The 922746-nt window shown below is 27.5% G+C and carries 877 protein-coding genes, 1 tRNA gene, 14 pseudogenes, 3 CRISPR repeat arrays, 16 riboswitches and 11 other annotated features (2 of these 922 cut by a window edge); of the genes and pseudogenes, 408 read left to right on the top strand and 484 right to left on the bottom strand.

Annotated elements, in window-relative coordinates:
• Positions 1-254, bottom strand: partial view of a DEAD/DEAH box helicase gene (locus ACTG48_RS11850; RefSeq protein ID WP_479916936.1) — the start only. 2932 nt of this gene lie to the left of the window's left edge; only the first 254 of its 3186 coding nucleotides appear in the window; its start codon is at positions 252-254; its stop codon lies beyond the left edge, outside the window.
• Between the two features lie 329 nt (positions 255-583).
• On the opposite strand from ACTG48_RS11850, the gene ACTG48_RS11845 reads away from it, so the two are divergent.
• From ACTG48_RS11845 to ACTG48_RS11745, 21 genes and pseudogenes are all read left to right on the top strand, one after another.
• On the top strand, positions 584-2707 hold the full coding sequence (locus ACTG48_RS11845) for a molybdopterin-containing oxidoreductase family protein (protein WP_479916935.1): 2124 nt from the start codon (positions 584-586) through the stop codon (positions 2705-2707).
• Positions 2708-2720: 13 nt separating this feature from the next.
• Positions 2721-3143 carry a 4Fe-4S dicluster domain-containing protein gene (locus tag ACTG48_RS11840; protein ID WP_479916934.1) on the top strand — a complete coding sequence of 141 codons (423 nt, stop codon included), beginning with the start codon at positions 2721-2723 and terminating at the stop codon, positions 3141-3143.
• Between the two features lie 258 nt (positions 3144-3401).
• Positions 3402-4214, top strand: coding sequence for an ABC transporter ATP-binding protein (locus tag ACTG48_RS11835; RefSeq protein WP_479916933.1), 813 nt, complete (start codon positions 3402-3404; stop codon positions 4212-4214).
• A complete protein-coding gene (locus ACTG48_RS11830; protein WP_479916932.1) occupies positions 4204-4971 on the top strand; it encodes an ABC transporter permease in 768 nt (255 codons plus the stop codon). Before ACTG48_RS11835 ends, ACTG48_RS11830 begins: the two co-directional genes overlap by 11 nt.
• Before the next feature lie 23 nt (positions 4972-4994).
• Positions 4995-6038, top strand: coding sequence for an ABC transporter substrate-binding protein (locus tag ACTG48_RS11825; protein WP_021385032.1), 1044 nt, complete (start codon positions 4995-4997; stop codon positions 6036-6038).
• A 102-nt stretch (positions 6039-6140) separates the two neighbouring features.
• Positions 6141-7199: a uroporphyrinogen decarboxylase family protein gene (locus tag ACTG48_RS11820; protein WP_021385010.1), complete on the top strand. Its 1059-nt coding sequence runs from the start codon at positions 6141-6143 to the stop codon at positions 7197-7199.
• Between the two features lie 218 nt (positions 7200-7417).
• Positions 7418-8065, top strand: a complete 648-nt coding sequence (locus tag ACTG48_RS11815) for a corrinoid protein (RefSeq protein WP_021385005.1) — start codon at positions 7418-7420, stop codon at positions 8063-8065.
• Between the two features lie 38 nt (positions 8066-8103).
• A complete protein-coding gene (locus tag ACTG48_RS11810) occupies positions 8104-9129 on the top strand; it encodes a methylcobamide:CoM methyltransferase MtbA (protein ID WP_479916931.1) in 1026 nt (341 codons plus the stop codon).
• A gap of 19 nt (positions 9130-9148) precedes the next feature.
• Positions 9149-10960, top strand: coding sequence for an ASKHA domain-containing protein (locus ACTG48_RS11805; RefSeq protein WP_479916930.1), 1812 nt, complete (start codon positions 9149-9151; stop codon positions 10958-10960).
• Between the two features lie 65 nt (positions 10961-11025).
• Entirely contained in the window at positions 11026-11850 is an 825-nt protein-coding gene (locus tag ACTG48_RS11800) for a uroporphyrinogen decarboxylase family protein (protein WP_021385016.1), read from the top strand.
• A gap of 50 nt (positions 11851-11900) precedes the next feature.
• Positions 11901-12977, top strand: a complete 1077-nt coding sequence (locus ACTG48_RS11795) for a uroporphyrinogen decarboxylase family protein (RefSeq protein WP_021385006.1) — start codon at positions 11901-11903, stop codon at positions 12975-12977.
• Between the two features lie 30 nt (positions 12978-13007).
• Entirely contained in the window at positions 13008-13847 is an 840-nt protein-coding gene (locus ACTG48_RS11790; RefSeq protein WP_021385023.1) for a MetQ/NlpA family ABC transporter substrate-binding protein, read from the top strand.
• Between the two features lie 95 nt (positions 13848-13942).
• Positions 13943-14911 (top strand): methionine ABC transporter ATP-binding protein, encoded by a 969-nt coding sequence (locus tag ACTG48_RS11785; RefSeq protein ID WP_021385017.1) that lies wholly within the window; start codon positions 13943-13945, stop codon positions 14909-14911.
• Positions 14904-15560 carry a methionine ABC transporter permease gene (locus ACTG48_RS11780; protein WP_021385024.1) on the top strand — a complete coding sequence of 219 codons (657 nt, stop codon included), beginning with the start codon at positions 14904-14906 and terminating at the stop codon, positions 15558-15560. The genes ACTG48_RS11785 and ACTG48_RS11780 overlap by 8 nt, the downstream gene beginning before the upstream one ends.
• A 28-nt stretch (positions 15561-15588) precedes the next feature.
• Complete coding sequence (locus ACTG48_RS11775; RefSeq protein ID WP_021385007.1) at positions 15589-16392, top strand: transporter substrate-binding domain-containing protein; 804 nt, start codon at positions 15589-15591, stop codon at positions 16390-16392.
• The gene (locus ACTG48_RS11770) at positions 16385-17053 is read left to right on the top strand and encodes an amino acid ABC transporter permease (protein ID WP_021385036.1); all 669 of its coding nucleotides are present in this window, start codon (positions 16385-16387) and stop codon (positions 17051-17053) included. Before ACTG48_RS11775 ends, ACTG48_RS11770 begins: the two co-directional genes overlap by 8 nt.
• 237 nt (positions 17054-17290) lie before the next feature.
• Positions 17291-17953, top strand: coding sequence for an amino acid ABC transporter permease (locus tag ACTG48_RS11765; protein ID WP_021385034.1), 663 nt, complete (start codon positions 17291-17293; stop codon positions 17951-17953).
• Positions 17954-18012: 59 nt separating this feature from the next.
• The gene (locus ACTG48_RS11760; RefSeq protein ID WP_021385033.1) at positions 18013-18810 is read left to right on the top strand and encodes an amino acid ABC transporter substrate-binding protein; all 798 of its coding nucleotides are present in this window, start codon (positions 18013-18015) and stop codon (positions 18808-18810) included.
• 132 nt (positions 18811-18942) lie between these two features.
• Positions 18943-20118 carry a M20 metallopeptidase family protein gene (locus ACTG48_RS11755; RefSeq protein ID WP_021385029.1) on the top strand — a complete coding sequence of 392 codons (1176 nt, stop codon included), beginning with the start codon at positions 18943-18945 and terminating at the stop codon, positions 20116-20118.
• A 106-nt stretch (positions 20119-20224) separates the two neighbouring features.
• Positions 20225-20974, top strand: a complete 750-nt coding sequence (locus ACTG48_RS11750) for an amino acid ABC transporter ATP-binding protein (RefSeq protein ID WP_021385040.1) — start codon at positions 20225-20227, stop codon at positions 20972-20974.
• A gap of 592 nt (positions 20975-21566) precedes the next feature.
• Positions 21567-22838 (top strand): annotated as a pseudogene (locus tag ACTG48_RS11745) (dicarboxylate/amino acid:cation symporter).
• A 169-nt stretch (positions 22839-23007) separates the two neighbouring features.
• Here ACTG48_RS11745 and ACTG48_RS11740 read toward each other — a convergent pair.
• Entirely contained in the window at positions 23008-23712 is a 705-nt protein-coding gene (locus tag ACTG48_RS11740; protein ID WP_044213616.1) for a Crp/Fnr family transcriptional regulator, read from the bottom strand.
• Positions 23713-23873: 161 nt separating this feature from the next.
• Here ACTG48_RS11740 and ACTG48_RS11735 point away from each other — a divergent pair, with 161 nt between their 5' ends.
• The 5 genes from ACTG48_RS11735 to ACTG48_RS11715 all read left to right on the top strand — a co-directional run bounded on the left by ACTG48_RS11735 (position 23874) and on the right by ACTG48_RS11715 (position 29876).
• Complete coding sequence (locus ACTG48_RS11735) at positions 23874-24602, top strand: ATP-binding protein (protein WP_479916929.1); 729 nt, start codon at positions 23874-23876, stop codon at positions 24600-24602.
• Positions 24603-24659: 57 nt separating this feature from the next.
• The gene (gene hcp, locus ACTG48_RS11730) at positions 24660-26252 is read left to right on the top strand and encodes a hydroxylamine reductase (protein WP_021385025.1); all 1593 of its coding nucleotides are present in this window, start codon (positions 24660-24662) and stop codon (positions 26250-26252) included.
• Between the two features lie 359 nt (positions 26253-26611).
• Entirely contained in the window at positions 26612-27517 is a 906-nt protein-coding gene (locus tag ACTG48_RS11725; RefSeq protein ID WP_021385003.1) for a patatin-like phospholipase family protein, read from the top strand.
• Positions 27518-27642: 125 nt separating this feature from the next.
• Entirely contained in the window at positions 27643-28596 is a 954-nt protein-coding gene (gene msrA, locus ACTG48_RS11720; protein ID WP_021385038.1) for a peptide-methionine (S)-S-oxide reductase MsrA, read from the top strand.
• A 149-nt stretch (positions 28597-28745) separates the two neighbouring features.
• Positions 28746-29876: a helix-turn-helix domain-containing protein gene (locus ACTG48_RS11715; protein ID WP_021385020.1), complete on the top strand. Its 1131-nt coding sequence runs from the start codon at positions 28746-28748 to the stop codon at positions 29874-29876.
• A 149-nt stretch (positions 29877-30025) separates the two neighbouring features.
• Here ACTG48_RS11715 and ACTG48_RS11710 read toward each other — a convergent pair whose 3' ends face one another.
• Both ACTG48_RS11710 and ACTG48_RS11705 read right to left on the bottom strand, forming a co-directional pair.
• Positions 30026-30979 carry an L-lactate dehydrogenase gene (locus tag ACTG48_RS11710; RefSeq protein WP_021385012.1) on the bottom strand — a complete coding sequence of 318 codons (954 nt, stop codon included), beginning with the start codon at positions 30977-30979 and terminating at the stop codon, positions 30026-30028.
• A 110-nt stretch (positions 30980-31089) separates the two neighbouring features.
• Positions 31090-32058, bottom strand: a complete 969-nt coding sequence (locus tag ACTG48_RS11705) for an L-lactate dehydrogenase (protein WP_021385008.1) — start codon at positions 32056-32058, stop codon at positions 31090-31092.
• Between the two features lie 347 nt (positions 32059-32405).
• Between ACTG48_RS11705 and ACTG48_RS11700 the strand changes: the two genes are divergently transcribed.
• The 7 genes from ACTG48_RS11700 (at position 32406) to ACTG48_RS11670 (ending at position 38832) form a co-directional block, all read left to right on the top strand.
• Positions 32406-32771: a hypothetical protein gene (locus ACTG48_RS11700; RefSeq protein ID WP_479916928.1), complete on the top strand. Its 366-nt coding sequence runs from the start codon at positions 32406-32408 to the stop codon at positions 32769-32771.
• A gap of 263 nt (positions 32772-33034) precedes the next feature.
• Positions 33035-34234, top strand: a complete 1200-nt coding sequence (locus ACTG48_RS11695) for a DHHA1 domain-containing protein (RefSeq protein WP_479916927.1) — start codon at positions 33035-33037, stop codon at positions 34232-34234.
• 52 nt (positions 34235-34286) lie between these two features.
• A complete protein-coding gene (locus tag ACTG48_RS11690) occupies positions 34287-34787 on the top strand; it encodes a GNAT family N-acetyltransferase (RefSeq protein WP_021385039.1) in 501 nt (166 codons plus the stop codon).
• Positions 34788-34883: 96 nt separating this feature from the next.
• Positions 34884-35201, top strand: coding sequence for a hypothetical protein (locus ACTG48_RS11685; RefSeq protein ID WP_479916926.1), 318 nt, complete (start codon positions 34884-34886; stop codon positions 35199-35201).
• 155 nt (positions 35202-35356) lie between these two features.
• Positions 35357-36316: a VanZ family protein gene (locus ACTG48_RS11680; protein ID WP_479916925.1), complete on the top strand. Its 960-nt coding sequence runs from the start codon at positions 35357-35359 to the stop codon at positions 36314-36316.
• Positions 36317-36431: 115 nt separating this feature from the next.
• On the top strand, positions 36432-37220 hold the full coding sequence (locus tag ACTG48_RS11675; protein ID WP_021385009.1) for a putative ABC transporter permease: 789 nt from the start codon (positions 36432-36434) through the stop codon (positions 37218-37220).
• A gap of 292 nt (positions 37221-37512) precedes the next feature.
• A complete protein-coding gene (locus tag ACTG48_RS11670) occupies positions 37513-38832 on the top strand; it encodes an aminotransferase class III-fold pyridoxal phosphate-dependent enzyme (protein WP_044213613.1) in 1320 nt (439 codons plus the stop codon).
• Between the two features lie 74 nt (positions 38833-38906).
• Here the strand turns inward: ACTG48_RS11670 and ACTG48_RS11665 are convergent, their stop codons facing one another.
• The 6 genes from ACTG48_RS11665 to ACTG48_RS11640 form a co-directional block, all read right to left on the bottom strand.
• Entirely contained in the window at positions 38907-39341 is a 435-nt protein-coding gene (locus ACTG48_RS11665) for a hypothetical protein (RefSeq protein WP_021385013.1), read from the bottom strand.
• A 90-nt stretch (positions 39342-39431) separates the two neighbouring features.
• Positions 39432-40808, bottom strand: coding sequence for a [FeFe] hydrogenase H-cluster radical SAM maturase HydG (gene hydG, locus ACTG48_RS11660; RefSeq protein WP_479916924.1), 1377 nt, complete (start codon positions 40806-40808; stop codon positions 39432-39434).
• Positions 40809-41894 (bottom strand): [FeFe] hydrogenase H-cluster radical SAM maturase HydE, encoded by a 1086-nt coding sequence (hydE, locus tag ACTG48_RS11655; protein WP_021385018.1) that lies wholly within the window; start codon positions 41892-41894, stop codon positions 40809-40811.
• 35 nt (positions 41895-41929) lie between these two features.
• A complete protein-coding gene (hydF, locus tag ACTG48_RS11650; RefSeq protein ID WP_479916923.1) occupies positions 41930-43138 on the bottom strand; it encodes a [FeFe] hydrogenase H-cluster maturation GTPase HydF in 1209 nt (402 codons plus the stop codon).
• 14 nt (positions 43139-43152) lie between these two features.
• Positions 43153-43404 carry a TM1266 family iron-only hydrogenase system putative regulator gene (locus ACTG48_RS11645; RefSeq protein ID WP_003430584.1) on the bottom strand — a complete coding sequence of 84 codons (252 nt, stop codon included), beginning with the start codon at positions 43402-43404 and terminating at the stop codon, positions 43153-43155.
• Between the two features lie 378 nt (positions 43405-43782).
• Positions 43783-44823, bottom strand: a complete 1041-nt coding sequence (locus tag ACTG48_RS11640; protein ID WP_479916922.1) for a M42 family metallopeptidase — start codon at positions 44821-44823, stop codon at positions 43783-43785.
• Positions 44824-45297: 474 nt separating this feature from the next.
• Here ACTG48_RS11640 and ACTG48_RS11635 point away from each other — a divergent pair, with 474 nt between their 5' ends.
• The 7 genes from ACTG48_RS11635 to ACTG48_RS11605 all read left to right on the top strand — a co-directional run bounded on the left by ACTG48_RS11635 (position 45298) and on the right by ACTG48_RS11605 (position 54202).
• The gene (locus tag ACTG48_RS11635) at positions 45298-46458 is read left to right on the top strand and encodes a DUF819 family protein (protein WP_021384976.1); all 1161 of its coding nucleotides are present in this window, start codon (positions 45298-45300) and stop codon (positions 46456-46458) included.
• A 340-nt stretch (positions 46459-46798) separates the two neighbouring features.
• On the top strand, positions 46799-46960 hold the full coding sequence (locus ACTG48_RS11630; RefSeq protein ID WP_003424559.1) for a hypothetical protein: 162 nt from the start codon (positions 46799-46801) through the stop codon (positions 46958-46960).
• A 192-nt stretch (positions 46961-47152) separates the two neighbouring features.
• Complete coding sequence (locus ACTG48_RS11625; protein ID WP_021384987.1) at positions 47153-47782, top strand: endonuclease/exonuclease/phosphatase family protein; 630 nt, start codon at positions 47153-47155, stop codon at positions 47780-47782.
• Between the two features lie 237 nt (positions 47783-48019).
• Positions 48020-49279, top strand: coding sequence for a VanW family protein (locus tag ACTG48_RS11620; RefSeq protein ID WP_021384988.1), 1260 nt, complete (start codon positions 48020-48022; stop codon positions 49277-49279).
• 182 nt (positions 49280-49461) lie between these two features.
• A complete protein-coding gene (locus ACTG48_RS11615; RefSeq protein ID WP_234781117.1) occupies positions 49462-50442 on the top strand; it encodes a protein kinase domain-containing protein in 981 nt (326 codons plus the stop codon).
• A gap of 251 nt (positions 50443-50693) precedes the next feature.
• Positions 50694-51761: an RNA ligase RtcB family protein gene (locus ACTG48_RS11610; RefSeq protein ID WP_479916921.1), complete on the top strand. Its 1068-nt coding sequence runs from the start codon at positions 50694-50696 to the stop codon at positions 51759-51761.
• 524 nt (positions 51762-52285) lie between these two features.
• A complete protein-coding gene (locus ACTG48_RS11605; RefSeq protein ID WP_479916920.1) occupies positions 52286-54202 on the top strand; it encodes an endonuclease MutS2 in 1917 nt (638 codons plus the stop codon).
• A 54-nt stretch (positions 54203-54256) separates the two neighbouring features.
• On the opposite strand, the gene ytaF is transcribed toward ACTG48_RS11605, so the two are convergent.
• Positions 54257-54880 carry a sporulation membrane protein YtaF gene (ytaF, locus tag ACTG48_RS11600; protein ID WP_021384999.1) on the bottom strand — a complete coding sequence of 208 codons (624 nt, stop codon included), beginning with the start codon at positions 54878-54880 and terminating at the stop codon, positions 54257-54259.
• Positions 54881-55062: 182 nt separating this feature from the next.
• Here ytaF and ACTG48_RS11595 point away from each other — a divergent pair, with 182 nt between their 5' ends.
• From ACTG48_RS11595 to ACTG48_RS11540, 12 genes are all read left to right on the top strand, one after another.
• Positions 55063-55707 (top strand): helix-turn-helix domain-containing protein, encoded by a 645-nt coding sequence (locus ACTG48_RS11595; RefSeq protein ID WP_479916919.1) that lies wholly within the window; start codon positions 55063-55065, stop codon positions 55705-55707.
• A gap of 191 nt (positions 55708-55898) precedes the next feature.
• On the top strand, positions 55899-56954 hold the full coding sequence (locus ACTG48_RS11590; protein WP_479916918.1) for an ion channel: 1056 nt from the start codon (positions 55899-55901) through the stop codon (positions 56952-56954).
• 103 nt (positions 56955-57057) lie between these two features.
• Positions 57058-58242, top strand: coding sequence for a D-alanyl-D-alanine carboxypeptidase family protein (locus tag ACTG48_RS11585; RefSeq protein ID WP_021384995.1), 1185 nt, complete (start codon positions 57058-57060; stop codon positions 58240-58242).
• 207 nt (positions 58243-58449) lie between these two features.
• A complete protein-coding gene (rpsB, locus tag ACTG48_RS11580) occupies positions 58450-59163 on the top strand; it encodes a 30S ribosomal protein S2 (RefSeq protein WP_003424537.1) in 714 nt (237 codons plus the stop codon).
• Between the two features lie 78 nt (positions 59164-59241).
• Complete coding sequence (gene tsf, locus ACTG48_RS11575) at positions 59242-60153, top strand: translation elongation factor Ts (protein WP_021384993.1); 912 nt, start codon at positions 59242-59244, stop codon at positions 60151-60153.
• 84 nt (positions 60154-60237) lie between these two features.
• Positions 60238-60942, top strand: coding sequence for a UMP kinase (pyrH, locus tag ACTG48_RS11570; RefSeq protein ID WP_021384989.1), 705 nt, complete (start codon positions 60238-60240; stop codon positions 60940-60942).
• A 25-nt stretch (positions 60943-60967) separates the two neighbouring features.
• A complete protein-coding gene (gene frr / locus ACTG48_RS11565; protein ID WP_021384992.1) occupies positions 60968-61525 on the top strand; it encodes a ribosome recycling factor in 558 nt (185 codons plus the stop codon).
• 2 nt (positions 61526-61527) lie between these two features.
• Entirely contained in the window at positions 61528-61731 is a 204-nt protein-coding gene (locus tag ACTG48_RS11560) for a hypothetical protein (protein ID WP_021384961.1), read from the top strand.
• A 28-nt stretch (positions 61732-61759) separates the two neighbouring features.
• A complete protein-coding gene (locus ACTG48_RS11555) occupies positions 61760-62494 on the top strand; it encodes an isoprenyl transferase (protein ID WP_479916917.1) in 735 nt (244 codons plus the stop codon).
• A 12-nt stretch (positions 62495-62506) separates the two neighbouring features.
• Entirely contained in the window at positions 62507-63286 is a 780-nt protein-coding gene (locus ACTG48_RS11550) for a phosphatidate cytidylyltransferase (protein ID WP_021384981.1), read from the top strand.
• A 684-nt stretch (positions 63287-63970) separates the two neighbouring features.
• Positions 63971-67012, top strand: a complete 3042-nt coding sequence (locus ACTG48_RS11545; protein WP_479916916.1) for a diguanylate cyclase domain-containing protein — start codon at positions 63971-63973, stop codon at positions 67010-67012.
• A gap of 158 nt (positions 67013-67170) precedes the next feature.
• Positions 67171-68982: a putative bifunctional diguanylate cyclase/phosphodiesterase gene (locus tag ACTG48_RS11540; protein ID WP_479916915.1), complete on the top strand. Its 1812-nt coding sequence runs from the start codon at positions 67171-67173 to the stop codon at positions 68980-68982.
• 92 nt (positions 68983-69074) lie between these two features.
• Here the strand turns inward: ACTG48_RS11540 and ACTG48_RS11535 are convergent, their stop codons facing one another.
• Together ACTG48_RS11535 and ACTG48_RS11530 are read right to left on the bottom strand one after the other, a co-directional pair.
• The gene (locus tag ACTG48_RS11535; RefSeq protein WP_479916914.1) at positions 69075-69656 is read right to left on the bottom strand and encodes a hypothetical protein; all 582 of its coding nucleotides are present in this window, start codon (positions 69654-69656) and stop codon (positions 69075-69077) included.
• Positions 69657-69784: 128 nt separating this feature from the next.
• Positions 69785-70510, bottom strand: coding sequence for a hypothetical protein (locus tag ACTG48_RS11530; RefSeq protein WP_479916913.1), 726 nt, complete (start codon positions 70508-70510; stop codon positions 69785-69787).
• A 179-nt stretch (positions 70511-70689) separates the two neighbouring features.
• Between ACTG48_RS11530 and ACTG48_RS11525 the strand changes: the two genes are divergently transcribed.
• From ACTG48_RS11525 to ACTG48_RS11505, 5 genes are all read left to right on the top strand, one after another.
• Positions 70690-70893, top strand: coding sequence for a helix-turn-helix domain-containing protein (locus ACTG48_RS11525; RefSeq protein WP_021384994.1), 204 nt, complete (start codon positions 70690-70692; stop codon positions 70891-70893).
• A 162-nt stretch (positions 70894-71055) separates the two neighbouring features.
• Positions 71056-72210: a 1-deoxy-D-xylulose-5-phosphate reductoisomerase gene (locus ACTG48_RS11520; RefSeq protein WP_479916912.1), complete on the top strand. Its 1155-nt coding sequence runs from the start codon at positions 71056-71058 to the stop codon at positions 72208-72210.
• Between the two features lie 12 nt (positions 72211-72222).
• Positions 72223-73227: an RIP metalloprotease RseP gene (rseP, locus tag ACTG48_RS11515; RefSeq protein ID WP_021384977.1), complete on the top strand. Its 1005-nt coding sequence runs from the start codon at positions 72223-72225 to the stop codon at positions 73225-73227.
• Positions 73228-73415: 188 nt separating this feature from the next.
• Complete coding sequence (gene ispG / locus ACTG48_RS11510) at positions 73416-74471, top strand: flavodoxin-dependent (E)-4-hydroxy-3-methylbut-2-enyl-diphosphate synthase (RefSeq protein WP_479916911.1); 1056 nt, start codon at positions 73416-73418, stop codon at positions 74469-74471.
• A gap of 345 nt (positions 74472-74816) precedes the next feature.
• On the top strand, positions 74817-75641 hold the full coding sequence (locus ACTG48_RS11505; protein ID WP_479916910.1) for a DUF5780 domain-containing protein: 825 nt from the start codon (positions 74817-74819) through the stop codon (positions 75639-75641).
• A 478-nt stretch (positions 75642-76119) separates the two neighbouring features.
• On the opposite strand, the gene ACTG48_RS11500 is transcribed toward ACTG48_RS11505, so the two are convergent.
• Entirely contained in the window at positions 76120-77241 is a 1122-nt protein-coding gene (locus ACTG48_RS11500; RefSeq protein WP_479916909.1) for a DUF3810 domain-containing protein, read from the bottom strand.
• A 197-nt stretch (positions 77242-77438) separates the two neighbouring features.
• Here ACTG48_RS11500 and ACTG48_RS11495 point away from each other — a divergent pair, with 197 nt between their 5' ends.
• Positions 77439-77663 carry a hypothetical protein gene (locus tag ACTG48_RS11495; protein ID WP_021384965.1) on the top strand — a complete coding sequence of 75 codons (225 nt, stop codon included), beginning with the start codon at positions 77439-77441 and terminating at the stop codon, positions 77661-77663.
• Positions 77664-77709: 46 nt separating this feature from the next.
• On the top strand, positions 77710-78234 hold the full coding sequence (locus ACTG48_RS11490; protein ID WP_479916908.1) for a GNAT family N-acetyltransferase: 525 nt from the start codon (positions 77710-77712) through the stop codon (positions 78232-78234).
• 110 nt (positions 78235-78344) lie between these two features.
• Here ACTG48_RS11490 and ACTG48_RS11485 read toward each other — a convergent pair whose 3' ends face one another.
• Both ACTG48_RS11485 and ACTG48_RS11480 read right to left on the bottom strand, forming a co-directional pair.
• Positions 78345-78491 (bottom strand): hypothetical protein, encoded by a 147-nt coding sequence (locus ACTG48_RS11485; protein ID WP_021384980.1) that lies wholly within the window; start codon positions 78489-78491, stop codon positions 78345-78347.
• Between the two features lie 138 nt (positions 78492-78629).
• A complete protein-coding gene (locus ACTG48_RS11480; RefSeq protein WP_021384968.1) occupies positions 78630-79556 on the bottom strand; it encodes an AEC family transporter in 927 nt (308 codons plus the stop codon).
• A 191-nt stretch (positions 79557-79747) separates the two neighbouring features.
• Between ACTG48_RS11480 and ACTG48_RS11475 the strand changes: the two genes are divergently transcribed.
• The gene (locus ACTG48_RS11475) at positions 79748-81619 is read left to right on the top strand and encodes a tetratricopeptide repeat protein (protein ID WP_021384960.1); all 1872 of its coding nucleotides are present in this window, start codon (positions 79748-79750) and stop codon (positions 81617-81619) included.
• A 91-nt stretch (positions 81620-81710) separates the two neighbouring features.
• Here the strand turns inward: ACTG48_RS11475 and ACTG48_RS11470 are convergent, their stop codons facing one another.
• Positions 81711-82646 carry a magnesium transporter CorA family protein gene (locus tag ACTG48_RS11470; RefSeq protein ID WP_021384983.1) on the bottom strand — a complete coding sequence of 312 codons (936 nt, stop codon included), beginning with the start codon at positions 82644-82646 and terminating at the stop codon, positions 81711-81713.
• A gap of 501 nt (positions 82647-83147) precedes the next feature.
• Between ACTG48_RS11470 and ACTG48_RS11465 the strand changes: the two genes are divergently transcribed.
• Positions 83148-83660 (top strand): flavin reductase family protein, encoded by a 513-nt coding sequence (locus tag ACTG48_RS11465; RefSeq protein WP_021384966.1) that lies wholly within the window; start codon positions 83148-83150, stop codon positions 83658-83660.
• A 164-nt stretch (positions 83661-83824) separates the two neighbouring features.
• Here the strand turns inward: ACTG48_RS11465 and ACTG48_RS11460 are convergent, their stop codons facing one another.
• The 3 genes from ACTG48_RS11460 to thrC all read right to left on the bottom strand — a co-directional run bounded on the left by ACTG48_RS11460 (position 83825) and on the right by thrC (position 87394).
• Positions 83825-84883: an NAD(P)H-dependent flavin oxidoreductase gene (locus tag ACTG48_RS11460; RefSeq protein ID WP_079747000.1), complete on the bottom strand. Its 1059-nt coding sequence runs from the start codon at positions 84881-84883 to the stop codon at positions 83825-83827.
• A 126-nt stretch (positions 84884-85009) separates the two neighbouring features.
• Complete coding sequence (gene thrB, locus ACTG48_RS11455) at positions 85010-85903, bottom strand: homoserine kinase (protein WP_021384974.1); 894 nt, start codon at positions 85901-85903, stop codon at positions 85010-85012.
• Positions 85904-85912: 9 nt separating this feature from the next.
• Positions 85913-87394 (bottom strand): threonine synthase, encoded by a 1482-nt coding sequence (gene thrC / locus ACTG48_RS11450; protein WP_479916907.1) that lies wholly within the window; start codon positions 87392-87394, stop codon positions 85913-85915.
• A 105-nt stretch (positions 87395-87499) separates the two neighbouring features.
• Positions 87500-87731: a binding site (T-box leader), on the bottom strand.
• Positions 87732-88600: 869 nt separating this feature from the next.
• Between thrC and trxB the strand changes: the two genes are divergently transcribed.
• A complete protein-coding gene (gene trxB / locus ACTG48_RS11445) occupies positions 88601-89509 on the top strand; it encodes a thioredoxin-disulfide reductase (protein WP_021384962.1) in 909 nt (302 codons plus the stop codon).
• 89 nt (positions 89510-89598) lie between these two features.
• On the opposite strand, the gene typA is transcribed toward trxB, so the two are convergent.
• Positions 89599-91422: a translational GTPase TypA gene (gene typA / locus ACTG48_RS11440; protein ID WP_021384963.1), complete on the bottom strand. Its 1824-nt coding sequence runs from the start codon at positions 91420-91422 to the stop codon at positions 89599-89601.
• Between the two features lie 210 nt (positions 91423-91632).
• On the opposite strand from typA, the gene ACTG48_RS11435 reads away from it, so the two are divergent.
• The 6 genes from ACTG48_RS11435 (at position 91633) to ACTG48_RS11410 (ending at position 97722) form a co-directional block, all read left to right on the top strand.
• Positions 91633-91875: a hypothetical protein gene (locus ACTG48_RS11435; RefSeq protein ID WP_021384973.1), complete on the top strand. Its 243-nt coding sequence runs from the start codon at positions 91633-91635 to the stop codon at positions 91873-91875.
• A gap of 148 nt (positions 91876-92023) precedes the next feature.
• Positions 92024-92215, top strand: a complete 192-nt coding sequence (locus ACTG48_RS11430; protein ID WP_003424459.1) for a hypothetical protein — start codon at positions 92024-92026, stop codon at positions 92213-92215.
• Between the two features lie 290 nt (positions 92216-92505).
• Positions 92506-95004 (top strand): heavy metal translocating P-type ATPase, encoded by a 2499-nt coding sequence (locus ACTG48_RS11425; RefSeq protein ID WP_479916906.1) that lies wholly within the window; start codon positions 92506-92508, stop codon positions 95002-95004.
• A gap of 159 nt (positions 95005-95163) precedes the next feature.
• Positions 95164-95832 (top strand): response regulator transcription factor, encoded by a 669-nt coding sequence (locus ACTG48_RS11420; protein WP_003424455.1) that lies wholly within the window; start codon positions 95164-95166, stop codon positions 95830-95832.
• A complete protein-coding gene (locus ACTG48_RS11415) occupies positions 95816-97093 on the top strand; it encodes a sensor histidine kinase (protein WP_021385000.1) in 1278 nt (425 codons plus the stop codon). Before ACTG48_RS11420 ends, ACTG48_RS11415 begins: the two co-directional genes overlap by 17 nt.
• 407 nt (positions 97094-97500) lie before the next feature.
• Entirely contained in the window at positions 97501-97722 is a 222-nt protein-coding gene (locus ACTG48_RS11410; RefSeq protein WP_021384971.1) for a hypothetical protein, read from the top strand.
• Between the two features lie 244 nt (positions 97723-97966).
• Here the strand turns inward: ACTG48_RS11410 and ACTG48_RS11405 are convergent, their stop codons facing one another.
• Positions 97967-98731 (bottom strand): DeoR/GlpR family DNA-binding transcription regulator, encoded by a 765-nt coding sequence (locus ACTG48_RS11405; protein ID WP_479916905.1) that lies wholly within the window; start codon positions 98729-98731, stop codon positions 97967-97969.
• A gap of 272 nt (positions 98732-99003) precedes the next feature.
• Between ACTG48_RS11405 and fsa the strand changes: the two genes are divergently transcribed.
• Positions 99004-99678, top strand: coding sequence for a fructose-6-phosphate aldolase (gene fsa, locus ACTG48_RS11400; protein ID WP_479916904.1), 675 nt, complete (start codon positions 99004-99006; stop codon positions 99676-99678).
• Positions 99679-99805: 127 nt separating this feature from the next.
• Here fsa and ACTG48_RS11395 read toward each other — a convergent pair whose 3' ends face one another.
• The gene (locus ACTG48_RS11395; RefSeq protein ID WP_479916903.1) at positions 99806-101200 is read right to left on the bottom strand and encodes an SLC13 family permease; all 1395 of its coding nucleotides are present in this window, start codon (positions 101198-101200) and stop codon (positions 99806-99808) included.
• A 386-nt stretch (positions 101201-101586) separates the two neighbouring features.
• Positions 101587-101689, top strand: a riboswitch (purine riboswitch).
• Between the two features lie 93 nt (positions 101690-101782).
• Here ACTG48_RS11395 and ACTG48_RS11390 point away from each other — a divergent pair.
• Positions 101783-103159: an NCS2 family permease gene (locus ACTG48_RS11390; RefSeq protein WP_021384949.1), complete on the top strand. Its 1377-nt coding sequence runs from the start codon at positions 101783-101785 to the stop codon at positions 103157-103159.
• A gap of 94 nt (positions 103160-103253) precedes the next feature.
• Here ACTG48_RS11390 and ACTG48_RS11385 read toward each other — a convergent pair whose 3' ends face one another.
• Positions 103254-104399, bottom strand: a complete 1146-nt coding sequence (locus ACTG48_RS11385; RefSeq protein WP_479916902.1) for a DEAD/DEAH box helicase — start codon at positions 104397-104399, stop codon at positions 103254-103256.
• Between the two features lie 254 nt (positions 104400-104653).
• Here ACTG48_RS11385 and ACTG48_RS11380 point away from each other — a divergent pair, with 254 nt between their 5' ends.
• The 39 genes from ACTG48_RS11380 (at position 104654) to ACTG48_RS11190 (ending at position 154701) form a co-directional block, all read left to right on the top strand.
• Positions 104654-105361, top strand: a complete 708-nt coding sequence (locus tag ACTG48_RS11380; RefSeq protein ID WP_021384953.1) for an ABC transporter ATP-binding protein — start codon at positions 104654-104656, stop codon at positions 105359-105361.
• 46 nt (positions 105362-105407) lie between these two features.
• The gene (locus tag ACTG48_RS11375; RefSeq protein WP_479916901.1) at positions 105408-107003 is read left to right on the top strand and encodes a putative ABC transporter permease subunit; all 1596 of its coding nucleotides are present in this window, start codon (positions 105408-105410) and stop codon (positions 107001-107003) included.
• 103 nt (positions 107004-107106) lie between these two features.
• A complete protein-coding gene (locus tag ACTG48_RS11370) occupies positions 107107-108189 on the top strand; it encodes a lysylphosphatidylglycerol synthase transmembrane domain-containing protein (protein WP_021384944.1) in 1083 nt (360 codons plus the stop codon).
• Between the two features lie 148 nt (positions 108190-108337).
• On the top strand, positions 108338-108499 hold the full coding sequence (locus ACTG48_RS11365) for a hypothetical protein (RefSeq protein ID WP_021384941.1): 162 nt from the start codon (positions 108338-108340) through the stop codon (positions 108497-108499).
• A 346-nt stretch (positions 108500-108845) separates the two neighbouring features.
• Complete coding sequence (locus tag ACTG48_RS11360) at positions 108846-110114, top strand: cation:proton antiporter (protein ID WP_021384937.1); 1269 nt, start codon at positions 108846-108848, stop codon at positions 110112-110114.
• Between the two features lie 192 nt (positions 110115-110306).
• Positions 110307-111095: an FAD binding domain-containing protein gene (locus ACTG48_RS11355; protein ID WP_479916900.1), complete on the top strand. Its 789-nt coding sequence runs from the start codon at positions 110307-110309 to the stop codon at positions 111093-111095.
• A gap of 2 nt (positions 111096-111097) precedes the next feature.
• Positions 111098-111547, top strand: a complete 450-nt coding sequence (locus tag ACTG48_RS11350) for a (2Fe-2S)-binding protein (RefSeq protein WP_479916899.1) — start codon at positions 111098-111100, stop codon at positions 111545-111547.
• A gap of 3 nt (positions 111548-111550) precedes the next feature.
• Positions 111551-113815 carry a xanthine dehydrogenase family protein molybdopterin-binding subunit gene (locus ACTG48_RS11345; RefSeq protein ID WP_479916898.1) on the top strand — a complete coding sequence of 755 codons (2265 nt, stop codon included), beginning with the start codon at positions 111551-111553 and terminating at the stop codon, positions 113813-113815.
• Between the two features lie 140 nt (positions 113816-113955).
• Positions 113956-114264, top strand: a complete 309-nt coding sequence (locus ACTG48_RS11340) for a hypothetical protein (protein ID WP_021384952.1) — start codon at positions 113956-113958, stop codon at positions 114262-114264.
• A 283-nt stretch (positions 114265-114547) separates the two neighbouring features.
• A complete protein-coding gene (locus tag ACTG48_RS11335; RefSeq protein ID WP_479916897.1) occupies positions 114548-115048 on the top strand; it encodes a QueT transporter family protein in 501 nt (166 codons plus the stop codon).
• 57 nt (positions 115049-115105) lie between these two features.
• A complete protein-coding gene (locus tag ACTG48_RS11330; protein ID WP_479916896.1) occupies positions 115106-116083 on the top strand; it encodes a helix-turn-helix transcriptional regulator in 978 nt (325 codons plus the stop codon).
• Positions 116084-116125: 42 nt separating this feature from the next.
• Positions 116126-116854: an FtsZ/tubulin family protein gene (locus ACTG48_RS11325; protein WP_234781116.1), complete on the top strand. Its 729-nt coding sequence runs from the start codon at positions 116126-116128 to the stop codon at positions 116852-116854.
• A gap of 27 nt (positions 116855-116881) precedes the next feature.
• Entirely contained in the window at positions 116882-118816 is a 1935-nt protein-coding gene (locus ACTG48_RS11320; protein ID WP_479916895.1) for an McrB family protein, read from the top strand.
• The gene (locus ACTG48_RS11315; RefSeq protein ID WP_021384945.1) at positions 118809-120077 is read left to right on the top strand and encodes an McrC family protein; all 1269 of its coding nucleotides are present in this window, start codon (positions 118809-118811) and stop codon (positions 120075-120077) included. Before ACTG48_RS11320 ends, ACTG48_RS11315 begins: the two co-directional genes overlap by 8 nt.
• 352 nt (positions 120078-120429) lie before the next feature.
• The gene (locus ACTG48_RS11310) at positions 120430-121470 is read left to right on the top strand and encodes a sigma-54 interaction domain-containing protein (protein WP_021384940.1); all 1041 of its coding nucleotides are present in this window, start codon (positions 120430-120432) and stop codon (positions 121468-121470) included.
• A gap of 355 nt (positions 121471-121825) precedes the next feature.
• Complete coding sequence (locus tag ACTG48_RS11305; protein ID WP_479918792.1) at positions 121826-123148, top strand: uracil-xanthine permease family protein; 1323 nt, start codon at positions 121826-121828, stop codon at positions 123146-123148.
• Positions 123149-123436: 288 nt separating this feature from the next.
• Positions 123437-124798, top strand: a complete 1362-nt coding sequence (locus tag ACTG48_RS11300; RefSeq protein ID WP_021384951.1) for a uracil-xanthine permease family protein — start codon at positions 123437-123439, stop codon at positions 124796-124798.
• Positions 124799-124871: 73 nt separating this feature from the next.
• Positions 124872-126266, top strand: coding sequence for an amidohydrolase family protein (locus tag ACTG48_RS11295; protein WP_479916894.1), 1395 nt, complete (start codon positions 124872-124874; stop codon positions 126264-126266).
• A gap of 61 nt (positions 126267-126327) precedes the next feature.
• Positions 126328-126798, top strand: coding sequence for a (2Fe-2S)-binding protein (locus tag ACTG48_RS11290; protein WP_021384954.1), 471 nt, complete (start codon positions 126328-126330; stop codon positions 126796-126798).
• Positions 126799-126800: 2 nt separating this feature from the next.
• On the top strand, positions 126801-129017 hold the full coding sequence (locus tag ACTG48_RS11285) for a xanthine dehydrogenase family protein molybdopterin-binding subunit (RefSeq protein WP_479916893.1): 2217 nt from the start codon (positions 126801-126803) through the stop codon (positions 129015-129017).
• 81 nt (positions 129018-129098) lie between these two features.
• Positions 129099-129770, top strand: a complete 672-nt coding sequence (locus tag ACTG48_RS11280) for a flavodoxin family protein (RefSeq protein ID WP_021384946.1) — start codon at positions 129099-129101, stop codon at positions 129768-129770.
• A 357-nt stretch (positions 129771-130127) separates the two neighbouring features.
• The gene (gene dpaL / locus ACTG48_RS11275) at positions 130128-131342 is read left to right on the top strand and encodes a diaminopropionate ammonia-lyase (protein WP_479916892.1); all 1215 of its coding nucleotides are present in this window, start codon (positions 130128-130130) and stop codon (positions 131340-131342) included.
• A 114-nt stretch (positions 131343-131456) separates the two neighbouring features.
• A complete protein-coding gene (locus tag ACTG48_RS11270) occupies positions 131457-132644 on the top strand; it encodes a YgeY family selenium metabolism-linked hydrolase (protein ID WP_479916891.1) in 1188 nt (395 codons plus the stop codon).
• 128 nt (positions 132645-132772) lie between these two features.
• Positions 132773-134143, top strand: coding sequence for a dihydropyrimidinase (gene hydA, locus ACTG48_RS11265; protein WP_021384926.1), 1371 nt, complete (start codon positions 132773-132775; stop codon positions 134141-134143).
• A gap of 17 nt (positions 134144-134160) precedes the next feature.
• The gene (locus ACTG48_RS11260; RefSeq protein ID WP_479916890.1) at positions 134161-135567 is read left to right on the top strand and encodes an amidohydrolase family protein; all 1407 of its coding nucleotides are present in this window, start codon (positions 134161-134163) and stop codon (positions 135565-135567) included.
• A gap of 73 nt (positions 135568-135640) precedes the next feature.
• Positions 135641-136087 (top strand): (2Fe-2S)-binding protein, encoded by a 447-nt coding sequence (locus ACTG48_RS11255; protein ID WP_021384923.1) that lies wholly within the window; start codon positions 135641-135643, stop codon positions 136085-136087.
• A gap of 38 nt (positions 136088-136125) precedes the next feature.
• Positions 136126-136920: an FAD binding domain-containing protein gene (locus ACTG48_RS11250; protein ID WP_479916889.1), complete on the top strand. Its 795-nt coding sequence runs from the start codon at positions 136126-136128 to the stop codon at positions 136918-136920.
• Positions 136910-139201 carry a xanthine dehydrogenase family protein molybdopterin-binding subunit gene (locus ACTG48_RS11245; RefSeq protein WP_479916888.1) on the top strand — a complete coding sequence of 764 codons (2292 nt, stop codon included), beginning with the start codon at positions 136910-136912 and terminating at the stop codon, positions 139199-139201. The genes ACTG48_RS11250 and ACTG48_RS11245 overlap by 11 nt, the downstream gene beginning before the upstream one ends.
• A complete protein-coding gene (locus ACTG48_RS11240; protein WP_479916887.1) occupies positions 139202-140515 on the top strand; it encodes an amidohydrolase family protein in 1314 nt (437 codons plus the stop codon). It begins immediately after the preceding gene.
• Positions 140516-140566: 51 nt separating this feature from the next.
• The gene (locus tag ACTG48_RS11235; RefSeq protein WP_021384921.1) at positions 140567-141652 is read left to right on the top strand and encodes a hypothetical protein; all 1086 of its coding nucleotides are present in this window, start codon (positions 140567-140569) and stop codon (positions 141650-141652) included.
• Between the two features lie 290 nt (positions 141653-141942).
• Complete coding sequence (locus tag ACTG48_RS11230) at positions 141943-142812, top strand: coiled-coil domain-containing protein (RefSeq protein ID WP_479916886.1); 870 nt, start codon at positions 141943-141945, stop codon at positions 142810-142812.
• 1350 nt (positions 142813-144162) lie between these two features.
• Complete coding sequence (locus ACTG48_RS11225) at positions 144163-145521, top strand: uracil-xanthine permease family protein (protein ID WP_479916885.1); 1359 nt, start codon at positions 144163-144165, stop codon at positions 145519-145521.
• A gap of 108 nt (positions 145522-145629) precedes the next feature.
• Positions 145630-146418: an FAD binding domain-containing protein gene (locus ACTG48_RS11220; protein ID WP_021384918.1), complete on the top strand. Its 789-nt coding sequence runs from the start codon at positions 145630-145632 to the stop codon at positions 146416-146418.
• Positions 146418-148724, top strand: coding sequence for a xanthine dehydrogenase family protein molybdopterin-binding subunit (locus ACTG48_RS11215; protein ID WP_479916884.1), 2307 nt, complete (start codon positions 146418-146420; stop codon positions 148722-148724). Before ACTG48_RS11220 ends, ACTG48_RS11215 begins: the two co-directional genes overlap by 1 nt.
• Positions 148725-148862: 138 nt before the next feature.
• Complete coding sequence (locus tag ACTG48_RS11210; protein WP_479916883.1) at positions 148863-150140, top strand: RNA-guided endonuclease InsQ/TnpB family protein; 1278 nt, start codon at positions 148863-148865, stop codon at positions 150138-150140.
• A 180-nt stretch (positions 150141-150320) separates the two neighbouring features.
• Positions 150321-151043 (top strand): selenium cofactor biosynthesis protein YqeC, encoded by a 723-nt coding sequence (gene yqeC / locus ACTG48_RS11205; protein WP_479916882.1) that lies wholly within the window; start codon positions 150321-150323, stop codon positions 151041-151043.
• A gap of 109 nt (positions 151044-151152) precedes the next feature.
• Positions 151153-151722 carry a molybdenum cofactor cytidylyltransferase gene (mocA, locus tag ACTG48_RS11200; RefSeq protein ID WP_021384916.1) on the top strand — a complete coding sequence of 190 codons (570 nt, stop codon included), beginning with the start codon at positions 151153-151155 and terminating at the stop codon, positions 151720-151722.
• The gene (locus ACTG48_RS11195; RefSeq protein ID WP_479916881.1) at positions 151719-152738 is read left to right on the top strand and encodes a molybdopterin-binding protein; all 1020 of its coding nucleotides are present in this window, start codon (positions 151719-151721) and stop codon (positions 152736-152738) included. Before mocA ends, ACTG48_RS11195 begins: the two co-directional genes overlap by 4 nt.
• 337 nt (positions 152739-153075) lie before the next feature.
• Positions 153076-154701 carry an ABC-F family ATP-binding cassette domain-containing protein gene (locus tag ACTG48_RS11190; RefSeq protein WP_021384911.1) on the top strand — a complete coding sequence of 542 codons (1626 nt, stop codon included), beginning with the start codon at positions 153076-153078 and terminating at the stop codon, positions 154699-154701.
• A 409-nt stretch (positions 154702-155110) separates the two neighbouring features.
• Here ACTG48_RS11190 and ACTG48_RS11185 read toward each other — a convergent pair whose 3' ends face one another.
• The gene (locus tag ACTG48_RS11185) at positions 155111-156223 is read right to left on the bottom strand and encodes a tyrosine-type recombinase/integrase (RefSeq protein ID WP_479916880.1); all 1113 of its coding nucleotides are present in this window, start codon (positions 156221-156223) and stop codon (positions 155111-155113) included.
• A gap of 344 nt (positions 156224-156567) precedes the next feature.
• Here ACTG48_RS11185 and ACTG48_RS11180 point away from each other — a divergent pair, with 344 nt between their 5' ends.
• The gene (locus ACTG48_RS11180) at positions 156568-156945 is read left to right on the top strand and encodes a BlaI/MecI/CopY family transcriptional regulator (protein ID WP_021384899.1); all 378 of its coding nucleotides are present in this window, start codon (positions 156568-156570) and stop codon (positions 156943-156945) included.
• Positions 156946-157532: 587 nt separating this feature from the next.
• Here ACTG48_RS11180 and ACTG48_RS11175 read toward each other — a convergent pair.
• The gene (locus ACTG48_RS11175) at positions 157533-157796 is read right to left on the bottom strand and encodes a hypothetical protein (RefSeq protein ID WP_021384896.1); all 264 of its coding nucleotides are present in this window, start codon (positions 157794-157796) and stop codon (positions 157533-157535) included.
• 317 nt (positions 157797-158113) lie between these two features.
• Here ACTG48_RS11175 and ACTG48_RS11170 point away from each other — a divergent pair, with 317 nt between their 5' ends.
• From ACTG48_RS11170 to ACTG48_RS11155, 4 genes are all read left to right on the top strand, one after another.
• On the top strand, positions 158114-158689 hold the full coding sequence (locus tag ACTG48_RS11170; protein WP_021384908.1) for an RlpA-like double-psi beta-barrel domain-containing protein: 576 nt from the start codon (positions 158114-158116) through the stop codon (positions 158687-158689).
• A gap of 99 nt (positions 158690-158788) precedes the next feature.
• On the top strand, positions 158789-159787 hold the full coding sequence (locus ACTG48_RS11165; protein WP_021384903.1) for a DUF4003 domain-containing protein: 999 nt from the start codon (positions 158789-158791) through the stop codon (positions 159785-159787).
• 458 nt (positions 159788-160245) lie between these two features.
• Entirely contained in the window at positions 160246-160884 is a 639-nt protein-coding gene (locus ACTG48_RS11160; protein ID WP_479916879.1) for a lactate utilization protein, read from the top strand.
• Between the two features lie 26 nt (positions 160885-160910).
• Positions 160911-161810, top strand: a complete 900-nt coding sequence (locus ACTG48_RS11155) for a YegS/Rv2252/BmrU family lipid kinase (protein ID WP_021384909.1) — start codon at positions 160911-160913, stop codon at positions 161808-161810.
• A gap of 105 nt (positions 161811-161915) precedes the next feature.
• On the opposite strand, the gene ACTG48_RS11150 is transcribed toward ACTG48_RS11155, so the two are convergent.
• On the bottom strand, positions 161916-163580 hold the full coding sequence (locus ACTG48_RS11150) for a glutamine--tRNA ligase/YqeY domain fusion protein (RefSeq protein WP_021384889.1): 1665 nt from the start codon (positions 163578-163580) through the stop codon (positions 161916-161918).
• A 292-nt stretch (positions 163581-163872) separates the two neighbouring features.
• Between ACTG48_RS11150 and ACTG48_RS11145 the strand changes: the two genes are divergently transcribed.
• From ACTG48_RS11145 to ACTG48_RS11115, 7 genes are all read left to right on the top strand, one after another.
• The gene (locus tag ACTG48_RS11145) at positions 163873-164586 is read left to right on the top strand and encodes a hypothetical protein (protein WP_021384893.1); all 714 of its coding nucleotides are present in this window, start codon (positions 163873-163875) and stop codon (positions 164584-164586) included.
• Between the two features lie 160 nt (positions 164587-164746).
• Positions 164747-165310, top strand: a complete 564-nt coding sequence (locus ACTG48_RS11140) for a hypothetical protein (RefSeq protein ID WP_021384891.1) — start codon at positions 164747-164749, stop codon at positions 165308-165310.
• 307 nt (positions 165311-165617) lie between these two features.
• Positions 165618-167318, top strand: coding sequence for a hypothetical protein (locus ACTG48_RS11135; protein ID WP_479916878.1), 1701 nt, complete (start codon positions 165618-165620; stop codon positions 167316-167318).
• A gap of 170 nt (positions 167319-167488) precedes the next feature.
• On the top strand, positions 167489-168106 hold the full coding sequence (locus ACTG48_RS11130; RefSeq protein ID WP_021384904.1) for a hypothetical protein: 618 nt from the start codon (positions 167489-167491) through the stop codon (positions 168104-168106).
• Between the two features lie 111 nt (positions 168107-168217).
• A riboswitch (Lysine riboswitch) is annotated at positions 168218-168386 on the top strand.
• An 81-nt stretch (positions 168387-168467) separates the two neighbouring features.
• Positions 168468-169661 (top strand): aspartate kinase, encoded by a 1194-nt coding sequence (locus ACTG48_RS11125; RefSeq protein ID WP_479916877.1) that lies wholly within the window; start codon positions 168468-168470, stop codon positions 169659-169661.
• Between the two features lie 17 nt (positions 169662-169678).
• Positions 169679-170971, top strand: a complete 1293-nt coding sequence (gene lysA / locus ACTG48_RS11120) for a diaminopimelate decarboxylase (protein WP_021384905.1) — start codon at positions 169679-169681, stop codon at positions 170969-170971.
• A 204-nt stretch (positions 170972-171175) separates the two neighbouring features.
• A complete protein-coding gene (locus ACTG48_RS11115; RefSeq protein WP_021384890.1) occupies positions 171176-171832 on the top strand; it encodes an outer membrane protein assembly factor BamD in 657 nt (218 codons plus the stop codon).
• 145 nt (positions 171833-171977) lie between these two features.
• Here the strand turns inward: ACTG48_RS11115 and ACTG48_RS11110 are convergent, their stop codons facing one another.
• A complete protein-coding gene (locus ACTG48_RS11110) occupies positions 171978-173063 on the bottom strand; it encodes an AI-2E family transporter (RefSeq protein ID WP_479916876.1) in 1086 nt (361 codons plus the stop codon).
• A 191-nt stretch (positions 173064-173254) separates the two neighbouring features.
• Between ACTG48_RS11110 and ACTG48_RS11105 the strand changes: the two genes are divergently transcribed.
• From ACTG48_RS11105 to ACTG48_RS11095, 3 genes are all read left to right on the top strand, one after another.
• Complete coding sequence (locus tag ACTG48_RS11105; protein WP_479916875.1) at positions 173255-173971, top strand: pseudouridine synthase; 717 nt, start codon at positions 173255-173257, stop codon at positions 173969-173971.
• Positions 173972-174008: 37 nt separating this feature from the next.
• The gene (mnmM, locus tag ACTG48_RS11100) at positions 174009-174590 is read left to right on the top strand and encodes a tRNA 5-(aminomethyl)-2-thiouridylate-methyltransferase MnmM (RefSeq protein ID WP_479916874.1); all 582 of its coding nucleotides are present in this window, start codon (positions 174009-174011) and stop codon (positions 174588-174590) included.
• Between the two features lie 399 nt (positions 174591-174989).
• Positions 174990-175862 carry a MurR/RpiR family transcriptional regulator gene (locus tag ACTG48_RS11095; RefSeq protein WP_021384902.1) on the top strand — a complete coding sequence of 291 codons (873 nt, stop codon included), beginning with the start codon at positions 174990-174992 and terminating at the stop codon, positions 175860-175862.
• 151 nt (positions 175863-176013) lie between these two features.
• Here ACTG48_RS11095 and ACTG48_RS11090 read toward each other — a convergent pair whose 3' ends face one another.
• From ACTG48_RS11090 to ACTG48_RS11080, 3 genes are read right to left on the bottom strand one after another with little or no spacing between them, the layout of a single operon-like run.
• The gene (locus tag ACTG48_RS11090) at positions 176014-176187 is read right to left on the bottom strand and encodes a phage integrase family prophage LambdaCh01 (protein WP_021384888.1); all 174 of its coding nucleotides are present in this window, start codon (positions 176185-176187) and stop codon (positions 176014-176016) included.
• Between the two features lie 30 nt (positions 176188-176217).
• Positions 176218-176544 carry a hypothetical protein gene (locus ACTG48_RS11085; protein ID WP_479918791.1) on the bottom strand — a complete coding sequence of 109 codons (327 nt, stop codon included), beginning with the start codon at positions 176542-176544 and terminating at the stop codon, positions 176218-176220.
• Between the two features lie 45 nt (positions 176545-176589).
• Positions 176590-176772, bottom strand: a complete 183-nt coding sequence (locus tag ACTG48_RS11080; protein WP_021384900.1) for an Arm DNA-binding domain-containing protein — start codon at positions 176770-176772, stop codon at positions 176590-176592.
• A gap of 326 nt (positions 176773-177098) precedes the next feature.
• Here ACTG48_RS11080 and ACTG48_RS11075 point away from each other — a divergent pair, with 326 nt between their 5' ends.
• From ACTG48_RS11075 to ACTG48_RS10990, 18 genes and pseudogenes are all read left to right on the top strand, one after another.
• On the top strand, positions 177099-178541 hold the full coding sequence (locus ACTG48_RS11075; protein WP_479916873.1) for a cell wall-binding repeat-containing protein: 1443 nt from the start codon (positions 177099-177101) through the stop codon (positions 178539-178541).
• A 1313-nt stretch (positions 178542-179854) separates the two neighbouring features.
• On the top strand, positions 179855-180124 hold the full coding sequence (locus ACTG48_RS11070; RefSeq protein ID WP_021384851.1) for an ORF6N domain-containing protein: 270 nt from the start codon (positions 179855-179857) through the stop codon (positions 180122-180124).
• A gap of 361 nt (positions 180125-180485) precedes the next feature.
• Positions 180486-180659 (top strand): annotated as a pseudogene (locus ACTG48_RS11065) (ORF6C domain-containing protein); the annotation flags it as partial.
• Positions 180660-181163: 504 nt separating this feature from the next.
• On the top strand, positions 181164-181439 hold the full coding sequence (locus ACTG48_RS11060; protein ID WP_021384859.1) for a heavy metal-binding domain-containing protein: 276 nt from the start codon (positions 181164-181166) through the stop codon (positions 181437-181439).
• A gap of 91 nt (positions 181440-181530) precedes the next feature.
• On the top strand, positions 181531-181716 hold the full coding sequence (locus tag ACTG48_RS11055) for a DUF4177 domain-containing protein (RefSeq protein WP_021384869.1): 186 nt from the start codon (positions 181531-181533) through the stop codon (positions 181714-181716).
• A gap of 358 nt (positions 181717-182074) precedes the next feature.
• The gene (locus ACTG48_RS11050) at positions 182075-182425 is read left to right on the top strand and encodes a hypothetical protein (RefSeq protein ID WP_479916872.1); all 351 of its coding nucleotides are present in this window, start codon (positions 182075-182077) and stop codon (positions 182423-182425) included.
• Between the two features lie 460 nt (positions 182426-182885).
• Positions 182886-183452 carry a hypothetical protein gene (locus tag ACTG48_RS11045; RefSeq protein WP_021384867.1) on the top strand — a complete coding sequence of 189 codons (567 nt, stop codon included), beginning with the start codon at positions 182886-182888 and terminating at the stop codon, positions 183450-183452.
• A 279-nt stretch (positions 183453-183731) separates the two neighbouring features.
• Positions 183732-184133 carry a hypothetical protein gene (locus tag ACTG48_RS11040; RefSeq protein ID WP_021384847.1) on the top strand — a complete coding sequence of 134 codons (402 nt, stop codon included), beginning with the start codon at positions 183732-183734 and terminating at the stop codon, positions 184131-184133.
• A gap of 546 nt (positions 184134-184679) precedes the next feature.
• Entirely contained in the window at positions 184680-184847 is a 168-nt protein-coding gene (locus ACTG48_RS11035) for a phage tail assembly chaperone (RefSeq protein ID WP_479918790.1), read from the top strand.
• Positions 184844-184969: a phage tail assembly chaperone gene (locus ACTG48_RS11030; RefSeq protein ID WP_479916871.1), complete on the top strand. Its 126-nt coding sequence runs from the start codon at positions 184844-184846 to the stop codon at positions 184967-184969. The genes ACTG48_RS11035 and ACTG48_RS11030 overlap by 4 nt, the downstream gene beginning before the upstream one ends.
• A gap of 182 nt (positions 184970-185151) precedes the next feature.
• On the top strand, positions 185152-185406 hold the full coding sequence (locus tag ACTG48_RS11025; RefSeq protein WP_021384844.1) for a hypothetical protein: 255 nt from the start codon (positions 185152-185154) through the stop codon (positions 185404-185406).
• A 57-nt stretch (positions 185407-185463) separates the two neighbouring features.
• Entirely contained in the window at positions 185464-185796 is a 333-nt protein-coding gene (locus ACTG48_RS11020; RefSeq protein ID WP_021384853.1) for a DUF6054 family protein, read from the top strand.
• 107 nt (positions 185797-185903) lie between these two features.
• The gene (locus ACTG48_RS11015) at positions 185904-186077 is read left to right on the top strand and encodes a hemolysin XhlA family protein (protein ID WP_154106837.1); all 174 of its coding nucleotides are present in this window, start codon (positions 185904-185906) and stop codon (positions 186075-186077) included.
• 124 nt (positions 186078-186201) lie between these two features.
• Positions 186202-186339 carry a phage holin family protein gene (locus ACTG48_RS11010; protein ID WP_479918789.1) on the top strand — a complete coding sequence of 46 codons (138 nt, stop codon included), beginning with the start codon at positions 186202-186204 and terminating at the stop codon, positions 186337-186339.
• A gap of 78 nt (positions 186340-186417) precedes the next feature.
• A complete protein-coding gene (locus tag ACTG48_RS11005; RefSeq protein WP_479916870.1) occupies positions 186418-186540 on the top strand; it encodes a hypothetical protein in 123 nt (40 codons plus the stop codon).
• Positions 186537-186758 (top strand): hypothetical protein, encoded by a 222-nt coding sequence (locus tag ACTG48_RS11000; protein ID WP_479918788.1) that lies wholly within the window; start codon positions 186537-186539, stop codon positions 186756-186758. Before ACTG48_RS11005 ends, ACTG48_RS11000 begins: the two co-directional genes overlap by 4 nt.
• A 116-nt stretch (positions 186759-186874) precedes the next feature.
• Positions 186875-187141 (top strand): hypothetical protein, encoded by a 267-nt coding sequence (locus ACTG48_RS10995; RefSeq protein WP_479916869.1) that lies wholly within the window; start codon positions 186875-186877, stop codon positions 187139-187141.
• Positions 187142-187431: 290 nt separating this feature from the next.
• Complete coding sequence (locus ACTG48_RS10990; RefSeq protein WP_479916868.1) at positions 187432-189330, top strand: cell wall-binding repeat-containing protein; 1899 nt, start codon at positions 187432-187434, stop codon at positions 189328-189330.
• A gap of 60 nt (positions 189331-189390) precedes the next feature.
• Here ACTG48_RS10990 and ACTG48_RS10985 read toward each other — a convergent pair whose 3' ends face one another.
• Both ACTG48_RS10985 and ACTG48_RS10980 read right to left on the bottom strand, forming a co-directional pair.
• Complete coding sequence (locus ACTG48_RS10985) at positions 189391-189708, bottom strand: hypothetical protein (RefSeq protein ID WP_479916867.1); 318 nt, start codon at positions 189706-189708, stop codon at positions 189391-189393.
• Positions 189709-189739: 31 nt separating this feature from the next.
• The gene (locus ACTG48_RS10980) at positions 189740-190708 is read right to left on the bottom strand and encodes a CPBP family intramembrane glutamic endopeptidase (RefSeq protein ID WP_479916866.1); all 969 of its coding nucleotides are present in this window, start codon (positions 190706-190708) and stop codon (positions 189740-189742) included.
• 414 nt (positions 190709-191122) lie between these two features.
• On the opposite strand from ACTG48_RS10980, the gene ACTG48_RS10975 reads away from it, so the two are divergent.
• The 4 genes from ACTG48_RS10975 (at position 191123) to hcp (ACTG48_RS10960) (ending at position 195644) form a co-directional block, all read left to right on the top strand.
• Positions 191123-191410: a hypothetical protein gene (locus tag ACTG48_RS10975; RefSeq protein WP_021384848.1), complete on the top strand. Its 288-nt coding sequence runs from the start codon at positions 191123-191125 to the stop codon at positions 191408-191410.
• Positions 191411-191919: 509 nt separating this feature from the next.
• Positions 191920-192507: a TetR/AcrR family transcriptional regulator gene (locus ACTG48_RS10970; RefSeq protein ID WP_479916865.1), complete on the top strand. Its 588-nt coding sequence runs from the start codon at positions 191920-191922 to the stop codon at positions 192505-192507.
• Between the two features lie 31 nt (positions 192508-192538).
• On the top strand, positions 192539-193330 hold the full coding sequence (locus ACTG48_RS10965; protein WP_479916864.1) for a class I SAM-dependent methyltransferase: 792 nt from the start codon (positions 192539-192541) through the stop codon (positions 193328-193330).
• Positions 193331-193985: 655 nt separating this feature from the next.
• Positions 193986-195644 carry a hydroxylamine reductase gene (hcp, locus tag ACTG48_RS10960; RefSeq protein ID WP_479916863.1) on the top strand — a complete coding sequence of 553 codons (1659 nt, stop codon included), beginning with the start codon at positions 193986-193988 and terminating at the stop codon, positions 195642-195644.
• A 49-nt stretch (positions 195645-195693) separates the two neighbouring features.
• Here the strand turns inward: hcp (ACTG48_RS10960) and ACTG48_RS10955 are convergent, their stop codons facing one another.
• Together ACTG48_RS10955 and ACTG48_RS10950 are read right to left on the bottom strand one after the other, a co-directional pair.
• The gene (locus ACTG48_RS10955; RefSeq protein WP_021384856.1) at positions 195694-195909 is read right to left on the bottom strand and encodes a helix-turn-helix domain-containing protein; all 216 of its coding nucleotides are present in this window, start codon (positions 195907-195909) and stop codon (positions 195694-195696) included.
• A 10-nt stretch (positions 195910-195919) separates the two neighbouring features.
• Positions 195920-196387 carry a DUF2975 domain-containing protein gene (locus ACTG48_RS10950; RefSeq protein WP_021384855.1) on the bottom strand — a complete coding sequence of 156 codons (468 nt, stop codon included), beginning with the start codon at positions 196385-196387 and terminating at the stop codon, positions 195920-195922.
• A 278-nt stretch (positions 196388-196665) separates the two neighbouring features.
• Here ACTG48_RS10950 and ACTG48_RS10945 point away from each other — a divergent pair, with 278 nt between their 5' ends.
• Positions 196666-196872 carry a DUF2975 domain-containing protein gene (locus ACTG48_RS10945; protein WP_052328881.1) on the top strand — a complete coding sequence of 69 codons (207 nt, stop codon included), beginning with the start codon at positions 196666-196668 and terminating at the stop codon, positions 196870-196872.
• A 156-nt stretch (positions 196873-197028) separates the two neighbouring features.
• On the opposite strand, the gene ACTG48_RS10940 is transcribed toward ACTG48_RS10945, so the two are convergent.
• Positions 197029-197727 carry an alpha/beta hydrolase gene (locus ACTG48_RS10940; RefSeq protein ID WP_479916862.1) on the bottom strand — a complete coding sequence of 233 codons (699 nt, stop codon included), beginning with the start codon at positions 197725-197727 and terminating at the stop codon, positions 197029-197031.
• A 256-nt stretch (positions 197728-197983) separates the two neighbouring features.
• Here ACTG48_RS10940 and ACTG48_RS10935 point away from each other — a divergent pair, with 256 nt between their 5' ends.
• On the top strand, positions 197984-198541 hold the full coding sequence (locus ACTG48_RS10935; protein ID WP_021384878.1) for a TetR/AcrR family transcriptional regulator: 558 nt from the start codon (positions 197984-197986) through the stop codon (positions 198539-198541).
• Positions 198542-198835: 294 nt separating this feature from the next.
• Here the strand turns inward: ACTG48_RS10935 and ACTG48_RS10930 are convergent, their stop codons facing one another.
• Positions 198836-199312 (bottom strand): GNAT family N-acetyltransferase, encoded by a 477-nt coding sequence (locus ACTG48_RS10930; protein ID WP_479916861.1) that lies wholly within the window; start codon positions 199310-199312, stop codon positions 198836-198838.
• Between the two features lie 295 nt (positions 199313-199607).
• On the opposite strand from ACTG48_RS10930, the gene ACTG48_RS10925 reads away from it, so the two are divergent.
• The 8 genes from ACTG48_RS10925 (at position 199608) to ACTG48_RS10890 (ending at position 207937) form a co-directional block, all read left to right on the top strand.
• Positions 199608-200372, top strand: coding sequence for a YoaP domain-containing protein (locus tag ACTG48_RS10925; RefSeq protein WP_479916860.1), 765 nt, complete (start codon positions 199608-199610; stop codon positions 200370-200372).
• A gap of 242 nt (positions 200373-200614) precedes the next feature.
• On the top strand, positions 200615-201115 hold the full coding sequence (locus ACTG48_RS10920; RefSeq protein ID WP_021384842.1) for a GNAT family N-acetyltransferase: 501 nt from the start codon (positions 200615-200617) through the stop codon (positions 201113-201115).
• A gap of 80 nt (positions 201116-201195) precedes the next feature.
• Positions 201196-201407: a binding site (T-box leader), on the top strand.
• A gap of 252 nt (positions 201408-201659) precedes the next feature.
• Positions 201660-202694 carry an N-acetyl-gamma-glutamyl-phosphate reductase gene (gene argC, locus ACTG48_RS10915; protein ID WP_479916859.1) on the top strand — a complete coding sequence of 345 codons (1035 nt, stop codon included), beginning with the start codon at positions 201660-201662 and terminating at the stop codon, positions 202692-202694.
• 41 nt (positions 202695-202735) lie between these two features.
• A complete protein-coding gene (gene argJ, locus ACTG48_RS10910) occupies positions 202736-203953 on the top strand; it encodes a bifunctional glutamate N-acetyltransferase/amino-acid acetyltransferase ArgJ (protein ID WP_479916858.1) in 1218 nt (405 codons plus the stop codon).
• A gap of 14 nt (positions 203954-203967) precedes the next feature.
• Positions 203968-204828, top strand: coding sequence for an acetylglutamate kinase (gene argB / locus ACTG48_RS10905; protein WP_021384875.1), 861 nt, complete (start codon positions 203968-203970; stop codon positions 204826-204828).
• Positions 204829-204879: 51 nt separating this feature from the next.
• Positions 204880-206067, top strand: a complete 1188-nt coding sequence (locus ACTG48_RS10900) for an aspartate aminotransferase family protein (RefSeq protein WP_479916857.1) — start codon at positions 204880-204882, stop codon at positions 206065-206067.
• 103 nt (positions 206068-206170) lie between these two features.
• Complete coding sequence (gene argF, locus ACTG48_RS10895; RefSeq protein WP_021384857.1) at positions 206171-207193, top strand: ornithine carbamoyltransferase; 1023 nt, start codon at positions 206171-206173, stop codon at positions 207191-207193.
• A 126-nt stretch (positions 207194-207319) separates the two neighbouring features.
• Positions 207320-207937, top strand: a complete 618-nt coding sequence (locus ACTG48_RS10890; protein WP_479916856.1) for a nuclear transport factor 2 family protein — start codon at positions 207320-207322, stop codon at positions 207935-207937.
• A 190-nt stretch (positions 207938-208127) separates the two neighbouring features.
• On the opposite strand, the gene ACTG48_RS10885 is transcribed toward ACTG48_RS10890, so the two are convergent.
• From ACTG48_RS10885 to ACTG48_RS10855, 7 genes and pseudogenes are all read right to left on the bottom strand, one after another.
• On the bottom strand, positions 208128-208826 hold the full coding sequence (locus ACTG48_RS10885) for an aspartate/glutamate racemase family protein (RefSeq protein ID WP_021384841.1): 699 nt from the start codon (positions 208824-208826) through the stop codon (positions 208128-208130).
• Between the two features lie 165 nt (positions 208827-208991).
• On the bottom strand, positions 208992-210209 hold the full coding sequence (locus ACTG48_RS10880; RefSeq protein WP_021384865.1) for a M20 family metallo-hydrolase: 1218 nt from the start codon (positions 210207-210209) through the stop codon (positions 208992-208994).
• Positions 210210-210394: 185 nt separating this feature from the next.
• Positions 210395-210595 (bottom strand): annotated as a pseudogene (locus ACTG48_RS10875) (GNAT family N-acetyltransferase); the annotation flags it as partial.
• Between the two features lie 12 nt (positions 210596-210607).
• Positions 210608-210808, bottom strand: a complete 201-nt coding sequence (locus ACTG48_RS10870; RefSeq protein WP_021384870.1) for a hypothetical protein — start codon at positions 210806-210808, stop codon at positions 210608-210610.
• A 496-nt stretch (positions 210809-211304) separates the two neighbouring features.
• Positions 211305-211943 (bottom strand): ABC-2 transporter permease, encoded by a 639-nt coding sequence (locus ACTG48_RS10865; RefSeq protein ID WP_021384849.1) that lies wholly within the window; start codon positions 211941-211943, stop codon positions 211305-211307.
• Positions 211943-212806, bottom strand: coding sequence for an ABC transporter ATP-binding protein (locus ACTG48_RS10860; protein ID WP_479916855.1), 864 nt, complete (start codon positions 212804-212806; stop codon positions 211943-211945). Before ACTG48_RS10860 ends, ACTG48_RS10865 begins: the two co-directional genes overlap by 1 nt.
• Positions 212803-213177 carry a GntR family transcriptional regulator gene (locus ACTG48_RS10855; protein WP_021384840.1) on the bottom strand — a complete coding sequence of 125 codons (375 nt, stop codon included), beginning with the start codon at positions 213175-213177 and terminating at the stop codon, positions 212803-212805. Before ACTG48_RS10855 ends, ACTG48_RS10860 begins: the two co-directional genes overlap by 4 nt.
• Before the next feature lie 423 nt (positions 213178-213600).
• Between ACTG48_RS10855 and ACTG48_RS10850 the strand changes: the two genes are divergently transcribed.
• From ACTG48_RS10850 to clpB, 3 genes are read left to right on the top strand one after another with little or no spacing between them, the layout of a single operon-like run.
• Positions 213601-213945: a replication/maintenance protein RepL gene (locus ACTG48_RS10850; RefSeq protein WP_021384882.1), complete on the top strand. Its 345-nt coding sequence runs from the start codon at positions 213601-213603 to the stop codon at positions 213943-213945.
• Positions 213946-213961: 16 nt separating this feature from the next.
• Positions 213962-214558 (top strand): hypothetical protein, encoded by a 597-nt coding sequence (locus ACTG48_RS10845; RefSeq protein WP_021384862.1) that lies wholly within the window; start codon positions 213962-213964, stop codon positions 214556-214558.
• 36 nt (positions 214559-214594) lie between these two features.
• Positions 214595-217189, top strand: coding sequence for an ATP-dependent chaperone ClpB (gene clpB / locus ACTG48_RS10840; RefSeq protein ID WP_479916854.1), 2595 nt, complete (start codon positions 214595-214597; stop codon positions 217187-217189).
• A 214-nt stretch (positions 217190-217403) separates the two neighbouring features.
• Here the strand turns inward: clpB and ACTG48_RS10835 are convergent, their stop codons facing one another.
• Complete coding sequence (locus tag ACTG48_RS10835; RefSeq protein ID WP_479916853.1) at positions 217404-218831, bottom strand: MFS transporter; 1428 nt, start codon at positions 218829-218831, stop codon at positions 217404-217406.
• Between the two features lie 141 nt (positions 218832-218972).
• Here ACTG48_RS10835 and ACTG48_RS10830 point away from each other — a divergent pair, with 141 nt between their 5' ends.
• The 3 genes from ACTG48_RS10830 (at position 218973) to ACTG48_RS10820 (ending at position 221000) form a co-directional block, all read left to right on the top strand.
• Positions 218973-219869 carry an AraC family transcriptional regulator gene (locus ACTG48_RS10830; RefSeq protein WP_479916852.1) on the top strand — a complete coding sequence of 299 codons (897 nt, stop codon included), beginning with the start codon at positions 218973-218975 and terminating at the stop codon, positions 219867-219869.
• A gap of 131 nt (positions 219870-220000) precedes the next feature.
• The gene (locus ACTG48_RS10825; RefSeq protein ID WP_021384864.1) at positions 220001-220471 is read left to right on the top strand and encodes a methylated-DNA--[protein]-cysteine S-methyltransferase; all 471 of its coding nucleotides are present in this window, start codon (positions 220001-220003) and stop codon (positions 220469-220471) included.
• Positions 220472-220859: 388 nt separating this feature from the next.
• Positions 220860-221000 carry a hypothetical protein gene (locus ACTG48_RS10820; RefSeq protein ID WP_021384801.1) on the top strand — a complete coding sequence of 47 codons (141 nt, stop codon included), beginning with the start codon at positions 220860-220862 and terminating at the stop codon, positions 220998-221000.
• On the opposite strand, the gene ACTG48_RS10815 is transcribed toward ACTG48_RS10820, so the two are convergent.
• On the bottom strand, positions 220997-221368 hold the full coding sequence (locus ACTG48_RS10815) for a helix-turn-helix domain-containing protein (RefSeq protein WP_021384829.1): 372 nt from the start codon (positions 221366-221368) through the stop codon (positions 220997-220999). The genes ACTG48_RS10820 and ACTG48_RS10815 overlap by 4 nt on opposite strands.
• Positions 221369-221762: 394 nt before the next feature.
• On the opposite strand from ACTG48_RS10815, the gene ACTG48_RS10810 reads away from it, so the two are divergent.
• A complete protein-coding gene (locus ACTG48_RS10810) occupies positions 221763-222017 on the top strand; it encodes a hypothetical protein (protein WP_479916851.1) in 255 nt (84 codons plus the stop codon).
• Positions 222018-222132: 115 nt separating this feature from the next.
• Here the strand turns inward: ACTG48_RS10810 and ACTG48_RS10805 are convergent, their stop codons facing one another.
• Positions 222133-222810, bottom strand: a complete 678-nt coding sequence (locus tag ACTG48_RS10805) for a VanZ family protein (RefSeq protein ID WP_069955975.1) — start codon at positions 222808-222810, stop codon at positions 222133-222135.
• 282 nt (positions 222811-223092) lie between these two features.
• Here ACTG48_RS10805 and ACTG48_RS10800 point away from each other — a divergent pair, with 282 nt between their 5' ends.
• The 4 genes from ACTG48_RS10800 to ACTG48_RS10785 all read left to right on the top strand — a co-directional run bounded on the left by ACTG48_RS10800 (position 223093) and on the right by ACTG48_RS10785 (position 227635).
• Positions 223093-223392 carry a hypothetical protein gene (locus tag ACTG48_RS10800; RefSeq protein ID WP_021384806.1) on the top strand — a complete coding sequence of 100 codons (300 nt, stop codon included), beginning with the start codon at positions 223093-223095 and terminating at the stop codon, positions 223390-223392.
• A gap of 351 nt (positions 223393-223743) precedes the next feature.
• Entirely contained in the window at positions 223744-225399 is a 1656-nt protein-coding gene (gene ilvD / locus ACTG48_RS10795) for a dihydroxy-acid dehydratase (RefSeq protein WP_479916850.1), read from the top strand.
• 333 nt (positions 225400-225732) lie between these two features.
• A complete protein-coding gene (locus ACTG48_RS10790; RefSeq protein WP_479916849.1) occupies positions 225733-226671 on the top strand; it encodes a S8 family peptidase in 939 nt (312 codons plus the stop codon).
• A 535-nt stretch (positions 226672-227206) separates the two neighbouring features.
• Positions 227207-227635 (top strand): flavodoxin, encoded by a 429-nt coding sequence (locus tag ACTG48_RS10785; RefSeq protein ID WP_021384808.1) that lies wholly within the window; start codon positions 227207-227209, stop codon positions 227633-227635.
• 186 nt (positions 227636-227821) lie between these two features.
• Here the strand turns inward: ACTG48_RS10785 and ACTG48_RS10780 are convergent, their stop codons facing one another.
• Positions 227822-228055, bottom strand: coding sequence for a hypothetical protein (locus tag ACTG48_RS10780; protein ID WP_479918787.1), 234 nt, complete (start codon positions 228053-228055; stop codon positions 227822-227824).
• 734 nt (positions 228056-228789) lie between these two features.
• On the opposite strand from ACTG48_RS10780, the pseudogene ACTG48_RS10775 reads away from it, so the two are divergent.
• The 4 genes and pseudogenes from ACTG48_RS10775 to ACTG48_RS10760 all read left to right on the top strand — a co-directional run.
• Positions 228790-228843 (top strand): annotated as a pseudogene (locus ACTG48_RS10775) (MerR family transcriptional regulator); the annotation flags it as partial.
• Entirely contained in the window at positions 228844-229017 is a 174-nt protein-coding gene (locus tag ACTG48_RS10770) for a MerR family DNA-binding protein (protein WP_021384814.1), read from the top strand.
• Positions 229018-229386: 369 nt separating this feature from the next.
• Complete coding sequence (locus ACTG48_RS10765; RefSeq protein WP_021384817.1) at positions 229387-229749, top strand: metal-dependent transcriptional regulator; 363 nt, start codon at positions 229387-229389, stop codon at positions 229747-229749.
• 11 nt (positions 229750-229760) lie between these two features.
• On the top strand, positions 229761-231416 hold the full coding sequence (locus tag ACTG48_RS10760; RefSeq protein ID WP_479916848.1) for a PocR ligand-binding domain-containing protein: 1656 nt from the start codon (positions 229761-229763) through the stop codon (positions 231414-231416).
• Positions 231417-231615: 199 nt separating this feature from the next.
• On the opposite strand, the gene ACTG48_RS10755 is transcribed toward ACTG48_RS10760, so the two are convergent.
• The 4 genes from ACTG48_RS10755 to ACTG48_RS10740 all read right to left on the bottom strand — a co-directional run bounded on the left by ACTG48_RS10755 (position 231616) and on the right by ACTG48_RS10740 (position 235492).
• On the bottom strand, positions 231616-232746 hold the full coding sequence (locus ACTG48_RS10755; protein ID WP_479916847.1) for a tyrosine-type recombinase/integrase: 1131 nt from the start codon (positions 232744-232746) through the stop codon (positions 231616-231618).
• Between the two features lie 99 nt (positions 232747-232845).
• Entirely contained in the window at positions 232846-233973 is a 1128-nt protein-coding gene (locus ACTG48_RS10750; protein ID WP_479916846.1) for a type I restriction endonuclease, read from the bottom strand.
• 136 nt (positions 233974-234109) lie between these two features.
• Positions 234110-235135, bottom strand: coding sequence for an ImmA/IrrE family metallo-endopeptidase (locus tag ACTG48_RS10745; protein WP_479916845.1), 1026 nt, complete (start codon positions 235133-235135; stop codon positions 234110-234112).
• 12 nt (positions 235136-235147) lie between these two features.
• The gene (locus ACTG48_RS10740) at positions 235148-235492 is read right to left on the bottom strand and encodes a helix-turn-helix domain-containing protein (protein WP_109277313.1); all 345 of its coding nucleotides are present in this window, start codon (positions 235490-235492) and stop codon (positions 235148-235150) included.
• Between the two features lie 305 nt (positions 235493-235797).
• Here ACTG48_RS10740 and ACTG48_RS10735 point away from each other — a divergent pair, with 305 nt between their 5' ends.
• The gene (locus tag ACTG48_RS10735) at positions 235798-235959 is read left to right on the top strand and encodes a hypothetical protein (protein ID WP_479916844.1); all 162 of its coding nucleotides are present in this window, start codon (positions 235798-235800) and stop codon (positions 235957-235959) included.
• 9 nt (positions 235960-235968) lie between these two features.
• Here ACTG48_RS10735 and ACTG48_RS10730 read toward each other — a convergent pair whose 3' ends face one another.
• Positions 235969-236328, bottom strand: coding sequence for a helix-turn-helix domain-containing protein (locus ACTG48_RS10730; RefSeq protein ID WP_479918786.1), 360 nt, complete (start codon positions 236326-236328; stop codon positions 235969-235971).
• 223 nt (positions 236329-236551) lie between these two features.
• On the opposite strand from ACTG48_RS10730, the gene ACTG48_RS10725 reads away from it, so the two are divergent.
• The 49 genes and pseudogenes from ACTG48_RS10725 (at position 236552) to ACTG48_RS10485 (ending at position 276515) form a co-directional block, all read left to right on the top strand.
• Positions 236552-236806: a hypothetical protein gene (locus ACTG48_RS10725; protein ID WP_479916843.1), complete on the top strand. Its 255-nt coding sequence runs from the start codon at positions 236552-236554 to the stop codon at positions 236804-236806.
• 78 nt (positions 236807-236884) lie between these two features.
• The gene (locus ACTG48_RS10720) at positions 236885-237016 is read left to right on the top strand and encodes a hypothetical protein (RefSeq protein WP_479916842.1); all 132 of its coding nucleotides are present in this window, start codon (positions 236885-236887) and stop codon (positions 237014-237016) included.
• An 81-nt stretch (positions 237017-237097) separates the two neighbouring features.
• Positions 237098-237655 (top strand): BRO-N domain-containing protein, encoded by a 558-nt coding sequence (locus ACTG48_RS10715; RefSeq protein WP_479916841.1) that lies wholly within the window; start codon positions 237098-237100, stop codon positions 237653-237655.
• Between the two features lie 55 nt (positions 237656-237710).
• Complete coding sequence (locus ACTG48_RS10710) at positions 237711-238103, top strand: helix-turn-helix domain-containing protein (protein WP_219673951.1); 393 nt, start codon at positions 237711-237713, stop codon at positions 238101-238103.
• Positions 238090-238251, top strand: a complete 162-nt coding sequence (locus tag ACTG48_RS10705) for a hypothetical protein (protein ID WP_479916840.1) — start codon at positions 238090-238092, stop codon at positions 238249-238251. The genes ACTG48_RS10710 and ACTG48_RS10705 overlap by 14 nt, the downstream gene beginning before the upstream one ends.
• A 51-nt stretch (positions 238252-238302) precedes the next feature.
• Positions 238303-238740, top strand: a complete 438-nt coding sequence (locus ACTG48_RS10700; protein ID WP_021384807.1) for a hypothetical protein — start codon at positions 238303-238305, stop codon at positions 238738-238740.
• An 11-nt stretch (positions 238741-238751) separates the two neighbouring features.
• A complete protein-coding gene (locus tag ACTG48_RS10695) occupies positions 238752-239915 on the top strand; it encodes a DUF2800 domain-containing protein (protein ID WP_054270453.1) in 1164 nt (387 codons plus the stop codon).
• 16 nt (positions 239916-239931) lie between these two features.
• The gene (locus ACTG48_RS10690) at positions 239932-240267 is read left to right on the top strand and encodes a hypothetical protein (protein ID WP_054270452.1); all 336 of its coding nucleotides are present in this window, start codon (positions 239932-239934) and stop codon (positions 240265-240267) included.
• 52 nt (positions 240268-240319) lie between these two features.
• Positions 240320-240913, top strand: a complete 594-nt coding sequence (locus ACTG48_RS10685; RefSeq protein ID WP_479916839.1) for an RNA polymerase sigma factor — start codon at positions 240320-240322, stop codon at positions 240911-240913.
• 29 nt (positions 240914-240942) lie between these two features.
• Positions 240943-241509 (top strand): DUF2815 family protein, encoded by a 567-nt coding sequence (locus ACTG48_RS10680; protein ID WP_219673954.1) that lies wholly within the window; start codon positions 240943-240945, stop codon positions 241507-241509.
• On the top strand, positions 241509-243467 hold the full coding sequence (locus tag ACTG48_RS10675; protein WP_479916838.1) for a DNA polymerase: 1959 nt from the start codon (positions 241509-241511) through the stop codon (positions 243465-243467). Before ACTG48_RS10680 ends, ACTG48_RS10675 begins: the two co-directional genes overlap by 1 nt.
• An 11-nt stretch (positions 243468-243478) precedes the next feature.
• Entirely contained in the window at positions 243479-245896 is a 2418-nt protein-coding gene (locus ACTG48_RS10670; protein WP_479916837.1) for a virulence-associated E family protein, read from the top strand.
• 280 nt (positions 245897-246176) lie between these two features.
• Entirely contained in the window at positions 246177-246503 is a 327-nt protein-coding gene (locus ACTG48_RS10665) for a VRR-NUC domain-containing protein (RefSeq protein ID WP_479916836.1), read from the top strand.
• A complete protein-coding gene (locus ACTG48_RS10660) occupies positions 246452-247822 on the top strand; it encodes an SNF2-related protein (protein ID WP_479916835.1) in 1371 nt (456 codons plus the stop codon). The genes ACTG48_RS10665 and ACTG48_RS10660 overlap by 52 nt, the downstream gene beginning before the upstream one ends.
• Positions 247823-247845: 23 nt before the next feature.
• Positions 247846-247983: a hypothetical protein gene (locus ACTG48_RS10655; RefSeq protein WP_021384803.1), complete on the top strand. Its 138-nt coding sequence runs from the start codon at positions 247846-247848 to the stop codon at positions 247981-247983.
• A complete protein-coding gene (locus ACTG48_RS10650) occupies positions 247976-248455 on the top strand; it encodes a hypothetical protein (protein WP_479916834.1) in 480 nt (159 codons plus the stop codon). Before ACTG48_RS10655 ends, ACTG48_RS10650 begins: the two co-directional genes overlap by 8 nt.
• A 137-nt stretch (positions 248456-248592) precedes the next feature.
• The gene (locus tag ACTG48_RS10645) at positions 248593-248862 is read left to right on the top strand and encodes a hypothetical protein (protein WP_479916833.1); all 270 of its coding nucleotides are present in this window, start codon (positions 248593-248595) and stop codon (positions 248860-248862) included.
• 130 nt (positions 248863-248992) lie between these two features.
• Entirely contained in the window at positions 248993-250933 is a 1941-nt protein-coding gene (locus ACTG48_RS10640) for an NACHT domain-containing protein (protein WP_479916832.1), read from the top strand.
• 57 nt (positions 250934-250990) lie between these two features.
• Positions 250991-251692 (top strand): phage terminase small subunit, encoded by a 702-nt coding sequence (gene terS, locus ACTG48_RS10635; RefSeq protein ID WP_479916831.1) that lies wholly within the window; start codon positions 250991-250993, stop codon positions 251690-251692.
• A complete protein-coding gene (locus tag ACTG48_RS10630) occupies positions 251685-253010 on the top strand; it encodes a phage terminase large subunit (protein ID WP_479916830.1) in 1326 nt (441 codons plus the stop codon). The genes terS and ACTG48_RS10630 overlap by 8 nt, the downstream gene beginning before the upstream one ends.
• A gap of 4 nt (positions 253011-253014) precedes the next feature.
• Positions 253015-254520: a hypothetical protein gene (locus ACTG48_RS10625; RefSeq protein ID WP_479916829.1), complete on the top strand. Its 1506-nt coding sequence runs from the start codon at positions 253015-253017 to the stop codon at positions 254518-254520.
• Positions 254521-256164, top strand: coding sequence for a phage minor capsid protein (locus ACTG48_RS10620; RefSeq protein WP_479916828.1), 1644 nt, complete (start codon positions 254521-254523; stop codon positions 256162-256164).
• A gap of 4 nt (positions 256165-256168) precedes the next feature.
• Positions 256169-256483: a hypothetical protein gene (locus ACTG48_RS10615; protein WP_054270437.1), complete on the top strand. Its 315-nt coding sequence runs from the start codon at positions 256169-256171 to the stop codon at positions 256481-256483.
• A 124-nt stretch (positions 256484-256607) separates the two neighbouring features.
• On the top strand, positions 256608-257204 hold the full coding sequence (locus ACTG48_RS10610; protein WP_479916827.1) for a phage scaffolding protein: 597 nt from the start codon (positions 256608-256610) through the stop codon (positions 257202-257204).
• A 21-nt stretch (positions 257205-257225) separates the two neighbouring features.
• Entirely contained in the window at positions 257226-258185 is a 960-nt protein-coding gene (locus ACTG48_RS10605; protein WP_479916826.1) for a major capsid protein, read from the top strand.
• A 10-nt stretch (positions 258186-258195) separates the two neighbouring features.
• Positions 258196-258372: a hypothetical protein gene (locus ACTG48_RS10600; RefSeq protein ID WP_479916825.1), complete on the top strand. Its 177-nt coding sequence runs from the start codon at positions 258196-258198 to the stop codon at positions 258370-258372.
• Between the two features lie 11 nt (positions 258373-258383).
• Positions 258384-258746, top strand: coding sequence for a head-tail connector protein (locus ACTG48_RS10595; protein ID WP_479916824.1), 363 nt, complete (start codon positions 258384-258386; stop codon positions 258744-258746).
• A complete protein-coding gene (locus ACTG48_RS10590) occupies positions 258747-259067 on the top strand; it encodes a hypothetical protein (protein WP_407811717.1) in 321 nt (106 codons plus the stop codon).
• Positions 259068-259126: 59 nt separating this feature from the next.
• Complete coding sequence (locus tag ACTG48_RS10585; protein WP_021384777.1) at positions 259127-260089, top strand: hypothetical protein; 963 nt, start codon at positions 259127-259129, stop codon at positions 260087-260089.
• 42 nt (positions 260090-260131) lie between these two features.
• A complete protein-coding gene (locus ACTG48_RS10580; RefSeq protein WP_479916823.1) occupies positions 260132-260539 on the top strand; it encodes a hypothetical protein in 408 nt (135 codons plus the stop codon).
• Between the two features lies 1 nt (position 260540).
• Entirely contained in the window at positions 260541-260930 is a 390-nt protein-coding gene (locus ACTG48_RS10575; protein WP_479916822.1) for a phage tail terminator protein, read from the top strand.
• A 7-nt stretch (positions 260931-260937) separates the two neighbouring features.
• Positions 260938-261390 (top strand): phage tail tube protein, encoded by a 453-nt coding sequence (locus ACTG48_RS10570; protein ID WP_021384770.1) that lies wholly within the window; start codon positions 260938-260940, stop codon positions 261388-261390.
• A gap of 25 nt (positions 261391-261415) precedes the next feature.
• Positions 261416-261736: a hypothetical protein gene (locus tag ACTG48_RS10565; protein ID WP_223153014.1), complete on the top strand. Its 321-nt coding sequence runs from the start codon at positions 261416-261418 to the stop codon at positions 261734-261736.
• Positions 261678-262070 (top strand): Gp15 family bacteriophage protein, encoded by a 393-nt coding sequence (locus tag ACTG48_RS10560; RefSeq protein WP_054270429.1) that lies wholly within the window; start codon positions 261678-261680, stop codon positions 262068-262070. The genes ACTG48_RS10565 and ACTG48_RS10560 overlap by 59 nt, the downstream gene beginning before the upstream one ends.
• A 15-nt stretch (positions 262071-262085) precedes the next feature.
• Positions 262086-265103, top strand: coding sequence for a phage tail family protein (locus ACTG48_RS10555; protein WP_479916821.1), 3018 nt, complete (start codon positions 262086-262088; stop codon positions 265101-265103).
• A gap of 11 nt (positions 265104-265114) precedes the next feature.
• The gene (locus ACTG48_RS10550) at positions 265115-265462 is read left to right on the top strand and encodes a DUF6711 family protein (RefSeq protein WP_223153016.1); all 348 of its coding nucleotides are present in this window, start codon (positions 265115-265117) and stop codon (positions 265460-265462) included.
• Positions 265463-265474: 12 nt separating this feature from the next.
• Positions 265475-265651: a hypothetical protein gene (locus ACTG48_RS10545; RefSeq protein WP_021384774.1), complete on the top strand. Its 177-nt coding sequence runs from the start codon at positions 265475-265477 to the stop codon at positions 265649-265651.
• Positions 265638-267947: a hypothetical protein gene (locus ACTG48_RS10540; protein WP_479916820.1), complete on the top strand. Its 2310-nt coding sequence runs from the start codon at positions 265638-265640 to the stop codon at positions 267945-267947. Before ACTG48_RS10545 ends, ACTG48_RS10540 begins: the two co-directional genes overlap by 14 nt.
• 39 nt (positions 267948-267986) lie before the next feature.
• Complete coding sequence (locus ACTG48_RS10535; RefSeq protein ID WP_479916819.1) at positions 267987-269099, top strand: hypothetical protein; 1113 nt, start codon at positions 267987-267989, stop codon at positions 269097-269099.
• The gene (locus ACTG48_RS10530) at positions 269096-269734 is read left to right on the top strand and encodes a hypothetical protein (protein WP_479916818.1); all 639 of its coding nucleotides are present in this window, start codon (positions 269096-269098) and stop codon (positions 269732-269734) included. Before ACTG48_RS10535 ends, ACTG48_RS10530 begins: the two co-directional genes overlap by 4 nt.
• A gap of 9 nt (positions 269735-269743) precedes the next feature.
• Positions 269744-270010 carry a hypothetical protein gene (locus ACTG48_RS10525; protein ID WP_479916817.1) on the top strand — a complete coding sequence of 89 codons (267 nt, stop codon included), beginning with the start codon at positions 269744-269746 and terminating at the stop codon, positions 270008-270010.
• Positions 270010-270808, top strand: a pseudogene (locus ACTG48_RS10520) (N-acetylmuramoyl-L-alanine amidase). The gene ACTG48_RS10525 and the pseudogene ACTG48_RS10520 overlap by 1 nt, the downstream one beginning before the upstream one ends.
• Before the next feature lie 159 nt (positions 270809-270967).
• Positions 270968-272731, top strand: coding sequence for an Eco47II family restriction endonuclease (locus tag ACTG48_RS10515; RefSeq protein ID WP_479916816.1), 1764 nt, complete (start codon positions 270968-270970; stop codon positions 272729-272731).
• Positions 272732-273164: 433 nt separating this feature from the next.
• On the top strand, positions 273165-273917 hold the full coding sequence (locus ACTG48_RS10510; RefSeq protein WP_479916815.1) for a sulfite exporter TauE/SafE family protein: 753 nt from the start codon (positions 273165-273167) through the stop codon (positions 273915-273917).
• Between the two features lie 204 nt (positions 273918-274121).
• Positions 274122-274256 (top strand): hypothetical protein, encoded by a 135-nt coding sequence (locus ACTG48_RS10505; protein WP_021384793.1) that lies wholly within the window; start codon positions 274122-274124, stop codon positions 274254-274256.
• Positions 274257-274511: 255 nt separating this feature from the next.
• The gene (locus ACTG48_RS10500; protein WP_479916814.1) at positions 274512-274811 is read left to right on the top strand and encodes an autorepressor SdpR family transcription factor; all 300 of its coding nucleotides are present in this window, start codon (positions 274512-274514) and stop codon (positions 274809-274811) included.
• On the top strand, positions 274792-275433 hold the full coding sequence (locus ACTG48_RS10495; RefSeq protein ID WP_479916813.1) for an SdpI family protein: 642 nt from the start codon (positions 274792-274794) through the stop codon (positions 275431-275433). The genes ACTG48_RS10500 and ACTG48_RS10495 overlap by 20 nt, the downstream gene beginning before the upstream one ends.
• A gap of 262 nt (positions 275434-275695) precedes the next feature.
• Positions 275696-276028: a carboxymuconolactone decarboxylase family protein gene (locus ACTG48_RS10490; RefSeq protein WP_021384788.1), complete on the top strand. Its 333-nt coding sequence runs from the start codon at positions 275696-275698 to the stop codon at positions 276026-276028.
• A 322-nt stretch (positions 276029-276350) separates the two neighbouring features.
• Complete coding sequence (locus tag ACTG48_RS10485) at positions 276351-276515, top strand: hypothetical protein (protein ID WP_003424195.1); 165 nt, start codon at positions 276351-276353, stop codon at positions 276513-276515.
• A gap of 410 nt (positions 276516-276925) precedes the next feature.
• Here ACTG48_RS10485 and ACTG48_RS10480 read toward each other — a convergent pair whose 3' ends face one another.
• The 3 genes from ACTG48_RS10480 to ACTG48_RS10470 all read right to left on the bottom strand — a co-directional run bounded on the left by ACTG48_RS10480 (position 276926) and on the right by ACTG48_RS10470 (position 280973).
• Positions 276926-277768, bottom strand: a complete 843-nt coding sequence (locus tag ACTG48_RS10480; protein WP_021384785.1) for an NTF2-like N-terminal transpeptidase domain-containing protein — start codon at positions 277766-277768, stop codon at positions 276926-276928.
• Positions 277769-277870: 102 nt separating this feature from the next.
• Positions 277871-278632, bottom strand: a complete 762-nt coding sequence (locus tag ACTG48_RS10475) for an ABC transporter ATP-binding protein (protein ID WP_479916812.1) — start codon at positions 278630-278632, stop codon at positions 277871-277873.
• Between the two features lie 10 nt (positions 278633-278642).
• Positions 278643-280973: an FtsX-like permease family protein gene (locus ACTG48_RS10470; protein ID WP_479916811.1), complete on the bottom strand. Its 2331-nt coding sequence runs from the start codon at positions 280971-280973 to the stop codon at positions 278643-278645.
• A gap of 515 nt (positions 280974-281488) precedes the next feature.
• A riboswitch (cyclic di-GMP riboswitch) is annotated at positions 281489-281582 on the top strand.
• A gap of 84 nt (positions 281583-281666) precedes the next feature.
• Here ACTG48_RS10470 and ACTG48_RS10465 point away from each other — a divergent pair.
• The 6 genes from ACTG48_RS10465 to miaB all read left to right on the top strand — a co-directional run bounded on the left by ACTG48_RS10465 (position 281667) and on the right by miaB (position 288721).
• Positions 281667-282155, top strand: coding sequence for an SH3 domain-containing protein (locus ACTG48_RS10465; protein ID WP_021384781.1), 489 nt, complete (start codon positions 281667-281669; stop codon positions 282153-282155).
• A 348-nt stretch (positions 282156-282503) separates the two neighbouring features.
• The gene (locus tag ACTG48_RS10460; protein ID WP_021384779.1) at positions 282504-282902 is read left to right on the top strand and encodes a hypothetical protein; all 399 of its coding nucleotides are present in this window, start codon (positions 282504-282506) and stop codon (positions 282900-282902) included.
• Positions 282903-283055: 153 nt separating this feature from the next.
• Entirely contained in the window at positions 283056-283658 is a 603-nt protein-coding gene (locus ACTG48_RS10455) for a TetR/AcrR family transcriptional regulator (RefSeq protein WP_021384783.1), read from the top strand.
• 123 nt (positions 283659-283781) lie between these two features.
• Positions 283782-284045, top strand: a binding site (T-box leader).
• A gap of 149 nt (positions 284046-284194) precedes the next feature.
• Positions 284195-284746: a tryptophan transporter gene (locus ACTG48_RS10450; protein WP_479916810.1), complete on the top strand. Its 552-nt coding sequence runs from the start codon at positions 284195-284197 to the stop codon at positions 284744-284746.
• 847 nt (positions 284747-285593) lie between these two features.
• On the top strand, positions 285594-287033 hold the full coding sequence (locus ACTG48_RS10445; RefSeq protein WP_479916809.1) for a cell wall-binding repeat-containing protein: 1440 nt from the start codon (positions 285594-285596) through the stop codon (positions 287031-287033).
• Between the two features lie 251 nt (positions 287034-287284).
• The gene (miaB, locus tag ACTG48_RS10440) at positions 287285-288721 is read left to right on the top strand and encodes a tRNA (N6-isopentenyl adenosine(37)-C2)-methylthiotransferase MiaB (protein ID WP_479918767.1); all 1437 of its coding nucleotides are present in this window, start codon (positions 287285-287287) and stop codon (positions 288719-288721) included.
• 254 nt (positions 288722-288975) lie between these two features.
• On the opposite strand, the gene ACTG48_RS10435 is transcribed toward miaB, so the two are convergent.
• Both ACTG48_RS10435 and ACTG48_RS10430 read right to left on the bottom strand, forming a co-directional pair.
• Entirely contained in the window at positions 288976-289314 is a 339-nt protein-coding gene (locus ACTG48_RS10435) for a DUF3784 domain-containing protein (RefSeq protein ID WP_021384764.1), read from the bottom strand.
• A 317-nt stretch (positions 289315-289631) separates the two neighbouring features.
• A complete protein-coding gene (locus ACTG48_RS10430; protein WP_021384775.1) occupies positions 289632-290243 on the bottom strand; it encodes an NUDIX hydrolase in 612 nt (203 codons plus the stop codon).
• A gap of 552 nt (positions 290244-290795) precedes the next feature.
• Between ACTG48_RS10430 and ACTG48_RS10425 the strand changes: the two genes are divergently transcribed.
• Positions 290796-291065 carry a winged helix-turn-helix transcriptional regulator gene (locus ACTG48_RS10425; protein ID WP_479918766.1) on the top strand — a complete coding sequence of 90 codons (270 nt, stop codon included), beginning with the start codon at positions 290796-290798 and terminating at the stop codon, positions 291063-291065.
• A gap of 114 nt (positions 291066-291179) precedes the next feature.
• On the opposite strand, the gene ACTG48_RS10420 is transcribed toward ACTG48_RS10425, so the two are convergent.
• Positions 291180-291356, bottom strand: a complete 177-nt coding sequence (locus ACTG48_RS10420) for a hypothetical protein (RefSeq protein WP_044213485.1) — start codon at positions 291354-291356, stop codon at positions 291180-291182.
• Between the two features lie 52 nt (positions 291357-291408).
• Positions 291409-291498: riboswitch (cyclic di-GMP riboswitch) on the bottom strand.
• A 442-nt stretch (positions 291499-291940) separates the two neighbouring features.
• Positions 291941-292040, top strand: a riboswitch (TPP riboswitch).
• A 133-nt stretch (positions 292041-292173) separates the two neighbouring features.
• Between ACTG48_RS10420 and ACTG48_RS10415 the strand changes: the two genes are divergently transcribed.
• The 17 genes from ACTG48_RS10415 to ACTG48_RS10335 all read left to right on the top strand — a co-directional run bounded on the left by ACTG48_RS10415 (position 292174) and on the right by ACTG48_RS10335 (position 311570).
• The gene (locus tag ACTG48_RS10415) at positions 292174-292464 is read left to right on the top strand and encodes an MTH1187 family thiamine-binding protein (protein WP_003424145.1); all 291 of its coding nucleotides are present in this window, start codon (positions 292174-292176) and stop codon (positions 292462-292464) included.
• Entirely contained in the window at positions 292439-293209 is a 771-nt protein-coding gene (locus ACTG48_RS10410) for an ABC transporter permease (protein ID WP_021384747.1), read from the top strand. Before ACTG48_RS10415 ends, ACTG48_RS10410 begins: the two co-directional genes overlap by 26 nt.
• A gap of 21 nt (positions 293210-293230) precedes the next feature.
• The gene (locus tag ACTG48_RS10405; protein ID WP_021384723.1) at positions 293231-294244 is read left to right on the top strand and encodes an ABC transporter substrate-binding protein; all 1014 of its coding nucleotides are present in this window, start codon (positions 293231-293233) and stop codon (positions 294242-294244) included.
• Positions 294213-294947, top strand: a complete 735-nt coding sequence (locus ACTG48_RS10400; protein WP_021384746.1) for an ABC transporter ATP-binding protein — start codon at positions 294213-294215, stop codon at positions 294945-294947. Before ACTG48_RS10405 ends, ACTG48_RS10400 begins: the two co-directional genes overlap by 32 nt.
• A 165-nt stretch (positions 294948-295112) precedes the next feature.
• Positions 295113-297956, top strand: a complete 2844-nt coding sequence (gene mutS / locus ACTG48_RS10395) for a DNA mismatch repair protein MutS (protein WP_021384739.1) — start codon at positions 295113-295115, stop codon at positions 297954-297956.
• A 10-nt stretch (positions 297957-297966) separates the two neighbouring features.
• On the top strand, positions 297967-299928 hold the full coding sequence (gene mutL, locus ACTG48_RS10390) for a DNA mismatch repair endonuclease MutL (protein WP_479918765.1): 1962 nt from the start codon (positions 297967-297969) through the stop codon (positions 299926-299928).
• Between the two features lie 37 nt (positions 299929-299965).
• A complete protein-coding gene (miaA, locus tag ACTG48_RS10385; RefSeq protein WP_044213472.1) occupies positions 299966-300901 on the top strand; it encodes a tRNA (adenosine(37)-N6)-dimethylallyltransferase MiaA in 936 nt (311 codons plus the stop codon).
• A 113-nt stretch (positions 300902-301014) separates the two neighbouring features.
• Complete coding sequence (gene hfq / locus ACTG48_RS10380) at positions 301015-301278, top strand: RNA chaperone Hfq (RefSeq protein ID WP_021384721.1); 264 nt, start codon at positions 301015-301017, stop codon at positions 301276-301278.
• Between the two features lie 127 nt (positions 301279-301405).
• On the top strand, positions 301406-302686 hold the full coding sequence (locus ACTG48_RS10375; RefSeq protein ID WP_479918764.1) for a methionine gamma-lyase family protein: 1281 nt from the start codon (positions 301406-301408) through the stop codon (positions 302684-302686).
• A 68-nt stretch (positions 302687-302754) separates the two neighbouring features.
• The gene (locus ACTG48_RS10370) at positions 302755-304101 is read left to right on the top strand and encodes a M20 family metallopeptidase (RefSeq protein ID WP_479918763.1); all 1347 of its coding nucleotides are present in this window, start codon (positions 302755-302757) and stop codon (positions 304099-304101) included.
• Positions 304102-304215: 114 nt separating this feature from the next.
• A complete protein-coding gene (locus ACTG48_RS10365; RefSeq protein WP_021384714.1) occupies positions 304216-305298 on the top strand; it encodes an SIR2 family protein in 1083 nt (360 codons plus the stop codon).
• Positions 305299-305383: 85 nt separating this feature from the next.
• The gene (locus ACTG48_RS10360) at positions 305384-306016 is read left to right on the top strand and encodes a cyclase family protein (RefSeq protein ID WP_021384730.1); all 633 of its coding nucleotides are present in this window, start codon (positions 305384-305386) and stop codon (positions 306014-306016) included.
• Between the two features lie 51 nt (positions 306017-306067).
• A complete protein-coding gene (locus ACTG48_RS10355; RefSeq protein WP_021384713.1) occupies positions 306068-306607 on the top strand; it encodes a prolyl-tRNA synthetase associated domain-containing protein in 540 nt (179 codons plus the stop codon).
• A 49-nt stretch (positions 306608-306656) separates the two neighbouring features.
• Positions 306657-307343, top strand: a complete 687-nt coding sequence (locus ACTG48_RS10350; RefSeq protein WP_021384712.1) for a DUF554 domain-containing protein — start codon at positions 306657-306659, stop codon at positions 307341-307343.
• 181 nt (positions 307344-307524) lie between these two features.
• Positions 307525-308400, top strand: a complete 876-nt coding sequence (locus ACTG48_RS10345) for a hypothetical protein (protein ID WP_021384715.1) — start codon at positions 307525-307527, stop codon at positions 308398-308400.
• A gap of 313 nt (positions 308401-308713) precedes the next feature.
• Positions 308714-310012: an acyl-CoA thioesterase/bile acid-CoA:amino acid N-acyltransferase family protein gene (locus ACTG48_RS10340; RefSeq protein ID WP_479918762.1), complete on the top strand. Its 1299-nt coding sequence runs from the start codon at positions 308714-308716 to the stop codon at positions 310010-310012.
• Between the two features lie 166 nt (positions 310013-310178).
• Positions 310179-311570, top strand: coding sequence for a benzoate membrane transport family protein (locus ACTG48_RS10335; protein WP_021384708.1), 1392 nt, complete (start codon positions 310179-310181; stop codon positions 311568-311570).
• A 61-nt stretch (positions 311571-311631) separates the two neighbouring features.
• Here ACTG48_RS10335 and ACTG48_RS10330 read toward each other — a convergent pair whose 3' ends face one another.
• The 5 genes from ACTG48_RS10330 to ACTG48_RS10310 all read right to left on the bottom strand — a co-directional run bounded on the left by ACTG48_RS10330 (position 311632) and on the right by ACTG48_RS10310 (position 317748).
• A complete protein-coding gene (locus ACTG48_RS10330; RefSeq protein WP_479918761.1) occupies positions 311632-314049 on the bottom strand; it encodes an FtsX-like permease family protein in 2418 nt (805 codons plus the stop codon).
• A gap of 12 nt (positions 314050-314061) precedes the next feature.
• Positions 314062-314727 carry an ABC transporter ATP-binding protein gene (locus ACTG48_RS10325; protein ID WP_021384725.1) on the bottom strand — a complete coding sequence of 222 codons (666 nt, stop codon included), beginning with the start codon at positions 314725-314727 and terminating at the stop codon, positions 314062-314064.
• A gap of 81 nt (positions 314728-314808) precedes the next feature.
• On the bottom strand, positions 314809-315840 hold the full coding sequence (locus tag ACTG48_RS10320; RefSeq protein WP_021384733.1) for a sensor histidine kinase: 1032 nt from the start codon (positions 315838-315840) through the stop codon (positions 314809-314811).
• Complete coding sequence (locus tag ACTG48_RS10315; protein ID WP_479918760.1) at positions 315830-316525, bottom strand: response regulator transcription factor; 696 nt, start codon at positions 316523-316525, stop codon at positions 315830-315832. The genes ACTG48_RS10320 and ACTG48_RS10315 overlap by 11 nt, the downstream gene beginning before the upstream one ends.
• Positions 316526-316683: 158 nt before the next feature.
• Positions 316684-317748: a 4Fe-4S dicluster domain-containing protein gene (locus ACTG48_RS10310; protein ID WP_479918759.1), complete on the bottom strand. Its 1065-nt coding sequence runs from the start codon at positions 317746-317748 to the stop codon at positions 316684-316686.
• A gap of 292 nt (positions 317749-318040) precedes the next feature.
• Between ACTG48_RS10310 and ACTG48_RS10305 the strand changes: the two genes are divergently transcribed.
• From ACTG48_RS10305 to ACTG48_RS10285, 5 genes are all read left to right on the top strand, one after another.
• On the top strand, positions 318041-318685 hold the full coding sequence (locus ACTG48_RS10305) for a TetR/AcrR family transcriptional regulator (protein ID WP_479918758.1): 645 nt from the start codon (positions 318041-318043) through the stop codon (positions 318683-318685).
• Positions 318686-318795: 110 nt separating this feature from the next.
• Positions 318796-319467: a response regulator transcription factor gene (locus tag ACTG48_RS10300; protein WP_021384738.1), complete on the top strand. Its 672-nt coding sequence runs from the start codon at positions 318796-318798 to the stop codon at positions 319465-319467.
• Position 319468: 1 nt separating this feature from the next.
• Positions 319469-320377: a sensor histidine kinase gene (locus ACTG48_RS10295; protein ID WP_021384724.1), complete on the top strand. Its 909-nt coding sequence runs from the start codon at positions 319469-319471 to the stop codon at positions 320375-320377.
• A 77-nt stretch (positions 320378-320454) separates the two neighbouring features.
• The gene (locus ACTG48_RS10290; protein ID WP_479918757.1) at positions 320455-321141 is read left to right on the top strand and encodes an ABC transporter ATP-binding protein; all 687 of its coding nucleotides are present in this window, start codon (positions 320455-320457) and stop codon (positions 321139-321141) included.
• On the top strand, positions 321138-323693 hold the full coding sequence (locus tag ACTG48_RS10285) for an ABC transporter permease (protein ID WP_479918756.1): 2556 nt from the start codon (positions 321138-321140) through the stop codon (positions 323691-323693). Before ACTG48_RS10290 ends, ACTG48_RS10285 begins: the two co-directional genes overlap by 4 nt.
• 172 nt (positions 323694-323865) lie before the next feature.
• Here ACTG48_RS10285 and ACTG48_RS10280 read toward each other — a convergent pair whose 3' ends face one another.
• On the bottom strand, positions 323866-325065 hold the full coding sequence (locus ACTG48_RS10280) for a coenzyme F420-0:L-glutamate ligase (protein WP_021384737.1): 1200 nt from the start codon (positions 325063-325065) through the stop codon (positions 323866-323868).
• 118 nt (positions 325066-325183) lie between these two features.
• Between ACTG48_RS10280 and ACTG48_RS10275 the strand changes: the two genes are divergently transcribed.
• Positions 325184-326071: a LysR family transcriptional regulator gene (locus tag ACTG48_RS10275; protein WP_479918755.1), complete on the top strand. Its 888-nt coding sequence runs from the start codon at positions 325184-325186 to the stop codon at positions 326069-326071.
• Between the two features lie 189 nt (positions 326072-326260).
• Positions 326261-326815, top strand: a complete 555-nt coding sequence (locus ACTG48_RS10270; protein ID WP_021384710.1) for a GNAT family N-acetyltransferase — start codon at positions 326261-326263, stop codon at positions 326813-326815.
• Between the two features lie 122 nt (positions 326816-326937).
• Here ACTG48_RS10270 and ACTG48_RS10265 read toward each other — a convergent pair whose 3' ends face one another.
• Positions 326938-327798, bottom strand: coding sequence for a YitT family protein (locus ACTG48_RS10265; protein WP_021384736.1), 861 nt, complete (start codon positions 327796-327798; stop codon positions 326938-326940).
• Positions 327799-328186: 388 nt separating this feature from the next.
• On the opposite strand from ACTG48_RS10265, the gene ACTG48_RS10260 reads away from it, so the two are divergent.
• The 9 genes from ACTG48_RS10260 (at position 328187) to ACTG48_RS10220 (ending at position 337472) form a co-directional block, all read left to right on the top strand.
• Positions 328187-329590 carry a sensor histidine kinase gene (locus ACTG48_RS10260; RefSeq protein WP_479918754.1) on the top strand — a complete coding sequence of 468 codons (1404 nt, stop codon included), beginning with the start codon at positions 328187-328189 and terminating at the stop codon, positions 329588-329590.
• A 197-nt stretch (positions 329591-329787) separates the two neighbouring features.
• On the top strand, positions 329788-332265 hold the full coding sequence (locus ACTG48_RS10255; RefSeq protein WP_479918753.1) for an ABC transporter permease: 2478 nt from the start codon (positions 329788-329790) through the stop codon (positions 332263-332265).
• Between the two features lie 13 nt (positions 332266-332278).
• Positions 332279-332965, top strand: a complete 687-nt coding sequence (locus ACTG48_RS10250) for an ABC transporter ATP-binding protein (protein ID WP_021384735.1) — start codon at positions 332279-332281, stop codon at positions 332963-332965.
• A gap of 241 nt (positions 332966-333206) precedes the next feature.
• Positions 333207-334040, top strand: coding sequence for a helix-turn-helix domain-containing protein (locus ACTG48_RS10245; RefSeq protein ID WP_479918752.1), 834 nt, complete (start codon positions 333207-333209; stop codon positions 334038-334040).
• Between the two features lie 35 nt (positions 334041-334075).
• Positions 334076-334531: a VOC family protein gene (locus ACTG48_RS10240; RefSeq protein WP_021384719.1), complete on the top strand. Its 456-nt coding sequence runs from the start codon at positions 334076-334078 to the stop codon at positions 334529-334531.
• 169 nt (positions 334532-334700) lie between these two features.
• Complete coding sequence (locus tag ACTG48_RS10235) at positions 334701-335126, top strand: VOC family protein (RefSeq protein ID WP_021384726.1); 426 nt, start codon at positions 334701-334703, stop codon at positions 335124-335126.
• Positions 335127-335492: 366 nt separating this feature from the next.
• A complete protein-coding gene (locus ACTG48_RS10230) occupies positions 335493-335813 on the top strand; it encodes a hypothetical protein (RefSeq protein ID WP_003424083.1) in 321 nt (106 codons plus the stop codon).
• A 138-nt stretch (positions 335814-335951) separates the two neighbouring features.
• Complete coding sequence (gene trmB / locus ACTG48_RS10225; protein ID WP_479918751.1) at positions 335952-336596, top strand: tRNA (guanosine(46)-N7)-methyltransferase TrmB; 645 nt, start codon at positions 335952-335954, stop codon at positions 336594-336596.
• Positions 336597-336740: 144 nt separating this feature from the next.
• Positions 336741-337472 carry a hypothetical protein gene (locus ACTG48_RS10220; RefSeq protein ID WP_479918750.1) on the top strand — a complete coding sequence of 244 codons (732 nt, stop codon included), beginning with the start codon at positions 336741-336743 and terminating at the stop codon, positions 337470-337472.
• Positions 337473-337603: 131 nt separating this feature from the next.
• Here ACTG48_RS10220 and ACTG48_RS10215 read toward each other — a convergent pair whose 3' ends face one another.
• The gene (locus tag ACTG48_RS10215; protein WP_021384709.1) at positions 337604-337882 is read right to left on the bottom strand and encodes a hypothetical protein; all 279 of its coding nucleotides are present in this window, start codon (positions 337880-337882) and stop codon (positions 337604-337606) included.
• Between the two features lie 271 nt (positions 337883-338153).
• Between ACTG48_RS10215 and ACTG48_RS10210 the strand changes: the two genes are divergently transcribed.
• From ACTG48_RS10210 to lexA, 10 genes are all read left to right on the top strand, one after another.
• Positions 338154-338600 (top strand): hypothetical protein, encoded by a 447-nt coding sequence (locus ACTG48_RS10210; protein ID WP_021384732.1) that lies wholly within the window; start codon positions 338154-338156, stop codon positions 338598-338600.
• 269 nt (positions 338601-338869) lie between these two features.
• A complete protein-coding gene (gene accB, locus ACTG48_RS10205) occupies positions 338870-339322 on the top strand; it encodes an acetyl-CoA carboxylase biotin carboxyl carrier protein (protein WP_021384752.1) in 453 nt (150 codons plus the stop codon).
• A 15-nt stretch (positions 339323-339337) separates the two neighbouring features.
• The gene (gene accC / locus ACTG48_RS10200) at positions 339338-340699 is read left to right on the top strand and encodes an acetyl-CoA carboxylase biotin carboxylase subunit (RefSeq protein ID WP_479918749.1); all 1362 of its coding nucleotides are present in this window, start codon (positions 339338-339340) and stop codon (positions 340697-340699) included.
• A gap of 14 nt (positions 340700-340713) precedes the next feature.
• Positions 340714-341568, top strand: a complete 855-nt coding sequence (gene accD / locus ACTG48_RS10195; RefSeq protein WP_021384748.1) for an acetyl-CoA carboxylase, carboxyltransferase subunit beta — start codon at positions 340714-340716, stop codon at positions 341566-341568.
• 20 nt (positions 341569-341588) lie between these two features.
• On the top strand, positions 341589-342533 hold the full coding sequence (locus ACTG48_RS10190) for an acetyl-CoA carboxylase carboxyltransferase subunit alpha (RefSeq protein WP_479918748.1): 945 nt from the start codon (positions 341589-341591) through the stop codon (positions 342531-342533).
• 188 nt (positions 342534-342721) lie between these two features.
• Complete coding sequence (locus ACTG48_RS10185; protein WP_003424039.1) at positions 342722-342982, top strand: stage V sporulation protein S; 261 nt, start codon at positions 342722-342724, stop codon at positions 342980-342982.
• A 152-nt stretch (positions 342983-343134) separates the two neighbouring features.
• On the top strand, positions 343135-343506 hold the full coding sequence (locus tag ACTG48_RS10180; RefSeq protein WP_479918747.1) for an ACT domain-containing protein: 372 nt from the start codon (positions 343135-343137) through the stop codon (positions 343504-343506).
• 29 nt (positions 343507-343535) lie between these two features.
• Positions 343536-344375: a hypothetical protein gene (locus ACTG48_RS10175; RefSeq protein WP_479918746.1), complete on the top strand. Its 840-nt coding sequence runs from the start codon at positions 343536-343538 to the stop codon at positions 344373-344375.
• A gap of 327 nt (positions 344376-344702) precedes the next feature.
• Positions 344703-345830, top strand: a complete 1128-nt coding sequence (locus ACTG48_RS10170) for a tyrosine-type recombinase/integrase (RefSeq protein WP_479918745.1) — start codon at positions 344703-344705, stop codon at positions 345828-345830.
• A gap of 103 nt (positions 345831-345933) precedes the next feature.
• A complete protein-coding gene (gene lexA / locus ACTG48_RS10165; protein WP_009897067.1) occupies positions 345934-346569 on the top strand; it encodes a transcriptional repressor LexA in 636 nt (211 codons plus the stop codon).
• A 107-nt stretch (positions 346570-346676) separates the two neighbouring features.
• On the opposite strand, the gene ACTG48_RS10160 is transcribed toward lexA, so the two are convergent.
• The 3 genes from ACTG48_RS10160 to ACTG48_RS10150 form a co-directional block, all read right to left on the bottom strand.
• On the bottom strand, positions 346677-347834 hold the full coding sequence (locus tag ACTG48_RS10160) for a ComEC/Rec2 family competence protein (RefSeq protein WP_479918744.1): 1158 nt from the start codon (positions 347832-347834) through the stop codon (positions 346677-346679).
• A 655-nt stretch (positions 347835-348489) separates the two neighbouring features.
• Positions 348490-349122 (bottom strand): OmpA family protein, encoded by a 633-nt coding sequence (locus ACTG48_RS10155; protein WP_479918743.1) that lies wholly within the window; start codon positions 349120-349122, stop codon positions 348490-348492.
• The gene (locus ACTG48_RS10150; protein WP_479918742.1) at positions 349115-350473 is read right to left on the bottom strand and encodes a hypothetical protein; all 1359 of its coding nucleotides are present in this window, start codon (positions 350471-350473) and stop codon (positions 349115-349117) included. The genes ACTG48_RS10155 and ACTG48_RS10150 overlap by 8 nt, the downstream gene beginning before the upstream one ends.
• 169 nt (positions 350474-350642) lie before the next feature.
• On the opposite strand from ACTG48_RS10150, the gene ACTG48_RS10145 reads away from it, so the two are divergent.
• Positions 350643-351242 (top strand): ABC transporter ATP-binding protein, encoded by a 600-nt coding sequence (locus ACTG48_RS10145; protein WP_479918741.1) that lies wholly within the window; start codon positions 350643-350645, stop codon positions 351240-351242.
• A gap of 238 nt (positions 351243-351480) precedes the next feature.
• Here the strand turns inward: ACTG48_RS10145 and ACTG48_RS10140 are convergent, their stop codons facing one another.
• The 24 genes from ACTG48_RS10140 to ACTG48_RS10025 all read right to left on the bottom strand — a co-directional run bounded on the left by ACTG48_RS10140 (position 351481) and on the right by ACTG48_RS10025 (position 373329).
• The gene (locus tag ACTG48_RS10140) at positions 351481-352683 is read right to left on the bottom strand and encodes a MalY/PatB family protein (protein WP_021384689.1); all 1203 of its coding nucleotides are present in this window, start codon (positions 352681-352683) and stop codon (positions 351481-351483) included.
• Positions 352684-352714: 31 nt separating this feature from the next.
• Positions 352715-354253 carry an AbgT family transporter gene (locus tag ACTG48_RS10135; protein WP_479918740.1) on the bottom strand — a complete coding sequence of 513 codons (1539 nt, stop codon included), beginning with the start codon at positions 354251-354253 and terminating at the stop codon, positions 352715-352717.
• Positions 354254-354293: 40 nt separating this feature from the next.
• A complete protein-coding gene (locus ACTG48_RS10130; RefSeq protein ID WP_021384699.1) occupies positions 354294-355463 on the bottom strand; it encodes a M20 metallopeptidase family protein in 1170 nt (389 codons plus the stop codon).
• A gap of 398 nt (positions 355464-355861) precedes the next feature.
• On the bottom strand, positions 355862-356383 hold the full coding sequence (locus ACTG48_RS10125; RefSeq protein ID WP_021384704.1) for a MarR family transcriptional regulator: 522 nt from the start codon (positions 356381-356383) through the stop codon (positions 355862-355864).
• 504 nt (positions 356384-356887) lie between these two features.
• Positions 356888-357361: a cupin domain-containing protein gene (locus ACTG48_RS10120; protein ID WP_021384692.1), complete on the bottom strand. Its 474-nt coding sequence runs from the start codon at positions 357359-357361 to the stop codon at positions 356888-356890.
• Position 357362: 1 nt separating this feature from the next.
• Positions 357363-358454: an ethanolamine utilization protein EutH gene (eutH, locus tag ACTG48_RS10115; protein WP_021384683.1), complete on the bottom strand. Its 1092-nt coding sequence runs from the start codon at positions 358452-358454 to the stop codon at positions 357363-357365.
• 11 nt (positions 358455-358465) lie between these two features.
• Positions 358466-359017, bottom strand: coding sequence for a BMC domain-containing protein (locus ACTG48_RS10110; RefSeq protein WP_479918739.1), 552 nt, complete (start codon positions 359015-359017; stop codon positions 358466-358468).
• A complete protein-coding gene (locus ACTG48_RS10105) occupies positions 359010-359282 on the bottom strand; it encodes a EutN/CcmL family microcompartment protein (protein WP_021384701.1) in 273 nt (90 codons plus the stop codon). The genes ACTG48_RS10110 and ACTG48_RS10105 overlap by 8 nt, the downstream gene beginning before the upstream one ends.
• A gap of 12 nt (positions 359283-359294) precedes the next feature.
• The gene (locus ACTG48_RS10100; protein ID WP_479918738.1) at positions 359295-360020 is read right to left on the bottom strand and encodes a TIGR02536 family ethanolamine utilization protein; all 726 of its coding nucleotides are present in this window, start codon (positions 360018-360020) and stop codon (positions 359295-359297) included.
• A 41-nt stretch (positions 360021-360061) separates the two neighbouring features.
• On the bottom strand, positions 360062-360691 hold the full coding sequence (gene eutD, locus ACTG48_RS10095) for an ethanolamine utilization phosphate acetyltransferase EutD (RefSeq protein WP_021384702.1): 630 nt from the start codon (positions 360689-360691) through the stop codon (positions 360062-360064).
• A 12-nt stretch (positions 360692-360703) separates the two neighbouring features.
• A complete protein-coding gene (locus ACTG48_RS10090) occupies positions 360704-361465 on the bottom strand; it encodes a cobalamin adenosyltransferase (protein WP_021384703.1) in 762 nt (253 codons plus the stop codon).
• Positions 361466-361591: 126 nt separating this feature from the next.
• The gene (gene eutM, locus ACTG48_RS10085; RefSeq protein ID WP_003423991.1) at positions 361592-361879 is read right to left on the bottom strand and encodes an ethanolamine utilization microcompartment protein EutM; all 288 of its coding nucleotides are present in this window, start codon (positions 361877-361879) and stop codon (positions 361592-361594) included.
• A gap of 91 nt (positions 361880-361970) precedes the next feature.
• Positions 361971-363440 carry an acetaldehyde dehydrogenase (acetylating) gene (locus ACTG48_RS10080; RefSeq protein ID WP_479918737.1) on the bottom strand — a complete coding sequence of 490 codons (1470 nt, stop codon included), beginning with the start codon at positions 363438-363440 and terminating at the stop codon, positions 361971-361973.
• A gap of 2 nt (positions 363441-363442) precedes the next feature.
• Positions 363443-364132, bottom strand: a complete 690-nt coding sequence (locus ACTG48_RS10075) for a BMC domain-containing protein (protein ID WP_479918736.1) — start codon at positions 364130-364132, stop codon at positions 363443-363445.
• A 9-nt stretch (positions 364133-364141) separates the two neighbouring features.
• Positions 364142-364795, bottom strand: coding sequence for an ethanolamine utilization microcompartment protein EutL (eutL, locus tag ACTG48_RS10070; protein WP_021384681.1), 654 nt, complete (start codon positions 364793-364795; stop codon positions 364142-364144).
• Between the two features lie 19 nt (positions 364796-364814).
• A complete protein-coding gene (gene eutC / locus ACTG48_RS10065; protein ID WP_021384684.1) occupies positions 364815-365696 on the bottom strand; it encodes an ethanolamine ammonia-lyase subunit EutC in 882 nt (293 codons plus the stop codon).
• 12 nt (positions 365697-365708) lie between these two features.
• The gene (locus ACTG48_RS10060; protein WP_021384698.1) at positions 365709-367073 is read right to left on the bottom strand and encodes an ethanolamine ammonia-lyase subunit EutB; all 1365 of its coding nucleotides are present in this window, start codon (positions 367071-367073) and stop codon (positions 365709-365711) included.
• Between the two features lie 17 nt (positions 367074-367090).
• Positions 367091-368524, bottom strand: coding sequence for an ethanolamine ammonia-lyase reactivating factor EutA (gene eutA, locus ACTG48_RS10055; RefSeq protein ID WP_479918735.1), 1434 nt, complete (start codon positions 368522-368524; stop codon positions 367091-367093).
• A gap of 183 nt (positions 368525-368707) precedes the next feature.
• Complete coding sequence (locus ACTG48_RS10050) at positions 368708-370117, bottom strand: histidine kinase N-terminal domain-containing protein (protein ID WP_479918734.1); 1410 nt, start codon at positions 370115-370117, stop codon at positions 368708-368710.
• On the bottom strand, positions 370110-370685 hold the full coding sequence (locus ACTG48_RS10045; RefSeq protein ID WP_021384697.1) for an ANTAR domain-containing response regulator: 576 nt from the start codon (positions 370683-370685) through the stop codon (positions 370110-370112). Before ACTG48_RS10045 ends, ACTG48_RS10050 begins: the two co-directional genes overlap by 8 nt.
• Positions 370686-370815: 130 nt before the next feature.
• On the bottom strand, positions 370816-371265 hold the full coding sequence (locus ACTG48_RS10040; protein ID WP_021384679.1) for a EutP/PduV family microcompartment system protein: 450 nt from the start codon (positions 371263-371265) through the stop codon (positions 370816-370818).
• A 7-nt stretch (positions 371266-371272) separates the two neighbouring features.
• Positions 371273-371623 carry a BMC domain-containing protein gene (locus ACTG48_RS10035; protein WP_021384706.1) on the bottom strand — a complete coding sequence of 117 codons (351 nt, stop codon included), beginning with the start codon at positions 371621-371623 and terminating at the stop codon, positions 371273-371275.
• A 240-nt stretch (positions 371624-371863) separates the two neighbouring features.
• The gene (locus ACTG48_RS10030; RefSeq protein WP_479918733.1) at positions 371864-372994 is read right to left on the bottom strand and encodes a 1-propanol dehydrogenase PduQ; all 1131 of its coding nucleotides are present in this window, start codon (positions 372992-372994) and stop codon (positions 371864-371866) included.
• Between the two features lie 158 nt (positions 372995-373152).
• Positions 373153-373329, bottom strand: a complete 177-nt coding sequence (locus ACTG48_RS10025) for a hypothetical protein (protein WP_479918732.1) — start codon at positions 373327-373329, stop codon at positions 373153-373155.
• Positions 373330-373624: 295 nt separating this feature from the next.
• On the opposite strand from ACTG48_RS10025, the gene ACTG48_RS10020 reads away from it, so the two are divergent.
• The 5 genes from ACTG48_RS10020 (at position 373625) to ACTG48_RS10000 (ending at position 378241) form a co-directional block, all read left to right on the top strand.
• Positions 373625-375223 (top strand): recombinase family protein, encoded by a 1599-nt coding sequence (locus ACTG48_RS10020; RefSeq protein ID WP_479918731.1) that lies wholly within the window; start codon positions 373625-373627, stop codon positions 375221-375223.
• A gap of 194 nt (positions 375224-375417) precedes the next feature.
• Positions 375418-376218, top strand: coding sequence for an ABC transporter permease (locus tag ACTG48_RS10015; protein ID WP_021384690.1), 801 nt, complete (start codon positions 375418-375420; stop codon positions 376216-376218).
• 377 nt (positions 376219-376595) lie between these two features.
• The gene (locus ACTG48_RS10010) at positions 376596-376730 is read left to right on the top strand and encodes a hypothetical protein (RefSeq protein WP_021384696.1); all 135 of its coding nucleotides are present in this window, start codon (positions 376596-376598) and stop codon (positions 376728-376730) included.
• Between the two features lie 151 nt (positions 376731-376881).
• Complete coding sequence (locus ACTG48_RS10005) at positions 376882-377319, top strand: deoxycytidylate deaminase (protein WP_074178160.1); 438 nt, start codon at positions 376882-376884, stop codon at positions 377317-377319.
• Positions 377320-377458: 139 nt separating this feature from the next.
• Entirely contained in the window at positions 377459-378241 is a 783-nt protein-coding gene (locus tag ACTG48_RS10000; protein WP_479918730.1) for an N-acetylmuramoyl-L-alanine amidase, read from the top strand.
• A gap of 142 nt (positions 378242-378383) precedes the next feature.
• Here the strand turns inward: ACTG48_RS10000 and ACTG48_RS09995 are convergent, their stop codons facing one another.
• The 3 genes from ACTG48_RS09995 to ACTG48_RS09985 all read right to left on the bottom strand — a co-directional run bounded on the left by ACTG48_RS09995 (position 378384) and on the right by ACTG48_RS09985 (position 379960).
• The gene (locus ACTG48_RS09995; RefSeq protein WP_479918729.1) at positions 378384-378734 is read right to left on the bottom strand and encodes a hypothetical protein; all 351 of its coding nucleotides are present in this window, start codon (positions 378732-378734) and stop codon (positions 378384-378386) included.
• Between the two features lie 2 nt (positions 378735-378736).
• Positions 378737-379120 carry a YtxH domain-containing protein gene (locus tag ACTG48_RS09990; protein WP_021384651.1) on the bottom strand — a complete coding sequence of 128 codons (384 nt, stop codon included), beginning with the start codon at positions 379118-379120 and terminating at the stop codon, positions 378737-378739.
• Positions 379121-379576: 456 nt separating this feature from the next.
• Positions 379577-379960, bottom strand: coding sequence for a PBECR3 domain-containing polyvalent protein (locus ACTG48_RS09985; RefSeq protein ID WP_021384664.1), 384 nt, complete (start codon positions 379958-379960; stop codon positions 379577-379579).
• A gap of 351 nt (positions 379961-380311) precedes the next feature.
• On the opposite strand from ACTG48_RS09985, the gene ACTG48_RS09980 reads away from it, so the two are divergent.
• Positions 380312-380803: a prolyl-tRNA synthetase associated domain-containing protein gene (locus ACTG48_RS09980; protein WP_021384645.1), complete on the top strand. Its 492-nt coding sequence runs from the start codon at positions 380312-380314 to the stop codon at positions 380801-380803.
• Between the two features lie 115 nt (positions 380804-380918).
• On the opposite strand, the gene ACTG48_RS09975 is transcribed toward ACTG48_RS09980, so the two are convergent.
• On the bottom strand, positions 380919-381653 hold the full coding sequence (locus tag ACTG48_RS09975; RefSeq protein ID WP_479918728.1) for a class I SAM-dependent methyltransferase: 735 nt from the start codon (positions 381651-381653) through the stop codon (positions 380919-380921).
• Positions 381654-382039: 386 nt separating this feature from the next.
• Here ACTG48_RS09975 and ACTG48_RS09970 point away from each other — a divergent pair, with 386 nt between their 5' ends.
• Positions 382040-382618 carry an ABC transporter substrate-binding protein gene (locus ACTG48_RS09970; RefSeq protein ID WP_479918727.1) on the top strand — a complete coding sequence of 193 codons (579 nt, stop codon included), beginning with the start codon at positions 382040-382042 and terminating at the stop codon, positions 382616-382618.
• Positions 382619-382747: 129 nt separating this feature from the next.
• Here the strand turns inward: ACTG48_RS09970 and ACTG48_RS09965 are convergent, their stop codons facing one another.
• The 4 genes from ACTG48_RS09965 to ACTG48_RS09950 are packed head-to-tail and all read right to left on the bottom strand — an operon-like array spanning position 382748 to position 386188.
• A complete protein-coding gene (locus ACTG48_RS09965) occupies positions 382748-383989 on the bottom strand; it encodes an ABC transporter permease (RefSeq protein WP_479918726.1) in 1242 nt (413 codons plus the stop codon).
• Between the two features lie 20 nt (positions 383990-384009).
• Positions 384010-384876, bottom strand: a complete 867-nt coding sequence (locus tag ACTG48_RS09960; RefSeq protein ID WP_479918725.1) for an ABC transporter ATP-binding protein — start codon at positions 384874-384876, stop codon at positions 384010-384012.
• 38 nt (positions 384877-384914) lie between these two features.
• Positions 384915-385676, bottom strand: a complete 762-nt coding sequence (locus ACTG48_RS09955) for a hypothetical protein (protein ID WP_479918724.1) — start codon at positions 385674-385676, stop codon at positions 384915-384917.
• A complete protein-coding gene (locus tag ACTG48_RS09950; protein WP_479918723.1) occupies positions 385673-386188 on the bottom strand; it encodes an RNA polymerase sigma factor in 516 nt (171 codons plus the stop codon). The genes ACTG48_RS09955 and ACTG48_RS09950 overlap by 4 nt, the downstream gene beginning before the upstream one ends.
• 500 nt (positions 386189-386688) lie before the next feature.
• Between ACTG48_RS09950 and ACTG48_RS09945 the strand changes: the two genes are divergently transcribed.
• The 7 genes from ACTG48_RS09945 to ACTG48_RS09915 all read left to right on the top strand — a co-directional run bounded on the left by ACTG48_RS09945 (position 386689) and on the right by ACTG48_RS09915 (position 390910).
• Positions 386689-387309, top strand: coding sequence for a Crp/Fnr family transcriptional regulator (locus ACTG48_RS09945; protein WP_009897384.1), 621 nt, complete (start codon positions 386689-386691; stop codon positions 387307-387309).
• Positions 387310-387464: 155 nt separating this feature from the next.
• Positions 387465-388247: an aminoglycoside 6-adenylyltransferase gene (locus tag ACTG48_RS09940; RefSeq protein ID WP_021384655.1), complete on the top strand. Its 783-nt coding sequence runs from the start codon at positions 387465-387467 to the stop codon at positions 388245-388247.
• Positions 388248-388371: 124 nt separating this feature from the next.
• A complete protein-coding gene (locus ACTG48_RS09935; protein ID WP_021384670.1) occupies positions 388372-389298 on the top strand; it encodes a hypothetical protein in 927 nt (308 codons plus the stop codon).
• A gap of 13 nt (positions 389299-389311) precedes the next feature.
• Positions 389312-389812 (top strand): GNAT family N-acetyltransferase, encoded by a 501-nt coding sequence (locus ACTG48_RS09930; protein ID WP_479918722.1) that lies wholly within the window; start codon positions 389312-389314, stop codon positions 389810-389812.
• Positions 389813-390114: 302 nt separating this feature from the next.
• Positions 390115-390522, top strand: coding sequence for an RNA polymerase sigma factor (locus ACTG48_RS09925; RefSeq protein ID WP_021384653.1), 408 nt, complete (start codon positions 390115-390117; stop codon positions 390520-390522).
• A 1-nt stretch (position 390523) separates the two neighbouring features.
• A complete protein-coding gene (locus ACTG48_RS09920) occupies positions 390524-390673 on the top strand; it encodes a helix-turn-helix domain-containing protein (RefSeq protein WP_479918721.1) in 150 nt (49 codons plus the stop codon).
• A 15-nt stretch (positions 390674-390688) separates the two neighbouring features.
• Complete coding sequence (locus ACTG48_RS09915) at positions 390689-390910, top strand: integrase DNA-binding domain-containing protein (RefSeq protein WP_479918720.1); 222 nt, start codon at positions 390689-390691, stop codon at positions 390908-390910.
• Here ACTG48_RS09915 and ACTG48_RS09910 read toward each other — a convergent pair.
• The 3 genes from ACTG48_RS09910 to ACTG48_RS09900 form a co-directional block, all read right to left on the bottom strand.
• A complete protein-coding gene (locus ACTG48_RS09910) occupies positions 390890-391411 on the bottom strand; it encodes a PadR family transcriptional regulator (RefSeq protein WP_479918719.1) in 522 nt (173 codons plus the stop codon). The genes ACTG48_RS09915 and ACTG48_RS09910 overlap by 21 nt on opposite strands.
• A 51-nt stretch (positions 391412-391462) precedes the next feature.
• Positions 391463-392311: a sialate O-acetylesterase gene (locus ACTG48_RS09905; protein ID WP_479918718.1), complete on the bottom strand. Its 849-nt coding sequence runs from the start codon at positions 392309-392311 to the stop codon at positions 391463-391465.
• A gap of 155 nt (positions 392312-392466) precedes the next feature.
• Positions 392467-392748: a hypothetical protein gene (locus ACTG48_RS09900; RefSeq protein WP_021384660.1), complete on the bottom strand. Its 282-nt coding sequence runs from the start codon at positions 392746-392748 to the stop codon at positions 392467-392469.
• Between the two features lie 394 nt (positions 392749-393142).
• On the opposite strand from ACTG48_RS09900, the gene ACTG48_RS09895 reads away from it, so the two are divergent.
• The 3 genes from ACTG48_RS09895 to ACTG48_RS09885 all read left to right on the top strand — a co-directional run bounded on the left by ACTG48_RS09895 (position 393143) and on the right by ACTG48_RS09885 (position 396227).
• Positions 393143-393997 carry an AraC family transcriptional regulator gene (locus tag ACTG48_RS09895; protein ID WP_479918717.1) on the top strand — a complete coding sequence of 285 codons (855 nt, stop codon included), beginning with the start codon at positions 393143-393145 and terminating at the stop codon, positions 393995-393997.
• Positions 393998-394195: 198 nt separating this feature from the next.
• Positions 394196-395701, top strand: a complete 1506-nt coding sequence (locus ACTG48_RS09890) for a recombinase family protein (RefSeq protein WP_479918716.1) — start codon at positions 394196-394198, stop codon at positions 395699-395701.
• Between the two features lie 46 nt (positions 395702-395747).
• A complete protein-coding gene (locus ACTG48_RS09885; RefSeq protein ID WP_021384663.1) occupies positions 395748-396227 on the top strand; it encodes an ABC transporter substrate-binding protein in 480 nt (159 codons plus the stop codon).
• A 174-nt stretch (positions 396228-396401) separates the two neighbouring features.
• On the opposite strand, the gene ACTG48_RS09880 is transcribed toward ACTG48_RS09885, so the two are convergent.
• The 18 genes from ACTG48_RS09880 to ACTG48_RS09795 all read right to left on the bottom strand — a co-directional run bounded on the left by ACTG48_RS09880 (position 396402) and on the right by ACTG48_RS09795 (position 419869).
• Positions 396402-396749, bottom strand: a complete 348-nt coding sequence (locus ACTG48_RS09880) for a cupin domain-containing protein (protein ID WP_021384642.1) — start codon at positions 396747-396749, stop codon at positions 396402-396404.
• A gap of 846 nt (positions 396750-397595) precedes the next feature.
• Positions 397596-398342 (bottom strand): YdcF family protein, encoded by a 747-nt coding sequence (locus ACTG48_RS09875; RefSeq protein WP_479918715.1) that lies wholly within the window; start codon positions 398340-398342, stop codon positions 397596-397598.
• 16 nt (positions 398343-398358) lie between these two features.
• Positions 398359-401790 carry a sensor domain-containing diguanylate cyclase gene (locus tag ACTG48_RS09870; RefSeq protein WP_479918714.1) on the bottom strand — a complete coding sequence of 1144 codons (3432 nt, stop codon included), beginning with the start codon at positions 401788-401790 and terminating at the stop codon, positions 398359-398361.
• A 32-nt stretch (positions 401791-401822) separates the two neighbouring features.
• Positions 401823-404000, bottom strand: a complete 2178-nt coding sequence (locus ACTG48_RS09865; protein ID WP_479918713.1) for a bifunctional diguanylate cyclase/phosphodiesterase — start codon at positions 403998-404000, stop codon at positions 401823-401825.
• Between the two features lie 262 nt (positions 404001-404262).
• Positions 404263-405102 (bottom strand): prephenate dehydrogenase, encoded by an 840-nt coding sequence (locus tag ACTG48_RS09860; RefSeq protein ID WP_479918712.1) that lies wholly within the window; start codon positions 405100-405102, stop codon positions 404263-404265.
• Positions 405103-405120: 18 nt separating this feature from the next.
• Complete coding sequence (locus tag ACTG48_RS09855; protein ID WP_021384672.1) at positions 405121-405654, bottom strand: shikimate kinase; 534 nt, start codon at positions 405652-405654, stop codon at positions 405121-405123.
• 11 nt (positions 405655-405665) lie between these two features.
• Positions 405666-406475 (bottom strand): shikimate dehydrogenase, encoded by an 810-nt coding sequence (gene aroE / locus ACTG48_RS09850; RefSeq protein WP_479918711.1) that lies wholly within the window; start codon positions 406473-406475, stop codon positions 405666-405668.
• Between the two features lie 45 nt (positions 406476-406520).
• On the bottom strand, positions 406521-407717 hold the full coding sequence (pheA, locus tag ACTG48_RS09845) for a prephenate dehydratase (protein ID WP_021384673.1): 1197 nt from the start codon (positions 407715-407717) through the stop codon (positions 406521-406523).
• 52 nt (positions 407718-407769) lie between these two features.
• Complete coding sequence (gene aroC / locus ACTG48_RS09840) at positions 407770-408846, bottom strand: chorismate synthase (protein WP_479918710.1); 1077 nt, start codon at positions 408844-408846, stop codon at positions 407770-407772.
• Positions 408824-410137 (bottom strand): 3-phosphoshikimate 1-carboxyvinyltransferase, encoded by a 1314-nt coding sequence (gene aroA / locus ACTG48_RS09835; protein WP_479918709.1) that lies wholly within the window; start codon positions 410135-410137, stop codon positions 408824-408826. Before aroA ends, aroC begins: the two co-directional genes overlap by 23 nt.
• A complete protein-coding gene (gene aroB, locus ACTG48_RS09830; RefSeq protein ID WP_021384662.1) occupies positions 410137-411201 on the bottom strand; it encodes a 3-dehydroquinate synthase in 1065 nt (354 codons plus the stop codon). Before aroB ends, aroA begins: the two co-directional genes overlap by 1 nt.
• A 21-nt stretch (positions 411202-411222) precedes the next feature.
• Positions 411223-412236 carry a 3-deoxy-7-phosphoheptulonate synthase gene (gene aroF, locus ACTG48_RS09825; RefSeq protein WP_479918708.1) on the bottom strand — a complete coding sequence of 338 codons (1014 nt, stop codon included), beginning with the start codon at positions 412234-412236 and terminating at the stop codon, positions 411223-411225.
• A gap of 461 nt (positions 412237-412697) precedes the next feature.
• Positions 412698-413654, bottom strand: coding sequence for a magnesium transporter CorA family protein (locus ACTG48_RS09820; protein ID WP_021384658.1), 957 nt, complete (start codon positions 413652-413654; stop codon positions 412698-412700).
• Positions 413655-413996: 342 nt separating this feature from the next.
• On the bottom strand, positions 413997-414695 hold the full coding sequence (locus tag ACTG48_RS09815; RefSeq protein WP_021384624.1) for a response regulator: 699 nt from the start codon (positions 414693-414695) through the stop codon (positions 413997-413999).
• A 27-nt stretch (positions 414696-414722) separates the two neighbouring features.
• Positions 414723-417431: an ATP-binding protein gene (locus tag ACTG48_RS09810; protein ID WP_479918707.1), complete on the bottom strand. Its 2709-nt coding sequence runs from the start codon at positions 417429-417431 to the stop codon at positions 414723-414725.
• A 255-nt stretch (positions 417432-417686) separates the two neighbouring features.
• Complete coding sequence (locus tag ACTG48_RS09805; protein WP_479918706.1) at positions 417687-418358, bottom strand: DUF4097 family beta strand repeat-containing protein; 672 nt, start codon at positions 418356-418358, stop codon at positions 417687-417689.
• A gap of 13 nt (positions 418359-418371) precedes the next feature.
• Positions 418372-419025, bottom strand: coding sequence for a hypothetical protein (locus ACTG48_RS09800; protein WP_021384634.1), 654 nt, complete (start codon positions 419023-419025; stop codon positions 418372-418374).
• 1 nt (position 419026) lies between these two features.
• Entirely contained in the window at positions 419027-419869 is an 843-nt protein-coding gene (locus ACTG48_RS09795; protein WP_479918705.1) for an ATP-binding cassette domain-containing protein, read from the bottom strand.
• Between the two features lie 110 nt (positions 419870-419979).
• Here ACTG48_RS09795 and ACTG48_RS09790 point away from each other — a divergent pair, with 110 nt between their 5' ends.
• Positions 419980-420762, top strand: coding sequence for a MerR family transcriptional regulator (locus ACTG48_RS09790; RefSeq protein WP_479918704.1), 783 nt, complete (start codon positions 419980-419982; stop codon positions 420760-420762).
• 154 nt (positions 420763-420916) lie between these two features.
• Here the strand turns inward: ACTG48_RS09790 and ftsH are convergent, their stop codons facing one another.
• The 21 genes from ftsH to ACTG48_RS09685 all read right to left on the bottom strand — a co-directional run bounded on the left by ftsH (position 420917) and on the right by ACTG48_RS09685 (position 443474).
• Entirely contained in the window at positions 420917-422734 is a 1818-nt protein-coding gene (gene ftsH / locus ACTG48_RS09785) for an ATP-dependent zinc metalloprotease FtsH (protein ID WP_021384628.1), read from the bottom strand.
• A 31-nt stretch (positions 422735-422765) separates the two neighbouring features.
• Positions 422766-423209 (bottom strand): MarR family winged helix-turn-helix transcriptional regulator, encoded by a 444-nt coding sequence (locus ACTG48_RS09780; protein ID WP_021384632.1) that lies wholly within the window; start codon positions 423207-423209, stop codon positions 422766-422768.
• Positions 423210-423529: 320 nt separating this feature from the next.
• A complete protein-coding gene (locus ACTG48_RS09775; protein WP_479918703.1) occupies positions 423530-424162 on the bottom strand; it encodes a TetR/AcrR family transcriptional regulator in 633 nt (210 codons plus the stop codon).
• Positions 424163-424332: 170 nt separating this feature from the next.
• Positions 424333-425223, bottom strand: coding sequence for a homoserine O-succinyltransferase (locus ACTG48_RS09770; RefSeq protein WP_021384614.1), 891 nt, complete (start codon positions 425221-425223; stop codon positions 424333-424335).
• A 21-nt stretch (positions 425224-425244) separates the two neighbouring features.
• Positions 425245-426510, bottom strand: a complete 1266-nt coding sequence (locus ACTG48_RS09765) for an O-acetylhomoserine aminocarboxypropyltransferase/cysteine synthase family protein (protein ID WP_021384635.1) — start codon at positions 426508-426510, stop codon at positions 425245-425247.
• Between the two features lie 107 nt (positions 426511-426617).
• Positions 426618-426720, bottom strand: a riboswitch (SAM riboswitch).
• Between the two features lie 53 nt (positions 426721-426773).
• The gene (locus tag ACTG48_RS09760; RefSeq protein WP_479918702.1) at positions 426774-429431 is read right to left on the bottom strand and encodes a cation-translocating P-type ATPase; all 2658 of its coding nucleotides are present in this window, start codon (positions 429429-429431) and stop codon (positions 426774-426776) included.
• Positions 429432-429557: 126 nt separating this feature from the next.
• Complete coding sequence (gene yaaA / locus ACTG48_RS09755; RefSeq protein ID WP_479918701.1) at positions 429558-430301, bottom strand: peroxide stress protein YaaA; 744 nt, start codon at positions 430299-430301, stop codon at positions 429558-429560.
• A gap of 9 nt (positions 430302-430310) precedes the next feature.
• Positions 430311-430775 carry a thioredoxin-dependent thiol peroxidase gene (gene bcp, locus ACTG48_RS09750; protein ID WP_021384605.1) on the bottom strand — a complete coding sequence of 155 codons (465 nt, stop codon included), beginning with the start codon at positions 430773-430775 and terminating at the stop codon, positions 430311-430313.
• A 262-nt stretch (positions 430776-431037) separates the two neighbouring features.
• Positions 431038-432735, bottom strand: coding sequence for an adenine deaminase (gene ade / locus ACTG48_RS09745; RefSeq protein ID WP_479918700.1), 1698 nt, complete (start codon positions 432733-432735; stop codon positions 431038-431040).
• A 374-nt stretch (positions 432736-433109) separates the two neighbouring features.
• On the bottom strand, positions 433110-434255 hold the full coding sequence (locus ACTG48_RS09740) for a putative manganese transporter (RefSeq protein WP_479918699.1): 1146 nt from the start codon (positions 434253-434255) through the stop codon (positions 433110-433112).
• A 247-nt stretch (positions 434256-434502) separates the two neighbouring features.
• A complete protein-coding gene (locus tag ACTG48_RS09735; RefSeq protein WP_021384615.1) occupies positions 434503-435342 on the bottom strand; it encodes a 4-hydroxy-3-methylbut-2-enyl diphosphate reductase in 840 nt (279 codons plus the stop codon).
• 12 nt (positions 435343-435354) lie between these two features.
• Complete coding sequence (locus ACTG48_RS09730) at positions 435355-435951, bottom strand: lysophospholipid acyltransferase family protein (RefSeq protein WP_021384627.1); 597 nt, start codon at positions 435949-435951, stop codon at positions 435355-435357.
• A 48-nt stretch (positions 435952-435999) separates the two neighbouring features.
• The gene (gene cmk / locus ACTG48_RS09725) at positions 436000-436650 is read right to left on the bottom strand and encodes a (d)CMP kinase (RefSeq protein WP_021384609.1); all 651 of its coding nucleotides are present in this window, start codon (positions 436648-436650) and stop codon (positions 436000-436002) included.
• Between the two features lie 50 nt (positions 436651-436700).
• Complete coding sequence (locus ACTG48_RS09720; protein ID WP_021384625.1) at positions 436701-437954, bottom strand: BaiN/RdsA family NAD(P)/FAD-dependent oxidoreductase; 1254 nt, start codon at positions 437952-437954, stop codon at positions 436701-436703.
• 23 nt (positions 437955-437977) lie between these two features.
• Entirely contained in the window at positions 437978-438619 is a 642-nt protein-coding gene (locus ACTG48_RS09715) for a histidine phosphatase family protein (protein WP_021384630.1), read from the bottom strand.
• Positions 438620-438821: 202 nt separating this feature from the next.
• A complete protein-coding gene (locus tag ACTG48_RS09710) occupies positions 438822-439235 on the bottom strand; it encodes a DUF1653 domain-containing protein (protein WP_479918698.1) in 414 nt (137 codons plus the stop codon).
• A 146-nt stretch (positions 439236-439381) separates the two neighbouring features.
• Entirely contained in the window at positions 439382-439723 is a 342-nt protein-coding gene (locus ACTG48_RS09705; RefSeq protein WP_021384618.1) for a LytTR family DNA-binding domain-containing protein, read from the bottom strand.
• A 421-nt stretch (positions 439724-440144) separates the two neighbouring features.
• A complete protein-coding gene (locus ACTG48_RS09700; protein WP_021384608.1) occupies positions 440145-440804 on the bottom strand; it encodes a hypothetical protein in 660 nt (219 codons plus the stop codon).
• A gap of 525 nt (positions 440805-441329) precedes the next feature.
• The gene (locus ACTG48_RS09695) at positions 441330-441707 is read right to left on the bottom strand and encodes a BlaI/MecI/CopY family transcriptional regulator (RefSeq protein WP_021384626.1); all 378 of its coding nucleotides are present in this window, start codon (positions 441705-441707) and stop codon (positions 441330-441332) included.
• Positions 441708-442271: 564 nt separating this feature from the next.
• Complete coding sequence (locus tag ACTG48_RS09690) at positions 442272-443243, bottom strand: MFS transporter (RefSeq protein ID WP_021384637.1); 972 nt, start codon at positions 443241-443243, stop codon at positions 442272-442274.
• A gap of 33 nt (positions 443244-443276) precedes the next feature.
• Positions 443277-443474, bottom strand: a complete 198-nt coding sequence (locus ACTG48_RS09685; protein WP_021384623.1) for a hypothetical protein — start codon at positions 443472-443474, stop codon at positions 443277-443279.
• Between the two features lie 244 nt (positions 443475-443718).
• Here ACTG48_RS09685 and ACTG48_RS09680 point away from each other — a divergent pair, with 244 nt between their 5' ends.
• Entirely contained in the window at positions 443719-444198 is a 480-nt protein-coding gene (locus tag ACTG48_RS09680) for a DUF2798 domain-containing protein (RefSeq protein WP_021384617.1), read from the top strand.
• 129 nt (positions 444199-444327) lie between these two features.
• Here ACTG48_RS09680 and ACTG48_RS09675 read toward each other — a convergent pair whose 3' ends face one another.
• The gene (locus tag ACTG48_RS09675) at positions 444328-445539 is read right to left on the bottom strand and encodes a diaminopimelate decarboxylase family protein (RefSeq protein ID WP_479918697.1); all 1212 of its coding nucleotides are present in this window, start codon (positions 445537-445539) and stop codon (positions 444328-444330) included.
• A 460-nt stretch (positions 445540-445999) separates the two neighbouring features.
• On the opposite strand from ACTG48_RS09675, the gene ACTG48_RS09670 reads away from it, so the two are divergent.
• Complete coding sequence (locus ACTG48_RS09670; RefSeq protein WP_479918696.1) at positions 446000-446602, top strand: flavodoxin family protein; 603 nt, start codon at positions 446000-446002, stop codon at positions 446600-446602.
• Between the two features lie 85 nt (positions 446603-446687).
• Here the strand turns inward: ACTG48_RS09670 and ACTG48_RS09665 are convergent, their stop codons facing one another.
• Entirely contained in the window at positions 446688-448433 is a 1746-nt protein-coding gene (locus ACTG48_RS09665; protein WP_479918695.1) for a cell wall-binding repeat-containing protein, read from the bottom strand.
• A 279-nt stretch (positions 448434-448712) separates the two neighbouring features.
• A complete protein-coding gene (locus tag ACTG48_RS09660) occupies positions 448713-449603 on the bottom strand; it encodes an MBL fold metallo-hydrolase (protein WP_479918694.1) in 891 nt (296 codons plus the stop codon).
• 148 nt (positions 449604-449751) lie between these two features.
• Between ACTG48_RS09660 and ACTG48_RS09655 the strand changes: the two genes are divergently transcribed.
• The gene (locus ACTG48_RS09655) at positions 449752-450612 is read left to right on the top strand and encodes a YitT family protein (protein WP_479918693.1); all 861 of its coding nucleotides are present in this window, start codon (positions 449752-449754) and stop codon (positions 450610-450612) included.
• A gap of 54 nt (positions 450613-450666) precedes the next feature.
• On the opposite strand, the gene ACTG48_RS09650 is transcribed toward ACTG48_RS09655, so the two are convergent.
• On the bottom strand, positions 450667-451017 hold the full coding sequence (locus ACTG48_RS09650; protein WP_479918692.1) for an SdpI family protein: 351 nt from the start codon (positions 451015-451017) through the stop codon (positions 450667-450669).
• A 322-nt stretch (positions 451018-451339) separates the two neighbouring features.
• On the opposite strand from ACTG48_RS09650, the gene ACTG48_RS09645 reads away from it, so the two are divergent.
• Complete coding sequence (locus tag ACTG48_RS09645) at positions 451340-451906, top strand: TerD family protein (protein ID WP_479918691.1); 567 nt, start codon at positions 451340-451342, stop codon at positions 451904-451906.
• 42 nt (positions 451907-451948) lie between these two features.
• The gene (locus tag ACTG48_RS09640) at positions 451949-452530 is read left to right on the top strand and encodes a TerD family protein (RefSeq protein WP_021384599.1); all 582 of its coding nucleotides are present in this window, start codon (positions 451949-451951) and stop codon (positions 452528-452530) included.
• A gap of 121 nt (positions 452531-452651) precedes the next feature.
• Here ACTG48_RS09640 and ACTG48_RS09635 read toward each other — a convergent pair whose 3' ends face one another.
• Positions 452652-453569 (bottom strand): LysR family transcriptional regulator, encoded by a 918-nt coding sequence (locus ACTG48_RS09635; protein ID WP_021384601.1) that lies wholly within the window; start codon positions 453567-453569, stop codon positions 452652-452654.
• Between the two features lie 129 nt (positions 453570-453698).
• Here ACTG48_RS09635 and ACTG48_RS09630 point away from each other — a divergent pair, with 129 nt between their 5' ends.
• Positions 453699-455330: an FAD-dependent oxidoreductase gene (locus ACTG48_RS09630; protein WP_479918690.1), complete on the top strand. Its 1632-nt coding sequence runs from the start codon at positions 453699-453701 to the stop codon at positions 455328-455330.
• Positions 455331-455332: 2 nt separating this feature from the next.
• Positions 455333-456280 carry a 4Fe-4S dicluster domain-containing protein gene (locus ACTG48_RS09625; RefSeq protein WP_479918689.1) on the top strand — a complete coding sequence of 316 codons (948 nt, stop codon included), beginning with the start codon at positions 455333-455335 and terminating at the stop codon, positions 456278-456280.
• A gap of 199 nt (positions 456281-456479) precedes the next feature.
• Here ACTG48_RS09625 and mrpB read toward each other — a convergent pair whose 3' ends face one another.
• From mrpB to ACTG48_RS09610, 3 genes are all read right to left on the bottom strand, one after another.
• Positions 456480-456743, bottom strand: coding sequence for a DUF1883 domain-containing protein MrpB (gene mrpB / locus ACTG48_RS09620; RefSeq protein WP_021384598.1), 264 nt, complete (start codon positions 456741-456743; stop codon positions 456480-456482).
• A 98-nt stretch (positions 456744-456841) separates the two neighbouring features.
• The gene (locus ACTG48_RS09615) at positions 456842-457087 is read right to left on the bottom strand and encodes an MrpA family protein (RefSeq protein WP_021384604.1); all 246 of its coding nucleotides are present in this window, start codon (positions 457085-457087) and stop codon (positions 456842-456844) included.
• Between the two features lie 438 nt (positions 457088-457525).
• On the bottom strand, positions 457526-457894 hold the full coding sequence (locus ACTG48_RS09610; protein WP_021384579.1) for a C-GCAxxG-C-C family (seleno)protein: 369 nt from the start codon (positions 457892-457894) through the stop codon (positions 457526-457528).
• 433 nt (positions 457895-458327) lie between these two features.
• Here ACTG48_RS09610 and ACTG48_RS09605 point away from each other — a divergent pair, with 433 nt between their 5' ends.
• The 5 genes from ACTG48_RS09605 (at position 458328) to ACTG48_RS09585 (ending at position 462036) form a co-directional block, all read left to right on the top strand.
• Positions 458328-459287: an L-threonine 3-dehydrogenase gene (locus tag ACTG48_RS09605; protein WP_021384587.1), complete on the top strand. Its 960-nt coding sequence runs from the start codon at positions 458328-458330 to the stop codon at positions 459285-459287.
• Positions 459288-459529: 242 nt separating this feature from the next.
• Positions 459530-459877 carry a hypothetical protein gene (locus ACTG48_RS09600; protein ID WP_021384581.1) on the top strand — a complete coding sequence of 116 codons (348 nt, stop codon included), beginning with the start codon at positions 459530-459532 and terminating at the stop codon, positions 459875-459877.
• Positions 459878-459916: 39 nt separating this feature from the next.
• Positions 459917-460888 (top strand): 3'-5' exonuclease, encoded by a 972-nt coding sequence (locus ACTG48_RS09595; RefSeq protein ID WP_479918688.1) that lies wholly within the window; start codon positions 459917-459919, stop codon positions 460886-460888.
• 105 nt (positions 460889-460993) lie between these two features.
• Positions 460994-461653, top strand: a complete 660-nt coding sequence (locus ACTG48_RS09590; RefSeq protein ID WP_021384595.1) for a DUF421 domain-containing protein — start codon at positions 460994-460996, stop codon at positions 461651-461653.
• Between the two features lie 2 nt (positions 461654-461655).
• Positions 461656-462036: a DUF4363 family protein gene (locus tag ACTG48_RS09585; RefSeq protein WP_021384574.1), complete on the top strand. Its 381-nt coding sequence runs from the start codon at positions 461656-461658 to the stop codon at positions 462034-462036.
• 125 nt (positions 462037-462161) lie between these two features.
• Here the strand turns inward: ACTG48_RS09585 and ACTG48_RS09580 are convergent, their stop codons facing one another.
• The 16 genes from ACTG48_RS09580 to tnpB (ACTG48_RS09505) form a co-directional block, all read right to left on the bottom strand.
• Positions 462162-463325 carry a MerR family transcriptional regulator gene (locus tag ACTG48_RS09580; protein ID WP_479918687.1) on the bottom strand — a complete coding sequence of 388 codons (1164 nt, stop codon included), beginning with the start codon at positions 463323-463325 and terminating at the stop codon, positions 462162-462164.
• A gap of 108 nt (positions 463326-463433) precedes the next feature.
• Positions 463434-464486 carry a BtrH N-terminal domain-containing protein gene (locus ACTG48_RS09575; RefSeq protein ID WP_479918686.1) on the bottom strand — a complete coding sequence of 351 codons (1053 nt, stop codon included), beginning with the start codon at positions 464484-464486 and terminating at the stop codon, positions 463434-463436.
• Between the two features lie 245 nt (positions 464487-464731).
• Positions 464732-465931 (bottom strand): argininosuccinate synthase, encoded by a 1200-nt coding sequence (locus ACTG48_RS09570; protein WP_479918685.1) that lies wholly within the window; start codon positions 465929-465931, stop codon positions 464732-464734.
• A gap of 258 nt (positions 465932-466189) precedes the next feature.
• Positions 466190-466397, bottom strand: a binding site (T-box leader).
• A 113-nt stretch (positions 466398-466510) separates the two neighbouring features.
• Positions 466511-467248: a tRNA pseudouridine(38-40) synthase TruA gene (gene truA, locus ACTG48_RS09565; protein ID WP_479918684.1), complete on the bottom strand. Its 738-nt coding sequence runs from the start codon at positions 467246-467248 to the stop codon at positions 466511-466513.
• Positions 467249-467269: 21 nt separating this feature from the next.
• A complete protein-coding gene (gene walK, locus ACTG48_RS09560; RefSeq protein ID WP_479918683.1) occupies positions 467270-468703 on the bottom strand; it encodes a cell wall metabolism sensor histidine kinase WalK in 1434 nt (477 codons plus the stop codon).
• A gap of 2 nt (positions 468704-468705) precedes the next feature.
• The gene (gene walR, locus ACTG48_RS09555) at positions 468706-469404 is read right to left on the bottom strand and encodes a cell wall metabolism DNA-binding response regulator WalR (RefSeq protein ID WP_021384573.1); all 699 of its coding nucleotides are present in this window, start codon (positions 469402-469404) and stop codon (positions 468706-468708) included.
• Positions 469405-469432: 28 nt separating this feature from the next.
• The gene (locus tag ACTG48_RS09550) at positions 469433-470812 is read right to left on the bottom strand and encodes a hypothetical protein (RefSeq protein ID WP_479918682.1); all 1380 of its coding nucleotides are present in this window, start codon (positions 470810-470812) and stop codon (positions 469433-469435) included.
• Positions 470813-470949: 137 nt separating this feature from the next.
• Positions 470950-472098 carry a THUMP domain-containing class I SAM-dependent RNA methyltransferase gene (locus tag ACTG48_RS09545; protein ID WP_021384593.1) on the bottom strand — a complete coding sequence of 383 codons (1149 nt, stop codon included), beginning with the start codon at positions 472096-472098 and terminating at the stop codon, positions 470950-470952.
• Positions 472099-472151: 53 nt separating this feature from the next.
• Positions 472152-472955 (bottom strand): ATP-dependent sacrificial sulfur transferase LarE, encoded by an 804-nt coding sequence (larE, locus tag ACTG48_RS09540; RefSeq protein WP_021384585.1) that lies wholly within the window; start codon positions 472953-472955, stop codon positions 472152-472154.
• Between the two features lie 387 nt (positions 472956-473342).
• Positions 473343-474044 carry a DUF4253 domain-containing protein gene (locus ACTG48_RS09535; RefSeq protein ID WP_021384578.1) on the bottom strand — a complete coding sequence of 234 codons (702 nt, stop codon included), beginning with the start codon at positions 474042-474044 and terminating at the stop codon, positions 473343-473345.
• A 634-nt stretch (positions 474045-474678) separates the two neighbouring features.
• Positions 474679-475041, bottom strand: a complete 363-nt coding sequence (locus ACTG48_RS09530) for an arsenate reductase family protein (protein ID WP_479918681.1) — start codon at positions 475039-475041, stop codon at positions 474679-474681.
• A gap of 285 nt (positions 475042-475326) precedes the next feature.
• A complete protein-coding gene (locus ACTG48_RS09525) occupies positions 475327-475998 on the bottom strand; it encodes an amino acid ABC transporter ATP-binding protein (protein WP_479918680.1) in 672 nt (223 codons plus the stop codon).
• A 31-nt stretch (positions 475999-476029) separates the two neighbouring features.
• Positions 476030-476641 carry an amino acid ABC transporter permease gene (locus ACTG48_RS09520; RefSeq protein ID WP_479918679.1) on the bottom strand — a complete coding sequence of 204 codons (612 nt, stop codon included), beginning with the start codon at positions 476639-476641 and terminating at the stop codon, positions 476030-476032.
• A 37-nt stretch (positions 476642-476678) separates the two neighbouring features.
• Positions 476679-477482 (bottom strand): amino acid ABC transporter substrate-binding protein, encoded by an 804-nt coding sequence (locus ACTG48_RS09515; RefSeq protein ID WP_479918678.1) that lies wholly within the window; start codon positions 477480-477482, stop codon positions 476679-476681.
• A gap of 126 nt (positions 477483-477608) precedes the next feature.
• Positions 477609-477871, bottom strand: a binding site (T-box leader).
• 85 nt (positions 477872-477956) lie between these two features.
• Positions 477957-479264: a YopA family protein gene (locus tag ACTG48_RS09510; RefSeq protein ID WP_479918677.1), complete on the bottom strand. Its 1308-nt coding sequence runs from the start codon at positions 479262-479264 to the stop codon at positions 477957-477959.
• A gap of 486 nt (positions 479265-479750) precedes the next feature.
• On the bottom strand, positions 479751-480860 hold the full coding sequence (gene tnpB, locus ACTG48_RS09505; protein WP_479918676.1) for an IS200/IS605 family element RNA-guided endonuclease TnpB: 1110 nt from the start codon (positions 480858-480860) through the stop codon (positions 479751-479753).
• A 239-nt stretch (positions 480861-481099) separates the two neighbouring features.
• Between tnpB (ACTG48_RS09505) and ACTG48_RS09500 the strand changes: the two genes are divergently transcribed.
• Entirely contained in the window at positions 481100-481249 is a 150-nt protein-coding gene (locus tag ACTG48_RS09500; protein ID WP_479918675.1) for a hypothetical protein, read from the top strand.
• 434 nt (positions 481250-481683) lie between these two features.
• Here ACTG48_RS09500 and ACTG48_RS09495 read toward each other — a convergent pair whose 3' ends face one another.
• The 8 genes from ACTG48_RS09495 to ACTG48_RS09460 all read right to left on the bottom strand — a co-directional run bounded on the left by ACTG48_RS09495 (position 481684) and on the right by ACTG48_RS09460 (position 492498).
• On the bottom strand, positions 481684-482127 hold the full coding sequence (locus tag ACTG48_RS09495; protein WP_021384520.1) for a hypothetical protein: 444 nt from the start codon (positions 482125-482127) through the stop codon (positions 481684-481686).
• A gap of 220 nt (positions 482128-482347) precedes the next feature.
• Entirely contained in the window at positions 482348-482725 is a 378-nt protein-coding gene (locus ACTG48_RS09490; protein ID WP_021384548.1) for a C-GCAxxG-C-C family (seleno)protein, read from the bottom strand.
• 115 nt (positions 482726-482840) lie between these two features.
• On the bottom strand, positions 482841-483335 hold the full coding sequence (locus ACTG48_RS09485) for a methylated-DNA--[protein]-cysteine S-methyltransferase (RefSeq protein WP_479918674.1): 495 nt from the start codon (positions 483333-483335) through the stop codon (positions 482841-482843).
• A 138-nt stretch (positions 483336-483473) separates the two neighbouring features.
• On the bottom strand, positions 483474-487727 hold the full coding sequence (locus tag ACTG48_RS09480; RefSeq protein ID WP_479918673.1) for an acyl-CoA dehydratase activase-related protein: 4254 nt from the start codon (positions 487725-487727) through the stop codon (positions 483474-483476).
• 377 nt (positions 487728-488104) lie between these two features.
• The gene (locus tag ACTG48_RS09475) at positions 488105-489274 is read right to left on the bottom strand and encodes a CD0519/CD1768 family membrane protein (protein WP_021384537.1); all 1170 of its coding nucleotides are present in this window, start codon (positions 489272-489274) and stop codon (positions 488105-488107) included.
• A 383-nt stretch (positions 489275-489657) separates the two neighbouring features.
• Entirely contained in the window at positions 489658-490674 is a 1017-nt protein-coding gene (gene gap, locus ACTG48_RS09470; protein WP_021384519.1) for a type I glyceraldehyde-3-phosphate dehydrogenase, read from the bottom strand.
• A gap of 436 nt (positions 490675-491110) precedes the next feature.
• Positions 491111-491719, bottom strand: coding sequence for an NUDIX hydrolase (locus tag ACTG48_RS09465; protein WP_044213383.1), 609 nt, complete (start codon positions 491717-491719; stop codon positions 491111-491113).
• 77 nt (positions 491720-491796) lie between these two features.
• Positions 491797-492498: a B3/B4 domain-containing protein gene (locus ACTG48_RS09460; RefSeq protein WP_021384539.1), complete on the bottom strand. Its 702-nt coding sequence runs from the start codon at positions 492496-492498 to the stop codon at positions 491797-491799.
• 225 nt (positions 492499-492723) lie between these two features.
• Between ACTG48_RS09460 and ACTG48_RS09455 the strand changes: the two genes are divergently transcribed.
• Positions 492724-492990: a DUF1294 domain-containing protein gene (locus ACTG48_RS09455; protein ID WP_021384565.1), complete on the top strand. Its 267-nt coding sequence runs from the start codon at positions 492724-492726 to the stop codon at positions 492988-492990.
• 101 nt (positions 492991-493091) lie between these two features.
• Here ACTG48_RS09455 and ACTG48_RS09450 read toward each other — a convergent pair whose 3' ends face one another.
• The 13 genes from ACTG48_RS09450 to ACTG48_RS09390 form a co-directional block, all read right to left on the bottom strand.
• Complete coding sequence (locus tag ACTG48_RS09450) at positions 493092-493511, bottom strand: YjdF family protein (protein WP_021384509.1); 420 nt, start codon at positions 493509-493511, stop codon at positions 493092-493094.
• Between the two features lie 168 nt (positions 493512-493679).
• Entirely contained in the window at positions 493680-494462 is a 783-nt protein-coding gene (locus ACTG48_RS09445) for a PhzF family phenazine biosynthesis protein (RefSeq protein ID WP_021384550.1), read from the bottom strand.
• Positions 494463-494493: 31 nt separating this feature from the next.
• Positions 494494-495255, bottom strand: a complete 762-nt coding sequence (locus ACTG48_RS09440) for an EFR1 family ferrodoxin (RefSeq protein ID WP_021384567.1) — start codon at positions 495253-495255, stop codon at positions 494494-494496.
• Positions 495256-495823: 568 nt separating this feature from the next.
• Positions 495824-497050, bottom strand: coding sequence for an RtcB family protein (locus ACTG48_RS09435; protein WP_021384568.1), 1227 nt, complete (start codon positions 497048-497050; stop codon positions 495824-495826).
• 249 nt (positions 497051-497299) lie between these two features.
• Entirely contained in the window at positions 497300-498130 is an 831-nt protein-coding gene (locus tag ACTG48_RS09430) for a class I SAM-dependent methyltransferase (RefSeq protein WP_044213380.1), read from the bottom strand.
• Positions 498131-498483: 353 nt separating this feature from the next.
• The gene (locus tag ACTG48_RS09425; RefSeq protein ID WP_021384524.1) at positions 498484-499386 is read right to left on the bottom strand and encodes an SPL family radical SAM protein; all 903 of its coding nucleotides are present in this window, start codon (positions 499384-499386) and stop codon (positions 498484-498486) included.
• Positions 499387-499422: 36 nt separating this feature from the next.
• Positions 499423-499884 (bottom strand): pyrimidine dimer DNA glycosylase/endonuclease V, encoded by a 462-nt coding sequence (locus ACTG48_RS09420; RefSeq protein ID WP_021384510.1) that lies wholly within the window; start codon positions 499882-499884, stop codon positions 499423-499425.
• A 51-nt stretch (positions 499885-499935) separates the two neighbouring features.
• Positions 499936-500391, bottom strand: a complete 456-nt coding sequence (gene def, locus ACTG48_RS09415) for a peptide deformylase (protein ID WP_021384513.1) — start codon at positions 500389-500391, stop codon at positions 499936-499938.
• Positions 500372-500626 carry a helix-turn-helix transcriptional regulator gene (locus ACTG48_RS09410; RefSeq protein WP_021384505.1) on the bottom strand — a complete coding sequence of 85 codons (255 nt, stop codon included), beginning with the start codon at positions 500624-500626 and terminating at the stop codon, positions 500372-500374. Before ACTG48_RS09410 ends, def begins: the two co-directional genes overlap by 20 nt.
• Before the next feature lie 96 nt (positions 500627-500722).
• Positions 500723-501439 carry an ABC transporter permease gene (locus ACTG48_RS09405; protein ID WP_021384553.1) on the bottom strand — a complete coding sequence of 239 codons (717 nt, stop codon included), beginning with the start codon at positions 501437-501439 and terminating at the stop codon, positions 500723-500725.
• Positions 501436-502119: a fluoroquinolone export ABC transporter permease subunit gene (locus ACTG48_RS09400; protein ID WP_021384546.1), complete on the bottom strand. Its 684-nt coding sequence runs from the start codon at positions 502117-502119 to the stop codon at positions 501436-501438. The genes ACTG48_RS09405 and ACTG48_RS09400 overlap by 4 nt, the downstream gene beginning before the upstream one ends.
• Entirely contained in the window at positions 502116-502961 is an 846-nt protein-coding gene (locus tag ACTG48_RS09395; protein ID WP_021384544.1) for an ABC transporter ATP-binding protein, read from the bottom strand. Before ACTG48_RS09395 ends, ACTG48_RS09400 begins: the two co-directional genes overlap by 4 nt.
• 113 nt (positions 502962-503074) lie before the next feature.
• Positions 503075-503665, bottom strand: coding sequence for a TetR/AcrR family transcriptional regulator (locus tag ACTG48_RS09390; RefSeq protein ID WP_479918672.1), 591 nt, complete (start codon positions 503663-503665; stop codon positions 503075-503077).
• 277 nt (positions 503666-503942) lie between these two features.
• Between ACTG48_RS09390 and ACTG48_RS09385 the strand changes: the two genes are divergently transcribed.
• A complete protein-coding gene (locus ACTG48_RS09385) occupies positions 503943-504176 on the top strand; it encodes a hypothetical protein (protein WP_021384535.1) in 234 nt (77 codons plus the stop codon).
• A gap of 214 nt (positions 504177-504390) precedes the next feature.
• Here ACTG48_RS09385 and ACTG48_RS09380 read toward each other — a convergent pair whose 3' ends face one another.
• The 5 genes from ACTG48_RS09380 to add form a co-directional block, all read right to left on the bottom strand.
• On the bottom strand, positions 504391-506778 hold the full coding sequence (locus tag ACTG48_RS09380) for a cell wall-binding cysteine protease Cwp13 (RefSeq protein ID WP_479918671.1): 2388 nt from the start codon (positions 506776-506778) through the stop codon (positions 504391-504393).
• Positions 506779-506968: 190 nt separating this feature from the next.
• On the bottom strand, positions 506969-507724 hold the full coding sequence (locus ACTG48_RS09375) for an acyl-CoA dehydratase activase (RefSeq protein WP_021384549.1): 756 nt from the start codon (positions 507722-507724) through the stop codon (positions 506969-506971).
• A 24-nt stretch (positions 507725-507748) separates the two neighbouring features.
• On the bottom strand, positions 507749-508900 hold the full coding sequence (locus tag ACTG48_RS09370) for a double-cubane-cluster-containing anaerobic reductase (protein ID WP_021384521.1): 1152 nt from the start codon (positions 508898-508900) through the stop codon (positions 507749-507751).
• Positions 508901-509107: 207 nt separating this feature from the next.
• Positions 509108-509848: an EcsC family protein gene (locus ACTG48_RS09365; RefSeq protein WP_021384533.1), complete on the bottom strand. Its 741-nt coding sequence runs from the start codon at positions 509846-509848 to the stop codon at positions 509108-509110.
• Positions 509849-509920: 72 nt separating this feature from the next.
• Complete coding sequence (gene add / locus ACTG48_RS09360; protein ID WP_479918670.1) at positions 509921-510910, bottom strand: adenosine deaminase; 990 nt, start codon at positions 510908-510910, stop codon at positions 509921-509923.
• Between the two features lie 252 nt (positions 510911-511162).
• Between add and ACTG48_RS09355 the strand changes: the two genes are divergently transcribed.
• A complete protein-coding gene (locus ACTG48_RS09355; protein WP_021384560.1) occupies positions 511163-512416 on the top strand; it encodes a sodium/glutamate symporter in 1254 nt (417 codons plus the stop codon).
• A gap of 97 nt (positions 512417-512513) precedes the next feature.
• Positions 512514-512738: a FeoA family protein gene (locus ACTG48_RS09350; RefSeq protein WP_021384566.1), complete on the top strand. Its 225-nt coding sequence runs from the start codon at positions 512514-512516 to the stop codon at positions 512736-512738.
• Between the two features lie 692 nt (positions 512739-513430).
• Here the strand turns inward: ACTG48_RS09350 and grdF are convergent.
• From grdF to ACTG48_RS09325, 5 genes are all read right to left on the bottom strand, one after another.
• Complete coding sequence (gene grdF / locus ACTG48_RS09345) at positions 513431-514738, bottom strand: sarcosine reductase complex component B subunit beta (RefSeq protein WP_479918669.1); 1308 nt, start codon at positions 514736-514738, stop codon at positions 513431-513433.
• Between the two features lie 85 nt (positions 514739-514823).
• A complete protein-coding gene (gene grdG, locus ACTG48_RS09340; protein ID WP_479918668.1) occupies positions 514824-516110 on the bottom strand; it encodes a sarcosine reductase complex component B subunit alpha in 1287 nt (428 codons plus the stop codon).
• A gap of 280 nt (positions 516111-516390) precedes the next feature.
• Positions 516391-517713, bottom strand: coding sequence for a sigma-54-dependent transcriptional regulator (locus ACTG48_RS09335; protein WP_479918667.1), 1323 nt, complete (start codon positions 517711-517713; stop codon positions 516391-516393).
• On the bottom strand, positions 517713-519707 hold the full coding sequence (locus ACTG48_RS09330) for an ATP-binding protein (RefSeq protein WP_479918666.1): 1995 nt from the start codon (positions 519705-519707) through the stop codon (positions 517713-517715). Before ACTG48_RS09330 ends, ACTG48_RS09335 begins: the two co-directional genes overlap by 1 nt.
• A gap of 83 nt (positions 519708-519790) precedes the next feature.
• A complete protein-coding gene (locus ACTG48_RS09325; RefSeq protein WP_479918665.1) occupies positions 519791-521038 on the bottom strand; it encodes a GntP family permease in 1248 nt (415 codons plus the stop codon).
• A gap of 231 nt (positions 521039-521269) precedes the next feature.
• Here ACTG48_RS09325 and ACTG48_RS09320 point away from each other — a divergent pair, with 231 nt between their 5' ends.
• The 4 genes from ACTG48_RS09320 (at position 521270) to ACTG48_RS09305 (ending at position 524227) form a co-directional block, all read left to right on the top strand.
• Positions 521270-521815 carry a helix-turn-helix domain-containing protein gene (locus tag ACTG48_RS09320; protein ID WP_021384563.1) on the top strand — a complete coding sequence of 182 codons (546 nt, stop codon included), beginning with the start codon at positions 521270-521272 and terminating at the stop codon, positions 521813-521815.
• 13 nt (positions 521816-521828) lie between these two features.
• Entirely contained in the window at positions 521829-522515 is a 687-nt protein-coding gene (locus ACTG48_RS09315; RefSeq protein ID WP_479918664.1) for a YjjG family noncanonical pyrimidine nucleotidase, read from the top strand.
• Positions 522516-522948: 433 nt separating this feature from the next.
• Positions 522949-523530: a TetR/AcrR family transcriptional regulator gene (locus ACTG48_RS09310; protein ID WP_021384511.1), complete on the top strand. Its 582-nt coding sequence runs from the start codon at positions 522949-522951 to the stop codon at positions 523528-523530.
• 34 nt (positions 523531-523564) lie between these two features.
• On the top strand, positions 523565-524227 hold the full coding sequence (locus tag ACTG48_RS09305) for a nitroreductase family protein (RefSeq protein WP_021384506.1): 663 nt from the start codon (positions 523565-523567) through the stop codon (positions 524225-524227).
• 310 nt (positions 524228-524537) lie between these two features.
• Here ACTG48_RS09305 and ACTG48_RS09300 read toward each other — a convergent pair whose 3' ends face one another.
• The 4 genes from ACTG48_RS09300 to ACTG48_RS09285 form a co-directional block, all read right to left on the bottom strand.
• A complete protein-coding gene (locus ACTG48_RS09300) occupies positions 524538-525158 on the bottom strand; it encodes a vitamin B12 dependent methionine synthase activation domain protein (RefSeq protein WP_021384540.1) in 621 nt (206 codons plus the stop codon).
• Positions 525148-526170 (bottom strand): uroporphyrinogen decarboxylase family protein, encoded by a 1023-nt coding sequence (locus ACTG48_RS09295; protein WP_479918663.1) that lies wholly within the window; start codon positions 526168-526170, stop codon positions 525148-525150. The genes ACTG48_RS09300 and ACTG48_RS09295 overlap by 11 nt, the downstream gene beginning before the upstream one ends.
• 1 nt (position 526171) lies before the next feature.
• Positions 526172-526810 (bottom strand): cobalamin B12-binding domain-containing protein, encoded by a 639-nt coding sequence (locus ACTG48_RS09290; RefSeq protein ID WP_021384517.1) that lies wholly within the window; start codon positions 526808-526810, stop codon positions 526172-526174.
• 139 nt (positions 526811-526949) lie between these two features.
• Positions 526950-528101, bottom strand: a complete 1152-nt coding sequence (locus tag ACTG48_RS09285) for a GNAT family N-acetyltransferase (protein ID WP_021384570.1) — start codon at positions 528099-528101, stop codon at positions 526950-526952.
• A 421-nt stretch (positions 528102-528522) separates the two neighbouring features.
• Here ACTG48_RS09285 and ACTG48_RS09280 point away from each other — a divergent pair, with 421 nt between their 5' ends.
• Positions 528523-529335, top strand: coding sequence for an Mrp/NBP35 family ATP-binding protein (locus ACTG48_RS09280; protein WP_021384552.1), 813 nt, complete (start codon positions 528523-528525; stop codon positions 529333-529335).
• A gap of 87 nt (positions 529336-529422) precedes the next feature.
• Here ACTG48_RS09280 and ACTG48_RS09275 read toward each other — a convergent pair whose 3' ends face one another.
• From ACTG48_RS09275 to ACTG48_RS09245, 7 genes are all read right to left on the bottom strand, one after another.
• Complete coding sequence (locus ACTG48_RS09275; RefSeq protein ID WP_021384545.1) at positions 529423-529614, bottom strand: hypothetical protein; 192 nt, start codon at positions 529612-529614, stop codon at positions 529423-529425.
• Between the two features lie 195 nt (positions 529615-529809).
• The gene (locus ACTG48_RS09270) at positions 529810-531015 is read right to left on the bottom strand and encodes a nitrogenase component 1 (RefSeq protein ID WP_479918662.1); all 1206 of its coding nucleotides are present in this window, start codon (positions 531013-531015) and stop codon (positions 529810-529812) included.
• A gap of 1 nt (position 531016) precedes the next feature.
• Complete coding sequence (locus ACTG48_RS09265) at positions 531017-532294, bottom strand: nitrogenase component 1 (protein ID WP_479918661.1); 1278 nt, start codon at positions 532292-532294, stop codon at positions 531017-531019.
• Between the two features lie 96 nt (positions 532295-532390).
• Complete coding sequence (locus ACTG48_RS09260; protein ID WP_021384554.1) at positions 532391-533185, bottom strand: ABC transporter ATP-binding protein; 795 nt, start codon at positions 533183-533185, stop codon at positions 532391-532393.
• The gene (locus ACTG48_RS09255) at positions 533185-534165 is read right to left on the bottom strand and encodes a FecCD family ABC transporter permease (RefSeq protein WP_021384512.1); all 981 of its coding nucleotides are present in this window, start codon (positions 534163-534165) and stop codon (positions 533185-533187) included. Before ACTG48_RS09255 ends, ACTG48_RS09260 begins: the two co-directional genes overlap by 1 nt.
• A 16-nt stretch (positions 534166-534181) precedes the next feature.
• Positions 534182-535072 (bottom strand): ABC transporter substrate-binding protein, encoded by an 891-nt coding sequence (locus ACTG48_RS09250; protein ID WP_479918660.1) that lies wholly within the window; start codon positions 535070-535072, stop codon positions 534182-534184.
• 42 nt (positions 535073-535114) lie between these two features.
• A complete protein-coding gene (locus ACTG48_RS09245; RefSeq protein WP_021384542.1) occupies positions 535115-535864 on the bottom strand; it encodes a nucleotide-binding protein in 750 nt (249 codons plus the stop codon).
• A 148-nt stretch (positions 535865-536012) separates the two neighbouring features.
• On the opposite strand from ACTG48_RS09245, the gene ACTG48_RS09240 reads away from it, so the two are divergent.
• From ACTG48_RS09240 to ACTG48_RS09230, 3 genes are all read left to right on the top strand, one after another.
• Positions 536013-536753 (top strand): helix-turn-helix transcriptional regulator, encoded by a 741-nt coding sequence (locus tag ACTG48_RS09240; protein WP_479918659.1) that lies wholly within the window; start codon positions 536013-536015, stop codon positions 536751-536753.
• 308 nt (positions 536754-537061) lie between these two features.
• The gene (locus tag ACTG48_RS09235; RefSeq protein ID WP_479918658.1) at positions 537062-538681 is read left to right on the top strand and encodes a Na/Pi cotransporter family protein; all 1620 of its coding nucleotides are present in this window, start codon (positions 537062-537064) and stop codon (positions 538679-538681) included.
• Between the two features lie 274 nt (positions 538682-538955).
• A complete protein-coding gene (locus tag ACTG48_RS09230; RefSeq protein ID WP_479918657.1) occupies positions 538956-539150 on the top strand; it encodes a peptide ABC transporter substrate-binding protein in 195 nt (64 codons plus the stop codon).
• Positions 539151-539362: 212 nt separating this feature from the next.
• On the opposite strand, the gene ACTG48_RS09225 is transcribed toward ACTG48_RS09230, so the two are convergent.
• Both ACTG48_RS09225 and ACTG48_RS09220 read right to left on the bottom strand, forming a co-directional pair.
• Positions 539363-539923 (bottom strand): YdeI/OmpD-associated family protein, encoded by a 561-nt coding sequence (locus ACTG48_RS09225; protein ID WP_479918656.1) that lies wholly within the window; start codon positions 539921-539923, stop codon positions 539363-539365.
• A gap of 517 nt (positions 539924-540440) precedes the next feature.
• Positions 540441-540722: a hypothetical protein gene (locus ACTG48_RS09220; protein WP_003420428.1), complete on the bottom strand. Its 282-nt coding sequence runs from the start codon at positions 540720-540722 to the stop codon at positions 540441-540443.
• A 316-nt stretch (positions 540723-541038) separates the two neighbouring features.
• Here ACTG48_RS09220 and ACTG48_RS09215 point away from each other — a divergent pair, with 316 nt between their 5' ends.
• The 4 genes from ACTG48_RS09215 to ACTG48_RS09200 all read left to right on the top strand — a co-directional run bounded on the left by ACTG48_RS09215 (position 541039) and on the right by ACTG48_RS09200 (position 543545).
• Positions 541039-541848 carry a response regulator transcription factor gene (locus tag ACTG48_RS09215; RefSeq protein WP_021384526.1) on the top strand — a complete coding sequence of 270 codons (810 nt, stop codon included), beginning with the start codon at positions 541039-541041 and terminating at the stop codon, positions 541846-541848.
• A 41-nt stretch (positions 541849-541889) separates the two neighbouring features.
• Positions 541890-542162 carry a DUF3795 domain-containing protein gene (locus ACTG48_RS09210; RefSeq protein WP_021384536.1) on the top strand — a complete coding sequence of 91 codons (273 nt, stop codon included), beginning with the start codon at positions 541890-541892 and terminating at the stop codon, positions 542160-542162.
• Positions 542163-542433: 271 nt separating this feature from the next.
• On the top strand, positions 542434-543198 hold the full coding sequence (locus ACTG48_RS09205; protein WP_479918655.1) for a lysophospholipid acyltransferase family protein: 765 nt from the start codon (positions 542434-542436) through the stop codon (positions 543196-543198).
• A 62-nt stretch (positions 543199-543260) separates the two neighbouring features.
• Positions 543261-543545 carry a hypothetical protein gene (locus tag ACTG48_RS09200; RefSeq protein WP_021384547.1) on the top strand — a complete coding sequence of 95 codons (285 nt, stop codon included), beginning with the start codon at positions 543261-543263 and terminating at the stop codon, positions 543543-543545.
• A gap of 75 nt (positions 543546-543620) precedes the next feature.
• On the opposite strand, the gene ACTG48_RS09195 is transcribed toward ACTG48_RS09200, so the two are convergent.
• From ACTG48_RS09195 to recQ, 23 genes and pseudogenes are all read right to left on the bottom strand, one after another.
• The gene (locus tag ACTG48_RS09195; RefSeq protein ID WP_479918785.1) at positions 543621-544601 is read right to left on the bottom strand and encodes a hydantoinase/oxoprolinase family protein; all 981 of its coding nucleotides are present in this window, start codon (positions 544599-544601) and stop codon (positions 543621-543623) included.
• A 60-nt stretch (positions 544602-544661) separates the two neighbouring features.
• A pseudogene (locus ACTG48_RS09190) lies at positions 544662-544796 on the bottom strand (hydantoinase/oxoprolinase N-terminal domain-containing protein); the annotation flags it as partial.
• A gap of 129 nt (positions 544797-544925) precedes the next feature.
• A complete protein-coding gene (gene tnpB, locus ACTG48_RS09185; protein ID WP_479918654.1) occupies positions 544926-546035 on the bottom strand; it encodes an IS200/IS605 family element RNA-guided endonuclease TnpB in 1110 nt (369 codons plus the stop codon).
• A 75-nt stretch (positions 546036-546110) separates the two neighbouring features.
• A pseudogene (locus tag ACTG48_RS09180) lies at positions 546111-546209 on the bottom strand (transposase); the annotation flags it as partial.
• A gap of 582 nt (positions 546210-546791) precedes the next feature.
• Positions 546792-547160 carry an ROK family protein gene (locus ACTG48_RS09175; RefSeq protein ID WP_479918653.1) on the bottom strand — a complete coding sequence of 123 codons (369 nt, stop codon included), beginning with the start codon at positions 547158-547160 and terminating at the stop codon, positions 546792-546794.
• 20 nt (positions 547161-547180) lie between these two features.
• Positions 547181-548260, bottom strand: coding sequence for a DUF917 domain-containing protein (locus ACTG48_RS09170; RefSeq protein ID WP_021384507.1), 1080 nt, complete (start codon positions 548258-548260; stop codon positions 547181-547183).
• A gap of 53 nt (positions 548261-548313) precedes the next feature.
• On the bottom strand, positions 548314-549603 hold the full coding sequence (locus ACTG48_RS09165) for a cytosine permease (protein WP_479918652.1): 1290 nt from the start codon (positions 549601-549603) through the stop codon (positions 548314-548316).
• Positions 549604-549765: 162 nt separating this feature from the next.
• Positions 549766-549977, bottom strand: a binding site (T-box leader).
• A gap of 461 nt (positions 549978-550438) precedes the next feature.
• Positions 550439-550873, bottom strand: a complete 435-nt coding sequence (locus ACTG48_RS09160) for an MOSC domain-containing protein (RefSeq protein ID WP_479918651.1) — start codon at positions 550871-550873, stop codon at positions 550439-550441.
• 33 nt (positions 550874-550906) lie between these two features.
• Positions 550907-551377 (bottom strand): cyclic pyranopterin monophosphate synthase MoaC, encoded by a 471-nt coding sequence (moaC, locus tag ACTG48_RS09155; protein ID WP_021384488.1) that lies wholly within the window; start codon positions 551375-551377, stop codon positions 550907-550909.
• 3 nt (positions 551378-551380) lie between these two features.
• A complete protein-coding gene (gene moaA / locus ACTG48_RS09150; protein WP_021384487.1) occupies positions 551381-552340 on the bottom strand; it encodes a GTP 3',8-cyclase MoaA in 960 nt (319 codons plus the stop codon).
• Positions 552341-552386: 46 nt separating this feature from the next.
• The gene (locus tag ACTG48_RS09145; protein ID WP_021384481.1) at positions 552387-552887 is read right to left on the bottom strand and encodes a MogA/MoaB family molybdenum cofactor biosynthesis protein; all 501 of its coding nucleotides are present in this window, start codon (positions 552885-552887) and stop codon (positions 552387-552389) included.
• 469 nt (positions 552888-553356) lie between these two features.
• On the bottom strand, positions 553357-553695 hold the full coding sequence (locus tag ACTG48_RS09140; RefSeq protein ID WP_021384482.1) for a heavy metal-binding domain-containing protein: 339 nt from the start codon (positions 553693-553695) through the stop codon (positions 553357-553359).
• Between the two features lie 141 nt (positions 553696-553836).
• Positions 553837-554208, bottom strand: a complete 372-nt coding sequence (locus ACTG48_RS09135; RefSeq protein ID WP_021384501.1) for a CoA-binding protein — start codon at positions 554206-554208, stop codon at positions 553837-553839.
• Between the two features lie 47 nt (positions 554209-554255).
• Positions 554256-554846 carry a molybdenum cofactor guanylyltransferase gene (locus tag ACTG48_RS09130; RefSeq protein ID WP_021384499.1) on the bottom strand — a complete coding sequence of 197 codons (591 nt, stop codon included), beginning with the start codon at positions 554844-554846 and terminating at the stop codon, positions 554256-554258.
• Positions 554847-554888: 42 nt separating this feature from the next.
• On the bottom strand, positions 554889-556256 hold the full coding sequence (locus ACTG48_RS09125) for a GTP pyrophosphokinase (protein WP_021384483.1): 1368 nt from the start codon (positions 556254-556256) through the stop codon (positions 554889-554891).
• A 384-nt stretch (positions 556257-556640) separates the two neighbouring features.
• Positions 556641-558035, bottom strand: coding sequence for a YfcC family protein (locus ACTG48_RS09120; protein ID WP_021384495.1), 1395 nt, complete (start codon positions 558033-558035; stop codon positions 556641-556643).
• A gap of 178 nt (positions 558036-558213) precedes the next feature.
• Positions 558214-558915, bottom strand: a complete 702-nt coding sequence (locus ACTG48_RS09115; RefSeq protein WP_021384491.1) for a thiamine phosphate synthase — start codon at positions 558913-558915, stop codon at positions 558214-558216.
• Positions 558916-560019 carry a 2-iminoacetate synthase ThiH gene (gene thiH / locus ACTG48_RS09110; RefSeq protein ID WP_021384500.1) on the bottom strand — a complete coding sequence of 368 codons (1104 nt, stop codon included), beginning with the start codon at positions 560017-560019 and terminating at the stop codon, positions 558916-558918.
• Positions 560020-560035: 16 nt separating this feature from the next.
• A complete protein-coding gene (locus ACTG48_RS09105) occupies positions 560036-560806 on the bottom strand; it encodes a HisA/HisF-related TIM barrel protein (protein ID WP_479918650.1) in 771 nt (256 codons plus the stop codon).
• 62 nt (positions 560807-560868) lie between these two features.
• Positions 560869-561672: a thiamine biosynthesis protein ThiF gene (thiF, locus tag ACTG48_RS09100; protein WP_479918649.1), complete on the bottom strand. Its 804-nt coding sequence runs from the start codon at positions 561670-561672 to the stop codon at positions 560869-560871.
• Positions 561665-561859 (bottom strand): sulfur carrier protein ThiS, encoded by a 195-nt coding sequence (gene thiS, locus ACTG48_RS09095; RefSeq protein ID WP_021384492.1) that lies wholly within the window; start codon positions 561857-561859, stop codon positions 561665-561667. Before thiS ends, thiF begins: the two co-directional genes overlap by 8 nt.
• A gap of 44 nt (positions 561860-561903) precedes the next feature.
• Positions 561904-563205: a phosphomethylpyrimidine synthase ThiC gene (gene thiC, locus ACTG48_RS09090; RefSeq protein ID WP_021384490.1), complete on the bottom strand. Its 1302-nt coding sequence runs from the start codon at positions 563203-563205 to the stop codon at positions 561904-561906.
• A gap of 140 nt (positions 563206-563345) precedes the next feature.
• Positions 563346-563457, bottom strand: a riboswitch (TPP riboswitch).
• Between the two features lie 88 nt (positions 563458-563545).
• Positions 563546-566029, bottom strand: coding sequence for a DNA helicase RecQ (gene recQ, locus ACTG48_RS09085; RefSeq protein WP_479918648.1), 2484 nt, complete (start codon positions 566027-566029; stop codon positions 563546-563548).
• Positions 566030-566216: 187 nt separating this feature from the next.
• A riboswitch (FMN riboswitch) is annotated at positions 566217-566338 on the top strand.
• Positions 566339-566471: 133 nt separating this feature from the next.
• Between recQ and ribD the strand changes: the two genes are divergently transcribed.
• The 4 genes from ribD to ribH all read left to right on the top strand — a co-directional run bounded on the left by ribD (position 566472) and on the right by ribH (position 570066).
• Positions 566472-567584, top strand: coding sequence for a bifunctional diaminohydroxyphosphoribosylaminopyrimidine deaminase/5-amino-6-(5-phosphoribosylamino)uracil reductase RibD (gene ribD / locus ACTG48_RS09080; RefSeq protein WP_479918647.1), 1113 nt, complete (start codon positions 566472-566474; stop codon positions 567582-567584).
• Positions 567585-567616: 32 nt separating this feature from the next.
• Positions 567617-568282 carry a riboflavin synthase gene (locus ACTG48_RS09075; RefSeq protein WP_479918646.1) on the top strand — a complete coding sequence of 222 codons (666 nt, stop codon included), beginning with the start codon at positions 567617-567619 and terminating at the stop codon, positions 568280-568282.
• Between the two features lie 22 nt (positions 568283-568304).
• Complete coding sequence (locus ACTG48_RS09070; protein WP_479918645.1) at positions 568305-569498, top strand: bifunctional 3,4-dihydroxy-2-butanone-4-phosphate synthase/GTP cyclohydrolase II; 1194 nt, start codon at positions 568305-568307, stop codon at positions 569496-569498.
• Positions 569499-569604: 106 nt separating this feature from the next.
• A complete protein-coding gene (gene ribH, locus ACTG48_RS09065; RefSeq protein WP_021384489.1) occupies positions 569605-570066 on the top strand; it encodes a 6,7-dimethyl-8-ribityllumazine synthase in 462 nt (153 codons plus the stop codon).
• 154 nt (positions 570067-570220) lie between these two features.
• Here ribH and ACTG48_RS09060 read toward each other — a convergent pair whose 3' ends face one another.
• Positions 570221-570850 (bottom strand): hypothetical protein, encoded by a 630-nt coding sequence (locus ACTG48_RS09060; protein ID WP_479918644.1) that lies wholly within the window; start codon positions 570848-570850, stop codon positions 570221-570223.
• 278 nt (positions 570851-571128) lie between these two features.
• On the opposite strand from ACTG48_RS09060, the gene ACTG48_RS09055 reads away from it, so the two are divergent.
• Positions 571129-571557, top strand: coding sequence for a hypothetical protein (locus ACTG48_RS09055; protein ID WP_021384496.1), 429 nt, complete (start codon positions 571129-571131; stop codon positions 571555-571557).
• A 196-nt stretch (positions 571558-571753) separates the two neighbouring features.
• Here the strand turns inward: ACTG48_RS09055 and ACTG48_RS09050 are convergent, their stop codons facing one another.
• Entirely contained in the window at positions 571754-573205 is a 1452-nt protein-coding gene (locus ACTG48_RS09050; protein WP_021384479.1) for an alanine/glycine:cation symporter family protein, read from the bottom strand.
• A 468-nt stretch (positions 573206-573673) separates the two neighbouring features.
• Here ACTG48_RS09050 and ACTG48_RS09045 point away from each other — a divergent pair, with 468 nt between their 5' ends.
• Together ACTG48_RS09045 and ACTG48_RS09040 are read left to right on the top strand one after the other, a co-directional pair.
• Positions 573674-574939, top strand: coding sequence for an ArsB/NhaD family transporter (locus ACTG48_RS09045; RefSeq protein WP_021384458.1), 1266 nt, complete (start codon positions 573674-573676; stop codon positions 574937-574939).
• A 38-nt stretch (positions 574940-574977) separates the two neighbouring features.
• The gene (locus ACTG48_RS09040; RefSeq protein WP_021384474.1) at positions 574978-575433 is read left to right on the top strand and encodes a hypothetical protein; all 456 of its coding nucleotides are present in this window, start codon (positions 574978-574980) and stop codon (positions 575431-575433) included.
• 135 nt (positions 575434-575568) lie between these two features.
• Here ACTG48_RS09040 and ACTG48_RS09035 read toward each other — a convergent pair whose 3' ends face one another.
• The 12 genes from ACTG48_RS09035 to ACTG48_RS08980 form a co-directional block, all read right to left on the bottom strand.
• Positions 575569-575940: a NifB/NifX family molybdenum-iron cluster-binding protein gene (locus ACTG48_RS09035; protein WP_021384449.1), complete on the bottom strand. Its 372-nt coding sequence runs from the start codon at positions 575938-575940 to the stop codon at positions 575569-575571.
• A gap of 2 nt (positions 575941-575942) precedes the next feature.
• A complete protein-coding gene (locus ACTG48_RS09030) occupies positions 575943-576311 on the bottom strand; it encodes an ArsR/SmtB family transcription factor (protein WP_021384477.1) in 369 nt (122 codons plus the stop codon).
• 273 nt (positions 576312-576584) lie between these two features.
• Positions 576585-577463, bottom strand: a complete 879-nt coding sequence (locus tag ACTG48_RS09025) for an NAD(P)/FAD-dependent oxidoreductase (RefSeq protein WP_021384469.1) — start codon at positions 577461-577463, stop codon at positions 576585-576587.
• 16 nt (positions 577464-577479) lie between these two features.
• Positions 577480-577797, bottom strand: a complete 318-nt coding sequence (gene trxA, locus ACTG48_RS09020; RefSeq protein WP_021384467.1) for a thioredoxin — start codon at positions 577795-577797, stop codon at positions 577480-577482.
• 154 nt (positions 577798-577951) lie between these two features.
• Complete coding sequence (locus ACTG48_RS09015; RefSeq protein ID WP_021384453.1) at positions 577952-579184, bottom strand: sensor histidine kinase; 1233 nt, start codon at positions 579182-579184, stop codon at positions 577952-577954.
• Positions 579174-579845, bottom strand: coding sequence for a response regulator transcription factor (locus ACTG48_RS09010; RefSeq protein ID WP_479918643.1), 672 nt, complete (start codon positions 579843-579845; stop codon positions 579174-579176). The genes ACTG48_RS09015 and ACTG48_RS09010 overlap by 11 nt, the downstream gene beginning before the upstream one ends.
• A gap of 15 nt (positions 579846-579860) precedes the next feature.
• Positions 579861-580730 (bottom strand): hypothetical protein, encoded by an 870-nt coding sequence (locus ACTG48_RS09005; protein ID WP_021384455.1) that lies wholly within the window; start codon positions 580728-580730, stop codon positions 579861-579863.
• Positions 580731-580755: 25 nt separating this feature from the next.
• Entirely contained in the window at positions 580756-581409 is a 654-nt protein-coding gene (locus ACTG48_RS09000; protein WP_479918642.1) for a DNA-binding protein, read from the bottom strand.
• A gap of 13 nt (positions 581410-581422) precedes the next feature.
• The gene (locus tag ACTG48_RS08995) at positions 581423-582151 is read right to left on the bottom strand and encodes a DNA alkylation repair protein (protein ID WP_479918641.1); all 729 of its coding nucleotides are present in this window, start codon (positions 582149-582151) and stop codon (positions 581423-581425) included.
• A gap of 161 nt (positions 582152-582312) precedes the next feature.
• On the bottom strand, positions 582313-583002 hold the full coding sequence (locus ACTG48_RS08990; protein ID WP_479918640.1) for a radical SAM protein: 690 nt from the start codon (positions 583000-583002) through the stop codon (positions 582313-582315).
• 6 nt (positions 583003-583008) lie between these two features.
• The gene (locus tag ACTG48_RS08985) at positions 583009-583572 is read right to left on the bottom strand and encodes a hypothetical protein (RefSeq protein ID WP_021384441.1); all 564 of its coding nucleotides are present in this window, start codon (positions 583570-583572) and stop codon (positions 583009-583011) included.
• Position 583573: 1 nt separating this feature from the next.
• Complete coding sequence (locus tag ACTG48_RS08980; protein ID WP_479918639.1) at positions 583574-584542, bottom strand: nucleoside hydrolase; 969 nt, start codon at positions 584540-584542, stop codon at positions 583574-583576.
• Positions 584543-584643: 101 nt separating this feature from the next.
• Positions 584644-584687, bottom strand: a riboswitch (PreQ1 riboswitch).
• Positions 584688-585030: 343 nt separating this feature from the next.
• On the opposite strand from ACTG48_RS08980, the gene ACTG48_RS08975 reads away from it, so the two are divergent.
• The 7 genes from ACTG48_RS08975 to pcp all read left to right on the top strand — a co-directional run bounded on the left by ACTG48_RS08975 (position 585031) and on the right by pcp (position 589820).
• A complete protein-coding gene (locus tag ACTG48_RS08975; protein ID WP_021384457.1) occupies positions 585031-585651 on the top strand; it encodes a TetR/AcrR family transcriptional regulator in 621 nt (206 codons plus the stop codon).
• Complete coding sequence (locus ACTG48_RS08970) at positions 585635-586045, top strand: FMN-binding protein (RefSeq protein ID WP_021384440.1); 411 nt, start codon at positions 585635-585637, stop codon at positions 586043-586045. The genes ACTG48_RS08975 and ACTG48_RS08970 overlap by 17 nt, the downstream gene beginning before the upstream one ends.
• Positions 586046-586047: 2 nt before the next feature.
• Positions 586048-586524 (top strand): flavodoxin domain-containing protein, encoded by a 477-nt coding sequence (locus ACTG48_RS08965; protein ID WP_021384436.1) that lies wholly within the window; start codon positions 586048-586050, stop codon positions 586522-586524.
• A gap of 204 nt (positions 586525-586728) precedes the next feature.
• On the top strand, positions 586729-587325 hold the full coding sequence (locus ACTG48_RS08960) for an N-acetyltransferase family protein (RefSeq protein ID WP_479918638.1): 597 nt from the start codon (positions 586729-586731) through the stop codon (positions 587323-587325).
• Between the two features lie 213 nt (positions 587326-587538).
• Entirely contained in the window at positions 587539-588204 is a 666-nt protein-coding gene (locus tag ACTG48_RS08955) for a DUF969 domain-containing protein (RefSeq protein ID WP_021384476.1), read from the top strand.
• A gap of 21 nt (positions 588205-588225) precedes the next feature.
• Complete coding sequence (locus ACTG48_RS08950; protein ID WP_021384437.1) at positions 588226-589158, top strand: DUF979 domain-containing protein; 933 nt, start codon at positions 588226-588228, stop codon at positions 589156-589158.
• A gap of 20 nt (positions 589159-589178) precedes the next feature.
• The gene (gene pcp / locus ACTG48_RS08945) at positions 589179-589820 is read left to right on the top strand and encodes a pyroglutamyl-peptidase I (RefSeq protein WP_021384434.1); all 642 of its coding nucleotides are present in this window, start codon (positions 589179-589181) and stop codon (positions 589818-589820) included.
• Between the two features lie 114 nt (positions 589821-589934).
• Here the strand turns inward: pcp and ACTG48_RS08940 are convergent, their stop codons facing one another.
• A complete protein-coding gene (locus ACTG48_RS08940) occupies positions 589935-590267 on the bottom strand; it encodes a winged helix-turn-helix transcriptional regulator (protein WP_021384459.1) in 333 nt (110 codons plus the stop codon).
• Positions 590268-590533: 266 nt separating this feature from the next.
• On the opposite strand from ACTG48_RS08940, the gene ACTG48_RS08935 reads away from it, so the two are divergent.
• Positions 590534-591154: a flavodoxin family protein gene (locus ACTG48_RS08935; RefSeq protein ID WP_021384478.1), complete on the top strand. Its 621-nt coding sequence runs from the start codon at positions 590534-590536 to the stop codon at positions 591152-591154.
• Positions 591155-591374: 220 nt separating this feature from the next.
• Here ACTG48_RS08935 and ACTG48_RS08930 read toward each other — a convergent pair whose 3' ends face one another.
• The 6 genes from ACTG48_RS08930 to ACTG48_RS08905 form a co-directional block, all read right to left on the bottom strand.
• Positions 591375-592190 (bottom strand): TraX family protein, encoded by an 816-nt coding sequence (locus ACTG48_RS08930; RefSeq protein ID WP_479918637.1) that lies wholly within the window; start codon positions 592188-592190, stop codon positions 591375-591377.
• 11 nt (positions 592191-592201) lie between these two features.
• Entirely contained in the window at positions 592202-593605 is a 1404-nt protein-coding gene (locus tag ACTG48_RS08925) for a sensor histidine kinase (protein WP_479918636.1), read from the bottom strand.
• Positions 593606-593608: 3 nt separating this feature from the next.
• The gene (locus ACTG48_RS08920) at positions 593609-594334 is read right to left on the bottom strand and encodes a response regulator transcription factor (protein WP_021384466.1); all 726 of its coding nucleotides are present in this window, start codon (positions 594332-594334) and stop codon (positions 593609-593611) included.
• 111 nt (positions 594335-594445) lie between these two features.
• Positions 594446-595195, bottom strand: a complete 750-nt coding sequence (locus ACTG48_RS08915; protein ID WP_479918635.1) for an ABC transporter permease — start codon at positions 595193-595195, stop codon at positions 594446-594448.
• A 29-nt stretch (positions 595196-595224) separates the two neighbouring features.
• Positions 595225-596112, bottom strand: coding sequence for an ABC transporter ATP-binding protein (locus ACTG48_RS08910; protein ID WP_021384439.1), 888 nt, complete (start codon positions 596110-596112; stop codon positions 595225-595227).
• Positions 596113-596124: 12 nt separating this feature from the next.
• Complete coding sequence (locus ACTG48_RS08905; protein ID WP_021384468.1) at positions 596125-597147, bottom strand: ABC-2 transporter family protein; 1023 nt, start codon at positions 597145-597147, stop codon at positions 596125-596127.
• Between the two features lie 261 nt (positions 597148-597408).
• On the opposite strand from ACTG48_RS08905, the gene ACTG48_RS08900 reads away from it, so the two are divergent.
• The 4 genes from ACTG48_RS08900 to ACTG48_RS08885 all read left to right on the top strand — a co-directional run bounded on the left by ACTG48_RS08900 (position 597409) and on the right by ACTG48_RS08885 (position 600730).
• The gene (locus ACTG48_RS08900) at positions 597409-597657 is read left to right on the top strand and encodes a hypothetical protein (protein ID WP_021384454.1); all 249 of its coding nucleotides are present in this window, start codon (positions 597409-597411) and stop codon (positions 597655-597657) included.
• Positions 597658-598231: 574 nt separating this feature from the next.
• Positions 598232-598408 carry a hypothetical protein gene (locus ACTG48_RS08895; protein WP_009889562.1) on the top strand — a complete coding sequence of 59 codons (177 nt, stop codon included), beginning with the start codon at positions 598232-598234 and terminating at the stop codon, positions 598406-598408.
• 1277 nt (positions 598409-599685) lie between these two features.
• A complete protein-coding gene (locus ACTG48_RS08890; protein WP_479918634.1) occupies positions 599686-599994 on the top strand; it encodes a hypothetical protein in 309 nt (102 codons plus the stop codon).
• A gap of 415 nt (positions 599995-600409) precedes the next feature.
• Positions 600410-600730 (top strand): TIGR04076 family protein, encoded by a 321-nt coding sequence (locus ACTG48_RS08885; protein WP_021384470.1) that lies wholly within the window; start codon positions 600410-600412, stop codon positions 600728-600730.
• A gap of 738 nt (positions 600731-601468) precedes the next feature.
• Here ACTG48_RS08885 and ACTG48_RS08880 read toward each other — a convergent pair.
• Positions 601469-602431: a PLP-dependent cysteine synthase family protein gene (locus ACTG48_RS08880; protein WP_021384445.1), complete on the bottom strand. Its 963-nt coding sequence runs from the start codon at positions 602429-602431 to the stop codon at positions 601469-601471.
• A gap of 190 nt (positions 602432-602621) precedes the next feature.
• Here ACTG48_RS08880 and ACTG48_RS08875 point away from each other — a divergent pair, with 190 nt between their 5' ends.
• The 3 genes from ACTG48_RS08875 (at position 602622) to ACTG48_RS08865 (ending at position 604718) form a co-directional block, all read left to right on the top strand.
• Positions 602622-603173, top strand: coding sequence for a helix-turn-helix domain-containing protein (locus ACTG48_RS08875; RefSeq protein ID WP_479918633.1), 552 nt, complete (start codon positions 602622-602624; stop codon positions 603171-603173).
• Between the two features lie 982 nt (positions 603174-604155).
• Positions 604156-604515, top strand: a complete 360-nt coding sequence (locus ACTG48_RS08870) for a DUF3796 domain-containing protein (RefSeq protein ID WP_021384471.1) — start codon at positions 604156-604158, stop codon at positions 604513-604515.
• Entirely contained in the window at positions 604515-604718 is a 204-nt protein-coding gene (locus ACTG48_RS08865; protein WP_021384460.1) for a helix-turn-helix transcriptional regulator, read from the top strand. The genes ACTG48_RS08870 and ACTG48_RS08865 overlap by 1 nt, the downstream gene beginning before the upstream one ends.
• A gap of 382 nt (positions 604719-605100) precedes the next feature.
• On the opposite strand, the gene ACTG48_RS08860 is transcribed toward ACTG48_RS08865, so the two are convergent.
• From ACTG48_RS08860 to ACTG48_RS08840, 5 genes and pseudogenes are all read right to left on the bottom strand, one after another.
• Positions 605101-606717 (bottom strand): DUF6765 family protein, encoded by a 1617-nt coding sequence (locus tag ACTG48_RS08860; RefSeq protein ID WP_021384473.1) that lies wholly within the window; start codon positions 606715-606717, stop codon positions 605101-605103.
• Positions 606718-606990: 273 nt separating this feature from the next.
• Entirely contained in the window at positions 606991-607809 is an 819-nt protein-coding gene (locus ACTG48_RS08855) for an N-acetylmuramoyl-L-alanine amidase (protein WP_479918632.1), read from the bottom strand.
• A gap of 62 nt (positions 607810-607871) precedes the next feature.
• Positions 607872-608060, bottom strand: coding sequence for a phage holin family protein (locus ACTG48_RS08850; RefSeq protein WP_234781106.1), 189 nt, complete (start codon positions 608058-608060; stop codon positions 607872-607874).
• Positions 608061-608111: 51 nt separating this feature from the next.
• A complete protein-coding gene (locus ACTG48_RS08845; protein WP_479918631.1) occupies positions 608112-608246 on the bottom strand; it encodes a hypothetical protein in 135 nt (44 codons plus the stop codon).
• Between the two features lie 422 nt (positions 608247-608668).
• Positions 608669-608851 (bottom strand): annotated as a pseudogene (locus ACTG48_RS08840) (hypothetical protein); the annotation flags it as partial.
• A gap of 24 nt (positions 608852-608875) precedes the next feature.
• Positions 608876-609757: a CRISPR direct-repeat array (repeat unit 29 nt; unit sequence CTTTACATACCACTTAGTTAATATAAAAC).
• Between the two features lie 744 nt (positions 609758-610501).
• Between ACTG48_RS08840 and ACTG48_RS08835 the strand changes: the two are divergent.
• Positions 610502-611779: an amidohydrolase family protein gene (locus tag ACTG48_RS08835; protein ID WP_021384438.1), complete on the top strand. Its 1278-nt coding sequence runs from the start codon at positions 610502-610504 to the stop codon at positions 611777-611779.
• A gap of 274 nt (positions 611780-612053) precedes the next feature.
• Here the strand turns inward: ACTG48_RS08835 and ACTG48_RS08830 are convergent, their stop codons facing one another.
• Entirely contained in the window at positions 612054-612314 is a 261-nt protein-coding gene (locus ACTG48_RS08830; protein ID WP_021384435.1) for a hypothetical protein, read from the bottom strand.
• A 164-nt stretch (positions 612315-612478) separates the two neighbouring features.
• Positions 612479-612715 carry a response regulator gene (locus ACTG48_RS08825; RefSeq protein WP_479918630.1) on the bottom strand — a complete coding sequence of 79 codons (237 nt, stop codon included), beginning with the start codon at positions 612713-612715 and terminating at the stop codon, positions 612479-612481.
• Between the two features lie 307 nt (positions 612716-613022).
• Between ACTG48_RS08825 and ppnP the strand changes: the two genes are divergently transcribed.
• Positions 613023-613340, top strand: a complete 318-nt coding sequence (ppnP, locus tag ACTG48_RS08820; protein WP_021384444.1) for a pyrimidine/purine nucleoside phosphorylase — start codon at positions 613023-613025, stop codon at positions 613338-613340.
• A gap of 86 nt (positions 613341-613426) precedes the next feature.
• Here the strand turns inward: ppnP and ACTG48_RS08815 are convergent, their stop codons facing one another.
• The 5 genes from ACTG48_RS08815 to ACTG48_RS08795 all read right to left on the bottom strand — a co-directional run bounded on the left by ACTG48_RS08815 (position 613427) and on the right by ACTG48_RS08795 (position 623014).
• Complete coding sequence (locus tag ACTG48_RS08815; protein ID WP_479918629.1) at positions 613427-615784, bottom strand: HAD-IC family P-type ATPase; 2358 nt, start codon at positions 615782-615784, stop codon at positions 613427-613429.
• 414 nt (positions 615785-616198) lie between these two features.
• On the bottom strand, positions 616199-617656 hold the full coding sequence (gene gcvPB / locus ACTG48_RS08810; protein ID WP_479918628.1) for an aminomethyl-transferring glycine dehydrogenase subunit GcvPB: 1458 nt from the start codon (positions 617654-617656) through the stop codon (positions 616199-616201).
• Entirely contained in the window at positions 617656-620130 is a 2475-nt protein-coding gene (gene gcvPA / locus ACTG48_RS08805; protein ID WP_479918627.1) for an aminomethyl-transferring glycine dehydrogenase subunit GcvPA, read from the bottom strand. The genes gcvPB and gcvPA overlap by 1 nt, the downstream gene beginning before the upstream one ends.
• Before the next feature lie 117 nt (positions 620131-620247).
• Positions 620248-620336, bottom strand: a riboswitch (glycine riboswitch).
• 3 nt (positions 620337-620339) lie between these two features.
• Positions 620340-620444: riboswitch (glycine riboswitch) on the bottom strand.
• 649 nt (positions 620445-621093) lie between these two features.
• Positions 621094-621174: transfer RNA gene (locus tag ACTG48_RS08800), tRNA-Leu, on the bottom strand.
• Positions 621175-621283: 109 nt separating this feature from the next.
• On the bottom strand, positions 621284-623014 hold the full coding sequence (locus ACTG48_RS08795) for a Na+/H+ antiporter NhaC family protein (protein WP_479918626.1): 1731 nt from the start codon (positions 623012-623014) through the stop codon (positions 621284-621286).
• A 136-nt stretch (positions 623015-623150) separates the two neighbouring features.
• A riboswitch (Lysine riboswitch) is annotated at positions 623151-623327 on the bottom strand.
• 259 nt (positions 623328-623586) lie between these two features.
• Here ACTG48_RS08795 and lplA point away from each other — a divergent pair.
• From lplA to ACTG48_RS08780, 3 genes are all read left to right on the top strand, one after another.
• On the top strand, positions 623587-624573 hold the full coding sequence (gene lplA / locus ACTG48_RS08790) for a lipoate--protein ligase (protein WP_021384423.1): 987 nt from the start codon (positions 623587-623589) through the stop codon (positions 624571-624573).
• Positions 624574-624663: 90 nt separating this feature from the next.
• Positions 624664-624769: riboswitch (SAM riboswitch) on the top strand.
• Positions 624770-624880: 111 nt separating this feature from the next.
• On the top strand, positions 624881-625678 hold the full coding sequence (locus ACTG48_RS08785; protein WP_021384416.1) for a MetQ/NlpA family ABC transporter substrate-binding protein: 798 nt from the start codon (positions 624881-624883) through the stop codon (positions 625676-625678).
• Positions 625679-625780: 102 nt separating this feature from the next.
• Positions 625781-626380, top strand: coding sequence for a TerD family protein (locus tag ACTG48_RS08780; RefSeq protein ID WP_479918625.1), 600 nt, complete (start codon positions 625781-625783; stop codon positions 626378-626380).
• A 67-nt stretch (positions 626381-626447) separates the two neighbouring features.
• Here ACTG48_RS08780 and ACTG48_RS08775 read toward each other — a convergent pair whose 3' ends face one another.
• The 7 genes from ACTG48_RS08775 to ACTG48_RS08745 form a co-directional block, all read right to left on the bottom strand.
• Positions 626448-628307, bottom strand: coding sequence for a putative bifunctional diguanylate cyclase/phosphodiesterase (locus tag ACTG48_RS08775; RefSeq protein ID WP_479918624.1), 1860 nt, complete (start codon positions 628305-628307; stop codon positions 626448-626450).
• A gap of 468 nt (positions 628308-628775) precedes the next feature.
• A complete protein-coding gene (locus tag ACTG48_RS08770; RefSeq protein ID WP_479918623.1) occupies positions 628776-629744 on the bottom strand; it encodes a siderophore ABC transporter substrate-binding protein in 969 nt (322 codons plus the stop codon).
• Positions 629745-629825: 81 nt separating this feature from the next.
• Positions 629826-630581, bottom strand: a complete 756-nt coding sequence (locus ACTG48_RS08765) for an iron ABC transporter ATP-binding protein (RefSeq protein WP_021384418.1) — start codon at positions 630579-630581, stop codon at positions 629826-629828.
• A complete protein-coding gene (locus tag ACTG48_RS08760) occupies positions 630578-631534 on the bottom strand; it encodes an iron chelate uptake ABC transporter family permease subunit (protein WP_021384417.1) in 957 nt (318 codons plus the stop codon). Before ACTG48_RS08760 ends, ACTG48_RS08765 begins: the two co-directional genes overlap by 4 nt.
• The gene (locus ACTG48_RS08755) at positions 631524-632477 is read right to left on the bottom strand and encodes an ABC transporter permease (protein ID WP_021384424.1); all 954 of its coding nucleotides are present in this window, start codon (positions 632475-632477) and stop codon (positions 631524-631526) included. Before ACTG48_RS08755 ends, ACTG48_RS08760 begins: the two co-directional genes overlap by 11 nt.
• A gap of 255 nt (positions 632478-632732) precedes the next feature.
• Positions 632733-633713, bottom strand: a complete 981-nt coding sequence (locus ACTG48_RS08750) for a dipeptidase (protein ID WP_479918622.1) — start codon at positions 633711-633713, stop codon at positions 632733-632735.
• A gap of 58 nt (positions 633714-633771) precedes the next feature.
• Positions 633772-634974 carry a DUF819 family protein gene (locus ACTG48_RS08745; protein ID WP_479918621.1) on the bottom strand — a complete coding sequence of 401 codons (1203 nt, stop codon included), beginning with the start codon at positions 634972-634974 and terminating at the stop codon, positions 633772-633774.
• 193 nt (positions 634975-635167) lie between these two features.
• Here ACTG48_RS08745 and ACTG48_RS08740 point away from each other — a divergent pair, with 193 nt between their 5' ends.
• Positions 635168-635722 (top strand): cupin domain-containing protein, encoded by a 555-nt coding sequence (locus ACTG48_RS08740; protein WP_021384394.1) that lies wholly within the window; start codon positions 635168-635170, stop codon positions 635720-635722.
• Positions 635723-635838: 116 nt separating this feature from the next.
• Here ACTG48_RS08740 and ACTG48_RS08735 read toward each other — a convergent pair whose 3' ends face one another.
• The 10 genes from ACTG48_RS08735 to ACTG48_RS08690 form a co-directional block, all read right to left on the bottom strand.
• On the bottom strand, positions 635839-636630 hold the full coding sequence (locus ACTG48_RS08735) for an HAD family hydrolase (protein WP_021384398.1): 792 nt from the start codon (positions 636628-636630) through the stop codon (positions 635839-635841).
• 27 nt (positions 636631-636657) lie between these two features.
• Positions 636658-637746, bottom strand: coding sequence for a cysteine protease StiP family protein (locus tag ACTG48_RS08730; protein WP_479918620.1), 1089 nt, complete (start codon positions 637744-637746; stop codon positions 636658-636660).
• Positions 637747-637799: 53 nt separating this feature from the next.
• Positions 637800-639038: a phosphoribosyltransferase family protein gene (locus ACTG48_RS08725; protein WP_479918619.1), complete on the bottom strand. Its 1239-nt coding sequence runs from the start codon at positions 639036-639038 to the stop codon at positions 637800-637802.
• Entirely contained in the window at positions 639016-640092 is a 1077-nt protein-coding gene (locus ACTG48_RS08720; RefSeq protein ID WP_021384401.1) for an HpcH/HpaI aldolase/citrate lyase family protein, read from the bottom strand. Before ACTG48_RS08720 ends, ACTG48_RS08725 begins: the two co-directional genes overlap by 23 nt.
• 60 nt (positions 640093-640152) lie before the next feature.
• On the bottom strand, positions 640153-641289 hold the full coding sequence (locus tag ACTG48_RS08715; RefSeq protein WP_479918618.1) for a toxic anion resistance protein: 1137 nt from the start codon (positions 641287-641289) through the stop codon (positions 640153-640155).
• The gene (locus ACTG48_RS08710) at positions 641290-642852 is read right to left on the bottom strand and encodes a YceG family protein (RefSeq protein WP_479918617.1); all 1563 of its coding nucleotides are present in this window, start codon (positions 642850-642852) and stop codon (positions 641290-641292) included.
• A gap of 85 nt (positions 642853-642937) precedes the next feature.
• Positions 642938-645697 carry a calcium-translocating P-type ATPase, PMCA-type gene (locus tag ACTG48_RS08705; protein WP_479918616.1) on the bottom strand — a complete coding sequence of 920 codons (2760 nt, stop codon included), beginning with the start codon at positions 645695-645697 and terminating at the stop codon, positions 642938-642940.
• Positions 645687-646316, bottom strand: coding sequence for a TerD family protein (locus tag ACTG48_RS08700; protein WP_021384403.1), 630 nt, complete (start codon positions 646314-646316; stop codon positions 645687-645689). The genes ACTG48_RS08705 and ACTG48_RS08700 overlap by 11 nt, the downstream gene beginning before the upstream one ends.
• Positions 646317-646401: 85 nt before the next feature.
• Positions 646402-646980, bottom strand: a complete 579-nt coding sequence (locus tag ACTG48_RS08695; RefSeq protein ID WP_021384408.1) for a TerD family protein — start codon at positions 646978-646980, stop codon at positions 646402-646404.
• A gap of 36 nt (positions 646981-647016) precedes the next feature.
• Entirely contained in the window at positions 647017-647595 is a 579-nt protein-coding gene (locus ACTG48_RS08690; RefSeq protein ID WP_479918615.1) for a TerD family protein, read from the bottom strand.
• Between the two features lie 330 nt (positions 647596-647925).
• Here ACTG48_RS08690 and ACTG48_RS08685 point away from each other — a divergent pair, with 330 nt between their 5' ends.
• The gene (locus ACTG48_RS08685; protein ID WP_479918614.1) at positions 647926-649362 is read left to right on the top strand and encodes a trypsin-like peptidase domain-containing protein; all 1437 of its coding nucleotides are present in this window, start codon (positions 647926-647928) and stop codon (positions 649360-649362) included.
• Between the two features lie 118 nt (positions 649363-649480).
• Here ACTG48_RS08685 and asnB read toward each other — a convergent pair whose 3' ends face one another.
• Complete coding sequence (gene asnB / locus ACTG48_RS08680; RefSeq protein ID WP_021384405.1) at positions 649481-651364, bottom strand: asparagine synthase (glutamine-hydrolyzing); 1884 nt, start codon at positions 651362-651364, stop codon at positions 649481-649483.
• 172 nt (positions 651365-651536) lie between these two features.
• On the opposite strand from asnB, the gene ACTG48_RS08675 reads away from it, so the two are divergent.
• Both ACTG48_RS08675 and ACTG48_RS08670 read left to right on the top strand, forming a co-directional pair.
• Positions 651537-652241, top strand: coding sequence for a superoxide dismutase (locus ACTG48_RS08675; RefSeq protein WP_021384410.1), 705 nt, complete (start codon positions 651537-651539; stop codon positions 652239-652241).
• 112 nt (positions 652242-652353) lie between these two features.
• Positions 652354-652890 (top strand): metal-dependent hydrolase, encoded by a 537-nt coding sequence (locus tag ACTG48_RS08670; RefSeq protein WP_021384404.1) that lies wholly within the window; start codon positions 652354-652356, stop codon positions 652888-652890.
• Between the two features lie 62 nt (positions 652891-652952).
• Here ACTG48_RS08670 and ACTG48_RS08665 read toward each other — a convergent pair whose 3' ends face one another.
• From ACTG48_RS08665 to ACTG48_RS08605, 13 genes are all read right to left on the bottom strand, one after another.
• On the bottom strand, positions 652953-653102 hold the full coding sequence (locus ACTG48_RS08665; RefSeq protein WP_479918613.1) for a hypothetical protein: 150 nt from the start codon (positions 653100-653102) through the stop codon (positions 652953-652955).
• A gap of 221 nt (positions 653103-653323) precedes the next feature.
• A complete protein-coding gene (locus tag ACTG48_RS08660) occupies positions 653324-653944 on the bottom strand; it encodes a TVP38/TMEM64 family protein (RefSeq protein WP_479918612.1) in 621 nt (206 codons plus the stop codon).
• A 212-nt stretch (positions 653945-654156) separates the two neighbouring features.
• Positions 654157-656688 carry an FAD-dependent oxidoreductase gene (locus tag ACTG48_RS08655; RefSeq protein WP_479918611.1) on the bottom strand — a complete coding sequence of 844 codons (2532 nt, stop codon included), beginning with the start codon at positions 656686-656688 and terminating at the stop codon, positions 654157-654159.
• A 107-nt stretch (positions 656689-656795) separates the two neighbouring features.
• On the bottom strand, positions 656796-657413 hold the full coding sequence (locus tag ACTG48_RS08650; protein ID WP_021384388.1) for a PepSY domain-containing protein: 618 nt from the start codon (positions 657411-657413) through the stop codon (positions 656796-656798).
• Positions 657414-657723: 310 nt separating this feature from the next.
• A complete protein-coding gene (locus tag ACTG48_RS08645) occupies positions 657724-659169 on the bottom strand; it encodes a cell wall-binding repeat-containing protein (protein WP_479918610.1) in 1446 nt (481 codons plus the stop codon).
• A gap of 384 nt (positions 659170-659553) precedes the next feature.
• Positions 659554-660438 carry a mechanosensitive ion channel family protein gene (locus tag ACTG48_RS08640; protein WP_021384393.1) on the bottom strand — a complete coding sequence of 295 codons (885 nt, stop codon included), beginning with the start codon at positions 660436-660438 and terminating at the stop codon, positions 659554-659556.
• Positions 660439-660625: 187 nt separating this feature from the next.
• Complete coding sequence (locus tag ACTG48_RS08635) at positions 660626-661876, bottom strand: MFS transporter (protein ID WP_021384413.1); 1251 nt, start codon at positions 661874-661876, stop codon at positions 660626-660628.
• A 248-nt stretch (positions 661877-662124) separates the two neighbouring features.
• Entirely contained in the window at positions 662125-662889 is a 765-nt protein-coding gene (locus tag ACTG48_RS08630; RefSeq protein ID WP_479918609.1) for an ABC transporter permease, read from the bottom strand.
• Entirely contained in the window at positions 662883-663608 is a 726-nt protein-coding gene (locus tag ACTG48_RS08625; protein ID WP_021384406.1) for an ABC transporter ATP-binding protein, read from the bottom strand. Before ACTG48_RS08625 ends, ACTG48_RS08630 begins: the two co-directional genes overlap by 7 nt.
• Position 663609: 1 nt before the next feature.
• Entirely contained in the window at positions 663610-663978 is a 369-nt protein-coding gene (locus ACTG48_RS08620) for a GntR family transcriptional regulator (RefSeq protein ID WP_021384387.1), read from the bottom strand.
• A 265-nt stretch (positions 663979-664243) separates the two neighbouring features.
• Entirely contained in the window at positions 664244-665785 is a 1542-nt protein-coding gene (locus ACTG48_RS08615) for a putative bifunctional diguanylate cyclase/phosphodiesterase (protein ID WP_479918608.1), read from the bottom strand.
• A 698-nt stretch (positions 665786-666483) separates the two neighbouring features.
• Complete coding sequence (locus ACTG48_RS08610; protein ID WP_021384382.1) at positions 666484-668550, bottom strand: ABC transporter permease subunit/CPBP intramembrane protease; 2067 nt, start codon at positions 668548-668550, stop codon at positions 666484-666486.
• Positions 668551-669345 carry an ABC transporter ATP-binding protein gene (locus ACTG48_RS08605; protein WP_021384386.1) on the bottom strand — a complete coding sequence of 265 codons (795 nt, stop codon included), beginning with the start codon at positions 669343-669345 and terminating at the stop codon, positions 668551-668553.
• Positions 669346-669597: 252 nt separating this feature from the next.
• Here ACTG48_RS08605 and ACTG48_RS08600 point away from each other — a divergent pair, with 252 nt between their 5' ends.
• Complete coding sequence (locus tag ACTG48_RS08600; protein ID WP_021384383.1) at positions 669598-670548, top strand: CotA family spore coat protein; 951 nt, start codon at positions 669598-669600, stop codon at positions 670546-670548.
• A gap of 134 nt (positions 670549-670682) precedes the next feature.
• On the opposite strand, the gene ACTG48_RS08595 is transcribed toward ACTG48_RS08600, so the two are convergent.
• From ACTG48_RS08595 to ACTG48_RS08555, 9 genes and pseudogenes are all read right to left on the bottom strand, one after another.
• Positions 670683-671807 (bottom strand): metal-dependent hydrolase family protein, encoded by a 1125-nt coding sequence (locus tag ACTG48_RS08595; protein WP_021384384.1) that lies wholly within the window; start codon positions 671805-671807, stop codon positions 670683-670685.
• Positions 671808-671951: 144 nt separating this feature from the next.
• Positions 671952-673061, bottom strand: coding sequence for an IS200/IS605 family element RNA-guided endonuclease TnpB (gene tnpB, locus ACTG48_RS08590; protein WP_479918607.1), 1110 nt, complete (start codon positions 673059-673061; stop codon positions 671952-671954).
• 22 nt (positions 673062-673083) lie between these two features.
• A pseudogene (locus ACTG48_RS08585) lies at positions 673084-673149 on the bottom strand (transposase); the annotation flags it as partial.
• A 904-nt stretch (positions 673150-674053) separates the two neighbouring features.
• Positions 674054-675322: a hypothetical protein gene (locus ACTG48_RS08580; protein WP_479918606.1), complete on the bottom strand. Its 1269-nt coding sequence runs from the start codon at positions 675320-675322 to the stop codon at positions 674054-674056.
• Positions 675323-675332: 10 nt separating this feature from the next.
• A complete protein-coding gene (locus tag ACTG48_RS08575) occupies positions 675333-676145 on the bottom strand; it encodes an ABC-2 transporter family protein (protein ID WP_021384365.1) in 813 nt (270 codons plus the stop codon).
• 8 nt (positions 676146-676153) lie between these two features.
• Positions 676154-677353, bottom strand: coding sequence for a hypothetical protein (locus ACTG48_RS08570; RefSeq protein ID WP_479918605.1), 1200 nt, complete (start codon positions 677351-677353; stop codon positions 676154-676156).
• 10 nt (positions 677354-677363) lie between these two features.
• Positions 677364-678188, bottom strand: a complete 825-nt coding sequence (locus tag ACTG48_RS08565) for an ABC transporter permease (protein WP_479918604.1) — start codon at positions 678186-678188, stop codon at positions 677364-677366.
• The gene (locus ACTG48_RS08560; RefSeq protein WP_021384335.1) at positions 678181-678897 is read right to left on the bottom strand and encodes an ABC transporter ATP-binding protein; all 717 of its coding nucleotides are present in this window, start codon (positions 678895-678897) and stop codon (positions 678181-678183) included. The genes ACTG48_RS08565 and ACTG48_RS08560 overlap by 8 nt, the downstream gene beginning before the upstream one ends.
• A gap of 72 nt (positions 678898-678969) precedes the next feature.
• A complete protein-coding gene (locus ACTG48_RS08555) occupies positions 678970-679326 on the bottom strand; it encodes a GntR family transcriptional regulator (RefSeq protein ID WP_021384333.1) in 357 nt (118 codons plus the stop codon).
• 357 nt (positions 679327-679683) lie between these two features.
• On the opposite strand from ACTG48_RS08555, the gene ACTG48_RS08550 reads away from it, so the two are divergent.
• Genes ACTG48_RS08550 through ACTG48_RS08540 form a run of 3 tightly spaced genes read left to right on the top strand, consistent with a single transcriptional unit; the run spans position 679684 to position 681851 of the window.
• Positions 679684-680142, top strand: a complete 459-nt coding sequence (locus ACTG48_RS08550; RefSeq protein ID WP_479918603.1) for a GyrI-like domain-containing protein — start codon at positions 679684-679686, stop codon at positions 680140-680142.
• 3 nt (positions 680143-680145) lie between these two features.
• On the top strand, positions 680146-681108 hold the full coding sequence (locus tag ACTG48_RS08545) for an ABC transporter ATP-binding protein (RefSeq protein ID WP_021384366.1): 963 nt from the start codon (positions 680146-680148) through the stop codon (positions 681106-681108).
• Positions 681102-681851 carry an ABC transporter permease gene (locus ACTG48_RS08540; protein ID WP_479918602.1) on the top strand — a complete coding sequence of 250 codons (750 nt, stop codon included), beginning with the start codon at positions 681102-681104 and terminating at the stop codon, positions 681849-681851. Before ACTG48_RS08545 ends, ACTG48_RS08540 begins: the two co-directional genes overlap by 7 nt.
• 56 nt (positions 681852-681907) lie before the next feature.
• Here the strand turns inward: ACTG48_RS08540 and ACTG48_RS08535 are convergent, their stop codons facing one another.
• The 5 genes from ACTG48_RS08535 to ACTG48_RS08515 form a co-directional block, all read right to left on the bottom strand.
• Complete coding sequence (locus ACTG48_RS08535; protein ID WP_003420211.1) at positions 681908-682210, bottom strand: PTS sugar transporter subunit IIB; 303 nt, start codon at positions 682208-682210, stop codon at positions 681908-681910.
• Between the two features lie 137 nt (positions 682211-682347).
• Positions 682348-682980, bottom strand: a complete 633-nt coding sequence (gene thiE, locus ACTG48_RS08530; protein WP_479918601.1) for a thiamine phosphate synthase — start codon at positions 682978-682980, stop codon at positions 682348-682350.
• A gap of 21 nt (positions 682981-683001) precedes the next feature.
• A complete protein-coding gene (thiM, locus tag ACTG48_RS08525; RefSeq protein WP_479918600.1) occupies positions 683002-683793 on the bottom strand; it encodes a hydroxyethylthiazole kinase in 792 nt (263 codons plus the stop codon).
• Positions 683794-683816: 23 nt separating this feature from the next.
• On the bottom strand, positions 683817-684611 hold the full coding sequence (thiD, locus tag ACTG48_RS08520) for a bifunctional hydroxymethylpyrimidine kinase/phosphomethylpyrimidine kinase (protein WP_021384361.1): 795 nt from the start codon (positions 684609-684611) through the stop codon (positions 683817-683819).
• A gap of 101 nt (positions 684612-684712) precedes the next feature.
• A riboswitch (TPP riboswitch) is annotated at positions 684713-684805 on the bottom strand.
• 91 nt (positions 684806-684896) lie between these two features.
• On the bottom strand, positions 684897-685208 hold the full coding sequence (locus tag ACTG48_RS08515; RefSeq protein ID WP_479918599.1) for a GIY-YIG nuclease family protein: 312 nt from the start codon (positions 685206-685208) through the stop codon (positions 684897-684899).
• Between the two features lie 290 nt (positions 685209-685498).
• On the opposite strand from ACTG48_RS08515, the gene ACTG48_RS08510 reads away from it, so the two are divergent.
• Both ACTG48_RS08510 and ACTG48_RS08505 read left to right on the top strand, forming a co-directional pair.
• Entirely contained in the window at positions 685499-686743 is a 1245-nt protein-coding gene (locus tag ACTG48_RS08510; RefSeq protein ID WP_479918598.1) for an anthrax toxin lethal factor-related metalloendopeptidase, read from the top strand.
• Positions 686744-686939: 196 nt separating this feature from the next.
• Entirely contained in the window at positions 686940-687809 is an 870-nt protein-coding gene (locus ACTG48_RS08505; protein WP_479918597.1) for a methionyl aminopeptidase, read from the top strand.
• A gap of 53 nt (positions 687810-687862) precedes the next feature.
• Here the strand turns inward: ACTG48_RS08505 and ACTG48_RS08500 are convergent, their stop codons facing one another.
• From ACTG48_RS08500 to ACTG48_RS08370, 27 genes are all read right to left on the bottom strand, one after another.
• Positions 687863-688051, bottom strand: a complete 189-nt coding sequence (locus tag ACTG48_RS08500; RefSeq protein WP_021384372.1) for a ferredoxin — start codon at positions 688049-688051, stop codon at positions 687863-687865.
• A gap of 159 nt (positions 688052-688210) precedes the next feature.
• Positions 688211-688801 (bottom strand): serine O-acetyltransferase EpsC, encoded by a 591-nt coding sequence (gene epsC, locus ACTG48_RS08495; RefSeq protein ID WP_479918596.1) that lies wholly within the window; start codon positions 688799-688801, stop codon positions 688211-688213.
• A gap of 26 nt (positions 688802-688827) precedes the next feature.
• A complete protein-coding gene (gene cysK / locus ACTG48_RS08490; protein ID WP_479918595.1) occupies positions 688828-689736 on the bottom strand; it encodes a cysteine synthase A in 909 nt (302 codons plus the stop codon).
• Between the two features lie 237 nt (positions 689737-689973).
• Positions 689974-690600, bottom strand: a complete 627-nt coding sequence (locus ACTG48_RS08485; protein WP_479918594.1) for a K(+)-transporting ATPase subunit C — start codon at positions 690598-690600, stop codon at positions 689974-689976.
• 18 nt (positions 690601-690618) lie between these two features.
• A complete protein-coding gene (gene kdpB / locus ACTG48_RS08480) occupies positions 690619-692676 on the bottom strand; it encodes a potassium-transporting ATPase subunit KdpB (RefSeq protein WP_021384347.1) in 2058 nt (685 codons plus the stop codon).
• A gap of 24 nt (positions 692677-692700) precedes the next feature.
• Positions 692701-694377, bottom strand: coding sequence for a potassium-transporting ATPase subunit KdpA (kdpA, locus tag ACTG48_RS08475; protein ID WP_479918593.1), 1677 nt, complete (start codon positions 694375-694377; stop codon positions 692701-692703).
• Between the two features lie 46 nt (positions 694378-694423).
• A complete protein-coding gene (kdpF, locus tag ACTG48_RS08470) occupies positions 694424-694501 on the bottom strand; it encodes a K(+)-transporting ATPase subunit F (protein ID WP_154106831.1) in 78 nt (25 codons plus the stop codon).
• A gap of 421 nt (positions 694502-694922) precedes the next feature.
• Positions 694923-695555, bottom strand: coding sequence for a YitT family protein (locus ACTG48_RS08465; RefSeq protein WP_021384339.1), 633 nt, complete (start codon positions 695553-695555; stop codon positions 694923-694925).
• Positions 695556-695927: 372 nt separating this feature from the next.
• A complete protein-coding gene (locus ACTG48_RS08460; RefSeq protein ID WP_479918592.1) occupies positions 695928-696890 on the bottom strand; it encodes a sugar ABC transporter substrate-binding protein in 963 nt (320 codons plus the stop codon).
• A 22-nt stretch (positions 696891-696912) separates the two neighbouring features.
• Positions 696913-697863: an ABC transporter permease gene (locus ACTG48_RS08455; RefSeq protein WP_479918591.1), complete on the bottom strand. Its 951-nt coding sequence runs from the start codon at positions 697861-697863 to the stop codon at positions 696913-696915.
• Positions 697864-697885: 22 nt separating this feature from the next.
• Positions 697886-699364: a sugar ABC transporter ATP-binding protein gene (locus ACTG48_RS08450; RefSeq protein WP_479918590.1), complete on the bottom strand. Its 1479-nt coding sequence runs from the start codon at positions 699362-699364 to the stop codon at positions 697886-697888.
• Between the two features lie 30 nt (positions 699365-699394).
• A complete protein-coding gene (locus ACTG48_RS08445) occupies positions 699395-700579 on the bottom strand; it encodes a hypothetical protein (RefSeq protein ID WP_479918589.1) in 1185 nt (394 codons plus the stop codon).
• The gene (locus tag ACTG48_RS08440) at positions 700572-701522 is read right to left on the bottom strand and encodes an N-acetylglucosamine kinase (protein WP_479918588.1); all 951 of its coding nucleotides are present in this window, start codon (positions 701520-701522) and stop codon (positions 700572-700574) included. Before ACTG48_RS08440 ends, ACTG48_RS08445 begins: the two co-directional genes overlap by 8 nt.
• A 1-nt stretch (position 701523) precedes the next feature.
• The gene (locus ACTG48_RS08435) at positions 701524-702618 is read right to left on the bottom strand and encodes an ROK family protein (RefSeq protein ID WP_479918587.1); all 1095 of its coding nucleotides are present in this window, start codon (positions 702616-702618) and stop codon (positions 701524-701526) included.
• A 320-nt stretch (positions 702619-702938) separates the two neighbouring features.
• Positions 702939-704204: a histidinol dehydrogenase gene (gene hisD / locus ACTG48_RS08430; RefSeq protein ID WP_479918586.1), complete on the bottom strand. Its 1266-nt coding sequence runs from the start codon at positions 704202-704204 to the stop codon at positions 702939-702941.
• A gap of 243 nt (positions 704205-704447) precedes the next feature.
• On the bottom strand, positions 704448-704945 hold the full coding sequence (gene cdeM, locus ACTG48_RS08425) for an exosporium morphogenetic protein CdeM (RefSeq protein WP_021384340.1): 498 nt from the start codon (positions 704943-704945) through the stop codon (positions 704448-704450).
• 115 nt (positions 704946-705060) lie between these two features.
• Positions 705061-706278 carry a homoserine dehydrogenase gene (locus tag ACTG48_RS08420; protein ID WP_021384371.1) on the bottom strand — a complete coding sequence of 406 codons (1218 nt, stop codon included), beginning with the start codon at positions 706276-706278 and terminating at the stop codon, positions 705061-705063.
• A gap of 85 nt (positions 706279-706363) precedes the next feature.
• Positions 706364-706599: a binding site (T-box leader), on the bottom strand.
• A 65-nt stretch (positions 706600-706664) separates the two neighbouring features.
• Positions 706665-706905, bottom strand: a binding site (T-box leader).
• Positions 706906-706986: 81 nt separating this feature from the next.
• Positions 706987-708843, bottom strand: a complete 1857-nt coding sequence (locus ACTG48_RS08415; protein WP_021384326.1) for a PAS domain-containing sensor histidine kinase — start codon at positions 708841-708843, stop codon at positions 706987-706989.
• Positions 708844-708970: 127 nt separating this feature from the next.
• Positions 708971-709906 carry a sugar-binding transcriptional regulator gene (locus ACTG48_RS08410; RefSeq protein ID WP_021384370.1) on the bottom strand — a complete coding sequence of 312 codons (936 nt, stop codon included), beginning with the start codon at positions 709904-709906 and terminating at the stop codon, positions 708971-708973.
• Between the two features lie 116 nt (positions 709907-710022).
• Positions 710023-710334: a hypothetical protein gene (locus ACTG48_RS08405; protein WP_479918585.1), complete on the bottom strand. Its 312-nt coding sequence runs from the start codon at positions 710332-710334 to the stop codon at positions 710023-710025.
• 67 nt (positions 710335-710401) lie between these two features.
• Entirely contained in the window at positions 710402-711286 is an 885-nt protein-coding gene (gene lsrF / locus ACTG48_RS08400; protein WP_479918584.1) for a 3-hydroxy-5-phosphonooxypentane-2,4-dione thiolase, read from the bottom strand.
• Between the two features lie 23 nt (positions 711287-711309).
• A complete protein-coding gene (locus tag ACTG48_RS08395; protein WP_021384343.1) occupies positions 711310-712311 on the bottom strand; it encodes a dihydroxyacetone kinase subunit DhaK in 1002 nt (333 codons plus the stop codon).
• 55 nt (positions 712312-712366) lie between these two features.
• On the bottom strand, positions 712367-712987 hold the full coding sequence (gene dhaL, locus ACTG48_RS08390) for a dihydroxyacetone kinase subunit DhaL (protein ID WP_479918583.1): 621 nt from the start codon (positions 712985-712987) through the stop codon (positions 712367-712369).
• A 129-nt stretch (positions 712988-713116) separates the two neighbouring features.
• Complete coding sequence (locus ACTG48_RS08385; RefSeq protein ID WP_021384329.1) at positions 713117-713956, bottom strand: YihY/virulence factor BrkB family protein; 840 nt, start codon at positions 713954-713956, stop codon at positions 713117-713119.
• 217 nt (positions 713957-714173) lie between these two features.
• On the bottom strand, positions 714174-715871 hold the full coding sequence (locus ACTG48_RS08380; RefSeq protein ID WP_479918582.1) for a phospho-sugar mutase: 1698 nt from the start codon (positions 715869-715871) through the stop codon (positions 714174-714176).
• A gap of 62 nt (positions 715872-715933) precedes the next feature.
• Positions 715934-716524 (bottom strand): SGNH/GDSL hydrolase family protein, encoded by a 591-nt coding sequence (locus ACTG48_RS08375; protein ID WP_479918581.1) that lies wholly within the window; start codon positions 716522-716524, stop codon positions 715934-715936.
• A gap of 109 nt (positions 716525-716633) precedes the next feature.
• Positions 716634-717431 carry a 3D domain-containing protein gene (locus ACTG48_RS08370; protein WP_021384368.1) on the bottom strand — a complete coding sequence of 266 codons (798 nt, stop codon included), beginning with the start codon at positions 717429-717431 and terminating at the stop codon, positions 716634-716636.
• Positions 717432-717792: 361 nt separating this feature from the next.
• Between ACTG48_RS08370 and ACTG48_RS08365 the strand changes: the two genes are divergently transcribed.
• Positions 717793-718314 (top strand): GNAT family N-acetyltransferase, encoded by a 522-nt coding sequence (locus ACTG48_RS08365; RefSeq protein WP_479918580.1) that lies wholly within the window; start codon positions 717793-717795, stop codon positions 718312-718314.
• Between the two features lie 202 nt (positions 718315-718516).
• Here ACTG48_RS08365 and ACTG48_RS08360 read toward each other — a convergent pair whose 3' ends face one another.
• From ACTG48_RS08360 to ACTG48_RS08350, 3 genes are all read right to left on the bottom strand, one after another.
• A complete protein-coding gene (locus ACTG48_RS08360; RefSeq protein WP_479918579.1) occupies positions 718517-718645 on the bottom strand; it encodes a hypothetical protein in 129 nt (42 codons plus the stop codon).
• A 246-nt stretch (positions 718646-718891) separates the two neighbouring features.
• Positions 718892-720103 (bottom strand): helix-turn-helix domain-containing protein, encoded by a 1212-nt coding sequence (locus ACTG48_RS08355; protein WP_479918578.1) that lies wholly within the window; start codon positions 720101-720103, stop codon positions 718892-718894.
• 294 nt (positions 720104-720397) lie between these two features.
• Positions 720398-721333, bottom strand: a complete 936-nt coding sequence (locus tag ACTG48_RS08350) for an alpha/beta hydrolase (protein WP_479918577.1) — start codon at positions 721331-721333, stop codon at positions 720398-720400.
• A gap of 304 nt (positions 721334-721637) precedes the next feature.
• Here ACTG48_RS08350 and ACTG48_RS08345 point away from each other — a divergent pair, with 304 nt between their 5' ends.
• Entirely contained in the window at positions 721638-722168 is a 531-nt protein-coding gene (locus tag ACTG48_RS08345; protein ID WP_479918576.1) for a MarR family winged helix-turn-helix transcriptional regulator, read from the top strand.
• Between the two features lie 154 nt (positions 722169-722322).
• On the opposite strand, the gene ACTG48_RS08340 is transcribed toward ACTG48_RS08345, so the two are convergent.
• The 21 genes from ACTG48_RS08340 to ACTG48_RS08240 all read right to left on the bottom strand — a co-directional run bounded on the left by ACTG48_RS08340 (position 722323) and on the right by ACTG48_RS08240 (position 743599).
• Positions 722323-724359 (bottom strand): thioredoxin domain-containing protein, encoded by a 2037-nt coding sequence (locus tag ACTG48_RS08340; protein WP_479918575.1) that lies wholly within the window; start codon positions 724357-724359, stop codon positions 722323-722325.
• A gap of 176 nt (positions 724360-724535) precedes the next feature.
• A complete protein-coding gene (locus ACTG48_RS08335; protein WP_021384353.1) occupies positions 724536-725213 on the bottom strand; it encodes a manganese catalase family protein in 678 nt (225 codons plus the stop codon).
• A 203-nt stretch (positions 725214-725416) separates the two neighbouring features.
• On the bottom strand, positions 725417-727105 hold the full coding sequence (ilvB, locus tag ACTG48_RS08330; RefSeq protein ID WP_479918574.1) for a biosynthetic-type acetolactate synthase large subunit: 1689 nt from the start codon (positions 727103-727105) through the stop codon (positions 725417-725419).
• 50 nt (positions 727106-727155) lie between these two features.
• Positions 727156-728202: a ketol-acid reductoisomerase gene (ilvC, locus tag ACTG48_RS08325; RefSeq protein WP_265113935.1), complete on the bottom strand. Its 1047-nt coding sequence runs from the start codon at positions 728200-728202 to the stop codon at positions 727156-727158.
• Positions 728203-728434: 232 nt separating this feature from the next.
• Positions 728435-728674: an ACT domain-containing protein gene (locus ACTG48_RS08320; protein WP_021384344.1), complete on the bottom strand. Its 240-nt coding sequence runs from the start codon at positions 728672-728674 to the stop codon at positions 728435-728437.
• 110 nt (positions 728675-728784) lie between these two features.
• Positions 728785-729041 (bottom strand) — a binding site (T-box leader).
• A 161-nt stretch (positions 729042-729202) separates the two neighbouring features.
• Positions 729203-729964 carry a M48 family metallopeptidase gene (locus ACTG48_RS08315; protein ID WP_479918573.1) on the bottom strand — a complete coding sequence of 254 codons (762 nt, stop codon included), beginning with the start codon at positions 729962-729964 and terminating at the stop codon, positions 729203-729205.
• The gene (locus tag ACTG48_RS08310) at positions 729964-730791 is read right to left on the bottom strand and encodes an XdhC family protein (protein WP_021384325.1); all 828 of its coding nucleotides are present in this window, start codon (positions 730789-730791) and stop codon (positions 729964-729966) included. The genes ACTG48_RS08315 and ACTG48_RS08310 overlap by 1 nt, the downstream gene beginning before the upstream one ends.
• Positions 730792-730832: 41 nt before the next feature.
• Positions 730833-731612 (bottom strand): anti-sigma-V factor RsiV, encoded by a 780-nt coding sequence (gene rsiV, locus ACTG48_RS08305; protein ID WP_479918784.1) that lies wholly within the window; start codon positions 731610-731612, stop codon positions 730833-730835.
• A gap of 13 nt (positions 731613-731625) precedes the next feature.
• Positions 731626-732495 (bottom strand): anti-sigma-V factor RsiV, encoded by an 870-nt coding sequence (rsiV, locus tag ACTG48_RS08300; protein ID WP_021384360.1) that lies wholly within the window; start codon positions 732493-732495, stop codon positions 731626-731628.
• A gap of 11 nt (positions 732496-732506) precedes the next feature.
• On the bottom strand, positions 732507-732989 hold the full coding sequence (locus tag ACTG48_RS08295; RefSeq protein WP_021384362.1) for an RNA polymerase sigma factor: 483 nt from the start codon (positions 732987-732989) through the stop codon (positions 732507-732509).
• A 51-nt stretch (positions 732990-733040) separates the two neighbouring features.
• The gene (locus ACTG48_RS08290; RefSeq protein ID WP_479918572.1) at positions 733041-733997 is read right to left on the bottom strand and encodes a peptidylprolyl isomerase; all 957 of its coding nucleotides are present in this window, start codon (positions 733995-733997) and stop codon (positions 733041-733043) included.
• Positions 733998-734065: 68 nt separating this feature from the next.
• Entirely contained in the window at positions 734066-734899 is an 834-nt protein-coding gene (locus tag ACTG48_RS08285) for a polysaccharide deacetylase family protein (protein WP_479918571.1), read from the bottom strand.
• A gap of 550 nt (positions 734900-735449) precedes the next feature.
• Positions 735450-736787, bottom strand: a complete 1338-nt coding sequence (locus tag ACTG48_RS08280) for an APC family permease (protein ID WP_021384376.1) — start codon at positions 736785-736787, stop codon at positions 735450-735452.
• 801 nt (positions 736788-737588) lie between these two features.
• Positions 737589-738257, bottom strand: a complete 669-nt coding sequence (hisIE, locus tag ACTG48_RS08275) for a bifunctional phosphoribosyl-AMP cyclohydrolase/phosphoribosyl-ATP diphosphatase HisIE (RefSeq protein WP_479918570.1) — start codon at positions 738255-738257, stop codon at positions 737589-737591.
• A gap of 28 nt (positions 738258-738285) precedes the next feature.
• A complete protein-coding gene (gene hisF / locus ACTG48_RS08270; protein WP_021384318.1) occupies positions 738286-739044 on the bottom strand; it encodes an imidazole glycerol phosphate synthase subunit HisF in 759 nt (252 codons plus the stop codon).
• Positions 739026-739748 carry a 1-(5-phosphoribosyl)-5-[(5-phosphoribosylamino)methylideneamino]imidazole-4-carboxamide isomerase gene (gene hisA / locus ACTG48_RS08265; RefSeq protein WP_479918569.1) on the bottom strand — a complete coding sequence of 241 codons (723 nt, stop codon included), beginning with the start codon at positions 739746-739748 and terminating at the stop codon, positions 739026-739028. Before hisA ends, hisF begins: the two co-directional genes overlap by 19 nt.
• Positions 739745-740350 (bottom strand): imidazole glycerol phosphate synthase subunit HisH, encoded by a 606-nt coding sequence (gene hisH, locus ACTG48_RS08260; protein ID WP_021384321.1) that lies wholly within the window; start codon positions 740348-740350, stop codon positions 739745-739747. Before hisH ends, hisA begins: the two co-directional genes overlap by 4 nt.
• Before the next feature lies 1 nt (position 740351).
• Positions 740352-740930, bottom strand: coding sequence for an imidazoleglycerol-phosphate dehydratase HisB (gene hisB / locus ACTG48_RS08255; RefSeq protein WP_021384313.1), 579 nt, complete (start codon positions 740928-740930; stop codon positions 740352-740354).
• A 2-nt stretch (positions 740931-740932) separates the two neighbouring features.
• Positions 740933-741982 (bottom strand): histidinol-phosphate transaminase, encoded by a 1050-nt coding sequence (hisC, locus tag ACTG48_RS08250; protein WP_479918568.1) that lies wholly within the window; start codon positions 741980-741982, stop codon positions 740933-740935.
• 24 nt (positions 741983-742006) lie between these two features.
• Complete coding sequence (hisG, locus tag ACTG48_RS08245) at positions 742007-742633, bottom strand: ATP phosphoribosyltransferase (RefSeq protein WP_021384322.1); 627 nt, start codon at positions 742631-742633, stop codon at positions 742007-742009.
• 21 nt (positions 742634-742654) lie between these two features.
• Complete coding sequence (locus ACTG48_RS08240; RefSeq protein WP_479918567.1) at positions 742655-743599, bottom strand: ATP phosphoribosyltransferase regulatory subunit; 945 nt, start codon at positions 743597-743599, stop codon at positions 742655-742657.
• A gap of 526 nt (positions 743600-744125) precedes the next feature.
• On the opposite strand from ACTG48_RS08240, the gene ACTG48_RS08235 reads away from it, so the two are divergent.
• Positions 744126-744302 carry a hypothetical protein gene (locus tag ACTG48_RS08235; RefSeq protein ID WP_003420092.1) on the top strand — a complete coding sequence of 59 codons (177 nt, stop codon included), beginning with the start codon at positions 744126-744128 and terminating at the stop codon, positions 744300-744302.
• A gap of 174 nt (positions 744303-744476) precedes the next feature.
• Here ACTG48_RS08235 and trhA read toward each other — a convergent pair whose 3' ends face one another.
• A complete protein-coding gene (gene trhA / locus ACTG48_RS08230) occupies positions 744477-745130 on the bottom strand; it encodes a PAQR family membrane homeostasis protein TrhA (RefSeq protein WP_021384309.1) in 654 nt (217 codons plus the stop codon).
• A 160-nt stretch (positions 745131-745290) separates the two neighbouring features.
• Here trhA and ACTG48_RS08225 point away from each other — a divergent pair, with 160 nt between their 5' ends.
• Positions 745291-745857: a DUF1836 domain-containing protein gene (locus ACTG48_RS08225; protein ID WP_021384316.1), complete on the top strand. Its 567-nt coding sequence runs from the start codon at positions 745291-745293 to the stop codon at positions 745855-745857.
• A gap of 140 nt (positions 745858-745997) precedes the next feature.
• Here ACTG48_RS08225 and ACTG48_RS08220 read toward each other — a convergent pair whose 3' ends face one another.
• The 9 genes from ACTG48_RS08220 to ACTG48_RS08180 all read right to left on the bottom strand — a co-directional run bounded on the left by ACTG48_RS08220 (position 745998) and on the right by ACTG48_RS08180 (position 757431).
• Complete coding sequence (locus ACTG48_RS08220) at positions 745998-746207, bottom strand: hypothetical protein (protein ID WP_021384315.1); 210 nt, start codon at positions 746205-746207, stop codon at positions 745998-746000.
• A gap of 75 nt (positions 746208-746282) precedes the next feature.
• The gene (locus ACTG48_RS08215; protein WP_021384311.1) at positions 746283-746936 is read right to left on the bottom strand and encodes an FMN-dependent NADH-azoreductase; all 654 of its coding nucleotides are present in this window, start codon (positions 746934-746936) and stop codon (positions 746283-746285) included.
• Between the two features lie 312 nt (positions 746937-747248).
• Positions 747249-748289: a Fic family protein gene (locus ACTG48_RS08210; RefSeq protein ID WP_021384319.1), complete on the bottom strand. Its 1041-nt coding sequence runs from the start codon at positions 748287-748289 to the stop codon at positions 747249-747251.
• A 107-nt stretch (positions 748290-748396) separates the two neighbouring features.
• On the bottom strand, positions 748397-749788 hold the full coding sequence (locus ACTG48_RS08205; RefSeq protein WP_021384320.1) for an MATE family efflux transporter: 1392 nt from the start codon (positions 749786-749788) through the stop codon (positions 748397-748399).
• Between the two features lie 119 nt (positions 749789-749907).
• On the bottom strand, positions 749908-751782 hold the full coding sequence (locus tag ACTG48_RS08200; protein WP_479918566.1) for an FtsX-like permease family protein: 1875 nt from the start codon (positions 751780-751782) through the stop codon (positions 749908-749910).
• Positions 751782-752528 carry an ABC transporter ATP-binding protein gene (locus ACTG48_RS08195; RefSeq protein WP_479918565.1) on the bottom strand — a complete coding sequence of 249 codons (747 nt, stop codon included), beginning with the start codon at positions 752526-752528 and terminating at the stop codon, positions 751782-751784. Before ACTG48_RS08195 ends, ACTG48_RS08200 begins: the two co-directional genes overlap by 1 nt.
• A 136-nt stretch (positions 752529-752664) precedes the next feature.
• The gene (locus tag ACTG48_RS08190; protein WP_479918564.1) at positions 752665-754896 is read right to left on the bottom strand and encodes a bifunctional diguanylate cyclase/phosphodiesterase; all 2232 of its coding nucleotides are present in this window, start codon (positions 754894-754896) and stop codon (positions 752665-752667) included.
• 247 nt (positions 754897-755143) lie between these two features.
• Positions 755144-756538, bottom strand: a complete 1395-nt coding sequence (gltA, locus tag ACTG48_RS08185; RefSeq protein ID WP_021384308.1) for an NADPH-dependent glutamate synthase — start codon at positions 756536-756538, stop codon at positions 755144-755146.
• Positions 756538-757431 carry a sulfide/dihydroorotate dehydrogenase-like FAD/NAD-binding protein gene (locus ACTG48_RS08180; protein WP_021384304.1) on the bottom strand — a complete coding sequence of 298 codons (894 nt, stop codon included), beginning with the start codon at positions 757429-757431 and terminating at the stop codon, positions 756538-756540. The genes gltA and ACTG48_RS08180 overlap by 1 nt, the downstream gene beginning before the upstream one ends.
• Positions 757432-758065: 634 nt before the next feature.
• Here ACTG48_RS08180 and ACTG48_RS08175 point away from each other — a divergent pair.
• On the top strand, positions 758066-758917 hold the full coding sequence (locus ACTG48_RS08175; protein WP_021384299.1) for a sulfurtransferase: 852 nt from the start codon (positions 758066-758068) through the stop codon (positions 758915-758917).
• 134 nt (positions 758918-759051) lie between these two features.
• Here the strand turns inward: ACTG48_RS08175 and ggt are convergent, their stop codons facing one another.
• The 3 genes from ggt to ACTG48_RS08160 form a co-directional block, all read right to left on the bottom strand.
• Positions 759052-760665, bottom strand: coding sequence for a gamma-glutamyltransferase (gene ggt, locus ACTG48_RS08170; RefSeq protein WP_479918563.1), 1614 nt, complete (start codon positions 760663-760665; stop codon positions 759052-759054).
• A gap of 213 nt (positions 760666-760878) precedes the next feature.
• Entirely contained in the window at positions 760879-762816 is a 1938-nt protein-coding gene (locus ACTG48_RS08165) for an FtsX-like permease family protein (protein WP_479918562.1), read from the bottom strand.
• Positions 762803-763570 carry an ABC transporter ATP-binding protein gene (locus ACTG48_RS08160; RefSeq protein ID WP_021384292.1) on the bottom strand — a complete coding sequence of 256 codons (768 nt, stop codon included), beginning with the start codon at positions 763568-763570 and terminating at the stop codon, positions 762803-762805. Before ACTG48_RS08160 ends, ACTG48_RS08165 begins: the two co-directional genes overlap by 14 nt.
• Positions 763571-763858: 288 nt before the next feature.
• Here ACTG48_RS08160 and ACTG48_RS08155 point away from each other — a divergent pair, with 288 nt between their 5' ends.
• The 5 genes from ACTG48_RS08155 to ACTG48_RS08135 all read left to right on the top strand — a co-directional run bounded on the left by ACTG48_RS08155 (position 763859) and on the right by ACTG48_RS08135 (position 768824).
• Positions 763859-764533, top strand: a complete 675-nt coding sequence (locus ACTG48_RS08155) for a response regulator transcription factor (protein WP_479918561.1) — start codon at positions 763859-763861, stop codon at positions 764531-764533.
• Between the two features lie 23 nt (positions 764534-764556).
• Entirely contained in the window at positions 764557-765561 is a 1005-nt protein-coding gene (locus ACTG48_RS08150) for a HAMP domain-containing histidine kinase (RefSeq protein WP_479918560.1), read from the top strand.
• 116 nt (positions 765562-765677) lie between these two features.
• Entirely contained in the window at positions 765678-766907 is a 1230-nt protein-coding gene (locus tag ACTG48_RS08145; RefSeq protein ID WP_479918559.1) for an efflux RND transporter periplasmic adaptor subunit, read from the top strand.
• A 7-nt stretch (positions 766908-766914) separates the two neighbouring features.
• Positions 766915-767589, top strand: coding sequence for an ABC transporter ATP-binding protein (locus ACTG48_RS08140; RefSeq protein ID WP_044213240.1), 675 nt, complete (start codon positions 766915-766917; stop codon positions 767587-767589).
• Positions 767590-767591: 2 nt separating this feature from the next.
• On the top strand, positions 767592-768824 hold the full coding sequence (locus tag ACTG48_RS08135) for an ABC transporter permease (RefSeq protein WP_479918558.1): 1233 nt from the start codon (positions 767592-767594) through the stop codon (positions 768822-768824).
• 125 nt (positions 768825-768949) lie between these two features.
• Here ACTG48_RS08135 and ACTG48_RS08130 read toward each other — a convergent pair whose 3' ends face one another.
• The 5 genes from ACTG48_RS08130 to ACTG48_RS08110 all read right to left on the bottom strand — a co-directional run bounded on the left by ACTG48_RS08130 (position 768950) and on the right by ACTG48_RS08110 (position 774248).
• The gene (locus ACTG48_RS08130) at positions 768950-769945 is read right to left on the bottom strand and encodes a GNAT family N-acetyltransferase (protein WP_479918557.1); all 996 of its coding nucleotides are present in this window, start codon (positions 769943-769945) and stop codon (positions 768950-768952) included.
• Between the two features lie 32 nt (positions 769946-769977).
• Complete coding sequence (locus tag ACTG48_RS08125) at positions 769978-771243, bottom strand: dihydroorotase (RefSeq protein ID WP_479918556.1); 1266 nt, start codon at positions 771241-771243, stop codon at positions 769978-769980.
• A 52-nt stretch (positions 771244-771295) separates the two neighbouring features.
• Positions 771296-772444 carry a DUF362 domain-containing protein gene (locus ACTG48_RS08120; RefSeq protein ID WP_479918555.1) on the bottom strand — a complete coding sequence of 383 codons (1149 nt, stop codon included), beginning with the start codon at positions 772442-772444 and terminating at the stop codon, positions 771296-771298.
• 91 nt (positions 772445-772535) lie between these two features.
• Entirely contained in the window at positions 772536-773081 is a 546-nt protein-coding gene (locus ACTG48_RS08115) for an NADH peroxidase (RefSeq protein WP_009889371.1), read from the bottom strand.
• A 222-nt stretch (positions 773082-773303) separates the two neighbouring features.
• The gene (locus tag ACTG48_RS08110; RefSeq protein WP_021384268.1) at positions 773304-774248 is read right to left on the bottom strand and encodes a DMT family transporter; all 945 of its coding nucleotides are present in this window, start codon (positions 774246-774248) and stop codon (positions 773304-773306) included.
• Between the two features lie 374 nt (positions 774249-774622).
• Between ACTG48_RS08110 and ACTG48_RS08105 the strand changes: the two genes are divergently transcribed.
• A complete protein-coding gene (locus ACTG48_RS08105) occupies positions 774623-775504 on the top strand; it encodes a polysaccharide deacetylase family protein (protein WP_479918554.1) in 882 nt (293 codons plus the stop codon).
• Between the two features lie 60 nt (positions 775505-775564).
• Here ACTG48_RS08105 and tyrS read toward each other — a convergent pair whose 3' ends face one another.
• Both tyrS and ACTG48_RS08095 read right to left on the bottom strand, forming a co-directional pair.
• Positions 775565-776773, bottom strand: coding sequence for a tyrosine--tRNA ligase (tyrS, locus tag ACTG48_RS08100; protein ID WP_479918553.1), 1209 nt, complete (start codon positions 776771-776773; stop codon positions 775565-775567).
• 72 nt (positions 776774-776845) lie between these two features.
• Positions 776846-777098, bottom strand: a binding site (T-box leader).
• Between the two features lie 150 nt (positions 777099-777248).
• Positions 777249-778217 (bottom strand): DUF2232 domain-containing protein, encoded by a 969-nt coding sequence (locus ACTG48_RS08095; protein WP_479918552.1) that lies wholly within the window; start codon positions 778215-778217, stop codon positions 777249-777251.
• Positions 778218-778389: 172 nt separating this feature from the next.
• Here ACTG48_RS08095 and ACTG48_RS08090 point away from each other — a divergent pair, with 172 nt between their 5' ends.
• From ACTG48_RS08090 to feoB (ACTG48_RS08080), 3 genes are all read left to right on the top strand, one after another.
• Complete coding sequence (locus ACTG48_RS08090; RefSeq protein ID WP_021384263.1) at positions 778390-778836, top strand: GNAT family N-acetyltransferase; 447 nt, start codon at positions 778390-778392, stop codon at positions 778834-778836.
• 319 nt (positions 778837-779155) lie between these two features.
• Entirely contained in the window at positions 779156-779383 is a 228-nt protein-coding gene (locus tag ACTG48_RS08085; RefSeq protein ID WP_003420037.1) for a FeoA family protein, read from the top strand.
• Between the two features lie 25 nt (positions 779384-779408).
• On the top strand, positions 779409-781529 hold the full coding sequence (gene feoB, locus ACTG48_RS08080; RefSeq protein ID WP_479918551.1) for a ferrous iron transport protein B: 2121 nt from the start codon (positions 779409-779411) through the stop codon (positions 781527-781529).
• A gap of 132 nt (positions 781530-781661) precedes the next feature.
• Here feoB (ACTG48_RS08080) and ACTG48_RS08075 read toward each other — a convergent pair whose 3' ends face one another.
• The 4 genes from ACTG48_RS08075 to ACTG48_RS08060 all read right to left on the bottom strand — a co-directional run bounded on the left by ACTG48_RS08075 (position 781662) and on the right by ACTG48_RS08060 (position 785236).
• Complete coding sequence (locus ACTG48_RS08075; protein ID WP_479918550.1) at positions 781662-782480, bottom strand: MerR family transcriptional regulator; 819 nt, start codon at positions 782478-782480, stop codon at positions 781662-781664.
• A gap of 406 nt (positions 782481-782886) precedes the next feature.
• Positions 782887-783703: a CRISPR direct-repeat array (repeat unit 29 nt; unit sequence ATTTACATACCACATAGTTAATATAAAAC).
• A 266-nt stretch (positions 783704-783969) separates the two neighbouring features.
• Positions 783970-784371 (bottom strand): SHOCT domain-containing protein, encoded by a 402-nt coding sequence (locus ACTG48_RS08070; protein ID WP_479918549.1) that lies wholly within the window; start codon positions 784369-784371, stop codon positions 783970-783972.
• Positions 784372-784797, bottom strand: a complete 426-nt coding sequence (locus ACTG48_RS08065; RefSeq protein ID WP_479918548.1) for a hypothetical protein — start codon at positions 784795-784797, stop codon at positions 784372-784374.
• A 277-nt stretch (positions 784798-785074) separates the two neighbouring features.
• Positions 785075-785236 (bottom strand): type I toxin-antitoxin system toxin, encoded by a 162-nt coding sequence (locus ACTG48_RS08060; protein ID WP_479918547.1) that lies wholly within the window; start codon positions 785234-785236, stop codon positions 785075-785077.
• Between the two features lie 383 nt (positions 785237-785619).
• Between ACTG48_RS08060 and ACTG48_RS08055 the strand changes: the two genes are divergently transcribed.
• On the top strand, positions 785620-786066 hold the full coding sequence (locus ACTG48_RS08055) for a tyrosine-type recombinase/integrase (RefSeq protein ID WP_479918783.1): 447 nt from the start codon (positions 785620-785622) through the stop codon (positions 786064-786066).
• Between the two features lie 30 nt (positions 786067-786096).
• Positions 786097-786624, top strand: coding sequence for a site-specific integrase (locus tag ACTG48_RS08050; RefSeq protein ID WP_479918546.1), 528 nt, complete (start codon positions 786097-786099; stop codon positions 786622-786624).
• A gap of 148 nt (positions 786625-786772) precedes the next feature.
• On the opposite strand, the pseudogene ACTG48_RS08045 reads toward ACTG48_RS08050, so the two are convergent.
• Positions 786773-786916: pseudogene (locus tag ACTG48_RS08045) on the bottom strand (MerR family DNA-binding transcriptional regulator); the annotation flags it as partial.
• A 395-nt stretch (positions 786917-787311) separates the two neighbouring features.
• Positions 787312-789414 carry a bifunctional diguanylate cyclase/phosphodiesterase gene (locus ACTG48_RS08040; RefSeq protein WP_021384289.1) on the bottom strand — a complete coding sequence of 701 codons (2103 nt, stop codon included), beginning with the start codon at positions 789412-789414 and terminating at the stop codon, positions 787312-787314.
• Positions 789415-790147: 733 nt separating this feature from the next.
• Here ACTG48_RS08040 and ACTG48_RS08035 point away from each other — a divergent pair.
• The 4 genes from ACTG48_RS08035 to ACTG48_RS08020 all read left to right on the top strand — a co-directional run bounded on the left by ACTG48_RS08035 (position 790148) and on the right by ACTG48_RS08020 (position 793307).
• Positions 790148-791101, top strand: a complete 954-nt coding sequence (locus ACTG48_RS08035; RefSeq protein ID WP_479918782.1) for a Rossmann-like and DUF2520 domain-containing protein — start codon at positions 790148-790150, stop codon at positions 791099-791101.
• The gene (panB, locus tag ACTG48_RS08030; RefSeq protein WP_479918545.1) at positions 791076-791903 is read left to right on the top strand and encodes a 3-methyl-2-oxobutanoate hydroxymethyltransferase; all 828 of its coding nucleotides are present in this window, start codon (positions 791076-791078) and stop codon (positions 791901-791903) included. The genes ACTG48_RS08035 and panB overlap by 26 nt, the downstream gene beginning before the upstream one ends.
• Positions 791904-791921: 18 nt before the next feature.
• Positions 791922-792770, top strand: a complete 849-nt coding sequence (gene panC, locus ACTG48_RS08025; RefSeq protein WP_479918544.1) for a pantoate--beta-alanine ligase — start codon at positions 791922-791924, stop codon at positions 792768-792770.
• Positions 792771-793124: 354 nt separating this feature from the next.
• Complete coding sequence (locus tag ACTG48_RS08020) at positions 793125-793307, top strand: hypothetical protein (RefSeq protein WP_021384275.1); 183 nt, start codon at positions 793125-793127, stop codon at positions 793305-793307.
• 408 nt (positions 793308-793715) lie between these two features.
• Here the strand turns inward: ACTG48_RS08020 and ACTG48_RS08015 are convergent, their stop codons facing one another.
• Positions 793716-793973, bottom strand: a complete 258-nt coding sequence (locus tag ACTG48_RS08015) for a phage holin family protein (RefSeq protein WP_021384262.1) — start codon at positions 793971-793973, stop codon at positions 793716-793718.
• 357 nt (positions 793974-794330) lie between these two features.
• Here ACTG48_RS08015 and ACTG48_RS08010 point away from each other — a divergent pair, with 357 nt between their 5' ends.
• The 4 genes from ACTG48_RS08010 to ACTG48_RS07995 all read left to right on the top strand — a co-directional run bounded on the left by ACTG48_RS08010 (position 794331) and on the right by ACTG48_RS07995 (position 796856).
• On the top strand, positions 794331-794552 hold the full coding sequence (locus tag ACTG48_RS08010; protein ID WP_479918543.1) for a YdcF family protein: 222 nt from the start codon (positions 794331-794333) through the stop codon (positions 794550-794552).
• Positions 794534-794794 (top strand): YdcF family protein, encoded by a 261-nt coding sequence (locus tag ACTG48_RS08005; RefSeq protein WP_479918542.1) that lies wholly within the window; start codon positions 794534-794536, stop codon positions 794792-794794. Before ACTG48_RS08010 ends, ACTG48_RS08005 begins: the two co-directional genes overlap by 19 nt.
• Positions 794795-794969: 175 nt before the next feature.
• Positions 794970-795884 carry a spore coat protein CotB gene (cotB, locus tag ACTG48_RS08000; protein ID WP_479918541.1) on the top strand — a complete coding sequence of 305 codons (915 nt, stop codon included), beginning with the start codon at positions 794970-794972 and terminating at the stop codon, positions 795882-795884.
• Between the two features lie 324 nt (positions 795885-796208).
• Positions 796209-796856, top strand: coding sequence for a lactate utilization protein (locus ACTG48_RS07995; protein ID WP_021384284.1), 648 nt, complete (start codon positions 796209-796211; stop codon positions 796854-796856).
• Positions 796857-797007: 151 nt separating this feature from the next.
• Here ACTG48_RS07995 and ACTG48_RS07990 read toward each other — a convergent pair whose 3' ends face one another.
• Positions 797008-797541, bottom strand: a complete 534-nt coding sequence (locus tag ACTG48_RS07990; RefSeq protein ID WP_479918540.1) for a PadR family transcriptional regulator — start codon at positions 797539-797541, stop codon at positions 797008-797010.
• A 142-nt stretch (positions 797542-797683) separates the two neighbouring features.
• Here ACTG48_RS07990 and ACTG48_RS07985 point away from each other — a divergent pair, with 142 nt between their 5' ends.
• Positions 797684-798526, top strand: a complete 843-nt coding sequence (locus tag ACTG48_RS07985) for a creatininase family protein (protein ID WP_021384277.1) — start codon at positions 797684-797686, stop codon at positions 798524-798526.
• 710 nt (positions 798527-799236) lie between these two features.
• A complete protein-coding gene (gene cdeA, locus ACTG48_RS07980; RefSeq protein ID WP_021384266.1) occupies positions 799237-800562 on the top strand; it encodes a multidrug efflux MATE transporter CdeA in 1326 nt (441 codons plus the stop codon).
• Positions 800563-800642: 80 nt separating this feature from the next.
• Here cdeA and ACTG48_RS07975 read toward each other — a convergent pair whose 3' ends face one another.
• The 7 genes from ACTG48_RS07975 to ACTG48_RS07945 all read right to left on the bottom strand — a co-directional run bounded on the left by ACTG48_RS07975 (position 800643) and on the right by ACTG48_RS07945 (position 807286).
• Positions 800643-801437 carry an ABC transporter permease gene (locus tag ACTG48_RS07975; protein WP_479918539.1) on the bottom strand — a complete coding sequence of 265 codons (795 nt, stop codon included), beginning with the start codon at positions 801435-801437 and terminating at the stop codon, positions 800643-800645.
• Positions 801438-802313, bottom strand: a complete 876-nt coding sequence (locus ACTG48_RS07970; RefSeq protein WP_479918538.1) for an ABC transporter ATP-binding protein — start codon at positions 802311-802313, stop codon at positions 801438-801440. It lies immediately after the preceding gene.
• Positions 802306-802686, bottom strand: a complete 381-nt coding sequence (locus tag ACTG48_RS07965) for a GntR family transcriptional regulator (protein ID WP_021384290.1) — start codon at positions 802684-802686, stop codon at positions 802306-802308. Before ACTG48_RS07965 ends, ACTG48_RS07970 begins: the two co-directional genes overlap by 8 nt.
• A gap of 182 nt (positions 802687-802868) precedes the next feature.
• Positions 802869-803528, bottom strand: coding sequence for a deoxyribose-phosphate aldolase (gene deoC / locus ACTG48_RS07960; RefSeq protein ID WP_021384280.1), 660 nt, complete (start codon positions 803526-803528; stop codon positions 802869-802871).
• A 35-nt stretch (positions 803529-803563) separates the two neighbouring features.
• Positions 803564-805108, bottom strand: coding sequence for a murein biosynthesis integral membrane protein MurJ (murJ, locus tag ACTG48_RS07955; protein ID WP_021384273.1), 1545 nt, complete (start codon positions 805106-805108; stop codon positions 803564-803566).
• A 528-nt stretch (positions 805109-805636) separates the two neighbouring features.
• Complete coding sequence (locus ACTG48_RS07950; protein WP_021384276.1) at positions 805637-806521, bottom strand: sigma-70 family RNA polymerase sigma factor; 885 nt, start codon at positions 806519-806521, stop codon at positions 805637-805639.
• 291 nt (positions 806522-806812) lie between these two features.
• A complete protein-coding gene (locus ACTG48_RS07945) occupies positions 806813-807286 on the bottom strand; it encodes a type I restriction enzyme HsdR N-terminal domain-containing protein (protein ID WP_479918537.1) in 474 nt (157 codons plus the stop codon).
• A 258-nt stretch (positions 807287-807544) separates the two neighbouring features.
• Between ACTG48_RS07945 and ACTG48_RS07940 the strand changes: the two genes are divergently transcribed.
• A complete protein-coding gene (locus tag ACTG48_RS07940) occupies positions 807545-808717 on the top strand; it encodes a DUF1002 domain-containing protein (RefSeq protein WP_021384264.1) in 1173 nt (390 codons plus the stop codon).
• 83 nt (positions 808718-808800) lie between these two features.
• Here ACTG48_RS07940 and proC read toward each other — a convergent pair whose 3' ends face one another.
• The 8 genes from proC to ACTG48_RS07900 all read right to left on the bottom strand — a co-directional run bounded on the left by proC (position 808801) and on the right by ACTG48_RS07900 (position 817709).
• A complete protein-coding gene (gene proC / locus ACTG48_RS07935; RefSeq protein WP_479918536.1) occupies positions 808801-809604 on the bottom strand; it encodes a pyrroline-5-carboxylate reductase in 804 nt (267 codons plus the stop codon).
• A 39-nt stretch (positions 809605-809643) separates the two neighbouring features.
• Complete coding sequence (locus ACTG48_RS07930; protein ID WP_479918535.1) at positions 809644-810234, bottom strand: helix-turn-helix domain-containing protein; 591 nt, start codon at positions 810232-810234, stop codon at positions 809644-809646.
• Between the two features lie 892 nt (positions 810235-811126).
• Complete coding sequence (locus ACTG48_RS07925) at positions 811127-811738, bottom strand: DNA-3-methyladenine glycosylase (protein ID WP_044213203.1); 612 nt, start codon at positions 811736-811738, stop codon at positions 811127-811129.
• A 103-nt stretch (positions 811739-811841) separates the two neighbouring features.
• The gene (locus ACTG48_RS07920) at positions 811842-814577 is read right to left on the bottom strand and encodes a sensor histidine kinase (protein WP_479918534.1); all 2736 of its coding nucleotides are present in this window, start codon (positions 814575-814577) and stop codon (positions 811842-811844) included.
• A gap of 147 nt (positions 814578-814724) precedes the next feature.
• Positions 814725-815516, bottom strand: coding sequence for a MetQ/NlpA family ABC transporter substrate-binding protein (locus ACTG48_RS07915; RefSeq protein WP_021384237.1), 792 nt, complete (start codon positions 815514-815516; stop codon positions 814725-814727).
• A gap of 36 nt (positions 815517-815552) precedes the next feature.
• Entirely contained in the window at positions 815553-816209 is a 657-nt protein-coding gene (locus tag ACTG48_RS07910) for a methionine ABC transporter permease (RefSeq protein ID WP_479918533.1), read from the bottom strand.
• Positions 816202-817167: a methionine ABC transporter ATP-binding protein gene (locus ACTG48_RS07905; protein WP_021384244.1), complete on the bottom strand. Its 966-nt coding sequence runs from the start codon at positions 817165-817167 to the stop codon at positions 816202-816204. The genes ACTG48_RS07910 and ACTG48_RS07905 overlap by 8 nt, the downstream gene beginning before the upstream one ends.
• Before the next feature lie 117 nt (positions 817168-817284).
• Positions 817285-817391: riboswitch (SAM riboswitch) on the bottom strand.
• Positions 817392-817565: 174 nt separating this feature from the next.
• Entirely contained in the window at positions 817566-817709 is a 144-nt protein-coding gene (locus ACTG48_RS07900) for a hypothetical protein (protein ID WP_479918532.1), read from the bottom strand.
• A 119-nt stretch (positions 817710-817828) separates the two neighbouring features.
• Here ACTG48_RS07900 and ACTG48_RS07895 point away from each other — a divergent pair.
• Positions 817829-818140, top strand: a pseudogene (locus ACTG48_RS07895) (DUF4097 family beta strand repeat-containing protein); the annotation flags it as partial.
• Between the two features lie 205 nt (positions 818141-818345).
• Here ACTG48_RS07895 and ACTG48_RS07890 read toward each other — a convergent pair.
• Positions 818346-818945 carry a hypothetical protein gene (locus tag ACTG48_RS07890; RefSeq protein WP_479918531.1) on the bottom strand — a complete coding sequence of 200 codons (600 nt, stop codon included), beginning with the start codon at positions 818943-818945 and terminating at the stop codon, positions 818346-818348.
• Between the two features lie 245 nt (positions 818946-819190).
• Between ACTG48_RS07890 and ACTG48_RS07885 the strand changes: the two genes are divergently transcribed.
• Positions 819191-819787, top strand: coding sequence for a DUF3793 family protein (locus ACTG48_RS07885; protein ID WP_479918530.1), 597 nt, complete (start codon positions 819191-819193; stop codon positions 819785-819787).
• Between the two features lie 88 nt (positions 819788-819875).
• Here the strand turns inward: ACTG48_RS07885 and ACTG48_RS07880 are convergent, their stop codons facing one another.
• The 14 genes from ACTG48_RS07880 to ACTG48_RS07815 all read right to left on the bottom strand — a co-directional run bounded on the left by ACTG48_RS07880 (position 819876) and on the right by ACTG48_RS07815 (position 835690).
• Complete coding sequence (locus ACTG48_RS07880) at positions 819876-820835, bottom strand: NrtA/SsuA/CpmA family ABC transporter substrate-binding protein (protein ID WP_479918781.1); 960 nt, start codon at positions 820833-820835, stop codon at positions 819876-819878.
• Positions 820836-820868: 33 nt separating this feature from the next.
• The gene (locus ACTG48_RS07875) at positions 820869-821600 is read right to left on the bottom strand and encodes an ABC transporter ATP-binding protein (RefSeq protein ID WP_021384254.1); all 732 of its coding nucleotides are present in this window, start codon (positions 821598-821600) and stop codon (positions 820869-820871) included.
• On the bottom strand, positions 821593-822363 hold the full coding sequence (locus ACTG48_RS07870; protein ID WP_044213199.1) for an ABC transporter permease: 771 nt from the start codon (positions 822361-822363) through the stop codon (positions 821593-821595). Before ACTG48_RS07870 ends, ACTG48_RS07875 begins: the two co-directional genes overlap by 8 nt.
• 83 nt (positions 822364-822446) lie before the next feature.
• On the bottom strand, positions 822447-823157 hold the full coding sequence (locus ACTG48_RS07865; RefSeq protein WP_479918780.1) for an AIM24 family protein: 711 nt from the start codon (positions 823155-823157) through the stop codon (positions 822447-822449).
• Between the two features lie 179 nt (positions 823158-823336).
• Positions 823337-823489 carry a FeoB-associated Cys-rich membrane protein gene (locus tag ACTG48_RS07860; RefSeq protein ID WP_479918529.1) on the bottom strand — a complete coding sequence of 51 codons (153 nt, stop codon included), beginning with the start codon at positions 823487-823489 and terminating at the stop codon, positions 823337-823339.
• 25 nt (positions 823490-823514) lie between these two features.
• Positions 823515-825671 (bottom strand): ferrous iron transport protein B, encoded by a 2157-nt coding sequence (gene feoB, locus ACTG48_RS07855; protein ID WP_021384245.1) that lies wholly within the window; start codon positions 825669-825671, stop codon positions 823515-823517.
• 101 nt (positions 825672-825772) lie between these two features.
• Complete coding sequence (locus ACTG48_RS07850; RefSeq protein WP_021384243.1) at positions 825773-825994, bottom strand: FeoA family protein; 222 nt, start codon at positions 825992-825994, stop codon at positions 825773-825775.
• A 12-nt stretch (positions 825995-826006) separates the two neighbouring features.
• Positions 826007-826219 carry a FeoA family protein gene (locus ACTG48_RS07845; protein WP_021384253.1) on the bottom strand — a complete coding sequence of 71 codons (213 nt, stop codon included), beginning with the start codon at positions 826217-826219 and terminating at the stop codon, positions 826007-826009.
• A 310-nt stretch (positions 826220-826529) separates the two neighbouring features.
• Complete coding sequence (locus ACTG48_RS07840) at positions 826530-829439, bottom strand: EAL domain-containing protein (protein ID WP_479918528.1); 2910 nt, start codon at positions 829437-829439, stop codon at positions 826530-826532.
• A gap of 359 nt (positions 829440-829798) precedes the next feature.
• Positions 829799-830407 carry a dienelactone hydrolase family protein gene (locus ACTG48_RS07835; protein ID WP_479918527.1) on the bottom strand — a complete coding sequence of 203 codons (609 nt, stop codon included), beginning with the start codon at positions 830405-830407 and terminating at the stop codon, positions 829799-829801.
• A 123-nt stretch (positions 830408-830530) separates the two neighbouring features.
• Positions 830531-831052, bottom strand: coding sequence for a CPBP family intramembrane glutamic endopeptidase (locus tag ACTG48_RS07830; protein ID WP_479918526.1), 522 nt, complete (start codon positions 831050-831052; stop codon positions 830531-830533).
• A gap of 363 nt (positions 831053-831415) precedes the next feature.
• Positions 831416-831961 carry an NADH peroxidase gene (locus ACTG48_RS07825; RefSeq protein ID WP_107594844.1) on the bottom strand — a complete coding sequence of 182 codons (546 nt, stop codon included), beginning with the start codon at positions 831959-831961 and terminating at the stop codon, positions 831416-831418.
• Between the two features lie 117 nt (positions 831962-832078).
• Positions 832079-833902, bottom strand: coding sequence for an ABC transporter ATP-binding protein (locus ACTG48_RS07820; RefSeq protein WP_479918525.1), 1824 nt, complete (start codon positions 833900-833902; stop codon positions 832079-832081).
• A gap of 12 nt (positions 833903-833914) precedes the next feature.
• Positions 833915-835690, bottom strand: a complete 1776-nt coding sequence (locus ACTG48_RS07815; RefSeq protein WP_479918524.1) for an ABC transporter ATP-binding protein — start codon at positions 835688-835690, stop codon at positions 833915-833917.
• Positions 835691-835981: 291 nt separating this feature from the next.
• Here ACTG48_RS07815 and ACTG48_RS07810 point away from each other — a divergent pair, with 291 nt between their 5' ends.
• Complete coding sequence (locus ACTG48_RS07810) at positions 835982-838210, top strand: YhgE/Pip domain-containing protein (RefSeq protein WP_479918523.1); 2229 nt, start codon at positions 835982-835984, stop codon at positions 838208-838210.
• A 196-nt stretch (positions 838211-838406) separates the two neighbouring features.
• Complete coding sequence (locus tag ACTG48_RS07805) at positions 838407-838976, top strand: TetR/AcrR family transcriptional regulator (RefSeq protein ID WP_479918522.1); 570 nt, start codon at positions 838407-838409, stop codon at positions 838974-838976.
• Positions 838977-839033: 57 nt separating this feature from the next.
• On the opposite strand, the gene ACTG48_RS07800 is transcribed toward ACTG48_RS07805, so the two are convergent.
• Positions 839034-839333 (bottom strand): rhodanese-like domain-containing protein, encoded by a 300-nt coding sequence (locus tag ACTG48_RS07800; RefSeq protein ID WP_479918521.1) that lies wholly within the window; start codon positions 839331-839333, stop codon positions 839034-839036.
• Between the two features lie 207 nt (positions 839334-839540).
• Here ACTG48_RS07800 and ACTG48_RS07795 point away from each other — a divergent pair, with 207 nt between their 5' ends.
• On the top strand, positions 839541-842588 hold the full coding sequence (locus tag ACTG48_RS07795; protein ID WP_479918520.1) for a serine hydrolase: 3048 nt from the start codon (positions 839541-839543) through the stop codon (positions 842586-842588).
• A gap of 55 nt (positions 842589-842643) precedes the next feature.
• Here the strand turns inward: ACTG48_RS07795 and ACTG48_RS07790 are convergent, their stop codons facing one another.
• The 6 genes from ACTG48_RS07790 to ACTG48_RS07765 form a co-directional block, all read right to left on the bottom strand.
• The gene (locus tag ACTG48_RS07790) at positions 842644-843918 is read right to left on the bottom strand and encodes a 4Fe-4S dicluster domain-containing protein (RefSeq protein ID WP_479918519.1); all 1275 of its coding nucleotides are present in this window, start codon (positions 843916-843918) and stop codon (positions 842644-842646) included.
• Between the two features lie 234 nt (positions 843919-844152).
• Positions 844153-846714, bottom strand: a complete 2562-nt coding sequence (locus ACTG48_RS07785; protein ID WP_479918518.1) for an ABC transporter permease — start codon at positions 846712-846714, stop codon at positions 844153-844155.
• Positions 846715-847392, bottom strand: coding sequence for an ABC transporter ATP-binding protein (locus tag ACTG48_RS07780; RefSeq protein WP_479918517.1), 678 nt, complete (start codon positions 847390-847392; stop codon positions 846715-846717).
• A 79-nt stretch (positions 847393-847471) separates the two neighbouring features.
• Positions 847472-848722 carry a sensor histidine kinase gene (locus ACTG48_RS07775; protein ID WP_479918516.1) on the bottom strand — a complete coding sequence of 417 codons (1251 nt, stop codon included), beginning with the start codon at positions 848720-848722 and terminating at the stop codon, positions 847472-847474.
• Positions 848709-849434, bottom strand: coding sequence for a response regulator transcription factor (locus tag ACTG48_RS07770; protein WP_479918515.1), 726 nt, complete (start codon positions 849432-849434; stop codon positions 848709-848711). The genes ACTG48_RS07775 and ACTG48_RS07770 overlap by 14 nt, the downstream gene beginning before the upstream one ends.
• Positions 849435-849680: 246 nt before the next feature.
• On the bottom strand, positions 849681-850127 hold the full coding sequence (locus ACTG48_RS07765; protein ID WP_479918514.1) for a hypothetical protein: 447 nt from the start codon (positions 850125-850127) through the stop codon (positions 849681-849683).
• A 190-nt stretch (positions 850128-850317) separates the two neighbouring features.
• Between ACTG48_RS07765 and ACTG48_RS07760 the strand changes: the two genes are divergently transcribed.
• The 3 genes from ACTG48_RS07760 to ACTG48_RS07750 all read left to right on the top strand — a co-directional run bounded on the left by ACTG48_RS07760 (position 850318) and on the right by ACTG48_RS07750 (position 852386).
• Positions 850318-850707: a GntR family transcriptional regulator gene (locus ACTG48_RS07760; RefSeq protein WP_021384190.1), complete on the top strand. Its 390-nt coding sequence runs from the start codon at positions 850318-850320 to the stop codon at positions 850705-850707.
• On the top strand, positions 850700-851791 hold the full coding sequence (locus tag ACTG48_RS07755) for a DUF5808 domain-containing protein (protein ID WP_021384188.1): 1092 nt from the start codon (positions 850700-850702) through the stop codon (positions 851789-851791). The genes ACTG48_RS07760 and ACTG48_RS07755 overlap by 8 nt, the downstream gene beginning before the upstream one ends.
• Positions 851792-851909: 118 nt before the next feature.
• Positions 851910-852386, top strand: coding sequence for an HD domain-containing protein (locus ACTG48_RS07750; protein ID WP_021384205.1), 477 nt, complete (start codon positions 851910-851912; stop codon positions 852384-852386).
• A gap of 119 nt (positions 852387-852505) precedes the next feature.
• On the opposite strand, the gene ACTG48_RS07745 is transcribed toward ACTG48_RS07750, so the two are convergent.
• The gene (locus tag ACTG48_RS07745) at positions 852506-853057 is read right to left on the bottom strand and encodes a tryptophan transporter (protein WP_479918513.1); all 552 of its coding nucleotides are present in this window, start codon (positions 853055-853057) and stop codon (positions 852506-852508) included.
• Positions 853058-853225: 168 nt separating this feature from the next.
• Positions 853226-853492, bottom strand: a binding site (T-box leader).
• A 142-nt stretch (positions 853493-853634) separates the two neighbouring features.
• Between ACTG48_RS07745 and ACTG48_RS07740 the strand changes: the two genes are divergently transcribed.
• Entirely contained in the window at positions 853635-854102 is a 468-nt protein-coding gene (locus ACTG48_RS07740) for a pyridoxamine 5'-phosphate oxidase family protein (RefSeq protein ID WP_021384199.1), read from the top strand.
• Between the two features lie 64 nt (positions 854103-854166).
• Here ACTG48_RS07740 and ACTG48_RS07735 read toward each other — a convergent pair whose 3' ends face one another.
• The 25 genes from ACTG48_RS07735 to ACTG48_RS07615 form a co-directional block, all read right to left on the bottom strand.
• Positions 854167-854739, bottom strand: a complete 573-nt coding sequence (locus ACTG48_RS07735) for a flavodoxin family protein (RefSeq protein ID WP_479918512.1) — start codon at positions 854737-854739, stop codon at positions 854167-854169.
• Positions 854740-854810: 71 nt separating this feature from the next.
• Entirely contained in the window at positions 854811-855908 is a 1098-nt protein-coding gene (locus ACTG48_RS07730; protein WP_479918511.1) for a Nif3-like dinuclear metal center hexameric protein, read from the bottom strand.
• 13 nt (positions 855909-855921) lie between these two features.
• Positions 855922-856611 (bottom strand): tRNA (adenine(22)-N(1))-methyltransferase, encoded by a 690-nt coding sequence (locus ACTG48_RS07725; protein WP_479918510.1) that lies wholly within the window; start codon positions 856609-856611, stop codon positions 855922-855924.
• A gap of 165 nt (positions 856612-856776) precedes the next feature.
• A complete protein-coding gene (gene rpoD, locus ACTG48_RS07720; RefSeq protein WP_021384218.1) occupies positions 856777-857943 on the bottom strand; it encodes an RNA polymerase sigma factor RpoD in 1167 nt (388 codons plus the stop codon).
• A gap of 17 nt (positions 857944-857960) precedes the next feature.
• Positions 857961-859751, bottom strand: coding sequence for a DNA primase (gene dnaG / locus ACTG48_RS07715; protein ID WP_044213161.1), 1791 nt, complete (start codon positions 859749-859751; stop codon positions 857961-857963).
• Positions 859752-860009: 258 nt separating this feature from the next.
• Entirely contained in the window at positions 860010-860795 is a 786-nt protein-coding gene (gene aroF / locus ACTG48_RS07710; protein WP_021384224.1) for a 3-deoxy-7-phosphoheptulonate synthase, read from the bottom strand.
• Positions 860776-861282, bottom strand: coding sequence for a 2-amino-4-hydroxy-6-hydroxymethyldihydropteridine diphosphokinase (gene folK / locus ACTG48_RS07705; RefSeq protein ID WP_021384225.1), 507 nt, complete (start codon positions 861280-861282; stop codon positions 860776-860778). The genes aroF (ACTG48_RS07710) and folK overlap by 20 nt, the downstream gene beginning before the upstream one ends.
• The gene (gene folB, locus ACTG48_RS07700) at positions 861275-861640 is read right to left on the bottom strand and encodes a dihydroneopterin aldolase (RefSeq protein ID WP_021384220.1); all 366 of its coding nucleotides are present in this window, start codon (positions 861638-861640) and stop codon (positions 861275-861277) included. The genes folK and folB overlap by 8 nt, the downstream gene beginning before the upstream one ends.
• A gap of 10 nt (positions 861641-861650) precedes the next feature.
• Positions 861651-862442: a dihydropteroate synthase gene (gene folP / locus ACTG48_RS07695; RefSeq protein WP_479918509.1), complete on the bottom strand. Its 792-nt coding sequence runs from the start codon at positions 862440-862442 to the stop codon at positions 861651-861653.
• A gap of 62 nt (positions 862443-862504) precedes the next feature.
• Complete coding sequence (folE, locus tag ACTG48_RS07690) at positions 862505-863077, bottom strand: GTP cyclohydrolase I FolE (protein WP_021384210.1); 573 nt, start codon at positions 863075-863077, stop codon at positions 862505-862507.
• A gap of 25 nt (positions 863078-863102) precedes the next feature.
• Positions 863103-863804: a hypothetical protein gene (locus ACTG48_RS07685; protein ID WP_021384176.1), complete on the bottom strand. Its 702-nt coding sequence runs from the start codon at positions 863802-863804 to the stop codon at positions 863103-863105.
• 33 nt (positions 863805-863837) lie between these two features.
• On the bottom strand, positions 863838-864581 hold the full coding sequence (locus tag ACTG48_RS07680) for an aminotransferase class IV (RefSeq protein ID WP_479918508.1): 744 nt from the start codon (positions 864579-864581) through the stop codon (positions 863838-863840).
• Complete coding sequence (pabB, locus tag ACTG48_RS07675) at positions 864571-865920, bottom strand: aminodeoxychorismate synthase component I (protein WP_479918507.1); 1350 nt, start codon at positions 865918-865920, stop codon at positions 864571-864573. Before pabB ends, ACTG48_RS07680 begins: the two co-directional genes overlap by 11 nt.
• A 1-nt stretch (position 865921) precedes the next feature.
• Positions 865922-866506, bottom strand: coding sequence for an anthranilate synthase component II (locus ACTG48_RS07670; RefSeq protein WP_479918506.1), 585 nt, complete (start codon positions 866504-866506; stop codon positions 865922-865924).
• A 24-nt stretch (positions 866507-866530) separates the two neighbouring features.
• A complete protein-coding gene (locus tag ACTG48_RS07665; protein WP_021384191.1) occupies positions 866531-867250 on the bottom strand; it encodes a polysaccharide deacetylase family protein in 720 nt (239 codons plus the stop codon).
• Between the two features lie 27 nt (positions 867251-867277).
• Entirely contained in the window at positions 867278-868342 is a 1065-nt protein-coding gene (locus ACTG48_RS07660; RefSeq protein WP_479918505.1) for a CAP domain-containing protein, read from the bottom strand.
• A 147-nt stretch (positions 868343-868489) separates the two neighbouring features.
• The gene (locus tag ACTG48_RS07655; protein ID WP_021384171.1) at positions 868490-869299 is read right to left on the bottom strand and encodes an MORN repeat-containing protein; all 810 of its coding nucleotides are present in this window, start codon (positions 869297-869299) and stop codon (positions 868490-868492) included.
• Between the two features lie 241 nt (positions 869300-869540).
• Complete coding sequence (locus tag ACTG48_RS07650; RefSeq protein ID WP_479918504.1) at positions 869541-870407, bottom strand: YitT family protein; 867 nt, start codon at positions 870405-870407, stop codon at positions 869541-869543.
• Between the two features lie 523 nt (positions 870408-870930).
• On the bottom strand, positions 870931-871620 hold the full coding sequence (locus ACTG48_RS07645) for an LrgB family protein (RefSeq protein ID WP_044213158.1): 690 nt from the start codon (positions 871618-871620) through the stop codon (positions 870931-870933).
• A complete protein-coding gene (locus tag ACTG48_RS07640; protein WP_479918503.1) occupies positions 871613-871984 on the bottom strand; it encodes a CidA/LrgA family protein in 372 nt (123 codons plus the stop codon). The genes ACTG48_RS07645 and ACTG48_RS07640 overlap by 8 nt, the downstream gene beginning before the upstream one ends.
• Before the next feature lie 179 nt (positions 871985-872163).
• Positions 872164-873561 carry a tetratricopeptide repeat protein gene (locus ACTG48_RS07635; RefSeq protein WP_479918502.1) on the bottom strand — a complete coding sequence of 466 codons (1398 nt, stop codon included), beginning with the start codon at positions 873559-873561 and terminating at the stop codon, positions 872164-872166.
• Positions 873562-873691: 130 nt separating this feature from the next.
• The gene (locus tag ACTG48_RS07630) at positions 873692-874285 is read right to left on the bottom strand and encodes a helix-turn-helix domain-containing protein (protein WP_021384219.1); all 594 of its coding nucleotides are present in this window, start codon (positions 874283-874285) and stop codon (positions 873692-873694) included.
• 64 nt (positions 874286-874349) lie between these two features.
• Positions 874350-875819 (bottom strand): VanW family protein, encoded by a 1470-nt coding sequence (locus tag ACTG48_RS07625; protein ID WP_021384204.1) that lies wholly within the window; start codon positions 875817-875819, stop codon positions 874350-874352.
• A gap of 123 nt (positions 875820-875942) precedes the next feature.
• A complete protein-coding gene (locus tag ACTG48_RS07620; protein WP_479918501.1) occupies positions 875943-877334 on the bottom strand; it encodes a UbiD family decarboxylase in 1392 nt (463 codons plus the stop codon).
• Positions 877335-877499: 165 nt separating this feature from the next.
• Positions 877500-877748 (bottom strand): hypothetical protein, encoded by a 249-nt coding sequence (locus ACTG48_RS07615; RefSeq protein WP_044213175.1) that lies wholly within the window; start codon positions 877746-877748, stop codon positions 877500-877502.
• A 265-nt stretch (positions 877749-878013) separates the two neighbouring features.
• On the opposite strand from ACTG48_RS07615, the gene ACTG48_RS07610 reads away from it, so the two are divergent.
• Complete coding sequence (locus ACTG48_RS07610; RefSeq protein WP_021384223.1) at positions 878014-880104, top strand: peroxiredoxin; 2091 nt, start codon at positions 878014-878016, stop codon at positions 880102-880104.
• A 203-nt stretch (positions 880105-880307) separates the two neighbouring features.
• Here the strand turns inward: ACTG48_RS07610 and ACTG48_RS07605 are convergent, their stop codons facing one another.
• Together ACTG48_RS07605 and ACTG48_RS07600 are read right to left on the bottom strand one after the other, a co-directional pair.
• A complete protein-coding gene (locus ACTG48_RS07605; RefSeq protein WP_021384189.1) occupies positions 880308-880907 on the bottom strand; it encodes a ribonuclease H1 domain-containing protein in 600 nt (199 codons plus the stop codon).
• Positions 880908-880924: 17 nt separating this feature from the next.
• Entirely contained in the window at positions 880925-884044 is a 3120-nt protein-coding gene (locus ACTG48_RS07600) for a helicase C-terminal domain-containing protein (protein WP_021384172.1), read from the bottom strand.
• Positions 884045-884266: 222 nt separating this feature from the next.
• Here ACTG48_RS07600 and pdaA point away from each other — a divergent pair, with 222 nt between their 5' ends.
• The 3 genes from pdaA (at position 884267) to ACTG48_RS07585 (ending at position 887446) form a co-directional block, all read left to right on the top strand.
• Entirely contained in the window at positions 884267-885091 is an 825-nt protein-coding gene (pdaA, locus tag ACTG48_RS07595; protein ID WP_021384202.1) for a delta-lactam-biosynthetic de-N-acetylase, read from the top strand.
• Between the two features lie 309 nt (positions 885092-885400).
• Entirely contained in the window at positions 885401-886165 is a 765-nt protein-coding gene (locus ACTG48_RS07590; RefSeq protein WP_479918500.1) for a helix-turn-helix domain-containing protein, read from the top strand.
• A gap of 96 nt (positions 886166-886261) precedes the next feature.
• Positions 886262-887446, top strand: a complete 1185-nt coding sequence (locus ACTG48_RS07585; RefSeq protein WP_479918499.1) for an alpha/beta hydrolase family protein — start codon at positions 886262-886264, stop codon at positions 887444-887446.
• Positions 887447-887733: 287 nt separating this feature from the next.
• On the opposite strand, the gene ACTG48_RS07580 is transcribed toward ACTG48_RS07585, so the two are convergent.
• Both ACTG48_RS07580 and ACTG48_RS07575 read right to left on the bottom strand, forming a co-directional pair.
• On the bottom strand, positions 887734-888519 hold the full coding sequence (locus ACTG48_RS07580) for a GNAT family N-acetyltransferase (protein ID WP_479918498.1): 786 nt from the start codon (positions 888517-888519) through the stop codon (positions 887734-887736).
• 196 nt (positions 888520-888715) lie between these two features.
• The gene (locus tag ACTG48_RS07575) at positions 888716-888850 is read right to left on the bottom strand and encodes a hypothetical protein (protein ID WP_021384195.1); all 135 of its coding nucleotides are present in this window, start codon (positions 888848-888850) and stop codon (positions 888716-888718) included.
• 229 nt (positions 888851-889079) lie between these two features.
• Here ACTG48_RS07575 and ACTG48_RS07570 point away from each other — a divergent pair, with 229 nt between their 5' ends.
• The 3 genes from ACTG48_RS07570 (at position 889080) to ACTG48_RS07560 (ending at position 890972) form a co-directional block, all read left to right on the top strand.
• On the top strand, positions 889080-889445 hold the full coding sequence (locus ACTG48_RS07570; RefSeq protein ID WP_479918497.1) for a winged helix-turn-helix transcriptional regulator: 366 nt from the start codon (positions 889080-889082) through the stop codon (positions 889443-889445).
• Between the two features lie 77 nt (positions 889446-889522).
• Complete coding sequence (locus ACTG48_RS07565) at positions 889523-890077, top strand: cysteine hydrolase family protein (protein ID WP_479918496.1); 555 nt, start codon at positions 889523-889525, stop codon at positions 890075-890077.
• 220 nt (positions 890078-890297) lie between these two features.
• Positions 890298-890972, top strand: coding sequence for an MgtC/SapB family protein (locus ACTG48_RS07560; protein ID WP_021384200.1), 675 nt, complete (start codon positions 890298-890300; stop codon positions 890970-890972).
• 231 nt (positions 890973-891203) lie between these two features.
• Here ACTG48_RS07560 and ACTG48_RS07555 read toward each other — a convergent pair whose 3' ends face one another.
• From ACTG48_RS07555 to ACTG48_RS07540, 4 genes and pseudogenes are all read right to left on the bottom strand, one after another.
• Positions 891204-892343 carry an agmatine deiminase family protein gene (locus ACTG48_RS07555; protein WP_479918495.1) on the bottom strand — a complete coding sequence of 380 codons (1140 nt, stop codon included), beginning with the start codon at positions 892341-892343 and terminating at the stop codon, positions 891204-891206.
• Between the two features lie 58 nt (positions 892344-892401).
• The gene (locus ACTG48_RS07550) at positions 892402-893196 is read right to left on the bottom strand and encodes a MerR family transcriptional regulator (RefSeq protein WP_021384212.1); all 795 of its coding nucleotides are present in this window, start codon (positions 893194-893196) and stop codon (positions 892402-892404) included.
• Between the two features lie 371 nt (positions 893197-893567).
• Positions 893568-893950, bottom strand: a pseudogene (locus tag ACTG48_RS07545) (BlaI/MecI/CopY family transcriptional regulator).
• Positions 893951-894056: 106 nt separating this feature from the next.
• Positions 894057-894434 carry a BlaI/MecI/CopY family transcriptional regulator gene (locus ACTG48_RS07540; protein WP_021384211.1) on the bottom strand — a complete coding sequence of 126 codons (378 nt, stop codon included), beginning with the start codon at positions 894432-894434 and terminating at the stop codon, positions 894057-894059.
• Between the two features lie 207 nt (positions 894435-894641).
• Positions 894642-894738: riboswitch (cyclic di-GMP riboswitch) on the top strand.
• Positions 894739-895195: 457 nt separating this feature from the next.
• Here ACTG48_RS07540 and ACTG48_RS07535 point away from each other — a divergent pair.
• Positions 895196-895396, top strand: a complete 201-nt coding sequence (locus tag ACTG48_RS07535; protein WP_479918494.1) for a cold-shock protein — start codon at positions 895196-895198, stop codon at positions 895394-895396.
• 545 nt (positions 895397-895941) lie between these two features.
• Entirely contained in the window at positions 895942-896259 is a 318-nt protein-coding gene (locus ACTG48_RS07530) for a hypothetical protein (RefSeq protein ID WP_479918493.1), read from the top strand.
• Between the two features lie 163 nt (positions 896260-896422).
• Here the strand turns inward: ACTG48_RS07530 and ACTG48_RS07525 are convergent, their stop codons facing one another.
• Both ACTG48_RS07525 and ACTG48_RS07520 read right to left on the bottom strand, forming a co-directional pair.
• Positions 896423-896737 (bottom strand): hypothetical protein, encoded by a 315-nt coding sequence (locus ACTG48_RS07525; RefSeq protein ID WP_479918492.1) that lies wholly within the window; start codon positions 896735-896737, stop codon positions 896423-896425.
• A 114-nt stretch (positions 896738-896851) separates the two neighbouring features.
• Positions 896852-897331 carry a hypothetical protein gene (locus tag ACTG48_RS07520; RefSeq protein ID WP_479918491.1) on the bottom strand — a complete coding sequence of 160 codons (480 nt, stop codon included), beginning with the start codon at positions 897329-897331 and terminating at the stop codon, positions 896852-896854.
• Positions 897332-897618: 287 nt separating this feature from the next.
• Here ACTG48_RS07520 and ACTG48_RS07515 point away from each other — a divergent pair, with 287 nt between their 5' ends.
• Positions 897619-898122, top strand: a complete 504-nt coding sequence (locus ACTG48_RS07515; protein ID WP_479918490.1) for a hypothetical protein — start codon at positions 897619-897621, stop codon at positions 898120-898122.
• A 28-nt stretch (positions 898123-898150) separates the two neighbouring features.
• Here ACTG48_RS07515 and ACTG48_RS07510 read toward each other — a convergent pair whose 3' ends face one another.
• From ACTG48_RS07510 to ACTG48_RS07475, 8 genes and pseudogenes are all read right to left on the bottom strand, one after another.
• A complete protein-coding gene (locus ACTG48_RS07510) occupies positions 898151-899791 on the bottom strand; it encodes a cell wall-binding repeat-containing protein (RefSeq protein WP_479918489.1) in 1641 nt (546 codons plus the stop codon).
• 410 nt (positions 899792-900201) lie between these two features.
• Complete coding sequence (locus ACTG48_RS07505) at positions 900202-900549, bottom strand: hypothetical protein (RefSeq protein WP_479918488.1); 348 nt, start codon at positions 900547-900549, stop codon at positions 900202-900204.
• Positions 900550-900624: 75 nt separating this feature from the next.
• Positions 900625-901426: pseudogene (locus ACTG48_RS07500) on the bottom strand (N-acetylmuramoyl-L-alanine amidase).
• A gap of 113 nt (positions 901427-901539) precedes the next feature.
• Positions 901540-901740, bottom strand: coding sequence for a hypothetical protein (locus tag ACTG48_RS07495; protein ID WP_479918487.1), 201 nt, complete (start codon positions 901738-901740; stop codon positions 901540-901542).
• Positions 901734-901889: a hypothetical protein gene (locus ACTG48_RS07490; RefSeq protein WP_479918486.1), complete on the bottom strand. Its 156-nt coding sequence runs from the start codon at positions 901887-901889 to the stop codon at positions 901734-901736. Before ACTG48_RS07490 ends, ACTG48_RS07495 begins: the two co-directional genes overlap by 7 nt.
• 703 nt (positions 901890-902592) lie before the next feature.
• A CRISPR array of direct repeats spans positions 902593-903606; the repeat unit is 29 nt; unit sequence CTTTACATACCACTTAGTTAATATAAAAC.
• A 266-nt stretch (positions 903607-903872) separates the two neighbouring features.
• Positions 903873-904688, bottom strand: a complete 816-nt coding sequence (locus tag ACTG48_RS07485; RefSeq protein WP_479918485.1) for an SHOCT domain-containing protein — start codon at positions 904686-904688, stop codon at positions 903873-903875.
• Positions 904689-905409: 721 nt separating this feature from the next.
• Complete coding sequence (locus ACTG48_RS07480; protein ID WP_479918484.1) at positions 905410-905601, bottom strand: hypothetical protein; 192 nt, start codon at positions 905599-905601, stop codon at positions 905410-905412.
• A gap of 45 nt (positions 905602-905646) precedes the next feature.
• The gene (locus ACTG48_RS07475; RefSeq protein WP_479918483.1) at positions 905647-906429 is read right to left on the bottom strand and encodes a hypothetical protein; all 783 of its coding nucleotides are present in this window, start codon (positions 906427-906429) and stop codon (positions 905647-905649) included.
• Positions 906430-906589: 160 nt separating this feature from the next.
• Here ACTG48_RS07475 and ACTG48_RS07470 point away from each other — a divergent pair, with 160 nt between their 5' ends.
• Entirely contained in the window at positions 906590-907804 is a 1215-nt protein-coding gene (locus ACTG48_RS07470) for a tyrosine-type recombinase/integrase (protein WP_479918482.1), read from the top strand.
• A gap of 58 nt (positions 907805-907862) precedes the next feature.
• Here the strand turns inward: ACTG48_RS07470 and ACTG48_RS07465 are convergent, their stop codons facing one another.
• Positions 907863-908702 (bottom strand): MerR family transcriptional regulator, encoded by an 840-nt coding sequence (locus ACTG48_RS07465; RefSeq protein ID WP_479918481.1) that lies wholly within the window; start codon positions 908700-908702, stop codon positions 907863-907865.
• A 766-nt stretch (positions 908703-909468) separates the two neighbouring features.
• Here ACTG48_RS07465 and ACTG48_RS07460 point away from each other — a divergent pair.
• Both ACTG48_RS07460 and ACTG48_RS07455 read left to right on the top strand, forming a co-directional pair.
• The gene (locus ACTG48_RS07460; RefSeq protein ID WP_021384166.1) at positions 909469-911703 is read left to right on the top strand and encodes an EAL domain-containing protein; all 2235 of its coding nucleotides are present in this window, start codon (positions 909469-909471) and stop codon (positions 911701-911703) included.
• Positions 911704-912053: 350 nt separating this feature from the next.
• On the top strand, positions 912054-913787 hold the full coding sequence (locus ACTG48_RS07455) for a sensor domain-containing diguanylate cyclase (RefSeq protein ID WP_479918480.1): 1734 nt from the start codon (positions 912054-912056) through the stop codon (positions 913785-913787).
• Between the two features lie 449 nt (positions 913788-914236).
• Here ACTG48_RS07455 and ACTG48_RS07450 read toward each other — a convergent pair whose 3' ends face one another.
• The 7 genes and pseudogenes from ACTG48_RS07450 to ACTG48_RS07420 form a co-directional block, all read right to left on the bottom strand.
• A complete protein-coding gene (locus ACTG48_RS07450; protein WP_479918479.1) occupies positions 914237-914656 on the bottom strand; it encodes an HTH domain-containing protein in 420 nt (139 codons plus the stop codon).
• Positions 914657-914741: 85 nt separating this feature from the next.
• On the bottom strand, positions 914742-915851 hold the full coding sequence (tnpB, locus tag ACTG48_RS07445) for an IS200/IS605 family element RNA-guided endonuclease TnpB (protein WP_479918478.1): 1110 nt from the start codon (positions 915849-915851) through the stop codon (positions 914742-914744).
• Positions 915852-915926: 75 nt separating this feature from the next.
• Positions 915927-916025 (bottom strand): annotated as a pseudogene (locus ACTG48_RS07440) (transposase); the annotation flags it as partial.
• A gap of 695 nt (positions 916026-916720) precedes the next feature.
• Positions 916721-917293 (bottom strand): DUF4145 domain-containing protein, encoded by a 573-nt coding sequence (locus tag ACTG48_RS07435; RefSeq protein WP_479918477.1) that lies wholly within the window; start codon positions 917291-917293, stop codon positions 916721-916723.
• Positions 917294-917312: 19 nt separating this feature from the next.
• Positions 917313-918068: a DUF1835 domain-containing protein gene (locus tag ACTG48_RS07430; protein ID WP_479918476.1), complete on the bottom strand. Its 756-nt coding sequence runs from the start codon at positions 918066-918068 to the stop codon at positions 917313-917315.
• Positions 918069-918181: 113 nt separating this feature from the next.
• Positions 918182-918613, bottom strand: coding sequence for a hypothetical protein (locus ACTG48_RS07425; protein ID WP_021384163.1), 432 nt, complete (start codon positions 918611-918613; stop codon positions 918182-918184).
• The gene (locus ACTG48_RS07420) at positions 918600-918830 is read right to left on the bottom strand and encodes a helix-turn-helix transcriptional regulator (protein WP_021384155.1); all 231 of its coding nucleotides are present in this window, start codon (positions 918828-918830) and stop codon (positions 918600-918602) included. The genes ACTG48_RS07425 and ACTG48_RS07420 overlap by 14 nt, the downstream gene beginning before the upstream one ends.
• A 421-nt stretch (positions 918831-919251) precedes the next feature.
• Here ACTG48_RS07420 and ACTG48_RS07415 point away from each other — a divergent pair, with 421 nt between their 5' ends.
• A complete protein-coding gene (locus tag ACTG48_RS07415) occupies positions 919252-920607 on the top strand; it encodes an MATE family efflux transporter (protein WP_021384141.1) in 1356 nt (451 codons plus the stop codon).
• 108 nt (positions 920608-920715) lie between these two features.
• On the opposite strand, the gene ACTG48_RS07410 is transcribed toward ACTG48_RS07415, so the two are convergent.
• Positions 920716-921375 carry a Dph6-related ATP pyrophosphatase gene (locus tag ACTG48_RS07410; protein WP_479918779.1) on the bottom strand — a complete coding sequence of 220 codons (660 nt, stop codon included), beginning with the start codon at positions 921373-921375 and terminating at the stop codon, positions 920716-920718.
• Between the two features lie 82 nt (positions 921376-921457).
• Positions 921458-921886, bottom strand: coding sequence for a DMT family transporter (locus tag ACTG48_RS07405; protein WP_479918475.1), 429 nt, complete (start codon positions 921884-921886; stop codon positions 921458-921460).
• Positions 921887-922038: 152 nt separating this feature from the next.
• Between ACTG48_RS07405 and ACTG48_RS07400 the strand changes: the two genes are divergently transcribed.
• A complete protein-coding gene (locus ACTG48_RS07400; protein ID WP_021384143.1) occupies positions 922039-922587 on the top strand; it encodes a DUF308 domain-containing protein in 549 nt (182 codons plus the stop codon).
• Positions 922588-922706: 119 nt separating this feature from the next.
• A protein-coding gene (gene mnmL / locus ACTG48_RS07395; RefSeq protein ID WP_021384118.1) for a tRNA modification radical SAM protein MnmL/YtqA crosses the window boundary here: on the top strand, positions 922707-922746 show its beginning. Its footprint extends 896 nt past the window's final position; the window shows 40 of its 936 coding nt (coding positions 1-40); its start codon is at positions 922707-922709; the stop codon falls past the right edge of the window.

Raw genomic sequence — 922746 nt, 5'->3', positions numbered from 1 at the left:
TGACAATCAGCACAGCTACAGTCATTTTCAATTATCTTAAAGTGTCTTATATCTATAGTTATTGAACTAAAGTAAAAGCTATAATTATCTTCAGAATTTACTCCACCACGAAATGTCAACAGATTATTTTGTAGGTCATCAATATCTATGTCTATATAATCAACCAACTGATTAGTGTAGTATTTTACACCTCTTGACCACCTTGATGGTTCTGTATTTCTTTTTATTAATTTATATATCATATCTATTTTCATTTTATTCACCTTACCTCACTGTATATATTATAATCTAAATGCATTTAATTTACACTCTAAATCTGTAGCTTAAATTAAAGTATATATAAATAGCTTTTATCTATCATAAGATACATGTAAATAATAATTTACTATTAGATTTTTATCATATTATCTTATAAACTATGAATTAAAAATAATTATCTAAATAAATATTAAAAATATAAAGCTTTATTATTAAAATATTCTTGATATTATAATATATAGGATTTAAAGTATGATATTTGAATAAAAAGAATGTATAATAAGTTTAATAATTATATTTATTATTGGGAAAGGAGAGTGTCGATATGAATAATTGTAACTTGCTTAAAGCTAAAATACCATGTGAAGAAACTGGTATAGAAATAAAGAGAACTTTGTGTGATATTTGTTCTCCAGGAGTACATTGTGGAATTGATGCATATGTTAAAGATGGTAAAATAATAAAAATAGAAGGTACAAAAGAACATCCAATGAATAAGGGATTGTTATGTACGAAAGGTCTTTGTAATAGGGAGTATATCTATAGAGAAGATAGAATAAAGACACCACTAAAGAGAATTGGTAAAAGAGGTGAAGGTAAGTTTAAGCCAATATCATGGGAAGAGGCTTATAGTGAAATAGGAGAGAGGTTAAATAAAATAAAGAGTGATTATGGAGCAAAACATGTGGCATTTTTTACAGGTTATGGAAAATGGTATAGACCGTTTTTACAAAGGTTTGCATCTTCATTTGGTTCTCCTAACTACGGTACAGAATCTAGCTCATGCTCAACATCTGCACAGATGGCTGGAAATGTTGCTACTGGGAGAAACTTTACAATGCAAGATATGGAAAATACAAAGACTTACTTAGGGTGGGGATTTAATCCATACTACTCTAAATTTTTAAATAGTGTAAATCTAACAAAATTAAAAGAAAAAGGTGTAAAATTTATAATTGTAGACCCTAGAATAACACCAACAACTCAAAAAGTAGCAGACCTTCATTTGAGAGTTAAACCTGGGACTGATGGAGCTTTAGCTCTTGGGATGGCAAATCTATTTATACAAAGAGATTTAATAGATAAAGAATACATAGAAAAACATGTACATGGATTTAATGAATATAAAGAATATGTAAAGTCATTTGATTTAGATACTGTAAGTAAGATTACAGGAGTTTCTAAGTATGACATAGCAAAGGCAGTAGATATGTTGTCGCAAGGTCCGTTTTGCATAAATGAAAGCGCAGCTCCAATAGTGCATCATCAAAATGGATTTCAAAACTATAGAGCAATGATGTCTTTATCTGCTATAACAGGTAATTATGATAGAGTAGGTGGTAATATACCAAAACAAGATTATTTTGCTGGTAAGTTAGGTGGATTTCAGGCACTAGAAAAAGAGTTTGTGAAAGAAGTTCTACCTAAAAATATAAATGAAAGAATTGGTGGAGAAAGGTTTCCTCTATGGAATGAGATGGTGACTCAGTTTCAAGCGATGGATTTAACAAGACAAATAGAAGAAAAAACACCATATGAAATAAAAGCTTTATTTTGTCATGGCATAAATGCTAGAATGTTTCCTAATTCGGGTAGACTTTTTAAAGCATTAGATACTGTAGATTTTTTTGTAAATATAGATTTATTTATGACAGACGCATCAAAATATGCAGATATACTTTTACCTGCATGTACATCTTTTGAAAGAGAAGAATGTAAGAGTTATCCAGGTGGATATATTACATATACTAAAAAAGTCATTGATACATTATATGATTCAAAATCAGACGTAGAAATACTTTCAGATTTAGCAAATGTTATGGAGATAGATGATGATTTATTAAAGGCAGGTTATGAAGTAAGTATAAGACATATGTTCAAAGATACATGTGTGGATGTGGACAAACTTAAAGAAAGTGATTTACCATTAAAATGTAAAGATTTTAAACCATACATAGTGGGTTCATATACAAGAGATGGATATGATACGAGTACATCTAAGTTTGAATTGAAATCTGTAATTATTGAAAAATACAAAGATTTTGGACTAGATGCACTACCAACATATACAGGATTTAATGATGATATAGATAATGATTATACTCATCTATTGACATCTGGAGCAAGAATTCCAAATGCACTACATTCAAGACTTCATGATGTCAAACTTTCAAGACTATTAAAAAATGAAGCTAGTTGCGATATTTCTAGTTTAGATGCAAAAGAATTGGATGTTATCAGTGGAGATTATATAAAAATAACTACTAAAATAGGAAGTTTAAATGTAAAAGTTAATGTTACAGACAGAGTCTTATACAGAAATATACATATGTATCATGGATACAGAGAAGCTGATGTAAATAGCATTATTTGTGATAATTTTGACCCTTATAGTGGATTCCCTGCATATAGAAGTTGTAAGTGTAAGATTGAAAAGATAAATAGATAGATGGAGGGATATAATGAAAAGTTTATTTAAATTTAATAAAGAATTATGTACAGCATGTGGAGCATGTTTACTTGCTTGTGTAGACCAAAATGATAATGATATAGATAATGGCGAACTTTTTAGACGTGTATTTACAATGGAAGATGGTGAAAATATAGAATATTTTTCGTTAGCATGTATTCATTGTGATGAGCCAAAATGTTTGGATATATGTCCTAAAGACTGTTTTAAAAAAGAAGATGGGTTTATTTTATTGGATAATCAAAACTGTATAGGATGTAAACTTTGTGAAAAAGCTTGTGAATATGGAGCTTTGAATTATGGCAAGGATGGCAAGGCAAATAAGTGTAATGGGTGTGTTGAAAGACATGAATGTGGTATGGATTTACCTTGTGTAATGGTATGTCCTACAGGAGCATTAAAATTTAATAAATAAATCAAATATAAATAGCGACTTGCACTTAGATGTAAGATGTTTTTTATGAAAGGCTACATTGAGTTTGTATTATAACAAACTTAATGTAGTTTTTTTTATGGATATAGTTGGATACTATAATATGGTTATTGGAGATAGTTTTTTGCTATTGGACAAAGAATGGAAAACATATTAAACTTATGTTGTTCAAAGTCGAAGTATAATATAATAAATAGAAAATTGTATTATATTTGTAGTATATAAATAAGGGGTATTGAAATGGAAAACACAAATACATTAATTTTAAAAAATATTACTCATTATTATCAATCTAAAAATGGAGAACGTATACATGCTATTAATGATATAGACCTTTCTGTAAAAAAAGGAGAGTTTTTAGCTATTGTTGGTTCTAGTGGATGTGGAAAAAGTACACTTTTAAACATAATGTGTGGTATGTTAAAACCTACAAAAGGAGAAGTCTTAATTGATGGAAAACCATTGCATTTTGGGAGACATAAAATAGGATACATATCACAGATGGATACTTTACTTCCTTGGAGAAAGATAGTTGATAATATTGCTCTTGGTCTTGAGATAAGGGGAGAAGACAAAAAACATAGAATAAAATTGGCAAAAGAGCTTATGCAAACTAGTGGTTTAGCTGGTTTTGAGGAAAAATATCCATATGAGCTTTCTGGAGGGATGAGAAAAAGAGCGATTATAATGCGTGCTTTAGCACAAGACCCAGATGTTATTTTTATGGATGAACCATTTGGTCCATTAGATGTATTTACAAGAGAATTGCTACAGGATGAAATTCTAAATATTTGGCAAAAAAGAAAAAATACTATTGTGTATATTACTCATGATATATCAGAAGCAATAACATTGGCAGATAGAATTATACTTATGAGTTATAGACCTTCATCTATTAAATCAGAATATATTGTAGATTTACCTAGACCACGTAATAATATAGAAAGTAAATCAAGCCCTCAATTTATAGAATTAGAAAAGCAAATTTGGGATGATATAAAGTCTGAAGTAATAAAAGGAAGAAAAGAGGAGATGGGTGAGTATGGAGATTAAAAAAATACTAAAAAAATGTTATTGTTTAATTTTTATAGTGATATTTTTAATGGTCTGGGAATATCTATCTGACAATAATCTCATTAATACTTTTTTCTTTAGTTCACCATTAAACATCATAAAAGATTTAATAGCTATGTTTAATACAGGTGAAATATGGCCTCATATTTATATAACATTAAAAGCTTCATTATTTGGTTTGTTTTATGGTGTAGTATTTGGCGTAATAATAGCATTTTTATTTGGAAATATACCACTTTTAGCAGATATATTCGACCCAATATTAGTAGGATTATATGGATTACCAAAACTATCACTTGGGCCTTTATTTATAATTTGGTTTGGAATAGGGTTACAAGCCAAAATTTTTATGGCTGCAATAATGGTGTTCTTTTTGGTGTTTTTTAATGCGTATGCAGGTTTTAAAAATGTAGATATAAATTTAATAAATACATTAAAAATTATGGGTGCATCCAAGTTGCAAATTATACAAAAAGTAATATTACCTTCCTGTGTTCCTTGGATTATGGCTAGTTTACGTTCAGGAGCAGGAGCTTCGGTTTTAGGTGCAATAGTTGGAGAATATTTAGGTTCTAATCAGGGTTTAGGATGGATGGTGCAAGCAGCTGGAGGAGTTTACAATATTACAAGAGTACTATCTTGTATATTTTTAATGATGTTTATAATGTCAATGCTTGATTATATATTAAAACATGTGGAAAAAAGAATTTTAAGATGGAGAGAGAGTATTGACTAAAAAATAATGTGAGGAGAGAAAATATGAAAAAGTTTATTTCAATTTTATTATGTGGTGTTATGTTATTAGGCATGGTTGCTTGTAGCTCTGGAAAAGAAGAAGACAAGAGTTCAAACAATGCTAAAAAAGAAACAAAACAATTAGAAAAGGTTAAAGTATCTGAACCAGTTAGAGGTGAGCTTTGGGGACCAGCATACTTAGCAAAAGCACTAGGATTTTTTGAAGAAGAAGGTTTAGATGTGGAATTTGTTACAGTTCAAAGTGATATGCCAACAGCACCAGTATTATCTGGTGATGCTCAATTTGGTCTATATGGGCCAGAAATGATTTTAGGTTTTAATGAAAAAAATCAAGGTACTAAGTTATTACTTTCAACTACACAAAAATATCCATATTCATTTGTGGTAGCACCAAAATATAGTAGCGTAAAAGATATGAAAGGTAAAACTATAAATGGGGCTGATAGTGGTTCATCTCCTAGAGCATTTGTACGTTCTGTGTTAAAAGAAAATGGTCTTAATCCAGATACTGATGCTACATATGTAAATCTTCCAAACTCAGCATTAGTTGCAGCTTTGGAAAAAGAAGATGTTGCAGGTAGTTATGTATCTCCGTCTGCTCGTAAAATTGTACTTGATGCAGGTAATAAGTTAGTTGAAGATATATATAATCCAGAAGTTCATAAAAAATTAATTGGTTCTGAAAATTACGAAATGTATATAACATTTACTACAGACAAATACATAAAAGAAAATCCAGAAACAGTACAAAAATATGTAAATGCTATATATAAAGCTATATTATGGACAAATGAAAATTCTGCAGAAAAAATAATAGAAACATTGAAACCATTATTCCCAGGAAATGAAATGCTTGAAGATTCTGTAAAAGAAATAAAAGATAATAATATATATTCTAAAGATGGAAGTTTCACTGATGATGGGTATGCAGCTATAAATAGAATGTCTATGGCTTCAGGTGTTATTAAACAAGAAATACCTCGTGAAAAGGCTATAGATGATACTTTCTTAAAAGATGCTCAAAAAAATGTTAAGTTAGATAAATAGATACAGAGAAAGAAATTGCCTTAAAAGTTGAAATTTTTAAGGTGATTTTTTCTATGTTACTATAATAACTTATCAAACAATATATTAAATTAGGAGATGATGATGATGGAATTGACTTCTGCTGAAAGAATGAAGGCATTAATGAATAAAGAAAAGTTAGACCGTATACCAGTTAATCCAAACGTTACTTTATATGCTGCTAACATTTCAAATTATTCTTCAAAAGAATATTATATGGAACCTGAAAAAGCTTTTAAAGCTCAAATGTGTTCAATAAATTTACATAAGTACGATGCTACTCCAGGTTATGCTATTCCAGAATGGCAAACTTGGGATTTTGGTGGTGAATTAATGTTTTCAGAAACTCCAAGAATAAGATTGCCAAAAGTAATAAGAAGACCTATAGAGGATATAAAAGATGTTAAAAATCTAAAAATGCCTGATGTAGACACTGCACCATCAGCAATTAGGTCTTTGAAATTTGCTAAAATATGTGTGGAAAATGGATTTGGATTTTCCGTTCCATCAGGTTCTCCATTTGGTGGAGTACAAAGTATTTTAGGAACAGAACTATTATTAAAATCCTTAAGAAAAGACCCTGAAGTAATACATCATCTTCTTAGAATGGTGACTGATTACATGCTGGCAATAACAAAGAAAAGCATAGATACATTTGGTGTAGAAAAAATATCAACATTTTCAGCATATCCTATGGAATCTCATGGAATTATTTCTTCAAAAGATTTTGAAAGATTCTCTATTCCATATATAAAAGAGATTCAAGATATATATCAAGCATGGGGTATTAAGAAATGGATAGTACATCTTTGTGGAGACCATAAGGAAAATTTAAAATACTGGACAAACGAATTAAAATTACCAAGCAGAACTGTATTTACATTAGGTTATGAGATGGATATGAGGGAGACAGCAGAAATTTTGGGTGATGAATACATTATTGGTGGAAATGTAAGGAATTCTATTATACATTCAGGCAAACCTGAAGATGTATATGAAGAGAGTAGAAAAGCAATTGAACAAATGAAATATTCTCCAGGAGGATTTATATTGATGCCAGATTGTGCATTAACTCCTCTTGCTCCAGCATGTAATGTACAAGCTATGGTAAGAGCAGTAGAAGATTTTGGAAGATATGATTAAGATATTTATATTGATATTATGGAATAGACTCTTTGAATATATGTTAGTTAGTAAATAGATTTTTCATATTAGACAAAAAATAATAAAAATATTAAATTTAAGATAAGATAAATTATTTTGACATAAAAGTATTTTAAAACTGACTTTATAGTTACTATTATTGTTCAGTTTTAAACATTGGAAAAATGAAAATTAAATTGGTTAAGGGGGAAATATATATGAGTAAAGAAAAAGAGGAATTGTTAAAAAAATTAGCTTATAACGTAGTTGAGATGGAAGAAGAACAAGTAGTAGAGATAGCAAAAGAGTATTTAAAACAAGATTTTGACGCATTTGAAGGAATAGATAAGGGGCTTTCTGTTGGAATGCAAAGAGCTGGTGAGTTGTATGAAGAAGAAGAATATTATGTTCCAGAACTACTTTTATGTTCAGATGCAATGAATGCAGGTATTGATGTTTTAAAACCTCACATTAAAAAAGAAGATTCAAAAAAAACTGGAAAAATAGTAATGGGTGTTGTGCAAGGTGATACTCATGATATTGGAAAAAATATAGTAAAAATAATGTTAGAAACAGCTGGATTTGAAGTTTACGATTTAGGAAGAGATATACCTATGAGTGAATTTGTTGAAAAAGCTAAGGAAGTAAATGCTGATATCATAGCAATGTCTACTCTTATGACTACAACTATGGATAATATGGAAGTTTTAATAGAAGATTTAAAAGGTCAGGGGATAAGAGATAGTTTCAAAATAATGATAGGTGGTGGTCCTATATCTGAAAGCTATGCTAAAAAGATAGGTGCAGATGGATATTCACCATCAGCAGCAAAAGCTGTTGAATTAGCAAAAAAATTAGTATCCTAAGCGTTATTTATATTATATAAAAAGGATGGTAAATTAATTTGTATACTTGCAAAGAGAGATTATTGAAGGTTTTAAATAGAGAGTCTGTTGATAGACCTCCTTGTATTTGCCCTGGTGGTATGATGAACATGGTTGTAGAAGATATGATGGATATGAAAGGAATAAGTTGGCCTGATGCACATTTTGATGCTATTAAAATGGCAGAACTCACTTATGGTATCTATGAAAATGATGGTTTTGAAAATTGTGGCGTACCATTTTGTATGACTATAGAAGCTGAGGCAATGGGAGCTAAAGTTGATTTTGGAACTAAAATTACAGAGCCTAGAGTAAACTTTTATCCTATGGACACAATATCTGATTACGTAAAATTAAAAGAACTTGATGTAAATATTGGACGAGCAAAAGTTGTTATAGATGCAATTAAGTATTTAAAAACTAAAGATAGTGATGTACCTATCATTGCTAATGTAGTTGGTCCAATAAGCGTTGCAACATCTTTAATTGAACCTACTATATTTTATAGAGAATTAAGAAAAGATAGAGAAAATGTTCATAAGTTTTTAGAGTTTGTTACAGAAAATATAATTAAATTTGCAAAGGCACAAATTGAAGCTGGTGCAGATTTAATAGCTATTGCTGACCCAAGTGCTACAGGAGAAATACTTGGACCTAAAAAATTTGAAGAATTTGTGGTTCCATATATAAATAGAATTTTAGATTCATTAAATGAAGATGACAATAATATTCCAAGCATAGTACATATTTGTGGAAGATTAAAAACTATATATCCTCAATTGAATAGTATTCATAGTTTAGGTATAAGTTTTGATTCAATAACTGATGAAAAACAGGTTGTATTAAATGTTCCTAATAAAGCAATTATTGGTAATGTAAGCACATATGCCCTTGAATATGGAACTGAGGATAAGGTTGGAGAAATAGGAAGAAGATGTATAAAGAATGGTATAAATATTTTATCTCCAGCATGTGGAATAGGAGCTAGGACTCCAATTAAAAATATACAATCAATGGTTCTGAGTGCACGAGAAAGTGAATGCTAAGCATATGGTAGGTGTCAAAATGTACATATTAACTGTAAATGATGGATATGGAGAACAAAAAAGATTAAAGTTTGATTCTGGAAAAAATTTGTTAGAAATTTTAAAAGAAAATGGAATAATGATTGAAAACCCTTGTGCAGGTAAAGGGTATTGTGGAAAATGTAAAGTTAAAATCTTAAGTAATATTAAAGATAAGAATTTAGAGGAACAAAGAAGGTTTTTAAGTGAGGAAGAAGTTTTAGATAATATTAGGTTAGCATGTTTATATCAAGTAGATGGAGATATTGATATAGAATTGTTGCATGATGAAAAAAAGGTAGAAGTATTAGATGAAGGTTATATGCCTAAGTTTGATTTAAATCCTGCTGTAAGAAAAGAATGTAAGATATTTTCAGAAAAGTCTCTTTTACAAAGTGACGCAGTAGAAAAATTATTATTAGAAGATAAAGAAAGTTTACCCTTAAATGTAATAAAAAGGTTTTCTAACTTAAAAGAAGGAGAGACCTATACAATAACTAGATATGATGGAAAGATTATATCCATAGAAAATGGAGATACAAGAAGTTTGATATATGGATTTGCAGTTGATATTGGTACAACTACTATGGTGGTATCATTAATAGATTTAAATACTGGCAAAGAAATTAAAAGTGCTTCTTCTATAAATCCTCAAAAAAGCTATGGGTTGGATGTATTATCAAGAATTAATTTTGCATCAAAAGAGAAAAATGGAGCAGAAATTCTAAGTAAAGTGGTTGTTGAATGTTTAAATAATCTATTTAATTATTTGTGTGAGGATAATAAAATAGCAAAGGAAAACATTTATGATATATCAATTGCTGCAAATACTACAATGTTACATTTACTCTTAGGAATAAATCCTAAAAGTTTAGGAGTAAATCCATATAGACCGATGTTTAAAGATAGTAAGACTTTTTTAGCTTCAGATATAGGTCTAGAAGTATCAAATTATACAAGGCTTTACTGCTTACCAAGTGTGTCTGCATTTATAGGTGCTGATATTACTGCAGGTGCTATTGTCACAAATTTAAAAAAAGTAAATCAGAAGATACTTTTCATAGACATAGGAACTAATGGAGAAATGATTTTATCTGATTGTGGAAAGTTAATCGCATGTTCATGTGCTGCCGGACCAGCATTAGAAGGAATGAATATAACTTGTGGAGTACGAGCAGGTGAGGGAGCTATTGAGGGGATAAGTATTAAAGATGAGGGAATACAAATAGATATTATAGGACAGGGAAATCCAAATGGTATTTGTGGAAGTGGTATTTTAGATTCTATATCTGAAATATACAAAGCGGGTCTGATTAATAAGAGCGGAAGAGTAAAGAAAAAAGATGATTTTAATGAGGATAAATTTCTTAAAAATCTTTTGGTAGAGGATGGCAAAAAGAGAAGTATAGTATTATCTAAAAAACATAACATATATATTACTCAAAATGATATTAGACAAGTTCAGCTAGCAAAAGGAGCTATTTTATCTGGTATTTTATCTATGTTACATAATTTAAAATTAAATCCTAGAGATATTGACAAAGTAATAATAGCAGGTCAATTTGGAGCACATTTAAAGGTTGAAAGTATTGTTGGTGTAGGAATGGTTCCTATAGAATTTAAAGATAAAATTAGTTATATTGGAAATTCTTCTAAAAGTGGTGCAATTTTATGCCTTTTAGATATATCAAAAAGAGCTGAAGTAAATGATGTTTTGAAAACATGTGATTACTTAGAATTGTCATTACTAGAAGATTATGAACGTTTATTTGCAAGTTGTTTAAGCTTTGATATAAGTAAGTTGAGTAAATAAGTAAGTGGAGGTGAGTTAAAATTAAAGAAAAATACAATTTTAAATGTACATATGATACTACAGGAATGGAAGAGTTAAAATTTCTAAAGGAAAATAATCTAAAAATACCAGACGTTTATCTAAAATGTGATGAAATGGTAAAGGCTACAAAACTTTTAAAAGAAAGTACAAAAAATAGAGTTTGTTATCTTCCATTATGTGACACTATGTGTGCACAAAGTTTAGGGGCAAATATTTTAATTGATGAATTGAGTACACCAAGAGTAAAAAGCTATAAATACAATGATATTGAAGAATTATTAAATCTTAAAAAAGTTCATTTAGATGAAGTAGAAGCTAATGAAGTATTAAAGGCAATAAAAAAATTATCATCTGAAAACGAAGATGTTATTTTAAGTATTGAAGGTCCAATTACTATTTTGAGTAGCTTAATAGACTTAACGACTATAGTAAAAGCTTTAAAAAATAGAAAAAATGATTTATACAAAATTCTAGAATATGTAAAAGATTTTATTGTAGAGTATGCTGTTAAAGGAGTAGAATCTGGAGCTAAAATTATATCTTATGCTGACCCAACTGGAAATATGGATATTTTAGGTAAGAGAACTTTTTGTAACTTAAGTAGTGATATAACTATAGAGATATTTAAAGAACTACAACAGAAAATAAATGGTAAAGCAAGTATACATATATGTGGAAGAACAACAACTTCACTTTTGAATTTAGGGCTTATGGAAATTGAAGAACTTAACTTTAATAATAATATGACTTATGCAGATGTTTTATTGAAAGAAGATTTATGTAAAGGAAGAATATTTGGGCAAAATTGTATTAAAAATACTAATAAAAGTGTATTCAATGAAAAGATATATACAGTCAGCATATTATAAGCATTTTAACTTTGAAGTAATATAAATTTTAATTATTGGGGCGTGTTGAGATGAAAATATTAAAAGATGAATTAACACCTAAAGAAAGGGCGATTTTATATAAGTCAGGAAAAGAAGTTGATAGATTACCATGTTCATTTTCTTTATCTGAAACAGCACCTGTTATGTATGGATTAAATATAAGTGATTATTATTATTCCTCAGAAATGATGATTGAAATGGAACGAAACTTGGCAAGAGATTTTAATGTAGATTCTATGGGCGTAGGTTTAGGTCTTAGAGGCATAGGAGAAGCCCTTGGTTCTAAGTTAAAATATCCTAAGGATTCAGTCTCTTTTATAGTTGAGCCTATACTCAAAGATTATTCAATGCTTGATTCTTTAGATATAATAGACCCTTATAAAGATGGGAGAATGCCAGCTATTATAGAAGCATTAAAAGTCTTAACAGATGAATTTTCAAATGAAAGATTTATAGGTTCAAGTTTAGCAGGTCCAATAAGTAATGTTGTAGCTATAAGAGGAGCTGAGAATATACTAAAAGATACTGTTAAAAATAAAGAAAATTTACATAAACTTTTAAAATATACAGTAAAATGCATGTTAAGATACACAGAAGTAATTTATAAAGAATGTGGGTCAAGTGTCAGTCTAGCTGAACCAGTAGCTTCGTCTAATCTGATAAGCTTAGTGCAGTTTAAGGAATTTGTAAAACCGTATTTAGAAGAATTCGTACTAGGAGTTAAAGAAATTACAGGTTCAGCACCATCTATACATATATGTGGAAAGACTAAAGACAGATGGCAAGATTTAGTTGATGTAGGTCTTTCTGCGTTTAGTGTTGATAATTGCGAGGATTTAGAAGAGGTTAAAAAAGCAATTGGAAACAGTATGGGTATCTCTGGAAATGTACCACCAGTAGAAATTATGAGAAATGGAAGTATTAATGATGTAATGGAATCAGTAAAGGAATGTATCTTAAAGGCAAGTGACAATCCATGTGGATTTACGTTATCTCCTGGTTGCCAAATTCCAGTAGGAACTCCTATTGAGAACATACATGCATTTATGAATGCTGCTAGAATGTACAGTAAAAATGCTGTAAAAGGCAAATTATGTACTTTTTAAAAATTAATAAAAATATCATTGGAGGAAGTCATGAAAATTAAAAAATTAATCAGTTTATCACTAATAGCTATACTATCATTATCATTAGTAGCATGTTCTGGAAATGATAATGAAAAAAAAGAAAGTGAGTCTGCTAAAAAAGAAGTAAAAACTGTTAAAGTAGGTACATCTGACCCTATTATAAAAGAAATGTTAGATGCAGTACAAAAAGATTATTTAAATGATGGTTATAAAATGGAAGTTACTCTTTTTGATGGAGATATAATAAGTCCAAATAGTGGAGTTGCTGAAGGAACTTTAGATGCCAATTTCTATCAACATAGTGCGTTTTTAGAGCAATTTAATAAAGATAAAGGTACAAATTTGTCAGCAGTAGGAGAGCCTATTTATTATTCAAAAATGGGTGTATACTCAGATAAATTAAAAAGCTTAAATGATGTTAAAGATAATATGAAAGTTGCTATACCATCAGATGCAACTAATAAATCAAGAGCATTAGTTTTATTAGCAGATGAAGGTTTAATTAAATTAAAAGATGGTGTCAAAACTTATAGTCCTTTAGAGGTAGTTGAAAATAAACACAATCTAGAATTTATAGAAATGGATACTGTAAAAATTCCAAGTGCACTTCCAGATGTAGATTTAGGAGTGGTTAGAGCAATACAAATAATGAAATCTGACAAAGACCCAGAAAGTGCTTTAGCTTTTGATGAGCATGGGGCAGAATATGGTATAGTTTTAGCTACTAAAAGTGAAAATAAAGACCAAGAATGGGCTAAAGCTTTAGCTAAAGAGTTAAAAGGAGAAAAAGTAAAAGCTATAATAGAAAAAAATTATGGTACTACATCAGTTCTCATAGAAGATAAATAATATAATTTTTAGATTTAACTATTTAAAAGAATTAAGCTGTTTTATGTGTGTATAAAAAACAGCTTAATTCTATGTGAAAAATTTGAGGTGATTATTTGATAAATATATCTAAATTGTATAAGTCTTTTGGAAGTTTAGATGTGTTAAAAGATATATCTCTTTCTATAGAGCAAGGCGAAATATTTGGTTTGATAGGGAAAAGTGGTGCTGGGAAATCCACACTTTTAAGGTGTATAAATCTATTAGAAGATTATGAAAAGGGTGAGATTTTAGTAGATGGGTGTGAAATAAAAAACAATTCACATCGTAAAATCAGAGAATACAGAAAGAATATAGGAATGATATTTCAACATTTTTCTCTATTAGAAAGACAAAATGTATATAATAATATATCTATTCCAATGAAGTGTTGGGGATATAAAAAAGATGAAATAGAAAAAAAAGTAATGGAACTTGTAAAAATAGTAGGTATAGAAGATAAGATATATCAAAAGCCTAAAGAATTGAGTGGAGGACAACGTCAGAGAGTTGCTATAGCTAGAGCTTTATCACTGGAGCCTAAAATTTTACTTAGTGACGAAGCTACATCTGCACTTGACCCAGAAACTACAAAATCTATACTATCACTTTTGAGAGAAATAAATGAAAGACTAAACATAACTATAGTATTAGTCACTCATCAAATGGATGTTATTCGAGAAATATGTAACAGAGTAGCTATATTAGAATATGGAAAGATAGCTGCATTGGGAGATGTCCAAAAGCTATTCTTGAATCAACCAGACTGCTTAAAGAGACTTTTAGGAGAGCAATCGGAGATTATGCCAGAAGAAGGTGTAAATATAAGAATATTATTTAAACAGGATAAAGCTAAAAATACATTGATTCCAGAAATGGCAAAACAAATTCCAGTTAATTTTTCAATTGTGTCTTCTAAGCTAGAAAAATTCAGAGATGATATTATAGGTACCACTGTTATAAACATGGATGCTAAAGATAAAAAAATAATTAGTGAGTATTTAAATAGTAGATGCATAATTTGGGAGGCTTTAGATAATGGATAATCCAAGTCTTGTAATAAATAAAATAATAATTCCTGCAGTATTTGATACTATTTATATGGTTACATGGGCTACTGTTATATCTTCTATAATCGGTTTTATATTAGCTATTATATTAGTAGAAACTTCAAATGAAGGACTTAGACCTAATAAATACATATATAAGATTTTAGATTTGATGATAAATATAATTAGGTCATTTCCATTTATCATATTGGCGGTGTCTATAACTCCAATTACAAGATTTGTAGTAGGTACTTCTATTGGAAAACAAGCAGCTATGTTACCTCTTATAATAGTTGCATCTCCATTTATAGCTAGATTAATTGAAAGTAATCTTAGAGAAGTTGATAAAGGTATGATTGAAGCAGCTAAATCTTTTGGTGCTTCAAATTTACAAATATTGTTTAGTATTATGTTTAGAGAAGCTATACCATCTATATGTTCAAGTATAACTCTTGCAACCGTATCAATACTTGGTAGTTCTGCTATGGCAGGAGCATTAGGGGCAGGAGGTTTGGGGTCAGTTGCTCTGATATATGGTTATCAAACATTTAACGATACTATAATGTATGGAACTGTAATTATAATAATTATAATGGTTCAAGTGATTCAAACTGTTGGAAATGTATTATATACAAAATTGAAATAAAATTAGATTTAAAAGGAGAGAACAAACTATGAAAAAGCTTAAGTTAATTATTATGCTTGTTTTAGCATCATCACTTTTAATTACAGGATGTTCATCAGGAAATAATAAAAATAAAGAAGAACAAAAAACTATAAGAGTTGCCACATCAGGAACGTATTTCCCTTTTGCTTTTAAAGAGAAGGATAAACTTAAAGGATTTGAAGTAGATTTCTGGGACGAATTTTCTAAACGAACTAATTGTAAAGTTGAATGGGTATTAACTGATTTTAGTGGATTATTTGGATTATTAGAAGCTGATAAAGTAGATGTAGTATCTGCTCAACTTACTGCGACACCTGAAAGAAAGGAAAAATATGGCTTTTCAGATGCTTATAATTATAGTGGAACAAATATTATTGTTAGAAAAGATGATAATAGTATAAAATCAATAGATGATTTAGTTGGTAAAAAGGTAGGCGTGGGTACTGGAGCAGTGGCAAATGAAATACTAAAAGAAAAGTATCCAAATGGCGAAATAAAAATAGTAAATTATTCAAGTGCAACTCTTAAAGGGAACTATCAAGACCTAGAAATGGGAAGATTAGATGCAGTGGTTGCACAGGATGTTGAGGCTTTAATAGCCATAAAAGAACAAAAATTAAATCTTAAAATGGTAGAACCTCCAATTCAATTTGGTGCTTGTTCTTTTGCACTTCAAAAAAATGAAAAAGGTGAAGAATGGACAAAAGAAATAAATAAAGTAATTGCAGATATGCACAAAGATGGAACTTTGACTAAAATATCTGAAACTTGGCTAGGAAAGGATATCACTAAGGAGCCTACTAATGAGTAATTTTAACTTTGAATTTTGTCTAAGTATATTTCCATTTTTAATTAAAGCCTTGGGAATAACAATACTAATATCTATTGTTGCGTTTTTCATATCAATATTATTAGGTGTGATACTTGCATTTTTTACACAGACAAAGTCAAAAATTTTGAAATATATAACTAAGGTGTATATCTCATTCTTTAGAGGAACGCCACTTTTAATTCAAATATTTTTCTTTTACTTCGGATTTCCAATGGTATTTTCTTTTATGAAAGATTGCTCACCTTATTTAGCAATAGTGATTTGTTTAGGGGTAAACTCATCTGCATATATGGCAGAAATTATACGAGCATCTATTGAGAGTGTTGATAAAGGACAACAAGAAGCCTGCTATGCTTTTGGATTAAGTAAATATCAGTCAATGGTTAAAATAATCTTACCTCAAGCAGCTACATCTGCAGTACCTCCTATTGTAAGTTGTACACTAGATATAATTAAGGGTTCTTCTTTAGGTTTAACTATAGGAATACAGGATTTGATGGGAGTAGCTCAAGTAGAAGCTGCTTCGAGTTTTAAGTTTTTTGAGATATATATGATAACGATACTAATTTATTGGGCGGTATCTATAGTATTAAGTAATATACAAAGTAAGGTTGAAAAAAGGATAGGAAAAGCATATTAGATTTTAGTGTTTAAAGATAGGTTATACAGATATGTTCCCTCTTGTAAATAAATTTTTAATTTTAGAAAAAATGAATTTAGTAGTCTAAATATCAAAAAAAATATGGTATCAAAAGGGTCTATATAATCAATTGATAAAATAGTTTTTTTCTATTGGAAAAATAAAGAAAATTCTATTATAATTTAACATGTGACAAAAGCTTGCAAAAAACAACATTAAGTGAGGGGGACTTATTTTATGATTTTTAGTATGAAATATTTTTTAGAATTATTTCCAATAATAATGAAATCGTTCAATGTAACTGTGATTTTGGCAATAAGTTCATTAATATTTTCATTAATTATAGGTACAATAGTAGCGTTATCATCTTATTACAAAGTGAAAGTATTGAATCAAATATGTAAAGTATATGTATCTATCTTTAGAGGGACACCTCTTATGCCACAGTTATTCTTTCTATATTTTGGACTGGCATATATGAGCGATTTTGTTAAAAATATGGACCCAGTATTTGCAACATCTATAGTACTTAGTTTAAATATGGGAGCTTATATGTCTGAAACGATAAGGGCATCCATACTTTCAATTGATAAAGGTCAGATAGAAGCAGCATATGCAATGGGATTAACAAATTTACAAACAATGAAAAGGATAGTGATACCACAGGCTGTAAGAGTTGCATTGCCATCATTATTCAATAATTTCATAGATTTAATTAAAGGGTCTTCTGTAGCTTTTGTTGTTGGAGTAAATGATATAATGGGTGCTGCTAAATCACAAGGAGCATTGAGTTTTAAGTTTTTTGAAGTATATGGAGCAGTTATGGTGATTTATTGGTGTATAATAACTCCTTTAGGATGGGGACAAAAAAAATTAGAGAAGAAAATAAGCAATTATTAGAGTATTAAAAAAATACATATAAAGTATTTTTACATAAAAATGGTGTGAGGAGAAGAGATATGATAAAAAGAAATATTATAAAATGTTTAGTAGCAGTTTTAGCATTAACAGTTGTAACTACTGGTTGTTCAAAAAAAGAGGAAGTAAAGAATGAAAAAGTTATAACTGTAGCTTCATCTAATTCAGCTGACCCATATTCTTATGTTGATAATGGTGAGCATAAAGGTTTTGAAGTTGATATGTGGAAAGAGATTGGTAAAAGAAGTGGATATGAAATAAAAATGGAGCCAACAGGTTTTAGTTCTATATTTGGTATGTTAGATTCTGGTAAAGTTGATGTAGCAGCCAACTTCTTTGGAATGTCTAAAGAAAGATTAGAAAAATACGATGCTTCTATACCTTATGGTTCTGATGCTGTATGTATAGCTGTAAAAGATGGGAACAATGAAATTAATAAGCTTGAAGATTTAAAAGGAAAAGTTGTAGCAATTTCAGAAGGTTCTCAAGGTCAACAGGTTGCAGCTAGTGTTAATAAAGACAATTTATTTGAAGAAAAGGTTTATGGTGATGGAACTAATGGTATTCAAGATTTAGATTTAGGAAGAGTTAGTGCATGGATTGATGCGGAACTTACTGTTGTAGGTGATGCTAAAAAAGCTAACATGAAGATAAGAGTATTAGATGATAAATTATCAGTTACTAATATAGCATATTTCTTTAAGAAAAATGATGAAAAATCTAAAACTATAAAAGAAGATGTAAACAAAGCAATAGAGGAAATGCTTGCAGATGGAACAGTGAAAAAAATATCTGAAAAATGGTTTGGAATGGATGTAAGTGCTGATATACAAAAATAAGTACTCCAAAATTAAAATATAAAGTTTTGATAACTATAGATAAGTATACTAAATTTATCTATAGTTATCTGTGTATTACAATGTATTTCTATTAGTCTTTATAAATAAAAATAAGTTATGGAGGTATTTCAAATGATTGAAACTAAAATAAAATCTATCGCACTAAAAAATATGGAAAAAATCATAAAAATAAGACGACAGATACACAGTAATCCAGAGTTGGCATTTAAAGAATTTAAAACATCCAAACTTATAAAAGAAGAACTAGATAAACTTGATATAGAGTATATAGATGTTGCTGGTACAGGAGTATTAGCTACTATAAAAGGAAAAAATATTAGTGGTAAAACTATACTACTTAGAGCGGATATGGATGCTCTTCCAATAAAAGAGGAAAATGATTTAGAATTTAAATCAATAAATGATAATATGCATGCTTGTGGGCATGATGCACATGTTTCATGGTTGTTAGGAACAGCAATGATTTTAAATGATATAAAAGAAGAACTGAATGGAAATGTAAAGTTACTATTTCAACCTGGTGAAGAAAAAGGTGGTTCTGATATTGTAATTAAAGAAAATGTACTTGAAGGTGTAGATGTATTAGCAGCTGGTCATTGTTGGCCAACTATTGAATCAGGAAAAATTGGAATAGCTAGAAATTGTGCTATGGCAGCAACTAATACTTTCGAAATAACAATAATCGGCAAGGGTGGACATGGAGCAGAACCTCACAATTGTATAGACCCAATTGCAGTTGGAAATGCAGTATATTCATCTATTCAACAGATAGTTTCGAGAAAAATTGACCCAGTTGTACCAGTAGTAGTGTCTGTTTGTTCTTTTAATTCTGGTGTTTCTAAAAATATAATACCAGATGTGTGTACACTTCAAGGAACTATTAGAGCGGTAAGTCAGGAAAAAGTGATTGAAGTAAGTAAGATTCTAGAAAACATAGTAAGAAGTGTATGTAAAGCACATGGAGCAGATTGCAAGTTTGAAAAGAGTGCTGGAGGAGATGCTGTTATAAATGATAAAAATATGATAGAACTGGGAAGAAAAAGCGCTTGCAAAATACTTGGAGATGAGAATGTTGAAATGATTGATTTCCCTGCAATGACAGGAGAAGATTTCGCTATTTATATGAAAGAAAAACCTGGTTTATTTATGTATATAGGTGTAGGAAATAAAGAAAAAAATATAAACTATAGATTGCACAATAATAAATTTGATATAGATGAAAAATGCTTGAGCGTAGCATCTTCCTTATTATCTCAGCTTGCAGTAGATTATTTATGTCAATTTTAGAGTATATTTATAAAATATATTTAGTCTGTTTTTAAAATTAATACTAATATATTAATTTTGATATCGAATATATTATTTATTATATTTATTAAAAAGGTGGATAACAATGATAAAAGTAGAAAATTTGCATAAAAATTTTAAAGGGACAGAAGTTCTTAAAGGTATAAATCTAGAGATAAATCAAAGTGAAGTAGTAGCTATACTTGGTCCATCTGGTACAGGTAAATCTACACTACTTAGATGTTTAAATTATCTAGTTGAGCCTACAAAAGGAAAGATAATGATTGGAGATGTAAAGGTAGATGTAGAAAAAGCAACAAAAAAAGATATAGCAAATTTAAGAAAACATACATCTATGGTATTTCAGAATTATAACTTATTTAAAAATAAAACAGCACTAGAAAATGTAATGGAGGCATTAATAGTAGTACATAAAAAAAGTAAACAAGAAGCTAAAGAGATATCTTTAAAATTAATAGACAAAGTAGGTATGTTGGATAGAAAAGATTTTTATCCATCAAAATTATCTGGAGGTCAACAACAAAGAATAGGTATAGCTAGAGCTATGGCAGTAAATCCAAATGTAATATTATTTGATGAGCCAACATCAGCACTTGACCCAGAACTTGTTGGAGAAGTGTTAAGTGTTATAAAATCACTTGCAAAAGAAGGAATAACAATGCTTATTGTAACTCATGAAATAAATTTTGCAAAAGAAGTTGCTGATAAAATCATATTTATGGATAATGGTGTAATAGCTGAAGAAGGAACTCCTAATGAGATATTTAATAATCCTAAAAACGAAAGAACTGCAAAATTTTTAAATATTATTAGGAAAGAAGAAGCATTTAATTAAAAAAAGTATAAGTTAATTATTTTAAGATATATAAAATACTCCTATTAAATTTATAAGTTAGATAATAGATTTAATAGGAGTATTTTTTTATTCTTAGATTTATTATTTAATTTTAAATTAGAAATACAACTTATTTGCCTTTGGTTTTAAAAATATTATAAAATATTTAAATACATAAAAAAACAATGTTTGATAAAATATCATACGTATTTACAATAACATCTTAATGAAATAGTACAATGCAGTAATTAAAGTGACTATACTGAAATTTTATCTTAAATTATAAATTATTAAACTTGAGAATAATTAAACTGTATTATATATATTTTTTTATCTTGTTTATTTTATTGAAATTGATATAGAAAAAAAGTTTTAAAAGTAGAATTTTATTAAGATTTATATATAGATATGAACTATTAGAAAAATATTAAAGATACAAAAAAACTATAGAAATTGACATATATTCCAGTATTTGCTAAAGTAGCTGTTGGGGAAAATTACAAAAATTATTAATGCGCATTAGATAATTTACTTTAATTTTTTTAGAGTTTTGGGTAATTTATAATATAAAACATTAGAAGGGAAAATATAAATGAGGGACTTTTTAAAAAATTATAAGTCATCAATTATACTTTTATCATGTACCATAATAGGAGTAATAGTAGGATTAGTACTTGGTCCAAAAGCTTCAATACTAAAACCATTTGGAGATTTATTTATAAATGCTCTATTAATGATAGTAGTACCATTAGTGTTTCTTAGTGTTTCTTCAGGTGTTGCTAGTGTAAAAAACATGGAACGCTTCGGAAAAATAATGAAGAATACAGCTATAGTATTTATGGGAACAACACTTGTAATTGCAGTTTTAGGTATTACATCTGCATTATTATTTAATCCATCTAAAGGATTAGATGTATCGAGTGTAAAAAGTTTAATGGTGGCTCAAGATGCAGAAACTTTAGAATCGAAAGGAACATTATTAGACCAAGTAGTATCAAGTATTACAGTTAAAAATTTTGGAGATTTATTTTCTAGTAGTAATTTATTACAATTAGTTATATTTGCAGTTTTAGTTGGAACAGCAATAGCTATGATGGGGGATAGGGGAAATACTATAAGAAAGCTCTTATCAGAAGGAACAGAAGCAATATTAAAAGTAGTAAGTATAGTCATGCTTTATGCTCCTATAGGGTTAGGCTGTTATACAGCTACAATAATTGGAGAACTTGGAAGTAAAATAATTCAAGGATATGTAAGGGTGTTTTTAATTTATTCTATAACAGCAGCACTGTATTTCTTATTATTTTACAGTTTATATGCTTTTCTATCTGCAGGAAAACAAGGGTTTAGGCAATTCTGGAAGAATGCTATAAAACCAATAGCAACAGCATTAGCTACTTCTTCGAGTTCAGCATGTATACCATCAAACTTAGAAGCTAGTAAAAATATAGGAGTTCCTGATGATATATCAGAAACAGTTATACCTCTTGGAATAAATATACATAAAGATGGGTCAGTTTTAGCAGTAATAATAAAAGTTGCATTTTTATCAGGTATTTTAGGTAGTGGTATGGCAAATCCAGCAACAATAGGTCAATTATTTGTAACCGTATTTGTTGTTGGAGTATTTATGGCTCCTGTAGCAGGTGGCTGACTTATCGGTGAGATGCTCGTGGTTAGCATCTTCGGATTTCCAGTGGAAGCAATTCCATTGTTGACAGTTATAACTACTATAACTGATATTCCTAATACTATATTAAATACAACTGGAAATACAGTAACATCAATGTTAGTTGCAAGATTAGTGGAAGGAAAAGATTGGCTTATAGATAAAACATCATTTACTACAAAAAAAATAAGCTAATTATAAAATTAATTAATATATATAGTTAATAGATATCTTAATTTTGATGAATTAGATATCTATTAACTTTTTGAATAAAAATGTAAATTTAAGATTCAAATATAATATTTATACTTTGAATCTTAAGTTTATATAATATCTTAAAATAGATAAAATTTAAATATATATTTTATTTTTGAAAACAGAATATTTCAAACTTATTTTTATTGAAATATAACAAACCTTCATCTCTCATCTTACCAAGCTCTCTTGACATAGAACTTCTATCAACACACAAAAAGTCAGCCATTTCATTTCTTGAAAAAGGAATTGTAAACTTGTTGCTACCTGTTTGCTCTATTTGTCGTGAAAAATACATAAGTAATTTTTCACGAGTAGTTTTACGAGAAAGTAATTCTATTTTATTGTGAAGTAAAATATTCTTTTCAGCTATTAATTGTAGCATGTTTTCAATTAATCTATTATGAAATACACATGTAGATGAACAAATACCAGTTACACTTTTAAACTTTATAAATAAAACTTCGCAAGAAGATGTTGTAGTTACTGTGACATTGCTTTTATGTAGTCTAGTACATGCAAATACTTCTCCAAATAAATCTCCAGGTAAGAGTTCAGCTACAATATTCCTATTACCTTCAATGTCTTCTTTTATTATATGTGCACTTCCTTTAAGCATAATTCCAATAGAAGTAACTTCACTTCCAACTGAGAATATTATGCTATCCTTTGGATAAATCTTATCAACAACACCTAGACATTCTAACATTGCTTCAAGTTCGTCGTTTTTAATTCCTTCAAAGAGAGGAATTTTTTTTAGCAGATTTATATGTTTTTCTAAAAATTTTTTCAAATAATCACTTCCTTGTTGCATATGCAACCGATAATTTGTTTTTATTGTACTATACTAAATTTATAAAAGCAAGGAGATATAAAAATCATACTACAAAAACTTTGAAAAAAGATGTAGGTTTTAAAAATAAATACCTAAGAAATTAATACTTTAAATTAAAAAAATTTTATGAGGTGATATAAATGATGAGAAAAATAATTAAAATTGATGGGGAAAAATGTAATGGTTGCGGACTATGTGTTGAAGCTTGTCATGAAGAAGCTATAGGAATGGTAAATGGAAAAGCAAAACTTTTAAGAGATGATTATTGTGATGGTCTAGGAGATTGTCTACCAACTTGTCCAACAAATGCTATTTCATTTGAGTATAGAGAAGCTGCAGAGTATGATGAAGCAGCAGTAAAAGCAAACATGGAAGCCAAGAAAGCACAAAAGACAAATCTAGCGTGTGGATGTCCAGGTTCTAAGTCTAAATCTATAAATAGAGAAGTTTCAGATAGTAAACAGATAAACAATAATGTAGTAGTTGAAGCACAAGGGTCTCAGCTTAACCAGTGGCCAGTGCAAATAAAACTGGTACCAGCTAATGCATCATATTTAAAAAATGCAAGTCTTTTAATAGCAGCAGACTGCACAGCATATGCATATGGAAATTTCCATAATAAGTTTATGAAAAACAAAGTTACATTAATTGGTTGTCCTAAACTTGATGAAGTAGATTATGCTGAAAAACTTACAGAGATTTTAAAAGTGAATGATATTAAAAATATAGTAGTAACACGTATGGAAGTTCCTTGTTGTGGTGGTATAGTAAATGCTGTTAAGACAGCACTACAAAACAGTGGAAAGATGATACCATGGCAAATAGTTACTATATCTGTAGATGGAAAAATAGTAGATGAAGAAATTTAATTAAGTTAATTACAAAAAATATAATAAATTTTAATAAATAAAAAGGGAGGAATAAAGATGGAGAATATGTTTTGTTTTCAATGTGAACAAACAGCAGGAGGTAAAGGATGTACTATAAATGGGGTATGTGGTAAAAAGGGGGGTACAGCCAATTTACAAGATGAACTTACAGGAGTATTAATTGGTCTTTCAAGAGCAACAATTGGAAATAAAAATAGACCAACAAGTGAAACAGATAAAGTTATGATAGAGGGATTATTTACTACCATAACAAATGTAAGTTTTGATGATGAAGCTATAAAGAGACAAATTGAAAAAACTGAGATAGAAAAAAGTAAACTTGTACCTAGATGTTCAGACTGTGCAACAACTTGTAGTAGAAATGATAACTATGATATGAAGGATTTGTGGAGTGATAATGAAGATATACGTTCATTAAAATCATTAATTCTGTTTGGTCTAAGAGGTATGGCTGCTTATGCATATCATGCAATGGTACTTGGTTATACAGACAAAGAAGTAAATGAATTTTTCTATGAAGGATTAATAGCTGTTGGAGGGGACTTGTCTATTGACGAACTTTTAGGATTGGTTATGAAAACTGGAGAAATAAACTTAAAATGTATGGAATTACTTGATAGAGCAAATACTGAAACTTATGGAACACCAGAACCAACTCAAGTACCTATGAAAATTGAGAAAGGACCATTCATAGTAGTTACAGGACATGACCTTTATGATTTACACAAATTATTAGAACAAACAAAAGATAAGGGAATAAATATATATACTCATGGAGAGTTATTACCAGCACATGCATATCCAAAATTAAAAGAATATAAGCATCTAAAAGGAAACTTTGGTACAGCATGGCAAAATCAACAAAAAGAGTTTGATAATATTCCTGCTCCAATACTATTTACAACAAACTGTTTAATGCCTGTTAAAGATAGTTATAGAGATAGAGTATTTACTACAGAAGTAGTTGCTTATCCAGGTATGATTCATATTGATGAAGACAAAGACTTTTCTAGTGTAATAGAAAAATCTCTTGAACTTGGTGGATATAAAGAAGATGTTCATATGACTGGTATTAATGGAGGAGACACATTAACTACTGGTTTTGCAAGAGGTACAGTTTCATCTGTACAAGATAAAGTAATAGATGCTGTGAAAAGTGGAGATATAAGACACTTTTTATTAGTTGGAGGTTGTGATGGTGCAAAACCTGGAAGAAATTATTACACTGAATTTGTAAAGCAAGCTCCTAAAGATACTGTTATATTGACACTTGCATGTGGAAAATATAGATTTAATGATTTAGACCTTGGAGAAATCGGTGGTTTACCACGTTTAATGGATATGGGACAATGTAATGATGCTTATAGTGCAATCCAAGTGGCAGTTTCATTGGCAAATGCTTTTGACTGTGGAGTAAATGAGTTGCCTCTTAGCATGGTATTATCATGGTATGAACAAAAGGCAGTTTGTATACTTCTTACATTACTTCATTTAGGCATTAAAAATATCTATATAGGACCTTCTTTACCAGCATTCTTATCTCAGAATGTATTAGATATATTGGTTGACAAATTTGCATTAACTCCTATATCTACTCCAGAAGAAGATATGAAGAAAATACTAGGATAAAGAAAATAAATATATTTAAGAAGAGAAGTATTTGTAATTAAAATATTTTTAAATATAAGCAATTAAAATAAATAAGAGTTGTCTTTACTTAAAAGATAACTCTTATTTATTTTTTATAATATATTAAGGTACAGAAATTATTTTAATACGTCAATTTTATTACTTATAATATCTAAAACAAATACGATATTCTATAATATTTATTTTAGATATTATAAGGTATGTACAGTACAAAGTACTTTAAATATCGAAATGGTAACATCGTTATATAGAACTTGCATAAAATATATATACTATAATGAAATTATTTTAACCGAAATTTAAAATCAATAAGGTATTTTATGTGGGGGTATATGTATATGAAGAATTCTAATTTTAATATATTAACTTTTGATGGTGGGGGATTAAGAGGAGCATTGAGTATAGCTATACTTGAGAGAATGGTAAATGAGTATCCAAATTTATTAGATAATATAAATATGTTTGGAGGTACGTCTACAGGAAGTTTAATCGCATTAGGTCTTGCGTATGGTGTAAGTCCAAAAGACATAAAAGAACTCTATTCAATAGAAAATTCAAAGCATATTTTCAGTAAAAGTTATGCAGAAATGCTGAGACCGAAGTATGAAAATAAAAATTTAAAAGAAGTTTTACTAAGTATATTTCCAGAAGAACTAGAATTAAAAGACTTAAAAAAATTAGTAATGATACCAAGTTTTTATATAGGAAATGAAGAAAACTCATGGAAACCAGTTTTTTATAATAATATGCCAAGTTCTCTTACAAAGACTAGTAAAGTTATAGATGTAGCAATGGCAAGTAGTGCTGCTCCAGTGTTTTTTCCAACGTATAATCGACATATTGATGGTGGAATAATAGCAACTGACCCAAGTTTAGCATGTATAATTCATGCCATTGATAGTGGGCTTAAGCTTAAAAATACAAGACTTTTTTCAATAGGAACTGGATATGTATATAATAGTATAAAGGCAGATACTACTGAATGGGGAGCTATTGATTGGATAATTAATAAAGAACCCGATTTACCAATTATATCTATAACATTAGAAGGAAATTCTCAAATGAGCCAGTTGTTTTCTCAAAAGCTTCTTGGAGATAATTACTATAGACTAAATCCCAAAATGGAAAAAGATGTGGCTATGGATAATTATGATGAGTTAGAATACTTGATATCTTTGGGAGAAAATTGTGACATAAAAGATGCTTTTGGATGGATAAATAAAAAAAGTTTTTATAGAAAATAGATTTAATGTACAATTATATTTATAAGAACTATTTTATCAATTGGATAAAAACAATAAAATACAAGATTATTAACCTACTTCTTAGGGAATAAATAAAATATAATTTTTTTTAAGGAGTGATAAAAATGATAAAACTTGCTACTTTTGCAGGTGGATGTTTTTGGTGTATGGTGAAGCCTTTTGATAAATATGATGGGGTTATAAAGGTAATTTCTGGATATATAGGTGGTCATGTTGAAAATCCTACATATCAAGAGGTATGTTCAGGAACAACTGGTCATGTAGAAGCTATTCAAATAACTTATGATGATGACATAATAAGCTATGATGAACTACTAAATATATTTTGGAAACAGATTAATCCTACAGATGATGGTGGGCAATTTGGTGACAGGGGAACTCAATATAAGACTGCTATATTTTATCATGATGAAGAACAAAAAAATATAGCTTTAAAATCAAAAGAAAATTTGGAAAATAGTAAAATATTCGATAGTGAAATAGTAACTGCTATAATTCCAGCAACTAAATTTTATGAGGCAGAAGAAAATCATCAAGATTATTATAAAAAAAGACCATTAAACTATAATATGTATTATAAAGGTTCAGGTAGATATAATTTTGTAAAAAGTCACTGGGATGGAAACAATATAAATAGAGAAGAATTAAAAAAGACTTTAACTCCTATACAATTTGAAGTTACTCAAAACGATATGACAGAGGTACCTTTTGAAAATGAATACTATGATAATGATAAAGAAGGGATTTATGTTGATATTGTAAGTGGAGAAGTTTTATTTTCATCAAAAGATAAATTTGATGCAGGATGTGGATGGCCAAGTTTTTCAAAGCCAGTAATAGATAAATCTATAGTTGAGAGAAGTGATTTCTCACAAGGTATGTATAGAGTTGAAGTAAGAAGTGCTAAAGGGAATTCTCACTTAGGTCATGTATTTGATGATGGACCAAAAGAAATTGGAGGTTTAAGATACTGCATAAATTCTGCCTCTCTTAAATTTATACCTAAAGAAGAGATGGAAGGTTTAGGATATGGAGAATATCTCAAACTTTTTAAATAATTAAAGTTATTTATTATAAGCTTAGATAAAAGATGAAAATATATATTTTCATCTTTTGTTTTTTTGTCAATAATATGATAAATTATTAATTGTAATCTTATAATTTATATTGATAGATTAAGAATTTAATTTTGAAAGAGAGAAAACAAATGAATTTAAAAGACTTTAATGGAAAGAGATTAAAATCAGCTAGAACTTTTAGAGCAAAGACTATAGAACAGTTATCCAATGAAACTAAAATAAATAAGAAAGATTTGAAGGCTTTTGAAGAAAATAAATATATTCCTAATATGGAAAATACATTAAAATTATCAAATGTATTAAATTTTCCAAAAGAGTATTTTTATAGAAATGAAAATATGAATGTTATTGTTGAGGATAGTCATTTTAATCCTCAATCTAAACTGCCTAGAGTAGAAGAAATTTCTTATAGAGAAAAAATGATAATTATTCATAAAATATACTCATTTATGGAGAGTTATATTAAGTTTCCAAAAGAAAATTTACCAAATAAAAGAATAATGGCGGATACTAATATAAATGATATAGAAAGCCTTGCATATAAAACTAGAGAGTTTTGGAATTTAAATAAAAGTCCAATAGTAAATATGGTAAACTTACTAGAATCTAATGGAATTATAATATCAGGTATGAATGTAGATAAAAAAGGGGCGACAATCTTTACTCAAAAACAGAGAATTGGGAAAGAAGTTAAATACTTAATATCTCTTGGAAATGACAAAAAATCAGCAGCAATTAGAAATTATAATTTGGCATATGAGCTTGGCTATATAGTATCAAGTGAATTAAAAATACCAAATAAACAATTTTCAGCAGATGAGTATGCCTGTGCATTTTTATTACCTAAAGAGACTTTTTTGGAAGATTTAAGTCATCCAGAAGATGTGGACTATTATGTAGAATTAAAAAAGAAGTGGATTGTACCTATATCTGCTATGATTTTTAGAGCATATAATCTAGGAAAGATAAATTACAAAAAATACAATTATCTTATGAATGAGATGGATAAAAGAGGATGGTTAGTAGAAGAACCACTAGATAAAATGAAAGGCTCAAGCCCAACATATTTAAAAAAAGCAGTCGAATTATTGATAGAAAATAAAATAATGAGTACAAATAGTATAGTATCAAGTTTAGAAGAATTTGGAATAAATCTTTATCCAGAAGATTTAGAATTGTTGATGGGATTAAAAAAAGGATTCCTATCTCAAAATATAAATAAAAAAAGCAAAGTTATAAAATTTGGTGAAAAAAAGTAGATTGATATTTTAGTATTAAAATTAAAAGCAGGTATAAATAACTTGAACATTAACTTAGTTAATCTATTTTTGTTATGAGTAATTTACCTGCTTTTAGTTAAAATTTTAAATACAATATTGCTCTAAAGCTATATTATTTTATTATCAATTTAAAGATTCTCAGCAACTTTAATGTATTTTTTTAAAATATCACATGACTTATTGAATTTATCTTGTTCATTCTCAGTTAAGTTTATTTCTACTATAGATTCAACTCCATTTGCACCAATTATAGCAGGCACACCAGCAAATACATTTTCTTGTCCATATTCACCATTAAGTAAAGTTGAGACAGGTATAACTTTTCTTTCATTATGAAATATAGTTTTTACTATTTCTGTTAGGGCCGTTCCAATACCAAATTCAGTAGAGCCTTTACCGTAAAGAACATCCCAACCAGCTCTTGCTGTTTTTTCAGTTAATTCATCTAAATTTAATTTACCATAAGTATTGGGATTTTCTTTAATAATATCAAATAATGGTTTACCACCAACTGAAACATGAGACCAAGGAACCATTTGAGAATCTCCATGTTCGCCCATAGAATAAGCTTGTATTGATTGTTGAGGAATATTTGTTGTCTCTGCCAAAAGCCTTCTAAGTCTTGAGGAGTCAAGTGCAGTACCTGTACCTAAAACTTTATTTTTAGGGAAACCAGAAGTCTTCCATATATAGTCAGTAATTACATCTACTGGATTTGAAATTACAATGAATATCCCATCAAATCCAGCTTTAACAATAGGCTTTATTATCGTCTTTATAACATTAATTGTAGATTCAAGTGTATCTAATCTAGTCTGATTTTTTTCAGGTAACGGACCAGCACTTATCACTACAATATCAGAATCTTTACAATCATCAAGTGAGCCACTCTTTATTTTTATAGCATGTTTCAGATAAGAAACTGCATCAGCTAAATCTAAAGCTTGAGCTTTTGATTTGCTTTCATCTATATCGACCATTAGTAACTCATCACAAACCCCTTGAGTTACCAAGCTAAATCCACAATGCGAACCAACGTGGCCAGTTCCAATTATTGATACTTTCCTAGGTTTTATTGCCAAGTTTAACATCTCCTTACATTTTGTTTTATGTATACATATTATGATACTCTACGATAATCATAGAGTATCATAAATTATTTAGATAAAACTACTTTAAAATAATTTTGAATCTAAAGTGTTTTTGAAAGTGCAATATGCTCTCTTAAAACAGAGCAAGATTTACTAAATTCATTTTGTTCCTCTTCAGAGAGATTGATTTCAATGATTTCTTCTATACCATCTTTTCCGATAACACAAGGAACACCTGCAAATACATCTGTTTCATTGTATTGACCTTCTAATAGAGTAGAAATTGGTAGAATTTTTTTCTCATTATGTAATATAGCTTTTACAATTTCTACTAAAGCAGTACCTATTCCAAATTCTGTGCAATCTTTACCATTTATTATACTTATGCCTGTTTTTTTATTTTTTTCAACTATTGACGGCAAATCTAGCTTTCCATAAGTGTTTGGATTGTCCTTTATCATGTCTAAGATTGGTTTACCACCAATTGAAACATGAGACCAAGGAACCATTTGAGAATCTCCATGTTCACCCATAGAATAAGCTTGTATTGACTGTTGAGCTATTCCAGTTTCTTCAGATAGAAGTCTTCTAAGTCTTGTCGAATCTAAAGCTGTACCAGTTCCAATAACTTTATTTTTAGGAAAACCAGATTTTTCCCAAATATAATTTGTAACTACATCAACAGGATTAGATATGACTATAAATATGCCATCGAAACCAGAATTAATTATAGGCTCTACTATAGATTTTATCATTCCAATGGTTGGTCTTAGTAGGTCTAATCTAGTTGTATTTTGTCTACGTAAAGGTCCTTCTGAAGAGTCAGCAACACTTATTACTACTATATCTGAATCTTGACAGTCAGCAAAAGTTCCCTTTTCTATAGATACTTTATGTGGTAAATAAGAAACTGCATCAGCTAAATCTAAAGCTTGAGCTTTTGCTTTAGCCTCATCTATATCAATCATAAAGAGCTCATCACAAACTCCTTGAGTTATCAAACTAAATCCACAATGAGAGCCAACATGTCCTGACCCCACAATAGATATTTTTCTTGGCTTTATTGCCATTTTAAATCACTCCCCCTAAAACAACGACACATTTATAAGAAAATTATAATGTTATTAAAAGCTGTTTTTATATATTTAAATATTCTATTATTTCAGAAAATTTATTTAATATGATTTTATACTAAAATTTTTAAAAAAGCAATGTTAATGTACTTTATATTAATGAATGTTAAGTAATATATGTATATTAAAAATTATTAATACGTATTAAAATATGTAATGTCACTTATATTTAAAATATTTATGAGTTAAAAGATGCGTACAAATAATAATGATATTAGTTGATAATGAGACTAAGTTGAGGTATACTATTTCTTCAAATTAAAAAATAAAGGAGAAGATATATTATGAATGGCTATACAAAGGAAGAATTGATAGAAGCACTGAGAGTGGTATCTTCAAGTATTATTAATTGTGAAAAAGTACAACCAAAATTTGCAGAAGGTACTTCTCAACATTCGCTTCTTAGAAATAGAATAAAAGTCTTATATATTTCTAAGTTATTGATAGAATCTAAAGATATTATAGATAAATATACGAAAGAAGAATTAATAGAAGCTTTACCACCTGTAATTTCAATTATTAGCAAATGTGAAAAAGGACAGATAAAGTTTTCTGAGGGGACCTCTCATCATACACGCTTTAAGAATATTATAAAAGCAATGTATATTTCAAAATCATTAATAACAGATGAGATTAGTAAAAGAGATTAAAGCTTATTTTGTAATTTAACATGTTTTAATATACTTTTTATTATATTAAGAAAATAAGTAAGAATACATGTTATGAAAATATTGGAATAATATACAATTATAAATTTGTTAACACTAATATCTATATGTTAAAATATAGTAGAAGATGATTTTTAAAGAATTAGTATGAGTTCTATTTTAATACAATTAAATTAAGTATAGCTTGAAATTTGTATTTAAAAAGTAAAGTAGTCTAGAATTAAGAAAATGGAGATAGGATTAAAATGGAAAAGTTATATTATACAGACCAGTATATAAGAGATTTTACAGCAGAAATAATTGAAATAAAAGAAGTAGAAAATAAGTATCATGTTTTGTTAGATAAGACAGCGTTTTTTCCTGGGGGAGGAGGTCAGTTTGGAGACCTAGGAAGAATAGATAATTATGATGTAATAAGTGTGTATGAAGATGGGAAAAAAGTATATCATGTGTTAGACAAAAAACCTATAAAGATACATAAGGTAAAGTGTAGTATTGATTGGGATAGAAGAGAAGATGGAATGCATCAACATTTTGGACAACACGTATTATCTGGATGTTTTTTTAAAACCTTTAATGCAAATACGACAGGTTTTCATCTTGGAAATGAGTATAGTACAGTAGATATAGAAGGTAATTTAGATGAGGATAAAATTAGGAAGATAGAGTTACTTGCCAATGAAATTATTCGTCAGAATATACAGGTAGAGACATTACTTCCAACAAAGAAAGAATTAAAAAAAATTTGGATAAGACGTGATTTACCAAATACTGATGAAGAGATAAGAGTAGTAAAAATAGGTGATTTAGATACGAATGCATGTTGTGGAGTGCATCCAAAATCAACTGGCGAATTGAGAATAATAAAAATAAAGAAATGGGAAAAGCATAAGTCAAGTACAAGAATAGAATTTTTAGCAGGTAAAAGGGCAGTAGATGAAGTATTAAAAAGGGATATATATTTAACTAAAATATGTAGATATTTAAGTTGTAGTGAAGAAGATGCTATAAATGGTATCGTAAATTTAAACAATAAAGTAGAAGAAGCTCTAAGTAAAAAAAGAAAACTTGAAGAAGTAGTAGCTAACTATCAAGTTAAAGAAATGATTGAAAATGCAAGTAAAATTGATACTGTTTCAGTTATTAAAAAGGTCTATGATAATGAAGATTTAAAATATGTAAATAAAATAGCAAATAAGATTACAGAAGATGAAAATAAGATTGCACTATTAGCGGTTAAGTTTGAGGATAAAATAAACCTAGTTTTTGCATGTTCTAAAAATTTGAAAAACATTAACATGGGAAGTTTATTAAAAGACGCAATAAGCCTTATAGATGGCAAAGGTGGAGGAAGTCAAGTATTAGCTCAAGGCGGAGGAAAAAATAATGGAAATTTGGAAGCTACATTTGACTATGCATTTATGAAGATAGAAAAGACACTATAAATATGTTTAAGCAAAAACATCAATGTAATAAAATAGATATGGGGGAATAAATATGGAGCAACAAAAGGATTACATAGAGTTATACGAAAATGAAGAATTGATAGAGATAAGGGAAGCTCGTATAGATGATTTGGATGTAATAGCAAAATTTAACTATAATTTAGCTAAAGAAACTGAAGGAAAAGAGCTTGATATGGATGTTCTTACTAAAGGTGTAAAAGCATTATTGTTAGATGAAAGAAAAGGTAAATATCATGTCTATACAGTGTTTGATAAGGTTGTTGCACAGATTATGTATACATATGAGTGGAGCGATTGGAGAAATGGAAATTTTCTTTGGATTCAGAGCGTATACGTAGAGAAAGAATATAGAAGAAAAGGTATCTTTAATTATTTATTTAATTATATAAAAAATATGTGTGATAGAGATGAAAATATTGTTGGAATGAGATTATATGTAGAAAAAGAAAACATAAATGCAAAAGCAACATATGAGTCTTTAAATATGTATGAGTGTGATTATAATATGTATGAATATGAGGTAATACACTAGTAATATAAACCTATAATATTATAGGCTTTATTAGTATATTGATAATTATGTGAAATAAATCTGATATTATAATTATAATTTTTAGGGGGTATAAAAATGGACGTTTTCAAAGGAATGTTTTATGTATTTTTATTTTTAGATTTAGTATCAATATTTTGCTTCTTTTTTAATAAAGGAAAAATAGCATCTAATAAAATTATATTTAATGCAATAGGAGTACTTACATTTGTACTTTGTTTTATGCTTTTTAGTTATTATCCAAATAATAATATTCTTGGTAAATTTATTGCATCTATATTTTTTATATTTGGGGTTGCTGGGGTTATGTTAAAAGAGAAAAATTTTTTATATGCTAGACTTCTTTTAACCTTGGTTATTGTTTCTTCTACACTTATATTGTTCGTTGTTCAATAGGAGATATTTGTATAAGAATTTGTTAAGGTCTACACTTTTAAGTGTAGGCTTTTTTATGTTTTTAATAAATATTTAAGAAAATTTTAAGAAAATTTTAAAATCGTCTTAAATATTTATTGTTACCATTTAAATATTAAGAGAGAAGGTGCTTATCAGTGGTAGAAAATAAAAAATTAGAAAAATTCTTGCTATCAATTGTATATATAATATTTTTTGTATATATTCTAGTGCTTATAAGAATAATTTTATTTAAAGATGTACCAATTTACACTATTTCCAAAGGAATATTTAGGTCTGTAAATTTAATCCCATTTTACACAATATGGGAATTTATCACAGACAGTAATATTAGCTTTATGAGAGCTATTGCAAATATCATAGGAAATGTATGCATATTTATTCCGATGGGAATTTTCTTTCCTATATTATTTAAAAAGTTAAGTAAAAGAAACATTTTTACAGTAATTGTATTTATTAGTTTAGCATTTGAAGCAATACAATATATTTTTGCTCTTGGAAGTAGTGATATAGACGATATTATTTTAAATTCATTGGGTGGTATAATTGGTATTACTATTTACATAAATATGACTAAATTATTTCCTAATAATATAACAAAATTCAAGGCTATAATAGGTACTAGCTTGGTTTTAGGAGTTATAGGATTAGGAATTATTTCTATAAATTATCAAGATTTACTAAAGCTTAGATTTAAACCAGATAAAAAAGTATCAAAAATATTAATTGAAGAAAATAAAGAAATAATTAAAGATATAAATAAAGATGAAGTGGACATAATTGGTACATTTGAGAACTTTGAAAAAGGCGCAATAACCATTAAAACAGGTTCTAGTAATAGAGTTAAGAGACCAGAAAATATAATTGATAGTAATGGAAACATAAGAATTTATTTAAATGAAAATACAAGATTAGTATCCTATGTTATTACTGAAGAATCAAAAAGTGACATAGTTAAATATCAGGAATTTGATGTGAAGAATTTACCCTTGTTAAGGAAATATGATGCATTTTATGTTTGGATTGATAAAGAAAACCAATCAAAAGATAAACATGGAATTGTGGCTAGTAAATTGTTAATTGGATTGAATGAATAGGATATTAATTAAAAATAAAAGAATAACAAATATAAAAAACGAAAAAACTATTTCTATAATTATTTTTACATTATGCATAAAATAAGACAACTTAGTGAAGGAGTAGAGATAAATTATGGAAATAATAAGGTATATCTTATACTTTTTTATATATTCTTTTTTAGGATGGATAGTAGAAAGTATAGGATGTTCTATAGCAAGTAAAAGAATAATTAATAGAGGCTTTTTAAATGGTCCAATATGTCCTGTTTATGGCTTTGGAGCAGTAATTGTAATATCACTATTGGGAAGGTTTGATAATATAATCATAATATTTCTCTTAGGTATGATTTTAACTACAATATTAGAATACTTTACAGGATTTATTCTAGAAACCTTATTTCATGCAAAATGGTGGGATTATTCTGACAGAAAATTCAATATAAAGGGTAGAGTATGTTTAAAAAATGCAATATACTTTGGTATAATGTCTGTTTTAATAATAAAATTAATACATCCATTTATAAAGTATTTTGTAGGAACAATTCCATATAGAATATTAATATCAATAGCTGTAGTTACAACACTTTGGACTATGCTTGATTTGATTGTTACTATTATAACACTTAAAAAATTGGATATAAAGTTAAGCTTGCTAGATGAGATAATTACAGACCTTAATGATATAAATGTGAAGCTTGATAAATTTGATAGAGGAGAGATACAGTCTTTATTTAAAACAGTAAATAATGATGAATTAGAAACTAGAGAAAAAATAAACAAAATAAACAGTAAATTAGACCGTATAGAATCCAATATCATATTACAAAAAAGAGTTATCAAAGCTTTCCCATATATAAAACATAAAAAACAACAAGAGCAATTAGAGCATTTTAAAGAGATTATTAGGGAGAGTAAAAGATGATTATATAATTTAATAAAAAATAAACAGAATAATAGTATTTATAAGTTAATTTGCAAAGGACTCTATAAAAATAGAATAGAGTCCTTTATTTTTTGTGGAATAATGTTTATTTGATAAGAATAAAATATATTGTTTCTGAATAACAAATATTTTGAAAATTATAAAAACATATATTGACAATTTGTGCCAAAGATAATAACATTAAGTATATAAAGAATTTTATATGAGAATATCTTTATAAATCGCAATAATTTTAAAACATAAATCTATTTAAAGAGGGGATGATTTGCCAATGAGCGAGATAACTAGTCAAATGATAAGTACAGAAGAAAAAAAATATGTTGCTAAAACTCAAAAAATACCTTACTATCCAGTAGCATTTAAATCAGGTGATGGTGCAATGTTATATGATTATGAAGGTAATGAGTATGTTGATTTTTTAGCAAGTGCAGGCTCTGCGAATGTAGGTCATGGAAATAAGGAAATCTCACAAGCAGTTAAAGAACAAATGGATGATATTACACAATATACACTTGCGTATTTCCATAGTGATCCTCCTGTAAAATTAGCTGAGAAGCTTGTGGAAATAGCCCCTGGAGATAATGATAAAAAAGTATTATACAGTGCAACAGGTTCTGCTTGTATAGATGCTGCTATAAAACTAGCAAGAGGGTATACTGGAAGAACAAAAATAATATCTATGTATGAATCTTATCATGGAAGTACTTATGGAGCTATATCTATATCTGCATTAAGTACAAATATGAGAAGAAAAATGGGTCCATTATTACCAGAAGTTTATCACTTCCACTATCCTGATAAAAATAGAACAGCTAAAGAATGTTTAGATGAGATAGAATATGCTTTTGCACACTATCTACCAGCAGAAGAAGTAGCTGCAATATTTATAGAACCAATTGCAGGAGATGCAGGAATAATAGTGCCTCCAGTAGAGTGGGTACAAGGTTTAAGTAAAATATGTAAAGAAAATGGAATACTACTTATAAGTGATGAAATACAACAAGGTATGGGAAGAACAGGTAAGTGGTTTGGTATAGAAAATTTTGGTGTTGAAGCAGACCTTCTAGTTCTTGGAAAATCTGTTGGAGGTGGATTACCTTTAGGAGCAGTTGTTGGAAGAACTGAGATAATGCAAAGTCTTGATGCACCAGCACATCTATTTACTTTAGCTGGAAATACAACAGTATGTGTAGCTGCTTTAAAATCTATAGAAATAATCGAAAGAGAAAACTTACTTCAAAAGAGTATAGAAATGGGAGATTATATTAAAGCAGGATTTGAGAAATTAAGAGAAAAATACGATATAATTGGAGAAATAAGAGCTTTAGGGTTATCTATAGGAGTTGATATAGTTAAAGGAAATGGTTCTAATGAAAAAAATCCAGATGCTACAGCTAAGATATGCTACAGATGTATACAAACTGGTTTAATAATGATATTCTTAGGACAATCTACTTTAAGAGTACAACCTCCTCTAGTAATAACTAAGGAACAAGTAGATAAAGCAATGAGCATCATAGATTCTGCAATAGATGATTACTTAAATGGTAGAATTGGTGATGAAGTATATGAAGTAACTCAAGGTTGGTAAAATAAATATTAAATAAAAATAAGAGTTATCTCAGTTTTAGAAAGTGATTTCTGAAATGAGATAACTCTTTTAAATTACCCACAAGTAAGAAGATTAGTTGATTCATTAAGGGTCATGTTTTGGATGTCATTCTTGTGAGCATCAGAAACAGTATTACGAGAATAGTTACCTTTGCTCGTATTATCTGTCAATTTAGTTATAATTAAGATTGCTAAAAGAATAAAAATTACTGTGTATAAAGCAATAACATAAGGTTTTCTTTTATATTTATATTTGTTGTTAAAAAAAGAATGACCATAATTATTTTTATTAACTTTAGATTTATTGGTATTTGTATTCTTTTTCTTGTTACTTTTCTTTTTATCATCCTTTTTTCTATTTTTAGGGTAAGGAATGACTTTGTGTGTATTATCAAGTTTGATATTTTTATTTTTTTGAATATTGCTTTCTAGGCTAGCTTTTTTTTCTCCAAATTGAATAGTTTTATTGGTATTGTTGTTATCTTTCAATGTTAATCTCCCTCCCTTAAACTTTCCCTTTAGATAATATTACTACTAACCTATAGAATATACAATAAATAATATATAAGTAACAAAATTTTATAAGTATAAATCTCTTTCTCCACGCTCTAAGGCAGTCATATTGTTAGATACTATGTTTCTTATATCTTCTCTTTCTATCTTAGCTATTTCTTCTGTGATAAGTTTTTTGCCCATAGCTTTAAGCTCATCATCACCATAATCAATTAGAAATTCATTTAATGTAGTAAGAGCATTTGGTGTACAGACATTGTGGATTTGGCGGCTTTTAGCTAAGCTCATAAATCTATCTCCAGTTCTACCTTTGCGATAACAAGCTGTACAATAACTAGGGATATATCCATCAGTTATTAATTCTTTAAGCACTTCTACAGGGCTTCTATGGTCTCCAACTTCGAATTGTTCTGTATTGTCACCATCTTCATATGCTTTATATCCTCCAACACCTGTCAGAGAACCTGCACTGACTTGTGATACACCATACTTTAGCAATTCATTTCTCATATCAGCAGTTTCTCTAGTGGACATTATGATTCCAGTAAAAGGAACAGCTAATCTAGTTATAGCTACTATTTTTTTGAACATATCGTCAGAAACTAAGTGAGGAAAATCTTCTAAACTCATTCCTTCAGCTTTTTTTAATCTAGGGAAAGATATAGTATGGAATCCTACTCCAAATTTTTCCTCTAAGTGCTCATTGTGCATCATAAGTCCTAGAACCTCAAATTTTGGGTCAGATAGACCAAATAAGACTCCAGCACCAACATCATCAATACCAGCTTCCATAGCTCTATCAAAAGCTGTTAAATGGTAATAGTAGTCATTTTTTATAGATTGACCATGCATTTTTATAAATGTTGGTTTATGATAAGTTTCTTGGAACAATATATAAGTTCCTATTCCTTTTTCTTTTAGTAACTTGTATTCATCTACGCTTGTAGCAGCTATGTTAACGTTTACCCTTCTTATATTTCCATTTTCGTTATATGTTGAGTAAATTGCATCTAAGCAATCTAAAATATAATTTATATCACAGTTCTTAGGGTCTTCACCAGCCTCTAGAGCAAGTCTTTTATGACCCATTTTTTCTAGTATTTTAACCTCTTCTTTTACTTCATCCATAGTAAGTTTTTTTCTTTTAAATTTGTTGCATGTACTGAAACCACAGTAAACACATTCATTTACACAGTAGTTTGATACATAAAGAGGGGCAAATAAAACCACTCTATTACCATATATTTCGTTTTTTATTTGCCCAGCTATACTAAATAATCTATCTAGTTGTTTTTTATCTTCTACTTCAAGAAGAGTAGCTATATCTTTATAACTAAGTTTTTCCCTTCTATCAGCCTTATCAAGTACCTTTTCAATATCATCATAAGTTGAATTTTTTGCATCCTCTAACAAAGAATTAATCAGTTCATGTTTTATGAACATTTACAAACGCCTCCATTCAATATTATCACCACGAGAATAGTCGACTTTAAGTCCTAGTGACTTGATGTTTTCTTCTAAACTTTCGTGATACTCACAAGCTTCTTGACCAGTAAAGGCTTTGTTATCATAAAGAGAATATTGTTTTCTAAATTCTTGAGGAGAAAGGTTTGGCATAATTACATTACAGCCAGCTAAAAGACCTGCATTTCTACCACTAGGGTTTATAGATGCAAGGGCTGTTGTAGCAGGTAATAAAACTTTTGGAAGTAGAAGTCTTGTAATTGAAAGCATAAGTAATGTCTTTTCTAAATCTCCATGTTTATAATCTTTAAATATTGTATCATGGTGTGGAATAAAAGGTCCTATCCCAACCATATGAGGATTTAATTCTTTTAGATATAATAAATCACGAACAAGGTCCTCATTGGTTTGAAATGGTGATTCAACCATAAATCCAGCACCTACTTGATAACCAATTTCCTTAAGGTTTTTTAGGCATTCCTTTCTAGTTTTAAGTTCAATGTTTGGCGGATGTAATTTTTTATAATGACTGTCTGTAGCAGTTTCATGTCTTAAAAGATATCTGTCTGCACCACTTAAAAAGTATTTTTTATATGAGTCATAACTCTTTTCTCCTAATGATAGTGTTATGGCACAATCCTCATATTTATTTTTTATGCTAGAAACAATTTCACATATTTTATCATCATTAAAATATGTATCTTCACCACCCTGCAAAACGAATGTTCTATATCCTATTTTATAACCTATATCACAACATTCAAGTATTTCATCAAGTGAAAGTCTGTATCTTGTGATATTTTTATTAGAAGATTGTATTCCACAATAGTAGCAATTATTTTTACAATAGTTTGTAAGTTCTATAAGTCCTCTCAAATAGATTATATTTCCATAATGTTTATTCCTCATGTCGCTAGCTTGCTTATAAAGATAGTTTCTTAAATTTTGTTCAAAGTTATATTCTTCATTGTCGATATTTTCTATTAAATATAGTAGTTCATCAAAGCTTAATGAATTTATGCTGTAAAGTTTATCTATAAAGTATTTAATCTTATTTTTAGTCATATACAAATATGTAATTATTAAATATAGTTAAATTTTTAGTAATTGAAAAGTTCAAGTGATCTTTCTAAAATACCTTTTACATATGCTATTAAAATACCATAGTTTACTATAGGTACATTGAAAGATTTTGCCTTTTCTATTCTAGATAACATTCCAGCTCTATTCATCATACAAGCTCCACAATGAACTACAAGTGCATATTTATTTATATCTTCAGTGAAGGATACTCCGGAACTAAATTCAAAAGTAATATTTTTACCAGTTTTCTTTCTAATCATGTTAGGAATCTTTACTGTTCCAATATCATCAGTCTGTCTGTGATGAGTACAACCCTCAGCCATCAAGACTTTATCACCATCTTTTAAATTTTCTAAAGCATAAGCGCCATTAATTAATTCTTTAAGGTCTCCCTTTTGTCTAGCAAATAATATAGAAAAAGATGTAAGAGGAATATCTTTTGGAGTATCTTTATCTACCTTTGGAAATACTTGAGAGTCAGTAATAACAAGTTTTGGTTTTTTGCCTAAGCTAGATAGAGTTTCTTTTAAACTATCTTCCTTTGTAACGATAGAAATTGCCCCAGTATCTAAAATATCCCTTATAACTTGCTGTTGAGGAAGTATAAGTCTTCCCTTTGGAGCTGCTTTATCTATTGGAACTACCAAAACAACTAAATCATTTGGTTCAATTAAATCTGATACCAATTTAAACTCAGTACTGTCTTTAGGCAAGACTCTTATTATTTCATTATTTAAATCTTCAATTCCAATTTTATCTGTTGATGAGACAGAAACAACTGGACATTTAACTTTATTCTTAGTTAAGTCTAAAATTTCAGAGTGATTTTTAATTGTATCAATCTTGTTAAGAACTAAAATATGAGGTATATTCTTATCACTAAACTTTTCAATTAGTATTAAATCTTCTTTTGATATACCAATTTGGCAATCAACTACTAGTAAAGCTATATCTGTTTTTTCCAAAACATCTAATGATTTACTTATTCTAAGTTCACCAAGTTCACCAACATCGTCAAGACCGGCAGTATCTATAAGAACACAAGGTCCTATAGGAAGGATTTCCATTGGTCTAAATACTGGGTCTGTAGTAGTTCCAGCAACATCTGACACTATCGCAGCACTTTGATTTGTTATAGCATTTATTATGCTAGATTTACCTGCATTTCTTTTACCAAAGAGACCTATATGTACTCTTATTGATTGTGGAGTAGAATTTAGACTCATTTGTACTCACCACCTTAAATTTCTTTTTTTGATATACTAGTTTTTACAGATACATGAGGTATGTTTCCCAATTTACCAGTCAAACTATTGATAGTATCCATTTCGCCAACAACTGCTATACATACAATCGATACACCTTCTTCTTCACAAGGAATTCCCATTCTGCCTTTAATAATACCTTTAAAACCTGACACAACCTCATTAAATTTAAGCTGACATTCTTTTGGCTCTTCTAAAATAGCACTTATGACTGCAACCTTTTTCATAAATATCCTCCTAACTCAGAAAATATGTCTTAAACAAATCCAAAATCAAAAAACTTTTCTTTTAAAGAAAAGTTTCTACAAAAGAAAAGTTATTAATTACACAAGTATAATGTGCTATATTAAACTATTTCCTTACAGATTAGATAACTCTTTTCTGGTAGGGTTAGCTTGTAAAAATTTAATTTAACAACAATTAACTAAAGAAAATTTTTATATAATTTATGTGACTTATATAAAAATTAACTGAAGAAAATTGAAGCTACTTATATAATAGTAGTAAATTTAAATTAAGTCTATAGAAAAACCAATTTTTGTATAAAAATAAAACTTAAATTTGGTTATTTGTTAAGAAATGACTTTAGTAAAATTTGTATTTAATTATTTTTTAAGCATATAGTTTATAAGCAATTTTAGAGTGTTTTCGATAGCTTCTATATGAGTCCTTTCATAGTGGTGACTATTGTTTGTTCCAGGACCAACACATGCTATTTGAACGTCTTCTCCCCAACGAATAGCTTCTGAAGCATCTGAACCATAGAAAGTAAATACATCGACAGTGTAGTCTAAATTATTGTCTTCTGCAACATCGACAAGCTTGTTTCTTAAATTAAAATCATACAATGATAAATTATCTTTTGCAACTATAGTCACACCATGTTCACTAGATGTTTGACTTGGTCCAGTTGGTGCTATATCTATTGCTACAAATTCTCTTGTTTTTTCAGGTAAAGCTTTAGAAACACCATGTCCAACTTCTTCGTAATTACTTATATAAAAATTGGTAGTATGTTTAGGTGTTAAGTTATTTTCCTTAAAATATCTGCATATTTCAAGAACCATTGCTACAGCTGCTTTATTATCTATATATCTAGATTTTATAAAACCAGATTCTGTAGCTTCAAAACGGTGGTCTAGACATACAAAATCTCCAACACTTATTCCTAAATCTAATACATCTTGCTTTGTAAATACTTTTTCATCAAGTCGGATAATCATTGTTTCTTCATTTCTTTCTGATGCAGCTTTTGTTTGACCATATATATGAGTAGAAGCGTATTTAAATACAACACTTCCTCTAATTTTTTTACCTTTTCTAGTTATAATAGTACAGTTTTCACCTTCTATAGCAGCCCAACATCCACCACCAACTTTATGGTATTTAAGAGTACCATCAGATGATATTTCTTTTACCATAGCTCCAAGTGTATCCATATGTGCAGATATTGTTATTTGATTTGAATCATCTTCACCAGGAAGAGTAGCTATAAGTGCACCTTTTTTTGTAAGAATAGTATTAAGACCTAATGATTCAAAATCTTTTTTACTTTCTAAAACTGCATTTTCAGTATATCCAGCTGGACTTGGGATATATAAATATTTTTTCATTAAATTTATAGTATTAGTTAAATTTAAATTCATATTATTTCCTCCTAAAAAATATATATTCATACAAATTATAACATAAATACGAATGTTCTGAAAACTAAAAATGAAAGAAAAAAATCTAAACGTATTTAAAAAAAAAGTATATAAAATAAATTTAATTTATATTATATAGATTTAAAGTAAAAATAGTTTTATTACATAATTAATAAAGATAAATATAAAACAAAACGAATAAATAAATGAAATATTTAGTTTAATTATCTTTACAAATAAAAATTTTAGTAATAGAATAATTGTTGAAAAAGATTTTAAATTCAGATTATTCATTTCTAAAGTAATTAATCTGCAAACCTTTATTAATATATGTAAATAGCTAGGTATATATGTATTTAATTAGCACAATATAGATAAAAATATTTATTTTAATTGTTTATTTTCTGAAGAAAAGGTCTTTATTAGGAATCATAAAAAATAAAATTAATTAGGAAAAGAGAGGATGTGTATAATGTGATTGAGAATGGATTTGTATATTGTAGTTTCTTGGTTGTATTTGTAGGTGTAATTTTTTTTATGGTAGATAAATTGAAGTGGAAAATATTTGATGTCATCAATCCGATGCTTTTAATCTACTTAGGAGCAGCTATACTAGCATCATTTGGTTTGTTTGCACAAAATGATGATGTTGGAACGTATCAAAATATAATAACAGTAAATTTTTTGCCATTAATGTTAGTGTTCTTGTTAATTCAATGTGATTTAAGAAAAATATTAAAAATGGGTCCTAAAATGTTATTATCGTTTTTCTGTGCTACATTTACATTTATGCTTGGATTTGTCATAGCATTTATAATTTTTAAAGGTTCAATGGGTGCAGATTCATGGAAAATTCTTGGGGCAGCATCTGGTTCATGGATAGGTGGCTCATCAAATATGATTGCAGCAGCTAATGCTCTAGGAGTTGCGGAAGAAGGTCTTAGCTATGCAATACTTATGGGTTCTATAGGATATACAGTATGGATGTCTGTTTGTCTAATGTCTGTAAAATTTGGTCCTAAATTTAATAAATGGACAAAGTGTGACACAAGTTTTATAGATGAGGTTACATCAAAGCTTGAAAAAGAAAATAAAGATAATACAGCACCTACATTTGTAGAACTTATGACTTTACTTTCTGTTGGATTTGGAGTAGCAGCTTTCGCACAAATTGTATCTAAGATACTTCCAACTTCAGGTATACTTAATGAAACTATGTGGGTAGTACTTGTTGCATCTACAGTATCAATATTATTAGGTATGACTAAAATATCAAAACTTAAGGGAAGTACATTAGTAGGAAATGTGTTTATGTATTTACTTCTTGCAGCTACAGGTAGTAAAGCAAATTTCTTTGGGTTGTCAGAAGCTCCTGTTTACATAATGTTTGGTTTAGTAGTAGTTCTTGTACATGCTATTTCATTTATAGGACTTGCGAAACTGTTTAAGCTGGACCTATTTACTTGTGAGGTAGGAAGTATAGCTAATATAGGAGGAGTAACTACAGCTCCTATGATTGCTGGAGTTCATAATCCAGTATTAATACCAGTAGGTGTGCTTATGGGACTTTTAGGAAATGTCATAGGTACTTATTGTGCTCTTATGGTAACTCAAATATTACATATGTTAGCTTAATAAAAAATAATACAGAATTAATGATTTTATATAAGAAAAGTCATCTCAATTTAAGTGTAAGCTTTTATGAGATGACTTTTTTGTTTGACAATATAATTCGTTTAAAAAATATATTTTGACATATTTAGTGCATAATATTGGAAAATTTACTAGAATCGAGATATATTTAATTTTTGTATTGAATCGAACGTCTGTATGATGTATAATAAGTATATAGAACGAATGTTTGCAGAACGGGTGTTTTTTGAATTTATTTTAATAATTTATGAATATATACCAGAATACATAAATATATTTAAATATAAAGATTAAAAAGAATTTAAAGGAGTGTTGATAACTTATGATAATTCCATCAAGAAGAATACAAGATATAACATTAACAAATTTAAAAAATGGTGAAGTAACTTTAATTGAATTGGATGAAATATATAAGAAGATGGGATTTTTATTTGTTGTTAGTGAAGGCAAATTGAAAAAGATAAAAAAGGAGAATCATCATTAGAAATGAATGAAATAATAAATATTATAATAGTTTATAAAACCTAACTTATGTAGAATATAAATACTTAAGTTAGGTTTTTTTGTGATAAAGTTTATAATTAGTTGATTTTATAACCTAAGTAATAGTTTTAAATAAAGAGTAGATAAGTTTAAATTTTAATAAGTATTATATTACATAAGAGGTGATATTATTATGAAAATAGTAACCTACAATATTCATAAAGGCATGGATTCAAATAATAGATTAACTTTAACTAAAATGGGAATATATTTGAAAAAATTGGATTGTGATGTAATTTGTTTGCAAGAAGTATTATATCCTCAATTTTTAGCTTTAAAAACTGTTTTAAATATGGATGGTGTATTTGCTACAAATGTGAAAAAAGTAAATATGATATATGGTATTTGCACATTTACAAAATTTAAAATATTAAATAGCAATCATTTTTTCTTAACTAGCAAAAAAGAACAACGAGGGGCACTTTGTATAACTATAGATGCATATGCAAGAATTATAAATGTAATAAATACTCACTTGGGGCTTGATAGACAAGAAAGAGCAAAACAATTGGATGAAATAATAGATTATAGGAATAGATTAGTAGGTATAGTTGTTTTGTGTGGTGACTTTAATGAGAAAAATGTCTTTTTAAGCATGTTCAATGATATGGCCATTTCACTAAACAAGTCTTATTTACCAACATTTGAAAAATCAAAATCTAGAATAGATTACATTTTTGTTAATAAAAATGTTGAATTAAAAGGATATGAAGTAGAAAAAGTTTACCTATCAGACCATTATCCTGTAATAGGTTATATTTAAATTCTAATATAAATCAAGTTAATTATTATAAAACCCTTAATTTTTTTATTAAGAAATAATAAAAAAATATAATAAAAAAATATCAAAAATAAAACTAATTATAAGACATAAATTTACAATAAAGTTACATTTGATTAAATTCCTTGTTTAAAAAAAGCTATTCAAATATAATCTAAAGTAGTTTTGAAATGGAAACTCTATCAGGCAAAATTAAGAGTGTTAAAATGAGGTGAAGTTATGGGCAGAAGTGCAACAAGGGTTTCAAGATTAGGAAAAGAAAGAAAGAGAAATCTTATAATAGTATTAGCAATTTTAGTTGTAGCTATAGGAGGATTTACTTATTTTTTTAATAACAAATTTCTGTATAATGGGAAAATCGCTAAAAATGTGTATATAGAAGGAGTAAATGTATCTGACATGACTAAAGAAGAAGCATTAAAAGCTATAACAGGTAAGTATACTCCAGAAGATTTAAATCTTAGCTATGATGGGAAAAAATATACGATATCTCCAAAAGATATTGATTTAAGATATAATACAGAAGAAGTTGTAAAAAATGCGTATGAGACTACAAAAAAAGGCTCTTACTTTCAAAACTTAAAAAAATATATTGATATAAGAATAAATAAACTAGCTCTAAAAATAGAATCCAGTTATGATGAAGCAAAGCTTAGTTCTAAAGTATCTTCTATAGCAGACAGTATTAATGTCAAAATGAAAAATGCATCTATTAGTGTTGGAAGTGGAGGATTGAATTACACAGATTCTGTTGTGGGCAGAGAGTTCGATTTATCAGCAAACAAAGAATCTATATATGATATGATAAAAAATAAAGAGCATAAATCTTTAGAACTTAAAGTAAATCTTCAAAAACCAGATATAACAACTGAACAAGTAAAAACTGTGAATTCTGTTATAGGTCAATATTCAACTACTTATTCTCAGGCCGTGGAAGGTAGGTCGTATAATGTAGGTCTGTCAGCAAGAAAAACTAGCGATGTATTACTGATGCCAGGTGAAGAGTTTTCATATAATAAACTTACAGGACCTAGTAACAAAGCTAATGGATATAAGGATGCACCAGTTATAGTTTATGGAAAATTAGAGCAATCAGCAGGCGGAGGTGTTTGTCAGACATCTTCAACAGTTTATAATGCCGCTCTTATTTCAGGAATGGAAATAACTCAAGTTACAAATCATTCATCTGCATCAACTTATGTGCCTAAAGGAAGAGATGCTACTGTGAGTGATGGTGGATTAAATTTAAAGTTTAAAAATCCATATAACCATCCTGTATATATTAAAAACTATGCAGGTGGAGGAAGTGTGTCATCAGTAATATATGGTAACTCTAGTGACAAACCTAATATATCGATAGAAGTGAAGCAGACTGGGCAAAATAAGTATTCTACATATAGAATATTTAAAGATTCAAATGGAAAAGTCATAAAAAAAGAACATATATCAAATAGTTCCTATAAAGAATTAAAAAAATAAATCATTTTTTAAAGTGATATTTATACAAAAAAACAAGGAAGCCTCTGACTTTCTTGTTTTTTTTTGTATAAAAGTAACATTATTGATTCTTGTTTTGATATTAGAGTCATTAATATATAGAAAATATTCCTATATATTGGTATAATTGTAAATAGATTTAGTTATATAAAATGTATGAGGAGGTGACATGGTTGAATTTTATAGGCAATAGATATGAGGTAGTAAATTCTGATGACGTTTTAGAAATTAACAAAATCTATAAAGCTAGAGATGTTTTTTACAGAAAAAATGTGCTAATAAAAGTCATAAAGCACAATAATTATATCTGTGAGGATTTTGTTTCAAATTTAATTGATGAAAGTACTGCTTTAGATGAAATAAACTCTCCTTATATACTAAAAATAATAGATGTTGGAATTCATTGTACAGAAGAAACAACACTGTATTACGTTGTAAGTGAAGACTTTAATGGTATTGGGCTAGATGAATTAATTCTAGGTAATTATCTTCATTTAGAAGCAATTGTAAATATAATGATACAAGTTTTAAAAGCTTTAGAAATGATACATAGAAATCATTCATATCATGGCAGTTTAAAATCAAGTAGTATAATAGTAGATACAGAATATAATATCAAAATTTGTGACTTTGGAATTACAAAAGCAAATAATGGGGTTAATACAAGAAGCTATGGAAATAGAAGATATTTATGTCCACATCAACTATGTATAAATTATACCGATAAAGAAAGTGATTTTTTTGCAACAGGACTTATTTTATTTGAGTCTATATTTAAAAAATTACCTTTTGGAGAATCAAATTCAGAAGAAAAAATATTACAATCTATTGATAAAGGCTTAGATTGGAATAGTATAAAAGCAATTAATGGAAATATAGAACTTATAAATGTTATAAAGAGGCTTCTTGGTAGAAATAATAAGTATACTAGGGCCAATGATATTATTGTTGATTTAAGTAAAGTGATGTATGAAAAAGCATATATAGAAGTTGAAGATGAAAAGAAGGAAGAGAAACGAGATAAAGTCGTACAGGTAAAAAAAGAAGAAAAAATTAAAGTGAGAAAGAAATTACATAAAAAACTTGTTGTTGCTGGTCTAGCAATAGTCATGATTTCGATGATTATTATTAGTTCTATAATATAAAAATTATATATTACATATTTTAAAATCAATATCTATAAATAATATACATATAGATGTAAAATTTAATGTATTCATAAATAATGAGAGGAAGTGGTTATTATGTTAGCAAAAAATAATGAGGTATCAAATATCTAAGCATATTTTAACAAATAGCCACCTGCTTTTGTAGTTTAGAATAAAAAGCTGGGGCTAAAGGTCACAGCTTTTTTGCTACTTTTTAAAGGCAGGAGCATATTAAAAAGGAGCAAAGTATGAGTAAAATAAAAATAATAGCAAGTAATAAGTGTTGGATTGAAGATATAGCAAAGAGACAACTTGAAGATATTTCAAGCTTAAATGGAGTTTTAAAAGTAGTAGGATTACCTGATTTACATGCAGGTAAAATACCTGTGGGTTTAGCTGTTGAAACTAGAGATATTATTTATCCACATATAATTGGAAATGATATAGGGTGTGGAATGACTTTGTTTAAAACTGGGATTTTAAAAAAGAAATTTAAAAAAGACAGATGGATTAAGTCTCTTGGCAAGATTAAAGACTTATCTGATATAGAAATAACAAATAGATATGAAGAAGAAAGTCCAATTTTAAATTTAGGAACTATTGGAAGTGGAAATCATTTTGTAGAATTTCAATGTGTAAATGAGGTCTATAATAAAGAAGAATTTGAAAAATTAAGATTTTCAGAGGATGATATAATGATGCTGGTTCACTGTGGCTCAAGAAATTATGGAGAGACTATTTTGAACAAATTTTATAATAAAGATGGTATCGAGGTTGAAAGTGAGAAAGCAAGAGATTATATGGAAAATCATGATAAGGCTTTAATTTGGGCAGAGCGTAATCGTGAAGTTATCAGTAAAAAAATTATGCAGTCAATAGGTACATCTGGAAATCTCAAAAAGATATTATCTATAAATCATAATTTTATAGAGAAAAGGGAAGATAAATTTATACATAGAAAAGGTACTGTTTCGAGTGAAAGTGGAGCTGTAATTATACCAGGTTCAAGAGGTAGTTTATCATATATAGTTATGCCTACTGAAAATACAGAGATATCTTTATACTCTCTGTCACATGGAGCAGGTAGAAAATGGTCTCGTTCAATTTGTAAATCTCGCCTTAAAAACAAGTATAATAAAGATACCATAAAACAAACTAAATTTAAAAGTCATATTCTATGTAATGATATAAATTTATTATTTCAAGAAGCTCCAGAAGCATATAAAAATATAGAGCAAATTATTGAAAGTTTGATAGAATATAAACTTATTCAAGTGGTGGCAACTATGAAACCACTGATTACTTATAAAGGTTAATTTTCAAAGTCAAAAAAGGTTAAAACCATATTAGATTATAAATAGCTGATTTTATTAGAACATGTAAAAGTGTTTTACTATTATCAGCTATTTTTTATGGGGTTATCAACCAGAATTTTTAATACGTTACACTTGCTTAGCTCTTTTGTTGGAAGCAGATTGACAGGCTTATTATGTGCTAATAAATAAGAGTATAAGCACTATTTTTATTTTAATAGCAAGTGTTGTAGGTATTTTTATTATGAAAAAACATCAATGAAATTATTTTTATTGACATGAAGATGGAATTTATGAAATAATATTAGGAGCACTAAGATAAATAATTAAGTAAAAACAGAAAAGGAGCAGTTTTTTATGAAGAAAAATACTAATAGTAATGAGTCCGGGGTTAAACTTCTTAATAAATAAGGAGTTTGATGCATAATAACTCCTTATTTATTAAGTCGTTCACAAAATAACTATTATCAAAGTAAATGATAAGGTAATTTAAAAGCCTATGACTTATAAATAAAGGAGAAAAAATAATGAATAGTAATACATTTGAAAGATTACAACTAAACGAAGTTAAAGAGTTAATAAAAGCATATTGTGTAAGTTCACTTGGAAAAAATCTAATAGATAAATTAACTCCTAGTGGTAATATTGGAGTAGTAAGAAGAAAGTTAGCAGAAAATAAAGAAGCTAGAAAGATAATTGAAAATAGCAATCATATACCACTTGAAGGATTATTTAATGCAGGTTCTACAATAGATAAAATTGAAAAAGGAATGATAATAGAACCAATTGAACTTATAAATATTGAAGATTTTTTAAGAGGATGTAGGAAGATTAAAGCTTTTATGCTAGAAAAAGAATTTTATTCGCCTACATTAAGTTCTTATGCTTTAAATATAACAGAATGTAAAAATATAGAAGATGAGATAAATTACTGTATAAAATCGAATAAAGTCGATTCTAATGCTAGTAAAGAATTAAAAAAAGTAAGACGAAATATAGAAATTACAGAAGGCAAAATAAAAGATAGATTAAATAAATTTATAACATCAACTATAAATAAAAAGTATATACAAGAGCTTATAATAAGTAAAAGAAATGATAGATATGTAATACCAATTAAATCCTCATATAAAAATGAGGTTGATGGGACTATATTAGATACATCATCAAAAGGAAATACTGTATTTATTGAGCCTAGAAGTATTTCAAATTTAAGTACAGAGTTGACTATGTTAAAAGCTGATGAGACTATTGAAGAATATAAAATACTATCTTATTTAACAGAACTTATATTTGATAAGATAAATCAGATAAAATTGAATATAGAAATACTTTCTGAATATGATATGGTATTTGCAAAAGCTAAGTATAGTCAAAAAATAAAAGGTATTACTCCAAAAATAAATAATAATGGATATATAAAAATAATTAAAGGAAAACATCCACTTCTAACAGGAGATGTAGTACCTTTAGATTTTGAAATAGGCAGAGATTATAGGAGTCTTGTAATAACAGGACCTAATGCAGGAGGAAAAACTGTAACTCTTAAGACTGTTGGACTATTAACTTTAATGGTGCAATGTGGATTTGATGTTTCTGCAAAAGAAGGTAGTGAATTTAGTGTATTTGAAAAAGTTTTTGTGGATATAGGAGATAATCAAAGTATTGAAAATGCATTAAGTACTTTTTCATCACACATAAAAAATATCGCAGAGATTATGAGTTTATCAAATAACTCTACTCTTGTTCTATTTGATGAGATAGGAAGTGGAACTGAACCTAATGAAGGTTCAGGATTAGCAATATCATTATTAGAAGAGTTTTATAGAATGGGATGTATAACGATAGCATCAACTCATTATGGAGAAATAAAGAAGTTTGCTAACTTACATCCAGAGTTCGAAAATGCTGGTATGATGTTTGATAAAGAAACTCTAGAACCAATGTATAAGCTAACTATAGGAAAATCTGAAGATAGTAATGCTCTTTTTATTTCAAAAAAAATGGGGATAAAAAATAGAGTATTAGAGAGAGCTAAAGAATATATAATTGATAGAAGCTACAATTTAGATTTAGTTAAAAGAAGTAAACTACAATCTAATGTTGAAGACAGTAATAATTCTGAAATTATTCCAAACTATACAGATTATAATATAGGAGATAAAGTAAAATTATTAGATGAAAATGATTTTGGAGTTGTATATAAACCAATAGACAAGTTTAATAATGTAGAAGTATTATTTAAAGATAATTTTATTTCAGTAAACATAAAAAGATTGCAACTTAGCATAAAAGCATCAGAATTATATCCAGAAGGATATGACTTGGATACATTGTTTACTAGTTTTGAGGATAGAAAATTAGAAAAAGATATTCAGAGAGGTTCGAAGAAAGCTCTTAAAAAGATTCAGAAAGAAATTAGAGAGAATAGAAAACAAATATAAAAATATAAAAGAAGCTATCTAAATATAAAATTTTATTTTTAGATAGCTTTTTTATTAACATATCTTCATAAATCCAATGACCAACAGGATTAAACCACTTAACCAAGATAAGTTCAAATTTATTTTTTTAACAAATATATTTCCTAGTAAACAACCAAGTAAAACTGCAATTACATTTGATAGTAAAGAAAATAGAATAACTTGTATATAATTTACACCTACAAGACCACTACCAAATCCAATCGCTAATCCATCTAAACTTAGAGCAATAGCAAGTGTAAATGCTTCAGCAGACTTAATTATTTTAGATTTACTTGTATCTAAAGTATCAGGTTCAATACTTACATTAAAATTCAATTTAAGGTCTAACATATTAAGTTTATAATTTTTTGAATGTATGGATTTTTTCTTAAAATAAGATTTAAAAAAGCTTTCAATTAGTCGAGCACTTCCTAATAAAAATAAGATAAAAAAACATATTAGCATTGTTATGTTTTGAGGTAAAAAATCTCTAACTATTGTACCTGCAAAAAGTGATATTGCCAAAATAGTTGAGCAAACTACACTAATAATTATATTTGAATATAAAGGAACTTTAACTTTATTTACGCCATATCCAAAACTTGTTACAAAGGCATCTATACAAAGAGAAGTTACTAATAAAATTGATTCAATCACAGTAGATTAACATCCTTTCTCTTAAATTTTGTACTATATTAGTTATAGTATTGTAAAAATGGATAAATTGTTACAGATAAACCAATAAATTGTTGATAAAATTTCAACATCATACAACACCTAAATAACAAATAAATCATATTAATAATATAAAACCAATCATAATAAAGCAGGTGAAAATAATGGAACAACACAGTGAGGTTGGGAACTTCGGGGATTTATTGAAAATTTTACTAGAAGAAAAATCAGTCTCAATGGGAGAATTGAGTAAAAAAAGTGGAATTGATAAAGCCACTATATCTCGTATAGCTAATAATAAGCAAAAACCAAATATAAATCATTTGGAAAAGATAGCAATACATTTAAATATTAATCTAGAAGAACTACTACAAGCATCAGGATATGAATTTAGGAACAATAATAATCAAATATTTAATATAGATAGTGATTTCAGTAATTTTGATGATATTCTTGGATTTGCAAATTTAATCAATGATAAGAGTTTTAATGGAAATATTGAAAAAGAATTGAGTAAGTGTAAATTATATGTACAGACAGATGAAGGTAAAAAACTACTTTTTGATAATTTTAATAAAAAGATAGATTCTATTGAAAAGCAAGGTCAATTTACAGATAGATTAAGAAAAATGTATGCTGACTTTTGTACAGAAGGACTTACAATAAAGAAATATTTATTGATTGGAAGCATGTTACTTTATTTTGTAATATCAACAGATGTTATTCCAGATTTTGTATTTCCAATAGGGTTTATGGATGATTTAGTAGCACTAAATATAGTTACTAAATTGCTTAAAAATGATAAGTAAATTTAAATTTGTATTTATTGTGTAAAGAAATGAAAATATAGATAAAATTCACTCTCTTATTTGTAAGTAACATACTAAAATTTTAGAACGAACAATTTAATATATATTTTGTAAGTATTTAAGTATATAAAATAAAATAATATCCAAACTAATACAAAATAGTAATAATTGTTTTGTACTGGAGGATATTTATGAATTGTAAATGGATATCTAAAAAAGATGGAAAAAAGTGCGATAGAGAAGCAGATTCTTCTGGATATTGTATCTTTCATAAAGAACATAAGTCTGATAAAGATATACAACTAATGATGGATACTATTTATAAAGAAGAAATCAGTGAATTCAATGGGTTTATATTTGAAAATGAATTTAATGCAGAGGAAATATTAACTTATGATTATAAAAGACTGAATTTTTCTGAAGTAATATTTAAAAAGAAAGTAAATTTTAAAAAATACATTTTTAAAAAGAATGTTATTTTTAACTATACAGAATTTAAAGAGAGTGTATTTTTTAATGGATGTGTATTCCTAGAAAACTGTGATTTTAATAAAACAAGATTCAGCAAAGCCTATGTAAATGACCGTATATTTGAAAAAGTAAAATTTAAAGGGCCTGACTTAGTAGTTAATAGTGTAGAAAACTTTCCTCGAATGGATGGAATCATTTTTAGCACCTGTACAAAATTTGTACTAAAAAATGTTGAGTATGGTAAAAGTGAGTATAAGCATGGAAAGATAAATTATAGAATAGCTAGAAATCAAGCAACAAAAATCGGAGAATACGAAATGATAGGATTTTATTATTATAAGGAAAGGATTTATAGTAGTAAAATAATGAAACGCTCTGATTATCCTACTTTCAGTGACTATTTAGTTGAAAAGTTTTTTGACCAAATAGCACGCTATACTACAGGTTATGGAGAAAAGCCATGGAATATATTGTTAGTGATTATAGTAATAATAAGTGTTTTTGCCTTATTATACTTATTTGTAGGTATAGAAAGTTCAAATAGTACACTTGTAGCTTTAAATATAAATAACATAGGCAATTATTCATTAAGTGAGATTTTCAGAATGTATATAGACTTATGGTATTTTAGTATGGCTACATTTAGTACAGTGGGATATGGAGATATGGTTGCTACAAGTTTAATTGGGAAGGCTTTAGCAGGAATAGAAGTATTTTTTGGAGTTACAATAGGAGCAATTTGGGCATCTGTAATTATTAAAAGGATGATAAGATAATATCTGTTTAAATATGGATAGGTATTAATTACTAGATATAAATTGGACTAAATAGGGAAAATTTAAATATAAATATACTTAATAATCCAAGAAGGTGAAAAATTTGAAAAATGCAATAAAAAAAATTATAGCATTAGCCATGATACTAGTTTTTATAATACCAACTTATTCATATGCAGATGAAAAATCTGTAGACAAATACTCAAAAACATCTATACTTATAGACCAAGAGACAGGTAGGGTTTTATATAGTAAAGAACCTGATATGAAGGTACCACTAGCTAGTTTAAGTAAGATGATGACTTTTTTACTTGCAATAGAAGCTATTGAAAATAAAGAAGTAAAAGAAACTGATGTAGTAAAAATAGACAAGTCTATTGCATCAGTAAAAGGTTCAAGCTATAAACTTAAAGATGGTGAAGAAGTGCCACTTATAGAGCTTATGAGAGGTCTTATGATTGTATCAGGAAATGATGCGGCAATTGCTATAGCAAAACATATTTGTAAAACTAAGGAAGCATTTGTAGATAGAATGAATAAAAAAGCAAAAGAAATAGGGATGACTAATACACATTTTCTAAACCCAAATGGTCTTCCAATATACGATTTGAGTAATCCAAAACAACCAGCGAAAGAAAATAAATCTACTGCAAGGGATATAGCTATTCTTGGAAAATACATGTTTGACCATTATGAAAAACAAGTAACAGCTATAACTGATATGGAGACATATACAAATTCAGATAGAAGTTTTGAAAAAAGCAATACAAATGCATTATTAAGAATTATACCAGAAGTAGATGGTATAAAAACTGGATATACTGGTAATGCTGGATATTGCTTATCATTTTCTATGATTGTAGACAAAAATGATAAAAACGAGAAAAAACGTAGAGTAATAGGTGTAGTATTGGGTGCTAATCACAAAAATAAAAGAACGTCTGCTTCTTTAGCACTACTGAAATATGGAAAAGAAAATTTCAATATGAAAAAAGTAATTGAAAAAGATAGTTTTATAGGTAAGAAATATATAAAAGGAATGAAAGAATTAGAGGTTACTTTAAAGGCCAAAGATGAACTTTATACAATATTAAAAGATGATGAAAGTATAAAATCGGAAGTAAAGATTAAAAATATAGAATATCCTGTTAAAAAAGGTGATACTATGGGTACTATAAAATACTATACTAACTCAGGTGACTTACTTGGAAGTGTAGATATAGTAAGTAATAATAGTGTAGACAATGTATCATTAAAAACAAAATTAAAAATGAAACTTGCAAATTAAATTCAAAAAAATGGTATAAAATACACAAAAAAATATAAAAATAGAAAATATGGAAAAAATATTGTTATTTTTTCACCTCTATGATATACTACTAGAGGTGAAAAAATAAAATAAATCACACACAGCATTGGGATCCTTAAAAGGTGCCTATTACATGGTTTTTTAGGGAGAAGATCAAGCTGGAGGTATAAAACCAGGAGGTAGAATATGTCAGTAATATCAATGAAACAATTATTAGAAGCAGGTGTTCACTTCGGTCATCAAACAAGAAGATGGAACCCTAAGATGGCTAAGTATATATTCACAGAAAGAAATGGAATATATATAATCGACTTACAAAAAACAGTTAAAAAAGTTGAAGAAGCTTACAAATTCACTAAAGAAGTAGCTGAAACAGGAAAGCCAATCTTATTCGTAGGAACTAAAAAACAAGCTCAAGATGCAATAAAAGATGAAGCTGAAAGATGTGGAATGTACTTTGTTAATGAGAGATGGTTAGGTGGAATGTTAACAAACCACAAAACTATAAAAACTAGAATAAATAAATTAAGAGAATTAGAAAAAATGGAAGAAGAAGGTGTATTTAATGTTCTTCCTAAAAAAGAAGTTATAAAATTAAGAGCTGAAAAAGAAAAACTAGAAAAATACTTAGGTGGAATAAAAGACATGCCTGAATTACCAGGTGCAATGTTCGTAGTTGACCCAAGAAAAGAAAACATAGCTATCCAAGAAGCTCATAGATTAGGTATACCAGTAGTTGGTATAGTTGATACTAACTGTGACCCAGAGCAATTAGACTTTGCTATACCAGGAAATGATGACGCTATAAGAGCCGTAAAATTAATAACTGGTGCTATGGCAACAGCTGTAATCGAAGGTAGACAAGGTGCTGAAGAAGAAGTAGCTGAAGACCAAGAATAATAATTTGACAATTAAATGGTAAGGGTCGCCCTTACCATTTATAATATGGAATAGAATAAGTAGGAGGAAACTTAAAAAATGGCTAATATAACTGCTCAAATGGTAAAAGAGTTAAGAGAGAGTACAGGCGCAGGAATGATGGACTGCAAGAAAGCTTTACAAGAAGCTGAAGGAAATATGGAAAAAGCAGTAGATTTATTAAGAGAAAAAGGATTATCAAAAGCTGCTAAAAAAGCTGGTAGAGTTGCTGCTGAAGGTCTAGTTGCAATAGAAATGAACGATGATAATACAGTTGCTTCTATGGTAGAAGTTAACTCAGAAACAGATTTCGTTGCTAAAAATGAAGACTTCAAAGTATTCGTTAAAGATGCTGCTTGTATGGCATTAGCTACTGATAAAGAAGATATAGCTTCTTTATTAGGTGAGACTCATAGAGAAGGAATAACTTTACAAGAAGTTTTAAATAATAGAGTTGCAAAAATCGGTGAAAAATTAGACTTTAGAAGATTTGCTAAAGTTGTAACTAATGGACAAGTTGCTGGATACATCCATGGTGGTGGAAAAATAGGTGTTCTTGTTGAAATGGAAACAGAAGCTAGAGATGCTAAAGTTTTAGAATTAGGTAAAGATGTAGCTATGCAAGTTGCTGCTATGAATCCTAAGTATGTTTCAAGAGACGAAGTAGATGCTGAATACATAGCACATGAAACAGAAGTATTAACTCAACAAGCTTTAAATGAAGGAAAGCCAGCTAATATAGTTGAAAAAATGGTTAAAGGAAGATTAGAAAAAGAATTAAAGGAAGTTTGTTTATTAGAGCAAACTTTCGTTAAAAATCCAGATATAACTGTTAAACAATTAGTTGCTGATGTTGCTAAAGCAGTAGGTTCTGATATAAAAGTTGTTAAAGTTGTGAGATTCGAAGTTGGTGAAGGTATACAAAAGAGAGAAGAAAACTTTGCAGAAGAAGTTGCGAAGCAACTTAAGTAATAACCAAAGAGAGAACACGCAGGTGTTCTCTTTTTTAAAAAATAGAAAAAAATGGATATGAAGGATTGAAATAGGAGGTTTCTGATGGATAAACCAATGTACAAAAGGGTATTGTTAAAATTAAGTGGAGAAGCATTAGCTGGAGAAAGAGGTTTTGGTATAAATAATGATGTAGTTAATGATATTGCTATTGCTATTAAAAAAATACAAGAAATAGGTGTTGAAGTAGCTGTAGTAGTAGGTGGAGGAAACTTCTGGAGAGGTAGAACTAGCGAAGGAATGGACAGAACTACTGCTGATTATATAGGAATGTTAGCTACAGTCATGAATGCGATGGCATTACAAGATGCACTAGAAAATATAGAGGTTGCTACAAGAGTTCAAACTGCTATAGATATGAGACAAATTGCAGAGCCATATATAAGAAGAAGAGCAGTTAGACATTTAGAAAAGGAAAGAGTTGTTATATTTGGTGCAGGAACAGGAAACCCTTACTTTACAACAGATACAACTGCTGCTTTACGTGCTGCTGAAATGGAAGCAGAAGTTATCCTGTTAGCTAAAAATGTTGATGCAGTATATGACAAGGATCCAAAAGTACATGCAGATGCTAAGAAATTTACAGAATTAAGTTATATGGAAGTTATACAAAAAGAATTAAAAGTAATGGACTCTACAGCTACATCTTTATGTATGGATAATAAGATTCCAATAAAGGTATTTGAGCTTACAACAGAGAATATAATAAGAGCAGTAAAAGGTGAAAATATAGGTACTACTGTAAAATAATGAAGAATGAAGGAGGAGTAAAATTATGAAACTAGAAATACATAAGCAATTAGAAGAAAAAATGAATGGGACAATTGATGCTCTGAAGTTTGAATTTGGGACTATAAGAGCAGGAAGAGCTAATGCACAAATGTTAGACAAGATAAGAGTTGATTATTATGGAACTCCAACTCCGATAAATCAAATTGGTGCTATATCTGTACCAGAACCAAGAGTATTAATGATATCTCCTTGGGATAAATCTGCTATGCATGAAATAGAAAAAGCTATATCTAATTCAGATTTAGGATTAAATCCATCAAATGATGGTGAAGTTATAAGACTTTCTGTACCTGCTTTAACAGAAGAAAGAAGAAAAGAATTAGCTAAAAAAGCTAGTAAAGCTGCAGAAGAGTTTAAAGTTAGAATAAGAAATGAAAGAAGAGACGCCAATGAAAAGATTAAGAAAATGGAAAAAGGCGGAGAATTAACTGAAGACGAGTCAAAAAAGGCACAAGATGAAGTTCAAAAAATGACTGATAAATTTATAAAAGAAATAGATGCATTATTATCTAAAAAAGAAAAGGATATAATGGAGGTATAATATTGAAAAAATATTATAACCTTTTAGGTCTTCATGTAGATGAGGTAAAACAATATTTTGACGAACAAAATGTAAATTATACCATAAAATCGATTGAAGGTAAAAAGGATAAAGATAAACTTGTAGTTCCTAGAGTTATAAAAATATCTGAGATAGGTGATAATGTAGAACTAATAATCACATACTTTTCTGACTCCTTAATTTAAGGAGTCAGAACAATATTGGAGGCAAAATATGAATAACAACATTATGTATGACATAGACTTAAATAACATACCTACTCATATTGCTATTATAATGGATGGGAATGGAAGATGGGCAAAATCTAGATTTCTTCCAAGAACTGCAGGACATAAGGCTGGAGTAGAAACTATAAGAGATATAGTAAAAGAATGCTCAAATTTAGGAGTTAAGCACTTAACATTATATGCATTTTCAACAGAAAATTGGAAGAGACCAAAAATTGAAGTTGATACACTTATGAACTTATTATCTACATACTTAAAAAATGAAATAGCTGAGCTTCATCGAAATAATGTAAAAGTGACAGCTATAGGAGATATAAGTGCTTTACCAAAAACTTGTATAAGAGAATTAAACTCAGCTAAGGAAATGACAAAAGACAATACAGGAGTTAATTTAAATTTAGCATTAAACTATGGAAGTAGGGCAGATATAAAAAATGCTCTTATAGATATAGTAAAAAATTGTGAAAGTGGTAAAATAGATATAAACAATATTGATGAAGATATTATAAAAAACTATTTAAGCACAAAGTCTATACCAGATCCAGACTTGGTAATAAGAACAAGTGGAGAACAAAGATTGAGTAACTTTTTACTTTGGGAAGTTGCTTATTCTGAGTTTTATTTCACTGATATACATTGGCCTGATTTTAATAAAAAAGAATTACAAAAGGCTATTTATATATATCAAAAAAGAGATAGAAGATTTGGAGGACTTAAGTAAGGAGATTATTTTATGCTTACAAGAATTATTGCTTCACTAGCTCTGGTTCCATTATTTCTATTTGTTGTATATGGAGGGATTCCTTTATATATAGCTGAGATGGCAATAGTTTATATTGCATTACATGAGTTTTATAAGGCATTTAAAATAAAAGATATACATCCAATCTTTGTTATCGGATATATATTTTCTATTTATTTAGCTGTAAAAAATATTTTTAACTTACCATTAGAGTATACTTATGCAATGATTTTCATTTTATTTTTAGCAGGTATAATTTATATGTTGATGGGCAAAAACAATGTTATAGATGTTTCGATTACGTTTTTAGGAATTTTTTATATAGGAGTGTTTTTAGATTTTATAGTTATAACTATAAATGGTTTTGAAAAAGGAAATATCTATGTATGGCTTATATTTGTTATATCTTTTATGACAGATATATTTGCATATTTTAGTGGCTATTTACTTGGAAAACATAAATTAATTCCTAAAGTGAGTCCTAAAAAGACTGTAGAAGGAGCTATTGGAGGAATAATAGGAAGTACACTTTGTTGTATTTTATTTGGATATTTATTTGGTATTGATTTGCTTCAATTAGCAATAATAGGAAGCATAGGAAGTATAATAGCTCAATTAGGAGATTTATTTGCATCTTCTATAAAGAGATATGTAGGGATAAAGGATTATGGAAAGATAATACCTGGTCATGGGGGTATATTAGATAGATTCGATAGTGTTATATTAGTTGCACCTTTTGTGTATAGTGCTATCAAATTTTTTATTAGATAAGATTGGTTGGTTTTAAAAGGGCAGTCTATAATTGCTAGTAATGAAAATAGCTATGTAACTTCTAAAAGCAGAGAAATTCTGCGATTGTTTAGTTACATGGCTATTTTCATTGTTTAATGTTTTAGAGGATATAATTTAGGAATTGTATAAAAATATGTATTACTTTATCAAGTTGTACTATGTTTGTAGTATACATGTTTTATATGCGAGAATTGCAATTAAAAAATATTTTTTTGTTTAATAATATTGATATTCTTAACTTTATTATCTTTTTATAATACATATATCTAAATATAACTAATTTATTACCCATTTATAAATTTTATTTTTAGACATAATTAATAATAGATAAGTAGATTATTGTTTTAATTTCGGGAATATGAGTATAGCTTAAGTAATATCTCAAAAAAAAAGAATATATTTCCATAATATGATAAAATAAACTCAAAGAGTTAAATTCTAGGTAAATGGTACTTTAATTATTTATTAAAAAGATTAGATATTCCATCTTCAATGTCATTTAGTTGATAATTAAATTTAAAGCAGAATGATATTTAAAAATAGCTTTTGAATTAGGTCATGATTTATTATACACATAAAAACTTTCAGAAATATAAAATATGAGTAAAAAATAGTAGATAAATATTTATTTCAAAAAGTTTGAAATTTGAGGGGGATGGATTAATGGAAATGTCAACTAATAATATTATAGATAAATTAACGAATTTAAATGGGAATTATAATTTTAGAATGATGCTTTCAAACCTAGAAAATCAGAAGAATCAATATGGGATTATGTTTATTGGAATTGATGATTTTGAGCAGATTAATAATTTATATTCTTATTCATTTGGAGATAGAGTTTTAAAAAAATTTTCTAGAGCTATTTTACCTTTTTTACCTGAAGATGTAAGTTTATATAGATTGGATGGAAACGGATTTGGGGTATTGTATCCGAATGGAGATTGTTATGAATTAATAAAACTATTTAATAGGTTTCAAGATGTAGCACAGTGTATAAAACAGATTAATGGACATGCTATTTCGTTTACCATATCAGGAAGTGTTTGCTTTTATCCTAAAGATGGTACAGAATGTGATATATTGTACCAAAATGCACGTGTTACATTTGAGAAAGCAAAAAAACAAGGAAAAAAGACTCTGCTTGTCTATTCAAAGGATAAGTTAAATTTTTCTCAGTATTCTATAAATTTGATAGAGTATCTAAGAGAAAGTGTATTAAATGATTTTGAAGGATTTTATTTAAATTACCAGCCACTTATTTTTACTAATAATAAGAAATTACATGGATGTGAAGTATTGCTTCGTTGGAAGAATCCTAATTTTGAAATGAAACTTGGGCCAACTGAATTTATACCTTTTTTAGAATCTTCTGGGCTTATGGATAAAGTTAGTCAATGGGTAATTAGAACTGCTTTAAAACAATTGAATATATGGATAAAATATATGCCAAATTTTAAGATGAACATAAATGTATCATATCAACAGCTTGAAGACCCTAATTTCAAGTTCTTTATTTTAGATACTATAAAAAAACAATGTCTGTCACCATCTCTAATTACATTGGAATTGACAGAAGATAATAATATAAAAAAAATAGAAGAAATAAGGCATTCTTTTGACTTTCTTCGAAGTCAAGGTATTAAGATTAGCTTTGATAGTTTTGGAGCAAAACATTCTTCCTTAGAAATTTTTCGTGAATTAAGTGCAGATTCTTTAAAAATTAATCATACTCTTTTAGATCGTATTACATATGATGTAACAGACCAAAAAATCGTTTCACAAATTATTAATCTGTGTCATAGCATGAATATGACAGTTTATGTTGAAGGAATTGAAGATAAAGAAACTTTAAAAATTATTGAACAGATGAGACCAGAAATACTACAAGGATTTTATTATAAAGAGCCTATAGATGCAGACAAGTTTTATGAATATTACTTTGAAAAAGATGTTGATTCATTTAACTATCAGGAAGATATTATATCAAAAGACACTTCCTTAGAAAAAGAAAAAAGTATGGTATACTCTGCACTTAGTCCAACTCATTCAATAAATGTAAAAGAACTCGTAGATAATGCTTACGCAGGTATATTTCAAGTTGGAATGGATCATGAATTTACTTTTCTTACATGTAATGAAGGGTATCGTAGAATGCTTGGTTATACGATTAAGGAGATGGAAGCAAAATTTAAGAATCAAGCATTAGGATTTGTGCATCCAGACGATATAGAATATGTCAATTATGAAGTTAGAAGACAACTTGGAATTAGTGATATAGTAACTATTGAATTTAGGGTAGTAAAATCTGACGGAACACCTATCTGGATACTTGGAACAGGTAATGTTGTAAGAGGGAAAGAAGGCTTTAAGAGTTTAGTTGTAGTTATCATAGAAAATGATAGGCTTAAGAAACGGTCTTTAGAGATGGAAGAATCATATTGGAAATATAGAAGAGTTTTAGATAATATTCCTGCATGTGTAAAATGTATTCGTTTTGATGAAGATTTTACCTTAGATTATATTTCTCCTAGCTTTATATCATTAATAGGTTATACAGAAAAAGAAATAAAAAATAAGTTTGATGGAAAGTATATTGATTTAATCTTTGAAGAAGATAGAAAAAATGTCCTTAGTGATATAATAAGCCAAGTTAATTCTAAAGGTATAGTTACACTTCACTATCGTATTAGATGCAAAAATAATCGTTTGATTTCTTTAGAAACAATTTCTAGATTATGTAGAAATGATAAGGATGGAAAGCAGTATTTTTACTCAAGTATAGTAGATGTAACAGAAGAAACTTATGAGGAAAAAGATAAAAAATCTGATAACTTAGCTAGTCGATATCAGAATGCATTAAAACAATGGGGTGACATTTTATTTGAATATAATTTTAAGGATAATACAATCATATTTTCTGATAATTATTATAATATATTTCAAGTAGAACCAAAAGGAACAATTACTGAACAGTTATCAAATATTTATAAAGAAGATTGTAAGATATTACTTGATGCTTTAGAAGAGGCACATAGAGGTAATAAGCCAGAAGCAATAGAAATACGTATACTCTCTAAAAATGATGTGCACTTGTGGTGTTCTATAGTCTTTAATGAACCAGATAAGATTGGAGATACTGCTATATCAATACTAGGAAAGATAAGAAATATAGATGAAGAGAAGAAGGAGTATAATAAATTAATTGAACAATCTCAAAATGATTTAATGACAGGATTGCTGAATAAAAGTACCACTGAGGAAAAGATTAGAGATATATTGCTATTAAATTATAAAAATAGGAGATATGCCCTATTTATGATTGATGTAGACAATTTTAAATATGTTAATGATACTATGGGACATGTATTTGGAGATAAAATATTAATTGATTTAGCTGAATGTTTAAAAAGAAGTTTTAGAAAAACAGATATAGTTGGTCGTGTAGGAGGTGATGAATTTATAGCATTTATGGAATACAATGGAGATAGGGAAATTATTCAAAATAAAAGTCTGGATATATTAAAAACATTAGATAGTACATTTACATATGATGATTTATATTTTGGAATAAGTGTTAGTATAGGAATCTCTGTATATCCAGAAGATGGAGAACAGTTTTATGAGTTATATCATCATGCAGATAGTGCTTTATATAGAGCAAAAGAAGAAGGTAAAAACACATATTGTATGTTTTCTATCTAAAGACAAAATATATACTATCAAAGATTAGTCTATTTTAGACATATAGATGATAGATTTATTTGAGATAAATATATATTACTGCAAAGTATACAATCATTTTTTATAACTGATTGGTCAATTGCAAATTATATAGATATATTATAATTGAGGTAACAATAATGAAGAAAAAATATGATTTTTTAATTTATGCTGCTATTTGGCTAGTTGCTATTATTATTTTTATATTTTCTCTATACAATAGTATAGAACATATTAAAATTATAAATTATACTAGTACTATTCGCAGTGAAACTGAAAAGGTTGTTAAACAAGAATTGAATAATAAAAGAAATGATAACTTGATAAAAGAACTAGATAGCATTTTAACAGAGCTAAGAACTGGTAAGGGTGAACTTGGATTGCAAAGGTGTGATAATAAAGAATTTCAAGAAAAATTAATTCAAATGGATACTATGTGGAAATCTATGAAAAAAGAAATTATAAAAGTTAGAAATGGAGGTTCAGGTGATAAATTATACAAATTGAGCGAAACATATTCTTCGTTATCTAGTCAAGTTGTTTTTATATCTGAAAAACATTCTGACATAAAATTACATTCTTTCGCTACTGCATTAGTTATTTATCTTACAATATCAATAATAAGTATCTTGATTTGGGAGTATTATAATAAAAGAAAATTTGACGAAATATTTTATACTGATAATTTGACAAAAATAAAAAACCAAGTTGCATTTGAAAATCGAGCTATTGAGATTTTACATCATGCATATAAGGGAGAGTATGTACTATTAAATATTGATATTGACAATTTTAAATATATTAATGATGTACATGGATATGAATATGGAGATAAAGTTTTAATAATAGTTGCAACTGCACTTTCCAAAACCTTTAATACTAAAGAAACTTGTGCAAGAGTTGGTTCAGATAATTTTGTAATACTTGCAAAATATAGAGATTCTCTCTTAGATGAGATTATTAAGATTCTGACTAAGGCCATAATATCTGAATTAAATATGAATGTAACTCAAACTATATCTTATTGTATAGGTGCATATTTAGTTGAAGTTGATAAATTGGATTATAAATCTATCAATTCTATAATGGATAAGGCAAATATTGCCCATAAGGTAAGTAAAAAGAGAGGAATTTCCTCTACAGTATGGTATAATGAAAATCTGCTAAAGCAATTACAAATGGAAAATAATATTTATAATCATATGCATAAAGCACTAGAAAATGAAGAATTCCATATGTATTTGCAACCTAAATTTCAAATATCTTCTTTAAATGTTGTGAGTGCAGAAGCACTTGTACGATGGTTTTCTCCAGAGCTTGGTTTTCTGTCACCAGATAAATTCATTCCATTATTTGAAAAAAGTGGATTTATTATCGAATTAGATTTTTATATGTTAAAGAAAGCATGTTCATTTATAAAAAAAACATTTATGAAAAAAAATCAATATACTTATCCTATTGCAGTTAATTTTTCAAGAGTTACTATTTACCAAAATGATTTCTACCAAAGATTTTTAGATATTGTTAGGGAATATGAAATTCCTTTTAAGTATATAGAAATAGAGGTAACTGAAAGTGCTTTTAATGAAATATCCAAGCCAGTTATTTCAATTTTAGATAAGCTTAGAAAGTTGGGCTTTTTAATTTCTATGGATGATTTTGGTTCAGGATACTCTTCATTAAGTCTTTTATGTTCTTTATCGATTAATGGTTTGAAGTTAGATAAAAGCCTACTTAAAGAAACCTTTAATAGAGAGAAAGTATATAGTATTATTCAATGTATTATTGAAATGTCACATCGTATAGATATGTCTGTTGTATGTGAAGGTATTGAAACTAAAAAGGACTTAGACTTTTTAAAAACAATTAAATGTGATGTAGGACAGGGATTTTATTTCTCTAAGCCTATAGAAGAAAAAGAATTTTTTAATAAATATGTAATTGGAAAATAATAGAATTATTTTTTCTACTAATTTATGCATTGAATTATTTTGTATCTTATTAAATAACTCAATGCATATTTATGTAGGTCAAAAAATATAAATCACTTAAAACGGTTTTTATATTTATATAAAAATTCTTCTATATTTTTTGATTGTTCCCATATTTCAATTGCATCTATATCTAGTAAATAAAGGATAGAATCATTTACAAGCTCAACATACTCACCATCTTCCGAACCAAGTGCATGTCTTTCAATTTTTAATCCTTTTTCCTTATAATATCTTTTTGTTTCTCTATATAGTGATTCTCGTTTTTGTATATAGTCCTTTACTTCATTGTTTGGAAAGTTATATGAATCTACCAATGTTTCACCATTTATAAAAGTTTTTTCAGTAGCAATTTTTTCATCCCAACAATGAATTTCATCCCAGCTAAAAAATATCTCAGTTCCATCTGGGATGAATGAAAATCTAGTGATAATGTATAAATAGTTATTGAAATTTACTTCATAATATTCAGGAATATCTTCAAATTCAATATAGTAATTTGTATAATTAAAATTGCTACTTTCTTTTTTTACAAATGGTATTTTCTCAATAAATTTATATATTGATTGTTCATTTTTAAAAATTCCTATATCATAACTTTTTTCAAATTGATTAATCTTTAATAAATATGGCATATTTTCTCCTTTTTTCTGAACTATGATTTTAAAAATTTTAATTAAATGTTTGTATATACTTTATATCATATTATAATAATGAGTTTTAAATCAATAGAACAGTATGTATTTTTTATATAGATATTTTTCTAGTTTTGTAATGTCCAGTATTCATAACCAAATATACTTTTTCTTTTACAGAGTTGGACTAATTTGTTTTTATTTGTTGATTTGTACATTTTATTGGAAACTTTCATTCTTTTTATTTCATTACCTACCTCTATTTTAAAATAGTGTTCCTTTCCAGAACGAGAAGAAATACTTACTTTATCAATAACCCTTACAAATTCAGTTTTGGGGTTGTCCAATGTAGCAATATAATTTAAAGCTGGTGTTGTAGAAAAACTAAGGATGAATGTAGAAAAGAGAACCAATAGGATAATAAATTTTGTTTCTCTTATTTTTTTTGAAATTAACATTAGAACATAAGGTACAAATAATATTATCATATAAATGAAAACAAAACTGAATTTCTCTTTTGTCGATGTATATAATAAATTTGTTGATAGAAGAAGAAGCATTATTGATAATACACATGCAGTGAAAGGAAATGGTATATAATATTTTCTTAAATTTCTTTTTTTAGGCATTTCCATTGGCATTTTAGGATATAGTAATAAATACATTATCCAACAAAATAATGAGACAAATATGTGTATGGAGAATTTGATTTTTGTGGGAAGAAAAAAAGCAATAACAGCAAGTGTTGTTAGAGTATAACGAATGATATGAGCAATATTTCTTTCTTTTTCTATGGCAGTCAAATCCCAATGATTTTTTATAAACTCGAGTTTTCTTTTTTGAGTCTGATTCATTTAATCATCTCCTGTGAGTAGTATAGTTTTTGAATCTATTACTTTGATTTATTTTAACATATTTATGTTTATTAAACTATAATTGACATCTATATTATATAAAGAATTATTTATCTAAATAGATGAAAATTTTCCAAAATAGATAAAATGTGATAGAATATATTTTGCGAGGTGATAACATGATTTCATACGCTCCACTATGGAAATTATTAATTGATAGAAAAATAAAGAAAATGGAATTTGTAAATATATCAGGTATAAGTATTTCTGTTTTAGGTAGATTAGGAAATGATAAATCTGTTTCTATGGATACGATGGAAAAGATATGTCTAGCACTAGACTGTAAAATAGAGGATGTTGTTGAAATAAAAAGAGACATTTAGGGATGCTAAAACATTTTATAATACTTTATAAAATATAGAAACAATAGATTAATTTTAGTTTGTAGAATACTATATGAAATTTCTATGAATAGTAAAAATAATTGTTTTAGTAGTGTTATAATGTTCTGATAGGGTATATTTATTATTAGAAAGGATTATTATATGAAGAAGATATCAATTTTAGGTTCTACAGGCTCTATAGGTAAACAAACTTTGGATGTAGTTAGAGAAAATAGAGATAAGTTTGAGATAGTTGCAATATCAGCTAATAGTAATATTGAGTTATTATTAGAACAAATAGTAGAATTTAAACCTAAATATGTAACAGTTTTTGAGGAAGACAGGGCATTAAAATTAAAAGAAATGTTGTCAAAAAATATAGAAATAGAAGTTTTAACAGGTATGGAAGGATTAAAAATAATATCATCGCTTGATGAAGTTGATGTACTTCTAACCGCTGTTGTGGGAATGATAGGGTTAGTTCCAACTCTTTGTGCTATAAAGAAGGGAATAGACATAGCATTAGCGAATAAAGAAACGTTAGTAACTGCTGGAGAACTTGTAATGAGAGAGGCAGAAAAATATAATGTAAATATTCTACCTGTTGATAGTGAACATAGTGCTATATTTCAATGTTTAAATGGAGAAAATAAAAAAAACATAGAAAAGATAATACTTACAGCGTCTGGTGGTCCATTTAGAGGAAAGAAAAAAAATGAACTTATAAATATAACTAAAAATGAAGCTTTAAAGCATCCAAATTGGAGTATGGGGAGAAAGATAAGTATTGATTCTTCAACACTTATGAATAAAGGTCTTGAAGTTATAGAAGCTAAGTGGCTATTTGGGGTAGAACAAGAAAATATAGATGTAGTAGTTCATCCACAAAGTATAATCCATTCAATGGTACAGTATACAGATAGCTCAATAATAGCACAATTAGGATGCCCAGATATGAGACTACCAATACAGTATGCTCTTACATATCCAGATAGAATGGAAAGTAACTTTGAAAGAATGAATTTTTCAAAATTTAGTACTTTAACTTTTGAAGAACCAGATTTGGAAACTTTTCCATGTTTAAAATTGGCTTATGAGTGTTTAAAAATGGGAGGAACTTATTCTTCTGTTCTAAATTCAGCAAATGAAGTTTTGGTAAGTGAATTTTTAGAGGATAAAATTGGTTTCTATGACATACCATATTACATAGAGAAGACTTTAGAAGTTCATAGTAGCATAAGTAAACCAACATTAGAGGAAATTTTAGAAACAGATAGATGGAGTAGAGCTTATGTTACAAATCTGATAAAAAAATAGGAAGGTGAATTTATGACTATAATAGCTGCATTAATACTATTTAGTATAATTGTATTAATACATGAGTTAGGACATTTTATATTTGCAAAAAGAAGTGGTATAAAGGTAAATGAGTTTTCTATAGGGATGGGACCTAAGATATATAGTGTAAAAAAAGATACTGAGTATTCTATAAGAGCACTTCCGATTGGTGGGTATGTAAGTATGGAAGGCGAAGATGAAGAACAAGTAAGTCCAAATTCTTTTGGAAATAAATCTATATTACAAAGATTTAGTACTATTGTAGCAGGGCCAATATTTAATATAATATTAGCAGCAATACTTTTGGTACCAGTATTCTTATATATAGGTTCTCCAACCACTCAATTAGGAAAGATAATGCCAAATACTCCTGCACAATCTGTAGGACTTCAAGTAGGAGATAAGATAAATAAAATTAATGGTAATTCTGTTAAGACTTGGGATGAAGTTGCAAATATAATAAATACTTCCTCTGGTGGAGAATTGAAACTTAGTATAACTAGAGATGGAAGTGACAAAGTTATAAATGTAACACCTAAAAACAACAATGGAAAGTATGAAATAGGAATTCAGCCTCAAAGAGAAAAAGATTTTTTTGGTTCAATTGTAAATGCATGTAAAACTACTGTAGATATGACAAAACAAATGTTGACATTCTTAGGTCAAATGATTACAGGACGTGTTCCAGGAGGAATTGGTAATGCTGTTGCAGGACCAGTAGGTGTTATTGGTATGGTATCAGATGCAGCTCGTACAGGTATCATAAATGTAGTGTATTTAGCTGCTATAATAAGTTTAAATTTAGGTATAGTAAATCTATTGCCAATACCAGCCCTTGATGGATGGAGAATACTTATGTTATTACTAGAAGCAGTTAGAGGTGGTAAAAAACTTGACCCAAATAAAGAGGGTATGATAAATGTGGTTGGTTTTGGAGCTTTGATGTTATTTATGCTTTTTATCACATATAAAGATATATTAAGGTTATTTCAATAATTTAGTTTTTTATAAAGATTAAGAAAAGGGCTATGTAGTTTTAAGTAAGAATAAATAAGTTTCAATATATGAAATTTATTCTTATTTATTTAACTATATAGCTTTTTAATTTATAATATATATATGTAGATTAGAGTATTTTTAATAGTTAAGTAGAGTTAATATAAAATAATATATAGAGGTGGAATATGAGTTACGAAAGAAGAAAAACTAGAGAAGTAAGTGTAGGAAGTATAAAAATAGGAGGAGAGAATCCTATAAGTATACAATCTATGACAAACACTGATACAAGAGATGCAGATGCTACAATAGCTCAAATAAAGAGATTAGAGGAAGCTGGTTGTGATATCGTTAGAGTGGCTGTTCCTGATATTAAAGCAGCTAAGAATATAGGTAAGATAAAGTCTAGTGTAAATATACCTATTATAGCTGATATACATTTTGATTATAAGTTGGCTCTTGAAGCTATAGAACAAGGTGTTGATGGAATTAGAATAAATCCTGGTAACATTGGAAACATAGAAAGAGTTAAAGCTGTAGTTGAGAAATGTAAGGAAAAAAATTTAAAAATTAGAATTGGAGTTAATGGTGGTTCTTTAGAAAAAGAACTTTTAAAAAAGTATGGTTCTGCAACAGCTGAAGCATTAGTTGAAAGTGCTATGGGACATATTAAGATTCTTGAAGATTTAGATTTTTATAATATCGTTATATCTCTAAAATCATCTGATATTTATAAAACTGTTGATGCATATGAATTAATATCAAAAAAAGTTGATTATCCTCTTCATGTTGGAATCACAGAATCTGGAAGTGTCCATAAAGGAACAATAAAATCTTCTATAGGTGTAGGAGCACTCCTTCTTAAAGGAATTGGAGATACTGTTAGAATATCTTTGACAGGTGACCCAGTTGAAGAGGTTGTTGTTGGTAAACAAATTTTAAGAAGTTTGGGTCTTCTGAATGATAAGATTAAGGTTATATCATGTCCTACATGTGGTAGATGTAATATAGATTTAATTGGTGTTGTAAATGAGGTTGAACAAAAGATTGGTAATATGGAAAAAGATATTACTGTTGCAATTATGGGATGTGCTGTAAATGGACCTGGTGAGGCTAGAGAAGCAGATATAGGTATTGCTGGTGGTAAAGGTGAAGGTCTTTTATTTAAAAAAGGCGAAATAGTGAGAATGATTGATGGAGACAAGTTAGTTGATGAGTTACTAGAAGAGATTGATAAGTTATAGTATACAATCGAGAGATGTTAATTGGCTAGATTTTTTAATATTTTTAGAATAGGTTTTTTCTAGAATATTTAATTATCTAGCCATTTTTAATTTGATAAATCTTAAAAAATATAAGGAATCTATATTCTAATTTAATTATATATACATGACCTAAGCTCTATTCTAGATTTATGAAAATAAAATAAAATTTAATATAATGAAAAAATACTGGGATAATGTTGAATTTTATTTGCCATTGTGATAAAATTTAATTACTAAAATTACTGGAATATTATGTAAATATAAGTCTTAATATTTTTGGTAAATTATTTTAGTATAAATTAATAAAAGAAAGGGGGAAGAACTATGAAATATAGAAAAATATCTAGTTTACCCATTTTAGTTGTTGCCTTGTTGATTATTGGAACTACAACAACATTTTCTCTTAACACAACCAATTCAGAAGGAATAAATTCATACTCAGAAAATACACAAAGTGCTACAACACATAAAGTCTCATATACTTCAAATAGTAAAGGTCTTGTTTATAACAAAAATATTCCACTATTCATAAATAATAGCAAAGTACAGTATGATGATAGTCCATACCATTGGCCTAGCAATGTTATAAATTTAACAAATGCCAGTAAAAAGGCAATTATGGACTATGAAATTACATGTTTAGCATATGATAAAAATGGAAAACCACTTGAGTTGTATTGGGATGCTCAAAATGTAGCAACAAATGGCGAAGTAGGAAGTGTTGGATTTAGTCCAGATGGTGTAGACTATGGCATTGTAGCAGGAATATCTCCTGTGTCTCCAAAATCATATTCACATATTTATAGAAAAATGCAACAACAACCACCAAAGGATATAATAAGTATGTTTGAAAAACAACAAGGTAAGGCATGGGTAGAAAAATGGCTGAAAGAATGGCAGCAAATGGAGAAAGAATATGCAAAGAAAAATGCAATAAAATCAGGAAATAAGCAAGATGAAGCTTTTCTATTGTTTGATAAATGGAAACAATCAACTGGAGAGCATGATGTAAAGTATATAATATCATGTGTAAAACAAGTAACATTTAGTGATGGTAGTGTGTGGAAAAATTCAGCATATGAGAATTGGTTGAAAGGTTTTCAAGGAAAATCAGTGGCTACTAGTATATTAGAAAATTACTATAAGTAATATTTGATGAAATTAAAATTAAGTAGGCATTTAGCTAATACTAAGCTGGTTAAATTTCCAATGATTTAGTTGGAAATATAAGTTACACAAAGATATTTTGATTCTAATAAAATGAATTATATATAAGATTATGGGCATGTATCAGATTTTGATATGTGCTTTTTTATTTTAAAATCTTAGATAAAATATTTATCAAAGATGATGAAAATATTTGTAATAGAATAGTTAGAAGTGAAAATATTATATAGATATTATAAGGCGAAATAGTTATATTCTATAATTATACAATAGAATGTATTGTTATTTAACATATTTGTTTTAAAATCAAATAAAATTAGAAATATAAGCGCTATTTTACATCCAAAATATACATAGTTTCAAATTATATGTAAGCAATTTGATTGAAATAATTTATTTAACTTAACAAACAGCTGACTTAACACCAGCTGTTTGTTAATAGAGTTTTGAATTGTAGTACTTAATATGGATATAATTCATAATAGGTTAATAATAAATCGACCATTTTGCCATAACTCTGAGTACCTTCAGCGACACCATTAGCTTTTAAATAAGAATTATTAAACTCATTAGAAATTTCATTGATTTTACCTTCATATTTTTGCCAGAATTCACTTTGGTTTTTTAAATCTCTACGAACAGAATCTGAAATACCAGCAGAAATTTCAATATAGGCATCATAATCAACTGTACTTAATGCAGAAGCAGTATGATTTAAAGCTAGAATATAACCAGAATAGTTAAAATCAATATTAGGGTGTTTTATAGAAGTAAGATACGCTATAAAATTAGCTTCATCTTCACTAGCAAATCCCCTTTGATGTGCCATCTCATGTTCAACTGTACAAGGAATATACAAGTCAGGTATTGCTACATTTACATTTGCTTCGCCTGTAAAAGGAAAATATATACCAGCTATTCCTGTATAACACATAAGATTTGATGAAATAACATATTTAGCCTTAGAATAATTGCCACTAACACTAGGTAATATATCTAGAATATTATCATAGCCTAGTTGAGCTCTATTTATGACACCTTTATAATCTGTATTAGATTTTACAACACCATTCTTACCTTGTAATGTTAGTTTTCTAGTTTCATTTGACTTAGTTACGAGGAATTTATATAGTCTAGCAAGCTCGTTAACACTATGTTGTTTTGATTGAATAGAGCTATTGTTTTTTAAATTATATTGATTTATGAGGGTAGTTTCAAGTGGAATTCTATTATAGTTTATCCCCCAAAGCACTATAAAAAGAAAGTATGCTATTGATACAATGGATAATATATTTAAAATAGCATTTTTCAAAAATGTTTTTAAATTTTTTTTCTTATTAAAAATCGTAAATATAGTAGAACATAAAAATAAAAAGACAGATATAACGATTATGTACATTGTAATTTCATAGAGAGAAAATGGAAAAATTCCTGAAATTTTACTCAGTATTTGTATAATTGTTTTGTCTATGATTTGAGAGTAATATTTTTCAACAATATGCGGAATTTTACTTGCTATAAAATTTAAAAGTAAAGCAATAGGAAAAAGAATTAAAGAAAAATATTTTGCTTTTTTGTTCATATTTCACCTCACAGAATCTAGTTTATATAAAACTATTATATATCACTTGGAGATAGATTGTAAAATAAGTATAGATATATGTATTTATAACTTTATACTAAATAAATGATAAGTTATAATATATTAATATGAATAAACAATATGTATACAACTAATAATAATAAAAAATATTAATTATATAAGGAGTAGATAAAAACATGGTAATAAAACTTACTAAAGACAATTTTAATTTTAGATTCAAGCAATATGAAGGTATGTTTTTTCATGCTGAAGTAACTGAAGGGGAAGAGTCAATTAGATATAAAATAACTAAGGATGAAGACGGCACAGAGCTAAAAGAATTTGGAAATACACATATAAAAGAGAATATGATATATGTGCCTCAAATAGAAGCATACATAGATTTAAAAGGTATAAAATAAGACTTAGAAAGTTTTAAATAAGAAAGTTTAAAAGGGGGAATCTAATATGAGTAATGCTATAGATATAACAATAAGACCTATAAGAAGAGAAGATGCACAAGCTGTTAATGAAATGAGAAGAGCATATGGTGTTATGAGAAATACTTTGGCTTTAATGAGTGACAGAGTGGATAAAACGACAGCTATGCTGGATTCTTTAGGAGAAAATGATTACATGTTTGTAGCTGAAATTGATAATAATGGAGAAAAAACTGTAATAGGTTTTGCTGGTTTACATGTAAATTCTTCTCCAAGATTAAGACATAGTGCAGAATTAGGTATAACTGTCAATGAGAACTATCATAGAAGAGGAGTAGGAAAAAAACTTATAGAACAGCTTTTAGATATAGCAGATAATTGGATTATGTTAGCTAGAGTAGGATTAGAAGTAATTGTGGACAATGAAAAAGGATTAAATTTATATAAAAAATTAGGCTTTGAAGTAGAGGGTATTAAAAGATATGCTGTAATTAGAGATGGAAAGTTTGAAGATATCTATATTATGGGAAGATATAATAAAAATTTAATTTAAAGAAGTAAGTAGTAATAGAGAAGTAGAATAAATTGTCTTTAATAGAGGGTTTTCATTAAAGATAATTTATTCTACTTCTCTATTGTATTAAAAAACTTATTTTTAAATGCTTACAAAAACATTCTATATACAAATAAAATTATTAGCAATATCAAAGCTATTTTGAAAGCTAGACTGGCAACAGTCTTGATAATTTTTACAGAAACACCTATAGCAACTATAGCAAATACTATTTTAAAGAGTAAATCTATATCCATATTTAAGCCTCCTATTCTATAATACATATAGATATTATTGACAAATATCTAGGAAAAAATTCCATCAATATACTACAATAAAATGTTTATATTTGTAATTTATTGAATATGTTATTATATAATACATAAAAGAATAAATCAAGACAACAATAAAATACTTATAAAAGGTATAGATATAACTGAAAATAGTGTTGTAAAAAACACACATTGTGAAGCAAGTGTTATATTAGAATCATATTGATTAGCCATTATAGCAGTATTTGCAGCAGCAGGCATGGAAGAAATTACTACTGGTATAGCTAAAATCATATTATCATTTACCCATCCCTTTAGAATAAAATATACAATTACAGGAAGTACCAATAATCTTATAAAAGTGACTAGATATAATTTTTTATTGACAAAACAATCTAGAGCTGAAGAGTTAGCAAGTAAACTTCCAATGATAATCATGGATATTGGTGTAGTGATATTTCCTAACATCTTAAGTGGGTCATTTATAAATTGAGGTAATCTAAGTCCTGTAACGAATAAAAAAAGTCCAATAACCACAGCTACTGTAGCAGGGCTTATAAGTGATTTCATTGAAAAACCTTTGTTTGTACTACCTTTAGATAGAAGGTAAATTCCTAAAGTAAAAGAAAACAAGTTAAATGGTAAATTGAATATCGCAGTATAGAATATCGCTTCATGACCTAGAACAGCTTCAATTACAGGATAGCCCATAAAAGCAACATTTGAAAAAACAACTATATACTGATATATCCCCAAATCTTTTTCATTGTCACATTTCAAAATGTATTTTAATAAAAATGCAATTATAATTGAGACTATATACATAATCAGAGATGTAAATAATAACAATAGTATTTTTTGTATCATTTTATTATCAAAGTTAATTTGCATGGAGCTAATTATCATTGATGGCAAAAAAACCGTCATTGTTAAATTTGAAAGTTTAGATGTACAGTGGTCATCTAATAAGTTGAATTTTCTGACAAAATATCCGACTAAAATAATTATAAATAAAACTGCTACTTGAATAAAAATGTTGCTGAAATTCATAAAATGTCCCCTCCCTATATATACATTATATACCAATTATATAATAAAATCTAATGATTATAAAATTTAAAATCTAATGTTACAATATAGTGACAAAAGGTAAAAATTCAATATTATAGCATTAATTATGGATTATAATGTATAATAATGTTTGAGAGAATATATTTTATAAAATGGGTAGGTAGCTAATAATGAAAAATACAAAATTTTCTATAAAAAAAATAAAAAATATATCCAGTGACCCGAAAGTTGTACACACTAAAGGGGCTCTTCTTGAAAAGATGGGTAAGACAGAAAGTGCAATAGAATTATATAAGAGTGCAGCATTGGATAATTATGTAAAGTCTCAATACACTTTGGGGAATATATATGAAAGTAAGAAACAATTTAAAGAAGCAGAAAAATGGTACTCAATGGCATATAAAAGTGGAAGTGATGATGCTGCTTTTGATTTAGGTAATATGTATTATAGATTAGATGGTTACGAGTATGCTATATATTGGTATGAAAAGATAGCAACTCTAGGGTATTTACAAGCACAAAATAATTTGGGTGTATGCCATTTTAAAATGAAAGATTTTATAAGATGTGAAAAATGGTTAAAAGAAGCAGCAGACAATAACCTAGGTAAAGCTTGTTTTAATTTAGGAGTATTATATACTTTTTTAGAAAAAGATGATGATGCATATGAATATTATAAAAAAGGTTCTGTACTCTTAGATGATGATGCAAAATATAATTTAGCAATATTAAATGGGAAAAAGAAAGATAATAAATCAACAGTAAGTTTATATAAGCAATTATACAAATCAGGTCATATAAAAGGTTGTTTTAATTTAGGTATGATTATGGAAATAAATGATAATCTAGAAGAAGCAGAGAGGTATTATAAAAAGAGTGCAGATAGAGAAGATGTAAAATCTGAATACAGACTTGCATATGTATATGATAGAAAAGAAGAATTAGGAGATGCAATTTATTATTATGAGAAGGCAATAGAAAAAAATCATACACTTTCTAAATATAGACTTGCTAACCTATATAATAGGGAGAATGATATAGAAAAAGCAAAAACTTATTATAAAATGGCCGCAGAAGATGACATAACAGAGGCAAAAAATAATCTAGCAGGTATATATTTTGAAGAAAAAGATTATGAAAATGCTATTAAATATTATGAAGATGCTATAGCCGTTGGATGCAAAAGTTCCCTTGAAAATCTTGGAGATTTATATTATCAAAATCAAGACATAGAAAAAGCGATTTTGTATTATTCAAGGATTCCAAATAATGCATCTTGTCAAATCAAATTAGGAAACATCTATGAAGATTTAAACAATATCGAAGAAGCTATAATTTGGTACAAAAAAGCATCTGAAAATGGAGATACTAGGTCTAGCTATAGATTGGGATGCATATATGAAAATCTAGGTAACACAAAAAATGCTAGAAAATATTTTGAGATGGCAAGTAGCAAAAACCATATGAATGCTCGTATACACTTAGGTAGAATTTATTTCAGAGAAGGAAAATTGGAAGAAGCCAAAATGATGTTTGATACACCCGCTAATGAAAATAATGTGTATGCTCAACATATGGTAGGATTAATTTATGATATGTTTTATAAAGATTATGTAAATTCTAAGTTTTGGTATGAAAAGTCTAGAGCACAAGGCTGTGTTGAATCAATATATAATTTAGGACAAATTTATTTGAAATTAAATGATGATGTAGAAGCCGAGAAATATTATAAAGAAGGTATTAAATATGGAAGTAAGAAGTGTGAGTATATGCTTGCAGGTCTTTATTACAAAAAAAGTTTAGATATGTATACTTCTTTAGCTAATGAAGAATATGATAATTGTGAAGAGATAGTAGAAGATTTTCCTAATTTAAATATAAATTTTGATGAAGTATTAATTCCTCCATTTAAGCTACAAGAAGAAGTAATTGACGAAGAAGAGTATGTGCCTATTTATATATTAAATATAAAAGAGAGTCTAGATTCAATGTTAGAAGGTCTTGAAACTGAAATGATTATAGATGAAGAACATGATAATTAAAAAACTTTATAAGAGTATATAGATTTAAATGTATAAAAGCCCTTAGAATAAATGAAGTCAATTTATTCTAAGGGCTTTTTTTATTAATATTTTATAATAGCTTATTTCTTGACATGAAAAATGTAATCACTATACATATTATAGAGGTAATAAGAAGAATAATCCAAAATCCATTTGGATTATTAGAAAATGGCATATTTATAACATTCATACCAAAAAATCCTGATATTATTGTAGGTATTGAGAAAATTAGTGTAACTACTGTTAAAATTTGCATAACATTATTTTGATTATTACTTATAATTGCGCTGAAAGCATCCATAATTCTACTCAATATATCTCCATATATTTTAGCCATATCAAGAGCCTGTCTATTTTCGACTATAACATCTTCTAATAGGTCTTCATCGTCTGGGTATTTCTTTATACCAGCAGTTCTAACCATCTTGTTTAAAACCAGTTCATTAGATTTTAGTGAAGTAGAGAAGTATACCAAAGACTTTTCTAATTCCAATAACTGAACCAATTCTCTGTTTTTCATTGATTTGTAAATTTCTCGCTCTATTATGATTGTCATTTTATTTATTTTTCTTAAGTAATGCAAGTAATAAGCTGCATTTTTGTGAAGAATCTGAAGTAAAAAGCGAGTTTTTTTAAATGTAAAGAAATCTTTAATATGACCAACTATAAAGTCGTTTAAAATCTTAGTTTGTGCATTACAAACTGTTATAATAGCTTCTTTAGTTATTATAATACCTAGGGGTATTGTAGTATAATGAGAAGAATTAGAGTCACTTTCGTCTACTGGTATATCTATAAGTATAAGAGTATGATTGTCTTCAACATCTATTCTTGAGCGTTCTTCTTCATCTAGTGCAGATTCTATATTTTCTACATCTATATTTAATAAATTAGAAATTTCGTTGATTTCACTATGATTAGGTTCAACAAGATTTATCCAACAGCCATCTTCAAAAAAACTAAGTTTCTCTAGTTTTGAATCTATAGTTTTGTAATATCTTATCATGGCAACACATCCTTTATTCAGTTTTATATAAATCTCATCATTTAATAGTATCTATTAATTAGCTAATTTATATAACTGAATATATGTATTAGTTTTAATTTTAGATATTATTAAGTGATGAGATTGTGAAAAATTCTCTCCGCAACGGACTAGTATCCATTGCCCATCACTCTCCTTATTTATTATTTTATAGATACCTATGTACGAAATTCGTATTTTAAGCACTCTTTAATATAATACCTTTTCCAGGTATATAAATCAAGTTTTGATTTGATTAAATAATATTTTTACCAAAATTTACATGCAAAATATAGAGGTTATATTTAATTTAAATAAAGAATATATATATTCTGAGTGAAAATATTAAATATATTAAAAAAATAAGTGTGTATTCATATATTTACTTATTTACAATAATATATTTAAAAAGGGTATTTTACTTATAGTTTGTAAGGAAAATAAGAGTACCATAAATATAAGAGAATGAGAGGGTATTGAGATATGAGTGAATTTAAAGAAATTGTGGCAGAAGAGATTAAAAACAACCCATTTGGATTGATAGGCAAAGATTGGACACTTATAACAGCAGAAAAAGAAGGTAAAGTAAATACTATGACTGCTAGTTGGGGTGGTCTTGGAGTTATGTGGGGAAAAGATGTTGCCTTTGTAGTAATAAGACCACAGCGTTATACTAAGGAATTTATAGATAATACAGATAAATTTTCTCTTACTTTTTTTGAGGAAGATTTCCGTAAAGAGCTTTCATATTGTGGAAAAGTATCTGGTAGAGAAGAGGATAAGATATCACAGATTGGATTTAATATAGAATACTTAAATAATACACCTTATTTTAAAGAAGCAAAGATGGCTATTATATGTAAAAAAATGTATAGTCAGAAAATCGAGCCTCAATGTTTTATTGCTGAAGGCATAGATGGAAGATGGTATCCACAAAAGGATTATCACACTTTGTATATAGCTGAAATAACTAATGTGCTTGTAAAAGAAGATTAAATATAAGACTACTATTACATTGAGTTGAATAGAAGAATAGTAAAAATAGATTGACATATAAAAGTATATAAAAAAGCTAAGGAAGTAAATATGTTAATAAAGATTAATCAATAACATATTTAAACTCCTTAGCTTGATAAAATTTTAAATTATAATTTTTTAAATTACAACTCAGAAATTAATTCATTGATAACATCTTCAACAGTGCTTAACTTGTCAATCTTATATGCATCATTTCCACAAAATAAAAGTGAATTTTCCACATCTCCTTTAACTGCATTGATTAAAGCTTGGGAAATACAGTAAGGAGTTTCTTTTGGGTTACAAGGAATCAAGCAATTGTAACATTTTGTTATTTCTGGACGAGTTATTTTAACTTCTTCTATAAATTTATTTCTTATAGCACGTCCAGGAAGGCCTACAGGGCTTTTAACTATATGAACATCGTCTTCACTAGCATTTATGTATGCCATTTTAAAGTTCTCATGTGCATCACATTCATAAGTAGCAACAAATCTTGTACCAACTTGCACACCACTGGCTCCCATGTCTATATATTTTTTAACATCACTGCTAGATGTTATACCACCAGCAGCAACAACCGGAATATTTCTACCAAATTTTTCTCCATAAGTATTTGCAACTTTTAAAATTTCAACAAATTCCTTATCATAGTCTATAGAATCTATGTTATCAAGTTCCTCATTAGAGTATCCAAGGTGACCACCAGCTTTTGGACCTTCAACAACTATTAAGTCAGCAGTAGTTTTTTCTTTCCTATCCCACATTTTTAAAATTACACTAGCAGCTTTTGCAGTTGAAACTATAGGAGCTATTTTTACATTACTTCCTTTTACTAATGATGGTAGCTTATTAGGTAATCCAGCTCCGGATATTATAAGGTCTACACCAGCTTTAACAGCTTCTTTTACGTATGTTTCGTATTCTTTCATAGCCACCATAAAATTAATACCAATAATACCACCATTTGAGATTTCTTTAGCTCTAGAAATATGTTTTTTTATAGCTCTTAAATTTGCATTTATAGTGTTAGTTTCAAAATCTTCCTCATCGTATCCAATTTGAACCCCAGAAATTACACCAACACCACCAAGCTTAGCAACTGCACCAGCTAATGATGATCTAGATATACCAACGCCCATTCCACCTTGAATTATCGGAACTTTTGCAACTAAATCTCTAATTATTAACTCTTTTATGATAATCCCTCCTCAATGTAAACATGTTTAAAGAACTAGATTATAATACTTAATATTATTACCTAGTCCTAATTATTATACTACAAATTATAATAAAAGAGTAGTTATATTTTATAGATGAGATGATAATTATATAATATTTAAAACGGCTCCATTAGAATCACAACATAACTCTTTTATTTCCCAATCAGATTTTAATTTTGATAGGTAAGCTTTCATATTATCTACAAAACTATCATCATTTTCTTTTATTAAAGACATTATAGTAGGGCCAGCTCCACTTAAAAAGACTCCAATACTATTTAATTGCTCAGATTTTTCAACAATATCACTGTAGTTTTCAATCAGAGTTCCTCTATAATCTTGATGTAATTTATCTTGACAAGCTACTTTAAGAAGGTCAAAGTTTTTGTTTAGTAGAGCCGATACAAGTAAAGCAACTCTGCTAACATTGAATACACCATCAGAATATGGTATTTCTTTTGGTAAAACACCCCTAGCTTTTTCAGTTGATAACTTAAAATTAGGTATCATTGCACAAAATTTAAGCTCATTAGGAATTTCTATAATATCATAGTGTATATTCTCGTTATCAGTCACAGAGACAATCATATTTCCTAAAATTGCAGGAGCAACATTATCTGGATGACCTTCTATTTCTGATGCTATATTTAGCAATTGACATTTGTCTAAATTAGCATTTGATAGAGCATTTGCTGCTATCACACCAGCTACTATGCAAGATGCACTACTACCAAGACCTCTACAAATAGGTACCTCGCTTTGAATTTTTATTTTGATACCAGTAGGTATTTTGTCTGGCTTAACTCTATCAAAAAAGTACTTCATAGATGTATAAACTAAGTTATTTTCGTTTTTATAGGCATCTTCACAGCCCTCTATTTCAAGACCACTTTCGATTTCTTCAATATAAAATTTATTATATATATTTAATGCAATTCCAAGACAATCAAATCCTGGACCTATATTAGCACTTGTTGCAGGAACTATAATCTCTAACATAATAATCACCTATACTTTCAAGAATTTTTTTATAGCTAGTTTTAATTCATCTTTTTCACAAATATCTTTATGTAGTATTTCTGCATCTTTAAGATTTTTAATAGGTTTTGGTATATCTATTTTAGAAATACTTGATAATCTATCAATTATAGCAAAGTCATCAAGCTTTTCAAAATCACAATCTATAGATTTTAGAACATCTTCAGAAAACTTAAATGGACTTGCAGTACTTACAATAACAGTTTTTGTGTTATCAGAAGTTTCTTTTTTGTACTTTTCATAACAATTGTATGCAACAGCAGTATGAGTATCTATTAAATAATTATAATTTTTAAATACGCTATTTATTGTTTCTTTAACTTCTTCTTCGTTTGAATATTCCCCATAAAATGAAGATAGATTTTTTTCCATATCTTCGTTTATTTTGTAGATTCCATTATTGTTAAGGTCTGATAGTAGTTTATTTACAATGTCAGTATTTCTATTTGATATCTCAAACAACAATCTTTCTAAATTACTAGATATTAATATATCCATAGAAGGAGAAGAAGTTAATTTTAATGTTCTATTTTTATCATAAACACCAGTTTTAAAGAAATCATAAAGAACATTATTATCATTTGATGCACATATTAATTTGTTTATTGGAAGACCCATTTGTTTAGCATAATATCCAGCTAAAATATTACCAAAATTACCAGTTGGGACAACAAAATTTATTTTATCATTTAACTTTATCTCTCCATTATCAACTAATTTCATATATGAATAAAAATAATATGCAACTTGTGGAAGAAGTCTTCCTATATTAATTGAATTAGCAGAAGATAATATATAGTTATTATCTAATAAATTTTGATTAAATTCTTTGTCAGAGAAAATTTCCTTTACACCAGATTGTGCATCGTCAAAATTTCCTTTTATACCAACTACATATGTATTTTTTCCAGTCTGAGTCTTCATTTGAAGCTTTTGTACTGCACTTACACCATCTTCTGGGAAGAATACAATTATCTTTATCTTATCAATATCCTTAAATCCCTCAAGTGCAGCTTTTCCTGTATCTCCAGATGTAGCTGTAAGAATTACAACATCTTTATCTAAATTATCTTTCTTAATAGATGTTTTAAGAAGATGAGGCATTATAGTAAGTGCCATATCTTTAAATGCTAAAGTTGGTCCATGATATAATTCCAAGAAATAAGTATCATTTACTTTATTTAATGGAGCTATACTAGTGCAATCAAACTTTTCATCATATGCATTTTCTATACAGCCCTTAATCTCATCTTCAGTAAAATTACATAAAAATTTACTAAGCACAAAAAATGCTATCTGAGAATACGTTAAATTCACTAAATCTATAAGTTCATTTTCAACATTTGGAAATTCACTTGGGACATAAAGACCACCATCATTTGAGATTCCCTTTATTATTGCTTGCGATGCAGTTACTTTTTCTTTGGTGCCTCTTGTACTTGAATAATACATTTCTATAACCCTCCATATATTTTAAATTTTTAATTAGCTAATTAAGTTAAGTACAGAATATTTTAAAAATTGGTTTTAGGTAATAAAAAAAGACCCTCATCCCTAAAAAGGGACGAGAATCTGTTTCCCGCGGTTCCACCCAAATTGATTTAAAAAAATCCACTTGATACTTTAACGTAAGTAATAAAAACGTCTATTCCTACTAAAATCATTGAGATAACTTCAGATAGAAGCTCATAGGTAGTTTTCAATCTTTCTAATTAGGGAAACATTTCAGCTAATAGTTTCCTTCTCTGGTAACCGATTCAGATTTACTCTTCCTAATCAAAGCCTTTCAATATTCTTAATATTATTAATTATTCTAGATTATAAAACAGACAAAGTCAAGCATTAATATAAAAATTTGGAAAAAATGTTTTTTAAATTGTAAAAAAATTGTAATCAAATTGAGTCAAATAAAAATATTTTTTTAACTTTTTTTAAATTCTTGGGAATCTGGATTTTCATAGTAGTGAAGCTGTTTTTAATATAATTAATTAAGAGAGAACAGTTACATCTCTGTAATATTACAGTTTTATATTACACTATATTACAAAAAAAGTTTACAAAACTTTAATTTGAAAAATGTAATTATATGGTATATGATATAAATATAAGCAAATAATGTTAATATTTAAACTATTAATCGTAATTGACTTAATAAAAGTATATAATTAATAATATTTAATTTGAAGAAATTGTTAATGTAAAATTACAGCTATATTCAAATTAAATTCACAAGTATTTCACATAATAATAGTATACTGTAAACAAAAGGAGGTATTAAATATGGGAATAGTACTTATAACAACAGCATTAGTTTTGGTTATGTATGGACTTTCAATTCTATCATATATATCAGAGAACAATATATTAGAAGACACTGTAAATGATAACCAATAAGGTTTTAAATTATATAAATGAGTAAGAACTGTAAATAAAAGTCAATTTTATTTGCAGTTTTTTTATATATTTGCAAAATAAAGTTAACTAATAAAAAATAATCATTATATTTAAATAAAGAATTATTAACTTTTAAACGAATGCTTTTTATCAACCAATAAAAAATAATGTTTTATTTATAGTATATATGGATAATAATAGTAAAGTATAAAGATAATGAGAATAATATATAAGAAATAATAATATAAAGAGAGGTAAAACGTTATGGTAGATATCATTGTAATTGGTGCTGGTCCAGCAGGTTTAACTTCAGCAATTTATGCTATGAGAGCAGGATTAAGTGTTACAGTATTTGAAAAAAGTATTTATGGAGGTCAAGTTGCAAGTACCTCTGAGGTAGAAAATTATCCAGCAGTTCAAAAAATTTCTGGGGTAGAATTTTCTAATAATATATACAATCAAGCTGTTGCTCAAGGTGTTGACATTCAGTTTGATGAAGTTGAAGAGATAAACTTAGAAGGAAAGATAAAGGTTGTAAAGACATCTTCAGGTGAGCATAAAGCAAAGGCTGTTATTCTTGCAAATGGAGTTGAAAGACGTAAACTAGGCTGTGTTGGAGAAGAAAAATTTACAGGTAGAGGGGTATCTTATTGTGCCACATGTGATGGGGCATTTTTTAAAGATAAAGAAGTAGCTATAGTAGGTGGAGGAAATACTGCTTTAGAAGATGCTTTATTTTTAGCCAATAATTGTACAAAAGTGTATTTAATTCACAGAAGAGATAGCTTTAGAGGTGAAGAAGTACTGGAGAAATCCGTGAAGGCAAGAAAGAATATTGAGATACTTTATAGTCATGGTGTAGAAAAAATAGAAGGAGAAAAGACTGTATCAAAAATAGAAGTAAAGAATTTAAAAACTGAAGAGAAAAGAATCATAGATGTGAGTGGTATTTTCATTGCTATAGGTCTTAAACCTAATAATAAAATGTTTGAAAATGTTCTTGACTTGGATGAAGGTGGGTATATAATTTCAGACGAATCTTGTACAACATCGGTAGAAGGTGTATATGTAGCAGGAGATAGTAGAACTAAATTTTTACGCCAGATAATAACAGCAGCATCAGATGGAGCAATCGCGGCTGTTCAAGCAGCTAATTATATAAATATTGAATAATATAAATTTAAAATAAAAATAGCCATATATACTTAAAGATATCTTTTAGTATATATGGCTATTTTAGTAACTAGAGATAAATATATGTTTTATTTACCTTGTCTAGATTTATTATATCTTAATCTATCATGTTCATTTAAGAATCTTTTTCTAAGTCTTATAGAATCAGGTGTAATTTCAACTAATTCATCATCTTCTATAAATTCTAGAGCTTCTTCAAGAGTAAATATTCTAGGAGGAGATAATTTTATAGCATCATCTGAACCAGAAGCACGAACGTTACTCATTTTCTTATTTTTACAAGGATTGACTACCATATCATCTTTTCTAGAATTCATACCGATTATCATACCTTCATAAACTTCTACACCAGGGTCTACAAACATTACTGCTCTATCACTTAAAGCATTAAGAGAATAACCCATAGTAACACCAGGTCCTTGTGCTATTAAAACACCATTTCCTCTTGAAGGTATTTCTCCTTTGAATTCTTCAAATTTTTCGAATGAACGAACTAGAGTACCTTCTCCACGAGTTGCATTTATAAATTCACTTCTATATCCTAAAAGACCACGAGTAGGTGCTAAGAATTCTATTTTTACATAGTCTCCTTCTATTGACATAGATTCCATCATACCTTTTCTTAAGTTCAATTCGTTTATAATAGTACCAGAATAAACTTCAGGACAGTTTACAACAACTCTTTCTACTGGTTCCATTAGTTTTCCATCTTCTTTATGCATTAAAACCTCAGGTTTAGAAACACCAATTTCATAACCTTCACGTCTCATATTTTCAAGTAGTATAGATAAGTGAAGTTCTCCACGTCCAGAAACTTTATATCCATCAGTAGTTTCAAGAGGTTCAACTTTAAGCCCTACATTTACTTCAAGTTCTTTTTCAAGTCTATCTTTTAAATGTCTAGTTGTAACGAATTTTCCACTTTTTCCAACAAATGGAGAGTCGTTTACCAAGAAGTTCATTGAAAGAGTAGGTTCTTCTATTCTTATCATCTCCATAGGTAGTGGATTATCTAAATCACATAGAGTTTCTCCTATAGATATATCTGGTATACCAGATATAACTACTATTTCTCCACTAGTAGCTTCATCAACTTCAACTTGTTTTAAACCTTCATATACAGAAAGTTTTGATACTTTTCCTTTAGATATAGCAGAATCTTCTCTACATATAGCAACTTGTGTATTACTTTTAAGAGTACCTTTATAAATTCTACCTATACCAAGTCTACCTACATAATCATCATATGCAAGAGCTGATATTTGGAATTGTAGAGGTTCATTGTCGTAATCAGGATAAGCCTCAACATGATTTACAATAGTTTTAAATAGAGGAGAAAGGTCTTCACTATCATCATCCATTTCAAGTTTAGCTATACCTTGTTTAGCTATACCATAAATTATAGGGAATTCACATTGTTCATCTGTTGCATTTAAGTCTACAAATAAATCGAAAACTTCATTAACTACTTCTTCCGCTCTTTGGTCTTTTTTATCAATCTTGTTTATAAATAATATTGGTTTTAAACCGAACTCTAAAGATTTTTGTAAAACGAATCTAGTTTGAGGCATTGGGCCTTCACTAGCATCAACTAATAAAATAACTGTGTCAACAGTTTTCATAACACGCTCAACTTCAGAAGAAAAGTCGCTATGTCCTGGAGTATCAACTATGTTTATTTTGTAATCTTCATAGTTTATTGCGCAGTTTTTTGAATATATAGTTATGCCTCTTTCTTTTTCAAGGTCGTTACTGTCCATAACGCAGTCTTTAACTACTTCGTTCTTTCTAAAAACACCACTTTGAGAAAGGAAAGCATCAACCAATGTTGACTTTCCAGCATCAACGTGGGCTATAACTGCGATATTTATAATTTTATGTTTTTGTGACATTTTTGTTGCTCCCTTCGATTAAAATAACTTACTAATTATATCACAATATACTATTAGGTACAAGGAGAAATAGATTAAAATGTATTAATATAGCTTAAATTGAGCAAAAATGCTAGTTTTGTATGTAAAAATTTATTCTGTTTAAAAAAAGTTTTTAGACAAATAATAACTTTATAAATGAAAATATTAATAAAAAGCAAAGGGTGATATATGTTGGAAGTAACCAAAATAATAATCAAGTATTTCGCTAGTGAAAGTGATACTTTCTTAAAAGAAGAGATTTGTAATTTTGATGAACTATTAGAATGGTCTCATAAATTTATTGAAGGCAAAAAGACAGAAGATGTTTTATATATAAAATCTAAAGAAAACTACAAAGTAAATGTAATTAAATCTTTAGAAATTAAAGAATTAGAAATAATAAGAAAACAGCAAATACCACCATACATGTAGTACTAAAAAACTATAAGATGGCTATATAATGTTGATAATATGATAAAAATGGAATATATGGAAATAATTTATAACAAAAAAGATTTTTATAAATTTTATATTTGGGTATAAAATTATTAATTAGACATTAATTAGGAGGAACTTAAATATGATAAGAGTATGTCCAAACTGTTCAAATGTGGATGTAAATAAGTTAAAAACTTTAGTTGGAGAAGAAAATGTAAAGACTGGTTGTATAGGTCAATGTAGAGCATTTAAAAAAGAAGCTGTTGGAATAATAGACAATGAGCTTGAAATAAAAGAAACAGAAGCAGAATTCTTCGAAGCATGTAAGGAATAAACTATAAATAGAATATAAATTATAAGAAATAGAGTATATAAATTGTACAAACATTAAACAATTTATATACTCTATTTTTATGTATATATTTAATTATGAGTATACTTTTCTAGTAAATACAAATAAATATAACTAATAAATTTATTTATAAAAAAAATATTGATTAAATATACCTATAGGGGGTATAATTAAAATATAGATTTCTAAATAAACAATTTATCAAGAGTACATATCAAAGTAAATAGTTATAAATTGATTGAAAATATGTTGAAAGAAAGGAAGGAATTATTATGAGTTCAAATAAAGTAGTAGAAAGCTATAAAATTACAGGTATGACATGTGCAGCTTGTGCAAAGGCAGTAGAAAGAGTAACCAAGAAAATGGATGGAGTATATGACCAAAGCGTAAATATAGCTACTGAAAAACTGAAAATAGAATATGACAATTCTAAAGTTAGCTTTGATGATATAAAACAGGTTGTAGAAAAAGCTGGATATGGAATTATAAAGGAAGAAAGCAATAAAAAAATTGATATGAAAATTGATGGAATGACATGTGCAGCTTGTGCAAAAGCTGTAGAAAGAGTAGTAAAAAAATTGGATGGAGTAGAGAGTATTAGTGTAAATATAGCAACAGATAAAGCTAATATAGACTACAATCCATCAAAGGTAAAATTATCTCAAATAAAAGCAGCTATTGAAAAAGCTGGATATAAGCCAATAGAAGAGGTAAGAGATAAGGTTGATGTAGATGAAGATAAATTAAGAAAAGAAAAAGAAATGAAGTCTTTATTTGTTAAATTTATAGTAGCAATAGTATTTGCAGTACCATTGTTTTATATAGCAATGGGACCTATGATAATAAAGCCTATAGGACCATGGCCTTTGCCAGAAATTATAAATCCTATGATGAATACTTTGAATTATGCATTAATTCAACTAGTTTTAGTAATACCAGTAATGATAGCTGGATATAAATTTTATATAAATGGATTTAAAGCACTTTTTTCATTAAGTCCTAATATGGACTCTTTAGTTGCAATTGGGACACTAGCAGCATTTTTGTATAGCTTATACACAACAATACAAATAGCAAATGGTCAAATTCAAGGTATGCACCATCATCAGTTGTATTATGAAAGTGCAGGAATAATAATAGCACTTATTTTACTTGGTAAATATCTGGAATCAAAATCAAAAGGAAAAACATCAGAAGCAATTAAAAAACTTATGGGATTACAGCCCAAAACTGCAATAGTATTAGTTGATGGTAAAGAAGTAGAAACTCCTATAGAAGAAGTAGAAATAGGAGATATAATATTAGTAAAACCAGGAACTAAAATACCTGTGGATGGAGTTGTAATAGAAGGGTATACATCAGTTGATGAATCAATGCTTACTGGTGAAAGTATACCAGTAGAGAAGAACGTTGGAAGTAGAGTTACAGGAGCTAGCATAAATAAAAATGGTGTTATTAGGTTTAAGGCTGAAAAAATTGGTGGAGATACAGCTCTTGCTCAGATAATAAAATTAGTTGAAGATGCTCAAGGTACAAAGGCACCTATTGCCAAACTTGCAGATACTGTGTCTGGATATTTTGTACCAATAGTAATTGCAATAGCAGTAGTGGCGTCATTATTGTGGTTTTTAGTAGGTGGAAAAGATATAGTCTTTGTACTTACTATATTTATATCAGTACTTGTAATTGCTTGTCCTTGTGCATTAGGTTTAGCAACACCAACTGCTATAATGGTTGGGACTGGAAAAGGTGCAGAAAATGGTATATTGATAAAAGGTGGAGAGGCACTAGAATCTGCACATAAAGTAAATACAGTAATATTTGATAAAACAGGAACAATAACAGAAGGAAAACCAAAGGTAACAGATATTGTATTAAATAATGTGGAAGAAGAATATCTTATTAAGATTGCTTCGAGTGCAGAAAAAGGTTCAGAACATCCACTTGGGGAAGCGATAGTTAAATATGGAGAAGAAGAAAATATAAAATTAGAAAAAGTTGATGATTTTAAAGCTATACCAGGTGCTGGTATACAAGTTATTATCAATAACGAAAATATATTACTTGGAAATAAAAAACTTATGAATGACAATAATATTGTCCTTGAAGCTTTAGAAGAAAAATCTAATGTATTGGCAAGTCAAGGTAAAACACCTATGTATATAGCTGTAGATGGAAAGTTAGCAGGAATAATTGCAGTGGCAGATGTAGTTAAAGAAAGTAGTAAAAAAGCAATAGAGATTCTTCATGATATGGGAATAAAAGTTGCAATGGTTACTGGAGATAATGTAAAAACTGCAAATGCTATAGCAACTCAAGTAGGTATAGATATGGTTTTAGCAGAAGTTTTGCCAGAAGATAAATCAAAAGAAGTTGAAAAGTTACAAAATCAAGGTAAGTTTGTTGCAATGGTGGGGGATGGAATAAATGATGCTCCAGCCCTTGCGAAAGCAGATATAGGAATAGCAATAGGTAGTGGAACAGATGTAGCGATTGAGTCTGCCGATATAGTGCTTATGAAGAGTGACTTGATGGATGTTCCAACAGCAATTAAACTTAGTCATGAAACTATAAAAAATATAAAACAAAATCTATTTTGGGCATTTGGATATAATACGATTGGTATACCTGTAGCAGCTGGATTGTTGTATGTATTTGGAGGACCTCTATTAAACCCAATGATTGCAGCAGCAGCTATGAGTTTAAGTTCAGTTTCAGTTGTTTCAAATGCACTTAGACTTAAAAATTTCAAGGCATATAAAAGAAACTAGACTAATAAGTTAAATAAAATGTATAAAAAAGAGCTATCTTTAAATTAAAAGAATTAATTTACAAATTAAGATAGCTCTTTTTTCATGTAAAATTCACAACAATGAGATAAAATATAAGTAATATAGGAAATTTTAAATAAAATAGAAAGGATTGATAGAATGAACTCGTCAATACTTGTAATTGAAGATGATTCAAATATACAAGAATTAATATCAGAATTTTTAAGTGCAGAAGGTTATCAAGTTGATACAGCTAATGATGGATTGGAAGGTATACAAAAGTTTAAACAAGGAAGTTATGATTTAGTAATATTAGATATAATGATGCCAAATCTAGATGGTTATGGGGTTTGTAAAATGATAAGAAAATCATCAAGCGTTCCAATTATATTTTTGACTGCTTTGAATGATGAAGGGGACCAACTTAAAGGGTTTGATTTAGAATGTGATGACTATATAACAAAGCCATTTTCATTTAATCTTCTTATAAAAAGAGTAGAAGCTATATTAAGAAGAAGTAACAAAACTATAAATGATAAATTTATAGTTTTTGAAAAATTAAAGCTTGATTTAAACACATATATAGCTGAGATAGATGGAGAACCTATAGAGCTTACACTAAAAGAATTTAATATATTGAAAGCTCTGATAGAGAAGTATCCTCAGGTTATAACTAGAGAAGGTCTTTTGGATAGTATATGGGGTTATGACTACTATGGAGATACTAGAATTGTTGATGCACATATAAAAAATATAAGAAAAAAAATATCATTACCATATATTAAAACTGTAAAAGGGATAGGATATACACTTGAGAAGGATATTTGATAAGTGGGAAAAGTTAAGCATAAAATATAAGTTATTTTCTATAACGACATCATTATTAATAGCATTAGCTTTAATAATATATCTAATTTTATATTTTTTATTGCCATCATATTATCATGAGTATAAAATTGAGTCTCTTCAAGAGAGTTTAAAATCTTTAGTAGATAGTTCAATTCACTTTGATACATATACTTTAGAAGAAAGACTTTATTATATGGCTAAAGACCAAAATCTAGCTATTTTATTAAAAGATAGTCAAGGAAAAATTGTATATGGAAAAAATGAAGTAGTTATTTTAAGATATAGTAAGTACATGATTAATAGTATTGAGGATGAATACAGAACATCTATACCTATATATACTAAAGATGCAAAAGATGGGCCATATACTTTAGAACTCGTTATGCCATTACAGCCAATTGATGAAGCAAACGAAGTTATAAGAAAGTTAATGCCATACATCATATCAATAGCGATATTAATAGCAATTATTGGAGCCTATATATATTCAATTGTAATAACAAAACCTCTTATAAATATAATAGAGAGTGAGAGAGAACAAGAATATAGAAGAAAGGATTTTGTCGCCACAATATCACATGAACTAAAAACTCCAATAACCATAATAAGTGGTCAAATTGAAGGTATGATTTATAGTGTAGGAAAGTATAAAGATAGGGATACTTATCTGAAAAAATCATATGAATGTACGCAAGAATTAAAAGATTTAGTAAATGAAATGATAGAAGTTTCAAAATCAGAGATACTTGAAAAAGATTTGAAATTGGTATCAATAAATATAACTGAGCTTTTAAATAGATTGGTAAAAAGACAAGTATTTTTAATAGAAGAAAAACATATGAAAACTATTTTAAATATAGAAGAAAACCTAGAAGTTAAAGCAGACCAAGAGAGAATAACTAAGGCAATTAATAATATAATAAATAATGCCATAAAATATTCTCCTGAGGGTTCAGAGCTTATAATTAGACTTTATGATAAAAATAAACGCATAAATAAAAAGACTTCTAATCAAAGAGTAGTTTTAGAAATTGAAAATACTGGTGTGACTATAGAGAAACGTTACTTGGAAGAGATATTTAATCCATTTTATAGAATAGAAAAATCTCGCTCAAGAAAAACTGGAGGAAGTGGGCTTGGACTTTATATAGTTAGTCAAATTTTTAAAAGTCATGGGTTTGATTATAGTATAAAAAACAAAGAAAACTCTGTAGTATTTACAGTTGAATTTAAAAGTTGATTTGTTTATATAAATAATATAAGTTTCAATAATAGTTCATTTTAAAATCATGAAAAATTCATACTAAAAATGTATTATATAAATATAAATAAAAGAAGTTTTAAACCATAAAATACACCAAACTATAATGATGAGATTCCCTTACATCCTCCATATAAGTCATCATTATAGTAATCCCAACAATTAAGTTACTGTGAATTTAAAAAATAACATCAAGTATATAATTTATGCTTGATGTTATTTTTATTTTGAAACAAAAAATATCTAATCTATTGAAATTTATATATTTAGATACTTTTAAATTACATTTAATGACTTAAAAATTATAATTGATATTACAAATAAATATATGCACTTTGGGAAAAATAAATATAAGAAATATTATATTTACAGAGGAGGTAGTTTTGATGGATAGATTAAAAAGAGACATGAAAAATATGAAAGAAGATATAAAAGAAGGTGTTAAAAAGACAGCTTATGTAATGAAGAATACTGCTGAGGATTTAAAAGATGATGCACAAGGTGCTATGGTAAATTTAGAAATGAAAAAAGATGAGATGATGGAAAGATACGAGCAAAAAAAATTTGCTAAAGAAATAGAAAAGCAAATGAAAGATGAAATGAAATAAGACTTTATTTATCTATAATACATTTATTCTGCTAATATATTAAAGTGAATAGTATTATTAAATTGTTTGTTAAAGAAATAGACTTTCTAAAAATAACTGTATTATATTTAGAAAGTCTATTTCAGATTAATTTTAACCATTAAATTCAATTATAAAATGATTGTTGTAGAATTAGGTTTTTTAAGGATATTTACAAAACAATAATATATATTTAGGTGTAAATATATAAAATCTGTAATTGAGTTTATAAAACATTTACATTAAATTCGGCTAAAGTATTTACTATATCAGGAGTAGGAGATTTTTCTGTAATTATAGAACTAATATCTTCTAAATGAGCAAATTTGAAGTTTCCATAAAATTTAAATTTTTTATCTTCCATAACTATAAACACTTTCTTACTTGAATTTATTATAGCTTTTTTTGTAAGACCATCTTCAATTTCAAAAGTTGTAAGTGAAGAGTTGAATACATCTACACCACAGCTACCCATAAAAGTCTTGTCAAATTTATATTTTGATATAAAGTCTATAGTTGGAGTACCAACAAAGCCATCTAAGCTAAGATTTAATAAACCCCCAGTAGAAATTATATTTAAATTATTTGGTTTTGAAGTAACTACATTTAGTATATCTAACATATTTGTGACCAGTGTTACCTTTTTATTGCTTTCAGCTAAAAGTTTTGCAAGTAATATATTAATTGTAGAGATGTCTAAAAATATAGTTTCTCTATCCATAATTAGATTAAATGCTTTTTCTGCTATTATTTTTTTTGTTGGAATGTTGATTTCTTTTCTATCTTTTGTATCTTGATTTTCTAGAGTTTCTCTGGCTAATACAGCCCCACCATAAATTCTTCGTATTGAAGAGATTTTTTCTATATTTTTTAAATCTTTTCTTATACAATCTTCTGTAACATTAAATTTAGAACTGAGTTCTTTTACAGTAACTCTGCCTTCTTTTTTTAGGATATTTAATATAGCTTGAATCCTTTCTTCTGCAAACATTTTTTCCCTCTTTTCCTAATGTAGTATTATAGTAAATATTATAAGATAAAATACAATATATCAACTATTTTAACATGGAATACAAAATTAATTTAATATAAAAAGTATATTTTTACTAATTATCTGTTTAGAATTTAATAAATAAAGAGATTATAAAATTAAATAAAAAATCAAAACAATAATAAAAAAGATAAAACAATAATAAAATTATTGAAAATAATACTAAATCAATATATAATAAGAATAAATAAAGATTAAAGGGGGATATTTTAATGCAACTAATCTTAGATACAGGTAATGTGGAGGAGATTAAGGAATTAAGTACTTGTTTACCAATAGATGGTGTAACTACAAATCCAAGTATTGTCTCAAAAGAAAAAAAGAATTTTAAGCAACTTATAAATGAGATAGGTGAGATTATAGGTGAGGATATGCCTATACATGCTCAAGTGCTAAGTACAAAGTATGAAGAAATATTAGAAGAGGCATTATATATAAGTAGTTTGAGAAAAAATATATATGTAAAAATACCTGTAACACAAGATGGTTTAAGAGCTATAAAAGACCTTCATAAAAAAGGGATAAAAATAACTGCTACTGCAATATTTACAGCACATCAAGGTTTTCTAGCTGCAAAAGCTGGAGCAAATTATATCGCACCTTATGTAAATAGACTTGATAATATATCTGGCGATGGAGTATCCATGGTTTCAGAACTTATAAAAATAATAGATACCTATAAAATGGATACAAAAGTACTTGCCGCTAGTTTTAAAAATGCACAGCAAGTTATAGAATTAATGCAACATGGAGTACATAGCGTTACAGTACCATATGATATTTGTAAAGCTATGATGAATCATCCATTGACAGACTGGAGTGTAGATAAGTTTATAGAAGATTGGGAGAATACTTTTGGAAAAGGTAGTAAAACAAATAATTTTTAGCATTATGATTAAAAAGTAGTTTTATGTACAATTATATAAGTAGACTTGTATGAAAAGATGAAAATATGAATTTTTTTTAATAATCTAAGCTATTATTATTTTAAGTTAATTCATATTTTCATCTTTTTTAGATTTCTAAACCTATAAGTTTCCACCATGGGAATGTCACGCATATTATTATAAAATAAGTTAAAGGAATCAGAGTTAAACCATACTTAAAAATAACATTGCTATTATATAGATTTTCACCATGCCCAACCATTATTGTGGCATGATGGAATGGTAATATGTATTGTATACTTACTATAATGTAGACAAATAGACACAAAGTAATGCTATTTTCTCTTAGTATGTGCAAACTACCAAGTAATGGTATTACCACAGATGATGTAGTAACAGCACTTCCTAGACATATGTTCAATACTATTGTCAGAGTTATTAAAAATAAGATTGAAATAATTTCTGAAGAGTTTGGTATAAACCTTATCAGATAATTTCCCATTATATCTACAACTCCAGAGTACTTTAATACTCCACCAATTGAAAATGCTGCTATGAAAAAAATAAGTACTTTCCAATTTATTTCTTTTAAAGTATTGAATCCAACTATTTTTCTCAGTGATAAAAGAAGTACACAAATTGACATTATAATTAGAGTATTTATGTTGTGCATAAACTGGGTTAAAAACATGAAAAACATTATTCCTAGGCATAAAAAAGTATATTTTTGTTCTTTATTTAATAAATTAAATTCCTTTTTAAAATTAGAATATGAAAACTGAAATTTATTGGAATCAAGATTTCCATGAGAAATAAATTCTATTGAAGATAATTCTTTTTTAAAGATAAAAATAAATAAAAAATAAGTTATAAAACATGTAATTATGGTTGGAACAGACATATAAAAAGCCCATTGACCCCAATTTATATTACAGTTTCCAAGTTCTAATACAACATAGTTTAAAAGAGTATCCCCATTTATAAAAAACATTGATGTAAATGTAGATGCTGTAAATATACTAAACAAAAGTATAGATTTTGAATCTTCAGTTATTTTCTGCTCTTTTAAAAACTCTTTGTAAAAAGCTGATACTAGAATAACCCTCGGAAATGGTTGTGGGATAAAAAATATTAACAATATACCCAAAATATATGATAAAAGAATCATTTTTTTAGGTGTATCTACAATATTTAAAATTAGTTTTTCAGAAATAATCTTTGCAACTCCTGTTTTTGTAACTGCATTAGTAATTATGTAGGCAAGGACTATTATATAAAAATTTTCTGTAAATAAAAATTGTAAAATTACATTTAAGGGTGCAATGTTAAAAATAAATGCTAGAATTACGAAAAATAATGCAACTACAGTTTTTTCAACAGAGTCTATAGCCCAAATTAAGATGGTTAAAAAAGATAAGCATATAGAAAATTTTATATTAAAACTGTAATTAAGAGAAAAATACAGAATTATTGTAGCTATGATAGTCATATAAAATTTTTTTGGCTTAAGAATAATACCCATTTTTATATTCACCTCCATAATTTATTATATCATAATGGAGGTAAATACATTTTATCAAAAGATTATTCATTGATTATATGATTTGCAATAACTTTAATTTTTTAATGCCCTTTATGGCATATAGTTAAATTCTTCACTTTATTTTTCTAAATAAAAAATTTATCAATTTATTATAATATAATCTTAGACTAAGTTTTATATTTCAATTATAAATAAATTGTATTAAAATATCATATATTTTTCGAAAATGTAAAGAATATAATTATAATCTGAATTAAAGAAATTAATACTTAATATAATCGAATATTAATACAAAATCAGTATAATATATACGTATATATTGACAAAATTAACTATATAAATTAAAATAATATTCGTAAAGAAAAAATAATGTTTTGTATTGTATAACATATAATTTTGACAATATGGGTCATAAGTTTCTACCGGAATACCGTAAATATTCTGACTATGTATACTATTATTTAGTTAATTAAATATTTAATTAACTGAATTATGAAGGATACGGCTCAGCTTATCAATTACTGTGTCGTTTTTTTGTAAAATTTAATAGGAGGTGTTGTTATGCAAACAACAAACAGTAGTACCATGCAGAAACTTTTTCCAATTTTGACTAATAAAAATGTCGATATGAAGAAGGAAGTAATTGCAGGAGTAACTACTTTTTTAACTATGGCTTATATAATAGCTGTAAATCCAAATATTTTATCTGAAACAGGTATGCCAGCAGGTGCACTTGTTACAGGGACATGTTTAGCAGCAGCATTTGGATGTATTTTAATGGGTGTAGTTGCAAATCTTCCTTTTGCTTTAGCATCAGGCATGGGTCTTAATGCATTTTTTGCATATACAGTAGTTTTACAAATGGGTGTTCCTTGGGAAGTGGCTCTTACAGCAGTGTTTGTAGAAGGTATTATTTTTATAGTGTTATCAGTGAGTGGAGTTCGTGAGGCTGTTGTAAATGCAATACCAAAAAATATGAAATTAGCTGTTACAGGTGGTATTGGTATATTTATTGCACTTATAGGTTTAGTAAATAGTGGAATTGTTATCGGAGACCAAGCTACTCTTATCAAAATGGGTAGATTTACACCAGCAGTAATAATAACTTGTATAGGGTTAATAATTATTGCCGTATTAGATAAAAAAAGAGTTAAAGGTTCTATACTTTTTGGAATAGTAGTAAGTTCATTGCTTGCTTGGGGATTTGCTTTTATGAATCCAGAGTATGCACAAAAATTAGGTATATACTTACCTGGTGGATTATTTAAATTTGAAAGTTTAGCACCAATAGCAGGTAAAATAGATTTAGGATATGTATTACATCCAACAAATATAGGTGGATTTTTAGTAGTAGTTTGTACGTTCTTATTTGTTGATTTCTTTGATACAGTAGGTACATTGGTTGGTGTTTGCTCTAAAGCAAATATGCTAGACGAAAAAGGAAATGTTCCTAATGTAGGTAGAGCTTTACTTACAGATGCAGTTGCAACTACAGTAGGTGCAGGACTTGGAGTATCTACAGTTACAACTTATGTTGAAAGTTCAACAGGAGTTATAGCAGGTGGAAGAACTGGATGGACAGCAGTAACAGTTGGTATTTTATTCTTGGCTGCAATGTTTTTCTCTCCTGTATTTATAGCAATTCCATCATGTGCTACAGCACCAGCTTTAATATATGTTGGATACTTAATGCTTGGTACAGTTAAAGATATCGAGTTTGATAATATAACTGAAGGTGTACCAGCGTTTGTTACGATTGCTTGTATGGCATTAACTTATAGTATAGGTGATGGTTTGACTTTAGGTATATTAACTTATGTTTTCGTAAATGTATTTTACAATATATTTGGAGCTAAAAAGGCAGAGGACAAGAAACATGTTTCTATAGTAATGATTGTTTTGGCTATATTATTTATAATAAAACTTTGGCTATTATAATAGATATTATTTAAAAAGTTAATTTAATAAAATAAAGAGCTATAATTTCTCATATGTTTTGATGAGAAATCATAGCTCTTTCGTATTCATTAGACTATTTAATTGTATCTATTAGTTTTCCATTTTGTAAAGTTTTAGGCGTAATTGTTATATTGAATTCTTTTTGTAAATCCTTTATAATATCTAATTCTTGTTTTGTTACTATTGAGATTGTATTACCACTTCGATTTCCTCTAGCAGTTCGACCACATCTATGCAAGTACTCATTTTTACTTTTTGGAAAATCTAAATTAAAAACATGACTTACATCTACTATATCCAGTCCACGAGCAGATAAATCAGTTGTAATCAAAACTTTTGCTTTTCCAATTTTAAATTTATTTATTGCATTTTTTCTATCTTCTTTTGCCATATTTCCAAAAATCCCTATTGCTTTATAGTTATGATAATTTAGTTTTGATACTAAAACTTCTATATTTTTTTCATTATTTACAAATACAATTGCTCTTTTTGGATTTGTGGCAGCTAATGTCTTTCTAAGAAAAGTGAACTTATCTCTTATCTCACCTAATAAATATGAGTGATTTATATTAGGATTTATTTGTGACTTTTCTTTCGTCTTTATTATTTCAAATTCTTTCATAATTTTATCACAAACTTTTATAGTATTATCAGTAAGGCTTGCAGAGCATCCTATAATTTGTCTATCTCTTAATGTAGTTCTTATTATATCTTCTATACAAGTTATGTTTTTTCCATTTAATAGATTGTCCACTTCATCTAAGACAATAGTTTTTATATTATGCGATTTTAATTTCTTTTGTTTTATTAAGTCTAAAACTCTTCCACAAGAGCCGATTACTATATGTGGTTTTATTGTTTTTATATTTTTTATTTGTTTTTGTATATTTACTTCCCCGATTAAAGCTAAAGAGGTCAAAGGAATTTCTGAGTTTTTAGCTAATAATTCCACTTGATTTGTAATCTGCATTACTAATTCATGTGTAGGTGCAAGTATAAGAGCTTGTGTCTCTCTTTTTGACGTATCAATTTTTTCACATATAGGTAGAAGGTATGCTAGTGTTTTCCCTGTACCAGTCTGAGAATTAATCAATAAATCTTTATTTTGTATTATATTTTCTATAGCAAGTGATTGAACTTCTGTTGGAGAAGTTATGTCTTGTTTTTTAAGCCCATCTATTAGAGTAGAACTTATTTTTAATTGTTCAAATGTATTCATATTTTGCTCCTTCTATTTAATCATTATATTATTATAGTCAACTATTTTTTATTATACATTGTTTAGGCAAATCGAACTATACATTCTTTTATAATTATGTGTAATTTAGAATTAAATATAATTTGTATTTCTATATTTCTGACGATTTTGTATTGTATAAACTTTAAAAATAAACAAATAAAAGTTGTAATTATTTGATATTTGTTATATATTATATATAACAAATATCAAGACTATAATTAAGGAGGAAAATTATGTTAAAGATAATCAATGTATCTAAATCATATAAAAATAAAAAAGTAGTAAATAATGTTTCTTTTGATGTAAATGATGGAGAACTTTTTGGGTTTATAGGTCATAATGGAGCAGGTAAAACTACTACTATTAAAGCAATAGTTGGGATACACGATTTTGAAGAGGGAGAGGTACTTGTAAATTCTAAATCTATAAAAAAACAGCCTGTTGAATGTAAAAAAGAAATGGCATATATACCTGATAATCCAGATTTATATGAATCATTAACTGGAGTACAATATCTCAATTTTATAGCAGATATATTTGAAGTTGATAAAAATGAAAGAGAAGAGTTAATAAAATATTATTCAAATAAGTTTGAACTTAATAAAGCATTAGGGGATTTAATATCTTCATATTCACATGGTATGAAACAAAAATTAGCCATAATTTCAGCCTTAATACATAATCCAAAAATTTTAATTCTTGATGAACCTTTTGTAGGTCTTGACCCAAAAGCATCATTTATATTGAAAGAGATTATGAAGGAGTTTTGTGAAAAAGGTGGTTGTATATTTTTCTCAACACACGTTTTAGAAGTTGCTGAAAAAATTTGTGATAAGATTGCCATAATAAAAGATGGAAATATAATTGCCTATGGAACTACAGAAGAAGTTAAAGGAAGTAATTCACTTGAAAGTATCTTTATGGAATTAATAGAAAAATAAAATGTTTTTTATACAATATAGTGTCTAAAGTGAGGAATGATAAAATATGAGCAATATAAGTATATTAATAAAAACTAATATAATAAATGAATTTAAATTAAATGCCTTAAAAAAAGCAGATGGCAGAGAAAAGCAAAAAATAATAGGAATGGTATTTTCGATTATTATTATAGCAGGTCTGTTGATTTTTTATGTAACTAGTTTAAGTCTTTATTTAGTTGATATTTTGAAACAAATAAATCAAATGGAAATATTACTGATATTTGGATTTGGACTATCAACATTGACAACAATTGTTACATCATTATACAAAACTTCATCATATCTATTTCAAGCAAAAGATTTAGACCTCTTGACTAGTTTACCAATAAAAGAATCTACTGTATTAGCAAGTAAAATAGTGATGCTAATTGGAGCAAACTATTTATTTTCTTCAATATGTATGATTATACCAGCAGTAGTTTATTTTTTAAATTCTGATGTAAGTATAACCTATTTCCCTTATTTAATATTATTATTTTTAGCTTTGCCTTTATTACCAATAATTGTTTCATCAATAATTTTTCTATTTATAGGGCAGATATCATCAAGAATAAAATATAAAAATTTAGTGTTAATCATAGGTAGTGTTATATTGATTCTATTTTATACTTTATTTATGTCAAAATTGAATTCTATATCAGTTGAAATGTTAAAAAATAGTGCATCTATTTCAGAGACTATTAGAAAAATATATCCACCTACATATTATTTTGTTGATGCTCTTAAAACAGGAAGTATAACTTCATTTTTGGTATTTATAGCAATATCAATAATACCATTTTTTATGTTTGTAACTTTATTTGCTAAAAGATTTAAAAATATAAATTCTAAGATGCGTGAAAGTTATAAATCAAAAAGTTATGAATTCAAGAGTCAAAAAATTTCAAGACCATCAAAAGCTCTATTAAAAAAGGAGTTTAAGAGATATTCTTCTTCATTCATCTACTTTTTAAATTCGTCTGTTGGTCTGTTATTTCTAATAGTAGGGACAATTTTAATATTAGTATTTGGTGCAGATAAAATGGCTGAATTACTAAAAATGAATATTGATTTTAGCCTTATAAAAATGCAGTTATTAGGTGTAATATTCTTTATAATAGTAATGAATTGTACAACATATTGTTCGATTTCTTTTGAAGGAAAAAATTTATGGATATTAAAGTCTTCTCCAATAGATGAGAAAGAAATATTCTGGTCAAAGATATTGATGAATTTTTTATTAAATGCACCATTATCTATTTTATGTCTAATACTGGTATCTATAAGATTAGGTTTTGAAGTTCAATTTATTATTGTATCAATTTGTCTAATTACAAGTCTTTCAATGTTTGTAGCTTTGATGGGTTTATTAACAAATTTATTATATCCAAACCTTGATTGGAAAAATGAAGTGGCTGTGGTAAAGAGAAGTGCAAGTATGATAGTTACAATGTTAGCATCATTAGTATATATAGTTATACTTGGAGGTATCTATATATTACTGGGAATTTCATTTTTAAATATGTATATTGTTTTAGCAAGTGTGCTTACATTAATATTAGATTTTATGATATGGAGAATTATTTCTACTAAAGGAGTAAAAATATTTAAAAGTTTGTAGATGTGTTTGTGTCTAATAGAGACTTATTTTTTTTAGTATTGCAAAGAATATGTTAAGTAGTATACTATGATATAGTGATATGAAAAAATTTAGGAGAAAATGAATGAGAAAACTATCCAAAAAAGAAAAAGATTTTATTCAATATGGATTTTTACTATTTTTGATATGTATTACTACTTATTTAGTGTTAACTACTTTAGATATAAAACTAATACCTAAAATTATAAGGCTAGTAAATAAGGCTTATATATTCTTTGGAATATTAATAATATTAGTATATATGCTAATTGAAGCTATTGTAACTCATTTGATAATAAATGCAGTTCAAAAAACAAAAGTAAAATTTATTGGTATTAAAATGGCTACAATGGGATTTTACTATAATTTAGTTACTCCATTTGCATCTGGAAGTCAACCCATGCAAATATATGCACTTACAAAATATGATGTGAGTCTTAGTAAGTCAGTAGCTATAGTTACTAATAAGACAGTGGTATTTCAAAGTACAGTTACTCTGTTTTGTGGAATTTTAATTTTGTTAAATAAGTCGTTATTAATGCAACAAGTACATTCTGTTAGAGTGTTAATAACAGTTGGTATGATTATGAATGTAAGTATGTTGTTAGGTGGACTACTAATAGTATTTAGTCCCAAACAAGTAAAAATGGTAGCAGAAATTTTGATTAATCTTTTATCTAAATTTAAGACGTTTAAATTCTTAGATTCAAAACGTGATAGAGTAAATCATTATATTGATGATTATAATTACTCTATAAAAATATTTATCAAAAATGTGAGAGTTTTAGTTTTAAGTATATTGCTTACTGTATTACAACTAATCGCGTATTTTAGTATAGTCTATTGTGTTTATAAAGCTTCAAATTTAAAAGGAGTATCTTATATACATATAATGACACTACAAGTATTTTTGTATATGGCAATATCGCCAGTGCCAACACCAGGAAATGTTGGAGCAAATGAGGTTACATTCTTTACTATGTTTTCAAAAATAATTCCAAAAGAGTTATTAGGGTATTCAGTACTCTTATATAGTGGGTTTGTATATTATTTTATATTAATAATTTCAGGTATATTTACGTTTAGGACGCATTATACATTAAATAATTGGAAAAAAGAAGAAAGAGTAAATTCTAATTTAGAAGAAGTCATTGAAAAATTTAATTAGCAAAATAATTAGGGAAATTCTAGATATAAATATAGTGTTAAATAAGCTATATTGTATTGAGAAATTTCCCTTTTTTGATTAAAATTATAGAAATTTGAAATAATAAGTAATAAATAGAAAAATTTATATTGTTTTGAAAGGAGAAAATATGAAAAAAGATAGAAAAGATGAAAATAAAAGTAAGATTTTTAGAATGAAAAAAAATCTTGATAATAAACTTGAAGTAGCTGAAGAATTACAACCAAATAAAAATATAGGAAGTATGCTTGGATATAGAATAGATAAGAAAAAAATGAATAGACCAAGCTAATGAAAATGTTGAAAATAGTACATTTTAAAAAAAATATATAATGAAATGTTTTATTGTTAAATTTAAAGTTATTTTAATAAGAAAAAAAGTCGAAAAATATCTAAAAAAGATATACATATAAATAATGCTATTATATATATACTATAAACTTGACAAAATCAACCTTTTAACGACTGGTAAAAAATATTAAAATTATATAAGCGTTATTTAATTATCAAAAATGAAGGTTAAGTTGCAGAGTCCAAAAAATATGATTGATAACATTTATTTGTGTGCTATAATTATATAGTAAAATGAATAAACGAGTATGTCATATAATGCATGCATATTGGGAGGAGAGACTGACATGGAATCATCTATACACACAATTGCCAGTAATAATTTATTGGTGATTTTTGCTGTTGTAAGTATAACTGGAATAATTTGTAGCAAGCTTAGCGAGATATTGAAAGTTCCTGATGTTGTACTATTTTTACTTGTAGGAATTCTAATAGGACCATCATTTTTAAAATTTATAGATATTCGCGGATTTCAAATAGAAAATCAACTAATACTTACATTTGGTTCTGCATTTATCTTATACTTAGGTGGAAAAGAAATAAGTTTAAAAGTGTTGAGAAATGTAAAGATATCTGTATTCTTACTAGCTACTTTAGGAGTTGTGATATCTGCTTTTATAATGCAACAAGTAATAAGCTTTGCTTTTGGAATAAGTGCAATGACTGCTTTATTAGCAGGAACTATAATAGCATCAACAGACCCAGCTACTCTTGTACCTATATTTAATCAGGTAAAAATAAAGGATAGAGTAAAACAAACTGTAATAAGTGAATCAGCTTTTAATGATGCAACAGGAGCTATATTAACATCAGCAGTGTTAGCTGTAATTTTATCAAATAAATTTTCATTAAGTGAAAATATTTATGAATTAGGAACAATGGTTATTGTCGGAGTTGTGATTGGTTTAATTACAGGAATACTGCTTTTGAAATTGGTTAATGATAAACCATATGGAATATTCAAAGATTTTGCACCAATAATATCTGTTATTTCAGTTGTAGTTGCGTATGAATTATCTACAAAATTAGGTGGAAGTGGATACATGTCTTGCTTTATTGTAGGTATAATAACTGGGAATAAGAAAAACTTTAGAATTTGGTTAAGTCAAAAATCTTACGATGCAGATTTCTATGTTGCTGAAACTTTAGGTACTATTTGTCGTATGGCAATATTTATAATATTAGGTAGCCAAGTTAATTTAGCTCAATTAGGTAAATATTTTGTGCCATCTGTAATTACAGTACTAGTTTTAATGTTTATAGCAAGACCACTTTGTGTTTTAGTTTGTACACTTGTGGATAGAGAAGCAAAATGGAGTAAAAATGAAATGTTATTTATGATGTGGGTAAGGGAAACTGGAGTAATACCAGCTGCACTTTGTGGTATCATTTCAGCAATGAAAGTTCCTGGATACGAAGTAATTTCATCAGTAGTATTTATGACTATACTAATCACATTAGTAATACAAGGAAGTACTACAAAATTGGTAGCTAAAAAACTTGGATTATTAGAAGAAGAAGTGATAAATATAAGTGAAAAAGTATCAACTTTTTAAAATTTCACTTTAAATAATACACAATAATGGCTATTTTAAAATTATCTAATGATAATTATTGAAATAGTCATTTTTTATGTAGAACTAATTTACAGAATTTACATATTGGATATATTTATTATCAAAATTTGTTGAAGCTATGATATAATTAGTTGTATTTAAAATAAGAATAGCAAATAAGGGAGGAAATTTATGTTTACGGTTATGGATATTGTACAGCCAAATACAGTAGAAGAAGCGTACTCAATTTTAAATAAAAGAAAAACTAATCAGGTGATTGGTGGAAGTGCTTTTTTAAGAATGGGGAAAAAAAGAATAGGGACAGGAATAGAATTATCTAATTTAAATTTAGATTATATAAAAGAAGATGAAAACTATATTGAGATTGGTTCTATGACTACTTTTAGAACATTAGAGATAAGTCCAATAATCAAAAAAAATTTTGGACAAATAATAGAGGATTCAGTTAAAGATATAATAGGAATTCAGTTTAGAAATGTAGTAACGGTTGGAGCTACAGTATTCTCTAAATATGGTTTTTCTGACTTGATAGTAGCATTACTTTCATTAGATACAGAAGTAGAATTATATAAGGCTGGAAGGATTAGTCTTGAAGATTTTCTTAATAGAGATTATGAGAAAGATTTACTAATTAAGGTATATATAAAGAAGACAAATAAAAATGCTTCTTATAAATCACTGAGAAATGCAAAGAGTGATTATCCTCTCTTAAATGTATCTGTATCAAAACACATGGGAAAATTTAAATTATGTGTAGGTGCAAGACCTCAAAAAGCTATGATTGCAAAACAAGCTAGTGAATTCCTATCTAATAATGAAGTTAATGAAGTTAATATAGATAAAGCAATAGAAATAGCATCAGAAGAATTAACTTTTGGTTCTAATATGAGAGCATCTAGGGATTATAGAAAAGCTATGAGTAAAGTACTTTTAAAAAGAGCTATAATGGAGGTTATTTAATAATGTTAGTGAAGCTTAATATAAATGGAAAGAAAAAAAGTGTAGATATAGAGCCAGAAGAATATCTAGTTGACACTTTGAGAAAAGTTGGTAATCTGAGTGTAAAAAGAGGTTGTGACACAGGATGCTGTGGTCTCTGTACAGTTTTAATTGATAAGAAACCTACATTATCTTGTGCAACATTAACGTTGAGGGTTTTAAATAAAGAAATAACTACAATTGAAGGTTTAGAAAATGAAGTTAGAGAATTTAGTGAGGTTTTGGTAAAAGAGGGAGCTGAACAGTGTGGCTTCTGTTCTCCTGGCTTTATACTTACTGTACTTGCAATGAAAGATGAGCTTGAAAATCCTACAGATGAAGAAATAAAACATTATCTGACAGGAAATCTATGTAGATGCACAGGGTATATGGGACAGTTAAGAGCTATCAAAACTTATCTGGAGGTAAAATAGAACATGAATATAGTTGGAAAAGGAATCAAAAAAATAGATGGAATGAGTATCACAACAGGGAAACCTGTATATACAGATGATTTATCAGCAAAAGATGCTTTGGTGGTAAAGATACTTAGAAGTCCTCATGCTTATGCAAAGATAAAAGATATAGATACATCAAAGGCAGAAATGGTCGATGGTGTTGAATGTGTTTTAACATATAAAGATGTACCAAAATCTAGATTTACACTTGCTGGTCAAACATATCCAGAACCATCTCCATATGATAGATTAATTCTTGAAGATGTTGTGAGATATGTAGGTGATGAAGTAGCTATAGTTGCAGCTGTAGATGAAAAAACAGCAATTAAAGCAATGAATCTTATCAAGGTAAAGTATGAAGTACTTACACCTGTTTTGGATTTTGAAGAGGCAATAGGAAATAAAGCTATAGTGCATGATGAAGATAGACATTGTAACTTTGACATAGGTATGCAGAGAGAAAATAATATAGTATCACATCATGATTATACAAAAGGTGATATTGAAAAAGTATTAAGTAATTGTGATATAGTGATTGAAGAAACTTACTATACTCAAGCTCAAGCACATGCAATGATGGAAACATATAGAGCCTACAATTACTTGGACCATACTGGAAGATTGGTTGTAGTAAGTTCAACTCAAATACCATTTCATGTTAAAAGACATTTATCTCGTGCTTTAGAGCTACCAGCTAGTAAAATTAGAGTTATAAAACCTAGAATTGGCGGCGGGTTTGGCGGAAAACAAACTGCATGTGTGGAGATTTTTTCGGCAATTGTAACTTTAAAAACAGGTAAACCAGCTAAAATAATTTATGATAGAAAAGAAACTTTCAATTGTTCAACAAGTAGACACGCAATGAGATTAAAGGTTAGGTTAGGTGCTACTAATGATGGAATAATAAAAGCTATAGATATAAATGCACTTTCTGATACAGGTGCATATGGAGAGCATGCCTCTACAACTATTGGTTTGGTTGGAGAAAAAACTTTACCAATGTATAATAAAGTTGAAGCAACAAGATTTATTGCAGATGTAGTATACACTAATAAAATGCCAGCAGGAGCACTTAGAGGATATGGAGCTTCTCAAGGATGTTTTGCTGTTGAATCAACTATAAATATGCTTGCTGATAAATTAAACATGGACCCAACAGATTTAAGATTAAAAAATGTAGTAACACAAGGTGAAACTACATTTGCATATGGAAAAACTTTAAATAGTGTGGATTTAGTAAAATGTATAAATAAGGGCAAAGAGCTTATTGGATGGGATGAAAAATATCCTTGTAAACATCTTGATAATGGAAAAATTAGAAGTGTTGGTATGGGAATTACTATGCAAGGGTCTGGTATACAAGGTCTTGACAAGTCTTCAGCTGAAATTAAATTAAATGACTGTGGAGATTATACACTTATGATAGGTTCTACTGATATGGGTACAGGAAGTGACACAATCCTAGCTCAAATGGCTGCTGAAGTACTTGAAACAAGTATCGAAAATATAACAGTCATATCAGCTGATACTGACTTGGTTCCATATGACCCAGGTTCATATGCTTCAAGTACTACCTATGTAACTGGTATGGCAGTAGTTAAAGCTGCTCAAGATTTAAGGGGAAAAATAATTTCTGCTGGAGCTACTAAACTGGGTGTTGATATAGATGAAGTAGAATTTGATGGTGTAAACTTAACTAGCAAAAAAGGTAGTACATTATTGTTTGATATAGCAGTAGATTCTACAATTGGACCAGATACTAATCAATTGATAGGTTTTGCTTCTCATGGTAGTCCAGTATCTCCACCTCCTTTTATAGCTGGTTTTGCAGAAACTGAAATCGACAAAGAAACTGGTAAGGTTGATTTAGTAAATTATGTAGCTATAGTAGATTGTGGAACAGTTATAAATAAAAATCTAGCTAAGATACAAGTTGAAGGTGGAATTGTTCAAGGTATTGGGATGGCGTTATTTGAAGAAGTTAGATATACAGAAAAAGGTAGTATGGATACAAATACATTTATGCAATATAAAATTCCAGCTAGATGTGATATTGGAAATGTAGAAGTAGATTTTGTTGAAACTTATGAACCAACAGGACCATTTGGCGCTAAGTCGGTTGGAGAAGTTGTTATAAATACACCTTTGCCAGCAATACAAGAAGCCGTATTTAATGGTGTTGGTGTGAGAATAAATACACTTCCTATTACACCTGAAAAAATATTTATGGCTCTGAATAAATAATTATTTATGAAGATTTTAGACTAGTTTTACATGTTAAACAACCAGTTATGTCATACCTGTTGAAAGATATTTAATAAGTAGTTATTATAATATTATGAATTTTACTTATAAAATATAAAATTAACTAAGGGGATGATGTTTTGGCTGGAAATCTAAATAACATGAGAGCAGTAAATAATTTTAGAGGAGATAAAAACATTTTAGAATGTTTAGTCAGCTTTGAGGGTCGTTCGATAAGTCAGAGAAAAGTAAGAGTGTTTTTTAAGGAAAAGCAAAACCAAATAGAAATTGACTTTGCAGAAGAGGAAATTTCTAAACTTGTTGAAAATGTTGTTTTAAATACATCATATCAAGAAATGCTGTATGATGAGATAGAAAAACAATTAGAAATTGATTGTGTAGGTACTTGGATGATATTATCTAAATTAAAAGATAGCAGAGTTCATTGATTTTGACATAAATTATTAGAGCCTAATTTTAAGGCTCTTTTTTAATGTTTTTATAGAATAATAGAAAATTAAAATTGAATTTGTATACAATAATTATAACATATATTTAAAATATAGCTATTTGAGTTTATATGTATCATATTGTATAATATAAATTGAATTAATAAAATAGTTCGTTAAAATAATTTGTTTATATAAAATAACTGTTTAAGTTTATAGAATTTGTATAAAATAAAGTTATATTATTAATTTTTAGCAAGAAAATTTTTACTAGGAGACAGATATGAGAAGAAAGAGTATTAATATAGCATTAACAGCAGTTGTTACAGCAATTTATGCGGTTTTAACCCTGTCATTGGGATTTATAAGTTATGGTCCAATACAATTTAGAGTAGCAGAGATTATGATGCTTTTAGCGTTTTTAGATAAAGGATACATAGTAGGTCTTACATTAGGATGTTTTTTAGCAAATGTTATAGGTCCATACGGTGTACCTGATATAGTATTTGGGACATTAGCTACATTTATAAGTGGGAGTTTGATTTATTTTACTAGAAAAATAGGTGGACAAAGTAAGGGTACATTGATTATAGCTTCTATATGGCCAACTATCGTAAATGCAGTTGTAGTTGGATTGATGTTAAACATATTTTTTGGACTTCCTTTGATTTTATCTATGATACAGGTAGGTTTTGGAGAATTTGTGGTTGTGACAGTAGTTGGAGTACCATTTTTTAGTTTTTTAATGAAAAAATATAAGAATGTCATTGATATTAAATTTTAAAAAATACACTATCATTTCATAGATTAAGATTAGTATTAATAATGAGGGGGATTTTATTTGTCAAAGATAAAAAGATTAACTGATGTTTGGACATATATTAATGATAAGCAGAAGTTTACAATTAAAGAGTTGTCAGAAGAGTTTAATCTTTCAACTAAGACTATTCAACGATACTTGACAGAATTAAACGAAATGGGACTTCCAATTCAGACAGAAAAGGGTAGGAATGGAGGGTATAGGGTTTTAAATAATAGCTATATACCTCCTGTTGTATTTACAGAAATAGAAGTAATGTCTATCTTCTTTGCTCTTAAATCACTTCAAATTTATAAGTCAATGATAATAGATAAAGAAATTGATTCTATAATAAGAAAAATAAGTTATGAGCGTAAAAGCAGTATAAAAGAAGGGATAGATAATATAAAAAGTTATATTGAGTTTATACCTAATGAAGGAAGGTATAAAAGTAGTGATATAGTTGAAATTTTTAGAGCTTCCTCAGAGTCCTGCATTTTAAATATTAAATATAAGTCTGGAAATCAATTATTAGAGAAAAATGTATGCCCTATGGGTATATTTTTAAAGAGGTGTGTGTGGTTTACACCTGTATATGATTATGAAAGTAATAAGATTATATTAATTTGTATGGAAAATGTGATTGAATTTAAAAGGATAGGTAAGAGTAAAAAGAAAAATATAAGTTTGAAAGAGTGGATAGATACAGTATATGTGAAAGCATATGAAAATATGTCATTTACTAAAAAATTTGGTGAAAGTATTAAACTATGTGTACTATTAACTAAAGAAGGTATATCCAAAATAAAGAATAATTCTTATGATTTAGATGTAGAAATAAAGGAAGATGGTAGTGGTCTAATTGATACATTCATAGAGCAAGGTGAAATAGATTGGTATGTATCTACTTTATTTTCAATAGGTAAAGATGCAAGAGTGATAGAGCCAAAATTTATAAATAAATTGCTTTATGACAAGGCTAAAGAGTTAAAATATTTTTTTGAAGAAAATATGTTATAATATTTAAAATGTTAAAACCAAATAATTATTAAGGAGATATGTATGATAATGGAAGATTTTAATAAGAATGCTAAGATAATTGGTATTGGAACTGAAGGTATTAATATAATAAATGAAATAGAAGAAAAAATAAAAGAAAATGTAGACATAGAAAGAATTAATATAAATCAAGAAGTTGAAAAAGAATATGTCAGAAGCCTTTTAGATGGAGTAGAGATATTATTTTTAGCATATTCAACTGAAGACAAACAAAGTAGAGAGATTATAAAAGCTATTTCATATATGTCAAATGAAAGAAGAATTTTATCTATAGGAATGAATTGTTCAGAGAAGGAAAATAAAGAAGATTTAGAACTTGGGAGAGAATTTAAAATCAATAATGATAATATCTTTAAATTTGTTGATTTAATGAATATTATGATAGAGTCTATTTCGGATTCCTGTATGATAAATATAGATATAACTGATTTAAAGGAAGCTATTATAGGAGATAAGGGAATTAAGTATTCTTTTGAAGAATTTGAAGATACAAAAGAATATAGTGACATAGCTAACGTTTTATTTGAAAAAATGGAGTATTTAGGTGAAGAATTCATAAACAAAAAAGGCATTGTATTTGTTGAAGGAAATATGGACTTTTCTCTAGTAGAATTGAATGATTTAATAAATAATATTCAAAGTAAAATAGAAGAAAAATATGAAGTGATATTTTCTTTATACTTAAAAGAAAATTTAGACGGAAAGATTAAAGTTGCTTTGTTATATAATTAGTATGTTTTAGATATTAAGGAGAAAGATATGTCTGAAAATATAAGAGTTACAGAATATTGGTTAATGGAAGAATTTTTTTATCAGGAAACAGATACACCACAAGTTTTTAGAGAAGAAAGTATAATTGCACTTGGTTTTGATATAAAAATAAATTTAAAAGAAGTACTCAATATGGGAAAAAAATCAGAAAAATATATCAATGACAACTGTAATGACAAAGACTTTATAAAAAGGTTTATGTCAATTAAAAAGGGTGATTACTTTTTATATAAGGCATATCAAAATATAGAAGAAAAAATTAAATGTAGTGTATCTATTGGTATAGTTGAAGAAAGCTTTGAAAATGGTTATGAATTAAGTCATATTTTGGGGCATACATTACCAGTAAAATGGATGTACAATTTTGATACAGTTTCAAGTTGCAAAGCATATACAAGTGAGTTTTATAAATTAAGTAATGATGATATTAGTCCATACTTAGAAATTATTAAGTTACAAGATGAGAAATCATTGAGAAAAATGATAGAAGCGAGTGACAATAATAAATGGTATCTAAAAAACTATTATTATAAAAATGTAGATAAATGTATAGACAATGAAGAGCTATTTATTCAGCCTACTAATATAGAGCAATTAGAATATCTGAAAAATATAAATACAGATGATTATATCTTATTACATAATAGTGAGAAAGTAATCTGTGAGAATGACCATACAATGAAGAGTATATTTGGGGTATGTCAAGTCATGGAAGGATTCGATAAAGAGAAGATAAGTATTTTAGAAGGTGGATATTATCTACCTGTTAAGTGGATAGAGTATGAAAAAGAAAATATAGATGGGAACGCTTGGGTTATATTTGAAAATAATAGTTTAGTTGAAAAATACACAAAAAGGTTTGCTAATAAAATGCCTTTAAATACTATACTTTATGGCCCCCCAGGAACTGGTAAAACATATAATGCAAAACAAATAGTTTATAATCTGATAAATGAAACTAATTTAAAAAATCGAGATTATATAAGTAATGTAAATTATAGAAATAATGTGGAATTTTGTACATTTCATCAATCATATGGATATGAGGAGTTTATAGAAGGGCTAAAGTCTGATGGTAAGGGAAATTTCAAACCAGAGGATGGAATATTAAAGGATATATCTATAGAAGCATGTTATGATGCATTGAAGTTTGAAAAAAAGTTGAATCTTGAGTTGGAAAAAAATAATTTGACTTTAGAAGAGATAAAAGCTAGAAAAAAGAAATTGATATTAGAAAATATAGAGTTTAGTGATAGTTTTAATTTTGAAGAATCAGAAAGCTATGTTTTAATAATAGATGAAATTAATAGAGGAAATATATCTAAAATATTTGGTGAGTTAATAACATTACTTGAGGAAGATAAAAGACTTACTAAATCAAATCAAACTATTGTCAAGTTACCATATTCAAAAGAAAAATTTTCTTTACCTCCAAATTTGTATATAGTTGGAACTATGAATACATCAGATAAATCAATAGCGCTCTTAGATATAGCTTTGAGAAGAAGATTTAGTTTTGAAGAAATTATGCCAGATTATGATTTATTGTCTACTGTAGATGGTATAGATGTTAAAAATATGCTATATACAATTAATAAAAGGATAGAGTTTTTATATGATAGAGACCATGTTATTGGACAAGCTTACTTACTTAATGTAGATAATATTGATGATATAGTGTTGGTATTTAGAAGTAAAATAATACCACTCCTTCAAGAGTATTTTTATTATGATTCAGAAAAAGTAGGTCTTATTTTAGGTGGTATAGGAAAAGATGAAAAAGATAAATATATTGTTTACAAAGAAGAACTTATGGCCTCTGAATTGTTTAAAAAAAATAATACATCTGTGATTGAAAATAAAGTTAACTATTGTATAAAGCAAAACATATCTAGTGAGGAGTTAAAAAATATATATGAGTAAGAATATATATGTTAAAGAAACTTATGAATGGATAAGAGTAGGTAATGGTGAAAATGAGCTTACAGAAATTGAATATGAAAAATTGCTTAAATATATAGATAATAATAATGATGTATTAAAGAGTAATATAATAGATATTAAGTACAAAAAACTTAGATTTATAAACTATGTAGGTATCATATGCTTTGAAAATGTAATACTTGAAGTACTTCCAAAATTGTCATTAAGTGATAATCTTGTAAAAGACAGAGAAATGTTATTACAGATGCTTTCTATATGTAATAAAATTCCAATTATAATGAATGAAAGCATAAGATTAAGTTTAAAAAATTATAATCTTTTAAATTTCTTTGTTATGTATTTTATTGAAAATATGCAAACACAAATAAAAAGAGGAATTCACTTTGAATATGTAAATAAAATAGAAAATTCAAATGTTATAAGAGGTAAAATATTATTGAGTACATATGCAAGAGAAAAAGGTATCTCCCCAATGAAAATAAAATGTGAGTACGATGAGTATAGTGAAAATAATTTCTTGAATCAAGTTCTTAAAAAAGCATGTGTATCTATTTTATGTAGAATAAATGATAACTTAATTCAAAGTAAGATTAAAAAAATTTTGAGTTATTTTCAAAATGTAGACCTAATTTATGTAGATAAAGAAAAACTATTAGATTATAAATTTTATAAAAATAATGATAGATTTAAAGATTGTTATTTGTTGGCTAGGCTTATACTTCTAAATTTATCTATGGATAATAGTCAAAACAATCAAGAGGCCTTTTCTATATTATTTGAAATAAATACTTTATATGAAGAATATATAGGTGTCTTAATAAAAAATATATGGGATAATTCATTTAGAGAAACTTATATACAAGATAAGAGTAAATTTCTTTTAAAAAATGAACAAACAGGAAAGAAAAATTTTAATCTAAGACCAGATATAGTATTATATGATTTAAAAGATGAATATGAAATTATAATTGATACAAAATGGAAGGCTATTGAAGTAGATTCAAATGTTTTTTATAGGTCAAGTGATATATATCAGATGTATGCATACATAACAACCTATGAAAATGCAAAAAGATGCATATTGTTATATCCTTGTATTCAAAAGGATAAAAATTATAGTTCTTGGAAATTATCAGAATCATTTAAAGGTAAATTTATAGAAGCAAAAACTGTGAGATTAGATGATGTGAAAAACACAAAAGATGATTTGAAAAAAATAATTTTTAATTATAAATTTTAGAAATAAGAATTATAAAAATAATAAAAATACTTTAAAAAAGGGTAAATATAATTCTATACGTATAGAAAAATTTCTGATGTATAGAAAAAAATTTATAAAAATCTTAAATTTAAGGTTTTGAAAAGTATTTATATGTAAAGTGTGGCATTCTAATTGCTTGTTTAATATAGGATGCGCGTAAGATTAAGAAAGTATATCTACTAATTTGCGATTTGGGAGATATACTTTTTATTAATCTTAACTTGAAAAATAAAATATTATTAAATTATAACTAAACTTTTCTGTTATGATATAATTAAATAGATAATTTGAAGGATTATTATATAGAATACTTATTTGGAGTTGATATTTTATGGATAAACACAGTGATTCAGTAATGTATGGTGGAATGGAAGTATACAATATTTGGGGGACAACAACAGTAGACTCTATAATTGGAGATTCTGATGTAATGCGTGCTCTAAAAAATAGAATTCGCAAAATTGGAAATAGTGATTCTACTGTAGCTATAACTGGAGAAAGTGGTACTGGAAAAGAGTTAATAGCAAGAGCCATTCATCTCGCAGGAAACAGAGGGAATAAAACATTCGTTGCTATAAACTGTGCTGCTATACCAGAACCTCTACTGGAAAGTGAACTTTTTGGATATACAAAAGGAGCTTTTAGTGGAGCAGATTCAAAAGGTAAGATTGGTAAATTTGAATTGGCTAATGGTGGAGTTGTATTTCTAGATGAGATAGGAGATATGCCAATTCAACTACAATCGAAGTTATTGAGAGTGTTACAGGAAAAAAAGTTTACGAGAATAGGCTCAAACGAACTGATTGATATAGATGTTAGAATCATATCAGCTACTAATAGAGACTTATTTGAATTGGTTAAAGAAAATAAATTTAGAGAAGACTTATACTATAGATTAAACGTAATACCTCTAGAGGTACCTCCACTTAGAGAAAGAGGAGACGATATACAAATACTAATAAATAATTTTATAGATAAATATTCCAGAAAGATGAAGAAAAATGTGTACCATATAGAACCAGATGTAGAGCAAATGTTGCTTAAATATCCTTGGCCAGGGAATATTAGAGAGTTAGAAAACACTATAGAATTAGCCTTAAATCTCCTTGAAGAAGATGGTATAATACATAAAGGTATAATAAATAGAAAGATAATTGAATATTTCAAGCTAAACAATATAAATATAAAACTACTTGAGGAAAATGACTATGAGATAAGTATGGAACAAGAGATACTTACGCTTGAAGAGTTTGAAAGAGCATATATAAAGAAAGTGTTGAAGTTTTATGGTAATGATACTAAGTCTAAAAAGTTAGCTGCTAAAAAACTTGGAATATCATTAGCCACTTTATACAGAAAAATAGATGTATAATAATTAACTTTTTAATTCTCAATTCTAAAATTTGAAATTATAAAATTGATAAAAAACACTTGGAAAATAATTTTCCAAGTGTTTTTTTGTGTAATAGTATTTTATTATCCAAAAATAAAAAAAATTTAAAAGAATTAAAAAAAATAAATGCTTTATCAAATTATCAAATACTAACAAATATAATAAAATTTATATGTGTAAAACAATTCTGTTAAAAAATTGGCATTATAATTGCTTCATAGTAAATTGAGATGACAAAATAAAAAAAGAAAGGATGTTGTATGAGATAATAATAACTGTCATTAAAAAATAGTTGGGAGTGATAACCTTGAGTAAATATCAAAAAAGTGTTTCTATGTTTGATATTGATGGAAGGCCACCAATTTTAAAGTGTCTGCCACTATCAATGCAACATATATTAGCAATGATAGTTGGAACTGTTACAGTACCTATAGTCGTAGGAGGAGCTGTGGGTGTTAGCCCTACGCAAATAACGCTTTTAGTCCAATATGCATTAATAATAGCTGGCATATCGACACTTATACAACTATATCCAATAGGAAATATTGGTTCAAGATTGCCTATAATTTTTGGAGTTGGATTTACTTATGTACCAACACTTGTAGCAGTTGGAGGAAATTACGGACTAGCAAGCATTTTGGGTGCACAACTAATAGGGGGAGTTGCTACAGTATTAATAGGATTATTTATAAAAAAGATAAGAAGATTTTTTCCTAATATAGTTGCAGGAACAGTAGTTTTTACAATTGGATTATCTTTATATCCTATAGCAATAAATTATATGGCAGGTGGTGTAAATAGCCCTACTTATGGCTCTATGCAAAATTGGGCAGTAGCAGCTGTAACACTAGTGGTAGTTATAGGTCTTAGTCAATTTGCGAAAGGGTATGCAAAATTGGCGGCAATATTTTTGGGAATTATAGTTGGATATTGTGTATCTTTAGTTTTGGGTATAATAAATTTTGACCCTATTAGAGAGGCAGCTTGGTTTGCAGTACCTAAACCACTTGAATTTGGATTAGAATTTGATATGCCTGTAGTAATATCAGTAGTAATTGTAAGTATAATCAATGCTGTTCAAGCAATTGGAGATTTATCAGCTACTACAATGGGAGGTATGGACAGGGATATTACAGATAAAGAATTATCAAGTGGAGTAATAGGAAGTGGAATTTGTACTATGATAGGAGCTTTGTTTGGAGGTTTGCCACCATCATCATATAGCCAAAACGTGGGGATGGTAGCTATGAACAAAGTAATAAGTAGATTTGTGCTTGGAATAGCTGGTATATTTATGTTATTGTCGGGGTTTGTACCTAAATTTGGTGCATTAATGACTACTATACCATATTCAGTTTTGGGAGGAGCTACAATATCTATATTTAGTATGATAACAATGACAGGTATAAAGTTAATTATTACAGAAGAGTTGTCATCAAGAAATATTACCATTGTTGGTTTGGCAATTGCTTTAGGCATGGGAATAACATCAGTCCCAGCAGCCCAAGAGGCATTTCCTTCATTTGTAAAGTTAGTATTTGGAGAATCTCCAATAGTAATTGCAACATTGGTTGCATTCGTTTTAAATCTAATAATACCAAATAAAAGCCTAGAGGATGAGGCTAAAGAAAGAGCTGTTATGGAAGAGGCCAATTAAGATATGATAATTTGAAAGGGTTGTTTAAATTATTTATTATGAGATTGTTAGATTATTTTTGATAGCTATTCATTTTAATAAAAAATTTATCAAAAAAATATATACCAGACAATTAATATTTATTCAAAAAGAAAATCGGGGAGGGTATATTTGTTAATTTTTTATAAAAATAGCTCAGTTTAGCTGTGTTTATCGGTTGAGCAATAAATTCATGGTCATAAAAATATTTATAGAAAATAATTATAAAAATATTTAGTCAAGATATTTATGTATGGGAGGATTTATTTTATGAAAACACGTAATACTTCAAAATATGATGTCGATGGGATACCACCACTAAAGGAATCAATACCTTTAGCTTTACAACATCTGTTAGCAATGATAGTAGGAAACATGGTACCTGCGATATTAATAGCAAACGTGGTAGGACTTAACCAGGGGCAAGCGACAATGTTGATTCAAGGCTCTATGTTAGCAGCAGGTTTGGCAACGTTTTTACAATTATATCCAATACCTTTATTTAAAGGATTTAAGTTAGGTTCAAGATTACCTGTAATGATGGGAATGAGTTATGTATTTTTAGGAGCCTGTCTTTCAGTAGCAGCTAAGGATGGTTTAGCAGCTCTATTTGGAGCACAGATTGCTGCTGGGGTAATCGTATTCTTTGTAGGATTTGGAGTTAAGAAAATTAGACATATATTCACTCCAATAGTTTCTGGAACAATAATAGCATGTATGGGACTTGGATTATTTGCAACTGCTATAAAGAATTTAGCAGGTGGAGAAGGGGCAGAAACGTTTGGAAGCCCAGTAAACTTTACAGTAGGAGTTATAGTTGCTTTTGTAATAATAATGATAAATAAATACGGTAAGGGTCTAGTAAAAAATTCTTCAATATTAATAGGAATATTAGTAGGTTATGCTATATCTTTAGTTTTAGGATTGGTTGATTTCTCAGCAGTTCAAGGAGCAGCTATAGTATCTTTACCAACACCAGCAGCTTTCGGATTAGAGTTCAGACCAGAGTTAATAGTAATGTTTACTATTATTTACATAATAGGTATAGCTGATATGATGGGTGCATGTACAATAGCTACAATAGGAGCAATGGATAGAGAGGTAACTGACGAAGAGTTATCATCAGTTGTTTTAGGAAATTCTATAACTTCTATAATTTCATCATTATTTGCAGCTCTTCCAACTGGAGTGTTTAGCCAAAATACAGTAATAGTATCTATGAATAAAGTTACAAGTAGATTTGTAATAGCACTTGGCGCACTTGTATTGTTACTAGCAGGAATATCTCCAGCATTAGGTGCAATAATGACAACTATACCATCTTGTGTTGTTGGTGGAGCAACGTTAGTTGTATTCTCATCAATAGCAATGTCTGGTTTCTCTATTATGAGTATGGATGGATTTACTGAAGAAAACAATCTTATAGCAGGAGTATCTATAGCAACAAGTATGGGTCTTACAACTGCACCACAAGTTTTAGACCAATTCCCAGCAACAATTGGAACTGTCCTTGGAGGGTCAAGTATAGTTTCTGGAGCAATAATAGCTATATTACTTCAAACATTATTTAAATTAAAATCAAGTAAAAAGTCTGAAAACGTTACTTCAAACCTTGAGGAAAATATTGGATAAATGTATTAGATATGATATGAGAAAGCCATATGATAAAATGTTGTAATGAAAGTATTAATAAGGGGGATTTAAGATGATTGATATACTAATAAAAAATGCAATAGTTGTTACAGTTAATAAAGATAGAGAAGTCATATTTGATGGAGCAATAGCTATTCAAGGCGACAGAATTTTAGATATAGGAAATACAGCTGATATTGAGCCAAAGTATCTTGATGCTAAAAATGTTATAGATGCTAATGGAAAAGTGATATTCCCTGGCTTTATAAATACTCATAATCATTTATTCCAAGTGTTATTAAAAGGTTTAGGTGATGATATGGCACTTCATGAGTGGTTAAATACAATGATGTTTCCATCAGCAAAATTCTTAACAGAGCAAGATACTTATGATGCTGCAATGCTTGGATGTATGGAAGGTTTAAAAAGTGGTATAACTACAATGGTTGATTATATGCATACACATAATAGACCAGGTCTTACAGATGGAATAGTAAAAGCATATAAAGATTTAGGTATAAGAGGAGTTGTAGGTAGAGGCTGTATAGACTTAGGTATTCATAAAGAGCTTATAGAAGATGTGGAAACGGTTGAAAAAGACCTGAGAAGGGTATTTGATAAATATCATAACTCAGAAAATGGAAGAATAAAAATCTGTGTAGCACCTTCTTCAATGTGGGCTATATCTGAAGAAATGGGTAAAATGCTTTGGAATATAGTTAAAGAATATGACTCATATTTTACAGTTCATATATCTGAAACAGAATTTGCAAGAACAGCAACAAAGGATATACATGGAGAAATCGATATAAAATTACTTGAAAAATGGGGTATAGTAGGTCCAGAAGTTGTAGCAGTACACTGTGTATGCGTAACTGATGAAGACATGGAAATGCTTAAAAAGTACGATATAAAAGTTTCTCATAATGTGGCAAGTAATATGTACCTTGCTTCTGGGGTTGCACCTGTTCCAGAAATGTTAAAGAAAGGTATAAATGTAAGTTTAGGTCTTGATGGTGCAGCAAGTAATAATGCACAAGATATGATAGAGCTTATGAAACTAACAGCTTTACAACATAAAGTAAATAATTGTGACCCTCTTGCTATTTCTGCAGAAAAAGTTCTTGAAATGGCTACAATAGAGGGAGCAAGAACTCTTAGAATGGAAGATGAAATAGGTTCTTTGGAGACTGGAAAAAAAGCTGACTTAGTAATATTTAACTCAATGCTTTCTCCAAAATCAATACCTCTTCACAATCCTGTATCGACTTTGGTATACTCAGCTAGTATGCATAATGTAGAAAGTGTCCTAGTTGATGGAAATATAATACTTGAAAATGGAAAAGTAACTACAATCGAAAGTGAAGAACAAGTATTATTGAATGCACAACATGCAGCAGAAGAATTATGTAAGAGAGCTAATGTAACTAATAGAATGGAAGGGCATAAGTGGAATAGCTTATACTAATATTAAAATGAGATTGTAATAATATTCTATTACAACATTAGTTTATCTGTAGGAGGAGAAAATGGAAAAAATAAAATTAAATATTAATGATTACATGTATGAAATAGAAGTTGAAAAGAGTGAAACCCTTTTACATGTACTTCGTGAAAAATTAAATCTAACTGGAGCGAAACAAGGTTGTAATAGTGGCAGTTGTGGAGCATGTAAAGTTTTGATAGATGGAGTTGACGTTAAATCTTGTAAACTTCTTGCAAGAAACTGCGAAGGTAAAGTTATATACACTATAGAAAGTTTTGCTAATGGAGAAAATCTTCATCCAATACAAGAAGCTTTTATAGAAGTTGGAGCTGTGCAATGTGGGTATTGTACTCCTGGTATGATTATAACTACACAAGCTCTTTTAAATAGAAATGCATCTCCTAATGAGGATGAAATTAGAGAGGCCTTTAAAGAAAATCTCTGTAGATGCACAGGATATGTGAAAATTATAGAAGCTGTAAAATTATCTGCAGCTAGATTAGGGGGTAGATAATTATGGAAAAAGTAATAGGAAAATCATACCCTCTAAAAGATGCAGCTTTAAAAGTCACTGGTCAAATGAAATATGTGGCTGATATGAAACCACAGAATGTGCTTCATGCTAAAATGCTTTTAAGTCCTGTAGCACATGCAAAGATAAAAAGTATAGATATAAGTGAAGCAGAGAAAGTAGTCGGTGTTAGAGCTATAGCTACTCATCTTAATACATCACAAAGAAAATACAACGGTTCTTTGAGATTCTATGAACATAATATACCTGAAAACGAAGTTATATTTTCAGATACAGTTAGATTTGTTGGTGACCGTGTTGCAGCAGTAGCAGCAGAAACGCCAGAAATAGCAGAGAAAGCTGTAAAGCTTATAAAAGTAGAATATGAAGAATTACCAGCTGTATTTACTATACAGGATGCAATAAAAGAAAATGCTATATGTATACATGGGGATTCAAATATAGTTTCCCAAAACAACATAAATGGAGGAGATGTAGAAAAGGGATTCGAAGAATGTGATTATATATTTGAAGATGAATACTCTACTCCAGCGATACATCATAGTGCAATAGAGACTCACAGTGTAATTGCACACTATGATTATAATGATAAGCTAACTGTACATACACCTTGCCAAAATACATTTGGATTTAGAATAATACTATCTCAAATTTTTGGGATGTCACTAAATAAAATAAGAGTTATAAGACCTGCTATTGGAGGTTCATTTGGTGGAAAATTAGAACTTACAATTGAACCAGTAGCAGCAGCATTATCAAAAATGACTAGAAGACCAGTTAAAATGGTTCTTACAAGAAAAGAATCTATGATATCAACAAGAACTCGTCATGGGTCTTTTGTAAAATTAAAAACTGGTGTAAATAAAGATGGAGAAGTAATAGCACAAGATATAAAAATATATACAAATACAGGAGCTTATGCATCAAGTGCTTTAAATGTTATAGGTGCACTTAGCCATAAAGTATTTAAGGTTTATAAAATACCAAATATAAAATTTACTGGAATGCCTGTGTATACAAATACACCAATAGCAGGAGCTATGAGAGGATATGGTTCACCTCAGATATTTATGGCTCAACAGGCTCAATTTGCTAAGATAGCTAAGGAAATAGGTATGGATTTAGTTGATTTCCAAAATAAAAATGCAGTAGAGCCAGATGATGTTGATATAATTTTCCATGGTTCTCTTGGAAATCCTAGAGTATTGGATTGTATAGAACAAGGTAAGAAAATGTTCAAGTGGGATGAAAAGAAAAATCTTCCAAAAGAAGAAGGAAAATATTTAAGAGGTATAGGTATGGCAATAGGTGCACATGGTAACGGAGTTTTTGGTGCACATAGGGACGTCGTTACATTGACTCTTAAATTAAATGAAGATGGTACATTGACACTACTTACAGGAGCACATGATATGGGTAATGGTGTTGTAACTATGCAAACAATGATGGTAGCTGAAGTTTTAGGAATAACACCTGATAAAGTTGATACATTTGAAACTGACACTGATGCATGTACATTCAATCTTGGAGATTATGCGAGTAGAGGTGTGTTTGTAGAAGGTGGAGGAGCTAAAAAGACAGCAGAAAAATTAAAAACACTTATATTAGAAGAAGCAGAAAAACTACTTGAAACATCGAGAGATGAATTATATTTAGATGGTGGATATGTAATTAGTAAGCTTGATGAAAATATCAAAGCATCATTGTCTGATGTTGCAGTATATAGTCAAAGTAAGTCTTTAAGAGAATTGACTGTTGTTGAAGACTATTCTTCTCCAGCTGGACTTACTTCATATGGTGTACATTTTGCTGAAGTTTTAGTAGATAAAGAAACTAAGGATATTAAAGTGGTTGATTTTGTAGCTGTACATGATGTTGGTAGAGTTATAAATCCTCTAAACTTAGAAGGTCAATTAGAAGGTGGAATTCATATGGGTCTAGGTTATGCATTAAGTGAAGAGTTGGCATTTGATGAGCAAGGTAGACCTAAAGCTACTGATTTTAAAACATATAAATTATTTAGAACTGTAGATATGCCAAAGTGTCAAGTTGCATTTGTAAATGGTTATGAAAAAGCTGGACCTTTTGGTGGTAAGAGTATTGGAGAATGTGCTGTTGTACCAGTTGCACCAGCTGTTGCAAATGCAGTATACAATGCAACTAATGTAGAAATACATTCATTACCAATAAAATTAAAGTAATAGAAGTTAAAGTAGAAATAAAAATTTATTGTATTGTAAATGGATAATAAAAATAGATTTATTTGATGAGGAGATATTGTTATGGCAAAGATATTAGGTATCTGTGGAAGTCCACGTAAAGGAGCAACAGAATATGCAGTATTAGAAGCTTTGAAAGAAGCTGAAACTATACCTGGTATAGAAACGGAGTATTGGTCAGTTAGAGGGAAAAAAATAAGTCCTTGTGTACATTGTGATGCATGTATAAGAAAAGAAACTATGTGTATCATAAAAGATGATATACAAGAATTAGAGCAAAAAATATTAGAAGCAGATGGAATTATAGTAGGTTCTCCAGTATATGATATGAATATAACTGCTCAACTTACAGCAGTATTTAACAGGCTTCGTCCAATGTATTTAGTACATCCAGGAAAGCTTCAAAATAAGATTGGGGCAGCAATAACTACTGGTGGAACTAGATATGGTGGTCAAGAACTTACAAAACTTCCTATAATAAATTTCTTCCTAATGCATGAAATGTTAGTATCTGGAGGTTTAGGTGGATGTTATATAGGTGGTACAATATGGAGTAAAGATGGAAAAGCAAAAGGTGCCCAAGAGGACGAGACAGGTATGGATACTGTAAAAAGACTTGGAAAAGGAGCAGCAGAAGCCGTTATGGTTTCTAAGTTTGGTCTTGAAAAATGGAATGTTGTAAAAGAGGAATTGGATGTTAAAAAAGACGAGAAGTCACCTCTTAGAGACCATTAAAAACTTATTATATTATGAATATGTAAATAGTGATGTAATAGATTATTGCATCACTATTTATGTTTTAATTTAGATTTTATAGATTTGATATTAAAAATGTACAAACAGAGTATTTTAAGAATTGTTTTTAAATTTTAAAAATGAGAATTAAAAAGTGAGAAGATAGAAAAGGTTTTTCAGTTATTAAATTCTACACACATTGTATTAACTAAAGGTAGATAAGAAAAAACAATAAAAGCATTGCAATTTCTATATTAAACAGTCATAGAAAAATATCCAACATATATTTAGTGTTGGCATGTTAATTGCTTATATATTAAAGTATAAAAATTTAACAATAATTTGGAGGTATTTTAGATGTTAAAAGAGATTAAATGGAAAGTAAATAATTTGCCAAAAGGTGACAAGGAAAATTGTATTAAATTCTTAAATGAAGAAGAAATAACTAAGGTTAGAAATTTTCATAAAAGCTTTCCTCAATATAAAGAAACTCCATTAGCAAACCTAGAAGGTTTAGCAAAAAAATTAGGAGTTGCAGGAGTATATGTTAAAGATGAATCTTATAGATTTGGATTAAATGCATTTAAAGTTTTAGGTGGTTCTTACTCTATGGGTAAATATTTAGCTCAAAGATTAGATACAGATATATCTGAGTTAGGATATGATAAATTAACTTCAGATGAAATAAAAGAAAAATTAGGAGAAATAACTTTCTTTACAGCTACAGATGGAAATCATGGTAGAGGAGTTGCTTGGACAGCTAATAAATTAGGTCAAAAATCTGTTGTATTAATGCCAAAAGGTTCTTCTGAATTTAGATTAAATAAAATCAAAGGAGAAGGAGCAGACGCTAGTATAACAGACTTAAACTATGATGATGCAGTAAGATTAGCTAATGACTATGCAGAAGCTGATGACCATGGGGTAATGGTTCAAGATACAGCATGGGATGGATATGAAGAAATACCAGCATGGATAATGCAAGGATATGGAACTATGGCTCAAGAAGCGATAGAGCAATTAAAAGAATATGGAGTAGATAGACCAACACATGTATTTGTGCAAGCAGGAGTTGGTTCACTTGCTGGAGCAGTTCAAGGATATGTTGCTTCAATATACGATGAATGCCCAATAACAGTAGTAGTAGAGGCTGATGAAGCTGATTGTTACTATAAATCAGCAGAAGCAGGAGATGGAAAACCAAGATTTGTTGGAGGAGATATGCCAACTATAATGGCTGGTCTTGCTTGTGGAGAACCAAATACTATAGGATTTGAAGTATTAAAAAATCATGCTGCAGCATTTGTTTCAGCACCAGACTGGGTTTCTGCTAAAGGTATGAGAACATTAGGTAATCCTTTAAATGGGGATGCAAAGGTAATCTCTGGAGAATCTGGAGCAGTTACAACTGGTCTTTTAATAGCAGCTATGGAAAGAGAAGATTTAGCAGACTTAAGAAAAGATTTAAAATTAGATGAAAATTCAAGAGTACTTTTAATAAGTACAGAAGGAGACACTGACCCTGATAAATACAGAAGTATAGTTTGGGATGGAGAATATCCAAGTATATAAATAATGATTAAAATATCATTACTAAGTAGCAATTTACATATTTAGAAGATATAAATTTTAAAATTTAGAAAATATATAATACATACATTATAAAAAATCTAGGGGGATAATGAAATGTTAAATGAACAAAGAAAACAAGAAGTAACTGAAATATGCCAAAAATTAATTCAAAATCCTAGTTCTTCTGGAAATGAAGAAGGCGTTGTAAAAGCAATAGAAGAATCTTTTGCAAAATTAGGTTTTGACAGTTGGTCAAGAGACAGATATGGGAATATAGTAGGATGCATAAAAGGAAACAAACCAGGTAAGAAAATATTATTTGATGGTCATATAGATACAGTTCCAGTTCCAGACGAAAGTAAATGGAGTGTTCCTCCTTTTGAAGGAAGAATAGTAGATGGCAAAATATATGGTAGGGGAACTTCTGACATGAAAGGTCAATATACAGCAATGATGTCAGCAGTTGCATACTTTGCAAAAGATACTAATAAAGACTTTGAAGGTGAATTATACGTAGCAGGAGTTGTTCACGAAGAAATATTTGAAGGAGTTTCAGCTAGAGAAATAAGTAAGGCTGTTGAACCTGATTATGTTGTAATAGGTGAATCTTCAGAATTAAACTTAAAGATTGGTCAAAGAGGTAGAGGAGAAATAGTAGTAGAAACTTTTGGAAAACCAGCTCACTCTGCTAATCCAGAAAAAGGTGTAAATGCAGTTTATAAAATGGCTAATGTAATCCAAAAGATACAACAATTAGTACCTCCAACTCATCCAGTTTTAGGTGATGGAATACTAGTTTTAACAGATATAAAATCTTCTCCATATCCAGGAGCTTCAGTAGTGCCAGATTACTGTAAAGCAACTTTTGACAGAAGATTATTAGTTGGAGAAACAAGAGAAGGAGTATTAGCTCCAATACAAGCATTACTAGATGAAATGATGAAAGAAGATGCAGAATTAAATGCAAAAGTTTCTTATGCAGTTGAAAAAGCTGATTGTTATACAGGAAATACTATAGAAAGTGAAAGATTCTTCCCAGGTTGGTTATATGACGAAGAGGATGAATTTGTTCAAGCAGCATATAAAGGATTAAAAGAAGCTGGAATAGATTCAGAAATAACTCAATACTCATTCTGTACAAATGGAAGTCACTATGCAGGTGAAGCTGGAATAAAAACAATAGGATTTGGTCCTTCTAAAGAGAATCTTGCTCATACAATAGATGAATATATCGAGCAAGAACAATTATTTATAGGAACAGAAGGTTACTATGGAATATTAAAATCTGTATATGGTAAATAATATTTAGTTCACAATAAATTATTTAAATATAGTCTAGGGGTGCTAATGTAGCACCTTTAGAAAATACAATTGCATTTGGATAAGGGTACTTAAAAAATACTTTAAAGCTTAAAAGTTAGGAGGTATATATGGGAACAATACTAAGAGGTGGAACTATAGTTACCTCTGATAAAACTTATATAAGTGATTTAAGGATAGAAGATGAGAAGATAGTTGAAATAGGAAATAATCTAGAAATAAATGATGATAAGGTTATTGATGCTACAGGTAGAATTGTAATTCCTGGAGGAATAGATACACATACTCATTTTGATATGAATGCAGGTGCTATTATTACTGCTGATAATTTTGAAACAGGAACAAGAGCAGCTATAGCTGGAGGAACCACTACTATACTGGATTTTGCAGAAGCTAGTGAAGGTGAGAATCTACTACAAGGTGTAGAGACATATCATAAAAAAGCAAGAGGAAATTGTTATTGTGATTATGGATTTCATATGACAATTACATGTCTAGATAAAGATACCTTTGCTCATATGGAAAAGCTTATTTCAGATGGAATAGTATCTTTTAAGATGTATATGGCATATGATGGCATGAAAGTAGATGATGGAACAATATATAAGGTTTTAAAGAAAGCTAAAGATTTAGGCTGTATAGTTGAATTTCATTGTGAAAATGGCGATTTACTAGATGTATTGATAGAAGAAAATATAAAAAATGGTAATTTAGAGCCCAAATATCATCCGCTTACAAGACCTAATATAGTTGAAAAAGAATCTGTTTCAAGACTTGCTGATATAACTAAATTATCAAACTCAAAATCCTATGTAGTTCATTTAAGTTGTAAAGAGTCGCTTGAGACTGTGAAAATTGCTAGAGAAAAAAATATAGATATGATAGTAGAAACATGTCCACAGTATCTACTATTAGAAGACGATTTATATGATAAGGCTGAATTTGAGGGTGCTAAATATGTAATGTCTCCTCCTTTAAGAAAAAAAGAAGATATAAGTTATCTTTGGGAAGGGTTAGCTAATGGAGATATCCAAACAGTTGGCACAGACCATTGTTCATTTAATTTTAAAGGGCAAAAAGATTTGGGACTTAATGATTTTAGTAAGATACCAAATGGAGCACCTGGTGTTGAACATAGGTTATCTCTTTTATATACATATGGAGTTTTAGAAAATAAAATAAGTGCAAATAAATTTGTAGAAGTAACTTCTACAAATGCTGCAAAAATATTTGGGATGTATCCTAAAAAAGGTGAAATAGCTGTAGGAAGTGATGCAGATATAGTTATTTTAAATATTGATAAAGAAGAAACAATTAGTTATCAAACTCAAAAACAAAATGTAGATTATACTCCATATGAGGGGTTTAATGTTAGATGTAAAGTAGAAGATGTGTTTTTGAGAGGAAACCATGTAGTGCAAAGTTGTAATATTAAAGAACAGGCAATAGGTCAATACATTAAAAGAAAAATTACTAAATAATGCGGGGGGAAATAAGAATGATGGATATACTTATTAAGAATGCCATAATAGTAACTGTAAATAAAGAGAGAGAAGTTATTTTTGATGGGGCATTAGTAGTAAAAGATAACAAGATTGCTGATATTGGGAACTCTAAAGAAATAGAAAGTAAATATACAGATGTTAAAAAAGTGATAGATGCTAAAGGGAAAGTTTTATTCCCAGGTTTTATAAATACACATACTCATTTATTCCAAACTTTATTAAAAGGATTGGGAGATGATATGGTACTTAAAGATTGGCTAGAAACTATGACGTTTCCAGCAGCTAACTATTTAGAACCAAAAGATACTTATGATGCTGCAATGCTTGGATGTATTGAAGGTCTTAGAAGTGGTATAACGACTATGGTTGACTATATGTATCCTCACAGTAAGCCAGGTCTTTGTGATGGAATAATAGATGCTTATAAAGAATTAGGAATAAGAGGAATACTTGGAAGAGGATGTATGAATACAGGTGCTCAATTTGGAGTTCATCCTGGAATAATGCAAGATGTAGAAACGGTTGAAAAAGATGTAAGAAGATTATTTGAAAAACACCATAACACAGAAAATGGAAGAATCAAAATAGGAGTAGCTCCAGCAGCAATATGGTCAAATTCTCAAGAAATGCTTGAGATGCTATGGAGAGTAGTAAAAGAATACGATGATGCTTTATTTACAGTACATATATCAGAAACTCCTTTTGATAGAGAAGCAGCAAAAGAATTGCATGGGCAATATGACATAGATGTTTTAGAAAAATTAGGAATACTTGGACCAAACGTACTTATGGTGCATTGTGTGTATTTAACTGAAAAGGATATGGAACTTACTAAAAAATATGACATGAAAGTATCTCATAATACAGCAAGTAATATGTACTTATCTTCAGGTGTTGCACCAGTACCAGAAATGCTTAAAAAAGGAATAACAGTTAGTTTAGGAGTAGATGGAGCTGCTAGTAATAACTCTCAGGATATGCTTGAACTTATGAAATTAACAGCACTTCAACATAAAGTTAATAAGTGTGACCCATTAGCAATGTCAGCAGAAAAAGTTCTTGAGTTAGCAACTATAGATGGGGCAAGAGCTATTGGAATGGAAGATGAGATAGGTTCATTAGAGATAGGTAAGAAAGCAGATTTACTAATATTTAATCCAATGCTTTCACCAAAAGCAATACCTATGCACAATCCAGTATCTACATTAGTATATTCTTCTAGTATGAAAAATATAGAGAGTGTTATAGTAGATGGAAATATAATAATGGAAGATTCAAAGATATTAACAGCTAATGAAGAAAAAGCACTAAAAGATGCTCAAGATACAGCTGAGAGACTTTGTGTAAGAGGAACTATAAAGAATAGAATGGAAGGTCATATATGGAATAGTCTTTATTAATAAATTTGATTTTATTTATAAAGAAGTATAATAAAAACTTTAGCTTAAAAATATGAGTTTTGAGGTGATTTATTTGATTATCAAATGTACCATAAATAATAAAGAAAAAGAATTAAGTATAAGACCAGATGAGTTTTTAGCAGATACACTAAGAGAAAATGGATATGTAAGTGTTAAAAAAGGATGCGATACAGGCTCATGTGGATTATGTACAGTAATGGTTAATGACAAGGCAGTACTTTCTTGTAATTATCTTACAGCAAGAGTAGATGGTCAACATATTACAACACTTGAAGGTGTCTTGGATGAAGCAAAGAAATTTGGGGATTTTCTTGCAGATGAAGGAGCTGACCAATGTGGATTTTGTGCTCCTGGATTTATAATGATGGTTTTGGCTATGAAAAGAGAGCTTCAAAATCCAACAGAAGAAGAAGTTATAGATTATGTAAATGGAAACCTTTGTAGATGTACAGGATATAAAGGTCAATTAAGAGCAATACATAAATATTTGAACACTTAAGTTTTTAAGTGAAAATTAAATTGATATGGGGAGAGAATATGATAACTATAAAGGAATATGTAGTTCCAAAAAGTTTAGATGAAGCTTATGAACTGCTAATATCAAGAAAAAACAACATAATACTTGGAGGCTGCGGATTTTTAAAGCTAGGTAGTAAAAATATTGGCTCAGCAATAGATTTAAAAGACTTGGCTTTGGATTATATAAATGAAACTGATGATAGCATATTAGTCGGAGCAGATACAAGTTTAAGAACTTTAGAATTAAATAAGGTTATTAAAAATTATTGTAGTGGAGTAATTTCAAACGCTGTTTCTAATATAGTAGGAGTTCAATTTAGAAGTGGAGCTAGAGTAGGAGCTAGTGTATTTGCTAAATATGGATTTTCAGATTTAATACCTTCATTACTAGTAGTAGATGCAAAGGTTAAGTTATATAAAAAAGGGGTTATGAACTTAGCTGATTTTTTAGAAAGTGAGCTTGAAAAAGATATATTAATAGAAATTATATTACCTAAAAAGAATGCTACAGGTGTATTTGATTCAATAAGAAAATGTACAGGTGATTTTGCAGTATTAAATGGAGCAATGTTAAAAGAAGGAAGTACTTATAAAGTTGCAATAGGAGCTAGACCAAGAAGAGCAAAAATTGCCTATAAAGCAAGTGAAATACTAAGCTTAGAAAATGATATAGAAAAAGCTGGAGAAGCATCAAGTGAAGAACTTTCATTTGGAAGCAACATAAGAGGAAGTAAAGAGTATAGAAAAGATATGGCAAAAGCTTTAGTAGTAAGAATGTATAATAGTATTGGAGGTGAGTGTGATGGTAAATAAAGAAGTAAGAAAAATAGATAGCGAAGCCATTGTTACTGGAAAACCAATATATACAGAAGATTTAATTTTTCATAAAGATGTTTTGACTATTAAACTTCTTAGAAGTCCACATGCTTTTGCAAAGATAAAAAACATCGATATAAAAAATGCATTAAAAGTAAAAGGTGTAGTAAATATATTCACTTACAAAGATGTGCCAAATTATAGATATTCAATGGTTGGTGAATCATATCCAGAAGCATCACCTCATGACCAATTAATACTGGAAGATATAGTTAGATATGTAGGAGACGAGGTTGCTATAATAGCTGCCGAGGATGAAAGAGCTGCTATTAAAGCTATGAAACTTATAAAAGTTGAATATGAAGTAATGACTCCTATATTGGATGCAAGGGAATCAGAAGGAAATAAAATTTTAATACATGAAGAAGATGATTTATTTTGTCCATTTGATTTTGGATTGGATGCTACAAAAAACATAGTATCAAGAGAGAAAATGGGCAAAGGGGATGTAGAAAAAGAGTTTAAAGAGAGTGATGTAATAGTAGAACATTCTTATATGACTCAATCACAAGCCCATTGTATGATGGAGACTCATAGAGCTTATACGTATATAGATACGAATGGTAGATTAGTAGTAACTTCTGCAAACCAATCGGCTTATCATATGAGAAGACAGGTTTCTAGAGCATTAGGTATACCTCTTTCAAAAGTGAGAGTAATAAAGCCAAGGATAGGTGGAGGTTTTGGTGGAAAAAATATAGCTGTAACAGAGATATATGCGTCATTTGTGACTTGGATGACGAAAAGACCAGCAAAGCTTATTTATACTAGAGAAGAAACTTTTGCAATGACTAATACTAGACATCAGATGTTTTTTGATATAAAGATTGGGTCAGATAAAGAAGGAAATATAAAAGCTATAGATATGAAAGCTTTGAACAATACAGGTGCTTATGGTGATAATGGACCTTCAGTTTGTTCTGAGTCAGGGCATAATGTACTTCCAACATATAATAATGTACCTGCAATAAAATTTGATGGAAGAACTGTATATACTAATTTAGTTCCAGGGGGAGCATTAAGAGGATACGGAGCAACACAAGGTACATTCGCACTTGATTGTGCAATTGATGAATTAGCACATAAACTTAAGATGGACCCAACAGAAATAAAATTGAAAAATATTATAAAAAAGCAAACTGAAGGCGGAATAATGAATTTTCCAATAAGAAGTTGTGCACTTGATGAATGTATAATTAGAGGAAAGAAACTTATTGGATGGGATGAAAAATATCCTGTCAGAGAGATTGGAAACAACAAAGTAAGAGCTGTTGGGATGTCTGTGGGAACTCATGGTTCTGGTATAGCTAACATAGATATGGCAATAGTAAACATGAGAATGGATGAAGATGGAACTTATAAATTGTTTTCTGGGTCTTCAGACTTAGGAACTGGTTCTGACACAATACTTGCACAAATAGCTGCAAAAGCATTGAATACATCTATTGACAGAATTTCAGTTTATACAGGAGATACAGATATGTGTCCATATGATACGGGCGCATATGCTTCTTGTACTACTTATGTAACTGGAAATGCTACAATAAAATCTGCTGAAAGTTTAAAACAAAAGATACTAAAAGTAGCACAGAAGAAATTAGAATTACCAATAGATGATTTAATTTTATATGAGGATAGAGTCTGTTATAGTGAAGATGTAGATAAGTTTGTTCTATTAAGTGAATTAGGAAGAGAATCTGTTGGTGGTGGAAATCAAGAGGTTTTATATTCATCTGAATCCTATGGTATACAAGAGAGTGCTAAGCCATTCTTAGCAGGATTTGCTGAAATCGAGTTAGACAAAACAACAGGAGAGTTTAAAGTAATAAATTATGCTTGCTCTACTGATTGTGGTACAGTTATGAATCCTGCACTTGCTAGAATACAAGTTGAAGGCGGTGTAACTCAAGGTATAGGGCTTGCAATGTATGAAGACCCTAGACATGGTTCTGATGGAAAGCTTCAGACTTCCAACTTATTACAATATAAAGTTCCAACAAAAAAAGATATAGGAAATATATTTGTTGATTTTGTAGATAGTTATGACCCAACAGGCCCATATGGAGCGAAATCTTTAGGAGAAATAGTTATTCATACACCTGCACCAGCAATAGCAAATGCAATATACAATGCTACTGGAGTTCGTGTAAGAGAACTTCCTATAACTTCTGAGAAGGTTTATATGGCTATGAAAAAATTAAATCAGGGAGGTAAATAAATGATTGCTATAAAAAGTAAATACTTAATATCTTCTGCTGATGAAATATATACAAATTATGCTGTTGTAGTAGAAAATGACATTATAAAAGATATATTACCAAATGAAGAAGTTGAAATAAAGTACACAAATATTGAACGAATAATAGATAAATCAGATGCTATAGTAATGCCAGGATTCATCAATGGTCATATGCATCAATATGGAGTGCTTTCTAGAGGAATACCAGCAAATGTACATTTTACTGATTTTGAAGGTTTCTTAAATGACTATTGGTGGCCATTTATAGAAAATAGAATAGGATTAAAAGAAGTAAAGGCCACAACTAAAGCATCAGCAATAGAGCTTATAGAATCTGGTGTAGTAGCTTTTTGTGATACTCTAGAAGCTCCAAATACAGAAGTAGGAACTTTAATTGAGCAAGGTAAAATACTAGAAGAGATAGGGATGAAAGCGATTTTATCCCTAGAAAGCTGTGAAAGAATAAGTTACGAAAATGGGCTTAGATGTTTAGATGAAAATTCTAATTTGATAAAGTGGAGCAGAGAAAATAGTAAATTAATAAATGGAATAATGTGTACTCATACAAGTTTCACATGTTCAGATAAATTTATTAAAAAAGCTAAAGAAGATGCAAAAAAATTAGATGCACCAATGCAATTCCATTTATGTGAGAGTATATATGAACCAAACTATGCTGAAAAACATTTTGGTAAAAAAGCAGTTGAATACTATAATGATTTAGAGATATTAGATGAAACTGTATTAGCTTCTCAGTGTGTAAAAGTAAATGATGAAGAAATAGATATATTAAAAGAGAAGGGTGTAAAAGTGGTTCATATGCCTCTTAGCAACTGTGAAGTTGGTGGAGGTTTTTCTCCAGTACCAAAAATGATTAAAAAAGGTATAAAAGTAGCACTTGGTACAGATGGATATATAAATGATTTTTTTGAAGTTATGAGAGGTGCATTTTTAATGCACAAATCAGTCGAAGAAGATGCATCTGTAATGCCAGCCAATTTAGTATTTAAGATGGCAACTGAGCATGGTGCCCATGCATTAGGTCTTCAAAAATCTGGTAAAATAGTAGTTGGTAATAAGGCTGATATAATAGTTATGGAAGATGAATTCAAGACTCCTGTGACTCTTGATAATATATTTGACCAGATAGTAGTACAAGGCAAAAAAGAATTTATATCAAATGTATACATAGATGGTAGACATATTTTAAAAGAAAAACAGTTAGTTGATTTAGATAAAAAAGCTATTGTTAAAGAGATGAAAGAAATTGCTTGCGAATTTTGGAAATTTTAATGAATGTAAATATAAATCAATGTAAATATAAATGAAAAGGGGAAGCAGATAATGTACAATTTTTTAGGTAAAGAATTAAAATCACCACTTATAATAGGTTCAGGACCATTAACATATAGTGCAGCTGGATGTAAAATATTAAGTGATGCAGGAGCAGGGGCAGTTGTTACTAAGACTATAAGAAAAGAAAGAGCTATAAATCCAGCACCACATATGGTTAGAAATACAGCTAATGCTCTTTTAAATAATGAGAAATGGACAGATTTTGAACCAGAACAATGGATAGATTTTGAAATACCACAAATGAAAAAAGATGGGACTGTCTGTATAGCTTCAATAGGTCATACAATCGAAGAAAGTAGTGAATTAGTAGAGAAAGTTGCAAATGCAGGAGCTGACTTTATTGAATTAGTATCTTATGACTATAGAGATTTGATACCAATGCTTAAAGATGCTAAAGAAAAAGTAAATATACCAGTAATAGTTAAACTTCCTCCTATGATAGATGAAATAGGAGCTTTTGCTAAAAAATTAGAAGAAGCAGGAGCAGATGCAATAACTGCTTGTGATTCTGTAGGACCAGCATTTAGAATAGACATAGAAACTGGTCAACCTTTATTAGGTGGAAATGGAATAGGATATCTAAGTGGAGAAACTATCAAGCCAATAACTTTACAAAGAATCTATGAAATAAAAAAAGAAGTTAATATACCAATAATTGGTTTAGGTGGATGTGTTAGTGGAGATGATGCCTTAGAAATGATTATGGCAGGTGCTGACTTTGTTGGTATATGTTCAGTGGTAATTTTAAAAGGTGCACAAGTAATATCTAAAATACATGATGATTTAAAATCTAACCTTAGTAGACTAGGGTATAACACTATAGAAAATGCTTGTGGTATAGTACATAAGCATATGGGCGATGTAAATGAAAGACTTAGCTTTGAATTTACTTATGATGAAGAAAAATGTACTAAATGTAAGATGTGTGAGAGAGTCTGTGCATATCAAGCAAGAAAATTAAGCGATAAGATGGAGTTAAATGAAGAAGAGTGTAGATATTGTGGTCTTTGCATATCAGTTTGTAAACCAAAAGCACTTGGAAGAAAAATTTCATGTTCAGAATTGAATGCATAGGTTTTTTATAAAGAATAATTAAAAAATAAAACTTTAGATAGAAATAAAAGTAGGTGTCTCAAAATTAACTTTTTAGTTCATGAGGCACTCTTTTTTGTATAGAATCAAATATATTTTCATCATTTTCAACAATAAAAAAGAGTCTTATCTATATTTTGAGATAGTCTCTTTTAGTTTATTTGTAATTGTTTTATATTTTGATTAATTATTAATAACTTTTTTATAGATATGTTAACATTGTATAGCATTTGTATAAAATGTTATAATAATTAATAGGGATGGTGATGTAAGTGCAAGATAAGATTTTAGAATTATTACATATTATAAATAAAGATGTAGTTAGTATAAAAGATGATATGTCTGAAGTAAAACAGGAAATAAAAGTGTTAAAGGACGATATGTCTGAAGTAAAACAGGAAATAACGGTGTTAAAGGACGATATGTCTGAAGTAAAACAGGAAATAACAGTGTTAAAGGGCGACATGTCCGAAGTAAAACAAGAGATAACTGCGTTAAAGGACGACATGTCTGAAGTAAAACAAGAGATAAATATATTAAAAGAAGATATGTCTGAAGTAAAGCAAGAAATAAATGTATTAAAAAAAGATATGTCTAAAATAAAACAAGAGATGAATATAATAAAGAAAGATATATCTGAAGTGAAACAAGAAGTAAACATAATGAAAAAAGAAATGAATGGATTAAAACAGGAAATAAGCGTAGTAAAAGAAGATATGTCTGGAATAAGACAAGAAATGACTATAATGAAAGAAGATATATCTGGAGTTAAATCAGAAATGAACTTTATGCAAAATAAAATAAACAGTATTAGTGAAGAGATGAGTGAAGTTAAGGAAGAAGTAGTCACTGCAAATGAGAAATTATATGGAATTGAAGTAAAAATTGATGTTCTAGAAAACGAAGAAAAATCAATAAAAGAGATACAGGAGGAGCAGAGTAATATTTTAGGAAGTTTATTACATAATTCTGAAATGAATAAAGCTACTCATGATAGTATGGAGCATAATATAGCACATATAAAAGGTGATACAAATGCTATAAAAGAAGATGTTGCTGAAATAAGAAGAGACTTAGATTTAGTAGAGTTAGCTACTAGTAAAAATTGGAGTGATATTGTCAAACTAAAATCAGTCAGATAGCATTTTAATTCACTAATTTATCATCCACAAAATAAAAAATCTTATATAAAAATACTTATAATGTTACTGTTATTTATTATAAATTTTAGAAATGAAAATAAAAATTTGAGAAAAGACCGTTAAAAAATTATTTTAAGGTCTTTTTTTTATAGAGATATAATGAAATTATAAAAATAAAACTTAAGATTTAAATGCAAAAATGTAATAGAACGGTTGAAATAAGTAAAATTTTATCAATAAAAGTATAAAAATTTTATACCAAATAAATGTGTGTAAATATTGGCATCAAAATTGCTCTATAAAAGTTATAAATAGTAATGTAAATAAAGTTCTTATTACACAAATAATATTACTATTTTAATTATAGGTATTAATATATATCTATAAATAGATAGAAACTTGTATGTTTTATGTTGCAGATACAAATATAGTAAAGGAGAGTACATTGATACAACTGAGATACATAGCTTATTAAGTTTTTCTGTCTTATGAGAATTATATTATAAAATATTCATAAATATTTTGAGTTTAAATTAAAAATTATTTTATGCTTAAATTAATTATTATTTAATTAATTTAATAACAAAAACAGTGAAAGAGTAAATAATATTATTTACAGGGGGTAAAGCAGAGTATATTAATGAATTGTACTTTTAGCCCCGTACATAGAGAAATCTATGTAGGACACAACTTTAAAACCAGTAAATCCTAAAGCCTTACAACTACAATAAAAGATAGAAAGAAACTTTTATGAATGTGGTGAAAACCAGAAACAATAGTAAGGATGGTATATGGTGAGAGCCTAAGTACTTAATAATGGACATTTGGTCGCCAAGCCTAGAAATAGGAAGGTCAAACGACTATCTCGAAAGAGAGTACACTATAAGCTATTGATAGTGGAAACGGGTTGCTCTTAGCAGGTAATGCTGAAGATGAAGAAATAGTCTACGCTCATATGAAAGTATGAGGTCACTGGATTTAAAGTGGCATCTATAAAGTAGCGTTTATAGGTAAATGTTTAAAACTTACAAAATATAAATACTTATGAAAACTTATAACTTATAATGATTAAGATTGAAAGATTTAACTTGGATTAAATATATTGTAAAAAATTAAAAATTCATAGCTATAATATTCTTATGTTTGTAAGCTACTGTATAATAACATATACAAAATGATAGAATAAGTTTATTTGTTAATAATTAAATTTATTGTACATATTCTTTAAGTTTAAGAGCTTAAATGTATAAGGAAGTATAATCAAAATTTATAAACATCATTTAATTTAATATATTAGATTTTTAAGTATTTATATAATTCAATAAGTTTTATGTAACGGGAGTTTTTATTATGAAAGCAAAAAGTACATCAAAATTTGAATTAGACGGAATACCACCACTAAAGGAAGCCGTACCTTTAGGGTTACAACACTTAATGGCAATGGTAATAGGAAGCTGTTTACCAGCTATATTGATTGCAAATGCAGCTGGGCTTAATCATAAAATGTCAACACTGTTGATTCAAGCAGCATTAATTTTTGCAGGTATATCAACTTTATTACAGTTATATCCAATACCTCTATTTAAAGGATTTAAATTGGGAGGAGGAATACCAGTTATAATGGGAGCTACAGCAATGTTTATAGGTGCTGGAGTTTCTGTTGCAGGGAAGTATGGATTGCCAGTCTTATTTGGTTCTCAAATAATAGCTGGTATAGTAATAATTATAATTGGTTTTGGCCTTAAAAAAATACGATTTATATTTACTCCAGTTGTATCTGGAACAATAGTCGCATGTATGGGTCTTGGACTTTTTCCAATAGCAATAAAAAACTTAGCTGGAGGTATGGGAAATGAAACTTTTGGACAGCCAATTAATTTTATAGTTGGAATCTCTGTATCTCTTATGATATTAGGATTAAACAAGTATGGAAGAGGATTGTTTAAAGATGCATCAATATTAGTTAGCATAGTTTTTGGATACATTTTATCACTAATTTTGGGTATTGTAAATTTTTCTTCAATTCAAGAGTTTACTTTGGTTGCGCTTCCAAAACCACTTATTTTTGGTCTAGATATAAGAATCGAAGTTGTAGTGATGTTTTCAATAATATATTTGGTTGAGATAGCAGATATTATGGGTGCATGTACGCTTTCTGCAGTAGGAGGACTCAATAGACAAGTAACGGATGAAGAACTTTCTTCTGCTGTTTTAGGAAATGGAGTACTATCTACGATAGGCGCATTATTTTCTGCAACTCCAATGGGGATGTTTGGTCAAAATTCTGCAATCGTTTCCAATACAAAGATTGTAAGTAAATTTGTATTAGCTATTGGAGGAATTGGGCTATTTTTAGCAGGAATATCACCGTTGTTAGCTAATCTAATAAGAACCATTCCTCCTTGTGTGGTTGGGGGAGCAACACTCGTTATATTCTCAACTCTTACAACATCTGGTTTAAGACTTGTTAGTATGGATGGGTTCAATCAAGAAAATAGCATGATACTAGGTCTCTCTATGGCTTCTGGTATAGGATTTATGGTGGCTCCTCAAGTTCTTGAAAAATTTCCGAAGTTTATAGAGACATTGCTTGCAGATTCAAGTGTAGTTTCAGGAGCAATGGTAGCTATAATAGTTCAAGCCTTGTATATGATAAAATTTCCTAAAAATAAGAACGATAAAGTTGAAGATAAAAAGGAAAGTTTATAGTGTAAATCGTTAATATATGTGAATCAAACGTATCACATTTATTGATATAAATTGAAAGATATATTTAAAAGTTTTAAATTTTAATGAGTCTGATGATAGGGGGACAAGATGGTTACTATAAAAGAATATACAGTTCCAGAAAGCTTAGAAGAAGCATATAAAATTCTAACTTCTAAAAAAAATAATGTTGTTTTAGGAGGATGCGGATTTATAAAATTAAGTAATAAGAATATAGGAACAGCTATAGACTTAAAGGCTATAAATCTAAATTATATAAAAGAAGATGAAAAAAATATTTTTATAGGTGCAGACACATCTCTTAGAAGTATAGAAATAGACAAAACTATTAAAAATTACTGTAGTGGAATAGTTTCAAGTGCTGTTTCTAATATAGTAGGAGTTCAATTTAGGCAAGGTGCTAGAATTGGTGCTAGTGTATTTTCAAAGTATGGTTTTTCTGATTTAATACCAGCACTTTTGGTTGTTGGAGCAAAGGTAAGATTATACAAAGAAGGAGTCTTAGAATTAAATGAGTTTTTAGATAATAAGTCAAGTAAAGACATATTAGTTGAGGTAATACTTCCAAAAAGAGATGCAATAGCTGTTTTTGACTCAATAAGAAAGTGTACAGGAGATTTTTCTATACTAAATTCAGCTATGTTAAAAGAAAATAATACTTACAAAATAGTAATTGGAGCAAGACCTCAAAGGGCAAAAATAGCACTTGAAGCAAGTGCCATATTAAGTAAAGAAAAAGATATAGATAAGGCATCTATTATTGCAAGTGAAGAATTAACTTATGGAAGTAATATGAGAGCTAGTAAAGATTATAGAATAGATATGGCAAGTGCACTAGTTAAAAGGATGTATAATGTTATTGAGGGAGGAAGTCGATAATGATTACTAAGGGGATAAGAAAGATAGATAGTACAGCAATTGTTACAGGAAAGCCTCTATATACTGAAGACCTTATAATGCATAAAGACGTTTTGACATTAAAATTACTTAGAAGTCCATATGCACATGCTAAAATAAAGAATATAGATACATCAAAAGCTGAAAAAATTCCAGGTGTTGTGGGTATTTATACTTATAAAGATGTGCCACAAGTTAGATATTGTGTCCCAGGTCAAACAGAGCCAGAAGCATCTCCATATGACAGAGTTTTACTTGAAGATACAGTTAGATTTGTTGGTGATGAGGTAGCTCTAGTAGCAGCCGAAGATGAAAAAACAGCACTTAAAGCTTTAAAGATGATAAAGGTAGATTATGAAATTTTAAAACCTGTATTTAATGCAAGAGAAGCAGAAGGAAATGAGGTTGTTATACATCCAGAAGAAGATATAGTAGAGCCGTATCCTTTTGGGTTAGATGCAAAAAATAATATAGTATCTAAAGAGTTTTTTGAATTTGGAGATGTTGAAGCCAAACTTGAAGAAAGTGATTTTGTGGTTGAATCTTCATATAAAACTCAAAGTCAATCACATTGTATGATGGAAACTCATAGGTCTTACTCATATAAAGACATAAATGATAGGATTGTTGTAGTCTCATCATTACAATCACCACACAATGTAAAGAGAATACTTAGAAAAGTGTTGGGTATTCCATCTTCAAAAATAAGAGTAATAAAGCCTAGAATAGGTGGAGGATTTGGAGGAAAGAATATAGCTGCTACAGATATATTTACTGCATTTGTTACTATGAAAACTGGTAGACCAGCAAAGTTTATTTTTACAAGAAGTGAAACTTTTGTCGGTTCTAATAGTAGACATGAAATGTTTTTTGATGTCAGAGTGGGTGCAGATAAAGAAGGCAATTTAAAAGCAATAGAGCTAAAGTCATTAAACAATACAGGTGCTTATGGTGGTAATGGTGTTTCTGTCTCTTCAGAATCTGGGCATAATACATTGCCAATATATAACGATATTGATGCTGTTAGATTTGATGCTAGAACAGTTTATACGAATAGATTACCAGCAGGAGCACTTAGAGGATATGGTGCTACACAGGGAATATTTGCAATAGATAGTGCTATTGATGAATTAGCCAATAAGATTGGAATGGATCCACTTGAATTTAGAATTAAAAACATAATAGATAGATACACTAATGGAAAAGCAGCTGAAGAAGAAATATTAAGTTGTGAGTTAAAACAATGTATAGAAAAAGGTAAGAAATTAATAAATTGGGATGATAAGTATCCATGTAAAGATATAGGAAATAACAAGGTAAGAGCAGTAGGCATGGCAGTTGCAAATCATGGTTCTGGTATACCACGTGTGGATATGGCAACAGTTACTATACGAATGGATGAAGATGGAACATATAAGTTGTTATCTGGTCTTGCTGATTTAGGTCAAGGAGCTGATACAATTCAAGCACAAATTGCTGCTGAAGCTTTAAATACTACTGTAGACAGAATATCTGTTTATACAGGTGATTCAGACTTATGTCCATATGATACAGGAGCATTTGCATCTTGTACTACAACAGTTACAGGCAATGCAACAATAAAGACAGCAAATAAATTGAAAGAAATATTACTTTCAGTGGCAGAATCAAAGCTGGGATTTAAAAAAGAAGATTTAGAGCTGGGAAAAGACAGAGTTTTTGTTAAAAATGATAATAGCAAATTTGTATTATTGGAAGAATTAGGTAGAGAATCAGTAGGAGGCATAGGGTTTGCTAGTGATGATGTACCAGTTGTTTTAGAAGCTACAGAGTCTTTTGGTATGTTAAAAAGAATAAAACCATTTATAGCAGGGTTTGCAGAGATAGAACTGGATAAAAATACGGGTGAATATAAGGTAATAAATTTTGCATGTGTCCCTGATTGTGGAACTGTTATAAATCCAACTCTAGCTAGAATACAAGTAGAAGGTGGAGTAATGATGGGTATAGGGTTTGCAATGTATGAGGACCCTATATTTGATAAAGACGGAAGATTATTAACAGATAGTTTTTTACAATACAAAGTTCCTACAAAAAAAGAAGTAGGAAATATATTAGTAGATTTTGCTGACAATTTTGACCCAGGAGGTCCTTATGGTGCTAAATCATTAGGAGAGATAGTAATACACACACCAGCTCCTGCAATAGCAAATGCAATATTCAATGCTACTGGTGTTCGTATGAGAGAGCTACCTATGACATTTGAAAAAGTTTATATGGGAATGAAAAACAATAACAAACCATTATAATATGTAATATAATATATAAAAATATGTAAATTTAAATTATTTTGTAAAATAAAGTAATTAAATAGACATTATATATGGTGTTTTGTAAAAATACCATATATAATGTCTAGTAGAGTATATTCTAAAGGAGGTGAGTTTATGCCAAGTAGAATAAAAAATATACACTATGGAACTCAAAGACAACAATTAAAAAACTTAACTAAAAAAGAATATCAAGCTCTACGAGAGATGTGTTTCTTAGCAAAAAATTTATACAATGTTGGTACATACAATGTTAGACAACACTATTTTAATCAAGGAGAACATCTTAATTATGAAGCCAATTATCACGTATGTAAAGAAAACGAAAATTATAAACTTCTCAATAGTAATATAGCACAACAGATATTGAAAGAAGTTGATAGTTCATTTAGGTCATTTTTTGGATTAATTAAATTGGCTAAAGAAGGAAAGTATGATTTTAGAGGAATAAAATCACCTAAATATCTGGACAAGGAAGGATTTTTTAGCATAATAATAGGTCAAATAAGAATTAAAGAAGATGGTATTCTAAATGTACCTATGTCTCCAGCATTTAAAAAATTATATGGGAAAGTAAGTATAAAAGTTCCTCAAAATATATTAGAGAAAAAGATTAAGGAAATAAGAATAATACCTAAACATAAGGCTAGGTTCTTTGAAATTCAGTATTGTTATGAGATACCGAAATCAGAGGAAGTTTCAAATCAAAAAAATGCACTAGCTATAGACTTAGGTTTAGAAAACTTATGTACATGTGTTACCAATCTAGGTGATAGTTTTATCATAGATGGAAAAAGGCTTAAATCTGTTAATCAGTGGGCAAATAAACAGAATGATAAAATAGAAGCTTTAAAATTAAAAAAGAACATAACAACAATTACAAGAAGGCAATTTAAGGTATGGAATAAAAGGAATAATCAGGTTAAAGATTATGTAAATAAAACTTGTTTTTATATAATTGATTACTGTGTAAAAAATAATATTGGCAACTTAATTGTAGGATATAATGCTAAGTTAGAAAAAAGTGATAATGTGGAGAGGAAAATATATAGAAATTTTATAAGAATTCCTTTTGGAGAGATAAAAGGGAAGTTAGAATATCTATGCAAAATAAAAAATATTAATTTTATTAGACAAGAAGAAAGTTATACCAGTAAATCTGATTTTTTTGCTGATGATTTTATACCTGATATCAATTTGGATAATGTACAAAAATATGACTTTAAAGGAGAAAGAATAACTCGAGGTCAATATAAATCTAGCATGGGTATGATTATAAATGCAGATGTAAATGCTGGTCTTAATATATTAAAAAAATCACAAATAGCTGATTTATCCAATTTGAAGAATAATCCTCAAATATTAAAACAGCCACAAAGAATAAGAATATCTTAATTATATTTAAAGATAAACTGATAGCGTAAGCTTACAGCTTAGCGGCGAATTGGATCCGCCTTGTTGTTTACAACAGAATCTATTTACTTTAGGGTTTATGGAATTTCAAAAATCACTTTTACTAAAAAGTTTAATTATAAAAATTAAGAGATTAAAAAACTAGTTATAAGAGGTGGAAGTGTGGAATTATCAAATATAATTGGAAAGAATGAAATAATAACTGTAGTTGGAGCAGGAGGAAAAACTTCATTTATAAACTACTTTGCAGATTTTTATAGAGATAAATTAAAAGTTCTCCTTACAACAACAACTAAAATATACGTACCAGATAACTATGAAAATATAATTATGACAATAGATGGAACTGTTATTCCATCTATTTGTCATGGAGTAACAGTATGTGGAAGCTATATAAATAATGAACATAAAATAGTAGGTCTTGATTCATCTATTTTGGACAAAATTGTAGACAAATTTGATTTAGTCTTAATAGAGGGAGATGGTTCAAAGAAAAAAAGACTTAAAGGATGGAATGATAGAGAACCAGTAGTATATCATAAAACTACAAAAACTGTAGGAATATTAGATATTACTTCATTTGGAATGGATATTAATGAAGAAAACATACACAGATTAGACATATTTAAAAAAATAGCAAATCTAGATACATATAATACTAGCAGTAATTCTACAGTGAATCTTGAAAATTTAAAAAATATAGTATTAAATCCAAATGGACTATTTAGAAACTATTGTGGGCAAAAAGTATTATTCATTAATAAAGTTGAAAATGAAAAGTATAAAAATTTAGCTATAAGATTAATAAAAAGTATTAAAGAAGATGAAAGTAAAATGGAGATATTTTATGGAAGTATAAAACAAAAGTTTTGTACAAGATATTGAAGTATTAAAATAGTTTATATGATATTATATATATAGATAATATCAATAGCGATATTATAAAAATCATAGAACTATCAATATATTATTATAAATAACAAGGATGATATATATGATAAATGCAGTAATAATGGCATCAGGTTTTGCCAGAAGAATGGGAACAAATAAACTTTTATTAGATTATAAAGGATGTTCTATAATAGAGCATGTATTTAAAGCAGTTAGTAAAATTAATTTTCATCAAGTTGTAGTTGTAAGTCAATATAAAGAGGTATCATTATTATGCAATAAATATAGTTTTAAATATGTGGATAATAAAAATGCGAATATAGGTCAGAGTGAATCCATAAAATTAGGTATTTTAAATAGCTCAAAATGTGATGGCTATATGTTTTTTGTGGGAGACCAGCCATTTATTGACAACATATATATAGATAAAATTATAAATACTTTTAAATTAGATAGAGATTTTATAGTAATTCCAAGAAATAAAGACGTATGTGGAAATCCAGTTATATTCCCATATAGTAAAAAAGAAGAATTATTGGCACTTAAAGAAGATGAAAAGGGTAAAACCGTTTTAAAAAATTCATCAAAAATAAAGTATGTAGAAGTTCCTAAAGAAATATTATTGGACATTGATACAAAAACGGACTATGAAAGAATTGGGGGTAAATTATGAAGTTAATAAAAACTATAGATGCTGTTGGACAAGTTTTATGTCATGACATAACTCAAATAATACCTGGAGAATTTAAAGGAAGAAAGTTTAAAAAAGGTCATGTAGTAAAAGAAGACGATATTCCAGTTTTATTATCTCTTGGTAAAGATAATTTGTATGTATGGGAAAAATCAGAAGGCATGATTCATGAAAATGAAGGTGCGTTGTTTTTAAAAGAATTAACTGCTGGAGAAAATCTAGATTTTAGTGAAATAAAAGAAGGAAAGATAGATTTTATAGCAGCATGTGATGGACTTTTAAAGATAGATGTTGATGCACTTTTTGATTTGAATTGTGTTGGAGAAGTAATGATGGCTACTCTTCATAATAATTTTATAGTAAATAAAGGTCTAAAAATAGCTGGAACAAGAGTTATACCTCTAGTTATAGATGAGAAAAAATTAGAAGAAGCAAAAAAAGTGGTTGCAAATAGAAAAATAGTAAATGTAGTGCCTTTCAAGCCTAAAAAAGTAGGGATTGTAACTACTGGAAATGAAGTATTCTATAGTCGAATTGTCGATAAATTTGGACCAGTAATAGAAGAAAAAGTAAAGGGTTTTGGTTGTGAAGTTATAGGACAGACTATATGTCCAGATGATAAAGAAATTATAAAAAATGCAATAAAAGAGTTTATAAGTCAGGGAGCAGAACTTATCTGTTGTACTGGTGGGATGAGCGTAGACCCAGATGATGTAACACCAACAGCAATAAAAGAAACTGGAGCTGATTTGGTAACATATGGGTCACCGATATTACCAGGAGCAATGTTTTTACTTGCTTACTATGGAGAAGTTCCAATTATGGGTATCCCAGGTTGTGCAATGTATCATAAAACTACAGTGTTTGATATAGTTCTATCTAGAGTCTTGATTGATGAAAAGCTTGATAAGTATGATATAGCTAGATATGGTCATGGAGGACTTTGTATGAACTGTGATGTATGTACTTACCCTGCATGTAATTTTGCTAAAATATAAAGAGACTATAAAAGAGTATTTACAAATTAAGTACTCTTTTTAAATATGAAACAAAATAAACTAATGATACTTTAAAAAAAGCATCATTAGTTTATAAGTTACAATAAAGTAATTACAGTATATAAAAGAAGGAATAAAGTTGCAATTTGATTTCTTTATAAGTATAATATAATAGATTGTTAATTTTTATGAATTTACAACTTTTACTATACCTTAAATAAATATTTCACTAATTTAGTATAAAAAATATACTGTTTAAGTGATAATAGATAATAAAAGCGTTATCAAAATTTTATGATAAAATAAATTATGAGCAAAAAGAAAGGAAAATATATTAATGTTACAAGTTACAGGTGTTGGACTTAGATTTGGTGATAAGGAATTATTTAAAGATGTTAACTTAAAATTCACTAAAGGTAATTGCTACGGAATAATAGGAGCCAATGGTGCGGGAAAATCTACTTTTTTAAAAATATTATCAGGAGAGATAGAGCCAAATACAGGCAATATATCTATAACTGATAAAGAAAGAATGTCAGTCTTAAAACAGGACCACTTTGAATATGAAGAAGAAACTGTTTTAAATGTTGTTATAAGAGGGCATGAGAGACTTTGGGATATAATGAAAGAGAAAGATGCCTTATATATGAAAGAAGATTTCAATGAAGAAGATGGAATCAAAGCTGCTGAGCTTGAAGGAGAGTTTGCGGAACTTGATGGATGGGATGCAGAAACTAATGCTGAGAAAATACTTATGGGTCTTGGCATAACTAAAGATATGCATTACAAACAAATGAAGGAACTAGTTGGTGGGGAAAAGGTTAAGGTATTGTTAGCACAATCACTTTTTGGTAAGCCTGAGATACTATTAATGGATGAGCCTACCAACCACTTAGATTTTAAATCAATAAACTGGTTGAATAACTTTATAATGGATTTAGAAGAATCTATAGTTATAATAGTATCACATGATAGACATTTCTTAAATCAAATATGTACTAATATAGTTGATGTAGATTTTGGTAAAATACAAATGTATGTTGGAAACTATGATTTCTGGTATGAATCAAGTCAATTGGCTTTACAACTTGCTAAGGACCAAAATAAAAAGACTGAAGAAAAGATAGCTCAATTAAAGGAATTCATAGCTAGATTTAGCTCTAATGCTTCAAAGGCTAAGCAAGCTACATCAAGAAAGAAACAATTGGATAAATTAGAAGTTGAAGATATACAACCATCAAGAAGAAGATATCCATATGTAGGATTTACACCTGCTAGAGAAATTGGTAATGAAGTTTTAGAAGTACACAATTTAACTAAAACTATAGATGGAGTTAAAGTTCTTGACAATGTATCATTTAGATTAGATAGAGATGACAAAGTAGTATTTATGGGTGATGAAATAGCTACTACTGCTCTTTTAAATATAGTTATGGGAGAACTTGAACCAGATAGTGGAGAGTATAAATGGGGAGTAACTACTTCTCAAGATTATCTTCCAAAGAATCATAATAAGTTTTTTGATGGAGTAGAATATTCTTTAGTTGACTGGCTTAGACAATTCTCTGAAGAAAAAAGTGAAAGTTTTATAAGAGGATTTTTAGGTAGAATGTTATTCTCTGGAGAAGAAGCTTTAAAAGAAGCTCAAGTTATATCTGGAGGAGAGAAGGTTAGATGTATGCTTAGTAAGCTAATGCTTTCAAATGCAAACGTACTTGTGTTAGATGACCCTACTAACCACTTAGACTTAGAAAGTATAACTTCTGTTAATAAAGGACTTGAGAAGTTCCCTGGAGTGCTTTTATTTACTTCTCATGACCATGAGTTTATATCTACTATAGCAAATAGAATTATAGAGATAACTCCAAATGGAATAATGGATAGAAAGATGGACTTTGATGAGTATTTAGAAAGTAAAGATATACAAGACCAATTAGCTAAAATGTATGGAAAAAGTAAATAATCATTAATTTAAAAATTGTTTTTAAAATATAATTATTAATATAAAAACCTTTTAATGTTTGTGTACATGCTATGTAAGAGTGTGTAAGTTTTTAATCAAATATTAGAAGGTTTTTTATTTTATTAAAATATTCGATTTTAGAATGGATAGGTGATATGACTTGAATACAATAATATGTAAAGTAATGAAAATATATGCAAGATAAGTATGATGTTGTAAATTGAAATATAAACTTCTATAGAAAAATATCATAACTAATTGCAATAAAGCAAAACAAAAAGGATTATTTAAGTGCTTGTCAGTTAGAGATAGATACATTTAATATTATAGAAAGAAGATAATAAAACTAGTGCTAGTTTATCAATTAATATTTAATGTATTTATCTCAATAGACCAAGCTAATTTTATATTAATTAGCATTAAATAAACTTTCAGAAATTCTGTCAGAAGCTTCTTTATCCATCTCCTTAAGAACATGGGAATAAACACTTAAAGTAGTATTTATATTTGAATGTCCAACTCTTTCAGATATGACTTTTATAGGTACCTTAGAATTTATAAGTAAAGTAACATGTGAATGTCTTAAATCATGAAATCTAATATGAGGTAAATCATTCTTTTCTAAAAATCTTTTAAATCTTTTACTCATAACATCTTCAGCAATAGGTTCACAGTTCTTATTAAAAAATAACAAATTTTTACTATTTCTAATAGAAGATTTTAACAAATTTTTATTTTGCTTTATTTTGTGTTCTTTTAACAAAAAAATCAATTCTTTTGGAGCAGATATTTTTCTAACAGAGTTTTCTGTCTTTGGCTCTTTAAGAATTACAGAACCATTAATTCGAGATGTTATCTTGTTTACTGTTATTGTATTTTCTTCAAAATCAATATTGTCCCAAGTCAGACCTAAAACTTCTGAAATTCTAAGACCTAATCCAATTGCTAAATTAATAGGTAATTCCATGTTTGTATCTTTTGCTAAATCTAATAATTTTATCATCTGCTCTCTATCATAAATTTCATTTTTAAATTTTTTATATCTTGGAGTCTCTATATTATCCATAATATTTTCTTTTATTAATTTGAGTCTATAAGCTCTTCTCATTGCAAGTTTCAATATATTTATATGAATCTTAATTGACTGAGGATTTAATTTATAAGATAGATTATCTATGTAATTTTGTATGTGAATAGGATGTAAGTCTTGTATTTTATATTTACCAATAGATGGATTAATATAATTCTTACAAATACCAACATAATTATTGTATGTAGCTAATGAAATATTTTCATTGTATTTATTTAGAAAATCTAACAGAAATTCTGAAACTGTAATTTCATTTGGAACTAAGAATCCATCTTTATATAAGCTTTCTTTTACCTCACTTAGCCTTTTGCTTGCTTCTCTTTTTTTATCAAAGATACCCATATTTTTTTGTTTCCTTTTGCCAGTGTTTTCATCTGTAAATTCAAGGTAAACAACATAGTTCTTATTTCTTTTTCTAATAAATGCATTCATATATAACCCACCAATCAAAATTTTATACATTTATTATAACATATATACAAACTCAAAAATAGTTTTTGAAATAAAGTTACATTTATTTTAAAATACCAGGTATATTTATTATAAAATGTATATATTATGTCAAATATTAGAATTTTAATTTAATAATCTGTTATACTTATAGAGAAAAGATATTATTTTTTATATTAATAGATTATATGTTTGATTTATACTAAAAATATAAATTTTTTATATTAATAAAATTGGATTAAATATTTTAAATAAAACCTTTGACTCCAAAAGTCTATTAATATAGTATTTAATTATAGATAAGTTTGAGAGGAGTGTAAAATCATATGACTATTACTAAGATACCACCAGCAGAATTAAAAGTCATGAAATTTATTTGGGGTTCAGATTTTACAGTAACATCAAAAGATGTCATTGAAGCCATGGAAAAACTATATGATTGGAAACAGACTACAACATTAACACTTTTATCAAGATTAGTAAATAAGCAATTCTTAAGTGCAAGGAAAATTGATAGACATACACATTATACAGTTCTTATTGGGGAAGAAGAGTATTTGCATTTTGAAACAAAAACTTTTCTAGATAATATGCATGGTAGTTCTATTGAGAGTTTTATGAAATCATTGTTCAAGAAGGGGGTAAATGAGGACGAATTAAATTCTGTTGAAAATTGGGTTAAAAATATTAAGAAAGATGAATAATTTAATGTAGTTAATTATAATAATTTGGGGTATATATTTTTATTAAAAATAAGATTACATAGTTTTGAGTAAATTACATATTTTATATGTTTAAATATATAAAATATGTAGGTATATAATATCATGCCAGAATTCATATATTTTATCTTCTTCTAATGTGAAATTAATTGTCAAAAAATAAATATTTTTTATAATAGTTAGTTAAATGAATACTATATTAAAGTATAATGTAAAAATTATAATTTTTTAGAAGTATTTTTATTTTGTCATTGTGATGTTAATCTAATAAGTTTGGTGTAAAATCAAACCTATTAAAATTTAATTTTATATTAGGTTTATAGTTAATATCAACACAACGTAATACTAAGGACTACTTTACAAGTCAGAAATTTTGTCAATTAATCACGTAAATTAATTGTTTTAGATATGTAAAAGGTATAATTTTATTTTTATTACTTATAGAGCTTAAAGTATATAGTGGGTTATATTAAATATATTTGTATTTATAAATTTGAGATAAATATTTAGATGTATATTAATAATTGTTAAAATAAAAAGTTCCTAGTTTTAGGAACTTTTTTATCTGCTTAATACAAAGTATGAGTTTTTGCTTCAGCAATAGCTCTTGCTGCACTTTTATGTTTTTCAGTATTTTCTTTTTTGTAGAATTTAATCACTTCATCTAAATCTTTATTTTCAATGTTATCTTTCTTATTTTCAAGAATATAATTTACAATTGATTCATTTATCAAATCTGTCAAAATCTTATTTTCATCATTAGTTATCTTAGACATTTCTTGTAATAGAATTTCATTAACTTCTACTGTAATTTGTTTTGTATTTTTTATCATATTATTCACCTCTTGAAAAAATTATATCATCTTAAAAAAATAAAATCAATATGTTTTAAAATTATAGAATTTTAATTCTTAAATTCTAAAAAATAGAATGATTAAATAAAACCAATTTTATATATTAAAAGATTAACAAAACATATTTAGACAAAAAAGCTCTCTTCTATATAGTTCTAAGATAGAGGATTTATAAGGGGTTAAGGTGAATTAAATATAAGACAACTTCTTAAAGCGAATGGGTGTGGTATTTAAATCTAAATGTAGACATATAATATTAAATATGCTAATATATCAAAATAATAAGGGGGGAATTTATGAAGCTTAAGGAAGCATTGATTACATGTGTTGTATGTAGTGTATGTTTAACTCCATTATTGGTAAATGGAGAAACAAAAATAGATGCAGATCATTGTAAAGAATCTATAGTAAATATAGATACTATAGTAAAGTCTGGTAAAAGCTTTAATTCCAAATATAATCAAGGCATGAAAGACTATAAAAATAGTGATGAGTATAAGTTAAAATTACAAAAGAAGAAGCTACAAAATCAGTTAGGAATTAAAATAAAAAAGTTAGTACCCATAACTTTTGAAGTAAGTTATTATACAAGTCTTAACCAAGAAAATGGATATGGAGCTATAACGGCTACAGGAGATGATTTAGAAGATGGTTTTGTGGCAAACAATCACTTGAGTTTTGGAACTAAGATTATTGTAGATGGAAAATTAAAAACGGTTATGGATAGGGGGTCTAGTAAGTATTTTAGTAATTCTAATGCAATAGATGTATTTGTGCCCAAATGGAGTAATGAAAGTGAATCAGAGTACTATGATAGAGTTAACAATATGGGAAGGCATTATAAAAAAGGTTACATTATTGTTGAAGAATGATGCTTCTTAAAGTAATATGTGTTGATTGTAACGTTTAATATATATATAATGAATATAAAACTATTAAAATACAATGAGATATATTATTAGGAGGGCAATATGGAAGAATCTTTTATAAATGGAAAAGTAAATTTATTAGTAGAAAATTACAAGGCGTTAAATGAAGTTAAAGGTTCTTGGCAAATGGGACTAATCCAACATAGCTGTGCACTTGCATTTACCCTTAAAAACAAGAGAATAAGCCCTAGATTAGTTGAAGAGCGAATAGAGCTTATTAAAAAAAATACTGGAGTATTCTCTAATTTTAGAGGATATAATATATTTTATATGGCAACCCTACTTTCGTTTGAATCAAATCCAGAAAGTAGTTTTAAGATGATTTTGGAAATATATAAAGAACTTAAAAATGAAAAATTTTGGGGAGATACATATTTACCACTTACAGCATCAATAGTCTATGAGAATAGAGAAAAAATGGATTATATTACATGTATATCAAAAATGAAAACAATATATGAGTATATGAGGAAAAAGCATCCATTTTTAACATCTAGTGATGACTATTGTAATATAGCACTTATTGCAATTCATTCAAAAAATTTAGAAGAAGATTTAGAATATATAGAAAAATGTTACGAGTTTTTAAATAAAAATGGTTTTTATAAAGGAAATGACTTACAATCATTATCCCAAATTCTTTTGTTTAGTGATGATAGAACTATGGTTAAATGTAAAAAAACTATTGAGCTTAAAAAAGCATTTAAAGAAAGTGATTGTAAAATGAACTATTATGGATATCCAATAATAGGTGCAATTTCATTATTAGATTATAGAGAAGATGAAATAATAGAGAAGATAAAAAATGTTTCAAATAAACTTAAAGAAGAAAAAGGTTTTGGAAATTGGTCTTTAGGAAAAAGTAATAGAGTGATGATTAGTTCGGCTATAGTAGCTTCTATTTATGCAGATTCTATCCAAAATGAGAACAATATAGACTCTATAACGAATAATATATTTTTAAATATTGTTGTTGCTATACAAATTGCATGTGTAATGGCAGCGACTAGTGCAGCTATAGCATCTTCTTCATCAAATTAATAAAATATTATTTAAGTTGGATATAGTAAATTTAATAATGCAATTTATATGTTTAAAAAAGAATTAATATTGCTTTTAAACTAACAGTGATATTTGATAATATGAAACATATAATTAATATATAGATTTTAATAAATACATAATACTACATACAATATAGGGAAAGTAGAAGAAATACATCTGCTTTCCTTTTTTGATTAAAAAATAGCTACGCACACTCGTGACTTTAGTCATGAGTTAGTAGCTAAAATAGTCAGCATATAGGGAAACTTATATGTAGAGATAGGATATAACCTATCCAATACTACTTGAATTAAAAAATAGTATTATGGATAAATTTATGAAAAACTTATTTAAGTTTTATATTGTATTTTTTTTTAGATGTACTAAAATAAACTTATAAAGAAAATAAAGTTTATGACCAATTAGTACATATTACAAATAAGGGGGAAGTTAAGATGGATCAAAATCTAAATTGGCTTAATGAAAAAAGAATAGAAAAAACAATAAAATCTCTAGAAAACAATAATATGAAAGGGTATTTGGTAAATAATAAGGAAGAGCTTCTTAAAAAAATTGAAGAAATAGTAAAAGTGGGTTCTCTAGTAGGATGTGGAGGCTCTATGACTTTATTTGAAACAGGAGTAATTGATTTTATAAGAGAAAAGTACGATTTTCTTGATAGATATGCAAAAGACATTAAACCAGAAGAAATGAAGGAAATCTATAGAAAATCTTTTTCGGCTGATGCTTATTTTACAAGTACCAATGCAATAACAGAAAATGGAGAACTTTACAATCTAGATGGAAATGGAAATAGAGTAGCTGCCATGATATATGGACCTGACAAAGTGATAGTTATAGCAGGAGTAAACAAAATAGTTAAAGATATAGATGAAGCTATAAAAAGAACAAAAACAATAGCTGCTCCAGCTAATTGTAAAAGATTAAATACAAATACTGGATGTAAGACTACGGGCATATGTATAGACTGTTCAAGCCCTGGAAGAATATGTTGTAGTTACACACTTATAAAAAGACAATTAACACCAGAAAGAATAAATGTAATTTTCCTAAACGAAGATTTTGGATACTAAAAGAATAAAATAAGTAAGGAGAAATAATGAAAAAAGTAAAACTTATATACAATCCTAATTCAGGTGAAAAAAAGATATTATCAAATTTGGACACGATTATAGAATTATATCAGGAACGAAATTATTTATTGATACCCTATAGATTGAATATTAAAGAACCGGTAAAGAATGCATTTAAGGAAGTGGATAGTTCTTATGACCACGTACTTATAGCAGGTGGTGATGGTACCATAGATTTAGTGGTAAATGCAATGAAAGAATTAGACATAAGAATTCCAGTTGGAATTTTGCCTACAGGAACTGCAAATGATTTTTCAAATGCTCTTCAAATTTCATTTGATATAAAAGAAGCTATAAAGAAAATCATAAATTCAAAACCGAAGAAAATAGACATAGGGAAAGTTAATAATAAGTACTTTATAAATGTGGCAAGTGCTGGTATGTTTACAGATGTATCACAAAGGATAAACACAGACTTAAAAAATTCATTTGGAAGAATTTCTTATTATATAAAGGGAATAGAAGAAGCATTGTATATGAGGAAGTTTAAGATAAAAGTATCTTCTGAAGAAATGTATTATGATGGAGATATGTATCTTATGTTGATTTTTAATGGCAAAACAGCAGGAAATATAAATCTAGCATACAAAGCTGAGATAGATGATGGTTATTTAGATGTAATTATTTTTAAGGGAATGCCAATTCCAAAATCAATACCAGTTTTGATAAGTGTGCTTAGAGGTGATTACTTAGATCAATATAATGGAAATGAAATACTGTACTTTAAAACTAAAAAAGTATATATAGAATGTGAAGATTCTCTTATAACAGATATTGATGGAGAAAAAGGTCCAGATTTTCCTCTTAGCATAGAATGTATAAAAGATGGAATAGAGGTTATGGGGATTAGTAGTGAAAAACGTTAATGGTTTAAAGTAAATTATAAAAACTCAAATAAAAAATTACTTCTAACTAAGGTTATTTATAGTAGAAGTAATTTTTTATTTAAGTCTTCATTTTTTATTGTAAGATTATTTAGCTGGTTTAAAGGAACTTTTTAGAGGAACTATTCTATTAAACACAAGTTTTTCATCAGTTGTATATTTGTTATCTATACTAAAGAATCCATTTCTAACAAATTGGAACTTATCAAAAGGTTTAGCATTCTTTACTTGTGTAGGCTCAACAAAACCTTGTAGTATTTCTAATGAATTAGGATTTATTTGTTCTAAGAAATGCTTACCTTCATTTTCAGGCACATCATCAAGAATTAATGGTTCAAATAATCTAAATTCACATGGTATAGCTGATTTAGCATCAACCCAATGTATTGTAGATTTTACTTTACGACCTGTAAATCCAGAACCACTCTTAGTTTCAGGGTCATAAGTTCCATGTATTTCAGTGACATTTCCATTTTCATCCTTAACTACATCAGTACATTTTACGAAATAAGCACCTTTTAAACGGACTTCATTTCCTGGGAAAAATCTAAAATATTTCTTAACAGGTTCTTCCATAAAATCATCCTGCTCTATATATAATTCTCTAGAAAAAGGAACTAATCTCTTTCCTTGAGATTCATCTTTAGCATTATTTTCTATTTCAAGCATTTCAATTTTATCTTCTGGGTAATTAGTTATAACTAGCTTTAAAGGTTTCAAAATTCCCATAGCAAGAGGTGCTTTTGGTTGTAGATTTTCTCTTAGGAAATAATCAAGCATTTGGCTATCTACTGTAGAATTAACTTTTGATACACCTATTTCACTACAGAAATTGCGTAATGCTTCTGCTGTATAACCCTTACGTCTGATACCAGATATTGTAGGAACACGAGGGTCATCCCAACCATCAACAACACCTTCATCTACAAGTTGTTTTAATTTTCTTTTACTCATAACAGTATTGTTTATATTAAGCCTAGCAAATTCTATCTGTCTAGGTACATTTTCCATTTCACACTCTTTGACAAACCAATCATAAAGAGGTCTTTGGTCTTCAAATTCTAGAGTACATATAGAGTGAGTTATTCCTTCAATTGCATCTTCAATTGGATGAGCAAAAGCATACATAGGATATATGCACCATTTATCTCCTGTATTGTGATGTGTTGAATGAGATATTCTATATATAATTGGATCTCTAAGGTTTATATTTGGAGAAGACATATCTATTTTAGCTCTTAATGTTTTTTCACCATCTTTAAATTCACCATTTTTCATTTTTTCAAATAAATCAAGGTTTTCTTCAATAGTCCTATTTCTATAAGGACTTTCTTTTCCAGGTTCAGTTAAAGTACCACGATATTCTCTCATTTCTTCTTGTGTCAAGTCACATACATAAGCCTTACCTTTTTTTATTAATATTAAAGCTCTTTTGTACATTTCATCAAAGTAGTTAGATGCAAAATTTAACTCGTTCCAATCAAATCCCAACCACTTAACATCTTCTTTTATAGATTCTACATATTCAACATCTTCTTTTAATGGATTTGTATCATCAAATCTTAAATTAGCTTTTCCGTTAAATTCCTTAGCTAATCCAAAATTAAGACATATACTTTTTGCATGACCAATATGTAAATATCCATTTGGCTCAGGTGGAAAACGAGTTATTATACTGTCATGTTTTCCTGTTTCTAGGTCATTTATAATAATATTTTTTATAAAGTTAGATGAGTTCGTTTCATTTGACATATTTTATACCTCCTATTTAATTTGCTTATAATACAGTACACTACACTGTATTGCATAATATTAATTTTAATCCAAGATTAGAAAAAAATAAAGGTGTAATTAAGAGTATTATGCAAAATATTAACTTTTATACTAAATTTATGTTTTTTACAGTTTATTTACAAAAAATGAGATTTGTTGAATTAATCCTCAAAAGACTGTATTATAATATGTATATTGTTAAGAATATTATGTGAAGTTAGTTATCTAAATTTATTTTAAATCTGTTGACAGATTTGTAAAGGAGACGATTATGGGAAAGGTTGCAAAAATTTTATTGAGTTTGCTTGTTATTGCTTTAGTGTTTATAGGTATTGTTGTATACATCTTGACACCAAAAGAGAGATATGATGTTAGTTCACAAAATAATGAAATTATAGATGAAGAATACTTGTCAAAAGGTTCATATATAAATTCCATGGAGGTAGTAAAAAATCCACTTAGAATGGTTGGAAAAGTGTCTGTTTCAGAGGATGAGTTTAGAAATTTAATATATACATTAATGCAAAAGCATGGGATTAAAGAGCTTGAAAATAATTTTGTTGAAATGAAAGATGGAAAAATAAAAGTAGCAGGACCATATAAGGTACTTGGATTAATAAATAGCCAATATGAGCTTGAGTTAAGACCTACTTTAAAAGGAGAAAATCTAATTGTGAGTCTTGAAAATGTGAAACTTGGTAGATTCAAGATAAGTGATAAGATGTTAGAAAAAATATTAAGTAACTATAATAAAAAAGTTCCATTTGAAGTTAATGGAAATAAGATTACTTTAGAAAAAAGTTATCTTTATCCAGTGACTCTTAAAAATATATCTATAAAAAAAGGAAATATTGACTTAGATATGGAAGTAGAAATAGATTTGAAATCACAAATAAATGGGGCATTAGGGTATTTGAAAGATTCTGGAAAGGCTCAAGATATACTAAATCATTTAATTAATTTAAAGAAAACAGCTGTTGGTTAAAAATATAGAAAACTTATATTTATATTTTTATTATATTTTATATAATATTGAAGTACTTTAAAATCAAAATTTGTAAAATAACATTTATTATGTTAGAATGTTTTATGATATTAAGTTATAAGTACGTAATATTATTTAGTTACTAGATTGGGGGGAAATGATGAATAAAGTCTATATTGTAACAACATATACAGGAACTTTATTATCTTACTTAATAAGGAGTATAAGTAAAAAACTGTATACACATGTGTCAATATCACTAAATGAAAATTTAAAGCCAATGTATTCTTTTGGGAGATTAAATCCAAGAAATCCGTTTATTGGTGGATTTGTTGAAGAAAATATAAATCAAGGATTATATGCTATAAGAAAAAATACTGTGTGTAGAGTATATTCATTAGAAGTAGATAATTTACAATATGAAAGTCTATTTAGAAATATAAAATTAATTAGTGATTATAGAGAAGATTACTATTATGATATAATGGCACTGATATATTTGCCAATGAATATTTATAGACAATCTGAATATAAATATGTATGTTCAAACTTTGTTGCTGATATGTTAGAAAAAAGTGAGATAGACATTTTAAATAAACAAGCATTTGAAGTAACTCCAAATGATTTTTATAATTTATCTGGTCTAACCTTGGAATATGAAGGTTTATTATCAGAATATAATTCTAGACAACATTCTTATGTATCAAAAATTGCAAACATCTAAAAATTTATTTTAGAGTTTATCATATAAAAACTATTGCTAGACAATTAGGCTGAAGATAGTAGTTTAACTTCGAGAGGATTAAGAATTCGTAAATCTTAGTTAAAACACTTTCTTCAGTTTTTAAGTTTCTGTGATTATTTGCATTTTTATAGTATTTTTGGGGTATATAGATTAGATATAATTAAATAAAATAGATATATAAATGTATAAAGATATCTTAACATATAAATAAATATGATAAATATTTATTTTTTGTAAATATATGGATATAATAGTAATAATAACATTTTGTAGAGAGGAGTATTAAATGAAACGATATCTTAAAACATATGGAGTTGCGCTAATAATTGTAGTAATTTATGCATTTATTAAATTACCTGTACTTAGATTAGATTTCACATCTTTATTTTCAGTAGGAATAATTTTCTTTGTTGTGGCAGGAATATTGGATATGATGTTGGATAGAAATGAAAGAACATCTAAACTTGCCAAATATAATTTTTCAATAGCAATAGCTTTACTTGTGTATATTGTAGTTGTACCTTTTATAGCCTCTACACCTGTGTTTCATGCAAAGGCATATAAAGAACTATTAGGAAAAGTGACTGAAAGTAAATTTACTGATGATATTAGTCCTGTTAGTGTAAATGACATTCGTCTTGTAGATGAAGATATGGCCATGAAATTGGGTGATAAAAAGCTTGGAGAAGTTCCAGCTATAGGTAGTGTGTCAAAATTAGGAAAATTCCATATACAAAATGTGGATGGAGAGTTGTACTGGGTAGCACCTCTTGTTCATAGAGACATAATTAAATGGGTGACATCTTTAAGTGGTACAAGTGGTTATGTAAAAGTATCCGCAAGTAATCCTCAAGATGTTCAATTAGTTCAAGAAATAGATGGAAAGCCAATAAAGATAGTATACCAACCAGAAGCTTACTTACATCAAGATTTACAAAGACATTTATATATACATGGTATTGTAAATGTCGGTATGACAGATTTTACCCTTGAAATAAATGATGAAGGGAAGCCTTATTGGGTTGTAAGTTTATATGAGCATAAAATTGGTTATGGAGGAGCAAATGCTACAGGAATAGCCACTGTTGACGCAGAAACTGGAAAAATAAATGTTTATAATGTTAAGAATACACCTAAATGGGTAGATAGAATCCAGCCACAAGAATTTATAACAGACCAGATTAAAGACTGGGGTGTTTATGTTAATGGATTTTTAAATTCTGTTATATCAGAAAAAGGAGTATTAGTACCAACAGAAGGAACATCACTAGTTTATGGAAATGATAATAGGTCTTATTGGTATACAGGTATAACATCTTCTGGTGGAGATGAATCTACAATTGGATTTATGTTAGTTGACTCTAGAACAAAAGAAGCTAGATTATATAAACAACCAGGAGCTACTGAGACAGCTGCGATGAAATCAGCTGAGGGTAATGTTCAAGAAAAAAATTATGAAGCAACATTCCCTGTAATGTATAATATATTAGGTCAGCCAACATATGTATCATCATTAAAAGATAAGGCTGGTCTTGTAAAAAGAGTTGCATTTGTATCTGTTGAAGATTATAATGTGCTTGGTATAGGTGAAGATAAAAACGAAGCATTAAGAAACTATAAAGATTCATTAGAGTCTAAGGGAAATGATTTAAAACTTGATAATGACTTAAAAGACGAAGTCATAGAAGGTACAGTAACGAGAATAAGCCCAGATGTACGAGGCGGAAATACTAATTATTATGTAACTTTAGATTCAAATAAAGAAATAATATTCAAGGCCACTTCAAAAGTGTCTAGTGAATTGCCATTGACTCAAGTTGGAGATAAAGTTAAAATATCGTATTCAAAAGAAGCATCTGGTGTAATTGAAATGTCAGAATTTGATAACCTAAATATTGCAAACTTTGAAGACAAAAAAGCAAAAGAGGGAACAGGAACTGACGAAAATACAAACTCTCAAGATTCTGGAAATCAAGAGAATGTATAGTTTAACTTAAAAAGTCTGAAAATAGTATTTAATATGTTAATAGCTAGTTTTTATAAAATTTATTTTTATAAAAACTAGCTATTTTATTTCAATTCTTTGTAAATTTAATGTCATAAAATTAATATAATATTAGTACAACTTTGCAAATAATACTTCAAGGAGAATGTACTATGACAAATATGGAAAAAGAGATATTGCTTTTAATTAGCAGGGTTAGATGTGTTACAGAAGCTCAATTTAGAAAGATTTATGGAGACCAAAAGAGATATAATAAAAAAAACTTTAAAAAAACTTTGAGAAAAATGTGTAGTGAGTATACATTAAAAAAATATCCTTGTGATGTGGATTATTATAATTATAAAGACCTCTCATATGTATACTATTTAAATGGTAGTAAACTTTTTAAGGGAGATGATTTAATAAAGGCTCTAGTAGGGTCAGAATTAGTTGTTAGAATCAATACTGCAGGTTGTGATGTAAAAAGATTCTACCGAAATGTTAGTGTGGATGATATGAAATATGATTTATTTATTGAATATACAGACCAATTTGGTAATATAAAACAAGTTTTAGTAGATGTTGATTTAGATAATGAAATAGATATTTCTAAATATGAAAATCTTTCTAGAAAGATAGATAAATCTACAATTCCATTTTTTAAAGTGCCAAACGTTTTGGTAGTTACGCCAGATAATCTATCTGAATTAAATGACTTAGAGAGATACGATAATGAGTATAGCATAAATTTTATAGATTTAGGGTTAAATAAACTATTTAATTGTATATAAGCTAATTTTAAAAAAGAAGACTATGGATTTGCCACATTTTGTAAAATAATTGTTGCAATATTATATAGAATGTGATAAAACTATATTAATAAATTAATTAAAAAATAATGAGCCTAGGGTAGAGGTAGCTATATTCAATAGTATTCAATAAGAGCTGGTAAGTGTTGATGATTGATGAAAGGGTCTATAGCCGAAGAAAATTTGTTGACGGACGGATTTTCTGGACTTATGCATAATATGTATAAGGCTGTCACTTTTAAAGTGGTGAGCTACAAGGTTACTTGGTCTATGAGATTTACACGTCCAAAGTATACCTTTGGGCGTTTTTATTTATCAAAATTTAACTTGAGGGGGAAAAAGCATGAGTATAATTGTTCAAAAATATGGTGGAAGTTCAGTAGCAGATACTGATAAAATAAAATCAATTGCAGAAAATATAATAGAACGAAGAAAAGAAAATCCACAAATGGTGATAGTTGTATCTGCCATGGGTAAATCTACTGATGAATATATAAAATTGGCTAAAGAATTGAGTAATGAACCTAGTAAAAGAGAATTGGATGCATTGATGTCTACTGGAGAAATGATTTCAGCTTCTTTATTATCAATAGCATTAAATGCACTTGGATGTAAGGCTGTAAGTTATAATGCTTATCAATTAAATATAAAAACAAGTGGTCTTCATGGAAAGTCTCAAATTGATGATATAAATGTAAATAGAATTAAAAATAGTTTAGATGAAGGAAATGTCGTAATAGTAACTGGATTTCAAGGAATCAATGAAGATGGTGATGTAACTACTCTTGGAAGAGGTGGTTCAGATACATCTGCTGTAGCTCTTGCAGTCAAATTAAATGGAAAATGTGAGATATATACAGATGTTGATGGAATCTATTTTACAGACCCAAGAAAATATTCAAAAGCTAGTAAACTTGATGAGATTGAATATGAAGAAATGCTTGAATTAGCAAGTTTAGGGGCACAAGTAATGCACTCAAGAAGTATAGAACTTGCACAAAAATATGGTGTTGAAATTTATGTTGGACGTACATGTGGTACAGTAAAAGGAACATATATAAGAGGGGGAAAAGACATGAAATTAGAGGATAAAGTAATAACAGGATTAGCTACTAGTGATGATGATAGTTCTATAACAATAAAAGATTTTAAAGCAGAAAATATATCTAGTTTATTTGAAGATATAGCAACTATTGGAATAAGTGTAGATATGATAAGTCAAACTGCACCTATTTTAGATAAGATAAGTGTATCATTTACAGTTCCAAAAGAAGAACTAGGTGAATGTAAAAAGATAGTATCTAAATATACAGATGAAGAACATGTAGTAATTGATAATAATATCACTAAATTTTCTTTAGTAGGTCTTGGTATGAAAAATACTTCTGGAGTTGCTGCTAAAGTATTTAAGATATTTAATGAAAATGGTATAATGATAAAACTTATAACTACATCAGAAATTCGTATAACTTGTGCTATAAATTCTGATGATAAGCAAGTAGCTATAGAGAAAATAGCAGAAGTATTTAATATATAAAATTTGGGGAGGATATTATGAAACTTCATGGAACTATGACCGTAAATGATAATGAATTATATATTGGAGGAGTGAGTTGTTTAGAACTTAGTAAAAAATATCAAACTCCACTTTATGTATTTGATGAAGCTTTAGTAAGACAAAACTGTAGAGAATATGTAGAATATTTTAAAGCAAAAGATGGAAAAAATAAGGTTGCTTATGCAGGTAAGGCTTTTTTACCTCTTTACATGTGTAACCTTATAAATGAAGAACAAATGTGCCTAGATGTAGTTTCAGGAGGTGAATTATATACAGCTTATAAGTCAAACTTTCCTATGGAAAAAGTTTTCTTCCATGGAAATAATAAGACTAAAGAAGAAATAAATATGGGATTAGATTTAGGTGTAGGTAAATTTGTAGTAGATAATTTTTATGAATTAGACTTGATTGAAACACTATGTGAAGAAAAAGGTAAGACTCAAGAGATATATTTTAGAATAACACCTGGCATAGAAGCTCATACACATGATTATATAAAAACTGGTCAGATAGATTCTAAATTTGGATTTGCCTTAGTAAATGGAGATTTGTTTAGAGCTATAGAAAAATTAAGTGAATACAAAAATATCAAACTTGTGGGTCTTCATGCTCATATAGGTTCGCAAATATTTGATGTAGAGCCATACATAGATACAGTAGATATAATGATGAACTTGGTAAAAGAAATAAAAGAAAAATTCAATATACAATTAACAGAAATTGACTTAGGTGGAGGTGTAGGAGTTTATTATAGTAAAGAAGATAAGCCTAAAACTATAAAAGAATTCTGTGAGACTATAATCACTAAAGCAGAAAGTTCATGTAAAGAGCTTGGAATAGAAATGCCTATACTGGTAATAGAGCCAGGTAGATCAATAGTTGCAAATGCAGGAAGTACATTGTATACAGTAGGCTCAATAAAAGATATAAAAGATGTTAGAGTGTATGTAAGTGTGGATGGAGGTATGACAGACAATGTAAGACCTTCTCTGTATCAAGCTAGTTATGAATGTAGTATTGTAAATAAAATTAACCATGAGACTATGAATCATGTAACAATAGCTGGAAAATGTTGCGAGAGTGGAGATATATTGATTGGAGATATAGATATAATGGATATTAAAAGTGGAGACATACTTATAACAACATCAACAGGTGCATATGGATATTCAATGTCTTCGAATTATAATAAGATACCAAGAGCGGCGGTAGTCTCAGTATTTGATGGAAATGACAAGATAATATGTAAGAGACAAAGTTATGAAGACTTATTGTCTTTAGAAATATAGAATAAAAATTAAATATTAAAGTTTATTTTAAGTAGATTTGCTAAGGTGTATATAGCTCTAAATTAATTTTTAGTTTGTTGTAGTTATACATAGCATATCTACTTATTTTTCATTTTACTAACAAATTTCTTGTAATAAATATAAAATATTTTAAAAACTTCCTAATTATGATAAAATTTAAAGTATATAACAAGGAGGGGTTTAATGAGAGGAAGAGTAATTTTATTAATATCGATATTATCTATATTTCTTGTAGGATGTTCATTTAATAATAAAGATGAAATAAATTTAACTGAGCAAGGAAAAACATACTTAGAAAAACATGACTATAAAAAAGCTATGGAATCATTGTCCTCTGCATTAGAAGAAGACAATACTAATGAGAATGCAAGGGCTATGTACATGCAAGCTATGAGAATGTCAAATATGATTGAGTTTGAAGAAGTAAAAAATTACGAGGATGCAATTAAGGAACTTAAGCTTATAGAGAAAATAAAAAATGGTTCATCTGTTATTAAAGAAGAAGCAACCAAAAAGAAAGAAGAATTAACGAAGTTAGAAAAAGAGCAAAATGAAGCAGAAGAGCAAAGAAAGAAAAAGGCAAAAGATACAGCAGGAGAAGATAGATATAGAGTAGAATCTGATGCAAGGAAAACTTCTTACAGTAGAAATAATAAAAGTAATAAATCTAGTTCTAAAAATGACAATAAAAAATCAGATGATGATAAATCTGATAATAATAATGGTTCTTCTCAGAATCAAGAAAAACCAAATAATAATCCAACACCAACACCACCTTCTCCAGAGACTAGTGGGGGCTCAGATAGTGGTGGAAATTCTCAAAACTCAAATAATCAATAAAGATAAAATACATATATGTAATTAACAAAATATGTATTATAAAAAATTAACTCTTAGCAAACATAATTTGCTAAGAGTTAATTTTTTTAAAATAATAGAAAGGAGTTAATTTGCAATTAAAAATTAAGCGTGCAATAAGTATAAGTTATTGTAATCGATTGTCTATATATTTATCAACATAAGTTTTTACAACAGCTGCTATTGGTACTGAAAGGAAAACACCTATAAAACCAAATAAAGATTGACCTATTAAAATTGCAGAAATTACCCATATAGCACCTATCCCAACTTGATTACCCATAACTTTTGGTTCTATAAAGTTTCCATCTAATTGTTGTAATATAAATATAAATATAACAACCCATATAGTTTTTTGTGGATTATATAAGATTGTCATAGCTATTGGAGGTATTGCACCAATAAAAGGGCCAAAATATGGTATTATATTACCTAAGAATATTATTGAAGCCAAAAATAAAGCATTTTCTATTCGAATAACAAATTGAAATCCTAAGAATGCAATTATGCCAATAATAAGAGAATCTAATATTCTACCAATTAAATAATCATAAAAAATATCGTGAGTAGTCCTAAAGAATTCTATAATATCATCTGCTTTATTTCTAGCAGTAGAAGAGTATAGTAATTTCTTAAATCCCAATGCAATTTTTTCTTTGTCATATATAATATATATAGACAGTATAAATCCCATTGTCATATTAAATAACATAGAAGATATGCTAAGTGTATAGGCTAATAAGTTTTTAGGAACTCTACTAATAAAACTATTTGCCTCTTTCAATACATTATCTAAGCTATGCTGTATATGAGGAATTAAAGTTTTTAAAAAATCTATGTTTGACATATTTTTTTCTATAAAATTGTTTATATAATCAGTATACAGAGGCATTTCATTTATTAACCTATTTAATGTATTAGCAATTGATGGAATCAATAATCTAATGCCAAAAGCTAAAATAAGCCCTATAAGTATATAAGCTAAAAAAATGGCTAAAAGCCTATGTGTTTTAAATTTTATTTCAAAAAGCATTACTAATGGATTTAGAAGCAAAGCAAGCAAAATGGCTAGAAAAAATGGGCCAAAAAACTTTAAGAATCCTTCAATGCTTGATATAAAATCTGATGGAGTATTAACAAATTTAAAAAATAAAATTCCAATAAACACAACTATTAAATAGTATTTTACATTTTCTTTTGAAATATTAATCACTTCCTTAAAATAGTGTTTAATCAGCTATTACATATTAATAGTATGTGAAAAGAAATTACAATTATTTAGGAAAATTAAATAATTTTTTGGCTTGTTTTTAATTAAGGTCTAGTATAGTATAATAATGTAGCAAAATTAACATTGATAAAAATATTAAATAACATATAATTTAAGATAAGAAAGGATTATGTATGAGAATTAATAAGTATATAGCATCTTGTGGAATTGCGTCTAGAAGAAAAGCAGAAGAAATTATTCTTGAAGGAAGAATAAAAGTAAATGGAAATGTAGTGAGAGAATTATCATTTAACATTGAGGAAGAAAAAGATATAGTAGAACTTGATAATAAAAAAATAAAACTAAGCGAAGAATATGTCTATATAGTATTAAATAAACCAGAAGGATATATAACTACAGTAAAAGATCAGTTTAATAGACCAAGTGTAATAGATATAATTAAAGATATAAAAGAAAGAGTATATCCAATAGGAAGACTAGATTATGAGACTAGCGGATTATTAATACTTACTAATGATGGGGATTTAACATATAAACTTACTCATCCAAAACATGAGATTAATAAAACATATGTAGCAAGTGTGAAGGGTATCATAAGTAATGATGAAATAAAAAAATTTGAGAGAGGATTAAAAATAGAAGATTACACAACAGCACCTGCTGAAATAAGAGTAACTAAAGAAAATAAAGAAAAGAATTATTCTGTGTGTGAAATAACTATACATGAGGGAAGAAATAGACAAGTAAGAAAAATGTGTAAAGCTATAAATCATCCAGTTTTAAACTTAAGAAGGATTTCTGTAGGTAAAATAGTATTAAAAGATATAAAAGTTGGAGAATATAGACACTTAACGAAAGATGAAATAAAGTATTTAAAATCAATAAAATAAGATTGAAATAAGGTTAACAGTAGGGAGAAATAGTATTATGGCATATGCAAAATATTTAACTAAAATTACAGATATAAATAAATTTTATTTAGAAAAGGTTGTAAGTGAGGGTGATATAGTAATTGATGCTACTATGGGAAATGGATATGATACAATATATCTAGCTGAGAAGGTCGGAGAAAAAGGGCTTATATATGCTTTTGATGTACAAGAGGAAGCAATAAAGTCTACAAGAAAAAAGTTAGAAAAAGAAGGATATATGGACAGAGTAAAACTGATATTAGATGGTCATGAAAATATGGATAAATATATAAAAGAAGAAGTTTCATGTGTTTTATTTAATTTGGGGTATCTTCCCAGAGCAAAACATTCAATTATAACCAAACCAGACACAACTTTAAAAGCTCTAAAGTTGAGTTTAGAAAGATTAAAAGAAAATGGAATAGTAAGCATAGCTATATATACAGGACATGATGGAGGTCAAGAGGAAAAAGATTGTATATATAATCTTATCAATAATTTAAATCAAGATGAATTTAATGTTTTAGAATCTAAGTTTTTAAATCAAGTCAATAACCCACCACAATTGATTTTAATTGAAAAGAAAAAATCACAGTAAATACTAAAAAAAACTTGACAAGATTCTATTAAGAGTTAATATATATATTGTGACCCCTTAAAAATACTTTAAATAATAAGCATACGATAGTTTGCTTTCAAAATAAAATATACACTTGAATATGCAAAATAAGATGGGAAACTTTTAAATGAGTAAAAATTGAAAAATTTAAAAGAAATATTGGATAAATATTAAAAAATGCAAGGAAAGATGGTATAATAAATTTAATCGAAAATACTATGTGATGTATAAGGTACAGAAAAGTTAGAATTTTATGAGTTTAAGAAGGTATGATAAAAACTAAGATGAAGTTGAGATAAAAACTAAATAATAGAATTTTTAGAAAAAAAGACAGTTTAACAAAAACAAAATAGTTTATATAACTAAAAGGAGAAAAAAATGGAAGAAACAAATGAAATGAAGGACAGTAAACATTTGATATCAAATATACAATCTCAGTATACGAGATTGAGTAAAGGTCAAAAACTTATAGCACAATATATTTTAAATAATTATGATAAAGTTGCATTTATGACTGCATGTAAATTAGGTGAAACTGTAGGTGTAAGTGAGTCTACTGTTGTAAGATTTGCAAATGCCTTGGGTTATAGTGGATATCCTAAATTACAAGCAGCACTTCAAGAACTCATAAAAAATAAGCTAACTACAGTACAAAGAGTTGAAATGGCACATGATTATTCCGATGATTTTGCAATATTGAACAAAGTTTTAAAGAGTGATATAGATAATATAAGGTCTACATTAGAAGAAATTGATGAAAGAGCATTTAAGGAAGCTTCTAATAAACTTTTAAGAGCTAGAAAAATATACATTCTTGGTATGAGAAGTTCTTTTGTGGTAGCTCAGTATTTAGGTTTTTACTTAGATATAATACTTGACAATGTGCATATAATTAGAATGGATATGGGAGATGCTTTTGAGCAGATTGTAAGAATAAATGAAGAAGATGTTATAGTTGCGATTAGTTTCCCTCGTTATTCAAAAAAATCTTATCAAATTGTAGATTATGCTAAGGAAAAAGGAGCGCATGTAATATCATTAACAGATAGCTTGTTTGCACCAGTAGCATCACTTGCAGACAATACTCTTTTAGTTAAAAGCAATATGGCTTCGTTTGTAGATTCTTTAGTTCCAGCACTTAGTATTTCAAATGCTCTTGCTATATCTGTTGGAATGAAGGAAAAAGAAGATATTAAACAACACTTTGATGATTTAGAACAAATTTGGAAGAGATATTCTGTATATGAGTAAAGTTTGCATATTAATAAATAATTTCAAGGATTAAAACGTTTAAATCTAGCCCTATTTAAACAAAGATATTATAAAAAAACTGACTGACACTTAACTGACAAATTCCTTTTTTTAGGTTTAACTGACATTTAACTGACAGTCAGTTTTTTGTTTATCTGAATAACATTTTGCTTAAATTATTAGATGCTTCTTTGTCCATTTCTTCTAAAACATGAGAATATGTATTCATAGTTATTTTTATATCTGTATGACCCAACCTTTCAGAAACTACTTTATTATTAGCATATATAAGTATTTGATTAATACTTATTGAATTGTTTTCCAAATCAACATCAGACTATCTAAGACCAAAGACTTATCCAATTCTTAAGCCCAATAACAACATTAATAGAATTGGTATTTCTAGAATATTATCCTTGAGTTTATCTATTAAAAATAATGTTTCTTCTCTATTATAAATATTAATTTTAAAATTATTATCTTTATGAGGAAGTTTTACAAAGTTACAAGGATTTTCTGTTATTTCTCTTAGTCTATAGGATTCTCTTAATACAGACCTTACAAATCCATATCTAGTTTTGATACTTTCGGATGTAAACTTAATGAATAATTCATTTAAAAAAGACTGAATTAAGGACGGTGTTACATCTATTAACTTTGTATCTTTAAAAAATGGTTCTATGTGATTTTTAATTCAAGATTTTCTATTTACAGTTGTATAAGGAAACTAGTTATTCTCATTTGTCATTATGTATTTATAGCATCTATCTACAAACGTTATATTGCTTTGAACAACAAATTTATTATTGTTTATAGTTGATTTTATTTCAATTAAATGTTTTTCAGCATCCTTTTTCTTTTCATAACTTCCATAGTTTTTCTGTTTCTTTTTTCCAGTTTCTTCTTCCACGTACTATACATATACATGAAATTTTTCATTTCTTTTTCTTATGAAAGCTGATTTGATGTTCATATGTACACTCTCTTTATAAGTTAGTTTTATAAAAGAACAGTAGGATTGACCTAATTATGTTACTATATTCTATCATGTAATATCATACAGGGCCAGCCTTAGAACTACTTTTTTCATTTTATCAATTCTTTACAGTTACATTATAACACGTATTTGGATATGCTTAAATTAATAGGAAGATAAATATTGTAAAGAAGGAAAAGAAAATTTAATGTAGAATTATTAAGATGTATGGTATTTCATATATAAAAGGGGGAGATATTGTGAGATTAAAAAAATTATTATCATTAGGGTTAACTATGTCAATGTTTGTTGTTGCTTGTCCTATATCTGCTAATGCTCTTGATAAAATCGATAAGATTCAAGGTACAGATAAATATGAAACTGCTGGACTCATTGCAGATAAACAAAACTATACTACTGCAATACTTGTAAATGCAGATAGTACTATGGCTGATGGTTTAAGTGCGAGTGGACTTGCAGGAGCTACAAATGCACCAATTCTTTTAACTAAAAAGAATAATATACCAAGTGCAACTCTTAAAAGAGTGGAAAAAGCTGATAAAGTATACATAATTGGTGGAGAAAGTTCTATTGATAAAGCAACTGAAAACGTTTTTAAAGATAGGGGTATAGAAGTTAAGAGGCTTCAAGGAAGTGATAGAATTAAGACAAGTTATAATGTAGCAAAAGAAATAGGAGTTATTAATAAGGTTAGTAAAGTTATATTAACTAATGCTTTTAAAGGTGAACCAGATGCTATGAGTATTGCGTCTGTAGCTGTTAGAGATAAAGCACCAATAGTATTAACTGATGGGAAGAGTGTACCATTTAACACTACTGGAACAGAAAGTTATATAATAGGTGGTACTTCATCAATGAGTGATAACTTAGTAAATGATACTAATTCGACTAGATTGGGTGGAGTAGATAGATATGATACTAATAAGAAGATAGTTAATAAATTTTATAATAGAGCAAATGAATTTTATATAGCTAGTGGAAAAGATTTAGTGTATGCACTTGTTGGTTCTACAACAACTAAGAATACTCCAACAGTTTTAGTTGATGATAATAGCAATAAGACTGTATTAAAAAGTGCTACTAAAATAACATCAATAGGAAATCTAAGTGATAGTGTGTTACAACAGTGCTTAAATATAACAAAAAATATAGGAAATTCAGATACTGGAAAAGAATATACAGTAGAGGATGCTGCTAATATAGTAAAAGACTTGTTAGGTGCTGAAAAGATTTATTTCAATTATGAATTTAAAAAAGGGGAAAGCTCAATATTTCTAATAGATAAAAATTTTGAGTATTCAGGGAAACAATTTTATATGTTTGGTTTTATGACTGGGCATACAGAAGGTGATGTTAGATATTGTGTAGAAAAAAATGATATAAGTAAAGTATATACATATAATGTTAATGGAGTTATGGAAGTGTGCAATCCAGATGATTATAAAGATACAGAAATGATAACAGAAGAAAAAGCAAAAAAATTAGCACTAGTAGAGTGTGCTAGAAGACATAATGTTAGTATTGATAGTTTAGTAGTTGATATGATAGACTTTGATAATATTAATGATATTAGTGTCTATACTGTAAGAATAGATTCAAAATATGATGCAGGTACATATGGATGGTATTTTATAGATGCCTATAGTGGACATGCTTATAAAGATATCTGGAATAATATTTAAGAAATTATTTTTTTATTAATTTAGATAAAGAAATTTTATATTTTATATTTTATATTAACTAAGTGGTATGTAAATGGCAGATAGTTTATTAAATGGTGTCAACTCTAAAAAGATTTTATATTAACTAAGTGGTTTGAAAATAATTGTTGTTTTTAAAAAATTTTAAACCAAAATAAGAAAAAGACTATGATAAGTATAGAATTAATTTTAATTATCATAGTTTTTTTATTGTGAATATAATATATTTTTAAAATAAATTATATAAAAATATTTTAAAAATATATACTAAAAATACAATTAATAATACATAAAAATAGAAAATATTTCCATAACTATATAAAAAGAGATTTTTTATTACAAATACGAGTTTTTTATTGTATCTGTAGAACAAAAGTATTATCATGTAAGTAAGATAATTATCTATTACAATTCTGAATAATCTAAAAATAATTCTAGAAATGAAAGAATATAATTACATAGTTTTATTAAAAGTTTGTTGGAGATTTCTGACTAAAAGTAAGAACGTAAGTTCTGTGATAGGGAGATGATAGTGTAGAAGAATAAATTTTTTATAAGTTATTAATTTTTTTAAGATTTGGATAATTTAAAAAAGAAATATGATATAAAATATAATAGATGTAAGAAGTAACTAGAATTATTACTCAATATAAAAAAGAGGATTAGCTCCTCTTTTTCATTTATCAGAATTGTTTTCTTCAGAAAAAATCTAACTATTTTTAAAGCTTTATCTTTAGAATCTTTATCAAGTTTATTAAAGTGTTCTAATAATTCTCTCATTTCATCAGTAGGATTTAATTTTTCTATCAATTCTTCTTATTTCAAATCAGAAATATTAATTTTTACGTTAGTTATTTTTAGCAAATATTATAGCGATATACGAAGGATTGAGGTTATATTGGAGGATATTATTCAAGGCAAAATAGAGTATAAAAAATGAACTTATTTCACCTTAACATAAAGTATTCTAATGAAATACATTAAAAAAACTATATAAATAACTGATAATTGAGTTGGCAATTAGATATATACATAAATAAAAAATAAATTTTTTAAAGCCAGTTAGATTGAGTTTTTTCTCTATCTTTGCAAGAAAAAAATATGTTGGTAGAAAAACAAGAATTGCAATTAAAAAATATATTAGATACTTTGGTATAGGATAATAGTCCATAAATAATCACCTCATAAATTAGTATAACCTTAGAATAATATGAGGGAGTGATAATAACAACATATTTTGCAGAGTTGTAAATAAATTGAAATCAATTATTTAGAAGAAAAAAGAGTGATAGATTATGAATGAAAATATAAATAAAGAAATAACAGTACTTGGAACTTTAGAAGTTGAGGAAATGAAATTTCATGATATTGAGGGAGGATTTAGGAAAGGTAAGAAAGCAATGTTAGTAAAGGATATAGCTGAGATACATAATAGAGAATTATTCAAAGTTAATGAACTGATTAACAATAACATAAAGAGATTCAAATCAAATATAGATATTATAGGTTTAAAGGCTAATCCTTCAAAAGGATTAGCTTATGAATATGTTGGATATAGTAAATAATCTTTTAATCAGTCAAGAAATATTTATTATCTGAGAGAGGTTATTCAAAACTACTTAAAATACTGGAAGATAATAAGGCTTGAGAGCAATATGAAAAAATAGTTTATGAATATTTCTTAATGAGAAAAGAATTAAATAATCCTATTTTAAGTGCGTCAAAGGAGTTACAAGTTATTTATGTTAGATAAGAGACAAGGAAGTCTTAGAAACTAAAATAGAGAGTGTTAATGAGAAGTTAGAGAACTTTATGGATGATGCTCCATTATTCAATCTAGAGTGTGATATTATTGTAAAATAAGTTAAGAGAGTAGCAAGAAAATTACTTGGTGGACATGGTAGTAGGTCTTATAAAAATAAGTCTCTAAGAGGGAAAGCTTACAGTGATATATATCATCAAATTAAACGAGAATTTGGAGTAGAAAGTTATAAAGCTATAAAGCGTTGTCAGTTAGATAAGGTACTGGAAATAGTAGATAATTATAAGCTATCTACATTTCTTGAAGAAGAAATAAGATTATTAAATAGTCAACTATAAATAGTAAGTTAAGGAAGGATTAGACTTTTCCTCTTTAAAGGGGAAAATCTCAATTAGTTAATTAAAAAGAGAAAAGGAATGCTTCTTTCACACTCCACTTGTCAAAAAATAAAACTTTTATATATAAGATTATAACAACATAAATAAATAATAGGAGTATGAATAAAAAGACACTATTCCAAGAAGCTGAGGGAAGATTACTTTAGAATATTAATCTACAGATACACTAAAAAGTAGATAAATTGAGAACGAAATTTTATATAATTTTGTATCTTAATTCAGAGATCTAAAAAGTGAGTGGGGCTTGGTAACCCTACTCACTATGCTTTATCTAGGTTCAATTCATAGAACTTGCTACATAATAGAGCACCTATTTTAAAAGACTAAGCTATAACAAACTTAGACTTTTGATTTTGAAAGTATTATAAAAGTATAACTGTTTTTGTTGAAATATTATATAATTTAGACTACTATTAAATAAAAAAGGTATTGGAGGATATAGACATGATTATAAGTACAGGAGATATTAAAGAGGAGTATGGGGTTATAGATGCTATATTTGCAATAGACTCTCATAAGGAAGGAATATTTAGAGGTGCAGACCCAAACTCAGCATTTAAAGGGGTAAAAGAACAATTAAAGAAAAAATGTGAACAATTAGGTGGAAATGCTGTAATCAATTGTCAATTTGAATATCGTATTGCTGTGGCAGATGGTTTTGCAAGCAAAAAACAAGTTGTTGAAATATTTGCATATGGAACAGCTGTAAAAACTTTGTAAAAATAGAGTTTAATCCAAAAGGTCATCTCAATAGATGGTCTTTTTTATATTATATTAATATAAAAGAAAATAATTACTAGGAGGTATGGATATGTATGAGTATAAATTTTTTCAGTTACCAGCTACACCACTTTTTAATAAAGGTAAAACTATAAATGATGTACGGATACCTATTTTAGAAGAAGAATTTAATAATCTAGGAAAAGATGGCTGGGACTTATTTCAGATAAATTGGATTGAAGGTATTGCTGTATTTAAAAGAAAAATTAAAGAATAAATTAGTGTATAATAAAATAAAAAATAAGGGGAATAACTATGAAATGCCCTAATTGTAGTAGCGAAAATATAGAGCAAGACATTTCTACAGTTAGCGAATCAGGATTTGTTATATATAAAACTGGTTTGTAATACAATACAAGATTTTCCTCTAAGGTATCTAAAACATATTCTGACTTATGCTTAGATTGTGGTGAAATAGTGAGAACTTATATAAAGGGGAAGATTGGCAGAAATTGGTGTAAAGATGAGAAATAAAAATACATAAGATTTAAAATGATTATCTTTATAGAGGGTACTTTATCTTTTAAAAATTAAATCTATGGGAAAATAGCCTAAATTAGTTAGGAGTGATAACTATGAAGAAAAATATTTTAGTGACATTGCTACCATTACTAACAATGATTATAATATTTGTTCTATCATTTGAAAATATAATAACTAATAGTTTAGGATTAAGCGATATGGATATAAAAGGAGCTCTTATTTCAGGTATAGTATTATTTATTCCATTTTCATTTTTAGTTAATGGTATAATATGTGCTATCAATCAAATAAATTGGAAAATTCCAGCATTAATATCACTTCTAGGCTCGATTATTATTATGATATATCTAAAATTTGATAGTACAGAAATGGCATTGTATTTATCATATTATTTTATAGCATATTGTATTGGATATTGGGTAGCTAGTTCAATGAAAAAATAAATTAAAAGGTCATCTTAACAGATGGTCTTTTTTTATACAATAAATTAAAAGGAGAATGAAATTATGAAATTTGAAGAAGTATATAAAAAGATTAAAGAATTAATAGAAATTATTTAAACTAATCTTAGGGTCTGTTGGATAATAATTAGCTTTATTCTTTACTATATGATATAATGTAAAATAGAGATAAGGAAGTGGTTAGTATAGGAATATTAAAAAGTGCTGAATTAATTAGGAAGATAGCACAAAGAATTGCTAGAGAAAAAGGAATAAGAGAGCAAGAGGCATGAAATGATGCTGTTACAGAGTATAAACAAAAACATAGATACTTAGTCTAGAGAATCATCTTTATAGATGGTCTTTTTTTATGTAAGAAGTTTGTGTAATAAATTAAAAATAAATGTAAAAAATATTATACAACTATAATAAGATAAAGTAATGTTTTTAAGGAGAAAAAGATATGCTCAATCAGTTTAATGAATTTCTTGGTAACTATATAAATATAATTTCTGTAATTGCATCATTTGCATCAATAGCAGCCTTGATTATATCAATTATAGCTTTTATGGAGTCTAATAAACAAGCCAAATTGATATTAAAATATAGAAGAAATAACGAGAATAATATGGCTGGTGATTATTATGAAAATGGTAATGGATATATTAGACTTGATTCGAATAATATAGATGATAAATCTGATATATATACTAAGATTCATAGTAATAACTTAGTTGATTTTGTAATAGAAAATAAAAGTACAATTGTTGCAAAAAGCCCTATATTAAGTTTGAAATTTATTAATATGGAAGTGGATATTGAAGAAAATAATAACTTTGAACAAATAAATAGTGAGCTCAGATGGCATCCAAAAGATAATACCACAATTCATAAAGGAATAAATTTTAGAATAGAGCAATTTAATTTTAAAAACTGTGTTATGCTTAAAAAAGAAGTTTATATAGAGGTGGTATTATCAGCTGATAATATGAAGACAAAAGAATTTAGAATACCAATAAAAGTATATTAAAGAACACTAGCAAGTGTTCTTTTTTTGTTTAATGGATTGGAGGCAGTAAATGAACAAAAGAGAAGTTGTGTATTTAAATTTAGAAGATATAAAACCTTATGAAAATAACACTTTAAAGATTCAATTAAACTTAAGTAAAATGTTTGTATAAATCTTGTGATATATTTAAAATCTTTTTAGAATAATTATAAATTTATATTGATAAACAACTGTAAGAGTAGACTTGTTTTATAGTATAATAAATTAATATATTATGCAGAAAATTAAGGAGATATACTTATGCAGACCTTAGATGTATACATGAAAAAATTATATCCACAATATCTAATCAAACATAGTGAAATCGTTGATGAAGTAACTGTTGATGTACGTACACCAACAGAATATGGTAGTATAACTAAATTAGAACATAATATCTCTGTTATTAATGAAAAAGAATATGACTTTTTGCACAGGAATAAACCTATTGCAGGAATTATTGTTTTATATGGTTTAATAAAAAATCGCAAAAAGATAAAAGATAAACTCCTATCTATTAGTGATAACAATAGTAAAAAGATAATAATTGCTTGTTCTAAAGGTAGGATTCGTAGTCCAGTTGTTTGGATGTATTCTAGATATTTAAAAATAGATTCTAAAGTATTATTGGATGGAATAAACTCTCTAAAAAATAATTCTTAAAAGCGAAAATTTGAGTATTTTGTAATTGTCGAATAGTTTTTGAAGGATATTAATCTTTGAAGTTGAATTTTATACTTTGGAAGAGATTAATATGGATGAAAAGTATTTGAAAGAATACTTATTTTATTATGAGAAATTAAAAGGTAAGAAGAAAAAATAAGAAACTATAATTTAATAATAATAGAAAAAATAAGTATATAAAATAATAGAACTGTAGTAGATTTAAATGCTAAAAATAATATGTTGATATGGTTTTATCCAGCATTGACTTTGTTTATTGCAATAGATAGTTGAAAAGTTCGATTTAATATCAGGTACAATATAAAATACACATTTATAAATTATAGATGTGTATTTTTTATATGAAAAAATAGAATAAGAGGAGATTAAAATAATATGAGTAATTTAAGTGCTTTTTTAGCCTGAAATACGACAAAGATTGACAATGTAAAATATGTGGCAAGTGATAGATTCTTAGATGAATAAGGAAAACCAGTCAAATGGAAATTAAGAGTTTTATCTTCTGAGGAATACGAAGCCTTAAGAATAAAGTGCACTAAAATGGTAAAAGTTGTAGGCAATAATGGGAAAGCTATAGGAAAATATACAAGTGAAATTAACTACAATAGCTATGTAGCTGAATTATGTACAGCATCAACAGCATTTTCTGATTTAAAGAATGCTGATTTACAAAATAGTTATGGAGTAATGTGAGAATCTCAGCTATTAAAACAATGCTTACAGCAGGAGAATATATAAATTACAGAGTAATAGTAAATGAGGTTAATGGATTTGATACTTCATTTGAACATAAGATAGAAGAAGCAAAAAACTAATTCGAGGTGGAGAAGAAGGTAGAACTTAAAACTAAAGATTAAATTGGTATAGTCACATTACTAATATATGAAAATGTTGCAATTTTGGAAATAGATGGATATATATGTTGTATAGTATAATATAGATAATATATTACTAAGTAAAAAATAACAAATAAATCTAAATTATGAGAGGTGTGTTTATGGAAAATAAGGATATTAAACTTACAATATGTATATTTGCTTTTGTAATTGGAATAATAGTGTTATTTTGCTGTATAGGCTTAGGGCAATTTAATATAGAATGTATTATGCGACAAAATGGTGGAACAATGGATACGAACCAATATAATATATATTTAGAACAATCTATTTCACAGTATAGAAATTTTGGTTCTATATTGGCTTTATTAGGAGGAATAGGAATACTGTTTGATAAAAGTGTTAGAAAATACTAAAAAAGTACGTTTTTATTAAGATAAAAATTAATCTTTATTAAGGATGTGATGAATGATATGTCAAGAGAAGTATTTACTGTAAAAATTACACCAGTAGAAGCACAGAAAATGGTAGAAAAGAATTTGGATGCAGATATAGTTTTTTCTGATATGTATAGCTTAGGTGATGGTAAACTTATACTAATTACAACTTTCGACAAATATTATGCAAGAAGTAATAGTAATTCAGGGTTAGTAGTTATTTGTGAAAATACAACTGGAAAAACTCTTGTTAAAATTGCTTCAACTGGAAGTTCGATAGGAGTTCTTCAAATTGATTGGGGAGTAGGAAATAATTTGATTAAAAGAGTAAAAAATATTCTTAGTGATTATATTTATAGGTGTAATTAATATTAATAAAGGTTAAAACTGTACTTATTGTGTCCAATGTAAACAATATAGAACTTAAAATTGTTTTTGCTACACTCAAAGATAATTTGAAATGAGATAATGTAAAAATAAATAAAGATAATGATGAAATAGATGAATTAAAAGTAGCAAATATAGAGTCTAAAGCAGAGTTAAAAGCATTGTGTGAGAACTTAGATTCACTCACAAGTATGTTAAAGTGGTTGATTGGAACAATGTTAGTAGGATTCTTTATATTTGCAATTCAAAGAAGCATATTTTAAAATAAGAGGAACAGAAATGGATAATTTAATAAGTTTTATACCTGAGCAGTTACTAATTTTAGTAGCTGTTCTCTTTATTATAGGTAAAGAATGCAAAAAATATAAATAACTAAATAATAAATAGATTCCAGTAGTCTTATTAGCACTTGAAATAGGTTTTTCAGTATGCTCTCTAGGATTAAATCCAACATCAATCTTACAAGTTGTAATTTGTTGGGGGATATCAATAGGTATAAATCAAACTTACAAACAGTTAAAGTAGGAAAATAAATAATGAAAATAACAATAATACCAGAGCATACGCTAACAGGTAAAGGAACAGGAGCATTTGGTTATATAGATGAAGGAAAAGAAAATAGAAATACCAACTGATTTAATTGTTAGATGGTTAAAACAAGGTGGAGCAACTGTATATACTTATAAGATAAATCGAATAATTATCTATCTGAACAATGTCAAATAACAAATAAACAAGACATAAACTTAGCAGTACAAATTCACTTCAATGTAAATAGTACAACACTAAATTCTATGCGTACAGAAACAATATACAAAACTAATAATGGCAAAGTGTATGCAAATAGAGTAAATGATAAATTAGCAACAGTATTTAAAAATAGGGGTGCAAAATCAGATGTAAGAGGTTTTTACTGGCTTGGTAAAAAGCACCAGCAATTCTAATCGAAGTATGTTTCGTAGATAGCAAAACTGATACAGACTATTATATTAAAAATAAAAATACGGTTGCGAAACTTATAGCAGAGGGTATATTAAATAAGAAAATAGATAATATTGAAGTGAAACAAATGTATAAGCATACAGTAGTTTTTGAAGGAGAAATTGAAAAGGTATTAGCACAAATAGTCAGCTGGAATTATAAAGAGAGTGAATGTTTAGTTTATGATATAAAAGATTATAAGCTATATCAAACAGAAAATTTATATATTATAGGTGGAGGAGCATGGAATAAGATAAGTTCTATAACTAAAGAAAAATACATTATGATAAAGGGTAATGATAGATTTGATACACTTTACAAAGCGTTAGATTTTATAAACAAATAGATTTAATTGATAGAAATATATTGAAATTAGAAAATATTACATATAACTAAAAGTGGTAGGTTAAACTTATCACCTTTTTTTATATATTTTCATTACCTAAGTTATACCTGTGAATGTGTATTTAAAATACATTCTTAATAATATAAAATCTAATCAAAAATGGACAATTCTTCAATGGATAATTTACTATTATTTATATATTAGAATACATTTTAGAATTATTGCTAAAAATGTAAAAATATGTTAAATTCTATATAAAATTATATTATTGTTAAAGGGGGTAATATCAAATGAAATGGGCTAGTAAAAAAATATTTATTTTATTATTATCAAGTATAACAATACTGTCTTCAGTTGGAGGAGTAAACGCATTAGAAATTAAAATGAATAGCAATTTAAAAAAACAGATAGAAAAGAGGACTACTATACCCGCTTTAGATACATTGACAATGGTACAAGCTTTTCCAGATGCAAATTTTAGAGCATATCTTTGTGATATTCTATCTATAAAAGATGAAAATGTCCTTATATCTACAGACTCTAAGGATAGAATTGAAGCTATAGATGAATTGGCTGTATATGAAAAATCAATAAAAGATTTATCTGGAGTTAATTATTTCGTTAATTTAAAATGGTTATATTGTAGTAATAATAACTTGGAAATATTAGATGTAAGTAATAATCTAGAACTTGAGACTCTAAGTTGTTATGGAAATAACTTGGAAACATTAGATGTAAGTAATAATCTAAAACTCACAGATTTAAATTTTGGTGGTTTTGGTGGTAGTAATATTAAAACATTGGATATAAGTAAAAACAAAAAACTTGAAATACTATATTGTTATAATAATAACCTAAAAACATTAGATATAAGTAATAATCCAGAACTTACACATTTAAGTTGTTTTGGTAATGGCTTAAAAATATTAGATGTAAGTAATAATCCAAAACTTAAAGAATTATATTGTGATGATAATGACTTGAAAACATTAGATGTAAGCAATAATCCAAAACTTGAAAACTTATATTGTCGTGATAATAACTTAAAAACATTAGATGTAAGTAATAATCCAGAACTTAAAGATTTAAGATGTGGTGGTAATGACTTGAAAACATTAGATGTAAGCAATAATCTAGAACTTACACATTTAAACTGTATTAATAATATGCTTAAAACATTAGATGTAAGTAGGAACAAAAAACTCATATACCTTTATTGGGAAAACCAGAGAGAACCAAAAGAATCATCTGGAGGAGGTTCTTATACTCCAAAGTCAATAGTAACAAAGAAAGATTCTTTAGTAGGTTCTGATAGATATGAGACTTCAATAAAAATAAGTAAAAAAGGCTGGGATAATGCAGATAATGTAGTACTTATAAATAGTTCTAGTATATCCGATGCACTATCAGCTACACCATTTGCAAAAGCTAAAAATGCCCCAATACTGCTTACTCAAAATGATGATTTAAATCAACTAACAGAAAATGAAATAAATAGATTAGGTGCAAAAACTATCTACATAATCGGTGGATTTAATTCTGTAGATGCTAGTATTGAGAAATATTTAAAAGGCAAAGGTTTAAATATAATAAGAATATCTGGGAATGATAGATATGATACTTCAATAAAACTAGCAAAAGAATTACATAAAGAAAATAAACTGTCTAAATTAGTTTTAGTAAATGGAGAAAAAGGACTCGCTGATGCAGTAAGTATGGGAGCAGTATCAGCAAAAGAGAAAATGCCAATACTTCTTACTAACGAAAATGATGATATGAAAGCTATAGAAGAATTGATTGATAATAAGGATATATCAAAATCATATGTAGTGGGTGGAGATAGTCTATTTAATAAAGATATTGGAGATAAACTTCCATATGTAATTAAAATAGCTGGAGAAGATAGAGGAGAAACTAACTCAAAAGTAATAGATTATTTTTATGATAATAACATTTTAGATAATTTATATATTGCAAAAAATGGAGAAAATAGAGAAGATGATTTAGTTGACGCTTTATCAGTAGGAGTACTTGCAGGTAAGACAGAATCACCAGTAATATTAGTTGGAGATGGAATAAGTGATACTCAAAAAAGTTTAATAAATAAAAGAGAATTTAGAAATATAACTCAAATTGGTGGCGATGGAAATGAAAAAGCTTTTAGTGAAATAGAAAACTTAGTGAAGTAGATAGATTAGAAGGTAGTAACTAGAGTTAGTTGCCACCTTCTTTTTTAATAAATTTAAAGTTTATATAACAATATACCTTTTTCTAATTAAATAATATAACATTGTTGTTATAATAGCTGCTAATATCATTTCTATTATTGTAATGTCTAATATTCTTGTAAATAAGCCTATTGCTATGTATTCAAAGCTTATTGCGTAGCGATAAAGCACTTCCAGTTTAACAGTTCTTTTTCTATCTATATTTCCATACTTTAATTCTAATTTATCTAAATATTCATCACTACAAAAACCAATTTTATGTTTAATTAAGGCTATTATTGTAGTTAATATTATAATTCCTATTCCAATAAGTATAAGATTGATATTACCCAAATTCATAGTAGATACATCCTCTAGCATAATAATTTTTTTATGTATGATGTTTATATTCTTTTGTAAAGAGGAAAGGAAGATAAAATAATGATACAAATATAAGTCTTTCTAAAATAATATAATAGCTAAGTGACATTTCAGAACTATTACAAATAACATCCAAACTATTAATTAAAGCATGAATTATAGAACAAAACCATATATTTTTAGTTTTCAAATAAACATAACCTAAAAATATAGAAAGTCCGATTCCATAAATTAAATGAATTACACTTCCCATTATTGGAGCATCTGGACTATAGAATGTAAATTGTAAAGGTAAATGCCATAAACTCCAACAAACTCCTACAATTATAACACCTATTTTTTTGCCAAATTTATCAAAGAAAATACTTTGTAAAAAACATCTCCAGCCATATTCTTCAGACAAAAAAGGATAAATATATATTAGTGATATTATAATAAGGTTAAGATAAAATAAAATACCATTATAATTAAGATTATTTCTACTTATTATTAATCCAAGAATAATTTGAGAAAATATAAAGTAGACAACTAATAAAGTACCTGTTCTTACATTTTTTAGAATATACAGTTCATTTGATTTAAAAGAATGAATAATAAGATATAAACTGCTTATTAAAATTAATATAGAATTCACTAATTGATATTGATTGAGGTTTATTAAGTTAAATGATTTAGCAATAAATAATAAAAAATAACTAAGAAAAAGTAATATTACTAATGAATAAAACTTATACTCATTATTAGTTTTTCCTTCTGAGTAAAATTTTGCAATAGCGACAGAAGATAAAGGCAATATCATCATGAATGATGCAAAGTTTTCTGGGTCAATAAACTTATTGAAATATAATAGTAAACCTAGTAAATAAGTTAAACCAAAAGTTATAGAAAAAAATATTATAATCTGTATTTTCTTTCTTTTTTCCTCGTTTTCAATATATTTTGGATTTAATAAATCAATCCATTTTTCTTGTAACTTCAATAGAAAAACCTCCTTTAAGATATTATTTTCTTTTTTATAATAACCAACTTATATAAGATTTATCTTTCTTAATCAAAGTATACCAGTAAGATAAGTACAAAAAGTATATAAAGTATTACAAATATATATAATAAAAATTAATAATGAGATAATGAATAGCAAAAAAATAATTATTTTGCAGAAATAGATTTAAATTTCTCAAAATTTATACTATAATTTATGTAAATAAGTAGATATCCTTATAAAATTAAAAAATTTGTATCATTTGAAATATCAGTATTGATGATTTTTTAGTATATGTACAAAGATAAAGAGAAGTGTATCAAGTGCCACTCGGACTGATTATGTAGATGTTTTTATAGGAACTAAATTTGGTTTAGCATAAAATACAAATATAGAATTTAGGTGCTTTTTATGAAAAAAATTTTATGGATTTTATATAGCTTTATAGTTATTACGATTAATTTTATATTAAAAGAAAAAAATTATAACTTTATTTTACTGGCAATCTTTTTTATACTACTATTAATTCAAAATGGAGTATTAAAAACAGGTTACCAAAATAGAGCTACCTTTTATCAAGATAATTATTTTAATGAAGAAGATAAAAATGATGAGATAAAACTTATGACTATAAAGAATTTTATATTTTTGTCATTACCATTATGCTTTAATATAATATTTAACTATTTAACTTCTTAAATTGCATTTAGATTTATTTTAGTAATAGATAAATTAAATTTAAATATTAGATAAAAAGGTAGTAACTATTTAATTATAATTACTACCTTTTTTGTTGCGGATAAAAATATTAATAAATTGTGGAAAACTCATACAAAAACTGTGAATAAAATATTTAACTGACATGTATATACAATCTAAAATATAGAATGTTGAAAAATCAATGTTTATAGATGAAAATACAAGATAAATCTTATTCTGTATATGAATAATAATGTTATAATTTTTTAAACAGAGGAAAAGGTAATAAGGCTTTTGTCTTCCTTTTTCTATGCAATAAAACTTAAAGCTAAGTCATTCAATTTTTCACAGGAATTAGGGCTGACAACAATAAGCGTGATTTCTCAAGTTCCAGCGAGAGCCAAAGTACGAAAAGTGAAAAACTCTCTATTGACATAGTTAACTCGATATGCAACAATAGTTATATAACATATGTAATTAAAAAATTGCCAATAAGGAAGTGAAATTTAATGCCACCTAAATCAAAAATAACAAAAGAAATGATTTTGAATACTGTATTGGAGATTACAAAGGAAACAGGGTTTGAAACTGTAAATGCTAGGAGTATTGCAAGTAAATTACAATGTTCTACTCGACCTATTTTTACTTGTTATGAAAACATGGATGAATTAAAAAGCGAATTTCTTACTTTTGCATATGAATACTATGAGCAGTATGTTAATAATTATCGTAATTCTGTAAATGTCAGTCAATATTTAATCATTCCTCTTTCATACATTGAATTTGCTCAAGAAGAAACACATTTATTCAAGCTATTATTTATAAATGATATGGATTTGAATATGACAGAGACTAATGATTTTTATAAAGAGTTTGACAATGAAAAAAAGGCAATATCTTTTTCAGAAACCGTTGGAATAGAATTAGAACATGCAAAAGTAATATTTTTGGATTTATTCCTTTATACCCACGGCATAGCAGTTTTAACGGCTACGAAAAAATTAATATTAGATAGAAATAGTACCGAAAAAATGGTGAGAAATATACTGTCAGCTTTTATAAGACAAGAAAAACCAGATTGGAATTTATCTATTTAATGTTTATTAACTAATATAGAAGAGGTGCAATATGAAAATAAACCAATACTTAATTGATTTTTACAATAATTATGATGAAGATAGTCGACTGGCATTAAAACATGGATCAGTTGAGTTCCTCACTACTATGCATTACATTGAGAAGTATATAAAGCCTGGCAACCACGTGCTTGAAGTCGGTGCTGGAACTGGACGATATTCTCACACACTGGCACGTCAAGGATATGACGTTGACGCGGTGGAGTTAGTAGAGCATAATATAGATATTTTCCATAAAAATACCCAATTAGGTGAAAATATAACCATTACTCAAGGGAATGCCATGGATTTATCTGCTTTCTCTGACAATGAATATGATATTACACTACTGTTAGGTCCGTTATACCATCTTTATAGCATAGAAGATAAACAACAAGCTCTGCGAGAGGCAATTCGTGTAACAAAACAGGGTGGTGTGATTTTTGCTGCATATGTCATATCTGATGGCTGTCTTCTTGACGAAGGATTTAAACGTGGCAATATAAATGTTACTGAATATATTGAACAAGGATTGATTGATTCTCTGACATTTGCTGCCAAGTCCAAACCAAAGGATTTATTTGAACTTGTACGTAAAGAAAATATTGATGATTTGATGTCTGTATTTCCTGTAACACGATTGCATTACGTCGCGACAGATGGCTGCACCTTATTTATGCGTGAATCAGTAGATGCGATGGACAACGACGCATTTGAATTATATTTGAAATACCATTTTGCTACTTGTGAACGTGAAGATTTATTAGGTATTACAAGCCATGCGATTGATATATTCAGAAAATAAGCATATGGATTTCAATTTACATGCACTATAAAGTATTAATAAAGAAAGTGTCATAATATATTTAAGAAAATAGCACAATACGTTTTTACTAAGTTACTTGTATTTATTAAGATAGTGGCATTTTTAGATTTGCTACTATCAAGTATACACTTAAAAACTTTAAATGGTATGAGTTCTGTATTAAACTGGACTCATACCATTTTTTACTTGAATACATTCATTATTGTAGAAATAAATATAATAATTTGTAAGTTTGACAATTTCATTTAGGCTATTTATATTAATTAAGTAGAGTATCATTACTTTAAGTTACCAAAAAAATATTCAATAAAAAAGAAAAAACTCTTTTAAAATAGTACTTTCTTTTTTATTGAATAGATAAAATTGTAATAACAAAATGAATGAAAATTATAATAATATAGGATAATTTAATTTAAATCTATAGAAAAAAATCTGAAAATTTTCATATAAAAATAATATTTAACAGCTAATTATCATCTGGTCAAATTTTATATTGCTAAAGTTAGTATATACTTCCTGAAAACTGTATGTTTTGTAAAAGAATACTTATATAGCTTGGAAGCTTTAATATAATTTTATAATCTATAACATATTTGGATAAACTATGTAATGATATAAAAGGAGGTATAAGCAAATGGAAAATTCTATGTTTTGCTACCAGTGCGAACAAACAGTAGGTGGAAAAGGATGTACCAAGATAGGTGTTTGTGGTAAAACACCAGAAATAGCAGCACTTCAAGATTTATTAATTTATCAGTTAAAAGGAATAAGCTGCTATGCTAAAGCTATTATAGACAATGGAGAAAAAATAGATAAAGAAATAGTTTCTTTTGTAGAAAATAGTCTGTTTACAACTTTAACGAATGTTAATTTTGATGGTGATGTTCATGAAGAGATGCTTAGAAAATCACAAGAGATAAAGCAAAAACTAAGAGAAAAAATTAAAGAACCTATTAAAAGTAATGAATATACTGAATATAATTTAAGTGATACAAGAAGTCAAATGTTAGAAGACGCTAAGAGAGCTGGAATAATGTTTGATGAGAGTTTAAATCCTGACATACGCTCACTTAGAATGACTATACTTTACGGATTAAAAGGTATAAGTGCTTATGGACATCAAGCTAGAGAACTTGGATATTATAATAATCAAGTAGATGAATTTTATTTTAGAGCATTATCAGCAATTACAGATGACGATATTTCTCTAGAAAATTTAATAACATTAACTCTTAAGACTGGAGATATGAGTGTTGCTGTAATGCAAAAACTAGATGAAGCTAATACTACTATTTATAAAAATCCAGAGCCTCATAAGGTAAATGTAAACATAAAAAAAGGTCCATTTATAATAGTATCAGGGCATGATTTAAAAGATTTAGAAATGTTACTTAAACAAACAGAAGGAAAAGGAATAAACATATATACTCATGGAGAAATGATTCCTTGTCATGGATATCCAGAATTAAATAAATACTCTCATTTAGTAGGTAACTTTGGAGGAGCGTGGCAAGACCAGCAAAAAGAGTTTGATTCTATACCAGGATGTATACTAATGACAACAAATTGTTTGATGAAACCTAGAGATTCTTATAAAGATAGAATTTTTACAACTAGTGTTGTTGGGTGGGATGGCGTAAAGTATATAGGTAAAAATGAAAATGGAGAAAAAGATTTTAGTGAAATAATAAATAAAGCACTAGAATTAGGTGGATTTAAGGAAAGTGAAGAGCCACACGAAATATTAGTTGGATTTGGACATAATGCGACATTAAGCAATGCACCTGCAATAATAGATGCAGTTAAGACTGGAAAGATAAGACATTTCTTCTTGATTGGAGGATGTGATGGTGCAAGACCTGGTAGAAACTATTATACAGAATTTGCTAAACAAGTTCCTGAAGATTGTATAATTCTAACTCTTGCATGTGGGAAATACAGATTTAATAAGTTGAATTTTGGGGAAGTGGCTGGATTACCTAGACTATTAGATGTTGGTCAATGTAATGATGCTTACTCGGCAGTAAGAATAGCCTTAGCTTTGGCTGATGCGTTTGACACAGATGTGAATAGTCTTCCTCTTTCAATAATATTGTCGTGGTATGAACAAAAAGCAGTAGCAGATTTATTGGCATTACTATCACTGGATATAAAAAATATTTATTTAGGACCAAGCTTACCAGCATTTATAAGTCCAAATGTACTACAGTATTTAGTTGACACATTTAATTTAATACCTATTAGTACTCCTGAAAAAGACTTAGCAACATGTCTAAATGTTCCAGCAAAATAATTAGAATTGTATATTATAATCAAAAAAGAGTGCTTTTAAACACTCTTTTTTAATCGTTTTCATCTTCTACATATTCAAGTATATCTCCTGGCTGACAGTCTAAAGCTTTACAAATTTCATTTAAAGTAGTAAATCTAATGGCTTTTGCTTTGCCAGTTTTTAAGATTGATAAATTAGCATTCGTAATGTCTATTTTTTCAGCTAAATCTTTAAGTGATATTTTTCTTTTTGCCATCATTACATCTAGATTAACTATAATTGCCATAACATCACCTCTATATCGTCAAGTCATTATCTTCTTTTATTTTTATAGCTTTATCAAATGTTTCAGCAATTACAAAACACATTAGTGCAAATATAAAAGAAATAATCATAAGTGGTGAAATACCCCCATTATCACTTCCAAAAATTATTATATTATTTGTATTCAAACTGTAGCCATTAATACATTCAATTATAGTATTTACTAATAAACAACACCCCATTATTTTAAATCTTTTTACATTTTCAAATATAAAAGGTGAGTATTTAGTACTATTAATTATAAATATTAAGAATAAAATAACTATAAAGTAGTCAGAAAAATATAGTATTCTTGCAATTAAGGTAATTAATTTGTCATAACTAAAATCATATAAAAACATAGGTATCATACACAAGAATATTATACCAGCAACACCTAAAATTGATAATATAAAATATAGAAATACTGATAAAATATTGCTAAAAAATCTTGTAATCATAAAATATTCTCTCCTTAACATAGATTATATTATTGATTATAATACATAATTTATTGTTTTTCAATAATAAATTGTTGATATAACATATAAAAGTATTATAATATATATTAAAAATAACACTATATAAGGTGGTAGGTTTATATGAAAAAGAATATAAATTTTAAAATACTAAATAATATTGTATTGATTAGAATAATTTTGATTTTATTATCACTTATTTTAGTGCTATTAGTACTAACACCATATTTTAAAAGTGGCGTGGCATTACAGATACGAATATGCCAACTGTCATATCAGTAGCTATATATATGTGTGCTATCCAATATGCTGTATCATTGTCTATATTAAAAAAATTATGTAAATTAGTAGCAATCAATAAACCATTTTCAAAAGAAATACCTAAAGACTTAAAAAAAATATCTGTATGTGCATTTAGTGAAATTTTTATATTTAATTTTGTAGTGTTAATATTATTGCTATGTTAATTAATTATTAGTGATTGCTTACGATTTTGTATATCTTCAAAGTTTTTAAATAATAATTAATTTATTGTCTATCTAATTATCTTAACAACCTAAAAATAAAATTAATTAAATAGACGTTGATAAATAATTTAATCATGATAATAATACTGTTATTTTTTATTTAAATAAAGCAACTATCCATTCATCTAAAGCATTTAATTCTTCTGGAGTGTTAAACCAGTGTTTGCTATTTTCCATAATAGTCAAACTGCAATTAAATTTTTGAGTAAATTTCTCTACAACACTGATTTCAGTAAGTTCATCATACTTACCATATAATATTTTTGTTGGTACATTCCATTGAGTAATAGGGTGTTGCTTTGCATATAACAGATATTCCCATGAAAGAGTATGTCCAAATGAAGTTGGAATAATTAGTTCATGTTTAAGTTGTTCTTCTGATACATTTGCCCAATTCATCATATTGGAAATGAGTTGTTGCATATCGAGAATTGGAGATACAAAAATACATTCCTCTAATTTCTCATTTTTAAAACTTAACATGCTAAACCATGCTCCAATGCTATTTGCATATAGTGAAACTTGGTTCCAATGGTATTTTGCATATTCCATAATACTCGATAACTCTGGAATAACATGCCAGGGGTCAAATGCATCATTTTCTTTTTTACGTTCTCCATGTTCAGGTAAATCTATACTTAAAACCTGATATTTATGATGAACAGCAATATTGGCAAAAGCTTCAGCTTCTTCTTTACGACCAGATTGTCCATGTATGTAAATATATAATTTACTTGAAGGATTTCCCAAAAGGATTGAAGGAATTCCATGAATTTGAAAATGTTTTTTTTCCATAAAAATCTCCTCTCAGTTTGATACATTAGTTATTTTTATTTAATCAAACTATAATTTGTATTGTAAAAATACAACCTAAGACAATACTAATTATATTAGGTTAAATACTAATTTAATTAGTATTATACTAAAACAGAATTAAACTGTCAATGTTTTATGAGAGTATAAAGTATTTTATAAGTTTCGATTATTGACGAAACTAATTAGATTAGCTAAACTAATAAAGTAATTAATTTTAAATGAAAGAGGGACAATTATGCGTGTTAATAGAGAAATAGTTGTACAAACTGCATCAGATATAGCTGATAAAAATGGGCTTAACAAGGTTTCTTTAAAAGTTGTTGCAGAAAATATAGGTATACGTACACCATCTTTATACAATCATATAGAAAGTCTAGATGACCTATTGCTTGAAATAGCTCATAAGGGAATGAGAGAAATGAATAATCAGATGATAAAGGCAGCTATTGGCAATTTTGGAGATACAGCTATAAAATGTATAAGTATTGCATATTTTAATTTTATAATTACTCATCCTGGTGTTTATGAAACTATTCAATGGGCCACTTGGCATGGAAATAATGAAACATTAGAAATCTTTGATGAATATAAATCTTTATTAGAAAAACTTATTCTTTCTTGTAATCTAAAAATAAAGAAAACAGATGAAGTATTAAATTTAATAATGAGTGTACTTCATGGTTATTCGACTTTACAGCTTGGAAAAGCACTTATGAGTCAAGAAGAAGCCATAAAAGGTTTAATTGATTCTATTGATACTGTGCTATCAGGTATTCACAAAAAATATGATTAAGTAGGAAAGTCTTAGAACGATATGATAATATAATAAATGTTTAATGTTATATATTTATTGGCAGATTATAAAGAAGTAATAATAAAATATTTCTACTGTATATATATAAAATTATTAGTTTAATAGTTAATTTGACATATTAAAAGGATATAAAAAAATAAATTAGTGCTCTCTAGTAGTAAGATTTTTAAAGTGTATTATTAAAACAGAAAAAAGATGGTGTTATTTTTAAGTCTTAATAAAAAGCAAAGCTATTAAAAAATATTTAATAGACTTTGCTTTTTGTTTAATTTATTATATTAACAATTTCATAGGTGTAAAACGTATACCATCAGTAGTTTGCTCAACCTCAGTATCTTTAAACCCTAATTTGTGATAAATTTCAACAGCATAAGGTGATGAATTTACAGTTATTTCAGTTAAATTGATTTTATTATAAATACAATATTCTATTCCTGTAGCCATTAATTTTTTTGCAACGCCACGTTTATGATAATTTTTATCTACAAATAGCATACATATATGATTTAAGTCTCTAATAGCTAAGACTCCAATTAGTCTTTCACAATCAAAGCAGCCCCAAAAGAAGAGTGATTTTTCTTTGACTTTTTCAATAATAGAGTTATATTCTATAAATTCATGAAATGACCTAATTCCTTCATCACAATAATCTGGAGACTCAAACTCTTCAAATACATTCCATATTAAATCTAATGCATTTCTAATATCTTTTTCTTTTAATTCTCTTATTAAATATTCTTTACAAATCACAAACAACACCTCTATTATTAAAAATTTTTACTATAAGTATATACCTTAAATATATTCAATTCAATACAATTTATTTTATAAATTTAGAATATTATGATAATATATAATTTATATACAATATAGGCTAGATTATGCAATTTATTTAAACATACAATTTAGCAATTCAAATAAATCTAAAATGATGTTTTTTTAAATAAGTATATATATGACATAAGAGTGTCTTATTTAAAATGATAAAATAAAAATATATAAATTATATTTATAAACTATTATGTAATTGGAAAAGGAGATAAGTATGCAAATTATTGATATAAATATGAATAATATTGACAATGAACATATATGCTGTTCAATTTCTGAAAAAAAAGGGGAAAATTGTGTCTTTTCTAAAAAACTTTGGATGAAAAATAATTTTGATAGAGGTCTTGTATTTAAACGACTTGATGTCAGAGGCAAAGCTTTTATAGAATATATTCCATCAGAAAATGCATGGTGCCCTATCATTGCAGATAATTATATGTTTATTGACTGTTTTTGGATATCTGGAAAATTTAAAGGGCAAGGATATTCTAATCTATTGCTACAGGAATGTATAGCTGATGCAAAATTAAAAGGAAAGTATGGATTAGTTGTGCTTTCATCTAGTAAAAAAATGCCATTTTTATCTGATGCTAAATATCTAAAATATAAGGGATTTTGTTTAGCAGACATAACAGAGCCAAATTATGAGTTATTGTACTTCCCATTTAATGATAATGCTCCTATCCCATATTTTAAAGATTATGTGAAACAAAGAAAATTAAACGAAAATAGTATAGTTTTATATTACAGTAACCAATGTCCACACACAGAAAAATATGCTCCTATTTTGAAGAAAATCGCAAATTCTAGAGGTATAGATGTAAATCTCATAAAATTTGAAACAGCAAAGGAAGCACAAAATGCTCCAGCCCCATTTACTACATACAGTCTTTTTTTTAATGGTGAATTTATAACTAATGAGATACTATCTGAGAAAAAGATTGAAAAATTATTAGATAGCAAAATTAAAAAAATTTAACTAAAGAGTGATATAAATATTTTAATTTGAAATTATCGTATTTTATAATTTAATATATTTTGAATGTTTATTAAATTGATATATGATAGTATAAAACAATATAGTATTAGGAGGTGATGAATATGAAAAGACTCTTTAAACAGATTAGAATGTATTTAAACAATAACAGAAAGATTATCATTGTGTCTGATTAAGAGTTTTTTGATAATAATTATAGTCTTTCTTTTAAAAAGGAGAGAAAAATGATATTAAAAACAAAAAGATTAACTTTAATTCCACTATCACTTCGTCAACTTGAGCTTTGGATTTTTGATAATTCAAAACTAGAAAAAGAATTAAACTGCATTTATTGTGCAGAACCAATGACTGAATTTTTTTATGATATTGTAAAAGGACAACTAAATATTGCTAATAAAGATAAAAAAAATATACTATTTTATACATTTTGGTTTATTATGTTAAATGAAAATCGCACAATTATAGGTCTAGTTGATTTTAAAGATATACCAAATTCTTATGGTGAAATTGAGATTGGCTATGGCTTAGGTGACAATTATAAAAAGCAAGGATACATGACAGAAGCTGTTGAAAAAATGTGTGATTGGGGTTTAAGTCAACCAAATATTTCTTCTATAATAGCTGAAACTGACATTAAAAATATTGATTCACAAAATGTTTTATTGAGATGTGGATTTAAATTATATCGCAATTTGGATACAAAATGGTGGAAATTAAATATATAGAAAAAATTTCCAAAATTTTATAAATTATATTGACAAAGCTAAAAAAATAAACTATTATATAAAACAATAAGAAAATAAATTGAAATTCTATGAAAAAGAGAGTAGCATAAAAGTAATTGATAGAGAGCTGGGAATGGTGGAAGCCTGGTAATGAATTTTATTGTGAATAGAGCTTTGGAGGAGGTTACCAGAATTAATAGTATGGTAATTGGTGAGTCTCGCCTTAAGAGATTAGAGTGGGTAAGATTATCTTATCAATTAGAGTGGTAACGCGGATGTATTCGTCTCTTGGTCTTTGACCAAGAGGCTTTTTTAATTTTAAGAATTCATTTGCAGATACTTTTTAAATTGATTTATAAGGATTATTATAATTTTACCAATAAGAGTGGTACCGCGGAAATTCGCCTCTTAGTATTTACAATGCTAAGGGGCTTTTTGTTTTATTTGGAAGATTTTAATTTATATATTATCAAATGATTATTATATGATAAAAAATAAAAATAGGATTCGAATACTATTTTAATATAAAAATGGAGGGAATAAAATGAGTAAAATAAAAGCTGGGATTATTGGTGCAACTGGATATGTGGGAGCAGAATTGCTAAGATTATTAATAAATCATGATAAAGTCGAAGTGACAGCGATAGGCTCAAATTCGTATGTAGGGAAAGATATAGTTGAGGTATACCCAAGTATAGGCTATAAAAATAGCATGATATGTATAGAAAATGAAAAAGTTATTGACATGTGTGATGTTGTATTTACTGCTCTTCCACATGGAGTTAGTGAAAAATTTGCAATAAAAGCAATTGACTCTAAAAAGAAAGTCATAGATTTAGGTGCTGACTTTAGAATAAAAGATGAAGAAATATATAATGAGTGGTATGGAGTATCTTTTATAGATAAAACTTTACATAAAAAAGCTGTCTATGGATTAAGTGAAATATATAAAGATGATATAAAAGATGCTAATATAATTGCAAATCCGGGATGTTATCCTACTAGTATTTCTTTACCACTGATGCCATTATTAAGTTCTAAGTTAATAAAATGTAATAATATAATAATCGACTCTAAATCAGGTCTAACAGGGGCTGGTAGAGAATTATCAATTAGTAGTCACTTTACTGAAGTTAATGAAAATATAACTGCATATAAAATAGGTAAACATAGACATACTCCAGAAATAGAACAAAACTTAAGTGAAGCATATAAAGAAAAAGTAAATGTAGTTTTTACACCAAATTTAATTCCAGTAAATAGAGGAATACTATCAACTATATATTGCGTAAGAGAAGATAATATTTCTATAAATCAGATACACAAGAAATTAACTGATTATTATGAATATAAAGAATTTATAGAAGTTCTTCCATTAGGCAAAGTAGTTTCTCTAAAGAATGTTAAGTTATCAAATAAATGTGCAATATCATTGCATGAAAATGGAGATACATTGATAATTTGCTCAGCCATAGACAACATGATTAAAGGAGCAGCAGGACAAGCTATACAAAACATGAATATAATGTTTGGTATTGACGAAACTACAGGTTTAAAAAATATAGCACCATCATTTTAGGAATGAAAAAATACTAAACTCATACAAATAGGAGGATAAAGATGGAGATTATAAAGGGTGGAGTTACAGTTTCAGAAGGATTTTTTGCTTCAGGAATTCACTGTGGCTTGAGAAAAAATAAAGAAAAAAGAGATTTAGCCTTGGTTTATTCAGATGTTTTATGTGATGCAGCGGCAGTAGTTACTCAGAATAAAGTAAAAGGAAACCCTGTTTATGTGACACAGGAACACATTAAAAATGGAAAAGCACAAGCTATCATAGTCAATAGTGCCAATGCTAATACCTTTAATGGTAAAGAAGGACTTATAAATGCTCATAAAATGGCTAAATTCACTAGTGAAAAATTAAATATTAAGGAAAATGATGTTTTAGTTGCATCTACAGGTGTTATAGGAAAACCATTAAACATAGATTTGATAGAAGAAAATATGGATGAATTAGTAAATAATCTAAGTAAACAAGGTCATATAGGAGCAAGAGAAGCTATTATGACGACTGACATTATAAAAAAAGAAATAGCAGTAGCAATAATGTATGGAGATAAAAAAATAACTATTGGAGGAATGGCAAAAGGCTCAGGTATGATACATCCTAATATGGCTACAACTTTAGGATTCATAACTACTGATGCAAATATTGATGGAGCTTTATTAAAAGAAGCCTTAAAGATAGCTGTTGATAAGAGCTTCAATAGAGTTAGTGTAGATGGAGACACAAGTACTAATGATATGGTAATGATTCTAGCAAATGGAAAAGCAAAAAATGAGAAGATGAGCAAAAAGGATGAACATTATCAAGTATTCTTAAGTGCACTTACATATGTTTGTATAGAACTTGCTAAACTCGTTGCTAAAGATGGAGAAGGATGTACAAAACTAATTGAATGTTATATAAATGGAGCATTAAGTGAAGAACATGCAGTAAAATTAGCAAAAACAGTTATATCTTCTTCACTAGTAAAAACAGCTGTGTTTGGAGCTGATGCAAACTGGGGAAGAATATTATGTGCTTTAGGATATGCAGGTGAAGAAATAGACATGGAAAAAGTGGATATTATTTTTGAGAGTATGAAGGGGTATATTGAAGTATGCAAAAATGGCAATGGGCTAGATTTTAATGAAGAAAAAGCAAAAAAAATTCTTGAAGATGATGAGATAAGCATCTTAGTAAATTTAAATATGGGAAATGCTCGAGGAAATGCATGGGGATGTGATTTAAGCTACGATTATGTAAGAATAAATGGAAGTTATAGAAATTAGGAGGAAATATTTTAATGATTAATATAGAAAAAGCAAATACACTTATAGAAGCTTTACCATATATAGAAAAACATCAAGGTAAGACTATTGTAGTTAAGTATGGTGGAAGTGCAATGAAAAAAGATGGTTTAAAAGAATCTGTTATGGAAGACCTTGTACTAATGAGTTATGTTGGAATCAATATAGTTTTAGTACATGGTGGAGGGGCCGAAATTAATAAAATGTTAGCAAAAGTAGATATAGAAAGTAAGTTTGTAAATGGGCTTAGATATACAGATGAAGAGACTATGGAAGTTGTAAAAATGGTACTTGCTGGTAAAGTGAATAAAGATTTGGTTAATAAAATACATACAAAAGGTGGAAAGGCAGTGGGACTTTGTGGAATAGACAATAATATGCTTTTATGTGACCCATATAAAAACTATGAACTTGGATTCGTAGGTGAAATCAAAAAAGTAAATGTGGAACTTATAGAATCTTGTTTAAAGTCAGGTTATATTTCAGTAATTGCTACTATAGGAGTTGGAGAAGATGGAGAAACTTATAATATAAATGGGGATACAGCAGCTTCTGCAATAGCTAAGGAGTTAAATGCAGATAAATTGATACTCCTTACAGATGTACCTGGTCTATTAAGACAGCCAGATGAAGAAAAATCATTAATAACAGAAGTTATACTAGAGGATGTAGACAAATTATTTGGAGAAGGGATAATTACTGGAGGTATGATACCTAAAATACATAGCTGTGTAGATGCTTTAAATAATGGAGTAAATAGAGTACATATTTTGGACGGAAGAGTTCCTCATTCTATAATAACAGAATTATTTACTGATAGTGGTATAGGAACATTAATAAGAAAAGAAAATGAATAAAAATGAAAGTAATATATAAGAAAATTATAAATTTAAGAAGGGATGATAAGAATGAATAGCAACAATACAATTTCAAAATGGAATGAATATTTTATAGATACATATAGTCAACCTAATTTTGTTATAGATTATGGTAAAGGAAGTTGTTTTTTTGATACTGATGGTAATAAGTATATAGATTTTACAAGTGGATACGGAGTATCTTCTCTTGGATATAGCAATAATAGTCTAAAAAATGCTCTAAAGGAGCAAGTAGATAAGCTACTTCATACTTCAAATTTATATTTTAATGAACCAGTATTATATGCTGGAGAGAAAATAATTAATGCAAGTGGAATGGATAAAGTATATTTTTGTAATTCTGGAACAGAAGCAAATGAAACAGCATTTAAAATAGCCAGAAAGTATAGTAGTGATAAGTATGGTGAAGGTAGAGGAACCATTATAAGTTTGAAAGACTCTTTTCATGGTAGAACAATGATGTCTTTGATGGCAACTGGTATGGATAAATATCATAAGTATTTTTATCCACTTCCCAAAGGTTTTAAGTATATAGAAAGAAATAATATTGAAGACTTAAAAAATAACATAGATTCAAGTGTTTGTGCAATAATTCTAGAAGCAATTCAAGGTGAAGGTGGAGTTAATGTGCTTGAAAAAGACTATGTTTTGGAACTAGTAAAAATATGCAGAGAAAAAGACATAGTATTGATTTTTGATGAAGTTCAATGTGGTATAGCAAGAACTGGTAAGTTTTTTGGATATGAATACTTTGATGTAAAACCAGACATAGTTACAGTAGCGAAAGGGCTGGGAGCAGGAATACCAATAGGTGGAGTAATAGTAAATGGAAAACTTTCAAAAGTACTAGGAAAAGGGGACCAAGGTACAACATTTGGAGGCAATTTATTAGCTATGGTAGCGGCTTCAGTTGTATTAGATGAGATATCTAAAGAAGGTTTTTATAAAGAGGTAACAGAAAAAGGGGACTACATAAGAAAATCTATTGAGGATTTTAATAGCAAGATTGTACTAAACACAAAAGGTCTTGGTTTGATGATAGGAATTGAAACTAGTGTTGAATCTAATATCATAGAAGAGAAAGCTAGAAAAAAAGGATTGCTTATTTTGACTGCTGGTAAAAATGTATTAAGATTTTTGCCACCATTAACAATTAGTTACAAAGAAATAAATGAGGCTCTTAAAATTTTAAAAGATATACTACTAGAAATTAACTAAATATTCAAAAATAAATAATTAAAATAAGTAATTAAGATATATAAAATAAATAACTCGCAAATTTAATTAACTTTAAAAAGTTTACAAAAAGGGGAGAATTAATATGAATAATATAAGTTTAAAGGGAAAGAGTTTTTTAACATTAAAGGATTTTACAAAAGAGGAGATTAGATATTTATTAACTTTATCTAGTTATTTAAAAACTAAGAAAAAGGTTGGCATAAAAGGAGATTTATTACAAGGAAAAAATATAGCTTTATTGTTTGAGAAAACATCAACAAGAACTAGATGTTCATTTGAAGTAGCTGCTCATGATGAAGGAGCACATGTAACTTATCTAGGTCCTAATGATTGTCATATGGGAAAAAAAGAGTCTGTATCTGATACAGCAAAAGTCTTAGGAAGATTTTATGATGGAATAGAATTTAGAGGATTTAAACAGAAAACAGTTGAAAGCTTAGCAAAATATTCTGGTGTACCTGTTTGGAATGGACTTACAGATGAATATCATCCAACACAGATACTTGCAGACTTTTTGACAGTGATTGAAAATGTAGATAAGGATTTGAATAAAGTTAAATTTGTGTACGTTGGTGATGCTAGAAATAATATGGGGAACTCATTAATGATAGGGTGTGCTAAAATGGGAATTCATTTTGTAGCACTTGCACCTAAAGAACTTTGGCCAGATGAAGAATTAGTTAAAGATATGAAGGAAATAGCTAAGAAATCTAAGGGAGATATAATATTGACAGAAAATATTGATGATGTAAAAGGTGCAGATGTTATATATACAGATGTATGGGTTTCTATGGGAGAAGAAGAACAATATGAAACAAGAATAAATCAACTTAAGAGTTATCAAGTAAATATGGAGATGATAAAGAAAACAGAAAATGAAAATGTTATATTTTTACACTGCCTTCCAGCATTCCATGACTTAGAAACTAAAGTTGCTCAAGAAATTTATGAAAAGTTTGGATTATCAGAGCTAGAGGTTACAGATGAGGTATTTAATTCAAAATATTCAAAGGTATTTGAAGAAGCCGAAAATAGAATGCATACTATAAAAGCAGTTATGGTTTCTACTATGACTGATGTAGATATGAACAACAGTTTAGTATAGATATTTTTTATTCTAGCTCTTGATTTAAGAAAAATGCATAAAATATTCTAAATATATTATTCAAAAACTCTTATTATATGTTAAAATAACTTATGTATCAACAAATTAAGAGGGAGGATTTGAGATATGAAAAAAATCATATTAGTTTTAACAACTTTTTTATTGGCAATATCTTTAACAGCATGTTCAAGTGCAAAACCAGAAGATACAGTTGATAGTTTTTTCAACAGTGCAAAGAAGTTTGACTTTGAAGGCATGAATAAGGTAATGGAAAATAATGACGAGAAATATAAAGATATATTAAAAGAACTAGACACAAAAGACCCAAATGCACAGTATGTTTTAGATTATCTAAAACAGAATGCATCTAAAATCACATATACAATAAAAGATAGTGAGATTAAAGATAATAAGGCAACAGTAAAAGTAGAGTGTAAATTTGTAGATTCAACACCATTACTTAAAGAGATAGTAGCTGAAGCATTTACAAAGATGCTTGGTATGAGTTTTTCAGGGCAAGACTTAACTGATGAGAAAACAACTGAAATGTTAGTATCAATTATGAAAGAAAAACAAAAAAGTGTTAAAGAGACTTATGTAACAAAAACTGTAGAGCTTGAATGTTCTAAAAAAGATAATAAATGGATAATAAGTTCAGTTAATGATGCAGTAGCTGATGTATTATTATCTAATCTTGTTACAGCAGGACAAGATTTATCTAATTCTATGGGTACTATTCAGTAGTATAAACTTAAGTTTAATAGATATAAAAATATTTAAAAAGGATACCAGTATTGGTATCCTTTTCTATTAAAATACTATAATACATGGTCAAATTTTATATCATCAAGGAACTATAATATAAAACTATAAGTTCATATTTTTTAAACTAAACAAACACACGTATATTTTATAAAATATAGTATCTAAAAATTTATTTAGCTAGCTTTAGATATTTGTTGATAGCTGCTTCAGCTAAACATTTTGATGAATCAATAATATTAATTGAAGAATGGGATTTTTCAAAAACTACATTTAAGTCAGTACAAGCAATTATTACATTTTCAATAGATTCTTTTTTCACATCTTCAATAAGTTCATTCCAAATATCAATATTATATGGATTTCCTTTATCTGTTTTTATACTTTGAATAAGAGTATTTAATTTTGTCTGCCACTCATCTTTAAATATAAACTCATGTCCATTATGTAGTATGCCATCTTGATAAATTTTAGATTCAAATGTTGAATTAGTTGAAAAAAGAGTTACTTTTTGTGGGATAATAGGAAGTTTCTTAACTGTTTCTTCTACAATATTTAACAAAGGTATATTAATTGATTTTTTTAATTCTTTAAAGTATATATGTGCTGAATTACATGGCATAGCAATAAAACTTACTCCAATTGATTCAAGTTTTTGTAACCCATCAATAATAGTTTTTTTCATAAGTTCGTGATTTATTGGACGGTCAATATAAAATGGAGTAGGTAATGAATATATCATCATCTTTGGGAACTCATCATCATATTTTGCACCATACTGAGATTGACATTCATCAATAACTAAATCCATAAAGGGAGCAGTTGACCTTGGACCCATTCCAGCTAAAATTCCAATTAATTTTTCATTCATAAAAATTATCTCCTTAAATATATATTTTTATATTAGGTATAAAATATCAAAACTTATTCTATAAGAGTATAAAAGTCTGTTTTTATAATAGATAATATTATACAATTATATAGTATAAGGTTAGTAGTGATAATATGTTTTTACTTGTATATTTTTGATATAAAATTATTTTAAATCGAGATTATCTAATATTTTTAGAAATATTTTTATAGCAGTATCTAAGTCATCTACAGAAACACTTTCATCAGGATTATGACTTATACCTCCAGCACATCTTATAAACACCATTCCAATGTCAGTTATATTGTCCATTTCTTGAGCATCATGACCAGCTCCACTGTAAATATAAAAAGGATTAAGATTTAAATCTATAAAACTTTTTTCTATAGTTTTAGTTATTTTATTGGAACATGGTACAGGAACATTTTCAAAAGAAAGTTCGCTTTCATAATTAAGTTTTCTATTCTCACATATATGAGATATTTCGTTGAATATCTTTTCTACTGAGCTATCAAGAACTTCTTGAGAACAAGAACGTACGTCGAGAGTAAATTCCACTCTTTCAGGTACTACATTTGATGAAGATGGATAGAAATTCATCTTTCCAACAGTAGCAACTAAATTAGTAGTCATTTTAGCTATATTTTCAATGGCTAATACACATTCACAGGCACAACATCCAGCATCAAATCTCATATCCATTGGTAGTGTACCAGCATGACCAGATTTACCATTTACTGTTATCTTAAAACTTTTAAATCCTGTAATACTTGATACAATTCCAGCGGGAAGAGATTTATTTTCTAAGACAGGCCCTTGCTCGATATGAAATTCTAAATATGCATCTATATCTTTTCTAGGATGTAAATTTATCAAGTTTTTAGTATTAAATCCAAACTTTGTTACAGCTTCTTCAAGTGTAATTCCGTTTTCATCAACAGATTTAAGAAGCTCCTCTTTAAAAGTACCAGCAAAAACTTTACTTCCCATTAAAGATGTTTCAAATCTAGTTCCTTCCTCTTCAGCGAAGGCAACTAGCTTAATGTTGAAAGGATAAGACTTATTATTATTTTTTGACTCTTCAAGTCCAACTAGAGGAACTATTATTCCTAGCATACCATCAAATATACCTCCACATTTTACACTATCTTGATGAGATGCAACTACTAATGTAGGGGCATTTGGAGTATTAGATTTATATGTACCTATAACATTTCCAATATCATCAATTTCAATATCAAGATTCAAATCTTTCATCCATGAACTTATTAAATCAATAGATTTTTTATGTTCATCAGTTAATATGAGTCTTGTAAGACCATTTGTTGTTGAACTTATTTTTCCTAATGTTTGCAGATAATTCATACATTTTTGACCTAGCATGTGTACCTCCTAAATATGTGTTTTTTTATTTTAGATAATATTAGCTTTTATACTATAATTTATGAATTTTCAAATAGTTTTATATGTACAATGAAATCATATTTTTCAATGTTAACAATGACATAAAAATATAAATAAAAAGGGTATAAGCTTTAAATGAAAAACACTAAATGAAATTTTCCTGATTATAGTACTTTTGTAAAGAAATATCTCTTTCCAGTCAAGGGATAATTTTCGAGTGCAAATACTTTATTGTATCCAAACTTCTCATAAAATTTAGGAGCTTGAAAACTGAATGTATCTAAAAAAGCATATTTACAACCTCGTTCTTTAGCAATTTTTTCAGTAGTATGTAAAAGTTGACTTCCAATACCTTTATATCTAAGCTTTTCACTAACCTATAAGTATTTTATAGAAAGCCAATTACCATGAGTAACACCTATTAATCCTGCAAGAATCTGACCTGTTTTATCTCGAGTATATATTCCTAAATCTACTGGATTTTTATCCTCAAGATTAGCAAGGTTATATTTTAATAATCCTTGAAAAATAACATCTTCATCTTGCTTTTCTACTTTTTCTGTAATTTCTAATTTCATGCTTGAATTGTCTCCTTATACAATCTTTTATCTATTTTCATTTTTTATCGATATCAATTGAAATACTCTAGTTTAATATTATTCTAATAGTCATTTATGCTGATGTCAAATTAAGAAAATTTATGTTTAACTTTATATTGTAAAGATTAAAATTTTTTAAAAAAAAATAGAGCTTTAATTCTATTAATAATGACTAATAAATTTAGTAATTTTGGATATTAAGTATTAAAATAATTTAATTTACTGTGTATAAGAATTATTTTTAAACATAGTCTTGTTTTTAGATTCAAGAATGTAATTAATAATTAAATTTATATGAAAATCATGTTGCAAGAACATACTGATAAAAGAGTAAAGTATTATTAAAGATAAATATTTAAAATAAAATACCTAGTAGATATAAAATGTAAAAATAAAATACTATCAAAACAAAATTGATAGTATTTTTAATAAAATCTTACTTAAACAGTTTTAATAAAAACTCACATAAAATATCTTATATTTCTTTTTTGCTATAAATTTTTGATGATATAAAATATGAAATCACAAATAGCAATATAGCAATAAATGGAATAGAATATAATAGTGTATTAAGCATAATTTCTAGTGAAAGAGGTGAACTAATACTTTCTAAAATATTTTTAGAAACTAATAAAAGTAATGTTGGAACTAAAAAACATAAAATCATTAATACACGAGCTCTTTCTGTACCAAATTTGTAAACAAGTGGTAAGATAAGACTACCAAAACATATTGAAATAGATAAGACTAATGCATTAATAAGTAGAGTTTCACCTAATATAAAATTATGTTTAAAATAACCAATAATGATACTAAGTATAAGTGAAACCAATACACCTATAAAGCTAAATATTAACATAGTCAGATATTTACTTAGTACAATATCATTACGTTTAATCGGCATTGTAAGTACATAACTATCCCATTTATTCAGGTCATCATATGAGAATGTTGAAACAATCATTGTTGTACATAGGACTACAATAATACCTACAAGGTTATTAGCATCTCCACCTCCAAAAGAAGATATAAGCCCAAACATAATTACAAATAAAAGTAGAAATTTTATATTACCTTTTAAATTAATTAAATCTTTTAAAATTAGACCTTTCATTATTTATCACCTCTCACATAAAATAACATAATTTCTTCTATAGACGTATTATCGACTACAAAGTTTGGATGTTTTGCTATAAATCTATATTTATCATTAAGAAGTACTTCATATCCAAATTGGCTTTTACGATAATATGAATAATCTTCTTTTGAAATATTATCAAAATCACTAGGTTTACATTTTAAAATTCCCATATTATTAATTAATTCATCCTTGTTTTCACTAAAGACTATATTACCTTTATGTATAAATGTAATATAGTCTGCTATTTTATCTAAGTCACTTGTAATATGTGAAGATAAAATAATAGAGTGTTCTTCATCTTGTATAAAATCTAAAAATATATCCAGTATTTCTTCACGAACAATAGGGTCAAGTGAACTAGTTGCTTCATCCAGTATTAATAATTTTGGATTATGTGATAAAGCTACAGCGATACTAAGTTTCATTTTATTACCCTTTGAAAATTCCTTAATTAGTTTATTCTCTGGAACTCTCAACTTTTTTAAATAGTCTTTGAATAGTGCATGATTCCAATTTTTATAGATTTTACTCATAATTTTTGATACATTATCTAGATTTAAATTTTCATGAAAATTACTTCCCTCAAATACTACACCAATTTGTTCTTTAATTTCTTTTTCATTTTTTTTGTTATCAAGACCAAATATTTCTATATTTCCACTATCATAAGAAATTAAATTTAAAATTGCTTTTAATGTAGTCGTTTTTCCTGCACCATTTTCACCTACAAATCCCATTATGCTTCCTTTTGGTACTGAAAAAGATACATTTTGTAGACTAAAATCTTTATAAGTTTTATTTAAGTTTTTTATAGTTATTGCATCCATAATTATCATTCTCCCTTATATAATAAAAGTAAAATATCTTTTAACTCGTCATATGTAATACCACTACTTTTAGCTGTATCAACTGCTTTTTGTAGGTACTCTTCAATTAAACGAAATTGCTCTTCTTTCACAAAATCCATGTTTTTACTAGATACAAAGCTACCTTTACCAGTAACTGTCTCAATAAATCCGTCACGTTCTAAATCACTATATGCTCGTTTTGTAGTAATTACGCTTATTCTAAGTTCCTTTGCCAATAGTCTCATACTTGGAAGAGCTGAGCCTTCTGGCAATTCTCCACTTATAATCATACTTTTAATTTGTGTAGTAATTTGTTCATATATTGGCTTTCCACTTGAATTACTAATAACTATATTCAACAAGACACCTCCTTAAATTGTATATATAGTATATACACATTATATAAATATATATATAATATGTCAACTGTTTTTAGAAAAAAAGTAATTCTAAATATTATGTGTTTGATAAAAGGAGTTTATAAGAGACTAGTTTTTCAAATATATTAAAATTTTTTTAAAAAAATTTATAAATATTATTAAAAAATCTTACCAATAAATTGGAAATACTAACTTAAAAAAATAGTAAAGTTTAGCTTATAGATAAACAAAAGTTTACTTAATAGATAAACTTTTTGCATTTTCGCTTTTGACATACATATTTTTTTGTAATATATTTATATTATCAATTAGAGGTAAGGAGAGTGATAAGAGATATTTAATTTAGATAAGACATTAAAAAAAGACCTAAATCAGGAATATACAGAGAGTAAAGATTTAGTTATGAATAAAAGTAAATATATGAATATTTGCTTTAAGAATTATATTAAAGTAGTAGAGGGAATGTATACTAAAAGAGATTTAATTCCATTAAGATTAATAAACTCTATGGATAAAAATAATAAGATTAGAAAAACACTACATGAATTATCTTGTGAACTTGAATATCCAAAAACTTCTTTATCTTCATTGTTTACAGAGCTGAAAAAAATGGATTTTTTACAGAGAGTGAAAAATGGTGAGTATATGATAAATCCGCATATAGCTTATAAAGGTAGTAGAGCTGATAAAGAAAGTTTATTAGCAGAATATAATCAGATAAAAAGACCTGATAAGGTTAGTAAATAAGGAAGAAGGTTTTTATATGAGTTTAAAACTTGATAGAAATGTTCTACAGTGGTTTGATTATGTATTTGAGAATGAAAAAACTAGTTTAAGACACTACAATTTTGATTGCACACTAAAAGAGATTAGTCGTGCTAGTTTAAATAGAGTAGCTTTTATATTAGAAAAAAATAATTCTAGGTACTGGAAGCTTTATTTTGAAATACCAGCCGAAGTCACTTTAAAACTTAAACAAAACATTCATCCTTTATTTAGGGAGTATATATATGAACAAATATCACTGTATAACGATAATCAAATTTACAATTTTGTAAATTCAAACATATTAAAAGTGTTTAACAATATTGCTATTTATCAATATAATATTTTAGAAAATCTATATACTATTGATTTTAGAAAGAGTTTTATAGATAAATGTCAATATTTATTAATTGGTGAAAAAAGACTTATAGATGAAGATTTATACTTAAGAGCAAAATCAAAAGAAGTATTTGATTTTTTTAATTCAGATGAAACTTTCAATCTAACATTAAGTTTTGACATACAAAAAAATGAGAATCTACTCGATAGTCTTTTGGAGCTTAGGAAATCAATAATCATAAATGAGAGAATTTAATTTATTTGGATATAATATTAAAATGGAGGGATTTATATGGACGTAGAAAAAATGACTTTAAGAGTTCAAAAAAGTTTAAATGAGGCTTATAATGAAGCAGTAAAAAATCATAACCAACAAGTAGATGTAATTCATCTTTTTTCAGCACTTATTAATCAAGAAGATGGATTAATACCAAATATAATCGAAAAAATGAATATATCAATTGATTCTTTGAGAAATACTGTAAACTTTGAACTGGATAAGCTTCCAAAAGTATATGGAGAAGGCGCTGACTCACAAGGAGTATCAGCCACTAGAAAAATAAATGAAGTACTAATAAAGGCAGAGAGTATTTCTAAAGAATTTAAAGATTCATATATAAGTGTAGAGCATGTCATGCTTGCAATGATGGAAACAGAATCAAAATCAGTTGTTGGTAAAATATTAAAACAGTATAATATAAATAAAAATGATTTTTTAAATGTTTTATCACAAGTTAGAGGGAGCCAAAGAGTCGAAACACAAGACCCAGAAGGGACATACGATGCACTTGCTAGATATGGAACAAATTTAGTAGACTTAGCTAAGAAAAATAAATTAGACCCTGTAATTGGAAGAGACGAAGAAATAAGAAGAATTATAAGAATTTTATCAAGAAGAACTAAAAATAATCCTGTGTTAATTGGTGAGCCAGGTGTAGGTAAAACTGCAATTGTTGAAGGGCTAGCAGAAAGAATCGTAAGAGGAGATGTGCCAGAAGGATTAAAAGACAAAATTGTATTCTCGCTTGACATGGGGGCTTTAATTGCTGGTGCAAAATATAGAGGCGAATTTGAAGAAAGATTAAAGGCAGTTTTAAAAGAAGTTCAAAGTTCTGATGGAAAGATTATATTATTTATAGATGAGATTCATACTATAGTTGGAGCTGGTAAAACAGAAGGTTCAATGGATGCAGGTAATCTTATTAAGCCTATGCTTGCAAGAGGTGAGTTAAATTGTATTGGTGCAACTACTTTTGATGAATATAGAAAATATATAGAAAAAGATAAGGCACTTGAAAGACGTTTTCAGCCTGTAATTGCAGAAGAACCTACAGTTGAAGACACAATATCTATACTTAGAGGTTTGAAAGAAAGATTTGAAATACACCATGGAGTAAGAATACATGATAATGCTATTGTAGCAGCAGCAAAACTTTCTCATAGATATATACAAGACAGATTTTTACCAGATAAAGCAATTGACTTAATTGATGAAGCAGGAGCTATGATTCGTAGTGAAATAGATTCATTACCAACTGAATTAGATGTTGTTAGAAGAAAGTTGTTTATGCTAGAAACTGAAAGAGAAGCATTACTTAAAGAAAATGATGATAAGAGTAAGTCAAGACTAGATGATATTCAAAAAGAAATAGCAGAATTAAAATCTAAAAATGATGAAATGACTGCTAAATATGAGAAAGAAAAGAGTCAAATATTAGATATTAAGAACTTAAAAGCACAATTGGATGAGGCTAAAGGCAAAGCTGAAAAATATGAAAGAGAATATGATTTTAATAAAGCAGCAGAGGTTAAGTATGGTGAAATACCTAAATTGGAAGAACAGATAAAGAAATACGAAGAAAGTATGAAAGATGGTTCTGAAAATTCACTTTTAAAGGAAGAGGTTACTGAAGAAGAAATCTCTAGTATTGTATCAAAGTGGACAGGGATACCAGTAACTAAACTAGTTGAAGGTGAAAGAGAAAAATTACTTAAACTAGAAGAAGAACTTCACAAGAGAGTCATAGGACAAGATGAAGCAGTTACAGCAGTTTCAAATGCAGTAATACGTGCAAGAGCTGGTCTAAAAGATGAAAGAAAACCAATTGGTTCATTTATTTTCTTAGGACCTACAGGTGTTGGTAAAACTGAACTTGCAAAAACTCTTGCTAGAAACTTATTTGATAGTGAAGATAATATAATTAGAATTGACATGTCTGAATACATGGAAAAACATGCTGTATCAAGATTGGTTGGACCTCCTCCAGGATATGTAGGATATGAAGAAGGTGGGCAACTTACAGAAGCAGTTAGACGTGCTCCTTATTCTGTAATATTATTTGATGAGATAGAAAAAGCACATGAGGATGTGTTTAACATGTTCTTACAGATATTGGATGATGGTAGACTTACTGATAATAAAGGTAAGACTGTAGACTTCAAAAATACTCTTATAATAATGACTTCTAATATAGGCAGCAATTATCTATTAGAAGCAGGAGGAAATATAACAGAGACTACTAACAACTTAGTAATGAATGAAATGAAACACAGATTTAAACCTGAGTTTTTAAATAGAGTAGATGATATTATAATGTTTAAGCCTCTAGACCAAGAAAATATCAAGAAAATTATAGATATATTTATGACAGACTTAAAAAATAGATTAAAAGAAAAAGATATTACTATTGAGGTTACAGATTCAGCTAAAGATGTTATGGTGAGAGAGGGGTATGACCCTGTATATGGAGCAAGACCTCTTAAGAGATATATAGGAAATACTTTAGAAACTGTAATTGCAAAGAAGCTTATTGCTGGAGAAGTGTATAATGGATGTACTATAGTTATAGATGGAAAAGATGAAAATATTGACGTTTTAGTTAAATAATAAAAAAGAAGCAGGGTATAAGATATCAAATATTTTACCTGCTTCTTTTTTATTTACAAACTATAATAAGATATATGCTTTGTCAAACTAATAAGAATATTTTTAAATCAATATATTCAAACTAAATCTGATTCAAAGTCAGTATTTATAATAAGTTTTCTATAATATATTCAAAGTTTTAAGATACTCATAACTTTAAGATAATTGTAAAAAATTATTGTTCATTCTTATCATGTTTAAATAAATAAAAGCCAATTAATATTGCACCTATTAAACAAAGAAGTGTAATAATAATATAAACATTTCTCATTCCAAATACAAATATTTTATCATTACCAACTACATAATCATTAACCCTATACCCAGCTTTAATACTCATAAAATTATATAAAAGTGTTGTAGAAATAGTAATACCTATAACTTGACCTAAATTTCTTACAAGAGAATTTATACTTCCAACAACTCCTAACTTACTTTTAGAACAATTTGACATTATTAAAGCATTATTGGCTGGTTGAAATAGAGCTTGTCCTATTGATATTATTGATACAGAAATTACGAATAAAATAAGGATAGAACTCTCTTTCAATCTTGACATTAAGAAAAATCCAAAACTCATAACAATAAGACCAATTAAAATAATTTTTTCTGACTTGATTTTATCTGATATATTCCCAAATACAGGTGAAAAAATGGCTAAAAGCAAAGGTGATAATATCATAAATAAACCTGCATGAATTGGGGAAAGTTTCATAGTATTTTGTAAATAAAATGGAATTAAAATACTAGATGATGCAATACAAATAAATGATGTAAGAGCACAAATTAAATTCAGTGAAAATTTAAAATTTCTAAAAATTTCAAGGTCAAGAAGTGGTTGAGGATGTTTTTTTTCTAATATCAAAAATAATATAATAAAAATAATTGATAGCAATAGTGTAATTAATATATATGGATTTAACAGCCCTATTTGTTGGGCATAAATTAAAGCACTAAAAAATAATGTTGTTCCTAAAAATTGAAGTATAGCACCAATCTTATCCATCTTTTCTGAAGTTCTTTTACTATTTGGAAGAAATTTTGCATTTAGAAAAATTACAATAATACCTATTGGAATATTTATAAAGAATATAAAATTCCAATTAAATATTGATAAAATAAGTCCTCCTATAGATGGTCCAACCATATTACCAACAGCTACCGCAGTAACTAAAATTCCTAGAGCCTTACCTCTACTTTCTTTTGGAAATAATTCTGTGATAATTCCATGATTGTTTGCCATATAAGCAGAAGCACCTACTCCTTGGATAAAGCGACAAATTATAAGTAAAGTTAAAGAATTACTTAATCCACATAATAATGAAGCTACCGTAAAAAGAATAGTTCCTAACTGAAATATTCTAGATTTACCAATAATATCTCCAAGTCTTCCAAAAAATAATAGTGTTGAACAAATAATAATTGAGTAACTTGCTATTACCCATTCAATAGATGATATAGACACATTTAATTTACTTGCTAGAACTGGAAGCGCAACATTTATAATACTAGAATCTAATGTCGCCATAAAAGTCATTGCAATGACTACAAATAATACTGTTATACTTTTTTTATTTTCATTTTTTTTAAAAGATTTTGTCATTTTTATTACCTCCTTATTATAATGACTGGTATTATTTTGATGTTTACAATAATAATTACATTTTATATAATAACGATATGAAATAATGAATACAACAACGATATTGCTTATAATTAGCACTATTTTGATAAGAGGTAAATAATGAATGATAAAAGCGCATATTTCGATAGAAAAGGTCAAGAAAGCTTCATAGATATATTTTTTAAAGACGACATAAAAAATGGAGAAAATTTTAAAAGACATTGGCATGAGCATCTACAAATATATTATTTTGTTGATGGTATAGCATACCTGGAATGTGGAGCTAGTAATTTTAAAGCAGTGTCTGGAGATGTTGCAATAGCAAATAGTAATGAATTACATTATTTAGAAAGCCTATCAGACAATCTAAAATTCTATACTATTCGTATTGAACCTACCTTTCTTTTTAGTAATCAAGTTGATTTGTTGCAAACTAAGTACTTAGCACCAATGACTCTAAATCATATTGTATTTAATAATTTAATTCAAAAGGATTCTTTTATTTTACAATGTATTAAATCTATACTTGATGAATATCACAATAAAGATACTGGATATGAGTTATCTATAAAAGCTAGTATTTATCAATTTATAGTATTCTTATTAAGAAATCATGTTGATAAAATCTTTTCAGAAGAAGAATTTATAGAAAGAAAATATTCTTTAAAAAAATTTGAATGTATATTTGATTTGATAGAAGAAAAATATATGGATAAAATTACATTAAAAGAACTTGCTAGTACTGTGAATTTGAGTGCACACCATTTTTGTAGAACATTTAAACAAATAACAGGTAAGACTACAACTGATTATATAAATGGAGTAAGACTTGATAAAGCTATATATTATTTAAAACAAACAGATTTAAATATGACAGAAATTGCTATGAGATGTGGTTTTGATAGTATAAATTATTTTAGTCGTTTATTTAAAAAGAATTATGATGTATCTCCAACTAAATATAGAAACGAACATGGTGATATTTGTAGTATTCTTTTAAAAGATAACAATAAATAGCTCATAAATATACTTTACAGAAAATGTAGGTTTTGAATTTTTTTATAAATATTGATAATACCTAAGATACAAAAGAGTAAATTACTAATAAAATAAAAAATGTAAATTAATATGAAAGGATATCATACCTAATGAAAAATATTTTTTATTATGAAACTAAAATTGGAAAAATAGGAATAGCAGAAAAAAATAATTTCATTACAAACTTGTTTTTTGACACATCTATTTTAAATTCTGAAGAATATTTAGTTAAAGAAAGCAAAATTATAAAAGAAGCAAATAAACAACTAAAAGAATACTTAGAGGGAGATAGAAAAGAGTTTGATTTGCCACTAAAGTTGTCAGGAAGTGAATTTAGGAAAAAAGTATGGAATGAACTTTGTAACATTCCATATGGAGAAACAAAGACTTATGTAGAACTAGCAAACATAATTAATAATCCAAAAGCATACAGGGCGGTAGGTCTGGCAAATAGCAAAAATCCTATTTCTATTTTTATACCTTGCCATAGACTTGTAGGCTCCAATGGTAGTTTGAGAGGCTATTTAGGAGGAATAGAGGTAAAAGAATATTTATTGAAACTTGAAAAAGAAAATAAATAATATATTGCAAAAAATAAAGGTTTAAAAATAATGATTATTATATGAAAAATAAAATTCATATAAAAGAATTACAAAAAAATCAAATGAATATAAAAGATTTATATATTTATAAAAAATTTTATAATAAAAATTACCTTGAAAAATATATAAAAATATAAAAAATATACAAGATTCTACAATAATAGATTTTTTTGTTATTATTACGAGTTTTTTATTGCATCTGTAGAATAAAAGTATTATTATATAGTTAAGATAATTATCTAGGTAAATTTTGGATAATAGCAACATATTTTATAAAATAAAAATATAATTACATAAACTTTATTAAAAATTTGTTAGAAATTTCTGACTAATATTAAGAACGCAAATTTGCTGGGGGATGGTGTATGTGGAAAAATCAAATACTACTGTTACAAGAAAAGAAAAAATTGAAGATATAGGAATGAAATTAGAACATTTATTGAGTGAAAATATTACTTTTTATGAATTATTACTTGAGGTTTTGAATAAAGAAAAAGAAGAGAATTAATTCTCTTCTTTAAGGAATCTTTTTAGGTAAGCATTATCAATCATTTTTTCTATAGCTTCTCTATCTTCTTTTTCAAGGGAATATATTTTTTCTAAGAGTTTTTTTGTTTTTTCACTGACTGATAGATTTTCTATGATTAATTTATCTTCTTTACTTATTTTTGTACTTTCATTTACACCCAGTAGATAATCAGTGGATGTTTTCAATACTTTTGCTAATCTTACTATAATTTCACTTTTAGGTTCTCGTAAATTGTTTTCATAACGTGATAAACTAGCTTCAGTTATACCAACTTTAGTAGCAAGTTCTTTTTGATTTATATCCAATTCTTTTCGTAAATTTGCTATTCTATCTCCTAAACTTTCCATATGTACATCACTCCTTACCGAAATTATAAGTTATTTTTATAAAAAGTAAAATAAAATTACCAAAAATATAAAAAAAAAAGATTAAAATAAGAAAATATATTGAAAATTACCGTTTGTATATGTATAATATGAGTTATACAAATGGTAATTGGTAAAGAGGTGATATTCTTAAAATGAAAAATTTAAATAATTAATAAAGATATATTATTTTAGATACATTTAATTTAAATATAAATAAATATTTTAACAATAAAATTACCAAATGTATAAGACAATACTATAGTATCGACAATTTGATGTTTTAATAAATTTAAATTTTTAAATAAGCTAGAAATCAATTATGTGAAATTGATTCTTATAAATTAAAATAAGTTGAGTAGATGGAGGAATTAATGTGATAATAATTAGAAGTCAGGATAAAACTGATCTAATGCAGGCTAATCAAATTAAAATAAATGATAGTGAGGTTTATGTAGTATTTGAAAGCTTTAATACTATAAAAATAGGAACCTATGAAAGTAATGCAAGAGCTATACAAGTATTAGATAATATACAAAATTTTATTGAGAATGGAACAAAATATGATTACATAACATCTAACAAAGTTAGACATAATATTAATAAAATATTTCAGATGCCAATTAAGTAATGAGTGTATGTTTTATGTTTAAGAACTAAAGCCTTCTTTCCTTTTATAAAAGCAGGAAAGAAGGCTTTATATATTTATGAATATTGAAGTATTTTTGTTTTTAAGTTTAGATTATTTAATGGTATATTAGAGACCAATTAAATAACAAGAATTCTCCTAAAACAGCCAATATTAAATATATGATAGCTTCATTTTTATAAAGAGAGGTAGTTTTTTTATTTATATCATCATCGATTGTAATAGCAATTTCATCTTGAATGATATTTTTACATATAGGTGCTAAAACAGTATTTTTCTTCAATAGATTAAATAACTTACTTACATATATCCATATGAAATATCCTAAAACAGCCCCTAATGTATTCATCATTAAATCGTCAATATCTGTAGCTCTAAGATTAAATAATTGACAAAATTCAATTGCTACTGAGAAACCTAATCCAGTTATTGATACATTAATAATATTTCTAAATTCTTTCCAAATTAAAGGAAGTAAGAATCCTAAAGGCATAAACATAATTATATTTAAAATATATGTTAAAGCGCCAACTGAACTAAATGGTATTATATTTATTTCATTAAATCTAATAATTTCTTTATATTTTCCTATATCCCATATGCTTCCAATACCAGCTTTACTAAGTGCCAAGTAAATATATAATAAAAAAATATATACCCATACTAAATGTATTACTACATTCTTTTCACATTTCAAGTTTTTTCTTTTTATAACAATTATTTGATATATTAAACACGGAAGTATAGCGCAAAGAAATGAATAAAGTGTCCACATAATTGTATTTTATCTCCTTTCAAAATTTATGTTTTTAGCTATATAATTACTATCTTTATATTAAGCTTTAAATTTTAAAAATCTTTTAATAAAATCTTAAAAATTTATTAATTTATAAAAACATATTAATTTATAAAAACATGGTTATTAATCTTAACAAAATATAGAAAATCAAAGCTCCTAAATTTATATGCAGATGTTTAAAAAATTTTAGCATATGCATAAATATTATAAATATATGGAAATAATAATAGTATATTTTGGTAAAATAGGAGGGATTCTATGAAATGGATTAAATGGTATAGTATTACATGTATATGTATTTTTATAATTGTAGCTTTTTGTATGCTAGTATTTCCTAATAGAACAAAGTCGATTGATACTTCATATGCATATAGTTTTATTGAAAAGAAAGTTCCAAAGAGTGCTGTATATCAAGGATATAAGAAGAACCCAATTAATGGGACGACTACAATTTATTACAGTTACAATAATTCAACTCATATAGTTAAATTGTCACATCCAGAAGGTTATTCAAGAGAGATTAACTGGAATAAAGTCTCAAATATTAGGTTTGATTAATACAAGGGAATTATTGAGGATAAAAACACAGTATTTATGGCAAATGTATAGAAAACGACCTTAGAATTATTGCTAAAAGCTACAAAATAATAGTTTATTTTCGCAGTTATTACTTAATTAATGCTGTAAGTAAAACGAATCCAGAATTGTTTTATGAATATTAGGCTTTGTTTGTTAGTTTGCGTTATCATAAAAATACCTATCTCTGCTTGTGTAATATATTTATAGTAAATCGTAATAATTTTGCATTAGTATATACTAATATTTTTTAGATTTTTCGTAATTAATTAATAGAAAAATGTATTATAATAATATTATGAAAATTTAAAAAAGTAAGAAAGAGGTAATATTATGAGAAGTGATATAAAAAAAGGAATAGAAGGAGCTCCAAAGAGATCATTAATGTATGGAATGGGTCTTACTAAAGAAGAAATTGAAAGACCTTTAATAGGTATAGTAAATGCACAGAATGAAGTAATTCCTGGACACCTCCATCTCGATGAAATAGCGGAAGCAGCAAAAAATGGTGTTAGAATGAGTGGTGGTTTACCATTAGAATTTCCTGCTATAGGAGTATGTGATGGTATAGCTATGGGACATGTTGGGATGAATTATTCACTTGCTTCAAGAGAATTAATAGCAGATTCAATAGAAGCTATGGCTATGGCACATGGTTTTGATGCTTTAGTACTTATACCTAACTGTGATAAGATAGTACCAGGCATGTTGATGGCTGCTGCAAGACTTAATATACCAAGTGTTGTTGTGAGTGGGGGACCTATGCTTGCAGGTAAAAAAAATGGAAAAGTATATGATTTTAATTCTGCAATGGAAGGTGTTGGGGCTTGTAAAGATGGAACAATGAGTCAAGGAGAATTAGAAGAATTAGCTATGAATTCTTGTCCTGGATGTGGTTCATGTTCTGGGCTTTTTACGGCAAATAGTATGAACTGTTTAACAGAAGCATTAGGTATGGGTATTCCATATAATGGGACTGCTGCATCACATTCTGGAGAAAGAAAAAGAATAGCAAAATATGCAGGTATGTATGTTATGGAACTGCTTAAGAATGACATAAAACCTAGAGATATTTTAACAGTGGATGCATTTAAAAATGCGATAACTGTAGATATGGCAATGGCTGGTTCTACAAATACAGTACTTCATTTACCTGCAATAGCTTATGAAGCAGAAATAGAGCTTAACTTGGATTTTTTTGATGAAATAAGTGAAAAAACTCCTTGTTTAACAAAATTAAGTCCAAGTGGGAAGCATCATATTGAAGATTTACATATGGCAGGGGGAATTCCTGCTATAATGAATGAACTTTCAAAGATAGAAGGAATAAACTTAGACTGTAAAACTGTAACAGGCAAGACTATAGGAGAAAATATAAGAGATTGTAAAATAGAAAATGAGGAAGTAATACATACATTAAAAAATCCATATAGTGACCAAGGTGGACTTGCAATATTGAGAGGAAATCTTGCTATAAATGGGGCTGTTGTAAAAAAATCAGCAGTTGCAGAAGAAATGTTAGTTCATGAAGGGCCAGCAAGAGTTTTTAATTCAGAAGAAGAAGCTGTGAGTGCTATATTTAATAAAAAAATAAATAAAGGTGATGTTATAGTTATAAGATATGAAGGGCCAAAAGGAGGTCCAGGAATGAAAGAAATGTTATCTCCTACATCAGCAGTTGCGGGAATGGGACTTGATAAACATGTTGCACTTCTTACTGATGGGCGTTTTTCGGGAGCAACTAGAGGAGCATCTATAGGTCACATTTCTCCAGAAGCTATGGAAGGTGGTTTAATTGGAATAGTTGAAGAAGGTGATATAATTTCTATCAATATACCAGAAAAAAAATTAGAGTTAAAAGTAAATGAAATTGAGATAGAAAATAGAAAATTAAAATTTAGACCTTTAGAGCCAAAAATAAAACATGGATACTTAAGTAGATATGCTAAACTGGTAACATCAGCAAACACAGGAGCAGTATTGAAATAGTAGATTATGTTTAAGAGAGTTAAGGAAAGCTAAGTTAATATTAAATATAAAAAGGATATCTTAAATGCTCCAATGCTAATGAGGTGTCCTTTTTATATTAACTTATATACAGATATTGAATTTCTTACATATTAGAATATAAGTATAATTTTATTTTTAATATAATTCTCTAGATATTATTTATTTTATATACAATAAAATATGACTCCTAAAAATAAAAAATACATCATAAATATAAATAAGTGGATATAAGTTATTAAGCTGATTTATAAACTTACTATGAAAGCAAAATTATAATTTTTATAAGTAATAAAATTTTTAGGAGGATATGCAATGAATAAAAAAATGAAACTAATTCCCTATGAAATAAATGAGAATCTAAGAGGAGCAAAGAATAAGTTTCCATATGGAATAAAACAAATGAATGCGAGAGGAATGTGGGATGAAGGATATACTGGTAAAAATATTGTAATTGGTATAATAGATACAGGTTGTGATATTTCTCATCCTCTTTTAAAAGGTAAAATAATTGGTGGTGCAAACTTTAGTGATGATAGTAATGGAAATAAAAATATATATGAGGATTTTAATGGGCATGGAACTCACGTAGCAGGAATTATAGCTGCATCTAATTATAATAATGAGGTTATGGGAGTAGCTCCAGATTGTAAATTATTAATAGCAAAAGCATTAAATAAAGATGGTGTTGGGACATATCAAAGTATAATTAATGCCGTTAATTTTGCTGTAAATAAGAAAGTTGATATTATATCCATGTCTCTTGGAGGAAATAAAGATGACAAAAATTTAAAAAATGCAGTTTTACAAGCAGTAAAGAATAATATTTCTGTAGTGTGTGCAGCAGGAAATAATGGAGATGGAGATTCTAGTACAAGTGAGTATAGTTATCCAGCTAGCTATCCTGAGGTAATAGAAGTAGGTGCAATAAATGAAAGCTATTTAGTTGAAAAGTTTAGTAACTCAAATACTACAATAGATTTGGTGGCTCCAGGGAGAAATATTATATCAACCTATATGGATAATAAACTTGCTATTATGAGTGGAACTAGCATGAGTGCGCCATATGTATCAGGGTCACTAGCATTAATCAAAGAATGGGCTAGAGAAGAATTTGAGAGAGATTTAGATGAAGCAGAGTTGTATGCACAATTAATAAAATGTACAAGAGCACTTGGAATACCTAGAACAGAACAAGGAAATGGGTACCTATATTTAAATCTTTATAAATACAAGAATACTGGGAAAAGATAATCTGTAATTTGATAATAAAAGATAGATATTGTACACAGTCAATACAAAATAGTAAAAAATATTTAAGTGTAGAATTTTATAGAGATAGATGACAATATTAAATAATAAAGCTATAGATACATTAGTTAATTAGGATTAGAAAAAATATACAGTATTATAGATAGCACATCTGAGAAAAGGTGTGTTCTTCTATATATCTGTATAGATAAAAATTTGTATATAAGAAGTATAAGGTAAATTAAGGTTAATATATGTATATGAAGATGTAAGATGCTTTGTAATATGGACAAGGATACTATTAGTGAAAAATATTCTTATGAAAGATTTAAAAATACAATGAAATATTATATATAAACAAAGAAGTATAGAATTTAATTGATAAATATTATCAATAATTATTGAATTTCAAAATCAATTATGATATTATATATTTAGAAAAACAAAGAGATTTCAAATAAAGAAATCTTTTATTTTTTAAATCCTAGTTAGCAGTAGCTAACTATTGGTTGATTAAAAAATATTACAGGAGGTAAGAATGAGTAAAATATATATTGTTTATTGGAGTGGAACAGGAAATACTGAGAAGATGGCAAATTTTGTAGCTGAAGGTGTGAAGCTAAAAGGTAAAACAGCAGAAGTTTTAGATGTAAGCTTATTAAAACCAAGTGATTTAAAAGAAGAAAATAAATTTGCATTAGGTTGCCCATCTATGGGAGCAGAACAACTAGAAGAGGGGTATATGGAACCATTTGTAGCAGAATTAGAATCTATGGTATCAGGTAAACAGATTGGATTATTTGGTTCATATGGTTGGGGAAATTGCGAATGGATGAGAGAATGGGAAGAACGTATGCAAAATGCTGGTGCTACAATTATAGGTGGTGAAGGAATTACAGCAATGGAAGACCCAAATGAAGAAGCCAAAGATGAGTGTATAGAATTAGGTAAAATGTTAGCTGAATAAGTTGTGAGTATATATAACAACTAATAATAACAACATTATATAATACTAAGAGAGACTAATATTACAATACATAAGAAAATATACTTAATAAAAATAGATAAAATATTAGTCTCTTTTAGTATAAATCAAATTTATAAATTAATATCGTTTTTTATATGATACAATCTCATCATAGAAAAACAATAATCATTTGATAATATAAGTGATAAAGGTTGTATCTTGTGCAAAACAAAGCATATCTGCTCCAATATTAACCCATGTTTCAATACTTTTCTTTTCTGTTGAAGGAAGGGTAACGAAGGGCATATCATATTTTTTACATATCTCAGCAGCTTGAGAAATCATATCTCTTATTTCAACTTTATTCATATGTCCATAAAATACCATATCTAAAGATAAATCACTAGGACTTAATGCTATAATATCAACACCTTTGACTTGTACTATTTCTTCAATGTTATTATAACCTGCTTTCTACTCAAGCAACATTATTTTTAATATTTCGTTATTTGCGTTTTTGACATAGTCTAAGTAGTTCATATTACCATAATAAGAAGCTCTTTGGGGTCTCATACCATTTGGAGGATAAGTACAAGCTGATACTGCTTTTTTGCATACAGTGCTGTATTAATAAATTGGAAACCTATAATATCTGTTCCCATATCCATTATAGGTTTAACAAGAGCAGGGTCGCTGTTTGCTAATCAAACTAAAGCAGCACCACCATCATGTACAGCTATCATATATTGATGAATATCTTTACGGTCTAAAGCACCATGTCCACCTTTAATCCAGAATCCTATCCAGACAGACCAACTAATTCACTTACAGATGAATCAGACAGTGAAACTGCCACTCCACACAATATTTTTCCTTTATTAAATTTTTTTTTAATCGTAATTATGTATTTTTGCATTTATATCATCCTTTCTTTTAGCAATTTGTTTTTACACTTCAAAGAATACAACTTCAACCTAGCTTGAAGTCAATACTTTTTTGTTGACTATTGTATAATGGATTTCTATAATGTTCTTATTCATATAAGATTTTTGGAGTGAACGAATATGAAATATTCCATAACTGATGTATCAAAAATAACAAATATTTCTTCATCTGCTATTTGATTTTATGAAGAAAAAGATTTACTACTTCCTATTAATAGAAAGCCAAGTAGTGTTCGTTATTTCTCTGAAGAAGACATAGAGCATTTGATATTCATAAAAGAATTAAAAAATGCTGGCTTATCTATTAAAGATATTCATGAATGTTTTCATTTTTGTGATATGGGAGATGATACAATAGACAAAAGAACCCAATTGTTTCAGCAACACAAGCAAGATATTAAAAATAAAATACATGAACTAGAAGATTTGTATGGATAAAATAGATTATAAGATATGTTATTTAAATGAAAAAAAGATGTGTAAAAAATTGTTTTTGTGAAATAATTAAATAAATTTTTAATTTCTATAATATAAAGAATAGCATCAATTTGAACTATTTAAGTACGTTGTTCTAAGACGTATTTTACAAAAGATTAGATAATATTTTATATAGCTATTTCTCTATGTAATAAAAAAGAAAATTATGATAATATATATTAATGTAAGTGGTAAATATATTTCCATTTATAAATATGAGTATTTTTAAATGCTATAAATATAAATACTATGAATACTATGAATTTTTAAATATATAGTTAGATTTTTAAAAATATTATAATAGAGTTGTTACATTTGGAGGATGTTAGAATGTATGAATCAAGAGAAAATTATTTGGAGACAATACTTATTTTAGAAAAGACAAAGGGAATTGTAAAATCTATTGATATAGCTAAAAAGCTAAATTATAGTAAGGCAAGTGTAAGTAGAGCTATGAGAATCTTAAAAGAATATGGTCTTATTATAATGGAAGTTGATGGTGACATTATTTTAACTAAAGAAGGAAGAAAAAAAGCAGAAGAAATTTATGAAAAACATATTTTAATCACTAGATTTTTGGTAAATACATTGGAGGTTTCATCTGATATAGCTGAAAAAGATGCATGTAGAATAGAGCATATTATAAGCACAGAGACATTTGAAGGAATAAAAAAATATTTAGACAAAAACTAAGAGGTGAGCTTATGGAGTATTTTAGTGAGTCGAATAATGAAGTGCAAAAGTTTGATTGGGGAGAGGTTACATGGATACATGAGCCATCAAAAACACAATTTAATAGGCTTAGTGCTGGAATTGTAAAGTTTTTTCCAAAAAACTGCCAAGAAAAGCACTTTCATTTAAGTGAAGAACAGCTTTTATATGTAATTCAGGGAGAAGGAATACAAGTTATTGATGGTAAAAAGGTCAATATAAAGGAAAAATCAATAGTTTATTGCCCACCATATTCAGAACATGAAATTATAAATACTGGTAAAATTGATTTAGTAATATTAATCACTTATGTCCCTCATAAATTTTCAAGTTTGAGACAGCTACCTATAGTATTTTCTGAAAATACTATACAAGAGTTAATTAATATAAATATAATTGAAAATCTTGCAAATCAAATATCTAATATATTGAAGCTTAGAATATCTGTATATGATTCAAAACACAAAGCAATATTTGAGACTAAAAAAGAAACTAGATTTTGTGATATTTGTAAAAGTATAAAAGTGTGCAATAGAAAACTTGCAAAGAGTATGAATGATAATGATTTTGAAAAAATGTATCAATGTGAGTATGGTGTTTCTAGTTTGGAGATACCTATAGTATTAGAAGAAGATGTAGTTGGATATATAGAATGTGGGGATTTCATAATATACAAATCTATTGATATAGATAAGAATTTATCTAAACTGTCACGTAGTTCAAATATTGACATAAAATACATAAGTAAAATTTACAATGAACTTTCATTAATTCCAAAGAGTAGACTATATGTGTTAAAAGAAAATTTATTAATGATGTCTGAATTTATTCAGGAAATAGCTAAGAGAAATTTCTTTGAAAATCAACTTAGCATAAAAGATGAGGAGATATTGAAGAATAGAAAGGAAAATATAAAGCTTGAAGAAGCACTTAAAAAAGCAAATAGTAAATTATTAGAAGAAAAGTACATTATCAATCCAATAGATATGTTCAATAATACTCTAAGAGAATATCCTTTTGAATTAGAACTTTCTATAGAGAAAGCAATCAAAGACATGAATTTAGACGGTGTTTATAATCTAATAGATACTAATAAATTAATGTATAATGATGTTAGAGATATTATTCAAGAAATGATATTTGTATTATCTAGAACTGTACTTAGGGACTTAGAAGATTTGAAGCTTATATCTTCTCTAAGAAATAAGTACAATAAAAAAATATCACTTACAAATAGTGATGAAGATTTATGGAATATATTATTACAATTTTCTAAAGAGTGTATTGATAAGAATAGAGAGTTTTGGAGACAAGACAAGAGGAATTTGATTGAAAGTGTGAATGAATATATACAAAAATATTATAAAGAAAATATAAATTTAAATAGTATAGCAGAGGTATTTTTTATAAGTCCAAATTATTTGAGTTCTATTTTTAATGAAAAAAATAAAGTTTCAATAACTGAGTACATAAATCTTCTTAGGATAGACGAATCTAAAAAGTATCTATCAAATATAAATATGAGTATTAGCGATATTTGTAAGAAAGTAGGTTTTAATAATAGTAGTTATTTTTCACAAATATTTAAGAAGTTTAATAATATAACTCCAAATGAATATAGAAAAAATATGTTAGACAATAAAGAATAGACAATATTATGTAAGATATATGTTTTATTGGTTAGATTTATAATTAATATCTTGTATGAATGATATATATTATAAATTCTAAAGTATTGAAATTGCAAAGGTATAGCTGATTATATAAAATTGATTATATTAGATTTTAAAATAGGTAAATTAGATTTTGCCACCCGTTTGCCACCGTATTATAGTTTTGGGTGGCAAACTAGTTTGTAATTCTTTCAAATATATCTACAGTTTCATTTTTCATTTTTTCAGTTACATGTGAATAGGTATCCATTGTAGTTGATAACTGACTATGACCTAAGCGATTTTGTATATCTTTAATATTAGCTCCATTTTCCAATAATAGGGTAGCATGTGTATGTCTTAAACAATGAAAATGGAAGTCGTTGTTTAAAGCTTTTCGAATTTGTTTTACTATAGTGTCTAAAGTGTGGGTATTTACTTGTTGACCATTTTCTTTAGTACATACCCAGTTGCTATCAAAGTAAAATTCACCATATTTTAATTTCATTTTCTTTTGATGTAGTTTATGTTCTTTTAGTATCCTTATTAAAGTATCTCCTGTAAAGATAGTTCTACAAGAACTTTCTGTTTTTGGTTGGCTTAATTCAAATATTCCATTCTTCTTTTTAATCAGTGTATGTTTTACTGTAATAGTTTTGTTATCAAGATTTATATCATCCCATGTTAATGCAATAATTTCTCCTCTTCTCATGCCAGTATAAAATCCAATTAGTAGGACTATACGCTGAAATGAATCTTGAGGAAATATATTCAGTATTTGATTAAATTCATCTAATGTAATAGTTTTAACTTTGCTAGATTCTGTTTTAGTCTTAGCTTTTGGTATACTTACATATTGCATAGGATTTTCTCGTATATGTTTGTAAGGATAGACTGCTGATTTTAATGACCTATGTAATATGTTTTTTAATACTTGTAATGTATTTTGAGAATAATTCTCTTTGTATTTTTTATTTATGAAGCTTTGTAGTATCGCGGGTGTTAAAGCTTTTACTTTGTAAACTCCTAGTTTTGGTTTTATGTGTTTTTCTATGTTTATTCGGTAACTTTCTTGAGTGTTGTATTTACAGTTAAGTAAGACATATTCTTTGTACCAAAAGTCTAAATAGTCTGATACACTTATGTTGCTTTCTTCAAATACTATACCAGAGTTTTCATATTCATTTAGTGCTTCTCTTAGTGCTTTTTCTGCTTCCTTTTTTGTATTGCCACCAACTCTTTCTACTTTTTTTCTTTTACCTTCTACTATCCCTAGGTCAAAGTAGTAATACCATTTGTTACTTCTTTTTCTTAATCCACCTTTCATAATAGTAACCCCCTTTTCAGAATGTATGTTTGTTTTTTATTTATATAAAAGAGCAGAATTACTGCTCTTAAATAACTAGTTTAATTATAAAGATAATATTTATTTTATGTATTTTTCTGCAATAAAGATTAATTCATTTTTTAGCTCATTTATGTCTATTACAGCGTCCATTTTATATTCTAAATAATCTTGACTTCCATTAGGCAAGCGAATCATCTTATGGGCTCCTAGCTCTATTTTACATATCCAATGCTCAAGATTATTTTTATACATTATATTAACTTCATTATTTACTTTTTTATAAGTGATTTCATTTTTATCAATTTTTTTAGATAAAATATCTTGAACTATATTAATAGCCTTCAATTCATCATCAGTAATTACTATATTACATTTATCAATTTTTTCTACAGTAGGAGCTTGCTTTTCTTCTTTTTGTTTTATAAGTTCAGTATCAGTTTTACTTTTTTCTTTCTTTTTGCTATCTTTTACTTTCTTTTTATCATATTCTTCATTATCATTTTCCAATAATGTTTTTAATTTCTCATTCATAAAATCGTTGACAAATTGGGACATAGACCTTTTGACTATAGGTCTGAATTTTTCTACTACATTTTGTGTTTTAACACCATTGTAGAAATCATTTATTATAAACCTAACAAATTCATCTGATGGGTTTTCTAATTGTGAGTTTAACTGGGATTTTATTAGATTTGTATATTTTAATTCTGATGCTATATTAAAAATAGTATCTATATTAAAGGTACTTTTAGTAAATTTTTTCAAATGTGATATTTTGTTATCATCCATATTTAATAGATTTAATACTAAAAATGGCTTATCATCCATCTTATTTTTTTCTTCTAAGTCAGTGAAAAATTTATAAATTATTCCATTTGTAAGTATTGCAAATTTTGCTTCTGTTGCTGTAAAATATCTGAATAGTTGAGCATCATGTTTTTTGAGTTTATCTGTTGCACATTTTGCTTCTATTAAAATTAAAGGTTTACCATTTTCAAGTATAGCATAATCTACTTTTTCTCCTTTTTTTACACCTACATCTGCGATAAATTCTGGCATAAATTCTAAAGGATTAAAAATATCATATTCTAATATTTGAAACAAAGGCATTATTAATGCTGTTTTTGTTGCTTCTTCTGTAATTAAACTATCTTTTAGTGTTTCGATTCTTTTGCTGAATTGTTTTATTTTGTCTGAAAAATCCATATAAAATCCCCCTATCTTATTTGTTATAAAAAATTTGAACTTATGATACTGAATATAGGTTCAAAAAAATTACCAATTATCTATTTGAACAATTAATATGTACTACTTTCGCTATATAAAGATGATTGACTAATCATTAAAAGGGTATAGCATCATATTCAATTTTTTCTTTTTCAATATGCCATTCATCAAGCAATTGATTCCTATGGAATGTAGTTTCTTCACCACAATATATGCAGTATCTAGCATTCCCATCAGCGACTTTTCCACAAGGGTCTTTTTCATAATAAGTATTGCCATATTCATTAACTTCAACAATTCCTTCATAATTAGTACATTTGTTAATCAGAGGTGCACCACATATTTTACAATAATTTGCATCTTCTAAATTATCTTCATTACCACATCTAATACATTCAGTTAACTTATTATTTTCATTTAATTCAAACTTTTTATATTTCACTATATCCCCCTCCATTAAATTAAGTTTTGAACCACAAATATCACAATATTTATAGGTAGTATCTTTGTTGTGCTGCGTGTGGCATATAGAGCAACAGCATTTGGAATCTATCTTTTTTTTGAACATATAATAAATTAGTTTATCTTCTTTAGAATGAGGTTTTTTAAATAACCATTTTTTATATGCTTTGTATCTATTTTTTGAAGCCTGAATTGATAATCCACATAAACTAGAAATGGACTGGTAATTTTTTATCTCTAGTTTATATAGAATATACAAGTTGGATAGTAATTCTGCTGCAAAGAAATTAGCCTCATTTTCACATCTATCATATATTTTGTCATCGAGTCCCCTAGACATTTGGCAGTTATTATCATTAAGGTGCCCTAATATGTAATGTCCTATTTCATGTGCTATACTCCAACGAATTCTTTCTAGTGTCTCAATATTTTCATTGTAGAAAATCATAAATTTATTTTTTTTAAAAGACTTCAATATAGCTGCATCATGTGACCCCAAATGCCTTATTGTATCTACTAAACCAATATTTGCCCTTTTAGAGTAATCAGAAAAGGTAAGTATATTACAATCATCAAGTTTATCAATAATGTCAAATACATCAACAGGGTAAGAATCTATTCTTAAACTTAATAATAAATAAATTGCTTTTTGTTTTATTTCATATATATCTAATCCCATAAATATAAACCCCTAATCAAAATAATCATCAAATATTGTTTTCATTACTGTCATCATTTTTTTTCTATCTTCTGATGGCATTTTGTCTCTAGCTCTTTGAATGCACATAATTTCATCATCAATTTCGATATCTCTTATATCGCTTTTGCCAAGCAAATAATCTATAGAAACACCAAAAAATTCTGACCATTTTTCAAGACTGTTGATTTCTGGTTTTCTTTTATCATTTTCATATTGAGATAATGTTGATTTATTGAAGTTAGTATTATAAGTTGTATTAAATTTATCAACAAGTTCATCTTGAGTTAAATTCATTTCTGTTCTTAAAAATTTAAATCTTTCGCCGAAAGTTGCCATGAATAACACCTCCTTTTATAAGAAGTATAGCATAAGTTTGTATAAATGTGAACTTGTTTTATAAAAATTAACATAAAGACATATTTAAATATTGACAGGTTTCGTTTGTGTTAATATAATGTAAATAATAAGTACTTTAATTTAAATATTATTTATTATAGAATATTCATTAAACTATATGGGCTGTTGAAAATTGGGGGATAATATAAATTTATTTTAAAGAATGGTGGTGAAATTAAAAAACTGATATAAGAATATTTGTTTATACTTAAATAGAAATAATTTAATACAGGAGGATTGAGGGAATGGATGAAGAAAGAGTAAAGTTAATTGATGATGCAGAAATAAATTATACTAATTTAGAAAATGAACTTAAAATTTTAAAATTGAGTTCAGATGAGAATTTTTTTTACATAAAACAAATCATAAAAAAAATATACAGTAATAAAATAAAATCAGCTAATTAGCTGATTTTATTATTTGGATAATGTTTTTATTAAGTTATAAATCAATTCCTTTTCATCATCTTTAAAGGTTTTAAACATTTCTAAACATTCTTTTAATTCTTCTATATCTTTTTTAGATAATGTTTCTGTGTCTATAGAAAGGATAGTATCTGAAATATCTATGTTATTTGCATCTATATCATCATCTACTAAATAGTCAAGTGAACATTGAAAATAATCAGCTAATTTTTTTAATGTTGAGAGTTTTACATTATCAGTTCCTTTTGTATAGAAACCAGAAATAGTTGTGTAAGGGATACCACTTTCTTTTGATAGTTGAGCTTTAGTGATATTTTTAGAGTATAGTAATTTATCTAGCTTTTCTGTCATGCTCAATTTTAAACACCTCCTTTATGTATATATGATATACTAAAAAAATTACCCTGTAAAGTATTAATTGATTTTAAATTATCCTATGAAGTAAAAAAAATCAATTAAATTAATTAAAATGTATTGACTTATTACTTTACAGGGTATATTATTAAATCAAGAAAACGACACAGGGTTGAAAATGAAAAAAAATTACCCTGTAGGGTAAAGAGGAGATGAGATAATGTTCAATAATTTAAAAGCAGAAATGACTAGATTTGGTATAAAATCATCAGATATAGCAAAAGTGTTAGGGGTGACAAATAGAGCAATATCTTGTAAATTCACAGGAAAAACAGAATTTACGAGAATTGAAATGTTTAAAATACGAAAAGAACTATTCCCAAATTATACTTTAGATTATTTGTTTTCGGATAAACCAATAATGTATAAGGCACAAGAAAATGTAGATGGAAATAAGTTCAAGAATTATGAATAAAAATCAAGTAATGAAATTAACTAATACAAATATGCATAGTATGCATATTTCAAAATTTAAAATAGGAGGGAAGAATTTATGAAAGAACTATCAAGTGTAACAACTAATGAAGAACTTGGGGTTAAAGTTAGAACAATTAAGTATAAGGATGGAAGTATAGGAATCAATGCAGAAGATACAGCTATAGGGTTTGGTTGGTGTCAAACATAGAATAAAAATGATAAGAAATATGTATCAATTAGATGGGAAACTATCAATAAATATTGTAAAGAATTTGGTTTCCCCAACAAATTGGGGAAAGATGATTACATACCAGAATCATTGTTTTACATGTTGGGAATGAAAGCTAAAAATGAAATAGCATTAAAATTTCAAACATGGTTAGCAGTAGATGTACTACCATCAATAAGAAAAACAGGTACATACAACACTAAACCTAAAGATACTAAGGATGAATCAGAAATAAAATACATGAATGCTCAAGCAAGATTAAAAAATGCAAGAGCGAGGGAAGCAAAGATATATTTAGAGTTGGCTGATAAAGTAGATATAAAGGAATATAAACAAATTATGTACTCAAAGACTACTGAACTTATTTCTGGAGAAGCATTAATACCACTTCCTAAAATGGAAAGAAAAACTTATTCAGCTACAGAGATAGGTAAGATGTTAGGAATTTCAGCTAACAAAGTTGGAGGATTAGCAAATGCTTATAATCTGAAAACAGATGAATATGGAATTAAGGTATGGGATAAAGCTAAATATTCAGATAAACAAGTTGAAAACTTTAGATACTATGAAAATGTAATACCTGTTTTAGAAAAAGCTTTAAACGCTTTTGAAAACTAAAAATTACAAAAATTAATAACAGAACATTTTGATAATATGGGGGTTAGATTAGAGTATGGATAACACAAATGAAATAGTTAAAAATTTAAGTAATAGCTTAAGGTCTTTAATAGAAGTTGAGGTAACTAAACAAGAGACTGATAGAGTTAGAAGTCAAACTCTTGAACAAAAGGTAAAAGTACTAGAGCCTAAAGATATAGTTGTTTTGATAAAAAGAAGCTATCCAAATTATTTAATAACAATAGAAGAAGCAAGAGGAATCTTAAAATTAGATACAAATTTTATGCGTAGATTGGTAAGTACAGGGTTAATAAAATCACTAGCTAGAGGTGATGGTAGAAAAATTTCAAGATATGAAGTTGATGATTTTATTGAAAGAAATCAAGGTAGAAATTTGGATAAACTTTTAGAAGAAGCAGAGAGGGGGGATAAAGTTGCTGAGTCTTGATACTAATAATAAGAATATAGTAACTCTTAAAAAAGATGGTAAGTTTTTAGTAGATATAGCATTTAAGGATGTTAAAACTGGCAAGAACATATCAGTTGCTATATTAAATAAAAAGTGCTGGTCAAATAACCAACACACAAAAAAATAAAAAATAAAATATAACACAAATAAAGTATAACACAAAAAGGAGAGATTTAAAATGGTTGAAGTTAATGTAAATGTAAAAGTTAAAGTGGAAGCACCAGAATTTACAAATGCACTATTAGTAGTAGCGAATGCTTTAGGAGGTCTTAATTTAGGACAAGCAATGCAAATAGAACCTATAAATATAACAGATATAAAAGAAGAGAAGAAAGTTGAAACTAAGAAAGCTGAAAAGACTAAAAAGGTAGAAGTAAAAGAAAATGTTAAAGAAGAGAAAACAGAAGTCGAAGAAAAAGTAACAGAGAATAATGAAAATACAACTAGAGAGGTTAAATACACAAAAGAAGAGGTAAGAAGTAAGGCAGCACAAGCAAGTAAGGCAGGCAAAAAAGATAAGCTTAAAGAGTTATTTGGAGAATTTGGGGCTAGTAAGTTAAGTGAAGTAAAAGAAGAAGATTATACAGCTTTTATGGAGAAATTAGAAAGTTTATAGGAGGTACATAAATGGCACAACATGCAAGACTTAGTGCAAGTGGAGCACATAGATGGCTTCACTGCACTCCTAGTATAAAATTAGAAGAAAACTATCCATCATCAACTAGTATATATGCAGAAGAAGGAACAGTAGCACATGAATTAGCAGAAGCTAAATTAATGTTAGAGTATGAAAAAATAAGTAAAAAGGCATATAACGCAAGAATTAAAAACATACAGAAAAGTGAATATTATAACTCAGAAATGGAGGATTATATACAATCTTATGTTGATAATGTAATTGAATTAGTAAATGACAGTAAAGCTATATGTGATGATGTAATAGTAATGTTAGAAGAGAGACTCGATTTTAGTGAATGGGTTCCAGAAGGCTTTGGAACAGGAGATGTTGTTGTAATATCTGATGGAATACTTCAAGTGATAGACCTAAAGTATGGAAAAGGTGTGGAAGTCTCAGCTATAGAGAACCCTCAACTTAGACTATATGGTTTAGGTGCATATAATCAGTTTGAAATACTATATGATATTGATTTGGTTAAGACAACAATAATTCAACCTAGATTTGATAATATATCAAGCGAAGAAATAGAAGTTACCAAGTTACTTACATGGGCAGAGAATGTTAAAAAGAAGGCTCAAATGGCTTTTAATGGTGAGGGTGATTTTGTAAGTGGTGAACATTGTGGATTTTGTAGAGCTAAAAATGATTGTAGAAAAAGAGCTGAAGATAATCTTGAGAAAGCTAGAAAATATGATTTTGCTGATACATTTACTCTTAATGAATATGAGATTGCAGACATTTTGGGATTTGCTAAGAATGTTCAAGATTGGTTAAAGGATGTTCAAAGTTATGCACTAGAACAAGCTGAAAAGCATGGTGTTAAATATCCAGGATATAAGCTTGTAGAAGGTAGAAGTAATAGAAAGTATGTGGATGAACAAGAGGTTGCTAATGTTTTATTAAATTCAGATTATGATGAGGAAAAGATTTATAAACCAAGAACATTAAAAGGAATTAGTGATATGGAAAAAGCTATAGGCAAAAAGAGTTTCACTAATCTACTAAATGATTTAATTATAAAACCAGTTGGAAAAGCCACTTTAGTAGCAGAAAGTGATAAAAGGGCAGAAATTAATAGTATAGATTCAGCTAAAAAAGACTTTGAAATATAAATAGGGGGTGTATTACATGCCATTAGATGAAGCTACAAAAGATAAATTAGATGAGAGTATAAGTACAATTTTAGATTTAAAGAAAAGAAAAAAGAGTATTGAAGAAGATTTAGATTATGAAAAAGATAATTTGCTTGATATATTGAAGAGATTAAATATTACAGAGTATAATTCAGTAGAACAAAATGCAAAAGCTATAGTAATGGATTTTAAAAGAGAAAGTTTAATAAAGGATAAAGTGATGTCAACTTTCTTTGAAGTAAATGACAATCATCTTGATAGAGTTTATATACCAGAACATATAAAGGTTAGTCCAGTGTGCTTTGTATCAGTAAGAGTAAAGGATAATTAAAAACATTTAATTCCTAGTAGCTATAAAATGTTTAAAAAGGGGATATAGTTTTATGGATAATCAAGAAATAATTAAACTAGTGCTAGAATTCAAAAATGGAAATGAATTAGCATTTGAAACATTACTAAGAGAATTTGACAAAGAAATAAAGATAACAACCAATATATTGTTAAAAAACAATAAAAATAAAACTTATATAGATAAAGATGACTTAATTCAATCTGGATATATAGGATTGTATGAGGGAATAAAAAATCTGAAGACAGAAGGAGAGACTTACCCTAAAGCATATTTTAAGAAATGTATTAGATACAAAATGTATGCTTATATTAAAAGTCAGTTGAGAAAAAAACATACATTTTTGAATGAAGGAATTTCTATAGAACCAAAACATTATGAAGTACTGTCTAATGGCAATACACTAATAGAAGATGAAGTAATAAACACATATATTTCAAAAAAAGTAATTAATTATATTAATTATTTACCAGAAAAGCAACAAAAGGTAATGAGATTATATGCAGAAGGTTTTGAGGTTATACAGATATCTAAACTATTAAAATATAAAAGAAAAAATGTAGAAAATGGGGTATACAGTGCAAAAAAGAATTTAAGAGAATTATGTTTAGATAATATCTATTTATAAAATATAAAAATATTAGGAGGAAGAAAATTATGAGTAATTCAGTACAATCAACAAAGGTGGTAACAGGAAAGGTGAGATTAAGTTATTGTAATATTTTTAAAAGCAGAGCAATGGTAGAAGGTGCAGAGCCCAAGTATTCAGTTTGTATTTTAATACCAAAATCAGACAAGGTGACTTTAGGAAGAATAAAGAAGGCTATTGATGCAGCAAAAGAACAAGGTAAAACTTCTAAATGGGGTGGAAAATTACCAGGTAATTTAAAAACACCTCTTCGTGATGGAGATGACGAAAGAGCTGACGAAGCAGAGGAATATATAGGAATGTATTTTCTAAATGCAAATAGTACTCAAAAGCCAGGAGTAGTTGATAAAGACTTAAATGAAATATTAGATAATACAGAAGTATATAGTGGTTGTTATGGAAGAGTTAGTATAAACTTTTTCCCATATAATAGTGCAGGAAATAAAGGAATAGGTTGTGGGTTGCAAAATGTTCAAAAGTTAGCAGATGGAGAAGTACTTGGAGGAGCTAGAGCTAGTGCAGAAGCAGATTTCTCAGATGACTTTGAAGATGAAGAAGAGGACTTCTTAAGTTAATGAGAACATTATCAATTGATATAGAGACATATAGTGATTTAGATATAAAAAAAGTTGGAGTCTACAGATATGTAGACTCTACTAATTTTGAGATACTGTTATTTGCCTATGCTTTTGATGAAGAAGAAGTAAGAGTTATTGATTTAGTAAATGATGAAGAGTTACCAAAAGAAGTAATAGAAGCTTTAAATGATAATGAAGTTATAAAATCAGCATTTAATGCTAACTTTGAAAGAACAGCAATAAGTAGGTTTTTAGATATTGATTTAAAACCAAATGAGTGGTCATGTACAATGATAAAAGCTTTAACACTGGGACTTCCAGGAAGCTTAGATAGTGTATCTAAGGCTTTAAAGTTTAATGAAGATAAGCAGAAAATGAAAGAAGGTAAGTCATTAATACAATATTTCTGTAAGCCTTGTAAAGCTACAAAAATTAACAAAGGAAGAACTAGAAATTTACCAATACACGATATGGAAAAGTGGAATAAATTTAAAGAATATTGTAAGCAAGATGTTGTAGTTGAAAGAGAAATAAGAAATAAACTTAGCAAGTATAAGACTTCTGAAAGAGAAAATAAGTTATGGTATTTAGACCAAATAATTAATGACACTGGCATCAGAGTAGATACACAGCTAATAGAAAATGCAATAGAGTGTGATAGAAAGTACACTGAAAAACTTACAAAAGAAGCAATTGAAATAACTGGTCTAAATAATCCAAATAGTCCTGCTCAATTAAAAAAATGGTTAAGTGATAAATCGGGCTTTGAGGTTACAAGTCTAACAAAAGAAAGTATTCCAGAAATATTAAAACAAGTTGAGGATAAAAATGTAATTAGGGTTTTAGAGCTTAGAAAATTAATGTCCAAAACCTCTATAAAGAAGTATGAGGCTATGAAATTAGCTAAAGGTAATGATAATAGAGTAAGAGGTCTGCTACAGTTTTATGGGGCTAATAGGACTGGTAGATGGGCAGGAAGATTAGTACAAGTACAGAATTTACCACAAAATCATATAGAAGATTTAGACTTGGTTAGAAATCTATTAAAAGAAGGATATTTTGATTTAATAGAGCTTTTATATGATAGTGTACCAGATGTCTTAAGTCAATTGATAAGGACAGCTTTTATACCAAGTGAAGGTCATAGATTTATAGTATCAGATTTTAGTGCAATAGAAGCTAGGGTTATAGCTTGGCTCGCTGGTGAGAAGTGGAGATTAGATGTATTTAATTCTCATGGGAAAATATATGAAGCTAGTGCCAGTCAGATGTTTAAAGTTCCAATAGAAAGTATTAAAAAGGGTGACCCACTTAGACAAAAGGGTAAAATCTCAGAGTTAGCTCTTGGATATGGAGGAAGCATAGGAGCTTTAACATCAATGGGAGCTATAAAAATGGGTCTTGATGAAGATGAGCTTCAACCTCTTGTAACAAGATGGAGAAATGCTAATCCAAATATAACTAAGTTTTGGTGGGATGTAGATAAGGCAACTAAAAAAGCTATAAAAGATAGGACTATAGTAGAACTTCAACATGGGATTAAATTTATTTATAATCCAGGAGTTTTATTTATAGAACTCCCAAGTGGTAGAAGATTATCCTACTTAAGACCTAAGATAGAACTTCATACTACGTTTAGTGGGGATAAGATAACATATGAAGGTATGGAACAGACAAGTAAACAATGGAAAAGAATAGATACCTATGGACCTAAATTAGTTGAGAATATTGTTCAAGCTACAGCTAGAGATTGCCTAAGAGAAGCTATGTTTAATGTAAAATATGCAGGTTATGATATTGTAATGCATGTACATGATGAACTTGTACTTGATGTAGATAAAAAATATGGTTCTTTGGAAGAAGTTAACAGAATTATGGCAAAAGAAATCTCTTGGGCTAAAGGACTTCCACTTAAAGCAGATGGATATGAATGTGATTATTATAAGAAAGACTAGGTGATTAATTTATGGATGTAAAGGCCAGTGAAATTGAACATATAAATGTAAAACATGATGGCCAACTCATGCTGGCCATAGGAAAAAGTAAGTTAGAAACTCATTGGAAGAATAAAAGTATTTTATGGTCCGAACTTGTAAATAGATTAAGTAAAACATTAAGAACTCAAGAAACCTATACAGAATATAAGAAGATGTCAAAGACTGAAAAAGATAGAGTCAAAGATGTTGGTGGATTTGTAGGTGGAAGCTTAAAAAATGGTAGACGAAAAGCAGAGAATATTGCAAATAGAAGTATTATAACTTTGGATATAGACTATGCAGATAAGGCTATATGGGATGATATTACACTATTAAATGATTATGCTTGCCTTATGTACTCTACTCACTCACATACTGAGAGTAACCCTAGATACAGACTGCTAATACCTTTAGCTAGACCAGTACTACCAGAAGAGTATCAAGCAATTTCTAGGATGATAGCAGATGCTATAGGAATAGATATGTTTGATGATACTACATATCAACCCCATAGGCTTATGTACTTTCCAAGTACTTCAATTGATGGAGAATATATATTTAAATTTCAAGATGGTGAATTTTTAAACCCAAATGAAATACTAGATTTATATTTGGATTGGACAGATGTAAGTTATTGGCCAGAAAGTTCAAGAGAGAGACAAAAGTTTAATACACAATTAAAAAAGCAACAAGACCCTCTTGAAAAGGAAGGAATTATAGGTGCCTTTTGCAGGTCCTATAGTATCACAGAAGTTATAGAAACTTTCTTAAATGAAGTATATATTTCTGGTATTGATGAAACGAGGTATACATATGCAGAAGGTAGTACAAGTGGTGGAATAGTTATTTATGATGATAAGTTTTCCTATAGTCACCATGGGACAGACCCTGCAAGTGGAATTTTATGTAATGCTTTTGATTTAGTTAGGATACATAAATTTGGAGAACTTGATGAAGACTCTAAACCAGAAACACCTGTAAATAGATTACCTTCATTTACTAGAATGAGCGAATTTGCAAGCAGTGATGCTAAAGTACGAAAGACTATAGGTAGAGAAAATATTGATAAGGCTAAAGATGATTTTGGTGATATAGATTTTGAAGATGATGAATGGTTAACTAAGTTAGAATATGATAACAAAGGAAGCTATAAGAAAACAACAAATAATATTTTAATGTTTATAGAAAATGACCCCTATTTAAAAGATAAAATAGCCTATAATGAATTCTCAAATAGAGCTGTTGTCTTAGGTAAATTACCTTGGAGAAAAGATGATAAATTAAATGATTGGAATGATAGTGATGATTCTGGGCTTAGACATCATATAGAAACAATTTACAATGTCTCATCACCATCAAAAGTAAATGATGCTCTAGTAATTGCTTTTGAAAATAATACTTTTCACCCTATAAAAGATTATTTAAATTCTTTAAAGTGGGATGGGATTAAGAGAGTGGATAAACTTTTAATTGACTATTTAGGTGCAGAAGATATTCACTATACAAGAACTATAATAAGAAAAGTTTTAGTAGCAGCAGTAGCAAGAGTATTTAATCCAGGAATAAAATTTGATAATATGATGGTTTTATCTGGTCCTCAAGGAATGGGAAAAAGTACTTTTATTAAAAAACTTGGTGGAGACTGGTATTCTGATAGTTTAACTACTGTGCAAGGTAAAGAGGCATATGAACAATTACAAGGAGTATGGTTGCTTGAAATGGGTGAAATGATGGCTACTAAAAAAGCAGATATTGAAGCAGTTAAGCATTTTCTAAGTAAATCAGAGGATATATATAGGGTTGCATATGGGAAGAGAACATCAAGGTTTTTACGTCAATGTGTAGTTATAGGAACAACTAATGATAAAGAATTTTTAAGAGATAAAACTGGTAATAGAAGATTTTGGCCAATAGATACAGGAGTAAATAAGATTAACAAGAGTATATTTAATGGCCAACTTGATAATGAAAGAAATCAAATTTGGGCAGAAGCATTAGAATTGTATAAAGCTAATGAACATTTATATCTATCAGATGAGGAGAAAAAGGAAGCTGAAAAACAACAAAAAAACCACTCAGAAGAAAATGCCAAATCTGGAATTATTGAAGAATATTTAAATAAACCTATTACTCCGAATTGGTATGATTTAAGTATTTCAGAAAAAAGAGAATATATACATGGTTCAGATTTTGGAGAGTTAAAAGAAGGAACAATGCTAAGAGAAAAAACATGTGTAATGGAAATATGGGTTGAGCTATTTAATGGAGAACCTAAACAACTCACTCCTATCTTATCAAGAGAAATTAATGATATATTGAAAGGATTAGATGGATGGGAAGCTCATAATAAACATTTAAGATTTGGAAAAATATATGGTAGACAGAGGGCTTATGTACGCAGAAATTAGTGTCACCAAAGATGATTTAGTCTGATTTATTCAAAATATGAGGGTGTCACCAATGTCACCAAAAAAAATAGCTTTGGTGACGCCTTTGGTGACACCTGAAACATAGTAATTGCAAGAGTTATAATACTACTGTCACCAATGTCACCAAAAAATATATATAAAGTAGTAAAAGTAATATTAGGCATATATGTATATATATGAGTATGCCTAATACGTATATATGTATATATATAGAAATTGTGGTGACACTGGTGACACCTAGATTTAAGGAAGTGATATTTTGCTAGAATTACAAATAGAAAAAAGACTTAAAAAAGAGATTGAGTTGTTAGGTGGAAAAGCTATGAAATTTATTTCACCAGGGGAAGCAGGTGTGCCAGATAGGATTGTCTTATTACCAGAAGGGCATGTTATATTTGTAGAGCTTAAAGCACCAGGTAAAAAACCAAGGAAGCTTCAACAGTATAAAATGCGAGAATTAAGAGAGTTAGGATTTAAAGTTAAGTGTGTAAGTACATTAAAAGAGATAGAGGATTTTATCAAGGAGGTTAAGGGATGGAATTTAAACCACATCCATACCAAGAATATACAATTAGAAAAACTATAGATAATAATAATATAGGTTTACTATTGGATATGGGATTAGGCAAAACAGTCTGTACTTTAACAGCTATAAATGAATTAATGTATGATTACTTTGAGATATCAAAAGTTTTAGTTATAGCACCTCTAAGAGTTGCAAGAGATACCTGGAGTAGTGAAGTGAAAAAATGGGAGCATCTAAAGCTTTTGAAAGTGTCTAAAGTCCTTGGTAGTAAATCAGATAGAGTGAAAGCTTTAAGTACAGATTCAGATATTTATATAATAAATAGAGAAATGGTGTCCTGGATAGTAGATTTTTATAAAAGAAAATGGCCATTTGATATGGTTGTGATAGACGAACTTAGTTCTTTTAAATCAAATAAAGCACAACGATTTAAAAGTTTAAAGAAAGTATTGCCTTTAACTAAAAGAGTAGTTGGGCTTACTGGTACACCAACACCAAATAGTTTAATAGACTTATGGCCACAGATGTACTTACTTGATAGAGGTAAAAGACTGGGTAAAACTATTACAGGATATAAAGAACGATATTTTGAACCAGGACAAAAAAATTATCAAACAGGAGCTATATATAATTGGCAGCCTAGAGATGGAGCAGAAAAAGCAATACATAATAAAATAAAAGATATTTGTATAAGCTTAAAAGCAGAAGATTATTTGAATATGCCTAGAAAAATAGAAAATAAAATTGAAATACATCTTGATAGTAAAATACTTAAATATTACAAAGAACTAGAAAGAGAGAAAATATTAGAATTAGATAAAGATATAATAACTGCTTCATCAGCAGCTGTAGTAGCAAATAAACTTTTACAATTAGCTAATGGAGCAATTTATGATAATGATAAAAATGTAAAGGAACTTCATAGAGAAAAATTAGAAGCCCTAAAAGAAATTATAGATGTTTCAAATGGGAAATCTATTATAGTTTTTTATAATTATAAACATGATTATAGACGTTTGATGAAAGAGTTTAAGAGTTTAAAACCAAGAACAATAGAAAACTCAAAAGATATACAAGATTGGAATAATGGCAAAATACAATTATTACTTTGTCATCCAGCAAGTACAGGACATGGACTTAATTTACAATCAGGTGGAAGTATAATTGTTTGGTTTGGATTAACTTGGAGCTTAGAACTGTACCAACAAGCTAATGCAAGGCTTTATAGACAAGGTCAAAGGGAAACTGTTATTATCAATCATCTAATCTGTAAAGGTACAATAGATGAACAAGTAATGGAGGCTCTAGAGAATAAAGATAAAGAACAAAGTGCATTACTTGAAGCAGTAAAAGCTAAGTTAAAAGAATATAGGGAGTGAGAATATGAAAGTAAAAAGAAAAGATGGAACTTATAAGCCCAGGTAAAATAGTAATATGTCTTTATTGTGGAAAAAGATTTTATAAATTAGATAACTCTAAAGTCATATATTGTAGTAGAAGATGTTCAAGGAGAGCAAGAGGGAGTGGTTTAAGTGGATAAAGAAAGTATAAAAGAAATTGTAAGAGAATTAAGAAAAGAAGAAAAAGAAAATAAAAAAAGAGAAGTCTTTCATAATACTAAGCTTTTATTAAAGCATTATAATGATTTAACAAGTCATATTGCGAATTCTATTAGTGATATTGAAGATATTAAAAGTGATTATGATGATTTACTATGTCTAGATACAGAAGATTTATATATATTAAGCATTAAAAGAAGTAAAGCAAAAACCTTAATTATGTTGGCACATATAGATATGGCATTAGAAACTTTAAAAGCAACACAAAATAAATTGCAATCCTTAGAAAAATACAAAGCTTTAGATTTATATTTTTTTAAAGAAAAAACGTATGAGGATATAGCAGAACTTTTACATTGTGGAGTAGCAACAGTAAGACGTTGGGTAAATGAAATGGTTAAAGAACTTGGAATATACCTGTTTGGAGTAGATGGCCTAAAAATAAAACTGTGATAAAATGATGATATTTTATTGTTATTTTATATAAGCTATAATGATAGTATGAAACAAGTGTATAATATATCCCCTTGAAAAAGACTAAGTTACCCCCGACTTAGTCTTTTTATATTTAAAACAAAGGAGAATAAAAAATGGATATTATTAATCTAGAGGAAATCTTTTGTAGAGCAAAGTTGTTAGATAAAAAATATATAAGTTTAAAAATAAATATAACAGAATACCCAAGTGAAGAAATAATAATTATTCAAAATACAAACTTCGAAAGTAAACTTAGATATTATAAAGAAATATATGATTATAAATTAAATCATAAATATGTAGAGGGTATAAAAATAATAGATTGTACATATGGAAATGATTTTAAAGAGATAGAGCTATCTTTAAATAAAAACGTAGATTAATTTTTAATAGAAAATAAAGGAAGCAATGTTGGGGGAACTAGCAGTATTCAGAATTATTTTGTAGTTGCAGAATGATTGTTGAAGGATATTGACCTTTAAAGTTGAATTTTATACTTTGGAGGGGATAAATATGGAAGCAGAATTATATGCACAAGCGATTATTGTAGCAAGAAATGTTGTGAAAGCAACTGAGGCAGATGAAATTATAAAAAATTTAGTAAAAAAATTTTTAAGTAATAAAGTAGAAGAAGTACTTGGAAAACAAAGGAGTAAAAAAGAATTAAAATCGATAGAAAATAAATTTAATGAATATATGAAAAGAAGTTATAAAAATTATATTTACATGAATACTATAGTATTTAGAAATCAACAAAAAACAATTGATGATTTATATATACCATTAAAAGTATCAAAGAATAATGTCTTTAACTTTTCTTATCAAGATGATGAACCTTACATTTTAATTAATAGCTATAAAGATGATTTCTTGCCAAAGTACAAAAAGGTTTTGTTAATAGATCAAGCAGGTATGGGAAAATCAACTATAGCTAAATATTTATATTTAAGTTCAATAAATGAGTCTAAAGGAATACCTATATTAATAGAATTAAGAAGATTATCACAAGAAAAAGATATAATAGATTTTATAATGGGTGAAATTAATGGAATAAGTGAACACTTTGATAGAGAAGGTGTTTTAAAATTAATTGAAAGAGGAGATTTTATATTTTTCTTTGATGGTTATGATGAAATAAATAAAGAATATAAAACACAAGTCACTGAAAAACTACAAAATTTTGTTGATAAAGCTGGAAATAATACTTTTTTAATGACATCAAGAGAAGAAGATGAACTTCTATCTTTTGGTAATTTTCAAAGTTTTTATATATGTCCATTAAAAAAAGAAGAGTCATATAATTTAATTAGAAAATATAATGAAGAAATTTCAAAATTATTAATTAATAAAATTGAAGAAGATAAAAATTTTGAAATAATTAAAGAGTTTTTGGAAAATCCTTTGATGATTTCTTTGTTATGTGAATCTTTCAAATACAAACAATCAATTCCTCATAAAAAAGATGCTTTTTATAGACAAGTTTATGATACACTATTTGAAAAACATGATTACTCAAAAAGAGCTGGATATTATAGAGAAAAGAAGAGTGGTTTAAATTTAGAAGAATTCCATAAAATATTAAGAACTATTGGATTTATAACATTAACTAAAGGTGTTAGTTATTCTAAAGAAGAGCTTATTAATATAATCTACAACTCAAAAAGAAAAAATATAGAACTTAAATTTAATGAAAATGACTTAGTTTATGATTTGATTCATAATGTTCCGATTTTTGTTAAAGATGAAATCAATTATAAATGGTCTCATAAGTCTTTTCAAGAATACTTTGCAGCAAGTTATATTTGCTATGACTCAAATGAAAAATCTACTTTATTGAGGGCAATATCTGAGGACAATAAAATAAATAAATATTATAATGTTTTAGATTTTTGTTATGATATAGATTATAAAAGTTTTATGCAAAATGTAATACTTCCAACAATAGAGGATTTAGATAAATTCTTCTGTGAAGAATATAATGACAGTATATATAATGATTTTGATTCATATGAATTGTCATTAGAAAGAACTATACTATTTGACCATGAGAAAATATATATGTTTCCTATAGAAAAAAACAGTAGTTCTAATAGTGGAGTTTTTGATGGATTACTTTTAGTAACAGGAGTTAGAAGAGAACGAATAATAAAATTGTTAAAACTATTGAAAAGAAAAGATTCTAATATTGTTTGTAGTATAAGAGATATTTCTTTTCTTGATAACAAATTAATAGATAATATTAGTAGTGGTTTTTATAGCTTTGAAGATAATTTTTATAATGAATTAAATAAGAAAGAAAATTTAAACCTTTATAATTCAAGTTTAAATAAATATTTACCATACTTATTTATAAAATCAGAAACTGCTATTCTTAATTATGAAGAGTGTATTAAGATTAAAGGAGAATTAGAAAAAGAGATTGAAGAAGAAAAAAATGATATAGATTTTTTATAAGAGCTCTAACTAGAGTTCTTTTTTATTCCCAAAACGATAAATAAACGAGGTGGTGGTGTGCAAGATGTGAAAGAAAAGGTAAAGCAAGATTACCTAAAAGGTATTAAGCAGAAGGAAATATCAGCAAAGTATGACATTAGTTTAAACACTTTAAAATCATGGATTAAGAGATACAATTGGGTTAGTGAAAAAAAGAAGAGTGCATCTAAAAGCAAAAAGGGTGCACCCATAGGTAATAAAAATGCTACTGGACCTCCTGGAAATAAGAATGCTGAAAAGTTTGGTTTCTTCTCAAAATACTTGCCCAAAGAAACTCAAGAGTTGATACAAGAAATATCTATAAAAGATAAATTTGATATTCTTTGGGAGCAGATAACAATTCAATATGCAGCAATAATAAGAGCACAAAAGATAATGTATGTTAAAGATAAGGAAGAAATGATAAAGGAAGTTAAAAAAGAAAAAACAACAGAATCTGGAGAAGAAATACAATATGAATTTCAATTTTCATGGGATAGACAAGCTTCTTTTCTTAATGCTCAGAGTAGAGCTATGAATGAACTTAGAAGTCTTATAAAGCAGTATGATAGTATGATTCATAAAGATTGGAATTTAGCAACAGAAGAACAAAAACAAAGAATTGAAATATTAAAATCTAAAATACCAAATAAAGATGCTATTAATATCAATTCACACATAACAGCTCTTGCAGATTTGATAAATAATCCAGTAGAAGAAAGGATTATAGAAAATGATTAAGTATTCTCCCCTAACAAAAAGACAAACAGAGTATATAAAAAAAAGTAAAGATAGTTGGTTAAATGTTTTAGAGGGTGGGAAAAGAGCTGGTAAGAATATTATAAATTTGATAGCTTATTCTATGTGTTTAGAGGTTCATCCAGATAAATTACATTTAGTAGCAGGTGTTTCATTAGGAGCTGCTAAGATGAACATTATAGATAGTAATGGTTTTGGTTTGCAATATCTATTTGAAGGTAGATGTAGAGAAGGTGAATATAAAAATAGAGACGCATTATATATTCAAACTTTAACTGGAGAGAAGATTATCATTATTGCAGGTGGAGGAAAAGCAAATGATGCAGCAAGAATAAAAGGGAACTCATATGGAACAGTCTATATATCAGAAGTAAATGAGTGTCACCAATCATTTGTACAAGAAGTTTTTGATAGAACACTAGCAAGTAGCAAAAGACAGTTATTCTTTGATTTAAATCCATTTTCACCAAGTCATTGGTTTTATAGAGATATATTAGATTATCAGGATGAATTGAAAAATAGTGGAGAGAATGAGGGATATAATTATTCACATTTCACTATAAAAGATAATTTAAGCATAAGTAATAATGTATTAAAAGAAGTTTTAAGAACCTATGATAAAACATCACTTTGGTATCAAGCTGATATATTAGGGAGAAGAGTAGCAGCAACAGGAAGAATATATACTGGATATAAAAAGAGTGAAGTTGTTATAGATAGAAACTATATAAAAGATAATAATATAACATTTATTGAATTTAGTATAGGCATAGATATTGGTGGTACAGATGCAACTGTAGCAACTCTAACAGGTTTTACTAAAGGCTATAATGAGATTATAGAGTTAGATGGATATTATCATAAACAAGGGAAAAATCACGGTTATACACATGACAAGTATGCAAAAGAAATAGTCGATAAGATTGAGGAGTGGTCAGATACCTATCCTCATTTTTTATTTTCTACCTATATATTCTGTGAAAGTGCAGATAAGTTATTTAGACAAGCTCTAAGTAATGAATTGAAACGAAGAGGTATAAATATCCAAGTAACACCAAGCTACAAAAAAGATGGGATAGTAGACAGAATAAGGCTTGTAAATATACTAATAAATCAAGGTAGATATAAGATTATGAAACATTTAAATAAATGGATAGAAGCTATTGAAAATGCAATATGGGATGATGATGAAAAATCAAAGGGAAATTGGGTTCGTGTTGATGATGGAAGCTATCCTGTTGATTGCTTAGATAGTTCAGAGTATTCAATACAACCATTTAAAAAGAGATTGGAGGTTTAAGAATGTGGGGTGGTTAAAAGATATGGCTACTAAAACAGCTATAAAGTTACTTAATATACAACCAGCTATTGATAGGGAAATTACAATAAAAGAGCCATTAGGGTTTAATGGGAATATAATGAAGAATAGAATTTGGTATAGAGGAGAACCCTCTGAATTAGACCAATTTTTTAAAAAGACTGCCAATGATTTAGTAAGTAAGTCTAGATTCTGGGCAGCTGTACCTAGTTCTGATTTTAATGTTAGAAAAGTACATTCAGGAATTCCTGCTATGATTGCTGAAAGATTGGCAGATATAGTTGTAGCTGATATGGATAAAATAGAACTTGATACAGAAGAATTGACTAATTTATGGACTGATATAAGTAAAGATAATCATTTTAATAAGCTTATTGGAGAATCTATTATTGAAACTTTAGTAACTGGAGATGGAGCTTTTAAAATAACAGTAGATACAGATATAACTACTAATCCAATTATAGAGTATTATAGTGGCGAAAGAGTAGAGTATAAATTTAAAAGAGGTAGATTGTCTGAAGTACATTTTCTTACAGACTATTCAAAAGATAATTCAACATACACTTTAATTGAGATATTTGGAAAAGGATATATAATAAATAAATTGACTAATAGTAGAGGTCAAGAAGTTCCATTAAATACTTTAGATGAAACTATAGAGTTAAAAGATATCACCTATGAAGGTGATTTTTTAATGTCTGTACCTATGATGTTTTTTAAATCACCTAAATGGCTAGGTAGAGGGAAAAGTATATTTGATAGTAAGTCAGATAGCTTTGATGCTTTAGATGAAACTATAAGTCAATGGGTAGATGCTATTAGAGATGGAAGAGTTAAACAATATATACCAGAAAGTTTACTTCCTAAAAATCCAGTAACAGGAGAAATTATTAAATCCAATTCATTTGATAATAAATATATAGCTATAGCATCTAGTTTAGCTGAAGATTCTCAAAATACAATAGAAATTCAGCAGCCATCAATTAATTATGAAGCATATGTAAATACCTATGCAAGTAATATAGATATGTGTTTACAAGGTATTATATCACCTGCCACTCTTGGTATTGATTTGAAGAAAACGGATAGTGCAGAATCACAAAGAGAAAAAGAAAAAACGACTCTATATACTAGAGGTAAAATAATAGATGTTTTAAATGAAGTTATACCAGAGATAGTATCAACTGTACTTAAAGCTAATGATTTATTGTATGAAAGAGCTATAGGAGAATATACTCCAGTTATAAGTTTTGGTGAATACTCAACACCGAGTTTTGATACAGTAGTTGAGACAGTAGGTAAAGCTAAAAGTTATGGAATAATGAGCACAGAAATGGCTGTAGATGAACTCTATGGTGATACTATGAGTGATGAAAAGAAAGCAGAAGAAGTTCTTAGGATAAAAGAAGAAAATGGACTAATGGATATAGAAGAACCAGCAACTAATATAGATGGAATGAATGATGATGTAGTTAATGAGGATGTGGTCTAGTTGGCTTTAAATCCTTATGATATATCATCTATTTATAATGATATGGAACTTGATTTAGTGAAGTCAATGAAACGAAACATGAAACTACATGAGTCAGAAGAATTAAAAGAAGGTTTTAAGTGGGAACAATGGCAGAAAACTAAATTAAGAGAAATAAAGAAATTTCAAAAGAGAAATAAAGGTATAATAAAAGATTATCAAAAGATAATTGATGGAGAAACAGATAAGTTACTAAAATCTAGTTTTAAAAATGGTTCTAAAAGGTCAGAAAATTTTATTAGTAAGACACTAAATAAGGTAGGTTCTAAAGTTAAAAATATGTTTGAACCTAAAGAAAAAAGCTTTTTTAAAATAAATGAAGATAAAGTTTTTAGTCTTATTAAATCTGTTAAAGGTGATTTACATAATGCAAATCATGCTGCACTTAGAAAAATGGATGATGTCTATAGACAAACAATATTCAAATCTCAAATGTATGTAAATAATGGGGCTATGACAGTAAATCAAGCAGTAGATATGGCTACTAAAGATTTTTTAGACAAAGGAATAAATTGTATTACATATAAAAATGGCAGAAAAGTAAATATATCTAGTTATGCAGAAATGAGTATAAGAACAGCTAATCAGCGTGTAACACTAATGGGCGAAGGTATAAAAAGAGATGAGTATGGAGTACATACAGTTATAACATCAAATCATACAAATACTTGTCCACTATGTTTACCTTGGCAAGGAAGAGTATTAATTGATGATGTATATAGTAAAGGAAATTCAAAAGAAGGAAGATATCCTTTATTAAGTGAAGCTATGGCTATAGGTTTTTTGCATCCAAATTGTAGACATCATCCAACTACATTTTTTCCTGGAATTAATGAAATTCCTAAACCTTTGGCAGAAGAAGAAAAACAAGATGCTCTTGATAGATATAATGCTGAACAGAAGCAAAGAGAAATTGAAAGAAATATAAGAAAGTGGAAAAGAATAGAGGAAGGAAGCACTGATTTAAATAATATAGCAAAAGCAAGTAATAACCTACATAAGTATGAACTGGAAATGTCTAACCATTTAAATGAATACAGTTATCTTAGAAGAGATAATTGGAGAGAAAAAATAAGAAAAGATGAAGTAGAAAGATTTAAAAATGAGTTGAAAAATGGCGAATACTTAAAAATACCAGAATCAACACTTGAACATTCAACAAAAGGAGATTTCACTAATCCTAAAAACCCTAAAAAAGTAAAACCTGGTGAAATAAAATTAAAAAATGGTGGACATAGTGAGGAGAATATTAAACTATTAAAAGAAAAGGGGATAGAGTATAATATATCTAAAGAATACGATAATGGGGTAAGAGTTGGTAATATTCCTACTCATAAGCGTCTCGAGAAAAGAAAAGATATAAATCAATCATGGTTTCCTAGTGACTGGACAAATGAAGATATAAAGAAAGCCGGGTTATATGTTGCTAATATAAAAGATAAAAATAAATATATATTAGAATATTTTAAGACTGATGGAAAAACATTTGCGATATATAAATATGCTAATTTTGATGATGTAACAGTATGTGTTTGTTATGATGTCAATAAAGACAAAATAACAACAATATTTCCAGATAAGAATCAAAGGTTATTGAGGAGATGATTAAATGATTGATAGGGATAAAGTTGAATTTATGATAAAGTATACAAAATGGCATGCTGATTGTGGAGGAGATGCTCCTAGTGAATGGTGGGATGAATTTCCTAAAATGTTTACTAAAAATGTAAAAGAAACAATAAAGTTTTTGGATGATTGTAATGAAGAAGAGATTTATTGGTTAAGTGAAATTTTTGAAGAAATATCAAGTGGGCTACAAAGTAAAGAATTTATAGATTTTATTAAGAGGTTACAAAAAAAGTTTCCTAACATAGATATGGGGCTAAGTATTCATTGGGCAGAGCAAGCTATACAAGAAGATTAAGCACATACTTAAAGCTAAGTAGGTGCTTTTTTTATCGCCATTTTGTTGTTTTGGGCGTTAACTATAAACTCATCACTGGGCAAGACCAGGTTAAAAAATGAAGATGAAAAGGGAGAAAGATAAAATGAATAAAGAACAATTTATTGCATTAGGATTAACAGAAGAACTTGCTAAAAAGGCAGAATCAGAATCGCTTTCAGAACTTAAAAATTACATACCTAAAACAAGATTTGATGAAGTAAATACAGCTAAAAAACAACTTGAAAATGATATAAAAGATAGAGATAAACAATTAGAAGATTTAAAAATAAATAGTGGCAATTCAGAAGAATTAAAAAAGCAAATTGAAACACTACAAGAAGAAAATAAAAATAAGGATATTAAATATCAAGAAGAATTACATGATTTAAAACTTAGTAATGCCATTAAGTTATCAATATCAGGTAAAGTTCATGATGAAGAGTTAGCAGCAGGTTTATTTGATAAATCAAAATTAATTTTGGGTGATGATGGAAAAGTTGCTGGAATAGAAGAACAACTAAAAGCTATTCAAGAATCAAAGAAATTTTTATTTAAAGAAGAAAAACAAAGTAATCCTAAGTCAGGTTTTAAATTTGGTAGTGGTGGAGGGAGTAATATAGATAACTCTAATCAACCAAGTAAATTGAGTATGAAAGATGCTATACAAGCAAAAATACAGTCTCAAATGGCTAAAGAGTAATTTTAAAGGAGGAGAATAAATATGGCAATTACATTAGAAGAAGCTAGTAAAAATGTACAAGATGATTTACAAATAGGTGTTATAGATGAATTTAGAAAGTCAAACTGGATTTTAGATAACTTAACATTTGATGATGCTGTTTCACCAACAGGGGGAGGGTCTACACTTACTTATTCTTATACAAGACTTAAAACTCAGCCAACAGCAGCATTTAGAGAAATAAACAAAGAATATATACCACATGAAGTAACTAAAGAAAGACATTCTGTTGATTTAAAAGTATTTGGAGGCAGTTACCAAATAGATAGAGTCATAGCTAATATGGGTGGTATTGTATCAGAAGTGGAGCTTCAACAAGCACAAAAAATAAAGGCAGCTCAAGCACTTTTTAATGATACATTTATAAATGGTGATAGTGCAGTAGATTCAAAAGCATTTGATGGTTTAGAGAAAGCTCTAGCTGGAAGTTCGACAGAATATAATTTAGGTGATAGTTCAATAGACTTATCTACTTCACAAGCTATTACAACAAATTATATGGCATTTTTAGATATGTTGGATGAGTTTTTAACTGGTCTAGATGGAACTCCATCATTTATAGCAGGAAATACTAAATTGATATCTAAGTTAAGAGCATGTGCAAGAAGAGCAAGTATGTACCAAACACAATTAAATAGTTTTAGCCAACAAATAGAATCATACGGAAATGTACCATTTGTTGATTTAGGAGCAAAGCCTGGTACAAATGATGATGTAGTAGGTACAGATACCACAAAAGGAACAACATCATTATATGTTGCAAGACTTGGTTTAGACGGATTGCATGGAGTATCAATGGCAGGTGTATCACCTGTACAAACATGGTTGCCAGATTTCACTACTTCTGGTGCAGTAAAAACAGGAGAAGTTGAAATGAGTGCAGCAATAGCTTTAAAAGCATCAAAAGCAGCTGGAGTTTTTAGAAATATAAAAGTTAAATAGGGAGGATTAGATGGCTAAAGTAATAGCACCAAATAGTCAATATAATGGTTTAAGTGCCAATGTATATTTTCAAAATGGGATTGGTGAAACCACTAACCCAATTTTGATTGAATGGTTTAATGAACATGGCTATAAGATAATAGATGATAAGTTAGAAGAAAAAATAGCTAAACCAAAACGTAAATAGGAAGTGATAAAGTGCCTTATGCAACAGAAGAATACTATAAAAATGATTATGGTGGAAATCTTATAGAAGATGAAAAGTTAATTAGTAAACTAGAAAGAGCTTCTGACCAAATAGATGTTTTAACATTTAATAGAATTGTTACTATAGGTTTTGATAGTTTAACAGAATTTCAAAAAGATAAAATAAAGAAAGCTGTGTGTATACAATCAGATTTCATATATAAGTATGGAGAATATATTGATATGCCTTTAAGTGGGTATTCAGCAGGGGATATATCTTTAAGCTTTAATGCAAGTACTATAAATGGTATAACTACTACAAATGAAATAATTAACTATTTATCTCAAACAGGTCTTACTTGTAGGAAGATATAGATGAAACTACCATTTCCTAAATGGATTTTAGTTACACCTGTTAAGATATATAGTACTTATATAAGTGAAGATGGAGAGCCTATTGAAAGTTTGATACTTGATGATATGTGTAACTATTCTGAAAAAACTAAACAAACTTTAGATAAAGAAAGAAAACTTATAACTTTAGTTGGAAAGATTATTTGTGAAGGTGATATTTATCCAAATAAAATATTGCAAGGATATATTGAAATACAAGGTAATAAAAGAGATATTTATAGAGTATCAAAACCTAGGAATCCAGATGGCTCAATTTTTTCTACTGAAATAGAATTAATTTAAAAAAAGCCCTCATTTTGTCTTAATATGTGCTATTATTTTGTTAAAAGGGGGGAGTTTTTATGATAATTTCAGATGAAGAATTGAAACTAGTTAAAAAAGATGCAGGTGGATTATTGGGAGCAGTAGGTGGTACTTATGTGGATTATTGTGGTGGAGTAACTGGATTAAAAGAAAATTCAAAAGGACAATTATTAATATTAAAAAATGGATTTTCGTTTGATAGTTTGTTTCAAAAAAAACTATTTATTCCACTTGATAATGTACTTAAGGTTTATAAATACAATAATGTGATATTTATAGACTTTATAGAAGAAGAAAATCAGTATAGAGTTGAATTTAAAGCAAAAAACATTGATAAGATAAAAGAGATGACAGATGCCATTAAAAGATTAAGTGGAGATATAGAGATAGAAAAACTTCAAGCTAGAAAACAATTAGAGGATATTCCAGTAGGAGATGAGTTTATATACTCAAATGATTCTGAAGGAATTAATGTAAAAGAATATAAAGAAGAAAAAGAATTACCCTATTTATCTCTAACAGATATAGAGATAGCTTCTATTATAGAAGAATGTGGATATAATAAAGTTAACTCTATAAAACAAATAAATAAATTAACCAGTTTAAGTTTGACTCAGTGTAAAAAGATAGTTGATGATTATTTTATAAATAATAATTTGGGGAATATAGAAAAATATGATGCAATAAAAGATTCTAATAATGAAAAAAAACATGAGGATAAAATTAAAAAGCTTCAAGAAAAACAACTTAAACTTGAAATGAAAAATACAAAACTAAATATAAAACAACAAAAAAATGCTATAAAACAAGATAAAAAAACAGCTCGTTGCCCCAAGTGTGGCTCAACGTCTCTATCAGCACATAAAAAAGGTTTTGGTATAGGGAAAGCTGTTGTTGGAACATTAGTTACTTCTAATCTTATTGGTCTTGTTGCTGGAAATGCAAATGCTAAAAAAGTTAGAGTTACATGTCTAAAATGTGGTAAACAGTTTTGGGCATAATAATTATTAAAGAGTACTTGTTATATCAAGTACTTTTTTATTTTGGAGTTGATTATAATTAAAAATCCATTTAGAAGTAAACTAAGTATTGATATAAAAATAAATAATACAAAAATTAATAAGCTAAAAAAAGCTCAGAGAGAAGCTGCTAAAATGACAGCAGAAGCTTTAAAAACAGAAATTAATACAATGCAAGTTGTACCAAAACAAACAGGAGTACTTGAAGAATCTGTAAGCATAAATTTGAAGTTACTTAATAAAGGTCAACTTAAAATAACATACGATACCCCATATGCTAGACGTTTATATTATCATCCTGAGTATAATTTTAGGAAAGACAAAAATAAGAACGCACAAGGTAGATGGTTAGAAGTTTTTACAGAAGGAAATAAAAAAGATTTCTCAGAAAAAGCATATTATAAATGCTATAAAAAGTTAACTGGAGTGTAAAATGTATCTTAAGGATATTAAAGAATGGTTAAAGAAGACCATAAGTGATAAAAATATTGCATTTTATATTGGTAAGATAGATGCTAATAAAGAAAAAGTAATAGGTATATATAATAAAAATAGTAACAATAACACAATAGCTATAGGTGGACTTGCAAGTACATCAACATCTACTAAAGCTATTACAATTTTAATTCATTGGGATAAAAATTGTGACACAACTGAAAAAATGTCTAGATGCATTTATGATTTATTTAATGGGAAAACCGTTGTTATTAATAAAGTAAGTGCTTTTTTTATTATGAAAAATGATGAACCAGTATTTTTAGGTACTGATGAAAATGGAATTTATGAATATGTAATTGATTTAGATATAATTTATGAAAGGTAGTGATTAAATGGCTGGAAAAAGTGGAGTAGTACCTGTATATGACTTAACCTTTGGAGTTAATACAACTGGTAGAACTGGTGATGCAGATACTATTGTTAAGGATGCGGAATCATTAAGTGTTAGTATTGATGGAAATATAGAAGAATGGAATCCTATGGATCAAGGCGGATGGACAAGAAGGTTAATGACATCTAAGTCTTTATCAGTATCTATGGGAGGAAAAAGAAATTATGGAGACCCTGGCAATGATTATATAGCAGGACTTGCTTTTAAAAATGGACAAGATTGTAATAGTGTATTTTCAATTAATTTTCCAGATGGAGCAACTCTTAAGTTTGATTGTATAATAAATGTAACTAGCATGGGTGGAGATTCTACTGCTACAGATGCATTAGAGTGGGAAGCCTTAAGTGATGGGAAACCAATATATACACCTGCATCAGGTTCTAGTGAAAGTTAGAAATATTAATAAGAGGAGTTAAAGTATGTCAAATATAATAGATATATCAACGAAATTAACAAACGAAAAACCAAAAATAAAAATATCAGAAGGTAAAATATATACTGTAAATAACAGTAAAAATACTGTTCTTATAGTAAATCAGAGAATGTCTGAGAATAATTCAAATGAAATTGAGCTTATAGATGATGCTTTGAAACTATTACTTGGGGAAAAGGCATTTAAGGAAATAGATTCAATGCAGCTTTCATTTGTAGATTACAAAACTATATTTATAGCAGTTATGGCTGCTATATCAGGAGAAACTTACGAAGATACAGAAAGTCGATTTCAAAACTCAAAATAAATCTGATGGATTTTATGATTTATATGAAGATTGGGAATTAATAGAATCAAGCTTTGCAAAACAATATGGAATAAGACTCCGAACTGAGATTGATATGTCTTGGTCGGAGTTTTGTTCTTTATTATCTGGAATTATGCCAGAGACACCTCTTGGTCAAATTGTATCAATTAGAGCTGAAAAAGACCCTAAAATATTAAAAGGTTTTACTAAAGAACAGAGAAAGATAAGAAATGATTGGATATTAAAACGTAATAAAAAGCTTAGAGAAGATAAAAATAATTATTCTTCTTATATAAATAACTTTCAAAATTGGTGTAAGGAAACCTTTAGTTAGAAGGGAGGTGTATAGATGAGTATTAGTGTAGGTACTATAAATTTAGGTCTAAATATAAATCAGGGAACTTTTAATAAACAATTAAGTGGTATAGCAAATGGAGCTAAATCAACAATTGGAAGTGCTTTTGGTGGAGTAGGTAAAATGGTAGGAGTAGCTTTAAGTGTAACTGCAATAGCTGCATTTGGTAAATCATGTATTGATTTAGGCTCTGATTTAAACGAAGTACAGAACGTGGTAGATGTTACCTTTGGAAGTATGGCACAGGATATTAATGATTTTGCTAAAACTTCTATAACTCAAATGGGTATGTCAGAAACAGCTGCTAAAAGATATGCTGGAACTATGGGAGCTATGCTTAAAAGTTCTGGATTATCAACTAAGCAAGCTGCTGATATGTCTAAAACTATAACACAATTATCTGCTGATATGTCTTCATTTTACAATCTTGATGCAGAGGAAGCATTTACGAAAATTAGAAGTGGTATAGCAGGAGAGATAGAACCTTTAAGACAATTAGGTATTAACATGTCAGTTGCTAATTTAGAGGCATATGCAATGTCAAAAGGAATAACTAAAGCATATCAAAATATGAGTCAATCAGAACAAACTTTACTCAGATATAATTATTTACTAAGTGTTACAAAAGATGCACAGGGCGATTTTGTTAGGACTCAAGGAGCCTGGGCAAATCAGACTAGAATACTTTCAGAGCAATTCAATGTTTTAAAAGCTACATTAGGTCAAGCTTTTATTAATATGCTTACACCAGTTGTAAAAATGCTAAATACACTTATACTTAAACTACAAGTTGTAGCACAACAATTTAAAGCTTTCACAGAATCTGTTTTTGGGGATAATGCATTATCTGGTAGTTTTGGCTCTATACCCAAAGATATTGAATCAATTGGAAATAACTCTGATGGTGCAAGTGATTCAATAAATGGTATTGGTGATGCATCAAAAGATGCAGCAAAAAAAATAAAAGGATTAATAAGTGGTTTTGATGAGATAAATACACTAACTAAAAATTCAGATACTGAGGGCTTAGGAGATATGGGAAATGTAACTTCCCCTATTAGCCCTAATATAGATACAGGAAATTTATCAAAAGTAAATCAAGAACTAAATAAAATGTTAGCAGATATGTTTAAGCCATTTCAAGATGCTTGGAGTAAAGAAGGTCAAGCAACTATTGATAGTATGAAATATGCCTTTACAAGTATAAAAGATGTAATAAAATCAATAGGTTCGTCATTTAAAGAAGTATGGACAAATGGTACAGGAACAGAAATATTAACTACTACTCTTCAGATACTTCAAAATATATTTAATGTTATAGGAGACATTAACAATGCTTTTATAATAGCTTGGGAATCTAATAATTTAGGAACTCAATTAATTCAAAGTATATCAGATGCTTTATTGAATGTATTAAGAATTATTAGAGATATAGGAAATTCTTTTATAGAAGTTTGGAATAATGGTACAGGTATTGAATTTTGTACAAATATACTTAATTTACTAAAAACAATATTTGATATTATAGGAAGTATTGCAGGTGCATTTGATATAGCCTGGAAGAGTAATGAAACAGGAACAATATTAATACAAACTATATTTGATATGCTAAATTCTATTTTAGGGTTAATAAATAATATAGGTCAGACTTTTGTTGAAGTATGGAACAATGGCACAGGGGTAGAAATAAATACACTCATACTTCAAATATTAACAGATATCTTTGGTACTATAAATGAAATTACAGATGCATTTAGTATTGCATGGGAAAGTAATAATATCGGAAAACAAATAATTCAAGGAATATGTGATATTATAACTAATTTGCTTACACTAGTTTACAATACGCAAGAAAGTTGGAGAGAAGCTTGGGAAATTGTAGGTATTCCACTTGCAACAACTTTTTATGAAATTTTAAATGCCATTATAGGTGTAATTGAAAACTTAACAGGAAAGTTAGTAGAAGTTTGGGATAATGGAGGAGAGCATTTATATCTAGGAATTGTAAAACTAGCACAAAAAATCTTTGAACTAGTAGGATATGTTATAACAGATTTTATAGCACCTTTTGCTAATGGCTTAATAGACATATTAGCACCAGCAATTTCTTTCGTTTTAGATGTGTTAGGAACTCTTGCTGATTATTTAACAAATTTCATAGATTGGTTATTAAATGAAGGTAAACCAGTTTTAGATACTATAATAATTGTTCTTGGAAGTATGGCAGTTGCTTTTGGTGTCGTAAAAACTGCATGTACAGTATTTGATACTGTTAAAAAAGGAATAGATATATTTAATGGTTTAAAAAATACAATATCAGCTGCTGGTGGAGTCATGAAGTTAATTCCACAAGTTTTAGGAACAATGTTAGGACCATTTGGCTTAGTTGTAATAGCAGTAGGTGCACTTATAGCAGTAGGAGTGCTTTTATATAAAAATTGGGATACAATAAAAAAGAAAGCTACAGAAATCTTTGGATATATAAAGAATTTTATAAGTGGAGTGTGTAGTAAAATAGGCGGATTCTTTAGTTCAATGGGGACTAAAATAAAATCAGTCATAGATGCTATACCAGGTGTATTTAAAAAAGCATTTAATGGTCTTGTGAATATAGTAAAAGCACCACTTAATGCCGTTATAAAATTATTTAATAGCAGCTTAGGAAGTCTTAAATTTGATATTCCAGATTGGGTTCCTGGTCTTGGAGGTAATTCTTTTGGAATACCTAAAATACCTCTTCTTGCAAAAGGAGGTATCATTGAACAACCAACACTAAGTATGGTTGGAGAAAGAGGAACAGAAGCTGTAGTACCACTTGAAAATAATACACAAGGGCTTGACTTATTAGCAAACAAAATTATGGAAAGAATGAATGGCTTAGGAAAAAACAATAATACCAGTGGAGATTTAACAGTAGAATTAAAAATGGATGGAAATAAAATGGGTGAAGTTGTAATAAAAGCATTTAGACAAATGGAAAGAAAAACAGGAAAAACAATATTAGAATTATAAGGAGTGGTGATATGTTATCTATAAATGGTGTAGACATAATTGCTCCTACAGTTTTTCAAGTAGATTTAACTGATATAGATGGAGAAAGTAATAGAAATGCAAAAGGAGAGATGTGTCGAGATAGAATAGCAACTAAAAGAAAGTTAAGTTGTGAATGGGGTATTTTAGATTCAAGTGAAATATCTATACTTCTAAATCAAGTAAAAGATGTGTTTTTTAAAATAACATATCCAGACCCTGTTTTAGGGCATATAGAAACAAAGACTTTTTATGTAGGAGATAGGTCTATGCCTGTTGCGTTAAAAAAAGATAATAATATATTTTGGCAAAGTTTGAAGATGAATTTTATAGAAAAGTAAGGAGGTATATTCATGGATATAAAAATAAGTGACAGATTACTTTATCAAAAGGCTTTAAATGAGGTTGTAAAACTTCAAAACGATTTAATCATACAAAAAGCTATTAATGATGAAAAAGATACTTATATTATTGAACTACAAGAAAAATTAGCTGAGTTTGAAGAATGTGATAATAATGAAAGAAACTAGTCAAGAATATAAAAAAGCAATCTTGGAAAGTTCAAGGATTATAAGTTCTAAAATTATAATAAATGATGAAAAATATACTGATGAAGATATAATATCTATAAATATAGAAGAATCTATTTTAAATAATGAGAAGTTTGGACTTGGTGGAGGAATAGCTACATCAGTAAACATAGAAATAAATAACTATTCTAACAAATTTAAAGACTATAAATTTAAAAATAAATGGTTTGACCTGTATTTTTGTATAGAAATAGCAATAAATGAATATCAATCAAGAATAGAAGAAATTTACTTTGGAAAATACTATATATTTGAAACAGAGTTAAGTGGAAAAATAATAAAACTTGAATGTTATGATACCCTTATATTAACTGATAAAGCCTACAAACCAAATATAGGATTTCCAGCAACAGTTTATGATATAGTTGTAGATATAGCGAACATTTTAAATCTAAAATTAAGTGACAAGATAGTAAAACGTAGATTCAATAATAATGACTTACTTATAGAATATAAACCAAATTCAGATGAAGCTACATATAGACAAGTTTTGATGGACTGTGCAGTCATTGCAGGGTCTTTTTTGATTGTTAAATATGGTGAAATAGAATTTTTAGACTTAATAGAAACAAATGTGCAAATCACAGGTAATAATTGGTTTGATGTAACTATAGGTAGTGAATCTAATCAAATAAATTTTGTTGATATAAATGGAGTAGTTGCTGGAGACCCTTTTGAAAATGGATTACAATTAAGTATTTTATTACTTGATTACAATAATGAAAGTGAGATAAGAAAAGTTGCACAAAGCATTTTAAATAAATACAAGAATTTTGTTTATACTGGTTTTAGTATGGATTGGCAGGGTGATTTTGGACTTGATGTAGGTGATAAATTAATTATCTATGATAAAGATGATATACCACAGGCTACATTTATAAGTGATAATAAGATAAATTACAATGGTGGCCTTAGCTCTACAGTTAAAGCAAAGATAGATAAAGAGGAAGTAAGAAGTGCATCAAGGACTATACAAAGGCTTGATAGTAATTTAAAAAAACTTGAGAGTGGCTTTATTCAAACAAATGAAAGTATAGAACTCTATGTAAAAGAAATTACAGATAAACAAGAAACTTTAGAATCTAAGTTTGAAATATTGTCTGGTAGTATAGAAGCTATAGTACAAAGTACAGTTGATGAAGCAGTATCAAAGATTGTAATTGACACTGAAAAAATAGTCATGGAAGTAACTAAAAAAATAGATGGTGAGTACATAGTATCAACTATTAACCAATCAGCAGAAAAGATAGAGATGTCTGCAATAAATATTGATTTAGAAGGATATGTTACTTTCAATTCTCTTGAAGATGAGGGAGAAACTAGAATAAATGGTAGCAATATAATAACAGATACTTTATCTGTTGATAAGTTAAAATCAAGTACAGATAATCCAATTATTCATTTATTTGTAAATGAGGAACGAGGCATTGATTGCTCTATTGATGCTACAGCCCAATATGAAGAAGGTATTGGAGATGCATTAAGATACAAGAGGGACTCTGAAAATTATTTATGTATTAGAGAAAATTCTTTCGGACTTTATCAAAGTGGTTATCCGGAATACGAGGTATTTAAATTTGGAAATAATGGAAATTCTTGTTTTATAGATACTGTAAATGGAAAAATATCTTTTGAAAAAGATAAATTATATTATGAAAACGCAGGAATTAAAAAGAGAATACTACTAGAAGGTGATTCTGGTGGCGATTCTGGTGGTGGTGAAGATAGTGGCGGAAGTACTAAACCACCAAACCCTGCCAAAGAAGCGAAATTCTTTGCCAAAGATGGAATAAGTGATTCTAGTAAAGGATTCTTGGCATTTCGTTCAGCCTATTTTGATTTTGTAAAAACTGTAGAAACAGAACAAGGAACTGTTTATAGAGTTAAAGACAGTATTTATGGGAGTGGTATTAGTGAAATTTATTCAGACATACTTGAATTATCAGCATATAAAACTGTAAAAATTATTTTTAATATGCAATATTACACTTCTAGTTCTGGTGTATTTCCTATGACAGTTGGCATAGGATGTTGTCCAAAAGATGATTCTTCCAAATATATGTATAAAAAATCTTTAGAATTTAATGATATAACAAATAAAGCTACAATACGATATAATGTGATTTTGACTTGTCCTTACAACATTCAAGACGGTTATATAAAGTTTTTTGTTGAAAATCTAAAAGGTATAGCTTTATATATAACGATAGATATTATAAGTTGGTGGATTGAGTAATTTTTATTTGTTTTAAAATAAAGGTAGGTGAGTAAAGAAATGAGAGATAAAACTTATACAGTTGATTTAAATACGAAAGTATATTCTGTGCCAATATATAAACAATTTGACAATCTAATCCCCTTTTCAATAAGATTGGTTGAAGATGGCAAAGAGGTAGATTTAGAGGGATATACAGCATTAGCGTTTTTTCAGAATGATAAAGTACTAATTCAAAAGAATTGTATTATAAATGGTAACATTGTAAAGGCTATTTTAGATAACAATATTCTTGCATTGCCTGGATTAATTAAGGTAGAATTTCAATTTAGAAAAAATCAAGAGATAGTAACTACTTTTCAGATGAAAATACAAGTCGAAGAATCATTAGACAAAGATAATGCTATAGAATCAACTCCTCAATGGGATGTATTAGGTAAAGCAATTATTGATATTACAAATTCAATAAAGGATATAAACGACACTAAAGATAATTTAATAGAAGATATAAATACTAATATAAGTACCTTAAATAGTAAGATTGATAGTTCTGTAGATTTGATGACTCAAGATATTAATATTGCTAAGGAGAATCTAGTAGATGATATAGCAGAGTTAGTTACAAAAGTAGATGAACGTGTAGCGCTGGAGATATTTGATGGAGATTATAATAGCTTAATTAATAGACCAACTAAAGTATCTGATTTTGAAAATGATGTAGGGTATATAACAAGTTCAGACATAGATAGTTCACAAAATCATGTTCATACAAATAAGGTAGTTTTAGATGGAATTACACAGGATAAAGTGATAAGTTGGGATGCTAAAACAAACTTTGATGGTAATTACAATAGTTTAACAAATAAGCCAACTAAAGTATCCGATTTTGAAAATGATGTAGGGTATATAACAAGTTCAGATATAGATACTTCACAGAATCATATTCATGAGAATAAAAAAATACTAGATGAGATTACACAAGAAAAAGTAGATAATTGGAATTCAAAATCAGAATTTAACGGAGATTATAATAATTTAACTAATAAGCCAGACTTAAGTTCAAATGCAATAACAGGATTAAAATTTTGGACTGGAACACAAGCTGAGTATGATGGAATAATAGATAAAGAGAATACAACTTTATATATAATCAAAGAGGACATAATATTATGATAAAAACTGGAAATCAAAATGTAAACAATGTGTTTTTGGGAAATCAAAACATAAATAAGATTTTACTTGGCACTAATGAGATTTATTCCAAGATGACAGAAACAAAACATAATGAAAAGTACAATCCTTTTATGACAGCCAATAATAAGCCAGAACCATTTGAAGTCAATGCAAGTCAAAATACATGGGGAACATATAAGGCATTTACAGAAACTTTAGAAGATGATTTAAACTTAACTGGTTTAAGTAAAAATACAAGTCAATGGATCCAAATAAAACTAGATAAAGATATAAAGATATGGGCTATTAAAATGCACTTTCGAACAACAATATCAAATCAAGATACTGCACAAGTTCCATTTAAATTTAAGGTATTAGGTTCAAATAATAGTATAGATTTTATAGAAATATATAGTTGTGAAGGTTGTAGTCCAGATTTATTTTGTAAATGGAAAAATGATATTTCTAAGTATGATTTTTCAGATGCTGATTTTATAGAAATAACTTGTAGTAATAAATATCAGTATTATAGGGTTGAATTTTTTAATACTCAAAGTATATCAAAAGGAAGCGTAATTAATACAGAAGGAACTGAAGTTAAAATAACACTATTGAATTTATATCAAGTAGAATAGGAGGTCACTATGGAACAACTAGTAACAGAGTTAAGTAGCTTGGGAGCAATAGGAATATTATGTGCCCTTTTATTTAAGAATACTATGCAAGAGAAAAAAGAAGATAGAGATATGTACAAAAAGACTGTAGAAAACTTCATTGAGCTATCTACACAACAACAAGAAATAAATAAAAACATACTTGTTGAAATGGGAACTATGAAAACTGACGTAGAAGTAATAAAAGAAGATGTAACAGATATAAAAGTTATGTTACAGAAAGAAGGTGATAAATGATGAAAGTAGCAATAGTAATAGGACATACACTAACAGGAACAGTTGGGGGGATAGGTGTATATAGATGAAGGAAAAGAAAACAGAAGAGTAACTGATTTAATTATTAAATGGTTGAAACAAGGTGGAGCTACTGTATATACTGGAAAAGTAGACAAATCTAATAACTACTTAGCAGAACAGTGTCAATAGCTAATAAGCAAAATATAGACCTAGTAGTATAAATTAATTTCAATGCAAATAAAATAACATTAAATCTGATGGATACAGAAACAATATATAAAACTAATAATGATAAGATGTATGATGACAGAGTCAACAATAAATTAGCAACAATATTCAAAAATAGAGGTCAAAAATCAGATGTAAGAGGGTTTTACTGGCTTAAGCACACAAAAGCAGCAGCAAGATTAATAGAAGTATGTTTTGTAGATAGTAAAGTAGATACATACTATTATATTAGACGCAAAGAGATAGGTGTTAAATTAATAGCAGAAGGTATTTTAAATAAGATAATAGGATAATAAAGAGAATGGTGAGGGAAAAATCATGTACAAACATACAATCGTTTATGATAGAGTAGTTGACAAAATACCTGCAACTGTGGATGGATGTGTACATAAGAAAATACTAATATATGATATAAAAGATTACATACCAGGTAAGACAGAAAATTTATATGTTGTTGGTGGTGGAGCATGTAAGAAGATCAGTTATAGGGCTAAAGAAAATTATACCCTGATAAAAGGTAGTGATAGATTTGATACACTTTATAAAGCATTGGATTTTATAAACAAATAGTTGACAAAAATGAGTTAAAATCATACAATAATATAAAAAGTGAAGGTAATAATATATGTTTTATTACCTTTATTTTTTATGTGTACTTAGGCATATTTAAATGTATAGATTTTTTAATTGTAAAATATGTATATTCTAGAGAAAAGGGAGGAAAAGTAAGTGGCTTATAAATCAATAGAACTTTTCGCTGGAGCTGGTGGATTAGCACTTGGATTAGAGCAAGCTGGGTTTGAGCATATTGGGTTAGTGGAATTTGATAAATATGCTGCTGAAACTTTAAAATATAATAGACCTAACTGGAATGTTTTATGTGAAGATATTGAGGTAGTTTCAAGTAGAGATTTAGAAAAAGAATTTGGGGTGAAAAAAGGTGAGCTTGATGTCTTATCTGGAGGAGCACCTTGTCAAAGTTTTAGTTATGCAGGTAAGAGATTAGGATTAGAAGATACTAGAGGAACAATGTTTTATCATTATGCTACATTTCTTCATAAACTACAACCTAAAATATTTTTATTTGAAAATGTTAAAGGATTACTCACTCATGACAAAGGAGAAACATATAAAACAATTTTAGGTATATTTGAAGATGAAGGTTATAAAACTACTCATGGAGTTATGAATGCGTGGGATTATGGTGTTGCTCAGAAAAGAGAGCGCTTAATAACAATAGGAATAAGAAATGATCTAGCAGAAAAAACCAATTTTGAATTCCCTAGAAAATATAACTATAAACCAGTTTTACGTGATATTCTTCAAGATGTACCAAAAAGTGAAGGTTCAAATTATTCCGAGCAAAAAAGAAAAGTTTTTGCTTTAGTTCCTCCAGGTGGATATTGGAAAGATATAGATCCCGAAATAGCTAAATCATATATGAAGACATGCTGGGATATGGGAGGAGGAAGAACTGGGATTTTAAGAAGGCTTAGTTTCGATGAACCATCACTTACTGTTTTAACAACTCCTCAAATGAAACAGACAGATAGATGTCATCCAAGCGAAGTTAGACCTTTTAGTATTCGAGAAAATGCTAGGATACAATCTTTTCCAGATGAATGGGAATTTAAAGGATCAATAAGCGCTAAATACAGACAGATTGGAAATGCTGTACCTTGCAATCTTGCAAGAGAAATAGGTATATCTATTATAAATACACTTGAGGGAGTTGAAGAAATGTATAATTTAAGCTTTATATCAGAAGAAGATTTTGAATGTCATGTGACAAAAACTATTGAAAGTTATAATAATACTCTTAAGAGTATTAATTTAGATAAGTTTAATAGTAATATTATTGATCCTATAAAACTTATTTTTGATAAGAATGTTTTTAAAAAAAGTTTTGAGGAAATTATTGAATTAGAAATTCATCGCCAACGTGATAAGTCTAATACTAATGCTATAGGTTATTTTCATCAAAATATATTTAAATATATTGATAATTGCGAAGTACCAAATGAAGGTTGGGATATAATAGTAACAACGGAAGATAACTCTAAAATTTATGTTGAAATGAAGAACAAACATAATACAATGAATTCGTCATCATCTCAAAAAACATACATAGAAATGCAAAATAAAATCATGAAATCACCAAATGAAAGATGTTTCTTAGTAGAAGTATTAGCTCCAGTTTCAAGGGATATTGTTTGGGGATGTTCTGTTAATAAAAAACATGTAGAAGATGAAAGAATTAGAAGAGTTTCAATAGACAAATTTTATGAAATCGTAACAGGCGATTCAAATGCGTTTTATAATATGTGTATGCAATTACCAAATACTATTGAGAAAATTATTGCTTCTAATAAAGTTGTAACTGTTGAGAAAGACTCCGTTATTGATGAGTTAAGATTAAAAAATCCAGATATGCTAAAATCATTATATATGTTAGCATTTAAGTCATATGAAGGATTTAAAAATCTAGAATAAGCCTATATATGAAATAGAAAAGTATATTTGTTGAATAAAAGTATTTATTATTTAGTTAAATTTGTTTTATATTTTCAACATGACAATAAATAAATTAATTAATATAATTAAAAAAGAATTATATTTTTATAAAAATTAATTAGAAGTATTTGGAAGATATAGAGAATAAAAAACAATTCTTTATATCTTTTTTGTTTCAAAAATAAGGGTAGCAAAACTTAACTTGCCACCATCTTGCCACCGAAAATAATAATAGGAAAAATTTAAATTAAGTATAATAAAACATAAACAACAAACTAATACTAATAAATCGTTGGAATACCAGCATTTGTTAAAAAATAATAATAATAAACAAATAACTTAGAATAAGATTGTAGGTTATGTAAGATATATGTTGTTAATAAATTTGAGATAGAATATGTGGAGGAATTTTATGTTTGCAATTATTTTTTTATGTATAGGTGGTTTTTTAGCTGCCTTTGTAGATTCTATAGCAGGAGGGGGCGGACTTATAAGTATGCCCGTTCTCATGGCTATTGGAGTTCCTGTGCATCTTGCCATTGGTACAAATAAATTTGCTGCATCAGCAGGATGTATAAGTAGTGCTTATAGATATTCAAAATCTGGTAAAACCAATAATGAACTTTTAAAAAAATTAGTCCCATTTACTATTATTGGTAGCATTTTAGGTGTAAGATGTGTACTATCAATAAGTGAAGATATATTAAATGTTTTAGTTGTAATAATGATTTTAGTAGTAGCTATGTACACCTTTATTTCTAAAAACTTAGGTCAAGAAGCTAATTTTGAAGGTATTAATAAGAAAAACCTAAGATTAGGTATGCTTATGGCTTTGGTAATGGGTTTTTATGATGGTTTTTTTGGACCTGGGACAGGTACTTTTTTAACTTTTGGATTTATAAAAATATATGGATATGATTTTTTACATGCTTCTGCAAATACAAAAATATTAAACTTAACAAGTAATATAACTTCATTGTTATTATTTATGATAAATGGTCAAGTATATTATAAGATTGCTATAGTGTTTGCACTAGTTATGATAATAGGTGCTTATGTAGGTGCTAAAGTTGCTATAAAAAAAGGTTCAAAGATGATAAAACCAATATTTTTAGCAATGGCATTGTTTATGGTTACAAAATTGGTATATCAAACGTTATTTTAATTGATTAACTTTTATAATTAATTGTGAGTTTTTATATTAAAATATATCAAATAATTTTATGAAAGTTCTAATTATCTTCTAATATAGTTCATATGTAATACACATATAAATTGTAATATTGTATATATAAAGGTTGTATATCAAAAAATATAAATTTGATTTTATGGGTATGAAATATATAATAATTTGTAGGAGGAGTTATTTATGAATATATCAAGAAGAGCTATGAAGATAATTGAATTGGCACAAAAAATTGCTAGTAAAAAAGGTGTTACAGTACAAGAAGCTTGGAATGATGCAATGAGAGAATACAAAGCAAAATATGAATACGTTGCATAATCGTATGCATTATATTTTAAATATAGGAAAGATATAAAGTAAAAGGGCTTAGAGTTAATCTCTAAGCTCTTTTATTTTTTGAAATTAAGATATTTGAATAGAAATAAAATGTGAGTAAAATCAACTTATTTACAAAGAATAAAAACTTTATTTAAGAATTTAAAACAACTATTTAGAAAAAAATCTAAATAGTTGTTGAAATATAATAATAGTTATGATATATTCTAATTAGATGAAATTCTAAATAGAGAGGTGATGGTGTTGGGTTTTCCAGAAACGTTTAAAGCTCTTTCAGACCCTGTAAGAAGAGAAATATTACTTATGTTAAGGGGGAATAAAATGTCAGCAGGAGAAATTAGTGAAAAATTTAATATGACAAATGCCACAATTTCTTATCATCTATCTCAATTAAAAAAGGCAGGACTCATATTTGAGACAAAGTATAAAAATTTTATTTTCTATGAAATAAATATTTCGGTTTTTGAAGAGGTTATGCTTTGGTTTTCACAATTTATGGAGAAGGGAGAAAAAGATAATGAAAAAAGCGATAAATAAGCAATTTATTTTATCTACATTAATATGTTTTATACCATTTATTGTATCAATATATTTTTATAAGAGACTACCAAATGAAGTTGCAATTCATTTTGATAGTTATGGGAATCCAGATAATTATGCTCCAAAGTTTATAGCAGCTTTTGGAGTACCATTATTAATGCTATGTGTTCATTTATATACATGGTTTAGACTTGAAAATGAACCTAAAAAGGCTAATTTTTCAAATGTTATGCAAAATTTATCAAAATGGGGAGTTGCTATACTTTCAGTCATCTTACAAATAATGATGGTTTTGTATTCAACAGGAATTAGTTTGGATTTTAATTTTTATACAGGATTGATTTTGGGGATAGTAGTTATTTTATTTGGAAATTATCTTCCTAAATGTAAGAGAAATTATTCTATGGGAATAATTTCACCATGGGCTCTTAATGATGAAGAAAATTGGAATAAGACACATCGTTTAGCTGGATGGATTTGGATTATTGGTGGGATATTATTAATTATTAATGCTTTTATTAGCATTCCTCTTTATAATATCTTTGTAATTTTTGTAATTATAATACTGCCATTTATATATTCTTATTTGCTATATAGAACTTCAATTAGAAATAACTAATACAATCAATTCCTATTATAATATTTGGATAAATAGAATACATTTCAGAGCTAAAATATATAATTAAAAATTTATTAATACACTTATTTTAGCTCTGAAAAAATATTCTTTAATAAAAATAGTAGTAGGTTATTAAAAGTTTTTGATAATCTATATAAATTAGTCTATTGAATGTAAATTAAAAGGTTTGATTTAATATTGAAAGGCTAAGTATAGTGTGATACTCTTATAAGAAATCATTTATAAATATAGGAGGCAGGACATGAACACTAAAGAAATGAAGGAATATAGAGAGTTTTACAATAAAAAATTAAATGAAACAGATGAATTTTTTAGAGTATTTGGAAGTCTTGATGATAAGACTTATTCAGAAGGAGCTATAAGCAAAAAAAATAAGGAATTAATGGGATTAGCTATTTCTATTTTAAGTCGATGTGATGAATGTATTTGTTATCATATTGAGGGGTGTATCAACTCTGGGGCAAGTAAGGATGAAATTATAGAAGCAATAAAAATAGGTGTAATTGGTGGTGGGTCTATTACATATCCAAATGCAAGGTTTGCAATAAAGGTTTTAGAAGAGTTTAATATATAATTTTGATAACAATAATTTATTGATAATAGGTTGTTTGAAATTGAATTAAATTTTATTCTTTTATTAATTTTTTATAATTCTCATAAATTTTAATAAAAAACTTTTACAAACAAAGTTTTGTTTACTGTATTTTATTATCAAGTTTCCTACAAATTAAATTGTCTATTTTTATTTATAGAGTAGAATAAACTGTTTTTGTTAAGAATTTTGAAAGTAAAATCAGACTAAAAAAATAAAGGCACTAATTTGTCTAACGTTTATTGGTGAAAAATAAACATATAGAAGTTATAATAAATATATAAAAATATATGAGAGGTGTTATATGTTTGGTAAACCAAAAGAAAGTGTTAGATTTCTAGACTTTAATGATGTAGCAGAAAAGTTTGGAGAAAAAAAAGCTGTTGCAATTTTTGATGCTATAGCTGGAAAAAAATCTAAAGAACATATTATCAAAGATATAGAAAAATTAGTGAAAAATGAAGTTTAGATATTTATAAGGTATATTGAGCTTGAGGGTAGCTCTTTATACCTTCTTTTTTATTGTTTTAGAGGATATCCTAATGTTTAGATTGTATATTATAAAGGTAATGTAATTTAGATGACTTTAGATATGTAGTGTAGAGTATTTAACAAATAATATCTATATTTAGTGATGTAAATTTAGTCAATATATTATTAATAATATAATTGAAAAATTATTAAGATTGCCAAACTAAATTTTTATAACTAAGTCTTAACAGTTACATGTTTTTATTTAAATAAAAAACTTATTGTTATAGATTAATATTTATATAGCAATAAGTTTTTATAATTTAAAATTGTAATTAGTTTTGTAAAAATTATGATTTAATATTTAATCATATATGAAATGTTTCCTATAAATAAAAAGCTAAATAGTTAGTCTAGATGACTTTTTAGTGACTCTAGATTGGATTTCGGATCTTCGTTATCTTTATTAAAGTATAACGATTTATTTAAACATTGTCTTGCTTCATCAAATCTTTTATTAGCCATAAGTATAACTCCTTTTAGGTTATATATATCACTCATCTTTTTTTTGTATTCAGAATCTATTTTATCTAAATATTTTAAAGCGTTATTAATTGAATCAAAAGCATTATCTACTGCATCTGAAGAATCAGGAAAACCATCAAAACGCATATAGTTGCATGCTTGTGCATAATAAAGATCTGAATCAGTAGGATTAATAGAAATTGATTTTTTCAGTAGAGTTTCAACTTCTTTAATGGTTTCCAGTTTATAATCCTCAAGTGTAAGTTGAGCAAGAGCCATACTATTAATGGAAAAATCATTCTTGAAACTTTCATGCAATAAGAGTTTGTATTTATTATTTTCAACTATAAAATATCTATTAATTTTTAAAGAATCATTTCTTTTATGAAGAATATTTTTTATCTCAAAAGATTCTTCTAATTTAACCACATTTTTATACTCTTTTCCACCATAATTATATTTTTTTATATTTTTTTCTTTACTTACTTTATAACTAACTACTCTATTTGTTTTAACTAAAATATCTTGAAATTCTTCAAAATTTTCTAGACTAATTTCTTTCTTACTATCTTTACTTAGTAAACTATATGCTGTTTCATAGTCACCAGAGTTCACTCTATCAATATATTTTTTTGCTACATAACTAGCATTTTTTTGAGAACATCCTGCTACAGATATTACAATTGATAATGTTAAGAGTAAAGTTATGCCTTTAGTAATATTCATAATGTAATCACCTAATAATTAAATTTTATTAATTATATTTTAGCATCAAATATTGAATAAGTCATCAGCTTTAAAGTATATAAAGAAGATAGTTTAATAAAATTAAAAACCTAACTCTGATAACCAACTTATTAGTTTATTTTCTCTCTCTTTTAAATCATTACTATTAAATTTTCCTAATTTAATTTCACCAACAATCATACCATCAGACATAAATAATACTCGTTCTGTCTTTGCTGCTACTTTGACGTCATGAGTTACAAGCATAATAGTTGTTCCTAATTTATTAATATCTATAAGAATATCCATTACTTCATTTGTTAGCTTGGAGTTAAGTGCACCTGTAGGTTCGTCTCCAAATAAAATTTTCGGGTTGTTAATTAAAGCACGACATATGGAAGCCCTTTGAAGTTGCCCTCCCGAAACCTGAGTAATATCCTTATTTTTTATTTCCGAAATATTCATTTTTTCCATAAGCCTTGTCGCTCGTTCATTGATTATTTGACGACTTTCTTCTTTATTTAAGTAAGCTGAGAGAATTATGTTGTCAAATATATTTAAGTTTTTAAGTAAATTACTTTGTTGAAATATAAAGCCCATATTTTTTAATCTAAGTTTTGATAATGCTTCTTCGGACATATTAGAAATCATTTCACCTGAAAAATTGACTATACCAGATGTTAATTTATCCATTCCACTTATGTTATGCAGTAATGTTGATTTACCAGACCCAGAAGCACCCATAATAGATATAAATTCTCCATATTGAATTGATAAATCTATTCCTTTTAAAACTTGCTGCATATTTCCTTTAGCAATAGTATACTCTTTAATAATTTTTTTAGCTTCTATAATATTATTCATAACATACCCCTTACTCTATAATAGACATAATTTTTATTTTATTGATTGCTCTATTAATTACTATAATTGTAATTAATACTGTGAGAATTAAAGCTGATGGACAAAGTATATATACAATTAATGGATTTACTATAAATTGAAGGTTTGAGATACCAGAAAGTAGTAAACCAGATATTTTTTGTCCAAGTGTATTTGCCATAATAATTCCTAAAATAACTCCGATTATAAGTACTAATAAAGCTCTAGTAATATATTGAATACGTATATCTTTAGTAGAAAATCCTAAACTAAGCATAGTTGCTGTTTGTGGTGTATCTTTGGCAATGAGCATCTTAAAAAACATTGCTGTAATTAGTGAAGAAATTACAATAGATATGACAACAGCTAATTTTATAACAAGTCTTAACTGGTTGATAATAGAGCTTAATGTCTGACTTATATAATTATTTATATCTGTAACTTTAGCAGGGTAATAACCAATACTGTATTGTTCTAATTTATCTGCTACATTGACTCCAGGTTTTAAATTTAAATTTATGACATGCCATAAAACATTATCTTTGTTAGATGGTAACATAGCTTTTGCAGTCTTACCACCATGTGTAATGTCTTGATATATGCCACTAACAGTAAGAGTTAACTCTTTACCTTTTGAGAAAATAGATAAATTATCTCCAATACTTTTTTCTAGTTCATTTGCATTTATAACAGATAGTGCAATTTCATTTTCTTTTGTTGGTGCAGAACCTTTTACATATGTAAGTGGGAAAGTTTTAAAGTTTCCATTTTCTATTTTCATATTTTCTACTTTGCCATTTTTATTTTTTATTTTATATGAACTTGTTGTAAAGGATTCATATTTTTCAACATCATTGTCATCGTTAATTTTTTGTAATATAGAATTAAAAAGATGTTGGGTTTGATTTGTCTGTGATAAATCAATACGAATATCACTCTTACCAGCGCCCATATAAGTAATAAATTCAGGTGATTGAATAGTATTTAGAAAATTAAGTGGTACAATCATGAGGAAAATACAAATCATGTAGACAAAACAAAGCAATCCATAGACAGTAAATTTTCTTACTACTTCATTTAACCCTAGAAATATATTGGCATTTGTCATTTTGGTTTTGTATAGCTGTAAGCTATATCCATGTATTACAGAGTTTGTAGAATGATTATTTCTTAATGCATTAACTGCTGATATTTTTTTGAATCTTTTAAGTATAAGTTTACAAAAGAATACAATAGCTACAAATACAAGAACTGAACTTATAAATGGAATAAGAATACTAAAGATATCTTTATCTACTGTTCCCATATAAATATAAATATTTTTTGTAAAAAAAACTCCTATGAATAACGACAATATATAGCCAAGAAAACTTGCAAAAGATGAAATTAATACGTATTTTATCAAATATAGTTTTTGGATGTTACTATTTTGAATACCAATGGCTTTCATAACACCAATTTCTCTGTAGTCTTCTTCAATCGTTGTAATTAAAGTAAATCGTAAGCATAAAATAGAAATTGTAATAAGAAGAATGCTAATTAAGATGACAATAGCAATTACAATTCCGTCAGACAAAGCATTTAGTAGTTTATAAGTGGAATAAGTTATTGATGTACCTGTTTGTGGGAGCTTAGTTGATTGATATAGTGTTTCAAACTCACTAATTTTATTTATATCATTTAATAGAAATTCAATTAGATATTCGCTTTCCCCTATAGTAGCTTTTAAAGTGCCCCAATCATTATCACTGATTAAAAAACGCTTTGAAGTAACAAGAGAAGGGTTCATCTGTGCATCACGTATAAAATCTTTTATTGTAAATTCCATAAAGAAACTACCCTTAATAATTTTTATTTTATCTCCAATTTTTAAATTGCATTGTTTCATATAGTATACAGGAACTCCTATTTCCCCATCTTGTATTTGCATTATTTGATTCTCCATATCTAATAGAAAGTCAAATTTATCATTTTGTTTTGTAAAGCTATTTTCTAGTACACTATTAGCCTGATTTTCTCCTTTATTTCCTAAAAAAATATTAGCTCCATTTATATTTAAAAGTTCAGTAGTTTGTTGCTTTTTTACATATGGAGTTTTAGCTGAAAACTTGTCAATTTCTTCTTGATTTAATTTGCCAGAATACATTTGAACATAATGAGGCGCATGGGATTTTTGAAACAAAGAAGTCATGGAATGAGTTAGTTCTATAATGATGCTCGTTGCACTAGATACCAGCATTGATGCAAGCAAAATAAAAATAAATAGAGTAATTGTTATCACTTTGTTTCGAGTTAAATCTTTTAATAATATTCTCTTAAGCATAAATAATCCTCATTTCTTAAAAATTTTGTATTGAATATTTTAGATTTATTTTATATTAGTCATAGATATATAAAAATTAAACTGACCGTCGGTCTATAACCATAATATAATAATATTACTATTTTGTCAAGTTATTAAAAAAGTAAAATATAAACTTCTTATGATAAAGTGTTTATACAAAATATACCCTAAAGAAATTAGTAAGAATTTTAAAAAAGAATATAATTAATATATTTTATTTTTAGTTTTTTACTAATCAATAATTTTTAATATTAATTAAGTATATAAAAAATTATTGATTATTTTTATGTATTAATATTTATTAAAAAAGATTTGTTAAAAGTAATAGTATCATAGATAAATTACTATTTTTTAGATGAATTATGAAGAATAATAATTAAATTAATAAATATAAAGGTATTTTTTGCTTATTATTAATTAAAAATTTAATTTATATTTAATTAATATAAAATTTGAGGTAATATTATTTTTAAATTGTTCAAATTATGTTATTATTCAGATATAGGCAATATTAGATAAATCTAATGACGCAAAGCTATAGGGACTAAAATCTTTATGTAATAAAGGTCATGTCAGCCAGTTGCCAAAAAGATAATGATTCTTTTTGTTAAAAGTATTTGTTGAAAGTATATATTTTTAATAACTTAATATTTGGCAAGAGGAGGGCTTAAGATGATATCTGAATTAATGTTAAAAAATTTTGGCGAATCTAGCATCAATTTTAAGACTAAAATTAAATTAAATTTAAGAGAAAGACCAGACATAAATAGTATGAAGTTGAAAAGTATACCAGAAGGTAAAATTGTCAAGCTAAAATGTGTTGATGGAATATGGGCAGAAGTTGAAAGTAATTATGACAAAGGATGGTTACTTTATAAATATTTAGAAAAATTAAACAATGTTAAAAACAATAGTAACAACATGGTAAAAGATAGAAAAAAGAATTATGTAGGAAATATAAGAACAAATGGTCTAAGTTTAGAACTTAGAAATGACAGAACATTAGACTCTAGAATTATAACTACAATTCCTGATGGTTTTAAAGTTGAAGTATGTTATAGTGTTGGGAAATGGGCAAGAGTGAATATTGATAAAAGTGGAAAAAGATATTCTGGATATGTATATAACCAGTATATAGAAGAATGTTTAAGTTTATCATAATTGGATACTAGTAAGCTTTAAATACACTAATAAATCTCAGAAAAAGAATCCTAATCATAGGATTCTTTTTCTTTTGTAAAAATCATCATTTAATACTAAACAGAATAAATTAATTAAGCTATCTTAATTATAAATGGAAAATTTAGTTGAAAGTAGATTTAATTTGTATTTTGTGTACTAAGTATCATAATTTACTATTAATTTAAAGAATTTTAACAAAAGAGAAACTTTACAGAATAAAAATATATTAAAGATAAGAAAACATATAAGAAATTTGAAAAATTTTGTAATTTTTACTTTAATATATACTATAATAAACTAGATATAAGTTTTTATGAGGGGGAAAATATGAAAAAAAAGAAAAAGTTGATTGGAGTAATTATATCTTTTTTACTTATAATCAGCATTATAAATCCATTACAAGTTGAGGCAGAAGTTATTACTGATTCTAGTGTATACATTTCTTCAACACAAGAGAGTTATCAATCTAATAATACTAGGTTTAAAACTATTAAATCTAAAAGTAGACACAAACGTAGTAAATCTAGTAAAAGTAGAGTGAAATTAAAAAAAAGGACTACAAGAACTAAAACTTATGGACATGGAATTCTAAATAGACACAAAAGTCGAGGTATAAGGAGATATAATATTTTATCAAAATTGGTACTGTCAATAATAGTTATGTTTGTTGTTATAGTTTTAGTTATATTAATATTTATTAAAAGAAAGAAGAAGAAATTTTATTAAATACAACAATGAAAATTATATAGTTGTTTTATGTGATTTTATTATTAATTAGATGGTAATTTAAAGAACAACGTTTTGTTAATTATTGATGTTTATTTAATAGCATGATATAATTTGAACGGAATAATATGCTGTTTAAAAGGAGATACAAAAATGGCACGAAAACGAATATTAAATGGTGGTAAACGAGATGAACTTATTGATAATGCACTTAAGTTGTTTTTAGAGTATGGATATGAGAACACCTCTATAAGAATGATTTTAGATAGTGTTGGTGGAGAAGTTGGCATGTTTTATCACTATTTTAAATCAAAGGATGAAATATTTAATGAAGTAATAAAGTTGTTTTTAGCACAATATGAACAAAGCTTTTCTGATATTTTATATGATGATTGTGTAGCAAATAACCTAAAAATTGATGCAGTATTCGAGTTATTACAAAAAAGTATTTCAAAATATAAAATATTCAAATCAGGTAAATTTCATTGGAGTATGCAAATTGCACTTAATCAATTAACTTTAAAGAGTTTAGTTCCTCATATAGCAAAATATATAAACTCTATGCGTGATAAAGGTGAGATTGGGAGTTCTGCGATTGAAACAGACTTAGAACTTGCAAATGCTGTTCTCTATTCATCATTTTCAATATTACATCAAGATTCATTAACTGAATTAACAGAGGAAGAATTCGAGCAAAAAAAACAGACTATTAAAGGAATTGTTTATAGAATTTTGGATTTAAAAAGAAATACATAACTTAATTTACTATGTTTTAGAAAAAATAGATTACAAAATATATTTTTAAATTTATAAAAATATATTGACATTTTTTAGAAAAAATAATATTATTATTTCAACGACAAAATTTAATAAAGTAAATTAAATCCTATGACAAGGAAGAGTAGTTGAATTTAGGTTCAGTATAGAGAGCTGAGGATGGTGGAATCTTAGCAAGAAAAAATTTGATGAATGGCCCTTAGAGGAGTAAATTGAAATCATAGTTTTGAGAGTAGACTTTATCGTCAGTCGCACGTTACAGCGAATAAGGTATGTAAGTACCTGATAATGAGATATATAAAAATTTGATTTTATATTAATTTTTATATAATTTAGGTGGCAACGCGGATAATCTCCGTCCTATTAGATTAGGACGGAGTTTTTTATTTTACTGAAAACTTAAAATATAGAAGGTGGTGAAAAAGATGTTATGAATTTCCAAAGCTAAAGATGATGATATAGTAAATTGGCAAAAAAATAAATTGAAAATAAAAAAAATAGGAGGAACTACAAAAATGAAAACAAATACAAAAAAACTAACTTTAAATGCAATACTTTTAGCGATGGGATTATTGATACATCAAATTACACCAGCTATAGGATTACCAATGAAACCAGATATACCACTAGCAATGTTATTTGTAATATTGGTTTTAAATAGAGATGATTATAAAACTTGTTTAATAGCAGGTATAGTAACTGGAATATTTACAGCACTTACATCAAGTTTCCCAGGAGGTCAAATTCCTAATGTAATAGATAAAACTCTTACAGCAAATATAGTATTTTTATTAATGAACATTAGTTATAAAATGCCTTTTATAAAAAAGTTAGCTAAGAAGACACAAGATATTATAGTAGTTGCAATAATAATGCCAGTAGGAACACTTGTAAGTGGAACAATTTTTTTATTAGCAGCTCAAGCTATAGTTGGTCTTCCAGGTGCTTCATTCACAGCTTTATTTTTAGCAGTAGTATTACCAGCTGTTTTAATAAATTTAGTTGCAGGAATATTTTTATTCAAGATTGTTAGTCTATCAATAAGAAGAGTTAGTTATCAAGCTTAAATATGAAATAATACTTTACTTTATAACTATTATAATAATTAAAAAAATAAGAACAGGGTAGATTATAACTACTCTATTCTTATTTTTTTTAAAGATTTAGCATTAAATATTTTTGCTTTTAATAAAATATTTATATAATAGTAATATAACTTCAACTTAATGGATAAATTATCATACCTATGTCAATATTCTTATATGTATCTCATTTATAGCTATTAAATATAAAATTTATTTAAATTTACTTTTTCAAGATAAATTTGTGCATTAATCTTCTCTGATTTGTCAGCTCTTAGAGTATACTAAAATCTCCACTTAATTAAATTTGTATATATTTACATTTATATAGTTCTAAAAAATATAGCAAAAAACATATTTTTTGTGAAAAACTTGCTTAAATTTGATTAAGAAAAAATACATAATTCATGGTATAAAATAAAGTTTAGTTAAAGTTTTTAAAACAATATATATGAAATATAGTTTTAATGTAGAATTTAAGGTTCTAATTTTAAATGAGACTCTAGCTGAATTAAATACGTGTAACTATAATAGAAATAGAATATTTTGAGAAATGTATCTATATACTTAAAAAAGAAAAATAAATCTATTAAAATAACATAATAAAAAAAATATTAAGAATAAAAATATAATTATAAGTATTTATATAAATCTAGTTGATTTTTAATATAAATGTAAATACAATTATATTTAAATGAATAATTGCATTTGTAATTATTAGTAATACAATCTACTATAGTTTATGATTTTATATAAGTTTGTTAAGTACATAACCTAATTAAGAGAATGTATTCACATATTAAAAATTTATTATGAGGGGGATAATTCTATTATGAAATTCTATAAAAGAATGTTAACATTGACTTTGAGTATTTCTTTTGCATTTGCAAATATTCAACTAGTAAATGCAATATCATCTGTAGAAAAGATACAAGGAAAAAATAAGTATGAAATTGCAGGTAATGTAGCAGATGAAAATGCATATAAGACTGCTATACTAATTAATACTAATAATTCTATCGCAGATGGTTTAAGTGCAAGTGGATTAGCAGGAGCTTTAAATGCACCTATACTATTAACTGAAAAAAATACTATACCAACTGAAACATCTACAAGATTAAAAAATGTATCAAAAGTTTATATAATTGGAGGAACATACTCTATTAGTACAACTGTCGAAAATTCATTAAAATCTAAAAATCTAAAAGTTGTAAGAATACAGGGAAGTGACAGAATAAAAACAAGTTATAATGTTGCAAAAGAAATAAACTCAATAAAAAAAGTTGATACTGTTATGTTGACAAATGCATATAAAGGAGAAGCTGATGCTATAAGTATTGCCTCTGTAGCAACAAGAGATAAGGCACCAATAATTCTTACTAATGGAAGAAGCATACCTTTTTCAACTACTGGTTTGAAATCTTATGCAATAGGTGGAACATCTTCAATGAGTACTACTTTAGTAAATAATACTAAATCTACTAGATTGGGAGGAAGTACTCGATTTGAAACTAATAAAGCAATAATAAATAAATTTTACAAGGATGCTAAAGAATTTTATGTAGCTGGAGCATATGAATTAACAAATGCTCTTGTAGGCTCTTCTTTATCAAAAAATAGTCCAATGGTATTAGTTGATAATGGCAGTAATAAAAGCGTCTTAAAGAATGCTAAAAAGATAACTTCTATAGGATACATAAATTCAACTATAATTCAGCAGTGTCTAAATGTAACAAATGGAATTGGAGATACTAATACTGGCATCGTAAAAGATGATGCTAAGCCAACTACAAAGACCATAAAGGCTGGCATGTATAAGGTTGGGAAAGATATATCAGCAGGTGAATATTTAATAACTTCAAATTCAGGAAGTTATGCTTCTTATTATGAAGTTACAAGTGATAGTACAGGAAATGCTGATAGTATACTTTCAAATGATATTTTTAGTGGAACTAGATACATAACTTTAGAGAATGGACAGTATATTAAAATTGAAGATTCAACAATGATATTAGCAAAGTATGCTAAGGTTCAAAAAGCTAAGAATGGTAAGTTTGGAAATGGTATGTATAAAATTGGACTAGAAATTTCTGCTGGAGAATATACTGTAGTTTCAAATTCTTCTGATGCATATTATGAAGTTAGAGATAATAGCTTAGGTGATTTGGATGGAATAGTTACTAATGATGCTTTCTCTGGGAATAGATATATAACAGTTGAGGAAGGTCAATATTTAATACTAAATAATTGTTATTTAATTGAGAATGAATAGAATTTATTATCTTCAATAATAAATTGTGTATTTTAATATAAGAAAGGTGTTTTAAATTAAAATTTAAAACATCTTTTTTATTGTTATGATAAAGAATATCTATTTTTATTTTTTAGAAACATACTATATTTAAATTATTAAATTTATCATTAAAACATACATAGAAAAATAATAATATCTTTAAAAGATTTTTCTTATTTGATATAATTAAGGTTATGTGTAATATAAGAAATTAACTAGGAGGAATAGAAGTGAGCAAAAGAAAACAAGTAACAATACCTATAGAGAAAATACAAGAACAAGATAAATATATAGAACAAATACACAGACAAAATGAAGAATACTTCAACAGAACTGGAAAGAGAAAACTCGTGTTTACTCAAACCTTTGGATGCCAAATGAATGAACATGATTCAGAAAAATTATGTTCGATGCTAGAAGAAATGGGATACCAAATGTCAATGATGGCTGAAGAAAGTGATTTAATAATATATAACACATGTGCAGTTAGAGAAAATGCAGAGCTAAAAGTATATGGAAACTTAGGTCAACTAAAGCATCTAAAAGGAAAAAATCCAAATATGAAAATAGCCGTATGTGGATGCATGATGCAACAACCACATGTTGTGGAAGAATTAAGAAAAAAATACAAACATGTAGACCTTATATTTGGAACACATAATCTATATAAATTTCCACAACTACTTACAGAATCAATGAATTCTGACAAAATGTTAGTAGATGTTTGGGATGTGGATGGAGAGGTAATAGAAGGTCTTAGAAGTAATAGAAAATTTGAACTAAAAGCGTTTGTAAATATAATGTATGGATGCAATAATTTCTGTACGTACTGTATAGTTCCATATACAAGAGGTAGAGAAAGAAGTAGAACACCTGAAGATATAATTGATGAGATAAAAGAGCTTGTAGCAAATGGAACAAAAGAAATAACTTTACTTGGACAAAATGTCGATTCTTATGGTAAGACACTTGAAAATCCAGTTACATTTTCAGAACTTTTAAGAAAAGTAAATGAGATAGAAGGAATTGAAAGAGTTAGATTTATGACATCTCATCCAAAAGATATATCTGATGAAGTAATATATGCAATTAGGGATTGCGATAAGGTATGTGAATTTTTACACTTACCAATACAATGTGGAAGTAGTAGTCTTTTGAAAAAAATGAATAGACATTATACGAAGGAATATTATTTAGAAATAATAGAAAAGGCTAAAAAAGAAGTACCAGACATTGCGTTTTCAACAGATTTAATGATAGGTTTTCCAGGAGAAACAGAAGAAGATTTACTGGATACTTTAGATGTAATTGAAAAAGTTAAATATGATTCAGCTTTTACATTTATTTATTCCAAAAGACAGGGAACTCCTGCTGCTAAAATGGAAAATCAAATACCAGAAGAAATAAAACATGAAAGATTTAATAGAGTATTAGAAGCTGTAAATAGGATTTCAGCAGATATAAATAATGAATATAAAAATAGAATAGTTGAAGTTTTAGTTGAAGGAAGAAGTAAGAATAATGAAAATAAATTTGCTGGTAGAACAAGACAAAATAAACTTGTAAATTTTGAAGGTGGAAATGATGATTTAATTGGAAAATTAGTTATGGTTAAAATCACTGAACCTAGAACCTTTTCATTAAATGGTGTACTAGTGAATAATTAATACTGTATAAAATAATAAAATTATGTAAACTAATTAAAATAGATGTACTATAAAACAAAATATATCAAATTTTAAAAACATAGATCATATATGTTAATTTCAGTTTTTATTATAAATAAATTTGATATAGGATGTAAATTCATTGTACATCTATTTTTATTTTATTTTGATAAGTTCTATATAGCTATATCTATTATATAATAGATATAAAAAGCAGTTAATCTTTCACGATTAACTGCTCAAATTACTAATCATTATTTTTTACATTTCTTATTAGAATAATAGATATTGAAAAGCACACTAGCAAGTATAACTATTATAAATATCACAGCAAATGGAAGCATGTTTTTTTCATCCATTTGTCCGCTTTCTACTCTATAACCAAAAAACGCCATAATAAATAACATTATAGATACAATAAAAATAACAATACTAGAACTCCTACATAATTTTTTTTTATCATATCGAGCTTTTTCTTTATCGCTCATAGTATTATAACCTGCCAGTAGCATACTGGCTTTTCCATTAAATAATAATATACTTAAGATGAAAGTGGCAATTGCCAATATAACTATGAATCCTACTGCAAACATTATAAGCACCTCCATATACTTTAACTTACAGTTTACTAATTTATTATATTTTACCATAAACATACATTAAAGTCATTTATTTCATATCTTAGCCCTATTAGATATATTATTATGCTATAGTTTATCTATAGTGTGATAATAACACTTAGTATTTACCTTGAAATTGTATTGAATATTATGTAATAATAATTTAACAATAATCAAGTAGAAAAAACATTATAAAATATAACTTTCTATATTTCCTATAATTATCACATTTTAAATTTAGAAAAATTTAAACCTTATTATCTAAAAATTTTAATGTTTGTTTACAAGTATTATTCTGATAAGAAGTTCAAAAAATTTTCTAGTATTTTTGCTGTCATACCCCAGATTACATAATCTTTATATTTATAGAATAGAATAGGATAACTCCCGCTTTCAAATTTATAATCTTTTTGATTTGGAATTGATCCATAAGGTAGATTTTCATCAGGAAAAACTTTTACAGTATTATTATAAGTATTTGGAGGATTTTCTAAAAGATATTTTATAGGCACCAAAAAAGTATGGTCAACTTCATCTTTATTTATATTTAAATTGTTAATGTTTTTTATATATCCTAAATAAGGATGTATTATAAATTTTACAGGTGTTATAAGTAGGTCTAGACTAGATATGATTTCTATATTGTCACTAAAAGTGCCTAGTTCTTCACAAGTTTCTCTGATAGCAGCATTATATGGAGTTTCATTGGATTCTATTTTGCCACCAGGAAAAGAAATCTCATTAGGTTGATGCTTTAAATTCTTTGAGCGAACTTCAAATAATATATGATGTATGTTATTTATTTCTACTATTGGAATTAAAACAGATGCTCTTTTCATATTTTTATATCCATTTATATATGGTTTGTAATCTTTGAACTTATTTTTAATATCGTTTATCATTTTTTCCTCCTAAAATAATATTATTAAAAATTATATAATTGAGTTTTGACAATAATATATAATTATGATTTATCTAATTTAAGATATAGTAACTATCTATATTATTATATAATATAATGATAAATATATATTAACAAATAATAAAAAAATTAATTTGATTGTATATAAATTAGTTTGTTATTAAATTAGTATTAATTAGAATTAAAAAGTTCGGAATGTTACTTAGAAGAAGCCTATGATTCAACTTCTATGTTTGTTGAGAATGTAATTACAGCTTTTCCAATTGTTTTTATTTCAACTGGTTTATTATCTGAAATAATTACTTTTATTGACATCTTGCCTTTGCGTTTTTTTGTTATTATGTAAGTCTCTATACTATAAGCAAGATTATATTGAGAATTAGTATGTTAAACAGGAATGCACTTTTTAGTTAGATACTTACCATTTTGAAAGAGAGGATTGGGATGGATATAGATAATAATTTTAAAGAATTTCTAAAATATTGAAGAAAGACAAAAAGATTTTAATTGTTAAATTGGTTTTACCATGACTGTGATAGGAAGTAAATGGAGGGCAATTATTTTATGGCATATTTTAAAACAAGAGCCAATATGTTACAGTCAATTAAAAAAAGAAGTTGTTCATATAAGTCATAAGATACTGTCACAAGAATTAAAGTATCTTGAAAGAGATGGACTTATTAAGAGGATTTCTTATCCGACTATTCCTCCAAAAGTTGAATATTTGTCTACTAAACGTGGTAAATCATTGGAATCGATATTATTAGAATTATGTAATTGGGGTAAACAGTATATGAGATAAACTCAACTGTTTACTTCATGAAAAATAGATAATAAAGCTTATTTTAATTAGTTCTTTAATGTATTATAAAACGTAGATAAAACTAAAAAGGGTTTTCTAGAAAATAAAATTTCTTTAATTATATCTGCTTACCAATACCATCACTTGATGCAAACAAGATTCTACCACGTTCTCTCCATATTCTAGTATAAAGTCATTTAATTGTGTATCTATAAAATTGCAGTAATCGTATGAACTGCATATATATGCAGTTAGTATATGCGTACATCTATCTTTTTTATCTATAAACATATATCATTTATCCCCCTAAAAAACTTTCATAAAAACAAAAAGAAAATATCTTTTTGGCAACTGGCTGACATAACTTGTTTTATAAGCCTTAGTCCCTATAGCTTTGCGTCACTAAATTTCTCTAGTTTTGCCTATTTAGTTTTATTCTACAATTACAATCATATAGGAAAACGTTTTATTTTTCAATATACATATTAAAAAATTTAAAAATTAAAAAAAATAATTTATTTTTCAAAAATAAATTAGGTAAAATAATTATATTATATAGACAAATTAGAGTAATATATTTTTATTATTAAATTAGATTGAATTAATTTAAGACAGTGAAATAAAACTGAACAAAGTTAAATGTTTAATAAAATAAAAAAAATCATTATAAAAGTATATTTTTTACATATAAACTTTAAAATTTAATCAAATTCCAATAAATTATGATAAGTATGTATAGTAGGCATATAATTTTGTAAAAAGTATTATTAAAATATTATTTTGGTATTATATATTTTAAAACAGACAAAATATATAATATGAATAAAAAATTTGTTAAAATATGATAAGTGTAGTATAATCAAGTAGAAAAGATATAATATATTTCGGGGAGCTAATGTGCTGAGAGGAGATTTTATCTCGACCCTTTGAACCTGTTTGGATAATGCCAGTGTAGGGAGACCAGTAAAGATGAAAATAAGTCTTATCCTATTGTGGATAAGACTTTTATTTTATTTAAATATTATATTATCTTTTTAGGAGTAAAAAATTTTAATAAAAAACAAAATATACCTAGTAGGTATTAATTATTTTTAAAGGAGTGATTTAAATGGTAATCGCAGACATAGCAGTAATGCCACTAAGACCTTACAAAGGTGAAGAAGAAATGTATAAAGTAGTAGATGCTTGTATTGCTGAAATTGAAAAAAGTGGTCTTAAATGTGAAATAGGTGCAATGAGTACGACTGTTGAAGGTGATTTTGATGAAGTTTTTGAATTATTGAAAAAAGTACATAAAATCCCTTTTAACCTTGGATGTGAAAGAGTTATAACAGTAGCTAGAGTAGATGAAAAAGCTGGGGGCTTAACTATAGATGAAAAACTTAGAAATCATAGATAAAGTTAAAGATAGTATATATCCAATAGCAACATTTTTGTTTATACTTATTCTTTGGCAATCTGTGGTAGAAGTTTTAAAAGTCCCACAGTATATACTACCCACACCAGTAGATATACTTAATGTGTTTTTTAAAGACTATCAAAATTTATCCATGCATGCTGTAGTTACTATAGGAGAGGCAATACTTGGTTTTATAGTTGCAATTATAATATCATTGATAATTGGTGTATTGATGGATTTTGTGTTGATAATAAAAAAATGTCTTTATCCTATTATGTTGGTCACTCAAATGATACCTACAATAATTATAGCTCCACTTTTTATGATATGGTTTGGCTTTGGTACAATGCCAAAAATATTGATGGTAACGCTTACTTGTTTTTTTCCTATATTAATAAGTTTTGTAGATGGAATTGAGAATATTGATAAAGATTATTTAAATTTATTTAAGACTATGAATTCAAATAAAATTAATACATTTATTCATCTTAAATTTCCCATGGCAATGGATAAATTTTTTTCTGGACTCAAGATATCTGCAACATATGCTGTAATGGCAGCAACTGTTGCAGAGTGGTTGGGTGGAACTAAAGGTCTTGGTGTTTATATGCTAAGGTCAAAAAGTGCATACGCTCTTGATAAAGTATTTGCATCTACTATATTGGTAGTTATATTTAGTTTGATATTTGTAGGAGTTGTACAAGCAGTAAAAAAAATTGTTATAAGACATAGATTAGCAGATTAAATGTATTTGAGGGAGGATATTATGAATTTTAAAAAATTAGGAATATTAGGTTTAGTAAGTGTTTTTACACTAGCAACAATAACTGGATGTTCTTCAAATAATGATAAGGATAAAAGTAGTGCTAAAGATGATTCTTCTAAAAAAGTGACTATGGTACTTGATTGGACACCAAATACAAATCATACTGGATTATATGTAGCACTTGATAAAGGTTACTATAAAGAAGAAGGTCTAGATGTGGAAATAGTTCAACCACCTGAAAGTGGAGCTGAGACTTTAGTTGCAACAGGTAAAGCGGACTTTGGTATAAGTTATCAAGAACAAGTTACTTATGCAAAGACTAGTGAAGACCCACTTCCAATAAAAGCTGTAGCAGCTGTTATACAACATAATACTTCTGGGTTTGCATCACCAAAAGAAAAAAATATAACTACAGCTAAGGATTTTGAAGGAAAAACTTATGGTGGTTGGGGCTCTCCGTCAGAAGAAGCTGTTTTTAAAGCAGTTATGAAGAAAAATGGAGCTGATTTTAATAAGTTAAAGATAGTTAATACTGGTCAAGATGATTTCTTTGCAGCTATGAAAACTGTAGACTTTGCATGGATATTTGAAGGTTGGGATGCAGTTAAGGCAAGTTTAATTGACTATGATTTAAACTTTATACCAGTAAAAGATTTAGATGAAAGATTAGATTATTATACACCACTTATAATTTCTAATGAAACTGTACTTAAAGATAATCCAGAACTAGCTAAGAAATTCTTAAAAGCTACAACAAAAGGTTACGAATATGCAATTAAAAATCCAGAAGATGCAGCAAAAATATTAGTAAAAAATGCACCTGAGGTAGATGAAAAATTAGCATTAAAGAGTCAAGAATACCTAGCAAGTAAATATAAAGACGATGCACCTAGATGGGGAGAAATGAAAGACAGTGTATGGAATAACTACACATCATTCTTAAAAGAATATAAATTAATAGATAAGGATATGAAGGCAAGTGATGCTTACACAAATGAATTCTTACCACAATAAAAAAATAAAAGTATCTATAGAAAATGTATCAAAAACATATAAAGAAGTTGAAGTTTTAAAAGATATAAGTATTGATGTCTATGAAGGTGAATTTGTTTCTATATTAGGTCCAAGTGGATGTGGTAAAAGTACTATCTTTAATATTATAACTAAACTTACAGATTATAATAGTGGTAAAGTAGATATAAGTGGGAAATACAGTTACATGTATCAAAAAGACTTACTTTTACCATATAAAACTATAATAGATAATGTGTCACTACCACTGGTATTAAAAAAAGAAAAAAAGAGTAAAGCAAGGGAAATGGTAAAACATTATTTTGAAGTCTTTGGTCTAAGTGGATATGAAGATAAATATCCATCAGAACTTTCTGGAGGAATGAGACAAAGGGCAAATTTCCTAAGAACTTTTATAAATTCTAATGATATAATGCTTTTAGACGAGCCTTTTGGAGCGCTTGATTCATTGACTAAGACATCTATGCAAAAATGGCTTTTAGATGTTAAGAAAAAGGTAAATTCAACAATACTTCTTATAACTCATGATATTGATGAAGCTATAATGTTGTCAAATAGAATTTATGTTATTTCAAAAAAGCCTTCAATAATAAAAAAAGAATTTATAGTAGATAGTAGAGAATTGAATGAAGATAACCTTGAAAATGTCATTAAACTTAAGAAAGAAATAATATCTTTATTATAAAAATTCTATATGTGTTTTATTCAATAAGTATTAAACTTAGCAATCCAAAATGTAATTATACATTTTGGGTTGTTTTTTAGTTATACGTCAAAATTTTATATATTATGTTAATAATAATCATCTACTATGATATAATATTTAATTAGAAAAGAAGGAGGTTTGATAATGCAAATAGATATGAATAAATTAACTCCTATGATGAAGCAGTATCTTGAAGTAAAAAACAGATATAAAGATTGTATACTGTTTTTTAGATTGGGAGATTTTTATGAAATGTTTTTTGAAGATGCATTAGTAGCTTCAAAGGCTCTTGAAATAGCATTGACAGGAAAAGCTTGTGGTTTAGAAGAACGTGCTCCTATGTGTGGTGTGCCTTTCCACTCAGCCAATTCATATATATCAAAATTAGTTGAAAATGGATATAAAGTAGCAATAGGTGAACAAATGGAAGACCCATCTACTGCAAAAGGAATTGTTAGAAGAGAGGTTATAAGAGTCATCACTCCTGGAACCGTTTTAGATGGAAATTTACTTGAAAATAAAAAAAATAATTATTTGTTATCTTTGTATAAGGATGGTTCTAATATAGGGCTAACTTATGTCGATATAAGTACAGGAGAAACCAATGCAACATGTTTGAATGAAGATAAAGTAATTGAAGAGATTGCAAAAATCCATCCTACAGAAATAATTATAAATGATTTAAACTTTATAGAAAAACTTAGAGATATAGCTACTGTAAGTAATATATACATAAATGAAAGTTTTAGTGATAACTATTTGGACATAAACATATTAAGAGAATATTTTCCAGAGGTTTATCTACAAAAACTAAAGTTTGATGATAAAGGTCTTATAAAGTCAAGCTTATCAATTCTTCTGAATTATATATATAATACTCAAAAACAAATAACATCTAACATTAATAATATAAATATATACAATTCATCAGAATATATGGTTCTAGACATGTTTACTAGGACCAATTTAGAGCTTACCCAAACTATAAGAGGTAATAAGAAGAAAGGTTCATTATTGCATGTTCTTGATAAAACTTCAACAGCAATGGGAGGTAGACTTTTAAGAAAATATGTTGAAGAGCCTTTGATAAATAAATCTAAAATTGAAAATAGATTGGATGTAATAGAAGAGATAAAAGATGACTTTATATTAAGAGAAGACTTAAATGATATACTCAAAAATATATACGATATAGAAAGAATATGTGGGAAAATAGCTTTTGAAAGGGTAACACCAAAAGAATTAATTCATTTAAAAAATTCAATAGAAAAGTTACCTAATTTAAAAGACACAATAGATTTATCAAATGCAACAATACTAAAAGAGTATGTTTCAGAAATGGATAAACTAGATGATATATACAATTTAATAGATGAATCTATTTTAGAAGAACCTACAATAACTATAAAAGATGGAAATATAATTAAGTCTGATTTTAGTGATGAGCTTAAAGAATTAAGAGATATTTCTAAAAATGGAGCTTTTCTTGTAAAAGAAATAGAAAATAGAGAAAGAGAAAAGACAGGAGTTAAATCATTAAAAATAGGTTTTAATAAAGTCTTTGGTTACTATATAGAAATAACAAAAGCTAACTTTAAACAGGCAAAACTAGATGAGACATATATAAGAAAACAGACACTTAGTAATGCAGAAAGATATATAACTCCAGAATTAAAGGAAATAGAAGAAAAGATATTACATGCTGAAGAGAAAATTAAGTCTCTAGAATACGAGATATTTGTAGGTATAAGAGATACTATATACAAAAATATAGATAGAATACAAAAAGTAGCTAAGACTATAGCTAATATAGATGTTTTTGTATCTCTTGCAACAGTTGCACACATAAATAACTATGTAAAGCCAGCAATAAATGAAGATAATAAGCTTGATATAAGAAATGGTAGACATCCAGTTGTTGAAAATATAGTAGGTGAGGAAAATTTTGTTCCAAATGACACATATCTAAACCGTGGGGAAAATATTATTAACATAATAACTGGTCCTAATATGTCTGGTAAATCAACATATATGAGACAAACTGCTATAATAGCACTTATGGCACATATAGGTTCGTTTGTACCAGCTGAATATGCTGATATTCCAATTTTAGATAGAATATTTACTAGAGTTGGAGCTAGTGATGACTTATCTCAAGGTCAATCTACTTTTATGGTAGAAATGAACGAAGTATCTCTTATACTAAAAAATGCAACAGAGAGAAGTTTAGTTATATTAGATGAAATAGGTCGTGGAACCAGCACTTATGATGGTATAAGCTTAGCATGGTCAATAGTGGAATATATTCAGAAGAATATTAGATGCAAGACTTTATTTGCAACTCATTATCATGAACTTACTGATTTGGAAGAGGAGTTTGAAGAGGTTAAGAATTATTCAATAGCAGTCAAAGAAGATGGAGAAGGAATAATATTTTTGAGAAAAATAATTCCTCAAGGGGCGGATAAGAGTTATGGAATATATGTTGCTAAATTAGCTAAATTACCAGATGAAGTTATAGAAAGAGCAAAATATATACTTAAAGACTTGGAAAAAAATCATGTTTATAACAGTGTAGCAATAAATGGAGATAAAGAAAAAACTAATGTGCCTAATATCAACTTAGATGAAGAATTGCTTAAGGTAAATCAAAGCAATTTTAAGAACAAATATGAATCTTTAAAAATAGAGCATGAACTTGTCGTAAAAGACTATAAACATATAAAAAAGGATTACGATAAATTAAATTCTAAATTTAAATTATTAAATGATGAAGTTGCTTTAATAAAGGAAAATGATGATAAAGAGAAAACTAATAAAGAAGATTCTGTAAAAGAAGTAGCCTTAACTCAAATATCTTTTGATAGTGTAAAAAGAGATATACTATCAGAAGAAATTTTAAACCTAGATATCTTAAATATGACTCCATTAGATGCAATAAATTCTCTTTATAATCTTCAAAAAAAAGCAAAAGAAATAAAATCTTAGAGGTGTACAAATGAAAAATATAATTAACATCCTAGATGATTTGACTATAAACAAGATAGCAGCAGGTGAAGTTGTAGAAAGACCTTCTTCTGTAGTGAAAGAACTTATTGAAAACTCTATCGATGCAGGTGCAAATAAAATTTCTATAGATATAGTTGATGGAGGCAAGAGTTTAATTAAGATTACAGATAATGGAATAGGAATACCTTCAAGTGAAGTTGAAAAATCATTTTTAAGACATGCTACTAGTAAAATTAAAAAAATTGATGATTTATACGACTTATATTCTCTTGGTTTTAGAGGAGAGGCCTTAGCATCTATTTCAGCTGTATCTAAATTAGAGATGACTACTAAAACAAAGGACGAGATTATAGGAACTAAAATATACGTTGAGGGTGGAAAAATAATATCAAAAGAACCAATAGGTTCTACTAATGGAACTACAATCATTATAAAAGATATTTTCTTTAATACACCAGCAAGACAGAAGTTTTTAAAGTCTACTCATGCAGAAACTATAAATATAAGTGATTTAATAAATAAACTTGCAATAGGTAATCCAAACATTCAATTTAAATATACAAATAATAATAAACAAATGCTAAATACTCCAGGAGATGGTAAGCTTGTAAACACCATTAGAAGCATATATGGAAAAGAAATAACGGAAAATATAATAGATGTGGAGTTTAAGTGTAATCACTTTAAAATGAATGGATATATAGGTAATAACAATATATATCGTTCTAATAAAAACTTACAACATATCTATATAAATAAAAGATTTGTAAAAAGCAAAATAATAATAGATGCAATAACAGAAAGTTATAAGTCTATAATCCCAATAGGTAAACATGCAGTTTGTTTCTTAAATATAGAAGTAGACCCATCGTGTATAGATGTAAATATACATCCTAATAAACTTGAAATTAAATTTGAAAAAGAACAAGAAGTGTATATAGAACTTAGAGATTTTTTGAAGGTCAAATTGATACATTCAAATCTTATTGGAAAATATGCTACTTATACTGATAAAAAAACACAACCTAGAATTGCTATTAATAACAGAGAAAAAAGTACAGATTGTGAATTGAAAAATAATAATTTATTAGAATCTAATCTTCAAAATAACAATATTACTAAAGATGAAGTTATTGAAGTTGTAACTTTATCGAGTGAAAGACCAACAAATGAATTTCAATCTGTAAGTGAAGTCTTAAATGCAAGTGTAGAAGATGAATTAAAAAATACTAAGTATCTAAGTGAAGATGATGCAAATGACAATATACAAGAAGAATTTCAAGTTGATGGCTCCAGAAACGAAGATAACTATTATATGGAAAATAGTGTTAGAGATAGTGAAGAGAAGTATTTAGATAGTTCAAAACGTAAGTTTTCCTTATATGGATATTTTGTAATTGGAGTTGTGTTTAATACTTATATAATTTTAAGTAAAGATGATTCTATGTATTTGTTGGACCAACACGCTGCACATGAGAGAATATTGTATGAGAGATATATGGAAAAGTTCTATAGACAAGATATCAATATGCAAATACTTTTAGACCCAGTGGTAATTGAAGTGTCAAATGTAGATATGCTTCAAATTGAAAACAATTTAGAGTTATTTATGAAATTTGGTTTTGAACTAGAAGTATTTGGTAATAATCATATAATGATAAGATGTGTTCCAACTATATTTGGAGTTCCTGAAACTGAAAAATTCATACTCCAAATAATTGATAATATAGAAGAGATTACGAGTAATTATGATTTAAAAGGAGAACGATTTGCATCTATGGCATGTAGGTCTGCTATAAAAGCAAATGATAAAATATATGATATTGAAATAAAAAGCCTATTAAAACAGCTAGAAGAGTGTGAGAATCCATTTACATGCCCTCACGGAAGACCTATAATGGTCGAAATATCTAAGACAGAAATAGAAAAAATGTTTAAAAGAATTATGTAAAATATTTGGGTAGTTAAAATATATGGAAAGGAATATTATGAAAAAAATACCACTTATAATACTTACAGGTCCAACTGCTGTTGGAAAGACAGATTTGTCAATAAAATTAGCAAAGGATATGAATGCAGAGATAATTTCAGCAGATTCCATGCAAATATATAAATATATGGATGTTGGAAGTGCAAAAGTTACAGAGGAAGAGATGCAGGGAGTAAAGCACTATCTTATAGATGAAGTTAAGCCTGACTATCCATTTTCAGTCTCAGAGTTTCAACAAAGGGCAAAGAAATATATACATGAAATAAATCAAAAGGGAAAATCTGTCTTAGTAACTGGAGGCACAGGGCTTTATTTAAATTCTTTAATATATAATATGGATTTTGCAAAATCAGATGCCAATAATGAATTAAGAGATGAGCTTCAAAATCAGCTTGCTGAAAATGGAATAGATTACATGCATGATAGACTAAAATCACTTGATGAAGAAGCCGCTAATAGAATTCATAAGAACAATACTAAAAGAGTTATAAGGGCACTTGAAGTTTGTCTAAGTGGCAAGAAAATGAATGACTTTTCAAGTGATTTAAAATTCAATGAAGAGTATGAACCTATAATAATAGTCTTGAATAGAAACAGAGAATATTTATATGAAAGAATAAATATGAGAGTTGACATTATGCTTAGAAATGGACTTGTTGAAGAGGTCAAAAAACTTTTAAGTATGGGATTTAAAAAAGACATGATATCCATGCAAGGTATAGGTTATAAAGAGATATTAAAGTATCTAGATGGAGAATATACATATGAAGAAGCTATCGAAATAATCAAAAGAGATTCTAGAAGGTATGCAAAGCGTCAGATAACTTGGTTTAAAAGATATGAGACAGCAAAATGGTTTGATTTAGACACATATGAAAGCATAGATACATTAAAAAATGAAATAATCTTATATATTAAAGATTCTATAAAATAATATATAATTTTTTAAGTATACAACTTAATATTGAAAATTTATCATAACTTATATAGAATATAAGGTAGGAATATTTTAGAAGTTCAATTTAATCTTGGGAGGGTACAAATCTAATGAAAAATACAGTTTTAAATTTACAAGATTTGTTTTTAAATAATGCTAGGAAAGAAAGGATACCTGTTACTATATATTTAGTTAATGGCGTGCAAGTTAAAGGGCTTGTAAAAGGATTTGATAGTTATATAATATTAATAGAAGGAGATAATAGACAACAAAACATGATTTATAAACATGCTGTTTCCACTATACAACCTGGAAAGTATATTAATCTAACAAATCAAAACAATAATAATAACAATAATAATAACAACAGATAGATAATTAATTTAATTTAAAATGATTGAGAGGAGACTTATACTAACCTATAAACTATGATTTATTTGTTTTAGTAAAATAGTCTCCTTTGACATGTTTAAATAAAACCATAAAGAGACAGGTGATAAAATGCTTAATGAGACAAAGGAATTATTAAAAGATTACTATGGGATAGATAATGATACTTTTAAACTATCACAAGAAGTAATGGAAGATATAAAAGATAAGTTTGAAGAACTAAAAGAAATAAGAGAATATAATCAATATAAAGTTTTAAAAGCTATGCAAGAATCTAAACTAAGTGACATGCACTTTAACTGGACTACAGGGTATGGATATAATGATATTGGTCGTGAAAAAATAGAGGAAATCTATTCTAAAGTTTTTAATACAGAAGATGCTCTTGTAAGGCCAATAATTGTAAATGGAACACATGCACTTACTTTATGTATACAAGGTATAGTTAGACCAGGAGATGAGATTCTGTCTGTTACTGGTAGACCATATGATACTTTAGAGGGTGTTATAGGGATAAGAGAAGAAAAAGGCTCATTAAAAGAGTATGGTGTTACATATAATGATGTAGATTTTTTAGAAGATGGGAATCTAGATTTCGAAGGAATTAAAAATAAAATAAATGATAAAACTAAACTTGTTATGATACAAAGGTCAAAAGGATATTCTTGGAGAAAATCACTTTCAATTAGTGATATAAAAGAAGCTATTGATGTAATAAAGTCTGTCAAACCAGAAGTTATAGTAATGGTTGATAATTGCTATGGTGAGTTTTTAGATACTAAAGAGCCTACTGATGTTGGAGCAGATGTTATGGCTGGTTCTTTAATAAAAAATCCTGGTGGTGGACTTGCATTGACAGGTGGATATATAGCTGGTAGAAAAGATTTAATTGAACTTATATCTTATAGAATGACTTCTCCTGGAATAGGAAAAGAATGTGGTCTTACTTTTGGAACTACTAGAAATGTACTTCAAGGATTCTTCTTAGCACCTTATATAGTATCTCAGGCTGTAATGGGAGCTATCTTTTGTTCAAGAGCTTTTGAAAAATTAGGCTATGATGTATTGCCAAAATACGATGACTTAAGGAGTGATATTATTCAATGTATTAAACTTAATGATGCTGATGAGGTAATAAGTTTTTGTGAAGGGATACAAGAAGCTGCACCAGTTGATTCTTATGTAAAACCTGTTCCTTGGGATATGCCTGGATATGAAAGTGAAGTCATAATGGCAGCAGGAGCTTTTATCCAAGGTTCTTCTATAGAATTAAGTGCAGATGCTCCAATAAGACCTCCTTATAACGTCTATTTCCAAGGTGGACTTACATTTGACCATTCAAAAATGGGAACTTTAAAAGCAATTGAATTTATAAAAAAACTGAAAAAATAAGCATATTTTTTATTAAAAAGGTCAAAATATTTATTAGTATATTATGATGAAAATTGAAGGGTGATAATATGAAAGAGCAAATTAAAGAAAAAGTAAATTCTCTACAAGATGAAATGATTTCTTCAATACAAGAAAGTGTAAAAATACCTAGTGTTATATCTGAAGCAACTGAAAACTGTCCTTTTGGTAAAAATGTAGATAAGGCTTTAAGAGGTATATTAGACTTATGTAAATCTCTAGGATTTAAGACAGTATATAAGGATGGATATTATGGATATGCAGAAATAGGACAAGGTGAAAAAATGATAGGTATACTTGGTCATGTTGATGTCGTTCCAGAAGGTGATTTAGAAAGTTGGAATCATCCTCCATTTGAAGCTGTTTTAGAAAATGGCAATTTATATGGAAGAGGAACACAAGATGATAAAGGACCTACAATAGCAGCAATTTATGCAGTAAAAGCTCTTATGGATTTAAATGTAGACTTTAACAAAAGAATAAGATTTATTTTTGGGGCTGATGAAGAAAATCTTTGGAGATGTATAAATAAATATAAAGAAAACAATGAAGAAATTCCAAATTACGGATTTACTCCAGATTCTAGATTCCCAATAACAAATGCAGAAAAAGGTCTTTTACAAGTTCATTTAACTTGTGATAGTAAAAGTGACATAGAATTATCAGTTGGAAAAGCCTTAAATGCAGTTCCAGGGAAAGCAATTTATATTGGAAAATATTCTGACAAATTAAAGAAAGAACTTGATAAATTAAACTTTGAATATACTGTTGAAGGAAATAAAATATGTATAATAGGGAAAAGTGTCCATTCAGCAGCAAGTGATACGGGTATAAATGCAGTAGCTAGACTTTGTATAGCTCTTAATAATATAGGTATAGATTCTAATATAATTAAGTTTTTAGCAGAAGTCATTGGAGAAGATGCTAATGGAAATAATATAATTTCTAATTGTAAAGATGATGTATCTGGCAAACTAACAGTAAATATAGGTAGAGTAACTATTGATAGTGAAAAAGAATTTGCTGGAATAGACATAAGAATTCCAGTAACATACAAAAAAGATGATTTTGTAAAAGAATTAAAGAAAATGACAGATAAGTACAATTTAACTTATAAGGAGTATGATTTCTTAGATTCAATCTATGTTCCAGAAGACACACTTCTTGTTAAGACACTTAGAAAAGTATACGAAGAAGAAACTGGTCTTGATGGAACACCACTTTCATCTGGAGGAGCAACTTATGCAAGAGCTTTAGATAATTGTGTTGCATTTGGAGCTATTTTCCCAGGAAAACCAGAAACAGAACATCAAGCTAATGAATATTTAATAGTAGAGGATATTGTAAAGGCTACTCAAATATATGCTCTTTCTATTTATGAATTATTAAAGATTTAATATAATATAAGGCTGTCTTGTAATAGGATTTTTTCTAGGAAAAGACAGCTTTATTGTTGTATTATCAAATATATGATATGAAATAGTAGTAATATTTATATTAGGAGGAATCATATGAAAATAGCTATATTTTTGGGAGCAGGAGCTTCAGCAGCAGAAAATTTACCTATTCAAAATGAATTATTTAGTGAATACTTTAAAAAGCTAAATCCTAAAAACTATAATACCAATATGAATAGAGAATTATATAATTTTTTTAAACAGATGTTCAATATTGATATAGTGAAAGATAATCTAGATAATGCAAATTTTCCTACCTTTGAGGAAGTTTTAGGACTTTTAGATTTAGCAGAACAAAGAAGAGAGGCTTTTAGAAACTTTGGTTTAGAGAATCTAAATAACAGAAGTGATAGTATACGTTTTTTAAGACAATATTTAATACTGTTAATGGCTGAAGCAATTCATAATACACCTAGAACAGACAATAAATATCATAAACTTTTAGTTGAAAATCTTTTAGAAAACGATTTACTTCTTGACACCACTTTTATTAGTGCAAATTATGATATACATATAGACAATACAGTCACTGGTTTAAGAGATAAAAATAATTCACCAATTATGCTTGATTACGGTGTAGAATTTACTAATTTTAAAGAAGAAATAAATTGGAGAAAACCAAAAGAACCACTAATAAAATTATATAAGGTGCATGGGTCATTAAATTGGCTTTATTGCCCTATTTGTAATAGTGTAACCCTTACGCCACATGAAGGTGGTGTCATGAAACTTATTGAAAATAGTTCAGAGACAAAATGTCTAGAATGTGGTGAATTAACAGAACCTATTATAGTTCCACCAACATATTTTAAGAATATGTCAAATATATTTTTAAGTAATGTATGGAATGAAACAGAAAAAACTTTAAGAGATACTGACCTTTTAATATTTTGTGGATATTCATTTCCTGAAGCTGATATGCACATAAAATACATGTTAAAAAGAGTACAGACAAATAGAAAAAAATCTCCACTTAAAATAATGGTTTTTAACAATCATTCACAGAAACAAAGAATTACGTTAAAGAAAGAAGAAGGAAGATACAAACGTTTTTTAGGAGAAGATGTTATATTTACTGATAATTCTTTTCAAGATTTTTCTGTAAATCCATTGAAATTTATAAAAAATATATATTAGTATGGTATATAATGGAATAAAATCTGATAGAAATAAAATGAATTTAGGTATATAATATAAAATAAAACATAGGGGGTATATAAAGATGAAGGTTTTTGATTTAACTCATGTGACACATAATGACATGCCTGTATATGCAGAGCCTAATAGACCAGACATCAAAAAAGTAGCAATTATTGAAGAAAATGGTTATCAAGAAACACTGATTAGTGTATTTTCTCATAATGGAACTCATATGGATTCACCAAGACATATGTATACTAAAGGTGAGACCCTAGATAAATTGGATATAGAAAATTTTGTTGGAAATGCTTATGTACTAGAACTTGAAAAAGGTAATAGGAATATAGAGTTAGAATATCTAAAAAAATATGAAGATGAAATAAAAAGTAGTGATTTTATAATATTTAAATCAGGTTGGTCAAAGTTTTGGGATAAAAAGCAGTACTATGTAGGTTACCCTACATTAACAGAAGAAGCTGCAAATTATATAGCTGATACTAATATAAAAGGTATAGGTATAGACATGCTATCAGTTGATAGATATGATACATCAGTTTTTGAAGTTCATCATATTTTATTTGAAAAAGGAAAAATAATAATAGAAAATCTTACAAATCTAGAAAATGTTCCAGAAAAATTTCTATTTATAGCAGCTCCATTTAAGTATAATGATGCCGATGGTGCTCCAGTAAGAGCGATAGCTATCGTAGAGTAATATCCCAAATAGGGTTAAAGATAACAAAGTATTTAAGGAGAAAAGAGAAATATGAGTGATTTAAAAGACAAAATTATGAAAGAGCAAGATGAAAATGAAGTGAATATGAATGAGACTAAAATATATAATGTTTTGGACAAATTAAATATTGAATATGATGTAGTAGAACATGAAGCTGTATATACAGCAGAACAACTAGTCATTTTAGATGAAATAACAAAAGGGTGTCAATGTAAAAATTTATTTTTAAGAAATGCTAAAGGAAATAAGTATTACCTTATTGTAGTTAAAGGAGAAAAACAGGTTGATTTAAACTCACTTAAAGATAAGATAGGAAGTTCTAGATTATCATTTGCTTCGCCTGAGAGATTATACAATGTACTTAAACTTCTTCCTGGAAGTGTAAATCCTTTTTCATTGATAAATGATACAGAAAGAAAAGTGGAGCTTTACATAGACAAAGATGTAATTAAAGAAGATTACTTAAATTTTCATCCAAATATAAATACTAAAACTGTAAATATATCTAGAAAAGGCTTTGAAGAATTTTTGGAATATTTAAAATATCCACTACAAAGTATTGATATTTAAGTTTTTATAATGGAAGCAAATCTTAATTAGCTAATCGAGGGGAGAAAAAATGTTTGGAGTAATAGCAAATAGTTTAGCCATTGCAGGTGGATGTATAGTAGGTCTTATAATCAAGGGAGGATTACCTCAAAGAGTAAGTGATACCATAATGAATGGAATCGCCTTGTGTGTATTGTATATTGGTATATCAGGAGCTTTAGAAGGAAAAAATACTTTAGTAACAATAATATCTATAGCTATAGGTGCCTTAATAGGAGAATTAATAGATATAGATAAATGGGTAAATAAGTTAGGAGCTTTTTTACAAAGCAAATTTTCTAAAGGAAATAAAAAGGATTCTATTGCAGAAGGTTTTATATCATCTAGTTTATTATTTTGTATAGGAGCTATGGCTGTAGTTGGTTCGCTTGAAAGTGGTCTTACAGGAAGTCATGATACTTTATTTGTAAAATCCGTAATAGATGGTATAGCTTCTATTATATTTACTGCTTCTTTAGGTATAGGTGTAATGTTTTCTGCAATATCTGTATTTTTATATGAAGGTATTATCTGTGTAGGTGCATCTTTTCTAAATGGATTCTTAAGTGACCCTGTAGTTACAGAGATGACAGCAGCTGGAAGTTTATTGATTATAGGCCTTGGTTTAAATGTACTTAAACTAACAAATATAAAAGTAGCAAATTTATTGCCAGCCATATTTATACCAATATTATTTGGCGTATTTGGAATAATTTAAAGAATAATAATCTAAGATTTGTCTAATTTTTTTAAAAACTTTAGACAAATTTTTTATTTAGAAGGAAAATAGCTTTTATCATCAAATTAATAATTATAGTATAAATAAGTTTAATATTATGATTATAAAGTTTATATTAAATTTATTTTATTGATGAAACTAATGGGGAGGTTAAAACTCAATGATTACTTTTGATGTAAATGGAGCTATTATCAGATTTGATGATACGAAAAATAATTATAATAAGATAAGGAAAATCTTTAAACTATACGCTTTAGAAATTTCTAAAAACTTTGAGAGGGATTGTTTAAATAATTTTCAAAACCTAAAACAAATATCAGATAGAGGGTTAAACTTAGGAGAAAAATATATAGAGGAATCTTTTAAGAAAGGCATTGAAACTATAGTAAGTTTTGGAATTATAACTATAGATATCGATACCTTTAAAAGTGTTTATTGCGAAAAATACTTGGATTTTAAGAGACTTTTTAATAATTTGAATAAAACTTTTATTATTCCAAATAAAAATAAAAAAAATGGTCATGCTAGTTTTTTGGAAATCGAATCAACCGTAAAAAAAATGAGTAATTATTTATATAATGATTGTTTTAAAATTCATTATGCTGTCGTGGATGCTCTTATAGAAAATAGAGTAACTGAAGTACATTCTTATATTGATGAAGAGTCTATAAAAAAATCTAATGCATTATTTAATAATTATAAAGATGGTTTTATTGGGAAGGCTGACGAATGTAAGGTTGTAAAACAAATAATAACTTTAAATCCATATAGAGAAGATGTATACGAATTCTTGGTAAAAGAAGATGGAGATTTTAGTAAGGAAATTGAGAGATTAACTGAATTTTTAGGTTATGATATAAAAAATTATAAAGCCTCATTAATGGACCTTTATATAAATGAGTTAATGGAGAGTGATGAAAGTGATGTTGAAAATGCAAAAGAAAAGATAGAAAAATATGCTAAATATATTGGATGCAGTGATGAGAATTTATATATAGCAAGAATTAATGCTATATATACTTTTGCAAATGCATAATTTTATTAAATATTAAATAAAAACATCAAATTATATAAATTTAAATTAAGAAATAAACTTATAAATAAAAAATAACATTTATCAAAAACCATTCTTTAAAAAGAGTGGTTTTTATTTGTGCTAATTTTAAACAAAAGTAGTATGTCAGACATAATTTAAATTGAAAGTAAAAGACATCATATTGACAAAATGAAAGTAGATTGGTATAATAAAATAGTCAATATGATGTCTTAATTTTAATGATTCATATTGTATTGAATAAAATATTTTAAATATGCAAATAACAAATAATTATTATAAGGAGAAATGAATTATGAAAATAAATGTATACAATTTAGAATCATTTGTAGATGAAAGACTTAAGATTATGGTTTCAGATTTAACACCAAATACTAAACTCAAAGTGAGTATGAAAATGGAATTTCCATGGTGTAAGGGAGAAGAATTCTCATCTTATGGAGTATTTTATTCAAACGAAAAAGGAGAGATAGATTTAGATTCTGTTAAACCTATAGAAGGCACTTATAAAAAGGCTGACTGTATGGGATTAATTTATTCGCTGGAAAAATCTAAAACTGAAGGTAAAAGTTTTGCAGAAAATATATCTATTGATAAACCAATAATCATGAATATGATATTTGAAACTACTACTGAAAGAAAAGAAGTTGAATTGAAGAGATTATTTAAAGCAGAAGATATTACCACAAAATACATATCTGATGAATTTATAGGAAAGTTATTTCATAAACAAAACTCTAATAATAAAACAATTTTAATGTTAGGCGGTTCTGATGGGAGTTTAGATGCTTTAGACTTTTTAGCCGCTCCACTTGCATCTAGAGGATTCAATGTACTAACAGTTGCATACTTTGCCTTAGAAGGGTTACCAGATAAGTTAGAAGAAGTTCCATTAGAATATTTTGAAAAAGTATTTAAGTGGATTAGTGAAAATGAAATTACTAATACTAAAGAAATCTTTGTACATGGAACATCAAAGGGTGGAGAATTAGGACTTTTACTTGCTTCAAGATATGAACAAATAAAAAAAGTGGTAGTATCACAACCTCATACTTATTGTTTTCAAGCTCTTAATGGAATGCTGAATGGAAAGGATACTTCATCATGGTCATATAAAGGAGAACCAATTCCATATATCAATGTAGATAATGATATATTTTTTGAAGAGCAGGAAAAAGATATATCAAAAGGAATTCCTTTTGGATTTGCTAGTACTTATAAGAAAAGTTTTGAAAGGGCAGATAATAAAGAAAATGCTAGAATAAAAATAGAAAATTCTAAAGCAGATATACTTATGATTGCTGGGAAAAAAGATAATATATGGAATAGTTATGATGCTTGTTTGGATGCATTAGAAATACTTGAAGAAAATAATTATCCATATAAAGTAGAATTATTAACATATAATAATATGGGACATCCATTACCAATTCCATATATTATACCTCTACGAGAGACATTATGTGTAAATATGGGTGGAGGAATCTTTTCTTCAGGTGGGACTATAGAAGGAAATACAGAAGGACAGTTTGAATCATGGAAAAGAACTATTGAGTTTTATAAAGAACCTATATTAAGTAATATAAACAACTAAAAATATATATGGCTTTCCATATATGCACAAAATCTATCAATTTTATAAATTTAATTTATTGTTTATGTAATTTGCATGTTATATACTAGTTTTAACGACATTGATAATTTATAAACAATTATAAGGTTGTAAATTTATAAGAGTTATTGAAAGGTGGAGTGAAGTTATGGAAAGACTCACTAGAAGAGAGCAACCCCATATAAAATTTGGAATGTTCAAAATACGAATTCCATTTATACATTACAGATTTGAGAAACCAGAAGCTATTCAAGGAATAATATCAAGTATGACGAGTTTAGGAACTATTGGCCTTAGTACGCAAATTTTGGGATTGCCTTATGAAGTAGCATGGAGTATGGCTATAATCAACTCTATATTATACTGTTTACATGTATTTATGGGAGACCCAGTTGTACCTGGTTGGATTACAGCTTCTATAACTCTTACAACTGCATATTTGTTAAAGTTCAACATAGGTATTGAAAGAATACAAGCATTGACAGCTTTGCAAATAGATTTAGGAATTATATTTATTTTGATGGGATTAACTGGTGTAGCTGGTAAATTAGTTAGTAAAATACCAAATTCTATTAAAGGTGGGATACTAATGGGGGTTGGTATATCTACTGTAATATCAGAATTTAGCCCTAAAGGTAGATTTGATTCTTACCCAATAGCTATAACAGTAGGAATATTAGTTGCATGTTTTGTAATGTTTTCTGAAAGATTTGATACTCTAAAAGTTAAGAATAAATTTTTATTTCATTTAGGAGAATATGGAGTAGTATCAGCCATTTTAGTGAGTTTAATCGTAGGTATATTTAGTAAGGAAATAGGAATTCCTAATCTTAGCTTTGATAATATAATTTATATAGTAGACTTAAAAAAACTTATAAATACAGTGTCTCCTTTTGGAATAGGTTTTCCGAGCATGATGCTATTTATACAAGGGTTACCAATGGCTTTTATGATATACATAATTGCATTTGGTGATTTCATAACAGGTGAAAACTTAGTACTCTCTGAAAGTGAAAATAGAAAAGATGAATATATAGATTTCAATTCAAATAGGTCTAATGTTATAAGTGGTATAAGAAACATTATTATGGCAGTTATTTCTCCATATATACCAATGTGTGGCCCATTGGCTGCAACACTTACTGGAAGTGTTGCTCAAAGGTATAAGGTTGGAAAAGAAGCGATGCAGTCTATTTTTAGTGGCATGGGTACATTAGTATGGGTTTCAGCTATTTTTATATGTTTTTACCCAATTGCACAGATTGCTACTCCTCTTATACCATTAGCATTATCAGTCACACTTTTAGTTCAAGGTTATTTATGTACAAAGTTATCAATGGAACTATGTGATACTGGTGTAGAGAAAGGATTGATTGGACTTATGGGAGGTGTAATTGCTGCTAAAGGAGGAACATGGGGACTTGTTGTAGGTTTTATACTGTATTTTGTTTTAATTGATTCTAAAAAGAGAAGAGAAAAAAATATTAATTCAACAGAAGACTATGTATATGAAATATCAGATAAAAAGAAAAGCATTTAAAGTAAAATATGAGTTGTCATTATCTATTTATAGACTGATGGCAACTCATATTTTTTGTTTTTTATTGAGAACGTAAGCGTTCTGTAAGTGATTTTTTTTCTATATTTCTCACAAGTAATTCAGTTGTTAAAACTTGTATACCAATTAATACAAATGAAAAAATTAAAATAGTAAATATAGAAAATTTAAAATTAATAAAATCTAATCTAATTACATCTTTTATAAAAGTACAAAGTAGGCCTGAACCCAAATAACCTAATAAACTTGAAATACATACAGCTTTGATGCTTATGTTTAGACCTTCTCTGTAAAGCATCTTTCGAAGTTGCTTTTTTGTCATTCCAACAGCTTGAAGTAAGGCAAACTCTTTTTTTCTAATTAAAACACTATTTATTAGAATATTGGTCATATTTAGTATACCAAAACAGGAGATTAGACCAACAAAAATGTATAAAGTTATAACTATATATTGAAATGCTCTAGTAATCATTTCATAATCATCCTCATATGAATAAATCATTAAACTTGAATTTTTCTGTATGATGTTTAATAAACTTTCTTCAACTTCTTTAGAGCACTTTTTATCTATCAAAATAGAAAAATCTAAATTTGTATTATATGGTGTTAGAGATTCTAAGGTCTTATCCGAAGTAAAAAACATATTTCCTGAATTAGAATTGTCAATAATTCCTTTGACCTTCATTTGCTTTTTAATAATATCATTTCCACTAAAAATATCAAATGTAACTGTATCTCCAACTTTTAAATCTAATCCATAGGATTTCGTTCTATACTTATTTATAATTAAATCATCTGAGTTGAGTTTTTTATAATCTATTTTTCCACTGACAATGTATTTTTCAAATGATTTTGAAAGTTCAGGTGTAATACCTTTAATTAAAGTAGTAAATTGTCTATTATCTTTATCTTTGATGTAAGGGTCTATAATATTAACTTTAATTGATTTAGATTCAATTACTTTTTTTACTCCATAAATAGATTCAATTTCATTTTTAAGAGAATCTGTTAATGGGTTATTTTGCTGGATTTGTGTAATGCGCTCATATAAGTTATCGCTTTTAACGCTTACAATATAATTTTCGTTATATATAAATTGCTGAGACAACTGTTTTTTGAAATCTATTGAATTAGCAAGATTAGCAATTGAAATAAATAAAACTCCACTAATACTTAATGAAATTAATGCAATTAGGTTTTTCTTTCTATTTGATTCAATATTTTTTAATGCTAAATTTTTAATATTTATATAATTAAAATTTTTGATTTTTTTTCTAACCTTAGTTTCTGTGTATTGCATGGCTTCAATAGCAGATATTTTAGAAATAATTCTAGCTGGTTTATGTAAAGAAATTCTAACAGTTAAAAACATTACTAGTGATAAAATTAAGATTATAAATAAATCATCTATCATCTGCCATGCTAATGGTTGAATTATGTAAGTAATTATACAGGAAGTAATGACACCTAATGGAATAAAAATAACCGATAAAATATTTCCTTGTAGAGAAATAATCTTTTTTAACTGAAAAGAAGTCATACCTAAAGATTTCAACTTCGCATACATCTGAACTAAATTAACAACTGAAACATAAAATATACTATATATAACAAAAATACTAGAAAAAAGAATAACCATTCCAACTGTTAAAACTGTAATAATCTGTTCATTATCAATTAAATTTGATTCAATATATTTATCATTTAAATATATATTATATTTTTCAATACCTAAAGAAAAACCAATATCTTTTAATTGTGTCTTAATAGAAGCTGAATCTTTCTTTGTATTTTCTTTTGATAATCTGACTAATATGTCTACACTATCAGGTCTTGTCTCATCAAAACTACTACTTTTATTTTGTAAAAATGTAGAAGTTGTATTCTTAAAATATTCATTTGAAACAACTGTATAATATTGTTTAGCCTTATCTTGATAATAATTTTCTAAGAGACCAACAATAATAAAATTATCTTGTATTTCTTTGCTTGTTATGTTATCACGATAATTTAATTTGATACTGTCTCCAATATCTTTATTTAAACCAAGTTGTTGTAAATATTTTTTAGAAATAGCAATTTCATTTTTCGTTGTAGGCATAGTACCTTTCAATGGTTGAAAATTCATAAGTTTAATTGCCATGTCATCTGCATAAATAGTTGACATCATATAATCTGTCTTCTTATTACTTCCAAGTAACTTGTATATCCCTACATCACTAAAATTTTTATCTTGATATAGTATGTTCTTTGATTTTTCATTTACAGATTTATATATAGCATGATATGGAGATGCATTAACTAAATCTACAGAACTATTATATGAAACTAAGGCTACTGTTAACAGTAAACATGTAGAAATCATTATAATAATACCTGAAAGAGATGTTTTTAGTTTATTACTTTTTAAATCATTTAAAGCTATTTTTCTTATAAAGGCACGATTATTATTTTTAAACATATATTACACCTCCTAATTATCAATTTTTCCATCTTCAATGCGAATAATTCTATCAGTTAGTTGAGCAATTTCATTATTGTGAGTAATCATTACAATTGTTTGATTGAATTTTTCACTTGTCATTTTCAGTAAAGCTAACACGTCTGTACTCGTTTTACTATCAAGATTACCTGTTGGTTCGTCTGCTAGTATAATAGCAGGTTTTGTTACAAGTGCTCTAGCTATAGCAACACGTTGTTGTTGTCCTCCAGAAAGATTACTTGGTATATCATATAGTTTTTCTTCCAGAGAAAGCATACTTATAATTTCATGTATAAAATCTTTATCTATGGTCTCCCCATCTAACCCTATTGGTAAAATAATATTCTCATATACATTAAGCAAAGGAACAAGATTATAATTTTGAAATATAAAACCTATATTTCTACGTCTAAAAATTGTAAGTTGTTCATCAGTCATATTTGATAATTCTTTACCTCTTATAATAATCTTTCCAGATGTAGGATTATCTAACCCTCCCATCATGTTTAATAATGTTGATTTACCACTTCCAGATGTACCTACAATAGAGATAAATTCACCTTTTTCAATAGATAGACTTACACCATCGAGAGCTTTGGTAATGTTTGAATTTTTACCATAATATTTCTTTAAATCAATTACTTGTAAAATACTCATCATAAAACCTCCTTTATATCTTATAAGAACAGTATAAAATCAAAATGTTGCAGAATTATCACAAATAAAATATTTAAAGAATTATTTATTTGGTAAGAATATAGAAAATGTAGAGCCTTTTCCAATATCTGATGTAACTTTAATATATCCACCTTGCAAAGATATAATTTTCCTTGAAAGATATAGACCTATTCCAATACCATCTATATCATGTACATCTTCCTCACGATAAAACCTTTTAAAGATTTTTGCTTGGTGACTTTCTGATATTCCTTTACCATTATCAATAATATCTATCTTGGTATACATAACCCAACATTCTGTAGATACATGTATTTTTCCATTAAAATTAGTGTATTTTACAGCATTGTCCAATATATTAAAAATAGCTTCAGAAGTCCATTTTTTATCATGAATTAGATATAAATCTGGGTCACAATCAACTGTAACTTCAATATTCTTTTTTTCAGCATCAAATAAAATTCCACTAAGTGCTATAGCAATTGTTTCATAAATTAAATTCTTCTTTTTTGATAATGTAATTATACCTGTTTCTAGCCTAGATGTTTTTACCATAGACTGCACCAAAAAATCTAACTTATCTAATTGACCTTCCATATCCATCAAAAATTCATTTTGAATTTCTGTTTTAAATCTTTGATTGAGTAGGGTAGTATTAATCATCTTTAAATTTGCAATAGGAGTTTTAATTTGATGAGATATATCAGAAACTAATTCTTGTAAATTAGCTTTTTCCATAGCAATATTATGACGATTTTCTTGAATAACCTCATACATTCTAACTAATTTATGGTTGATGCGTGATAAAATGGTTTCTTCTTCTAATGCAATTTCAGTATTAGCTTCACTATTCATCATATTATCTAAAGTGTGACATATTTCAGAACAAAACACAGTTATTTTTTTATGAAGTAAAAATACTATTAATGCTATAAATCCACAAAGCACTATTGTATATAGTAATAACAAGGCAACGAGTTTTAAATCATAAGTTATTATATAAATTACTACATTAAATAAAATGGCTGTAAAAATTATACTAATGGCAATTATTAAATAAATAGATTTAAAAGAAAGTTTTTTAAAATTCATTTCTTTCTCCTTTTTCTCCTAACCACATATACCCCATGCCATATACTGTTTTAATATATTGAAAATTATCCTTTTCAATCTTACTTCTAATCCTACTTATAACAGATGTTAAAGTGTGCTCATCTACAAAGTTAGCATCTACATCCCAGAGCTTTTCTAAAAGTACTTTTCTTGTTAAAATATTTTTAGGATTTTCAATAAACAGTTTTAAGGTACGATATTCTAATGGCGTAAATATAATTTGATTTCCATTTATATTGGACGATAACTCAGAAAAATTAATTTCAAGATATCCATCATTATAGTAATCTCGTTTTTGTTTTGTTTTAATATGATTTAAAAGAGCTTTTACTTTCTGTTTAAATACATTGATATTAAAGGGTTTTGTTATATAATCTAAAGCTCCAAGTTCATAGCCTTTAATCATATCATATTCCATATCATTAGCAGTCAAGAAAATTATTGGTATATCAAAATTCACCTTGATTTCTTTACATAATTCAAATCCACTTTTATCTGGTAAATTTACATCTAAAATAATTAAGTCAAATTTACATTCATTAATAGACTTTAATGCAGAGATAGCTGTAAATTTTGAAGTAATAATATATCCATCTTCAATTAAGTTATATGATAGAGTTTTATTTAATATAGTATCATCTTCCACCACCAGTATTTTTTCCATACATTTACTCCTTTTATGTTTGACATTTTATAAAATTAATTATAAACCTAAAATATTGCTGAATTGTTATAGATAAGAAAAAATATCTAACAATTTATATGTTTAATAAAAAATCTGTCCTAGAATTTATCATAGGACAGACTCTTGACTAAATATAATTATTTTAACCAAGAAGGATTTCCAGGTATAAATATTCGTTTACCAAATTTTGAAGTATACTCATCTAAAGCTTTTTCAATAAGCTCATTATTACCCTTAAAAGAAGTGGTGTTTTTTATAGTTTCAAGATTTTGGCTGAATGGACAAGCAGATATACACATACCACAATCTGTACCTAAATATCTCCATTTAATATAGCATGTCTCATGTTCAATTACCCAATTATACTTCCCATCATTACCAATCTTAATATCATTAGAAAGTGAATGAGAAGGACAATTAAAAGAACATTTTTTACAGACCTTGCAAAAATCTTCTAATCCAAAATCAACATATTCATCTTCTAAAAGTGGGATGTCTGTAGTAACAACACCTAATCTAAGTCTAGAGCCATAATCTTTATTTGTAAGTATAGCATTTCTTCCAATATCCCCCAAACCAGCATCACGAGCTATAAAAACAGGCATTACTAAATAATTAGCATCCATATGGTTTCTAGCATCATATCCTAAGTTTCTTATATAGTAACTTAAAATCATTCCAACAATAGAAGCATCTACATAACACTTTGATGTTTCTATAACTTCACATATCATTGGAGCTCTATTTATCATTTCTTTATCCATCTCACATCCAAACACAATGGCGTATTTGTGAGTTAGATTAACTTCTTCTCCATAATTTTCTTCATGTCTCCCCCTATTTGTATAAATATGATAGTCTCTTAATTTAGTTATACCAACTACAGAAGCTCCATATTGCTTTGCAAGACCCTTTATTTTTTTTGTCATTGATTTTGCATCTACATCTACTTTTGTGTCAGAAACTTTTCCTTCACATAAGGATTTTATATCAGATAAAAAATCAAATGCACTACTTGCCATTGGAGAGTTTACTTTGTTGTAAGTCATTGTACCTTCACTACATAAATTTGGTCTACTTCTTATACTATCATCAATTTCTTTTTTCTCAGGATTTTTTTTATAATAGTCATTATAAGCAGTACTATCCTTTTTATAGTTTGCTCTTGCAAACATAGTATTTCTTTCATCAACCCTTTTCATCTCTATTCCCCCTAGTAAAAATATACTTAAAAAATATATCATTATTGTTGTATAATTTAATTATATAAGAACAACGTTGTATTTTCAATTTAAGTGTAATTAAATTGAGGAATGTATAACTATATAATTGATTATAATATTTTTATAAGGAAATTATATTAATATTAAAAAATTTAGGAGCAGATACGTTTTGTTGTCTTTAAATGGAGTGTGTTGACATATTGTAAAGAATCTTATTATAATTAATATACTAATGATTAGTATAAACTTATAAAGAAAGAAGTGAATTTATATGTCAAGAAATAAATATTCTGATAAAATAAGAAATCAGATATTAGAAGTCGCATGGAAAATATTTGAAGAACAAGATTATGATGATGTAACTATGCAACAAATCGTTGATACTCTTGATATATCTAAAGAGGCTGTGTATTATCATTTTAAAGACAAAGAAATATTGTTTGAAGAGATTATATTAAATAGTTTAAGAGTAGAGGTTGAAAATCTAAAGTCAATATTAAACAATCCTAAATTGACTGTTAGAGGAAAAGTATCTGAATTTATCTTACATATATCTAGTTCAGAAATAAGAAAAAAATTGATTGATTATATGTGCAGTCAAAAAAAACCAGCTTTTTTTATAAAAAACATACGCGCATCTACTATTGAAGTAACTCCTTTATTATCTTGCTTAATAAAACAAGGTATTGATGAAGGTATTTTTAAAACAGATTATCCAGATGAAGTATCTGAAGTATTTATAATTTTAATTAATATTTGGCTAGACCCTGTATTATTTAAAGATAGTGCAGAAAAATATTTCAGGCGTATTGAATTTCTATCTGAGTGTTTAAGTGCAAGTGGTGTACCTATCATAACTAATGATAATTTAGAATCAATCAAAATGTTTTATAGGGAATATTCTAAGAATGTGTAAATACAATGTATAAGACTGTAACTAGATTTGAAAAAACAAATTTAATTACAGTCTTTTTAGCAAAATAAATGTGTAAATTATTTATCTAAAAAATTTAAAGGAGTGTAAAATTGAACTTATTAATTATTGAAGATGATATAAATTTAAACGAAGGTCTTTTTTATGCGTTTGAAAGTGATGGATTTAATGTATTTAAGGCTTATACAAGACAAGAAGGATTGCATGTATTTAACAATAAAAATATAGATCTTATAATTTTAGACTGTAATCTTCCAGATGGAAATGGATTTGATGTGTGTAAACTAATAAGGGAAAAATCAGATATACCAATTATAATGCTTACTGCAAGAGACTCAGAAGTTGACGAAGTAAAAGGATTAGAAATAGGGCTTGATGATTACATTACAAAACCATTCTCTTTATCTGTATTAAAGGCAAGAGTTAAAGTAGCAATAAGAAAAAAATCAAATAATAAAATAATATATTCTAATGGAATAAAATTAGACCAAAACTTACTTAGAGTATATAAAAATGAAGTATATTTAGAGCTTAGCTCTGTAGAATACAAACTTCTAAGTTATCTAATTGAAAATAAAGGTCAAATATTATTAAAGGAACAAATTTTACATCATATTTGGGATAGTGAAGAAAATTATGTTGATGAGAATATTGTGTCTGTAAATATAAGAAGACTTAGGATAAAAGTAGAAGATGACCCATCTAATCCAAAATATATAAAAACAGCTTATGGAATGGGGTATCTATGGAACGAGGTAGAATAGGATGTTAGTATTGGCTTTTATAGTATGCACAGTGGCTATATATATAATAATCACTAAAAAAAATCAAAATAGATATGATGAATTGAGTTTAATGTTAAATCAAATATTGGAAGGTAAAGAAGTTACTTATTCAGATACCAAAGATACAAGATTATCAAAAATTTCTCACCAAGTAAAAAAAGTTAAAGACATGATAGAGATAGAAGTAGAACAGTCAAAATTAGAAAAAGAAGCAATTAAAAGTCTAATCTCAAATATGTCACATCAATTAAAAACTCCACTTTCAAATATAACTATCTATTGTGAACTTCTAGAGAATATGAATATTTCTACATCACAGAAGAAAGAGTTTTTACAAAAGATGAAAAATGAAACCTTTAAGATTGATTGGTTGTTACAATCTCTATTTAAGATGACTAAATTAGAAGATGGAGTCATTAAATTTGAGACAGAAGAACTATTAATCAAAGATACTATACTTCAAAGTATCAGTACTGTTTTTAATAAAGCAGAAGCCAAAGAGATAAGGATAAATTTAGAACCATTTTCAGATATAAAGTTGGTTCATAATAAAAAATGGACTACAGAAGCAATTGTAAATGTTTTAGAAAATGCAATAAAATACTCACCATCAAACAGCATAATTACTGTCTCTGTAATAAAAATGGAATTGTATACTAAAATTACTATTAAAGATGAAGGAATAGGTATTGATAACAAAGAGTTAAATGATGTTTTTAAAAGGTTTTATAGAAGTAAGAATGTAGAAAATCAAAATGGAACAGGAATTGGCCTGTATCTTGCAAGATTAATTTTGGAAAAAGAAAATGGGAATATTATAGTAGAATCTAAGTTGGGAAGCGGAAGTTGTTTTAGTATCTTCTTACAAAATTGTAAGAGTTTAAATTAACTTTGTAGGATGAGTGTAATTATCGTCACTTACAATATCTTATAAGAACATATATCTGTACTGAAAGGAGAAATTAAATGAGTATATTAGTGACGAATAATTTAGTAAAACACTATGGAAAAGATGAGACTACAGTTAAAGCTTTAAATGGAGTAAGCATAAAAATTGAACGAGCTACATTTACTGCCATAGTTGGAACTTCTGGTTCTGGTAAAAGTACATTATTAAACATTATAGGTGGATTAGATAATCCAACATCAGGTGATGTAATAATTAAAGGAAAGAACATATCTAAAATAGGCAAAAAAGATTTAACAATATTTAGAAGAAGAAATATAGGGTTTATATTTCAAAACTACAGTTTAATACCAGTACTGAACACTTATGACAATATAGCCCTTCCTGTCACGTTAGATAAAGGAAATCATGTAGACCATGAATATATTGAAATGCTGATGAATACATTGGGAATTTGGGATAAGCGTTTAAAGTTCCCAAGTGAGCTTTCTGGTGGACAACAGCAAAGAGTAGCAATTGCTAGAGCTTTAGCAAATAAACCTGCGCTTATATTAGCAGATGAACCAACAGGAAATCTCGATAGTAAAACTACAATGGAAGTAGTATGTTTATTAAAAGAAAGTAGTGCAAAATTTCACCAAACGATAATTATGGTAACACATAATGAAAATATAGCCCAGGTATGTGATTCAATTATACACATTGAAGATGGAATTGTCGTGAATAATGGTGGTGGAGTACTATGATGTCTTTAATAAAATTTGCAATTCAATATATTAAACATTATAAAAAACAATCTATATCTATAGTTTTAAGTATAGTACTATCAGTAGCACTATTGACAGGTATTGGTTCTCTAGTTCATAGTGCAAACAAAAGTACAATCGAAAAGATAAGGGAAGATAGTGGAGATTTTCATTTTTACTATAAAGTAGATAAGGAACAACTAGAAAAGATTAAAGAAAATAAAAAGTCAAAAAAATACACTATAGACAAACTTGGCGTTACAAATACTAAATCTCAGATAGATGAACCTTTTATTATAGAATTTTTAAATGCAGATTTATCGTATCTAGATATGACAGGTAGGAAATTATTAAAGGGAAGTCTCCCTAGTAAAGATGGAGAGATAGCACTTGACACATATTCACTAAATAATTTAAATATAAAAAAAGAGATTGGAACTACAGTTAAATTAAGTGGGAAAACCTATAAATTATGTGGTATTTTATCAAATCTTTCAAATCCAAAAACTGGTATGCAAGGATTTGTAAATGATTATTCACAGCCTAAAGAAGATGATTCTTATTTAGTTTATGTAAAGTATGATGAAAGTAAAAATATAAATAAGCAAAACTCTAAATTTATGAAAGAATTCAATATATCAAAAGAAAACGCTCGTGTAAACTGGCATTTATCAATTGAATTTGGAGTAAAGCCTCCAAAAGGCATAGAAAAATATAATATATTTGAGTTTTTGAAAAATCTAGAGCTAAATACAAATGCAATTATCTTACTTGTTGGAGTATTTGGTGCAGCAGCAGTATATAGTATTTTCCATGTTTCAATACTTCAAAGAATATCACAATATGGAGTTTTAGAAGTATTAGGTGCCAATAATAAACAACTCTTATTCTTACTATTTTTAGAGTTATTTTTACTTTTTATTATTGGATTTCCTATAGGTTGTATCTTGGGTATTGGAATAGCTTCTACAATATATGAACAATTTCCGCATATATTTTTGAGTAGTGATATTGCTCCAGGAGCGTTTTTCATAAGCGAAAAATCTATTTATTTGGGATTCTTATTTATTTTATTACTGTTAATTTTAATTACTATACGTGTTGTTCATCAATTGAATAAATACTCTAGCATAGAATCTATGAAAAATTTTAAAGTTACTAATAAGCAAAAAAGAAGTTTAGAAAGTGTAAGACATTCTAATATGACAAAGGTATTATCTCACAAATACATGACTCAAAAAAAAGGAATGTTTATGGGCATTTTATTTTCATTATCACTTGGTGGGATTATTTTTCTATGTTCTAGCTACTCAATACAGCTTACTAAAAATAATAATGAGCTTACAATGAAAGCTGATGATGGTTTAAATTCTGATTATCAAATAACTATGCAAACAACAGATTTTGACGTAGGTATACCTAAAGATAAAATTTCAAGACTCAATGAGGTAGAGGGAGTATCCCGAGTTTATCCAGTGAAGTATTTGTTTGGAGCTATACAAATTAAAGAAGAACAACTATTTTGGAAAAACTTCTTCAAACCTCTTGAAAAAGATTATAGAATAAAGAATTTTTTTAATGGTATTTGTACAAAGCAAAGTGAAGGTGGGTATCTCTTAAAAACAAATATCTATGGATATAACAATGGAATGTTAGAAGGGCTAAATTCTTATGTTATAGATGGCAAAATTAATCATGATGATATGCTCAAAAATAATAAAGTTATAGTTAGATTACCTATGGATGGAACTGGTATGTATGATGCAGTTGATATAAAACCAGGAAATAAGATAAAGGTTAAAGTACCAAAAACAATGAAGCCAACAGGTGAAATTGTTAAATTTAAAGAAGAAAATAAGAATGATTATACAACAAAAGAGTTTGTAGTTGCTGCTACTGTAAAACGTGTAATGGCCAATAACATGTATTTTATTGGTGATTATGGTATGGATATAGTTATGACAAATGAACAAATGAAGAATAACTTCGATATTGAAAATTATAATTCAGTAAGTATAAAAAAGACAGAAGAAAGTAGCAGTGTAGAATTATCTGAGAATATAAAAAGTGTTGTAAATAATATAAAGAGATGTATTGTAACAGATTATACTATAGCTATTGAAAAAAATAATACTTATTTAAATCAAAAACTTTTATTTATATATGGTATTGTATTTGTACTTCTTGCAATAAGTTTGTTCCATATTATAAATACAGTAAGTTACTTAGTTTTTTCAAGAAGACATGAATTTGGAATTTTAAGAGCTATGGGTATTACAGATAATAAGTTTTTACTTATGATGATGAGAGAAGGTTTCTTGTATGGATTATATGCAAGTATTATAATGATAATTGGAAGCATTATTGGACAATTTATGATTTGTTTTATGGTAAAACGCGTATATTTATATATAAATCCAATCTTTGAAATAAATACTTTTCTATATATAGGTATGATTGTTTTAAATATTGTCATTAGTATTGTTGCAGTTATTATTCCAGTAAGACAAATTTTAAAAAATAATATTATTTCAGAAATAAGTAAGAGTTAGCATTATATAAATTTAAATAAGAATGTTTATATAATCCAAACATATCTTAATTATAGTCATTTCTGTAGTCATTAAATAAACCTCTTAATTGATACGTAGTAAAATATATCAATTAAGAGGTTTTAACAGATTTTAAATCTAATATAGAGAAATAAAATCTCATTAAAAAATATTATTTTGTATAATTATCAAAATATCCTTGTATGTAAATAATAGGAGTCCCTTTATCTCCACTTCCAGATGTTAAATCTGCTAAAGAACCTATAAGGTCTGTTAATCTTCTTGGAGTAGTACCTTGAGAAACCATATTTCCTGTTAAATCATCAGATTTGTTATCTTTTTCAACTATGTATTTTGAAATAGCTTCTTTTAATTCATCACCAGATAAGTCAGCAAAATCATTATCTGCTAAATATTTTAATTTTACTTCATTTGGAGTTCCTTCTAGACCTTTTGTATAAGCAGGAGATACTACTGGGTCAGCTAACTCCCATATTTTCCCTACAGGGTCTTTAAAAGCTCCATCTCCATAAACCATTACTTCTACATTTTTACCTGTGATTTCTTTTATGTCACCTTGAATTTTGTTTACAACTTCATCACAGTTTATAGGAAATAATTTTACTGTTTCTTCTGTAGCTTTGTTTGAACCTAAAAGTCCGTATTGGTCATTATACCCACTACCATCTACACTTGATGTCATTATATCATCAAGAGAATACACTTTTTTAGCACCATTTTGCTTTAAAATTCTCTTTGTTCTTTGTCTTGTATGTATATCACAAGTTAAAATACTTGTTGTATAGTCAAGAATAGTTTTTGGATTATTGGCAAATATAATTTCTACTTCTGCACCACAATCTTTAATTAAATTCTTATAATAATCAACATAATCTACACCAGTAAATGTATGTTTGTTATAGCCAAATAGCTCTCTATATTTTTCCTCTGTTAAAACATCTGACCAAGGATTTATTCCCTTATCATCAAGTTCATCAATACTTATTAAATGGTTTCCAACTTCATCAGAAGGGTAGCTTAACATTAATACAACTTTTCTACATCCTTTTGCAATTCCTTTTAAACATATTGCAAAACGATTTCTACTTAAAATTGGGAATATAACACCAACAGTATCATCTCCAAATTTATCTTTTACATCTTTTGCAATATTGTCAACGTGAGCATAATTTCCCTGTGCTCTAGCTACAACAGCTTCTGTAACTGCAATTACATCTTTGTCTCTAACTTCAAAGTTTTCACTTTTTGATGCATTTAAAACAGAATCAACAACTATTTTAACTAAGTCATCTCCCTGTCTTATAATAGGCGCTCTAACCCCTCTTGAAACAGTCCCAACTAATCTATTCATTATTCAAAATCCTCCTAAAGAATTAATATTGTCATATTAGTACCATGTATATTATAATTCAAATATGATTATAAGTAAAATAAATAATACTAATATTTGACATAAGGAGTAATTATATATGAATATAAAACTTGAACTATATAGGATTTTTAATGCAGTTGCAAGTAATAAGAGTTTTTCTCTTGCTGCCAAAGAATTATTTATGTCACAGCCAGCTGTAAGTCAGTCAATAAAACAATTAGAAGAACAATTGGATACTATACTGTTTTATAGAAATAATAAAGGTGTAAAATTAACTCCAGAGGGAAAAATTCTAAGTGAACATGTAACTACTGCATTAAAGCTAATAGCATCTGGAGAAGATAGAATAAATAAGTTTAAAAAATTAGAATATGGTTCTCTAAAAATAGGAGTAGGGGATACAGCTGCACGTTTTTTCTTATTAAAATATTTAGAAATTTTTCATAAGAAGTATCCACATATACATGTATCTACAATAAATAGAACGAGTAGAGAACTTATATCTTTACTTAAAGATGGAAATATAGATATAGCAATTATAAATATGCCAATAGAAGATGACTCACTAAATATTGTTGAATGTATTGAAATACATGATATATTTGTATGTGCAAATGATTACATAAAATACAAAGGTCAAAAAATATCACTAGAAGAATTAAATACGTTGCCTTTAATAATGTTGGAAAATAAAGCAAATTCAAGACTGTATGTAAATGAATATTTTTTATCAAAAGGTATAAAACTAAATCCAGACATAGAATTGGGTTCTCATGAATTACTTTTAGAATTTGCGTACATAAATCTAGGTGTATCTTGTGTTATAGAAGAATTCAGCATAGACTATTTAGAAAGCGGAAAATTGTTTAAATTGGATATAAAAGAGCCAATACCTAAGAGAAGTATAGGATACTGCCATCTAAAGGATATATCTTTATCTTTAGCAACGAAAGAATTTTTAAATATGATTTCAAATAACATGTAATTTAGAGTATGTATCACAAGTAAATTAATATGAAAAATAGAGATAAATTCGTAAGTTTGAAAGATTCATATAATAAACTAGTTTTTATTAAAAATAAAAATAAGGTTAATTTGAGAACATTTATATAATTAATACCGTATTTTAAATATGAACAGTATATTTAGATTAATGTATAAAGGGGGATTAGAAATGTCTGATTCTGAATATCCTCAAATGAAAATCTTAGAAACTAGAAACTGTATACTAAGACCTGCATCATTAGATGATGTTGAAGATTTTTTTGACTGCTATAAAAATAAAGTAGTAGTAAAACACTTACCATTTAATGAGCATAAATCTTTAGAAGACACAAGAAAGTTTATAAAATCTTTTTTTCTAAATCCTTATAAAAAAGGAAAAATCGGCCACTTTGCTATAGTATATAAAAAAGATAATAAAGTTATTGGAAATATGGGGTTTAATAATATAAATCCCAAAGCATTAGAAGCAGAAATCGGTATATGTATCAACCCAAGCTATTGGGGTCATGATTTTGCAACTGAGATAACTAAGAGAGTAATACAGTATGGATTTAAAGAATTAAGCTTAAATAAAATTATTGCAATAACATACGAAGAAAATCAAAATTCTACAAAATCATTAGATTTACTAGGATTCAAATGCACAGGAAAATACATTAAAAAAATTCATGCTGGTAGTATTGTAAAAAATGTTCCTTGTTATCAATATGAATTGAGAAAATAATAGGTATAGGTATTTAACATTCTAAAATATATTTTAATAAAAAGGCATGGAAACTGCGGGTCCCATGCCTTTTTATATAAAGTTTATTTTAACTAAAATATATTAAAATATTAATACTTTAATTAATTCTCTAAGTTTTTAAATCCTTCTCCAAGAACTTCATGTACATCTGTAACTATAACAAATGCAGTAGGGTCAGTTCTTTTAACCAATCTCTTTAGATAAAGCTCTTGTTTTTTAGAAACCACAACTAATAGGACTTCTTTATTTTCTCTAGTGTATCCACCCTTACCATCAAGAATAGTAAGACCTCTATCAAGTTCTTCAGTTATAGCCTGTCTTAAACTCTCAGGTTCATCAGAAATAATAAAAAATGCTTTTGAATGGTCAAATCCTTCAATTATCATATCTGCTATTTTTATTAATATGCAAAGTGCTATACCAGAGTAAAGTGCAGTTTCTAAACTACGATTTACTATACCAGAAGATATAACAACCATTCCATCTAGACATGACATAAATTTTGTAGCTTTTATTCCTGGGAATTTTTTACTAAGTATGAGTGCAATTAAATCTGTTCCCCCAGTAGAAGCATCTGACTTAAACATTATGCCTAAACCTATACCAACTAAGATTCCTCCTGCTATAGCAGATAATAGTAAATCATCAGTAAATCTTAACTTCGATAATGGGTCTGTTAATTGGACTATAGCAGAAAACACGATTGTTCCAAATAACGTTTTTAATGAATTTTTTGTACCCATAATTCTAAAAGCAAGTATTACTAATGGTACACCTATAATTAACATGATAGCTGATACTGGAAGTCCTGTAACTTTGTTTAATACTAACGATAGACCACTAAGCCCTCCTGGAGCAATTGTATGTGGTTTTAAAAACATATTTATACCAATACTCATTGATATACAACCAAAAAATAGACCAAACATCTCAAGTAAAATTGGCGACTTTTGTTTTTTCATATAAACACCTCCATGAACTTGTCACAATTTAATATTATAACATATTTGACCAATTTATATTATATAAATTTTCTTGATATAAGCAATTTCAAGTATTTCACTATTCTTAATATTTGTGAATTTTCATACAGTGTTTTAATATTCTTATTAGTATTGTTATTTACCTGTGAAAATTTTTATATGTTATAATTTTTTAGTTCTTTTATAAAGTATCCCCTATAAAGGCAGTTCTATGAAGAATTTCTTTATATTATTTAAGCTATGTAGATATTTTGTGAGTTTATTAAATACAACAACTGCCTTGATAACATGAAGTAATGTAAATATAATTTATGTAGATAGTTATGTTTTTAAATTAAAATACAAGTTTAAGAAAAGAGTTGATTAAATGCATAAACCTAGCTATAAAATAATACTCCGTTCATACCTTATTTTTTTCATAATTTTTCTTTGTTTAATTTTTACTGTAATAGGTATTTTCTTATCCCTTATTACTATTCAACAGCCAAATGGGAAGTATGTACGTAGTGATTGGGCTAAAAAATTTACAGAAGATTTTAATGAACAAGTAGTGTTTATAGATAATAAACCACGAATAAAACAATCTGGGTTAAAAAAGCTTCAAGAAAATAAATTGTGGTTACAAATTTTAGATTCTAATGGAAATATAATTTATGGATTTTCAGAGCCAAAAGAGCATAAAAATTACTATTCGAATTCTGAATTATTAGCATTAGCTAAGCAAAATAATTCTAGTGATGGCACTGTTTACTTTAATACTATTACAAATAACAAAAATGATTTTATTTATATTATACATTTTCCTTTAAATATATCTAAAGTGAATATGTTTTTTGATGGAACTAAGTTTATAGGTGGGAAGTCAATTATATTTTCAATCATAGGGATTATATTTTTAATGATTTTGGTTTTTGGAATTGCTTACAGCTATTGGGTAACAAAGTGTATTTCAAATATTACAGCTTCTGTTAGTGATATTGCAAAAAGAAGCTACTTTCCAATCAAGATTAAAGGAGTTTTTGCAGATGTATATGATAGTTTAAATCTTCTAAATGAAGAAATTCATAAAAGTGACGAGATACAAAAGAAAACTGATATTATGCGAGAAGAATGGATTTCAAATATAACTCATGATTTAAAAACTCCACTTTCACCAATAAAAGGATATGCAGAGCTCCTTACAGATAGTAGTATTACTCATTCATCTGAAAAAATAAACAAATACGCTTCAATCATGCTAAAGAATATAGAATATACAAATAAACTTATAAGTGATTTAAAGTTAACATATCAATTACAAAATGGAATTCTTCCTTTAAATAAGAAAATTGGTGATTTAGTAAGGTTTTTGAAGGAATTGTCCATTGATATTTTAAACTACCCAGAGTATGAGTCAAATATAATTGAATTTAAAAATGATATAGACAGTATTGATTTTAGTTTTGATTATACACTATTAAAACGTGCTTTTAGCAATCTTATCATTAACGCTTTTACATATGGAAATAAGGATACTAAAGTTGTTGTACATATAGCATTGAATAAAAAAATTGAAATTATTATTTCAGATAATGGAAAAGGGATGACAAGAGAAGAAGTGTCAAATTTATTTAATCGTTATTATAGAGGAACTAATACAAAGCAAAGAATAGAAGGAACTGGTTTAGGATTGGCAATAACAAAGCAAATTATTGAAATTCATGGAGGAGATATATCTGTTGAAAGTGAATTGAGATTAGGTAGTTCATTTCATATCTGTTTTTCTACTTAGTTAAGGTTAATTAAGGTTAACTAAAAAATATATTAAGATTGGTAGATTATTATGTTTATATAATAGCTTATCAATCTTTTTTATTTAGGATTTTGTTTAGTTGAAAACAGAAGAAGAAAAAGTTGTATTAGAGATTCTACCTAGATTGGATTAAATCTAAATCTAGGTTAGGTTTAATTAAGGAAGTAGGTGTAAATTTGAAGATTATATTAAAGTATATTTTAACAAATGTTAGAGAAAGAAAAATTAGGACAGCAGTTATGTTATTGTCCATAGTTTTATCAACAGTTTTGCTTTTTGTTTCATTCTCGATTGGATTATCTTACGAAAGTGCGCAGAGAAAGATGGCAAGAGGTATGTTTGGTAGTGCAACTATATCTGTTCAAAATAAAAATCCAGATATGTTAACTAGTCTAGAAGATATTCCCAATCTAAACTCCATAAAATCAAAGGTTGGGATATTGGAAAGTTCTGCTGTTTATCATAAGGATGGATATTATGAATCATTTAGTCTTATATCAGCAGACTTAAATCAACTGAATAAAATCAACAAACCACGATTAGAAAATGGAAATAATATTGATGACTTTTCTGGTAATAAAATTATTCTTCCTAATCGTTTTACATCAAAATATAAAATAAAAAAAAGTGATTCTATTACTTTACAAATCCATGGTAAGACTTATACTTTTGAAGTTAGTGATATTGCTTCATATGATACAGTATTTTTGAGACATACAAGAGGTGTAAATGCACTATTACCTAAAGAAACTCTATCAAAGATTTTAGATAAAGGAAATGGATATACAAGAGTTCTTATAGAATCAAAAGAAGAAAATACAGAAAGTCTAGTAAATAAATTATCTGAAGAGCTCTCAACTGAAAAATTCAAGGTATCAAGTACAGTAAATGAAAGTAAGATAGTTGCAGATGCTAGACAAAAAACAATGCCTTTCTTTTTAATAAGCTTTTTCGCATTAACTCTTAGTATATTTATTATATACAGTAGTTATAAGGTGATTACATTAGAACGCCTTCCGTTTATTGGTACTTTTAGAAGTATTGGTGCCAATAAAAAAACTGTAATTTATATCTTAATGTTTGAAAGTATACTATATGGAAGTATTGGAGGATTGATTGCTATTCCTATTGGTATAGTTGTTTTGAATATTATGCTTCATGGACTTGGAAACTCTCTTGAACAAGGAATATCAATCCCAACAGTTATATCTCCTATTGGAGTAATTGTCTCTGTTATAGTAGCAATAATTGTTTCTTCTCTTAGTGCATATATACCTGTTAAAAAAGCTAGTCGTTTACCTATCAAAAGTATTGTATTAGGAACAGTAGAAGAAAAACGTGTTTCAAATCGTTCTATACTTTTTATAGGAACTATTATACTTATTTTGTCTATTCTACTGCCAGGAATATCGCCTGAAAATACATTATATGTAGCTGGCGGATTTTCATTGCTAGGATTAATTGTATCCACTATTGTATTAATACCACTTTTTACTAATACTATGTCTACAGTTTTTGAGTTTGTTTATGAAAAGATTTTAGGCAATGAGGGTAAATTAGCTGCTAGAAATATAAAAAATAATAAAAATATCACACAGAATATCACATTATTATTTATAAGTATTTCTGCAGTAATTGCAATAAGTGTTGTTGGTAGTTTTGTAAAGACTTATATAGGTGATGTATTTCGAGATGCAGAATTACAGGGTTTTGCAGATGGAAAGATGGATGAAGAGTTTATTGAAGATGTTAGACATATGAATGGAATTGAAAATGTTTTACCTACTTATGTTATGAATAATAAGATTTCTGGTAACGATAGAATATTTTCAAGATTAGAAGCTACAGATAATTTAAAATTATACAGTTCTATGCTTGCAATTAATTATACAAATTATGATATGAAAGAGCAAGTGATTGAATCTTTCAAAGATAAACGTTCTATTATTTTGAATGAAGATACTTTAAAAAAAGTAGGCTTGTCTATAGGAGATACCATAACTCTATCTAATGATAAATCTAATTTTTCTTATAGTATAGTGGGGAGTTTTAAATCTCGTGCAAGTGATGTAGAAGCTGTTATACCATCACATTATGCTGTTAGTGATTTTGATGAAATTAATTATGGTTTTTTAGCATATACAGCCGTTAATCCAGATGCTGTTATGATTCAGATAAGAGACTTATTTGGAGATACATCTAATTGGAGTCGTACTGTTGAAGAATTTAACAATGATGCTTTAAAAACTATAAGCAGTTTTTTATCTCCTATGAATAAAATGACTTATTTTATTTTTATTCTTGCTACAGTAGGTATTATCAATAATCTGCTAATTAATTATATTCAAAAGAGACGCTTTATAGCTATGTACAAATCGGTAGGACAGAGCGATAAACAAAATGTAAAAATGACATTGATTGAAGGTTTTACTTCAGGTTTACTTGGTGCTGTTATTGGGATTGTAATATCTATAATGGAAATTCAAACTATCTTCATAGTTGCAGGACCAAAGATTTCAATGACACCAAATTTAGATTTTAAAACATTTATTATTGCAGGGTTATTGGGAATTACAGTAACCTTAATAGGCTCAATAGTACCCATTGTAAAAGGGAAGAAAATGAAGCTGGTAGAAGAAATTAAATTCGAATAATTTGGAGGTTAATATGAAAACTGCGTGTAATAGTTTGGCTGTAGAAGCAAAAAATATTATTAAAGAATTTAAAATTGGAAATACAACAACGAGAGTATTAAAAGATGTATCTTTACAAGTAATGAAAGGTGAATTTGTTTCTATAATGGGTCAATCTGGTTCTGGTAAAAGCACTCTTTTATATATCTTAGGTGGTTTGGATACTCCGACAAATGGAAAAGTGTATATGAATGGAACTGATATATCACATCTTGATGATGATAAGATGAGTATAATACGCCGTAGAAATATAGGATTTGTATTTCAATTTTACAATCTAATACCAAATCTAAATGTGGAAGAAAACATAATGCTTCCTTTATTATTAGATGGTAAAAATTTAAAAGACTATAAAAAACAATTAGATGAAATTTTGAATATAGTTGGTTTATATGATAGACGTAAGCATACACCAAGAGAATTATCTGGTGGTCAACAGCAACGTGTTGCTATAGCTCGGGCTTTAATAGGAAAACCAGAAATTCTATTTGCTGATGAACCTACTGGAAATTTAGATAGTAAAACTGGAACAGAAATAATAAATTTACTGAGTAAAATAAATAAAGAAAGTGGTCAAACTATAATTATGGTAACCCACTCACGAGAAGCAACTAAAAGTAGTAGCCGTACTATTACAGTTTTAGATGGTGTAATCGTATAATGATTGATTATTCTATTTTGATGTAGATATTTTTAACTCTATAAATTTTACATATGTAAAGTAGATATAAATTAGATACTATCAAATATGTTATAATATAAAATGACAGATAAAAGTAATATATTTTTTATTATTTTATTTTTATTTTGTTTACTAAGCATATAAGGAGTATTCATGATGTATGAAAATAGCATGATACTTCTTATTTAATAAATATTAATGACAGGATAGGATATAATTTATGTTAAAAAAAGAAAGCATTCGTCTTATAAATAAAGATAGGTCACTTCTTATTTATGAAGAGGATTTTGTTTATCTCTTTCCTTGTATACAATTAAGAAATTGGATATCAAATTTTACTATCTCATTTCCAAATCAAACAACAATCTCTGATAATTATACTATTATCCCTCATGGAAGTGTAACTTTAGTATTTTTTTACGATGATATAGGATTACATAGTTTATTATTTGGTCCAACTACTAAACCAAAAACAGTAGGAAATATTGCTAATAAATGTGAGGTTATATTAATTATTGAGTTTCAACCTGCTGGTTTTTTTCCAATTGTAGGTGTACAACAAAGTGAGCTTAGGGATAAAGTTGTTTCCTTTTCTTCAGTTAATACTTTACTGGATATAGAAATAAAAAAGATATTCAAGGAGTCTTTATCCACAGATGAATTGATTTTAAAGTTAGAAGAGTTATTGATTTCTAATATTAAAACTGTATACTCAGATGAGTTTAATTTGGCAATTAAGTTAATTATTAATAACTTTGGAAATATATCTTCAGAAGAAATTTCTAAGAAAGTATATTATAGTTCTAGACATTTAAACCGACTTTTTAATCAATATCTAGGTGTGAATATGAAGACTTTTTCACGTTTAGTACGCATTAATAAATCTATACAACTTCTAAACAATAATAAAATTTCATTGCTCTATATATGTAATGAATTAGGATTTTATGATATTCCACATTTTATTAAAGATTTTAAAATTGTTTGTGGAATAACTCCTCAAAAATATCGAGCCAATATGTCTGATTTTTACAGTGAAATTGCAAAATTTTAAGCTATAATATTTGTAAAAGAAAGGATAGTGATAATATGAAATTTGGAGGAGTATTATTAATTGTCAAAGACATAAATAAATCAAAGAAATTTTATGAAGATGTTATGGAACAAAAAGTTACATTAGATTTAGGAGAGCATGTATCATTTGAAAATGGATTTGGCTTACAAATCAATTACAAAGCTATAATTGGATATGAATTACCAATAAATCAACAATCAAATAGTTTTCAATTGTATTTTGAAGTTGATGACATCAAACAGTGGGAAAGCAAAATAAATAGAATAGAAAATATCGAATTTTTACATCCTATAAAGGAATATTCTTGGGGGCAAAGAACTTTTAGATTCTATGACTTTGACAAAAATATTATAGAAGTTTCAGAAAATATGGAAAGTGTCATAAAAAGGTTTTTAAAGCAAGATTTAAGTATCGAAGAAATTTCAAAACGCACGATGTATCCTGTTGAATTTATTAAGCAGTTTCAATAATTATAAAATATTAAAATATAGAAATTTTTCTTTATATTGCAAAAAATAAATATTTAGTACACAATATAAGAATACATAAAATAGCTTACAAACTCAATATTTGAATTTAAAATAAAAGAAAGAAATATCAATAAAAAGATAAAGAAATACATTTGGAGGTAATTACGTTATGTATGATGAATTGAAAATAAAAATGTACTCATTTACAATGGATTGTAAAGACCCACATGAATTAGCAAAATTCTATGCTATGTTACTTAATTGGGAAATCCCATTTTATAATGAAGAATTTGCATGTGTTGGTGCTCCAGGAACAAATCAAGGTACATATCCTGGTATAACATTTCAACGAAATCCTGAGTATAAACCACCTGTGTGGCCGCAAAAGCCTGAAGCTCAACAGCAAATGGCACATATGGATTTTGCTGTTAATGATTTGGAAAAAGCAGTTCAATATGCACTTCATTGTGGAGCAACAATCGCAGATGAACAATTTTCCGATGATTGGAAGGTTATGTTTGACCCAGCTGGACATCCTTTCTGCTTATGTCAGATGAAATCAGTTATCGAGAGTAGTCATTTTTCATTGTTATAGCCACACCATTTTTCAATAGCAACAAACAAAGCATAATGGTACACACCATTATGCTTTGCTTGTTGTACACAGATAAGCTTTCAAATATATAAATTTTGCATATATGAATTGGACATTATCAAATGTGTTATAATATTAAAACAACAAATAAAATCATTATATTTTTTAGCATAAGTTTTATTTGTTTACTAAGCATACAATAGGGTATTTACTTAAGGAAATAAAATATCATATAAAGTATTTTAAAGCTTTAAGTAATATTTGGCAGAAGTTTTAGTAAAATATGCAAAAACTAATTGATTATGTACCTTATATGGGTATATAATAGATATTGTTTTAATAAAATATTTGAAAGGGAATGATTTAATGAAAATTACTTTACCAGAAACAGCTATTGATACTTTGAAAAGTATCTTAAAAGACAATCAAGATAAACCTAATAATATAAGAGTATACTTTGCAGGTGTTGGTTGTGGAGGTCCTTCTTTTGGATTAGCTTTAGATGAGAAAAAAGAAGATGACTTAACTTATGAAGTTGGAGAATTACAGTTTGTAATGAGCTCTGATGAATATAGTCAGTATGGAGATATAATAATAGAAGATACAGGATTTGGATTTAGAGTTATTCCTGAAAATATGAAAGATCAAGGTGGGGGAGGATGCTCTGGTTGTTCAGGGTGCCACTAAGATTAACTTTTTAGCAAATTGAGAACTCTCTTTATAGAAATAATTTTCTATTTTAAGAGAGTTCTTTTTATTTTTTGCTCAGATAATGTATAATAAAAAATGTATTTTACTAATTTTTTATATATAAGGAGAATTATTGTGAGAAGAAGACGAAAAAAAGGTGCAGATGAAAAACTTTTAAGTTATACAAAATACATTTTAAGAGACGATATAGAAAAAATAAAAGGCAAATGGAGTTTAAAGTTTGGAAATGATAATCCCATACATGTAGAATTTGGTACTGGTAAAGGTAAATTTATAACAACTTTAGCCAAACAGAACCCTGACATAAATTATATTGCTATGGAACTTAAGGAAGAAGTTCTTTTAAAGGCTGTTGAAAAAGCTGATTCTTCTAATTTGAATAATATATTATTTTTATGGGGAGATGTAAGCAATATTTTAGATTACTTTGAAGCTAAAGAATTATCAAGAATTTATATAAATTTCTGTGACCCATGGCCTAAAAATAGATGGAGTAAGAGAAGACTAACTCATTCTGGATTTTTAGAAATGTACAATAAGGTTTTGGAAGATAATGGCGAAATTCACTTTAAAACAGATAATGAAAAATTATTCGAGTTTAGTTTAAATGAAATTGCTGCAAATAATTGGCTATTGAAGAATATTTCTCTTGATTTAGGAAATAGTGAGTATGAAAATAATGTTACAACAGAGTATGAGGACAAATTTATGTCACAAGGTATGCGAATATTTAGATGTGAAGCTAAAAAACGTAACTAGTAATATGTTTATAAGTTTAATAGTAGAAATTTATTTTAATTTATATTAATAAAGTGTACGAAAGTAGGCATATATAACAAGGAAACAGAACCCTCTCATAGAAATTAAATTACTATATAAAAAAATTTTATGTGGGAGGGTACTATGAATTTAGCTAATTTAATACCATTTCTTATTTCTGCGGCGGCTTTAAATCCAATAAGTTCAAATGATAATGTTCTAAATGACAATCAACTTAAAAATATTTTTCCTGATGCTAATCTAAGAGCAGTTGTAAAACGATATATAAACCCAGATGAGATGACTATAAGTAATATAAAAGCTTTGGATGGAGAATTTTATGCAACTGGTGAAAACATTTCAAATTTAAAAGGTATATCATATCTTGAAAATGTAGACAATTTTATTTTTTGGAACAATAATATAAAAGAAGTTCCTAAAGAAGCTTTAAGTCTAAAGGATATGGATTCAATCAATCTAGCAAATAATTATTTGGTTGATGATGGTGTAGTAAATTCTCTTTCTAATAATGGTGTGGATGTAAATTGTGATTTGAATTTTATCAATACAAAAGATAATCAATATAAATTGGACTCTAAATATCATAATGTTGATATAGCCAAAGGTGAAAGTATTGATTTGAGAAAAATAATTACAAAGAAAATTGATAGCTATTATAAGTATTGGGAAGTTACTGATAGCCTTCCAAAGGATTTAGATTTTGTGATATCTGTAAGTGATAAAAGTTTAGTTTCATATGAAGATATGATTGTTAAAGGAAATAAAACAGGTCAGGCTGTAGTAAAAGTTATACTAAGTGACAAAAATGATTTAAATACATCTCAAGAAGTTCTAATCACTATCAACGTAAAATAAATATATGTCCTTGCTCAATAATTTAATTTTCAATTTAAATGTATAATCAAAATAAAGGTTGCTGGTAACAGAGCACTATTATTAGCGCTTTGTTACTAGCAACCTTTAGATATCTATTAGAAATAGAATATCTAGAAAATACCATTTCTTCTGTTAGTAGCCCATATTCCTATTAATATTATTAATGAATATACGATATATAAAACTACTCTTATATACTGGACATCTAGTCCAAAAAATTCAATGTTACTTTGTGAGGTATGCAACATCACAAGGACTGCAGATATACCAATAAGCAAAGGATTGATTACTATTTGCTTATCAGTTCTTAAAATCATTATTTTACCCATCCAAATAATTGATAATATAAAAAATAAAATTTTAAGACCAAATTCTAATGTATCTACCAAAGCGAAAACATCCCTTCATTTATAATAAATTTTTCAGCTCAACAAAAATATAAAACCCTAAAATAATTTTTAAACCTATGATAAATCCATAATAAGATAAGTTAATTGAGTATCATAAAACTTTATCTACATTAATATATACTACACTATACTTCAAATTTCTTAAACATAAATTAATGAAATTAACAAAAATTTATTCATAAGCATATAAAGATATATTTCATTATTTAAATGCATATCATTATATATACAGTTTTAGGAGGCGAGGTATATGGAATCTAAATTTTTTAATTGGTACACTCAATCCTTAGGAGGAACTTTTGGCATTATATCGTGTATATGTGCTTACTTAAATGGATACATGTTTGTTTATACAAATAGTGCTAGCAAATACTTTGAGAGTATAGGTTTTTTAGGAATAATTTCAAGTTATATATTACTACCACTTTGTATGTTGACTTTGCTTTTTGGAATTATATATTCTTATACACCAGAAACATCTGATAAAAGTATTTTTAATATACCTTTTTTTACTTTAAATAAAAGATTAATATTTACTACAGTAGTTTTTGGCTTTATAGGTGCTAGAGTTTACTTTATAATTCCTGCAATTTTAATAACTTTTAACCTATATAGTAATATTTTAATAACTAAGTTAAAGTATATTCTATGTAAGAATAAAGAAAATGATACTAATTTGAAAGAAAGCGAAGTCTAAATTGCATAATATTGGTATTTGTCTTAAAAATCCCCGAGGTATTAATTTGTATTCCCTTGTATTTTGCAAAAAATATTGAATTTTATTCATTTTATACTTATAATCTATATTAATAATGGAAAATTAAAACAAATATAAGTTACTTGTTGTTAATCTAAAATTAAAATATATATTGATGTGTTGATTCTCTAGTCAGCACTTTTTCTTTTATAAATTTGTTTTTTGTGATATAATATTAGCACCAGGTAATAATACAAGGGGGTAACAACATGAACATCAATGAAATTAAGGAATTATTAAAGGTTATAGACTCAACTAACTTAGAATATGTAAAACTTGAAAGTAGCGATTTAAAATTAGAAGTATCTAAAAAAGCCCAAGCTTCAAGTTCACCTGTTTTAAGTGTACAACAAGAATCAGTAGTGGATCTTTCTTTAGAAAAGCCAGTTGTAAATGATATACCTGTCGCATCTAATGAGAATCTATCGGTAGTAGTAGCTCCTTTAATGGGAACATTTTATGATTCTCCAAGTCCAGATGCAGATAGCTTTGTCAAAGTTGGCGATATAGTTGAAGAAGGCGATACTTTATGTATATTAGAAGCAATGAAGCTTATGAATGAGATAACAAGTGAAATTAAAGGTGAAATAATTGAAGTATTAGTTGATAATGAAGAACTAGTAGAATATAATCAACCTTTATTTAAGATAAAACCATTGTAGTAGGAGGTATTTAAGTTGATAAAAAAAATACTAGTTGCAAATAGAGGCGATATAGCAGTTAGAATCATCAGAACATGTAAAGAACTAGGTATAAAGACTGTTGCTATCTATTCTGAAATAGATAAAGATTGTTTTCATAGATATATAGCTGATGAATCTATTTGTATAGGGCCAAACAATATAAGCAAGAGTTATAATAATATAGAAAATATAATATACCTTGCTCTTAAATTAAAGTGTGATGCTATTCATCCAGGTTTTGGCTTTTTATCAGAGAATCCTGAATTTGCAAAGCAATGTGAAGAGAATAATATTATTTTTATAGGTCCAACAAGAGAACAAATGATTTTGATGGGAGATAAATCTAGAGCAAGAGAAACTATGATGGAATTAAATATCCCTGTTGTTCCTGGTTCAGAATCTGTTTTAAAAACTAAGGAAGAAGCTTTAGAAGTTGCAAGAGAAATTGGCTATCCTGTTATGATAAAAGCCTCAAGTGGAGGCGGTGGAAAAGGTATGAGAATCGTTAGAAAAGAAGAAGAGCTTTTTTCAAATTTTGATATGGCAAGTTCAGAAGCTCTAGCAGCATTTTCTAATAGCGATTTATATATGGAAAAATTCATAGAAAATCCTAGACACATAGAAGTACAAGTATTTGGGGACAAACACTCAAATGCAATACATTTAGGTGATAGAGATTGTTCTATGCAAAGAAGGAATCAAAAAGTAATAGAAGAATCTTTAAGTCCATACCTTTCAGATGAAGAAAGACAAAAACTTCATAAAATCGCAGTAGATATAGTAAAAGGTGTAGGTTATATCGGTGCTGGTACTATTGAGTTTATAGTTGACAAAGATAAAAACTTTTATTTTATAGAGATGAATACAAGAATACAAGTTGAACATCCAGTTACAGAGATGGTAACAAATCTTGACCTTATAAAACTTCAAATATCTATAGCTAATGGGGAAGAAATTCCTTTTAAACAAGAAGATATTGCTTTTAGAGGTCATGCTATTGAGTGTAGAATAAATGCTGAAGATTCATCAAATAACTTTGCTCCATCACCAGGTAAGATAGAATCATTAAATTTACCTGGAGGTTTTGGCGTTAGATTTGATACTTTTGTATATGCAGGATATACTATACCACCTTTATATGATTCTATGATAGGTAAATTAATATGTTGGGCTGAGACTAGAGAAGAATGTATAAATAGAATGTATAGAGCTCTAGATGAAATTATTGTAGAAGGTATTAATACAAATGTAGAATTCCAAAAGGCACTTGTAACAAGTGGAGAGTTTAGAGAAGATACTCATCATACCAAATTTATAGAAGATGTCTTTATGAATAAAGAATTTGCTACATTATAAGGAGTAAATAGATTATGATAAAAAAATTTTTATCGTCAAAAGAATCTAAGTATGTTACGATTTCTTTAGATGACAACTTTAAAAAGAATAGTGTAGATGATAAATTTTGGACTTATTGCAAAGGTTGTGATAGTCATGTATTTAGAAAGGACATAGAAGAAAATTCATTTGTATGTCCAAAATGTTCAAGACATTATGGCTTAAGAGCAAGAAAAAGAATAAATTTATTGATTGATAAGGGAACTTTTATGGAATTTAATTCTGATGTAGAATTTCAAAATCCACTGAACTTTCCTAAATACAAAGAAAAAGTAGACTCTTATAAGGAAAAAACGAATGAGTCAGAAGCTGTTGTCACAGGTTATGGAAGATTAAATGGAATTAAAACAGTTATTTGTGTAATGAATCCTGATTTTATGATGGGAAGTATGGGTTCTATTGTTGGAGAGAAGATAACTTATTCAATAGAATATGCTGCTGAAAATAATTTACCTATAATTATTTGTTCTGCTTCAGGAGGAGCTAGAATGCAAGAAGGTATGGTATCTCTTATGCAGATGGCAAAAACTTCTCAAGCACTTTCTAAACTTGAAGAAAAATCATTACCATATATATCAGTTCTAACTGACCCTACTACTGGAGGAGTAACTGCTAGTTTTGCTATGCTTGGAGATATTATAATTTCTGAACCAAATACATTGATAGGTTTTGCAGGACCAAGAGTAATAGAACAAACAATAAATCAGAAACTTCCTGAAGGATTCCAAACTTCTGAGTTTTTACTTGAAAAAGGTTTTATTGACATGATAGTAGATAGAAGAAAAATGAAGGAAGTCTTATATCAAATTCTTGCTATGCACAAGAAATAGGGCATGAAGGAGGAACTGTTTTGATTGAAAATAATAGCGAAAAAATAAAGGTTTTAGAAAATGATATTAAACAATTAATAACTATTTCTGAGGCAAATAATATAGATTTAAGCGATAAAATAAATTCACTTAATGATAAATTGGAAAAACTTAAAGAAGATGCATTTTCTCATTTATCACCATATGAGAAGGTAATGCTAAGTAGAGATATAAAAAGACCTACGACATTGGAATACATAGAACACATTTGTTCTAATTTTTTAGAGCTTCATGGAGATAGGCTTTTTAAAGATGACCCTTCTATAGTTGGAGGAATAGGTCAGATAGGAAGATTTAATGTTACTATAGTTGGCCATCAAAAAGGAAGAGATACAAAAGAAAATATAAAAAGAAATTTTGGAATGCCTCATCCAGAAGGATATAGAAAAGCATTAAGACTTATGAAACAAGCTGAGAAATTCAATAGACCAATAATAACGTTTATTGATACATCAGGAGCTTTTTGTGGTCTAGAGGCAGAAGAAAGAGGACAAGGAGAAGCTATTGCGAGAAACTTACTTGAAATGAGTAAACTTTCTGTCCCAGTAATCACTTTTGTAATTGGTGAAGGTGGTAGTGGAGGAGCTTTAGGTATTGGAGTAGGTAATGATGTTTGCATGTTAGAACATTCAGTTTATTCTGTAATTTCCCCTGAAGGTCTTTCTAGTATCCTATTTAAAGATTCTTCTAAAGCTAAAGAAGCTTGTAATGTTATGAAACTTACAAGTGATGATTTATATGATTTAAAAATAATAGATAAGATTATAAAAGAACCTCTTGGAGGAGCACAAAAAGATGTAGCAGCTGTTTCAAAGGAAATAAAAGCTTATATTTTAGAAAGATTAAATCATTATAAAGATATGAATAAAGAAGAAATTATGACTCAAAGATATACTAAATTTAGAAATATTGGAAAATGCTTATAGAATATAAAGAAATTTGTAGTTTTTTCATTATAAAATGGTTTTAAAAAATAAAGGTTTTCTTAAAACAATTATAGAAGTATATTTTTATAAAAGTATACTTTAAATGATGATTGTAATTAGTAAATGGCAATTATGATTTAGTACTTTAGGTAATGGATACTTTAACAAATTAACAAGGAGATGTTGAAATGGAAGTACTAAAAGTTTCATCAAAATCTAATCCTAATTCTGTAGCTGGAGCCTTGGCTGGAGTACTGAGAGAACGAGGTATTGCAGAAATACAAGCTATAGGAGCTGGAGCTCTAAATCAAGCTATAAAGTCAATTGCAATAGCAAGAGGCTTTGTTGCACCTAGTGGAATGGATTTAGTTTGCATTCCCGCATTTACTGATATAGAAATCGAAGGTGATAAGAAAACAGCCATTAAACTTATAATTGAGCCTAGATAATATATCTTTTTATTAGAATTTAATTAAGTTTTAAAGGTTGGCTATAGAAATAGGATACTATAGTGAACCTTTTTTACTTTATATGTTTTATTTTATATAATTTTTAATGTATAATCTTAAGTAGACAAATAAGTTTGGAGGAGATGTACATTATGAAATTAAAATTATTTGCAGAAGAGTATGCAGTATGTAGATTAAATAATGATAGTAAAATACCAACATGGATAGATACAAAAAAATTTTACTCTATAACTAAAACTGAAGATGAATTAAGTATTGTATGTTCAAATAATAATATTCCTTCTGATGTTAAGTCAGAAAAAGAATGGAGAATACTTAAGATATTAGGACCTTTGGATTTTTCACTTATAGGAATTTTATCTAAGCTAAGTGGTTTGTTAGCAGAAAATAAAATAAGCATATTTGCAATTTCTACATATGATACAGATTATATTTTAATAAAAGAAAAAGATATAAAAAATGCTTGTAAAATTCTAAACTGTAATGGATATGAAGTAGAGTAGTTAAATACTTCTACATAAGGTTTTAATTTATGATTCATATAGTCGAAATTTTAAAAATAAGTATGATAAATATCTTTTGTTTTTTAGGAATATTTATTGTGTTTGGATTGATTTTTAGTATTACAGAAAATCTAAACAATAAATTTATATTTTCATCTTTTGGGAAAACTGGAATTATTGTAACTGGAGCTATAGGAACCTTTATTCATGAACTTAGTCATTTGGTAATGTGCTTGATTTTTATGCATAAAATAAATTCAGTTAAATTTTTCAGACCAATAGAAAGTAAAAATGATGGCATATTAGGATATGTAAGTCATAGTTATAAAAAAGATAATCTTTATCAAAGTATAGGAAATTTTTTTATAGGAATTGCGCCTATTATAGGTGGAACAATAGTGATTATTTTACTTTTTAATATATTGTTGCCAGAGAGTTATATGAAAGTGACACAAAATATAGATTTAAAATTATATGTAAGTATGATTAATAATTTCAATATAAGTGGTTTTATACACATTATTTTAGATGATATTTTCAATTTTATAAAAGTAATGTTGTTAACACCTAGTATATATTCGTTGAAGTATTTTATATTTATGTTCTTGATGTATTCTATATCTACACATATGTCACTTAGTAGTGCCGATTTAAAAAATAGCTTAAATGGTTTGAGTTTTATAATCATAGTTATTTTTGTTATAAGTCTAATTACATACTTACTTGGACTATTAAACTTGAATATATCAAGTTTAATAGTCCAATATAATATATTTGTAAGTTTCTTTATGGCGATAGGGCTTATTTTTTCAATAATAACGCTCATAATATCTTATATTTTAAGTTTGGTTAGTCCGTTTAAAAATTAAATATTAGTTGAATTTTAATTAAAGAGTTACATATTTTACTATCTATTTAGTTTAATTAAAAACATATAAAAATATTACATAAAAAAGATTTTAGTAGAGCATAAAATTTCTCAATATATTTATATAAATATATTGAGAAATAAAAAAAGAGTACTTAAATCTAACTAGTCTTTAAATGTGGATTTAGGGAATAGTTAGCGGTGATTTTGATTAGAGCACTACTAATCTCTTAAAAATACAAAAATGATTAAATTAAATACTTATACCAAATATAGATAATAAAAAATAATATAAAAGATTTATATTTTAACTTTAGGAGGTTTAATTTTGAATAATGATAAGAAAATTATAAAAGTACATAATAAATCAGATAAACCTGACAATATCGTCATCAAGGAAAATGAACTTATAGAAAAATGTCTACTTTTGGAAAATAAACTTCCTACATTTATGAAGGATTATTTTATATATTTAAAAGGCTCTGTCGCAGTTTCCACACGACTTGCTTATTTAGAAGATATAAATTTTTTCTGTTCCTATTTGATTGAAACCAAAGAATTAACAAGTGCAGATTGTATAAAAGATATTACAGAAGATGATTTTAATACAATAAAATCAAGGGATATAAATTTATTCTTAGGTGATTATTGTAGTAGATATTATAAAAATACAGAAAAAAATACATTAATTTTTGAAAATAATAATAGAGCTTTGGCAAGAAAAAAATCATCCATCTCTACTCTATTTAAATTCTTATACAGGAACTCTCAAATAGATAATAATATAACTGATGGGTTTAATCCAATAAAACTTCCAAAACCTCAACCAGATGCTATTAAGCGTCTTGAAATAGATGAAGTTGCTAAAATGTTGGAATCAGTGGAAACTGGTGAAGGTCTTACAGAAAAAGAAAAGGTGTATTGGAGAAAAACTAAACTACGTGATAAAGCTATTTTGGCTTTGTTTGTTACATATGGGCTTAGATTAAATGAGCTTAGAGAACTTAATATATCATCTTTTAATTTTTCAAGAGGAGAATTTAAAATATATAGAAAACGTGGAAAAGAAGTTTTAATGCCCATAAATCATACTTGTGAACATGTAATAAAAGACTATTTGCAAAATGAAAGAACAAGAGATGATTTATTAAATGATGAGGAAAAAGATGCTTTATTCTTATCACTCCAAAATAAGAGACTTACAGCAAAAGCTATAAGAACACTAGTAAAAAAATATACATCTATTCCACTAGATACGACTAGAGATAATGGATATAGCCCTCATAAATTAAGAGCAACTGCTGCGACTTCTCTAATACAAACAGGATTTTCTATATACGATGTTCAAAATTTACTTGACCATGACAATGTCACAACTACTCAGCTTTATGCAGCTCATAAAAAGAATGTAAAACGTGATATAGTTAAGAATTTTGAATGGATTGAGGATGATTAAAAATCAGGAACAAATGTTTGCAGATATAAATGGATTATGTTATAATTAAAAATATAAAGCGTATGGAAATAAAAACAAAATATGTTTAGAAATGAGTGATGTTATGTATTTAGATCTAACTGAAAAGCAAGTCTTGATATTGGAATTTATAAAGTCTCAAATCATATTAAAAGGTTATCCACCTGCTGTAAGAGAAATATGTACTGCTGTAGGGTTAAGATCTACTTCAACTGTACACTCTCATCTAAATAAACTTGAAAAACTGGGATACATAAGAAAAGACCCTACTAAACCAAGAGCTATTGAAGTTTTAGAACGCAGTAAAGTAAATGATGTTTCTGGAGCTAATCAAGAAATAATAGAACTTCCTTTAGTAGGTCAAATAACAGCTGGAGAACCCATTTTAGCTCAACAAAACATAGAGGAATATATTCCATTCCCTGCCAGTTTAGTAAAGGGCAGCAATAATTTTGTATTAAGAGTAAAAGGCGAAAGTATGATTAATGCAGGAATTTTAGATGAAGATTACGTTGTAGTAGACAAAAAAAATACAGCCTTGAATTCTCAGATAGTAGTTGCACTTATAAATGGTGAATCTGCTACGGTTAAGAGATTTTTTAAAGAAGGAAATTTGATAAGACTTCAGCCAGAAAATGATTTTATGGAACCAATTATGCTTAATGACTCAGAAGTTGAAATTGTAGGTATTGTAACTGGTGTATTTAGAGTTATAAAATAGCTATTAAAGAATACTCAAAAAAATAAGCTATTCGTATAGATAAAATATGTTATCTATTGATTATAGCTTATTTTTTTATGCATTTAGCTTATTATTTATCTTTTTTATTATTTTCCATAACATATATCACAGGGGTCATTCTTCTTACTTTCTGCAATTGTACCTGATAATATTTTTTTACTTCTTGAAAGTCCACTACAGTTTTTTGTAGAGTGATAACTCTTCCCTTTTGGAGTAAAATACACTATTTCTGATGTATTCGATAAATTTTGTTCTTTATTTAAAGATTCTCCTTTTGTTGTATTATTATTTGATTTTTCATAGTTTCCATCTTCTCTAACACCCTTTTTATAGCTTCCATCTTTACAACTTGTAAATACTCCATCACCTGTGGATTCAAATATTATATCTGAACACTCATCACTTCTATGTACCTTTACTCCCATTTTTTCTAATTTATTCATTGTTTCTTGATGTGGATGTCCATATGAATTACCTTTCCCTACTAAAAGAACTGCATATTCAGGTGCTACTTTATCTAAAAACGCTTGAGATGAACTACTGCGAGAACCATGATGAGCCACTTTTAAAAGGTCTACTTTTCCTAGCTTTGGTAATATCTCTTTTTCTGTACTTTCTTCAGCATCACCTGTAAATAAAGCTTTATCCTTACCATTAGTATATACAAGAACTAGAGATTGTTCATTAGTGGTATCTCCACCATTTGTATTTAAAACTTCAAAGTAAGAATCTTCTAGATAAAACTTCTTATTTTCAAGTGGCACGCTTGGAGATAAATCCTTATTTGCCAAAGCATTTATAAAATCTCTATAGCTTTTCGTTTCTGCTGAACCATTAGATACAAAAACATTTTCTATATTAAAGTTTTTGACAACAGAATCAAGTCCACCTAAATGATCTGCATGAGAATGGGTAGCTATAAGATACTTAATATCTTTTACACCTTGATTATTAAGATAGTCTACCATTAAATTTTCATCATCATTATCTCCACCATCTATCAATGTAAAAGTTTTGCCATCTTGAATTAATATAGCATCACTATTTCCAGTGTTGATAAAATGAATTTTTACATTTTTATCACTTGATATACTACTAGATAAGGAATCTTGGTTATTTGATTGATTGTTGCCGTTATCTGATGTATCACAACCAGTCAAATAAATTGATATAGATATTATCAGTAAAAATACTAAAGCTTTGACTTTAGAATTTTTTTTATTATTTATATTTCTTTCTGTCACAAACTACTCCTCCATTTTACAATAAGTTGATAATTACTTTGTTTACTCTCTTAAGACCTCCTTTATTGTATAAATTTTCATCTATCATTTCTATATTTTATAATTCTCTATACAAATTGTCAAAATAAAATTACATTAGACTATATATAAAGACAAAAAACGCATCTCTAAATAAAATCATATCTTATGTGCAATTCAAACAAGTCGCAGTTGATTTTTTTGCTTAATTAGTATGGAAATAAATAAAAAAGGTATAAAGAGCTACTCTCTTTATACCTTATGGAATACATTTTAGAAATATAAAAAGCTATAACTGCTACAATTGAAAACAGGTATAGCTTTTATGTACACTTCTCTGACAATCATAACACTATATGCGTTTTTATGATATTTTTTTACATAATATTCTAAATGGCAACTTTTAAAACATAACATGAACAATTGACACCTTATAAGTTTTATATTATATAAAATGAAATATTTTACATCAGTAGTACCCAGTTATGCATTTTAAACGCCCATTTACGTTTAATATATTGCAAATTTTTTCCAAAAACTATAATATGTTAAGTATCAACAAAAATAAATAAACTTTTTCCTTAAAGAAGGCCTAAAGCTCACACCAACTGCCTTCTTTTTTTTTATAAAAATTTAACTATTTATTTTGATTAATATTTATTTCATATTTTAGCTCTACTCTTCTAGATGCATCTCTGTTTACACTCTTATCTTCATTTTTTATAAGTTCAGCTTTTGATCTTCCTATTGCAATAATATGTCTAGTAACCTTATCTTTATATTTATAGTTACCAATCTCATCCCCTACTATATATTTTGCAACACTGTATGCTCTTCTTTGAGATAAATCTAAGTTGTATATATAGCTTCCTACATCATCTGTATGACCTTCTATAACTATTTTTGATATATAGTCCCCATAATCTTTATAAATAGTTTCTATGTACTTTGGAACAAACATTTTTAACATTTCTTTAGCCTCTGGTTTTAAAACATCGCTATCTACATCAAACATAGTTCTTTCACCAAAAGTTACTTGACCATTAGCCTTATCTACTTTCACAGGCATACCACTTTTTTTTAAGGTCTCCTCAACAGAAGCATTGACATTTTTAGCTAAATCTTGCTCGACAGAACCTGAAATACTTTCTGAACTAAATAAGATAAGAATTACAACCATCAATACAGTTGATAATAAATCTGTAAATGTTGGCCAAAAGCTACTCTTTTCAAATTCTCTATTAACAGTTCTTCTATATTTATTATTCATTTAACTCATCCTCACCTATGACCTTTATTTCTTTATCTTCTATCTCATAAATCTCTTCGTTGAAAGGGTTAAATACACTATCAATATCATTTTTAAATAGCTCTTCACTATCAAGAGGAACTTCATCTTGCATAAAAGAGTTGTTAAACATAACATCTAATTTATCTTGAATATCTAAAGAGTTCTCAAACATTATATCCAGTTTAACTTGTAGGTCATCAGAAAATTTTTCAATAATGCTTGAAAGATTTTTTATTGAATCATCTAGAGTAAATTTTTCATCTAAAAGGATTTTTTGGTTTTGAGATATTTTATTTTCATGAGTCATTAATTTAGTTAATAAATCTTGAGCACTTCTTTCATATAAAGCAAATCCTGCATTTATATTTTTTATATAATCTCTAATTTTAAACTGGCTTTCAGTAGCATTGTATATATTTTTTGAAGATTCTTTTATGTCGAATAAAATCTCTTTATTTATATTATCTTGATTATCATACTTATCAAACAATTTTACAAATTTTACATTCAAAATATTAAACTGTTTATCTAATTTTCTTACGCTTTGGTCAAACGTCTTAATAGAACTTTGAGAACCTTCTAAAAGACCTTTTAAAGCTTCTATCCCACTTATAAATTCATCATTGAAGTCATTTAAATCTTTAGAAATTTTATCAAATTTTTCAATAGCCTCTATAGACTTGCTTATTTGTTTTATTGTATTTTTTACCTCTTCTACCTTTAAATCCATTCTTTCTGATTTAAAATGAGTTATCTCAGATGTCAGTAAATTTTCGCATTTTAACATTATCTGTATTAAGACATGCTCACAATCTTTTATCTTTGTAAAGTAACCTATAATTAGAGAAAACACAACTCCAAATATGCTTGTTGTAAATGCAGTCTGCATACTACTAATAGTTGAAGGAAGCGAATTTATAATGTCTTTAGTATCAACACATAAAAGCATTGCAGAAAGCCCAACAAATGTACCTAAAACTCCTAACAATATACTTATTGAAGATGAATTCTTTATGCTTCTAATCTTCTCTAACAGTGGCAAATTATTATGTTTTAAATCTGATACAACTTCTTCTATAAATGAAGTTATATTTACGTCTGAATAAGGATTTTCTTTACTATATGTATAGTAATCATTCCTTATCTTCCCATAAAATTCACTCGTTTTATGGTTTCTATTGATTTCCTCTAATTTTGAACTTACAAATGAGTATACTCTGTTATTTTCTATTATCTTAAAAACAGAATACACAGTTATTGCAAGTAAAAACAATATAGTTATTGGATTAGTAAATATTGACTCTATTAAATTCGTTATTATGTTACTCAATTTTATCCCCTACCTTATAATTTATTTATCTATAATTTATACGTACAAGTTACTAAGAAAATACGTAAATAAACAAAATATTTATATTATATTTATGAAAAATGGTACAAATAGGTCATATTGTTAATAACATAATATATACGAGCTAAAAGTTATAGGGGGTGGCACAATGAATGACAACATAGTAGAAGTTAAAAATATAAATATGAACTTCTACACTAAGGAAGGCGAGCTTGAAGTATTAAAAGATGTCAATTTTAACCTGAAAGAAGGGGAAATATTAACTTTGCTTGGTCCTTCTGGAAGCGGTAAATCTACAATTTTAAATATTCTTACTAATCTTTTAAAACCAACTAGTGGAGATGTAAAGATTACTGGAAATATTGGATATATGTTTCAAAAAGATAATTTGCTTGAATGGAGAAATATAATGGATAATATAACTATTGGCTTAGAAATTCAAGGCAAAAAAGATAAAAAATCTTTAGATAGAGTTGAAAGTCTTTTAAAGACTTATGGATTATGGGATTTTAGAAGCATGTATCCAAAAGAATTATCTGGGGGTATGAGACAAAGGGTTGCACTTATTAGAACACTTTCTGTAAATCCAGATATTTTACTTTTAGATGAGCCTTTTTCAGCTCTTGATTATCAGACTAGATTGTTAGTTTGTGATGACGTTTATAGTATTATTAAAAATGAGAATAAGTCTACTATTTTGGTTACACATGATATTGGTGATGCTCTATCTATAAAAGTACAACTTTAGAAAAATAAATAATTTTTCTTTAGCTTTTTCTTTATTACAATCTAATAAATCCACCACAAACTTTGATATATCTATAAAATTATTTCTAATATAAATATCTAAGTGAAGATTATCAACAACAGTCACGCTTTGAAATTTTTAAAAATAATCCCAAAACGTTCAAAGACTATGCTTTGAAATGTGTCAAAGCATAGTCTTTTTTTAAAATACGAAAATATATTATTTTTAGATATTACTATTATAATCCTTCAAATGCACTTCTTATTCTATTCATACATTCTTCTATAATTGGTCTAGGTGAAGCAACATTTATTCTTTCAAATCCTGCTCCTTCTTCTCCAAACATGTATCCTTCATCTAGCAATACCTTCGCCTTGTTAAACATTATATCTTCAAGTTGTTTTGCATCTAACCCATATCCTCTAAAGTCTAACCAAACTAAATAAGTTCCTTGAGATTTTATCATTTTTACTTTAGGCATATACTCATTAACAAAATCTTCTACATATTTAATATTGCCATCTATATACTCATTTACTTGATTCATCCAATCTTCACAATCATTATAAGCAACTTTAGTAGCAACTATTGCAAATGGATTGGGTAAGAATATGGCTAATTTAGCATCTGTTTCAAGCATCCATTTTTCTTGTAATTCTTTATTGTTGATTACTATATTTGATAATTGCATACCAGCTAAGTTGAAACTCTTACTTGGAGCTGTACAAGTTATTATTCTGTCCTTATAATCAGGGCATGCTACTTCTAATGGTATATGCTTTTCACCTTTACGAATAATATCACAATGTATTTCATCAGATATTATCCATAAATTATATTTCTTACATATATCTACTATTTTTCTAAGCTCTTCTTTTTTCCATACCCTACCAACTGGATTATGAGGGCTACATAATATAAAAACCTTATTATTTTCATCTTTAGCTAACTCTTCAAATCCATCATAATCCATAGAATAATGACCATCTTCAAACTTTAAAGGACTATTGACTACCTTTCTTTCATTATTAGTTATCTTAGCTTCAAAAGGATAGTATACAGGTTTTTCTATTATTATACCATCACCCTTTTGTGTTAATATTTGTATGAAAAATCCTAATGCAGGTACAACCCCTGGGCTAAAGAACATATTCTCTTTTTCTATTTTCCAATCAAATCTTCTCTTAAACCATCCGCATACAGCTTCATAATAATCATCAGTTTGTTGAGAGCTGTATCCAAATATTTTTCTGTCTATTCTTTCATGCATTGCATTAATTATCTCAGGAGCACATGCAAAATCCATATCTGCTACCCATAGTGGTAGTGCATCTTCTGAAGAGCCTGGCATAAATTGAGTCTTAAGATCATATTTAAGGCAGTTTGTTCCACTTCTATCTATTACTTCATCAAAATTGTATCTTACTTCAGTTGTTTCCATTTTCTTTCCTCCCAAAATTATTAAATATGTTTTATAACCAAACTTGTCCACCTATTCCTACTGGTATACCTATTGTCATCCAAACTACTACTAAAACTGCAAGCACTGCAAAGTATCCTATAGTGTAAGGTATCATGGCTGAGAATATAGTTCCCATACCTGCATTTTTATCGTATTTTTGAACTGTTGCTAAAAGTATTATAAAGAATGCATTTAATGGTGATAAATGATTAGTTACAGAATCCCCTAGTCTATATACAAACTGAGTAAATGCTGGATGTATGTTTAATTGCATTAACATTGGAACAAATACTGGTCCAAATATCATCCATTTTGTACTTCCACTTATAACAAATATATTTATAAATGCTACTAGTACTAAGAATAGCAGTATTATAGCTTGTGGTGGTAATGGCAATGAGTTAAGTAATGCTCCACCTTTTATAGCTAGTACCTGTGCTAGGTTAGATACCGAGAACAGTGTTAAGAACTGACCTATAACTATTGCAAGTACGATAAACGGTGTCATCGTTGCCATTGATTGACATAATATATCATTTAAGTCTTTTACAGTCTTAATTTTACCAACCTTCATTCCATACACAATCCCTGGTAAGAAGAATAGTATAACTATAAAGAACTGTAAGCAAGACATAAGCGGTGCCCCAAATATTAAAGATCCTTCTGGACTTCTTAAAAAACTATTAGCTGGTATACATAAAGCAACTAATAATGCTACGTAAGCTAATACTGTAAAACCTGCTGACTTTGCTGCTTTTGCTTGTTCTTTTGTAACCTCAAAACCTTGATTATCATCCATGCCTTCTGGCGTACCAGTATATTTACCTAATTTAGGTTCTATAAATTTAACAGTTACTATTGTTGATACTGTAGCTACTATAAATGCAGATACAAATAGTGCATAATAACTAGCTAATAATGTCATATCAAACGCAGGTTGAATAGTTTGAGCTGCTGATATAGTTATTGGTGTTAGCGTAACATCCCATCCACCAGGAATTACAGCTGTTGCAAATCCACCACCAACTGATGCAAATCCACAGAATATACCAGCTAATGGATTTCTGCCTAATCCATAAAATATTGCACCTGCAAGAGTTGGTACTAATACGAAAGCAGCATCACCAGCTTGATTAGCAAATACTCCTATAAAAGCTATTATAAATACAACCGCATTCCCCTTAACTTTTGATAAACTCATTTTTATAGCAGTTGAGAAAAATCCTGTTTTTTCACAAACTCCTGTTGCAACTGCCATAACGAGAACTACCCCAAGTACAGGGAAGTTTTGGAAGTTCTTAACAAATCCTTGCATAAATAGTATTAAACCTTCTGCACTTATTAAGTTCATAACTTCTACTAACTTGCCTGTAGCAGGGCTTATTGCTGAAAAACCTAAAAAGCTTGCCATTGCAGATAATGCTACTACTATCAATGTAATATATGTAAATAATGCTAGTGGATGTGGCATTTTATTTCCAACTCTTTCAATCCACCCTAAAAATCCTCCACCGCTTTTTTTCTTATCTTCCTTTAATGCACCTTGCATTTTTATCCCCCCATTTATAAAATTAGATTTATTTTAGTTATTATTTTTTATTTAAAAATTCAACTGCATATTTAGCCATAAATTCTAAACCTAACTTTAATGCATCTTCATCTATATTGTACTTAGGATGATGTTGTGCATATATTATTCCTTTTTCTTTGTTACCTACCCCTAGATAACAATAAAAACCGGAATACTCTTTTAATATTTCACCATAACAATCTGATGCACATATTGGTTCATAAGGATCTAACTCTAATCCATCTATATTAGAAACTACTTCTTTAGCCATCTTAACTGCTTCTTCATCATTTACAACAGGTCCTATACCTCCAGTATGAGTAACCTTCACATCAACTCCGTAAACTTGTCCAACACCCTCACTTATTTGCTTTATAGTATCAAACACTTTTTTACCTGACTCTTCAGTAAAATGTCTGTATCCACCTATTACCTCTGCGCTGTTTGGAATAATATTTCCTATTGTAGTTCCTCCATGTATTGCACATGCATGTACAACACATTGTTCTAGTACACTTACATAATTAACTGGTATAGAGGATACTTTTAAAACTATATCGCAAGCTGGCTTTATCGGATCTATACTTTGATCTGGTCTAGAACCATGACCACCTCTACCTGTTATATCTATTCTCCAACCAGATCCACCAGCCATACGAGGTCCTGGTTCAACAGAAATTTTACCAGCTTCAATATTTGACCAAACATGAGTAGCTATTAATCTATCTGGCCCTCCATTTTCCTTAAAGTACTGTATTATCTCATTGTGTCCTCCACCAACTTCCTCAGCTGCTTGGAAAACTAATAATACTCTACCTTCTAAATCTTCTTTTATATCATTTAACATATGTGCAAGTCCTAGTAACATAGCTCCATGAGCATCATGTCCACAAGAATGCATTATTCCATCATATTCTGATTTGTATTCTACATCTGAATCTTCTTTCATTGGAAGCGCATCTATATCTCCTCTAATTGCAATTGTCTTACCTTCTTTTTTACCTTCTATCGTAGCTATTACAATATTTGGTTCAATAGATACAAAAGGTACCCCTATTTTTTGTAGTTCTTCCCTTATTCTTTGGGCTGTTCTTATTTCTTTAAAAGATAATTCTGGATACTTATGGAATTCTCTTCTCATCTGAATTACATAGTCTTCATATTTTTCACTTAATTGTTTTAAATTCATAACATCCCCCTAAAATAGTTATTATAATTTAAATATAGTTTAGATGCTAAACTATATTTAAATAGTAGCACTACTTTTTCCTCATGTCAATATAAAACGTTTTCATTTTTGTTTTTCTCAATCTTTTTTATTTTTCTCTGCATTAAATCCATATATAACAGCATCTTTCTATTTATATCTCTATTTTCATCTTAATCTATTGAAATTTTTTTATTTGTAACAAATTATATAATACTAGATTCTAAACACCAAAAAAGTTTAGCAGTTAAACTTTAAACCACTAAACTTTTTAATTCTATAACTATTATATTTTTATCTTCATATAATATATACTTAATAACTACCTCCATATACTAACTATATATCATCTATTTCTTTCTATTTAGCTTCAATCTTAGCTACTCTTTTTCAGAATCATTATTTTCCTGTGGATATTCTTCTAATAAATTAATAAACAAATCAATTACTTTATAAAAACTATCTATTTCCTCTAATGTACATTCTTTGATTAAGTATTCAAATGTTCTTGTAACATCTATAGTATCATATAGCTTATGTGCTTTACTTAACTTTACTCCTGATGTCGTTGGATATAGTAATATAGTTTTTGCATTTCCTTCTTTCTTTTCTTTAGTTATATAACCTTTTTTCTCTAATTTAGATATAGTCTGAGATATTGCACCTTTAGTTCTATTCCACATTTTAGCTAATTGAGTTGGGCTTATTCCTGGATTTTCTTCAATCGCTGTTAGCATATGTACCTCAGCCATGTTTATAAGTTCTCCAGTTCCATAATCTTTAGGCTTATTGATAAAATCATTATATAATATTACAAATTTATATAATGAGTTTGATTTCGCTTTAAGATACAAAAAAATATCATTCATACTTGCTTGTTCTTTCTTTACTATCTCTTCCATATAGCGTCTCCTTTTAAGTCACTTGTTTCTATATATATTCTAATTGATAAGATTCTCTTTTTAGATATTATACCACATTAACTTTTATTTCAATCAATAAAGGAAACTATTGGAAAATTTTTATTACTTTAAACTTATAGTAATGTAATTTACCAATTATTCCATAAGATTTATTCTGTAATCTATACAAAATATTTTCTTATAAAATAAGATAATTTTCAACTCTAGGCATGACAATAACTGTTTATTATCCTTGAATCATAAGGAGATACAAATTTACTTTCCTACTTCTTTTTAAATAGTTCTACACTCTTCATAATTAAAAGGGGCTGTCTTAAAACATAGGATAAGCTTCTTATTATCGAAATTGTGAAAATATATTTGATTTCATGCAAAAAGAGTGCCTCATGAACTAAAAAGTTCACTTTGAGACACCCCTTAATTATTGATGGTTTGTGTTTTAAATTATTTATTTGATTATTATTAACTTAGTTTAGTTTCTTGTTAATTTTGAGATGCCCAATCTGCTGGATATGTTACATATATAAATCTAGCATAATCAGGTACAGAAAATTGTATCTTACTTCCTTTTGGTATAAATATCAACTCACCTGAAGAAGCAGAAACCTTTCTTCCATCTATTACTATATCTAAAGTTCCATCTATTACATAATCTATTTCATCATAGTTTAGAGTCCAGTCAAAAGTAGTTTCCTTCATTTCCATCATACCACAACCTAATCTAGGACTTTCCTCTAATGTAAATAAATCCTTTGTATAAACTACATCATTAGGGTTTCCTGTGTCCAATCTATCGGATTCACTAACCTTTACTGTTGGTAACTTTATAGAAGTTATTCCACTAATATCTTTATTTCTAACAAAATCTACAGTATCTTTAGTTCCATTTATTTTTTCTTCTATTATTTGTCTTACTAATGTTTCAATTAAATTTTTATCTATATTTGCTATATCCATCTTATGCATTCTCCTTTTTTAGTGTCTTATTTGCGATAAGCATAGCTAATAATACTGCTGTTATACCACCAACCAATTTAGCAACTATCATTGGTGTTATCATATTAGCATTAAATCCCGCTGTAAATCCTAAGTGATCTCCAAATACGAATGCTGCCGATACAGAGAATGCCACATTTATTATCTTACCTCTATTATCCATATCTTTCATCATACCAAACATTGGTATACAGTTAGCCAAACTTGCAACAAGCCCTGCCGCTGATACATCATTCATTCCAAGAACTTTCCCTAAAGCCATTAATGGTTTGTTGAACACTTTTGTTATAACAAATACTAATGGAAATGCCCCTGCTAAAACTATTGCTATATCTCCTACTATTTCTATACCTTCACCTATTGGTTTCATTCCAGGTATTACAACTATTCCTGTTAATGCTTCAACTATTGCTGCAGCAAGTCCTAGAGTTATAACGATTACTACACCTTTTCCAAAGTATGTGAACCCCTTTATCATAGCATTTTCAAACTTCAATAATCCAAGTGCTATAACTACTGCAAATATTATTATTGGCACTAAGTTTCTAAGAACCATCATTACTTCAAATCCTGCAACTAATCCACCAACGAATGCTCCAATAGGTATCGTTATTATCCCTGCAAGTATTCCTGTTGCTAAGAATTTTTGGTCTTCTTTTTCTATTATTCCAAGTGCAACTGGTATTATAAATACTATTGTAGGTCCCATCATAGCACCTACTATTAATCCACCAAATAATCCGGCATTGGGGTCTTTTGCAAGTTCAAGAGCAAGTGGTGCACCACCCATATCATTAGCTAATAAACTTCCCGCAAACATAGCTGGGTCAGCTCCAAGCATATCAAATACTGGTACTACAACTGGTCTTAATACATCAGCAAGTACTGGTGCTAGACATATAACACCAACCATTGCAACTGCAAGTGAACCCATTGCCATTATACCTTCTTCAAATTGCTCTCCAAGACCAAATTTATTGCCTATACATTTATCTATAGCTCCAAGTACCATGAAGACTACCATTACATAGATTATAATTTCGTTTATACTCATAATTCCCCCCATTATTTTATTAGACTTGTTATTATTTGACTGTCTACTGATGATATTACAGTCTTATAGATTATTTCTTTTTCTTTTACAACATTTTCACTTTCTTTTAATGCATATTCTAAACTACTTAAATCTCCTGATACTATATATACTAATTTTCCACCTATAGCAAAAGATAATTGGAGTTTTACCAATACTAAGTCACCTGATTTTAAAGTCTTATCAAGCATTTTTATTCCAGCACATACTTTACTACTCTCAACAATCCCTATAGAGACTATATTATCTAATGCCTGGTACTTATTTTTAAATCCATTTAATATTTCTTGTGAAATTGAATTTATTACAAAATTATCTACAATGTATCTTTCTCCAAGCTCCATTCCATAATTTATACATTCATTTACATAAGAAGTTTCTCCACCTACTATTATTAAAAATTTACCTGGACAAATACTCTTTAAATATAGTACATCAACTGAGGATTTTTTTACCATTTCATTAGATACTTCTATACCTTTAGCTATACTTTTAAACTCTATAGCACCTATGCTTTTATTCATCAAATACCTCAAATGAATCAACCACTCCAACTATAGTTGCATCTACTGGAACATGCTTTTTTTCAATAGACTCTCTTGCTGAGGAACCTTTGGATATAAGAACTAAGTCTCCATTTCCTGCTCCCGCATTATCGGCTGCAACCATGAAGCCTTCTTTGTATGTGTCTTTAGTTTTTAAAATCTTTACTACTAAAAGTTTTTGACCACACAGTTTTTCATCTTTTCTTGTAGCCCAAACATTACCTACAACTTTTCCTATATCCATAAAATTACCTCCTTACATTTTCTTTAGCTTGAGATGGTGTATTCTCATGAAGTCTACTGCTAATGGAGTTATTATACTTTTTTTATTAACCAATATATTCTTAACACCATTTATAGTAGGTTTTCTTAAATCAGCTTCTGATATAAGCTTTTTATTTCTTAAATCTAAACTAAATTCATTATCTATATTTGTATTCTCTGTATTGATTAAACTTATAGAGTCTTTATTTAAACTTTGTTTATTTTCGCTTTCAAAGCCTATATCACTTGATATTCCACTTTGTGTACTTAACTTACTTTTAGCTACAGTATTTAAATCTTTTATAATTTCTACACCAAATTTACATATTTCATCTTCAAATGATATAAATTTTTTATATAATGCTTTTGGTGCAGTATTTTTATATTTTTTGTATTCAATTCCTTCGTCTAAGACATATACTTTTTTACCCTTCATAATCATTTTTAGTATAAATCTTTCTTCTTCACTTGTTGAATTTCCAAGCGCTAAGTTTGATAATCCTCTCATACAAAGCTTTGAAACTATCACTATTTCACATTCTTTTACACTTTTATCAAATTCTACTATTTCAAGTTCATCTTTTAATACGTTGAATTTACTGATATCCTGTTCAAATACAATTACAGCTTTAGGCTTATTAGATACTTTTAGTTCATCGTTATTTATCTTTTTATAGATTTCTTCCATTATTAAATCTATAAGATTATCATAATTCATATTAAATCCTCCCTAGAGGTAATCTACATAGCAGATTAAATTTATGCTTTCTTTATTATTTTAGCAACAGTTCCCTTAGAATAACCACATGCATTGGCCTCATCATAATCTATGTGCATGTAAGTTTTAAAATTGTCACTAACTCTTATTACTACATCATCAAATGTTAAAGGTCTCTGACCCATAACCTTAGCTTCAACTATTTCTTTATCACATACATTGAATTTTTCAGCATCATTAGGAGTCATATGTATATGTCTTTTAGCAACCATTAACCCCTTGTTAAGTTCAACTTCACCATGTTGTGTTGATATTTTAATACTTAAAGTACCTTCTAAGTCTCCGCTTTGTTTTATAGGAGCTTTTAATCCAAGAGTTGAACCATCTGTTAAAGAGATTTCTACCTGAGTTTTTTCTCTACATGGCCCAAGTACAACTACATTTTTTATACTTCCTTTAGGTCCAGTTATTGTAACTCTTTCCTTACAAGCATATTGACCTGGTTGAGATAAGTCTTTTAATTTTGTAAGGGTATAGCCCTTTCCAAATAGCTTATCTACATCTTCTCTACTTAAGTGAACATGCCTTCCTGATGCTTCAACTTCTATAAACGCTTCCTTTTTAACTCTATTTATTACTTCTTCTACTATTTCGTTTAATAGACTCTCCATTACATCCTCCAACTACTTATACTTATTAGTTCTAATTTTATATATCATTATCCAAAATACAGATGATAATCTATTAAGTGCCCTTATTAAATCTTCTCTATGAACATTTCCATACTCACCTTTAAAAGCTTCATAAGCTGCAAGTTCAACCTCTCGTGTATTACTTCTTATACTATTTATAGCAACTACAGCTTCACCCATTTCATAACTTGGGAATTCGTGTCCTATGCCAAAATATTTTTTTGGATAGTGAGATTGTTCTCTAAGTTCTTGTGGAGTTAATCCTAAAAGTTTAAAGTCTTCTAGTTTTTCTTCCAAAACTTCACATCTCATTATATTTCTTACAAAGTCTAATACCTCTTGTAATTCCTTAACAAGCTTTGGCATATCTAGCTTTTGACAAAGAACTTGAGTTTTTAGTATTTCTGATTCAAGGGAATCTATTTTACCTCTTAGTATTATTCTTTTATGGTCTTTAAAAACTAAAAGATTTCCATATAATTGAGTCATATGTTCTGGCTTTTCATCCAATTTAGCACCAAATATAGTAGTATATTTATACGTTTTCTCTTTAACTACTTCTTTTATGACTTCTTTAGGTTCATTATTTATAGCTGAAAGTTTATCAACATATTTAAGTTCAATACTTCTCTCAGCTAAATAAGATTTTGCAGAAGGCGTTATTATTTGTCCTTTTTCTATATAAAATTCAGTTATATTGTCTTTGTTTTTTCCAATTTTTCTTTTTACTTCATTTTCTGTTAAAACACCCATTTTATCACATCTCCTATTAGATGTATAAAAAAGACTACCTCAAAATACATTGAGTTTATTGTAAGACTCATTTTTGAGATAGCCTCTTTTTTTAATCAAAATTTAAATTTTAAAAGTATGTTTATATTACTCAGCTGATACTTTTGGTAATATAGCATCTACTTCAAAATGTGGTCTTGGTATAACATGAACTGATATTAGTTCTCCAACTCTCTCAGCAGCTGCAGCTCCAGCATCTGTAGCAGCTTTAACAGCTCCAACATCTCCTCTTACCATTACAGTAACTAATCCTCCACCTACTTGTTCTTTTCCTACTAATTGCACGTTTGCAGCTTTAACCATTGCATCTGCTGCTTCTATCGCTCCTACTAATCCTTTAGTTTCTATCATTCCTAATGCATTTGCACTTGCCATAATCTTATCCTCCAAAAATTTAATATTATTTTATAGTTTGTATTTTTAGAAATCTATAGTTATAAACTATAAATTTCATTGTTTATTTTAGTTATGCTAGTTCTTTGACTAATCTTTGAACTAAAAGATTTATTAATTCTTCTTTGTCCATTGAGTCAAACATTGATTTTTCAACTTGAGATTTACTTCTTCCAAGTTCTTCTATTTCTTTGATTCCATAAGCCACTCTTTTAATATTTATCAAATCAAGTGGACCCACATTGTTTGAAGTTGAGCTTCCACCTATTGCACCACAACCAAGTGTTAGTGCTGGTATAAGGTTTGTTGATGCACCTATTCCTCCAAGTGCTGAAGGAGTATTCACAAGTATTCTTGATACTGGCATGTTAAGAGCAAATCTTTTTACCAATTCTTCATCATTTGCATGCATTGAGAAAGTATGTCCAGCACCTTCATTTAACAGTATTTCTCTACATCTATTCATAATAGCATCCACATTATCTTCAACATAGAATGCAAGTATTGGTGTAAGTTTTTCTCTTGAATAGGCTACATTATGGCCAACTTTAGTTTCTCTTGCAATTAGAACTTTTGTATTTTTAGGTACATTTGTAAGGTCTGCTAAATTCGCTATTACTTCAACACTTTTACCAACTATTTGTGGATTCATAGTACCATTAGCTCTTAATATAAATTTTGCTAATCTTTCACTTTCTTCTTCATTTAAAAGATATGCACCTTGATTTTTAAGTTCTTTTAAAACAGTTTCTTCCATAGACTTTTCTACTACTATTGATTGCTCTGATGCACATATAACACCATTATCAAAAGTTTTAGAGTCTATTATTCTCTTGACTGCTAATTTAACATTTGCTGATTTATCTATAAATGCTGGTCCATTTCCAGGCCCAACTCCTATAGCTGGTGTTCCTGAAGAGTAAGCAGCTCTAACCATTGCTTCCCCTCCAGTTGCTAATATTAAGTTTGTATCCTTATGCTTCATTAATTCGTTTGTTCCAACTATACTTGGATTAGTTATACATAATATTGAATCCTCTGGTGCTCCAGCATTTATAGCTGCCTCATTTATTATTTTAACTGTTTCAAGTATGCATTTTTTTGCATTTGGATGTGGGGAGAAAACTATAGTATTTCCTGCTTTTATAGATATTATGGTTTTATATATTACTGTTGATGTTGGGTTTGTTGAAGGTATAAGCCCTGCTACAACTCCAACTGGTGTAGCTATATCTATAGTATTTGCTTCTTTATCTTCATCAATTATTCCAATAGTTTTTGTATCTTTTAAAGTTTCATAAACTCCCATAGATGCAAAAGTATTTTTTATTACTTTATCTTCCCATTTTCCAAATCTAGTTTCTTCATTTGCCATTTTAGCTAACTTAGTAGCATTATTAAATGCTGCATCTGCAATAGACTTTACTATTTTATCTATTTGCTCTTGGCTCATTTTAGAAAGTTTCTCTTGAGCCACTTTAGCCCTTTTTACAAGAGTTCTGACTTCTTGTATAGATACTAAATCTTTATCTAAAAGTGTCATAACTATCTATCCCTTCTGCTAAGCTTTTTAACTAAGTCTATTAACTCTTCTTTTTTAAGAATATTTAAATCCTTATAAGTTATTGAAGAATCTAATTTCTTAGCCATAGCTTTAAGTTTTTTCACACTGTTTTTTGATAAATCATCTTTATCAAAATCAATATTTTCTATTTTAACTTGTTCTAATATTTCTTTACTAGAATTAGAATCTTCTATTTTTTCTTTATTAATTTCAGTTAAACTACCATCAATTATTTCTATTTCATTGTTGACTTTATCTATATGGCTATATAATTTTTCATTATCTTTTTCACTATTTTCAGTGCCATCTAAAATTACATTATCTTTTTCTGATATAGTACTTTCTAATGTATTTTCAAAATTTCTATCTATCTTTTCTAAAGCTTCGCACACTTTAGATTCTTCCTTTTTAAATAAAATATCTGTTACTTCATTATGAATTCTTGGTATAATATGTGATGCTCTTAATGTACCAACTCTTGAAGCTGCCATTTCACCTGCTTCTAGAGCAGATTTAACAGCACCAACGTCTCCACATATTGTTAAAGTAACAATACCTGCTCCAACCTTATCGATTCTTACAATGTTAACATTTGCAGATTTTAAACAAGCATCAGAAGCTTCTATCGCAGCAACATATCCTATTACTTCTATTAAACCTATAGCCTCCATCTAACTATCCTAGAATCCTGTTGGATTATCTGCAACTGATTTTACTGCTTCGGCAAATGCATCACATGCTGCTTTACAAGCTGACTGAGAACCTGTAAGTAATGCTCCACCAAAGTTTGTTTCAGTTGGAGGTGCAAATAATTCACACATTTTAACATCTGCTGCCTTCATCGCTGCATCTAAAGCATACATTGCTTCAAGTGGTGGTGCTACTAAATAAGCTAATGCCTCACCTTCTCTTATTCCTGCTACTTCTGAAAGGTATGTTCCTGTTCTTGATACACAATGAGCATAATATGCTATTGAATCATCATCATTTGCACTTATAAAAGTTGCTCCATACTCCATAAAATCAACTACTGCATTTAATCCACTTCTTACTTCAGCTGGACTTGGTCCTGCTATTATTCCTAACACTTCACCAGCAAGTTTTGTTGAAGCATTTGCTGCCCCTGCATACATTGATTTTGCATATACTACATCAACTTCTGAAGCTTTAGTTGCTTCATCAAGAGCTGTGTATGTAACATCATCACAGTCTGCTGTTATTAAGCCCAAGCTTTTATGATGTGCTTTTAATTCTAGTTTTTGTGCCATTTCTGGACTTATATTCGAAATTATTTTAACTCCTAGTATATTAGGACGAATCATATCGTTTTTCATATTCTACACTCCCTCGACTTTATTTAAGGTCTATTCCTGAAGCTTTTTTGTCTAGCATAGTTTTTATAAGTTCAGCTATATGAGCACCTGCCTCAACTGCAGTTGTTCCACCTTTGTGAATATTTGATATAACTGTTCTTTTTGCTTCAGCCATTCCTATATATGGCTTATATGCTATATATGCTGACATTGATTCAGCAGTAACCAATCCTGGTCTTTCTCCAACCAACATACATATAACTTCACAACCTAATTCTTCACCTAAGTGGTCCATAGCACCAACTCTACAGTGTTTAACAAATAAAATTTCACTTGAGTCTATGCCATACATTTTTAGACCTTGTTTTATAGCTGGCACACAATCTTTTAAGTTTGCTTCTATAGCGGCTGAACTAAGTCCATCTCCCACTAATATTAAAACCTTTTGATTTGTTCCAAATTTAGATTTTATACTGTTTATAGTTTCTGGAGAGAATTTTCTTCCTAGGTCTGGTCTAGTTAAGTATTCATCTTTATCTTTACATAAAGTTTCTACTGCAAACATATTGTTTTCTTTTATAAATTCTTCATCTACATAAGAGAATACAGCATCTTGTGCAGCAGCATGGTCTGCTCTAAATCTTAAAACTGTTTCTGTCTTATATCTTGTACCAGCTCTTCCTATACCTAATCTTGCAGGCGTTTTAGCTTTCATATCTAAGTAAGCTTCTGCATCCTTAGGTTTTTTTACTAGTAATTGCTTTCTTATATCAACTTCTGTTATATCATCTATACAAGCATCGTTATCAATTATAGTTTCAGTTGCTTTCTTAACAGTTTCAGATACAACATTAGTATCTAATTCTCCAACCATTTGTCCAACCAACTGTTCTACTAATGCTTTTAAATCCTTCTCATTCATACTAAATACCTCCTATCCTAATAATATAGATGCGTCTCCTGCTAACTCTGTTAACTTACCATCTTTAGAGAATCCCATCTTTTCCATCCAAGCATCAAATTCTTTTATTGCAGTCAATCCAAACATTTCTCTAAGTGATGCTGTTTCATGGTATCCTGTTGTCTGGTAGTTAAGCATAACATCATCTCCATGAGGTATTCCCATAAAGTATGTACATCCTGCTGTTGTCAATAGTATAGCTAAGTTTTCCATATCATTTTGGTCAGCCTTCATATGGTTAGTGTAACAAACATCAACACCCATTGGTAATCCATGTAATTTACCCATAAAATGGTCTTCAAGTCCTGCCCTTACTACTTCTCTAGCATCATATAAATACTCAGGCCCTATAAATCCAACAACTGTATTTACTAAGAATGGTTCATACTTTTTAGCGAATCCATAACATCTAGCTTCCATAGTAACCTGGTCTATTCCATGATGTGCTTCTGAAGAAAGTTCTGAACCTTGCCCAGTTTCAAAATACATAACATTAGGTCCAGTAGCTGTACCATGTTTTAAAGCTAGTTGTCTGGCTTCCTCGATAGTATCACCATTAAATCCAAATGCTTCATTTCCCTTTTCAGAACCTGCTATAGATTGGAATATTAAATCTGCAGGGGCACCATTTCTTATAGCTTCCATTTGTGTTGTAACATGTGCTAATACGCATGTTTGAGTTGGTATTTGATATTTTTGTTTTACTTCTTCAAATCTTTTTAACACTTTAGTAACACTTTCAACTGAGTCGTCAACTGGGTTTAAACCAAGTACTGCATCTCCTATACCAAAAGTTAAACCTTCAAGAAGTGATGCAAGTATTCCATCTGGGTCGTCTGTAGGATGATTAGGCTGAAGTCTTGCTGATAATGTACCTTGTTCTCCTATAGTTGTATTACAATGAGCAGTAACTTTTATTTTTTTAGCAGCATAAACTAAGTCCATATTTGACATTAACTTTGCAACTGCTGCTATTATTTCAGAAGTTAACCCTCTTGATATTCTTCTTATATCAAGACTTGTAGTATTTGAATCTAATATCCATTCTCTAAGTTCTGATACTGTCCATTCTTTTATTTCCTCATAAACTTTTTCATTTACAGCATCTTGTATTATTCTTGTTACTTCATCTTCTTCATACGCTACTGCAGGATTATTTCTTATATCCTCTAGCTTTATGTGTGATAAAACAACCTTTGCTGCTATTCTTTCTTCAGCTGATTCTGCTGCAAGACCTGCTAATTTATCTCCTGATTTTTCTTCATTAGCTTTAGCCATTACATCATATAAGCTTTTAAACTGATAAGTACGTCCAAATAATTTTGTCTTTAAAATCATTTACTTACCTCCTTCTATTAATTAAAAACTAATGTTTTTATTACCACAGGTAAAACTTTACCTTCAACTATAGGTTTCCCAATGTCAATATAGTCTCCATTTTCGACCTTGACACTGTCTATACAAACAATTTCTTTTTCATAATTTAACAATGCATATATTGCTTGACCTAATACTTTTGCCATATCATTTTCAACAATTACTACAAAAGGCAAATCATTTTCTATGATTTGTTGCATTCCATCCACAAATCCTTTGGCATATTCTTGTATATCTGAAAAGGCTGGATTTTTCTTGCCTATCATAGCTATGGCAACTTTCTGTAAATCATTTTCTAACTTAAACCAGTTAAGTTTATTTTTTATAGCTTCACTGATTTGTTTTGAAGTACCTACTTCTTCATCCATTGATAATTTTAAAACTGGCAAGTTTTTAAGTGGAAAATTTTTACTAGTATATGTTATTGTGCTTCCACTTACCTCAGTAGTATGAGAACCTGCACCAACTACTGTAGCTCTTATTGTCTCCATAGACTTGACTATGTTCACTTTTTTAAGGTATTCACAATTTTTTATTGCTTGACCAAGTAAAATTCCCAAATCACCATATTCAAAATAATCTTTTATTTCTCCATCATAGTAAATATAATCAGCTACCCCACCTGAAAATGAGACATTCTTAATATCTTCATCTATATTGATTGATTTATTAGTTATTATAAAATCAAATAAAGGTGTCTGAGTTTTTAATCCTATACTTTCCATTAATAAGTCAACCATTATATTAACTATTGGTTTTGTATTTTCTATTGTAGCTACAGTTCCCACTTGAAGATTTAAATTATTATCTTTTATGATTTTATCTATTTTAGGTGATATATACGTTATTTCTTTACTTATTTTATCTACTTTTATAAGCCTTCCACCTATATCTAAGCATCCAGTATCAGTTACTTCTCCTCTTTTAAATGAGGCTATATTACTAGTTCCCCCACCTATATCTATATTTACAATTGTAGTCGAATGTTCTTTTGAATAAATATGAGCTCCAGCTCCTTTACCTGATATTATACTTTCTAGGTCAGGACCTGCTGTTGCAACAACAAAATCTCCTGCAAATCCACTTAAAGTATGAAGCACATCATTTGCATTTTCTTTTCGGGCTGTTTCTCCAGTTATTATTACTGCTCCTGTATGTATATCTACTTTAGATATATTTGCTTTTTTATATTCACTTTCAACTATTTCTTTTATTTGCTGTCCATTTATTTCATTATTTGAGATAAGGGGAGTGAAATAAACCTTACTTTTATAAATAATTTCTTTGTCTACTATACTTATCCTAGGCACTGAAAAATTTGATTCAGTATTTTCTACTATTAACTTAGAAAAAATCAACTGAGTAGTACTTGTTCCAATGTCAATACCAACACTTAATAACTCTTCTCTCATTTTCTCACCTCCTAAAGTTTAAGTATGTCTTAAACAAGCAAAGAGGCTTAAAGCTATAATAAATATCTGTTAAATTGAATATATATTTACAAGTTTTATAAATACATTCAACTAACTTAATTTATTAATAACCTTAAGCCTCTTTGCTCAATTAAAACTACTACTTTGTAGATGAGTTATTATTTAAATATTAATTTGTGTAGGTATAGTAATTAATACTTCTGTCCCATTTTTACTACTCTTTCTTTTTATACTTCCTTTTAACATTTGAGTTATATAACTATCTATTATATATGTTCCTAAACTATTTTTATTTATATTGTCACTATCAAATCCAACTCCATCGTCTATAATAGCTATATTTCTAAAATCATTATCCTTATTTATTAGTATTTGTATGTTGCCACGTTCTCTATCAACGAAAGCATGGTCATAACAATTTTGTAATATTTCATTTATAACTAAAAGTATGGCTGTTGCTTTTTCTCCACTAATTTTAAAATCTTCACCTGTTATGCATATATCTATATCTTTACTAAACAGATAACCACCTTGAATATTTGATACTAATAAGTTGATACCTTCTCGTATAGATATATTATTATCTACTTCCTTGGATAATAGATAGTGAGTTGAAAGTATTGCAAACACTCTATTTATTATATTATCTAAACATTGTTTAACTTCCTCGTTTTGAGATAATCTACTTTGCTTTTTTATTATAGATATTACTGTATGAAGATTATTTTTCACTCTATGGTGAGCTTCTCTAATAGCTACTGTTTTTAAAACTAGTTCTTCTTCCTTTCGCTTTAAATCACTTATATCTTGTACTATTTTACAAACCTTAAATTCATCGTCTTTGATGTATATAGTTTTTATTTTGAAAAACATATTATCTATTGAAACTTCATTTGTTTCATCATAATTTTCATCTATTATTATATCTTCAAATAATTTAGTCTCTATATATAAGTCATTATAATGCATATCTTGTATATCACATTCAAATCCAAGGTTTTTATACATCTCATTTGCAATACGATTTTTAATTTTTAGTTTTCCATTTTTATCAAATATAAGTATAGCAGAATTTAAATTATCAACTAAAAAATCATTATTTCCTATCAATTTTATAAACTGGTGTAAACTTTTATTTTCTTCATCTTCGTTAGTTTCAAATTCGTTTTTAACTTCACTACTTATATCTTTTTCAACGATTAATACTGCTAGAACTTTGTCTTCTAATATTATTGGCTGAATATTTTGTTTAACCAGCTTGTATTCTTGTGTTAAAGCTTTTATATCTCTTGCTCTTTCTCCAGTTTTTAGACATTTTATAACTCCTGGTTCATTTTCAATTAGAGCCTTTTTACCTACAACACTTTCACTGTACACTGACTTTTCTTTAGGTCTGCTATGTGCTACAACAATTGCTTCATCATCAATTTTACTTAGTACATCTATAAAAACATCAGCTTCATAAAAGGAAGCCATTAAGTCTAAGGATTTTGATACCTCTATAATTTTTTCAATTTCATTATTATTTAAGTATGTTTGTGTAGTTGCTATTTTTTTTATCGTATTAGTCATCGTATCCTATTATAATCATTTTGGCAATTTCCATCATTGTAGTTCTTTTATCCATACTTAATTTTCTTATTCTAGTGTATGCTTCATCCTCAGAAATTTTAAACTCTCTTATAAGTATACCTTTTGCTCTTTCTACTAATTTTCTTTCATTCAATTTAGAATTTACCTTTTCTAAATCTTTTTTCATTTTTTCAAATTCATTTACCTTATTTAAACACATTTCTATAGTTGGTATAAGTGATTTTTCACTTGCTGTCTTTACTAAGTATCCATAAGCACCTATACTTTTGGCTTTTTCTATGTATTCTTTATCTTCAAATGAAGTTAGTAAAAGCACTCCACCTGCTAGATTTTCTTTACATATTATTTTGCCTGCTTTTATACCATCAAGTATTGGCATTTCTATATCCATTATAACTAAATCGGGTTTGTGTTTTTTGCACATTTCAACAGCTTCAAATCCATCACTTGCTTCTCCTATTATTTCATAACCATGACTTTCTAGTATATCTTTTGTATCCATTCTTAACAGTGGTTCATCATCAACCAATAGTATTTTTTTCCCCATGTTCCTACCTCACTTAAAGATTAAATCTTCTTAGAATAGTTTATATATTTTTTTATAAAATACTAATTTATATTTTCTTTAACTATTCATATAATTTTATCATATTTTTTAGTTAAAAAAACATTTCCCCTTAAATTTCATCTATATTTTTAGATTTTTCTAGATATTTAAATAATTTTTCAAGCCCTATATTATCCACTGTATCTACTTTAAAGATTTGGCTTGCTCCTGCTAGTGAGAGTCTCTCATAAGCTATGTTTACTTCATCTTTAGTAGCTTTATTTATTTTAGTTATAATCCCTATTACGTCTTTGCAAAACATACTTGCAAATCCTGGTGCTATATAATTTTCTTCTTGTGTAGCATCATACACTATGGCTATAATTTTAGCATCTGCTGATGTTGTTATTAATGCATTGTATAGACTTCTATTTTCCATATATTCACCTGGAGTATCTATTGCATTATTGTAGAGTTCTACTGACTGAGTTTTTCTATATTTCAATTCCAATTGGTCTAGTTTTTGACATAGAGTAGTTTTCCCACTACCTGTCTTTCCCATAAATATTATATTCTTCATTGTATTATTATGTCCTTGTTATTTTTGTAGATGAGAAGTTTAACATATTTCCTAAAACTTCTAAAACATCATCTAATGCTGATTCTACAGAACTTACATCACCTGATATTACTACAGAACCACTAAATCTATCTATAAAACCTAAAGATACATTTGAAGATTTTGTAGCAACATCTGCTGCTATTATTGATGCTTCACTTGGTGTTATAGTAAGTATTCCTATTGCATCTTTTTTATCGAGTACCAATCCTAACTTCTTATATATATCTTCATTAGGGTTAGCTATTATATGTGCTAATGTGACCTGTTTCCCAGGAACATATTCTTGAATAACTCTTTGCTTAGATTCTTCAGCCAAATTTATTCCCTACTTTCTTTAAATATAGTTTACTAAAAAGTTATTTGCTTAAAATAAAAGAAGCTCCATAAGAATAGTATTAATATTCCTAAGAAGCTCCGTTGCTTTTTACTAAAGTATCACGCCTTTGTGATACTTTCATTATAGTTTTATGTTTTATATTTGTCAATATATTATTTATATTTTTAAAAACATTTTCCCTATTTGTATAATATTATGTTTACATGTAATAAAGTGTAATTATTTAATATTATTTAATATACTTATTATATCCTCTTCAGTTGGCACTTTAGGATTGGTTAATGTGCAAGTATCTTTTATAGCAAGTTTAGCTATTTCTCTTTCTTCATTAATTATATCTCCTAAACTTAATTTACACTGTGTCAATTTAGTTGGCATATTCATCTCTTTTTGTAATTTTTTTATTTCATTTACTAAGTTTTTAACAGCTATTCTTATATTACCATTCCCAAGCCCTACTAATTTTGCTATTTGTGCATATTTCATAGCTGTATCTGAGTAAGTTGTATTGGTATATCCTACTATTGATGCATTATATTCTATAACATGTGGAAGTAATATTGAATTTGCTCTTCCATGTGGTATATGAAATTTCCCACCTAATACATGTGCTATAGAATGATTTATACCAAGTGATGTTTGGTTAAATGCCATACCTGCTATACAAGAGGCATTGTGCATTTTTTCTCTAGCTTCTATATCATTTCCATCTTTATATGCCTTTATTAAGTACTTAAATACTAGTTTTATAGCTTTTTCAGCTAGTGCATCTGAAAAGTCATTAGAATTTGTAGATACATAAGCTTCTATCGCATGTGTCAATACATCCATACCTGTATCTGCTGTTATAAAGTTTGGTACAGTTTTTACAAGTTCTGGGTCTAGTATTGCCATATTTGGAAGTAAATCATCACTTACTAATGGATACTTACATCCTTTTTGATTGTCTGCTATTACTGCAAATGATGTTACCTCTGAACCTGTTCCACTTGTTGTTGGTATTGCTATAAATTCTACTTCATCAGTTGTTAATATTTTTTTAGAAAAATCCATTATAGATTTCGCAGCATCTATTGCAGACCCTCCACCTAATGCTATTATTACATCTGGATTTATAGATTTAAATGCTTCTATTCCCGCTACTACTATTTCTATTGGTGGGTCTGGTACTATTTCTTCAAAAACTTGATATGTTGAATTTATTAAATTACATGTTATTTTATCTATTGTTTTTGATTTAACCATAAATGGGTCTGTTATTATTAATACGTTTTTGTTTTTTAATTCTTGTAGTGCTTTTAGTGAACCTTCTCCAAATTTTATTTTGGTTTTAATCTCAAAATTATTCAAATTACCATCCTCCTTAAGTTAAATACGCAAAAAAGCTCCATAGACTTTATCTATGGAGCTCCATTGCTCTTTTAACACTTCGTTGTGCTATATTTAAAAATATACTATTTGATTAATATAATGTCAAGTCATAGTATATTAAAATCAATAATCTAAGCTTATGTATCAACTTTACTTACATTTAATTCTTTTTCTAAAACAGTAAAAGCATTACTTAAAACTTCTTTAGGATATTTTTTACTTATTATATTTACAAACCAGTTGGCTTTAGCCATCTCTATTTCATTAAGTTTAGCTTCATCTTTAGGAAAAGTCTCTATAACCTTGATTTCCATATGCAAGCCTCCTACATGTTTTTGTTATAACCACTAATTTTAAAAATTATATTTTAAAATATTTGGATTCTGACCCTCTTATATTAATCTATGAAGTTATAGATTTGTCCTGATACAACTAAGTATCAAAATTTCTAATTGATTTGAAATTTTAGTGGCAAAGAAATAAAAGAAATAAATAGTCATATATTATAAAGAGGAGAATTATATAAATTCAACCAATTAATATATTCATTTGAAATACTTTATATAAATGATTTCAAATATATAGCCTAATTTGTAGGAGGTCTTAATTTTGAAAGCTGCTATTTATTCAAGAAAATCAAGATTTACTGGTAAAGGTGACTCTATAGAAAATCAAATACAATTATGCATGGATTATGCTAAATCTATTGGTATAAAAGATTTTTTTATATATGAGGATGAAGGTTTTAGTGGTAGTAACATAGATAGACCTCAATTTAAAAAGATGATGCAAGATGCAAAAGATAAAAAATTCAATCATCTAATTTGTTATAGATTAGATAGAATATCGAGAAATGTATCTGATTTTTCTACTTTAATAGAAAAATTAAACAAACTAGATATCTCATTTATATCAATTAAAGAGCAATTTGATACCTCTACTCCAATGGGAAGAGCTATGATGTTTATATCAAGTGTATTTGCCCAATTAGAAAGAGAAACAATTGCAGAACGTATAAAAGATAATATGTACGAATTAGCTCGTAGTGGTAGATGGCTTGGTGGTAAAACACCTCATGGATTTAATAGTGAAAAAATCACTTTTTTAGACGAAAACCTAAAAGAAAGAAGCATGTATAAGCTTCAAGTAAATAATGAACAAATGGAAGTTGTAAAGCTGATATATAATAAATATTTAGAACTTAGGTCTTTATCAAAATTATACAAATATGTCTATCATAATGGGATAAGAGGTCCTCATGGTGGTAAATTTGACCCTAGTTCTTTATCTAGGATACTTAGAAATCCAGCATATGTAAAAGCTAATGATGAAATTTTAAAATATCTTAGAAACAATGGTATGGACGTTGTAGGAACTCCAGATAGAAGATGTGGAATACTAACATATGCTAAAAATACATCTGATTCAATAGCAGCAATTGCAAAACATCATGGAGTCATAGAGCCTGACATATGGCTTGAAGTTCAAATTCAGCTAGATAAAAATCGTGATAAGACACCAAGAATAGCAACTGGTAAAACTGCTCTTTTATCTGGTCTTATAAAGTGTGGTAAGTGTGGTGCTAATATGAGAATCACTTATAAAGGTAAAAAAACTGATAAGGATTTAAAATATTATTATGTATGTGGTACTAAAAAAACACTTGGTGTTGATAGTTGTAACTGCAAAAACCTTAATGGACCATTAGTTGAAAGTTTAGTTGTAGATAAAATTAAAAACTGTAATGTAGAGTCTATCATAAGTGCATTTAATATCAATAAAATTAAAATTTGCAATATTTCTAATGATTTACACTCTGAAACTAATTTACTTAAAAGTCAGGTTTCAGATAAAGAGAAACTTATTAACAATTTAATTAAAGAACTTGCAAAAAATACTGGCAGTATCGCTTCTGATTACATAATTTCTCAAGTTGAAAGTTTAAATAATGAGATTAGTATCTTAAAGGGTAAAATTAATGACTTGAAATCTAGAGATGTAAATATTAGTAGTAATCATCTTAATTTAGACATCATCGTTAGCAATTTAAAAAGGTTTAGTGATGAAGTTGATAATGCTAGTTTAGATGATAAGAGATTATTGTTATCTACTATTATTGATTCTGTTATTTGGGATAGCAGTTTAGGAAATCTTAATATTATTTATATGGGTGCTGAAATAGATGATTCTGTTTCTTTAAAACATTAGTTGCACTTTCTTAGCGATAGTAGAAGCAATAAGCATATCAGATAAGGTTGCAATATTATCTAAAAGACCTGCTACCATAAAAAACATTTACGACATTGAACTTAATATGGATGGAACAAAAACGCCTCTCAAAACACGTAAAGTTCCTGATTTTCAAAAGTATTTCGACATATTATGGAAGGAGCTAGATACACATGAGGCTTAATAAAAGATCTGAAGGATATATAAACTATGTTAAAGGTGTAAAAAGAGAAAAAAGAAATGTATTGTTCTACCAGTTATTAATTCTAATTGGTTTTATTGTAGTCTGGGAGCTTCTAGCCGACTTAAATGTTATAAATACATTTCTATTTAGCAAACCAAGTGATATTTACAATTTATTTATTCAATATGCATCTAGTGGTCAATTATTTAAGCATATTGGAATATCTGTATATGAAACTGTTCTTGGTCTTGTTATAGGGACTGTTTTAGGTATTTTGGTAGCAATTGCTCTTTGGTGGTCAGAGAAATTATCAAAAATATTAGACCCATTTTTGGTAGTTTTAAATGCTCTTCCTAAGACTGCTTTGGCTCCTATAATCATAGTTTGGGTAGGTGCTGGAATAGAAGGAATCGTCGTAACAGCTGTAACTATTTCTGTTGTTGTTACTATACTTTCAGCTTATAATTATTTTATAAATATGGATGAAGAGAAAATTAAAATGTTAAAAAGTTTTGGAGCGAGTAAATCTCAAATACTTTTTAAACTTATACTACCTGCAAATACAGGAAACTTGATAAATTTAACTAAGATTAATATTGGTATGGCATGGGTAGGAGTAATAGTTGGAGAATTTTTGGTTTCAAGATATGGAATAGGATACTTAATAGTATACGGCTCTCAAGTATTCAAATTAGATTTAGTAATGATGGGTGTATTTGTATTGGCTATCTGTGCATGGGCAATGTACGCTGTAGTTAATATTATAGAAAAAATATACAATTCTAGATAAATAAAATTTTATTCAAGATATTTGATTATTTTAGTGATTATAATAAGGAATGATTTCTTATAAGTAATCATTTTTCGAAATTAAAGAGATACATTTTTAATAATTAAAGCTGTAGGAATATTTGTGAAGATATAAGACAAATTTACCTACAGTTTTTAGTGTGTAAATAAGAAAGTAAATAATAAAAAAGATTAAATAATAATTATTTAAGTGATAATTTTAAAACTTACTGAATATAATTATATGTCGGTTAAAGACGTATGAAAATAAAAGGAATTTAGAAGTTCTATGTTGTATAAATAGTGTATATGCAGCATGTAATAAATCTTAGCACTATTTATATTCTGTACAAAAAGATATTTGAAGGGAGATTAAAAATGGGAATATTAGAGGGAGCTGCAATGATAAGAAAAATTGCAATTAAAATAGCTAAAGAAAAAGGAATTACAGAACAAAAGGCATGGCCTGAAGCTGTAAAAGAATTTAAAGAAAAATATGAACTTGTATTATAAACCTTGATTATAAAACTGTCTCGATTTTATTGAGACAGTTTTCTTATTTTAAATTACTTTATTTATAGTATATTTATAATATAAATTTGTTTTTAATACTATTTTTAAGGTATAAATCTTATATATTAGACATAAGTTTGGAGGGATTAATTTGGAAAATAAAATTGAAAATAGATGTTCATGGCAAGAATATTTTATGAGATTGTGTGAAACAGTAGCTGAAAGAGGGACTTGTGATAGAGCTTATGTAGGTGCTATAATTGTAAACTCAGAAAATAGAATTGTGTCTACTGGTTATAATGGTAGTATTTCTGGAGATAAGCATTGTAGCGAAGTTGGTCATGAGATGAGAGATGGACATTGTATTAGAACAATTCATGCTGAACAAAATGCTCTTTACTATTGCGCAAAAGAAGGTATTGCAGTTAAGGACTGTTCCATTTATGTAACTCATTTTCCTTGTTTAAATTGTACTAAGGCTATAATTCAATCTGGAATTAAACATATATATTATAGAAATGGATATAGAATGGACGAATATGCTATAAAATTATTGAAATCAAGCAATGTCTTATATACAAAACTATAACTTTAATACATTTACCTAAATACTCTATGAATTTACAAGATATCTTATATTAAATCTATAGGATATAAAAAGAAACAAATTTCTAAGTTATGCATATATTAAATAGAAGTTAAATTTAATTGAAAAGGAGATGCATAATTTGAAAGTAGTAGTAATACCAGGGCATACTTTAACTGGAAAAGGTACAGGAGCTGTTGGGTATATAAATGAAGGTAAAGAAACAAGAATAATGAGCGACTTGATTGTCAAATGGCTTAAAATAGGAGGGGCTACTGTTTATACAGGAAGAGTTGATGAATCAAATAATCATTTGGCAGACCAATGTAAAATAGCAAACAAACAAGAAACTGACTTAGCTGTTCAAATTCATTTTAATGCAAATGTCACAACTTCAGCTCCAGAAGGTACAGAAACAATATATAAAACTACTAATGGTAAAATACATGCAGAAAGAGTAAATGCTAAATTAGCTACAGTATTCAAAAATAGGGGTGCAAAATCTGATGTTAGAGGTCTTTATTGGCTTAATCATACTGATGCACCAGCAATATTGATAGAAGTTTGTTTTGTAGATAGTAAGGCAGATACAGATTACTATATTAACAATAAAGATAAAGTTGCTAAATTGATAGCAGAAGGAATATTAAACAAATCTATATCAAATTCTCAAGGGGGAAATAAAGTGTATGAAAATGTAATAGTTTATACAGGAGACGCAGACAAAGTAGCGGCTCAAATTTTATACTGGCAATTAAAAGATGCTTTAATGGTTGAAGCATCTAGTTATAAGCAAGGTTTAGGTAAAAAAGTTTATGTTGTAGGTGGAGAAGCTAATAGGCTTGTAAAAGGCGATGTAGTAATAAATGGTGCTGATAGATATGAAACTGTTAAATTGGCATTAAAACAAATAGATAAATTATAAAATAAGAATTATTTTTTAAAAACCTAATAAAAGATGTATCTAATTATTAGTTTATTAATTAATAGATACATCTTTTATTCATATTCATTTTATTGACAAATTATTTTCTGTTTTAATACTAACTTTCTTATTAAAACCAATATTATTTTTTATCTAGAAAAATATTTTTAATTATGGTCAATATATCAACTATAACATCCATATTTGATTTGACACTATCTTTAGTAACAAGAAAGTCTGCTGTAACTTCAGTAACCGCTTCTGTTACATCTTTCATATTTTCGCCTACTTCTCCAAAATTCTCTACAACACTAGGAAGATTATTTAAAGTTGTATTTATATTTTGAGTATTTTCATTTAACATATTTCCAACAGTATTTAAAATCTTATGTAATTTAACAAGTACAATAATTAAATAAACTAGAGCAACACATCCAAGTACGGCTAATAATATATATATTATACTTATATTAATTGTTATTGTATTGTTCATTCCTATTCCTCAGTAACACTAACTGGTTCAACAATATCTATTACTTTATCTTCCTCATTAGAATGTTCAATATTCTTTTTGTTATCTATATACTTTCTTATTTTTTTCTTTGATTCTATAAAATTTCCTTTTCTATCCTCTAGTTTATCAGACATTTTATCTTTTACATCTACTGTTTTTATGTTTATTTTTTCAACAATTTGTTGTGAAGCATCTTTTATATCTTCTCTTGTCTCTTTGCCTGACTTAGGAGCCAACAACACTCCACTCACTGCACCAGTAACAGCTCCTAGCACTACACCGGCTGTAGCAACTTTGGCTTGTTTAATTTTTTCAGCTCTTTGTTTAGCTTTTCTTTTATCTTCTATTTTCTTTGATAAACTCATATCCAATCGCCCCTTATTATAATATTTCTAAATATTATAATACATTTTTTTCCATAATGATATAGTTTCTAACTAAATTTTTAGAAACCAATAAAAATTCTTTTATATATTTTCATATGATGATAAGATTATTCACATTATTCCATAAATTACATTGCATTGATGGCTAAAATACAAAAAAATCTTTAACATAAGTAAATATATTTATACTCTAATTCTTCTATATAAAGTTATTTAGTAGCTCAAAAAACAATAAGAGAGGAATTAATCCTCTCTTTTAAATTTAATTAGATTTGGCAGGGCGGCGTATCCTGCATCTCTATTAACTACTCCATAGTAGCGTATTGGGTGCCTTTTCCAACCTCAAATCTAACTAATAAATATCTACGTATATATTATTATTATAACTTATTTAATAATATTCTTCAATAGTTTTGGAAAAATAATAATATTATGTTAACTGTCGTATTGTTTTACTCTTCCACTACTAATTCTACTTTCTAGTTTTGCTTCTTTTATGGCATATAGCGAAGATACATATAAGTAGCCTTTTTTGGTATCTAGTTCTGTAGCTACTAAAATATAATCATCAATTTTTTTTATAAACTCTACACTTTTCCCAGGTTTTTTGGGATGACTACCTATATATTCAGGAGACTTGAGTACCATTTTTATAGTATCTATTATATCATTAACAATATCCTTGCTTAATTGACACCTATGTTTTTTCTTTATATGCTTTATAACACCAGAAGAAGCATAAATTTTACCAGTATATTCAATTCCAGCAAGTTCTGATATTTCTTCATCTATGATTCCAACAACTTTGTCTGTAGACATATAAAGCACGTTCCTTTCTAAGATAAATTACTGTTAATACGGTAAAATTTATTAAAATTAAATATATCTATTTAAAGTATAGTTTATTCCAAAAAGAAAAGATAGTATAATATAGTTTTTTCATATGTGACTTTATATAATCTCTTTTTATATAATTTATAAATAGTAAATAATGTCCTTTTTACAAGTATTTTTTAAATTTATTTAGCTTTGTAGATTTATATTCTTCCTATAGGATTATTTGACTAAAAGAAAATAATCTATTATTTACATGTTATAAAACGTTTTCTTTTAAAGTTTTCTATGATAATATTATTTATATATAAAATAAATTTCCAATAGGAGGATATTATGAACACTCAACAACAAGAAGTATATAGAAAATTGGATGAATTAAATATACCTTATGAAGCTGTGAGTCATCCACCAGTCTATACAATTGAAGAAATGGAACAATTAAAGACATTACATATGGAATTTGTTGTAAAAAATTTATTTCTTCGTGATGCTAAAGGGAAAGAACATTTTTTAGTTGTATTAGGTAAAGACAAAAAAGCAGACTTAAAAGATATTCGTCAACAAATTGATAGTAAACCTCTTAGTTTTGCATCAGAAGAAAGACTTCAAAAATACTTAAAACTTACTAAGGGAGCTGTAACTCCTTTTGGTATATTAAACGATACAGAGGCTATTGTAAAAGTTGTATTTGATAAAGATTTATTAAAAATGGATAAAATAGGTATACATCCAAATGATAATACTGCTACTGTGTTTTTAAAATTTGAAGATATGAAAAAACTTATCGAACAAAATGGAAATGAAATATATTATGTAGAAGTATAATTATTAATTGATAGAAAGGGCAAAAGAACTCACTACTTTTGCCTTCTTTAAAAATACGATTGCCCTTTCAGTTTATCAGTTGAAATTTTATTTATAGTTAAATATACTATTTTTACTATCTTTTTCTTGCAGCTACAAGCAACATCATAGGTCTGCGTAGCTCATCTTTCATTTCAGGAATTGTATCTAATAGTTTTTCTTCTGGTTGAGGTTCGATTATTTCTAATATTTCAAATCCAGTTTTATTTAAAGTATTTAGATAAGTTGTTAGTGTTTTATGATATTTTATAACTTCTTCTCCTAAAAAATTAGCTTTACGTACTCCTTCTGTAAAGTATCTATCTACTGGCCAATGAAGATGATTACCATCCTTGTCACAATACCATTCTTGAGTTCCATATGCAGTGAATATAGGGTGTTCAACAGAAAATACAAAGTCACCTCTACTTGAAAGGCAATCACTTATTTTCTTACATATATCTTCAAATGATTGAATGTAATGCAATGCCAAAGAGCTAATAACCATATCAAAACTATCTTTTGGAAAATTAATATCTTCAATAGGCATACATATGTATTTTATATTATCAAATTTTGTTTTACTTCTAGCTTCTTTTAGCATTTTATCTGAAATATCAATTCCAACAGCATACTCTGCTCCATTTTCAATTGCATATTGACAGTGCCATCCAAATCCACAACCTAAATCTAAAACTCGTTTTCCTTTAAAGTTAGGTAACATTTTTTTTAAAACATGCCATTCTCCAGCACCTGCTAGTCCATTTATAGAACGTTCCATTTTACTATATTTGTCAAAGAATTCGTCATTATCATATTTATTTTGTTTCATATAATTTCCTCCATTTTAATTATGTTTACCCAGTAATTCTCAATTAAATTTGCACTATAAAGTTAGGTAATTTCATATAAAAACAATCATAATATAACTTTATATATATAAATTCTTTTCATATAAATTAATCTATTTTGTATATATAATAAATTAGTATTTATATATAATACATGAAAATGATAGTATTTTAATTTTACCCTTTAAATTATAAATAATCAATATAATTTATTCACGATTATATATTACTTAAAATCTAAACATAAAACTCAAATTTATTTTTAGGTTTTTGTAGAAATAGAATAAATATAGATACGTTTTTGTAACAACTACAATAAATATTTAATACTATATATTATTCGGATGTCTTATGGGAGGTATTTATTATGTTTAAAAAAATAGTCGCAATTGCAAGTTCTATTGTTATAGGCACGCTATGTCTAACTGGATGTGATTTTAATTCTAATGATAAAAAGGATGACTCTTCTTCATCTAAAAATCTAGATAAAGTAACTATAGCAGAAGTTACTCATTCTGTTTTTTATGCCCCTCAATACGCTGCTATTACAAAAGGTTTTTTTGAAGATGAAGGTATAAAAATAGACCTTATAAATACTCAAGGTGCAGATAAAACTATGGCTGCTTTGATTTCAGGCGAAGCAAATGTAGGTCTAATGGGTCCTGAAGCATCTATATATGTATATAATCAAAACAAAAATGATTATGCAGTAAACTTTGCTCAATTGACTAAAAGAGATGGAAGTTTTTTAGTGGCTAGAAAAAAAATGTCTAATTTCTCTTATGAGGATTTAAAAGGAAAAGAAATATTAGGTGGTAGAAAAGGTGGCGTTCCACTTATGACTTTTGAATATGTTCTAAAAGATAAAGGACTTACTATTGGAGAAAATCTAAAAGCAGGTAATGTTAATGTAAGAACTGATGTACAAAAATCAGTATGTTTATAACATAAACCTATAATCCCTAAACTACATATTTTATAATTGCTTAACTTAAATACAAAACTTCAAAGCTTGAGGATACAGGAATTAACCATAATTTATTTCTGTATCCTCGAGTTTTTTATATTATATAGTTTAATTAACTTGATGTTTTTTAAAATTATTTTTAATAAAAGGTAAGAAAAGAATTGCAAATACTAAACATGTAAAAATAATCATAGTTGGTAAATCTATTATTAAATTGCCAATCTTGTAATCTATATAATTAGCAAACGAAAATGAAATAGCATTTGATGGCAAAATTCGTAAAATCAGATTATAAAGTTTGTTGGTTTCGCTATATTGTAAAAATATCGGTACGAAAAGTATTATTATATTCGTAATTAAAACTGGAAAAGGTGATTTCATGCAAGAGGATAATAAAAGTGTAAAACTAATTAATGCTATTAATATAATATAAATAACTAATATACTTAGTAAGGTTGCCTGTAAAAGTGTATATGGATATGGAACTGAACTAGTTGTAAGTTGTAATGGTAAATTCCATCCATCCATTCCAAAAGACAAAGTGAGTATCCCAACACATACAATTGTGTTTATTATAAAAATAATTGTCCCAAATAAAAAGGAACTTATTATTTTGGCTGTTATAACTTTACTTTTTCCATATTTAGAAGATAATATCACTGAATCAGTACCCGATTGATATTCTCCTGAAAATACAGAAGCTATACTTATACAAATAGCTAATATAGTAAAAATCAGTAAATCTCTCGATAATATGAAATAATCCCAACCTTGATAATATCCATTTAAATAGGGTTCGCTTATTTCCTTATTCTTAGATAACCAAAAGTCCTTTTCTTTTTGTGTATAATTTCCATCTGCATATTCCATATTTAAGATTGTATTTATTTTTTCATTTCTAGACTTATAAAAATCAACACCATTTTTTAGTGACATTGTTTTAATTATAGAGGAATCAAAATCATTAGGCTTACTATATGACTCTATTATAAAACTGTAAAAACTCTTATTAGGATAAAAGAATTTCCAATAAATATCTGGTTTAAAATCTGAAAAACCATTTTCATCTTTTATAATATTGTCTGAATTATTAAACATTTTTTGATATTCTTTAACTGAGTTTTCTACTTTTTTATCTGTTATGTATCCATCATTTAATTTAGATTGTTGCTTTTTTAGTTCAATAGCCTGTAGACCTCTATACTCTTTTCCGTTCTCGTCATTAGCTCTTTCTTGAAGTGGCATTAAAGAAAAAAGAATTATGCTTAGGGCTAAACTTCCTAAAATAACTGCTATTGTAGACTTTCTTTTTATTATTTTTTTCAATTCAAATTTAATTAGTGTAGACATACCTATCTCCTTATATATATTTATAGTACCTCATTAATACAATATAAATACAAATCTTCTAATGTTGGTTTTAAATTACATGCATTATCGTGTGGTTTCATATCACTTATAATTCTAAGATTTACGACTCCCCCAGAATGATGAATATTTGCTAAACAATATTTATCAGACATATAGTCTACTTGATTTTCATTAACTACACATTTCCATACTTTATCTTTTATTTTTGAAGTTACTTCTTCAACTGAACCAGTTAAAATAAATCGTCCTTTTTTCATTATTAAAATCTTATCTGCAATATGTTCTACATCAGATACAATATGAGTAGATAAAATAACTATTTTCTTTTTAGAGAATTCTGAAATTAAATTACGAAATCTAACTCGTTCTTTAGGGTCTAGACCTGCTGTTGGTTCATCTAATATTAAAATTTTAGGGTCATTAAGTAGTGTCTGAGCAAATCCTAGCCTTTGTTTCATGCCTCCAGAAAAAGTTTTTATTTTTTTATTGATTACGCCTGATAAACCGACCATTTCTAATAATTCTTGTGTTTTTTTCTTTGCATGACTAGGTATCAACCCTTTTAATGAAGCTATATATAGCATAAATTCTTTTGCAGTAAAATCTGGATAATATCCAAAGTCTTGTGGAAGGTATCCAATCATATCTCTAAAATCTTCTCCCATATCCAAGTTATTTTTCCCATCTATCTTTACTTCTCCAGATGATGGGCTTAATATCCCACAAATCATTCTCATAAGAGTTGTCTTTCCTGCTCCATTTTCTCCTAAAAATCCATATATACCTTCATTTAATCTAAATTCTATTTTATCTACTATAATTTTGTTATTATACTGTTTTGTTAAACCTTCTACACTTAGCTCCATACTTATTCCTCCTGATGCTATATATTCTTATTTTTTACTTACACAATAATATTTTCAAATGAACGAATATGTCTCCATGTTTTTCTTGTTTCATACATTAAGATTACTGATGTGATTATAAAAACAATTAACCATTGGTTTATTGCTTCAAATTGATATATACTTTTTCTAAAAGTACCTAGTGTAAATATTAATAATACAAGAGATACGCCATATATCATACAATAATAATTTGTATTTTTACCTTTGTTTCTATTTATAATTTCCATACATCCTATACACATTAGATTAAAAGGCACTAGTATATAAATTATTATGTACAGGATATCTAGATTAATGGTTTGTTTTGCAAATATCAAGATAATAAGCATAAACAATAAATCACTTATCCCAAATACAAGCATTCTAGTAGTAATAATTTTATGTAGCGTATTTTTTGTTGAAAATTCTATCTCTAAAACACTACTATTATATACTTTTGCTAACTCTTCTATATTAGTTAATATAAGAAGTGGAAATGTCGCAGAAATCAAGGACAAAGTATTGTAAAGTGAATTACTATCTCTTGATGTACTGAATAAAAATACGCATATTATACACAGTACTAAAAATTGAATAACCCAAGTTCTTTTTCGTATAAAACCAATTTGAGAGATGAAAAATTCCATACTATTCATCCTTTTATTAGCATTATTAAATGTTAACTCATGTATAGTTTTAACAGTCTTTTCAAATGCCGAAACATCATATTTTGGAACCTTATATTTAGATAGACTTTCTTTAACTTCTTTATTATTCATAGTTTCCCCCCTTCCAGATATAATTTTAGTTTTTTTAATGCTCTATTCATCCTGTACTTAGTAACAGAAACACTTGAATCCATAATCTTAGCAATATCCTTAAATTTTAAATCATGATAATACCTTAAAATTATCACTTCAAATTCTACTTCTGGCAATTTAACCAAAGCTTCTTTTACAAATATTTTGTTTTCAACATCTACTAATTCTTGCTTTGACATCTCTTTATCTAATGACTCTAAATATATTGGTTGCTTTTTCTTCCATAAGTCCTTACACTTGTTTTTTGCAATAACATATAAATAGTTTTCAAACTTACCATAATGTTTATAATCACTTATGTTTTTTATAACTGTTACAAATACATCTTGGGTTAAATCTTGTGCAGTCATTTGATTGTCTACATGGCGATAACAATAACAATAGATGCTGTCATAGTATTTTTTTATTAGAGTATCAAACAATTCTTTTTCTCCTGCTTTTATTCGTGATATAATCCGAGCATCATTCACTATTATCACCTCCGTCATTATATATAACGATTCAAATTATAAAAAAGTCAGTATAAAAAATAATTTATTATTTTTTATAATTATTTATAAATACAACTATCTAACAATTACCTACACTATTAATCAATACACAAACGATTCCATTATGTCAAATATTATACTTTTCATTTTAAGTACTTATAACTCAATAACGAATAGTTTTATCTTTATAAATCCAGTCTGCATAGTACAAATGACCTTTATCATTTTATTGTGTAAAAACATACTAAAAATCTGATTATCCCCTAGAACACAGTACCTATCCGCATATATACAGGACTAACAAAGCCATTTTACTACTAATTTACTACTACCGAATGAGCCTTGATACGTCTTTGCAGAAAAATGACAACTGGAAAATAATAATGGAATAGTTTCTATGTAAATATATTTTTACTATCTTACCTAACTAATTGAAAGATGATATAATTTAATCAAAGATTTGGTAAGGAGGGATGAATATGCATTTAATTGATTTTATGAATGAAGATATTAAAAAGAAGCTTGTTAAAAAAACGTATAAAAAGAAAGAGACTATTCTTTTTGCTGAGCAAGAAAATGAATATGTAATTCTTATGATTGACGGTATTGCAGAAGCATTCATCTTAAATGTGAAAGGAAACATCTCAACTATTCATCTTTATAGAAGTGGTAGTTTTTTTGGAGAAATGGAACAATTTAATGATGGGAAAAAACCCGTTGAAATTGTCGCTTTCACAGATTGTAATGTATATAAACTTCATAGAGATGATTTTTTAAACTGGTTAAGGGGAGATTTTGAAGCTACAAAATTTCTGATTCGAGAAATATCTAGTAAATTAGTTGTAAATGCTGAATTAATTGAAGAATTATCATCTTTAAGTGTTAAAGAACGACTTCTGAGGTGTATATCCTTACACTATTATAGAAGTGAATTAAATCTGCTTACCAAAAAACAGCTTGCTAGCGAAGTAAACGCTCCAATTAGAAGCATTAATCGTGCTATAAATGAATGTGTACAAGAACATCTAATTGCTTATGAAAACAAAAGATTTAGTGTAATTAATCAGCGAGAGGTATTAAAGAATCTTCCTACAACATAAGTATAATTTCAAAAAAGTATTGGATAATAATTATTCAATACTTTTTTATTTCGGGTCAAGTGACCTATTTTTTTTTATTTCTTCATTATATAATACTCCTATGCATAATTATGTTGGATTGATAGCTAATAAAAGAAAGTGAGAGGTGTTATATTATGACTAAAGCACAACAGGAAATGATACAAAACGTATTAGAATTTTCAAAAAGAGATAGTAGGATAATAGGACTTGCAATTAGCGGTTCTTATATCACAAAATCGTTAGATGAATATTCTGATTTGGATTTTCTGATTGTAGCAGATGATAAATCCTATGAAGAAGTTATCGAAGAGAGATTACTTATTGTGGAACAGTTTGGAACATTAGTTTCTGCTTTTACTGGCGAACACGTTGGAGAACCTAGATTGATAATTTCCCTATATGATTCCCCTGTTCTTCATGTTGATTTTAAGTTTACAACCTTAGATGGTTTACTAGATAGGGTTGAAGATTCAGCTATTCTCTATGAAGAAAACAACTGCATAACAGAAATTTATTCTAAAAAAGAAGCATACTTCCCAACTCCAGACTTACAGTGGATTGAAGATAGATTTTGGATTTGGGTTCATTACGCTTGCACTAAGATTGGACGCAGAGAACTATTTGAAACAATTGATTTTTTATCTTTTTTAAGACAATCAGTACTTGCCCCATTAATACAGCTTCTCTTAGGTAAATTACCTCGTGGAGTTAGAAAAATTGAATTGGACGCACCCCAATATATTGAAGCATTAGAAAAGACAGTTGCTACCCATGAATATGAAAGCTGTGTTAATGCATTGCAGGCTACTATCAACCTGTATCTTGAGTTAAGAGAGGAATTATCACAAAGTCCTATTGTCCGAAAGGTTGAAGCTGAAAGGGTTGCATTACAGTATTTTCAAGATTTAATCAAATAAACCCAAAGTAAAAAAACATTGAATAGTAAATATTCAGTGTTTTTTCATCTTTGGTCAAACGACCTAGATTAGTTGTTGTAACCATTCTATAATTATTTTGAAAGTAACAGTAAGGAGGATAACTATGAGTGATATTTTAAGTAGAATTACAAATAAAATTGGGGATAAGAATATAGTTGATAAGTTATCAGCTCTATCAAAATCAGATTTGAACTCACTTCTATTAGAAGTGTTTGATAGACAAGCAAATACTTTAACTGCAACTGATATTCTAAAGTCATACCAACTAAATAGATTTACTATCCCTAGCGGTATAGATCCAGAAGAAATTCATGCTTTGGAATCAAAATTATTGAGAAAAGCATTCAATATGGATATCAAGACGATTATGCTTTCTCCCTCTGCTCCATTAGGTAGCTGTAGCGTTTTTGGCTCCGTAGATCAATATAACGTAGTAAGTGCTCTACGAGGGACAGAAACACTTGCAGACCCCTCAAATATGTTGGCAATAATTATTGCTGATAAATTAAAAAGAAAAGAAGAAAATAATACCATACCTATCCACATGGCTACTACTGCTAGGGCAATAAGAGCACAAAATTTTGTAGGTAAAGGTTTATATTCACATTTTGGCTTATATTGTATGGTTTCATCTGGTATAGATACAGGGTCTTACACTTGTGAAAAAATGTTGTTAGAAAAGCACTTAAACTATTATAAAGATATATTAAGTGAAATAGAAAATGTTCGTTTCTCTATTATTCTACGCAAAAGAAACGGATACAAAGATAATGACGGATTTTTCGACAGAATGGTTGAAACTATCAAACTTATTTTTCCTAATATAGAGTTATCAATTCATAATGATGATGTTGATAATAATTATTATAAAGGTATCAATTTCAAATTATCGGTCAAACAAGGAAATGAAACCGTTGAAATGGTTGACGGTGGATTTGTTGACTGGACTTATCAAATGCTTGGAAATAAAAAAGAACGCTGTTTGATAAGTGGTATTGGCTTAGAAAGATTTCTTGTAGCTGTTTCATAAAAGAAGAAGAAAAATGGAACTTATAGAGTGGAATTATGCTTATATTACCGATTTAGTTGAGTTTGCGAATGATAAAGAAATTGCAAAGAATCTTCGTGACAACTTCCCCCACCCTTATACGGAGCAAAACGCTAGAGATTTTATTAGTTTTTGTTTGGCAACTCCAGATGTTAAACAACTTAGCTATGCTATTTTTTATCAAGAAAGGGCTATTGGAAGTATCAGCCTAACATTTGAAGAAGATACCTCTATTAATAAAAATGCTGAATTAGGTTACTGGCTTGGTAGGAACGGCAAAGGGATAGCAACAAATGCAGTAAAAGAAATATGCAAAATTGCCTTTGAAAAATACAACCTTAACAAAATTCATGCTAATGTATATTCCTACAATAGAGGGTCAAGTAAATTATTGGAAAAATGTGGTTTTAAGATTGAAGAATACTGTCACAATTCCATAATAAAGAATAGAAACATGATTGATTGCCATGTATATAGTTTAATTCGACCGCAATAGCATTTATTAGAATTAACCTACTTTTTAATAACAGAATAAGTTTTTCCCCTCTATTAATTTCTTATGCATCTTTGTATTTTTATGAAAAGCTAGCCAATGCATATTTCCATACATCAATATGGTGGTGGCTTACAACCAATATAAATTAAATACGTTTTAAAGAATACACATTTTTGCCCTATAGGCAGAGTGTGTATTTTTTTCTCTTTTTTTGAAATTTATCGAAGATTTAACGCCCTCCCACCGTGATAGGAGTAAGCAAGGTTATTTAACTCCTTGTGATGGAAAGGGGGTGAAATCTTATGGTTGATGAAAAGACAATTGAATATCAATTCGACAGTTTCTGTAAAACAGTTTTACGTAACTATGCTAGAGATATTTATGACGAAAATAAACGCAGAAATGATTATTTGGTATCTCTCGAATCTTTGTCCCTTGCAGAATTAAGTAAATTGAGTATTTTAGATGATTATGATTCTAACTACATCTGTATGGTTTCTTACGACTACAACATACGAATTGAAGATGTATTAATGGCACAAGCAATCGGAAAACTTACAAAGAGAAAACAAGATATAATTCTACTTTCATTCTTTCTCAACATGACAAATGCTGACATAGCAACATTGATGGATTTAGCAGAAAGTACCGTACATTATCACAAAACAAATGCACTAAAAGAGTTGAAAGAACTCATGGAGGAACATTGAAATGAAACCTACTAAAGAAGTATTACCTTTTACAATTATTTTACTTGCTGTACATGGCGATGTAAATGCAATAAACGGAATACTTAAACATTTTGAACACTATATCATTCGTCTTTTTCATATGACGTATCAAGCTCAATTCGGTTATTGAGAGGAGCTTCTTATCATGTCAACTAAAAAAAGACGAGATAATAAAGATAGAATTTTAAGAACTGGAGAGAGCCAGAGAAAAGATGGAAGATACTTTAATATAAGTTTTTATAATAAAAAGACAGATATACCAATAGAAATTATCTGCCTTATTTTAATCTATGTACCTATATTACATTTATATAAAGTATATATAGGTTTATTTTTGTTACTAGCATCAATCTTTAATATCATTTAATAACTTCTCAAACCATTCAATATTCACTAAATGATGAGAACGAGAATTCTCTAACATCCTTTTAAAATAGTGTGAATTTGTTTTATCATTTTCTATAGCTTCATTTAATAGAGAAATTCTTACTTGAGTTTGCTTGATTTGCATCTTTAATAATTCTATTAACTTTTCATTTTTATAGTCATTTGCAAACAATAGTGTTGCGTAAAATGATAGATTTACATACTCTGTCTTAGAACCATATTTATACATTAGTTTTTCAAATTCTTGGCATCCAAGTTCAGTAATCTTATAGTTATGAGTTTCCCTATTTTTATTAGGTTGACTATTCTCAACTTTTTCAATTAACTTTTTTTCCTCGAGTTGCTGTAAGTTATAATAAAAAGAACCTTTAGTGAAATTTACTATATACTTGTAATGCTTCTTTTCCATTAATGCTAATAACTCATATCCATAAGAATTTGGATTTTGTTTTAATAATCCTAAAATTAATAATGGTATCAAAAAATCACCTCTTTCAAGCTAAATTTGCGAATATATTAATGGATATTTTATCTAATTATCATTAAGTTTTATAAGTTGAGATTCAAATTCATCATATGATATCTTTCCTAATGCTAAATCCATACTATTTATATATATTTTTTCTGTTTTTGTATATGTTTTAGAATTACTAGATGTTATCAATTCTCTTTCGTTAACTAATGCTTCCATAACGTGCTTTCTCTTATAAAAAGCTTCAAAATAACGCAATCCAAATTTTCTTTGGGATATGGCATCAATATGAATACCATCAGGATTAGATGTCAGACCTGATGCTGTAACAAAATAACAGTTTTCTTGTTCGAAAGCAAATTTTTGCAACTCTTTATTGATAAACTCATGCTCAGTACAACTTTTTCCAAAGCCTACTTTTCCTAAGAAGTCTCCCAAACCACCAATAATAATAGGTATATCTGGAATATTTAATTCTTTTCTAAGAGCCTCAATAATAGAAAGTAATTTTTTATAATAAAATTTATAGTTACCATTATTACTGTCATTTTCTCCTTGATGCCACAAAATCCCTATCAATTCACTACTTTGCATAGCAAATTTAGCTTCATTTATAGCATGTTTGAAAAGTATACCATCTATATTCCATTCATCTAATGAACTGCCCCCCTCAGCGCAAGGAATTAGCCCAATTTTATCCTCTTTATTTTCACAACACCATACCTCTGCAAATGATGCAGCAAGGCTTATTCCAGATACTGGGCGGTCATAATTAATAGGCTCTGTCATCATTTGCCATCTTCCATTACGTAACATCTGTATTCTTTCATTATAAATTGGAGGTACTTCACTTATGAATCCTCTTCCAGCCATATTGGACTGTCCTAACATTAAAAATGATTTAATCATTGTTATTATCCTTTCTTAAACTCTTATTGTACTTATTTTTTAGAATAGTCTAATTAGACTATCCATGGTTATATTATAGTCTAATTAGACTATAAGTCAATAGTATTATAGAATATATATAAAATACTTGTCCTACTTAGTTTATCAAAGAAGTGCTAATGACTAGCAACTTCTTTATTTGAATTTTTTATTTGTAATTGTCTATCTACCATTATTTTTTCTATTGCTTCATATATTATTGTATCTTTTTCTTGTTTTTCTTCTAGTGTGAGTGTTCTTCCTAATATTGTTTCAGGAGATACTACATGGCATATTGTCTTTCCATGTAGTACTGTCATGGATATTTTATAACCGTTCTCGTCTGTTGGAACATCTACATCATCATTTAGGTATGTTATAGTAGTTGTACCATCCAAGTCTTTTTCTATCTTTGGCATTTAAATCCCCTCCTTTTTATATTTTATGTATCTTAAAAATTGTCCTATTCTCAATCAATATTTATAATTGGCTGACTAAGATTAGTTTGATTAATGATAAACTTTAAAAAGAATGGGCTTATAGATAAAATGTTATATACGATTAAATATTTAACCTAAAAGATTATAAAAATTTCACAATAAATTAAAACTGTTATCTTACATAAAATTAAATATTAAATTGTGATATACTTTAATATGAAAAACAATACTATTTACTCATTTTTGTGGTTAATTACATACTTTCTCATGTTTATTCTTTATTAAGCTTTATTAAGCTAGTTAATTAGTGCATAGAAAGAGAGGATTAACTATTTCAAAATATATATTATATAAATTACAAGGAGCTGATTTTATGGAATGGATTGAAAGATTAAACAAAGCAATTAACTATATTGAAGAAAACATAACAAAAGAAATTGAATATGAACAAGTTGCAAAAATAGCTTGTTGCTCTACATATCATTTTCAAAGGATGTTTGCTTATATGGCAGATGTACCACTTTCTGAATATATTCGTCGTAGACGAATGTCTTTAGCAGCTGTAGAATTACAGAATGATGATAAAAAAATAATTGATGTGGCTTTAAAATATGGCTACTCTTCTCCGACAGCATTCAATCGTGCTTTTAAAAGTATTCATGGTGTTGCTCCATCAGTTATAAAAAGAGGAGAAATAATAACTTTGAAAGCCTTTCCTCCAATCAGCTTTAAAATTAGTATAAAAGGAGCAGAAGAAATGAATTATAGAATTGAAAAAAAAGAAGCATTTCGTATAGTTGGTGTATCTCAACCACTTCACACTGAATTAGAAAAGAATTTTGAGCTTGTTCCTCAAATGTGGCAAAAGGTTGCTTTAGATGGAACTCTTCAAAAGTTAATACCTATGATGGATAGTCAGCCTCAAGGTGTATTAGGTATAAGCATTTGTAACAATTCAGAAGAATGGAAGTATTTTATCTCTGTTTCAAGTACAAAATCTGCAGATGATACATTGGATGAATACACTATTCCAGCTTTTACTTGGGCGATATTCTCTGGAGAAGGACAATGCCCACAAGCAATCCAAGAACTAGAAAAGCGTATTGTGACAGAATGGCTACCTACTTCTGGATATGAATATGATAATGGTCCTGATATTGAGCTTTACTTAAATCCAGACCCACAAAATGCTAAGTTTGAAGTATGGATACCTGTTGTAAAAAAATAGTTTTAAATTTAAAATATAACTAAGGTATAAAGCTAGTAATATAAATATTTACCTAGACTATAAGATTTTAAATATATTATAGAAATAACATATAAAAATAAACCTGTAAAATATATTCTATATTTTGAGGGTTTATTTTTATATGTTAAATATAATCATATTGCTGTTGAATATAATATATTCAAGGAGTGTGATTTAATGAATGTCTCAATTTATTTACGTAAAAGTAGAGCCGATGAAGAAGCAGAGCATAGAGGCGAATTTGAAACATTAAGCAGACATAAGACAACTCTTTTAAAATTAGCAAAAGAACAGCGTTTAAATGTTATTGATATTAAAGAGGAACTTATTTCTGGTGAGAGTATAGAATATAGACCTAAGATGATAGAATTACTAGATGAAGTCAAAAATAATAACTACGATGCCGTTTTGGTAATGGATATTGACCGCTTAGGACGTGGAAATATGCAAGACCAGGGATTGATATTAGATACATTTAAAAAATCTAAGACAAAAATTATTACTCCTAGAAAAATTTATGATTTAAATGATGAGTTTGATGAAGAATATTCCGAATTTGAAGCTTTTATGGCTCGTAAAGAATTAAAGTTAATATCTAGGCGTATGCAAAGAGGAAAAATTAAAAGTATTGAAGAAGGTAAATTTATAGCTCAAGCAGCTCCTTATGGGTATAATATTAAATATTTAAACAATAAAGAAAGAATACTTATAATAAATGAAGATAAAGCAACTGTTATTAAGCTAATCTTTGATATGTATTTAAAGGGAGATGGAGCATGTAAAATAGCTAGTTATTTAAATGAACTTGGTTATAAAACCACAACAGGTAGAACTTGGTATGAAAAAGGAGTTAGAGATATTATAAAAAATAAAGTATACTGTGGATATATAGTATGGAATAAAGTTGAGAGAAAAAGAAATTCTAGTAGAACTAGGGGGATTGAAGAACAAATTGAAGTAAAAGGAAAACATGAACCAATAATAAGTGAAGATATATGGAATAAAGCACAGAATATAAGAAAAAAACGTAGCAATTCTCCTACACCAAACAATAAAATAACTAATCCCTTAGCTGGCATTGTAAAATGTGGATATTGTAATCATACTTTAGTAGCTAAATCTAATACTACATCAAGTGGATGTGAGAAATACATGGTCTGTACTAATTGTAAAAATAAAGCTACGAAATTGTACATATTAGAAAATAAAATCTTACTTGTCTTAAATAAATGGCTAATGGATTATAGGCTATCTTTGAAAGAAGAAAAAGATAATTTTAAAATCAAGGATAATTTAGAACATACTTTAGTAAGTCTAAATAAAGAATTAAATAACCTAGAAAAACAAAGAGAGAGATTGCATGATTTTTTAGAACAAGGGATTTATGACAGCGATACATTTCTACAGCGTTCAAAAATACTTATGTCTCGTTTAGAAAATATAAGAAAATCTATAAACAAAACAAATATAGATATTGAAATGGAAAAAGAAAGAAAAGTAGTTAAAACACAAGTTGTTCCTCAACTTGAAAGAGTTTTAAATGAATATACAGAAGATAAAGAACCTTATTTAAAAAACATACTACTTAAAACTGTAATTAATTATGCCATGTACAAAAAAGAACCAAATCAAAGAACTGATGATTTTTCTTTAATACTCTACCCTAATATTTCAAAAAATTAAGTGCATATTTTGATGTTATAATCAAACTGATTACCAATTTGGTGTAATGGCAGGAGCTTTTGCAGGTGGAGAAGGAGACTTCACAACAGCTTTTGAACCTACGGCTACAGCTATGGAAAAAGAAGGCAGTGGATATATAGTTACGTCTATAGGAAAAGATTCTGGAGAGATACCATTTACAGCCTACTCTACTACTAGATCATATATGAAAAGTAATAAAGATTTAATTCAAAGATTTACAAATGCTGTTTATAAAGGTCAACTATGGGTTCAACAAGCACCTAGTAAAGATATAGCTAAAGCTATGCAACCTTTCTTTGAAGATATATCTTTAGAAGACTTAACAACAGTTGTAGATAGATATAAATCAATAGATGCATGGTCACAAAATCCGGTACTAAAAGAAGAAGGTTTGAATAAATTAATGGATGTTATGAAAGAGGCTAAAGAATTAGATAAAGAAGCTCCTTATAAAGATATTGTAAATACTGAATTTGCTGAGAATGCTATAAAAAATATAAAGTAAAGTTATATTTAACTTTAACTAAAAAACTTCTTATTTAAGTAGAATGTTTAAGTAAAAAATCTATATAAAAAATATGAAAATATAAAAAGAGTCTTTTAAAAGACTCTTTTTATATTTTGAGATTAAAGTTTATATAAAAAAATAGAAATCAAAGTACTACTTGTACTTATATATCTATCCTCTGTATTCTGCTCCAGCATTAATTTTTGTAATTTGAACAGCTACCATTTCTTCATTGCTTCCATTCGTAATCTCATGCCATTCTCCTGTTGGTACAAAGACAGTATCACCATTTTTTACATCACATTCATGTTCGCCAAGTTTCATTTTTCCTTCACCTTTTAAGAACACAAATATTTGCTCGCCATTAGGATGTCTATGAGCTTTAAGAACTTGATTAGGTTTAAAATAATAAACTTCTGAAGTTATATCACTACCAGCAAATACTGGTATTTTTGGAACAGCTGCATCATTATATTGAGCTAAACTTCCATCTAATAGATTCTTTTTATTTTCATGCATACTAGAAATACCTCTTTTCTATATTATAGATTTACTCTTATTATTCCAATATAAAAAAATAGTATTCTCCTCATCAATAATAGGAATAAAATTCTTTTCTTATCTTCCTAAAAAATAGTAAATGGCATAAAATATACTATTTTATGCCGTTTTTTACTAAGTAAGTATTTTCAATATATTCATAACGAAAAAAACACGATTTGTCAGTAGTATGTCAGTAATTTTTTTCTTATTTTTCCTCTTTTTTAGATTTAAATATATTAAAAATATACTTTTATACTCTAAAACATCAAACAAAATATTATAAAAATTAAACTTAATTTCTTAAGATATGTTTTAAGATTAAACCATACATGTTTCATTTTTATTTATTTTTCACTTTAATTACAAAAACTTCTTGGCATTTTTATTTTCTTCATAACAATCATAAATTAAAAACAAGCTTGAAAATATATGCTAAAACCTATCTGAGTTTTATACCACTTATTTACTTTCATTATTTTGATATTTTCCTTCTGATTAATATTTATAATTTTAATTTCGTCCAAAATAACGGCTTTTTATTTTGGTTTTTAAAGAGCTTATACATTTTTTGTTGATGTTTTATACCTTCAAGAGCATAATAAGCTTAAAATCTATTTAAATGTCTAATTGAACATTGAAACTCAAAACAAGAATTTTTAGTTAACTTTATTTTTATTATGTAAACTTTATAAATAATTTCAATAATTAGTATAATGATAAAATTATCTTTATATTGATTTGCATTAATTTTATAGATTTTAATTTATTACATAGAGAAAGACTAGGTATAAATTTATAATTTATATCTAGCCTTTTTATTTATTATCTATCAAAAACAATTGTTTTCCATAGAGCAAAAAATTCTCTTGTATAATAAGTAGGTACAAATGAAAGTTTTGATTTACTAGCATAAAAAGAAGTATTTTTATATCCATTTCTATATGCTAATATCTTACTCCTAAGAACATGAAAATCCGTTGTTACTATTTTCACTTCTAAGTCTTCTAGTTTTCTTTTGCTATGTTCTTCTATCTTTAATTTTGAATACTTAAAGTTTTCGTAAGTATTAGTAGATTTATCTTCTTCTATTATTCTATTCTTATCTATACCACTTTTTATAAGATAGTCTTTCATAGCTTTTGCCTCAGTTATATTTTCTCCATTACCTTTACCACCTGATACAATCACATCACAATCACTGTTAACTCTTAAATATTTCAAGGCAGTATTTAATCTTCCTTTTAAAGTTGTGCTTGGTGTATTTTTTTTGACAGCAGCTCCTAAAATCAATAGATAATCACTCTTTGACTCAAAACTATTTTTAGGATAAAAAATAATTAAACTTTCAGTGATTATGAATACTATTAGGAAAACACTGATTATTATCTTTAACACTTTATAAAAAACCTTCTTTTCCTTAATTTTCTTCTTAAATATTTGATAAACAATTAATAGAATTCCTACAACCAAGAAAATTTCACTAAATGAAATTCCTCCAAAAACCATTTTAAGATAAAAATAGTAAATTATAAATATTATACCCAATATCAAATTTATACTATTTAACATATTCTCATAATCCTTTTTATTTATTTTTGTACAAAGAAATATCTATACACTCTATAAGACAGTTATATTCTCCATCTATCCAATTAATCCAACTTGCTATGCTGATATTTGTACCAAATGTATTTGTCTCTATTTTGAATTTTGAATGTTTATTTTCTTCTAATCCATTGAGAGGACAATTATTACAAGGTTCGTTGGATTTTAATAATGATTTATAACAAGCCTCTCCCAATTTTATTTCTAAATCTAGACTTAATATCTTATTATTGGCAAAAATAAGTTCATAAGTGTTCGGATTTACTACATATACATAATTATCAATGGAATCAAGTGCTTTTTTAAGTACTGGTTTAGATTTTTCATATTCATTTACTTCTTTTATATTGTCATAATCTATATTATTAGTTTCATTTTGATAGATACAATCACTATAAAGTGCATATTTATCTTTACCTTTACTTTTTGCATAATAAAGTGCTATGTCCGCTTTTTGATAAAGGTCTTCAAAGATAGTTCCATGTTCTGGAACAAATGAAATTCCAACCGTACCAGATATCTTATATGTCTTGTTATTTTCGGTGTAAGAATTTCTAAATATAGCACATATTTTTTCTGCTTTCTTTTTAGCATTATCAAAAGATTGAATATTTTTTAAGAATACTATAAATTCATCTCCACCAATACGACCCACTATATCATCTTTTCTAAATATAGGTTTTAAATGTTTAGAAACTTCAAATAATACTTTATCTCCAAATACATGTCCTAAATTATCATTTACAGATTTAAAGTTATCTATATCAATAATTAAAAATGCATGGATTCCTAGACTGGCTTCTTCAGAAGCTAAGAAATCATTAATCAGTTTTTCTGTAGTTCCTTTATTATATAATCCTGTAAGGGTATCTCTTTCCGCTTTTATTTTTAATCTAATTTCCTCATTCTTCTGTTTGTCAATATCTTTTACATAAGCAAGAGCTTTTATATCATTTGTAATAGAATCTTTTATTAAGTGCATTGTACAAATAACCCAAATCATTTTATTTTCCTGATTCATTCTTCGATATTCCAACTTTATTTCACTTATATTCTTCTTGTATGCAGCTAATAGGTCCTTACATAGAAATGTGTTTAAAAACACATCTTTATCATTTTTATAAATGATACTATTTGCTATAGTTTTTACCATTTCAGAATAGTTATTCTCAGGCTTAATTCCAAATTCTTTATACCAGTTTTCATTTCCTCTTATAAAAGTGTCCTTCGATACATTTATCTCATAAGTTATCATTGCTTCTGATAATATAGCTGAATGATATTTACCTTCTTGGTTATATCTTATTTCTGCTTCTTTTTGCTCACTTATATCTTCTTGTATACCAATTGCTCTTACGGGCATCCCGTCTTCATCAAAAACTGTAGTTAAAGTAAGTTTATTCCATATATAACTTTCATTTGGAAGTTTTATCTTAACTATACAACTTGCTATTTTTGCTCCATTTATTATTTTCTCGTACATATTTATAAAATCATCACTAAAATCTTTATGAATTATTCCTGATTCTACCAAAGAATATGGAACATTTTTAGTGATATCAGGAATATCGTATTTATCAAGTTCTTTGTTAGCATTTAAAAGTGATTTGGTTTTTATATCATATTCAAATATAGTGTTTGATGTTTGTTTTAATGCAATTCTAACTCTTTCATCATTAATTTTAAGTTTTTGCTCTGCATTTTTCAAATCTGTTATATCAGTCAGAATCCAAATACCTTTTTTACTCCCATCACTATCAACAATAAGCTTTCCTTTTACAGAAACCCAGATAATATTACCATCTCGTCTTCTTATCCTATGTTCATATACAGCTATACCCTTTATACCTAACTGATATTGTATATTTTCAAGAGTCTTTTTTCTATCATCATAAAAAACGAGATTACATGCTTTGTATTGAAGCTCTTCTTCTAGTTGTTTGCGAGTATATCCAATCATCGAAAGATAACCAGCATTAGTGTATTGTATCGTAAAATCTTCATTAAACTCAGTTATAAGTATACCACCTAAAACATTTTCGGATACCATTTCAAGTTCTAGATTCTTTTGTTCCATTTCTTTTTCCAATTGTTTTGTTTTTGTAATATCTACTGTTACACAACAAAGATACTCTTTTCCATCGGGTTCTGTTATAACTTCGCCTTTATTTAAAACCCACACTATATCACGACTTTTTGTCATAACTCTGTATTCTAGTTCAATAGTTTTATTTTTATGAAGTTGTTCAGAAATTTCTTCTTTTATTCTTTTTACATCATCTTTATGTATTAAATTATAAAAGTCGTTATTAAATACTGTTTTTATTTCTTCTCTTGTATACCCAAATAAATCTATAAAACCATCACTTAAAAAATTAAATTCATATGTTTCACCAATAGTACATTTTTGTACGCCTCCAGGAATGCTATTCGTAATAGATGATATTTCTTTATTAGTTTTTAATATATGTTTTTGAGATTTATTGTTTTTATAAAAGATATATATTATAAGTATAATAAACAGTAAAAATATTTTAAAAATAAGAGAAAATGCTAATTGATTTATTTTATCAATATTTTTTCTTACAGTATATTGTGGTATCACAGAAAGTACATACCAATCATTTACACCAATTGGTGTATAAGTGGCATAACGCTTTTCACCTTTATATTCGTATGATGTAAAGCCACTTTTGTTATTCTTCGTATCCTCATATATTTTTTTATAGCTATAGCTTTCATCAAAAGAAGCTTTTTTAAATATATCATATATATTACTACTTGATTTGATAAGATTGTCCGTATGTGAAGATTTTAGAACAAATTGTCCACTAGATTCAAATATATCTATATACCCTTCACTATTAAAACTTGTTATATCTATAAATTCAGCTAATTTATCATTATAGTAAGAACCATATAAAATACCAATCACCTTATTATTTTTAAATACAGGTGTAGCTATAACAAAAGTATCTTTTCCATCAATTGGAGATTTTACAACCTCAGATATATTACTTTCTCCTCTAATTGCTTTCTTGAAATATTCATAATTTGATACATCAATAATTTTCCCATCACTAGTATGACTTATTCCATTAGGAGATACAATAGATATTCTTTGAAAGTCAGATTCCTTCGATATTCTAGATAACAATGGAATTACTTCTGGATTATCTATAGTAGCAAAATATGAAACCATATTTGATACACTTTTGATGAATGATAATGAACTATCCAATTTTATTTTTATAGCATTAGAACTTTGAAGAGATATCTCCTTTAAGTTAACTTTATTATTTTCTTCTTCTTGAACATTAGTTTTAAATGCAAAATCAGAAAAAGAAATTATTGTAAATAAAAATATTAAAACAATACTCAGTATACTTTTTAAAGATTTTGCTCTTATCATTTAATTACCACCTCCCATTTAAGATTTATTGACTATATTTTATAGACTAATTTTTCAAATTCTTTAACTGGTAATGGTTTTGAAAAATAATATCCTTGAACAATATCACAATTTGCTTCTTTTAACATTTTTATTTGACTTTTAGTTTCTATTCCTTCTGCAACGACACTTATACCTAATTGCTTGATAAGAGAAACTATACTTTTTATAACAATCTGGCTCTTATCAATATCTTTATCATCTATAAAAAATCCTCTATCCAATTTTATTACATTTAATGGTATGTTTTTAAGCATATTTACAGAAGAATATCCTGAGCCAAAATCATCCATTGAAACTATAAAACCAATGTCTTGCAGATTTCTACTCACATCAAATAGGGTATCAGTATCTCCAAACATACTAGACTCAGTAATTTCAATTTCTATTAAACTATATGGTATTTTATATCTATCACATACATTTACTATCTTTGAAGTAAAATCTTTTTTTAAAAAATCAACTCTTGAGAAGTTTACAGATATAGGCAAAGGAGAAATACCTTTATCAAATAAAAATCTAATTTCTTTACAAGCTTGTTCTAATATGTACATATCAATCTTTCTAATAAATCCATTTTTTTCAAATATAGGAATAAAATCTCCTGGATATATGACTTCTGTTTCTGTATATTGCCATCTTACTAAGGCTTCGCTCCCACAAAATTTATCTAATTTAATATTATATTTTGGTTGTAAATACATTACGAATTGCCCATTTTCAAGTGCATATTCCATTTCTTTTTCTATCTTATCTTCAAGTAATAACTTATCTCTTAGTTTATCATTAAAAAAAGCAAAGTTTATATCACTATTATTTTTTATTGAAGCTCTTGCAAGTGAAGCTCTATCACTATATACACTTACAGTTAAAGTTTTATCTTTAATTTCATAAATTCCAAAAGATAAGTTTACAAATTCATTATTCGTCATAATCTTTTTGATGGTATTTATTATATCTTCTTTTGTATCATATGTTAATAAGATATTAAAATTATCAGCACTTACACGAGCGAAAGTTTCATTATTATTGGTTAATTCATGTAGAGTATTAGCAATATTTTTTAAAATTAAATTTCCCTTTTTATGACCGTATATATCATTAATCGCTTTAAATTTATCGATATCAAATATAATCATTGCATATTTATTATTTTGTGAAGTTTTCTTCAGTAAGTTTGTAACATCCAATTCAAACTTTCTCCAATTTGAATAACCAGTTACAAAATCTGTATATGCTATTTTTTCTATAGTTTTTTGACTCTTTGTCTTTGAATATAATATGTACATTATAATACCTAAAAATAAAAATGAAAGTACAATCCATCCAATAATTGTAACTATCATTAAATTATTCAGTTTTTTAGATACAACTATTTTTGGAACAAAGGATGCTATAAACCAATCATTAATTCCTAGAGATGTATATGCCATATAAAATTTTTCATCTAATTTTTTAACTTGCACTACGCCTTGGTCTGACATTTTCATATTTTTAAAATTAAATCTTTTTTCAAAGTTAATTTGGGATAGATTTGTAATATTTGAGTTTAAATTTTTATGATATGGTGGAATAATTATATTACCATTGCTATCACATATAAGTGAAAAACCTTCTCCATTAAATGTAGAAATGGATAATAATTCAGATATAAACTCAACATCATAATCAGCTGCAATCACAGCAACAATTTTACCTTTATTGTATAATGGCACAGCGTATGTCTCAGTAAGTTTTCCTGTCGCTTTATCTATTAATGGTTTTGATATATTAGATTCACCTTTAATTGCAAGTTTAAAATAGTCTCTATCTGAAAAATCTATTCCCAAAATTTCTTCAGCATATCCTTTCCCATTTGGTAAAATCATACCAATATTATTATAATTACTATTTTCGTTATATGATTTTAGCATTTTTAAAGTTTTTTCTAAATTGAAGCTGTCTTCTGTTTCTAAAATTTTAGAAATACTCTCTAATTTGTCTAAATTACTTTTCAATTTACTATTGATGGCAATTTTACTTTCTGCACTAATTTCAGACAAATAATTTTTTGTTTCATATTCTAACACATTATCCATGTTACTCACATAAAAAAATGCAAATATACTAAAAAAGAATAGTACTATAAATGCAATTAACACATTTTTCACTATTGGCCTACTATTTTTCAAGTAGCTACACCTCACCCTCTTTTCCAATTGTAATTTCATTGATTCACTTTATTTTACTATTAATAACTCTTTTTTACAATTAAGTTTCATAAATTGTTAATAAAGGGCAATTTAAAAAAATGTTATTTATAGGGTAATAATATTTAAGGGTATAAATACATCAATAACATATTAAATTATATTAAAGCTATAAATACTAATATAATTTAATATGCTATCACTTATATCTATACCCATCTACATATACCTTAAATAGCAATCTTTATTTTTCTAGAATTTCTCTTCTTATTGATGATTTTTTAAAATATTCTACCAATTTATTTTTATCATTATTAAAAATAGCATCTTTTATCAAATTTACTTCTGATTCAAAATTTTCTATAGATTTTAGTAAATTATCTCTATTTCCTAAAAAAAGTTCACTCCATAAGTCTTCATTCATATTTGCAATTCTAGTTAAATCTCTATAACTATCTCCTATAAATTTACCAGTATCTCTGTCTTCTTCATCACTATTTATAAGAGCAACTGCCATAACATGAGGAAGTTGAGATGTAAAAGCTATAATCTCATCATGTTTCTGTGAAGTTAATTTTTTTACTCTTTTAAATCCTATTTCTAAAATTAAATTTTCAACTAATTCTAAATTCTTTATATTATTTCTACCAGTTGGAGTAATTATATAATTTGCTCCTTTAAAGACCTGTTCACTTGCAAAATCAATTCCTTTTTTTTCTCTTCCTGCCATTGGATGCCCAAATATAAAATCTATATCATCTGGAATTATTTTTAATACATCATTAATAATTGCTTCTTTTATTCCTGTGGTATCAGTAATTATAGTTCCTTTTTTAAAGAATTCTTTATTATTATTTAAAAAGTCCACAATTAATCTAGGATATATAGATAATATGATTAAATCAGCTTCTTTAAAAAACTCGTTACCCGTAGTACTTCCTTCTTTTATGATTTTTATTTCTTCTGCTTTTTTTAAAGTTTCTAAATCTACATCTACCCCAAATACATTTTCATATCCTGCTTTTTTTAGTGCTTTAGCAAAAGAACCTCCTATAACTCCTAGCCCTACAATAACAATATTCATTAGCTTCACTCCCCCAGATTATTTTTCTTTAAACTCAAATTTAAATTTATCACTGATTTCATTCGTAATATTATATATAGCAGTATTTAATGATTTATCATTTAAAATCTCGATATCCGAAAATTTTTTATAAAGACTTATTCTCTCATCATAAAGGTTGTATAATCTATCTTTGCCATTCTTTAATAAAGGTCTTGAATTAATATTTATATCTTCTAAAATTTTTTGTACAGGTCTATCAATAAAAATAATTATACCTGTTTCTTTTAGTATTTCCATATTGATATCTTTCTTTATTACACCACCACCAGTAGACACTACTGTCTTATCACTTACAGAAAGTTCTTTACACGCTTGAGTCTCATAGTCTCTAAAAACAGATTCTCCTTCTGAAAATAATTCTGCTATACTTTTTTGAGAAATTTCACTTATATAATCATCCATGTCACAGAAACTACAACTATACTCTTGAGACAAAAGTTTACCAATTGTAGTTTTTCCACTCCCTGGCATACCTATTAATATTAATTTTTCTTTTGATTTATTTATCATAACAATCCCCCTTACAAAAACTCTAATTTTAATTCATTATATATAACATCTAAAATATCATTATTTATTTTTTTATCCTGCCAAATTTCTTGAGATTTTATTGCTTGACCTACCAACATATATAATCCATCACAAGTTTTTTTACCTACATCATTGCCAATTTTTAAAAACTCGGTTTCTCCAGGATTATAAATTAAATCTACTAAGGTATCAAAATTTTGTATAATTGATTTTGATACTGGTGATATCCCTACATTAGGATACATTCCTACTGGTGTAGCATTTAACATTATATTTCCTTTTATATGCTTAAGTTCCTCATAGTCTATTAATATAGCTTTATCATTTAATAATTTTTTATTATCCTTTTTTCTAGTTGAAACATAAACTTTATCTACTCCAGAATCAAGAAGATATGTAAGAGCAGCTTTAGAAGCACCACCAGTTCCTAATATAACAGCTACTTTTCCTTGTACATCAATATGTGCCATTTTAAACATACTGTCGAGACCAAAATAATCCGTATTATAGCCATATAATATATTTTCTTTAAGTAAAACTGTATTAACTGCTCCTATACGTTTTGCTTCTGGTGATATAAAATCCAAATATTTCATAATACGTTCCTTATATGGCACAGTAACATTTACTCCTTGTATTCCTAATAATTTTATGGCACCACCTAACTTAGATATATCTTCTTTTGAAATTTCAAAGTTTTTATATGCACTTTCAATATTTAATATCTCAAATATTCGTTTATGGATTTGAGGTGAAACACTATGGGAGAGTTTTTCACCTACTAGACCAAAAAAATTCATCTTTGTACCTCCTAATAACTACAATCAAATAAAGAATTCTATTCCCTATTCAATCTTATTTTTATATACACCTATAAATTTAAAATATGCTGTATTATTCTCTATCAATTCTAATAAATTGTATACTTTAGGATTATATATAGAACATTCAAAATCTATATAAAAGAAATATCTCCATGAAGCATTTTGCATAGGTCTTGATTCTATTTTTGTCATATTTATATTATTTTCAGCAAAGTATCCAAGTACTTTATACAGTTTTCCTGCTTCATGTTCAACAGAAAATACTATGCTCATCTTGTTTGATTCTTCATCAATGTGTATCTGGTTACTGATTACCACAAATCTGGTATAATTATTCGTAATATCATTTATACAAGGGCTTATTATTTCTAGTTCATAAATATTTGCAGCTTTTTTACTTGCAATTGCTGCTTTTGTTTTGTCTTGAAGTTTTTTTACAAGTTCAGCACTTGTTGCTGTATTATTAAATGGTATCAGCTTCCAATTACTATTCTGTTTTAAAAATTCACTACTTTGCCCTATTCCTTGTGGATGAGAGTATATTTCTTTTATATCTTCAAGTTTTGTACCTTTTATTCCAATTAAATTTTGGTCTATTTTTATACATTCTTCTCCAACTATATAAAATCCATATTTTCTTAAAAGGTCATAAGTTTCAGAAATAGCTCCTGTAGATGAATTTTCTATAGGTATTATTCCATAATCTATTTCTTTATTTTTAAGTGCTGCGAAAACATCTTCAAATTCTTTAAATTGTTTTTTGGATATTTTTTTGTTGAAGAATTTATTTAGTGCTTCTTCTGTAAATGAACCTGATATTCCTGGAAACCCTACTAGGATATTTTTTTTATTAATTTCATATTTTAAGGTTTTATATTTATCTATGTTCAATAAATCAATTTTCTCATTTGATGAATTCAGGCTACATTCAAATTTATGTTCACTATCATTATCCATTAATCTCTTTTGTAACCCTCTACTAATTTTCATTATGGAATTAAAAAACTGTATGGTTTCTTGTGAATATGATTTATTATTCAAATTATCTACAGCTTTATTTAATACTTTTTCTTCTCTATCTTTTTGAAATATAGTAGTGTTATTTTTCATTTTATGTTTAGCAATCTCAAGAACTGTATTCATTCTCTTTTCAAATAATTGAATAAGCTCTTTATCTATGTCATCAATTTCATTTCTATATCTTGTTAAATCCTCCATTATTATCGTCCTTTCCTGAACCTCCCATGACTAAAGTCACGAGTGTGCGTAGCTATTTTTTAATCAAATCAAAAATTCCAATAGCCGTTACTGCTTCTATTACAGGTACTGCTCTTTGAACTATACAAGGGTCATGTCTACCTTTAATAGATAAAATATCATCTTTTTTATCTTTTATATTAATTGTTTTCTGCTGAACACTAATTGATGGTGTTGGCTTTATTGCCACTTTGAAAATTATTGGCATTCCAGTTGTAATACCTCCAATGATTCCTCCATTATTATTTGTTTTGCTCTTAACTTGATTACCTTCATAATACATTTCATCATTACTTTGAGAGCCATACATATCTGTAATTCCAAAACCTAGACCAAATTCTACACCTTTTACAGACGGAACAGAAAACAATAAATGAGATAGAGTAGATTCAACAGAATCAAAAAATGGATTTCCAATTCCTACATTAATTCCTACTACTGCACATTCAATTATACCACCAACTGAATCTCCTTGATTTTTTGCATCTATAATAGTATCCCTCATAGCTTCTTCCTTTGATAAATCAAGTAAAGGTAACTCTAAAGTTTGTAAATTGGTTAATTGTTGTTTTGATATATCTACATAATCAAAGCTCGTATCTTCTATATCTTTAACTTTTTTTATGTGTGCTCCTACCTCTATTCCTTCTCGTGATAGAATTTGTTTACATATAGCACCACAAAATACTAATGGAGCTGTTATCCTACCCGAAAAATGTCCTCCCCCTCTGTAGTCATTAAACCCAGAATATCTTACATGTCCTGTATAATCTGCATGTCCTGGTCTCATCAAATTTTTAAGTTCACCATAATCTTTTGAGCGAGTATCACTATTTCTTATGATTGCACATAGTGGAGTTCCTGTAGTTCTTCCATCAAAATAACCACTTAAAATTTCTGGTATATCTCTTTCATTTCTTGAGGTAGAAATAGCATTTTTTCCAGGTGCCCTTCTTTTCATTTCTTTATCAATCTTATCAAGGTCAAGTTCAATCCCTGCAGGAAGACCATCTATATTTATACCTATAGCATTTCCATGAGATTCTCCAAAAATGGATATTTTTAAATTATTTCCCCATGTTCCACTCATCAATTCGCCCTCCTAACATCTCAAAATCTTTAAAAAAATGTGGATAAGATTTAGATACACACTCAAAATCTTTTAATACTATTGGCTTGTCACATCTACAAGAAGCTATTGCAAGTGTCATTGCAATTCTATGGTCTTTATGACTCCATACTTCTACTCCACCATTTAGTTTACTTACTCCATCAATTATTAAACTATCCTCTTTTTCTTCTATATTCGCTCCAAGTTTGCTCAATTCGACACTTATTGCATGAAGTCTATCACATTCCTTAATTCTAAGCCTTCCAGCATTTATTATTGTAGTTCTTCCTCTACTTAAAGCTGCTACCACAGATAAAACTGGTATTATATCTGGACATTGAGATGCATCTATTAAAGTACTATTTAAGCAATTAACTATACCTTTTATTTTTTCATCTTGTCTTAAAATTTCCATACCCATTCTAGATAAAATATCAATAACTTCACTATCGCCTTGAAGAGAATCTTCTTTAAGGTCTAGTACATTAATATTTCCTCCAATAGCATCTGCTGATAAATAAAATGCACCTTGAGAATAATCGCCTTCAACTTTATAATCTCTAGCTTTATACATTTGATTTCCTTTTATAATAAATTCTTTATAATCATTATTTACAATTTCTATTCCAAAATCTCTCATAGTTGAAAGAGTTAAATCTAGATATCCTTTGGATTCTAGCTCAGTTGTAATTATTATTTTTGAATCATTATCTAATGTAGGTAAAATAAATAATAAACCTGTTATAAATTGAGAACTTATATTTCCTTTTACTTTAAATTCATCTGGTTTAAGTTTTCCTAATATGACTAAATCCAGTTGATTTTCTTTATAGCTATATTCTATGTTTTGTCTATCAAAAATCTCATAATAAGTATCAAGTGGTCTTTTACCAAGGTTTCCTCTACCTACAAATCTTTTTATTCCATCAAATGCTAGTGATATAGGCACTAAAAATCTTAAAGTAGAACCTGATTCATTGCAATCTATAGTCAACTTAGGTTGATTTAATTGATTTTCTTTATTCAAAATTGCTTCTTTGGAAAAAATACCTGTAATTTCTAAAATGTCGTCCTTCTTTTCTATAATAGCTCCAAGTGATGTCATTGCCCTTATAGTAGCTATAATATCATCAGAAAAATCTATATTAGAAATTCTATTTTTTCCATCACTTAAAGATGAACAAATAACTGCCCTATGTGCCATACTTTTTGATGGTGGGATTTTTACATCTCCAGACAATCTACTTGGATATATTTTTAAACTTCCCATCAGTTTACCTCCTGAAAAAATTTAGAAGTAGTATTATATATAATACTCTCTCCAATATTCTTTAAAAGTATTATTTTTAATGTATCACCTAGATTCTTTTTATCAAGAGATATTACATCTATTATCGACTTGTTATCTCTTAATTCAATTTCATAAGGTAAATCATAATTTATTAAGATTGATTTTATAAGCTCTGATGTACCCTTCTTTGTAATTCCTCTTTTTTCACTCTCTAAAGTTATCTTATACATTCCTAGACCAACAGCTTCCCCATGAGTATAACCAGAAAAATTGTAATATGTCTCAATAGCATGACCTAATGTATGACCAAAATTTAGAAGCATTCTGTCTCCAAAATCTCTTTCATCAGCTTCAACCACTGTTTTTTTAATAAAGCAACACTCATGTATAATGTATTCTATATGTTGCATTACTTCGTCTCTATTTTTTAAACTCAAAAGCTTATCAAAAAAGGTTTTGTCTTTTATACAACCATATTTTATGACTTCTGCCATCCCATCTCTATAAAATTTTTCTGGAAGTGACAATAATACATTTGGGTCAATAAACACAGCTTTAGGTTGATAAAAGCTTCCCACTAAGTTTTTTCCTCTTTCAAGGTCAACTCCAACTTTTCCACCTACAGAACTATCAACTTGTGCTAACAGAGATGTTGGAATTTGAACAAAATTTACACCTCTTAGAAAAGTTGCTGCTACAAATCCACCTAAATCTCCTATTACCCCTCCTCCTAAAGTAATAATCAAATCTTTTCTAGTCAACTTAAAGTCAAGTAAACTATCGTATATTTTAGGAAGAGTATTAAATGACTTTGTTTCTTCACCAGCTTTTAATATTATAGCTTTAGTTTCAAATCCAGATTCATTTAAATTATTTTTTACTTCATTTAAATATAATTTCGCTATATTTTCATCAGTTACAATAAAAATCTTATTCCCAGAATATATTTTTTTAATTTCTTTACCTATATCTTTTAGTATATTTTTTTTAATAAATATGTTATAGCTATTCTCTTTTAAATTTACTAATAATTTTTCTTCCACACTTAACCATCCTTTTATAGATTATATTTCTCTTCCAACTGCTAATGCGATAGTTTTTAATTCACTTATTAATTCATCATATTCATTTGGTTTAATTGATTGTTTACCATCACAAAGTGCATGTGCTGGGTCATTATGAACTTCTATTATAAGACCATCTGCTCCAACTGCAATTGCTGCTTTAGATAGAGAGTCTACCATCCATGATTTTCCTGCTGCATGACTTGGGTCAACTATTACTGGTAAATGACTAAGTTTCTTTACAGCTAAAATAGCACTTAAATCCAAAGTATTTCTAGTATATGTTTCGAAAGTTCTTATACCTCTTTCACAAAGGACTACATTTTCATTTCCTCCAGCCATTATATACTCTGCTGACATTAACCACTCTTCAATTGTAGCAGATAATCCTCTTTTTAAAAGTATTGTTTTATTTGTTTTTCCTAATTCTTTTAATAAATCGAAGTTTTGCATGTTTCTAGCTCCAACTTGAATTACATCTACATTTTCTTCAAATATATCTATATCTTGCGTTGACATTATTTCTGTAACTATAGGAAGACCTGTTTTTTCTTTTGCTTTCTTTAATAAATCTAATCCATCGTATCTTAATCCTTGGAAAGCGTATGGTGATGTTCTTGGTTTGAATGCTCCTCCTCTTAAGAATCCTGCTCCTGATTTTTTTACATCTTCAGCTATAGATACTATTTGTTCTTCTGTTTCAACAGAACAAGGTCCAGCTATCATGGCAATTTTTTTTGAACCAATTTCCACACCATTAACATTTATAATAGAAGGTTCTGGATGAAACTTTCTATTTGCTTTTTTAAAAGGCTCTACTACATGCATAACTTTTTCAACTATCTTATTTGCTTCTATTCTTTTTGAATCTATTTTACTAGTATCCCCAACTAATCCTAAAACAGTTAGTTCTGTCCCATCTATGGGATTAACTTCTACTCCTTCTCTCCCAATAGCTTCTATTAATTTCTTAACTTCACTTTTATCTGCTCCCATTTTTAATACTACTATCATTTTTACTACCTCCCAATATTATAATTTTATATTTAAAATAAAAAAGAGAACTCACTAATGAGTTCTCCAAAATAATCTATTAAGCATTAAACCTTATATAAATATATAAAATAATCATTTTTATAAAATTTACTTATGCTCAAAATCATTAAAACAAGGCCTCACCAGAAAGGAATTACATGTATTTTTGTAAAAGAAATAGCCAGCGCTAAAATAAAAGCCCCAGAACATAAAGTAATAAAAGCTATAAAGTTTTGCTGTTAGTTCTTTTAATATTCCTTTCATAGTATTATCCTCCATTTTTATAATTTATTATTCTTCTTGTTTAATAATTATAGCAAAGAAAATATAATTGTCAATATTTTCTATAAATATTTTCAATTTAAAATATTTTTTCATTTACTTAAATTAGTTTCTTAATTGTTGCATTTTTATAAAATTGTTTAAAAATCATCTGCTATTTATAATAGTTTTTTTATTTTAAATATTACAATTCCAACAAAAATTATACATAACATAAAAAGTAAAGTTGCTGGATATCCATAGACCCAATTTAATTCTGGCATATATCTAAAGTTCATTCCATATATCCCAGTTATAATTGTAAGTGGTGCAGATATAGCTGTTAATAAAGTTAATTTTGTAATTAAATGATTTGTTTTTTCACCTACTCTAGAGGAGTAAATGTCTAAGAGTTTATCTGCTAACTCTCGTGTTGATAATGCAAAATTATATAATTTGTCAATTCCAAAATCTATACCTTGAAAATTTTCAAGATTATATTTTTTTACATTGGAATATTTCAAATACCTTATATTTTCTTTTACTATTCTGTCACCAATATATAAAAGAGGTCTTGTATTTTTAACTATAGTTCTTGTTAGTCCTCTTACATCACTTATTCTAGATACATGATTTTTATGAATATTATCCATCATCTCATCTTCTATTTGAAGAATTAATTCTTCAACTTTTTCCAAAGATTCAAAACCATTTTTTATAACTTCTCTAAAAATTAAATAGTTTATTTTAAATAGGTTTATAACTGGATTTTTTTCAAGTTGAGAATTTTTCAAAATAATATTTTTTACAAATTCAAATAAAAAATGTTCCTCATTTACTACAACCAATATAAAATTATCTGATAGATACATATTAACTTCTTCTATAACAGCATCTCCATCTCTTAATTCAAATGTATTTAAACTCAAAAAATCATAATTATCAAATAAGTCAAGTTTCGTTATTTCATCAAATTTAAGACAATCATTAAAGGTTATCTCATCTATATCCAAGATTTCCTTGAGTAATTTCAAATTTTTTGGAGCACTTAATATGAGGTAAGAATTTTCTGCTGTATAAAATTTTTTTCTAAAATCTTCGATAATCTCTCTTGTATTCAAATTCAGTATATACATACATCTACTCCTAAATTTCAATTTACATTTTAAAAATTTTCTATAATCATTACTGTAATTATTTTACACTATTTTAATAATTATTATTTAATATTTATATTAAATTTATTATAAGATAAGTGCTTATGTTTTTATTATTTGACCAAAAATTTTACCATATATTTATTTTAAATCATATTTCATATTATTAATACTAAAAAATTATTGATACTAAAAAAACTAAAAAATAAAATGCATATGCTAAACTGACAATAACATATACACTTCATTCTTATTTTAATTAAATTATATAATTGTAATATATATTAAATATCTAATCTGATAATTAAATATACATAAAACCTATTCATCGTTTAATCTATATCCTACACCAACTTCCGTAATTATATACCTTGGGTCAGCAGGTTGCTTTTCTATTTTTCTTCTTAATGTTGCCATAAAAACCCTTAAAGATTTAGTTTCATTGCCAATAATACTACCCCATATCTCTTTTATTATAAAATTATGAGTAAGTACTTTTCCATGATGTTTTGCAAGTAATGAGAGAATGTTATATTCAATCGGTGTCAAATGGACTTCGTTATCGTCAACAATAACTCTTCTTTTATCAAAATCAATCAATAATTTATCCACCTCAAATGTAGACTTTACTTCTTCTCTTTGATGTAATTCCACCTGTGAGTGTCTAAATGCTACTCTAACTCTAGCTAATAATTCTACTATTGAAAATGGTTTTGTTAAATAATCATCTGCACCTGCATCAAATACTTCTACCTTTTCTCTATCTTGTTCTCTTGCAGAAACTACAATTATTGGTATCTTTGAAAATTGTCTAATAGCTTTTATTACCTCTATTCCATCCATATCTTCTAGCCCTAAATCTAAGAGAACAACATCTGGAGAATATGAAACAGCAATCGATATTCCTTCCTTACCAGTTATAGCTTCCTTGACATCATAATCTTGTGTCAAAAGTGCAGTAGATATAAATTTTCTTATTGTCTTATCATCTTCTACTAATAATATAAGTTTTTTACTCATTTCTTCCTCCAAAATAACTCTCAAAATTTAATGCAATTCATTTTCCTTAGGCAAACTAAACTTAAAAGTTGAACCTTTATCTCTATTATTTTCTACCATAATTTCACCTTTATGAGCTTGAATTATGGATTTACAAATTGATAATCCAAGTCCAACACCTTTTCTAGAGTCCTTAGACCCTTCTTCTCCTGTAAAAAATCTATCAAAAACATGCTTTTTCAATTCTTTTGATATACCAGGTCCATTATCAGATACTTCAAACCAAACATAATCTTCTTCTTCATATACATTTATATTTATCTTACAATCTTCTTTTGAATATTTTAAAGAATTATCTATTAAATTAATTAAAACTTGCTCTATCAATTTTGCATCCATAGGAACGAATAATATCTGTTCTGGTATGTTAATATCTATAATCGTATTCTCAATTCTTTTTTTAATTTTTTGCAATGCCTCTGAGATAATCTCTTCAACAAGTTCAGAGTGTTTTTTGACTTCTAATTTACCTTCATCTATTTTAGTCATGCTAAGTAAATTTTCAACAAGTCTTATTAGCCATTGAGTATCTTCATATACACCACTAAGTAATTCGTCTATTATATCCTGACCTATAGTACCCTTATTTTTTATAATCGTACTTACTGCTCCAGATATTCCTGCCAATGGAGTCCTAAGGTCATGAGATACTGCTCTTAGAAGATTACTTCTTAATCTTTCTCTCTCTATTTCAAGATTGGTATTTTCTTTTGCCTCTGACAATATTTCTCTATCAAGAGCTATTGCCATTTGAGCGATTATTGTTTCAATTAAATTTATATCTTCTGCATCTAGTTTCGAATCAACACATGATATCCCAACAACACCCAAAGTTAAATTCATACCTACAATTGGTATATAGTATCCCTTTGAGCCTGGAAGTGTATCTGTGTCACTCCCTGCCACTGTTGAATTGGATAAAACCCAACTTGCAACAGCTTTTTCATCATCACTATCTAAATCATTTTTATCTTTATTAGAAGCATTTTTTTTATATAACTTTGATTTCTTATACTTATCTACACTTAAATAACAAACTACATCTCTACTCAAGCTAAGAGATAAAAGTTCTATCCCCTTATTTACTATATCGTCTTTATTTGATAACCTTAAAAATCCCTTGATTATCTGGTATATCATTTTTGTATTTTCTTCTCTTTTAGCAGCTGTTACTGCTTCATGTTGTATCTTAGATGTAAGTGTACTAGTTATTATACCAACTATTGAAAACACCACTAATGTAACTATATAATTTGAATTAGCTATTGATAATGTATATATTGGTTCTGTAAAAAAATAATTTAGTAATATTATATTGAATACAGAGCTTATTATACCTGTACTATATCCTTTAGTCCACATTGAAACTAAAACTACTCCCAGCATATATATTAACAATATATTTTCTCTTATAAATCCTAGACTTTGCACTACATATGCTAAAACACTTATCATTAAAGTAACAATCATAAGTTTGATAAAATCAATCTTGCTAACTTTAAATTTTGATTTTATTGATAATTTATCTTTTTTAGGTTTATATTTAACTTCTGAAGCAAATTTGTAAGGTATTATATGTATATCTATATAATCCACTTCGTCTATTAATTTGTCAACTATATCTTTTTTAAATTTCTTATTAAATTTTTTATTATTTGAATGATTTCTACCTATTACAATTTTTGTTACATTTCTAAGCTTTGCAATTCTGAGTATCTGTTCAATTATATCTTCACCATGTAAAACAATTATTTCACCACCTAATTTCTTGGCAAGTTTTAAATTGTTTTGTAACTGTTTTTGCTCCTGTAAAGGCAATCTTGCTGTATTTGGAGTTTCAACATATAAGGCTATCCATTTTGCAAATGTACTGTCTGATATTCTAGATGCAGTTCTAATTACTTTTGCAGAAGATGGAGATGGGCTTATACATGCAAGCAGTGTATCTGATGTAGGTATTACGCTTACACCTCCTTTTGATAATCTAGTCATTTGTACTTCTTTATTTACTCGTTCTGCTGTCTTTCTAAGGGCAATTTCTCTAAGTGCAACTAGATTATCTTTTATAAAAAAATTGTCTTTTGCTCTAATTGCTTGTTCTTTCTTATATATCTTACCTTCATTGAATCTTTCAAGAAGTACATCAGGTTCAACATCTATAAGTTCTAATTGTGTATTTGTGTCCAAAAACTTATCTGGTATTGTTTCTTTAACTGATACATTTGTAATTATTTCAACAATGTCATTTAGACTTTCTAAGTGTTGAACATTTACAGTAGTATATACATTTATACCTGCTAACAATAATTCTTCTATATCTTGCCACCTTTTTGTGTGCCTTAACCCAGTAACATTAGAATGTGCAAACTCATCTACCAATATAACTTCTGGTTTTCTTTGCAAAGCAGCATCTAAATCAAATTCTTTTAGTTTTATAGATTTATATTCTATCTCCTTAACAGGAAGAGTTTCTAATCCCTCAAGTAAAGCCAATGTTTCTGGTCTTGTATGTGGTTCAATATATCCAACTACTACATCGACGCCTACTTTTTTCAGGTTTTGTGCAGATTCCAACATGGAATAAGTCTTTCCTACTCCTGCTGCATAACCAAAAAATATTTTTAATTGCCCTCTATTCAATTTATTTTCTTCGCTTTTAATTTTTTGTAACAATATATCAGGATTTGGTCTGTCCATTAAACAACCTCCTTACACCTTTCACTATTATTATATTATCAATTTTGGTATAAAATTGTAGTTAAAATATATTTTTAATGATTAAGATTATGTAAAGATTTAAGTATGTACTATTAACTAAAAAGTAAAAGTGTTTAATAAATGCAAGTATCTAGTAACTTTAGAGTCTAATATACATAAAAAATAAAGCAAAACACTTCAAATGAATGATATGCGTTTTGCTTTATTTACAATTTTATTTTCAGATATTTAGTTTTAATCGTTAATAAAGTCCAAAAGAATGTTTCCGTTATTTGTATAAGTTGTAAGTTTCTTTGAACCATTATGTTTATCATTAGGCAAATTACTTTTTCCCTTTTTTATATAGTTTGATATAAAAAAATCATTATAAGAACCTATTAATGTTCCACCAATATTCCCATTTTTCGTTTCAAGTTTTATAGTGTTTCCTACATCAAGTTCTTCCAATTCAATATTTCCATTACTCACCTTTATATCTACTGAACTTAAAAATGATAATTGGGATATTTCTACATCTCCATTAGATGTTTTTAGATTTAGATTTTCTAAAGATTCATTTGGTATCCATATTTTTATTGTTCTGTTTTCCATTGAAGTTTTCCCACCTATATAATCGTTCCAATCTTTATTAGTAATATATTTAATTGACAATCTATTTTTTTCAGATAAATCAATCATGTAATACTCCTTTACACTCTCATAATAAGAAATATGGATTTGTTTATTTGAAGATGGAAAAATCTCAACTTTTCTATCTTTTATATCCACTGTGATATTATCTATATCTAACATAGAGTATTGCTTTTCCTTATAAGTAGTATCTGTAGAAGAACATCCTGCTAAGATACTTGATAATACGATTAATATACTTAAAATACTAAACAATTTTTTAATGTTTTTTTTCATTATCATCTCCCAATTAAATAGCCTTCTTTTTTAATACAATCAACCAAAGATACGCCAATATAAAACTACTTAATAAACAAATTCCAATATGTAACAATGAATTGCTATTGAACATCATAAGCTTAAAAAAATCTACTAATATATTACGTAAAGGTTGTATAGGCACAAATATACATATGATAGCAATAAGAGTGATATCTGTTAGCCATCCATACCAATAAGCTTGCATGGACAATAATAACTGTAAAAATATAGCTACTAATAGTAGGAAGGTAAATTGCTGAAAAAAAGCAATAAATGGTCCATTTTCCCACCAACCACATAGCTCTAATAAATTGATTACAGTTTGAGTTTGATTAATAGGGTCTATTACAAGGTGAATGAAAGTATTTATCAAAGATACTGAGAAAGCAGCAATGATATATGTTATCATACTACCCCAAAAATAATATTTTTTAGTTACATTTAAATATATTAGCTTGCTAAAATTAAAATATACAATAAAAAATGGAATTATTAAAATATAAAGGTAAGTATAATTTCCACGGCTTATGGCTATTTTTGCATCACTAGATGTACTGGATAATAGTACTACTAAAATTGTAATAATAAATCCAATAGAGCTACTCGCAAAATTACGTTTTATAATTGTTAAAATTGGCTTCATATTAAATTACCTCCTTTTTTTCAACCATATGAATAAAAAAATCTTGAAGAGACATTTTTTCTATATTAAGGCTATTGGAATTAATAGGTGCATCAAAAATATGCCTCGTCAAAAATCCACCGACTTGCTCATTTCCAATTATATTTAAATCTTTAGTAGCTTCTTCTACTTCTCGTTTTGCTCCGCTCACACTATATGCTTTATCCTTAATAACTTGTAATGTATCAAAAAAACATAATGTACCTTTATCAATAATAATTAATTTTTGCATAACTTTTGCAATTTCATCTATTATGTGAGTCGAAACAATGATAATTCTTGGTTTCCGAGAAAAACTTTCTGTTAATAAAGAATAAAATTCTGCACGCATAATTGCATCAAAACCAAGTACTGGTTCATCTAAAAGAATTACTGGTTTATTACTTGAAAGACAAATAATAGTAGAAACCATAGTCTTCATTCCCAATGAAAGTTTATTGAATTTTTTACTTCCATCCAATTCAAAGCGTTCCATCATCTCCATAGCAAATTGATTGTCAAAAAAAGGATTTAATTTTCCTGCAATTTGAATAAGCTTTTTTACAGGAAGATTAAAGTGTTTTGCAAAATTATCAATGTAGCTTACACTAGTATCCATCGTTGCTGTACTAATAGAATATCCATTCACACAAATATTTCCACTAGAAATATTCTGATAACCTGCAATAGATTTTAAAAGTGTGGTTTTTCCTGCACCATTTCTTCCCAACAGGCAATATATTCCCTCTGCTTCAATTGTACATGTAAAGTCTCTTAAAACAACTGCATCTTTGTATTTCTTTGTTATTTTTTTTAATTCTATCATAACTTGTTAACCTCTCTAATGTTCATTTTTTATACCATTGTGACTTATATCAACACATGATATAATGTATTATAAACTTTTGTGTTACAAAAAGGTCAAGAGGTGAATGAATGAAAAATTATTTTTCGATTAAGCAAGCTGCAGAAATTGTAGGTATGACTAGTGAAACACTACGTCACTATGACCGTATTGGTATTGTAAAACCTTGTTACAGAGATGAATCATCTGGTTATAGATATTATTCTGAGCAAGAACTTATAAAACTACAAACTATAGAATTACTTAAATCAATGGATTTTACATTAACAGAAATTGGAGATATATTACAACTTGATAACCTACATAAAGTTATTAAAGCTCTAAAACAAGCTGAAGAAAATGCAAACAAGAAAATAGCTTATCTCCAATATGCAAAAGAAAAAATTAAACGTGCTTACACAGATTATGAAAACAAGCTAAATAATATTAACACTAAAAAAGATGATTTTTTTGTAATGCATATTCCCAAAAGAGTTATTCTTATTTCCAATAGCATGGAACATGCATCATTAAAAAATTTATGGAACTATCATGAACATTTTTATAAGCAACTTGATGCATCATTAGAATCACAATTTTTATTTGAGGATATGGCAGGTATGATTACAACGCCTGAAAAATCTAGACTGTTTGCTATTTGTTTAAAATATCCCTCTACAAAAGGACTGACTACATTACCAGAAGGAGATTACCTATGTGCAAACTGTACAGAAGAAAATAAAGATATAGTTTTAAGAGAATTGTTTCATAAACTAAAAATGGAATCTAATATATGTCCAAATATAATTGTACACATCATATCTGTAACTGGAATTTTGCAATGGAATTACCAAATACAGATATTGTTAAATTAAAATAACTTGTTTAGAACTTGCAAAACATAAAAATTAAAGCTAATTATGTTAAATGATATTTTTCCATATTAAAAAGTGGTACAACATTCACAAATGCTATACCACTTTTTAGTCAATCTAAAAGTATTTTATTACAAACTATTAAATAATTATTTTATTGTAAATTAAGTATTTCCATAAACTCATCGCCTGTAATAGTTTCTTTTTCTAATAAATATTCAGCAAGTTCATGAAGTTTTTCAATATTGTTTTCTAAAATTTCAGTTGCATTTTTATGACAAGTTTTTATTATTCTAAATACTTCTTCATCAATTTTAGCGGCAGTGTCTGAAGAACAAGCAAGAGAAGTATCTCCTCCTAAATATTGATTACTTACTGTCTCAAGAGCAACCATGTCAAACTCTTCACTCATACCAAGACGAGTAACCATAGCTCTTGCAATTTTAGTAGCTTGTTCTATATCGTTTGATGCACCTGATGTACAAGTATTAAAAATAACTTCTTCAGCAGCACGACCACCTGTAAAGGTAGTTATTTTATCAATTGCTTCTTCTTTAGACATAAGCACACTTTCATCTTCTGCAACTTGCATGGTATAACCTAGTGCACCTGAAGTTCTAGGTATTATAGTAATCTTGTGGACAGGAGCAGAATGTTTTTGCATGGCAGCAACAAGTGCATGACCGATTTCATGATAGGCTATAATTTTCTTTTCCTTGTCAGAAATTACAGCTCCTTTACGTTGATATCCAGCAATTACAGTCTCAACAGATTCATCAAAGTCTTGTTGTTCTACCACATCCCTACCAGATTTAACAGCTAAAAGTGCTGCTTCGTTCACAATATTTGCAAGTTCCGCACCTGATGCTCCAGATGTAGACCTAGCAACTGCATTATAATCTATATCTGAGCTTACATTTACATTTTGAGCATGTACCTTTAATATAGCTTCACGTCCTCCAAGGTCTGGAAGTTCAACTGGTATACGTCTATCAAATCTTCCTGGGCGAAGTAATGCTTTATCAAGACTATCAGGTCTATTTGTAGCAGCAAGTATTACTACACCTATTCCACCATCAAAACCATCCATCTCACTTAATAACTGATTTAAAGTTTGTTCACGTTCATCATTTCCACCCAATCCACTTCCATTATCACGCTTTTTACCAATAGTATCAATCTCATCTATAAATACTATACATGGAGCTTTTTCTTTTGCTTGTTTAAATAAGTCACGGATTCTAGATGCTCCCATTCCTACAAACATCTCAACAAATTCAGAACCAGATATTGAGAAAAATGGCACATTTGCTTCTCCTGCTACAGCTTTTGCGAGTAGTGTTTTCCCTGTACCTGGAGGCCCTACTAAAAGTGCACCTTTAGGCATTTGTGCTCCTATCTTTTTATATTTTTCTGGATTGTGTAAGAAATCTACTATTTCACTTAAAGCTTCTTTTGCCTCATCTTGACCAGCGACATCGTTAAATCTTTTTCCACTTTGAGCGGATACATACATTTTGGCATTGCTCTTTCCAAATTGCATACTATTGCCACCCATTCGCTTTTGCATTGATTTCATCATTAAATTACCAAATAGCATAAGAATACCTATAGGTATTATCCATGTAAGTAAAATGTTTAAAAGCGGTGAATTTTCCTTAGGAATAACCTTATTAAATTCTACTTTTGCATTCTTTAACCTATCTACTAATTCTGGGTCATCCATTCTACCAGTTATGTATATATTCTTATCCTTACTACTAGATGGGCTTATTGCTATTCTATTATTTTCTATCTCAACAGATTTGACCTTTCCTGTATCCAACATTGTAAGAAACTTTCCATAGTCAATCTCAACCATTTTTTTATCCATTAAACTTGGAAATATTAAAGCATTTAAAAACATTACTACTATTATTATAATCGTATAATAATAGAGACCAGACCTTTTTTGTGGTTTATGTTCATCCATAATTTTATTCTCCTTTAAATTATTTTTTATGTTATTTGCAATCAATGCAAGTTAAAAGCTTATTTAACTTTTCTAAACCTTCTATTATATCTTCCATATCCTGCAATTTTTCACTAGTCATATTTTCAAAATAATCATCAAAAATACTGCTTGAAATACTCTCTTGTATGTCTAATGATTTATTTGTAACCTTTACTTTTACAATTCTTTGGTCTTCCATATCTCTTATGCGATTTAAAAAACCATTTTTTTCAAGTCTCTGACAGATTACTGATACATTACTGTTTGTCATATTTAAATTTTTTCCTAAATCACTTATTTTTTTCTCTCCATGTTCGCATAGTTCTGACAAAATCAAAGCTTGTACTGCTGTAATACCAAGTGGTTGGTAAAATTGGCTTAATAGTGTTGCAAATTTTATATTTATATCTCTAGTCAATTCCAATAACTCTTTCTTAAAACTTATCTCATCCATACAAACTCTCCCTACGAAAATACTTTATTTTACTGACTATTAACCTTAGGTTTAAGTGTGTTTCACAAGCAAATACTTAATACTATAATATTTAATGTATTAAATATTATAGTATTAAGTATTTGTTGTCAATTACAATATTGTAACTTCAATTATTAATCTCTTATCTTATTGATGTTTAATTTGATACAATAAAATTTAATAAAAAATCGATGTATATATTTTACACCGATTTCTCATTTTTTAACCTCATTACAAGCAATTGTTTAAAATATAATATATCTAAAAATCAAAAGATAAATCAATAAATGGTACAAAGTTTAATTTCTTATTATCATATCATGTACAAAATCAAAACTTCCTTTATCTGCACCTAATGTTGTTTCCATAATGTAAATGAAAGCTTCTGTTTTTTGCAGCATTTCATCTTTGTTCCAATTAAACATTGATTCATCAAATATACATTCAGAAGAAGCAATCAAAAACTCTATTGTTTCTTTCGGATATTTTGTATTGAACACTCCTTCTCTTACACCTTGTTCTACTACATCTGCTAAAATTGGTGTGAAGTTTAGGATAGTTTTAACTATTGTCTTTTGATGCATCTCTGCATTGTTGGGTAAATGGAATTGTTCAATTACTTTTTCTTTATTGTTTCCAACACTAGGTCTTTGAGACATTAATATCTGAAAAAATTTTTCAAGTACTGGAATTTCTGGATTTAAAGCAATTTTTTTTGCCATGTTTATATCATTATCTATAATTCTAGTTATAATTGCATCCATTACTTCTTCTTTAGATTTAAAGTAGTAATAAAAAGTTCCCTTTGCAATTCCAATTTCATTTAAAATATCATTTATAGTAGTTTTTGAATATCCTTTAGTGCAAAAAAGCATTTCAGATGTATCTAATATTTCAGCTTTTCGTTCTTCAGGGTCTTTTACTATTCTCATATGTTTTCTCCTTTCATTAGACCGTCAGTCGGTTTAGTATTATTATATAAAACTACTACTATAATGTCAAATTTTTTAAAAATAATAAGGTATAAAGAATCATTAAGATTATCTTTATACCTATAGCTTTCTATATCTTATTTAATTAGTTTTTATATACTATCCTAAATTTATTGTAGTAGATAATTTTTTATCCAATTTCTAAACAATAACTCAGAATGTTTCTTCCATTTGACTGTTGGCTCTTTTGAAGGGTCATTATTAATATAATAGTTTTGAGGTATTGATATTTCATCGCCCCTATCTATATCTCTCTTATATTCCTTATCAAGAGTGTACTTATCGTATTCACCATGTCCCATTACAAATACATCTCTTGAATTTGTAATTATATAAGGACCAGCTTCTTTAGAATGACTTACAATACTTAATTCTTTATTATTTTTTAGAGCTTCAGTATTTATAGTAGTATGTCTTGAATGTGGAGCAAAAAATTCTTTTTCAAATCCATCTACTATTTTACTATTTTTATCTACTTTATGCTTAAATACTCCAAAACATTTTTGACTTAATGGAAGTTTTTTTACATTGTAGTATTTGTAAAGACTTGCTTGAGCCGCCCAACATATATATAATGTAGATTTAGTTTTTCTTTTAGAATAATCCATAATTTCTTCTAGTTCATTCCAATAATCAACTTCTTCAAACTCCATTTGTTCAACTGGAGCTCCTGTTATTATAAAGCCATCAAAGTACTCTTCTTTGGCTTCATCAAATGTTTTATAAAAATCCTTAACATATTCATTACATACTCTTTTACTTTCTCTTGTTGAGATTTTAATAAATTCCACAGATACATTGAATCCTGTTTTGTCTATCCTTCTAAGTAAATCTAATTCTGTATCCATCTTTATAGGCATTAAATTCAATATAGCTATCTTTGTATCTATACTTTTTTCATATTTTAATTCTTTATTAAAATCTTCTTTGTAAATTACATCTATTCCTTCATCCAATAATTTATTAATAACAGGTAATCCTTTTGGTAGTATTAAAGCCATATCTTTTCACTTCTCTTTCTCTTAGAAATTTAAAGCTTGATTTAAATCAGCTATTAAATCCTCTACATTTTCTATTCCAACGGATAATCTTATTAGTGAAGGTAATACTCCAGATGCAATCAATTGTTCTTCTGTTAATTGTCTATGAGTAGTTGAAGCTGGATGTATAACGCATGTTCTTACATCTGAAACATGTGTAACTAAAGATGCTATCTGTAATTTCTCCACAAATTTCTTGGCATTTTCTAGCCCACCTCTTACTCCAAATGATAAAACTCCACTACATCCTTTTGATAGATACTTTTTCGCATTCTCATAATACTTGTTATCTTCAAGTCCTGGATAGTTAATCCAATCTACATTTTCGTGTTTTTCTAAAAATTTGGCTATTTTAAGTGCATTTTCACTATGTCTCTCCATTCTAAGGTGAAGTGTTTCAACATTTAAATTAGTAAGATATGCATTAAATGGACTTAAACAATTTCCATAATCTCTAAGTAGTTGAACTCGTGCCTTAGTTGCATATGCAGCATTTCCAAATTTTTGAGTATAACTTATTCCATGATATGTTGGGTCTGGTTCAACCAACTCTGGAAACTTCCCATTATCCCAGTTAAAGTTTCCTCCATCTACTATAATTCCTCCAACACTTGAAGCATGGCCATCTAAATACTTTGTAGTAGAATGAGTAACTATGTTTGCTCCATATTTTAGAGGATTACAAAGCACTGGTGATGCTAGTGAATTATCGACTATAAATGGAACATTCACTCTCTTAGCTACATTTGCTATTTTTTCAAAATCTATAACTTCAAGAGTTGGATTTGCAAGTGTTTCTGCAAACACAACTTTAGTGTTTTCATTTGCAAGTGCTACTATTTCATCTTCACTTGAGTCTAAGTCAAATGATATCAAATCTATTCCAAATTTTTTAAGACTAGGTCCTAATAAATTGAATGTTCCTCCATATACTTTTGAAGAACAAAGTATACTATCTCCTGATTTACATATATTTAAAACTGCTAACATATTTGCAGATTGACCTGATGACACAGCCACAGAAGATACTCCTCCTTCTAGTAGACTTATCTTTTCTTCAAAAGCTTGAATAGTAGGATTGCTTATTCTTGAATATATATGTCCATCAACTTTTAAGTCAAATAGTTCAGCAAGTTGGTCTATACTACTATATTTAAAAGTTGTACTTTGATATAAAGGTAAAACTCTTGGTTCTCCATTTCCTGGTTTGTAATTTCCTTGCACACATATTGTCTCTTTATTATACATTTTTGTATCCCCCTTAGATTTTAGTAAAAAATTAAACTATTTATCAGATGAGATTTAAAATAAATAAAGCCTGAGTATATAACTCAGGCTCTGTATAAGCTTAATTATACTCATCTCTCAGCTTTCGCCGCAGGATTTAGCACCAATGTATATAAATATACTGGTTGCCGGGTTTCATAGGGCCAGTCCCTCCACCTCTCTGGATAAGATTTATTTAATTTTTCTATGTTTTATATCTTATATATTTTTCCTAATTTTGTCAACTATTTTTTTAAAAATTTTCTTTTAATAAATTTTCCAATCTCTACTTGAACTACAGACATTATGGCTAAACTAATTGTTATAAGCCATTCTGAACCATTTAAAATAGTTAAACTGAATGCATTTCTAAAAACAGGTACAAATAGTATTACTGCTATTAGTAACGCAGAAGTTAAAAATGAAATTAAAAGAAATGGATTCTTACCATTATTTTTGTTAAACATGGAATCTGTATTTGAACGTTGGCTAAAAGCTCTTAACATTTGTGAAAATGCTAATACACAAAATGCCATTGTTTGACCTACAGCATGGTTTTCTATATTAAGACCAATTTTATATGCTAAAATAGTCATTATTGCCACAAATATACCTTGAGTAACTACTCTTTGTATAAGGTTCTTTTCAAACAAGGTCGTTGATTTTACTGGTTGATGCTTCATTATATTTCTACTTGGTGGGTCAACTCCAAGCGCAAGGGCTGGAAGTGTAGCAGTTGCAAGGTTTACCCACAAAATATGAACTGCTAGAAGTGGAGTATCCCAATTTAATAATATTGCAACAAACAATGTAAGTATCTCTGCTATATTACCAACAAGTAAGAATTGTATAACTTTCTGTATATTTCTATATACACGTCTACCTTCTTTTATTGCATAAGCAATCGTTGTAAAGCTATCATCCATTAAAATCATATCAGAAGAATCTTTTGCAACGTCTGTACCACTTATACCCATAGCTATACCAATATCAGCAGATTTTAAGGCAGGAGAATCGTTTACTCCATCTCCAGTCATTGCTGGTACTTCTCCAATTCTTTTTAGAGATTGTATAATTCTAAGTTTATCAAATGGGGACACACGTGCAAATACTGTAGCTTTTTTAACAGCTTCATCTAGTTCATCATCACTTAAATTATCAAGTTCATCACCAGATATAACAGTATTTCCTTCATTCCATATTCCTAATTCATGAGCTATTGTTGTGGCAGTAACTTTATGGTCACCTGTTATCATTATGGTTCTTATACCTGCTTCTTTACAAGTATTTACTGCATCAATTACCTCAGTTCTTGGAGGGTCAATCATACCAACCATACCTATAAATGTCAAATCATATTCTATGTTTTCATTATCTTCTTTTGGTATAGATGAAATCTCACGCTTCGCAAAACCAAGTACACGCAATGCATCTTTAGACATAGTAAGACATAATTCGTGTATATTCTTTTTATCCACTTCGGTAATATTTCTTTCGCCTTTTGATGTTAATATTTTAGTACATAAGTCAAGAATTTCATCTACTGCACCTTTAGTATAAGCAGTAATCTTTCCATCTATATTATGAACAGTTGTCATACATTTTCTATCAGAATCAAAAGGCTGTTCAAATACACGTGGATATTCTTCTTCAAGAGCTTCTTGATCTATTCCAAATTTGTTGGCCATAAAAATTAATGCACCCTCTGTTGGGTCACCTAATATTTCATCTGTTTTATCTGGATTAATACACGCATCATTACAAAGTGCACCAGCATAAACAATTTCTTTATATACTAGTGGATGTTTTTCAGATGCAGTGTCTATTGATGTAACTTTTCCAGACTCAAAATCTCCATTTACAGCAATATGTGTAACAGTCATCTTATTTAAAGTTAATGTACCAGTTTTATCGCAACATATTACTGTAGCTCCTCCTAATGTTTCAACAGCAGGTAATTTTCTAATTAAAGCATTTCTTTTAGCCATACGTTGTACGCCTAAAGCCATTACAATAGTAGCTGTTGCAGGTAATCCCTCTGGAATAATTGATATGGCAAGGGAAATTGCAATCATAAACATTGGCAAGAGAGGTCTCTGATAAAATGCACCTATTGCAAATATAACAACGCATACAATAATACCTATGACACTTAATGTCTTTCCAACAGTATTAAGTTTACGTTTTATAGGAGTATCAAAATCATCTTGTGAATCTAAAAGATGTGCTATGTTACCCACTTCTGTATCCATACCAGTTGCAACTACAACACCTACACCTCTACCATATGTGACGATTGAGGATGTATAAGCCATATTGCTACGGTCTCCTAATACACATTCTTCAGATAAGATTGTATCTGAATCTTTTTCTGATGGAACAGATTCTCCTGTTAATGAAGCTTCTTGAATTTTTAAACTCGATGTTTCTATCAAACGAAGGTCTGCTGGGACCATCGCTCCATCCTCTAAAAAAACAATGTCTCCTACTACAAGATTACTTGCTGGAATAACACTTTCTTCACCCTCACGCATAACACGAGCTATAGGTGAATTCATATTTTTTAATGCTTCTAACGATGACTCTGCCTTTTTTTCTTGAACAATTCCAATAACTGCATTTACTGTTACAATTATTAGTATTACAAAAGCTTCTGTAAATTCTCCAAATATCAAGGATAATATGGCTGCTCCTATTAGTATTAAAACCATAGCATCTGTAATTTGACTCCAAAGCATTTGTAAAGTTGTTCTAGGTGGTTTTTTTCTCAGTTCATTTAAACCATTCTCTTTAATCCGTTTTTCCGCCTCGGTATCGGTGAGCCCCTCCTCTGATGAATCTAGACTTTCTAAAATTTCATGAGTTGCTCTTGAATGCCAAGGCATCTGTTTGTGATTTTCCATTTTGGAAGATCACTCCTTTCTTTTTTTGATTTAAGAATAATTATATTTTAAAATCAAGTTCAATTCAATACACAATAAGTATATTTTACCTAAATTTAACAATACTTTTTAATGCTTAATAAAAATCTACTCTTTTACAAATATGTACTCACCATTATCAGATAAATTTTCTTGATACTTATATCCTCCTAAATTAAATTTTTTGAGTTCTTCAGTATCTCTTACTCTGTTTTTTACAATATACTTTACCATCATCCCTCTAGCTTTCTTTGCTTGTGTAGATTCAACTTTTAATTTACCATTTTTACTTACTTTAAAAGTACATGTAATGCATGTATCACTATCTTTAATAAATTTTTCTATGGATTTACTGTATTCATTTGATGTCAAATTAACGATAGCCCTTTTTTCTTTGATTAATTGTTCATATATGCTATTTCCCCAATATTCATACAAATTCTTAAATTCACGTACCTGTAATTTTGTCTGCATTTCTAATCTATACTCATATATACTGTCATACGGTTTTATAACCCCATACAATCCACTTATGATTCGAATACAATTGTCTGCGAACTCTTCATCTTGTTTTGTAAAACTATCTGCCTCTATATTTTTATATTGAATTCCATCATAAGTTAAGATTGCAGGGCTTCCAAGTGTATCAAACTTAATATTCTCAAATCTATTTTTATTTAATATAGCTAATTTTTCATTGATTTTCATTCTGTTTTTAAAATCTTCTATGCTAAATGCCTTTATATTTTCCACTATTTCTTTTGTGTTATCTATAAAACAGGGTAAACTCAAATCTCTATCAAAGGCTTCTATATGCTTCATATTTTTAGCTGGTGATAACATTATAATCATAAATTCTTATTACTCCTGTTTTTCCAAATATTCAAGAATTTCTTGTGCATTTGTATCTGGTTTTGCTTTCTCAAAGACTTTTTCAATAATTCCATTTTCATCTATGATATAAGTTGCACGCACAACTCCCAATGCAGTTTTTCCATACATTTTTTTCTCTTTCCATACATCAAATGCTTTAATAGCAACTAAATCAGGGTCAGAAAGTAAAATAAATGGAAGTTCATGTTTTTCTGCAAATTTTTGATGTGATTTTATACTATCTTTACTTATACCAATAACTTGTACATCATCCTTTTTAAATCCATCATATGCATTTCTAAAAGCACAAGCTTGACGTGTACAACCTGGTGTATTGTCTTTAGGATAAAAATATACTACTACTTTTTTTCCCTTAAAATCAGACATACTTACTTTATTTCCATCTTTATCCTCTAATGTAAATTCTGGTGCTTTTGTTCCTATACTCAACATAAATATCTCTCCTTTTGTTTTTATTGATAATTTTATATTATATATTATTACCCTATATATCTGTACATAAATAAAATTTTTTATTTTTTATATATAAAGTCTCATCAATATATAATTTTCATAATATTTATATTCTAAAAATATACCATAAATATCTCGATTAAAGTATTTAAACTTAAAATCAGATTAACTAATCCATTAATTAAAATTGACAGTATTTAATATATATTAAATACTGTCAATTTACTACCATTTTCATAGTCTATATAAATTTAAATTCTTCAACATCAAACAAACCCAAATCAGTAAGTCTTATTTGTGGAACAACAGGAAGTGCCATAAAAGAAAGTGTAATAAAAGGGTCTACATATTTTGGAACTCCCATACTTCTTGCTATCTCCAACATATTATCAGTCGTTTCTTGCACTTCTTCAGCCTGAAGAGTACTAATTAGTCCTGCTACTTGAAGACTTAAGTGTGCAAGAACTTTTCCATTTGATACAATTACATAACCACCTTGAATATCTTTTAAATAATTTATTGCAATTATTATATCCTCATCATTATCTCCTGCAACTATTATATTATGAGAATCATGAGCCACAGTAGTAGCTATTGCTCCATTTTTTATACCAAATCCTTTTAGTGGAGCAATTGATATGTTTCCAGTCATTCTATGTCTCTCAACAACACAAAGCTTTGAATAATCTTCATTTGGAACAAAATATCCATCTACATTTGGTATAGATTCATATAATTTATTTGTCAAAATTTGATAAGGTACAATTTCCATTACATAATTTTTTGTATTTGATTTTAGCTGTATTTTCTCCTTGCTGATATCTTTAAACTTAACTGTATTAAGTAACTCTTTGTCTTTAATTTCATAATTATAATTAGAGAATATTTCTTTAGTTACTAGCTTACCATCTTTATAGACAGTATCTACTTCCATTTCATTTAAATTATTCAGCACAACAATATCAGCCTTATAACCAGCTCCTATTGCTCCAATCTTTTTTAGCCCATATACTTTTGCTGAATTATATGTTGCAATCTTTATGGCTTTGATAGGCTCCATTCCTAAATCAATTGCACATTTTATATTCCATCTTATATGACCTTGTTTTTCTATATCATCTAAATGCTTATCATCTGTACAAAACATAAATTCTTCAATTGGCAAGTTATACTTTAACAATCCATTTACTATGGATTTCAAGTTCTTCGCTGCACTACCTTCTCTTATTAAAATCTTTAGACCTGCTCTCAATTTTTCATATACTTCATCAAAAGTTATACATTCGTGGTCATTTTCTATTCCTGCGCACACATATGTTTGAAGTGATTTTCCACTTATATTTGGTGCATGTCCATCTACAATTTTACTTTTAAAAAGTTCTAGTTTTTCTAAGATTTCTTTTTCAGAATCTATAACATCATTAAAGCACATTACCTCCCCTAAACCTAAAATCCTAGGATTGTTTATGTACTTTTCCATGTTTTTTGCACTAAATTTACCTATTCCATTAGTTTCAAATCTTGTGGCAGGTACAGATGAAGGCATCATAATATATACATTAAGTGGTATATCTTTTGTCGATTCTAATAAAAAATCTATTGCACTTGCTCCCTTTACATTAACCAACTCATGTGGGTCAGCTATGATAGTTGTCGTACCTGATTTTAATAATTTTTTTGATAATTCAATTGGCATTACCATTGTAGATTCAATATGCATATGTGCATCAATAAAGCCAGGTGATATATACTTACCACTACAATCAATTTCTACATTCCCCTTGTAATCGCCAATACCAACAATAGTATCTTCCACTATTGCCACGTCTCCTACTATCAGTTCTTCTGTAAATACATTTATGATTGTTCCATTTTTAAGTACAATGTCAGCTTTATCTCTTCCACTTGCTACATCACACTGTCTCTTTAAAATACTCATTTTTACAACTCCTCTTAAGTTTTTTATATCAATATACTTTGTCGTATTATATATTATAGCTTTATTTATTAATATATATTATATATGAATTTTAATGAAAAGTATCACTTGAAATTTGTTCCATTATTCATTTACTTAAACAGAGAGAACATGAGGAATAATATTATTCATCATGTTCTCATTAATAGTTCAGTTGTATTAAATTTTTCCTATATATTGACTCATTATTAAGGAGGTGTCTCAAATGAACTTTTTAGTTCATGAGGCTCTCTTTTTTGTATGAAATCAAATATATTTTTATCATTTCAACAATAAAAAAGAGGCTTATCTCTATTTTGAAACAGCCCCTTATCGCTATTTGTATATAACTATCTTTATCCTAAAAATACATAAACTATCATACCTACAAGTATTGCTGGTATGGTGGTAATAATCATAGCCCATAAAGACGACTTTTTATCCATTGCTAGAAGTGGGAAAAGTGCATCTCCATCTTGAGAGATAGAGTTAGCTATCACAGCACCAAGTGGTATAGTTCCCTTCAAATAGAATGACATAAGTACAATTTGTATACCACATCCTGGAATAAGCCCAAGACCTGCACCTATGAATACACTTATTACACCTGTTGATAATACTAACTTAACTAAGTATTCATCTCCACCTAAAATTAATATTATCAAATCATAAATAAGATATGCAATAAAAATCCATGTAATTACAAATGATATTTCACCAACAGAATGTATAAGCATTTCCCTTAGAGAAATCTTTTTATTTTCTTCTTCTTTTTGGTTGGAATTTTTAAATACCTTTTTAAAACACCACATATAAATTATTGAAAATAATATTCCAATAACTGCTACCAATTCTTCTAATGAATGTAGCTTCTCAATTATAGGAAGATTGAGACCAGAGTGAGCAAGCGACATAAATATAAAGCCTATTAATATAATTCCTATATAAATTTTATATCCTTTCCCATGTGTTATTATAAATGCAAGTCTATTTGTGTTCCCATGAGATTTAGCAAGATTGTCCAAGATTATTTCATCATGATTATGTTCTTCTTTAGAGCTAGTTTTATTTATACTGTGTTTATCCAATTCTCTTCGTTTTTTTAGTCCTAATTTTTCTTCAAGTTTAAAATAATCCACTAACTGACCAGTTATTATTCCTGTAATAGTACTAACTATTGTAACAAAAAAATACATTTTAATATTTGCTGAGATAAGTACAAATGCAGCATCTCCCATACTCGCTATTAAACTTGCAATTATTGCACCAAAGCTCAACTTCCCATTTATGTATAATGGCATTATTGCTAAACTTCCCCCACAGCCTGGTATAGCTCCAATTAAAGCTCCTATCAAAGGTTGCAGTTTTCTGTTTTTTGATATGATATTAGTAAAATTTCCACTAGTTCTATAGTTAATATATCCAAATAACAAAATAAAAAACCCAATCATAGAGCCCACATGTAAAAATGCTTCTTCAGAAGCAGATATTAACATTCCCATTAATTTACCTCCTTACTAATTTTACAATAATTATATTATATTTCATTTGTTATTGATAATCAATATCAATTTATCTTTTATATTCCTAATATTAAAAAGTGCGCATCTTATATTATTAGTTTCTCACATATTAAGATACACACTTTTTGATATTAGCCTATCTATTTACCACATGTAATATGAAATCACATGTGATAAATAAGTTCTATATTATAACAATATCCAGCTGTTGTATTATCTACTAAATTTATAAATTTTCAATGAATGTTACAACTTCTTCTATTATCCAATTAGGTGTAGATGCTCCTGCTGTAATACCTAAAGTCTTATATTCTTTAAGCATATCTACATCCAATTCATCCTTAGTTTCTATTGCAAAAGTTGGAACTAAATCTTCACAAACTTTTACTAATTTTTGAGTATTAGAGCTATGTTTTCCTCCTATAACTACCATACAATCGACTTCTCTAGCCAACTCTTTGGCTGATTCTTGTCTTGTTTTTGTAGCTGAACAAATTGTATCATTAAACACTATTTCTTCTAGTTTATCTGATAGTTTAGCAACTATACTTGAATATAAATCTGGATTTATTGTAGTCTGTGCAACAAGACAATATTTTTTTGAACTATCCAATTCCATATTTTCCATCTGTTCTACAGTCTTTATTATTATTGCTGAATTTTCACACCATCCATTTATTCCTATGACTTCTGGATGTTTCATATCCCCAATAACTATTATTTCATAACCTTTATTATGATACTCACTTACTACTGTATGTATTTTCTTTACAAATGGACATGTAGTATCTACTATTTTTAATTTTTTATCTTTTGCCTCTTTATATATCTTCTCAGGAACTCCATGAGACCTTATTATCATATTTTCATAATTTGGTATTATATCAATTTCATCTACAGTCTTAAGACCTTTTTCTTCATACTTTGCTACTGCTTGTTTATTATGAATAAGAGGTCCTAAAGCATATATGCCAGAAGCATTCTTTTCTACTTCATCCCACGCCATTTTCATTGCTCTTTTAACTCCAAAACAAAAGCCAGCATTTTTTGCTATTTTTACATTCACAAGTTTCCCCCCTTATTTTGAATATTTAAAGTAATTTTGTTTTATTACTTCTAAAATCTCTTGTGATATTCTTTCATGGTCATCATTACTCAATTTTTCTTTAAAATGTTCTTCAAACGATATCGGTTCTCCAATATATACAATTACTTTACTAAATAGTTTATATTTAGATATTATTGATACTGGAACAACTTTAGACTTACTCTTTATTGTAAATACAGAAAGACCTGCTTTAGCTTTACCAAAAGAATCGCCTTTAATTCTAGTCCCTTCTGGAAATATACCTAGTATATAACCATCTCTAATAGACCTTAAAATAGTTTTTATTGTAGATACATCTGGTTTTTCTCTATTTATAGGCATAACATGCAATTTTTTTAATATAAATCCTAATGGCTTAATCTTAAATAATTCTTTCTTTGCAATTGCAGCTATTTCTCTATTTTCTATAGCAGCAGCTAAAAATACAGGGTCAAGATTAGACTTATGATTTGAGGCTACTACTATATTTCCTCTATCTGGGATATTCTCAGCACCTATAACTTCATACTTAAAAAACAGTTTAGAAAAACCTTTAAAAATAGTTATTGCAAATCTATAAAAATTCACGTTTATCTCCCTTCAATACTACATTATATTTTATTATGATACATCAAACTAAAGATTTATTTTAGAGACAACTTCATCTACAACCTCTTCTATGGTTTTCCCTGTAGTATCTATTTCTAGTGCATCATTAGCTTTCACTAATGGAGCAAATTCTCTATTTGAATCAATTTCATCTCGTTTTATTATATCTTCAATTACTTCCTTTAAAGTAGTATTATATCCCTTATTACAAAGTTCTTTATAACGTCTACTTCCTCTTTCTTCTGGAGTAGCTACTAAAAAAAACTTATAATCTGCATTTGGGAAAACATATGAACCTATATCTCTACCATCTAATATTACTGAACTTTTTGTTCCTATTCTTCGTTGAACTTCAACCATTAACTGTCTTACTTCTTTTATCTTGGCTACAGCAGAAACATTATTACTTACTTCTATTGTTCTTATTTCTTCATTTATAACTTCTTTATCCAAGTATATATTATTATTCTTAAAATCTATATCAGAATTTTTAGCTATTTTAATAACTTCTTCCTCATTATTGACATCAATATTACTTTTTAAACACTTATAAGTAACTGCTCTATACATAGCACCTGTATCTATATAATTTATATCTAGCTTTTTTGCTACTATCTTAGCTATTGTACTTTTCCCAGCCCCTGCTGGACCATCTACAGCTATAACTAAATTACCCATATATATACACCTCTATTTATTCATATTTAATTATTAATTAAAAACTACCCTTATACACTAATACCCGAAAGATATCCAGTTGAAAAAGCTATTTGTAAATTGTATCCACCAGTTTCTGCATCTATATCAATTACCTCACCTGTAAAAAATAAATTCTTAATTAATTTAGACTCCATAGTGGAAGAGTTAATTTCTTTAACTGAGATGCCACCAGAAGTAACCATACCAGTGTTTATACCTGTGGTTCCATTACAAGTCAGCTTCATATTTTTTATATACTCAATAATTTTAATTTCATCTACCTTAGATAAATCACTTGCTTTTTTATCATTCAAAGATAACAAAGCAAGAATTTCCTTTAAGAAATTTTGAGGTAGTATTTGTTTAAGATTATTTATGATATTTTTATTTGGGACTTCTCTGATTCTACTAGAGATTTCATCAGCATTTAAATTTGGTAAAAAATCTATATTTAATTCTACCTTTTCTTTTTCAATAATCTTATTAATATAAGAGGACATTATAAGCACACAGGGTCCTGTTATTCCAAAATGTGCAAATAACATATCTCCTGTTTTTGATATTTTCTTTTTCTTAATCTTACAAGATATTTCTACACTCTTCATAGATATTCCTTGTAAATTTTTAATCCATTTTTCTTCTATTGTAAGTGGAGCTAAAGCTGGATATAGTCTATTTAATGTATGTCCATGATTTTGAAGAATCTTGTACATTGAGCCATCTGAGCCCGTTTTAGAATAACTTACTCCTCCAGTAGATATAATGACCTTATCTCCAAATATCTTGTCTCCATTATCTAAAATGACTCCTTTTATTAGATACTTTAACTTATCTTTGTTAGAATCATCTTTTTCAGTGGTTTCTTCAGTTATAATGTCTATAACTTTTTTGTTATACATTATCTTAACATTGTGGTTGATTAAATCTTTGTTTAATACTTCTATTACTTCTATAGATTTATCATTTTTAGTATATACTTTATGGTCATTTTCTTCTTCAATCTTATATTCTAAATTTTTACTTTCAAAATATGAGATAAGGTCTTTATTTGTAAACGAATAGAAACTACTATAGAGAAATTTCTTATTGTTTACAACTTTATCAAAAAAATCTTCTATTTCCCTGTTATTGGTAAAATTACATCTACCTCCACCAGTTGCCCTTAGTTTTCTTCCTAATTCTCCATTTCTCTCAATTAATATCACTTCATTATTATTTTTCGAAGCTGATAAAGCTGCCATCATTCCAGAAGCACCCCCACCAACTACTATAACTTTGCTCATAAATTTCTCCTTATAATTGATTCCTACTCTAATGCAGAATTATTTATCTTTACATGATTTTTTATATGGCTTGTATCATTCATTTTTATTATAACAGGACCATAATCTTTAAATTCTACTATATTTAAAGCAGTATTATCTTGTTTAATTCTATATATGTTTTCCATTCCTGACTCTAAAAATGACAATAACATAACTCTTAATGTAATTGAATGAGTAACAAGAATTATATTTTTATTATCATATTTTTCATTTAATTCTTTTATAAAGGCATCTACTCTATCTTTTATAAGTTTAAGAGTTTCTCCTTCTGGTATATTTACTAAGTGTGGTTCATTTCTCCATGTTGAATATATATCTGAATAGTCTTTTTGAATTTCTTTTATTAAAAGACCTTCCCAAACGCCAAAACCCATTTCTCTAAGAGCTTCAGTTTTTTGAACTTCAAGGCCAAGTTTATCACCTAAAATTTGAGCTGTTTGCATTGCTCGCCCTAAGTCACTACTAAAAATATAATCAATCGAATATTTGCCTATATCTTCAGATAGTTCCTTTGCCTGTTCTACCCCTTGAGGAGTAAGGTCTGAATTGCCATGACCTTGTGTTTTTCCTAAAAGATTCCAATCTGTTTGTCCATGTCTTACTATATAAAAAGTATTTCCCATATGCCCTCCTAAATATATGCCTATTTTTATTAAATATAAATTGTTACTTCTCAAAACTTAATTATATCATAGAATACTTTACTTTGTTTCCATTTTATAATTTAATCTAGTATATTATTTTCAATAAATATTATTTATATTTACACGAGTTATTGTCCTATAACAAGATTTTTATACATCTATAAAAATTAATTTTCATACATTACTTATAAAATTCTTCAAATCTGTATTTCTGAATTGGATTAAAATATTTATCTGTATCTACTTTTGATAAAAACATATCTAATTGTCTTGCAAATATACCTGTATCATCGTATAAAGTCTTATATAGAACTAAATCATTCTTGTCTTCTTCTTCTTTATGATAAAACTTCCCATCTAAATCTATATATACATATATATCGCCTTCTCTTTCAGTATGTCTAATAACTAACTTATATTTATTTTTAATTAAATCTTCTCTACTGTATAGTTTGCATATGTTTTCTATATTGCTATTATCAACGGCTTTACTAAGTCCCATTGTAGCATAATACTTTCCTTTAAAATGTTTATAGATACAAGGATATTTTAATTTTCTTTTATTTATATCTAAGTAATTTTTTGATTCAACCATTTTATTATAATCTCCCATATCTCTTTCCTTTCTCTTAAAAAGCATTTTATATTTAAATAAGTTACTTGTTTTATATTTTATCATAACTTCAAATTTATTAATAATACAATAAATAAAGAGGCTGTATAAAATACAGCCTCTCAAGATTAATCTTCATAATTATATAATTTTTCTAATTTCTTTTTTAACTTTTTCTTTCTTTCTGAACCCAAAACTCTTATAAAATTATTATTTACAAAAATACAATTATTGCTAAGATAAAATTCACACTTGTCTAAATTTACAATATAACTATTACTACATTTGAAAAAATTTTCTTCTTTCATTAATTTTCTTATACTAGGAGCATTTTCTCCAACTTCGTAAGTGCCACTTTCTGTATAAATCTTTGATTCATATTCTTGCTTTTCTATGTATAGTATCTCTTTGATATTAATTGAAAAACGTTTATCTTCGTATTCAATATTAATAAAATTTTCATCTTTCATTGTCATCCCTCCAAGTACTTTATTAATTTAATTTTAGTGTTTTTTATCAATATAATCTATCGGAAATATATGTAAGATTGATTCATTTAAGATATTTAAAGTATTACTTTTAATATTGTAGTATCTGTTTACTTTTTCACATTATTTTTTAAAGTTAAAAATACTTTTTCAGATTATATTTATATATATATTTATATATGTCTTTAATAAAATAACTTTTCTATAAGTCTATGTAAAATTATACATAAAGAAGTAATTATTAACTTTTTATTTAAATGAATTTTGTTAGAAATTATATTTGAAGGGGTAGCTTAATTTATTTATATGACATGTCTATTTACAAGTGATTTTTTAGATAAAATGAATTTTGTTAGAAGATAGCAACTAAACATATTTGCTATCTCCTTTTATACCTAGCAATTTATATTATTTTTTTCTCTTTAATCTTAAGTATTATACGTATTAATACAAATATTGAAATATTAGATAATATTAATAAGAAAACTATTGCTAAAAAAGCAATTCTTTTCTCTGGAGAAATTTTAACAAGATTTATGATATAATCATAGAGTATAAAAAATGACAATAAATTTGCTATAATAGGAACACATATGTATATTTCTTTTTTACTGATTTTAAAATTTTTACGAGAAATTTTATAAATATAAAGCAATATAGCTAAAATTAATTTTCCTAAAAATATAGCCTCATACCTATATAAATTTCCACTAAGTAAAATGTTCATATTATCCAAATTATTTACTGATATTACTAATAGCATACTTAATGCATTTATACCTATCAATACCAACCAATAAAAAAATGAAATTACCAGACATTTATATATATTGACTTTGTAATTAGATTTATAAAAAACAATAGTTATAAGTATACATATCCATATTCTACTATCTGCTCCAATATTTATATAGAAAGAAGAAATAATAAGAAAAATAGAAAATAAGAAAGATATATTTAATTTTTTAAAATTAGCTTTTGCTTGACTTGTGTAATCAAAAACTTTTTTGCATGCCCATATTTCTACAATAGAAGAGACAATTGTTATAAGCGTATCTAACATAATAATATCCTCAAAGATGATTAAATTATATTTTTTTATAAAATAAGATAATAAAAAATACATAATAATTATAGCATAAACATACAATTAAATTTGATATAATTAGCTAATTTTTTTAATAATTTTTTTAATACCTATGAAGTATCAACTATATATTTAATGATAATTTTAAAATATATAAATTTTTTTTACTTTTACTTCATCTATAATAGCAAAAACAAATTTATGGTTGAAACAATTAAAAATAATCACGTATATTTTTAATATGGTTGGATAGAAATAATGATTTAGATTAAGGAATATTGATATGTTATAAAACTATTTTAAATGTTAAAAATTGTTATTTACTAAGATAAGTGGTATCATTTAACTTGATACTCCCTATTCCAATTATTTTAGGTATTTTACTAAATTAGAACCTACTTAATATTACTTTATGAATAGTGAGTAACTGATTAAATAATACCATTTATGGATTTTTTCAGACATCTATTAATTGAAAGTTTAGAGCTTTAGCTTATCTAATTACTCCTCTTCTAAATCTTTAAAATGACTTTCAAATAAATCTAATGCATCTTTGTCAATGACTTCATCATCATGTAGTGCTGAAATCAGACTCTGTAAAGAATTATCATGTATGTTACTTAAAAAATCTTTTGTCTCAACACTTAAATACTCTTTATGTCCAACAACTATTGTATAATGAGTATATCTATCTATTTTTTCTGCATTTAAAAAATGTTTTTTAACAAGTCTTGATAAAAGTGTCAATGTAGTTGTTTGTTTCCATCCATATTTTTGTTCCATAGCTTCAATAGTTTCTTTTGATGTTACAGTATCATTTTTTTCCCAAATAAACTTCATAACTTTTAATTCTGCTTGTGGTATTTTTGAAATTGTCATAGCCTAACGCCCCTCTCATACTTTTATTAAATTAATACTATCGCAATATAGTTTTTAAGTCAAAGATTTTGTCGATAATAATATTTTCCAATTTTTACCATATACTATTTTTTGAGATAATTCTATAATAAATTACATAAGAATTGTTTATTCTACATTATGAAATTAAATATAGAAACAATATCTACACTATAAAAAAATTATAATTTTAAACATTTTTTAATACATAAATAGAAATTGTCAATATATTTCAAGTGTCTCTTACTTACTATTAAAGCTTCTATAAAATATTCTCCATTATAGTAAAGAATTCTATAAAACTCTTGTTACAGTTATATTAAAATATAAAAAACACTAATTTAAAATATACTGAAGTCTATATTTTTATAATTTCTACTATTATACAACAGGTGAGTAAATGGCACAAGGATATTGTAAAAACACAATTTTAGGGCTAATAAAAACAAAAGAATTCATAAAAATGAATTCTTTTATATATAACCTTAATTCGTTTTTTTTATATAATACTAAAACTACTCTTCTTTATTTATCAAAATTTAAAAATTATTTTACTTTATTCCTAGTAAACAATCCAGTAAATTTATACATCCAAAGTGCATTCATAAATAATAATAGACTTGTTGAGAAAAATACTGTTCTAATACCTAAGTGAGCTGATATTTGTCCCCCTAAGAAAGCTCCTGATGAACAGCCCATATACTGGGCAGATGCATTATATCCGAATATTTTTCCAACATATTCTTCTGGTGTAATTTTTTTTAATAAGCTATTTACAGAAGGATTAAGACCTGCCACTGATAGTCCTAATAAAAACCTCAACAACATCAATTGCCATGCAGTTTTTACAAAAGCTTGTGGTATAAATACAACCCCTGCCCATAAAAGTGAAATTAGCAATACCTTTTGAGGACCTATTTTATCTGACATTTTTCCAAGTTTTTGAGCTGCTAATAAGTTTGCTAACCCAGATGCAGAAAATGTTAACCCTGCTATTAAAGCCACATTTGATGCAAAATTTGTAAGCTGTGATATATATATTGTTACAATTGGCTCTATAGAATATAACGCTAGCTGAGTAATAAATGTAGTCACAAAAATTGATACAATTAAAAACTTATTTGGTAATGGATTTAATGGTTCCCTAGGTACAGAAATTGACTCTTTTATTTCTTTAGGTCTAAAATTATCTACTACAAATAGAATAGATATTATAAATGATACAAATAACAATCCTCCTGTTATAATAAATACACTTTTAAGTCCTAAAATTGATTCTATATATCCTCCTACTGTTGGTCCAATTAATGAACCAGTAGTTGACGCTGTTGCAAGTGTACCTAAAGCCCAACCAGAGTGATTTTTATCTGTCTGAGTTGCAATCAGTGTAGTACATGCAGTAGCATAACCTGTAAAAACACCTTGAAGAATCCTTAACCCTAATAACTGATAAACATTTTGTACAAACGCCATGGTAAATATCACTATTCCCATACCAACACTTGCACGTAGAAGCATTGATTTTCTACCATATTTATCAGCAGCTTTCCCTCAAATCGGGGAAAAAAATGCTGCTACTACAAAAGTACATCCAAAAATTATACCTGAATACTGTTGTATTAAACCAACATCAGTTACACCCAACTGTTTAATATATAGTGGAAGTATAGGTGCTATTTGGCTCATACCTATAGAACTAAAGAACATCCCTATCCAACATACAAATAAATTTCTTTTCCACAACTCCATATAGAACTACCCCCCCTATATTTTATTTTTTTTGACAACACTATAATTTAATTACTTTTATACTATTAATTATAAAGTTTAAAAAAACCAATTTCCATGGATAACTCTAAAAAATAAAAATTTTTTATATTCATTTATGTCTATTTCAAAAATAAATTTCAAATTTAAAAAAATTTACTTACGACAAAATTTTTCTTCATGTATAATCCTAATATAAATAAATTACACTTGGAGGTAAATGAATATGCCACAAAATAGAAAAGAAAGTTTAATATTTACAGTACTTATGTGTGCTTTTATGGTATTTTTTATGAGCGTTTATAATATTTCTATACATGATAAATTCTCATTAGATACCTTTAGAAGTGCATGGTTGGACTTCCCAACTACATATGTTATAGCTATGGTTTTTGACTGGTTTATTGTTTCTAATATCGCAAAGAAAGTAGCATTCCGTATTATAAATCCAGATGCTAAACAAATTATAAAAGCTATTGTTATATCTAGTTGTATGGTTTGTGGAATGGTCATATGTATGTCTTTATTCGGAGCTCTTAAATCAATTGGGAGTACTAATACACTTGTCACTATATGGATGATAAATATAGCAAACAATTTTATTGTTGCATTGCCACTACAGCTATTAATTGCAGGGCCATTAGTAAGATTTATTTTTAGAACATTATTTCCAGAAGGTACAATTATTGAAGTAGTAAACTCTTAAAATAAATAAAGGTATAAAGAGTTATTGTACTCTCTATACCTTTTATCACTCTAAATTAAAATTATATTTATTTCCAGTACTATACATAAAGAATCATATCTATTCTATATTAAATATTTAAAATATAATTTATTCAATGTATCCATCTTTTCTCTTATAATATTGTTTAGGAAACTCATAACTAGAAAATAATAGTGGAGATAGAGAATATGAGTAACTTCCCGCGTTATTAATCGAAATCAAATCCCCTATATTTGCTTTTTTCAATTTTACATTATTTGCTATTACATCTAATGAAGTGCAAAGATTTCCAACAACATTTACATACTCTTCTTCTTTTACATTATTTAATACTGCAAGAGAAAATGCATGGTTTGATGTATATAATGGTTCTTGACCTTCTAATTCTACTCCACAAGTAACCTTTTCAACTAGATTAGAAATAATAGGTCTCATAAATCCATTAAGTCCATTTTTTACAATAAGATATTTCTTTCCTCTTGATACTTTAATATCTACAATTTTGACATAATAATTACCTGATTTACAAACTATGAAACGACCTGATTCAATAAGAAGCCTTGCATTCAATGTCTTTGAATTAGTTAAGGCAATCTTTTCAGTTAATTCTGAAAGTTTTTTAAGATTAAGTGGATTCTCTCTAAGATTATCATAAACTACTCCAAGGCCACTACCAAAATTTATGAATTCGATATTAACATATTTACTTTTATTTAAGTTTAAAGCTATAAGAAAACATTTTTCATAATAGCATCCTAATTTTTCAAAATCCAATACCTGAGATTTAATATGTATATGAATTCCAACTATAGATATATAATCACAAATGCTTAACATCTTTAAAACACTGTCAATATCTTCTATATCAATACCAAATTTACTTGATATAGCATTATCATCATCCATAGTAAAATCAGGATTTATTCTAATTCCTATTTTAGCTTTCTTATTACTTTTTTTTGAGATTTTATTTATAAGTTCTATTTCTGTAATACTATCTGCAATAATTATACATTTATCTAAAACAGTTTCTATGTCAGATTCTGTTTTACCTGGTGATGAATAATATATATCATCTTTGGCAATTCCACATTCTGATGAAAGTAGCACCTCATTAATTGAAGCAGCATCTGCCCCAAATCCTTGTGATACAATACTTCTCACAATTTTATTATATGGATTTGTTTTTATGGAATATAAAAAATCAAAACCTAAAATATTATTTTTTAGCTCTTTACACTTTTCAATTATATTAGTCTCATCATATATGTAACAAGGTGCATGTTCTTCTATAAATTGAATTTCTTTATTTGAGTACATATTTTTACCTCCAAGTTTATAAAATTATAGTTATCTTTTCTTAGTTTTTTAGTAATTTATTTCAAATTTATTACAAGTTTGGAAAGGATATTGTTGTTAACGCATTATCATAGTATCCTAAAATTATATTAAACTCTAAAATTGTGAGGTTATTTATGAAATTCTTAATGGTTTTTTTAGTATACTTTTTGATGTACATTTTACTTGTGCGTATTGGGAAAAGGCTTAATAAAGTATATCCATATAAAAATCATATTTTTACATGGATGATTTTAATTTTATTATCATTTTATATAGTTACAAATATAGCTGTTTTTTTTAAATCACTTATCTAATACTCTTGATTTTAAGGTATTATGATAAAATAAACTTCATTCTATGTAACTTGTCTTTAAAAGTTTTTTATGCAAATATTGTTATATAATTAAAAACTATTTTAAAATACTATGGAGGTGTCAATATGGAAGTATGTATTCTTATGGGAAGTCCTAAGAAAAAAGGTAATACTGCTGCTATTCTAAAACCTTTTATTGAGGAATTAGAAAATTATAATGCAAATATTGAAGTAATATGGTTATATGATTGTAAAATAGAACCTTGTATTGCCTGTAAGAAATGTCAGAAAAATTTATCCGAATTTGGATGTTATCACGAAGATGATGTTCAGAAAATTTTCAAGAAAATTCTTATGTGTGATTTAATTGTTTTTGCAACTCCAATTTATTCTTGGTACTGCACTTCACCAATGAAATCATTACTTGATAGATTAGTGTATGGAATGAACAAATACTATGGTGATGAAAAAGGACCTGCACTATGGGCAGGAAAATCATTAGCACTTATTACAACATGTGGATATAAACCTGAAAAAGGTGCTGATATTTGGGAAAACGGTGTTAAGAGATATTGTAAACATTCTCAGTTAAAATATATAGGAATGCTTGTTGAGCGTGACTTAGGTAAACCTAATTTCATGGATACAGAAAAAGAAGAACATTCTCGTCAATTCGCAAAACAAATTTATAATGTTTTAGATAATTCATCTAATGCAGATAACTGTTAAGTACATAATGCTATAAGTAAAATGTTAATAATTTAAGTAAAGCTTATATAATTTAAAATTTATATAAGCTTTACTTTAATATATTTTATTCTCCAAGTGTTATATTATTTATACCATTATTTTTAACTTCAATAACTGGATGCCCATTTCCTAAAATATAATCTTTAGACCAACCATCTGGTAACTTATTTAATCCATTTCCAATCAACTTCAAGTGTAAATTTGCTGGTTCTTTTTTCAAGTTCAATTTAAAGATTCCATCAAAGTTATCTTTGCCATCTTTGCCAAATAAACTTATATCTCCGCTTATGTTCGTAGCTGTTACATCTACAATTCCATCATTGACTCTAAATTTTATTTCAGATGATATAGTTTCAGCTGTTACACCTGAAATACCATCATTAGTATTTATATTAAAAGGGTATGTTACACTACTATCGACAATTTTTGCAATTCCATCATTAACATCAATTGTAGCTCCACCTTTAATATTATAAAGTTGCACTACACCGCTTTCAACATCTACGTTAAAATTAGAATACACTTTATCAGGAATCCCAATTCTTATAACATTTACCATTTTATCCTTATTTGCACTTATCATATTATCGCCATTCATATCTTGTAAAGAGCTATCTTGCTTCTCTATTTTTTTCTTAGCACTTACGACCAATTTCCCACTTTTTATATTATTAGAAGATTCCTCTTTGTTCACAGAAAAAGTACAATTTTTTTCATTAGTTACACTTACATAATCAAATTCGAATTTATTAGTATTTGTCTTTTCAACAACTACACCTAAATTATCTATCTCTATAGATACTTGAGAAACTTCATTCCCTTCAATTGAAGTTAGATGTTTTACAATATTAGGAGTTATGTTCATATCATTATATTCCACTACATCTAGACATTGTTTGTATGTATTAGCATCAATTCCTCCAACTTTTGTTATGCTTTTAGCTCCTTTTAGAACCCCTTTATTACTTCCATCAGCAACTAAAACAATTGGTTTCTCTTTAGCTAAAGGAGATAGTGTCAGTGCATCTACTAGTTGATAACCCTTTGTTATGTAAAAATCAGTTGCTCCATTATAAAATTTCTCTATTACCCTTTTATTAGTTTCAAATCTATCATTTCCACCAATTCTAGTTGCATTAGTTTTCTCTACTAAGTCTTCATTTATTGCAGACTTACCCCCTATAGCATAAACATTTAAGCCTTTAGCACTAAATGGAATTGATTTACCATCTGTAAGTATTATGGCTCCTTTGTTTTTTGCAGCTACAGGTGCTACACTCATAGCATCAGCCTCTCCTACAAATCCATTTGTCAGCATGACTTCTTCTACCTTACTTACTTCATTTATTTTTTTTGCTACATTGTAACTAGTTTCAATTCTATTATTTCCATTTATTCTTTCAACTTCAATACCTTTTCTTTTTATATCTTTTTCTACTGAATTTTCAATAGTATTATAACCACCAATTATATATACTTTTTTTACAGCATTCAAGGTCTTATTATCCAGTCTGTTTGAAGTAGCTTTTGGTATTTCATTTTTTTTAGTTAAAAGTATGGGTGCATTAATAGCCCCAGCTAACCCACTTGACGAAAGACCATCAGATAAGCTTTTATCTCCATTAACTAATATTACAGTATCATAAGTCTGCCTATCTGCTATAAGTCCTGCTGTTTCATACCTATCATTTCCTGTTATTGAATCCTCTTTAAACTGTGCATTTACAGTTAGATTATTTAAAAAAAACATGGTCAAAGCCAAAGTTGATATGCTTATTTTTTTACTGAATTTTTTGAATTTTTTATTCATAATCTCTACTATTTCCCCCTATAAATTAAATTCTTTAATTTGCTTATAACTTATCCTCTTATTTACAAATTATAACATAATTTTATAATCAAATATCTATTTTTCTAAAATTATAAGTCACTTTATATCAATTATTTTATTCACTATAAAATTTATTGGCTATAAAGCAAAAACTAAATTTATAATTAAGACTTTTATAAGCTTTAAGAGGTACTGTTATCTATTTTTAGCAATTAATTAGTAATAAATTTCATTTTTATCTTATTTTCTAACTAATACTTATACAGTTTTCATCATCATCTTACCACCATCAAATACATATTCAACCATATTATTTTCATATAAATATGTTATATAAGAACGTATTGTACTTCCAACTAATACATATTGATTAGCATCAAGTTTGACATTATATAAATCACACATCTTTTCAATAACTTCATCAATCATAATTGGTTCAAAACAAACTTTTTTAATATTATCTATTATTTCCTCCATTTTCTTTTTATTAGTATCAATTAAATTTTTTATATCTGTCATTTTAACAGAATGACTTGGAACAAAAAAATCCGCTTCTAAAGTTCTCATTTTATCTAGCGTCTTAAATTGTGATTCTATGTCTAATAGAAAGAAAAAATGATATTTCGTAATTATATTTTCTGGTGTAAGACTATCTGCAACAAACAAAACATTATCTGGCGTTCTAATACCAATCATTTCAAAATAATGACCTGGAAGAGAAATTGCTTCAAGTTCTGTATCTACAATTTTTCCATTTGAAGGTATAATATAATCAACTTCACTTTCTTTTGCTAATAGAAACTTGTTTTTAAGTGCTTTACTTGGATAACCTCCATATAAGAATGCTGATTCTAGTATTGGATTTTCTGTAAAATATCCTTCCATTTTAGTTGTAGCAATCTTGCATTTTGTCTGATTCTTCAAGTATGCATTTCCTCCTATATGGTCTGCATTTGAATGAGTGTTTATTATTAATTTAGGATTTAAATTATGCTCTTCTAATAATCTTAGAACCTGTCTAGCTGTATCTTTGTTATTTCCACTATCAATTAAAATCGCATCATTACCATCTGCATATACACCTACTATTGTAGGGAGTGGAATATAATATGTGTTTCCTTTTATATGTTCTAGAGTTAATTTAGCCATTTTATAACCTCCCTTTAAATTTATTTTTAATTATATCATTAATTTTCAGAAAATTCCAATCAAATTATTTTTATAATATATTTTTATTTTTTTTATTAAAAATTGGAAAAACTATATAATATATATTATAATCTATATATAAGGAGTGATGTTATTGAAAAAAGATAGAATAACCTTTTCAGAAATTTTAATATTAATTGTAGGCTGTATATTAATGGCAATTTCTCTTAACTTGTTTTTTAATCCACATGCAATTGCTGCTGGTGGTATAACAGGACTTGGAGTTGTTTTTAACTCATTATTTGGTGTAGAACTTTGGATTGTCAATTTAATTTTAAATATTCCATTATTCATATTCGCTTACAAGATACTTTCAAAAAAAGATTGTTTTAAAACAGTTTTAGGAATAATTTTTCTTACTATAGCACTTAAACTTACTGCAAATATGGCTACACTAGATATCACAAATGATATGTATCTTGCAATTATATCTGGTTCTATTTTAATGGGAGTTGGTCAAGGTCTTATTTTTAGAATAAATGGCTCTACAGGTGGAACTGATTTGATGGCACTCCTACTAAATAAATATTTTCCTACATTTAGTATACCTGTTTTGATGGGAATTGTTGACTGTGTCGTAGTAGTTCTATCAGGTATAGTAAATAGACAGGTTGAAATTGCACTTTATTCAACTGTAGCTTTATATATTTTAGTAAAAGTTAGTGACTTACTTATTGAAGGATTTAATTATTCAAAATCATTCACTATCATATCTGACCTTTCAAAAGATATAAGTAAAAAAATAATGGAAGATTTAGATAGAGGTGCAACTATTCTAAAAGGCGAAGGTGCTTATACTGGAGAAAATAAGAATGTACTCTTAGTGGTAGTTGAAAAGAAAGAAGTTGTCGAATTAAAAAAATTAGTAAAAAATGTCGACCCCAATGCATTTATTATAATTACAGATATACATGAAGCTTTGGGTAATGGATTTAAAAAAATAGAATAAGTACAAAACAAATGGCAGGCATAATTAATATATATAAACAGAGCTTTTTATATATTAATTATGCCTGCTTTTAAACTTCTTTTTTATCTTATTATCAATAATTGGTACTGGAATTACCATCCCAATTAGACTAATTATAATATTTATCAAACTTAAATATTCAGGACTTATTTCTATAAACATCTTATTAAAAAAAATAACAATTGCCAAAATAATGCCTGTAATAATCCATATATTTGCCCCATAACTATGTGCATAATCCCAAGCCTCTTCAGATTTCATTGACTCTTTAGTTCTATATCCATGAAATTTATTTATATCTTTTGGAGCTCTATATTTATATGAGATTCCTATTAATATAATCATTATTGGTACTATCATATCGATAATCCAAAATATTTCCATCGTAACTACCCCCAGACTTTATATGAATTTTTCTAGCTATACTTGAACTTAAATATAACATTCTAAAATTTTATAATTATTATCCTCAATTATATCATCTGCTCTATTTTATAACAATCAAATTTGAATCCAACGGTATAATACCACAGTTTATTTTAAATCATATAATAGCAATCTATTTAAATTATAAAAAACTTACATAATTATATAATAAATAATATATATATAGCCAAATCGGTCTAAATATGTATATAATATATCTAATATAATTCTTACACTTATAAGTACCAATAAAAATTAAAATACAGAAGGAGAACTAAAAATGAGTGTTAGTTTACAAAAAGGACAAAGAGTAAGTTTAGTAAAAGACAATAATCCTGTAAAAAATGTGATTGTAGGATTAGGATGGGACATGAACAAAATAGGTAGAAAAAATTACGACCTAGATGCATTTGCGATAGCATTGACTAGCCAAGATAAGATGAGTTCTAAGAGTGACTTAGTTTATTTTGGTAATCTTAAGCATCCTTCTAAAGCTATCATACACACTGGAGATAACTTAACTGGAAGAGGTGAAGGTGATGATGAACAGATAATGGTTAATTTAGATGATATTCCAGAATATGTACATAAGATAGTTTTTGGAGTCTCTATATTCAAAGCTAACAAAAGAAATCAAGATTTCGGTCAAATGAATAATTCTTTTATAAGATTAGTTGATGCAAATTCTAAACAAGAATTATTTAAGTATAACCTTCAAGAAGATTTTTCTGGTAAAGTCACAGTTTTGGCAGGTGAAATTTATCTCAGAAATGGAGAATGGAAATTTAATGCTTTAGGTATTGGTCAAAATGAAGAACTTCGTGAATTAACTAATATATATAGTTAATAATAATTACAATAAAAAATTTATAATAAGGAGTTGTTTTAAATGGGTATAACTTTGGCAAAAGGACAAAAAGTAAGTTTAACAAAAACTAATCCTGGTCTTAAAAAAGTAGTGGTAGGATTAGGATGGGATACTAACAAGTATGATGGTGGATTTGATTTTGATTTAGACGCTTCTGCATTTTTAACTGGTGCCGATGGTAAAGTTACAAATGATGGAGATTTTATATTCTATAATAATTTAAAACATGCTTCTGGAGCAGTTGAATATATGGGTGATAATAGAACAGGTGTTGGTGAAGGTGATGATGAACAAATAAATGTGGACTTATCTAAAATACCACAGGATATTGCTAAAATATCTTTCACTGTTACTATAAATGAAGCTATTACAAGAAGACAAAACTTTGGACAGGTTGAAAATTCATATATAAGAATATACAATGAAGAAACTAATGAAGAGCTTATTAAATATGAATTAGGTGAAGATTTTAGCATAGAAACAGCAATAGTAGTTGCAGAACTGTATAGACACAATGAAGAATGGAAATTCAATGCTTTAGGCTCTGGTTTTGAAGATGGTCTTGCAGGATTATGTGGAAATTTTGGTGTTAATTTAGGCTAATATTAACTTAAAATAGCAAAGATATTTTTTAGACTAAAGCTATTTAAAAATATAATAACTAATAAAAAGAAGAGCATATTAATATACTCTTCTTTTTATTAGTTATTATATTTTTAATATATTATAAAACATTTATTTTTTTATTCTTTTTTCTCATTTGTTTTTTTCCAAATTCTACTGAAATATCAAAAAACGATGAAATGTTTTCTGTAAAAAACTTATTTTTATGATATGCAATATCGAATGTTCTCTGTAAATTAATACCTTCAATATCACAGGACCATAAAAGATGCTTTTTTAAATAGTCTTCAACAAGCAATTCAGATATAACTGCAATACCAAAGTTATCTACAACTGCTCTCAATATAGCTTCAGAATTATAACACGACCATTTAATATTCATTGGTATTTTCAATTCTTTTAGCTGACTTTCTAGCTGTGCTCTTGTGCCACTTCCCAACTCACGCATAATTAATGGTTGATTTGAAAGTTCTGAAACGTTTATGTAATCTCTTTTGTAAAATTCATGCTTATTAGAACATATAAGCACAAGATGGTCATTAATAATGCTTTTTGTAACAATATCTGGATGCTTTATTTTACCTTCTACAATTGCAATATCTAATTCACTATTAAGTAGTTTCTTTGCAATCAACCTTGTATCCTCTACAAATACTTCTGGTTCTAGCAAGGGATTTACCTTGTATAATTCTAATATTATTGGACTTATTACACATGTTCCAACAGTTACTGTAGCACCAACTCTTATACGAATGTTTTTTGCACAGTGTTTCATGCAATCATTCATTTCTTCATTTATAGATAAAAGATGCCTTCCATATCCAAGAAGTTTTTTCCCTGCTTCTGTTAAGTATAATTTTTTTGAAATTCTATCAAATAACTTAACTCCATACTCTTTTTCTATTTCTGAAATAACTTGGCTAACTGATGACTGTGTAATATACATATTTCTTGCTACTTCACTCATTTTACCACACTCGGCAACCTTAACAAATATCTCAAGACTGCGAATAGTCATATTATCACAACCTTAGCAAACATTAGTAAATACTTATGATTTTATTAATATTTTAGTATTTTACAAATGTATTGTCAAGGACTATAATTTTAGCATAGAGTTATAAAAGAGATTGGAGTGTGATATATTGTGAAAGTATTAATTATAGGTGGAGTTGCTGCTGGAACAAAGACTGCTGCAAAAATAAAACGTGAAATGGGTGATAACTGTTCTGTTACGATTCTAAATAAAGGTGAAGATATTTCTTACGCTGGTTGTGGTCTACCATACTATGTTGGAAATGTAATTGAGGATAAATCATCTTTAATTGTAAATACACCAGAAAGTTTTTCGAAGCTAACAGGAGCAGAAGTTCATTGTGGAGTTGAGGTTACATCTATTGATAGAAAGGCAAAACAAGTAAGCGTGAAAACGATTTCAACAGGAGCAGAAGAAAATTTATGCTATGACAAACTTGTAATTGCTACAGGAGCAGACCCAATAAAACCGCCAATACCTGGTATTGACCTATCTGGAGTATTCTTTATGCGTACTCCAAATGATGCTATAACACTAAGAGATTCTCTTGGAGATGGTGTTAAAAGAGCTGTTGTTATTGGAGGAGGTTTTATTGGTCTTGAAATTGCTGAAAACCTTTCTGCAATGGGTATACGTGTAAGTGTTATTGATATGGCTGAACATGTTATGCCTGGATTTGATACTGACTTTGCTGAATATGTTGAAAATCACATGGCTGATAAAGGTATAATGATTTTTACAGGTGACCAAGTTGTAGGTATTGAAGGTCAAAATAAGGTCGAAAAGCTTCGTACTAAAAATAGAGTTATTAAAACAGATTTGGTAGTTATGTCAGTTGGAATTCGTCCTAACACAGATTTTCTAAAAGACACAGATTTAGAATTTGCTCCAAATAAAACACTTATTACAGATGAGTATATGCTTACAAATGATAAAGACATCTATGCAGTTGGGGATTGCGCTTTTGTAAAAAATGCTTTAACAAATAAACCTACATGGTCACCTATGGGCTCATCTGCAAATCATGAAGGTAGGATTTGTGCACAAAATATATCTGGCAAATCTAAAACTTATAAGGGTGCCCTTGGAACAACTGTAGTAAAATTGCCTGAACTCAATGTAGGTAAGACAGGTTTAAGTAAAGAAGCTGCTGAAAAAGAAGGTTATAATGTTTGTTCTGTAACTATAGCGACTGATGACAAAGCTCACTATTATCCAGGTGCTTCTAATTTTATTATAAGAATGGTTGCTGAAAAGGATACTAGAAAATTATTAGGTGTTCAAGTTATGGGACCTGGAGCAGTCGATAAAATAGTAGATATCTCTGCTACTGCAATAACTTTAGGAGCTGACCTTTATTCACTAGAAAGTATGGACCTTGCATATGCACCACCTTTTTCAACTGCTATTCATCCATTTGTCGTATCAGTAAATGTTTTACAAAACAAACTAAATGGAGAACTCGATAGTGTTTTACTTGATGAAATAGAAGACTTCGACAGCTGGACTAAACTAGATGTTTCAAAAGCTCCTTCTATTCCTGGTTTACGTTATCTTCCTGTTGGTGAGATTAATGGAGAAATTGAAGGTCTTTCTAAGGATGAAAAAATTCTTCTTATATGTGCAAAAGGTAAAAATAGCTATATGGCTCAAAATCGTTTAAAACGATTTGGCTATACAAATACAAAAGTTCTTGAAGGCGGAATACTATTTTATCCAAATCTTAAGGTAATGGAGGATTAATTATGAGTAATATTACAGCAGAACAAAAAAAAGAATTAAAAGGTAGAGGGTTTTTACCAAGTAGAGATGGAGAACATTTTGCAGCACGTATAATAACTGTAAATGGTGTAATAAACACAGCTCAAGCAAAAAAAATTGCAGAAGCTGCTGAAAAATTTGGAAATGGTCAATTAGCATTTACTACTAGATTAACAGTAGAATTACCTGGTGTGAAATTTGAAGATATTGAAGCTTTAAGTGAATTTATTGCTAGTGAAAATCTAATCACAGGTGGAACTGGCTCAAGAGTTCGTCCTGTTGTAGCTTGTAAGGGTACTGTTTGTGTTCATGGATTAACTGATACACAGGAACTTGCTGCTGAAATACATCAAGAATTTTACAAAGATTGGTATGATGTAAAGCTACCTCATAAATTTAAAATTGGTGTTGGAGGGTGCCCTAACAATTGTATTAAACCCGACTTAAACGATCTTGGAATTGTTGGTCAACGTGTACCTGATTACGACTCTGAACTTTGTGTTGGTTGTAAAAAATGTGCTGTTATGGAAGTCTGTCCTGTCAAAGCAGCTAAATTAACAGATGAAGGTAAACTTGAAATAGACAGCAATCTATGTAATAACTGTGGTAAATGTATAGAAAGTTGTAATTTTGACAGTATTGAAGAAAAAGAATCTGGTTATAAAGTATATATTGGAGGAAAATGGGGCAAATCTGTTCGTCCTGGAACACAGATTGATAGATTATTTTCAAAACAGGAACTTATGACTTTAATTGAAAAGGCAATTCTTTTATTTAGAGAACAAGGTAAGACAGGTGAACGTTTTGGAATAACAATTGACAGAATTGGTGTTGATAAATTTATAGAAATGCTTTTATCAGATGATGTTTTGGAAAGAAAAGAAGATATACTTGATGCTCTTTTACACCTTACAGGTGGAGCTCTATGCTAACAAAAAAGGTTTTAATTGTATAAATAACATTGACATATGTAAAAAAATTTAGTTAAGAATAATTAAAAAAGTAATCATTGTAAATAATTTGTAAAGATATATTTATTTATATCTTTACAAATTATTATTTTATAATAACTATTTATTAATTCTATTCTAATTATATAAAATACACAATAATTAATAATATCCGACATTATTAATTTTGAATTGTATTAATTGAAAAGTTAACTATCCCACTATTTCCATCTTGATTTACAACCAGATACCATGTCCCTGTATTAGGCACCCTCATCCTGCATAAATTTTTCTTAGCAAATCCACCATAGTAATCATAATTTTTTTGATTTTTAAATTTTACATAGTTTATATGATCTAGCAATATTACGTTAGCTTGTTTTTCTAAATTTACTTCTACAATATCCCCTTTTTTTAGATTCATCTTGCTATAACTATATTCCATTAAACTACCCCTCCAGTATCGAATAATCTTTGTTATTTACTCATATCATATATATGAAAATCCATTTAAAATATTATAAATACTATACAATTGCATTATTATCCAGTTTTAACCTTGTCTACTACAACCCAAAGTTTATTAAAAATATTATTGGCAACAATTTCTCCATCCCATACTACTTTTTCTTCTTTATTTTCTAATAAAGCATAATACCCAGAGTCAGAACTTTCATCTTTATAGACTGTAACGTAAAATTCTTCATCACTATATCCGGGCTTATCTTTAAAGTCTTCAGATATTTTACATTTTAATATATATCCTTCTAATTTTTCCTCTATAAACAAATCGAATTCCTCCAATCTCTATAATCTCTATATTTTTACTAATTATACCATATTATGCTATAATCTTTGTATTTTATTGGAAATTTCTATTTTTTCTTTATTTCATAAATAAATTATATAAATTTTCGTTTTTTTACTTTATATTATATTAATTATTTCTTTTATTTTAATATATATTTCTTTATAATTTATAAATTTACTCACTAGTTTATATAGCTTTATCTAGACGAATATAGCAACTCACTTTATATTAAACAATTTACATTTTCTTAATTTCTATATTTGTATTTTTTCTTGTCAATTATTATTTTTTAAAGTAATTTATATTAATTAAAATATAATTAAATTGATTTAAATATTATAATAAAATCATTATCTATTGAAAATAACATAAAAAAACAAGTATTCTATAAAATGCAAAATACTTGTTCTTTATAATTATTTTTGATTTTCTAGCATTTCATTTAAAGCATCGTATGTGAAATTTATTATTTCTTCACAACTTACTTTATTTTTTTTCAATGATGCACATATTTCTGTACTGTATTTTCCTCTTACTCTATTCATTAATTCTCTTGAATACTTTCTTGCCATATTTTCATCCAAATTACTATTTCTTCCATTTAAGTAGCCTATTATAACAATAGCTGCGTTTACAGCTCCACATACACTTCCAACAGTAATTCCAACCCCCATACCACTTCCTATAGAAATCGGTATATCTGTGTTATGTTCTTCATTATATGATTTTATTAATGCCTCTGCACAAGTGTATCCTTGGCTATGATATATTGATGGTCTTGTCATTTTTATACTTCCTTTCAGATTTTATTTTACATATTTTATCATTACTTAATATAATAATATCAATATTTTTATATCCATAAACTCTAACTTATATTTACGATAGGTAAATTTATAGTTTTCTAAATTTAAATTACTTTTTTATGAAATTGCCTTCATTAAATCTTTCAGATGATATGCTTTTATTATATCTTAAATTTATTTTAGTTTCTGTGACTTAGTCACACAATCCATATCTATTTACAATAATTTAATCTAATTTTCCAGTATTATATGATATACCCTTATGTATTAATTATAATGTTTCAGACAGTAACTAAACTCTATTAAATTAAGCAATATATTATTGAGTTTAATTCTTTGTATTTAAACAAAAGATTTGCTAAAATAAAAATAAGCAATACTACATAAATCAAACCCCGAGGAGGTTGTCAAATTGAAAAAAATACTTATAACAGGTGCATTAGGACAAATAGGTTCAGAATTAACAATAAAACTTAGAAATGAATATGGAGAAAAAAATGTAATTGCTAGTTCAAGAAGAATAAAAGAAGGGAATCCTGTGTGTGAATCTGGTATATTTGAAATATTAGATGTTACAGATAAAAATCACTTCTTGGAAATTGCAAAAAAATACGATGTAGACACTATAATTCATCTAGCCTCTTTACTTTCTGCTGTTGCTGAAAGTAAACCTTTAGAAGCATGGAATTTAAATATGAATGGATTAATAAATGGTCTTGAAGTAGCTAGAGAATTAGATTGTAAATTTTTCACACCTAGTTCAATTGCTGCATTCGGTGAAAATTCTCCAAAAAATATGACTCCTCAAGATACATTACAAAGACCTAATACTATGTATGGTGTGACTAAAGTTTCTGGTGAGTTATTGTGTGATTATTATCATTCAAAATTTGGAGTAGATACTAGAGGAGTTAGATTCCCAGGCCTTATTTCTTATGTTACTCCCCCTGGTGGAGGAACTACAGATTATGCAGTTGACATATATTATGAAGCATTAAAAAATAAGAAATATAAATCTTATATAGCAAAAGGTACTAAAATGGATATGATGTATATGCCTGATGCACTTCAGTCAATAGTAGATTTAATAGAAGCTCCAGCTGATAAACTTATTCATAGAAATGCTTTTAATATTACTGCTATGAGTTTTGCTCCTGAGGAAATAGCCGCTTCTATAAAAAGATATATTCCTGACTTTGTAATAGAATATGATGTAGACTCTGTAAGACAAAGTATCGCTGATTCTTGGCCTAATTCTCTAGACAGCAGTAGTGCAGTAAAAGAATGGAATTTTAAATTTAATTACGATTTAGATAAGATGACTAAAGATATGTTAGAAAAATTATCAGAAAAAGGAATAGGTAAATTCTAAATATAATTTACTTCAAGTAACCTATAATGGCGAAATTCCTCTTCCTCTCCATAGGAGGTAGAGGATATAAGCCTAACCGATAGGTTATTTCTTTTGATTGATTTTCATAAAAATGTATTCTATTATTAAATCAGTAGTAAAAACTAAAAGGAAAGGAAAAGCTACTATTTTAAGTGTAGTAAAAAATTTGCTTGAATTTTACTACACTTTATATAATATATTATAAGTAGCAGGGACTAATATTGCTAAACTTAAGAGAAATTAGAGAAGAAATAATTAAAAAATATATAGGTGATAATTTAATTTCTGAGCTTACAGAAGAATTAAAGAACATACTTATAACTGATTTGCAGTCTAACCCATTTAAAAGTAATATTGAACTTAGTATAATACCAGCAAATATAGAAATATTTAAAAAAATAGAAAGTACATTGCTAGACTCTAAAGTTAATTTAAAAATGGGCTGGGAAAGGATACTTATAAATTACATACTAAAAGATTTATTTGAGTTAAATTACGAAATAAATAAAAGTTGTAATGAGCCTTTGATGTTTAGAATCATTATATCTATTGATTCTTATGATGCTTAATCTTACTAAATAATATACATGAGGATGTGCTTTATATTTATGAAATACAAGTTATTTATAGACTTTGAATTTAATATATTGGATGATAATAAAAACAAATCAGAATATAGTGGAGCTGAATTAATTTCAATTGGTGGAGTTTTAGTTGATAATGAATTTAATATAATGGATGACTATTATTCTTTAGTTAAACCAAAATATAATGAAATACTTTCAAATAAATGTAAAAAACTCACTAAATTAAACCAATTAGATATTGATAATGCTCCTAATCTTTTATATGTTATGGATGATTTTTATAAATGGTTTTGTAAATTTAATGATATTACAATATATAATTGGGGTGATTTTGACATTGCTGGTCTTCTAAATTCATTTAGAGTATATAAATATACTGGTAAATGCTTAGAATTATTTAATATGATGATTGACATTCAACCTTTTATCTCTCAACATATTACATACAATAATAGAATCTTATCTAAACAATTATCTTTACTGAATATGAAAAAGATTTTTTCTTTAGAAGGAGATATTAAACATAACTCACTTTCAGATGCTATGGATTTAATGAATGTATGTAAAGGCTTTTACCTTAACTACCCTAAAAATATCAATACTCTTGAAGAATTATATGATAAATTACCTCCTATCAAAACTCCTTTATATTATATCCCATACTTTGAAGATGAAAATTTTGAACTTAAATTCGATAAGACTCCAGAAGATATAATAATATATCTTAAACAAATATTAAATATACTAAATATAAGTAAAAAAGAAATCTATTTTAAAAAAAGAAGTGTGTTAGTAAATAACACCAAAATTATTAATTTTAAAAATCTATCTTCTTCTTTTAAATTAACAAAACTCAATGAATTTGAAGAATACCCTGATTTTATCTTAAAATTAGGAGATAAAAAAAATTTTGTTGAATCTGTTGTTAAAATAAATAAAAGCAATAGAAAATCTATAAAAAATTTAATATTAAAGTTATCAAGAACACCTTAAATAATTGAATTCAGTTATTTAAGGTGTTTTTATATCTTGAATTAAAATTTTTATACGGGACATAATAACTAAATGCAAATATTTTTTAAAGGAGTAATTATAGATATGACAGTAGTATTAGTAAGAAGTATTATATTATACATAACAGTGCTAATTGCGCTTAGAGTCATGGGAAAAGGTGAGATAGCTGAGATGAACTGTTTCGATTTAGTTATAACACTTTTAATTGCGGAAGTTGCATCTGTTCCAATGGAAAATAATAATATACCAATTATAAATGGCGTTGCAGCAATAACTGGACTTGTAATTATGCAGACTCTAATTTCATTCCTATCATTAAAAAGTAGAAAATTAAGTTCATTTTTATCAGGTAAACCTTCTATACTAATAGATAAGGGAAAAATTGTATATAAAGAACTTAAAAAAGAAAGAGTTAGTATAGATGAATTGTTAGAACAACTGAGAATTCAAGGATACTTCAATCTAAGAGATGTCCAGTATGCCATTTTGGAGACTGATGGTAATTTAAGTGTTGTACCAGCATCGAGTTATAATAGTACTCCTCCAAGAGCATTTAATCATTTACCAATTCCACTTATATTGGATGGTAGGATAATAAATAAAAATTTAGATATAGCTGAAAAAGACACTAATTGGTTAATGGGTATCTTAAAATCTAACCACATAGAAACTTTTAAGGATGTTCTTATTTGTGTTTTAGACGAAAACGACAAAATATTTATTCAAAATAAAAAGGGTGATTAATATTGAAATCTACAACATTTGTTATAATATGGGCTATTTTATTCTTATTATTTGGATTTTACATTAATAATAAACTATATGATTTTACAGAGGGCTACAAAGATAATATGTCTATTTTGGAAAAATCTATAGAAAATGAAGATTGGGAAAAAGCTCAAAAAGAAGCTGATTCCATATCTACAAGATGGGACAAAGAAAGAAATCATTGGTATAAAGTTTTAAACCATGAGTACTTTGATGAAATAGGTCTAAGATTTAATATTCTTGATAAGGCAATTTATACTGAAAATAAATTAAAATCTTTAGAAGAGGTTGAAGGTATAAAGACATATTTAGGAAATATTGTTGAAAGTGTCAAATTTGATATCAATTATATATTTTAATAACTTAAAACAAGGATATTGATAAAAGTAATATAATCTATATCCTTGTTTTCTGCTTTTATGAAGCATATTAATAGCATATACAGATTTTTTACTCTAAAATTTGCAATAGTTATTGCTTTTACTTATAAGTTATTACTATCAAAATAAATTTTAAAAGCTTCTCCAATAAACTTAGATGCACCATCACCATATTTCTTATCATTTACTTTTATAAATGTAGAATTTGATAAATAAAGTTCTGCCATGTAATCAAAATATCTTTCTCCATTATCTATTTCATAAAAATCATTACTCTTTTTCATTTCATTGTCTATTTCTTTAACAATACTCTGAACCTCTTTTGATGAACAATCTCTACTTAAATCTGATACAAGCTTTTCATACAATAGATTTATTTTAGGCTTTTTATCTCCTAAATAAATCTCTAGGGTTTGTCCAATAAACTTTCCTGCTCCACTTCCATATTTTTCATCTACATCCTTTATCCACATAGGATTTATTAAATAATTTTGTACCATGTAGTACCAATTATCATCTCCAGTATCCATATAAAAAATTTCGTAATCTTTCTTAGATATATCGGTTATTTCTTTAGCTATCTCTTGAAGTTCTTTTGAAGAAGGATTCTTATTTAAGTCTTCTACAAGTTTTCTATATAATTCTTTTAATTTAGGATGTTTTTCTTTTAAACAATCATTTTTATATATATCAAATTTTTCTCCTAAATTCAATATATCACTGCTAAAGTTTGTTTTTATAGCCTTGGCAAACTTCTCAATAGTTCCATATTGCTTTATAGCCATTTTAGCAATTTTTTCTTCACTAGATTTAACTTTTTCAATAAATTCATCATATCTTTCTACATTACCATAAATTTTAATTATCTTATTTTTATGCTCTCTTTTAAACTCCTCTAGCACACTAAAATACTCACTCATATCAAATTCTTTAAAATTAATAGTACCCTCTCCTTTTATAGTTTTATTTATAAGTTCTATTAATTCATCCAATCTTTTTCGTTTTAAGATGAGTAACTTCTTTTGATTTTTTAAAGCTTCTACTTTATCAAAGTATTGGCTTGACATTATCTCTTTAACTTCCCTCAAAGGTATGTCAATCTCTTTAAAAAATAAAATTTGTTGGAGAGTCTTAATAGCTTCATCATCATAAAGCCTATATCCTGCATCTGTAATTTTATTTGGTTTTAAAAGACCTATTTCATCATAGTAGTGTAATGCTCTGATGCTTATTCCTGTCAAATCTGAAACCTGCTTTACTGTTCTCATATCAACACCTCAAAACTTGATTTTATAGCTATCAATATTTACTAATACATTCAAGCTATATTTTCATATTACACTATTACGTTATGTTAGGGTCAATAAAAATATCTTTTATACGTCCAGAATTGAATATACTGTTTTCATATTCTTCAAAATTTCAGAAAACAGTAAAGGAAGTTGTTCTATATCATCATCCTTTTGAGTTAAATAATCTATTATAATATTAGATATTATCTCAATTATAGTAGCACACTTATCAAAAATCTCAGCTCCTTGTATGAAAGAGTCATTTTTATATTCAGCTCCAAGCTGATTAAGCATTCTACTCATTTTATCAAAACCACCTTTAAATTTGACACTATCTTGTTCTTCAATTCCTCTAATTGCATTTGGAATGGTTGGCACTGTCCCAAAAAACATAACCATATTAGATAATATCTTATCATAATCATCTTTTTCTAGTTCATTTTTCCATTGTGGTAATTCCTTGATAAATTTTTCAAAACCTTTGTATCCCAAAAATCCTTTAGGTGGATTTAAAAACATATTGCTCTTTATAGCAAGTGCTTCTCTTGCAATCTCATATTTATTCTTTGAACCATTCATTCTAACTGTACAAATAGTATTTGCCTTACTCAACCCTAAATAACTACAATTCATACTTTGACGTAATTCGTCATAAGAAAGATATAATAACTCAGTTCTTCCACAATCATACAAGTATATTCTTCCTTCCTTATCGTCATACCCTACCATTAATATGTAATGAAAAGGAATATGCTCTTTATGATATAACTTCTGATAATATGGTAAATAATACATATCTAAAGCTCCTAAAACGACTGGATACCCATCATCAATTTCAGACTTCGCTTTTTTTAATGCTTGCTCATATCTTCTAAACTCATGATGTTTGTATTCAAAACCAACAATTGGTGCTAAAAATTCATACATCTTTTTTGTTCTTCCATCTCCCAAAGCTACCATTCTTTTTAATTCTGCTTTATTTGTTTTCATATAACAAAAGGAACCAAAACCTGATAGCAAAAAGAAAAAATCGTTTGGAAGGTATTCTCCTGTTTTATTTATATATAAATCTTCTATACCATTCCACATACACTCATAATCATGTGAATGATGCTTAATTTCAATTATTTTTCTCATATAGTCTATCTCCTCACTATAAATTTTTATTAGATTTAGTATAAACCCTCTTACAATGAGAGAGTCAATAGCTCTTATACTTATAAAGTTTATATTTAAGGACATTACATTTTTATATTACTAAGTTATTTGAAATTATAATATATCTTATTCTATTGTGTATTACATAATAGAATAAATCTAAATAAAAAAAGAGCATATAAAACTAAAAATAGTTTTTATACGCTCTTAAACAATTTATTATATTATTTTCCAGCTTTCATAGCTCTGATTTTTAATGGTAAAGTAAATAAATTAATAAATCCTTCTGCATCTTTGTGGTCATAAAGTTCACTATTTCCAAAAGAAGATATTCCTTCATCATAAAGAGCATTTTCAGTAAATATTCCAGCAGGTTTTATATTACCTTTATAAAGTTTAACTTTTACTGTTCCTGTAACATTGTCTTGAGTTTGCTCCATAAATGCATCTATAGATTCTCTTAACTTACAATACCATAATCCATTGTAAATAAGTTCTCCATATTTATAAGATACCATTTGTTTAAAATGTAATGTATCCTTGTCTAGAGTAGCACTTTCTAAAATATTATGTGCTTCATAAAGAATTGTTCCTCCTGGAGTCTCATATATACCTCTTGATTTCATACCAACAAGTCTATTTTCAACTATATCTATAACACCAATTCCATGTTTACAACCTAATTCATTTAATTTATGAATTAATGCAACTGGAGGTAATTCTTCACCATTTACCTTTTTAGGCACACCCTTTTCAAAGTAAACTTCTACATATTCAGCCACATCACATGCATCTTCTGGGTCTACACATTGTTTGTAGACATCTTTCTTATGTTCATTTTGTAAATGCTCTATATCTCCACCTTCAGTTGATACATGCCAAAGGTTAGCATCTACTGAATATATTTTAGTTTTAGTTGCTGTTACCTTTATATTGTGTTTTTCAGCATAATCTATAGCGTCTTCTCTTGATTTTATATCCCACATTCTCCAAGGTGCAATAACTTTTATAGTTGGGTCAAGAGCTGCAATTGTAGCTTCAAATCTAACTTGGTCATTACCTTTTCCTGTGCATCCATGACATATATATTTTGCACCTTCTTTATGAGCAACTTCAACTAGTTTTTTAGCTATTATAGGTCTTGCTAAAGAAGTTCCTAATAAATATTTCCCTTCATATTTAGCTTCTGCTTTTATAGCCTTAAATATAGTTTCAGTTACAAATTCTTCACTTATATCATCCACATATGCCTTTGATGCTCCACTTTGTAAAGCTTTTTCATAAACATCTTCCATTTTATCTTCTTGACCTACATTTCCACAAACAGCTATAACATCTATGTCTTCATAATTTTCCTTTAACCAAGGTATTATTATTGATGTATCAAGACCTCCTGAATATGCTAATACTACTTTTTCCTTCATTTTCAATTCCTCCCAATTTAAATTATGATTTTTATTTTTTATTTAATAGAAATTCTTAATATTGAATGATTTTGAGAATTTAAGTTCACTTAAAATCATTTTAATACTAAAAAAACCTCTCAGTATTTTAAAATACTAAGAGGCGAAATATCCGCGGTACCACTCTTATTGATAAACTTAGCTAATCAATTAGCAAATGTTCAACATACTATATAAACATTAGTAATTAAATATATTAAAAAACGCCTCTTGGAAAAACCAAGAGACGAAATATATCCGCGTTACCACTCTAATTGATAAGATAAACTTATCCACTCTTTCTCTTAAGGCGAGATTACCTACTAACATACTAAATTCAATTAGCATCCTCCAAAGTTCTTTTCACCAATACTCATTTGCTAAGCTTCCACCATCCTTAGCTCTCTATAAAACGCATAGAAGTTACTCTCTTTCTCACAGGATTTAAATATAAACTTTTTCATAACTCTCTTATAAAATATATAATAGTTTATTTTTCCATTTATGTCAACTATATAATTTATTTTATTTTTATTTCAAGAATATTTTCTATAGAATTAACTAATATCTTACTTTCCAAAGACATAACCCTTTAGCTGGTGCCGTATCTGATGATTGGCTTCTATCCTTCGATTCAAGCATATACTTAATATCTTGTGGAGCTTTTCTTTTAAGACCTACATCTATCAAAGCACCCACTATTATTCTTACCATGTTATACAAAAATCCATTTCCTTCTATGTATATTTCTATAACATTATCATCTTCTTTTATATTTATTGAATAAATTTCTCTTATATTTGATTTTTTCTTAGACTTAGAAGAAGCAAAACTAGTAAAATCGTGTTCTCCTATTAAATATTCACTTGCTTTTATCATTCTATCTAAATCTAATTTTTTACTTACATGAGTAGCATATCTTCTTATAAAAGGATTATGATATTTGTTATTGTCAATTTTATACATATAAGTCTTTGATTTTACATTATATCTTGAGTGAAATCTTTCATCAGCTTCTTCAACAGTTTTTACAACTATATCTTCTGGCAAATATTCATATAAGTATTTTTGAATTTTGTCCACTGAATCCATACAATTTGTTCTAAAATTTATCACTTGTCCTCTAGCATGAGCTCCCATATCAGTTCTTCCAGAACCAATTATCTCAACTGTTTCATTAGTCATTTTACTTAAGACAGTTTCAAGTTTTTCTTGTATAGTCATATTATTGTCACCTAGTTTTTGGTATCCTTTATATCTTGAACCATCATATGCTACTATCATTTTTATGTTTCTCATATTAATCCTCTTTCTAAGAATTTATGCTTGTTTAGCAAATTTATTTTTTATATTAAAAGTTATTTTTGTTCCAACATTCTTTTCACTTTCTATTTTCATTCTTCCACCATGAAGCTTTACAATTTCATTACTAATTGCTAAGCCTAGTCCACTACCAGCTTTATTATAATCTTCTTGGAAGAACTTATCTAATACTTTATTTAGATTTTGCTTTTCTATACCTGAGCCGTTATCTTCAACTGATATGGTCGTTATATCTTCATTTTGAGAAGCTACAACTTTTATGTAACCACCTTGACTAGTAAATTTAAATGAATTCTGTATTAAATTTATAAGAACTTGTCTTAATCGGTTCTTATCACCTTGAATGTTCTCTATAAACTCATTTTCAAATTCAAACAAAAGTGCTATATCTTTTTCAGCAGCTTTAACTTTAAGTTGATTTACAACACCTACGACTAAGCCTTCAACATCAACTATATCAACATGAAGTTTTATCCTATCTGAAGAAAGTCTTGAAAAGTCTAATAACTCTTCCACAAGTTTTATAAGCCTTTCTGTTTCATCTTGTATAATACCCAGACCTAAATCTAACTCTTCTCTTGTTATACTTTCATAACCTAAGGTTTCACTCCATCCCTTTATAGATGTAAGGGGAGTCCTTAGTTCATGTGATACAGAAGATATAAATTCTTCTTTTAATTTTTCACTCTTATCAATCTCATGTGCCATATGTTCAAATGTCTGTGCCAAATCACCAATCTCATCATCTACAATTTTCATGTTTTCTAATTTTATATTATAATTTCCTACAGCTAATTCATTTGCAAATTTCTTTAATTCTCGTAATGGTTTTATAAGAGTCTCAGCAAATTTAAGACTTATTAATATAGCTATTATAAGTATAAATATTCCAGCTAATATAAGCCATGTAGCTTGTTTTAATATCGCATTATCAATAGCATCTAATGAAACTGTATATCTAACAACACCTTCTATTATATTATTTACCTTAAGTGGCAGAGAGATACTCATAACATGTTCTCCTGTATCTGGTATTCTATAAGTATATGGTGTTAAGTTTTTGGTCTTTATATCTTTTAGTGCATTATTGACATCTTCATAATTTGCTTTTTCTTTACTCTTAAAACCATATTGGTCTAATATAATATTTTTATCCTTATCTATTATTGAAATTCCAAATTCTGAGTTCTTAGTTAATGGTTGTTTATCAAATATGTTTTTTACTTTTTTCTCAAAGCTTGTAGTTTCCATTGTAATAGCATTATATTCATCAGCATATTTTATTTCAGATTCAAGTAGTTGTTTGACAGAATCATAGTAGTAGTTTTGTATATAAAACATGAACAATCCTTCAAACAGAGTAACCATTATAATAATTATTATAAAGTAGTTTTTTATTACTTTCTTTCTCAGACCTTCAAAATGTAACACTATTATTCTTCCTTTCTAAAACAGTATCCATAACCCCAAATAGTTTGTATATATTTTGGCTTTGATGGGTCATCCTCTATTTTATTTCTTATCCTTCTTATATTTACATCTACTATTTTAAAATCATACAAGTAATTAGTTCCCCAAACTTCATCTAATATTTGGTCTCTACTTAATGACTGCTTGGCATTTGATATCAGATATTTCACTATTGAAAACTCAGTTGGAGTAAGCTCAATTTCCTTTCCATTTTTAAATAGCTTTCTTTTATCTATATCAAGTATAAATGGAGGAGAAACTATCTCACTTGACTTAACATTTGAATCATCCTTTGCTACTCTTCTAAGAAGAGCTGAAACCCTAACTAAAAGTTCCTTTATACTAAATGGTTTTATGATGTAATCATCTGCTCCTGAAATAAATCCTTCTATTTTATCATCCTCTTGGGCTTTAGCAGTAAGCATTATTATGCCTACTTGGTCAAAGTTTTCCCTTATAAATTTACATACCTCTATTCCACTTATATCTGGAAGCATCACATCTAAAAGAGCTATTGTAATATCACTTTCTGTTGTCATTTTTTCTATAGCTTCTCTTCCAGTACCTGCCTCAACTATCTCATAACCTTCTCTTTTTAAGTTTATACTAACAAAACTTCTAATACCAATTTCATCTTCTAGTATAAGTATCTTTTCCTTCATAAAATAAAACCTCCAATTGAGTATAATATTAACCATATATTAATGAGAAATATTCTTTTAATGCGTCTATAGTAATATCTAGCTTATCCATTCCATTTGCATCATTTATAACTAGCAAGAAAGTATATTCATCACTCTCTTGAAGTACGATAGAATTTTGAGTATTTGGATTTTTTCTATCTTCAAGTTTATTTTTACTCTCTACTACTATATTAAACAAATTCTTACGGTCTGAATAGTCAAAATAATAAAATTTAAATACTGCTTTTTCTCCAACAAATTCTTGTTCAACAAGAATTTTATCAAATAAATTATTTGGAATAAATAATTTAAAATTATATTTATAATTATAGTATATCTGACTTGTAAATATTAAGCTTGAACTGGCATCTTCTTTTCCATTCCATCTATACCAACTTATATTTGCAGATGCTTTAGAGCTATAAGTGTTTCTATTGTTACCTGCTACTATAGGTATTTCTATAATCTTATCTTTGTCAATATCATCTACAGGTATGTAATAAGATTTAGTGATAGTTTTATCATAATCACTAAAAGCCTTTTTAATTTTTCCATCTTTCATATAAAGTATCTGTGTAATATAGTTATTATCTTTTAATATAGGAATATCAAGTACAACTCCTTTTATGGCAGCAGAGGAATTTCCAATAGATGAAGCAACATTACCTAAAGTTATATATAATTCACTCAAATTTTTCACATTTTCAAACTTAACATAATCCTTAATTTTCATACTCCCATCAAAGTTCGCAACACTTGCAAACATTTCATTAGTCTTATTATTTAAATGAAGCATCAATATGTCTAATTTGTCATCTCCATCTATATATCCAATTTTCACTTTCATATCATTAAAATCTTCTTCATTTGGAAGCCATGACGCATCCAAGTCATACTCCTTTGTTATTTCATTATCTTTTACTTTATATATATGCATATTAGTTTTGTCCTTGGATTTAATCAATAAAACGACTTCTTTATATCCATCTGAATCCAAATCATAAAAATTGGCATATTCTATTGACTCACCATTTTCTAGAAAATGGTCACCAAGTACGTATTTTTCTCCATTATAGCTTAAAGTTACAAACCCTACCTGAGTTACATTATTACTTAAATCTTCTTTTTGCTCAAATACTACTAACTCATCAACTCCATCACCATTTAAATCCACTTTATTTATTTTTCCTACTTCTTTTGCATTAGAAGGCAATATCATAGATGAGTCTGGTTTTAATAACTGGTCAATACCATCATACAATACTTTTTTTGTATCATCATAGTCAGGTATCTTTGCTAATTGTTCTGGAGACTCAGTTTTAATATTACATCCAGTAACAAATATCATCATTAGGGCTACTACAGTAATAAGTTTTAACACTTTCATTTAACTCCTCCTAATCCTATTAATCTTGAAATTTGCTCACAAAAATCTCCTCACAATAATTAGACGTTTCAAGTCGTCATAATGTTTTACTTATTTTAATAAAAATTTATATTTTTTATCCATAAATAATGTAAAAGCTATTTATTGTTTCTAGGAGGTTTAGGACCTGGGTATTGGAAAAAGTTGGTTTTTAACATACCATTATACAACTTTCTTTTTTTAGCTGCTTTTTGTCCAAACTCATATTCAAAATCTTCATAAGATGTTATCAAATAATACGACCAATTTTTTAATTTTCTAAATGCATAACCAAGCTCCTTATACAATTGTTTGACACTATCTTTGTCTTCCAATCTTTCTCCATAAGGAGGATTAGTAATTATAAATCCAAACTCATCCTCACTTTTGAATTGAGTCGCATCTCCTATGTTAAATTCTATATATTCATCTACACCTGCTATTTCAGCATTTTCTCTAGCTATATCTATACATTCTTCATCTATATCATATCCATAAATCTTAAATTTAGATTCATTATCTATCTTATTAAAAGCATCTTTTCTTACATCCCACCATATTTTTTTATCAAGAGTTCTCCATTTTTCTGATATAAATTCTCTATTTAAACCAGGTGCCATATTTATACCTATCATAGCTGCTTCAATCAATATAGTACCAGAACCACACATAGGGTCCACTAAAACTCTACCTGCTTTCCATGGTGTTAAATAAATAAGCCCAGAAGCTAAAGTCTCTCTTATTGGAGCTTTATTTGCTTTTTCTCTATATCCTCTCTTGTGCAAAGCATCTCCTGTTGTATCTATAGAAATAGTTACCTTGTCTTTGTGTATAAATACAAATATAGGGTATTTCTCTTTATCTTCTTTAAGCAAACCATCTTCCAAGTAACTTTTCTTTAAACTTTCTACTATAGCTTTTTTTACTATGGCTTGTACATCTGGTGTACTGTGTAATTTTGATTTTATAGAAGAAGCTTTTGATATAGGAAATTGAGCTCCATAAGGTATATATCGAGACCAATTTATCCTTTTCGTATTTTCAAATAATTCATCAAAACTTTTTGCCTCAAATTCAGCAATTTTAAGATGAACTCTTTCAGCACATCTTAACCACATATTTGATTTTGCTATTCCAAACTCATCAGTTTTATATGTTATTCTTCCATCTTCTGTTTTTATTATTTCATATCCTAAATTAGTAATTTCTCTAGCCAGCATTTTTTCCATTCCAAAAAAACATGGCGATATTAATGTATAACTTTTCATAAAACCTCCTGTTTCCTATGTTAATTACAAAATTTATTTATTTTTTAAATAATCTACATATTTAAATTCATACTTCCCATTTTATACCCTGACATATCTAGTGTAACATATTTAAAGCCAAATATTTTTAATTTAGTATCAACTTTGCTAAAATTGTTATTTTCAAAAAATTTACCTAACTCTTCTTGACCAACTTCTATTCTAGCTATATCTCCATGCATTCTCACTCTAAATTGAGAAAAACCTAAATCAGATAAGTATTCTTCACTCTTTTCCACTATTCTTAGTTTTTCGTCTGTTATTTGAACTCCATAAGGAATTCTACTTGCAAGACATGCAAATGATGGTTTATTGAAAGTACCTAATCCTAGTTTTTTTGAAAGTGACCTAATTTCATCTTTTTTCAAACTACTCTCCTTTAATGGACTAATTACTCCTAACTCACTCAATGCTTTAAGACCAGGTCTATAATCTCCTAAGTCATCTATATTTGTTCCATCTACTATGTACTTTATATTATGTTCTTTTGCTATCTCTTTTATTTTAGAAAATATATACTTCTTACAATGGTAACATCTATCCGCACCGTTTTCTTTAAACTCTTTTAAGTCAAAGTTTTCTATATTTAATATGATATGTTTAACACCAAAATTTTTAGTATATTCTTTAGCTTCTTCAATCTCTCTACTTGAATGCATCATTGCATGTATAGTTACAGCTATAACATTTTCTCCTAATGTATCCTTTGCTACCTTAAGTAAAAAATTACTATCTACTCCACCAGAATAAGCAACTACAACACTTCCTAATTCAAGTAGTATTTCTTTTAATTTTTCTAATTTTTCTTCTTCCTTCATAAAATCCACCTCCATATCTAGAAAAATATGAACTATAAAACGATATATTATTTTTTACATTCTTAATGATTATAACATATAAAGTATTTATTTTATAAACTAGAATTATCTTTAAACACATTAATTGTAATATCAAATAATTTTTAAAATCTGTATAATTTAAACATATTACTGTAATACACTGTATATAAAAAATAAAATAGTGTAATATAGTAATATGTTTAAAAGCCATGAAGTGTAAATAGCTCATCCTCATGGCCGAATTCACGAGTTTATTTTAACATAATTGTTTTTCCATAAGTTATAATTGTAAATCACAAAAAAGATACTATCATATGAATTTTCTAAAACTTTTAATTTAATACTTATAACTCACATGTATTTGCCTTAATCCCACCAAAAAAGCCATATTGTGGAGCGTTGTAATACTTCTTTAAGAACTTTTAATGTTTCATATCCTTGTACAATAATATCTTCACAATATAGAACTAATTCAATACACAAATCATCAAATTTTTTATTATCTTCAATTGGATTTTTTGCAGAATATTGAACTGTATCACATCCAATTGCAATTGGGAATGCTCCGTATTTTTCATACCAATATTTTGCAACAGCTACATGTTCTTCATCACTAGGACAATCATTAAATCCACCAATTGGTATATATGCAAATACTTCATATGGTTTAATTGTTGGAACTTTGGCTATGTAAACTTCGTTATTTTCTTGAAATATATCTATATTTGTAATTGGGCTGAAATTTTTATAATCATAAAAAGTGTCCTCAGAACCCATTAATTCTGTTAGCAATTCTGGAATCTCACACTTTCTAGAATCGAAGAATTCATTTACATCAATTTCATTACATTTTTCTAAGCAATATTTTCTATAGTTTTCAAGAGAACCATACTCTTTATTAATCATATCTATATTTTCTCTTAATAATCCTACTTTTTCATCAATAACTATAATTGGTGTATATCCATTTTCTTTTCCATCTTCTCTCATTTTTTCAAATAAATCATCAATATCAATATCATTGTTCACAGGAACACATTCAAAACCATATAAATCTTCAATACTCATACTTATCTCCTATTCTTTTTAGATTTAATTCTTTTGAAAGTTTTCTTTTTTTGTTGTCAAGTTTTTAAATACTATTATTATTTGTAAAATTATAAGTATAGATACAGTTTATAAAATATACTTATATAAGACAAAGGTTAATTTTATTTTTTTGTATAAATAAGATGTTTTTTATGACAATTCCCTTATATAAATATAATAGCATAAAACACATGTTCATGGTTAATAATAAGTGATTTTGTAATAATTCGTTATATATTATACTATTTTAAGTAAAATAAATGATATTCTTTGTATAAGAAATAATATGTTTATTGATATGAAGTTTTTTGGATTTAAATTTGTTAAGAATAATATTTTAATATTAGCAGATATACTCAAAAGAATAAATCTTGTTGTAATACTTAGATTCTAAATGTAGTCTTCTAAAATCCCATATAAAATTGCAGGAATCAATAAATTGAAATCAGAACTTAGATTTAATAATATATTTATATAGAACCTTACATAGTTCTTCTATTCTATAGAATCTAATAACTAGATAGATATATTTGCTAATTTATATATAAAAACCAGAGTTGATGTATAAATTTATAGGTGTATCAATTATTTTAATCAATACACCTACATACTTCTAATCTTCTTTTAATAAAGTACTTTTCCAAACATCTTCTTTGAAACCCAACAGTACATTTTCACCATCAAAAAGCAACGGTCTTTTAATAAGCATTCCATCGCTCACTAATATTTCTAAAAGCTTATCATCAGATTCAGTCTTTACAATATCTTTAAGACCTAATTCTCTATATTTCATACCACTTGTATTAAAAAACTTCTTTATATCATATCCACTAATCTTGTAAATTGACTCCAATTCGTCTTTACTCGGAGGATTCTGAACCATGTCTATATCTTTAAATTCTAAATCATTTTCTTTAAGCCAATTTTTTGCTTTTCTAACGGTAGAACACTTTGTATATCCATATAATTTAATCATTGTGTTAAAAATCCTTTCTAATTTTTTATTTTTATACCCATAATTTGTATATTATAACCAATTTATATCACAATCATTCTAAGCTTTCAACATAAAAAATTATTCTATTTTAAAATGACCATTAAATTATATTAGATATTTAAATTATTCTTTTATAATATATTAAACCTACTCAATCACTCAATATTAAATTAAATTTTCAAATAAAAAAAGGGCATAGTGTATTTATTCTACTTAGCCCCTATTTATATTATAAATGTTCCTATAACTTCCATTTATAAAGTATTAAACAATTTTTTCTTTGATTTGAACATTTTCTACTATACCATCTTTTATACTTATAATCTTATCTGCAACATTATTTGAGAAAACAACATCATGTGTAATTATTAGTATAGTCATGCCTTTATCTTTAAGTCTGTTCATTATATTGACTACCCTTTGAATAGTATCTATATCTAGTGCAGAAGTAGGTTCATCGAAACAAAGAACCTTTGGCATTAGTGCACATGACCTAGCTATTGCAACTCTCTGCTGTTGCCCTCCTGACAATTCAAATGGATAAGAGTTTAATTTATCTTCTAAATCAACTAATCTTAAAAGTTCTCTAGCCCTCTCCTCAGCCTCTTTTCTAGGAACTTTAAAAACATTAACTGGAGACTCAATTATATTTTCAAGAACTGTCATATGAGGAAATAAATTAAAGTTTTGGAAAACCATTCCTATCTTGCCTCGTATTTTTGACATATCTTTCTTGTTTTTTATTATCTCATTATCTATTATAATCTCTCCACTATCAAATTCTTCAAGACCATTTATACATCTCAATATTGTAGTTTTTCCTGCACCAGATTTGCCAAGTAAAACTCCAATCTGACCTTGTTCTAACTCAAAAGAAATATCTTTTAGTACTTTATTTTTTTTAAATGATTTATTTAAGTTTCTGATTTTCAACATATAAAAAACCTCCTCCTATAATATTGTAACTTTATCTATAATAAGAATATTTTTTTTCAAGTAATTCAAATCCCTTAGTAAGTATAGCTACAAATATAAGATATATTGCTCCTGCCTCAAATAGTGGTAATAAACTTGCTTCTCTATTCATTGCTATTTGAGATATCCTTAAAATATCATTTAATCCTAATATATATACTAAAGATGTATCTTTTACTAATGTGATTACTTCATTTGAAATAGGTGCTAGTATTCTTTTAAAAACCTGTGGAAAGATTATTCTCTTGTACATTGTAAATTTATCAAATCCTAGTACTTTCGAAGCTTCATATTGTCCTCTATCGATTGACTGTATTCCACCTCTAAATATTTCTGCAAAATATGCTGCATAATTTAAGAAGAAAGCTACTATTCCAGCTGTAAATCTGTCAAATACAATTCCTAAAATAGGTAAGCCATAAAATATGACTATCATTTGTAAAAGTAAAGGTGTCCCTCTCATTATTAATATATAACATTGTGTAATACCACTTATTAATTTATTTTTTGATAATCTTAAAAATGCAACTGCAATTCCCAATGGAATTGATACTATCAATGTTATACAAAACATTGCTATAACTATCTCTAAACCTTGTAACATGCCTTTAGTGCCCCCTTCTTAACAGCTAATCTATCTTTTACTTAAACCATTTATCATAAATTTTGTCAAAAGCTCCATCTTTTTTCATTTCTTTTAATGTTTCATTTATTTTCTTACAAAGTTCTGGATTTTCTTTAGAAGTAGCTACAACATAGTCTTCTAATCCAAAGTCTTCTTTTAATACTTTATATTTATCTTCACCTTTTTGACCCATATAGTATCTAATTAAAACTTCATCACCAACAACTGCACTAGTTCTACCTATCTCTAAATCTCTAAGTGCTTTATCATAAGTATCATAAAGAACTGGTGCTCCACCTTTTAAGCTATTCATAAAATCTTTATCCTTTTCTACTGCATCAAGTGCTGTTGAACCTTGTTGAGTCCCAACTTCTTTATCTTTTAAATCTGCTTTTGAATTTACTTTTGAATCACTTAAAGTAACTATTATCTGTTTATTTTGTAAATATGGTTCTGTATATGATACTATTTTCTTTCTTTCATCTGTTATAGAATACCCATTCCATAATACATCTACAGTTTTTGAGTCATTTAATTCAGTTTCTTTCATTGACCAATCTATTGGTTGGAACTTAACTTCCATTCCAAGTCTCTTAAATGTTTCTTTAGCTAAATCTACGTCAAATCCTACAGTATCTCCCTTTTCATCCAAGAATCCCATTGGAACAAATGTATTATCAAACCCTACAATTACTTCTTTTTTTGCTTCTTTTGAAGCATCTTTGCCCTTTTCATCATCCGATTTTGAACAACCTGCCATTCCACTTACTAAACCTAACATAATTGTAAATATTCCTAATTTTTTTAATATATTTTTCATAATATTCTCCCTCGTCTTTTAAATTTTTAAATATTTTGATTATTTTTTAAAAAGTATATCTGTTGCAATATAATTCTCTGCGCGCTTAAAAAATTATATTAAAAAAACTCCCGTCTCTAGCTTCTGCTAGAGGACGGGAGTTGACTCTCGTGGTTCCACCTCTGTTCATTAATGCCTCACGACACTAACCTCTTTAAGTACAATAAAATAATTATACTCTAGCACTATAACGGGTGCAAGGATTCCGGAAAGCTCCTAATAAAGTATCTTTACTCTTTCAGAGTTCTGCTCAAAGATGTGTTCAAAGTAAAATCTATTGCTCCTCTCACCAATCGGAAACTCTCTGTTTAAGATTAACTACTTTTACTATTTCTTTTCTTAGCATTTAATGTTGTTTTGAATTGTTATTATGATATTGATTTTATAGCATAAGGCAATATCTGTCAATATATATTTTAAAATAAATATAAAAATCTAATTCCAAGGAACAACTTCTACTTCACCATAACATCTTTCTACTAATCTATTGGAATACTCACCTCTATATCCCAAAATAAAGAGTAAAACAAGCTCAATATATCTCGTTCCTATTGAGATTATATTCCAAATATCTTCAACTTCTAACACAGCTCTATGAGTTCTCCTGCTCGGATGAACTATACTATTCCTTAAATAAATCACTAAATCTACCCCATCATCAAACTTGTTTTTTATTGTATTGTCAAATATATTTAATTCATATTTTCCATATGGTATTTTGCATATATCAAGTAATAGCCTTATATTTCTAGATGCTAAATTACAATCAAAAGCTTCATCTGTAAGTATTTTATTTTGCTCTACTAGAATTACATATGATAGAGTTTCAAGTGCAATTTGTACAGATATTATATTATTTTCCATAGTAACACTTCCAAGAGATTCTATATACCAGTCAATAACACTTTTTATAGCAGAACCATAATAAAAATCTTCTAATCTTTTACACATAAGACTTATATATTTTTCCATATTATGATAATTTGAAAGTGTATCAGACCATGTTGGCACATATCTAAAGGGAGATATCTGATTTTCATTCCATATTCTATAGACTTCATTTTCACTTCTATATCCTTTGGCTAAACAAAATCCAACATATCTTCCACACATAAAACTCAACGCTGTTGATATTCTATCTAAAAGATTTATTGTATTGTTTGTTCTAAAAATTCTACCATCTTTTCTTCTAACTCTGCCTATATGAGTTATTATTGCTCCAGATTTAGATCTTAAGTCTGATTTAAGCTCTTTTCTATAATCATATCTTTTGTCTATAGTTACAACGTAATCATTTATATCAAATTCGATTCTACCTGCATATACTTTATCATTATATTTAATGAGTTTTCCAGGTATTTTATCTAGATTTATTATATTAAAATCTACATACTCAACATAAGAATTTTTAGATTTTATACAGTCATCATTGATATATCCTTCTACATTAACATCACTTAGAGTATTTATTGTTATAGAAATAATTTTATAACCGTGAACTTCAAGAATAGCATTGTCATAATCCAAAACTAAATTTTCATCTTCATTTTCTATTTCTTCAATACAACCTATCTCTGCCTTAAAACTTATAGATATTGGAGGTGTCATTTTATAATAAATTTTCCCATTACATCTATACTTTTTATCCAAGTATATGCAAAACCGACCTTCATAGATACTAATATCTTCATTGATACCATAGCTTAAATACTCTGATGTTATAGCATCATCAATTGCTTTCATTTTTATTCCCACCTTTGCTTTTGTATAATAACATAGGGATTGTAGTTATTTTTTATTTAGTAAAACTCAATCTATTATATAATTTAGTATATTATTTTTATTACTTATGTATCTTAATAATTTTCTATAAAAATAGCATTATTTTAGTATCATCGTTTATTTAATACATTATGTATTTTCTTTAAATTTAATTATTCCAAAACTTATATTACTTACTTGCAATTTCTACAGTTTATTACATCCTTCCTTGTAATTATAGCATAGTTTTATAATTTCATATTATCTATTTATTACCTTAGTTTTTATTCCTTTAGATATTATCACCACTATATATGTATTGTCAAAGAAAACATTTAATTTCTGAACCTCCCATGACTAAAGTCACAGGGTTCCTACTTCATAGAATTTTGCATACTAAAATATGTCTTACAAACTCTCCACAGGCTATCCCCGTAGTTCCTACGGTTCTTACATAAGTTATCTATTTTAAACTGTTATTAGTCTTAATCCTTCTTTTAGTATATTTATACTTGCATTTATATCTCTATCGTGAGTTACATTACAACAAGGACAAATCCATTCTCTTATACTTAAATTCTTCATTTCCTCGTTTTTGTACCCACATTTATTGCATATTTGTGAACTTGCAAAGAATTTACCTACTTTTACAATTTGTCTACAATACCAATTAGCCTTATATTCTAATTGACGAATAAATTCTGACCATGACACATCAGAAATTAAGCGAGATAGTTTACTATTTCTAGTCATATTCTTTACTTGTAAATCCTCTATGCAAATAATATCATTCTCTCGTATTAATTTAGTAGATAGTTTTTGTAGAAAATCCTTCCTTTGATTAGCTATATGTTCTTGAAGTCTTGCAACTTTTAATCTTGCTTTATTTCTATTTAAACTACCAATTGTTTCTCTCGATAATTCTCTTTGTAATTTTGCAAGTTTGTTTAATGACTTCTGAAGATACTTAGGATTTTCTATAAATTGTCCACAACTTGAGATACAAAATTCTTTAATTCCTAAATCTAAACCTATCTGACTATTAGTATTTTCAAAAGCTTTAATATCTATATCAGTACAACATAGTGATACATAATATTTACCACTTGGCTCTTTGGATACAGTAGCATTAAGTATTCTCCCTTGAGGTACTTGTTTATCCCTTACTTTAACCATACCAAGTTTAGGTAATTTTATATATTGACTAAAGTACATAATATTTCCATTTGTAAAGTTAGTTCTATATGAAAATCTATTAGTTTTCTTTGATTTAAATTTAGGAAATCCTGTATTTTCTTTAAAGAATTTTTTATATGCGTTTTCTAAATCTTTTAAGGTGTTTTGTAGTGAAAATTTGTCAGGTTCTTTAAGCCACTTTAATTCTTTTTTTAAATTGGTCAAATCAGAACTGCACTGTTTATAAGTAAAAATTTCTTTATTATTTTCATAAACTTCTATTTTTTTAGCAAGATACTTATTATATACAAATCTACAACATCCAAAAGTTTTGTTAATTAACTCTTGCTGTTTTTTATTTGGATACATTCTAAACTTATAAGCTTTTTCCACTACTATCACCTCATTTTAATTGTTTTTTATGATTATTAATATACATATCCGAGTAACTTCTATTTTTCATCACCCATTATAATATTAACAAACGTAATTATTTAAAACAATTATTTGGAAGGTTTTATATTTATTTTTAAATAACATATGTAAGAACCGTAAGTTCTAACTTTTATCATTTCTGAGGTTGTCGTTCACATAAGTTCGCTACTACCTATGCAGTTCTCTTATGAACTTCTTACACTTTCATGCAAGCACAGACTATATCTTATCCTTCGGCATTATCCGTTAAGGTTTACCCACTTCCACTACCAATAGCTTGTAGTGTACTTCCCTCAAGAGGAATAGTCGTTGAAGTTTCTCCTATTTGGAGCTTACCTGCTGATTGCCCACTTTAAAGTACTTAGGGTTTAACCTTATACCATCTAACCAATTTTTTCTACTTTCGTAACTTTCACACTTAGGTTTATTTCATCCTTATGTTTTAGTTTGGTTAGCTTTAGGGGTTTCCAGCAATTCAAGTAGTATTGGATAGGTTCTATCCTATCTCTACATATAAGTTTCCCTATATGCTGACTACTTTAGCTACTAATTCATGACTAAAGTCACAAGTGTGCGTAGCTATTTTTTAATCAAATATCTTATAACATATTACATACATCCTCATATGCAATCTATTTACTTAAGAAACTAATACTCTTATCCTTCTCTAAATAGTATTTTAAATAAAAATAGCAGTTTTAATTTATTATTTCAAAACTGCCATCAAACTGTAAATATTCTATTTTGATGTATAAAATGTCATTATTATATTAATAGACTTTTAATAATCTCAAGCCTTAATATTAGATAAGACCTCTCTTATATCCTTTTCCACTAATGGTTTCATATTATTATTATAAATACTTGTATCTGCATTACTTAATTCCATTTGTATACGATGTATAAGATTCTTTTTATACTTTGTAATCTTAGGTAATGACTTAATAAACATTCTTGATACAGAGGGTTTTTTATCTACGATGTGACTTAAAATACAATTTATATTCATTTCAATTTTATTATCAATATCCCATTGAGCATTCGCAGCTATTAATAGCAATCCTCTTGAACGAATATATGAGCTTCTATCATCAGTCATCTCTAAGAATGAGTCAAAAAAACAATATGTAATATTTGATTTCAGACTTTCATTTTCTAAAAACAAAAAAGTTTTATATGCTTCATTATGATTTTTTGAATATAATTTATTAATAAGTAAATTTATATTTTCCAATCTTCTCATCTCCCTCATGACAAACATCTATTAAAAATAAGTATAACACATCCAAAAATAGATATAAACAAGCATCTATATTAAATAAAAATCTAAGATTATTTTAAAGTCACTTAATTTTTATTTCCAAGCAATAACTATAAAATCATTATAAACCTATTAATTTAGATGTCTATAAAAAGAAGCTATCAAATAATCTATACTTGATAGCTTCTCTTTCTTATAATTCTTTTTTTAAAGTTTCCTTTAGATTATCATATGCGAAATCCATTATTTCTCTACATGCAACTAAATCTTTTTTTAAATCTATACATAATTCTGAACCATACTCTTTTCTTACTGTTGTAGTCAAATCCTTAGCATAAACTTTAGCCTTAGTAGTTTCATCTTCATGGTTTCTACCTTTTACATATCCAATTATTATATTTGAGGCATTTACTGCACCACATAAACTAGCAACTCCACAACCTGAACCTAGTCCACTTCCTAGACAAACTGGTATGTCTGTATTAAATTCCTCATTATATGCTTTTATAACTGATTCCGCACAATTAAATCCTTTTTCATGATATTTTGATGCTATAACTTTATTACACATTAAAATTCCTCCTCATCTTTGTAAATTAGAATATATTTTTTACTATTTTTGTAAAAAATACTTCTTTTTACCATTATTATATCAAAGATTAACAATAAAAACATTTTTTTCTAGATTATATATTTTTTTCTAAGTTTAATAATATCTCTTTTAAATCAGAATGATTTCCCATATATCCACCAATATTATTTTTGCCAACTACTCTATGACAAGGTATTATTATTGGAATTTTATTGCTTTTACTTGCTTGTCCTATTGCTCTTACAGATTTAGGATTGTTTATATTTTGTGCTATATCTGAATAATACAATGTCTCCCCATATGGTATTTTTAACATTTCTCTATAAACCGATTTTTGGAATTCAGTCCCTTCAATTCGAATATCTAAATCAAATACTTTTCTTTTTCTCTTAAAGTAATCGTCTATCTGATTTATGGCTTCTTTTAAATCTTCCTTACTTCTTTTTATGTCAATTCCTTTTTTGATATATTCATCTTTTACTTTGTTAAAGTTTTCATCTCCTATATCTATACTAACTATAAAACCATCTTCACTCAATATGTACAAATTTCCTATTTCTGATTGATAAACATCATATACTAGATTCATATAACTTCCCCCCTTTACACTAGTATACATATAATTTTTTAACTAATAAAGAGTTACCCTAAAAATAGGATAACTCTTTATTTATAATTATTTAATATATAATATTTTTTAAACTTATTAACCTTTGAAATATCAATTTTATATATTTTTAAAGGCCTTAGAAAGCATAAGTTTTATTCTGTTAAGCTGATTTACCTCACTTGCAGAAGGGTCATAATCAATAGGAATTATATTTGCATTTTTATACAATCTTTTTAATTCTTTTATAGAACCTTTACCAATTATATGATTAGGTAAACATCCAAAAGGTTGCATACAGATAATATTTTCTACACCCTCATTTAATAACTCAACCATTTCGCCTGTTAAAAGCCAACCTTCTCCAGTTTGATTTCCTAGTGACACTACTGGTTCTGTATTTTTTGCAACATTTTTTATATTGCCTGGAGCATAAAATCTTTTACTTTTATCAAGTGTTTTTTTATATACCTTTTGGTATATTCCAGTTATGTATATAAATGCTTCTCCTATAATTCTACTCTTTCTACTTCCCTCTAAGTGAGTATGTTTATAAATAGTATTGAAAGCACAACTTAAGAAGAAGTTTGTAAGGTCTGGTACAACTGCTTCAGCACCTTCTCGTTCTAATATATCTACTAGATTATTATTTGCAATTGGATGGAATTTCACTAAAATTTCTCCTACCAATCCTACTTTTGGTTTTTTTACATCGATTATTTCTAAGTTATCAAATTCCTTTACTATATCTTTTATATTTTTAGTAAATACAGAAATTTTTGCTTTGATAAGAGAAGTTTTGCATATATCAACCCATTTTTCATATAGAGCATTTGCACTTCCAGTAACTTTTTCATATGGTCTTACCCTATAAAGTACCTTCATCAATAAGTCTCCATATACAACAGACATAAAAAGTCTATTTATTAATTTCAGTGATATATTATCCATTATTCCACTATCTTCTATTCCATTTACGCTAAGTGCGATTACAGGAACATCTTTGAATCCAGCATCATACATAGCTTTTCTTAAGAATCCAATATAATTCGTAGCCCTACAACCTCCACCAGTCTGAGTTATTGTAACAGAAGTGTTATTTAAATCATATTTACCAGATTTTAATGCTGTTATTAACTGTCCTACGACTATTATAGCTGGATAACATGCATCATTATTTACATATCTTAATCCCTCTTCAATTACATTACTATCTGTATCCTTTAGAACTTCTATATTATAACCACTTAAGTTTACAGCTTTTTCAAGAAATTGAAAATGTATAGGAGACATTTGTGGAGCTAATATAGTATGTTTGTTCGTTATTCGATTATTTTTAGCATATTGTATCCTATTTACCTTTATATCTCTAACATCTATATTTTTGCTTTCTCTTTCAAACATAGCTGCTTTTAAAGACCTCATTCTTATTTTAGCAGCACCTAAATTGTTGCCTTCATCAATCTTTATAATAGTATATATCTTCGATTTTTCATTAAGTATCTCTTGAACCTGGTCTGTGGTTACTGCATCCAGCCCACATCCAAATGAATTAAGTTGAACCAATTCCAAATAGTTTTTATCTCTCACAAAGCTTGCTGCTTTATACAATCTTGAATGATATACCCATTGATCTACAACCCTAAGAGGTCTTTGTATAGTTGCTAAGTGACATATAGAATCTTCAGTAAGTACTGCCATATCTAATGAGTTTATAAGTTCCGGCATGCCGTGGTTTATTTCTGGGTCTATATGATATGGTCTACCACATAACACAATCCCCTTCATATTTCTTTCTTTTATTTCTTTAAGTGCTCTTTCTCCCGTAGCTTGCATCTCCATTTTAAATGAATTTTGTTCATCAGTAGCCTTATCAACTGCATTATTAATTTCTTCTTTAGTTATCTTTATATCAGAAAAACTTCTTGATAATTCTTCATATAGTCTCTTTTTCAATTTTTCCTTATCATTTAGACTTATAAATGGATTTATGTAGTTTATGTTCTTATTTCTTATATTTTCTACATTGTTTTTTATTACTTCAGAATATGATATTACCACAGGACAATTATAATAATTATCTGCACTTGAATCCTCTTTATTTTCATTTGTTACGCTTGGATAAAATATATTTTTTATACCTTTTTCAATCAAGTTTTCTATATGTCCATGAACTAATTTCCCTGGATAGCAAACTGTTTCAGAAGCTATACTAGTTATACCAGTTTCATATAATCGTTTTGACGACCTATCAGAAAGCACAACTCTAAATCCCATAGTATTGAAAAAAGTAAACCAAAACGGATAATCTTCATACATATTTAACACTCTTGGTATACCTATCTCTCCGTTTTTTGCTTCTTCTTTTTCCAGTGGTTTATATCTAAAAATCCTATCATATTTGTACTTAAATAAATTTATTGGTTTTTTCTTTTCTAGTCCTATTTTTTTATCACCATAGATAGCTTCACCTTTTTCACATCTATTTCCTGAAATAAAAATTTCATTATCAGAAAACTTGTTTATAGTAAGAAGACAATGATTCGAGCATCCTTTGCATCTAGTTACACTTGATTCTAATCTTATATTATTCAATTCTTCCTTAGATAATAAAGATGTTTGATACCCACTTTCATACTTTTCTTTTGCTATAAGTGCTGAACCAAAAGCACCCATAATTCCTGAAATATTAGGTCTGATTACATTTTTCCCAATTAGTTTTTCAAAACTTCTAAGCACCAAATCATTATAAAATGTTCCACCCTGTACAACAATATTTCTACCAATTTCATTCAAATCTCTAATTTTTATTACTTTAAATAAAGCATTTTTTATTACAGAATAAGATAGCCCTGCTGATATATCTCCAATACTTGCCCCTTCTTTTTGAGATTGCTTTACTCTAGAATTCATAAACACAGTGCATCTTGAACCTAAATCTACAGGATTTTGAGAATAAATACCTTCCTGTGCAAATTCTTCTATTGTCATAGATAAAGAAGTTGCAAATGTCTCTAAAAATGAACCACAACCCGAAGAACAAGCCTCATTCAGTATTATATTGTCAATTACTCCATCTTTTATTTTTAAGCATTTCATATCTTGGCCACCAATATCAAGTATAAAATCTACATCTTTATTGAAAAATTTAGCAGCTTTATAATGTGCTATAGTCTCTATTTCTCCATTGTCTATTTTCAGTGCTTTCTTAATAAGAGCTTCTCCATAGCCAGTTACAGTTGAACTCAATATTTTAATGTCTTTTGGTAAGATATCATATATTTCGTTTATAACCTTAATAGTCGTTTTTAATGGATTTCCTTCATTACTATTGTAATAAGAATATACAAGTCTTCCATCTTCATCAATAAGAGCTGCTTTAGTAGTGGTGGAACCTGCATCAATTCCTAAATAACAATTACTTTTGATTGAATTTATATCCACATAATTTATTTTTTCTTTTTCATGTCTTCTTGAAAATTCTTCGTACTCGTTTTTATCTTTAAATAAAGGCTCTAATAAATTTACTTCTCCATCTTCGATATTCTTTATATTATCTAGCTTTTCTATTAGAGATTCTAGTTCTATGCTATCCTCATCTACTGATAATAATCCTGCTCCAATAGCAATATAAAGTTGTGCATCTTCTGGAAAAATTATATTTTCATCTTTTAAATCTAATACTCTTTTAAATGCTTCTCTAAGCTCAGATAAAAAGTATAATGGGCCACCTAAAAAGGCTACATTCCCCTCTATTTTTCTTCCACAAGAAAGAACGCTTACTGTTTGTACGACAACTGCATTAAAGATACTCATAGCTATATCAGTCTGCTTAGCTCCATCATTTATAAGAGGTTGAATATCTGTTTTAGCAAAAACACCACATCTTGAAGCTATTGGATATATAACATTGTACTCTTTTGCTAATTCATTTAATCCACTTGCATCTGTCTTTAAAAGTGATGCCATTTGGTCTATAAATGCTCCTGTACCACCTGCACATATCCCATTCATTCTTTGGTCTATTCCTCCACTTAGATATGTTATTTTTGCATCTTCACCTCCAAGCTCTATAACAACATCAGTTTCAGGATGGAAATACTCTATTGATTTTGTACTAGATATGACTTCCTGAACAAATTTTACTCCTAGTTTTTTCGATATTCCAATTCCACCTGAGCCAGTTATTACAATTTTAGTATTTATATTTCCAAATTTTTCATATATACCATTTAGTACTTCTTTAACCGATTTTTTCACATCAGAATAATGTCTTCTATATTCTTTATGAATTATATTATTACTATTATTAAGTACCACAACCTTCACCGTTGTAGAACCTACATCAATTCCTATATGAAATAATTCATCCATTGTACCCCTCCATACTTATATGCTTTTTTAATTTTTGTAAGTTCTATGGCTTTATTTTAAGTAAGTTATTCTATAATCTTTATGACTAATATTTTTATTTTATGATTGTTTTATTAATCAAGCTTACTCTACTAGGTAATTCCTAATCCTAACCTTAAATTTTAAATAAGAACATATAGTTAGTGTACTAAATTTTGTCATAAATTTCTACAGATTTTTGTTACTTTTTACATAAATATAACTTAACTCTAATATAGACTTAACATTTATATATTATAAATTATCTTCATTCATCAAAAATGGTTGCCAGTGTACAAGCCTTCTTGTACACTGGCAACCATTTTTTTGTATATTATCTTTTGTTTAATTAATTATATTTATCCTACGAGCATGAATATAAAGTGGGCAGCAGCTCCTGCACATAAACCACCTATTGTATGAGAAAGAATCGCTTTACCTGCTAACTGTCTAGCATTTAATGCATCCATCATACCAATGTGTGTACTTAAGTATCCACTCCAACACATACCCATAGCTGTAAATACTGCTATATCATTAGGAGTTATAGCACCTGATTTTATAAATTCTGGAACTAAAGACATTGCTGCTCCAACAGCTCCCAATGAAGTTATAGGGAAAGCTATTGCTTCTGGTGATGTAAATCCGAATAATGGCTCTAATATAAATCCAAGTTTATCTCCAATAACTGGAAGTAATTTTATTCCTTCGTATGCAGCTCCTGTATAAACCTCTTGACCTGTAACAGGGTCTGTAGATGGTCCAAAAGTTAGCAACATGACTAATGTACATACTACTAGGACACCTGGTATTATAGCCATTCCCATATCTACTCCCATTTTACCACCCTCAAGAATTGCATCTAAAGCTCTTTGGAACACATTTCCTTCTCTGATTTCTCTAAACTCAGCTTTTTTCTCTAATGTTCCTGCTGCTTTATCTTCCTCTGGATTGTATTTATAAAACTTCTTAGTAAATGTCAACATTATTCTAACACTTATTACACTACCTATGACTGCACCTAGATTACCAATTAACGCTGGAAGTACATATTCTGTACCTTGAGAAATCATAAATGTTGTTAAGATAAGTCCCATACCAAAAGCTGTTCCTAAATTACATAATGCTGGAACTTGGTATTTTTTAAAGTACTGTGTGAATGTTTTATCTTTAGCAAAAGGTATAATAGCTGGATTATCTGATAAATAAGTTGTTATAGCTCCTGCTATACTAGCACCAGGCAACCCATATAAAGGCTTCATAAATATAGCGAAAATTTTATTAATTAATGCTATTACCCCAAACTCTGAAAGTAGCGCGCTTAATGCACCTGCAAGAACTGCCATAGCCATAATTAAGAAAACTGTCTCTAATAGTAAAGCATGTGCTGTACTCATTATTACTTTGAACATCATTCCTGCTCCCATAATACTACCAACATACCCAAAACCAACTACTAGTAATATTAAGAAAACAAAAGTTTCCATGCTTACTGCCTTAACCTGTCTCCTGTCTGTTAACTTCTCCATTTTGAATCATCCCTTCTTTTTCTTTTGTTGTAAAGTTTAACAAAACCTTTTCTCTTTTTAATTATACTTATAAATATTACTGTTTGCAACTTTATTTGTCATTTTTTTATCATGATTAAAATGAAAATCAGTATTTTAATAATAAAAATTTTTCAGATTTATGCAAGTTTTCGACATCTTATCCTTCATTTTAGAAAAAGTATGATTCCTTACTAATTATACACAAGTTACTCTAACGACCTAATATCCACCTATAAGTTGTAACTTGTATCTTTTACAGGAAACAAAAAAGATTATGAAAAAATTTTTCCTTCAATATTTTTCATAATCTTTTTTCTTAGTTTTATAGAATTTTTTTCAAATTTTTTTCAAAAAGTTATGTATTATTGTAATTTTTCAGCTATATATTTTACTAAATCAACTGTTCTTGATGAATATCCCCATTCATTATCATACCATGAAACTACTTTAACCATATTATCTTCTATAGCCATTGTGGATAGAGCATCTATAATAGACGACCTAGAATCTCCTCTAAAGTCTATAGAAACAAGTGGCTTGTCACAATATCCTAAAACTCCTTTTAATTCTCCTTCAGCAGCATCTTTTAATGCAGAATTTACTTCTTCAACTGTAACGTTTTCTTTAAGTTCGCACACTAAATCAACAAGTGAAACTGTTGGTGTTGGCACTCTAAGTGAAAAACCATTTAATTTTCCTTCTAATTGTGGTAATACTCTTGACACAGCTTTTGCTGCTCCTGTAGTGGTAGGTATTATAGATTCAGCCGCCGCTCTTGCTCTTCTCAAGTCTTTATGGCTCTTATCTAATATTCTTTGATCGTTAGTATATGAATGTACTGTAGTCATTAGACCTTTTACTATACCAAATTTTTCGTCCAATACTTTAGCAAATGGTGCTAGACAATTTGTAGTACAAGATGCATTTGAAATTATATTGTGTTTTTCATTATCATATTGTTCTTCATTAACTCCGATAACTATAGTTATATCTTCATTTTTTCCTGGAGCTGTTATAATTACTTTTTTTGCTCCTGCTTTAATATGTTTTTCTGCCTTTTCTCTTTGTGTAAATAACCCTGTTGATTCTATTACTATATCAACCCCAAGTTCCTTCCATGGTAATTCTTCTGGGTCATTATATCTTAATATTTTTATTTCTTTAGAATTTACTACTAAAGTATCTTCATCTTTTGCTTCTACTTCACCTCTAAAAGTTCCATAGCATGAATCATATGTAAATAAATGTGCCAAAGACTCTGTTGTTGCTCTTGCGTTTATGGCTACAATTTCTATATTATCTCCTAATTCTTCTTGAGCTATTCTTAATACAGCTCTTCCTATTCTTCCAAATCCGTTCATTCCTACCTTAATTTTCATTATGAAATGTCTCCCTCCATTACTATGTTTTTACATGATTATTGTACACTAAATAAATCATTTGTTCAATACTTTTTCTTGATTAAATAATTAAATTCTATGTTTTTTTATTATCAAAAGAGAATTAGTGTATCATTTTTATCTATTTTAACACTCATTTAGTATATACTTTTTATCATGCGAGACCTGAAGTCATTTATTTTACTCAATGTCCCTTGGGACATATTTCGCCATCTTTTTTTTGAATTTTTAAACTATACTTATTCCTAAAATATACTATATTAGATACTCTTTTTTAATTTAAAATAATAAAAAACAGATAAATTATTATTTAGTCCAAAAATATATAAACTTTTAAACTTTAATACAAAAAAAGAGATTATAATTTCTATAACTAAAATAAACTTTAATTATATTTATAATCTCTTTTCTATAACTATTCAAATAATTTAGTTCCTAAACTTACAAACATTTGTAAAATTAAAAATGCTTTTGTATCTATCTTATGATTGCTCTGTAAAATCTCTTTTGCTTCTTCCTGTGAAACTAAAAGCGCCTCAATCTCTTCATCTGGTTCTAAAAATTCATCTGTTATATCACCATCACATATACAATAGACAAATGCAACAGATTCATCACTCATTCCAGGTGATAAATATACCTTATCACTACTCTTATTCTTTTGAATTTCTAAAAGGGCAAGTCCTGTTTCTTCTCTAAGTTCTCTTTCAACAGAAATATCTATAGATTCGCCCTCATCAACAAGTCCTGCTGGTAATTCATATATATAGTCATTTATAGGTACTCTAAATTGTTTTATTAAAATCAGTTTTTTACTACTTTTATGAAGTGCAACTATTACAACTGCATCTGCAGTATCTTCTTCATTCTTTAAATAGATACGTTCTAGCTCTTCATTACTTTTTCTTGATGCTACCATCCAGACCTTATCTTCGTTCAACTTATTCTTATACTCAATTTCAAAAAGTCCTATAAACTTACTTTCAATCAAGGGATTTACATTCTTTATTATAGTTTTTTTCAAATTTACTACGACCTCTCTTTTTTAATACATTAAGTAAATATAAATATAATACCTTAACAAATATTTAATTTATATTATTATATTTCCATCTCTGGATTATCTTTATCTACAAAACCTATTTTAATCTCACAATCAAAAATTTCTTTTAACAACTTAGCTAATTCTTCTCTTGCAGCCATTACTTTATCTAAATTAGCATCAGTAAAACCATCTATAGGGAAAAATATATTTTTTGAACTATTAGTTATTTTTCCTTCCTCTCCTTGTCTCCATATCCATCTTCTAGTTTTTACCATATCTCCAACAGAATAAATTAATTCTCCTTCTTCCATTAATTCAACATCATTTTCTCCAAATGGAACAAATTTATCCCCTTTTTTTGAAAATCTAACATACACATCATCATTTCTAAAGTCCATATCATGAGCACCCATTGGAAGTAAATATTTTAAAGAAATAGAATTTCCTAAATCTACAATAGGATTTATATGAGGAAGTTTCTTATTCTTAGCAACTCTTGTTGTCATTGCTTCTATTGAACTCATAAATTTGTTTGGGTTCATTCCCAAGCTTCTAAAGGCTTCTCTATATGGTATGATTTCTTCTGATTCTTTCACTTTTTTATCTTTAAAGTAATCTTCTACTCTATCTATACTTATATCTAAAAGATTACTTATTCTTTCAATTTCTTTAGTATTATCTATCCCTTTTGCTACTACTACCCCAAAACATACATTTTCTAATTTATCAAAGACTTCTTTTTCTACTATAAATTTCATTTTGTCTTATCCTCCTGTTATTTACATTATTTTCTAAGTAAATTTTATCACTTTATGTCTTATAAATATACCCCCTATTTATCAATTGTTTAAGTTTTTTAAATTTTCCAATTAATGTTATATTTACTCTTCCCAAATAGCTTATATATACTAATTACAAATTTAGCTTTTAAAAACAGGACTCTTACTTTATAATGTATAATATATTTTTATGGAGGTTAGATTATGAAAAATTTTATTTTGATATATTTTATGGTTATTAATTTTATTGCTTTCTTTTCAATGTATGTAGATAAAAAAAGAGCAATTAAAAATGAATGGAGAATAAAAGAAGCCACTCTTATTTCTATGGCGGTAATTGGAGGCAGTATAGGTTCTATAACTGGTATGTATTCTTTTAGACATAAAACTAAGCATATTAAATTTACGCTTGGTATACCATTTATAATATTTCTACAATTATTATTAATATATTTTTGTATTTTAAAGTAATTGGAATACAAAATTTTATTTTTCCAATAAATTAAGGTGTATGAAACTTTTGATTTCATACACCTTTTTCTAGCAATTCATAAAAATACATATAATTAAAATTAATGGCCTTTATGTTTGGCTTTTCTCTTTTCTTGTTTCAAATTAAAAAGTCTTTCTTTTTCTTCTTCTTTCCTATCTTTAGCTAGAATTTTTTTATCCTGCTTTCTTTCTTCATATTGAAGCTTAAGAGCATTTTGAGCCTTAGTCCCTATGGTTTCTTTTTCTTGTTCTTTTTTTACTATTCTCTGCATTCTTTTGTATCCAATTTTGTCATTGTTTACATTCTTTTCTAACTTAATACTACCAAAATCTAACGAGAAAAATCTTTCAAGTATAAATTCATATACTTCTACCTCTTTAGGCTCTGCTCCAAAAACTACTCTACATGCTTCATATTTTTTACCATCTTGTCTTTCAAATACACCTATCCAAAATGGTTCTTCAAATAAGACTGTCAATTTTCCACTAATCTTTTCCATTGCTAGTTCCTCCTATTTAGTTACTTTCTAAAAGAACGGACAACCAAGGAGGCAGGTTACTGACAGCAATTGCTGCGTCTGGACTACCAACCAGACTGTGTTTTTATCTTTATAAATTAAATATTATATTTTTTAATGGTACTTGTCAACATTGGTATCAATTAATCTCTAAATATCAATCTTTATTGTTCCATGCATAAACAAAACTGCTTCACCAGAAATTTTTACAGTATTATCCTCTAATAATTCACACTGAATTATACCACCACGATTAGACAGCTGTTTTGCAATCATTTTGCTTTTCCCCAATTTTTTAGCCCAATATGGAATAAGATTACAATGAGATGAACCAGTAACAGGGTCTTCTGAGTCCAATTCTGGACAAAAATATCTTGATACAAAATCTACTTTACTTCCTTGTGCTGTAACTATTACACCTAACCAATCTGTTAATTTACGTAACTTTGCATAATTAGGTGTATAATTTATAACTTCTTGTTCATTACTTAATAACAAAATTAAATCCCTTGAAGAGTAAATAGCACTTGGTATGCAACTTATCAAATCAATTTGTTGAGGTGATAATTCTATTTCAGTAGGCATTAGTTCTGGAAATATCATTTCGTATAGATTCCCATTTCGTGTAACTTCAAGATTTCCACTTTGAGTAAAAAAATTTATCTTTTTAACATTGATATCAATAAAATTTGAAATTACATAAGCTGCTGCCAAAGTTGCATGACCACACAAATCAATTTCTGCTTTAGGAGTAAACCATCTTAATCCATAACCTTCCTTATTTTTAACTATAAAAGCCGTTTCTGGAAGATTATTTTCTTCTGCTATTTTTTGCATTAACTCCAATGGCAATTTCTTATCAAGAACACAAACTCCAGCAGGATTTCCTTTAAATAATTTACTTGTAAACGCATCAACTATATAATAATCCATTCCTTATCCTCTCTTTCTAATTTAAATTTTCTTATATGTATTTCTCCAGATTACTCTGTTCAACAACCATTTTACCTAATAATGTGATTGCTTGTTTAGGGCAATTATTTATACAACGATAACACATTGTACATTGCCCATTGGAAACAATACTATCATTTTTAATTACTAAATTATTCATTGGACATAAACCAATACATTTACCACATACAATACATTCGTCAGCATTTATTTTTAGTTTGTCTGTATATAGATTCGTTTTGTTAATAAAGTATAGTCTTTGTCCAAATAATCCTACAATATGACAAAAAAAACCTAACCCATCTTTTGGTGGTATCCCAGATTTCAATTTTTTAATAGATTTATTTATTTTCTTTTCTGCTTTTATTACTAGGTTTCTATTGTACTCTAAAGAATGTTTTAGTATCTTTTCATCTCCGATACTATCTGGCATTTTTAAGTGTAATCCCCCAATAGTAGTAGCACCATATTTTTTAAGCATCCTAGATAACACTCCACAGCCATCTCCACTGAATAAAGCCATGGTTGCAATAATAAAAATACGTTTACCATTCCACAAATTTGAATGACTAATTATAAAATCTTTCAGTATTTTAGGTACATTACTATATTGTACAGGATAACCAAAAACAATATCTTCGTGATTGTGGATGTGTTTTAAAAGTTCGCTATCTTCAATAGAGTAAGAATTTGCTGTTGTATCATATTCTTGTAAAAATTTTTCTACACAATATCTTGAATTTCCTGTTCCACTAAAATATATTCCTATCATCAATCTTCTCCTATAACTAAGATTATATAGCTTTATTCTTAAAAGTTTCACTCTTTAATTTGCAATTTTATCATCTAAATTAAGCAATTAATTTAGATGATAAAACGCTTTATTTTATTTATCTTAATACAATATTCTAGATATGCTATTAAATCATCTTTTGAAGAAAAGTGCCAATATAATTCTTTTGATAGTGCTTTTCTACGATAATTCTAATGATTTTTCTCTAAACCACATTGTAATAGTAATGATTGTTGCAAACATTTCAGTTACAATCTTAATACCTAATGTCATAAATGAAATATTATCATTAACTAAAACATTATTTCCAATACTTTTATTGATTCTCGATTAAATAAATGAATTGTTTTAAAAATAGACTATATAATATCCCATTGTTTATCAATTGTCAAGTTTTCCATAAAAAATATTTGAAAATTTATTTGTATTATTAAATAAAGTCTTATTATTAATTATTAATAAAAAAGGAGCACTATTTTTATAGTACTCCTTATATCCAATCTTCCTATACATTAACTTTTATATATTATTTTAATCTTAAGTATTATTAATTTGATTTAAAATTATAAATAGGTTTCAATATATTAATTATGTTAACTGTATCTCTTATATTTTCTACAATCTCATCAATTGGTTTGTATGCTTGAGGTGCTTCATCAATAGTCTTAATATTTACACTTGTTGTAAATATATTTTTCATAGACTCTTCATAATCTTTCATATTTATACTTCTTTTTGCATCGCCTCTTGAAAGTATGCGTCCTGCACCATGAGGTGCAGAATTAACCCAATCTAAATTTCCTTTGCCTACTCCCAAAATAACACCATCTCTCATGTTTATAGGAATTAATAATTTTCTACCTTCATATGCTGCGATAGCTCCTTTTCTCAATATCTTATTTTCAATTTCTATATAATTATGTATAGTTTGAAAATATTCTAAATCATTAAATTTAAGACCTATGCACTCTTCAATTATCCTTTTAGCCATTGTATATCTATTTAATTCGGCATATTTTTGTATAATATCCATATCATGAAGATAATCCTCCATTAATTTTCCTTCTAAGTAACATAAATCTTTTGGTATTTTAGGGGTAAAGTTATGTTCTTTTTTAAGCTTTATCAATGTATCTTGAATCTCATCTTCTCTATTTTCCTTTTTATATTTTTCTATAAGTTTTTTGCTATCTTCTTCAAAGTCATTGTTAGCTCTTATATAATAATCATAAGCTTTTTTTTGATAACATTTTGCTACTCTATTTCCAAGATTTCTACTACCTGAGTGTATTATTAAATATTTATTTTTTTCATCATCTTCATCTAATTCAATGAAATGATTTCCTCCTCCAAGACTTCCAATTGCTCTGTTATACTCCTCAGTTGCTTTTCCTATATCTTTTAAACAGTATAATGATTCTATCTCTTTTTTATAATTTGCTTTACTATATTTATTTATATTAAATCCATGAGGTATTTTCTCTCTTATAAAATCATCTATTTTTTTTAAATCTAAATTAATTTTGCCTAGATTTACACACAAAACGCCACAACCTATATCAACTCCAACAAGGTTTGGAACAACTTTATCTTGTATTGTCATGACAGTTCCTATTACACAACCAGAACCTGCATGGCAATCTGGCATTATTCTTATCTTAGAATTCGTTGTAAACTCCTGATTACATAATTCTATTATCTGACTTATAGTTGTACTATCTACATTGTCTGTAAATATTTTTGCTTTATTACACTTCCCTTGAACCTCTAACATCAATATCACATCCTTTTTAGCTATTTTAAGCTATATGTTACTTTTAATAGCATTAATTGTTTTAAAAGATATCTAAATAAACTTTATATAGAAATAACAATCTAAATATTAACTCTTACTTTTGTATAAGTAAATTTATAATGTATTAAAAGTAACATAAAAATTCCTATTTTTCAATATGTGTGCTTTTCTTATGGTATTTTATTATTATCGGTTTCAAGTTTTTATTTATTCATTCAGAAATATCTATTATTTTTGTAAAACCAATCCCATAGTCATACTGTCATCAGAATACACTTCACCTTTGACATTACTAAAAAATTCAACAGATTTAAATCCAATATCTTGAATTTCTAATAAGAAACTTTCTTTTGAAAAATAGTGATTCCAAATATAAAATACATTTTCATGTTTTTCTGTTATCACAAGAGTTTGCTCGAGTGTATTATAATCACTGTATTTACAATTATCTTGTATACACATATATCTTTCACTACTCCAAAATCCCCCATCTTCATTTATTTCCCAACTCTTAATCTCTTCAAAATCATTGTATTTATTTATTGTAAATACATCTAATATCAGTTTTCCTCCAGGTTTTAAACTTTTATAAATTTTCTCCATTAGCAATCTTCTGTCTTCAGTTGATAAAGCTCCATAATCACAATAAATTAAAGTAGCTAAATCAAATTCTTCATTGTAATTCATACTTAAATAACTTTGAAATAAATAGTTTATATTTAAATTTGTTTCTTTATTTCTATTTTGTGCATATTTAATAGAACGTTTTGAGAAATCAATTCCAGTTACCTTATAGCCTTTTTGTGCAAATCTCTCTGCATATAATCCTGGACCACATCCTAAATCAATTAATTTAGGATACTCTTCTGGACTTGCAACTGTAACTATCCAATTTACAGAATCCTCAATAAAGTTAAAATTTCTACTTGCTCCTTCAAAGTCAACATCTAAATGAGCTTTTAATAATTGCTTTGAAATATACTCGTCATTCCAAAAATTAATTTCACTTCTTTTGTAAAGCTCTGGTCTTTCTAAATACATACATAATTTGTTTAACAAAACATACCACTCCTTAAAATTTTTATTTTTAAAATAAAAAAACCACAGAGTTTACTCTGTGGTTTAACTTCAAAAAGATGAGTTTAAATAAGAGTAAAATAGAACCAAATATTTTTAAGCACAACAATAAAACTGTAGTTTCACTTTGTTTGCTTATTAAATTTGATTTTATTCACTCTTTTCCAGAAATACTTATATCAACGATTTTATAATATCAAGTATCTCCGAACAACATCATCCTTTCATATTTTTATTTTATGAATTAATTATATATTTAATATTTATATATGTCAATAAAATTTAATTTAAATAGTTTACAATCATTTCACTAAAAATATTTTTTATATCTAAAATTAATCAAAAAAAGATAACTGTACATCTCGTGAGTTTTTTAATTTTTCATTCATTACCTTAGAATAACTGCTTGATAAAGAATACTTGTTTCTAAGTTCATTGACCATTTTATACAGTTGATTTTTATACTCTCTATTAGCTGACCCCGTACTATATAGTGTTGATAATTTATTAAATAATTCAGGAAACTCTTTTTTAACAAAATCAAAAAAGATACCTCTAGTTAGACCTCTTAAGTACAAGGTACCAGGCAAAACGTAATGTACATTACATTCTTTTGCATGTGTAAATAAAGAATTTATATTATCAAAATCATCTGTAATATACGGTATAATTGGCATAATATGCAATCCAATTGATGCGTTAGTTTTTCTAAACTCTTTTAACATATTAAATCGTCTCATTGAATCTACACCATTTGGCTCTATAAGTTTTTGTATATCTTTATTTACGGTTGTGATTGTAGATGCTATATTTATGTATGTAATCCTAGACAATTTATCAATCAAATCATAATCTCTCAAGATTAAATCCGATTTTGTTGAAATAATAGCTGGTGTCTTATACTTTATTAATAGATTTAATATTTCTGGCATAATTTTATAATCTTCTTCTATTGGTTGATAACTATCTGTAACACCACCTATATTAATTACTTCTCTATTCCACTTACTGCTTCTAAGTTGTTTCTCAAGTTTTTCTACTATATTCGTTTTCACATAAATCTCTTCAAAGTAATTATTAGAATTAATATATTTATGAGAATAAATAGCATAACAGTATTTACATCCATGCTCACATCCTCGATAAATATTTAAATCCCATTTATAGGGCATACTTCTTTTTAATTTATTACAAGCTATTTCACAATTTATTGGAATATATTTCACCTTGTTATACAAATAATCACCTCTTTATATACAATAATATCACAATAATTAAGGTAGGTAATTTCCAGACCATAGTTTATAATCTTCACCGTATTTATAAAGTAATATATTCCATTCATTCATTGGTATTCCTCCACAGGTTGCTTTTTCTTCTAAATTATATAAACACTGTTTTAAATATATTTTATTATGCCAAGAATTATATAGATTTTCTAAATTTAAACTATGTACCTTAGATACATCATTTGAAAAATTGTTATTTTCCCATTTTAATATGCTAATATATTTAAGTTCATTAGGTTTATAATTTCTCTTTAACATTTCATCATGTATAACTTTTGTATAAAACTTAAATTCATCTATACTATAATTCAACACCTTATTAACTAATAGATGATTTGGTGTACCTTTTTTATCTATAGAACCTTTTATAGCAAGTAGTTCTCTCCATTGACTTACTAATTGATTTTTAGGTAATACATCAATTAAATCCTTATGCCATAATCTCATAATTTAACTCCTTACTATAAAATATTTTCTAAGTTTAATCCTAAACCTATATTATAATTTTACACGTTCAATAATTTTATCTGTAAAAACTATACCATTTAAATGGTCTATCTCATGACAAAGGCATTTTGCCATGAAACCTGAACCTTTAATTTCTATTTTTTCTCCATACTCGTTTAAAGCTTGTACTATAACTTTTTTGGGTCTTTTTAATTTTCCCCATATTTCAGGAAAACTTAAACACCCTTCAACAACAATTTGTTCTCCTTCTTCTTTAACAATTTCCGGATTAACAAGCTTAATAAGACCATCTCCTAAATCTATAACAACTAGTCGTTTTAATACTCCTACTTGGCATCCAGCTAATCCTCCACCATTTGGTGTGTTATACATAGTCTCTGCCATGTCATTTAATATCTCTCTTATTTTATTATCTACATTTTCTACATACTTACTCTTTTTTCTTAAAATTTCATCATCAAAAGTTCTAATCTCTCTTAGAGCCATAATGTTCCCCCCTACTTATCTGTGCCCTTGATTTTCTTTCACTTTCTTCAAATAAAAATACACTTTCAATTGGCTCATTAAAAACGTTTGAAATATCATATGCCAACCATATTGAAGGTTCGTTTTTACCAGTTTCTATAGCATTTATCGCCTGCCTAGATGTTCCAACTAATATACCTAGTTGCTCTTGTGTTAAACCTAATCTTTCTCTTAATATCTTTATTTTATTTTTCATACATACTCCATTCATGTAATGTTAACCTTACATTTCAAATGTAACATTTTTTAATCTCACTGTCAAGTTAACCTTACATTCATTCAATAAATTGTCTTATTTAATTATTTTTTTACTAAATTTTTTAAATAGCAGAAAAATCCATACTAATGATATAAAAATTGAAATAAACACATATATATAATTATTCTCTTTAAACGCTTTTGACAACCAAAATGTTGGCAAGAAAAATAGAATATATTGAACTCTATTTAAAATAAAAAATGGTGCTAAAATACCCATTATAAAAACACCTGATAATTTAGTAATAGCCATTCCTTCCAATTTATTTGAAGATAAAGAAATCACCAACATTGATATGATGATTCCTTGTAATAAAGATATTAAAGAAATTGATAAGTTTGACAAGAAAGAAATTTTAGTTAAAGAAAAAAACATTAGTAAAACTACTGTAATAATAAATGCTAAAATAGCTGGTATTCCAAGTCGTGAAATAAGATAACCAGTTTTACCAAGTGGAGTTACTATTAAATACCTTGAAATATTGTCATCAATTTCTCCTAGTATGACCATTATAGAAGCAAAAGAGAACATAAATGGTGTAATAAAACCCATAAGTAAATCAAACATTAAGAAATATGGCTTCAAATTTAATTGATAATAAAATTTATCAAACAATATATCCTGTATTAATGGTATTCCGAAACTTATAAGCGCTACACATAGTATTGGAGAAACACATACCACAAAAAGCATAGCATCTCTTTTAATTTGCTCAAACTCTTGTTTGAAAGCATTCATAATTTTTGTCATAATTTTACTCCACCTACCTTTTTCCAACTACTGCGAACAAAATAATAAGTTACAAAATAAGTTATTATTAGCATTAATATTAAAATAAAAATGTTAATTATTATAAAACTTTTATCCCCACTAATAAGAGAAATACATATATTAAAAGGATAGAAATCTACATATGTTTTTGTATCAATAAGTACATTTAGTATTGGTGGAATAAAACATATAATCTCAATAGGAATAGTTAAAACAATAAACTTATTTAAGCTAGATGCTTTACTAGCAACGATTAATCCAATCAAAGAAAATATAACGGAAGAAAAAAAAGTTCCTATAATCGATATTATAATATTATCTAAATTTACTGATATAGCAATAAACATAGCTACAATACTAGATATTATTCCTAGTGAAATCACCTTTGATAAAATATATTCTGACACTTTTACTGGAGATACAGCCAAAGAATTTAAAACGCGTTGACTTTTCTCAAGGAGTACAATAGCTCCCATAAAAAACAATCCCATTGCTGCTGGGTCAGAATAAATCATAATTATAGCTATTTTTTCTCTCATAAAAGTAGGAAATACATTGATAACACAGATATATATAAGACTTAAAATGATGTATAAAAAATAAAAACCATATTTAAATTGAAACTTTACATCTCCTAAGATAAGATTTTTTAGTCTCATTGTAAATTCCTCCCTGTTATATCAATAAAAATATCATTTAATGTTGGTTCACTACTATGTATTGATAAAAGTTTATTTTTTTCAATAAGCATATTCAACTTTTTATCATTACTAGTATTATTTAGAAAACATTCAGAAGTTTTTTCTCCATTATCAAAATAAGTATATTTTATTTTTATAGCTCCTTTTGACATAATAAGATTATGTGGTGTATCTAGTGCAGATATTCTTCCATTTACAATAAAAGCTACCCTATCACAAAGCTCCGTTGCATCTAACATGTTATGAGTTGTTAAGATAATGGTTTTACCCTTAGATTTTTCTGATAAAATTATATCTTTCATAACTTTACTATTTGATGGGTCAAGACCACTTGTTGGTTCATCTAAAAATAAAATATCTGGATTATGTAATAAAGCTTTTATAAAATTTAGTCTAGATTTCATGCCTTTTGAATACTCAGATATCTTTTTATTTGCTTCATTTTCTAAACCTACTGATTTTAATAACTCATCAATAGATAGTAATTTTTTTGAATATAAAGAACCAAAATATTTTAGATTTTCTATTGCAGTCAATTTTTCATACAAACTTGGAAATTCAAAATCAACACCTATGTTTTCATAAAATTTATTTGAACATTTTTTACTTTCTATTCCATTAACAAGTACACTCCCCTTGTAATTAGTTATCATACCAATTAGAATCTTTTGTAATGTTGATTTTCCTGACCCAGATGGACCTAAGAATCCTAGTATTTCTCCTTTTCCTACTTTGAAATTAATATTTTGTAAAAAATCTCTATCTGTATAACTAAATGATAAATTATCAACTTTAATCATTTTATATCATCCTTTCTACTTTTTGACTATTTTAATTATATGGTCAATAAAATACAATTTTTTTGTTTGCTAATTATTCTTTACAAAAATAATTAGCAAACAAAAGTTAAACTCTACTCCATAAGTTGTATAACTAACCCATGTATCATCAATCTTAGAGCATCTTCAAAACAATCACTTCCAACTTCTCGTTTATATAACATAGTAAGAAAAACTGCCCTAAAAGCTCCACTAAAGCTTTCTATATCTTTATTTTTTGAATTTGGTATATAAGATATAATCTCTCCAAGCTCAAAATCATCGTGTTTGAAATGTTCTTCTATTATAGAATCTGGTAACTTTCGCATTAATATTTCAAGTTCTCCATTTACCATAATATTTAAAATTGTAGTTCTATCTACCAGTCTATAAAATTTCATAAATATGTCTGTCAATTGCTCACATGTAATGTTTTCATCTATTCTCTCTATTTCGTACACAATCTGTTTCTGTATAGAATCATGTATATCTCTAAGTACCTCAAAAAAGAGCAATTCTTTTGATTGAAAAAATAAATAAAAAGTTCCTTTTGGAATTTTTACTCGTCTTACAAGCTCATCAACAGTAGTCTTTCTGATACCATATTGCTCCATACATAAACGTGCTTCTTCTTTAAGCCTTTTTATTATATACTCTCTTTCTTTATCAGAATATGATTTAGGCATCTTTTCTCCTCCATTTTGACTAAAATACTTTATACAGTCAATATAGTACTTTTTTTATTACCTGTCAATAGCTTTATTGATATACTTGAAAATCTTCGAAGATTCTGAATTTTTTATAGCCTTTTTTATTATATAGTGTTATAATATAAGTATAAATAATATATTATTCTAATTTTCATATCTATTTGCTTATTTTTTAACTTAGTTTCTAATAGAAGTAATCATATTCATCTTTTTAAAAATTTCATTTTTAATAAAAAATAAAGGAGTTGATTTCATGACTACTACTACAAAGAACCGTTTTCAAGATTATGTTCAAGAAAACTTAAATAAATATGTTGAAGTACATTCTTATTTTAGCAGTTGTCCTCTATATGGTGAAATTATAGAAGCAGACAGCTTATCAATTACACTTTGCTCAAGATATATAGACGAATCTAATCCAACTTTAAATGAAACTTACACATTATATTTACCATTAAGCTCAATAATATCTATTAGAACACTATAAAAAGTTAATTGTATATGGGTTATTTATATATAAAATGTAAGATTTTCTGTATAAAATAACCCTTTTTATTTGTGCTTTAAACATATAATGTACAAATTTAAAGCTGAAAATAAAATTTTCTAATTATTGATTCTTTTATTCATCAATAATTTAAAATAATTATTTTCAGCTCTTGTTAATAAAAATTACTAATACATATTAATATTTAAGTATCTTATTTAGCACTCTTTAATTTTACTAGCTCTTTAAATGCATTTTGATTTGCTCCACCACCAACTTGAGTTACTTTTTCTAAAGTCTTATTTTTAAGAACTTCTTTTTGGCTGTCAGCTAATTTATCACCAACTAAAATTACTGGTGAACCAGTTTTAGCTCCTAGAGGACCAACTGCCAAACCATCTATTAAATCATTTTGGCTCTTAATTCCATTTTTAACTACAAATGCATTTTTTAAAGTATCTTTTTTATAAAAATTATCTATTATTTTTGAATTAGTTTCATCTCTACTACTACCAGATAATCTAGTTGGATTTTTCAATTTACTCTCTAGATTGCTTGATAAAGATACTGTTCCTCCAATAATATAAGATTTATCTATATTTAATGAATTTAAAAATTCATCTGCTCCCTGCAATTCGCTTTTTTCATTTGCAAGTATAATTGGTATATTGTTTTCTGCAGCAGCAGCACCTACACTAATGGCATCAGCTAATCCCTTTACTCCATTTACAACTGCTATTTGAGAAACACTTTTTATACTATTTAATTTTTGAGCTAATAATAAGCTTGTCTTGTATCTATCACTTCCTGATATTCTCTCTGTTGATATATTTAAATTTTTCAATTGCTGTTCAGTTTCTTTACTTATAGAATTTTCTCCACCTATTAAGTATACTTTCTTAACACCTAATCTTTGTATCTCAGCCTTAGTCTTTGAATTCAAAGCTTCTTTTTGTGTTAATAGTATTGGTGAATTGATAGCAGATGTAAAAGGAGTTGCTGCCAATGCATCCACTATTGAACCTCCATTTACTAAAACCACATTTTCTGAAGAATTGAAACCATTTTGACTAACTTTGATGGCAGTTTCATATCTATCACTACCAATTAAAGACTCATTTGGTATACTCTCGCCAGAAGACTTTTCTGTAACAGCTTTTATAGTAAAATTACATGGATAGAAGTTGCTATCTCTATTTATATCAAAGAATTTTCCACTACTATCTATAACATAACTTTCACCTAAATTAGCTTTTGCTTTAAATGTATCATATCCTGGTACATTTGATTCAGAACCTATAGTTGACTCTCCATTTTTTGCCTCTATGCTAACTACAATTGCTCCCTTTCCTGCTGGTATATCAAAAGAATCAATTGGAACTGTTATGTATCCTGAATATTGGGCAGTACCTTCTTTTAATTTTTTCATATTATTTTCTTGAGGTATACCATTTACTACTGGAGCATAATATACTTCATATTTTGCGCCTATACTTTCAGTTAGAAACATTACAGATTTTAGAGTTTCATCACCTCTATTAAAATCAAATACATTTGCAGCTGTTATCTTATTTGAAATTAAAGGAACAATACTTGCATAGTCATGTTGATACATTTTCTCATCATCATTTGGTTTTTGACCACCTTTGATTGAAAAGTTGTCTATATCAGACATAAGTGTTTTATCTTCATAAGATATCCAGAAATATCCATCCTCAGAATTGTAATCTCCCCAACTATTTTTTATTAGCCAAGCACCATTTTTTGAGGGTTTAATGTTTGCATTAAAATTGTCTTTAGAATAGTTATCATCCCAACCTACAATTGAAATAGCATGATTAGTATTAAAGCTTTTCGTTGGGCAATAATATGAATTTTGATTTTCACTTTGATATTTAATATCTTCATAGTAACCAGATGTTACTGCTCCATACTGTAATATAGCATTTTTTGTAGAATTCATATCATTACTTACACACACGGCATCTGTCACATTAAAAACAGTTGGTGCTGTATTCATATTAGTTGGTTTTGTGGCTCCTTGTGCTTTAGACACTTTACCATTGTATGGAATGTCTTTTTCCAATTTAGGACCTGACCAAGATGTTAAATACCCCATAGCTTCATAATTTAAAGCACCATCCATATCATTTACAGTCCATCCATATTCACCCTCTGAAGCCCACCATCTTAGGTGTTCTTCTGATAAATCGTAATCTCCATAGTTATTTAACTTCAAGAAACTCTCTAAAGTTGCCATTGCAGCGAAATCCCAACATATTCCTAGATTCTCTTGATTTTTTACTGATGTCATAAGCCCTAATTTTCTAGGGTCATAAGATGCTGGAGCTGTTCTTCCTTTACTTCGGATTTGAGTACCTTCCAGTTGATATGGGTTTGGTATAATACCATTATATTTTTCTGTACGTCCATTTTTAGCATCTTTTAGATATTGTTTATAGGTTTCACTGTATTCTGCTTTTTTTATCTGATTCAATGTATTACTACTGTCAGCTGATACAGGAATTGTTGACATTACTAAAATAGATATTAAAAATAGTGCAACAAATCTTGCTGCTTTTTTTGAAGCAAATTTTTTCACGCTTTCTCCCCCTTACTTCGAGTTAATTTTAAAAACTTTAATGTTATGTATGACTAAATATAAATTATTTATAAATATATAATCATTTAAATCAATTATACCAAAGTTCTCCTTTGGAAATAAACAAAATAAAATAAAAAACTGAATTTATACCAAATAAATCCAGTTTTTGTTTTATTTTTAATATATTTTATCTAAATCCTATTACAGCAGCCCCTAAGGCTCCCATTATCTGAGTATCTTCTGCAATAAAAATTTTTTTATCTAATATTTCTTCTATCATTTTTACTAATTCTTTACTCTTTGCAAGTCCTCCAGTAAATGCAACTTCGTCTATTATCTCACCTCTTGCAAGCATTGAAGTAGATTTATTTGCAATAGATTTAAGTATCCCTGCTGCTACCTCTCCAGTAGAAATATTTTGAGCCAAGAGACTTACAATTTCAGACTCAGCAAAAACTGTACACATACTAGATATATTAACTGGATTATGTCCTTGAGCTAATGTATCAATGCTTTCTATATCGCTTCCCAAAAGATTAGAAGTAATTTCTAAGAATCTACCAGTTCCTGCAGCACACTTATCATTCATTATAAAATTAAATACATTTCCATCTCTATCTAAGTTTATAACTTTACTGTCTTGACCACCTACATCTAAAATAGTCCTTATATTCCTATTTAAAAAATAAACACCTCTAGTATGACAAGTTATTTCTGTTACTTTCTTGTCAGCAAAATCCATTACTCCTCTTCCATAACCTGTACCTACTACTTTTTTTATATCTTTTTTATCAATTTCACTACTTAACAACTCATAGACCTGTTTAGATGTACTTTTAGGGCTCCATCCAGTTGGTATAATTATCTTCTTAATAATTTTTTCACCATCGAATAATACACCTTTTGTTGCTACTGACCCTGAGTCCACTCCTATACTAAACATAATTCCTCCTATTTTTATGTATTCCTACAACATCTCTACAAACGCTTCAAATCTAGTTCTCAATTGTTCAGTATCTGATTTGGAATAATCAGTCTCAAGAGACATAAATGGCTTGTTTTTTTCTTTTGTAACGAACTCTTTTATTCTATAACTTTCTATATTAAATGTATGACATGCTTGTAAAACTACGTCTATTACAGCATCTACATTATATTCATCTATTATTCTATCTAATAATTCAATACGATTATCATTATTCATCATACAAGAACATCCTATGTTTATATACTTTTGTGTTAAAGCATCATATACGTCTTCTATTTCTTCATCAACCAATAAATCGTTTGATCTAATAGCTCCACAAAGTTCATACGCTACAACTGAAGCTCCTGCATCTTCTAAAGTCTTAACTATTTTTTCGCTTATTCCACCAATAGGAGAACCTGTTATCAATATTCTTGGTTTGTCTTTTTTAACTGGACATTCTCCTTTTTCATATCTTTCTTTCATATCATCTATAACTTTTCTTAAAGATTGCTTAAGTTCTGTACGGTCAAATTTAAAACCTGCTTGATATAAAACATTATGTAGCTCAAGTCCTGTAAGTGCAGATGGTTGTAATTTACCAAGTGCATAAAATTCTTTTAAAAGTTCTCTTTCTTCATTTTTGTCTTTTATAGCAGCTCTTATATCATCTTCTGTTATAGTCACACCTAAAGATTTCTCAACTTCATCTTTTAATCTTATCATTTCATCCTTCCAAAGCTTATAGGCAAATTCACCTTTTGAGGTATTTGGTAGATGCATTACATAAGTTGGTTTAACTTTTGCAAGTTCTTCATACATCTTTTTCTTACCATCACAAGTAGTTTCTCCTATTAACAAATCAGAAAAATAGAAATATGGACAGGTATCTGTTATTGCATGTCCATAACTTGATTTTATTAAAGGACAAAGATTTCTTGGAAGTACTCTTTCTGCATCTGGTATTGGCTCTTCACTAACTCCACATACACCTACTACAGTTGCTCCAGCTGCCATTGGAATTTCAACTGGAGTGAAGGTACAGAAAACTCCAACCATCTTTTTCCCACTTTCCTTAAGTTCTTTTGCATTTATAAATCCCTTTTGTCTAGCTTCATTAAAGCTATCAAATTGTTTTGGCAAATTTGTCATGAAAATATTCCTCCCAATTACTTTTCTTCATAGTTTAGCTTGTATTTTTAACAGTAAAAACTAAATTTTTCCATTAAAATACAAGTCTCTACATTAGATTCTATCATGCTTTACCTTTTATCCATAATCGTTTTTATCAATGCAAATCCAAGTATATATAGATATATTGTATAATCAATTTTATCTCTTTTTTATCTATTGTTGTACTTATAAATTAAGTTCTCTAATCCTCAATCTATAAGCATATACAGCAGTTTCATGCAATTTATCAATTAATTTGCCATTTACATAAAATCCTACAAATGCTCCTATTCCAGGCATTAGTTGCAAAAACTTAGCTAAATCTAAATAATCTCTGTATTCTTGTTGAAATGTCCTCCAATCAAAATCGTTGATATCTTCTGGTAAACACTTTACATACTCATCCCAGTTACTCATCAATTTAAAAGTTTCATTTATATGTTGTTGGCTAGAGAAAGCCAATTGCAATATGCTTAATATATAAATTCTTTCTCTGTAATCTTTAACATCATATCCATATATTGAAGCAACATCATATAAAAATTTTATTTTAATTCCTAGAAGTAATGGAAAATCAGAAAGACCTAGAAGAATTCCTCCTGCTCCTGTCCCTGCTCCTTCAATCATTGCTGTAGTTTTGTAATTTTTTGCTTTTTCTAAAACTAATTTTTCTCTTTCTTCTAATGACATATTTATGATTGGTGATTTTGTAGCATATTTGTACCCAAACAATACAGTCTTTGTCATTCCCTTTATTGAAGAAGTTATGACTTCATGGTATTTATCTGGCAATACTCCATTAAATTTATTTTGTATACCCTTTGATGCCTTATCGAATATAGAAGGTTTCTTTAATATATTTCTCTTCCATTCTTCAAGTTCTTTTTTAGCTAGTTTAATATAAGAGACATCTTCATAACTTTTCACGTTTTTTCTCCTACTCTAATATATTTTTATTGATTCATTTAAGTAGATTTAAAGTTCAAATAGCTTAATCTATTAAATTAAGCTATTTAAATACTTTTTAGTTTCTTTATCTGCAAAACTGGCTTCTACTGTATTTCTATACATTATTTTATAATCTTCTACTCCTAATTTAAATGTATTAAATATAACATTTAATTCTGAATTTAAACTTATATCTGATACAGTTCTGTTATCGGTGTTTATACTTACATGTAAATTATCTTTATAAAAATCATAAAATGGATGTGTCTCATAAGAATCTACCGTCTTAGTTTGTACATTACTAGTTGGGCATAATTCAAGTAATACTTTTTTATCTTTAACTAAATTATACGCCTTTTTATGCTCATTAATTTTTACACCATGACCAATTCTATCAGCTTTTAAAATATTTATAGCATCTAAAACATTTTCTCCACTTGCAGCTTCTCCTGCATGTACTGTAACTTTATATCCATATTTTCTTGCCAATTTAAAAGCATCCTCATATTCCTTGCAAAAGCCTTCTTTCTCTGGTCCACATAAGTCTACTGCGACAACACCTTTATTTACAAATGATTTTCCTTCTTCAATTACTAATAATGCCTCTTTTGAAGTCATTGTTCTCATGCATCCTAATATTAAATTTCCTTTTATATCATAAATACTTTCAGCTTCTCTAATTCCTTCGATTATACTCTCTATTATGCTTTTAATACTCATGCCTTTTTGTGTGTGAAGTAATGGTGCAAATCTAATTTCAATGTATTTTACATTTTCTTTATCTGCATCTTCCAAAAGTTCAAAAGCAATTCTTTTTAAATTTTCCCTAGATTGCATTACTTTTAAAGGCAAATCAAATTTTTCTAGATATTCATCAAGTGAGGTACAATTAGAAGAAACTTTTGCTAGTTTTTTTATTTCATCAATATTATTTGAAGGTAAATCTATTTTCTCCTTAATAGATATATCAAACATGGTTTCTACTCTGACACTTCCATCTAAATGGCAATGTAAGTCTATCTTAGGTAAATTTTCAAACATTTTATCCTCCTACTATACTTATAAATACTATTCTCAACATATTTTTAAATCTTATTTCTATTATATCAATATACTAAGGTTTTTCATGCTAAAAAAGTTATATCTATTTAAAATATTTTAATTTATGATTATCTAATTATATCTACTGATTTTTTTTAATATACATTTATTAATATACGTTTAATAAAAAAACTAATACATAAGAATTTGAGTTATACAATAAATATTTCAAATTACAAAGGAGGATTTATTTTGCTTACCTTAACTTTTGATATGGTACAAACCCTGACACTATCTATGTTATTTTTTTTAATTGGTAATTTATTAAAGAATAGAATTAACTTTTTAAATAATTTCTGTATACCTGCTCCAGTAATAGGAGGTCTTTTATTTTGTTTTTTAAATTTGTTTCTTAAATATTTTAATATAGCAGATATATCTGTAAGTGGAAATTTAATGCCAAATTTTATAACCTTCTTTTTTACAACAATAGGACTTGAAATAAGCATAAACCTTATAAAAAAAGGTGGTAGTGTATTATTTAGATATTGGATTTTATGTGGAGTGTTAGCATTTTGTCAAAATATCCTAGCTATTACAATATCAAAAATTATAAAACTTGAACCTCTTTTAGGACTTATGTGTGGGAATGTATCTATGGAAGGTGGTCATGGTTATTCTGCCGCATTTGGACTTACAATAGAAAATCTTGGTGTAAATGGAGCAGTTGGAGTTGGTCTGTCTGCTGCAACAATAGGGCTTATTATAGGTGGTATATTAGGATGTCCTGTAGCTAGATTTTTAATAAATAAATATAAATTAAAACCCTCAACAAATATAGATTTATCAAGTTCTAAATACAACAGAAAATTAAATGGACTAGGTAATAAGTTTTTTAGAAGCAAAAATAGAATAAAAAACAATGACTTTTCTCAAACAATAACTCCAACTATATTTTTAGAACAGGTACTTATCATATTTATTTGTATAAATACAGGAGAAATCATAAGTAGAATCTTTTATATAACGTTTAATATTCTTCTACCTTCTGTTGTAACTTGTATGTTCTCAGCCGTTATCTTTAGAAATTTAAACGATAAGATAAATATATTGGAATTAAATTTTAAACTTATAAACTTTCTAAAAGAACTTTCATTGGGAATTTTTTTGACTTTATCTCTTATGAATATAGATTTATTTGAATTATCTACACTATTACCTCCTATTCTCCTAATCGTAACTTGCCAAGTAATTTTTATAATCCTATTTTCAGTATTTATTTGCTTTAGAATTCTTGGAAAAGACTTTGATTCTGCCATCATAATAAGTGGTTTGATTGGACATGGGATAGGAGCTACTCCAAATGCTTTAGCAAATATGAGCTCTTTGACACAAAAATATGGTGATTCTCCAAAAGCATTTTTAGTAGTTCCACTCGTAAGTGGATTTTTGCTAGATGCTATCAGTATCCCCTGCATATTATTTTTCATAAACATACTAAGTTAGTATGTTTATTTTTTTGTTATATATTGACAATTTGCTATTTTTGTTATATATTATAAATATAGAATTTGATAATGATTTTCATTAGGAGGTGTTAATAATGACTGTTTACAATTTGAAACTTGGACAAAAGGGAGTTATAGACAATATAGCTGGTAATGAAAAACTTATGAAGAGACTTCTAGCTTTAGGATTAATAGATGGCACTGAGGTTGAAGTTAAAAAGATAGCTCCTCTTAATGACCCTATAGTGATTAGATTTAGAGGATTTGATTTGGCTATTAGAAAATCCGATGCAAAGAATATAAATTTAAAAAACAATTAATATATAAGAATAAAAAAGAGATTTTAAAATCTCTTTTTTTATGTGTATAGATAATCTTAAATTGATACTACATCAGTATAAAAATTATTAATACAGACTTATAAATAATACTCTTATAAAACTACATATAAATATCCATAGATATGTTAATTACAAATAAATATATCTATGGATATTATTCCTTAATAGTACAAAATAAAAACTATTTTTATAAGTAAACTATATTGACTAACTCACGACTAAAGTCACAAGTGTGCGTAGCTATTTTTTAATCAAAAATATCTATATTATATGATAGATTATTCTACTTCATATATGATTGTATATTTTCTTTTAGATGATTTAGCATATATAATTCATCATCACAAATTGCAATTGAAATCAATATATACACCTTCTTTCTTGTTATTATTCTAATTATTATATAAAGTTAATTTTTTCTATTCAATTAATCTGTTCTAATATGTTGAATAGATGTTCCGAAATGTAATAACCTCACTTTTCATAGTATATCTAATTTAAATTTGTGTATCAAGATTATAGTAAATTAATTTATCATTTTATAAATTTAATTTAAGCAGTACAAATAATTTTTACTATTTTCAATTTGTATAATAAAAAAGATATCATAAAATAATTTCAAAAACTATTTTATGATATCTTTTTAATCTAAGTGTTGTGTTATATTTTTATTATTCAAATACTGTTTGAGTTTCTATATCCTCTTTTAGGGCATTTAGAGCTTTTAAAACTATATTCTTTCTAATCTTTTTACTTTCTTCTTCTCCTAAATTAGGATTTCCAAGTGGGTATGGTATTCCTACTGCTGGAACAATTCTGTTAGCTCCTATTGTAAGTGATATTGGTACAACAGTACAAATATGAACAACTGCTATACCAGCTCTTTCTATCTCTTTTACCATCGTTGCTCCACAACGAGTACAAGTGCCTCATGTAGATGTTAAAATTACAGCATCAACATTATCTTCCAATAATTTCTTAGAAAGTGATTCCCCAAATCTTTTAGAATTTCCAACACTTGTTCCTGTTCCTGTGGTAGTGATAAAATAATTTGCTAATTCTCCAATTACACCTTCTTTTTCAAACTCCCTAACTACATCTAATGGCACAACCAAATTAGAATTTTCAAGAACATATGCTCTATCATAACCTCCATGTATAGTTGTAAATTCTTTATTTGACATAGAACTCATATCTGTTAAATCATAAATTCCATACTTAGTAGCACTTGAAGACTCAATTTTATCTGGATTATCAGTTGGAACTATCCCTCCAGAAGTTACTAGTGCAAGTTTTATTTTAGATAAATCCTTAATAGGTTTCATAGGTGTAACTCTGTCAAATTCGGGCATCGGATACTCAGTCTCAAAATTTTCTCCTTGCATCTTCTTAACCAACATATCAATGGCTCTTTCAGAACCTCTGAGTTCGTGGAAGAAATTTTTTCTTATTCCTCTCATTATATATCCTTCTTCTTCAGGAGGTCCTATTTCTTCTCCTCTAACCAATTTAAGACCTAGCTTTGTCATTATTGGAACTACCTTTCTAAGACTAGCTGCCGAATTTCCTGTAGATATTATGTGTAAATCTAACTTAAACATATCTACACCAGGATTTTCTTTATACATTCCTGTAATTACTGGAATATTTAACTCCTCTTCAACTGCTTTGCAAATAGCGCCACAAGCTACTCCATATCTACCTGCATTAAATGCAGGTCCTGCAATGAATAAATCTGGTTTTTCGTCTTTTATCATTTTTAAAAGTTCTTGAGTTGCACTTTCAATATTTTCACCAAAATAAGTATCTCCACAAATTACAGTTGAAATTATCTCTGCATCATCGTCAAATTTACTTTGAAATGCCATTCCAGGTCCTACTACTCCATCCCTTTTCTCTGGCGGAATATCTGCTTTTTCTTCTCCTCCTATACCAGCAAAGAAATTATTTATATAATGAACCACTCTGATTTTACTCATCTCTTAACCCTCCAAATCACTTTATAGTTATTACATTAATTAGACCAATGATTACTCTAACAAAACTCTATATTCAACCATTTATTTAATAATATCTTGCTGTCAGATGATTATAACCATTTGCTATAGTTGAAGCTATTATTATTTGTAACTCTGCATCCATGCTTCCATCATCATTTAAGCATCCTTTATACCCGCCAATCATCATTTCAACATATTCTAAAGTTCCTATAATTTTCTCCATTGCTGGAAAATGGACCACTAAGTTTCCTTGACCACAAGAAACAACTGCATCTGCTTCTTTGGTAGCATCTGCTATAGACTGACTCTTTCCATCTTTTCCAGGGAATTCATCTGTTATCAAAACCACATTTGCTCCAACTTCACTACACTTTCTACAGTTCATCATTAAGTCAGTATCTGGATTTCCATAACCTTCTTCTGTAACTAGTACTCCATCAACACCCAAAAACTCTATTAATTTTGCTACCATATCAGAACTTCTCTCTTTATCAACTAAGAATACGTTTTCATTGGTCAAAATAACACCTACAAAATTTAAATCTTTTCCATGTCTTTTATATAAATCATGTATAACTGGATTATTTAAATGATGGAATGTGGTAACCTTATCACATGGTGCTACACAGTTTCCAGATATTATAGCTCCATCCATTATTTCAGTTGGATACATAAAAGTAGGAACTATTTGTTTAGCATCTACTCCATAATAATAGGTATCGTGTAAAAGCCCTTGTGATTGCAACATATGAACATATGCTACTGTTGGTAGATTTGGATATTCTTTTACTTGTTTTAATAATGGTTTTGTCTCATATACAATTATTTCATCTGGCTCAACTTCTCTTCCTGCTTCACCTATATATGCGCCTATTTTCAATCCAGCAATTCTAGCTGCTTCTTCATAATCATGAGTACCTATACCATCTTTTGCCTTTATAACAATACATACATTATTTGTTTTTGAAAAAGGTGTATATTTAGCAGTAGGCCCACTCATATCAATTACACCTTCTTGAAAGCCAACTATATTTCCACAAGTTACAACACAGGCTCCTAAAAGTACATGCGTTCTTCCACTCCCTACAGTTTTTACTTTGTTTATAATTCCAGGAAATATTTTACTGTCATCTCCAATTTTAACTCTAGGTTCTATCACATCTTTAACTGGAGCTATTCTTACTGACTCATCAGGTCTTGCAAGTTCAACATTTACACTTACAATCCTTTCATCTTCTAAGGCTATCTTTTCTATTTCTTTACTATTCACATATAGTACTCCATTTTTTACTTCTGTCTTTTCTCCAAATTCAACATTTTTTATAAATATATTCCCTAGCTCTAGCTTCATATGAAAATCCCCCTTAATATATTTAATCGCAATTAAAAGTATTTATTATTATGTTTATTCATATATAAAGCATTTTCTATGCCAATTATTTAAAATCTATATTATATATATTGATGTCATAGATATTTTCATTTCTAATCTTTATAAGTATTGAATTTAGCAATAATTATTGTAAATCTTAATTTTAAAAATTATAATAAAAAAAGATAAACAGATTTTTCTGCTTATCTTTTAATAAAGTTTGAGAAATTTTTTTCTCACTTAATGAGAAGTTTTTTTCTCACTTGATATTATATTCTGATATTTTATTAGTTAATTGTCTTCTGCTAATCTCCAATTTTTTAGCTGTGTTTGAAACATTATTTCCACATAAAGATAAAACCTTTTCAATATACTCACACTCAAATTCTTTTCTTATCTCCCTTAGAGGCCTAATACTTATTTTATCATCTATATGCACATTATTTGATATTAAATTTAAATTATCTTTTGATAAATTACCTTCTTCACTTAAAACTACAAGCCTATTTATTATATTTTTTAATTCTCTTATATTTCCTGGATAATTATAATTTAATAAAAAATCCATTACTTCCTTATCAACTGAACATACCTTTTTATCATGTTCAATTTGGTACTTATTTAAGAAAAATTCTATAAGTGTATTTAAATCTTCTCTTCTACTTCTTAACGGTGGTATAGTTATTGTTATTGTACTTATCCTATAAAAAAAATCTTCTCTTATACTTCCATTTGATATTTCTACTTTTGGTTCCTTATTCATTGCACAAATTAACCTAAAATCAACTTTAATTGATTTATTACTTCCTATTCTTTCTATAGATTTATCTTCCAGTGTTCTTAGTAATTTTACTTGAACATTTAAAGGTATATCTCCTATTTCGTCCAAAAATAAAGTTCCTTTATTCGAAAGTTCAAATCTACCTTTTCTACTATCCACTGCTCCTGTAAAAGAACCTTTTTCATGACCAAACAACTCAGACTCCAATAAATTTTCTGAAAAAGCACAACAATTTACAGGCACAAATATCTGATTTCGTCTTGGACTTATACTATGTATATACCTAGCTAGTATATCTTTGCCTACACCAGACTCCCCCAAAATTAATATATTAACATCTTTACAAGCAGCTTTTTCTGCTATTTTTATGACATCATTAAAATTTCTATTTTTGGATTCTAAAGTAAACTCTAAATTATTCTTTTGTGTAGAAAATGACATTTTCACTACTTTTACCTTTTCAATTTCTTCTAATAAATTTTCAATAGGATTACTCTTTATAAAATAAGATAGAGCACCTCTTTTCATAGCATCAACTGCATTTTCAATACTTCCATATCCTGTAACTAATATAACTTCTATACTTTTATTAATAGATTTAATTCTATCTAATAGCTGTACTCCATCCATATTTTTCATCATAACATCAGATAAAACCAAGTCATAATTATTATCTTTTTTAATGATATTTATAGCTTCTTCCCCACTTAGTGCTATATCTACAAGATATCCATTCTTTTGTAGAATTTTTTTCATTACCGTTCCATACTCTAACTCGTCATCAACTACTAGTATTTTCATTATATAGTCACCTCTTTATTTAGTGGAATCCTTATATGAAAACAAGTTCCAATACCCAATTTACTTTTTACACTTATATCTCCATTATTCTTTTTAATCTCATTATAAGTAATATATAGGCCTAAACCAGTCCCTTCACCTATTGGCTTTGTAGTATAGAAAGGATTAAATATATCCTTCAAAGCATTTTCTTTTATTCCCTCACCATTATCTTTAAAATCTATAAACAAGTAACCGTTTTCTACATAACAGTCTATAATAATCTTCCCACTTTCATGTATTGCATCTACTGCATTAGAAATCAAATTTATAAATACATGTTTCAATGATTCTCCATTTATATAGCATACTAAATTCTTATCACACTCTATTTTTACTTCAATATTCTTTAACTGTAAGATTTTATATTGAAGATTGACTATATTTTCAATAAAACTTCTTATATTTATATTTTCTAGATTATCGTCTGATATCCTTGCAAAATTTAACAAGTTTGTTATTATATTACTTGCTCTATCTACATTGCTTTCTATAGATTTTACACAGTCATTTACTTCCTCCATTGTAACATTATCTTTTAAAAGATAACAATTGTTTCTTATTATTCCTAAAGGATTTCTTATCTCATGTGCTACACCAGAAGCTAGCTGCCCTATAGATATCATTTTATTTTCTCTAAGTAATTTTGCATCTACTATTTTATCATTCGTTATATCTTTAATGAGAACCACTATGTACTCAATATTATTTTTTTTATATTCTACAGGAAAAGTATTTATCTTTAAAATCTTATTATGTAATTCAATTTCATTTGTTTTATGTGCATTGTCAGAAAATGTATTTTCAATAATTCCCTTTATCATGTTAATTAAATCTTCTCTTTTATAACTTATTTCGTCTACAAAATCATATAGAACTTTATTGGACTCTACTATGTTGTAATTTTCATCTATAAGCATTATTATATCTGTAATACTATTAAATGTAGCTTCTAAAGTTTTTTTATTTTCCAGTACTTCTTCTGTTTTTCTTTTTATTTCTATCTTTAATAAATATGTATAGCTATAAAATATATAAATTGATATTAAGATTATACCTATAAAAAGATAAATACTTGGTACAATTCCTCTCTCATACAATACATCATCAACATCATTATATGCAGGATACCATTTTTTCTTTAAGTCTTTATATACACCATTTTTTTGAAGTTTAAAAATTCCTTTATTTAAAATACTGACCAATTCTTCATATTGTTTAGGTACAGCAAGAACAGCCTTTTTAGTATAAATAGGACTAGTTAAAATATTGTATTTATTTGAAAGTCCATAATTGCTTATATAATATTGTAATACTGGCTCATCACCTACAACTGCGTCTACCCTTCCTGACATTAAATGATTAACCCCAGTCTTTATATCTGGAGTTAATACTATATTTATGTTTCCAACTTTTTGCTTTAAAAAATTTATAGAATAGTCACCTTCTGGTATTGCTATTGTCTTTCCCTTTAAATCCATGTAACTATTTATATTTTGAGATTTCTTATCTTTTAATATATTTGCACTCAAAGTATATATTGGGTCAGTAAATATAAATTTCTTTTCCCTTTCCTTTGATGGAATTAAATCAAAGAATTTGATACTATCATCTACCGAATTTACGAAAGATTCTTTCCACCAAGTATTTGGCTTAAAATAAAAGTCTCTACCAATTTGAATTGACAGAGAATTCATTAAGTCAACAATAATTCCCTTATATTGTCCATCTTCATTACCTTTATACCTCAAAGGAGGAGAACTTTGGTCAGAGCTATACATCAAATTCTCATGTCCTTCTAACCATTCTTTTTCTTCTTTTGTAAATGGCAGTGATTTTTTAATATATTCAAACACATCTAGATTATATTCCGTATTTACATACATATTTGTAAGTGAAAATACCACTAAAAAAGAATAAATAATACCCATAATAACTATCTTTTTTTTATTCACTTTAAAACTCCAATCTTCTTTTTTATTATTAAATTCAATATTTAATAACAAAATCCTACTTTTTCATTAAATATTTGTATTTATTATAGGATTAATTGAATAGCTGTTGAAACTATAGTCATTACTATTCCTATTAATGCTTCATATGGAATTAATTTAAATCTTTCTCCTATATCCATATTTATACTTCCTGCACTAGTATGGAATAATGAACCATGTGGCAATTGCTCAAATACACTAGAACCTGCATTTACAATTGATGCACCTGAAATAGGCGATAAACCACCATTTATTATAGCATCAGAAAAAGTTGATGATGCTATAGTAGCTCCAGCTGTTGATGATGCTGTTGCTAATGACATAAGTATACCTGAAATTGGTGCTAATAAAAATTGTGGCATATTTAAAAATTGTAGTATACTTATCGTACTCTGTTGCAATTCAGACACCTGTATAATTCCTGCAATAGTTCCTGTTCCAAGTAATAATATACAAACTCCTTGCATCTTAGATAATCCAAAAGCTAAATACTCTCTTGAATTGTTCAAATTTCCTGTAACAATTAAAGTTACTATTCCCCCTATTGGAAGAGCTATCATAGGGTCTATGACTATTGGAGATATATTTCCCAAAAACAATAAGAAGATTGCCACAATTGGACCACATAATGTTTTAAATAAACTTGGCAAATCCTCTCTTTGCTCCAAGATTTCATATGATTCTATTTTATTACCTTTATTTGTTAACATACTTGCCAAGATAACTGTAATCACAACTCCAACAATTGCTGGAATTATATTTGCAATCATAACACTAGATAAATTGACAGAAAAATTTCCTGCCACTGCTATAGTATTGGGGTTTGGTGATATTATATTACCTGCTTTTCCTCCTCCTAACATTGCTAAGAGTATTGATAGTTTAGAATAATTTAATTTTCTACCTATATATAAGCCTATAGGTGCTACTGTTATTATAGATACATCTAAATTCACTCCTACTCCAGCAAGTACCATAGTTGAAGCAGCAATTGAAAGCAAAGCTCTCCTTTCACCTAATATTTTCACAATCTGTTCTGATATCCTATCTACTGCCCCTGTTTTTATTAGACTTCCAGCTAATACACCTGATGCTAAAGCTCTAAGAATTGATGGTGAGATATTCATAGCTCCAGTTGCCATAAAATCTACAGTTTGTGTTATGTTTGCTCCTCCAACTATTCCTCCAATAAATGCACCTAACATTAAACTATAAACAGCTTGAAATTTTTTTATAATTAAAATAATTGCTACTAATAAGCCAAATATAGCTCCAAAAGTTGTTATTTGCATAATACTCCCTCCTATCATAAGTTAATTATTTTTTACTTAATTTAATTTTATTTAAATATATTTTAAGTATTCTGTATCCTATTGTCAATTATATTTTAATTTATTCAATTAGATTGAACATTATTTTTTCAAAAATCCATTCAATATGTTATAATAATTTCATACTGTATAATCTTTTATTTGATTATTTTAGGGTAATATTTTTTAAAATGAAAAAGAAGGGATATTTATATGAATGATTTAAATTTAGGAGAAAAAATAGCTGAAGTTCGAAAAAAACAAAATTTAAGTATTCGAGATTTAGCAAAACTAGCTGATGTTACACCATCATTATTAAGCCAAATAGAAAGAGGCCTTGCTAATCCATCTGTAAATTCATTAAAGTCTATAGCCTCTTCTCTAAATGTTCCTCTATTTACATTTTTTGTATCTGAGGTAGACAAAAAAAGCTTAATAGTAAGACATGATAGTAGAAAAAAAGTTATTTTACCTGGAAGCAATGATGTTGTATATGAAGTTTTAATTCCAGACTCTAGTAGTAATTTAGAGTTTGCAATTATGGATTTAGCTCCAAATACTTCTTCTTGTGTAGATAGAATTACTCACAATGGAGATGAGATTGCATATGTTTTAGAAGGAGAAGTCAAACTTTTTATGGATGATGATGAATTTACTCTATTTAAAGGCGATAGTGTTAAAGTTCCTTTAGGAACGAAACACAAATGGCAAAATAATTCAGATAGTGAAAGCAAAGTAATTTTTGCAGTTATCTTATAAAGGAATAAAACTTATGAAAACATATAAATTTATATTTTTTGATGCAGATGATACTTTATTTGATTTTAAGAAGAGTGAATCACATGCTTTTAAAAGGCTTCTATCTAAGTTTGGTTTGAGACTTGATTATGAGAAATGCATAAAAATATATAGAAATATAAGTGATAAACTTTGGCTTGACCTTGAAAAAAATATTGTAACTTTAGATGAACTTAAATTACTTCGATTTAAACTTTTTGCAGATGAAATGAAATTAGATACTGACCCTAAAATTCTTAGTAAAATGTACTTAAGTTTTTTAGGTGAATGTACATTCTTAATTCCAGGTGCAGTCGATATGTTATCATATCTCAAGAAAAAGTACACAATAATTATAATAACAAATGGAATATCTGAAGTTCAAAACAGAAGACTTAAGAACTCAGAAATAAAAGAATATATTGATGGAATTGTTGTGTCTGAAGAATTAAAAATATCAAAACCAAATCCTGAAATATTTAAATATGCTCTTAAAAAATTTGATTGTGATGATAAATCTTCTGTGTTAATGATTGGTGATAGTTTGACATCGGATATTTTAGGAGGAATAAATTCAGGAATAGATACTTGTTGGCTAAATTCCAATAACAGTATAAATAATACTAGCTATGCACCAACTTATGAAATAAGTAGTCTGCTTGAATTGAAAGAAATTATTTAGTCTGTAAATCGCTACATATTAAGTAGAATATTATTATTTTGTAATAATTTTTTGTTATATAAATTTTGATTATATTTCACAAGTTAGAAAATGTCAGTATATCCTGTGTTTATAGGCTCTACTGACATTTTCTATATCAACTTATATTCTTATTCTTCTTTAACTATAAATAACATTTTAAAATGTTCAAACCCCTCTGCCTACATGATTAAATACTCTATCTAAAGCATCCTTAGTTCTCTGTTTTTAATTACTTGTGTATTATTTATTCAAAAATACATATGACTAGATAAAAAAATAATAACAATATGATAAGTCAATTTACAATTTTAGGTGACTTAATAAATCTTCATCTCAATATTGACACATGTTAATATAGGTGCTATGCTATAAATATGTTAACATGTGTTAATATTTAATAAGGAGGCTCATATTGAAAAAGAAACCATACCATCACGGCAACCTGCATACAGAATTGATTGAAGGTGGGTTAGCTCTCATTCATGAAGAAGGCAAGGGAAATTTTTCGTTGCGAAAGCTGGCAAAAAGAGTAGGTGTATCACCTACTGCCTGTTATAATCATTTTACTACAGCAGAACAGCTACTGTCAGAAATGAAGAATTATGTTACGAAAAAATTTTGTGAAGCATTAACTGAAAATCTGAATACTTCTAAAGATTATCTATCTCTAAGCTTAGGAAAATCATATGTGAACTTCTTTGCAGAAAATCCACACTATTTCACTTTTATCTATGATAATGATGATTATAACATACGATTGACAGAAGATTCATTTGAAGGAGATTTTCAACCTTTTCTTATTTTTAAAGAAATAGCAACACAATGTATGGAGCATATCCAAGTACCAAAAGAAAATATTCATAATAATTTAATCGTCATGTGGGCAACAGCACATGGACTTGCTGCTATGGCCAACATGAAAGGCTTTCACTATGAAGGCGATTGGGGAGCATTGACTGAAACACTTCTAGAAACAAAAATAGATTTATTTTAGAATGAATACTCTAAATTGGAAAGGAAAAAATAAAATGACTATTTATGAGGCTATGATAAACCGCCATTCTGTTAGAAACTATCAGGATAAAAAAATAGAAAATAATAAGATTCAAACATTGACAGAAGAAATCACTCTCTGCAATAAGGAAGGTTCTTTAGATATACAACTCATTACAGATGATGAAAATGTATTCAAAGGTCTGATGGCACACTATGGAGGCTTTCGCAATGTTAAAAATTACATTGCACTAGTGGGACCAACTGGAGATAAGCTTGATGAAAAACTAGGTTATTATGGTGAACGTATCGCTTTAAAAGCACAACAACTGGGATTAAATACGTGCTGGGTTGCAGTAACATATAAAAAAAGAAAGTGTAAGGCTATTATTAAAGATAATCAAACATTGGTATGTGTACTGGCAATTGGATATGGAGTTACACAAGGTACAGCACATAAATCTAAACCTATGTCTCAAGTGTGTAATGTTAGTACGGATATGCCTGCTTGGTTTGAAAAAGGTATGGAAGCCGTATTACTTGCACCTACTGCAATGAATAAACAGAATTTTATGATAACATTAGAAAGCGAAAAACCTAGATTCGAAGTAAAGGAAAGTAAGTATAGCAATATAGACCTAGGAATCATTAAATATCATTTTGAATTGGGAGCTGATATCACTTTAGAAAAATGGTAATAAATCTTATATTTATTTAGTAAAGGCTTACAAAAAGAGCTGTTTACATTTGATAGCATATAAAATAGCTCTTTTTTAGTATCTGAGGTATAAAAATAGCCATCCACTTCTGAACGGCTAAAAATCGACTATGGAACATCTTTTTTGAATATCTTTTTTATGGCATTTTGTAATCTATATACTTTATTCAATTTTTACGTTTCAGTACTGATATGATGCAATGTATTTTTGCTATGTTTTTCAGCTTACAAATGTAACTAAAAAAATCATTGCTATTCATACATAAAACAAGTTTCAATCTTGAAGATATCTAAAAGCATTTTTGAGGACATTTACTACATCTTGATTCGAGATTTTCTTCATCTCCCATTAAAATAAGCATTGCAACACTCTTTATAGGTGATAGTTGATGATAATTATTGATTTCTATTTCTACATTATTATATTTATTTTTTATATAGTTATAAATATCTCTTTGTTTCTCAACCTCAAAATCTTTATCTCCTGGATATATCTCATATGATATATTGAGATTACTATATTCTTTTTTTAAGTATCTTTTTATTTTTTCATTAATACAATCTAAGCATACTACACCTATTTTATCCAAGGCTAACCCTGCCATCATATTGCAATTTTTCATATAGTCATTCATCTTGATGTCAATCTTATCTCCTATTGTGTACAGTATAGCAAATGCTTTTTTACACTTTTTAGGCATTCTATTAATGTCAACTTCACTTATATATATCTTAATATCTAAATTATCATTTATATTTTTTATTTCTCTCTCAACAATTTCACTAATCGTATCTGGAGCTTTCCTATTTCCATACCCTAAAAACTTTAACACAATATTTTTATCTATAAAAATATCTTCTAAATTTAGATATTCTAAAAAAGATTTATTTTCATTATTATTATAATTCATTAATATCAATCCTATCTAATTCTTTATAACTAATTCTTCCTGCCTTTATAGCTGCTTGTAAATTTTCTACTGGAGTGGTATTTAAACAGTTACATCCAAAGTTACATAAGAAATTGTCATAACCTCTCATCTTCTTTAACAACTTTAGTGTCTCTCTCCTAATTTTATCTGGATTAGAGCGTCCAAGAAGTTTTATTGGGTCTAAGTTACCAATCAATACTATATCTCTAGGAATCATTGGAGCAATTTCTTCATAGTCTAAAATTTGGTCTAAACTCACTGCATCTATATTACAATTTAACATATTGTCTAATAATTCTCTAGTATCTCCACATATATGCATACCTTTCCAACAATCAAGTTCATCATAGATTTTATTTAAATTTTTTACTATATACTCATCAAATCTATCTTTGCTTAAGGTCACTGATGTTGGTTCTGCTATTGAAATATATTTGGCTCCTGCTTTATTTGCAGCCACAGCATATCTTCTTACCAATTCAGTTGTAAATTCCAATAACTCTTCCACAAATTTTTTATCAGTTATTATACATCTCAAAAGTTGTGTAGCTCCAGCTAATTGACCTGCAAGTGTAAACGGACCTTGTATAGCCTCATATAATGGTTTTTTTATACTTTTTGATATAAGTGACAAACTTTCTATATTAAGTGGCATACGTCCACTCGTATAAGGGTCTGGAACTTCTAGCTTTCTTAATTTTTCCCTATCAGTTATAGTATGTGTTAATACACTTGGAAAATCATAATCTGGTCTTAGTGTCTCTAGACCTAAAGTCTCACAAAATGTAATACCATCACAGAATGAATATATAAAATCTGATTCAAAATACTTGTCCATAGTCTTTGCTAATTCTAGTTGTATATCTACACTATCATATACTTCATAGGCCTTTTTATTTATTAGAAATAATCCATTTGTCCCCATATCAGGAAGAAAAAAACCTCTATCTTCACTGTTTATATATTGAAGTAAAGTCATGTCTGAAAACATCTTAAACTTCACCTCCTATAAGTTTGTTTATTAATTTGACTGCTTTTGGAGCATTTGAGCTATATCCATCTGCTCCGATTTCTTCTGCAAACTCCATACTTACAGGACCTCCACCAATTATTACTTTAGGTTTTTTATCCATCTTAATCCTATTAAGCTCATTTATGACTGACTTCATGTTCTCCATGGTAGTTGTCATCATTGAAGATAAGCCTATTATATCCACATTGTTTTTTATAGCTTCCTCTATTATATCTTCACTTTTTCTATTTACACCTAAATCAATAACCTTGTATCCAGTAGCTTCTACCATTACTTTTACAATGTTTTTTCCTATCTCATGGGTATCTCCTTCTACTACAGACATCAGAATTACTCCCTTTGATTTTTTCTTTACTTTTCCAGTTCCTTTCAAAAGATTAATTCCTTTATTTAATGCATCTGTACATACTATAACTTCTGAAAGATAGTATTCTTTGTTCTCAAATTTATCTAAAGCTCCTATCATACCTTTATTTAAGCCATATTCATAAATATCTTCTACATTAATGTTTTTATCTATTGCAATTTTAACTAGATTTTCTATATTGTCTACACCCATATTTAATATACATTCTGCTATATCATCAAGTATGTCCATATAATAATTTCATCCCTTCTAATATCTCACAAAATTTCTTTTTTTAACACTTTTTTAACATACACTAATTTATGTTATTTAATAAGAACTCTCTTTAGACATAATCCATTTTCATTGAATACAGTCGAAAAGCACACAATTATTGATAATTTAAATTTGCAGTCCATGGAAAATCTAAAGGAAATACCTTTGTTGCAAATTCATGTATATTTTTTAAATGTTTAAACTCATTGTATTGCTCTTCGTTTTTTTCAAAAAACAGTTTATTAAGTTTATCCAAACTTTCTATTACAAGTTCTTCTTCTTTATATTTAATAATATATTTATTTTCAAGTTGTTTAAATTCCATATATTTTAATATCTCAGAATCTACATATTGATTAAAATAACTTCTTAGGTTATCACACAATTTTACAAAATTTATTATTTTCATCGTTCCTTGTTGATAATCTAAAGTTTTTATTTCACTACCTTGTAATTGGTCTTTAAGATTTCTCACGTGTACTTTATAATCTAAGTATTCTAAACCAAATTTATTTGTAACATATTTCAATACATTTTCAACGTTTACAGAGTTTAAACCTATCTCAGCCACTTCTCCTACAATAGAATTTTCTTTTTTTATTGTTCTTATTATTAAATATCCTATAACATTATTATTTTCTTTTATAAATACCTTCTTGTAATCAATTGGTCCCCAAGCAATAGTTGCCGCATGTAATAATTTTTTGAACTCATCTTTTGTTCTTATGAATCTAGTGCTATTTTGATTATATAGTGCAACCATTTTATTTAAATCATCATCTTTTTCAAAATTAGTTTCATCAAATTCGACTATTTCATATGGTATTTTCACATTCTCAGGTTTTATTGTATATTTATAGAAACTTTTTACCAAACTACAATTTCTTCTACTGTATAAAGTTCTTGTTCCTGAAATGATTACAACATCTACACCATCATAAAACATTTTTTCTTCTACTTTATCCAATATCTTAGATGAATATCCCTTTTTTTCATAATCTGGATGAGTACACACTCCACCAATGGCTGCAACCTTCAAATTATTTCCTTGAATAGATACATCTTGAATTAGATAGTTTACATCTGAAACTATTTTATTATCTTCTGATATTACAATCATATTTTCTACATTATTTTTATTTAACAGGATAGGAAATTCCTCCATCATAGTTGGCTTATGATTTCTTGATACCCTAAATACATAGTTTATTAATTCTATTACTTTATCGAATTCTTCTAGTTTTGCACTTCTTGGTCTTAATTCCATCTATACTCCTCCAAATATTATTTAAAATACTTAAGCTCTATTATCTATAATAAAACATTTATTACTACATTTCTAATTATATCTTTTTTCTTTGCAATTTTTAATTGTTTTTTTAGCAAATTTTTATAAAATATACATCTAATTCCCAGTTACACCTATAAAATGACCAGTTATGCAAAATATGTTGAAATATTTTATATATATTTATATGATTAATGTCTATAGGTCAATTGAAATAATCACTTTTTCGAGAAGGTTATAATTTTTTTATTACCTTCTTTTTTTATTATAAATTATAAATCAATAAATAGAAAATACTCTAAGTTGCTTTTAAATAATGACTTTATGGTTCAATTGTACTAAAATAGTATATGTAGGTTGCAAATAATCTAATAAATATTAAAGCTTGGAGGTAATAGATATGGCAGATTGTAATTCATGTCCATCAAAGGGAAATTGTAATAGTCAATCAAATTGTTCTATTGAAAATAACCCTAACAATAAATTTGGAAAAATAATTGGTGTTATGAGTGGGAAAGGTGGGGTTGGAAAATCAACTGTAACTGCTTTACTTGCTAATAAACTAAACAAAATGGGATATAAGGTTGGTATATTAGATTCAGATATAACTGGACCAAGTATTCCTAGACTTATGGGTGTAAAAAATGTAAAAGCTTATTCTGATGGCTCTTATATTTATCCTGTAGAAAACTCAAATAACATAAAAGTAATGTCTATAAACCTTATGATAGATGATGAAAATGAACCTGTTGTATGGAGAGGACCTTTACTTGGAGGTGTTGTAAAACAATTTTATACTGATGTTCTTTGGGAGGAGTTAGACTATTTATTAATAGATATGCCTCCTGGTACTGGAGATGTTGCATTAACAGTTATGCAATCTATACCTATAAGTGGAATAGTTATGGTTTCAGTACCTCAAGACTTAGTGTCTATGATTGTATCAAAAGCTGTTAATATGGCTAAAAAAATGAACATAAATGTTCTTGGAGTTATTGAAAACATGAGTTATATCCAGTGCCCTGATTGTTCTAAAAAAATAAAATTATTTGATGGAGAATCTACTGAAACATTTTTAAATGATTTGGATTTAGAACTTTTAGGAGAACTTCCTATGACTAAAGAAATTATAGATATCACTCATAATGGAGTTACAGAAATTAGCAATGATTTAGACTCAATATTAACTAATGTTGTTGAAAAAATTAAATAAATAAAAACTTTATAGTTTTTATATTTACGATAAAAGAGGCTTGTCTTTATTTTTAAACAGTACAATAAAGACATACCTCTTTTATATTTATCTATGTTTTAAGTACACAAAATACTCTTCTACTATATCTCCATTTTTTACTTTCACTAAGTATTCATTATAATGAGCGTTATATGGTTGTGTCATTTTACATTCTATTACATTTTCTATGTCTTCTAATTCTAAAAGTTCTACATCCTTTAAAAATTTTCTCTCTATGAGTTCCTTTAATCTTTCCATAACATATCCCCACTTCCCCTATAATTAAGATAAATTCTATATACTTTTAATTACAAAATTTACCTATTTATTATATTATATCCAATATCTTGGGGTTTCTAACACAACTCATAAGTTATTTTAATAAAACATGTATTCATTTTTAATAACTATATCCACAATAAACAATTTTGCATATTTTCTATGTATTTAGAGCTATATATTTAGTATTTTTTCGATTATATAAAGAATTCCCCTTAGACCTACAAATGGAGTATATGGATATATATTTACACTTTTTAGATTTGGATTACTTATTTGTATATCCAGTTTTGAATTGTGTTTCATATCTATACTAGCACCATCTGCAAGTAATACTAATAAGTCACTCTCCTTTAAATATTTACTTCTATCCAGTTCATCGTTTCCAATATAGACAGATTTATCATTACAATCTGCATTATGTAAGATGTTAACTCTATCAACTTCAAGACCTAATTCCTCTAACAAGTCTCTGAAACCCAAAGCAGTATCATAATCTCCAAATACAGCACATTTTTTACTTTCTTCATAAAAATAAAACTTTCTTTTTATATTAAATAAATATTTCTTTATACTAGAAACTTCATCTTCATAAGCATTTTTATCTAAATCCCATTTAGTTACTTTTTGTATTTCATTTATAAACTCTTCAGTATTTTTTATTCCATAAGGTTTCTTATACACATATGGTATATTGTACTTATCTTTCATAAAATCAGCTGCTTTTATACCTTCTTTTCTAAGAACTATATTTAAGCTTGATTTGGACGCATTTTCTATCTCATCTATTGATGTATATGATGTAAAAGTTGCATTTACTTCTTTTTTAAAAAACGTCTTCATCATCCTTTTAATTTCTTCACAATCTGATAAAAAATTAAATTGGTCTATAGTACATCCAATTATATTAAAACTATCAAATTTTTCATTACTATCTTTAACAACTTCTTTTGCTAATATATATAGAAGCTCTTCTACGCCTTGGTTATAATCATCTCTTAAACCACCTGTTGTAATTGGAATTAATTTACAACTTACAGACTCACTTAAAATGTTACATATCCCGATTATATCTGTACCTATAATTGAAGATACCGATGAAGCCATTACAAAAATATACTTGGGTCTGATATTATTATCTATTTCAATTATAGCTTTCTCTAATCTATCATAGTTTCCAAAAGTAACATCACTTTCACTCATATGAGTTGAATAGATTTTAGCCTTATCTTCGCCATTGAGACTTCCAATTGCTTCTACAGCATAATGAGTTGTGCCTGATGGTCCAAATTCTATGACACAAGCTTCATTTATTGATGATACTGTAAATATTATTCCCATTCTATCAGAAGGATTTGGAAAATATTTATATATTTCCATATTAAATCACTTCCTTTCTTGCCGATTTTTTTACATCAAATAGTTTTATTAAAGTTTCCATTATTCCTATAGGAAGCTCAAAACCTATTTTTTGTGCATGTTCATCTAATGTTATTTGTATAAGCCCTTTCTCTTTTAATAACATCGGGTTTTCATGCCCTATATAAATATCTGCATTTATAGTTTCATATAAATTTCTAAGTGGCGCTATATTTGCAATTCTACTTACATATGGATTATATCCTTTTTTTATTATGTTATCTTTAAATAAACTATCTTGTTCATAAAGCTCTCTCACTTGAATAAATTCTGGAACCAATCCTAACTCAGTTAAAAAATCAACTGTTTCAAATGCCATCATTGGTGTATTTCCATAAATTAATTTTTTACCCTCTAATAAAAACCTACATTCACTCAATAATGAATTGTATGTCTGTCTTTGCTTTGATAACTCATCTTGTACATCTATATCTAAAACTTTACAAAGTTTATTATAGTTTTCTATTATAATTGATTCTTTCATGTTTTTATCAAAATATATGTATTCTATCCCAAACTTATTTTTCATATCTTCTGCTAAATCCAAAGCTATCATGTCTGTCACTATGTTTAATTTAGCACTAGATGCACTTTTAATGTCTTTTATAGTACACTTAGATGGGATTATACAATTTATTTTTACATTTTCTTTTACAAGCAATTTTACAAGTTCTGTATCTTCTACATTCTCTTGTCTATGACCTAAAATATTAACTCCTTCTTTATTTTTATAACGCTCCATAACTGATGATAAACTTTTTAAAGCTCTAGTCATACCAAGTATATGGGAATTACAAGTATAATGCTCTGTATTAACCGTTAAGACAGGTATTCCAATCATATCTTCTAATTCACTAGACAAAACATTATAATCTTCGCCTATTAATTCTGGTACACATGTAGTTACTATCATTATTGCATCAAATTTTTCAGTTTCTGAAATATACTTTACAGCCTCTACTACTTTTTTTTCTGCTCCAAAAACTATATCTTTATCTTTTAATACTACTGAATAAACACTATCTCTGCCAAATTGTCTATGATATGCAAAATTTTTACTATAGTAAGTACATTCATTAGTTCCTACTATTACAAGGGCCATATTCTTTATATATGATGCAGTCAATACAACTCCAAACAATGGACAATGTGTTCCTGGGAATACAGCATATGATAAAGACTTTATATCTTTATCACAATCTATATCTTTTAATCTATTTAATACATCTAAAGTATACATATTTTTTCCTTTCTAATCTTACTACCCATGTAATTTTAAGATTATAAAACTACATGGACAGTAACTTTTTTTCTTTAATTATCAATTATTAAACTTTCATATACTGCTAGTTCTTCTACATAGCATTATTGGATGAATCCTAGGCTTTTTACTAATTGGGTCTACATCTATATCACATTTCACTTTATAGACATCTTTTATTATTTTTTCACTTATTACCTTGTTAGGATGACCATCTGCTACTATAGAACCTTTATTCATAATAATAAGTCTATCACTATATTTACTTGCTTGATTTATATCATGTAAAACCATAATTATAGTCATTTTAAATTTTTTATTTATATCTTTTATAAGTTCCATAAGTTCTAATTGATGAGATATATCTAAATATGTTGTTGGTTCATCTAATAAAAGTATATCTGGCTTTTGACAAAGAGCCATCGCTAACCATACCCTTTGCCTTTCACCTCCAGATAGATTACTCACCAATTTATCTTTATATGTTTCAAGACCTGTATTTCTCATCGCCCAAGTCACTATCTCATCATCGTTCTTATTTTTACCTTCAAAAAAACCTTTATGTGGTATTCTCCCATAGTATATTAAGTCTTTTACCTTTATATCTTTTAAAGAGACATTATGTTGAGCTAATAATGCAACTTGTCTTGAAATTTCTTTATTACTCATGACTTTCATATTTTTTTTACCAATATATATGTCACCTTGTTTGATTTTCAATATTCTAGACAATGATTTAAGAAGTGTAGACTTTCCTGAACCATTTGGTCCTAATATAGAGACTACTTCGCTTTTTTTTATGCTTACACTCAGGTTGTCTATGACAATTTTATCTTCATATCCTATTGTAATATCTTTTATATTAAACATTAATAACTGCCTCTCTTTCTTAATAAGTATAAGAAGAATGGACCTCCTATTATGGACATAATAACACCCACTGGAATCTCTATTGAGCCTCCTATTGTTCTTGCTAATGTGTCTGCAATTAATAAAACTATACTTCCTAAGATTATACTAAATGGGATTGTATATTTATGGTCACTACCAAGTAACATACGTGTTATATGTGGCACTATTAGACCTACAAAACTAATAACACCTACTATAGAAGTGGAAACTCCAGCTAGAAATATTGCTACTAATGATATTACAAATCTACTTCTATTTACATTAAAACCTAGATTTGTAGCTGCATCATCTCCTAATTGTAGTACATTTGCACTTCTGATAAGGAAAATCGCCCCTATAAGACCTGCAATAGAATACCATATCAACATATTTACATCTAACCATGTTTTTGTTGCCAAACTCCCATTTAACCATAACATTGCACTTTGGATTCTTTCGCTATACATAGTTGATAAATATGATATCACACCACCTAATATAGTGTTTACTGCTACACCAGCTAGTATAATTCTCTCTGGTCTAAGACCATTTTTATATGCCATTAAATATACCACTGCACAAGATATAAGACCTCCTATAAAAGCAACTATTGGTAACATACTTGTGTATTGTGGAAATAGAAGCAATATTATAATAGCAGCTACACTTGCTCCTGTTGATATACCTGTTATTCCAGGGTCTGCTAATGGGTTTTTCATAACAGCTTGTAACAACAGACCAGAAACAGCTAAATTCGCTCCAACTAATGCTGCTAATATATTTCTAGGTAATCTCATCTTATATACAATTGTAGTAACCATTGGATTATTTTCATTTATCAGTGCATCAAATATCTCTTTAAGACTTAAGTTTACACTGCCTATAGTAGAAAAAAGAATTAGCAAAACAATTACAGTTATCATGCCTGTAATTATTAATAAAATTTTTTTATTATCCATATTATTCACCTAAAATTTATTTATCTCCATACAAGATATCTCCTAATTTATTTATTGAATCTTTAACATATATATTTGCAGATACATTAAATATACTTGAATCTAAATCTATAACTTTCCCATTTTTTACTGCGTCTAATGTTGCCCATGCAGGATTTTTTTCAAAAGAGTCATCAAATGCTTTCTTAGTCTCTTCAATATTTCCATGTGCAAATCTAAGTATATAATCTGGATTTTCTTTTAAAATTTGTTCTAAACTAAACTGTATATAACCTGACTCTACATTATCTGTTAAATTATCAGCTATATTTTCAGCACCTACTGTTTTTATTAAATCTCCAAGATATGAGCTTTTTGTAGCTAACATAAAATTATTTCCACCACCAAATAATATTGCTACCTTTGGTTTTTTTGCTTGTTTTTTTGATTTTTCTACTACAGATTGTTCTACTCCTTCTAATTCATCAATAAGTTTTTTTGCTTCACTCTGTTTATTTATTTTTTCTCCTAAACTTTCTATACTTTTAAGAAATTTTGTATATGTACCAGTCTCAAAATAAAAGGTATCTAAGTTATATTCCTTCATGCTTTTTTCAACATTTTCTTTAAACATACTATCAACTACAAATACATCTGGTTTTAGAGATGCTACAATTTCTAAATCTGGATTCATAGCCTGTCCTATTTCTGGCAAATTTTTATATTTTTCAGGTAAATCAGATTTGGTTGTTGGTATTCCTACCAATGTAGCATCCAATTTATCTAGGACTTGTGTCGCTGCCACTGTAGCTGAAGCTACATTTACATTATTATTTGTCTCCTTAGATTCACTATCTGATGGTTTTGAGCACCCTGTTAATATTAATGAGCTAAGTAAAAATACTGAGCATAACTTTTTTAATTTCATAAAATTCCCTCCACAATAAACTTTATTTTAAACATATATTTTTTAATTATTTTGCATAATTTTATTTGCAAGATTTATATATACTTCTGACATTTCATTGTATTTATCTTCTTCTATAACAGTTCGTCCATTATTTTCAGACTGCTGTACAATTTTATTTCTTGGTATGTAATGAAAAACTTCACTTTTTATTTCATCTGCCAATTTTTCAACTAATTTCCTTTCATTTTCAACGTTCTTGGCATTTAATATAAGACCTTTTAAAGAGGCATATCCTCTGTTTTTAAATTGTTCTACAGCTAAAGATATATTACTTGCAGCGTACATTGACATCATTTCTCCAGAAGTTACTATGTACACTTCCTTTGCAAATCCATTTCTTATTGGCATTGAGAAACCTCCACAAACAACATCTCCTAGAACATCATAAATTACTACATCTGGATTATATATTTCAAATGCTTTTAATTCTTCTAATTTTTCAAAAGCTGCTATTATACCTCTTCCTGCACATCCTACACCTGGAGTCGGCCCTCCAGCCTCAATGCATAATACTCCTCCATATCCTTCAAACACTATGTCTTCAAGCTTTAGCTCTTCCTTTTTTTCTTTCATTACATCAAGTACTGTTGGTATAAATTTTCCTTTCATCAAATTTTTTGTTGAATCAGATTTTGGGTCACATCCTATTTGCATTACCTTATATCCTAAATGAGAAAGTGATGCTGATAAATTGGAAGTTGTTGTTGATTTTCCAATTCCTCCTTTCCCATAAATAGCTATTTTTTTCATTGACTTTCTACCTCTCTTACATCATAATATTATTTAACGAAATTAATTATCATTCGCAATAACTATTTTAATTGATATATGTTTTTAATTCTTAACTATATTTGTTTTTTTATAAAAATATTTGTATAAATTTAAAAGAGGTGATTTTTTGAAAGATTTTAAAGATGATATGGAACTTATCATTAACGATTTTTTTGACTGCTGTAATATTCCAACAAAAGCAGTTAGTAAGGATTTAAAAGACATTTGCAGTATTGGATATAACTCTACTTTAGAAATATATTTTTCAAGTTTAAATATATTTAAGAACATAAATAGTACAGATTTTATATCTAATAAAAATCTTTCCTATATAATGCTAAGTTTTTGTGATGACATACATATTTTAGTTATGCCCATACATAAGTTTGATGTCTCTAGTGGTTATTTTATTGTAGGTCCTTTTAAGTCTTGTATCAATGATGATATAGAGTTTGTAGACATTCCATTTAAACCTTTATCATGTTTAGATTATATATCCAATCTTTTATCAGAAATATGTCATGATAAAATGAAACATAAACCAGCTCTTAGCTTTTATGTAAAGAAAACTATAGATTATATTCATAAAAACTACTCAGAAGATATAACAGTAACCGATATATGTAATGACCTACAACTTAATAAAAGTTATTTTTGCTCTCTATTTAAAAAAGAAAGCGGATATACTTTTACTAATTTCCTCAATAAAGTTAGAGTTGAAAAAAGTAAAAAATACCTACTAAAAAAAGATTTATCTATTTTGGATGTTGCTGTACTCGTTGGATTCAATAGTCAAAACTACTATAGCATGGTTTTTAAAAAGTTTAATAATCTTACACCAATTGAATATAAGAATATTTATAATTAAAAAATATCATTCTAAAAAGGATGATATTTTTTACATGCTTTTTACAAATAGAGTTAATTCTTTGTTAAATCAACTATACATAAAATGACCTAAATATTAGTCCAAGTCTTTAAATTGCTATATATAGCAAATTTTCTTAAATTAACAACAACTTAAATATTTAACATTCTCTTAACGTATACTTAACAAAACATTAATATTTTTATTGACAAAATTTGTTATTCTATATTAAGGAAACAATAAATTTTAGTTAATAAAGTTTATAATTCAGATAAAAAATTTATTAATTTCTTAAGGGAGGAAATATCGTGAATATAGCAATTAGTCTTATCGGTGGGCTTGGACTTTTTCTTTATGGAATGAGTTTAATGGGAGAAGGTCTACAAAAATCGGCAGGAGACAAATTAAAGAAAATTATTGAACTCTTAACAAGTAATGTTGTTATGGGTGTACTGGTAGGTACAGTTGTTACAGGTATTATACAAAGTTCAAGTGCTACTACTGTTATGGTTGTAGGATTTGTAAATGCAGGAATAATGAATCTAAGTCAAGCTATTGGTGTAATAATGGGAGCAAATATCGGTACGACAGTTACTGCCCAATTAGTTTCATTTAATCTTGAAGGAATAGCACCAATTGCTCTTGGTGTAGGTATTGTATTCTATTTATTTACATCAAATCAAAAAACAAAACATTTATCTGAAATACTTATTGGCTTTGGTATATTGTTTACAGGAATGGAATTTATGAAAGATGCAGTGGCTCCACTTGCTGAGTACAAAGCATTTACTGATGTACTTTTATATTTTAGTAAAAACCCTGTATTGGGTATATTAGCAGGATTTGCTATAACTGGTATTATACAAAGTTCAAGTGCATCTATGGGTATGTTAATAGCCTTAGCTTCTCAAGGTATACTACCTCTATCAGCTGCTTTACCTATCCTTTATGGAGATAATATCGGTACTTGTGTTACTTCACTTTTATCAAGTGTTGGTGCAAGCAGAAATGCTAGACGTGCAGCTGTAATGCATCTAAGTTTTAATGTAATTGGTACAATCATATTTATGCTTGTTTTAAATAAACCTATATCAGCTATAGTTACTCATTTTGACCCAACTGATACGGCTAGACAAATAGCAAATGCACATACTTTATTTAACCTTACAAATGTTATAATATTATTACCATTTTCTAAATACATAGTTAAATTAGCAAGTAAACTTATACCTATTAGAGAAACTGAATCAGAAGTAGTAAATAATACTAAGTACTTAGATGAAAGAATGTTTAGTACTCCATCTATAGCACTTGGTAATACTGTACAAGAAGTTGTAAGAATGGGACATAAAGCTACAAATTCTTTAGAACATGCAATTGCAGGATTCTTAAATAAGAGTAGTGATGATATTAATAAAACTTTTGAATCAGAAAAAGTTGTCAATAAATTACAGAAAGATATACTGAATTATCTACTAAAACTTTCTAAAGAACCTCTTAGAGACGATGAACGTTTTAGAACAGATTTACTTTTTAACACTGTAAATGACATTGAAAGAGTATCTGACCACGCAGAAAATATAGCTGAATTAGCTATGAGTGTTAAAGAAATGAATGTTAATTTCTCTGATAGTGCAATAAAAGAAATCTATGAAATATACAATAAGACTATGACTAACTTCAAAGATGCTTTAATAGTTTTAGATGTTAAAGATTTTGAGTTAGCAAATAAAGTTTTAGAAGTCGAAAATGAAGTAAATTACTTAGAAAAAACTTTTAGAAATTCACACATGATTAGATTAAATAATGGAAATTGTACAATTGATGCTGGTGTGCTTTATCTTGATTTACTTACTAATTTAGAAAGAATTTCTGACCACTCAACAAATATCGTAAAACAAGTATTAAAACTTAAACAAAAAATATAGTGATTACTTTTATATGTAATCATAATCAATAAAAAATAAGAAGCTATAAATGATACTTATATTATTTATAGCTTCTTATTTTTTATACAAGATTAAAATTCTTATATTATCCTTTTGTTATAAAACAATTATTATCTAGATTATTTATAAGTATTTTGCTAAAAATTTAATCTCCTAATTTAATAAGTTTATTTTATTTTTTAATATTATTACATTATCTAAATGTGTTATTATATATTTGGATATTTTCATATTTAATAGGAGGGATTCTACAATGATAAATTATATGGTAGGAATTATATATAGCGAAAAAATAGACGAGGTAGAAAAGATATTGAAAAGTGAAGATATACAATATGAATTTACTTCTCGTGATGGTTTTATATTTTTTGGTTTTTATGAGATGACAGATGCATACAGATTTGAAGCTTTATGTTTAAATGAAAAAATTCAATTTAAAAGAATATAATTTGATTATGGGCACCAATAAGGTGTCCTTTTTGCACAAAAAAGCAGTTAACCTCTTGGATTAACAGCCCAAACAAACTGAAGGTTGTTGTCAAAAATAAATTATCATAATATATTCTTGTAATTTTTGATAACTCATTCAATTATAATATAGATACATCAAATGTTTCTCATTTTAAAATTATACCTTCTAAAATAATATAAGTGTAACATTTACATAGGTTTTAGATTTTTATTAAGTCTTTCAACCATCCATAATATTCGCCTTTCACGTCCAGCATCTGTCTTTGCATCAAAGTATGCTCGTGTATAGATTTTCTTTATTGACAAGGACATAGCACAAAAATTGGTATAAGCAGGCTCATACTCTTTTAGTAAAGTCGATAAAGAGGATATCTGCTCTTCTGTAACTACTATAGAGTTTATAGCCTCCCATTGACCATTTTTTTGAGCTTCCTCAATTTTCTTTCTTCCATAATCAGTCATAAACCCTTGTTCTTCAAGAGATTTAGCTAATACCTTATTTTTCTCTGACCACTTGCTTTTCTCTCTACGTAGAGAAAAATACTTTTTATAAGTTTTATCATCAATGCTTTTCATCTGTCCATCTATCCATCCAAAACAAAGAGCTTCCTCAAGTGCTTCATCTGCCTTTATTGTTTTTGGTCCACCTGCTTTTCCAAATAAAATCCAAATTCCTGTGCTTGACAGGCAATTATCATATAGCCATTTTCTGAAATTCTCTCTACTATCAAATTCCATTATTTTACTCACAATTCTTCTCCCCCTTTGTTTATCTCATTTATCAAAATGTATTTAAACAAATTCTAATTCATAAAAGTATTATATCGTTATGCAATCTAACTTACAAGAAAATTCAATATCATGAAGTAAAATAGAATATATTAGTTCTATCTATTACCCTTTTTCTTATTGATTAATGATAATTCCATACTAATTTAAAAGCATTAACTGCTTCCAAATCTATTTTTAATATTTCCTGATATTTTTATCAAACAATCTATATATTCCTTCAAATAGAACTAACATTGAATTAAAATTTCTGTATTGATAAATGAATTTTTCTAAATAAATATTATACTATACAACATATATTTACATCTATTTTCAAAATTGTAACAGTTTTATAATATGGACATTTAAACTTTACATATAAAAAATACACATCTATAAATTATAAATGTGTATTATATGCTAACAATAAGCTACACTTTCTTACTGATTCTCAATTAGTTATATTTTTTCAAAATAAAATTCATATAAATTAGTTCTATTGTACAATTGAAACCTTAATAATATCTCCATTTTTTCTCTCCAAATGAACTACTTCTCCAGTTAAGTCATAGTCAAATGCCTTGACTAATATTTCAGTAACCTTTTTACCATCAACTACATCATCTTTCCCATTAAATAAGTCTAAAGCATTATTCTCAATCATTCTCTTTGCAAAATTCACAGGTAATTTTATATGTATTTTGTCGCCTGTATGTGATAAAACTCTTATTCTCAAAAACTTTTCTAAATTATTTCTTGGTGTTTGTTTTGATGCCATGCTATTAAACCACTCTCCTTTATTTTTTATTTAATAATAAATTTTATTCTTAAAAATATCTTTATATGTATTTATTATGAAAGTAACACTATTATTTTCTGATTCTAATTTATATCTATTCTTCTTTAATATCTATATTTGTTGAATATATATAATTTATAGTAATTGTATATTTTGAAATTTTATTTTACAATTATTGTATCTGAATTTAACAAGAGTACCTTATTGAAATATTTTAGTTAAATCAGAATTTGTTTATTATATATATCAAAATAAATTAGCATATTTGTTTTTGATATATTAGGAGGAAATACTTATGAATGAAATAATCAACAATATTTTAAATACTTGCAAACAGTATACATATATTTTGCCAAATAAATTGTTAAGACCATATATAGCACACTATACAATATCTATTCCAGATATAAATATTAAGGAAAATCTTACATTAATACCTGATGCTAGTGGATGTATGATATTTAAATTTGATAAGAAATGTATGGAGAGTGAATTTTGGGGAGCTACAACAAAAACTATTGTTGTAAAAAATGATATAGAAAGTGTACTCTTCAGGGTATTTGTTGAGTTTCGTCCAGGTGGAATGTATTATTTGACAGGTCTTTCTCAAAGAGAATCCACAGATTTAAAAATTAAACTTGAAGATTTTAATACATTATTTAGCTCAGAGATTAATTCTATTTTTGAAAAAACAAGTACTATAAAAGAATTAATAGAAGAATTAGATATGCTATTTTTATCATATTTATTCAAATCAGATATAGTAGATATGACTATCCCAATACTTGAAAATGCAAGAAAACAGGACTCTATTATGTCAGTTAAAAATATTTCTCAAATAAGTTGTTATAGTGAACGTCATTTAAACAGAATTTTTAATAATTCTCTTGGTATGAGTGTTAAATCATATCTAAGACTACTTCGTATAAATATTGTATTACAAGAAGTGCAAAATAATAGAATACCATTTACAACTTTAGCACAAGAGATTGGTTATTACGACCAATCCCATTTTATAAATGATTTTAAATCTATCTGTGGAGTTAATCCAACAACCTATATAAAAAATTTGTCCGATTTTTACAATGAAAAGTATAAATTTTGATGTACAATCATATAAAATTTATATTTAAGGAGTGAGTCAGAATGATAGAATCAAGATGTGGAATTTTGTGTTATGAATGTGAGTATAAAGAAAAGGTCAATTGCAAAGGATGTACATGCATTGACAAGCCTTTTTGGGGTGAAGAATGTCCTGTAAAATCATGTTGTGAAAATAAAAATCTTACACATTGTGGTCAATGTGATACATTTCCATGTGAGATGCTTAATCAATTTGCATATGACAAAGAACAAGGTGATGATGGAAAAAGAATTGCTCAGTGTAAAGAATGGGCTATTGCTAGCCTTATGAGTTAATATATATCATTTCTATATTATAAAGTAGCTCTTTTTAAACTGTTGTTGGTAATCTGCAACAGTTTTTATAATTGAATTTAAAGGTTATTAAGTCAATTTAATAGAATAGTAATTTATTGATAAAATCTAATTTATAAAATTAAAAGTATAAAATTTTAATATCTATCTATTTTAAATATAGATTATATAATGGAATTAAAATAGACTTAAATTTTATTTTATGTTAAAATCTTTACAGTAATAAATAATTTTATTTTAAGGAGATAATTTTATGAATAATTACTTAAAATTTGCTACATATCAACTTATAGGCTTTACATCTTCTATACCTAGACTCATTAAAATTAAAAAAAATCCTGATAAATTTAGCTTAAAAGAAAAATTTGAATTTATGCAAAAACAAGCTAGAAAATCTTTAGATATAGTAAATATAGACCTTAACATAATTGGAAAAGATACACTACCAAAAGAACCACTTCTATTTGTTGTAAATCATTCTAGTATGCTCGATAGCTTCATATTAGCAGCAAGTGTAGAAAGACCAATTGGATGTGTAATTGCAGACGAACCAGTTTGGAGAAATATACCTATATTTAAAGAATGGGCAAAATTACTAAGATGTGTATATGTAAACAGAAAAAACAATCGAGAAGGAATAAAAAGTATTACTGAAGCCTCTCAAAATATACTTAAAGGTCAAAGTATGGCAGTATTTCCAGAAGGAGATTTAACATGGATTAAAGAACCAAATTCACTAGTATCGGATTTTAGAAGTGGAGCTTTAAAAATAGCATATAAAGCAAAATGCCCTATTGTTCCACTAGTAATAAAAAATTCAAAAGATACTTATGAAGGGTATCAACCTATTGGTAAAATTAATTCTCTTCCAGTTGAAGTCGAATTTTTAGAGCCAATTTATGACCATATTAAAAACCCTAGACTAAAGTCTTCTATATTAGGTGAAAATATAAAAAATAACATGATAAATGCAATAGAAAATTTTAGAAAATCAAATAAAACCTTTAAAGAATTTTAATATTAAAATTTATTGACTAAAAAAAATTTTAATGTTAAAATTCTTTTTAAGAGGTGATTAACATGGCAAAAAACACAAAGCAAACAACGGTTCATATTGATGAAACATTACTCAAAGAAGTTAAAAGGATAGGAATTAATGAGAATAAGAGTATATCCCAGATAATAAATGAATCAATAATAAATTATGTATTAGTATATAGAGAAAATGAAGATAAAGAAAAAAATGAACATGATAAAAATTTAAATGAAACAATAAATGCGTTCAAAAAAGAAGAAGAAAAAAGAATACAAGCAAAAAGTGCTGCTAGAGCTATAGCAGAAGCAAAAAAACGAGTTCTTTACTAAAAAACAAAAATCGGTACAAATTAAGCACCGATTTTTTTATATTTAAAATAATTTTAAAAATAATTAAATTCTTCTTTAAATTAAATCACCAACAACTTTTACTTTTATAAGAAGTGCATTTCCAGGAAGGTATGCAAGTGGAACATCTTCTATGTTTAATACTTCTATAGTATCTTTTTTAGCACCAGCCTTTAGAGCTTTATTTACTGCCTCTTGTTTTGCATCTTCTATAGCATCTTCTCTAGACATTTTATCTAAACTATATACTTTTTCTACATCTCCACTTATTTGCCCTAATGCTGCACCAATAGCATTTGCAGCAGTATAATGAGGAGGTCTTATAACATTACTTATGCCTTTTAATTTTTCAGGAACAATTATACTCCCTCCACCTGTTAAAACTAACTCAACATCACCTTGGCTAGTTTTCATTTGGTCTACAGCATCCTCTAGTTTTAAAATTACCTTTTTATATACCTCATCACAATACTCTTTATCTAAATGTTCAACATTAGTTTTTCTATCTTCAAATGCCATATCTAACTTTGTCACAACATCTGATAAAGTTAAAGTATCTCCACCAAATATTATTGCATCTTCAGTTATTTTATATCCAACACTTTCAGGACCTATCTTTATATTATCTTTTTCACCTTTTACACATGTCCCACCAGCAAGACCAATAGTTAAAACATCTGGCATTCTAAAGTTTGTATGTACTCCTCCAATTGTAACAGGAATTGATGATTCTCTAGGGAATCCATTGTATAGTACACCTAGGTCACTTGTAGTACCTCCAACATCAAGTACTATTGCATTTTTTACTTCTGACAAGAAAGAAGCTCCTCTGATAGAATTTGTTATTCCACATCCAATTGTAAAAATTGGATATTTCATTGTATACTCTAAATTCATTAATGTTCCATCATTTTGACTAAAATAAATTTGTGCATCTATACCTAAATCTTTAAGTGCTTTTTCAAATCCTAAAGATACTGCTTTACCTACTTGAGATAATGCAGAATTTAAAATGGCTCCATTTTCTCTTTCTAGTATACCTATATTACCTATTTCATTTGATAAAGATATAGGAATATCACCTAAAATTTCTCTAACCCACTTTGCAACTTCCTCTTCTTGTTGTTTATTTACTGGAGCAAATACTCCACTTATTGCAACACTTTCCACTCTGTCTTTTATTTTATTACAAAATTCTACAACTTCTTCTTTGCAAAGTTCATTTATCTTTCTACCCTGAACCTCCCATGACTAAAGTCACAGGGTTCCTGCTTCATAGAATTTTGCATACTAAAATATGTCTTACCAATTCTCCACAGGCTATCCCCGTAGTTCCTACGGTTCTTACATACGTTATTTATTTTAAACTCTTATTAGTCTTAACCCTTCTTTTAGTATATTTATACTTGCATTTATATCTCTATTGTGAGTTTCATTACAACAAGGACAAATCCATTCTCTTATATTTAAATCCTTAATTTCCTCGTTTTTGTACCCACATTTATTGCATATTTGTGAACTTGCAAAGAATTTACCTACCTTTACAATTTGTCTACCATACCAATTAGCCTTGTATTCTAATTGACGAACAAATTCTGACCATGATACATCAAAAATAGAGCGAGATAGTTTATGATTTCTAGTCATATTCTTTACTTGTAAATCTTCTATGCAAATAATATCATTCTCTCGTATTAATTTAGTAGATAGTTTTTGTAAAAAATCCTCTCGACGATTAGCTATATGTTCTTGAAGTCTTGCAACTTTTAACCTTGCTTTATTTCTATTTAAACTACCAATTGTTTTTCTCGATAATTCTCTTTGTAATTTAGCAAGTTTGTTTAATGACTTTAGAAAATACTTAGGATTTTCTATAAATTGTCCACAACTTGAGATACAAAATTCTTTAATTCCTAAATCTAAACCTATCTGATTATTAGTATTTTCAAATGCTTCAATCTCTATATCAGTACAGCATAATGATACATAATATTTACCACTTGGTTCTTTGGATATAGTAGCATTAAGTATTCTCCCTTGAGGTACTTGTTTATCTCTTACTTTAACCATACCAATTTTAGGTAATTTTATATATTGACTACAGTACATAATATTTCCATTTGTAAAGTTAGTTCTATATGAAAATCTATTAGTTTTCTTTGATTTAAATTTAGGAAATCCTGCATTTTCTTTAAAGAATTTTTTATATGCGTTTTCTAAATCTTTTAAGGTATTTTGTAGTGAAAATTTGTCAGGTTCTTTAAGCCACTCTAATTCTTTTTTTAAATTGGTCAAATCAGAACTGCACTGTTTATAAGTAAAAGTTTCTTTATTGTTTTCATAAACTTCTATTTTTTTAGCAAGATACTTATTATATACAAATCTACAACATCCAAAAGTTTTGTTAATTAACTCTTGTTGCTTTTTATTTGGATACATTCTAAACTTATATGCCTTTTCCACTACTATCACCTCACTTTACTTGTTTTTTCTGATTAATTAATATATTTTCTTATCTGCTCCTTTGTATTTTCTGATACAGTAACAACTAAATATATTAATTAAATCTTCTTCAATTTCATTTGTTAATACTGGATGTCTATATTTTACACACCATGTTATATGGTATTGTACTAAATATACATATCTGAGTCACTTCAATTTTTCATCACCATCCTAATATTAACAAGTGCAATTTTTTTAAACAAGTATTTTAAAGGTTTTTATATTTATTTTTAAATAGCATATGTAAGAACCGTAAGTCTTAACTTTTATCATTTTTGAGGTTGTCGTTCACATAAGTTCGCTACTACCTATGCAGTTCTCTTATGAACTTCTTACACTTTCATGCAAGCACAGACTATATCTTATCCTTCGGCATTATCCGTTAAGGTCTACCCACTTCCACTACCAATAGCTTGTAGTGTACTTCCCTCAAGAGGAATAGTCGTTGAAGTTTCTCCTACTTAGGAGCTTACCTGCTGATTGCCCATTTTAAAGTACTTAGGGTTTAACCTTATACCATCTAACCAATTTTTTCTACTTTCGTAACTTTCACACTTAGGTTTATTTCATCCTTATGTTTTAGTTTGGTTAGCTTTAGGGGTTTCCAGCAATTCAAGTAGTATTGGATAGGTTCTATCCTATCTCTACATATAAGTTTCCCTATATGCTGACTATTTTAGCTACTAACTCATGACTAAAGTCGCAAGTGTGCGTAGCTATTTTTTAATCAAATTCATATCCACCAGATACCAGTATTGAATCTAGTTCTATTTTTTCTCTTAAATCTTCTGGCCAATCTATAAAAGGGAGAATAGCAGTGGTTGCTGGCTTTCCTATTCTTATCATTGCTACATTATTTAATCTTTTTCTTTCTACAATAGCATTTGTACAATGAGTTGTACCAAGCATAGCATACTTTATTAAGGAATGGTCAATTTCACTTTCATCTATAACTTTTTTTAAGGCATTATAAACACCAGTTTCAACATCTTTTGTAGTTGCTACTTTAACTGAATGAATTACTTTTAATTCCCCATCCAGTATACAAGCATCTGTATTTGTTCCTCCAACGTCAATTCCTACACGATACATCAAAATTTCCTCCTAAAATTTTATTTTCCTTGTAATTCTTCTACTGTTTTATATTCCACATCATATCCAAAGTATCCAGGTCCAACTGTCTCAATTCCTTTTTCTGTTCTCCATTTTTCATTACAAGGAAAAGCTACTACCATAACACGAGAACCGTATTTTATTCTTTCTGTAGTTATTGGAAATCCAGTTTCTAAATCTAACACTGCTATTAAATCTGGCGTAATACAAAGTGGTGTATCACCTTTTTTTGCAATTAAATTCTCATTTTGAAATAATATAGAATACTCTCCATCATATTCATTAATTCCGGCAAAAAAGGCGTGTCCTCTAGTAAATCCACCTTTCAATTCTCTCTTAATATCAATTACCTTTCCTTCAAACAATTTATATCCTTTTAATTCTTTTAATATATTCTCAACAGCACCTTTTGAATCAGATTTATTTTCAAGCAAAAATCCACCTATAGTTTCAGCTATTGTAAGTGTATTACCTATAGCAGCTTTTTTAACTTGAGCTCCACTTAAATTATAGTCACTAATAGAAGAACTTCCTCCCATTTCCACAGTTAGAGTTCTAGCTAGTCTTTCTGACCAAATTCCATCCACAGGATAAAGAATAGCAGAATTTCCTTTTTCATCAGACATTACAGCAGGTGATGCCTCATACCCTTCAAGATAAAAAGTTACCATTTGAGCTTCAGGAAAAGCTCTCCCCATAGAATCAGCATCCAAAATAGGTAGTCCTTTTTTTGCAGCAACTGCTATTGGCATAAGTGAGTTTATTCCACCTATTTCTATAGGAATTATAACATCTACTTTTCTGTTTATTAACTTCTCCATTATTTCTAAAGGTGTAGTTAATTCCACCTCAGAAAGTAATTTTTCTATTGTAATTACAGGAGAACCCATACCAGATACTGGAACTACTAGAGCATCATCATCAAGTTCATCTAAACTTATTACTTTTACAGGACCATATTTTTTAATTGCCTGTTTTGCAACCAATTTACCTACATATGGGTCACCTCCACCTCCAGTTCCAAGTACTGCTGCACCAACTGCTATTTTATCTACACTTTCTTCTGTTAAAAATCTCATGTTACTTTCTCCTCATATTTCAAATTTATTTTATACTTTATAAACAAATTTCATTATACTGCTTTATCTGTATTTTGCTTATTTTTTGCTGAACAAAGCACTTTTCCAATAATAGATTGTACTACAAACCCTGCTATAAATCCATCTAAAGGAGCTATAGTAGTAAGAGTTATAAATCCATATGTTGAAAGGTAAGTTATCAGTATCCCAATTACCCAAGATGCTATTGAACGTTTAACTATTGGTTTATATAGTACACCCTTATCAAAACCTTTAAGCTCTTGTTTTACTATGTAATATTCTGCTGTATATACACCACCAACAGGTGCAATTACAATTCCAAGTAAATTTAAAAATCCTATAAAACCTTCATATATTCCAAATACAGCTAATAATGTTGCTACAATACCAAGAACTATAGTTAATACTTTCTCAGGTGCTTTTTTAAGTACAAGTGCTATACTTAGTGATGCTGAATAAACATTACTTGTGTTTGTAGTCCATTGAGCTAAGGTAAGAACAATTATACCTGGTATAGCAATTCCCAACGTAATAAAAATTCTCATAATATCTGAAGTTCCCATACATTTTACTAGTATTATTGAAACTACTATCATAAAGGCATTTCCAAATTGTATTCCCAAGAAACTTGAAAGTGCACAATCTCTTCTACTTTTAGCCCAACGACTTATATCAGGAGATACTATTGCACCAACTATTATTATACTCATTGATAGAGAAACTCCTCCTGCAAATGTCATAGTAGATTTCATATTATCATCAACTGGAATTCCATTTGCTCTAAAAGCTAAAAATATAGTTAACATCATAAGAATTAATAAGAAAGGTACTGAATACACACTTAATTTTTCCATTGCCTTATATCCATAAATAGCCGTACTCATCATCAAGAGACCGCCTATGAGGCTTAGAATTTGCATACTAACATCTAGATTAAATATATCTTCTATTATTATTTGTGCATTTTGGGCAAAGAAACCTACTTGAACTCCAAACCACCCTAATAAAGAAACCCCTATAACTAGAGAAAATATTTTTGCTCCAGCTTCTCCAAACACATACTTTGTTATCATAGATGTAGATAGGCTTGTAGATGAACCAACCAAAGAGCATGTAGTATACAAAATTGCAGAAAAAAATGAACCAACAATTACTGATAATATTGCTTGTTTCATTGGCATACTCTGTGCCAATTCAGCCCCTAAAATAACAGATGATAAATCCACACCTATTGCTACTAAAACTGAAAACATGGCCACCCAACCACGTTTTTGATTCTCTGGAACCTGTTCCAGAGCATAGTTAATTTTTTCTTCTTCCATTTTCATCCCTCCATTTAAATCGTAAAGTCACTGAGTCTAGTATATTTTACAATTTTCTAATTTATAAATTTATTAACTATCATATATTTATATTTTTCATTTAATATATAGTTTTAAATTTTCTGAAATAATTTTATAATAAAAAACGCCTCTTGGAAAAATCCAAGAGACGAATATAAATCCGTGTTACCACTCTTATTAGTAAAAATTAATTTTACTCACTCATTTTCTTAAGGCGAATTAAACCACTATTATAACAGAATTATAACAGTATTCTCCAAAGTCCTTTTCACATAAATTCCAATATTAGTTCTCAGCCAAATCTAATTCTCTGTAAAATTCCTTTATGCTACTTTCTTCTTCTACGAATCTATAATATTTATTTATAGTTAATTTATGATTTATATCATAATATATATGCAATATTTTGTCAACTCAAAAAGTAAATTACTTGTATTTTTTAGTTTTATATGTAAATTTTTATATTATTACTATATTTATATAATGTATTTTTTAAAATTTCATCAAAATTTATATTATTTATACTTTATTATCTATAAATTTACAATATAAACAATATAGCACAAAATAATTAATTTTTAGATAGAATATAATTCTAAGAGTATAGATAAAAAATATATCCTAAAAATTAAAAAATAAAAAACTATGATTTTACATTCATAGCTTAATACAACTACTATTTTAATTTAGAAATAAAATATAACGACTAATTTTTATAAAAATTAGTCGTTATATTTTAAAATACATACTTACATATTAATAATGTTTTAATTTAAATATCTATTATACATATAACTATATTTTAATAGTAATTTTATTGAATTACATCTATTGTATCATTCACATTTATAATTCCTTCTTTTAGAACTTGTACAAAAATTCCTTCTCGTGGCATTACACAGTCTCCAGTTAACTTCTTAATTTCACACCCATTATGACATTTTTTACCAATTTGAGTCACTTCAACTTCACAATTACCAATTCTAAGTTTTGTACCAACTGGTAATGAAAATACTTCTATCCCTTCTGTAGTTATATTCTCAGCAAAATCTCCATATTTTAATTGGTCAAAACCTTTCATTTTCATTTTATCTATACTTTCTTTTCCAAGTAAGCTTATCTGACGATGCCAGTTCCCAGCATGTGCATCTCCAACTATCCCATGATTTATTTTTAATTCTGCACATTGTACAGGAACCTTGATTACACCCTTTTTCTCACTTATATTTATTGACACTACCTTAGCCATATTTCCTCCAAATTTTCACCCATATAATATTAATTACTCAAATTTAAAGTCTCCTGATTTTCCACCAGACTTCTCCACAAGATGTATATTACTTATAACCATTTTTTTATCAACTGCTTTACACATATCATAAATTGTAAGTGCTGCTAAAGAACATGCACTTAAGGCTTCCATTTCTACTCCAGTCTTTCCAAGAGATTTACAAGTTGCATATATCTTAATAGCAGACATAGAATCATCTATATCAAATTCCAAATCACATCCAACTAATTTAATCTGATGACACATTGGTATATTTGAAGATGTATTTTTAGCTCCCATTATACCTGCAACTTGAGCCACAGACAACACATCTCCTTTTTTTATCTGGCCATTTTTTACTTTTTCTAAAGCTTCCTTACTAAGAGTAATGGTAGCTGTTGCCACGGCGATTCTTTTAGTATCATTTTTTTCACTTATATCCACCATCTTGGCATATCCCTTTTCATTTATGTGTGTTAACATTACTTATCCTCCAATTTCATACATACGTCTATTTGTATCACTACATTTATTTTCTATTAAATGATGCTTTTCTGGTTTCTGTTTTATTATATCTTTCATAGATTCTCTAAATAACAACGGTTTATGTAAAAATGGCTTTATATCTATTTCTTCTTTTGAATGTAGACACAATTTTATTGCACCACTAGAAGTAAGTCTAATGCGATTACATGTGTTGCAAAATGAACAACTTAATGGAGTTATAATTCCTATTCTTCCTTTAGCTCCTTTAAACATATAATATTCTGCTGTACTTTTCTCTTCATTTTTAACTTTATATAATCCATATATTTTTTCAACCATTTCTTTTACATTAAAATAACCCTTTTTATAAACTCTATTAGCTTCACCTAATGGCATAAGCTCTATAAATCTTACATCAATTGGTGATTTAACAGTTAAAAACATAAAATCTTTAAGTTCATCATCATTAAATCCACTTATAGCAACACAATTTAATTTTACTTTTATGCCTAAATTTAAACAAGATTCAATCGATTTTAAGACATCTTTTAAATTTCCGCCTCTTGTTACAGATTTATACTTATATTCCTTCAAAGAATCTAAACTTATATTAACTTTATTTAAACCACATTTTTCAAGCTCAAATATTCTATCAGAAAGCCCAATAGCATTAGTTGTCATTCCTATATTATTTATTCCACATTCTTCTTTTGTAAACTTTATAAGCTCATTCAATTTAGGATATAAAAGAGGCTCTCCTCCAGTAAACCTAACCTTGGTTATTCCTTGTTCTGACATAGCCTTTATAATAAATTTATAATCTTCAAAACTTAGATTTTCATTTATATAATTTTTATCAAATTTTACATCTGGTGGCATACAATAGACACACCTTAAATTACACTTATCTGTAAGTGAAATACGAAGGTAGTCTATTTTTCTCCCATACTTATCAATCATACTCTATCTACCTCTTTGTCTATTTTTTATCTATCTAAATTATATACTATTTATTTTTAGTGGCACATTCTGTAGCTTCTCCTCTTAAGATTTCTATACCATGGTCTAGAACATCAATTATAAAACTTAGATTTTCAACTGCACCTTTAGGACTCCCAGGTAAATTTATTATTATAGAATTATTTCTTATTCCACTTACACCCCTACTTAGTATAGCTTTTTTAGTAATTTCTGTAGATTTCATTCTCATATATTCGCTCAAACCTGGTATCTCTTTTTCTAATACCTCTTTAGTAGCTTCTGGAGTTATGTCTCTTTTTGAAAAACCAGTACCTCCATTAGTAAGAATTAAATCTATTTTATTACTATCACAAAGTTTTATAATATTTTCTTTTAACATTTCCTTGTCATCTTTTATCAATACATATTCAATGACTTTATAATCTCCTGTATTTTCAACAAACTCAGTTAATTTTTTCCCTGTTATATCTTCTCTTTTTCCTTCGTATCCTTTATCACTAAGTGTTATAATTGCAACATTAAACATATAATTTCACCCCTTTATACATTGATTAAATCCTTATAAATAAAAACTCAGTTAATAAAACTTACTCTATTTTATTTCCATTTTTCTCAGCAATATAACAATTATATCTACTTTTTTTATCATATAACCTATTAGTACATACATTTTTTATTATTCCAACGTTCGCAAAATAAAAGATATTGATTTATAACTATTCAAAATATAAAACTAGTATATATATAATCTATATAGCAAATGTACAATTACGTTCAATTTCTATAACTATTATAACATTATCCATATTTTTCTCTACTAATAAAAGTTTTTAAGTCTATACCATATATTATATAATATAATTTTATTTATTTATATAATATCATCCCATTTTATTATCATAACAATTAAAATTCTTTCTTATATCAGTTTTTTCAAATAAAAAAAGGCATCCATAAAATTTTTAAAAGATGCCTCTTTTTTAACTATTTATATTTTATTTTTCAAATGCATTATTACCATCTTCTAAAATAACTGCTGTTCCATAAGCAAGCATTTCTGCTGCACCTTGCATAACTGAAGCTGAAGATAGTCTAAATGCTATTATTGCATTTGCACCTTTAGCTTCTGCATCTTCAACCATTCTACCTATAGCAATTTGTCTTGCTTCAGTAAGCATTTCATTATATCCTGTAAGTTCTCCTCCAACAAGATTTTTAAAGCTTGCTCCTATATCTTTTCCAACATGTTTTGCTCTTATTGTACTTCCTCTAACTAGTCCTAGAACTTCTGATATTTTTTTGCCTTCAACTTTTTCTGTAGTCACTATTAACATAATATATCAACTCCTTTATATCCTATTTAATATATTATATCATGTAACTTATAACTTTTTTAACAAATATTGTAACTTAATGTTTCATTAGTTAATCTATACTATAAAATAATGTGTTTGGCTAACTAGTTATATCTTTTATTATTTAGTTAACTCATCATATAAATTTAAATTATATTCTACATTCAATTTTAAATCTTTAATCTTTTTAATCATCATTTCACTAAAGCTTCCTTTTTCAAACCAAATGTTTTGTATATCTAAAAGTTCTACTTCTTCTAAAATTACATCCATCTTAGGTTGTTTGTCAATAATAGCCACAACATCAATATTGTGTGGCACATCTTTTAAACACTCATATACATCTATACCTTCAATAGGTTTTTTTTCTTCATCTATAGCAACAACTTTGTACATATTCTTTTTAAGTTCATCTAGTATTTTATATGCTTTACTTCCTTCATCGCTATTATTTAATATTACTGCCCAAGAATCGCATTTAAGTAAATTCATAAACTCTCCTCCATATAAATCCTACTCTATTTTATAACTATAGCTAATTAAACTCCAGTTAATTTTTTATACTCATTAACAGTATTTACATTTAAAAATAAATCTTCATCATCAAAGTATATATAGCTTTTATCTATTTTGTCTATAAGGCTTCTGAGCTTTAAATCATTTCCCTCTATACATAAAGATACCTTATTTATTATACTCTTTTTATACCCAGAACACAATGGTTGTAACTTTCCATTTGTCACTGAAATCACACTTTTATCATCCATTTCATTAGCTATTCTTTCAACTATTTCATTATTTAGATATGGCATATCACAAGCAACTATAACTATATCATACTTTGCATATTCAAGAGCAGTATATATTCCCCCAATTGGGCCAATATTTTTTATTATATCACTATAAACTTTAATATTATATTTAGAATATAATTCTTCATTATTAGATATTATTATTACTTCATCAAAATTTTTAAATACTTCTATTGCAATTTCAATAAAAGGCTTTTCATGTAATTCTAGAAAAGCTTTATTTCTTCCCATTCTAGAATTTTTTCCCCCTGCCAAAATTACACCTGTTTTCTCTATACAAATCGCCTCCTTTAAAATACTTTTAATAAATTTATACATATTTGAAAAATGGCGCATTAGCGCCATTTCAACATTGATTGATTACTCAAAAATTTGAATAATTTTTTCTCTAAATGCGTTCATAAGCTTTTCTTTTTCTTCTAAATATTCACCATAGCATTCATATTCTCTACATATACAATTTATAATTTCACTTGATGTGAAATTTATTTTTTCAAGATTATAATTATACAAAATTTCAACACTATCAATCTCACTTATGCTATTGAATATACATTCATACATATCTTCAATTATAAATTGACTATTTTCTTCAAATTGACATAAAAGTTGTTCTCTATTTTCTTCTAGTAGTACATTTTCTTTTATAAACTCTACAAAATTTTCAAAGTCTTCTGTATTGTTACATGGCTCTATTTCAAACAATATTCTAAAAAATAGATTCCATGGGAATTCCGTATTTAATCTACTTCTAAAGTGATTTCCTAGGTCTTTACAAAATTTATCATCAAATGTTGGTTCTCTTTCAAACTCTATTTGCTCATTAAAATCTATATCCTTATTTACAATTTCATTTAATCTCGCAAACTCATCAAGCATAAAATTACCTAAAACTTCATCACTTATATCTTGTTTATTAAAAGAATAACTTAATATAGTCTCGCATGGCTTTTTAAAATCTACAACGAAACCTATACTTTTGTTCATCTTTTCAGAAAAAGCATCGTATACTAATTTTGCAAATAATTTTTCAATTTCCTTTTTACTTACTTTCATATTAAAAGACTTTCCTGAATGAAAGTTTTTGTAAATACTTAAAAGCTGATTATCAATCATAGTAAGATTATTCTTTATAGAGTCCATCATATCCTTTATAAATTTGTCAGCAAGTAAATATGTGTTATTTTTATAAATTATTTTATGTTCAATTTCACTCCAAAACACATTTACAAGAGATTTAATTTGAAGCTCAAATTTTACTTCTCTATCTAAATATGCAAAAACTCCATCTATTTTATATATTTCGAATCCATTTTTTTGTTTATTCGGTTGTCTCTCAGATAACTTTAATTTAATATTCTTATTTTCTTTATTATAGTAGTTTATTTTATCATCTGTTTTGTTAAAATATCTCCTTAAAAGTCTATATATCTTATTTTCATCCTCAATAAATCTGCACTCAATTCTTAAACCTATTAAGTCAGAGACATTGTGAATAAGGTTACTTGCTTCTCCATATTTTTTTAAATATCTATTTCTAATTATCTTTTCCCTTAAACTTGATTCTGATTTTATTCTAGAGGTTACATTTATATATTCTTGATTCTTTTCATCCAAGATATTTTCAAAATACTCTTCTATTTCATCTGATATAGTTTCTAACGTTGGAGACATTGTCCTCAACATATCAATAGACTCTTCAATAAAATCAAATTCTTTTAATCCCATAAATTTTTACACTCCTATATTTAATAACTGTTAGCTATTTCAGTTCTTTATATTTGATTACACTCTTATTTTAACATTTTTTACTACTATAAGTAAGTATTCTCCAAAAACCTTCATATATATTTCAAATTAGAATTAATTTATTTAGTTTTTTGACTTTTAATTTAATTTTATTTAGCTAATTTGACATAGAAAACAAGAGTAAGTAGATTAAATGTATACAATTTAAGAGATTTGAGGAGAAAATATAGATTTGTTAGGATATTTTGTCATTTATTATATAAAAAATAAATTGCCACTAAGTAATTTAGTGGCAATTTATTGAAAATCATATTTTTGGTTTTTTATATAATTTCTAAACATATTAAATTAAACTATCTTTAATTAAAATCCTATATATATACCTATTGTTAAGAAAACTAGAGATACAGCTGTTAAAATCAACAATATAGGCATTATAAATCTAACCCATTTTGAAAAAGGAATATGAGCTACTGCAAGTGCTCCCATCAATACCCCTGAAGTTGGAGTTATAAAGTTTGTAAGACCTACCCCAAATTGATAAGCGGTTACTATTACCTGAGCTGATATATTAACTAAATCACCAAGAGGAGCGAGTACAGGTACTGTAAGTGAAGCAAGACCTGAAGATGATGGAATTAAAAATGCCAATGCAGCTTCCAAGAAGAAAGATAAATATACAAATATAACTTTTGGAAGTCCGCCTAAAAAAGCTGCTGCGGAATTTAATATAGTATCTATTATAAATCCATTTTGAGCAATTATTACGATTCCACGAGCTAAGGCTATGGCAAGAGCAGCTGATGCTAAATCTTTTGCTCCATCTATAAAACTTTCTGAAATTTCAATTTGAGATAATCTACCAACCAAACCAGAAAGTACACCTATAGCAGCAAAACACATTGATATCTCTGGAATGTACCATCCTTGACTTAAAACACCCCAAATCATTATCGCCATACCTATTCCAAATATAGCAAGAACAGATACTTCTTTAAAAGTAAATTCTTTTATTTCTGTTGAAGTTTGATTAAGTATTGACTTGTTATTTTTATCTATTTCATACACTATTGAACTTTCAGGATTTTCTTTAACTTTCTTAGCATAATACATAACAAATGCTATACTTATTAATATATAAGCTATAAAAATAACTACTCTATATGCTACTCCTGAACCTGGTGCAAGTTGTGCTAGTGCCTGTGCAATACCAACCGAGAATGGGTTTATTGTTGAAGCTGCGGCTCCTGCTGCTGCTCCTATAAATACAATTGCTATGGCGGTTAGAGAATCATATCCTAAGGACGTCATAAGCGGAACAAATATCATATAAAATGGTAATGTTTCTTCTGCCATCCCAAACGTAGTACCTCCAAGTCCAAATAAAATCATTGATATTGGAATTATAAGAAGTTCTTTTCCTTTAAACTTAGATATAACTGATGCTATTCCTGCTTCTATAGCTCCAGTTCTATTTACAATACCAAAAGCACCTCCAACTATTAAGACAAATCCTACAACCTCTGCTGAATCAATAAAACCTTCTATTGGTGCTTTAAAAACATCTGCAAATCCTTGAGGATTACTTTCTACACTTTGATAAGTCCCTGGTACAACTACCATTCTACCTTCTACATCTTCTCTACTAAATTCACCACTTGGTACTATCCAAGTCAATATTGCCATTAAGACTATTAGTAAAAATATTATTGTAAAAGTGTGTGGTATAATAAATCGTTTCTTTTTACTGTCAGTCATTATAATGTCCTCCATACTTTACTAAATTTTAAATATTTTTAGGATATTGTTTAATCTCTCTGACTAAAGTTTTCCCTTTTTACAATTTTTTATTAGCAAAGATATAAAATAAAAAAGCTATCTTTTAAATTTTAAAAGATAGCTTTTTTATTTTTCTTTAAATTAACGATTCAATATACTATTTTAGTAATTCAATTTTTTCATTATAATTTGAGATTGTTTTTTTAATATCTTTAGATTTCATTATAGTTGACATTACAGCAAAATCATCACAGTATTTTAATGTTTCTTTGACATTAGATGGTAAAATTCCTCCTAGTGCAACTATCTTAATATCAGTAATCTTCTTAGCTTCCTTTAAAAACTCAATTCCCTTTGGATGTAGTTCTTCTTTACATTTAGTTTCATATATATGTGATAAAGTTATGTAATCTATTTTTATATTTTTATTTCTTATCAATTTTTCTAAATATTCTACTTCATCTATTTTATGTAAAGATAATCCTAGTATTTTATTTTTATTAAAACTGTAATTATTTTCAATTAAGTCCAAGAATACTTTAAAAGGAAGATGAATCCCTTGGCAATCTGTTTTTTCAAAAAATTCAATATTACTATTTATTATAAAGTTAACCTTAAGTTTATTAATACTTTCTTTCTGATTTGTACTAATCTTCAAGTTTTCATTTAATATTTGTTCTTTCAAATCTACATAATTGATTTTGGTTTTTATTTTCATATATAGTTTATTTAATTCTTCATATTCTAAGTCTTTTTCTCTTATTATAATGTTTTTTATACCACTCAATATAGATTCTTTAATAACATCTAAGTATCTTTCTTCACTATATACTAATTTTCTGTTTGTTATTAAATACATCTAAAATCTTTCCCAATCTTTAAATACATGTTGATATCCAATTGAGTTTAACATCTTCTCTACATCTGCAACAGTGCTTTCATCATTTATTTTAAATTGGGCAGTATCATGTTCATCTTGAGAATGTCCTCCTACATCAGTAGAGACACCTGCACTCAATTTAGTTACTCCTAGAGGTATTATATGACTTCTCATTTCTAAATTTTCTCTAGTTGATATATTTATTGCTGCATGAGGGTCAAATAATCTCATACATACCATAGCTTGAACTAAATCAGTATCACTTATATCTACTAATTCTTCAAAACATCCTTTAAAAGGTCTCATTCTTGGTGTTGAATATGAAAGCTCAATATGAGGATATTTTGTTTTTAAATATTTCCCATGCAATATTGTAAAAAAGGTTTCTTTTCTAAAATCATTTAGCCCTAAAAGTGCACCTATTGATAAAGTCCTCATCCCTGCTTTTGCCCCTCTTTCAGGAGCATCTAATCTGAATTTATAATTTGATTTTGGCCCTTTTATGTGAACTTTCTTGTATATTTCCTCATCATAAGTTTCTTGATATACTGTTAAACCTTCAACACCTTTATCTACAATATACTTATATTCTTCTACTTCCATTGGATAGACTTCTATACCTATAGATGGAAATTTCTCTCTTAATATTTCTATAGCTTCACCTATATACTCTACACTTGAATGAAAACTACTTTCTCCAGTCAAAACAAGCAAATGTTTAAAACCCTCTTTTGAAATTACATTTCCCTCTTGTCTAATTTCATCCATTGTTAATTTTTTTCTTTTTATTCCACTTTTTATATTATAGCTACAGTAAACACATTGATTGACACAATAATTTGCTATATACATTGGCGTATATAAACATACTGTTTTTCCAAAATATTGAACGCTTAATTTATGTGCTTTCTGTGCCATGGCTTCTAAATGTTTTACAGCAGTTTTAGAAAGCAAATTTAATATATCAAAATCTTCAAGCTTGTCCTTTGATAAACTTCTTAAAACATCATTATCTGTAACATTATTTAAATATCCATCAAAATCAAAATCTCTATATTTTTCTATTACATCATAAAAACTCATCACCAATCACCACTTTCTATAAATTGCCTAAAAAACCTGTTAAAGGAGAAGATGCATTTGCAAATTCTGATACACTTCCTGTTTTTGCGAGATATGCTTCTCTTCCACCTTCTACAGCCAGTTTGAATGCCCTAGCCATCTGCACAGGATTTCCTGCTGAAGCTATTGCAGTGTTAACGAGTACAGCATCAGCTCCCATTTCCATAGCTTCCATAGCTTGAGATGGTTTCCCAATACCCGCATCGACTATTATTGGTATGTCTAATTCATCTATCATTATTCTTATCATTTCTTTCATTTGAAGACCTCTATTTGAACCAATTGGAGCTCCAAGAGGCATAACTGCTACTGCATTTGCTTCTATAAGTCTTCTTCCAGCATAAAGGTCTGGTGTCATATATGGAAGAACTATAAAACCTTCGTCAGCAAGTATTTTTGTAGCTTTTATAGTTTCTTCATTATCAGGAAGTAAATATCTAGTATCCGATATTACTTCTATTTTTATAAAATCTCCACATCCCATTTTTCTAGATATTCTAGCTATTCTTACTGCTTCCTCTGCATTAGTAGCTCCTGATGTATTTGGAAGTATTGTCATTTCTTTTGGAATATATGTCAATATATTTTCTTGTTTGTTATCTAAATCTACTCTTCTAAGTGCCATCGTTATTATTTCACTTCCACTTTCTTTTATTACCTCAGGCAATATATTATTTGAACCATATTTACCTGTTCCAACCAATAATCTGCTACTGAATTCATGTCCACCAAGTACCAATTTATCCATATTATTTCCCTCCATGTGCAATTTTTTTAATATTCAATCTTTTTTATGTTTATTTTTAGTATTTACATATCTATAAGTATTTGTGTTGCCAAGTTTGCCATGTGGTTTGCACAGATAGCGACTCTTGGAGCCATAAGACCTTCACCAATTTTAGCTTCGTTTACAAAATCCCCACATATATAAAACTTGTCTTTTATCTTCTTAGTAGTTATTATATTTGAATCATAGTATCCTGCCATACCTGATGATGCTATTAGATATTTATCTTTTAAATTGATTAATACATAGTTACAAACCTGTGCCTTACATGAAGCATCATCAAATGCTTCAATTATCAAATCCGAATCTTTAATAGCATCCATATTATGTTTGTTTAAAAAAATATCTCGTTTACTTAATTTAATAAAAGGATTTATTTTTTTTATATTTTCTATCATAGCATCAGTTTTTAGTTTTCCAATATCATCAATAAAATACTGCTGTCTATTTAAATTAGACGGTTCTACAACATCATAGTCTATAAGTAAAAGTTCCCCCACTCCAATTCTTGCTAAAGAGATAGCTATATTGGAACCAAGTCCCCCTAACCCCAATATAGCAACCTTCCCTTTTTTTAACTTATTATGTATATTAGGAGTATGTCTAGCAATCAATAAGCTTTCCAACTCATCAAATGATGGCTTGACTCCCTTTTGTATAAGTGTTAATTTATCGTTCTCACAAAGGGGAATATCTGTTTTAATTGGATATCCATTTAACACTAATACGTCACATTTATGATTGTAACTATCTCTAACCTTGTAGGCAGTTGTATTTTCTTCAACATCTGTTAATAATTCATTTACAAATATTTTTATTTTAACCACCTCCAATAAAGCTAATAAGTTCTATAATATCTTCATCTTTTAATACATATGTACTGTAGTTAGATTCTTCAATTATTTCTAGATTTACCTCGACTACAACTCTATCATTTTTTAAATTATATTTATTTAATAAATCTACTATAGTTAATTTTTCTTTAAATTCAATGTCCTTCCCATTAACCTTCACTAAATCACCTCCTATTTTTAAATTTATTTTATTCTAGTCATAAATTATATTAAATTAAGTTCCTCATTGTTTAATATTTTCTTAACCGTTCTCATTGAACACATTTTTCCACACATAGTACAGCTATCTTCATGAGTAGGAGTTGATTCATCTCTATATCTCTTGGCTTTTTCAGGATCTATTGCAAGTCTAAACATCTCACACCAGTCTAAATCAGCTCTAGCCTTACTCATCTTATTATCCCATTCACGAGCACCTTTAACATTTTTAGCTATATCTCCTGCATGAGCAGCTATTTTTGCAGCTATTATGCCTTCTTTCATGTCATCTAAATTAGGTAATCTCAAGTGTTCTGCTGGAGTTACATAACATAAAAAGTCTACTCCTTTAGCACATGCTAAAGCTCCTCCTATTGCACTTGTTATATGGTCATAACCTGGTGCTATATCTGTAACTAATGGTCCAAGAACATAAAAAGGTGCTCCATGACACAATCTCTTTTCTAATACTACATTTGCTTCTATCTCATCAATAGCCATGTGACCAGGTCCTTCTATCATTACTTGTACATTTCTTTCCCATGCTCTCTTAGTAAGTTCACCTAATACTACAAGTTCTTGAATTTGAACACCATCAGTAGAATCTTTTATACAACCAGGTCTACAAGCATCTCCTAAACTCAATGTAACATCGTATTCCTCGCATATATCCAATATTTTATCAAAATTAGTGTAAATAGGATTTTCCTTATTATTCAATTCCATCCATGCAAATAACAGAGAACCACCACGAGATACTATATGAGTTAATCTTTCATGATTTTTTATCTTTTGGCAAACATTTCTTGTAAGACCTGCATGTATAGTAATAAAGTCAACTCCATCAATCGCATGCTGTTTTATTACATTTAAAAACTCTTCTTCTGTTATATCTTTTAATTCTTTCTCTAAATATCCCACTGCATCGTACATAGGTACTGAACCTATCATTGCAGGTGACATTTCAACCACTTTTTCTCTAAATTCTCTAGTTTTACCATAGTTACTCAAATCCATTATAGCTTCAGCTTTCATGTCTATTGCTACTCTAACTTTTTCAAGTTCTTTTTCTATATCCTTACAATCTCTTGAAATTCCTAGATTTACATTTATTTTTGTTCTTAAATTTTTACCTACACCTTCTGCACTTAAAGATTTATGATTTTTATTAGCAGGTATAACAACTTGTCCATTTGCTATTAATTCTCTTAATTCATTCACATCTACTTGCTCTTTTTGAGAAACGATTTCCATTTCTTTAGTTATTATGCCTTTTCTAGCAGCATCCATTTGTGTTGTATAATTCATATTACAATCCTCCAAGATTAAAGTTATAGTTTTTGAAAATAAAAAAAGTGCTTTTCCTTGTTTGGAAAGCACTCTTATAATCATATATACACTTAGACAAATTTTCCCTAAAATTAAATAATTTGTCTATTTATGTAACAAAATTATATTAAAAGCTTCCCTTCGCAAGCATTATCTTGATCAGGTTATTAGGGTTTGTAAGTTACGGCTTTATCTCTCAGCTAGCCAATTCTAGCGCCCCTAGCTCTAATTTTTCATTATTTTTACAAATTCAGTATAACACAGCAAAAATATTAGTTCAACACAATAATACAAATTTTATTTTTGAATATGTTAAAAATTACTCTGACATAATATCATTTTTTAAATTTTTAAGATAAGAATCAAGCATCACAGCTCTTATTTTTTCATACTTTATTGAATCTGGAAGTTTTCTTTTTATATTATTTAAATTATCATATCCCACTTTTTCACAAACTTCTAAAATCATTTTCTTTTCATCTTCATCATAGAAATTTTCTAATTCTAATTCAAATGTTATACTATTTCCATCCTTTACATAATCATGTACATATCCAATGATGGTTGATAATGAAACCTCTATTTCTTGACTAATACTTTGTATATCCTTTCCTTGATTTAATAAATCTAATGCTATTTCATTATTTTTTCTACTTTCTCCATCTAGTATTAGCTTCCTTTTACCCTTTTTATCCCAAATAACATTAATATCATTTTCTTTTACATATTGTTTGACTTCATCTAAAATACTAGCTCCATACTTTTCAATTTTTACCCCACCTATACCTGAAATATCTTTCAGTTGCTCTTCATCAAGCGGATATCTTCCACTTATTTCTTTCAAAGCCTTATTGGATAAAACCATATATGGAGGTAATTTTTCTTTTGTTGCATATTCTTCTCTAATGCTTAATAGTTTTTCATATAGAGCATTATCTGAATTAACCTCAAAGAATTCACTATTAACACTCTCTAAATCGACATTTTTTTCTTTATATTGTTTAGTTATATTATTTTTTTCGACATATTCTTTAATTACTGTTTCAAAGTCTCTACCATATTTTTGATACTTAATTTCCCCTACTCCAGATATATCTAACATTTCTTCTTTATTAACTGGATAACTACTAGACATAGCTCTAAGTGTCCCATCTCCAAATACCATATATGGAGCTATTCTTTCTTCACTTGCAATTGAGTGTCTAAGCTCTCTTAATGCACTATATAGCTCATCTTCTACCTCTAATGATTTTGTAATCACAATTTCTTTAAATTCTACTTTCACTTGACCTTTTAAAACTTTCATAGACATATCATTCAATCTTATTGTTGGAAAGCTTCCTCTATTTCCATTACCTAAAGTCTCAACCAAATCCAAGAAACCATGAGAAACCAATGTATTTATAAAGTTCTTTAAATCTTCACTTGAATAATCTCTCATAATATTATATGTAGATAAGGTGTTTAGTCCAAGTTGTAAAATCTTTTTATTTTTAGAACCTCTAAGTACATCTACAATAGTAGTAACGCCATAACTTCTTTTCATTCTAGCTACACATGAAATGACTTTTTGAGCATCTATAGTCTTATCTACTATTTCACCTTCTACTAAACAGTTACTACAATTATTACAATCTTCTATATAATTTTCTCCAAAGTAATTCAATATTGTCCTTCTATAACATGAATTACTGTAAACCAAGTCAATCATATATTGAAGCTTCTTATGTTGAAACAATTTTCTTTCAGGATTCTCAACTCCAATATCGATTAAATATTTTTGTATATGTACATCTCCTGGAGAAAATAAAAGCACACATTCACTTTTTTCTCCATCTCTACCAGCTCTACCTATTTCTTGATAATAGTTTTCTATACTTTGGGGCATGTTGTAGTGTATAACCCACCTTATATTAGGTTTGTCAATACCCATTCCAAAGGCGTTCGTTGCTATCATTATATCTACATCATCGTTTATAAAGTCTTCTTGATTTTTACTTCTTTCATTTTTAGATAAACCTGCATGATATTTTGACACAGATATATTTCTCTTAGATAATCCATTATGTATATTTTCAACTTCCTTTCTAGTTGCAACGTATATAATTCCAGACTCATTCTTATGATTTTTAATATAATCTAAAATATATTTATTTTTACTAGATGATTTTACTATATTTATTGATAAGTTATCTCTATCAAAACCTGTTATATAACAGTCTGGATTTTCTAAGCACAATAAATTTATTATATCAGCTCGTACCTCTTCTGAAGCTGTTGCTGTAAATGCTGTAATTATAGGTCTTTTAGGCAAATTCTTTATAAAATCGGAAATCCTTCTATAGCTCAACCTAAAATCATGTCCCCATTGAGATACACAATGCGCTTCATCTATTGCGATTTGACTTATGTTGTTATTATTTATTAGTTCAAGAAATTCCTGTGCATCTAATCTCTCTGGAGCTATATAGAGTATTTTATAATTATTTTTTCTAATGTTATTTAATATTTCATTGAATTCTTTGTTACTTAATGAACTATTTATAAAAGCTGCGTTAATTCCCATAGCCTTTAAAGCATCCACTTGGTCTTTCATAAGAGATATGAGTGGAGAAATTACTATTGTCATTCCATCTAATATCAACGCTGGAAGTTGATAACAGATGGATTTACCACCTCCAGTTGGCATTATAGCTAGTACATCTTTTTCGCTCAAAATAGAATTTATTATAGCTTCCTGACCTTTTCTAAAACTTGTATATCCATAGTATTTTGATAATATTTCTAAAGGTTTTTTATTCATATATTTCTCTCCTAATTTAAATTAATTAGACTTCTTTCCTGATTATGTTCAAATTTTTATTTTTATATTCACAATCGCATTATTCCAAAGTTTATAGACATTCTATATTATATATTAACATATTTTTTGAAAAAAATAGTTTGCAAAGTAAAATAATTTATGATACATTCTAAATATAAATTTAATACTTAATCTTCGGGGTAGGGTGAAATTCCCAATCGGCGGTACAGCCCGCGAGCCAAGGTAAAATTTGGTTGATTTGGTTAAATTCCAAAGCCGACAGTAAAGTCTGGATGGAAGAAGATATGTTTAATGAGTTTTTTTGTAGAGCAATTTTGTTGTACTCTTATTAAACATTTATTGTAGATTATTCTAAACCCTGAGTTAATTCTCAGGGTTTTTTGTTTAAAAATTATCTAATTAAACAGGAGGTGTACATATTTTGAATTTTGTAAATCAAAAAGAAAAAGACATTTATTATATGAAAAAAGCTATTGAATTGGCTAAAAAAGGAGAAGGTTTTACAAATCCAAACCCACTAGTTGGATGTGTAATTGTTAAAGATAGTGAGATAATAGGCAAAGGATATCATGAGAAATTTGGCTCTAATCATGCTGAAGTAAATGCTATAAACGATACTAAACAAAGCCTAAAAGACTCTACTCTTTATGTAAATTTAGAACCATGTTCTCATTATGGAAAAACACCTCCTTGTGTTGATAAAATTATTCAAAATAAGATTAAAAGAGTTGTCATATCTACACTAGACCCAAACCCGCTTGTTTGTGGTAATGGAGTAAAAAAATTAAAAGATAACAACATTGATGTTACTGTAGGAATATTAGAAGAAGAAGCAAGAGAATTAAATGAAATATTTTTTTATTACATAAAAAATAAAAGACCTCTTTGTATTGTAAAATCAGCAGTAAGTCTAGATGGTAAAATTGCTACAAAATCACTAGAATCAAAATGGATATCTAATGAGTCATCAAGGTACCTAACTCATAAATACAGAAATAAGTATCATAGTATAATGGTTGGCATAAACACAGTTTTAAATGATAATCCCTTACTAACTTGTAGACTTAATCAAGATGAAATATCTCACCCTACAAGAATAGTAATAGATACAAACCTAAAATTGCCAATTAATAGTAATTTGGTTGAGGATAAAACTAGTAAAACTATAGTTTTCACATGTTGTAAAGACAGTAAAAAATTATCAATATTAAGAGAAAATAATGTTGAAGTCATAATTTCTCCTCAGAAAAATAACTTAGTAGATTTGAAATTTGTAATGTATAAATTAGGAGAATTAAACATTGACTCTGTCCTAGTTGAGGGAGGTTCTACACTTAATGATAGTCTATTTAGAAATAAATTAGTTGATAAAGTCAAACTATTTTTATCCCCTAAAATTATAGGTGGTAAAGACGCACCTACATTCGTTTCTGGAGAAGGAGTAAATCATCTATCAGATTCAACACAATTAGTAATCAATAATGTAACTTTAATAGATGGAGATATTTTGATAGAATCTGATGTTTTAAATTAAATTTTATGAATATATGTATAAAGGAGGTCATAATGTTTACTGGCATAGTAGAAGAAGTTGGAATACTTAAAAGAATTACTGCCAATGGCAAAAGCGGACAAGTAACCATACTATCAAACAAAATATTAGATGGTACAAACCTTGGAGATAGTATCTCTGTAAATGGGGTTTGTCTAACTGTTTCAAACCTAGGAAAAAATGAGTTTACAGCAGATGTTATGATGGAGACAATTCGTTCTACAAATTTAGGTTCCTTAAATACAAATGACAAAGTAAACCTTGAAAGAGCTATGACCCTTTCCTCGAGATTTGGAGGTCATATAGTAACAGGCCACGTTGATTGTAAAGGTACTATTTGTAAGTTTGAAAAAGATGAAAATGCAGTTTTAGTAAGCATACGACCAGTTAAAAAACTTTTATCATCAATGATACTTAAAGGTTCTGTTGCCATTGATGGTGTAAGCTTAACTATATCATATTTAGATGATGAAATATTTAAAGTTTCTATTATACCTCATACTAAATTGAACACTACTCTCTTAACAAAAAATATTGGAGACTTTGTTAATTTAGAAAGTGATGTAATTGGAAAGTATGTTAATAGTTTTATGGTTAAGAACTACAAGGAATTAAATTCCAATAGTATTAACTATAAATCAAATATAGATAAAGATTTTTTATTTAAAAATGGTTTTTAAAAATAATAAAGGAGTGAATTACATGTTTAATACTATTGAAGAAGCTATTAAGGATATAAAAAATGGGAAAATGGTAATCGTTGTTGATGATGAAGGTAGAGAAAATGAAGGAGATTTACTAATGGCAGCTGAGATGGCTACCCCTGAATCAATAAATTTTATGGCTACATATGGTAGAGGTTTAATTTGTCTACCTGCTACTGAAAAAAAATTTAAAAGTTTAAATATACCTCTTATGGTTAGAGAAAATACAGACACATTTCAAACAGCCTTTACTGTTACTATAGATGGTGCAGATACTCTAACTGGTATATCTGCATATGAGAGAGCTGAAACTGTAAAATTATTCTGTGATGAGAATTCTACAAGTAAAGATTTCAAAACTCCTGGTCACATTTTTCCTTTAATTGCAAAAACTGGTGGAGTTCTTGTCAGAGATGGGCATACAGAAGCTTCTGTAGACCTAGCTAGACTTGCAGGTTTTAAAGAAATTGGTCTTATTTGTGAAATAATGAAAGATGATGGTACAATGGCAAGAGTTGATGATTTAATGATTTTCAAAGAAAAACACAATTTGAAAATTATAACTATAAAAGACCTTATAGAATATCGTAAATTAAATGAAACTACTATAGAAAAGGTGTCTAGTGCTTTCCTTCCAACAAAATACGGTAATTTTGAAATCATAGGATATAAAGATACTTATTCAGACGAAGAACATATTGCACTTACTTATGGAGATATGAAGGAAGAAAATACTCTAGTTAGACTTCATTCCGAATGTTTAACAGGTGATGTGTTCCACTCTTTAAAATGTGATTGTGGATTGCAATTAGAATCTTCTATGAAGAAAATTGTAGAAAATGGAAATGGTGTTTTAATTTATATGAAACAAGAAGGTAGAGGTATTGGTCTTTTAAATAAAATTAAAGCTTATAAACTCCAAGAAGAAGGTTATGATACTGTGGAAGCAAATCTAATGCTTGGATTTGAAGAAGATATGAGAGATTTCTATATGGCTGCTCAAATATTAAAAAATTTAAATATAAAAAGCATAAGTCTTTTAAGTAATAATCCTGATAAAATAAATCAGTTAGAGAAATATGGAATAAAAATAGAAAATAGAGTCCCTATTAATGAAGAAATTAATGACTTTAACAAGTTATATCTAAAAACTAAAAAAGATAAAATGGGACATCTGTTGGATATTATATAGATAGTTATATAAAGATATTTTTCTACTAAGTAATTATTTGCAATTAATATTAAAAATATTTATAAATATAAATCTATAACATAAATAAAATTGGAGGAAATAAAAAATGATATATGAAGGAAAACTTATTGGAAAAGACTTAAAAATAGGAATAATAAATTCTCGTTTTAATGAATTTATAACATCAAAACTTTTATCAGGTGCTGAAGATTGCCTCTTAAGACACGATGTTTCTCCAGAAAATATAGAAATAGCTTGGGTACCTGGAGCTTTTGAAATTCCTCTTGTTGCTCAAAAAATGTCTAAAAGTGGTAAGTATGATGCTATAATTTGTTTAGGATGTGTTATAAGAGGAGCTACATCTCATTATGATTATGTATGTAGCGAAGTCTCTAAAGGGATAGCAAAAGTATCTTTAGATAATGAATTACCTGTTATATTTGGAATCGTGACTACAGAAAATATTGAACAGGCTATTGAAAGAGCAGGTACAAAAGCTGGAAATAAAGGCTATGATTGTGCTATGAGTGCATTGGAAATGGTAAATTTATTTAAATCTCTAGATTAAATAGTGTCATTAATTAAATGTTAAACCTGTATAAATAATATAAAATACTGAATACCAAAAGGACAAAATATCTTTGTTCTTTTGGTACTCAATAATTTCAAATATAATATATATCCAAGCTCTTACCTATTAAAGTATATAAAGCCGTATAATTTTAGATACTAACAATTCTATCTTTATGTGTTTTTTCAATATATAATTTTTTAAAATTATTTACAATATCATCTACCTGAACAATCTTACCAATATCTTCATAATTATTAGAAATTCCTATACTATTCACATATATTTTTAAATCAGAATATACACAATCATTATGTAAATTTTTAATAATATAAGATATATTCTTAACATCAAACTCATTGTAAGCAAAAAAATCTATTGATTCAGCTCCTCCACTTTTTACATACGAAATAGCAACTACTCTACTTGTAAATGATATTGAAATATAATCTTCCACACAATTACTTAAAAGGATATTTTGTTTAGAAAAAATTATTTTTCTACATCCTAACTGAATAAAAAATTCTTGTAATACTTTTATGTCTATACCTAATGCATCATCTGGAATTAATATGTACAAGGCTGATTTCTTAATAGAAACTTTTGTTTGTATATCTCTAATAAACTTTTCAGTTTCTCCTTCAAATAGATAATGATAAAAAGGCACATTTGGAATAGGTTGTATTGAAAATGATACACTCTCTTTTAAGCCATTATCTTTATTATAAAATACAAAACAATCACGGCATACTACAACAATATATTCCTTCTTACTGAACAATTTGCATCCCCCTCAAAACCTCTAAAATATAAATTAATAATCAAGGTTACTTTAAAAATCTTAAAATAATTATAAATACGACTCTAAATATAAAATATCACAAAGATATATATATTACTATTAAAGCTATTGTTTTTATTTATAACACATATTAATAGTATACTAATTATCTATTTTATTATTTTTTTAATTTACCATACAATATAATTAAGAGTAAGCAACAATAAAATACTATGATTTAATAAGTACTTATTAAATATTTATGAGGAGAATAAATTATGAAAACATATTCAATAGAAGATTTAACACTAGATAAACGTAACCTTATAAAAAAATATTCTCTTACTTTAAATGAGAATTTAATTTGGGAGTTTAAACATGATAAATACCATACTATAAAATACTTCACACACAAGTTTGCAGTTAAAGAATCTGTACTGGCACTTTTGTTCAACATACACAAATTGTGCTATGCTAAAATAAAATACTTTGAGTCAAATTTTTCAAAATATGAACCTTATAAATACAGTTATCAAGATGGATTTGTTAAATGTGAAATATATGATATGAGTTTTATGTTGCATAAATATAGTAATATAATGATAGATTTAAGAAATTTACAAGAAATCAAAACTATAGAAGAGTTTAGAATGTTTTGTAATTACTTAGAAAGCTTTGAAGATGGTTTACAAGATTTAATTATATAGTAATTTTAGAAAAAATAAATTTCAGGATAAACTTTATAATAAATAAACTATTTTTAAAAGAAACTTTTAATAACACCTGAGTTATATAATAAAAAAATATTACTGGAATTAAAAATTCCAGTAATATAAACTAATTAAATATTATATTCATATAAATTATATAAACTCTAAACTCTCAAAATAGTTTCACAATTTTTTATCCTAAATGTTCCTCTGGCAATTCACTATGCCACTCTGATACATTTTCTAATCCTTCTATTTCATCTGCAATAAATACAGGGTCTTTTATTCCAGATTTTTTTTGTCTTGTATAGTCTTTTAAAGCAATGAATGCATACTTTCCTAAAAGCGATATTGCGATTAAGTTTATTATAGCCATCAATGCCATAAATAAGTCTGCTAGGTTCCAAACTACATCTACTTGAGTAAGAGAACCAAATAAAACCATACCTACAACGAAAACTCTAAATATATTAAGTTTAGTCTTACTTCCACTCATAAATTCCATATTTGACTCACCATAATAATAATTACCTACTATAGAACTAAATGCAAATAAGAATATACAAACTGCTATAAATATGTTCCCTATTGGCCCTATATGATGAGTTAAAGCTTCCTGAGCCAACTCAATTCCAGTTGCTCCACTACTAGCGTAATCTGAATACAATAATACCATGAATGCTGTACAACTACATATGATTATAGTATCAGTAAAAACACCTAAAGATTGAATTAGACCTTGTTTTACGGGATGAGTTACATGTGCTGTTGCAGCAGCATTAGGAGCACTACCCATACCTGCTTCATTAGAGAATAAACCTCTCTTCACTCCAGTCATTACAACTCCCATAAATGTACCAATTGCCATTCCTTTAAAATCAAACGCACTTTCTACTATTAGTGTTATAATTCTTGGTATCTCTGTTATATTCATTCCAACTATAGCTAAAGCAACCAATATATATAATCCTGCAAATACAGGAACTATTATCTCAGAAACTTTTGCAACTCTATGTACTCCACCAAAAATAACTATTGCAGTTAAAATCCCAAGACCTATTCCCATAGCCATTTTACTTACTCCAAATGCATTATTAAATGCAAGTGAAACAGTATTTGCTTGAACTGCGTTGAATACAAAACCATAACATATAGTTATAAGTATTGAAAATAAAACACCCATCCATTTCTTATTTAGACCTTGCTCCATATAATATGCTGGTCCACCTCTAAAAGCTTGACCATTTTTAACTTTGTAAATCTGAGCTAATGTACTCTCGACAAAACTTGAAGCAGAACCAATTAATGCTATAAGCCACATCCAAAATACAGCACCAGGACCACCTGCTACTACGGCAATTGCTATTCCAGCTATATTTCCAGTCCCAACTCTTGAAGATGTACTTATGCAAAAGGCTTGGAATGAAGATATTTTTCCTTCCTTTTTTGCATTTTTATTTGCTGTACCATCACCCAGAAGTCTAAACATTTCTATAAAATATCTGAATTGTACAAAATTTGTTTTAATAGTAAAGTAAATACCAATTACAACCAACATTATAATTAAGATATACGACCATAAGTAATTGTTCACAAATACTACTGCATTATTAATGCCTGTTAAAATACCATTTAAAAAATCCATTATATTAATTACCCCCTATTTAATTTTGTTTTCTTAATAAATCTTAAAATCAAAAAAATGAATAATTCCTTGTTAAAAATTCATTAATTTAATTATAATATTTATAAAATCAAATTACAAGGTTTGAAATGAATAATTTTTTTAATATATTGCAGTTTTATATTCAAAATCAAGTTTTTTTTATTACTTTTATAATATAGATATATTTAATATTTTATAATTACTATTAGATACAATAAATTCTATTTTTAAAGGTATATTTTTTTGTTTGTCGTTTAATATTATTAGTAGTGAGATTATTTTAAAATTTATTTAAATAGCAAAAATTTTCTTTAAATTCTGTCACTTTTCCAAAAACTTTGTTAAATAATATACTTTTAGACATCCATTGAAAAAACAATAAAAAAGTAATACTATATATAGTACTAGCATTAGACACAAAATAATACAAATGGAGGTACTTATATTATGGAATTTCAACAAATAATAGCTATATGTATATTTTTAATAGTTATGGCAGCTATTATTACAGAAAAAGTAAACCGCTCTGTAGCAGCTGTCGGTGGTGCACTATTAATGATAATATTCAATATACTTACACTTGATGAGGGATTGAGCCATATAGATTTCAACACTATTGGTGTATTAGTTGGTATGATGCTGTTTGTCGCTGTCGTCAAAAATTCAGGACTATTTGAATACATAGCTATCTGGACTGCAAAGAAAGCTAAAGGTGACCCGTGGAAGATAATGATTTGTTTTGCTATTATAACAGCTATTTTATCTGCTGTATTAGATAATGTTACCACTGTCTTACTTATTGGTCCAATGACTATAGTTATTACACAAATATTGGGACTTAATCCAGTTCCATTTTTAATAACACAAATTTTAGCTTCCAATATAGGAGGAACATCTACTCTTATAGGAGACCCTCCAAATATTATGATTGGTAGTGCCGCTAATCTTAGTTTTATGGATTTTGTAATAAATCTAGGTCCTGCTGTTATAGTAATACTTGCTATAACTATAGTATGCTTCAAATTTATTTATGGCAAAGAACTTACTGTAGATGAAAAAGCTAAGAATGCGATATTAAAACTCGATGAAAAAAAATCTGTCAAAGATAAACCCTTACTTATAAAAAGTCTTATATTAATAGCATTTATACTTTTTGGTTTTATGTTTCACAGTACAATCCACATAGACTCTTCTGTCGTTGCACTAGCAGGAGCATCTATAATGCTTCTTATAGGAAAACAAGATGTAGATGAAATTATGGCAGGTATTGAATGGTCTACAATTTTATTCTTTATGGGATTATTTGTAGTAGTTGGTGGATTAGTAGAAGTTGGCATAATAAACAAATTAGCTCAAGCGTTGATTGGACTTACAGAAGGACATCTTGTATTTACAATGTTATTAATATTATGGTTGTCAGCAATAGTTTCTTCTTTCTTAGATAATATTCCATTTGTTGCAACATTAATTCCACTTATTTTGACTATGCAAGCTGAAGGTATTGATGTCATGCCATTATGGTGGGCGACTTCACTTGGAGCTTGTCTTGGAGGAAATGGTACACTAATAGGAGCATCTGCTAATGTTGTATTAGCAGGTATAGGTAATAAACATGGGCATCCTATATCTTTTAAAGAGTATTTCAAGATAGGTTTTCCACTTATGATTATATCTATTATTATATCTACTGTTTATTTAATTATAAAATTTTAAAAAATATAGTATAATAATACTAAAGGGGATGTGTATATATGAATATTAATACTGTTCAAGGAGATTCAATTGAAGTTCTTTTAAGGCAACTTGGAGCAACAAAAATATCAAAAGTAAGTAGTACATTGTATTTTATCAAGTTTGATTTAGGAGACAATTGGGAAATATCTTATACTTATAATATTAATGCTAAAGATCAATATTTTTTACAAAGAATTGAACCATATCCTATTGGTAGAGGTCTGTTTAATGATGAATATGAAATAGTATCATTTATATCAAAGGATTTAAACAAATTTTTAAATGCTAAGAATAGTAGTAACTTTAAAACCTTTGTTGAAGTTACTAGAAAAGTTAATTCTATCATTGATAATGTAGAGGAACTATTTTTAAACTACAATGTAGATGGTGATGATTTAAAAACACTCAATAAAGAACTTAATGACATACTAAATGATATTAACTATATAGAACAACATACAAAAAAAATCTAAGTTAGTATACCTATAAATTTTAGACTCTACTAAAAATCATAAAAGCTTAAATTTGAGTATTGAAAATACAAAACTTTATTTATTAAAAAAATAAAATAGCTGATGAAGCCTGTGGCTTCATCAGCTATTTTGTTTTTAATGATGTCCACATCCATCATGTGAACAAGTATGATTTGATGGAAATTCTACTAATTTTCCATTTTTAAGTAAATCTAAATTAGCACTTATAGTATCGGCTTCTGCTCTATAAACTTTGATTCCCATGCCATTTAATTTAACTATAGCACCTTGTCCTATTCCCCCAACTACTACTGCATCTACAGCTGTACCTGATAATGCTTTTAGTGGTTGACACTTTCCATGCTCATGGTCTAAATCTCCATTATCTAAAGATTTAACTTCTCCACTTTCTAAATCACACACAACAAAAATTGGAGCAGAACCAAAATGACCATATGGTTTACTATCCAATCCTTTATTCTCTTCTACTGGTATACATACTTTCATTACTATTTCTCCCTTCTCTTACAACATTTTTTAATGGACTTACATTCTTTACTGCATCCTAAATGTATTGTATTTACATCAAATACATCTATAAAGCTTTCACTAGAATTGCTTAACATAGATTTTATAAAATCTACACATATATTAAATGATTCTTTATTAATATGATATAAAACATAGTACCCTTCTTTATATCCTGTTATTATACCAACATCTTTTAATATTTTTATATGTTGCGAAACAGCAGAATCTGAAATTCCTAGATATTTAGAAATTCCTTTTTGACAGATATTTCTCTTAGATACTAATATAAGTATGTTAAGTCTAGTTTCATCACTCAATGCTTTAAATATTTTAACCAAGTTTTCCATAAGTACCTCTTTTTGATTAAGTAATTACTTAATTAAATTATAGTACTCTTAATTAGTTTTTTCAACCATTATTTTAAAATTTTGGAATATATTATAAATAATTTAAATATTTTCTATTACAACTTTGAAAATTTTTATACTGAAGATACTTAAAAATATATTTTAAAATAATTTAAATAAGAATCATTTATAAATAAAAAACTGTCTTAAAATAACAAAATTATTTTAAGACAGTTTTTATAAATATGTTTAAAAAGTTACTCAATATAAATATTAAATTCTCTTTAATTTATCTAAATAGTAAACAGCGTTTAAAGCTGCTATTTGACCTTGCCCAGCTGCTTTTATATAAGAATATGGTTTCCCAACACAATCTCCAGCAGCAAAGCATCCATCTATACTAGTATTCATATTATTGTCAACTTTAATATGGATACCATCAATTTCTATTCCAGGAATCAATGCACTTGGAGCTGTACTATCTTTTATAACAAATACTCCATCAACTTCAATGTGGTTTTCTTTAAAAGATATTTTGTTTACAAGTTTATCTCCATCTATCTGTACTGGTCTATCGTGTATAACTTCAATAGAGTCATCTAAGTTATCTGAGCCTCTCATAAGATTCTCTTTTTTGTACATAGGTATAAAATAAGTTTTTGAAGTTAATTCACTTAAAAAATTTGCTTCTTCTTTAGATTCTTCATTATATCCTATAACTGCCACCTTTTTATTTCTATAAAGTGGTGCATCACATGTAGCACAATACCCTACTCCTCTTCCTAGAAACTCTTCTTCACCTTTAATTGGTCTAGTGTATTCCACACCAGTGGCAAGAATTACAGTAGTAGCTTCATACATATCATTTCCAGACATTATTGCAAAGTATTCTCCCATAGCATAAATATTATTTATTCTTTTATTTTCAATTGAAATATCCATACTATCTATATGTGATTTAAACTTGTCTTTTAATTCATCTCCACTTATATCATAAAAACCTAAATAATTATCTATCGAAGGAGCTTTAACAAGCTTATTACTTAAATTATCACTACCAAACATGATAATTGTTTTATTTCTTATTTTCGCATTTATAGCAGCAGACAATCCGGCAGGACCACTGCCTATTATAGCTATATCATATCTCATAATATTCACCCATTTTTTATAAATATGATTTTACTTTCATTTCAATTTTGTTCTTTGGCATAAATCCAATTAGTGTTTCTACTGGTTCTCCATCTTTGAATATAATCATAGTTGGTACTGTAGATACACTAAATTGTTGAGCTATTTCTAAACTCTCATCTATATCAACTTTTACAAATCTAGCTTCATTTTTCATTTCTTCACCTAATTCTGCAAATACAGGCCCTAACATGTTACAAGGTCCACACCAAGTTGCAAAGAAATCCACTACAACTACTCCTTTACTACCTTCAACACTACTTCTAAATTCAGATGTATTTATAACTTTAGCCATTTTTAAATCCTCCTATAAACTTTAATTATCCCTATACAATTATACTATGAATTTCATAAATATAATTTTACTTTTATAGGGTCTTTTTATATTTTATTTTATACTAATTAGTATACCCATTCTTTATTTCTAAAAACAGGTTTTTATATTTTTATTATTTTAACTTTTGTGGTATTGATAATTCAAATGTAGTTCCAAAACCTATCTCTGAAGTTACATTTATGTCAATAGACAAATTTAAACTAATCATACGAGCTATTGAAAGACCTATTCCAGAGCCTTCCAAATTTTTATTTCTTACATTTTCACTTCTAAAAAATCTATCAAATATAAGAGGTATTTCTTCTTTTTTTATACCTATACCAGTATCACTTATAAGTAAAGTTACCTCATCTTCTATATCTTCCTTTAATTCTAAGACTATATCATCACCCTGTTTTGTGTATTTAAAAGCATTATCAATAAAAATTAATATAAGCTGTCTCAATTTAGTTTTATCTGTTATTATAATCTTATTCTTAAGTTTAGAATTAAATATAAATCTTTTTTCCTGAAACTCAGCAATATCAATATAATCTTCTGATATTTCCTCCAGTAATCTTTCCAAATCTACTTCCTCTAAGTTGACTTTAACAATGGAATCTTCTTTAGTAAGAGACAATAAATCAGTTATCATTTTTTTAAGTCTTCTAGTCTCTTTCATTGCCGTAGCTATTGTTTCAACTTCGTCATTTACTGTACTTTCTGGGGATTTTAACATACTTTCTAACTTTGATGAAACTATTGTTATTGGTGTTCTTAATTCATGGGAAGCATCTTGTATAAACTTAGCTTGGTTTCTCCACGCAGTTTCTATTGGAATTAAAGCTTTTCTAGTAAGATACACCGCAACAAAGTAAGTAATTATTACAGAAATCAGTATTCCAATTATAAGAACAGATGTAAGTTGCTTTAGAGAATTCATCTCAGAGTCGATATTTCTAATTATTTGTATTTGATATCTACCTACATCTACATTTAATTCTCTAAAGGTATATCCATTTTCTGTATATTTAAAAAATGAATTTTTCTTATCTAATCTTCTATCTGGAAGTAACTCATCAAAATATTCATTCTGAGTATAGTAACTTATTCTACCATCTTCATATACATAGACCATATCTTTTGGGTCTTTAAGTCTTATGGGATTCAAAAATGAAGTTCTTTTAAATTGAGAAACTATATATTCAAGCTCATCATTTATTTCACTATCAATTCCACTATATGTCAATCCTCTAAAATATGAGTATATAAATATAGAAAATATTATTAAAAAGCTACCTACTACAACAATATACATTTTTATTAGGTGATTTTTAGTACTAGTAAATACATTCTTATTTATCATCGAATATATATCCTACCTTACGTTTAGTTTTAATATATTTGTCATATCCATATTTACTGAGTTTTTTCCTTAGGTTACTTACATATACTTCAACTATTTCAATGGTTGCATCTGAATCAATTCCCCATATTCTATCATAAATCTGTTCTTTTAGTAAAATTGAACCCTTATTTAATACAAAATATTCAAGCAAGTTAAACTGTTTATTTTGTAACTTTATTTCTTCTTTTTCAATATACACTCTTTTTTCTAATGTATCCAAATATAAAGATTTAAATTCTATTCCATTTCTTTCTTTTATCTTTCCATTAGTTCTTAATATAGCATACACTCTTGCTACTAATTCTTCCATATAAAAAGGTTTTGTCAAATAATCATTAGCTCCTATGGTAAATGCTTCTACTTTGTCATCTAATGCTTCTTTGGCTGTCAATATAAGCACAGGTGTATCTATATTATTCACCCTCATCTTCTTTAAAATGTCAATTCCATTTATGTTAGGAAGCATTAAATCTAAAATAACTAAATCATATATATTTTGATTAACCAAGTATAAGGCTTCTTCTCCATCTTCACATTTTTCAGTTTCAAAATGCTTACTGAGTTCTTCTACTACACTTTCTAAAAGTACCTTATTATCTTCAACTATCAAAACCTTCATAAATATCCCCTACCTTTATTTGTCTATCTTAACTTTATGAGATTTTAAATCAATATCTACATTGGCTTTTTCTTTTATATCATCATATGTGTATCCTACTATTTCAACACTTTTTGCTTTTGTTGAGCACAATATATCTATATCTGTTTCTTCTGAAGCTTTTAAAATTTTATATGATGGTACACGATTTACCACTAAATATTCTCCATTTTCATTAACTTCTGCTGTCTTAAGGATAATATTTCCTAAATCTTTTGATGATGAATTTTTTACTTTTATTTGATATGTAATTCCCTCTTTTGATTCATTTACTTTTTTAAGTTCTGATGTAGATAATACCTCATACTGACTACTATTTTCTAGCTTAATATTATTTTTTCTTATATCAATAGTATTTTCTTTTAAATTAACATATACAATCTTACCCTCTGCTTCATACTCATATGCATAAACTTCTACACCCTTTGTAAAAGTTTTATGCCCACACTCTACATAAGCAACTTTACCAGGCATTAAAGTCATGTCTAGCACAGCCTTACTATCTGAGGAAATAATTTTTTTATTCTCATCATACTCATTATATATTAATTCAATATTTGATATATTAAATGTTGAATTATTTTCTATCTTTGTTGATGTGTCTACTTTATCTCCTTCATCTACATTTGTAATTTCTGATTTCCCTATATTCAATGCTTTTGCATTTTCCTTGTCTATTTTTACCTCATTCTTATCTTCAACTTGGATATCAGCTGAATCATCCTTGTCTTCAGCTTGAATATCAGCTGAGTCAGGTTGTTCATCTTTTTCACATGCTGTCAGTGTAAAAATAAATATTGTTAATGTAATCATTAAAAAAATTGATTTTTTTACTATTTTATTCATATTAAGCACCTCATATAGTAATATTTTATAGTAGATTTTTATATTTTTTCATAAATTCTTTCAATGCTTGTGTAAGTATTTGGTGTTTTTCAAAATTGGAATTACTACAAAGCCTTTCAAAATCATTCCATGTTTCTTTATCTATACGTATTCTTGTTGTTTTTAATTCATCTATGGATTCATTATCTATATGTACATCTTTTTTATTATATATTTTTTTTGGCTTTATATTATAATCTTTTACTTCTAGATACCAATCATATACTTCACAGAGCTTATCTAAGTCTTCTTGAGTTATATTTATTTTTCTATCTTTTTTAGGCTTAACATTTTTTTTTGATTTTGTATTTTTTAAATCTGTATCATTAAACTTAATTTGTTCAATGTCTTTACTTAAAACCTTTTCATTAGAAATCTTTTTTTTGGTGCTTACTTTTTTTCTATTACTTATATTTTTTTCTATTTTTTCTTCTTTTAAGTTTATCTTATCCAGATTTTCATTATAATTTAATTCGTCTTTTAATATGTATTTACCTTTTTCTGATTTATATCCTTTTTTATTTAAAAAAGTTCTTAAAGTACTTTGACTAATTTTTAGACTTTGAGCTATCTCTGTAAACTTAATTCCTTTACTTTGTAGTTCTAAAAATTTGTCAATTCTTTCCTCGTTGTTATTCATTAATACTCCTCCGTCAATATCTTCTTGTCTTTCTCTTCATACCTCTTATTATATTTTTCTTTTCTAAATCTACTCTATTGGATTCAATTATTTTTTGCAACGTTTTATTGTAAGTAAAATCATCTAAATTATTATTTTTTATATAGAAAAATGTTTCTTCTTCATATTTAATAAAACAAATTGATAGCAACCATGCCATACCCATTTTAACATAATATTCTTCACTTTGTATATTGTTACAGTATTCAAAGATTTCTTTAATATGTTTATCATCAACATAATATATTAAAAACATAACTAATGCAAATCTAATTTCCCATGGATTTTTTGAATAAACATATTTTTTAAGTATATCATACATGTTTTCTTTATATTTTTTCGTATATTTTAAACCACTACAGAATCCATCACAAACTGACCAATTATTAATTTTAGGTACAAACCTTTCTATATAGTATAGAGATTCTTCAAAGTTGTTATTTATATTGCCAATTACCATACCTTGCAATACAGTTTCTTCATAATATGTATCCTCTGCTATATCTAAAAATTCCTTCCAATTCCCTTTACTTATTTCTTTCGATAGTTCTCTTAAAATAGGAATCCTAATACCTATTATATTTTCTGTATTTGGTATGAGCTTTCTATTAAAGTCTCTATATTTTGTATCTTGTATAGATTTCATATATTCTAGGAGTTTCTTATAATCTAATTTATTCCATTTTTCCCTACTAAATATCATTTATTTACTCCTTAATTCCTTTTTTCTTATTGTAACATAAAAATCTATAAAAAAAAGCTTCCAACTATCAGAAGCTTTTCCAAAAACATACTAAATTTTCAAATTTAAAATTTAAACTAAACTAATACTTATTGCAATATAACATAGCTTTAAAAACTTTACTAATCTCCTACACCGAAATCTGTATTGTTATATAAAACCTCTATATTTGGATTTTTATCTAAATATTTATATTTATTAGTGAACCACTTAACCAATGCTTCATCTCTTTTAATGCTAGAAGAATTATTTATAAAAACATTCACAGTTGCTTTTTCAAAATCATTTAGTATAATTTCTATATCCCTATCTATCATCTCTTTTGTTTGCCCTTCAATCCCTACCATAATGCAAGGTGAATCAAAATAGTCTTTTACATCTTGTGGTGTCTTAAATTTTGCATTTTTATTTAAAACATTATTTCTAAAATCATTGTCAAAGGTCTCAACACCTATTTTAAATACTACAGGAATTTCAAAATAGTCTCTCATCTCTTTAATCCTATTTTTATAAGACCAATGACTTTCTAAAAATAATTTTTTTATTTTCTTCTCTTTTATAATACATTTTATTTTTTCTAAGGTATCTTTAGGTAATTCAAAACAACTACCAGAATTTATGACTTCAAGAACTCCATATTTTCCAGTTACATTTTTCAAAACCTCTATATTTAACCTATTCATTTCTTCTTCTAAATTAGAATTATCATCTATATAATCACAAAAAGAACATTTTCCCCAGATACAAGGAAATCCTTTAAGTAAAACAATTTCTCTTTGATTCTTATTTGTTATTTCACTATATCTATCCATTTTTTACTATCTTCCTCCAGTTAATGATACTTTTAAAGTCTTTGGAACTGCATTTAATCCTAAGTTCACTAAAATAACTGCTACAAATTTATCTGTATAGTCAGTGAATACTTGAGTTATAAATACACTAAGTACATCTCCTAGTCCTAATACTTTCAAAATTTGTACTATGTAGGAAGAGCCTGATGATGTCATGCCTCCAAATAGAAAAGCTGAAATTATTGAACTTATTATAGATGTTGGAATAGCAAATAACAACACTCCTAATGGAGTTTTTAATCCCTTTAAAAAATTCTTTTTAAATGCTATTCCAGCAAGTAAACCTGTTGATATTTGAACTGGTGCAAAGTAGAGAGAATACACATCAAAGGTGATTCCACTTATTAAACTTCCAAATACACCTGTAATAACAGCATATTTAGGACCTAAAAGCGAGGCTATCATTATAGTTCCTATTGAATCTAAGTATATAGGTAATCTTAACCCCATAGCTATAAAAGCTCCTATTATATTTATAGAGATGCCAAAAGCTATAAGTGTAATAGTTTTTACACAGATTTTTCTTTTCACACTATATCACTCCTTCCACAGAGTCTATAACGTCCTCATAACCTTTAAAAAGTCTCTTTAAAAACATATACATAAACTTCTTTTCATCAACTTCATTTAGAACAATTGCATTAGGATACTTTTTATAGAAATTAAAAGAATCTACTATAGATTGGCCCATAGCTATTCCATCTTCTACAACTTCTACATATGATTCAAACCCTTTACATATGCTTCTATCTATAAAGTATGCTACTGCTAGAGGGTCGTTTATCACACAACCAATTATTCCTTCTTGTTCCCAATGGAAATCAATATAAAATCTAGTTATTTCAGTTATATACTTTGCCATTTTTTCATCAAGTCTATTTATAAACTCAATAATATTGGGAGTAAGTACAATTTTTCTAGTTACATCTAAACCTACCATGTGAATTTTTTTAGATAAATTCTTGTAAACATAATCTGCTCCATGTGGGTCTACCCAATAGTTAAACTCAGCTACTGGAGAACAATTTCCATGAATTCTAAATGCTCCTCCCATAGATACAAACTCATCAAGATTTTCAAAGACTTTTTTATCTTTCATAAGTGCCTTAGCTATATTTGTAAGTGGTGCAAGTGCTATTATTGATACTTTTTCATGATTATGTAAAGTATTTATTATAAAATCTACTGCTCCATCTTTTACTTTAGCTTCTGCCACTCTTTGATAAAAGTTTTCTCCAATACCATCTTCTCCATGTGTATCTTGAGCTGTTACAAGTTTTCTTTTTAGTGGTGCTTCCTCTCCTTTATATACTGGTATATTTAGTGAAGAGCACATTTGAAGTGTTTTTAGTGCATTTTCTGCACCTATGTTTGCTGGAACATTTCCACAACATGTGGTAATTCCAAGTACTTCTAGCTCTGGTGAGTTTAAAGCCAGAAGGATGGCCAAAGAATCATCAATTCCTGGGTCACAATCAATTATTACTTTTCTCTTTTCCATACTTTTATCCTCCTTGATTTGTGGTCGAGGAGAACTACACATCTTTTTTCCACTTTCAAAAAGGTGTGTCTAAGGGTATTAATTATATACTGCCACTATATAATTCCTTAGTTTTTTATACTTGGAGTTCTCGAACAAGTACAGATGTTAAATTTATGATTTTAGACTATTTATTATACCCTATCAAAAAATTCCCATCTGATTTAATAACTACAAAAGGTCTTTTGTAGTATAAAAGAATTTATTATATTTTAATGTGTCTTATTAAAGTTTATTTACAATTATAAATCAGCTTTAACAAAATGTGGCACCTTTAAACCGATTATTATTATACAACAATAGTTGAAATATTACAATTAATAACTTCAATATTTCAGCTATAAAAATTTATTAAATTATATTATTAATAGTTTATTGACAATATTAAATATAAAGAATATAATTACATTGTAAATTAAATTAACACTGTTAAGTTATGAGGTGATTATATGAGTATTAAAGAAAGACGAAAAAATGAAAAAGCAGAAATGAAGAAAAAAATTATGGATGCTAGCATAGAAATTATCAATCAATATGGATATGAAAATTTATCAATAAGAAAAATTGCTTCAAAAATAGATTATTCTCCAACTACAATTTACCTTTACTATAAAGACAAGGCAGAGATTATCAGTGATATGACAAAAAAACTTTATAACACTATAGAAAGTAATGCTATTGACATTATACATAATTGCTCATCTCTCCCAATAGATAAACAAATCATAGAAATTATGACTAGTTTTATAAAAACTCTTTCTAGTGAACCAGAAATGTCAAAAGCTATAATGCATAGTAGAATGAACATTATATTCGCATCTGAAAATACAAATAGTGAACCTACTAATAATGGTATAAAAATACTCGATGAACTTCTTTCCCTTGGAATTAATCAAGGTGTATTCAAACAAAACGTAGATAAAACCTCATGGATGCTTATAAGTGCTTTATTAGGATTTGTTTTATGTATTGTTGAAAATCAATTGTATTCTTTAGATAATTTCACTCAAATTATAGAGAATTTCTTAGATATTTTAGTAGGAGGACTTTACAATGAAAAGCCACAATGAAACTAATAAGAAGAAAATTTTAAAAAGAGTTTTTAAAATATCTATAATACTATTTCTTATTTTTATATGCATTATTATTTTAATTGTAACTAACTTAAAACCAGAAAAATTAGTAGTAAAAAATATAAATCCAGCTAGTGTGAAAAATGGTACTTATATAGGAAATGCAGATAATAAATTGGTAAAAGCTACTGTATCTGTTAAAGTTAATAATGGCAAAATTGAAAATATTAAGATACTAGAACACGACACTCTTTTAGGTAAGCCTGCTGAAAAAATCATAAAGAGCGTAGTTGAGCAACAATCTTTAGAAGTGGACGCTATAACTTCTGCAACTTATAGCAGTGATACTATACGAAAGGCTATAGAAAATGCTTTACGAAAGGGAGAATAAATATGAATACTATTATTGTATATTCAAGTAAATATGGTTGCACAAAAGACTGTGCAAATATACTAAAAAATAAACTATCAGATAGTGTTACTATTGTTGATATTAATGATAATAATACTAAAATTGAATTATCAAAATTTGATACAATTATTATTGGAAGCTCTATATATGTTGGCTCAGTTTCAAAAAAGATTCGTGTATTGTGTAATGATAATATAGAATTATTAAATAAAAAACGAGTTGGTATATTTCTTTGTTGTGGTTTTTCTGAACAAGCAGATAAATATTTAAAATCAAACTTTCCATCATCTTTATTGGAAAATGCAAATGCAATTGGAATTTTTGGTAGTGAAGCTCGATTAGAAAAAATGAAATTTTTAGATAAACTTGTTATGAAATCTGTTGCAAAAGGTAATTACGACAGTTTTAAAATATCACAAGACAAAATAGATGATTTTGTAATAAATCTTAATAACTAAAATTATTTATTTCAAATCCCCTTACAGAATATAAATTTATCTCCAATATAGTATTGTAAATATATTCTGAAATTTATAAATATTGATAAAATAGCTATATAGCTATAAAATATTATATAATATATAAAATTTTCTTATATTTATTTAGATTTAGGTCTTATATAAGAAATTTCTACTACATTTACTATATTGGAGATGATATTTATGAAATATGTTGAAATCAGAATGGCTAATGAAACGGATGCAGAAGAAATATTAGAAATATATACTCCATATATTACTGATACAGCAATTACCTTTGAATATAGCATTCCAGGCATTGATGATTTTAAAAGTAGAATAAAAAGAATTTGCTCAAAATATCCTTACCTAGTCTGTTTAATTGATAAAAAAATTGTTGGATATGCTTACGCTCATGAACATAATGAAAGAACTGCTTATCAATGGAATGTTGAATTATCAATTTATGTTGATAAAAAATTTATCAGTCATAAGATAGGAATTGCTCTTTATAATTCAATCATAGATATATTGAAGTTGCAAAATATTCAAAATTTATATGTTAGTATTACATCACCAAATATAAAAAGTGAAAAACTTCATCAAAAATTTGGTTTCAAACTATGTGGAGTTTATCACAATACAGGATATAAATTTGATTGTTGGCATGATGTTATGTTGTTTGAAAAACACATAGGTAATCACTCTACAAATCCTAATTCTATAAAAACAATTAAACAAATCAATTCAAAGGAAATAGATACTATTTTGAATAAAAATATTAATATAATAACACTTTAAATTTGATGTAGTTAAATCTATAAATATGAACAAAAGAAAAAATAGGGAATATGTTTTAAAATATTTATTTTGATATTTTAAGGCATATTCCCTATTTTTTTCTTAAATTTTATAATAATAGTCTTATTAAAGCAAATACTATAAAAAGAGTTTATCTTTATTTGCTAAGTAAATTTAAATTAAAAATATAGAAAAATGGAAGGAGAATAATATATGATAAAATTGATTGGTATATTGATAGTCGTAATTGGTTTTATACTTAAAATGGATACGCTATTTACTGTATTATTAGCAGGTATAGCAACAGGGATTGTTGCAGGATTAGATTTTAATCAAATCTTTACAATCTTAGGAGACTCTTTTGTTTCAAATAGAGGTGTATCATTATTCATACTAACATTGCCAGTAATTGGTGTATTAGAAAGATATGGATTGAAACAAAGAGCTGTTTCTCTAATAGAAAAATTAAAGAAACTTACAACAGGAAAAGTGCTTACTATATACATGGTAGCTAGACAAATAGCTGGTGCTCTATCTATAAGAATGAGTGGACATCCTCAGTTCGTGAGACCACTTGTTAATCCTATGGCACAAGCTGCTGGTTTGAGTAAGAGTGATGAACTAAAAGAATCTGATGAAGAAGCTATAAAAGCATTGTCTGCTGCATCAGAAAACTATGGAAACTTTTATGGTCAAAATCTATTTGCAGGTAGTAGTGGAGTATTGCTTATAGCCTCTACGCTGACTCAATTCGGATACAATGTAACTGGGCTTAACATTGTAAAGGCCAATATTATCATGGCAGTAATAGCACTTGTAGTTGCTACAATTCAATTTACTTTATATGATAAAAAATTAAATAAGAGTCACAAGAGATAGATTTATTTAGGAGGAATAAAAATGCAAAATTTTATAAATATATCATTAGAAGTTTTTTACGCATTAATGGGGTTTTTAATGATTGTAATAGCATATAAGTCTTTTACTACAATAGATAACAATAAGAAATATGGTACATCATTATTTTGGATACTGATATCATTACCCTTCATATTTGGTAGACTGATTCCAGCTAATATAATCGGAATAATACTAATATTATCTAGCTTATTGACACTTTCCAAACAAGTTGTATTTGCAAAATATGAAGAACCAAATGAGAATTTTGGGAAAGAACAAGCAGATAAACTTAAAAACAAAATATTTATACCATCATTAATATTAGCATTTGCTGCAGTAGTTGTAGCTATGAGCCTTACTAATTTTGACAATTCTTCGCAGTTCGCAATAGGTGTGGGTTCAATAATTGCATTAATATCAGCTTTTATAATAACTAAAGCAAAACCTACTACCTCAGTTCAAGATGGCTCAAGATTACTTCAACAAATGGGACCTGCTAGTATGTTACCACAACTTTTGGTTGCATTAGGAGCTTTATTTACTCAAGCTGGAGTTGGTGAGGTTATATCAAATATGATATCCGGTGTAGTCCCTGCTGATAACAGATTATTTGGTGTTATAGCTTATGTATTAGGTATGGTTATATTTACTATGATAATGGGAAATGCATTTGCTGCGTTTTCAGTCATAACGGCAGGAATTGGAATTCCTTTCGTATTGTCTCAAGGTGGAAATCCTGCTATAATTGGAGCACTAGCATTAACAGCAGGATATTGTGGAACTTTACTTACTCCAATGGCTGCTAATTTTAATATAGTTCCAGCCGCTTTACTTGAATGTAAAAACGACTACATTGTTATAAAATACCAAGCACCAGTTGCTTTAGTATTAATTATAGCTCACATATTAGTAATGTATTTTTTAGGATTTTAATAGAATTAGGAGGTAAAATAATGAAAATTTTGTTAACAGGATTCGACCCATTTGGTGGAGAACCAATAAATCCAGCTCAAGAAGCAGTTGAAAGGGTCAATGATAATATAAATGGTGCAGAAATTATAAAAATAACTATACCAACAGTTATGACAAAATCTGTTGAAGCTATAGATAAAGCTATCCAACAGCACAATCCAGATATAGTAATATCAGTTGGACAAGCTGGAGGTAGATTTGATATTACACCTGAGAGGGTTGCTATAAATGTAGATGACTTTAGAATAAAAGATAATGAAGGTAACCAAGTAATAGATACTGTTATAAAAGAAGATGGTCAACCTGCATATTTTTCAAAATTACCTGTAAAAGCTATGGTAAAACATATGAATGAAAATAAAATTCCAGCAAGTGTTTCAAACACTGCAGGTACATTTGTTTGTAACCATGTAATGTATGGAATTCTTTACATGATAGACAAAAAATATCCTAATATAAAAGGTGGCTTTATACACATACCATACATGACTTCACAGATAATAGATAAAAAGAATACACCATTTATGTCTCTAGAGGAAATAGTGAAAGGTTTAGAATTAGCTGTGGAAGCTTGTACTATCTATAAAAATGATATAGAGGAAATTGGTGGTGAAATTTCATAATGACTCTTTGAGTATTTTTATAAATTTCAAATAGGAGTTATTCAAATAAAGACTGTGAGTAAATTTGTTTAGATATTTACTTACAGTCTTTTTATAATACATACAAATATAAAATTAAATTCTATTCTTCTCTCCCCACTCACACATTGCATCTAAAATTGGAATCAAAGATTTTCCTCTTTCTGATAGACTATATTCTACCTTAGGAGGTATTTGAGGATATTCAGTACGAATAATCAAGTTGTCTGCCTCCAATTCTTTCAATGATAAACTCAATGTTTTATAGGAAATTGTATTTATATAACGCTTTAATGCGTTATATCTGACAACCTTAAATTCTACAAGACAATAAAGAATTATCATTTTATATTTGCCGTTAATCAATGAAAGTGTATAACTAAATCCTGTTTCATTTAAATCTTTATTTGAGATACAATCCATACCCATATGTTACACTCTCCTTCTAGTTAGTATTGAACAAAAATGTGCGTACTTGTTTTTAAGACAATTTATAATAAAATTATAGTGTAAGAATAATTGAAAGTCAATTTGATAATAGGAGGTGTACTATATAGACAAAAAATTGCTATTTTAGGTGGATGTCTAAGATTACATGTTATTATACTAATCGTGATATTCATAGAAATCCCACTTTACAAAAATCTATCTATCTAAAAAATCTATTAAATAAAGTTTATTGGAGGAAATTTATAATGAAAGTTTTATTGATAAATGGTAGCCCAAACCAATATGGATGTACTTACACAGCATTAACTGAGATTACTAAAGTATTAAATACACACGATATTGAAACAGAAATACTGTATTTAGGTAAAAAAGCAATCCCAGGATGTATTGCTTGCTCATCTTGTTTTGAAACTGGAAAATGTATTTGTGATGATAAGGTTAATGAATTAGTTGAAGAACTTGATAATATTGATGGTATTATTATTGGTTCTCCTGTTTATTTTTCTAGTGCAAGTGGTCAATTAACTTCGTTTCTTGACCGTCTATTTTTCATAGCTGGAAGTCGCATGGCTACAAAATTAGGTGCTTCAATTGTATCCTGTAGACGTGGTGGTGCAACTGCAACATTTGACCAACTTAACAAATATTTTTCAATCAGCAATATGCCTATTGTATCATCACAGTATTGGAATCAGGTACATGGTTTTACACCAGAAGATGTTATTAAGGATGAAGAAGGCTTACAAACCATGCGAACTTTAGGCGAAAATATGGCATGGCTTCTTAAATGTATTTCAGCTGGTAAGAAATCTGGAATTAAAGAACCACAATATGAAGAGAAAGTTATGACTAATTTTATAGAATAGATAATGAAAATATAATGGAATTTATTAATAATGAAAGTACTAATCTATAAATAAAAATATATATTACAAAAAATAATAAAACAGAGTTATTAGATGTATATATCAAATCTCTGTTTTATTATTTTTTATTAAAAAGTTTCAAGTTCCAGTAATATTATACTTATATCCAATGTTATTTTTAAGCAGAAGTGTTTTACTACACACATTTTATATTTTAAAATTATATTAAATATATCCCTAAAATATACAACACATATATATGGATTGGATAATATAAATAAAATAAATATTTCATACTCTTACCTTTTTCCCTATTGTAAAGCAACATGAAAGGTAGAGAAGCAACCATCATCCATTGGTAATTTTGTAAAGTAGAATTTTTTAAACTAAAATCTCCATTTGCCATTGCTATAAATATAAAGATACACATTAAAATATAGCAAATACTTAAATTAAGCTTCTTCCCTCTACACAAATAAAAAATAATCCCAAGTGTAATAAGAATCGGTCCACCTTCTACTAAAAATGGTACTGGTATTAAAGTCATAAATAAAGCTAGAATCTTATTAACTGATTTGAAAAGTATAGTTATTGTAAATATTCCTAATATTATAGGAGCTATTATCATCAATAACCCTATAATAAGATATTTTACTTCTCTTTCTTTTCTAAATTTCTTTATAAATTCTATTGCTTGTAAATAAATTGCTATCAAAAATAATGTTGAAAAAATATTATTTATAATTATTGCCCCTTCTGGATGTGGAAACATATTATTAATTATTTGATTTCCTATTGCCATAATAACAGACCAAATATACAACCTAGTTATGTACTTTTTCCTGTTACTAGTATGATAAAATCCTTCCACTGCTATAAACGTAAATAAAGGTGCTGATATTCTACCTATCCAATGAAACCAAATAGGTATTTGCATTGTTTCTGGCATAAATGCTGCTATATGGTCAAATGTCATAAATATTAATGCCAATATCTTAATAGTAAATCCATTTATTCCTTTTTTTAAAAAATCCATATTATCCTCCCCTAATTTTGATTTATTTCTATAATAATTTCTGTACCTACTCCAATTTTACTATTTACATAGATATTTCCTTTATGAATCTCTATTATCTCTTTAGAAATAGCCATCCCAAGCCCTGAACCTTTATGCAATTCGCCTGTATTGGTACCTCTATAATATTTCTCAAAAATATGTTTTAAATCATTTTCACTTATCCCAACTCCACTATCTTTTATTATAATTTCTATATTATCTTTTTTTACAATTTTTATCTCTATCAAAACATCCTCACTATTATGAACTATTGAATTAAATATAAGATTGGTTATGGCCCTTCTTAACAAGATTGGGTCTGCATGTACTTCTATTGAATCTTCACAACATTCAAACTCAATATACCTGTTTTTATATCTATTATCATTTAAAATATCCACTATTATATTTCTAACCAAACCAACTAAATTTATTTTTTTCTTATTCAAAACTATATTATTATTTTTTAGTCTAGTAGATAAATTTAGGTCATCAACCAAATCTTTTATATACTTAGACTTATTGTATATAATTTCCGTATACTCTCGTAACTCATCTTCTACAAACTCATAATCTTTGTCATTGATTATTTCTGCATATCCTTGTATAGATGATAAAGGCGTTTTTATATCATGTGTTATATTTGCTAACCATTCTTCTCTTAATTCTTCATTTTCTTTTCTCTCTGCTTCATTTATTCTCAAAGTATCAGCCAGCATATTGATATTTGCAAAAACTTCTTCATATATACCTCTATCTTTAAGATATAAACTATAATTTCCATTGGCCATAGCCTCAACACTCCATAATACACTTGATATTGGTTTTGTAAGCTTTCTACTAAATAAGTAGCCAACACCCAATGCGACCATTCCATCAATCACAAGTGTTATAATAATGATTTTATTTAAAGTTTCTTTAATACTATCTTTAGAATAAGTTAAAATTGTTCTTGATGTATCTCTACTAGGCATTCCAATTATTATATTTAAATGTTTTTTGTTTAGAGTTTTTTCTAAAACAAAATTAATGTAATTTGTTTCTCTATACTTGTAATTATTAACCATCTGAAATGGTGTATATTTTTTAGGAGTATCCTTTGGAACATTTATTCCATATACTTCTTCACCTGAATCATTTAAAACTTGTATCCAAGAATCTGATTTTTCTAGTTTATCAATTCCACTCTTTGCTAGCCTAAGCTCTCCATCTTTTTCATACAAATCTTTTTCAAAAGAACGTGCAAATTTTTCAGGATTATTTTTAGAATCCACAGCTTTAAAAAAACTATTAGTTGAAACAACATACAGTATAGAAATGATATTTATAATAACTACTGATATAACTACAAATACGATTGTGAGCATAAAGTTTCTAGTAATCTTCCATCTCATATTCTAATCTTCCTTTACTGCCAATTTATATCCAAGACCTTTTACTGTCAAAATATATTCTGGTTTTGAGGGATTATCCTCCAATTTCTCTCTAATTTTTCTTATATGGACCATTATAGTATTATCAAAACCAACATAATCTTCTCCCCACACCTTATCCCATAACCTCTCTTTACTTATAATCTGATTTTGATTGTGTGCAAATAAAGATAATATTTTTAATTCCTTTGCAGATAATCCTATGGACTGCCCATCTTTTATAAGTTCTGCTCTACTTTCATTTAATTTATATGGTCCAAATGATATAATTTTTTCTTTATCATTGTCTAAATTCATACTTCCATTTTGGCTCTCATTAAAATAACTTAATCTTCTTAAGTGAGCTTTGACCCTAAAAGCTACTTCCTTAGGACTAAACGGTTTTGTAACATAATCATCTCCTCCAATTGCAAGCCCAAGTAATTTATCTAATTCTTCCGTTTTAGCTGATAAAAATATTATTGGAGAAGTAGAGATTTTTCTTATTTCTTTACAAATATCGTAACCTTCACCATCAGGTAGCATAATATCTAGTATAATTAAATCAGGGTTAATATTTTTAAATATTTCTAACCCTTCTCTTCTAGTTTTTGCTGTATATATATTATTAAAACCTTCTTTTTTTAATACAGTTTCTAAAAGTTTTAATATTTCTACCTCGTCATCTATTACTAAAATACTATTTTCCATAAATAACCTCCTATGATAATTTACTTATATATTAGCATATATTTTCTCTAAAATTTGTTTATATTATTTTAAACTAAACTAATATACAAATAAAGTCACTATTATTTTTAGTTAAAACCTTTCACTTGATGTAAAATTTTTATATGTTATTTTAGTTAATAGTATCATTAATATAATTGAGATTACTATGGATAAACCAATCAATGTGCTTGGGACATTATATCTAACAATTTGTTGGCTCATCATAATCCAGTTTGGAGTTACTGACATAAATTTTATGGCTTTAGCTGGAATAAAACCTACGCTAAAATATGGTATTGCCATTATTAATCCACCTAGTATAAATGGTATTATAGATGATTTAAATATAGAGGAAAGTGTTAAACCTATTTGTGCAAATATAAAAGAAGCAAAAACAGTAGTTACTATAACAATCAGATACATTTGTATTACTGTAATATTAAAATTACTATTTCCAAAATACCATAAGTTTTTAATTGGCTCATCTAAATGTTTAAAGTCAAAAAAACTAAATCCTCTCATTCCTACTAATAATACAAAAGAAATATTAATCATAGATAAAATTAAACCACTAGCCATTATTTTTGATAATACTACTGATTTCTTACCATTTTTAGTTGTATTTATTAAACCAGTCAGGTTAGAATCATATTCTTTTGTATAATTTCCAGAAGTTATTATAAACATTACCAAACCTATTAAAGGTATAGACCCTTCTATTTTATAAAATATATCTGCATACGTATCTAAAACATCAAATTTTCTAATAAGAACAAACCCAAAAAGTAGTAGAAATATCCAAATCATCCAGATACTCTTTGATTTTAGTATTTTTATCATTTCAGATTTAACTAAATATATCATTTATACTATATCTCCTTTACATTTTCTAAATCAAAATAAAACATATATACATCTTCAAATCTTGCTTGAACTTGTTGTGTATTAGTTTCAGTTGGAATATCATCTGAAACTATTCTAAGTACTATTGAATTAACATCACTTTGAATACTTATAACCTTATACTTAGACTGAATCTTATCAATTTCAGCCTCATTTTTAACTTGAATATTATATACTTTGTTTTCCATGTGCTTTAATATTTCTTTGTGTGTTCCTTTCATTAGAAGTTTGCCATTTTTAATCATTAGGGTTTCTTTTGCAACTGATTCTATATCTGAAATTATATGAGTAGAAAGAATTATTATCTTATCCCTAGATATTTTGGCTATTAGATTTCTAAATCTAGCTCTTTCTTGTGGGTCAAGACCTGCTGTTGGTTCATCAAGTACTATTATTTTTGGGTTATTTAATAAGACTTGCGCTATACCAACTCTTCTCTTCATACCGCCAGAAAATTTTCCTATAGCCTTATTTCTTACATCATAGAGTCCTACTAATTCTAATAACTCATCTATATTCCTATTTAAATCTTTTCCCTTTAAACCTTTTAATGCCCCTATATACTGTAAAAATTGTTTTGCTGTAAAGTTTTTATAAATTCCAAACTCTTGTGGCAAGTATCCTAAAATATTTCTATAATCATCATCCATCTTAAATATATCCTTACCATTATAGAGAATTTGACCATTGTTAGGTTTTATCAATGTTGTTATTTGTTTCATTAAAGTAGATTTTCCTGCTCCATTGGGTCCTAAAAGACCATAAACTCCATTTTCTAGAGTTATTGTAATATTATCATTTACTACTTTTTTACCGTATATCTTTGAAAGATTTTTTATTTCTAACTTATTCATCTTAACTCTCCTTTATTTACTTATATAATCTGACTTTATTACTAAGAAACATAATGACATAGCACCTACGAATATTGCTATCAAAAACCCTATTGATAGATTAACAATATCTATATGCATTTTAAATATCATAATCTCTCCTAAATAATTTCCTATTATTTTATTAAATCCAAATATCAAATCATAATAATTTACAGTAGAAATAACTAAAAGTAATTTTTTAGGTAATACATGAATTACTGACATTATCTTAGTTATAGCTATAATAAATATAAAAAAACTTATTGATGATATTGAAGATTTACTTATAAATGAACCTAATATGGCTATCATGGCCCATCCTTCAAACATTAAAAGCTCGATACCTATATTTGATATTACGTAATTTATTATACTTGGATTGGATTTCAAAGTAGCTATGTTATCTACTATCCTAAAAGCTTCCAAATCTCCGTTAATTGGTATACCTTGTTGAATACAAGTTATAATGAATACTCCAATTAAATAAACAGAATAAATTATTAATGGAATTAATAAAGCAACAACTATTTTTGATTTTAATGATTTTTTCTTCTCTTTTGATGAGAGTATAATATCTCTTACTGAACAAACCACCTCATCTATATAAATATTTGATATAATTATAGCGATAATAATTAATATACCTATGTTTATAAGTGTATTTGTAGCTCTATAATTAAACACTTTCCAAAAATTAATGTCTTTATATTCATTCACTCTTAGATTATAAAGCTTGTTATTTGACATTGATTTAATTCTTTTAGAAAATTCATCTGTATCTGTTTGATTTGAAAGCTGTTTTAAAATATTAATCTTATTTTGAAATTTATAATTGCCTATATCACTACTACTTCTTATATCTTCTATACGCCCTCTTTCTTTATCTATATAGTAATTTTCTGTTTCTAAAACAGGCTTAATAAAGATATTGATTGATAGTATTAGCATTAGTATTCCTATAGATATAAACATGCTTTTAGATTTAATCAGTTTTTTTATTTCCCAATTTATCAATATACTAATCCTCCTAAATTATTTTGATTACACATATATATTAAAACTTAAATCTTATATCAATATAGTCTTAACCTTAAATAAAGCTTAAATTATTTGATTTATCAAAAACTCCTCAGAAATATACTTTTAAATTGGCTATTTTAGAAAGTAGTTTATAATACGTTTATTTTTTATTGTAATCTTTTAGTTTATCTTTTTTATAATAGACTTGCTATACTTTTATTAGTAGAATTAAATTTAAAATAAGTTGGTGATTATATGAGAAGTATAGATACTTATACAAAATTGAAAATAAGCTTTTTAGTATCCATAAGCATGTTTATGATTGCTGCTGCATTTATTATTTTTAGGGGAAACTATACATTTTCGATTATTTTTACTCTTTTTGGTATTTTTATTGATTGGAAATTTTATCGCTGTCCAAACTGTAATCATTGTTTAGATTCAAGAATGGAACTTTTAAAGAGTGGTACTTATTGTCCTTATTGTGGAAAGATTATTAAATAGCAATTATTTTACTTTGTTTATTTAATATTAATTAATAGCATTTATTCTATGTACATTTCTTGTTAGATTATAAAGTTTTTTAATATGTTAAAAAGATATAAAGAATTGTAACGCACAATTCTCTATATCTTTTGGTGTTTATAAATACTTTATATAACTTTTTTATCACATATATCTTAAAATTTTTGCTAATAGTAAAATAATTTTTCTATTTTTTTATTTATAATATTTTATCTAACGCCTTTTTACATTTACTCATTTAAACAAAAACTAGTCAGTTTAACCAAACAATTTTTAATTTAAATAATAACAGATATACTCATTTATCATTAGATTTTCTTTTTTAAAAAACAAGTATAAATTTATAATAATTTTCATTTTCAAACAAGCATGTTGAATAATAAAGCAACTTCTAGTATTATATATTTGTAGAATAAAACTAAATTGGTAAAACTAGGAATATTTAGTTTTATAGAGTTATAGGAACTAGTACTAAAAAATTTTATAAGTTTTGTTATTTGATTACTAAAATACAATTTTTATTTTTACTAAATTTTTTAGGGGGATGAATAATATGTTTATTGGAGAAATAGACAAATGTACACATATATTAACTGCTTATATAAGTAGTTCATATGATTATTGTAATTTTTTAGATACACAGTTAGATGATTTTATATCAGAATATGGAGAAACTGTAGTTGAAACATGCTTACATCAAGTTTTATTGTTAGTAAGTCGATATAATTAAAATTAAGTTTTTTCTAGGAAAACCTTTTTGGATTTATCTACCTTAATAAAGATATAATTTTTTCGTACTTTATAAGTAACTATAACTTCTATTAAAGTAAAGATGTATTGGGAGTACATCTTTACTTTTTTATTAAATAAGTTAAAAGCATACACTATAAAAATGAATCATCCAATACAAATTGCACATTCCTTATATCTAACTTAATGTATAAGCATTATTCTATACATATACTCTGTAATATCATCAAATATAGTTCTAAATTTTTACTATTTTATACATTCTCTATAAATCCTATAAATCACATTTATAAAGCCCCCTAGTATGTTTAAACCATCTATAAAATAACACCAATATTTAGAATATTCAATATCAACTGCGTAACTGGTCAATAAAAACGTATAACTAGACAAAATTCTTATCTTTTCTTTATGTTTATTTATTGTTTTTACGAATTCATCTATTTATAATTAATCTAAGACAATTTATTTGTTTTATTTTATTAAATTAGTATGGTGTTAAAAATAATTTACTACCTAATTTTTCATATAATAATACTGTTCTTTATTTCTTATCTTCCTTTTAAACTATTGAAATAGTCTTCTAACTCATTCACTTTCTTTTAAAAAATATTAAAAAGGTTTTTAAAGTAAAATAATAAATATCTAAAACTGGAAAGCAAAAACTAAAAATAATTCTAGATGATTAATAAATTTTTATACATTATGCCAGTATAAATCCCATGATTCGTTCCTAAATCACCTACACATGAAAATTCTTCATTGTAAAGTGGTAGCTTTATATTGATAATCTATTTTTAATACTCCATTTTGAATTAATAGTAACATGAAAAACATAGCTATTAAAACAATAGTTATCATTTTTTTATTTTAATATGTTATCATTAAAGCCTATTACATATTATTTGTAATATTTTAGACACTCTTTATACTTATTCTACTGCTATACTTTTATTAAGAAAAATAAATTCTATATGAGTTGGTGGTTATTTATGAAAAATATTTTAAAGAGTTCTTTTCGTACTATGCTAGGTTTTTTTATTGGTGCCCTTTTGTGTGTATCTTATGAATTTATTGTCACAAAAGAAATAAGCTTTTATACAATTAGGATATTTACTTTTTTATTTGGTGGAGTGCTTATAGGTAGCCTAATACGCATAATATTTTATTCTTTAAACAAAACAAGTAGGTAACATTAAATGACTATTTTTTAAAACTTTCACATTAACAAAATATATTTTAAAGAATGTGTATACTATGAATTCTTGGAGCATTGTATTTTTAGGTTATGGAATAACATTTACAATAGCAATTACCATAAGATATTTAATTAAACGTAAGTCCAATTATTGTAACAAAAAATATTTAGATAAATTAGAATTAAAATATGAAAATATAGATAGAGAAAAAGCTAATAAACTAGAAATGTTTTATCACTATTTAATAGGATTCGAATACATAGTAATGGGTTTATTAATAAGAAAATTTGAAACTGCAATAATATTAGTATCTATTATAACAATAGTGTCATATTATTTAATTAGGAAAAAATATATTGTTTTATAAACTTTAAATTTATCAAAAAGGAGGTAATAACTAACTCTAGTTGTTACCTTCTAATTTATCTATTAAATAAAAACTTCTAATTTGATTTTTTAAAATTCTCTCATATAATTATTTCATGCAAGCAATTCCTAAACAATATAAATATATTTTGTTATATTCTTATCTAAATTTCTATATTGAATATGAACCCTGAAGTACAAATATTTGTTTACCTAAGTCTGGCTCTAAAGTAAAACTTCCATATTTTTTAAATGCTAGTTTCTTTCCTGTTGTTATAGTCTTCATGCCCATTTAATCCCCTCTTATAATAAAAACACTATCCTAAATGTTAGTACTTTACTTAAAAGTAAGTACTTGTTTAAATATAAAATAGAACATATACTTATATAAACAAATCTATAAGGAGATGACTTTTATGAAAAAGTGTAAAATAGAAGTGATAAAAACTACATTCCATCAAGATTTAGCAGATAAATATGGCTGTAAAGGTATTGGAAAATGTCCTATGCATAAAGTAGGAGAAGTATTTTTTGGAGATTTTGCTAAACCCAAGAAATTATGTGATGAAGCATGGAAGGCGATGTATCAGTATGTATTTGCTTTATCTCATGGTAGTGAATTATTTTACTATGGAGATTGGATAGATAAGGAAGGTATTGCTATATGTTCTTGTAATGATGGTATTCGTCCTGTTATTTTCAAAATTGAGAGAACAGATGAAGAATCTGAAATGTAATATAAACTTGTTATATAAGAACTTATAATTTATAACTATTACATCAATATTATAGTATTAGTCTATTATTTTGTATGATTATTATTGTAAGATAAAATACACTTATACTAATAATTAATTATAACATCTAATAAAAAATAGATGTTCTACTCCTAATAATATCTATTTTTTATTAGATAAAACAGGCATAAAAAAAGTAAATAATCATGAAGGTCTATATAAACTCACATTAATTTATTAACTTAATTATTTTATAAGCCTTTTATCTAGCTAAATTTATATACTTTCATATTGCCACAGTATAAATCTGATTTAGAAGTTAATGTCTTTCAAAAACTAATTTACATCTACAGGATGCCTTTTTTTAGTTAGTTATATAAAAATCTTTTTAGTAATTTTTTTACTTAATCTTTACAACAGTTTTTATTATTCTTATCTTTCTCATAAGTTCTAATTATTTCACCAAAATTTGAACATAAATATAAATAGATAAGTATATTGTATAGTAATACCTTTATTCATAACTTTATGTAACCATCCTCAGACTAAGTCAATAGTTGCAATATATACCTCTCTGTAACTTAAATTCATTTTCCAATATTTTTACTATTACACTTATAATATTATATATTTATAAAATAAAAAGCATCTCCTTTATAATTTCAAAAAATTATATTGAGATACTTTTTATAATTTAAATCTATATATTTAATTTAAGAATCAATCGTTCTAATATTATTATAATTCTTCATATAAATCAGTACTTAAATATTTTAGACCACTATCATTAAGAGTTAAAACTATACTTTTCCCTTTTTCTGTACTTTTTAATAGCTTAATTGCTGCACATACATTTGCACCAGAAGAAAAACCTGCAAATACGCCCTCTAATTTAGCCAATTTTCTTGCCACATCAGTTGCTTCATCATCTGTAACTTGAATATATCCATCAATAAGTTTTTTGTCTACTAGTGGCAAATCCATAGAGTAACCTCCACCTTGTATTTTATGCCCTTGGTCAGTTATTTCTTTACCTGAATAAATTGCTGCCGTTTCAGGTTCAACTACATAGCATTTAATAGAAGGGTTGTGTTTTTTAAGTGTTTTTGAACAACCAGCAAAAGTACTACCACTTCCAAGAAAATCTACAAATACATCGATATTCCCATCTAATTGCTCCCACATTTCTTCTGCTGTATAACATTCATGTGCATGGTTACAAGCTTCTAGATTGAATTGGTCTGCTCTAAATGCATTTCTTTCTTTTGCTATTTTTTGAGCCTCAATTTCTACAAGTGCTAAATCTTCACCAGATACTTGTCCATGAACTGAATTTGGCATTTGGTCTACAAGAACTACTTCTGCCCCTAAAGCTTTCATCATTCTTGCTCTTTCCATAGAATTTCCTTTTGACATACATGCTATAAATTTATAACCTTTACATGCACAAGCTATTGCTAATCCTGTTCCTGTATTACCACTTGTTAATTCCACAACTGCTTGACCTGGAGCTAATAACCCTGCATTTTCTGCTTCTGTAATCATCTGTAACGCTACACGGTCTTTTTTACTGAATCCTGGATTTAAATATTCCATCTTTGCATAAATTTTGCCTTCAACTCCAAATTCCTTTGTTATTTTAGACAAACATAACATATGAGTATTGCCTATAGCCTCTGTAACATTGTTAAGTACACGCATTACAATTCCCCCTTAGTTTCTCAACTATCATCCGTTGAAAAGCAATCCTTTATGCAGTATAATTTATATTACGGATGTGTAGTATATTTAACGTTCGTTATATTATACCTTTGTAAATTATAAATAACGTTAAATAAATTATACATTCGTAAATTATATTTGTCAATAATTTACATTTTAAGGAGTTAATATGAGTATTAATACTATTATTGCTAAAAATTTAAATAGATTACGTAATGAACGTAACCTAAGTCTAGGTCAACTTGCCGAATTATCTGGTGTAAGTAAAGTCATGCTATCACAAATTGAAAAAGGTGACTCTAATCCAACAGTAAATACAATTTGGAAAATTGCAAGTGGACTAAACGTTCCATATACTGCAATACTTGACCAACCTCAAAATGAAACTTTCATTGTTTCAAAAGCTGATATAGATGTACAAGTTTCAGAAAATAAAGATTATCGTCTTTATTGTTATTATCCCAATACACCAATTAGAAACTTCGAGTTATTTCAAATGGAATTAGAAGAAGGTCATAGTTACACATCTGTTGGTCATTCTGAAAAATCACAAGAATACATTATGATTTTAGAGGGGCAATTAAAATTAGAAGTAAATGACTGTATTTATAAACTTAAAGAGAATGACTCTATTTGTTTTTCAGCTGAATCAGTACATACATACCATAATAAAGGGGAAAAAACACTGAAAACAGTAATAATAAATTATTACCCAGTTTAGAGAAGTTGTTTAAGAATCGGATAATGATTCCTTATACAAAAAGATAATTCCTGTTAAATAGGACTTATCTTTTTTCTTTAACATTACAAATTTATTATATATCTTTACACTTTTATTAATTATGTTATAATAATCTTATATAAAAGTTTTATATTTTTGACAAATGGAGTATGAAGTACTCCTTTTTTCTTTTATGTTACTATGATAAACATCTAGTTAACATTAATATGTTATCATGTAAAATAAATACAAAATGTCTCTTATATGTACATTTTATTGTTGTAATAATGATTTTATGTATATATTTCTCACAATTGGAGTGCTTTTGCACTCTTTTTTAATACTTATTATTATTGCTTATATACTGTTTGCTTATCTTTTTAAAATATACCTTTACTAGCAAAATATATAGATTCTTCAAGATTCAATTTTTATATTATTATTATAGTTATCAAAAATACTAAATATAGCTAATGCACTTTTATTTTTTAATTCTTTTATATATTCTAGATGGATTTTTAGCATATTTTTAATAAAATTATAATTTTTTTCTTTTAATATAAATTTAATTGTAATAACTATAAAACATATATCTCTATAAATGTTTATTTTCAACGTTTTACACTTATATTTTTTTCCTAAGTTAATTGTCAGTAAAATATTTTATCCACATATTTTATATGAATTCCCTACATCTTATACATATAATTATCTCTCGTATTTTAGTATGATAATTTTGGTTCATTTTATTGTTACAACCTTTACTATAGTTTTATGTATTTCTTTTTAAATAATAAAAAAACTACTTATTTTATTAATAACATAAATAAGTAATGTTTATAAAATATTTTACTATACACCATTTAATATTTTATTTTTATGCAAAATTTATTTTTTATATTGTCAACATTTATAAAATGTTATATATTCTTAACAAGAAGTTAAAAATACATCACATTTTATAATATAGGAGGAATTATTAATGAAAAATTTTAAAGAACTAAATAAGCTTGGATTTTTAGGATTCTTAGGTTTTCTAGGTCTAATCGGTATATTATATACTGGTGAAATACATACTATTAGCTTCTGTGCATTTTTTGTTTTTTTTAGATACTTTAATATAATGCCAGATGAATTATTTAAAGAAAATTTAAGAAAAGCAGCAACTCCAGCATTCTTCTTAACACTTACATCATTATCGGCATCTATGATTATATCTATTGTTTCACACAAAAGTTCTAATATAGAAAATGGACTAGGAATTAGTTTTTCTGTAGCAATGATTAGTTTTATAGGAATTTTTGCATACTTACAGCATATAGAAGGAAAAGGATTAGAATAATGATAATTCGTTCAAAAACTAAGGAATACAGAGCAAGGTATAATATGAATCAAGAAGAACTTGCATCATTAGTAGGAGTAAGAAGAGAAACTATTGGTAACTTAGAAAATGGAAAATATAATCCTTCATTAAAACTAGCATTTGATATTGCTAATGTATTTAATGTAAGTATAGAAGAAATTTTTGAATATATAAAGGATTAACAACTTAAAGCAAGAGAATTGTAATAATAAAAATATAGTTCTCTTGTTTTATTTTACAAAAAAACATATTTCTAGTTTTATTATTTTATTTGTAATATTTTAGATACTTTTTATACTTATGTTACTGATATACTTAGATTAAGAAAAATAAATATCATATGAGTTGGTGATTACTTATGAAAAATCTAAATGCTTTATTATGGTATATATTAGGTATATTTCTCTCATGTTTTATACTATCATTGCTATTTGGAAAATTGCTATACCTAGTTTCTTATATACCTACACTCTAAAAGGTAGCAACTGAACAATAGTTGTTACCCTTTAATCTATCTATTAGATAAAAATTTCTAATATGGCTTTTAAACATTGTCTCATATAATTATTTCATACAAGCAATCCCTAGACAGTCTAAATATCTCTTGCTATACTCTGAACTAAATTTATATACTGAGTATGAGCCCTGAAGGGCAAATATTTGTTTACCAGATTCTGGTTCCAGAGTAAAGTTTCCATATTTCTTAAATGCTCTTTCTTCTCCTGCTGTTATAGTTTTTCCTTTTTTAGTTAAAAAAGTTATTTTACCTATTGTTCTAGCTGGTATAGATAAACCAGTAAACCATCCTATAGAACCACTTATTTTAATTATGTAATCATCTGTATCTAAATCCATAGATACTATGCTACCTCCAAAAGGTTCTCCATGTAGTTGAGTTTTGTATTTTCCATCATACACAAACTGTATAGCATCAACTATAAAAGCTCCTCTAAGTATAATCTTTGTTAATTTATTTCTATTTTTAGCAAATTGGTTGTCATCAAAAGTCTTGAATTCACAATATTCACTACACATTTCATCTAATTTCAATCTATTTTCTTCTAAGAAATTATTTACATAATCTATATGTTTCTTGGCTACTAGATTAAAATAATAATAGTTTGTTTTTTGCTTATTAGAAGATTTTTCAAATTCATTTTTCCATTTGTTTTTATCAAATTTATCTAAAGAACTATATCCTAAAGCTTTTATTGCTTTTTTCCATGCATCTGACTGGTCATCTTTTCTAGTTGTTATTACTTTTTTAACTTCTGTTTTCTGATTTTCTGTTAAACTCTCATATTGATTTAGGCTAAAATCAGTACCATTCTTAATACACTTTAGTGCATATACCATTTGACAAAATGCTTTAAAGAAATTATCTTGATTATTTTTTTGTACCTTCACTTTATCATCAGTACAACTCCAATTTGGAACATATCTGTAATTAAGATATCCATAGTCTGGTATATGACCCATTCTTCCATGTCCAAGATATGCAATTCCTTCATATCCACCAACTCCAGGAGTACCAGAAACATTAATAGCATGCCAGCTACCATTACGATATTCTTCTGCTTTAGTCCATTTAGTTTCTTCTATGTATTTACTTTCTTCTGCTATAAATTCTTTAACATCATTAATATACCATTCAGGTCTTCCAATAAAATACATGTGTGCCCATGTATCTGCAAGTACATGCATTCTCATTCCAATAAATTGTAATTTATATTCTTCAGTACTATGAAAATAGATAAGGTCATTTATAATAGCAGACACAGTCTCACTATTTGGTAAACACATTAATCTAAATCTTCTTTCATCTCCATCTTTAAATTTCCAGTTTGTTGTAAATCCTGTGCTTTCTTTAACTCCATTATAGTTATATTGGTTGTTTAAATTTCCAGGTAAAAAATGAAATGGTATCCATACTTTTCTTATTTCATTCAAACTATCAAGATTCCATTTATAACCCCATGAAGTAAAGTCTGCATAATATTTTTCAAATTCTAAAGTTGTCTGTACTGTAGGGAGTGTAAAATTTACATCTTCAAGAATCATACTCTTAGTTGATTCATCCACATATTGAGCAGAATAAGCTATTGTATTTGCTTCAGAATCATTATAGCCAGCTATTTTAGCTGCAAGATATGTACCATAATAGTGAAAATCTAAATTCATAAAATCACCTCTTAATTTTATTAAAAAAAATTAAATATATATTTATTTATATATGTTTATCTTTATCTTTAATAATAAATAAAATTTTCAAAATATTCAATATTTTCAGTCTAACTTGTCATCAAAAGTGTATAAATGGTCAAAACCCATGTTTTTTTCTAGAAATATGTGTTTTTATAATTTTAATAATCACACTTATAATTAAAAGTGCATAAAATTATTTTAATATAAATTCTTCTTCTCCGCATATATATTTAAATAAATATTTATAACTTACAATTTTTCTTTTATAAACTCTCTAGTTCTATCCATTGTTGACCATACATCATCAGAATAAATCTCTGTGAATTTTTCTCCTGTAGTCTTACCCAACTCTTTCATCTTATTGCAAGCTATCCCGCCAATTACATACAAATTTTGTGTTCTATATGGTTTATAGTCTTCTATATCTATAACTAGATAATTTTCTTTTGCTCTCTTATAATATAATCCTAAGATATCTGCTGATACCTTATCATCTCCACTATATACTATTGTATGTTTAAACATCTGCTTATCCTCTGAATTATCATTTATATTTTTATTTAATATTCCTTCTGCTATTAACTTTGCAATCGTATTTTTATTTTTAATATAATAATCTGTATCTGCTTTGCTATCTACAAAACATACTTCGATTAATATTGCAGGGGCTTTGGTATGACTAAACCAATAAAGACCTCTTACATCAGATTTTGCACCTCTATTTTTAAACACTATTGACAATTTTGAATTAACTTTCTCAGCATATATTTTACCATTATTAGTTTTATATATCGTTTCTGTACCCATTGTATCTAGAGTTGTGTTATTTGCATTAAAATGAATTTGTACTGCTAAATCTACGTCTTGTTTGTTCGCTATTTGACATTGTTCAGATAGATAATTATTCGATTTATCTATCTTCCCAGTATATACAGTTGCTCCACCTTGTTTCAACCATTTAACAATTAAATCAGTTAGTATTCTGTTTTCTGCTCCTTCATCTATGTAACCAACTGCTCCTGTTCCTTTACCTGTTAGTGTATGCCCTGGTACTATTGCTATTTTCATTGTTTTTTCCTCCTTTAACCATTTGTAAGTTTGATTTATACCTATTGATATACCCCAATAAATTACACCTTGTAAAACTCAGTAGCATTTAATTCTAACATTACACTGAAAAACGTATCAAGTATTAATAACACTGCTGGAATATACTTGTTATCTAACTGTTTATACTTCTTACAACCAATTCGTAAAACATAAGGAGCCGCAACTAAAATTAGTAAATGCTCGGGTATGAAGTTTACTAAATGATACATTTCTTAACATCTTAATTAAAATGTTCCTCTCTGTATTGCAAATATAAAGAATCATACAAGAGTTATAATCATTTTACCAATCAGCAACTTTAACATACTTGTAAATGTGTTTAAATTCTCACACAATACTTTTAATTTATCTATTTCATCATTATTTTTATTTATTGTTATCTCATATCGTTTCAAGTTTTCTTTGAAAAATTCTTAATTCATGAAAACCACCTTATTTTGTATTAAAATAAGACTTAGAGATTATCTAAACCTTATAAAAAAATTTCTAGTATTAATTTTTATTCATTAGAATATTGATTTTTATACTCTAATAGCTATCCACTCAACATTACTTAGAGTTTGAGAATAATCACTTGTTAATTTATATGTAAATCCACTATCATTAAGTGGAACTTGAAATATCTCACCTGTTTTGCTTTGATAAATTTCTCCAGCAATAGTAGCAGTATAACTAGAATAAACATATACATAATATTTCTTATTAATATAGCAAATAATAAAAAATTAGGTGTGAAGTTTAAAGAAACATTTAAACTCGCATAACCACCAAAAGAATTACAATTACTTTTTGCAAATTTTGCACGTTTAGAAATTTCCGTATTTAACTGACTTATAGAATTATTAGCATAAGTTAATTGATTTGTTAAATTCTCAGTGCTGGTATCTCCACTCTCAATAGATTGTTTTATCTTTTCTGGCAATTCCACTAATGTATTGTTTAGACTTGATTCAATATTTTTTAATACTAATATATTTATGATAGATGTTTTACTATTTATCAATCCATATTTAATTTTGCTTGAATTTACATACCAATTAGCTAATATAAAACCTTTATTAATTCAAGAAAATTCATTTTATTTTGAATCTTTACATACCACTTAGTTAATATAAAACTTGTCTTTGAAAAAGAATTAAGCGATATTCTGAAAGACTTTACATACCACTTAGTTAATATAAAACTATGGGGACGACCAGCTTTTAGAGACTGCTTCGGCTACTTTACATACCACTTAGTTAATATAAAACGGGGTTTAAATTTGATTTATTTTTATTCTGGTACGCCCTTTACATACCACTTAGTTAATATAAAACTTGCTAATCAGAATTAATAAATTTACATATTGTTTAACTTTACATACCACTTAGTTAATATAAAACCTAGTTTTTCAATGCCATACTTAGTCGGAATGATTGCCTTTACATACCACTTAGTTAATATAAAACACTAGATATAATAAATTTAACTTTTGGAAGAAAAAACTTTACATACCACTTAGTTAATATAAAACGATTAAGCCCCGCAAAAAGGCTCGAATCTCTTATGACCTTTACATACCACTTAGTTAATATAAAACTCATTACATTTCCAGCCACATCTTTTAGACCCGAAACTTTACATACCACTTAGTTAATATAAAACTATTATATTATAAAATAAAAAGTTAAAATTTTCCACCTTTACATACCACTTAGTTAATATAAAACACGAACAGTTTTTTCTATTCAATGTAAGCAGAATCTTCTTTACATACCACTTAGTTAATATAAAACGAACTAGAACAACAACAGATAAGTATGCGACATTTCACTTTACATACCACTTAGTTAATATAAAACTTATTTTACTTCTATAATTTTAGATTTTTTTAAGCCCTTTACATACCACTTAGTTAATATAAAACCCCAAAATAAATTGAGCATTTTCAATACTTCAATCCACATAATTTTTTTAAAATTGCAGTGACCGACCAATAGTGTTTTTTGACACTTCATAAAAACTTCTATAGTGCAGTAATTTCAATGACTACAAGCAAACCATCGAAAAAATCGAACACTGCAAAACTTTTATATTTTCATTATATCATAAATAGATTATTTTTTAATAAACTATGAAAAAATTTTGCACTTGTTATAAAATATAATTAAATAATCCTTTTAAGTTAAAAGATGGTGTTCTTATGTATGTTAAATTAGACTTCATAAGAAAAAAGATACTGAAAAACATTTAATTAAAATCGACTATAAGCAACAATAAATTTGTTACTCCAAACAATATCGCTGTAATTGATAGATACATCAAATACTTAGGAGATATAAAAATAACTATGAATAGATATTCTCACATTTTAGATGAAATAGATAAAGAAACATCTGAGAATATAAACAATGTTCTCTTCAAATAATGTTCAGTTTTGTGTCAGTCAAATATCAGTTAACGTCATATTTTTCTTAAATATCAGCCAAATGTCAGTGATATGTATCTTAAGATATACTACTAAACAACTGTCTTTCACTACTATTTAATATTATATAATAGTATTTATATCTCAGATTTGATATAATACATATGGTAAAATTTTAATTTATAAAACCAAAAATAACCTACATATATTAAAATTAACAAATTTGAAACTAAGGAGACTTATATGTTAAAGGCAATAAAAGGAAATATAATTTTCACAAAAACTTCAAACACTTTCACAGTACTTGAAAATAGTTACATTATACTGGATAAAGGCAAGGTAAAAGGAATATTTAAAGAAATACCTAAAGAATATAATAATCTAGAAATTGTAGATTACACTGATAAACTCATAATACCTGGCATGAATGACCTTCATTGTCATGCATCTCAATTTAAAAATCTAGGAATGGCTATGGATAAAGAACTTCTACCATGGCTTGAAACTTATACATTTCCAGAAGAATCAAACTATGCAGATATAGAATATGCCACAAAAATGTATAAAAAATTTGTAAAAGAAGTTTGGAAATCTGGAACTACAAGAATAACTGTATTTGCTACAGTGCATAAGGAAGCTTCTATGAAACTTATGGATATATTTAAAGAGGTTGGACTTGGAGCATATGTTGGTAAAGTAAATATGAACATGAATTGCCCTGACACCTTATTAGAAAATACTTATGATTCTATTGCTGATACAGAAGAAATTATAAACAAATACAATGATACAGATTCTATTGTAAAACCAATAATAACTCCTAGATTTATACCAAGCTGTACAAGTGAACTTTTAAAAGGTTTAGGAGATTTATGTTTAAAGCATAATATTCCTATACAGTCACACTTATCTGAAAATCATGATGAAATTGAATGGGTTAAAAGTTTAGAGCCTAAATCTAAATTTTATGGAGATGCCTACAATAGATATAATTTATTTGGTCAGACTCCTACACTAATGGCTCACTGTATTCATTGCTCTCAGGAAGAAATAGATTTAATGAGAGAAAATGATGTTATGGCAGTTCACTGCCCAGCTTCTAACTTTAATGTTGGTAGTGGAGCTATGCCTATTAGAAAATTACTTGATAATAATATTAAATTAGCTCTTGGTTCAGATATAAGTGGTGGGCATACCTTGTCAATATTTAAAGCTATAGTATCTGCAATACAGTTATCTAAATTATATTGGGTAAATTCTGGTAAGAAGTGTAATTTCTTATCTTTATCTGAAGCTTTTTATATTGCAACTAAAAGTGGAGGAAGTTTTTTTGGAAAAGTTGGTAGCTTTGAAGAAGATTATGATTTTGATGCATTAATTATTGATGATTCAGATTTAAATCATGCCGATTATTCTATACTTGAAAGACTTGAAAGATTTATCTATGTTGGTGATGATAGAAATATCATTCATAGATATGTATGTGGACAATTAATTGAAGAACCTAATATAGAATTATAACAAAAATTTTAATTATATGAAATTTATTCATATAAACTGTTTGATTTACATAACTACTATGAATAAAAGAGTATCTTTTAAACCTAAAACTATAGGTTAAAATATACTCTTTTTTAGCTTATTTATAAATTTTAGTGAGTGTAACATCTCTTCACTAATATAATTTTCTTTGCTATAATCTACTCTTCACATTTAAGATTATCTATATTCATCTAGATATTGAGCAAGATTACTTATACTCTTATAGAATTAATAACTCTTTTTATAAGTAATCTTAAGCTTTACTTTTGTTGTATGCTTTACATACACTAAGTATTAAGATTGAACCTATAACCCCAAGAACTATTCTACTTATTAAAAACTCCACTGGCACATCAAATGCAAGATTCCCCATCCTATCTCCAACTTTATTTTCTATTACAGCGTTTATAAGATTCTTACCAGATATAATAGATAATGCATTGGAATTTGTTAAAAGAAATATTATTGGAATAAAAATATATAGTAAGTTTCCATTTATATTTCCAATAAACATACCTACACATGATACAAATAATACTGACGGTATTAAAATAAGTAGTATTGGTTTTACAAGAGTTTCAAAATCATTAAATTGAAATAATCTATTGTAAAAAATAAAACTTATTGCAATTACAACTGTAACTGTTAAAAGATATGCAACTGCTATTGTAAGACTTTTTAAGCAAAAATAGAAATATTAGATTCATTCCTTATCATTTCACAAACTACAAAACCATCTATCTTTGGCATAAGTATCTCTACTAAAATTAAATCAAAGTAATTTTTTTTGAACTTTTCAATACCATCAAGCCCCTCTTTTGCTGTTATAATAGTGTATCCTGTATTTTCTAAAAATGTTTTTATTATATTTTGAATATCTATATCGTCTTCTATAACTAATATCCTTTTTGACAAACTTATACCCCATTTCTATATCTATAAATTTTAGATTGCATATTTAGATTATATCTTATCTTTATGTTTTTAATGTGTGGTATAAAGTTCATACCTTAAGCACTTCTCATATTATATATTTGGAAAAATATAGGGTCAATAGCATAATATAATGTAAATTTTTCCATAAATATTTATATTTTTTTCCTCATTTTTTAATTTTATTAATTTTTTTAAGAAATACTAAATTTTATTTGTAAATATGTAGCATTTTTTGCAGTATTTTTATATAATATATATGTACAAATAATTTTGGAGGTTTTATCTAATGAGTGAGTTTAGAAATGTTACTGCAGTAAAGAAGGCAAACGTTTATTTTGATGGTAAAGTAAGTAGTAGAGTAATAATATTCCCTAATGGAGAAAGAAAAACTCTAGGATTAATGTTACCTGGAGAATATACTTTTTCTACTAGAGAAGAAGAAATAATGGAGATGCTTGCTGGAAGTATGGATGTAAAGTTACCTGGAAGTAATGAGTTTATAACTTATAAAGAAGGTCAAAAATTTAATGTTCCTAGCGATTCAAGTTTCGATTTAAAGGTTAACGAAGTTGTTGACTACTGTTGCTCATATATAGTCGATTAATAAACATACATATTCTTACATAAAATTAAACACATCTGAAAAGAGCAGTTTATTGAAAAACTGCTCTTTTTTATATAATCTTAAAATTAATTTAAATCTGGAACTATTGTATCTAATATCTCATCTAATACGAACAGCATTACTTTTATCATAATTGGCATTAATACTGCTAATGCCATCGTTATAAGAATTAATTCTTTACTTAATGCTACAAATGAGAATAATCCACCCAAAAATAGAATTCCAATAACAAATGCAATGGTCATACTTACAATTAAAAATAATCTTTCTTTATTAAATGGTAAACATTGTTGTCTTAATATTAAAAGACCACATACACCAGTTAATATCGCACACATCGTAGAAAATACACTTGAGCTATAACCTAAGTATTCAACTATATTGTAAACAATAATTACATTTACTGTCACACATAGTGCTCCTGGCAAAGCATTTTTTAATATATTAAGTAGAAAACTTCCTGAAATTCTACTTTTATTTGCTTCAAGAGCCAAGAAGAATGATGGTATACCAACTGTTACAGCTCCAATCAGTGATAATTGTATAGGTACGAATGGATACTGTCTACTAAAGAAAAATAATGTTAATAGTGACAAGAAGAATGAAAAAATTGTCTTTACTAAAAATAAAGAAGATGCTCTTTGAATATTATTAATCACCTTTCTTCCTTCCATAACAACTTTTGGCATTGATGCAAAATTTGAATCCAACAATACTAAATTAGAAACATTTTTAGTAACATCACTTCCAGACGCCATAGCTATACTACAATCAGCTTCTTTAAGCGCTAACACATCATTTACACCATCTCCAGTCATAGCTACTGTATGATTTTGTTTTTTTAATGCCAAAATCATTTGTTTCTTCTGTTGAGGGCTTACCCTTCCAAAAACACTATATTTATCAACTGCCTCATATATATCTTCATCACTTTTAAGTGTTGTTGCATCAATAAAATTACTAGCCGTTTTAAGACCTGCTTTTCTAGCCACTTCACTTACTGTTACTGGATTATCTCCAGATATAATTTTTATATCTACGCCTTCATTATAAAAAAATTCTAAAGTTTCCTTAGCCTCATCTCTAATTTTGTCCAAAATTAAAATAAAAGCTAGTGGCTTTATATCTTCAGGTATATGATTTTCTTCCATATAAGAATTACTATGAGCTAAAACTATTACCCTATTGCCTTTTTTAGAATATTTTTCAACCTCTGTTTTAAGTTCTTTATGTTTATCCTTAAAAATAAACTCAAATGCCCCTAGTAAATATGTACCTTTATCTTCAAAGGCTACTCCACTGTATTTTCTTTCTGACGAAAATGGTATTAAACTTTTAACTTTATAAGTATCTAAAATATTGTATTTATCTCTTATTGCATTTATTGTTGCATTATCATCCTTAAGGGAATTGCATATATTCCCCATTATATCATCAATATCTATTTCGTCTAACATTACTACATCATCAACTTGCATTTTACCTTCTGTAATTGTACCTGTTTTATCAAGACACAATGTGTCAACTCTAGCAAGAGTCTCTACACAGTATAATTCTTGCACTAAAGTTTTATGACTTGCAAGCTTTATAGTTCCTACAGCTAGAGCAATACTTGTAAGCAATGTCAATCCCTCTGGTATCATTCCATTTACAGCTGCCACAGTACCTACTACAGATGTCGTTATAGAATCTCCATTTCCAAAATGTTGCTTTACAAATAATATAATCCCTAGAGGAATAATTATTATACCTACAACTTTTAATATTGTATTTAATGAATTTCTAAGCTGAGAATTATGTTTTCTAGAAATCTTGGCATCATTGGCTATCTTATTTGCATAGTTATCTTTTCCTATATTTTCAACTCTCACAAAAGCCTCTCCAGAAACTACAAAGCTACCAGAATATAAGAAATCACCTTCATTTTTTATAATAATATCAGATTCGCCTGTAATTAAAGATTCATTTACCTCTAATTTTCCATCTAAAACTTTTGAATCTGCACAAATTTGATTCCCTGTTTTTAAAATCATAATATCATCTAATACTAATTCTTGTACATCAATCTCTTTTTTCTCTTCTTCCCTTATAACAGATACCTTATTTGAAACTATGACAGATAGATTGTCCAACAATCTTTTGGCTCTTATTTCTTGAATTACTCCTATAATAGTATTAATTACAGCAATAAATATAAATAAAGTATTTTTAAAAGAACCAACTGATACCAATAGACAAACTAAAACAATATTTATGAGATTAAAAAGTGTAAACACATTATCTTTAAAAATTTGTTTATATGTTTTAGTTTTTCCATTATCAAATACATTAATTAAATTATCATCTATTCTACTTTGAAGTTGTACGCTACTTAATCCCATGTTTATATCGCAATTATACCTTTTTAAATTAACACTATCCATATTCTACTCCTTTCAACTTAACCCTTTTTTATACTTAAATCTACAAATATATTATAAAATTCTCAATTTTTATATTTTATTATTCTATAGTTTATATAATAAAATATAAATCTAAAGATTTTAATAATATAATTCTTAAGATTTCCTAAATTTTTATAAATTTCGATATATTTTAGTTAAGCTTCTCTTAAACCAAAAGAGTAAAAAGTTGTATCAAAATAAATTTCTATAATTTTTATGAATATTGGTATAATAATCATCATGTTAATATTCTTATATAAGCACTAATATAATTTAAAACTTCAGTAGTAAATATTATATATACAAAAAAAGCTATCTAAACTATATTAAATTAGATAGCTTTTTGTTATAAATACAAATTCCTTTATATTTATAATCTCTATTTTTAATTATTTATCTTTGCGACCATGTAAGTATAGGTTTCTTTACTGCCCTTGCATCATCCACTCTCTTAACTAGGGTATTATGTGGAGCAGTTTTCAATAGTTCTGGTTCTTCTTTTGCCTCCTTAGCAACATTTTTCATAGCTTCTATAAAACTATCTAATGTCTCTATGCTCTCACTTTCTGTAGGCTCTATCATAAGTGCCTCATTTATGATAAGAGGAAAATACATTGTTGGAGGATGATATCCATAATCCAGTAATCTCTTTGCTATATCTATAGTTTTTATATTTGACTCTCCTCTTGGTAACCCACCTAATACAAACTCATGTTTACATAAGGTATCTATTGGTAATATATAGTCATCTTTTATACTCTCTTTGATATAATTTGCATTTAAAACTGCCATTTCACTAGCCTCTTTAAGCCCATCTCTTCCCATAGTTAATATATATGTGTAAGCTCTTACAAGCACTCCAAAATTGCCATAGAAGTTTTTAATTTTTCCAATAGATTTTTCTCTATCATAATCTAATACATATTTATCTTCTTGTTTTTCAATCACTGGTATTGGTAAAAAAGGTACCAATTCTTTTTTAACTCCAACAGGACCAGCTCCTGGACCTCCTCCTCCATGAGGAGTAGAAAAGGTCTTATGAAGATTAAGATGAACTACATCAAATCCCATATCTCCAGGTCTTGTTATTCCCATAATGGCATTCATATTTGCACCATCATAGTACAAGAGTCCTCCTGCTTCATGTACAAGACTTGCTATTTCTTTTATATTTTTTTCAAACAATCCAAGAGTACTTGGATTAGTAAGCATAAGAGCTGCTACTTCATCACTTAAAGCTTCTTTTAACGCATCTATGTCTATAGCTCCATTTTTATCAGATGTTATCTGAATCACATCAAAGTTTGCCATAGCTGCACTTGCTGGGTTTGTTCCATGTGCAGAATCAGGAATTATTACTTTAGTTCTCTTATGGTCTCCTCTATTTTCATGATATGCTTTTATAATCATAAGACCTGTAAATTCACCATGTGAACCTGCGGAAGGTTGTAGTGTAACTTCATCCATACCTGTAATTTCTGCAAGTCGATTTGATAAGTCATACATTAAAGAGAGAGAACCTTGTGCTGTGTATGAAGATTGGTATGGATGCATTCCAGTAAAGTTTGGAAGTGCTGCCATATCTTCATTTATTTTAGGATTATATTTCATAGTACAAGAACCTAAAGGATAAAAACCTGTATCAACTCCAAAATTTTTATTTGATAATAGGGTATAATGTCTAACTAATTCTAATTCGCCAACTTCTGGCAAATTCAATTCACTTTGTCTAACCATACTTTGGTCAATCATATCTTCTACTTTTATATCATCTATATCTAACTTTGGAAGCGAATATGCTTTTCTACCTTTTTTAGATATATCTATCAACAAACTATTATATTCTTTCATTATAATCCCTCCATTATTCCAACTAACTTATCTATTTCTTCTTTGCTTCTTTTCTCAGTTACACAAAGTAAAGTTGAATTTTTTAATTCTGGGTAATTGTGCTCTAAGTTATAACCACCTAATATATTTTCTTCTAAAAGTTTATTATTTATAGTCTCTATATTAAGATTTCCTTGTACAGTAAATTCTTTGAAAAATTTACCTTTAAATATTGGCTTATATTTTCCTGTTTGTATAAGCTTATTATAAGCATAATGTGCTTTTTTCATAGATTGCATACCAACCTCTTTAAATCCTTCTTTCCCCATAGTAGCCATGTATATTGAAGCTACAAGAGCATTTAAAGCTTGATTTGAACATATATTAGAAGTTGCTTTTTCTCTTCTCACATGCTGTTCTCTAGTTTGTAAAGTTAACACATATGCAGTTTTTCCTTCTGTATCCAAGCTTTGCCCAACTATCCTTCCTGGCATTTTTCTCGTATACTTAGATTTACTAGCCAAAAATCCTACATAAGGTCCTCCAAAGTTAAGAGGATTTCCTAGTGATTGAGCTTCTCCAATAACAATATCTGCTCCTATCTCACCTGGCGTCTTTAAAACACCTAATGATATTGGGTCAACACTCATAACTAACATAGCTTTATTTTCATGAGTTATCTTTTCTATTTCCTCCATTTCTTCAATAATACCAAAGAAGTTAGGAGTCTGTATAAGAACACATGCTGTATCTTTATCCACTGAAGCCCTTAATTTTTCTATATCTGTAGTTCCATATTCATTACAAAAATCAATTTCTACTATTTCACAATCTTTGTATTGTAGATAAGTTTTAAGTACTGATAAAGTTTCAGGATGTGTAGTTTTTGATACTACTATTTTACTTTTTCTAGTCTGATTCATAGCCATTATGCATGCTTCTATTGCAGCAGTTGCTCCATCATACATTGATGCATTTGCAATTTCCATTCCAGTAATTTCTGCAATCATAGATTGGAACTCAAACACTACTTGTAAAGTCCCTTGACTTATTTCAGCTTGATATGGAGTATATGCTGTATAAAATTCAGACCTTGAAGTTATATGTTTTATAATTGATGGTATATAATGGTCATATGCACCAGCTCCAAGAAAACAAGTTAAGTCTTCTAAACTTAAATTTTCTTCTGACAGTCTTTTTACTATTTTACTTACTTCTAATTCAGATTTCCCACTTTCCAAGTTTAAATCTCTTTTTAACTTTATTTCATCTGGTATATCTGAAAATAATTCATCAACTGAATTTAATCCTACTACCTTTAACATTTTTGATTTATCTTCACTTGTGGCAGGTATATATGAAAATTTATTTTCTTCATTTAATACAGTATTATCTTTTTTATATTGCTTTTTATAAAAAGGTTTCTTAACTATCATGGCAGGAACAACTTTTTTTCTGATTGCTATACCTATTTCATTTCCTACTTTTGCATACTCAGAATCTATAATTCCCATACCTAAAATCTTTCCTGTTGTTGGAGAAGCACATCCTGTTGTTACAAAGCCTACTATTTTGTCACCAATCTTTATATCGTATCCATTTCTAGGCATCCCTTTGCCTTGCATTTCAAATCCAACTAATTTTCTTTTAGCTCCATTTTCTTTTTCTTCTGATAAGATTGTTTTTCCAATAAAATCTTCCTTGTTTGTTTTTACAAAAATGGATAGGCCTCCTTCAATTGGAGATATATGTTCGCCTATTTCATGACCATATAGAGGTAGAGCTGCTTCAAATCTCAAAGTATCTCTACAACCTAAACCAGCAGGACATATATCTTCTCCTCCAGCTTTTAAAACTTCATTCCAAATTATTTCTGTATGTTCATTTTTACAATATATCTCAAATCCATCTTCTCCAGTATATCCTGTTCTTGAAACTAAACAAGTTAAACCACATATTTTTGTTGATGGAATTGACTTATAAAATTTTATTGATTTTAAATCTATGTCTGTGATTTTTTGAAGAATTTCTTCTGCTTTAGGCCCTTGAACTGCTAGTTGACTAACTTCATTAGAAACATTTTTTATATCTACATTGTAACCTTTACTTTGTTTTATTATCCATGCCACATCTTTATCTATATTCCCTGCATTTATTACTAATAAATAATCTTCTTCACCAAATTTATATATTAATAAATCATCAACTACTCCTCCGTTTTCATAACACATAGGTGTATATATAATGTCATTTACCTTTAATGTGCTTATATCATTTGTAACTAAATTTTGTATAAATTTTTCTGAATCTACACCTTTTATTTGTACCTCTCCCATATGAGATACATCAAAGATACCTGCACTTTTTCTAACCATTTCATGCTCTTTATTTATTCCTTCATATTCTAAAGGCATTTCCCAGCCAGCAAACTCAACAAGTTTTGCTCCAAGCTCTTTGTGTATATTATACAAAGGCACTCTTTTCAATTCATTCATATATAACCCTCCCTATAAAATTAGACCCACTATATTTAAGCAATTTCGATATTATGTCCTATACTTTTTCATAAAAAAAAGATATATTAGCATAGAAAATAATCCTAGCCTATATATCCCTGTTTGTATACCTGAAAGATTTAATAATTTAATATTATTTTGCTTCTTCGGTGACTTATAGTATATTAACTTAAGTCTCTCCAGAGTCCCATCAACTAGCGATATCTTTGCCTGAAAGTTTCTCTAAGAATTGGCATTTCTTAAATTTCTTCTTCGGCGCCTTTTTATATAAAGGTCTCTCTCGCTAATCTCATTTGGAAATATTTATTTTCATTTTTATTGTATGAATATTTCAATTAAATGTCAACACATTATATTTATTTTTTTTTATGTATTAATTTTTTTGTTAAGTTTTTATTATCAATTATATTACTTTTATATTATTAACTTTTATACATATATGTTATATATTAATGTAAAATAATATATTTATTTAATTTATTATTAATATGTCATACAAAACACTAAAAGTAAAGTTATATTGTAATTTACTATATTATGTTAAAGATATATTCATACACACAATAGAATCGTTTGCAATTTTATCTTTGTGAAAAATAAGATTTTGAAATAGAGCATTTTTAAATAAAATTAAACTTATTAAACAGATATATTTTTTATAAGTTTATAAAAAACAGATTATATTGTGACTTTAAATTGTTTATTAGAAATACGTTATTATAGATTTTATATTCTTAACAAATGTCTTAAAATTTATATGTAAACACATTTTCAGACAACAAAAAAAGCACTTAATGTGCTTTTGTATATTTATTAGAAAATATCTTTAGAAATATATTCATATTGTATTTTGGTTTATTTCTCAAAAAATAAAAACGGGATAGCCCACTCCGAAAGCCAGCAACCCCAGTTTTTTTTTCAGCACAACTAAGCACTGTAGAGTGCGGATGAAGGGAGTCGAACCCCCACGCCAATGGCGCTAGATCCTAAGTCTAGTGCGTCTGCCAATTCCGCCACATCCGCTTATCACTCTTTTATTTTACTATATTTCGCTATTATTTTCAATAACTTTTTAAAATTATCTAAAAACTAACAAAACAATGATAATAAAAGGTGAAATTTATTTATATCCTTATTCTGCAAGTTCTATCTCTGCTTCATCAACTTTCTTACCAATTATTTGAATACCCACAAATATCGCAGCTATAGCCACTGGTAATACTATATATATTGGTAATCCAAATCCAGCTGGTATATATCCAAATACAATAGTGATTATTGCTGTAAATATAGCGTATGGCATTTGAGTATTAACGTGGTCTATGTGATTACAACCAGCTCCCATTGAAGAAAGTATTGTTGTATCTGAAATTGGAGAACAATGGTCTCCAAATATTGCACCTGTTAAAACTGCACTTGTACTTACTATTACATAGGACATATCAGGGTTTAATGAGTATGCTAGTGGTATTGCAAGTGGCATAAGTATACCCATAGTTCCATAAGCTGTTCCAGTAGCAAAAGATATTATTGCTCCTAAACCAAATATTAAGCTTGGCAATAAGAATGGAGGTAGTGAGCCTGATAATAAGTGTATTAAAAATTTAGCTGTACCTAATTCTTTTATTACTGAACTCAATGACCATGCAAGTATTAATATTACACCAGTAATTACTAAACTTTTCATTCCATCTATCCAGACATCAATTGCTTCTGATACTGTAAAAATCTTTTTTACTACAGCCATTATAATAGCAACTAAACTTGCAACAAGTGCAGATTGGAATAATGCTCTAGATGCATCAGATGCACTAAATGCTTCTTTTATTGCCCCAAAAGAATATGGTGAATTTGTAAATAGTTGTATTAGAGCTTTATCTTCACCTTCCATTATAGATGTATATCCACTATAATAGAATGATGCTAAAGCAACTATTATTAATGTTCCAATTGGAATTATAGCATTCCACACACTCAATTTCACTCCATTTTTTGGAGCTAAATCATCTAATTCTTCTACGCCTTCATCAAGGTCTGTACCAACTTTTCTACTTCTAGATTTTATCTCAGCCTTTCTCATTGGCCCAAATTCTTTTAATAATAATGCTGATATTACAATAAACGCTAATATTAATATATTATAAAATCTAAATGGTATTGTATTTAAAAATATACCAAATGCATCAACATCCACACTTATACTTTCAAAAGCATCATGTATTAAACCAACTTCAAGACCTATCCATGTAGATATTATGGCTAATCCAGCAACTGGTGCTGCTGTAGCATCTATTATAAAGGCTAATTTTTCTCTTGATATTTTCATTTTATCTGCAACAGGTCTCATCATAGGACCTACTATTAATGAATTAGCATAATCATCAAAGAATACTAAAAGACCCAAAAACCATGTTATAAGTTGTGTACCTTTTGCTGATTTCGCTCTTTTGGCAAGTGCTTCAGCTATAGCCTTAGCTCCTCCCATTTTAGCAACAAGATTTATTACTCCTCCAATTGCTAGAACTTGTAGTATTATTCCTGCATTCCATGGGTCTGATAGCGATACCAAAGCTCTGTCCACTAAATCTAAAAATGATTGTATAAGTGTGGCAAACACATTTATACCACTAGCTTTAATTATAAAACTACCAGAAAGAATTCCTATAAGTAAGGAAATTATTACGTTTTTAGTTATAAATGCAAGTATTATAGCAACTAATGGTGGTATTAAAGTTAAAATTCCAAATTTTTCTGCATTAGCTAGTGCAATAGTGTCTATATCTTCCTCCGCAAAAACCATTACTGTTGACATTATGAACATAATTGTCGTCAGAAAAATAATATTAATTTTTTTATTTCTCATATAAATCTCCCTCTCTTTTTAGTTTTGTGAATTGTACAGGGTATTTGATAAAACTAAAAAAGCCTTAAGTGCTAAACACTCAAGGCTTAAAAATTACAATACATCAACAATATTAAAATAAGTATAATATAATTCCTTAAATGATAGCTCACCACAAATAAACCTGTGACAGTTGTACATATTTTCTATGTACCCCCAGCAATATAATCTTAAAGCATCGATTATAAAACTTCGGCAATATCTCCTTTCCTAATAAATCTCTGTGCTTAACTCATTATTAGTACTGATAGATTATTGCGCCTCTACCCTTCTATTCACTTTTATTAAGTATATTTTGAGTATATATTATTTATTTAAACTTTGCAAGGTAGTTTTTAAAAATCCTTTTTATTTTTTACATTAAATTCCATTTTATTATGATTTTGTTTAATGGGCACTTCTATTAATACACGATTATCTTCTTGTTTAAAACTTCTAATTTAAAGGACTTTTCAAGTTATTGTCGAATTATAAAATTAATTGTACTAAGACCAACAAAAAAATTTTATCATTTATATGGAGGAATTACTTTAATGTTATTAATTTACAATGAAAAGACAAACCCTTACTTCAATTTAGCAATGGAAGAGTATCTTCTTAAAAATCTTGACGAAGACTTATTTATTTTATGGAGGAATGAACCTTCTATAATTGTTGGAAAAAATCAAAATACACTTTCTGAAATAAATTTAGAATATATAAAAGAAAATTCTATACCTGTCGTTAGGAGACAATCTGGTGGTGGAGCTGTATTTCACGATTTAGGAAATATAAATTTTACATTCATAGCTTGCAATAATAATAGCTTTAGTGATTTCAGAAGATTCACTCAACCAATAATAGACTTGCTTAAAACATTAGATGTCAACGCTGAATTTTCTGGAAGAAATGACCTTCTTATAGATGGTAAGAAATTTTCTGGAAATGCCCAGTACAACTACAAAAACAAGGTAATGCACCATGGTACGTTGTTATTTTCATCTGAGATAAACGACCTTTCAAAAGCTTTAAAAGTAAAGCCTATAAAATTTGAAGGAAAGGGAATAAAATCTGTAAAATCTCGTGTAACTAATATAAGTGAACATCTAAAATCTAAAATGGATATACTGGAATTTAAAGATGCAATTATGGATTATTTATCTAAAACTAATATTGATAATACTAATTATTGTTTAAGTAAGTATGACATAGAACAAATAGAAAAACTTACTAAATTAAAATATGAAACTTGGGATTGGAACTTTGGTAATTCACCAAAATATACTCTTTCAAATGAGTTAAAATATTCTGGTGGAAATGTTGAGTTTAATCTAAATGTTGATAAAGGCATAATAACAACTATAAAATTTTTTGGAGATTTTTTTGGAAAACGTGATGTTTCATTTGTGGAAGACAAACTTGTTGGCACAAAGCATGAAGAAAATGCTTTAAGAAATGTTTTAAATTCAATTGAAATAAATGATTATTTCTTAGGTGCTGATACTGATATTTTAGTTTCTGGAATCTTAGGTGTTAAATAGAAATACTAAAGATTTTAAAATATTTATAAAATTGTGTTTACATATATAAAAAATCATGATAATATTTATAACATAATTAAAAATTGATACTTCTTATCCAGAGTGGTGAAGGGACTGGCCCTATGAAACCCAGCAACCAGTATATTTTTATATACATTGGTGCTAAATCCTGCAGTATTATACTGAAAGATGAGTCTAAATTAGCTTTTAAAGCCTGAGTTTAAACTCAGGCTTATTTTATTTTGCAGTGTGATAAAAGAGGGTATTTTATTTTTAACTAATCAATCATATTCAGGAGGGAATTTATATGAAATTCAAAAAATTATTAAGTTTATTATTATGTCTAGTTTTCACTTTATCTATAGTTGGATGCTCTAAAGCTAACGATGACAAAAAAATTGTTGTTGGTGCTACTTTAGTACCAGGTGGAGAATTATTAGAAGAATTAAAGCCACTTATCGAAGAAAAAGGTTATACCTTAGAAATTAAGAATTTTGATGATTACATACTTCCAAACGAAGCTTTAAATAATGGAGAAATTGATGCAAATCTATTCCAACATGAACCTTATCTAAAAGAGGCTGTCAAAGCTAAAGGATATAAAATAATGGCTGGAAAAAAACTATATGTATGCCCAGCAATACTTTACTCTTACAAGATAAAATCTATTGATGAATTTAAGAAAGGAGATACAATTGCAATAAGCAACAATCCATCTTCTTGTTCTAAAGACCTTAGATATCTTGAAAGTATTGGGCTTTTAACTTTACCTAAAGATGATGGACTAGTTAGTCCTAAAGATATAATCGAAAATCCAAAAGGCATACAATTTAAAGAATTGGATATTGCTCAGATTCCATCTTCTCTTCCAGACGTAACTGCTGCATTTATAGATACTACATACGCAGTACCTGCTGGTCTTGATGCTAAGAAAAATGGACTTTATACAGCTCCTATAAATGATGAGTATGCAAATCTTTTGGCATTTAGAACTGAAGATAAAGATAGTGAAAAAATTAAAGTTCTACAAGATGTTCTTACATCAGATAAAGCAAGAAGTATAATTGAAGAGAAATACAAAGGAATTGTAATTCCTGTTTTCTAGTATATTTAGTATAATTTTAATATTATTATTCTAATCTTGTTGAATATTGACTTGTTAAGTGCTACCATTTAAGTAAATCTATGTTTATGGAGGAAGATTACTATGGCTATAGAATTAAAAAAGGGACAAAAAATAAACCTTACAAAAAAAGAAAATAGTGATTTAGGTGAAATCTTAGTTAATTTAAATTGGAATCAAAAAATACAAAAAAAAGGTTTTTTTGGCTCTCTAAAAAGCAGTAATATAGATTTAGATTTAGGTTGCCTGTTTGAAATGAAAAATGGTGTAAAAGGTGCTGTACAAGCATTAGGTAATTCTTTTGGTAGTTTAGAGAATCCCCCTTTTGCTCAATTAGATGGAGATGACAGAACAGGTAGCAATACACAAGGAGAAAATATAAGAATAAATGGTAATAAAATAAAAGAAATAAAGAGAATACTTATTTATGCTTTTATCTATGAAGGTGTAGCTAATTGGTCTGAGGCTGATGGAATTGTAACAATCAAACAAAAACAAGATTCAGATTTAGTTGTTAAACTTGATGAACATAAAAATGGCTATAACATGTGTTCAATAGCATTGATAGAAAATGTAAATGATGAGACATTCAGTGTTGAAAAAGTCATTAAATACTTTAAAGGCCATAAAGAAATGGACAATGAGTTTCATTGGGGCTTAAAATGGGTTGCAGGAAGAAAATAAGTACATATTATCAAGAGACTATGAGTAAATTCACTCACAGTCTCTTTTTTTTATAATTATTTACTTTCTAACTATTATGAATAAATTCTTTATCCAATATTTCTTCAAATTCTAACATGGGCATTGGTCTATAAAATACAAATCCCTGTACTAAATCACATCCAACATCTTTTAGAAATTCAACTTGTTCCTTACATTCAATACCTTCTGCAACTGTTGTAATATTCAATTCTTTTAGCATATGTATAATATTTTTTATTACTGTTTTTTCTTTATCTTTGTCTAAGCTAGCATTAAAAAACATAGAATCAAGTTTTAAAACATCAAATGGTAAATCTTTTAAGACACCCAAAGATGAATACCCTTTTCCAAAATCATCTAAAGAGCAAGTAAATCCATTTTTATGTAAGTCATGTATAATTTCCAAAAAGTGTTCTTGATTCTCAAAAGCAACACTCTCAGTAAATTCAATTTCTATAGTGTTTTGAGGTATATTATATTTCTTTTTTATCTCTGAATAAGTTTCCACAAATTTGGCATTATAAAACTGTATTCTAGAAACATTAACTGATATTTGAACAAATGGTTTATTTTCATCTAATCTCTTTCTAATCCATCTACAAACTTCTTCAAAAACATACTTGTCTACCAAACCAATAAAAAAATCCTTTTCCAGTATTGGAATAAATATTGCAGGAGATATGATACCTTTATCTGGAGTCAACCAACGTACTAAAGCTTCTGCACAATCTATCTTTTGATTATGTAAATTAACTTTGGGTTGAAAATAAACTATAAATTCTTTATTTTCAATGGCTTCATGTATTCTACTTTTGATTGTATTTTCTTCAATCATTTTTTTACGAATATTTTCATTGTAAAAAGCATAATTAGTACCTGGTTTATTTTTAACAGTTTTTTGTGCAAAGTTTGCTCTATTTATTAAATCATCTATGTTTAGTTTTTCAATTACATCTTCAATACAACAAATTCCACTGACAATCGTAATGTTATATTTGTTTTTAATTTCGTTCGTAATATTAATCAGTTTCTCATCTACAACTCGTTGTCGTATCACTAAGTCTGCCTTATCCACATAGCACCTTAAAGCAATAAATCTATCTGCAATTTCCCTTGCAAATATCTCATATTTTCCAATATCATTCATCATAAGATTAGCATATCGTTTTAATATCATATCACCATAATCATATCCAAATATGTCATTAATGTATTTAAAATTTTCAAAATCAATATAGAATACAGCAAATTTCTTGTCTTTATACTTATAAATATTTTGATTTGCATCTAGCTTAAACTTTTCTATAGTATTTGCTCCTGTGAGCTCATCTTTATACGCAATGTTTTTTAAATCTACATTTAATTTTTCCAAACTAATCAATTTTCTATTGTATTGTATAATCAATATAATCCATGCTAACATACCTATAATAGATATAATGATTATTAAAGTCATTAGATAATCACTTTTCTCTTTAGAAAAATTTTCTATTTCAAACACTGTATTATTTGCAAGATAAAAAAAGTCTTCACTTGTGTCTAATAAATGATTGTTTTCTTCATTCATTCTTACTTTTTCTATTTCACTATTTAAATCTTTCCACTTTTTTTCTAGTAAAAATAAATAATCGTTATATGTTTTGCAATCGGTAACTACCAAACCGTACTTTCCATCCCCTGTAATTAATTCATGTAAAATTCCATCTATATAGTCGATTAACTCATCATTTGGTTGATTGTCCATCTCTAATTTGCTTAAACGTTGACTCGCTCCACGGACGATACCAACATAATTAATTAGTTTTCCATAGTCCGCAATATTACGAATCAATTTAATCGAAATGGAGCTTATAGAAATTAATAAAATAAATAAGACTAAGATAGTTACCCTCAAAACTCTCTTCATAAAATACCCCTATCCTCTATGTAGTTTTTCATGTATTAGATATTCTTTATAATCAACTCAACAAAGTTGTGTATAATCATTTTTTCAAATAAGAAGCATGAAATTCCAATAAAAATTTCTATACAATTAAGATATAGAAATGCTTATTTTACATAGTTTATTTTTAGTATTATATCTATTTACAAAAACGTTTTTATAGAAATCACTCTTTTTTTAGATACAGTTTATATTACTTTTAGTTATAAAACTCTGCTTAAAATTATATAATTGCGACAACCTATATATCTATATAATTCAATTATATTTAAAAATTATTCTTTTTGTCTAGTATAACTTTGTATTTTATTATATTTTGAATATATTTATATTATTATAATTCACATTATTATTTAAACTATAAAAAATCAGCCACTTTAAGTGGCTGATTAAATAGCAATAAATAAAACATGTTCATCGTAAATAATAGACTTATTTATTAACTGCTTGTGACGCATCATCTATCATTTTATTTAAAGAAGTTAGACCTCCATCATTTACATACCATGTTGGCGAATCTAAATATATTATGTTATCATTTTTATATGCATCCATAGATTTTATTACATCATTGTTTAAAACAGCTTTTGCTGTTGAGCCTGCTTTTACATCACTACCTGTAGCTATTCCTCTATCTATAACAAACATAACTTGTGGATTTTGTTTTGCTATATACTCAAAAGTAATGTTTTGACCATGACTTGATTCTTTTATATTTTTATCTTTATTTTCAAATCCAAAACTCTTGTATAATACACTAAATCTTGATTCTTCACCAAATACACTTAAATTACCTTCATTCACCATTAGCGTTAAAGCATTTAAGTTTTTTTCTGTTACTTTTTTATTTAGAGCCTCTATCTTTTTTTCAATTTTACTAAATTCTTGATTAGCTTTTTCTTCTACTCCAAATATTTTTCCTATTTTATCTATATTATTTTTAACAGAATCCAAATACTTCTTATCATCTTTACTTGTACTTATTGTTGGTGCTATTTTTGATAATTGCTCATAAAAATCTTCTTGTCTTCCATTTATTATAATTAAATCTGGATTTGCTGACTTTATACCTTCTAAATCTGGCTCTTTCAACCCTCCTAAATCTGCATACTTTTCATCCTTATATTTTTCTAAAGATGTTGGTAAGCTTGACTTTGGAAGCCCTACTAAATTCTCCCCTACACCTAATGCATCCATTGTATCTAGAGCTGAATAATCAAATACTACCACTTTCTTAGGGTTTAACTTTACATCTGTTTCTCCCAAGCTATGAGTTATCTTTATAGTATCATTTGAATTTTCTAATGTCTTAGGCTCATTTTTTTTACCTCCACCTAATGCAAATACTGTCACTAATCCTACTATGGCTACTGCGGCTACTATCGCTACTTTTTTATTCATGATGATATCTCCCTCTTTCTTGTTAATCTCTATTTTAATTTGAATTTATTATAAGGTTTATTTATTTTTATATATCATAATTTAGAAATAAATACAGATTCGATTTCCATTTATATGTTTAATATTAAAGCTCATTTCGTAAATATCTTCTAAAACTTTTTCATTGACTATCTCGTCTGTACGACCTACTTTCTCAATTTTTCCATTTTTTAATGCAACTATATTATCTGAATAACATGATGCAAAGTTTATATCGTGCATTACTAACACTATAGTCTTATCTAGGTCATCACAAAGACCTCTAAGCACTTTCATCATTTGAACTGAATGATTCATATCTAAATTATTAAGTGGTTCATCAAGCAATATGTACTCTGTATCTTGAGCTATTACCATTGCTATATAAGCTCTTTGTCTTTGTCCTCCACTCAATTCATCTAGATACTTATGTTGTATATCAGTCAATTTCATATATTCTATCGCTTCATCAATATACTTTTCATCCTCTTTAGTTAGGTTTCCTTCACTGTATGGAAACCTTCCAAATCCAACCAGTTCCCTTATTGTGAGTCTTAAAGTTATATTATTAGATTGTTTAAGAATAGCTATTTTTTTGGCTAATTCTTTGTTGCTGTAACTAGTTAAGCTCTTTCCTTCTATTATTACCTCTCCACTATCACCTCCTATAAGCCTTGTTACTATTGATAATACAGTACTTTTCCCAGCTCCATTTGGCCCTATAAAAGATGTTATTTTTCCCTTTTCTATATTAAAAGAGACATCCTCTACAACATTTTTATTCTTATATTTTTTAAATATATTTCTTATCTCTATCACCTATTTGCCCCCTTTAACAATAACTGAATAAAGTAAATTCCTCCTATAAAATTTATTACTACACTTAAAGTAGTATCAAATTTAAATACATGCTGTATAAAAAATTGACCAATTATTAATGTAATCATTCCTATCAACATGGAACCAAAAATTAAATATGTATGCTTATACGTTTTAAAAATTTCTCTAGTTATATTGGCAAGCAAAAGTCCTAAAAATGTCATTGGACCAATAAGTGCTGTTGATATTGAAACTAAAATTGCTATTAGTATTATCATCTTTTTAACTACTTTATCAAAATCTACACCTAAATTAATTGCCTGCTCTCTACCTAAAGATAATACATCCAAATACTTTATTTCGTCATATATAAAAGGTATTATGGCAATAATTATTATAAATGCTATTAAAAGTACATTAGTATTTATATTATTTAAACTTGCCATTATGCTAGTTTGTAAAGCTAGAAATTCATTTGGGTCTATCATTACTTGGATAAATGTTGTTGCACTTTTAAATAATGTTCCAAATATCATCCCTACTAGGACTAAAAAGAAAATATTATGTTTATTTTTCTCAAACAATGTCTTATATAATAACATTGAAGCTCCAATCATCATAGTAACATTAATAATAAAATTATAATTCTCATTAATAATTAAACTACTAGTTGAGCCAAATATGAATACTATTATAGTTTGAATCATTACATACAATGAATCCAATCCCAGTACACTTGGTGTCAATATTTGATTATTTGTAATTGTTTGAAACACTACAGTGGTAAATGCTATACATCCTCCACCTAATATCATAGCAAGTATCTTTGGTATCCTCTGTGATAGTGCATAATCTACATTATTCATGTCTATACCATAAATTATAAAAAGTGCTATTGATATTAATAATAATGTGCTAATAAAATAAATTTTTTGATTAAGACTAAGCTTCATTTATATTCCTCCTTAGTATTAAATAAAGGAATAGCATACTTCCTATAACTCCAACTGTAAGTCCTATAGATATTTCATATGGATAAATAACTATTCTTCCAAAAATATCACATATAAGCACAAATATAGCTCCAAATAAACCAGTATACCATATGTTCGCTCTTATATTATCTCCCATATATAAGGACACAATATTTGGAACTATTAGACCTATAAAAGGTATATTACCAGCTGTAACTACTACACATACTGTGACAAGTGCCACTATTACCAAACCTATATTAACAACTTTTTTATAGCTCAGACCTAAATTTGTTGCAAAATCCATACCCATACCAACAACAGTAAATCTGTTTGCATAAATATATGCTAATATTATAAGAGGTATTGTAATATATAATACTTCATAATTGCCTTTAAGTATCATAGAAAAATCGCCTTGCATCCAAGAACTTACATTTTGACTCAAATCATATTTATATGCAATAAAATCAGTCATAGAGCCTATTATATTTCCAAACATTATACCTACTAATGGCACGAATATTATATTTTTAAATTGCAACTTTCTTATTATTCTCATAAACATAAAAGTACCTATAAGAGAAAATATAAATGCTATTATGGTCTTTGTAAAAATAGATGCAGTTGGTATTAAAAGCATGCAGATTACTATACCAAATTGAGCTGCATCTATTGTAGCTCCTGTTGTAGGTGATACAAATTTATTTTTACTTATCTGTTGCATTATAAGACCCGCTATACTCATCCCTACACCTGCAATCAATATACTTATCAATCTTGGTATTCTACTCATGATAAATATCATAAGTTTATGCTGATTTTTTGCAAATATATGCATTATATTTATATCTTCGGCTCCTATAAATAAAGAAAAATAAGACAAAATTATTATTCCTATGACTAAATACCTTTTTTTCATTCTCCCTCCTCAAAAACTATTCTTCATTTAAAATGATAATTATTATCATTTTTTACTTTTATAGTTTATCAATAATAATTATCATTGTCAATATGTATATATATTTGTTTTTTACATAAAAAATGTTACTAGAATTGAAACTCCTAGTAACATTAAAATTTAATTTAATAAAATAAATTATAAATGCTAATTTAAATATGTAAGTATTCCCATTAAATATAATAAATATTTTGTAAATTTAAGTTATTTATTATATTATTTTAATATATTTCTAAAGAGTCTATAAAAATTACCACTAGAAATTAAATCTATATCTCTTTTTTTATAACCTCTATTTTCAAGTTCTATTATTATGTTATGTGCTGTATGTGTACTTTCAAGACCATCTACACTTGGGATACTGGCATTTTCAGTAAAAGAACCTATAGTCTCTACTCCTAAGTAATCACTAAAATCAAAACCAAAAGATACATGCTCTATACCTATGAGATTTACCATGTAATCTATATGGTCAACTAAGTGTATCAAATCTTGCTTCTTTGGATTACTATTAGTAAACCCTCTAAAACTATTTATTCCTACTAATCCACCTGTCTTTGAAATTTCTTTTAATTGATTATCGGTAAGATTTCTTTTAGCATCACATAAGTTTCTTGCATTAGAATGAGAGGCTATTACTGGTTTACTTACAATAGACATCAAATCCCAAAATGACTTCTCATTTAAATGTGATACATCTACTATCATTCCCAATTCTTCCATCTTATTTACTGCTTTTTTCCCTATCTGAGTTAAACCTCTGTTTTTATCTCCTAAACAACCTGTAGCAAGTTCATTTTGCTCATTCCAAGTTAATGATGCATGTCTTGCACCGACATCCTTATAAAAATAATCTATCAAATCTATATTTTTTCCAATATGACTTAATCCTTCAATTCCAATTAAAATATTTATTTTATTTTCACTTATACCTTTGTTTATATCAGAATATCTTTTTACTATATTTACAATATCTTTCATATCTTCAATTTCATCTTTTATAGAGCTTATAATTTGTTTAACTCTTTTTTCAGGTTCTTTATCATATGGAGGGTCTATCCATATTACAAAAATAGCTCCTTCTATATTTGCTTTTTTAAAATTATCAAGATGAATTCTTCTAAATACATCTTTCTCCCCGTTGAGTCTTCTTATTGTTACATCTGCCCAAGTATCTGAATGTCCATCGAAAATCATAACAACCTCCAGTTAAATAAAAGTCTTTCTTAAAATAAACTTTTTAGTTCGTATAGAATTATATTAAAATATTTCCTACTAAAAGGCCAAAATAATTGCCAACTATATATCCAAATGTTCCAACTATAAGTATTGGTCCTACTAGTTTAGACCATCCTTTTGATATTGCCATAGCTGCTGCTGTTGTAGGTCCACCAATATTTGCATTAGATGCAAGAATAGCTTCTTCTAAAGTAAACTTAAATATTTTGGCAACTATAAATGTAACTAACATGTTTATCAGTACCATTATTCCACAATATAAAAGCAATAATGGTGATTTTTGGATTATTAATGTTATAGAAGCAGGAACACCTACTACCACAAAGAATATATAGATTAAAAATGTACCTATCTCTTGTGCTCCTTTTATATCACTAAAGAATTTAGGCATAAATGTAGCAAATAACATAGTCAAAGTAGTTATTATTAAATATTGATTACCAAATAGAGTATTTAACATTGCTAAAAAAGGATTTGATGTTGGTATTATAGCTTTAAACCAAGTTGATAATTCTACAGATACTGCAACGATTATAAAGGCACTGCCAATAGCTATTGCTATATCTTTTAAAGATATTTCTTTTCTTCCCCAATAATTTGCTGCTATTGTTTCTCCTTCAGTTACATCCGTACTTTCCATCTCATCTACATGTGGATGTTTAAAATGTTTTCTAAAAAATCCAATTGATGGGATAGCTATTAAAACAAAGAAATATAATGCCATTAAAAGATTGTCTGCTACAACTGTTGCTGATACCAATTCTCCAGGTGCATTAAATGCTCCTGACATGGCTGCGAAGTTTACATTTCCACCTATATAGGAACCTGTCATCATAGCTGCAACAACATTTAAATCTGGTACTGCATTTTTTAATAGTAAAAATCCAACCATAGCCCCAAGCACAGTTCCGACAGAGCCTACAAGAAATATTACGAGTAATCTTCCACTTTCTTTCCATATCTTTTTAATGTTACATTGATATAACAGTAAAGCTATAGCTAAAGGAACAACATATCCCCATACTTGGTCATACACAACAGACTCTACTGGTATGATATTTAGATTTGATAGTAACATAGCTCCTACAAGAGCTATTATTGCTCCTGATATTTTCGATGCCCAATTGTACTTTTGTTCCAAATAAATACTAAATGCTGCCCATCCAGTTATAACTGCCCATAATACCCAAATATTATCAGGACTTACAAAACTCTTCATCTTAACTACCTCCATTTCATTAAATTAAAATATCTATATTAATATTCAATATATTGAATATTAATACTATTATAATTCATCTTTTCAGAAAATTCAATAAAACAGGAAAAATACATGCATAATAAAACTTTTTTTATTTTACTACTCTTTAGAAATTATATGTTATAATCATGTCTGAGGGGGTTTGTATCTAATGAATATAGATGTCGGAAGCAAAATTAGAGCTCTTAGAAAATCTAAAAATATCAGTATATCTACTTTAGCAAAAAACTCAGATTTAAGTACGGGTTTAATAAGTCAAATTGAGCGAAATATGGTTGTTCCGTCAATTGTAGCAATGTGGAAAATATCAAAAGCTCTTGATATAAATATAGGTTATTTCTTTGATGAGATTGAAAAAGAAGACTCTAATATAATAGTAAAGAAAAACAATAGAAAAAAAATAGTAACTAATGATTCTACAAAATTTTATGAACTTCTTGTTCCTAATTTATCTGGCAAGAAAATAGAATTTTTACTTGTTACACTAGATGGTCATACAAAAAAAAGTAGTGAATTTGTAACGCATGAAGGCGAGGAATGTGGATATATAATAAAGGGAAAAATGAAGATAATACTTGGAAATAAGGAATATGTATTGGAAGAAGGAGATAGTTTTTATTTTAACAGTACCATTCCACATGTATATGAAAATTATGACGATGATATATGTATATCAGTCTGGGCAATGACTCCACCTTCATTTTAATATATTAAATTCTCACTTAAATATAAATTAATAAAAATCTGAAATAAATTAGTATGATAAATTTTATTCTAATTTATTTCAGATTTTTCTGGTTTATTAATTATATATATTTGTCATTATATATTAAGTAGACAACTTTCATCTAAAATATTAGATAGTATCTCTTCAGTTCCACTCATTCCATTAAAAGTACTTGATATAAATGAGTTTTCTGTTTCATTTTTATTTATATCACCATGCTTTAATACATATGCTTTATTTGAAATATTGAGCATACCATAGTCCATAACAGAGTCTCCAATTGCATAAAAAGACTCTATTCGTAATTCTTTAGTTAAGTATTTTATAGCATTTTCTTTTGAGATTTCTTTTGGTATAAAGTAGATTTTTCTACCACTCACATAGAACTTCCAATTTTTTGATTCCAATATATTTAGATATTCTTTGATTGAATCCAAATTAAATTTTGCAAAATCCACAACTATATAAAAAAATGTATTTTCTGCAACTTTAAAGTTAGTTATTCCTTCTATATCTAAATAATCTTTAAATTTTTCAATCATACTTTCAATAGGTTCATAATTAGATTTTAATTTATCTATTTCTTCACTCCACGATTTTAATATTTTATTATCTTTAAGTATAATTGCTCCATTTGAAGTTATACTAAAAGGAAAATGAATCCCATATTTATTAAATTCTATACGCCTAAATTGCTCCACTGTTCTAGTAGTTGTCGGTATAAACATACCATAATATTGTATTTGCTTTATTAGATTTATAGTATCTAAAGATATATAAGATATTTCTTTTTCTCTATAAATTTCTATATTAGTATATTCCTTATCAGTATCTAAAAATTTATCAGAGTAAATAATACTCCTGTCTAAATCTGAAAAAACAATCATTCAGTATTCTCCTGTCTAATATATTTTTTAAATATCTTTCATATTTTTTATTATTCCACAACATTTATAAGCCTTTAAGTTCATTTGTTCAACTTCAACATTTTTCTCTTTAGCTAATATAAGTATGTGGTCTAAAGATTTGTCATTTAAGTCTTTAACTAAAATCTTATATGGAACTCTTCTAAGTAAAACTCTTGTTGTTTCTCCAACACCTGGTTTGATAAAGTTAATGTCTGTTATACTGTACTTTTCCTTTATATTTAAAACATCAAAATATCCATCTTTTGTTATATTATCACTTTGCCATTTATCAACTTCATCAGATATGTTCTTAAATTGATTTTTAAAACATGCTTCTATAGTCTCTATATAATTTATAGATTCGTCTTTGTCTTTTAAATGTTTATAGAATTTAGCTCCGTGAAAATCATCTTTACCAATTAAATCTTCTCTTAATACAGTTCTGCTTATTAATCCAGAAACTGTTGAATTTAAACATGCACTTGGTATTAAGAAGTCTTCTCTAATTCCATAAAGTCCTGAATATCCAGCAGGGTCAGCTAATACAGCAAGAGTTGAGTCAAAAGGCTTTTTAAATTTAGCATTAAGCTCATCACATGCTTTTTCAAGTTCTTTTGATATAGTTCCCTTTCCAGTCCACCCATCTAAGAATTGAATTTCTGAGTTTGGATGATTCTTTACTATATATTCAATTGCATTCATATCTATTCCTTTATCTCTTATTATAGAGATTGTATAGTGAGGTAAATTTAGATTATACTTATTTTTTATATATCTCTTTGCCAAAATACCAATAGGTGTACCTGCTCTAGCAAGTGAAACTAATACTACATCAGTCCCATTTTTTTTAATTATCTTTTCACACATAACACCTATGGAAAACGCAAGCTTATTTTTATTTTGTTCTAGTTTATCATGATATAAATTCAGATAATCTTCACTAACTTCATACTCTATTGGTATCATTTCTGAATAATGTCTACCATTTTGTATTTTTAATTCTCTCTCTTTATTTCCTTCTTCTTCAATTAAATTTGATATATCTTTTAATAAAAAGATAACATCATCCTTAGAATATGTGCTAAAATCTTCCATATGGCTCAACTCCTATCTTAAAACTGTGATATACTTTAATTCTCTTAAAGCATTTAGCTACAACATACTATAGTCAATTCTTTTATACTTGTACTTTTAATTATATCAATAAATTCCAGATAAGAATTTTCACTTTTATTTAACTCTACAAATAAATAACATTTAGAAAAATTATGCTTATCTATATTATAAATATAATTTTGAACATCTATATTATAAAAGCTCTTTAGCTTAAACTTACTTCTAATAGGATAATTATTTTTTTCGATATCAATAATTGGACTTCTTGTTGTTGAATGATAGTATGCATCACATTGATTCTCTTTTTCCTTCGCAAACAACATAGGTATATACATAAATTCTTCAGTACCCAAAAATAGAATCTTTTCATTTTCATTTTCTAAAGATTCTTTATTATCCATAGTTATTTTTTTACTTTCTCTCTTTACAATTTCTTTTAATCTAGATTGTTCTCTTCTATTAATTCCAAATCTACCAGTATACTTAACATATTTCTTACTTCCAATATAATCTTCTAAATCAACATCAATATGATTCACTACTAAATTTACTTTATCATTTGAAATAGTATGTGATTCATCAATAGTATAATTATCATTGTAATTTGAAATAACATCTTCATTTATGTCAAATTTAAAGTTTCCTTTAAATAAATATACAAATTCTATCTTACAGTCTAGCTCTTTTTCCAAATTAGCAACTTTTCTTAAGTTATCATCACTCACCCAATTAAGTATTGAACATATAGTGTATTTCTTTTTAGGATAAATACTTTGAACCTTCTTAATTATATTCATACACGTATTAGCTGTGGTAATCTCATCATCGACTAATATTACTTCATCTCCAGCTTTAAAGTTACTAAGCATACCAAAGTATAGATTTTGGTCTGTTGCGTGAGAATGTTCTTCTAAAAATTCTAGATTCTCTAACTCATCAAATTGTTCTCTAGTAGTATGAATAAATTCATATTCTCCACATAAGTAATCAAAAACACTATGCCCAATAGCTGTACCAGTCTCAGCAAAAGCTATAACAGTTCCATTTGATGTTACTTTATTTTTTTCATTATAAATTGTGGCTATTAATTTTCCCAAATTGTCCATCTCACTTGGTTTACATGCTAGATGCTTACCAAGTTTCTTTGATATAAATAAAAAACGTCTTTTACTATTATTTCTTATTCCTATATCTAAAAAATCATTTAATTCTAAATTTAATGGATTGTCAATAATGTCAATTTCACAATTAAAATTTAAGCAATTCTTCATAGTCTACTCCTTTATTTAATACACCATATATTTTAGATAGAATCAATGTTTTTTTAGCCCATAAAAAATGTGGATTTGTTTCATTCATTCTCTCTCCTAATACACCCTTACTTACACCATATTTACTATCTGTACTATTCGATATATCCAAGGCATCAGTAAAATCCTCATATGATATGGCAGATAGTGCTTGTACAATTTGAATTTGCATTGGATGAATTACTGTCTTTCCAATTAACCCATGAAATTTATCCAACAATATTTCTTCTACATACTTACTTCTTATCTCTTCATTCGTCATATCAAAAAACTCTGACACGCCTCCACTTATAGGTATATCTAGCTCTGGTCTTTGAAGATATGTGATTATATCTAGTATAAATGATGAACAAATCAAGTTGTTATATATAGAAAAGTTTTTGTCTCTTCTTATACCATACATACCCAATACGTCAGTTATACCTATTCTAATGCTAAGTATTCTTGACTTATATCTTAAAATAGTATTGTACAAACTATTAAAACTCAGTTCTTTACTTTCCTTATATATAAACTCTCTTGTCTCTATTATTGGAATAACATACATATCTTGAAGATTCATATAATTCAAGGCTTCTATGCAATTCTCTATTAACTCGGAATTTGCTTTAGGAATTAATATCCCTGTTATAGTATGACTATTTTTAACTATAATATCTTTAATCCTCAACAACTGCTCCACATCTTTTATTCTTACAAAAATTAATGGTATTCCATCTTTATTGATTATACTTTCATCACTAATATTTTTCAAAATTAATCTAAGATTTTCTATAGCCTCTAACTCTCCGTTTACTCCAACAGCATCTTCTAAGCAAATAGCTAATGGTCTAACTCCCTTGACATCTCCTATAATACTCTTATAAATCATATTATATTGAGTAGCTGGAACGTATAAAAAAGCACCTAGTGCATATTTCAACACATCTTTTTCAGTCTTAGCATTAAAATCTTCTGGCTCTTTCAAAAAAATTCTCTCCAAATCATCTTTGCAGATATAATCGAAATATTTCAATGTATGGCCTCCTCATATACATAGAAAGGGCCAACTTTATACAAATTAGCCCCTAATATACTACTTATTATAAATTATAGCTGTATTTAATTCTTCTAATCTCTTTGTATTATCCTTAATCAAAACTCTATTATTTTCTTCTATTCTCATAGTTTCATCTATACCACTCTTAATAGTAGTATACATTTTTTCTAATGTCTCTATTTGAACAGAGCTCGTTCCAGCCATTCTAGCTATTTGTGCACTTTGACTACTTACATTTTGAGCATTTCTAAGTAATAATTCATTAGTTTTATCATCAAGTGCTTTTAGAGATTTTGCTTGCAGTTCTTGTTTTTTAAGTAATATAGCTTGAGATAAACATTGTTTGAATACTGGTAAAGTTACAACGAATGCACTGTTTATTTTTCTAATTAAACCATAATTATTATGTTGCATACCTCTAAGCATAGGTATTGTCTGTATAGCTATATTTTCTGCTATTCTTAAATCATAGATTCTTTGATTTAACATATCATAAACTTTTAATAGCTCTTGATAATTAACAACATCCATTTGGTCTCCACTAGTTTCTGATTTTTGTTTAAAGAAAGGTAGTATTTCATTATCCATTTCTTCTAGTGCCATTTCTCCAGCAACAATATATTTTTGAAGTTCATTATAAAACTCAAAGTTCTCATTTAACATAGAACCTATTTGCTTATTAGAAAGTGCTATATCTCTCTCATATTGCTCAAGTTCAATTTGGATTTTTTCAACTTCTCCTCCCAATGTTTCATACTTTTGAAACATCATTTCAATGGCATTATTAGCTTTTTTGAAAAGTTTTTGAACGAAATTTGGTTCCTTAGTTTCTTGAAAATCATCTAAATCAAACTTGTCCATTATTTTAGTTAAATGAACCAACATTTTAGAATTTTCTTCATTTCTATTTAATTTTATTGTGTTTAGAAGACTATCAGAAACCCTTGCTACTCCTTCAGATGCTTTTCTCCCAAATTGCAAAATTGTATCTGGATTTTCTACTTCTATAAGAGATGTCAATGCTTCAACTTCCTTAGACTTTCTCAGTTCATTTTTTTTATTATTTGTATATTCCATTATATCAAAATTTTCTTCTTGAACAACTGTAGGTAAATTGTCAGTAACCTCTACAGAATTCTTCTCTTTTGAAAAACTATTTATATTTATCCCCATCTAAAATCTTCTCCTCTTTCCAAAAATTTTTTTAAGTAAAGGTATATCATCTTCAAGTAAATTTAATCTAAGGTCATATACCATTTTATCTAATCTGTGTACATCAATCAATTGGTTATTTATAACATTCTCTATATTATTTTCCCCTCCTGGACATAAAATAATAATATCAAATCCAATTTTACTTAGTAAAAGCATAAGGAAAACTATTTCTTTATCAAATACTATACTCTTGTACATGTATATAATCAATTTTGGATTTATAAGAGAATAATCAAAATTATTCATCATATGAACAAGCTTCTTATCCATATGAAGTACTGTAAATAAACCTTTTATCTTGTCCTCTCCACTTAGACCAGTCAAAAACATATTTCCTTCTAATAGCTCTTCAACTTTTTCTAAAATCATAATTTGCTGATTTAATGTCAGTGTTGAAATGGAATAATCTTTATTATTTAATACAGAATTTTTATCTATAACACCTTTTGAATTCAGTAAAAAAGACAAACTAAAAGCTTCTCTTGTAAATTCTTTTGAAAATCTATCTATATCTCCATTAAATTCAATAAATGTTGAACTTTCCGAATCTCTTAATAAATCTAAAAACTTAATATATTCACTTTTATCATTATATATTCCATTAATCTTAGAAAGAAAATTTGGAGCTTCTACTGTGGTATCATTAAACTTAAATCCTGGTCTCAATTTTAATGGCTGATTCCAGTATATTGATATTTCATCAACAGTTGAACTTAAAAGTAAATTTTTTATTTTTCTATCTTGAAGTTGCCAGGGTTTTATAAATCCTGCATCATTTAATAATTCTTCACTTATACGTTTTGATGCTTCAGCCCCGACAGTAAAAGCTTTTTTTACAGAACCTTTGTCTATTTTTTCTCCTGAGATAACCCTTTCTTCAAAAGCAACTTTTTCTTCTATTATATTGGCTTCTTCAAACTCTATCTTGTATTTTTCTAGGTTTAAAACATTTATATTACTCTTTGAATTTGGGTTAAGATATAAAATATCAAAGCCTGCCAAGTACAATATTAAGAGTAAATAAACTTCATGTTTTTTTATATCTCCATAAAATATTACTTTTGGAGCCTCATTTTTATTTATATCTAAAGCACCGATATAGATTTTTATCCATGCCATTATTTTCACTATAAAATTTTGTTTAACTCTATCGTTTGTAAACTCTTTTTCTTCCTCTTTTAATACCCTATCTATAGCTTGCTTCAGCTTATAATCAATCTCATCGAACCCTAAAATATTTATATCTATGTCTTCCATGCTGTTTCTATATTTTTTAAGTCCATTTTTAAAATAATTTATAATATCAAAGTCACTAGGATTTGCTATAGCATCAGTAAATAAAGCAATATCTTTTTTGCTATCAATATTTTGTTTTGCCTTAAATATCTCAAGATTGTACAAAATCTCATCTTCTAAACCAATATATGAAATAAAATAACTTAAATATCCTTTTGAAGGAGTGTAATTTCCTCTATCTGATTGGCTGGAGAATATTTTTTCAAATACCTTTGAGTCACCCATAATTATCCTCCCAATTTAAATGTTTATTTAGAACTGACTCAAAATACACATTTTGAGTCAGTCCATTATCTTCTAAAAATTTATTTTAAGCAGTCTTCTTTGGTTTTACTAGTCTTATTATACATTTTACAACTTCATTGACTACAACCACACTTGCTGCTACACATAAAACTTTTACCCATGTCATAACATCCATAGCTACAGAGTTAAAGAAATCTTGGAATAGCTGAGTAAATATTACTTGTGCAATTCCTGTTAAAACTATTATTTGTAGTGCTAATTTGTTATGTGTAAAGTTTGGAAAAATACTATCTGCATTAAATTCTCTACAGTTAAATGCATTAAATAATGCACTAAATGCAAACAATGCAAACATTACAGTTCCTTTATGAGCTTCATCAACCCCTAAGAAGTTAAATGTAGATTGTAGCATTAGTATTGTTGTTATATAGATTGCATTTAATACTATTGTATACACCATTGATTTAGAAATTATATTGGCTTTTCTATCAACAGGCTTTCTATTTAATACATGGTTTCTAACAGGCTCTAGACCTAATGCTAGTGCTGGTGGACCATCCATAATTATGTTTACCCATAATAATTGTATTGTAGTAAATGGCATCTCTTGTCCCATAACCTGAGATATTATAGCCACTAAAAAGGCAATTACGTTTACTGTTAATTGGAATTGAACGAATCTTTGGAAGTTATCATAAATTCCTCTACCCCATTTAATACCTTTTACAATAGTACTAAAACTATCATCAGTTAAAATTATGTCTGCTGCATTTTTAGATACCTCTGTACCAGAGATACCCATTGCTATACCAACATCTGCCTTTGAAAGTGCTGGAGCATCATTTATACCATCACCTGTTACCGCAACGACATCTCCACTCTTCTGTAGAGCTGTAACTATTCTCATTTTACTATCTGGCTTACTTCTTGCAACAATTGAAATAGTTTGTATCTCTTGTTTTAACTCTTCATCATCTAAAGTATCTATATATGAGGCTTCAACTGCTCTCATATTTCCTTTTAATAAACCTAATTCTTCACCTATAGCTTTTGCTGTATTTATATTATCTCCTGTAAGCATTTTTACAGAAACACCAGCTTTGTTTGCCGTATTTACAGACTCTATAACATCTTTTCTAAGTGGGTCTCTTATACCAACAAAACCACTGAATACTAAATTACTTTCCATTGCACTCACATTCATAGCATCACTTTCAGCAGTTACTGCTGCTTCTTCTTCAGCTTGTGAGATTTCTTTATACGCAAAACCTAAAGTTCTCATTGATTTTATTTGTAATTTTTTTATTTCATCTAAAATCTCGTGTTTTATATTTTCAGTTATTGGTACTATATCTTTTCCTCTTTGGATATGTGAACATAGCTCAAGTAAAACTTCTGGTGCTCCTTTTGATAATAGTACATGATGATTATCTTGACCCATAACAGAAGTCATTCTTTTTGAGTCAGAAGTAAAAGGATTTTGAGCTACTATATTACAATCTTTTCTAAATTGTCTATAATCTACATTTTTGTAGTATAAAAGTAATGCACATTCAGTAGCACTTCCCAAATACTTAACTTCACCATCATTATGCTCTATATCAGCTGTAGAGTTTATCATACAGTTTTCTTCAAAATAACTATTTATTTCTTCTTCTGAACTTTCAATATATCTTCCATCAATATATGCAACTTCTACAGTCATTCTATTTTCAGTTAGTGTACCAGTTTTATCTGAACATATTACAGAAACAGAACCTATAGTTTCACAAGCTTCTTTTTTAGTAACTAAGGCATTTATTTTAGCCATTTTTTGCATTGTTATTGCAAGTGTCATATTTATCATAGTTGGAAGACCTTCTGGTACTGCTGCAACTATCAACGCAACACATACTGTAAATGCTGTTTTTACAGGGTCTATTGATTCTAAAAATGGTAATATTCCAGACATATCTACATTTAATACATTCTTACTTACCATTTGGAAAACCATAAATATAAATAATAATCCTGCTACTGCACTAGAAACTTTAGCTATCAATCCACCTAAATTTCCAAGCTTTATTTGAAGTGGAGTTTGCTCATCTGTATCTGACAGATTTTGAGCTATTTTACCCATTTCACTACTATCTCCAATTGAAGTTACAACTAGAGTTCCTCTACCATAAGCGACAAGTGTACCACCAAATACCATATTTATTTGTTTTGCAGGTATTGGCTCTTGTACTACTAATGCACCTTTAGATTCTATTTCTTCCATAGAAACTATTACATCACTCTTTTTAGATACATCATCAGATTCTCCAGTTAACATATCTTCTCTAACTTTAAGATTTATAGTTTCTATAAGTCTACCATCAGCAGGTACCATGTCACCAGTTTCAACATATACTATATCTCCTGGTACCAATTCACTTTTAGAAATTTGATGTACTTCTCCATCTCTCAATACTTTAACTTCTATGTTTTCAGTCAACTTAGAAAGGGCATCTGCTGCTTTCTTAGAACGACCCTCTGTAATCATACCTATTGCTATACCTATTGCTATAGCTCCTACAATCCCTATTGCATCATGAGTTTCTCCAATGATTGCACTCACTACTGCCGCAATAATCAAAATAACTATCATTGGTTCACTTAAACTATCTTTTAAATCATCCCAAAAGCTTCCTTCCTCTTTTGGTGTAAACTCATTTAAACCATACTTTTCTCTTCTAGCTTTGACTTCTGATTCTGATAAACCTTTTTCAGGGTTAACAGATAAGTCTTCTGTTACCTCTTCTTTATCTACATTATAATATTTGATATCATTATTAAATTCCATATGCACACTCAATCCTGTCTAAATTTTGCATTACTTCCTTAAGGCCCGCATCCTTTGTTCCTTCACCTATTGCTTTAAATTGCCAACTTCCATCTTTTCTATATATAGCTCCTACTATAAGAGTAGTTTTTTCAGAATAATTATTAGATAGATTATATTTAGCTATCTCTTTCTTATTACTTTGGTCTTCAACTCTTATATAGGCATTTTCTATCATACCAAAGTGTTGTTTTCTATCCACACAATTATATATGTTTACTACAAATAATAATTTGTGAATATTTGCTGGAACTTTATCCAAATTAACTAGGATTTGTTCATCATCACCTGTACCCTCACCAGTTAAATTGTCTCCTGTATGTAACACTGACTTACAGGCGCTTTTTAGATTTCCAAAATAAATCAAATCTTTTATTCCACTCAATTTTCCTTCTTGATTAAGCATAAATACAGACGCATCACAATCTATATCAGCTTGTCCTCCACCAAATAGAGATTTAAAAAATCCTCCACCTGTTTGTTGCACAGGGTCCCATCCTAATCCTACGAGTATATTACTCAGTCCAGGGTTCGATTTTTTTAAATCTATTTTATCACCCTTTGATAAATTAATCGACATACTAAACCTCCACAAAATTTTATATAATATAACCTATACATTATTTGTATAGGTTATTTATATTTAATATATTATATTACTCAAATTAAACATTTAATCCATAGTTTCTACAAAGTGCTTCTAAACCACCTTCGAATCCTGCTCCAACTGCATTAAACTTCCATTCTCCATTATACTTATATATCTCACATACTGTAATTGCAGTTTCTATACTAAATTCTTCACCTAAGTCATATCTTAATATTTCTTCGTCATTTTCAGAATTTAAAACTCTTATATATGAGTTACTTACTTGTCCAAAATTTTGTCTTCTTTCAGCGGCTTCATATATTGTAACTGTTACAGCTATCTTTTGAATATGCTTTGGCATTACATCTAAATTTACTAATATCTCCTCATCATCTCCATCGCCTTCACCAGTTCTATTGTCACCTAAGTGTTCTACTGCTCCAGAGATATGTTTTAAGTTATTATAGAATATAAAATCTTCATCTTTTTCAACCCTTTGAGATTCTCCTACCATGAAAACACTTACATCTAAGTCATAATCATATCCACTATCAAATGAATTTGTATCCCAACCTAGTCCAAGTTTTATATTTTTAAGACCTGGATTTCCTTTAGTTAAATCAATTTTTTGTCCTTTTTTTAATACTATAGCCATGGAAAATACCCCCTCTAGTTTATTATTATATTGAAATTATAAGTTTATTCCAAAGTTTCCACATAGTGCAGCAAGACCACCTTCAAAACCAGAGCCTAGTGCATTAAACTTCCATTCTCCATTGTGCTTATATATTTCGGATACTACTATAGCTGTTTCTATACTAAAATCTTCTCCTAGTTCATACTTTATTAGTTCTTCATTTGTATCTTTATCTACTATTCTTATATAAGAATTACTTACTTGTCCAAAATTCTGTCTTCTTTCTGTTGCATCATGAATTGTAACTGTAAAAGAAATCTTACTTATTTCTGCAGGAATCTTAGATAAATCAACAACTATTTGTTCATCATCTCCATCACCTTCACCAGTCCTGTTATCTCCTAGATGTTCAACTGCCCCAGATGTATGTTTTAAATTATTGTAAAACACAAAATCTCCATCACTAGTAACACTTCCACTTGCTCCTGTTAAAAATGCTGCTGTATCTAAATCAAAGTCAAATCCACCATCATACTTGTTAGTATCCCATCCTAAACCTACTAAAATATTTTTAAGGCCTGGATTTCCTTTAGTTAAATCAACCTTTTGGCCTTTTGATAATGTTATACCCATAATTTATCGCTCCCTTGTTAATTTTAGCTAAACAAATCTTGCTAATTATTTATCTTTTTCTTTAATCATATTATATCATTTTTTATTCATTTGTGAAGAAAACTTACTTGATATTTTTAAAATATAATTAAAAAAATGTTTATATTTCTTACTTTTTACATAGATTTTACATACTTTATTAAATATGTAAAATCTATGTTTAATATGTAATTATATATCATTTGTATAAACAAGTACATATTTTATTTTGAAACTACAAAATTCTTGTACTATATTGTTTTAAGTTGTTTTATAATAGATTATATCATCTTATTTTATAGGAGAAAAAATATGCTTTGTACTATTAAACCATTAAAGATTTTAGTAAAAAGGTCAAATGAACCTCTAATTGAATTTATGTCTAATATGCCATATACAAACAAGAGTTCTTCATATATTAAAGAGGTTTACTTTACAAGATATATAGGTGTTGATGATTCAATTGATAAATACATAGAAAAAATTAAAAACATAGATAATTATTTTTTTAATAATCCAACAATTCCTTACATTAGATTAAGCAACTTAAACATAAATTTTGACAAATTACAAATAGATAACATGCTTAAAATTTTTAAAATTTATGATAAAGCTAAATTTAGCAGTTGGAACTTATATAATATTGACTTTCCATGTAAGATAGAAAATGATACTCTGGATTGGACTAAAAAGATTGCATTTAAAAATACACTGGATTTATTTGCTACAAGTATGCCAAATTCAACACCTTCTATTGTTAAAAACTTTGCTGTTAAACTTTTGTGTTGGATAGAATACTTTCTACCTAAGTTATTTTATAATAAAATAAAAACTACTATTTCTCCAAAAATAGTTTACTTTGGAAATATCAAGAGACAAGAACTTTTTTTCTTGTATTTTTTATCACAACTTGGATGTGATATTTTATATTTAAATCCATGTAAAGATATTATTGATTTATATCCTGAAATTTCAAATTTTTCTACTCTATTTGAACTTTCTAAAAAGAATCAAAATATATTAGAATTACCCTTTGAAAAGTATGTTTCAAATATAAGCTATAAAGAAGATACCAATAAGACTTACACCTCTACAGATAGGCCTAACTCTGAAAGCACATTTATTGACACAAATCATATATCTAAAAAGCCTATACAAAATAAAGAAATAGAACTTTCTTATGAAGAACTTGCAAGGTTATCATCTTCTGTTGTTATGATTGTTGTGTGTAATAATGAGGACAAGCCATTCAAGAGTGGTTCTGGAGTAGTAATAAATAATGAAGGTTATATACTTACAAATCTTCATGTAGTTAATGATGGTTACTCATTTTTAGTTAGATTTGAAAATGATGACAATGTCTATACATCTTACCAAATTATAAAGTATCACACAGACTATGACTTGGCTGTAATAAAGGTTGATAGAAAATGTAAGCCAATACCTATTAAAGTTAGTAAAAGACCCGTAAGAGGTCAAAAAATAGTTGCAATTGGTAGCCCTTTAGGTCTTTTTAATACAGTTTCGGATGGAATTATCTCAGCTTTTCGTGATTTTGAAACAGTTCAAATGATACAGTTTACAGCTCCAATCTCTAGTGGTAGTTCAGGTGGAGCACTTTTAGATATGTTTGGAAATTTACTAGGGTTGATTTCTGCTGGTTATGATGATGGTCAAAACTTAAATCTAGCAGTAGAAAGTGACCTTGTCAAAATGTTTGCCAATAATTTTATTGAGATAATAAAATAAATGTATTTAAATAAACTCTTAATAAAATAGCTAGAACTAAATTTCCCATGATAACATGTATAAAAAATTTAATTCTAGCTATTTTTAAAATGTAACGCAAACAAAATATAATACAAGATTAGTATTTAATATTCTTGTCTTCTATAAATAATTGATACCACAAACAAAAGATGAATATAGTCCATATTTTTCTTGAATTATCTCTATGACCTTTAAAATGCGTATCTAAAAGGTTTATTGCATATTTTTTATCTATAAAATCATCTACATTTGAATTAGAAATAGTTTCTTTTACAATTTCTCCTAAGGAATCTTTTAACCAAACTCTTATTGGTGTTGGAAATCCTAATTTTTTTCTTTGAATAACATGTTCTGGAACTATATCTCTAAATGCCTCTCTAAGCAAAACTTTTGTATTATTCTTGGTTGTCTTTTGCTCCATTCTCAAGTTTTTTGCTACATCAAAAACATCTTTATATAGAAACGGTACTCTAAGTTCAAGTTGCTCACATGCAGAAAGTTTACTCATTTTTTGAAGTATATCGCCCTGAAGCCATGTATTTATATCTATATGTTGCATCTTACTTATATAATCATAATTATTTTTTTGTGCATCTCTATACAAATTATATAATAAATATTCATATATATTCTTCTCTTTGTACTTAGAAAAAAATCTTTTTACTTCACTATTTTCAAAAACCTTTGCATTTCCTATATATCTTTTTTCTAGTGGTGTTGTAGATCTATAAAAATAGTTTTTTCCTTTCATGTTTGGCATAAGTTCTGAAACTCTTCCTAATACACTTTTAATATAAGTAGGTGAATTTACAATGGATTTCATATTATTGTATTCATTATATATATTATATCCTCCAAATAATTCATCTGCACCTTCTCCAGACAATGCCACTTTAACATGTTTACCTGCTTCTTTGATTAAGAAATAAAGACCAACTTCTGAAGGGTCTGCTACAGGGTCGTCCAAAGAATAAATTATTTTTGGCAATGCTTTTATATATTCATCTTGTGTTATATTAATCTGGATATTTTCTATGCCTAACTTATCAGCTGTTTTTTTTGCTATTTCCAGCTCACTATATCCCTTAACATTAAACCCTACAGAAAAAGATTTTATATTTGGATTAATTTGCGAAGCTAAAGTAGTTATAATGGATGAATCTATACCACCAGACAAAAATGTTCCCATTGGTGTATTCTCTGGCATATGACTTTTTACTGAATCGATTATTATATTTCTTACTTCTTCTTCATTTACATCCCTATTTCCTAGATGATTTTTATTATAAAAAAATTTTGTACTACTTCTAAATTCAAGTTTGTTATATCTTTTTAATGATAATATGCCATTTTCCACTCTAAAATAATGACCTGCTGGTATCAACCTTATTCCTTGTATCATCGTATCTTCAGGAAGTACATATTGGAATGAAAAATAACTTTGCAAACTTCTTTCATTTATATTTAAATTTTTTATATATTCAAGCATAAATTTATACTCTGAGGCAAAAAGTATTGCTTTTTCATTATTTATATAATAAAGTGGTTTTATTCCAAATAAATCTCTTGCTCCAAATATACTTTCACTTGCTCTATCATATATTATAAAGCTAAACATACCTTTTATCTTATGTACACAATTCTTACCAAATTCTATATAAGATGTCAATAAGATTTCAATATCATCATTTGTAGTAAAAGTATATCCTTTTTCGACCAATTCTGCTTTTATTTCGTGACAATTATAGATATTTCCATTAAAGATAATAACTTTTCCATCCTTTTCAAATGGTTTATTTCCATAAATAACATCTATTACATTGAATCTATCAAAATTAAAAGTTTTTTCATCATTTTTAAATTCTTTTCTACTATCAAGGTCTACATTATTCATATTATTTATAGACTCTTTTTTTTTAAATTTAATATCTTCTCTTTTAGATATATCTCCTTTATAATAAATTGAAATATTGCCATCCATATTATCAAAATTCCTTCCTATCTTTTAATCTTATTCTATATCTCATAGTTTTGTCTTTAGATTTAAAACTTATTCAATTTAAAAGAAAATTACTATCAAATTTTTATAAATTATTTGTTAATCCTTCATATTTTTTTTATTTCTAGAAATACTATATTAGGAGGTGATTTTTATGAAGAAAAAAATGTTAATACCAGTTATTATGTCTTTATTTATAATTTCACAGTGTATAACTTCATTTGCTTTTACACCTGAAAACAATAAGTTTAAGGTTAAACCATTACCTTATGCATACGATGCACTTGAACCTTATATAGATAAAGAAACTATGAAGTTGCATCATGATAAACACTATCAAGCTTATGTTGATAAATTAAATGCTGCTCTTGAAAAATATCCTGAGCTTTACAAGTATTCTTTGTGTGAATTATTGCAAAATTTAGATTCTTTGCCTAAAGATATCGCTACAACAGTAAGAAATAATGCAGGAGGTGCTTATAATCATAAATTCTTTTTTGATATAATGACGCCTGAAAAAACTATACCTTCTGAATCTTTAAAAGAGGCAATTGATAGAGACTTCGGCTCTTTTGAAAAATTTAAGGAAGAATTCAAAAAAGCTTCTTTAGATGTTTTTGGTTCTGGTTGGGCTTGGCTTGTAGCCACTAAAGATGGTAATTTATCTATTATAACTACTCCAAATCAAGATAGCCCTATAAGTAAAAATTTAACACCTATAATAGGACTTGATGTTTGGGAACATGCTTACTATTTAAAATATCAAAATAGAAGAAATGAGTACATTGACAACTGGTTTAATGTAGTCAATTGGAATGGTGCTTTAGAAAACTATAAAAATTTAAAATCTCAAGATTAATTAAATATTAAAATCCTTTTGAAAAAAACTTATGTTTGCTATATAATATAAAAGAAGATAGTCTAAATTTACCAATATTATGTTTATAGTGACGATTCAGGAGGATTTTTATATGATAAAAGAAACACATGAAAGGGGAGGATATATATTTGCACTTTTGATACTCCCCTTTATAAACAATATATATTTAGTCAAATACGATATTACATATAAAATAGTATTAATTATAGTTTATATTTATTTTGCATATTTAGGTTCTTTGTTTCCAGATATAGATATGCGAGGCTCTCACATAAGTAAAAAATTTATATTGATATACAAATTATTTGGAAGCAGGTTTAGACATAGAGGATTTACCCATAGCTTAATTGCTTTATTGCTTCTTTATAGTTTTTTTAAATCTCTAACAATCTTTACTCACAACAATATAGTTTTCTCATGTTTGTCTAGTGGATTTATAATAGGATATCTATCTCACCTGTGCCTTGACCTTATTACTAAAGAAGGTATTGAATTGTTTTATCCCATTACCATAAACATTTCTTTACTACCTATAAAAACTAACTCAAAAACAGAAAAATTCATATCTAAGCTCTTGAATTTCATAGTTATTTTTTTGATTGGATATCAATTTTATATTTTGCTATAGTTATATTTATAATTGATAGGTAAAATTATTTAAGAGTAAGTTCAAATAAGTTTTACATATTTTTACTTTGTATGGTAAATACATACTAATTTTGTTACTGTAGCAAAGAATTTTTCCAAAATAAGTTTAATTACATGTAAAAGAGCAGTTAATCTATTGCAATCAACTGCTCTTTTCTTTCTTATTTTATCTATTAAGTATAATTTAATCATACATGTAATCAAAGCAACTCACCTTATATTATTATAGTGCTAGTGACTATTTTTCCATAAAAGTTATTTCTCAATATTTTTTTACAAACTTATGTTAGTTCACATTTATGTTTAATAGTTTTTAAAAATATATTGTTCCTTATAAAATCAAAAATAAAAAGTATCTTAAAATAATAATTTAGAAGTTAATCATTTTTTGATACTTTTTATTTTTTAGCAAACTAAATCTTTCTGTTATCTCTATCATTGTGGTGTTTTTTATGATGAAAATCATAATTATGATTTTCAAGGTTTTTATTAACTCTATTTCCAATCTTCCATGATAAAAACACCAATAATATAAATGATGCTATCTTTAAAGGACTTGTTATAAATCCTTCTATATCACTTGCCACATAGCTTATTACTATAAACATCACAAATTTGCCTGCCAGCATCGCTGGCACAAAATCTTTTATATCTTTTTTACCAAAAGCTGATGCAATAGTAACTAAACACCCAGGCATAAACGGACAGGCATATGCTATAAATAATAACTTAAATCCCTGTTTGTCCATCCAACTTATTGCTCTTTCAGTTTTACTATTTCTTAACTTATTAAAAAGCCTACTGTCATTAAATCTGCTTATTAATAAAAATAATGAGGTTGTCCCAAGTCCTGAGCCAATCCACGATAACAAACATCCAAGCAATAATCCTTGTATTGCAGCATTTGCTGTAACTATAGCAACAAGCGGTAGAGCTGGTATAAAGCTTTCTATAAATGCACTTAACAAACCAATTATTGTGGCTAATGCCCAATAGTTTTGAGTCAAATCAAGTAATTCTTGTATATACTGCATATTGCTTTTCCCCTTTTTTAACTTTAACTATTATTATCTACTCCATATTGTTATTATATACCAATCTCAAAAAAAGGAATCTAATATTAAAAAGTAAACAATCTATATAAATTTACAGTTAAGGTATAATTAGTTTATTATATATTATAACAAAAAAGTCTTAAAATATGAATTGTCATATTTTAAGACTTTTCCATTCTGATATATTTAAACTATAGTATATCCGCCTTCATAATATCTTCAAAATCACCTTTTTCAGATATTAATCTTATCAATTTAACAGTACAACTTAAATCATTTATAAGTATAGCTCCTACTAATGAGCCTTCTTTCATAAATAATTTTTTGTAGATTCTTTTTCCTTCATCTTTTGATGAAATTTCTTTATCAAAATTTTGTATATTACCTATACTAAATACTTTTACATTCATGGCATCCAATGAAACTGGATATACATCACTTTCAAATGTTAAATTATCTCCACTTGCATTTGCACCTGCTATTTTTCCCATTTCCACTGAAGATGGCCATATAGCTAAGTTAGTATTTTCTACTTGTGCAACATCTCCACAAGCATATATATCTTTAACAGTTGTCTGTAATGTCTTATCTACAACAATACCTCTATCAGTTTTTACTGATGTATCTTGAACTATTTGTGTATTTGCTCTTACACCAATTGAAAATACTACCATATCACATTCAACACTATCCCCATCTTTGAATATGACTTTTTGAGCTTTTCCATTACCATCAATACCATCGACTGCTACACCTAATCTTACATCTATTCCTGTATCTCTTACACATTGCTCTAATATTTTACTACCTTCTTTATCAAGTTGTTTTGATAATATGCCATCCATTGCTTCAACAACAACTACTTCCAATCCTTTTAATCTAAATTCCCATGCAGCTTCAAGTCCTAATAAACCACCACCGATTACTACAACTTTCTTAGACTTTTCTAAGGCTTCCTTTACACTATATAAATCTTTTATATTTCTAAGAGTAAACACATTTTCTAAATCATGACCCTTAATTGGTGGTATAAAGTTTCTACTTCCTGTAGCTATTACAAGCTTATCAAATTTAATAGCACCATCATTTACTATAATAGTTTTATTTACTTCATCTAACTTATCTACATTTGTTCCTAATATTACTACTATGTTATTTTCGTCGTACCAAGCTTTGTCTTCCATATAGAAATCTGAACCCAACTCTTCATTTATTCCATCAGAAAGTGCAGGTCTATAGTAAGTTAACTCATCTTCATTGGAAATCATAGTTATTTTGCAAGTTTTATTTCTTTTTCTTATAGCATCTGCTGCATAAAAACCAGCAGCCCCATTTCCTACTATCACAAAGTATTCATCAGTGTCTTTCCTAAAAGTAACTTCATCTTCTTCAACTTCTATAAATTGGTCTTCTTTAGCTCCACATACAGGACATACACTAGGAGCACTATCCCCTTCAAAAACCTCATTACAAATTACACATTTAAATTTCTTAGTCTTCTTTTTACTTCCAAAAGTAGAATTTAATTTATCTAAGAATTTACCTGTATAAGAATATAATTTATCCAACTCTTCATTTGATGGTTTAAAGTTAACAGCAAATGGTTTTACCGCTGTCATTCTAAGTTGATGTATTCTCTCCATGGCATTTTCTATACCTTCTCCACTCCATCCATATGAACCAAATACTGAAGCAACTTTTCCACCATGAATGACTGGATTTAAAGATACTAAGATATCCCATATAGGCTTTAATGCATCTCCTAATATTGTTGGTGTACCAAATAATACACCTTGGGATACTGCTATTTTTGCTAAAATATCTTCTTGTTTATTCTCTATTACATCAAATAAATTTACTTTATAATTGCTATTTTGTTCAATATATGATTTTATAGCTTCTGCCATTATCTTTGTATATCCATGTGCAGAAACATAACAAATTGTAACTTCTTTTTCTAATTTTATTTGTTCATTTACACTCCAGTTATAATAAAGGTCTATAATTTTTCTAGGATTTTCAGTTAATACAGGTCCATGACCTGGACACACAGTGTCTATATCTAAATCTTTTATCTTTTCTATAGCAGTTACCATAGATGGTTTAAATGGTCCCATTATACAATCATAATAGTATCTCAAAGCATCTAAGTAATCCTTTTCTTCGTCTTCATCAAGTGTATTTACTATCTTATCATTACTATAATGACTTCCAAATGAATCACATGTTACAAGAGTTTTATCCTCTTTTATATATGTGTATATAGTATCTGGCCAATGAAGCATAGGCACAGAGAAGAATTCTAAAGTTTTATCTCCAATTGATAATGTATCTCCATCTGCAACTGCAATATACTCAAAGTCTTTGTTTACGATTTCCTTAAGATATTTAATTGCCGTTTCTGATGCTACTACTTTTGCATTTTTAGCTAAATCCAAAAGTTTTTCAACACTTCCTGCATGGTCTGGTTCAGTATGACTTACAACAATATAGTCTATTTTTTCAAAATCTATATTTAAATCATTTAATCTTTCAACATAATTGTCAAAATGTTTATCTTTAACTGTCTCAAATAAAACTGTTTTTTCTGTCCCTTTTAATACATATGAATTATAAGTAGTTCCATAAGGTGTATACATAATTATGTCAAATACTCTTAAGTCAGGGTCAAGCGAACCTACCCAATATAAATTTTCTTTTATTTTTAATGATTTCAATGACATACCGTACTCCTCCTAAAATAGTTATTTAATCTTTTTATACCCTGATTGTTATATTTTAAACAAAATTTATTCAAAAAAGAAATTACTTTAAAAATAAAATAGAGCTTCTAATCTTCTTTTTCTACCTCCAATATAGTTCCCTTTTTAGAATCTACCTTTATGTCATATTCATTTTTATCTTTATCTATTCTTATTTTATAAAAAGTAACATCTAAATCTTTATCTAAACTCCATTCTTTCACCATTCCATTTTGCTCTTTTAGTGCAATTTCCATAGCTTTTTGAGGTGTTATTATGTCATTTAAATCTAATTTTTCTTTTCTAGCTACTCCATTTAAATCATCTGAATCCAGTTTTTCTGTTTTATCCTGTAATACATCTTTTGTATTAGCGTCTATTTTCATTTTATACTCATTATTATCATCTACACCTTCAACAGTATAGACAAATTTATTTAAGTCTCTTTCAAGGCTTAAATCTACTATATCAGCATCTTTATACTTATCTTTAAATATGTTTATTGCATCTGTGTAGGGTACTTTAAAATCTTGTTCATTTAAATTTTCATTATTTTTTTCATCTTTTAAAGCACTATTTGACGTATTTGCCTCTTTATTTGTATTATTTTGTGCCTGTCCTGAATCTGTAGTTGGATTTCCACTACATGCAGTCAATAAACCTGCAACTAGTATACTCACTACTAATAAATATGTTTTTTTATACATAAAAACCCTCCTTAAATAATTAATTTATTCTATATTATGCCCTCTAAATCCTTTATTTACCCTTTTATATTAAATTTACTTCCTACTTTACTAGTTTTAAAACTATAAAATTTATATCTACTAAAATAAATTTACTGAAACAAAATATGTTGTTTGTATAAATAAAAAAAGCATTCCCCAGTATAAGAATGCTTAATTGTAATTATAAAATTATTCATTAATTCTATTAATACTTTTAATTATTGCTTTATTATCTTTTACAGAAGGAAGAGGTTTGAAAATATTTGTAATTATTTTCAAAAATACTTTCTTAAATGTTATTCCAAATATCTTTATAAGCATGTCCACTATAAACATCTATGAAATACCATCCATAAGTCTGTTTTGGTTGTGGCTTTGAATCTATTCTTACAGCATATACTTTTATATCATTAATATCATCAATATAAGCAATATTTACACTTAATAGATTGACACTAACCTTATTTTTTCTAGCACATTCTGCTAATGCTAATTCTTTTGCTTTTTCTTCTGTAATCATTTTTCTATTTTCATAATCAGCTGGATTACAAACTTCCATAACACCACTAGTATTGTATGTATATATTTTGCTCATATCGTTTTTCTCTACACAGTATCTAATATCACTTTCAGAATTTTCTACTACATAACCAAATACGTAGAAATTTTTTCCTGAATATTCAAAGTTAGTATCTGATAAAAATATTAAGTCTTCATCTTCTGGATAATTTTCATTATAATAAAGTTTATCAACACCTAGGAACTTTTTCACTATATTAGCAGCATCCTCTACTGTATATTGTCTTCCAGTATCTGAATTTCCTATATTTTTTGTTACATTTAAACACTGCTGTAACACAATATCACTTAGATTTCCTATTACTGTTAATTTAGTTGCACTTTTTAATACAGCCTTATTGCTATTATCATCAACTAGAACTATTGGAGTATTTTGGGCTATTGTAGAGCCAATAAGTGCATATGCTAAATCTGTTCCGCTAGCTACATAAAACTCCTTTGCTCCACTATAGAACTTATTTATTATTTTCCTATTAGTATCATATCTATCTACTCCACCTAATCTAGTTGAATTAGTATCTTTTACTAAACTATCACTCATTGATGAAGTTCCACCTATTACATAACTTTCTATTCCAGTAGTATTAAATGGTATACTTTTACCATCAGTTAATACTATAGGTGATTTATCTCTAACAGCTACAGATGCAATACTCATAGCATCAGCTTCACCTTTAAAAGCATTGGTTAATATAACTTTACTAACTTTATTAATAGCACCTATTTCTTTAGCTACATTATAACTTGTCTTAATTCTATCGCTACCTTGAAGCCTCTTAACTTCTATATTCTTATCTTTTAAAACTTTTTCAGTCTTTTTGTCAATAGAGCTTTCTCCACCTATTATGTACACTTTATTGGCTTTTTCCACTCTTTTTAGAGTTGCACTTGGTATATTATTCTTTTTAGTTAAAAGAATTGGTGAATTTGTAGCTCCTGCAAGCCCACTCGCACTTAGACCATCAGCCATAGTACTATCTGTATTTACAAGTATTACAGTAGTATAATTTTGTTTATCTGCAATAAGCCCAGCAGTTTCATATTTATCTTCCCCTTGAAATTTATCAATTTTATCAAGTGCATTTGCAGATACAGGAGAGCCAGCAATAAACATTGACATAGCCAATCCTAGTAATAATAACTTCCTTGATTTCATAATATCCCCCCTTATAATATCTTTATAATTAAATTATATAACAGCAATATATTATATGTTGTCGAAAACAAAGATTATTTCTAGCCATTTAATGACATTGAATCATTTAAAAATAAAATATCATTTTAATTTAAAGTAAAAACTCCTATATGTAATATGAAATGCAGTTAGGTAATTATTTTAAATAAAAAAATGCTATTCTTATGGGTATTAAATTATCCTTTATAAGAAAAACAAATGAAAAATTATATACTACTTTATTGAATAGATACTCTATACATATATATCTTGTAAGCAATATGAAAATACTTAATTTATAATAAGTAAAAAATTCTAAATAAGCACCCAAAGATTGAATCTAAAGGGTGCTTTGACATTATAGTATTAAATTCTATTTAATTCTTTTAGTGTTAAATCCATTTTAGGATAAGGAATTGTAATTCCTTCTTCATCAAATCTAACTTTAACAGCTTCTAATAAATCAAGATAAATCGCCCAGTAATCTTCTGTATTACACCAAACTCTAACTGCAAATTTAATGGCATTATCTCCATGTTCCACTATTCCTATAAATGGTTCTGGTTCATTTATTATTAATTTATGCTTATTCACAATCTCTTTCAATACTTTTCTTACATGTAATATATCATCTTCATATCCTACACTAAATATTAAATCAACTCGTCTAGTATTCTTTGCTGAATAGTTTATTAGACTGTCATTTGATACAGAACCATTAGGTATAAGTATCTGTTTATTATCTGGAGTAACCAATTGTGTATAAAAAAGACCTATTTGCTCGACCGTTCCTCCATGACCTGCTGCTTCTATGTAATCTCCTACTTTAAAAGGTCTAATCAAAAGTATGATAAATCCTCCAGCAAAATTTGATAAACTACCTTGTAATGCTAAACCAATTGCTACCCCTGCTGATGCTATCACAGCAGCAAAACTAGATAAACTCATTCCCCAATATTCTAAAACAATGATTATGACAGCAACTTTAAGTACACTCAAAAGAAGAGATTTCAAAAACCTTCTTAAAGTTAAATCAAGGTCTCTTTTACCAAGTAATAACATGACATGGTTTACAAATTTCTTTATTATTTTGAATCCAATGGATAGTATAAGTATACCTATTATAAGTTTTACTCCACTTGTAGTTGCCCATTCTAAAAGGCTTTCCATTATACCTCCCATATCTATTTTATTAATATCTAGATTATTTAAATCCAACTTGCTTATATCATCTATTTTTGTCTTATCCATAAAAAACTCCTTACCTTATATTTTTAGAACCAATATTATAGTTTAAAGTTCTTATTTTCTATTTAATATAATACAATATCATTTCGACATAGTAAACAAGATTTATATTCCAATTATACCTCCAGTATAAATATAAACCCTTTGTCATCCACAAAGTATTGTACTAAATCAAACTACTAATAAAATGTTATTTAGCATTAAAATTATCGTTTTTTACGCCTATATGAGATGCTGTTATAGTTATAATACTGAGTACTATAAATATCATAAATCCTCTTTTGTATCCATCAACTACATTATATGAATTTGCTTGCAAAGATACAGCTATAATTAAATTAATGATTCCACTACCTATAAATTCAAAAGTATTGATAACACTAGTTGCCAATCCAGAATAAATTTCTTTATTTTTATACTTAGCATCATTAAAAACTTGTAGATGAGACATAACTATACATCCCATAATAAAAAATGCTACTGGCAAAACCATTATTGGTGGTTTTACTTTGTATACAACTACAATTACAATCCATATAAACAAATCTATTATTGCTCCATATTTTATTATATTAAATTTACTGGATTTTATTTTGGCAAATACAAAATCCATAATTATTGAACCAAATATAAATCCATATGTAAAAAATGATACTATAAATGCAGAAAAACTCTTACTAACTCCATAAACATCCATTATGTATTTTACTCCCCATAGACTTGTAAATGCACTTGTCAGACCTACAAAGGAGAACATTATCATTGAATTATACCATGTTGATTTATTCTTTATAACAGACTTAATTCCATCAACAATACTAATCTTCTCTGATTCTTCATGAGATTCGATATCTATATTGAATCCATATTCTTTTGGTGTATCTCTAACAATAATATACATAAAACATCCTATTACAACACCAATTATGCCTATCAATAAAAATGAATTTCTCCACCCAACAAATTCAGATAGAAACACAAGTGGAAAAGTAGCAAGAACTCCCCCTAAATTCCCTACAAATGAAAATTTAGCTGTTGCAGAAGCAAATTCTGATTTATTAAACCATCTACCCTGAATTTTCAAAATACAAAGCAATATTACTGATGTCCCTGCACCTACAGCTATACGAGAAATATATGCTAACTCTATACTTTGAATCAATCCAAATAAAATAGAACCTAAACTTGCCATTATTATTCCAAGACTACTAATTTTTCTTGCTCCATATTTATCAATTAAGATTCCTGCTGGTATTTGCATAAATGCATATGCATAGAGGCAAAAAGATGCTATATTTGAAATTTGTATAGAATTAAAACCTAACTCATTTGATAAGTTGTCTGAAACAACAGCAGTTGACATCCTTAAAAATAAGACTAAAATGAATGAAAATGTAATTATGCCCCAAACACTCCATTTAGCCTTTGTATAACTTTTCATATTTTCTCCCTCAAATCTACATAGCTTTAAATTTTCTTGATATACTCTATGAAATTCATGCTTTCTAAGCGATTCTATCAAGTATACATCTATTTATTACAAATTTTAACATATAGTCTCATTATACTACATATATACATATTTAACTAGAAATAAAGTTTCATTCCCGTTATATATATAAATTAACTCCTTAAATAGAAAAAGCCATCTTTGAACATTACTCAAAAGATGGCTCTCTATAAAAATATCTATTCTAAATTTAATTTTTTATCTAATATATATTTTGTAGCGAAAAATAATATTACTACAACTGCAATACTACCAAGTATTGCGAGTGCAAAATGAGGACTTTGATAAAAATGGTATATCATATTTGTATCTTTATGTGGCAAAATTCTTTCTATAGCATTTCCAACACTTGATATTACTATATTTATAGCTATAAAAGAAACAAATGCTACTAAATTTCTATGTTTATTAAATTTTGGCAATTGTCCCATTGAAATTGATGTATATAATAACAAAATAAATGATGAATACGAAATAAGCATTGTTACTGAAAATAATACAACATCTAAAAAGTATTCAGAACCCCTAGTAAAAACAGTATTGAAAAAATCTAAAAATTCAGGTAAGTGTATTCCAGAAGCACTAAAAAGCATAAGCATTCCAAATGTAAGCATTGAAACTATAAAACTAAGTACAGCATATATAAGTGCTGTTATACATTTAGATAATATAAGTGAACTGGTACTAACAGGAAGAGTAAACATTAAATATCCCTCATCACCTAAAAGATTTTTTCTAAATCTTTGAATTGTAACTACAATAGTTAAAACACCTAATGCCATGAAAAGACTCATCAATACCAATATTCCTATTCCTTGTATTTGAAATATATCTGTATTTATAAATATTCCATTGAATACAGCTACTACCAATATAGCTATATATAATGGTATGAAGGTTCTTCCACTTGCTTTTAACTCATATTTTAATAATTTACCTAACATTTGAATTCCTCCCTAAATAATGCATCTATAGATTTTCCTTTTTCTTCTCTTATTGTTTCAACATCTCCCTGTAATACTATTTCTCCTTTAGATATGAATATTACTTCATCACATATATTCTCTATTTCACTTATTAAGTGAGTAGCAATCAATAAAGTACTATCTTCAGAATAATTTTTTAATATAGTCTTAAGTATATATGACCTTGCAGCTGGGTCGACACCTCCAATAGGTTCATCCAGTATATATATACTTGCTTTTCTTGACATAACTAAGATAAGTTGAACTTTTTCTTTAGTTCCTTTAGACATTGTTTTTAACTTTTCATTTACATCAATATCTAAACTTTTAATCATTTCATTTGCTCTTCTAACATCGAAATCACTATAAAAATCATAGAAAAATTTTAGTAAATCCGATACCTTCATCCAGTCATTTAAATACGTTCTTTCTGGCAAATACGATACTATTTTCTTAGTTTCTATGGATGGTTTCATTCCATTTACTACAATTTCGCCATTATCAGGCTGTAATAATCCATTCATTAACTTAATCATTGTACTTTTACCACTTCCATTAGGACCTAACAAACCAACTATTTTTCCCTTTGGTATATTCAGTTGAATATTTTTCAAAACATTCTTAGTTCCATAACTTTTATTTACACTTTTAAATTCAACTATTCCATCTTGAGAAATATTATTTATATTTTTATCCATTTTATAATTCCCCTTTCAGATTTTCTGTAATAAGTTTTAGCATTTCATCTTTATCATACCCAAGCTTTTCTAAAGTATCTTTTAATGTATTTATCTCAACATTAGCTATTTCCTCTTTCATAGCTTTTATTTTTTCCTTATCATCGGTTACAAATCTTCCTTTAGTTCTCTGACTGTAAACTAAACCTTGTCTTTCAAGTTCTGTTAGAGCTTTTTGCATTGTGTTTGGATTTACTCCAGCATCTTCTGCGAGTGCTCTTACCGTTTCTAGTTTAGAGCCTATCACAATCTCACCTGAAATTATTTTCAATTTTAAATGCTCTACTAATTGTATATATATAGGTTTGTTATTATCAAGTTCCCATTCCATATTCATACCTCCTTATTATATTATTGTACTAATATCTTAATACAATAATATAATAATACAATTTATATGTCAACTAATTTTTAATAAAATCATGAAAATATTTATGTATATTGTAGTTCTATATATGAATTTATAAAGACAGCTAAAATATCTTTTTAATAAAATGAGTCTGTGTATATATAAAAAAGCTGACAAAAAAATGAACTCTATATTAGAGTTCATTTTTAACATAATTTATTAAATTTTTTATAATATAAATTAATTACTATTTTATTGAGCTATACATAATCAGCTTTTCAAATTCTTCAATTGGCATTGGCTTTCCAAATAAATATCCCTGTGCCATATCACACTTTACTTCTTTTAAAAGTTCAAACTGTTCTTCTGTTTCAACCCCTTCTGATACTACTTTCATTCCCAATTCTTTCGCCATTTCTATAACTTTAGTAACAATTATCTTACTTCTATTACTATTATAGGTTTCCATAATAAATTTTTGGTCAAGCTTTAAAATATCCATAGGAATTTCTTTTAGCATATTTAATGATGAATATCCTGAACCAAAATCATCCATAGATATTAAAAATCCTATTTCTTTTAAATTATTCATTATATCAATTAAAATATCAAAATTATCAAATATAATACTCTCTGTAAGTTCAAGTTCTATATACTTTGCTGGTATTCCATATTTATCAATTATATTTTTATATGTTTCTATAAAATTATTACAATATAGATGTATTCTTGAAACATTAACTGAAATGGTAACTGGATTTATACCTGCATTAATCCATTTTCTAAGCTGTATACAGATTTCTTCAAGTACATATAAATCTAAGTTTATTACAAAACCGTTTTTTTCAAAAAATGGTATAAATTCATTTGGAGGTATTAACCCTTTATCAGGGCTTTTCCATCGAACAAGTGCTTCTGAACCTTGTATTTCTCCTGTATCAAGCTCTATCTTAGGTTGCAAGTGTACAATGAATTCTTTATTTTCTAAACTTGAGAACATTGTATTTTCCATCTCTTTTTCTTTTATTTCTTGGTCATGAATCTTATTATCATAAAATGCATAAGAACTTTTATGCCCTCCCTTTGCCATTTTATGAGGTATATTAGCCCTGTCTATTATTGAGTTAATGTCTTTGTCTTCTGGAAGTATAAAGTAGATTCCACAACTTAAAACTAGTTTATACTTTTCCTCTTGGTTATTATTAAACAAATCTAATTCTTCAAATATATTATTTAATCTATTTGTTATATCTTTTTCTTCTACATACTTCATGATTATAGTAAAATTATCGGCAGATATTCTTGCAAATATCTCATCTTCAAATATATTATTTTTAATAATCTTAGTTAAGTTACGTAAAATTTCATTTCCAACTTCATATCCAAACAAGTCATTTATATATTTAAATTTATCAATATCTATATATAGTAGAGCATATTTCTCTTGAGTATTTTTGCATAATACTTTATTAGCATCAATGACAAACTTATCCAGAGTACTTGCTCCTGTAAGACTATCTGTATAGGCTATCTTTTGTAGCTTAATTTTAACATTTAATTTATCATATATTATATAGAAAATAAGTATTATGCATATTATAGTCATAGTACATATTATCTGTAATGAATATTTACTAATAAATTGATTATTAAACATAATAGATTCGAAGTTATTTAGGGAGTTATTTTTATAAAGTTCATTTAAAGAATAAACTGGTATTGTATGTGTAATTTGTAAAATTATACATATAAATAAAAAAAACATTAATTTTTTTTGTAAATTCCTCATAAAAATTTCCTCCCATTAAAACACCTCTATTTTATTATAAACTGTTAATAAATAAGCATATCTCAAAAGTTTCCATTTCTTGTAAAATGGATAGTTTATATTTATTTTAAATTTGGTGAAATTTTCAGCTACTATAATTATAGAATGTAGTATATTAGTTGTCTTAACTATTGATTTATACATTTCATATCGGTATAATAGAAAATAAATTGGATTATTTTGGCATATGATTATTGATAAAAGGTACTTATTTTTCTTCAAATTATCCGAAAAATTTTATTTTTATATTATAATTTTACTATTTTCTTTTCAAAACTATCCATTTTACAAGAAATGACTACTTTTTCCTAAAAACCAGTATTTGCAACATATTCATACTTTATTTTTTCTATTTTTTCTTATATTTTTTTTCGACAAACCAATTTTAAAATTTTATAACTAACTAAATAAAAAATATCTAATTTAAATTTTTTACTATCTTACTTCATAATTGATTTTTTAAATATAAACTTCTAAAATTAAAATGCTTTATTGTTTCATTTATATAATGAGAATATTATATAAATGAAACAATAAAGCATTCATATAATTAAAAGATAAAGTAAATATACGAAATAGCACTAAAGTATTTTATATATAAGATATATTTATATACTTTAGTGCTAATCAATATTTTAATATATATATTAAATCTACATTTAACTTTTTAAAGATTTTCTATATAAAATTCTTACTCCCAATATAACTAATATAAAACTTATTAAAAGAATTAAAATAAACTTAAGTGTATTTAAATTCGCAAAATCTACTTCCATAAATTTATACAGATTAGCTATATTTCCAGTTGTATAATGACTTACTATGATTGCTATACTATTATTAAAAAAATGTAATAACATTGATACAAATATAGAACCAGATTTATATACACTATATGCAAATATAATACCCAATATAGATGTCGGAATTATTCTTATAAAATCCATATGCATAATACCAAATAATACACCACTGCATATTATAGCAAACTTAACAGACTTGTTTTTATCTTTTGATTTACTAAATGAAGAAAATATAAATCCTCTAAAAAACATTTCTTCACATATCGCTGGTAATAAAGCTATTATCAGTAAATTTAATAAAAACTTATCTTTCATAAAAAGTGCTTCATTTAAACTTTCAGCAACCTCCATGTTTTGAGGAAACAAGAATAAAAGTAGTTGTGTTATAATCATAATAAGTATATATCCACCAATCCAAAGAACAATACTTCCAAATACGTGTTTTAATTTAGGAACTTTCAAGCTAAATACTTCTTTAAAGTCAGCTTTAATATAGTATGCAAATATTAATGGTAATAAAATTATCATAAATTGTGTCATTACTATACCACCTATACCAAATTTAATCTGTACTAAAGAACCAACATAAATTAAAAGAACTAATCCTACTGCATATAAAATAATACCATCACTTATAGTTGGTATAGACCCTTTTTTTATATTACTTCTTTTCTCTAAGAAAGAAAAACTCTTACTATTGCCAAAAAGTATTTCCTCAGAATTGAACATCTTAGACAGTAATATGATTGCCAATATTACAAAAGCTATATTTGATACTAAAACCAGAGCTATTAAATTTAAATCACTTTTAAAAGATAATACACTTTTTATAAGTAGAGATATATTTACCACAGGTATTACAGATGTTACTCTATCCAACACTATATTTGGTATCATAGATACATATGATGGTATCATAATAACTAACATTAGAGGCGTTATGTAATTTTGAGCATCTTTAAAACTTTTTGCCAGTGAACATACACACATACTTATTGCTGCAACTACCATTGAAAACAGACATATACAAATTAAAGTAGTTATAATTGGTAAGATTAAATCTCCATAGTTGAAATTTCCAAAGCCAAATTGACTGCTAAGACCTCCACTAACCAAAATAAATGCCATAGTCAATCCCATAGATACAATATTTAAAATTGCTGTTACTATTGCACTAAGAGAAACTGCCATATATTTTCCCATAACCAATTCTAAATTTGATATTGGAAGTGTAAATAGAGTTTCTAAGGTACCTCTTTCCTTTTCTCCAGCCATAACGTCTATTGCTGGATATATTGAGCCAAGCAAAACTCCTATTATCAATATGAATGGTAATATTTGTCCTAAAAAATAGCCTGCCACTTCTTCTGTCTTTGCAACATCAACAGTACTATATGTCAATGGCTCCAATGTAGATTGTACGTCTAAACCTTTCTCAGATAACTTTTTTTCCACAGTAAGTCTTTTGTATTTATCTAAAACAGTTTCAATCCTCTTTACTGCATTAGAAGAATTTTCTTGTGAAGAATTCATATATATTTTATAACTAGTAGATGCTTGTTTTTCTTCTATCTTTATATAAGCATCTATTTTATTTTCTTCTAAAGATTTTTTATAATTATCAACATCAAGTATCTTTATCTTGCCTTTATCATTTGCAGTATCTTTACTTTCAGTATCTCTATCCAAATTATTATCTTCAATCATCGATACTAATACTTTATTTGGTTTACTATCAAAAGCTATATTAATATCCTTGCTATTCATGCTATTTGCAGACATATTCATTACCTGAATCATCAATATCATAAGTAGAGGATACAAAAGAAGTGGTAAAACAATCATCATAAATAATGTCTTTTTATCTCTCAATATATCTAACATTTCTTTCTTAAATATGTATTTTACAATCTTACTTCTCATCTAAACTTCCTCCGTTCTAGCAAGTTTTATAAATACATCTCTCAAATTATTTACTCCAGATTCCTCTTTTAAACTCTCTGGTGTTCCCGATGCAATTATTTTTCCATTGTGAATCATAAAAATCTTGTCACATAAAGTTTCTGCTTCTTCCATATAATGAGTTGAATAAAGAACAGTTTTACCTCTTAATTTTTCATTCTTCATAAAATCTATTATTGATGCACTACTTAAAACGTCAAGCCCTAGTGTTGGTTCATCAAAGATGTACACCTTTGGAGAATGTATTAAACAACGAGCTATAGATGTTCTTTGAGTCTGACCAGTTGATAGATTTTCAATTCGATTATCTATAAATTCACTCATATCCATTATCTTTACAACATTTTCAATTGATTCTTCTATATCTTCTTTTGACATTTCATATAAACTTCCAAAAGTCGTTAGAAGTTCTCTAGGAGAAAGTCTCCCATATAATTTTGTATTTCCAGATAAATATCCTATTTCTTTTTTTGCTGAATTCCTATCTATTGAATAATCATATCCAGAAACACTTATATTCCCTGATGTTGGTGTTAATATACCTCCTAACATTCTAAGTAATGTAGTTTTTCCTGCACCATTAGGACCTAATATTCCAACAATATCTCCTTCTTCAGCTTTAAAAGAAACATTGTTCACAGCAAAGAATTCTTCCTTTCTAGTTTTTATTTTCTTTAACTTTTTTATTGAATTTTTATTATTATCATCTTTTACAACTCTTGTAAAAGACTTACATAATTTATCAACCTCAATCATTTATCAAATTACTCCTTTCTTGTTTATAGGTATATTTATATAAATATATCATATAAACCTTTTTTATATACAGTTTTTTATTTTAAAATAGATTATTTATAAAAGGTTTAGGCATCCATTTGACAAATTACCTTTTTTTATTCTTTTATAATATCTTTTGTAACATTTTTTTACATATTAAATATAATATTACTATATAGATAAACTTAATTATCTATACATTTAAATCAAAATATAAAAGGAGTTAATTTAATGGAAAATAATAAATGTAGAGAAAACTTTAGATTTTCTCAAGACTATGAAGAAGGCTATCTAAACACAAATGATAGATATTATGACAACTATCAAGTAGAAGACAGATATTATGACAATTATCAAGCAGATGATAGATACTATAATTACCCAAACAAATGCAAAGAACCTAAAATAATCGAACATTGCTGTTGCAAAAAAAGTATGAAAGATGCATTAGAACTTTTAAGATATGACGCTATAAGACCTTTTGTTAATTTTAATCAATTTGCTTTTATTTCAGATTTCTTTATAGTTGGTGCTTATTTAGTAGGTATAGACTACTCACTACCTCCAAAGGATAATCTATCTGGTCTTAATGCTACTTTTAAAAGATTTTCAGCTTGTAACTGTGATTTAATAGATATCTCTGGTCAAATATATTATCCTAAACCTATTCCATTGACACTTGGTGGATTAGTTACTTCTATTGGTACTATTCCAGGTATATCTGAGTTGGTTGACCTTATAGAGGCAGCAGTACCTGCTAATATAAACCTTGGAGCTATAGTAAATTCAATACTTGATGATATAATTGATTATATAGTTGCTACAATCAATCCACTAACAACTGTAGAATTAGCATCATTATGTTCTCTTAAAGCTGTTGCTTTTAATGTTTCACCTGGAGATTATAATGACTTTGTAGCAGCTTTAGGATATTATCTTGATAAAAAACAATATAAAGACTGCAATTGCAACTGCGATTGTGATGATTGCTGTTGTAATAAAGGTATACTTGATAACCTTTATACTTCAAAAATAAATAATCAAGTTACTGTAGTAGCTGGTAGTTTAGTTCTAACTGGTGTTGAAGTTTTAGGTAAGAAAAACGATGTTCTAGTGCTTGGAAACTCTAATGACTCAAGAATATACTTTGTATGTGTAGATTCTATAGATTATATTGCATAAAACACTTTAAAGAACTATATTTAAATGTAAAATAGCATATATTCTTTAAAAAATAAAATATTTGATTATCACTAATAAAAAAGAGTGTCTATTTAAAAATAACTTTAGACCCTCTTTTTTATTTTTATTGATTTCTATCTAACTTTTTTACCAAGCTTAAATACTGCTAATACATCTGCTAGTACATCTATATCATCTATAGGATTTCCATTTACAACTATAACATCTGCTTTCTTTCCTTTTTCTAAAGTTCCATAATTCTTATCAATTCTTAAAAGCTCAGATGCAGTTTTTGTAGCAGCCACTATTACATCCATATTATCCATACCATAGTCTGACATTAATTTCATTTCATAATATGTCTTACCGTGTTCGTTGTAAGAAGTTCCTGCATCAGAACCAACTGCAATTTTAATTCCTTTTTTATATGCTTTTAAGAACGATTCTTTATGCGGAATAGCAACAATTTCACATTTTCTAAGAGTAGCCTCGGTTATTCCACTTTCTTTTCCTGCATTTAGAATAAAATATGGAGCAGCTACGGTTGGAACTAAATATGTTCCTCTCTCAAGCATCAAATCAATTATTTCATCATCTAAATAAACACCATGTTCTATAGAAGTTATACCTGCAAGTACTGCATTTTTTATACCAGTTCTTCCTTGTGCATGTGTAGCAGTTATTTTACCTGCTTTTATAGCCTCCTCTACAGCAACCTTCATTTCTTCTAAAGTCAGCTGTGGTGAACCGGGTTCAACTCCATCAGTCGTTACACCTCCAGTTGCCATTATCTTTACACAGTCTACTCCATTCTTTAAAACTGTTCTAGCTGATTTTCTACATTCATCTACTCCATCACTTTCAATGCCAAAATAGTATCCATGTCCTCCTGTCATACATATAACTGGACCTGAAGTAACTATACCAGGACCATCTATAGACCCTTTGTCTACAAGATTTTTAAGTTGTACATCAACATATTTTGGACAACCTAGACTTCTAATGTATGTTACTCCTGAATCTAAATAAGCATCAAGTTGTTTTATTGTATTCACTACAAGCTCTACATCTGATACATTCTCATAATAAACCTTTGGATTTCCAACTGGCTCCATTGTCAAGTGAACATGACAATTCATAATTCCTGGCATAACAGTTTTATCTAAGTAATCATACACATCATATCCATTTAAATCTTCTCTTATATCTTCAATTCCAACTATAGTATCTCCCTCAATAATTACACCCTTATTTTTCATAATACTATTTCCTGTTCCCTGAACCTCCCATGACTAAAGTCACAGGGTTCCTGCTTCATAGAATTTTGCATACTAAAATATGTCTTACAAACTCTCCACAGGCTATCCCCGTAGTTCCTACGGTTCTTACATAAGTTATCTATTTTAAACTGTTATTAGTCTTAATCCTTCTTTTAATATATTTATACTTGCATTTATATCTCTATCATGAGTTACATTACAACAAGGACAAATCCATTCTCTTATATTTAAATTCTTAACTTCCTCGTTTTTGTACCCACATTTATTGCATATTTGTGAACTTGCAAAGAATTTACCTACCTTTACAATTTGTCTACCATACCAATTAGCCTTATATTCTAATTGACGAACAAATTCTGACCATGACACATCAGAAATAGAAAGAGATAATTTACGATTTCTAGTCATATTCTTTACTTGTAAATCTTCTATGCAAATAATATCATTCTCTCGTATTAATTTAGTAGATAGTTTTTGTAGAAAATCCTTCCTTTGATTAGCTATATGTTCTTGAAGTCTTGCAACTTTTAACCTTGCTTTATTTCTATTTAAACTACCAATTGTTTTTCTCGATAATTCTCTTTGTAATTTAGCAAGTTTGTTTAATGACTTTTGAAGATACTTAGGATTTTCTATAAATTCTCCAAAACTTGAGATACAAAATTCTTTAATTCCTAAATCTAAACCTATCTGACTATTAGTATTTTCAAATGCTTTAATATCTATATCAGTACAACATAATGATACATAATATTTACCACTTGGCTCCTTAGATACTGTAGCATTAAGTATTCTCCCTTGAGGTACTTGTTTATCCCTTACTTTAACCATACCAAGTTTAGGTAATTTTATATATTGACTACAGTACATAATATTTCCATTTGTAAAGTTAGTTTTATATGAAAATCTATTAGTTTTTTTTGATTTAAATTTAGGAAATCCTGTATTTTCCTTAAAGAATTTTTTATATGCGTTTTCTAAATCTTTTAAGGTGTTTTGTAGTGAAAATTTGTCAGGTTCTTTAAGCCACTTTAATTCTCTTTTTAAATTGGTCAAATCAGAACTACACTGTTTATAAGTAAAAGTTTCTTTATCATTTTCATAAAATTCTACTTTTTTAGCAAGATACTTATTATATACAAATCTACAACATCCAAAAGTTTTGTTAATTAACTCTTGTTGCTTTTTATTTGGATACATTCTAAACTTATAAGCTTTTTCCACTACTATCACCTCACTTTACTTGTTTTTTATGATTATGTAATACTGGATGTCTATATTTTACACACCATACTATATGGTATTGTACTAAATATACATATCTGAGCTACTTCAATTTTTACTCACCCATCCTAATATTAACAAGGTAAATTTTTTTAAACAAGTATTTTAAAGGTTTTTATATTTATTTTTAAATAACATATTTAAGAACCGTAAGTCCTAACTTTTATCATTTTTGAGGTTGTCGTTCACATAAGTTCGCTACTACCTATGCAGTTCTCTTATGAACTTCTTACACTTTCATGCAAGCACAGACTATATCTTATCCTTCGGCATTATCCGTTAAGGTCTACCCACTTCCACTACCAATAGCTTGTAGTGTACTTCCCTCAAGAGGAATAGTCGTTGAAGTTTCTCCTACTTAGGAGCTTACCTGCTGATTGCCCATTTTAAAGTACTTAGGGTTTAACCTTATACCATCTAACCAATTTTTTCTACTTTCGTAACTTTCACACTTAGGTTTATTTCATCCTTATGTTTTAGTTTGGTTAGCTTTAGGGGTTTCCAGCAATTCAAGTAGTATTGGATAGGTTCTATCCTATCTCTACATATAAGTTTCCCTATATGCTGACTATTTTAGCTACTAACTCACGACTAAAGTCACAAGTGTGCGTAGCTATTTTTTAATCAATTAAATTTCCTGCTTTAATATATTTTTTGTTCATCTTAAAGTACTCCCCCTTTTAAGTATAATGTATTATTTATTTATTATTTTTAATATTCTAATAATTAATTTTACCACTATACTCATTCTATTTCAAATCTTAGTGAATTAAATACAAGTTAAAAAATGATATAACACAGAAAATATTAAAAAATATTTTTATATTAAATTTAAAAATAAGACAAAATAATCAAAATATATTTTTGATTATCTCATCTTATTTATATTTAATCTATAGTAAATATATAGCAACCTAAAGTGATACAATTAATACTACCATCTAATTAGCAACAAAAAATAACTTATCATGTAAACTCACATCTCCATTTATTAACTCAGCTTCATATAATATCTTTCTAAGTTTCATATCAAATACTTGAAATTTTATTGGTTTAGTTCCAATTACATCAAAAACCCCTCTACTTCCTTTTTTTTCTCCTGATAGATTCTCTTTTATACTTGAAATAGAATATATCTTATCATCTAATAACTTAACTTTCCTAATTCCAGATGATGTATCACTATAGTCTACTTTAAAATCAAGTATCTCATAATCTTCTAGTTTAATATTATTTGCATTAATATCATAAACAAGATTGATTATAGAATTACTACTATCTGTAGCTATAAGATTTAGCTTACTATTTTTAACAACGTAATCTAACTTAGTTTTGCTTAATAATCCCATCTCTTTTTGATTGGCATTTTTTTCTTGATTTAGATTATCCATAAATTTATTACTCATATTAAAAGTGTTATCTTCTATATCATATACGACAAAATTGGAATAATTATCATATCCTTCAATATCTCCATTTGTACTTTTATTGTTTACTATTTCTAAATAGATTTTGCTTCCTATAGAAAATTTGATTTCATGGATATTTTGCTGATATCCATTATGTAAGTCTAAGTTAAATCTATTTAACAATTTATAAGACTTATCTTTTATATCTATCTTTAATATGCAGATATTATTAACTTTAGAGCCCGAAAGATTAGTTTCACTAACTACCATATATAAGTTACCTTTATATATTTTATTAAACACAGTTTGCCAACTATTTTCTTTAAAATCAGATTTCTTTAAACTAATATCAAAATTTTCTTCTACACCACTTTTTAAATTTTTATTTGTAATCTTTATGCAATCATTTAAATTAACCCTCTCTTGCTCCAAACTAGACTTAACAGAAGAGTATGCTTCTCCTATATTTAAATCATCTTTATATAAAAATTCAAATCCTTTATCATTGATAAAATCACTGTATTTCTTATCAATATTTAGATAATCATTTCTAATTTTTAATTTAGGATTTGTATCATTTTTTATTCCATTCTTACTTACAATTACCTCTTCATAAGAAAATTTATTTATGTTAGGCGTATATACTAAGCTTGCTTTCCCTATATCTTTTATATTACCCTTTAAAATATTTATAGATAGTTTGTCCTTATTAAAATAACTCAATATTGAAGTCATGACAATCATTAATAAGCACATTATTATAAAACATATTGTATATTTTCCTATATTTTTTTCTTTCATAATACACCTCCTAAAAGTCAATCTTCTGCTTCAAAAGTTTATTAGATATAAAACTACATACAAATATGTTTATACTTGAATATAAGGAAATAAATATATTACTGTATTCATAAGGTATAATAAATACTACAGAAATTATAAATATTAAAATTTCCAAAACTAAAAACATGAAACTTATTAAAGTGCTTAGTTTATAAGTAGACTTATTTATAAGAATTGATGTAAACACTACAGATACACATCCTATCAGTAAAAATATATACTCTACAAGCAGTATTTCAAAACTATATGGAAGTAATATTTTCAAATTATATATTGTTTCTTGTATAAATCCATAACTTACAATATCCCCCAGCATATAATTAGGCAACAACTTACTCATAATAAACAAAGTTATTGTAAATATTATTGTGTAACTATATACTAGAAATAATATATTTAATAATTTAGATATATAGATATTGATTCTATTTTTAGGTAACATTATAAGTGTATATATAGATTTACTCTTTCCATCAAAATCCCTGTACCAAATAAAAAAAGCATAGCAAATACATGCGATTATACCAAATATAAACCATAAATCTGTAGAACTCATTATATTTCTGAAACTTGAAAAACCTATGATATTTGCTGTTTCTATTGTATCTCCTATTTTTGTTAACTGTTCTTTTTTAACTGCATTTTCTATTATGTAATTATAGTCATTTAAGTTGTTTACTATATTTAAAATCACAAAAGAACAGCAAAAAATTATTATAAATACATAGTTTTTTATATTTCTTTTTAATTCAAATTCGAATAATTTCATTAAATCTTTCATTAATTCACCTACTTTATTTCAAATTCTAGCATACTATTTGAACTGTTAAATTGTAATTCCCCTTCGTATACCACTTCCTTAGACTTTTTATTTATTATATATAACATATATTTATTATCCCAAGATAATATAGAGCTTTGCTTTGATGTATATACAATGATTTTGTTTGAATCAATTTCAACACTTCCAATTTCTCTTTTATCTCTACCTTCTAAAACATATTTATCTTCACTTAAATTTTTATCTAACATATTATAGGTAAGTAAATTTAACTCTATATTTGAATTATCATCATAAGCATTTGACATTACCATGTATAATTTATTATCTTCTAACTTTGCTTTTTCTAAAGTCATTTTACTATCTGTTTTTAATTCCATTATTTTTTCTTTATTTTCTTCAAGATTATACTCAAGTAAATTAAATTTAGAATCACTATTATCACCTGTACTTGCCTTTGATACATTTACTAAAATATACATCTTATCTTCATATTTGCTAGCATAACTTACGCCAATAGTTTCTATGTTTTTGTATTTTTTAGAAAAATAATTACTTAAATTTATACTTTTTATTATCTGTATTTTTTTATTTTCTGGATTGATTTTTATTATATCTATAGTGCTTGAATATTCTTTATTATTTTTTGATGAATCACTTTCAGCATAAAGGACAGACACATATAAGTCTTTTTTATATCTTTTTGATGATAGTATCTTTGCATAATAATCATCAGTATTTTTATCTACTTTATATTTTGTTCTTGTAAAATTATTCATATCTAGTTTTTCATATTCAATGCCCTTATCACTTCCTTCAGATGCAAATACACCTTTGTCCAAATCTTCTTTTTTCTCATCTATAACAAAATTTATCTCTTTTGAATCATCATTCGTTTCAAAACCAACATGAGCAATTAAATCAGAACCACTAGATACATCAATTAAATTATTCGTATTCTCACTATCTTTTTGTAGTTTTACTAATTCAGTCTTTTTAATTTTATTGTTTCCATTTATTGTATAATGTGAATTTATATATCCATTAAAATCATATCCAAAATTTATGTTTATATAGTCTAATTCATCTGGGTCACCTTTTATAGTTTTTATCTTCAAATTGTCTTCATTATTTAACAAACCTATACTAAAATATATTGCTAAAGTCAAAAATATAATAAGTATAGATATTTTAGATTTTAATTTCATACCACCCCTCCTAAAGAGATACTTTCTTTTTAATTAGAAAATAAGATATTCCATTTAGAATAGACATTATAATTAAAAAACTTAGTAAACCAGTTACTAAAGTATTAAATTGTATTCCAATGAACTGATAATATTTTCTAAATAAATTGATTATATTTATATATACTGTTGAAAAATATAAGCCTATTAAAACTACAAAAGCTATTAAAATTACATGAGGTCTATTTATATAAGAAAATATAAATAATATACAACAATTTACAAAAGAAATAGCTATAAGTAGTAAAAAAACATATATCTCCATAAAAGATATAAAATCAACAGGCATATTTCTTAAATTAAAATAATATAGATCTTGTGCGAAAGACATGTTGATTATCGGCATATTTCTAAAAATAAAATTAAATATATATTTACATATAAATAATATTGCTATCTGACTTATCAAAAAACCATATATCATTGTTATCAAAGCAATTGACTTAGTTATACAAATCTTAAACTTATTTTGTGGTAACATCATAAGTGTATAAATGCTTTGATTTTTTGAAAAAAACTCTCTTTTCCACATAAAAACATAGTATATAAAGATTCCCAACATACCAAAGAACAATATGTTTTGGATAAATCCAAGGTTACTAAGTATACCTATTCCATAAAATATACCTCCAAAATCTTCTATTGCTAAGTTCATAATAAATCTAGAGTTTTTAAATTTATTCATTTCAAATAAATTTAAACTAAGTGTAATTAATGAAAAAAATGATATATAAGCTATATAAAACCTATTGCTTCTTCTCAAATCTACATTTATTAGATATAGAAGTTTATTCATTCTTATATACCTCCCTCATTTTATCTAATATAGATTTCCCTTCTCTTTCTCTTAATTCTTCTGCATTAAATGAAGTTATAATCTTCCCTTCATCAAGAATTATGACCTCATCTACTAAGCTTTCTATCTCTACTATTTCATGAGTAGTTATGATAATAGCTTGATTTTCCTCCATATATTGTGCTATTACCCCTATAAACTCTTCCCTCTTAAACAAATCAATTCCTGTAAATGGTTCATCAAGTAGTATATACTCTGGGTCTTGGCAAAATCCAAGTATTAATTTTACTCTTGCAATATTTCCTTTTGATAAATTATCAATTATTTCATCTTCATCTAATCTGAATATGTTCATCATTTCTTTTGATTTTTCTTTATTCCATTTTGGATAAAATATTTCCATAAATTCAAAGGTTTCTTTTATTGTTGTATTACTAAAATGAGACTCTACATCTGGGACAAATGCTAGTTTATTATATATCTTTTCATTTATTTTTGCTCCATCTATAAGAATCTCTCCACTATCAATGCTTATAAGCCCTGCTATTGCTTTTAACATGGTTGATTTACCAACTCCATTTATTCCAAGTAACGCAGTTATTTTACCTTTTTCTATATTAAAGCTTACACTCTTTAAAGCATCTATTTTTCTTATTTTAATCCCTTGCATCCTTTTATATGTTTTACTGACATTCTTTATTTCTATCATATTTAATATCCTCCATATTTAATACACTTGTACAATAGACTTTCTAAATTGAGTTTTATATTTGTTAAAAGGCTAATATTCATCTTCTATTATCTTTAAAACTTCTTCTTTCGTAACATTTATTGCTTTCATATTTTCTATAAAAACAGATAAAGACTCATTTATAAGCTCTAATTTTAAGTTTTTTAATATATTCTCATCAACTGTTACACTACTTTGATAGTTTTTAAAAGTATTTATTATATTCATATCACCCATCTCCTTGTATGCTCTTTGAACAGTATTTAAATTTACTTTTAGATTAAGTGCCATTTCTCTCCTTGAGGGTATTGTCTCTCCTGGTTTCAACTCTCCTGTTACTATTTGTCTTTTTATATGCTTTACTATTTGCAAATAAATGGGAGTTGTATTATCTAGTTCAAAATTCATGATTCCTCCTATTCTAGTGTATTAATACGTTAGTACACTTACTTTAAAAAAATACACATTCAGTTCAGACCTTCTTTAATATTCTATTAAGTGTATTATACGATTAATACACTTAATTTGTAAATACTTTTTTATTATTTAACCCTAACTTTAATTTATTAAAGAGTTAAATGTAAAGCTTAAATAATAACTTTACAAAATGGAGCATCAAATGAGAGGATATATATTTTATGTTATGTTAGACTTGAAAACAAGTAAATGAGATAAGATTATATATTATCAACCAGTCAAAAATCTTATCTGTATTAACTCTTAAAAATCTAGTAAAAATATTAACACATATTAGGAGGTAAACAAATGAGTTATAAAATTGAAATCAAAAATATTGAACCAGTCGCAGCAGCTACTATGCGTTATAACGGACCTATTACTGAAGCAACAAAGTACTTTCCAAATGTATTTAAATCTATAAAGGGAAAATCTAATGGGGCTCCATTCTTCTGTTACTATAATGTTGACCAAAAAACTGGTTTTGGAGAAATGGAATTATGTGTTCCAACTTCTGAAACTCCAAATCGCATTGGTGTAACCATAAAAGAATTTCCTAAAACAAAAGCTTTGTTTTTCACTCACATAGGCTCATATAGTACTTTACCTAAAACGTACGAAATGATATTTAAATACATTCATGAAAATAATATAGAAATACAAACTCCTTGGAGAGAAGTATTCATTAAAGGGCCAGGTATGCTGATAAAAGGAAATCCAGATAAATATATTACAGAAATCATATTTCCACTTAAAGAGGAGGAATAACATATGATAGCAATTAAAATAGATAATTTAGTAAAAGAATATAAAAATGGTGTGAAAGCTTTAAATGGTCTAAGTTTTAATGTAAATGCTGGAGAGATTTTTTCTTTACTTGGTCCTAATGGAGCTGGTAAATCTTCTCTTATCAACATTTTGACCACCTTTTATAAACCTACATCTGGAAATGTAACAGTCTTTGGAAAAGATTTAGTAGATAATCCTTCTTGGATACGTACTCAGATTGCTTGTGTAGCACAACAAGTCTCTATTGATGAACACCTGTCTCTTATGGAAAATATGGTATTTCAAAGCAAGATGTATAAAGTAGAACCACAAATTGCAAAACAAAGAATAGAGTCTTTAATTGATAAATTTGAGTTATCTAACTACTTAAAATATCCCACTTCATCATATTCTGGTGGAGTGAAGCGTAGATTAGACATAGCTATGAATATGGTATCATCTCCTAAAATTCTATTTCTGGATGAACCAACTGTTGGTATGGATGTAGATTCAAGAAAATCTATGTGGGATATGTTATTAAAAATTAGAGATGAGTATGGCACAACTATATTTCTAACTACTCATTATCTTGAAGAAGCTGAACAATTGAGTGATAATATTTGTATTATGAAAAATGGAAAAGATTTGGCACATGGAACGCCATCTAGTTTACGTGGCTATATCAGACAAAATATACTTCGTATAGCTTTTCATGACATCAAAGATATAAAAAAATATAAAGATGAAATTAAAAATATTGGATTAGCCAAGTTTATGAGTATAAGAGAGAATTCAATTTTTATAAGTGTACAGGATAGTAGAGTTGCTTTTACTTCAATAAATAAGTGGCTTTTAGAACATGACATAAAATTTGATGCAATAGAAATTGTAGAGCCAAGTCTTGAAGATGTTTTTTTAGCATTAACAAGTTCTAAAAAAGGCTTAAAGGAGGAATGGGAATGTTAAATATCTTATGGCGTAGTATGAAATGGCGTTTTAAAAATCCAATCTCGTTTATAGTTACTATATTACAACCTTTTCTTTGGCTTGTACTTTATAGCTCTATTGCAAATCAAACTATGAGTAATATGAATATTAGTAATTATACCGCTTTTATACTACCAGGTATTATTATTCTAGTTATATTTTCCTCATGTAGTAGTGGTGGTATCATCAACTTCATAATGAAGAATAGTGGAAGTTTCTATAGGGTTTTAATTGCACCTATTAGTAGATATTCAATTGTTTTTGGTCAATTACTAGAAGCTATCTTAGTTTCCTTCTTAGAAGTAACTATTTTATGTGTAGTAAGTATATTCTTCTCAGTAAGGATAGAATCTGGCATTGGAGGAATTATGCTTATGATAATACTAATATTTATGACTGCATTTTTTTTATCAAGTCTAGCTTATTCTATAAGTCTATTATTGCCAAATGAAATAATTTATGAAACAATTATGACTGCAATTGTACTTCCTATTTTCTTTTTAAGTTCAGCTCTTTTCCCTATAGAAAATTTATCTGGAGGATTAAAAATAGCTGTTATGCTCAATCCATTTACCCATGTTATTAATGCTTTACGTAGCTTAATATTTGGCGAGGCTATTCTTATTGGAGATATATTACCTGTTATCCTGTTATTTTTAATATTATGCTGTGCAAGTTTTTCACTTGCTATGTGGAGACTAAAAAAGGAAATGGTAAGTTAAATTATAAAATTATAATAAAAAGTGAACTCTATATAATAGAGTTCACTATAGATGATTTATTTTAATATTTCTAAGACTGAATTTAATACAGCATGACCATTACAAGTACCATAGTTTACCATATCTATTATAGATACTGGAGCTCTATCTCCAACTATAGATTTTACATCATCAAACATAAATCTAAGCTGTGGTCCAAGAAGTAAAATATCAAAATTATCGAGTTCCGATTTTATATCGCCTTCTCCGACTGCCCATATTTTACAATCTATATTTCTTTTTTTTGCATCTTTCTCCATTTTATTTACCAATAAAGTAGAAGACATACCTCCAACACACACTAACAATATCCTAATCATTAATAACTCCTTTTTAATCAAATCTACATATCCCTTGATTAAAAAGTATATGTAGAAAAGTTTGTCATTTATAACTTTTTAAATTCACTCTTAAATTATATCAAATTTTTCCATTTTTTTCACTACTAGAACTAATTTTATATTATTAATGTCCACTTTTCCACTTCTTTAGATATATTTTCGGATTTTAATATAGCAGATATTATAGCATACCCATCGCTATTTAAGCTCTTAAGTTTATCTATATTATCCAATTTTATGCCTCCAATTAGTACAAATGGTATATCTACTTTTTCTTTAATTACTTTGACAGTTTCAAATGAAGCAGATTTTGCATCTAATTTAGTAGATGTTGTAAATATAGACCCTATACCTAAATAATCTGCACCATCATTTTTTGCACAGATAGCTTCTTCTAAAGTTCTTGCTGATACTCCTAGTATCTTATCATTTCCTATAAGCTTTCTAACTTCTCTCGCATCAATATCACTTTGACCTACATGTACTCCATCTGCATCGCAGATAAGTGCTATATCAACTCTATCATTAACTATAAACTTAATACCATATCTTCTAGTTATTTCTCTAAGCTTCATAGCCTTTTTTAAAAACGCTCTTCCAGAAGCATTTTTTTCTCTAAGTTGTACAGTTGTGATTCCAGAAGTTATTGCATCTTCAATACACTTATAGAAATCTCTACCTTCAAGCATTTCAGAGTCAGTTACTAAATATAATTTTAAGTCTTTTTTTAAGTTTTCTTTATCTATCATTTTAAGTCTCCTCTTAAACCTTTATTCATTTAAAAATTCAATATTAGAATTTTTACTTAAAGTATCTATATCCATTTTATAAATAGTATTCATAAGATTCTCTTTAAATGTTCCTATTGGTGGATTATTTAGATTTGCCAGCTCTCCACTTAAAGACATTGTAAGAACACCCATTGTAGCTGCTTTTAATGTATTCTCAGTAATAGCCATGAAACTTGCAATTAAACTTGCAGTCATACATCCAGTTCCTGTAACTCCTTTTAATTTATCAGTTCCATTATTTATTTTATATGTATTTTTACTATCAGTTATTATATCTGTTTTTCCAGTTGCTACTACTATACATTCAAGTTTTTCAGAAACTTTTTTTATTATATCAGTAGAATCTTCTTCATAGTCAAATGAATCTACACCTTTTCCCCTTACATCAAAACCACCTATAAACTTTATTTCTGCCATATTACCTTTAACTACATTAAATTTGACTTCATTTAAAAGTTTGTTTGTTAGTTCTGCTCTAGCTTTACTTGCAAATACTCCCACTGGGTCTAATATAACAGGTTTATTATACTTATTTGCTGCTTTTCCTGCTAATAAAAATAAATCTAACATATTTGAATTCATCGTTCCTATATTTATTACTACAGAATTTGCTATACTTACTATTTCTTCTACTTCCTCATATGAGAAGCTCATAAGAGGACTTGCTCCTATAGCTAAAGTTACATTGGCACAGTCATTTATAGTTACATTATTAGTATAATGAATTACCAATGGATTTGATTCTTTTACATCTTTAATTAAATTATACATAGCCAACCTCCAACAATTTTTTATTATTCAAATTTATAAAAATGATGCACTGGTCCTACTCCATGACCTATATCAAAACTATTTTTTATTGCTTCTGTTATATAGAGTTTACTTAAATTTACTGCTTCTGTTATTTCATAACCTAATGCCAAATAGGATGTTATTGCAGAAGATAATGTACATCCTGTTCCATGTGTATTTTTTTTATCAATTCTTTCACTTTTATAAACTTTAAACATATTTTTACCAACTAAAATATCTACTGCTTCTCCATCTAAATGCCCCCCTTTCATAAGGACAAATTTAGGACCAAGTTGTAGTATTTCTTTTCCTACTCTATTCATATCATCTATATTATTTATTTTTATTCCTGTGATTTCTTCTGCCTCTGGGATGTTTGGTGTAATTATGTATGCAAGTGGCATCAAGTATTTAATTAGATTTTCTTTTGCTTCTGGCTTTAATAAATAATATCCACTTTTAGATATCATTACAGGGTCTACTACCAAATATTTTGGATTGTATTTCTTTATATTTTCAACTATTTCAAGTATAATCTCAGGACTTGAAACCATTCCTATTTTTACAGCTTTTGGAGGTATATCTTCAAATACTGCCTCTATCTGTTTTTTTATTATTTCCTTACTTAAATCTTCTACTGCAAAAACTCCTTGAGTATTTTGTGCTGTTATAGCTGTTATTACACTCATACCATAAGTACCAATTGCACTAAAAGTCTTCAAATCAGCTTGAATTCCAGCTCCTCCAGATGAATCTGACCCAGCGATTGTAAGTGTTGGTATTTTATAATTACTCATTTATTCCCTCCTAAAGTTTAATTTAAATAACTTAATTAAAAAAGCTATACCTACAATAGGTATAGCTTAGAAATCGCATATATCATAAATAATATACACTTAAGTTTTATACTAAGCTTTCCTACGCTGGTATTATCCAGATCAGGTGTAAGGGTCGGTATTCCTCTCAGCTCTTGGCTCCCCTAGCTATTTTAATTTATTATATTTATAACTTCATTATATTACAATAGTATTTATTGTCAAGTTTTACATCATATACACTTATTATAATGTTAATGCTAATATTTATGTTAATTGTTCTATTTCTTTTCCAACAATATAAGCATCTTTATTATCAATTAAATCTATAAGTATCTCTGGTTTTTTTATTATAGATAATTTTTTGTTTCTAGTTAATTTCTTTATATAACATTCCAATTTCATTGCATTACTTTTTGTATTGGTTACAAAATAAACTTCTAGTTTTTTAAATCCCTTTGCCCTTGTATATTTTGAATTAATTCCCAACTTATGTTCATTCATTCTTCTAACTATATTACTAGTATATCCAGTATATAGAGAACCATCTTTACATCTTATAATATATGTAAAATACATCTCAAATCACATCCTTATTAAATATATAAATATTATATTATAGAATTGATAAAAATGGCATGTATTTTGCATATGTAACCTTCTTAGTGTTAGTTCTAATGTAGATGTATAAAATCCATTCTATATAAGTATAACGCTAAAATTTGACACAATAATAACGTTTTTATTTTTATAATAAAAAATTCACAAATTATAAAAAATAAAATTTTCAAAAAAATTATAATTTTCAAAAAAATAAATTGACACATATAAAAAAATTATGATACCCTAATAAAAAGGGGGCAATGATTATGGAAAACAATTTAATTATAGCTAAAAGCAATAATACTAAATTATCTAAAAAGGAATTACTTAAAGTTAATCTACAGATAGGTGTAGATTTTACACTTTTATCAAAATCACTTAAAGCCTTTTACAAAAAAGAAAAAGATTTTTATTGCATTGCTCTTGCGCCATGCAATGTATCTAATGAAAAAGCAAATAGAAAAATAAGTATCTCTGATATGATAAAAGAAATTAACACTTTAATCGAAAGTATAACTGATAAAAATGAACTTTTAAATGAAGAACTCTTCATCAAAAATTTATCAGAATTTTATGATGAGTCTTTAGATGACATTTATATAGAATTAAAACAAGCATATTTATACATTAAAAAGAATACAGATGGGCTTAGCATAGAAGACTCGATTGAATATGTATTTGATGTTGATATAAGCAATGAGACAAAAATAAAAGAAAATCCATTAATTAACTTTAATTCGCTTTCTTTAGTGGTTTGGAGTGGTGAGACAAAAAATATTTTACAACAAATGAATATTTTAGACTTAGAAAATATCCACTCTTATCCTATAGAAAACAATACAAATATAACTATCTATGAAAGTGATACTCTTCAATCTGAATTTGATGAAAAAGATGAAGAGATAAAAGAAAACAATATAGATATAATTGAGCAAATGCTTATACTTCCTGATGACTTAGACTATGACAAAGATGAAGTTGAAAATATGAAAAATAGGATTGCAAATATAAATACTAAGTATTTACAAACACTTAAAGAAAAGGATATAAAAATAAAATTAATAAATTCAAACTTAACTGATGAGTCAGAATTTAAGGATTTAAAACATCAGTTACCACCATGTTGGGTAAGATCAGGCAAAACTTGGAAAGATGTACCTGGTATATATAGAAACAATTCTATCGTAGTTAAAATAGGCTACAGTAATCCTAGCTATGCAAATGTACATTCAGCTAAAAATTTAGAATTACATGAAACTGCACATGCTATAGACAAAAATGTTTTAAATAAAAAATCAAGTTCAGAAGAATTTATGGAAATATTTGCTCAAGAAAGATATAAACTTTACGACCCTAAGCAAATTGCACATGCCTACATTAGTAAGTTTATAGAAGAATTTTTTGCAGAGTCATTTGTACACTACTATCTTGATGAAGTTTCAAGAAATATCTTAAAAGAAAATTGTCCTTTAACATATGGTTTTCTTGAACAACTTGAATTAAACTATTAAATACCCTAACTTTCAATAACATATTTAACTATACCCTCTTCATAAATAATAATAAGATGACAATTTATATTTTTGATAAAGTACTATCATTAAAAGATTTCTTATTATTTATGTTATAATGTTCATAATGGCTATGTTTTAAAATAGTTTATGTAAACCATAATTTAAATAAATAATAGAAGAAGGATGAAGAGCTATGAAGTTGAATAGAAATGATAGTTGTTGGTGTGGAAGTACTAAAAAATATAAAAAATGCCATATAGATATGGATAATAAAATAGATTCATTTGCAAAGTTAGGTCATATTGTGCCAACTCATGATATTATTAAAAATCCAACACAAATTGAAGAAATAAAAAAGAGTGCAGTAATAAATACAAAAATTTTAGATTATATTTCAGATAAAATTGAAATTGGAATGTCCACAGAGGATATAAATAAACTAGTACATGACTTTACACTACAAAATGGAGCCATTCCTGCTCCTTTGGATTATAATGGATTTCCTAAAAGTGTATGTACATCCATAAACAACGAAGTTTGTCATGGTATTCCTAGTAAAGATATTATCTTAAAAGATGGAGATATTATCAATGTAGATGTTTCTACTATTTTTAATGGATACTACTCAGATGCTTCAAGAATGTTTATGATAGGAAATGTTAAAGAAAATGCAAGAAAATTAGTTCAGGTTACTAAAGAATGTGTTCAAAAAGGTCTTGATGCTACTAAACCATGGGGATTCTTGGGTGATATAGGAGATGCTATTAATTCCTATGCTCAAAAAAATGGGTACTCTGTTGTAAGAGAAATTGGTGGTCATGGGGTTGGATTAAGTTTCCATGAAGACCCATTTGTAAGTTATGTATCTAAAAAAGGAACTGAGATGTTATTAGTTCCTGGAATGATATTTACAATAGAACCAATGGTAAATGAAGGTACTCATGAAATTTTTGTTGATAAAGAAAATAATTGGACTATCTATACAGAGGATGGTAAATTGTCTGCTCAATGGGAATGTATGGTTTTAGTTACAGAAACAGGATTTGAAATCTTAACTGAATAAAAGACAAATGCCTATAAAAATTGAAAATTCAATTTTTATAGGCATTTATTTTATTAATGCACATCTATTGCATCAACTGGACAGCTTTCTCTAGCTTCTTTTGCTGATTCTTCAGCATCACTTGGTATTTCATCAACTATAACATGTGATTTACCATCATCATTCATATCAAATACTTCTGGACATATTGATGGACATAATCCACAACCTATACAAGTATCTTGATTAACATCTGCTTTCATAATAAAATCCTCCTAAACACTACAAATTTAAAATCTTGTTTGTCAAAGATTTATGAACCAAAACTTTAACATTTAGTTCTTTTTTATTATGTCCCCAAATTTGAAAAAAATACCTTTTAAAATAATTTTCATAAATTTTCTTTTATAATCATACCAATTCTATATATAATACACATTATCTAATTCATCATACTCATAGGATGCTTCTTTTTTATTCTTTTTTACAGGTTCTAAATTTCTTATTTTTACTATTTTTGCTGGTATACCAACAACTGTTGCTCCATTAGGCACATCCTTAACGACAACAGAATTTGCACCAATTTTTGAATTGGAACCAATATTTAAAGGTCCTAATATCTTTGTTCCAGCTCCAATCAATACATCATCACCAACAGTTGGATGTCTCTTTCCTGTGTCTTTTCCTGTGGCTCCTAAAGTAGCTCCTTGGTATATTGTTACTCTATTACCTACTTCTGCTGTTTCTCCGATTACAACACCCATTCCATGGTCTATTAATATACCTTCTCCCATTTTAGCTCCAGGATGTATTTCTATACCAGTCATAAATCTGGATATCTGAGATATTAGTCTTGCTGTAAAAAGCATATTTTTCTTGTAAAGAGTATGAGCCATCCTATGCATTATCATTGCATGTACTGATGGATAAAGTAAAAATACTTCTACCTTAGACCTAGCTGCTGGATCATTTTTCATTATATATTCAATATCTTTATTTATTTTCTTAAACAAAGTATTCACTCCCTAAAATAAAATTTTTAAAATAGTCCCATGGACATATACTTATCTACTCCATCTGGAGCTACTGTTACTATCTTTTTATCTGGATATTTTTTCGCCATTTCCATAGCTCCAAATATATTTGCTCCAGAAGATATACCCACTAAAATACCCTCTTTTGCTGCAAGTAATTTAACTGTTTCAAATGCATCTTCATCATCTACTAATATTACTTCATCAACTACACTAGAATCATAATTTTCAGGAACAAAGTTGGCACCTATTCCTTGTATTTTGTGAGGTCCAGTTTTGTTTTCTGATATAGCTGGAGATTTTTTTGGTTCAAGTGCGATTACTTTTATATTTGGATTTTGTTCTTTTAAATACCTTGCAGTCCCTATTAAAGTACCACCTGTTCCAACTCCACATACAAATATATCTAAATCTTTAACATCATTCATAATTTCAACTGCTGTTGTTTTATAATGTGCGTTTGGATTATCTTTATTTTCAAATTGTTTTAAACTTTTATAGTTTGGATTTTCTCTTAAAAGTTCATTTGCTTTTTCTATGGAACCTGCCATTCCAGCTTTTCCATCTGTAAGCACCAAATTTGCTCCATATGCCTTCATTAAGTCTCTTCTCTCAATGCTCATAGTCTCAGGCATTACTATTATTACTTCATATCCTTTTAATTTTCCTATCATAGATAATGCAATACCAGTATTACCACTAGTAGCTTCGACTAAGACATCTCCTTTTTTTAATTCGCCTCTTTTCTCTAATCCTTCTAACATTTCATAAACTGCTCTGTCTTTTATACTTCCTGCTGGATTTACTTTTTCTAATTTTACATATATGTTAAAACACCCGTTAGTACATCCTAAATTGTTCAACCTTACTACAGGTGTGTTTCCTATCAACTCTAATGCGTTATTATATAACATACTACTTCCTCCTATATGTCTAAATCTATTATCAAATTGATAACGATAAATATATTATAGTATTATCATTTTGATAATGCAACCTTTTTTTGGATTTTATACTTTCAATCGTTTTATTCCAAATATTAGTAATGTTCAAACAAAAAAAGTGAAAATCATTATCGATTTCCACCTTTTAAATATAAAGCTTTAGACTAAGTCATACATAATACTTTGCTACAAAAGCTCTACAAAATACTATACAAGACCTAATATTTTTGCTACCTCTATATTAACCTTTAACACATTTACCCTATCTTCACCTAAAACTCCAAACAGTTTTTTAGAAGTATTATCATCTACAATTTTTTGTAATTTATTTTCTGATATCCCTGATGCTTTTGCTACAGCAGGTATCTGAACCTTTGCAGAAGCTGGACTTACATTAGGGTCAAGACCTGAACCTGACGCTGTAAGTAAGTCTGTTGGTATATCTCCTTTTTTGACAGTTGGATTATCCTTTAAAAACTTTTCTATATCTTTTTGTACTCTATCACGAAGTTCTGGATTTGTAGCTCCATAATTAAAAGAGCCTGATGAAACGCCTCCATAAGATGCATTTCCATCTTTATCTGGTTTTAAATCTTCTTTTGTATAAGTATTATAGTTTATTGATGATACTCTTCCTTTAAAGAATCTAGCATCTGTAAAGTTTTGACCAATAAGTTCTGAACCTACTTTTACACCATTTACTTCTATCATACTTCCATTAGCTTTATCTCTAAATGCAACTTGACTTACGCCTGTCAGAGCAAGTGGATATACAAGTCCACAAACAACTAACAATACAAGACTTACAAGCAGTGCCGGTTTTAATGTTTTCATTTTTATATCCTCCATTTATTAACCTAAATTAAGAACCATTACTAAAGGTGTAATTAATAAATCAATTAATTTTATTCCTAAAAATGGAACTATAACTCCTCCAAGACCAAAGATAATCATATTTCTCATTAACATAGCTTGTGATTTCATAGGTCTATATTTTACGCCTTTCATTGCAAGAGGTATTAAACATGGGATGATTATAGCATTAAATATTAAAGCTGATAATATCGCACTAAATGATGTAGAAAGTTTCATTATATTTAATATCTCCATCTGAGGTATTGCAAGAGTAAATATAGCTGGTATAATTGCAAAATATTTTGCAACATCATTTGCTATACTAAAAGTTGTCAAAGCTCCACGAGTTATTAAAAGTTGTTTTCCTATTTCAACAACTTCTAATATCTTAGTTGGGTCTGAATCTAAATCTACCATATTTGCTGCTTCTTTTGCAGATGTTGTACCACTATTCATAGCAAGACCTACATCTGCCTGAGCAAGTGCAGGAGCATCATTTGTTCCATCACCTGTCATAGCTACTATTTTACCTTCTAATTGTTCTTTCTTTATAGCATCTATTTTATCTTCTGGCTTACATTCTGCAATAAATCCATCTACTCCAGCTTCTCTTGCAATTGTAGCTGCTGTTAGAGGATTATCCCCCGTACACATGATTGTTTTTATTCCTATCTCACGAAGTCTAGCAAATCTTTCTACAAGCCCTGATTTTACTGTATCCTTTAAGTAGATAATTCCATATATCTCATTATCTACACATACTACTAAAGGTGTACCTCCTAATTTAGCTACTCGGTTTACATTTTCTTCTAAATCTTCTGGCACTATTCCACCAGATTCTTTTACTCGTTTTATTATGCTATCATAAGCACCTTTTCTTATAGCGCTACCATTAGCTAAATTAATCCCACTCATTCTAGTTTGTGCAGAAAATTCTACGAATTCAGCTTGCTCTGCTTCTTTTGTTTTACCTGTTGAGCCTAATTTCATTCCTAAATCAACTATAGACTTTCCTTCTGGTGTATCATCTTTTAATGAACACATAACAGAATAGTTTATTAAGTCTTTTGAGTCTGCATTTCCAACTGCTATAAATTCTGATGCAAGTCTATTTCCATAGGTAATAGTACCTGTCTTATCCAAAATCATAGTATCAACATCACCACAAGCTTCTACTGCTTTACCTGACATTGCAATAACATTGAATCTCGTTACTCTATCCATACCTGCAATACCAATAGCTGACAATAATCCACCTATAGTAGTTGGTATTAAGCACACCAAAAGTGCTATCATAGTAGAAATTGGAATCTTAACCCCTGCATAATTTGCCATTGGATAAAGAGAGATTAATACAACCATAAATATAAGAGTTAATCCCACTAACAATGTATTTAAAGCAATCTCATTTGGCGTTTTTTGTCTTGAAGCACCTTCTACAAGAGCTATCATTTTATCTAAGAATGATTCCCCTGGTTTTGTTGTTATTTTTATTTTTAACCAGTCACTTACAACTGTAGTACCCCCTGTAACAGAAGCGAAATCTCCACCAGATTCTCTCATCACAGGTGCGGATTCTCCAGTTATTGCTGATTCATCCACAGAAGCTATTCCTTCTATAACTTCTCCATCATTTGGAATAACTTCCCCTGCATTTACTAAAACAATATCGCCAAGTTTTAGTTCGCTTGCACTTATCATTTTTTCATTTCCTAGCTTATCCAAAACCCTTGCTACTGTGTCTTTTCTAGTTTTCTTCAATGTATCTGCTTGTGCTTTTCCTCTACCTTCAGCTACAGCTTCAGCAAAATTTGCAAAAAGCACTGTTATAAATAATATTATTGTCACAATCCCATTATAGGCTCTTAAATTATTGCCTTCATCACCAAACAAGCTAGGTATTATTGTAAGTATCAATGTTACTATAAAGCCAATCTCTACAACAAACATAACTGGATTTTTCATCATATATTTAGGATTTAACTTTTTAAAAGCTTCTATAATGGAAGTTTTGAAAATATCTTTTGTAATAAACTTTGTTTTTTTAGTTTCCATAAAACTTTACTCCCTCCCAATTTTTTAGTGCCATAACACTAGATGCTCTGAAATAGGTCCAAGCGCTAAGGCTGGGAAAAATGTTAAAGCACCAACAATTAAAACAACCAGTACTAAAATTATTGTAAATGTGAAATTATCTGTTCTAAGTGTTCCTATACTTTCATTTACAGCTTTCTTAGATGCCAATAAACTTGATATAGCAAGTAGTATTATAATAGATACATATCTTCCAAAGAACATAACTATACCTGTTGTTATATTCCAAAACATAGTATTATCTCCTAGACCTTCAAATCCTGAACCATTATTGGCCGCTGAAGATGAAAATTCATATAATACTTGTGATAATCCATGGAATCCAGGATTTGAAATTCCTTCAAGCCCTGCTGGTACTGCAACTGAAAGACCAGAGAACATAAGTATCAAAAGTGGGTGTAGTATAATAAGTAAAGCAATAAGCTTCATTTCTTTTCCTTCGATTTTCTTAGTTAAAAATTCTGGTGTTCTTCCTACCATTAATCCACATAAAAACACTGCTATTATGGCGTACATCAACATATTCATAAGACCTACACCTTTACCACCAAATACAACATTTAACATCATATTCAAAAGTGGTACTAGACCTCCTAAAGGAGTTAAGGTATCATGCATATTATTAACTGTACCTGTTGTAAATGAAGTTGTTACTGTTGTAAATAATGCAGATTGTGCTATACCAAATCTAACTTCCTTACCTTCCATACTTCCCATACTTTGACTAAGCCCCAATTGTGATAAAATAGGATTCCCTGAACTCTCTGCTTTAAAACAAACCATTAGACCTATTAAAAATATGATTGACATTGCCCCAAATACAACCCAACCTTGTTTTTTATTCTTTATCATATGCCCAAATGCAACAACACAAGCTCCTGGTAATATCATCATAGACAACATTTCTACTATATTTGATATTATAGTTGGGTTTTCAAATGGGTGTGATGAATTTGAACCAAAGAATCCTCCACCATTTGTTCCTAAATGTTTTATTGATTCAAGAGCTGCTACAGGACCTCTAGCTATATCTTGAAGTTTTCCTTCTATAGTAGTCACTGTTTCTGTTCCTGCAAAAGTTTGTGGTACTCCTTGTGTAACTAATATAATCCCAACAATTAAAGCTCCTGGCAAAAGTACTCTTGTTGTTATTCTAATTAAATCTACATAAAAATTTCCCATTGTTTTCTTTTTACCAACCAAACCTCTTACAAATGCCATCGCAGCTGAATATCCTGTTGCTGCTGATGTAAACATCATGTATATTATCACTGTCATCTGACTAAAATATGAAAGCCCTGATTCACCTGAATAATGTTGAAGGTTTGTATTTGTCATAAAACTTATGATTGTATTGAATGATAAACCTTGTTCCATGCCTTTAATTCCACTTGGATTAAAGATATGCATACTTTGAGTTCTAAGTATGATATATCCTATAAATACCATAGCTGCATTTGTAAATACTAAAGCTAAGGCATACTGTTTCCAATTCATTTCTTTTTTCTTATCTATACTACATACCTTATATATACAATTGTCTACTTTATCAAATAGTCTATCTCCAAATGTTTTTTGATTAGTGGCTATATGATATAAATACTTGCCCATAGGTATTACTAAAATCATAAAAATTGCTAACACTATTACTATCTGCACCATAAAAATTGTTCCCCCCAATTCAACTTACTTATTAGCCTTATACTATTTAAAATTTTTCAGGATTAATAAGCGCATACACCAAATATATTACTAACATTATAATTACAACTGCCAGAAACCACATAGGTAATCCCTCCATACATTATTTTTTTTCAGTTTGTTTCCCACACCAGTCAGCAAGCAACTTCATGGAAATAAATCCTATGAGTAACAATGCTATCATAACTATATCCAACATTTTAACTCCTCCATTTAATTTAATTTCTTTTACAAATTTTAGTTTTGTATTGCTACTTCATTTATCTTATCATTTTAGGTATAAAGATAGGATTAAGAAACATCTATTACTGATTAGTATTTCATAAATATAAAATTGAGTTTTTAAAACATACATCTAGCAACCGTATTCCTAGAGATTCCAATACAATTTATTATGTTGAATTTATAAAAATCTATATAAGAAAATGTCTACTATAAATATTTAGACGCAAAAAAAGATGGCAAATTTGCCATCTTTAATAAAATCTAATGTTATTTAATTTATATTAACATTCTGGAACTATGTCATTACTTATATCCATATCTAAACTTTTACCATGATAATAGATAAAATCAATTACTTTACCACTAATTGTAACAGCAATCAAAGAATAAAATATATCAAACGCTGATAGATAAAATAATGATAACAACAATACAATAACATCTGTTGCTAAATAAACTTGCCCTATGTTCAAAGATGTAGTCTTAGAAATTACTAATGCTAAAGCATCGTCTCCTCCTGATGCACAACCTGCTTTTACTACTATACCTACACCAGTTCCAACAGTTACACCTGCCAAAACAGTTGATAAAAGCATATTTTGTGATTGTGGTACCAGAGGTCCTATAGCTTCAAATAAGTCATATAACACTGAAAAAGTTATAGAAGCTACTATTGAATATATTAGGAACTTTTTACCGAAAAATTTATATCCTACTAAAAGTAGTAAACCATCTATTACAACATTTGCTATTGCTGGTTGTATATTGAATAAATTTTTTAACAGTAGTAAAATACCTAACACTCCACCTTCTGTTATGTTGTTTAAATAATAAAAATTGTAAACTCCAAATGCTAATATTGCTGAACCTAAAAATATAAGTCCAATCCTTTCTAAAAATAACCGCCTGGCCATACATATCCCTTCCTTTTTCTTAATTTATATATATTATATACAAAAGAATTGGCTTTGTATACCGCACTTTTCAAATCTTTAATTATACAAAATTTCTATATTTTTTTCAACATTTTTTTTATGTTTTTTTATGTTTTTTTAGCGTTCCATCTACACCTAAGTATTTCCAACACCTTAGACGTTTTCCTTTTTTACAAAAGTTTATATTAATTTGACTTATAATTTAGTATAGTTAAGTCTTTGTTTATATTAATTTTTTATTTGTTTAGAAATACTATTCAATAATTTATCACTAAGTTAGATTTAAAAAAAGAGTTACTTTAGAAACTATATAAAGTAACTCTAGTTATTTTATTTATTTTCTGTAATACTTTACCATTCACCCTTAAATTCTGAAATATTGTCCTTGTTAACTTCAACTTGTTTAATTTGTGTAACAGGTTCTACTTTTTCACCTTTAAGGAAATTAGATGCCTTTTCTACAACTAATGCTCCTTCTTCCACAGCAGACATATAAGTTGTACCATCTATTAATCCATCAGTTATAGCTTTTAATCCATCTTTACTTCCACCCAAACCTATAACTTTAACTTTATCTTTAAGACCAGCATCTTTTAAAGCTTGTCCTGCTCCTGTAGCAGAGTTATCATCTTGGCATATTATAACATTAAAATCAGTTTTCTTTTGAATTAAATCTTCTGTTACCTTTAATGCTTGTTCTTTCTCCCAATTTGAAGTTTGGTTATAAACTATTTGTATGTTACTATCTTTTAATTCTTTCTCAAGACCTTTTTTTCTTAATACTTGTGGAGTAGTTCCTGGAACACCTTCTATTAATACAGCCTTTCCTCCAGCTTCTCCTAATAAGTTTTTAGCAATTTTACCTGTTAATGCTCCTGTCTCTTCCTCATTTTGTCCTATATATGTAACTAAGCCTTTAAATTCTCCTGTTGGATTACTTCCTATAGAATTTGTAAATGCTATTATAGGAACATCTGAATCATTAGCAGCTTTAACTATTCTCTCACTTACAGCAGAATCAACTCCGCATAATGCAATCATATCTACGCCTTTAGCCATAAAATCTTCAGCTTGTGACAATTGTTTACTAGCATCCCATTGAGCATCTGCATATTCTACATTTACACCTAATTCTTTAGATTTTGCATCTATCCCTTGTTTAGTTGCTACAAAGTAACCTGTTGAACCTGGCAATAATACTGCTACTTTCTTTTCTCCACTCGTTTCTTTGCCACCACCATCAGAACATCCAACTAGACTGAATATCATAATAAGTGATAGTAAAAACGCTAAATGTTTCATTAATTTTTTCATAAAAAATTCCCCCTCTTATTTTTTATCTTGAAGCAAGTTTTTTCTTGCTATAAGAATCAAATCCAACCGCTGCTAAGATTATTAATCCTTTAAATATGTACTGGAAATATACATCTATTCCAAGAAGATTAAAACTGTTGTTTATAACACTCATAAGTAATACACCTATAACTGTTTTAAGTACAGAACCAGAGCCTCCTGCCACGGAGGTACCTCCTATTACAACAGATGCAATTGCATCCATATCATATCCTTCACCTGCAATCGCAGTGGCAGTTCCAAGTCTTCCAGTTAGCACAATACCAGCTATCCCTGCAAGTATAGCATTGATAATAAATACTTTTATTTTATGAGAATCTACATTTATACCATTAAGTTTACTTGCTTCTTGATTACCTCCTACAGAATAAACATATCTACCAAACTTAGTTTTATTAAGTACAACAAATGAAGCAAATACTACTATAAAGAAAATTACTACTGGTATTGGTATATTAAACAAATATCCATTTCCAATGTAATCAAGTATTGGTATATTCTCAGTAATTGGATATCCTCCTGTAAGCATCAATAACAATCCTCTTACAATAGTGACCATAGCCATGGTAGCTATTAGTGATGGTACATTTATCTTTGCAACTACTATCCCATTGATTAATCCTATTACTGCACAAATTGCTATACCTAAAATCATAGATACAAACAAATTAGTTCCACCAGTTGCAAATTTCATTGTTATAGCACCTGCAAGAGCTGCTACTGCTCCAACTGATATATCAAAGTTTCCAGATATTATAACAAAAGTCATACCTGCTGAAATTATTCCGATTATAGAAGATTGTCGTAAAAGATTAAGTATATTTTGTTTACCTAAAAATGATGGAGTTGCAATACTTATAGCTATACATAAAGCTAAAAAACCTATTAATACTCCATAATCTCTTAAATTTAATTTCTCAAAAGCTTTTTTCATCTCAGTCCTCCATTTTTATTTTTTATACATTAAATATACTACTCATTATGTCTTGAACCTTTATATTCTCATTTTTTAAATCATCTACAATAGAACCTTCTCTAGTTACTAAAATTCTATCACTTACTCTTATTACTTCTTCTAAATCAGAAGATATAAATATTACTCCTATTCCTTTACTTGAAAATTCTTTTATTGTATTAAAAATATCTTCTTTTGCAGCAATATCTATTCCTTTTGTCGGCTCATCATATATTATTAAATCTAAATCTTTCTCTAACCATTTAGAAACTACTACTTTTTGTTGATTTCCACCACTAAGCTCTTTTACCTCTTGTTTTACATCACTAACTTTTATTCCTAGTTCTTTAACACCCTTTTTAGAAAACTCAATTTCCCTATTTCTATCTATAAACAAGAATTTCTTGAATTTATCAATTTGTACTGATGCTGAATTAGTATATATAGCTTGCTCTAAAATTAGACCTAGATTTTTTCTGTCCTCAGGAATCAACCCTATTTTATTTTTTATAGCAATTTTAGGAGAAGTTATATCTACTTTTTTACCATTTATAAATATATCTCCACTATCTTTATTATCTATCCCAAATATCAAATTTATAATTTCAGTTCTTCTTGAACCTACAAGACCTGCTAGACCTACAACTTCTCCTCTATAAACTTTAAATGAAACATTTTTTATTTTATTGGACCAACTTATATTCTTAACTTCTAGTACTGGAGGTTCTTCATACTTTGCAAATGTATAATCCTTTTTCTCAATGAGTTTATGATTATCATTTCCTGTCATAAGTTGAGTTATTTTTAATTTAGTTAAGTCTTTTACATCATAAGTTCCAATCATAGTTCCATTTTTCATTATACTTGCACTATCACATACCTTAAAAACTTCTTCTAATATATGAGAAATGTAAATTATTGTTTTGCCTTTAGCTTTCAATCTATTTATTATTTTAAATAGTCCATCTTTTTCATTGTTAGTAAGTGATGTTGTCGGTTCATCCATTATGATAATTTCAGAATTACATGAAACAGCTTTCATTATCTCAACCATTTGTTGATTTGCCACACTCAAATTAGAAACTACTGTATATGGGTCTATATTAAAATCAAAATCTTCACAAATCTTAATATATTCTTCTAGCATATCTTTCTTATTTAAAAACACGATTCCCTTTAAAGTTTCTCTACCAAGAAAAACATTTTCAAGTACTGTAAGTGTTGGTATCAGACTTAACTCTTGATAAATTATGCTAATACCATTTTCTTTAGAATGATGTGGGTTTTTAAATATTATTTCATTGCCATTTAAAATCACTTTACCTTTAGTTTGAGGATGAACGCCTCCTAAAATTTTAATAAGTGTAGACTTACCTGCTCCATTGGCTCCCAAAAGTGCTCTTACTTCTCCTTTTTCTAAGTCAAAATCTATACCCTTTAAAACATCTACCTTCCCAAAGCTTTTATATATTTGTTGCATTTCCAGTATTTTACTCACTATATCACCTCACTAATTCCTAAACCATTTTATAACTTCATCAATATTTTCTTTTGGTGCTGATAATAAATCCCAAGATAGAACATACCCTTTTACTGCTGTCTTATTTATATTTGAAATATTCTTACTTATGTATTTAGGTGTAACAGGAGCTATAATTTCTTTGTTATTTATTTCAATACCTATATATATATCTGTAGCAATATTTTTTGTCATAAAATCGATTTCCTTCAGTACAAAGTTTATAGGATATATATCTCCTCGATACTCTTTGATTCCTAAAATTTCTAAAAAACTTTCTTTTGCAAGTTCTTTATTTCCATGTACAGATTCATCAACTAATCTTTCAAATTCAAATGGTAGACCTGCTGGAGCTTTTGTAGCTCTATACATCATTGGTTTTATAAAATCTGCTACGTCTTGTAATCTTTCTAAATCTTGACCTGCAAAGTAAGAAATAAAAGGAGAAAAAGTATCTATACCTATTTTCAATCCTTTGTTTTTGAAATAATTGCTTATATCTTCTAACGCATTGTATATATTTTTACTTTTTATTTCGAAAAAATCTTCCCATATTTTATTTTTAAATTTGTATTTTCCATTAGTGTATTCTGTTATACCAAATGGGGTATTTTCATTGCCTATAACTTCACTAGACATATTCTTCATTTCCATAATTAATGACTTTTTATCAATATTGCTTGCTTTATAAATAGGTAAACAATCTTTGCAAAAACAATTAAAAACACCATTTAATTTGTTTGAAAAAGAACCATACCTTATCTTATCTAAGAAAATTCCATCAAAATCAATTTCACTAAAATAAGTATTATAAACTTTCTTTATATTTTCTATATTTTCCTTATTATTTGGACAATAAAATTCAAAATTTTCATCTTCTTGTAAAGCGTATCCTTTAACTTCTTTTCCAGTATAATCAACTAATAAATTACTTTTTTTAAGTAATCCTATTTCTGAAAAACATGGTAACCAAAGATATAATTCAACATTATATTTTTTTAATAGTTTTTTAGTTTCTATATATAGCTCTTTATCTACACTCCAACCCATAATGACCTTTTCTATTTCAATACAGTCCAATAATTCTAATAATTTATGTTTTATATCATTAAATTTTATTTCTTTGTTTTTAAATCCACCTGTAAAGATTTGTACTATTACTTTTTTTCTATCCATGTTTGACCCTCCTATTAGCTAATGCCATAGCAAGCCTTATACCTCCATATACTGGCTGATTTTCTTGGAGTATAAATTTCAATTTTTTATCTGTATTTTCTCTTTTTAAATTATTCATTAACATTTGAGCATATACAGTTCTGTTTAATGTACCACCGGATAAAACTATATTTATTTCACTTTTATTATCTTTCATTGAATTAGATATCTTATTTAATATTACTTGAGCTAATTTAGACAATTCAGTTGATGACTCTTCCAATATTTTAATAGCTAATTTATCACCTTGTTCAGCACAATCAATCACTAATGAAGCTAAATTTGCTATTTCAACATTGTTGTTTATCTCAGTAATTGTATATGTAAGTTGTTCAAAGCTATCTGTTCTAAAGAAATCTAAAACGCAATTAAACAAATCACTATATTCATGACACCCATCACAATAAAGTAAAACTTTCTTTAGTAATTTTCTCCCTATATCATATCCAGAACCCAAATCACTAAAGTTATATCCCCATCCACCAACTCTATATATTTCTCCATCTTCTCTAATTCCCAGTATTATTGAACCTGTCCCAGCTACAATTACCAGGCCAGGAGCATTAGTTTGTGCATAAAAAGCTAAAACTGCGTCATTTACTAGATATATTTTTTCTTTATCTAGTCCAATCTTTAATATTTCATCCATTATAATATTATAATCATTAGGAGAATCACACCCAGATATACCAAATACAGTGTACTCAATATCAGCATAATCAATATGTAAATCTTTTAATATTTTATTAAATCCATTATTAATATTTTCATATGTTTTTTGAATTCCAACTGACTTATAATTAGTTGAACCTGTAGTATGTTCCTTTAATATGTTCCCATCTAAATCACTTACACAAAATTTTGTTTTTGTTCCTCCTCCGTCTATTGAAATCAAATATTTCACATTAATATCCTCCTTTTTTATTAGATAAGGAATATTGATAGTCAGTTTCTTTTAAACACATACTAATTACTCCATCTATACTTCCTTCTTTCAATGATTCCACCTTTATTAGTCTAGGGAAATTTTCTTCTCCAACACTCTTACTTACATCTTTTTTTATAAATTCCATGTCAGCTTTAGTTAATATATTGCACTGTATAATCATAGCTTCTGGATTTAAAACACAAACAAGGGTCCTTACAAAATTTGATATTATAGATAAAATTTCTTTTTTAAATTTATTATCTTTGCTCTCTAAGTATCTTTTTCTTAAGCTTAAAATATAATCTTCAATAGTTAAATTATTGCTATTATACTTGCCAAATTCTATATTTAAATAACCTAATTCTCCAGCAAAATTTGTATTACCTAGATATAATTCACCGTTTATAACTATACCAGAACCAATACCATCTTCTAAATACATAAGTGCCATATTTTTATATTCATCTTTATACTGTTTTTGATAAATTCCTATAGTAGTAATATTTGTATCATTTTCTATAAATACTTTAGTATTGTATTTACTCTTTATTAAATCTTCTAAATTTATTCCTTCCCAACTTTTTATAGTTGGTATATTTTTAACTACACCATTTTTTACAACTCCTGGAACACCAATCCCAATAGCCCTTATATTGTTTCCTCTTACATTTTGAATTAGAGTATCTATAACAAAAAAAGTATCTTTGTTAACGTTTTCATATGTATCCATTCTTATATTGAATTCTTCTTTATAAGTTATATCACCTAATAAATTTGCAACTACCCCTATACAGCTATTTCTATAATAATATAAAGCTATTATGTGTTCTAAGTTTGCATTTATTTCAAATAATTGAGCTCTTCTCCCTCCAGTAGACTCACTTAATCCACTTACTTTAACTTCCTTCTTCAAAGCTAACTGTTCTACAATTTTATTAACTGTAGCTAAACTCAACTCAGTAATACTCGAAATTTCTGGTTTTGTTATAGGTCCTTCATTTTTTATAATATTTTTTATTAAGTCTTCATTTACTTTTTTTATCGTCTGTGGTTTTCCAACTATATTTTTCATAAACAACACCTTACTTTATAAACTTTATTTATTAAGTTTAGTATAATATGTGTAAGTTAAATTTGTCAACAAATTTTCAATAAGAAAGTCGTTTCAAGATAAATTAAAATTATCATAAAACGACTTTTCTATTATAACTTCATACATATATTATATTTTTATAAAATTTATAATGGGTGTAAAGCTACTATTGAAACTCTTCTAACCTTTAAACTTGATGTATTTTCATATGTTATAAAAATATTTTAAAGTTGTTTATATAGTTGTTCATATGGTTGTTTATATAAAAGAAATAAATTTAAAATAGATTGTTTCTAAATCTATTTTTTAAATCTAACTTCAGCTGCCTTTGCATGTGCATATAATCCTTCTTCTTTTGCTAGTTTTTCAGCAATAGGTGCCAATGATTCTATAGCTTTTTCATTTAATATCTGCTTTGTACAAGTTTTTATAAATGTACCAACCCAAACGCCACCAGTATATCTTGATGCTTTAAGTGTTGGCAATGTATGATTTGTACCTGAAACATAATCACCAAATACTTCAGCAGAAAGATTTCCAATAAATAGCGAACCATAGTTAATTAATTTATCACAAATTTCATTATATTCCTTTACTGCAACTTCTAAATGTTCTGGAGCATAAAAATTACTTATTTTAATGGCTTCTTCCATATCATCAACCAGTATTATCTCTCCATTATTTTCCCATGAATTATATGCTATATCTTTTGTTGGCAAATCTTTTAACATAATTTTTATATTTTTTTCAACTTCTTGCGCTATTTCTAAACTATTTGTTAATAGTATCCCCCTTGCATTTAAATCATGCTCACATTGTGCTAATAAATCAGCTGCAATATAAACTGGATTTGAAGTTTCATCAGCTATTATAAGAACTTCACTTGGGCCAGCCACAAAATCAATCCCTACTTGGCCATAACATTGTCTTTTAGCTTCAGTTACAAATTTATTCCCTGGTCCCACAATTATGTCAACTGGATTAATCTTTTCTGTACCATATGTAAACGCTGCTATAGCTTGAACTCCTCCAGTTGCATATATTTCGTCAGCTCCTGCTATATCCATAGCTACCAATGTTTTAGGATTTATATCTTCAGTATTTTTCATAGTTGGTGAACATGCTACTATTCTTTTTACACCCGCAACTTTTGCAGGTATTATAAGCATAAGTGCTGTTGAAAATAATGGATATTGTCCACCTGGAACATATGCAAGGCATGACTCTATTGGAATATTGGTTTGACCCAAGATTACTCCTGGATAAATTTCTTTTTCAAAAGAATTTTCAAAACTTAGTTTTTGAGCTTTAGCAAATTCTCTTATATTTTCAGCAGCAATCTTTAAATTATTTATAAATTCATTATCTACATGTTTATAAGCTTCTTTTATCTCTTCTTTAGTAATTCTAAATTCATCTCTTGTATTTCTGTCAAACTTCTCATTGTATCTTTTAAGTGCAACATCTTTATCTCTTCTTATATCTTCTATTATAGAACTTACTTGCTCTCTTAAAACCTTTTCATCTACCTTTTCTTTTGTGCTTGATGTTTTAATGCTTTTCATTTTTTACCTCCTAATTTTACAATATTATTATCATTTAAAATACATCAATAAATAAAAACTCCCACCCTCTATTAAAAGCTAGAGGATAGGAGTCTAATCATATTGTACTCACCTCACTAACTGAGCACTATTTGTCTAATAACTATACTTATAATTCTTCTAATCATTAATTTTTTTCTGAATTTTCTCTTTATTATACATAATATGATATATTTTAACTATTGATTTGTCAATGAAATTCTTTTATTTTCTACAGCAGTTACAATTAGGTTTATGGCATTTATGGCAACAATGGTTATTATTATTTCCACCATTATTTCCATTTCTTCTAGCTTCACATTCCATACCTTTATCAAATAATCTAGCAGCTTCTGCTAAATATTCTATTCCTCTATAATTGAACTCTGAATATTCATCCCAGTATTTTTCTGCTTCTTTCCATAATTTTCTAGCTTCACATTCGTATGCTAATGCTTCTTTTTTTCTTTCTGCAGATTCACAGAATGCCTCTCTAGCTTCTCTTTCTCTTACTTCAGCTTCTCTTCTAAATCTTTCACAGTTTCTAGGTCTATTTCCTTCTTGATTTGAACATTCACAGTTTGAACCTCTTCTTTCTCTATCTTCATCGTATGCTTCTCTTTCATATTCTTCTCCATCATTTTGGAACCATTTAGCTGTAGCTTCTCCTCTTTCATACCAATCTTCTGTATAACCACCATTTGCATATTTTTTATTTTCCATATAACATATCTCTCCTTTTAATTTTAATTTTTTATGAGATGTTTTGTTTTATCTCATACTATATAGTATTAAAATCGTCAAAATATGTTACATATAAACTTATATTTTTCCTTTTTTAACTTATTTTCAACATTTTATTCATTTTTTCGCAATATCCCTTGTCTTTTATTAGACATAAGCTGTTATTTATTTCATACTCAGAATCAGCATAAACCATAATAGCAAGCTCATCATCATCATTTAAAACATCATAATTTACTAAGCAATTCTCAACTATATTCAATATTTCATCTTTATTACATTTTTTAAATCTAAGAAGTGCTCCACACTTTTCTCTAACTATCTTATTAACCTGTATTTTATCTTTAGTAAAAGAATCTATACTTGAAACTCTATTATCTATTATATCAATAACATCTGAATAAACTGCACTTCCTGTTGCTAGGCTTCCAGCTCCCTTACCTACAAAAGAAACTTCTCCTACTGAATCACCATTTACTATAACAGCATTGAACTCATTGTCTATTCTAGCAAGTATGTTGTCTTTTTCTACTAGGACAGGTCTAACAAAAGCACTTACTTTATGATTTTCATACTTACTTTGACCAATTAACTTTATCTTACAATTTAATTTTTTTGCATATTCAATATCCTTTTCATCTATATCTGTAATTCCCTCTAAATATACATCTTTCCAATATACTCTATTATCATAAGCTAAAGTTGATAATATTGATAGTTTTCTAGCAGCATCATATCCTAATACATCTGACTCTGGATTTGCTTCAGCAAAGCCTAATTCTTGAGCCTGTTTTAATGCCATATCATAAGATAAATTCTCATCATACATTTTAGACAATATGAAGTTAGTAGTTCCGTTTAAAATAGCATTTATACTATCTATATTATTTCCTTCTAATGATTCTATTATTGGCTTTAATACTGGTATACCTCCAGCAACTGAAGCTTCAAATTTAATACTTACCTTATTTTCACTTGCTAATTTTGCAAGTTCATCTCCACATTCAGCTAACAAGTCTTTATTTGCTGTAACAACATGAATTTTATTATTTAAAGCCTTTTTAATATAAGATAATGTTGGCTCTAAACCACCCATAACTTCTACAAGAATATCTATATCTTTTTCAAATATATCATCTATATTATTAGTTATTATATTAGAATATTTTTTCCCTTTATGTTTTTCTAGATTGTTAACTAAAATTCCAACTATTTCTATATTTCTTTTTTCTTTATTATTATCTATTATATCTATAAGTCCACTTCCTACAGTTCCATATCCTAGTACTCCAATTTTTACTTTATTCTCCATTTCATTATCCTCCTAAAATTTATAATTTTCCGATTTTTTTTTATTTTCAATCTTTTATTGCAATAAAAATAGACTCATCCCTAGATAAAGGGACGAGTCTATACTCGCGGTTCCACCCAATTTGATTTCATCATTTATTGATAAAATCCACTTTACACTTTAACGCAGTTAACGGTTAATCTTACTAAGACCTTTTAAGGTAACTTCAGACCACAGCTCCTAGGTAGTTTTCAATTTTTCAAACTTAGAAAGTCTTTCAGCCTTTGAACTTTCTTCTCTGATAGTCGAACTAAATCTACTCTTCCTATTCATCGCTTTTTTATTTTTTATAATTATTATAATTACTATTTATATTTTTAAATAACAAAAAACTCTCATCCTTATAACATAAGGACGAGAGTATTATTCCCGCGGTTCCACCTAATTTAGTTTTCATTTATTATGAAAACTCTCTTTATACTTTAACGCAGTTAACGACTATTCTTACTAAAATCTATTAATATAGATAACTTCGGAAAGTGGCTCCTAGGTAGTTTTCAATCTCTCTAATTTAAAAAGTCTTTCAGCCGATGGACTCTTCTCTCTGGCAATCGAATTAGATTTACTCTTCCTATTCATCGCTTTTTTATTTATTATGTTGTAACTTATTTTAAACCCTTCTAAATCAATTGTCAATAGTTTTTTAAAATTTTATTTTTTACCCTTAAATTATAAATCCGAAAATTCTATTTCTAATTTTTTACTTAGCTCGTCGCTAACTTCTCTTTTATAATTGCATTTTTCAGTATTATTTTCTCTTCTAACTGGCAGTGAAACGACAAATTCACTTCCAACTCCAAGTTGACTTTTTAAACATATACTGCCATCATGTAATTCAACTAAAGATTTCACTAATGAAAGACCAATACCACTTCCTTTAACTCTGTAAGAAAGTTCATTGTCAATCTGTTCAAACCTATTAAATATTTTATCTATTTTTTCTTTTGGTATACCTATCCCACTATCGGATATTTTCATTTTAAACACATCATCTTTCACATATAGAAATATGTTTATTTCTCCATTTTCTTTATTGTACTTAATTCCATTAGATAGTAAGTTTAGTATTATTCTTTCCAATTTTTCTGAATCAAATAACATTGAAAATTCTTCTATTTCTGTGTCAAATGTAAGTTGTATGTTATTTTGACTTGCAAAATCAGCTACAGACATACATATATCCTCTATAAATGAAATTATATCTGATTCTTCTGGTTTAAAATCTAAATATCCTGACTGCATTTTTGTAAAGTCTATAAAATTATTTACCAATCTTAATATTCTGTTTCCATTCTGTTTTATCATACCTAGATTTCTTTTTAAAGTATCATTTGATTCTATTAAATCCGCTTCTTTTTTTTCTATCACTTGTAATGAAGATGAGATTAAACTTATGGGGGTTCTAAGTTCATGAGATAAATTTGCAAAGAACTCCATTCTAGATTTATCCATTTCTTCTTCTAGCTTTTTTCTTCTGCTTATATCTTTTGCTGTTCCAATTATTCCAATGACACTTCCATAACTATCAAAAAAAGGTCTTTTTGTAATCTCAATACACTTGTTTTCATTATCCATACTTACATTTGATTCAAATGTAACCACTTTTTTATTTTCAACTACATCCTTATCACTTTTGAGTATCTTCTCTACTAAAGATTCTTCTGTTGATATTTTATAACTATTCTTTCCTAATAATTCTTCTTTATTCATACAAGCCAAATTTAAAAAGCCTGAATTAAATCCAATATAGTTTCCATACACGTCTTTATAAAACATGTTCTCTGGAATTGAATGTTCAATCATTTTCATTAAGTTTTTTGAGTTATAATTTTTCTTGCTATTTTCGCTATATATTATATTACCTATTATTCCTATAGTTCCTAAAAGTTTATTTTCATCATATAAAAAATATTTTTCAACCATAAAGAACGTTTCTTTGTATTCAAATAAATTTTGTAAAAATCTTTTTTTACTGGATACTCCTTCTATATAATCATTTCTAAATAATTTTCCAGTTTTTTCTCCCCATACTTCTACATCATTCTTTCCAAATATATCTTTTGTAGTTTTAATATTATTATTTAATATTGGAACTAAATTTTCACTACAATCTATATATATGCCTTCTTCATCTTTAATATAGGCTATTTTTTCCTTTTTATTAAAAGAATCGATTATTTGTCTATAATCAAATACAATTTTACCAAAATACAAAATTATGTATGATTCCCCTATTATTTGTTTTTTTATGTTTATCCAATTTTTAAATGTTGGTATATATCTTTTTATACAGTCTACATCGTCTGAGAATAACTCATTGAAATATTTTTTGTTTTTAAACACAGGTAATAAATCCAATATATTTTCATTACAAATTCCTTCTTTTAGGTTTAATTCTTTACCCATACCTTTACTTATATATTCTACTCGATATTCTATATTTTCTTGTTCCTTTATGATTCTACAATATAAAAAAGGCACAGGTATATTTTTTATAAAATTTACATATTTATTATGGGTATCCATATTCTAACCACTACCTCTCAATGTTATTTACAATAGTACTCTTTAAGTAATTATATGACAATTTTCTATTAATTATAACATATTTTATAAGATATTCTTGTAAATAAATTTAATTTTATGTAATTTTTTATTTGTTTATAATTATTTGTGTCGCTTTTTTCTCATCAGTTATTATATGTGTTATGTAACCAGTTTTTAATGCACCTGTTATAGCACCTACACTAGTGTCTGAACATATAGCTATAACTTTCTTTGCCTTTTTTAATTTTTCAAGAGGTATTTGTATTACATAGTCATTGTCACTTTTAATTATTTCCCCATCCTTATTAAAGTAATAGGATAGGAAAGAACCTACTGCTTTCTCTTTTGTAAGTTTTTTCCCAAATCTAATTGCAGTAGCTTGGTCTGGTACCTGTGGGTAATTATCTATAGATAAAATTACTGTATCTATATTATCCCATTTTTTCTCTATACTTTGATAATTTTCAGTTTTCAAATATATATCTCTTTCTTCACTGCTGGTTGGAAATGCAGGGGCATATAAAAATACAGGACTAAATCCTGTACTATTTGAAAATACAGATATTAATTCATTAGGATGATACCCTTTGTTTGGTATATTGGCCATCCCAACCAATGGATATACTTCTCCTTTAAAGGTACAGTTATCATCACTCTTTTGCATTTCTTCCATTATATTACCTATAGTATAACCCCACCCTATACCTACATTACTGACCTTATTTAATTCTTCCTTTATATACTTTATTCCATGACTTAGTATAGTCTGTTGAGTTATATATTCAGTTTTAGCTTCAGGAACTATTAACCCTCCTTTAATACTAAATATATCTTTTATTTGATTCATCAATAAATCATTGCTAGAAAATAATTCTCTAATTTCTATTTTTACTATTCCAATCTCTTTCGCCCTATTTAACATCTTACTTATCAATGGTCTTGATACACCCAAGATTTTTGCAATTTCTGCTTGAGTTTTATTTTCTTCATAATACATTTTTGATACTTCTACCAATTTCAACATTTCATTATCAATAGTCATATTTTCATCCTTTCAAAGCTGATTATAAATTAAAATTATATCATTAAATAAAATTTGTCAAGTTGTATTAATAATAAAAAAAGCCTAGAAAAATTCTAGGCTTTTTAGCTTAAATATCAACATTCTTCCATTAATTCAATTATAAAACCACCATTAATTATAAATGCACATTTCAAGTTATCTCCTACCTTAAAAGGTTCTACAATTACTTCGTTCTCACTCAAGTATTTGTCCATATTTTTTACTTTATATGCAACATGAGGATTCTTTTGCATTATTTCTGGAAGAGGACTTCCTTCGACAAATCTCAAATATTCATATTTAAACTCTGTATATTTTGGGTCTGTTATATAAACCTTTAATTCTTCATTAAACTTTTCATGTTCTTGTTGTTTTTCTGTTATAACACCTATATGTACAAATTCCATAAATTTACCTCCAATATATTGAAATTTATGTATTATATTGCTCTTTATATATTTATTTTAGTATATGTTACTTATACTCTCTCTTTAATTCTTCAAATAACTTATATGCTTGCTCTGGTGTATTATTCTCATGAACAACAGCTTTTATTGCTTTTATCATTGCCTTTGGACTTTCTGATTGGAATACATTTCTTCCCATATCAACACCTGCTGCACCTTCGTTTATAGCTCTATAGGCCATCTCTAATGCTTCTTTTTCTGGAACTTTTTTTCCTCCTGCTATAACTATAGGAACTGGACAAGCAGCTGTTATTTTCTCAAAATCCTCACAATAATAACTCTTTACTATGCTTGCTCCAAATTCAGCTAACATTCTAGTAGCTAACAGAAAGTATTTTGCAGTTCTTTCCATTTCTTTACCTACTGCAACAACTCCTAAAACAGGTATAGAATATCTATTTCCCATATCTATTGTTTTAACTAAATTTTCTATGGCTTTACATTCACCTTCAGCTCCCATAAAAGTCTGTATAGCTAGACAAGATGCATTCATTCTTATAGCATCTTCTATATCAACTCCTATAACTTCTCTACTCATATCTTCTCTAAGTACTGAACTTCCTGCTGAACATCTAAGTGCTATAGCTTTATCTTGAATTGGACTTATACATGTTCTCAAAGCACCTCTTGTAGACATAAGACAGTCTGCATCTTCTATAAGGTCAGGTATTGAAAGGTCTAATCTCTCTAACCCTTGAGTAGGCCCCATGATATACCCATGGTCAAAGGCTAACATAAGTGATTTTCCTGTTTTAGGATTGAATATTTTTGACAATCTATTTTTCATTCCCCAATCCACATTGTCCATTCCTTTTAAATAAAAACTTTGTTCTGGAGGTTTTATACCTACTCCATAATCTTTTGGTAGTATCATTCCATCTTTATCTGCCATTTTTTATCTCCCTTTAATTCAATCTAATTTTTTTTAAAGTAAGGTGTATTACATGGTGAGTTAAAATATCTCAACAATTCCTCATTAATTCTAGCTATAAATAGTTGGAATCCAGCTGTTTCTTGTGTAGTTAAAAGCTCTCCAACATGATTCGAAAGTACTTCTATATTTTTTTCTTGTAGTATTTTATGACATTTTCTATACACTATTAGCATTTCCATCAAAGTAGTGGCTCCTGAGCCATTAACTATTAACATTACTTTTTCTCCATCTTTAATGTCTAAATCTTTAATCAAAGCTTGTGTCATTATTTCAGCAGTTTCATCAGCAGACTTCATTTCCATACGTCCACCTCCACCTTCTCCATGTTGCCCCATTCCTATTTCCATCTCATTTTCTCCAAGCTCAGAAATAACCATTCCTGTAGATGGATGAGTAGCTCCTTTACATGCCACAGCTATAGTAGCCATATTATCAGCAAAGCTTTGTGCTATTTCTGCAACTTCATCTAAAGATTTGCCTTCTTTAGCAGCTCCTGCAGCTATTTTATATAAAGGTATACAACCAACTAAACCTCTTCTATCATCACTATTTTCTCTTGGTGCATTTGCTATATCTTCTTGAGTAATAACCCTTTTAACATTTAGCCCTTCTTTTTTAACTTGTTTCATGACAAGGTTTCCTGTTAACATATCTCCTGCGTGATTGAGAACTACAAATAGTACACCCTTTCCTCTGTCTGCCATTTTTATAGCTTCTAAACAAGAGTTAGGCCCTGGAGCTGCAAATACATCTCCAACCACAGCTATATCGACCATTCCATCTCCAACAAATCCACTAAGTGCTGGTTCATGACCTGCTCCGCCTAGAGTGACTATTGTTACTCTTTCTGCTTCTTCTAGTTTTTTATTTATTACTAAATTAGAATCTGTAACTCTCAGTAAGTCTGAATTTGCAAGTTCTAAACCTTCTAAAACTTCTCTAGTTAAATCTTCTGGCTGGTTAATAAATTTTTTCATTGGCATGATAAATTCCCCCTATTAAATTTGTTATATTAATTATTTAATTTGTTAATCTCATTTATAATGCGTTATATAAACCTTTAAACATTAATGATATAGAAACAGCACCTGGGTCCATATGTCCTAGACTTCTCTCTCCTATACTTTTTGCTCGTCCAAATTTTGCTATGTAAGTTTTAGTATTCTCAGCACCTTCTACTGCTTTTTCATAACCCACTCTAAAGATATCTATTATGTCATTACTCTGTATATTATAAATAGCATCTATGGCTGGATATAATGCATCTACCAAAGTTTTTTGACCTATTTTAGCAGTAGAGATAAGAGATAAATTTTCTCTTGCTTCATTAAACATATCTTTTATTTCTTCTATTTTAAGTTCCTCTTTATAATCTATTCCTTCAGACATTCCTTCAAATATAGTCCCCCATAAAGGCCCTGCTGAACCACCATTTACATTCATACATAAAGTACTTAAATCTTCATTGACTGATTTTATGCTATCATTTTCATTTTCTTCTAATGCTCTTTTTTTCATGCAATCTGCTATTCTATCTATAGTAACACCATGGTCTCCATCTCCAACGATACTATCTAGTTCACATAAATATATCTTATTTTCTTTTAATACTTCTGCTGCACTTATCAACATTTTTTTCCATGTAGTCGTTGATAACATTGAATCATCTCCTTATCAATATCTTAACTCAATATTATCATATGTAATAACAAATGTAAATTATTTTTAGAAAACGTTTTTACAAAATTTACATTTGTTATATTAAACATTATTCCTGGTTTTAATATTTTACTTTAAAGTTTCATTTCTTATCTTTCTAAAATACAGTCTTGAATTTACTTCATATCCTATAACGATAGACCAACTACTAAAATACATCCATGTCATAAGTACAATTATTTCAGCTATACTTCCATATATTACCTCATAGTTAGCATAATAATTTGTATAATAAGAGTATAAAAATGATACTAAAAACCATGCAAATGTAGCAAAAATGGCACCTGGGGCAGATTCTTTCATAGTCAATTTTTTATTTGGTGTATACTTATACAGAACTGTAAATATAATTATTATTGTTAATATACCTACAGAGTATCTTAAAATATCCCATATCCTTATAAATATCTCATCTAATCCTATAAAATTAAAAATAAAATAACCTATTTTCTCTCCATAAACCAGAAATATCATAGATAAAAAAATCAATACTAGAAGCATGATTGTAAATAAAAATGATATAGATAAAATTTTAAAAAAAGACCTAGTTTCTTTAACTTTATAAGCTCTATTCATCCCTTTAATAAGAGCTTTTACTGCTCTTGAAGATGTCCACATAGTAAGTACAAAACTGACAGCTAAAAAATTTAAACTTCTATTATCTATCGCAGAAACTATAATTGAAGATAATACATCAAAGGCACCTTCTGGCATCATACTTCTAAAAAGAGCTATATATTTATTTAAATGAAGAACTGGTATGTATGCTATAGAACTTATAGTAAATATTAAAAAAGGAAATATGGACAGCATTAAGAAAAAAGATACTTCTGCTGATTTCGAACTCAACTCACTATAATTAGATTTTGCAACTATATATTCAATCAATTTTTTATCTATCCCAAACATAAATATCCCCTTTTCTCTCAAATTAATTTCATTATACAATATTAATTATACTCAGATTCATGCCATAATATAATTATTTAAGTAAAAATAACATAAATAAAAGCTGAAAATAACAATTATACTAACATTTCCATATTCTAATCAATGAAAGTAAATTATAATTTCCAGCCAAATAAGTATTATCATAAAACTATCTTATAAAATAGTTAAATGTGTTTTATTTTAATTTTTCAACCATAATATCTATATATTCTTTTAAACCACTAAGTTTTTCATCTGCTTCAACATCACTAGCTCCTTTTACAGCTATGTAGAATTTAAGTTTTGGTTCTGTTCCAGATGGTCGTATTGCTACCCAAGATTCATCTTCCAAAAAGTATTTTAACACATCAGACTTAGGAAGATTATCTATACCTTTTTTATAATCTTTTTTGTCTACTACTTTAATGTTATTTATATAATCAATTTGATTTTCTCTAAAATAAGATATTATTTCTTTTATCTTTTCTACACCTTCTATCCCCTTTAAAGTCAAAGATATAGTCTGCTCTTTAAAAAATCCATATTTCTTATAAAGCTCTATTAGACCTTCATATAAACTCATACCTTTTGAATAGTAAAATGCTGCCATTTCAGATATCAATAGCGAAGAAACTACACCATCTTTATCTCTTGCATGAGTACCAACTAAATAGCCATAACTTTCTTCATATCCAAATACATAATTTCTGTCTTTATTTTGTTCAAATAATTTTATTTTTTCTCCAATAAACTTAAAACCTGTAAGAACATTTAACACATCAACATTATTTGCTTTGGCTATATCTGCTCCAAACTCTGATGTAACTATAGTTTTTATCATTGTAGGATTTTCTTTTAATTTATTATTTTCTTTTAAACCTTCTATTATATAATGTGTTAACATACCACCAATTTGATTACCTGTAAGCAGAGCATACTCGCCTGTAGTAGTTTTTACAGCTACACCTACTCTATCACAATCTGGGTCAGTAGCTATTACAAGGTCTGCACCTTTTTCTTTTGCAAGTAATATTCCTCTATTTAAAGCTTTTTTCTCTTCTGGATTTGGATAATCAAGTCCTGCAAAATTTGGGTCTGGATTTTCTTCTTCTGGAACTACAATTATATTTTCAAATCCAACTTCCTTTAATGCTCTTCTTATTGGTATATTACCTGTTCCACAAAGAGGTGTATAAACTATTTTAAAAGTTTTACCTACATTTTTAACTAAATCTTTTCTTATAATTTGATTCTTTACTGCTTCTATAAATTCAGTATCCTGTGATTCATCCAATAAAACAACTAAATTTTTATTATCTTCACTTAAAGTTGGTATTATACTGTAATCATGTATACTATTTACTTTCTCAGTTATTGCATTTGCTATATCTGGCATAACTTGTGCCCCATCTTCCCAGTATACCTTATATCCATTATATTCAGGAGGATTATGACTGGCTGTTATAACTATACCAGCTATTGCATTTAGATTTCTAACTGCAAAAGATAATTCTGGAGTGGTTCTTAAACTATCAAATATATATGCTTTTATACCACATGCTGCCAAAGTATTTGCAGACTCTATACAGAATTCTCTAGACTTGTGTCTATTGTCATGAGCTATCACTACTCCTCTATTTTTTTCTTCAGCTGTCGTATTTTCTAATATATAGTTAGCCAATCCAAAAGTAGCTCTTCTAACTGTGTATTTGTTTATTCTATTTGTACCTGCTTCAATTATTCCCCTAAGACCAGCAGTCCCAAATTCCAAATCCTTATAAAATCTATCTTCTATTTCTTTTTCATTATCTTTTATCTTATCCAATTCTAGTTTTGTATCTTCATCAAAATATGAACTTTTTACCCACTCTTCATAAGTTTTCCTATAATCCATAATAAAATCCTCCCTATCTTATGTATTTATTATAATTGCATAAATAAATATTTTTTATATAATTATAACTCGTCTATATACTTATTAACTGAATTAATAAAAATGTCTGCCATTATTCTATGCCCTTCCTTAGTTGGATGCAATCCATCAAAATACAATTTTTTATATCCTTCTCGTTCCATACTTTCATTATATTTTGAATAAAAATCTACAAAATCAGTATTAAATGTTACACTAAACTTTTTTACCCAATAATTATATAACTCTAATTTTTGGGATACTATATTAAAATCAGTAAAACAACTCCAATCCTCTCTAACATTTGGGATATCTGGTTTTAATGGTATTCCTATTATAGGTATAATATTTTTTGAATATGCTTGATGCACCATAGCCATTATATTAGAATTAATAACTTCATTTCCTGCTCCAACAATCAAATCATTGGTACCACCCATTATAAAAACTATATCGGGAGAATTTTTTACAACATCTTCATTAAACCTAACTAACATACCACTTGTTGTATCACCATTTATACCCTTATTTATTATTTCTAATCGAGTCTCTTTATTAACTATGTTTGTCCATGAATTACTTCGTGATACTCCAAACCCATATGTTAAACTATCTCCTAAGCAGACTATTTTCATCCTATCCCCCCTTAGATATGTTTTTATGTTTCAAGAATAATCTAACAGTTTAGTTAATTCATATTTTATACTTTTTTATCTTTCAAGTAAAGTTATTCTATTCACTAATTTAATGTAGATATATATCTATACTCTTTCTTCCCCAATTTGACGCACTTCCTTCACTATTCATAAAAATATCTATTCTATTGCCTTTAATTGCACCTCCACAATCTTCTGCCACAAAAGTCATACCCAACTTAGGTATATATACTTTTGTTCCATATGGTATTATACTCGGGTCGACTGCAATAACACCCCATCTTGGAGTTGTTCCAGTTGATGTTATTGTATCTCCTGAATATGCAGTAGCAACCACTTTCATATGCTTTCCACCTCTTATATTCGCTCCTCTTGATGCAATTAATACTTTTTCTTTAGTTCCATATTTTATAATTTTCGTAGTTGGCTCCTTTGATATTAATTCCTTTGATAGGACTTTTTTGACTAACTTTCCATCATGGTAAGTTAATTTATAGACTAGTTTTTTTTCTCCTTCTTTTCCTTCTTGATAGACCTTAGATTTTCCTTTTAACAAATTACTATCATTTACATGTTTTGTGTCAAATGGAATCTTTTCAATTTCTTCTTTTTGATTGTTAGTTACTTTGACAACTTTTATTTTCATATCATCTTTTAATTCTGTATCTAAACTTGGATTAATTTTATCTTCAGAATTATACTTAATTCCCTGTTCATCCAAGAGTTCTTCAACTGTTTTTTTAAATGAAGAGACTTTTTGCTCTTGACCTTTAACTGTTAAACGTATATCTTCTTTATTTAATATAGAATAGATACTTACCAAACCCATTAAAATTGATACACTTAATAAAGATGATATTATTATCCTCTTTTCTTTTTTCTCCATAATAATCTCCCTCCATATTCAAACTTCAAATTAGTATTATTCATTACAGCTTTAATCTTATATTATATATGTATATTACAGCTTTCCAAATTTATGTAACTTTTTTGTAACTTCTAAAATCATTAAAGTCATTTTTACATAATATAAAAGCGATAACATATACTGTTTTTAAGCCATCATGGCTTAATATAATAATTTGAAATCACATGCAAACAGTTATATTTCATCCTATAAGAAATGTACACAGAGGAAACAAAACTTAGAAATGATGCACAAATGAAAACACATTGTATGCCCATATTGACTGTGATAAAATGAACTCATACACAAATTAGTAGTTTTTATGGTTAGGAGGAACAAAATGAAATTTGAACGTTTAAAAACTAGTGAAGATAGATTATATCATAAGGCTATGGAATTATATAAAATTAGTTTCCCATTTCATGAACAAAGAAAATCTTCTTTACAGGCAGAAATTATGGAAAATGAAGAATATCAATTCAATTTAATTTACGATAAAGAACAGTTTGTTGGTATAATGTTGTGCTGGGAAACAAAAAACTTTATTTATGTAGAACATTTCTGTATTTTTCCAGAAATGCGTAATAATAGGTATGGACAAAGAGCATTGGAACTTCTAAACAAGAGAGGGAAAACTGTTATTTTAGAAATTGACCCTCCTATTGATGAAGTTTCAATCCAGCGAAAGACGTTCTATGAAAGAGTAAAATATAAGACAAATGATTATGAACATATTCATCCACCATACCAAGATAAATTTAGTGGTCATCATCTAGTTGTAATGTCTTATCCAGAAATTCTATCTAAAATGGAATATAATAAGTTTAATCAATACTTAAGAAATCATGTAATGAATTTCTAGATACTATTCTCATTTATTGAACTACATAAAATTTCTAACACTTATATAAAGCAGTTAATTCATTGTGGTTAGTTGCTTTTTATACTTAAAGCTACTACTCTATCTATTTGATATAGGAACCTATATCAAATAGAACAAACAGAAAAATAGCTACTTTAAGTGGCATAAATAAATAAATAATTTTTATGTAAATAACTTAATTCTATATACTAAATTGATTTCTTACTTTTCTATCTTTACGTATTGCTTTTTTAGTATATTTTAAGATATCAACAAGTATTCTCACTTCATAATCATCACAATCATTGAAAATTTCTTCAATCTCCCTCAAATAAAATTTTAGAAGCCAATACATTATCACATAACAATGTATCTACTGTGACAGAAAGAAAATTAATAGTATTAATTAATGCTACAAAAATAAAAGATTCTTTCTCTTTGAAAAAAAATTATTCCATAAATTAGGATATCTTATGAAATCTTTTTCTATTTTCTCATAATGAAGGAGATGATTTCAAATTTTATTTTGAAACATCTCCTTTTAATTTAAGTAATCTTTAAGTATTATATTGAATTTTTATTTATTTTTTAACGATTTCTCTAATTCCAAAATTTTTTCAATTATAGACTTAAAAATTGGCTCTTCTCTAAGTTCATTATAGCTATCATCACTAAATACTATTAACAAATTCGTATATATATTAAAAGTATATGAATTTTTAGATTTTACTTTATCAAAAAAACTCATCTGACTTACATCCAAACTTTCATGTATAGGATATTTTTCTAATATCTCTTTTAGATTATATAAAGCTTTTTTTGCTTCTTCTTTCATATTAAAAAATAAAAAAGTTAAAGATAATTCCATATAATCCATATATATACTAAAAAATGCACCTTTATCTTCATTAAGCATTTTTTTCATTTCCAAAGAGAAGTTTGCATACCCTAGCAACTTATTTTTTATATATTTCATTTCTTTTTCTGTTGCTTTTTTATTGGAATCTCTATCCTCCAATTTTTTCTTTAATTCCTTATATTGGTATTTATATACATTGATTATTCCTTTACAATCCATACTTACATTGAATACATTAGTGAACAATTTATTTTGAAGCAATATTTCTGCTTCTTCTAGCCTATTTTGATTTAAATATATCATAGCTAAATTGACACTTGTATCTCCTATTGGTTTATGTATCATATTTAAGTATAACTCTGCTTTTTCATAATCTTCTAACATATAGTATGCATTTGATAAAATAATGAGTGCTGTTTCTTTTATTTGAATCTCATCTGTATTTCTTACTATATCTTCAAGAATATTTGTTGTTTCTTTTACCTTGTTGTTCAACTCATTCTTACCAAATTTATATGAATACATCTGGTACAGTGAACATATCTTTAACTTTAATAAATAGCTTTTAGGATATTTCTCTATGTACATATTAGAAAGTTTTTTCACAGATTCTAAGTCTTCTTTACATTCTTCTTTTGGTTCTTCTGTTGATAAATCAATTTCAATCCCAGCAAAAATTGCTTCTAATTCTTGATAAATCTTCATTACTTCTTCTTCACTTAAATCAATCTTATAATTCATAAGCTTATCAATAGATACGTTAAAAAAATCTGCTAATAATGGTAATAATTCTATATCTGGATAAGAATTTCCACTCTCCCATTTGGATACTGCTGGTGTTGACACCCCTATAAACTTTGCCAATTGTTCTTGAGTCAGATTTCTTTCTTTTCTAAGAGTTTGTATGACTTTACCTATTTTAATTTGCATATATACCTCCCTAGTATATCTGTTGTAATTTAAGTATATATAAAAAATATTTATTAGTAAATCGAGGCAAAGTTAACAAAGTGTTCATAATTTAACCATTGGTTATATTTTAACATAAAACTTTCTTTTAATAACTTAAAATAGAAAACCTATTAATTAGGTTGACTTAAGTGTAACTTAATTAATAGGTTCACATTAAATAGTCTTTTTAAATACTTAGATTATCTATTTACTATAACTTATTATATTTATAAAAACAAATTTAAAGTTAATATTTCATTATATATTTCTTTACTATAATATTTCTATTTTATTATTCAACCAAAAAATTATATCTTCAAAGACTTCTTCCTTATTTATCTCATTCAATAATTCATGTCTTCCATCTTTATAAAGTTTACACGAGACATCTTTTAGTCCTAATTTTATATACCTATCCCTCAACCTTAATACACCCTTTCCATTTTTTCCAATGGGGTCTTTATCACCAGAGATTATGTAAATAGGTATATCAAGAGGTATCTTCTTTAAGTTTTCTTTATTCTCAATTTCTTTTAATCCTTGAACCAAATCATAAAAAAAACCACAACTACACACTACTCCACAAAATGGGTCATTTATATATTTCTTAACTTGTTCTCTATCTCTACTTAACCAATCAAATTTAGTGTTTTTATTTCTTTTTATAATTTCTCCACCAAATATCAAATCATTTATTTTATTACTCCTAGAACTTCTCCCATGTTTTTTAATCTCATGATTGATTATCATATGAGCAAAATTTAAGATAATCCCTTGTTTTCCATTTGAACCGCATAGTATAAGCCCAGACAAATTATCACTGTAATCCATTATATATCTTTGACTTGCAAATGAACCCATGCTATGTCCAAATAGATAAATTGGTAAATTCTCATTTTCTTTTTTTATAATATTTGTTAAAGTGTGCATATCTTCTACGAGACATCTAAATCCTTCTTTTTCAGCTAAATGCCCAACATTTTCTATTGTCTTTGCAGTCTTTCCATGACCTCTATGGTCGTTAATGTATACTATATATCCATTTTTAGTAAGTTCCTTAGCAAAAGGCTCATATCTTTGTGCAGTTTCAGCCATTCCATGTGAAATTTGCACAACTGCTTTTGGATTTTTTATATTTTCATCTTCCCATTTATATGTATATATATCTAAATCTTCCTCTCCTTTGAAAGTAAAGTTTGTACACTTCATAATTATCCCTCCAGATTGATTTTATTCAATGTATTAACTTATATATTATATTACAAATATTTTCAAGTCAAAATCTTTCTAGAGAAATCTAAGATTTATTAATTGCTAATACAAATTATTATATAAAACTATATAATAATCTAATTGCTTAATATTAATGTAAAAAAATGACCCTTAGATATACTTTGACACCATATTGACATTAGAATCAATTCATGATATTCTGTTTTAATCATAATAATATCTAAAAATATAAAGGAGATATTTCATGGATTATTCAAATGAATTAAAAGAGCTCTTTTTAATGAACCAAACATATGCGACTCTTTTTACCCTTACAAACAAAATACAAATAGAAGGAGATAAATATTTTGGCATACTTACTTCAAGACAGTATATGACTATTTTATCTATTCTCCATTTACCAGAAGAAGAAACAACATTAAATAATATTGCAAGAAAAATGGGCACAAGTAAACAAAATATAAACAGACTAGTTGCTAATCTTGAAAAAAATGGATATGTTGAAATAGTTCCAAGTCCTCATGATAAGAGAGCAATTAATGTTAAAATTACAGACTTAGGTAAAGAAGTCATGATAACATGTAGTAAAATTGGAATAAATTTTATGGCTGATGTATTTCATGAATTTACCAAAAATGAATTGGAAACCCTGTGGAATTTACTAAAAAAAATGTATCGTTTTAATGGTGAAGAACAAGATGGGTTTGAAGAAGATGCTAATTTTATGGAAGACGAAGAACTAGATAAAATCAAATCTGAACTACTCGAAGAGTTTTCAAGAAGAAGAAATAAGATAAACAAAACTTACTAATATTATAATATTTATAAAAGATATAAATTTAAAGTTAATTTTTAAGAAATAAAAATTTTAATTTCTCAATACTACTAAAAAATGATTAACATGATATTTGTTATCTATAAAAAAAACTCTGCATTAAGTATAAATACAGAGTTTTTTCTTATAGTTATTGTACTCTCAAAATCATATCACTTAGTTTTTGTAAATCATTAAATGGTTGGCTGCAGCTATTGTTTTGACACACATAATAAGTAGTCTTATCATTCTTTAATTTATAATCCTTTAAAAAATCTATCTTAGTATTTTCTTCATTGTATTTCTTCACTAAAAAAGTTGCATTTGGTATAAAATTTTTACTTATTAATTCTTTAAATTCAATCAAATCAGAGTCTTCTTTTAAAATACATATAATTTCTTTGGTAGGATAAAGTTCATACATCAATGAAAGCATATAGAAACTATGCCCAGTTGGAGAATTTTTTACATTATCTACATATATTTTTAATTGTTTATACGATATTTCTTCAAGTTTATTATCACCAGTAATTTTTGCAAGTCTTATAAGATTATATAGTTGAACAGAATTTCCTGATGGAATAGCGCCATCATACAAATCTTTTGGTCTTGCTATTAAATTTTCACTATCTTTACCATATATATAGAATCCACTTTTTTCATAATCCCAAAAAAGGTCAATACAACTTTCATTTAAATTCAATGCCTTTTCTAAATATCTCATATCAAATGTTGAGTCATAAAGCTCTATATATGCCCATATTAAAAAAGCATAATCATCTAAATAAGCTAAATAATCAGAACTTCCTTCTCTATATCTAGCTAACAATCTACCTGACTCATTTACAAGGTTGTCATTTATAAAATCAAGGCATTTATTTGAATACTCTAAGTACACATCATTTTTTAGAGTATTATAAGCCTTTGCCAAAGCTACTATCATTAATGCATTCCATGAAGTAAGTATCTTATCATCTTTATGCAAAGATGTTCTTTCTTTTCTATATTCAAATACCTTTTTGCTAAGATTAGCTATTTTTTCATTATATCTATCGTATTCTTTGTTTTTTATAAGATTTGGGATATTTTTACCCTCAAAATTTCCACCATTAGTTATATCAAAATAATCATTAAAAAACTTTCCATCTTCTTCACCCAGTACATCAATTATTTCAAGAGGATTAAATGTATAAAATTTTCCTTCTTCACCTTCACTATCGGCATCCTGTGCTGAATAAAAACCACCTTCTTTATCTTGCATCTCTTTAATTACATAATCTATAGTCTTTATAGCAATTTCTTTATATAATTCTTTTTTTGTTATTTTATATGCATCTAAATACGCTATTGTAAGCATGGCATTATCATATAGCATTTTCTCAAAATGAGGTGCTAACCATTTTTTATCAGTTGAATATCTTGAAAAACCAAATCCAATATGGTCAAACAAACCTCCTCTATACATTCCGTCTAAAGTTTTTTCCACCATTTTTAATACATCTTCATCTTTTTCTATAATATAGTATTTCATCAAAAACATAAGGTTTTGAGGACTTGGAAATTTAGGTGCATTTCCAAAACCACCATACTTTTCATCATAGATAGCCTTAAATATCCTAATAGATGAATTTAACATATCTTTTGATAACTCACCCTCCGTATTTTTTACCCCAAAATCATCTTTAAGAGCTTCTATTATTTCATCTCCAGATTTTATAAGTATATCTTTACTTGTATTCCATTTGTCAGATACACTTTCTAATAAATCTATGACACCTGGTCTATTATATCTTGAATATTTTGGAAAATATGTTCCTGCAAAAAAAGGTTTTTTATCTGGTGTCATTATTATTGTCATTGGCCATCCACCACTACCTGTCATAGCTTGGCAAACTGTCATATACACACTATCTATATCTGGTCTTTCTTCTTTATCTACTTTTATTGCTATAAAATTTTTATTCATTATTTCAGCAACTTCTTCATCTTCAAAAGATTCTTTTTCCATAACATGACACCAATGACATGTTGAATACCCTACACTTAAAAATATTGGTTTATCTTCTTCTTTTGCTTTTCTAAAGGCTTCTTCATTCCAGCTATACCAATTTATAGGATTATATGCATGTTGTAAAAGATATGGAGACTTTTCATTTATTAGATTATTAGGTTTTCTATTATTTTCCACAGTACCACCTCATTTATTATTTTATTATATGTTTTGCAATAAAAAAATAGATATACACTTATTATAAATGTATACCCATCTTAACTACATATATTTAAGTCTTTATCTACTTAATTCTTCTAGGCAAATAATTTTTTATATATTTACTAAAACAAAACAACATAAAAAATATCAAATTATTTCTTTAAAGGTTTTTCAAAAGAAGGAGGATTAATATCTATCTTAGTATCATGATTTGGTCCTGGAGTTGATAAATCAAAATACAACTTAGAATCTTCTGTAACTCCGAAATCTCTGTTTGAACCCGTATCTTTAACTTTATTTAAAGCATCTCTAAATAAAGCATTATGTGCTTCTTCTCTGTTAAGTAAAAAATCTATTGTTTCTTTTACATATTTATCATCAATCTGTCTATATAAGTGTTCATAAACCACCTTTGCTCTTTGTTCAGAAGCTATATTTGAAAGTAAGTCAGCTACTAAATCACCTGTAACTGTAACATAATCAGCAGTCCATGGAGCTCCTGATGAGTTTATTAATACTGGTGATAAGCCAGTTAATACATGAGTTTCTATTTCACCTGTATCAACTGCATTATAATCAACATCATGACCATTCAATAAATTTATAGTTTGAGCAACCATTTCCATATGACTAAGCTCTTCTGCTGCTATATCAAGAAATAAATCTTTTATTTGAGGGTCTTTTATTCTAAAACTTTGAGCTAAATATTGCATTGCTGCCTTCAATTCTCCATTTCCTCCTCCTAATTGTTCTTGCATTAAAACAGCATATTGAGGATTTGGTCTTTCTACTTTTACTTCTTTTAATAACGCTTTATCGTGTTTAAACATATGAATACCTCCGTAAATTATTATTTAAAATTATTATTTACTTAAGTTACAATATTATTCTAAGTTCTATAATTAATATTTAATAAATACTTAATTATACATTTAGTAATTTATTTACAAAGATAAAAAAATCTATACTTAAATAAAAAACTGAATATCCATAAAGTTTCAATAAAAAACTTTATCAATATTCAGCATAGGTCTTAATTACATATTAAATTTTCTAAAGCATCATTAGGAGCTACAATAGGATAAACATCATAATCCTTGTCTATATCACATTGCAAAAACACAGGTTTATCAAAATCCATTACAGCTAAAGCTTTTTCTAATCCTTCCATATCAGATACCTTATATCCATCAATATTATAGGCATTTACAAGTTTAACATAATCTACATTTTCATTGATGTCAGTTTGAGAGTATCTTTGATTAGAAAACAATTTCTGCCATTGTCTTACCATTCCTAATGTCCTATTATTAAGCAATAAAATAAGTATAGGTACATTATAGTTTGCAACTGTAGCTAATTCATTACAATTCATTCTAAAACTTCCATCACCAGTAACTAAAACTACATTTTTATCTGCATTACCAACTTTAGTTCCAATAGCTGCACCCAAACCAAAGCCCATAGTCCCTAGTCCCGCTGATGTTATAAAGCTTTTATTACCTTTAAAATCCCAGTATTTCGCAGCCCACATTTGATGCTGACCAACATCAGTTACCACTACAGTAGGGTTCTCTAGTTTCTCATACTTCTCATTTATTTTTCTAAGTATGTTTTGTGGATGAAATTCTCCTTTTTGTACACCCTCACTCTTTCTAAAAGTCTTTATCTCTTCTTTCCAATGGCTATTGTTCTTACTATCCACCTTTTCTAATAATAGACTAAGAACCAATTTCACATCTCCAACTAAAGATACATTTGATTTTATATTTTTACTTATTTCAGATGGGTCTATATCTATGTGTATTACCTTTGCATTTTTAGCAAATTCAGAACTTTTACTTATTACTCTATCACTAAATCTTGCACCTATAGCTATAACCAAATCTGAGTTAGAAAGAGCTAGATTGCTTTCTCTACTCCCATGCATTCCAACCATGCCAAGAGATAGCTCTTTTTTTCTATCTATATTACCAAGACCCATGAGTGTATTTAATACAGGTGTATCTATTTTGGATGCAAATTTTTCAAGAATCTCTTCACTATCCGATGACTTAACACCTCCACCAGCATATATTATAGGTCTTTTAGATTCTTTTATTATATCTATTGCATCGTTTAAAAGTTTAGCATTTATTTCATCCTCTAAATCAAAATCATTCTTATAATCCATATAATCATCTATTTGACATAAATCATAATCCTCATCACTAAAATCCATTTCTGCCAAAAATAAATCCTTTGGTACATCTACAAGTACAGGTCCCTTTCTTCCTGAATTTGCAACCTTAAAAGCTTCTTTTATTGTAGAAATCAATTCTTTAGTACTTCTAACTAAATAATTGTGCTTTGTCATGGATAAAGTTGCTCCAGTTATATCAATTTCTTGAAAAGAATCTTTTCCCAATAAACTTGTTGGAACTTGCCCTGAAATTACAACCATAGGAGAAGAATCCATAAAGGCTGTTGCTATTCCAGTTATAGCATTTGTTGCCCCTGGACCAGATGTTGTAAAACAGACCCCCACTGTATTAGTACTTCTTGCATAACCATCTGCTGCATGAACTAAACCTTGTTCATGAGATGTCCTTATATGCTTGAAATCATCTTGATAATCATATAGAGCATCATAAAGAGGTATTACTGCTCCACCAGGATATCCAAATACTGTGTCGACTCCCTCTTTCTTTAAGCATTCTAAAATTACTTTTGCCCCGTTCATACGCACTACCATGCACCACTCTTTCCCTCAAACTAATCCATTTAATATATTTATTTTAAGAATGACATCATACTTCTTAGATTTCTTCCAACCTCCGCTATTTCTGTAGCATATTCTGCTTCTCTAGTTTTAAGGAAGTTTTCACGTCCTTCTTCATTTTCTTTAATCCATGCTTTCGCAAATTTTCCATTTTGTATATCTTCTAAAACTTCTTGCATACCTTGTTTTGCTGCATCAGTTATTACCCTTTTACCAGATACATAGTCTCCATATTCTGCTGTATCACTTATACTATATCTCATTCTTTCAAATCCACCTTCATATATAAGGTCAACTATTAGTTTCATTTCATGTAGACATTCAAAATATGCCACTTCTTTTTGATACCCTGCATCTACAAGTGTTTTATATCCTAATTTTATAAGTTCACTTATTCCACCACAAAGTACTGATTGCTCTCCAAATAAATCTGTTTCTGTTTCTTCTTTAAAAGTAGTTTCTAAAACTCCTGCTCTTGTTGCTCCTATTCCTTTTGCATATGCTAAAACTGTCTCTGTAGCTTTTTTAGTGTAGTCTTGATATACTGCAAATAGTGCAGGAACTCCACTTCCCTTTGTAAATACATTTCTAACTAGGTGACCAGGTCCTTTAGGAGCTACCATTACAACATCAACAAATTCTGGTGGTTGTACTTGGTTATAATGTATATTGAATCCATGTGCAAAAGCCAATGTTTGACCTTCTTTTAAGTTATCCTTTACACTTTCTTCATAAACTTTCTTTTGTTTCTCATCAGGCATTAATAACATTGTCAAATCACTTTCTCTTGTTGCTTCTGCTACACTCTTAACTTCAAAACCATCTTCTTTTGCTTTTTGTGCTGATTTACTTCCATCATAAAGTCCTACCACTACATCTACACCATTATCTCTAAGATTCTGTGCATGTGCATGCCCTTGACTCCCATAACCTAAAACTGCAACCTTTTTATTTTTTAAAACCTCTAAATTCACATCATTTTCATAATACATCTTTGCCATTTTTATTTCCTCCCAATACTTTCTCTCATTTTTATGATATTTATTTTTATTAGAAATTTATACTCATTATCATTGATTTTAGGCTACTTAACAGATTCCATTTCTTAATTCTCATGATTTCAAAATCATTTTTTAGAATTTTCAGTCTTTATCAATTATAGTAAATTCATAAATTCAATGATGTTTGTATTTTTATTCTAAGATTTTTCTCTTTAATATTTATCTTTAGTTTTTTACTTTAACATAAATACGTTTATCTTTAGTTTTTATTTTTATAAAATACATTTAATTAATGTCTTACTTTCTCGACAGTTATTTCTCTTATATCATGTAACTTCTTCATATGATTTAAAACACAATCTAAAGATGTTTTTTCTTCATTTACTATTAGTTTTATGCCTGAGTTATTCATATTATCTACAGTCATACTTATTGATTGTATATCAACTTCTCTCCTTCTAAGAGTCATAGCCACTCTTAAAAAAGAATCTATCCCTTGGTTTAATTTAGCATATACAGTATTTTCCATAAAAATTCCTCCTTATTTTTATTATTTTTTATTAATTTTATATGGATTGAACTTTTTATATCACTTAAAATAAAAAAACTTTCATCTTTATAAGCAATATAAATATTACTTATAAGGACGAAAGTTATATTCCGCGGTACCACCTTATTTGTAGATATAAAAATACATCTACCCCTCTTTTTTCAGGTCGGGTAATTGATTACCTTAACCTTAGCCATGTAACGTTGGCAGACGTTTGTACTTACTAAAAATATTCAGTACAAAAGCTCCAGAGTGATCATTATACTACTGTTAACACCAATTCTCAGCAACATTGGTTCTCTGTGGATAACACCATTAGTATCATTGTCTCTGTCATCGCTTTTAATTTTTTTAATTTTATATTTTCCATCTGTTTTGTTGTTAATATAGATTATATTCTCTATCTTTTATAATGTCAACGACTTTTTTTAAAATTTTCAGATTATTTATTTTTTTCACAATAATATGTTTTCTATATTCTAAATATAAGTTTTGAAACAACCGTTTTCATATTATTATTTTATATCCATTTATTTTTAGCCAATTTTCTTTTTCTTTATAATCTGGCATAATAGATTTTACCAAATCATAAAATTTTTTAGAATGATTCATATGTATTAAATGGCTAAACTCATGTATTATTATATAATCAATTACATCTACTCTGGCCATAGATATTTTTGAATTTATATAAATATTTTTTTGAGATGTGCAACTGCCCCATCTCTTTTTTTGCTCTTTTATCTTGACACTTGCTGGAATCAATCGCTTTATTATTTCACAATTTGACTTAAGAAAATCTATTCTCTCTAAAACTATTCTTTGACTTTCTGTTTTATACCAATGCTTTAAAGACGTTTTTATAAAGTCTTTACTAGTATCATTGGTATGAATAATTATTTGAGATTCATCAATATTTATTTTATAGTTACTTTTTTTGACAGAATTCTCCAATGTTTCTTCTATAACTAAAGAATACTCTTTACCTAGATAAAGAAATTTTTCACCAGCTATAAACATTCTTTGTTGGTATGACTCTTCTCTGCCTTTATATTTTTCAGATTTTTTAAGTATCCAGTCCCCTTTTTCAATTATTATGTCTCTTATTATTTTTTTAGATATGCTTGGAGGACTTGTTACAATTATTTTACCAAATGAGTCTATTTTTATAGAGATATTTTTTCTATTTTTATACAGTAAAAACACCTTTATTTCATTCCCTCTAAAAGTTACATTTAAAATGTCAGCTTCTTCTGTTACTGTATTCATCAGCTTCTTTTTTCCTTATTTGCTCTACAATTTATAAGCTCAGCAGCTATACATACAGCTATTTCAGCTGGTGTCTGAGCATCCAATTTTATACCTATTGGTGCATGAACTTTTTCCAATTCTTCCTTTTTAAAACCTTTTTTCATAAGCTTTTCATATGTTAAACCAATCTTGGTTCTACTTCCAATCATGCCTATATACCCAGAATTTCTTTTAAGAGCCCATTCTAAAGCACTTGAATCATATAAGTGGCCTCTTGTTAAAATAATTATATAACTATTTTCATCAATTGAAAAATCTGGTATATTTTCGAAAGAATCTAAAACTACTACTTCTGAATCTGGAAATCTTTCAGAGTTGGCAAATTCTTCTCTATCATCTATTACTACTGTTCTAAATTCTAAAAGGGATAATATTACAGCCACATCTCTTGAGATATGACCTGCCCCAAATATATATGCTTTACTTGTATTCTCTTTTAAACTTCTATTAAATCTTTCTATATTACTCTCTAATTCACTGTCAATAAAATCTATTTGTATCTCTCCATTGCCACCACATATCATTCCAAGTTTTGCTACATCAGATTTATTTAAAGTAAATTTATACAACATTGATTCTCTAGTTTTTATGACATTGATTGCATGATTTATACATGTCGCTTCTACACTGCCTCCACCTACTGAACCAAATATTTTACCATCATTTTTTACAATCATCATGGCCCCAGTTTCACGTGGTGTTGAACCTGAGTGAGAAGTTATAGTAGCAAATGCAAAATCCTCCTTATTCTCTATTAATTGTATAGCTTGTTCGTATATATTCATATAATTCTCCTTACCAGTCTATCTAAAAATCTTCTATATATCTATCTTAGGTTTTTTATCACTTTATTTGGTATTACAAATTCTACTGCTCCCATATAACCTGGTGCTACTTCATACTCATCAAAACTAATCACAAGATTTCCATTTTTATTAATATAAAAATCTTGATACTTATTTATAGATTCAAAATCTTTTACTGGTGAATCTTTTCCTTGGTCTATAAAATAAGATTTTGTGTTGTCTTTTTTAATCTGAGTTCTCATCTGCTCCTTTATATTATCACTTATAGCTCTTATATATCTACTATCTTTAAAAAATATTGGTAAATTTAATAGTATTTCTCTATTTTTATCAATAGTATAATGTTTTTTCGTTACAGTTGAAGAAGCTTCTATCTCTTCCTTTATCATTTCTATAGATAAAAAATCCTTAGAATTATTTTTAACATTATAGCTTACATTTAGGTATTTATGACCTTTATTATTTTCTTTTTTCATTTCATTTTGAAATTCACTGTAAAGTTTTTTTCCATCTTGTAAAAACTCATTATTTAATTTATTCTCTAAATCTTTATCTTTTAAACCTTCTATTTTAGGAATACTAACCTTTATTTCGTAATTACCTTGTTTAAAATTGAGATTTTTCGCATTTACAACCTTTATTGTATTATTTGGATTTTCATTAGAGGAACTTTCTGCAAATATAGGTTTTATATTTACTAATGATACCACTAAACATATTGAAACTATAGCAATTTTAAATATAGATTTTTTAAGCTCTTTACATGTATTCATGTTGACCTCCTTAATATACTTATACAAACTACTATTCAATTTACAAATCTTTTATTACTTTATATGGTATTACAAATTCTACTGCTCCCATATAACCAGGTGCTACTTCATATTGATCAAAACAAATTACGAGATCTTCATTTTTATTAAAATAAAAATCCTGATACTTGTTGATTGTTTTAAAATCTTCAACAGGCAAATCTTTTTCTTGGTCTATAAAATATGACTTTGTATTATCCTTTTTAATCTGCTCTCTCATCTGTTCTTTTATATTATTGCTAATAACCTTTATATATTTGTCATCCTTAAAAAGCATAGGCAAGGTCAAAACTATTTGTCTTTTTTTATCAACATTATAATGTATCTTACTCACATATGACGATGCTTCTATTTCATTTTTTGTCATTTCTATTGATAGAAAATCTTTAGAATTATTTTTAACACTATAACTCAAACTTAAAGACTTATATCCTTTATTCTTTGATAATTCTATCTTTTCCATTCTCTGCTGAAATTCATTATAAAGTCTTTTTCCATCTTCCATAAAACTATTATTTAATCGCTTTTCTAAATTTTTGTCTTTTAAACCTTGTACCTTAGGAATATCAATCTCAGCCTCATAATTTTCACTCTTTAAGCTATAATTTTTTATAGTTATTACTTCTACTATTCCTCCAATTATAGGTATCTTAGAAAAATTGTCTGCAAATACAGGACTTATATTTACTAATACTGTAAACATACACGCAAAAGCTATTGCAACTTTAAATCTTAATCTATTTACTTTCTTATTTTTTTCATAATATATATTTTCTATTTTCTCATGATTTATTATAGTATCTAGTTTCTTTGGTATTGGAATTTTATGATACTCCTCTTTTAACTTATCTAACCTTTCTTTGCTCGTCATTCTTTTTATCCCTACTCTTCAATTTTTAATTTTAGTTTTTTTAAAGCAGTATATAGCCTAGTTTTAACAGTATTCACATTTTCATCCAATATTATTGCTACTTCTTCAATCTTTAAATCTTCAAAAAATCTCAATATTATAATAGATTTATACTCAATAGGTAATTCTTCTAAAGCTCTTTTTAAATCTAAATCAGTATATTTATCACATTCTCCAGTTTCATCTATATGGTCAATATCTGTCATGTTATTATATTTACGGTTTTTCCTAATAAAATCTATACTAGTTCTGACTAAAATTTTATAAAACCATGTCTTTATATAATTTACTTCTTTAATATTTTCCACTGAATATAGAGCCTTATACATGGCTTCTTGAACCACATCTAAGGCATCTTCTTCATTCTTTGTATAACTATATGCAATTCTATAAAAAGAGTCTTTATTATCGATAATGTATTTCTCAACCTTCGTTCTCTTTAAACTCTTAAACATTCCTGTAAAATCTCCCTCCGATTACAGGCTAGGATTGAGTTTTTAGAAAATCTATCTGTCTATTTTTGCATCTTCATTCAATTTCTTTATATGCTCAATATACTTTTCATTTAAAATAGATTCTCTTATTAAACTCTGACACTCATTAAAACTTTTTTGTCTTTCTCTTTTATCAGTAACTTTGACTATATGATATCCATAACTAGTTTCAAATATATTTGAAACTTCATTTTTCTTTAATTTGAATACTTCTTTTGTAAACTCAGCATTTTTGTCTTCTTTTGTGAAATAACCTAGCTGTCCTCCGTTTTTTCCAGTTGCTTTGTCATCTGAATATTTTTTAGCCAATTCTTCAAAACTTTCTCCATTTTTGATTTTAGTTAATATATTATCTGCCTCTTTCTTTAAAGCTTCTTTCTTATCTTTACTTACTTCCTTTTTATTTTTGTCTAAAGTTGATATAAGTATCTGAGAAGCACTTACTTCTTCTACATTAAAATCCTTTTTATGTTTTGTATAATAAGATTCCATATCAACATCACTTACATTTATCCTATCTTCAAAGGCCTTCTTATTTTTATCTATGGCTAAATCTTTAGATATTTCTTGTTTTAAGTATTCTTTATCAACACCTGCTTTGTCCATTTTTTCTTTGTAACTTGTATTCAAATTCATATTATCTTCTAGTTCTTGATATTTTGAGTCTACTTCGCTTTTAGTTGGAGTTAATCCTTTATCCTTAGCCTCTTGATATAAAAGTTCATTATCCACCATAAACGATATTATAACATTTTCTAATTTATTTCTACCTTTTTTATCCAAAGTTTTTTCTAATTCATCTAAAGATTGACCATTTATATAATTATTAGTAGCAGATAAAACTGCTCTTGTTTTTTTATACTGCTCTTTTGTGATTTCCACATCATTTACTTTTGCCAAACTTTTATTGCAACCAACCATCATTAAAGATAGTATTCCGACCATTCCTATATAAAGTTTTTTATTCAATATATCTACACCTCACTCATTTTTATTATCAATTTCTAAAAATATCAATCAATATTCTTATATTTTAATTACTCTAAATTACGTAGCCAATAATTTTTTGGTATTTGATTTTGGTCTACTGCTGCAAATTCATATCCTTCATCTGATAAGAATTTTAAAATGGAATCTAAAGCTTCTGCACTCTGTTTTTTCTCATGCATTAAAACTACAAGTTGGTCTTTATCTTCACCTTTTCTATTCTTAATATGATTTTTTACATTTTGTACGATTTGAGCAGAATTAGATTTCCAGTCTTCTGTATCTAAATCCCAGTCCCAAATTTTGTATCCAGCATCAACTAAAGCTTGATAGGAAGCTTGTGGTGTATATGGTTTACTTCCATAAGGTATTCTTATTACTTTTGAATGTTTGCCAGTTATTTTGTAAAAAGTTTGGTCATTTGTATCAAATTCCTCTTTTGCTGATGTATTGGTAACATAAAGCTTATGAATATCATGTGACACACTATGAAAACCTCCTGTGTTCCCACTTTTAATTATATTTTTAACTTGTTGTGGATATTCCTTCATATTGCCATCTATCATAAAAAAAGTTGCTTTAACATTATATTTATTTAGAGTTTTTATCATCTGGTCAGTAAATTTAGATGGACCATCATCTATAGTTATGTATGCTACTTTTCCAGAACTTTTACTTGGTCCTTTGCTAATTTCTGTTGCTGTATTAGATACTATATCTGTAATAGTAGAATTTGACAATTTTGTATTTCTACTAATTTCGTCTTCTTTCATATTTAAAGAGCTAACTCGTATACCAACTACTATAAAAGCTAGACATACTACAATAGCACTTAAAAGTACATACAATTTCTTTCTATTTATTTTTTTCTTTTTATTTCTCATCGTTCGACCTCCAATATTGCTATATTTTTACATTTATATTTTTGTAGTATTTTACACACAAAATTTACACTACATATATATAGACGTTGAACTTCGACAAAAAGTTTTACTTAATTTTTAAAATTTGTTATTTTGATGATTATTATGCTGTATAATTTATGTATAATTGCATAGAATGTTGAAAATTGAGTATTATATAGTGTTTTTTACAATTAATTCTAGTTAAAATGTCATTTATAATTTTTAAAATTTATAATTTTTTTTTTATAAATTAGAAATATCGAACACAAAATAACTACTAAAACAATGCTATCGCACATTTTTAGTGCATACAATATATATTTATGTTTACTATTTTTTGTTATTAGGTAAAAATTTCTAATCTTATTCATAAATCATTACATTAATTAGGTAATTTTTTCTGATTCATACAATATTATATTATTTATAATAGAAAAGTTTAATTTCCAAAAAATTAAAAATAAAATCCCAATCTATTAGCTAATAGATTGGGATTTTATTTTTTACATAATTATAAAATATTTATAAACTACCTAGACTCTCTTTTTGTCCCTTTAGTCATATAGGCATACACTGGTAAGCCTATAGCTGTTATTATAAGACCTCCTATAGATATCATAGTAGTTTTCATACCTGCAAAGCATAATTGATTAACTACAACAAATATACCACTTGCTATAGCTATTATAGGAACAATTGGATATAATGGTACTTTATACTCTCTTGGCATATCTGGATGAGTTTTTCTAAGTTTCATTACTCCTATAAATGTTAATACATAGAATATCCAAGTCGCAAATACTGCTAAGTCAGTTAATAAGTTAAATTGACCTGATAAAGCATATATAGATGCAATAACAGATACTAATGCTATAGCATTTGCTGGAACTTGAGCAGAATTTAATTTAGAAAAAGTATTATATTTTGGTAAAGTCTTATCTGTAGCTAGAGTATATGCAACTCTTGAACCAGTTAATAAGAATCCATTTAATGCTCCAAATACTGAAATTAATATACCTACAGATATTATTTTTCCACCCATTGAACCAAATATAACTTCAGCAACTGCTGATGCAGGAGAAGCATAGTTTGCTAATTCATTAGCTGGTAATACCCAAAGATATGCTAAGTTTATTATAAAGTAAACAGCCATAACAACTGATAATCCACCTATTATAGCTTTTGGAAGGTCTTTTCCAGGATTCTTCATTTCTCCAGCTAAAGTACCAACATTCATCCATCCATCAAATGCAAATAATATAGCAATTAAAACCTGACCTAACACACTACCTAGACTTAATCCTTCACCAACCATAGGTGTAAGTATTGGATTATCTCCACCACCTTTAATAAATCCAACAATCATTATCAAAATAAGTGGTATTAATTTACATATTGTAGAAACAGTCTGTATAGCTCCTCCAGTTTTTGAACCCAACATATTTAATCCTGCAACTATTACTATAATTCCAATAGCTATTGGAAGTAATAGTGATGGGCTACCAATTAAAGCTGAGGCTTGTTCTCCAAATATAACACCTAAAGCCGCCATCATTCCAGGATAGAATAGTACAATTTGCATCCATCCAGTTAAAAATCCTAATTTTTCTCCATAAATTTCTTTTATATATACCATCATTCCACCAGTTTTTGGTATCGCTACTGATACCTCTGCAGCTGTAAGACCAGCTGTTATAGTTATAATTCCAGCTATTAACCATGCTAATATACCAAGACCTGGAGCTCCTCCAGTCAATGTATAAACTGCTTGCGGTTTAAAGAATACACCAGCTCCTATAACGGAACCAACAACAGTAGATAATGCTGCTGACACGCCAAGAGTCTTTTTTAGTTCATTACTTCCCATTTTCTTCCTCCTACTTTAATCTTATTTAATTTTAATTTCATAGTTATATAAGCATATATTATGCCAATATTATAGAAAAATAGTTTTTATTATTTATTAAAATAAAATAATCTCTACTCAGCTTTTGTAATATTTTACTTTTATGATAGCTTAAAGTTTAAAAAAATTATAAATCCAAATCTAATAATATTTTTTTAAGTAAATGCATTTTTTATATTGTATAATATACATTGTATATTTATAGCAACTAAAAAGGATTATAACTATTAAGTTGAAATCGTTTTAAATTTTTTGCAATAAAATTTCACTATTTTTCAAAAACATTTTATTTGTCTTTTTATAATTTCTTATTTTAAATGTCTTTTATATAATAGTATGACTTTTGCTTGTTTTATAGTCTATTTTATAATAATAAATAATTTGACAATTTATTATAACTCAACTTAAACCAGAAATCAAAACTAATATTTTATTTTTTAATAAAAAAATAAAATATTAGTTTTGAAAACGTTTTTCAAGCATTGAAATCTAACTCTATTTTTTTATAAAATCACTATTTTTATTACTATTTTTTAATTTAAAAATTATTTTCATATTATTTTACTTAAATATAATTAGATAATCTTATTTTTTATAAAATAAATTATGTATTTTAATTATTTTATTAATAAATTATGTATATAATAAATTAAATTGAGATATTTACATATTACTCCACAAATTAAAAATAGGGAATAAAAAAATATACCACTTTTTATAAAAAGCGATATATTTTCTTATTCCCTATCAATCTATCTTTTTTTATTTCCTTCTGTTGAGTAACTCCTTTTTTATCTCATCAATCTTAACGTCTTTTTCTATCATCAATACCAATGTATGATATACTAAATCGCTAATTTCATAGATAAGTTCATTTTTATCAGTATTCTTTGATGCTATAATTACTTCACTACTTTCTTCACCTACTTTTTTAAGTATTTTATCTATACCTTTTTCAAAAAGATAATTAGTATAAGAACCTTCAACAGGATTATTTTTTCTTTCATTTATTAAATCATATAATTCTTTCAATATACTTTTTTCTACTTCAAATTCCATTTTATTAGTATCATCAAATAAATCTCTATAAAAACAAGAATAATTTCCTGTATGACAAGCTACACCAGTTTGCTCAACTAAAAGTAATATTGTATCTACATCACAGTCATAAGACATCTTAACAACTTTCTGAGTATTCCCAGATGTCTCTCCTTTAATCCAAAGCTCTTGTCTACTTCTGCTAAAATAACAAGCTACTTTATCTTTTAAAGTTCTCTTTATAGCATCCTTATTCATATATGCCAACATTAGCACATCTTTACTCACTACATCTTGAACAACAACAGGAATTAAACCTTTATCATCAAATTTTACACTTTTTATAAATTCTTCTACTTCCCCACTGTATATATTACTACATTTATTTTCCATCTTTTCAATCTCCTCTTAGATATTTGACTTACAATCTTACTTCTACACCCATGTTTTTTAAATATTTCTTCAAATCATTTATTTTTATCTCTCCAAAATGAAAAACAGATGCTGCTAAAATTCCATCTACATTAGATTCTTTGACAGCCTCATAAAAATCCTCCATTTTACCAGCACCACCTGATGCTATAACAGGTACATTCACTAAAGAAGTTATTTTTGACAACAACTCTATGTCATATCCATTTTTCATTCCATCTTCGTCCATACTATTTACAACTATTTCCCCTGCTCCAAGTTCTACACCTTTAACAGCCCACTCAATTGCATCCAAGTCAGTCTTTTCTCTACCACCTTTTACATATACATTCCATGAACCTTCTTCATTTTTCTTTGCATCTATTGATAAAACAACACATTGTGCTCCAAATTTTAAGGATGCTTCCCTTATTAATTCAGGATTTTTGACTGCTGATGAATTTATAGAAACTTTATCAGCACCTTTTCTTAAAATATCAGTAAAATCTTCTAACTTATTTACTCCTCCACCAACACAGAATGGTATATTTATATTTTCTGCAACTTTTGTTACAAATTCCAAGGATGTCTTTCTATCTTCATTTGATGCAGTTATATCATAGAATACAAGTTCATCTGCACCACAATCACTATAAAATTTCCCAAGTACTTCTGGGCTGTCAACATCTACTATATCTTTGAATTTTTTACCTTTTACAACCCTTCCATTTCTTACATCTAGACATGGTATTATTCTTCTAGTAAGCATAATTGTTGTGCCTCCTTAAAGTCTATCTTTTTATCATAAAGTGCTTTACCTATTATCGCACCATATAAGTTCATATCTTTTAATCTTCTGACATCATCTATAGAAGTTACTCCTCCTGAAGCAATAACATTTAGTGATGTTTCATTTGAGATTTTTTCATATATATCAAAATTTGGACCTTGTAACATACCATCTTTTGATATATCTGTATAAACAATAGTTTGTACACCTATTTTTTCAAGTTGTTTGCACAATGTTAGCGAATCCACATTACTTACAACTTCCCAACCTCTGACTGCTACCTTTCCATCTTTAGCATCTATAGAAACTACAATTTTATCTTTATATTCATCGACTAATTCTTCGACCAAATTTAAATTTTCAATAGCTATACTGCCTAGTATCACTCTAGTAACACCAGCTTTTATTAAACTTTGGACTTTTTCCTTATCTCTAACTCCACCACCAACTTGAATTGGTATATCTATATTGTTAGCTATATTCTCAATTGTTTTCGTATTTACACCAAATTCACTTCTAGCTCCGTTTAAATCTACTATATGTATATATTCTGCTCCTTCATCTTTCCATTTGTGAGCTACCTCTAATGGATTATCATAATATACGTTTACTTTATCAAAATCTCCTTGAGTAAGTCTCACACATTTGTTGTCCTTTATATCTATTGCTGGAAATATTATCATTTTATCATCTCCCCATATGCTTTTAATATATTTAAACCTACTTCTCCACTTTTCTCTGGATGAAATTGTATACCATATACATTACCCTTTCTAACTATAGCAGGAATTTTCTTTTCATACTCTGAAAATGCAACAAGCTCCTCATTTGATGAATTTGCATAATATGAGTGAACAAAGTATACATAGTCATCTTCCTTAATATATTTAAGTATATCATCGTCTTTCTTATTAAATTTTAGATTATTCCATCCCATATGTGGCACTTTTAAACTTATGTCTAATTTATCAATGCTTCCTTTTATAAGTCCTAATCCTTCGTATTCTCCATACTCATAACTTTTTTCATAAAGTAATTGCATCCCTAAACATATACCTATCAGAAATTTTCCTTTTGAAGCATGTTCTCTTAATATTGGTATCAATCCTAGTTCGTCTAAAGCATTTATAGAATCTCTAAAGGCCCCAACGCCTGGAAGTATAAGTGAATTTGCCTGCTTGATTTCATTTACATCACTAGAAATTTTAGTTTCTATTCCAGCTTTTTTAAAACCTCTAGATACAGAATCTATATTTCCAAGACCATAATCTACTATTATATTCATTCTACAAAACCCCCTTTGAAGATGCTATATCACTGGAAATTATTTCACTACCTTCTTTTAAAGCTCTTGCAAATGCTTTAAATATACTTTCTATCTTATGATGGTCATTTTCTCCATATAAAAGATTAATATGTAATGTTACTCTGGATTCATTTACAAAAGCCCTAAAAAATTCTTTAAAACATTGAGTACTCATATTACCAATCATTTGAGTATCAAATTTAGCATTAAATACAAGATATGGTCTATTGCTTATATCTATTGCTACCATTGATAGAGATTCATCCATAGGTATATAGATATTAGAATATCTCCTTATTCCTTTTTTATCACCTAAAGCATTTTTAAATGCTTCACCTATGACTATACCTATGTCTTCAACGCTATGATGGTCATCTACATATATATCACCCTTACAAAGCACCTTTAAATCAAACTTGCCATGAAATGCCATCAATGTAAGCATATGGTCTAAAAATCCTATTCCAGTATCTATTTCAGCTTTACCAGAACCATCGATATTTAGTTCTACTGAAATCTGTGTTTCAAGAGTATTTCTTTCTATCCTCCAAATTCTCATACCTATTTCTCCTTTTTCAAAATATCTCTTATAGCTTCCATAAATATAGCATTTTCTTCTTTATCACCAATTGTAACTCTATAATAGTTTTTTAACTTTCCACTAAATTCTCTTATTAGCACCCCTCTATCAATAAGTTTTTGTGATAGATTTTCAACTTCAGAATAAAATAATATAAAGTTTGCTTGTGATTTATATGCCTTAATTCCTATATCAATCATTTCTTTATATAAAACTTCTCTTTCTTTTTTTACTTCATCTATATAAGTTTTTACTACATCTTTATTTCTAAGAGCTCTTGTTGCAATGAAATCTGATAATGAATTTAAATTATATGGAGGTCTTACCTTTTCAACAGAATCTATTAAACTACTATTAGATAACATATATCCTGTTCTTATTCCAGCCAATCCAAATGCCTTTGATAAGGTTCTAAGAACTATTAGATTTTCATACTTAAAAACATCACTCAACATACTTTCTTCTCCAAAATCCATATATGCTTCGTCTAGAACTACTAAACTATCAGTTGAATTTAAAAGTTTTATTATATCTTCCCTCTTTAGTATTGTTCCAGTTGGATTATTTGGATTACATACAATTACTATTTTAGGATTATTTTCTTTTACTTTTTCAATTACATTATCTATATTTATAACTAAATTTTCGTCACTTTCAACGCCTATAAACTTAGAGCCATTTATTTGACTATATATAGAATACATACTAAAACTTGGAGAAAAACTTAATATCACTTCATCTTTATCTACAAAAGTGTGTATTATCAAATCAATTATTTCACTTGAACCATTTCCTACTAAAATATTTTTCTTACTTACTCCAGAAATGTTTATATAATCTATTATAGACTCTTTCAATTCACTATAAGAATCTTCAGGATATAAATTTAAATCTATATCACTATCAGAAATTTCTTTAATAAGATGCTTAAACAACTTCTTACTTCCTTCATTTGCATCAAGTTTTACTTTGCAATTCACATGATTTGGTTCATATCCCTTTAATTCTCTTATACTTTCTTTTTCTCTCAATTTAAACTCCTCCTTAATTGTATTTTAGTTATCCAGTTCTTCAAATAAACGAATTATATTTTGAATTTGTTCGTATTTAAATCTATAACTAGCTCTATTTGATATAATTCTAGCACTTATATCACATATATCTTCCAATATTTCAAGACCATTTGCTTTAAGTGTATTACCTGTCTCAACTATATCTACAATTACATCTGATAATCCTACTATTGGAGCTAATTCTACAGAACCATTTAATTTTATTATTTCAATTTTTTGACCTTTCTCCTTAAAATATTTTTTAGCTATATTTGGATACTTTGTAGCTACTTTTAGATATTCATCTTCTCTATATATACTATCGCCCTTTAATCCTGCTACAGCAAATTTACACTTACCAAAGCCTAAATCATATATTTCATATACATCTGTTTCATTCTCCAAAATAGTATCTTTCCCTGCTATACCAAGGTCTGCTACTCCTTTTTCAACATATGTAACTACATCTGATGGCTTGACATGTATATATATTATTTTATTTTCTTCATCTTTAAAGATTAACTTTCTTGTATCTGTGTCTATACTATCCCCTAGACCCATTTTTTTAAATTTTTTAAACGATTCTCCTTCTATTCTTCCTTTTGCTAGTGCTATAGTCAAATAATCCAAAATAACCCCTCCTTTTAGCTCCTATTTATATACATACTTCATTAACTCATCAACACTTAATGTAAACCCAATAGCTGGAATTTCTTTTCCATATTCTTTAGTTAAAGAATCATATCTTCCCCCACTCAAAATCTCTTTATACGAGTTTGGATAATAACCTCTAAACATAACACCTTCATAATAATCAAGCATTGTAATCATTGATAAATCAAATCTAGCCTTATCTAAAAAATTACACTCTTCAATTAAGTCATTTATTTGCTTTAATTCTTCAAGTGCTTGTTTCATTTTATCATTACAATAGAAATTTTTTGATTTTTCAATAACATTATATAAATTCCCTTGCAAACTTAAAATATTTGATAATAACTCTTTTATTTCATTTTTAAGTTTTAACTCTTCAATATATGCTTTTAATTCATGATTGTTTTTCGTATACAATAAATTTTTAATTTGATTCTCACAATTCTTATTTAGGTTTAATTCTTCTAACAAGCCATTAATATACTTACTACTCCCAACTTCTAATATAAACTTATTATTGTATTTCTCAAGTATCTTAAGAGCTAATTTTACTACTTCTCTATCTGCCTCTACAGAAGATTCTCCTAGACATTCGCATCCTATCTGTCTTATCTCTTTTATTCCAACTGTATTTTTATTTTTATATATTGATGAATTATAAAAAAGTTTAAGTTTTAAACCATCTTCCCATCTTGGCACAAGACTTTTGATTATACTTGTAGTTATATCAGCTCTAAGCACCATTACTTTTCCATTTACAACCTTTACCATAGATTCTTCTGGTATTTTATTGTTAATACTTGTAAACTCATCGTATTCTTCAAATAATTGTGGCTCTATTTGAAAATACTCTTCGTCTAAAAAAAGTTTATCTATTTCTCTTTTTAATTTATATCTTTTTTTAGAATAAATGACTTCATCTTCAATCCTTAAAAACTTCATATTATCACCCTTTTCATTAAAATTACTCTTCCCTTTGTAAATTTAAAACAATAAAAAGCCATATAGGCTTTATACCTATATGGCTATAATTTTCTCTTAAAATTACTTCCCATCATAGATACAAGACCAATTACACTAAAAACAGGGCTTGTGTCTATGAATTAATTTCATATTACAATCCCTTTAATCTATGATGATGGTGATGATTTAATTTTGTATTTAATTTTACTATATTTAATCTCACCATGATAATTTCCTCCCAAGTAATTTTTATTAATATTCTAAATTTACAGTTTTTTGTTACTATTAATGATAATATATTTTTCAAAAATTGGCAATAGTTATTTGTAAAATTGAATAAAATATTTTATATAGGCTTTTTATTTGTACAATTATAAATTTAATCCTTGCCTAATTTGGAAATTTTATGTATATAAAATGAAATTTCGGGAAAAATTGTAATAATTTAAAAAAACTTATTAAAATATAGTATAATAAGTATATCTTAATGTAAAGGGATGATTTTATGTATAAATATGATGACTATGTGAATTTAACAAATGATTTAGATTTACCTGTAGAAATTAGAAATAAATGTGTTAGAATTGTTAGTGTTTCAGAGAATTTAGAGGACATAATTATAGTACATAAATTCAAACTATATGTCGTAAATGAAAAGTACATTAAAGGAATCATGGAATAGACATTTTGAATGTACTATTTTTATCAAAATCTATTATAAATAAAATTTAATATTTATAATAAGGAACTGTCTTATTTGTAGAAAATATAATCTATATAAGACAGTTCCATTTTATTCATTGTAGAAATTTAGTATCAACTAATTAAACTTTTTAAAATTATAAAATTTTTAAAATTATAAAACATACAATAAAACAGCTAAAAAGTGAAATAAAGAACCTACCATAATAAAAATATGAAAGATTTCATGAAAACCAAATTCAGGACTTATATTAGGCTTTTTAATAATATAAATAATCGCACCTATAGAGTAAGATACACCTTCCATAATCAATAACTTAAGACAATCCTTAGGTATTGAATTGAATGCATTTATATCAAAAACAATTGCCCAACCCATAAGTAAGTATATACTTGTAGACAACCATCTAGGTGCATCCATCCAAAAGATTTTTATTATTATGCCAATAAAAGCCACTATCCATATTGCTGTAACAAATATTATGCCTTCCTTTTTTCCCATAAAATTTAGACATATCGGTGTATAAGAACCAGCAATCAATACATAGATCATTGCATGGTCTACTTTTCTAAAAAATAATTCTTGTTCTGGTGTTCCCTTTAAAAAATGATAATATGAGCTTGCACTATATAAGGCAATTAACGACAATCCAAATATTGATACAGATACTATCATCAAAAGAGAGGTTTCTTGTAATGATACAGATTGAAAAACTAAAATTATAGTTGCTAAAAGAGATAAGCAAGCCCCTATAAAATGAGTTAAACTACTTATTGGGTCTCTACCCTTCAAAAAAAATTGATACATTTCGTCCTCCTACAATTATGTATTTTAAAAATCACAGTTATCAATATAGTTTTAATTACTATATTATAGATTTAATTATACCATTTTATGTTTTTTTTACAAGAGTTAATATTGTTTTATTTTCTAATTTGCTGTATTATATATATTATGGAGGTAACATATGATGAATAATGAACTTAATACTATAATACTAGAAACAGTAAATAATGCTGATATAACTTCAAATGATATTCCCTCTATCGATTTATACATGGACCAAATAATTTCTTTAATTGACAACAAACTTTCTGCCAATAAGAGATTTGAGAGTGACAAGATTCTTACCAAAACTATGATAAATAATTACAGTAAAGAGGGATTAATCAAACCTATTAAGGGAAAAAAGTATACTAAAGAACAAATTTTACAAATGATAATCATTTATTCTATGAAAAATACACTTACAATACAAGAAATTAAAAGAATCTTACATGGTGTGTACGAAAAAGATGACTTCAATGAAGAAGACTTAGTTACTTGTTATGAAAAATTCATGTCTATAAAAGAAAATCAAAGAAAGAATATGCCAAACTTTATAGATTCTAATTTTGAAAATATCAGTATAAATCCAGAAAATAAAGAAGACTTGTTGATAGCCTTATTGAGCCTTACTTCAATGGCTGACCAATTAAAAAGTATTTCAGAAAAATTAGTAGATACCTACTTCCCAGAGATTTCTAAAAAATAACTTCAATAAAGTAAGACTGAAAATAAATATTAAAATACAATATTAATTAAATCAACTTCCATTGTATACAATATAATTTTCAGTCTAAATATTAATACTTTCTATTTTTAATTCTTTCTAATAATTTCCATGTTAAGGTTCTACAAATTTAATTTTATTCTATTTAAATTTTGACAATGTGAACAATTTAAATTAACTTGGATTTGTTTGTACCCTATGAAAACGGCTTGTTTTAATATACCAGTGCCATCATCTATCATAACTACATTGTCTTTTATCTCTACACAGAAATTATTTTCTTGATTACACCAATAACAATCATACTTTTCATTACTTTTTTCTTCTCGCATGATTCTCGCCTCCTTCAATATAAGTTTCTACATTAAAAGAGGTTTTTCCTTTATATTTTTAATAAAATATTATAACTAAAATTTCATAGAATCTATTATTCCTTCTATTTTTTCAGATGCTTTCTCTATTGCACTTTGTCTTTCATCTTCACTAGTTCCAGTTCCATCTACTAATAATTCATCAAATTTCTTAATTCCTATAAATTTCATGATACTTTCCACATAATTTAACCCTTTGTTCATAACTGGTTTTAATACCCATGGTATGTGTCCACCTGAAGATTGTATATATACCATACTTCTATCAATATCATTTAAAATCCCTTGTGGTTTATCATTACCTTCAAATGATATAGTTTTTCCATCTTGAATTATACAGTCTATATATTCTTTAAGTGGTGCTGGAAAAGATAAGCTCCACATAGGTGCTGCTATTACGTATACACTTGCACTCACAAATTGGTCGCAAAGGCTCCTAATCTTCGTAAGCTCTTTTCTGTCCTTATCATCCAACTTCTTAGCATCTTCTTCATTAACTATGCAATTTCTCTTTTCAAAGTACTGATATTCAAGTCTTGGTATATGCTCTTTATAAAGGTCTATCTCTTCAACCTCAAAATCCTTGTTTTCTTCCATAAATTTATTTATAAATTTTCTTGCTACAGTTTTACTTGAAGATAAGTCTTCAGGTTTTGAATTTACATTTATATATAATAATTTTTTCTTCATAAAATCACTCCTAATATTATTTTTATATTATTATTTCACAAATATAACCATTCTATTCTGTTGACGAATCATAAAATAAATAGAGATGCAAATCTTAAATAATCTTAAAAGTAAAAAACAATAAAATACAATGTATATTAATTACAGAAAATATTAAAGATATAATAAAAAATAGAGACTTTAACATAAGTAATTATTACAATATTTTTTATAATAAAATGTACTAAGATTAAATAATACTTAAATTTTATAATTTAAACAAAAATGGTATAGTGTTAAAACACTATACCATTACAATTATTTAAATATTTTTTAATATTTTTTCTTCCATTTTGCGCTTCTACCTCTTGCAACAACCTCTATCTTATCTTGTTTTCTTAGATTGTTAAAAACTCTATTTATTGTAGGTTCTGGAATATCAGGACATAAATCTCTTATATCTTCTTTTGTAAAATATCCAAGAGTAGAATTTATTATTTTTTCTATTCTACTAGTTTTTGTTTGTCTCTTCTTATCAGATATATTTAAACTATCATCCAACTTCTCATATGCGGTCAATATTGTCTCTAAAAAGTACTCAATCCAAGCATTCATATCTGCTTTTTCATTACCTATAGACGCTTTCAGATAATTTAAATTACTGTAATACTCATATGAACTGTCATCAAATATTTTTCCTAAACTTATATATCTTCCAACTTCATATCCATTTTTATTTAGCAACAATAGGATAAGCACTCTCGCCATTTTTATATTACCTTCTTTGAATGGATGTATCAATATGAAATCTAACACAAATGCAGAAATTAATATTAATATATCAATTTCATCTTCCTCTATCAATGTATTATAAGCTTCACATATTTCTTCTATAGCTTTTTCGACCTTATTGATGCTTGAATCAATACTTATGAATTCACCACATTTTAAATTGTGCTCAATAAAATCATTATCTGATTTGTAGCTTCCTCCTCTAGTAGATGAAAATTTATATAAGTATCCATGAAGCTCAAGAATTGTTTGTGAACTTATTGGAATACTTTCATAAGCACTATTAATAGTTTTTACTACATCTCTGTATTCAACAATACTCAATTCTTCTCTACTTCTAGGTGTAACTTCATTACTTATTAATTTTTCTAAATTAAAATTACTACTATCTCTTTGATTTCCAATGTATGTAGATTCAGAACAATCTACTAAAGATTTTTTTTCTAATCTTTCTAAAATGTCTTTTGGTTGTTTTTTGTAAAGCAGTTGTCTTCCCTTATACTCATTTATCTTAGACAACATTCTTGCTACATTCATGTTTACATACATATTTTTTAATTTGCTTTTCTTTGTAAATTCCATAAAATCACTCCATAATTAGAATTTCTCTTATCCTTGACAGCGGTTTTATTTTATCATATAATTGTGTTTTTTGCAATTTCTTGCTCAATTATCTGAATTTATATTTTTTATTCTGTTGTTATCTCATTTAATTTTTCACTTTCATTCAACCTTTCACTCTTCGGAGTATATCTTTTTAACTCTTTAAATACAACTATACCTGTAATTACTGTAGCTATAAAGTCAGATACTGGTTGAGCTGTCCATACACCCTGCAAACCTAAGAATGTAGGAAGAATTAGTACTGCTGGTATCAATAAAATTACTTGTCTTAAGAGACTTAACAACATTGCCATTTTGGCTTTTCCTATAGATTGTATAAAGTTTGTTCCTGTAACTGATAAGCCTACAATTGGCAACATAAGTAAGTATATTCTTAATCCATTAACAGATATATTCATAAGTTCAGGGTCTTTATTAAATATTCCTATAATCGCTTCTGGGAAAAGTACAATTACCACCATACCCATGCATAAAATTATAGTAGCCACTACTAATGAACCTAAATATGCTTTTTTAACTCTATCATATTTTTCAGCTCCATAATTGAAACCTATAATAGGTTGCGCTCCTTGATTTATTCCAAAGATAGGCATTAAAAATACCATTGCGATAGATGAAATTGTAGCCATAGCCCCTATAGCCAAATCTCCACCATGAGTTTTAAGTGCAATATTTGATATGACCTGAACCAAACTTGCTGCAAGTTGCATTGCAAATGGAGACATACCTATTGCAAATACTGCTTTTATTAGTTTTTTATCTAATTTTAAATTAGATTTACTGAATCGTAAGTTTGATTTTCCACTTATATAATATCCTATAGTTAAAACAGCTGTAAGAGCTTGAGAAGTTATTGTAGCAATTGCAGCCCCTTGTATTCCCAAATTAAATCCAAATATTAATATCCAATCTAAAACTATATTAGTTAAACATCCTACTATCATTATTCCTGCTGAAATTTTAGGACTACCATCAGCTCTTATTGAGTGGTTTAAAGAAAAGGAAAGAAGATTTACTACTGTACCTAATAATATGATATTTATATATGATTTTGCATATATAAGCGTATTTTCACTTGCTCCAAATAATGTAAGTATCTTATTTGCAAATAATATTCCAAGTATCATTATAATAATTCCTGTTATTACAGATAATGTCATTGCATTTCCTATAAGTTTTCTTGCCTCTTCTACTTTACCTTGCCCAAGTTTTATTGATATTGTAGTAGTGGTTCCTATACCTATCAACATACCAAATGCAAGTATTATTGTCATTATCGGCATTGTAACACCAAGACCTGTTATTGCAAGTGGCCCAACTCCTGGTATATTTCCAATAAAGATTCTATCTACTACATTATATAAACTATTTACCAACATACCTATTATTGCTGGTATAGAGTATTTAAGTAGTAATTTACTAATTCGTTCTGTTCCTAATAATTGTTGATTTTCCATCAAGTCTCCTCCTTCTTCTAATATTCAATTTTCCACATATTACAAGGGAGGTGCAAATGCCCTCCCTTAATATTAACTACTTTTTAAATATTAATTTTATATATCTATTATATACCACTTTAATCAAAAAACCAAACTTTTCTAATATAAAATTTTTTTAACAAATAAAAATAAAGTGTATATATAGATGAGAGCACTAGTAATATACCCAAATTTTCTAGGTTAAAACTACTATTTAATATATTATTTAAAAAGAATAGAGAAAGCAAGGTATTTGCAATTGCTATGAAATACGGTATAAAAAATAATGTCCCTATCTCTATACTAACAATTTTATTCATATTTTTAAAAGATAGACCTATTTTTGATAGATTTTTATATTTAACTTTATCCGATGGCTCATCTGTATATAATCTGAAATATAAAAAACTGAAAACTCCCATAAACAATATCACACCTATAAAAATACCCATAAACTGTAGAATTTTACTTTGTTGTAACTCTACTAAATACATATCTGGTAAAGTTAAAAAATATGATTTATTATACTCTCTATCCAAATTAAAATATTTTTCTTTTAGGTTTTCAGTTATATTCGCACTAGTCTGCCAGTTATTATAATCAAATCCATGAAAACTCATTTTTGAAAATTCATTTTTTATATCATTGTATAAACTATCATTTATAATTATAACTTTATTAAACATTCCAGTAGGAAAGATTATATTATTTGATGATTTTTTTATTTTTATATTTACATGTTTTATATTATAATTTTTTATTTGTTTTAAAAAATTTATATCTTCTTTTGAATTACTACCAGGAATTAATATACCTTCATCCTTTTTTAGATTAACTTTGTCTAATTTTAATTGTTTTGACAATTCATTATAACTTCTTACACTTAATAGTGCTTCTCTATTGTGTTTAAGTATAGGAAAACTCACCTCTTTATAATCATATCCTTTAATTGTATTTCTAATTTGTTGTACTTCTTCATATTCTTTTTCATTATTATCTTCGGAGAAATATGAGTAAACCATTGGGAAGTTATTTTTAGAAGATTTTCCTTGAGAACTTACAAGTGTTGAAGTTGTTGTAAACGCTACTAAGGTAGTTGATAAAAGTATTGTCATTAAAAATAATAATCGTGTATTATCTTTTAATTTATACATTAGGTTACTTATAAGCAACATATTCACTTTATTTTTATAAATTTTTTCTTTATTTTTTAAATATTTTAATATTAAAATCATAAATTGAGAAAAAAATAGAAATGTACCTAAAGTAATTAGTAGTGTTATTGTGTACATACCTCCATTTATTTTTAACTTATTACCAAATAGAATCATTGTATACCCTATTATAAGACATGCTATACAAATTATGCCAAGCAACTTTGAAGTTTTTATATCTTTTTTAGGTTTTTTTGTGCCTACTAAAAGCTCTAAAACATTATTCTTATTCAATAATTTTAAGCTCAATGGCCCTGTTATTAAAAATAAAATTGTAAAACATATAACTGTAGTCAATATTGCCTTTATTGGAAAATAAATTTCTGCCAAGTTTATATAAAACAACTTGCTTAAATACAGCAAAAACAATTTAGAAATCGACAATCCAAGCAATATTCCTAATATGATTGCTAAAGAACCTATTATTAAGTTTTCAATTAATATCAATCTTTTTAGTTGTCTATTACTCATTCCAGTTATCATCAATATTCCAAAATCTTTTAATCTATATTTTAAGAAATTTCCTAGAGAATACAATATAAAAAGCAAACTAAATACTAGTATTATTAATTCTGAAACCATAAGAGCCATAAATGCAGTAGAGCCATTTTGAATTCCTGATTCTGTTATTATTGGATGAAACATAGATACAGCAAAGACAAAAAATATCATTATAGAAAAAACTGAACTGAAAAAATATGCTAAATATGCCCTAAAATTTCTAATTATATTATTATAAGCAAATCTTCTAAAATCCACTATCTTGCACCTCCTATTTTAGACAATACAGATAGTATTTCATCATAGAAAGAATTACTACTTCCAGATTTTTTTATTTCCGTATATATACATCCATCCTTTATAAAAATTACTCTATCTGAATAACTTGCACTATATGCTTCATGAGTTACCATAAGTGTAGTTACATTTTGTTCTTTGTTTATCTTATTAAATAATCTTAGAACATCACCGGTAGATTTTGAGTCAAGGTTTCCAGTTGGTTCATCTGCAAGTAGTAGTGAAGGTCTATTTATAATTGCTCTAGCAATAGCACATCTTTGAGCTTGACCTCCTGAAATTTCATAGGTTCTTCTATCTAAAAGTTTATCAATCCCTAAAAATTCAGCTATATTTCTAGTTTGTCTATTCATATCTTTAATACTTGTGCCATCTAATGTAAGTGGTAACATGATATTTTCACCAACAGTTAAAGTATCAATTAAATTGAAATCCTGAAATACAAAACCAAGTTGTTTCCTTCTAAATTCAGCAAGTTTTTCTCCTTCCAATTTACTTATATCATATCCATCTAATATAACTTTACCTTCACTCTGTTTATCAACTGTAGAGATTATATTTAAAAGGGTAGATTTACCACTTCCAGATGGACCCATAACAGCTACAAACTCTCCTTTTTCTATATTTATACTAACTTTATCTAAAGCTTTAAATGAAACCTTTCCACAATATGTTTTTGATATATTTTCAATACTTAATATGTTCATTTGATATTCTCCATAATTTTTTTATTTTTACTACAATACTATATTATCGTGAACATACTACTTTAACCATAAAAATACCCTAACAATTAACTTACATATTTGTAAGACAATTAAATTAGGGTATTAAACAATCTAATTAATATTGATTAGTATTAAATTTAAAGTTCAAACGGTTTTCAAATTCATCTAACACCATAGGTTTAGCAAATAAGTATCCTTGAACTTTATCACAACCTATTTCTTTCAAAAACTCTACTTGTTCATAAGTTTCTACACCTTCACAGATTACTTTAATATCAATAGCTTTTGCCATTTCTACTATCTTAGAAATAATAATCTTTCCTCGCTTTGTATCTGTTGTCTCAATTAAAAAACCTCTATCTAATTTTAAAACATCAAAAGGAAGGTCTTTTAATAAATTTAAAGATGAATACCCTGAACCGAAGTCATCCATTGATATAATAAATCCTATTTCTTTAAGTTTTTTCATTATGTTAATCAATATGTCTAAATTATCAAATACAACACTTTCTGTTAGTTCAAGTTCAATAAACTCAGGAGATATCTCATACTTATTTATCAAATCAGTGATATTTTCTATGAAATTATCTCTGTACAAATGAACTCTAGACATATTCACTGAGATTGGTACAGGAGTATATCCTTCACTTATCCATTTGTTCAGTGTCTTACAAACTTCTTCAAAGACAAACATATCAATATTTACAATAAAACCATTTTTTTCAAATAAAGGTATAAAATCTATAGGTGAAATAAATCCCATTTCTGGACTATCCCATCTTATCAGAGCTTCTGCACCCTCAATTTCATTTCCATCATTTAGACTGTATTTAGGCTGATAATACACTATAAACTCACCTTTTTCTAAAGCCTTATTCATATTATCTTCCAATCGTTTTTCTTTATACAATCGATTTCTTGTCTCTTCATTAAAAAATGAATATGAGTGTTCGTATTTTTCTTTTTTAGTTTTTGCTGCAATATTTGCTCTATCAATTAATAAATCAATCTGTTGAACATCATCTTTTCCAGTAATTTTATATATTCCACTTGACATAACAATTTTATATTTAGATGAATTAGCAGTATCTAAGTTACAAATTTCATTATTTATTTTAGACAGTCTATTTAAAAGTTCATCTTCAGTACTACAAAAAACCAATAACATAAAATGGTCATTATCCATCCTAGCGCAAATTTCATATTTATTCATATTATTATTTAAAACATGTGCAATATGCATTAATATCTTATTTCCCTCAGCATAACCAAACATCTCGTTTATATATTTAAATTTATTGACATCCAATTGTACCAAGTAGAAGTCATCTCGATAGTAATTCTTTAGAATATACATAGAATCTTTTCTAAACTTTTCCTTATTTTTTATTCCACTTAAAGAATCATAATAAGCCAACTTTTTAAGCTGTTCTATTAACTTGGCATTGCTTAATTTCCACAATATCATAAATATTAATATATAGAAATACAATTTGATTATAAAATTAATTATTAGGCTTCTAAAGTTTTTAAATATATCACATTTTGATATTAAAGTCCAATTAGTGCCTTTAATACTTGTATATCTTAAATTATATAATTTCCAGTTATTCCAATATAAAAAGTTATTTTGGTGCTTTTCATTTATATTTTTTGAAATTTCGTTTTTAGTGCTTCCTGTGATATTTCCTTCTAAATCAAAAAGATTACTTTTATTATCAACATAGTTTTTATTTGGATGAGAAATAACAGTATAATCTTTGTCTATCATCAGAAATTTAATAGAATCATCAAAGTTACTTCTACTTACTATCTTATTTACATCTTGAAAATAAAAAGAAGCAAAAATGGTTCCAATCACCTCATTATTTTTTATAATAGGTACATATATAATAAATACTTTATCACCTGTAACATTACTAACTTCAATGTCTGAAACTACTACTTGCTTTGTTTTAAGTGCTTTCTTAAAACTAACTTTATCTTTTATTGAACCAATTTTCTCCCTATATGTACTTGAAGTGTTTCCTTTTGTATCTGTTATACCAATCATAAAAAGATTATATTCTTTTTGATATGGTCTTAATAATTTTCCTTTTTCTATTAGAGATGTTTCACTATTAGAGAATCTGTCATCTTGACTAAGAGCTTTTAATAAAGAAGTATTTGTTTTTAAATAGTCTTCAAGCTCTCTCTTAGATACCTCAATCATATTTCTAGAAGTAACTTCCATAGAATTACTTGCATATATAATTATGCTTGTGAAATCAATCAAGACTAACAGCATTAGTAAAATTAATATATGCTTAAAAATTAGCCCATCAAATACTTTTTCTTTTTTTCTCATATTAAAACACCATTGATTATATGATTTGGTTTTTTGTTATCTAGTGTTAGATTTAACAAATTTGATTTTGTTGACCACACATTATTACCTCCTTATAAAACCTTTATTGTATACTATTTTATCATAATTATGTCTAATTATGGTAAAATAGTGTCAAATATTATAATAACAAGGGTTACATAAATACAAAAACAAAAAAATACCAAGCTAGAAATTATATTCTAGCTTGGTATTTTTAATTTACAAATTAAGCATTAACTTTTGCTTTTAAATATTCATCTATTGAAGCTGCTGCTGTTTTACCAGCTCCCATTGCAGATATTACTGTTGCTGCTCCAGTAACAGCATCTCCACCTGCAAATACTCCTTCTTTAGAAGTTTGACCATTTTCATCTGTTATCAAACATCTTCTTTTATTTATATCAAGACTCTTTGTTGTAGAAGATATTAATGGATTTGGACTTGTACCAAGTGACATTATAACTGTGTCTACATCAAGTACAAATTCAGAACCTTCTATTTCTATAGGTCTTCTTCTTCCAGAATCATCTGGCTCTCCTAATTCCATTCTTATACAAACCATACCTTTAACATATCCATTTTCATCTACTAAAATTTCTTTAGGGTTTGTCAATGTATTAAATATAATACCTTCTTCTTTTGCATGGTGTACTTCTTCAGCTCTTGCTGGAAGCTCTTTTTCACTTCTTCTATAAACTATATATGATTCTGAACCTAATCTTAATGCAGTTCTAGCAGCGTCCATAGCAACATTTCCACCACCAACTACAGCAACTTTTTTACCAGAACTAATAGGTGTGTCATAGTCATCTCTGTAAGCTTTCATTAAGTTTACTCTAGTTAAAAACTCATTTGCAGAAAATACTCCATTTGCATTTTCTCCTGGTATATTCATAAACATTGGAAGACCAGCTCCTGAACCTATGAATATAGCTTCAAATCCTTCATCTTCTATAAGCTCATCTACTGTTATTGTTTTACCAACAATTACGTTAGTTTCTATTTTTACGCCTAATTTTCTTATATTATCTATTTCAGGTTGAACAACAGCTTGTTTTGGAAGTCTAAATTCAGGTATACCATAAGTTAAAACTCCGCCTGGCTCATGCATTGCTTCAAAGATTGTTACATCATAACCTTTTTTAGCTAAATCGCCAGCACAAGCTAAACCTGCTGGACCACTTCCTATTACTGCTACTTTTTGATTTTTCTTAGGCTCTGTATCAGATAGATTTATATCATTTTCTTTTGACCAATCTGCTACAAATCTTTCTAGCTTACCTATTGATACTGCATCTGATTTTATTCCAAGTATACATACACCTTCACATTGACTTTCTTGTGGGCATACTCTACCACAAACAGCTGGTAATGAACTACTCTTAGCTATTACTTTAGCAGCACCTTCTATATCATCTTCTTTAACTTTTGTTATAAATCCTGGAATATCTATTCCTACTGGACATCCACCTACACATTTTGGTTTTTTACAAGCCAAACATCTATTAGCTTCTGCCATAGCTTCTTCTTTATTGTATCCTAAACACACTTCTTCAAAATTTGTCGCTCTTACAGCAGGTTCTTGTTCTCTAACTGGTACTTTTACTTTTTTAGCATCCATTATTTGTTACCTCCACATCCACAATTACTATGATGATGACTATCGCCTTCTTCAAGTTTTAGCATAGCTCTTCCTTCTTGAGTCTTGTACATAGATTGTCTTCTCATTGCTTGGTCAAAGTCAACTAAATGTCCATCAAATTCTGGTCCATCTACACATGCAAACTTAGTTTCATCTCCAACACTAACTCTACAACCACCACACATACCTGTTCCATCAATCATTATTGTATTTAAACTTACTATAGTAGGTATATTTAGCTTTTTAGTTAATTGGCACATAAATTTCATCATTATCATTGGTCCAATTACTATTGCTTGGTCATATTTTTTGCCTTGATTATCAACTAAATCTTGTAATAAATCTGTAACTCTTCCATTAAATCCATATGTACCATCATCTGTTGATACGTATACGTTTTTAGCTACTTCTCTCATATCATCTTCTAATATGATTAATTCTTTAGTTCTTGCACCAATTATTACATCTACATCTAGTCCATTTTCTTTAAACCATTTAACTTGTGGATACACTGGTGCAGAACCAACTCCACCAGCTACAAATAATATTTTTTTATTTTTTAATTCTTCTATATCTTCATGTATAAATTCACTTGCTTGTCCTAATGGCCCTACAAAATCCATTACAAAATCGTTTTCTTCAAACATTGCTAACTTTTTAGTTGAAGCACCAACTGTTTGGAATACAATAGTTACTGTTCCTTTTTCTCTATCATAGTCAGCTATTGTAAGAGGAATTCTTTCTCCCTTTTCGTCATTTTTAATTATTATAAATTGACCAGGTTGAGAAGATTTTGCAACTCTAGGCGCCTCTATTTCCATCAAATAAATACTATCTGTTAATTGTCTCTTACTAACTATTTTATTACTCATCTCGCTATTCTCCATTCTAACAAATATATTTTTCCCACTCTAAATTTAATTAAAAACATAAACACACAAAACTATAACTTCATTATAATATAATATAATATTAGTTCTTTATTAATTGTTTTGTATTGGACACCCCCTCTATAAAATAATTATAATTGCCCAAATTACAAATAGTTGATATTAACAAATTTCTTTTAACTGCCAATAAACACTAGATCTTATATCATATGTCTAATTTGTTATAGATTTAACCTAATACACACTTAAAGTATACTATATTATGCCAAATTTGTAACAAAAATTTTATAAATACATAATAAAATTTTTTTATTCAATTATTTATTTAATAAATTAACTTAGATTTTCATAATAACACCAATTTCTTTAAAAACTAAACGTGTATAAGGCTTTAATCTATTGCAATACCAGCTTTCATATTATCTAAAATATACCCTTATTTTATTATATATCTAAAATTTTCAATATTCATTAATTATTTGAATTTTTATATAAAATTTTTACAATTTCTAAAGATTTATTTACTTATGTAATAAATTATAATAATATTAATTTATAAAGTTAATAATTAATATGAATGAAAATAAAAATAATATAAGAATAGGAGGTACATTCTTTGAAAAACATTATTTCTGCAAAAGAACTCATATCAAAACTGGAACAAAATGATAATCTAGTCATTATAGATTGTAGATTTGACCTTATTAATAGAACTTATGGTATTGATTCTTATAAAAAGGGGCACATAAAAGGTAGTTTTATCTTAGATATAGACAAGGATTTATCGTCTCCTACAAAAGAACATGGTGGTAAAAACCCTTTACAAGACCCTTTCATATTAAAGGAAAAATTAGAAAAAATGGGTGTTGATAATGACACTACAATTGTAACTTATGATGATGGAGATTTAAATGGAGCTTGTAGACTATTTTTCCAATTAAAACACTTAGGTCTTAAGAATGTCTATGTGTTAGATGGCGGAATAACATCTTTCGTAAAGGAAGGTGGAGAACTAGAAGAAAAAGTAAATATTCCAAATTGTACAGGTAAGGAAATTAATCCAAATATAAATGATGATTTGGTTGTACCAATGGAATATGTTAAATCCAAATTATATAAAAAAGATACTATCATTATAGATTGTCGTGCTAATGAAAGATACCAAGGTTTAGTTGAACCTGCTTACTCAAAAGCTGGTCATATACCTAGTGCTAAAAATTATTTTTGCAAGGATTTAATAAAAAGTAGTTTTGAAGATGGCTCACTTAAAGACATGGAATTTTTAAAAGATTTCTTTAAAGATTTAAATACTTATGATGAAGTAATTTTATCTTGTGGCTCAGGAATATCTGCTTGTGTCAATAGCCTTGCTCTTAGAGAACTTGACATACCTCATAAGATTTATGTTGGTAGCTTTAGTGACTGGATTAGCTATGATGATAATGAAATTAAGACTGGTCAAGAATAAAGCTAATAATATATAAAAATCCGTAGATAATATCTTAAATATTTTAAAGGCGTTAGTCATTTTAGACTTTCGCCTTTAATTGTTATTTCATATACGTTTTTGAATTCATTATAACATACATTCACTTAATAATATTAATATACTGCAACATGACCATCACATCTTGATTCTGTTGCACAAATATAACTTTCTTGCTCTGTTTTGAATATTATTTGACCTCTTCCCATATCAACACTATCATTAATTACTTTTATTTCATGCCCTTTTTCAGTTAATGAATCTACTATATGTTTTGGCATATCTGATTCAACTTCAATTCTCTTGCCTTCTATCCACTGCCATCTTGGAGCATCTAGTGCTTCTTGAGGATTTAAACCAAAGTCTATCATGTTTGTTAGTACTTGAATATGTCCCTGTGGCTGCATAAAAGCTCCCATTACACCAAATGGTCCTATTGCTTTATCTTCTTTGCCTAAAAATCCAGGTATTATAGTATGATAAGGTTTTTTAAATGGTTTTACTACATTATGGTGCTTAGGGTCTAAGTTGAAATTATTCCCTCTACTATGTAATGCAATCCCAGTATTTGGTATCACAATGCCAGAACCAAAGTTTATATAGTTACTCTGTATATATGAAACCATATTTCCATCCTTGTCAGCAGTACAAAGATATACTGTACCACCACAATATGGCTCTCCTGCACTTGGATACAGAGCATTTTTATTATCAATTAATGAACTTCTTTTTTTTGCGTACTCTTGGTTTAATAATTCTTGAATCTTTACCTTCATGTGTTCTATATCAGTTACATAAGTTTTAGAATCTGCAAAAGCTAATTTTAAACTCTCTATAATTTTATGTATATCTTCCACATTATCTATATTTCCTTCTATCTCTAGTTCTTTTAATATATTAAGTGCCATTAAAACTGTTATTCCATGTCCATTTGGCGGAATTTCAAATATTTTATATCCCTTATATTCCGTACTTATAGGCTCTACCCATGTTGGATAAAAACGTTCTAAATCACTTTTTCTTATAGCTCCATGGAATTTTATAGAATACTCATCTATTTTATCAGCAAGTCTTCCTCTATAAAAGCTTTCAGATTGAGTATTTGCTATCTCTTCCAATGTATTTGCCTGTTCTTCACATATAAATATATCTCCAGCTTCTGGAGCTTTGCCATCTTTAGAAAATGTATCAAACCACGGTTTGAATTCTTCTCCAACAAGTTCTTTTTTGTATAGTTCATATGATTTTTTCCACACTTTAGCCACATTAGGTGATACTACGTAACCTTCTCTGGCATAGTTTATTGCTGGAGATAAACATTCTATTAAACTAAGTTTACCATACTTTTTATTTAATTCTGCCCAAGCTGCAGGTATTCCAGGTACAGTTACTGCTCCAAACCCATACTTTGGCATTTCCTCCATATTATCATAATTATTTAATTCCATTTTTTCTGGAGCAAAACCACTCGAGTTCAAACCATACAATCGTTTTTCTTCATCTATCCAAACAAGTGCATATGCATCTCCACCAATCCCATTGCTTGTTGGTTCCACCACTGCCAATGTAGCAGCTGTTGCAACTGCTGCATCTACAGCATTTCCACCTTTCTTTAGTATTTCAAGTCCAGCTTGAGATGCCAGTGGTGTTGATGTTGCAACTGCACCGTTTTTGGCATACACGACATTTCTTATTGATGAATATTTATGTTGATAAGCGTTAAACTTCATAAACTTCAACTCCTTGTCATTTTTTATTTGATAGTTTTCCTAAATTTATTATATAACATCGAGTAATACAACTGATACAAAATATAAACTTTTTCCAAAGCTTAATTCCTTCATTTCAATACGTCCTAATATAAATTATAAGATTTTCTATCTTACCTTAAAAGGATTTAATTTATTAAAAAAAGTTATTTAATTCTTTTAATAAAAATTAAATTATTCTATTATCATATTTTGAGCATATTTTAAGGTTAAGAAATAATATATAAAGTATCCTATATAATAAATTACTAGAGTCATGATAATCGGAGTAATTAATGACCTAGGTATAAACTTTTGTGCAATTGACATTGCAAATAGATTATGAACTGTACCTACAACTAACGGCAATAAAAATACAACTTTTAATTGTTTTGATATTATTGTCTCAATATCTTTGTTATTCGCTCCAAGTTTTATTAACATAATGTATCTTTCTTTATCATCATATATATTTGATAGTTGCTTAAACAGAATTATACTGCCTGTACATAAAAGAAATACTACTGATAAAAATATACCTATAAACAGCATAAGACCACTTAGTCTTATCAAATTATTATAGTTCTCAGTACTTGATGTAAAATTAAAAGGATAAGTAAATTCCATATTTTCATTTACTATATTTTTCAATTTTAAAGTTAAATCAAGTTCCTCTTTTTCATTATCTATGTCAATTAATCTTATTAGTCTAGTGCTTGCGTCTGATTTTAACCTATTAAATACTTTGTCTTTTATTACAACTAAATCAAACGTAGATTGTAAATTTATTTCTGGCTCTAAGATATTTTCTTGTACTGTAAAAATATTTGTACCATATTTTTTTTCACCTTTAATATATAGCTTTGTTTCTCCAATATTAAAGTTTTCAAAAAATATTTTCTTATATGAATCATAAACATAATATACATATTCATCTGAAGATAATTCTTCATAATCATTATTCTGATACTGTCTTAACTTCTTAAAATCACTTTCTTTAATAAAGTCTATAGATATTTTATCTTTTCTATGACTATTTGCATTTTTATAATACATTTCAAGGATTATATCTTTGTCTATAAGCTCTATTGTCTTATCAAAAATTACACTATTATCTTTTTTATATTTATATAACAGCTTGTCGATTTTACTATTTACATAACTATTTCCTGCATTTATAGTATAACTATATTTGTAATTTTCACTTATATTTCTATCTATATCATAATAAAGTGATATGGTAAATCCTAACATAGTTACACTTGTAGCTATTAATATTGCTATAATAGCCAATACTCTACTATTGCTCTTCAATTTAAATCCAAGCTCAGAAAAAGCAATTAGATTTCTTACTTTATAATAAAAACTTTTTCTCTTCTTAACAGTATCAATGATTATAGACATAACTGATGAGAAAAATAAAAAGGTTCCTGGTATTATTGTAATTAATATAAAAACTGAAAGCATAATATTTTCAGCAATAAAATAACTAATTGACATAAAATAAGAAATTGTTATTAGCAAAATACCAAGTATCCCTTTTAGCCTTATACATTTTTTAGTTGTATGCTTTTCTGGAGATTTATTAAATAGTTCTACAATCCTTTTATTTCCAATGATTACAGTATTTCTTATTCCAATAATTATGAATATTATTAAAAATACAATGAGTGTTTGAACTAAAGCCTTTATGCTTAAATTCATCTTTACTACTATCATTTCGTTCATTAATTTTACAAGCATCATAGTCATAAGCTTTGAAAATAATAGACCTAAAACTATTCCTATTAATATTGCAAATATCCCCATTAAAAAAGTCTCATATAAAAATATTCTTCCTATCTGTTTTTTCCTCATTCCAAGTAAGCTATAAGTCCCCACCTCTCGTCTACGTCTATTAAAAAAAAATGAATTTGAATAATATATAAACAAGAAAACAAATATAATTATTACAATTGAACTTGTATTAATACCCATCCTAGTTTTTTCGCCAAGTGAGCTTAAAGCATCGTTATACTCTATAGATTTAAAGCTAAAAAATACAAACACACTAAATACAATTGAAACGAAATACATTAGATAGTTAAAAAAACTATTTTTTACATTTTGCATTGCAATTCTAAATAAACTCATTTTTATTAACTCCTCCAATTAAGGAAACTGTGTTTACTATTTTATTATAGAATTCTCTAGTACTTTCTCCCTTAACAATTTCTGTAAATATTATTCCATCCTTTATAAAGAGTATCCTATCACAAAAACTTGCACTTATAGCATCATGAGTGACCATTAATATTGTTCTATTGTTATTTTTATTTAATTTCAATAGGCAATTCAACAAATCTCTAGCAGATTTGGAATCTAACGCTCCTGTAGGTTCATCTGCAAGTATTAATGATGGTTTTGTTGCTATTGCTCTACAGACAGCTCCTCTTTGTTTTTGTCCTCCTGAAACTTCACTAGGGTATTTATCTAGTATAGATTCTATATTTAATTCTTTTGAGATTTCTTGTATTCTATTTTCTATTACTGATACACTTTCATTTTTTAAAGAAAGAGGCAACATTATATTTTCTTTTATTGTAAGAGTTTCCAAAAGATTAGAATCTTGAAACACAAATCCAAGATTATCACGTCTGAAATCTGCTAATTCATTTTGGTTCATTTTAATAGTATTCTTTCTATTTATATAAATGTCTCCTGATGAAGGAAAGTCTATTGTAGAAATGATATTTAAAAGAGTTGATTTTCCAGCACCAGATGAACCCATGATACCAACAAATTCTCCTTTATAAACCTTAAAATTTATTCCTCTTAGAGCTTCAAGTTTTGAACCCCTTCTCCCATACTCTTTTTTTATATTTTCAACAGATAAAACTTCTTCCATAGTTAAATACTCACCTTTCACCATAATTAGTTATTTATTAATTCTCATAAATATATTATATATATTAAAATAGCTTTTAAACATTTAATTACATTAATTTAAGGTTACATTTATGTAAGTATTGCTTATATTTCTTCATTTTTATTGTAATTATGTTTAAAATATAATTTATCAAGCAAAATATAGTTATATTAATATAATTATTTTAAATTATAAGGTAGAAATATTCTTATTTATCAAGTAAAATAAGGTTATGTTAATATAACTATTTTGGATTAGGAGGTAGGAATGTTTAAAATAATGGTAATTGAAGATGATGTTTCATTGAAGAATATCATCTCAGAATGTCTTTCTAAATGGGGACATGATGTGCATCAAATAGAAAATCTTGAAAATATAATAGAAGAATTTAGAAACTATAAACCGCAATTAGTTTTATTGGATATAAATCTTCCATTTTATGATGGTTTTCATTGGTGTAATGAAATAAGAAAAATTTCAAAAGTCCCTATAATTTTTATTTCTTCGAGAAATTCTAATATGGATGTAATAATGGGTGTAAATCTAGGAGCAGATGATTATATACAAAAACCATTTTCTATAGATGTTTTAGTAGCTAAAGTTAATGCCCTTTTAAGAAGAACTTATAATTTTGTTGATAATAATTCAAATCAAATTGTTCACAATGGTGTTATCTTAGATTTATCAACTGCAACCATAAGCTATGAAGGCAGGATTGTTGAACTAACCAAAAATGAAATTAAAATTCTTCATGAGCTTATGAAATATAAAGGACAAATCGTCAGTAGAAATAAACTTATGAAAAAATTATGGGATAGTGATTGGTTTGTAGATGATAATACGTTAACTGTAAATGTAAATCGAATACGAGTAAAGTTAAATGAAATTGGTTTAGAAAATTTTATAGATACAAAAAGAGGATTAGGTTATATAATCAGTTAAAACAACTCTAAGTAGGTGAATTTATGAGCTTTAAAGATTTTCTCAAAGATAAACTTGGGTTTTTAGTATACAATTTTGCTTTCTTAATTTTTACAATAGCAGTTATTATGTTTTCTCCTGTAGAGATTTTTCTAACTGACACTATTATATATATATTGGTTGTGAATGTTGTATTTTTGTTTTTATATCTACTAATTAGCTACATAAAGAAGAATAAATTTTTGGATAACATAAAAAATGACACATTTAAAATTAATACCAATGATATAGAATTAATTAAGTGTAAAAATGAAGAAAAAATATATTTGAATATCATTAAAAGTTACCAATATAAGTGTAATAAAATGATAAACAATAATATTGAGAAGTTTGAAGAAAATAAAGAGATTATGAGTATGTGGGTACACGATATAAAGATGCCTATAGCTATAATAAAACTTACCCTCGAACAGAATGAGAATTTAATTGATGAAAAAATTTCTGATGATATAGATAATGAAATATTTAGAATTGAAAATTCTGTTGAAAAAATTTTATATTTATCTAAACTTGAAGATTTTCATAAAGATTTCTTAATTCAAGAGGTAAATATTGAAAAAATTATTAGGGAGATTATAAGAAAATATTCAAAATATTTTATTTCAAAAAAAATAATTTTAGGCTTAAATAATTTGAATTTTAAAGTTTTATCAGACGAGAAATGGCTCTACTTCATATTCGAGCAATTATTGAGTAATTCCCTAAAATATTCCTCATTAGGAGATAATATATCTATCTATTGCAAAACAAGCAAAAATTATTTACAATTAAGAGTGGAAGATACTGGTTGTGGTATAAAAAAGGAAGATTTAAATCGAATATTCAATAAGGGATTTACAGGTAATAATGGAAGGAATAACGCTAAATCTACAGGGCTTGGGCTTTATTTAGCAAAAGAACTTTGTGACAAACTTGGCCATAAAATCGATGTAGATTCAGAGTACAATCAATATACAAGATTTACTATTACATTCAAGTATGATTTATAGTATCTTAGTATTGATAGTTTATTTTCATTTAACTTATATTCAGCAGGCTTCTTAATAATGGTTCTATATGTACATCCCAGTATATAATAAATAGTTTTTATAAAAAGGAGGAAGACATGTCTTTTCTAAAAAAATTTAAAAAGAAAAAATTTAGAAATAGCAGCTTCAAAAGTAACAACTTTAGAAGTAGTAGTTTTGGAAGTAGTGGCTTCAAAGCTAAAAATAAAGGTTTTAAAAACAATCCCTTTAAAAATAAAAGATTCAAAATCTATGCAGGAATAGTAGTAATCATACTTTTAATTTTAGGGATACTTGCTTATAATGATGCAAAAAACACTGAATTACAAGCTAATGAAAACTTTATAGAAACATATACTATTCCTGAAAATGAGAAAATATTTATAAATGGTATGGTTGTTCCTAAACAGACTAAAGACTTTAATATCTCTGGAGATTATGAACTAAGTGATGTTAATGTTACAAATGGTCAAAAAGTAAATCAAGGTGACCTTCTTTTTACTGCTAAAAATCCAAGTATAATAGCAGAAATAGATAGTCTAAAATCACAACTTAGCCAATACAGAAAACAAAAAATATCACTTTCTGATATTACTGAAAATAGAGATGCTATTGCTTCTATAAATGCTCAGATAAGTGCTTTAAACTCTCAAATAACTTCTTTGGATAAGAAAGCATATGATAGAGTTACTGCTCCTTTTGATGGTACTGTATACTTAAATGACCAAACTGGAAATCCAGACCAACCAGTTTCATTTATGACTATTCAAGGTCTAGAGTTCTATATGAAAGGACAAGCAAGTGAACAAGATTTACCTAAAATGAAAATTGACCAAATGGTTAATATACTAGTTTTCTCAACTGACCAAAAGCTTACTGGTAGAATAAGTTTTATATCTGATAAGCCATCTACTCCAGATAACGAGATGGGAGCTCAACAGAATACTCTATCTTATTATGATATAAACATAGCATTTGATAATCAAGAAGGATTAGTAAATGGATTCCATCTTCAAGCATCACTTGAAGTAGCTAGTTCAAGCTTTAAGATACCAGCATCTTGTGTACTTAAAGACAAAAAACACTCATACGTATTTAAGGATTTAGATGGTATATTGAAAAAACAAATTGTAGATGTAGCAAGTCAAAATGATGATTTTGCTGTAGTTAGAGGCGGTCTTGAACAAGGCGATATAGTAATAAAATACCCTACTAAAGAAATGAAAGAAGGAGACCCAGTTCAAGGCGATGGCGTAACTGCTGGTTCTAATAATGGAGATGCTACTCCAAATAAAAAAGTAAAAGAAGTTACTATGGATGTGAATTAATTTACATATGTTGATTAAATTAGAAAATATTCAAAAGTATTACAAAGTAGGGAAAGATGAATTACATGTTTTAAAATCCTTAAACTTAGAAATTGATTCTGGAGAATTCGTCATGATAATGGGTAAATCTGGTAGTGGTAAAACCACTTTACTTAATATCCTAGGTTTTCTTGATGTATTTGATGAAGGAAGATATATATTTGATGGAACAGATGTAACTAATTTAAGTGAAAATGAACGTTCTGTTTTTAGAAATATTAATATTGGATTTGTTTTTCAACAATTTAATTTAATAGAAACTTTAAATGTATATCAAAATGTAGAGTTACCTCTAATCTACAATAAGACACTAAAAAAATCTGAAAGAGAAGAAATTGTTAAAGATAAATTAAAATCTGTTGGACTCTTGGATAAACTTAAACAGAAGCCTCTTCAATTATCTGGTGGTCAGCAACAGCGTGTAGCCATTGCACGCTGTCTGGCAAATGACCCTCAAATAATCTTTGCTGATGAACCAACAGGAGCACTAGATAGCGAGACTAGCAAAGAAATTATGGAGCTTTTGACAAAACTTAATGAACAAGGTAAGACTATAATAATGGTTACACATGATCAAGATTTAACTAAGTATGCAACTAAGGTCATACGACTTAAAGATGGTGTGTTTACTTCGGAGGTGTAATCATGGGTTTATTAAAAAATTCTTTGGCTAATTTAAAAGGGCACAAACTTCGTGTTTTTGTAGCTTTACTTTGGATTATAATAGGAATAACTTCAGTAATACTTGTTAGTTCTATAGGTAATGGATTTCAGAAAGAAATTAAGAAGTCTGTAAACAATGTAAATCCTAATAAAACTACTATTTCGTTTGAATCGGCTGATAATACAGGTCTTACTGATGATATGAGTATATTTTTAAAACCATTTAATGCAAAAGACTTAGAAGAATTATCATTTGTTGAAGGTGTAGAAAGAATTGCTCCATCAAGAGATGGGTTTAATCTTGATTCAACTTACTCTTCACAAGCATCTTTTGATAAAAAGAGTACTTATGTTGACATTGGACCAGTAAAAAAAGATTCTAAAATAAATTTAGTTTGTGGTAGAGATTTTTCTCTAGATGATGAGAAAAGAAAAGTAATTTTACTTACATTACAAAGCACAAGTGAAATTTTTGAAAATCCAGAAGATGCTTTAGGTCATGGTATTAACATAAATGGAACTATATTTGAAATAATTGGAGTATTAGATGACTCTCAGCAAAACCAAAATGTAGGATTTTTTGGAGGTTATCAAGACATGCAGTTTACTACTTCTCTTATACCTAAAAAGGCTTTTGACAGTTTAATGAGTCAAAATTCTTATTCAAATGAAATCTACCAGTTAGACTTGGTGTCTTCTAATGGATATAATGTAAATGAAGTTGCAAACAATGTTATAGCTAAACTATATGAGATGCATCCTGGTATCAATGGTTCTTATACTACACCAGACCCAACTGAACAGACAGCTTATCTTGAAAGCATTAATTCTAATGTAAACAAATATGTATCTATAATAACTGTAGTTGCAATGTTTGTTGGTGGTATTGGTGTAATGAATATAATGTATGTTTCTGTTATGGAAAGACAAAGAGAAATTGGTATAAGACGTGCTATTGGTGCAAAACCTAGGTCTATATTATTTCAATTTTTAGTTGAGGCTGTATTTATAACAGTATGTGGTGGAATTTTAGGAACTATAGTTGGATTTATTGCTACTAATTATGTTTCTAAATACATCGGATTTGAAGCCATTCCTAGTTTAAATAGCTTATTTTATGCTATTGTAGCTACTATATTAACTGGGGTTGTGTTTGGTCTGATACCAGCCTTTAAAGCCTCTAAACTCGACCCTATAAAGGCGATTTATAAATAGACATTTTCTAGATTTATGATTTTTATATTTATTTGTCTAAAACAAATTTAATATATAACGCACTATTATATATGATAGATTAAGAATTTAATCTTTTTCAAATATAATAGTGCGTTCTTTAGTTTCTAGTCTATTATTTCTCTTATAAAATCTGTTTTATTATCACAGTAAGCATCAACATTATATCTATAAAGTTTTGCTAGTTTTTTCTTTAAGTTAGAATACTCTTTAACCTTATCTGGATTTAATCTTAAATAATCTCTAAATTTAATGTGTTCTAAATACCCTTTTCCATTTTTAGGACATACATATAAATTGTGTTCCATAAAATCAGTTGTATCATATAAAAAAGCTTCTCTTCCTTCTATATCTAAATTACCAAGATGCCTATACCCTAATTTTTCTAATTTCCTTATAGTATCATTTAGATAATTGTAGTTTTCAATTACTATATCAACATCCAATCTTGGTTTCGCAGAAAGCCCTTCAACAGAGGTACTACCAACATGTTCTATTTTTAAAATTGAGTTTCCTAATACCTTTTCTAGTGCAGATTTTAACTTTTCAAACTCATATTTCCAGTTTGGATTATGCTCTACTACTTCGACAATCTTTGTAGTTAATCCAGTTACTTCTAATTGATAGATATCATGTTTCATTACTTTTCCTCTATAAATCTTATCATACTCTGATATTTTTTTCATACCTAACCTTTTTGCTACATTTATAGATGTCGTGTTTTCAGGTCTTATATCTGCTACTAAAGTATCTGCTTTTAAATTCTTAATAGCATAATCTATACAAGCAATTGCACCTTCAGTAGCATATCCTTGGTTCCAGTATTCTTTTTTTATTATATATCCTATTCCCAATCCTATGTCTTGTTTTATAAGACCTATTTGTCCAACTACGCCTTCTCTTTCCTTATCTATAGCAATAAAATATCCATATCCATCATTATCGTATCTTTTTATATTTCTATCAATCCATTCCAAAACTTCTTTATCAGAGAAAGCATGTTCCCAAGCATACATTACCTCTATATCTTGTAAAATCTTACTTATTTCCTCAAAGTCATTATGATTCATTTTTCTAATATATAATCTTTTACTTTCAATCATTGTATTCACCGCCTTGAAAAAATAATCCTAAATTAAGCGTTATATACAATCTCTCCATTACATATTGTATAATTAACCTTACCATATAGAGACTTACCTTTAAATGGCGAGTTATCAGCTTTAGAGGCAAAGCTTTCAACTGTCCATTCTTCTTCAGGATTAAATATAACAATATCTGCTATTGCACCTTCTTCTATAAAGCCAACGTTTAAATTGTACAATTTTGCAGGGTTTGTAGACATTTTTTCTATTAACTGCATCATGTTAAGATGGTTTTTATGAACTAAGTTTGTTATTCCAAGAGATAAAGAAGTCTCCAACCCAATAATACCACTTGGAGCTTTAATGAATTCTCTGTCTTTTTCTTCTCTACTATGTGGTGCATGGTCTGTTGCTATTATTTCAATGGTACCATCATTTAATCCCTCTATAATCTTATCTCTATCCCACTTACTTCTTAAAGGTGGATTCATTTTTGCATTTGTTCCAAACTCTAATACATCTTCTTCTGTCAGTGTAAAGTGGTGTGGTGAAGCCTCTGCAACTACATTTGCACCAAGGTATTTTGCAAATCTAACCATATCAACAGATACCCCAGAACTTATATGTTGTATATCAATCTTAGCTCCAGTCTTTAATGCCAACATACAATCTCTAGCTACCATAACATCTTCTGCCACACTTGATGCACCTTTTAATCCTAACTCTGAAGCTACCTTTCCTGCATTTACACCTGGATTTCCAACTAAAGAAGGGTCTTCTTCATGAAAACTAAGTGGCACATCCAACTCTTTTGCCTTAATCATAGCCTCCATAATTAGATTGCTATCCATCAGAGGTAATCCATCATCAGTGAATCCTGGTACACCAGCTTTTTTGAGATTTTCCATATCAACTAACTCTTTACCTTCAAAGCCTTTAGTTATAGCAGCCGCTTGTAAAACATTTATACATGCGTTTTTTGATTTTTCTTTAACATAATTAAAAGTATCTTCATTATCTACAATAGGATTAGTGTTTGCCATACATATAACGGTTGTAAATCCTCCTCTAGCAGCAGACTTAGCCCCACTTTCTATATCTTCTTTATATGTAAATCCTGGGTCTCTAAAATGAACATGTACATCTACTAAACCTGGAGCAATTATATTGCCACTAGCATCTATTATCTTTTCATATTCATTGCTTTTATCAAATTTACCAATTTTATAAATTTTATTTTCTTTTATAATTAAATCTATTTTCTCATCTTTTTGACTCTTAGGGTCTATTACCCTACCATTTTTAATTAAAATCATCTTATTTCTCCTTTATACTTTTCATTTATATAGACTTATATAATATTATACATTATTTTACATACTTAAATACAAAATTACGTTTGACATCAATAGCCTTTTTAGGACAAAGTTCATGGCAACAGTAACATCGTATACATTTACTTAAGTCTATAATAGCTCCATTCTTTCCCATCTCTATAGTACTTGCAGGACAAGCTTCCTTACATTTTCCACATTTTATACAATCTTGAAATCTAACCACAGGTTTTGGTGTTATAAGCTTTGAAATAGGTTCATTTAAAAATTTTGGTAGTTTTACAGAAAACAGTCTCAAATCTTTACTTACATTTGGAACCTTATAGTCTTTTATAATTAAATCATTTACATCTTCTCCTACAATCTCAACATCCGAAAAATCTGCTTCTATATATCCTCTTTTTATAGCTCCTCTAATTGTAGCAACTCTATTTGGAAATAAATTTATAATCTTACATGCAACTATATCTATAGCATACGGATTTTGTGATGCTAATAGGACACCTATTTCTCTAGTAGTTCCAGCTGAGGGTCCATCACCTTCCATGCCTACTATTCCGTCCATAATTGTCAATGTTGGTTTCACATAGTCACAAATATCTAAAAGTACATTTTCGCAAAACAATTCTTCTGTAGGAAATCTATAATGAATTTCTGCTTTTTTCAATCCAGCTATGCATCCATACAAGTTTTTTGTACCACCAGTAAAAGTTGCCATCACATGTGTCTTTAATTTACAGAGATTTATTATATATTCTGCATCTACTATTGGTTTAATAATATCCATATATTTTAGAACATGTGCTTTTTCACTATGTATCTTAACATCTGAAACATCATAATTTAACTTAATACCCAAATCATTTGCTACCTCTTCAATTCCAGATGCTTTATAAATACTCTTAAGAGAGCTTTGATTATATGGACCACCAGGGCTATCTGCTATTGTAATATCACAATTTAACTCTAAAAGTTTCTCACATACAACTCTTACAATCATAGGATGCGTGGTTGTAGCTTCTTCGGGTCTTTTTTTCATCAATAAATTTGGTTTTACAAGTACTTTACTCCCTTTCTTAACAAATCTATCAATGCCTCCAATATCATCTAAATTTTTTTCAATAGAATCTCTTACATCTTCATAATTGTAAGTTTTACAACTCCTAACAGATACTGACTTCATATTATTTCCATCCTTTTATCAAAACAATTTATTTGTATAATTCAAAAAAGGAGAAACTAAAGTTTCTCCTTTTAATCTATGTTTTTAATTATTATTTTCCAAAATGTCTGTTTAATAATCCTAAGAATGCTTTACCATGTCTAGCTTCGTCTTTACACATTTCATGTACTGTATCATGTATAGCATCTAATCCTAATTCTTTTGCTCTCTTAGCTAATTTTAATTTTCCATCAGTTGCACCGTACTCAGCGTCAACTCTAACTCTTAAGTTCTCTTTTGTATCTGCAACTACAACTTCTCCAAGAAGTTCTGCAAATTTAGCAGCATGCTCAGCTTCTTCAAAAGCTATTCTCTTATATGCTTCTGCTACTTCTGGATAACCTTCTCTATCAGCTTGTCTACTCATTGCTAAGTACATTCCTACTTCTGTACATTCACCAGTAAAGTTAGCTCTTAATCCTTCGATTATTTCTGCATCTACACCTTGAGCTACTCCTATTCTATGTTCGTCAGCCCAAACCATTTCACCTTTCATTTCTTCGAATTTATCAGCTCCAACTTTACATACTGGACATTGTGCTGGTGCAGCATCCCCTTCATGTATATATCCACATACTGTACAAACAAATTTTTTCATAATTAATTTCCTCCCAATTTTATATAATTAAATTTTTATTTTTAAGTTTAATAACTTGCTACAAGAATATATATACCCCCAGCTTTATGGTTTAAACACTAAAAATAAAATTTATTTCCTAATTAATTTTATCACTTTGAAACACCAGTATCAACCAAGTTTTGATGTCAAATTTCTACATAATACATAGTTTATTTGATTAATTAGGAAACAATTGTCTTATTAAATACTTTCCAAGGAAGACTCTTTTGAATCTTTAAGTTTAACTTTTTTGCTCTTTAAAAAAGATAATTTAGTTTCTGCTGTTATGATTGCAACAAATATCAGTATGCTACCAATAACCAATTTTGCTGTAATAAGTTCCTTTAGAATTATTATAGAAAATATAGTACCAAATACAGCTTCTGTAGATAATATTATAGCTGTTCTCGTTCCATCAACTCTTTTTTGACATATAGTCTGAAATAAAAATCCTATTGTAGTACTAAATATAGCTAGATATATAGTTCCCATATAGCCAGATAATTCAGCTTCCATCTTTAATTGACCTGCAAATGTCTGAACTACTAAAGACATTAAAAATGCTACAGTAAATTGAACAGCTGTTAATGCTATTGGGTTGTTATCTTTTGCAAACTCACTTGTAAAGAATATATGAAATGCAAATCCTAATGAACATATAAGTGTTAGTAAATCGCCAAAATTGATAGAGAAATCTGCTTCTAAAGAAAGTATACCAATCCCTACAAGGGCTACCAAACTACTTATTATCCCTATCTTATCAAGTTTCCTTTTATAAAGTATAAATCCTATGAATGGAACTATTACAACATTTGCTGCTGTTATAAATGCATTCTTAGATGGTGTAGTGTACATAAGTCCAATGGTTTGTACTGTGAAGGCTAGAAATAAAAATACTCCTAAAAGCCCTCCTGCTTTTAACAATTTTTTCCCCATATTAGCGCGAATCTGTTTAAAAAACAGTAAATTCATAATTACGGCTGCTAAGAAGAATCTTACAGTTATGATTTGTAGAGGTGTAAGCCCACCGTCTAATGCAAATTGGGTTGCTACAAAGCCACTTCCCCATATAATTGCTATAAATATTAGTCCTATTTCTCCAAAGTATTTTTTCAATAAAGCCCCCTCCTTTTTATTTTTTTGCAAAATTATAAACCCCCTAAACAGCAAGAGAGTTTTTCTATAAGCATTACTATAGATTAATATAGTAAATTTTTTCAGTATTTTAAATCTAAATTTGTATCCATCGTGAGCTCAGATTTATATCCACTATTTAACAGTAATATATTAATCATTTTTTGTAAACACCTTTTTAATAAATTTTTTTATTTTTTTACTTATACTAAATTTTTTTATGAATAACTTTAATATATTATACTTTAATATTATGCAAATAATGTCAAATAAGTTACACTTTGGTTATCTTAGTTACAACTTTGTCGGTTTACTTTTTCTACTTTGTTCGATATAATTATAATATATTTTTGATACAATTCGACAAAAGGGGGAATGCTGTAATCATGGTAAAAAGAAGAAAAAAGAAAACTGTTACACTTACTATAATTGTTGTAATAGCTATTGGTATTTTTTCTATGGCATGGGCGGATATGTCTAGAAAAAAAGAAATTAAAGAAACTCAAGAAAGACTTAGGGCTGAAAAGCTAGAAAAAGAAAGAATCGAAAAAGAAAAAAATGAACCTATTATTGGTGCAAAAAAAGAAGCTGCAAAAGAATATGGATATGATGCAAAATTAGTTTGGGATAAACTTAGCAAATACGACTATTCAAACAACGGAGAGAAGATAGTATTTCTTACATTTGATGATGGACCATCTACTACTAATACTCCACAAGTCCTAGATATCTTAAAAAGACATAGTGTTAGGGGAACTTTCTTTATTAAAGGTGATTCACTTGAAAGAAAAGGTGCTAATGAAATTTTAAAAAGAACATTTGATGAGGGAAATGCAATAGCTCATCACTCTTACACTCACGACTATAAAAAACTATACCCTGGCAGAAGCCTAAATCTTGATACATTCGTAAATGAACTTAATAAAACTGATGAAGCTATGAAAAAAGTTTTAGGAAAGAATTTCTCATCAAATGTAGTTAGATGCCCAGGTGGATATATGTCTTGGAAGAATATGGAACCTCTAGGTAGCTACTTAAAAGAGAAAAATATGGCATCAATTGATTGGAATGCTTTAAATGCTGATGCAGAAGGTAAAAAGAAAAATGCTCAAGAATTATTTGAACATGCAAAAAAATCTTCTGAAGGTAAAGAAATGGTTGTTCTTTTAATGCATGATACTTATGGAAAGCAAGAAACAGTAAATGCATTGGACCAAATTATAACATATTTCAAAGATAATGGTTATCAATTTAAGATTTTAATATAATAAAAAAGCAAGCTCATTGATTATATTTTTTATACTCAATGAACTTGCTTTTATTTTAATCTATTTTACTAGTTCAATTTTTACAAACTTTTTCTTTCCTATTTGAACAACTAATTCACTTTCTTTAACAATAGCGCTTAAATCCTCTACTTTTTCACCATTTACCTTTACTCCACCTTGAGAAGCTAATCTTCTAACTTCACTCTTACTCTTAACAATTTCATTAGCAACTAATACTTCAATTAAATCAAATTCATCTTCTTTAACTTGAATTGTTTGTATATCTTCAGGTATTTGACCTTTTTGGAATACAGATTTAAATCTTTCTTCAGCTTCTTTAGCAGATTCTTCTCCATGGTATAATGTTACTATTTCTCTTGCTAAATTCATCTTTATATCTCTTGGGTTTACTGAACCATCTTTTAACTGAGATTCTATTTTATTAACTTCGTCAGGATGAACATCAGTTACTAAATTATAGTATTTAATTATAAGTTCATCAGGAATTTCCATAGATTTTTGGTACATTATTCCTGCTTCTTCATCTATTCCAATATAGTTGCCTAAGCTCTTACTCATTTTTTCTTTTCCATCTAATCCCTCTATTAAAGGCATCATTATTACTATTTGAGACTCCATACCAAATTCTCTTTGTAGTGATCTTCCCATTAATAAGTTGAATCTTTGGTCAGTTCCACCAAGCTCTATATCAGCTTCTAATGCTATAGAATCATATGCTTGCATTAATGGGTAGAAGAATTCATGTACTGATATTGGCATTTGCCCTTCATATCTTTTCTTAAAATCTTCTCTTTCTAACATTCTTGCAACAGTAATAGTTGCTGCTAGTTTTATTACATCTTCAAAATTTAATTTAGCTAACCACTCACTATTGAATCTTACAATAGTTTTTTCTTTATCTAAAACTTTGAAAATTTGTTCTTCATAAGTTTTTGCATTCTCAAGAACTTGTTCTGTTGTTAAAGCTTTTCTTGCTTTAGATTTTCCAGTTGGGTCTCCAATTTTCCCTGTAAAATCTCCAATTATTATTACTATTTGATGACCTAAATCTTGTAGTTGCTTCATTTTTCTAAGAACTACTGTATGCCCTAAATGTATATCTGGAGCACTTGGGTCTAGACCCAATTTTACTATCATAGGTTTTTCTTCTTTTTCTGATTTAATGAGTTTTTCTCTTAACTCTTTTTCATCTATTAAATCATCTACACCTTTCATAATTATTCGTATTTGCTCGTCTATCGATTTCATTTTTCATTCCTCCTAAAATATTTATATAATCTTTAATTTTTATTTTTATAATAAAAAAAGCTTTCATCCTATTAAAAGGACGAAAGCATTGCTTACGTGTTACCACCTTAGTTCATCAATATCTCACGATACTAATCTCTTAGAGTATAATTACATATACCCGTGTACTATAACGTGTACTACTCCGATATCTCTTAATGGTTGTTATCTTTCAGAGATAGTGCTCTGAGATGTATTCAAACTAAATTAACTTATTCCATTTCACCAAGCTGGAACTCTCTGTTAAATAAAATCTAGCTCTACTTCTTCTCTTCATAGCATTTATATATTCAGATTATTTCATCAATTACAAGAAATTTTTCTTAACTTACTCATAATATATTATTATTTTTGTATTTTGTCAACCTTTTTTATTATTATATACATGTTTTTTTACATTATACTATCTTTTTATATTTTTTACCAATATGTAAAGTTATTTTTCAATTAAAATATTGATTTGTTTATTGACAATGTTAGTCTGACTCAATCTTATGTTTATTTTCTTATTTAAAAATGCATTTATGATTATTAAACCAACAATCGTCACGTTAAACATAAAAAATAACAATAAAATTATTATTAAAAAAGAAATTCTAGCATATAGTAACTTTCTAAACTTAGATATTATAAAATTTTGCAGTGACATACATGAATCCCTAATGATAAAATAAACACATAAATAAGCAATTGATATTAAGATTGTTTTTAAATAAACAAAATCAACTTTAATATTTAATAGTTTTACAATTTCAAAAACAGTTAAATAAGAAACACATATATAAAAAACTTTCTTTGAACAACATAAAAATTGATTTAGACTTCTAAAGTTCCTAAATATCAAAAACTTTTTTAAAGAATTAGAACCTAAAATATGCAATTTATGTCCCAAAATCAAGCTTAAAAAATATATACAAAAAACCATGCCAAATGGAAACAGTGCTATCATCAAATAATAAATAAGATTTGCATATCCATTAAAATAAATTAATTTACTATATCCCTGAAATTCTTTCATAAAACTGTAACCTATTAATGCTGAAGCATATATATCAATAAAAACCATTATAATTATTCCAAATATTGAACCATATACTAAATCATCCATCACCATTGTAGGTTTATTTATAAGATAACCACACATTATACCAAGTAATACACTCTGACTTGCCCAAATAGCAGTTCCTAGATTTCCAAGTACTAGAGAAATTATTAAAAGTGAAGTAATTCCAGATAAAATAGTATACTTTAAATCACATTTTAAGCATATTATACAAAAAAATATTGGTACTATAAAATCTAAATAAATAGCATATCCAAATCCAGTCCCCACAGCTATAATTGTCACTACTATGAATAAAGATGACAATAAAGCAGCTTCAGTTAATTTTTTAGTAGTATTCAAAATAAATCCTCCATAAATCATAAATTTTCTAACTAAAATTTTATTTTTAATATAGTATATCACTTTTTTAAAATATTTTTAATAAATATAAATTTTAATGAAAGTATTTATATTAGAAATGATATAATATATCTTAATATTCAGTTTTTTAAGACACTAGGAGGTAATTAATATGTTTAAAATTAAACACTTTAATGATTTAAGTTTGGATGAATTTTATGAAATAGCAAAATCAAGATACGAAGTATTTGCTTGTGAACAAAGGATATTTTCGTTAAACGATTATGATGATATAGATAAAAACTCTTATCACATATTTTTAAAAGAGGATGGGTTGATTTGTGCTTATGCTAGGATAATTCCTAGAGAATATAGCTCTTATGATGATGTTTCTATTGGTAGAGTTTTGGTTCTTTCTACTCATAGAAAAAAGGGGTTAGCAAAACAAATGATGGATTGTGCTATAGACTTCATAAAGATTAATTTACATGAAAACAATATAACTTTATCAGCACAGGCTTATATAAAAAATCTTTATTTGTCTTGTGGTTTTAAAGAAATATCAGAAGTATACGATGAAGCTGGAATTGAACATATTAAAATGAGATTACAGTGTTGACAAGCTAATATTGTTAATATATAATTTAAGTATAAATAATATATTGAATTGATATTTAGGTATTTGAAAATACCTTATATAGAGTCAGAAGGCTTTTTGCTTTCTGATTTTTTTATTATCAAAATTCAATAATTATATAGATTCAAAATGTTAATTTTTATTCTATATTCTACTTTCCCCAAAAGTAAGAATTATACCCAACTTTGTGATAGGCATCTTGCCTATCTTTTTTTTGTGAAAGTAACAAGGTAATAATATAATGCATAGTTTAGAATAAGAAGATTAGCTCAGGCTAAATTTCATGCATGGAGGTGCTACTATGAAAAACCTTAACGATATTCAAGTGAAAAAAACTGTTAAAGTTGAAGATATATTATCTAGTGGTAATTTAAGAGAAAGAATGTTAGCGCTTGGTCTTACTAGAGGAGCTGTTATAGATGTAGTTAGAAAAGGTCCAAAAAATAATTTAACTGTCTACAAAATCAGAGGTAGTAAGATAGCTCTACGACAAGAAGAAAGTAGCTTAATATTAGTTTCTGACATTTAAAATTTTCTAGTAGGAGGATATTAATATGGGGTTGACACATAACTCAACTAAAATGAGTTCTTTAAAAGACATGTTTGATATAGACAATAAAGAGGACCAGTTTGTAATTGCATTGGCTGGTAATCCAAATACAGGTAAAAGTACTGTATTTAACCATCTTACAGGGCTTAGACAGCATACTGGAAATTGGCCAGGAAAAACTGTGGCTACAGCTCGTGGTAATTTTAAATATAAGAATGCTGAATATGCATTGATAGATTTACCAGGGACATATTCTCTATTTGCCTTATCACAGGAAGAAATTGTGGCTCGCGATTTTATATGTTTTGGTAATCCAGATGCAGTAATAGTAGTATGTGACGCTACATGTCTTGAGAGAAATTTAAACTTGGTATTTCAAGTGATGGAACTTACAGATAAAGTTATTTTATGTATAAATTTAATAGATGAAGCTAGGAAAAAAGGAATTACTATTAATACAAAACTTCTAGAGGATTCTCTTGGTATTCCAGTTATTTTAACTGCTGCAAGAAGTGGTTCTGGTATGGATGAATTATTAGATACTTTAAATGATGTATCTTTTGATAAATACAAGTTCAATAATAAACCTGTAAAATATAGTGAAGATATAGAAGATATGGTAAAATCAATTCAACCAGAATTAGATAATATCATGCCAAATATAAATTCTAGATGGTTAGGTCTCAGACTTATTGATGGCGACGAAAGTATCTTTGAATCCATGAGCAATTATATAGATAAAGATTCAATAGATGCTATTAATGAAGTGAAGAAAAAAATCCCAAATGATATAAATAAGCAGAAAATTAGAGATAAATTTACTAAAATTAACTATGATTATGCTAAGAAACTAAGTGATGAATGTTCTTCTAACGTTCCTAAAAAATCAACTGATAGAGAAGAAAAAGTAGATAAAATATTAACATCCAAAATATTTGGGCTTCCAATAATGCTCTTGTTACTAGGTACTATATTGTGGATTACTATAGAAGGTGCTAACTATCCATCCTCTTTACTGTCTAATTTGCTACTTGGATTTGAGCCAAGTATTTCAAGTGTATTGAATAGCATTAACTGTCCATCATGGTTAAATGATATGTTGGTTTTAGGATTATACAGAACTTTAGCATGGGTAATTTCTGTAATGCTACCTCCTATGGCAATATTTTTTCCACTATTTACCTTACTTGAGGATTTTGGATATTTGCCAAGAGTTGCGTTTAACTTAGACCACTTATTTAAAAAAGCTTGTGCACATGGCAAACAATGTTTAACTATGTGTATGGGATTTGGATGTAACGCAGCTGGAGTTATTGGTTGTAGAATAATTGATTCTCCAAGGGAAAGACTAATAGCTATACTTACAAATAACTTTGTACCTTGTAATGGTCGTTTTCCCACTCTGATAGCTATATCTACAATATTTTTTAGCTCAGTTATAACTAGCTCTTTTGTATCAAGTATAGCAACTGCATTTTGTATAACTTTATTGATAATTTTAGGTGTTGTAATAACATTATTGGTTTCTTATACTCTTTCTAAGACGTTATTAAAAGGAGTTCCATCTACATTTACATTGGAACTTCCGCCTTATAGAGTTCCTCAAATAGGAAGAACTTTATATACTTCCATAATAGATAGAACAATATTTGTTTTGGGAAGAGCTGTAATAGTAGCCATACCTGCTGGTGTCATAACTTGGATATTTGCAAATATCTATATAGGAGATTTAAGCGTACTATCACATGTTGCAAACTTTTTAGACCCTTTAGCTAAAGCAATTGGTCTTGATGGTTTTATATTGATGGCTTTTATTCTTGGATTTCCAGCAAATGAGATAGTTATACCTATACTTCTTATGGCTTACTTGGCAACTGGTTCTATGATAGAATTAGATAGCTTTAGTGCTTTAGGTCAAGTTCTTAGAGAACATGGTTGGACTTATTTGACAGCTTTAAATGTTATGCTGTTCAGTTTATTGCACTGGCCTTGTGCAACAACGCTTTTAACAATAAAAAGAGAAACTGGAAGTTTAAAATGGACTGCCTTAGGATTTTTAATGCCTACTGTACTTGCTTTTGTTGTTTGTTTTTTAACAACTACAATTTACAATTTGTTCATATAATTAGCATTAGTTAGTATTAAAGGTGTTTTTTAAATACTATTTAAAACTTTATAGATATTATTATAAAACATAGAGATATACTCAGTGATAGGTATAATTACTTAATATTTGAATATATCTCTATTTTAATTCTTATTTAGATATTTGGATTGAAATCTCGGTCATATAATTATCTTCATTACTTTCACAAAAGAAGTCAAGTATACTCTCCTCATATGAATTTCCGACAATTTCATATCCGTTCTCATATATATACTTTTTCAATTTTTCATAAGATTTATATGAATCCTCATATTTTCCAATATGCTTTATACACGCATACATTCCCTCTGGCTTTATATATAACTTTTTGTCTTTTATTTTTTTATCTATTTTTAAATAAAAACTTGATATGCTCAAATAGTCTTCATTTTTTATATTATCATTACTTACTATTACTCCTAACTCATATCCTTGATACAAATTTTTTAATTTACAGTAATTAGTAAAATCTATTAATTCCATCATAAAATCACCATTACTCATACTACTCAAGTCGCTTGATAAGACTAAGTATTCCTCAAACCTTTTTGATATATAAATTTCTTCATTATTCATTTTAGAAATTCCTTCAACTGTTGTATTTATTCTATTTTGCATTTTAGAACTTATCTTTCTTAATTTTTTTATTTTTTCTCTTATCTTTTTTTCTTCTTCTCTAAGCATTTTTACACAAAGTTGGGGACTTCTATTTTGTATATACGCTTTTATTTCTTCTAGACTCATTCCTATTTCTCTTAGTGATTGTAATATATCCAATGTATCATATTGATAGACTGAATAATATCTATAATTATTTTTATCTTTATATTCTGGAGAAAAAATCCCTATTTTATCATAAAAAATTAATGTCTGTTTAGATATTCCACACAACTTTGCAAATTCACCTGTGGTAAAATACTGTTTTTCCAAGGGCTACACACTCCTTATCTTCTTGTTTTCTATATAGTTACTATATTCTTTATTATTAGCTAAATCAAGTAGTTATTACTTTAGAAAATCAATATATTTTTAGTTTTAAAGGTTAAATGTCAGTTAAATATATTATCCACAATTTTTACATAACTTTCCCACAGTTTATCCACAACAATAAAAAGGTAGCACTTATATTAGTCGCTACCTTTCATCTATTAATCTTCATCCTTCCAACTTTTTATCCAATTTCCTATTCCATTATTTTTTCTTCAGTTATTTCTTCTCCATCATGTAATTTTGATATTAATTCCGATAAAGGGTTGTTATGTAAACCTCCAAAAATTCTTTTTCTTTCACTAATACTATATAGTGTACATGTTTTCCAATTCTTTGAGATATTAAAATTTACATACCACATAGTTAATATAAAACAAAGATGTAATGAAAAAGAGAAAGGGGGTGATTTAGTATTTACATACCACATAGTTAATATAAAACGAGGAATAATGTACTCTTTAGCATGGGTATATACACATTTACATACCACATAGTTAATATAAAACCCACCCATATGGGCAAATCAACTAAACCACCTATCTATTTACATACCACATAGTTAATATAAAACACAATTAAAAAGGACATGGAAAGCACTGAATGAATGATTTACATACCACATAGTTAATATAAAACCCAGAGTTAAGATATATTCCAGGATATGGTACTCCAGATTTACATACCACATAGTTAATATAAAACCTGTTAAACTGTTTTTTCTGTCATCTGAATTTCTAATATTTACATACCACATAGTTAATATAAAACTAGAAACTGTTAAGCTTCTTCTAGAACCTCGTGTCTTATTTACATACCACATAGTTAATATAAAACTTGCAGCTACTTTGGATTTACCAATAGACCCGAATTTATTTACATACCACATAGTTAATATAAAACAAGGAGCAAATACAATATATTAATAATAAGCTCCTAGATTTACATACCACATAGTTAATATAAAACTGTTCCTTAATAAGTGGAGCGTCCAAGGTTCCTTCAATTTACATACCACATAGTTAATATAAAACATTAATATTTTCCACTTTTATCCCTCCATTTTTTACCATTTACATACCACATAGTTAATATAAAACCAGAACAAAAGGAACAGATGGTGAGTATAGATATGTTATTTACATACCACATAGTTAATATAAAACCCCAAAATAAACTTAGCACTTCCAATACTTACACACATACAACTCTCTCAAATTTGCAGTGAACCATGAGTAGTGCAGTTGATAACACTTATCACACAGCCTCAATGCCTTACACTGCAACTGTTAAAGCCTACTTTATCACGAATATCGCTCACTGCAAAATTTCTATATTTTTATTATATCATAAAATTCAAACTATAAAATTAAAATGGAATAATTTATCAATTTAAGAGCACCTACATATTTGTAAGTGCTTACTATATTATCTATTCTAATAATTCTTTTTTCTTTTTATTATATTCTTCCTGTGTAATTGCTCCTGAATCTAACAACTCTTTTAATTTCTTTATTCTATCTAGTGGGTCTACATAACTCTGATAATTTTTCTTTTCAGCTTCATCTATACCCTTTTGAATCTCTTCATCAGTCATAATATCATGTTCACCAACATATAAATCTAGTATAGATTCTTCCCCAGTTTGCACTCTTCTGTAATACCTAATGGAAATACTATTAAGTTTACCACCTTCATCTTTTGTATAAAACTGAAAATTCGGACTAAATATATCAAAATCTTTTAATTCTTCTGTTATATATTTTACAAATAACCTACACTCTCTAGTATCTTCAAATTTTTCGTTTTGTACAGTTAAATCAAATGTAATCATTCAAGACTCTTCTACCTCAATTTTATAGTGACTTCCCTTATATTCTTTGGGGACTAATTCTTCTAATTTTGCTTCTAGGCCATCTTTTGAAATTTTTTTCCCATACTTTTTCTCTCTTTTTTCTTTATCTACTTCTTCTTGTTTTCTTATTCTTTCCATTTCTTTTTTTGATTCTTCTTTCTTTTGTTGTTCTTCTCTAATAGCCATCTTTTCTTCTGTATATGGACTTATATCATCCCAAACTGACCATAGATATATTGTGAAAATAAGAAAAATACAAGATAAAATTCCCATAACTTTTTGTTTCTCTCCAATGAAATAAAGAAGTACAAGTAAAGCCAGTAACATTAAACTCACTGGCATAAAATATATAAATATACTTATACCTAATAGCATTAATATTATTGTTACTATTATCGCTGACATAATAAAATCCCTCATAAATTACTCATCTCACACAATATTATAGCATAATTTGGTAAAACAAAAGCACCTACAATAAAGTAAGTACTTTCTTATTTATAATTTTTACAATTAAATTTATTCATTAATTTGAATTCATTATTATTGTGTATAAAAAATTTCATCTTTTTATTGACTATAAAAAATATTATAGGCAATATTTTTCTAATTTGTGGTATAATAAAAGCAAGAAGAACTACAATCTATTTTGCGGTAGAGTGAAGTTCATAATTAAATGAAGCTATTTGAACTTACGGAATTTGATTTTAAAGTCAAATTCCCAGCCACTTTTACTCTTGCCACGAGTTGAGTGGCTTTTTACTTGCGTAAATACTTTACAAATTAAGCAAAATGTTAAACTAGCAATAACGCCAGCTATTATATTAAGTAAAAAGTTATTCATACTTCCCACCTCCTTTCATTAGGAAGTAGGTTCTATCCCAGTATGAACTCCACTCTATAAATTGTAGATTACATATTTTCTTCTTGCTAAAAATATTATAACATATATATTTACATATTTTTCCTATATATTACTTTTTATAATATTATTTCCTCCTTTCAATTAAAAAAACACCTACTATTTAAGTAAGTGTTCTCTGGTATTTTTAATTTTAAATCCACATAGTTAATATAAAACTCAATTATGTAACGAAATTGATGAAGATAAAATTGATTTACATACCACATAGTTAATATAAAACGTGAGAACTTGAATTCCCTTACAAGCATGTTAAAAATTTACATACCACATAGTTAATATAAAACTGAATTTAGCATACTACGATAAAGAAAGAGGATGCTGAAAAACATTTAATTGAAATAAAATCAACTATAAACAATAATAAATTTATTGCTCCAAGGGATGTTACATTTGTAAATACATGTTATAAATACATTATTACAAATGCTAACAATTGGTCTCCTTATACAATTGTGAATAGGAAATCTTGGATTAAAAACTATATAGAGCCTTTTTTCAAAGATACAAGATTAATAGACATAACACCTTATTTAATGCAGTCTTTCGTAAATAAACTATTCACTAAATTTACATATGGAAGTGCTAAAGTTAGATATGGCTTTGTAAGTTCTGTATTAAAAGAATCTTACAGGTTAAGAGAAATAACAGAGAATCCTTGTAACTTTATAAAGCTTCCTAATAAAGAAAGTTCTTTTAAAGTTAATATTTATGATAAAGAAGAATCACTGCTTCTAATAGATAAGCTATAATATAATGTCATAGAAATACCTATTCTCTTAATGTTGTTAGGATTAAGAGTTGAGGAAGTCTGTGGGCTTAGATGGTCTGATATTAACTTAGAAACTGATTCAATAAGTATTAATCAGATACTTATATATGCAAACAATAAAATAGCATTTAAAGAACCAAAAACACCAAAATTAAAAAGAACTTTATCAGTTCCAAAAGAATTAGTTGAAAAATTAAAAATAGAAAAATTAAAACAAAACAAAATGAAATTGCAAGGCACACTTATAAATGAAAATAACTTAGTGTGTCTAAATACAAATTTTAAACCTTGGATACCAACTGTATTGTCAAAAAATTTTCATAAATTTATTAAAAAAAATAATTTAAAACAAGTAAGAATACATGATTTAAAACATACAAGTGCTACCTTATTGCTTTTAGGAGGAACTAATATGAAAGTAGTTTCTGAAAGGTTAGGTCATACAGATATAAAAATAACTATGAATAGATACTCTCATGTTTTAGAAGAAATGGACAAAGAGGCTTCTGACAATTTAAGCAAAATGTTATTTAAATAAAAAAACTGACTGTCAGTTAAATGTCAGTTAAACCCATAAAAATAGCTTTTGTCAGTTAAATGTCAGTCACCTTATGCTCTTTTAGTCCAAACACCTGTAAAAATGCACATTTTAGTGTTTATTAATACTTATTAATATATAAATATTATTTATAGACTGAATAATATCTATAATTATTTTTATCTTTATATTCTGGAGAAAAAATCCCTATTTTATCATAAAAAATTAATGTCTGTTTAGATATTCCACACAACTTTGCAAATTCACCTGTGGTAAAATACTGTTTTTCCAAGGGTTACACACTCCTTATCTTCTTGTTTTCTATATAGTTACTATATTCTTTATTATTAGCTAAATCAAGTAATTCTTATTTAAGGAAGTTAGTATACAATATAATGAAAAAATATTATTACTTTTCTAAAGAAAAATGCCCGGTCTTTAGCTTAAAGATTTAAACACGACAAGAAATAAACTTTGAAATAAATTAAGTGTATGTATACCACCTTTTTTTACAATTACTCCTGATAATTATAAAAAAAGGTAGTAACTATTTATAGATTCTACCTTTATGTACTCAACATCGTATTTCATTTTGATTATATTAACAGTTTCAATTATTATAATTACATGCATAAAATTCCTTTAATGATAAGATAAATAACCATAAATTTACAAATTCAATTAATATCAATTATCTATTTTTAAGGTATCAAAAATTTCCCTTGCTGTTTGTGGCTTTCCAAAAAAATATCCTTGTATATAATCTGGTTTCATTTGTTTAACTAAATTATACTCCTCCTTTGTTTCTACTCCCTCTAAGCAGACTTCTATGCCCACATCGTGACAAATTGCAACAATAAAATGTATAAATGTAGCATCAAACTTACTTTTTAATATATCTTTGACAAATACTCTATCAATTTTTACTATATCTATTGGAGAAAATTTTAAAACTTCTAATGATGAATATCCTGTACCAAAATCGTCCATAGCAATACGAATTCCTAAGTCTTGTAAAACCTTGAACTTATGTTGTAAAATACTCATATTTTGTACTGTATGACTTTCAGTTAATTCTAAAACAAGATTTTGATAAGGAAAATTTTCTTCATCTATAATTTTGATTATATCCTCAATAAATGTATCCTCTAATACTTGAACAGCTGAAATATTTACACTTACTGTAAAAAGTGGATAATAAGTAATCCACTCGCCACAAGTACGTAGTGCCATCCGAAGTACCCATGCTCCAACAATATTTATCATATCATTTTCTTCTAAAATTGGAATAAATTCTAAAGGAGAAATTGCTTTACATTCACTATTAGTCCATCTTAAAAGCACTTCTACACCTATTATCTTATGACTTTGTGTATCTACTTGTGGCTGAAATCTGAGGCTGAATCCCCGAAAATTGTCATTAATTGATGCTTTCAATTCCCACATCATTGCTAATGAATACATTTTATTTTTTAATATTTCTTCAGAGAAAAAAACAATTCTGTTCTTACCATGCTCTTTAGCATACTGCAAAGAGTAACTAGCATATTTACTAAGTTCTTTTACTGTATCTCCATGTCTTGGATATATAACACAACCAGCAGAAATTGTTATATTTAATCCATATTTTCTCCACAAGTGAAGATGTATAATTAAATTCTGTATTTGCTCATATAAAAGTTGAATTTCCTTTTCTTCAACATTATCAACGAGAATTCCCATTTCATCACTATCAAGCTTATAAAGTTCCGCATTACCTGGTAAAATAGATTGTATAGATTGTGCTAAAGTTTTTATTATATTATCTCCAAAGTCTCTATCATACATCTCATTAACATTTTTAAAATCATCAATATTCAATAATACTATACACAATTTTTCAATCATAGGATTTGAAAGTTTATCCTCAAACGCACTCATAAATTCATAGTAATTCAACAACTGTGTTAATGGGTCAATCTTATTTTGTTTCCCTAATTGTGTCATTATTCCAGCAAAAATGCTTGGTTCTCCAAATTCATCACGCATTAATTGCCCTCTACATCTTAACCAAATATATTCTCCAATACGATTTTTAGCCCGGAACTCTACTGAATGATAATCCATATGATTTTTACCTATTTCCATATTCGACTTATAAAAACGATTCCAGTCTTCTGGATGTACAATTTGCTTCCAGTAAACAAGTGGATTCTCCACAATTTCTCCTGGTAAATCAAATAGTTCAACCTGTGATGGTGAATATCGAAAGACTCCTGTTTTCATATTGCAAATATATATATACTCATCTGTACCTCTAATCAAAGCATCATAAAGTAATGTAGAATCATAATCAAACTTACTTCTTAAGATATTAAAATCTTCAAAATCATCTCTTTCTTCTTTGGTATTTGATATTTGATAAAATTCATCAAACTTAACTTGCTCATTTAAACTTGTCGAGTTTGTAATATCTATAGATTGATGCATATGAACAACTGTATCATCTTGCCATGTAATTAAACTATCATAATTCTCAAAAATTCGATTTAATTTATTACATTTTTCATACCACTTTATTAATATTCCTTTTTTATTATTCTTTAGCAGTTCTAAAACTTTATAAAAACTACAGGGGGCATTTTTTTCAGAATATAGTACCTCCCAACAAACTTTATCTTCTGGAACCGAAATATTATATTCTTTTTTCATATTTTTATTCATGAAAATTATTTTATTAGTATGAATATCCGTAATATATATATTAAACTGTAGTTGATTTAATATAACCTCAAGATTATGTTTGTTCATATACTTACCTCCTTCATTATTACTATTATTTCTAATAATATTCCTAGATTTTTTTTATTATAGAGGATTTATTTATCATTTATATATACATTAAATAGATCAATTTAATTGAAAAACTTATTTCTTTCTATTTTAAATTATAGTTGATAAAAAAAAATACATCAATATCATATTATCAATTTTAAGGAGATTATTGCTATATAATGGCTTGTAAATCTTGTCTTAAATTTTAATCCAGTATTTATCTTGATAAAATCAAACACAAAATAGACTATATATTTTTTATTATTTTAAACTTTGAGATAAAAAGATATAATATTGATAATATAAAGTAAAAAAAAATATTTTTTTACTTTATATGAAATTATTTTCATTATGTATTGTAAACTTTAAAATATTGAATTTAATAAATATCATAATTTTTTTACTTGTATTTTATTATATAGATTATGTTTTATATGAATTATCTAACTATATTTATTTTATTAATTTATGAAGATATTATTTTAAAGCTTTTTTAATTAGCTACATCTTTATCAGAATAAGACAATATAAATAAAAATACATTTAATCAATTTTTATAGAATTAATTGTCAACTTTTTATTTAAATGGTAAAATATCCATGGATGGTATCTTGTTATAAGAACTATACTTTAAATGTTTTTAATTATTTTGTCTTATATAACTCATATCTTCGTGAATGAGATTAGAAATTAAGATGTTGTATCACAAATTGGAGGTGATACTATTAAAATAGGATTTATTGGTTCCGGAAAAGTTGGTACATCTTTAGCAAATTATTTTTTGTCAAAGGATTATTGTGTAACAGGTTTTTATGGAAGAAATCAATTATCTTTATTAGAATCAACAGATTTAACAAAAACAAAGATTTATAGTAAATTGAAAGACATTATTTATGAAAATGATATATTATTTATTACAACATCAGATGATTCTATTGAAATTATAGACAAAAAACTTTCCAAATTTAATTTAAAACATAAATACATTTGTCACACCAGTGGCTCTTTAAAATCTAGTATATTGTTCTATTCAAAAAAAGCAGGTGCATTAATTTATTCTATCCATCCTATATTTGCATTTTCCAATAAAAACACTGATATAAAAAAAATGAAAGAAATTTGTTTTTCCATAGAAGGCGATAATGAAAAAGATGATTCATTTATTCAAAATTTTATAGATAGTTTAGGAAATCAATTTTTCGTAAGAGATAAGAATACTTCATCCACTTATCATTTAGCTAATGTTTTAGTTTCAAATTTAGTGCTATCTTTACTAGATGTAGGAGTAAGTTATTTTATCAAGTTAGGTTTATCCGAAGAAGAAGCTTTGAAAGCTATAAATCCTTTAGTCAAAATAAATATAGAAAATATACTTAATAATGGATTTACTAAAGCTCTTACTGGACCTATTGCTCGTGGAGATATAACACCAATAAAAAAACATTTATCAGCATTAGATAAAAAAGATGAAGATATTTACAAAATACTTTCCTTAAATCTACTAAAAATAATAGCCTTGGCAAATGAAGATTCATCAAAATGTACAAAAAAGCTTTCTACAGAAAATGCATTTGAAAATTTAATAAGTAAATCTGAGAAATACAAAGAGATTTACAAAATTTTAGGAGGAAAAAACGATGAAAAATACTGTAATGACTTTTAAAAATGCTAAAAGTGAAGGAAAAAAGCTATCTATGCTTACTGCTTATGATTACTCAATAGCAAAAATAATGGATGAGTGTAATATAAATGGTATTTTAATAGGAGATTCATTGGGAATGGTCATAAAAGGAGAAGAAAACACTCTATCTGTTACTATAGATGAAATTATATATCATACAAAAGCTGTAAAAAAAGGTGCAAAAAATGCCTTAATAGTAAGTGATATGCCATTTCTATCTTACCATGTTTCTATAGAAGATGCTGTTAAAAATGCCGGTAGACTTGTAAAAGAAGGTGGCGCACATGCTGTAAAATTAGAAGGTGGCTCAAGTATTATAGAACAAATAAAATGCATTGTAAATGCTCAAATACCAGTAATGGGTCATTTAGGTCTAACACCTCAATCTGTAAATTCATTTGGCGGATTTAAGGTTCAAGGAAATACTAGTGAAACTGCAAAACAACTAATTGAAGATGCTAAATTAATAGAAAAAGCAGGTGCATTCTCTATTGTTCTTGAAGGAGTTCCTGCTAAAATAGCTGAGATGGTGACTAATTCTATTTCAATTCCTACAATAGGAATAGGTGCAGGAATTAATTGTGATGGTCAAATTTTAGTTTATCAGGATATGTTGGGAATGTTTGGAGATTTCGTACCTAAATTTGTAAAGCAATATGCAAATATAGGAGATATAATGAAAGATTCAATTAAAAATTACATACTAGAAGTTGAAACGGGTGCATTTCCACAAGAAAAACATAGCTTTTCAATAAATGAATCTGAATTAAAAAAATTATACTAAGATTAAGGATGGTACAAAATGCTTGTAAAAGAAATTAAATCATTAAAAAATATAATTAAAGATTGGAAAAAATCTGGCTATTCTATAGGGCTCGTTCCTACCATGGGATTTTTGCATGAAGGACATCAAAGTCTTATCAAAAAAGCTGTAAAAGAAAATGATAAAGTAGTTGTGAGTGTATTTGTAAATCCAACTCAATTTGGACCCAATGAAGATTTTAATAGCTATCCAAGAGATATAGAAAAAGATTTTAAATACTGTATGGATAATGGTGCATCAATAGTATTTAATCCATCATCAGAAGAAATGTATTTAAAAGGCAATTGTACTACTATAAATGTGTCTGGACTTACAGATTTTCTTTGTGGTTCTAAAAGACCTGTTCATTTTGGAGGTGTATGTTTAATTGTTTCAAAATTTTTAAATATAGTAACCCCTGATAAAGCTTATTTTGGAGAAAAAGATGCTCAACAATTAGCAGTAATCAAAAGAATGGTCAAAGATTTGAATATAGACACGGAAATAATAGGCTGTCCTATAGTTCGTGAAAATGATGGTTTAGCAAAAAGCTCAAGAAATACATATCTTTCAAGAGAAGAAAGAAAATCAGCTTTAGTTTTAAATGAAAGTTTGAACTTAGCAAAAGAAGAATTAACAAAAGGAAATCTAGATGTAAAAAAAATAAAAGAATTAATAATCTCTAAAATAACTTCTAAAGATTTAGTAAAAATAGATTATGTTGAAATTGTAGATAGCGAGACATTACAACCTGTTAAACAAATAGAAAGTTCTATACTCGTAGCAATTGCCGTTTTTATAGGGAAAACTAGATTAATTGATAACTTTACATTTCAGTTAAATATATAAATTATAATTTTATAAAATTTATACGATTATAAAAGGATTTTTTAAAAATTAGATTTACTTAAAATTATTATTAATTTCAATTATATAAGTGTGCTACTAGCACACTTATATTTTTTATGTAATTTGACTTGTTAAATTTTCTTAACTTAACTACCTAATGATTGGGTTTAAAAAGTTAGTATTTCTTCCTTTTGTATAAAAATTTATCCAGTTTTGCAATTATAATATCCAGTTTTACATATCCACTTGTAAAATATATGTAGGCAATATATCATACTATATATATTTATAAATGAAATAATGTCTACTATTTACTGAATATTTTTATTTTTTTGTTTTTTAGGGGGATTGATTGTGTTTAAAGATAAAATCGATGAATGTGTTCATATAATGACTGCATATATTGCTAGTTTAAAAGAATACTATTCATTCATAGAAACTCAAATTGGTGATTTTATAAAAAAATATGGAGAAGAGATTGTAGAGTTATGTCTCCATAGAATAATGATTCTACTATGTGAGTGTGGTTTGGCATAACATTAAATATATTGAAGTGGGGAAGAAAAATTTTATATAAGATTCTCTTCTTACCCACTTTAATATATCAATCTTATATTTTATTTTTTACAGAATTTACTGTCTTAACTATAATAAATCATACATAATTATCATACATTTAAGTCCTATCCATAGACTTAGTCATTTAATTTATTCTATTTGGTTCTTCCTATTCAAAAAATTATGCATGTTCTATTTAATACAGTTTACAATATTTCATATTTTACACTAGCTAACTTTACCATCTCTTTTTAGATTTAAAACATTTAGACCATTTATAAAGTACGCTTTACTTATTCTTCTTACCTATTTCATATATTATTCTATACATTAAATTATTCTTATTTTAATAATACTTTTTTATTGATATATTTATTATACAATCTTTTACTTATCATTGTCTCTAAATTGTTTACATACTTGATTTAATCCAATTGATACTCCCCAACATAGAATTCCTTGTAACACAGAAGTTGGATTAAACCCTAACATCCAAACAGAAAATACTACTCCAAATGCAAGCAATATAATAGGAATGTACTTATCACTTAATTTTTTATATTTTTTAAACCCCATACCTAAGACATTAAGTGCAACTATTAAAATTAACAATTGTTGTGGTATAAAACTTATTAAACTATCCATGTATTATCCTCCTCAAAATATTTTTTCTAATAAACTTGTATGCTTATTTCAGCAAATCACTTAAGCATATTCTAAGAGAATTTAAGTTGCACTCATATAAGGCTTTTATTTTTTCTTTATTTTTTGCTTATAATACCTTCAATTCGCCAATTTGTTCTCTATATTTAATTATGCTTGCTTCATATTTATTCAAATTTTCTTATAAAAGTTCTTGTTTTGCAAAAAACATTTGTTTCATATTAAGCTAACAATTCCCTTTACAACAGTAGAAAAAATGAACATATTACAAAATCATGCTATAATTATCACAAGAAAAAAGTCAATAAATTATAAATTTTTTAATAAGGTAGAATAAATATGAAGAAAAAGAATATAATAAAATGCTTATTGATAGCAATTGGAATCTCAATAATTTTATATATTGCAGTAACGACAATTAGTATATGGAACTATAGTAAATTGGATGAAAAAAAACTAACAGATGTTGTAATTGTGCTTGGAGCTGGCACTTCAAATGGAGAAGTCTCACCTGTTTTCCAAGAACGCATAAATCACGGAATATGGCTTTATCAAATATAACACAAGAAAATATTGAAAACGCTAAATTGATAATGAATGAAAATTCATACCATACAGCAATTATTGTAAGCGACCCATTGCATATGAAAAGGGCAATGCTAATGGCAAATGATTATGAAATAGAAGCTTATAGTTCTCCAACACCGACAACAAGATATATAAGTTTAAAGAGCAAACTACCATTTTTAGCAAGAGAAGAATTTTTTTATATAGGATATAGAATATATAGAAATTTTCAGTAAAGTATTATTCATGTGCTCAATAAAAGTATTGATAAAGGAAATTTTTTAACTATAATTAAATAAAAAATATTGATATTAATAGCAATATAATTAGTTAATTTTTCCCTAATATACATAAATTCAAATATTAAGAATAAAGTATTATAAATAAGATACTTTCTAAAGGGAGGAAATTATGGTAGATAATCAAAAATATGCTATTTTATCGCTAGAATTACATTTATTTTTTGCAAGAATTATGAAGGAACATTCTCTTTTTCTAGAGGCAGGATTTACACATAAAGATTATAATCTTGCTATGGAAGCTGACCACTATAAAAAACAATTTGAAGATTTGTTATCATATACTGTTAGCGCTAGTAATGGTATAATCAGACCTGATATATTATATTCAGAAGAGATTGTAACCACTCTCACATTGAATGCAGAACAAAAAACCGAAGAACTTACAGGAATAGAAATAAATCAAAACTTAACTACAAGAGAATTGAACCTACAAAGTGGTGTAAATCCTCAAGTTGGCCAAGATTTAGTAGACTATGTAGCTCAGCTTAACTCTGATGCAATAAGATTACTTGATGGACTTATTGACTTAAAAGAAAGGGTTTTAGATGGAGTACTATCATGCACCCTTTTTACTTCAAACTATCCACTACTTATTGAACATATAATACATGAAGCAAACTTGTATCGTTCCTATGTAATTGACTTAGAAAATAAAATAGATATTGATTTGAAAAATTTTAAAGAAGTAGAATTATTCTGGGACCATATTATGATGGAACATGCTCTATTTATGAGAGGATTACTGGACCCATCTGAAAGTGAACTAATAAATACTGCAAATGAATTTGCCATAAAATTCAATGAATTAATTGAAAAAACAAATGAAATGACTGATACTGATGTAGCAAGTATTACAGAGGAAACGCTAAATGAAACTGTTGAATTTAAGGATTTTAAAGAAGCAGGTACATCAGGAATAGAAGAATGTAAGATAAAATCTATAATATTACCACTTTTGGCAGACCATGTATTAAGAGAAGCCAACCACTATGTTAGAATATTGGAAAGTTATAAAAATATGTAATTAAAATTCCTTTTAATCTCTATGCATTTAATCAAAATAAAGGTACACATAAATCGTACCTTTATTTTTTTATATTCTATAGAATTTAAATCATTTATTATAAAAGAACTAATCTCCTATAATTAATAACTTTATTTTTAATAAATAAAAATTTAAAAATATCCACAAGTACGTTTTTGTAAGCCCTTCTATACCTCCAATGATTTATTAAAATTTTAATAGTAAATCTTATCCTAGAGAAATATTTATGTTATAACTATATTATAACTACATTAATAATTTGTAGTTATAATCTTAAAATTTAAATACGGGAGTGATTTTAGTATGATAAGACAAACACCTTTAGAAAAACGATATGACAAGTTAGGACCACATATCGTTAAAGCTCTTAAAAAACGCTACTTTGATGCTTATTACTGTAAAACTAAGAATGATGCTTTACAACAAATCTTAGATTTGATTCCTCAAAATCATGTAGTATCATGGGGAGGTTCTGAAACTCTTAAAGAAATGGGAGTACAAACTGCTGTTAGAGATAAAGGATTCAAAGTCATTGATAGAGATTTAGCAAAAACTCCAGAAGAAAGAACAGAAATTATGCGCCAGGCTCTTCTATGTGATACTTTTTTAATGAGTAGCAATGCAATTAGTGAAGATGGACAACTCTTCAATATTGATGGAAATGGAAATCGTGTAGCTGCAATGATATTTGGTCCAAAAAACGTTATAGTTGTAGCTGGTATGAATAAAATTGTTAAAAATATTGACGATGCAGTACAAAGAGCTAGAACAATTGCTGCACCAGCTGTTGTACAACGTTTTCAAGATGTAAATACTCCATGTTATACTAATGGAAGTTGTATAGATTGCAAAAGTCCTGAAAGTGTCTGTGCATATATGGTAACTACAAGAATCAGTCGTCCAGCAAACAAGATAAAGGTAATATTAGTAGGAGAAAATCTTGGTCTATAAAATATACATATATTTAATCAAATCTATAAATAATAAAATTAAATAACTTAATCATAAAGGTGGTAAAATAAAATTACTTAATAAAAATTTTATTCTACCACCTTTATAATCTTTTAAAACTTTTGCATTTATTTTCTTGATTTTCACTTATTTACATACTCTTAATTTTAGGAATTAAAGTATCTACTCCCTTTATTTGGGCTTCAACAATATACAAACTCTGAATTGTATTTCCTATAAAAACCTCATTTACACCTTGCTCTTTCATATTCTCAACCTGCTTCTTGATTCCATCTTCGTATTTTTTAAGTAAATCCCTTCTCTTCTCTAATAATATTATACTTCTATCTTTACCTAATATCCTAATAAAAAACACTGCTATTGAAAATGGAGTTATATCATAGTCAAAATTACAAATAAAGCTTTCTATAGTATCTAATAATTCTTGGTTTCCCTTTTCTGTAATACTATAAACAGTTTTATCTGGCATATTACCACTTTTTTCAATACATCCAACTATATATTCTTTTTTTTCAGCACTTTTAATTGTCGCATATACAGTTGAATCTGCAATATTATACCAACTCTTCACATTTAGTTTAGAAAGTAGCTTAGTTAATTCATATGCATTCACTGGTTTCTCTTGGATAATACCTAAAAGAATAGTCATTGTTTTTGAAAGCAAATTTATTTCCTCCTTGACACTATTATGTATATATAGTACTCTATATATAGAGTACTATATATTTACATTATAATTTTATCATTAAATCTACTAAAAAAAAAGAGTACTACAACTAAAATAAATTTTGGGGAGGTTTAAGATTATGAATTTTAATTTACTTAATCTTTCATGGGAAGATATTTTAAATTTAGACAAAGAAAAATTAATAGTATTTGTTGGAATTGCTCCAATAGAGGAACATGGTAAACATCTACCAATAGGTGTAGATATTTATGAAACAGAAGCATGGATTAATCTTGCTATTGAGAAACTAGATTCAGTTCTACCCAATTATTATTATGGAAAACTCCCTATAATACCTTTTGGCTTTGCAGATATGGGAACTTTCCCAGGTAATATTCATGTTAGTCGTGAGTTGATTTACAAAATAACTTATAGTACATTAGAAAATATAGTTAAATGGGGTATTACAAACATCATCGTTATATCTGGTCACGCTGACCCACTACATACAATTACTATAGAACAATCTTGTGAGGCAATCAATAAAGAGTATGGAATAGTTTCAATTTCACCTATGGGTTCAATTTTTAATTCTGAACAAAAGGAGATACTTAGAGATTTTCCTGATTTTGTTGAAGAAAAAATCAAACTATTTCCAAATGATTTTCATGCTGGATGGATTGAGACATCAAATATGTTAGCACTATACCCTGAATTAGTAAATGATAATTATCAAGAGCGACCTGATATATCTATCAAAGATAATGAAATGATGGATATTCAAAAAGTTATTAATGTAATCAAAAATGAAGGTCATATCGGATTTCCTAAAGAAGCTAGCAAAGAATTAGGAATTGAATTAAATAATAATATTGGAGAAGAAATATGTAAAGCTACACATAATTTTATTTTTCGTTCTAATTACGAAAAATATATGCACCATCCTCTATATGATATACCTGCTTTAAAACTTAAAATTTAAAGTATACAATTAAAAACTCATTTTACTATCTATTTAGCTCCATTAGAAACATATAAAAATATTACATATTGAAAAATTTTAGTTTTATAATTATCTTTAAAGTTAAATTTTTATAAAATTATATAATTTACTTATAATATATATAAAACTTACATAAAATAGCACTTATAACTGATTATGAGTGCTATTTATATAATATTCTTCTCTTCTATTTATGAAGCCAAGAATTTCCACCTCATGCTACCTTTACAATAGCAATTGTGAGAATAATTACAAAGACTGCTAAAACTATGTATTTTAGATATTTTAAATACTTATCATCATAAACTTTTTTTATCTTTGTTAGAAATGATATTTTATATAATAAATCTTGTACAAGTCCAAAAGGACAAAGCTATCCACAGGTAAATCTTCCAAAAAAATCACCAAATGTCATTAAAAAACCAATAATTTGAACTGAGAATTTAGACTCTCAACTTGACAAAACTGCTTGTAATAAATCTATTGGACATGTATCAAATAGAATAAATAAAACAATAACTATAATAATAGAAATACCTTTTTTATTATCTTTAATAAATTTACTCATTGTCCTTGAGATAGTTTTTTGTTGATTTAAAGCTATTTGTCATATAAACAAACTTTTTCTTGACTATATAGTTACTATATAGCTTATTATATATAGAGAGTAATAAAAGGAGGTAAAATTTATGGAAAATTTATTTACAAGAAAATTCACTACTTTTGAATTTCTAAAATTTGTTTCTCCTGCAATTATATCCATGATATTTATATCTTTATACACAATAATAGATGGTATCTTTGTATCAACATTAGTTGGTTCAGATGCTCTTGCTAGTATAAATATTGTACTACCTATAATCAACCTTGTTTGTGGATTTGGAATAATGATGGCAACTGGAGGAGGAGCTATAGTTTCTATACGTATGGGCGAAAATAGACAAGATGATGCCAACTCTACATTTTCTTTTATAGTTTTGTTTTCATTGATTGTTGGAATTTTATTTACAGTAATCTCGTATTTTTTTGTCAAGGAAATATCTATTTTGCTTGGAGCAACAGACAAATTGCTCCCCTATTGTATAACTTATGGTAAAGTTATGATTTTATGTACACCATTTTATATTTTAAAATTTATATTTGAATATTTTATACGAACTGATGGGAATTCTAAATTTAGTTTATTTCTATCAGTCATTGGTGGTGTAACGAATATAATATTAGATTATATATTTATTAAGTATTTTGGAATGGGTCTTTTAGGCGCCGCGGTTGCAACTGCTATAGGTATTATTTTAACTTGTATTTTAGGTATTATTTACTTCTTATCAAGTAAATCTACACTAAAACTTAGAAAACCAAAAAATGATTTTAGGCTTATAAGAGATACCATGATAAATGGTTCTTCTGAGATGGTTACAGAGTTATCTACAGGTATTACAACATTCTTATTTAATATAGTCGCTTTAAAGTTAGCAGGAGAAAATGGACTTGCAGCTCTTACTATAGTATTGTATGCTCATTTTTTAATGACCTCGGTATATTTAGGCTTTGCTGCTGGAGTATCTCCATTAATAAGTTATAATTTTGGTGCTGAAAATAGTGACAAGTTAAAAGAAACATTTAAACATTCAATTAAATTTATATTAGTTTCTTCTTTGTTAGTGTTTATTGTTGCTTTAGTCTTCGCACCACTTATTGTTAGAGTCTTTGTAAACCCAGATAATACAGTATTTGAACTAGCTTTACATGGATTAAAAATATTTGCTTTTGCTTTTTTATTTGTTGGAATAAACATATTTGCATCAGGATTTTTTACAGCATTTCATAATGGAAAAATTTCGGCTATTATATCTTTTAGTCGTGCCTTTGTTTTTATAATTATAGGAATTGTAATTCTTCCTCCTATGTTAAACTTGACTGGATTATGGCTTACTGTTCCATTTGCTGAAATTCTAACTATATTTATATCTATTCCACTTATAAAAAAATATAAAAGTAGATATAACTACTAAAAATTTATATTTATTAGAATAAATAAACCTGCCTTAAAACACAAATTTATAAATTTGATTTTTGGCAGGTTTTAATTTATTTACAATAAGTCATTTGCATAATCTTTAATTGGTGCCCTTCTAAGCAATAAAACTATGAATAGTACACAAATAACCATAATACCTACTTTTGTTCCCAGTAAAATAAATGGATTCTGGAATAAATAAATAATTTTTTCTAAATATATCAATATCTTTTCTATATTCTTAGTTGCAAAATTAATCATATAAATTATTACTAATACAGGTATGCCTATCAACATAGTAACACTGGTAGCTTTTCTAACTCTATATGTAAAAGCGCCTAATAATGCACCTATAAGACCTACGAATATTTCATTTACAACTATCTGTACAAAATAATTTAAATAAGTTAGTAGTATACTCGATGTTGTTGGCTCTATTAGAGCAGATATAGATGTCCAAATTGCATCTTTCTTTAGTAAAGTTGACAAATCTATACTGTAACCTGTTATAATCTCTATAAATAATTTTGATAAAAAAATTAAAACCATACCTACAATAGAAATTATAAAGCTTAAAACAATTAAATTCGTAACAATAGCTTTTATACAACTTTTTCTATCTGCTCTTATACTTAAAGCTCCTGAGAAATCTTTATTAACCATATTTACTCCATACACAAATATCAGTATAGTTAGATATGTTAAAATAGGGTTCACATTTGTATATAGATTATTTTTAGATACTTCAGCAAAGGCTTTAAGAGCTATTACTGGCAAAATATTCATAACAATTCCTACAATTACAAATGTGATTATATATAACTTAGTATTTTTGTTAAAAAATTTTATATATGGCTTTAATTCATTCATTTACAATCCCTCCTTCTTAGTCATGTTAACAAACATGTCTTGTAATCCTATATACCCTACTTCAATATTTGAATTCCTAATCACTTTTTCATCATTTTCACTAAAATCACCATAGTAAAAATAAGCAACTGTATTACCAAATGCCTTTTTAGGCTTTATATTTTTTATAGACTCTAATTTCTCTAGTTCTTCTTTGTTTCCAGTAATGTAATGGGCTTTTTGTTTTATAACATCTATCTCTTCATCTACAATAATCTTGCCCTCATTTAATATTACTACATGTTCCAATAAATCATCTATTTCATCTATCAAATGAGTTGATATTATTATCGTTCTTGGTTTTTTTATATAATTATCCAAAATTATGTTATAAAATTCTTGTCTATTTACTGCATCTAGACCTATTGTTGGTTCATCAAATATAGTGATAGCTGAATTAGAGCAAATTCCTATTATATTTGATAGTACAGTTTTCATTCCTCGTGACAATTGTCTATACTTTTTTTTAGTATTTAAATCAAAATATTTACATAATTCTTCTTCTAATCCTTTATCATAGTTTTTATAGAAACTAGAAGAAAACTCAAATACTTGACTTACTTTAAAATCTGGGCTATAAAATTCTTTTTCTCTCACAATACAGACTTCTTCCAATACTTTTACATCTTCTTTTAAGTTATTCCCTAATATTTCTATGTCGCCTTCATTTTGAATCAACTGATTTACCATTATGTTTAATAGTGTAGTTTTTCCAGCTCCATTTTTACCTAATAAACCATATATTTTATTTTCTTCAAAGTTTAAAGACATATTACTAAAAATTTTTTGTTTTTTAAAACTATGAGATAAATTTTTAATCTTAATAGAACTACTCATATGTTATATCCTCCTTGAAATTGATTATAATATCAACTAGCTCTTCTCTATTTATTTCTAATTTGTCAGCTTCTTGAAGTAGATTTTTTATGAAATTATGTTTAAAATTTTCTTTTCTAGCTTCTTTTATAATAGTTTTTGCACCCTCTGATACAAACATCCCTATACCTCTCTTTTTATATAGAATATTCTTGTCAACCAGTACATTTATTCCTTTTAATACTGTAGCTGGATTAATCTTATAAAGCTTTGAAAGCTCAGTTGTTGATGGAACCTGTTCTTCTTCTTTTATTCCATTTGATAGTATCTCGTCTTCAATTGCTTGTGCTATCTGAATAAATATAGGTTCTTCATTGTTTAATACTAATTTCATAGGCTCCTCCTTTTCACATTAGTTAGTTACTTAACTAACTAACTATATAACTTATAATATCTTGAAAAAGATTCTCTGTCAATACTAAATAAAAAAAACAGAGGAAAAATTCCCTCTGTTTTTTATTCTATAAATTCATAATTAAAGTTTAATCATTATTGCTTACTCATAAATTTAGAAATTTAATAGTCTGTTGTATTCTCATTCTTTAATATTTTACATATTGAGCTAGTTCCTAGTCTTTCAGCTCCTGCTTCTATAAATTTTTCTGCATCAGAAATTGATTTAACACCTCCAGCAGCTTTTATCTTTACATCTTTTCCAACATGTTCTTTCATAAGCTTTATATCTTCTAAAGTAGCCCCACCTGTTCCCATTCCTGTAGATGTTTTTATAAAATCAGCACCTGAAATTGTCACTATTTGACACATCTTTATTTTTTCATCTTCATCTAAATAACATGTTTCTATAATAACTTTTAAAACTTTCTCTCCAATAGCTTTTTTTATTTCTTTTATCTCATTTTCTATATTTTCATAAGCTTCATTTTTTATATCTGAAATGTTTACAACCATATCAACTTCGTCTGCTCCATTTTCAATGGCATCTCTTGCTTCAAATACTTTTGTAGCAGTAGTTTGATATCCTAAAGGAAATCCTATTACTGTACATACTTTTATTCTACCTTTTAGATATTCTGTCGCTCTTTTTACATATGAAGGTGGTATACAAACTGATGCTACATTCATATTTACAGCTTCATCACATAAAATTTTAATATCTTCCCATGTAGTTGTAGCTTTCAAAATAGTATGATCCACTGTTTTTAATATATGTTTCATAAAATCCTCCTAAATTTGTGATTAATATAATTAAACTACTTTTTTAAATGCAGTTTTCTTTTTGCAATGTTTAGTATCATGTCAACTTCTTCAACCCTAAAAATATTCATTAATAATGTGTAAATTCCACCTCCAACTATAACTGCAATAGTTAATGATACAAATTCATTAAATGTGCCTACTCCCAGAATTCCAAATACAAATTTATACGTAAGGTATGATAAAATACTCATAATAAAAGATGCAGCTAAAGATTTCAAAGTTGCTTTTATTATTTTATCTTGACCAAAATATCCAACCTTTCTTTTTAAATTCCAGAAAAGTAACAATATACATGCAATTGATGATGAACTTGTTGCAAGTGCAAGACCGCCATGAGCCATTGGTTTTATTAAAATCAAATCTAACACTATATTTACACCTACAGATATAATCCCATTTACCATAGGTGTTTTTGTGTCCTGTAATGAATAAAAAACCTTACCTAAAATATCTCTTAAACCAAATGCAGTCATACCAACTGCATAAAAAGTTAAAGCAGTCGCTGTCATTTGAGTTGCCCTAGCATCAAAAGCTCCTCTCTCAAAAATGATTCTAACAACAGGAGTTGCAAAGAAAATAGATGCAACTGAAATGGGAATCATTGAGATTATTATCATATTTATACTAGATTTAACTGAGCTTGTAAATTTCTTTTGATTATTTTCTGCACTTAACTTTGATAACATAGGATACATAACAGATACTATTGAAGCTGTAAATGTCCCTGTAACAAAACCATTTAATCTATCTGCATAAGTAAGTGCAGGAATACTACCTTTAACTAGTGTAGAGGCTAACGTTGTATCCACCAATGAATTCACTTGATTAACAGCAACACCTATAAATACTGGTGAAAGTAATGTCAGTAATTTAATGAGGCTATCATCTTTAAAATTTAGGTAATATAAGTATTTGTAGTTCGTTTTTTTAACAAAAAACATGTAAAAAAGTAACTGAACTACCATAGCAATCACAGCGCCAATTGGAAGTATGTATGGACCAAATACTGTACTTAGCATTATTGAAATAATTATTACTATATTATAAGGTATACTCCCAAATCCAACTACAATAAAATTTTCTTTAATTTGTAAAAATGCTGACATAACACTAGTAATACCTATAAATATTATTCCTGTTATCAATATCTTAGTAAACTTTACAGTAAGAAAAAATCTCTCTCCCTCAAATCCTATCGCAAATATACTTACTAGTTGCTTTGAGAAAATAATACCTAGTATAGCAACAATTATGCATATACCAACTATTATATTTAAAACATTATTCAAAAACTTTAGTGCTTGCTTTTCACCTTGCTTACTACTTATATCTTGATACATTGGAATAAAAGTAGTAACTATAGCAGTACCAATTGCTGCAAATATAATATTTGGTATATTCATAGCTGTTAAATAACTTTCTGTATATAAGCCTGTTCCATAAATTGATGATAGCACTAATTCTCTACCCATTCCAAGAATCTTAGAGATTACAGTAACTATCATCAAATAAAAAGTCGCTTTCGCCACCTTGCTCATTTTATCACTCCACTTCTAACCCACTTCTTTTAATTCAGTAAAGATAGCCTATTACATACAATTTAATCTATTATTCCCACATTTTACAAAGATAATAACAGTGTTTATTTTTTAATATATCGTAAATAACACAGTCTTTATGTTTTTATTTCTACAACACTTTCTACATTTGTAATTTAAGTCTAATAGTATAAATTTAATTGAATCCACAGAAATGGAGTTATCATTTTCCAATCTTGGTAAAACAAAAACACTTATATTGGTTATATCTCTAAATTTCATCTTATTAATTTCTTATAACTTAATAATCTCCACATAAGGAAAAGATACAATCATTTTTATCATCTTTTTTAAGTTATATTTTAACATATTTTATCTATTTTGAAAAATTTTAATCACTTTTACTAAATAACTATTCATTTACAAAAATAAAAAAAGAAGATAGTTGCTATTTATAGCTACTATCTTCTATAAAAAATAAAAGTAGGAGAGTCTTTCTCCTACTTTTTTATATTCTCTTTAAAAATATTAATAAAAATGCTTTAATTGTTTTAACTTACTTGGATGTCTTAACTTTCTTATTGCTTTAGCTTCTATTTGTCTTATTCGCTCTCTAGTAACTCCAAATACCTTCCCAATCTGTTCTAATGTCTTAGGGTCATCATCATCAATCCCAAATCTCATTCTTAAAACTTGCTGTTCTTGTTCTCCAAGACCTGTAAGTAACTCTTCTATTTTTTCTTTTAAATTATGTTGTTCAACTTCTCGTATTACAACATCCTTAAAATCAGCATCTGATGGTATAAATTCAACTAAACTACTATCCTCATCCTCTTTTAATGGCGTATCTAAAGATACAACATTTTTATCTCTTCTTAATAATTCCAGTACTTTATCAACTTCAAGACCACATGCATCTGCAATCTCTTCCACAGTTGGTTCTCTTAATAATACATTTAAAAGTTCTTGTTTCTTTTTCTTTACAAAATTTATTCTTTGATGAAGATGTATAGGTATCCTAATAGTATTTTCGCAATCATCGATATATCTTGTTATGCTTTGTTTTATCCACCAAGTTGCATAAGTGCTAAATTTGTATCCTTTTTTATAATCGTACTTTTCTACGGCTTTTATAAGTCCTATGTTTCCTGCTTGAATTAAGTCTAACATATCAATACTATCTCTTTTATATCTTTTTGCTATGCTCACTACCAACCTATAATTTGAATTTATAAACTTTTCCTTTGCTACTGAAGATGAGTTGATTATTTCCTTAGCCAGCTCTACCTCTTCTCCCGCTGACAACATTTTGTATTCCTCAATTTCCTTTAAATACATTTTCATCGCATTCGATACATTTGATGAACCCACACAAATATAATTTTCATAATTATTTTCTTTTTTAGTATCCATAATCAAACCCCTTCTATTCATAGAATTTGCTAAAACAAAAATAAATAATTTAAATCTACATAATCTACAATTACATAATATCCCCTTCTTCAAACAAGTTGTTTTGTACATTATGTATACAAAGTTACAAAAACTATACCTATAATACTATTCTACTTTTAACACCAATATCCTCCCTATATATATAATTTATTTTATTCCATCTTGTTATATCCTTGGTTTTTAGAATGATATATGTCTAAAAAAAAGACTGTTTAATAAACAGTCTCTTTTAATCTATATGCTCGATATTTAATTTTCATGATGATTACATCCACAGCCACAATTTTCATCGTGATGGTGATGTTCTTCTAAATCTTTTACTTGTTGCTCCATTTCATTAAACTCTTTTACCATTATATCATAAGTTGGAAGAGCTGCTTCAGTATCGTATTCTTCGCCTCTCCAATCAGCATACATCATAGCATCGCCATTAGTTAAAACTAATCTACCTGACATAGTTATATTATCTACTTCTTCTAAAAATTCTATTTGTTTTTGTAAAACTTCACCTTCTAGCTCTACATCTTCATCCAAACATTGAACTATCATTACAGGTGCATAATAATCTTCCTCATCTTTAACATTTACAATAATATCTAAAGTTCCTTCTGCGCCTTCTTCAAATTCTGCTAATTCAACATTTGTATCAATCATATCTTGAGGTACTAATAAATCTTCTATTAAATATTTTATTACTCTATCTTTTACTAATTCCTTTGACATTTATTTTTCTCCTTCCAATTCTGTAACATTATCATAATCATTTCTATATTATAGTATACTACATTAATTGTTTTTTCAATCTCTTACAAAAATTATTTTTTTATTATCTTCCTTATATTCCCTTTTTTATTACAATCTTGTAATCGCATTGATTTAAAAAATAGTTTATATTTAGTATAATAGAAATGTAGTACATATTTTTATTCAATATATTAATATATTGAAAATGTAATGTATGTTAAATCTAGGAGGAATATTATGAAGTTTAAAAAACAAATTAGCTCTATTGTTATATCTACGATGCTGGTACTTGGAAGTATGAACCTTTCTTATGCAGATGGTACAAACGTAGTTACACTTGGAGCTAACTTATCAGAATCTCAAAAGCAACAAATGCTTAATTACTTTGGAGTGAAAAAAGACCAAGTCTTAGTTTTAGATGTAACAAATGCAGAAGAAAGACAATACTTACAAGGTGTTGCAACAGAAGGTCAGCTTGGAAAAGTTACTATATCTTGTTCATATGTTGAACCTACTAAAAAAGGGAATGGAATTAATGTTAAAACAGCAAATTTAACTTGGGTAACTAGCTCAATGATTGCTTCAACACTTACAACAGCTGGTCTTGAAGATGCCAATGTTATCGCCGCTGCTCCATACCCTGTAAGTGGTACTGGTGCATTGACAGGAATCATGAAAGCATTTGAAGATGCTTCAGGAAAGAAACTTGATGAAACAAAGAAAGAGATTGCTTCTGAAGAATTGGTAGTTACAGGTGATTTAGGAGATGATATAGGTCAAGAAAAGGCAACTGGTGTAATGAATGATATAAAAACAGAAATTGTAAAAAATGGCACAAAAGACACTACTCAAATAGCAAATACAATAAACAATGTTGTAAATAATTACAATATTACTATTACACCAGAACAAAAAGAACAAATTAAAGGTGTAATGAAAAAAATAGCTGACCAAGATTATGATTACAATAACATGAAAAATACATTAGATAATGTATCAGATAATGTAAATGAGCAATTAAAGAAATTAGGTGAAAGTGTTAAAGGCTCTGGTATACTAGACACTATTGGTGGATGGTTTAGTGGAATAGGAGACTGGTTCTCTGGTTTATTCTCAGGTGGAGATAAAAAAGATTTAGGAATCTTAAATAGCACTAATGATGAGTCTCTTGGCTCTGATGCTGTAATAAACTCTACAGAAGGTGTTCAAATAAATCCACAAGATAACACTGATTCTAATAATGATAGTAATTCAAATAACTCAGAAAATAATAATACAGCTAATAACGAAAATAAAGATAACTCTCAATCAAATAACGAGGACACAAATAATTCAGAAAATCAATCAAATAACGATGATTCAGTTGGTTTCTTTGAAAAAATAAAAAATTGGCTTTCAGGCTTATTTTAAAAATTAAATAAATAAAAAAAAGAATTGCCTAAAATAGAAATTTTCTATAAAAGGCAATTCTTTTTCTTTGCAATAAATTTTTATTACTCACTCATCTTTTTAGACTTATCTATACATGCACATATAGCTTTTATGACAGAAGCTCTAAAACCTTCCTCTTCAAGTACCTTAACTGCCTCTATAGTAGTTCCACCAGGTGAACACACCATATCCTTTAACTCGCCAGGATGTTTTCCTGTTTCAAGTACCATTTTTGCTGAACCCATAACTGCCTGTGATGCAAATTTATATGCCTGTTGTCTTGGCATACCTGCAATTACTGCTGCATCTGCCATAGCCTCTATAAATAAAAATACATATGCTGGTGCCGAACCACTCGCTCCAATTACAGCTTCTATAAGATATTCTGGTACTACTTCAGTATTTCCAAAAGAATTAAACACTTCTGTAACTGCCTCTAGGTCTTCATCGTTTATATTTTTATTTATAGAAAGAGAAGACATAGCTTCATTTACAAGAGCTGGAGTATTTGGCATAGTTCTAACTATTTTTTTATCTTCTCCTATGATTGACTCTATATCTTTTATAGATTTTCCAGCGGCTATTGTAACTACAATTTTACTGTCATCTATAAAATCTTTTATATCTTCTAAAATATCATCATATATATCTGGCTTAACAGCCACAATTACTATATCAGAGTTTCTAGCTACTTCCTTTGAATCTTTTGTAGTATTTATTCCAAAACTTTTATGTATTCTATCAAGTGTTCCCTGACTGTATGCTGATGCTATAACCATATCAGGTTCAACTAATTTTGAATTTACTATCCCTCCTATCATAGCGCTTGCCATATTTCCTGCACCTATGAATCCAATTTTTTTCACTATAGTACCTCCTTATTATCTAGTATTAATAGTTAAAATTTAAACTTCTTTAATCGTATCAGATTTCTCAAATGGATTTGGAACACTTACCACCAAAATTTTTACTAATTTATTAGTATAGTTGACCCAATTGTGATTGTTCTTTTCACTATTATAATGTATTGTATCTCCTGGATACATTTCTATTTGCTCATCACCCAAAAACACTGTAAGAGTACCCTCTAGCACATACACAAACTCCTCACCGTCATGTACGTAACAACAAATTTCTTCACTACTCTTACTCGGAAGAATTTCAATTAATCTTGGCAACATTGTTTTTTCCTTTAGATTAGATGACAAATGATAATGTATAAATGTAGAATTTTCTACATCAAACACTTCTTTCTCATAACTTCTTAATACAGCTCTTTTATGCTCTTTCGGCTTCATAAAAAAGTATGTTAATTCTACATCTAATACACTTGCTATTTTTCCTAAGGAATCTGTTGCCACACTTGTCAATCCTCTTTCAAGCTGTGACAAAAAACCAATTGATAAGTTTGTTTTTTCACTCATATCTTTCAGTGTCATTTGCTTTTGAGTTCTAAGTTGCTTTATTTTTGCTCCTATGTCCTTATTCAAAACCATCACCCCTAAATAATTTTAATTTTTTCATAATATAAATACAAAAATATAAATATAGGCTTTTATGCCTATTTTATTTCACTTTTTAAAAAAATTATTAGTATTACTATAATTTATTAAATTTGTTTTGTCTACACTTTTACGATTTATTTTTCACATATTTTTATCTAACTCTACCAATTAAATATCTACTTCTTACAAGTCTTTATTTTTTATATAATAAAACTTAAGTTATTCACATGATTCAATATATTATCAAAATAATTCATAATAGTATACTAATCCTATTAATATACCTTATCTAATCAATATATCTAAATTATTTTTTATATGTTGCATGTCTTATTTAAATTTAATTATTAAAAATTCAGATTATTGTATTATTATTTCTACACATTCTTACATCCTTTTTTATAATTATAACATAATTTTACAATTTAATGACATCTATTCAATGCCTTTTTTTACTTTGCAACATCTTCCATTTTATAATTTAATATTATATATTTTTTTAGATACAGCCTTGTCAATTTTTAGATTGTCAAGTGTTATTGAAGTGTTTTATGTTCTTTTAAATATATCTCTATTCTAAATAGAATTTCTTTTTTTGTCAAAATTTCTTCATTCTTTAATAATTAATTTATTACTTATAAAATAAGTTAATTATCTATACAAATTTTATCATTTTTAATAAAATACACAAAAAAATTAATTTTTGTAGCTTATTTCGCCAAAATACATCTTTATTTATATTAGTAAAATAATTATAAATTTATTAAAATATGTTCGTAATTCATAAATTTATTTTTATTAAACTAAAAATTCTATAAAAAAATAAGATATCTATCTGGAGAAAATAATTTCCCATAGACAGATATCTCGGTTACATCAAGATTTATTCAATATAAAAACGCCACAAAAAATCTTTTGCCTCTTCTGCATAATCTATATTTATACGCTTACTAGTCTTTATATCCATCTGATTCTTACTAAACACCTTTATTCCTTCCTCATTATAATAAAAATCACTTATATATAACTCTTCACCCATTATGCTCTTGCTATTTAAGCTTCTATCTATTTTTAAAGCCTTACAAAGTTTTCCTGGCCCATTAGTAATGTTTTTTATTTGATATTTGCTCAAATCATTGTAAGATTTATTATATCTATTTATAGATATCTCATCTAGAGAAGTTACAGGTTCTACGCCTCTTATCAATACACACTCTGGTATATTTTCTACATTTGCCGATAAGTTTAAACAGTTGTACATACCATAGATTAAATAAACATATATATGTCCACCATCTAAATATAATGGCTTAGTTCTGTCCGTTTTTTTGTCACCATACACATGTGCTCCTTTGTCGGTTATACCCATATACGCTTCTGTCTCTATTATTTTAGTGACAATTGTTTTATCTTCATACTTTCTTATAAGATATTTGCCTAGTATTGATTTGGCTAAATCAATACCATTTTTTCTAAAAAAATCCTTTTCCAACACTTCACCTCATAAAATTTATTTTCAATGGATACAGTCTAGCTAAAAAGATAAATAAAATTAGCTTATTTTATACTAGTATACGAATAATAGATTTCAGTATTTATTATTTATATATATCAAAAAATTCTATCTCGAATTTTTCAATGTTGTCATTATAATTTGACTTATCATAGACTTCTTCAACCACTTCTCTAATTGGGAATATAATTTTTACTTCTGTTCCTTCTCCTACTTTGCTGTCTATGTAAATTTCCCCATTTTGAATTTCAATCAATGATTTTGTAAGACACAGCCCTATTCCACTTCCAAATTCATTTGATATTCCACTATTTTCAATTTGTTTAAATCTATTAAATATATCAAATAATTTTTCTTTTTCTATACCTATACCAGTATCTTTTATAAGTATCTCTACTGTTTCACCTTTTTTATATATCCCTACAAGAATTTCTCCACCTTCTAAAGTAAACTTTATAGAATTTGATAATATATTCAGTATTATACGCTCTATAGATTCTGGGTCAAGCCCTACTCTCATAGTTTCCTCATTTGTATCAAAAACCAAGTCTATTCCCTTAGACCTAGCATAACTACTAATAGATGTAACTATTCTCTCTGTTATATCAATAATATCAAAATTAACTGCTTTAATCTTATATATATCTGATTTAACTTGAGAAATATTTATTATATTATCTATTAATCTTAATAATCTAAACATATTTTGTTTAGTTATTTGTATATGTTCTTTTAGTATATCCTGAGAATCAATTATTTTTCCCTTTTTATAAAGATTTTCGACAAGTTGAACTGAACTATATATATTATTTAAAGGTGTCTTAAGTTCATGAGATATATTAGCATAAAACTCCATTTTCATTTGGTCATATTGTCTTTGTTTTATTAATGCCTTCTTAAGTCTTTCAGACTCTCTTTGCACACTTAAATCTTTAATAATTCTCACTCTACTTCTTTTTTGTCCAAAATACAATGTTCTTGATATCATTTTTACTTCTTTAATATGATTGTTTTCGTTTACTATGTGAATACTCTTTTCTCTCTCTCCTATATTTAAATTATTTATGTATTTTTTTACTAATATATTTCTATATTTTTGTGTTGTAACTCCTAATACGTCACTAGAAATTCCAAATAGTTCTCTAAAAGCTCTATTTGTATATAGAACTCTTGATGTACTTAAATCTTCAAGAAAAATAGCTTCTGGTATAGCATCTAGTAATTTTTCGTATATTACCTTTTGTTCATTTACTATTCTAAGTATATTTATTTCTTTAGTTATATCTCTAAACGTAAGCAATTTAAATAGCTTATTATCAGACCAATAATCTCCAACTCTAACTTCTTCAACACGGTCTTCACCTTCTGAGTCAGACATTACAAAATTAACTATACAGTTTGCTGTATCATTATAACTTACTATTTCAGCTTTCTTTTCTTGTGTAAGATTTAATCTCTTAAATGATCTATTATCAAAGAAATCTATATTGAAAGTTTCAAAATATTGTTCTAATGTCATGCCAACTAAATCACTTGAATTACATTTAAAGCTCTTTTCATATTTCTTATTTATGCTTATTATCTTATTCTTCTTTATACCACCTTCAGCACTTCTTACAAGTATAGGAGATGGAATATTTAATATAATATTTTCATAATCTTTATTTATATGTCTTATTTCTTCATCCATTTTGATTTCATTTGTAATATCATTTAAGCTTATTAAGTAGTTACTTTCTTCTTTATTATTACTTAAACTCAATAAATAGATTTTATCATTTAATTCTACCTGCTTGTCAATTATACTTATATCATTGTCAAACTTCTTTAATTTTTTAGCTACATTTTTATCTTCTTTGACAAAAGTTAATATTTTATAAAAATTACTCATATCTTTTGAAAACTCATTTTTAAATTTATTATTTGTATAGCTTATATTAAAATCATAATCTGTTACTATCCACACATTTGGTATTGTATCAAGAGCTTGTCTCAATAACTCTTTTCTTTGGTCTATATAATTCTTTAATGTTCTTTGTATAGTCATATCTTTTTCTATTGCTAAATTTATCTTCCCTAGTTGCTCTGACTTTCTACTTAATTTTTTATTTATATAATCAAGCTCGTAATATGGATATACTATTCTATTATTGAAACTGTATACATATACATAATAAGTATGGTTACATAATAATAAATACACTACTCCTATTAACCTATCTGTATCTACTGTACTAAAACAAATTGCTATAAATCCTATAATTGTTGTAAAAAAAGCAAAATATGATAAATCTTTTATTAACTTATAGTGTTCAATTGTACTATCAAATTTATTCAATAAATATAACAAATTAAACAACGACATAGCAATATTAACTAATATAATAATCATATTCCAATTAAAATCACTAAAAATATTTCTTATAAAATAGTCTACTATGACAAAAGCACCATAAAAAATTAATACAGGGCTTATTCTCAATTTTTTTATTTTAGAAATGGTTAAATATATAAAAGTAGACATATTAATTATACTTAGATTGAGTAGCACAATTTGGAATTTTTGAAGTTTTAAATCTGCTACTCCTAAAATACTTACAAAAACTAATACGAGACATCCTATTTTTAATATATTTATAAATTCGTCTTTTTTGAAACTAGTTATATAAACTATAGAATACCCAAATATCCAAAGTAAAATTATCCTATACATATTTATAGAAACTGTATACAAATTTATATTTAAAATTGCAATAATCAAAAATACCCCATTAGCCAGTATATAGACCTTATTCTTGCTTAAAGTTCCCTTAGATTCCATATTCCCCACCACTTCTTCATTTTTATATAGTTTTACCTATAAATATGTTACCACAATTCTTCCAAAAAATTTGTCACTTTCTAGTTATAAAAAAAAATGAGTAAATATTTTTAATTTTACTCATTTTATAGATTTTGCATATTCAATTTAGAAAGCTGGCACTATACTTCCTTTATATTCATCTTGTATAAATTTCTTAACTTCTTTACTGTTCATAGCCTCTGATAAAGCTTTTATCTTATCACTATCTTTATTATTTTCTCTACAAGCTATTATATTTACATATGGAGAATCGCTTGATTCTATTACTATAGCATCTTTAGTAGGATTTAAGTTAGCTGTTAAAGCATAATTGGAATTTATAACTGCTCCATCAACATCTTTTAATACTGTTGGTAATTGTTCTGCATTCATTTCTTTTATTTGTATATTTTTAGGATTTTTAGTTATGTCTTTTTTAGTTATAAGCTCTCCATCTTTTACTTCTATTAATTTACTTTTTGCTAATAATTTAAGTGCTCTAGCTCCATTAGTTGCATCATTTGGCACAGCTATAACTGCTCCATCTTTTATTTCATCTAATGACTTAACTTTTTCTGAATAGAATCCCATTGGCTCTATGTGAACTTTAGATGTATACGTAAGTTTATATTCTTTCTCCTTCACAGTTTCTTCTAAAAATGGAATATGTTGAAAGAAGTTAGCATCCAAAGAACCTTCATCTAAAGCTGTATTTGGAAGTACATAGTCATCAAATATTTTTACTTCTAAATCATATCCTTTTTCTTTTAATAAAGGCTTTGCAACTTCCAATATCTTTGCATGTGGATTTGATGAAGCTCCTACTAGTATTTTCTTATCCTCTTTGTTTGAACAACCTACTGCTGATATTGCTATTGCTGATACCAATGCTACTGATAATAATTTTTTTAATTTCATTTTTTACTCCCCCTCTTTAAAATGTTTATGATTAAGTTATTTTAGTTTCTTGTAAGCTAGATTTCCTATACCTTGTATTATCTGAACTAATATTACAAGTGCTATTACTGTATACACCATTACTGCTGTATCAAATCTTTGATATCCATAAATAAGTGCTATATTACCTAATCCTCCAGCTCCTACTGCACCTGCCATAGCTGTATATCCAAGTATAGATATTATTGATAATGTAATTCCAGATACTATTGAAGGCATGGCTTCCTTTATCATAACTTTAAATACTATTTGTCTCTTTGTAGCTCCAAAAGATCTTGCAGCTTCTATCAATCCTTTATCAACTTCATTTAGTGAACTTTCTATAATTCTAGCGATAAATGGTGCTGCACCAATAGTTATAGGCACTATTGCAGCAGTTTCTCCTATACTTGTTCCAACGATTAATCTAGTTATTGGAATCATTGCAACTATAAGTATCATGAATGGGAAACTTCTAAATATATTTACTATAAACCCTAAAGCACTATTTATTGTGCTATTTGGTTTTAATCCATCTGGTTTTGTAACCACTAATATGATTGCTAGTATAAATCCTAATATTGTTGCCACTATAGTTGGTACTATAACCATATACAAAGTTTGTAACAATGCATTTGGAAATAGTGTTGTCAAAAAGTCGATTAAACTATTCATTTATCATTTCCTCCCATCTTATGCCCTTACTAGTTAGATATTGTTTTACTTGTTCTCCACTTTTATCTGAAACATTTATGATAAGTGAGCCTAAAATATCTTCTTTGAATTGCTCTAATTTACCGAATATTATAGAAACATCTATATTTAGTTCTCTTGCCATAGTTGTAATAATAGCTTCATTAGAAATATCTTTAGGGAATAGTATCTTTATATTTGTTCCCTTTGGTAAGATTATACTTTCTTCACCGATTAATTTTCTAAGTCCTTTAGTATTTCTTAAGAAAATTTCTTCTGTATCTCCCACCTCTAAAACTTCTCCATTTTCCATTATTGCTACTCTTCCACAAATCTGTTTTATAACTTCCATTTGATGAGTTACAACTATTATTGTTATTCCTAGTTTTTTATTTATATCTTCAAGTAATGAAAGAATTGATTTTGTAGTATTTGGGTCTAATGCTGAAGTTGCTTCGTCACAAAGAAGTACTTGTGGATTTAGTGCCAAAGCTCTAGCAATTGCAACTCTCTGTTTTTGACCACCACTTAGATTTCTAGGTTTATCATTTTTCTTTTCAGATATTCCAACTACTTCTAATAACTCTAAAACTCTTTTCTTGATTTCTGATTTTGTATATCCAAAACATTCTAATGGCAATGCTACATTATCAAATACAGTTCTTCTCTCAAGTAATGAAAAGTGTTGAAAAATCATACCTAACTCTTTTCTTAAATCTCTCATCTGCTTTTCATTTAATGACTTTACTTCCTTATCAGAAACAAGTACATTACCTTCTTGATATTCTTCCAGTCCATTTATGCATCTAAGTAGTGTTGATTTACCTGCACCACTATGACCTATTATTCCAAAAATTTCTCCAGATTCTATTTCAATATTTACATCTTTAAGCACTTGAATCTTTCCATAATACTTATTAACATTTTTTATGCTAATCATAAAATTTCCTCCCCATATATTCTGCTCAGTTTTTATGTTTATCCTAGCTTATGTCTTTTAATTTGTATCTAACAAAATAAAAGCCTGAGTATAAACTCAGGCTTAGAAAGCTATTTATACTCATCTATCAACTATATTAGTTGCAGGATTTAGCACCAATGTATATAAAATATACTGGTTGCCGGGTTTCAAAGGGCCAGTCCCTCCACCACTCTTGATAAGACGTTATTTAATTTAATTTGATTATCATTTGTTGCTATGTTATATATGATATATTCATTAATAATATTTGTCAATGAATTTATTTAAATTTCTTATTTTTTATTACTTTTAGTGAAAAATAAATATCTATTTTTTATTGATTTTATAGCTTACAAACCCCTGTATTTTCAAATGACTTAAAGACAATGATGATTACATGACTCTAACACCTTAGACTTTATTAAAGATTTAAGTTGCGCAGATTCTATTATTGTAGTATTATTTGCAAAAAACAACAAATACTCAGCTACCCAATTCAGAGTATATTTTGGTATATGCATATCTATATAACCACGATTAGACAAAACTTTTAACCCTCTTGCCAGTAAAAATTCTTTTAAACGTTCAGTGGCAATGTCACTTGTGACAAACTATATAGAAATGTTACACTTCCACTAGTGGGAATGTGGATATAAAATCTGCTGTTGATTCAGGAAATTATAAAGCCAATAATTATGGGAATTTAAATATCCAATATACTAAAATAGCTAATAATCTTTCATTCTTTAATAAAAATGACAACATTAATATTATACTTCCTAAAAATTTAGAGTTCGAATTTGTAGCAAAAACAAAAAATAGCTTAATTCTAATCAATTTTCAAAAATATATTATTATTGAGAAAAAGACAGTAAAATGTAGAATTGGTAGGCATCCTAATATAGAAATTAATGTTGAAAGCAATATTGGAAATATTAAGGTTACAAAATGATAGTGATTATATTTTATGATGAAAAATATCAATGTCTTCTTAGATATCGTACCAATTTGCTAATATTATTGAGGAATTAAGATATTCGACTTAATTATTGTATTGGATTTTGATATAAAAAAATGCGAAGCCCAAGAAAGATAATATCTTCAGGGCTTCTATATGTTTTAAAACTTTTTCATTTTCTAATTAGGTATTTGTTATATTATTTTTTATTATTTCCTGTTATTCCTAGTCTATCATTCATATCTTTTATCATTTTTCTAAAACCACTACCTATATCATTTCCAACATCTTCTGTTCCATGAACTAGTTTCATAAAGTCATTTTGACCTTTTTTCATATCTTCATCAGATACATTGTCTAATTTTTTTATTCTTTCATCTATATCTTTTACTAATCTTTCACCTTCAGTTATTAATTCATCATTCATTTTCTTTAATTCTGTATCTTCTGTTTTACCATCTTTTTTAAGAGATGTTACAAATGATTGTATTTTATCTCTACTATCTTTGTACGCAGCCTTTACATCATTTAAGTATTTTTCATTTCCTGGATATTCTTTATCCTTAAACTGATTGTTTATGCTTTCTGGAGTATCATAAATAGAGTATCTATTTAAACCTGCTATATAATCGTTATAACTTGTTGAATAATAATTCATATAACCTTCATTGTTATTTACTGATTCATTGGGATTTTTTCCTGCATTCTCACTTGGTTCTTCTGTTTTTTTAGTACATGCAGTCATTCCTATAGCTAATACTAACGCTAGTCCTACAAATAAAGTTCTTTTTAATTTCATTTTTATTATCCTCCTAGATGTTTTGTATTACAAAAAAATTTAATATATTTCTTTCTTAATTTAGTATTTCTATATTTTTATTTTTTATTTACTAAAATTAAACAAGTTATAATTTATTTTTTTGGAAATTATAATAAATAAGCAATTAAATGAAAAAAATATAATTTTATTGTTGATATTGATTATCATTCATAGTATAATTTAATTAATTGATATTAATTTTCATTTGAAGGAGGTTATCTTTTATGTCTTGTTGTAATTCACAATTTTGTTGTAAAAATAAAATTGAATCATCATATATAAAATGGCTTTTAGAAGTTTTAGGTCCAGTTTTTTTAGGTTCTAAACCTGCTGAAATAATAAATATTTCATTTACTGATGTAAATAGAGAGGAAAAGATTAGTGACATTTACAAATATCTATACAAATGTAAAAAAATAGATTTTATAGTTATTGATAAAAAGAAAAAAGGATTAAAAATCTTATTTGTAAACAAAAATGCATTATCAGAAAGATTAAAATGTAAAAAAACAGTAAATTTTTTAAAATTTCTAGGATATAAACAAAATACGAATGTCAATGCCTATTTGGAGCATTTAGTAAATAAACTTAATGGTGATACTTTCCCTGATGAAATAGGAATTTTTTTAGGATATCCTCTTAAAGATGTAATTGGCTTTATGGGATATAGTAATTATGAGGTTTCTATGATTAAATATTGGAAAGTTTATGGAGATACAAAACAATCAGAATACACGTATTCTAAATTTTTACTTCATCGTAAGAAAATGAGAAAATTACTAGACTACATAAGTGTAGATAAAATAGTAAGTTGTTTTTAATTGTATTTTTATATATGACAATAAAAAATACACCCTTTTACTATGCTGTTTCCATAATAAATAAGGGTGTATTTTTTACTTCAATATTCTAATTTTGATTGTACAACATATCTTTAATATTTATTTTCTTTTCTTGCATTCCATTAGACATTAAGAATTCTTGTGTATCTTCTAACTCTTTTATATCTTTATCTGTTATTTTAGAACTAAAATTATACCAAGAATACATTTCTTTTGTTTCATCTAAAGATAATCCAACTTCTTTAGATACAACATCCATTACTTTGTCCTTATTTTCATCCATATATTTTAAAGTATCTTCATGAACTTTCATAAATCTTTTTACTAGTTCAGGATATTTTTCAGCAAAATCATCACTTACAGCAGTAACTATTATTCCACTAACTAATCCTTCTCCATTTACAATCATCTTAGCACCTGAATTTATTGTTTTTAATGCAGTTGGACCTGCAAGCATAGCTACATCAGCACTTTTACTTTCTAATGCAGAAGCAGCACCAGGAATATCCATATTTACATATTCAACATCGTCTATAGTGTAACCTTCCTTAGCAAGTGCAGCAATTAATAATTGATGAAGTATAGTGCCCTTTGGTCCTACTATTTTTTTGCCTTTTAAATCCTTTATAGATTTAATATTTTCGTTATTAGTTATAAGCATATATCCTTTTGGTGATCTACTATAAATATTTGTAATTTTAAGACCAACATCATTTGAAGCAGCTATTATTGCAGATGTTCCTCCTAAAGCATGTAAAAAGTCTATCTCCCCTGCAGCTAGTGCCTGAGTTTGCTCTGGTCCTGTTGTTAATTCATGAAAATTAACTTTTATATTGTCCTTTTTAAATTCTTTTCCAAATAAGTCATCCTTTTTTTCCAGTATACTAGGAACATTAAGTGGTGATTTTACATAAGTCAGATTTATTTCCTTTGGTAAACTAGCTTCTTTTTTTGCAGGTGCATCTTTGTCCTCATCTTTTGTTGAGCATCCTACAGTACCAACCAACACCATTACTAAAGATGTCATTACTGCTAAAATTTTTTTATTTCTTTTAATCAATTAAAACTCCCCCAATTCCCTTAATATTTCTTTTTTTAAGCTTATATAATAGCTTTTAGTTAAATCTCTATTATATTCATCTTCGACACTAAACTGTTTAATCCCTTTATTTTTACTAAAAACAATTATTTTCTTTGCTATTTCCATAGCTTCTTCGATATTGTGAGTTACAAATACTACACCTTTTTTAGTATTTTCATGGATATTTATAACTTCTTTCTGCATTTTTCTTCTTGTAAAGTAATCTAGTGCCGCAAATGGCTCGTCCATAAGTAAAATATCTGGATTGAAGGAAAGAGCTCTTGCTATACTTACTCTATGAGCCATACCTCCTGATAATTCATTTGGATATGAGTTTTTAAATTTTTCAAGCTTCATCATTTTTAAATATTTGTCCAAATCAACTTTATTTCTATTCTTTTTTTCAGTATGTAAAAGTATATTTTCACTCACATTCAACCATGGCATAAGTCTACTTTCTTGAAATACCACTCCCACTTTTGGAATGCACTTTTTATCATTACTATAAAAATATATATTTCCACTAGTCGCATTTTCAAGACCTGCTAAAATTCTAAGTAAAGTAGTCTTACCACATCCACTTTCACCTAATATAACAGTTATTTCTTCACTAGATATATTTAACGATACATCATCAAGAACTAAGTGTTCTTTATTATCAACTAAATATTTTTTATGTATATTCTCTAGTAAAAATCCATTTCTAACCATTTAAATCAACCTGCTTCCCTTTGCTAAACTTTATTATCGCCTTTGAAAATAAATAATCTGAAAGTATACCTAAAAATCCAATAACAAAAATACCTACCAATACAACATCAGTTCGCGACATATCTTTTCCATCAGAAATCAAATATCCTAGACCTGAAGAAGCTGCAATAAGCTCTGCTCCAATTATAGCTCTAAAACTATATCCAAGACCTAAACTAAGTCCAACAACAATATCTAACATAGAATTAGGAATTATTATTTTATAAAAAATTCTCTTCTTAGATAAATTAAAAGATTTACCCACTTCTATTAATTTGTTATCGCAATTTTTTATGCCTTTCAATGTATTTAAAAATATTGGGAAAAAGGATGCTAAAATGATAATTATAATTTTGGATTCTTCACCTATACCAAACCATAAAATCAGCATTGGAACCAAAGCTAGTGGAGGTGTACTTCGCATAAATTCAAAGAGTGGTTTGAAATATTCATACATTTTTTTATTTACTCCAAATACAACTCCAAGTGGTATCGCTATCAGTGAACTTATTAAAAAACCTACCAATATTCTTTTTATACTGGCATAAGCATTTAAGAAAATAGAACCATCATATATCATTTTTATGAAAGTATCTAAAACTCTTTCAGGAGGAGGCAAGATATAACTACTCCATATCCCCAGAATACATACAATCTTCCATAAAATTAAAATTATTAAAAAAATATAATATCCTTTGAACTTTTTATGAATTTTCTCAATCATATAAAACTCCTTTTAATATATCTATCCCTGCTACCCTTTTTATTTTTTAAAATCCTAAAGAATGATTAAACTAAACTAAAAATCTAATCTATACCAATTCTTAATCCACCTGAATTCATTCTATCAGAAGGTGTAGAATCTGTTTTCAAGCCAGACAATCTTTCAGATGGCTGTATAATAACTATTTGTCCAGGTTCAACAAATTCCATATGATAAGATTCCCCCGAAGTCTGACCAATAAAAGTCTTCCATGATAATTTTGCTACCTTTGGATATGGTTCTCTTCCAGTCCAAGCTACTAATGCATCTGGGTCAACACAACAAGGACCTTCAAGTATTAGAGGATTCCCATCTGTTATTATAGCAACATCTTGATTTTGACCTGTTTTATTTATTAAATGTGTAGTAAAAAGACCTTTTTGAGATAGTACTCCTGAACCAATTAGTTTTACACTATAATTTAATTGTTCAGAAAATGCCAATAAATTTTCACTCTCAACATAAATTGAATCACCTGGGTCAATCGTTATTACATCTACATGATAAGCATTTTGAGCTAGGTAAATTTCCCCTTCACCTTCAACAACCATTATTGGCATTTGTTCTCCTGTTAACGACCTTTGAACATGTCCTAACAGTGCTCTTCCTAAACCACCACCATTGTTGGGACCTAATAACAATTTTTCAAAATTAAAATTTCCCTTAAAGGCTACCATAGCACCTTTTTTTGCAAAAAATTTGCCACTTCCCCTTGCTATACACATAAGTTCATTTGTCACGTCAAATTTAAACATAATATACATTTATATTGCCTTGTTTAGCAATAATACCTCCTAATCATATATTTGTCTATAATTATACATTAAAATTACAACATAGTCTAACCTACCCCAAACATGAAATTTATTATTTATATAAAAAATAAGAACCTGATAACAAAGTAATTTAACTTTTTATCAGGTTCTTATTTTATCTATCTCTTAGTGCTACTACAGCTCTTACTGCTTGAGCATCCAGAACAACCACATCCACAACTGCTACCATTCTTTTTTGAATTTTTAACCATATGCATTACAGCTAATGCCATTAATACTACTACAATAGCCGCTATAATAAATGTAGCCATATTTACCACTCCTTATTTATATGAATTAATTTTTCATATAACTTAATTTACCAATTTTTTCTTTTTTCATATTTCTATTTGAATAAGTTAAAACTGCCAATACTACAGCTACTGCTATAACTATAGATATTATTGCCCCAGCAATACTTCCTCCAGTACCTAAAACTAAACTTCCAACTTGATTGACAAGAAGAGCAACTATATATGCTGTTAAAGTTTGGAATCCTAATGTAATCCATGTCCATTTCCATGAACCCATTTCTCTTTTTATGGCTCCAATAGCTGCAAAACAAGGTGCACAAAGCATGTTGAATGTCATAAATGCAAACGCACTAGCTACTGTAAACATACTTGCAACTGAACCAAGAAGTGCTGGGTCTTGCTCTGTTGCATCTGATATACCAAATAAAACTCCAAATGTTCCAACTACATTTTCCTTAGCCACTAGTCCTGTAACTGTTGCTACTGATGATTGCCAGTTTCCAAATCCAAGAGGTGCAAATATTGGTGCAACTATATTTCCTAAACTAGCTAATATACTGTCACCAGCATCTACCATCTGTAATGACCAGTTAAATGATTGTAAGAACCAAATTACTCCACAAGCTATAAATATAATTGTACCTGCTTTGATTATAAATGCTTTTCCTCTATCCCACATGTGTATCAAAACACCTTTTGCACTTGGAACATGATATTGAGGTAATTCCATAACAAATGGAGATGGCTCTCCTGCAAATAAACTAGTTCTCTTTAATATTATTCCACAGATGATTATCATTACAATCCCTAAGAAATACATTGATGGTGCTACCCATGAAGCACCTCCAAACAATGCTCCTGCAAATAATGCTATTATTGGAATCTTAGCTCCACATGGAATAAATGTAGTTAACATAATAGTCATTTTTCTATCTCTATCATTCTCTATAGTACGAGTTGACATAACTCCTGGAACTCCACAACCAGAACTTATAAGCATTGGTATAAATGATTTTCCTGAAAGACCAAACTTACGGAAAATTCTATCCATTATAAAGGCTACACGTGACATATATCCACAATCTTCTAGTATTGATAATAGTAAGAATAAAAGCATGATTTGTGGAACAAATCCTAATACAGCTCCAACTCCACCAATTAGACCATCAACTACAAGCCCTTGTAACCAATCCGCTACATTTAAAGAAACCAAAAAGTTACTTACATTCCCTTGAATAATTTCTCCAAACAGTACATCATTAGTCCAATCAGTTGCTATAGCGCCCAACGAACTCACTGCTATATAGTAAACTCCCCACATTATAAGTGCAAAAATAGGTAATGCTAGTATTCGGTTTGTTACAATCTTATCTATCTTGTCTGATACAGTTTCCTTGCCTTTTCTATTCTTCTTTATTATACTTGAAATTATTGAGCTAATAAATTCATAACGATTTGCTGTTATTATACTTTCACTATCATCATCCAATTCATCTTCACAATTTCTAGTTATTTCTTCTATGTTATTCAATATTGTTTTAGAGATATCAAGTTTTTGTATAACATTTTCATCTCTTTCAAATAACTTTATAGCTAACCAACGTGTTTCCATATCTATGTACGGAGTCTTTTCTTCTATTATTTTTTCTATTTTTTCTATTGCTTCCTTACTTTCGTCAACAAAAGGCAATTTAAAATCTAATTTATTGTTGCTACTTGCAAGTTCAATTGCCTTTTCAGCAGCTTCCATTATTCCTTGACCTTTAACTGCTGTTACTTCTACCACTGGGCAACCTATAACCTCAGATAACTTTTTAATATTTATCTTATCACCATTCTTATTAACAATATCCATCATATTAAGAGCTATAACAGTAGGTATACCCAATTCTAAAACTTGAGTTGTAAGATATAAATTTCTCTCTATATTTGATGCGTCTACAATATTTATTACTGCATCTGGTTTATCATCCAACATAAAATTACGTGTAACTACTTCTTCTAATGTATATGGAGATAAAGAATAAATACCTGGTAAATCTACTATTTCCACATCTTTATTTCCTTTTAATTTTCCACCTTTTTTTTCAACTGTTACTCCTGGCCAGTTACCAACATATTGCGATGAACCTGTAAGCCCATTGAACATTGTTGTCTTACCACAGTTAGGATTTCCTATGAGACCTATTTTTATTGACATTTCCATTCCCTCCATTATTATTAAGTACATAACTATTTATGATACAGAAAATCATTCTCATTATATAATTGCACTAACCCTATTCTAATTAATTAATTTTATTATTCCACAATAATTTTTTCTGCATCTGACTTACGAATTGATAGTTCATAATCTCTGACTGTTATTTCAATTGGGTCTCCAAGAGGAGCTACTTTTCTTACAAATACATCAACACCTCTAGTAATTCCCATATCCATTATACGTCTTCGTGTGGCTCCTTCTCCTTCTAATTTTTTGACTTTTACAGTCTCTCCACACTTAATATCCTTTAGTCTGTTCATGTTGTTACCTCCCTATATTATTATTCTGCTTGCCATCTTTTTATCCAATGCAACTCTAGTATCTTTTACATCTATTATTAAATTACCATCTATCTTAGAAATTATTTTAACGTTTGTACCTACTACAAAACCTATACTATTTAAAAAAGTTCTTGTTTTGTCACTTCCTGAAATCTTCTTTATAACTACTTCTTCTCCTGTATTTGATAGTATCAATGGCATCATATAATATTCCTCCTCTTAAACTAATTTAAATTTACAAGCAATCGTTATCTCATATATGAATTACAATATTTTATCTTAAGTTTTAATCAGTTAAAATAATAACCTATTTTTTCCTTCTTTTTACAATTCCTAATTTTGATTTAAGTCTACCACAATAGTATAAACTTTGCAAGTGATTATTGTATTCTTTTGATTTTTTTTCTCATTTGAGTTGTCCTATTGATAAAATCTATATAAAAATAAAGATGCTCCAAAATAGTATATTTAACTATATTAAAGCATCTTTATTGTGTATATGTTTTCACATCACTTATACATTATTTTCTTCTTTTTTAAAAACTATTTTCTCAAACTCTTTTATAGGCATTGGTTTAGAAAATAGGTATCCCTGTACCATATCACATCCAATTTGTTTTAAAAAGTCTAATTGTGAAATAGTTTCTACCCCTTCTGATATTACCTTCATTTTTAGTTCTTTTGCCATTCTAATGACATTGGATATAACAATTTTTTCATTATTGCTCTCATCTTTTTCTGTAAAAAATGCTCTATCTAATTTTAATATGTCAACAGGCAATTCTTTTAGAAGATTAAGCGAAGAATACCCTGTTCCAAAGTCATCCATAGAAATTATAAACCCATTTTCTTTTAGATGATTCATTGTATCAATCAAACCTTCTATATTATTTAATACTGCTGTTTCTGTTAGCTCTAATTCTATAAAATTTGTTGGTATCTTATATTTATCAACAATTAATCTAAACTTCTCAACAAAGTTACTATTTACAAAATGCATTCGAGATAAGTTAACAGATATAGGCACCACTTTTTGACCTTCATCCATCCATTCTCTAATCTTTTTACACACTTCTTCAAATACATAAAAATCAATGTTTACAATAAAACCATTTCTCTCAAATACTGGTATAAATTCTATTGGTGGTATTAAACCTTTCTTTGGATTATTCCAACGAACAAGTGCTTCAGCTCCTATGATTTGGTAATCTAAAAGGCTATATTTAGGCTGAAAATACACAATAAATTCTCCATTGTTAAGAGCATCTATCATTGTATTTTCAATTTCTTTTTCTTTTAGTATTTTATTATGCATTTCATCATTATAAAAAGCAAATGAATTTTTATGACCACCTTTTATAGTCTTTCTAGCAGTATTTGCTCTATCCATAATAGTATTTATATCCCTATCATCTTTATTTATTTTGTATATACCACAATCTAAAATCAACTTATAGTAATTTATTTTCGGATTACTAAATATCTGAACTTTGTTATAAATACTATTTAGTCTTGCTTTAATATCTTCATCTGTCTTATATTTAATGAGAAGAACAAAATGGTCAGCAGAAACTCTTGCAAAGATTTCATCCTCATGTAATTCACTTGCAATAGTATTTGATATATGTATCAAAGTATTATTTCCCATATCAAATCCAAACATATCATTTATATATTTAAATTTATCAACATCCATATAAAATAACACATATGATTCTGGATTATTTTTAGAAAACAGTTTATCTGCATTTATTTTAAACTTCTCTATACTATCTGCTCCTGTTAATGAATCTATGTATGCAATTTTTTTCAGAGAATCTTCTTTCTTTTTCTTATTATAAATTATATATTTGATGGCAATTAAAAATATAATACAAATACACATAATAATTTGTACCGAGTACTCTTTAAAAATAACACTAAATGGTACCTTATAAGGCTTATTAATAGTATTAGAATATATGCTATCATTTAACTGTTCTTCAGTAATTTTACCTATTGATTTATTTAAAATTGATATCAATATTGGATTAATTTTATTTGATACTCCTATACACATTCCATAATTAGTATCTAAAACTGATATAATAGATAAATTATTGGCTTTTCCTTTCTTTAAAAGTTCATCAAACTGATAAGAACTAAGTACCATTAAATTTGCTTTTCCTGCATCTATAGCATCTAAAGAATCTTCTATAGACTTATAAGATGTTGTTTTGGAATTTTCAAAGCTTTTTTCTATATAAGAATCAATAGAATTATAGCTACTCGTTAAAGCAATATTTAAATCATTATTCAGATTAGTTCCTAATTTTCCAACCATAACTATTGGAATATTTATGTACGGATTTGTCAATTTCATATTGAATCGTTTTTCTTTATTGTTTTCATTAATTGAGCCACAAAGCATATCTGCCTTTCCGTTTTTTATATAATTAAGACTCTCATTATAATTTTTTGTTTTAATATATTCAAATTCTATACCACATTTTTTTGATATAACTGACATTAAGTCAGAGCTTATACCTTTAAACGAATTACTTACCATATCATAATATTCAACAGGAGACCACTCTGAATCGTATACCATAGTAAGCTTTGGATTTGCTTTAATAAAATTAATTTCTTGACGAGTAAATGCTATGGAATTAGTAACATCTCTTTTAAAATACTTTTTATATAATTCCATATCATAGTACATGTTATTCATTTTTAATTCCTTTAAAGCATAATCTAATTCTTTTGCTAAGTTAGTTTTTTCTTTTGTAGTAGCAAAATAAAAAGGTTCCATTGAAAACTTACTAACTATTTTCATTCCTTTTGCATTTACGATACTTCCACAAACAAAAGCATCTGCTTTATTTTCATTTACAGACTCAATTAACTCATCAATAGAATTACAATATATATATTCCACTGAAAATTTATTTTCTTCTCTATATTTCTCAAATGCAATATTATGAAAATTACCTTTGAGCACAGCTACTCTCATATCATTAAATGAACTTATATCTTCATAAAACATATTGTAGTTACTTTCATTTGTATATAGTGCACTATATTCATATCCCGAACTTATTTTAGGAAAATTAAATATTTTATTTCTTTCATCATTACTCTGTAAAGGTCCAAGTAAATCTATCTCACCTTTTTCTAATCTATCTAAACATTCTTCCCAAGACCCTTTTATAAATTCATACTTCCATCCCGTATATTTTGAAATTTCTTTTAAATAGTCATAACCATACCCTGTATAAGAATTATCTTTTGGTGAAGATATAATTCCATAGTTATCACAATATCCAACTCGTATTTTTTTTGAATTTTCAGACTCATCAGCAAAGCATTGAACATTGTCAAGGCAGGATATAATAAGTAAAAATATCAAAGAAAGTATCAAGAAGTGCTTTTTAAATGATTTCATATTTAAAAACCTCCAATTTGCCAACTTGCTTTAATTTATTTAGTTTACCAGTTGTAACTACTTTTATTGTACTGGTAAATATATCAAATTGCAATATTCTCATATAATATTCTTATTCAACTACAATTAATTTTCTTATTGTCTGTTTAAATATATTGCATTATAGTAACTCATTAAAAATCATAAAAACATAATTAATACTATAATTAGATTAATTAACTATATCTCAAAAACATAATAGCACTAAAATATAATGGCACTAAAATATAATGGCACTACTAATATTTTTAAATATCAATAGTGCCATAAAAACTTTTCAGATTAATTAAATCGTTTTATATATTTTATAATAAGTTATACTACTCTAAATATTTAGCTAGAAAACTTTTTTCTTTAATACTAAATACTTGTGTTTGAATATCAGAATAATGTTTTGAATACACATCAATAAAACCATGATTTGCATCTAAAATTTCAATTTGAATATTTTGTTTTCCAGAAAGTTGACAAGAAACAGAATCTACATCAAATGAATCATATTTTGCAAATACTAATAAAGTAGGACATTTTGGAATTACATCCATATAATCTCTAATCCGAGAACCATAACAACAAATTATACCATCACAAAGAGAATCTTCACTACATCTCCATGCAATAGTTGCTCCCACACTATATCCTGCAACAAGTACATATTTGTATTGTGATTTTAAATCATTTATAAGTTTTTCTACACTTTTATAAATGTTAAATCCAACACTATCTATAAAAAAATCATACGCCTCTTGAGCTTCTGAATAAGAAAAAACTTTTCTATATCCCAAAAGCTCTGGGCAAAACACATCATACCCATCTTTATAATACTTTTTACAAACATCTTTTATAAAACTATTAACTCCATAAATTTCATGTAGTACAACAATAGCTATATTACTTTTATGTATATACTTAATCATATTGTCCACCACCTATCAATATTTTCTACATTTAGTTTAATGTATTCTTTTAAGTATGTTAATTTACTATTTCTAAAATTTAACTTATAAAATAATCCGTTTTTTTACAATAAATTTTCTACAAAATAATATTGACTAAGTAGTAAAAATCAACACTCCTGTAACAATATTATACAAGATATGAAGTAGGCATGACCCCCACAGACAATTAGTTTTTCTATATACTAAGTCACATAAAAGGTGAAGTAATATAAGACATATCACATAAAATCCAGGTAGAAGTGAAAATGAAAAATATCCATTTACAATCCATTTTACAGGGTAATGTATAGATAAAAAAAGGAAAGCATTAACACAAGATAAAAGTACACTATTTTTTATTAATCCTGTTAACCTTGTTTGAATATACCCTCTAAAAGCAATTTCTTCCGGAATAGCAGAAATAATAAATGTAGCAACCATATAAACAGTGGTTAATTGAAAATCAACTTTTTTTCCTTTCATAATTCCCTCTGCTAAAATAACGAAAATTACGAGTACTGCAGCACCAAAAACTCCATACAAAAGACTTTTATTTAAATTTCGCACTGTAAGCCCAATCGTATTTAGTTTTTCCTTTGAAAGTAGTACAAATCCCAATCCTATAAATAAATCCAAGTTAAATAAATGAGTATTGCTTTTACTCCATCATTTTTAGAATAATTCTTACATAACAAAGCATATTCTTCATCTTCAAGTACAGTTTTAAACATCATAAATGCTCCTTTCTAATCAAATACTTATTTATTTTTCCAATTTTACCATAAATATATATTTGTATCAAATTAATTTCATTATTATATAAATTAGAGATGATAAAACTAAAAAATTAATTTCATTAAAACTATATTTATACTCATTTAAATATTTACAGGATTATAGCTATAAAATAAAATACAACTATTAAAAAGGAGTATATCCTTATAATTTTAAAAATCATAAATGATATACTCCTAAAAATCTACTTAACTTATATTAAATTTATTTTCCAAAATATCTATTTAATAATCCTAAGAATGCTTTACCATGTCTAGCTTCATCTTTACACATTTCATGTACTGTATCATGTATAGCATCTAATCCTAATTCTTTAGCTTTTTTAGCTAATTTTAGTTTTCCATCAGTTGCACCATACTCAGCATCAACTCTAACTCTTAAGTTTTCTTTTGTATCTGCAACTACAACTTCTCCAAGAAGTTCTGCAAATTTAGCAGCATGCTCAGCTTCTTCAAAAGCTATTCTCTTATAAGCTTCTCCTACTTCTGGATAACCTTCTCTGTCAGCTTGTCTACTCATTGCTAAATACATTCCTACTTCTGTACATTCACCAACGAAGTTAGCTCTTAATCCTTCAATTACTTCTTCGTCTACACCTTGAGCTACACCTATTCTATGCTCATCAGCCCAATTTTTTTCGCCTTTCATTTCTTCAAATTTATCAGCTCCAACTTTACATACTGGACATTGTGCTGGTGCAGCATCCCCTTCATGTATATATCCACATACTGTACAAACAAATTTTTTCATAATTAATTTCCTCCTAAATTTTATATATCAAATTAAATTTTTTATTTATCAAGTTAATTTATATATACCCGAGGCATATACCTTTAAACAATTTTTTTAAAGTTTTTTTCTAAATACTTACTTCCCTTGTGTTAACAGTATGTTTCTATAATAATGTCCTTTTAATTCTATTAGTTCTTTATGATTTCCAGATTCTATAATTCTCCCATTTTCTAAAACTATTATATTATCACAATTTGATATAGTACTTAATCTATGAGCTATAATTATACTTGTCTTACCAAAAGTTAAACTATTTATTGCATCTTGAATCTTAGCTTCAGTTGCTATGTCTATATTGCTTGTAGCTTCATCTAAAATGAGTATAGGTGCATTTTTTAATATTGCTCTGGCAATGCTTATTAATTGTTTTTGACCTTCACTTAAATCCTCACCCCTATCTGATAATACAGTATTATATCCTTCATGCATTTTTGTTATAAATTTATGCGAATTTGCTATTTTGCTAGCACATATAACCTCTTCATCAGTGGCCGTTAGATTTCCATATCTTATATTTTCCATGACCGTATCATTGAATATATAACTTTCTTGTGGAACTACTCCAAAACAAGTCCTCAAATAGTTTCTGTTAATGGAATATATATCTTCAACATCTAAAAATATACTTCCTTTATCTACTTGATAGAAATTTGTAATTAGATTTATAATTGTTGTTTTCCCACTACCAGTCTCTCCTATAATGGCATTTGATGTGCCTGCTTTGATTCTTAAATTTATATTATCTAAAACTTTCTTTTTTGAATTATAGGAAAAGCTTACATTTTTAAATTCTATTTCTCCATTTACAAAAGGAGAATTTAAATTATCCTTCTTATTGTCATTAAACTCACTTTTAAATACACTCTTTGCTTCCTGTTCCTCTTTTTCGTCTATAATTTCAAAAACTCTTTCACATCCTGCTATTGCTGAAAGTAATGTATTAAATAGATTTGCCAATTCATTTAAAGGTCTTGTAAATTGTCTTACATAACTTAAAAAACTAGCTATAACTCCTATAGTTATAATATCTTTAGATGCCAAAACTCCACCTATAATACATATCGTTGCAAATCCTATATTACTAATTACATTCATAATAGGCATTAAAAGAGATGTATAAATTTGCGATTTAAGTGAAATATTTAATAGTCTATCATTGACTTTTCTAAAATCCTCTACAGACTTTCTTTCATAGTTAAAAGATTTTACTACATTTATATTCGATACCATTTCTTCAATATGAGAATTTAACTTCCCTAACTCTACTTGTTGTTGCTTAAAAAGCACTCTAGTCCTCTTTGCTATAAAGTTACTTAGAAACATTACTATTGGTATCAATATAATACTACAAAAGGTTAAAATTGGACTTAATATAAACATCATAATGAAAGTCATCAATATATTTAAAATTCCTGTAATTAATTGTACTAATGAATTTGAGATTCCTGTACTAATATTATCAACATCATTTGTTACCCTGCTCATAATATCTCCAGTAGAACTTTTATCAAAGAAGGTTATTGGTAGATTTTTAAATTTCAAAAACAAATTACTTCTCATCTCTTTAACTATACTTTGAGATAGTCTAGCTGTACATATACCCTTAGACAGTTTAACTGAGAATTCAATTATATAAAATGAGAGTAATATAATTATGCCTTTCAAGAAAATGGACCTTGAATAAGTATCAATATTTATTATGTCAACTACTTTCCCAAGAGTATATGGTATTATAGTTGATATAATTGAATCGACTATTACCAGCAAAAAAATTAATCTAGTAATCTTTTTATCTTTTTTAAAGTACATAAAAACTCTTTTAAATGTTTTTTTAAAATCTTTAGGCTTCTCTTTTTTCTTTAATCTACTGACCTTTTGATTTCCAGTACTTAAATTCAATATACTTCCTCCTTAATTTACATCTTCATTTGCTAAGTTCTGCAACTCAAAAATTTTTTTATAAATTGGAGAACTAACCAGTAAATCTTCATGTGTAGCAAATCCAACCACCTCTCCCTCATCTAAGACTAAAATTTTATCACAGTCAATTATAGAGCTAATCTTTTGTGAAATAGTTATGATGGTACATTTCTTATTTTCTTTGTTTTTTAAATTATTTATATAATCTTTTATATTCTTTCTAATAGTCGTCTCTGTATTAATATCCATTGCACTAAAGCAATCATCAAGAATTAATATTTGTGGTTTTTTTGCTATAGCTCTAGCTATAGTAATTCTTTGTCTTTGTCCTCCTGATAGGTTTTTACCCCTTTGAAATAAAACTTCATCATAAGAATTTTCAAGTTTTGTTATAAATTGATTTGCATTTGCTATCTCACATGAATTTATAACATCTTCTCTACTTATAGCCTTATTTCCCATAATTATATTTTCTAGTATACTTTTCCCAAATACACTACTATTTTGAAATACTACACCTATTCCTTCTCTTAAACTTTCTTCAGAAACACTGTATATACTATTTCCTCCAATCTTAATATCTCCTTTGTCAACTATATATAATTTTTGAATTAAGTTTATTAAAGAAGTCTTTCCTGAACCAGTCTGACCAATCACACCAATATTTTGACCTTCTTCTATTTTAAAAGATACATTTTTTAATATTTTTTCATCTGTATTTTTATTATATGAAAAATAAACATTTTCAAAAACTATATCACCACTTGTAAATTTTAAATTCTTTTCTTCAACATCTAAACTGGTATTTTTCTCAATTATTTCTTCATTCTCATCAAGCAAAACTTCACTTACTCTTTCATAAGAAGCTTTTGCTCTAACAAAAACATTAAAAACATGTGAAATCATTATAAGTGATGTTAATATTCTAGTCATATAATTTACATAAGCAACTATAATTCCAATTTTAATTTCTCCTGAATAAACTAAATGTCTTCCAATTAATAATATTATTATTATAGAAATATTAATAATTATTGTAATTGTAGGTCTAAAAAACGACATCATTGTTGTAGCTTTTCTACTATTTTGAAAAAGCTCTTCATTTAACTCTTCAAAACGTTTACTCTCATAATTGTATCTGCAAAATAATTTAACTACTTTTATTCCACTTAAAAACTGTCTTAATTTTGAATTTATTTTATCTGTACTTTCCTGTACATTTTTAAATAGTCTATATCCAATCTTCATATTGAGTAATATTATAATAAATATAATTAAAACTGCAACTAAGATAATTATTGACATCTTTAAATTTAATTTTATGGCTATAATTAAGCTTCCTATACACATGATTGGTGATTTTATAAAAACCCTCATCATTCCATGAACGAATTGTTGTATTTGGTTAATATCATTAGTGATTCTTGTTATTAGTGATGCTCTACCAAATTTATCTATTTGTTTTAATGAATATGTATTTATCTTTTCAAATACATCCTGTCTCAAATCGTAGGAAAAGCACTGAGAAACTCTTGCTGAGATTATACTTCTTATTATTGAAAATATTGCCCCTAAAAAGGTTATTCCTATCATTAAAGCTCCAGTTGATAATATGTAATCTAAGTTCTTATTTGAAACTCCTATATCTATTATTTTTGCCATTATAGTTGGTTGAGCTAAATCACAAAAAGCTTCCAATGTCAAAAAAAATACTGCTGTCAGAAATAATGCTATATATTTTTTTATGTATTTTTTAAAATACCTCATTTAATCATCCCTTCATAGAATTTTCTCATTATAAAAAGTATATCATAATGGCTAATTTAATTGATTGTATCAATTATAAATATTTGTTTTATTATTAATTTTTATACTATACATGTTATAAATTATTTGTTTTTATTTCCTATATTTATATATATTTATAGCATACTATTATATATAATATATATGTATTAAAATTAAGACAAAACTTTAACTTTACTATTTGTGTAAAAAGTAATATAATTTAAAATTGATTATAAATCTAACTTTTTCTCTATCAAAATATTTTAGGAGGTGAGACATTTGAAAAAAACTAATAGTTTAAAAGAATTTTTAAACTGGAATAATATCAAGAATTTAAAACCTTCAAATGGTTTAAAAAATATATTAGAAATTTTTAAAAATGACCTAAAAGATATACGTGGAAATTACGCAGTACTTGTAATAGTTGTAGGACTTGCTTTTTTACCTTCTTTGTACGCTTGGTTCAACATAAAGGCATCTTGGGACCCTTATGGAAGTACTGCTAATATGCTTGTAGCAGTAACAAATGAAGATAAAGGAAATGAAATAGCAGGTCAAAAGATTAATGTAGGAGACCAATTAATCGAACAACTTAAGGATAATAAAAGTTTAGGTTGGCAGTTTGTAGATGAAAAAACCGCTCTTGAAGGTGTTAAAAAAGGTACTTATTATGCGTCACTTAAAATTCCTAAGAATTTTACAAAAGATTTAACATCATTAATTACGGATGATGTTAAAAAAGGTGAAATTATTTATACAGTAAATGAAAAAATAAATGCAGTTGCACCAAAGATTACTGATAAAGGTGCTTCTACAATACAGTTACAAGTTAATCAGACTATAGTAAAAACAGTAAGTGAAATCGTTCTTGGTATATCAAATGGAGTTGGTGCAGGAATTGAACACAGTCTTCCAAAATTAACAAAGGTTGAAAGTTCTCTTATCGACCTTCAAAAGAGATTTGACCATATAAATAAGACTGTCGATTTAGCGTCTGATGCTACTTCAAAGTTATCTGACACAGTTAAAGATATTAAATCAGATTTACCTACTATTAAAAAGACTTTAAATGATACAAAGCTATTATCAAATGATTTAAAGAAATTTTTAGAGGATACAAATGACAATTTAGATGAGCTTTCTCCTCTTATAAAGTCTGATTTAAATTTAATGGTTGACCTTTCATCTTCTGCTTCTTCTCTTACATTAAATTTAATTGATGCAGTAAATAGTGGAAGTGAAGATGTACCTAAATTGATAGATAATTTATCAGAAAAGCTTTCTAATTTACAATCTTTAAATGATACATTAGAAGACTTTTTAACTAAATTAAACCAGCTTACATCAAATAATAGATTGGATGATGTAATAGATAACCTAGAAGACTCTAACAATAAAATAGATTCCTCTATATCAACATTGAATGACATTAAAAACAAGGTTATATCTGGGCAACAACCATCTATAAGTGCATTAAATAATGTTTTAAGTTTATCAAATGGTATTGGAAGAATTAATTTAAATATTTTAAATAATTTTGATTCAAAAATATCAAAACCTATAAATAGTATATTTTCAAATAGTATAAAAGTAGCAAATGATATAATCACTGTTTTAGACAAGGCAGAAGCAAAACTTCCAAAGGTTGAAGAAATACTTACTACTTCTCTAAGTCTTTCAGGAAATGCACAGGAAAGTATATCATTAATAAGAGAAAAGCTTCCTCTAGCAAAAGGAATGTTGGATGACTTGATTAATAATTTAAGTAAGATTAGTAATGGTGAAGATATGAAAAAATTAGTCAGCTTACTTGAAAGTGATATATTAACAAAATCTAATTTCTTAAAGGAACCTGTTGAAGTGAAAACAGAAAAATTATATCCAATTGAAAATTATGGTTCTGCAATGACACCATTTTATAGTGTTCTTTCTACATGGGTAGGTATATTACTTCTTTCAGCATTATTATCTACATCTGTACATGGAAACTATAAGCCATATGAAATTTATTTTGGAAGAGGTCTTACTTTTTTAAGTATAGCTCTCATCCAAGGCTTCATAATTGGAACTGGAGACATACTATTATTAGGAGTAACAGCAAAGCATCCAATTTTATTGATACTTCTGCTTATGTTTACTAGTATGGTATTTAACTTTATTGTTTATTCTTTGGTTTCTGTATTTGGAAATGTAGGAAAAGCAATTGCAATAGTACTATTAGTCGTTCAGATTGGTTCTTCTGGTGGTACATTCCCTATACAAGTTACACCTACATTCTTCCAAAGAATAAATCCTATAATGCCATTTACCTATGCAATAGGTGCTACAAGGGAAGCAGTGGGTGGTATATATGCTCCAAATTTAACTAAAGATATATTAGTTCTATTGCTATTTATGATTCTGTCTATTTGTTTAAATGTACTTCTAAAAGGACCTATAAACAGAATTATAAAACCATTTAATGATAAATTTGGTGATAGTAACTTAACTGGTCATTAAAAAATCAATTCTATATTAAAATATATTTTTAAAAACAGAATTTCAACCTTGCATTAAAGGTAGTAGCTTCTCAGTTACTACCTTTTTTAACTTCAAAACTAAAATTTATTACATAATACAAATGACTGATATTCATTCATTGACTTTCAAAATTCCTTATGTTATTATGTATTTGAAATTATAAGGAGGATACTATATGGCACGTATTACTAAAGAACCAAGTGAACGTAAACAAGAAATTCTAGATGCTGCAATAAAATTATTTTATGAAAATGGATATGAGAAAACTTCTATAACTGATATTGCAAAACATATGAATGTTGCACAAGGATTATGTTATCGCTATTTTCCATCAAAAGAAAGCCTATTTGATAGTGCTATAGACTACTATGCACAGACTCTAGTGGACAAAATGTCTACTATTATAGATAATACAGATAAAACATTAAAGCAAATTATTGAAGAAGTACCTACATTTATTGATATAGAAACTGATGATAACCATTACTACAAAGTATGTCACGGAGAAAAGAGTAAAAAAATTCATGACCAATTATCTTTAAAAGTATGTGAAAAACTTATTCCTATAGTAAAAAAACAGCTTCAACTGGCTAATTTACGAGGAGAAATTAATATTCCTGACACTGATACCACAGCATACTTTTGTGTATATGGTCAGCAAGGAATATTATTACGTGAAGATATTTCAAATACTGAAAAAGTAGAAAAAATTTGTTCTTTCCTAAATTACCTTATGAACATATAAGTATATCCCTGCTTAATAAACAGGGATATATTCAGTATTCAATATAACTTACATGCTTTAATTAAGATAATCAGTTATTCCTGAGTTTAAATTATACAGATGTTCAAATCCTTCCTCAGCCAATAAATTACATGCAGTAACACTTCTATGACCACTTCTACAATAAACCACTACTTTCTTATCTTTATACTCATAAATTTCATCTATATTATTAATTAGCTCTTGTAAAGATATATTTATAGCATTTTCTATTTTACATTCTCTAAATTCATCTTTAGTTCTTACATCTAATAATAAAATATCTTTTTCATTTTTCATCATTTCTTTAAGTTGTTTCTTATTTATATTCTTGTACATATCTCTAAGATTCCTCCATTTTATTTGTATATATTACTTATACCCTTTATTCTTCATACAACAACAAATATTCTTTTATATTTTTCTCAGCTATATAAAAGATATACTTAATAAAAGCTTTTTTTATTGTTAATAATCTGTTGATTAAAATAATTAAGAATGTTATGCTAATTATAAATTATTAAAAGGGAAAAGAGGTAGTGTAATATGTTTAAGCAAAGGCTCTCTAAATTATTATCTAGTACATTAGTATTGAGTATGTTATTTACTGCTGCTCCAAATATTACTTTTGCTGATAGTAATGTAAAAGATAACTCGGAGAAATATCAAAGTTCTGACATAAAGCTAAATGATTATAGCAAAAACTCAGAATCTTATCCAAAAACTAAAGCTCTTGCCAAAGAGAAAATTAAAACTTTATTATCTAAGTATGGAATTGAAAATGCTCAATATGCTTTGATTGATAATGGTAAAATTGAGATTTCTGGTAATGGTGGAGTCTACAGTAGACAGGATAATAAAAATTTAACTAAGGATAACATGTATAATATTGCATCTATCAGTAAGATGTTTACTACTACTGCTGTTATGAAGTTAGTAGAAGAGGGAAAAGTAAAATTAGATACTCCTATTGTAAATTATATACCTGAATTTAAAATGGCTGATGAGAGATACAAAGAAATCACTCCAAGAATGTTATTAAATCACTCATCAGGATTAATGGGAAGTACTTTAAAAAATGCTCTTTTATTAGGAGATAATGATTCTTATGGTCACGATAGTTTTCTAGAAGAATTAAAAAAACAAAGATTAAAAGCTAAACCAGGAGCTTTTTCTGTTTATTGTAATGATGGATTTACTTTAGCTGAAATTTTAGTAGAAAAAGTATCTGGTATGACATTTACTAATTTTATTGACAAGTACATAAGCAGTCCACTTAATTTACAAAATACAAAAACTCCAGAAGATAGTTTTGATAGTTCAAGACTTGCAAAAGCCTATGTACCTTATTTTGAAGATGCTGTACCACAAGATAATTTTAATACCATAGGTGCTGGTGGTTTATATTCAAGTGCAGAAAATCTATGTACATTTGCACAAACATTTATGAAAAAATCAAATGGTATTCTTTCACCTTCTTCAATAAAAGCTATGGAAAATAAAGAATATTTAAATGGTCTATGGCCTGAGGGAGAAGATTCTATACTTGGATATGGTTTAGGATGGGATTGCGTAAACACTTATCCATTTAATCAATATAACTTAAAGGCTCTTACAAAAGGTGGAGACTCTTTACTATTCCACAGTAATATTATAGTGCTTCCAGATGAAAATATGGCAGTTGCAGTTGTTTCTTCTGGTGGAAGTAGTCAACTTAATGAAATAATTGGACAAGAAATGTTACTGTCTGCATTAAAAGAAAAGGGTAAGATTAAGGAAATAAAACCTGATAAAACATTCAGCAAACCACAACAAGTTAAAATGCCAAGTTATTTAAAAGAAAATAGTGGTCTTTATGCGTCTTCAAATATGATAAAAGTTGATGTTAATGATAATGGAACTTTAACAGTATCTTCTCCTTATCTAGAAAATGGACCTGAAGATAAGTATGTATATATAGGACAAGATAGATTTGTTTCTGAAAAAGGTAATAGTTGTTTAAAATTTGTAAAAGAAAAAAATAACCTTACATATTTAAATATGAGCTCTTACGATGATGTTCCAGGATTAGGTCAAACAGCAAGTTTATATTATGTAGCTCAAAAGGTAGATAGTAGTAATAATATATCAGATAGCGTAAAAGAAGCATGGAAGAAAAGAAATGATAAAGGTTACTATATAGTAGATGAAAAATATACTTCTCAGCACTATATGTTTGGTTCTGTAAAGGCAGTTCTTGGTCTTTCAGATGGAACTCCTGGTTATATAGCTAATACTAAAATAGCAGATGAAAATAACTCAAATGCATTTATAGAAATACCTGGTGTAATGGGACGTGACTTAGCTGATATTAAACTTCATAAAGAAAATGGTACAGAGTATTTAACTTTTGCCACACAGACATATATTAGTGAAGATTCTATAACTAATTTGCCATCAGAAAAATCTTTCACATGCGAGTTAGCATCTAATGGCTATGCAAAATGGTATAAGATTGGTGACGATATAGCAAACAAAAAAATAGAAGTTAATCTTCCTCAAAATTCATCTTTTGCTGTTTATGATGCTAAAGGAATTCCTGTAAACTATTCTTTAGTTACAAAGAATAATAGAGTTAGATTGCCAAAAGGAGGCGTAATTGTTTTCTCAGGAAGTCCAAATGCTAGATTTGAAGTTGCATATCAAGATGAGGTAAATGCAAATACATTGACAGGAACTGATAGATATGAAACTTCTATTAAGATAAGTCAAGCAGGTTGGGAAAATGCTGAAAATGCAGTTTTAATAAATGACTCAGCAATTGCAGATGCTTTAGCTGCAACACCACTTGCATATAAGAAAAATGCTCCTATATTATTAACTGGAAGCTCTCAAATAAACGAAAAAACTTTAGCTGAATTGAAGAGATTAAAAGTTAAAAATGTATATGTAGTTGGTGGAGAAGCTTCTGTGAATGAAAAGTCCCTAGATACTATAAAATCAAATAATATTTCTGTATCTAGAATTTCAGGAAATGATAGATATCAGACTTCTATGAATATTGCCAAAGAATTGAATAATATTAGTAACATTTCAAAGATTTCAGTAGTTAATGGTGAAAAAGGATTAGCCGATGCAGTAAGCATTGGAGCTGTATCAGCTCAAAATGATATGCCTATAATACTTACTAATGAAAACAGTAATATAGATGAAATAAACAACTTATTTAAAAACAAAAAAATTGAGAAGTCTTATGTAATTGGTGGAGAATACACAGTTTCTAAAAATATAGAAAGTAAACTTCAAAATCCACAAAGAATATCAGGTAGCACTAGAAATGAAACTAATGCAAAGGTAATAAAAGAATTTTATAAAGATTCTAAGATAGACAACCTATATGTTGCTAAAAACGGAATCAATAAACAAGATGATTTAATAGATGGATTATCTGTTGGAGTTTTAGCTGGAAAAACTAAGTCTCCTGTAATATTAGTAGGAAATTTATTAGATTATAATCAAAAAGAATTATTTAAAACTATGAGATTTAAATCAGTGACACAAATTGGTGGAAATGGAAATGAAAATTCATTTAAACAAATAAAAGAAATCGCTTAATATGTTAAAATGGGCTATATTTAAGTAATATTACTTAAATATAGCCCTATTTTATCTATTTATCATTCATACTTAACAATTTATCCAAATATACTGACTTTAATTGTTTGCTGGCTAAAACTTTTTTAGCTGGTTCAAGTTTTAATATAGCTGATAGTATAGCTCCCATAGCTCTATGACTCGCTAATGCATTGTTATCAAAAATTAGATTTTGTAATTGTCCTTTTTCAATTGCCATTAAAACTGCTCTATGTACTGAATTTGCTGGAGTTATTATCTTTTCATCTCTCTTTAATAGCATAATGCTATTTTTATGACAATTTCTAACGCAAACTCCACAGCCTAAGCATCTATCCTCATCAATTTTTATATATTCTTTATCATTTTCCTTGACCTTGCTTATTGCATCTATTGGACATGCAGATATACATTTACCACATTTTACACAACTTTCATGGTTTATATTTGGTATAAAACTAGTAGTCTGTACTGGATGAAGATTTCCAAATCTTTTAGCTGCTACTAATGCCTCGCAACAACAGCCACAACAATTACATATAAATGTAACTCCTTTTCTAACATTTTCTCCACATTGAACTAAGTTATGCTCATACGCTTGATGAAGTAGTTCTTTACATTCTATTTTATCTACACGTCTTGCAAATTTGTTATTTATTAAAGAATTTGCTACGTTGTCAAATGTCATACATATATCCATAGGAGCATCACAAGCCTTACCAACATGTTGCATTCTATGTCTACAGTAGCACATACTTACACCTATATGAGTCGATTCATCAATTATATGAGTAGCTCTTTCATAATCCAAAATACTAACTTCATTATCATTAGTTAAAACTTCCTCTTGAACATACACTCTTCCAAGTTTTGTTTCTGTTGAATAAAATAAATCTTTGATAAAATCTTCTTCTACATTCATATATTGATAGTAAAGTTCTGCTAAAAGTTTTTGGTCTATATCATGTCTTGTTCTCATCATAGCAAACTCAAAAAAGCCAGCCATTGGTGGAGGCATTATATATTTCTTTCCTTTATTATCTTCTATATCTAGTATCAGAGCCTTGCTTGCAAGTTTATCTAATACTCTATATGCTTCACTTTCACTTACACTCCAAATTTTAGCTGCTGTTTTTACTCTAAAAGGCTTTATTGGAAGCTGAGCTACTAATTTGGCTTCTTGTTCTGTATATAATACATTTAGTATTTTGTATAATGTATCTGATGGTGGAGCACCTTGTGGAAACTTATTTATTCTTTCCTCTAAACTTTTATACATGTTCTTCGCAGTTATATGAGAAATAGTAATCACCTTCTTTTTCTTTTGTTTTCCAATAAAATTAAATATTTATCCTTATTTATAAACACTTTATATAAGCCCTTACTTTATATAATACCAATTCTTTCTAAATAGTTAAATACCTCTAGTAATTTATTTATTAGATTTCTTATATAAATAAAAAATCGTTTAAATTAGTATAATAACATTTTATACCAATTAAACGATTTTAATAATATTTTATATATTTAAAAATTACTTTTATACTTAGATACTTTCTCTTCTTATATTATCTATTATATTTTCTTTGTTCAATTTACTCATTGGTATATAAGCAGCTATAAAGGTTATTATAAAAACACTTACTATACATATAGCTATTGCTGCCCATGGTATGACAGGGGAAAACTCAATTACACCTGAAATAAGATTATTCATAACTAGAGTCATACCAATACCAATTGGTATTCCAAATAATAAAGACAGTATACCATAAATAAAACTTTCTAAATATATCATTTTTCTAAATCCATTAGGGGTAACTCCTATAGATTGTATTATAGCAAGCTCTCTTTTTCTTAGATTTATACTTGTACTTACTGTATTTAGTATATTTGTAACACTTACTAGAGATATCACTACTATAAAACCGTATACAAATATTTTGACAACCTTTAGGTTTTGTTTTTCTTCTTCACCTCTTCCACTTTCATCATTGAAGTTAAAATTATTTTTATCAGCTAAAGATTCTACTCTCTTCTTAGTCTGAATATCTCCTCCTAAGTCGATAAATATAAGACTTTTATTTAATTTTAGACCTAAATTTTTAGCAACTTCATCATAAGTTATAAATTGCAAGCCCATATTTTGATATCCCATTCCTAAACGTTCTTCATCAGTTATCGCAAGAATTTTAATCTTCATTTTTTTACTTGAACCATTGTCATCAAGATATTCACAATTTACTGTATCTCCAACTTTGTAATTAGTTAACTCTACTATACCTTTCTTACCACTGGATTCAAAGTAACTTTTTCTAACTAGAATCACACCATTTTCTTTAATTGCTTTTTCCTTATCAAAAGAACCTTTTATTAAATTATTTGTTTTATTTTTTATTGAAAATTCTCCTGGAAACCTTAATTCATTATTTATAAAGTCGTATTCATAACTATCTCCATTCTTATACTGTTCACAATAATCCTTAATTAAATCTTCATTGGATTTATTTATTTTATTTTCACTTACTCTTATAGACATAGACTGACCTGTTGCTAATTCAAAGTTTTTTATTCCAGGAATCTCCTGTAATGTACTTATAACATCATCAATAGGTCTAGCTGTACCCTTTGCAGTTAAATATAAATCATAGTTTTTTTGAGAATTTCTAATTTCTTCACCTCTTAATAAAAGTAATGTAAATCCACTAAAAGATATAAAAATTATTATACTTATCATTAAAGAAAAAAGGGTTACTATGAATTTTTTTCTATTTCTTCTCATATTTTTATATGCAAGTACTCCTTCAGTCTTAAAAATCAGTTTAATAAGTTTTGAGTCTTTGACTTTTCGTACTTTATAGTCTCCACTGTTTTTAATTATATCAAGTGGAGAAATATTAGAAGCTGCTATTGCAGGTAATAGAATTGATATAAATATTGTAAATAAAACTATTATTATACTAACAATAATTATTATTGGGTTATACACTATTTGTAAACTCATCTGTGTAACAATCGATTCTGTAAAATACCTATTTATAGTTTTAAATAATAAGTCTATAGCTATTGTTCCAGATATTAACCCTATTGGTATTCCAATTAAACTAATTATAATACCTTCTATAAAGACCAATTTTTTAATTTGGCTAGATGTAGTACCTATAGAATTTAATATTCCAAACTGTTTTTTTCGTTCAATTATAGAAATGCTAAAAGAGTTATATACTGTAGCAATAGTACATATAACTACTAAAATAGTCACTACTGCAATTATAGACTTTATAGAGCTATTTATGTTTGCGTACTTACTAGCACCTTGTAATCTTAATAAATGTTCATTGTATTTTACCATATCAGAAACTGATTCTTCATCTTTATTTGGATATATGTTTTTGCTTATTTTTTTACTTATTTTATATACATCTTTAGGATTTTCTACTGTTACTGAGATGTTCATTGTGCCATTGTAATTAACTGCAGGATTAAAGTAAGTTATAGCAGTTGTAATTTCATCATAAAGCTCAAATCCAGGTTTTTTAATTATACCAACAAGTTTAAAAGTTCTTTCCTTTTCGTTCGCTATATAATCACCCTCATGAAATACCATGTTATCAATCTTTTTCTTATTTGAGTCAAACATGTCTCCTACTTTTAAGGTTATCTCATCTCCTATTTTTAATTTATCATCCATAAGATTAATAACATTTTCACTTAGAACAATTTCTCCAACCTTAGATGGCAATCTACCTTCTTCTATAGAAATTTTATATCCATCCATAGCATTTTTATCATACTGTTTTATACTTAATATAGCATTTTCACTATTTTCTAATTTAGAATATCCAATTTGCTTAGTAAATGCATGTTTTTCTATTTCAGCTGATTTTGTTACATATTCCATATCTTTTTTATTTACATCATTGAATGTAACATGAAAACTTCCATCATTCTTTATAGTTTCTCTTACTTGATAATCCATGAAACTTTCAAATATATTTCCTATACCACAGATTAAAGCTGTTGAAAGTATTATCCCAATTATAGTTACAATAGTTCTTCTTTTATTTTGTTTTAAGTATCTAATAGTTAGTGATGTATATAAGTTCATCTACATCACCTCATCACTTTTTATAATTCCATCTTCTATACCTATAATTCTGTCGGCTTGAAGTGCTATGTCTTTGTCATGAGTTATCATTATTAGAGTCTGATTGTATTTCTTTACTGACAGTTTTAATAATTCTAGTATTTCTTTCGAGTTTTTACTATCTAAATTACCTGTTGGTTCATCTGCTAATACTATAGAGGGTCTATTAATCAAAGCACGTCCTATAGAAGTTCTTTGTTGCTGCCCCCCTGATAACTGGTTTGGAAGATGCTTTTCTCTATCATTTAGACCTAGTGTTTTCATCAAATCATTTAAATATTCTTTGTCGATATCTCGATTATCAAGTTCTGCTGGAAGCAATATGTTTTCCTTTACAGTTAAGACTGGAATTAAGTTATAAAATTGATATATAAGACCTATATTTCTTCTTCTAAATATTGCTAAATCTTTGATTTTCAAATTATAGATATCCACATCATTTATATAAACTTTACCACTAGTAGGTCTATCAACACCTCCTAGCAAATGTAATAATGTACTTTTACCACTTCCACTTGGCCCTGTTATTGCTATAAACTCACCTTTTTCAATTGATAGGCTTACATTTTTTATAGCATCAACTTTTGTTTCATTTTTACCATAACTTTTAGTTAGATTTTCTACTCTTAAAATTTCCATGGCTACCTCCAATATTTATATTCTATACTTCATATATTAGACTTTAGCTATTACTACAAAGTGAATTAAATATTACAGATTAGTCACTATTATCAGCATACATTTTATGAAATATTATATGGAATTCTGTCCCTTTGCCCTTTTCACTATTTACATAGATATCTCCATTTTGACTTTCTATTATTGATTTTGACATTGCAAGACCTATACCTACACTATCCTCTTTTGAACTACTTCTTCCTCTATAAAATCGTTTAAATATATGTGGTATATCTTTTTTATCTATTCCCTCGCCATCATCTTTTATTATTAGTTCAGAAAATAATGGATTTTCTTTATATGTCATACTTATATTTCCAAATTCAGGAGTATGTTCTATACAATTTTTAATTATATTCACTAATGCTTCCACAGACCAATCAATATCGCCAATATAGGATACATTATCGTTTCCTTCTATAGTTAATTTTTGATTTTTAGTTTCCATAGGTATTTTCATTGGTTGCATTGCTCTATGTATAAGTTCACTAAATTTTATCTTATCTTTTTTAAACTTTATCACTTTTGCTTCTACTTTTGATAGTTTAAGCATGCTTTTAATTAGCCAATCCATCCTATTTAACTGATTCTTTATCTTATCTAAGAAATCTATTTTTACTTCGTATGGTACATCATTATATAACAAGTCATTCAACATTATTAAAGAAGTCATAGGAGTTTTTAATTGGTGTGATATGTCAGAAATTGTATTATTTAAAAATATTTTTTCTGATTTCAAAAGTTCAACCTTTTCATTAAGAATTGTCGTCATCTTTAATAGTTCAGTTTTTAAAAGACCTACCTGACCTTCTTGATTTTTATTTTTCATATCAAATGCTTTTCCTTCTGAACTATAGTAAACATACTTAGTCATATCTGATAAATCATTGTACATTACCTTAAAATAACTAGCAATCAATATAAATATTAGAATAAATATTATGCATACCAAGATTATATTTGTTTTTATAGTCTCTAAAACTAATTTAGAAATTATAGGCTCAGAGTTTATTTTAATAGATTTATCGTAATTATACTTACTTAATATTTTCTCTCCATAGTCTATATTTCTTATAGACTTTCCTTGAGTTATTATATCCACTATCTCTCTTTCTAAATTTGGATATTTGCTAGACAGTGTTCCTATTATCGCTTGATTATTTTTTACAATCATACCTTTAGTTATATCCATATTGATTATGCTAAACCCAATAGATATAGTAATAGCAACAAACATCAAAACAATATACTTACTTAAAAACCTCTTCACTTCTGGATTATATAGAAACATTATTTTCACTTCCTATCCATTTATAACCAAGGCCTCTTACAGTTTCTATGTAGATTGGCTCACATAAGTCATCACCTATTTTTTCTCTAAGTCGTTTTATATAAACAGTTAGAGTATTATCATTTACAAAATCATATGTTACATCCCAAAGTTTTTCCAATATTTGAGTTCTGCTTAAAACTGTATTTTTGTTCTGTATAAGAATTAAAAGAAGTTTATATTCAACCGATGTCAGAAATATTTCTTTTTCATTTTTATATACTCTAGCTTCTAATGTATATATACTTAAATCTCCAAATTTGAGCATTTTCTTAGCTTCTTCTAAAGTATTACCTTTTCTTCTTAAAACAGCTTTTATTCTAGATATTAATTCTCTAATTCTAAAAGGCTTTGTTATATAATCATCTCCACCCATATCAAGACCCATTACAATATTTACTTCTTCATCACAAGCAGTCAAAAATATTATCGGAATTTGAGAGAATTCTCTTGTATATTGACACAATTCATAACCAGTTCCATCTGGTAATGTCACATCCAAAAGTATCATGCTATATTCATTAGAAGAAATCATTTCTTTTCCACTTGATAAGTCCTTTGCTATATCTACACTAAATCCTTCTTGCTCTAAAGCATATTTTATTCCAAAAGATATGGTACTATCATCTTCAACTATCAATAACTTTAACATAGCTATTTCCTTTCTTTCCATTTTGATTTTAAATTATTTACCTATACAGTTTTTATTATACACAAATACCTTATATACTAAAATATATCTATAATTACAAAATAGTCACAAAGAGTTGTTAAAATTTATAAAAACAAAAATGTAAGTTGTTACTTAACTCACTTAAGAATAATACCTAGTTCTTCAAGTTAAGCTACAACTTACATTTTAGAAACCTTATGTTAAATAATCTAACATAACTATTTGTTTAACTATTTAGAATATAATTTATTCTTCATCATACTTTTTGTATTCTTCTTCTTTGTAAATATTATCTTTTTTATCATCTTCATGTAAATCAATATCAGTCTTTACATCTTTAACACTATTTACATATTGCATCATTTCTTCCTGAGAAACATGTGGACAATTTTCACAGTTTATTCTTCTTGAATTAAATTCTTTTACCTTTTTTTTTAGTTCTTCATACTCATAATCCTGTTTATTATCTCTACAGTTACAGTCATAATCAAATTCGTCATACTTATAGTCATCATAATCACTGTTTCCATAATAATTTGTATCAACCATTTGAGAATTAGATTTACGATTTTTTACCATCTTATATACAGCATATGCACCCACACCTGTAAGAACTACTCCTGTAAACATCATTGGTTTACTCATTCCATCATCTTTTTTATGCATTTGTCTTTTAATTAAATATGTTAACATATTTTTTCTCCTTTCTAATTTTTATTTCTATCTATAGATAGTATCTGTATTATTTTGATAAAAATTATGTTATTTTTAAATTACAATTTTTACAAAATATAAATTTATATTTTGTGTTTGACATTATTTTTTATGTTATACTATATATATAACAATCGTTTTCATTTATAAAGCATAATGGAGGTCTTTTATGGTTTTAAATTTAGATTTTAATAGTGATAAATCTATTTATGTACAAATTAAAGAAGAAATAACTAAAGCTATAGCTTCGGGAGAATTGAAAATAAACGAATCACTTCCATCTGTAAGAAGTATGGCTGAAAATATTGGTGTAAATTTGCATACAGTAAATAAGTCTTATAATGAGTTAAAAGAAGAAGGCTTCTTAAATATTGATAGAAGAAAAGGTGCTATTGTTGCTGAATTACCAATAAAAGCCGCAAATCCAACTCGTCAAAAAAATAAGCTTGACTTAGAACTTCTAGTAGCAAAATCTTATTTATCAGGTATCAGCAAAGAAGAATTTTTATCACTAAGTTCAAATTTATTTGACAAATACGAGGTGAAATATCATGAGTAAGATTGAATGTTTATTTACAATATTTCCAGTTTTAATTTTGATGTATGCTTCATTTTATTTCATGCCTTATTTAGTAGGTAAAAAACATATTTATGGAGTTTCTATAGACCAAGAACACAAAAACTATACTAACTTTATAATGTTGGATAAGAAGTTTAAAAAACTTTTATCTTTAGGTTTTATTATAGACTTTATATTAATTTTTATCCTAGTTCTTGCATTTAATAAACTGGAACTTTCTTATTTTATTGGTATAATGGGATTTTTATTATATGAAAGTCTATTATATATTTATACTCATAATAAAGCTAAAAAGTTTAAATCAGAAATTTATTCTACAGAAGGTCATATAGATATAGATTCAAAGTTAATAGTAGATATGGATTTCTTAAATAAAAAAAATAAAATAATAAAAAGGTTTAAAATATTATATTTAATACCAATACTACTTGCTTTTGGAATGAGTCTTTTTATAGTATTTAATTATAATCAACTGCCAGACTTAATTGCTATCAATTGGACTATAAATGGAACTCCTAATTCTTTTATGGAAAAATCATATTTTAATGTTTTTAAATTAATAGGCACTGCATTTTGTTTAATCATTTTATTGTATATAACTTCTATTGGTTCTATAAAGTCAAGAATTAAAATAGATTCAAATAAAATTGAAGAAAGTCGAGCTGAAAACATTAAATATCTAAACAAAATTGGTTATTTATTTTTGATATTGATGATTTTAATGACAATACAACTTTTTACTGCTTTTTTATCAATAAAAACAAATTTATCAACTGCTATAATTATAGTAACATTTTTAGTTATAATTTATTTAATAATAACATATATTAAGTCTCCAAATTTAAAGTCTAACTCGTCCTATTCTCCAGAAGATGATGAAAAACATTGGATAGCAGGCATTATATATAATAATCCAAACGACCCATCATTAATGGTTGATAAGAGATTTGGTATTGGGTATACTGTAAATTTTGGAAATCCTATTGGAAAGATAATATATATTGCTATAGCTTTACTTTTAATTTTTTCATTGTTTAGCCTAATAAAATCTCTTTTACTTTAAATACCATAAAAGGTATCTTACTTGTATTATTGGGTATTATATTTTGTAGGATAAGAAATATTTCATATTATCATTGAAATATAGTATTTATATATTACTAGAAATGGAGATTTGCATAATGTTGTCAAAAGCTGAAATCAAATACTTTAATGAATGTGCTTCTGAAATACTCTCTTCAGAACAAGTACAACTTATGAGAACATTTCCTCATCATGGCAATGTTTCATGTCTTGAACATAGTTTATCAGTAGCATATTATAGTTATTTATTATGTAAAAAATTACATCTAAATGTTGATATTCAAAGTGTTATTAGAGGAGCTTTATTACACGACTTTTTCCTTTATGACTGGCATTACAAAGGGGATAGAAAAGGATTACACGGATTTACTCATCCTAAAGAAGCACTAAAAAATGCAAATTTATTTTTTCAAATAAATGAAATGGAAACTGATATCATTTTAAAACATATGTGGCCGCTTACTATTAAGCCACCTAAATACAAAGAAGCATTAATTGTATGTTTGTTAGATAAATTTTGCTGTTTGGTTGAGACTTTAAAGATACATTCTTTATTATCTCCTTATCATGTATAAGGTAGTGTTTAATATTGTTAAAATTAACAAACAAAGAGGTATTAAGTATTAAATTTTACTTGATACCTCTTTACTATTTCATTATTCATTTTTTTAAATATCATTGTAAGTCATAATATTTAACCTTGATAACTTACCCTTCTTATAGACATACTTACTACCTTAAATAACAGTAAACCAGCTATTAAATTTATTAGTATTGCTGGTACTACTGCAACCATAAACAATGCCATAAATGAACCTCCAGGAAGACCTACTATCATTTGAGCAAACAGTAAAAATGCAGTTCCACTCACAATAGTTCCTATTGGAAATATTATTGTAGCTACTATTAAGTCTTGCTTTTTATTACTTAAGTTTTTCATAAATGGTAATTTATAAATTACATACATTATCATGAACATTATATTTATTGTAATAGTTTTATCAAGTATGTTTGGAATCTGACCACCTGGAAATTTAGTTGTTAGTGCTGCAAATATTCCTGTCACAATTCCTGCTACTAGACAAATCTTATAATCCTCTTTATTTAATATCATTATTATAAACATCATTGCTAGTGATATATCTGGTTGCATTGGAAGTCCTATAGCAGGTGTAAGTTGATGTATTAGTAATCCCATAGCTAAAAGTATTGCATTTAAAGTTAATTTTTTTGTATTCGTTTTCATTGTAATAATTCTCCCTAATTTTATTAATATTTATTTTATTTTTTTGCCAATTTTCTAAATCATCCTCTTTAGCTTTGAAAGTTCATAACATCTTTTTCACCACCTTTTTCTGAAATTTATATATTTTCTTTTAAGAGTTTTTGTAAAATAAAAAACTCCGTCCTAAATCAATAGGACGGAGATTATCCGCGTTGCCACCTAAATTATATAAAAAATAAACCCTAAGTTTAATTCTTATACATCTCATTATCAGGTACTTACATACCCTATTCGCTGTAACGTGCGACTGACGATAAAGTCTACTCTCATAATAATATGATTTCAATTCACTCCTCTAAGGTCCATTCACTATATCCCTTCTTGCTAAGATTCCACCCTCCTCAGCTCTCTATGTTGAAGCTAAACATAATTACTCTTCCTTGTCATAGGATTTTTAATTTGCTGTTGCTATTATAATATTCTAAATTTTTATAATTGTCAACTCTAATTTTTATTTTAAATTTGTAAAAAGGATAGCATAATCTTTATAAATGTTTTAAAATTTAATTTAATAATCAAAATTAGAAAGGATGATATTATGTTTAGAGAAATGAGATTAAAAAAGAGAGAAATGACAAAAGAAGATACTGTAGAAGTATTAAAAAATGGTGAATTTGGTACTTTTTCTACTATATCTGAAAATGGCTATCCTTATGGAGTTGCTGTAAACTATGTGTACCTTAATGATTCTATTTACTTCCATTGTGCAAGAAATGGTCATAAATTAGATAATATATCAAACAACAACAAAGTTTCTTTTTTAGTAGTTGCTAATGAAAATGTTATTCCAGACAAATTTAGCACTACGTATTCTAGTGCTGTGGTATTTGGAAAGGCTTCAACTGTAGAAGGTGAGGAAAAGAAAAATGCTCTTGTAGAAATCATAAAAAAATATTCTAAAGGATTTTTTGAAGAGGGCATGAAATACATAGAGAAAGATATAAATTTAACAACTGTAGTTAAAATAGAAATTGACCATATTTCTGGTAAAGCTTCACGCTTATAATAAATACACTAATATACCTAAAAGTAGCTATACAGCCACTTTTAGGTACTTTAATTTGATATTCTTATACACTCAATCTTTTTAGATAATCTTTTATACCAAGCTTAACATCATCACTTGGTCTTATATCAGAGTTATCTCCTGCTATATGTAGTATTCCATATGCTGGATTGTCTCCTCTTACTGTACATGGAACTGATAAAAGAGTCATTCCCATATGTTGGGCAAATATATTCATTGCTTGTAAAGAAAGTTCTCCTCCTCCATGTTGTGAACCTGCTGTGGCAAAACAACCAAATATTTTTCCACTCAAAGGAGCACCTACCCAAATATCAGAAAAGCTATCCATGAACATCTTCATTGGACCAGATACATTTCCATAGTATGTTGGTGAGCCCATAAATATAGCATCATAATCTAGCAATTCTTTTCCAGATTTAATTGTATTTATATTCTCAAACTCATCTTTATATTCTTTTGAATTTATTAAATAATACTGAAGAAGTGTTTTTGCAACCTCATCACTTACTTTAAACATATCTACTTCTATATTCATTTCTTCAAGTACTTCTTTGTATGTTCTTGCTAATAAATATGTACTTCCACAAACACTATGAAAAATTACTGCTACTTTCATCTTTATCCCCCTAATTAAATTCAAATTTATTTTTTGTATAGTATTTTTTATAATAAAATACTACTAAATGACTAAATGATACTAAATGGATTCAAATATACATCACTTTTTGTTACTTCTATTTCATTAAATTCATCCAAAAATCTCTTCATAACGTTTTTAAATATATCTTCTGTATCAAAATGCCCACAGTCCACTATACACATTCCTATATCAAGTGCATCTTGTGCCTCATGATACTTTACATCTCCTGTTATTAAAACTTCTGCTCCTTGTCTCTTAGCTTTTTTTACAAACTCTGAACCAGCCCCTGTTACAACTGCTACTTTCGTTATATTTGTATTAAGATTTCCAACTACTCTGATATGTTTCATATTTAATTTCTCTTTTATTTTATTTGAAAGATTTTCTAATGTCATACTTTCATCAAGTCTACTTACTCTACCTAAGCCAAATGTCTTGCCTTTATTTTCTAGCTTGTACAAATCATATGCAACTTCTTCATAAGGATGTGCATCCAACATGGAACTTATTACCCCTCCTAAAAGCTTCTGTGGCACCACAGTTTCAATTTTAACCTCATTTACTACTTCTATATCATTTATGCTTCCAAGAAACGGATTAGAGCCTTTTAATGGTTTAAATTGTCCTTCACCTTCTATTGAAAATGTACAATCACTATAATTTCCTATATGACCTGCTCCTGAATTACTTAAAACTCTTTTCAATTCATCTGAATAATTACATGGTACATATACTGCGAGTTTATATAAAATCTCGCTTTCTGTTATATCTAAAACCTTTGAGTTACCAAATTCCATAATTTCCATAAAATAGTCATTTAAACCATCAAATGCTATGTCAAAGTTAGTGTGCATAGAATAAAGTGCTATATCATTTTTAATAAGTTTTTGTATAAGTCTACCTTTTAAATCTGCACTATTAATCTTATTGATTTTTCCAAATATAAAAGGATGATGTGTAACAATTAAATCTATATTTTTTGAGATAGCTTCATCAATAACATTTTCATTAGCTTCCAAAGATACTAATACTTTTTTTACATCTACATCAAAATCTCCAACTATAAGACCTACATTATCCCAATCTTCAGCTAAGCTTAGAGGATACTTTTTTTCAATTTTTCTAGTTAGACTCTTTAATAACATACATACCTCCAATTTATTTTATTAAATTTTCAAGTTTTTTTATTGCAGTTTTACTCTCTTCCCTTTTTTTATCTATTACTTCCCCACTCATTCCTTCTAGCTTATTAACTATAGCACTATATGTCTTTATCTTTTTTTCTATAAATTCATTAAAAAGAGAGTCTTTATTTTCTAAAAGTTTTATTCCAGTTTCAAAGTATATCTCATCTTCTATTATAGTATTTTTGCCTGTGTATTTGGCAACTATTATTTCATATATCCTAAAATCTTCTCTTACCAAAACTTCATCTAAGATTTCATAACCATTATTCAAAAGATAACGTCTAAGTTCTTCTTGTGCTTGCATAGGCTGTAGTATAAATTTTTCTACATTATGTGCTACTTGTTTTTTAGCTTCAAGAAGTTCACTTATCAAAATTCCACCCATTCCAGCAATTATTACTTCTTCTATTTCCCCTATTTCAAGAACCTCTATACCAGAACCCAATCGTAAATCAACCTTATCTAAAAGATTGTTCTGTATGACCTCTTTACGTGCGTTGTCAAGAGGTCCTTTATTAACATCTGCCAATACTGCAAACGGTACTCTTCCCTCTTTTAACAAATATACTGGTATATATCCATGGTCAGTTCCTATATCAGCTATTTTTTTACCATATGATATCAATGATGCTATTTTTAATAATCTATCTGTTAATTTCAAATATATATCTCCTTTCAATTTTCCTTGATTTATAGGCCTTATAGTAAGTCATAAGTATTAAATTAAGGTTACTATAAAAAATAAAATTAAATCTCTACTACAAAATAGCCATGAGATATCACTTATCCCATGGCCTTTATACAAAAACATTAATGATGTATCTTTTTAATCTAAATAATCTCTAAGTTTTTTTGATCTACTTGGATGTCTTAATTTTCTTAGTGCTTTTGCTTCTATCTGTCTTATTCTTTCTCTAGTTACATCGAACTCTTTTCCAACTTCTTCAAGAGTTCTAGCCCTACCATCTTCAAGACCAAATCTAAGTTTTAATACTTTTTGCTCTCTATCATTTAATGAGCCAAGTACATCTTCTATTTGTTCTTTTAGTAAAGAATATGCTGCTGCCTCTGCTGGGGCTGGAGCATCATCATCTGGAATAAAGTCGCCTAAATGGCTATCCTCTTCTTCTCCTATTGGAGTTTCTAAAGATACTGGGTCCTGAGCTATTTTCATTATTTCCCTTACTTTATCTTCTGTCATTTCCATTTCTTTTGCAATTTCTTCTGGTTTTGGGTCCCTTCCAAGCTCTTGAAGTAGTTGTCTTGATACCCTTATTAGCTTATTTATAGTCTCTACCATGTGAACTGGTATTCTTATAGTTCTAGCTTGGTCTGCGATGGCACGTGTTATGGCTTGTCTTATCCACCATGTTGCATAAGTACTAAACTTATATCCTTTTGTATAGTCAAATTTTTCGACTGCTTTTATAAGACCTAAATTTCCCTCTTGTATTAAATCTAAGAAAAGCATACCTCTTCCAACATATCTTTTTGCTATACTTACAACCAATCTTAAGTTTGCCTCAACTAATCTTTGTTTGGCTATCTCATCACCTTCGTGCATTCTCCTAGCAAATTCTACTTCCTCATGTGGTTTAAGTAGAGGAATTTTTCCTATTTCTTTTAAGTACATTCTAACAGGGTCATCTATACTTATCCCTTTTGGTAAAGATAAATCCACAGTTTCTATTTCTATTGCAGAAGAGTCTTCATGTGAAATTGCTTCTGTATCTTCATCTAGGTTGCTTATACTCAAATCATCATCAGTAGCCGAAAAATCTATATCAGCTTTATAGTTTTTTGTTTCTGTTATTTCTATTCCCAGATTACCTAAAGTCTCATAAAGATTTTCTACTTGGTCCTTATCAAGTTCAGTCTCCGAAAAAGCTTCCATTATCTCTGCAAGTGTTAATGAACCTTGCTTTTTTCCTTTTTCTATTAATGTCTTAGCAGTGACTTTTTTTAACTCTTTTTTATTCGATTTATTTTCCACACTCAAACCTCCTTTCTCTACAAGCTCTTTAAAATTTTATTTATATCAACTATTTTTAAAGCGATTTCCATAACTCTACCATCTACCTCTTTCATATCATTATTATTTTCTAATTCTTGTTGTTCTCTCAACAAGCTGTTAATTTGTTCTTCTAATGAATTTTTTCGGATATTTGTTATTATTCCTTCTATTTCTTTTGTGTTTTCTAAGTTTATACTATTCAAAGAAATTGAATTTAATTCTTTTAAGTATTCTTCGGATATGTTTAAACTTTTCAATTTGTCAATAGTTATTTTGTCCAATTCTTGATTTTTAATCATGTAATTTAAAATTTCTTTACTTTCTTTCAGTAAAAAATCACTTTCTTCTACTTTTAGTAACGCTATTTCTCTAATTTTTTTATCTTCTAACATTATTTTTATTAGAGTCTCTTCAACTAATTGTTTTCCATCTTGTCTGACTTCGACTTTTTCAATTATTTTTTCTTCTGCTTTCTTTTGATTTTTGTTATTATATGGCTTATTATAATTTTTACCATATACTTCTCTCTTTATAGACTCGACATTAATATCTATTTGATTGCTTAAATACTTTGTATAAAAATCAATTTCAACAGGACTTGTCAATTGTTTTATAATTTTAGAAGCTTCTTTTGCGAACTTCACTCGTTCTTCATCTTTTTGAATATTAAATTCTTTTTTAAGATGATCTATTTTATATTTTATGTAGTGAGTAGAAACATCCATAGCTTTTCTATAATCATTAAGTCCATATTTTCTTACAAATTCATCTGGGTCTTTCGCATCTTTTAAATCCAACACTTTTACATTAATACCTAATTTAGTAAGTATATCTATAGCTCTTAAAGTCGCTTTTATTCCTGGTTCATCAGAATCATAAGATATAATAGCAGTGTCCGCATATCTCTTTATTAAAATACCTTGTTGTTCAGTCAAGGCTGTTCCAAGGGTTGCTACTACATTTCTTATACCATACTGATAAAGCGAAATTAAATCCATATATCCTTCAACTAAGACTATAGTTTTACTCTCTAAATTCTTTCTAGCAAAGTTTAATCCATATAAGTTCTGTTTTTTATTAAAAATTATTGTGTCTGGAGAATTTAAGTATTTTGGTAAAGAATCATCTAATACTCTTCCCCCAAATCCTATTATATTTCCTCTATAGTCGAATATAGGAAACATAACTCTATTTCTAAATTTATCATAGCAATTAGTTCCATCTCTGTTTTTTGCAATTAGACCGCACTCCAACAAATCTTGCTTTTTATATCCTTTGCTGATTAGAGTGTTCATAAGTGAATTCCATGAATCCAAAGAAAATCCTAAACCAAATTTCTTAATAATTTTATCATCTAGTCCTCTTATTCTTAAATATTCATACCCAAGATTCTTACTTCCCAACAAGTTTGAAAGATAAAATCTAGCTGCTTCTGTGTGAATATCTTGAAATTTTTTGGATTTTTCTATTTTAATCCTAGTCTCTTCATTCATGTTAGTGTTAATTTCTATACCGCATTTATTCGCTAAAATTTTTACAGCATCCATAAAATCTAAATTTTCCATTTTCATGACAAAATTTATCACATCTCCACCTTCTCCACATCCAAAACATTTATAAATTTGTTTTGATGTATTTATATAGAAAGATGGTGTCTTTTCACCATGAAATGGACATAATCCTTTATAATTGGCTCCAGATTGTTTTATATTCATATATTCAGATATTATACTTGCTATATCGCATCTAGCCTTTATTTCTTCAATAATGTCTTTTATATCATTCATATTATCACCTTCTGGTGTAATTTTTTGTGTTAACATTTCTATTCTACACTATATTCTAAATTTGTCAATCACTCAATATACAGAATTCGACTTTTTTTATTGATATCCTTCTTATTAATCAAAAAATTTTTATTTTTTATATTAATTATATCAATATTAAGTCTTTATTTATATCAAATGGTCTAACTATTAAATTCCATATAACTTATAAATTCATCTCAATAACCATTACGAATAAAAAAGAGGCTCTTGCCTCTTTTAATAATTATTAATTGATTTCATTAAATCTTCAAACTCATTAAAACAAAGAGATTGAGCTCCATCTGATAGAGCATTTTCTGGGTCAGGATGTACTTCTACCATTATTCCATCAGCTCCACATGCAAGTGATGCCATTGACATAGGTTTTATCAAGTATCTAATTCCAGTAGCATGACTTGGGTCTACCACAACAGGAAGACCTGTTTCTTTTTGAATAATTGGTACAGCAGCTAAATCTAATGTATTTCTAGTATAATCATTATATGTTCTTATACCTCTCTCACACATTATAATATTACTATTTCCTTCTATTGCTATATATTCTGCAGCGCCTATCCATTCAGTAATTGTTGATGCTATTCCTCTTTTTAACATAATAGGTTTGTTTTGTTTTCCTACTTCACTTAAAAGTGTAAAGTTTTGCATATTTCTTGAGCCAATTTGAATTATATCACTTATACTGTACAGTTCATCCATATCTCTTACATCCATAAGCTCTGTAATAACAGCTATACCAACCTCTTTTTTAACTGCTTTTAATATTTCAAGACCTTCTTTTTTTAATCCTTGAAATGAGTTTGGCGATGTTCTTGGCTTATATGCTCCACCCCTTAAAATATTTGCACCATGACTTTTTACAAATTTAGCAGTCATTAAAAGTTGCTCATAACTCTCTATTGCACATGGTCCAGCTATTATAAGTTTGTCCTTTTTTACAACTATTTCTTTATTATTTGTACTTATCTCTATTTTTGAATTACCATTAAATAGGTTTTCTTTCATAACCTACAAGCTCCTTTACTTCTTCTCTTTCTTCAGCAGATAGGAGGTTTAAATGTTCTTTTATTGATTTTTCATTTATTAGAAGTTCTTCATTTAAATCCATAAGTGGTATCAAAACGAAAGCTCTGTCTTGAATCCTTGGATGAGGTATTAGTAGTTTTTCATCAGTGGATACTACATCATTAAAAAATAGTATATCTACATCTATAGTTCTTGGACCCCAGTGTACTATTCTCTCTCTGTGTAGCTCTTTCTCTATTCCTTGACAATATTCTAACAGCTCATACGGTTCAAACTCTGTTTCTATTTCTACGCACATATTTAGAAAATCTGCTTGTTCTGTATATCCCCATGGTTTTGTTTCATATAACTTTGATTCTTTTACTTTATATATAGAATCACTCTTTCTTAAAAGCTCACATGCCACTGACAAATTATTAAATCTATCACCTACATTAGTACCTATTCCCAAATAAGCCTTATTCATCTCTTGTTCTCCTTATCTCGACACCAAAATAGTCATAAATTCCATTTACAGGAGCTTCAGGCTTTCTGACCCTAACCATAACTCCATTTATAAGCATAAATTTGTTTAAGACCTCTCCAGCAATGTTCTCTGCCAAAGCCTCCAAAAGATTAAATTGTTTATTTTCAGTAATATCCTTAACAACACTGTAAACTTCAGCATAGTTTACAGATTTATTTATATCATCACTAAGTCCAGCTTCTTTTGAGTCAACATAAAGCTCCATGTCGATAAAAAATTTCTGACCTAGAAAATTTTCTTCTTTAAGCACACCATGATATCCATAGAATCCTAGATTACTAAGTAATATTTTATCCATTATATCACACCTACTTTCTATATATTGCATCAGTCATTTTAGCTGCCATTAGGTTTTCATAAACATCATGTACCCTAACTATATCTACACCATCTCTTATACCAAGCACAGTAGTAGCTATTGTACCTTCCAACCTTTTTTTTGGTTCAACTGGAAGTACTTTTCCTATTACCGATTTTCTAGATGTTCCAAGTAAAATAGGATATCCTAAGTCTTTCAATTCACTTAGCCTTCTTAATACTTCAATATTTTGTTCAAAATCCTTACCAAATCCTATTCCTGGGTCAAGTACTATTTTTTCTTTTTTTACTCCACAGCTAATTGCCATTTCTATGCTTTCTTCAAAAAAGTCTTTTATTGACTCCATTATATCTTTGTTATAGTTTGTCCCATCTTGATTATGCATTATACACACTTCTGCATCATATTTACCTATTACAGAAGCCATATTTTTATCTTTTCTAAGACCCCAAACATCATTTACCATAGTGACACCTAATTTTAGTGCTTCTTCTGCAACATCTGCCTTATAAGTATCTATTGATATTGGTATATCTAATTCTTGTTTAAGTTTTTTTATTACAGGGATTACTCTTCTTAGTTCTTCATCTGAGTCTACATAACTATGACCTGGACGTGTAGATTCTCCTCCTAGGTCTATTATATCAGCACCTTGGTCAACCATATCTTTTGCATGTTTTATTGCTATATCTAAGTTATTAAAATCTCCTCCATCTGAGAAACTATCTGGAGTTACATTTAATATTCCCATTATATAAGTTCTTTTACCATAATCAAACACAATTACTGACACTCCCTTAGATTAAATTTTATATCTCAATAAATGATTATATGAAACGGCTACTACTTCATAGTAATCAGACTCATAGCCTCAGCTCTAGATGCAATGTCCTTTTCAAATATACCTCTTACTGCTGATGTAACAGTTTTTGAACCTGGCTTTTTTACACCCCTCATCGTCATGCACATATGCTCTGCTTCCACTACAACTAAAACACCATAAGGTTGTAACTCTTCCATTATTATATCTGCAGCATTTTTAGTAATTCTTTCTTGTAATTGTGGTCTTTTGGCCAACGTATCTATTACTCTAGCAAGTTTAGAAAGACCTGTCAGTCTTCCTCCTTTTGGTAAATAAGCAATATGAGCTTTTCCAAAAAAAGGAACTAAGTGATGTTCACAGCATGAATAAAATGGAATATCTTTTACCAATACTAATTCCTCATGTTTTTCATCTGCAAAAAGGACTTTTAAATGGTCTCTTGGCTCTTCACCAAGACCAGAAAATATCTCTTCATACATTCTAGCAACCCTATTTGGAGTCTCGATTAGACCTTCTCTATCTGGGTCTTCTCCAATTGCCTCTAATATTTCTCTCACTGCATGTTGTATCTTTTCTTTATCAACTTTATTCATTTAAACTCCCCCCATTGATTTGCGACTAAAAGATTAGTTTTATAATCTCTTTTGTCTCAATTTCTTTAAAAATATAATTATAAACATCTAAAAGTTTTTGATAGTCATAATTTTCACTTACCATTGATACTAGTTCAAAAAGTTCATTATTTTCTTCTTTCAAAACTTTTAGTAATTTTTTATCTTTTGGTACCCAATTATCATTTATATTAAAGTACCCAATTATTATATCTTTTAAATATAAATTCGTCAAAAAATGATATTCAAAAACATTAAATCTTTCTTTATTTTTTAAATTTGATATTTTCCCTCCAATATCTTGTTTTAAAAAGGACTTTTCTTCTAGTGACATTTTATTAGGCCCCTTTAAGTAAATATCTCTACTTATATCTTTTATAGTCTTTGATATATTCTCCTCATCAAATAGGACTTTGGCGTCTTTCATCTCTTTAATAAAAAAATACTCTCTATCTGATAATAATTTTTTCACACCATCTTTTGAAAAATAGTTTATGTCAAATTCTATTCCCTTTTTTTCAAACAGTACTCGCTCTTGTTTTTCCCCTTTTTTTACAAAAACGAATACATCAATGTCATTTATTTCTACATCATGAAGAGTAAAATCTAAGTCTTTACTAGAACCAACCAAAAATACTGCTGAAGTATTTGGATTTTCTATTATCTTTGTTATCTCTTCACTATATACTTTATAAATACAACTTATCATTTTTTATCTCCAACAAATTGTTAATATTTTAATTTATTTTAAGAACTCTAATATTTTATCAAAAATAATATTTTCTTCATCAAATTTTATTTTGTCAATTTCTATAACTTTCATAGCTCCCATAAGACTATTTGTGACAAAAACAAAATCAAAAATGCCAATTTCTGATATATTAATTTCATTTTCTAACAACTCTATATATAATTCGTCACAAATATTTATAATCCTCTTTTTTATTATTCCATTTAATATTGATAATTTACCACTAGGAGTATACACTCTTTCTCCTTTTATAAAAAATATATTACTCATAGAACACTCTAAGATTACACCAGCTGAGTTTACAAATATACCGTCATTATAACCATTTTTATTGGCAACATTTTTGGTATATATATTTTCAAAATAATTTGTAGTCTTATGTCTATGAATCAAACTATCACCTCTAACGATTGGCGATACAGTTAATCTAAACCCCTTTTCATATGTTTCTTGATTATATGGAATGTCTCTAATAGATATATTGTATCCCTCATCAAAAACAGTAATTCTAAGTGCTTTATTAACAATAGTTTCTTTTTTTATATATGTATTAATTTCATCTATCAAGAAGTCTTTTTCATACTTTATATCTAAGTCTAGGCATCTTATCGAATTAAGCATCCTTTCTATATGGATATTTAAATCTATTGGTATGCCATTTTCAACTTTAATAGTTTCAAATAAACCAATTCCAAATTTACTTAAACTACTATCAAAACCTACATTATTCTTCATAATATCCCCTCAAAGCCTTCATTATAGATTTTGCTTTATCAATTGTTTCTTGATATTCTTCATCTGGGTCAGAGTCCCAAGTCATTCCTCCTCCAACTTGGAAATAAACTTTTTTATCATCTTTTATTATTGTTCTAATAGCTATATTAAAATCCATATCACCATTAAAACCTATATACCCTATTGAGCCAGTATATACGTTTCTTTGTGTTGGTTCCAATTCATCTATGATTTCCATTGCTCTAATCTTGGGTGCTCCTGTTATAGAACCACCTGGAAAAGTAGCTTTTATTATATCAGTAACATCCTTATTGTCTTTTAATTCACCTACAACTGTTGAGACCAAGTGGTTTACATTTGCATATGGTTCAATTACAAATAGTTCTGGAACTTTTACACTCCCAGTTTTAGATATTCTACCAATATCATTTCTTTCTAAATCCACTATCATAAGTAGTTCAGCTCTATCTTTTTCACTATTTTTAAGTTCTTGTTGAAGCTTTAAATCTTCTTCTTTATCTTTACCTCTTGGGCGAGTACCTTTTATTGGTCTAGCTTCTATTTTCTTATTAGTGCATCTTATAAATCTTTCTGGAGAATTTGATAATATATGTACATCTTCAAAGTTTAAAAATGCTCCAAATGGTGCTGGACTAAATCTTCTTAAATCTCTATATAGTTCAAAGCTTGTAAGCTCTGTTTCTCCACTAAACCTTTGTGTCAAGTTAGCTTGGTATATATCCCCTTGTCTTATGTACTCTCTAACATTTTGAACTGCATTTTTAAATTCTTTCTTTGTAAAATTAGATTTAAGTCTTATAGGTTTAACTTCTTTTTCTTGATAGCATATATCATCTATACCTTTTTCTTCTTCTTTTAATATTTTTTGTTCTATGTCATCAATTATCTTTTCTTCTAATTTTACATCTATATCTGGAGTAGCTATGTAAGTTTTTTCCATAAGATGGTCTACAACTATTACATGATTATAAAATCCAAAATATATATCAGGCATCCCAATATCATCTACAGCACTTCTAGGTAATTCTTCCATATAATTACCTAAATCATAAGACAAATATCCTACAGCCCCTCCTATAAATGGAAAGTTAGTATCATTTGTAACTCTATATTTATTTAGTTCTTCTTTTAAAATTTCTAATGGATTTTCGTCTGTATCTTTATATTTTAATACCTTAAATGGTTGACTACTTATAAAAGAATATCTTCCCAATTTTTCTTTATCCATAGCACTGTCTAATATAAAACTGTCATATTCGTTTCTAAAAATAGTAAATATCTCAAAAGAATTAAGTTTAGTGTTTATCTCTCTTATCATATTACATATGTATCCTTTCTCTAGCTTCTGTTATAAAGTTTTTCAGCATCTCATGACCATATTCTGATAAAATAGCTTCTGGATGAAATTGTACTCCTTCTATTAAGTATTTCTTATGTCTAATTCCCATTATTTCCCCTTTATCAGTGGTTGCTGTAACTTCTAGTTCTTCAGGAACTTTATTAGAGTCAATTATTAGTGAATGATACCTAGTGACATTCAAAGGATTTTTAAGCCCGCTAAAAACACCTTTATTAATATGGTTTATACTATGCACTTTCCCATGTACAGGTTGTTGTGCCTTTATAATATCCCCTCCAAAAACATGTCCAATAGTTTGGTGACCCAAACAAATTCCTAGTATAGGCTTTTTCCCTTTAAAATAGTTAACAATATCTATACAAATACCAGCTTCTTTTGGAGAACATGGCCCAGGAGATAACACAATTAACTCTGGATTAAGTTTTTCAATATCACTTATTTTGATTTCATTATTTCTCTTTACTACGACTATTTCCCCTAATTCTTCTATATATTGTACTAGATTATACACAAAAGAATCATAATTGTCTATCATTAAAATCATACTATAAATCTCCCCCCCTAAAAATTATTTTATTAACTCAGAAACTGTTACAAATTTAAAGCCTTTTTCTATCATTTTTGGGATAAACATATCTAAAGCTTTAACTGTATCATTGGTTGCATAATCATGTAAAAGTATTATATCTCCATTTTGTACTTTATTAATTATTTTATCTGCAATACTATTAGCACCTGGATTTTTCCAATCCTTCACATCTACGCCTGTCCATAAGACAACTTTATAGTCATGCTTTTTTGCAATTTCTATTAAATCTTTTTCTCTATAACTTCCAAATGGTGGTCTAAATAATGTAGGTTTCTTTCCAGTCACCTTTTTCAAAATATCTTCACACTTAACAATCTCCTCTTCTATCTGATTAGAATTTAAATTACTTATATCAGGATGATTAAAAGTATGATTACCTATCTCATGACCTTCTTTACTTGCTCTCACTAATGGTTCTTTATACCATTGTGCATGTTTACCAGCTATAAAAAAAGTAGCTTTTACATTATACTTCTTTAATACATCTAAAACTTGGCTAGTTTCTTTTGGATGTGGTCCATCATCAAAGGTAATTGCTATTAATTTTTTTTCTCTTGAACCATGTTTAATTAAAACATTTCCATTAGTATCTGTCATCAAAGCAGAAACTTTACTAAAATTAGATATTAGTATTATTCCGCAAAACAAAGCTATTGCTACTATACACTTATATGTTGTCCTTTTCTTCCATGGTGTCATTTTTAGACTTCCTTTCAAATAGTTTAGTTATTTATAAAAATTTTGAGTGTAATATGTTTTATAGCTTCCTCCAAATATTACTCCAACTCCAATATTATTATAATTCCCCAAAATATTTTTTCTATGACCTTCAGAATTCATCCAAGCTTCATGTGCATATATTGCATTAATTTGTCCTGCTGCTATGTTTTCCCCAGCTGAGGTATATACTATTCCTTCTCTTTTCATTCTATCAAATGGAGTTTCATCGTTCTTATTTATATGGTCAAAAAAATTATTATCTCTCATATCTTTACTATGTTTTCTTGAACTTAATGTAGCCTGTTCACTGTATCTCAATGAGTTTAAACTCCTTTGATTTCTAACACTATTTACAAGGTCTATAACTTCAAGTTCAAAACATTTTTTGAGTTCTTCTCTATCTTCTGGATATAATCCTTTAAACTCATCTTCAGTCGTTTTATTAATTATTAAATACGAACAAACTCTATTTTTTTCATGAATATCGTAGAAAATTGTAATATACTTGCCTTCTTTATTTATTATATCATATTGATTTTCTGAGTTTATTATATATCTAGTATTTCCTTTTCTCTTATATTTTAATGGTGTAATCTTAGTTCTTACTGTTTGTCTATCTTGATTTATTTTTATATCTTGATTTTCACATGAATTCATAGAGTTACTGTAAAGTGCCACTACTTCATTATTTTCAACACCAACCATTGCAAATTCTTTTCCATACTGATTATATACATACCAATCAAAACCATATTCACTAGTATCAATTCTACCAGGTTTGCCAATATTTGAAAAAACTTGATTTAAATTTTCTCCTAAAGTTATTTTTTCAAAATTCTTTATATCTGATTCTCCTAAATTTTCATTTTCAGCATTATTTAATTGTAAATTTTGATTCTTTTCTTTTTTTTCTTTGTCAGAATTACCATTTATATTTATCTTGTCTAAAAATTCATTCCATATTTCACTTTGAGAAATTTTGTCTTTTATATCATATACTTCTTCTAATAGTTCAGGACTATAAAATAAAACAATAAGTACTACTAACACTAAAGCAATTAATTTCTTCAATATATCCCTCCTTCATAAAATTAAACAAAAACTTTTTAATATTACATTTATTGCACTAATATTGATAATATATACTAATTAATAGTATTAATACCTATTTATATTTAGTAAGTATTATAAAAAAGCTTTACCTACTAATAGATAAAGCTACAGTCTTAAAGAAAATATTTCATCTAATGTTCTATCAAAAATGGATGGTTTATCAAATTTCCAAGTACCTTCATAAACCAATTCATTATTTAGATAAAAAGTTCCTTGCCCATGTTTTTTCCCATGCATAAATTCACCTACATATTTCTTACCTTTTTCCCATATATAAGTCCCCTTACCATGAACCAAATTGTTCTTCCAATCTCCTTCATAAAGTATTTCACCTTCACTATTGTAACAAATACCATAGCCTTCCATTTTTCCACCTTTAAACTCACCTGCATATATACATCCATCACTCCACTTATAAATACCTTTTCCATCTTTCTTACCATTTTTCCAAGTTCCAATATACTCATCTTTACTATTATAGAGCATATTTCCAACACCATTCATCGTATCTTCCTCAAAATTACCTATATATTCATTCCCATTTGAAAATATAAAGCTTCCTTTTCCACTTTTTTTATCTTGTTTGAACTCTCCTATGTACTCCATCTCTGTTCCTTCATCTACAAAAAAAGTATATGAACCTTGACCTTCCATCTTTCCCTCTAAAAATTTGCCTACATATATATCTCCATTTGAAAATTTATATATTTTATTTTTCGGTTTTTTTGTGTCGACATCATCTATATCACGAATTGTTTTTCCTTCTAATTCTAACACTTCATTTTCTGGAGCAAAATCTCCCTTTTTTAAAACACGTTTCTTCATGTTCTTTATACTTTTAATCTCTTTATTTACTTCATTTATATATTTCAAATAATTATCATACAAATTAACATATTCTTTAGATAAATTCATAATGCCATTCCTCCAACGTTATTACTAGATATTTTACTAAATCCATTAAATTTATTATATCCTAATAGTGGTCATGTTTTCTACATATTAAGTAATTTTTTCAATTTTAATTTTAAAATAGCATCTTTTAAAGTGATACACAAATCATTAATAAAAGCTTTATGTTCCACCTATTAAATTTAAATAAGCTGAGAGCTATAATATATAAATTTATATTATAGCTCTCAGCCTGTAAAATTTTCTATAAATCTTTTGCTTTAAATCCTCTTCCTTTTACCTCTGTAACATCATTTACAGATATAAAAGCTTTTTTATCATACTTCAAAGCTATATCTTTTATCTTTGGTATCTCATTTGATGAAACTATTGTATATATAATTTTCTTTTTTTGATGAGTATATGCACCTTCTGCATCTAAAAAAGTTACACCTCTAACTAAACTCTTCATTATGTCTTCCGCTATTAAATCGACTTCATTTGACATTACCATGACAGATTTTTGATAATTCATTGCATCCTTAATAAAACTCATTGAATACGCATTTAGAAATAAACCTATAAGAGTATATAATGCTAAATCTAATCCAAATAAGAAACTTCCTGTAAGTACTATTAATCCATTTATCGCTAAAGCAGTATCTTTCATTTCTATGTTCTTCTTAATTTTTAGTATTGCGGCTATTATGTCTGTACCACCTTGGGAAGACCTAGTTCTAAATACAACCCCAACACCTAAACCAGATAGTATACCACCATATACACTTTGAAGTAATATATCATGTATAGGTATAATCTGACTTATTTCCTGAGTTGCACCTAATAATAATGAAAATACAATCATATTTATTAAACTTGAAATACAAAACTCTTTTTCAAGGTATATGAACCCTAAAATAAATATTGGAATATTGATTAAAAATGTTAATAGACCCACATTTATATTTGTCAAATAGTTTATAGATGTTGCTATACCTGTAGCACCTCCACTAAGTAGATGTGCTGGTCTTAAGAACCCATTTATACCTATAGATGTCATCAACATCCCAAATAGCATTGTTAAATATCTTAAAGCTGGATGTTTTTGTAGGGTATTCTTAACTTCACTCATTTCTTTCTCCCTTCAATCTTTCTAAATCTTTAGAATTTTAAAAACTTATTTTTACATATATTATATTATTCCTGATGTAATAGATAATATTTCAAATAAATTTTTTATACAATTTCTTGAACTGTCATCTATTACATCATCTATTATAGTATCTTTTTCATATATGTCTAGTGCAATTTTTTATATTTTAATCTGTAAAAACGTTCAAATCATCTCATTTATGCTTTAAATGAAAATTCTTCTAGCACAATATGATACTACTTATTATTTAACTTGCAATATAGTAAATTTATAGTATTTTTTTCTAAATATCTCTTTTTACAGTAATTTATCTTATCTTAGCAAATTCAAATTTAGTAATTATCTGTTCATAATTAATTGGTAAATGAAATTTTTGTTTTTATAATTTCAGTATATGATTTTTTTATTTCATTATTTGCATTTTTTTCATTCAATTTTTATTTTAAATTTTTTTTATTTTATTTTGTTTTAAGTATCCACAATACTAATTTTAATCTTATTTTTATATAAAATTCATTATAATTGGAATTAATATTACTGTAATTGTACCAGATACCCCAATAGAAACACCACTCATAGCTCCTTCCACTTCTCCAAGTTCAAAAGCTTTTGTAGTCCCTAGAGCATGTGCAGACGTTCCAAGTGCAATCCCTTTAGCAACTGGATGATTTATATTTCCAAGTTTAAATACTGTAGAAGCAAGCATTCCACCAAAGATACCTGTAAAAATTATAGCCACAACTGTTATTGACTCTACACCATTTAAAGAATTTGCTAAAGATATTCCCATTGGTGTTGTTATAGATTTTGGAATCAAAGAGTTTATAATACTTACATCTGAATTAGCTATCCTACCAATTATCAATACAGATATAAAAGAAATTACTATACCACAACCTATACCTACAATAATTTCAACCATATACTTTTTAAATAATTCAAATTGCTTATAAAGTGGAACTGCAAGTACTACTGTAACAGGACCTAGAAAGAAATTTATACTATCTGCTCCTATCTTGTAGTTCTCATAAGGAATTTTAGTTATGCTTAAAAACACTATTATTCCTACGATTGCAATTAACATGGGATTACATATAGGATTGTTTGTTTTTCGTTGAATATATCTCCCTAAATTAAAAAATACTATTGTTACTATTATGCCAAACACTGGCGTTTGTAATACATTATACATCTTTTTGTCCTTCTTCCTTCTTTTTTATCATCTTTTCTACTATAACTCCAGTAGCATACATCACTATTAGCGTACTTAAACATATGACTAATAAAAGCACTAGTACATTTTCCCTTATTAGGTCTAATGATTTTATGAGTGATACACCCGCTGGTATAAAAAATACAGCCATATTATCAAGGAAAAATCCACTTATATTTTCTATACTACTTAAATCTAATACTTTAAATTGTAGTAGTAAAAATAATAATAACATCCCAACTATACTCCCAGGAATAAGTATAATTCCTTGTATAAAGAAACTTATATACTCTCCTATAACCCATATACTTAAAATTATTACTAATTGATTGAAAACTTTCATTTTCCACCTCCAAAAACTAAAGAGATTGCTTCAAATCATATATTTGTAGTTTTTTCAACAAGCAAATATCTTTCTTCAAATAGAAAGTTATAATTTGATACAATCTCTTTTAAATTTATTTTTATTTTAATTTAATAAAATACATGCTTGGTTGTTTCAAAAAACTTAACTTTATAAACCTATTTTTCACTTAAAATCTCTTTTATTTTTGAATTGTTATACATACTGTCTGGAACTTCACTTCTTAAACTATAAAAAGTTTGTTGTGCATTTTTCAAATCACCATTATCATAATAAAGCATACCCAGCTCATAATATGAATCATCATAATACTGGTCGTGTTTAGTATAAGTATTTATATACTTTTTATAATATTTTATGGCTTCATCTTTATTTCCTAATAACTTATTTGTTATGGCTAGTTGATATATTGATTCAGAAATATATTTTTTAGTTTTACCAGAAGAAACTACACTTTTAAAATTATCTATAGCTTTTTCATATTCTTTATTTTTCTTTAAATCTAGAGCTTGATAGTATAAATCTTCTTCATCAGCTACAGTTATATCTCTTTCTGGTTCTTTATTTTTAGCTTCACTTAACTCTTTATTCGTTTTTTCTAATTTTTCACTTGTTTCTCCCAGCTTTTTATCAGTTTCATTTAGCTTTTCATCTTTACTACTTATTTGATTATTTAAATTTTCTATTCTCTTTTTACTTTGAATCAAATATACACCCATACCTATTAAAACACAAACAACTATAATATATGGTAAAATATTTTTCTTCTTTTTAACTTTTTTTACTTCTTCCTTTTTACTTATGCTTTCTTTTTCATCCTCATTATTTTCAAATACTGGATTATCTTTATCTAACTCTTTAAGCTTATCTAAGTATCCTTCTCTCTTCTTTACATTGCCTAGCTTATCATACAACAAAGATAAAATTACATATGGTTCTATTAGTTCAGGTTCTTCCTCAATTATATTCTCCAAAATATGTATTGACTCATAATTTAATTCTTCATTTATAAATCTTATAGAATGATTGTACCTTCCTAAAAATGTTTTAAAATCTTCAGATGAAATTAGATTTACATATTTTCTCGATATATGGTTATTTTCATAACATAAAGCTGTATAAAAGCTCTCAAATGACTTAGCAAAGTCACATTTTAATAGCTTTAAAAGACCTCTAAGATTTAGTATATCAACATCTTTAGGATTTATTTCTAAAGCTTTGTTCGCCATATTAATAGCACTAGTTATATAGTTTTTATATGCCAAATCTAATGCATTATTATATCTTTTGTATGATTCTAATTTTAATTCCTTTGATGTTGTGTCTGACTTTGAATTTAAAGCTCCTTGTAAGTTCAATAGTGTCTCTTCTTTATAATTTGTAGTCACATAACTCTGTTTTAATGTTTTTAGTGTCTCATCACCATCTTCTTCTTCTATGTTAAAAAAAGTCAAATCACTTTTATTATCTTCTATCAAAGATATATCTAAAATTTTTCTAGGCATGTTTTCTATATCCTGTTTTATATCTTTAACTAAAATAATACTCACCTCCACTCTAAAATATATATTTAAGATAACATATTTAATATATCAAGTCAAAACTATACATATTTTGCCATTATTCCCATAATAAAAAAGGTAATCCTCTTCTTCTCGTGAAAAGGTTACCTCTTTTTCAATATTACTAACTTTTAATGTTGAATTTTTTTACTTTTCTATACAGTGTAGCTATACCTATATTTAAAGCCTCTGCTACCTTTTTCATACCTTCTGTGTTACTTCCATATTTTTTTATAGCCTTTTCTATAGCTTCCCTCTCAAGGTCATCCATAGTCTTAACTTCTTGTTTATATAATTCATCTAGTTTAAACGATATTAAGTCAGACATACTTCTTATAAAAGCAGTTAATTCCTTGTCTTTTGAAAGTATTTTCTCCTTTTGCTCTTCATTAAATGCAGCTATACCCAAAATTCCAAGTATATGTTCTCCCATTTTAACAGGAGTACATATATCAGCTAACTCTTTACAATTTTCTCTATTTGCACATTTATTACAGTTCTCTTCTATTTCCTTATTTATAACATAGGATTTTCCATCTTTTAAAACAAGAGAGTATACTGATTTCTCTGAGATTGTCTCTCCTATTTTACCTCTGAATATTCCTGTACCTGCTATCCTAGTTAAATCTTTTGTAACTAAAGTAACATCTACATCCAACACATTAGAAATATTCTCGCAAATACTTTGAACGTAATTCGTTATATTATTTAAATTCAAAGTAATCCCTCCTATTTAGATTTATATTTTTTAATACTCTACATAAATCCTATTCTTGAGAACTTTAAGCTTGCGGTTGTGGTTGTGTCTCATTAGGCTTATTATCAGTTGGTGGTGTTTCTGGTTTTTGCTGATTATCTTGATTTTGATTATTTGTGTTTTGATTATTTTTATTTTCATCTGTCTTTGGTTTTTCTTCTGGTTTTGGTTCCATAGTTCCAACTAATATAATACCTTCCTTCTTAGGATAATATGAATTAGCTATTTTTTCAGTTTTAATTTTCTTGCCATTAGCGTCATTAAATGTTCTATATGTTGATACAGAGTATGCATTTCTTCCGCTTTTATCCACTTTTTCTTTACCTTTAGGCATTGTAGAATCATTAACTCTTTTCATTGTAGTTTGTGAAACACCATCTAATTTTGTTGATATTGTTATGTTTTGTTTGTCTTCTGCACTTCCATATATATTGCAAACAATTTGATTCCCTGAAACGTAATTTTTTATGTAAACTGGATGCTTTAGATTATTTTTAAATAAGAAATCTATTCCACTATCTGCAACAGTTGCATCTCTTCCTTTTGGAACATAACTTGATGGTATTGTATGATTTTTTACATTAACAATTTCTAAACCTGCATATAACACAGAATTATATAATGTTGATGAAACTTGACAAACTCCTCCACCATAGTCTTCTTCCATCTCACCCTCCATTATTACAGGTGCACTCTTGTATCCATTTTCTTTACTTCTTTTACCTGTATGATTGTTAAATGAAAAAGTTTCTCCTGGCATAAGCAACACATTACTTATGTTATCTGTTGCTAATTTTATATTTATACTTCTATTTACTTGAGAAGTCTTAAATGTTGTTGAATACGTACCTAAATTTGTGTCTATTTTAGCAAGTTGTTCTTTTTTTATCTTTGCTTGAGTAGCTTTTACTACTAATTTGTTCTTATAGTTACCTTTTTTAGTTTGATTATCAAAACTCTCCATACTCTTAGAAATGTCCATTTTAAGACCATCAGAGTCTGGCACAACTTTTACTTTTTCGCCACTTATATCAAGTGTTGCGTCTTTTACATCTACATCTATTTCTTTAGCTATCTTTTCCATCTCTGATTTTAGCTTATTTTTATCATAGTTTATCACTACTACTAAGTTACTCTTCTTTCCAAAATTTGCTGAAATAGTTTTTGATAGATTTCCAAAGAAACCATTCTTTCTATTTAAATTATATGCATTTTCTACTGTTTTATCCAAATCTGTAGATAAATTTAAATCTTTGCTTTTAACTTTCCAGTTTTTATCATTGTAGATAAACTCAACATTTTCTAATTTGTATTTTTTACTTAACTCCTGTTTTGCTTGTGCTTTAGTTAATTTGCCAATATTTACTCCATTAACATATGTGTTTTTTGCTATTTTCTCCCCTTTAAATTGCATACACATTACACCCATAAAAATTATGACTACTAATGCTACAGCTCCAATAGCTATAACTAGCTTTTTGTTCACATTACTCATCCCATACTTCTCCTTACAATAAAATTATTTATATACACCTACTATTATATTACTACATAATCTGCCTTAAAAACCCAAAAACTTTTTAATTATATAATAATTTAACATTATTAATATAATTAATTAATATTCATTTAGACCTTTTTCTGATATGGCATATATTTTTTCATTGTAAATATTAACCGCATAAACCTCTTTACCTTTAAACAATCCTTTGTTTACTACAGCATAATAATAAATATTTTTATACTTTCCAAATAATTCTTCTAAAGTTTTTTTACTTTTTACATATCTGTCAGCTTTCTCTATATCTAATATCTCAACCTTTTTATATTTATTTTCTTTTTCATCAAGAGTATTAGTTAATACAAACTTAGCTTTATCTTTAGTAATACCAAATTGATAGCTTCCATCCTCTAATATTCTAAAGTACCCATCTCCATAGTCTACTTTGTAATCTTTTTTACCATCTTTATATGAATATAAATCTTTAGTTTTTGCACTCACTAATACCTCATTTATTAATTTATCATATTCATATACTTCGGCATAATAGTATTTATTATTTTTTATCATTTGTGGAAGTGAGTTTATAGATAGATTTGACTTGTCTTTGCCACTTTTTTTGGATATTACATTTATAATGTCATCAGATGTTAAAGTATACAATGATAAATTCTTTTTATATTTTTTCTCTAAACTTTGTACCTTTTCATCATCTGAATAGTCTTCTTTTAAATACTCTATATACTGTAATGCTCTTTCATAGTCTCCAGAAGTGTTTGCCTCTTCAGCTTTACTTATATAGTAATCATACATTTCCTCAATGCATTGCTTTTTAGCATTTTGAGCCATATTATAATACTTCTCATCTTCTTTTAATACTTTATTATACTTTTCAATAGCTTCATAATACTTATAGACCTTTTGGTCTTTGACTGCAGAATCATAAACATCTCTAGATTCCTTGATTGTTTCTATATTCTGTTTGTATACATCTAAATTACTACCCACGCCATTTAATATCGAAACAGTGTTTATGTAATTAATGGCAATATCATAAGTAGTATTCTCTTCCTTATACATTTCCTTAACTCTATCAGCCTGAACTAATAAATCATCCATATCTATATTTATTTTATTTAACTCTTTTACTGTATTTATTAATCCAATAAAACTTTCTTGACTTATATCTCCATCTAAATATTTATCTCCACTGTTTAATAACAATTTGTTTATTTTTTTAGAAACAGACTTATTGAATCTTTCCATTTTCGAGTCAGAAAACTTCTTTTCTATGCTTGCATAGTAATCAACAGCTACAGAATACTGTCTTTTGTCTATAATTTTCAACAACTCATTAGCTTCATTTCCTACACTAAATTCATTACTACTTAAGAAAAATACTATCATTAAAACAATTACGCCTAATACTGATAATGAAATTGCAACTATAGACTTTCTTTTTTCATCAATAAAATCTACAGCTTTTTCAAATAAATCTCTAAAATTCATTATAGTTCCCTCTCCATTTAGCAATATTTATATTTTATGGTAAACTAAATTTCTTATTGGTTATTATATCATAATTCTTGAAAAAAAATAAAAACACAAGTTAAATCGTGTTTTTATTTTACCTATCAATCATTATTTTATACATAAATATTTCCTTTACATAAATTATGATATCTTTCTGTTTATATCTCTAGAATGACTTTTCTGTTTTTTATTAGCATTGACATTTTTCATTCTTGTTTTATGTATAGTTTTATTATCAAATATTTTTCTAGCATTGCATAAAACAATTCCAGTTGTTAAACAAACTGTAAGTACACTTCCCATCAAAAAGTAGTAATCCAATCCTATATGTACTCCCATAACTGAATTTATTAATACTAATGCAAAAGTCATTGCAAAACATATCATCATGGAGATAACTAAAATTCTTAGAATTTTTTTCAATTCAATCACCTCGTATAATCGCTAATATTGACACTACCCCTTATCCATTACTATACCAAATTAGTAAAAAAATAGCAATTACTATTGTCATTTATGTTAGGAAAATATTAAATATTTTTAATAAATATCTTTTTTTGACATTAGGATTCCTTAATTTTTAATAAAGTAGTAACACTAATCTCTATTAATTAATAGAATAAAATAAATGATAATTTATTGAGGGGTGATTTACATGCCAAATTTGCCAAGTTTAGGATCAAAGGCTCCTGATTTTAAAGCCAATACAACAAACGGCCCTATTAGACTCTCTGATTATAAAGGTAATTGGATTGTTTTATTTTCACATCCTGGTGATTTTACACCAGTTTGTACTACAGAATTTTTGTGTTTTGCTAAATATTATGACGAATTTAAAAAAAGAAATACGGAATTAATTGGTCTAAGCGTTGATAGCAATAGTTCACATCTTGCTTGGATGTACAATATCTCTTTACTTACAGGTGTAGAAATACCATTTCCTATTATAGAAGACAGAGATATGAGAATTGCAAAATTATATGGTATGATATCAAAACCAATGAGTGATACATCAACTGTTCGTTCTGTATTTATTATAGATAATAATCAAATTTTAAGAACGATTCTTTATTATCCACTGACTACAGGAAGAAATATCCCAGAAATACTTAGAATAGTAGATGCTCTTCAAACTAGTGATAGAGACAACATCGTTACGCCTGCAAACTGGTTTCCTGGTATGCCAGTGATTCTACCATATCCTAAAAACTATAAAGAATTAAAAAATAGGGTTAACAGCTGTAATAAGAAATATTCCTGTATGGACTGGTACTTATGTTTTGTACCAGATAATTATAATGACGAAGAATTAAATAAGAAGATTGATAATAATTGTAGCTGGAATACAGAACATACTAAAAACATTGAAAATAAATCTGATTGCGAGAATAAAAATACTGACTATATGAATAAAACTCATGATTGTAAAGAAAATCACAACAATGATATTAAAAAAGATTGTAACTGTGAACAGAAGCACACTAAAAATACCAATAAAACTTCTAACTCTAAACAAAGCAAACTTAAAGATAAATCTTGTGATGCAATAAATTATAACTACGATAAAGAAGATAGTAGTTATGAAGATTTCTATAAACAAAATTATAAAAACTATGATTATACTAGTGAAAAAAATACTAAAAAAATAGCTATGAAGACTTTGAAAGATTCAAAAAAATTAGCTAGACCACAAATAACAGACCCATACAATCCAATAGTTGAAAATGCAAATTGTCCAGATATAAGTCCAATTGTGGCAGAATATGTTCTTGGTAATCCGACTAATGTAGATGCTCAACTATTGGATGCAGTTATCTTTGCCTTTGCAGAGATAGACCAGTCTGGCAATTTATTTATTCCTTATCCTAGATTTTTAAATCAATTACTTGCTCTTAAAGGTGAAAAACCTAGCTTAAAAGTAATTGTAGCTATCGGAGGTTGGGGAGCTGAGGGCTTCTCTGATGCAGCATTAACTCCTACATCTAGATATAATTTTGCAAGACAGGTTAATCAGATGATAAATGAATATGCTTTAGACGGAGTTGATATAGACTGGGAATATCCTGGAAGTAGTGCATCTGGAATAGTATCAAGACCTCAGGATAGAGAAAACTTTACACTTTTATTGACAGCCATAAGAGATGTTATAGGAGATGAAAAATGGCTTAGTGTGGCTGGAACAGGAGATAGAGGATATATAAATTCAAGTGCTGAAATAGATAAAATAGCACCAATAATAGATTATTTTAATCTTATGAGTTATGATTTTACAGCAGGTGAGACAGGTCCAAATGGTAGAAAACATCAAGCAAATCTTTTTGAATCTGATTTATCTTTACCAGGATATAGCGTTGATATAATGGTAAGAAATCTTGAAAATGCTGGAATGCCTTCTGAAAAAATACTTCTTGGCATACCATTTTACGGAAGATTAGGTGCTACTATAACAAGAACTTATGATGAACTTAGAAGAGATTATATAAATAAAAACGGGTATGAATATAGATTTGATAATGTTGCTCAAGTTCCATATTTAGTTAGGGATGGAGAGTTTGCAATGTCCTATGATGATTCCTTATCCATCTTCCTAAAAACTCAATATGTTCTCAGAAATTGTCTAGGTGGTGTATTTTCATGGACATCAACTTATGACCAAGCAAATATATTGGCTAGAACTATGTCAATTGGTATAAATGACCCTGAGGTATTAAAGGAAGAACTTGAAGGTATATATGGTCAATTCTAACAGAATGTAAGAAATTTTATAGTTTTATTGTATGAAAGAAGCAGATTGTATTATATTAAATAAACTATATCTAATTAATAATACTATTGATTATTTATAAATTAGATGCTTATTTTGCTATAATACAATTCTGCTTTTTTAATTATAACTTAAGAATTTAAATCTATACTTATGACAACTTACTATATATCAACAATTTTTTGTTATACACCAATAGCTTTTTTTGCTAATTTATCAGCTTCTTCATTATATTTATTTCCAGAGTGAGCTTTAACCTTTGTAAATTTCACATTTAATTTATTTTTAATACTGTCATAAAAATTTTTATATGCTATAGTTCCTTCTTTATTTGTTTTCCAAACTCCAGTACACCACTTTTCAATACCTTCATAGTCAAAATATAAAATCAGGTTTTGAATATTATTCTCAATACAGTATTGCATTGCAATTTTAGAAGCCTCTATTTCTCCAGCTACGTTTCTCATTCCTACAAGAGTTTCCTCTTTTCCTTTTTCACTATATGTTTTTATAACTTCATTATTTTTTAAAATCACAACACCAGAACCATACATCTTTATTGAATGTTCATAGCTTCCATCTACATATGCTTCTATAACTTCTTCATCTTCTTTAAAGTTCAATTTTTCTGACCCATAAATATACTCTTTTGCTTCTTGTAAAGTAGGAAAACTCTTGTATTCAGCTCCTGAAAATCCATTCACCTGTTTTTTGCACTCATCCCATGTATTATATACGCCTATACTTTTACCCTTTTTTACAGCATAAAACTTCTGTTTTGCCAAATATATCACTCCCACCCTTAGTTTTTATGTTCTTCTCTCATAAATATGTCTAAATTTATCAGATAGTTCTTATCAAAATACTTTACTTTCATATCTTTGTTTATAATATCTATATAATACACTTCTCCTTTTACAGCTCTTTGTCTTATATTTTCATTCATGTCTTTTCTTATGATATCCTTATCAACATCATTATTATCTATTCTATCATCGACATTTAACGCTTTTACAGTATCAAATATAACAGATTTTAGTATCAAGCTTCTAGATTTATTTAAATGTTGCTTTACATAAGTGTAAAATTCATTACTATTCATCTTTGAAATTTTACAACCATGCAAATCTTTCTCCAATCTCTTCAGTACACTTATATTAGTTCCTACATCAAAAATCACAAAACATCCATAGTCATATTTACTTCTTAAGATTCTTCCCATAGCTTGTTTTACTTTTATAGTCATTTGAGGGTAATTTATGGTGTAGTAATCTATATTATACTTCTTCATTATAGTAAAATACAAAGGGTCTTTGGGATTTAGATTTGGAAGCTTGTCTAAAGTTACACAAACCAAACCATCTCCTGGAATATCTACACCCTCAAAACATCCTTTTGAACCAAGTACTACACACTTTCGATTCAAATCATTAAGATGTCTAATACCCTTTTTATCAGCATAAATTTCTAAATTAAAACCATGTAAATATTTTTTCAATATTTCATAAGTCTTTTCTTGTCTGTCTTTACTATTAAAAAGAGCTAGTGTATGACCTTCTGTAATTTGTGATATATTAGATATAATTTTACTCATTTCATTTGGAAATTCAGTATTTCTATACTCACATATATCAGAGAAAGCAACTACAGATACCATATTTTTATAATCAAAAATTGGCTCTATAATCTTTTCTACATTCTTAACCCTATCTATTCCTAATGTATTTTTAAAATAAGACATATTTTCAGATAAACTCAAGGTTGCAGATAAAAATATTCCTTTTTCTAATTGAGATAAAATATTTTCTTCAAATAAATCTGCTATTTTTAATGGAACTACTCTAAATTCAAAATCATTATAACTTTTATCAATTTCAACTATCCTTGCATAATCATCCTTTTCATCATATTCTAAAAATATTTCAAATATAATTTTTATATCCTCTAAGTCTCTAGCCTTTGCTTTTCCAAATTTATATATGTCGGTTTCTTTATCTATATTATCATCATCAATATTTCTATAAATTGTTATTATTATTACAACTAAATTTTTTATTATTTTTTCACAACTTGATTTTATCTTTTCACTATACAATCTATAACTTATTTCAGTATCTATGCCATCTTTTTTTAGTTTTCCCACAATTTCATCTATTTGCAGATTTAATTCCCATCTTAAATTATAATTGCTTACACTATTATATTCATTACAGCTACCAAAGTCTAATATTGAATCTATCTCTTCAAGAATAAGATTTATACTTCTAGCAATTTTTTGTTTATCTTTTCTTTCAATTTTTAATATATGATAAAATTTATCAAAAGCCTTTATTTTTCTCATATTTTTACTATATTTTTTATATATGAAGCTACTATCTTGAATGAATTCATATGGATAAATTTCTTGCAATAAATATCTTAAAGACTTTGAATTTATAATGCTTGAAAAGAAATCATATCCCTTTTCAGTCAAATTATGTGCTTCATCTACTATTATATGTTCTAGAGGTTTTTCATCTTTATATGGCCATTTAGCTAATAAAGAATGGTTTACTACTGTTATATGTTCTTCTTTCAATTCTTCTGTCCTTTTCTTATATAGGCAATCTTTTTTACACTTTTTAGGTCTACACATATTTGGGTCACAACTTATATTTCTTAAGTGTACATTTATTTCCTTAAAATTATCCAACACCCAATAATTTATTTCTTCTATATCTCCATGTTTACCACCTTCAACTAATCTCTCTAAAAATATTAAAGATAATATTTCTCCCTTAGTAGGTTCTTGAGACTCATAGTCTGCTATATATGCTTCCAGTCTATCTATGCAAATATAGTTATTTTTTCCTTTTATATATCCATAACTTACTTTTCCATTTAGACCTAAAGAATCTAACACATTTGGAATATCTTTATTTATTAATTGTATCTGTAATTCCTTTGTATCAGTAGAAATTAACAACCTTTTTTTATTAATTCTAGCTTCTAATATCGCAGGTAATAAATATCCTACACTTTTACCTATACCAGTTGGCGCTTCTATACATGCAATTTTTTCTTCATCTTCATTATTTCTAAACAACGCTCTTATTGTTTTGGTAAGCTCATACTGACCTGATCTATACTCATATGTAAATCCTTCTTTATTCTCCCATATGGTTTTGTATTTTAATAATTCTTCATAATTTTTTTCTTCCTCATTTAAAATTTTTAAGGTTTCTCTTTCTTTTTTCTTCTCTTCCTTTGAGTTAAATTCTTTATATTCTTTTTTTATATTTATATTATCTGATAAATCATAGTTTGCCTCTTCTAAAAATTTGCTCCATTCCCATGTTAAAAGATTAAACTTCTTAAGATAAGAATTTATTTTAAAACTCAATGGTTCTAGAGTAGTTTTTTCATAATTATTAAATCTTACCAGAAGACAATTTACAATATTTACGATATCAATTGCATCTGACAACGCTCTATTTTTTACTTTATAATCATAGTTGGTCAAATTATTTTTTAAATACTCCAAGCTATACTCTTTATGATATGGTTCTAAAATAACTGCCAATTCAATTAAATCAATAAATTTATTTTTTAACTTTGGCATATGATACTCAAAACACTTTCTTTTCAAGCTTAAATCATGACATATAATCACGCTATCTTCTACAAAATTTATAAGTCTATCTTCGACTTTTTCTATCTCATAAGCTGTTTCTAAATCACTTTTATTTAAATTACTACATAGTGAAAATACTTCTATAGGTACATCATACTTATTTTTTATTAATGATTGATATGTATCTATCTTCCAATCTTTAACCTTAACAGCTCCAACTTCTAAAATTTCTGAATTTAGATAATCTAATCCACTAATTTCTATATCTAAAAAAACAACATTATTCAATACACTTATTATATTATCCATTTTTATATCCCTTCAAGTTAAACAAGTCTAACTTATATACAATGATTGCTCTTTATATTTTATCATTTATATGTACTTTATTTAATATAATTAATATTAATTTTATATATCTTACAACAAATTTCTTTAATTTATTATCTGTATATATGAATATTTTTAACTATAAATATTCAAACTATATTGTAAGAAAGACACTTGAAATTTTAAATAAGAGGTGAAATTGTGAAAAAAGATAGCCTAAAAAAATACATTTTAATTGGAACATTTGCTCTAATACTTTTGGGAATTGCTAGTATAAACTTTAAATCATTAGACAAAACAAAAACTCAAATCTCTAGCCCAACACTTGATACCCATGAATACGATTGGTATTTTAATCCTAGAGAGGATGGTAAACAGCCATCTCCTATAAAAGAAGCAAATTTTTTTAAAAAATATGATTCTTATTATGTAGGAAATCCTAATGAAAAAGTTATATATCTATCATTTGATGCTGGATATGAAAGTGGAAATACTCCAAAATTATTAGATACACTGAAAAAACACAATGCTAAAGCACAGTTTTTCGTAGTTGAAAGTTATATAAAAAGCAATCCAGATTTGATAAAACGTATGGAAAAAGAAGGTCATTTAGTTTGTAATCACTCAAAAAGTCATCCATCAATGGCAGGTATTACAGATTTTGAAAAATTCAAAGAAGAAATTACAAGTGTAGAAAAGGCATACAAAGATGTTACTGGAAAAGAAATGCCTAAGTACTTTAGACCACCTATGGGAAAATTTAGTGAACAGTCTTTGAAATACACAAAAGATTTAGGATATAAATCTATATTTTGGAGTTTTGCTTATGTAGATTGGTATGAAAAGAAACAGCCTACTCATGAATTTGCTAAAAACAAAATTTATTCAAGAACACATCCTGGTGCAATAGTTCTATTACATCCAAATTCATCAACAAACACTGAAATATTGGATGAAGTACTTACACATTGGGAAAAAGAAGGTTATAAACTTAAAACGCTTGATTATCTAAGTAATAAAAAATAATATTTTAATTTCAAAAAAACTCCATCATGAATTATAGTAAAAATAAAACTATTTATAAATACTTTAATTCTTAATGGAGTTTTTTATTTTTTATTACATAAAATAAGGCTCTTGAATATCCTCTAAAATGGTGTTATTTCTCCTTATATCGCATTTGAAAGTCGTTTTACACCCTTTGTGCATAACCTATTAAATTCTATATGTATAACAATATTGTGTAATAATTTACAGTGTCAAAAAATACAATTACTAGGCTTTCTTGTTAAAAACTGTATAATATGCTAACCTATAAACGAGGAGTTGACCGCTATGACTACGATTTGTGTAATGATTGACCATATATTTTTAGATACAGAATATAAGCAACCAACTATTCATCAACACTTTGCAAAACATATTATTATATCTCAATCTGGAAACTTGTCTGTGATGTTTGATAATGGCGAGGAATTACAATGTAAGGGGATTATTATAGATTCCAATGTCGCACATACAGTGTCAAATAAAGATAACAAAATGTTGGTTTTCTTGATAGATGACACAAGCATGCTATCTCAAAATCTTAATCAACATCAATTACTAGGCTATCCTTTTTTCGTTATAGACAATCTCATAGTTGAACAAATACAAAAAATTTATATCACTTGTCAGGCAAAGGGATTTCCCCAAAGCTATATTGACTTTTCAAATCAAGTTTTCCATCTATTGAATTTAAATTATCATAGTTCATCTCTTACAGACAGTAGAATACAATGGGCATTGAATCATATTCTAAAGTCCACACACATTGATAATCAAAGCTTTTTTGAGATATGTGCTGAAATAAAATTGTCCAAAAGCCGGTTTTCTCACCTTTTCAAAGAACAAATGGGAATATCACTAAACAGTTATTTGGCTTTATCAAAGCTTCGCAAGGCTTATGAGTTATTATTAAAAAGTGGTGATATTACCTCAGCTGCTATGGATGCAGGTTTTAGTTCGCCCTCTCATTTTTCCGCTTCCAGCAAAAAATATCTTGGCATTGCTGCAAGTGAACTTACAGGAAAATGTAGAATATATTTTTTCTCTCAATAGCGTCTATTTGAAAGTTAATATTTCTAATGTTTGTTACAATAAATGCATAGGGATAAAGATTACTCTTTATCTCTATGCATTATATTTTTAGGAGTGATGACATTGAAAACAAATAAAATTTCTTTTAATAAAGGCTTATATTCCCTTAATACAAACGCCAATTTTAATTTTCAGTTAAACAGGGTTATTATGTGGGGCGGAGGTCGCTTGGAAGATATACAAAAAGTCGCTTCTAAAATTGTCGATAGTGAAAGTTGGAAAATAGAACTTATATGTCTGGCTCAAGAAGCCGAACAAGATGAACGCATAGAAAATGCCATTGCTTACTATCGTATGAGTGAATTTTTTATGTACGATGGCGACCCTGATAAAATAGAATCCTACAAAAAAGCGACTACTCTATTTTACGAATACTACTCTGAATATTTCTCAAATGGAACTATACAGATTTTTCATGTGCCATATGAAAATATCACCCTACCTGTGATGTATGCAAAAGCACAGGGAGAGAAAAAGGACATTATATTGCTTCATGGTGGAAATGATTCTTACTTTGAAGAATTCTTTTTTCCGATGCTTTATCTTGCATCACAGGGATTTGATGTTTATCTTTTTGAGGGACCTGGTCAAGGTGGCGTGATGCGTTTACAGGAAAAACACTTTACTTATCAATGGGAACGTCCTGTAAAAGCAATTTTAGACTACTTTCATTTAGATAATGTAACCATCGTAGGTGCTTCCTTGGGAGGTTTTCTTGCTCCACGAGCAGCAGCCTTTGAAAAACGAATTGAGCGAGTGGTGGCTTGGTCTGTATTCCCCAATTTCTTAGACGTAATACTTGGATCTCAACCAATAAAAATGCAAAAACTACTTCGCTTACTGCTAAAATTTAAAACAAAATGGCTAATCAATTTCATAATAAAACAAAAAATGAAGCGTGGTGATAGTCTGGTAGTATGGGGGTTAAATCATGGAATGTACGCATATGAAGCATCTACACCTTATGAGTATTTTCAAAGAATCAACGATTATCAAATAGAGCCTATTGCAAAAAAGATAACACAAGACATTTTGATTTTGGGTGCAACGCAAGATCATTTCATTGATTATAGAACTGTTAGTAAAGAGATTGATTTACTTACCAATGTTCGCTCACTTACATTCCGTCTTATGACAGAAACAGAACAAGCTAGTAACCACTGTAACTGTGGAAATAGCAAACTGGTTTTAGATACAATTTCAAATTGGATTATGATGATGAAGAAATCTGATAGAGTTTAAAAATTTATTTTCGAGCCATACAAAATTTCATCTTCTATCATGTATGTACATAACCATACATATGATAATTAGGCCCAGTTACTCAATGTAGCTGGGCCTTTCCTATGTCACAAATTTTATAGCGACTTGTGGAATAGGAGCATCATTTAATCAGTTTTCAAAGAAAAATCCGCTTAAATGAATAGTCCATAAATACCAACAACCCCATCAATCAAGCGTCTTTCAAATGTTTAAGCTGTTGTATAAGGTACATTATGAATGACATGAAAATTCACTATTTTTTATAGTTATTTAAAAAGGATTGTCCATTCATTTATCTCTTTGTATCCTATATTTTGATATATTTTACCTGCTATGTCATCATTGTAAAAAAGACATGGTACCTTTCCTTCCAACAATAAGTCTTTACTTAAATTGTAAACTATATAACTTGCAAATCCTTTTCCCCTATATTTTTTATCGGTGCTTACAGATACTACCATTGCCAAAAAACTAGTTTCCATACCAGTTGATGCAGTGCTAATCATAGTGTCATTATTTTTAATAAAATATGCTCTTACATTTCCTTCTTTTAAATGCTCTTTTCTTTCTTCTATGTAATTTTTACTTACTTTATAATCTGAGTTGTTTAAAAGTTTACCTATTTCATCAACATCTTTTTCCTGAGCCTTTTCTATTTTATACTCACTCATGTTGGAGAAATCAATTTCTTTTACTTCCTTTAATATGCAAAATTTATTATCTAGTTTTTCATAGAAATCTTTATATCCACTTATTAATCTATCCATTACACACTTTTTTCCACTTATACTTTCTACATCCAAATCTTTTATATGATACTTCATCTCTTCTATATCAAAATCATTTTTTAGACTATAAATTATAAGTGTTGACTTACTCTTTAATATTATAGAAGTTATATTTCCTCCTTTCATTTGAGACCATATATCTTGAGAGTAGGAGCTAAATCCATAGTTTTCAACATATCCAATTATGAATAAGTTTAAACTTTCTTCATGTGATACATATTGCCAAAATTCTTTTTCTAAAGTGTTATCTATTTTTACAATCAAGTATATATCCTCCTTTTGCATTAATAATGATATACCTTATAATTTATAGTATCATTTAAATTCATTATATTCCACCAAATATTCTTAATTTTTCAAAAATAATTTAGAATTGTAAGCTAATTTATTTCTTGTAAAAATATACAATTAAAGATTATATGTCATTTTATATTTTAAATAAGCTACATTTTTTCAATATCTATGCAATATGTTCATATTTATTTTTATATTCTGTTAGTGCTTCATTCCAAGCTTCTTCTACTGAGATGCCTTTTTTGGTTGCTATTCTTTGTGCCAATTCTATTATTTTCATAGCTTTTCTTGATATATTCATATATTTTCCTCCTCTAAATTATCATAAATTATTTTAAAGTTAAATTTCTATAGTTATTTTATATGTTTATTTACTTATATCTTACTAATTATTTGTGTATTAAATGTGAACTACACTAGAAGAATTTTAGAACTTAATAAACCATAAACTTTACATACAATTCATATATATTTGTCATATGACAATACAAGTGATATAATTTATTATCATTTTATGGGGGTGATATATTATGAAAATAAGAGATGAATACACATGTCCTCTTGAAATTGTACATGACATAATCAAAGGAAAATGGAAAACTATCCTTGTATTTGAATTAAGACAGTCTAATAAGACATTTTCTGAGTTAGAACATGGCATTTTGGGAATAAATCAAAAAATGTTAATTCAACAATTAAAAGAACTACATGAATTTGGTATTATTGATAAGATAAGTTCAGCTGGTTATCCATTACATGTTGAATATTTTCTTACTGACCGTGGTAAAAAAATGTTAAAGGCTGTGGAAATAATGCAAGAAATAGGTATAGAATATATGCTTGAAAATGGTCAACAAGGGGTTCTAGACAGCAAAGGAATTTGTTATAATAAATAGTTTTATACATACCAAAAAGTAAGTAATTTACATTTTTTATATGAATATTATAATAAGGATAGATAGGAGGTATAAACATGTCTATAGCTTTAATACTAATTGATATTCAGAATGATTATTTTAAAAACGGAAAATGTGAATTATTTGAACCAAAAAAAGCTACTGAAAATGCAAAGAAGATATTGCTGTTCTTTAGAAAAAATGACTTACCAGTTATTCATGTACAACATATATCAACAGATAAAACAGCTTCTTTTTTTCTTCCTCACACTTATGGTTCAGAAATAAATGAAACTGTTTTTCCACTGGCAAATGAAGAAATTATAATTAAACATTCACCAGACAGTTTTTTTCAAACCAGCCTACAAACTGTACTTGAGAAAAAAAATATAACTAAGTTGGTGATTTGTGGAATGATGAGTCATATGTGCATTGATACAAGTGTAAGAACAGCAAAAAAACTGGGATACGACATAACTCTTATAGATGATGCCTGTACAACAAAAAATTTATCTTGGGGTGATGTAGAAATTCATGCAAACATTGCCCATCAAGTATTCATGGCATCATTGCAGAAGAGTTTTGCAGATATAAAAAATACAGATATTTTTTTATCTAGTTGTTATAAATAAAAATATTTACCATATTAAAAAGAGCAAACTTAACTTATTTAAGTATGCTCTTTAATCATTTAAAATTAGATACGTTCTATCATTTTTATATATATAAAATACTCTTATCTATTTTATATTCATATATAACTATCATATAAATTTTAAACTTTACTATATCCACATAAAAAATGTAGTATTATAGTATATATATTATTATATAGAAAGGGGTGCTAGACAAATGAATAATCATATACTAATTCAATTTGAGTATATAGCAAGAATCATCCTTGCTGGTTTCTGTGGAGCTTTAATTGGATATGAAAGGAAAAATAGACTAAAAGAAGCTGGAATACGAACTCATTTTATAGTGGCATTAGGTTCAGCGCTTATAATCATTGTTTCTAAGTATGGGTTTAATGATATAGTAGGTACTCCAGGTATTGGTCTAGACCCAGCCCGTGTTGCAGCTCAAGTTGTCAGTGGAATAGGTTTCTTAGGAGCTGGATTAATATTTATTAGAAATCAATCAGTAAGTGGACTTACTACAGCTGCTGGTATATGGGCAACAGCAGGTACAGGGCTTGCTATTGGCTCTGGACTATATTTATTAGGTATTGTTTCAAGTATTATCATTGTTATTGTGCAGATATTACTCCATAGAGATAGGAAATGGATGAAACTCCCTACAGCAGAACAAGTTTCGCTCAAGATTTCTAATAGAAGCGATTCGATAGAATATATTGAGGAGAAATTTAAGAAATCTAATATTGAAATTATAAACATGAATATTAAACGCCTTGATGGAGATTGGTTAGAAATAGTTATATATACTAAGTTACCTAAAGGATACAAAAAAACAAATTTATTAAAATTATTTAGTGATAATCCTCTTATAGAAACTTTAGAAATATAAAAAACAAATATAAAGATACAAATTACCACCGATTTTAAAATATGGTGGCGAATGGGTGGCAAAACAATTGCCACTCCATTTTTCTTTATTCAACAATACTATATGTGCTTTATTAATCATTTTCTTCTGAATGCTTAAAATTTTCTTCTGACTTCTTTAATTTCATTTTTACTCATTAAGGAATCTTTTTTCCATAAATAAGCTGTCAATATTAATTCATATCACACTTTATTACTCTCTATTTTTAACTACAGCTATAGGTTGTTGTTGAGTTACACAATGAATCATTCCACCATCTTTATATAACTCTCGTATATCTATTCCTATTACTTTTCTATCAGGATATAAATCTTGTATAATCTTATTCACAACTTTATCATTTGGGTCATTATAATTTGGAACTAATACAACTTTATTACCTATATAAAAATTCATATATGAACCTTGATATGCTAATTTTTTTCCATTTTTTAATTTAACATTGTTTTGCGTAAGTGGTAGATATACATAATTATATTTTTTCCCTTTTACATTTGTTGAATTCAACAATATATTAATATCTTTTTGCTTTAATCCCCAGTCTATCAATCCTTTTTTATTTAATGTAATTATTGTTGATTCATCATAAAATTTTGCAAATCCATCAATATGAAAATCTGTTATATCTATTCCAACTACACCATCTAACCATATAAATTTTTCTACTCCATAATATTTTCTTATATATTTTTCTATATCACTTTGGCTTAAGTTTTTATTTCTATTTTTATTTATTATAGAACTTTTAGTCGCTAAAAATGTTCCACTACCATCAAGCTCTATTGCTCCACCCTCTAAGACTACTTCGCTTAAATTTATACTTTTAATTCCTAAGTCTTCACTTATCTTTTTAGGAATCTGATTTGATTTACTATATGGTTCTTTTCTTCCCCAACCATTAAATCCCCAATCTAATATTAAAATTTCATCGCTCTCATCATATACAAATATAGGACCATTATCTCTTATCCAAACATCATCAGTTTTATGAATATAAAAATCTAGATAACTCATATCAATGTTTTCTTTTTTCAATAAATTCTCTATTCTATCTTTTTCACTATTATTATAAGCTACTATATGAACATTCTCACCTTCCACTAAAGACTTTGTCATCTTTACCCATACATCTTCTATTCTCTTTTGATATTCTTTTCCATAAGTATAACTATGAGGCCATTGCAACCAAGTGCCTTCATGTTCTTCATCTTCTAGTGTCATATAATACTTTTTTTGATTATTTTGATTTATATTTTCACTTTCATACCCTTTTGTAAATCCTCTCATCATCAATAATAATGGTAATACCAGCATTGAAATTATTTTATTCATAATAACCTCCTCTATTTTTATAATTCAAGTATAAAGGTTATCATAGTGTCAAGGTCAACTAATCTTTTGAAACTTTTATAGATACTTCTGTTATAAATTCATAGCTAAAGGGAGTTAATAATGAATCTACAAGATATTTTTCAATAAAATTTCCTTTAACTTTAAAATCGTTATTTTTAACCCACTTATACAAAGCATTATAAGCATCAATTAAATTTTCATAATCTCCATAACATATTGTACTAATATATGTACCACTTTCAATTACCTTATTATTGAATCCATTTATTTCTTTATTATCTACAATAGGTTGATAATATTCTATTTCATATGTATTTTCATCTATATTTTCATTATCGTAGAACATTACATAATAACATCCAACTTTATTAGATTTGCTTTTTGAAATCGTATTATAGCAAGATTCTATAAATTCTCCTATCTCTTTATAAGTAATAATGGCTTTTTTGCACAAGGTATTAACTGATTGTCTTTCACAAATATTAACATCATAATTATTTATGATTGTATCTTTAAATTTTACCTTTTCTTCTATTTCTGAAATTAAATATCCATATTTATTTATTTTTTTTGTTAGTTCTTCAATCTTATTGATATATATATCTATATTTTCATATTTATTATTATCAAATATATCTTTTATTTCTTCATAAGAAAACTCATATCTTCTTAAGTTTTTTATTTTTGATATTATACTAATGTCTCCTTCTGTATAGTACCTATATCCATTATTTTCTATGTGACTAGGTTTCAATATATTTTCTTTATCATAATATCTAAGCATTCTAGATGATATTTTAGTTATTTTTGAAGCTTCACCTATTTTATACATACAAACACCTTCTTCATTTTTTTGATTTCGAAGTTTATTACTTTATTATTATTTATATATACTATAGATTAAACTTAAACAAAATGTAAGTGAATTTGTGATATTATCTGATTGTTTGAAGATTTGTTTGATATATCATTGAAATCTAGCTATTTAGTTACAAGTACTTGAATTTCGGTTATAAATTGTAGTATTTTCTTTGTCTTTATTTATATTTATTTTGAAACCATTAAAATATCAGACATTAAATCAATGTTTTTATTTTATCTTATATTTTTATTTATAGTTAATTTTATATAATAAGTTGGGCGGCAAATAGGTGGCAAAAAATTGCTACTCCATTTTTTTATTAAATAATACTATATTTTTTATTAATCATCTTTTTCCAAACTCTTAAAATATTCTTCTAACTCATTTAATTTTTTTCATCTACTTTCTCATCATTTTTATGTAATGCTGAAATCAAACTTCTAATTGAATTTTTATGTATATTTTTTATGAATTCTCTTGTTTCAAATCTCTGATATTGTTTTTCTTTTACTAGTACATTATAGTGAGTACGTTTATCTATTTTCCCTGTTTCTAAAAACTCTCTTCTTTGCAATCTTTTTAATACTGTAAATGTAGTCGTGTCTTTCCATTTATATTTTTGTTCCATGGCTTCAACAATTTCTCTTGATGTCAATATTCTATATGATTCCCAAATATATCTCATAACTTTTAATTCCGCTTCTGGTAATTTACTAATTTTCACGTTATATATACCCTCTTGTCGATTCATATATAAATAAAATTCTATCTTAATAAAGTTTTCCAAACAAGATAATTAAGGTAAATAATACCACCCAATTTTCACCATATCATTCTTTTAAGTTACTGTAATACTCTTCTAGTGAATCTAACTTATCTTTGCTTATAGATTTATGTGTGGTAGTAAGAAAACGCATTATTTTTCTACTTTTACTAGATTTTAGTACCTTTTTCTTAAAAGCGTAATATTCTTCGTTATCTATTGTTATTTTATAATGAGATTGAAATTTTATAATATCTCTAGCCAAATAACCTTTATCAACCAATCTTTTTAATAGTGTTTTTATTGTACTTTTATGCCATCCATACCTCTGTTTTATATATTTTACAATTTCTTTTTTAGATATTATAGAATCTTTTTTCCATAAATACTCCATTAATATTAGTTCTGCTCTTAATAATTTTTCTATTAACATTTCTTCTTCCATCTTGTGTCGCTCCCTCATTCAGTCTAACTTAAACTAATGATAGGAGCTTTTTAACACAAAAACTACAGGTAAAATTTGCCATATATTCTACTTATTTAGTTTGTTTTTATATATAAAAAATATTATTCATATCTATAAACTTATTCAATTTTCAAACACATATGTTGAATAATAACTAATTGCATTGTATTATTAAATTGTAGAATAAAACTAAATTGGCAAAACTAGAGGAATTTAGTGGCATAAAGCCTATAGGAACTAAAATTTATAAAATTCTTATAAATTATGTCAGCCAGTTGCCAAAAAAATATTGTTCTTTTTGTTTTTATGAAAGTTTTTTAGGGGGATAATAATTCATATGTTTAGACATAAAATGTATAAGTGTACACATATGTTGACTGCTTATATTGATAGTTCATATGATTATTGTAATTTTTTAAATACACAGTTAAATGATTTTATACTAGAGTACGGATAAAATGTAGTAGAGTATTGTTTTCATCAAGTTATGATATTGGTGAGTAAGTATAATTAAATAGATTTTGTTTTCTAGAGAACCCTTTTTAGTTTTATCTACATTTCTATTAATCTATAGCAATATAAAACGCTCAAATATATTTTTAATATTAAGAATAACCAAAAATGTTAACTAAAAAATATAATTAAGTAGACATTTCTATTAATCTATGATACAATAGTATTTGTGGTAATACACAATTAAATCAAGTATATCTTGATACAGGTTAATAGGAGTATTTTTAATGAATAATGGAATAGTAAAATGGTTTAACAATGAAAAAGGATTTGGTTTTATAACAGTAGAAGGTGGAGAGGATGTATTTGCTCATTTCTCAGCTATACAAACTTCAGGATTTAAATCACTAGAAGAAGGTCAAAAAGTAAGCTTTGATATAGTTAAAGGTGCTAGAGGTCATCAGGCAGAAAATATAACTATATTATAATATATAGATTTTTCGGGAAAGACTCTTTTAGAGTCTTTTTTTATTGCTAGTATATATGAGATAATTATTGATGAAGTAAATAATGTTGTTTGGATAAATGAAAAAAACACTCCTCGACATGAGAATGCTTAGTTACAGAAATAGAAGTGTACTACCAATACACTTCTATTTTTTTATTATATCATATATTTTGGTCTATGAAAAAGACCCCTTTAAATCGTTTTTAAGATATGATAAGTCATGTCCCTGATAGTTTTTATACATTAATGTATTTCAAAAAAATAAGCACTCATAATAAAAAGAGTGCTTAGTGTATGTTAATGTATATATCTAATACAATTATAACACGTCTTATGTTTTAGTATGATAATTTTCGTTCGCTTTATTATTACAACTTTTACTATACTTTTAGATAACCTGTTAATATTTGTAATATTTTAGATACTCTTTATACTTGTGTTACTGATATACTTTGATTAAGAAAATTAATCTAATTATAAGTTGGCGATTATATATAAAATCATATTATAAAGGAGGTCTCTACTATGAAAACTCAGAATATCTATCTTATGTTTCTTGGAATAGGAATTATAATAGCAACTACAATAATATCTTTAATTAAAGTTAAGATTGGTTTTTATAGTGAAAAATATTTTAATAAATTAGAATCAATATATGGAGATATAGATAGAAAAAGAACCATTAAACTGGAAGTTCTTTATCGCTATGCAATGAGCCTTGAATACATAGCAATAGGCTTATTTACAAGAAGATTAGACATTACAATAATAGCAATGATATTAGCAGCTATTATAACAACAACCTTATATTATTTAATTAGAAAGAGGTATATAACTGTATAAACTATTTATAAAATACTAATAGAATTGATAATCAAAAGAAGGTAATAGGATTACCCTATCATCTTCTTTTGATTTATCTAATGTTGTATGATTTCATACTGTTTTTGTCAACCAATATAATTAAATAGTTATGAGAAAATACTATAAAAAATTATTATAACGTTTAACAATCTCCATAATATTCAGCAAAATATAAAGGACTTTTCTTAGTGACCTTATAATTTCTCAAGTATGATTCTGTAGCTTTCTCAATTGGAGGTTTAGTTAATGTATAACATTTTGCATTTTCTTTTGACAACTTTTCTTTGTCTATTTTGTTATGAAACTCATCATCAACTATTCCTGTAGTAATAGCTTCTTTGAAATATCCATTAAAAAATACATGAGTCTTTAGTGCTAGTGCAGGCGTTGAATGTAATATTAGAAACATTGCAATAATAGATAATGCTGTTGTTAATACTAACTTTATCCTCTTCATAATTAATCTCCTCACATTAATAATATATCTCCAACTTATTATATAAGTTAACATATACCAATATTTTTTAGACACAAGTATGGTAGTAACTAGAGTTAATTGCTACCTTCTAGTCTATTTCAAATAGTCTTTTAGATAGAATATTTCTTCGCTTTGATAATTCCATATATTTTTCCATGATATTACATATTTGAAATTTCCAATTATATCTTTTAATTCTTTATCATTAGCGCTTTCTAAGTATACTTCAAGGGTTTCAGTATGTTTTTTATTATATGTTACAATACTATCTCCCAACATCCTAACTTTTTCATTATCCCTCAGAAAATCGTAAAAACCATCTGAATTAAATTTTATATCTTTTATTAATATGTTTGGTGATTTAACTTTAACTTGAATATCAACATGTTTTAAACGCTTAATATCTACATTTATTGGTAAACCCTGTTCTTCTTTTTTTATTCTCTTATAATCCTCAGTAGTGATACCATTTATTTTAGCTGAAAAATTTATTGTAGGCTTTATAAATGTTGTAAGATATATACACAACATTAAGCATATTCCTACTAAAATATATCGTATTTTATATTTCATAGTATCATCTCCTTTGTTAGAATCTTTCTACATACAACTTATATCTATATTATAACTTATTTATTAAGATTTTTACTATAATATAAGTATTAAATCTATGTCTAGCTTTTACAAACGCTCTAGCTCTATCCATCGTTGACCACACATCATCAGAATAAATATATGTGAATTTTTCTCATGTAGTCTTGCTCTATTTTCATCTAAAAATCGTTCGACAAATTGCTGATATAAGTTCTTAAATATGCTATAAATTAAAGTATATTGTATATGAATTTATGGAGGATTTTATGAACTTGATAAGTTGGAATCAAAATAGAAAATTAAAAAAACGTTTTAAAGGAAATAAGAAAAATATAAAAAAATACCATGAATATTATATAAAAATATATAATCATTATAATGAAATTGAAACTGTAGATAGCATTCGAAAGATAGAAATCGAGCAGACTAGAATTCGAGGACAATTAGAAAAAAATAATAATCCTGGTAATGCATTGTATATAGCTCTAATTGCAATAGTTTTTTCGTTATTATATAATCTTTCATCAAATATTGTAGAATCATATTTATCTAACTTAGTATTTAATATTTTAAAAATTAAATGCCCTAATTTAGATTTACTTATTCAATTAATATGTATTATTATCTTTTTAGCCTATGTACAGTCTACTTCTTTAAGTATAGCCAAACCTTATCGAGATGATATACAATTTTATACTACTGCATTAGATGTATTAGAAGATATGAAAAAGAAAAAACTTAGAAAAATAAAGTATATAAAAAGAAGGTAACAACCACTTTTGGCTGCTACCTTCTAATCTATTTAACTAAGTTTTCTACTTCACTAAACGCTTTCTCATTTCCATTTCCACCAATTTGAGTTATATTTTTAAACTTTTTATTCTTGATTAACTCTTTTTGGCTATTATCTAATCCATTTCCAACTAATACTACTGGAGATTCCGTTTTACCTGCGAGTACTCCTACTGATAAAGCATCTACTAAATCATCTTGTTTATTCATTCCATTCTTAGCTACATATAAGTCATTAAGTGTCTCTTTACTATAGAAATGATTTATTACTTTTGAATTAGTTTCCGTTCTATTAGAACCCGCTATTTTAGTTATAGCTGGTAATGTATTACTCACTTCTTTACTATTAAATAAAGATTCTCCTCCTATTACATATGATTTTGATATGTCTTTATTAGCTATTAAGTCTTTTATATCTTTCATATCATCATTTTGATTAGTAAGAAGAATTGGCATTTCCTCTTTGGCTGATATAGCTCCCATACTTACTGCATCAGCTAGTCCCTTTTCTCCATTTACCACTACTACTTTTGACAGATTAGAGTTTTTGTCTAATTCTTTTGCAAGTTTTATTGATGTTTCGTATCTATCATTTCCAGATATCCTAATTACATTTAATCCCTTTTCATTTAAATCAGATACTACTTTTTCATCAACAGAGTTTAAACCACCTACTATGTACACATTTTTTGCTTCTAACCTATTTATTTCTTTTTCTGTTAATTTATTTAAGTTATTATTTTTAGTAAGTAGTATTGGTGCATCTTTAGACTTAGCAAATGGTGTTGCTGATAAGGCATCAGATATACTAGAGTCATTTATTAGCACTATATTATCAGCTTTATTCCATCCTTTTTGGCTTATTTTCACTGATGTTTCATTTCTATCTGCACCTGTTATTTTTTCCTTAGATGGTGCCATATTAAAATCTTCTTTACTTGAAGTTCCACCAGAAGAACCACTTGATCCTGTTGATTTTCTTTTATAAGTCGCTATAAAATCAATACTATCATCAAAAACTAATTTACTTACTTGCTCTGATGTATATATTTTTTCATCTTTATTGTTTCTCCATCCACTAAACTCATAGTTTTCTCTTTGTGGATTAATTTGAATTTCATTTATACTGGAATTATCTGATATTTCTTTTCCATTAATTATACTTCCATCATAATCTATATATCTGATTCTACATTTCACTATTTTATCTATTGATATATTTACATCCATAGTCTCTACATCATTTAATGGACCATATTCATATTCCAAACTATAACTTATGCCGTTTGGAAAGTCAGAAAGATTTTTCCATGTTAGAAAACCTGTTGAGATATTATAATTTTGTGGATATAATTCCTTTAATTTTGAATTTTCACTTCCTATATCTACAACTATATTTTCACCACTTTTTATAATACTTTTTTCTATGTATTGACCACTACATTCCAGTGAATTTAATTCTTTATTTTTACTTATATCTATTTTTGTTAAACTATTTTTTCCACAAAACAAAGAATCTAATTTTATATTTGTAGATACATCCAAATCTTGTAATTTATTCTTAGCACATCCTAAATACTCAAGACTTGTAAGTCCTTTTATATTTAATTTACTTAGGTTATTACCTGAACAACTTAAATTTTTCAAAAAAACATTGTTACTTAAATTAAGAGATTCAAGTTTATTGTTAGTACAATTTAGAGATTTCAACTTTTTATTATGGCTTAAATCTATACTTTTTAAATTATTATTAAGAAATTGTAAACTTTCTAAGGTTACATTATTACTTAAATCTATCTCTGTTAATTCATTACTAGTAAAAAATAAATTTACCAGATTTTTATTATTTTTAAGATCTAAACTTGATAATTTATTTGCATCACAATGTAATTCATTAATAAGATTATTGTTTTTTAAATCAATGTTTGATATTTTATTTCCACTAATATCTAGATATTTTAATTTTATATTTTTACTTAAATCTACATTTTCTAGATTGTTTGAACTACAATCAAGTTTTTCTAGATTTTTAAAATTTTCTATCCCCTTTAAATTATCTATTTTTTTGGATTGGAAACATCTGGATTTTTATGTAAATTTAACTCTAAGCAGCTCTCGATTTTGTTTAAATCACTTTCATATATTTTATAGTTATCTTTTGATGCAACTTCATTTGTTAATGGATCCTCCCTATTCTCTAATACCTTTTCAACAATATCTCTTCTAAAAGATTCATCGACAAATTTATTGGTTATATCAACTTCCTTTACACCCTTTCTTTTATAAGACTGTATGTCACTGTTACTCTCTAAATCTAATGCATTTACCAATAATATTGATTTGCTCATTATCAATGTAAAACTAGCAACTATTAGTAATGATTTTATATATTTCTTAAGTGTCATAATCTACCCCCCATACCTATTAATAATAAATAATCTTTACCTAAATATTACTATATTTATGATTCCCAAGAAATACTAAAATGTTTTATATAATCTATCAATAAAATCTAATGCTTTATAAAGTGTATCAAACCTATCATTACCTTTTATCATAGTATATTTTTCTTTAGTTATAGAACCTATCTTATTACATGCTCCTCTGCCTACAACATATAAATTCTCCATCTGACCTGGTACATAATCTTTTATATCACATATTAGTATTTTTCCATCATTATACCCCCAACCAACTACAGTTGCAGGTATTTTGTCAACCTCTCCGTCATAAACTATTGTATGTTTATACATAATTTTTCCCTCATTATTCTCTTTATTATCTATAGTTTTATTTAAAATACCTTCTGCTATTAATTTAGCAACTATATCTTTATGTCTAATATAATAGTCTGTATCTGCTTTACTGTCTACAAAACATACTTCAATTAGAATTGCTGGTGTTTTGTATGATTAAGCCAATACAAGCCCCTTACATCTGATTTTGCACCTCTATTTTAATACTATTGCTAGTTTTTTGTTGACTCTTTCAGCATACACTTTGCCATTATTAGTTTTATATATTGTTTCTGTTCACATAGGGTGTATTATTTGCATTGAAGTGAATTTGTACTGCTAAGTCTATGTCTTGTTTATTTGCTATTTGACATTGTTCGGATAGATAATTATTCGATTTATCTATTTTGCCAGTATATACAGTTGCTCTACCTTGTTTCAACCATTTAACAATTAAATAAGTTAGTATTCTGTTTTCTTTTCCTTCATCTTTTATTATATTAGCGTTTTTACCAATAACTTTTTTATTTTTGTGGAGATTATAAATCTCTGGCCACCTTGAACCTTTACCTAGAAATTTATTTGCAATACTCCACAATGTATCTTTAGAGGTAACTATATATATTTTAGATTTAGTTTGGGTATTAGGCCTATTGTCTTTTAAATCTGTTTTAGTATTACTTTTAGTTTCTTTTTTAATGTCTCTATCTTCAGTTCTCTGTAAGTTCTAAATGTTATCTCAATGTCCCTATCTTCTTCTCTTCCTGCTGTTTGAGTATTACTAAAACTAGATATTGTAACTAACCCATTGTAACCAAAACCAGTTACTATTAAGCGTAATGATTCGGCTTGGTCTACCATTTTTCAAGCATTGCAACTATTTCAGTAGAGTTTTTTAACTCACTATATCTACAATAAGAAGCATCATATAAGTTGGGTAAGAAGGTCTTGAATGATATTTTTCTTATCTTCTCGCCTTCTTTTTTAATGTCAAATTCACCTAAATTCACTATATGAACAGTTTAAAATCTTTTTTCTTTTTTAATAGATAAAAAATCTTGTGGATTAACTGGGAAATGGAAATCTATTTTTTCTTTTTCATTTTTTATGTATATATCTATTACCAAGTTATCACTTTCTTTCTAATGTGTTTTTGAATATTACACAGCAGTTTTCTTACCATATATTCACTTCCTTATTTAATATTAAAATAAAAAATGCCTATTAAATTTAATAAGCATTGTTTCTTTATTTACATATTTTTTCTAATTTATGCTATAATAAAAATAAGGAGATAAAATTTACTTTGTAAAAGGTGAATTTCTCTAATTGATTAGAATTTAAAAGTTATTTTTTTTGGCGTTTGGGTGATTTTTTATTTTGTCACATGTGAAAGCCAATACAATACCAGCTACTATACTCAATAAAAAGTTAATTAACATATAAATTCACCTCCTTCCTATATTGGAGTTTGGCGTTTATATGAGAAAATCACCCTTAGCTTTTCAATTTTATTTTCCTTGCTCAAAATATTATAACATATAATTCTTACATATTTTACCTATTCTATATTTATTTTATATTATAATCACATCCTTTCAATTAAAAAAACACCTACCATAAGCAAGTGTTTTTTGATTATTTTTAATTTTGAATCCACATAGTTAACATAAAACATTATGATGCAGTTTCTATAACCTATACTGTTGCAAACTTTACATACCACTTAGTTAATATAAAACTGAATGATATGGAAAGTAACCACGGACAATCATCCGTCTTTACATACCACTTAGTTAATATAAAACTAATGATATAAATTATAGAATAAGACTTACAGAAAACTTTACATACCACTTAGTTAATATAAAACGATTGGTTAAGTGAACACCCTAATATGCTATTTCCAAACTTTACATACCACTTAGTTAATATAAAACATAGCCATGCGAGATACTTTTGACATAGATATAAATGCTTTACATACCACTTAGTTAATATAAAACTCACACTTGCTAGACAAGCTGGTAATAATGTTCCTGTCTTTACATACCACTTAGTTAATATAAAACAAAGATAATATAACTTTATATAATGCTTGTTATAATACTTTACATACCACTTAGTTAATATAAAACCAAACCTGGTATTACAGAGTTAGAGCGGGGAATACTCACTTTACATACCACTTAGTTAATATAAAACAAGACTTGATTTTACAACATAATCCTTGTTACTTTCTTTACATACCACTTAGTTAATATAAAACATGTATAAGAGTAGCATAAATATAAACCAACTTGACTCTTTACATACCACTTAGTTAATATAAAACTAAAAATATGCTTGGGATATTATCAATGCCAGTCTTCTTTACATACCACTTAGTTAATATAAAACTTAACATCCCCTTTATTTTTTTAATCTTCCACAAAACTTTACATACCACTTAGTTAATATAAAACGATATTCGAGAAAATAATTTTTGATTGTAGTATTTTCTTTACATACCACTTAGTTAATATAAAACATGTACTAAAACTTTCTCTATAAGCTTTAAATTTTATCTTTACATACCACTTAGTTAATATAAAACGTTCTTTTTTATCTTCACTCAATTCATTATAAGCAAACTTTACATACCACTTAGTTAATATAAAACAGTTGTATACCCAGTCGAGCAATCAGCATCTAATGTCTTTACATACCACTTAGTTAATATAAAACCCCAAAATAAACTTAGCATTTCCAATACTTACACACATACAACTCTCTCAAATTTGCAGTGAACCATGAGTAGTGCAGTTGATAACACTTATCACACAGCCTCAATGCCTTACATTGCAACTGTTAAATCCTACTTTATCACGAATATCGCTCACTGCAAAATTTCTATATTTTTATTATATCATAAAATTCAAACTATAAAATTAAAATGAAATAAGTTATCAATTTAAGAACACCTATATATTTGTAAGTACTTACTATATCATCTATTCTAATAATTCCTTTTTCTTTTTATTATATTCTTCCTGTGTAATTGCTCCTGAATCTAACAACTCTTTTAGTTTCTTTATTTGTTCTAATGGGTCTACATAACTCTGATAATTTTTCTTTTTAACTTCATCTATACCATTTTGAATCTCTTCATCAGTCATAATATTATCTTCACTAATATGTAAATCTAATACAGATTTTTCACCAGTTTGTACTTCTCTATAGTATTTAATATAAATACTATTATACTTACCCCCATCATCCTTAGTATAAAATTCAAAAGTACAACAATCTATCTTAAAATCCTTTAATTCTTCTGTAATATATTTTATAAATAGTTGACATTCTTTAGTATTTTCAAATTTTTCATTTTGTACTGTTAAATAAAATTGAGTAAGTCCAGACTCAACTACATCAACTTTATAGTGACTACCCTTATATTTTTGAGGTACTAATTCTTCTAATTTTGCTTTTAGCTCCTCTGCTGAGATTTTTTTTCCATATTTTTTCTCCCTTTTTTCCTTATCTATTTCTTCTTGTTTTCTGATTCTTTCTGATTCTTCTTTCTTTTGTTGTTCCTCTAAAATAGCCATCTTTTCTTCTGTATATGGGCTTATATCTTCCCAAACTGCATATAAATATATTGTAAAAATAAGAAACATATAAGATATAATACACATAACTCTTTGTTTTTTTCTAACAAAATAAATAATTATTAATGATGCCAAAAGTACCAAACTTCCTGGCATAAATCCTATAAAAATAACTATTCCTAATAACATTAATATTATTGCTACTATTATCATTGACATATCAAAATTCCCCCACAAATTACTCATCTCAAACAATATTATAGCATAATTGGGTAAAATAAAAGCACCTACAATAAAGTAAGTGTTTTTTAGTATTTTTAATTTAAATCCACATCGTTAATATAAAACTTTGACAACATTTTTACCTATATCTAGAACTTTTTTCTTCGCATACCACATAGTTAATATAAAACTTTAGTAAGATTTAAAAACATCCTATGTTACTCTTAAACCTTAATTATCTTTTAAACTTATGTTGATAGTTTTCAATTTCGATCGATTTAGTTAGCTTCTTATTTGATACTGTTTAGAATAATATATTTATTAATTTTATTAATTTTAATTACTTTACCTTAGTATATTTTTGAAATTTATGAGGTATCAAATCATATAGCATTATAAAAAAAATATGTATAAGAAAAAGTATTAATATTCTAGTTGAATAACTTAAATAAATCCCTTTATATCTTATAAAAACGGGTGAAAGAAGTATAATTGAAAAATATATAATTAAATAGTAGATATAACGATAAATACTACTTTTGAGTTTATATATGGCATTACATTTTTTACACTTAAGTTTTCCAGTAAACATACTTTTAAGCCTATTTGTAATAGAAAAAGTGTAATTGCACTCTAAACAGTTTTTCATAATAACCACCTTCTTATTCATAATTATAGTTTGCAAATCGTTCCTTAACTATTGTAAATACACTTTATACTAAATTAATCCATCTAATAAAACTTTCTTGTCTGTTTCATCAATAGTATTTAATAGCTTATTTATTCTAGCTTCAACTAAATGCTCTAAGCTTAAATCACTATCCATTAGTTCTAATTCTTTTTTGATTTCCTCTATATCTATATGCTTCTTAATAATATAAATAGTTAATTGCTTTTTGTGTTTACACACTACATAGTCATTATAAAACTATGTATAGTTAATCTAATCCTAGAACTAGCTTCTAGCTTCAAATTCTATACTATCAATTAAATTTACATCATTTTTTATATTGTTCCAATCTTCTAACCATACTACATAAGTAAGTGTACCATCATCAACAAAGTTTATTCTTACTGAATAGATATCATTCATATCTTTTATGTTGTTGACTAATTCTTTAGTAAAGTTTCTGCATTCACTTTCATTATTAAATTTAGAATCTTCTATTTGAATGCTAACTATATACCCATCTCCTTTAGTTGGAGTAAGCATATCAACATAATAGCTTGTATTATTTTTAAAATTATCAGGTATAACAGATTCTACTTTTTCTTTTACTTCTTCCTTAGATAAACTTTTTTCTACTTCATTTTTCTGTTCTTCTTCTTGTGCTTTTTTATCTGCTTCTTGTTTTTTCTTTTCTTCTAACTCTTTTTTCTTTTGTGCTTCTAATTTATCTTTTAATTCTTTTTCTTGTTTTTCTTTAGCTTCCTTAGCTTTTATCTCTTGTTCTTCTTTTTCTTTTCTTTCAATTTCTTGCTGGTTCTTTAAATTATGCTCTGTTGTTACTTTGAATGTAGCACCCCACCATGCCCAATTAAACATCAAAAGTATAAATATTAAAAACAAACTTATAACAATTTTTAATATTTTCACCAACTTATTACCCTTTTTCATTATACTTTTTACTAAAAATAGAATAGAAAAAAATAGCAATGTTAATGGTAATAATAAAATTCCTATTATAACAATTAATACCTTTTGCCAACTTTTTAATTCCTTAAATTTTTCAAACATAATATTCCCCCACATAATATGATTTTGTAACATAATTATACTATATAAGTAAAATTTTTACATTATTATCACATCCTTTCAATAAAAAAAACACCTGCCTGAGTAAGTGTTTTTAGTATTTTTAATTTTAAGTCCACATAGTTAATATAAAAACCAATACGTGTTTATATTACAATCAATTGCATTTGCATTTACATACCACATAGTTAATATAAAACATGTTAGAAAAAGAGGTAAAAAATGGTATTACTATTTTGATGCAGGTATAGTAGATGGTAAGAGAAAAAAAGTAGAAAAAGTTGGTGGAGAAACTAAAAAAGAAGCTGAAAAAGCTTTAAGAGATGCAATAAATGAATTTGAAAACTCTGGTACTGTATTTGATGAAACTAATATTAGTTTATCTGATTATTTGGACTTCTGGTACAAAGAATATGTACTTCTAAATTGCAAGTTTTACACTCAAGGTAATTATAAAAGGGCTATAGAAAATCATATTAAACCAAGTCTTGGAAAATATAAATTGAAATCTATAAATCCTGCTATTATTCAAGAATTTTTAAATATAAAATCAAAAGAAAAATATACAGAAAATGGTGAAGAAAAAAATTACTCAAAAGGAACTTTAAAATTGATTTATGGTGTTTTAAACACTTCTTTAAAATTAGCTGTATACCCATATAAACTTATTAGAGAGAACCCTGTTCAATATGTTAGTATTCCTAAAAACTTAGTGAAAACTAATACTAGTAATAAAGTTAAAACTATTACCTTAAATGATTTTGATACAATATTACATAAGTTTCCAGTTGGGACAAATGCCTATATTCCTTTGATGATTGGGTTTTATACAGGTATGAGAAAAGGTGAAGTATTAGGCTTATTTTGTGAAGATATAGATTTAGAAAATAATATAATTAAAATTAGAAGAAACTTAGTAAGGAAAAAAGATTCCAATTTTGAATTAGCTCCCCCTAAAACAAATTCTTCAATAAGAGATATTAAAATTGGTGATACTCTATCTAAAATATTAAAAGATGAAAAACTAAATCAAAAAAAGCAGAAAGTTAAAATAGGAAAATGGTATAAAAAAACAGAATATAATTGGGTATGCAGAAAAAAATATGGTTCATTTGTAACTCATGGTGATATTGACATGGCAATAGCAATAATAAATAAAGATTTAAATATTGATTTCAATTTTCATTGTTTAAGACATACACATGCTACTTTACTTTTAGAAAATGGAGCTAATATTAAAGATATACAAAAGCGTCTAGGTCACAGTAAAATAACTACAACAATGGATACTTACTCTCATGTCACACATAAAATGGAAAGTGAAACAGTAAATATTTTAGAAGGTCTCAGAATATAATTTGCCACCGATTTTATAATACGGTGGCAAATCGGTGGCAAATTAGCATTTTTTCACTCTATTTATCATCTAATTCGTTGAAATCTAGCGATTTAGTTACAAGTACTTGAATTTCGGTTACAAACTCATCTACAATTCCAGTCTCATGTATATCTATCTTGTATATTTCTATAGGTTCAGCAATTATTTTATAATTATTTTCTTTTATAAATTTAAATACCTTTTCCATATATATTTTATTATTAGAATTACTTCCAGTGTAGTTTAAAGTTACATAATATCCCTCATCAAAAACTATATTGTATATTTCCTCGCTATTCTCTAAAAAACAGAATACAGATTTAAACTCATTGAATATACCTTTGTTGATTGCTTCAGTAGAAAAAGCAGAACCAATATTATTATTTCCAAGTATATTAAATCTATTTTCATACTCTTTTTGAAGTTTTTGAATTAAAAAATCAAAATCCTCATCTCTTCTTATATCAGCATTTAATTCTAAAGCTTTTCTCTTTTCTATATATACAACCTCTATCTCATCTATTTTTGTATTTTGAATTACACTTTCAATTGAACTTAATCTTTTTATAATATTTTCCTTATGACTTATAAATTCAAATATTTTTTTATCAATTAATTCAAGCTCTTCATTTAAAATATTTTTTGTAGACTCTATACTTCTATCATCTAAGTACTCTTTTATTTTTTTCATTGGAAAATTCAAACTTCTAAATTCTTTTATTAAATTGAGTTTCCATATATCTGATATGTTGTACATTCTATATCCATTTATGTCTCTAACTGGCTTTAGAATACCTATTTCTTCATAATACATTAATGAGTCTCTTCCTATTCCATATATTTTAGATATCTCTCCTATTTTATAGTAATCTTTCATTTATATGACAAAATCCTTCCTAATCCTATTTTTATTTTATAATCAAAATTATTTCTCTCTATAATCATATTTTTAGAATATACTAAAAACACCTCTAAAACAAGGACATGAAAATAAAGCTTCTACAATCAGTTATTAAAATCTAGTTGTTTTTCTATTATAATATTTCTAATTTTAACTTTTTTAAGTAATATCTTAGATTTCTATCCTTTATGTATATAACTATTATATACATATTTATATAATATCTTTTTGAAATAGATTTCTATGAATTATCCTTTAATACATTTAGTAAATTAACATTTATTCTAGTATATATCAGAAAATATAAAATTAAACTTAATTCAAATAACTGAAATTAAGTATATAAAATTATTAATGTAATATTAAATTATAAGTAAAAATTAATTATAAATAAATTAATTATTTATTTATAAAAACATTAAATTTGAAATTACTTATAATGTATTCTATCTTACTAACTACATGGCTTACAGTCTATCTATTTATAAAGAAATATGATATAATTGCATTCAAAAAAGAAATATTTCAATACACTCAAACTTAGACATTAACTAATTTTATATAAGATTATTACTAATTTAAAAATTTTTATTTTTAATCTTATAATAAGTAAGTTAATGAATATAAAGTTGAAATACTTATTTAAAATTAATTGTTCAAATTATTTATAAATTAACATTTAAATATTTTAAGCATAAATACAGTTGTCATCAAAATTTAAAGTATCTTATGGAGGAATACCATGCAAAATTATGATTATATAAAAATGTTAAATAAAAAGATAGAGCTATTAGCTAATGAATTAGACAATAGAAAATATAAATTTAAAATTTCAAATGAAATAGACTTTTTTTCTAAAATACCAAACAGAGAGTTTGTATACCAATATATTAATGACTGTATTTTGAAAGACATACATATCGGAATAATGTTATTAAATATTGATAACTTTAAATTATTTAATGATATCTATGGATACTTAGTTGGAGAAAATCTATTAATCAATATCACTCAAAAACTACTGTCCTTTGTTCCAGAATCTAATGGAATAGTTGCTTATTTAAAAGGAGAAGGATTTTTAATTGTAATTCCAAATGTATCAAATGATGAACTAAACAATATAGGTACAGCTATTATAAAGAGTGCTAGAGAATTAAAAATACAACTTCCTAACGAAAAAGAAATATACTCCAATGTTACATTTAGTATTGGTAGTACTATTTGGAATGGCGAGCCAAATAGTACTACTTTAGTGCTTTTCAATCAAGTGTATAGTGCTTTAAAAAAGGCTAAAGTAGAAGGTAAAAATAGATACATTTCATTTGACTTTAAGGATAATAATTTTTATAATCAATTGGAAAATGATAAGGAATTTTTATATGAAATATCACAGGCCTTACAAACTAAACAAATTGAAGCATTTTATCAACCACTCTATAATATAAAAAACAATACTATAGTTGGATGTGAGGCTCTTGCAAGATGGAGACATCCTCTTAAAGGAATTCTTACTCCAGATAAATTTATACCTTTATTCGAACAGTTTGGTTTGATAACCGAGCTAGATTTATACTTATTTGAAGAGAACTGCAAAAACATAAGAAGATGGATTGATAACAATGATGTTTTTGTTCCAATTTGTTGTAACTTTTCTCGTCTTCATTTTTTTAATTCTAATTTTCCAAGTATGCTAAAAAGTATTACTGAAAAGTACAGTGTTTCTACATCAAATTTCAGTATTGAAATCACAGAAAATATATTATTAGAAAATACAAATAATATTATTCAACAATTAACTGAACTTCGTTCTTATGGTTTTTCTGTATCAATGGACGATTTTGGTTCTGGATATTCATCTTTTGGTATGTTACAAAATCTGCCTTTTGATATAATCAAAATTGATAGAATATTTTTGTCTCATAATTTAAATGATTTTAAAAATACAACAATTTTATATTCTATAGTAAATATTGCAAGAGCTCTTGGAATGCTTACAGTATGTGAAGGTGTTGAAACAGAACAACATGTAGAATTTATTAAAAGTATAAATTGCGATATTGCTCAAGGTTATTATTATGCAAAACCTATGGAGTGCACACAATTTGAAAAATTACTATCTGAAAAAAATAACCCAGGAGAAATGTTTATAAAATATTCTGATATAGGGAAATCTTTGGTAGAAAAGATATTTGACGAATTTTTTATTATGCAAGACATGCAAAAACTAAAATCAAATGTCACTGAAGACATTCAATGGTTTGATTTTTACAGTAAAACAGAAATTACATCTTTTTCTAAAATAATAGAACATTTTGAAAAACATATTAAAGGTAAAAAATTTTCTATTCTTTATAAAAGTATAACTCCACATAATACTGACTCAGATTTATTATTAATTAGTGGAGAAGCTGTTTTATCAGATGAATCTGCTGAATGTCAAAAATATAGTAATTTCTATTTTAGTGCAAATTGTATAATTTCAGAAAACAGATTACTTTTAGCAAAACTACATATAGATTTAATAAAAACTGCTGGTTATATAAATGAATTTGAATCGTATTCCATACCTAAAATGACAAATACTCATCTTGATGAAAGTAATGTTTTATCACAATTTTATTCAATGTTACCTGTTGGTATAATTCGCTATGATTTATTTGGTGATATGATTATTACTTATATGAATGAAGAAATGTTTGATATTATAGGTTATACAAGAGAACAATTTTTTGGTGAGATGGGTGGTAACTTAAGAGCAATTGTTCATCCAGATGATTTAGACTTTATTTATAAAAAGAGTTTAGAGATGATTGATACAAATAAAATTGAGCCTTTTTTATATAGACTTATAAAGCGTGATGGTCAAATCGTTACAGTTATGTATACACAATGTAATCTATCTGCAATTGATGGTAGGTCTATTGCACAAGGCATGTATATAGATATAAATAAAATAGAAAATTTAATAAAAATCTAGTCTATAATACATTAGCTTGAAGAAATTAAGATGTTTAAAGAAATTTTTTAAATATAAATATAATTCATTCAACTATGATATTGATACAGTAAAATAAACTTTAAATCTATAACGATAGAATTAGATAAAAAATATGTAATTATTTTTCTTTTTCTGAACTTATATTTTATATTATTATGTATTTATATAGTACGTTAGTCCTAAGCGCTGAAACAGATTTTGTTGCAGTGCTTTTTAACTAAAATCAACTTATTTAATAAAAATATCACAGTTTAACAACATTTTTAATTTAAGTATATTAATGTATAATATAATTAGGATATATAATAACAAAGGAGAGGGGGAATATCATGAGCATACTCCTAAAAAAATCACCTAAATTTGCAAAACATATTATAACAAACTTTTATGTAAATCGAGATATTGATGAAATATTAAAACACCTTTCTAAAGATGTCACATGGATTGGACCAGGAGAACAGGAATTTCTCACTTCTTTTAATGAAATAAAAGATTATTTTTATGCAGGTCAAAACGAAGTGCCTTCTTGTGACATAAGTAATGACACATTTGAAATTGTAAGTGAAGATAAAAATAGCTGTATGGTATTAGGAAAATATACTGTCAGTACTAAAGAGAATGCACAAATGGTATTAGAAGTAAATCAGCGTTGTACATTTGAGATAATTGAAGATAGAGAGAAATTATTAGTAAAACATATGCATATATCAAATCCTTATGGTGAAATGCAGATTGATGAATACTTCCCTACCAAAATTGGAACACAAAGTTATGATTATTTACAAAGAATGCTAAAAGAAAAAACAGAAGTTATTGAGATGATTACAAATAACATTAATGGTGGATTAAAAGGTAGCAATGATGATGATACATACTCTTTTTTCTATGTTAACGAAGGATTGCCTAAGATATTAGGATATACATATGATGAGTTTATTGAAATGAGTGGTGGTTCAGCAGTAGGAGCTGTATATCCGCCAGATTTACCTAAAGCACTAGAAGATTGCAAACGATGTTTTGCAAAGGGAGCTACATATTCATCTGAATATAGAATACGCAAAAAAAATGGAACACTAATGTGGGTATTAGATACTGGAATGAAATCATTAAATAGTGATGGTGTAGTAAAAATTAATAGCATTATTACTGACATTACTCCATTAAAAAATATAGAATCTGAATTAAAATTAGAAAGAGAGCGATATCGCATCGCTTTGCAAAATATTACAGACATTATGTTTGAATATGACATTGGAAATGATAATTTTATAAAATATCAACGTGTAGAAATAGATAAAAAAATTGAATTAGAAAACTTTGAAACAAAAAATTATTCTAAGTTGTTAGAGTCTGGAGCAATTGTTCATCTTGATGATATTGGCAAATTACTAGAAGTTCTTCGTGGAAATCTTAGAGAAATAATTGAAATAAGACAATTAAACTCATTGACTAAAGATGAATGGAGATGGATTCGTGTCCAATGTTCAGTTATCTATGATAGTGACCATAAACCTATCAAGACAATTGGTGTTTTAAAAGACATAACTGATGACAAATCTAAATTAGAAATTTTAATTAATCAAGCTCAACGTGACCCACTAACACAACTATACAATCAAAGGGTATCAGAAGATTTTATTCAAGATTACTTCTGTAATTCTGAGACAAAATCTAGTGATGCTTTATTAGTTATTGATATTGATGATTTTAAAACTGTAAATGATACTTTTGGGCATTTGGAAGGAAATGAAGTCTTAGTTGCTGTATCAAAAATATTACTACAAAACACATGTAATAAAAATATAGTTGCTCGAATCGGTGGAGATGAATTTATGATATTTATGAAATCATTAACAAAGGATTTAGTAATAGAAAGTACTAGTAAGATTTTAAATGCTACAAGTAAAATAAAGTTGAAAAATAATCATAAAATAACATTAAGTATTGGAATTGCTTTTGTTGATGATTCAATTAAATCCTATAAAGATTTATTTTCCAAAGCTGATAAAGCTCTGTATATATCAAAAGCAGACGGAAAAAATCGTTATAGTATATGTGAATAATAAAATTGTCATATTATACCTTTGCCTAAAAATAAATTATAATTCAGCTATTGTTATTTATAATGATATTAATCATAAAGTATATTATTATTTAAAGACAATCATATACTTTGTGATTATTATATAAATATTTAATATTTTTTAGTAAGCTTCTCCTCTAATTTTCATAATTTGTTCTTAAACCCCTCTACTACTTCTATATAAATTCTTAAAATAAATTTAGATAAAATACTTCTTAATATTGGTTACTTTACTAAAGAACAAATTTATGGAAAAATTAAACTTTAAATATCTAGAAATATAAGATTATAAATATTTTATTACAAATACCTAATATTAATATAGTCTATCTTAAAATAACAATTTATTCGTATAAAAAAGTGAACGCTTAAAAGAGTTCACTTTTTATTTTAAATACAAAGTTATCTATAAGCACAAATTCTTTCTTATCAGCTTTGACATTCATAATTTTTAAATATTAAACTCAAATTCATAGCTGCTACACATATACTATACTTCATTTCTACTGGTATACAATCTATCCCATTTATAAAATCTATTATGTATTTTTCCTCAACATTTGAAGCCTTAGCTATAAATTTAGTATTAAGATTATACATATTAGTCAAAAGACTTAAAATGCCTCTAAGCCTAGAATCTAAGTCAACATCCATGATATATCCAAGTTGTAAAACTACATTTATCCTTTTTGACCATACATCTAAATCTTCTATAAATTCATTTTCATATTTCTTATACGCTCTTATTTTTTCTATGTCTACTCCAAACAAATTTGATAAGATATTTTCGTCTATATGATATTCATCACTGAACCTCCCATGACTAAAGTCACAGGGTTCCTGCTTCATAGAATTTTGCATACTAAAATATGTCTTACTAATTCTCCACAGGCTATCCCCGTAGTTCCTACGGTTCTTACATAAGTTATTTATTTTAAACTGTTATTAATCTTAATCCTTCTTTTAGTATATTTATACTTGCATTTATATCTCTATCGTGAGTTTCATTACAACAAGGACAAATCCATTCTCTTATATTTAAATCCTTAATTTCCTCGTTTTTGTACCCACATTTATTGCATATTTGTGAACTTGCAAAGAATTTACCTACCTTTACAATTTGTCTACCATACCAATTAGCCTTGTATTCTAATTGACGAACAAATTCTGACCATGACACATCAGAAATAGAGCGAGACATTTTACGATTTCTAGTCATATTCTTTACTTGTAAATCCTCTATGCAAATAATATCATTCTCTCGTATTAATTTAGTAGATAGTTTTTGTAGAAAATCCTTCCTTTGATTAGCTATATGTTCTTGAAGTCTTGCAACTTTTAACCTTGCTTTATTTCTATTTAAACTACCAATTGTTTTTCTCGATAGTTCTCTTTGTAATTTAGCAAGTTTGTTTAATGACTTTAGAAGATACTTAGGATTTTCTATAAATTGTCCACAACTTGAGATACAAAATTCTTTAATTCCTAAATCTAAACCTATCTGACTATTAGTATTTTCAAATGCTTCAATATCTATATCAGTGCAACATAATGATACATAATATTTACCACTTGGTTCTTTGGATACTGTAGCATTAAGTATTCTCCCTTGAGGTACTTGTTTATCCCTTACTTTAACCATACCAAGTTTAGGTAATTTTATATATTGACTAAAGTACATAATGTTTCCATTTGTAAAGTTAGTTCTATATGAAAACCTATTAGTTTTCTTTGATTTAAATTTAGGAAATCCTGTATTTTCTTTAAAGAATTTTTTATATGCGTTTTCTAAATCTTTTAAGGTGTTTTGTAGTGAAAATTTGTCAGGTTCTTTAAGCCACTCTAATTCTCTTTTTAAATTGGTCAAATCAGAACTGCACTGTTTATAAGTAAAAGTTTCTTTATTGTTTTCATAAACTTCTATTTTTTTAGAAAGATATTTATTATATACAAATCTACAACATCCAAAAGTTTTGTTAATTAACTCTTGCTGTTTTTTATTTGGATACATTCTAAACTTATATGCCTTTTCCACTACTATCACCTCACTTTACTTGTTTTTTCTGATTAATTAATATATTTTCTTATCTGCTCCTTTGTATTTTCTGATACAGTAACAACTAAATATATTAATTAAATCTTCTTCAATTTCATTTGTTAATACTGTATGTCTATATTTTACACACCATGTTATATGGTATTGTACTAAATATACATATCTGAGTCACTTCAATTTTTCATCACCATCCTAATATTAACAAGTGCAATTTTTTAAACAAGTATTTTAAAGGTTTTTATATTTATTTTTAAATAGCATATGTAAGAACCGTAAGTCTTAACTTTTATCATTTTTGAGGTTGTCGTTCACATAAGTTCGCTACTACCTATGCAGTTCTCTTATGAACTTCTTACACTTTCATGCAAGCGCAGACTATATCTTATCCTTCGGCATTATCCGTTAAGGTCTACCCACTACCAATAGCTTGTAGTGTACTTCCCTCAAGAGGAATAGTCGTTGAAGTTTCTCCTATTCGGAGCTTACCTGCTGATTGCCCATTTTAAAGTACTTAGGGTTTAACCTTATACCATCTAACCAATTTTTTCTACTTTCGTAACTTTCACACTTAGGTTTATTTCATCCTTATGTTTTAGTTTGGTTAGCTTTAGGGGTTTCCAGCAATTCAAGTAGTATTGGATAGGTTATATCCTATCTCTACATATAAGTTTCCCTATATGCTGACTATTTTAGCTACTAACTCACGACTTAAAGTCACGAGTATGCGTAGCTATTTTTTAATCAATTTTTTTTACTTCCATTCAAATTAATCCTCTCTAAACTTAAATAAGGCTTTTTATACTGTACACATTTATAACAAAATAATTCATTTTTCCTTAAAATACATCTAGTCCCTATTATTCTGCCATAGCTGGAAATTCATAAACTATCTTCAACAACATTTCAGTGAAAATTAATGTCTTCTTAGCATCTTCCTCACTTACAATACAAATTTCATGAGTAGCTTCATTCCCTATTTTTCTTATTTGATTTACCCATTTTTTAGAATTAGGCAATATGTAATTCTTTTTATCAAGCCATTCAACATAAAATATAAATGTCTTATTCTCTTCAGCACCTAAATGTACTGCTACATTCATTAGTAACTTTCTGCAACATAAAGCTACTGATGTAAATGCATTTACACTAAATGAATTTCGAGCTTCTTCATATAAATTTTCAACATCTTTATTATTAATATGTAATACATCATTCCCAGCTTTAGACATTGGATACTGCCTATTGTCCTTATCAAAATACGTTGGATTCCCACAACTAGGACATAAATATATGCTTATTTCAACCTCTTTTTCTGGACTAGTACGACAAATACCTTCATAACCTTTTTCGCTTCCTACGTAGCAACCACAATATCCACAAGTGTAGTTTTTACCTGACAACTCATTGTCTATTCCTTCCCAAAAATTCACTGTCTTTACCCCCAAAACCTTAAATTTTTCTTATTTCAGTGTCAGAATACATATCACCTTCACTGCCTTTAATTTCTACTATTTTTAAATTTGACATCTCCATTATCCTCCAAAGTATAAACCAATCTTTTGCATGCATTTCATCTTCAAACATAGAATCTGCAACAGCTTCAATTAAAGGTCTCCATTTATCACTAATATTTCTTAATATATATTTATCAAAATAAGTTTCTTCAACACTTTTAATTTCTTCCTCTACCAATGCTCTAAAAATAGCATTTTCTTTAACTAATACATTCCATTTATTTTTAATTTCTAGCTTTTCATTAAAGCCAATTTCTGATGCTTTATTTAAAAAGAAATGAGAATCTTCTGGAGCCATTTCACTGGTAAACGAATATTTAATTAGACAATCTTCTTCCTTTTTTTCATCTATTAATACAATTTTTATATTTTTATCTTGAAACTTACTAACTACATAGTATACACCACATAAATCTTTTTGGTTATTTGCACACCATATTATTATATCTCTATGTTTTGCTAATTTTCTATCTTCTAGTAAATTTGGCTTGAATAGTAACTTAGGATTATTTTCAAGGTCAGTTCTAATTCTAAAAATATCTTCTCTTAATTCATAATTATTTACATCTGAAATATCACCTATTGATAAATCATCTTCAAATACTACGATTTTATTATGTGGTATTAACTTTAACTTCATTGCTTCTTTTAATATGTAACAACAAACATCATCAAAACATATGTGTGCCATATAATTCACCTATTTGTAAAACTAATAATTTATTTTATTATAATATATAAACTGCACTTGTTAAGCAATTCTAAAGTATTATAGTATTGTTTTTAGAGTTAATTTACATATTTCTATTCATGTTTTTCATAGTATAGGTACAAAATAAACTCTATAATAATATATATCATGCTTAGAATTGCTGTTGTAATAAAAATAAATATATACACTATATTTTCTGTTAAATAATAAGATAAAAAGCCACATATGCTAATAATTGTTGTAATCCAAAACATAATATTTCCACTCTTAGCTTTACTTTTTAACTTTATAAGACGATTTCTTTCATCCATAGATTCAATCCTATCTTCTTGTGCAGCTTTTTTAGAAAATGCACGAATAAGAGCTATAATCCCAAACAATAAAATTATTATAGAAAATACAACATGCTTAATTTGCAGTGTTAGCCAATCCTCAGGATATATAATATCTTTTGTCAAACTACATATTCCTAATATTGTAGCCAAGACACCAAAAGTAAAACCTTTTTTATTATAAATTTTCATATTGTTTATCCTCCAGCACCTTATTTTCTTTCAGATAGCATAAATCTTCTACTGTTGTACCAAATATCTCTGAAATACGATAAGCAAGCATGAGCGAAGGAGTATACAGTTCTTTTTCTATAGAAATGATTGTCCTCTCAGTTACATAAACTAAATCAGCAAGTTGTTGCTGTGTCATTCCAATGGAAGTTCTTAATATTTTAATTTTAGTCTTCATTGAATACTCCTTTTTATACAATATAAAGTTTATTTTATTTAAACAGATACTAGCATAAAAGTTATTTCAGAAAGATTGGGCTATGCAGATATAAAAATAACTATGAATAGATATTCTCACTTATTAGATAAAATGGACAAAGAAGTATCTGAAAATATAAGCAAAATACTATTCAAATAATGGTCAGTTAAATGTCAGTTAAAGTACTTTTTTTCCTATTTGTCAGTTAAATGTCAGTAATATATATAATAGGATATACTTATAAAACGCTTAAAATCACTATGATTTAATAAAATCTATAATTATTTACTATTTGCTGTTGACATTGGTACTATACCATAGTTTATCATTTATACTAGAAATAAAATTATTAATTAATAGTTTAATATTTTTATAATAGATTTACAAGGAGTGGTAATAAATGGATACTAAAATATCTATAAACGAAAACATGAGCCTAGGTAAGAGGTTTTTTAAATACCTAGCACCATCTGTAGTTGCAATGTGGGTTTTCTCATTATATACAATGGTTGATGGAATATTTGTAAGTAAAGGAGTTGGTGAATTAGCTTTAGCTGCTGTTAATATATCAATGCCTTTTATTAATTTTATATTTGCAGTTTCTCTGTTATTTTCAACTGGTGCATCTACTATAATTGCAATTTATCTTGGCAAGAAAGATATTAAATCTGCAAATGAAGTCTTTTCATTCAACTTAGTATCAATAATTATATTATCTATAATTATTTTAGCTATAACTTTTTTTAACTTAGACAGACTAGCATTATTTTTAGGAGCTACAGAGTCCACAATTGGTATGGTTAAAGATTATCTAGGAATAATAATATTTTTTAATGGCTTCTTTATAGTATCTTACTCTCTAGAAGTTATAATAAAAACTGATGGATTCCCAATATTAGCTACTGTTGGCGTAATAATATCTGCTCTTACAAACATCGTACTTGATTACTTATTTGTCATTGAATTTGGATGGGGTGTAAAAGGTGCTGGTATCGCCACAGGTTTATCTCAAGTCTTTTCTACTATTTTTTTCTTGATACATTTTTTAAGAAAAAACTCAACCTTGAATTTTTCAAAATTTAAAGTTGATTTCAAAACACTTAGAAAAATTGTATTTATAGGCTTCCCAGATTCGACTACTGAATTAAGTTGTGGTATAGTTGTCTTACTTTTTAACTTGAGTCTTACTAAATATATTGGTGAAAGTGCTCTTATCTATTACAGTGTTATAAATTATATAAATACATTGGTACTTATGACTATGATGGGTATAACTCAAGGTATGCAACCACTTACTAGTTTTTATTATGGTGCAGGGAATATGGATAATGTAAAAAAATTATTAAAGATGGGAATAAAAGCCACAATAATAGCATCAATTTCTGTATTTGCAATTTGTATGGCTTTTTCAGGACCAATAGTTTCTTTATTTATACACCCAGAAGAAACAATACTATTCAATGAAGGAATTCGTGTATTTAAAATATTCTCTATATCTTTCCTACTTGTAGGAATTAATGTAATAATTTCTGGATTCTTTGTTTCAGTAGAAAAACCATCAATTTCTACTGTTATATCTCTTGGTAGAGGACTTGTAGTAGTTGTTCTAAGCCTAATTTCAATGATACTAATATTTGGCGGTCAAGGAATATGGATGACTACTATTGTTTCAGAATTTATATGCCTTATTTTATCAATAGTTTTCCTAAAAAAGAATTATTCTACATTAGACTCTAATCTAAATAAGGTTGCTTAAAGAATATTATGTAAAATATATAAAATAAAAAATACCTATTATACAATCTTGCAAATATTAGACCTTTGCAAAAACTAGGATTATATAATAGGTATTTTATTTATGTAATTATTTTATTTCTAAATATCCATAACCATCTTTTGTTGAAGTTCCTTTTACTTCATATTCTACAGGTTTTTCAAATATTGGACCATCTACTACAAAAGTATGATATTCTCCATGTTCTCCACATGGGTCAGCACCTGCATCTTTTATCTTTTTAACAAGTTCTCTAGTCAATTTTTCTCCTAAGAATTCCTCTCCTAGATACTTTAAATTTACTTTTGTTACAATACTACAAAACCCACTGTCTATAAATTCATATACTAAATTTTCTCGACTCTCTTGCCACAATGGTAAACTTACTTTCATACCAACTGCATCACATCTATCGGAATCCCATTTTCTATGACTTTCTATGTCTATATCTCCATATGCACATATTGTTGCTCCCATATTTTTAGCTTTTATTAAAGCTCTCTCAAAACTCTCTTCGTATCCTTCTACGCCACACTCAGCAACTAATAAAGGTAATCCTATATTGCTACTTACTTGTTTAAGCATATTATATTCTAAATTATGCGTCCATGATTTTCCATGTTCCTCACTTATAGTTGTCAAGAGTGCCACAGGCTTATATCCTTTTTTCAACATTCGATTTAATGCTAATATACTATCCTTACCACCACTAAATGACATTACAAATTTTTCATCAGCCAATTCTAACACCTCTTTCATCTAACTTTGTTTTGTTACCATAATTATACCAAATATCTAAGTTGCATAGCAAATTATATAATACTTTAAATTACTAATTTACTATAAAAAATGTCCCTAATATTAAAAGTATAACACCTATGTACTTGTATAAATGCATTGTTTCTTGTCCTAAAATCACGCTATCAATAAAAAATCCAACTAGAACTTGAGATACAAGTGTTAATATAATTGTATTTGATACACCTAAATTTGGAATTGCTTTTACTGTGAAATATATTATTAATCCACCAAATACTCCTCCTAGCAATAACTTATAGTTAAAACCATTTATAGACACCAAACACTTTAAATCTCCTGTAACTATTATACTTACCAAAAAAAATATTGCCCCTACAGTTAAGCTTATAAATGTTGCAACTAATGCTGTTGTACTTTTCCCTAGTTCTCCATTTATAAAGGCTTCAAGTGCAGTAGACCCACCTGCTAATAATGCAAATATTATTGCCCATAATTTTGTCATGGACAAACCTCCTCCTATATAATTCTATTAATAAAAGTTTATGATACAACCTATCAATTAATTACTAAGTATAGTTTAATTTTTATACTTGATGACTTTATTTGAATATAAATTTCTGTTATAATTGTTCTATTGATTTTGGAGGTGATTTTATGTACACAAATTTTAATATCGATTTTAATAACTTTAATAAAAAAGAAAATGCTACTAAATTTATGTTAATGGGAGTATTACTCATCGTTTTAGGATTATTATGCCTTACATTTAAGACATTAGGGATAAAATTAATTTCTTGGACTTTTGGTATTGCTCTTTTATTCTTTGCATATTTAAATCTAAAAAATATCAATGAATTAAAAAGATACGCTACTAAAGAAGAAATTAAGCCATCTACTAATGTTCAATGGATTCTAATAATTGCATGTATATTACTTTTTATATTTCCTCAAAAAATACAAAGTATATTTTCATTATTTTTAGGATTTTATTTAATATTTAATCAACTAGTAGCACTTGTAAATAGCAAGAATAATCCATATTCTAAATTTACAACTTGGAATATAATTAAGACTCTATTTGGTGTATGCCTTATCTTGTCTCCTCTTTTTTTATCTAGATTTATAGTATCGATAATGTCCTTTTTCATAATATTATTTGGACTAGTTCTATTTTTCTCTGGAAATAATGCAAGAAAATGTTAATTATTTTCTTGCATTATTTTTATATTACTTAAAATAGAATTTGTTTAAGTCATATATTTATGGTAATATGTTTTTTGTACAAATTGAGTGTACAATTTTATTAGAAATAGGTGATTACTTTGGATAAATTTAAATATGCTTTTGATAATAAAAGATATC

It is taken from the genome of Clostridioides sp. LIBA-6822 (assembly GCF_056688955.1).
This window is presented reverse-complemented; position numbering and strand designations above follow the sequence as displayed.

Coding starts and splice junctions, on each gene's coding strand:
- ACTG48_RS11845 (WP_479916935.1), top strand. CDS start 584: ATGAATAATTGTAACTTGCTTAAAGCTAAAATACCATGTGAAGAAACT.
- ACTG48_RS11840 (WP_479916934.1), top strand. CDS start 2,721: ATGAAAAGTTTATTTAAATTTAATAAAGAATTATGTACAGCATGTGGA.
- ACTG48_RS11835 (WP_479916933.1), top strand. CDS start 3,402: ATGGAAAACACAAATACATTAATTTTAAAAAATATTACTCATTATTAT.
- ACTG48_RS11830 (WP_479916932.1), top strand. CDS start 4,204: ATGGAGATTAAAAAAATACTAAAAAAATGTTATTGTTTAATTTTTATA.
- ACTG48_RS11825 (WP_021385032.1), top strand. CDS start 4,995: ATGAAAAAGTTTATTTCAATTTTATTATGTGGTGTTATGTTATTAGGC.
- ACTG48_RS11820 (WP_021385010.1), top strand. CDS start 6,141: ATGATGGAATTGACTTCTGCTGAAAGAATGAAGGCATTAATGAATAAA.
- ACTG48_RS11815 (WP_021385005.1), top strand. CDS start 7,418: ATGAGTAAAGAAAAAGAGGAATTGTTAAAAAAATTAGCTTATAACGTA.
- ACTG48_RS11805 (WP_479916930.1), top strand. CDS start 9,149: ATGTACATATTAACTGTAAATGATGGATATGGAGAACAAAAAAGATTA.
- ACTG48_RS11800 (WP_021385016.1), top strand. CDS start 11,026: ATGGAAGAGTTAAAATTTCTAAAGGAAAATAATCTAAAAATACCAGAC.
- ACTG48_RS11795 (WP_021385006.1), top strand. CDS start 11,901: ATGAAAATATTAAAAGATGAATTAACACCTAAAGAAAGGGCGATTTTA.
- ACTG48_RS11790 (WP_021385023.1), top strand. CDS start 13,008: ATGAAAATTAAAAAATTAATCAGTTTATCACTAATAGCTATACTATCA.
- ACTG48_RS11780 (WP_021385024.1), top strand. CDS start 14,904: ATGGATAATCCAAGTCTTGTAATAAATAAAATAATAATTCCTGCAGTA.
- ACTG48_RS11775 (WP_021385007.1), top strand. CDS start 15,589: ATGAAAAAGCTTAAGTTAATTATTATGCTTGTTTTAGCATCATCACTT.
- ACTG48_RS11770 (WP_021385036.1), top strand. CDS start 16,385: ATGAGTAATTTTAACTTTGAATTTTGTCTAAGTATATTTCCATTTTTA.
- ACTG48_RS11765 (WP_021385034.1), top strand. CDS start 17,291: ATGATTTTTAGTATGAAATATTTTTTAGAATTATTTCCAATAATAATG.
- ACTG48_RS11760 (WP_021385033.1), top strand. CDS start 18,013: ATGATAAAAAGAAATATTATAAAATGTTTAGTAGCAGTTTTAGCATTA.
- ACTG48_RS11755 (WP_021385029.1), top strand. CDS start 18,943: ATGATTGAAACTAAAATAAAATCTATCGCACTAAAAAATATGGAAAAA.
- ACTG48_RS11750 (WP_021385040.1), top strand. CDS start 20,225: ATGATAAAAGTAGAAAATTTGCATAAAAATTTTAAAGGGACAGAAGTT.
- ACTG48_RS11740 (WP_044213616.1), bottom strand. CDS start 23,712: ATGCAACAAGGAAGTGATTATTTGAAAAAATTTTTAGAAAAACATATA.
- ACTG48_RS11735 (WP_479916929.1), top strand. CDS start 23,874: ATGATGAGAAAAATAATTAAAATTGATGGGGAAAAATGTAATGGTTGC.
- hcp (WP_021385025.1), top strand. CDS start 24,660: ATGGAGAATATGTTTTGTTTTCAATGTGAACAAACAGCAGGAGGTAAA.
- ACTG48_RS11725 (WP_021385003.1), top strand. CDS start 26,612: ATGAAGAATTCTAATTTTAATATATTAACTTTTGATGGTGGGGGATTA.
- msrA (WP_021385038.1), top strand. CDS start 27,643: ATGATAAAACTTGCTACTTTTGCAGGTGGATGTTTTTGGTGTATGGTG.
- ACTG48_RS11715 (WP_021385020.1), top strand. CDS start 28,746: ATGAATTTAAAAGACTTTAATGGAAAGAGATTAAAATCAGCTAGAACT.
- ACTG48_RS11705 (WP_021385008.1), bottom strand. CDS start 32,058: ATGGCAATAAAGCCAAGAAAAATATCTATTGTGGGGTCAGGACATGTT.
- ACTG48_RS11700 (WP_479916928.1), top strand. CDS start 32,406: ATGAATGGCTATACAAAGGAAGAATTGATAGAAGCACTGAGAGTGGTA.
- ACTG48_RS11695 (WP_479916927.1), top strand. CDS start 33,035: ATGGAAAAGTTATATTATACAGACCAGTATATAAGAGATTTTACAGCA.
- ACTG48_RS11690 (WP_021385039.1), top strand. CDS start 34,287: ATGGAGCAACAAAAGGATTACATAGAGTTATACGAAAATGAAGAATTG.
- ACTG48_RS11685 (WP_479916926.1), top strand. CDS start 34,884: ATGGACGTTTTCAAAGGAATGTTTTATGTATTTTTATTTTTAGATTTA.
- ACTG48_RS11675 (WP_021385009.1), top strand. CDS start 36,432: ATGGAAATAATAAGGTATATCTTATACTTTTTTATATATTCTTTTTTA.
- ACTG48_RS11670 (WP_044213613.1), top strand. CDS start 37,513: ATGAGCGAGATAACTAGTCAAATGATAAGTACAGAAGAAAAAAAATAT.
- hydG (WP_479916924.1), bottom strand. CDS start 40,808: ATGTTCATAAAACATGAACTGATTAATTCTTTGTTAGAGGATGCAAAA.
- hydE (WP_021385018.1), bottom strand. CDS start 41,894: ATGACTAAAAATAAGATTAAATACTTTATAGATAAACTTTACAGCATA.
- hydF (WP_479916923.1), bottom strand. CDS start 43,138: ATGAGTCTAAATTCTACTCCACAATCAATAAGAGTACATATAGGTCTC.
- ACTG48_RS11645 (WP_003430584.1), bottom strand. CDS start 43,404: ATGAAAAAGGTTGCAGTCATAAGTGCTATTTTAGAAGAGCCAAAAGAA.
- ACTG48_RS11640 (WP_479916922.1), bottom strand. CDS start 44,823: ATGAATTTAAATTTAACTAATACTATAAATTTAATGAAAAAATATTTA.
- ACTG48_RS11630 (WP_003424559.1), top strand. CDS start 46,799: ATGATAATTCCATCAAGAAGAATACAAGATATAACATTAACAAATTTA.
- ACTG48_RS11625 (WP_021384987.1), top strand. CDS start 47,153: ATGAAAATAGTAACCTACAATATTCATAAAGGCATGGATTCAAATAAT.
- ACTG48_RS11620 (WP_021384988.1), top strand. CDS start 48,020: ATGGGCAGAAGTGCAACAAGGGTTTCAAGATTAGGAAAAGAAAGAAAG.
- ACTG48_RS11610 (WP_479916921.1), top strand. CDS start 50,694: ATGAGTAAAATAAAAATAATAGCAAGTAATAAGTGTTGGATTGAAGAT.
- ACTG48_RS11605 (WP_479916920.1), top strand. CDS start 52,286: ATGAATAGTAATACATTTGAAAGATTACAACTAAACGAAGTTAAAGAG.
- ACTG48_RS11595 (WP_479916919.1), top strand. CDS start 55,063: ATGGAACAACACAGTGAGGTTGGGAACTTCGGGGATTTATTGAAAATT.
- ACTG48_RS11590 (WP_479916918.1), top strand. CDS start 55,899: ATGAATTGTAAATGGATATCTAAAAAAGATGGAAAAAAGTGCGATAGA.
- rpsB (WP_003424537.1), top strand. CDS start 58,450: ATGTCAGTAATATCAATGAAACAATTATTAGAAGCAGGTGTTCACTTC.
- tsf (WP_021384993.1), top strand. CDS start 59,242: ATGGCTAATATAACTGCTCAAATGGTAAAAGAGTTAAGAGAGAGTACA.
- pyrH (WP_021384989.1), top strand. CDS start 60,238: ATGGATAAACCAATGTACAAAAGGGTATTGTTAAAATTAAGTGGAGAA.
- frr (WP_021384992.1), top strand. CDS start 60,968: ATGAAACTAGAAATACATAAGCAATTAGAAGAAAAAATGAATGGGACA.
- ACTG48_RS11555 (WP_479916917.1), top strand. CDS start 61,760: ATGAATAACAACATTATGTATGACATAGACTTAAATAACATACCTACT.
- ACTG48_RS11550 (WP_021384981.1), top strand. CDS start 62,507: ATGCTTACAAGAATTATTGCTTCACTAGCTCTGGTTCCATTATTTCTA.
- ACTG48_RS11545 (WP_479916916.1), top strand. CDS start 63,971: ATGGAAATGTCAACTAATAATATTATAGATAAATTAACGAATTTAAAT.
- ACTG48_RS11540 (WP_479916915.1), top strand. CDS start 67,171: ATGAAGAAAAAATATGATTTTTTAATTTATGCTGCTATTTGGCTAGTT.
- ACTG48_RS11535 (WP_479916914.1), bottom strand. CDS start 69,656: ATGCCATATTTATTAAAGATTAATCAATTTGAAAAAAGTTATGATATA.
- ACTG48_RS11530 (WP_479916913.1), bottom strand. CDS start 70,510: ATGAATCAGACTCAAAAAAGAAAACTCGAGTTTATAAAAAATCATTGG.
- ACTG48_RS11525 (WP_021384994.1), top strand. CDS start 70,690: ATGATTTCATACGCTCCACTATGGAAATTATTAATTGATAGAAAAATA.
- ACTG48_RS11520 (WP_479916912.1), top strand. CDS start 71,056: ATGAAGAAGATATCAATTTTAGGTTCTACAGGCTCTATAGGTAAACAA.
- rseP (WP_021384977.1), top strand. CDS start 72,223: ATGACTATAATAGCTGCATTAATACTATTTAGTATAATTGTATTAATA.
- ispG (WP_479916911.1), top strand. CDS start 73,416: ATGAGTTACGAAAGAAGAAAAACTAGAGAAGTAAGTGTAGGAAGTATA.
- ACTG48_RS11505 (WP_479916910.1), top strand. CDS start 74,817: ATGAAATATAGAAAAATATCTAGTTTACCCATTTTAGTTGTTGCCTTG.
- ACTG48_RS11500 (WP_479916909.1), bottom strand. CDS start 77,241: ATGAACAAAAAAGCAAAATATTTTTCTTTAATTCTTTTTCCTATTGCT.
- ACTG48_RS11495 (WP_021384965.1), top strand. CDS start 77,439: ATGGTAATAAAACTTACTAAAGACAATTTTAATTTTAGATTCAAGCAA.
- ACTG48_RS11490 (WP_479916908.1), top strand. CDS start 77,710: ATGAGTAATGCTATAGATATAACAATAAGACCTATAAGAAGAGAAGAT.
- ACTG48_RS11485 (WP_021384980.1), bottom strand. CDS start 78,491: ATGGATATAGATTTACTCTTTAAAATAGTATTTGCTATAGTTGCTATA.
- ACTG48_RS11480 (WP_021384968.1), bottom strand. CDS start 79,556: ATGAATTTCAGCAACATTTTTATTCAAGTAGCAGTTTTATTTATAATT.
- ACTG48_RS11475 (WP_021384960.1), top strand. CDS start 79,748: ATGAAAAATACAAAATTTTCTATAAAAAAAATAAAAAATATATCCAGT.
- ACTG48_RS11470 (WP_021384983.1), bottom strand. CDS start 82,646: ATGATAAGATATTACAAAACTATAGATTCAAAACTAGAGAAACTTAGT.
- ACTG48_RS11465 (WP_021384966.1), top strand. CDS start 83,148: ATGAGTGAATTTAAAGAAATTGTGGCAGAAGAGATTAAAAACAACCCA.
- thrB (WP_021384974.1), bottom strand. CDS start 85,903: ATGTTAGAGATTATAGTTCCTGCAACAAGTGCTAATATAGGTCCAGGA.
- thrC (WP_479916907.1), bottom strand. CDS start 87,394: ATGTATTATTCAAGTACAAGAGGCACCAAAGAAAAAGTAACTGCATCG.
- trxB (WP_021384962.1), top strand. CDS start 88,601: ATGGTAGATATCATTGTAATTGGTGCTGGTCCAGCAGGTTTAACTTCA.
- typA (WP_021384963.1), bottom strand. CDS start 91,422: ATGTCACAAAAACATAAAATTATAAATATCGCAGTTATAGCCCACGTT.
- ACTG48_RS11435 (WP_021384973.1), top strand. CDS start 91,633: ATGTTGGAAGTAACCAAAATAATAATCAAGTATTTCGCTAGTGAAAGT.
- ACTG48_RS11430 (WP_003424459.1), top strand. CDS start 92,024: ATGATAAGAGTATGTCCAAACTGTTCAAATGTGGATGTAAATAAGTTA.
- ACTG48_RS11425 (WP_479916906.1), top strand. CDS start 92,506: ATGAGTTCAAATAAAGTAGTAGAAAGCTATAAAATTACAGGTATGACA.
- ACTG48_RS11420 (WP_003424455.1), top strand. CDS start 95,164: ATGAACTCGTCAATACTTGTAATTGAAGATGATTCAAATATACAAGAA.
- ACTG48_RS11410 (WP_021384971.1), top strand. CDS start 97,501: ATGGATAGATTAAAAAGAGACATGAAAAATATGAAAGAAGATATAAAA.
- ACTG48_RS11405 (WP_479916905.1), bottom strand. CDS start 98,731: ATGTTTGCAGAAGAAAGGATTCAAGCTATATTAAATATCCTAAAAAAA.
- fsa (WP_479916904.1), top strand. CDS start 99,004: ATGCAACTAATCTTAGATACAGGTAATGTGGAGGAGATTAAGGAATTA.
- ACTG48_RS11395 (WP_479916903.1), bottom strand. CDS start 101,200: ATGGGTATTATTCTTAAGCCAAAAAAATTTTATATGACTATCATAGCT.
- ACTG48_RS11390 (WP_021384949.1), top strand. CDS start 101,783: ATGCAAACAACAAACAGTAGTACCATGCAGAAACTTTTTCCAATTTTG.
- ACTG48_RS11385 (WP_479916902.1), bottom strand. CDS start 104,399: ATGAATACATTTGAACAATTAAAAATAAGTTCTACTCTAATAGATGGG.
- ACTG48_RS11380 (WP_021384953.1), top strand. CDS start 104,654: ATGTTAAAGATAATCAATGTATCTAAATCATATAAAAATAAAAAAGTA.
- ACTG48_RS11375 (WP_479916901.1), top strand. CDS start 105,408: ATGAGCAATATAAGTATATTAATAAAAACTAATATAATAAATGAATTT.
- ACTG48_RS11370 (WP_021384944.1), top strand. CDS start 107,107: ATGAGAAAACTATCCAAAAAAGAAAAAGATTTTATTCAATATGGATTT.
- ACTG48_RS11365 (WP_021384941.1), top strand. CDS start 108,338: ATGAAAAAAGATAGAAAAGATGAAAATAAAAGTAAGATTTTTAGAATG.
- ACTG48_RS11360 (WP_021384937.1), top strand. CDS start 108,846: ATGGAATCATCTATACACACAATTGCCAGTAATAATTTATTGGTGATT.
- ACTG48_RS11355 (WP_479916900.1), top strand. CDS start 110,307: ATGTTTACGGTTATGGATATTGTACAGCCAAATACAGTAGAAGAAGCG.
- ACTG48_RS11350 (WP_479916899.1), top strand. CDS start 111,098: ATGTTAGTGAAGCTTAATATAAATGGAAAGAAAAAAAGTGTAGATATA.
- ACTG48_RS11345 (WP_479916898.1), top strand. CDS start 111,551: ATGAATATAGTTGGAAAAGGAATCAAAAAAATAGATGGAATGAGTATC.
- ACTG48_RS11335 (WP_479916897.1), top strand. CDS start 114,548: ATGAGAAGAAAGAGTATTAATATAGCATTAACAGCAGTTGTTACAGCA.
- ACTG48_RS11325 (WP_234781116.1), top strand. CDS start 116,126: ATGATAATGGAAGATTTTAATAAGAATGCTAAGATAATTGGTATTGGA.
- ACTG48_RS11320 (WP_479916895.1), top strand. CDS start 116,882: ATGTCTGAAAATATAAGAGTTACAGAATATTGGTTAATGGAAGAATTT.
- ACTG48_RS11315 (WP_021384945.1), top strand. CDS start 118,809: ATGAGTAAGAATATATATGTTAAAGAAACTTATGAATGGATAAGAGTA.
- ACTG48_RS11310 (WP_021384940.1), top strand. CDS start 120,430: ATGGATAAACACAGTGATTCAGTAATGTATGGTGGAATGGAAGTATAC.
- ACTG48_RS11305 (WP_479918792.1), top strand. CDS start 121,826: ATGTTTGATATTGATGGAAGGCCACCAATTTTAAAGTGTCTGCCACTA.
- ACTG48_RS11300 (WP_021384951.1), top strand. CDS start 123,437: ATGAAAACACGTAATACTTCAAAATATGATGTCGATGGGATACCACCA.
- ACTG48_RS11295 (WP_479916894.1), top strand. CDS start 124,872: ATGATTGATATACTAATAAAAAATGCAATAGTTGTTACAGTTAATAAA.
- ACTG48_RS11290 (WP_021384954.1), top strand. CDS start 126,328: ATGGAAAAAATAAAATTAAATATTAATGATTACATGTATGAAATAGAA.
- ACTG48_RS11285 (WP_479916893.1), top strand. CDS start 126,801: ATGGAAAAAGTAATAGGAAAATCATACCCTCTAAAAGATGCAGCTTTA.
- ACTG48_RS11280 (WP_021384946.1), top strand. CDS start 129,099: ATGGCAAAGATATTAGGTATCTGTGGAAGTCCACGTAAAGGAGCAACA.
- dpaL (WP_479916892.1), top strand. CDS start 130,128: ATGTTAAAAGAGATTAAATGGAAAGTAAATAATTTGCCAAAAGGTGAC.
- ACTG48_RS11270 (WP_479916891.1), top strand. CDS start 131,457: ATGTTAAATGAACAAAGAAAACAAGAAGTAACTGAAATATGCCAAAAA.
- hydA (WP_021384926.1), top strand. CDS start 132,773: ATGGGAACAATACTAAGAGGTGGAACTATAGTTACCTCTGATAAAACT.
- ACTG48_RS11260 (WP_479916890.1), top strand. CDS start 134,161: ATGATGGATATACTTATTAAGAATGCCATAATAGTAACTGTAAATAAA.
- ACTG48_RS11250 (WP_479916889.1), top strand. CDS start 136,126: ATGATAACTATAAAGGAATATGTAGTTCCAAAAAGTTTAGATGAAGCT.
- ACTG48_RS11245 (WP_479916888.1), top strand. CDS start 136,910: ATGGTAAATAAAGAAGTAAGAAAAATAGATAGCGAAGCCATTGTTACT.
- ACTG48_RS11240 (WP_479916887.1), top strand. CDS start 139,202: ATGATTGCTATAAAAAGTAAATACTTAATATCTTCTGCTGATGAAATA.
- ACTG48_RS11235 (WP_021384921.1), top strand. CDS start 140,567: ATGTACAATTTTTTAGGTAAAGAATTAAAATCACCACTTATAATAGGT.
- ACTG48_RS11225 (WP_479916885.1), top strand. CDS start 144,163: ATGAAAGCAAAAAGTACATCAAAATTTGAATTAGACGGAATACCACCA.
- ACTG48_RS11220 (WP_021384918.1), top strand. CDS start 145,630: ATGGTTACTATAAAAGAATATACAGTTCCAGAAAGCTTAGAAGAAGCA.
- ACTG48_RS11215 (WP_479916884.1), top strand. CDS start 146,418: ATGATTACTAAGGGGATAAGAAAGATAGATAGTACAGCAATTGTTACA.
- ACTG48_RS11210 (WP_479916883.1), top strand. CDS start 148,863: ATGCCAAGTAGAATAAAAAATATACACTATGGAACTCAAAGACAACAA.
- mocA (WP_021384916.1), top strand. CDS start 151,153: ATGATAAATGCAGTAATAATGGCATCAGGTTTTGCCAGAAGAATGGGA.
- ACTG48_RS11195 (WP_479916881.1), top strand. CDS start 151,719: ATGAAGTTAATAAAAACTATAGATGCTGTTGGACAAGTTTTATGTCAT.
- ACTG48_RS11190 (WP_021384911.1), top strand. CDS start 153,076: ATGTTACAAGTTACAGGTGTTGGACTTAGATTTGGTGATAAGGAATTA.
- ACTG48_RS11185 (WP_479916880.1), bottom strand. CDS start 156,223: ATGAATGCATTTATTAGAAAAAGAAATAAGAACTATGTTGTTTACCTT.
- ACTG48_RS11180 (WP_021384899.1), top strand. CDS start 156,568: ATGACTATTACTAAGATACCACCAGCAGAATTAAAAGTCATGAAATTT.
- ACTG48_RS11175 (WP_021384896.1), bottom strand. CDS start 157,796: ATGATAAAAAATACAAAACAAATTACAGTAGAAGTTAATGAAATTCTA.
- ACTG48_RS11170 (WP_021384908.1), top strand. CDS start 158,114: ATGAAGCTTAAGGAAGCATTGATTACATGTGTTGTATGTAGTGTATGT.
- ACTG48_RS11165 (WP_021384903.1), top strand. CDS start 158,789: ATGGAAGAATCTTTTATAAATGGAAAAGTAAATTTATTAGTAGAAAAT.
- ACTG48_RS11160 (WP_479916879.1), top strand. CDS start 160,246: ATGGATCAAAATCTAAATTGGCTTAATGAAAAAAGAATAGAAAAAACA.
- ACTG48_RS11155 (WP_021384909.1), top strand. CDS start 160,911: ATGAAAAAAGTAAAACTTATATACAATCCTAATTCAGGTGAAAAAAAG.
- ACTG48_RS11150 (WP_021384889.1), bottom strand. CDS start 163,580: ATGTCAAATGAAACGAACTCATCTAACTTTATAAAAAATATTATTATA.
- ACTG48_RS11145 (WP_021384893.1), top strand. CDS start 163,873: ATGGGAAAGGTTGCAAAAATTTTATTGAGTTTGCTTGTTATTGCTTTA.
- ACTG48_RS11140 (WP_021384891.1), top strand. CDS start 164,747: ATGAATAAAGTCTATATTGTAACAACATATACAGGAACTTTATTATCT.
- ACTG48_RS11135 (WP_479916878.1), top strand. CDS start 165,618: ATGAAACGATATCTTAAAACATATGGAGTTGCGCTAATAATTGTAGTA.
- ACTG48_RS11130 (WP_021384904.1), top strand. CDS start 167,489: ATGACAAATATGGAAAAAGAGATATTGCTTTTAATTAGCAGGGTTAGA.
- ACTG48_RS11125 (WP_479916877.1), top strand. CDS start 168,468: ATGAGTATAATTGTTCAAAAATATGGTGGAAGTTCAGTAGCAGATACT.
- lysA (WP_021384905.1), top strand. CDS start 169,679: ATGAAACTTCATGGAACTATGACCGTAAATGATAATGAATTATATATT.
- ACTG48_RS11115 (WP_021384890.1), top strand. CDS start 171,176: ATGAGAGGAAGAGTAATTTTATTAATATCGATATTATCTATATTTCTT.
- ACTG48_RS11105 (WP_479916875.1), top strand. CDS start 173,255: ATGAGAATTAATAAGTATATAGCATCTTGTGGAATTGCGTCTAGAAGA.
- mnmM (WP_479916874.1), top strand. CDS start 174,009: ATGGCATATGCAAAATATTTAACTAAAATTACAGATATAAATAAATTT.
- ACTG48_RS11095 (WP_021384902.1), top strand. CDS start 174,990: ATGGAAGAAACAAATGAAATGAAGGACAGTAAACATTTGATATCAAAT.
- ACTG48_RS11070 (WP_021384851.1), top strand. CDS start 179,855: ATGAATGAAAATATAAATAAAGAAATAACAGTACTTGGAACTTTAGAA.
- ACTG48_RS11060 (WP_021384859.1), top strand. CDS start 181,164: ATGATTATAAGTACAGGAGATATTAAAGAGGAGTATGGGGTTATAGAT.
- ACTG48_RS11055 (WP_021384869.1), top strand. CDS start 181,531: ATGTATGAGTATAAATTTTTTCAGTTACCAGCTACACCACTTTTTAAT.
- ACTG48_RS11050 (WP_479916872.1), top strand. CDS start 182,075: ATGAAGAAAAATATTTTAGTGACATTGCTACCATTACTAACAATGATT.
- ACTG48_RS11045 (WP_021384867.1), top strand. CDS start 182,886: ATGCTCAATCAGTTTAATGAATTTCTTGGTAACTATATAAATATAATT.
- ACTG48_RS11040 (WP_021384847.1), top strand. CDS start 183,732: ATGCAGACCTTAGATGTATACATGAAAAAATTATATCCACAATATCTA.
- ACTG48_RS11025 (WP_021384844.1), top strand. CDS start 185,152: ATGGAAAATAAGGATATTAAACTTACAATATGTATATTTGCTTTTGTA.
- ACTG48_RS11020 (WP_021384853.1), top strand. CDS start 185,464: ATGTCAAGAGAAGTATTTACTGTAAAAATTACACCAGTAGAAGCACAG.
- ACTG48_RS11005 (WP_479916870.1), top strand. CDS start 186,418: ATGAAGGAAAAGAAAATAGAAATACCAACTGATTTAATTGTTAGATGG.
- ACTG48_RS10990 (WP_479916868.1), top strand. CDS start 187,432: ATGAAATGGGCTAGTAAAAAAATATTTATTTTATTATTATCAAGTATA.
- ACTG48_RS10985 (WP_479916867.1), bottom strand. CDS start 189,708: ATGAATTTGGGTAATATCAATCTTATACTTATTGGAATAGGAATTATA.
- ACTG48_RS10975 (WP_021384848.1), top strand. CDS start 191,123: ATGAAAAAAATTTTATGGATTTTATATAGCTTTATAGTTATTACGATT.
- ACTG48_RS10970 (WP_479916865.1), top strand. CDS start 191,920: ATGCCACCTAAATCAAAAATAACAAAAGAAATGATTTTGAATACTGTA.
- ACTG48_RS10965 (WP_479916864.1), top strand. CDS start 192,539: ATGAAAATAAACCAATACTTAATTGATTTTTACAATAATTATGATGAA.
- hcp (WP_479916863.1), top strand. CDS start 193,986: ATGGAAAATTCTATGTTTTGCTACCAGTGCGAACAAACAGTAGGTGGA.
- ACTG48_RS10955 (WP_021384856.1), bottom strand. CDS start 195,909: ATGGCAATTATAGTTAATCTAGATGTAATGATGGCAAAAAGAAAAATA.
- ACTG48_RS10950 (WP_021384855.1), bottom strand. CDS start 196,387: ATGATTACAAGATTTTTTAGCAATATTTTATCAGTATTTCTATATTTT.
- ACTG48_RS10945 (WP_052328881.1), top strand. CDS start 196,666: ATGCCAACTGTCATATCAGTAGCTATATATATGTGTGCTATCCAATAT.
- ACTG48_RS10940 (WP_479916862.1), bottom strand. CDS start 197,727: ATGGAAAAAAAACATTTTCAAATTCATGGAATTCCTTCAATCCTTTTG.
- ACTG48_RS10935 (WP_021384878.1), top strand. CDS start 197,984: ATGCGTGTTAATAGAGAAATAGTTGTACAAACTGCATCAGATATAGCT.
- ACTG48_RS10925 (WP_479916860.1), top strand. CDS start 199,608: ATGCAAATTATTGATATAAATATGAATAATATTGACAATGAACATATA.
- ACTG48_RS10920 (WP_021384842.1), top strand. CDS start 200,615: ATGATATTAAAAACAAAAAGATTAACTTTAATTCCACTATCACTTCGT.
- argC (WP_479916859.1), top strand. CDS start 201,660: ATGAGTAAAATAAAAGCTGGGATTATTGGTGCAACTGGATATGTGGGA.
- argJ (WP_479916858.1), top strand. CDS start 202,736: ATGGAGATTATAAAGGGTGGAGTTACAGTTTCAGAAGGATTTTTTGCT.
- argB (WP_021384875.1), top strand. CDS start 203,968: ATGATTAATATAGAAAAAGCAAATACACTTATAGAAGCTTTACCATAT.
- ACTG48_RS10900 (WP_479916857.1), top strand. CDS start 204,880: ATGAATAGCAACAATACAATTTCAAAATGGAATGAATATTTTATAGAT.
- argF (WP_021384857.1), top strand. CDS start 206,171: ATGAATAATATAAGTTTAAAGGGAAAGAGTTTTTTAACATTAAAGGAT.
- ACTG48_RS10890 (WP_479916856.1), top strand. CDS start 207,320: ATGAAAAAAATCATATTAGTTTTAACAACTTTTTTATTGGCAATATCT.
- ACTG48_RS10885 (WP_021384841.1), bottom strand. CDS start 208,826: ATGAATGAAAAATTAATTGGAATTTTAGCTGGAATGGGTCCAAGGTCA.
- ACTG48_RS10880 (WP_021384865.1), bottom strand. CDS start 210,209: ATGCTAGGTCAAAAATGTATGAATTATCTGCAAACATTAGGAAAAATA.
- ACTG48_RS10870 (WP_021384870.1), bottom strand. CDS start 210,808: ATGAAATTAGAAATTACAGAAAAAGTAGAAAAGCAAGATGAAGATGTT.
- ACTG48_RS10865 (WP_021384849.1), bottom strand. CDS start 211,943: ATGAAAGGTCTAATTTTAAAAGATTTAATTAATTTAAAAGGTAATATA.
- ACTG48_RS10860 (WP_479916855.1), bottom strand. CDS start 212,806: ATGATAATTATGGATGCAATAACTATAAAAAACTTAAATAAAACTTAT.
- ACTG48_RS10850 (WP_021384882.1), top strand. CDS start 213,601: ATGAATAAAAGTAAATATATGAATATTTGCTTTAAGAATTATATTAAA.
- ACTG48_RS10845 (WP_021384862.1), top strand. CDS start 213,962: ATGAGTTTAAAACTTGATAGAAATGTTCTACAGTGGTTTGATTATGTA.
- clpB (WP_479916854.1), top strand. CDS start 214,595: ATGGACGTAGAAAAAATGACTTTAAGAGTTCAAAAAAGTTTAAATGAG.
- ACTG48_RS10835 (WP_479916853.1), bottom strand. CDS start 218,831: ATGACAAAATCTTTTAAAAAAAATGAAAATAAAAAAAGTATAACAGTA.
- ACTG48_RS10830 (WP_479916852.1), top strand. CDS start 218,973: ATGAATGATAAAAGCGCATATTTCGATAGAAAAGGTCAAGAAAGCTTC.
- ACTG48_RS10825 (WP_021384864.1), top strand. CDS start 220,001: ATGAAAAATATTTTTTATTATGAAACTAAAATTGGAAAAATAGGAATA.
- ACTG48_RS10815 (WP_021384829.1), bottom strand. CDS start 221,368: ATGGAAAGTTTAGGAGATAGAATAGCAAATTTACGAAAAGAATTGGAT.
- ACTG48_RS10805 (WP_069955975.1), bottom strand. CDS start 222,810: ATGTGGACACTTTATTCATTTCTTTGCGCTATACTTCCGTGTTTAATA.
- ACTG48_RS10800 (WP_021384806.1), top strand. CDS start 223,093: ATGAAATGGATTAAATGGTATAGTATTACATGTATATGTATTTTTATA.
- ilvD (WP_479916850.1), top strand. CDS start 223,744: ATGAGAAGTGATATAAAAAAAGGAATAGAAGGAGCTCCAAAGAGATCA.
- ACTG48_RS10790 (WP_479916849.1), top strand. CDS start 225,733: ATGAATAAAAAAATGAAACTAATTCCCTATGAAATAAATGAGAATCTA.
- ACTG48_RS10785 (WP_021384808.1), top strand. CDS start 227,207: ATGAGTAAAATATATATTGTTTATTGGAGTGGAACAGGAAATACTGAG.
- ACTG48_RS10765 (WP_021384817.1), top strand. CDS start 229,387: ATGTATGAATCAAGAGAAAATTATTTGGAGACAATACTTATTTTAGAA.
- ACTG48_RS10760 (WP_479916848.1), top strand. CDS start 229,761: ATGGAGTATTTTAGTGAGTCGAATAATGAAGTGCAAAAGTTTGATTGG.
- ACTG48_RS10755 (WP_479916847.1), bottom strand. CDS start 232,746: ATGAAAGGTGGATTAAGAAAAAGAAGTAACAAATGGTATTACTACTTT.
- ACTG48_RS10750 (WP_479916846.1), bottom strand. CDS start 233,973: ATGGATTTTTCAGACAAAATAAAACAATTCAGCAAAAGAATCGAAACA.
- ACTG48_RS10745 (WP_479916845.1), bottom strand. CDS start 235,135: ATGGGATTAGATATATATGAAATAAAACAAAAAGCAATTTATTTATTA.
- ACTG48_RS10740 (WP_109277313.1), bottom strand. CDS start 235,492: ATGGCAACTTTCGGCGAAAGATTTAAATTTTTAAGAACAGAAATGAAT.
- ACTG48_RS10735 (WP_479916844.1), top strand. CDS start 235,798: ATGGATGAAGAAAGAGTAAAGTTAATTGATGATGCAGAAATAAATTAT.
- ACTG48_RS10730 (WP_479918786.1), bottom strand. CDS start 236,328: ATGACAGAAAAGCTAGATAAATTACTATACTCTAAAAATATCACTAAA.
- ACTG48_RS10725 (WP_479916843.1), top strand. CDS start 236,552: ATGTTCAATAATTTAAAAGCAGAAATGACTAGATTTGGTATAAAATCA.
- ACTG48_RS10720 (WP_479916842.1), top strand. CDS start 236,885: ATGAAAGAACTATCAAGTGTAACAACTAATGAAGAACTTGGGGTTAAA.
- ACTG48_RS10710 (WP_219673951.1), top strand. CDS start 237,711: ATGGATAACACAAATGAAATAGTTAAAAATTTAAGTAATAGCTTAAGG.
- ACTG48_RS10700 (WP_021384807.1), top strand. CDS start 238,303: ATGGTTGAAGTTAATGTAAATGTAAAAGTTAAAGTGGAAGCACCAGAA.
- ACTG48_RS10695 (WP_054270453.1), top strand. CDS start 238,752: ATGGCACAACATGCAAGACTTAGTGCAAGTGGAGCACATAGATGGCTT.
- ACTG48_RS10690 (WP_054270452.1), top strand. CDS start 239,932: ATGCCATTAGATGAAGCTACAAAAGATAAATTAGATGAGAGTATAAGT.
- ACTG48_RS10685 (WP_479916839.1), top strand. CDS start 240,320: ATGGATAATCAAGAAATAATTAAACTAGTGCTAGAATTCAAAAATGGA.
- ACTG48_RS10680 (WP_219673954.1), top strand. CDS start 240,943: ATGAGTAATTCAGTACAATCAACAAAGGTGGTAACAGGAAAGGTGAGA.
- ACTG48_RS10675 (WP_479916838.1), top strand. CDS start 241,509: ATGAGAACATTATCAATTGATATAGAGACATATAGTGATTTAGATATA.
- ACTG48_RS10670 (WP_479916837.1), top strand. CDS start 243,479: ATGGATGTAAAGGCCAGTGAAATTGAACATATAAATGTAAAACATGAT.
- ACTG48_RS10660 (WP_479916835.1), top strand. CDS start 246,452: ATGGAATTTAAACCACATCCATACCAAGAATATACAATTAGAAAAACT.
- ACTG48_RS10655 (WP_021384803.1), top strand. CDS start 247,846: ATGGAACTTATAAGCCCAGGTAAAATAGTAATATGTCTTTATTGTGGA.
- ACTG48_RS10645 (WP_479916833.1), top strand. CDS start 248,593: ATGGATATTATTAATCTAGAGGAAATCTTTTGTAGAGCAAAGTTGTTA.
- ACTG48_RS10640 (WP_479916832.1), top strand. CDS start 248,993: ATGGAAGCAGAATTATATGCACAAGCGATTATTGTAGCAAGAAATGTT.
- ACTG48_RS10630 (WP_479916830.1), top strand. CDS start 251,685: ATGATTAAGTATTCTCCCCTAACAAAAAGACAAACAGAGTATATAAAA.
- ACTG48_RS10615 (WP_054270437.1), top strand. CDS start 256,169: ATGATTGATAGGGATAAAGTTGAATTTATGATAAAGTATACAAAATGG.
- ACTG48_RS10610 (WP_479916827.1), top strand. CDS start 256,608: ATGAATAAAGAACAATTTATTGCATTAGGATTAACAGAAGAACTTGCT.
- ACTG48_RS10605 (WP_479916826.1), top strand. CDS start 257,226: ATGGCAATTACATTAGAAGAAGCTAGTAAAAATGTACAAGATGATTTA.
- ACTG48_RS10600 (WP_479916825.1), top strand. CDS start 258,196: ATGGCTAAAGTAATAGCACCAAATAGTCAATATAATGGTTTAAGTGCC.
- ACTG48_RS10590 (WP_407811717.1), top strand. CDS start 258,747: ATGAAACTACCATTTCCTAAATGGATTTTAGTTACACCTGTTAAGATA.
- ACTG48_RS10585 (WP_021384777.1), top strand. CDS start 259,127: ATGATAATTTCAGATGAAGAATTGAAACTAGTTAAAAAAGATGCAGGT.
- ACTG48_RS10575 (WP_479916822.1), top strand. CDS start 260,541: ATGTATCTTAAGGATATTAAAGAATGGTTAAAGAAGACCATAAGTGAT.
- ACTG48_RS10570 (WP_021384770.1), top strand. CDS start 260,938: ATGGCTGGAAAAAGTGGAGTAGTACCTGTATATGACTTAACCTTTGGA.
- ACTG48_RS10565 (WP_223153014.1), top strand. CDS start 261,416: ATGTCAAATATAATAGATATATCAACGAAATTAACAAACGAAAAACCA.
- ACTG48_RS10555 (WP_479916821.1), top strand. CDS start 262,086: ATGAGTATTAGTGTAGGTACTATAAATTTAGGTCTAAATATAAATCAG.
- ACTG48_RS10550 (WP_223153016.1), top strand. CDS start 265,115: ATGTTATCTATAAATGGTGTAGACATAATTGCTCCTACAGTTTTTCAA.
- ACTG48_RS10545 (WP_021384774.1), top strand. CDS start 265,475: ATGGATATAAAAATAAGTGACAGATTACTTTATCAAAAGGCTTTAAAT.
- ACTG48_RS10540 (WP_479916820.1), top strand. CDS start 265,638: ATGAAAGAAACTAGTCAAGAATATAAAAAAGCAATCTTGGAAAGTTCA.
- ACTG48_RS10535 (WP_479916819.1), top strand. CDS start 267,987: ATGAGAGATAAAACTTATACAGTTGATTTAAATACGAAAGTATATTCT.
- ACTG48_RS10530 (WP_479916818.1), top strand. CDS start 269,096: ATGATAAAAACTGGAAATCAAAATGTAAACAATGTGTTTTTGGGAAAT.
- ACTG48_RS10525 (WP_479916817.1), top strand. CDS start 269,744: ATGGAACAACTAGTAACAGAGTTAAGTAGCTTGGGAGCAATAGGAATA.
- ACTG48_RS10510 (WP_479916815.1), top strand. CDS start 273,165: ATGTTTGCAATTATTTTTTTATGTATAGGTGGTTTTTTAGCTGCCTTT.
- ACTG48_RS10505 (WP_021384793.1), top strand. CDS start 274,122: ATGAATATATCAAGAAGAGCTATGAAGATAATTGAATTGGCACAAAAA.
- ACTG48_RS10500 (WP_479916814.1), top strand. CDS start 274,512: ATGGTGTTGGGTTTTCCAGAAACGTTTAAAGCTCTTTCAGACCCTGTA.
- ACTG48_RS10495 (WP_479916813.1), top strand. CDS start 274,792: ATGAAAAAAGCGATAAATAAGCAATTTATTTTATCTACATTAATATGT.
- ACTG48_RS10490 (WP_021384788.1), top strand. CDS start 275,696: ATGAACACTAAAGAAATGAAGGAATATAGAGAGTTTTACAATAAAAAA.
- ACTG48_RS10485 (WP_003424195.1), top strand. CDS start 276,351: ATGTTTGGTAAACCAAAAGAAAGTGTTAGATTTCTAGACTTTAATGAT.
- ACTG48_RS10480 (WP_021384785.1), bottom strand. CDS start 277,768: ATGAATATTACTAAAGGCATAACTTTACTCTTAACATTATCAATTGTA.
- ACTG48_RS10475 (WP_479916812.1), bottom strand. CDS start 278,632: ATGAATAATATTATAGAAGCTAAAAAAATTATTAAAGAGTATACTATT.
- ACTG48_RS10470 (WP_479916811.1), bottom strand. CDS start 280,973: ATGCTTAAGAGAATATTATTAAAAGATTTAACTCGAAACAAAGTGATA.
- ACTG48_RS10465 (WP_021384781.1), top strand. CDS start 281,667: ATGATATCTGAATTAATGTTAAAAAATTTTGGCGAATCTAGCATCAAT.
- ACTG48_RS10460 (WP_021384779.1), top strand. CDS start 282,504: ATGAAAAAAAAGAAAAAGTTGATTGGAGTAATTATATCTTTTTTACTT.
- ACTG48_RS10455 (WP_021384783.1), top strand. CDS start 283,056: ATGGCACGAAAACGAATATTAAATGGTGGTAAACGAGATGAACTTATT.
- ACTG48_RS10450 (WP_479916810.1), top strand. CDS start 284,195: ATGAAAACAAATACAAAAAAACTAACTTTAAATGCAATACTTTTAGCG.
- ACTG48_RS10445 (WP_479916809.1), top strand. CDS start 285,594: ATGAAATTCTATAAAAGAATGTTAACATTGACTTTGAGTATTTCTTTT.
- ACTG48_RS10435 (WP_021384764.1), bottom strand. CDS start 289,314: ATGTTTGCAGTAGGATTCATAGTTATATTGGCAATTGCCACTTTCATC.
- ACTG48_RS10430 (WP_021384775.1), bottom strand. CDS start 290,243: ATGATAAACGATATTAAAAATAAGTTCAAAGATTACAAACCATATATA.
- ACTG48_RS10420 (WP_044213485.1), bottom strand. CDS start 291,356: ATGTTTATAGATAAAAAAGATAGATGTACGCATATACTAACTGCATAT.
- ACTG48_RS10415 (WP_003424145.1), top strand. CDS start 292,174: ATGGTAATCGCAGACATAGCAGTAATGCCACTAAGACCTTACAAAGGT.
- ACTG48_RS10410 (WP_021384747.1), top strand. CDS start 292,439: ATGAAAAACTTAGAAATCATAGATAAAGTTAAAGATAGTATATATCCA.
- ACTG48_RS10405 (WP_021384723.1), top strand. CDS start 293,231: ATGAATTTTAAAAAATTAGGAATATTAGGTTTAGTAAGTGTTTTTACA.
- ACTG48_RS10400 (WP_021384746.1), top strand. CDS start 294,213: ATGCTTACACAAATGAATTCTTACCACAATAAAAAAATAAAAGTATCT.
- mutS (WP_021384739.1), top strand. CDS start 295,113: ATGCAAATAGATATGAATAAATTAACTCCTATGATGAAGCAGTATCTT.
- mutL (WP_479918765.1), top strand. CDS start 297,967: ATGAAAAATATAATTAACATCCTAGATGATTTGACTATAAACAAGATA.
- miaA (WP_044213472.1), top strand. CDS start 299,966: ATGAAAAAAATACCACTTATAATACTTACAGGTCCAACTGCTGTTGGA.
- hfq (WP_021384721.1), top strand. CDS start 301,015: ATGAAAAATACAGTTTTAAATTTACAAGATTTGTTTTTAAATAATGCT.
- ACTG48_RS10375 (WP_479918764.1), top strand. CDS start 301,406: ATGCTTAATGAGACAAAGGAATTATTAAAAGATTACTATGGGATAGAT.
- ACTG48_RS10370 (WP_479918763.1), top strand. CDS start 302,755: ATGAAAGAGCAAATTAAAGAAAAAGTAAATTCTCTACAAGATGAAATG.
- ACTG48_RS10365 (WP_021384714.1), top strand. CDS start 304,216: ATGAAAATAGCTATATTTTTGGGAGCAGGAGCTTCAGCAGCAGAAAAT.
- ACTG48_RS10360 (WP_021384730.1), top strand. CDS start 305,384: ATGAAGGTTTTTGATTTAACTCATGTGACACATAATGACATGCCTGTA.
- ACTG48_RS10355 (WP_021384713.1), top strand. CDS start 306,068: ATGAGTGATTTAAAAGACAAAATTATGAAAGAGCAAGATGAAAATGAA.
- ACTG48_RS10350 (WP_021384712.1), top strand. CDS start 306,657: ATGTTTGGAGTAATAGCAAATAGTTTAGCCATTGCAGGTGGATGTATA.
- ACTG48_RS10345 (WP_021384715.1), top strand. CDS start 307,525: ATGATTACTTTTGATGTAAATGGAGCTATTATCAGATTTGATGATACG.
- ACTG48_RS10340 (WP_479918762.1), top strand. CDS start 308,714: ATGAAAATAAATGTATACAATTTAGAATCATTTGTAGATGAAAGACTT.
- ACTG48_RS10335 (WP_021384708.1), top strand. CDS start 310,179: ATGGAAAGACTCACTAGAAGAGAGCAACCCCATATAAAATTTGGAATG.
- ACTG48_RS10330 (WP_479918761.1), bottom strand. CDS start 314,049: ATGTTTAAAAATAATAATCGTGCCTTTATAAGAAAAATAGCTTTAAAT.
- ACTG48_RS10325 (WP_021384725.1), bottom strand. CDS start 314,727: ATGAGTATTTTACAAGTAATTGATTTAAAGAAATATTATGGTAAAAAT.
- ACTG48_RS10320 (WP_021384733.1), bottom strand. CDS start 315,840: ATGAATTTTAAAAAACTTTCTTTTAAATCTATTTATTTAATAATTGCC.
- ACTG48_RS10315 (WP_479918760.1), bottom strand. CDS start 316,525: ATGGAAAAAATACTGGTGGTGGAAGATGATACTATATTAAATAAAACT.
- ACTG48_RS10310 (WP_479918759.1), bottom strand. CDS start 317,748: ATGAAAAGGGTTGATGAAAGAAATACTATGTTTGCAAGAGCAAACTAT.
- ACTG48_RS10305 (WP_479918758.1), top strand. CDS start 318,041: ATGTCAAGAAATAAATATTCTGATAAAATAAGAAATCAGATATTAGAA.
- ACTG48_RS10295 (WP_021384724.1), top strand. CDS start 319,469: ATGTTAGTATTGGCTTTTATAGTATGCACAGTGGCTATATATATAATA.
- ACTG48_RS10290 (WP_479918757.1), top strand. CDS start 320,455: ATGAGTATATTAGTGACGAATAATTTAGTAAAACACTATGGAAAAGAT.
- ACTG48_RS10285 (WP_479918756.1), top strand. CDS start 321,138: ATGATGTCTTTAATAAAATTTGCAATTCAATATATTAAACATTATAAA.
- ACTG48_RS10280 (WP_021384737.1), bottom strand. CDS start 325,065: ATGAATAGATTAGTTGGGACTGTTTCAAGAGGGGTTAGAGCGCCTATT.
- ACTG48_RS10275 (WP_479918755.1), top strand. CDS start 325,184: ATGAATATAAAACTTGAACTATATAGGATTTTTAATGCAGTTGCAAGT.
- ACTG48_RS10270 (WP_021384710.1), top strand. CDS start 326,261: ATGTCTGATTCTGAATATCCTCAAATGAAAATCTTAGAAACTAGAAAC.
- ACTG48_RS10265 (WP_021384736.1), bottom strand. CDS start 327,798: ATGAAAAAACAAAAGTCGCCAATTTTACTTGAGATGTTTGGTCTATTT.
- ACTG48_RS10260 (WP_479918754.1), top strand. CDS start 328,187: ATGCATAAACCTAGCTATAAAATAATACTCCGTTCATACCTTATTTTT.
- ACTG48_RS10250 (WP_021384735.1), top strand. CDS start 332,279: ATGAAAACTGCGTGTAATAGTTTGGCTGTAGAAGCAAAAAATATTATT.
- ACTG48_RS10245 (WP_479918752.1), top strand. CDS start 333,207: ATGTTAAAAAAAGAAAGCATTCGTCTTATAAATAAAGATAGGTCACTT.
- ACTG48_RS10240 (WP_021384719.1), top strand. CDS start 334,076: ATGAAATTTGGAGGAGTATTATTAATTGTCAAAGACATAAATAAATCA.
- ACTG48_RS10235 (WP_021384726.1), top strand. CDS start 334,701: ATGTATGATGAATTGAAAATAAAAATGTACTCATTTACAATGGATTGT.
- ACTG48_RS10230 (WP_003424083.1), top strand. CDS start 335,493: ATGAAAATTACTTTACCAGAAACAGCTATTGATACTTTGAAAAGTATC.
- ACTG48_RS10220 (WP_479918750.1), top strand. CDS start 336,741: ATGAATTTAGCTAATTTAATACCATTTCTTATTTCTGCGGCGGCTTTA.
- ACTG48_RS10210 (WP_021384732.1), top strand. CDS start 338,154: ATGGAATCTAAATTTTTTAATTGGTACACTCAATCCTTAGGAGGAACT.
- accB (WP_021384752.1), top strand. CDS start 338,870: ATGAACATCAATGAAATTAAGGAATTATTAAAGGTTATAGACTCAACT.
- accD (WP_021384748.1), top strand. CDS start 340,714: ATGATAAAAAAATTTTTATCGTCAAAAGAATCTAAGTATGTTACGATT.
- ACTG48_RS10185 (WP_003424039.1), top strand. CDS start 342,722: ATGGAAGTACTAAAAGTTTCATCAAAATCTAATCCTAATTCTGTAGCT.
- ACTG48_RS10180 (WP_479918747.1), top strand. CDS start 343,135: ATGAAATTAAAATTATTTGCAGAAGAGTATGCAGTATGTAGATTAAAT.
- ACTG48_RS10175 (WP_479918746.1), top strand. CDS start 343,536: ATGATTCATATAGTCGAAATTTTAAAAATAAGTATGATAAATATCTTT.
- lexA (WP_009897067.1), top strand. CDS start 345,934: ATGTATTTAGATCTAACTGAAAAGCAAGTCTTGATATTGGAATTTATA.
- ACTG48_RS10155 (WP_479918743.1), bottom strand. CDS start 349,122: ATGAATAATAAATATAGAAGAACTGTTAATAGAGAATTTGAAAAGAGT.
- ACTG48_RS10145 (WP_479918741.1), top strand. CDS start 350,643: ATGAATGACAACATAGTAGAAGTTAAAAATATAAATATGAACTTCTAC.
- ACTG48_RS10140 (WP_021384689.1), bottom strand. CDS start 352,683: ATGGAAACAACTGAAGTAAGATACAATTTTGATGAAGTAATAGATAGA.
- ACTG48_RS10135 (WP_479918740.1), bottom strand. CDS start 354,253: ATGCAAGGTGCATTAAAGGAAGATAAGAAAAAAAGCGGTGGAGGATTT.
- ACTG48_RS10130 (WP_021384699.1), bottom strand. CDS start 355,463: ATGAATTTAAAACAATTAAGTGAAAAATATGAAGACTATGTAATTCAG.
- ACTG48_RS10125 (WP_021384704.1), bottom strand. CDS start 356,383: ATGGAAGAGATAGTAAAGAAAGAACAAGCAAGTATGAATGATATTTTT.
- ACTG48_RS10120 (WP_021384692.1), bottom strand. CDS start 357,361: ATGGATATAGCAAATATAGATAAAAATTTAATTGAAACATTAGTAAGA.
- eutH (WP_021384683.1), bottom strand. CDS start 358,454: ATGAGTATAAACGAAATTATAATCTATGTAATGGTAGTCTTCATGGTA.
- ACTG48_RS10110 (WP_479918739.1), bottom strand. CDS start 359,017: ATGAATAAAAGCATAGGTGCTATAGAGTTTAAAAGTATAGCTAAAGGT.
- ACTG48_RS10105 (WP_021384701.1), bottom strand. CDS start 359,282: ATGGATATAGGAAAAGTTGTAGGTAATGTTTGGGCTACAAGAAAAGAT.
- ACTG48_RS10100 (WP_479918738.1), bottom strand. CDS start 360,020: ATGAATTATGATAATCTTATAGATTTAATAATGGAAGAAATCTATAAA.
- eutD (WP_021384702.1), bottom strand. CDS start 360,691: ATGGAGAGTCTATTAAACGAAATAGTAGAAGAAGTAATAAATAGAGTT.
- ACTG48_RS10090 (WP_021384703.1), bottom strand. CDS start 361,465: ATGGGTGTTTTAACAGAAAATGAAGTAAAAAGAAAAATTGGAAAAAAC.
- eutM (WP_003423991.1), bottom strand. CDS start 361,879: ATGGCAAGTGCAAATGCATTAGGAATGATAGAAACTAAAGGATTAGTA.
- ACTG48_RS10080 (WP_479918737.1), bottom strand. CDS start 363,440: ATGACACTTTTAGATAAAGATTTAGTATCTATACAAGAAGTCAGAACT.
- ACTG48_RS10075 (WP_479918736.1), bottom strand. CDS start 364,132: ATGGAGGCTATAGGTTTAATAGAAGTAATAGGATATGTTGCTGCGATA.
- eutL (WP_021384681.1), bottom strand. CDS start 364,795: ATGAAAAACGATATGATTCGTCCTAATATACTAGGAGTTAAAATAATT.
- eutC (WP_021384684.1), bottom strand. CDS start 365,696: ATGAATGAGAAGGATTTAAAAGCATTAGTAGAACAGTTGGTTGGACAA.
- ACTG48_RS10060 (WP_021384698.1), bottom strand. CDS start 367,073: ATGATTTTAAAGACAAAATTATTTGGACGTACTTATCAGTTTAAAAGC.
- eutA (WP_479918735.1), bottom strand. CDS start 368,524: ATGAGAGAAGAGTTATTAAGTGTTGGTATTGACATTGGAACAAGTACT.
- ACTG48_RS10050 (WP_479918734.1), bottom strand. CDS start 370,117: ATGACTAATACGATAAAAAAAATAGCAACTACACAAACATACTTAAAT.
- ACTG48_RS10045 (WP_021384697.1), bottom strand. CDS start 370,685: ATGGGGAAAAAAATACTATTGGTTGATGATGAACCACTGTTAAGAATG.
- ACTG48_RS10040 (WP_021384679.1), bottom strand. CDS start 371,265: ATGAAGAATATAATATTTATGGGAAAGACAGGTAGTGGGAAAACTACT.
- ACTG48_RS10025 (WP_479918732.1), bottom strand. CDS start 373,329: ATGGAAATCAAGGTTATAGAGACTTTTCCTAAAGATGAAGCTAAACTT.
- ACTG48_RS10015 (WP_021384690.1), top strand. CDS start 375,418: ATGAGGCTTAATAAAAGATCTGAAGGATATATAAACTATGTTAAAGGT.
- ACTG48_RS10010 (WP_021384696.1), top strand. CDS start 376,596: ATGGGAATATTAGAGGGAGCTGCAATGATAAGAAAAATTGCAATTAAA.
- ACTG48_RS09995 (WP_479918729.1), bottom strand. CDS start 378,734: ATGAACAATACAATAACAATTAATATAAGTATAATATATATATTATTA.
- ACTG48_RS09990 (WP_021384651.1), bottom strand. CDS start 379,120: ATGAGTTTATCAAAGAAAATAGAAGATAAAAGAAAAGCTAAACAAAGA.
- ACTG48_RS09985 (WP_021384664.1), bottom strand. CDS start 379,960: ATGTCTACAGACAAAGTTGTTGGAATCATAGATGAAGAAATATCAGAA.
- ACTG48_RS09980 (WP_021384645.1), top strand. CDS start 380,312: ATGAACACTCAACAACAAGAAGTATATAGAAAATTGGATGAATTAAAT.
- ACTG48_RS09975 (WP_479918728.1), bottom strand. CDS start 381,653: ATGAAACAAAATAAATATGATAATGACGAATTCTTTGACAAATATAGT.
- ACTG48_RS09970 (WP_479918727.1), top strand. CDS start 382,040: ATGTTTAAAAAAATAGTCGCAATTGCAAGTTCTATTGTTATAGGCACG.
- ACTG48_RS09965 (WP_479918726.1), bottom strand. CDS start 383,989: ATGTCTACACTAATTAAATTTGAATTGAAAAAAATAATAAAAAGAAAG.
- ACTG48_RS09960 (WP_479918725.1), bottom strand. CDS start 384,876: ATGGAGCTAAGTGTAGAAGGTTTAACAAAACAGTATAATAACAAAATT.
- ACTG48_RS09955 (WP_479918724.1), bottom strand. CDS start 385,676: ATGAATAATAAAGAAGTTAAAGAAAGTCTATCTAAATATAAGGTTCCA.
- ACTG48_RS09945 (WP_009897384.1), top strand. CDS start 386,689: ATGCATTTAATTGATTTTATGAATGAAGATATTAAAAAGAAGCTTGTT.
- ACTG48_RS09940 (WP_021384655.1), top strand. CDS start 387,465: ATGACTAAAGCACAACAGGAAATGATACAAAACGTATTAGAATTTTCA.
- ACTG48_RS09935 (WP_021384670.1), top strand. CDS start 388,372: ATGAGTGATATTTTAAGTAGAATTACAAATAAAATTGGGGATAAGAAT.
- ACTG48_RS09930 (WP_479918722.1), top strand. CDS start 389,312: ATGGAACTTATAGAGTGGAATTATGCTTATATTACCGATTTAGTTGAG.
- ACTG48_RS09925 (WP_021384653.1), top strand. CDS start 390,115: ATGGTTGATGAAAAGACAATTGAATATCAATTCGACAGTTTCTGTAAA.
- ACTG48_RS09920 (WP_479918721.1), top strand. CDS start 390,524: ATGAAACCTACTAAAGAAGTATTACCTTTTACAATTATTTTACTTGCT.
- ACTG48_RS09915 (WP_479918720.1), top strand. CDS start 390,689: ATGTCAACTAAAAAAAGACGAGATAATAAAGATAGAATTTTAAGAACT.
- ACTG48_RS09905 (WP_479918718.1), bottom strand. CDS start 392,311: ATGATTAAATCATTTTTAATGTTAGGACAGTCCAATATGGCTGGAAGA.
- ACTG48_RS09900 (WP_021384660.1), bottom strand. CDS start 392,748: ATGCCAAAGATAGAAAAAGACTTGGATGGTACAACTACTATAACATAC.
- ACTG48_RS09895 (WP_479918717.1), top strand. CDS start 393,143: ATGGAATGGATTGAAAGATTAAACAAAGCAATTAACTATATTGAAGAA.
- ACTG48_RS09890 (WP_479918716.1), top strand. CDS start 394,196: ATGAATGTCTCAATTTATTTACGTAAAAGTAGAGCCGATGAAGAAGCA.
- ACTG48_RS09885 (WP_021384663.1), top strand. CDS start 395,748: ATGGCAGGAGCTTTTGCAGGTGGAGAAGGAGACTTCACAACAGCTTTT.
- ACTG48_RS09880 (WP_021384642.1), bottom strand. CDS start 396,749: ATGCATGAAAATAAAAAGAATCTATTAGATGGAAGTTTAGCTCAATAT.
- ACTG48_RS09875 (WP_479918715.1), bottom strand. CDS start 398,342: ATGTTAAATAGTATAAATTTGATATTGGGTATAATATTTATAATTTAC.
- ACTG48_RS09870 (WP_479918714.1), bottom strand. CDS start 401,790: ATGATAAGAGCAAAATCTTTAAAAAGTATACTGAGTATTGTTTTAATA.
- ACTG48_RS09860 (WP_479918712.1), bottom strand. CDS start 405,102: ATGAATATTGTTATTGTAGGGCTAGGAGTTATAGGAGGTTCTTTTGCT.
- ACTG48_RS09855 (WP_021384672.1), bottom strand. CDS start 405,654: ATGATAAATAAATCAAAAGAAAAATTAATATTAATAGGTATGCCAGGG.
- aroE (WP_479918711.1), bottom strand. CDS start 406,475: ATGAATTTTTTTGGTCTAGTAGGTGAAAAACTCTCCCATAGTGTTTCA.
- pheA (WP_021384673.1), bottom strand. CDS start 407,717: ATGGAGGATTTAACAAGATATAGAAATGAAATTGATGACATAGATAAA.
- aroC (WP_479918710.1), bottom strand. CDS start 408,846: ATGAGTGGAACATGGGGAAATAATTTAAAAATATCCATTTTTGGAGAA.
- aroA (WP_479918709.1), bottom strand. CDS start 410,137: ATGGGAAGTTTAAAAATATATCCAAGTAGATTGTCTGGAGATGTAAAA.
- aroF (WP_479918708.1), bottom strand. CDS start 412,236: ATGATAGTAGTATTAAAAATGGGAGCAGATAAAAGTGAAGTTAAGAAA.
- ACTG48_RS09820 (WP_021384658.1), bottom strand. CDS start 413,654: ATGTATATACTGAATTTGAATACAAGAGAGATTATCGAAGATTTTAGA.
- ACTG48_RS09815 (WP_021384624.1), bottom strand. CDS start 414,695: ATGAGTAAAAAACTTATATTATTAGTAGAAGATGATAAGACAATAAGA.
- ACTG48_RS09810 (WP_479918707.1), bottom strand. CDS start 417,431: ATGGACAGACCAAATCCTGATATATTGTTACAAAAAATTAAAAGCGAA.
- ACTG48_RS09805 (WP_479918706.1), bottom strand. CDS start 418,358: ATGAAAAAAAACATTAAAAAATTGTTTAGTATTTTAAGTATATTAATC.
- ACTG48_RS09800 (WP_021384634.1), bottom strand. CDS start 419,025: ATGAAGCCAATTTTAACAATTATAAAACGTAATTTTGCGAGTAGCTCT.
- ACTG48_RS09795 (WP_479918705.1), bottom strand. CDS start 419,869: ATGATAGAATTAAAAAAAATAACAAAGAAATACAAAGATGCAGTTGTT.
- ACTG48_RS09790 (WP_479918704.1), top strand. CDS start 419,980: ATGAAAAATTATTTTTCGATTAAGCAAGCTGCAGAAATTGTAGGTATG.
- ftsH (WP_021384628.1), bottom strand. CDS start 422,734: ATGGATGAACATAAACCACAAAAAAGGTCTGGTCTCTATTATTATACG.
- ACTG48_RS09780 (WP_021384632.1), bottom strand. CDS start 423,209: ATGGATGAGATAAGTTTTAAGAAAGAGTTATTGGAATTGACTAGAGAT.
- ACTG48_RS09775 (WP_479918703.1), bottom strand. CDS start 424,162: ATGAGAATAGTAAAAGACCCTGAAGAACGAAAAGCTGAAATATTAGAT.
- ACTG48_RS09770 (WP_021384614.1), bottom strand. CDS start 425,223: ATGGCTTTAATACTACCAAAAGGATTACCTGTTATTAATAAATTATTG.
- ACTG48_RS09765 (WP_021384635.1), bottom strand. CDS start 426,510: ATGTATAATAAAGAGACAATATGTGTGCAAGGAAATTACAAACCAGGA.
- ACTG48_RS09760 (WP_479918702.1), bottom strand. CDS start 429,431: ATGGAAAATCACAAACAGATGCCTTGGCATTCAAGAGCAACTCATGAA.
- yaaA (WP_479918701.1), bottom strand. CDS start 430,301: ATGATTATAATGTTATCACCAGCTAAAAATATGAAGCATATAGAAGCC.
- bcp (WP_021384605.1), bottom strand. CDS start 430,775: ATGTTGAGTATAGGAACAAAAGCACCAGAATTTACATTAGAGGATAAA.
- ade (WP_479918700.1), bottom strand. CDS start 432,735: ATGAGTATTTTAAAGAGACAGTGTGATGTAGCAAGTGGAAGAGATAAA.
- ACTG48_RS09740 (WP_479918699.1), bottom strand. CDS start 434,255: ATGGGAATGTTAATATCTGCTTCTGAAGAAGCATTTTTACATGTGGGC.
- cmk (WP_021384609.1), bottom strand. CDS start 436,650: ATGGGTAATTTAGTTATAGCTGTAGATGGTCCAGCAGGGGCTGGGAAA.
- ACTG48_RS09720 (WP_021384625.1), bottom strand. CDS start 437,954: ATGAGCAAAGTTATAGTAGTTGGTGGGGGTGCTTCTGGAATGATGGCA.
- ACTG48_RS09715 (WP_021384630.1), bottom strand. CDS start 438,619: ATGGGAAATACTTTTTATATAGTAAGACATGGACAAACAGATTGGAAT.
- ACTG48_RS09710 (WP_479918698.1), bottom strand. CDS start 439,235: ATGGTTGAATCAAAAAATTACTTAGATATAAATAAAAGAAAATTAAAA.
- ACTG48_RS09705 (WP_021384618.1), bottom strand. CDS start 439,723: ATGAAAGATGAAAATTTTATTAATATTGAATACGAAGATAAACGTTTT.
- ACTG48_RS09700 (WP_021384608.1), bottom strand. CDS start 440,804: ATGTTAGATACGCTTATAACAATTGTCTCTTCTATTGTAGAAATATGG.
- ACTG48_RS09695 (WP_021384626.1), bottom strand. CDS start 441,707: ATGACAATTTCAAAAATACCACAAGCAGAATTAAAAGTTATGAAGTTT.
- ACTG48_RS09690 (WP_021384637.1), bottom strand. CDS start 443,243: ATGCTTCTACGTGCAAGTGTTGGTATGGGAATAGTGATATTTACCATG.
- ACTG48_RS09685 (WP_021384623.1), bottom strand. CDS start 443,474: ATGGAGTTGTGGAAAAGAAATTTATTTGTATGTTGGATAGGGATGTTC.
- ACTG48_RS09680 (WP_021384617.1), top strand. CDS start 443,719: ATGCCACAAAATAGAAAAGAAAGTTTAATATTTACAGTACTTATGTGT.
- ACTG48_RS09675 (WP_479918697.1), bottom strand. CDS start 445,539: ATGTACTCAAATAAAGAAATTCAATTTATAGAAGAACATGCACCTTGT.
- ACTG48_RS09670 (WP_479918696.1), top strand. CDS start 446,000: ATGGAAGTATGTATTCTTATGGGAAGTCCTAAGAAAAAAGGTAATACT.
- ACTG48_RS09665 (WP_479918695.1), bottom strand. CDS start 448,433: ATGAATAAAAAATTCAAAAAATTCAGTAAAAAAATAAGCATATCAACT.
- ACTG48_RS09660 (WP_479918694.1), bottom strand. CDS start 449,603: ATGGCTAAATTAACTCTAGAACATATAAAAGGAAACACATATTATATT.
- ACTG48_RS09655 (WP_479918693.1), top strand. CDS start 449,752: ATGTTATTGAAAAAAGATAGAATAACCTTTTCAGAAATTTTAATATTA.
- ACTG48_RS09650 (WP_479918692.1), bottom strand. CDS start 451,017: ATGGAAATATTTTGGATTATCGATATGATAGTACCAATAATGATTATA.
- ACTG48_RS09645 (WP_479918691.1), top strand. CDS start 451,340: ATGAGTGTTAGTTTACAAAAAGGACAAAGAGTAAGTTTAGTAAAAGAC.
- ACTG48_RS09640 (WP_021384599.1), top strand. CDS start 451,949: ATGGGTATAACTTTGGCAAAAGGACAAAAAGTAAGTTTAACAAAAACT.
- ACTG48_RS09635 (WP_021384601.1), bottom strand. CDS start 453,569: ATGACTATTCGCAGTCTTGAGATATTTGTTAAGGTTGCCGAGTGTGGT.
- ACTG48_RS09625 (WP_479918689.1), top strand. CDS start 455,333: ATGAGTAATATTACAGCAGAACAAAAAAAAGAATTAAAAGGTAGAGGG.
- mrpB (WP_021384598.1), bottom strand. CDS start 456,743: ATGGAATATAGTTATAGCAAGATGAATCTAAAAAAAGGGGATATTGTA.
- ACTG48_RS09610 (WP_021384579.1), bottom strand. CDS start 457,894: ATGACAAGACCATCAATATATCATAGCCAAGGATACACTTGTGCAGAG.
- ACTG48_RS09595 (WP_479918688.1), top strand. CDS start 459,917: ATGAAATACAAGTTATTTATAGACTTTGAATTTAATATATTGGATGAT.
- ACTG48_RS09590 (WP_021384595.1), top strand. CDS start 460,994: ATGACAGTAGTATTAGTAAGAAGTATTATATTATACATAACAGTGCTA.
- ACTG48_RS09580 (WP_479918687.1), bottom strand. CDS start 463,325: ATGAGAACAGTAAAGCAGGTTTCAGATTTGACAGGAATAAGCATCAGA.
- ACTG48_RS09575 (WP_479918686.1), bottom strand. CDS start 464,486: ATGAGAAAAATAATTGAAATTAAGCATCATTCACATGATTATGAGTGT.
- ACTG48_RS09570 (WP_479918685.1), bottom strand. CDS start 465,931: ATGAAGGAAAAAGTAGTATTAGCATATTCAGGAGGTCTTGATACATCA.
- truA (WP_479918684.1), bottom strand. CDS start 467,248: ATGAGAAACATAAAAATGATAGTAGCATATGATGGTTCAAGATATAAA.
- walR (WP_021384573.1), bottom strand. CDS start 469,404: ATGAAGGAAAAGATACTTATACTAGAAGATGAAATTGGTATTAGAAGT.
- ACTG48_RS09550 (WP_479918682.1), bottom strand. CDS start 470,812: ATGAAAGTGTTAAAACTTATTACTGTAGTAGCCCTAATGATGATATTT.
- ACTG48_RS09545 (WP_021384593.1), bottom strand. CDS start 472,098: ATGAAAAGTTATACATTAATATCGCCATGTTTTTTTGGAATGGAAAAA.
- larE (WP_021384585.1), bottom strand. CDS start 472,955: ATGAAGGAAGAAGAAAAATTAGAAAAATTAAAAGAAATACTACTTGAA.
- ACTG48_RS09535 (WP_021384578.1), bottom strand. CDS start 474,044: ATGAGTATTGAAGATTTATATGGTTTTGAATGTGTTCCTGTGAACAAT.
- ACTG48_RS09530 (WP_479918681.1), bottom strand. CDS start 475,041: ATGATTAAATTATATGGATATACAAAGTGTTCTACCGTTAGAAAAGCA.
- ACTG48_RS09525 (WP_479918680.1), bottom strand. CDS start 475,998: ATGTTGAAAATCAGAAACTTAAATAAATCATTTAAAAAAAATAAAGTA.
- ACTG48_RS09520 (WP_479918679.1), bottom strand. CDS start 476,641: ATGTTACAAGGTTTAGAGATAGTTATAGCAATGTTTTGTATAACATTG.
- ACTG48_RS09515 (WP_479918678.1), bottom strand. CDS start 477,482: ATGAAAAATATATTAAAAAAATTAGGAATATTTACAATTATGTTAGGT.
- ACTG48_RS09510 (WP_479918677.1), bottom strand. CDS start 479,264: ATGAAAGCAATTGATGATGCTATAACATCAGAGTATTTAAGCTATGGT.
- ACTG48_RS09500 (WP_479918675.1), top strand. CDS start 481,100: ATGCAAGCACAGACTATATCTTATCCTTCGGCATTATCCGTTAAGGTT.
- ACTG48_RS09490 (WP_021384548.1), bottom strand. CDS start 482,725: ATGTGTAATAAAGTTATAGCATCAAAATATCATGAAAAAGGATTTAAT.
- ACTG48_RS09485 (WP_479918674.1), bottom strand. CDS start 483,335: ATGAATCTAGTATATGATGTTTATCAATCAGAAATAGGAAATTTGTAC.
- ACTG48_RS09480 (WP_479918673.1), bottom strand. CDS start 487,727: ATGGATGAATTATTTCATATAGGAATTGATGTAGGTTCTACAACGGTG.
- ACTG48_RS09475 (WP_021384537.1), bottom strand. CDS start 489,274: ATGGAGAAGTTAACAGACAGGAGACAGGTTAAGGCAGTAAGCATGGAA.
- gap (WP_021384519.1), bottom strand. CDS start 490,674: ATGAAAATTAAGGTAGGAATGAACGGATTTGGAAGAATAGGAAGAGCT.
- ACTG48_RS09460 (WP_021384539.1), bottom strand. CDS start 492,498: ATGAAATTTATAGTAGAAAAAGAAGTCTTTGATAAATTAGAAAATGTA.
- ACTG48_RS09455 (WP_021384565.1), top strand. CDS start 492,724: ATGAAAAATTTTATTTTGATATATTTTATGGTTATTAATTTTATTGCT.
- ACTG48_RS09450 (WP_021384509.1), bottom strand. CDS start 493,511: ATGGAAAAGATTAGTGGAAAATTGACAGTCTTATTTGAAGAACCATTT.
- ACTG48_RS09445 (WP_021384550.1), bottom strand. CDS start 494,462: ATGGATTATTATATAGTTGATGCGTTTACAAGTAAATTATTTAAAGGA.
- ACTG48_RS09440 (WP_021384567.1), bottom strand. CDS start 495,255: ATGATAGGAATATATTTTAGTGGAACAGGAAATTCAAGATATTGTGTA.
- ACTG48_RS09435 (WP_021384568.1), bottom strand. CDS start 497,050: ATGTTAGAGGTTCAAGGGAAGTGTAATAAAGCAAAAATATTTACAGAC.
- ACTG48_RS09420 (WP_021384510.1), bottom strand. CDS start 499,884: ATGAGATTATGGCATAAGGATTTAATTGATGTATTACCTAAAAATCAA.
- def (WP_021384513.1), bottom strand. CDS start 500,391: ATGGCTCTAAGAGAGATTAGAACTTTTGATGATGAAATTTTAAGAAAA.
- ACTG48_RS09410 (WP_021384505.1), bottom strand. CDS start 500,626: ATGAAAAATAAAATAAAGATATTAAGAGAAAGATTAGGTTTAACACAA.
- ACTG48_RS09405 (WP_021384553.1), bottom strand. CDS start 501,439: ATGACAAAAATTATGAATGCTTTCAAACAAGAGTTTGAGCAAATTAAA.
- ACTG48_RS09400 (WP_021384546.1), bottom strand. CDS start 502,119: ATGAGACTAAAAAATCTTATCTTAGGAGATGTAAAGTTTCAATTTAAA.
- ACTG48_RS09395 (WP_021384544.1), bottom strand. CDS start 502,961: ATGATTAAAGTTGATAATTTATCATTTAGTTATACAGATAGAGATTTT.
- ACTG48_RS09390 (WP_479918672.1), bottom strand. CDS start 503,665: ATGCCTAAATCATATTCTGATAAAGAAAGAGAGTATATAATAAAAAGG.
- ACTG48_RS09385 (WP_021384535.1), top strand. CDS start 503,943: ATGACTACTACTACAAAGAACCGTTTTCAAGATTATGTTCAAGAAAAC.
- ACTG48_RS09375 (WP_021384549.1), bottom strand. CDS start 507,724: ATGTTTAGTATAGGAGTGGACTCAGGGTCAGTAGCAACAAAAGGTGTA.
- ACTG48_RS09370 (WP_021384521.1), bottom strand. CDS start 508,900: ATGACAAATTTGCCAAAACAATTTGATAGCTTTAATGAAGCTAGACAA.
- add (WP_479918670.1), bottom strand. CDS start 510,910: ATGTTTGAAAATTTACCTAAGATAGACTTACATTGCCATTTAGATGGA.
- ACTG48_RS09350 (WP_021384566.1), top strand. CDS start 512,514: ATGACTGTTTACAATTTGAAACTTGGACAAAAGGGAGTTATAGACAAT.
- grdG (WP_479918668.1), bottom strand. CDS start 516,110: ATGAAGCTAGAGCTAGGGAATATATTTATAAAAAATGTTGAATTTGGA.
- ACTG48_RS09335 (WP_479918667.1), bottom strand. CDS start 517,713: ATGAAAATACTAGTAGTTGATGACGAGTTAGAGTATGGAACGGTAATG.
- ACTG48_RS09325 (WP_479918665.1), bottom strand. CDS start 521,038: ATGCAAATAACAACTTTTGGAGCTATATTTGGCTTATTAGTAGCAATT.
- ACTG48_RS09320 (WP_021384563.1), top strand. CDS start 521,270: ATGAATGATTTAAATTTAGGAGAAAAAATAGCTGAAGTTCGAAAAAAA.
- ACTG48_RS09315 (WP_479918664.1), top strand. CDS start 521,829: ATGAAAACATATAAATTTATATTTTTTGATGCAGATGATACTTTATTT.
- ACTG48_RS09305 (WP_021384506.1), top strand. CDS start 523,565: ATGACTATTTATGAGGCTATGATAAACCGCCATTCTGTTAGAAACTAT.
- ACTG48_RS09300 (WP_021384540.1), bottom strand. CDS start 525,158: ATGAATTATAATAATAATGAAAATAAATCTTTTTTAGAATATCTAAAT.
- ACTG48_RS09295 (WP_479918663.1), bottom strand. CDS start 526,170: ATGTTTTCAGACATGACTTTACTTCAATATATAAACAGTGAAGATAGA.
- ACTG48_RS09290 (WP_021384517.1), bottom strand. CDS start 526,810: ATGGACATACTTGATGATATAGCAGAATGTATATTAAATATGGGTGTA.
- ACTG48_RS09285 (WP_021384570.1), bottom strand. CDS start 528,101: ATGGAATTAAGACCAAGAAGTGCAAAACTAGAAGAATTCGATAAAGTA.
- ACTG48_RS09280 (WP_021384552.1), top strand. CDS start 528,523: ATGGCAGATTGTAATTCATGTCCATCAAAGGGAAATTGTAATAGTCAA.
- ACTG48_RS09275 (WP_021384545.1), bottom strand. CDS start 529,614: ATGGAAAGATTAAAGGAACTCATAGAGAGAAAATTTTTAAAGGATGTA.
- ACTG48_RS09270 (WP_479918662.1), bottom strand. CDS start 531,015: ATGGAAATATATAAATATTTTCCAAATCCTTCTGATAGAATGGGAATA.
- ACTG48_RS09265 (WP_479918661.1), bottom strand. CDS start 532,294: ATGTATACTTTAGATGTATTAAATAGATTAAAAGATATAGATTGTGAT.
- ACTG48_RS09260 (WP_021384554.1), bottom strand. CDS start 533,185: ATGTTTAATATAAAAGATATTACAATAGGATATGAAGATAAAATTGTC.
- ACTG48_RS09255 (WP_021384512.1), bottom strand. CDS start 534,165: ATGGATAATAAAAAAATTTTATTAATAATTACAGGCATGATAACTGTA.
- ACTG48_RS09250 (WP_479918660.1), bottom strand. CDS start 535,072: ATGAAATTAAAAAAGTTATGCTCAGTATTTTTACTTAGCTCATTAATA.
- ACTG48_RS09245 (WP_021384542.1), bottom strand. CDS start 535,864: ATGAAAAAAATAGCTATTTATGGGAAAGGAGGAATTGGAAAATCAACA.
- ACTG48_RS09230 (WP_479918657.1), top strand. CDS start 538,956: ATGATAAATTATATGGTAGGAATTATATATAGCGAAAAAATAGACGAG.
- ACTG48_RS09220 (WP_003420428.1), bottom strand. CDS start 540,722: ATGGCATCAAAACAAACACCAAGAAATAATTTAGAAAAGTTTTTGAGA.
- ACTG48_RS09215 (WP_021384526.1), top strand. CDS start 541,039: ATGAATGAAATAATCAACAATATTTTAAATACTTGCAAACAGTATACA.
- ACTG48_RS09210 (WP_021384536.1), top strand. CDS start 541,890: ATGATAGAATCAAGATGTGGAATTTTGTGTTATGAATGTGAGTATAAA.
- ACTG48_RS09205 (WP_479918655.1), top strand. CDS start 542,434: ATGAATAATTACTTAAAATTTGCTACATATCAACTTATAGGCTTTACA.
- ACTG48_RS09200 (WP_021384547.1), top strand. CDS start 543,261: ATGGCAAAAAACACAAAGCAAACAACGGTTCATATTGATGAAACATTA.
- ACTG48_RS09175 (WP_479918653.1), bottom strand. CDS start 547,160: ATGTATCGTGTAGGAATTGACGTTGGAGGAACAAATACAGATGCTTGT.
- ACTG48_RS09170 (WP_021384507.1), bottom strand. CDS start 548,260: ATGAGATTTTTAACAGAAGAAAGTGTAGATAAAATAGCAGTTGGTGCA.
- ACTG48_RS09165 (WP_479918652.1), bottom strand. CDS start 549,603: ATGGAAGAAGAAAAAATTAACTATGCTCTGGAACAGGTTCCAGAGAAT.
- ACTG48_RS09160 (WP_479918651.1), bottom strand. CDS start 550,873: ATGGCTAAGGTAGTGTCAATAAATATAAGTGAGAAAAAGGGTGTAATC.
- moaC (WP_021384488.1), bottom strand. CDS start 551,377: ATGTTAACACACATAAATGAAAAGGGATATGCCAAGATGGTGGATATA.
- moaA (WP_021384487.1), bottom strand. CDS start 552,340: ATGATTGATAAGTATGGGAGAAAAATAGACTACCTTCGTATTTCACTT.
- ACTG48_RS09145 (WP_021384481.1), bottom strand. CDS start 552,887: ATGTTTAATGTTGCAATTATAACACTTAGTGATAAAGGATACGAAGGA.
- ACTG48_RS09140 (WP_021384482.1), bottom strand. CDS start 553,695: ATGTTAATAGTGACTACAGAAAAAGTTGAAGGCAAAAAAATATCAGAA.
- ACTG48_RS09135 (WP_021384501.1), bottom strand. CDS start 554,208: ATGAATTTACTTAAATGCGATTCTTGGGCAGTAATATTAAATAATAGC.
- ACTG48_RS09130 (WP_021384499.1), bottom strand. CDS start 554,846: ATGTATAAATTTATTAAAAGTATTTTAAAGGAGGCGATTTGTATAGAG.
- ACTG48_RS09125 (WP_021384483.1), bottom strand. CDS start 556,256: ATGGGATTAAAAGAATTTGATTTTATTGAAGAGTCTATTGATATGTTG.
- ACTG48_RS09120 (WP_021384495.1), bottom strand. CDS start 558,035: ATGACTGACAGTAAAAAGAAACGATTTATTATACCACACACTTTTACA.
- ACTG48_RS09115 (WP_021384491.1), bottom strand. CDS start 558,915: ATGTATTTAATAACAAACAGAAAATTAGTATATAGTGAAGAAAGATAC.
- thiH (WP_021384500.1), bottom strand. CDS start 560,019: ATGAGTTTTTATGATGTAATAGAAAAATATAGAGATTTTGATTTTGAT.
- ACTG48_RS09105 (WP_479918650.1), bottom strand. CDS start 560,806: ATGGATAAATTGGTACTTGGTGGACATGAATTCAGTAGCAGATTATTG.
- thiC (WP_021384490.1), bottom strand. CDS start 563,205: ATGAATTATACAACACAAATGGATGCTGCTAGAAAAGGCATAATAACT.
- recQ (WP_479918648.1), bottom strand. CDS start 566,029: ATGAATAAAAAACCTTTAGAAATATTATCAAAATACTATGGATATACA.
- ACTG48_RS09075 (WP_479918646.1), top strand. CDS start 567,617: ATGTTTACTGGCATAGTAGAAGAAGTTGGAATACTTAAAAGAATTACT.
- ACTG48_RS09070 (WP_479918645.1), top strand. CDS start 568,305: ATGTTTAATACTATTGAAGAAGCTATTAAGGATATAAAAAATGGGAAA.
- ribH (WP_021384489.1), top strand. CDS start 569,605: ATGATATATGAAGGAAAACTTATTGGAAAAGACTTAAAAATAGGAATA.
- ACTG48_RS09055 (WP_021384496.1), top strand. CDS start 571,129: ATGAAAACATATTCAATAGAAGATTTAACACTAGATAAACGTAACCTT.
- ACTG48_RS09050 (WP_021384479.1), bottom strand. CDS start 573,205: ATGGATTTTTTAAATGGTATTTTAACAGGCATTAATAATGCAGTAGTA.
- ACTG48_RS09045 (WP_021384458.1), top strand. CDS start 573,674: ATGGAATTTCAACAAATAATAGCTATATGTATATTTTTAATAGTTATG.
- ACTG48_RS09040 (WP_021384474.1), top strand. CDS start 574,978: ATGAATATTAATACTGTTCAAGGAGATTCAATTGAAGTTCTTTTAAGG.
- ACTG48_RS09035 (WP_021384449.1), bottom strand. CDS start 575,940: ATGAAAGTATGTATACCAGTAGAAGAGAATAAAGGATTGGATAGTAAA.
- ACTG48_RS09030 (WP_021384477.1), bottom strand. CDS start 576,311: ATGGAAAACTTGGTTAAAATATTTAAAGCATTGAGTGATGAAACTAGA.
- ACTG48_RS09025 (WP_021384469.1), bottom strand. CDS start 577,463: ATGAGATATGATATAGCTATAATAGGCAGTGGTCCTGCCGGATTGTCT.
- trxA (WP_021384467.1), bottom strand. CDS start 577,797: ATGGCTAAAGTTATAAATACATCTGAATTTAGAAGTAGTGTTGAAGGT.
- ACTG48_RS09015 (WP_021384453.1), bottom strand. CDS start 579,184: ATGATAAATAAGAATGTATTTACTAGTACTAAAAATCACCTAATAAAA.
- ACTG48_RS09010 (WP_479918643.1), bottom strand. CDS start 579,845: ATGAAGGTTTTGATAGTTGAAGATAATAAGGTACTTTTAGAAAGTGTA.
- ACTG48_RS09005 (WP_021384455.1), bottom strand. CDS start 580,730: ATGAATAAAATAGTAAAAAAATCAATTTTTTTAATGATTACATTAACA.
- ACTG48_RS09000 (WP_479918642.1), bottom strand. CDS start 581,409: ATGAATAACAACGAGGAAAGAATTGACAAATTTTTAGAACTACAAAGT.
- ACTG48_RS08995 (WP_479918641.1), bottom strand. CDS start 582,151: ATGATATTTAGTAGGGAAAAATGGAATAAATTAGATTATAAGAAACTC.
- ACTG48_RS08990 (WP_479918640.1), bottom strand. CDS start 583,002: ATGGATAGATATAGTGAAATAACAAATAAGAATCAAAGAGAAATTGTT.
- ACTG48_RS08980 (WP_479918639.1), bottom strand. CDS start 584,542: ATGGAAAAGAGAAAAGTAATAATTGATTGTGACCCAGGAATTGATGAT.
- ACTG48_RS08975 (WP_021384457.1), top strand. CDS start 585,031: ATGAGTATTAAAGAAAGACGAAAAAATGAAAAAGCAGAAATGAAGAAA.
- ACTG48_RS08970 (WP_021384440.1), top strand. CDS start 585,635: ATGAAAAGCCACAATGAAACTAATAAGAAGAAAATTTTAAAAAGAGTT.
- ACTG48_RS08965 (WP_021384436.1), top strand. CDS start 586,048: ATGAATACTATTATTGTATATTCAAGTAAATATGGTTGCACAAAAGAC.
- ACTG48_RS08960 (WP_479918638.1), top strand. CDS start 586,729: ATGAAATATGTTGAAATCAGAATGGCTAATGAAACGGATGCAGAAGAA.
- ACTG48_RS08955 (WP_021384476.1), top strand. CDS start 587,539: ATGATAAAATTGATTGGTATATTGATAGTCGTAATTGGTTTTATACTT.
- ACTG48_RS08950 (WP_021384437.1), top strand. CDS start 588,226: ATGCAAAATTTTATAAATATATCATTAGAAGTTTTTTACGCATTAATG.
- pcp (WP_021384434.1), top strand. CDS start 589,179: ATGAAAATTTTGTTAACAGGATTCGACCCATTTGGTGGAGAACCAATA.
- ACTG48_RS08940 (WP_021384459.1), bottom strand. CDS start 590,267: ATGGGTATGGATTGTATCTCAAATAAAGATTTAAATGAAACAGGATTT.
- ACTG48_RS08935 (WP_021384478.1), top strand. CDS start 590,534: ATGAAAGTTTTATTGATAAATGGTAGCCCAAACCAATATGGATGTACT.
- ACTG48_RS08930 (WP_479918637.1), bottom strand. CDS start 592,190: ATGGATTTTTTAAAAAAAGGAATAAATGGATTTACTATTAAGATATTG.
- ACTG48_RS08925 (WP_479918636.1), bottom strand. CDS start 593,605: ATGAGATGGAAGATTACTAGAAACTTTATGCTCACAATCGTATTTGTA.
- ACTG48_RS08920 (WP_021384466.1), bottom strand. CDS start 594,334: ATGGAAAATAGTATTTTAGTAATAGATGACGAGGTAGAAATATTAAAA.
- ACTG48_RS08915 (WP_479918635.1), bottom strand. CDS start 595,195: ATGATAAAAATACTAAAATCAAAGAGTATCTGGATGATTTGGATATTT.
- ACTG48_RS08910 (WP_021384439.1), bottom strand. CDS start 596,112: ATGAATAAGTTAGAAATAAAAAATCTTTCAAAGATATACGGTAAAAAA.
- ACTG48_RS08900 (WP_021384454.1), top strand. CDS start 597,409: ATGAGAAGTATAGATACTTATACAAAATTGAAAATAAGCTTTTTAGTA.
- ACTG48_RS08895 (WP_009889562.1), top strand. CDS start 598,232: ATGTTTATTGGAGAAATAGACAAATGTACACATATATTAACTGCTTAT.
- ACTG48_RS08890 (WP_479918634.1), top strand. CDS start 599,686: ATGAATTCTTGGAGCATTGTATTTTTAGGTTATGGAATAACATTTACA.
- ACTG48_RS08885 (WP_021384470.1), top strand. CDS start 600,410: ATGAAAAAGTGTAAAATAGAAGTGATAAAAACTACATTCCATCAAGAT.
- ACTG48_RS08880 (WP_021384445.1), bottom strand. CDS start 602,431: ATGCGTGTACTTAACAATGTTACAGAGGCTATAGGCAATACTCATATG.
- ACTG48_RS08875 (WP_479918633.1), top strand. CDS start 602,622: ATGAGTATTAATACTATTATTGCTAAAAATTTAAATAGATTACGTAAT.
- ACTG48_RS08870 (WP_021384471.1), top strand. CDS start 604,156: ATGAAAAATTTTAAAGAACTAAATAAGCTTGGATTTTTAGGATTCTTA.
- ACTG48_RS08865 (WP_021384460.1), top strand. CDS start 604,515: ATGATAATTCGTTCAAAAACTAAGGAATACAGAGCAAGGTATAATATG.
- ACTG48_RS08860 (WP_021384473.1), bottom strand. CDS start 606,717: ATGAATTTAGATTTTCACTATTATGGTACATATCTTGCAGCTAAAATA.
- ACTG48_RS08855 (WP_479918632.1), bottom strand. CDS start 607,809: ATGAAAATAGCAATAGTACCAGGGCATACACTAACAGGTAAAGGAACA.
- ACTG48_RS08850 (WP_234781106.1), bottom strand. CDS start 608,060: ATGTATCATTTAGTAAACTTCATACCCGAGCATTTACTAATTTTAGTT.
- ACTG48_RS08835 (WP_021384438.1), top strand. CDS start 610,502: ATGTTAAAGGCAATAAAAGGAAATATAATTTTCACAAAAACTTCAAAC.
- ACTG48_RS08830 (WP_021384435.1), bottom strand. CDS start 612,314: ATGTTTATTGGAAATATAAATGGAAACTTACTATATATTTTTATTCCA.
- ppnP (WP_021384444.1), top strand. CDS start 613,023: ATGAGTGAGTTTAGAAATGTTACTGCAGTAAAGAAGGCAAACGTTTAT.
- ACTG48_RS08815 (WP_479918629.1), bottom strand. CDS start 615,784: ATGGATAGTGTTAATTTAAAAAGGTATAATTGCGATATAAACATGGGA.
- gcvPB (WP_479918628.1), bottom strand. CDS start 617,656: ATGAAAGAATATAATAGTTTGTTGATAGATATATCTAAAAAAGGTAGA.
- gcvPA (WP_479918627.1), bottom strand. CDS start 620,130: ATGAATGAATTGAAAAGAGTGCCTTTGTATAATATACACAAAGAGCTT.
- ACTG48_RS08795 (WP_479918626.1), bottom strand. CDS start 623,014: ATGAGAAATAAAAAAATTAATATTATTTTTCTGACGACAATTATGTTC.
- lplA (WP_021384423.1), top strand. CDS start 623,587: ATGTTATTAATTTACAATGAAAAGACAAACCCTTACTTCAATTTAGCA.
- ACTG48_RS08785 (WP_021384416.1), top strand. CDS start 624,881: ATGAAATTCAAAAAATTATTAAGTTTATTATTATGTCTAGTTTTCACT.
- ACTG48_RS08780 (WP_479918625.1), top strand. CDS start 625,781: ATGGCTATAGAATTAAAAAAGGGACAAAAAATAAACCTTACAAAAAAA.
- ACTG48_RS08775 (WP_479918624.1), bottom strand. CDS start 628,307: ATGAAGAGAGTTTTGAGGGTAACTATCTTAGTCTTATTTATTTTATTA.
- ACTG48_RS08770 (WP_479918623.1), bottom strand. CDS start 629,744: ATGAATAAAAAAGTAGCGATAGTAGCCGCAGTAGCCATAGTAGGATTA.
- ACTG48_RS08760 (WP_021384417.1), bottom strand. CDS start 631,534: ATGAAGCTTAGTCTTAATCAAAAAATTTATTTTATTAGCACATTATTA.
- ACTG48_RS08755 (WP_021384424.1), bottom strand. CDS start 632,477: ATGAAAAAAAGGTATTTAGTCATAGGAATAATAATTTTGTCTTATTTT.
- ACTG48_RS08750 (WP_479918622.1), bottom strand. CDS start 633,713: ATGATTTTCGATGGACATTCAGATACTTGGGCAGATGTAACAATAAGA.
- ACTG48_RS08745 (WP_479918621.1), bottom strand. CDS start 634,974: ATGAAGAGTTTTGTAAGTCCTGATAATATTTGGGTATTATGGGCAGTT.
- ACTG48_RS08740 (WP_021384394.1), top strand. CDS start 635,168: ATGAATATAGATGTCGGAAGCAAAATTAGAGCTCTTAGAAAATCTAAA.
- ACTG48_RS08735 (WP_021384398.1), bottom strand. CDS start 636,630: ATGATTGTTTTTTCAGATTTAGACAGGAGTATTATTTACTCTGATAAA.
- ACTG48_RS08730 (WP_479918620.1), bottom strand. CDS start 637,746: ATGGAAGATTTTAGCACATATTCTAAGGATGATGTTATCTTTTTATTA.
- ACTG48_RS08725 (WP_479918619.1), bottom strand. CDS start 639,038: ATGAAGAATTGCTTAAATTTTAATTGTGAAATTGACATTATTGACAAT.
- ACTG48_RS08715 (WP_479918618.1), bottom strand. CDS start 641,289: ATGGGGATAAATATAAATAGTTTTTCAAAAGAGAAGAATTCTGTAGAG.
- ACTG48_RS08710 (WP_479918617.1), bottom strand. CDS start 642,852: ATGGGTGACTCAAAGGTATTTGAAAAAATATTCTCCAGCCAATCAGAT.
- ACTG48_RS08705 (WP_479918616.1), bottom strand. CDS start 645,697: ATGGAATTTAATAATGATATCAAATATTATAATGTAGATAAAGAAGAG.
- ACTG48_RS08700 (WP_021384403.1), bottom strand. CDS start 646,316: ATGTCGATTAATTTATCAAAGGGTGATAAAATAGATTTAAAAAAATCG.
- ACTG48_RS08695 (WP_021384408.1), bottom strand. CDS start 646,980: ATGGCTATAGTATTAAAAAAAGGACAAAAAATTGATTTAACTAAAGGA.
- ACTG48_RS08690 (WP_479918615.1), bottom strand. CDS start 647,595: ATGGGTATAACATTATCAAAAGGCCAAAAGGTTGATTTAACTAAAGGA.
- ACTG48_RS08685 (WP_479918614.1), top strand. CDS start 647,926: ATGCTTTGTACTATTAAACCATTAAAGATTTTAGTAAAAAGGTCAAAT.
- asnB (WP_021384405.1), bottom strand. CDS start 651,364: ATGGATGGCAATATTTCAATTTATTATAAAGGAGATATATCTAAAAGA.
- ACTG48_RS08675 (WP_021384410.1), top strand. CDS start 651,537: ATGAAGAAAAAAATGTTAATACCAGTTATTATGTCTTTATTTATAATT.
- ACTG48_RS08670 (WP_021384404.1), top strand. CDS start 652,354: ATGATAAAAGAAACACATGAAAGGGGAGGATATATATTTGCACTTTTG.
- ACTG48_RS08665 (WP_479918613.1), bottom strand. CDS start 653,102: ATGATTAAATTATACTTAATAGATAAAATAAGAAAGAAAAGAGCAGTT.
- ACTG48_RS08660 (WP_479918612.1), bottom strand. CDS start 653,944: ATGCAGTATATACAAGAATTACTTGATTTGACTCAAAACTATTGGGCA.
- ACTG48_RS08655 (WP_479918611.1), bottom strand. CDS start 656,688: ATGTCATTGAAATCATTAAAAATAAAAGAAAATTTATATTGGGTAGGT.
- ACTG48_RS08650 (WP_021384388.1), bottom strand. CDS start 657,413: ATGTATAAAAAAACATATTTATTAGTAGTGAGTATACTAGTTGCAGGT.
- ACTG48_RS08645 (WP_479918610.1), bottom strand. CDS start 659,169: ATGAAATCAAGGAAGTTATTATTACTAGGATTGGCTATGTCAATGTTT.
- ACTG48_RS08640 (WP_021384393.1), bottom strand. CDS start 660,438: ATGGATAAGACAAAAATAGATGATATAAGCAAGTTGGATTTAAATAAT.
- ACTG48_RS08635 (WP_021384413.1), bottom strand. CDS start 661,876: ATGAAAAGTTATACAAAGGCTAAATGGAGTGTTTGGGGCATAATTACA.
- ACTG48_RS08630 (WP_479918609.1), bottom strand. CDS start 662,889: ATGTTAGGTAAATTATTAAAATATGAGTTAAAAGCAAGTGGAAGAACC.
- ACTG48_RS08625 (WP_021384406.1), bottom strand. CDS start 663,608: ATGGATAAAAATATAAATAATATTTCTCAAGATGGAATAGTTGAATTT.
- ACTG48_RS08620 (WP_021384387.1), bottom strand. CDS start 663,978: ATGGAATGGGAACTTGATAATAACAAACCTATATATATACAATTAGTA.
- ACTG48_RS08615 (WP_479918608.1), bottom strand. CDS start 665,785: ATGAGGAATTTACAAAAAAAATTAATGTTTTTTTTATTTATATGTATA.
- ACTG48_RS08610 (WP_021384382.1), bottom strand. CDS start 668,550: ATGAGAAGTAAGATTGTAAAATACATATTTAAGAAAGAAATGTTAGAT.
- ACTG48_RS08605 (WP_021384386.1), bottom strand. CDS start 669,345: ATGATTGAGGTTGATAAATTATGTAAGTCTTTTACAAGAGTTGTAAAA.
- ACTG48_RS08600 (WP_021384383.1), top strand. CDS start 669,598: ATGGAAAATAATAAATGTAGAGAAAACTTTAGATTTTCTCAAGACTAT.
- ACTG48_RS08595 (WP_021384384.1), bottom strand. CDS start 671,807: ATGAAAAATAAGGGTGTAATTATTGAGGGAGATACTATAGTTGGAATT.
- ACTG48_RS08580 (WP_479918606.1), bottom strand. CDS start 675,322: ATGAAAGAAAAAAATATAGGAAAATATACAATATGTTTTATAATAATG.
- ACTG48_RS08575 (WP_021384365.1), bottom strand. CDS start 676,145: ATGAAAGATTTAATGAAATTATTCGAATTTGAATTAAAAAGAAATATA.
- ACTG48_RS08570 (WP_479918605.1), bottom strand. CDS start 677,353: ATGAAATTAAAATCTAAAATATCTATACTTATTATATTTTTGACTTTA.
- ACTG48_RS08565 (WP_479918604.1), bottom strand. CDS start 678,188: ATGAATAAACTTCTATATCTAATAAATGTAGATTTGAGAAGAAGCAAT.
- ACTG48_RS08560 (WP_021384335.1), bottom strand. CDS start 678,897: ATGATAGAAATAAAGAATGTCAGTAAAACATATAAAAGGATGCAAGGG.
- ACTG48_RS08555 (WP_021384333.1), bottom strand. CDS start 679,326: ATGAATTTTGAACTAGATAATACAACTCCCATTTATTTGCAAATAGTA.
- ACTG48_RS08550 (WP_479918603.1), top strand. CDS start 679,684: ATGAGTTATAAAATTGAAATCAAAAATATTGAACCAGTCGCAGCAGCT.
- ACTG48_RS08545 (WP_021384366.1), top strand. CDS start 680,146: ATGATAGCAATTAAAATAGATAATTTAGTAAAAGAATATAAAAATGGT.
- ACTG48_RS08540 (WP_479918602.1), top strand. CDS start 681,102: ATGTTAAATATCTTATGGCGTAGTATGAAATGGCGTTTTAAAAATCCA.
- ACTG48_RS08535 (WP_003420211.1), bottom strand. CDS start 682,210: ATGATTAGGATATTGTTAGTGTGTGTTGGAGGTATGTCTTCTACTTTA.
- thiE (WP_479918601.1), bottom strand. CDS start 682,980: ATGATAGATAAAGAAAACTTAAAAAAAGACTTAAAATTATATTTAGTA.
- thiM (WP_479918600.1), bottom strand. CDS start 683,793: ATGTATAATTTAATTAAAGATGTAAAAGAATCAAATCCATTGGTAATT.
- thiD (WP_021384361.1), bottom strand. CDS start 684,611: ATGAGTAATTATAAAATACCAACACTTACAATCGCTGGGTCAGATTCA.
- ACTG48_RS08515 (WP_479918599.1), bottom strand. CDS start 685,208: ATGTATTTTACATATATTATAAGATGTAAAGATGGTTCTCTATATACT.
- ACTG48_RS08510 (WP_479918598.1), top strand. CDS start 685,499: ATGGAAAACAATTTAATTATAGCTAAAAGCAATAATACTAAATTATCT.
- ACTG48_RS08505 (WP_479918597.1), top strand. CDS start 686,940: ATGAAGTTGAATAGAAATGATAGTTGTTGGTGTGGAAGTACTAAAAAA.
- ACTG48_RS08500 (WP_021384372.1), bottom strand. CDS start 688,051: ATGAAAGCAGATGTTAATCAAGATACTTGTATAGGTTGTGGATTATGT.
- cysK (WP_479918595.1), bottom strand. CDS start 689,736: ATGTTATATAATAACGCATTAGAGTTGATAGGAAACACACCTGTAGTA.
- ACTG48_RS08485 (WP_479918594.1), bottom strand. CDS start 690,600: ATGAAAACATTAAAACCGGCACTGCTTGTAAGTCTTGTATTGTTAGTT.
- kdpB (WP_021384347.1), bottom strand. CDS start 692,676: ATGGAAACTAAAAAAACAAAGTTTATTACAAAAGATATTTTCAAAACT.
- kdpA (WP_479918593.1), bottom strand. CDS start 694,377: ATGGTGCAGATAGTAATAGTGTTAGCAATTTTTATGATTTTAGTAATA.
- kdpF (WP_154106831.1), bottom strand. CDS start 694,501: ATGTGGTTTCTGGCAGTTGTAATTATAATGTTAGTAATATATTTGGTG.
- ACTG48_RS08465 (WP_021384339.1), bottom strand. CDS start 695,555: ATGGCCAGGCGGTTATTTTTAGAAAGGATTGGACTTATATTTTTAGGT.
- ACTG48_RS08460 (WP_479918592.1), bottom strand. CDS start 696,890: ATGAAAAAATTAATGAAACATTTAGCGTTTTTACTATCACTTATTATG.
- ACTG48_RS08455 (WP_479918591.1), bottom strand. CDS start 697,863: ATGAAAAAAGCTTTTGAGAAATTAAATTTAAGAGATTATGGAGTATTA.
- ACTG48_RS08450 (WP_479918590.1), bottom strand. CDS start 699,364: ATGCAACAAATATATAAAAGCTTTGGGAAGGTAGATGTTTTAAAGGGT.
- ACTG48_RS08445 (WP_479918589.1), bottom strand. CDS start 700,579: ATGGATAGAAAAAAAGTAATAGTACAAATCTTTACAGGTGGATTTAAA.
- ACTG48_RS08435 (WP_479918587.1), bottom strand. CDS start 702,618: ATGAAAAATATAGTTGGAAAACCACAGACGATAAAAAAAGTAAATGAA.
- hisD (WP_479918586.1), bottom strand. CDS start 704,204: ATGAAAAGCATTAAAACATCAAGCACAAAAGAAAAGGTAGATGAAAAG.
- cdeM (WP_021384340.1), bottom strand. CDS start 704,945: ATGGAAAATAAAAAATATGCAAATGGTGGTTATACAGAAGATTGGTAT.
- ACTG48_RS08420 (WP_021384371.1), bottom strand. CDS start 706,278: ATGGAGAATAAAGTAAAAATTGGAGTACTAGGATATGGAACTGTAGGA.
- ACTG48_RS08415 (WP_021384326.1), bottom strand. CDS start 708,843: ATGGATACCCATAATAAATATGTAAATTTTATAAAAAATATACCTGTG.
- ACTG48_RS08410 (WP_021384370.1), bottom strand. CDS start 709,906: ATGACTATTGATAATGAAATGTTGAAATTGGTAGAAGTATCAAAAATG.
- ACTG48_RS08405 (WP_479918585.1), bottom strand. CDS start 710,334: ATGGAATTTGTACATATAGGTGTTATAACAGAAAAACAACAAGAACAT.
- lsrF (WP_479918584.1), bottom strand. CDS start 711,286: ATGGCAGATAAAGATGGAATGATACTACCAAAAGATTATGGAGTAGGT.
- ACTG48_RS08395 (WP_021384343.1), bottom strand. CDS start 712,311: ATGCCAATGAAAAAATTTATTAACCAGCCAGAAGATTTAACTAGAGAA.
- dhaL (WP_479918583.1), bottom strand. CDS start 712,987: ATGTTATCAACGACTACATGGAAAAAAATGTTGATAAGTGCAGCAGAA.
- ACTG48_RS08385 (WP_021384329.1), bottom strand. CDS start 713,956: ATGTTTGGGATAGATAAAAAATTGATTGAATATATAGTTGCAAAATCT.
- ACTG48_RS08380 (WP_479918582.1), bottom strand. CDS start 715,871: ATGGATTATAGGAAAACTTATGAAGAGTGGGTAAAAAGTTCATATTTT.
- ACTG48_RS08375 (WP_479918581.1), bottom strand. CDS start 716,524: ATGAAAATAGTCTGCTTAGGAGATAGTTTAACATATGGGTTTGGAGTA.
- ACTG48_RS08370 (WP_021384368.1), bottom strand. CDS start 717,431: ATGGAGAAAAAAGAAAAGAGGATAATAATATCATCTTTATTAAGTGTA.
- ACTG48_RS08365 (WP_479918580.1), top strand. CDS start 717,793: ATGAAATTTGAACGTTTAAAAACTAGTGAAGATAGATTATATCATAAG.
- ACTG48_RS08355 (WP_479918578.1), bottom strand. CDS start 720,103: ATGCAAATTAAAATAGGTAAAGTCATACAAACTCTTAGAAAAGAAAGA.
- ACTG48_RS08350 (WP_479918577.1), bottom strand. CDS start 721,333: ATGAAGTGTACAAACTTTACTTTCAAAGGAGAGGAAGATTTAGATATA.
- ACTG48_RS08345 (WP_479918576.1), top strand. CDS start 721,638: ATGAACCAAACATATGCGACTCTTTTTACCCTTACAAACAAAATACAA.
- ACTG48_RS08335 (WP_021384353.1), bottom strand. CDS start 725,213: ATGTTTAAACACGATAAAGCGTTATTAAAAGAAGTAAAAGTAGAAAGA.
- ilvB (WP_479918574.1), bottom strand. CDS start 727,105: ATGAACGGGGCAAAAGTAATTTTAGAATGCTTAAAGAAAGAGGGAGTC.
- ACTG48_RS08320 (WP_021384344.1), bottom strand. CDS start 728,674: ATGGAAAATACTGTATATGCTAAATTAAACCAAGGGATAGATTCTTTT.
- ACTG48_RS08315 (WP_479918573.1), bottom strand. CDS start 729,964: ATGAATACAGTAACAGAAGAAGCTGACATTTTAAATGTAACTTTTAGA.
- ACTG48_RS08310 (WP_021384325.1), bottom strand. CDS start 730,791: ATGAATATATACGAACAAGCTATACAATTAATAGAGAATAAGGAGGAT.
- rsiV (WP_021384360.1), bottom strand. CDS start 732,495: ATGACGAGCAAAGAAAGGTTAGATAAGTTAAAAGAGGAGTATCATAAA.
- ACTG48_RS08295 (WP_021384362.1), bottom strand. CDS start 732,989: ATGTTTAAGAGTTTAAAGAGAACGAAGGTTGAGAAATACATTATCGAT.
- ACTG48_RS08285 (WP_479918571.1), bottom strand. CDS start 734,899: ATGAGAAATAAAAAGAAAAAAATAAATAGAAAGAAATTGTATGTACTT.
- ACTG48_RS08280 (WP_021384376.1), bottom strand. CDS start 736,787: ATGGGAAGTAATGAACTAAAAAAGACTCTTGGCGTGTCAGCAGCATTA.
- hisIE (WP_479918570.1), bottom strand. CDS start 738,257: ATGGAAAATAAATGTAGTAATATATACAGTGGGGAAGTAGAAGAATTT.
- hisF (WP_021384318.1), bottom strand. CDS start 739,044: ATGCTTACTAGAAGAATAATACCATGTCTAGATGTAAGAAATGGAAGG.
- hisA (WP_479918569.1), bottom strand. CDS start 739,748: ATGATAATATTTCCAGCAATAGATATAAAGGACAACAAATGTGTGAGA.
- hisH (WP_021384321.1), bottom strand. CDS start 740,350: ATGAATATAATAGTAGATTATGGTCTTGGAAATATAGATTCTGTATCT.
- hisB (WP_021384313.1), bottom strand. CDS start 740,930: ATGAGAATTTGGAGGATAGAAAGAAATACTCTTGAAACACAGATTTCA.
- ACTG48_RS08240 (WP_479918567.1), bottom strand. CDS start 743,599: ATGAAGTTTTTAAGGATTGAAGATGAAGTCATTTATTCTAAAAAAAGA.
- ACTG48_RS08235 (WP_003420092.1), top strand. CDS start 744,126: ATGTATAAATATGATGACTATGTGAATTTAACAAATGATTTAGATTTA.
- trhA (WP_021384309.1), bottom strand. CDS start 745,130: ATGTATCAATTTTTTTTGAAGGGTAGAGACCCAATAAGTAGTTTAACT.
- ACTG48_RS08225 (WP_021384316.1), top strand. CDS start 745,291: ATGATGAATAATGAACTTAATACTATAATACTAGAAACAGTAAATAAT.
- ACTG48_RS08220 (WP_021384315.1), bottom strand. CDS start 746,207: ATGCGAGAAGAAAAAAGTAATGAAAAGTATGATTGTTATTGGTGTAAT.
- ACTG48_RS08215 (WP_021384311.1), bottom strand. CDS start 746,936: ATGAAGAAAAAATTATTATATATAAATGTAAATTCAAAACCTGAAGAC.
- ACTG48_RS08210 (WP_021384319.1), bottom strand. CDS start 748,289: ATGGAATTTACAAAGAAAAGCAAATTAAAAAATATGTATGTAAACATG.
- ACTG48_RS08205 (WP_021384320.1), bottom strand. CDS start 749,788: ATGGAAAATCAACAATTATTAGGAACAGAACGAATTAGTAAATTACTA.
- ACTG48_RS08195 (WP_479918565.1), bottom strand. CDS start 752,528: ATGAACATATTAAGTATTGAAAATATATCAAAAACATATTGTGGAAAG.
- ACTG48_RS08190 (WP_479918564.1), bottom strand. CDS start 754,896: ATGAGAAAAAAAGAAAAAGTATTTGATGGGCTAATTTTTAAGCATATA.
- gltA (WP_021384308.1), bottom strand. CDS start 756,538: ATGGATGCTAAAAAAGTAAAAGTACCAGTTAGAGAACAAGAACCTGCT.
- ACTG48_RS08180 (WP_021384304.1), bottom strand. CDS start 757,431: ATGAGTAATAAAATAGTTAGTAAGAGACAATTAACAGATAGTATTTAT.
- ggt (WP_479918563.1), bottom strand. CDS start 760,665: ATGAAGTTTAACGCTTATCAACATAAATATTCATCAATAAGAAATGTC.
- ACTG48_RS08165 (WP_479918562.1), bottom strand. CDS start 762,816: ATGAGTTTATTTAGAATTGCAATGCAAAATGTAAAAAATAGTTTTTTT.
- ACTG48_RS08160 (WP_021384292.1), bottom strand. CDS start 763,570: ATGGAAGAAGTTTTATCTGTTGAAAATATAAAAAAAGAGTATGGGAGA.
- ACTG48_RS08155 (WP_479918561.1), top strand. CDS start 763,859: ATGTTTAAAATAATGGTAATTGAAGATGATGTTTCATTGAAGAATATC.
- ACTG48_RS08150 (WP_479918560.1), top strand. CDS start 764,557: ATGAGCTTTAAAGATTTTCTCAAAGATAAACTTGGGTTTTTAGTATAC.
- ACTG48_RS08145 (WP_479918559.1), top strand. CDS start 765,678: ATGTCTTTTCTAAAAAAATTTAAAAAGAAAAAATTTAGAAATAGCAGC.
- ACTG48_RS08140 (WP_044213240.1), top strand. CDS start 766,915: ATGTTGATTAAATTAGAAAATATTCAAAAGTATTACAAAGTAGGGAAA.
- ACTG48_RS08135 (WP_479918558.1), top strand. CDS start 767,592: ATGGGTTTATTAAAAAATTCTTTGGCTAATTTAAAAGGGCACAAACTT.
- ACTG48_RS08130 (WP_479918557.1), bottom strand. CDS start 769,945: ATGATTGAAAGTAAAAGATTATATATTAGAAAAATGAATCATAATGAC.
- ACTG48_RS08125 (WP_479918556.1), bottom strand. CDS start 771,243: ATGATTTTAATTAAAAATGGTAGGGTAATAGACCCTAAGAGTCAAAAA.
- ACTG48_RS08120 (WP_479918555.1), bottom strand. CDS start 772,444: ATGAAGTCAGTATCTGTTAGGAGTTGTAAAACTTACAATTATGAAGAT.
- ACTG48_RS08115 (WP_009889371.1), bottom strand. CDS start 773,081: ATGAAAAAATTTGTTTGTACAGTATGTGGATATATACATGAAGGGGAT.
- ACTG48_RS08105 (WP_479918554.1), top strand. CDS start 774,623: ATGGTAAAAAGAAGAAAAAAGAAAACTGTTACACTTACTATAATTGTT.
- tyrS (WP_479918553.1), bottom strand. CDS start 776,773: ATGAAATCGATAGACGAGCAAATACGAATAATTATGAAAGGTGTAGAT.
- ACTG48_RS08090 (WP_021384263.1), top strand. CDS start 778,390: ATGTTTAAAATTAAACACTTTAATGATTTAAGTTTGGATGAATTTTAT.
- ACTG48_RS08085 (WP_003420037.1), top strand. CDS start 779,156: ATGAAAAACCTTAACGATATTCAAGTGAAAAAAACTGTTAAAGTTGAA.
- feoB (WP_479918551.1), top strand. CDS start 779,409: ATGGGGTTGACACATAACTCAACTAAAATGAGTTCTTTAAAAGACATG.
- ACTG48_RS08070 (WP_479918549.1), bottom strand. CDS start 784,371: ATGATTACATTTGATTTAACTGTACAAAACGAAAAATTTGAAGATACT.
- ACTG48_RS08065 (WP_479918548.1), bottom strand. CDS start 784,797: ATGTCAGCGATAATAGTAACAATAATATTAATGCTATTAGGTATAAGT.
- ACTG48_RS08060 (WP_479918547.1), bottom strand. CDS start 785,236: ATGAATAACTTTTTACTTAATATAATAGCTGGCGTTATTGCTAGTTTA.
- ACTG48_RS08050 (WP_479918546.1), top strand. CDS start 786,097: ATGTTGTTAGGATTAAGAGTTGAGGAAGTCTGTGGGCTTAGATGGTCT.
- ACTG48_RS08040 (WP_021384289.1), bottom strand. CDS start 789,414: ATGAACAAACATAATCTTGAGGTTATATTAAATCAACTACAGTTTAAT.
- panB (WP_479918545.1), top strand. CDS start 791,076: ATGAAAAATACTGTAATGACTTTTAAAAATGCTAAAAGTGAAGGAAAA.
- panC (WP_479918544.1), top strand. CDS start 791,922: ATGCTTGTAAAAGAAATTAAATCATTAAAAAATATAATTAAAGATTGG.
- ACTG48_RS08015 (WP_021384262.1), bottom strand. CDS start 793,973: ATGGATAGTTTAATAAGTTTTATACCACAACAATTGTTAATTTTAATA.
- ACTG48_RS08010 (WP_479918543.1), top strand. CDS start 794,331: ATGAAGAAAAAGAATATAATAAAATGCTTATTGATAGCAATTGGAATC.
- ACTG48_RS08005 (WP_479918542.1), top strand. CDS start 794,534: ATGGCTTTATCAAATATAACACAAGAAAATATTGAAAACGCTAAATTG.
- cotB (WP_479918541.1), top strand. CDS start 794,970: ATGGTAGATAATCAAAAATATGCTATTTTATCGCTAGAATTACATTTA.
- ACTG48_RS07995 (WP_021384284.1), top strand. CDS start 796,209: ATGATAAGACAAACACCTTTAGAAAAACGATATGACAAGTTAGGACCA.
- ACTG48_RS07985 (WP_021384277.1), top strand. CDS start 797,684: ATGAATTTTAATTTACTTAATCTTTCATGGGAAGATATTTTAAATTTA.
- cdeA (WP_021384266.1), top strand. CDS start 799,237: ATGGAAAATTTATTTACAAGAAAATTCACTACTTTTGAATTTCTAAAA.
- ACTG48_RS07975 (WP_479918539.1), bottom strand. CDS start 801,437: ATGAATGAATTAAAGCCATATATAAAATTTTTTAACAAAAATACTAAG.
- ACTG48_RS07970 (WP_479918538.1), bottom strand. CDS start 802,313: ATGAGTAGTTCTATTAAGATTAAAAATTTATCTCATAGTTTTAAAAAA.
- ACTG48_RS07965 (WP_021384290.1), bottom strand. CDS start 802,686: ATGAAATTAGTATTAAACAATGAAGAACCTATATTTATTCAGATAGCA.
- deoC (WP_021384280.1), bottom strand. CDS start 803,528: ATGAAACATATATTAAAAACAGTGGATCATACTATTTTGAAAGCTACA.
- murJ (WP_021384273.1), bottom strand. CDS start 805,108: ATGAGCAAGGTGGCGAAAGCGACTTTTTATTTGATGATAGTTACTGTA.
- ACTG48_RS07950 (WP_021384276.1), bottom strand. CDS start 806,521: ATGGATACTAAAAAAGAAAATAATTATGAAAATTATATTTGTGTGGGT.
- ACTG48_RS07945 (WP_479918537.1), bottom strand. CDS start 807,286: ATGTCAAAGGAATTAGTAAAAGATAGAGTAATAAAATATTTAATAGAA.
- ACTG48_RS07940 (WP_021384264.1), top strand. CDS start 807,545: ATGAAGTTTAAAAAACAAATTAGCTCTATTGTTATATCTACGATGCTG.
- ACTG48_RS07930 (WP_479918535.1), bottom strand. CDS start 810,234: ATGGTTTTGAATAAGGACATAGGAGCAAAAATAAAGCAACTTAGAACT.
- ACTG48_RS07920 (WP_479918534.1), bottom strand. CDS start 814,577: ATGGAATCTAAGGGAACTTTAAGCAAGAATAAGGTCTATATACTGGCT.
- ACTG48_RS07915 (WP_021384237.1), bottom strand. CDS start 815,516: ATGAAATTAAAAAAATTATTATCAGTAGCATTGGTATCAGCAATAGCA.
- ACTG48_RS07910 (WP_479918533.1), bottom strand. CDS start 816,209: ATGAATAGTTTAATCGACTTTTTGACAACACTATTTCCAAATGCATTG.
- ACTG48_RS07905 (WP_021384244.1), bottom strand. CDS start 817,167: ATGATTAGCATAAAAAATGTTAATAAGTATTATGGAAAGATTCAAGTG.
- ACTG48_RS07900 (WP_479918532.1), bottom strand. CDS start 817,709: ATGCATATACCAAAATATACTCTGAATTGGGTAGCTGAGTATTTGTTG.
- ACTG48_RS07890 (WP_479918531.1), bottom strand. CDS start 818,945: ATGAAATTAAAAAGAACTTTATTTGTAGGACTAGCGTTAGTATTAGCT.
- ACTG48_RS07885 (WP_479918530.1), top strand. CDS start 819,191: ATGTCTTGTTGTAATTCACAATTTTGTTGTAAAAATAAAATTGAATCA.
- ACTG48_RS07880 (WP_479918781.1), bottom strand. CDS start 820,835: ATGACATCTTTAGTAATGGTGTTGGTTGGTACTGTAGGATGCTCAACA.
- ACTG48_RS07875 (WP_021384254.1), bottom strand. CDS start 821,600: ATGGTTAGAAATGGATTTTTACTAGAGAATATACATAAAAAATATTTA.
- ACTG48_RS07870 (WP_044213199.1), bottom strand. CDS start 822,363: ATGATTGAGAAAATTCATAAAAAGTTCAAAGGATATTATATTTTTTTA.
- ACTG48_RS07865 (WP_479918780.1), bottom strand. CDS start 823,157: ATGTTTAAATTTGACGTGACAAATGAACTTATGTGTATAGCAAGGGGA.
- ACTG48_RS07860 (WP_479918529.1), bottom strand. CDS start 823,489: ATGGCTACATTTATTATAGCGGCTATTGTAGTAGTATTAATGGCATTA.
- feoB (WP_021384245.1), bottom strand. CDS start 825,671: ATGTCAATAAAAATAGGTCTCATAGGAAATCCTAACTGTGGTAAGACA.
- ACTG48_RS07850 (WP_021384243.1), bottom strand. CDS start 825,994: ATGAACAGACTAAAGGATATTAAGTGTGGAGAGACTGTAAAAGTCAAA.
- ACTG48_RS07845 (WP_021384253.1), bottom strand. CDS start 826,219: ATGATGCCATTGATACTATCAAATACAGGAGAAGAAGTAGTTATAAAG.
- ACTG48_RS07840 (WP_479918528.1), bottom strand. CDS start 829,439: ATGAAATCATTTAAAAAGCACTTCTTGATACTTTCTTTGATATTTTTA.
- ACTG48_RS07825 (WP_107594844.1), bottom strand. CDS start 831,961: ATGAAAAAATTTGTTTGTACAGTATGTGGATATATACATGAAGGGGAT.
- ACTG48_RS07815 (WP_479918524.1), bottom strand. CDS start 835,690: ATGAGGTATTTTAAAAAATACATAAAAAAATATATAGCATTATTTCTG.
- ACTG48_RS07805 (WP_479918522.1), top strand. CDS start 838,407: ATGGCACGTATTACTAAAGAACCAAGTGAACGTAAACAAGAAATTCTA.
- ACTG48_RS07800 (WP_479918521.1), bottom strand. CDS start 839,333: ATGTACAAGAATATAAATAAGAAACAACTTAAAGAAATGATGAAAAAT.
- ACTG48_RS07795 (WP_479918520.1), top strand. CDS start 839,541: ATGTTTAAGCAAAGGCTCTCTAAATTATTATCTAGTACATTAGTATTG.
- ACTG48_RS07785 (WP_479918518.1), bottom strand. CDS start 846,714: ATGAACTTATATACATCACTAACTATTAGATACTTAAAACAAAATAAA.
- ACTG48_RS07780 (WP_479918517.1), bottom strand. CDS start 847,392: ATGGAAATTTTAAGAGTAGAAAATCTAACTAAAAGTTATGGTAAAAAT.
- ACTG48_RS07775 (WP_479918516.1), bottom strand. CDS start 848,722: ATGTTTCTATATAATCCAGAAGTGAAGAGGTTTTTAAGTAAGTATATT.
- ACTG48_RS07770 (WP_479918515.1), bottom strand. CDS start 849,434: ATGGAAAGAAAGGAAATAGCTATGTTAAAGTTATTGATAGTTGAAGAT.
- ACTG48_RS07765 (WP_479918514.1), bottom strand. CDS start 850,127: ATGTTAACATATTTAATTAAAAGACAAATGCATAAAAAAGATGATGGA.
- ACTG48_RS07760 (WP_021384190.1), top strand. CDS start 850,318: ATGGTTTTAAATTTAGATTTTAATAGTGATAAATCTATTTATGTACAA.
- ACTG48_RS07755 (WP_021384188.1), top strand. CDS start 850,700: ATGAGTAAGATTGAATGTTTATTTACAATATTTCCAGTTTTAATTTTG.
- ACTG48_RS07750 (WP_021384205.1), top strand. CDS start 851,910: ATGTTGTCAAAAGCTGAAATCAAATACTTTAATGAATGTGCTTCTGAA.
- ACTG48_RS07745 (WP_479918513.1), bottom strand. CDS start 853,057: ATGAAAACGAATACAAAAAAATTAACTTTAAATGCAATACTTTTAGCT.
- ACTG48_RS07740 (WP_021384199.1), top strand. CDS start 853,635: ATGTTTAGAGAAATGAGATTAAAAAAGAGAGAAATGACAAAAGAAGAT.
- ACTG48_RS07735 (WP_479918512.1), bottom strand. CDS start 854,739: ATGAAAGTAGCAGTAATTTTTCATAGTGTTTGTGGAAGTACATATTTA.
- ACTG48_RS07730 (WP_479918511.1), bottom strand. CDS start 855,908: ATGTTATTAAAGAGTCTAACTAGAAAAATTGAAAAAAAGTATCCTCTA.
- dnaG (WP_044213161.1), bottom strand. CDS start 859,751: ATGAATGATATAAAAGACATTATTGAAGAAATAAAGGCTAGATGCGAT.
- aroF (WP_021384224.1), bottom strand. CDS start 860,795: ATGAAAGAAAACCTATTTAATGGTAATTCAAAAATAGAGATAAGTACA.
- folK (WP_021384225.1), bottom strand. CDS start 861,282: ATGAATAAGGCTTATTTGGGAATAGGTACTAATGTAGGTGATAGATTT.
- folB (WP_021384220.1), bottom strand. CDS start 861,640: ATGGATAAAATATTACTTAGTAATCTAGGATTCTATGGATATCATGGT.
- folE (WP_021384210.1), bottom strand. CDS start 863,077: ATGAATAAAGTTGATAAAGAAAAGATACAACATGCAGTGAGAGAAATA.
- ACTG48_RS07685 (WP_021384176.1), bottom strand. CDS start 863,804: ATGATAAGTTGTATTTATAAAGTATATAGTGAAGAGATAACAAAGATA.
- ACTG48_RS07680 (WP_479918508.1), bottom strand. CDS start 864,581: ATGAAGAATAATGTAGGTTTTGATAGTAGTTTAAGTAAATTTGGAATT.
- pabB (WP_479918507.1), bottom strand. CDS start 865,920: ATGATAAGAGAGATAAACACTAAACTTAATTCTTTTGAGATATTTACT.
- ACTG48_RS07670 (WP_479918506.1), bottom strand. CDS start 866,506: ATGATTTTAATGATAGACAATTATGATTCTTTTGTGTATAATCTAGTA.
- ACTG48_RS07665 (WP_021384191.1), bottom strand. CDS start 867,250: ATGACACCATGGAAGAAAAGGACAACATATAAGTGTATAGTAGCAATA.
- ACTG48_RS07655 (WP_021384171.1), bottom strand. CDS start 869,299: ATGAATTTATCTAAAGAATATGTTAATTTGTATGATAATTATTTGAAA.
- ACTG48_RS07650 (WP_479918504.1), bottom strand. CDS start 870,407: ATGAGTGAAGTTAAGAATACCCTACAAAAACATCCAGCTTTAAGATAT.
- ACTG48_RS07645 (WP_044213158.1), bottom strand. CDS start 871,620: ATGTATAATGTATTACAAACGCCAGTGTTTGGCATAATAGTAACAATA.
- ACTG48_RS07640 (WP_479918503.1), bottom strand. CDS start 871,984: ATGAAAGTTTTCAATCAATTAGTAATAATTTTAAGTATATGGGTTATA.
- ACTG48_RS07625 (WP_021384204.1), bottom strand. CDS start 875,819: ATGAGTAATGTGAACAAAAAGCTAGTTATAGCTATTGGAGCTGTAGCA.
- ACTG48_RS07620 (WP_479918501.1), bottom strand. CDS start 877,334: ATGAATTTTAGAGATTTATTTGAAAAAGCTGTAGATTTTATTGATGAA.
- ACTG48_RS07615 (WP_044213175.1), bottom strand. CDS start 877,748: ATGATGATATGTTTTGCAATGACTTTTGCATTAGTATTAATAAATTCA.
- ACTG48_RS07610 (WP_021384223.1), top strand. CDS start 878,014: ATGCCAAATTTGCCAAGTTTAGGATCAAAGGCTCCTGATTTTAAAGCC.
- ACTG48_RS07600 (WP_021384172.1), bottom strand. CDS start 884,044: ATGGATAATATAATAAGTGTATTGAATAATGTTGTTTTTTTAGATATA.
- ACTG48_RS07590 (WP_479918500.1), top strand. CDS start 885,401: ATGACTACGATTTGTGTAATGATTGACCATATATTTTTAGATACAGAA.
- ACTG48_RS07585 (WP_479918499.1), top strand. CDS start 886,262: ATGACATTGAAAACAAATAAAATTTCTTTTAATAAAGGCTTATATTCC.
- ACTG48_RS07575 (WP_021384195.1), bottom strand. CDS start 888,850: ATGAATATATCAAGAAAAGCTATGAAAATAATAGAATTGGCACAAAGA.
- ACTG48_RS07570 (WP_479918497.1), top strand. CDS start 889,080: ATGAAAATAAGAGATGAATACACATGTCCTCTTGAAATTGTACATGAC.
- ACTG48_RS07565 (WP_479918496.1), top strand. CDS start 889,523: ATGTCTATAGCTTTAATACTAATTGATATTCAGAATGATTATTTTAAA.
- ACTG48_RS07560 (WP_021384200.1), top strand. CDS start 890,298: ATGAATAATCATATACTAATTCAATTTGAGTATATAGCAAGAATCATC.
- ACTG48_RS07555 (WP_479918495.1), bottom strand. CDS start 892,343: ATGAATAAAATAATTTCAATGCTGGTATTACCATTATTATTGATGATG.
- ACTG48_RS07550 (WP_021384212.1), bottom strand. CDS start 893,196: ATGTATAAAATAGGTGAAGCTTCAAAAATAACTAAAATATCATCTAGA.
- ACTG48_RS07540 (WP_021384211.1), bottom strand. CDS start 894,434: ATGGAAGAAGAAATGTTAATAGAAAAATTATTAAGAGCAGAACTAATA.
- ACTG48_RS07535 (WP_479918494.1), top strand. CDS start 895,196: ATGAATAATGGAATAGTAAAATGGTTTAACAATGAAAAAGGATTTGGT.
- ACTG48_RS07530 (WP_479918493.1), top strand. CDS start 895,942: ATGAAAACTCAGAATATCTATCTTATGTTTCTTGGAATAGGAATTATA.
- ACTG48_RS07525 (WP_479918492.1), bottom strand. CDS start 896,737: ATGAAGAGGATAAAGTTAGTATTAACAACAGCATTATCTATTATTGCA.
- ACTG48_RS07520 (WP_479918491.1), bottom strand. CDS start 897,331: ATGAAATATAAAATACGATATATTTTAGTAGGAATATGCTTAATGTTG.
- ACTG48_RS07515 (WP_479918490.1), top strand. CDS start 897,619: ATGAACTTGATAAGTTGGAATCAAAATAGAAAATTAAAAAAACGTTTT.
- ACTG48_RS07505 (WP_479918488.1), bottom strand. CDS start 900,549: ATGACACTTAAGAAATATATAAAATCATTACTAATAGTTGCTAGTTTT.
- ACTG48_RS07495 (WP_479918487.1), bottom strand. CDS start 901,740: ATGGTAGACCAAGCCGAATCATTACGCTTAATAGTAACTGGTTTTGGT.
- ACTG48_RS07485 (WP_479918485.1), bottom strand. CDS start 904,688: ATGTCAATGATAATAGTAGCAATAATATTAATGTTATTAGGAATAGTT.
- ACTG48_RS07475 (WP_479918483.1), bottom strand. CDS start 906,429: ATGTTTGAAAAATTTAAGGAATTAAAAAGTTGGCAAAAGGTATTAATT.
- ACTG48_RS07465 (WP_479918481.1), bottom strand. CDS start 908,702: ATGAAAGATTACTATAAAATAGGAGAGATATCTAAAATATATGGAATA.
- ACTG48_RS07460 (WP_021384166.1), top strand. CDS start 909,469: ATGCAAAATTATGATTATATAAAAATGTTAAATAAAAAGATAGAGCTA.
- ACTG48_RS07455 (WP_479918480.1), top strand. CDS start 912,054: ATGAGCATACTCCTAAAAAAATCACCTAAATTTGCAAAACATATTATA.
- ACTG48_RS07450 (WP_479918479.1), bottom strand. CDS start 914,656: ATGAAGCAGGAACCCTGTGACTTTAGTCATGGGAGGTTCAGTGATGAA.
- ACTG48_RS07430 (WP_479918476.1), bottom strand. CDS start 918,068: ATGGCACACATATGTTTTGATGATGTTTGTTGTTACATATTAAAAGAA.
- ACTG48_RS07425 (WP_021384163.1), bottom strand. CDS start 918,613: ATGAAAATTTATAATAAAAAAGGTTTTACTTTTGGTGTCTTGGCTACA.
- ACTG48_RS07420 (WP_021384155.1), bottom strand. CDS start 918,830: ATGAAGACTAAAATTAAAATATTAAGAACTTCCATTGGAATGACACAG.
- ACTG48_RS07415 (WP_021384141.1), top strand. CDS start 919,252: ATGGATACTAAAATATCTATAAACGAAAACATGAGCCTAGGTAAGAGG.
- ACTG48_RS07405 (WP_479918475.1), bottom strand. CDS start 921,886: ATGACAAAATTATGGGCAATAATATTTGCATTATTAGCAGGTGGGTCT.
- ACTG48_RS07400 (WP_021384143.1), top strand. CDS start 922,039: ATGTACACAAATTTTAATATCGATTTTAATAACTTTAATAAAAAAGAA.